The sequence below is a fragment of the Sphingobacterium corticibacterium genome (genome assembly GCF_004208525.1).
GTDB lineage: Bacteria > Bacteroidota > Bacteroidia > Sphingobacteriales > Sphingobacteriaceae > Sphingobacterium > Sphingobacterium corticibacterium.
Window position 1 is genome coordinate 807400 of sequence record NZ_SGIT01000002.1, and the last position, 867716, is coordinate 1675115.

Sequence of the window (867716 nt, forward strand, 5' to 3'; positions counted from 1 at the left end):
GCAAATTAGAAGAGTAACTCAACGGATTCGTATATAAAAACTTATCGCCATCTAAACTGATACCCGACAATACGCTGTTATAAAGTGCCAGTTCCAGCACGTCTATATATTTGGCATCGCCCGTAAACGCTGCCATGCGCCAATTCCATAACATATTGCCAATATTCGCACAGGTTTCATTATGTGCTGTTAAATTCGGCAGTTGATAGTCTCGCCCAAACGCCTGATGTATTTTCTGTACATCTGTGGGGTTGTAAGAAGTACCATCCGGTGATGTTCCATCATACAGGGAACCTAGACCTCCGGTAATATACATTTTGTGCTTAACGACATCATCCCATATTGCAAAAAGACGATTGCTCAACGTAGTATCCTGTATTTCTGTAACCAGATCGGTTACGCCGGCATACAGATAGCTTGCTCTCACCGCGTGGCCCATCGCTTTATTCTGTTGACGAAATGGAATACGGTCTTGGTTATCGTCCGTACCGTCCTCGATTTCGCCCTTGATATCGATCAGGTGTTGTGCCAATTCTAAATATTTAGGGTCTTTCGTCGTACGATACAGCTCAATTGTCCCCATGTAATGCGATGGGCAGATCGCATTTCGCGCTAAGGTAGGATTCGATTTTTTATAGAAACCATACAGATAATCTGCCGCTTTTATCGCTATTTTCAAGAGGTTCCTATTTCCCGTTACCCGATAGTGTATGCATCCGGCAGTCATCAAATGCCCAATGTTATAGGCTTCAAAGCTTAAACGGTCCTGAAATTCGATATTCTCACCAGAATTGCGTTGGTCGATCGTTGCTTTTGTATAGATATAGCCATCTTCGCGTTGCGATTTTGCAATCACAGGGGTTACTTCATCGATCATTTGCAACAAACGCTCGTCTTTCGTCTGCGCGTATAATGCACAGACCGCCTCTAGTGTTTTATAAAAATCGCCGTCATGAAATGATGGCCCTTTATGTTCTCCCTCCGCTAGGCCCGCAGCGATCTCAAAGTTACGGTAAGCATGGCTGATCTCCGCGCTCGTATATACATCCCAAAGATGGGGTACCATACGCTCATAACAAACACTCGTACGTTCTGCCCAGAAACCTTTTGTCCAAGACACATCCCCCATATTCACCGCATTTTGTATCGCGAAAGGACTTTCTCCCGTATTCGTAATCGCTTTTTCCTGCGCATGTAGCTGTCCGGTTAGCAAGCCAGACAATGCAAGTATAAATAGACTGTTTTTTGCTTTCATCTTGTTCATTTTTTATGGTACCATATCAATTGTACATCCCCCTGCAATCCGGATTCCTGCAAGTCTTTTAAGTATTTTGGTGTTGCTATCGTTTGGATGAGCTTTTCTGCCGGTTCATGACGGCTTTCATAACCAAAACGGTTACCCCATGTGTTATATACCCGCACTTCCAACTTATTTTTTCCACGTGTCAAATAGTCCGTTACATCGATCTCCAACGGGTTTGTCCATATTACACCGACCTCTCGCCCATTCAGCACGATCTCCGCAAGGCTTTCCACTCTTTCTAGTTTCAACGTAACACGTTGCTTTCCTATTTTCTTAGGCTGATCGAAGGTTAACGAATAGCTGCCCATCCCGGAATGGTAACGCACATCATCCACTGCCGATGTCGTCCAGAAATCTGGATGTTGTTGCTTTATGGATTCGTGTTTCACATCGGTCAGCTGTAGATCCCATTCGCCTTTTAGTGTCTCTACTTTTGCTACCTTCCAATCTGGAAGATCGAGCTGACCTTCACTAAATAACACAAAAAATGACTGGAACGGCTCAAACGATATACGCAACTCGGTCCGATTATCTTTCTGTACCGAAGAAACCGGTAATAATCTATCTTCAAGAACATCATACAAATAGACGTATGGCGCAGTTGTCCTAAACGAGAAAGAAGCCTCGCGTTGTACGCTATCTTGATTTGCGACAAAATAGCTGTCTCCTCCATCAAAATGTCGATGATTCCAAGAAATGGATGTATTGTTTTTGTTATCAATGATCACATCCTCGTTTATGCCCAACGGGACAAAACTATCCGCATGATATACGCCAAGATAAACCTTACCTTTCCCGAGGGATTTATATTGTAAACCATCCGCCATCTGCATATCACTAAAGAGTTTATCGACTATCTTTTGAAAAGCTATAGAATCTTGTTTAGTAGCGATACCATGTATATGTGTAGGCTTTTCTTTAAACAACAGGCTTGCTCCCTGTTCCACTAAATCCGCAAACTTCTGTAGTACGGCCAATGAGAAATGATTTGGCGTAGGATTCAAAAGATGTTGTCCAGGCACCACCAGCAAACGATAGGCAATATGATCGGCAAATACAACGTTCCCATCCACTACTTTCGCTTGATGCAATAAAACATCTGGATTAAACGAATCATAGGCATATCCCCGTAAGGGATCCACCCAATCTGCTGGATTATACATATTAGCGCTTGTCGTCACACTCGCTATCCGCTGTGTTGGCCAGCCTTCATTACGCATCAGCGAGTCCGTCCGTTCAACACGAGACTGTCCTATGATACCTGGAAATGTTTTTGTCAGTCGGTCTGGCAGTAGCGATCTTCGGGGCATTTCTTCCCCAATAAATACGGCGATATCACGTACCGGCTTCCCCGTTTGTAGCAACTGCTGTGCACGTATGGCGTAGTCGACCCACGCTTTTCCTGGCTTCCACCAAATCTGATCGCGCTGAAAATAAAGCCCTATACCGTCCAGTGTCATTCCCGGTTTACGATCCATCCAGGGATTATGCACGTAAACGTGATACACCAAGCTATTGATGCCCAATGCAAAATTTCTGTCTTGGAGAGACTTCAACAAACGCGGATGTTCGTCCCATTCCATGCGGATTTGTGTAAATGCTTCCGCCATGATGCTGTTCTTTCCGTAGATATGTCCGCCCGATATGGCATCTAAAATGTCATTCGGTTTATCATGCGATGGACTTCTGAACCAAAATTCGCCCATGGGTCGATCCGTCCATCCGAAGTGCTCCATACCGTCACTCAACATGATTGGTGCGGTCATTTCTGCTGTAAACTCCACACCGTATTCATCTGACTTCTTACGGAGTGTCTGATAACCTTCTTCCTGTAATAGTTCCGCAATGGTTTCCCGGAAATCATGCAGGAAAGCTTCTGATTTTTCTACGCTGTTAACAATATGTCCTGCTAAAATCGGGAGATAAGGCGTTAGATCGTAACCTCTTCTTGTTTTAAATTCCTCCGGCATGCGTTTGGTCCAGTTTTGGCTACTCGATTCCCAGGAATCGATATGATAGACCGTAAGCACATCCTTTGCCAATTCCCGTCCCACCATTTCGTATGCTTTTCCAAACCACTGCTCGAATTGGAAAGCAACCGTTTCGGCATTTAGCTTATCGCATTCCAATCCTTTTCCAGCTCCCGCCGTTTCATTTTGATGTCCTGTCGTGGTATGCCCAATCCGTAAAATTTTCCATGTACCGGCTGGTAATTCCGCCTTCAGTTCCTCTCCATGGATCGCTGTTGGGTTCAACGTAATTGTTTCTTTGCTGTCGATAACATACGCAGAATGAACGTCTTCTTTGTTTGTTGGCAACGAAACTCTCCAAATTTCCCCTGTCTTGCCCTCATATTGATGGACACGAGGTTCTTCGTATAACGTAATCCCTACAATATTGATGGATGGCTTCCATTTCGCGGCATCCAAATCTTCCGCACCCGGTTCAAAATTCGTCGGGTCGAATACGAACCGATAGTATTTAGCCGTCGTATAAGGTATCGTATGTGTTACGCCGTTATCCCAATCGAGCCAACCCGTTCGCGGAGATTTTAATTGTGTCAATTCATCAAAGTTGACACCGTCATCACTCACCAATATCTTCAGTCGATCCGCACCGTAATTATTTGCCCGGCGTTCCACTTTCAGGGCATTGCTTGGAAAAGGCTCCTCAAAAGCATATTGTATCCATCCGGGCTGCGAGGTTGCAAAACGCTCCTTATTACCTTTTTCTGCCAATCGCTGTACATCCTCGCCGTAGCTACTGGTAACCTTAGGCGATTCCTCATCGCTACGTCGATATTGATGGGCAACGGGTATTGCAAAAAGCTGAATATCTTCATAATAATTGTATAGCTTTTCCGGTTGTGGCAAACGAATATTAACCTTGCCGCCGCGATTGACAGTTATGATGGTATCTGCATAAACCACTTTCTGCATGGATGTTTCCGGTGTAATCCAAGGACCACCTGCCGTAGCAAAACCGTCATTGGGAAACATGGCGATCTGTATACCGTATTTTTTAGCTTCTGCTACCAAATGACGGAACATTTCCCACCATTCGGGTGTCAATGTTTCCGCAGCGGGTTCAAACAACGGTGGGTCTGTTTTTGCTTTAATGGGTGTAAAATATGCCCCCGCAATATTATTCTCCGCCATCGCTTTCAAATCAGCGGTAATGCCTTCTTTCGAATAGCTGGCATGCATAAAATACCACACCACCCAAGGCTTTGCTTTTTCATAAGAATCTGCAGCTAGTGGCACGATATGCGGTGGAATACCTTTTATCTGTGCCTGTCCCACCAAGCAGCTCCACAGTATCCCTATACTTATGTAATATCTTAACTTCATGTTTACTGTATATACTGTTTTACGGTCGATTTAGCGTCCATGGGAATTAGATGAAACGAATAATGATAATTTTTGGCAGGAACCTGATATTTTTCCAGCGGAGCCGAAACGTCTGTCCAGCTGTCATTTCCGCCTATACCCATTTGTAATAAATCGACATTCAGCGTTATTTTATCCTCTTTTTTGAGTTTAAACCAGTGCTTACTTTCTTCCATGGCTTTTTGGGAGAACGGCCATGCACTCATATAAAGGGGTTGGTCGCCGACGACCAGAAGGCCCGCTTTCTTTTTATCCTGAAGAAGGAACCAGCGTACATCCATCCGGTTACCATTTTCCTGCGGCACTAAATAGGGTTCCATAAACGTGTCCATGTCCATGGCATAGACGCCTAAATCAAATCCATAAGCCCGATCCGGATAATTTTCCATGGCTCCGAGACCGTAATACTGTAGTTGATCGAAACTAGGATTAACCCCCATCTGCAAGCCGATTTTTGGAATATTGGGCAATCCATCCTTCACCTGCAAATCATAACTGATGGATACAACGCCTTGTGGCTTCACGATATAACGAACCGTTACTTGGGCTGAATCGCCTGGTAAAGCGTAGCCCGACTGTATATGTACACCATCAGCTTCTTCCGTCATTTTCGTTTCTCTCCATGTAGCCTCGCCGTACCAATATTTCAATTTACGATCCGGCTTCCATCCTCTACGGTCGTTCTCCGTTGCCGGCCGTACAAAGTTTGGTAATACAGCACCCTTGATAACTTCTTGTCCTTGATACACAAACTGCTGTAAGGCTCCGGTCGACTTATCAAAAACCGTCTCGAACCCTGCTCCTGCAATACGATATTCCATATCATTTTCTAAAACCTTCAACGATTTGCCGGTAGCCTTTAACGGTTTCCATACGCTTTCCATTTCCTGCCAACGCACCTGCGATGCGGATACGACAAAGCCTTCTGGCGCCCATAGTTCTGTCGATTTCAGGCGAAACTGTATATCGAGTTGGTATTCTTTTCCATTTTTAGGCTTAACGGGTATCTGAGAAAGTAGATCGATTTCGGTCGAATCACCAGCAGCCAGATCGATGCGCTGCAACACGGCTTCTCTGATCACCTCGCCGTTCTCCCGGACCATCATAACCGGTTGGTAATAATCCAGATTATGTTCGATGGCTCTGTTCTTTATCTTAATACGGGCTGTTTTCGAATCCACTAACGTAATTTCGGCTGGCTGGTAGATCCTTTTATTATCATACATGGCAGCCTTTGGTCGGTTCCAGGCATCTACAATACCATTTAAACTAAAGGCTCCATTATGGATTTTCTCACCAAAGTCTCCTCCATAAGCCAAGACCGTTCCATATACCGAATCCTGCCGTACAAGCGCTTGATCTTTATAATCCCAGATGAAGCCACCGATTAAACGTGGATGCGAGCGGAAAATATCCCAAAAATCCTTCATGTTCCCGGTAGAATTTCCCATCGAATGAGAATACTCTACAAAAAGAATCGGGCGGTTATCTCCGTTATCCTGTTCGAGCAATAATTGCGGCGTAAAAATACCTGGATAGAAGCGCGATACGATATCGACGTAATATTGATCTTGTATATTTTGCAAGCGATACGCATGCGCATTGGATTTAGGATACCTTGGATCAGAAGGATCTATATAACCTGGCAGCTGGTGGCTTCCCATTGCGGGTTCGTAATGTACGGGACGTGTGATGTCAAAATCATGTATCCATGCCGCCATGGCTGCGGTGGTTGGTCCACGACCCGATTCGTTCCCTAGTGACCAGATGACCACCGAGGGGTGGTTTTTATCGCGTTCTACCATACGGATGACGCGCTCCATATGTGCAGCTAACCAAGCCGGATCGTTCATCAGCTTTCCGCCCAGCCCATGTGTTTCGAGGTTCGCCTCGTCCATCACCATGATACCATAACGGTCACAAAGTTCGTATATATAAGGATCGTTCGGATAATGTGAGGTGCGTATCGCGTTAAAATTAAACTGTTTGATCTGCCTGATATCGGCTTCCATATCTTCCCGTGTTAACGCTTTCCCACGTTCGGGATGATGGTCATGCCGGTTGACACCGTAGAGCTTCGTCGGTTTACCGTTAATTAAAAAGGCACCCGTTTCTTTGGAAATTTCTATACTTCGGAAACCTACCTGGGCAGTCTTAGCCTCCAACAATCGCCCTTGCTGATCATAGAGCGTAACCACCAGTCGATACAGGTTAGGGTTTTCGGCAGACCATTTTTTCGGGTTGGAAATATGCGTTTCGAGCAGACCAAACTTTACATTGTCCAAACGAGGATATATCTCGTCAAAAATTTCTCCTGCACCTCGTTGTAGTTCTTGTGGCAAAAGCGGGTTATTGGCCTCATCATAAAGCTGTGCCTTCACGGTAAATCCGTTTATGCTATCTCCCGAAAAGTTATCAATCTTAGGTCGCAAAGAAAACTTGACATCCTGATAAGCCGAATCTAATGTCGCCTGCCAATGAAAGTCTGCAATCCGTACAGTAGGTTCTGCCATTAAAAAGACGTCACGGTGTATACCGCTCATACGCCAATGGTCCTGGTCCTCTAAATAAGATGCATCGCTCCAACGAATAACCTGTACGGAGATACGGTTCTTTCCGGCTTGTAAATACGGCGTAGCGTTAAACTCGGATGGCAAATGGGAATCCTCTGCATAACCCACATATCGGTCGTTTATCCATAGATGATAAGCGGAAGAAACAGCACCAAAATGTAGCGTGACATTCATGCCATCCCAGTCTGTCGGCAAATCAAAGGTCCGCTGATAGGAACCAACCGCATTGTAATCGGTCGGTATACGTGGCGGATCGATCGGTAGAAAAGGATATACTGCCGAACGGTAAATCGGAATATCATATCCCTTCATCTCCCAATTTGACGGCACCGAAATCTTATCCCAACCGCTTACCTCCGAAAGATGAAAATCCTTCGGTGCATCCGACGGCTTCATCGCAAATTTAAAATTCCATTCGCCATTTAGAAATAAAAGGCGTTTGTTTGCTTCGCGATCGTTTTTCAACGCTTCCGCTACCGAAGCATAGGAATAAGCCGTAGCACGTGCTGGCTCTCTGTTAATCGCCGTTATCGTAGGGTCTTCCCAGGCAGAAGCAATTTTTCCTTCTGGTATCTGTGGAATTACGGCCGGTTTGCCATCTACCGTCTGTCCCTGCACCACCGAAGAAGCTAGAAGTAATAGACCTAAAGCACTACCCTTTATATTCCACCTCATAATCGATTCCTTTTTCCAATTCTAGTGTATACGTATTTTCAGATACCTTCTTCACTTGCCCATGATTTGTACGCGGCAAAGATGTACTGTTAATTTTCAATGTTCCCTTTCCAATGGGGGATTTCACCTTGATCTTGCTTTTTGAGACATGAAGTTCAATTTCGCCTGCGGGTGTCGGCACTTTTCCTTCCATCCATTCCTGCGAAGCTAAATAAGGAGCTATCGTATACGTTTCATAACCTGCCGAAGTAGGCTCCACGCCTAAATAGTATTTACCAAGTAAATAAATCGGGCTGGCACCCCAGGAATGACAAAGACTTTTACCAAATTCTCTACCATACATCGTGTAGTGTTCAGCGCCTTCTTTTTCAGGATTATATTCTTCCCAAAACGTCGTGGCACCCAATTGGAGCATACCGCCCCAGTAGCTTTTTATCTGATCCATCACATAATCTTTCTCCCCTAATGCACAAAGTGCTTCCAGCTCGTAGTAACGCATATAGGGCGTCATAATCTTTTTGACATTATCGTTCAACAAGACGTTCTTTTTAACACCTTGCTGTTGTTCTGCGGACAGGTAATCGAAAAAGATGGCAAACATGTTGGTGTAGCGCGTCACTTCATCGGTTTGTTTTCCGTCAATACGGCTATGCACAAACGCCGTTTTATGATCGTTCCAATAAAAGTGAAAAAACTTGTCTTTTAACGCTTTCGCTTCTTTCGCATAAAAATCTTGGTCTTCTGGGATTTGCAGTAAATCGGCACACAAGGCCATGGTTTCCAGACTACGGCACAGGAGTAATTGCTCAAAACTAACTTCTCCTTTTTTGCTCAGTCCTTCTGCCCAATCAATAAATACCCAATCTCCGGATAAGCCTTCCATCAAACCATCCTTGTTTCGTCTGTTCAAGCAAAATTCCATCAACGTTTGCATCCGAGGATAGACGGATTCGATAAATTCTTTATCGCCGGTATAACGATAGTAATCGTATATACTCAAAAACCAATAGAACGTATAGTCCATAATGGTGTTGATATGCGTGATGGTGGGTTCTTTGCCACGTAGGGCTAAAATGGTACGTTTCACCGTTTCGGAATCAAAACCCAGGTAATAGTTCATCGCATACGACTGGTAGGCGTCGCCACTCCATATCCAACGGTCGCGTTTGATACCGTCAATATAAAACTCCCGGGACGTGAGTTCCATTGTATATTTTGCCACATCCCAGATTTTATTCAACTCTTCATCCGAACTCCGGAACATGCCCCGATCTTCCACCGGCAGGTACTCATACTGCATAGAAACTTCATCGAATTGCACGTTGCCCTTAGGTTCGATGTAGACATAGCGAAACGCCTTCGAAAGTTCCAGCGTACTGTCCTGTGCCGAAGGTGTAGACACATCCAGCAAATCCAATGTTTCACAGGTTTCAGTCGCCAAGGCTTCTTCTTTAGACTCGCCGTAATAAATATTCAAACCACCTTCTCCCTGTAACTTATGCAGCGTTAAGAAGCCAAAGGTATTCTTCCCAAAATCTACTAAGAAACCTTTATCATGTGGGGTTTTACTTACAGCGCGTTCTGGACGGGTAGGTAGTTTAAATTGGGATGGCTTTTCGTTTGGATCGTCCATATTCCAATAACCTACTTTAACATAAGTCGTGCCGGATGCATCCGAAGCTTTTCCCGTTTCATCAATCCACTCTTTATCTTCAAACGTGGCCAGCCACTCTTTATCGGTCTGCACATACTTGCCGGTAACATATAGTGCCGGCACATGCGCTTGGTTATATACTTTTATATTAATCTGTTGTTTTCCTTTTTCCAGCTTTACCTTGGAAGGCATGCCGGGCAGCATTTTACCATTCACTTTTACATTGTATTTACCCTCTGCATGGATTGCAATTTCATCCGCTTCCGGCAAATCGAACGCTTTGTTAAACTCCACCAATACGTAATGGCTGTCCATTTTCCAAAAAGGCGGAAAGAATGTGCCTCGCTCCGTTCTTCGGTTTTGCATATCATTACTGAGCCAAACCTCAAAATCCCCCGGATACCAAATCCACGTGCTCGCTTGTTGCGCAAATGATGTAGTTGCCGCAATTAAACAACTTACAATTAAAAGTAATTTCTTCATCCTATTTTTTATAATGGTTGAAAACATATTATGCTAATATTGTATAAGGAATAGCATTGTATGTTGTTATCAGCTATATACAATGTCGTTACCTTTTGGCATAATTTGCACCAATTACAAACATACCGTAAAAGTAAACCAAGACCTTATAATATTTTCTCCAGGTATTATGATATGTTGCCAAAGAGGCTAAACTGTTCTGAGCTTATATCCTTTTAAGGCAAACCAGAGAATAACCACATAGCACACAAACGGTACGATATACCCCATCTGCGTATTGTCATGCGAAATGTCGATAATGCCACCGGTCATATACGGAAAGATTGCTCCCCCAACGATGGCCATGATCAACCAGGAAGAAGCTTGCTTTGTCTCATCGCCCAAGCCGCTAATGCCCAACGAGAAGATGGTCGGAAACATAATCGACATAAAAAAACCTAAACCACCTAACGCATATAATACGACCATACCGGATCCCAATACAGCTATTGCTGCAAGTAGTGCACAAACCATAGCATACAATGCCAGTAAACGATTTGCAGTGGTATAACGCAACAGGAATGTTCCTACAAATCTTCCCGCCATAAAAAGCAATCCATATATGCCCAAATAGTAGCCCGCTGTTTTCTCATCGACACCGGCACCTTGCTGTGCCATACGAATAAAGAAACTCGTAACACAAACCTGCGCACCGACATAAAAAAACTGAGCTATAACGGCGAACGCTAGATGTTTATGGCGAAGCACAGCAAAAAATCCACGTTTACTACCCGTTTCCTCGTCGTTGCTACTTTCCTTTATCTCCGGTAGCTTTACAAACATGAATACGACGGCCACAAGCAGCAAGATTAGGCCCAGCACTAAATAAGGAGCTTTGACGGACGATGCTTCTTCCATCAGATACGCCGTCCGTTCGACCTCCGCCATGGCATTCAGTTCCGCTTCGGAATAGCTTTTACCGGATAAAATAAACATTGTTCCTATAATCGGTGCCACCAGCGCAGCCAGACCATTGAACGATGCCGCGAAATTAAGGCGATGTGTAGCCGCTTCCGGCTTACCCAAAATGGCAGCATACGGATTCGCTGCTGTTTCCAACACCGCCAAACCGCAACCAATAATAAACAAAGCCAGTAGAAACAGCTCATACATGCGGTAGTCGGCCGCGGGTATGAATAGGAATGCCCCTATTGCAAAAGCGATCAATCCCATAATAATGGATAACTTATATCCCCATCTGCGAAGGAGATAACCTGCGGGAAGCGCCATGATAAAATAGGCAAGGAAAATAGAAGTGTCTACTAAAGCCGATTGACTATTGTCCAACTGACAGGCTTTTTTCAAATGCGGAATCAAAACGCCATTTAAATTGTGCGCCATCCCCCATAAAAAAAACAAACTGACAATCAGTATAAAAGGAAGCAGATAATTTTTAGATCCCCCATCCGTCAATTTTACATTTTCTTTTGTACCGAGTTCCATAAGGTGTAATACGTTAAGTTGTGGTTTCTTTTCGCTTAGCAAGCAGGATATGGTCTGCTACTAGAACAACTTCTCCACGTTGGTTTATAATTTCCACATGCTCCACGACAGTTCCAAATTCTGGTTTTTTCGCGTCTGACTTTTCGGAAATTGTCACCTCCGCATGGATCGTATCGCCAATAAATACGGGTTTCACAAACCGAAGACGATCGTAACCTTTAGAAAACGCTTCAGGGTTGATCACGGAAGCCGTGAGTCCTATGCCTATTGCAAATATCATGGTGCCGTGCGCGATCCGTTGTCCAAAAGGTTGTGTTTTACACCATTCGGCATCCATATGATGCGGAAAAAAGTCACCCGTGTGCCCTGCGTGGACCACAAAATCGGTTTCGGTAATGGTCCGACCTAATGTCGTCCGCTTATCGTTTAATATATAATCTTCAAAAAAAATAGATTCAAAATGCATGTTACGTTTATTATTCTTTGTTCTTACTCTTGTTCTCTGTAATCGATTGGTTGCCCTCCGCCTTCGTTGCTCTTATAGGCGGCTTCCACGACGGCCATGGTATGGATAACATCCTCCACAGCTGCAGGCAATATGGCAATTTCACCAAGTTTATAGCGCATTAAACTTCCCATGCTTCCGATGAATGCATCCGGAAACCAAGTGCCTTCGATCGGATACTTCACCCATTGTGGTGCACTTCCGTCCGTTGGCTTAATACAATATTCAAACACATCGGGAATACCATGCGGATAGTCCATTAATACGCCCATTGTGGCTTTTATGGCCCCTTTCGTCCCTTCCCATTTGATGTAGCTTTCTTGATGCTTTGGTCCGAAATCATGATCGTGATTGGTATTGACAACGGCGTGTAATGTATCGCCATAATCAAATAAAAGTGTTGTTCGACTCGACGATAGGTCTTTCGCTGGGTGCTTCAACGTCTTTGCATATACCGAGTTCGGATTTCCCAAAAACGAACGGATCAAATCAATATAATGCACACTATGATACAGAATTTCTAGACGTGGATGTACCATCACATGCGGAAAAAGTTGCCAAGGTGTATGTAAGTTTACACGTACCTCCATATCATAAACCTCACCGATATACCCCTGTTCAATGAGCCAACGTGCGGCGTTAACGAATGGCGCCTGGCGAAGTTGGCAATTGATCGCCGCCACTAAACTTTTCCGTTGGCAAACCTCCAAAATAGCTTCGCTTTCGGGGTAATAATCGCCCATGGGTTTTTGAATCAAAACGGCTGCTCCATCAGGCAAGGCCTCCAAGGTTTCGATAAATTTATTGGGCATAATCGTAATGTCGTACACCGCATTTTCCGGTGCTTGTGCTACCGCATCGGCTACCGAATCGTAGACATGTGGAATACCAAACTCCTGCGCCAAAGCTTCTGCCTTCGCTTTCGTTCGGTTCACAATGCCATGCACCTCAAAACCGGCCTTACGATAAGCGGGTAGATGGGCATCTTTTACAATACCACCTGCACCAATAATAACAATGGGCAACGAAGATTTCGGCAATACTGTTTGATAGTTAATAGGTATCATATCCATGTATTTATCTTTTGTTGTGCTTCTGTCAACAAGGACAAACTGCTTTCTTCGCTTTGAATAGCGGCCGTGACCGTGTCGTCCATAATATGTGCAATCTGTGGCCAGTTTGCCAATCTCGGCAACGTACGAGCGGTTTCGTGCAGTTGTGCAAGTTTATTATAAAAAGGAATGGCTTCATTTATTTCCCCATCATACCAGGTTGAATAACGACAGCCAACTCCTCCCTCCAATGTCAAAAGTTTATCGTTCGCTTTGCTCACGGCAAAGCGGATAAAATCGTAAGCTATTTGTTTATGCCGGCTACCTGCTGGGATAGCATACAGCCAATAGACATTTAGCGACGGGGACACGCCTGTTTTAGCCGCCGGAATAGGTGCCACATCTACTTTTCCTTTCACAGCAGAGGCATCATCTATTTGTGCCCATGATGCAAACCCGAACCAATTGACCATCATCGCCACCTCTCCACGCGCAAAGGCCTGCCCCGCCTGCACGGATTCATAGGTTGCCGATTGTGGATGTAAACAAGTTTGCTGTTGAAATAACGCTCTATAGAAATCCAAGGCCTCTATCGCTGCCGGTTGATCCAACTGAATAGGTTTATCGCCAACAGAAAGTTCCGCACCGCGAGACCACAGCTGTATGCAAAAGTCAAACACGGCGTTGTGTCCATCCGGATATCCTGCGAAGACCGTCCCGTAGAGATTTTCTTCCGGTCTGGTAAAGAAATCTGCTACGCTTAAAAAATCATCCCAAGTTTTGGGTATCTCCAGTGCCTTGCCGTAACGCTCTTGAAAACGCCGCTGTTCTTCTGTATTTTCGAATAAGTCCTTCCGCAGCACGAGGCACTCCGGTCCGTCGTGGAAAGGAAGCCCATATATACTTCCTTTAAAGTTTTGCAAACCCGTTAAGCTATCCGACCAAGCGTTAGCATAATCTTCTGGTGGAGCTGTTTGAACCAAGTCATTCAACACGAACAAACCGTCCGTTTCATACGCTCGTGTTACCCAATCCGTATTGATATGTACGATATCCCAATCACCGTTATAAAGACCTTTCTGTTCGAAAAAAGCATCCGTTAATTGTTCTAGATCCAAGGGTACGAATTCCATTTGTACGTCCGAAGGGTACAAATTTTGATAGGTGGACCAACATTTTTCCAAGGTTCTTTCAAAAGGGTCGAATTTCCGAACCGCGAAACGTAATTTATCCATATAATTCCTCCAATATTTTAGTGGTATGCTCCCCTAATTTCGGAGAACCTTTCGAGGAAATCAATAGTTCTCCATCTATTCGAATCGGACAGCGGGTTGTTTCGTAGGTAAATCCATCTCCCATCGTTACCCGCTGCACCATATCTATTATTTTAAAACCATCATGTGCTGTCAGTCGATCCCAATCTAACACATCTGCACACCAGATATCCGCAGCCTCCAAAATACCAAGCCAATAAGCGGTTGACTTGGTTACTAAGTGCTGCATTAAAATCTTCTTAATAGCATCCCGTTCTTTAAATGCTTGTTCGCCATCGGCAAAGTTTTCTAATTCCGGACAATCCAATAATTGTCTCAATTGCGGAATAGACCCCATCGCCAAAGCGAGGAAGCCGTCCGCTGTGCGATATACGCCATACGGAGCTGCCAGATAGGCGTGTGCATTACTCACTTCACTCCGTTGCGGCAATAATTGACCATCCCGAAAATAGGTCGTAACCGTTTCAAACTGTATATCTACCGCCGAATCGAGCATACTAACATGCACGTGTGCGCCGACTTTTTGTATCGCTCGGCGGTATAAACAAGCCAAAATAGCACTGCATAAGTTGCCGCCTGCAAACATATCTACAATAGATAAGCCCATGGGAACAGGTCCGTTTGTAGCATCACCACTAAGCCAGGTCATGCCGGTGAGCGACTGCAACAATAAATCTTGCCCGGGCTTAGCAGCCCATGTGCCTTCTTTTCCGTATCCGGAAATCTCTCCGTAAATAACGGAAGGATTTATTTCTCGAACGCGCGCATAATCAAAACCCAAACGCTCCATGACACCAGGACGAAAATTATGCATCACCACATCTGCTTTAGCAATCAAGTCCCGGATAACGCAACAATCCGCCTCACTTTTTATATCTAGCACGATACTTTCCTTATTCCGGTTAATCGCGTGAAAAACAGTAGATGTTCCATTCAACACTGTCTCGGAGGTGTATAGTTGCCGACATATATCGCCCGTGCCGGGCTTTTCTATTTTAATAACCCGCGCACCCAAATCTGCCAAACGAAGACTTGTCAATGGCCCGGATAAAAATTGACTAAAATCTAGTACTGTAAAACCTGCTAGGGGTAACATATTAGCGTATTAAATAATCTTCCACAATCTTTTCATTATCCTCTCCTACTTTCGGTGCAGGCTTGTCGGCGTACAAATAATTCCCGTCAATACCATACACACTCCGGGTCGTCCGCAGTGCAGTTCCATCGTGCAATGCGATTTCTTGTAACATCCCTGTTTGTAGGAAGTTCTCTTCCTGTAGAAAGCGCTGATAATCATGCACCGATCCACACCAGATACCTGCTGTCTCCAATAAGGTTACCCATTCCTGTGTCGTTTTTTCGCGGAATACCTGTCCCAGTTCCCGCATGATGGTATCCCGCTGAGAGAACCATGTCGACTGATCCCGATAGCGTTCTTCCGGCAGCCCGATAACAACTGCTATCTTCCGTAAATCACCCATAGCGAGTGCCAGATAGCCGTTCGCCGTCTGGTACAATCCATATGGCGCACTTAAATACGCATGGCCACCACCGCGAACCGCAGATCTTTGCGGTAACTTTCCGCCATCATTAAAGTAGGTTGTTAAAACTTCAAACTGCATATCCAATGCCGATTCGAGCAAACTAACTTCTACCAATACGCCTTCCTCGGTACGAGAGCGTTTCAATAGAGCAGCTAATATACCTTGTGTAAGGTGGGTAGCACAATACATATCGATTACCGCCAAGCCGAAAGGTACCGGCCCATCTCCTTCGCTTCCAGACAACCAAGAAAGTCCAGATATGGATTGCACCAATAGATCCTGTCCGGGCTTTTTCGCCCAAGGGCCTTCGTTTCCATAACCGGTCACGGTGGCATATATAATCTTTGGGTTTAGGGCCTTGACACTTTCGTAATCCAAGCCGATTTTTTCCATCACACCGGGACGAAAATTATGGGTGATGACATCCGCTTTCTGTATCAACGCTTTAATGTCTGCTAGATCCTGTTGGTCTTTTAAATCCGCGGCGTAGGACTCCTTGTTCCGATTTATCGTGTGGAAGACTAAGCTGCTCTCATCGACAAAAATGTTTTTAATCGCAATTTGGCGTCCACCCTCTCCCTTTACAGGGCGTTCAATTTTCACCACACGAGCCCCCAGATCCGCTAATCGCAATCCTGCAGTAGGTCCTGCCATAAATTGGGAGAACTCCAGTACCAATAGGCCGTCTAAAGGTTTATTATGCATGGTTACTTTCCCACATTAATGAATTCCGATACATATGATTCAGTTCGCTCAACACGGCATGTTCATCTCCGCCATTTTTCAAATAATTCACGACGACATCTCCAGCATGGTCTTGGAAATATAGATGCCCGTCGTATCGCGGACGGAGATATGCCCGCTGCAATGTCGGCAATGTATTCTTAAAATAATCCGCTGTGGCTACATTTACCTGCGTATTCTCCCAAGCCCGCAAATGCCCGGGTTGCCCACCATTTTCTACATATAGCGTTTCCTGTATTTCCGGCGAGGCCACAAAACGGGCATAGTCCACCGCAACATCAATGTGTTTACCCTGAGACGAAACGGCTAAACCCGCTCCTCCCAATGTACTGATCATCGGCTCGTCCCCTGCTCTCAAAGCAACCAAATCATGGAAATGCAATAACTTCCTCGCATATCCCGCACGCGAATAATTGGAGTAGCCATACGCAAACGGACAATAGGCAATTTCATCTTGTTGCGTCATATCTTCAAATACCTTAAAGGGATTTTTTTCATAAAAACGCGTATCGATATGATCTGTCAATGACTTGAAAAGTTTCAGAACGGCTACACCTGTTTCTTCACTTACAACCTCTTCATCGTTCTGACATGGAGCTTCCCCCCATGAACAACAGAACATATAAAAACTCATTAATACATCGATAGGCAAAAGAGAAAATCCAACACGCCCTTTTTTCGCTAAGGCTAGGAGATCTTCGAAGGTACGCGGAAGCTCCGCGCCAAGTTCTTTTAAAAGATCAGGACGGCTCGCTGCCACAGGCGTTGCTGCGTCAATAGGTAATGCCCACTGCTTTCCTTCAAAATTGTAACTGGCATACGATTGCCCCACGCTGTTTTCTTCCTGATCAGCTAAAAACGCTGCCGGCAGAAAATCATCAAAAGGAATGACCATTTTTTGCGCTGCTGCGTGCCCTGTCCATGGATGATCAATCACTAACAAATCGTATTCCTTTGCTAGATCTGTAACCGATTTGTCTGCAAACTCCTGCAATGTACGCTTCGTCCAAACGATTTCGATTTCCGGGTGTAATTCTTCATAACGTTGCGCTGTCGCAACCATCGGCACAAATCCTCTTGTATGCCCCCATGTAATCCCCTTCAGTTGGATTTTCTCTTTCTTCATGTATTAAAATTATTGTTTTTCTTCTATTAGAACAAAAAGCTTATTTATATCCGTCATTTTGTTCTAGTTGTGGGTTGTTGTCCAGTTCAGTAATACTAAATGGCAACCTATAGTTATGCTCTCTGAATACATAAGATACTCCTGACGGATTTTTCAACGTCGGCAATAAAGTATGTGCTATTTTCCAACGTTTTAAATCGTTGTAGCGATGTCCTTCCAAAGCAAACTCTATACGTCGCTCATGGCGAATATACTCCCGGATCTTGTCTTTCGTATCATATACCGACCGATTTACATTGGGCAAGCCAACGCTCGTTCTCCCCCGGACTAAATTGAGTTGATTATACACTGCATCTACGGGACCGTCTAATTCATTGACGACCTCTGCATACATAAGCAAAACATCCGCATAGCGAAGGTGGATATAATCTTGGTCCGATTGACGGGCCGTTTCATTCACGAACGGTAGACGACGCAAATCTACCCATTTTTTTGTATGAAATCCCGTATACGTATTGTAAATCTCACCCGTTTCTCCAGTAATCGGATTCCGCCATACATCGCCCGGTAACTTCACGGTAGCATAAAGTCTTGGATCTCTATTTTGATACGGATTTTCAGCATCATAGTGTGCGGATTCCTCCGGACGCTTACCATCTTTCATTTCGTAATCATCCACTAAGTTCTTGTAGGGTTGCATCAAAGCAAACCAACCCAATTCGATGTCTAGTCCACCCGCTCCAGGACGAAGGCGGTGTACACTATTCGGAGCCAAATATTGTGTCGCAAACATGATCTCTCGGCTTACCGAGGCTTTCGCTTGCCCATCTGTTGTGAACAAATCTTCATAGTTGTCTGCCAATGAAAATGTATTATCAACAATAATTTCTTCTAGGAGCTGACGTGCCCCCGGCCAATTTTGCTGCATCATGTAAACACGTGCCTTGATACCTTGCGCACTTCCTTTGACAGCATGTCCGTGGTAAAGACCCGTCGGTAAATGTTCGATAGCAAAATCTAAATCTTCATGGATAAAGGCATATACCTCTTCCTCTGATGACTTGGCGATACGAGCGTCTTCCAATTTCGACAGAAAATTCCGATAAACTACTACACCCCCAAAAGACTGCACGAGGTCAAAATACGCCAATGCGCGTAAGAATCGGACTTCCGCCTTATATACATTTACCGCTTGTTCATCCAGTTCTGCCCTATCTACGTTATCCAGAAAATAATTGGCACTGGAGATTAATCTATAAGGAGTCGAGTATAAATTTACGAGTGCCCCTCCCAACCCTGGAGACAGCCCACCGATGGTCATCTGTCCTAAATTCGTTTGCGTATTATTTCCTGGATCTGCAAATGCGTTGTCCGTCAGGGCATCGAGATATACTCTTTCATACCCTAGAAAATTCTCCTGTAGACGATAATATACGCCAGCAAGCGCTGTTTCCACATCCTTTTGGCTATTCCAGAAAATCTCCCCCGACACACTATTGGGTGGGTTCTTATCCAAAAAATCTTTATTACAGCTTCCTGCGAATAATATAAAGGAAGTGATAGTTGCTAATGTTAATATGTTTAAACCTTTCATGGTTAAATTCTTCTGAGTGAATACTTCTATTTTGTGGGGTTAAAACCGAATATTAGCCCCTATATTAAAAATTCTAGCCTGCGGATATTGGGCAAAATTCCCTGAAGTTGATGACCGTTCCGGATCCGCTCCTTTGTAATCAGTAATGGTAAAGACATTATCTGCCGAGACATAGATCTGCGCACCTTTTAATTTTGCCGACTGTAACCAATTCGACGGCACGTCATAAGAGAGCATCACATTCTTTAACCGCAGGTAAGATGCATCACGTAAATAATAGGTAGATCCCTTATAAGCCGCAACACCGGGGTATCCCGCAACGTATATACCCGGAACCTCATTGCTTCTATTCTCCGCTGTCCACGCATTCCGCCATTCTGTCGTTGGCGGTGTTCCTTGCATAAACGGATCAATCCCCCAGTTTTCCACTCTGTTTTTTAATCCATCAACGCCTTGGAAAAATGCACTTAAATTAAAGTTTTTATACCCTACATTTAATCCAAAAGAATACATATAGTTCGGATAAGCGCCATCCACGACGACACGATCATTGGCATCGACTACGCCGTCACCATTAATATCTTTCATTTTTAGATCTCCGGCTTGCGGATTTGGGTTCAATTCATGAGCTGGCACATTGGCGCCAGAAAGAACATCCTCTTCCTGAAAAATACCATCCCATACATATAAGTAATGCGCGTCGTACGGCTGACCAACTTCACGAATTCTTGTTCCATAATTTGGCACCCGGATATGTAATAGTTCGTTGCGTGCTGTGGATATCATACCATTGACGCTATAGGAAACCTCTCCAATACGGTTATAGTGTGCTAGTGCAAGCTCGACACCTTTATTACGCATCTTTCCATCATTAGTTGTAGGCCGTCCTAGCCCTAGACTTGCCGGAACGGGTTGTTCGGCTAATATATTGTAAGCGGTCTTGTTAAACCAATCAAAATTCACTTCCAATAGCCGGTTTTTCAACGTAAAATCAAATCCTAGGTTAAAGATGCTTGTTGACTCCCATCGCAAACTTTGGTCACGAAATACATTCACGACAGCTCCAGACGTAAGCTCTTCATTGTCAAACGAATAATAGATATCCCGAATATCGAGATTGTTTTGATACAAATAGGTACCAATATCTTGATTTCCCAAAACACCATAGGAAGCCCGCAGCTTCAACTGCGACATCCAAGGTAACGCCTCTTGTACAAAGTCTTCGCGGGAAGCTACCCACGCTCCTGAGAACGAAGGGAAGACACCCCAACGATATTCCGGAGATACTTTGGATGTTCCGTCATAGCGCAAGTTCGATTCTATAAAATACTTTTCTTTATAATTATAACCTACGCGTCCAAAAACAGATTGCAAAGCCCATTCAGAAGGTGTAATCACACCGGGCAAGCGCGGATGATTAAAATATAAGGTCTCCCCAGAAGGCAGATAGCCGGTTAAATCATCTAGCTCGGGATAAACGCCCGAAGTCCTCCGTCCTCGCAGGCTCTGGATCCGATAAGAAATCTGTTCGTAACCGGCTAAAGCGGAGAAATTATGGTCACTCCCAAATGTGGTATTGTAATTTAAAACTGAATAAATGGTTGGGGTCAATGATTTCGTATATTGATCGGTTACACCAAGAATATCCGGACCAAAAGTTGAACGCAGGTAATCCCCTGTTTGCGGATCGCGTTCTTGCAATAAATAAGCATCATAGGGTACTTGATGCATTTTGTAAAACTGATCCTCATAATTCACGGCAAATTTTGTCGTCCACACCAAATCTTTAAACGGCGTTACATCAATAAAAGCTTGCGCATTGACATTATAATCTTTCGTAAACTGATTGCCCATCGCATAATACTCTTGTGGGTTACGGTTTCTTCCTTCCTGTTGGTATGCCCTCGACACAATTCTTCCACTGCCATCTGGGAGGAATGGACCATAAAGCGGCCCTGATGCATATATGGCTAAAGCCATGTTCTCCCCTGTAAAAGGCGGTTCTTGTCTGTCCCGATAAGTCGCATTTACAATTGTCCCTACTTTAACGTACTCTGAAAGTTCATTCGTATAATTCAACAAAGCATTATAGCGTTTAAAATCATACCCCTTAATCATTGCTTTCTGGTCGAGATATCCTAGCGACAAATTAAAAGTATTTTTCTCTCCACCACCACTGATGGACAGGTTATGGTTGTGCGTGGTTGCCGGATTGATGTAATAGTCTACCGCATCAAAATTGGGATACTGCTCCCGGTCGGTTGCATTGCGATAAGCGTTGATCCATTCTGGTTCAAAATTAAACTCTATTCCTGAACGTTCTGCAGCTTGATTATACATTTCCATATATTCTGCCGAATTGGTAATAAAGTCCGGCAGTGCCGTAGGCGTATGTCGAGCCACATTCACACGGTAACTTACTTGTGTGGCACCTTTTTTTCCACCTTTCGTAGTTACCAAAATAACGCCGTTTGCAGCTCTGGAACCATATATTGCTGCTGAAGAAGCATCTTTTAAGACGGTTACATTTTCAATATCATCCGGTGACAATGTATTTATCGATCCCGCTACTCCATCGATTAAAACCAATGGTGCCGTACTTCCTCCAAAACTCCCTCGACCACGGATCAATAAATTAGGATTATCGCGCCCTGGTTCACCCGAAGGCTGTGTCACCTGTAAACCCGGAATCCTGCCCTGCAACATATTTGCTGCGTTGGGTACTGGTCGCTCGTTAAGTATTTTTCCGTCAACCGTAGCCAACGATCCCGAAACATTCGAACGGCGCTGCACGCCATAACCAACCACCACGACTTCATCCAGAATAGCATCATCCGTTTCCAATACGACATTTAATACGGTATCTTCTGTAACCCGTATTGTTTTAGAGTCATATCCAATTGACGAAAAAACTACATTGCCGGCAGCCGTCAAGCGAATTGAAAAACGGCCGTTTTGATCTGTAGACGCTTCTGTCCCTCCATAATGAATGGTTGCTCCTGCCACCACTTCACCCTGAGAAGACAGTACCTGTCCACTTACATTAATAAAATCTTGTGTTTGCTGTATGGAGACGTTAGCCATACTAAGCACAGGGATAGCAACGCTCCATGCCGTAGCACATGTTGCATACAAAAGCCATCTTCTTGTTGATGTTACCATAATTAAAAGTTGTTTATAATTTTCACTTCCCTTGCTTTCGAGATGTTAAACGCATTCGAAAACATGATTTATAACATTCAAATATAAATACAATATTTGAATATAAAAATACAGTGTGTAATTTTCCTTCACCGATGTTCATTTTCTGCGCTTAGGAAATAGGTATTTTTTTATATCTTTAACATTATCCGATAATCATACAACAGATCATGTCATCAAACAATGTCGATAAGTACAAAGCGCCAGCTCTTGAGAAAGGGTTAGCCATCATCGAATACCTTGCACTACAGCCCTCGGCCCAATCACAATCGGAAATTGCAATTGGCCTAGAGAAGAGTCCGAATGAGATTTATCGTATGCTTGCTTCTTTAGAAACTAGGGGATATATACAGCGGGATCCTATTTCTTTGAAATATTCTCTCACGCTCAAACTCTACTATTTATCTCATCGGCATTCCTTAGTAGAAAAGCTACGTTCCGCAGCCTTGCAACCGATGAGACAGACTTCTTCTGTCATAGCGCAACCCTGCCATCTATCGGTATTATTCAATGACAAGGTGCTGGTAGTGGCTTATAGTAAAAGTCCTCGCCCAATCGCCGTGATGATTGAGGAAGGCAATTTATACAATATTTTGACCACCGCATCGGGCAAGACTTTGCTTAGCTTTTTGGAAGACAATAGTAGAGAACAGGTATTGCTTCAGGATCCCGGCTATCAAAAATTATCCAAAGGGCAAAAAAGAGATTTTCAAAAAGAACTTGCACATATCAAGAAACAGGGCTACACCGAAATGCCCAGTTCGTATGCGCAAGGTATTATTGACTTTTCCGTACCCATAGGCCACACCTCTTCTGGCATTACGGCCTGCCTTACGGTCTCTAAGCTACTCACACTAGAAGATCAAAACGAGCCTTTACACGAAGAAATTATCCAAAAATTACTCGCCTGCAAAAAAGAAATTGAAGGGAATCTAGGTTTAGCCTCCCTTCCAAAGGTATAATGACGTCGTTTATTTCAGTTGCTCGTATTCTAGAGAAGCTAAGATAAAGGTTCCGATTGCCTTTCCTTCATTTTCAACGACCGTAACATCCTTCCCGGCAAGGTAATAATTGATTGTTCCAGTTCGGGAGGGATCTTTGGCGGGACCCAGTCCTGCCGAGGCACAACCCTTCACAATATCAACTCGGCCTCCTTCTGGATTCTCGCTCAAAAATTCTTTCAGAATTCCCTGATAGGCTTTCTCTGCGACAGAATGGTAGGATTCCTTGTCCAAAATCCCCAATCGGATTCCTTTGAGGTAGGCGTACGTAAAAATACAAGAGGCCGAAGACTCGAGATAATTTGCAGCGTCTCCTATATTATAGACCTCTACTCCCATACGATCTCCTTGACCATCGGCGGTCGTGCTGGCATCATACTGCAACAGTTGATACCAAAGTCCCGATGCACTGTCCTGCCACCGTTTTAATCCTGCAGCTACTTGATTCGTTATCTCTACCATCTCTGCATAAGAGGAATGATCCTTAGGCATAAACTCGAGCACATCCACAAGCGCTGCAAAATACCAGCCCATACCGCGCGCCCAAAACTCCTGACTACAGCCTAAATAGGGAGCTTGCTGATTCGCCCAAAAAGAGTTGGAATCAGCCGGAGTTGCAGACCAAGCGTGGTAGTTCAGCTGCTTATCCGCATTGTAAGTTTTCTGATGAATGGTGGTAAATTGCCGCGTAATATCATCCCAGCTCTCCTTATAAATTGCGGTGTCCGTTACGCCAAACGTAGTTTCCCATTGCGCATAGATTGGCGAGCCCATGTATAGACCATCCAGCCACATCTGATTAGGATATATGGCTTTATGAAAGAATCCTCCTGCACCTGGCAAGTTCTCTGCAATCCGGGAATGATTGTATTTCAATGTATTTCGGATCAAGTCCACCGCATTTCGATATCGTTGTGCGTCTTTGGTATTTCCTTTTCGCAATTCTTCCTCGTATAGTGTAAAATAGATACGCCCAGCCGGAAGGTCATCAATATTGCTAGGACGTAGCGCCGATCCTCCTTTGCTGTTGAGAATCATACTCCCATCTTCATTCAAGTTCAAATCAGCAAAAGCTTTTACGGATTGGTAATATTCTTCTTTCTCCGGATACTGCTTCCATGTTTCCAACACAGCCCCGGCTACGAGTCCGGACACGTAGTCCCAACCTGTAGAATCCAGCTTTGATTGATAATGCCTATTGCAATAAAAATCGCCCAGGCCATGCGATTCAACCATCTTTTGTGACCATATTACGGTATCGTTATCCCGTTGTTCTGTACAAGCCATCAATAGAAAGGGCAATACAGTCAATATTAAATATTTCTTCATTTTATTTCTCTTATCAAATCTCTCACTAAAATACAATAATTAGCCAGACATCACCTAAAGGTGACATACAACAGCAGCATAACAACAAACAAGGCTCCCCAAGCCCATCTTACACGTTTGGTGGGCTTCTCTATCTGAAAACGAAACGCCATTTCATTTTCTTTTTCATAGGCAGATTTAGGCACGACCAAGGATAGGATTATGCCCAATATCAACAAGGCTAAAAACAAATAAAAAGAAAGCATGAGGTAGTGCGGCCAAAAAGCATACACATCTTTTGGGAAAACCCATAAATAACATACGCCTGTTCCAAGACTCAATACTGCACCGAAAGTTAACAGTGTATTAACCGCTGCCTTATTCGTACGTTTCCACAAGACAGCCATCAAAAAGATAACGGCAAGCGGTGGCGCTATAAAGCCTAAAATTGACTGAAATACATCAAAGAGGTTTAAACCTTTTATCTGATCAATAGCAATAGCCACCAACACGGAAATCAAACAACCTACAATAATTGTATAACGTCCAATCTGTGTTACTTTGCGGCTGTCTGCTTGGGGATTGATATGCTTCAGATAGATATCCATGGTGTAAACCGTACTGAGCGAATTGAGTGATGAGCCGATCGTACCCACTAGTACCGCAATTAATACGACAATAACTAACCCATTTAAGCCTGTCGGGAAGAGGTTAGTAACCATCGTCATGTAGGCCAGCGATGGATCATCCAGTCCCGGGAACAGGATATAGCAAATAATACCTGTTAGGATAAAAAGCGGTAAAGAAAGGATCTTTAACCATGCGATAAAATTTACGCCCAGTTGTCCCTGTTCTAAGTTTTTTGCGCCTAAAACAGACTGTACCATTGCCTGATCTGTACAGAAAAATGCAATGGCTGCGACCGGATAGCCCAGCGCGATGGCATACCAAGGATAATCCGGATCATCAGCCGGTTTAATCAAGGACCAATATCCATCCGGGGTGCTATCCAGCAACGTCTGGATTCCACCTATCTTTGACAGCCCCAAAAATGTCAGCAATGCGGAAACAGCTATCAAGAGAATCATCTGGAAAATGTTAATCTTCGCCACCGTCCGCAATCCTCCGGTATAAGCAAACAGGCCCGCCAAGGCGACAAGTACAATAACCGATTGCCACATAGGAATACCCAATATTTGTCGTACCAGAAAACCTCCTGCAAACAGCCCTAAAGATAACCAAGAGATCATCATCTTAACCAGCGAGTACCACGCTAAAATCGTTTGCGTGTCCGACCCATATCGCTTCCCCATAAATTCGGGAAGTGTACGCACCCCAGAAGACAGATAGCGAGGGGCAAAAACGACAGCTAGCAAAAAGAGGTATACAAACGCATACCAATCAAAATTCACAGCAACAATACCGGTAGTATAACCAACGGTCGCAAAAGCCAACAGCATGGAGGGACCGACATTCGTTGCCCACATATTAAAACCAATACTATACCAACTCAGTGATTTTCCAGCGAGGAAATGCTCAGCTCCTTCGGCTTTCTTTCGGGAAGAAACAAGACCTATGACAATTAAGGCTATGAGGTATACGACTACGATAGCATAATCGTATATCGTCAATTTGTCTAACAGGTTGTTCATGTTTCTTATTACAAGTTAACACTATATTTTGTCAATAAATCATGTGGACGGACAGGTTTGCCGGTCGCTAGCGACTCATCCATTGCCTGCAATAATGCAATGGTTCCGATTCCCTCTTTCATATCGGGGAATGCTGGTGTATTTTCCCGAATGGCTTTCGCAAAGTGCTCCAAATAATTCTGATACTCGCCCGCGTGATGACTTTTACCTTCAAAACGAAAATAATGTTTTAGTTTATGCTCCCAGGTCAGCATTCTTTCCTCGCCCGTACGATCGGTGATCGCATAGCGCAAATCCATATAATCTGCCTGGCTACATCCTTCTGTGCCTCGGAGAATACAGCTCATCTCACTATCACGCGTAACGGGTTGCACGGGTCCGGTATAGGCACCACTCACACGCGCCACCCGACCATCTTCTGCTTTCAATATAAAATGCATCGTATCGGCATTTTGCAGGCCGCCTTTACGACCGTTTGCGCTAAGCATCCCATATCCCATCACTTCTTCGATATTAGGCAGGTACCAACGGATAAAATCAACAGGATGACTCAATCCACCGTACAACCATTTAAATGAGGACTGTAGAGACCAAGGCTTTTCTAAGAACCAACGATGATCGGCATGGTAGTATCCTTCAATCGTAATCAAGTCTCCTATCAATCCTTCCTCAAAATCTACTCGCTGTTTTTTCATGGGTTCGAAAAAGCGTGAACTCTGTCCCACGAAAACACGCTTTCCGGTTCGCTCGGCCAAGCTTAACAATTCGTTGGCGTCTGCCAGATTATCGATAAAAGGTTTTGTACATATCACATGTTTATCATGCTCCAAGGCCTGCTTGATATGTGTGGCATGCAGGTGATCTGGTGTGTAAATAGCAATAGCTTCAATAGAGGGATTCTCCAAAAGATCTTCGTAACGTTGCGTATATGCCTGGAAATCGAATTCTTTCATACGCTTACGCCCTAATTCTTCATTCAGATCACAAATTTGCACTAATTCAATATGTTCGCTTTGTAAAGCGCCTGACATGGTACTTCTGCCTTCACCAAGCCCCAAAATACCTAATCTTAATTTCTCCATTTATATGTTATCTCTTATAAAAAATCCACGTTTCATTTGTTACGGTACCTGGAATACCTTCCTGATAGGTACCCATCAACTGGTTCCATTGCTCTACTTTCGGGTTATCTTTGGTCGTTAATGCATCGATCGCTGTAAAGTCCTTTCCTTTGGGAAAAGAAATGTATAGTAACAATTGCCGGCCATTCCGATATAGTAGCACTTCCTGAAATCTAGCATGGCAAAAGCCAGCAGCGACCTCCGGCCATTCTTCAAATTGCTTTTCATGATACCGGAAGTACTCCTGTTGTTTCGCTTCATCGTCCACCAGCTGGGCTGTTAATAGCACGAAATCAACATCGTCTACCTTCTTCGTGACATCACAATGTTGCTGATCGAAGGTATAAAAAACATCATTGAACATCTTGACAACAACCGTTGGAAAACTGGCGAGCATCGCACTCGTCAATTTCTTCCCACGCTCATCATCCGTCATTAACAACATATAATCGCCCCATTGATATACCTGTGGTTGTTCTATTCCCTGTCCTTCGGCAAATGCTACAAAAGCATCTTTCGATAGTGATTGTTGCGGATTATATACTTGTACAAATACGGGCTTCGTAAAAGGCACATGCTGGTTAAAAGTATATCCCTCCCCAACCGGTTTTTTCCATTGTAGCAGATCGTGAAATGGTTCTTCTAAGCCGGCATTCAGCGCCTCCTTATCTGTTTCCGGGCCATTATTTTTCCAAACGACACCAGGGCCATTTGCATTTTTTAATATTTTATTTTCGGGGAACCAATTATGGGAGACGTCCATATAGGCTGATCCTTCATCCGTGTATAAATAAAACCAATGATCCGGAATATGTGCGTAAGGCGATACATAGATACTATCGATCTCATTCCATCGAATCTTTGTACCTGGCTGCGCCGATAATGTATATACTCCTGCTACATCATACATGAACTTACCATAGCGTGTGATTCTATTCCTCTCCACGGTATTATTTTTCATGCTGTTAACCGTTGGCGTCCAACCCCAACCTAGGCTGATTCCCGAATACGCTATGTCGCTGATATCATTATGGGAAATATCTACACCTTGCACAAAGCCCGCACCTATTCCCACAGCTCCCCAATCTTCGTTCGCGGTATTATGGATAAGATTGTTACGAACAACAACTTCTCTTGATAGCACTCTTGCATCTTTGGGATTATACGGCAGATGCGCTTCGACTTGATCGTCGGAAAAAGTACCAATTAATACCGCATTACCACCGATATCATGAAATATATTTCCCTCCAGACGATCGCGATAATTGCCTGCGCAAAAATCAAAACCTGTGGCTGCGAGATGACTAAACGTACAGTGTTCGAAATGTACATGCTGTGTATTTTTAAGTACAACAGCGCTGGTAGGGCGACCTACCCAAGCTTGATTTTCCAAACCTTTCTTATCAGGCGTACCCGGTTTATCTAATTTGTAGGCTTCGTGGAAATACATACCTGCCTGTAGGGCAACATGACCATGCGTATTGGGTCTAAACCATGCCGTATGCTCGAAAGACAAGCCTTCTACCTGCACATGTGCTACGGGGTCTTCGAAGGTTCCATCTATCGCTAGAATAGTTTCTAAATAAGGAAATATAACATCCGCATGCACCAGGTCCTCTCCCTCACGCTTATAATAATAGACTTTCCCCTCATCTTCGTCCAAAAACCACTCGCCTGGTGTATCCAAGAACTGTAAGGCGTTGACCAAACGAAAGGCTGAATTTCCCGACTCTTTCGACAGCCAGGGTTTAGGCCAAGGGTGTTCACTCTGTATCTTGCTCTCTGGCTGGTAGAAATATACCTCGATACTATCCTTATGCACCACGGCATCTTTCACACGCAATTGGGCAATCGCCCACCATTGATGGATGAAAAACTCCATGCCCTCCACAAACTTGAAGTCTTTAAACACATTCGGGATAATGGCCGTTTGCTTTTCAAAGTTCCAATTTAATATCCGGGGAAGCTCCATATCACCGTGGCTTTCGGCACGGATAGCTTTGCTATTGTTTACCCATAATTGGCGGAAGTTAACGCGTTTTCCACCCACTTTAGGCGCATCAGCCACATAAATATGTTTTCCATGTTTCTTCCACCCTCCGATCGATCTCCCGCCCGAGAAAACAACCTTTCCGTCAAGCGGGCGTATCCTCGTAGGACTTGCTGCCGTACCGGTATCTTCCGGACGGAGCCGAATCGTTTGCTCGGGGAAATAAATACCTGGTTTAACCCAGATATTAATTCCTTCCGAAATACTAGGATCGTTCAGTCGACGAAGCTCCCTTGCATGGCGGATCGCGTCTTCCAAAGAGCTATAGGGATTCTCTATCGAACCATCGCTACGGATATTTCCGTCATTTTTTCCAACATAGATATCTGCAGCGCTGACCGAAACCGCCACGCAGAGCATACCTATCAACCAAACGATCTTCTTACTAATCTTCATGTTTTATTTTAATATCCGTCATTTTGACCAAACTCTTGCGGATTGGTGATCACATCTAAAAACTGTTGCGGAATAGGTCTATTTACGTGATACGGTTGCATCGTCGTAATATCCTTATTATACGCCTGGACATAACTGTATAATTTACCTGTACGCTTTAAGTCAAACCACCTGATATGCTCGCCACATAGTTCCCGACCACGCTCTTCCAAGATAAAATCGATATCCAGATCACTTTCGGTTATTAACATATCGCTTTCCTTGCCCGGTAAGGCAGCTCTTTCTCGCAATACGTTCATTAAATCCTTCGCCAGCGTTTTATTACCCCCTCCCATCATGGTCTCGGCCTCAGCCGCAATAAGATACATCTCTGCCAGCCGCATGACGATAACGTCCTTAGAGCCTACTTGTGAACCCGCTTCCGGTAAATCTGGATCATCGTACTTCATCAATGCCGGAAAGTGTACATTAAATCGTGCATTTGTTGATACTCGTTCTCCATTATAGGTATCGTCGATGTCCACTAAGGCATAGGGAAGGTCTCTTTTTTCTTCTGTTATTTTTTTCTTGGTGAATAAAAGTGCTAAATCGCCTCTGTTTAAAGTTGTTCCCGCCATACTTGCCGGTTTTTGAAAAGCGGCTAAATCATCTTCCGTCCAAGTATAGCTATTGACATTCAGATAATATTCCTCTCTAAACCAATCGCTATAGCGTCTATCCACCTCCTCATCATAAAGTTCCAACAAGTGGCGAGTCGGCATGAAACACATACTGGATTGCGAATTGCGGTCAGCACCGTAATACAGGTCGCGTACCATACCCGCTTTTTCGGAATATTTCGCTTTAAACCAAATATGCAATCGGTTAGGGTTATTGGGTTGCGGATTGAGCGAATTGATGGTCGAATGTGTAATAAAAAACATAGCTTCTTTATTATTTTTATTATTCGCAGGACGAAAAACTTCTTCCGGCGTATCATAAAGACTCACTTGCAATTCCGCTTGGTTGTTGATCACATATTGAGCCGCGTCTGAAGCCATCTTATAATATCTATCTTTCTCCGATGTCGACGACTCATAGGCAACCCTAGTTAGCGCTACTCGGGCTTTCAGTCCATAAGCTGCCTTTTTAGTTGCACGCCCCTGATCTGTTGCCGGGATCGGCTGCACGGGTAAGTTCGCTATTGCGACATCCAAATCACTCAACATCAAATCATAAAATGCGGTGGCAGGAGAACGTTGAGCGGTAAGAACCACCGTCTTCGTCTCTTCTGTACGCAGATCTATATCACCATACTGCTCGACCAGATGCCAATAGGCATAAGCCCGTAAAAAAGATAACTCTCCGATGCGTGCATTCTTCTCCTCTTCATTTGTAAAGGATACATCGGCAATACGCTCTAGGCCTGCGTTACAATAATTGACAATTTCATAAAACCTATTCCAGGTGTTCCGTATTTGTCCCGTAGTGGCGACCAATTCTTCATATTTGGTCATCTGTCTACCGTAGCCCGTATTGGCGATATTAATCCAAAGATCCGTTCCACCTTCAGTCAACATCAAAATATCTTCTCGGCCATAAAATTGTGAACCGAAGTATACATACGCCGAATTAACGAGCGCATTGATTCCATTTTCCGTTGAAAAAACCACCTCTGATGTCGTTCCACCTGGATTATATTCATCCAGCGTACATGCTGCTAATGTACCCGCTAAACCTATTCCTATTAAATATTTATATAAACGTTTCATGATAAATTCCTCCTTATAAATCTAGATTGATACCAAACACAAATTGACGCAACAATGGGCTCTTCGCCGAACCACCTCGTTCCGCATCGTAATTTTGCACAAAATCACTTTTTGCCCAAGAGAACAGGTTATTCCCACTCAAATAAAGCCTCGCACCATTTAATCCTGCCCGATCTGTAAAAGTTTTTGGTAAGCGATAACCTACCGTAACCGTTTTCAATTTAATGTACGAACCATCTACATAATTATAAGATTGGTAGCCGAGGTAGTTGTAGAAGTTGGTCATGCCTGGCCGAGGGAAATCATTTGATGGATTTTCCTCCGTCCAATAATCTAAATAAGCCGGATGGTTTCCTCTCCCTTGCGGATCGTAAGAAGCCGTAAAATCATACTCCATCATCTGTCCCCAACGGGCGATGGTATATATATTAATATCGAAGTTTTTATAGGAAAAATTATTATTAAAACCTAGCGTCCAACGAGGTGAAGTCGTTCCGATGTAGGTAACGTCGTTCAAGTCGTCGATAACGTTATCTCCATTAAGATCGGCGAGCTTAATTTCTCCCGGTTGGAACGGTTGTGTTTTAGCAGCATCTTTAAAATAAGTGGCGGCTTCGGCGGCTTCATCAGCTTGCCAGATGCCCAGCCGCTTGAAGGTATAGAAAGACTGCAGCGGTCTACCGATCAACAGACTTTCTGTTTCACGGGTCGTGGCACCGATAATATCTCTGCCATCAATTAAGTCTAGGATTTCCTCCTTGTTGGCACCAAAAGTGAAGTCGCTGCTCCATTTGAATGCCTTATCAATATTTTTGGTATTTAGAACCACTTCCACCCCACGATTTCGGGAACTTCCGATATTCTGGTAAATCTGAAAAGGCGTATTATTACCGGATCCCATAGATGTTGGCAATGTTCTGGGCAGTAATATATCCGTCGTTTTCGTATCATATAGATCCACGACTAGATTAATCCGATTCGCAAATAAGCGAAGGTCTGCTCCAAGGTTCCACGATGCCGATCGCTCCCATCCCAAATCTCGGTTTCCGATCAAGGTATTATAGGCATAATACGTAAAGCCTTGATCTTGGAAACCGGCGTTAGAGTAAGAGGTTAACCCCGACTGCGTGCCATAGGGACTGATACCGGAATTACCTGTTTGTCCGTAACTTAAGCGGATTTTGAAATCATCTACTTGTGGTAAGTTGAACCAGCTTTCGTCACTCATGCGCCACGCAGCTGCCACGGAGGGAAACATCGCCCACTTATTGTCAACAGAAAGGCGAGAAGCTCCATCCCAACGATTAGATACGGTCAATAAATATTTACCTTGATACGAGTAGTTGGCACGGAAGGCGTATGACATCGTCTGGTTTTGTATATAATTCGAACGAATGATATAAGAATCTTTATCATTAGCCCCTATATTATGCCATAATTGCTCTGGCACAAGTTGACCTGTTCCTTCCATGTAAGAAGAATTAAATTTCGACTGTGTCCAAGAGGATAGTGCGGTCAGCGCAAAGTTATGTTGTCCTGCATCAAAATTGTAGTTGATGATATTATCCCAAGAGAGAAACGACTTATTCCTGTTGAGGATGGACGCTAAAGAGTTCGGGAACTCACCAGCCCGATCGATAGAATTTTCACTCTCAAAATCATTATTCTTATCATAGAATAAATTAACACCTAAATTAGAACGGAAGGAGAACCCTTTAAAAGGCTTAATCTCTGCAAATCCATTGGTGATCAGATTTGTATTTGCTATGCGATGTTGAGCCGTATAAGGTGTAGCTTCATCAGCCAAGGGGCTCACTTTTCCTTCGCGACCCAATGGCCATAAGATAACATTTCCTTCGTCATCATAGGGCAGTCCTAATGGTACATTGGTCGCGGCTCGCCAAAGGACGTTATCCGCGCGATTACGGCCATCGTAGTGCGTTACTTGACTGGACGTCCCTACTTTCACAAAACTTCCAATATTCTGATCCACATTCAAACGTAGATTAAATTTATCTAAAGCATCATCTTTAAAGGATCCCAATTCCCGATAATATCCACCGGACAATAAAGCGGTTGTATTATCTGTTCCGCCACTAATGGACAATTGGTGGTTTTGTACGACACCATTTTTAAAGACTTCATCTTTCCAGTTGACCCATTGATTGCTTTGCAGGGCAGTCCATTCACCAACCGTAAACAACGTCTGGTCATCCGCAGGAGTCGACCATTGTCCTGCCGCTTTAGCTGCTTCGCGTCGTAGTTGTACGTAGTCATCGCCCATACGCATCTCCGGATATTGCGCCCAGCCATTTACACCAATATAGGTATTAAAGTTAATCTTGGGCGCACCGGTTTTTCCTCTTTTTGTCGTGACAATAATAACACCGTTTGCACCCTGCGAACCATAAATTGCCGTAGAAGATGCATCTTTCAGCACTTCAATTGATTCGATATCTTGGGGGTGGATGTCGCTGATATTTCCCCCCTGCATACCATCAATAATCACTAGCGGATTGTTAGCAATAGCATTTCCATATTCATCTTCGGCTGTAGACAAGGATCTTTTTCCACGGATATTCATGTTCACACCGGAAGTGGCACTTCCTGAACTGCGGGTAATATCCAATCCAGGTACTTGTCCCTGAATCGCTTCTAACGGATTGTGCGCCGGGGAACGAACGATATCTTCCGATTTAACGGAAGTCACGGATCCCGTGAGATCACGCTTTCGAACTGTTCCGTAACCAATAACCACGACCTCATCTAATTGCTGGTCATCTACGGTCAAAGAAACCCTAACATCGTCATCAGCTTTTACGGCTAATGGATGATCCAAGTAGCCTACAGCAGTGAACACTAGTGTTCCGGTCGATCCAACAAGACGAATGGAGAACGTTCCGTCATTCGCAGTCAATGTACTTACGGTAGAGTTTTCCAAAGACACCGTAACGCCTTCTAACGGTTTTCCGTTCTCGTCAGATACAAGCCCTTTTACACTGTATTCTGGTTGCGCCGCTGCAAAGGCTTGCTGAACCGGCAGCATGATGATACACCATAGCATCACGAGCGACATGTAGATTGGTCTATCGAACAATCTACATATAATGGGAGTAAAATGTAGGTTTTTCATGAAATTTTGGGTTAGCGTTTTTAACCTATTATTGTTTATTATTTAATTGTTACCTCTTTTTCGAACGTGTCTGTTTTTATTAGAATTTTTCCCACGTTGCTTATATTTTCTTTTTTTATGATGCCGACGCCCAGCCCTTTATAGGTATTCCGTTTTGGGCTGCGCAATGAATTTAGATCAGCCTGATAACCGTTATCCGTCCCTATAACGGCTATATTCTCTTGTGGGATAAACGACAATTCCATATCGTTATCCGGCACAACGGTTCCATGTTCATCGACCAAAGAAACCGTGAGAAAATAAAGATCGGTCGTGCCATCTACCGCATAACGGTCGTGCGCGATGTCAACGATCACATCAACGGGTTTACCGGCTGTTTTCTTCACGACTTCCTGCACCCCTTTGCCATCCTTTATTTTTACCGCTTTCAGTTCCCCTGCTTCAAAGGGTACTTTCCATGCCGCATGCAATTGATCATCGGTTTTAGACTGGCGTCCAAGGCTACGGCCGTTTAAGAATAGTTCCACTTCGTTGGCATTGTTAAAGTAACACCATACATCTACAAGATCGCCTTCCTTCCAGTTCCAATGCGGTAAAAGGTGCAACACTTCTGTATCTGTCCACTCCGATTGATACATATAGTACACATCTTTCGGCAGTCCCGCCAAGTCTACAATACCATAATAGGAACTACGTGCAGGGTATGGGTAAGGTACCGGCTCTCCCAAATAATCGAAGCCCGTCCACACGAAAATACCGCCCAAGAAATCTCGTTTCTTCACTTCTAACCAAGCACGTTCGTGGCTGGTACCCCAATATGCTGCCACATTGTCGTAGGCCGAAACCGTAAAATCGGTATTGCCATTCGTTACAAATTTATCTTTAGAAGAGGCCGGCCACAATTGAACCGTATCCTGCAGCGGATCATACACTCCTCTGGTTTGTAGTGCCGAAGTAGTCTCCGACGCGATCAATGGAACGCCCTTAAATTCCGTGGGCAATTTATCGTAATCAAAATATTTGTAGTTGAACCCCAGTACATCCAAAGCCTGGGCTTGTGCAATAAAGTTTTTGTCATAGTTCGTTTCTGTCAGCGCCGCCGTAACGGGTCGGGTTGGATCCAATTTCTTCACCACTTCCGACATATTTTTGGTAAAGGCAATACCCGTATCGTCAAATTGCTCGCGGATTTCATTTCCTATACTCCACATAAACACCGAAGGATGGTTGCGATCCCGTTTGACAAAACGAACAAGGTCATCGATATAGTGCTCCTTAAAATCGATATGGTAATCAAATTTATTCTTGCGCTTTGCCCACATATCATACGCCTCGTTTTGTACGAGGAAGCCTAACTCGTCACATAAATCTAGGAATTCTTCTGCAGGTGGATTATGAGCCGTCCGAATCGCGTTCACGCCCATATCTTTCATGATCAATAGCTGCCTTTTAGCTGCTGATTTGTTGAATACAGCTCCTAGTGCGCCTAGATCGTGGTGTAAACAGACACCGAGTAGCTTATAGGACTCCCCATTTAAAGAGAACCCCTTCTCTTCATCGAAATGAAAGTGGCGGAAGCCCACCTGATACGTCAATTCATCACGTACATGATCGCTATTATCCAATAAGCTAATGCTCAAATCGTACAAGGTCGGGCTCTCAGGTGACCAAAGGGCAACACGGCCTAATGATAACTCCTGATCGAACTGGCTATCTGAAAAAGCTAAGGTCTGCTCTGCTATGAGTTTTTTATTTTTATCCTGTAATTTTAAGTGCAATTTGCCGGACTTACCTGGCATGGTTTGATTAAGCACTGTCTGCACACGCAGCGTACTTTTGTCGGCTGATACCTCAGGCGTCGTGATAAAGGTTTCTGCGCGTAGCAGGTGAATCGGCGAACGCTTTTCCAATCGGACATCCCTGTAAATACCTGAACCGGTATACCAACGAGAGTTAGGCTGCAAACTGTTGTCTACGCGTACGGCAATGACATTCTCTTCGTTTCCATAATGTAAATGGGGTGTTAGGTCATGCTCAAAAGAGAGGTATCCGTTTATATGCTTACCTAAATACTTTCCATTAATCCAAACTTCCGCATAGCGGTACACTCCACCAAAGTGCAGCGTATACTGGTTTCCTTTATCCTTTTCTGCTAATGAAAAGGTTTTTCTATACCAACCCACTCCTCCCGGAAGTGATCCTCCAGCATTTCCGGCAGGGTGCTCTTCACCGAAATCGAAACCAATGCTCCAATCGTGCGGCAACGTAATCTTTTTCCAGTTTGCCGCAGAAAATTCTGCTCGACGATACTGCAAATCATCTGCTAACGTAAAAGACCAACCTCCGTTAAAATCAATCGCTTCCCTTGGCTGTGCTATGCCGGAAAGAGCCGTAACGAACAAAACTAGAAAGGATACAAACTTATTAAACATGACGATGATGATGAGATTTTACTTATTCCGATTTAAACTTTACTTTACTTTTCCCTTTATCTTGTGAGGTAGCCAAGGCTATGCCCCTATTTCCGTTCTTATCAACCGCACAATAATAGTGGTAAACAGTCCCTTTATGCTTGATGACAAAAGATTTATGCGCATACTGATTATCGAAGTCTTCCGTAGATTCGATCAGATTGTCGCCCTGCCAATCCGTCCAATGGATTAAGTCTTTAGAAGCAGCAAACCTGTTGAATGCCCCCTCCCGATCCTTCCAGAACGCACCGAAATAAAACATGACCCACGTATTATTGATCCGCTGAATCATCGGGTCGCCCGTAATCCCGACGGGGTGATGCACCACAGGATCATTTAAATAACGTTTCCAGTTTTGCATATCATCCGACACGGCCATACCAATCCGTTCGTACCAGCGTGTTGGCTTATTATTTTCCAGGGAGTCGCCCACCGCATTATAATACATAATAAAGCGGTGCCCGGTATTTCTTTTCTTGTCTTCTACCACATAGCTTTTAAACAGCTTATGCCGGTTCTCCCACCAACGCACATCTACATCCTCGCTCGTTAGCACAGGGTTGTCCAATCGCTGCCATTCCATGGGCTTAGACGGCTTTTCGGCGGTATAAGCCATGCCGATTGCCAAGGGTTCTGGTTCATATCCCACCGATGCTCCCCCAAAATAAGACATCCAATACTTTCCATGATAGGTATGGAGCTTATAACTCCCTCCCCATTTGGTGTCTATTAAGGCATTGTATCCGGCACGTTGTTTACTGTCCCACTTATCACTCTCTTCTTTTGACATTTGCTTACCTAAAGTCGTCCAGTTCAAAAGATCTGTACTTTCGGCTAACCAGGTCTCATACCCTTCCCCATCAAAAACAAGATAACTCATGTACCATTTCTTTCCGATGCGATATATACTTGGGCAGTCCATCAAATCCCCCTTTTTATCCGGTGTTAATACCAACCCATATTTATAGGGAGTTTTTACTTCGTGATAGATCCGTTCCATTTCTGCTTCAGAAATCGTTGCAGGTTGTGCCATGCCTATCTTTCCGACCCACAGTAAACACAGCAATAGCCCTATTTTTTTCATTATCCTATTATTTAATATTATATATGCCTGAACCCAACTGAATTTCCATACCCGCATCTGTTAACCGATGTTCATACGCCGCCAAACGCTCTCCATTGATTTGATAGCCTGAAGATGCCGGTAGCACCAATGTACACTTACTGTTCACCGGAATTTCAACGTGAAAACCAACTTCTTGCTGTTCGAATTTCACCTCCCCGTAAGGGCTTTCGTAAGTTACCGCTCTTTGTTTCACGATGTCCTGTAATTTAGGGGCTATGCGTATATGCTTATAAGCAATAGATCCTTCTTCTTGTCCCAGACCACCTAACCTTGTGTGGAACCATTCCATAAGATGCCCTAACATAAAGTGATTATTCGAAACAGTCGGTAAAGCAGCCCAAGATTCGGTCAGTGCCGTAGCTCCTTGCCGTATCTGATAGCCATACCCCGGTCGCGTATCGTCCTTATGCATGGCATAGATCAAATCATCACGTCCTGCCTGTTGTAGTGCCTGTAAGAGATAACGATGCCCGATATCTCCCGCCGTAAAGCTCGTATCTCTATCCACAATATCCTTGATCAGGTTCGCCAATACTTTGTCCTTGTTTGCTTCGTCAACCAGCCCCATATATAACGGCATAGCTAACGCCGTTTGACTTCCAGAGCCATATATACCGGTATGCTCGTCGTAGAAGGTATCATTGAAGGCCTGATATACTTCCTGCTGCAGCGAATCGGCATAAGCTTTGTAATTACTGTCTTCCAACAAATCCGCAATTTGACTCATCTTCTTCAGGTTATAATAGTATATCGCCGTTGCAGTAATGCCAGGAGTCGTTAACTGGGAAAAACCCGGGCGCTCCGGCCCCAAATCGTACCAATCACCCAGTCCGTGGTAAAGTACGTTGTCTTTTGCTTTTCCTTGGAGATAATGTATATACTTTTTCATCATCGCATAGTTATCGACTAAAAGTGCTTTATTGCCGTACCATTGGTAGGCGTACCAAGCCAGCAAAATCGAACTCGATCCCCATTCCGGAGAATCACGAAAAACGTCGCCGCCCCAATCAAAATGTACATATTCTGGTGCAATCTCTGGCACCAAGCCTTCTTCCGTTTGAGATTGCCGCATATCACTAAGTGATTTGGCAAACAAGCGCTCCACATCAAAATTGTATTGAACAGAAGGCCCCATGAGATGCAGTTGCTCCAGCCATCCCAGTTTTTCCCGGTGCGGACAATCGGTGAATACACTCACCATATTGCTCTTTATACCCCAGTTAATCAGCGTGTGTATTTGGTTAAATAGCGTATCCGAGGATTGAAAACTGCCGATCTGGCGGGCGCCGTTACGGATGTGCTCGGCCGTGATTTTCTGTATTTCGATATCTTGCTCCCCAGCAGGCATGGAGCGTACTTCGGCGTAACGAAAGCCATAATAGGTAAATCGTGGACGCCAGCTTACTTCTCCATCTTGTGCAAAAATATATTGGTAATAGTACGGACTACCGGAATGCTTTTGGTTTGCTCGACCTTTATCCGTAAGCAGTTCTGCCGGATAGATCCGGACGGTATCTCCTCGGTGGCCTTTCATCGTAATATGCACAATACCGGATGCATTCTGACCAAAATCGTACACATCTGTATTTTCGTCCACATTTTTTACCGATTTTGAAGCAAAGCGTTCCATGATCCGAACCGGCTCGGCCTCCTGCACACGCAGTGCGGGGCCATCGACTACCAAAGCGTTATTCCATGCTGTATCGTCGAAATCTGGTGTACTCCAGGATGTAGGCAAAACCTGTTCGTCATAGTCTTCTCCCCCGTACATACTTGAAAATGTAATGGGCGATCGATGTACTTTCCAGCTCTCATCGCTCACAATCGTTTCCTGCGTACCATCAGCATAGCTGTTCACGACTTTCATTTTCATTTTCGGTAGTCCGAAAGCTACTTTATGTTTCTGAAATCTTCCACTAATTGGTGGGATATAATAGAACCCATTTCCGAGCATGACACCGATCGTATTCTTCCCGGCATGCCAATGTTCCGTCAGATCGTAAACGACATAGTACGCTTCTTTATCATATTTGGTCCAGCCGGGTTGCAACACAGCATTGTCTACAGGCTGACCATTGACCAAGAGTTCATAATGTCCAAGCCCCGATATATAAGCTATAGAGGACACCATTTTTTTATCCAGTTCTATATTCTTTCGGAATACGGGTAGCTCATAATTTTTATCGATGCGGAGTTTGCTAGAGCTTAATGGTAAGGGGTTCACTAGCGAATCCGGCAACTTCTCTTTCGTAATCCATTGGGCTCCATCCCAGTCGGTTTCGGTGAGTAGACCGGTATGAAAACTTTGTACAATACTCTCCGCAACATTTCCGTGATTATCTTTTACTGCAATACGAGCATAATAGGTGGTTCCTGCCAAAAGGTCCTGCCCTTCATAGCGATTGTATAGCGATTGATCTGTCGACACCCAGTTCGAATCCCAAGAGATGTCTTGTTGCTTTGAAAAATTTGCATTTGTGCTAACGGTAATCCTATATGCTGTCTGCACGACATTGTAACCATTACTCCCCAGCTTCCAGCTAAATGAGGGCGTTAAAGTATTCGTCCCCATTGGTTTTTTCCGTCCTTCAATTAACACCTGCTCAACACGTAATTTATTTGACGCGGAACAACTAGATACGCCTATAAAAATAACGGTGATAAATAGGTAAAAAAATATGCTTTGATAAATTTTAAGAGCCTTCATCCTGTATAAAATTTTCATTTATTTATATCATCTTATCACGCTTTCCGAATATGGAGAAAATAAATGTCAGTTTCTGGTGAAGCTATCAAAACGTCCCTAAACTGCCGTCCTGTAGTGTCCTGCTTTAAGACCTTTCGGTTCCACTTTCCATCCGTAAAAAATAACCTACATCGCCTACCTGTCCTCCTTTAAAATTGATCGTCATACCGTCAATATGCGCCTTTTGAGCATGTATGCGACAAAGCGGTGCTCCGGGTACCACCGGAGCCACCATTTCGACAGCGTCAATACCGAAATGGCGTGCAAACAGACTTGACGTATCTCCTCCCGCTACCACGAGCCGTTCTAGTGCAAACGACTGCGCCACAAGGTCTGCGATCTGCGCCAGCAGCTTTCCATATAAAGCAGCCGTGAAAGCGTTGATTCCCTGCGCGTTCAAACCGCGTTGCTCCAAGACATGACGCGTCTTACCCATGCGCGGATCGTCAGGACCAATACTGGTGTGGACAACCACACTTTTCCCTTCCCACAAATATTGCAGTACTTCCGCAGTCACCGCAGCCAGGTTGTACTGATCTGGATTTGCGGCTAAAGCTTCGCCGTCAATAGCCACTCCTTCAAATCCATTTTCTATAGCGTGATCAATCTGCTTTCCAGTCACGACCGATCCGCTTCCGGAGAGTACTAACAAGGGCTTCGTCGGTTTAAGCGAAGGCCATTCCGTTCGAGGCGACAAAACACCGGTCTTTTTCCATGCCGCGCATAATGCTTTTGATACAGCCGACGAGCCTACGGAAAAAAGTGGCTGATGTTGGGCAGAAAGACCATCCAATACCTCACCTATTCGCACTAAATGCTGTTCGGTTAGGACATCAAACAGAAGAACCTCTGCCTGTTCTCCCACAATCTCGCGCAACATATCTGTAGCCGTTAAGCGATCCAACTGCGTGACATCTATCAAGCCAATTTTTTTATGCGTTTGCTGCGCTAAATGGCGTCGAAGATCACTTTCCTTAGCCGGAGTAACCGGATGCTTCGCCATACTGGGATGCCGGTCTAACCGGAATACTTCCCCTTCAGAACCGGTGCCCATCCGGGCAAATAGATTTCCGAACGCACAGAACCTACCGAGATAGGGCGCCCCTACCACCAATGGAATACGCTTTGCGGAAAATGCCGCAGCGCCAACATCGATTGCTTTGCCGATGCTGCCCACTGTCGGAGACGAGTCGAAGGTCGAACAAACTTTATAATGGATATGCTTTACGTTCAGCGCCGAAAACAAATCGAATACTTTTTTCAGCTGTTCTTCGATTTCATCAGTCGGTAGCGTACGGGTCATACCCGCTATACCTATAGCTCGCTTGTCGCCAAAAGCCTGCAACTGTGCTAAGGTTGGAACTCCGGTAAACAAAACCGTGGCCAGCCCCATCTCTTCCAACGTTTCCAATGCATCCGTCGAACCTGTAAAATCATCTCCAAAAAAAGCTATGTTGTATGCCATGATTCTTTCCTTACGATTTGGCTCCTCCAAATTTTTCTACAGCCTGTTTTACAGCCGGATATTTTTGCATCGCTTCTTCGAGTGACAATCCCGCAACGGCTGCTTCCCAAGCCTGTTTAATTCCAGTTACGCCTCCGCTAATGCCTCCAGGATGCGCCATAATTCCGCCACCAGCGAGATATAAATAATCGGTCGCCTGCGTCAGTTTAAATGTATCGATAGCTTGACCACCCCACTGCCCAGAAGAAAGTACGGGTAAGGCGGGTCGTATCCCTTCCATCGGCGCCAAACACGCTTTTATAGATTTCACAACGGATTCGTCGGATTCCCAGAATTTATTTCGGATACCATTCACGTGCAACTGATCTACGCCTGCCAGTCGCCATAACTTCTGATAAGCAGAGAACGTCACACCCAATAAAGGATGTCGGTTTAACATTCCCCATCCATTGCGGTGCCCGTGGATAGTCAACTGCCCAATATCGGCTATACGCTTTACGGCGGTTAGCCCCACACTATACAAACTTACCATCGCACAGCTTCCCCCTGCATTGACTATGGTATCATAGTTCCGCAGCATATTATCCATTTCATCACTGATATTGAACGCATACATTACTTTCTTTCCGGTTTTATCTTGGTGGTTTTTCAACACCTCCATGATAGCGTGCACACGATCTGCAAACGGAGAATTAAGGGTAGACCCCATAAGCTCGTCATCCTTAATAAAATCAATTCCAGCTTCTGCCAGCCGTCGTACCAAATCGGCCGTATCTTCGATCGTTAAGCCCACACTCGGCTTGATAATCGTTCCCACCAACGGCGTTTTCGCCTGCGATGAAATCAGTTTCGCGGTTCCTTCAATACCGAATTTCGGCCCCCGGAAATGTGTCGTATAGCTGTCTGGCAACTGAATATCGATCAGCTTAATACCGGTAAACTGGCGCAGTTCGTATAAATTACCCATTAGGGTGGAGCAAAGAACCGGCAGATTTGCTCCAAAATTCGCGAGCGACCAAGAGATGGTCACCTTCCCTCGATGGTATTTTTCAAAATGCAACTGTTCGCCCGATAACGACGATGCTGCCACTGTTTCTAGCTCCTCCATACGCTCTACACGTGCTGCATACTGCATTTTTAACGCTTCCGTTTCGCCCGGTATGGCGACGAAGGTACCCGATGACTGCTCCCCTGCCATTACCGCAGCCGCATCAGCCAGCGGGTATGGTGTTTCCACATAATAAGTCGCTTCAATTCTATCCATGCTCTTCTTTAATTATATTATCTTCTCGTTGATCTTTATCGGTCTGCTTATTCAACCGATCTTCTCTTTCTTGTTTTCTTCTCCAATAATTTGCCAATATGGATCCCGATATATTCATCCAGGGACTAAACACGGCTGCGGCTAAACCTACGGTACCCAATTTCCCCATACTGCCCGCCAGTCCACTCGCCATCCCGCCGTTCTGCAAACCAATCTCTAAGGCCATGGCACGCGCGGAATACTCATTCAATCCAAATAATTTACTAAACCAATACCCGAAGAAATATCCGGCTCCATTGTGGATTACAGCAGCCAGAAACAATACAGCACCTATCTCTAGCAGATATTGCTGACCAGCAGCCGTGGTTACCGCAGTAAAATATATGATTCCAAACATCGAAAAATAGGGCATCCGCTTATCCAACAATGGAAACTTTTTTGTTAACAGATGATAGCCGAAACCTACCGGTATGGCACCCAGTATAAAGCAGCCTGCCTCTACAATCGTCTTGGCTCCGGGTGTGAGCGAGCTGGTAAAAGTTGACCAAAACCCACCGACTACAATCAATAACAATAATGCGATGGCAGCAGATAGCCGTCCCAGCATCTGATAAGTGGCTCGAGGAGCAGTTTTGAGATAATCATGCAACAGACCTGCTCCAATGGGCACGATCATAATCTTGACGATTTCCATAGCCATCTCCATAAAACTAACTTCTACCATTGTGCCTGCATATACTTTCATCATGAAAGGCGTCATAATAGGCGCTACCATGGTCGTCAGTGCTGTTACGGTTACCGACAGCACTAAATTGGCTTTTGCAATATAGGCCATCACATTAGAGGCTAATCCACTGGAACAGCAGCCGATCAATATGACTCCGGCCGCTATTTCCGGCTCGAAATCAAACACTTTTGTCAACAAAAAGCCAACTAAGGGCATAATCGTAAACTGGGTAGCCAATCCAATAGCCACCCCTTTGCCAGAAGCCCCGATCCGTGTAAAATCCTGCACTTTCATCTGTATACCCATGCCAAACATCACCAGCTGGATAACCACGAGAATAAGCCACTTATTTCGCATATCAAACTCCCCGATATGCAAAATACGTTCAGGAAAAGTCATACCAGCAACTACCGCCACGACAATCCACATCGTATACTGATAGCCTTTGGTTTTCTCGAAGGCTCCCAAGCCCAATGCTCCTAAAATACTTCCCGCCAATAATGACTGGCGCAAGTAAGGAAATGCATCCACGAAAAGTCCTATACCGGCGATTACAAAAGCAATTGCGGCTAAGCATAAACTGTATAATCTCCATTTGCCCATAGCATCCCGGTTTATATTGTTATGACGTTTGGCATAGTCCTGCAACATGATCTACGGCGATTCCCGGGCTACTTAAGATGGGTACCTTGCGTGCGCTTTCCGGCATTTGACTGACTACACGTGCCATCGACGCCTGCGCCAACAAAATCACATCGACTTGTTCTGACAATTCTTGAAGCGCCTGTTTCACCATTTCATCATGCTTCGCCGCATCTCCCCCCATAAGGGCTTCAAAAGCACCCTCACATAATCGGCTAACCAACTCCACATCTTTTCCGGCTCTTTGCGCCCGGCGCAAAACAAGATCGCCTGTCGGCTCCAGCGTGGTGGGCAATGTGGCAACCACGCCGATACGTTTTCCTTCTGCAACAGCACGGTCTGCCATAGGTTGATCTACACGAAGCACCGGTACACCTGCCTTTTCTGCTGCCTGTTCTACGGCTCGACCAATGGATGAGCAGGTCACCATAATTAGATCGGCACCAGCTTCTTCTGCGGATGCCACATAGTTTATTACACGTTGCGCTGTCTGATCTTCCAATCGTCCTTTTTGAATCACATCTTTGATCAGACTATCGTCCACAATATTAAAAACTTCAGCCTGCACGGATTTCTCACTGAACAACGCTTGAAATACCGGAACGAGTGTTGCCGAGGTATGTATAAGTCCTACTTTCTTCATATCTATTTTATTATTTATGTTTTATTAAGAGTCTGTTTAAAGCATACGATCGATGAGCTTAAGCCAGTTAAGGTAGCTTGATTGTACAGCTTCCAAATCTTCGTCAGGATGATAGTGCTGAACGGCTACATGATGCTGCGGCAATCGCGTTTCTAATGAAGCGGGCTGCAGTGTTACTGCCGCCAAACGCGCACATCCCAACGCCGATGCGTCTGGCATGGCACTACACAGCACAGGCTTATTTAACACATTCGCCAGAAACTGTACGACAAAGGCGTTTTCCGACATACCTCCATTCACGTGCAATTGAGATAGCGTTAGTTGATGTTCGGTTTCTGTCGCTGTGATCACGTCCTTTATCTGAAAACATACCGATTCTAGTGCTGCCCGGATCAGATGCGAGCGATCGCTGGCAAAGGTCAGACCAGTAATAGTCGCTTTGGCATCCTTTTTCCAATAGGGTGTCCCCATCCCACTAAAAGCCGGTATGACGGTCACGCCGTGGTTTGCTGGCACACCTTTCGCCAACTGTTCCAACGCTCCTTCTTCTGTAAAGAGCGCTAGTTGATCTCTCATCCAGGTGAGGGTCGCACCGCAGGAGACAATAATCCCTTCGGCAGCATAAACCACTCCTTTCTCCGTACTATAATAGATCGCATCGACTGTATCCTGGCCTTTATAGCGTAAATCCTGTCCTACTGCCATCATAATCGAACTACCCGTACCCAATGTGGCTTTTGCCTCCCCCCTTTGAAAGCAACCTGCTCCCAACGCCGCTGCCTGCGAATCGCCGACTACCGCACAGATTGTCAACGGGTCGGCAAACGCACCCTCAAACGTAGAGCGGGCATATGCATAAGCCGAAGGACGCACCTCCGGCAGGTTCAATCCGCGCAAGCCCAGCTCATCCAACAGTACATTATCCCAGGCCAGTTCGTAAATATTGAAAAGCATTGTCCTAGACGCGTTGGTATGGTCGGTCATATAGCATTCTCCGCCTGTCAACTTATACAGTATCCAGGTATCTACGGTACCAAAAAACACATTACCCCGCGCCAGTTCTGCTGCAATTGACGGCACATTTTCGACCAGCCATATCAATTTCGTAGCCGAAAAATAAGGGTCTATAGGCAGGCCTGTTTTCTCTTTTACCAAATCTTCCTTACCGGCTTCCTTTAACCGGTCACAGATCGCTGAGGAACGCTTACATTGCCAGGATATGGCATTATACAACGGTTTTCCTGCTGCATCCCAGAGCAAAAATGTCTCGCGTTGGTTGGTTAAGCCCACCCCGGTAATCTGGTCAGGTCGTATACCTTGTCGGCCCATGTCGTCACGACAAGCTTCTACTGCTTGTAATACACTGCTGTATATCTCTTCCGGTGATTGTTCAACGAAATGATGCTCGTAACGAATCCCCAGCTTCGCCGTTCCCTTGGCGACCACATTTCCCGATTCGTCAAACGCCAGCGTTTTGGTGCTGCTCGTCCCTTGGTCTATCGCTAAAATATACTGTTTGCTGCTCATGTTACTTTTTCTCTTTATGCTGTGAGCGGTCAATAATAACCGCAATCAAAATGACCATGCCTTTCACCACCTGCTGCCAGAAAGGCGAAACGCCCAAAAGCACCAAGCCGTTGTTCAACACGCCGATGATTACGGCACCGAGTACCGTCCCCATAATCAAACCCCGTCCGCCTGATAAGGAAGTACCGCCTATCACGACGGCAGCAATTGCATCCAGCTCATAGCCCATCCCTGCATTGGGTTGTGCCGAATCTAGACGAGAGGTTACCAATATGCCCCCCACAGCCGCCAGCATTCCCGCCAACATATAGACCAATGTTTTTACCTGATTTACCTTGATGCCCGACAGGCGTGCAGCCCGCTCATTTCCTCCTATAGCATAGATATAGCGACCAAAGCGGGTTTTCCGCATCACAAAAACCGCTAGAACGGTGACGATAGCGGCAATCCATACCGGAATGGGCACACCTAAGAACCAACCGGTACCCAGATGCGCGAATGGTGCACCGAGCGAACTAATTGGGTAACCTTGTGTCCAAAGCATAGTGAGCCCGCGCGCAATGGTCAACATGGCCAAAGTAGCCACGAAGGGCTGCACCTTAAAATAGGTGATGACCCAACCGTTGACCAAGCCTAAGACCCCTCCCATAGCAATTCCCATCAGGATAGCGCCTAAAGTTGTAAAGCCTAAATACACACCGAAAAAAGGCAGTTCCACACCCATACTGAGGAAGGAAGCGGTAACCGCTCCCGCAAAGGCAAGCACAGAACCTACGGATAAATCTATACCGGCCGAGATGATGACCAATGTCATGCCTACGGCGATACAGATATTAACCGATATTTGCCGCATCACATTCCAGAGGTTGGTTACCGTCATGAAACGGTCGGAAAAAATGGCAATAATCAAACACAACAAAAACAAGGCTATCAAGGGCTGTAGCTGTTGTAGCTGTTTTTTATAGGATGTAATACTCATGTTCATATATCATACTTTATTGGTCAGGCAATGCCGCCTGTAATATCGTTTCTTCGGTAGCTTCTTCCGTTTTAAACTGCTTGGTGATGCGGCCATCGCACATCACGAGGATCCGATCAGCAATGGCAAACAATTCCGGTAGCTCGGAGGAAACCACCATAACGCCCAACCCCAGGGCTGCCTGTTCCCGTATCAAATCATAAATCTCTTGTTTGGCATAGACATCTATGCCCCGCGTCGGCTCGTCGAGCATCAATACTTTCGGCTTTGTAGCCAGGTACTTGGCTAATACGACTTTCTGTTGATTTCCACCGCTCAGGTTACCCACATGCTGCTGATCTGTAGCCGTTTTGATACGCAGACGCTCCACATATTGCTGGCAAAGTTCTTTTTCTTGTACATCCGCCAGCACGCCTAGGTTCTCCAAACTCGACAATACCGAAAGTGATAAGTTCGCGCGTACATTCATACCCAACACCAACCCATCGCCTTTCCGGTCTTCAGGCACCAATGCCAGTCCGTATCGAAGTGCCTGATTAGGTGACGTAAAAAAAGACATTTCCTGCTCATCAAAGGAAAAGCTGCCCGAGGTCGGTTTTCCCCGTAGACCAAATAATGTCTCCAATAGCTCCGTCCTTCCGGCGCCCATCAAGCCGAAAACACCCACTATCTCTCCTTTACAAAGATCAAAAGACAGGTTTTCCAACAACATCTCCTCTTTTAAGGGGTGTGCCAGTGATAAGTTATCCACCTGCAACACCGTCGCATCGGTAATCCGATCTTGGCATTTTACACGCTCCGCTAGTGCCCTGCCTACCATCATATTAACGAGCTGCTGTTCATCCACCTCTGCCATCAACCCCTGTTTTACCACTTGGCCGTCGCGCAACACGACATATTCGTCTGCCAGTGTAAACAACTCCTTCATTTTGTGCGATATATAAACCACCGTTTTTCCCGACGCTTTCAGGTCAGCAATAATATCATACAGCGCGTACACCTCCGACTCACTGATGGCCGACGTGGGCTCATCCATAATCACCACGTCACTTTCTACGAGCAGTGCTTTCGCAATTTCGATCAATTGGCATTCGCCCACCTTCAATTGCGATACGGGAGTGTCCAGATCAAGTTCCAATTTCAGACGCGAAAGCAGTTCTTCGGCGACGTTCTTCATCTTCGGCGTATCCAAACCTCCCCAGGGGGTCATCAGCTCTCTGCCTAAAAAAATATTCTCGACCACACTGAGATAAGGAATCAGATTGAGTTCCTGATGGATAATCGTAATGCCTCGGTCTTGCGCGTCGCGCGGACTTTGAAACTGAACCACTTCTCCCTTATACAGCAATTCTCCTTCGTAATCAGGATACACGCCGCTCAATATATTCATCAAGGTCGATTTACCAGCGCCGTTCTCCCCTACCAATGCGATAACCTTAGCTGCCGGAAACTCGATGTTAACATCCCGAAGGGCATATACACCGTTAAATTGTTTTGTTATATTTCTTAATGAGACCACGATTTTTTTTCTTAATCCACGATTTGCAACTGTACAGGCATTACTTCAAAATCATCCATGACACCGAGACGGCGATTCAAAGCAAAGGCGCCTGCTAATTGTACTTTTTGACCTACCTGTACCTTTTCCAGAAATTCGGGTATAATTTCCTCCCGCACCCTTTTGTTGAGCCTTTCGGAGATCGCATTAAATTTCGTTAATTCACCCACATCCGCTAACGCCAGTTTGCCCGAAGCATCGCGAATTTCGTTTCCAAAAATGTAAACGGTTGCGATGCGTAAAGAGCAAGCTTGTTCGCCTTCACCAAAAACCACCCGCACATAGCTGTCTTTTATTTCTTGTACACTGCCTTCTCCCCGGATGAGAAAGTAATAGCGGTTCCCGATGTTGGTCTGCTTTCCGTAGCTTGCCCAATCTTGGTCTTTTTGCGATAACGTCGCCAGCAAGGTACAAGGTTGGGGCGCATTTGCCAAAATCTCCGGCAAGCTTTGCAAGAAGTATACATCTGCTAACTGAGCAACATCCTCTTCATCGCCATCATTCTTATGGGAATCCAAGGACACCACATAAAATGAATGATAGATTAAAAAAACAGCAACCAATCCAATCAGTCCGTATTTAAGCGCCTTACGTTTTTTTGGCTGTATGCCTTTATCATTCTTTACCATAGCTCGAATATATACTTACATTTGCAGGTGTCACCAATTCTACATCGACTAGTGTTTTGGGGGGGAAACTGGTTTTTCCTTCAAAATATTCTCCCGAGAAAGCAACGGCCGTTTCTGCAATTTTTTGCGGAAACTGCATCACGGTAGCGGCAAGACCACCAGACTGGATAGAGCTTACCGCATCTTCCGAACCATCGAATCCAAACACTTGGATCTGCTTATCTTTACCCGCAGCCACCAATGCTTGATAAGCACCCATCGCCATCGCGTCGTTGCCGCAGAACACAGCGTCTACATCTGGATGTGCCTGCAAAATAGATTCCAGTACCTCCATCGCTTTATTCCGATCAAAATCGGCACTTTGCTGTGCCACCATCTTGATTTCCGGAAAATGATCGACTACATGATGAAATCCTTTCGACCGGTTCCACGTGTTATTGTCACCCACTAAACCTAGCAGCTCCACATATTTACCCTTTTTCTCAAGCGAACGGACAAAGAGTCCGCCCAATTCCACACAGCCCGAATAGCTATCCGATACGATCTGTGAGGTGGCTGCATCGGGATTATTTAGCTCTCTGTCCATGCAAAAAACAGGAATACCCGCTTCCATGGCCTTTCTGGCATTAGCCACAGAACCATCCGAATCCGTCGCATTTAGCAGAATCGCATCATAGCCCAATGCGACGGCATTTTCAAAATGATCCGACTCAAGTGACGTGTTGTTCTGCGAGTCGAAAATCCGGGCCACATAGCCTCGGCTTTCCGCCTCCTCCCTAGCCGTTTCGGCCAAGAATACAAACCAAGGGTTGTTCAGTGTGGAAACGATAATAGCGATCTGTTTCTGTGGCGTTTTATCTGCTTCCCCGCGACCGCAAGCGATCAATAGCGATAACAGTATTCCCATCCATAGACATCTGTTTACGATGCGCATAATAAAATCGGTTTATTTATCTGTTTATAATTAGGGGTGGGCTACACCCTTTTACTTTTCTTGGGAAACACCCAATAGCTGTTGGGCAACTTCCATTATTCCCTGCCCGTTCAGACCATAATGGTCAAATATTTCTTGCTGTGAGCCGGTTACGGTGTATTCATCAGGGATACCCATCACCTGAAAACGGTTATGGTAGCCTTCTTGCAATAGGAAGGAAGCACAGGCTTCTCCCATACCTCCATACACACTATGCTCTTCCACCGTCAATATCGGCATACCTGCAGCGGCCACTTGCGCTAACAATTTCGTATCCAACGGCTTTACAGTATGCATGCTAATCACCGTTGCCTCTACATCCGCGGATTCCTTCAGCAAAGCAGCTGCTTCCAACGCGGGGTGTAACATTTCGCCCGTCGCAACAATGGCCAGATCTTTACCTTCTTGCAGAACGCGCCCCTTACCCAACACAAAAGGTACGTCCTTACGCAGGAGGGGCATCGGGCGTTTGCCAAAACGAAGGTACACCGGCTGGTTTAACGCCGCTGCTTGTCGAACAGCTTCCTCCGTTTCAAAATTATCGGCCGGCGCACAAACAATAATATTATGGATGGCCCGTAATACGGCATAGTCGTGTAAACTGTGATGCGTTGAGCCTAACGCTCCGTAACTCACTCCTGCACTGATTCCGACGACGGTCACCGCGTTGTCCGAGTACGTAACATCATTTTTTATCTGTTCCAGTGATCGCGCCGTCAGAAAACAAGCCGGCGAAACGGCAAATACCTGTTTCCCTGTGGAGGCTAAGCCTGCCGATATACCGACCAAATTCTGTTCTGCGATGCCTACTTCAACCAATTGATCTGGAAAACGTTGTGCAAAAGGCACCAATTTACCTGATCCCCTGGAATCGCTGGTAACCACTAGTAAATCGCGGTTGCTCTCAGCAATATGCTGCAAGGTTTCTGAAAAAACCTCTAAATTTGCCTTTCCCATGTTTATCTCTCTATCCATATCCAAAGCCTTTCTACATTAAAGCGCTAAAAGGGCGCTATCCAATTCCTTTTGTGCCTGTTCATATTGATCTTCACTCGGCACCCCATGGTGCCACTTCAACACATTCTCCATATAACTGATCCCCTTACCTTTCACGGTATGGGCAATCACCAAAGAGGGTTTCCCCGTCGCAAAGGGAAGCTTGTGGAATGTCGCTTCCAACGCATCCAGATTATGCCCATCAACCTCCACTACTTCCCAACCAAAACTTCTAAACTTATCCGCTACCGGATCCGTATTGCATACATCCCGGGTCGGCGCCGAAATCTGCAGGCGGTTATAGTCCACAATGGCGCAAAGATTATCCAGCTTATAGTGTGAGGCTGTCAGCGCCGCTTCCCAATTAGAACCTTCCGCCAGCTCACCGTCGCCCATTAAGGTAAATACTTGATAATCCTTCTTGTCCAGTTTAGCCGCAATAGCCATTCCTACACTCAGCGAAAGACCATGCCCTAAGGCTCCTGTATTCTGCTCCACACCAGGCACCTTCCGCGTGGGGTGTCCAATAAAATGAGAATTATATTGGCACAGCGTTTCCAGTTCCGATTCCGGAAAAAAACCTTGATCGGCCAATACGACAAACAAAGCTTCCACGCAATGCCCTTTACTCTGCACATAACGATCCCTATCGGGGCTATCGAAATTGGCAGGACCAACATTCATAATCCTATTATACAGCACGTTCAATACATCGACGCAAGACAAGCTTCCTCCCGTATGCCCCGCCTTTGCTTTGTAAATGTATTTTAAGATACGTTTACGGTATTCAATAGATTTTTTTGCTAACGATTCTTTCATTACTTGTTATCATGATTATATACTTCCCAGGAGAAGTAGTTACCCAATGCTTCTTCGAGTATCTTGCCGGTCTTAGAAGCATTCATGACCACGTGATGCTCGAAACCATTTCTACAGACATATTGCATAAGCCCCTGCAGATCGGGAATCTGTGCAACTGCCCGGTTGCCAAACGTATTCAGCTCGTCGTCTGTGAGCTCTCCTTCGCCTAGATATACTTTTATTTTACCCTGCACATCATCTGTACTGATCCGGCCGTAGGTCAATGGCGATGCCGGTGTCCTTCCGTCCAGTGCCCCCCATGTATTTTCTACGCCTAACGACGAGCCCAGAATTGGCGCGTTGCTAATTTCAATCTCCGGCAGGAATGCCTTTGCCCAGTTCCCGCAGTGGAACAAAACCGTCTTATTGGGATCGTCGGCGTAGTTATTGTTCCAATCCACCAAAGCACTTGGCGTGCCGGACGCCAACTGCATAGCATACATGGTCAATGTACCCGTTACATCTACCTCGCAGGCACTGGGCAGCATGTTTTCGCTCATCATACTCATGGAGGTACATACATTACAGCCGTAGTTTTGCTGTAGAGACGTCCAACATTGCAATGCGGTAGCATCTAATGCATGCTCTTCTACAAACTCTTTGAGTACGATATCCAGCTTCGCCATCTGCACCAGCGACTCATCAGGGGTCAATCCCCGTTTCGCGTAATTGGTGATGGTTTCTATATGTTCTTTCACCTTGGTATCTCCGTCTTTGATACGATTAGCCCGCCCCAAGATTTCAGAAAGATCTGCCGTTACGACCGTAATACCGTTCCTTTGCAGTATTTTTTCACTGTATCGTACGGTATTAAAGCCGCCCGGTCTGGCGCCAATCGCACCAATCCGCATACCTTTCAATCCTCGGACGACACGACACACTGCAGCGAAGTCCTTCACTTCTTGTGCAAAACCTTCATCATCTGGCCGGATAACGTGTTGATCGGTTAAACTATACTTGATTCCGTATTGATATAAATTATTACAAACCGATATCTTGCCACACCATGCATCTCGCCTACGGGCCACATCCAATTTATCCAGATCATCGGGGTAAGCTTGTACAAGAACGGGAACATCTAATCCCGACAACCGGATAGTCTCCGCCATCCCTCTTTCATCCCCAAAATTCGGCAACACAACCAAGATTCCCATGATCTCTTCCCGATGTGCCTTAAAAAGGTTTGCACACTTTTGGGCATCTGCAAAGGTCTCTACACCACCTAACTTCGTATCAGATTCCTCCAACATCCTATAGGCTAATCCCAACTTATCCAACACACTTTTCACTTCTTTTCTTGCGGTGCCCACTAAATGGTCAGGAAAAAAATCCCGGTTCCCAAAAATAACACCTAGCGCTCCTGTATTCATTTCTTCTCTCTATGTTTATTAATTTACTTTTTATGCTAGCGCTCCTCAATTCGCTATGATGATCTCAATTTCATGATCCCTAAACATGTTTTTATGCGCTTCTTGTATATCGGCATCCGTGATCAGAAAATCGATAAGCGACATGGCACCCAGGCTGGCAAACGATGTTTTCCCGATCTTGGTAGAATCCGCGACCAAATAAGTTAGCTCGGCCGCTTCGACCATTGCCTTTTTAACCACAATATCACTGATACTGGGATAGGTCAGTCCTGCCTTTAAAGACACGCCTGCTGTTGCTAGAAAAAGCTTCTGTACGTTGATACCCTTAAAAAAATCGGCTGCTTTTTGTCCGGTAAGTGATAAGGTTGGCGGTTTAAACTCGCCTCCGGTCATAATCACCTCTATGCCCGGCTCCGCTCCTAACATGAGTGCAATATTCAGGGCATTGGTAATAACAGTCAGGTTCTTCAGACCTTTTATTTTACGGGCAATCTCCGTCGTCGTCGAACCGGAATCCAAGATAATCGTATCTCCGTCTTCAATAAGTTCTACACATTTCAGGGCGATTTGCTCTTTTTTGTCTATATTTTCGTTTTGATGCGAAAGCGAAAAATTCCGAACCTGATCTTCTATATTACGTAGATAGGCTCCTCCATGATCGCGCGAAATAAGACCTTCCTTTTCCAGTTTTTCTAGATCTTGGCGAATGGTTGCTTCAGTCACCTTAAAAAGATTTGCTAGGTCTATCACTTTAGCAGCGCCGTCTTCTTTCAGTAATCCTAGTATCTTCTCTCTTCGTTGTATTGGTAGCATAAGTAGTTAACACAATAATATTTACTAATGCTAAATATCGAAAATAAAACGAAATAAACAAAGAAAAAAGAAAAAAATAAAAAATATAAAAAACCCCTATTCCTGGATGATCGTTACATTTTCCTCTACTAAACCAGCTACATGCACACTATCTATCGCACAATCCTCGCAATGTATCTCGCTGTTCTGGATAACAAAATTTTCCGCATCGTTGATGGCCAAATAGCGCTTTCCTGTAGCGTACATGTTAGAAATCGTCACATTTTCCAATCTCGACTCGGGAATTCCTTCTACATGGATACATTCCCTTGCAGTTTCGATAAGTACGTTATTAATGGTTACATCTGAAAATTTCGGCGTTAAGGCATTGACCTCCACAGCGAAGTCACGACTAGCCTGCGCACCCACATGTTGCGAACTTCCCAACATATCCCAACGTAATGCTGATTTTCCGATATTCATTCGGATATTTTCAAAGGCAATATGTTGCCCTCCACCACCGCGTGGACGACGTGTTTTAAAGCGTATCCCCACATCCGTACCATCGAAGGCGCAGTCGTGGACGTATAGATTTTTGATCATACCCGCTGTTTCACTGCCCAGCGTGATACCACCATGTCCTTCGCCGGCTAAACAGTAACGTACCACAATATTTTCTGAGGGTTTGGCGGCGCGAAGTCCGTCGTATCCTCTACCCGCTTTTATCGCGATACAGTCATCACCGGTATAGAGGCTACAATACTCCACCAATACATTTTTGGATGATTCAATATCTATCCCATCACCGCGTGGAATGCCTTTAGAATACACCTGTACCCCGCGGACAATTACATCCTCGCAAAAGGTCGGCACGACATTCCAAAAAGCAGAGCGCTCTAAAGTAAGTCCTTCGATAAAAACCTGCTTACAGTTGATCGGCGCAATCATCGCTGGTGGAAAAATAAACGCTGTCGTTTTACCATCGTATATACGCTCTTCTATCGGCGTATCGCTATGCACGATATTTTCGATTACATCGTGCGTCATTGTCTGCTCGCGTATGGATCCTTCTCCCGGGCCAACCAGCTTTCCCTTGCCCGTAATGGCAATATTTACCGCATCGTTTGCATAGATACATGCCCCTAGCGAGTATAATTCTATGCCCTCATTTCGGGTATATACCACCGGCAAGAAATCCACGATCTCACTTTTGAACGTGATCACAGCTCCCTCTTGTAGATGTAGGTTGATATTTGATTTTAATTCAATTCTCCCCGACAGGTAGTCGCCTTCAGTCAACACCAATGTCCCACCACCTGCAGAAGCCAATTGATCGATGCCTTCCTGGATAACATCCTCTCCAGGGGATAACGAATCGATACGCTCCGGAAAGGTAGGACGTTTGAAGTCGTATTCAAAAAAAGGCGATTGCACAGGCGCAATTACATCCGGCATTACAGCAGCCCCCACTTCGTCATATGTTGGCAAGCTCTTGTCTAATCTTTCTTGTAAAGAGGTCGAAGCACAAGCCGCACACAAAAGTGCCATTAACCCCATCCATATCGTTTTCATGCAATTATAGTTTTGTAAGCGGCGATAAGGCCATTATTTTTGAAAAACAGATTTTACATACCGCGTATTTGCGCCGAAGTTTTCCTTCACGGAACGAGGTGACAAATTAGCGTCTCTGGAGCGTTCGATCACTAACCAGCCCTTCCAGCCCATTTTATCCAAGGTTTCTTTCACTTTCGGCATGTCCAAGCGTGTATTATGCTCTAGCCATACCCCATCCTCATCGGTACAGTGTATTTGACAAATACGCTTCTTACCAAGGATTTGGAGTTCTTCTATTAAATCCCGCCCTTCTTTTAAAGGATTGGAAAAATTAAAATAGATCTGGATATTCTTCGATCCGATCTCTTTTAACAACTCCACGTCTCCCCTTGCATCGAGGGCCGTTTCTATTCCAACGATAACACCTGCTTTTTTAGCCATTCTTCCCACTTCCTTCAATCGTTCTACAATAGCCGGACGCAGTTCCGGATTCTGCACTAAATCGCCCTGTACTCCCAGTGGTAAAAAAGCTATCTTTGCCCCCAACAGCTGACAAGTCTTCAGACAATCGCCTACCATTTGTTGATATGTAGGTCGCGTTGCAAAAGACTGTGCGTAAAAGCCGGTCATCGCGACCGAAGCCACTTTTATACCATATTCTTTCAATTCGTTGAGATAATTTGTTCGAAATGCGTCATCGAAAAACTGATTGTCAAACGTATCGCGATTGCCTAATCCACCCATATCCACTTCGAGGCCATCCGCACCAATTTCGTTGGTCAGCTTAACGGCTCCAAGCTTTTGCCTTTTCAGAATCATCAAATCGATAACCGCTACTTTATAACGTTGTTCTTTCGGAGCAAACGCCCACGTCGATTTTGGTAACATCAAGGTTGTTGCGCCTAGAGCAGCTGTCGTAATAAATTCCCGTCTATTTAATGCTTTCATATGTTTTTAATCTTTAAATAGTTCTTCCAAATTTTCGTAGCCCTGTATAGCGTTTGAGGGCAGATTTTCCCCATTCGGTCCAAATGCATATAAGGCTGTTTCTTCTTCTATCACACAGCCAGACTCGTCGTAATCGCCTGTTGCATTTTTTAGTTCCTTGGTATGGAGTCTAAAATGTTTATGCATAAAATCATAAACCGGTTTACGCTTAGCATATCCAAAATCGTGTCCATCTTCTGGAAGATGCACATTTTCTACACCCTCTGCTTTTCCATAATACGCATATATCTTTTGTAGATACGGAAAATCATGCTCCGGCATGTGTGCCGTCCAATCCTTCCCGTCTGAGATCACCAGTTGAGGACGAGGGGCTGCCATGGCCGCTAATTCTACATTGTTTGTTCCCCCAGCAGCCATATGGATCGGTAAACCACTTTCACAAGGGCAGCCGCCGTAGAAATAGGAAGACAAGGAAACAACAGGTATGCTCAGCGTAATGCGGTCGTCCAGGGCTGTCATCAGTACGGTATGGCTTCCGCCACCGGAGCCACCACAAATACCTACACGATCGGTATCGATATTTTTGTCTTGCAACATCCAATCCAATATCCGTATAGCGCCTAATGTCTGCACCGTTAATGATAAGCTTCGGCGATGATCTTCGGGTTTAAACTGCAAAGTCGATTCTCCCCAACCGAAGAGATCATAACTAACCGCTATAGCGCCCATCTGTGCTGTCATAGCACAGCGAATCTGCGCATCCCTCCGGAAGCGATGACCTCCCCAGTGTCCATCTGGACTTAACATCAACGGGACTTTACCTTTTGCTTTCAAAGGCCGATAGATAGAGCCGTTTACATATAATCCGGGCATAATCTCCAGCGCGAAATTCTCTACGGTATAGTTCTTAAACGTCCGCTTTTTCGTCACTAACGGCGCCGAATTCGGTGCTGCTGGCATAGGCGACAACTTCAGGGCCCTGTATAAATCCGGACGGATTTTCTGTTTTCGCTGTTCCCAACTGTCCTTATCGTTGTACTGCGTAGCCAACTCGTCCAAATAATCCCAACCGTCCTGCGGTTCCCAACGGTAATATTCATATTCTTTGAGTTTGTATTTCCCTTCTCCTTCTTTATTGACTTTCAGATCTAGCGGCGTCAATATATTCTGAAGCGTCTCGTCCACATCTTTGCGGAAGCGCCACGCCGCATAATGCAACCATTTCCCCTCCACTGTCTTTTCATCATATTTGATCTGGACGTCGTATCGTTCTTCCAAAATCCCCAACACGTCCTTTAACGGCATACGGTATCGATCATCGGAATTTTGTGCCTGGATAAACAGGCCAGAACAACATAAACATATCACAACAATAGCTAAGATTCTTTTCATGATTCTATTCCATTTTCTTTATCCAATTTACGGTTTGCCTTCCATCCCTTATAGTATAAATTAGGATCCAGTTCTGGCTTCGGATAGAACAGACTGGCAACATATCCAACGCCGATAACCACTAAGTGGCTGTATACGCCCAACATCATCTTGTTGTGTGTAAAGTTAAACGCTCCGAGATCCAGTAGGACAAACGACTCTCCTCTAAATTCAATCTCTGTACTGGTTAAAAATGCGTAAGCTGTAAAGAGAATACATACCACAATCGCAATATTGATACCCTGTCGGTTTGCTCGTTCGGTAAAAATCCCCAATAAGAAAACCCCTACAATACCTCCAGAAAATATCGCATAAAGCGTAAAGATGATACCCAGGATACTTTCGCTACCTAATTCTACGTAGATAAAGCCGATCACCATAGCGATAATCCCGGCGATAGCCACCATCCAACGGCTAGCCCGTAGATATTCGTTATCGACTTTCTCCGGACGCAGTTTTTTATAATAATCTTCAATACCCACCGCTGCCAATGAATTTAAATCTGCACTCAAGCTACATATAGCTGCAGAGATCATCGCCGATAGTATAAAGCCTACTACCCCTACCGGAAGCTGTGTCATGATAAAATAAGGAAATACACTATTCGGCCCGATATTATCCGGTAGCGGTTGCTGCGTATAGTATACGAACAGGGCCGTTCCGATAAACATAAAGAGCGACCATACCGGAACCGTCAACAAAATGCCCATTAACGAAGCACGTATAGCCGACTTATCCGAACGTGCTGTCAGGTACCGCTGAATAACCGTTTGATCCGTACCATACTTTTGAATCGCATAAAACATCCCGTTGATGGCCATCACGACAAACGTTAATCGTGTAAAATCCAGATCGTACGGTCCAAATCCCGTTCGTCCATTTTCCGACGCCACACGCCATACTTCCGGAAACCCACCATTCACGGAGAAAATAATGACCAATATGCAGAGAATTCCACTGGCAAAGAGCATGAACCCCTGAAATACATCCAGCCAAATGACCGCCTCAATACCACCTAGCAAATTGACGATCACGATAATACTTCCCACCACCAGTATAATCCAATAGGTATTGATATTTGTCATGCTCGACAACGCCACGGCCAGCAGATATAAAACCGTTCCCATTCCGGAGAACTGGCGCAAGACAAACGCAATGGAACTGTAATAACGCGCAAAATTGCCAAAACGCTTTTCAAAGTACTCGTAGGTACTCAATCCGATCACTTTTCGATATAACGGCACAATAAACCACACTGTGCCGAGCAGTACAATCGGCACCATCAACCCCTGCACCAACAATATCCAATTGTTAGCATAACCTTCAGCTGGATATCCTAGAAAAGTAACACTACTAATCAGGGTTGCCAGGAGTGACATCCCAATTGCCCAAGAAGGAACACGTCCTTTCGCAGAAAAATACGCTTCGGTTGATTTTTGGTTCTTGGCATACCGAAGTCCGAAATACAACGTTATCAATAAAACGGCTATAATAATGCCATAATCAAGTATACTTAACATAAGGTTTCTTCTCTCATTATTTGGTCCTCAGACCGACTGGGCTAAAATACCCATAATTTTTCTGTCCAAGGATAACTCCCCGGTTTCAATGTTACTGTCCATGTGGTTTCCGGCACATGGTTGCGAATCACGCCCTGTCCATATACTCCTATCGGCCAAAGCGTATCGATATGCAAGGCTTCCAATACCGTCCTAGCGGTCGCTCCGCCTTCAATCAACAACTCCTGCACCGCAGCATTATCCTGAACTAATGCCACCACCTGCGCCATAGATGTCCGAATAATACGTGCTTCCATGCACTGCGAAGGCTCTACAGCAAACACTACTTTTCCGCTCTTATTGATTTTCTGACATATATTGCGGGCCAACTCCTCCTCCTGTCCGATATCCCGCCAATAGATCACATTATCCGCATGTAAGCTTTTCACCCGTCGAATACTATGCGCATGATTAGATCCACAAACATAAAGAAGGGGTGGCTTTGGAAGAGACTCATCCCCTACAGTTGTTGAAAAAGACGGCATGCGGTGATGCAGCAAAGCCTCAAAAAATGCTGCTGCGCCCGCATACATCCCGAAAGATATGGAAGAAGCTGCCCATCGATTTAGATCGTCGCTATCCCGGACAGCCGCAACCGTATAAGGTATATCTTTATTATGGGCTGTCGGCACTTCTTCGGCGAGCACCCATGTCTCCGCACCGATTGCCTCCAACACCCCGCTTTTGCGCACGGGAAATTCCGGATCCCGTGAAAAATCCGTTTCTCCGATAGGTTTCCCTTCCACCCAATACAAGCCGGCTGCAATTATACGCCCCAAAGCGGGATTTACAGGGCAAAAAACAACATGATCTTTTTGAAAAACTGCTCGATAAAAGGAGATTTCCGTTGCGATATGTCCGCGTAAAGCAGAATCAAACTTGAGGTATATCCAATCCCAACGATCTGAAAATTCGGCTTTAAAAAGTGTCTTAAGGTGAGGAATAACCTCATCTGCCTGTAAAGAGCGTGTATTCGTATTCAGAATCTGAACATCTTTACGTGGCGGCATGGCCAACGTATGCACGATTTCTACCGATAATCCGTTGCGCAAAGCTATCCCGCCTATTTCGGCAGCGCCTGTCAAGTCATCCGCAATTACCAATATCGTCATACGTATTATTTATTTGATGCCAATTGCACCGCAGATTCAATCGCCAATATCATTGCATCCGGACTTGCCACACCTTTTCCGGCAATTTCGAAAGCCGTACCGTGGTCAACCGATGTTCGGATAATCGGTAAGCCCATCGTAATATTTACCCCCTTCACACTATCCATTTGCTTTTTCTCGGCGTTCCATTTAAAACCTGTGAGTTTAAAGGGAATATGCCCTTGGTCATGATACATCGCAACAATACCACCGTAGTAGCCGGTAGCCGCCTTCGAAAACAACGTATCCGCAGGTACAGGGCCTTCCACATCATACCCACGTTTGCGTGCTTCTTCTACGGCTGGTACAATCTCTTCATCGTCTTCCGTACCAAACAAACCCGAATCACCTGCGTGCGGATTCAGGCCTGCTATACCTATTTTTAGGTTTTTTTCGCCCAAACTCATCAAACCCTGATGCAATAGTTCTGTCACTTCCACAATACGATCCTTTTTCACGAGATCGCAGGCCTGACGCAAGGACACATGTGTAGACACATGAATAACCTTCATGTTTTCTTCTACGAGGAGCATAGCATACTTTTTTGTTTGCGTGTAATGGGCGTAAATCTCCGTATGCCCCGCAAAATGATGCCCCGCCTCGTTTACAGATTTTTTATTTATTGGCCCTGTCACAGTGGCATTTACCTCTCCGTTTAACGCCAGATCTATTACCTTGGTAACTGCTTCAAAGGAAGCATTTCCTGCCTCCGATGATATCTCCCCAAAGGTTACTTTAGACAAATCTGTATTTTTCAAATCCAACACATCTGCCTCTCCAGCTACAAACTGGGCTTCTGAAACCTGTTCCACAGCGTGGATACGTATCGGAATCTGTAACAGCGATGCTATTTGCCGAAAAACTGCTGCATCCCCAACCAAAATCGGTTTGCAAATAGCTTGCACACGAGCATCCAATAATGCTTTCAATGCTATTTCGGGGCCGATACTCGCCGGATCCCCCATGGTAATACCAATAATCGGTTTATACATGACTAACTAAATTCAGTTTAATATTATCCTTTGTTATCAACGTTTGATAGGCTTTCACAATATGCTCTTCTTCCTGTTTTCCTAACGTATATAAGGGTGGCATCATATAGGATTCGCATAATCCCAACTGCTTCATCAATATCTTCAGTGCCCATAATGATTCTCCTAATGATTTGTTGGATTGATACAACGCACCTAAGTCGTCTGATTGTTTTTGTAAAGCGTAAGCACTTTCCAGATCCCCTTGTTCTACCGCTAAGCACATATCTCGATATATAGCCGGAGCGAAATTTGCCGAGCTCGGCACAATCCCATCGCTACCGTTTATCAACGAATGCGCGCACGCTCCTGCCCAACCCATATAATGCTTAAAATCTATTCGATCTCTCCATAACTCCAGCGACTGATCCAACCGCTCCATATTACGCTCCGAATCCTTTACAGCTACAATTTTAGGGTGATGACTTAACCTATCTAACAAATTAAGGGGTATAGACATGTGGGTAGTTGCCGGGATATTGTAGACAATCAAATTAGGCGTAATCGCTTCCGCCAAATCCAGATAATACTTTTCCATCTGTCCATCCGATAGCTTATAATAGGTTGGCAGCGTCGCCGCCACCTCGGACACTCCTAAATCGAATGCCAGGTTGGCAAAGGAAATGGAATCCTCGAGGATATTCGACGAAATCCCTACATATAATTTTTCACCCTCCGGTCTATTGGCAACGGCTGCTCTGAGATATGCCTCTTTAAACGTGTTGGAGAGCGATGCCGACTCGCCCGTCGTGCCTAGGATGAAGGGTGTGGCTCCATTGGTATACAAATACGAAAATATACGGGCTACAGCATCTTGATCCAAACTTAAATCTTGTTTCAGTGGAGCAACCACTGGCACAATAGTTTCTTTTTTTCTTCTTATTTCTTTCATTTTAATAGGCAGCATTAAATATGGTTATGGCATCGTGCAGGGTAATTTCCCGCGGGTTGTTTACCAACAACCGTGTAATCTTCATGGCATCCTCCGCCATTTGAGGAATAGCCTCTCTAGGTATTTCCACATCGCGTAAACGAGCTGGGATACCGCAAGCACTGATCAGTTTTCTTATTTTTGCAATACCGGCAAGAGCGGTCTCTTCATCCGTGGTTAAGCGGTCACATCCTAAAGCAATCGCCACTTCGGCATACTTCTTTGGAGAAGCCACATAGTTATACTCCATCACATAGGGTAATAGCAATGCATTGGAAAGTCCGTGTGCCAAGTGAAACATACTTCCCAAAGGATAGGATAGCGCGTGTACTGCTGCGGTGTTAACCGGACCCAAGCAGCATCCGCCCAGCATACTTCCCATCGCTACATGATACCGTGCTTCTTCATTTGTCCCGTTATGTACCGCTTCTTCCAGATTCGCGGCTATCAGCCGCATACCCTCGTAAGCATACATATCTATAAAAGGTTGTGAAAACTTATTCGTATAGGCTTCCAAACAGTGTGTCAACGCATCCAAGCCGGTAGCAGCTGTAACAGCGGGCGGCACACCAATCGTAAGCAAGGGGTCTATATAGACTTTATCCGGAACCAAAAAAGGACTAATGATACCTTTTTTCTGATTTTCATCATCTACCAAAATCGCATTTGGAGACATCTCACTTCCCGTTCCCGAGGTGGTTGGCACACAAATAAGCGCCTTATTTCTTCCCTTTAACATCCCATTTCCGACAATCTCTTCCAGAGATTGCGTATTATCCAGCTGTGCAGCTACCACTTTTGCCACGTCCAATACACTGCCCCCACCGATGCCGATGACTGCATCTGCAGGGAACGATGAAAACTGTTGCAAAACTTGTTTCACATCTGAAAAGGACGGCTCCTGTTCAATGCTGGTATCGATTAGTAGCGCTATATTATTTCTTTCCAATGCTACCGTCAAATCCGCTAATGAACCCAACAGGGGCTTGATTGTCATGATAACGACCGCTTTATATCCCTGCGCCACCACATCTTCGGCCAGCTGCTTCAGCACACCATTTCCAAAAACCAACGCCCCCGGAAAGCTAACCTTTAATATCCGATCTATTGACATATTCTTATTTCGATAATCTATTTATTCTTCTTCTGCTTTGTACGTTTCCAAAGTAGGCAGCTCGTAGCCCTTGACACTTGGCCAGACGCCGTCTTTGATTGCTCTTCTCTTTAATTTCTTCGGATTTACCACCACATGCTTCATCTTTTGCCGCCGCCATGTATAAGCGAAATGCAATAAGCCATCCTTCGTCTGTATAACGGCCGGGTAGGAATATTGACTGATCGGAGAATCCTCCAAAATCAACACGGCATCCCACTTTTTACCATCTTTAGAAACCGCAACATTCAGTGGTGTACGCGGTCCTTTCGGATTTTCAGGGCCCGGCAATACGTGGTTGTATACCAGCACATGCATTCCATTTTCCATCGTGACTGCATCCGTGCCAGAGTTGTTATTGGGCAGCATTGTTTTGTTTAACGGTGTCCACGTCTCCCCATTATCGTAAGACCAGGATTCTACCAAAGCCCAGTTACGGCTTCTCGCCAAAATCTGTAATTTGCCATTTCCATGATCTAAAATACTAGGTTGAATCGCTTGAAGGTTATCTTCCCCCGTTGCAATCGGCCCTACCTTGCGCCAAGTCTTGCCAAAATCAGGTGTCATTTCAAAATAGATATTCCAGCCGCTTCCTTCTGTACTCGTCGGGCAAATTAAATTGCCGTTACTTAATAAAACAGGTTTATTCTTAACGGGTCCGAGATATCCTTCCGGAAGTTTTTCCGCAGCCGACCACGTTTTTCCACCGTCTGTAGAACGCTTTAGCATGCCCCACCATTCGGATGGTTTAGGTCCAACTTTGTAGAACAACAACAAGTCGCCATGAGGAATTTGATATAGTACTGGATTCCAAGTTGGTAGTCTGCTCCCATCTTGCTGCACGCCATCTGCTACAGACATCGGTGCACTCCATTGTCCGTTTTCATACCGACATATATAAATCTCCACATCGGGGTGGCGTTCTCTCGTTCCACCAAAAAACGTGTATACCAAATTACCTGTTGTCGTTTCCGCGATACTTGCAGAATGACAAGAAGGAAAGGCGGCTTTATCATAGATAAACTCGTCTTTCACAATCCCCTTTTGCCATTTGTTTAGCGCATTTTGCTGTGCTTGTGCCCCAAAAAGGAACAAAAAACAGGTAATAACAGATAAACTTATCTTATTTTTCATTTGCGCCATATATTTATGGTTTCGTTTTAAATTGATAGCTACCCGATCCGATTGCTACTCGCACTCTCCCTCCTTCTTCTGATAGCACCTGAATATCACTATTGCCTTCTAAATTTCTATTTCCTTCCGTAATGGATGATGAATTTTTTGCAGGCAGATATATCTCTGCTTTTGCATTCGCTGGAACAGCAATATCCCAAGTAAAGGTCGTTTTGCTAGTTGTCCAGTTAGATTTAATGGCTCCGTATACACTATGGTAACTCGCTTCCACATGATCTAAACCGTCGATTAACTCTGGCTTCATGATGATCGTCTGAAATCCATTTTCTTTGGACTTGATCCCTGCCAGGTTTTCATAAGACCACACGAGCAGATCCCCTAGCATCATGACATGGTTTTCGGAATTCATCTGCGGATGTGCCGTATTTCCGTTCCAAAGCTCCCAAATTGTCGTCGCCCCGTGTTCGATCATGTATCCCCATGAAGGATAAGTCCTGTTCGTGGTGAGCTTGAAAGCCAGGTCAGACCTTCCCATATCGCTCAACGTACGCATAATCCACTGCGTCCCCACAACACCTGTACTTAAATGTCCCTTGTTTTCCTTCTCAATAATCTCGACAATACGATCGGCCAACTTAACCTTCTCATTCTCTTCAACCAGGCCAAAATACATAGCCAGCAAGTTTTCCGTTAGCGTATTGTTGCCATATCCACCGTTTTGATTATAAAATTGCAAGTTGAAGTCCTTTCGTATCTGCGCCGCCTGCTGTAGAAAATCGGCACGATCCAGTTCATTTCCGACATGTATTGAAAAATCAGCCATAAGCTGCAAGAGGTAGTAATAGTAAGCCGTTGATAGCACCGGATTCGGATATTTTTTATCTGCGCTTTTCCCTCGACCCGCCTCAATCGTCACAGGTGGTGCGCACCAGTCACCGTAGCTATCCTTGGTGATGATACCCTTATCATCCATATAGCGAGCGCGCATGTAATCCATCCATTTCTTCATGGATGGATAATGGTCTTGCAATACCCGGACATCCCCCGTATGCCGAAACAGCATATCGGCAATCATGGGATAAGCGCTAGGCCAGGTCATGTTATCACTATAATAGCGCCAGAAAGCCGGTGCGACATCTGGAATGGCGCCATCGTTTTTTTGAGATAGCCGAATATCTTCCAACCACTTAACATAGAAATTCGCGTTATCGAACAGGAAATTTTCTCCGTAGGCACTCGTCGGTCGGTCACCTAACCAAGCTTGGCGTTCGTTGCGTTGCGGACAGTCAACTGGAATACTTTTGTAATTGGAGGCTATACCCCACCAAGCGTTTTCATGCAGCTGGTTCAATAGCGGATTGGAAGAACTAAACTCGCCTACGGTCTCCATTTCGTCATACACGAAACGTCCCATAAAATCGTCTACGTCAGCTTCACCGGGATATCCTGATACTTCCACATAACGGAACCCGTGATAGGTGAATCTCGGTTCCCACACTTCTTCGTCATTCCCTTTTAAGATATACGTATCCGTCGCTTTCGCCGCGCGCAGATTATCCCGGAACAACGTACCATCGTCATTTAGTGATTCTGCAAAACGTAATGTAACTTCCGTACCACGGGCACCTTGTACACGCATCTTCACCCAACCCGAAAAATTCTGCCCAAAGTCGAGCATATATTTCCCGTCTTTCGACGTAATCGATACCGGCTTGATATCCTGCATCACCTTCATGTTACGGTTGATCTGGGATTCATATTTTCCGCCGGGCTCCTGCACGTATTCCGCGGGTATCCAAGCTGTGTCATCATAGCCAAGCGATGCCCAACCTTGCAGTTCCTTTCGTGCATCATATACTTCGCCGTCGTATTCGTTATTGGAACGAATGGGGCCATCGGTCGCTCCCTTCCAAGTATTATCGCTGTACAACGTCTGTTTAGAGCCATCGGTATAGGTAATCCGAATCTGCAGTTGCATCTTCGGGAAACCAAAATCCTTTACCTTGTATGGTTTTTCCTGGCGGACCGCATAATAGCGTCCATTTCCCAAGGTCACGCCCAAGGCATGGTTGTTTCCGCTTAGTTGCTCGGTCACATCAAAGGTATTGTACTTTACATTTTGCGTGTAGTCCGTCAGCCCCGGTGCCAGAACCTGATCGCCTATTTTCTTCCCGTCTATATAAAATTCGTATAGCCCCAAACCGATAACATAGGCTGTGGCCTTCGCTACTTTTTTAGATAAGGAAATCTCTTTTCGGAAATAGCGCGCCGATAGATAACCGGACTGTTGATCATCGGTATCGAAATACCTATCGAATCCAATCCATCGTTTATCCCAGTCTTTATAGTACAATAGACCAACCTGCCAACGTGCAGGAGCAGACCAATCCGATTCCCCTTTATTGGTATATACTTTAACTTTCCAGAAGACCTCTGCATCACTCTTTAGGGCTTTACCGCCGTAAAACACCAAAATGGAATTATCCGAAATAACCTGACCTGTATCCCAAAGATCACCCTTATGTTGAGCAAGCTTTTCCGGTGACGAAGCGACAAGGATATGATAAGCTGTTTGTACGACATTTCGTTCCGCTGTCTGGATCTGCCAGCTCAGCCGAGGGTTACTTATATCAATACCTATAGGGTTGTGAAGCAATTCGCACCGCAACACGTCGACTTTGGGTTGTGCAAAAGCCATTGTACTGTAGCACAACCATACCAACAAACCTATTGTCTTCATCATACTTGTCATATGCATTATCTTTTACGGCTATTGCCCTGAAAAATCAAAATAAAGCACCATGTGCAGCGCACGGATAGGCTCTTTCTCAAAATCATAATACACGTGCTTCATCCCCATTGGTCCCGTTGTTTCTGGTTTCTGGGTTTTCGTACCGATGGCCGAAATACCATTCATAAAAGAGATATCTCCATTTGGAAACGTCGGCTCCATGTTTTTCCAATCGGTATCCTTTTGCTCTTTCGGTGTAAACAAACGCAGAAATACATCTTCCCGATCGGTAAACACTAAGAAAGACTGTTCATCGGTGATGAACTTCGTCCAGTACATATTACTGTGGTAGCCTTTAAACTCGGGATATTCAAACGGTATTTCACCTGTTGCGGCATCATTATAATCTTTCTTCCACACGCCAAACTGGTTTCCTTTCATCCGATTTTTCCAAACGCGATAAGGACCGCGACCCATATATTCCACGCCTTTTATCTTATCCTCCGGGAAGGAAAAATTGACCCCAACAAACTTGGTAAAGTATTCCTTCGGAAAGTATTGCACATGCATCTTTAGCTGTCCGGAAGGGTAGACCTCCCAGGTCAAGGTGTTATAACTTTCTTTCTTGTCGAACGTAGAAGCAATCACCACTTTATCATCTTCCTGCTTCAGCGTGAAGTTTTTAAAATTTGTCACCGCTTCCTGTACGGTAGGACCATTATGAAACGGAATAATACCTTTTGCATTTTTAACCTCTTCCAGCAGTCCATTTTCCCTATTGATACGTATGGTAACACCGTTTGCCGTAACGACATACTGCGAAGCCGTTTCGTTGACCTGAACGGCAGTGCCCGTCGTCTCCTTCATATTTTCTGCAATTTGATTCGGACGGCTTATCGGGAAGCTCCACGTAAAAATTTCGAGATCGTTGACATCTTTAGCGGTGATATACAGCACATCATAGTCTTGCCAGTCCGCCGGAAAATCTACTTTCAAAACGCCACGGTGGTAAGGCGCTATAGTCGGTGCAGCAATTGTTCCCGTCTGGCTTCCTTTATCCTCCCCATACGCGCCCAACTTTTTAAGTTCATAGCTGAACGAACACTGATCTGTATTGGTAAACGAATATCGGTTTTCTATATTAAATGCCCCATCAAACCCTTCCGTCATCTCCCGCTTTTCAAAAAATATCGGACTCCATACCTCTTTTATCGTATAGAAACTTCCTTCCTTCTCGTAATATGGCCCCACGATACCATCCGCACCATGATTTCCGTCGGTGTCTATGATATTGTCTTTGTCGGTACGCACCAATCCCTGATCTTGAAAATCCCAAAGGAATCCCCCTGCCGACAGTGGATTAGCCCACATCGCTGTCCAGTAATCTTCGATACCAGCACCATGCCCGCCATCCCACATACCATGCAGGAATTCCGTCGGCATCACAATATTATGGCCATGGTCATACGTCCCGATACCATAATTATATTCCCGGTAGTGCGTCGTTTCGAAACCACCATATACTGCCCAAGGATAGATCAATGGGCGTTTTTGGATATCGTTAGCAAAAAATAAACTGTCCAGCTCCGGGTTATGTCCACCTTCATTTCCATTTGCCCAAAAAATAATCGATGGATGGTTCTCCGATACGACCATCATTTCCTCCACGAGTTTTGTCCCCGTTGGTGTGTCGTAATGGCCATGCCAACCACCAAGCTCGTTCATGACATACAAGCCCAGTGAATCGCACACTTCCAGAAAATGGTTATCTGGTGGATAATGGGCCATCCGGACGGCGTTCATGTTCATCTCTTTCATCAGCTTCACATCGTGAATACTGATCTCCTTGCTCGTCGTACGTCCAGATTCCGGATGGAAAGAATGCCTATTGACGCCCTTGAATTTTATTTTTACACCATTGACGTAAACGCCGTCACGCTCTTTAACCTCCACCGTTCGAAAGCCAAATTTCTGTACTTTTTCGTGTACCTTTTTCCCGTTCTTTAGCAGTGTGATATGCGCTTGGTATAAGTGTGGGAATTCCGACGACCATAAGGCCGGATTGGAAAACTGCCCGTTCACCTCGGCCTGATCGTCCTGAAATTGGGCAGAAAGAACATCACCATACAATTGGCCATTAAGATCCTGGATCTGCACTTGAATTGCATCCGCTCCGCCTCTCTTCTGTATGATGCTACGAAAATGACCGTCTGCTTTGGCATCAATCGAGGCGCGGTGAATATAACTTTGTGGCAACGCCTCCAGATAAACGGGACGGAAGATACCACCGAATATCCAGTAGTCGGCTTCCCGTTCCGCTGCATTCACCGATTTATTGGCAGAATGTTTCGCCACAGTTACTTCCAGCGTATTATCCCCTTTATAGTTCAACAACTTGGAAATATCATACTTAAAAACATAAAAAGAACCTTGATGGATTTCTCCAGCAGACTTTCCGTTTACTTTAACCTCCGCATCGGTCATGACTCCCTCAAACACCAGGTTTACCACCTGCCCCTTCCAAGCCTTGTCTACCGTAAACGTATATTTATATAGACCTTTTTCTTTACCCTTATTTTCTTCTTTATTAAATCCGTAGTTATATTTACCAAACCCGTGCAATTCCCAATTAGAAGGAACCGGTATTTTGGACCATTTCCCCGAATTCATCCCTTCGGTGACGAAGAAATCCCACAGCACACCATCGTCTTTACCTTTTCCAGATAAATATTTTATTGCTGTGGTTTGGGCATACGAGAACGATAGTCCTACAAACCACAAGCACATCATCCATACGCATCTATAACTACGCTTCATGTCAATTTTTTGGTTAATCATTAATTCAATTTCTCTGCTTGGAACAATGAAATAGCGTATGCTGCTTCGTTGTCCATTCCGTCGGCATCTTCCACATCAAAATCCTGATCTGTTGGTGTATCCGCATTCGGGTACCGACGTATCTCTCCGGTGCGGAATGTCACCCGGCTGATTTCACTGACTGGCTGGAAAAACAAACGTGTTCCTTTATCTGTTCCGTTGATGTTGATCTGGTAGGAGCGTGTATGTACATCTACCGTCAACACAATATGATAGGCTTTTCCAGCTTCGTAAGATTGTACGGATGCCATACGGTATCCCGCTTTATTCAAAATCTGTGCTTCCGCATCAAACACCATACGGGCAGCTGCCTGTCCCAAATCATTGACCAACTCAATCTCTAGCTTACCGTGATCCGTCTGTTTCGGCGTAACGGTAAAGGCTATTTTTGCTTTCTTTGAAGATGCAATCACCCGGTCAGCCTTTGCATAATCAAAAGGATCCTTATCTTTTAGTACCAAGGTATTATTTTCCAGCTGAACCGGCGCCCATAACGGGCTGTATATATTCCATTGATTGAATATTTCTACGGCATTTTGGGAGAAGTCATCGTTTACATTACCCGTCACAGTCGCCGTAACTGGTACAGGCACCTTCGAGACCCACATATCTTCCTTATTCATACTGTATGTCACCCACATATTATTGTCGGGCGGTACACCATTACCCTCCTGTATTCCTCTTGGATATTGGGGTCCGTACGATTTATAGTTACCTCCATAGCGCATGGTCGTGATCTCGCCATTGATTAACAATAGGTCCGTATACGTTAGGCCATCATCACTTGTCGATAGCGCTAAAGGCCAACGAAACTCCGACGGGTTGTAAACAGTGGCAAAACGGTTGTCAGATGTACGTTGGCCCCATATTTTCGCGTTGCTGTTCACAAAACCCGGTGCACGTAATGGATCGTAACTCCAGGTTTTTCCTTTATCCTTACTGACCGATGTCAAGGCGTGCTTCCACATACCGACCACATTTCCATTATCGAGCGTATAATAGGCAAATGCTTTTAACGGACGTTTAAAAGGAACTAACGGATCGTCGCGATCAGCTTCTTCCACCCATTGCTGCATTTGCAGCGGTTTCTCCATCAGCTCCTTACACGCTGCCACGAATGCCTTGTCTTTACTTTTCGTATAAAATGGGAATTTTGCTAACTTCTGATCAAATGACGCATTAAAGCGGATAAAGTAAATCGGACCGAAAGAGCCATCTTTTTTAATTTCTCGCACGACACGTCCGATGCCGTTACCATCGTTGGGGTCATCTTTCGCGTCGAGTGCTACGCCATAGTAGCCGATGGTCAGCAACTTACCGTTAGACGCCGTATAGAATCCCACACGTTGGTGCATAATCGCATAGAGGTCTTTCCCAGCTTTATCGGTGCGTCCTGGTTTCGTAAACCCTTCCGGCACCAAATAAGGCGGAAACAGCTCTATCGGATCCGACCAGGTATAGCCATCTTTGGACGTCTGGAGAGAGGTTTTTCCCTCCGCCACATGCTCGCCAACCGGGTTACTCAAAAACTGCAGGTAATACTTATTGTTCCAATACGCTAAAAAAGGCTGATGGTTATAGGTAAAGTTTAATCCGCCGGCATGTTCTGGAAAAGCTCTGTTCGCCCGAAACGTTTGTATGTTATGGGTTCCCACAGCAGGTTTCAGCTGTCCGTGGTGATAATCTACGTTGGACAACGTTTTCCCCACGTAGGTCATCGTGTCTTGTGCCGTCACATACTGTGCCGTACATAACAGGGCTATACCTAATATTGTTGATCTCATTTCCTTTTTATTTTTGCTCTTTTAACAATTTTTCCAAATCCTTTTTGGATGCTTTGAAAATCGTTCCATGTTTATGTCCTTTCGGAACCGAAATCTTATCGTTGGCATTCTTAAACGTTTTAAAATCCGTGGTTGACACGGCTTCGTAGCTCATGGTGCCATAAGAATCAAAATAAATGAGCCATTCATCGTCAAGTTTAACCACCGAGGGTCCCTCTGTTTTAAAGCCTGTATAGGGCTCAGACACCTGCTCATACGGCCCCAATGGATTATCCGCAAAAGCAACTTTCAAGTTTCGGTTCGGACGCGTATTGTCTTTTAAGACTAATACATAATCGTTCTTATCTTTCTTTACAATGACCGCATCGATAATGCTGAATCCTGGGTCTGCGAATAACTTCGTCTCCGTAAACGTTTCAAAATCCTTCGTAGTCGTGTAATACATCCGATGGTTGTTTCGTTCTTCCTCTTCCCCTTTCGGGAAGCGCTCAGGGATAGTCGATGCCCATATAATAATAAAGCGATCTTCATCCTCATCATAGAACAACTCCGGGGCCCATATATTGACCGTTGTCTCCTCATGCGCCATAACGGGTACAATCTTTTTATTTTCCCAATGGATCAGATCTTTCGAAGAAGCATACCCAATGCCTTCATTACCTTGCCAACCGATGGTCCATACCAGATGATAAACCCCATCTTTACCACGTACCATCGAAGGATCCCGCATGATCTTTTGTTCGCCTAGTTCGGGCTTCAGGAAAATCCCATCAATCGCCGTCCAGGAATAGCCATCTTCACTGTACAAATACTGTAATCCGCCATCGGCGGGTTCACGAAAAGAAGTGTACATATAGACATCCCTCTGGCAAGATGCCAAAAGGGATGCTATTAACACAACAACTAAAGCCTTTATTTTACCTTTCATGCTCCTATAAACTATCTAAAACCAACACCCAATCATTTCCATCTTTCTCTCCTCCTTCTGGCTTAAAAGTCTGTACACCTGTATTTTCTACTTCTCCTATCACGGTTGATTCGCCCGTACGGGGGTCGAACCAAGAAGCCTTCACTTTATCACCATTGATTTTCCCCATGTTGATTTTCATTTCTCTACCATTATAATTATAGATAAATGCATAATGGTCTGTTCGTGTAGCCAATAAGCGGTTATATTTTTCACCATTTTCGGCCACGAGACTCTGATCGGGGACACGATCAAAATAACCATCTCTAGACAACATAAGTTTCTTCAGGAATTGCATTTGTCCGGCCCCCGGTGCATCCATGGCCTCTGTCCATAGCGTGGTTGATCCGTACGCTGTGGTGGTGTCTGTTGCGGCGTGCATTTGCATCACCGAGTTTTGTCCATAGGTATACCCGAAAGCACCGGCAAACACGGACCAATAACCGTAACGGCGCACATCATGGTCTTGCCAAACCGGCTCCTTCGTATCGTGCAGTCCTTGTGGAATACCCTCGTATGAAGGTTCTCCGTCGATCGTAGGTTTCACGGGGTTTAAAGCCCAGTCTACCTCCATAAATTTCCAATTGTCTTCGCCGTAATGTTTCTTTTCATTGCTCGATGTATCCTGGTCATATCTTCTGTGTCCAGATTGTACCATATTGAAGTCTAACCAAGGTTCGTTATGGAACCAATCGGAAGAAGCTGTTCTACCCCGTGGGTGATAGGTCATCAAATGGTTTGAATCAATAGCCTTAATAGTTTTTCCCATCTCCAGCCAAACCGCGGTAGAGTCGGACGCTGGAATATCTCCACCGTTCAACCAAATAATATTCGGCCTATCTTTCCAACGTTCTGCTAAGAAAGTCGCATATTTCGTTGTCTGTTCGACCGAAACTTTGCCATCTTTTACAGGCGATCCCCATACCGGAACTAACGCCATATAAATCCCTTTTTCCGCCGCCTGGTCAATAATATAATCGATATGATCCCAATAATCGTACTCTTCCGCTACTTCTGGATTATTTCCCTCCGTCACGAGCGGGCGCGAAATATCTTTGTTCACCATGGACGAGTCGCCATACACATTAACCGATGGTACAGTATGTAAAACCATCGCTTGCACCACGTTAAACCCTTTCCGTTTCCGATCTTCCAGATAGTGCTCCGCCTCATCTCGGTCTAATTTATTAAACAGCAGCCAGCCCGTGTCACCAAGCCAGAAAAAAGGTCTGCCATCGTCTGTCATTAAATATCTTCCATTTTCAGACACGCTCAAAGCGCTCATCTGCGACGAAAGTCTCCCTTCATCTGAGGTCGTCGAAGTACAGGAAAAAAGAGCTCCTGCAAATGCCAATGGTAATAGCTTTTTACAAATAGATATCATATTATTTCTTGGTTATCCAGATCACTTCTGGGGTGTTTTTATATTTTTTTAAGGTAATAGGTTGCCCTGTTTTCACGGATTCCGACCCCAGAATCGCTCCCGTTTTGGAGTCAATATGGTAAGCTTTGTAATTGCCCTTCCAAGCAGGCACATCCACTTGAAGCGACGTATTATCGGCATTGTAAAAAATAGCAGACTTCGAGCCTTCCAAACACCAGCTATTTTCTTGCTTCTTCACTTGCATACCCGAGACTTCTTTAACGAAGTCTGCATGGTCTACTTTCGGGATGTTCGCCATAGATCCACCAGCCATAAATACCGGCCACGCGTGTTGCGGATAACTATCGCTATGGTAAATAACCGCCTTATCTGGGAATTTTGTTCGATATTCAGAAACCGCACGGTACACCTGCTCCGGCGATGTTCCTTTCGACTTCATCTGCCGTGCGTGCTGACGCGGCGCTAGGTTCTTTCCACCTTGCGGCGCATAGGCCTCTCCATCCTTTTGATAATACCAATAACGAATATCGATTACTTGTATTTCTTTCGCTCTCGCTGCGTCCGCCAAGATCGCATCCTGCACATCTTTCGTCGCACTGAGACCAATTATCGGATGCAGGCCAGTTTCTGCTTTCCATTCCTTGATCACATCAATCCAGAACTCCACAAAGTGTAGGGGTCCCGTATATTCCGCACTGATCAGCTGGATCACACCTGTATTATCTTTAAAGTTTTCGAGACATTGGCGAATATACGCACGGTGCAGTTCACGTCGCACCGGATGGGTAACATCATAAAACTGTTCCGCCATAAAAATTCGTTTATCACCTGCATACGGTACCGGCTCCGGAAAACCAACATCATTGATATTATTTGCCGTACGCCACGGAGAATCGGTATAATGCGCGCCCGCTTCGAGAATATTATGCTGAAAATAGTTTTGATGCAACAACACCAACCCTTTCTGGTCTGCTAAATCTGCAAATTGCTTCAATCGATTCCAATAAAATGGATTGTATTTTGTTAAATCATATTTCGACAAACCATCAAACGCCAGTCCCTGTCCACTCCGGGCAAAAGGCAACTCATAAAACGGAGGCCAGACCTCGCCGTCCATACGTCGGATTCGTTCGTGGTCATCCCGTCGTCTATCATACCATAGTCCGTAATTATGATCTATGCTTAGTACGTGCTTTGCCAGCATATTATCCGTCACCTCTTTAAGATCATCGGTTAAGCCTGTACCGATCTCTCCCGGAACATAACGTGTAATATGCGGTTTGGCCTCTTGTAATCCACGGGGTCTAATATTTCCGTTCCACCAGGGTACATCAATTTTACGACCTGTCAACACTTCTTGCCCACGCACCAACCAGCCATTTAAGATGGCCATATCCGCCGCTTTAGCAGTCTTCATCTGTTTCGGCACATCTTTATCTGTCAGCATCTTTATCCCCTGTATATCGGTCGATAACGGATCACGTTGCGAAGCCTCTGCAATAAGATCTTTAAGTTGCGGTGCCGGCTTTTCAGCAACTTTTGTTAGCTCGGCAGCTACCGCGATCGTCGGACTAGACGATGCATCGGTCAATATCGGCAGCAATACTTTCCTTTTCCCCGCAGACTTACCTATTCTTTCCTCCAACTGCGCGTAATATAAACTTCGAGGGTTGACATGGTTATTAATTTCTGTCCAGTAGGCGTCGCCCTGAAACTGTGCCCAAAGGCCGAAGCCCCAATTTTGGGCAGTTGGGGGTTGGTCGCTCTCGATCAGTGCGGCAGTAGATTGCCAAAAAACACTATTTGCCGCTGTCCATCCAGCACCTTTTCCATCTTGCCCGCGATTCGTAAAGCGCAATGCCTGTGCATCAATATCCACAATATCAAACAATACACCCGAAGCCCAACTATCAATAGCGCCGCTAAAACCATAGGGCTCTACCGCTTGGCACTGCACAAATGCGTTTGGACCAGCAGCTGTAAACCCTACCGCGAAATCATGATAGCCTTTTTCAGAATATAGCCGTTGGAATAAGGTCTGTTGACCACGTGTATAAAAAGTATACCTTCGTTGGCCACCGATTTCAGAAACCGGATCACGGGAAATACAATCTTCTACCGTCAGTTTACTTGCTGTTTCCTTGGCATACACGGCTGATCCTGCAAAATACCTAAATTGCATCCGGCGAACCCATACATTCTGTGCATTCTCTACCGTAATGGCCATCCATCGATGATCTTCATCTTTCGAATTATTTTTATCAAAGGACGATTCCAGCTGTATGTTTTCGATACCGACCTGTTCGATCCTACCACTCCATGTATATTTTTCAACCGTTGCACCGCCATATTGTTGGTCTAATGCCGTGGTAATAGGTACGTCCAGCTCTATCTGGTTGCCGTCTATACGGACAATCCTTCGATCCCATGTGCTATTCCAGAACCCTGGTTTCCAACCTAAAAAGGACATTCCTCCACCAAATTCTTCCGCTTTTAGCGCGTTAATCCATTCTTCCGTTGACGGTCGGGTAATCATGACCCCGTCGCCTACTTTCAGGCCATTCGTATTGTCCAAATGGAGAATGTTTGCATTGACAGGAACATAATCATCTTGTACTTTTCGTTGTTCTTCTCTTTTGCAATCTTGTTCACCTACAATACGGATCAAGGTCTCCCTTGTCTGCCCTTCACCGACCAGTACCGTACCGTTCTCCATAAAACCAGCACCTCGCAATATCACGCCAGAAGTGTGCAAAATTAAAGAGCCAGACAAGGCATATTGTCCTGCTTGCAATAATACTGCTCCCCGCAGGCCCTGCTTGTCTAACGGCAATTGCGAGACATAATCGATTGCAGCTTGAATACGTGCCGTTGCATCCCCCCCCTTTACAGGCACTACAATTTTCACCAGTGCGTCAGGGATTGATTTATCGCCCCCCTCGTAACCTGCATGGGAAAAATCAGGAATTCGATTACCCAGCGAATCTGCTTGATAAACGAATTTACCTTCTTTCCAAAGCAATGGTGCAGGTACCTTTTGCGTATATCCTACAAAATAAAAGGTAAAAAGTAATCCCAGCGCACATAAAAACCTACCTGGGATCAATCGCCAATATGTCTGTTTATTATTCAACACCATACCATTTAAAAAAGATTTACTAAGCTCGAAGTAAAGCAGTTATATTCAACTCTTCTAACATTAACAATAGGTAACTTGGCCTATGTATCTCTTATACAAACATAGCTATAAGGGTATAGCTATGTTTGTAGTATTTTCTCCAGCTATTGTATCATTTTGCCGCATATGCACACACTTACCTTGGCAGCATCATAAGATGATACAATTAACTCATCGTATCGACATTATTGCCAAGATTTCGGTAATCGATTTTCTCCTTCGGATTTGTACCGTTCAAGTATTCTTCCACGTTGGTATAACCGTCGCCATCTGTATCTTTCACGCCATCAGTAGGGTCATTTGGATCCAAGCCATATTTTTTTTCCCATTCATCGGGCATGCCGTCGCCATCCGTATCTACCAGTACCTCCGTAGGATTATAAGTCAGCTCTGGATATCCACCCACTTCGGCAATATCCTTTATGATGCCCGTTTCGGTTGTCGGTTTGCCGGTGCGTACCATGTCGACCACGCGCGTATCAACAGCATCTCGTCTAGGCAAGGTTGCGCCAGCCTTGGCTAAAACTGCCTCGAAGGCCTCTTCTGCGGTATGGTGTGGCGCTACAGGCCATCCTACGAAAGGCGTACCGACACCGGCTATTTTCTTCGTCTCTTCCGCTGTCTCTCGACCATCTTTCAGCCGCATACCGGTCCAGTTGTCATTCGTGACCGCTGTGTTATCATGCATGATGTTTCCGGCAACATACCATTTCCCGGGTCGATTTGCCTCTTTCTCATACCATTCACCGGCCGCCCATGCACTGCCCGGCGAATACATGCTGCGTTGTTCGATACGTGCAAATACGGCACGCATATTATCGTTCGTCGCTGGCCCGGGTTTGAAATAATTGTTAATTAAATTTATCTCCGATGTCTCATCGCCTCCATCTATAGAACGGTGACGCCAGTTAAAAACCACATTATTCCGGAAATCAAATGGCCCTGACATGCCTATAGAAGGGTTACGTGCGGTATTGCTGGCGAACAGATTATGATGAAAAGTCGAGGGGTTTCCTCCCCACGTACCACCGAAAGCGTGTCCTCTAGCATCGAGTGCTTCACTCGAAATCGTCCATTGGATGGTAATATGCTGTGCGGGGTCTTTTATTTGCGTTGTTCCATCAAGTGATGGCCGCATATGTCGGTATAGCGAGATATTCTCGTCCATCCCCCAACTGGTAGAACAATGATCAATGATAATATGATGGTGCGGATTACCGCCGATATTATCATCACCCTGTCCACCTACCGGAACACCTCGACGTACACGCAGATGCCGGACAATGACATTGTGGGTATTGATATTAAGCGTACCGGCTATACAAATACCGTCACCGGGAGCAGACTGTCCCGCGATGGTGATATCAGGATGGTTAATATTCAGATCACCATCCACTTTGATAGTCCCCGCTACACGGAATACAACTATGCGGGGGCCTTTCGCTTCTAACGCCGCGCGGAGGCTGCCCTGACCGCTGTCGTTCAGGTTGGTAACCGCTATCACATTACCTCCACGTCCTCCGGTGGTAAACATACCCCCTCCCCAAGCTCCGGGGAATGCTGGAATAGCACCCTCTGGCAATCGCGGTGGATGTGGCGGTATCTGTCCCCGTTCGGGTTGTGCTTGCTGTGCGTCAGCACCGGTTGCCCCCAATAAAAGCGTCAAAAAAAGCAGACTTTTTTTCAACGATTTATATGGGAATGTTTTATTGATCATCATATACTAGTTGTTTTTTAGGTTTTCATTTACACTAAAACAAATTTAGGTAAAAGAGCCGAAGCATACTTATAATATATTCTCCGGCTCTTGTATCATTTTGTCTCCGTCAATACCCCTACTTTATTAATAGCCGTTAGATCCAAATTCATTAGCATTATTAATCTGATTTAAAAAGTTAAACGGAATAGGACGCTTATAATGTCTACTTGGAATAAAATTGGCCGCAGCAGTCTTATTATAAGCAGCTAACCTCGTTTCAAAAGCTTTGTTCCGTTTTAGGAGTGCCCAGCGGTTAAACTCCCCACAAAGTTCACGTGCATACTCATCAAAAACATCGTCCATTGTCGCCGTGGTTAATTGCATGCCGGTAGCCGTATTGAAATCTGCCGCGTCTCTACATGCTCTCCTTCTTAATTCATTTAAGTAACCAGCTGCTACTGCCCCATCGGCACTCGTGTTCATGGTAGCTTCTGCGGCAATCAGATAAACTTCCGCCATCCGCATGATCATGATATTCCCCAACTTCTGCTGGAAGTTCCCGCCTAGCCATCCGCCGTCGAAGTTCGTGTTAAATTTCATCATCGCCGGAAAAAGATTAGCCAAGCTTGATGGTGTTAAATTATTATTCGAGGTGACCCCTTTATATGTACTACCGGTAGGGTCACCCGTCAGGTCAAACAGCTCATCTATATTAACCGTCACATAACACCGTGCTTTTTTATCATCAGCACTCAGGTTTTCCTTGCTCAAATAGGCAAAAAACCGATCTTCATCTGCCGCTAAAGGATAAGGGTGTACATTCGCATTCGGTATCGTTTCTAAATTTGAAGTTGATCCATTATATGCCTCTTTTTCCCAAATTTTCGGAATATATTGCCAGGTCGCATTTCGAGAAGCCAGACTTGCATTAACATCCACGTAAGGATAAATCTTTTTTCCGACATGACTAGGATCTATACCGTATTTTGCACACATAGCAGCTGTGAGGGTAACAGTCGCAGCATCATAGGTAACGTTTGCCGGAGCAGGGGCTCCCGTTCCTAAACTACCTATCGCCTGTACGCCCGAATAGTTTGTAAAAGCGGTTACAAATGTGTTCTCCCAACGTTTATCGTATCGCGCATCGAAGCAGTTTATCAAATATCTTGTGGGTGCAATAAATTGTTGGTTTAAGCGACCATAGTAAGCATTCGAAGTATTGGAATTAACCCCTCTTCTGAAAATATCTGATGTCCCGAAAGCATCGTCTAATTTCGGGTAGTAGTGGAGATAGAGATTCGGTTTGGAGCCTCCTGTGAAGTAATCATAAGACTCATCGTAAGGATCTAATCCATACGCTGTAAAAAGTGCCTCTTGGTTATTTCTATTATTGTCCGAAGCAAATACATCTGCAAAATCATCGTATAACATCGCACCGTACTGACCTTTCCCATTGATCAGGTTGTCAGCAGCCTCTTTTGCAAGCTCCCAATAGGTTTTATCACCTTCCCGTAAATCCTCTCCTGCCCCTTGTGCATATACACGGGCAAGAAGGCCTAAAGCTGCCTTTTTCGTAACCCGCGCTGGATTTCCATCATATGGCGTAACGGGAAGATCATTAAACGCAGCTTTCAAATCAGAAACGATCTGCGTATAAATTTCGGGTATCCCGTTTCGTTGCGGGCTTAAATTTTTTACGGGGTCATTTGTCAATACCAATGGAAGCTCTCCGAATTGCGCTACCAAAACGGAGTAAAAGTACGCTCTCAAAAGTCGTGTTTCAGCTACCAAAACGGCTATATCTTCTGGATTACCATCGGTCAACGCCCCAGCCAGATCGATCGCCTTATTACAATGATTGATCGATCCCCAAGCATAATCCCAAGTATTTCTTACAACATTAGAATTGATGGTAAACTCTTCATAAGCGAGAAGATCCCTGTATTGGTTGTGGTTGCCATAGGGAAATGTCCACAAATCGGTCCCCCCTTCAGACACGATCCCATAAGGCATACCGATAAGAGGTCCCCATAGCCCTGTATAGCAATTAGACTGATAGGCTTTCCAACCTTCGAAATTAGTCAAGACATCTTCTTCAGACAGGACGACGGGATTGTACTCATCTAAACTACAAGAGCTGACCGCTACTGCAGTAGAGAACCCCAGTCCGATCGTATATAATATTCTTTTTAATTTATTTGTTTTCATGATCTGTCGTTTACATATTAAAAGGTCATATTCAAACCAAACACCAGTTGCTTGGTCAAAGGATAGGCTAATTCCCCGTTCATTTCCGGATCATATTGTTTGATCAAGTGGCTTTTAGCGACAATCAAAGGGTTTGTAATCGTACCATATATACGTAACTTGCCCAATGAAAGTTTTTCTGCTGCACTTTTAGGTAAGGTGTACCCCAGCGTGATGTTCTTAATTTTAAAGAAGGATCCGTCCACGTAGTTCAGACCTGAAAAGCCAGTCATCGTCGAGGCTGTTGCCTGATATTGCATAACGGGGAAATCATTTGTTGGATTTTCCGGTGTCCAATAGTCAAAATATTCCGGAATTGTTCTGGAAGGGCTGGCATTTGCCGCTAATCCGTTAGGCTGGTACCAACCTAGCATATTGTAATGGATCATTTGCCCCCAACGGAAATACGAATATATCCCTAAGTCTATATTTTTGTATTTGAATGTATTTTGAATACCCAAAGACCAATCTGGAGAATTGCGGCCTAAAATCTGATAATCGTTTGCACTATAGTTATACCTCGAGGTTGCTTCCGTGAGGCTACCATTGTATTGTTGCGCCGTCGCTAAATCCGTATAGTAATAAGCGGTCGATCCGTCTGCATTGGTTTTCATAAATACTCCATCGGCTACTTTCGTCATATCCGGAACATTCACCTTCAGATCACCAGGACGTTTACCAAATACCGCAGCGTCTGCTTCTTCACCTATCTGCCAAACACCGTCCAATTTATAATTACGGAATGAATTGAGCGGTTCTCCGATACTAAGGGTATACACATCATTTATAATATTGTTTGCGACTCCATCGGTCAGCTTTAAAATCCGCTCCCTATTGTATGCAAAAGCCGCTGATGTACTCCATTCAAAATTTTCAGAAACGATGTTACGAGAGTTGACCGTGAATTCGAAACCTCGGTTTTGTGTCTTTGCAATATTGAGGTATGTTTGATATTGGGTACCCGGCATATAAGTACCATAGATAATTGGTGAGGTCAAATTCCAGATGACGCCATCCGTTTTAGTAGCGTAATATTCTATCGCCATGTCGATTCGGTTTTTAAATAACGCGACATCTAAACCAATATTGGTATTATAGGACTTCTCCCACCCCAGAAGCGGATTCGTAATAAATCGGGAATTCCTGTAAATCAGCTGCGTCATACCACCTAACGACATATTCGCATTTTCTAAATTTGCCACGGAGCTGTACGGATCGATTTTTGCAGATCCAGTGACCCCCCAACCTACACGGACCTTCAAATCGTCTAACCAATTTTTTGTCCCGTTCATGAATGATTCTTCGGAAATCCGCCAGCCTACGGATGCTGCTGGGAATGTGTTCCAACGATTCGTTCTGTATAAAGCGGATGCACCATCTCTACGTATAGAGGCAGAGGCTAAGTATTTCCCTAGATACGAGTAGTTCACCCGGCCGATGACACCAAAGGTTTTGGTCATATCGTATGACGAAGTTGCCGTCGTATTGGCATCGCCCATAAACTTATGCCATTGAAAATTATTGGACAGAATATTGCTTTGGAGCATTTCGGTCTCATTATTTTGGTTATCATGCCAAGTGGTTACGCCTGTTAATGTAAAGTCATGATCGTCTGCTATTTGAAAATTATATGTCAGAATATTTTCCCATTGATAACCAATCGAGCGATTCTGATTAATCGACGCTTTTGCGATCCCCGCATTATTATACGTATAGCTTACCGATCCTATCCCATCAAACCTATAGCCATTGGAGTAGGTCAGCCAAGTACCTATTCTGGACAATAACGTCAATCCTTTTAGCGGTTTGATCTCCAGATAAGGGTTTACATATAGTTTAAGATTATTGTCTTTATTCGCATATACACCAGGTTGATAATCCAGCAATAGGTTATATACGTTATTACCCAAATCCGGATTTAAAGAGCCATCTTCCTTATAAAGCTGTACCAGTGGGTCGGTAACTAAAGCATTCTCTAATTTATCTTGTGCCTTATTCCGAATAACGTATGCCGCCTGAAGATCACTACCGATCGAGATCCAATCTCTTATTTTATGGTTTAACCGCATACTCGTCGAAAGCAGATTATAGCCATCTCCTCTATACTGTCCTTCTTCTTTCGTGTAATTAAAAGACAGATATCCGGTCGTTTTTTCATTACCCCCCGATACGCTCAAACTGTAGTTCTGTGTTGCCGCACTCTTTTGTAAAAACTCATCCGTCCAATTAACAAAATTACCTTGCTGAAAAGTGGCATACCGATCCTCCCCAAAGATGATCTCGTCGTCGGCCTCTGACTGCCATAGCGCTCCTTCTGTGGTCCATTTTTGGTTAGCTTCGTCCCAGATGTACTTATAAGCATCTCGCTTAGCTTGTAAATAAGCATCTCCCGTGCGCATTTTAGGCGTAATGGACCAACCATTATGACCATAATAGGTATTCACATCGACATTAAGCTTTCCTGCCTTTCCACTTTTTGTTGTAATGATAATAACGCCGTTTGCTCCAGCAGATCCGTATACCGCTGTGGAAGCTGCGTCCTTCAATATCTCTATCGATTCGATATCATAAGGGTTCAGCGTAGCATAGTCACCTGGCAAGCCATTGATGATAAATAATGGGGCACCGCTAGCGCTAAATGATCGGGAGCCACGTAGCTGCATATCCACCCCTTCTCCAGGTTGTCCGGATGAACGGGTGATATCTAAACCGGCCACTCTTCCTTGCAGGGATTCCATCGGGTTTGGTCCTGGTCTAGCCGTAATTTCCTCGCTTTTCACCGAGACGACGGATCCAGTCAGATCGCGCCTCTTTACAGTACCAAAACCGATGACAACAACTTCATCCAAAGTCGATTCGCCGGTTTCCAGCATGATGTTCAATACCGCATCTTTCGTAACATGTACTGTATTGGAGGCATATCCAACCGCAGAAAAAACAATATCTCCCGGTGCGGCCAGCCGAATGGAGAACCTACCGTTTTGATCGGTAGATGCTTCTGTACCGCCATAACGGACGGTAACCCCAGCGATTGCCTCTCCCTCAGACGACCGCACTTGCCCACTCACATGAATAGATTGTTGTGGATGTTCCGTTGGTGCATGCGCCATACTCGGCATAGGTAGCGTAAAGACCAGGGCCGAAACACATGTCGCATACAAAAAACGCTTTTTTGTAAATCTTAACATAATTGAAATTGTTTATAATCCTTAAGTCAGCCGTTAGATAATATGCTACACTTACGTCTTTTTCTTCTACACAATCCGTACGCTGTATTGCAAAAAAGCACCACCGTATAAAGAAAATAGTTTAACTATCTAGTCCGCTAACTTAAATAAATTGTTTATAACTGCGACTAACAATGCGCTACGCATCATTAGTTCCTTTAACAAAGGAGGAGAAAAAATAATATGAAATATTATATCGCATTACCCTAAATGCATACGATATTAACATAATTCACACTTAGCATTTATCGGAAGATAATAAAAAATCCGAGCACTTTTTTGACATGCTCGGATTGATCTTTAACGTATTTAAATTATCTGAATCTTATTTATTTTTGTATTTTGAAATCCACACTCACGTAGTATCGATTTTGTTGATCCCGAGTAGCCTGATTTACATAAATAGCCCCGTATTTTCCTTCTGGCGTCTGGAAGTATATAATCTGCGTAGCAACCATCCCCCCGGAATTATATTCTACACCGTTTGTCTGTTCCTTATCGATCGTTTGCTTCATTGCTTCCGTTTCAATTCTGCTTGATGACACTAATGTTTGGGTAAAGAACTGCCGTGAATTTGAAGACGACACGGGCGCACTAAACTTGGTCTCACGCTTGGTCCAGCCCGAAACATCGTAATATGGCACTGGATACTCATCCACAGTCAATGCATATAAATTGTAAACCAAAAAAGTAGTGTTACCTGGCCTGCTATCAAATATCGTGTCGATCCCGAAGTCTATCTGGTCGGATACTGCTGCAGCCTCACTATAACTATACGTTTTCCCCGTACTAAGTGACAAAAAGCTCGGGTAGTCTTCGCCCTCAACAGGCGCATATAAGCGTCGGTCGGCGAACAGGTTATAGCTGGGTCTAGCATCTACCGTAATTGAGGTATACCCATCACCTATATACACATTATTCTCGTTCATTGCATAGAAGCGGAAGGTCATTTTGCCGTCGCGTTGCATTTTAAACTTGACGACACCAGAATAGGAACGGCGGTCGCCTTCTGATATCGGTATCGAACGCTGCGACCAGGTTCCAGTACCGTTGGTACTGTCGACCACTACCGACATCATATCCTCTTTAGCAGAAGTAATGGTAAAGTAAATATGCACACTATCTCCATCATTGACGACTGCGTCTTCCACAATCGCATATTCACTGTTATTGTGAAAAGTGACCTTGACATCCTCAAACATCGTAAATATATTCTCCGACTCTTTTTTACAGCCAACAAAGGCCAATAGTATCGCAAAAAGAGGGATCCATCTTGCTGTTTTCATCATCTTTCTTATTATATAGTTTTTTCCATTGGTTCTCATCTCGATATTTAATCATCTAGAGGATCAAAGGTTCCGCCCTCCCATCCAATAGTGGTTTCGATGTTCACACCGCGGCGTACAAAGTCGTTATGAAACGTATAAAAATTGTGGTACTCCGGGATAAACATTGCTCTAAAGTTGGTTTCCTGGGGCCGAGCCACGTGAGGTTGAAAATATTTCAGATAGGTTTCCTCATCATTCAAATCTAGACGATCGCGGAATTGCTCTCCGGTTGTTTCATTAACGACGGTTTGTAATTTGGCGATCGTGTCCCTTCTAGCGTCATTATTAACTCCAAACACCTGTAATTGATAAACTTCCAAAAATTCGCCGCTTAGCTTAGACCAGTTCCGGGTGCGGCGCAGGTCGGCATTACGTTTGTTCTCGAAAGAGAACTCGATCATACGTTCATTAAGTATTAATTCGCGCATTTGCTCTATACTGGCAATCCTACCCAAGCCATAATCGTTACTACCTTGTTCAATATCGGCACGATCACGGATCTGCCGTACCATATCTTTGGCCGTCGCCATATCCCCGGTTTCATTAGCACAATCTGCCAAATTCAACATCACTTCAGCAAAACGCATTTCAATCCAGTCCATACCACTTCCACCTCGTCCATCGTTATACGGAACAGAGGCTTCGGCCAAACCTGGTGTTGTAAACTTTTTACAGTAAACTGCCCAATTCGCACTTTCCAAGTCACCACCATTCGTTGCTCCTTCATAGTTCCACTGACGACGTCCTTCCTTACCACTCAGCTCCCATACACTGCCGTTATAAGCCATGGTCGCCTCAAAACGAGGATCTCGATCTTTCCAGAACAGAATGTTATTGAAGGTATAATTTCCCGGTTCGTCTATACGGTTTCCATCTTTCATCGGATAGGCGCGTAGCAGTTTCACTGTGGGCTGATAGCCGAGAAATGGTGATCCATTCTGGTTTTCTGATCTCGGGCGGGACTTCCGCTCCTCATCATGCCCACGCCGCGCTTCGGTACTGGAATATGGTCGTGAAATCAGGGTTTCCGGATTTGAAGCACCGTCGATTTGAAAAATCATGCTGTATTCCTCTACCAAACGACGTCCTGCGGCCAAACCGATATCATAAGCCTCCTTATTGGCAATAAGCGCCTCCTGCCAGCGTGAAGCATCGTGGGGATGCTTTGGGTCGTCCAGCGGATTAAACTGTGGACTGGCCCAGTACAACAAAGCTTTTCCCTTCAATGCAGCCACCGCTTCGTAGGTTAAACGCCCCCAATCACTCCCACCCCATTTTACATCTTTGAGATACTCCATAGCGTGATTGAGGTCGCTTACGATCTGTTCAAAACAGGCACGGGCGCTAGACCGACCGTCGGTCATTACATTGTCGGGATCCTGCGGCTCCAGTACCAGCGGCACCCCGCCATAAACCTTTACCATTTCAAGATAAACCATCGCCCGCAAGGCATAATACTGTCCCAACATCGGATATTTAACCGCATCGGCAATTGTACTCTCCGGCAAATATTTAATCGCATTGTTACAGCGTGCAATATCCATATAGCGGTTATCCAGATAATTTTGATTATAACTATTCCCTGTATAACGTATGTCGTGATTATTCAATGGAGCCCCCGTTATTCCCAAAGCTTGTGCACCATACGATCCGTTAGATGCCAAAAAATGTTCGTCACTGACCAAGTGGATGTCGAAGCGCGAAGGAATTGTCTGGTAGGGAAACCTAGGAATAATCAATTCGTAAGCTTTATTAAGGTGCATATTCACGGCCCCTTCGGTATTCCACAAGCCTTCAGCATCCAGCCCTCCTCTATCGGGCAGGATAAAAAAATCGTCGTTATTGCAGGAAAGCAGTATGGCAGAAGATAATGCCAACATGAACCCTTTCCGAAACTTTGTATATATTTTCTTTGTCATGTCTCTTCGTATTAATTTTATAAACTAGCACTCAAACCCACTGATATTGTCCGGACGATCGGATAATTATATACCTGGGGACTATATGGATCCTTGTAGCTGAACGGATTGACCAGTGTCCAGAGGTTATTTCCCGTCAGCAATATCCGTGCGTTCGACAAGCCTATACGGCGAGCTGCATTCGCTGGGACGGCATAACTCAACGTCATGTTGTTGATCCTGATCGTTGTGCCATTCAATGCCCAGATATCAGCTGCGTCGTTGATATACGGGTCATCCGATCTCGGATACTTTCCACTCATCGGGTCTTCCGGAGTCCAACGGTCGCGCCAGAAAATCGGCACATTGGTTTCGTAGTTCGGCTTCGTCCGCGCCCGGCTATCCACGAACACCTTTCCACCAAAACGAGCCATGATATTTGTTCTTAAGCTAAAATCTTTGTAACGGACACCAAGATTGATACCTGTTGAGAATACCGGTGTGGTACGATCAAACATAAAGTCTTTATCTAAGTAGTTAATCACACCATCCCCATTGGTATCTTTGTAGATCATCCAGCCCACCTGTGGCACCATACCGTTAATGGTATAGTTGGGATTTTCGGACATAAAGGCGTCCAGTTGCTCCTGTGTACGAAACATCCCGTCTGTTAGATATCCAATGTTACCAGTATTGTATTTCCGAGGATCCACACCGAATTTAGTACCTAACCAATCACCATGCGTACGATCTTTCTCTGTAAACGCATTCGGATTATACATCATCTTGGTTACAACAGAATTCCCCCAGCCGAAGTTCATGCCGGCATTGATACTCCAGTCGTCTGTAATCCGGGTATTGTAACCGATAGAAAACTCCGACCCCCAATTATAGGCCTCCCGGTAGTTTACGGGTGGTGCTATTAGACCCGAATACAGCGGATTCGTTGTAGATACGCCTTGGTCAAATCCGTCAAACACTTTGTTTTGAAAGAACTCCGCACTTAGGTTTAAGCGATTGTTCCACATCGTGGTTTCAATCCCGAAGTTAAACGAACGCTTCTTCTCCCAGGTGATCAGCAAATTGGGATAGTCAGAGGGGTTGAGACCTATACCATAATTTCCGTCACCAAACATATAACCATTGTTGATATCGACTTTATATCGCTCCTGCCACAGACGCTCTGACACACGATCGTCTCCGGTAATTCCCCAGTTCACTTTCAGTTTCAGGTGGTTTACAAAGTCTACATTGTCTTTGAAAAAGTTTTCCTGACTCACGATCCATCCAGCTCCTACACTCGGTGACCAGCCCCAGCGGTCACCTCGAGCAAAGTTGGACGAAGCATCGAGACGCGCCACTACCTGCAAAAGGTACTTCTTTTTATAATCGTAGCTTAGGCGCCCAAACCCGGAGCGTTTACTCGTTTCGCCTATAGAACGGCTCGGACGATCATGGAGGTCAAATGCCCAGTAGTCCATCTGGTTTGGAATCGCCTGGCTTAGCCAACGAACCGACAAATTATCGCTGTTCGATACCGTTTGTTCCGCTCCTACAACCACACCGATGCTATGATCGGCAAAGGTTCCATTATAGTTTAACGTAACAAAACCCTGATAGCCACTATTGTTACCTAAACTCGCATCCAACGTAGAACTTGCTTTAGGAAGCACTTCGGTATATTGATCTCCCGTTGCGACTAAGCTATTGGAGTACAATTCGCCGTTGTTGCCTATACGTTGAAAATTCCACATTCGATAAGGTGGTATATATTGTTCGCCACTGCTGTTCCCACCTCTTTGTGAAATCTGCAGTTTTGCGGAAAAACCTTTCAAGAAGGAAGGGGCCCAGTTCAGGCTGGCATTGATGTTGTAATCCTGCGACTTACTTGTTTGCTGATATCCTGAGTTAATAACGGCTAAAGGATTACTACCCTGACCTTTAATATTCACGGGGAGTCCATCGATATACATCGGAATCCAATCCGGGGTCGCAATCAATTTAGAGTAGAAATCGGCATCGGTCTCATTACCGATCTGGTTTTGGCTTTCCCGAAGATTATGATTGAGGTTAAAAGCTATATCCGCCGTTAACCCTTCAACGATAGTCGTCGTCAAGCCACTGCGCAAAGAATACTTATCATTTTTCATCCCGGCATAGTTCGCGTTCTGATTCTGAAAACTTCCTCCCACGAAAAAGGTCGTACGCTCGCCCCCACCGGAAATATTGAGGTTGTGCCGTTGCATCACTGCCGATTTCCACAGCTGATCATACCAACTTTCCGCATCTAAGCCCCTCAAATAGGCCAAATCAGCTTCCGAAAACATTTCACTTTCTGCCTTATTCCCTACAAATGCACTTTCGTTCAAGAACTGTGCTAATTCATAGGCTGTCAAAAAATCGGGTTTTCGGGCTGCGTCGGTAATTCCGAAGTAACCGTTGTAAGATATACTCGGTTTCCCTTGCTTTCCTCTCTTGGTGGTAACAAGAACTACCCCTTTCGCACCAGCTGCCCCATAGATGGCGGCAGATGCATCTTTTAAGAAAGTGATATTTTCCACCATGGAAGGATCCAGCGCATCGAATACATCACTGGATACGGTAATTCCATCCACAATATAAAGTGGCTCGGATGTTGCGCCGATACTCCCCCCCACTTCACTCGTCGTCGCCCCACGGATATTCAGCGAGATACGCGATCCTGGTCGACCGGAGGCTTCGCTCACGCCTACACCTGCGATTTGGTTTCGTAAGGCCCCGGCAATATTGGGTGCCGGAATATCCATCAGCTCCTCTCCTGTTATCGTCGCCACGGATCCCACAATTTCGGAACGCTTCTGCGTGCCGTATCCTGTAACAACGACTTCTTCAATCGCATCGCTGGATTCCAGTGTGATGGTGATGCTGGTCATTCCACCAACATTGACTTCTTGCACTTTGTAACCAACAAAGCTCACGACCAGCTGTGTATTTCCTTCAGGCGTATTTATCCTAAATACGCCATCTTTATCCGTCTGTACCCCCGACTTTGTTCCTTTTACCAAAACGGTGGCGCCAGCGACTGGGTTGCCATCCTGATCGATAACTTTCCCTGTTATGTTGACAAAACTCTCGATTTTCGTCAACTCTCGAGCAGGTATATCAGCCGCTTCCACTCCGACGAAAGGAGTGACTAGCAAACAAGCCAGCAGCACATTTCGTGTTCCCTTTAGAAAAGCTAAGGGCATATCAGCACGACTCTTCATATACTTCATTTTAAGTTTATTCATTCTAAAAATAGGTTTCATCTTTATTATTCCCCACTCCACTTAGGGTCTCCAACGTGGATCACCGACAGTAAACAACGCTGCATCGACAATCGTCAGATCGCTATTGGCGAAGTTGGTCATATCGGGCGCCGCAAAAACCTGCTCCGATGTCGCTGAATAGCGCACGATACCTGCTGCTGCCAATCCCTGAGTCGCCGAGGTACCCCAGATCGCATCAGACGTAGCGAAGTTATTCGTTGCGGAAACCGAATTCGGCACAAACCGATTAAACGAACGCCCTCCTGCCGTATAGCCAAATAACGTATTGCGAGCGGTAAAGCTACCGATCGTACTTCCTGTCCGTTGCATATCAATAATGAATCGATTACTATGTGGCGCATTGAAGAAGGTAATATTCTCCATTATCATAGTATTCAAATGATTAACCGCCGAATTATTATATCGGACAATCCACTCTGCATTGATAATAGTAGAGTTTGTCAAGCGGATATTGTTTACAGTACCATCCACATGGTCGGGGGCAAGCAGTCCATAATTTCCGATATTCTGGACAATAGAATTGTTGATCACAAAGTCTTCCACGATTTTCGACCCTGCATCTTTTAAACGCACCACACCTCTTTGATCCGATATCCGGCAAGCTTCAAATTCTATTTTTTTTATGGTAGACGCCGGAGATAAATTGAAAGCATAAGTACTTGTCATTTCTCCTGTTATTTCCACATCCTCGAATTTGATCAAGTTAATCTGCGATCCTTCCGCTATGTCAAAAGAAGAAGACATCTGTATACGTGCCTGATTACCGAAGCCCGGTTCGCTCGTTATCGTTACATCACGATCAAGCTTGAAGGTTTCTGTGATCGTATAGGTCATGCCTCTCTTCAATGCAATCGTACTTCCGGCTGGCACCTTATTCAAGGTGTTTTGCAAGATCATTGGGTCACTAGAAGCACGCAAATCGATATAACCTGCCTGTTCCACCGTAGGTTTCGTCGTAAATTCTAACACACCTAATGGTCTGTCATCATGACGAAAGAGTCTCGCTACATAGTTTTTTCCAGATGACAATCCCTCTATTAGTTTGGAGACTATCTTATCGTCTCTTACGTCGAACTCCTGCCTATTCGTGCCCTCAGCTGTTTCCACAACTAAGGTCGTCAGCTCACCGTGTGTCGCCCATCCCAAAATAGCAGCTTCATCCGTGAGGCTCCAGACTTTAATCGGCCGAAACAGGTCGATGGGTTTCAGCTGAAAACTACTAGTGCGTATCCATCCGGAAGACCCAGTTCCTGTACTTGCCACCGTACGTACGCGAGCGAAGTACTGCTGCAATGGCACAATCTCTTCATCGCCTAGAAAAATCCAGGTGGAATCTGTTTCTAAATCAAGCGCATGCTGACTTTCATCGCTAAAGGTTGGGTCTGCGGAGACTTGAATCTGATACGACACGGTTGTTTGACGATCATCGCCTTCCCAAGCGGCCACACCGGGACTCCAACGTAGCACGAGGGAGGTATCGGCATGCACAAGCGTAATCGCACTTCTCATCTCTGTTAAACTCGTTGCAGGCCCGGTCACACTATCCTTGTTGCATGAATAGATCGAAGCTAACACAAGCATCAGAAGCCCTGTTCGGTAAAATGAAATGGCATAGTTTGTAAACTTTTTTAATCTCATCTTTTTAGGTTATTTGTTATTAATTTAAATTACTACTTAGACTCTTATAAAAAATTTATCTATATCTTCCTGTATCGCTATAATCGTATAGCAGAAAGCAATTTTACATTATTTAAAATGTTAATGACTATGCTGTAATTCTCTCAGTTAGTTTATTGCAAAAAACAATCGGTTGCACTTGTTGCACCCTGTCAATATTGTACAGAGTACACATCCATTCTTTCTCCTCTTTTCACAATATCCGTGATACTTCTCCTCCTATTTTTTCTTGGACACTATTTCTATATTAACATAGAACTAAAGAAATATCCCGTACTTAAATATATAATCGCTAGTCGTTGTAACAAAGTTGATAATAAACGTTACATATATATTATAGTGCATTGTCCTTTTATTATAAAATATTATCATAATAGATTTATGTTATGAAATAGAGATGCAAACCATCTGAAATAAAAAAATATAGATGGACACAAGTACTTGCATTTTTGTACCAAACACACTTATATCATAAAAGAAAGGCTGTTGTGTACACAACAGCCTTATTTACCAATACTTATATTATTTTAACAACTATTAATATCCATTGTTCTGATAATAAACTCCTCCGTCTTGAATTGTGTTCAAGAAATTCGTCGGGATCGGTCTCACCTCATGCACGCCATCCATAAAATACGTTCCCACATCAGGATTAGTCGCCATTAAGTTTGATTTACTAAGCTTCTTTGTTCTCTTTAGATCATAGAATCGCACATATTCCCCACAAAGCTCTATCGCTCTTTCATTCAAGACATCATCTACGGTAGCCGTACCTGACAATGGTCTAGCTCCTGCTCTGGTTCTAATTTTATTAATATAACCGGTAGCATTCGCTCCTCCGTTCACATAGATATCCGACTCTGCAGCAATCAAATATACCTCTGACATACGCATCATAAAGGTTGCATTCAGATTCCCATATCGATTGCTTGCCGGGTTATTCTCGTAATAATTACTGCTATTATGCTTTGAAAGCGAAGGATAAAAGGAAAAAAATGGATTTACCACTGCATTTCCATCCGATGAAGGACGGTTTTTCCTTGCGTACTGCATTTTTACAGTTCCGTTATTGACATCATATACATCCTCCAAGTCAACTACCAAATAATTCTGATCTAGCTTTGTTGCTATACGATCGGCATAATCCTCCTCATTCGTATGTACAAATTCAATTGCCCGATCTCCTCGAACCAACTGACTCCCTTCCTGCACATTGTTGCTCCGATCAAAGGTATTTAGGTTTGCTTCTGACCAGGAAAAATTATCGCGGTTGGTGTCCCAATTTGTTTGAAACGATTGATGATAGCGAGGATCTAATGTACCGTCATCCTGTACAAAGAGCTGTAAAAGATGATTTGTCGGCATAAACTGTCCGCCTGAACGTCCACCCCAAGTGGTATATGTGGTTCCTGCCTGCTGTATAGCACCAAAGTCTGTTACCACACAATAAAAAAGCTCGTTATTCATATTCATGTTCCAGGCATTGTTACTTACACCTCCTATAACAAACCGATGTGCCCATAACGCTTCTTTATTATTTTGGTTATTTGCTTCTGCAAACACTTCCTGAAATGTAGGATATAGATAGGTATTGTAAATACCTCCGCCAGCTTCACAATCATCGATCAGCTTTTTCGCGGTTTCGAGAGCCTTGCCGGCGTAACCTTTTGCATTATCATACTGAACCGTTTGCAAATAAGCTCTCGCCAACAAGCCAAGTGCTGATTTTTTCGAAGGCTTTGTAATACCATTATCTACGGGTAGCCATGCAACAGCAAATTCCAGGTCCGGTATAATCACATTTTCATAGACCGCTAATGGAGCTGTTCGCTCTGGACGGGTATCGACATCAGTAACCGGCTCCGTGGTAACGGTAACACCTCCAAATTGTTCAACCAAATTATAATAATACATAGCACGCATGAAATGAGCCTCGGCAACTACAGCATTTCGCTCTTCGTTAGAATTAAACGGCGCGACATCTGCATACCTAATTGCTAGATTACAAGATCCTATGCCATCGTAGCATACATTCCATACATCATTCCCCGTATTAGGAGCAATATTCGCCCCCGCCCCATATTTAAAAAACTGACTCCACGATATCCCATTTTTCTGATAGGTCCATAAATCGGTACCTCCTTCAGTGAACATCATCCATTGATTATAACCATATAATCTTCTTTCCATCCCGAAATAGATATTATTCACCAAGTTTCTATATCCTTGGACAGATGATGTTGCTACCGATTCAATCGTAAATCCGGAAGGATTATATTCTTCTAAGGAACAAGAAGAAAGCAACAACGCTGTGACTAACGCACAACTTGCTTTGTTTTTATATTTATTTATGAATTTCATAATTGACATGTTTAAAATGAAAAGTTAACACCGATTACGTAGCTGGCAAAGAGTGGAAAAGTATCCGACCCGTTGGTTTCAGGATCGGTTCCTTTCAATGCTTTTTCTTTTGTAAATACCAAAGGGTTGTATGCTGTCGCATATATTCTGGCACGCTTCGTAAATACCTTATCCAAGGCGCGTTGCGGCAAACTATATCCGAGCGTAATGGTTTTAATCTTCAGGAAAGAACCATCCACATAGCGTAAGGCTGAAATACCAGTTGTATTATTAATACCTGGTCGTGGATAATAAGCGCCTTCGTTTTCTGGTGTCCAATAATCGATTCCTTTCGGTTGGCCACCATCGCCTGTCGTATACCAGCCCATTAAATTACTATGTATCATCTGCCCCCAGCGTATCATGGTAAATACATTCATATCAAATCCTTTATATTTAAAGGTATTATTCACCCCCAATAGCCAATTTGGGTTGGTCGTACCGAGTATCACGCGATCCGTATCGGTATATGGATGCACGCCATTATCACTGACGCCATCTTCATCAAATTTTTCATTGGTGGCAACTTTTACACCTCCCGGTTGGGAACCATATTTTGCCGCTTCTTCTTCTTCAGCCTGAGACCAAATGCCCAGATACTTATAATCATAGTGAACATTGATAGGCTCCCCCTCAAATAATTTCTGTGCAATTACATCACCATCGGGTAGACTTACGATTTTCTCTTTGTTCTTAGTGAACGAAAAATTGGATTCCCATTCAAACTGGCTATTCCTGATATTAACTGTTCGCAACGACAGCTCAATCCCCCTGTTATTTGTTTCACCAATATTCTGCCAGGTAGACAGTGGGGATCCCCACGCTGTAATGGCCGACGTAATCGGCAATGTTCTCCGGAATAACAATCCTTTGGTATCGGTGTTATAGCTTTCAAAGGCCAAACCAATGCGGTTATTAAACAAAGATAAATCTACCCCTATATTTCGGTTATGACTTCTCTCCCAAGTAATGGATGGATTCGAATAGGTTCCCAAGTTCTGAACGTGTGCGACACGCTCACCATCCAGTGAAACCGCCTGATAAGTATAAGCCTGTGTTTTCGAAGCATAAGCAGACATACCACCGGCATTTCCTGTTACACCATATCCAAAGCGTATTTTAAAATCATCCAAAAAAGAACGTGAAAACGACATAAATTCTTCGTCAGACACTCGCCATGCTGCCGCCACTGCGGGGAAAGCGCTCCATTTATGCCCCTCCGCAAGATGCGAAACACCGTCCCATCGATTTGTCAACGTCAGCAAATATTTCCCGAGATAGCTGTAGTTCAGCCTTCCAGCAAAAGATAAACGTTGTTTTTGCTCATAAGCGGAAGCTAGGCCTTGCTTCTCGGTTCCATTCCCGATGTTGTAGAAAAGGTAATAGTCCAACTCCTGCCCTTGTCCCAGCAAGTTGTTATTGTCGCTTCTATTATCTGCCCAAGAAGTTATTCCTGTTAGCGTTAAATCATGTGCGTCATTAAACCTTTTATTGTAGGTCAAAACGTTTTCCCAGATATAGCTGTATCCAAAATTGTTATAGATCGAAGCCAACGGAGCAGCATATCCCGAAGCTACATTGGAGGATGCATTTCTTCCGATATAAACCCCATTCCGAGAGTTGTTTAATGTCGCTCCGACATTGGAACGGAACGTTAGTCCGGTTAAAGGTGACAACTCTACGTACGCGTTTAAGTTTGAAAATGTAGATCGTGTGTTATTTGCATATTGATCAGGCAATTGATCCCCTAGTGGAGTGATTTCACCAGCAATATATTCAATGTTTACATTACCAAATTCATCATATACATCCCCGAGTGGATAAGCGGCCAATGACCGGGTAAAAATATTATTTCCTCGTGCATTTCTATTCGTATAATTGACATTTAAGTTTGTCCCTACCTTTAACCATGATGCCACTTCATGATCCAAATTTAACCTAACACCGGCACGGCCTTGGTTTTCATTTGTCAACAGTCCTCCTTCTTTTGCATATGTAAAAGAAGCATAGACTTTCGTTTTCCGGATACCAGTGCTGAACGATAAATTATATTTTTCTTGCGTTGAAGAATTGTTCGTTATCTCACCTATCCAATCAATCCATTTATTATTGTTATAGGCTTCCAATGATTCGACATTCAATAAATCAGAGATATCTTCCGGATACTGTCCGTTGATAGTTCTATAGCGTTCCCGTAGATAAGTAATATATTCTTCGCCGACCATGCCCTTAAAGAAATGAGGAGTACCACTAAATCCATAATAAGAATCGAAATCAACTTTAGATACGCCATCTTGTCCTTTCTTAGTGGTAATGATCACAACACCATTTGCCCCCGCAGAACCATATATGGCCGTTGAAGACGCATCTTTCAGCACATCAATACTAGCGATATCAGACGGGTTAATCTGGTCGTACGATGCCGGAACACCATCGACAATATATAAGGGCGAATTGTCACCATATATAGAGCGGGTTCCTCGCAGCAATACATTAGGGTTAGTTCCTACGGCTCCAGAACCTCTATTAATATCGACACCAGCAATTTTACCTTGCAAAGATTCCATTACATTCACTACAGGGTTGGCGACAATATCTTCCGGCTTCACCGAAACAACAGAACCGGTGAGATCGCGTTGTCGGACCGTACCATATCCAATTACGACCACTTCATCCAAGTGGTCAGAAGATGTTTCCAATACAACTGTCAGTTCCCGCCGGCCATCGACGGCAACTTCTTGTGATTTATAACCTACATACGATACGACGAGGGTTTCATTGCCGGTAGGAAGATTCATCCTAAAAATCCCCGACTGATCTGTTCCCACACTTGTTGTACTTCCCTTAACAAAAACAGTAGCCCCCGAAATCGGACGTCCATTCGTATCCACAACTTTTCCCGTAATATCGACAAACCGATCAGCATGCAGCGGAAACGAGGTTTTTACATATGTTGCTGATACCGTTCCGGGTACCATAGCAACCAGAGCATATAATAGTCGGGCATTCCGACGTATCGCTCTTTTTCTAAAAAACATAGAATTCATTGGTTGAAAATTGCTTTGTTTAAATTCCTAATTATTACAGTCTGTAACTGTTAGTTATAGCAAACAAAGTTGATAAAAAGCGTACGGGAATTACTATAATGCATTGCCCTATTATGATAACATATTAGCATTCGAATATATACATGGTCGGTATATCAAAAAAACTTGGATTCCGATACAAATAATTCGATAGCCGATAAAGGAAATTAGATTATGCCGGCACAATAAAAAAGCTGTCTCATCATGCGACAGCTGTATTATTACGATTTTTTTTTAAGAAGATAAGAGAGGCTATTGTAGCGTCATTCTGAAAAAGCCACATTTTTATCCTTTCTAAGTTGAGCCTCATTAGCTGCAAGGATAAAAGCCCCCATTCCTTTCGGATCATCCTGTATGACCGGTTCACTCATATAATAAGCAAAAGAACCATCTCTATAGGGTGTACCCCCAAGACCAGAGACCATGACCGTCCCGTTGAGGTGATAATAGCCATCATCACCTTTAACGATAAATTCCTTGATCATTCCATTATATCCTTTTTCAGCAATAGCGCCATATTTTGCAGAGATGTAACCTAATCTAACGGCTTTCATCATGGTATACACAAACATGGATGAAGCCGATGCCTCGGGATAATTCTGCTTCTCTTCTCCTTTATCCAGTACCTGATACCATAGACCGTTCTCCAGATTCTGCACCTTGGACACGGCTTCCACATAGCGGTTGAGAATATCAAGCAACGTTTTTCGATCCGCATGATCCTGTGGAAAATAATCCAGTACATCCACTAGCGCGACACCATACCAGCCCATTGCCCTTCCCCAAAAGTGAGGCGATTTGCCGGTTTGTTTATCCGCCCATTTTTGTTCCCTACGCTCATCCCAGGCATGATGTAATAGCCCTGTTCTTTCATCTCGAGCGTGTTTTTCCATCAAGGTGAACTGCCTAGCGATATCGGTAAAATTTTCCGTTTCGCCAAAGATTTTGCTGTAGTGCGCATAAAATGGCTGCCCCATATATAAACCATCCAGCCACATTTGGTGCGGGTATACCTTTTTATGCCAGAAGCCGCCCTCGCTTGTACGCGGGTGTGTGTACAGTTGTTGCCTTACATACTTCGCTGCATCTTGATACTTTTTATCTGTTGTCTTTTCATAGAGGTACAATAAGATTTTTCCGTTTCTCACATAGTCTATGTTGTAACTATCTTGCGTATAATAGCGAATACTGTCGTTGGGTAGTATAAATCTGTCCATCTGCTTTACGATATAATCATAATAGCGTTGCTCACCTGTCCGCGCATAAACGTTGGAGATAGCTTCCAGATAAAGCCCGATATCGTACGACCATCCCGCTGACTTACCATCCAGACGAGATAAAGAGTCTGGCCATTTATGCATAATAGTGTTGCTTATTTCACGGGCATAATCAATATCTGCATCAGTCGATTTGATGGATGTACAATTGCAGAAAAAAAGAGAGGTCAATGCAGAACTCAAAAGGAAGGTGAGGTACTTTCTGTACATATTTTTTGATTTACGATAGTCTATAATAGATTACAAAATACGACTTTTATTTGCTTTATCCACTTTTTGGCTTCATTTTGTGCAACAACATGAACACGGCGAGAGACCTATTTGCCTTAACGAGCTCCCACTTTGTACTGACGAAGGACTTCTTTTCTTTGTTGAGATACCTCAATGCGTTGCTGAGCCCCCTCAATACCACATTGAGGGACAACTATACTCGCAAAAAGTACCTCGACATCTATACGCCATACGTATCGGAGGTTATGAGCGGCATCAACATGACATGGAAGAACGACAATACAGTATTGCCGTTGCTCAAAACATTTTCGAGATAGGAGATGACTACATTGACGGAGGAATAGGTTACAGAGAGGAACGCATATAACGTGTAGACGTACCGATACATCTCGTCGAGGGACAACCGGAGACATCGAACGGACCTCAGTGCTTTATTGCGGTATGTAGAAAGCATATATCGCTATCTCGACAAGCACACGAAGGCCCTCATCAAGCTCAACAACTACGGCGTCAGGTCAAAGACGTACCGCAACGGACTATTGAGGTACCGCAAAACGACAGGAAAGCATGCCATCCGCACGCTTTATCTGCTGTATCATCTTTTCGAAAACGACACTATTCATCATCAGTCATCAGCTTCACGCTACTCCTACTATTATAATTACTTACATAAGGTCAAAACGTATCACCTGTGCAACATCGGAGGGGAGACGTCCGTTCTTAGGAATGGTAAAACTAATGCTACCGACCGTTTCTTGAAAAGCACAATCGTAATTTTTCTTGACACTAAGAAGTGTGGCTGATTTAATTTGTCCTTTTAAATTGTTGCTACTTAGTCCCGACAAAGTGATTTGTTTTTCTGTTCCCGGCCAATCTAGAAAAATAGCATAGATTGATTTTCCCTTCCTTGTATAATGGACACGTTTACCATCCGCTGTGATTTCGTTCGAAACGACATAAGGCCGGGTACCATATATAGACTCGCCGTAAGACCATAACCATACACCTACATTGGCCATCACATCTTTTTGATCTTGCGGAATAGACCCGTCTGCCATCGGAGAAAGGTTCAACAGCAAATGACCATTGTTACTTACAATCTCTATCAACTTATGGAGTATCTCCTTGTGCGTAGACAATTTCATTCCTTTGACATACCCCCAGGACCGGTGATAACCAGCACTAATGGTCAAATCACATAACCAAGGGATAGAATCCATCTCGTCGGGACTAAACATTTCATGATCCAACATCCCTATCGTTCGCGGAAAATCGTTGTTTTTGTAGGTGACTATCACTTCCTGCTTAGTCTTCTGCGCCTGGTTGAAATAGTTCGAAAGAAAATCAAGCTTATAACGCTCTGGAATTTGATCCATCCACGCGTCGAAATAAACAAGGTCAGGGCTGTACTTATCTACAACTTCATTACTTTTATTCAACCACATCTGTAACCACTCTTCATGTGGCATTAGACAGCCATACATTTTTGCATATTTGGGATTGTTAGCAGCCCATTCTGGCTTAACCTTTACATAGGTGTAATTATTTTCGTGATGAAGCGATGTTATAAATTTTAATCCTCTGGCTTTGATAGATTTCCCCAATTCGCCTATGATATCGCGTTTGGGTCCCATTTCCTTTGCATTGAACGGCGTATATTTACTATCCCACATCGAGAATCCATCATGATGTTCGGCAACCGTACCCGCAAAGCGTGCTCCACTCTCTTTAAAAAGTGTAGCCCATTCATCGGCGTCAAACTTCTCCCCTTTGAACATAGGGATAAAATCATGATACCCAAATTCGGAGAGTGGCCCGTACATTTCTATATGCCGGTTGTGTCCACCCATTAAGAAATCTGTAGATTCCGAATTCTGGTGCATGTAGAAATAATATTGTTCGTTTCCATAAGCTGGTACGGAGTAAACACCCCAGTGACAGTAAATTCCGAATTTAGCATCCCTCATCCATTCTGGAACTGGCGTATGTTGATGAAGCGACTCCCAGTCAGGTGTATATTGTTTTTGAGCTTTGCTGTTTAAACCAATTATACATAAGATAATGCACAAAACTATGAAGCTAAGTTGTTTTATCATTGACTATATTTTATTCTTTTGAATAATTCCTTCTGTTTTATATATAAAATAGATACGAACATCCAAATTAATCATTCTATTATATTCCACTAAGAATATTAACCGTACGGGTCATACTATCACCTTCGGCGTCCGTAACCGTAAATTCAAATGAACCTGCACCAGTCGTAGACGGCTTGAAAATAGCTTTTCCGCTTTCTACCGATACCGTGCCATTCTCTGCCTTATTTCCTTTGAACATCGGGCTTTGCGTAAATCCTCTGGCCAACGCTTTGAGGTCTATTTCTAAAGACTCGCCAGCTGCCGCGCTAAAGTGTGCTTTAGACATCCATTGCAGGTATTCATCTAATTCCGTGTAACCATCTCGATTTTTATCTAGATTAGTATCTGAAAAATCGCCTTTCGGAGATTTTGGGTCTAACCCGCGTTGGACTTCCCACCAATCTGGCAATCCGTCATGGTCGCTGTCCCAATTGGCAGCACGTCTCACTTCGGGATAATCCTCGTAGCCGCCTACATCATCCTGATGATCAGGGAAACCTGGCTTACCGGATATACTACCTGTTGCTGAATAGGTACTATCGATCGTTTCTTGAATAATACGTTGATCGTGCTCATCTAACTCAGGTTGGTTATTGCCCACATCAGACAGCACCAGTTTATAGGCCAGTCGAGCACTATGCGTAGTCACTTTCGCATCGAAAAAAGATTTATCGACAAACGTTTCATATTTTTCGGAATCTCCATTACTATACCTTGCTTTCCGACCCTCTTCCTGGTTGTGTTCATCAAAGTGTCCCGGCATCAGATTCCCATCGAAATAGCATCTTTGCGTCCCTTTTCCAACATTTTCATGATCTCCGATGAAGGCAAAGAACTGGGTTGTTCCGGCTCCTGGTTTATAATAATTGTTTACGAAGTTTACTTCACGCGCACCGCCATCTGTGGCTCGGGCACCCCAATTATATACGACATTATTGCGAAGATCCAGTTTACCACTGTAAAATCCGTCACCATTCAGACCTCCGGCCAGACTCCAGTTTCTCCCGTAGCAATGGGCCAACAGGTTGTGGTGGAAGCTGCCTACCTCTCCACCGATACTTGCAGCATATCCGTGCATCTTTCCTTTATCATATTTACTGTGACCAGCCGAATTCAATGCTTCGGATATTAAGGTACGCTGTAAGGTAATGTTTTTCGCTCCACGTGAACTGAAAGCTTCATCTATCGTCCAGCTTATAGAACAATGGTCGACGATACTATAGTTCGCACCTGTCAAACCCATGCCATCTGCTGTTTTCCCTGCACCTAACCGAACACGCAGGTTCTGTGCCACCACATCATTTCCCGTAAATCCAAAAGGAGCACCGGCAATACAGATTCCTTTTCCCGGCGCTGTTTGTCCGGCTATAGTCACGTACGGCTGGCTCGCAACTAAGCGGGATTTCAGATGAATAATGCCTGAAACGGCGAAAACAATCGTCCGCGGACCGGCATGCTTCTCCACGGCTTCACGCAGACTTCCCGGCCCGCTATCATTTAAGTTGGTTACTTCCACTACGATTCCCCCACGTCCTCCACGTGCATGGCGCCCATATCCTTCCGCTTCCGGAAACGCCAATTGTGCCGGCCGGAAATACCATACGTCCCCTTGCGTTTTACCGTTGCTGGTAACTTCGTCTATCCGCCAATAGTACGTATCCATACTGTAAAGACCTGTAGTCGTATATTCAGTCGTATTTTGTACGCCTTTAAATTCCGGAGAGGTAGGTGTAGCATCTGCAACCCTGGCAGAATCCAACCCAAAATAGATTTCATGTCTTGTAGCTCCAGGGGCGACGCCCCAAGTTAATGTTACGGATTCGCTTTGCAGCTCCACATGTTCATCGGCATTACTGGGTGAAGGGGAATGAGCCTGCTTCGCCGCATCAGGTGTATTAATTTCAAACGCATTGATCGCTAAATCTCTCCGAACAGAAGCCGTTTGGTCTCCTGCTTCAAATACCACAACTGCATCCTCGCCTTGTTTTACGTTTAAATGTATATAGGCTGTTACTGCGTCCGCTGTCTTGAGTGCCCTTATGCTTGGCTGCACCGTCTGCTTTTTGCCCTTATGCGAAATGACAATAGGACTGAACGCTTTATCCTCCGGGCTATGCGGAATGTTATGGTATGTCAACAAGGTATGCTCGCCTTCGGGTAGCCCGCTGATACGCATTTCAATCTTTCCTGCTGCATCTCCGTCTTTTAATGTTATCCCATCGGAAATTAAATGGGCAAAATGAGGTGATCCCATCCCAGCTTTGTACCATTCAGAAGCAAGTTCAGCTCTATCCGAATCCACTTTGGCAAAGGTAATCTTTATATTCACCTCGGTAAAGCTGTCAGAACTCCCCGGTTTTATCTGCCAAGAGGAATAACCGCTCTCGTTTGTTTCAGCAACTCGGCGGCTACTTTCATTAAGATCCACTTTTATCACAGGTCTCTGCTGGGCAAAAGCTGTATTAACTATAAATAAGCTAACTAACATGAAGCTACACACAAGTGACTGAAAAACAATATTCCTTAGAGACATCTGTTAAGTTTTTTAAAGTTTATAATTCGATAAGATGTATAATATATCACGTATCTATGGGATTAGTTATCTACGTTTATTCAAATGTAGGAGGCTTTGCAGATTGTTTATTATATTATTTTTACGCTTTTTTCTACTATATTGCCAAATTAACAAATTGGCTATCAAGGCAAAATAAGCTTTTCACTCAGAAAGCACATCGTCGTTTCAAAAAAAGCTGTTGCACGAGATTGTGCAACAGCTCACCAAACTAACTAAACTAATAAAAGAGTGCCTTTAAAGGGGTTATAAAGGCCTAACAGTCTTCTCCGGAACTACGCTATTTAAATAGTTCTCTATATTGGCATATCCGTTTTCACTTATTTGAGCAGCATCAGCAGGGTTCTTGGGATCCAATCCCATTTTCGCCTCAACCGCGTCTGGAATTCCGTCGTTATCCATATCTTTATAAGGTGTACCTCTGTATGCTGGATATCCACCTACCTGATTGACGTCCGTGATGATACCTTGTTTATACGAATCCATTGGTAAACGTCGTTTTACGTAAGGTGATTGCTGTAAGGGTTCTGCAGGTTCCGTATAAAATACTTTACCCGTTTTCACCTGCTTGACAATACGTTCGTCTACCGCATCACGCTTTGGAAGCGTAGCGCCTACGTTTTTCAAAACATAATCGTATGCTTTTTGGGCGCTCATTATCTTTCCGAAATTAGAAAGCGGGAATGGTTGATCCACTTTGATCTTGGCTAAAAGCGCACTTAAATCTTCTTTTGCTTCCGGTTGTACACCACCATCCCAATTGTCTTTTGTTACCCGCTTATTTCCGTCTATGATATTTCCGTGCACATAAGCTTTTCCAAATGTATTTGCATGCACTTTATCTCTTCCCGATTCCGGTTTTAGAATACGGTAAGATATCGCCTCGTTCTCCGGGGTGATCGGACCGGGCTTATAATAATTATTGATAAAATTAAATTCCGAGCGGTGATCCCCACCATCCGCGCTGCGGTTCCACCAGTTCCAAACGACGTTATTGACGAATCCGAAATCACCATACATGCCTATCGATGGGCTGCGGCTGATATTCGACGCCCAAAGATTACGCATAAAGGTACTATTCAACCCACCAAGCGTGCTACCAAAAGAGTGATTATATGTATCCAAAGCTTCCGAGAAAATGGAATTTTGAATCGTTATATTGACGGTCGGTAATTTTAAATCTTGTCCTCCCCGATCGTATACATGCCGATACATAGACATGTTTTCGTCCAATCCCCAACTGGCAGACACGTGGTCTAATATAATATTCCCTACACCATTTCCGCCGAGTGCATCATCCCGCCGCGTTACATCCGTCACACCCCGACGGAACCGCATAAAGCGCACAATGACATCATGTGTGTCGATCAAAAACGATTCGCCTGCCACACAGACACCATCTCCCGGCGCAGTTTGTCCAGCAATCGTGATATAAGGTGCTTTAACGACGATAGGTTTCTCTAATTCGATAATTCCCGCCACGTTGAATACAATAATCCGCGCACCACCTGCTTCACAGGCTTCTCGCAATGTGCCTGGTCCGCTATCAGCTAAACTAGTCACCACAAATATACGACCACCTCTTCCTCCCGGTGTATAGGCTCCGCCTCCTTCCGCCCCAGGAAAAGCCAGTATATCGGCTTGTGGTAGATCTTCGGGTTTTGCCGCCCAAGGAATATAGGGTTTACCTTCTTGCTCCATAACAGCCTTCGCCGTTTTCCATGCCTGCTCTAACCGCTGTTCTTCCGCCTTTTCCCGGGCGTCCGCCATTTTCTGCAAAGAGTCGGGAATAACCGGGTATTGTGCAAACGACAAAGCGGGTAATAACAAGAATAAACCAGGTATGATTGATTTGATATTCATCTTCTATCCTTTTGAAGCTAAATTATTTAAATAGATCTCAATGTTGGCGTAGCCCGATTCCGTGATTTCTGCTGCATCATTCGGATTTTTTGGATCCAATCCCATTTTCTTTTCTACGTCATCCGGGATACCATCCTTGTCCGAATCTTTATAAGGCTTTCCGTTGTATTCCGGATATCCGCCCACTTGCGAAATGTCTGTGATGATACCTACTTTGTACGAATCTCTGGGTAATCTTCTGTGCTGAAAATCTTTTTCGGGAAGCGTCACATTTTCCAGTGGTGTTGGTTTTCCGTCTCGGACTTCCCTTACGATACGTTCATCCACGGGGTCACGATGTGGCAATGTTGCACCTGCGTTTGCTAATACGTGCTCGTAGGCTTTCTCTGCAGGCATGATATGCATCTCCGCAGTTGGGAGTGGCTTATTGACTTTAGATTTCAGCATATAATTCGTATAGCTTTCTCCTGTAGCCAATCCATCACCTTCATAAAACTGTACACCACCGGCCCAGTTGTCCGCCGTTACTTCAGGATTATCCGCCACTACATTTCCATGTACATATGCCCGTCCAAACTCCTTGTAGGCTAACTTACTACGTCCGGATTCGGGTTTCAAGATACGATAACGTATCGGTGCATTTTCCGGTGTTGCTGGTCCAGGTTTAAAATAATTATTAATGATATTGTATTGGGCGGTATAATCGCCACCGTCAATGGCACGATGCACCCAGTTATAGATAACGTTATTGGCAAAATTAAATATACCATTCCAACCGATAGATGGATTTCTGGCAGCATTGTTCGCCCATAGATTACGCATAAACGTACAGTTTTCGCCACCTAATGTACTTCCGAAAGCGTGGTTCCACGTATCTAAGGCTTCCGAGAAAATAGAGTTTTGAATCGTAATATTAACCGTACCGAATTTCTTTTCCTGTGAACCCGTGCTGTCGTTGTACATATGTCTGTACATAGACATATTTTCGTCTAGTCCCCAGCTTGCCGACACATGATCGATCATGATGTTACCCACAGGGTTGCCACCGATAGCATCATCGCGCCTACCTACATAGGTTTCCCCACGCCGGAAGCGCATATAGCGTATAATCACATCATGCGTGTCAATCCAGACCGATTCCCCAGCGACGCATACACCATCGCCTGGTGCAGATTGACCTGCGATCGTAATATAGGGCGCACGTATAATTAATGGTGTTTTAAGCCTGATAATACCCGATACGTTAAACACAATGATACGCGGACCACCTTGCTCACAGGCTTCGCGCAGGGTTCCTGGACCATTATCTTCCAAACTGGTCACAACGTAGACCTTGCCCCCGCGACCGCCGAATGTATATTTACCACCACCTTCTGCTTCCGGGAAAGCAGGAATTTCAGCCTGGGGTAAATCGGTCGGACGGGATGCCCAAGGAATATACGGTTTCCCTTGCTTCGCATATTCCTCTATAATAGGAAGAGCTTTACCCCAAGCGATATCCGATTGCATACGCGCTTTTGACATCATTTCATTGGAAGCTTTCTGAACATCCGCTGGAATTTTAGGGTATTGGGCTCTCGCTGTTATAGCGACTAAACTAAAAATTGTCGCAATCAAAAATGATAATTTCTTATTCATATATATACATTTTATGATAATATCAGGCATATAACCATAATCGATATTAGCTATATCAAAGTTAGGGGTATAAAAAACGACTTATTTATATTATCTTCACGAGAGATTGTAAAATATTATCTAAAACCAAATGGGGCCACTTTAAGAGTAGCCCCATCTGGTTATGCTATTTTTATACGTTTCATTATTGCAACGGATCAAATGTTCCCGCCCCCTGGATACTATTCCAGCCTTTTGTCTGCTCTAAGTAAGGAGATCCTTCCATAACATTTTGGTGTATACCAAAATAGTAATATTCTGGATACCAACGAAAAGTCCAAGTCGGCGAGGCATTTGTTCGATCTAGATCGTCCCGTTCCTCAACAACAAAATAATTATCGTACAAATAATCTACATATTCGTCATAGTTCGTTACTCCTGCTGGAAAATCAGTCGCATTACGATCAATTACCGGCGCATTTCCACCGAGCATGGGGTCGGATACGCCAATATATTCACTCATACCGTCCTTTATCGTTATCCTATAGCCTGTACGCCGCGTGCCATTCAATACAGGGATACCCAACTTGGTATTCATGCCCGTTTCATTGTCAAAAAGCATCCATCGCCGCAGATCGTAAAAACGCTTACCCTCATAGGCAAATTCTATTTTCCTTTCGTTGAGTATGGCACGAAACAACCGATTTCTATCACCAACGCTACCGGATAAACCATAGTAACCATCCTTATTCTCGATTCCCGCTCTTGCCCGGATATCCACAAGACCTTCCATACCCTCTGTAAGTTTATTAATTCCCACAGCACATTCCGCCAAGTTAAGTATGACTTCGGCAAAACGGAACTCCATATAATCCGTACCACTTTCTTCAAAATTGTTTATGGCATTATTCGCACTTAGATTAGAAGCTTTACGCACATATATTCCAGCACCGTTTGCACCTCGCGTTTCTGTCGATTTATAAGCACCATTTCCCGTTTCCTTCCAAGAATACGTCCACAGTTTATAGTTTTGATCGCCCGAATAGGGCCAAACAGCACCATTATATGCGAAAGATTTATAAAAACGGGGGTCTCTGTCTTTATAAAACTTGTTAGGGTCAAATGTATAAGATGATGTCACATCATCGATTTCTTTACCATCCTTCATAGGAAAAGCATCTACCATCTGCTTGGTCGGACTTATGGAGCCGGCTCCGTTTATTCCTCTAGGACGTATCGCTTGTTCCCAACCACTGTTTTTGGTGAAATTTCCACCTTTGGGCATTTTATTGAATCCAAATACAATGACTGCTTCCGGATTGTCCTCTTCTTTAAACCACATATTGCCCCAAGCCTCACCGTTCTCCAGGTTACCCACATTGTACAAGCCAAAACCATTTTTTTCCAACAGTTCTTTCGCCGCTAAATTTGCATCATAGGCTTCTTGCCATCTAGATTGATCATCATTAGGGTTGAACAATGGACTAGCCCATGTTAATAGGACTCTCCCTTTTACTGCTGCTGCTGCTCCACTCGTAATACGGCCCCAATCTGCCCCATTCCATCTTCCTGGCAGCAACGCTACCGCTTGATCAAGGTCTGCACAGATCTGGGCGATTGTTTCTGACGTAGAACTCCGCGGAACCGAATTTTCTTCGATATCCCCGACTGCAGGATTTTGCGCCGTAAGGACAAGAGGTACACCACCATACAAACGCATTAATTCAAAGTACTGCCACCCACGCCAAAAGTACATCTGTCCTTTTAATTTGTTTTTGATTTCTTCTTCCATTCCGTACTTGTCCACCTCCGTCAGGAACAAATTAATCTGCCTTAATCTTGTCCATGTATTGTTGGCGATATTAGTTCCCATACGTTGACCGAAGTACTTATTCGCATGGTTATTAATGAAGGAAATGTTAGCCCATTCTTTATTAAAGTCAGTCTCCCCAGCCAATTCATCCGTTGTCTGGGCAAAAATATTGTTATAACTCCCATTATCAGAAGCTGTATTCGTGGATACGAATCCCGTTCCGTTATTTGCCGGCAGAAACAGTCCATACACATAGTCAATATAAGCTTGTGCCAATATCGGGTCTTGAAAAACACGTTCGTTTTCTGCCGTCATGTCCCGTTTCTCCTGCAGAAATTTATCACTACACCCCGCTAATAGGAGAAATGAATACACAAGTAAATTTATCGATAAAATCCTTTTCATTTTTTTAGAATTTTTAATCATTACAATGTTAAGTTAAGACCAAATGAAAATGTCTTCAAATTTGGGTAAGAATCCCAAGAAGTACCGTAAGTATCTTTATAACTATACGCGTGGTATAACCCCATTGGGTTCATCGCCGAGAAATAAAAGCGTGCATTGGAGACCTTCATTTTTGCGATAAGATCTTTTGGAAGCGTATAGCTAAAATTCAGGCTGTTCATGCGCAAGCGAAATGCGTTCACTTTCCAAAACATCGAACTCACATCATACATCTCCTGCCATTCAGGGTTAGGCATGGTCCCCGTAGGATTAAGTTCGGGATCATAGATATCATTCCAGATAACAGGCAGATTATTGTACACTCTGGTAATATCATTATTCAACTTTTTACGTTCAGAGCCTCCGATTTCGGCCCATCCTCCAAAACTACCCGAAATAACAGTCTCCACAGCAAAGCTTTTATATGCAGCTTTTAGCGTAAGACCTATATTGTATAGGTTATTTTGGCGCTTACTTAATTGGATTTGATCATTATCGTCTATAATACCGTCAGGTTCTGCGAATGTACCATCTGCTTGTAACGGACCACGCACATCACGATAATATAACATACCAGGTCTCAACTCATCTACAGGTCGACCGAACACCTGCTTAATATTATATTCGCTAACATAGCTCTCGATTTCTTCCTGTGTTTTAAACATACCTATATAATCGTACCCCCATTGACCTACATCTTGTGAGGCACCGTTTCGTTTCTTCCATGGATACATCTGATCGATCTCAGGGTAATCAATATGCTTAATCCTCAAATCCGACCAAGAGAAACGGGTCTTAATACCATATCGAAAGTCCCTTCCTATATTGTCATCCCAACCAACGCTAATTTCGTAACCATATGTATTGACCTTCGCGTAGTTTTCCGGAGCCACAGATCCCCCTACCGAAACAGGCACATTTCCAATACGCTCTAACAAGATATTATAAGCCCTATTATAGTACATATCTAACGTTGTTGAAAGTCTGTTGTTCAAGAAGCGTGCATCTATACCTAAGTTATTTTTGAACTCATCACTCCATGTCGCATCCCTATTTGGGCTACGTTCCATTTTCATGCCTGTATTTGCCTGATTATCGCCACCGAAAACAGGTCCTTTACCAACCTGATAGGTATAGCGCTGACGCCAAGACCAAAGGGGAAATTGATCATTTCCCATCAATCCAACCGAATACCTTAGTTTTAAATAGTCAACACCCTTTACCTTGAAAAAATCTTCTTCACTTAAAACCCAGCCAGCTGATGCCGAATAAAACTTACCCCAGTAATTCTCCGGAGCAAATTTATTAGAAGCATCTGTCCGGAATAAAAACTCACCCAGATATTTCTCTCCATACCGGTAATTAACCCGACCTATATACCCTAAGGTTCCAGATTCGTAAGCGAACGTACGACCATCGACAGCGCCAAATGCAGAACCAAACTGTCCATTAGTTGTCTCCAACGGATCTGCTTTCCACACATCTTCTTGATTTCCATTTGCCTCGCCACGCTCTACCGAAAACAGACCACTTATATTATGTTTACCGATCTGTTTCTCATACGTTAGAAAAAAATTGACCTGTGTATTCGTTCCACGTGTGTTTGAAAAATATAAGCGGTTACCATTACTCACCGTGAGTGCCGACGGGTTGTTAGCGCCATCATAAATATGACCATGTGTGCCTTGTCGCTCAAACTCATAGAGCTGATACTTAGTACCAATTTGACTACCAGAAGAGTTTCGCATGTTGCGTGCATAGGTCATCCGAGCTTTTAACCCTTCAAGAAAAGGCGCCTCATACTCTGCAGAAACGTTAATGGTAAAAAACCGTGAATCCGTTTCGGCAAGGTTACCTAAACGCTCTATTTCGTAGAAATGATACGCTGAAAGATCATTAGTCCTTCCCGGAAGTTTTACCGGAAGCCCATTAATATATGCCGGGACATATGGCGCAGCCAATAATAGATTTTTATAATCATCTTCAGCACCTTCCCCTGAAACCTTATTAAAGGTTTTATCCAGTTGATCTTCATTTCCAGAAAGCTGCAAACCAACTTTAAAGTTAGATGATACTTTTACATCCGTTCCAGCCCGGAAATTCCATTTGTTATAATCCAGTGTCCCCAGATTACCGTTCTGTTTGCTATATGTAACACCCGCAAAGTAAGTCGCACGATCCGTCCCTCCACTTAGATTTAATGCATGTCTTGTATTATAGGATGCTTTCCACGCATCATCAAGCCAATTATAATCCACCCCTCTGAAATGTTCCAATTCATCTTCAGAGAAAACACGATCCCTATAGCGCTCTTCTGTCGGATCAACGTTCGCCCCGTATTTACCATTCATGATATTGAAATACCGTCCAAACTCATAAGCATCCATCATTTTCGTTCTATATGTCCGATCATTGATTGCGTAAGAGCCGTTATACGAAATGCGTGGCTTCCCACCTTGTCCACGTTTGGTCGTCACCAAGACCACGCCATTTGCCCCGCGGACCCCGTATACGGCGGTAGCCCCATCTTTCAAGATAGAGATACTCTCCACTTCAGATGGATCGAGATTATCAAACTGTGTAGATTCAGGATTGTTTTGCGCATCGACTTGTATTACCCCATCAATTACATATAAAGGAGCTCCCGTACCTGCATCTTTGCCGACAAGAACGGGTTCCCGTGTACGAATAGTCGATTTTCCCCCTGGGCGTGAAGTTCCACCTGAGATATCCACGCCAACGAGACGCCCGGATAAAGCAGCACCTATATTCGTTGCGGGCAAATCTTCGATCTCCTTGACATCTACAGTTTCAACCGAACCTGTCAAATGGGCCCTTTTTTGCGTACCATACCCCACCACAACCACTTCTTCCAATGCATCAGCAGGTTGAAGGATGATTTCTATATTCTTTTGGTTATTTACAGGAAATTCTTGTGTTTTGTAACCAATAAAACTTACGATAAGGATTTCATCACCTTTCGGTAGGTTCATTCTGAACACACCGTTTTGGTCGGTATGCGTACCTGCTGTTGTACCTTTGATAGAGACAGTAGCACCGGCAACTGCATTTCCTTCCTGATCGAGAACCTTACCTGTTATATTGACAAAAAAAGAAGCGTGAATTGTATTTCTTTCTGGAATCTCGATTGCCACGGCCGTATGCAATGGGACCAATGCTAAAAACGGGCACAGGAATCCAATGCTTCTTTTCCAAAAATTTACTCTAAAAAAATGTTGTCCCTTCATGATTTTGCTAATTCTCTCTTAAAATTAAACTACGTTGGTAAGTATTGCGACTTACTTTGCTCCTCCAGTTTTGGCTTCGGCCTGACGTTGTTCCCATCTAAAACGTTCACTTTGTAAATCGTACCCCTCCGACGACAAATAATTATTGATTCTTCCTTTGTACTTTCCAAAAACACCATGCTTTTCCCGTGAGCCCGGTTCGTCCATCGCCAACTCTCGTGCCTCTGTAAGGTTAGTCAAGATAATGGATTTTTGTTCTGGCGTAAGGCTTGGAATCATATCCTGATAAGCTCTATATGTCAACGGTAAAACACCATATGTCATACCATCTTTGATCCCTTCCAATTGTTTATGGTTAAGCAAATCTTGCAACTCGTTGATAAAAACATGATGCATTTTGCGCAACTTCTTGTCAGCCTGAGCCTCATATTTTGTACGTTTTTTCGCTAACTTCTCTTTCTGATCGGAATATCTGTCTTTTAGCTTTCGAATATTCAGTTCGCGTTCTTCATGATGCGCGTTTATTATTGCATACTGATCGACCAACAATCCAAGTATACGACTATAATCAGATGAATCTTCAATCCCCAACGTAGCTATAATTTTATCCGAACGTTTGGTTATCACCTCGATATACGCGTCTTGATCACCTTGTGCATTGGTATGCATTGCAAAAAGCGAAAACAGTACGCAAGCGAACCATTTAATTTTGATTTTCATATATATAAATAATTATGTTCCCTCCCTATTCTATTGCAATTTAGAACAATTGTTAAAAAAGTACATTTTAGCCAGCCTTTGAATAATTTTCAAATATCCTATATGACGAATATTTACAGCCGAAAAAGCTATAAAACAACCCATTAACACTCTAAAAAAGCACTAATACGATATTCTATCCTAATTAACAGTCCAAATTAACAAAATGATATAGTGTTAATAATATGTTAATTTACCCATTATATATAGCATATTATCATATCGCTCCTTTCTTTTTGTGGTGCTAGACAGCGTAATAAGCTATCCCTTTATTGCTATTTTTCAAAGAAATCCTAGCCCTTACAAAAAAATTAAATACTGCAACAACCAAGAATAGATCAAGTATATTTTAATAAGAATCTATCACACATATTGTGTAACATTATCCTTTCATTATAGCATATTACCATACAAAAAGAACTAAAAACTTTATATTTGCATAAAACAAACTAGAATCGTACAGTCGAAAAGATTTATTGCGGAATTTATTTAGATAATTAGTTAGATGAAACCTTTATATCGAAAACTTCCGGCAGAATTGGAAAGCTCGTTTTCCGCCCGTCATGATATCATGCCGAATTTTGGAAATGTATGGCATTATCATGCTGAACTGGAGTTACACTACACCATCCGTGGTGAAGGCATTCGTTTTATAGGGGATAATATCAGTCAATTTGCGCCCGACGAAATTATCTTGGTGGGTGAAAAGCTATCGCACGCATGGCGCTGTAAGGACGAATATTTTCAAAATAACCCGGATTACAATATCGAAGCAATCGTGTTACAATTTCTACCTGAGTGTTTGGGCAAACCTTTACTCCAGCTCCCCGAATCCTATTTGATCCCAAAGTTATTTGAAAGAGCTAAAAGCGGGTTAATCGTTAAAGGTGAAACCAAACGGAGGGTTGCTGACTTGATGCACGATTGTGTTAACGAAACGGGTCTCGGCAAGGTAATCTCGCTATTACAGATTATAAAAACATTGGCAGAAAGCGACGAATGTGAAGCTATAGTCAAAACCCAGACAACCTTCCATCAATCCAACGAGGCCGATAACATTCGCTTGAACAATATCTTCAACTATACCCATACGCACTACAAAAATGATATCACTTTAGAGGAAGTTGCCAATATCGCCAACCTGAGTATCACGTCTTTTTGCCGGTATTTTAAAATGATGACCCGAAAGACGTATTACGATTTCCTTGTCGAAATCCGCATCAGCCATGCCTGCCGGCTATTAGTGGAAAACAAGATGCCAACGGAGGTGATCTGTTTTGAATGTGGTTTCAACAATGTGTCAAATTTCTACCGACATTTTAAAAAGGTTATGGGGTTGACCCCCCTAGAGTACAAGAAGAGGTACTTGAACCGGAACTAATCGTTAGTTTTTACCCCTCTTTTTACTGGTTTTCTGCCGCTTACCCCACCAGATATAAAACCCGGTAATAGGCAGTGAAGCGCAGATAAGGCTTGCAAAAAAATAAAGTATTTTGGTGGTGATCCCTCCTATATAGCCCGTATGCAGGCCGTAGTTGGAGCGCATGATCCATTCGGCGAGGCCAGTTTCGTGCATAGGTTTACTTGACGAAGGTAGAAGCGCTAGCGTTTGGCGGTCAAAAGACAGATCTCGCCAAGTGCCATTGATCATATCGGTACAAGCGTAGAGGGGCTCATCTTCATGGTCATGATCGTCTTCCTCATCCGTATGTTCATGTGGAAAATGTACAATGACAGCTTCCTTGTTGTGTAACGCTATAGATTTACGTACCTTGACCCAAACATAGTCTACCGCGTATAACGCTTCGGGAAGGTCTTCGGAACCGTAATTTTCAGAAGATTGTATTTCCTCCACCGGCGTTTTGGTTGGATACCCTCCGGTCATCCATACGACACTTTGGCGTAACCAGGGGAAAGACATGATCAATCCCGTGAATGCCATAAGGAGTGCTAATGTAAGAGAATAGAAACCTAATACATTATGAAGGTCGTAGTTGATTCGCTTGAAACGTGCTTTCCAATTGATGCGGAAGCTTTGTTTGACCATTCTTTTGGTCCATTTTTTCGGCCACCAAAGGATTAGTCCGGATCCCGTGATGAAAAAGAATATAAAGGTTGCCCAACCAACGATCGGACGGCCTATCTGAGGAGACATCCAAAGGTGGCGATGTCCCTCATCCATAAAATGAAAAACATCTTCATGCGGCACTTCGGCAATGATGTCCGCTGTATAGGGGTTAACGTAGACAAAATGATCACTTCCCTCCAGCGATACGCGTACCGATTTATTCAACCCCCAATACCAAGCACTGACGATCTCCTTATCTGGATACCTTTCTTTAACACTTTGGTAGATCCTGGAAGGAGGTAATTGGCTGTCTGCATCTTGCACTATCACGCTGGTATAGTCAGAAAATAGATACTTGAGTTCCTCTTGGAAAACCAATACGCAGCCGGTAATCGACAAGATGATCACGATAACACCGGATACCAGCCCAAACCACAGATGAAGCCAGGCGTTCACCTTTAGGATTTTCTTTTTCATTATGATGTTTTATATATTCTCTCTTCTTTCTCAAAAAAATATCTTCCTGCATAGGAATGCAGGAAGATAGGGGCAATAACTGTTTGCTCTACAAGAATTATTTCAACCTGTATAACATCGGTGTATCACCGTCGGCACCATCTACACGCGCTCCTCTGGTCAATTTGTCTGTATTGGAATCGTACTCCCAAATATAAACACCATCAGCTGTCGCGTCGTTCACCGCAATGTAGGCCTTGCCATTATGGACAACACCGGATCTGGAGTTACCTACCAATGGAAAGTCAAGTTTCTTAACCACTTGTTTGGTGTTGATATCAACGATAAGGTATTCCCACATATTTGCATACCACCAATCGTTGAATTCCTTGATATGGGTATCGGTGTCATGGGCACTGATCAGCAACACTTTACCGTTCCCTATATACGTCACACCCAATTGATTATCGCCATTGCGCTGTGCGCTGATATTGAAGAAATAATCTGGATCAAGTTTATATTCCCCGTCTTTTACACGATAGATAGCCGTGGGCATATCAGCCTTCCCGCCACCCAGTACCGGCATCGGTATCGTTAGGATATAGGTATAGCCATTATCTTTAAAATTGCTGAAATAGGAATTTCTGACCGTACCTAAAGGCGCAGAACGGTCGTCTTCGCCGGTCACTTCTAAGTTCGTCATGCTCGGATAATCCAACACCGCAGTATAGGACTTGTCGTAATGTACCTCTGTTGCTTCATTATAAAGTCCATACCCTAAAAACAGCTTATTCCCTTGGGGAATAACCGAAAACACCCTTCTGGAATGGTCGGCGGGAATAGCGGTCTTGTCGAATTCCCCACTTTTCACAACCGTCATTTTATCGACATCGACGATAGCGTAATGGTTTCCTGACCTCGGTCCAAATATGAGTTCGCTATCGCTAACCCAAGCATGCCATCCCAGATAAAGACTAGGTATGTGGGAGAAAGGTATTTCTTGGATAACTTTTAATACACCATCTTCGAAACGGTATTTCCCAAATTTATTAGCGTCTGGATTAACATGGTAGATATCACGTCCTTTTTGCATCACGTTCTCTTCCCATGTTAGTATTTCGGAAACATTCGTGCCCTTACCTACCGGAGAGATAACGCCACTCATCAGATCTTCTATAGGCAACATATAACGTCCATTATCGGTTCCTACGATAACAGCAAACTCCGGATCTACGATATCTTCGATCTCGGGCCCGTCATCATCGCTGCAGGATGTCACCAAACCTACGGCAACCAAGCCCAAAACCAAGATAGACAAATGTTTTTTCATGTGTTTTAAATTGTTCATATGATCTTTTTTAATTAATAAATATTTAAGTTGTATCGGAATTTCAGTGAAACAAATCTCCCCGGTTTTTGAAGTTTGGAGTTATCATAGGCTATCCTGTCCGTCAGATTTCTACCTTCCAAGGTGAAATTGTAAAGGCCATTTTTAATAGAATAGGTTATTCCAGCATTTTGTATCCATTGGGTGGGTATGTAGTAATTCGTAGAGCGATCACCGAGTTTGGACCAGGTCGTTGAATACTCTTGTACAAATTGCATAAACCAATTAAATTCTAACCGGCTTCCCTCGCCTAAGAGATCATTTTTTCCAATGATAAAATCGGTATTACCGTATAACCAAGGTTTATCGGGAAGTCTGTTTTTGTAGCTTATTTTTACCCGGTTGGTACCCTTGACATATTTCTCACGATCGACAGCACTCTCATAACTCATATTGGCTGTGAACCGTAGAAGATCGGCGTACGCGTACGTCAACTCAAATTCAGCGCCTTCTACTTTGATTCCGCCGAAGTTGTAGTATTGACTATAACTCGCTGATGATCCGGCAATGACACCGGGAGGCGTGCGGTGTATATAATTCTCCGCATTTCGATAGAAAACAGCGCCTGTGATATAAATCGTGTGTAGATCGCGAAGTTTTCTATTATAGAACAATCCCAAGTTATAATTGTCACTATTTTCCGGAATCAGCTCGGTATTAGCCAATACGTCCGTTCCATTACCATACAGTTCCACCATGGTGGGTAGACGATATGCATGTTCATACGAGGCCTTGATACCTAGTCCGTTAGCCAGAAAATAGCTTGATGCTATTCCATATCCGGTATAGCTTTTGGATTGACGGCTCTCCGTATCGTCCTCTTGGAGTACTTTTCCGCCAAAATGGTAGTATTTTCCAAAAATATGGTTACGCCATTTCTTATTGAAGAAATCGTGCATATAATTGAGCCCCACCACATGGCGGTCTACACGGTTGTCTTGCCGAAAACTGTGGTTGTAGGGATCGATTTCATTATAGCTCTTACGGGAATGGCTCGTAAAAGAATGGGTTAGATTTACTGTCTGGTGGGTATTGACCTCGTAATTGAGTGTAGTCTGTATCAAATTATTGTATCCCGAATAATGTCGTATAGACTTTGTTGAGCCCATCTCACCTATTCCGGCGGAAAGGGTATCCGGCACACCATCCCAACGGTACCCACGTCGGGAACTTGTATCGACCACGACCATCTTCTCGTTGGCAGAATTGGCAAATAACGTAGCCGATAACCCATCGACGAATAAATTCTCCTTTCGGTACCGAAGGCTCGGTATCCAGGTATGGCCCCGTTCATGGACATGGCCAAATACTTTCTGTTGGGTAGCACCTGTCTGCACTTCATTATACGTATTGTTGTAAGTCAGCCCCAAGACGAAAACATCCGCCCAGCTTTTGTTGGACAATCCTGCCTCCACCTGTGTCATGGCTGATCGGTACGCATCATTGAATCTTCGCGCCGATTTGATGATATCAAATCGGTTTGAATTTTCTTTGTCCACCACCTCCAGATATACCCTTGCATCTGGGTTTGTTTTCATCAGGTAATCATTGTCGGAGTAATTGAAAAAAGAATTTATATTGACATGCAATCCTTTCTTAGGCTCCGTGAAACTACCACTGACGGCGGCACGATGTGTATTGAAAGACCCGAGACTATAGCTCAAATCGATGGATTTACGCCGGTCCCGCTTCGTAATAATATTAACCGCCCCACCCAGCGCATCGGATGTTAAATGTGCCGGAGTAACCCCCTTGTAGACCTCGATGCGCTCCACAATATTCACCGGGATATTGTTAAAGGACATCCCACTACCATAAGCTTCAATAGGAACCCCATCAATGAAAAACTTGATATGGTTACCGGACATGCCGTTAATGGAAAACGAGAAATTAGAGCCCAGACCGCCCTGCTCGCGGATTTTCACACCGGTACTGCGGTTCAATATCTGGTTGATGTCTGTATTGCTGTTGGCATATTGCTTCGTTTCAATAACGTTAACGTTAAACCCTGATTCCTGAATTTTTCTAGCTTCGCTCTTACCCTGGACTTCAACCTGTTCAATTGATTTTTCATTTACCTGCAACATAACATCCAACTGGGTAGCCGTCCCATCCGATAGACGTATGGCCTTGCGTTGGCCATGATATCCTATGGCCGTTACCTCCACCGTATAGTCCCCCTTTTTCAGTGATGCAAAACGATAGCCACCCCGATCGTCTGTTATGGTGGCACTACCCGTTTCTACAATTTTTACCGTTGCCTGCGCAATTGAATTGTCCTTTGCATCTTTTACGTGTCCAAAAAGTCCACTATCCTGCGCATTAACCTGGCACACCGTTAAAATCGAGATAAGTGCCATCCCCCATCTAAAAACCTCCATTATTATTTAGATTGATTATACATTACACAAGAGAGTAGCTTATCTGTCTATTACCCGAAGGTCGGTATTCAAAAAATGTATTATTTTTTTTTCGATGAGAAAGGCTTCGGTATACCGGTCGAATAGGCAACTTACCTATATAAGTTTTGAAACAGTCTAAATTAATTTATTTATCATGAAGAAACTCCTAATCGGTTGCTTATTTTTATCACTTGCAACCACCGTGACAGCCCAGGAAACAAAAAAAAGTTTCCATATCAATCAAACGCAAAAATTGAATTGCGAAGTGTACCAACTGGTGTATAACCCGACAGCAAAAGTTGTATATGTGGCTGGCCCCAAAAAGGGCTTCGATCGGAAAGCCGAGAATTTCGTATATGTACTCAACGCGGCAGATCTCGCTGTTCAGGATTCTATTTCCGTTGGAAACTATTTGCCTTTTGGGATTGCTTTAAACAATCGCACCCAAACGTTATATGTAGGGCATTCCTTACAGAACGCAATAAGTGCGATCGATTTAAAATCAAAGAAACAAATCCTCATCCCCAGCGGTAAAGAAAAATCCAAAATCCGGGAAATCGTGGTAGACGAGCAAAGAAATAAGGTTTATGTATCCGATCACGGCAATCCATCTGTATGGGAAATAGACGGGAAGACCAATATCTACACACGATCTTTCGATAAAGAAGGCGCCTATCTTTTGGGGCTACAGGTCGATACAGAACGTGGAAAGGTATATGGTACCGACGGAAAAGACATGGAGGGCAATGTATTGGTTTTCAATAGTGAAAGCGGCGTATTGGAAGCGGCATATAAAACTTGGTCCTACTGTCCCATGAATATCACCGTGGACAAAGCAAACAACAGAATATTTGTGTCACAGTCCAATGATAACAACATCACGGTACTGGATGGTGAAACCGGTGAAATCATCAATAAAGTGTATTTGGGTTTCAATACTTCACCGATAGGCTTGGTTTACGACGAAAAAAACGATCTCCTGTACACCGCTAATAGAGCTAGCCAGGAAGTAGCAGTCGTTAATGTAAAAGATTATACCGTCTTAGAACGTATCCCAACAAAAGGATTACCGAATACCATTAGCCTCGATAGCCAAAACAGCATTATTTATGTCACCAATAAGAATGCCGGAAGAAACGGTGATCCTGTCGAAAACGGGAATACGGTGATGAAAATTACGAGAGCGCAAGATTAAAATGGGCTGGAAGAAAGAGGTATGATAAAAGTGACCACAAAAGGGATCATAAGAAATACAAACCTGAGTTATACCAGCCGCTATGGTGATTTGATTTTGCATCACTCGGCATTTCCGGATAACAGCAAAATCATGTACCGGTTTGGCGAATAATAAATAAGGAATGTATGCAACGCACGAAAACACAAGAAGCCATCATTAAACTACTTTCATATCATAAAGAATTTTTGGACGGCGAATCCATTTTTCTGAAGCTGAACGCTGACGAAAAGCATTACAGCTATGCCGCCGTTTACAACGCTATTCGTGTACTGCACGAAGTAGGCGTTATACAAAGTGAGACACAAGCAGCAGGGCGAAAAAAATGTTACACTATGGCGAGGACATCAGAAAAACAAAACTATTTATGATTATTATTTATATTAATTCTAAATAGATGTATATTTGCGTCGATTTGGAGACCATTGAAGAAAAAGCTGCACTTTGTATTGACCGCTCTTCTTTCGAAGAGTTGTTTAACACATTCTGGAAACGGATGTATGCTTTTGCAGCCAAAATGACGGAAGATGATGAAGATGCAAAAGAAATCGTACAGGAGGTATTCAAATCGCTATGGGAACGCCGTATCGACCTCTCCATTAAAGATGCGGAACGTTACTTATTGCGCTCGGTGAAACTAAAATCACTGGAACATATCCGCAATAAAGCTACCCGCCAGAAACATCATGATCTTATCTTAAATAATAGCGAAACAGATTATGAAGATCATCATTTGCAGGAAAAAGAACTAAGGGACAAACTCAATACCGTAGTCGATTCCTTACCTAAGCAGTGCAAAAATGTCTTCAAGATGAGCCGTGAGGAGGGTCTGACCAATAAAGAAATCGCACAGGTGCTCTTCATTTCCGAAAGGGCGGTGGAATACCATATCAGCAGGGCCCTATCCTCTTTACGGATAGCACTGGAACGACCGTAGGCAAATACGCTATAATTTCAGATGACTATATCCTATATTTGTATTTAGAAAGATGAAGATCAGTAAACAACTATTACAGCGATATGAACTCGGACAATGTTCGCCGGAAGAGGAGCATATTGTCCGTCAGTGGCTGGATAGTGAAAGCTGGGAAGAGGAAGCGTTTGATGATACGCATGTAACAGACGAAGTGGGAACGGAGTTATGGAACAATATTGCTCCGCATGCTGGCCAACCGAAGGAGTTTATCGTACCACAGCGCCGATGGAAACCTCCTCGACGTTGGTTATCTGTAGCTGCCCTGTTAATCCTCACGCTAGGATTAACTTGGCATTTCTATAGTAAAAACCAAGATGATCATGTCGAATTGAATAATACAGAAGCGGGGTTAAAATGGATCCGCGAAGATTCCTTCGACCTAGCCCTACGTGAAAACAGCTCCGTCAATATTGATCTGCGTTCAGATAATCTCTTGCTTTCGGGTGGCATGATGCTCAAGCCTAAACGTAATCTGGTGCTGCATGATCGGGAAAACGATATGTCTTTTGATTTTAAAGAGGGGGAAGTCTATTTTATATCGCGCGACCCGGATACCAGTAGACTGATTATCTTGCGTCAGAGCGAAATATTATTCCTGCCCCCGATTATTCAAAGACAGCTTAAACAGCAATTCCATATTTCCTAAATCATGAGATCTTTCCTATCTACTTCTGCCTATATATTGCTTGTTGTTGGCCTCGGATGTTTTTTTTTGGTAGAAGCGTGTCAGTCTGCAAAGGATGCAAAAGAGAAAATTCCGGCTGATTTCACTGCTGCATACTCGTTATATTTGATTTATGAGGATGGAACCATGGGATTCCTTTTGACCGACAGTTTATGGCAAAGATCTTTCGAAATACCCGTGCCTTATCCCCAGTTTTCACGTGAATTTATTCAAAAGGGCGGGCTCTTTTATCATGTAAACCCGATTAGCGACCATCTTATACAGTTTAAACTCTCTCCTACAGGATTTCAGGCGCTGGACTCGCTCCCCATCGTGAATGACAATATTGAAAATTTCGTATGGAAAAATGATTCGGACACCTTACTGCTCCTGAATGTGCAGAAAGGACTCCGAGACACCTGCTGGTTCTACGAAATTGATACGAGATCGTTCTCCCTCCTCCGAAAAGAGCAGATGCCCATCCCTAGCGCCGTAGAAGATTTTAATCTGCTCAGTATAGGGCTTTCGAGTTTTGAAAAGAACGAGCTTTGGGTAGCTTATGCCTATAGCAAAATAGTAGGACAGCACGATTACACTACTTCCGACACGATGTATTATGCGACTTTTGACGCGCATACGCTCGTCGAGAAAAAACTTCAAAAAGACAACCGCTCTACTTATCCCGGTGGTATAAACACAGTGCAGACCTATGAAGCTCGTCTACAAAATGGCGATTATTACTTCATGAGCTGCCCGGGAATAGCTTTAGGAAACAGCCCAAGCAAACCGACAGCCATATTACGTAAGCTTAACGGAAGCGATGAAGTCGATGCCCATTATATGCTCAATGTATCGGATAGCATCGGAAACCATGCCTACGGTCTTTGGCATCTGGAAGACCATAACGTTATCATCCGTAGTGAGCGCAAAGATAAGTTTACCGATTTTTCCAATCACCACGCTGTGTTCCAATTTGATTATTACCTGGCAGATTTGCTAAAGGGTTCCTTCGAGAAACTGGATTTGCCACTCGACAAAGGTACGCGCAAAGAAAATGTACTTGTTAGAAATGGTAAGGCATATATCGGTATTGACGACGAACAACAACGCCACCAGGTTTGGCAATATGATCCAACCACCGGAAAAACACAGCCCATTTTCACGTCAACAGCGGCAACAAGTTATATCTTACGATTAGACTGGCTTGACAATGATTTTTGATAGCCTTATTTCACTTCTACTGCGTCAATATAAATATCCTTCGCGTCAATTGACGTTATCCGAACACGATATGTCCCCGCATTAATCATGGTACCGGTATCCGTGTCGATATAATTCCATTTGCCTTCTCGTGTAGGTTCCAAGCGTACAGTTTCCGCTGGTTTCAACACGACATCGTCCATCGTGATCAACTCTATCATAGCTTCTTTCGTTTCTTTAGACGCATTATGGTACTTTAACATAAGCGCATAGACATCAGCAACACCCACTTTTATTTCAAACTCCATCCAACCTTCGTTGTCGGTATATTGCAGTCGATCCCCTTTCTGGAAATCCACTTTCTTCATATTCTTGTAGTTTGAGACTTGATTTGCCTTGTAGCCTACCGACTCTTTTAGGTCAAACGCCGGCTGCAAGCCGCTCTGCTGTTGGAACAGCACAAAATCGGCGCTTATATCTTTGGATAAATGCCATGCTGTCCCGCTGTCTAATACCTTACGGTATACCTGATAATAAGTCCCTTTGTTATTCACAACAGAATCTCCCATAAATTCGTATCCGGATTGCTCCACATTGGAGAGAAGATAGAGGTTTGTCGGGCGACGGAAAACCAAGGTCATATCTTCGTTGGCATTGTCCAATGAAAAATAGTCAGATCCATATAGGTAGCCGGGCAATTTGTGGAAAGATAGCTGCTGCACTGAATCGTACGTCTGACCAATATCCATCCAACGTTCAATCTCGGGAGTTGTTCCAGATTTGATCTCCACGTTAAAATGGGTGAATTTCTTACCATTTTCAGGCTGTGCATCTGCTGAAGCGATAGCGATGCCATGAATAACGGCCTGTCCAGCTGCCACATGCGGAAAATGAATTTTCAGCTCTCCGCCTTGCACCGCTACTTCATAGACCCGTTTCAGTGCAGTATCGTGTCCTACTTCTTTCCATATATCCATATCTTTCTCTTGGATCACATCGTTGATTGCGACATCAAAAAGTCGCATCGCGGCACCATCTTTCAATCCGGCACCACCTATCCAAGGTTCCGCAAAGTACAATTCGACATGATAGATTCCATCAGGCACGTCAAAACGATAAACTAATTGATCCAGGCCATAACGAAATGTTTGGAATAAAGCCCAGTCGGCTACGCCCTTAATGGGATCGAAGATACGACGTTGGCTGGCAAAAGTGGAGGAGATATCGTCAAAGTTATCGGCCCAAGATGCGGATCCCCAACCTGCTTCCGTTGTATAGGGCTGATCGGCCATCCAATATTGGTCAAATGTATCCGTGTAGTCAGATCCCCCACTATTTACCCTATATAGGTAGTGAAAACCTTTTTTACCTTTTAATAATGTAGACCCCGTATCACACATCTGTTCGAAATTTGGACTCTGCGGTAAGTTGAACAGGATATTCGTATCCCGAACCACCGTTTTTCCATCATTCCTTCCTTCTGCATAGAGTACATTATATTGGATATCTACCCCATTAAATTCAAAGGGCTTACCAAACCCGGGATACTTTTGTACGCCTAAGGAAATATTTTCCAGATCATTGAAAAGCTCCACTTCTTCACAGTTGGAGAAGATACGAATCGCATCTTTCACGCCGGGTTCCAACCAACGGTTAGGCCAAGTATGGGATGCGATGTGTACCATGGGGTCGTTATTTTTATCGCTATAATGCGCCCGGTACATATAATAGGCATCTGTAGGTTCACCCCAAGGTGTCAGCAATCCTTTATAGTTGACCGGACCGATCTTATCCAGGTCACGAAGCCCTTCTCCTCCTTGTATACGACCGGGATTATCATGCGAGTTCCACAACCACTGATAGTGGCCGATAGCCTCGTTTTTCACAGAGTCTGCCAAGCGCAATTTGGTCTCGAGAATCTCGGTGAAACGTGCCTCACTATAGACTGGATGATTTGGGAGATAGGGAGGCTCGGCGTGCAACTCCAAGGTACGCCATGCGCCATATTCCCCCACCAATAGTTGGCGTTTTAAATCTTCTCCGTAAGTGTGATGATCTCCTCCATAGGTTCCTGTCCAATTCTGCGGCACATCCCAGTCCGTACCGCTACCGCCATTACAGGTGGTCACCAAGCGCTGAATAGAAGCAGTCGGATCAAGCGAGCGGATTATCTCCATACATTCTCTTGCAAAATCTTCCGGTAGCGTACTTTCGTTTTCTATTCCCCACAGAAAAACAGAAGGGCTATTTCTACGCTCTTTTACCCAATCGCGAAGCAAATTCTTGAAATTCGTCCGGAACGCTTCGTTGTCAAACCATATATGAGCCGCCATCTGCGTCCATAATAAGATACCGCTTTTATCCCAGAACTGTTGATAACGAAGATTGTGCGGCTGATGGGCATCCCGGAATGAATTGAAACCTAAAGCTTTCATATCCCGAACCCGTGCGGATATCTCTTCAGCGGTAAAAGCATGGGAACCGCCTAATTTATGTTCATATTCGGCAATACCATGGATGAACACCGGCTTCCCGTTTACAAGTAGTTGGTTTGTTCCAATCGGCTTTATCCCTTTGGGCCAGCGTATCGCACGTATTCCATAGGGTGTTTCGATCCGATCCAATACTTTTCTACCCTCTTGTATAATTGTTTCCATAGTATACAAATAAGGATTCTCCGTATCCCACAGGTTTGGCTCCATCACTTGGATGCTGGACAGGGAAAATTCGCCCGTCGTATGTGCCTCAATTTGTTGCACATCTTTGCTACTATGTACTTTTTTACCATCAACATCCCGCATGATCGTTAGGATCGTTAGACGACGGGCTTTAGCCGATGTATTTACAACTTCTACGGTCTGCTGTATTTCTGCGCCGTTTTCGTCCGCGGTTTCATCGTTCCAATAATGTACACCAAAGGGTGTGATATTGACCTCGTTCTTCACCACGAGGCTAACGGGCCGAAAGATACCCATTGGTTGCGATCCCTCGGAAAATCCACGCTCGGCCGAGCCTCCCCCATCTACCCAGGGTAAATCTCGGATCAGGGCGGGATGGTCCGCCCGTACAGCCAATAAGTTGGACCGTCCATCCGTATAGATGGCATCGGTTACATCTAGGCTAAACGTCGTCCGACCGCCGGCATGGTATCCCACCTGTTCTCCGTTCAACCAAACCGTAGCATAAGATCCTACGCCTTCAAAAAAGAGATAGAAACGCTTTCCTGCAGGCTTTTGCTGGACTGTAAATGCTTTGCGGTACCAAGCGTATCCGAATTGATTGCCACGGAGCAGGCGTCGATATCCACCGTATTGGTCCCAGCTATGCGGTACATCCACCGATTTCCAATCGCCGTTCTCTACAAACGATACTTGCTCAAAACCTTGATAACGGAGCGAGTCCCTCTCGTCCATAACAGTCTGCCAACCTGCGTCCAGTGACATCATCTGACGTGGCTCTCGCGCAAAAATGGAATTGATACCTATAAAAAATATAAAAATATGGAGGATTATACGATGCATTAGTATCTCTTTCTTTTTTTATCGCTTAACCAGATTAAGGGCTGTATCGAAGGTATATGTTTTATTCTTTTTGGTTGGGATCTCGACCACTTTGCCGTTATAACGAAGCTTTAACGGCTTGCCTGCGTGTGACCGTACAGAGACCTGAGTCAATTTGTGATTGTCCCAAGCAAGGTCTATTTCAAAATTACCCCGCGCCTTTAGTCCGGATACTTTTCCCTGAGAAAGTTCTTCGGGCAAAGCCGGTAAGATATCGACAAAGGCGGTATGGCTCTGGAGCAGCATCTCGCCAATACCTGCTGCACCACCAAAATTCCCATCAATCTGAAAAGGGGGATGTGCATCAAATAGGTTCGGATAAGATCCCCCGGCTTTACTTGCCGGACGCAGCAACATCTTGATCATCGTATACGTATGTTGAGCATCTTTCAGCCGGGCCCAGAAATTTATTTTCCAGGCTAAACTCCAGCCCGTACCGTCATCACCGCGCATACGCAAGGACTGTTTGGCGGCTTCCACCAACTCCGGCGTATCATCCGTGTTAATTTCATGGCCTGGATGTAAACCCCACAAATGCGACACATGTCGATGCTTATTATCGGGATCGTCGATATCTTCCATCCATTCTTGCAACTGCCCGTATCGACCAATTTGGTTTGGTGCGATCTGTGGCAACATCGTTTGGATCGAGTCCCGTAGCGCCGCATCTCTTCCCATCAGCTTAGCGGATTCGGTAAACACGCCAAACAGGGCACGGATGATTTGGTGATCCATCGTTGGCCCTTTCACCACCCCACCGTTTTCCGGGGAATTAGAAGGTGTGCTGACCAACCACCCCGTTTTTTCATCCTTTACCAAAACATCTTTAAAGAAAAGCGTCGCTCCCTTAATGATATCATAATACGCCGCAATAATTTTGGGATCTTGATTAAATAAATAATGGTCCCAAAGATGGGTAACCAACCAAGCACCGCCAGTCGGCCATATGCCATGATTGGAATTGTTGATTGGAGCAGTTCCACGCCACACATCGGTGTTGTGGTGCAACACCCAACCCCGCGCATTATAATATTGACGTGCTGTTTCTTCGCCGGCCTCGCTCAGCTCCCGAATCATCTGAAACAATGAATTATGCAGCTCACTGAGGTTAAGCATCTCCGTTGCCCAATAATTCATCTCCAGGTTGATATTGGTGGTATACTTGCTCCCCCATGATGGCTCCAACCAAGGGTTCCATAATCCCTGCAAATTAGCAGGATGTGTCCCCTCGCGCGCACTCGCAATCTGTAGATAGCGTCCAAATTGTACATATAACGCAATTAAATCTGGATCCTCCGCAGATTCAAATCTTCGCAGTCTTTCGTCTGTCGGGATTGTGCGCTGTGCTTCTCCGCCTAAGTCTATGCTGAACCGGCTAAAGAGCTTATGATAGTCTTTCTCGTGCGCTTTAAGCAATTTCGAAAAAGACTTTTTCTTTATCTTTTGATGGTGTGCTTGGGCGGATGTCAGGTAATCCGGATCTAGTGTTTTATAATCACCGTAATTCGTTGCTCCCGTGAGATATACATCAGCCGTGTTGGCCCCTTGTACGTGCATTTGGCCGTCTTTTTCTTCAATCGTCCCACCGTCCAACTTGACGGTTAGAAACGATGTCCCTTCCAACGCACCTCCTTTGACGTGAACGGTCATGGCAAGGGTTTGTTCATCTACCTTCCACACCCGATGTTTTTCATGTTTCGTTTCCATCGCCAACGCGAACGAAACCTGCTCCGGCTTATCGGCTGTTAAGCGGATACCAATCATATTATCCGGATAACTCGCAAAATAAGTCCGGGAAAACCGGACATCTCCTCTTTTATAAGTTACTTCTGCAAGACCTGTTTCCAAATCCAAACTGCGTTCATATTGCTGGGATTCTCCGTCCCGAAAACGGAACTTCAAGCTCCCGAAAGGTTGGTAGGATGCTTGAAATGTGCCTACTTTGGGAGCATCCGAATCCTGAATCCAGTATTTCCATTCACCAACAATGGGGATAAACTTCCCAGCGGTATCTCTTAAACCGATCGGATTGCTCGTATCCTTGTATCCAGAGATTCCACCTTTGCCCGCTAGGTTAATCACCTGCACTGCAATTACATTCTTTCCTTTCCGAAGGATTTCTTTTGGAATCGTGTATAAACGCTTTGTTCCATCTCCCTGTTCATGACCTATCAAATGGCCATTAACATAGGTATAATCGTACTGTCGAACCCGATTCAAATCGAGCTCCCAATCACGATGTAAATCATCGACCGTTAACTCGAAAGCTGTCCGAAACCAAACGGCTCCGTCAAGCCCTTCCAGACCGACTTCTTCCCAACCTTCGTAAGAGGGGACCGGAATCGATACCCAATCGGTATCATCAAAATCGTACGTATATGCGCCATTCTTTTTCTTTCGCTCTTCGCCCACACGCTCCAGCCACGGGCCATTGTCTTCCGTCTGGCTTTTCACCCCCATGAATTCGTTCATCGCGAGTTCTTCCGCCTCGCGTTGCTTTCCCTGTTCTAACAAGAGCCGGATGGTATCCAGATATTGATATGCTCCTTTCTTATTATAATTCCGTGGCTGCCCTGTCCAAAGTGTTTCTTCGTTAAACTGCACTTCTTCTACTGTATCGCCGCCGAATATCATGGCACCCATCCGTCCATTTCCAATAGGTAAAGCTTCTTCCCATTCGCGAGCAGGCGTATTATACCATAGCCTGTTCTGCCCTTGCACCGTTATAGCACTTAGCCCATACAAAAAGAGAAAGAAAAATGTAAAGCGCATATAATTATTTCTTTTGTGCGTCGATGTTGTTCGTTAAAACAACAGCTGTTGTAGGACCTACAACGGTATTTTGTACATTCATAAAATTATTCCCGTGCAGATAAATCCCCTTGTTTTCATCACCAACAAGTTCTAAGAACGTGTTGGTACCTACGCTAGGATAATTCTGTTGAATATTGGCGTGTTCTACATCTTCAAAGATTAACAATGGACGATCTGCTTTAGGTGTGTAGTTTTGTATACCGGTTAAATACAAGCCCTCCACATTTTTCGCCTTGATGAACGGTTCGTCTGCAATGGCCAACTGCACGTTATTAAAAGCTATGTTTTTTGCATTTTCGATCGAAAAGCCCGCTTTCACCTGCATGTTAATATTATTGAAACTGATATTTTCTATAGGTAACTCTACCAATCCGCGCACCAAACCTACGCGATTGGTTGTTCCAGCCATATCACTAATATGGATATTCTTGAATTGTGGTGTACGTTCGCTTACCGGTTCTGGATCTGTCTTAGCGTATTGGGTATCCATGACAATTGCTTGATCACGAATATTGCGCATCACGATATTACTTACGCGGATATTTTCAACCACGCCACCGCGACCGCGAGCTGTTTTTAGACGGATGCCCCGATCAGTACCATCAAATATACAATTTGAAATAACGATATTCTTCACACCTCCTGACATCTCACTACCAATGACAACACCGCCATGCCCACGTAACATTGTACAATTGGTAATGGTATAGTTTTCAGCCGGGATATTGACTTTACGACCCGAGCGATCTTTACCCGATTTGATGGTGATACAATCATCTCCTACCGAGATATGGCAGTTGGCAATATGCACATTGCGACAAGACTCGGGGTTAATACCATCTGTATTTGGAGACGGCGGATTGTCAATCGTTACACCATCTATGGTCACGTTATCACAATACTGCGGATTCACTGTCCAAAATGGGGAATTCTGTATCTTGATGTCTTTGATTTGTACGTTTTCGCACCGAAGAAATTGAATAAATGGCGGGCGCAAGAAGCCACGCTCTACCCAGCCTGGCAAATCTGGTGCCAATACGTCTTTGTTTAACCGTTTAAATTCCGTTTGCCATTTCGTTTGCTCACCTTCTTTTTGATTTCGGATGGTTATTTCGGAATAACCCCACCATTTCTTTCCATGACCGTCAATCAACCCACGACCAACAATAGCGATGTTTTCCAGATCTGTTCCATAAATCAATGGAGAGAAGTTGGTCACTTCGGTACCTTCCCAACGCGATTCCACCATCGGTAAATAATGGTCAAAGTCGTCACTGAAATGCAGCTCTGCTCCAGCATCAATAAAAAGGGTGATGTTACTTTTAAAGTGTATCGGTCCGGTAATATATTTCCCAGCAGGAAAATACACCGTTCCACCGCCCTTGCTCGCAGCAGCATCAATGGCTTTCGCAATAGCATTAGTGTTTAACCCAGTGCTATCATTGCTTCCGCCGTAGTCCAATACATTATAGAACTGTTGTGCCTGTACGGACATCCCCATCGTGGCTACAAACAGCCATAATACAATAATTCCTTGTTTTATCATTTCAAGTTAACTTTTATCGATTTTAATTTTTTTGATTTAGCGATACGTTTGTCGTCAACGTAGACGGTCAGTCCTTTTCCTTTTCCGTACTGCGTCCCATCTACATCCCAATAGATATCCACAGATTTGTTTTTATAAGGCACCCCCTGCAGCGTAAAATACGCCCATTGTTCTTGTGGAATAAGGGGCTTCAATTCGAAACTGTTGCCGAGCTGTGGCTTAAAGCCAATAAGGTCTTGAATGATAACATCCGCAAAAGTGGAGTGATTATAGAATTTGCTACGCGGATTATCTCCTTTCAACCAAAATCCAGTCACCTCATCTTGGTATTCACCAATGTAGGCCTTGCCATCCATCACATGCGATGCCGCATATTGCTGCACAGCCTCATAAAAATCAGCTTTTGTAATTTGTTTTCCATGCTTATAATCCGCCAGGAAGTTAGCCATACCGCGAAGGGTCTGGCTGCTGGCAAATGGCCATATCGCGCCATCCCATTCACAACTATGTCCGGATCCGCGTGTCCGAAAAGTAGGTTCTCTGCGTTCAGCGGTTGTCAGACCCCACGGCGCCTTAAATCCAGCGGTATCGATCACTTGTGTCCAAGCTTCGGCATAGCCTCGTTGATCGGGTACGGCATGAAAACCCCAGGGGATAAACCCTATCGCCTCACGGGCGGAATGCAGTTCGCCGTTTTCTAAACGGGTTTTGAAGAACTGATCTTCTTTATCCCATAGGGAGTCCAACAGGAGGGCTTGTAGGCGTTCGGCTTTCACGTCGTAATTTCGCTTCAAGCTATCATTACCGGCCATCTCGGCTATAGTGGATAACGCACGAGCGTTTGCGTACATATAACTATTAATGGTCGGACGTTGATTTTCTACGTGCCGTCCACCCGATACAGATTCTTCCATACCGTCTTTCACATCATGTTGCCAAAACATGCCACTTGGAAGTTGGCGCTCCTCTTCCCACTTCAAATAATCTTTATCTAGATCCTGCAGACGGTCAAGCAAATAAGTTTTGTCATCGTCCACCATATAATAGGCCAATAACGCATCCGGCACCCAGGAGCTGAACTGATGGAAGCGAGGTCTTTTTTCCCCTTCATCGGCATGGTACATAAAAAAGTCTACATACTCCTTCAGAAAATCGCTGTTCCGCAACCATCTTCCTTCATAGATATGGTGGCCTAAAGCACAGCTGATAGAGTTGTATTTACCCGCGTGTGATACGGGCTCAATAAACTCGGTTACGATCGTTCCCAGCGGGGTTTCTTTAATGTGCTTTCGATAAGACCACCACCGAAAATAATAGGTTTCTTCTATGGCACTGTCCGGACAGGCAAACAGCGGGATGTTGTCTTTCATCCACGTCGCCGAATTTTTATTGTCAATCTTGTTGATAACAGCTTCGTTATCCTGGCTGTTAAACTTGTCGACATACATATTGAGCTTGGCGTTCAAGTCTTCCTGGCCCGAGAGCGCACCGGGCAGGAGAAACAATAGCATACCTGCGAGTTTGTTTATTTTCATGAGCGTTGTTTGTTCTTCTGTTACAGTTTAGTTTCCTCATAATAACCGAAAAGGTCGTCCATATCGTCGCCTTGGTTATCGACATCCGCATTGTAGGCATGCTGCAGTTCGTCATCTGCAATAAAGCCTAGAATCAGTGCTTCTCCCTTTGGTATTTTTAGTTCATTCTTTCCTTTTGGAAAGGAGTATGTGTGGATATCCAACATCGGCATATACTGTATTCGTAGCGCATTGCGGATCTTGGCTTCTGCTTGTCCATAATCATTGGCCGTCGCATCAATTTCTAATACCGGTTTCGGTGCAAAAACTTTATCCGTATTATTAAAATATCCAACCAAAACCTTTACAGCTTGGTTACTTTCAAATTCCAGCGTCGTCCCATTCAGCTTTTGATCTTCCGAGTTGATCATGACCGCTTTCAATCCTTCCAATTCATTTGCGAGATGTGTCACCACCAGTTCTTGATCTAAATGCAATTTTGCTCCTTTTTTCAAAACGGCGTATTGAACATCCGCCTTGACCGCAACTTCCTTTTCGTTAAGGAACATACGTTCTTGTTTAGGTTGACCTGCCGCAGACGCTATAGAATCTATTGCCTGCTGAAAGTTGTGCAGTTCGGTTTCAAAAACCGGCAACATCTCCGTCCAATGTTTAAAAGTAGCATCGACTCCGCGCATTGGGATTTTACGTTGCTTCGTTTGCATGCTATTAGCGTATAAATAGCTATCCTTGGTCAATGCAGTCAATTTTTTGTAGGCGTCTACACTTTTCTCAAAATCGGGCAGTGCTTTCCGAAGGGATTCTACATCTTCCGTATACTTGTATTGCAATAGCTGAATCGCGGCTTTTACTTTGAAACTGTAGTGTTCGGCAAGGGCTTGGTGGATATAAACATCATTGATCAAACGCTGAAACTCCTCCTGATTTTTAGGTGCGGATTGCTGTATACCTTGTATTGCCTGTACAGCCTTGTTGGCATGGACAACAATCTCATCAGCCACACGCATGGGCGTTTCGCCAACATGCTGATCACCTTTAAACTGTTTTTCGGCATAGTCGATAATCATCTCCCCTTCGGGCGCTTCCGATTCGTACAGCAAGGTGAAAAGTCCGTAACGATAGGGGTTAATCAGTTGTGTCATCAGCATACCCAACGAGGAAGTCTGTCGGTTACCGTCCGTAATGCCAAAGCGCCGAAGAATTTTGGGTGATATTTCGCCGACTTCGTCCAGTGCTATAAGAAGATTTGTTGCATCTTTCTCCGAGAGTCCGTAATAGTTACTTAGCAGCGATGACCAGTAGATCTTTTCTTCGTTTTCGGGACGAGCAGCTTTCCATGCATAACGTGCCCAAGCTTTATACCACATCCAGTCCCTTTCCACCTGCAATAAGCGTTCGTCTGTCTTATCAGCAGTATAGGGCCAGTCCCAATAAGATGCTTGTGGGTATAGGTGAAGACCATTAGAAAAATGGATATCGTGCATCGACTTCACCGATTTTTGTATAAAATCGGGTGCGGCGTAACGAAACGGCTCGAGATTCGCCAGAATATGTACGTTCTGTATATGCACGGTACCGATACTTCCTAGGGTCTGATGTAATTCTGCCCATTTTCCACGCGTTTCGTACGTGGTCAGTGCCTCTCCGTTAAATTTAGCCGCCGTATACAAGTTCTTATAGATCGGTAATGCAGCTTTCATCACCGCTGGCGCATCCGTATCATGCGCACGCAAAATAATAGGGGGTTCTAGCTCGCTATGGATGGCACGCAGACCATCTTTTACGCCCGGAATAATCGTTTTTGTAAACCAATCAATATCATCTTGCCCAACACCTTCCATGGCTTCTCCTAAAGTAACCAGCAGTCCAACATTGGGATATTTCTCTACAAATGCTGCAATGGATTTACGGGTATAATCCGAAATTAATGGTGTTATAATGCGGTTTCTTTCTTGTGTTTTCAGACCGTGTTTATGGGCAAAGGGCTCAGGCAACAAAATATTGTAGAACATCTGAATAACCCAGATTCCACGTTTGTTCGCTTCTTCTGTCAGAAAACGATAGATTTCTTCATTCTTTGCAAATGTTTTCTCGTCGACTTCTAGCGCATAAGGATAATCCTTTAATTTCACCAGAGAGGAAAAGGGATGTCCGTTCCATAGATACAAACTATTGTATCTGTTTTCGAGCATCATGTCTAAATATTGTATCCAAAGTTCTTTATCATAGAACCAGGGAAACAAGTCTTCCGTATAAGGGTATTCGTATACATCACGGCCTGGTAGATATTCCGTTTTCTGCAAACCGATAGCCGTACCACGGAGCACCATCTCCGGTGCGTCCGTATAGGAAACAGGTTTATTTTCGTAAAATGCGTTTTTTAGGACTTCCTCGCATCCATATAGCAGACCTGTTTCATCTTTCCCTACGATAATCAACGGAGATACAGCGTCTTTTCTGTAAACAACAAACGATTCGTTGGCTTTCAGGCTTTGCAATAACGTCGCCGGCACAAACTTTTCCCAGTGTCCTGATGTCCCAAGCAGTCCGAGTATAACATCATCTTTTTGTAGGGAAGCCTCTGCAAAATGAAATACGGCAGATGGCTGACCTATAGCAGCCACCATTTTATCTACCGCATATTGCAAGCGCTGTTCATTGGTTACCGCCTCTCGGGCATAGAGGACACGGAGAGGCCTAGCAATTACATCGGTCCACCCCGCCAGTCCGCATAAGCAAAGCACTAAAATATACTTAAAAAAAATCTTCATCGTCTTATTCTCTATTGTGTTTAATTCCATCATTTTATAGACGGGAATAATCTAAACACAAACGCCCGTCTATATGGGTTATCCAAAACAACAATTAAAAATGGTATTTTTCCTCTGTATAATTATCTTATTATTACACAATATTATCATCACAACCTTTTATAACACGTAAGTTACATAGAAAAGAAGCAAAAATACTACAGTAAACACATTAAAATTAACCGCTTCCTGACGTATATTTTTTTATTTTTTTGCAAATCCCTTATTTATTTTCCAACTTTAACTTTTCCATCTAAGGATGGTAATATATTTTTAGTTATTTCAAAACTTATGTTTAAAAAACTCTTGTTTTTCGCTTTTATCGTATCGTCAACTACTCTTTTCGGACAAAATAAACGGATGTTGCCGTATGCCATTCAAGAAGGAACGTTGAATGAACAATTCAATAATCTTATTAACCTGTCCAGATCGCAGGATGTAGATTTTAAACTTATTCGAAAAACAAATCTGGAAATCATACGGAAAAATGTATTGGATTCCATCTCACTTTACCAAAAAGAAATCACCACACTCAAGACAAATTCTTCTTCGTCGACAGGCACCATCAACACGTTGCGGGATTCGGTAACCACATTGGATGCCGCATTACAAGCGGAGCAACATAAAACGAATAGCATTTCTTTTCTCGGCATCGATTTTTCAAAAGGGTCGTACCATACGGTGGTGTGGAGCATTATAATCGTTTTCATATTGGCATTCTTGGTAACACTAGCTTCTTTTAGAAAAGCAAAAGTGGATACAGACGAGCACAAGAAAACGGCAGAACAACTACAGGAAGAACTACAAACATTACGCAAGAAATCGTTGGAAAAAGAACAGCAACTAAAACGACAATTGCTCGACGAACAGATGAAGCGGAACTCATAATACCGCTTCTCCGCAACTATTTTTCAATGAGCTCGCTGTTGTAGGCCTGCTTCTTAAAATGAGGTATAAAAAATATACCTCATTTTTTATACCTTTTTATCCTCTTCAATCAAATACTTTATCTTTTAATAACACCCTGTTAACATAACGCTAACACAACACCCCTAATATTGCATCTGATTTCTAAAACAATCATTTTGCAATCATGTTATTACGATCAAGTCCACCAAACACACTACAAAACTTTCGTTTAGCTACGGTTAACAACCATTTATTTACGTTTTTCTTGTTTGAATAGCTTTTTATGTTTAACATTGTATGCGTAACCCTAGTTTTATAAACTTTATCAGAAACAATAAAAAACACATCTATTGATGAAAACTTTACCCTATCCAAAAGAAAGACGCGGCTATCTAGCTTCTACAAGAAGTTCTATGCTAAAGCTATCCGCGATCTTGTTATTCGCCCCGATTGGATCGGCGGGCGCAAATAATATCGAGCGAACATACATTAGTCAACAAAGCCAAGAACAAGTGTCGGTTCAGGGAACAGTTCGCGATCGAGAAACGGGTTCGCCACTATCTGGTGTGACCATCTCCAGCCAGGGAAGATCGTTAGGCGCGACGAACGAGTCGGGTGCTTTCTCTATCCAAGTAAACCGAGGAGTGAATGTTACTTTTGCGTTAATCGGGTATAATTCCCACACTGAACAGATCAATAATGGGGGGACACGAACAATACAGTTAACTACCAGCTCACGCGAAGTAGAAGAAGTGGTGGTAACGGCACTCGGTATTGAACGGGAGGCCAAAGGTTTGGGGTATGCAATATCGTCTATCAAAGGAGATGAACTGACAAATGCGGTCAGTAACAATTGGAGTGACGGATTGAAAGGAAAAGTAGCTGGATTAAATCTAACACAGGCTAGTTCCGGACCGATCAATTCCACACGTATTAATTTGAGAGGCGATCGCTCACTGTCGGGGAATAACGAGGCAATGATCGTCATCGACGGTATCCCAATGGTTAACGGACAATTGAGTTCAGGCGTTAGCGATGCCTATGGTGTAGGGGGTGCCGATGTTCCAATCGATTTCGGCAACGGCCTAAGTGATATAAACCCCGATGATATCGAGTCCGTCTCGGTCCTAAAGGGAGCTGCTGCGACGGCGCTATATGGAAGTCGGGCTGCCAATGGAGCATTGATCATAACGACGAAATCAGGTAAAACAAAAAAAGGACTAGGTATTAGCGTCAATTCAAACACAAGTTTTAATGATGTTTTGCGTTGGCCTGAATTTCAATACGAATATGGACAGGGCACAAACCAGCGAAATGCCGATGGCGAATTATTCTACTCTTTCCAACCATCGGAAGACGGTCCTAACACCGGGAGTACTTCCAGTGCTTTCGGACCGAAATTCGCAGGTCAATCATACTACCAATACGACCCTGCAACAGGTGAACAATCCGCCACTCGATTACCGTGGATACCGTACAAAGATAATATCAAAGGATTTTGGAGAACAGGGTTCACTGCGATGAACAGTGTCGCCATAGAAGCGGGAACAGACAAATATACCGGAAGATTTTCTTTAGGACACACAAAAAATGAATGGATTATGCCGAATACAGGGTTCGAGCGTATCGTTGTATCGGCCAACAATCGGTTTGAAGTAACGGAAAAGTTATCGGTATCATCTCGAATATCTTATACGAATAAGTTCAGCGACAATCTACCCGCAACAGGCTATAACAATCAGTCGATTTCCTATTTCATGATCTTCCAAAACCCAAATATCGACCTCGACGTATATAGACCCAGATGGCAGCCTGGGCAGGAATATATCCAGCAGATACATCCCTTTAGCTCTTTTATCGATAACCCTTTCATTATTGCCAATGAGATGACCAATGGTTTAAAAAACCATAATATTGAAGGGAATGTGCAATTGAATTATCAATTCAATGACAAATGGGATGCCATGATCCGCTCGGGACTAAACTACCGACAAGACTTCCGGGATAATAAACGCCCGTGGAGTACTGCGCAATATACACAAGGCATGTATAAAGAACAAGATGCGATGTGGATGGAACACAACACAGACTTCTTGGTCAATTATAACGAACAGTTGAGTGACAGGATTAAAATGACACTTGGTGCGGGGGGAAATATACGGAAAGAAGAAGGTCGGTCAAAAAGCGTTACTGCAGACGGGTTAATGTTGCCTAACATATTCAAGCTCTCCAATGCATTAAACAATTTATATGTGGAACACAACAAATTGGAAAAGCAAGTGAACGGTTTATATGGATTAGCAAACTTCTCTTTCGACGACAAGATATTTGTTGACCTCACCGCCAGAAACGACTGGACGTCCACCCTTCCCAAAGGCAACAATTCCTATTTTTATCCCTCTATTAGCTCTAGCTTTATTTTGTCCGATATTTTCACTTTGCCCAAAGCGGTTTCTTTCGCAAAACTCCGATTGTCATATGCGCAAGTCGGAAATGACACCGATCCATACCAACTTTACAAAGTATATACGCAAAGTGTATTCCCCGGATCGGTTACACCTCCGGGTACGAGAAATAACGCGGAACTAAAACCAGAAACTTCCAACTCTTTTGAATCGGGAATTAACTTTTCTTTGTTCAATAACCGGTTGACGACAGACGTCAATTATTATTATAACACAACAAACAATCAAGTGTTACGCGTTCCGGTTGATATCACGACCGGCTATAGCTTTGCTTTTATAAACGGAGGAAAGGTCAGAAACGATGGAGTTGAAATTATGTTGACCGGCCATCCCGTGCGCGGTGATTTCAGCTGGACGCCTACTATCACCTGGGCAAAGAACAACAACAAGATATTGGAACTAAGTGATGAAATCGAAGGTCAACAGCAGATTATTATGACTAGCGGAACTGCATCAATAGTGGCAGTCGAAGGAGGCACAACCGGCGACATCTGGGGAGCTGGCCTAGTCAAAAATGAGGACGGCCAAGTCATTTATGATGCTAATACAGGGCATTCGTTAAGATCCCCAATAAAATATATCGGGAACGCCTATCCAGCTTGGCGCGGCGGATTCCATAATGAGTTTCGCTACAAAAACTACATGCTTAGTGCTTTAGTTGACGGTCAATATGGCGGTATCATATACTCGCAAACACACCATAAAATGACGGAACAGGGCAAGTTGCAACATACCTTAAAAGGGCGTGACGAAGGCTTTATCATTGGTGACGGCGTTATCCAAAATGCGGATGGCAGTTATTCACCAAATACCAAGGAAGTGCCCGTACAATCCTATTATGCTGATTATTACCGTAGGGCAAATATTGAGACAAACAGCTTGGATGCTTCTTATCTGAAACTACGTGAGGTTCGTCTACAGTATACTTTCCCGCGTGAGGTTACCGAGCGCATGCGTTTATCCGGTTTATCTGTCGCACTTTACGGTCGGGATCTTTTGCTGATATCGAAGTTTCCTATATTTGACCCGGAGACAGCGGCTCTTAACGGATCTACCATTATGCCTGGTGTGGAAATGGGACAGCTTCCCACCCCCCGTACCTTTGGTTTTAATCTAAATTTGACGCTATAATTATGCACCATAGCATTTAAACGTATACATCATGAAAAATACTATCCATACTTATATTCTTCCGGCTATCCTAAGCGCGACCCTGATAACAACGTCCTGTAGCCATTTCGAAGAAATGAATATAGACCCCAACAATATAGACGTTGTTGTCCCCAACAGCTTAATGAACCCATTGTTGTACGACATGGGTACCTTTAGCAGCAATCGGAACTACGACTTCACTTGGCAGCTTATGCAGGTTGGCTTCCCCTATCCAGCAACCGCAACAGGTGTTCACCGCTACGACATTACACCGACAGCAGGAAACGGCACATGGAACAAAGGCTACACCTGGCTCCGCAGCATCAGCGAAATGGAGGAGGCTGCTATTAACAAAGAACAACCCATCTACCTAGCTGTTGCCAAAACACTAAAAGCCTACAGCGCAGGTATGCTAACGGATGCTTTCGGAGATATGCCATTCGGCGAAGCGATCAAATTAGACGAAGGAATTTCTACGCCTAAGTTTGATGAACAGCAAGAGATATACCGGGTACTGATCGAAGGCCTGGAAGAAGCAAACAGCATTTACGCTTCCACGGATAGCGAAATGTCAGGTGGCGACATTTTGTTTGGTAACAGCGGAGCCAATAATGAGAATATTAGCCCTAAAGAAAAATGGAGAAAGTTCAACAATTCCTTATTGATGCGTCTGCTTTTACGTACAAGCAAAAGAACAGAAATCGATAGTTACAACCGATTAAAGGAAATTATGGACGCTCCAGACAGGTATCCTGTATTCAACAGCAACGCAGAAGCTGCGATATTGAAAATCAGCGGCTTGAGCCCTTTTAATTATGCTTGGAACAGACGTCAAGATTATACGCTAACCATAACAAAGGCGGAGTTCTTTGTAGATATGTTGAACGATTATGAAGACCCCAGAAGACCCTTCTTTATGAGTGAAGCCAATTCTATTCCTCCCGGAACAAATCTTGGGTACAAAGGAATCCCGGCCGCTCATGATCCTGCGGCTACATTCAATTTTACGCCCAGTATTCCCAATCCAGATCTCATGATTCCTCAAAACTTGGGAACCGTCATCCATGAAATTATTATGCCTTATGCTGAAGTAGAGTTTATAAAAAGTGAAGTGTATCTTCACTTCGGGGATTTGGAGAATGCGGAGGAAGCGTATAAAAAAGGCACCATAGCCGGCATTACCCAATGGGTAGGCATATCGTCTCCGGGTGAAACCTATTTCGATAATCCGCTCACGGCATTTAATGGCACTTTAGAACGCATTATGAACCAGAAATATCTTGCGCTGTATATGTGTGATTATCAGCAATGGTTTGAATATCGGAGGACAGGATTTCCAGTACTTCCAAAAACGGAGCACATGCTGCATGGGGGTGAAATGCCTAAACGGTTTATGTACCACGACAGGCTATCGATAACTAATCCCGAAAACTACAAAATCGCGTCTGATAAGCTAGAGCACGGAGATTCTCCGCTTTCAAGAGTTTGGTGGGAAAAATAAAATAGCTATAGGATAAGAAAAAAAGAGGAGCGGGGCACTGTTACCCCCTCCTCTTTTTTACATACCACAACTTTCGTTTTGATTCGATTTTTTACCATTTATTTACGTTTTGTTTGCGCGTATAAATTTTTATATTTAATATTGTAGGGGCAACCAATACGATTTAAAACTACATATTGAAACACAACAAACAAACTACTATAGGGGAACACCCAAAATAAACTATAAAGGAGAAAATAGGCAGATTAATAACAAAGCACAAAAACTTTCACAAAGCTTCGTTTAAAAAAATTAGACAAACAACTAAACACGAACTAACATAATCTAAGTCTAGATAAATTATTAAAACAACAATATGATGAGAACTTTACTCTATCAAAGAGCCAACCGTCGTCATATAATTTCAAAGAGAAGTTATATGTTGCAGTTGTCTGCGTTCTTATTATTTGCTCCCCTAGCATCGACAGGAGCGAATAACATTGAACCAACACACATCAGTTATGAGCACCAAGAACAAGTGACCCTACAAGGAAGGGTATTCGATGCCGACAGTGGCGATCCTATTCCTGCTGTAACCATAACAAGCCAGGGAAGAACGTTAGGAACAACCGATGCTTCTGGAAATTTCTCCATCAGAGTGACGCGGGACAACGAAGTAACATTTTCCATTATCGGATACACTGCCTATACCCAACGGATCACGATTGGCGGCGAGATTAAAGTTCATCTGACTACCAGTACACAAGAGGTAGAAGAAGTTGTAGTAACAGCATTGGGGATTAAAAGAGAACAAAAAGCATTGGGTTATTCAACAACCACCGTATCGGGTGAAGCGTTAACAGAAGCTATATCCAACAACTGGTCAGACGCCTTGGTTGGTAAAGTGGCAGGTCTTAATATTACAAAGTCAAATGGAGGACCACTTGGATCTAATGAGATTATTCTTCGGGGGGAGACCTCTCTGTCAGGTGATAACGGAGCCCTTATCGTGATTGATGGCATCGTGATGGAAGCGGGCAGAACAATGACTTCCAGTGGGAGTGGAAACTACATTAGTTCCGACGCACCGGTAGATTTCGGATCCTCCTTATCCGATCTAAACCCAGACGATATAGAATCGGTTTCTGTACTTAAAGGACCCGCTGCTGCTGCGTTGTATGGTTACCGTGGGGCTAACGGCGCTTTGATTATCACGACCAAAACTGGACGTAAAGGTGGTGGTTTCGGAGTCTCCATCAATTCCAATACCGCTATGGGAACCATCAATCGATGGCCAGATTATCAATATGAATACGGACAAGGTAATGACGGACAGGATTTATATTATTCATATGGACAAACCGAAGACGGTGCCAGCACACTTAGTACTTCTTCCGCTTGGGGGCCAAAATTTAATGGACAAATGTATTATCAATATAATCCCGACTATTATAGGTTAGTTCCACCCGAACGTACCTTGTGGAGAGCTTACGAGAATAACCGAAAGTATTTTTTCAAACCGGAAGTAACTTCTACAAACAACATTAGTCTTTCCGGTTCTACAGATAAAACAGATGCTCGTTTCTCTTATACCAACGTATATAACACTTGGATAATTCCAAACATGGGCTACCGGAGAAATTCCGTGTCGGCGAACTTGAGCAACAAGCTGACGGATAAACTCACATTGGCTACCAAGATTAACTATAATCACCGGGGATCAGATAACTTACCAAATACTGGCTACAACAACCAGACTTATATGTATTTCATCCGAGGATTGACACCCAATATGAATCCGAAATACTTCGACGACAACTGGCGGCCCAATAGATATGGTATCGAGCAGACAACACCTTATTCCAACCTGTTGGACAATCCAAAAACCATGTCGTATGATATGCTCAACTCACAAGATAAGAATCACGTTATCGGTAATTTTCAGGCAGATTATAAATTTAACGACGAGCTAAACTTGATGGTCAGGGCTGGGCTGGATTTTTCGTATGACCAACGCTCGCAGGCTCGACCTTTTGACACGTATAACTTTTCACAAGGTTATTATCGGGAGCAGGGGGTTTACAGTCAGGAAAGCAATGCTGACTTCTTGTTGACCTATAACAATGTCAGACACAGCGACTTTAAATTCGGGGGAAGCGTCGGTGGTGCACTGATGATGAATACTTACGACAGAGAAGATGCTTGGACAAATCAACTTAACACACCAAACGAATACAGTTTCGCAAACTCAGCTATCGCCTTACTATACGATCCCTATTATCAGCAGTATGCTGTAAACAGTATCTACGCATTAGGTACTTTTAGTTACAAAGACACTTATTTTATTGATGCGACATCACGTTTAGACTGGGCTAGTACATTGGCTTCGCCAAAGAAAAAAACGTTACTCCCGTTTTTCTACCCTTCGATTAATGCAAGCGTGCTGTTATCAGAGGCGTTCGAATTGCCGGAAGAAATCAGTTTTTGGAAATTGCGTTTGAGTGCTGCGAGTGTAGGCAGGGCCGGTAAACGACCCTATTTGAACCGTTATACGTACAGCAGACAGACAGCTTTCCCTGGCGGAGCAGCAAATCCTACACGGATTCCAGATGAAGATCTAACATTTGAGAGAAAAATATCTTATGAACTCGGAACGGATTTCCGGATGCTCAGAAATCGGGTAAGGTTTGATGTAACAGTGTACAAAGCCATTGATATAGATCAGATCCTAGAAACACCTATTGACCCGTCCAGCGGGTACCGAACCCAAATTATTAATGCGGGCAAAGTAAGCAGCCGCGGTCTAGAAATCGAAACAGAAGCAGAAATACTAAAAAATAGTGATGGGTTAGGCTGGTCTTTATATGGAAATTATACGGCTTACGATACGAAAGTAGAAGAGATTCCAATTCAAGATGATGCCACATCGTTAGTTTTATCCACTATCTTCGGAAGCCGAGGAACAGTGGAAGCCCGAATTGGCGGACGCTTCGGTGACCTTTACGGACTAGGCTATCTCCGTAACACGGATGGTGCCATTATTTATAGTGGTGGTGTGCCTCAATATACAGAAGATCTGATCTACATCGGCAATCCCAACCCGACACAGAAGTTTGGTATCGGCAGTAGATTCAGCTATAAAAATTTCCGCCTGAACGTACTATTTGACGGCCAGTTTGGCGGAAAAGCATATTCATTAACCCATGCTGTACTGATGGAAGAGGGAAAATTGAAAAAAACTATCCCTGGCCGCTATAACGGCATTATTGGAAACGGTGTAGTACAAAATGCAGATGGAACTTTCAGCCCAAATACCGAAATAGCACAAGCGTCAACGTATTATCGGGCACATTTTAACCGGGATAATATCGAAGCCAATACATTCTCGACCGATTTCATCAAGCTTCGGGAATTACGCTTGGATTATACCTTGCCCAAATCGTTCTTGAGTCGTTTCAAAACTGAGCGGGCAACTATTGGTTTATACGGACGCGATCTTTTCGTATTCAGTAATTGGCCAGCTTTCGATCCGGAATTTGGCTCGCTGAACGCCAGCGGTATAGAAAAAGGAGCAGAAATTGCCCAGTTCCCGTCGACAAGAACTTTTGGTATTAATGTATCACTTGGATTTTAAGACATTATGAAAACAAGATTAAAATCAATTATATTAATGGCAACCTTAGCACTCGGAGGACTAAGTAGCTGTCAGGATTTCGTAGAAATTAACACCAATCCCAACGAGTCCGCAACAGCGGCTCCGCAAAGTTTATTAGGGCCTGCCGTGTATAAAGTAATCACGGCCAATATCAACCGAAATCTACGGATAAACAACGAGTTCACACAGGTTACCGTTACCACCAATGACAACCTGGAGTTCCACCGTTATCTTGTCCGTCCGTCGGAAAGCGAATACATGTGGCGAAGCTGGTATGTAGAACTGACCAACATTAAAGATATATATAAAAGTGCTGGTGAGCAGCAGCAGGCCGGTTACCAAATATATCAAGGTATCTCCCTGGTATTGGAAGCCTGGGTTTATTCCTTGCTGACCGATATGTTTGGCGATATTCCATATTACGAGAGCAACAAAGGCTATACAGACGGGAATACAAGCCCGGCTTTTGAAAGACAACAGGAAATATATAAGAATTTGTTTTTGAAATTAGAACAAGCTAACCAGCTATTGAATACTACCAATGATATCGCGGGTGATAAGGCTGCATTAGATCCTATTTTCAACACTGATCCCGAAAAATGGCGAAAATTCGGAAATTCCTTATATCTGAGACTGCTCCTTAGAGTCGCGCATAAACCAGAATTGAATGCTATAACAAAAATCAAGGAAATAGTGGACATCAAACCGTCAGAATATCCAATTATGGAGAGCAATGATGATTCAGCTGTTCTGCGTTTCACGAATCAGCAACCCTACTTCAATCCTTATTTCAACGCCCGAGAGATTGATTTTAACGGCAATAAAGGTTATTCTGATTTCTTTATTAACAATTTAGTCGCAATGGGGGATCCGCGCCTTAAAATATGGGCAACAGAAGCTACATTAGGAGTTTACTCCGGTATGCAATCAGGCTATCAAGAAGGGTCTGTACCCGAGCGCGGCTCTACACTGCACAAAAATCTGATGACCGACCCACGCTTGGGGAACATCATGAACTATGCGGAACTACAATTCATTTTGGCAGAATGTGCATTGCGCAATTATGTGAATCAAGATGCCGAAGTCGCATATAACGATGGTATCAATGCTTCCATGGTCTTTTGGGATCAAACTATTGGTGACGAATACTTTGACAACCCTTTAGTTAGCTTCTCATCGACTGATAGCAATAACGATAAGTTAGGTAAAGTACATTTGCAAAAATATTTTGCAATGCTATTTACTGATTTCCAGCAGTGGTATGAGTACCGTCGGACGGGGTTATTGGATTTTAGCGATTATATCGGTGGCGGTGTGCAAAATGATGGTAAAATGCCCGTCCGGCTAAACTACCCGTTAATTACACAATCCTTAAATACGGCAAACTATAAAGCGGCCGTGGAGCGTCTGGGGGGTGATAATCTAAATGGATTAATGTGGTGGCAACCCAACCTGTTTTAAACCAAAAAACGATTCAGATGAAAAAGAAAATATTAAACGCATTATCATATATAGCTATATCGTCTTCCTTACTAGCAATAGGCTGCATCAAGGAAGACACAAATTACGCCATCGGGGAAAATAATCCGGAAACCTCGCTGTATGTAGTCAGAAATATCTTTCAAGGAAGCGATGTCACCCTAAACGCCGATTTGTTGACAAATGCGATGTACACAAAAGGTGTCGTGGTATCAGATTACACCGGAAAGAATCTTCCGGCAAACCATATTGCTGTTCAAAACGTATGGCGAAACCAACAAAGGGGTATATTGATTGAAGTGGATGATGTTGCAAAGTATAACTTCGGAGATTCCATAAGGATTAACCTTAACGGAGCAAAATTGTCTACCCAAACCGGCTCCTTGACACTAAAAGGTATAAAACAGAGTGATATTACTATTATCAATACTGGCAATACAGTGGTTTCAAGACCTGTAGCCATTTCAGTCCTACAAAATAAGTTCGGCGATTACGAGTCGACTTTTATTGATATTACCGCAGACTTGGAAGTAGAACCTGCTCCAGGAACACCAATTAGAGGAACAAAGACACTGATGGATCAGGATTCTTTAAAAATTGATCTTTATACATCTGATCAAGCAAGCTTTGCTGATGAAGTTGTTGCACCAAGTGCAACATTCAGAGGGATAGCCTATTCGGATGGCGAAAAAAGACAGCTACGATTGCAAAACTATGCAGGGATGGCTTATCCAAGTGGTAAAATCTATCCTGGATGGCCGGAAACATTTGAAACGAACAACAATAAAGACGGCTATGCAAACGCCAATAGATTGTTGAAGACCGGAACTTGGTATTTTCAGCAATCACTGCTGGGTGTAACCGCCGGCCGTGACCGTATTGTATCTGGCGATACAGCAGTCCGCTTCCAGCAAGGGTTGAGCACAGATGCACTTTTACAAATGAATTTCGACGTACCCGACGGTGCTTCCAAGGTGACCTTGTGGTATGGCTCTTACTATACCGACAACTCCTGTACATTCACTTTGGAATCTTCAACAGACGGCGGGATTAATTGGCAGCAAATCGGAGACCCCATCACAGATGCCCACAGGACATCAGAAAGTTTAAACAGTAAACAAGCGGTATTCCTAATGGATATTGAAGGCCCTGTACGATTTAGAATCAATAAAAAAGGTATTGGAGCGAATACGAATTCAAATCCGAACGGTCGATTGGGAATGGATGATATCTCCATTTTCAAAGGCTACTAACAAACTTACAATTAAAGCGAAAGTATGATGAAGAAATATAATTTTTTGGTATTGATTATCCTTGGCTTATTGGCCACGGGTTTGATTAGCGCTTGTAAAAGCGATTTAGCCGTAGGGGTGGAGGATAAGATTGCGACCAGCATTCCCATTACCCATATTAATATACCTTATGTATACAATATTAAAATTGGCGTGACAGAGATTGATATTGAAGGGACAGGTTTTCTTGCCGACGATATCATATCATTTGTTCCGAGAAGCGGCCAGGGTGAAACTGTAGATCTGCCTATAGGTTCGCTCACGGACAATGGTGTCATCGTGGCTATATCAGACAATGTAAAAGATGGGGCTTATGATATTCGCGTGAAGCGAGGCGAGTTAAGCCAACTGATCGGAAAAACTTACGTTAATTTCGTTTTCAATACTGATATTCCGGACAAAGACGGTATGACTGTAAAAGGAACGGTATTTGTAGGTGACAAAGGCGTCGCCGATGTGGTGGTCTCTGACGGCGAAGTCGTAACTAAAACAGACGCAAACGGTGTTTATTATTTACCTTCAGCAAAGAAGAACGGCTATGTATTTGTTTCGGTTCCATCTAATTACGAAGTCATCACAACCAATACAGTACCACAGTTCTTTAAGCCTTTAACCGGTATCACATCGGATGCTGAAATCCGGGATTTTGAACTATTCCCTGTAAACAACGATAACCATGTCGTTGCATTTTTGGCTGATATACATCTAGCCAACCGAAACGATGATATTGCACAATTCCAAAGCAACTTCTTAGCCGACATAAACAAAACATACGACTACTACAAGGATCAGAATAAGAAGTTCTATGGACTTACTTTGGGCGATCAATCCTGGGACCAATACTGGTACGCTAACAATTTCAAACTAGCGGAGTATTTGCAAACGATAAAGGATCTGGAATTTCCAATCTACAATGTTATAGGAAACCATGATTACGATCCTTATGTTGCCCTCAACGACTGGCTAGCGGCATCCCCCTACAGAAACCTCATGGGGCCAACTTATTACTCGATGAATATTGGTCAAGTACATTACATAATTCTTGACAACATGGACTACAAAAATACAGGTGGTTCAAATGGTATAATTGGCGATAGGGAATATACCAATGTCATCGCTCAAGAGCAATTAGATTGGCTACAAAAAGATTTAGCCTATATCACGGATAAATCTACACCAATCGTAGTAGCCATGCATGTTCCCCTTCACTCCAATCCGGATGCGAACGGCAACTCCAATATTTCTTTGCAAAACGGGGCCACACTCGTTGGTATGTTGTCAGCTTTCAATAATGTAAAAGTACTTACCGGGCACACTCATATAAATTATCGCGTAAAACAATCTGGATCGAATATTACCGAATATAATATAGGAGCAGTAAGTGCGACATGGTGGTGGACAGGAAGGAGCGGTTATGCCGGTAATCATATCTGTAAAGACGGCAGCGTGGGAGGATATGCTGTACAGGAAGTCGAAGGGAGAAACCAAAAACTATATTATAAGGGTATTGGATATGAAAAAGATTATCAATTTAGGTCGTATGATTTAAATACCGTACATATTACAGCAGCTGCACATACACCTAATGCAAATGCCACATTTAAAGAAAAAGTTCCTGGAATAGCTGGAGAATATGCGACCAAAAGAGATGACAACCAAGTGTTAATTAATGTTTGGAGCTATCAAGATAATTGGAAGGTTAAGGTAACGGAAAACGGGAATCCTTTGTCTTATACACGCGTTCGTAAGAAGGATCCAATGCATATTATTTCCTATGATTTGCAGCGTGTAAATGTCAATGCCGATCCAACGTCATCATTTGCAACCACCAATACTGCTCATTTGTTTTTAGTACAAGCTTCGAGCGCAACATCTACTTTAGAGATAACCGTAGAAGATGAGTTTGGCAACATCTATTCCGAAACAATGGAAAGACCCAAAGCTTTTAATTATACCATGCGTTAGGGAAATAAGTATTGTAATGTCTCTCGTGTGTATGGTGGAGAAAGATAGCATAGGTATAAAATGAACCAAAAATGAACAGAAGAAGTTTTATAAAATCATCCGGACTACTTATTGGCGGACTCTACGTTTCGAGCAAAGCTTTTGCTGTTATACAGCCACAAGATCAGGGTAAGTTAATCAAAGGACGGATCACAGCACATCGAAGAAATATTGCCAACGCGGTGGTGTCCGACGGCTATAATGTGGCCGTGAGCGACAAAAGAGGAAGATATTCTCTACAAGTACACAACAGTGCGAAACATATTTTCCTATCGAATCCATCGGGCTATAGTTTGAAAAATGCGAATGGTTTCGCGGCTATTTACCGTTTACCCGACAGTGGCGACTATAATTTTGAGCTGGAAAAGACAGCATATAATGATAATCACCACTATTTCCTCGCCCTAGGTGATCCGCAGATACGGGATAAAGAAGATGCCCGCCAATTTAGGGAGGAATCGCTTCCGGACATAGCACAATTTCTCGCATCCATGTCCAAGGAAAAATTTCACGGCATCAGTTTGGGAGACTCCATTTGGGACACACCAAAGTTGTGGCAAGATTACAAAGAAACAATAGGCAAGGTAGGCATCCCCTTCTTTCAGACAATCGGAAACCACGACAAACAGGAAGTGACCGCTAATGAATCCGATGATGCAGCACTATTTAAAGCGCATTTTGGCCCCTCCTATTATTCGTTTAACCGAGGGAAAGTACATTACGTGGTATTAGACACCATTCGTTACACCCGCATCAAGCAATACGACGGCCATATCAGTGCCGAACAACTTTCCTGGTTGGAAAAAGATCTGCAGCACGTCCCTAAAGACCACGTACTGATCATTAGCGTGCACATCCCCATTTATAATAGCATCAAAAATCGGGATGAACTGTATGCCCTTCTCGAAGGCTTTCAGCAGATTCATGTGCTTTCCGGCCATACTCATCGGAACGCCAACAATGTTAACGGACATATCTATGAACACACCCATGCGACACTGTGCGGTGCCTGGTGGGCAGGACCGATTTGTACCGACGGCACACCTCGTGGATACGGAGTCTTTGAGGTGAACGGCACCTCCGTAAACTGGTTTTATAAATCCGTCGGTAAAGATTCCAACTACCAGTTCCGTAGCAGCGTCCAAAAGCTCAGTGGTGGGATGAACCGCGTGATGGTGAACGTATGGAATTACGACCCCGCATGGAAAGTCACTTGGCTCGCCGATGGAGTTCCCAAAGGTGAACTGGAACAAACCAAGGGTTTCGATGAACTTGCTGTTACGTTATATAAGGGAAAAGAGCTACCCAAAGAACGAAGGGGTTGGATAGAACCGGGACGGACAGATCATCTATTTTACACCCAAACCGATGCAAAAACAGTGAAAATTATCGTCACCGACCGTTTTGGTAATGAATATACGGAGGATATTCAACTCGCTTAACCGCTCAATACAATTGAACTATACAAAATTGCAACATCCCTCTTTTCCTTTAAAGGTCGCATCCAAACTATTCTCGATGCGGGATAGGTGCGGGGCAGGGGGACGCATCAAATTTTTGAGGTTGCAGGAATTCATCCTTAGTACTATCCCTCCCCTCAAAGATTTGCAGCGACGAGCTTTTTGTTTCTTTTTTGCGGTCAAAAAAGAAAATAAACAAAATATTATCAATAAGCGTTTTGCTTTTAATAAGATATAGTTTATTTTTGCATTCCAAAATGCGGATGTATAAAACCATTCGCTGTAAATTGATTAATAATTATTTAGTCCCTATAATATGCCCAATATTGGTAAAATAGCGCAGATTATCGGCCCCGTAGTTGACGTCAACTTCGCCGACAATGACAATCTTCCTAAAATTTATGATGCCTTGTATATTGAAAAAGACAATGGTCAACGCATCGTTTTGGAAGTTCAACAACACCTAGGTGAGGATCGTGTTCGTACTATCGCCATGGATGCAACCGAAGGTTTGGTTCGCGGAATGAAAGTGGTTGACACGGGTGCTCCGATCAAAATGCCTGTTGGCGAAGAAATCAAAGGCCGTGTATTCAACGTCGTTGGTGGCGCCATTGATGGTATCCAAGATTTGGACACGACAAACGGACGTCCTATCCACAACGAACCACCTAAATTCGACGAATTATCTACCGAAACTGAGGTATTATTTACAGGTATTAAAGTAATCGACCTGCTAGAGCCATATGCTAAAGGTGGTAAAATCGGTTTATTCGGTGGTGCCGGAGTAGGTAAAACAGTATTGATTCAAGAATTGATCAATAATATCGCTAAAGGCCATGGTGGTCTTTCCGTATTCGCAGGTGTTGGAGAGCGGACACGTGAAGGAAATGACCTATTGCGCGAAATGCTTGAATCAGGCATTATTAAATATGGTGAGCATTTCATGGAGGGCATGGAAAAGGGTGAATGGCCGTTAGACAAAGTAGACAATGAATTGCTTAAAGATTCAAAATGTACATTCGTTTTTGGCCAGATGAATGAGCCTCCTGGGGCGCGTGCTCGCGTAGCATTATCCGGACTAACGGTGGCGGAATATTTCCGTGACGGAGATGGACAGGGACAAGGACGTGATGTACTTTTCTTTATCGACAACATCTTCCGTTTTACACAAGCGGGTTCTGAAGTATCTGCACTTTTAGGCCGTATGCCATCAGCTGTAGGTTACCAACCGACACTAGCAACGGAGATGGGTCTAATGCAAGAGCGTATTACATCTACTAAAAACGGATCTATTACGTCAGTGCAAGCCGTATATGTACCTGCCGATGACTTAACTGACCCTGCACCGGCGACAACTTTCGCCCACTTGGATGCAACAACCGTATTATCTCGTAAAATTGCGGAGTTAGGTATTTATCCTGCGGTTGACCCGTTGGATTCTACTTCTCGTATCTTATCACCAGCCGTATTAGGTGACGAGCACTACAACACAGCACAACGCGTAAAAGAAATTTTGCAACGTTATAAAGAACTTCAAGATATCATCGCTATCCTCGGTATGGACGAGTTATCGGAAGAAGATAAGCTTACCGTTCACCGCGCACGCCGTGTACAACGTTTCTTATCTCAACCATTCCATGTAGCAGAACAATTTACCGGTTTAAAAGGTGTGCTTGTTGATATCAAAGATACGATTAAAGGGTTCAATATGATTATTGACGGTGAAGTAGACGAATATCCGGAAGCTGCATTTAACTTAGTAGGTAACATCGAAGAGGCTATCGAAAAAGGCAAGAAGTTATTAGCAGAAGCCGTTTAATAGATGAGATAGAATGAAATTAACGATTATTACTCCAGATAAATTAGCATACGACGGTGACGCTACGGCTGTAACGGTACCTGGCAGCGCTGGATCCTTTCAAATTTTGCAAGACCACGCACCTATCGTATCTACTTTGGAAGATGGAAAAGTTATTATTCGGAATGCACAAGGCCATACGGTTTTCATTATCAAAGGCGGTGTCGTCGAAGCAAAAGACAATAATATTACGGTCTTAGCAGAGGGAATCATAGAAGAATAATAAGCTAAAAAAATAACATTTAATAATATAGCCCACGGTATAAACTGTGGGCAATTTTTTTCAACTTTCCGCCTACTTTTACCTGTTTTAAGAAGAATTTTACCCTTTTTCTGCAAAAACAGCATTTTAAGAAACTATACCGATTTTAATTTTAGTCTACAAAGACAAAAATTAAGTATTGAAATTGTAATATTTATTGAAATAACATTTCAATAAAACCGTGTTTTCGAAACAATAAACTTTTTTAAAATTCTTTGTTTTGCTATTGTAAAGAATTTTTAATAGCGCTACCTTGACCTTAGTGAAATTGAGGGAGACACTATGCAGTATTATAATCAGGAGACTTACATTTATTTGGACGGCGATTTTGTGAAAGCCACAGATGCTGGAATAGATTTATTCGGTCAATCGTTGCATTACGGATATGGCGCTTTCGAAGGATTGAGAGCATACAGCACACATCATGGTATCAGAATTTTCAAAGCGGAAGAACATTTCATACGTCTACAACATTCTTGTGAAGCCATCAACCTCCCCTACCCATGGGATAATCAAGTATTGATAGAAAAATCGTACGCATTATTGGAAGCCAATAATCTGCGATCTGCCTATATACGTCCCCTTGTGTTTTCGGGCTCGAATATGCATCTTACGTCAGCAAAAGATGCGCATATCATGATTGCAGCATGGGAATGGGGTCCCTATTTGGGGCAAAATCTCCTTCGTGTTTGCACATCTAAAGTTCAACGTCTTCATCCCAAGTCTTTTCATATCGAAGCCAAGGTTTCCGGCCAATACATCAATGCCATTTTAGCGTCAAGTGAAGCTATACGTGAAGGATATGATGAGGCACTTATGCTGGATCATGATGGTTTTTTAGCCCAGGCATCGAGTGAAAATCTATTTATTGAAAAAGATCTGAAGCTCTATACGCCGCCGTTAGGAAATATATTTCCGGGCATTACACGGCAAACAGTGATAGAATTGTGCAAAGGTTTAAATATTGACGTAGTGGAAAAAAAACTCACTATTCAAGACGTCCATGAAGCGGATAGTGCATTCCTATGCGGTACCGCAGCCGAAATCATCGGCATTAAGGAAGTGGATGGTATTATCTATAAAGAAGACTGGGAGCACACTATCGGAGCTTCCATACAGCGGAAATATAAAAAATTAGTTTTAGAAGAAGAGAATTATGAAGTCATCATCTGACAAGAAAAGTGTCATGAACAAGTACAGTCGTATTTTTACACAAGATGAAACGCAACCTGCAGCGAAAGCCATGTTATATGGCATAGGGCTTACCGATGCCGATATGGATAAAGCGCAAGTCGGGATTGCTAGTATGGGATACGACGGAAACACCTGTAATATGCACTTGAACGATCTGGCCCAATTGGTAAAACAGGGTATTTGGGGCAGCGATTTAGTTGGGCTTACATTCGGAACAATTGGTGTAAGTGATGGTATGAGCAACGGTACTGAAGGGATGCGCTATTCGTTGGTATCGCGTGATGTTATTGCAGACAGTATCGAAACCATCTGTGGTGGCCAATACTATGATGGTGTGGTTGCTATTCCTGGCTGTGACAAGAATATGCCTGGAGCTATTATGGCGATGGGTAGATTAAACCGCCCGGCTATTATGGTGTATGGGGGAACGATTGCACCGGGTCATTATAAAGGTGAGGAATTAAATATTGTATCCGCTTTCGAAGCCTTGGGTAAAAAGATCGCGGGCACAATTTCGGATGAGGATTACGACGGTGTTATCCGCCATACTTGTCCCGGCGCAGGTGCCTGTGGCGGGATGTACACGGCTAACACGATGGCGTCCGCTATTGAGGCCTTGGGCATGAGCTTACCGTATTCCTCTTCTAATCCAGCTATATCGGAGGAGAAAAAGAAGGAGTGTCTGGAAGTAGGAAAACACATACATACACTTTTAGAAAGGGATATCAAACCTACCGATATTATGACGCGCAAAGCTTTCGAAAACGCCATGCGTGTGATTGTGGTTATGGGTGGGTCGACAAATGCGGTATTGCATTTTATTGCTATAGGTAAAGCAGTAGGTGTCGATATCACACCGGATGATTTCCAAAGAATGTCTGACGAAACTCCTGTATTAGCAGATTTCAAGCCCTCGGGCAAATTCTTAATGCAAGATTTACAACAGTACGGTGGTACGCCTGCCGTCATGAAATACCTATTAGATGAAGGGTTATTGCATGGCGACTGTTTGACGGTTACAGGAAAAACCATAGCGGAGAATTTAGCAGATGTTAAATCGATTATGGAATATGATCAAGCTATTGTACAGCCATTGGATAAGCCGATTAAAGCTACCGGCCACCTACAAATCTTATACGGAAACTTAGCAGAACAAGGTTCGGTCGCTAAAATTTCCGGTAAGGAAGGAGAAAAATTTACTGGTACGGCTCGCGTGTTTGATGGCGAACAAGATTTAGCAAAAGGCGTTGCTTCCGGACGCGTTAAACCAGGCGATGTTATCGTCATCAAAAACGAAGGACCGAAAGGAGCGCCCGGCATGCCAGAAATGTTGAAACCAACCGCTTTGATCATCGGGGCAGGTCTTGGAAAATCCGTCGCTCTGATCACGGATGGTCGTTTTTCTGGGGGAACGCACGGGTTCGTCGTAGGACATATCACACCGGAAGCCTATGAAGGCGGTCTTATCGGCCTCGTTCATGACGATGACATCATTGAAATTGATGCAGTAAACAATACCATCAATGTAAATCTCTCGGATGAAGAGATTGCTACTCGCCGGGCAAACTGGAAACAACCGGCATTAAAAGTAAACAAAGGTGTATTATATAAATATGCGAAAACCGTAGCCAATGCATCACAGGGCTGCGTAACAGATTTGTAAATCAAAAACCTCAATACTATTAAAATGAGTACACTGGAAAAAACGCTATCGAAGCCACAAGAGTCAACAGCTCCGAAAACCCAATTAAGTGGGTCTCAAGCTGTATTGGAGGCTTTGATTCAGGAAGGGGTAGATACCATATTTGGTTATCCAGGTGGGGCAATTATGCCTATATACGATGCGTTATACGATTATAACGATAAACTTAATCATATCTTGGTGCGCCATGAGCAAGGTGGAATTCATGCGGCCCAAGGTTATGCCCGCACGTCTGGACGCGTCGGTGTCGCTTTCGCAACTAGTGGCCCAGGCGCAACGAATTTAGTTACCGGACTAGCTGACGCCATGATTGATAGTAATCCTATCGTATGTATTACGGGACAAGTTTTTGCTTCTTTGTTGGGAACGGATGCCTTCCAGGAAACGGATGTTATTAATATCACAACGCCGGTCACGAAATGGAATTATCAAGTTACTGATGCTACGGAAATTCCAAGTGTATTGGCAAAAGCATTCTATATTGCAAAAACCGGACGTCCCGGACCCGTTTTAATTGATATTACCAAAAATGCACAGATACAATTGTTTGATTATAAGGGTTATGAAAAATGCGATCACGTTCGTAGCTACAGGCCCAAACCGATCGTGCGCAAGGAATATGTAGAACAGGCTGCGGAACTCATTAACCAAGCGAAGAAACCCTTCGTACTGTTTGGACAAGGTATCATTTTGGGTAAGGCGGAACAGGATCTAAAAGACTTCATCGAAAAAGGTGGTTTTCCAGCAGCAACAACCGTCATGGGATTGAGTGCATTGGAGACGGATCATCCGTTGCATGTTGGTATGCTCGGTATGCACGGGAATTATGCACCCAATGTCATGACCAATGAATGTGATGTATTGATCGCCGTTGGGATGCGTTTTGACGACCGCGTAACCGGTCGATTGGACAAATATGCGAAGCAGGCAAAAATCGTTCATTTGGATATTGATCCCGCCGAAATCGACAAAAATGTAACAGCCAATGTACCCGTATGGGGCGATTGTAAAGAGACCCTTCCAATGTTGACGCAACTGATCGAAAAACATGATCATAGCGCTTGGCTAGCGGAATTCCGTGAATTAGCGAAAAAGGAAGTTAAAGAAGTCATTCAGGATGAATTGAACCCGACGTCAGATATCATGACGATGGGAGAAGTGATTAAGGTTTTGAATGAATTAACCGGGGGTGATGCGGTTATCGTAACCGATGTGGGGCAACACCAAATGGTTACTTGTCGCTATGCAAAATTCAATAAATCAAAGTCGAATGTCACTTCTGGAGGATTAGGTACAATGGGATTTGGGTTACCTGCCGCTATTGGCGCATGGTATGGAGCCCCAGAGCGTGATGTCGTTGCGATCATTGGAGACGGCGGAATTCAAATGACAATCCAAGAACTAGGAACGATCATGCAATTCGGTGCAAAGGTCAAAATCCTTATTCTCAACAATGAGTTTCTAGGTATGGTACGTCAATGGCAGCAGTTATTTAATGACAAACGTTATTCTTTTGTCAACATCACGAGTCCGGATTTTGTAGCCGTAGCAAACGGATACCATATTGAAGGAAACAAAATTTCCGAACGTAAAGATCTACACAATGCATTGAAGACTATGCTTGACCATGATGGATCTTACTTATTGGAGATTATGGTCGGCAAGGAAAACAATGTTTTCCCTATGGTTCCACAGGGTGCATCTGTATCGGAAATACGTTTAAAGTAAAAAGTAAAAAAAATGGAAAAACAAGAATATACGATTACGTTATACACAGAGAATTCTATCGGTATGATAGGGCGCATCTCTGGTATCTTTTCCAGAAGAAAAATCAATGTAGAAAGCTTGAACACCTCTCCATCAGAGGTAGAAGGCATCCACCGTTTCACCATTTTGATTAATGAAAGCGAAGATGTGGTCCGCAAGTTATGCCGACAGATCGAAAAACAAGTGGAAGTTTTAAAAGCTTATTACAATACCGATGAAGAATTAATCTGGCAAGAACAAGCCCTTTACAAAGTTCCAACAGAAATCATTGCAGAGAAAGCATCTGTGGAACGCTTGCTTCGGGAATATGGTGCTTCTGCCGTGGTAATCCGTCATGATTACACCGTATTTGAAACCGCAGGCCATAGGGAAGAAATCGACCGTCTGACAGCAGCCTTGGGCGAATATGGTCTCATTGAATTTGTACGTGGTGCTCGTATTGCCATCATCAAGGATAGTGCTGGATTCCATACAAAAATAAAACAGTTTGAACGCGAAGAACCTGCTCCGGAAATCGTGGAAAATGAATATCTCGATCAGCAGGAGAAAGTGTTTACGATGTAGAAATGGAAAGAAAAATGAAAGAAACTTTTAAATTTATCATAGATAGCCGTAACGCTTTCATCCGTTTATTGGATGAACTCACTTTAGACGAACTTAATCAAATTCCGGAAGGGTTTAATAACAATATCATCTGGAACTTCGGGCACATCGTCGTGAGCACACAAACGCTTTGCTATGTACGAACTGGTATCCGTTCTGACACATCAACTGTCAAATATTTAGATGCTTATAAAAAAGGCTCCAAGCCCGCCTATTTTGTCTCGATAGAAGAAGTAAACGAGCTCAAGCAACTGGCTATTTCCACTATTCAAAAGCTACAGGAAGATTACCAAACAGGAATTTTTGAAAAAATCGTGCCTTTTGACACCTCCACTTTTGGCGTGCTCATAAACAATATCGAAGAGCTTCTAATCACAACGGTGGGCCATGACAATACACACTTCGGCTACGCAATAGCTCAACGGAGAATAATTAAAAAATAAATCAATCAAAAACAAACGTATTATAATAACAAAAACAATGGCAAATTATTTTAACACATTACCTCTTAGAGAGCAGTTAAATCAATTGGGACACGCTGAATTTATGGATTCAAAGGAATTTTCAGATGGCGTTAATGCTTTAAAAGGTAAAAAAATCGTAATCGTAGGTTGTGGTGCGCAGGGCTTGAACCAAGGCTTAAACCTTAGAGATAGCGGATTGGACGTTTCTTATGCATTACGTAAAGAAGCTATTGAACAAAAAAGAGATTCTTGGAAAAATGCCACAGATAATAACTTCGACGTAGGAACTTACGAAGAATTGATTCCATCGGCAGATTTAGTAATTAACTTAACACCTGATAAACAACATACATCGGTTATCAATGCTGTTCAACCCTTGATGAAACAAGGAGCTGCTCTATCCTATTCGCACGGTTTCAATATCGTGGAAGAAGGTATGCAGATACGTAAAGATATTACGGTTCTCATGGTAGCACCTAAATGTCCGGGTTCTGAAGTCCGTGCGGAATATTTAAGAGGTTTCGGTGTTCCTACTTTAATTGCGGTACACCCAGAAAATGATCCGGAAGGTAAAGGCTGGCCTTACGCAAAAGCGTATTGTGTGGGTACAGGTGGACACCGTGCAGGTGTACTAAAGTCTTCCTTCGTAGCCGAAGTTAAATCCGACTTAATGGGCGAGCAAACTATCCTTTGTGGTTTGTTGCAAACCGGTTCTATTTTATCTTTTGATAAAATGGTAGAAAAAGGTATCGATCCAGGTTACGCTTCGAAATTAGTACAATATGGTGTAGAGGTTATCACAGAAGCCTTGAAACATGGTGGCGTAAGTGGCATGCTAGATCGGCTGTCCAACCCAGCAAAAATCAAAGCTTTCCAAATATCGGAAGAACTAAAAGACATCATGCGTCCATTATTCCAAAAACATCAAGACGATATCATGTCGGGCGAATTTAGCAAAACCATGATGGAAGACTGGGCAAACGGAGATGCTAATCTATTAAAATGGAGAGCAGAAACGGGTGAAACTGCTTTTGAAAAAACACCTGCCGGTGATGTAAAAATCAGCGAACAGGAATATTTTGACAATTATTTGTTAATGGTTGCTTTCGTGAGAGCAGGGGTAGAATTAGCATTTGAAACGATGGTGGATGCAGGTATTAAACCAGAATCTGCTTATTATGAATCGTTGCATGAAACGCCCTTGATTGCAAACACCATTGCGCGTAAAAAATTATTCGAAATGAACAGGGTCATTTCCGACACTGCTGAATATGGTTGTTACTTATTTGATCAAGCATGTAAACCGCTATTGGCTGATTTCATGACAAAAGTAGACACTGATTTAGTTGGCAAAAACTTCAATGAAGGAAAAGACGGCTCCGTTGACAACGTTCAGCTTGTACAAGTTAACGAGATCTTACGTAACCACCCTGTAGAAACCGTAGGCGTTAGGTTACGTAAAGCGATGACGGCGATGAAGGTTATAAAAACTGTATAATTAAGTGATGAGTGATGAGTAATCAGTGATGTGTAAAAGTTACCTATACAGTCACTGATTACTTTGTTACTTAAAGAAGAGAGAAATGGGAAAAACATTAGTAGAGAAGATTTGGGATGCGCACGTTGTCAAACGTCAAGAGGGCTTCCCTGATATTTTGTACATCGATACACATTTGATTCATGAGGTAACTTCACCTCAGGCGTTCGACGGATTGCGGAAACGAGGAATACCCGTTTTTCGTCCGAATCAAACAGTGGCCACTGCCGATCATAACGTACCTACGCTCAATCAACATCTTCCAATACAGGAAGAACTTTCACGCTATCAAGTGGATATGTTGACCAAAAACTGTAAAGAGTTCGGCGTTGAACTATATGGACTAGGACACCCTTATCAAGGTATCGTCCACGTTATCGGCCCGGAGTTAGGTATTACCCAACCAGGAAAAACAATGGTATGTGGAGACAGCCATACTTCTACGCATGGTGCTTTTGGTGCTATTGCATTTGGAATTGGAACATCGCAAGTAGAGCAGGTATTTGCCACGCAATGTCTATTGCAACAAAAACCCAAAACGATGAAAATCGAAGTTAACGGTGAATTGGAAAAAGGCGTAGGCGCGAAGGATATCGTCTTATACATCATCTCCAAAACAACCGCAGCGGGTGGTACAGGATATTTCGTAGAATTTGCGGGTTCAGCTATTCGCTCGTTAAGTATGGAAGGTCGGATGACGGTCTGTAACATGAGTATAGAAATGGGTGCCCGTGGTGGACTTATCGCTCCGGACCAAACGACATTCGATTATGTTCACGGTAGGGAGTTTGCTCCTAAAGGAGAAGACTGGGATGAAGCCCTTGCCTATTGGCAAACATTATATTCTGACGAAGACGCACAATTCGATGTCGTATTGGAATTTGATGCCGCCGATATTCAGCCTATGATTACCTACGGAACAAACCCAGGAATGGGAATTGGTATTTCTGATGCCATTCCAGCAACCGCCGATCAACCCGAATCAGAGCGTCCGTCCTACAAAAAAGCATTGGACTATATGGGCTTCCGTGATAATGAAACATTATTAGGGCATCCCGTAGATTATGTTTTCATCGGCTCTTGCACCAACTCCCGTATTGAGGATCTACGGGCTGTTGCCTCTTTTGTACAAGGCAAGAAAAAAGCTGATAATGTAGAGGTATGGATTGTTCCTGGCTCTAAACAAGTAGAAGCGCAGGCGAAAGAAGAAGGCATAGACAAAATATTTGAGGAAGCAGGTTTTATGCTTCGCGAACCAGGTTGTTCAGCTTGTTTGGGAATGAACGAGGATAAAATCCCAGCGGGAAAATATTGTGTTTCCACTTCTAACAGAAACTTTGAAGGCCGACAGGGTCCAAATGCACGTACGATGCTTGCTAGCCCCTTGACAGCTGCTGCTACTGCTGTCAGCGGTAAGATTGTGGACATTCGAGAATTGATTTAAGAAGGCTGAAATGAAAAAATTTGAAAAATTAACTTCAAGGATAGTACCGCTATCTATCGAAAATATCGACACCGACCAAATTATCCCCGCACGCTTTTTGAAAGCAACTACAAGAGAAGGATTTGGTGACAATTTATTCCGCGACTGGCGTTATGATAGTGACGGGAACCCAAAAGCGGATTTCGTGATGAACAATCCGACATATAGCGGAAAAATATTGGTAGCCGGCAAAAACTTTGGTTGTGGTTCTTCCCGCGAACATGCGGCATGGGCGATCCAAGATTATGGCTTTGACGTTGTCATCAGTTCATTCTTTGCCGATATTTTCAAAGGCAACGCACTAAATAATGGCGTATTGCCCATCACGGTTCCAGACGAATTTTTAGAGAAAATATTTGACATCGTTTTTGCGAATCCCGATGCGGAATTAACCATAGACTTAGAAGCACAAACGGTAACTATTAACGAAACCGGAGATCGTTTTGAATTTGAAATCAACCCGTACAAAAAATCTTGTTTAATCAATGGTTATGATGATATCGACTACATCTTGAGCCATACAGCAGAAATCGAAGAATTTGAAAGAATAAGACCTTTTTCATTTTATCGTTAATATGATGACTCACCATAATCCTGTCGCCCATATAACCCATTTGAATGTCCAATACGCCGGTCAGGCGGTATTGTCAGATTTCAATTGGAATATATATCCAGGCGAAAATTGGGTTATCGGTGGTAAAAGCGGAACAGGGAAAACTTCTTTGGCTAAAGCGATCGTAGGAGAAGAGAAAGCAACAGGAGAGATTACCTTTCATTTTAAGGAACATAGCGCGTGCCCGCCACGTGCTTATTACGTTTCTAACTGGTATCAGTTCACGAACTTGGAGGGAGACCGTAACTTTTATTATCAACAACGCTATAATAAATTCCAGAAAAACGACACCCTTACGGTTTACGCTGATCTCATCCATTTTGGTCAGAAAAACGACCTCCGCTACGCGGATGCCGAGCCTATTTTGCATGCATTGGGTTTCGAAAACTGTAAAGACACACAGCTGATCGAACTGTCCAGTGGCGAGCATAAAAAACTGCAATTGGTACAGGCGCTCTGGCTTAATCCACAGCTTTTAATCATTGACGAACCCTTTACAGGACTAGACAAACAGTCCAGATCAAACCTCTTGGATCTTTTCAATGAAATTTCCGATAAAGGAACTACATTGATCCTCATAACGAACGATTCACAACTCCCTTCTTGCATCAATCGTTTTGCAGAAATCGAAAACGGTCGGCTTAAAGTGGTAGAACAGGCGAAGGATTTATCTAAAGATAATGTTCGTGAAAAGAAGCCTCTCCCCTATTTTCTGCAGCAAGAACCAGAGACAACCAGCCAAAATATAGTTGAGCTGAAAAACGTGTCTGTTCGCTACGGTGACAAAGTCGTATTAAAAAATATAAGTTGGAAAGTAAAGGCCGGCGAAAAGTGGTTGTTGCAAGGTCCAAATGGTTCAGGTAAGTCTACTTTGTTGAGTTTATTGAATGGTGATCATCCCCAAGCCTATGCTTCAGACATTTGGTTGTTTGGAACGAAACGCGGTTCAGGCGAGAGCATTTGGGACATTAAAGAAAAGGTTGGTATTATCTCACCAGAGATGCATTGGTATTTTGACCGAAATGCTACCGTATGGCATACCGTGGCATCGGGGTTTTACGATAGTATCGGTTGGTTTATGGAGGTGAAGTACGAAGAAAAAAAACGTATGGAGCAGCTATTGGATTTCTTTGATCTGTTGCCCTATAAAGACCAATTGCTTCACACGCTTCCGTTAGGAAAACAGCGCTTGACTCTTTTGGCTAGAACCATTATCAAAAACCCACCATTACTGATACTAGATGAGCCTTGCCAAGGATTGGATGTCGCGCAAACTACACATTTCAATGCTGTGGTAGATGAGCTGTGTGCACATGGCAATACACTAATTTACGTCGGTCATTATGAATCACAATTACCGTCTTGCATAGAACATAAATTTATCTTGGAAAAAGGTGAGGTGTTACAGGAAGTAACGATATAAATAATTATATAAAAATGAACAAAAATATTTTAATCATCCCCGGAGATGGTATTGGGCAAGAAGTAACGACATGGGGAAAACAAGCGTTAGAAACAGTTGCTACAAAATACGGTCATGTGTTTAGCTTCGATGAAGCTATTATGGGACATACGGCTATTGAAGCAACCGGCAATCCGCTACCAGATGAAACGCTAGAAAAAGCAAAAGCATCAGACGCCATCCTGTTCGGTGCTATCGGACACGCAAAATACGATAATGATCCGTCGGCGAAAGTAAGGCCCGAGCAAGGCTTACTGAAAATACGGAAAGAGTTAGGGTTATATGCCAATCTTCGTCCTATATTATTATTTGATGAATTGCTAGAGGCATCCAGCCTAAAGCCGGAAGTCCTACGTGGAACAGATATTTTATTTTTCCGCGAGTTGACTGGCGATGTATATTTTGGCGAAAAAATACGTAGCGATGACAACACCTTCGCTTCAGATTTAATGAATTATCACCGCTATGAAGTAGAACGCATTGCACGTAAAGCGTATGAGGCGGCTCGTACGCGTAACAAAAAGCTGTGCTCCGTTGATAAAGCAAATGTATTGGAAACGTCACGCCTATGGCGCGATGTTGTGCAGGAAATCGCACGCGAATATCCGGATGTTGAAACGGAACACATGTTCATCGACAACGCCGCTATGCAATTGGTGAAGAATCCTAAAAAATTCGATGTCGTATTGACGGCCAACCTTTTCGGAGATATCCTGACAGACGAGGCTTCTCAAATTGCAGGTTCTATGGGTATGTTAGCGTCGGCATCTATTGGTGATGGAACAGGATTTTTCGAACCGATTCACGGATCTGCACATGATATTGCGGGGCAAAACAAAGCAAATCCATTAGCATCTATTCTATCCGCCGCATTAATGCTCGATATTGCATTCGGTTTACAAGAAGAAGCCAAAGCGGTAACCCAAGCTGTTGCGGACACGCTAAAAGCAGGTTGGAGAACGGGTGATATCGCTAATGCTGCAACACTTGCTACACATACATTGGGCACAAACGAGATGGGCGCCAAAGTATTGGAATATTTGAGATAAGGAAAAAGATTTGTTAATTTTAGGTTTTTAACCGATCTGTCTATCATTTAGCAGATCATCTTTAGATAATTATAAGACTATGTTACACGATCCTAATCATTTATATATTTTCGATACGACCCTACGCGATGGTGAACAGGTCCCTGGCTGCCAGTTAACAACTGCAGAAAAAATAGATATTGCCAAAGATTTAGAGCTTTTGGGTGTTGACATTATCGAAGCGGGATTCCCCGTATCGAGTCCAGGGGATTTCCAATCGGTGGTCGAATTATCGAAAGCAGTGGACGACGTTATTATATGCGCGCTTACACGTGCGAATAAGAACGATATTGATGTTGCCGCTGATGCGTTGAAATATGCCAAACGTCCACGTATCCACACCGGAATTGGATCATCGGACATGCATATACAATACAAATTCAATTCGACGCGTGAAGAAATTCTAGAACGTGCCATTTCAGCAGTAAAGCATGCTAAATCTTATGTAGAAGATGTTGAATTCTATGCGGAAGATGCTGGACGGGCAGACTTAGCCTATCTGGCAAAAATGGTAGAAGCTGTCATTGCAGCGGGAGCCACCGTGGTAAATATTCCCGATACTAACGGGTACTGCTTGCCAGATCAATACGGTGCCAAAATCAAGTACCTAAAAGAAAATGTAAAAAACATCGATGAGGCTATCATCTCGGCACATTGCCATAATGATTTAGGTTTAGCCACAGCCAATTCCATTGCTGCCGTTCAAAACGGAGCTCGTCAAGTTGAATGTACAATTAATGGTATCGGTGAACGTGCAGGGAATACCTCACTGGAAGAAGTTGCCATGATTATGCAAGTACATGCAAGTCTATTCCCAGGACTAAGTTCTAACATCAATAGTAAAATGTTCACGCACATTTCACGTAAGGTGAGTTCCATGATGCGTATGCCGGTGCAACCTAACAAGGCTATTGTAGGTAAAAATGCTTTTGCACACAGTTCCGGGATACATCAAGACGGTTTCCTAAAACATCGTGAAACTTACGAGATTATTCGTCCGGAAGATGTAGGGTTAGCCGAAGCGGATATTATTTTGACAGCTCGTTCTGGTCGCCATGCATTAAAACACCATTTGGAACGCCTGGGCTATCAGTTAGACAAAGATAACCTCGCCGTAATCTATGAAAAGTTTCTTATCATGGCTGATGCAAAAAAAGATATCAATGATGAGGATCTGCATACGTTATTAAAATAAAACATGGCTAAACATTTAGAATTTGGTCAGCAGGGGGAACGAGAAGCACAAGCGTTTCTACGTACGCAAGGCTACCAAATTCTACAATTAAATTGGCGATATAAGTGGTGGGAAATAGATATCATTGCTAAAGAGGGTGATATCCTGACTTTTGTGGAAGTAAAAAGCCGCAGTTCAACACAATTTGGCGAGCCATTTCAGTTTGTTGATTTAAAAAAGCAAAAAAACCTCATCAAGGCAGCCGGTGTTTTTTTAAAACAAATCAACCATCAGGGCGATATCAGATTTGATATTGTTTCCATTTATAGCCATAACGGCAAAAAAGACATTTCACTTGTTAAAGACGCTTTTTGGGGCAGTTATTCTTAAAACAATATGACCTTAAACATAGATTCATTGCAAGCGGCAGAACGCATAAAAGGCGTTGTGAACCGTACGCCTTTGCAATATAATATACACCTTTCCGAAAAATATGATGCGGAGGTATATTTAAAACGGGAAGACCTGCAAGTGGTGCGTTCGTATAAGCTACGTGGTGCCTACAATAAAATTGTGAGTCTGTCAGAAGAAGAAAAAAACCGTGGCGTTACGTGTGCTAGCGCGGGTAACCACGCGCAAGGTGTGGCCCTTTCCTGTAAAAAACTAGATATTAAGGGTGTTATTTTCATGCCAGGTCCTACGCCACGTCAAAAAATTACACAAACCGAGATGTGGGGCAACGGTAATATTGAAATCGTATTAACCGGCGATACGTTCGATGATTGTCAAAAAGCAGCCGTGGAGTACACAAAAGAGCATAATATGACGTTCATTCCTCCTTTCGATGACGAAAAGATCATCGAGGGGCAGGGTACGGTAGCCGTAGAAATATTGCAAGATCTTCCGGATGTAGATGCCATTATTATCCCTATAGGAGGAGGCGGACTATCGTCAGGACTGAGCTATCACATGAAAAAACATGCCTCTCATGTTAAACTGTATGGCGTAGAGCCGGAAGGGGCACCTTCTATGATTGCCGCCATACGGAATAATGGCCCGATAGAGCTGGAACATATCAATAAATTTGTGGACGGCGCTGCAGTGAAAAAAATAGGTACTTTAACGTACGAAATTAGCAGTAAACTGCTCGATAGCGTGAAGCCAATACCCGAAGGTAAAATCTGCACGACCATTTTACAGCTTTATAATAAAGACGCTATTGTGGCCGAACCCGCAGGAGCATTGTCTATCGCAGCCTTAGATTTTCACAAAGAAGAAATAAAAGGGAAAAAAGTCGTTTGTATCGTTTCCGGAGGTAATAACGACATTGACCGCATGAGCGAGATTAAAGAAATGTCATTGCTTTACGAGGGTTTTAAGCATTACTTTATCGTTCGTTTCCCACAACGTCCAGGTGCTTTACGTTTACTGGTAACAGAAGTACTCGGGCCAAAGGATGATATTACCAGATTCGAATATATCAAAAAAACAGAACGCGAACGAGGACCGGCGTTGATTGGTATCGAACTAAACGATCCGAAGGATTATACTTCTTTTATCGAAAGAATGAAATCTTATAAATTCGATTTCATCGAAGTCAATAAAGATCAGACATTATTTGAGTATCTAGTATAAAAAAATAAACCTGTCGGCGGGCAGGTTTATTTTTAAAGTCTCTTTTTTAACATATTGCGTTCGTTTGGCTTATTGATAATCCCGACTTTTATACCTCGGCGTGCCGTAGAACTTTTTCTAGAAGACGCCCGCATGCCAGATGTCGAGACACCTGCAAGATTTAACGCTTTGGCAGTCATATCTTCTTCGGAATCACCAAAATCTTTAAAAATATAATCATCGATATTCGCCACGTCGACCTGCATACCATCCCAATAATCTGTATATCCATTAGCATTGATGGTCTTAAACGACGTAACCCACAACGTAAACTCATCATTAATTTCTTCTGGAAAAAAGCCGACTGGTTTACCATATGTTCTATCCGTTTCGGCAATAATGGTCACATTAAGATAGGGCTTAAGTGAACTGATTAGTAATTCAGCAGCTGACGCCGTTTGCTCCGTTACCAAAACGTAGACATTCTCCAATGTGAGTTGGTTATTATTGCTCTCGAAATAAACATCTTGAAAACTGGTCCGATGCTGGAAAGATGTAGCTAAATAATCATTCACCTCATATTTGAACATTAATTTATCATGATCTGCGGCATTAATCATTTTATTCGCTAGATATTCGGCGGTGTTTACATAGCCCCCTGTATTATATCGCAAATCCAAGATCAGATCTTTAATATTAGCGTCCGTAAAGGAATTAAATATCTCCTCAAGCTTTACATAATTTTGATGCGTATTTGGCCATACCTCTTCAAAAGAGGAATACGCCAAATAACCAATATTTTTATCCGGATAAACATAAACCGAATCTAAAATAACGGGGTCGATGTCATAGGAATCCTGATATCCTAGCGTAAACACTTTATCCTCTCCACTCGCTGTTTCCAATTTCAATTTCAAGGAGTTCGCCTCTAATGCAGCTTCCAACTTCGTTCCAACACGTCGTACATCGGCTTGATTTAGATTACTGCCGTTATATCCAACGGTAATATTCTCATCGTCATTGACGGCGTATACGATCGATCCTCTTGTAACCCCCTCCTTCCACGCAGGGGATCCTCCTTCGACAAAGAAAATAACTGGATAGGCTACTGTTGCCGAAGAAGAAAGTATGCCCCAACCATAATAAAGTCCGTACCCCTCGTTGGTATCCATCCGAATACCATCGGCGTAGCTTGAGTTTGCATTCCCGTCCGCACCCGATTCATCTATAAAAGAGAAGCGATCAATACTTCCACTATATCCGCTATGGAAAGGTGTCATATTTTTTAAAGCGGTCAGAAGACTTTGATTAGAAGAATATTTCTTTACAAATTCCAGTCGTCCTTCCTCATCGAGATCAGGAACCTGCGCCGTCCACAACGAATATTTATTAAAATAATCGTAGATACTTGCTCTTAAGCGATCCTGCTCTGTCGGTTCTTCCGTGATAGGGTTGGGTGGGTTCTTGATCTCTTTTTTACAGGCGAATAAAAGCCCCAAACAGAGCAATAACAACAAATACTTATGTAGGTTCATTAACTGTCTATTTATCGGTTGCTAAGATAGTGGTTATTTTTTAGATATCCACCTAATAGAAAAGCAAGCAATACCATAAAAAAACCTACCAATTGGGCTTCCGATAAATAGAGTCCAAAAACTTTAAATTTATAATTTACGCGTATAAATTCAATTAGAAACCGTTCCGTCCCAGTAATAAACAGGTAAATAACAAATAGTCTCCCTGGTGTTTTGATACGTTCTTTTATTTTCCAAAGAACAGCAAAAACAAGTAATATAACGAAGGCTTCATAAAATGAAGTAGGAAATACGCCATTCGGGAGTATATAACAATATTTGCCCTCACATCCCGAGATGTGTTCTCCCTGTCCAATAACATTGTGGGGAAAGCGGAAAGACCACATCCAATCCGGTAGTAAAGAAAATGGTTTTTCTACGGTGTTCACTATCCCCCAATCGCCATCGCCGGAAAGATGACACCCAATTCTCCCAACACCATAAGCGACTAACATGCCTAGCGATCCTACATCCGCCAGATGTCGCCATCCCATCCCCTTTCGCATGCCAATATATAGATAGCTGGCTGCACCAAAAAAAAGACCTCCCCAAAATGTGAGACCGCTGACATGCAGGATCTCAAAAATGGAATGGGAATGATGTAAATGTCCGTCCTCAAAAACATTAAATACCTTGGACCCGATAAACCCCGTTACTCCTGCCCAAAGTAACATCGCAGGCAGTAATTCCTTCGGCCTTACATTTCTGGTTTCCGTCGTGTTCTTTCCAAAAATCAACTTTCTGTATAAGATGCCTGTTAGCACACAAGAGACCAGCGCCAACGCCAATCCGGCGATCCAGTTACCTTGTGCCGAAAAAATAAAACGAAGTGGGTTATGGGAAAATGCCTCCAGATTCAATAGCGCACCAATTCCCTTGTAGCCAATCAAAAAACCCAAAAGACCATATCCTAAAAAAAGGAAAGATATAGCTTTCGCGTCCCACTGTACGTGTTCTTCGAAAGCTTTAAATTCTCCTCGTTTTTCTTTTCGTACAAATTCGCTTTTGAATACCAGATAGGAAAGTACAAAAGCCAACGTGACAAAAATGCCGAAGGTTGGGATTGGCCAGGAGAAGTCCGTACCGAAGATGTAATTGATTAACGAGGAGAACGTAGGAAACATAATTTCAATATAATACAGTGCTCAAAAATAAAGATTTATTCCAAGCGCTGTATTTTTTGTATTAAAGCCCTATTTGAATACCCAAATTAATCACACGTTGGTTTTGATATGCATCCCCTGCTGTATTGGAAGTTACCTCCGGGTCTTGCTGATACAACGAATAATTTGTCCATGTAAAGAGATTGTATCCACTCACGTAGGCTCGCGCATTATTGATTTTGAAAGGCAACCAACGATCCGGCAACTGATAGCCCAATTCTACTGTTTTTAATCGAAGATAAGTCGCATCAATTAACCAGAAATCCGACATGTATGAGGAAGGGCTACTAATCGTTGTAGGGTTAGTGGTTAGACGAGGAAACATCGCCGTTGACGCTGTTTCGGGCGTCCAGCGTTCTTGATGTATAGGCTGGAACTGGCTCTGGAACGGCTCGATACCACTTCCCTGTACGCTAAAGCTGTAGCCGGTCGTCCCCTGCAACAGCGCACTAAAACTGAAACCTTTATAACTTCCACCAAGTGTTAAACCAAAACTGGTATTGGGGATGTTCGGTCTACCTATCGTCGTTCTGTCATAATCATCAATAATGCCATCGCCATTGAGATCCTTGTAACGCAAATCGCCCGGCTGTACAATATATCCTCCGGTAGGCTTTGGACTATCCGCTATATTCTCTTCTGTGTAAAATCCATCAAATAGATAGCCAATGGGCTGATTGATCTGGTGGCCGGTCAGCTGTAACCAGGGATAAGCCGGCATAGGCTCATCCTGAAATAAGATTTTATTCTTGAAATAAGTCAATACACCCTTTATATTATAATTGAACGCACCGATGTGGTCATTATAGTTCAATTCAAATTCCACACCACGGTTGCGAACACGAGCTATATTCGTTGGAGAAACTCCTACACCGATATGGATAGGCAACGATTGTGATGTAACCAATTGATCATAGCGAATATTGTTGAAATAGTCCACGACTACGGAGAATTTATTGTTTAATACGTTCATTTCCAATCCCACGTCAAACGAGCGCTGCTTTTCCCAAGTCACACGTGGATTTCCTAAATTCCCCTCATAGATCGTACCCGAGGATTGATGCGTTTCTCCGAAAGAATATCCCCCTCCTCCGTTGTAGACCTGTTGAAACAGATACCGATCTCCCGCTACTTTGTCTGAGCCGACAACGCCATAAGAGGCTCGGAGCTTAAACAGGTCAACAAAATGGAATGCCTCTTTAAAGAACTTTTCCTGAGACAGATTATATCCCACAGAAACAGCAGGAAAAAGACCATAACGTTTATCCGATTGGAAACGATCCGAACCATTATAGGCCAAAGTCAGATCCACCAAATATTTCTCACTGTAATTATAGCCGGTACGCCAAGTAAAACCTTGGAAATTCTGCGGAATCCAGTTCGTACTCTTATCACCTTTGGTTTTATAAGATTCCCTATTGTATAATAAAAGAGAGTTGATGCTATGCATGCCAAAAGTTCTGTCATAATTAAAATTGGCCTGAAAATTCATGCGATTATTGTAATCACCTTGGTAAGCACGCAACGTATAGTTACCTAAAACATAAGGCGAACCACCCTTCAAAAGATAACTATCTGTATAAGGGTAATACCGATACACCGGTATTTCATCCCTCGCCTGCTCCCGTAGGTTAGACTCCACGCTGGCATAGGCTATACGTGTCGAGAAAGACAGGCCTTTCGTCACCACATCCAATTCCTGCGTACCGCCAAATAAGATATTAATATCATTCCGTCTATCCAGATTATATCCTGCGGTGGCTAAGCGTGCGTTAACCGTGGGCAAAAGATCCTGCGTATCATTGGCATACGTATATGAACCGTTCGGGTTCAAGAAAGGAGCTGACCACGGACGTATTTTATTGAAATCGAACACCTCACCAACGACATTACCTGCCCTAGGCGAATTGATATTCCCAAAGTTTGTCCTGAAATCCAACCGTAATTTTAAGCTTTTAGTAGCCTGTACATCCAGGTTTGATCGAAGGTTATATCGTCTATAATAGTAATTATTATTGATCTGATCACCTTCATTGGAAAAGGTATACAAGTTACCATCCTGCGAAAATGCACCCCCTGAAATAAAATACCGAATGCTCTCGCTACCCCCCGAAATATCCACATTGGTATTATATTGAAAGCTCACCGGTTTAAAAATACGTTCATACCAGTTGATATCCGGATGACCATAAGGATCATCACCTAAGCGAAACCGCTCCAGTGATTCCGCACTAAAAGGTTGGTTGGTATTATCTCCATCTGTATTCGCGATGGCTTCATTCCACAGCAATGCACTTTCATAGGCATTTAAAAAGTTTAGTCTTGTAACCGGACTCTGCATCCCCGATTCCGCACGGAAATTAATGCGTGGTGTCCCCGACTCTCCGCGACGTGTTTTTACCACAAGCACCCCATTTGCGCCTTTGATACCAAATACAGCTGTAGTGGATGCATCTTTCAGAATGGATATGCTTTCGATCTCATTCACATTGATCTGAGACAATTGTTCGTACGTATATTCAATATCGTCCACAATAATCAGGGGTTGATTGCCCTCCGAGTTCAGCGAACTCACACCTCGGATATAAAAGTCGGAAGCATCCCGTCCAGGCTGACCAGAACGTTGAACGGAAACAAAACCAGGCAGTCTACCGGTAAGCGCGTTCTGCACACTGGAAGTTGGTACATTGCGAATCTCGGCTCCTTTTATGGAACTGACGGCTCCCGTATTGGTCAATTTTTTAGTCGTACCAAATCCAATAACAACGACCTCATTGATATCCTGACTACTTGTTTGGAGGATAATTTCTAAATCCTCACCGCCCTTTACCGTTCTTTCCTGCGAGACATACCCCACACTTGTAAATACCAATTCTTTATTTCGGCTTAACGACAAACGGAATCGTCCGTTCCGATCCGTTTGTACGGAGTTCCCCCCCTTCTCCGAGATGGTTACGCCGGACAAAGGTCCGGCACTGTTTTTCACAACCCCCGTAACGGTCGATTGTGCAAAGGTTAAAAATGGCACAAAAACCATTATTATGAAGTTATATAATGCTCTTTTCATCACAATAGCTTATAAGATTATAATTGGACTACCACTCTGGATTTTGTTCCATATTCGGGTTTTTAATGACCTCATTGAATGGAATCGGTGCCAGATACATTTTCTTTTCAAAATTCATCTTCAAGACGGGAACAGCTTGACGAATAGTCCCTGTACCCGTTTCGTAAATAACCATCGCATGTAGTTCCTTATTGAACTCCTGTTCGGCGATTTTCCACCTGCGCACATCGTAAAAACGATGCTCCTCAAAAGCAAGTTCTTTACGTCGTTCGTTCCGAATAACTGCGCGCATCTGTTCCTGGCTCAATCCCGAAGGAAGCTCAAAAGGACTTAAACCGGCACGTTTCCGAATATTTTCAACCGCCTGATAAACCGCTTGGTCTGGCACGCTCAGCCGTTCGTTTCGTGCTTCGGCATAGTTTAGCAACGTCTCCGCATAACGAAATAGGATATGATCATGGTTTACACCGCTGTAATTGACAGATTCTTCAAAGTTGCCCATGAATTTCCGCAGATAATACCCCGTCTTGGTCTGTTGCCTCGTTCCGCCGGGCTTATCTGCCCCACCTTCAAAAGTCTGAACCGGACGGCTCAACCACATCGCTCCATTATAAAAAACAGTAGCATAGAAACGCTTATCACGACCACTATACGGATCGTCCTCGTTATATCCCGAATTGGGATCCGTAATGTCCAAGCCATTGAGCATACCGAATGCCTCCACAAACTCCTGCGTAGGGCTGGTTCTTCCGTTGTTGACACCCGCGGCATACCCGATAGGCCCATTGTTATTCTCCACACTGGTGTTGTTTCCCCCCTGTTTCGAAAATATCCGCTCATTATTGCGGGTAATGAATACTTGCTTAAATTCCGGCTCCAATTGGAACAAGTTAAGATCCATAACTTCTTTAGCCGCATGCTCTGCCGCCTGCCACCTAGCTACCGAAAAATCGGCATAACCCGTCAACGGATTCTGTCCGCCAATATTCCCGCCATTGTACAGCGGGCTTGCCGCGTACAGCAAGATCCGTGATTTCAACGCAAGCGCTGCCGCCTTCGTAGGCCGTCCGTAGTTAGGAAGGTCAAACGGATCCACCCGCAAGCTATCTTTTATCGCATCACACTCAGCTACGATAAAATCGACACATTCCTGAAAGCTATTACGCGGCAACTCTATATCATCGCTCAATTGATAGACCTTGTCTCCCAGTAAAGGGATGCCACCATGCCGTCTCACCAGTTCAAAATAAAACATCGCCCGTAGAAAGCGCGCTTCGGCTTTCCATACACGCTTTAACGGCGTGCCGTTGGACAACTGGCCTTTCAACGGAACACGATCGATATTCTGGATAAAAATACTGGCAATGCGGATCCCCTTATAGAAATCTGACCAACGATTGTCCGGATAACTATCATCTGTGTAAGTACCTAAAGCCAACTGCTGTACCGACGTATTGGTCGGGTTGGAAGATACAGCGTCGTCCGTACCCGAGTCGAGGAAATCGCCACCGACCCTATTTCCCGTACTGGGAAGATAGCGGTAACAATCTGTCAAAAAGCGATTTGCATTGGTACCTGCTGAATCATTCGTATCGAAAACCTGCTCCAAGGTTTGTGTCTCGATAGGCACGTTTTCCAAGTCGCTCTTGCAAGAAGCAAATGCGAAGATTGCCACGGCAATCCATAAAGTCCATTTTAATTCTATATATCTCATAGCGGTATCTGTCTTAGGTTTATAATTTGATATTGACACCAAAAACGATAGTCCGTTGCGCCGGATAAGCAGCATTTCCGGAAATCTCTGGATCCAGTCGGTCATAGGACGTAAAGGTGAAAAGGTTCTGCGCGTTGGCAAAAATACGAAACGCAGAAAGGCTGATCTTGCGGCTTAAATGGGTGGGGATCGTATAGCCCAGGTCCACATTTCTGAGCCGTAGATACTCTCCCGAGCGTGTCCAGTAGCTGGAGGTATTGAGATAAGGTGTGTTCGTCGGATCAAAACCAACCGTCAGACGAGGATAAGTCGCCGTTTCAGCCGTCTCCGGTGTCCAGCGTCCCATCATATACGAGTAGCCTTGGCTATCGCCATTGTTACCGAAGGCGTAATCCATTTGTTGGTAAGTCCGGTTCGCAACACCTTGTAAAAGCACACTAAAATCAAATCCGGAGACGCTAAAACCAAGTGTAACACCATAGTATATCATAGGTTTCGTGTTGCCGATCGCGGTTTGGTCGTGTATATTGATGATGCCATCACCATTCAGGTCGACCAGCTTTACATCCCCTGGACGTACCGCATTACCGCCTAATAACGGTGCTGCATCAGCCTCTTCCTGCGTCTGTATCAGTCCGTTTGCCAAATATCCAAACGTCTGGTCGACTGGCCTACCCGTACGATAATTCCAAGCATAATTGCGCTGCACTTCGTTCATATAAAGCACTTCTGTACGCATACGGGACGCATTGGCCGAAATAAAATAGTTAAACTTGCCCACATTGTTTTGATAGGTCAGGTCGATTTCCTGTCCTTCGAACAGATTTTCGCCGATATTTTCATTGGGATAGCCTATCCCAATCATCTCGATCGTCGATCCTCGCTGTTGAAGCAGGTCGTAATAACGATCTCTGTAATATTCGGCCGTCAGTCGGAACATAGAATTCCATAAAGCGGCATCCAAGCCGATATTGAATTTATTGCCTTTCTCCCAAGTGGCGTTCACATTGGCTAAACCCCTCTCCTCCAAACTATTGATATACGAATATTCCGAACCAAACTCGTAGCCATTGTTACCTCCCTGTCCGTAAGCAGCACGCCAGCTATAATAACCCAAAGCTCCTTCGTTGGTGTTACCTGTTTTACCATAGGTAGCTCTTAATTTCAATAGGTCCAACCAATCTGTTTGTGTGGATAGAAACGATTCCTTTGCCAAGTCCCAGCCTACGCCCAGTGCATAAAACGTTCCGTATTTCCTACCCGGCTGAAAGCGATTGAAGCCTGAATAGTTCACCGCCAGTTCTGCATAGTATTTTTGCATATAAGCGTAGTTACCCGTTGCGGCAAAGTTGGTATGGATGGCAGGCAGATCAAATTGGTAGTTGGCCGTCTGCTGATCGACAAATAGCTTTCCACCCACCTGGTGGCTATTGGCAATTTGTGTATCATATCCAATTGCGCCCTGAAAATAAACGAAATTTGCTGTAGAAGTGGTCGAAAATGAATTGGGCTGATCCGCAATATTCCCATACCGTATATAGGTCAATTCACCAGCATCATTGTATTGCACATCAAAAACTGGTTGCTGCCGATATCTGTTAATGAGACTAGAGGAAGTTGCCGATACATTCACCTTTCCTTTAGCATATAAGCCCGGCAGCCATTGGTCAAATTTATAGTTAAAATCTAAATTTGCAAAAACGTCCCTTGTATTATCGATCAAGTAACCTGAACCCGTTACTTGCTGATAGAGATTCGTTCTGAACTGGGGAGAGCCTCCGTAGGAACCATTATCATTAAAGATGGGGTAAGCATTGTTAGGCGTAGCAAAAAGAGCATTCATAATGTTTGACGTTCCGGCTCCAGGCTGTCTACCATCCTGAATACGACCGAAAAGCTGCAATCCGATAGTGAAATCTTTGGTTACGTCCACATCAATGGAACTATTTATCAAGTAACGGCTTTGACTCACATTGGTCGCATAGTCAAATTCATCAGACTCCCGAAACATCCCTTCTTGATTTAAATAGCTAAGCGAAAGCGCATACCGGGCATTGCGGATACCTCCATTTACACCCAAATTATACTTTGTAATAGGACTATTATTCCGTAACACCGCATCATACCAATTTACATCCGGATATAGCAATGGCGAGTTTCCGTTCCGGAAAAGCTCAAATTCTTCCTGCGAGTAGGCCGGTAGCCGCCCGGTGTTTGCCAAGGCTTCGTTATAGAGGTAAGCATATTGATAAGCATTTAACGGTTCCGGTACCTTCAATGCTTCCTGTATACCTGTCTGCGCCGTAAAGGAGATCCGGGGAGGGCCTGCCACACCTTTTTTGGTCGTGATCTGCAATACCCCTCTCGAACTACGCTGTCCTAACAAAATGGAGGATAGCGCATCTTTCGCAACGGTAATGGATTCAATGCTTTCCGGGTCAATGGAATAGATCTCCCGTTGCACACCGTCAATAATCGTGACCGGCTGCTGCCCTCTCAATCGAAAGAAGATCTCACTATTATCACTAAGTGTGGAGCTGTATTTTGTACCTTCCGTAGGCAAGGAACCCGCAAGATCACCATAGGTAATGGCCGTTGACCGTGCCGAGCGGAAACCACTGCTTTCCTGCGTATAAAACCCGGGGAGTCTCCCGGTCAACGCATTTAAGTAAAGCGGTGTCGGTGTGGTCTTGAGCTGGCTATTATATACGCTAGATACAGCTCCTAACAGATTTTTAGCTGTTTTTTGATCATAAAGCACTTCCCGTATTTCTTCCTGTTTTAGATAATTGGCCACCATTGCTATCCGGATGCCGGACGCAACCACGATCGTTTTGGGGTAATATGCCGGATGCCGGACAATAATCTCCGTCCCCGCGACCACCTCCACACGCACATCTCCCGTTTCGCCCGTCTCCCCAAGTAGCTCATCCGCTAAGGAGTATACCTTTGCTCCCAACAGCGGTTTTCCGTATTCGTCAACGACGTTCACCGGAAGCCCCTTCACACTTTGCCGGAAAGAGCGAGCCAAAACACTATGGTGTCCGACAAAAAGACACAACATAGCTATTAAACTAATTTTTATATACTGATTCATCATATTTCAGATAATTTTTTGATTCATATTCCTTGATCACCCCAATACCTTAATCACAGCGGAAAGTATATCGAAAAGGTTCTTCCGTATTGCCATAACCCACCGTCTTTGTGCCATCCGCGTCGGTAAAATAATATTCCAATCGGGCAATTTGCTTCCCTTTTTCAACCGAAAACAACCCCCTTGGCCAAATATCAATACGAAACTGTCTACCGCCTATACTGCTCATTTTTGTCTTGTCATTCCGCTCAACCACCTCTCCGATCAGCTGATCCTCACCGTCAAACGCATAGGCGTGTAAATAAACTTCATTCAGCCCGTCCAGCGCCGTGTTCATCACCCCCCCATTAAAAACAAGGGTAATGATATCGTTGTCCAGACTTCTTACCGGCTGGATGGTACCCAGCTGCGGGTTGACAAAGTCGATCAGATCACCCTCGCCACCGGTCACTTCAAAGACATCCGAAAAAGCAAATTTCTTATAATCGGTATCCTCAGGCCGTAAATTCTCGATAGAAGACCCCACATAGAACCCCAAACGGACCAGCATATTTTCAGATCCTACATGACATGCAACCTGCACATCGAAGTCTATATCTTCATTGTTGGAAAACGTATACGACTGCGTACTCCTATAGATAATCCACTCGAAATCGTCTACGAGGTTTGGACCGATGCCAAACATATTCTTAGCGGCCTGATGCCAGCTCACACCCGATACCGGTTCTATTTCCGAATCCGGTATCATGCGCAACGTTCCGTTTCCTTTCGGACTGGTATAGGTCAGTACGGCCTGCTCTCTTGCGTTCCAGCTTTTCGGAACCATAATCCCCGCAAGCAGTTGGGTCGTATAGGTTCCTGGTTCCTCTATACGAGGTTCCGCACCACTGTGCATCACGAAGGTCACGCGTTCATCGACCTGCGCTTGTGCCGGGACGGTGACCGTCAATGCTTTTAGTCCACAGTGGACTAAAAAGATGGTCAAAGACAGTCCTGCCAGAATATATAGATACAGTAGGTTTTGAAATGGTCTTTTCATAATGGTTATTAGTTTTCACGTTCAAAATTATATTGGTAGGTATTGCCGGTGCATCCCAGACTGAATGAAAGACTTAACTGCCTTTTTCCTCGAACCACCGGATACTGAAGTTTCACAGCAGTCTGTTCGGGTCCTCCATCAGCCGTCATCAGTACGCTGAAAGGATACTGCGGATCATTCAACGTATAGGTCCCGGATCCCACTAATACAAATGGTAGTCCATTTGCTAAGGTATAGCTCCCGTCCTCTTTGAAATCTATACGAAAATCGGTCAGATTTAACCGTTGGCTCAAATCTTCGCCATTTCTCGTCAGCTGGATCACTTTCCAACTTCCGGTTATGTCTTTAACGGGCTCATCCGTAACAATATTTGCCATATCATCCTCACAAGAGGCATGAAATAAATAGCCAAATGCAACGAAGACAAATAGTAATAATTGCTTGATTTTCATCTCTTCTTTTCTTTTAATATCCAGGATTTTGTAATAGGTCAACAGATTTCGCAACTTCTGATTGCGGAATTGGCCAGAGATACATGCGCTGGTTAAACACTCTTTTTCGCACATCGATCGTATTGTAGGTAGTAACACCGGCTGCGCGTACAGGTTCCGTACCATGTAGTTGGCGGTTTTCCACCGTTTCAGCAATCTTCCAACGACGCACATCGAAAAAACGATGGCCCTCAAACGCCAGTTCTTTTTGTCTTTCGTTTTGGATAATTGCGCGCATATCTGCCTGAGAAAGGCCCGTCGGCAAGGTATAGGGAGAAAGCCCAGCCCGCTGGCGGATGGCTTCCACAGCCTCATATACCTTCCCATCCGGCGCAGCAAGATGTTCATTACGTGCTTCGGCATAGTTCAGCAGGATCTCTGCGTACCGGATAATCGGCAGGCATCGCGGCGTTTCGGTATTGAACTGATCCACCACCACAAACCGGTGTATCATCTTATAGACATAAAAACCCGTCGGCGTACCCTTATAGATCGCATCCTGCCCCGAACTAACATTGTTGGGATTGGTTTTATCGATAAAAATATTGACAGGCCTACGCGCTAAGCCGTCTCGATGAAAAGCCATGGACTGGTCGCGTGTAATCGTATTCGCCAGTCTCGGGTCCCTACCGTTATATGGCCGTGCCGGATCATAACCCGAATTGGGATCGTCTATAGATAAGCCATTTCGCATACCGAAAGCGTTTACGATTTCCAAATAAGGATAGGCGCCGGGATTGTCCACCCCAAAAGTAGGAGGGTTCCATGTCGCTTCCAATTGCCGGTTGCCGCCTTGCATCCTCGCCAAGAGGTATTCGTTGTTTTTACGCAGCTGGAAAACTTCATAAAAACCATAGCCGGGTTCGGTGGTATTATTGAGGTGTAAGCTATATTGACCAGATGCTATCACCTGTTCCGCTGCTGCTTCTGCCCGTTCCCATCTTGCTTGATCTACATTAGGATAAGCAACGATACTGCGCAATGGTTCTTCTGTAGCCAATCCTCCTCCATTAAACAACGGACTGGCGGCATAAAGCAATACCCGCGATTTCAGCCCATAGCAAGCAGCCTTATTGACACGCCCATAATTTTCGCCATTATGTGCCCATGGTAGGTCCTCAGCAGCGGCATCACACTCCTGCACAATATAATCCACACATTGCGCAAAGGTATTCCGGGCAAAAGGGATAACATCATCGGCACGGTAAACACTATCCCCCATTAACGGAACACCCCCGTAATGCTCTATAAGAATAAAATAATAATACGCTCTCAAAAATCGTGTCTCCGCGGTAGCTCGCACCTTGATATCGTTAGCAAACTGCGCATCCGGCAAATTTTTAAGCATAATGTTGGACCTGCGGATGTTCGTATAACAGGTAGACCAAGCGTCTGTTGTGATCATATTCGCGTTGACCGTACCTGTCGCAAATTGTATGAACGTGTTAATCGTGCCCAATCCTGCTCCTTCTGCTTCGTCCGTACTGGCGTCTAATCCACCACCGCCAAAGCGCTTAGGTGCTGTGGCAAAGCCTATATTTTCATATATCCCCGAAAGAAAATTAATCGTGTAGGCACTATCCGAAAAGACAACTTGCTCGTTCAGATCAGTAGACTGTGTCGAATCCAAAAAACCCTGTTTTTCGCACGACACAAATGCCAGCATGGCACATACTGCGTAAATCAAATATTCCTTGTTCATAATTTAATCTATAATGTATTATAATTTATCAGATCATTGTTTTCTCACCAACGTGCGGAACTACTCTCCTTCGAGCTGGCTCAACGAAAATGGTCGGGCTTCTTTCGATACACCCCTATTCACATTGGGAGAAGCACCCATCACAAACTCCAGTTTTCCTCCTTGTATGATGTCCTCATACCGTATGAAATTCCTATCGTAGGGAATACCATTCAACCGAGCGGATTGTATATATATATTCTCCGGACTGTTATTCTTTGCTATCACGACAAACTCCTTCCCGTTTTCCAACTTCACGGTAGCTTTCTCAAAGACCGGACTGCCAAAAACATACTGGTCCGTTCCCGGACATACGCTATAAATCCCCAACGCACTCAACACATACCAAGAAGACATCCCGCCTTGATCTTCATCTCCCGGAAAGCCTTTTTCCGAAGCATTATACAACTGGGACATTACTTTCCGCGTCCGCTCTTGCGATTTCCAGGGTTGGCCGCTGAAATTGTATAAATACGCAACATGCTGTACCGGTTGATTACCATGTGCATATTGTCCCATTTTGGCCAAGAGCATCTCCCGCATCTCGTGTATTTCCTGTTTATAGCTGCCATACTTGATGGTCTGTTCCATCGTGAACAGAGAATCTAATTTCGCGTTGAAACGATCTACGCCACCGATGAGATTAATCAATCCGTTTATGTCGTGCATCACTGACCACGTATATTGCCAGGCATTGGCCTCGGTAAAAGCACCACCCCATTCCACCGGATCAAAATCCGGCATCCATTCGCCATTTGCCAATCGTCCTCGCATAAATTTGCTATCTTTATCAAAAACGTTGACGTAATTATACATCTGGCGAGCAAATATATTTTCGTAGAATTTATTACCCGTCATTTTTGCCAGTTGATAAGCACAAAAATCATCATAAGCATACTCTAATGTTTTGGCCGTGCTTTCATGCAAATCATCCTTATAAGGAATATATCCTTTGATAAAGTACTCTTCCCAACCATGTCTACCATTCGAGCCTCCATAAAAACCTTTAGTGGTTACCTCATGATAATAGGCGTGCAAAGCACTACCGGGATTAAAAGTACGCACACCTTTTACCCATGCATCCGTTAGTAATGAAATCGCATGGTTTCCGATCATGACACCGGACATACCCGGATTAGACCAAGTTGGAAGAAAGCCTGCCTGTTGCTGCGCATCCAATAAAGACTGCATATAGCGTCCCTGCATTTCACGATGTAGGATATTACTCAATGGAAATTGTGAACGAAAAGTATCCCAAAAGCCATTATCAGTATACATATAGCCGGGGTGAATTTTTCCGTCATACGGACTGAAATAATAGGGACTACCCGCTGGATCAATTTCATAGAACTTACGAGAAAAGAGATTGGCACGAAACAGACAAGAATAGAAAGTTGCTTTTTCTGCTTCTGTTCCCCCTTCTACTACGATACGGTGTAACCATGCATTCCAAACATCGAACGCTTTGGTTTTGGTCGTTTCAAAATTTTTATTTCCGTCCAGCTCCTGTTTTAAATTCCGTAATGCTTGATCGGGGTCAATATACGAGGATGCCATTTTCACTTCTACACGTGCGCCCGGCTTAAATTCCAGGTAAGCACCAATGCCTTCTCCTTCATCCTCTCTATTTTCCGAAGAGATTTTATTCGCTCTATTTTCCCACGTGCCATAGCTCTTAAAATCCTGATTGAAAACCAGTACAAAATAATTACGGAAGTTTTCGGGAACGAACCGACCATTATTAACATAGCCGATAATTTTGCGCTCTTCGGGAATTATCTTTACTTGACTATTCTTAAGAAAACCGTCTAGGATCAAATACGCCTTTTCCTTTTTCGGAAAGGAGAACCGCATGTGCGCACCGCGCTCTACCGGACTGATCTCTGCTTGTATCCCGTTGTCAAACTTTACGGAATAATAATGTGGTTTAGCAATTTCATTATCATGGTTAAAAGGCAAAGCCCTTTCATCTTCATTGACGATAAGGTTTCCCTTTCCGGGCATCAGGGAAAAAACCGCATAATCACCCATCCAAGGACTACATTGGTGTACTTGCTGAAAACCACGGATCGTATTCGCCTTATAGGTATATTTCCAACCATCACCATTCTTTCCTGTCTGTGCAGAAAAAAAATGCATCGCAAAAGGCAAGCCCACCGTAGGGTAAGTATTTCCATAGGACAACGCCCATTCGGAATCCGTCCCCTGCAACGTATTCACATACTTTACCAAGTCCTTCTCCTGTGCATAACCAAGCGTTATCTCAAGCGAAAAAAGAACAACCCAAACTATTTTTTTTATTTTCATCCGTTTATTTTTTTTTCTTCACTACTAAAACATGTTCCTCTTTATATCCATATTGCTTCCAAAGCAGATCAAATTGACCTGCTTCTAAATCCGAAATCTGTACGATTTTCTCCTCATCTGGCATCAAGGTGAAATAATTATCAGAAAACAATACAGGCAATACCCGCTGCTGCGTATCATGTCGGACAAGTCTGAGTCGATTACCAAAAGCCACACTCTTTCCCTGATTTTTAATTAAGATCTGCTTTCCATCATCTGCTTTGTCCAACAATGTAAAAGTCAGATCTGCATCAGGCAGATTATTTAGCTTCGTATAGTCAAGTTCTTTTTCACCGTTCCGCCAATAAAAATTCTCGGAAAGTATGTTATTCAAACTGTCTTTCAATTCCAATTTTATAAAATGTAAAGGTGTAAGTTCTCTATCCAGCCGATCTTTACCGTATACTTCGATCTCGAAAATAGAGAAGCCAAACGGAGTAGCTCTTTTCTTTCCTACAACCTTCACATAGCGTGTATGCTTATGCTGTACAGGAATTTCCTCGGTGCCTCCTTTACCTTCTTTCATCTCTTTCACCGTGAACCATTTTTGTCCGTCCGCCGACACTTGAACATCATAGGCTGCGGCATAAGCTTCTTCCCATTTTATAACCACGGTTTGTACCGCTTGCGATTTGCCCAGATCGATGTAGATCCACTCCTGATCGGTAGCGTTGCTTTCCCAACGACTTCCACCTGCACCATCCGTCACCAAGGACGCCTCGCGACCATTGGAAACCGAAGATGCAAAAGCTTGCTTTCCAAAAGCTAGATTGAAGGGATTGAAATTTAAACGGTAAGCCTCATTTTTGTTGCTTGCCGATACGTTCACTTTTTCACTGCGGCCATACTTAGCTAATTCTTTACCATCCAAGGTGAAAACCTTCGTAATCGCCACTGCATCCTTCAGATCTTCCGATGTGGTATTTATAGCTTTCACACTATTATTAGAGGCGTTCCATTGTATATGCAAAGGTTCACAGGCATATTTAGCGCCCCAATAAGCTCCGGTCGCGTCATGATAGTAATCATACGTCTGCCATACAAAGGAAGGGTACGCCGATTGGCTCATCCAGAGCAATAATCCCGAAGCATCCTCCCACATCTTATCATTCCAAGCTTCATATATCCCTTTCATCACTTCTATATTGATGTATTGAGCCTTTTCGCAAAAAGCAATCAGGTTATCTGACTCTCCAAATTGGGTATTTACCGCTCGTTTATAATTAATAGGGCTTGCATTAGATGCTTCTTTTCCGAAATAGTGCTTGTTCCACACATTATCATCATCCTTTTCCAATTGCTCATCTGTAGGCAAAGGCCATAATGATTCGGTCGGCATAAATTCTTTCACACTTTCATAATTCGGGAAAGTCGCTGTACCAATTTCTGTTCGCAATCCGTAGCCCCGGTCCGAACCATACGGATAAGGCGGATTATTCCACGCCAGGTTACTCCCCGAGTTTTCAAAGTGATGCTTCGGCGGCTGATTGCCCCACCAACCACTACCAGATAGCCCATCTTGATTAGAACTGGACTTATACATCCGGTCATTATGGTCTTCCAAAGCAACAATGCTGCGGAGATAACCGTCCAACTCTGGCTTAGGATGTGTTTCATTAGCCCCACACCATAGTGCAATACTCGGATGGTTCCTTAATCTTTTCACTTTATCCAGCGCATTTTCTTTAAAATCCTCGTCACTCGCGACATCATTATAAGCCACGTAAAGCCAGAAGTCATCCCAGACCATAATACCATAACGGTCACAGTAATCATAAAAAGCATCATCTGTCACACAACCCGTCCAAAGACGAATCATATTATAATTCATGTCTTTGTGCAATTTTATCTTCGTCTCGTATTCTTTCCCGTAGCACCGCAACAAATATTCACTCATACCCCAATTTCCACCTTTCAAAAATATCCGCTGTCCGTTAATAAAGAACTGGAGAACAGGCCATCCCGCATTGTTTCGAATATACTGGTATTCATACTGCCGTATGCCGAAAGGGATTTCCTTTTGATCGGATACCTCACCATCAATCTCACTTCGCAACGTGCACGTATATAAATGCGGCTCTCCATAACCATTAGGCCACCAAAGCTTGGGTTGCTTTACAATAAGGGACTCCACTTCTTTACGGTCTATATAAACCTTTTTCGAAGTATTGGCCTCCAGGTGTACTTGCTTGGAGAACTGTATATTACCCGGTTGAATGCGTCCGGATATCAGCACCTCTTTTGGTTGATTGGACGTATTCTTCAACTCCGTTGAAACAAATAAGTAGGCAATGTCATTCGATTCCAGTTCAGATCTTATCCAAGGATCTTCCATCGTCACATCACCGGTAAAACTTAACGATACATTTCCCGTTATACCGGCCAACCGTCCGGGCACGTAGGGCATCCAGTCCCAACTTGCGGCCGATAAATAGGTCGGGCTGGCTACTACGCCAAATTGATCCTTGGCATTCCTTGTCTTCTTTTGGTCGGCATCGGTAATCAACACAGCGACGACATTCTCCTGATCATGGCTAACCAAATGGCTAACCTCATATTTGGTACGTAGCATATGCCCACTGACATCTTTCGTAGATTCCAGTGTTCCTGATAATTTTACACCATTCATATAAAAATCTGCATACCGGTTCGTATTGTCGAACTGCAACCAGATTTGCTGTCCGGGTTTTACCGAAGCAGGCAGTTGAAAGGTTGTGCGATACCAAAAAGGTCGATTAAAAAAAGTCTCATCAACACGGTGGATATTATCCGAATAGTTAGGATCAGGCACTTCGTCCGCCTCGACATAAGCTGTAAACACCACCCCAGGAACTACGCCTTTGACGGCATCTTCCATCCGATAACCTGAAGTTGAAATCTCAAACCCCGACGGTGAACCTTCTGTTTTTGGTTGTACCCACCATGTTATATCAGGATTGGTACTATTTAAGGATATTTGCTGAAGCTGTCCGTTACACGCAACAGAAACCAATAGCAAGGATAACATTGTAAATAATATCTTCTTTATTATACCCATTGTCTTTTTAATTACTTTCTACACCCCATTTCTTATTCGGTTGTTCTCCCATGAACAATTCAAGTTTTCCACCTGCAGCGATCTCCTTAAAATCTATAAAGCATTTATCATAGGGATTTCCATTTAACAGTGCTTTCTGGATATAGATATTTTTAGCTGTATTATTATGGGTCTTAATCGTGAAATGCGTTCCCGAATAATAATCATTATCCAAACGGAATTTAACTTCATCAAATAGTGGACTGGTTATCTCCAAACGGGTACTTCCCGGACAGGAAGGATGCAGACCACTGGAAGCCAATACATACCAAGCAGACATTTGTCCTACATCCTCGTTTCCCACAATACCTTCTACAGAATTTTTATACGCCTTGTCACAGATATAGCGTGTCCATTTCTGGGTATCCCAAGGTGCGTCGAGGTGATTAAATAAGAATGGTACGAGGTGAACGGGTTCATTAGCATGGTTATAATAATCATTCCACAGCATATGGTCAGGTGTCTGTTCAAAAAAACTTGTCAAATCTTCCAATACCTTCGCCCTTCCACCCATAAGTTGTATCATACCCGGGATATCATGCGGAACAAACCACCCTTGTTGGTAAGGATTACATTCAACAGTTCCATACCACTCTTTTGTTCTCGCTTCCGCAGGCCAGATTTCCCAAGAACCATCTGTATTTCTAGGCCGGAACCAGCCTTTTTCAGCATCAAAGATATTCTTGTATGCTTGTGATTTTGCTAAGAAAAGCCGTTCATCATCTTGTTTTCCAAGCCTGTTTGCCAATTGTGCGATGCACCAATCTGTATAGGCATATTCCAACGTATTTGAAATACTGAACGGCGCCGCTGTATAACCCAAAGAATCGTTTCCGAATTTTTTAGACGTATTGACGGCAAATTCATAGGCTTTTTCCACATCGTATCCACGGATACCTTTTACATAGGCATCGGCCAGCACAGATAAAGCCGGATTCCCAATCATACATCCGGAATAGGCGTTCATAATCTCCCACCGCTCGTAATATCCACGCCCAGATTCCTCAGCAAGTGTAATCAACGAGTTAAGTTGGTCATCAACCAATCTTGGATTTATAATGGTTTGTAACGGAAACTGGCTTCGGAAAACATCCCAACCACTGAACATCGTCCGTTTTGTAAACCCGCTTTCTTTGTGTATCTGCTTATCTCCACCTATATAACGTCCGTCTACATCCGTATATGTTCGAGGGTCAATCATCGTATGATAAAGCGCCGTATAGAAGATTGTTTTCTGATCATCCGTCCCACCTTGGATATGCACTCTATCCAGTTCTTGATTCCATAAGTCATATGCTTCCTCCCGAATTTGATCAAAAGACTTCCCTTCTATTTCCTCCCTGAAATTATTTTCTGCCCCGGCCATATCCACAAAAGAAATCCCAACCTGCAAAGTAACCTCTTCATTTTCGCTTGTTTCAAAGTCAGAGAAAAACCCCAAGTGCTTTCCTTCTAAGGTTTCCTCGTCCCGTATAATGGTGGCCTTTTCCACCGCTCTTAAATAAGGGATGCTGACAACTTCATCTCTTTTTCGCCTCCAACTGTCTGGAATATCAGCTGTCCAGAAACCATAATTTTCCAAGGGTTTACTGAATCGTGCATAGAAGTAAACCGTATAATCAGCATTCCCTTCACCGTTTCCCCATCCACCGCCATCCGGTGTGCACAACATCCATCCCCTAATCGTGTTCTCATCCACCTTATGGATATACTGTTTTATAGCTGTCCCTCCTACCCGACGAGCAAGATCGATCTGTATGCGCGATTCTTTATGTTCCGGGAACGTGAAACGGATCATTCCGCTATGCGCGGCAGCCGTCGTCTCCACTTTGATATTATAATCTGTTAAATCCACGGCATAATAACCTGCCTTCGCTGTTTCCGTTTGCTTATTGTAATGCGAACGGTACCCTTCGATGCTGCCGTCTTCTTTCCCTGCAATAACCTTCAGTTTTCCTGTCGTCGGCATCACCAGAAAATTTCCCAAATCCCCAAACCAGCCGACCCCACTCATCTGTGTAAAAGCGAATCCTTCTATCGTCCGATGCTCGTAACTATACCCAGGACTATTATCCCCTCCTGTAATGGTATTGGGACTGACCTGCACCATGCCATAGGGTGTAGCAGCTCCTGGAAACGTCTTCCCTAAACCATGATAAACTTCGGCAATCCCCACACTTGTACTAGCTCCTATGAAGGGGTTTACATAATCCGCCGGAGACGAGGATTTTGTTCCATCACCCACAGAACAGGATTTTAATAACAGGAAACAGGAAACAAGGCTCCCCAATAATTGTATTCTCCTTAACATCAATATCTAATTAGTTATATCTATTTTTTCTTTATTCGAACTGTTTTTATCCCAAAGCGAGGTATATCGATGGAAAAGGTCGGTCTGCCCATATTATCAGCTACGTTTAGCGCACTTACCTTTTCACCATTCAACAAAACCTCTTCTATACCTTCTACGGGGAAATCAAGCATAATCTGTTGTACGCCAGATACGCCTTCCGCATTAAAAAGCCTAAGCAATAGGTCTCCTTTATCAAGTTTCATAGTCGCTATCTCTATTCCAGCTTGATTAGATGCAACAAACTGTCTTTCCTCACATACTAAATCCCCTCCATATATTCCAAGTAAGGGCTCATTCCAGCAGTTGCTTTCTGTAGCAATCCGTGCCGTGTCCCATCTGCCCGTATGGGGAATCAAAGCGTAGCGCATTTTTAAGGCTTCCGTTATCTTATAATCCATCCCCCACAGTCCGACACCTGAATATTGTGCCGTAAGGCTCAAGGGGTAATCTGTGCCATGGAGATAGGATGTTGTATGATCAGACAGGAGTGCCAAGCCATATGCTTGATCTTGTTCCACAAGATCTACCCAATGAAGAATCACATTGTGCTTAATTTCGTCCCAATTCCCGAAAAACGTATTTTCCTGTCGGCTCTCACATACATCAAAAGGTGCATTTTTGTATAACTTAGTGCCTTGGAGATTATTGGGAAACATCACTTTAAGTTTGTATCTGTCATCTGTGTATGCGCGCCTATTGTCTGTCCAGTCATGCTCTTGTTTATATTCACCGATGCCCACATTTCGCTGCCAATCCACCGTCAGATCGAAGTCTATCCGCCGCTGACCAGCCTCAAGCGTAATTATCTGAACCATAGGATGCGAAGCGATATAGCCTTCCACCTTTACTTTTACGATAAAGGGGTTATCTTCCAAAACCGTTATTGTGGCCGGATTGTCCTTGGATGAATGAGATTTCCCTTCCTCATAAAAATGGCCCGCTATCTCCCCGAAACCGTAAGGCCCGCAAGGATCAACAAATTGCTTATTGTCGATATGTTTAGCTAAAAGACTAGAGATTAATCCCCCTTTAGATTTGTCGAGCGTTATCTTATACATATCATTCTCTATGATACAATTTCCTTCTGCATCAAAGCTCACCTGTGGCGCTTTTCTATTGACACGTTGATTATTTTTCCGCAAAGCATAAGTTACATAACCCAAGTTTGTCACATTTGGTCTAAAAACTATCCATAAAGCATTGTCCTTCTCCTCTATAACACAAGCCAACTCTTCTCCTTTATGATCATAAAGCGTCACCTCTCTTTGCGTCCAAGTTGCCGGTAATTTCACACGGACGACCGCTGATCGCTTTGCGGCAACGGTATTAAAAATCCGGACATAGCCCAAATCTTTTCCTTTTGTCGATGTGCCCTTTACATAACTGGAGATCGCCTCATGTATCATCTTTCCGGATAATCTACCTGTCGTATTCGTCCACGAACGAACTGCCTGTTCCCATGTCTGTTGTTTGCCCAAACGATTATAGGGGACAATCCAAGAATCGTGATGTTGCGCCATCATCAGGGTCCGCCATGCTTCATCTTCGTCCTTAGCCAACGGCTGATAGTTATTATCCAAGTAAGCCATCGCACTGATTTTCTCGGCCATCACTATATTGTTTTCTGATTTCCGGACATCCTGTGCGATACGTTGCAATGCTTGACTTCCCCACATCAGGTTGACCAAAACATCTTCCTGCGAAAAGTGCCAGCTATCGTCCGTTTGTCTAGACGATATATCTTCGATGTATTCTGTCCAGGTGACATACGTAGAATTGTTTTTGATATGTTTACCGAAACCAAGCCAAGGGCCATTTTTCCAGCCCGCATCCTGATAACACATGCCTACAGGATTATCAATTCCCTGTTGGTAGGCCGCTTGTATAAAAGCAGTCGAGTTATTCCACGCGGTCGTTTGCCAGGTAGAATTTTCTTCGAAATCTTCAGACGCATATCGTGGCACGGTTAATATAGACGTTCCTTCCGGTCCGATCCAATTCACGAGCTCTCCTCCATATCCGGTAGTGTAACCGCCCCAACACGTGTTCGGACATTTCAATACAGCATATTTAAAACCAAATTGCTTTAGTATTTGAGGCAAGCTGCTTGTAAAACAGGGTTCTTCAACAGCATAGGTCGTATACGTAACATCTGGAAAATGTTCGTGCATCTTGCGTATACCGTGTTCAAACTGTCGTATAATACTTTCTCCTGAAATATTGTAACAGTAAGGCTGTGCATACGTGGGATTTGTAAATTCAATTCGCTTATCCCGCACGATATTGGCGAATTGAGCATAGGCCATTGGTTCGTTTCGTTTTACCGTGTCCCATGTTTCAGGTTCTATCTCCAAACCCAGTTTCCATTCGGGATGAGCAGCCAACTTATCCACCATAAATTGCGTCACCCACATCGGATAATGCCCATACACCCCGCCGTGATATCCATCCACAAAGTAGGGCTTCTGTGCATAAACGGCGAACGATAATAGCAACAGAAATAAAAGGGTTAATATTCTCATCTTAATAATATGAAGGATCATGGCACTAGTTACGAACAAGGCTGATTTTTCTCGTTTTTGGTATGCTAACGTGTTTGATAGTTTGCAACAATACGTTTATTTCATGCTGCCAAGCCTGTCGTACTTCAGGAAACATCGCTTTGCTATAAAGATCTCTTTTGGCGCGTAGCCACCCATCCTTTTCTTTGTACTGGTCGAGCACTTCGATAGCCCGTCGGTTGTTGGCATCCAATAACCCTTTCGGTTGGAAAAAATTATACTGAACCCAGGCATACTCTCTGAAACGGCGTTCTATTTCCCATCTTTCTTCGTTGAGGTGCATAATACGGAGTGCCTGCTGATATTGAGGTGTGTTATCCAAGGTGGCAAGATTTATACCTTTTGCGAATTCCGCAGCCGACCATTTGCCGATCTCTTCGCCATCAATAAGAAGTTTATAATTTCCTTTTAAACCTTTTACGATCAAAAGTTCTTGGTTCATTTCTTCCATAAATGGTACTACAGCGAGTGCATCGAATTGGCTTTTCTTGCTCCCCCAGCCTCTTGCCACTGTATCCAACGGATAAGGAAGAGCGTTTGCATGATAATCAAAACTCCAACCCGTACCTGTTTTTACGATATCAGACAGGTTACAGTTCGAGGCATTTATTATCTTTTGGTTAGACACATCAATTTCCATTTCGGCCACCTTCTGTCCACTAAATCCCTGTGCTTTTAATAGAAGATACGCCATAACCATATGACCATCCAGATCCGGATGCACACGGTCAGTCCCGGACAATGTAAAGGAGGGGTCTTCTTTCTGAACACGCTTACTAATGGCTGTCATAGGTTCATTAAAATCAAGAAACTCCCATTTATTCGCTGTTGCCGATGCTCTTTGAAAATCGACGATGCGCTGCATCGCTTTATTTTTATTTTTCAACGATGTGTTATCTGGAATAACCACATCTTCATCATAAGGCGAACTTCCCAATAATACGATCCTGGTGCCCACGAGTCCTTTATACCTTTCCTCCATCTGTTTATAGCCGTTGTGGGACTCTTCCACTTTCTCGTCAGCAAATTTCTCCGGCTCTGCTCCGTTGTATTCAAAGTATCCGGAATCATTCATACCAAAGGTGGTAAACAGAACTGTTGGCTGTTTGCTGAACACGTCTCCGTCCAGGCGTTTGAGCATATCCCCTACGCGGTCTCCGCCAATACCGGCATTGAGAATCGTTAGGTTCATCGTGGGGAAACGAGTCATGTAATAGAGCCATACATACGCGTGGTAATGCCCCCCGTCGGTGATACTATTCCCTAAGAAAACGACACGATCATTTTCCTTAAATGGTGCTATTTGTTGAGCCAACAACGGATTCGCTCCGAGAGCAAGCACTAAAATTCCTATAAAAAATCTCCTCATGGATAATACTTATTTTTTGGTTTTATAATCAACACGTATACAATTAATATAGCTTTTCTAATTTCACTTTACGCCTAGCGACAATATATTTGGACCGGCTTCCAGTACGTAAACCTGACCTTTCCAAATGAATTTTCCGGTCGTTTTTTCTGGAAGGTTTACACTGATTTTCCATTTATTCTTTTGTTGTTTATAATGGACTGAAATTTTTCCCTTCGGATGGGGCATTTCACCACGCACATCGGTCATTATACCCAACCGCGGTTCGATTTTTACACGGGCAAACCCAGGAGCATCCGTATCGATCCCTAATACGATTCTGAAAAACTCAATGTTCGGGCTGGCACCCCACGCGTGGCATTCCGATCGAACAGTTTGCAAGCGGGAGTCTTCTGCCCAAGTGCTTAATCCCATTTGTATATTTTCGCGCCAAATGTCCAGCCAGTTCATATAATCATCGCCCAATCCAGCTTTTGCCAATGCCTGATGGAGATAATACTTGAAGTATATGGTGCAGGGGGTCAATGTTGTGTTTTGGAGCAAGCTGTTACCCACCGTAGCCATATCTTGTTCGTCGATCAATCCTGCGAGAATAGCCAACGAATTGGCATGTTGCGAGAATCCGTTCCTTTCCTTAGTGTCGGCGAATAGTTTCTTTTCGGCATCCCAATATTTGCTTTTTATGGTAGCTCCCAATTGGGAAGCCTTTTCTCCGTAATAAGTGGCAAAGTGAGCTAATCCAAACGCAGCTTCCATTTCTGCAGCCCATCGATATGCTAATAACAACTGCAGGTCATAGATAGCTGCACTTCCATCCGTACCCATAGGCCCCCATCCCATATCGCCCACCCAATCCACAAAGCGCCAGTAAGGCAAATCTTTAATAGAGCCATCCGGTTGCTGTAGTTTTTCAAAAAACTCGAGTATAGCCCGTTGCCCTGTTAGTTTTTCTTTGATGAAATCGCTGTCGGGACGGTACATCCAATAGTCATGCAACATACCGATATACCAAAGAGAGAACGTAGATATAATCTGCTTTCCGCGCGTAGGATAGCGGCTCATGGTGACCCCTTCCGTCAAGCGTGAGCGATCCATCAGGTCAAGCGCATAACGGGCAAGCCTGTCGTCGCCACTGTTGTAGTATGAAATCATGGCCTGTATGCGCGTATCGCCGATATACTGCAACTGTTCGTAATATGGACAATCCATGTAGGTTTCCCAGGCATTCAACCGGGCTGTCCGCCAACCGATATCCAATATTTGGTCTATTTCGCTATTGCCCGTGTTAAGCACATAATTTTGTTTAAAAGGATAACCTGTAAAAGTGCCGTACAGGTCATCGATGATTAGCGGCTCGTCGCTTGTGCTGACAATCAATTGCAGATAACGGTAAGTACGATAGTTTAGCGTAGTAAACGTTTGATTCTCCGTTCCATCGGCCAATAGGCTGTCTATTCTGCCAACAAATCTTTTATTTTCTACCTCATTACGGTTACTTTTCCGAAGCTCGTCACCTTCGTGCCGGTCATACAATGTCTCGGCGTATCCCAAAGAAATGCCCGCTCCCTTACCTTTGCTAAAAAGAAGTGTAACATAAGCATTGGTAATATAAGTCTGGTCAAGCAACAAGGTGACTGTCCTGTTGGCAGGGATAGTCAGCGTTTCTTTGTTTGCCGGAAACGAAATAGGCAAGTCCATACCATTGACCGTTCGCAGTTTGACAAGACGTTCGTAGGTCAGTTCCATTTGTGGCAGAGGAGACGGTACGAGTTGCCAAGTCCAACCATCGGAAGTTCCCTTGGTTTTTCCGTCAGAAAGTTCCCGAGCGGATGACCAGCTATTATCATCATAATTCACGGCGTGCCAATCACCTTTGATAGTCTGGTTCATATCGACCAGCTCTCCTTTACTCGCCGCAAAGAAAAACCCAGGAATAGGTTGATGTCCATGGCTTTTCACGCATTTCCAGCTTCCGTTAGTATTCAATATTTCCTCGGATGCTGAACGCCCCTGCACGATAAAGGCTGTCCGCAAACTGATCTGTGCTTCCGGCCTGTATTCAGCCTCGTTCCACACCAACGCTGAAACTACATTTTGTCCAGACACCAGATAAGGGGCGATGTCTACTGTTTCATAGTTCCAAAAATAAAGGTCACCACGCGCGGGGCCTATCGATACAATTTGACCGTTGACATATAACTTATAACGGTTATCTGCCGAAACATGTATAACGAAACTTTCCGGTTTTCCAGCGAGTTCGATACTTTTCCTAAAATGGTAAACACCGTATGTCAGCCCCTCATCACGCTGCTCTGAAATCCATTTTGCGTTCCAAAGCCTGCTGTCCTGCATATAGCCATTCGAAAAAGCAGCTTTTGACAAGAAAAGAAATCCGGACAACAGGCAAAGGATAGACAGATACTTTATCATCATAAATTCTTATTTACCATTATTTAAACCGATCATCTCATACGGAATACGTACGCCTTTTACCCGATAATAGTAGGGATCAAAATTGCCGTCGTCTTCCTTGACCACATTTTCACTGTTCTCGTCACAAGCGCCATAGTTAATACTGTATGTCAACAGAAGTTCATCCCTGTCATTTTGTGCTATCGTATGGATAATTGGTGTGTATATACGCGCATTATACCCCTTATAAAATTCGGTAAAGTGGTACACCAGCTTTCTTGAAGTGAACGGTCCGGTCGGGCTACTGGAAGTAGCGATGTACATATTGATGGAAGGAATGCCGCAATAGAAACCTTGATCCATGGTTAAGTGAAGAAATTTACCATTTAAATAACCAAAGTTATTGGTTCCGTTGCCTTCGGCAATTACCGCGGAGGAGGCGACTAAAGGCGTATGCCCCCATGTTGATCCGTCCCAAAAAGACCATTCAGTCGGCTCATCTTGCGAAAACCGCGCTACGTACAACAGGGTATTAAATCCAAATGTTTCCGGTGCCGTGCGTTCTCCGTACACGTAGACATAACCGTCATCGGATTTGACCATACCATCCTTATACCTAATATCAAGTTGACCGGTCATGTTCGCGATCGCCAGTCTTTCGACTTGATTCCATTCGTTGCCGGACTCTTTCTTCAGTCTGTACACCGCCTGATCCGTGTCATCAAGACCATATCCTTCTCCACCGTGGATATATACATAATCACCCAGCTCGACACCGGGACCAACCCAATTCCGGCTAGCTCCCGATGGAATAGGGCATATATTACCAATATTGTGGTGCGCCCCTTGTCTGGTCATCATCGGTGCGTTTGGATCCCAATCGTCAATGGACGGTTGTATAATGATGGAATTGGTATAAGAGATAAAGTGGTTTCCATACAGATTTCCGTTAGGGGCCATTGACCCATGGTGCCAGGCATCCTGTGTAACCCAAAGCACACGCCCATCCGAAAGCGGTATGCTCGTTCCCTGATCAAACGCCACAGAGCCTGTCGTCCGACTAAAAAAATTCGTCACATCACCATCCCGGTAACTGTCCCTGGGCAATTTGGTGATCGCCCAGCGCTGCGCCTCATTATCCTGTTTAGTCTCCGCCAAAATAGCTCCATCCCCGCTCAATGTCAAGTACAGTCCGTTAGCTTTGTTGGATAATTCAAATTTGCCGGTCTCTACCGACTCTTCGATGCTCCACAACTGTAGATCAGCATTGTTTTTTAATTCCCAGTTTTGCTTCAGCTGTCCACCATCAGAGACACCGTTCAGGAACATACCGCTATGTAGGTTCCGTAGCTGATAATATTTAGTATCTCCTTCCGAAGAATGATAGATGATATCCCACTCTTGCCATCTTTTGAGGTTTTCGCCTTCTGCTGCCTCCGCTGTTGCGGTGTTGATTATGGCATTGTCAAGATATTTTTCATTGAAAGTCAGATCGCCCTGAACCTGCATAACAGCCGACCCATCGTTCACCGATATACTATACGTATCATAATCGGAAATACTGGAGTCATACGTTCTAAATTCGACCTCCCATTGCCTGACCTCCCCCGATGCGGCCGTAATGGTAAAAATGACCGTATTATTCCCCGTAGATATATCAATCGCTTGGCCGGAGGCTGGACTGCTATTGGCACCGTCCGATAACGTGAAGATTGGCACAACCTTCGTGAGATCGGTGCCCTGGACGAGTCTTACCAGTATCTTAAAAGCATCACCGTCCTGATAGATAGTTGCATTACCATACTGCCCGGTTTCCAACTTAAAATCTTTAATCATCCGTCCTGGACTAGCGGGAAGATCGTGTTGCTTTTCACACCCAAAGAAGAGGACAAAAAGCATAAAAGTTAGTAATTTTTTCATATAATTTAAAATTGATTAATCATCCCACACATCGTATAAATTATTTTATGCACTTGTCATGCTATGATGTAAAAAATAGATTTTATATATATGTGTGTTTATAATTTTAAATGGTTAAGCATTCCTCCGATGCTACTCAAATGACATGATAGCGCATCCCCGTCTTACTTCTCACAAATTTATAAACCAATACGCCTACCTGTATGTACAGGTAGGCGTATTGGTAAATGTTTGGCAAGCAAAAAAAATATAAATAGCTATAACAAAACTACTTAAGAAAATTCAAATTGTTCGTTTGGTAAATCGGATAGAATTTATCCTTGTGTAAAACTTCCTATTTTCTTTACCTTTTCTTCAAAACTATCACCATCCATAAGTGCTTTCCCCTTTACTTTACTCTTATAGTTATAAATAGTTTGCATAGAATAACGAAGAAAAGTCGCTATTTGATTTACGTCTGTTATCCCCAAACGTATAAGTGCAAAAATACGAAGTTCAGTATTCAACTGATTTCTCTTTAGATCATAACGCTCGTCCTCTTTCAGGAGACTATTAAATTCCTCTACAAAATTAGGATAAACCTCAAAAAATGTTTTATCAAAATCATAATATAAAGCTTCGGTATCACGTTCGAAAACAAGATTTGATGAACTTAATTTTTGTAAATCTTCTATTTGTCCTGCCTTTATTTTTCGATGAACATATTTTCTATACTCTTCCAATTTATCTAAATAAACCGCACACTGATTAATATAATATCCTATATAGCGCTCTCGTATAAGATTAGCCTCATCCAGTCTTTGATTGACAGATACAAGTTGATTATTAATACTTTTCAGATTTTTTCTGGCTTTAGACACAATTCTCACCTGTTTATACAAGAAATAAAGTGTAACGATCAAAACGACAACAAAAACACTAATTGTAAGTGCATACAATCGTAGATTCTTCTTTTGTTGCTCAATTTTAGCCAAATAAGTTGCTTCTATAATAGGATGAACCTTGGCAATAACTGCATTTCTAAAACGCGAATTATAAAAATTAGCATCCTCCAAAGACGCTTGTATGTAATTAAACGCCCGATCTACATCTCCCTTGTTGTACTGACAAATAGCTAAAGCTAATAAAGATTCATTTTCCTTCACCGCCAATTGTACATCTGTTATAGCGGCTAAGAGCAGGTATTTTTCTTCCAGTTCTACATTCCCCAGTTCTTTAAATACCATAGCCAGCCCCATAGCAGACATAGCGTATCCATGCGTATTAGGTGCGACTTTTGTAAACAGTTTCAGCTGTATCTCTGCTGACTCTTGGTACGCTTCTTCTGCTTTCAACTTGAAAGACTTTTCTTTAAGGTACATGTCACTACCTTGGCCTAACAAGTTCATCAGCGAATCTCTGTAACGTTTATTCTCCGAAAGGTACAATTTTTCATAGGTACGGTTATCCATGTACTTTATCAGGTTTTCGTTGTAGCGGATATAGCCCCAACAATAGGATACCTTTAGATAAGATGGCAGTTTCTGATAGTCAATAGATTCCAGAACCTCTCGTGCAGGAGAAAATAAACCGGACAATGATAATACAAATGCCTGTTTTAGTCTACTATTCTGGAGATATTCTTCATTTCCTAAAGCTTGTGCGACCGAAATGTTCCGATCCACATAAGCTAAGGCGGAATCACATTTAAAAGACTGGTATTCCGATATAATTTCATCATTAAGGTGAAACCGGTCTTCTAAAGCAATTGTGTTATGAAGTTTCTTTTTGATGCCTTCGATATACGTTTCTTTTTTTGTGGTGTATTCCCGACGATTAATAATCATCTTATCCAAGAGACCTAATAGTGAGTCAACCTCACTCATACTGTAAATGTTTGCTATAGAAAATAAGAAGAAAAATACGGTTAGTAATGTCTTTTTCACATCTAAATATGTAATAATAACTAAAGGCCACTTTATTGAAAGGCGGCACAATATAAGTTAAATGCGCAGACAAACCAAATATTGTGGTCATATTCCAATGAGCATCGTCCGCCCTATATCTGTATTTTTCTGTAAAAAAAGAAATTACCAGTCCTATTTATAAACTGCTTCAAAAAAATATAAATTCACAAATTATCCACATGTTATAATAGCATAATAATGCCAACTGATTCAAACACAGAGCCGAGGAAAAACAAGTCAAAATTTAGTCAGTTTTGCCACATATTACCTATACAATTTTTATGGAAAATTTGTGTAAATTTTAGTCGGAAAAATTGATTTTAAAGTTATCAACATTCTGATCAACAGTTATAGATCAACGTTTTACACAGAAAAACAAGCGTAGAACGTGGTTTATTCTCTCCGTTTGTCTAGCATGTGGAAAAGTATCACTACCGCCCAGAATTAAAATGTTGGATATTTGTTATGCTTGAGATGCAGACCCGCCTCAAGTCTCGTGTTTTAACTTCTTGGAGATGGCTAACATCTCCGCAAATTTAAACTTACAACAACATGGCAAGAATCATTAAATTCGAAAAAAATGACTGTGCGCCATGCGCACAAGTGTCCGCCTTCTTAGACAACAGAGGGATCACATACGAAACTATCAACCCGTTCGACCAACCTGATTTAGCTGCTAAGTTTAAAATCAGAACGGTTCCTACGGTACTTGTACTCAACAACGAAGAAGTACAGCAACGCATCATCGGTTTTAAACCCGAGGAATTAGCGTCTATAGCCCTTTAATTGTTTCACCCTTAACGGAGCGAGATATGGTTCATCTATATTACGATTCAAAAACAGGAAATGTCCAACGCTTTATCAACAAAGTTATCCAAATTACGGGATGGCATGCACATAAGATTGAAGATGGGCTGGAAATCCAAGCATCCGGACATTTAATCACTTATACGACGAAGATAGGCTGTATGCCGGAGAAAACGAAGCTGTTTATGGATAACCACGCCGAAAAGATTTATTCTGTAACCTCTAGCGGTAACAGAAACTGGGGCAGAAACTTTGGGTTAGCGGCCGACAAAGTATCAGAAGATTACGATATTCCGCTCGCCATGAAATTCGAGCTTTCTGGCACCATGGAAGATATCAATCAATTTATTGAAATTATAAAACACCAATACAATGATAGCAAACGAGGTAGCAAAAAATTGGATATTGCTTAATAACGAAATCATGATTAAGCATGATGAGGAGTACAGCTTGCATAAAGACAAAGAAGCTGTACGTGCCTATTTCTTGGAACACGTGAACAAGAACACGGTTTTCTTTTACACGTTAAAAGAAAAGATCGATTACCTAATCGAGCATAATTACTATATCAATTTCTACGAATGGTTCACCTTCGAAGAAATGGAGCAAGTGTATAACTACGTTCATGCCAAGAAATTCCGTTTCCAATCGTTTATGGCTGCATTTAAATTCTTCCAGAGCTACGCGTTACGTGATGACTCTGGAGAAAAATTCTTGGAGCGCTATGAAGACCGCGTGGTGGCGGTATCGCTGTTCCTCGCTCGAGAAGAAGGTATACAAAAAGCTATCGAGTATGCCGAAATCATGATCAATCAAGAATATCAGCCTGCTACCCCGACATTCTTGAACGCCGGAAAAAAGCGCTCCGGTGAATTGGTATCTTGTTTCTTAGATGAGATTGGTGACAACTTGAACGGCATCGGTTATGCCGTCGATTCCGCCATGAAACTATCTTCTATCGGTGGAGGTGTTTCTTTTAACATTTCCAAGATCCGGGCGCGCGGAGAAGCTATCAAGGGCGTAGATGGTCGTGCTGGGGGTGTCCTTCCTATTATGAAAATCATGGAAGATACATTCTCCTATGCCAACCAACTGGGTCAACGTCCAGGTGCTGGAGCGGTATACCTCAACATCTTCCATGCCGATATCGAAGAATTCCTTGATTGTAAAAAAATCAATGTCGACGAGAAAGTGCGTATCAAATCCCTTTCTATCGGTATCATTGTTCCGGATAAATTTATGGAGATGGCTGAAAAAGACGAACCATGCTACCTTATTTATCCACATACCGTGATGCAGGAATATGGTAAATATCTGGACGATATGGATATGGATAAAATGTATGATGAATTGATTACCAATCCAAACGTCAAAAAGAAAAAAGTCAACGCACGCCACTTATTAGTACGTATCGCGCAAATTCAAAAAGAGTCAGGGTATCCTTATATCTTCTTCAAAGAAAACGCAAATAGAGCGCATGCTTTAAATGGTGTCGGCCAAGTGAAATTCTCTAACTTGTGTACCGAAATTATGCAGGTTTCTGAAGTTTCGGATATTGAGATCTATGGTAAGGATGACACTATTCGCTATGGTATATCCTGTAACCTCGGATCGCTCAATATCGCGACCGTGATGGACAACAAGCGTATTAAAGAAGCTGTGAAGACCGCAACCCGTGCATTAACGGTCGTAACCGACGTAACCGACATCGAAATGGTACCTTCTATCGCTAAAGCCAACAGAGAATTACATTCTGTAGGACTGGGTGCCATGAACCTCCACGGCTATCTGGCAAAAAGCTTTATTATGTATGAATCCACCGAAGCTTTAGATTTTGCCAATACGTTCTTCATGATGATGAATTACTATTCGTTGGAAGCGTCGATGGAAATTGCAAAAGAGCGTGGTAAGACATTTGTAGGCTTTGAGAAATCAGCTTACGCAGACGGCACCTATTTCGATAAATATACGTCGCAAGATTATATCCCAACCACCGACAAGGTTAAAGAATTGTTTGACGGCGTTCACGTACCAACAACACAAGATTGGGAAAACCTGAAAGCGCAGGTACAAGAACATGGTATTTACCATGCATACCGTATGGCTATCGCTCCAAATCAATCCACTTCCTATATCATGAATGCAACCGCATCGGTTATGCCGGTCGTGGATATTATCGAGGTGCGGGAATATGGTGACAGTACAACCTATTATCCGATGCCTTATTTGACAAACGACAACTATTTCTATTTCAAGTCAGCATACGACATGGATCAGTTTAAGGTATTAAAGTTGATCTCGGTTATTCAGCGTCACATCGATCAAGGGGTATCCACGATTCTCCATACCAACTCGAAAGACACAACAAGAGACTTAGCAAAATACTACATCTATGGACATAAACTTGGTTTGAAATCGCTGTATTATACTCGTACACGTAAATCAACCGTAGAAGAGTGTATTTCCTGCTCCGCGTAATCAGGTGATTCGTTACGCGTGATTCGAACCCGAAGGGCTCATCGAAGATAATTAAGGTATAACTGAAGACTATTAAAAATGAAACAATATAAAGCGGTAAACTGGAACACCCCTGAAAACGACTATGTGTTGATGTTTTGGGAACAGAATATCAAACAATTCTGGATTGATACGGAATATATCCCTTCCAAAGACATCGACAGCTGGAAAGGACTGAGCTGGGATATGAAAGAGTGTTATAAGAAGGCATTAGGCGGACTAACGTTATTAGATACGCTGCAAAGCCATACGGGTATGCCCAAAATCATCGATCATATAGACTCTTTGCAGAATAAAGCCGTATTGTCGTATATGTGTATGATGGAAGCCATACATGCAAAATCATATTCTACTATTTTCACAACCGTATCAACGACAAATGAAATCAACGATGTATTTGGTTGGGTGAAGGAGAACAAGTTCCTGCAATACAAAGCTGCAACTATCGATAAATATTACCGGGCTATCGACAAAGAAAAAGTGTCGGATGAAGAGCTCTTTATGGCGCTTGGGGCGTCGGTGTTATTAGAATCTTTCTTATTTTATTCTGGATTCTTCTTGCCTCTTTGGTTATGTGGCCAAGGACAAATGGTCGCTTCTGCAGATATCATCAAAAAAATCGTTGCAGACGAATCTATCCATGGCGTATTTGTCGGTCTAATTGCACAGGAAGTATTTGCGAAGCTTCCAAACAAAGAAGAAGTAAAAGCACGTTTCTTGAACTTGTTGAATGAGCTTTATGAAAACGAGATTAAGTATACCGAAGAATTGTACACCGTCGTGGGCTTAACTGCAGAAGTGAAAGAATACGTACGCTACAACGGAAATAAAGCGTTAATGAACCTTGGCTTTGATCCTATTTTTGAAGTTAAACAAGTGAACCCAATTGTGTTGAATGGGTTAAATACAGAAACCACACAACACGATTTCTTTTCGAAGAAATCCACAAACTACGAAAAAGCCATGGAAATTGTACATCTAAAAGATGACGATTTCAAAATGGATGTTACTGTAGAAGTATAAAAGTTTAACAAACCGTATCTATTTAAACAAGCCTTTTTCGATATAGAGAAAGGCTTGTTTTGTCTCCTAACCATTCCTTTGGTCGGGCACCAATGGGCATGATGTTGTCGCCAACACTATCTTACGAAATACATTTAAAATTCGGTTTGGTTCGTGAATGCAACGCATTTTCTCTAAGTTTGTTATCCGAACAATAATGACTGGTAACACATATGAAAATAATCGCAGTAGGCAGAAATTATATCGATCACGCTAAAGAGTTAAATAATCCTGTTCCCGATAAGCCGGTTATCTTTATGAAACCAGATACCGCATTATTAAAGGACAATAAAGATTTTTACTACCCTGAGTTTTCTCAGGACGTGCACTACGAAGTCGAACTGGTGTTCCGCATCTGCAACGAGGGGAAGCACGTGTCTCCTAAGTTTGCACACAAATATATTGATGCTATAGGTTTAGGCATTGACTTCACTGCCCGTGATATCCAATCTATCCATAAAGAAAAAGGGTTACCATGGGAGTTGGCAAAATCATTTGACCATTCTGCTGTTATCAGTCCGCTTTTTCCAAAAGAAGAATTCCCTGATCTAAAGAACATAGCTTTCTCTTTAAAGAAAAATAATGAAACCGTACAATCTGGAAATACAAAAGATATGATTTTCGATATCGATAGCTTGATTGTCTTCATTTCAAAATATATTACATTACGCAAAGGAGACCTTATCTATACCGGAACACCCATAGGTGTGGGTTCCATCGCCGTAGGCGACAAATTTGAAGGTTTTATACAGGATAACCCTGTTTTCAATTGCCAGATAAAGTAGAGATTCCGATGATGAAAAAGTACAGATTATTATATATATGCCTAGGACTTGTCATAGGCAACATTCAAGTACAGGCACAACATAAAGACATCATTACCTCCCGCGAATATCCGCAGGGATATTTTCGCAACCCGCTTAATATAACTATGGATGCTTCCGGCACGTTCGGTGAACTTCGCTCCACACATTTCCATGCTGGCGACGACTACCGCACACAGCAACGCGTGGGCTTGCCTCTACACGCAGCAGCAGAAGGTCATGTATCCCGTGTGCGTGTACAGATTGGCGGCGGCGGAAACTCCGTTTATATTGACCATCCGAACGGATACACAACAGTTTATTTGCACATGGATAAGTTCAACGATGCACTCACGAACATTGTAAGAGCTGAGCAGTACAAACAGCAACGATTTGATGTGGATATCAACGTAGAACCCGGAGCCGTGAAACTGACGAAAGGACAGCATATCGGCAATGCTGGTAATACCGGTGCATCGGGTGGCCCACACTTGCATTTTGAAATCCGTGATACCAAGACACAGCGCCCGCTTAACCCACAATTGTTCGGATTACGTTTCAACGATCGTTTTCTCCCTACGATCAACAATATCATGGTTTACGACCTAAGCGATGATCTGTTTAATGAACATACACCGCGACAGGCTATGCAGGTAAAAGCTGTCGGAAATGGTGTATATACATTAGCACAAAATACGCCTATTAAAGTAAGCGGAAAATTCGGATTGGGTATCAACAGCATAGATCGACATCGGTCGGGAGGTTTTCAGAACGGTGTTTATTCGATTGAGCTCTTCATTGATGGAAAAGCAGTTTCCACTGTTGTCTTCGAAGAATTGGATTTCAACACTTCCCGTGGTATACATGCTTATATTGACTATCCTTATTGGCGCAAAACAAAAGCGAAAGTTCAAAAAAGTTTCAAAGACCCGGGTAACCCTATCGAAATATTTAAAGTCTTACAAAACGAGGGTGTCCTATCACTACCTGATAATCAAATATACGATGCGAAATATGTTGTAAAGGATGTCGCAGGGAATTGCAGTGAACTGAACTTTAAGATACAAAATGGCACTCCTGCATCCAACACGCAGAAAAAGAGATTCGGTGTTCAATTGTTTAAATACGATGCCGAGAACACCTTTGAAAATGACCATATACAACTGAACATACCGAAAGGTGTCCTGTACGGGGATGTGGATTTTACCTATAGTACTTCCGCACAACCGACAGGTGGTTATTCCCCCACCCACCATATCCACAACAACCTCATACCGTTATTTAGCACGTACAATCTGCGTATCAAACCGACAAATTTACCTGCCCACCTCGAAAGCAAGGCACTTCTAGCCTCGGTAGAAAACGGTTCAGAAGGTGGTAAGTTTGAAGATGGTTGGGTTAGCGTCAATACACGCAACTTCGGACGTTTTTACGTTGCCGTAGACACGGTAGCACCTACCATCACACCGCGCAACTTGAGCAATGGAAAAAATGTAAGTGCGCAGGCGAAAATCGACTTTACGATTCAAGACAATTTCTCCGGCATACAGTCTTTTAACGGTTATATCGACGGTAAATGGGTGCTGATGGAATACGACCCGAAAAACCGACATTTGTGGCATAAGTTCGATCCTGCTCTTCCTAAAGGACAACATACTTTTAAATTGATGGTAATCGATTGGAAAGGCAATGAAAAAGTATACGAAGCGAAATTTGTGAAATAGTAATGAGTGATCTAACTTTCTAACAATTTTTAAACAAAACAAACGATGAAAGAACTAGAAATAGGCGATAAAGCCCCAGCAATCGAAGCAAAAAATCAATCCGGAGAGACCATTAAATTGTCCGATTTCAAAGGCAAGAAGGTTATCCTTTATTTCTATCCCAAAGATAATACGCCCGGATGTACCACCGAAGCCTGCAATTTCAGAGATAATTATCAATCCTTGGTTAAGGATGGCTTTGAAGTAATCGGCGTGAGTATTGACAACGAGCAATCACACCAAAAGTTTATTAGCAAATTTGATCTGCCCTTTAATCTACTGGCTGATGAGGATCAAAAAATCGTAAACGACTACGGTGTATGGGTAGAGAAAAATATGTATGGCCGCAAATATATGGGTACGGCACGCACCACATTTGTAATAGACGAGGATGGGATTATCCAACATATCATTAAGAAAGTGGATAATAAAAATGCGTCACAACAGATTCGCGATTTAGCCGGTAAGCGTTAAGCTCTTATTTCTTTGTCCTTTATCTTTAATCTTTGTTCTTTTATCTATATTTGCCCTTATGAGCAAGCAAACAGACGATTTTTTCAAAAATATCATATCACATGCGAAGGAATATGGATTTGTGTTTCCTTCTAGCGAGATTTACGACGGCCTAAGTGCGGTGTACGATTATGGTCAAATGGGTTCAGAGCTAAAGAACAACCTCAAGACTTATTGGTGGAAATCGATGGTACAGTTGCATGAAAATATTGTCGGTATAGACGCCGCTATCTTCATGCACCCTACCACTTGGAAAGCATCCGGTCACGTCGATGGGTTCAACGATCCCATGATAGACAACAAAGATTCCAAAAAACGCTACCGTGCCGACCAGTTGATTGAGGATAAGATAGATCGTTACGAAAAAGACGGAAAGACGGAGAAAGCCGCACAACTTCAAAAAGACCTTGATGATGCTATTACGGCTGATGATTTAGTGCGTTTGAAAGCAATCATTGAAGAACATAATATTGTGTGTCCGATTTCGGGCACCAAAAACTGGACAGACGTGCGTCAGTTCAACCTGATGTTTGCTACGCAAATGGGAGCCATGGCGGAAGAAGCAGAAAAGGTATATCTCCGTCCGGAGACGGCTCAGGGTATTTTTGTGAACTTCTTAAACGTACAGAAGACCGGACGCATGAAGATTCCATTCGGAATAGCACAAATCGGTAAGGCTTTTCGAAACGAGGTTATTGCCCGTCAGTTTATCATGCGTATGCGGGAGTTTGAACAGATGGAGTTGCAATTCTTCATCCGCCCCGGCACAGAGATGGAATGGTACGAAAAATGGAAAGCAACTCGCTTGAAATGGCATTTAGCTTTAGGGGCAGATGCGACAAAATATCGTTATCACGACCATGTGAAACCAGCACATTATGCTAACGCAGCCGTAGATATCGAATACCAATTTCCGTTTGGCTTCAAAGAAGTTGAAGGGATACACTCCCGTACAGACTTTGACCTAAAGCAGCATCAAGAGTATTCTAAAAAGAAAATGCAGTACTTTGATCCGGAAATTAATCAGAATTACGTTCCCTATGTGGTAGAAACTTCCATCGGTTTGGATCGTTTATTTTTAACCGTATTGGCTAACTGTCTTGTAGAAGAAGATTTGTCGACGGAAGAAAAGAAAGATTCGCGTATTGTATTGAAATTCCACCCCGCTATCGCCCCTGTAAAAGCTGCTGTACTACCGCTCACTAAAAAGGACGGATTACCGGACAAAGCAAGGGAGATTATGACCAAATTGAAATTGGACTTCAACATTCAGTATGACGAAAAAGATGCTATCGGGAAACGCTACCGTCGCCAAGATGCCATCGGCACGCCTTTCTGTATCACGGTGGATTACCAAACATTAGAAGATAATACCGTGACTATACGTCACCGCGACAGTATGGCGCAAGAACGTGTTCCGGCCGCTGATCTTCGCAACATTATCGGAGAACTTGTTAGTTGGAACAATCTATTAGAGCAGCTAGTATAAAAAAATAATAAGGAGATGAAAATTGTAGTTTTAGATGGTTACGCCATGAATCCGGGAGATTTAACTTGGAATGGGCTACAAGCGCTGGGAGACGTGATGATTTACGAACGCTCCTCCGAAAAAGAAATTATTGAGCGGACAAAAGGAGCCGAAATTGTGCTTACCAACAAGGTTTCTCTTCCAGCGCACATCATAGAAGCTCTTCCTGCATTAAAGTACATTGGCGTCATGGCCACCGGCTACAATATGATCGATATGGATTGTGCTAATAAGCAGGGTATTGTCGTTACTAATGTCCCCGGTTATAGTACACCATCAGTCGTCCAACTGACTTTTTCCCTTCTCCTAGAACTATGTTACCACACGCAACGCCATAGTGACGCCGTGATGAAAGGTAAATGGACAGCCAGTCCTGATTTTTGTTTCTGGGACTATCCCCTAACCGAATTATCTGGAAAGACACTTGGCATAATAGGATTTGGGAGTATTGGACAAAAAGTAGCCGATGTAGGTGCGGCTTTTGGTATGTCAATTTTAGCGTATAGTCGTACAAAAACCGACCAATCCCACCGTAAGAACTTCCGGTGGGCTGCAGAGCAAGAAGAACTATTAGCACAAGCAGATATCGTCAGCTTACATTGTCCGTTGACTCCCCAAACTGAAAATCTTATCAACGCTGAATCTCTTTCTATCATGAAGCCTTCTGCTGTTATCATCAACACCTCCAGAGGAGGCTTAATAGATGCACAAGCACTTGCAGATGCGCTAAACGAGGGACGTATTAGTGGTGCCGGTATAGATGTGTTGCCCGTCGAACCGCCTCCCATTGATAACCCGCTTTTTAACGCCAAAAATTGTTTAGTTACCCCACACATAGCTTGGGCAACGAAAGAGTCCAGACTTCGACTCATGGATGTTGTTATCGGCAACATCAAGTCCTTCTTAAACGGACAATCGGTTAACGTGATATCATAAAAAGAGACGCGATTTTTATCGCGTCTCCATATCAGATTAAATTACAACTTGGTTATTATAAAAAATCAGTTATTTAATTAAAATCGACTTGTTTTTCGCCATCCCAATTTTCATTTAGGCGAACTACAAACTGCCCGTTTGGGGCATCTAATAATTTCCCACGAAATAGTAATTGCATATTATTGCGGATTTCACTTTCTACCTGAAATGTCCGTATCAACTCGTCGGAACCATCATACACGTCTACCTTATATTTCAGTGGAACGGGAATCGGTGTGTTTCCAATAAATTGGTTAAAAAACACCTCTCGATTAGCTTCATCGAATTGAGGAAGAAGAACAATTTCTGAGCTATCTTCTATGGGATTGTCCATCGTAGGATGGAATGGCGCATAAAAATTCACGTCGTGTTCTCTTTTTACAATCAGCTTCGCTACCTCCGACAAATCCCCCACATCGGTAAATTCAAACCGAATCTCACTATAGTAGCGGTTCAGTTCAATATCCTTTTGCATATCCCCCTGCACAGAAAACGTGTCCAAAACACCAAATATCTCTGCTTTACTATTCGAAAAAGTATTGGCGATAAAGTACGTTAATGCGTCGCCGGTTTCTGGAATATTTAACTCCGCATTAGATACATTCGCTACAAAAGAAGCAATATAATCCCCAGCCGGAAGCGTTAGCGCAAAATCAGACAGTGCCCCTTCGCGAAAATGATCTGCGCCAGATAGCATCAGATTTTTCGTTGTGGCATCAAAAACATGGTAGTGCACCCGACGCACATTGGCATCCGCGACTTTCTCAGCAATTCCCGACACGCGGAAATTATCAATGCGCATAGTGCCGGTCGTTCCATTATAATCGCCTGCACTTCCTCTATTTCCCGCTTTTGGCATCAATTTAATATATAAATCTCTCGAAAAATCCAGTAATTGATCCTCTAGCGCAAAACTAAACGTATTTTTTGCCTGTGGGGTATTCGTGTTTGAAAATTGGTTATTTTCTTCGATTACCGTATAATTTTCCCCATCTTGGGAAAAAGAGAGCGAAAAGCTTTTTGGCCCTGTGCCCGAAGAACTCACGTCAAAAGCTAATTCCTGCAATGCCGATACATTCGTCAATGGCATTTTGAAAATCAACTCGTTCAAGCCTTTTATAGATAATGCCCTGCCTGCAATATAATCTTCATATAACCAGCCGATTCCATATTCATCGGGCGTTTGTCCTTGGTTATACGTAATACTCCAGTGTGTACTCGGATAAATATCCGGCATTAAGGTTTCCGCGTTAAAAGACCAATAGTAAATATGGCCTTCATACATATCTTGTGTAGCGGTGTTTGCGGCAGAATAGCTTTTGCCTCTTGTTGCTTTTTTTGCTCCCAAAGTGGAAGCATGTTGTTCAAATTCCTGGAATCTGAATCCAATGGTATAGCCTTCTTGAGCATCATTTGGTTCCTCCACATTTTTCTTGCAGGAAACCATGTTAAGCGTGATAAACAAGATGGAAAAGCTACACCAAACCGAATGGATTGGTTTTCTCATCATAGTTCAGTTATCAAGTTATAATTTAATTGATATCCAAATATAACAACCGAGTATGAAAAACCCTAATTTTTCATAAAGAAAAAGTACTTCACAAAAAATAATATAAAAATCTGTATCTTTAGTACGCTTAAAAATTAGAAATCATGGCTAAAATTACATTCAAAGGAACAGCAGTACATACGCAAGGTGATATACCCGCAGTTGGATCTCCTGCTCCTGACTTCAATTTGACCGCAGGCGATTTATCAGAGAAAAGTCTGGGTGACTTTAAAGGAAAAAAAGTGGTCTTAAATATCTTTCCGAGCATAGACACCGGCACCTGCGCTGCGTCTGTTCGTAAATTTAACGAAAAAGCCTCTGGATTGGAAAACACCGTTGTGTTATGTATTTCACGAGACCTTCCTTTTGCACAAGGACGCTTCTGTGCCGCAGAAAACTTAGAAAATGTTATTACCCTTTCGGAATATAAAGACAGTAATTTTTCGGATGCTTACCAGGTAAAGTTTGTAGACGGCCCATTGACTGGACTATTGAGCCGTTCGGTAGTCGTTATTGATGAAGAGGGTAAAGTTTCTTATACCGAGCAAGTTGCAGAAACAACGGAAGAACCGGATTATGACAAAGCTCTGGCAGCCTTATAATATTTCGGAAAAAAGATAACGAATAAAAAGAGCAAAGATTATGTATACCAACTATCTTTGCTCTTTTTTTATCCTTTGGAAGCTTCCAATGCTTGCAAAATATCTCCTATAATATCTTCTTTGTCTTCCAAGCCTACAGATATACGTACGGTACCAGGCATAATGCCTAAGTTTAGTCTTTCCTCTTCTGTAAGTTTAGCGTGTGTCGTCGAAGCCGGATGTGTAGCAATAGAACGCACATCACCCAAGTTTGACGTGTAAAGAATCATTTCCAGCTTGTCTAAAAAGCGGAAGGCCCTTTCCCTCCCCCCTTTAACCTCAAAAGTGACGATACCACCCCCGGCTTTCATCTGTTTCTTAGCCAAGTTATACTGTGGATGAGAAGGTAGGAATGGATATTTTACCTGTAAAATTTCCGGACGCTTTTCTAATGTTTCAGCCAAAGCCAAAGCGTTGCTGCAATGTCTGTCCATCCGAAGGGCAAGCGTATCCAAGCTCTTCGATAGCGTCCAGGCATTAAATGCAGACATGGCAGGTCCAGTATGACGAATAAAAAACATCAATTCATCAATTAAATCTTGTTTTCCGACAATAACCCCCCCCAACACTCTACCCTGGCCATCCATATATTTCGTCGCCGAATGCAACGAAAGATCAAAACCATATGCTAATGGCCTTTGCAAATAGGGTGTTGCAAAACAATTGTCAATGATAAAGATAATCTGTGGATATCTCTTCTTTAAACTACCTAAAAATTCCAAATCCGCAAGCTCTAACCCTGGATTAGAAGGCGATTCTAAGAAAACAATTTTTGTATTAGGCTGTATAGCTTTCTCCCAAGCATCATTGTCTACCGCATTCACATAGCTGGTCGTGATTCCCCAGCGAGGAAACAGTTCTGTAAACAATTGGTGGGTAGAACCAAAGATAGCACCAGCAGAAACAATATGATCGCCACTTCGTACAAAACCTGCAAAAGAAGCAAAAACGGCTGCCATTCCTGATGAAAAGGCTAAACCATCTTCTGCTCCTTCCATGATACATACCTTATTTATAAATTCGGTGGTATTCGGATTGGAGTAACGGGAATATATCGTACCTTCTTCTTCGCCTGCAAAAACAGCACGACCTTGTTCTGCACTATCAAAAATAAAACTTGATGTTAGATATAGTGGAACAGAATGCTCACGGGTTGCAGATCGAGGTGCTTGTTCTCGTATGATTTTAGATTGATCTTTGTCCATAACGAAGCAAAGTTAAAATTTTTTCCAAATTTCACATATATAAAATATTATGCTGGCATATAGTTTGCTATCTTTTGTTTAGGAGTTTATAAGCCTATTCATACATTTTAGCTAAAACGAACAATTTATGCAGATAAAAAGACTCATATTAGGATTATTACTTGCCAGTCCTGCGGCTGTATGGGCACAGGGATCGCAGGTAAACACGCAAAGCCAAAAAGCTGTTGGTATGGCTGGTGCCGGATCAGCATTATTCGTAGACGAGACTTCCATTTTCTATAATCCTGGCGCCGTTGCTAAAATGGATCACAATGCCATATCTGTCGGCGCAAGTGCCGTTATGTATCGCGCTGCCTTTCGGGAATTTAATAGCAATGATGTGCACCACACCAAGTTTAAGATCTCCCCACCATTCTCCGCTTTTGCAACATTTGGTCCTCAGAACTCGTGGTGGAAAGCCGGTTTAGGCGTCTATACACCCTTTGGAGGTTCTGTAGACTGGGGCGATCAATGGCCCGGTAGATATGAATTGAATCATTTACAAATGCGGGCTATCTATATCCAACCGACATTGAGCTTCAAACTAACGGAAAACTTCGGTATCGGTGGGGGCTTTGTATACAACGTAGGTTTGGTCGATCTTTCGCGCTCTATCCCCATCGCATCTGCCGATGGCACATCGGGAAGAGCTGAGCTGTCAGGCGTAGGCACCGGAATGGGCTTTAATGTGGGGGTACATTATCATTTAGAGGATGATTTCGCGATTTCGCTGAGTTATCGTTCGCAAGTCATTACTAAACTTAAAGATGGCGATGCGCAATTTACTGTACCTCCAGCATTAGCAACCTCCTTTCCAAATACCACATTCGATGCAGAACTTCCATTGCCGAGCTCCTTTAATGTAGGTGTAACATTCCCTGCAGGCGAACGGGTGGATATTGCTGCAGACGCGACGTTCATCGGTTATAGTGTATACCAAGAACTCGTTTTCGACTATAAAGATAACACGCCTGCCCTCGAAGACACTAAACAAATTAAAAATTATGAAAACGCATTTTCGGTAAAAACCGGTCTCAATGTCGAAGCATCGGAAAAGCTGGATCTGCGTGCAGGTGTCGGTTATGTATATACCCCGGTGCGAGGCCCTTATGTATCCCCAGAAACACCAGACAATAACCGTATAATGGGATCTGTAGGATTTACGTACGATATTAACGACCGTTGGGATCTTACGGGTGCATATGTTTTCCAACATCTGCTGGAGCGAACAGTAACAAGTGCCAACACCGGACTTTCTGGTACATACAAAACAAATATTCATGCCCCAGGCATTTCGTTAACTTATAAATGGTAGTGATGAAAAAAGTATTTAAAAATATAGCATTATACATTGGTATCCTGTCCACTATTCTCGCCTCTTCCTGCAAACCGGAAATCGAAGGCTTACAGACGACAGCTGGACAAGCAGATTTTTCTAAATATATTGCTGTTGGAAATTCATTGACCGCAGGTTTTGCCGATGGTGGGTTATACCTAGAGGGACAAAAGGTAGCATTCCCTAATTTAATTGCAGAACAATTGCAACAAGTGGGGAATACTAATTTTAGAAGTCCGTTTTTTTCGGAGACTGAACGTAACGGATCAGGTTATATACAGCTCCAAGCTTTAGTAGAAGGACAGCCCATCATGGAGAACGTCACGGATAATTTAGCGTATCGTGCAGCGGGAAAACTAAGCAAATACACCGAAGATATCGAAAACCTCGGTGTTCCGGGTATGCGATTAGACCTTTCAACCCAAGATTGGTTTGGTGCCTTGAATATGTATTTTGAGCGGCTATTACCAGATTCCGATGTTGGCGCGAAAACGTACATGCAATTTGCCACCGAAAAAAACCATACATTTTTCAGTTTTTGGTTAGGAAACAACGATGTTTTAGGGTATGCTATGAATGGTGCTGTAACCAATCCAACCGATCCAACAACGGTGTTAACAGAAACAGCCACATTTGAACAGGTCTACAGCGGTTTTATAGAGGCACTGACCACCAACGATCGCAAAGGCGTAGTGGCGACTATTCCTGATGTAACCGCTATTCCTTTTTTTACAACCGTCACGCGGGCAGCATTGATTGCAGCCGTAAAGGCAGAGAGCGGTCAGGACGTCCAAGACATCTATATTATGACAGGCAATGGTATTCCCCGTGCGGCAACAGACGATGATTTGTTTGTACTACCATTCGCATCAGCAGGATTATTGGGAAGCACATCCGTAGAGAATCCTGCACCCTATGGGTTGCACCCCTTAAATCCAGTCGAGAGCAACTATGTTTTAGATACTGACGAAGTCGCAAGTGTTCAAGCACGTGTAACCGCATTCAACCGCATCATCAAAAATATTGCTGAAGCAAAAAAATTGGCATTAGCGGATGCTCATGCCTATCTTAACCGTGTTAAAGAACCGGGAATCATGTACAACGGGGTAGCGATAAATGCTTCTTTCATTACCGGAAATGCCTTTTCACTCGATGGCGTTCATCTCACGCCAATGGGAAATGCACTCATGGCCAATCTTTTTATTGAAGCTATCAATAAACAATACGGCAGCAAGATTCCAAAAGTAGATGCATCACAATATCGAGGCGTGAAATTTCCTTAGCGAAAAATACATTAAATGGATTGGAAAGCTTATTTTTGAAGAATTTGGTAGAAACAATTTATTTCCATGAAAGTCCAATTACAACGAAAAAACGAAGCAGTTCATTTTGAAGGTTCTAGCGAGCTTTCTGACATAAAAATTCACATCGACGGTGCTGAAAGTATCGGGGGTGAAGGAAAAGGCGTACGACCAATGGAGTTGGTATTGATGGCCTTAGGATCTTGTAGTGTGTTTGATTTATCCAACATCCTGAATAAGCAACGTCAGGTTATAGAAGATATCCGAGTCGAAGTGGAAGGAAAACGTCGGGAAGAAGTTCCGAATATTTTCACCCACATTCACATTACTTTTCTATTAAAGGGACAGCTTGACGAAGCGAAAGTACATAAAGCAGCAGAATTGGCTGTAAAGAAATATTGCTCCGTCCATGATATGCTTTCTGCTGGAGGAGTGGAGATTACGTACAGTTTGAAATTTTTTAAATAAAAAATGAGGAGGGAATAATCGGTTTTTCCTCCTCATTTTTATCTTACGTTACAAACGACTAGTTCCAGAACCAATTCCATGCTTTTTCGAGTAGGACAGCTCCACTAGCGATACCAGCTCCTGGACCTGCGCCAACACCACCAACCAATGCTCCAACAGCTGCACCGGCTGCATCAGCACCTACGACGTCACAGGTATGACAAATTTTTGCAGCATCTGCTTCTTGAAAAGCTTCATAGTAGCCACTTTTACCCTGTTGAATAGCAGAAACATTGTGCCAGTAGCCGGAAGAATAGCGGGCAATGGCATGTTGGTTTAACAAGGCTTTTCGCTGTTCTTCGCTCAGCTCTTTATCAGCTAATATATTCGCTTCATTTTCTTTGACCGCGTCAATAAATTTTAACGTACGCTCGGTAGAGGTGGCGCCATTGCCTTCTTCCAACAAGCCCACCGGAAGGAGATGCGGAAAAGTAGGCGACGGTGTCAAAACAAAACATAGTGCAGGAAACCAACGGCATAACTGGGGAGGGAATGACCAGTGGCGCTCACCCTCATTCATCTCAGCGTATATGTCGAACAATTGCTGATAGCCGGCAATTTGTTCCTCCCCAAACTCCATTTTCTGAGCGGCATAGAAGTCGGTGTAAATCACTAACATCTTCTCCCGGTTCATTTCCTTTCTGCCGTCTGCCTTGGCAATAAAATAGTCAAGGAAAGCATTGTGCAATTCCCCTTCTTTGTCGTACGGATTTTTGGAATTTTGCATTTGTGCGTTTGAGATTTCTCTTTCTTGTTGTTCAACAGGCATTTCGTCTGTTTTATCACATGAGGTGAACATGAAGAGCGCGATTAAGGCGATTGCGATTGTGTTAAGTAAATTTTTCATCATTTTTATTTCTAAAGTTCTCCTACTCGTTTTAGGCTTTTCGGAATCCGCCTTTTTTGTGCTTTGTAGATAAATCACGGGCTTTTCCGAAATGTTACCCCTCCTTCAGAAAAAAAATGAATATTTTTCTGGAGTTAAGCAAAAAATGCGTTTTGGCTACCCTTTGGAGCCCAAGAAACAATAAGAAATAATATTTTTTAATGATTAGGTCACTTCTCTTTACGCCATATCCGTTCTGCCCATCGGCCTACAAACCAAAATGATCCCGCTAATAGGAGAAAGAAAATCGTACGATTGATGTTATCCCATAAATATTCAACAAAGCGGGTATAGAGGTTAAGGATGAAAAATACGAAACCTATGTCTCGCGAAGCGTGATCTTTTGTTTTCATCCCGTATAACGCCAATCCCAACGAAAGCGCGATAGCCAGAATTCCCCAATAAAGGATATGGTATTGACGAACCTGCGTCCATGCATCCAAATCACTGTAATTCCCAAAGATAGAAAGACACCACAAAGCGATCATCGTATACAATAATCCAACGATGTAGCTTGTTGATTGAAAAGGTTTCAGTGGCTTTATTTTTTCCTGTCCCCAGACTGCAAAAGTGGTTAAAAGCAATCCAAACAGCGTAAAACGCAGCGGATAGTTCATCCCCCAAAACTTGAATCCCCAGTTGCTGTGATACGCTGTTTCTGTAGCAAACCAGATACCAAGTGCTACCAACGTAAATACCCATATCAACTTTGAATGAAGTTTGACCGATAGCGTACCATATATAACAATCGACAACAGGAAGAGAAGCGTATAATGGCTTGTCGTTCGATCTAGTACCTGACCGAGGAAACCTATACAAGCAGCTGTTGCAAAAGAACCTGCGAGCATCAGGGTTTCATTGGAAAACGTTTTCTCCGGATAACGCTTTTTATTTCGGAAACCCAAAAAATAAAAAAGCACCGCGAGCCCAGCAAAAAACAGGCAGAAAACAATATTTGGTGTTTCATAAAAGCGCTCCACAAACCGGATCAACGCATCGTCCGCAAAAAGTGAAAATACCGCAAAAATGAGGGATACTAAGGCTATCCAGAACGCGTATCGCGCTAAATGCTTCCATTCGAATCCTCGTTCGTCGATGGTTTGCTTTAACTCTTCTACTTTGTCAACTTCGAGTAAATTTGACTCCCGCCAGTGGTCAAGTGCATTTTCAACGACTTCTCGTTCCTGTTTTGTCAAATCCAATTTTTTCACGAGCTACTTTGTTTTTATACAACCAAAGTACAAATTATCAGCCAATTTTTTTGATTTGTAATTTATCTAAAGATGAGCCCTTTCGGGTTTGTACGAACTAGCACCAGCGTGGATAATCGGCTCGACAGGCTGCATTGTCTCTTCCTTAACCCCCATTGTCGCATCCAGATTTTTGACAACTGTAGAAATCCATCCTTAATACTATCCCATATGTCAAAAATCCGAAACGACGATTTTTATGGACAAGTATTTGTTTTGGTGTCCATGAACTCACTTCGTTCGGTTTTGGTTCTTTTTTGAGAGAAAAAAGAACACAAATAAACCGTACCTTTGTATTTTGCAAAATTCAGGACAATACAAGATGAGCTCCACCAAGCAGCACAATCATATAGATTTAGGTGAACAACGTGAAATTGAGGTATTTGGCGCACGCGTACACAATCTCCGAAATATCGACGTTAGTTTTCCTCGCAATGAATTAGTCGTGATTACCGGGCTAAGCGGTAGCGGTAAATCTTCTTTGGCATTCGATACGATTTACGCAGAAGGACAGCGTCGTTATATGGAAACTTTCTCGGCTTATAGCCGACAGTTTTTAGGAGGGATGGAACGCCCCGACGTCGACAAAATATCAGGGCTAAGCCCTGTGATATCCATCGAACAGAAAACGACAAACAAGAATCCACGCTCAACCGTTGGAACGATCACGGAGATATACGATTTCCTTCGATTGCTGTATGCAAGGGCAAGCGAGGCTTATTCTTACGTGACAGGCAAACTCATGCAGCGCATGTCCGAAGAGCAGATTGTAGACAGGATATTAGTTGAATTCCGTGATGAACCGATCTATATTCTAGCACCTGTTGTAAAGGGCCGTAAAGGACACTATCGCGAACTTTTTGAACAGATTCGCAAACAAGGCTACACGAAAGTTCGCGTAGATGGGGAAATCCTGGATCTTATTCCCAAAATGCAGGTAGATCGTTACAAGATCCACGATATTGAAACGGTTGTAGACCGGCTATACGCAAGCGAAGGAGATAAAAAGCGACTGTATACATCCGTTATGCAGGCTATGAAAGTAGCGAAAGGCATTATTAAGATTGCGAACAAGGACGGACGGGAACATTTTTTCAGCCGCTATCTTATGGATGCAGCGTCCGGCATCTCTTACGACGAACCGCAACCGAATATTTTTTCATTCAACTCGCCCTATGGCGCGTGTCCAAAATGTGATGGACTCGGTTATATATTCGAAATAGACAAAGACATTGTTATCCCCGATAAAAAAGGGAGTATACAAAAGGGTGCTATTCTGCCTTTAGGTGCATCGCGTGACTCTTGGACATTCCAAGTTGTAAAAGCAGTGGCCAAGAAACTGGACTTTTCGTTGACCAGCCCTATCGAAAAGCTAAGTGAGGAACAACTGGATACCCTTCTTTTTGGAGGTGAAGAGCCGCTGAGTCTCACCGTTTCTTACGGAAGTTATGGTGCGCGCGAATACAAGATACAGTTTACAGGTATCTTCGATATGTTGGAAGAAATAAACGGCAGAGGTTCAGACGATGCGCCTATCTTAGAAGATTTCCGTACGAAAGTTGTGTGCCCCACCTGCGAAGGCGCTCGTCTGAAAAAAGAGTCTTTACATTTCAAAATAGACCAAAAGAATATTCACGAGCTGGCCAGCATGGATATCACTGCACTACATGATTGGTTTGATGGTATAGAAAGCCGACTCAACGAACGCCAAAACACTATTGCTGCCGAAATTCTAAAAGAAATTCGTGCGAGGATAGGTTTCCTCTTGGATGTCGGACTAAGCTACCTTACTTTAGATCGCTCCTCCAAAACACTTTCTGGTGGTGAAGCGCAGCGTATAAGACTGGCGACACAAATAGGTTCTCAACTCGTGAATGTTTTGTATATTCTGGACGAACCGAGCATCGGCTTACATCAACGGGATAACGAACGACTGATTAATTCGCTGAAAAACTTACGTGATATTGGGAATTCGGTATTGGTGGTGGAGCATGACAAAGACATGATCCTGCAGGCTGATTACGTAATCGATATGGGACCAGAAGCAGGTATACACGGAGGAAGCGTGGTAGCTCAAGGAACACCGAAAGAGATCATGAAAGCTGATACGTTGACCGCTAGTTATCTCAACGGGCAGAAAGAAGTCGCTATCCCGACCAAACGACGTCAAGGCAATGGCAAAACATTAACGCTAAAAGGTGCGTCTGGAAACAATCTGAGGAATGTCCAAGTCGACTTTCCTTTGGGTAAATTAATTTTGGTCACAGGTGTGTCCGGCTCCGGAAAATCCAGTCTTATCACCGGTACGCTCTATCCTATTTTAAACAAACATTTTTTCCGTGCGAAAAGCATACCGCTACTCTATAAAAAGATAGAAGGACTAGAACATATAGACAAGGTTATCGAAATCAACCAAAGTCCGATAGGACGTACACCACGCTCCAACCCATCGACTTATACCGGTGTGTTCTCGGATATCCGCACCTTGTTCGTACAATTGCCGGAAGCAAAAATACGAGGCTACAAGCCTGGTCGTTTTTCTTTTAACGTTAAAGGCGGACGCTGCGAAACTTGTCAGGGGGCGGGCATGAAGATCATCGAAATGAATTTCTTACCCGATGTACAAGTTCCATGCGAAACTTGTCACGGAAAGCGTTATAATCGCGAAACACTAGAAGTTCGTTACCGCGGAAAATCTATTTCAGACGTACTGGATATGAGTATTGACGAAGCAGTGGATTTCTTTGAAAATATCCCTTCCATTTATAGAAAGATCAAAACGCTACAAGATGTAGGGTTAGGTTATATCACGTTAGGGCAATCGTCTACCACCCTTTCGGGAGGAGAAGCACAACGGGTGAAGCTGGCTACCGAATTGTCGAAAAAAGATACGGGTAATACGTTCTACATCTTAGATGAACCGACTACCGGACTACACTTTGAAGATGTCAATGTTTTATTAGGTGTCATTAACCGATTAGTAGATCGTGGAAACACCGTATTGATTATAGAGCACAATCTGGATGTCGTGAAAACTGCCGATTGGGTCATTGATATGGGGCCAGAGGGTGGAAAAGGCGGCGGGCAATTGATGTTTGCCGGATTACCGGAAGATCTCATCAAACAGAAAGGGAATGAAACAGCCAGGTTTTTGAAAACAGAAATGAAAGGATGACTTTTCTTTAAATGGTCTTTAGTATCCTAATTGCTAATGAAGCCAAATCTGATAACAAGCATGGCGGACTGGCAAAGGACGATAAGGTTTTTCGCACAGCTTTTGGAGTTTAATGAGAACTTAGAAGGGATCATCAAGGCTATTCAGAACGGCAGGGGTTAACCTCTGCCATTCTATCGCTACCACCTACCTCCTGCGCCACCGCCTCCCGATGAACCACCTCCAAAGCTACCACCTCCACCACCGGAGGAGCCGCCACTAAAACTTCCACCACCAGAACTACCACTACCGCCGGAACTTCGTACTAATTTCGGAATGACCCGCGTCCCCTTATCCTCTTTATGTTTACAATGTAGACAGTGATCATAGACTTGTTGCAATCCACTCTCTTTGTAGGTCGCAACTTTCAATATTTTACCTCTTTTTCCCTTTTCATACGTCCTAAATCCACATGATGGACAGACGGCTAACTTTGTCTTCCCCGTCCATCCCAACACTTTTCGCTCTCCTGTCTTTTTGTTGATCCATACCTCATAAAACTTAGCATGTAAGTTTTCTTCCTTCAACTGTCCTTGGCTCAGATATCTTTTCATATCACCTAACTTCACCATATCCCGATTAATCCGCTCCCAATTGCCGGAATCATCTGGCGGTACAAAGCGAATCTTACTATCTTTCCATTTTTGTCGGAAGAGGAAAAAACTAAATAGCATTAAGGGACTCAACAAATAGGGAATAAACGTTTTTAGCTGAAAACGTTGCAAAGCTTTTAGTTTATTCTCTTCGTCTTTATAGCTTTTTTTTATCGCATCCCGCGTTTCCCAAATCCGACCAGCGACCGTGTAACTTCCCCACACAGCAAAAAGCCAAGGCAACGTTGAAAGTTGGAACATACGCTCCATATCATTTAGCACAAACGCAAAAATCATCATGACAAACAGCATCGTAAATATTGTCGCGAAGCCCCCAAATACCATATAGACGAACCAACCGCCACAACCTTTTTTTTGTCGCTTTTTTCCTGACTGTGCCGACAAAGGAGTCCACACTGCACTAGTCCATGCACGCCCCACGCGATACACCCAATAATACAGTGCTACATACAGTAGTATAACCACCATGGAATTGACAAAATAGGGATTTCGTTTGCTGAAAAAAGGCGTTGCTTCCGGCATCATGCGGTGTAGCTCCGCCTGTACATCGGGAGCCGTCAAAGCTTGTTGAATCGCTTGTGACGCTTCCAATACACCCCGGTTATAATCCCCTTCCCGGAAATGAGGCACCAAGAATTTCTCACCAATACGATGCAGGTATACATCCGGAAAGATGGCTTCCATTCCGTAACCTGAGATAAACCGATACTCCCGTTTATCTTTAGCAATAAATAATAGCAGACCATTGTTTTGTTCTTGCTTGCCTATTCCCCATGTATTGAACAGTTTCAGCGCAAATTCAAATACATCGTACCCTTCAAAATCGTTTACAACCACGATGGCATATTCTGCTCCTGAGGTTTCTTCTATTTCGGTAGAAAGCCGATTTAGCTGGTCTACCGTTTCAGAAGACAACACGCCGTCTGGATTGCTGACATAAAAATCTTGTCCAGCTTCCTTCGGGCTAGGCAATGTCTCGACCGTATACAAACGCTGGGCAAAACCACTAGAAACAAAAAGTACGGCTAAAAATAAAAGAGAAATATGCCGCTGACACAACGAGGTATAACGTTTCATAGACCTGTATATTTATTTCGAATATGTTAAAAATTTTCACAGAAACCAAGGGTTATATTTTATAGCAGAAATATATTAAACCCTTATCCTATCCTTTCGTCTATTACGGTAACAACTCATTTAACTTTGACTTATCATGAAACGACTGCTCATTCTTTTGCCATTATATTTTTTTTTAAATAACGCTGTAGCCGTAGAGCGGGAGGTCTCGACTAATTCCATTCGTACCGTTTCCTATGTTCAGAAAAATGACGTGCTAGGGGGAGGGTATGCCAAAGACAATTGGCAGGTATATTATCGAGGGAAAATTGTCAAAGACGCTTCCGCTTCTTCCTTCAAATATCTCGGAGGAGGTTATGCCAAGGATGCGTGGTCCGCTTTTTACAATGGTAAAAAAATCAGAGATGCTTCCCCTTCTTCATTCAAAAGTCTTGGTGGAGGATATGCAAAAGACAGCTGGACTGTATTTTACAGAGGTGTTCCCGTGAAAGACGCAGCGGCGTCTTCGTTCACCGTTATGAAAGATGGTTACGCAAAAGATAGCTGGAATACATATTATCGAGGCAGAATAATAAAAGACGAATAGCATGGTATGTTGTCGATTCATGACACACAAAATTTTTGTAACTTTGCTCTTGTATGTCAGATATTATACAGTTACTGCCGGATTCGGTTGCCAATCAGATTGCTGCAGGAGAAGTGGTGCAACGCCCGGCTTCTGCAGTAAAAGAACTTATCGAAAATGCGATCGATGCCGGAGCTGATAAAATTAAACTTATCGTTAAAGATGCTGGAAAATCCCTCATACAAGTAATCGACAACGGGTGTGGCATGAGCATCACCGATGCTCGCCTTTGTTTTGAAAGGCATGCGACTTCTAAAATACGCCAGGCAGAAGATTTATTTGCTATCCGAACAATGGGATTTCGAGGAGAAGCTCTAGCGTCGATTGCCGCCATTGCACAGGTAGAACTTAAAAGTAAACGCGTGGAAGATGAATTGGGTACGATTATACAAATAGAAGGCTCAAAGGTTATCAGTCAGCAACCTGAGGCACTCCCTTCAGGCACGAGTATCTTGGTAAAAAATCTTTTTTACAACATCCCTGCCCGCCGTAATTTCCTGAAAAGCAATTCCGTTGAAATGCGGCATATCATTGATGAATTTCAACGCATTGCATTAGCCCATCCGAAAATCTTTTTCAGTCTACATAGTGATGGCAATGAACTCTTTCATTTGCCATCGGAGACCTTGAAACAGCGCATAGTACATCTCTTCGGAAACAATTATAATCAACGTCTTGTGCCAGTAGAGGAAGACACTACCATCATTACGGTTAACGGATTTATTGGCAAACCGGAATTTGCTAAGAAAACCCGCGGTGAACAATTCTTCTTTGTCAACAAACGCTTTGTCAAGGATCCCTATCTCCATCACGCGGTCATGAATGCCTACGAGGATATTCTTCCGGCAGATACCTATCCGCTGTATGTTTTGTTTATCGAGATAGATCCTTCCAAAATCGATATTAATGTTCACCCTACGAAAACAGAAATTAAATATGAGGATGACAAAGCGATGTACGCTATTTTACGGTCCACCGTTAAGCGCTCGTTAGGTCGTTATAATATTGCACCAACCTTAGACTTCAACCAAGAAACGAGCTTTAGCAACTTCATTACGAACAAACCGTTAGAAGAAATTCAGGTACCGACAGTCTCTTTTAACCCTGACTTCAATCCTTTCGAAGACACAAAAACCTCTTCTTCAGGCAGTTCCCGTGCATCCAGTTATGCAGCCGGTTTTGAGAAAAAAGCAGGGATTCCGCAGAATTGGGATTCCTTATATCAAATCACGCAGCGAGACACGGCAGAACAATTATCCTTGCATCAAGATGAAAAAATACATTCGCACATTTCGACCACGGAACGCACTCCATCATCTACAACATTCCAAGAAACTGCCAAGCAATTTTTTCAATTACACAACCGTTTTATCGTATCACAGATTCATTCGGGTTTCATGCTGATAGATCAGCAGGCAGCACATGAACGCATCTTATTTGAGCACTACATGGAGCAGTTGGAAAATAACCAAGGTAGTAGTCAACAGAGTTTGTTTCCACAAACAGTCGAGCTAAGCCCGGCAGATTTTGCACTGATGGAAGATATTTTGCCAGAAATCCAAACCCTGGGTTTTCAGGTCCGGCCTTTTGGGAAGACAACCTTTATTGTCGATGGTATTCCTGCCGATTTAGGACAGGGCATCAATGAAACAAAAATTTTAGAACAGCTTTTGGAAGATTTCAAAAACAATAAGGACGAATTACAACTTAATAAAAGAGAAAACTTAGCACGTAGCCTTGCAAAAAATGCGGCTATCAAACCCGGAACAGGATTGAACAACCAAGAGATGTCTGAGTTGATAGATAAGCTCTTCGCAACCCAATCACCGAGTATATCGATACACGGCAAGCCGATTGTCGTGACGATTACATTACAGGAACTCCTGGAACGATTTAATAAAAACTAAACATTTACGACCTATAGTATAGAATATGAATAACATTTTATCAAATTTAACACCCGTCGTCAAAAACTTGCTCATCATCAACGTGGTGTGTTTTATTGGCTCCCTCATTTTCGCGCAGGCACCTCTCTTGTTTGGCGTATATTATCCTGATTCTCCGTTCTTTGAGGTTTGGCAAGTTGTCACGTATATGTTTATGCACGACAACCAAGGGTTTGCGCATATTTTTTTTAACATGTTTTCCCTGGTCATGTTCGGACCTATTATCGAACAGGTATTGGGATCTAAACGCTTTCTAAATTTTTATTTGATTTGTGGCTTCGGAGCCCTCATACTCCAATATGGTGTACAAGCAGCGGAGGTATATAATATAGCCGGAACGATACGCGTGGCTGACCATCTGCGATTTGATATGGTAAGTGGATATGTGAGTACAAATCTCGACATCACCCAGAGTGAACTCCAGACACTGGCTTCTATTTATAGAACACCATTAGTTGGTGCATCCGGTGCCATATACGGATTGCTCCTCGCGTTTGCCTACCTGTTTCCAAACATGTCGTTATACCTGTTTTTTATTCCTGTTCCCATCAAAGCGAAATATTTTATTCCCGTTTTAATTTTAATTGAGATATATTTAGGTTTTTCAAAATTCGGCGGATCTATCGCCCATTTAGCCCATGTTGGGGGAGCGTTATTTGCGTATCTCCTACTCAAAATATGGCGTATTAGAAGAGGAAGTATGTATTAAAGAATAGTATGACTGATGAAAGAGAGTGTGTTAAAAACTTTTTGGCGTGATACTTACCAAAGTAAGTCTCCTATCCCTTTTATCATATCGGTACAAGTTATCATCTTCGTACTTATCCATCTTTTTGATCTATTAAAAGAGGTTAACGTTCTTGAAGTATCCTTATATGACTATGCCGCTGATTATTTAAGCTTACCCTTATCGTTTAGTCAGTTTTTGACACAACCGTGGTCTATCATAACCTATCCTTTCTTATATACGGGATTATTTCAGCTGCTGTTCGATTGTTTGTGGTTGTATTGGATGGGTAATATTTTCTTAAATTTTCTAAATAGAAGGCAGTTCTTATTTCTCTATTTCAGTGCAATTTTTTTGGGAGCATGCCTATATCTGAGTCTTGGGTTTATACCGATATTGCAAAACAGCGTACAGCTATCATTCCACACCTCCACATTTGCTTTAGGAGCTGTAGTAGCCTCCGTAGCAACGTTAGCACCACGGTACGAAGTACGCTTGCTTCTCTTAGGAACAGTTTCCTTAAAAACCATCGCACTTATTTATATCTGTATAGAGTTGATTTTTACAGGTCTTATGAATAAAGCAGGAGGGATCAGCTTTCTAGCGACCGCATGCTGGGGTATCCTATTTATCCGGTCACTGCATCGAGGAAAAGACCTTAGCTTGTTAAAATGGAAAAAAACCATAAAAAAGTCGAAGATGAAAGTTGTGCACCAAAGCAAAACAGCTTCAACCAATTATAGCAGTTACCGGCACGCATCTGATCTTCCCAATCAGGCAGAAATTGATGAAATTTTGGATAAAATTTCCGTAGGCGGTTATGAAAGCTTAACTTCACGGGAGAAAGAAGTGCTATTCAAAGCAAGTAAGGATGATAAGTAGTCATGGCAAGGAAGAGTCTCTTCAAAAAGAATCTAGGTTATTTCAGTAAAACCATATTTCTATGTAATATGGTTGCTGTATTCTTCTTGCTTTTGAGTTATGCAGCATCTTTCATTAACCCTAAAACAGTGTGGATTCTGCCTTTCTTCGGTCTCGGTTACCTGCCCATTTTAATCGTAAATATCGGCTTTGCATTATACTGGCTACTGCGGCGTCCGGTGTATACACTCTATACATTGATTCCGATTCTTCTCGGATGGAACCTGCTTACGCAGCATATGGGCTTTCGTTCGAAACCTATAATTGCAAATAAAAACGAACAAGCTATACGCGTCATGAGTTTCAACGCGCATCTTTTCAACGAAATAAATAAGACCCCCTCCGCGACTATTCGGGATGAAGTGGTATCGCTCATCAAAGACACCGATCCGGATATCCTCTGTATACAGGAATTCTTTACCAAGATCAAAGGCTCCAAACAAATGAGCGAGCGAATCCTAACAGAGAGCGGCCTGCAAGATTATTTTTTTGAACCGGCAACCAAAAGTGAGCATGAGGGCTATGGCCAAATTATTTTTTCCAAGTACCCCATTATCCATTCCGGTACCATTACCAAAAATGAGTATGGCATCAACCGCATCACCTTTGCCGATATCGTCAAGGCTCCAGATACTATCCGCGTATATAATGTACATTTACGTTCTTTTGGGTTACAAACCGAAGACAAAGAATTTATCCAGAATCCTTCCAATACCGCCAACGAAGAACATGCCACTACCCGGGTCGGCCGGAAATTAAAGTACGCTTTTGAACGTCGGAGCCAACAAGCGGAGGCACTTCGTGATCATATCGTTACGACAGATTACCCCATTATTATCATGGGCGATTTCAATGACACACCCATGTCGTATAGTGTCAATCTTATCGGGAAGGGAATGAAAAACACCTTTCAAGAAAAAGGCCAAGGATGGGGCGTGACACATTACGAGATGCTCCCGCTCTTTCAAATCGATTATATATTCTGTAGCCCACAGTTTCAAATCGACAATTATCGGATCATAAAGCGAGAGCTTTCCGACCACTATCCCATTTTTGCGGATATCAGATTGTAGTTCGTAAAAATTCCAAGGCCTTTTGCACGAAACTATCATTTCTATTTTTAACTTTAAAATAGGCCTCGCGCCCGAAATAAAATCGACCTACCAGTGCCTCTATATCCGTTTCAATAAGATCTCTTAGTTCGTCTTTTTTCCTGTCGGAAATAACAAATCCCTCGTTGCGCACAAAGTCGATAAACGCGTGGTATTCATTATCAGGCAAGTGATAGCCCTGTAAAAAATTCTCAATAGAATAAGCAGGCGCTTGCTTCGTAAACCGTGTATACACAAATTGTTCAATAAAGCTATATTGTATCAAATCCTGATAAAAAAGACTCAAGGCATTTGAATCCTGTGCCACATGAATATCAGGCAGTATACCCCCGCCACTATAGACCTGTTTACCCGCCTTTGTTTCAAAAACTTTCCCATGTGCATATAAAGTATCCAACGCCCATAACCCTTTATACATCGAGTTAAAATCATCCATTATGGACCAATTTGCCATATATTTCTTTTGTATACTTCGTCCAAGCGGCGTGAAATAACGTGCGATGCTCAAGTTTACCGTTGAACCATCCGAAAAATCGAATTGTTCCTGTACGATGCCTTTCCCATACGAACGCCTTCCGATGATCGTCCCGCGATCCCAATCTTGTACAGCACCCGCCACAATCTCACTCGCTGACGCGGTATTTTCATTAATCAGTATAACCAGTTCCTCCGTGGCAAAATGGCCGCCTTGAATACTATCGGAATAATATTCATGTCGCTCCTCGTGCGCACCTTGCGTATACACGATAAGCCGCCTATCCGCAAAAAACTCGCTGGCTAACTTGATCGCCATGTGGAAATATCCTCCTCCATTGTCGCGCAGGTCAAGAATTAATTTTTGCGCGCCCTGCTTTTTCAGCTCCACAATCGCTTGTCGAAACTCATCGGCTGTATTAATTCCAAATCGTCTTACCTTAACGTATCCCACACCAGGTTCAATCATATAAACGACGTCCAAAGAGCTTACCGTTACCTGATCGCGCACCACTTTGATAGGCGTGCTCATTACCTCTCCATCTCGCTTTACATGAATACTAACATCCGTTCCCCGACGGCCACGGATCAACTTCTCTACCCTCTCCCGGGAAATATGTATACCCGCTACCAGCTCGTTTCCAATTTTCAGTAGTTTATCCCCTACCCGAAACCCTGCCTTATCAGCAGGCCCACCGTTAATTAACGAAACAATCATCAACGTATCGTTCAAGTTAAAATACTCCATACCGATACCTTCAAATGTTCCTTCTAGAATTTCTGTCTGTCGCTGTGATTCGTTCGGAACCAAATAATTAGAATAGGGATCTAAATGTGATATAATATGATTGATCGCCCCATTTTGCACCGAGTCGACGTCAACACTATCCACATATGCTTCCGAAATTAGATTTAACAGTTGCTGCACTTTCCACGCATTGCTTGATAGTCCGATAGGTACCAAGGTATTACCCGGCTTACTTCCCTGCTCATCCGCATAGTTCTGCCCGAGCAGGATACCCAAGAACAATACTGCAGCATAAGTTGCTGCGACAAAAATATTCCGTTTAGTGCCTTTTTGCATGGATAAAATTCGGTTGCAAAATTAAAATAGTTTTCTCAATATTTGTATGATAAGTTAACAAGTATTCAAATAATATACGCATAAATTGCATTATTGTTCATAATATTCTCGTAAAATCTACGTGATAATTTATTTCTATCTTTGTTAAAACGCATTTGCCTTGCACGAAATAGAACCTTATTACAATTGGCGCGATGATTATATCGCTTCGGAAGACGAAAGATCGCCTTTCTATGGCGTAATATACAGTGAATTTGAGTACGATAAGCAGATTTATAATTTTCTTCTCCATCCTCAGTGGGATGAATTCGGCTCACAAACCCTTTATATGAAAACCCTTTACGCCGACTACGATACCGGATATGCGGTCATCGAGCTCATCGGCGAATGGAACGATGCAATTTACAACGATATTATGCTATTAAAGCGAGAAATAATCGACATGATGATTACGGAAGGGATCACCAAGTTCTTGCTTATTGGCGAAAACGTACTCAACTTCCATAGCTCCGATGATTCGTATTACGAAGAATGGTTCCAAGATATCGATGACGGCTGGATCGTAGCCATGAATTTTCGTGATCATGTGATTCAGGAATTTCAAGCGCAGGGGATTGATTATTACATCCATTTTGGTGGTGATTTTAATACATTTCCTTGGCGTACATTGAAACCCAAACAGCTGTACTATCATATACAGCAACGTATCAATAATCGGTTGGGAATGTAAATCTCCAACCAATTACCCGAGGCATACCTTTATCGTCTAAATTTATACCGCACCGTTCCACCAACTTTCATCGAGTTTGACGTCCCGAACGTTCCTGCTTCTATCTCGATAGCATCTCGGTTCTGTAGCGATAGTTGATATCCGGCACCAATGCTTTTGTACAAACTATTTGTAATCCCGCCATTACGGGTTATCCCATTGGTCTGTTTGAACGTACCACGTTCATGCCCTAATCCCAATGCCGCACCAATATAGAAATTACCCATATAATATCTTGCCCCAACAATTAAAGCGGTCCAGCAACCTCATCTCTCGCGGCGATTAATTGATGTTGACTTTCAACGACACAGAAGGCATTGCCGGAAAGACCGAAAGGCTTCTTATTTGAGGGATATTATTGTCGCAGTCTTTCATGAATTTTATAAAAAGTATTATTCCAATGAAATAAATAGGTATGCGCATGGCTTTGTAGTACTCGATTTATACAAATAATATAAATTTTGCACTGCCTACTATTTGGGGATTTGCTTACAGTCTATTATCTTTACGATACCAATGGAGAACTATCTCCATGAATACTAACGAATAACGAATACAATCCTATTTCAAGATAATGGCAATTAAATATAATATTCACGAAATTGGAAGTAATATAGATCCAACTGCACCTAAGAAATTTTATCTTCGGCCGGTTAGCTCAGGCGAGAAAACATTGGATGATTTGGCGGCCGACATATCTCATTCCTGCTCGCTAACCGAATCTGATGTATACGCCGTGCTTCAAAGTTTAGTAAGAGAGATTCCTCGTGCTATTTCAGACGGATATATCGTCCGTTTGGGTAATCTGGGCTCTTTCCGTATCAGTATCAACAGTACCGGCAGCACAAGAAAAGCCGACGTTTCCGAGGCAAACGTTCTCAAGCGGCGGTTGATTTTCCATCCTAGTAAACAGATAAAAAAGGAATTAGACAAAGTCACTTTCGACAAGAAGACAAGCTCTTACAAACAAGACACTTAGATAAATTTTGAAAATTGCATATGCATTTTCATAAAAACGCATATGCAATTTATACGAAATGCATATGCAAAATACCCAAAAGGCATATGCGTTTTTTCTATAACAGACTTCGTCTTGTTAAAACAAGACCATATTCTTTCTAAACGACTAATCTTTTTGTCCCATGTTTGCATGTGTAAACAAAAATTCCTTTTTCCTGTAAGTTTCCTTAACTTTGTCGTACAACCATTTACAGGTTGTTTTTTTAACTTTTAACTTTCACATTATACTATGTCATTTAGGATAGAAAAAGATACCATGGGGGAAGTTCAGGTTCCTGCGGATAAATACTGGGGAGCACAAACCGAACGCTCACGCAACAATTTTAAAATTGGCCCGGCAGCGTCTATGCCAAAAGAGATTATTGAAGGTTTCGCATATTTGAAAAAAGCGGCAGCATTTGCTAATCACGAATTAGGTGTTTTATCCGTAGAAAAACGCGATGCTATTGGGGCCGTCTGTGAGGAGATCTTAGCCGGTAAGCTTGACGACCAATTTCCATTGGTGATTTGGCAAACGGGTTCCGGCACGCAATCCAATATGAATGTCAACGAAGTAGTAGCTAATCGAGCACAGGTACTAGCTGGCGGCAAAATTGGTGAAGGCGAACCAGTGTTAAAGGCAAACGATGACGTTAATAAATCACAGTCATCCAACGATACTTACCCTACGGGCATGCATATCGCTGCCTACAAAGCTGTAGTAGAGGTGACTATCCCTGGGGTTGAAAAACTACGGGATACGCTGCAGCGTAAATCAGAAGAATTCATGAACGTAGTCAAGATAGGCCGTACGCACTTAATGGATGCTACGCCGTTGACACTTGGCCAGGAGCTTTCGGGGTATGTTGCACAGCTTAATCATGGATTAAAGGCGGTAAAGAATACATTAGCCCACCTATCCGAATTGGCTTTGGGCGGTACAGCAGTAGGGACCGGGTTGAATACGCCAGAAGGCTATGATGTTGTCGTTGCAAAATACATTGCTGAGTTTACCGGATTACCTTTCGTTACGGCTCCAAACAAATTCGAGGCGTTAGCTGCACACGATGCTATCGTGGAAACGCACGGTGCACTTAAACAGCTTGCTGTTTCGTTGAATAAAATTGCAAATGACATCCGCATGTTAGCATCTGGTCCGCGTTCGGGTATTGGCGAGATCCTGATTCCAGAAAACGAACCGGGTTCCTCGATCATGCCAGGAAAAGTGAATCCAACACAATGTGAAGCGCTCACCATGGTCGCCGCACAAGTGATGGGAAATGATGTTGCCATTACCATTGGAGGTACACAGGGCCATTACGAGCTGAATGTATTCAAACCACTTATGGCAGCTAATTTCTTACAATCTGCACGTCTTATTGGTGATGCCTGTATATCTTTTGAGGAACACTGTGCAGTAGGTATTGAGCCTAATTTTGCACGTATTAAAGAACTTGTAGACAATTCCTTGATGCTTGTAACGGCTCTTAATACCAAAATTGGCTATTACAAAGCGGCAGAAATTGCGCAAACCGCTCATAAAAATAATTCTACTCTCAAAGAAACAGCCATCGCCTTAGGCTACGTAACTGCCGAACAGTTTGACGAGTGGGTGAAACCAGAAGATATGGTGGGAAGCCTAAAATAAGGAAGTGATTATACCGTTATTATCAAAATATCGTCTATTTGCATGCCTATCTACGATGGTAGGCATGCTTCTTTTTGTAAGCAGCTGTGTACGCCATTCGGAGATGCAATCCGGAGGGGCAGATTATCTACAAGGCGTGTGGATACAGGATAGTATTCCCCATCAATCACAAATGATGGACTATACCCTACATGAATTTAAGTTTATTTGCGACTCGGTATACACGACCATGCGGGTGCGTGCTAAAATGCAACGTATTCCCGATTCCTGCTATAAAGACGGGTCGTGGACAGAATATGCAAGAGGTGTATACGTCATCCGTGGTGATAGCCTGATCGGCGAGGGTATCTATACACGTCCTAACGGCAAATATAAAACATCTGGATGCTATAAAACTGGCACCTATCTGCCCCGCTATCGGATTGCCTATCACGATACCGACTCCCTTGTGTTAGAAAGCCGATATGACCAGCGACCTATCGTGTTGCGGAAAAAGCATGGTATTAAGTGTGTTCCTAAGAAGCGATGGGAAGATTGATTTTCTTCTTCTTTTCCCTAGATGGAAAAGAAGCAAAAGATCACGACTTGTATAGTTTCGCTACCTTTTCTTGTCTATTTCGGAACAAAATAAACTCCCTTCGGTCAAACAAATTTTGTTCTTTTCGAAATAGTCTTCGAAAAGCTGACCGCGAAACGATACGATGTCGATTTTAGCCCACGTACCGTGGGCTTAGGGTGTCTGTATTTACTTTACCTTTCTAAGTTAGGATTATCAAACAAAGGAATAACACGCTATACAAAATTGCATTATCCCTTATTAACATGAGGTGTCGCATCCGGATGTTTGAGGTATGCACAAACTCATCCTTAGTACTATCCATTATCTCAAATATCCGAAGCGACGATTTTTTTGGTTCTTTTTTGAGGGAAAAAAGAACGTAAAACTACGTTAATAAATTATTCTCATCCGTAGCAGACTTCAATATATGCGTCTTCAGCTCATTTTCGGATTGTAAAAGTTCCTGCTCTACAACTTTTCGTTTTTCCCTTCCTTCCCGCTGTATTTGAAGCACCTGATCTATCGTCGAGACAATGTCTTGGTTCGCCTTTTTGATGGTCTCTATATCGACAATACCGCGCTCTGTTTCTTTAGCAATATTGATGGTCGAGTCTTTCAACATCTCTGAATTACGTCGGAGCAATTCATTGGTCGCATCTGTAACCGCTTTTTGCGCCTCCAAAGCACGTTGTGAATGCGCAATACCCAACGTCAACACCATCTGATTTTTCCACAACGGAATAGTATTGACAAGAGAAGACTGAATCTTTTCCATCAAGGAGGAACTGTTGTTCTGTATTAATCTAATTTGTGGAGCAGTTTGAAGAACCACCATACGTGTAAGCTTCAAATCATGGATTTTACGTTCAAAGCGCACCACATGCTGTTCCATATCTTTGTACGACTGAACCTTATGCTGATCGCCGGAAGCTTCAGCTTCCGCCTTTAATTGTGGTAGAGTAATGGCGTGAGCTTCCTGCAACTTCTCCTCTCCCGCTGCGATATATAGCGAAAGCTCTTTAAAATAGTTCTGGTTCTCCACAAAAAGCTTATCGAATATATGGACGTCTTTTGCCAAGTTTTTGTAATGTCCTTCCAATTTAAGCTCTATCTGGTGAATGTTTTTCTCTACCGATTGGTACTCGGTACGCATGCGTTTTACTTTCTTCTTCAGGTTGTCAAAAAAAGGAATTAAGGGCTTTTTATTCAGATTCTCGTCAAAAGATTTAATGTCTGAGCGCAGGTTCAGTAAAATATCTTCTGCTCCCCCCATATCTTTGGTACGCACTTGTTTTAGTATTTCGTTGGAAAAATTGCTGACTTTCGTCTGGCTCCCAACGCCGTACTGAATCACATCGGTAGTCGAAGTTAGGTTTATTTTTTCCTTATATTGCTTTATCGCTGCCTTGTCTTCGTCAGAAAAATTTACGGATACATCTGTGCTTTTTTTGTTCTCTCCGTTATCATCGTATGTGGTCAGATCTAGATTTGCCATAAGTTAATCTTTTAATAGGTTTCTATTTTTTAATGTCTGTATATATACATCGGTTTCGGCCGATACATCCAAGATACCCGCTTTAAACTGATTTGTCACCTCCTGTTCTATAGCTATCGTCGCTTTGGCAATCACTTCTTCCAATTTCTTTTTGGATTCTATCGCCACTTGGTTATTCAATTTTGAATTTTCAATTTCATCGTATTTCATCAACACGTTAACTACAGTGGAATGTCGGACAAGAAATTTCTCGGCTTCGATTTTATCGCGTTGTTCCAAGAGATGAAAAAGATGGATAATTTTATCAATATTCTGATGTATTGTCCGATTGTCGATTGCCTTACGCCAATGCAGCAATCTTTCAATAAAGAGTTGAGGAGTATCCAATGTCGCTTGGGGCAACTCCTGCAATCTGCTTCGGGAAGATGCTGTCGGAATCCAGGCCAGTGGACGCACCTCGCCCAGCTCTAAGCGCTGTAAATAAGGCTTTGCTCGATTTAAGAGCAGCCCATTACCGACGATATAAGACGTCACATATCCGCCGAGTGTCAATAGCATACCTTGAGAAATAGCCCCAAAAAAATAAACGAATGAAGCAAATAGCGCCAACTCCACCATCAAAAGTGCAATACCTGTAGCATACCAGGAACGAATCTTGCTTTTTTTGGCTTGGGATAACATGACAAAAGGAAAGATATGCACCGGAAAAGGAATAAACATGGCAATGGATATGAATGTCCATGTCAATTGCCGCAGTTCCCAGCGTTTTGGTTTTTTCGTTGCAAATCCCATGTTGCAATTTACTTATTTTTCATTAAAAAAAATTGTTTATTCGTGAGCGTCTGTCCTCCATTAGCTTCATAAGCTTGCTACACTCCTCCTCCCCAACAAAACATGTGCAACAAAAGCTAAAACACTAAAAAGCGTACCGACAAAACAGACCCCCGCCCAACCAGCATATTGCCAACAAATAGCGCCCAGATAGGTCCCTAAAGATCCTCCAATAAAGTAGCTGACCATGTAAACCGTATTCAACCGATTGGTAGCATTGATAGGTAACGCAAAAAAATCAGATTGATTCATAATATGAGAACTCTGTAATCCCAGATCAATCAAGATAATGCCTATAATTAAACCCCAATAGCTATATCCGCCAAAGTAGATAAATACCCAACTCAGCAGTAATATCAACAACGCATAATAAATCAATTGGTATCGGGTAAACCGCTGTGCTAATCTCCCCACAAAAGCAGCGGCCAAGGCGCCTACAGCACCAATTAAACCGAACCCACCAACTATCGATGAACCCGCATGAAAAGGCTCTCCTTCCATATGGAAGACAAGTGTTGTAAAAACCGCAGACATAGCACCAAATCCCATAGCACCACGGAACGACGCAAGCTGCAGAACAGGCTGGGTCTTAGCCAACTGCCATACCGACTGCATCAATGAGCCATAGGACCCCTCAAAATTAGGGCGTAAATCCGGCAGATAAAGATAGACCAACAACCAAGCTATGATCATCATCCCAGCGGCTATTTCAAACATTGTCCGCCATCCCCACAGTTCACCAACCACACCGCTGAAAAAACGTGACAACAATATACCGATCAACAACCCAGACATGACCATACCAATGTTGACTGATTTTTTCTCCGGGCTAGAAAGCTCCGCCGCCATAGGCACAAATAACTGCGGAATTACGGAGGTAACACCGATCAAAAAACTAGCGATAAAAAGTCCATTTAGCTGTTGGGCAAATGCCATAAATAACAACGCGAGAATAACGAGTGCCAAATCTGTTAATATTAGCCTCTTACGCCATAATTTATCACCCAACGGCACAATGAACAGCAAGCCACAAGCATATCCTATTTGGGTCAGCACAGCAATTTTACTCACACTACTTTCACTTACCTCAAAATCCGCAGCGATCAATCCCAAAAGTGGCTGATTATAATAGTTATTAGCCACCACCAAACCAGACAATACCGCCATTAGCCACAATATAGTCGATGTAAGTTGAGGGTTCTTGGTGTCTTCTTGCATATCTTTCATTCGAATCAACGCAAACTTAACCAATAAAAAAAAAGCCCGCAATGTATGCGAGCTCTACTATGATATTTTGACAATAATTACATCTGCTTTATATATATATAATGTTCTGCTAAATCTCCGGTGATTTCTTTCCCCTCTTGATCTAATTGAAACAGCCTATTTTCGCCCACTTTAAGCTTAACGTCTGTATCTTTTCCCTTTAAATACACAACAGAACCGTTATTTTGCCACACGAATGTCCCCTTGTCGTCAAACTTCGTATCCCTTTCTAAATATTCGCTACTTATTTGGAATGTTTCATTTTCATGGAGAACCAATACTGTCTTAATACCAGGACAATCGGCGCAAGGCAAGATGGCTTCATACGTTCCCATCCAATCAACGGAATTTTGGGAATTATGAGCTGGGTCTTCCAACGAATCTATTCCTTCTTCCGAGCTCGTTTGCGAGTTATTAGGCGATGTGCAGGCTAAAAAAGCAAATACGGCTAATGCCACATAAAATAATTTCTTCATGACTTTTTTAGTATTTATCGCAAATATTGCACCATCCTTTCCTTAACATTCCATGTCGCATCTCACTCCTCCCAACGAATCTTCTCGGTTATGGGTGATCTTACGGGTTCACGTGATTCACTGTTATGATGCCCCATATAGAAAAGCCCGACACACCGTTGGTTGTCTTCTAAATTCAAGAACGACCCTAGATGATTAATAAGCCCCGGTGAAGCCCAATAGCCTCCAATGTGGAGCGAATGCGCCGCCAACCACATATTCTGCACGGCACAGGCTGTAGCCGCTAATTCCTCCCACTCCGGAAGTTCACCCGTGTAATTCACAATAATGGCGATCGCTACATTAGACATTGTCGCTTTCTTTGCCATATTTTGCTCCGCCAATTCCACATATTTTTCGACAGGTGTTATTTCCTTATAAATCCGGCTTAGCTCTGCGCCCAAGCGATTCAATCCATCTTTTTGAAAGATCACAAAACGCCACGGTTGTGTGCGTTTATGGGTAGGCGCAGCGTTGGCGGCTTCCAAAATAGTAAGAATATCCTCTCTGGAGATATCTTCGGCAGTAAAACTATTCTGGTTTACTGTCCTCCGGCTGTGAATAGCCTTTAATACTTCGTTCTTCATTCGTATAATTATCTATGCGTGTAAATCTCCATTGTATAGATGAGCTCGTTACACTCGGTTGTTTATTTTCCTCCCCTTTCTTCCCATACATTGGCGATATGCAAAATGGTCAACACCGCTTTTTCCATATCTTGTCTGCTGACCCACTCCATTTTACCATGGAAAGCATGACCGCCGGCAAATACGTTCGGACAGGGCAGCCCCATAAATGAAAGCCGCGAGCCATCCGTACCACCGCGTATACTTCTCCGTTCGGGTGCTAGCCCGACACGTTCAATAGCTTCCAGACCAACCTCCATAATCTCGGGATGCTGATCAAGCACCTCTTTCATATTTCGATATTGTTCTTTAACATCAAATGCATAAGTCACTCCCGGGTAGCGCTTCACCACATTTTCAACAATACGTTGTAATATGGCTTCGTATTCGGTCAATTTAGCGGTATCGTGGTCTCTGATAATAAAATTGATTTCAGCTTTGTCTACTCCGCCGTTTATTTCCGTTGGATGTACAAAACCTTCCTTCCCTGCAGTTGTTTCGGGTGATAATTTATCTTTTGGCAAATCCGCAATGATGTCGGCCGCAACTTTCAGCGCACTAACCATTTTCCCTTTGGCAAAACCGGGATGTACGGATATTCCTTGAATAACGATATGTACCCCATCTGCCGAAAAAGTCTCATCTTCAATAGTACCCACTCTTTCTCCATCTATCGTGTAGCCAAACTGCGCGCCCAATTTTTTCAAGTCCACATATTCAACTCCTTGCCCAACCTCTTCATCGGGTGTAAATAACAATTTGATTTCACCGTGCTTTATCTCGGGATGGTTCATCAACAAACGCGCGGCATCCATAATCTCGGCTACACCAGCTTTATCGTCTGCTCCGAGCAGTGTGGTACCACTGGCGGTAATAATATCATGGCCTAATTGATGCTGCAGATCGGGATGTTCATGGTATTTAATAATAACAGACGGATCATCCGGTAATACGATATCTTGGCCTTGATAATCCGTATGCACGAGAGGTTTCACATCTTTTCCCGAACAATCCGGCGAAGTGTCCACATGGGAACAAAAACAAATAACCGGCACTTCCTTAGCTGTATTCGACGAAATAGTTGCATAAACATAGCCGTATTCATCAAGATGTGCATCCGTTATTCCCATTTGCTGTAATTCTGACACTAAAATCCTACTTAAATCCTTTTGCTTTTCTGTAGAAGGAAAGGAAGTTGCATGGGGATCAGACGCTGTATCAATCTGTACGTAGCGTATAAAACGTTCCGCTACCTGAAAATCGGTTATATTATTTATATCAAAATTATTCATACGTAATATAATCTATCTTTTAATGGTCATATGGAATATCCAGATTATTTTAATTGTGTTTTGTTAAACATGGATATTTCATTCAAACCTGTAATTATCGTTCAAAGGTAGAAAGTTTTGCAGTTTTTTCATCCAAATAAATTGTTCTTTAAGGTGATGAAGCTATCAGGTTTATTCATAGAGCATATGTTTTAAGCGGCATTCATGAGCTCACTTCGTTCGGTTATTCTTCCCTTGTTTGGTTTGAATAAACCGGATGGTTTTCTAAATTTGCAGCCTAATTACACAACATCTATGCATAGAAGTATATTGGCTCTAATGTTGAGTTTCTCCCTTTCTGCCGCTTATTCACAGGAGAAACTTTTTAAAATTGACTACAAACTCGCTCTTTCCCCAGAAACATTTACACAAGCTGACACAGCAGAAGACGATTCTCTTGCCTTGTTAGCCGCATTGGCAGCAGCATTCGGTGAGGATGATACGCCACAAGTGCAAGCTTGGGTAAATCCAACTTTTATTCGGGTGGAGACACAGGGTATTATGCAGAATAACCAAATCCAAATCACCAACCGCAACACAGATGATTCCTATACGCTCTATCCTTCTATGCACGCGTATACCAAAACCGCCGACGCAACCGATAAAGTGCATATCCACGAAACCGAAGATGATTTTGTTGTTACCAGTACGGCCGATCTCCCTATACGCTTCATCGCTGACACCGGCAAGACCATCGCCGGCTTACCATGTAAGTTAGCCGTTTTAGAATTTGACACAGATGAATTTGACAATTCTCTCACACAAGATGCAAGAATAGAAATATGGTATAACGAAAGCGTGCCGTCTTTATACTGGGGAGAATATGCATATCTCAAAAATATCCCCGGCGCAGCACTGTATATCGGTGCTTTTGGAGTGGGCATTGAAGCCAGCGCCGTAAATGAAATTGATTTTGACGCAACGCTCTTTGAGATCCCTGAAGACTACATCTTACAAGAAGATATTTATGCCCTTAGCTTCTTCGATGTGCCGCTAGGTCACGATTTATATGCGTTCCAGGATTCAACAAGCCACTTTATCGGTATCCGGGACGACAACCAACAGGTCATCGTAGCACCAAAATACGGTTCTATCAATGAATTTATAGGCACACATGCCGTTGTCACAAATCCGGAGTTCCAATACGGTATCATTGATACCGAAGGGCGGGAAGTTATCCCTTGTGAATGGGAATACCTGGCGCTAGATCCCGAGATGGAGATCATTTTCTTTTCTACAGATGGAAAAACCGGTGTTATGGATTACAATCAACACGTGCTTATTCCAGCTCAATACGATCATATCTCCTTCTTTTCAAAGGGCAACGCCTTATTTTCCCAAGATGGTAAAACGGGACTACTAGATTTAGATGGCAAAGTCGTTTTACCCGCAGTTTTCGAAACCATCATGGAATATGACGAGAGCCACATCATCATCATCGAAAATGAGCGGTACTATGTTGTGGATATGCAATCTCGGCAAAAAACCACGACAGGATACGATTACCTATTGTTGGCAAATGAAGGTGATCTTGTAATAGCCCTTCAGGACAACAAATATGGCTACATCACGAAAGATGGCAAAACAGCTATTCCTTTTAAATATGAATATGCGACACCATTTTACGACGGTATAGCAGCCGTGAATGAAACCGAAGATGGGGATGTACTGTATATCAACACAAAAGGGGAGTACGTGCAGGTTCAGGAAAGCGAATAATACGTAAATAACCCGTGATATTTAATCAAAAGGGTGGCTATATGACCACTCTTTCTTATTTTTGATGCATGACCAACAAGTCTTTTCATATAGCGACACTGCATCGCGGGCGATATATGTTGCTCCTTCTGACTGGTGTTTGCGTGGTTACTGCCATCGCTTCCCGACTTCCTATATCTGAAATCGTTAAGATTCTTGTCGTGTTGGTTAGTCTGCCGCTATTAATTTTCTGTAGCACGAAATGGAGCAAAAACAATTCGGTATGGACGATACAAGGCGGAAATATCGTGATACGATTTAAGAACCAACAAGAGGATTCTTTCCCATTGGACAATATTAAGTATCTACGTAATGTACCTCGATCCGGCGGTAACCTTATTATGTTTTTTTTTAAAAAGGGCAAAACACCTCAAAGATACTGGCGCAATAAATTATTTGAGAAAGCCGATGACCTCAACGCACTGGTCCACGCCATAAGAGAAGAGGGCGTCGAATATTATTATATGTAGATGAAAAAAAATCTTTTACTTTCTTTTTTAGTACTTTTCCATACGTTCCTATTTGCACAACGGGCGGGATACTGGCAACAAGCTGTCGATTACAAAATGGATATCGATGTTGATGAAAAAAACTATCAATATCAAGGGAAGATGATCCTAAAATACACCAATAACTCCAATCAAGCACTTGGAAAGGTATACTTCCATCTCTATTTTAATGCATTCCAGCCGGGAAGTATGATGGATTACCGATTATCCCACATTTCCGACCCGGATCCACGGATGACAAATAACATAGGCACGTTAGAAAACCCGAAGATTCAGAGCCGGATTGCCACCTTGTCTCCAGAACAGATCGGCTACCAACGTATACATTCTCTTACGATGAACGGTCAACCGACCGCATTCCACGTGGATTGCACGCTATTGGAAGTTACCCTACCTACGTCTATTCAAAAGGGAGAAACAGTTACATTCGACATGGATTGGGAAGCACAAATCCCGGAACAAATACGTCGTAGTGGACGAAATTCCAAAGAAGGTGTAGCACTATCCATGACACAATGGTATCCCAAGATGGCCCACTTCGATGAGTTTGGCTGGCATCTAGATGAGTATGTTGCCCGGGAATTTGTAGCCCCCTTCGGTAATTTTGATGTCACCCTACATCTTCCTAAAGATTATGTCGTAGGAAGCTCAGGTGTGCTGCAAAATCCAACAGCAGTAAAAGGATATGACAAAAAAGCAAAGGTCGTTTCTTCTAATGGAAAAGCAACCTGGCATTTCAAAGCCGAGAACATCCATGACTTCGCCTGGGCAGCGGATCCCAAGTTTGTTGTCGACTCTACAAAAAGTGCTGGTGACATCACGGTTTACACGGTTTATCTCCCAACCAATAAACAAGTGAAAGAAAATTGGAAAACGGCTCAGGGACTCGCTGCCGAGTTTTTTGATTTTTGTGCAGAACGTTTTGGTCCGTATCCGTGGCCAACATACACCATTGTTCAGGGAGGCGATGGCGGTATGGAATATGGTACAGCCACCCTGGTAACAGGCGGGCGTGATATTCAAAGTTTGGTAGGTGTTATTTTCCATGAAGCTGCCCACTCCTGGTATCAGCATCTTTTTGGCATCAATGAAACCGTAGACGAATGGTTCGATGAAGGATTTACCAGTTATATCGAGGAATTAGGTTTCCAAACTTTGTTCGAAAAAAGAGGCCAGTTAGACACTAATCCGGTCATCAATGCCTACCGTGCATACTACAAATTGGCTTTGTCCGGTAAGGAGGAACCTATGAGCTTACTCGCAGATTACTACGACACCAATTACGGCTATAGTCAACAGGCATATCATAAAGGACAGGTTTTCGCACAACAGTTGGGCTATATTATCGGCCAGCAAAACTTAGATAAAACTTTTTTGAAGTTTTATCAGCTGTGGAAGTTCAAACACCCCACGCCCAACGATTTTAAACGGGTAGCTGAGGAAGTCTCCGGCATCAATTTAAAGTGGTACTTCAATTTATTTGTGAACACCACCCGTACAATCGACTATGCTATCGAAAAGGTAGCCGACCATGAAATTACCTTACGAAATAAATCAAATATCGCGATGCCTATTGATCTGTTAGTGGAATATGAAGACGGTACAAAGGAACTCTTCTATATTCCGTTACGTGAAATGCGTGGTGAGAAACCTGTAGAATCCTTTTCTATTTACGACGGGGCTCAGCGCACCGTATTGGAAGATTGGTTCTGGACAAAACCGAGTTATACATTGCAAACAGGCAAAAAGCCGGTTAAGGTACAGCTCGATCCCTCGCTACGGTTGGCGGATATCGAATCGGCTGATAATAGTTGGAGGAAGTAAACATGATCTACTTCCATATCCCATTTTGTAAACAAGCTTGTCATTACTGCGACTTCCATTTCAGCACTTCGATGAAATATAAAGACGAGATGATGCTAGCCTTACAAAAGGAAGTAGCGCTACGCGCGGAATATCTGGCGGATAAAACCATAAGATCCATTTATTTCGGTGGGGGAACCCCCTCGCTGCTGACGGCGGACGAAATCGAACGGCTGATCGGGCAGGTTGCCGCACATTTCGAGATCGCCAGTGATGCAGAGATCACACTCGAAGCGAACCCTGATGATCTGGACAAGGCCAAGGTACAAGCATTACGCCATACCCCCATCAACCGTTTCAGTATCGGCATACAGTCTTTCTACGAAGAAGATTTACGTTGGATGAACAGAGCACACCATGCATCCGAAGCGGAAGCCTCCATAAAACGGGTGCAGGATGCAGGTTTTGAAAACATCACCGCAGACCTTATCTATGGTTATCCGTTGTTAACGGACGCCAAATGGAAATCCAATATGGAGAAGCTGATCGCATTTGATATTCCCCATATCTCTTCCTACGCGATGACCGTTGAACAGAAAACAGCACTTGCACACTTCATCCGAAACGGGAAAACACCGCCCATGCAAGAAGCACAAAGCGCTAAACAAATGCAGATGCTGATCGATACCCTAACCCAAAATGGGTTTGCACATTATGAAATATCGAATTTTGCCAAAAACGGTCAATACGCGAAACATAATACCGCTTACTGGCAAGGCAAGCATTACCTCGGTATCGGTCCATCTGCCCATTCGTTCAATGGAAAATCGAGAAGCTGGAACGTGGCAAATAATACACGTTATATCGAAGGTATAACGACAGAAACCCCTTATATTGAAACCGAAGAATTATCGAATGAAGATCAGTTTAACGAGTATATCATGACGGCGTTACGGACGATGTGGGGGGTTGATCTGGAGAAAATAACGCGTGATTTCAGCACAGACCATAGGCAATATCTTTTGTCGAATATACAGCCCTTCATAAGCCGACAAGAGATGGAACTGGTGCACGATCGTTATCTTATCCTTACGATGAAAGGGAAACTATTAGCGGATTATATTGCCTCAGAATTATTTATCGTAGACGACGTGTAACATCGCTATAACTCCTCACCCACTAACCCCTCTGTTTCGAGATACTTCATAATAATCTGCGTAGCACCTGCTTTTTCCTGCACATATTTTTGAGCAGCTTCCCCCGTCGCTGTTCTTTTTGCTTCTGTAGATAACACCGCTGCCACACGTTGTAATTCTTCTGCACTCTCTACCAGGAAACCACTTCCGATAGCGATCAGATCCACCGCCTCCTGAAAACGGGTATAATTCGGTCCGAAAACAACGGGGATACCATATGTGGCGGCTTCCAAGGTATTATGGATCCCCACACCAAAGCCACCACCTATATAAGCCAGCTGTCCGTAACCATACAGCGCGGACAACATCCCGATATTATCAATAACCAAAACGCGCGCCTTTTCTATTTCCACCGCCGTGTGTTCGGCAAAACGGGAGAAAAATAGCGCATCGGGAAACAGCTGTTTAATTTCCTGCAAATGCGCTTCGTGAATTTCATGCGGGGCCAAGAGCATTTTCCAGTCTTTTTGGACCCTCAGCAATTCCGACAGTAAACGTTCATCAGGTGCCCAGGTACTCCCAGCCACCAATACCCTTTCCTGCCCTGTCAGAAACTGTTCCACTTCTGGTATGATACGGTGTTGCTTCGGCAGCTCCACGACCCTATCAAAACGGGTATCTCCCGCGAGTCCGGCCTGTCGGATACGGATAGCCCGCAGCCACAGGACAGCATCGTTATTCTGGGCAAAGAAAAAGCGAACATTTTTTAATATGCCACGGAAGAATCCACCATACCATTTAAAAAACACCTGCTCCTCCCGAAAAATAGCGGAGATCAGAAATAAAGGAATATCCCGTTTTTTAAGTTCTCGAAAATAATGGTACCAATATTCGTATTTCGTAAACACGGCAAATTTGGGTTTTACGGTATCCAAAAATTTGCGGGCATGGTTTGCCGTATCCGTTGGCAGATAAAACACATAATCTGCTAGCGGTGTATTTTTTCGGATTTCATACCCCGACGGTGAAAAAAAAGTAATGATTATTTTTTCATTCGGATATTTTTTTTTGATGGCTTCCATGACCGATCTTCCCTGTTCAAATTCACCCAACGAAGCAAAATGGAACCATATCGGTTTCGTATCCTTTTCAACCGTTTGTTCGATATGTGAGAATAATCGTTTACGTCCTTCCACCCATAGCCTCGCCTTCCGATGGAAAGGGGAAATGATGTGCAGTAGCAGGGTGTAAAGACCTATTCCAATGTCGTAAAGAAGACGCATGCGTTATTTATTTTGATCTCCTCTGCCGTTAAGAACTACTTTACAGCGGAAAAATATGCTTATATTCGTCAAAGATAAAACTAAACTGCAAAGAAATAACATATTATAATCAAGAACAATGAGCAAAATCTTAGTTACCGGCGGAACGGGGTACATCGGTTCCCACACGGTAGTAGAATTACACAACGCGGGCTATACACCGGTTATCATCGATAACTTATCCAATTCAAACATCCAAATTTTAGATCAGATCGCGAAAATTATTGGTGTCCGACCGGAGTTTCATCAATTTGACTTATGCGACGAAGCGAAAACCCGTGCTTTTGTTCAGGAGAATCCGGATATTACGGGTATCATTCATTTTGCGGCTTCGAAGGCTGTTGGAGAGTCCGTAGAGAAACCCTTAAAGTATTACCACAACAATTTCTTCTCGTTAATTAACCTCCTGAACGCCTATCAAGGTAAGCCGATCAATTTTGTATTTTCCTCCAGTTGTACGGTGTATGGTGAACCAGATACTTTACCGGTAACAGAGTCTGCGCCCGTCAAGAAAGCAGCCTCACCATATGGAAATACCAAGCAGATTGCCGAAGAGATATTGGAAGAAGTTTCTGCCGCTTACGGGAATTACAACACCATAGCACTACGGTATTTCAATCCGGTTGGCGCACATGCTTCTGCACTAATTGGCGAACTTCCACTCGGTGTTCCGCAGAATCTTTTACCGTTCATTACCCAGACAGCCATTGGCAAACGGGAAAAGCTAACGGTATTCGGCGGCGATTACGAAACACCTGATGGTTCTTGTATCCGCGACTACATCCATGTGGTCGATTTGGCGAAAGCGCATGTCGCTGCTATCCGCTTGCTGGAAAAAGGAAACCCCAATGGCAAATACGATGTATTCAATGTGGGTACCGGAAACGGCTATTCTGTACTGGAAGCTATTACAGCCTTTGAAAAAGCTTCAGGACAAAAGTTAAACTACGTAGTCGGACCTCGTCGCGACGGAGATATCGTTAAGGTGTGGGGAGATGTGACAAAATCTACCCAACAATTGGGATGGTCAGCGGAATTAGGTATTGACGAGATGATGGCATCCGCCTGGGCTTGGGAAAAGTACTTGCAAGAAAATCCGATTGGATAAAAAAGGTTTGTTGACGCCTATGATTTTTTATAGGCGTCTCCATAATATTTCTCATTAAAACTCAAACTAGGCGTCAACCAATACAATTGAATCACCCTAGAATACCGGAAATTAAATCCCGATAACAGGATTGCAGTCACGGTGCAGACCGTCAGGTAAAGCCAGGGAGATTCGGAACCGCCTGACAGGACATAAGCTGCGATACAGACTGCAACAAACTGCGCGACACTCAATGCGTAACTAACGAACATAGATACATAGAAAAATCCGGGTTCTATTTCAAACTTGAATCCACAATGTGGGCAATTTTTGTTCATTTTCTGTTTCAGACTAAACATGCCCCCTCCAAACATCTGTCCGGTTCTGCATCGCGGGCATTTACATTCTCTAGCTGCTTTAAATGAGCTAATAGTATAGGTATTGTTATGCTGCATTTTTAGTATACGAATTAAATATGTTTTCTTCTAAATTCTTCCGGCGTGACGCCAATGCCCTTTTTAAAAAATTTTGTAAAATAGGAATTGTCATTAAAATTGAGCTCATAGGCAATCTCCGATACCCCGTAATCTTTAATGACCAACAACCGTTTTGCTTCCAACAGCACGCGCTTGCGGATAATCTCCCCGGCCGAAGCTCCCAACACTTCCCGGCACAAGGCATTGAGATGATTCGGGGTGATATAAAGCAGCGCTGCATAGTCTTTCGGCAAGCGCAATGTTCTAAAATTCGATTCGATCAGATTCAGGAAGTTACGTAATAAGGTATGGTTATAGGTATCCTCCGGCAAAGCGACGGGTCGATCCCGCTGCTGTTCGAGCACATGAAAAATATACAGCAGGGAGACCCGGGCAAAATCCACATCATGCACATACCCGCGTAAGCGTTTAAATACATCCGCTACACCCTCTCTTTCATCTTCTTTTACCACAAAAACTTCGTCCTGCACCAAACCGGAAAAAAAAGAAAATAACGTCATATAATCCGGTTGGAGTAAAAAGGTTTTAAAAAAATCTCTGTCGAAATTAACCACATAACCATCCATCTCCTCCTCAAAAGACCATGTATGGATTTGCCCTGGCGACATAAAATAGATCTGCCACGGCACGACCTCAAAAGTTTCAAAGTCGATGGTATGTTTTCCGCCACCCTTTGTAAACAACAGCAAATGGTAAAAATTATGCCGATGTGGAAAAACAAGTTTTTTATTCCGAGCCAAATAACCTGCCAAATCCTCTACCATAATGCCCTGCTGGACATTCTCCGAAACGCTACATTGCTCGATAACAGGCACTTTTAAAACCATACACAAAGATATGGTGATATTTCCACAAACAATGGTAGAATTACTGGTTTTAATGGTATTTTTTACCGAAAGCAGACCAGAAAGTCAAAGAGTTAAAAATAATTTTTAACTTCACATCATGTCGTTACATAAGCAACCGGAATTAAAGGAAGCCGTCTTAAATCTTCCGCAAAAAGAAAAGGATAAGCTACTCGTTCGTTTAGTCGGCAAAGACAAGATGCTCTTGAAGCAGCTACATTTTCAGCTTTTAGAAGACCAGATTGATCTGGAAGACCGTATCGAGAAACTCAAGGAAAGATTAGCCGCTCTCTTTGCCGAAGGTAGAAATTCGGTAAAGAATATCCCGGTATATAGCAACTACAAAGAGCTTCAAAGCCTTATCCGTCAAGCCAGCGGCATGGTCAATGAACATGAAAAAATCACCAAAGACAAATATAGCGAGGCCGATTGCCGCATCTATATCCTAAACGAAACCTTCCGTCGATTCCCGCGTCTTTTTGAAAAGTCGGCAGTGCATAGCGCGTCCAAATTGCATGACTACGTCCGCGCGCGGATTAAAGCAACAACGACCAAATTTGAAAAACTGCACGAAGACCTGCAGTTTGATCTGCAGGAATCCATGGAGGAGGTAATGGGTTTTGCGACGGAGCATGGTTTACATTAAATATCGCCTTTCTTTAACGCTAAGATCGCAAAGTCCACCGCACGAGCGGTCAGTGCCATGTAGGTCAGCGAAGGGTTTTGGGTTGATGTTGACGTCATGCTTGCACCATCAGTCACAAATACATTCTTGCAGGCATGAAGCTGATTCCATTCATTTAACATCGAAGTTTTCGGATCCCGGCCCATACGAACGCCACCCATTTCGTGGATATCCAGACCAGGAGGCTGATCATCTCTAGATGAGTGAATATTATGAAATCCTGCTTTCTCATACATTTCGGAAAACTGTGCTATAAAATCCTTCGACATTTTATCATCGTTTTCATCATAACCAACACTGATATTAACGAGAGGCACTCCCCACGCATCTTTTTCGGTCTGATCTAAAAACACCCCATGTTCTTTCTTTGGTATTGTTTCGCCCATCATTTGGGCACCAACCCACCAATGTCCGAGCTTCGGATTTAATAAACTATCCCGCAATGCTGCGCCCGTGGATGAAGTATCTTGATAAGTAGACCGAGAAGCGGAAAAACCAGTTGCATATCCCCGCAAGAAATCGGTTTCTTGCTTATACAAGTTTCGAAAACGCGGAATATAACCACCTCCCGCAGGATTACGCCCATCAGTCTTATAAGCATTTAGGTCGCCATCGTAGTCTGCATATACTCTTGTACTGTAATTATGAAATGCCACATATTGCCCCAGCACACCACTATCATTTCCTAAGCCATTCGGGAAGCGATCCGAAGTCGAATTTAACAAAATCAAGTTCGTATTGATGGTACTCGCATTGACAAAAATAACTTTAGCGTAATATTCAAAACTCTCTTTCGTGTTCGTATCTACTATTCGGACACCTTTCGCTTTTTGGGTTTCTTCATCGTAAAGAATAGACGATACGACAGAAAATGGACGTAGGGTTAAGTTACCTGTTTTCTCTGCCCAAGGTAAAGTAACTGCATTAGAACTAAAATAACCACCAAAAGGACAGCCCCGTTGGCAAAGGGTACGATGTTGACATTTGACACGCCCCTGCTCCATATGAATAGGTTCCGGTTTCGACAGGTGCGCACAGCGCGCACTAATCACATATCGGTCGGTATAATGGTGTTGAAGTGCTTCTTTGAAATGGTCTTCGACCGCATTCAAAGGAAAAGCAGGCTGGAATATTCCATCGGGCAACGATGAGATCCCATCCCGATTGCCGGCTATCCCCACAAATTTTTCAACATGATCATACCATGGTGCCAAATCGCTATAGCGAATAGGCCAATCCACCGCAAATCCATCGCGCAAGGGACCTTCAAAATCAAAGTCGCTCCACCGTTGCGTTTGGCGTGCCCACAGCAATGACTTTCCACCTACCTGATATCCCCTGATCCAATCGAATGGCTTTTCTTGTTTATAAGGATGTTCTTTGTCTTTTACAAAAAAATGCTCCGCATCTTCATTGAATGCATAACATTTACTGACGATCGGATTTTCTTCCCGCAACTTAAGAGGCACCTCCAATCTGTGTTCAAATTCAAAAGGATATTTATTCGTTGTCGGATAATCCTTCACGTGTTTGACATCCCGGCCCCTTTCCAATACCAAGGTTTTCAAGCCACGCTCGGTCAATTCCTTGGCAGCCCAACCACCGCTGATTCCCGACCCGATCACAATGGCGTCAAAAATATTGTCGTTTACTTTCATCTATGTTTCCTAATCTATTTGGGTTTACACGTTAGTGTATCCATTATACCTGCCCGGCACCAATTCATAAGTTCCTTTTTCCTTCATCAGATACGCTGAATTGTTATAGCCTTGAATCGTTCTTCGCTTGATGATTTCATAGCATTTTTTAATCTTGTTATCCTCCATATCGTTCAGTAAGGCTATCATCTCCGTTCTTTCCTGTTGCGAAGCTATAGTAAAGGGTTTAGCTCGTTTATTCCATTCGCCTTTTTCCAACTCGACCAGTCCCTCGGTAAAAATTAGCTGCTCTTCCTTCCTATGACAGTCGTCCAGCATTTTCATGACAAACAAATGCAGGTTTTTAATTTCATCGGGTTCATGACCCTCCAATGGCAGGATAGTTTTGGTTATCTGCGACAAGACATCTTCTAAGTCTTTCGTCATCTTATAGTTTTCCAGTATAATACTGGCGCTTTTGGTATCCGATGAACAGGACTTCATCAGCCACATGCCACCTGCCAATATAGCCATACTAGCTATTGCCTCTCTTCTATTCATAAAACTTTTCTTTTGTAGGATTATTTACATTTAGAAATTATCCAATAACAGGGAAAGCTCGTTCAAGCGGTCTGGATAATCAGCCGCCAAGTTTACGCGTTCTGCCGGATCATCCGCCAAATTAAACAGCTCCAAAACCTCGTTTTCGTCCTGCCCTGTACGTCGCAATTTCCAGTCGCCCAGCCGTACTACTTCTGGCTTCCCTCCGTGCTCATAATAAATGGGCTGATGATCCATGGTATTAACCCCACTGGTAAATAATTCTCCTACAGACTGTCCGTCCAGCTCCATGTCTATGGGCACTTGGATACCCGCCCACTGGGCAAGCGTCGGGAATAAATCCACCGCACTCACGACTTGCTTTAATATTTTCGAATAAGAATGGCCAGGCCAATACATTATAAACGGCACCCGTACGCCCCCTTCATAGGTGCTGGCTTTACTGCCCCGGAACAGGCCGGAATAACCCGCATGGTGGCGCTTGGTTACGCCATCGTCTGCCATCCGACTAGGGTACTCACTCCAAGGACCATTATCACTGGTAAAGATGAATATCGTGTTTTCGGCCAGCCCTTTTTCTTCCAACGAATCCCAAAGCATCCGAAGCCCGGCATCCATCTCTGCAATGACAGCACCCAGCTCCCCTCCATTTCCACCAGCATATACCGAGTTTTGAGCGGCATAGTATACCGGAAGATGCGGCATATTATAAGCCAAGTATAAAAAAAACGGTTCACTGGATTGTTGGGCTTGAACATAGCGGATTGCCTCTTGATGGTACAAGGCTGTCAATGAACTATCGGCCGGCTCCTGCACCACGGGTGTGTAATTTCTAAACAACTTCATGGTGGAATCTGTCTGTACATAAGGCGACCGATAATCATGACTATAAAGCAATCCATAATAGTCCTCAAACCCATGATTCATAGGCGAGAAAGCTACCTTGTCGCCCAAATGCCACTTCCCAATCATTTTTGTTTTATAGCCGTCTTCCTTCAAAAGCTTAGCAATCGTCCGCTCACTTGCCGGCAATCCCAGATCCGATCCGGGTCCTAAAGGTGCCGGCACATTATAGCGACTCGGGTATCGTCCGGTCAACAATGCTGCCCGGGAAGGAGAACATGTTGGTGAAGCCAACACAAAATTGGTAGACTGCACACCCATTCTCGCAATACTATCCAGAAAAGGGGTTTCGATGACCGGGTTACCATAACAGGATAAATCCGCGTAGCCTAAGTCATCGGCCACAACCAATACAATATTTGGACGTTGTTGCGCGGTGCTTATCGCAGTAAAGAGACCAACGAAGGTCAGCGTGAAATAGAGGTTCTTTAAATTTATCATAGTAATCGTAAAATCCAAAAATAGCTAATTGCATCGACAAGAATCTCGTTCTTCTTTTGGCTAGCCTATATACGTTTGCTGACGATTTCTTTCATCTCTCCATTGACTTTTACCTTAACTTTCGTCGGTTTAGGTGATGAGATACGGTAAGACGTAACCTTTCCATTTTTCCATTTCATATCGACCGTGAAATTTCCACGGGCACGGAACCCTTTAAGCTCCCCGCTTTCTTTCCAAGAATCAGGCAGCGCCGGCAACAAATCAATCATACCGTTGTGACTTTGCAGTAACATTTCTGCAATAGCCGCCGTAGTTCCAAAATTCCCGTCGATCTGTAAAGGAGGGTGTGCACTAAAAAGATTCGGGTAGGTTCCACCGCCGGGGCCATAATTCATATCGACCGTCCTTGTAGGCGTAAGTACCTGTCGCAACAACTTAAATGCCCGATTCCCATCCAATAGTCTCGCCCAGAAAATTTGCTTATAAGCAATTGCCCAACCCGTACCATCGTCGCCACGTACCTCCAGCGATTTCTTTGCGGCTTCTGCCAATGCAGGTGTTTTAAAAGGAGAGATGAGATCGGCCGGGAACACCCCATATAAATGAGAGATATGCCGATGTTGCGGATCCACTTCTTTATACTCTTCCAGCCACTCCAAGAGACGTCCGTCTGTGCCAATCCTACCCGGAGGTGGGACGCGTTCCAGTTTCATACGGAGCGTATCGCTGAAATCTTTATCCAGTCCAAGGAGTGCCGCCGCTTCAATAACGTTGGTGAAAAGCTCCCGTGTAATCTGATGGTCAATGGTAGGTCCCATAGCGACGTTCGTATGTGTCTTACCATCGGGCATGTAAAATGTGTTTTCTGGTGATACTGACGGGCCTGTTACTAACCAGCCCGTCTTGGGATCTTCCATCAATACACTGTTGTAAAATTGTGCCGACCCTTTCAGAATGGGGTAAATATCGCGTAAATAGTCTTCATCCCCTGTATAAGCATAATGTTCCCATAAGTTGTTGCATAACCAACCAGACCCCGCGTTAGCAATGCCCCAGGAAGCGCTTTCGCCAGGTTCTGTAAAGCCCCATATGTTGGTAATGACGTGTGCCACCCAGCCCTCGGCATTATAGTATGCCTTTGCTGTACGTTGGCCCGGTTCCACCAAACCACGTACCAACTCCACCAATGGTAGATTCAGCTCACTGAGATTAGCGGCGCCCAAATGCCAATGATTCATTTGTACATTCACATCCAGATGGTAGTCGCCATTCCAAGGCGTGTGGATCTGGTTTGCCCAAAGTCCTTGCAGATTCGGCGGAAGTAACCCTATTCGGGTGCTGCTAATGCTTAGGTACCGACCGAATTGGAAAAACATCGCCGGTAATCCACGGTCCTGTTCCGGATACTGTTGGAATTCCTCCAGACGCCGATCGGTCGGGATATCCATTCTTCCCTTTCCCAAATCAAGCTGCAGGCGGTTAAAAAGTGCATGATAATCTGTCCAGTGTAGCTTTTTCAGGCTTTCATACGGTGTCTGCAGGGCACGTTGTAACAATGTCTCCGTGATCGCCAGATGATCGTTTCCTCGGAAATCTGTACCCGCAGACACCAATAGGATAACAGACGTTGCACCACGGACCACCAATTCATTTCGCGTTGTTGTTTGCGCTCCTCCATCCAACAATGCCCGCACCCGGGCCATATACTGCATGCCGTTCCCGTCAGTACCATTGTCCAACTGTCCGGCTAATTGCAGTTCGTCCCCTACCACCTTTGTATCGCCCCGCTCTGGCCGGCGCATAGAAATCCTAAGATTCAATTTTCCAGGTACACTGGCCGACAAGCGAATAACACCTACATCCGCACCAAAAGCTGTAAAATACTCCCGTTTGTAAGTAACGCCATCCATTTCGAAGGTACTATTAGCTACGGCATTGTCGAGATCCAGACTACGGCGATAATTCCCCATCGTAGCAACCTTTGCGCCGGGGTATTCAAATGCCATGTCCAGAAAGCCCAACACTTGGTATTTCCCCCATTGTGGACCACCAGAGCCGGGTCCTTTACATACAAAATGCTGGCTGATCAGATGCTGCGCTTCATCGTTTTTTCCTTCTTTTAACAACCGACGTATTTCGGGCAGGTACTTGTGTGCCTCATAGTTGTTGGCATCTTGCGTTGAACCAGACCATAGTGTAATATCATTTAACACGATAGATTCCTTAACTATGCCGCCATCGGGCATCATACCTAACCGACCATTGCCTAAAGGGAGTGTCTCCTCCCATTGAGCGGCCGGCGTATCATACCATAATACATTGGGGCTGGGACTTTTTTTGGCAAAAACGCCCAAAGGCCACGTGGCGAACAGATAAAGTACCAGCGCGAAAAAAAAATATTTTGTTTGAATTAGCATATCTATTCGTTTAATCTGCATTCATATTGGAGATAAGTTTGTAAAGTACGGCATCCTTCGAAGGCACATGTAACCGAAGAACGCCATCTTTAGGATGATAAACGCCCTGTTCTTCCCCTGTCAGGAAATCAACCAGTTGATAGCTACCATCGGCAAGGCCTAACGCCGAGGGCGCAAAGACAGCTTCAAACGAATCATTCTCGGCAAAGTTAAATGCTGCCAGCAATGTCGTGTCGCTGGGAAGGACAAACGAAAGTTGCTGATCCATCCCTTCACCCTCCGCTAACTTTATCGGTGTAAAAGCTTTAGGATCTTGAAAAAACTGCGCTATCTCTGGGTTATCCAAATACTTAGCCGCCCGCTCTCTGACGAGTTCCACACGGTAATCAGAGCCGTCTCCCAAGATACTTCCCATTACCATGAGGCAATAGAGCCGTACCTTTACCTCTGTTTCATGGAGAGGTGGATGTTTCTGAAATTTCTCCATCACCAGCACGTCCATATTGGTATATGGCCATAACGTACCCTGCACCCAGCCCATATGAGATGCCGTAATCATGGACGCCGCCGCACTACCATAATGTGGGAAACCCGGTTGGCTATCCCGCAGATGCGAATGCACATCAGTCGAAACGAAACGTGTATGTGCATATTGGTGTGGAAACATCGGAGAAATCGCTAACGTAATAAAAATATCAGGTCCCATAATGGAGTCCACCAAATGTTTAAATAACTTCATACCATAGTTATACGCTTGCATGCCACTGCGTACGTTAGGGTCATACCATTTGACCGCCTCCAAAGATCCCGCTGTCACAAAATCAACCTTGATGAGTTTGGCACCGATCGCATGCGCTTTTTCAATTTGACTGATCATCGATACTTTAGTCGCTGGATGAGTGGGGTCTAAGGGAAACGCTCCCCATTCGCCATCTTTAAAGGGTATCGGTTTATCACGATCATCCCGTAAAATAACTTCCCGAAGCGGAACATTCGTACCGGATAAAACCGCATTATCGATATTATTGCTCCACGTCCAGAGCGAGAAAGGGCTACAGTAAAATCCGATCTCCTGTTCCTTTTCTCGGGCGTAATCGCCAATACGTCTCAACATTTTGGTGGTATAAATACCTTGGTCGTAGGAATCGATACTCAACACCGGCTTACCGAAACGGTTTAGGTTTTTCATGTCTTTTAGGAAGTCGACTGTTTCATATACGCCTTTGGGCATCATGACGCCCTCATGTCCTAAAACGCCTTCCACACCGAAACTATTCCAATAGACCGGCGCCGCACCTGTCCACGATAAACTTCCGGCCAAACGAGCTTGCATCTTACCGAAATTTGTACTGGAAACCCGAAAATCTGCAGCTGCTTCCAGATAAATCAGGGGCGAATGCACTACTGTTCCGATCATGCTGCCATGCGGCATAACATCATGTGTTCCATCTTGACCGCCATAATTAGGAGGCAGCGACGGGTTGTCTGGCCGTGCTGCACCACCGAAAATGACGAAAGATTCCCATGTACCTTTTTTACTTGCTGTATGGTAACGGATACCTGTTTTCCAAAAATCATGTTCTAAACTACCGACCACCAGACCCTGATACGATTGTTTGTCATAAATAAATGCCAGTTCATGGCTTACGCCATCTAGTGGGTTCTCGCCTGCTTCCGGCAAGGGTTGTGCCAACAGTTTTGTCCAATTATCGTTGTCAAAAGGTAAGTCGACTAGTATAGGATGCTTCCAAGGAATTTCCATACTTCCCTCAGACGCTTCCAGTATTGCCAGCGGACTGATATGCCGTGTCTCCAGTATCGTATTCTTGTCTTTAGTAGCTTCTACGCGGAGTAAAAGGTATGGGCTATCTTCATATACCGTGATGGATTGTACCAAGGTGATACCTTCGTGATCTTCGTGTATAAATTGGAAATGCCTGCCTTTGCCTATGCTGTCGTTAATGGGCACTTCTTTCAGGTCGTGACGATCGAATTGTGCCGAAACTTTAATTCCGTGCTGAACCAGGTCAACGTATGCTACGGTATTTTTCAGTGAAACACCATTCTTAAAAAGATAATCAATAGTCCCCTTCTTCAAGTCAAATGATAACTTGCCTGAAGTCAAATAAACGTCTTTCATATGCAAAGATGGAGCGGCATATGCTAGTTTTCCGCTAAAAAGAAAGACAAGATAAAATAAGAAATACCGCATGTTTTACTCTCCAAGTTTATAAACCGATAGTTGCGAAAGATGAAGGTAATCACCGTTCCATACTTCCAAAACACGGAAGCGCAGGTAACGTACGGGAGCCGTCGGTTCGTCAAACGCATACAGTTCTCCGGCTGCCGCTGTAGTATCATCAATTTCTGAATTTTGTCCTCCCGGCAACCCTGATGGTTTCACGTTTGTAAATGTACCGAGCTTGGTCCATGAATCCCAGCTGCCATCCGAAGCAGGGTCGTTGCTACCCCATACTTCAAATTGTTTTGGATTACCGCCGTTATATCGGCCAGAATAACGCTGCCATAGCCGCACACTACTAATCGAGGATTCCATTCCTATATCTAATGAAAAGGAAATCGGCATACCTATACCATCGGTATGGAAACCTTGATCGCTGGTCGTATTGCCGTTCCACAGATTCGGCAGCACCCAGCCCCAAGCATCTCCTGCGTCATTCGGTAGGTACAAGGGCCGAAAGAACGATTTGTCTGCTTCCACGATGTGCAGGATCGTGGGGAATGTTTCCCAGCTCAACGTATATATGGTATCCGCGGCGTTCGGTTCCGGCACATAGCCGGAGCGATATTGTAAGGTCGTTCCAAACTTAAAATCGGGTATCGTGATCTCGTTATTACCCGGTAGTAGGATGACCGTTTTTTCCTCCTCGTCTCTGTTTGTATATTTTATTTCCGTACCGGTGTTCAATGTATCGGGCGCGTTGAAAAACAGTTTCAGCGAACCGTCTTCATACGTTTCATAAGGATCAGACATGCGATAAGCTCTATTTTGTAACACAGCCTGATAAGTCGCTCCGTATACGCGTATATTATTCAGTTCCTGTCCGACTGACACATTTCCTTCGCTATCATATGCAACAATGGAAAAGCTGTAGACATACTCATCGAGATTAGGGATAGAGGCCATAATACTATCCGAAGGACTGTGCGTGGTGGCTTCCACACGCTGCGAATTGTTGTTATTGTTCCAATAGACCATATAGTGATCGATATTGGGATCCGGACTAGGGTTCCAAACCAATACAGCTCGGAGGTATCCCGCCTTTGACCGGACATCCCGGGCTAAACCGGGGTAGATAATCTCCTCCTCATTTAAATATTTTTTATAATCATCTGCGTATTTTTCACAACCTACCCAGGTTATCAATAAGCTAAAAGCAAGGAGTATATAAATCAAATATTTCATGTTCGTCTAATTGAAAATGTTCATTATTCTTCTGGACTACCGTAGAAGGTTATCTCCATAGCATTAACATAATTGAGTCCGGCCCACGTTTGTGTACACACAAAGCGAATATACTTTACCGACGGCGCCGTACTCGGCATAACAAAATTTACACCTGCTGCTGCAAAAGCGATATCTGCGGCATTGGCTTGGATAGGAGGAAGACCCGAGGGCGGATTGGGGTAACTGAAATTCCCCATATTCACCCAATCTCCAGCGACTGTACCGGGTTCTGACGCCCGAGGTAATGGATGATCTTGTGGGTTGTCTTCATTGGAACCCCAAATGGTAATCTCTTTCGGATTTTGATCTCCATACATAGCTGGCAATCTGTTCCACAGTACAAAACGACTAATCTTCGCTGTCAACCCCAGTCCGAAAGTGCCGGCCATAAGAGACGAAGTCGTTGTGTGCCAACCATTACCACTCAAACTTCCATCAAACAAATAACGCAATTCCCAACCATAGCCAATTGGTGCATCACTTGGCAACGGATAAACGAAAAATTTACTTTTATCTAACTCGGTTTCAAACAACGGTACCAAAGAGACATATCGGATATCCGATGTATTACCAAATCGGTCTGACGTATACACACCAAACTTACGTTCTACCGGATCAAATCCCCGGATCGAAACATCTACCGCACTACCGGAGATATATTCTGGATCTCTTTCATCGAACTGTCCGGTCGCATCATTATACGATAGCAAATGTATGGATATAGGCGCGCCTGTAGGGTTAACACCAGCAAAATTGGCTCCTCCAAAGTCCGGCGAAATTTCTAGTCCTTCGTTGATTAGGATATAATTCGGGGTCTTAGGTTGTACCTTAACGACGACTGGATCCGAAAGGACATTCGCACGACTCACCGCATATAAGGAGACTTCATATTCACCTTCGCGGGCGAATCCTTCCACCAGAATGGTATCTTGATAATAACTGGTTTTCGATTCACGAACATGATCATCATTGATCGAATAACGCGCCAACACATACAGCAAATTCTTGGAGTTCGGCAACTTATACGTAATCTTAGCGGCACCATTCAGATTTTCAACATGGACATCCGTCACGACACCTGGCTTCGTCATATCTGTTGAAATAATCTCAACCGGAGATTCGCTTTCTTCACAGGCTCCCACAAATAAGGTGACGAGCATAAGTAGCGGCATCAGATAAGCCGATATAGTTCTATTATTTTGTTTATTCTTTTTCATCACATGCATATTAAAGTCTATCCTACCAATAAGGGTTCTGTGTCAGGTGTTCGTTGACCACCACATCGTAATTATTCAGCGGCCACAAATAATCCCGTACACTGAACAAGGGGATAATAACCGGAACGGGCCGGTAATAATCTGCCGTTGTTTCTCCGGACACATTCCAGCCCCGTAATGGGCTGCCAAGTACACTCTGTAATTCTTTCCATCGACGGAGATCCCAACCGCTCTGTCCTTCAAACGCTAACTCGATACGACGTTCCTGACGGATGATCTGACGTAGCCCCTCTTTGTTCGTCACTTTTTGCGGATTTCGAGCATAGGTAGACCATGCTTCGCGTACGCCTTCAAGACCTGCACGATGCCGTACACGATCTATATATTCATACACCTCTTCGGTGGGACTACTTTCGGCTTCGTTCAAGGCTTCCGCATACAACAGGTAAAGCCCAGCCAACCGCATCATCGGTATGCGGAACGCTTCTGCAGAGAAGTTCACATCCATAACCGACAAGTAATTTGTTAATTTTTTTGGCCAATATCCCGTGATATTAGTTGCATTCAAGCTTTTCGGACCGGCAATAGCGGGCAATCCACGTGCTTGTACGTGATAAGCTGTCTCCTCATCTGCTTGTCCATTGCCAAACCAGATGCCACCATCAAACCCCAAGGCAGCATAAAAGCGGCGCTCACGATCAAAATGCGCTTTCACCGTCTCATATCCTTGTTTAAGGTAATGTTGATTTGCTTCGTTACCTATCTCCACAGAAAAACGGTTGGCATAATCCCATGAAACATCTTCGTTGATCGGCACCCCATTGCGCGTATAGAATAATTCTGTTGTAATAAACGGTACTGCCCAGTTGCTCGGATAACTGTTTGACATACCCACGGCGTTCGTCGTCAACTTTGGAATGGTGTAGCCTTGATAATCGAATCCATGGTTCAATGACCAAATCAATTCCGGATTCTCCTCCCACCGTTGAGTAAGGATATTCTGCAAAATAAGAACCTCCTTCAACTCGTCCGAAACATTGCGAATACCATTCACCGGCAATATATCATATAGCCGTAATCCCTGTGCCTCACATTCCTCAATAGCTTCCTTACAAGCATCAGCTGCCAATCGCCATTTCTGCGGATCGTACGCTGCGGGGAACAACTCCCTTCCATCTTTATCTTGATAGCCGATATAGTCCGGGTTGCCATTAAATAATGGACTAGCTGCCCACACGAGCATTTCGGCTTTCACAGCCATCGCTATAAATTTGGTGATACGACCAAATTCCTGTGCTCTATTCTCTATAATCGGCGGTAAATCCGGTATCGCTTCATCCATCAAGGATACGACATACGCAAAGGACTCATCCAGCGTAGCCCGTTTACGTTTGGTCAGTTCGATGTCCACGTCAACTGGATTGTTTTCGTCTATCAAAATGATTGGTCCGTACATCCGAATCAAATAATAATGATAGTAGGCTTTTAGAAATTTTGTCTCCGCAATCCATCGCCGTTTTTCTGCTTCTCTTAGATCGATAGGCTGATCGATATTTTCCAACATGATATTGCAACGCCGAATGGCCCGGTACATATTGCCCCACTGCGAAAGCACCGGACTACTGCTGTTCTGTGTTCCCCGAATCAGATTGAAACCTGATGCGTTAAAAAACTGCGTTTCCAACATTGGATAAACCACCTCGGCAGATGTCGTAAATCCAGGATTGTATATCACGTCTGACAGGCGCTGCATCGTTGAATAACAGCCAAATAAATAATTTTCGGCCTCGTTACGGTTGCGAAATGCATATTCTAACGTTCCCACATTATCCGGTACAATGTCAAGATAGTTACAGGAAGACACTGTCATCCCCATGATGAACAGGTATATATATCGAAATATTCTTTTCATGGCTTTCTGATTTACAAATTCACATTTAGACCCACATTAAACACTTTTTGTATCGGATAGGCGAAGCCATTCCCGCCTTGTTCGGGATCCCATAATTTGAAAGGACTAAACGTAAACAAGTTGAGTCCGTTAAAATAGATTCTACAGTTCTTCAGCTTTAGTCGATCCGAAACATGCTGCGGCAGGCTATAACCAATTTCTAATGATTTTAAACGTATAAAACTACCATCACGCATCCACCATGTACTCGGTTGTAGGTTATTGGCAATAGACGGAACATTGACACCCATCCTCGGATATTGGGCGTACAGATCCTGGTTCTCTTCCGACCAGTGGCTCTCTGCAAATGCCTGTAAAACTTGGGTGTTACCATAGATGTATGGTTCCGGACTTTGCACAAAAGGACTTACCTTCCATGGATCGATGAAAAGCGACGTACGCGTCTGCCCTTGAAAAAATGCGGAGAGATCAAAACCTTTGTAGCCTGTTGAGAAACCGAATCCATATACGACTTCAGGAACCGTAGGGTAGCCCATAAAGACCATATCGAGGTCATCGATACGTCCGTCTCCATTCATATCTCGATACTTAATGTCCCCGCCTTGGGGCAAAATGCCCTGGATCGTGTTGTCCCAACCATCTGTCACACTCATAATTTGTCTGGGCGAATTCTGCACTTCTTCGTCATCCACAAACAATCGTTCGGCAATGAACCCGTACTGTCTATTGAGCGGCTGCCCCATAAAATGTCGCCATTCCTCGGCAAAATTAGGTTCCTCGATATAGGTATAACGATTGGTAGAAAAGGTAAAATTTCCACGAAACGACGTCCACCAACCATTACTAAAGCTTTTACTATAATCTGCCGAGAGATCGATCCCCTTCGAATCTACTTCTCCTAGATTCGTACTGACCGAAGCTTCCAATCCCTCACTCGATGGTATGAATCGCTCGCGAAGGATATCGTAACGATGGTTTTTATAAACTTCTGCAATGATATTCAGTTTGTCGAAAAGCGTTGCTTCCACCCCAACATTACTCATCCGGGACGTTTCCCAGCTGATGTTTCGGTTTTCGTAACTTCTGATTTCCACCCCCTTACGTTCATAATTGTTATTGATACCGAACTGTGCCCAATGTGGACCATTGGCCAGTTCGACATCAGAAAGGTAGAAGAACCGTTGAGATCCGATCGCATCATTACCGACCAGACCATGGCTACCCCGTATCTTTAGTTTGTTCACCCATCCCTCACTATTCCAAAAATCTTCGTTGGAGATTACCCACGACGCTCCGATAGTCGGGAAAAAGCCAAAACGGTGCTCTTTTGAAAAGCGTTCAGAACCATTATATCCAAAATTAAACTCGGTAAAATACTTATTCTTAAACGAATACGTTAAGCGCCCCGCAAGCCCCACATTCCGAAATGGCAATGAGTATGGAAGGGTGGTGGTATTTGTCTTCGGATCCCTAGCACTGGAATAAACCGTCTGTTGCAACGTACCAATTAACGTGGAGCTAATGGTATGATTTTCGCCCAATGCTTTATTATAATCTAAAGCGGTCTGTAAATACACGAACGTGTTGGCGTCAGGTTCACTGCGGCTATAGCCCAAATATTCCGTAGCGACATTATAGCCGGTAGGTTGTGGATTAAGCCACAATAGGGAATATGCCCCTGTCTCCTGATCGTACGAATTGATATTGTAATAGAATGGACTGTATGCCAGCTGCGAGTCAAAATACGAATAGCGGTTCGTATTGAACAAGCTTCGGAATTTCAAACCTTCCGTAATAAAATCAAAGTTTTGGTTCAGCTCCAACTGGGCAGACATCCGCGATTGCGAATAGCGCTTCTGCCCGCGTAACATCTGTGCATAGGGGTTATTATAAAGAATCTGGTTACTCGCTGTGCCGCCGGCCGTTCCATTGTTACCGAACAGAATGTGTCTTGCATTTAAGTTAGCATCATCCGGTTCGTAGTATGCCGGAAACAGCACGGGACTCGTATGTATAGCCACATTGTATAAATCCGAAGCAAATGACCCGTCGACTGTTATCGGTCCTCTATACTCATTGAAATTACCAGATAACCGCACCACCAATTCTGTTGTTTTCGTTAAGTTGACATTCACATTCGACCGAATCTGATAATTTTTAAAGTTAAGGCTGTTATCGTTATTGTTCCGCGGATCCGTTTTCAACACCCCGAAATCTTGGTTGTAGGTACCAGCGACATAATATCTCGCCACGTTTCCTCCACCGCTTACACTGAGGTTATTCCGTTGGGTCATCGCTCGTTTCTTGAAGAGCATATCCAGCCAATCAACGGCAGGATATACATAAGGATTACTACCCGGATCGCCATTGATCGTAGCCTGTGTATTCCTAATTTTCGTAGGTGAGAAAGGGAGTGGCAATTCTGGGTCGCGGGTGAGCGAAGCCTCGTTATACAGGCGCATATATTCCATAGGCTCGATCAGCTCCAATGTTCGATTAGACTGGGAGCTAGAAAGCTCTGTCCGAAAATTAATAGAAGCCTTACCCTCTTTACCCTCTTTTGTGGTAACGAGAATCACGCCGTTTGCACCACGTGCCCCATAAAGTGCCGTGGCATTGGCATCTTTGAGAATAACAAAACTTTCGATATCATCAACGTTCAACCGTGCAAGGTCATCTGTCGATAGTTCCACGTTGTCGATCAAAATAAGTGGCTGTTGCCGATATCCAAAGGTTGTTACGCCACGGATAAAAAACTGGGAATTGTCTTGCCCTGGCTGGCCGGAACGTTGAAAACCGATGACGCCGGCTATTTGTCCTGCCATCGCATTGGTCAGGTTACTTGCCGGAATCCGCAGTTCGCCGGGTTTCACCGAAGCGACCGATCCAACCACCGCTTCCCGTCGTTGACGCTGGCCGAAAGCTGTTACCACAACTTCTTCGATACCTTCCCCACTTTCCGCAAGATGCACAATTAGTTGCTGTCCATCTTCGGGAACTTGTACCTCCTGCGTTTGGTAACCGACGAATGAAAACATCAAGATATCATCCTGTTCCTCCAGCTCCAAAATAAATCTACCGTTCTGGTCTGTCTTTGTTTCCCGACCTGCTGTTTTCTTGGATTTAATATTGACTCCTTCCAGGGCTCTTTCCAAAGAATCGAGCACAGAACCCGAGACGATTATCTTATCCTGCTGTCCCAATACCTGGGATGGGGGCACCTGAAACAAGACAAGCAAACAAAAACACGATACATAGTAATAAATAGGTTTCATAGTTTTTATTGGTTATTGAAATATAAATACTGTAATCATCATGTGGTTTATTAACTGGGTTATTTAATATAATCAAATTTAGGTCATGCCGGCCGCTTTAAGATGTATAATTTCATGCTATTGATGGATTATATTATCCCCCTAAAAAGGTATTGCCCAAGCTTTTTCACACGTTGGAAATAGCTTAGGCAATACCTAAATAAGAAAGATGATAAGTGGCGCAGTTAAGCTTGCATAAAATTAATTGTAACCCGGATTTTGATCTTCTTCCGTGAATGCGTCATTCGTTTTGATCTCTGTATCCGGAATAGGATAACGTTTGTGAAAATCCTGTATCGTGCCCGATTCATTTGCCCATTTGTTACGCTCTTTTACCAGAGCTACAAACTTACCGGTGCGCAACAGGTCGATACGGCGCCAACCTTCGAAACATAATTCGCGTATACGCTCGTCCATAATTTTAGCCCGGAAGTCGTCGGGAGACATAGCGCCCCATTTTTTATCTTCCGGCAGTGTGCCTCCCCATGCCCGCTTACGGATCTCCTCATTTACGATGTTGATAGCTTCAGCCGTTTGCCCCAATTCGTTCAAACATTCCGCATGTAAAAGCAGCACGTCCGCATAGCGTATGACGGCGAAATTTTTGCCCGAATTCCACATATTGTTAATTCCAAGACCCGAAAGAATATCCGTACGGGGATCTTCATATTTTTTAATATGTGGATCCAACTCGTCGGTTGTTCCGGTCCACTGCGTTTTTGACAAATCTGGAGTTACATATTGAAAAGATCCGTCGGAACTGTATCTGTTGGTATAATACGTAAAGTCCTCGCGCAGTGCTTCCCCTTTACGTGTATCTCCGTCTTCCCAAACACCACCTTCCTCTACGGCTTTATAAGCAAAGGGTGTAGGAAGAAGAAAATCATAACCGGCATAAGAACATGCCTGGCTAAACCAAGAGTCGACAGCGCGCGAACCGGTATCAAACTGCCAATAATTACAATCAGGCCATACGTTATTGAATTGCAGTTCGAACAATGATTCTGCCGTATTCGGGTTATTATAACGAAACAAATCACTATAATTATCCAGCAACCTGTATCGTCCCATCTCGATGATCTGCTTAAAGCAATCGTCTGCTTTCGAAAAATCACGTAGGTTGGTTGATTCAGGTGCGGCCATATATGCCTTCCCCAACATCGCCAAGGCAGCGCCCTTTGTAGCTCGTTGCGGTTCGCCATCGTACGATTCGGGTAAATTGTTTGCCGCCGTGGTGAAATCATCGATAATATATTGCCAGACGACATCCAGCGGTTGACGCCCGAGCCCCAGCTCGTCTGTCCTGTTCATATCGACAACTGGGATCTCGCCCCAGAGCATGCTCAATTCAAACATCAATAAACCACGGATAAAACAAGCCTCTCCCGTTAATTTCATCGCACGCTCGGGATCTTCGGTCGTCATGCTTAGCGCGTAAATAGCCTTTGCCGCCGAGACGACGGCAGGCCAGCGATTGTTCCAGATACTGGCCACTTGTGTGGATGTCGCATTTAACTGACCATTGTATTTATCCATACCTGCCTGATCGCCGGAAGAAATCAACTGATAATTACCCTGTTGTGTTTCATCCGTTCCCAAGTAAGGCATCAATCCGTTACGTCCTTCTTTACATCTGCGATAGCTATCATATAACCCGAGAACTAGCGGTTGTACGTTTTCGATCTTTTCAAAAACCTGCTCTTCTGTAAGTGAGCCCGTGGGCTCTACAGACAGGAAATTCGAACAAGAAGATGTGCTGAGTATTAGTGCATAGGTTAATACACCTATTGCGCTATATTTATATGTCTTTTTCATCCTGTAATTTTTATTGTTAAACTATTTTAATGTTATCCTTAAAACACCATGTTTATACCAAATGTCCACATACGCGTAGGCGGATACCAGTCGCCCATTTCAGGATCATACCCTTTATAATTTGTCACACAGAAAAGATTAGATCCCGTCGCATATACGCGTAGATTAGAAAATTTAGCCGCGTTAAGAACTTCATTGGGGAAGTTGTAGGCTACCGTTAATGCCGACAGCCGAAGAAATGATGCATCCTGCACGGTGAAATCCATTTGACTCGCGTTATAACGGTTATAGTCAAAACCCGCCAATACACGTGGAAGCGCCGCTTCTGTATTCTCCGGTGTCCAACGATCCAACAAATCGGTGGATGCCACACTTGACCCACTGCTGGTCACTAAAGACTCATACCATGGACTCAGTTTTTTTGCGCCGTAAGAGTAGCTAAACACGGCATTTAAAGAGAGATTTTTCCATTTGAAATCCGAAGAGAACCCACCATAAAATTTAGGATCGGTAGCTCCTATAACCACACGGTCATTCTGATCGATTTGCCCGTCCTCATTTATATCTAGTGGATAAAGGTCTCCCGGATTGACGTTATAGCCGTTCCAGTTGATCTGATTTAAACGATCCATATCCACAGATCGTGCTATTCCTCCCGTCCTCCACAGATATAATGTATTACGTGATTCGCCTAGGAATAAGTTACCTTCTTTCTGAATGTTACGATCACCATCTACGTTATAAACCACACCGGTATTTCCATAAAGTTGTGTAACCTTATTTTTATCCATGGACAAGGTCGCCGCAAAATTCCACTCGAAATCTGCTGCTCGCCATAGATTAGCGTTCAACGAAAACTCCAGACCTTTATTCTCGATAGATCCGATATTCTCAATTGTACTTGAATAACCGGTAGTCGTAGCGAGGGAATGGCTCATCAACAAATCTTTGTTTTTGATCAAAAACGCATCCACCGACAATTGGAAACGATTCTGTAGGAACCCCATGTCTACGCCTAGGTTCCACTGTTGCTGCTTTTCCCAACTGATATTAGGTGTACCCCGGCGTCCATTAGATGCGAATGAATAGGTATAACCCGTCTCTGCAGTACCGGTATAGCTAACGTTATATAAAGATAGATAAGCAAAATCATCGATGTTCTGATTACCGACGATACCAAAACCAGTACGTAACTTCAATTGGTCAAAGAAACTCTGCTCTTTCATAAAATCTTCTTCCGTTATGTTCCATGCAGCCGATAACGATGGAAATATTCCCCACTGGTTTCCGCTAGCAAATTTGGAAGAACCGTCATAACGACCTGTAGCAGTCAATAAATATCTGTCGTCATAGGTATAATTTACACGGGCGATATAGGAAAGCAACGTATGTTCTGACCATCCTGAACTCAAACCGCGTTGGTCTTTCTTATAACCCGATTGCAAACTATGATATCCAAACAGATTAGATCCATAACCCATAGCGCTCCCGTTCATATAGCTATATTTTGTCTGTGTCGCACTTGTACCCACCATAGCGTTCAACTTGTGGAGGTCATTAAACGTCGTTGCATATGAAATCGTATTATCCCACTGCCATACCGTACGTGTATCCCGGTTATCGATCGCTTGCCCTTGCGTTCCATAGCGCTCCGACTCATAAATATCGTTCGGCGTGTATTTGTTCTCTTGCCGCTGCGCATAATCAACAGAAAACGTCGAACGCAGATTTAGTCCTTCTATCGGATTAATATTAACATAGTTAGAAGTAAGCAACCGATTATAGACCAGATCGTGGTCAACCTGCAACGAACGCAGCGGGTTGAAGTTATTCTGGTCAAAAATGCCCTGCCAGTTTAGTGTTTCCAGCTCGTCGGAAATAGCAAGCATGGGATTAGCCAAACGAGCTCGATTCATGATGCCATCATCAACCATGGTGTTGTTGGTACGGGTGTAGGACGTATTGGTACTCACCTTCAACCAGGGTTTGATCTGCTGATCAGCATTGATACGTCCAGTGTACTTTTCTTGTTCCGATTTTTTAATGACTCCTTTGTGGTCTGTATAACCGAAGCTGATATAATAGGATCCCTTGTCATCTGCGTTGGACATGCTCACAACATGATTCTGCTGTCTACCCGTACGGCTCACCGCATCCAACCAGTTGTAATTCTCATTATTATTATAGGCTGCAAACTCATAATCGGCAAAGACGGTATTAGATCCCATGATCACATCATTTACATAGGCATTCACATCACCGTTCGGATTGGTCTGCTGATAGCCATTGGTATAGGCTTCTTTGCGAAGCTCAAACAATTGGCGGGTATCCATTGTCTTGGGCGTGTTGGCATAGGCCTGAAACCCCATCCATCCATCATACGTCACCCGTCCTTCACCTCTCCTGCCTTTTTTTGTTGTAATGACGACAACCCCATTAGACCCACGCGAACCATACAGTGCCGTGGCAGAGGCATCTTTCAGCACTTCGATGGAGGCTACGTCATTCAGGTTCACGGCATTGAACCCGGAAAATGAATTGTCCATAACCATACCATCTACCACATAGATAGGATCAGTAGAGCCATTAATCGTATTGATACCGCGGATCTTGATAGACGCATCGTCCGTCGGGCGGGTCGGGTTTGCGATGAAGACACCGGCTACACGACCTTGAATGGCTTGGTTAATATTGGTTACTGGTCTTTCTTCCAGCACTTTGCTACCCACACTACTGACAGCTCCGGTCAGGTCACTTTTCTTAAATGCGGCACCGACAACAACCACCTCGTCAAGTTGATAGTCATGGGATACAAGCGTTACATTCATCACGTCATTGGTTACGGCGATTTCTTTCGCCTCATAACCCATAAAGGTAAAAACCAGCGTGCTACCCTTTGCCGAAGCGATGGAATACCGCCCCTGCTCGTCAGATAATGTGCCTATGGAAGTGCCTTTCACCGTCACGGATACACCAACAAGGGGTTCTTTGGTCTGTGCATCTGTGATGCTTCCCAAAACGGTTATATCCTGAGCAACCACTGTGCCCCCGGATATAATAAACAGCATCAATAGGAATACTGTTACTAATTTGGAATTAACGTTTATAAAATTGTTCATAAAGTTAGTTGTTTAAAATAAATAGGTATTAAATACAAATGTTAGCGCGATATTACTCGACAAATTGGATAATAAAACCTCCTTTTGGTGCCAAGGTATACGACCAGTCAGTAGCAATAGGATATGTCTCGGTTTTAAATTCCATCAACGGATCTTCTCCTTCCGTAATGATACTGAACTTCGAGAAGCCTTTACCATATTTTGTGAGGTCCAATTTAAGAGGCATGGCCTTATGATCACCATTGATACCGACAATATAAGAATGAGCCCCTTCTTGACGGGAAAGAATAATGGCGTCCCCTGGTTCTGCCACAATACATTCGGTTTTATCCCAAGTGGCGGGCATATCTTTAAACAATTTCTTTACCACAATCGGAAGTGCATCAAATACCTCTTTGGAATCTGCAAAATGAATAATTCCGGAAGTATAAATCATAGCTGTTGCCAGCTCATGAACGGCTGTGTTCACCCGTGGATATTGCCGCATTGTTAAAGCAAAAGGCGTATAATCCGTTGGACCAGCTACATTTCTGGTAAACGGCAGCACCGTATTCTGCTCGGCCGCTTTCTCTGGAAATCTCGGCTCATAAAAATAACTTTCCGTTCCTAAAACGGATTCTGCCGTCATAAAATTGGGCCAGGTTCTATGCCAGCCCCTTGGCATGGTCGATCCATGTAGGTTGATCATGAGTTTTTCGTTAGCGGCGTCTTCAAAAACCGACTGTAAAGCCGCCATGACCTCTTGCCTGTCAGAACACCAAAAGTCGATTTTAACCGCTTTAATCCCCATATCCGCCAATTCTTTGAATCTCTTTTTTCGGCTTTCCGGATCAAAATAGGAAGAGGAATATCCCCAAACCATCGGTTTAATCCCTTTCGCAATAGCATGATCAATGATACCGTCCTCTTGGTTCGCTTTTTCCCAGCCCGCATCAAAGAGCGTATATTCAAAGCCAAAGGCATCGGCAAGATCGGTAAACGCCTTATAGATTGCCGGTGAATGGTCATCTGGATGCGACCACCAGGACCAAGAGGCTTTTCCCGGCTCAATCCAAGAAGTGTCCTCGATTTTAGATGCCGGTGCCAAATCTGTAATTAAGGTTGACAGTAAGATATCACCGGCTTGATCCCCCATGATGATTGCCCGCCAAGGCATAACCCAGGGAAGATTAGATGTTGGGTAAGCATTTTCGTTTTCTTCCAAAGGAATAGTATACCGTTCATCTTCTTTTGCAAAAGCGACCTTATAAAGCCCATCCGTTGCATCTGCTTGTAAATGACAACCTGGAAACGTCCCATCATTCCCTGTTTCAGCGATAAGGATCCAGTTTTTCTTATCATTTACATGAAAAAGTGCAGGCATACACCATCCTACAGAGGGATTACGGGCATCCTGAATCGAGTCTCCCGAACCTACAGGTAAGTAAAAGTCTTCATAAGCCGGTGTGTACTGACCGGCACTATTATACGGCTGCAACCAACCTTTTGCATCTTGTTCAATATGAAAGCCCGTCATTTCCTCTTTTATGATCCGCTGTTGGGCATTATTATCCGGGAATCGATATCGGAAAGCAACACCTTCTTCTCCGGCGACCAAATCAATGATCATAGACGCACCGGCATTGTTTTTAAACGTTATACTTCTACTATTAAAAACATGATCGATATTTTTATAATGGCCTACCTTTAAGTCGTACGTCTCTCTTCTTTCTTCCGTAGGTGAAATTTCGGCGATTGATAATCCCGACGTGAAATTCTGATCGTCGCAATCAAGCCCTAGCGGCGAGTCAGAGATAAGTATACTATCTCTACGCGTTACCTGATAAAATAATTCGCCTTTCTCATTTAGCGACAACGTAATTTTATTTAAACCATCCTTCGATTTTACATAAGGGGCATTATTCTCCGTGTCACAGCCAGTAAATAGCAACACGCCCAAAATGCTTGAGATAAGGAGCTGATCAATCAATTTAATCTTCATGTTTATATCGGATTATGTAAATTTATATGCGTTAACTTATACGGTCCGCCATTCAAATAAGCTTGCTGAATATAGATATGGTTTGGCTTACTATTTTCGGCAGCGATTGAAAATTGGCGTCCGCTGTCCGAATTCTTCTAGAAAAAAAATAACACATAGACTCTTGGTTTTTTAAAGGTTATCGAATTAAATTTATTGGTGACCAACAACAAGCCACAACTATTCTACTCTGTACTACTTTTCAAATGTAATCAAGAAATTTTATTATGCAAATTTTTTTGATAAAATTTGGAAAATGTCCATTTTTATAATGAGTTAGCTATTGTGTGATGTGTAATAGGCGTTGATCAATCCATTTATTTTTCATCGATATTTGCTTAAAATTTTTGTGAATAATAGAGTCTGGATGTTAGACCCCCATCCACCAAGAAGTCTGCTCCTGTTACATTTCGGCTTTTATCACTCGCTAGAAAAGATACCATGTGTGCAATGTCGGTGGGCGTAGATATACTACCCAGTGCATGCAAGGCATGTATCTCTTGCTCCAGCACTTCCGGATTCTCTTTTGCGGTCAACCAGTTTTGATAATGGTGCGTATCGGTAAATCCCGGACAAATACTATTGACACGGATTCCGTATTTTCCCAAACTAATAGCCATACTACGTGTCATCGCGTTGATACCTCCTTTTGCAGCGGCATATACTTCTGTATCCGGTAATGTACGGTACGCATGATTAGATGAAATATTGATAATACAGCCCTTTGTTTTGTGGGCGATCATATTTTGAGCAGCATATTTGCTACAAAGAAAAACGCCTTTTAAATCCGTATCAATAACCTTGTTCCAGTCGTCCAACGTCGTCTCAATCAGTGGTTTAAAAATGGTTATCCCGGCATTGTTTACCAGCACGTCAACGTTCCCCACCTCTGTCTCCGTCGTACGTAACATGTGTTGTACACTTTGCTCATCGCGAACATCAGTTTGGATGTATTTTGCGCAATAACCGGCCGCTGTCATATCCTGTTCTACCTGATATCCTTCCGTATCTTCTTTCGTTGCGATAATGACCTTGGCGCCTTGTTCGGCCATCAATTTGGCGATGCCTCTTCCTATTCCATTCCCGGCACCGGTTACAATGATTATTTTGTTCTTAAAATCGCTCATATTATCTATCAAAAAATAGTGTTTGTCTTGACGGCTTATTTTATGATGCTAAGTTAGACCCTTTGACAATCACCTACATGCAGAATATGAGCTTATTAATGGATTTTATTATTATTTTCTTGTTCCAGACTAGCGCGGTAAGATGATGGGGACACCCCCATATGTTCTTTAAAGAGACGTGAAAAGTAATATTGGTCTTCAAATCCCAGATCATAGGAAATCAATGAAATTCTTTTATCGGAAAATTGTAAAAGGTAGCAGGCCTTTTGCACTTTCAAATGGTTGAGATACTCAATTGGAGAATATCCGGTTCGATGCTTAAACACCTTACTAAAATGCGAGACGGATAGATTTACGTGTGATGCTATTTCCTGTAGTCCTATCCGATTTCCTATGTTTATTTTTAAAAATTCTATCGCGAGTTCAATAATATCGGTACCATCGACATTCTTATCCTTGGCAATTTCTGGATACAAGTATTCACAAAAAAAATAGGGTAATGTCAGATTAATATATTCCAGTATTTCCCGGCTATAACCTTTCGAAAGTAATTTACAAAAACGGTTGAAAATACGATATACCTCGCCATCAAAAGCAAGTATGTTTTTACGCTCTTGGATGCGTTGGAATATTTTTTGAATAAAATCATCCGATGGTCTTCCGATAAAATGCATCCAATATATCGTCCACGGATTTGCATTATCGGCTTGGTACGCGTGCATTTGATGTGCAGGGATCAGAATATATTGATTAGCTTCCAATTCGAAAGCTTCGTTACCAATACGTACCATACCCCGTCCATTGACACAGTGCAGCAAAATATGCTCTTCCGAACCCTCCGGGCGATGACAATAATGATGTCTGGCTTTGGGGTAATAGCCAATATCAGTAATATAAAGGGCGTCTGACCTCCCTTTTCGTATGTTTTCTGCAAGAATTACCGGAGGTACAACAATACGCATCTCCCCATCAAATCCTTCAAGTTTACTTTTTGTTTCCATTGGCCTCAAATTATTTACATAAGAATATAATCCATCTTAATGAACAATAATTCTATCATAATATACCTGTTCTCTACCTAAATTTGTGCGGTTGACAGTTGTAACCTTCTTTTAACGAAACGAGTAGTCAATTGTAAATGAAGTTCAAAGTAAAAGCATTTTTTTGAGGAATGAAAAGACTTGTGATAAAAAATAAACAAAATATGCATGTCGAGGTCTTAGACTGGGGGTGTCGAATTATTGCGCTCAAGGTGCCGGACAGATCGGGGAAACTCATTGATACCGTCTTGAACTATCCGGATCTAGCCGATTATAAAAATGACCCTTATTATGTTGGCGGAACAGTCGGAAGGTATGCCAATCGAATTGCACAGGGTCGTTTTATACTAGAACAAATGCCCGTACAATTGACCACCAACGAAAAGATAGAAAAAAACCATCTCCATGGTGGTGAGATTGGATTTGATAAACGGTATTGGAGCGTAGTCGACATCATGGACAATGCTATTGAGATGACATTGACCAGTTTGCATGGAGAAGAAGGGTATCCCGGAATGCTAACCGTCAATACACGTTATGAACTTTCGGAGAACAACGAACTAACGATTAGATACACCGCGAAATCAACGCAGACAACGATTGCCAATATCACCAATCACAGCTATTTCAACCTATCGGATGAAAAACTTTCTATAGATGGGCATGAAATCAAAGTAGAAGCAAATTTTTACACCCCCTTAGACCACTCTCATTTACCAAGATATCCTTTTAAAGAAAAAGTAGACAATACCATATTTGATTTACGTCAATTTCAAGACGTTAGCAGCATTAAAAATATGATCTGCAACGCCAACTATTGTATGGAAAAGAAAGAAGGAAATAAGGTACAAAGGGTAGCAACGATTTCGCATACGGAAACGGGGCGCCGGTTGACGATATTTTCTGATTATCCCAGTTTACAAGTATATTTTGGCAACTATCTAACAGGCAAGTTGCTTCCTTTTCAGGGATTGTGCTGCGAACCACACTTCGCACCCAATTCCCCTAATATTATGACGTATCCATCCGCTATATTGAAACCCGGCGAGGAATATTGTCATATCATTCGCTATCAATTTGAGAATTTTTAATTTATTTATTTGTTTTAAATCTTCGTTATCCATGAAAAAAATTATTTTATCGATATTGATTACGGTTTATATCAATCAATCCTTTGCGCAGCAACAACAGCTTATTTTAGAGACATTAAATAATATTGTACTGGAGACAGAAAAATTGTCCCTAGCATTTAGCATCGAAGAGAATAAAGATGTCAATATGCTCTACTTAGGCAACAAACTAAAAAACAACGAGGAATACGCGTTGATCAACAATCAATACAAGCAGAATCACGATTATACCAATATGTATCAATCGGCGTATACCGCCTCTGGAACACGGAATCTATTAGAGCCCGCTATTAGCGTGGAACATGCTGATGGCAATCTGTCCCTTGATCTCAAGTATGTTCGCCACGAAATAAAAAGCCTGAATGATAATCAAAAACAGCTGACAATATCTCTCCGAGATGAAGTTTATCCGTTTACGGTAGAATTACATTATCTGGCTAACTACAAAGAAAATGTCTTTGAACAGTGGACGAGCATTGAACACGAGGAAACAGGGAACGTTAAGTTGCTCAAATTCGCTTCGGCAAACCTTAGCCTTAAAGGAAACGATTTCTTTTTAAAAAGCTATCATGGAGATTGGATTGCCGAAATGCAACCGGAGGTTGAACGGATTACCCATGGTATCAAAACACTGGATAGTAAACTAGGAACCCGGACCAATCTTCTCCGGACCTCATATTTTGCACTAGCTACCACCCCAGATTTTTCTGAAAACGAAGGTGAGGTATTATTAGGGGGACTCGATTGGAGTGGTAACTTTAAGGTTGATTTTGAAAAAGATCCACAGGATAATCTCCGTATCATTGCGGGCATCAACAACCACGCTTCCCATTATGCTTTGGCACCCAACAAGACCTTTACAACCCCACGTTTTACTTTTACCTTATCAACAACAGGGCTTGGTCAAGGAAGCAGAAATTTTCATGACTGGGCACGCCGCTATCGCCTAATTGACGGGTTTGGTTCCCGTTATACTTTATTGAATAACTGGGAAAGCACCTATTTCGATTTTAACGAATCCAAAATTTTCAAGCTTTTAGAAAACACGAAAGAGTTGGGTGTAGATTTATTTCTGTTGGATGATGGTTGGTTCGGAAACAAGTATCCTCGAAACGCAGATACATCTGCATTAGGCGATTGGATAGAAAATAAGGAAAAATTACCCAATGGGATCATTTCTCTAGTCCAGGAAGCTAAAAAAGTAGGGGTAGGTTTTGGAATTTGGGTAGAGCCGGAGATGGTTAGCCCGAAGAGTGAGCTTTATGAAAAAAAACCAGAATGGGTTGTCAAACAACCGAGCCGCGATGAATACTATTTCCGCAACCAATTGGTATTAGATTTATCCAATCCGGAAGTTCAGGATTTTGTTTATGATATGCTGGACAGCTTACTTCAACGAAATCCAGGAATCGCCTATATAAAATGGGATTGCAATGCTGTCATCTATAACGCACATTCTAGCTATACAGACGATCAAAACAACTTTTATGTCGACTATACGCTAGGTTTATATAAGGTACTGGAGCGCTTCCGTGACAAGTACCCGGATCTTCCAATGATGCTTTGTTCTGGAGGCGGCGGAAGAATGGATTATGGTGCTATGCAGTATTTTACAGAATATTGGCCAAGCGACAATACGGATCCATTAGATCGGATATACATGCAGTATGAAAATTCATTATTTTTCCCCGCGATAGCCAGCGCCAACCATGTTACAACATTTGGAAAACAAGACATCAAATTCAAGATTGACGTGGCGATGATGGGAAAAATGGGTTTTGATCTGAACTTGGAGGAACTCGCTGCGGCAGATCTCGCTTTTGCGCAGGATGCTGTAAAAAATTATAATCGTTACAAAAAGGTGATATGGCATGGCGATTTATACCGTTTTGCCGATCCGCGACAAACCAATCATGCAAGTTTAGCCTACATCAGCAAAGATAAGTCGGAAGCGGTTATGTTTAATTACCTAACAACGTATAGCCAAGTTTCCAGTACACCTACACCTATCAAATGGCAAGGATTAGCCGCGGAAAAAAATTATCAAATCACGGAGATAAATCTACATGGACGAAACAATAATCTCGCTCCTGGCTTGGTGTTATCTGGCGATTTCCTCATGAGAATAGGATTGAACCCTGTTTTAAATAACCACCGGAGAAGTGCGGTATTGGTATTAAAGGAAATCAAATAAATAACACAATTGTCTTCTTTTTTGTCGAGGGCAAAAAAGAAGACAATCACTTTAAAATCTGGATATACTCCTCCATGATACTGCACATAAAAGTGATTTTGTGTAAGTTTGCATAAACAAGATCTGGCATTAAGTGGGTATACAAGAAATTCTCGACAAGTACGCGCAAAGCGAAAAGATAAAATCAACGGTTAAAAGCATACAAGCAAAAAATCCTAAAGTCCATCTCAAAGGACTTATCGGCTCATCTGATGCCATGGTTGCTGCGGCTGCTTATAAGCTCCAAGAACGGCCTTTCATTTTTATTTTGCCGACCCACGAAGAAGCATCTTATTTTCTAAGTGATCTGGAAAGCATTTTAGATAAGCAAATCCTTTTTTTTCCAGCATCATTCCGAAAAGCCTTTGAATTTACACAAACAGACGCTTCCCATGTATTGCAGCGTGCAGAAGCGCTAAGTGCGTTAAGTCACGCTTCCGAACTGCCTAAAATGCTTGTTACTTACCCCGAAGCTATCGCTGAAAAAGTTATTAATCGGGATGATTTAGAAAAAAATACGTTAAGTATAACCCAACAAAGCAAGCTCAGCATTGATTTTATCAATGAATTCCTTTACGAATACGATTTTGAGCGTGTAGACTTTGTGTATCAGCCCGGACAATTTGCTATCCGTGGCGGTATCGTGGATATTTTTTCCTTTTCCAATGATCTTCCATACCGGATTGAATTTTTCGGTGACGATATCGAGAGCATCCGAACATTTGATATAGACACGCAGCTTTCTGTCGGCAAGGTCCATACGGTTACGATCGTACCCAATGTACAAGCAAAATTTCTGTCCAATAACCATATTTCTTTACTGGAATATATCGACCGCGATAGTGTCATTTGGCTGAAAGACGTACAGTTTACCCTCGATATCCTAAAAGACGGTTACAAAAAAGCGTCGGAATTTTGGAAGGCGCTACCCGAAAAGGACATCCAGGCTAATAGTGAATGGGTGGATCCGAGGGTTACGTTTACAACCGATCGCACCTTCAGCGAAATGCTCTTCGACTTCCCCAACATTGAATTTGGAAAACAATTTTTCTATAAGGCAGACGAAACCATTTCTTTTGACACTCACCCACAGCCGTCTTTCAACAAAGATTTTAATCTGCTGATTCACAATTTTCAGGAAAATGTCAAGCAAGGTATAAAGAACCTTATCTTCTCCGACTCCAACAAACAAATTGAACGGGTTTTCACCATTTTAGAAGATATTGACAAGTCGGTGGCGTTTATTCCCGTACATCGCGCGTTGCGCGAAGGTTTCCGTGACGATGAGCAAAAACTAGCATGTTATACAGACCACCAGATTTTTGATCGATACTATAAATACAAACGCAAAAAAGGATATGAGCGCTCGCAAGCGATTACGCTCAAAGAACTTCGCGACCTGAAACCGGGCGATTTCATTACACACATTGACCATGGTGTAGGGAAATATGCCGGTCTGGAAAAGGTAGAGGTTAATGGTAAGACGCAGGAGATGATACGCTTGGTATATGCCGATAACGATCTGTTGTATGTTAATATAAACTCCCTAAACCGCATCTCTAAGTACTCCGGCAAGGAGGGCAACATACCCAAAATGAATAAACTTGGAACGGATGCCTGGGACAAGCTAAAGAAAACAACCAAGAAAAAGGTTAAAGATATTGCCCGCGACCTCATTAAATTATACGCCAAGCGGAAAGCCCAAACGGGGAACGCGTTCAGTCCGGACACCTATTTACAAAACGAGCTCGAAGCTTCTTTTATCTATGAAGATACACCAGATCAGGAAAAGGCGACCAACGATGTTAAGCGGGACATGGAATCGCCTCATCCGATGGATAGATTGGTATGTGGTGATGTAGGTTTCGGAAAAACGGAAGTCGCTATCCGGGCCGCATTCAAGGCTGTAGCTGACAGTAAGCAGGTGGCGGTATTAGTACCGACGACGATTTTGGCACTGCAGCATTACCGTACGTTTAGCGAACGTCTGAAAGGATTGCCGGCGAATATTGACTACATCAACCGATTCAAATCCTCCAAACAAATTAAAGATACCTTGGCTCGCCTTGCAGAAGGTAAAATAGATATTATCATTGGCACGCACCGATTGGTCAGTAAGGATGTCAAGTTTAAAGATTTGGGGTTAATGATTATTGACGAGGAACAGAAGTTTGGTGTCTCCGTTAAAGAGAAGCTCAAAGTGATGCGGGCAAATGTAGACTCATTGACATTAACCGCAACACCTATTCCGCGTACCCTGCATTTTTCACTGATGGGTGCGCGTGATTTAAGCATCATTTCCACGCCACCGCCCAACCGGCAACCCGTACAAACGGAACTCCACGTGTTTAACGAAACACTTATCCAAGAGGCGGTTGCCTATGAATTGGAGCGTAATGGACAGGTCTTTTTTATCCACAACCGGGTGGCTGATCTCCCTCAGCTAGGTAATATGATTCAAAAATTGGTGCCGGGCGCACGCGTAGGTATTGCCCATGGACAATTAGAGGGGGATGAACTAGAAGACGTTATGCTAAAATTCATCAACCACGAGTTTGATGTACTGGTCGCGACGACAATCATCGAAGCAGGCTTGGACATTCCGAATGCCAATACCATCATTATCAACCATGCACACATGTTTGGGCTCAGCGACCTACACCAGATGCGTGGTCGTGTAGGACGTTCCAACAAAAAAGCATTCTGTTATCTGTTAAGTCCACCATTATCAACGCTAACCAACGAAGCTTACAAACGACTTTCGGCTTTGGAGGAATTTTCGGAACTGGGCTCGGGATTTAATGTCGCTATGCGTGATTTGGATATACGCGGCTCCGGAAACTTACTAGGTGCTGAACAATCTGGTTTCATCGCCGAAATCGGCTTTGAGATGTACAACAAGATTCTCGATGAAGCAGTTCAGGAACTAAAAGAAGATGAATTTGGGACGCTATTTGCCGATGAAAGGGACAAAAAATATGTCACTTTTACCCAAATAGACACCGATCTGGAAGTGATGATCCCGGATGAATATGTTACCAATATCAGTGAACGTTATAACTTGTATAACGACATTGGCAAACTGGAAAACGAACAACAGCTAGCAACATTTGAAAAAGAGTTAGAAGACCGTTTTGGCCCCATACCCCAGCCTGTTTATGAATTATTCAATACCCTACGTTTGCAATGGCTCGGTAAACAAATTGGTTTTGAAAAAATCTCGTTTAAAAAGAATACACTCAAAGGCTATTTTGTGAATAATCCGAAATCCAGCTATTATGAATCTGATCAATTTGGAAAAGTATTGGCATTCGTACAAGCACATCCGGCCATATCGAATGTAAAAGAGGTAAAAGGGCAACTTAGGTTGGCGTTAAGCAATGTGAATAGCATTGACTACGCATTGCATTTATTAAACGAAATGACTTGATGTTCTCTATCTAATACTACCTTTTAAGTAGATTATTTACTAGCTTTGCGCTATATTTTATTCGTTATGGCAAAGCTTGAGACCTCTTTGATTCACGAAGGTGAACATTTCAATACCACGAAATCGGTCGTGACACCGATCTTCCAAACATCCACGTATCTTGCCGACGATATAGATTCTTTTGCACAAGCAGCAGCAGCGACAAAATCACCGGAGTTTTATCATCGCCACGGCAATCCCAATAATAGTCAGGCTGCAGCGCTTATAGCAAAACTAGAGAAGAAAGAAGATGCACTCGTGTTAGCAACCGGCATGGCTGCGGTTAGTACAGCTATTCTTGCTGTGGTAAAAAGTGGTGACCATATCATCGCTCAGAACGCGCACTATGCGGCATCGTTGACATTTATGCGCGATTTCCTTTTGCAGTATGGTATCGAAGTAACGCAAGTAGACCAAACCGACAATAATGCTTTCGAGGCCGCTATACGCCCAAATACAAAACTCATTTTTGTAGAGACCCCTTCCAACCCGAACCTCGATATTACGGACTTGGAATATATTGGCAAACTGGGTAAGGAACATGGTATTTTGACCATGATCGACAATACCTTTGCTTCCCCTATTAACCAGGTACCGGCGGATTTCGGTATCGACATTATCGTCCATAGCGCTACAAAATACCTTGGTGGGCATAGTGACCTCACAGCAGGTGTGGTATGTGGTTCGGCAGCCTACATCGAAAAAGTTTGGCGTAGGTCACTCCTATTAGGTGCGTCATTGAGCCCCTTCGACTCTTGGTTGCTTCTACGCGGCTTAAAAACATTGGCATTACGTGTGCGTCAAATTAATGAAAACGCACTTGCCTTAGCGCACTGGTTGGAAAAACATCCGCTCATTAAAACAGTAGCTTACGTAGGTCTAGAAAGTCATCCGCAACATGAACTGGCTAAAAAGCAGATGACAGGGTTCACGGGTATGCTTGCCATTGAGGTGGATGGCAAAGACGATGCGGAACAATTTGAACGCGCACAAGCCATATTGAGCGGATTAAAATACTTCCACAACGCGGTCAGCTTAGGTGGCGTGGAATCCTTAATTACACACCCTGCCAGCATGTGGGGAGCACATCAATCCGGAAAAAACGGAAATCAGCCATCCTTTAGTAAAGGGTTGCTTCGTGTTTCGGTAGGTATAGAGCATATCGACGATCTTATTGCTGATTTTGAAGGAGCTTTGCAAGGTTTATAAGGTTAGATACCATGGATGCACCATGGTATCTATTCTATTTATTCTCCGGAAGGGACGTCAATTGGCGCACCTAATGCGACAGGTTGTCCGAAATTAGGTGTACCGTCATCATTCCATGTAAACTTCTGTATCCTTGTGCTCCGTGAGTTACCGCAACCACTATTGTTAGGATGTGATTCAGCATTGGCGTGGTAAATGATCCAATCTTCCTTACCATCTTTAGATTTAAAAAATCCGTTATGCCCCGCACCGTATGCCGTTGGCACTTTTGAAAACACAGTATTGTCGTTTTTAATCCAGGAAGCACGTACCAATGGGTCGGCGTCTTTTGCTAGCGAGAGCATCCCCAAAGCATAATCGTCCGTTCCACAATAACTAGCCGAATAAATTAAAAAAACATCGCCAGCAGCATTCTTCAATATTTCAGGGCCTTCGTTCACGCCAAACCCTCTCTTCTCCCAGTCATGCTCAGGCGTAGAAATCATGACTGTTTCTCCTGTCAGCGTATAAGGGTTTGACATTTTGGAAATGTATATGTTTTGCGTTAAATTTCCTGATGCAGCACCCGGTCGACCAGAAAAGATAAAATAGAGTTCATTCTTATATTCCAAAATGCTACCATCAATAGCCCAAAGGTTTTCGGGCTTCGTCGTCAGCTGTCCTCTATCGACCCAGTTATTCGTTGTAGGATCATCGTTTGCATTCTCCAATACAAACATGCGATGGTTCACATCTTGACCATCACTGGCGGTATAATAAATATACCATTTCCCTTGTAGGTAAAACATTTCCGGTGCCCACACATCCCGGCTGTTTCTTCCGGCTCCCGGAGCTCTAAAAACCTCGGTGCTTGTTGCCGTCGCCAACTCGGTTACTTTAGCTGTTTTACGGATTTCGATGCGGTTTCCGTGCGTTTGCAGAAAATAATAAAAGTCTCCCCGTTGTGCGACCCAAGGATCAGGCGCGGAGTTGAGCAAGGGATTTTTAAATGTTGCAGGCCCAGTTGCTTCCGGCGGTTTAGGTACGGCCAAGTGGGGCCCTGCACCGTAATCTTCACAGGCCAACAAAAATAGTAGCAAGCCAATATATAATAGTCCTTTCATAATAATTACTTTACAATTTTGAGTATTCAATATAATCCAATTCACCGTATCCATTATTCCGGCGAATACTTATTTTGTGGCTTCCAACTTCCAAATCAAAAACCAAATCGAACGTTTGCCATGTATTCCATCCCCGGTTGGGTATCGTATAAATTTGTGCTTCGGATACCTTGTCGTCCACATAAATTTTGTGTGATGTATCGTTGAAACCCGAGCCAGCAGCCACACGAATCACGTATTCTCCCGCTGTGCGTATTTCAATCATCGCATCAATACCACTATCGGCATTATCTATTGCGCCGACTTTTGCCTGATTAGAAGAACTTTGCCTTGTTGCTTGATCAGTTGCGACTTTGGCTAAACCTTTTAATGTTGCATTTTCAGCCTCTATGCGGATAGGCAACACTTTCACTTTGGCCGTCACGATGTTGCTTTTCACGCTGTTTCCAACAACATCGGTCAGCACGGCGTGGAATGAAAGTTCCTGATCGGGTATATTTTCTGTGACCGGATACTCAAACGTATAAGGGGCAATCTCCTTTTCGCCGATTTTTTCGTCCCCTTTATAAAATTCTGCTTTACGCAGCTTCGCGCCACCATAAGCGCTCTTTCCCTCCGCTTTCAATATATAGGTACCCTCCGCCACCGCGACGGCATCTGCCTGCAGACTGAATGTTGGGAGCTGCGTACTCGACGGAATTTCCACATCGTCTTTGCAGCTTGTGATGATCAACAGCAGGCAAAACGGAAATAGATAAGCTAATTTTTTCATGTTCATAATCTTTTTAAGGTTGTATTTGCAAAACATCCTATTTCTACTCATTAATATCCCGGATTTTGCGTCAAATCGGAATTATCTACATCGCCTTGTGGGATGGGATACCATTCGTGCTTGCCGGGCACAAAATTATTAAAATCTGCATCCCGTTCTTTCAACACGTCCAAGTTGTTTGCCAGTTCGCCCCAGCGCACCATGTCAAAGTAGCGCCATCCCTCACCAGCAAGCTCCAACAATCGTTCATGTTTAATTTGCTGACGGAAAGCTGTCTGATTCAGCCCGGGTTTAGCCACCGTTAGCGAAGGTAAATTGACTCGTGTTCGAACGCGGTCTACATAAGCATACGCATTTCCCGTCTGTCCTATTTCGTTTAAACATTCGGCATACATCAGCAGGATGTCGGCATAACGTATCATCCGATAGTTGTTTGGCGAGCTGAAATTCTCCTCATTTCTCCAATCGTCGTTCAACAATTTCCGAAACCACACTCTTTTGTCATTCGTACCATACCGTTGTTGCCAGGTCTGCCCGTATACCATCGTAAAAGCCGGTCCACGCTCATCGGCGTAGTCGTATAGGAAGCTCACGCCTGCCCGTGGATCTCTTTTGTCGTCGACGGTTCTTTCAGTTTCGAATGCATCCACGATCCAGCGCCTCGCCGCACCATCCGCAAATCCCGGACCGGGTGCAGGGGGAGCCAAAAACTTGGCGACCGAAGTTCCGGTATTGAGATTAATATTAGGATTCGTATCGTCATCCCCATTCTCTGTAGGATTTTCTTTATACTGTATTTCATACACAGACTCTCCATTATTTTCGGTGTCCCTTTTGAAATTGTCTGCATAATTTTCCATTAAACGATAGTTCGATGCCCCTTCTCCTGTCACCAACCAGTCTAGTGCATTTTTCGCCTCATTAAACTTGCCTTGCTGTACGTACGCTTTCGCCAACAGGCCATGTGCTGCCCCCTTGGTAACCCGACCAAGATCAGCATCTCCGTAAGAAACCGGCAAATCGACCAAGGCTTCCGTCAGATCTTTTTCAATCTGGGCGTACACCTCCTGTGGCGTAGCGTTTGGCGGATAGTCTGTCGGTGATAAGACATCCAGCACCAACGGCGGACGTCCCCAGAACACCACTAGGTTAAAATAATTTAATGCCCGTATAAATTTTGCTTCTGCGATGATGCGTTTTTTCAACGTTTCGTCCATGCTAATCTGTGGCACATAATTAATAACCTGATTAGCGCGATAATTAACATGAAAAATCGCATTCCATTGGCCATTACCGGTACTATTACTGGTGAAGGCAAACGCCATGTTATTATTCAGGCCAATATCACCGCCCGAACCAAAGCCTTCATCAGACCGCAGCAAATACACGAAATGCATCCACCTGTTATAATAGTTATTGCTCCTGTTCAAGCCACTGTACACGGCATTGATTCCCTTGATCGCATCTTCCTCACTTTGCCAGTAAGAAGCACTCGTCATCATATCAGGATTGGGCTCATCGAAGTTTCTCTTGCACGAAACAGTGAGAAAAACGATAGCTGCTAATATTATTGTCCATGTTTTCATTGTACATTCATTTTTTCTGTTCAACTGATTACAAACCTAACGCTATACCAAACGATACTATCCGGTTAGGTGGCCAGCCACCGACATCCACGCCGGGCTCCAAGTTTGCGTTGGCTCCTACAACATCCGGATCAAGTCCGGAATAGTTTGTTATCGTAAGCAGATTCTGACCGCTTACGTACACGTGCAGGGAAGGGATATGCCATCTCTCCAACATATGCTTAGGTAGATTGTAACCCAATTGCACGTTGCTCAACCGGAGATAAGAACCATTTTCCAGCCATCTGTTGGAATCGCCTCGCACATTGGATTGAATACCTTGATCTACACTTGGATCGCCCGGTATATTGCTGGTGTAGGACACACCAAGACGGGGGAAGTCTGTAGGATTTTCTGCTGTCCACGGGACGATACCTTTCCGATAGTTGGAATAGCCCATACCGTCAAAATCACGGCGCATATCGTTATAGAGTTTCGTGCCGTAAACACCATAGAGTTGCAGATTTAAGGTGAAATTTTTATAAAATCCGTTAAACATCATACCCGACGTGAAAACAGGCCATGGGGTACCGGCAAATGTCCGGTCGTCTGCCGTGATATCATTCCCAGTTCCCCTATCTTGCAAATTTATATAGCGGATGTCTCCTGGTTTGGCAATGCCCGACTGTGCGCGGTGTTCGTCAATTTCAGCCTGGTTCTGGAAGATACCATCGGTTAATAACACGTAATATTCGCCTATCGAACGCCCAACCTGCGTGCGTGTATTACCCGTTTGAATATAATTCCGTGGAAGCCCTGTTGAAGCATCAATACCCAGATTACCCAATTCCAACACCTTGTTGCGGATAAAACTGATGTTTCCACTAATATCCCAGCGGAATCCGTTCTCGTTCTCCACCTTTGGTCGATAGGTGATATCAAGTTCTACTCCTTTGTTTTCAATCGATCCAGCATTCGTAAATATGTCGCCGCCTAGGCTACCTATATAGCCCGGAAGCGGGAGGTATAGTAACACATCAGACGAAACGGACCTAAATGCTTCGAAAGAAACATCAAGTTGCCTGTCAAACAAGGAAGCATCAAAACCAAGATTCAGGGTTTCTTTCTCTTCCCATCGCAGATTAGGATCCACAACTCTTGCTTGCGTGCCGCCGACGTAAGCCGTTTGTGCGCCAGAACCAAAAATAGCTCTCGGTGCTTGATTTACAAGTCCCACGAATTGGTAATTGTTAAGATTAGCAGCCCCCAATACACCGTATGAACCCCTTAGTTTTAAATCAGACACCCAATCCAAATCAAAAAACTGCTCATTACTGATCCGCCAAGCCAAAGCACCCGAAGGGAAAAACCCGGTACGATAACTTTTACCAAACCTCGAATCCTTATCCGATCGGAAAGTAAAAGTTGCTAAGTAGCGGTCATCAAACGTATAATTTACACGTCCAAGCCAGGAATCAATAAAGTTTCTACCTCTGCTGCCGTTAGACGTATATCCGCCCGTAGCAGAATTAATGGTTGTAAAATAGACATCTCCAGCTTCCATTAAATCTGTTTTTCCGGCCCCAATACTCTCTCTTCCAATGGTTTGTTGGGTATATCCTACTACGCCATTCAGCTGGTGCTTATCAAAGCTTTTGTTGAAATTCAGCGTATGTTCAAAGAGATAACTCAGAAACTGCGATCTTCCCTCATTAATCCGCGTCGGTTCATTATTTTGATTCCAATACCATATTCCTTGACCTCTTAGATCCGTAGATTTATCAAAACTAGTTTCCAGACCGGCATTTAATCGATACCTCAACCAGTCGGTAATATCCGCCTCACCATACAGATTTCCCATTAACTTAACGTAATTGTAGCTCGAATTGGTAATGTACGCCTGTGCTACGTGATTTCTTGCATACGTTCGGGCATTGTCTGAGCCGATGCCCCAACCTCCGGGATTGGCATCGCTAACAAATGCAGCGCTCTGAACGGGAATAATCGGAAGCATACTGAAGGCATCATAAAACGGATTGCCACCAAAGTTGCCCCCGGAAAAAGGAGAACGGCCATGTGTGGATGATATCATCAGATTTTCGCCGATCCGAAAACGGCCTCTGGACGTTTCGGTATTGATACGCAACGCTGCGCGATCAAATTTACGTTCAACGACGGTACCTACATCTTTGAAATAAGCGCCAGACATGAAATACTTGGACGCATTTCCCCCACCGGATAAAGAAACACTATAATCTTGTATAGCACCTGTGCGGAACAGTTCATCCGCCCAGTTCACATCCGTACCGTCATAATTAACAACTGAAGGTTGTTGCCTATATCCCGCGTTTTCATACGCCTGGCTATTCATAGCCACGTATTCTGGACCACTCATCATATCATACATCTTTGGCAGATTTACCACGCTATATCTAGCAGAAGCATTGACTGCCATCGGAGCGCCGACCTTTCCTTGCTTGGTGGTGATAATGATCACACCAGCAGCAGAGCGCGCGCCGTATATCGCAGCAGCCGAAGCATCTTTCAAGACTTGGACGCTTTCGATATCGTTAGGGTTAATCGTCACATTCGGATCGGATAACATCCCATCAATTACATACAACGGGCTGGCATTCCCATACAGGGTACTCAATCCTCTAATATTAACGACAGCTCCTTGTCCTGGGCCTCCGGAGTTCCGCACGACCACACCGGACGATTGACCTTGTAGTGCTTCGGGCAACGATCTTGCCACCTTCGTCTGCGTATTTTTGGTATTTACTACTGATGCGGCACCCGTAAGATCTTTTTTACGTATCGTCTGATAACCAATGACAACAACTTCGTCCAACTCACTTTCTTCCGCAAGCAATACGATGTTTACCTGTTGGTTACTAGACACCGTGCTTTCTTGAGTAATATACCCGACGGATGTAAATACAAGTGTTGAGGCAACACTACTTACATTTATGGTATAGCTACCATCCGTCGCTGTTGTTGTACCATTATTCGTACCTTTTTCATATATCGACACATTACGGATTGGGTTTCCATCCACATCGGTTACGATACCTTTTACCGGGACCAATTCCTGCGTCCCTTCCAAGTTTAGTCTGTTATGGCTACTTTGTTTCGTTATCGTAGCGGGCGAACCATTTACGCTAGCGAACGACTGCGACACAAAAATGCACAACAACAAGACTATTATAATTGTGAAATGCTTCATACGTTAGTTTATTAAATTTTTTTAAGTGGCGATAACGCCATGCATTGATAGTTCTTTGATAAATTTCCCACTTGTGCGTAACGGTGGGCTACCCCTTGGTTTATCTTTCATTTGTTTATTTGGTTACTGCGTTTATAACGATTGCAATTACGGAAAAATACTTTCGTTAACTTCCACGTTTTGTATCAAAAATTCACTATTTTGTCTTTTACAATTCATCTTGTCCAGTCGTAGTTTCCAAAGGACAAACTATTATGTAGTTTTGATGATAGCTAAGTAAAAACGATAGAATATGATAGATGCTATAGACCGACTCCATAAACCCAAAATTCTGATTGTAGATGATAATATAGAGGTTTTGGACTTTTTAGAAGATGATCTAAGCGATCAATTTGAAATCACGAGAGCCTCTGACGGCGTAGAAGCTTTAGAGGTATTAAACCTTAGTTTGATTGACCTCATTGTCTGTGACGTGATGATGCCGAAAATGGATGGTTTTGAGGTGTGTAAATTTATTAAGTCTACCCCCAACCATGCACATATTCCCATTATTTTACTCACGGCTAAGAATACATTGAACGCGAAAATCGAAGGTTTAGAGCTTGGTGCCGACGCCTATATTGAAAAGCTTTTTTCACCGGAATACCTTCGTGCACAAATCCATAGCTTGCTGCTTAATAGAAATAAGGTAAAAGAGTTTTTTATCTCCTCCCCTTTTGTCCATGTAAACACCGCAGCTATTCAAAACAGCGAAGAGTCTCTTTTTCTGGAAAAACTATATGAAGTTATCCAACAACATATGGCAGACCCCAATCTCGACGTCGAAAAATTGGCTGATTTAATGAACCTGAGCAGACCGACGCTATACCGAAAAATTAAATCTATATCAGACGTATCACCTAACGAGCTTATCAACATGGCGCGCTTGAAAAAAGCAACCGCACTGTTATTACACCATGATTATAAAATATTTGAAGTCTCGTTCTTGGTAGGCTTTAGTTCCCACACACATTTTGGACGGAATTTCCAAAAATATTACGGAATGTCACCCCGTGAGTATATTCAGGAGATCAACAACAAGAAAGCCGATACCCACTAGATTTTATAGTATAGAATAAGCCTGTGTTTATGTTGGATACCCCAAAATATCTTATTCTGCTTTTCATCAGCCTGCTACACTTTTCACTGGTGTACAGTCAGCAATATTACTTCAATCACTATCAAGTAGACCAAGGGCTATCTAATAATTTCATTTCATGCGCCGTACAAGATGAAGATGGTTTTTTATGGTTCGGCAGCAAAAATGGTTTAAATCGGTTTGACGGCAACCGGTTCAAGATTTACCAAAGCGATCCTGCCGTGCAGAATGGATTGGAGAGTAACTTCATCCGACAGCTTTTAGGGTATAAAGATCACCAGATATGGTTAGGAACCGATCAGGGGATTTATATTTTTGATAAAGAAAAAGAACAATTCCGTATCTTCCGGGACGATATCCGTGGTGAAGTTTTATCTATCCGGACAGACAACAAGGAACACATTTGGTTTGTTGCCAACCTGACGCTATACCGTTATACGCCAATATCCGATGAACTACAGCAATTAACGAAACCAGAGGATTTTTTTGTTTCTGCACTCACGATAGATACAGATGGCAAAGCTTGGTATGCCAATCATTTAGGCTTATTGACCTGCGTTCACAGCAAGCAATCCATCAATCTAAACGAGGTACTCGACACAAAAGATATTTGGGTTCAACAACTCTATACAGACCAACAAGGTTATATTTTAGCCGGAACAAGAAGCCACGGATTATTACGCATTTCTCCAGATGATCTATCTGTTGAGTATATTCTCAAGACAAACGCCGAAAACAATAACCTTTTCGTGCGGGATATTCTTCACATTAATCAAGAATATTGGGTGGCTACTGAATCGGGAATATTTATATACCACACGAAAACAGGTGTTATCCGAAGACTCTATCACGAGCATGACAACCCTTGGAGCCTTTCGGACAATGCCGTATATACCTTATGTCAAGATCATGAAGGAGGACTATGGGCAGGCACTTATTTTGGGGGACTAAATTACCATCATCCCCAATTGGATTTATTTGAAAAAATATTTCCCAGAAACCAAAAACCATCCATCTTGGGGTATGCTGTTCGGGAGATGGTCGAGGATAAATACGGAAATATCTGGATAGGTACTGAGGATAAGGGGATCAGTTGTTGGAATCCCAATCTCGGAACTTTTGCGCATTATAGCACTGCAGATGGGCTATCTCATGACAATATCCACGGCTTATTATTGGTAGGCGACACCTTATTAATCGGTACTTTTGACAAAGGGCTGGTTTTATTTGATGTCCGCCAAAGAAAGGTAATAGCGCATTACGATAGTTATAATACAGGCGGAAGTTTAAGTAATAATTTTATCTATTATATCTATAAAACACGAGCAGGTGTCATTTATTTGGCAACAGCACGAGGTCTCCATATTTTTAATCCTCAAAACCAAACTTTCAGTGTATTTGAGAAAGTTCCGCATTATATTTTTTATACAACTATCTTTGAAGATTCACAAGGCAACATCTGGTTTGGCACCTGGCGGGATGGACTCTTTAAATATGATCCTGCGATTGATCAAACGCGTATATATACCCATAATACGCAACAGTCCCATTCGTTGAATAGCAACCGGGTAAACCATATTCGTGAACTCTCTACAGGCGCAATATGGGTGGCTACTGAAAATGGCATTGCTATTTTAAACGAAAACAACGAGGATTTCACGAGAATCACAACTGCGGAAGGTCTTCCCAGCAACCAGATTCTTACGTTTACCGAAGACACTTTCAAAACCCTCTGGATATCCACATCACATGGACTTGTCAGCTATCATATACAAACCGGCAGCATGCAAATATATAACAAAGAAAGGGGCGTCATCGGGCTACAGTTCAATTACAATTCGGTGTTTGAAGACGCTAAAAAATTTATCTATTTTGGTGCGACGGGAGGTATGATCAGATTCAATCCGAAGCTTATTCAACGTCATTCTACGCCTCCACAAATTCCTATTTATTTTACCAGTCTACATGTACAACACAAAGAAGTACTAGCATCCAACGCCAATACTATTTTAAATACCGCTATTGCTTATACGCATTCTCTCAACCTGGAGCATGACCAATCGACTTTCAGTATCGAGTTTGCCGCTATGACGTTCCTCTCACCACAATCAAAGGTATATCGATATAAGCTTGACGGATATGATAAAAATTGGATTACGCTTAAGAACAGTAATACCGCTTATTTCACACAAGTACCGGCAGGCAAATACACACTCCGTGTACAACTGACCGAAATTGACGGAACCCCGCTTTCCGTTGAAAAAACGCTTGACATCGTTATCCATCCGTCTATTTGGCAGTCACCTATCGCCCACACACTATATGGGTTGGCGATACTATCCCTCATTGCATATATCATCTGGTCTTATGACCGACACGTAAAGGAAAAAAACAGAAAGCGCATAGAAGCACTTAAAATTCATCGAGAAAGAGTGTTGTACAAGGCGAAGATCGATTTCTTCACCAATATTGCACATGACATTAAAACACCCCTCATGTTAATAAAAGCACCATTAGGAAAGATCATGTTCAGAATAGATGAGCAATCGCCGCTGCTTAAATGGTTGCACATGATAGAACGAAACACCAATAAATTGGTCTTGATGACCAATCAATTGCTGGATTTCAGAAAAATGGAATCGGATAGTTTTAAATTATATTTTACATCCGTGAATATCAATCAACTTCTAAAGGAGATCGTTTCTGATAATAATACACTCATCCATTACAAGGGAATTAAATTATTTTGGCATTTAAATGCGCCGGAAACATTAATACTCGACAAAGAAACGGTTTCCAAAATCGTATCCAACTTATTAAGCAATGCCATCAAGTATACACAAGACTATATCCATATATCAACAGATATCGTTGCCCACAGACAGTTGAATATCACCTTCCGGAATAATGGAAATCTGGTTCCAAAAGCGGAAATAGAAGACATCTTCAAACCCTTTCACCGAGCGACGACACATATTGGTAAAGCCGAAGGTACAGGCTTGGGCTTGTCACTCGCCAGATCACTTGCTGAGCTACATGGCGGTACACTGACTATGGTAACAGAAGAGCAGGAGAATATATTTATACTCACATTACCATTGCAAGAAGGCTTTTAAGCATTTTTCAGTGATTTCACTGCATGATCAACCGCCCTAGCGGTAAGCGCCATATACGTCAATGTCGGGTTTTGTGTAGCGGTCGACGTCATACACGCGCCATCCGTGACATACACATTTTTACAAAGATGCAGTTGATTCCATTTATTCAACAGCGACGTTTTGGGGTCATGCCCCATTCGAACCCCGCCCATCTCGTGGATATCATTTCCAGGCCTACGTCCATCATCCCGTGTCCGGATATTCGTAAATCCTGCCGTTTCAAACATGGCCGTCATCTGCTCATAATAATCTTTCCGACGCTGCCAGTCATCCTCCGCATAGTCAACGTCAATATGCAGGAGAGGCACGCCCCATTTATCTGTTTTATCGGTATCGAGCCAAACCCGGTTTTCTTCTTTTGGGATGGTCTCGCCCATCATGTGGGAATGAACACGCCAGTTGCTCCATTTGGAGTCATGTAGCAGCTCATTCTTAAGTTCATTGCCCACACCACTGGTATCCCGTATCGGTGAACGGCCAGCGCCAAACGTTGCTGCCCATCCACGCAAGAAGTCTGTTTCCTGACGATCTACATTGCGGAAGTTTGGAATATATCCGCCTCCGGCAGGATTCCGTCCATCCGTGCGGTATTCCAGCAAGCCATCATATTCCGCGCTGATACGTGCGGTATAATTGTGAAAAGCGATATACTTACCCATTAGTCCGTTATCGTTACCTAAGCCTTCCGGAAAACGATCAGATTTAGAGTTGAGCAGGATCAAGTTTGTGTTCAATGCTGAAGCATTGACAAAAATCACGTTGGCAAAAAAATCTATTTCTTCCAGTGATTCGGCATCAATGACTTTTACACCGGTAGCCTTCCCAGATTCCTGATCATACAATATCGAATGCACTACAGCATGCGGCCGCAACGTCAGATTTCCCGTTTTTTGTGCCCACGGTATAGTTGAAGCATTACTGCTGAAGTAACCACCAAAAGGACAGCCGCGTTGGCACAATACCCGATGCTGACATTTTACACGCCCCTGCTGTATATGAATAGGCTGTGGTTCCGAAAGATGGGCGCAACGCGCGCTAATCACATGCCTACCTTTAAAATTTTTATTAACCGATTGTCGAAAATAATCTTCTACAGCGTTCAATGGATAACCCGGCAAAAAATCGCCATCTGGCAGCGTATATAACCCATCTTTGTTGCCGGCAATACCCACAAAACGCTCCACATAGCTATACCAGGGATCGATATCTTGGTATCGGATAGGCCAATCAACAGCAAAACCATCACGAGCCGGCCCTTCGAAATCATAGGCACTCCAGCGCTGTGTTTGTCTTGCCCACAGCAGTGATTTTCCACCTACCTGATATCCTCTTATCCAATCGAAATCTTTTTCCTGAATATAGGGATGCTCTTCGTCCTTCACAAAGAAATGTCTCGTATCCTCTCTATACGCATAACATCTGTTCGCAATAGGATTTGCTTCTTTATCCGCATAAGTTATTTCGTTGCGGTGCTCAAGTTCATATGGATATAAGTTCGTTGTTGGATAGTCTTTGACATGGACGACGTCTCGTCCACGCTCCAGAACTAGGGTCTTCAGACCTTTTTCTGTAAATTCTTTTGCTGCCCATCCGCCGCTTGCGCCTGAACCGATGACAATCGCATCAAACGTGCGTGTCTTCACACTATCTATATTTAAGTTTGCCATTCTTTAACGTATTCTCTCTCTAAATTTTCTTTTTATTCACAGCTATTGGCGATTAGCCCATTTTAAAATAGCCATTATATCGTCCAGGGACAAGCTCATATTTTTTCAGGTCTGTCATCACATATTTCGAATTCGTATAGCCTTGTATTGTTCGACGCTTGGTTATGGCATAAAACCGCTTGACTTGTTCATTAGCCATCTCCTCTATAGACTCCAGAAAAACAATACGCTGATCAGTTGTTAGTTGCCTAAAATCTTGCCCCATTTTCTCGCGTGAACAAGCAGCAAAAGAAGCCAATCCTGCCGCGAAATCCGCTTGATCTTCTGGTTTATGACAATCATCGACCATCTTAAACACAAAAAGGTGCAGTAGCAATTCTTTTCCTCCAGGTGTGTCGGATGCGGGAATAATTGTCTCCACAAGCTCAGCCATCAGGTTTTCCTGTTCTTCATCGATTACCAAATGTGTCAATGCTATTGTCTCTTTACCCGATTGTCGATAACAAGCAGGAAGCAAAAGTGTTCCACCCGCTATATACAATAAGCGTCGAAGGGCGGTTCTTCTATTGATAACCTCTACTTTCATAGTATCTTTTTTACAAAATTCTAATTTCGGATTTCTTTCTATAGGTAAATATAGTCATTATGGTTTTGCTAAAACCTGTTTACTATCCAATAGTAATTTTTGAAGCGCATCATAAGAAACCTCTTGCACGCCAATTCCCTCGTCAATAGCGACAGATGCCGCTAAAGCTGCACTTTGCCCCAATATCATAAACACCGGTTCCATACGAATACTTCCAAAAGCAATATGGGAGCTAGAAACACATACCGGAACAAGAAGATTCGTACACTCTTGTTTTTTAGGCACGAGGGAGCCATAGGCTATTTTATAAGGACCCTTTTTGGGTTTTACACCGATATCCCCCTCATTCTGGACATAACCATCGGCTTTGACATACCGCTGTACGTTATGTGAATCCAACGCATAGGATCCCATGCCAACAGGATCTAAAATCTCGCCTTCGCTGAACGTGTCGTGCTCTGTCATAACATGCTGTCCAACCATCCGACGGGCTTCTCTAATATAAAGCTGATGTGGCCAATGACCATTATCCACAAATTCATCTTTGGCCAAACCCCATTGTTTCATTTCATTCCGCACATCAGATGGCACTTTTTCATCGTTAGCCATAAAATACAGTAGTCCTTTTTGGTATGCTTCATGTTCTTTTACGATCTCTCGACGGCGTTCATAACTCGCTTCCGGATAATCGTAATTCATCCCGATAAAATCGGTACTGAAGGGCCCATGGTTATTCGTATCTGTTTTTCGGTTAGGTACCGGATCAAACTTACGAAAAGTTTCCCGCCAGCCCGACGCGAAAACCCGAGCCAACAGCTCGTAGTTTTCCGGGTTATAATGATCGGGTTTCGGAAAAGGCACACGATTATCCGGATGGTTACTGAGACACATCCGGAAGCAATACGCCTGTAAACGGTCGTCGCCCTCTCCATACACACCTGGATCCTCCGCTGACACCCCATATAGGAGTCCGCTCGTGCTATCACCCGGTATTACATACGGACTAATGTCGCTCTTAAACCAGTGGTCGTGGTGTAATACGCCAGTTTGTATGCCATTCCATTTCTCCCCATATACACTATTTGCCTCGCGCCCTACGTGGTAACTCACATCTGCAGCAGCCATTAAATCCCCCTCGTAAGTAGCGTCGATAAACATCTTTCCTTTAAATGTTTTTCCACTGAGCGTCGTCATAGAGACGATACGGCCGTCCTCCTTCACGACGCCGTTCTCTCTGTCCAACCACTCATCACGCCAGACCTCCAGTCCGTATTCCTTTACGTAATCCTCGAATACCTGCTCGGCTACGTGCGGTTCGAATATCCACATGGTGCGCGCATCGCCATCTATAGCAGGCGTACCCTGGCCGGTATTACCGTATTCGGATTGCTGCTGCCAGCGCCACGCCGTACTATCTTGATAGTGCAGATATACTCTATGGTAAAAATCCCGTGCTAACCCACCGATCACCGATTTATCACCGGTATCGGTAAACCCCAGACCACCCGAAGACAGTCCGCCCAAGTGTCTGTCCGGTGATACAACAATGACGGTTTTTCCGGATTTCTTCGCCTGTACGGCGGAAATAATGCCCGCCGATGTACCGCCATAGACAATCAGGTCTGCTTGATATTCATTTGAATGCGATTGGTTACAGGCGACAAGCAGTCCCATGATAACCATAGCCAATAGTGTTTTACGCATGTGTTCTAACTTTCTTTTTTATTCAGATTTAAAATTTCAATAATTTTTGGTGCAATAACCTCTTCTCCGCCTTTTCTATTGGGGTGTAATCCGTCCGGCACATACTGCCTAAAAGTATCTTCTCCTTGATCTAGAAGATGTTTCCAATTGGGATAATGATCGATGAGCATGACCTTTTTTTCCTGTGCCACTTTTCTGTACATGGCATAATATTCATCGAGATGGGGTCTAAAAGCAGCAGATTTTCCTATAGGCATATTCATAACCTGTAAAAAGATATCGCAGGAATCATTATAAAGCCGCAGGCGATCAATCATATATTCCAGATTCAATCTAGCAAGCGCAACTGATGTGCCGTATTCTTGAAAAGCATCATTCATGCCGAACTCTATAAACACAGCATCCGGCTTTTTGGCAATGACACTATCTTCGAAGTTTTTCACACCCCAGACGGACCACATTCCGCCCTTCCCGGCAAGGGAGTATTGAATTAAGCCATCTCCGAATTGCTCTTGTATAGCCGCTGAAACGATCCGCATCCATGCATTTCCGGCGCCTCCACTGGATAAACTTGTTCCGTACACGACAAGATGTTGTGGTTGGCCTTTCTGCAAGCGTTTTAGGAAATTTGGCTGGCAAAACGACGACGAGCAAAGCACCAAGGTCGCCAAAAGTAATAATGTTCTTTTCATTTTTAGCAATAGGTATTACAATGATAATTAGCAATATTAAAGAAAGATGCCGGGAATAATCCGTTAATTCATCTTATTTTTTTGCATTATTGTATCAATTAACAACAACTTCCATTTTCTATATTATTCTACGTATGACTATTTCCATGATGAGTCTTCAACATTCAAGCAGGCGTACGCCAGATGTTGTACGCCTGTAGAATCAATACAATAGATTACATCCTATCCCACCCTCCAGATTGTTGTGGATAGGGATCGCCTGCAATAACCGATTCGATTTGCTTCTGCGGAATTGGTCGTAATACATGGAAATCCTGTATATTATCCTTCGGTAGCGTATGATTTGTCCATTTTGTGGTGAAGAACCCGTACTTCCGTACCCGCTCCACCAATTTTTGTGTGCGAACAAGGTCGAGCCAGCGTAACTGTTCTCCACAAAGCTCCCGTGTTCTTTCATCAAGGATATAATCAATGGTTATATCGGCAGCCGTAATCATCAAGTCATCTATATATTCTTCCTTCGAAGCAGCCCTTTTACGAAGTTCATTAATGTAATAAGCTGCGCCGTTGCTGGTAGAATTATTACCGAGTTTAAAAGCAGCCTCCGCAGCTATAAGGTATGTTTCGGCCAAACGATATACGATGATTGAACGTTGGGAGTCGAATGAAAGACTTGCGCGATTTGGATCTACAAACTTCGTCATGGTTGGGAACGACGGATCGGTATAGTTTTCGGGCGTAAGTATATAGTAATTCGTCGCCTCTATCTCTTCTTTGGTCATATTTTTACCGGGAAGAAATCCTGCAAGGTCTCCTTTTGTTCCACTTCTAACGGCAGCATATTTGTTATTGCCCACGTAAAATTCATGTGTTTTATTCTGAAAATCAACCGGGGCAGTCCACTCGCTTTGGAATGTACCGTAATAGCGCGAATCTTTGTTTATATCGCCGAAAGCTTCATTATATAGCCAGCTCGTTCCGTGATATCGCGCGTACACACGTCCATCTTCTATTTGTTGAACATTACCGCTACCATTAAAGTTGAAATACCCCCCGACAAATACATGGCAAAGATGATTGATGTTGGCATCTGCTTGCGGCACACCGTAAATCGGATCGTCTGTCATCTGTACATTATAAAGTATCTCTTGGTTATTTTCATTGCCAGGTTTATGGATATCTGCATATCTTGACATAAGTGCAACCCCTGTCTGGCCACTATCCTGAATCAGTTCGGTCGCTATTTCGTATGCATGCTGGAAATCGGTAGATTGGGAAGCACTACTCCATCCTCGTGTAAGATAAACTTTTGCCAGCAGGTGGCGGGCCAAAGCTTGCGTAACACGACCCGGATCGGTATCTTTCGGTCCGGCAGGCAAATTCCCAGGAGTTGTACAATATAACAGGTCTTCGATAACAAAGTCGTATACATCAGCCATTGGGTCCCGTTTAGCCTCTTTTACAATACCATCATTATAGGTGCGGTTCAAAGTTACATCGCCAAAGAATTGCACTAAGCGGAAATAGAGCAACGCCCGAAAGAACCTGGCTTCTGCCAGCATGGTTGTTTTTTTAGTTTCGGTAATGCCCGTCATGTCTTCGCCAAAGTGTACAAGACCATTACACGTATTAATCAACGTATAGGAAGACCGCCAATAGGAATAAATATAGTCCGAACTAGGTTTGAAGTTTGCTGTATAATTTCCAAAATTATAAATGTCACCCGAAGCACGGCTATAGAATTCATCCGTTCCTGTTACCGTTAACATATGAATAGCGCTAATTGGCCCGTAAAAAGCTCTCATTCCACCATATACACCGTTTAACCCAAGTTCAAACCCCTGTGGTGTATTAAACGACTCAGGTGTCATTTTCGAGTGATTTTCCTCTTCCAGAAAATCAGCGCATCCCGTGACGAAAAGTAACGGAAGGCATGCTAATAAACATATTATATTTTTCATTGTCATATCTTAATTAGAAGGTTACATTGATACCGAATAACATTTGCCATGATGGAGGAATTACCGTATTCATCACACGGTTGGTCTCGGGATCAAGCCCATTATATTTGTTTACATATTCGGAGAAGAAGGTAAACGGATTTGTCGCTGTTGCGTATACACGGGCTCTACTTAACCCGATGGAACTAAGAAGTTTATCGGGCAACGTATAACCCAAGGTCAGTGTCCGTATCTTGAGGTAAGATGCATCGAACAACGTAAGCGTTCCCTTATAAGGTATGCTCTGTACCCTGTTATTCGGCGCTGGCCAGCGCGCATCTGTTCTTTCCGGTGTCCAATAGTCAACATCCAGGTTGTTAAAATAACCTCCCATCAGGGAATTCTGTCCACCCCCATAGAGTTCAGACCTCAGCAAACCTCCCTGTCGGAAATTCATAACCACCGTTAAGTCGAAGTTCTTATAGGCTAGTGTATTTGTCCATCCGCCTTCAAAGTTAGCCTGATGACTTCCCAATACTTTGCGGTCATAGTCGTTGATGATGCCATCGGGTTCACCATCGGCCCCGCTGATATCGGCTACTTTAATGGTTCCTATTACGGACTCATCACCCGAGGTTTGAAGTCCCAAGCTTTCGGCAAGCGCCCTGTCTTCGGGCGTATCCTGCCAGATACCCAATCCTACATATTCATAGAAGGATCCCAGCGGATGACCGACAAAGAGGTTGTCAGAAATCAGTTGATCTGCTCCTTCGGTAAGTTGAACGACTTTATTCCGATTAAAGTAGATATTTAAATCGGTCGTCCACTGGAATTTATTCTTGCCGTCGCCATTGAAAACATGCATACGGACATTCGTCTCAAATCCTACATTTTCTGTTTTACCTACATTGTACGGGATTGCCGTACTGACACCACTCGTTGCAGGAGGCGTGAAACTCATCATCAAATTGTTGGAGTATTGTTTGTATGCTTCCATAGAACCGGTAATCCGATTATCCAAAAAACCAAAATCTACACCCACATTATAACTGGCCGTACGTTCCCACTTTAGTTCGCTATTGGAGGCGGCAGTCGGATAATATCCAAGTACCCCCTGCGACCCAAAGATATACCTATTGCTGCTCATATTACCCTGTGTGTCATAGGGAGCCACGTTCGTGTTACCTACTTCCCCATAACTAAGACGCAGTTTCAACTGAGACAATATAGAAGAGGTTCTATTCATAAACTGTTCGTTTCCTATATTCCATGCAAATGCAGCAGAAGGGAAATAATGCCACTTATTCCCTTTCGCCAGACGTGAAGAGCCATCGGCACGAAGTGTCGTCGTTAGGTAATAACGTTGGTCATAATCATAATTAAGACGTCCCATGTAAGAAAGCATGCTCCACTTGCTGTAGTTACCACCTCCTTTATGGTTTTCAGCCGTACCCGGATTGTAGTAACCTACTTGATTGGTCGGTACATTTTCATAGTTCAGGTCGAAATCCTGTGCCTCCCTTTCTCCGGCACTAAACAACGCCGTAACATTAAAATTATGCTTCTCTACTTTTTTATCATACGTCAAAAGGTTTTCAATGGTATAGTCTATAAGAGAAGCTGATTCGTTATAGCCATAATTCGATGACTGGCGACGCTTGCTTGTTCCCTGCTGATAATAGCGTTGCAAAGTGGTCTGCGATAACTGCACACCCGCATTGAGCCTGTACTTAAAGCCGTGCGTGAGGTCTGCTTCCAGATAACCCGTTGTAAAGGTCGATAATCGTTTGCGATCGTCTTGGATAGCTCCCTCGCGCAGATCCATCAGCGGGTTGCTCATCAGGTCATTCGTATGTACTTTCTCCCGTATTGATCCATCGTCCATCAATGGCGTGAGCAGTGGACTCAACCTTAAAGCGTCGCCCATTGGATTGAGGCTCTCCCCTCTACTGATATAGTAGGTATTCAATGTGTTGATCCCTAATTTCAAGTATTTGTTTATGGTATGGTCCACAGATAATTTCTGGGTTGTGCGTTCCATCGACTGTAAGTCGTATATACCTGTCGCTTTATAATATCCCAATGATGCAGCATACTGGGTATTTTTAGATCCGCCCGCTATGCCTATCTGATGATTGGTGATTGCCGGATCCTTGTCATACAATTCCTTCTGCCAGTCGGTATACACGCCATTTTCATAGCCTTCCGTTTCTCCGTCAAGCCCCCCTTCGAATACCCGTTCTAATACCCTCGGGTCGTCGATGCCTGTGTAGCCATCCGAATTTTTGTATCGATTGTACATGGCCCATTTCCGTAGTTCCATATACTCATCCGCATTCATAAGATCGTAAAACCCTAAGGGCTTGTTGATTCCAAGATATCCGCTATAAGTAACTGTAGCCTTTGCCGCTTCTGCTCCACGCTTGGTCGTCATCAATATAACACCATTGGCGCCACGCGAACCGTAGATTGCTGTTGACGAAGCATCTTTAAGCACAGTAACCGAAGTGATATCGTCTGGTGCAATATTGTTCATCATCCCTAAATCATAAGGAATGCCATCCACAACCAAAAGTGGATCATTGCCGGCAGCTATGGAGCGGGTTCCGCGAATCCGGATTTCAGGCGTATGTCCCGGGTGTGTCGATCCGCCGCTACGTTGTATATTCACACCTGCCCCTGCCCCTTGCAAGGCCATTCCAATATTTGCGGCAGGCGTATTACGGATCGTTTGTTCACTGATTACATTGACAGCCCCGGTCAAATCAGATTTCTTCACCGTGCCGTACCCCACCACGACCACTTCATCCAAATCACTGATTTCTTGCTCCAAGGTTATATCAATCACCGATCGACCACGAATGCTTTCTTCTTCACGTTGAAGCCCTACGGAATAAAACACAAGCGTTGCGTCCGGTTTCGCTAGGATATGATAAGAACCATTTTCGGATGTAGCTACGGTAGAGGCCGTTCCCGCCACAGACACCGAAACCCCAGCTAGCGGCGTTCCGCTGATATCACGAACCGTACCTGTTACGGCATGTTGTTGCGCTATGACTACGGTCTGAACACTCGCGAACGACTTGTTTTCAGGCTGTTTGACCTCCTTTTCTTTTAGGACGATGGTTTTATCCATGATGACATACGTCAACGGTAAGCCCTGAAGGCATTCACGCAGCACCGTCTCTAACGCTGCGTTTTTAAGATTAATATTAACTTTACGGGCATCATTCAACCGCTTTGCCGAATAAAAAACCGTAAGATCTGTTTGTTTCTTGATTTCCCGAAAGACCTCTTTAATAGAAATATCTTTCTGCTGCAGTGTAACATAGTGCTGTGCGACACTATTTGCCCCCACTTGCATGGCGAAGAAGATAATAATAGTTAGCGTAAGTTGAATGCGCATAAGCACCTGCCTTTTTAACACCCCGTTAAGGGTGGACGTAATTTTTTCGTACATTTGTAATAATGTTTGGTTCAATGGAATAACTATAGATTACAGGTTGTGCTGAACATTCTCTGCCTTGCAGATATTGCCGAAAGTGTTGGTCGCACTTTCGGTTTTTTTGTTCATTTCGTCGTCGTTATATCATAACATAATTTTTTTGATCTTTATAGATGATTAGTTTTTCTTTTTAAGTTTATTTCCAACAATAACGGTCCTATTTTTAATTTCGAACGCTAAATCGCCCGCCTCCTGCATAATATCCAACACCGTCTGTAGGTTGCTATATCGCGAAATACTTCCGGAGAAAATCTCATCAGAAGGCAAATAGCCACTATATTCGATATCAATATCGTACCAACGCGCTATTCTGTGCAGCACCTCTTTCGCAGTCTCATTTCGGAATATAAATTCGCCGTTCTTCCAGTCTATATAATCATTGATATCCACTTTATTCTTCTCCACACCATCTTGTCCGATTTTTCCTTGTTCACCCGGAAGGAGAACCATGTTTTTTCGATGTTGAACAGATTCTAAACGAACCTTTCCTTCCACCAAGGTTGTTCTAGCCTCTTTTTCGTCTTTATATGCGGAAACATTAAAGGCTGTACCCAAAACCGTTATCGTTTGATGCGCACTAACGACTTTGAACGGTTGGAAATGTTGAGTCGAGGTTTCATCCGACACACGTTTTACGTCAAAATAGGCCTCTCCTTCTAACTCAACAACCCGCTCCCCTTCCAGAAAATGAGAAGGATATTTTAACGTAGATTCGGCATTTAGCCAAACGACGGTCCCATCAGAAAGGGTGACTTTATACATTCCGCCGCGCGGTGTACTGAGGGTCAACTGTTGAGGGGATGATGATTCCAATGCTAAAACCGTGGAGGCACCATCATTATAGGTGATTTGCTGCCCCTCAACGATAATGCCGTCGCGACTTTCGTCCAAGGTTAATACCCGACCGTCGGCAAGGGTTATCGTTGCTTTATGGCCTACCGGTGTAATCGCTACTTCGGATGTCCTATGTTGATCAGGGGTTGCTTCTTGCGTAGACATAAACCAAAAGAATCCCAACATACTTATCAGAAGAACAGCTGCGGCATAGGGTAACGAATGGTAACGAACCGGTTGCTTTCTCGATCTAATTTGATGGATTAAGTTAAATCTCACGTTATTGGTTAGCGCCTGTATATCTTCGGAAGGGGCGTTGTTCATGGTCTTCGAAAACTCCTGGCCTAACATCTGATCAAACGCTTCCGGTATACCATGATCTTTAAAATAGTCTAGCATTTCCGCTAGTTCTTCTTCAGAAATAGCACGATCTAAATATTTTCTACATAATACTTCGATATCGTATTGGCTCTTACCCATTATAACATTTCGGTTAACTTTATACATTACACCTGAAACGCAAAAAGCAAGCAAGCGAAACAGTCTATTTTTTATAAAACACTGTAAATCAGATTAAAAAAAATTAAAAAACAAGAAGAATAAGGATGATATATAAAAAGCCAGAAAGTTCCGATTGATTTTTAAGCTCCCCTTTTAAGAAAATATTGGCATTTCTAATATGACTATTAACAGTCGCTATCGATATTTTTAACTTTTCACTCACCTCTTTATAGCTTAACCCATCAAGCTTGCAAAGCATATATACTTTCTTTTGTTGAGGTGGTAAGCGATCTAACAATGTTTGCAGTAATTGTTGAATTTCCTTATTTTCCATCCACTCCTCCACGATATTATTATTCGCTGTTCTAAAGTAGGTCAGAAATTCTTCACGCAGACGATTGTCATTCGCTATTTTACGAAATATATTCTTGGATTTATTTATTGCGCTCCGATACAGGTATGCCGGAACGGACTTCGAAGCATCCATATCATGTCGCTTCTCCCATAGCATCATAAATATATCTTGCAACACCTCTTCGGCCAATTCGGAGGAATGTAGCAGCCGGACAAGATGAGTAGCCAGTTCATCTTTATACCGATCATAAATCTCCAAAAAAGCTCTTTCGTCGTCATTATTCAATAAGACAACCAATGCTTCATCCGTATGACTTTTTAGGTGTTTCATAGCCCATCTCTACGATAGCAAGATGTTATTTACGACTTTTGATTTATAATATAGCGATTTCTATTTATGCGCCATGAAGATACGAAAATTATGATATCTTTTTAGCAGCAGATATAATTTTCACCGCAGATCCTGTATCCTCAGAGGCCCCTTCAACTTGACTTTTTCAGCCTGTTTACTTGCCCCAGCCTTTTCACCCTTTTTCCATACGCCCGGTAAACGCTTTCCGTTCACGTCATCCCTATCCGGCGTTGGGTGTTGTGGAACAGAGTCACCTGTTTCCGCGATCCACTGCTCCATTACCTTTCGCAAAGAATCGAGTGATTCCTGGTGTTTTTTATCGGAAGCCAGATTTTTAAACTGGTAAGGATCGGTACCCAGATTGTACAATTCTTCGCGCTCACGCGGAACCAGAAAAACATCCTCTTGCTCTGGTGAAGTCAACTTCTTCTCATGAGCGTCCCATAATTCCAGTCCTGCAGGAAACTGACGTGTGGATTCACCCAGCAAATTTTGACGTTCAGGAAAAGCATTTCGGATATATACCCAATCTTTATATCGTACCATACGTTCATGTGCTTGAAAAACATGCCAGTTATGTTCCGCAAAAACAAAATCACGGTGGCCAGACCATTCCTTGTCTTGTAAAATGGAATGAAAACTTGCTCCTTGCATGTGATCATCGATCTCATTACCCGTCAAATGCAAAATGGTCGGTGCAATATCCACCGAGCTTATTAAAGCAGTTGTACTACCCTTATCCACATCGGGGCCATAGACAATAAAAGGCGTCTTGATTCCGCTGTCATACAGCCTTCCTTTGTTTCTCGGAAAAGGACTGCCATTGTCACTCATAAAAATGATATAGGTATTCTCCAAGATACCCTGCTTCTTCAGTTCCTTAACAATCTCCCCCATATAATAATCAGCACGCGACACTTCATGATAATACGCTGCTAGGTCTTTGCGCGTCTGCGGACCATTGTATAACATCGGCGGTACAATGATATCATCGGGGTTATACATAACCCCTTTATCATTCGTCTGCCAGTCGCGATGTGCATCATGTGAAGCAAACCAAAAGAAAAACGGTTTGTCTTTAGGTCTATTTTCTATAATCTCGTTCCAATCCTCTTCTCCTCCTGGTCCCTTTCCTGGCGAAATCATATCGAAGGCGTGCTTCGTTTGCGGCCCCATATGGTTCTTACCGGACAACACCGTATAATATCCTGCTTCTTTCAATAGCTGTGGAAACATGACTTGCCCCTTAGGAAGCGGATCATGTAGCTCCGGAGCTCCCGTATTGTGTGGATAACGCCCCGTAATAATACTCGAACGACTTGGACTACAGCTACTAGTTGTCAGATATGCGTTTTCGAACTTAAGTCCTTTCGCCGCCAAACGATCAATATTTGGTGTTTTTACATTTGGACTCCCGTAACAACCTAAATCCTCCCATCCGATATCATCGGTAATAAAAAAAATAAAATTGGGCTTGGTTGTGGTATCTCGGTTACTAACCAAATTCGTCTGATGGTCATTTGCATATAATTTGTTAAAACAGATGATGCCCATCACAACAAATAATAAAAATATTCTTTTCATTTTCGACAATAGATCATGATAATCGTGATCAGTAATATTACAGAAAGATAGTGGAGTTAACAATATGTTATTTATGACTATTGATTAATAATATGGTAAGCTTCATTTATGGGTTATGAAGAGGCAAAAAAATAACGTACAAAAATCTGTATCCATTAATCCAGATTCTTTGTACGCTATATGCTTTAAACTTTATAATATTGCTCCCAACCTTTTGCTGGTGGTGGCCCTACCAATAACGCATTCGCAAATTTGTCATTGGTAATTTCTTTTTTAACGGGGTCAAAGTCTACTTTGCCATTTAAGCGTTGTGTAATGACTCCTAGACAAAAGACCTGACTTAACGGTCCTGCTATCTCAAAAGGAGACCTGGTTTTCTCTTCACCTTTACAAGCTTTTAAGAAATTCGCAAAATGGTTAGAAGGAGACTGCGGAACCTCCGGAAGCTTATTCGCTAAATCCTTAGCTTTCGACTCCGGAATAATTTGCAGGGTACTCCCGTGGGAAGCCCCCTTAAAAGTCAGGTCTTTTCCGTAGATAATCTTTCCAGGGTTAAGCTTTGCCGGCTCCATTTCACCTGTACTCGGTGGCGGAATATTAGGATCTAACCCCGAAACGCCATAGCCTTCTGGAATTTCAGGTAGGTTGTCCAATCCATCATACCAGGTGATGTCTACAGCCGGCATTTTTTTCCGTTTCGGAAAATGGAATTTAATGGTGGACGACATCGGGAAAAAGAAAGCGTTATGTCCTTCCAAATACGTAGCCTCCACCTGTGTTGGCAGACCTAGTTCCAGAAACTCGTGTGCGGTATCCAAGATATGTGCACCCCAGTCGCCCAATGCCCCCATACCGAAATCATACCAACAGCGCCATTGACCGTTGACAAAATCTTTGTTGTAGTCATGTCCCAACGTTTGCATTTGCCATAATTCCCAATCTAAGGTAGATGGGATTTTTTCTGCCGGCGGGAAATTTTTCATATTCGGATCCCAACCGTGCCAACGGCGTGCATTATTCATATGTGCATCAATCCGGGTGACATCCTTGATGATTCCAGCATCTTTCCACGCTTTGAACTGGAAGTAGTTTGCTTCGGAATGCCCTTGGTTACCCATTTGGGTGACCACCTTACTATGCTTCCGTGCTTTTTGCATCATCAGTTCTACTTCCCAGAATGTCTGCGCCATCGGCTTTTCGACATAGACGTGCTTGCCCAGCTCCAAAGCCGTCATCGTAATCGCGAAATGGGCAAAATCTGGCGTACCTATAGAAACCGCGTCAATTTGATTTCCCATTTTATCAAACATCTCCCTAAAATCCTGAAATCGAGGAACGTTTGGAAACATTTTTAAGATAGCCTGTGTATGCTTAGCGTCCATGTCCACATCACATAGCGCTACGATATTACAAAGACCCGTTTTGTACAGATCACGAATGATTTCACCAGCCCGGTTTCCTATGCCAACGCAAGCTAGGTTCACCCGCTCGTTGGCAGAAGCAAAAGGTATTTTCCCTAACACGCTATTCGCCAATAGCACACCGCCCCCCGCCATAACAGCTCGGCCGATAAAACTACGACGTGATAAATAATGGTTCATATTTCTTAGTTTAGTGGTAATTACTTTATTTTCTTAATCTTGATATTCCGAAAAGACACGTTGTCTCCATGATCTTGCAATAAGATGTGCCCCTGTGGTGCTTGTCCAAAATTATCCCAGTCCTTATATTTACTTTTCGCGACGAGATCAAGATAATCTTGCGATCCACGCTTGTATTCAACCATCTTTACACCGTTCAAATAGTGTGTTACGGTATTGTCTTCCGAGACAACTACTCGACCACGGTTCCATTCGCCTATTGGCCGGCGCGCACGTGGGTCCTTATTTGATGTGATCAGATCATACAAGGAGGCTAACGTCCGGTTTCCATCACGACCCATTTTTGCATCTGGATGTTTTTCGTCATCGAGCACCTGAAACTCAAGCCCGATCGCAGACCCTTTGGTTTTTTCCTTCAGTGTCACAAAATATTTTACCCCACTGTTTGCCCCCGGCGTCAGTTTGAACTCAAAAGATAAGTCAAAAATAGCATATTGATCTTTGGTAATAATATCGCCACCATTGGTAGATTCACCTCCATCAGATTTCAACACGGTAATCTCTCCATTGCCTACTTTCCATCCTTTTGCTGGAAATTCATCGCCACGTACACTACGCCACTGATCCGCTTTATTACCATCAAACAACAGCTTAATGCCTGATTTCTTTTCTGCGCTGCTTAGGTCATTAGGTTTCAGGTTCACAACAAATACATCTTTTGAAAAGGGTTTTGGTTTCAGTTTCTTTGTTTGGATGCGGATATTTTTAAAATATACTTTCTTACCGTCCAGATCAGCGGGAATACTGTGCACCTGCAGACCTATAAAACCCGTTCTGTCTATCGTATCAATAACATGGGATACGGGAATATCGTTCACCCATGTGCGTGTTTCATCACCAATAGCCTCGATGCGTATACGGTTAAACTCATTCGCTTTGTAAGCCGATTTTGCCGCCTCATTAAGATCCAAGGGATAGAGCCATCCACGACGCGCTTCGTCGTAAATACCGCCAGTCCATGCACGTTCGGAGGGATCAATCTCTACCTGTCTGCCATATACCCTACCTTTACCATTATTTGCATTTGCATCGTAATGGCTACGTGTCTGGATACCGGAATTCGTTCTATCTCCCTCCAGTTTTACATCAACTTCCAAGATAAAATCACCGTATTCTTTCTCTGTAATCAAAAAAGAATTCGGCGTGCCTTTCGTCATCGTCCCTACTATCGCACCGTCTTCCACGGTATACGGAGCTTTTCCGCCCACAGGCTTCCACCCTTGTAGTGTTTTGCCATCAAACAGTTCTTTCCATTTTCCTTTACTCTGTTGTGCTTCCACCTGTATAGGCTGATAAGCTATCATTCCTGCAACCGCAGCAATTAAAAATTTTGATATTGTGTTCATCTTCATACTATTTTAAACGCCCTAAATTTTCGGCAATCTATATCCGTTTTCGTATTTAGCCAACAAATAATTATTAGCCTTTCTATCTGTAAATTTACGTTTTGTACGATCCCAATATAATTTTTCACCTGTCCGATAAGCGATATTGCCCATCTGCGAAAAAGCAGCAATATGTGCTCCAACCTGAATAGGTGCATTAAGAAGATTGTGATCTTTTTTTGTTATGGCCTGCACAAAATTCTTCATGTGTGCATCCAGACCATGGTCTTTCGGCTTTTGCAGTGCAACAGACTCCATTTTTTCTTTTTCGGGGATGACTTCCCATCCATCTCTGTTCAATATCAACGTACCATTATCCCCGATAAATGCGACACCATGATTTCTACCATATGGACCGAGGCCAATCCCTATGGCATGTTCCCATTGTATACTAAAATCATCAAATGCATAAACCACATTCATAGTGTCCGGGGTTTCCGAAGCACCATTTGGGTCTGCATATTTACCACCCGACGCTATCACCGATACGGGATCGGATACCTTCATACCTAGCAACGCATAATCCAGCATGTGTACTCCCCAATCTGTCATAAGCCCACCAGCATAATCCCAAAACCAACGGAATTCGAAGTGAAATCTATTTGGATTGAAAGGTCTCCGAGGTGCCGGTCCTAACCATAAATCATAATGTACGCCTGCAGGAACCGGCGCATCCGGCTTTTTGTCAATAGTTTTTTTCCAATCCACATACGACCAAGCTTTCACAGTCCTAATCTTCCCTAATCGTCCGGAATGGACAAAATCGATAGCATCTCGAAAATGTTGCTGGCTACGCTGCCACTGACCGACCTGCACTATACTGGAGCCATTCTCCACAGCCTTCACCATCAAATCACATTCCTGTACAGAGTTACCGATTGGCTTTTCCAGGTAAACATGCTTTCCCGATTTGACGGCGTCTATGAGCTGTAGACAATGCCAGTGATCCGGCGTGGCGATAATGACCACATCGACTATATCTTCCGCCAACATATCTTGGTGGGAAACAAATGTTTTGACTTTTATACCTCGCTCAGCTAGTTCAGCGGAACGTTTTTCTAACACATTCTCATCTACATCACACAGCGCAGTACATCGCACATTCGCATTCTTCAATATCGCATTTAAATTTGCCCATCCCATTCCATGCGCTCCAATCAAACCTACTCTAAGGGATGCTTGGCTCGCAAGAGCCTCAGAAAATGGCATAAAAGCAGATGCAGCAAAAATTGATGAAATCTTTATAAAATCTTTTCTGTTCATTGCGTACTTTATTTTTTTCCGATTTCAAGAAATTCAATCTTATTCTTTCGGGCTTACAATTAAGTCAAATGTAAAGAATATCGGACGTAGTTTCTGCACGCGTAATAGTTAATTTACGAAAACGTTGTAATTTTAAAGGGGTTTAGTCTGCTTTAACCGTGGGTCCGTTAACCTTTAATTCTCCATTTTCTGTTAGCTGCAACTCATCTAGAAATACCAACCGATCATTACCTGTTTTATTAGTTCTGCCATGATATACACACCACATTTTTCCGTCCCGGTCTTCCAATACACTGTTGTGCCCTGTACCCGACACAATCCCTCCATTTTCCGTATTCTTTTGCAAGATGGGGTTAGCCGCTGATTTTTGAAATGGCCCCAATGGGTTTGACGCCGTAGCATAACCCACCGCATAGTGTTGCCCGCCGAAGAAATTAGCGGAATACATCATATAATAGGTATCGTTATGCTTCATCAGATAGGATCCTTCGGTCCATCTACGGTTTACTTCACCAGAAGTTACCGATCGGCTTTCCCATTCGGCTTGCTGATCATCCATCGAAACAGGTGGTCTCAGTAACAAGACCGGTTCCCCTATAACCGAAGCGAAATCTGCCGATAATTCTACACCATAAATCCAGCTCTCTTCAATTTCGTCAAACATTTTTTTCTCACGAGCCCAGTCCGCAATTTCAGATTCCACAGCATGCTTGTAACAACATCTGGAGTAATAGAGGTATAACTTACCGTCATCAGCGAAGTAAACATTAGCATCGATAATCGGATAACCGGGATCAAATAAAGGCTCTCCCGTCATATCTTCAAATGGTCCGGTCGGGCTGTCCGAAACCGCCACGCCAATTTTATAATTCTCTAATTCGTTGTTCGGGTTATTCTTCCAATGCGCGCTATAGAACATGTAGTATTTTCCGTTGCGTTTATACACCTCCGGCGCCCAAAAATCTTTTGTTCCCCATGCTTTCTCTTGATCCGACGAATAGACCTGACCGCGTTTCTCCCAAGTCTTTAAATCTTTAGAAGAATAGGCCATGAAACCGTTTTTCACACCACCGGTTCCATACATGTAATACATATCCGATTCATTATCATAGACAATAAATGGATCGCCAAATGCGACATCCAATGGGTTATTAGATTCATAAACCTCTGTTTTCCCCTCGGTTTCTTTCTTATCTTGATTTTGTGTGCTACCGCTATTGCACGATATCATGGTGAATAGCAACGCTACTCCGGTAAAAAAATATTTATTCATGTTTTTGGATTTTTCTATTGCTTAAAATATGGTTTATTCTGCGCACTCGTACTCGGCATATCATCGTTAATAATAGGCCAACCAGCTACCCAATCAACTTTGTCTAAAAATAACATCCGTCTGCTTGCGCCACCGGAAACTTTTCCTTTTTCTACGTCAATTCCATGGTATAATATCCAATCTTGATTGGCATCATCCGTCACAATGCGCGAACCATGCCCGACTCCTACAAATTTATCATTTGCTTTTAAGATTAATGTACCGTTTCCGCGCTCTTTTAGATCACGTCCCTCTTTATCTATATAAGGTCCTTGCAGGTTTTTGGATCTTCCAACAACCATATGGTATGTGCTACGCACTCCTTCGCAACACGAGCCACGCGAACCGATAAAATAGTAATACCCATCACGTTTATGAATTATAACTGCTTCCAAATCTCCGGCTGCAATTTTAAACTTTGAATTAGCATCCGTAATGGCCAAGCCATTTCCCTCCAAAGGAATACCAAAGGTACCTTGCTTAGGGCCATTGTCAAAACTCCCCCAGAACAAGAATTTCTCACCATTCTCCTCCCATAAAAAGGGGTCGATGGAATTCGGCACATCAATTGATTTACTATCAAAAATTTTCCCGTGATCTTTAAATGGCCCCTCCGGCTTGTCTGCGGTCGCCACACCAACACCTGGATTCGCATCGCCCCAGGTTGAGTATGCATAGTATAGGAAATACTTGCCGTCCATATAGACAGCTTCTGGTGCCCAAATCCCTCCGCTTTTCTTCCAACTAGGTTTGGATTCAAACGCTTCACCCACCACTTCCCACTTGGTCAGATCTTGCGACTTCAATACAGGGACCAACCTACTCCCTGTGCCATCTCCCCAGTCGTCTTGGGTGCCGTAAGCATAAAAGCTGCCCGAAATAGGATCCCTCAGCACAGTGGGATCAGCCAGAATGGGTTCAAAAACAGGATTGGTAAATTGATTTTTAACGTCCGGCTCCTTTTGGCGATAACCTTGTCCCTGGCCTCCTGTGCTGGTTGCGCAAGAAAGATATAGACAAGATGAAATAACCGACAAAAAAGGCACGATAAGTTTTTTACTTTTTCTATTCATTCGTATGTATACTACTGATTTAATGACGATCAAGGTTAAGCTTAAATAATACGTTTATAATTGCGCCTCTATAAAGCACTTCGGTTTATATAAAAATATATAAAAGCCAAAAACAAAAATGCGGAACGCTACCCATTAAAAGTAGCCATTTTAAATCAAAAACACACCATTCTGTATCACCAATACTGCGCCAATCGGCAAATAATAAAAAAACTATGATTGAGACAAAACAACAATTTATTGATACAATCAAGCAATTTCTATCGATGAATATTACCAAACTTTGTCTGTTAAGTTTCTATTAAGGAACCAATATAAACATGTTTTAACGATGTAACTAATATAAGTCTTATGTTAAATCCCTATAAAACCAATCGCCATTTTTCGTTGGCGAAAACGAAATGGATATCAGCTAGCTGTTTGTTTTGTTTGATCGCGGTCGGTAATCCGAACGCTGCATCGGCGGCACGTTCCATCATACCAATCGAAGACCTGAACGTGCAAAACAAAGAGATCCGTGGCAGAGTAACCGATTTGGAGGGCACACCTTTAGCAGGTGCAACCATCATGGTTAAAGGAACTTCTCTTAGCGTAGCCTCTGATGAGCAAGGTCAATATACCTTATCTGTGCCCAGCACTGCACAAACGTTGGTTGTAACACTGATAGGCTACGAAACACAAGAGCTGCAAATCGGATCACAAAATGTGATTAACGTTTCTTTATCGAGCGGTACCGATGCGCTGGAAGAAGTGGTCGTTGTGGGGTATGGTACGATGCGAAAAAAAGATCTGACAGGGTCCATTACGCAAATCCAGGCAGATCGGTTGGCAAATGAGAACCCTAAGACTGTTCAGGATATCCTACGTGGAACACCAGGTATAAGGGTCGGCTACAGTCCTTCGGCAAAAGGCGGTGGCGAAATTAATATTCGTGGAAGACGTTCTGTTTATAATGACGGAGGCCATAACAGCCCGTTAATCGTTCTCGATGGTATGATTTTTTACGGTGAACTTTCGGAAATCAACCCCGATGATATTGATCAGATTGATGTACTGAAAGATGCTTCTGCGGCAGCGGTCTATGGTGCCAAAGCCGCAAGCGGAGTCATTATCGTGAATACCAAAAAGGGTAAGCAAGGAAAACCTGTCATCAACATGACCACGAACATCGGCATGACGACGCCTGCTGATTACCGCAAACGATTCAGTCCGGAAGCCTATTTGCAACATCGGCAGGACTGGTATACGAAGAACACCTACGGAGTAAATTCGGAAACGGGTGCTTATGAGGCTTATCAAACTGGCGTATACAATAACAGACCCGGTTATTTTATGCGGCCGGATCAACTCCCGGGAAACATATCGCTCGATACATGGCGGAATTACACGACCAACGGTTCGGATGAATCCGATTTGAGTATTTGGGGTAAAAGGTTGGGTTTTCAGGGAAACGCACTGCAAAATCTACTCGCGGGCAAAACGGTCGATTGGGAAGATGCCACTTACCGTAACGGATTCGACCAGGATTATAACATCAGCGTAAGCGGAGCCAGCGAACGAACCAATTACTACCTATCCATGGGCTATCTAAAAAATCAGGGAGCCGACGTCAGTGACGATTACCAAGCTGTTCGTGCGAACATAAAACTAAATACCATGGTTACGGATTGGTTTGAAATTGGCGCCAATGTAAACTTTCAAGATCGATCCGACGGCAATATGGATGTTGATTTAGATTATCAGCTTCGGAACAGTCCTTACGCCGATTATCGTGACGAAATGGGTAATCCGGTACAATTCCCCTTAAGCGGAGAATACAGCCAACGCGGATACAATTACGAGTTTCAACGGCAATATCTGGATCTAGAAAAAGGTTACACGATATTCAATACGATACTGCAAGCGAAAGTGAAACTTCCTTTCAACATTACCTATTCGTTTAATGCCTCACCGCGGTATCAATTTTTCTATGACCGTTATTTTATGTCAGCCGAACTACCCGGTTCCGATCCCGCTTCACGCGGCGTGAATCGTGAGCAGCGAAAACGACTCGACTGGTCCTTAAACAATACGATTACCTGGGATCAGACATTCAATGAGAAACACCATTTTATCGTTACCCTTGTACAGGAAGCCGAAGAACTGAAATCGTGGAATGACCGTATAGAAGCAAGAAACATTCTTCCTTCCGATGCATTAGGCTTCCATAATACCGAGAATGGTGCTAAAGAGAACAGTGCATACTCCAGCAGCGACGCACACCAAACAGCTACAGGTTTATTGGGCCGTTTATTTTATTCCTATGACGACCGTTATTTGTTGACTGCATCAATACGTCGCGATGGATATTCCGCTTTCGGAACGTCGAATCCTTACGCTAATTTCCCATCGATCGCTGCAGCATGGTCATTCACAAACGAAAACTTCTTCCAATGGCACGACATCATGAGTAGCGGTAAACTCCGTGTATCATACGGTGAAAATGGTAACCGATCATTGGATAATCCTTACGTAGCCCTGGCCAACCTTTATTCCGGAGCTGGCAGAATGCAGGGATATATTAATCCGTCCGGCGATTTGTCCCTATACCGTTATTTAATGGCAGAGCGACTGGCTAATCCTTACCTACAATGGGAAAAAACGGCGTCTTGGAATTTCGGACTTGATTTTGGCTTCCTTAACGACCGCATCTCCGGTAGTTTGGAATACTATAATATGAAAACACATGATATGATTATGCGGCAGCGATTGCCGAGTTTCACCGGCTTCACCAACATTACGAGCAATCTGGGGCAAGTAAATAATAGCGGGATCGAATTAGCGATCAATTCCGTGAACGTTAGCAAAGATAATTTCCGATGGTCTACAACATTTGGTTTCTCTTACAACAAAAACCGGATTAAGCATCTGTATTACGAATATGAAGATGTACTGGATGCAAATGGTAACGTGGTCGACCAAAAAGAAATGGACGACATATCCAACGGTTGGTTTATTGGACAGCCAATAGGTGCCATTTGGGATTACCGCGTGACAGGAATCTGGCAAACCCATGAAGTCGAAGAAGCCGCAAAATATGGTCAGAAACCCGGTGACCCGAAGGTAGCCAACAATTATACGGCTGACGATGTGGTAAACGACGACGGATCCGTTACTTACGTTTACAACGACAACGACAAAGAATTTTTAGGTGAAACTCTTGCTCCTTATCATTGGTCGTTACGCAATGAATTTGTATTATGGCGTGATCTCAGTTTCTCTTTCAATATTTATTCCTATATGGGTCATAAAAGCTTAAATGGTCAGTACCTCAACAATGATGATCTGGGTGGACGTATGGCTTATGCCTTGCAAAATGTGCCGGCAAAAGAATATTGGACTCCCGAAAATCCGACGAATGAATATGGCCGTATTGAGGCTGCCGGCCCCACCGGTGCCGCCGGTGCACAAAAACTACATGACCGCTCTTTTATCCGTCTAGAAAATATTTCGGTCGGCTATACCTTACCCCAAAGATGGACATCTAGCTGGAACTTAAACCGTGTTAAACTTTACGGCACTATCCGTAATGTAGCTACTTGGGCCAAAGATTGGGAATACGGTGATCCTGAGGCTAATCCTTCTTTTGATAGAAATAATGGAGGAGATGGCGGATTGGCAACCCGGGTATATACCTTGGGACTAAACTTAGTTTTTTAATAAAAAAAAGGATAAAAATGAAACACTTAGCTAAAAAATTACAATATATATCTTTTACCCTCCTTATGGGCGGGACCCTTATCGTTAGCAGTTGTTCCAAAGATTTTTTAACGCCGAAACCACTGTCTTTTTATGATCCCGATGCCGCTTTCAGCACAGAAGAAGGATTATTTTCAGCGTTAGCAATATGTGATCGCCATCTTAAATCATATTGGGCAACGGATCACAACGAGATGTTGACATTGGGTACAGAATACATATTTTCCGAACTCATGGTGGCTAGCGCAACAGATAAGCGGAATATGCTCGCCGATGTCGCGAATATGCTCACACCAACCAGTGAAACTTCTTATCAAAACCTTGAAAGAACAAATAGTATTTGGTACTTATGGGAGGAAACCTACAAAGGCATTATGTATGCCAATACGGTTATTAAATACGCTGACTTGGTAGAGGGTTTGGAGGAGGACGCCAGAAATGCCTATATAGGTAGAGCTTACTTTCATCGTGCTTTTCGCTATATGGCATTGGTATTTCAATTCGGTGACGTGCCATTAGTGACCACCATTATCGAAGCGCCTAAACAGACTTATCAAAGTACAAAAAGAGAAGCTATTCTCCAAATGTTGCAAAAAGACTTAGAATTCGCTGTAGAATGGGTTCCAGATCAGAAAGATATGAATCTAATCGGTATGGTTAATAAGGGAGCTTGCCGGATGTTACTAACCAAGTGTTATCTCGCCTTGGGGGAATACGAGAAAGCAAAGGAACAAACCGATATTTTAATTGATCAATCGGGCTATGCCCTCATCTCAGGAGATGGCTTCGGTTCCTTCAATGAAGGGCCTGAACCAGAAACCTGGAAAATTACACGTAACGTTATCTGGGATATGCATCGTGCGGAAAATAAACTTATCGCCGCAAACAGCGAGGTGATTATGGGTATGCCTAACCGCGGATCAGACACCGAAGCCTTTACCAAGATGCTCACGATGCGCATCTTATATCCGTTTGTTTTTGACAGTAGAATCCAAACAAAAGATGGTAAACAGGCTTTGCTGAACCTCAGACGTAACCATGCGGATTACAACCCTCAATATGACTATATGCGCGCATTCGGACGCGGCATTGCGACTTTCCGTCCTACCCGTTTTCATATGACAAATTTATGGCAGGTCAACGGCGTAATGGACGAAACCGATTTACGTCATAATTCAGAAGTGGGAAACTGGATTCGGATGGAAGATTATCGCGTTAATAATAAAGCTTCTTCTCTATTCGGTGAACCACTCGTACTCCACGATGAAAAAAGAAATATCGAGGGAAATGTAGAGTGTAGCGACACCGTCCGTCGTTGGTTTGATGTGCCCCATTATAAACTCTTTCTAGATGATCCGGTAAATGAGGCAAATATCACCGGTTCAGACGGTCTTAGAGGAGCTACAAACGGAGGAAATGCAGACTGGTATCTGTATCGTTTGGCAGAAGCTTACCTACTCCGGGCAGAAGCCAAGTATTATATCAATCCCGGGGATCCTACGATTAAGGACGACCTCAATATCATTCGGCAACGAGCCAAAGCCACTCAATTATACGAAGGAGCTGTTACCATAGGCGATATTATGAACGAACGCGCCCGAGAGCTCTATTGGGAGGAATGGCGTAACGTGGAATTAAAGCGCGTATCGTTATGTCTGGCGCGTAGCGGCAAACCGGACGAATGGGGAAACACGTATAGCTTGGATAACTTTGATAAACAAAGTGGCCGGGGAACCGAAGGTGGAAGCTACTGGTACCAACGTATCGTTCACTACAGCCTTTATAATAAGGGACCTATACAAATCGATGCTACCGGCAATAGCGAGCCGAACTTTACTATGGACAAAAAGAACATGTACTGGCCGATACCGTATGCTGCTATCTCTGCTAACAATAAGGGACAGTTAGCGCAGAACTATGGTTATGATGGTTATGATCCCGCCGCACCAAAGTGGGAAACCTGGGAAGAAGCTGTGGCCGATGAGGACAACACTGGTGAATAATATGTTAAGTCATGACTATTTTTTTCAGAGCGAATAATAGGCTTCAACGCCTATTATTCGTCTTTCTATGTGTAATAAATCTACAAGTAGCTTCTGCTCAAGTCAGGAGTACCACATCGTACCAGCCGAACAAACCCAACTTCCTCATCATTATGGCGGATGATTTGGATATACAGCAACTTAGCTGTTACGGTGGGAAAAATCTAGAGACGAAACATATCGACCGGCTCGCATCAGAAGGGCTGAAGTTCAATTCCATGATTGCTTCGGAAGCGATGTGCATTCCAACGCGCGCTTCCTTATTGACAGGTTTATATCCTGCACGCCATGGTGCCTATCAGAACCATAAACCGGTATATGATGGACTCAAAAGTGTCGTACATTACCTCGGTGATTTAGGATACCGCGTAGGACTAACGGGTAAAGACCACATGACGAAACCGAAAGCGATCTTTCCTTTCGACCGCGTCGACGGTTTTGAACCTAATTGCGTCTCCCCAACGGATGTCTATTTTTTAGATAGCGTCCAAAATTATATTACACACGATTCACCGTATTGTTTGTTTATCATGAGCAACAACCCTCATGCGCCATGGACTGTGGGAGATCCGAGCGAATTTAGCCCCGCAGAATTAACATTACCAGCCCATTGGGTAGACACAGAACAAAGCCGTAGGGAGTTTCGCAAATACTTAGCGGAGGTTAGACGTCTAGACAATCAGGTGGGCGATATTCTTGCGATGTTGGAAAAGACTGATCAGGACAAAAATACCATCGTTATTTTTCTAGGCGAACAAGGCCCGCAGTTTCCAGGCGGTAAATGGGGACTGTATGACTATGGACAGAAAAGCGGCATGATTGTCCGGTGGCCAGAAAAAGTGAAGGCTAAAATAGAAACGGATGCAATCATACAGTACGAAGATATAACACCTACTCTTGTCGATATTGCGGTAGGTAAGGCGATTACTGGTTTGGATGGACGAAGTTTTAAACAGGTGTTGACTCATCCCGAAATACCACACCGGGATGTCGCTTTCGGCATTCACAACAACATTCCGGAAGGCCCAGCCTATCCTATGCGCAGTATACGGGACAACCAGTATAAATTAATTCTAAATCTCCTTCCAGATGCCACTTACGCTATCAAATGGATGATGAATGATAAAGATCCATCACTGGTGTGGCCAACTTGGATAGCCAGCGCGAAACACGATGCAGCAGCAGCAAAATTGACCAATCGTATAGCACACAAATCGGCAATTGAATTCTACGATCTACAAAAGGACCCTAATGAATTAAATAATTTGGCGGAAATACCTGCTTATAAAACGTTAATCACACAATATACGAGTCGCTTACAAAACTGGATGAAAGAACAAGGCGATTCTGGAATAAATATGGATACAAAATTTTAAATCTAATCACTAAAAACAAACATTATGTTAAAAAAATCATTTTTATTTTTCTTAGCGGTATGTTCATTGCAGCTACTATCTGCCCAAGAGAATGTGCTAAAAAGTTTTCCAAAAGGATCGACTCCCAAGGAAGTCGGCAAACGGTTAGCCGATCATTTTGTCGGTAGCCGACACGACCTGTATTTCGGACAATGGGTGCACTATGCCAGCGTATGTTCCTGGAACGGTGCTATAGATTATGCGCTGAAAGTCAATGACAAAAAGCTTATCAAGCAACTGGAGAATAAATTTGAACCATTTTTCACATACGAAAAAGCGTTGCTCCCTCCGATGAACCACGTAGACTACAACATGTTTGGAAGCCTCGCACTAAAACTCTACCAAATCAACAAGGATGAGCGCTACAAAGAATTAGGCTTACAGTATGCCGATACGCAATGGGAAGTTCCGGCGAATGCTAAAGCTGAGGAGAAAGCCTGGGCGGAGAAAGGCCATTCCTGGCAGACTCGCCTCTGGATCGATGATATGTATATGATTACCGTGGTTCAAGGCGAAGCCTATAAAGTGACCGGCGACAAGAAATACCTAGACCGCGCAGCCAAAGAAATGGTCATGTATCTGGATGAGTTGCAACGCCCGAACGGATTGTTCTATCATGCTCCGGACGTACCGTATTATTGGGCACGCGGCGATGGTTGGATGGCTGTTGGCATGCCCGACCTCATGCGGATGATGCCCGAAGATCATCCAGATCGTCCACGTATCATGGAGGGTTATCTAAAGATGATGAAAAGCCTGAAAGAGCATCAGCAGCCAAGCGGCATGTGGAACCAGTTGATTGATGAACCGACGTTTTGGGCTGAGACTTCTGGAACAGCGATGTTCACCTACGCTTTTATAGTCGGTGTTCAGGAAGGTTGGTTGGATGCAGCCGAATATGCACCAGCAGCTCGTAAAGCTTGGCTAGCGATGATTCCCTTTATTGACGAGCGCAATAACGTAACAGAAGTTTGTATCGGTACAGGAAAAAAGAACGATAAGCAATATTACTATGACCGCCCGCGTAATCCAGGTGACCTACACGGGCAAGCTCCTTATCTTTGGTGCGCGGCCGCATTACTAGGGAAATAGCGATATTATTTGTAACTTACTCATAATTAGCAAAATGAAATTTTTCGGCAAAATGCAAAAATCTATCTACCTCTTCACGGTCTTGATTTTCGTGAGTTTTTTTGGACAAGCCCAAGAAAAGCTACCAGACTGGGCTTTAGGTCCGTTCGTGCGGCCGGCGGGAGCCAACCCCATCATATCTCCCGATCCCAACACCACTTTCTTTGATCCGATGAGCAAGCAAGAAATCGCCTGGGAGGCGGGTGACATTTTCAATCCCGCGGCTGTCGTAAAGGATAATCGCATATACGTCCTTTATCGTGGGGAAGACAAATCCGGTATGGGTATCGGCAAACGCACCTCCCGTATCGGGATTGCCGAAAGTAAAGATGGCATTCGCATGAAGCGGGAGAAGAAACCTGTATTTTATCCTGACGAAGACGAGCAGAAAGAGAATGAATGGCCGGGCGGTTGTGAAGACCCCCGTGTCGCTGTTACGGCAGACGGCCTATATGTTATGCTGTACACCCAGTGGAATCGGAAGGTGGCACGTCTAGCCGTAGCTACCTCCCGAGACTTAAAAACCTGGACCAAGCATGGCCCCGCTTTCCAAACAGCGCATAACGGCAAGTTTAAAGATCTATTCTGCAAGTCGGGGTCTGTTGTTACGAAATTAGAAAACGGCAAACAGGTCATTACGAAAGTCAACGGAAAGTATATGATGTACTGGGGCGAGCGCTATATGAATATTGCCACATCGGACGACCTGATCAATTGGATACCTACCTTAAATGATAAAGGCGACCTGGATCTCGTTGTCACACCGCGCAGCGGACATTTTGATAGCGATTTGACAGAATGTGGCCCTCCGGCTCTTCTAACCGAACATGGTATTTTAGTGTTGTACAACGGTAAAAACAAAGGTGATGCCGGTAGAGATACAAACTATACGGCCAACACATATGCCGCCGGGCAGGTACTCTTTGACCTCAACAATCCTTCGAAGGTTATTGGTCGATTGGACAAACCTTTCTTTGTGCCCACCGAGCCCTTTGAAAAAAGTGGACAATACCCGGACGGCACGGTGTTTATCCAAGGTCTTGCCTATTTTAAGAATAAATGGTTTCTATACTACGGTTGTGCCGATAGCCAGGTAGGCGTTGCTATATATGACCCAAATGTCACTTTTTAATCGTGCTGAAAAAATTTTATTTTAAACATTTTAGTTCATTAAAAAAGCTATGCATAGTAAAAGATATATCACAAAAATTATAGTGCTGTTTCTAACAGTGGCTTGCTTCGCTTCCGCTTGTAAAGGGACTGAACCAGTGGTTCCCGATGAAAACAAACCAGACGAAAAAGAACCCGACAAGGAAGAACCCGCCTTTGTTTCTCCGGTGACTGACTTTAAGGCCGAGAAAACCGAAAAAGCAAATGAGCTAATTATTACATGGACGTATCCCAAAGAGGCTATCTCAACAGAGATCACTTGGGTATTGGAGGGAACGAAGCCATCCGATGTCGACAAAAAGAATATCATGAGACCCTCGGATAACAAAGGGGCTTTTCGGATGCACGTACTTCAGCACGGCAAGTATATCATCTCCGCTGTCGCCATTGACAGTGATGGAAATCATTCGGAAACGGTGACAACCGATGGTGTCCCAACGCATGAAAACGAAGTTTTATTGGTTTTCCCTGAGGGTGCCGATGCCTTGTCAGTCGGTACAAGACTGGCGCGAAGATTCATAAAAACGATCAGTTCCTCCCCTCATAACACTCGGACCAACTACCCTTATGTATGTACCTACCTTGGAGCGTTTCAATTTGCACAAGCCATCGGCGACGATCAAATGTACAATGAGCTGCTGACAAGGTACGATAATTCGTTTTTTTCCGCAGGTGCACCAACGCTTCCCAGCCCAAACCACGTAGACAACAATATATTCGGATCCGTTCCATTGGAAATTTATAAAAAAGTAAAGGACAGAAAATACTTTAATTTGGGGATGGACTATGCCGATAAGCAATGGGAACTGCCTGCTAACCCAACCCAGGCACAACAAAACTGGCACAATCAAGGGTACTCCTGGCAAACCCGTATCTGGATTGACGACATGTTCATGATCACCGCCATACAGGCACAGGCATACCAAACTACAGACGACAGAAAATATATAGACAGGGCTGCCAAAGAAATGGTGATGTATCTGGATGAGATCCAACGCCCCAACGGACTATTTTACCATGCTCCAGATGCCCCTTTTTACTGGAGTCGCGGCAATGGCTGGATGGCCGTGGGTATGGCCAATCTCCTAAGTATACTTCCGGAAGACAATCCCAACAGAAAAGAAATAGAAACTGCCTACAAACTAATGATGTCTACATTGCTGCAATACCAAGCAGAAGACGGCATGTGGCGTCAACTGATTGACAAAAGTGAATTGTGGAAAGAAACATCCGGTACAGCGATGTTTACATACGCAATGATCGTGGGTGTCAAAAAAGGGTGGCTGGACAAAGTAACGTATGGCACGGCCGCACGTAAAGCATGGCTTTCCCTTTTAACCTATATAAACAATGATGACAACATGACGGAAGTCTGCGAAGGCACGAATAAAAACAGCAGTTACCAGTTTTACGTAGACCGTAAACGCAATATCGGCGACCTGCACGGACAAGCACCTATGCTATGGTGTGCGACAGCATTATACAACGATATGTAAGCATATAATATATTAATTAACCACATAATACTAAAAAAATGAAAAATTTCAAACCAGTTCTCTGCTGGATGAGCATCGCTCTCTGTATGATGTTATTTGTAAACTGTAAAGACGAGAACGTCGAACCTACATCCATTCGCGTACAAAGTGTAACAATAAGCGAATCACTGAAACAAGGCGTAACCTTACAAGTCGGAAGCGACGCGATAAATATCGCGGACCAAGTCACTATTCTTCCCGAAAATGCCGCCAACAAAAGGATAATATTTTCTTCCAGCAACAAAAAAATAGCTACAGTCGACGAAGAAGGTTTAGTGACTGTTCATAATGCAGGAACAGCCATCATCACGGTGATCGTGGACGGGCAAACGGATCAATTCACCATCACAGCCGATCCCAAACCACCTGTCCTTACTAACGAGATTGCTATCAGCGATCCGGAGGTGGAGTTACAGGAAGGAACTACGGTGGATATTGCTGACCGAATAACGGTTTTACCAGTAGACGCTGCCAACAAAGTTGTCACGTTCAGTTCCGCTGACCCAAATATTGCTACTGTCAATCAAGGTGGTGTGATAACGGCTGTCAGTCAGGGAACAACGACGATCACTATCTCCTCCGTACAAGTACCTGAAATAACGAACACGATCAATGTCACCGTAACGGAAGCAGATCACATAGGAGACTACGACCGTGCGGGGTGGGTTGTATCCGCATCGCAAGATCCACTTCCAAACACACCGGAAGACAACAAAGTTGGAAATGCTATCGACGGAGATATAAACAGTCGGTTTATATTAGTAAGACCAAGCAAAACCAATCAATTCGGAGTAACTGTTCCTTCCAAGGAAAATGGTGGTTCTATTTCTTTCACTATAGACATGCAAAAACAGCAAAAAGTGAGTTATTTCAGGTTAAGACATGTGCCGGGTCTTAATCAACTCCGTTATTACATGATCGAAACCATATCGGGAAGTAACGATGGCGAGAATTGGACGGTTATAGCTTCGGACGTAGAAGTGACCGATGCACCGGACGGTTCAATTGTTGAATCTCCGAATATCGCGATTCCATCTTCGAATTACAGATACATCCGCTTCTGGTGCCAGAAAGACGAGTGTTGGAAATCTATGAGTCAAGGTGCAACTGCACAGCTTACAGAAATCTATCTAGGCAATCAATAGACATACTTAAAAAAAATCAAATAAAAATTAAATATAATGTCAAAAAAAGTAATCCTATTCGTATTCATGCTAAGCTGTTTTCAGCTTAGCTTCTCACAGAAAAACCTGTTAACAAACTTCCCCAAAGGCTACGAACCCGAAAAAGTCGGTAAACTCATTGCGTACCGCTTCGTGTATATGAACAATGCGTTGCACGCTGGAAAATGGATTGGCTATCCACAAACGTTTTACTGGAAAAGTGGGCTTAATTTCGCAGAGTTAACGAAGGACGAGCTACTGACAACCTATTTAAAAAACCGCTTTGAACTCCTGTTCGATAAGGACAAGGCATTGCTCCCGATTAAGAACCATGTGGATCTGAACATGTTCGGTAGTTTACCCTTGACGCTATATCGTATCACGGAAGACAAGCGTTACTTCGATCTTGGATTACCCTACGCCGACACGCAATGGGAAGTGCCTGCGGATGCTAAAACCGAAGAGAAGGCTTGGGCTGATAAGGGCTTCTCCTGGCAGACACGTCTCTGGATAGATGATATGTACATGATAACCATTGTGCAGAGCGAAGCTTATAAAGTAACCGGCGACCGGAAATATATCGACCGTGCCGCGAAGGAAATGGTGCTGTATCTCGATGAACTGCAACGTCCGAATGGACTATTTTACCATGCGCCCGACGTTCCGTTCTATTGGGGACGCGGCAACGGCTGGATGGCCGCTGGTGTGACCGAATTGCTACGCTACTTACCGGAGGACAGCGAATATCGTCCACGTATTTTGGAAGGATACCGCAAGATGATGGCCAGCTTAAAACAATATCAACAACCAAATGGTATGTGGAACCAATTAATTGATGAAGCGGATTGTTGGGCAGAAACATCCGGATCAGCTATGTTTGCGTACGCCTTCATCACCGGCGTGAAACAAGGTTGGTTGGATTCGAAAGAGTATGCACCGGCAGCCCGTAAAGCGTGGATAGCATTAGTAGACTATGTGGATGAAAAAGGAAGTGTATCGGAGGTCTGTGTTGGCACCAACAAAAAGAACGACAAGCAATATTATTATGACCGTCCGCGCAGGACAGGCGATTTCCACGGACAGTTCCCTTATCTGTGGTGTGTGAATGCTTTGTTGGAGAAGTAATAAAGATGATCTTTGCTTGCTGGACACCGATCTAGCAAGCAAACGATTACTTTTTAGACGCTTCAATTTCACTCCCACACACCAATACACCCTCATTTTTCTTAATTGCTTCTTCAACCTAACAACCAGCGCAGTCGCAAAGTAAATACTATGCGAAATTTTGTACAGCAAAAAAGGTGCTTCCTTTATCAGAAAACACCTTAAGATTATATATTTATATAGCTATTTCAGCTTTTCTATTTCGGCTATGGACAGCCCCAAAATATCAGAAATCATATCAACATCAAAGCTGCTTTTCAACATCTTTCTAGCAGAATTTTGTTTATCCGCCAATTTCTCAGCCTCGGCTTTAGCACGTTCTTCCTTCCTGCCTTTCTCTAATCGTTTCTCTAACCCTTCTCCATGCCTTCCTGTAATCCTCTCTCACGGCCTTCGCATAGTCCTTCCTTAATTGCAGTGAGACGCACACTTTCCGCATCCCGCTTATTCTTTAGATTTGACTCGTACAATTTCATATCCGTTTCCGTTAAATTTGCTACCTCTCCAATATCAAATATAAGATCAAAAACTCGATTATCCAAAAATTTCGGCATTTCATCCAACTCCTCCATATGCCTAAACAAATATGACCACTTATCCATATACCCCTTGATATCAGACTGTTTCTTATTAAAATTGGGCAAAACCAATAACTTGTACCCAAGCTTGTCATAAAAAACGTTTTGCTCTGCCGATCACACAAAGCCACGTGGTAATAATATTGATCGGATCCTATCATTATCCCGAACGGAAATGCGACGTCGTCGGACGGAAGCGTTACGTCGTCGTGCGCCGACGTCATTTCGTTACCCATCTTTGCGCTCCTTCCGCCCATCTTTTTCACATCGGCATATTAGAAAGTCATCTCGGCGTATGACGAAACGTTGCCCCTGTCCAAAAAAACGTTAACCCCGTATTCCGACAACATATCGACACACGGGAAGATGGTGTCAACATACATCAAGACGATCAAGATGGTCGGAAGCATCACTTTGGCGGACGACAGAATAACTTCCCTGCATAAGGAGATCAATAGGATCGACATCTTTATCACTTCCTTGGACAGGTTGTTTGTATCCCCGTACAACGACATCGTGTCGTTGCTCGGCATACTGTTCAAGTCGTACGATGACAGCACGCCGGCGTATGGGAAAACAGTAAAGGGATATTTCACACTGTCTTTGTGCATATACATGTGAATACCTGCACGTGACACATCTGTTTTGTACCGGAACAAGGTCGACATGTCAAGTAAATTATTGATTATATCACGTGACTTTCCCCTCCACTGCAAGGACGTCGTCATTCACGCACGGAACATCTCCGAACAGTCCCGTGCGGTCATCGACCATCACAGAGACATCGTCATTAAGTCAAGCAACAAGTATGTTTTGACACTGTTCAAAACTAAAAACTACAATGACTTGTCGATTATGTCACCGTACTCAGACGTTAAGTACATTGCAGACGGGGCTATGTACATGTGCAAAGTAACATCTTTGAAATTATCACAAAGGAAACAGCGTACGGACTTTATTGCCGTACGCTGTTTCTTATTAAAGGTAAGCTCTATCGTGAAAACACTTAGAATCAAACTATTTCACCACTACCGGATGGATAGCCTGACCGAAAATACGAATCACACCCTCCGCTGAGAATTCCATAAGGTCCCTCTGCAATCGTTCCCTGTTTTCTCTCTCAACCGTCTTGCTCGCGGATACATCCCTTCCATGATTTCGACCGTCGTCACGGTTTCCCACAGGAATAAAACAACGCGATAGCTAAAACAACATATTTGCGAATCATAACCTTGGAATATACATGCTACGCTAAAAAACCGGCATATCCGTCAGTATAGCAGATGGCGTGCCATTGTCAACTATTGGCCAACCGTCACTATCCCAGTTTACTTTACCCAACATCAAATTACGCGATCCTACAACATTGTTTACATTCTCATACGCATGATATAACATCCAGTCTACACCATTCTTATCCGTAATGATACGAGCATTATGTCCTGGACCAACAAAGGTTTGGTTCCCTTGTAGTACGATAGGATTGTAAGTTGGTATACTGTTATACCGTGCATTGAAATCTTTCATGTCTACACCGTTACGATTGACATACGGTCCTGCCAGATTTGTCGAACGCCCCACCACAACTCTATAAGTACTGGTAAGCGCTTCACAGCACGTCCCTGCTGAAGCGAACAGGTAGTAGTAATTACCTCGTTTGTGTACATAAGCCCCTTCAAAAGAATCGCCTGCCACTTTGGTTTTCGCGCTCATATCTTTGATAGCCATACCGTCCGAGGTCAGTTCGGTCATATACATACCGAAGAAACTACCCCAAAACAGATAACGTTTACCATTATCCTCGTAAAAGCAAGGATCGATGGAGTTGTGCACCCCGATTTCAGAACTTACAAAAAGCTTTCCATTCGTATTACCTGTCGGGTGAACAAAGGGTCCCTGAGGCTGATTAGACACAGCGACACCGATACCGCTATTCGCACCACCTCCCCATGCAGATAAGGAGTAATACATCACATATTTACCGTCAAAATAATTGATATCCGGTGCCCACATACCTACGTCATTCTGGTTGGCATCAGCAGTGAAGGCGGGTTTGATTGTAAACACCTCACTCGGCGGGCCGATACTTCTCCAGTTGATCAGATCAGATGATCTGTACCCTCTCACGCGCGTTCCGGTGACATACACATACATTTCATTTCCCACGCGGATAGCCGTAGGATCGGCATAACTCCCCGCAATAACCGGATTTTTAATAGCGAAAAAATCACCTTGATTTAGGTTCACGGTATAACTGCGTGACGATCCATCTTCACCTTCTACCGTATATATTACAGGTTTGCTAAAATCATGCCGTTGCACACCACCTATCTGCTTTACACCATTTACCTTGACAGCAGACCGGGACTCGGACAACGTGAATACAGGCTGCAAATCCGTTATATTAACATTTTTGGGAATGACGACCGTATTGTATATTTCCCCTGTCTGCTCATCGATCACTACGGAAAACTGTTCCATCACAGGATCTGAAAAGCCAAAAGAACGGAAGGTATTTGCCATGGTCTCTTTCATAATCCTAATCACATACGAACGTTCTTTAGAATCGTCAACATAGAGATCACAGACCAGGTCATTGCTCAGATTGATTTGCCCCTTCCCACTCTGCAACTGCACATCATTGATCTTGACCACAGCGTCCGCACGGTTGAGCTTAAACTGCGGCACCAGACTAGAGAGATTGACATAGGAGGGAAATGATTCCCGGCTGCTGACCGTACTTTTCAGGGTATTGACGCTCAAATCGTGGTTCGTTCCATTTTGATCCACAACAGAGAAACTGATCAACTCTGCCGGAAGGTCATTCAGTACTTTATCTTTACATGCCCCCATCAGGAAAACCATCATCAGTAAAGCAAAAATATTGGCTAATAGTTTGTTCATAATTTTATATTTTATATTTACCACTCTATCTGTTGATCTTCATCTGGTATCAACGTATTCAACTTACGTTCCATGGCCATGGTACCTACCGTCTGATACCGCAACCGTAACCCCGGTGCAGAGGTGTAATCTTCAAACCTATATCCAAACGATAGATTTATATAGATACGCTTCTCATATGGCTTCACTTGATCCCAACTTTCGTCTACCGTGTAATAAGCCTGCTCATCGTCCACTTCAAATTTGTTATTTTCTGCGTTATCACTCCATATCTCCAGTTTTTTCTTCTGGATATCTATCTGTTCGTCCGTAAACCGGACAAACACCTTATAGCTCTTACGATCCAGATAATCTGCATCCCGGGTACCGGCGTAGAAAAAGACAGTCTCCTCATCCACAACATAAGCCCGTTGCGTGTTCATCGTGAGCTCTCGATCCCTATTTCCTTCTAAATATATTTTAAACTGGGTGCTACTATATTCGCCCGAATAGTCATTGAAGGGTGCGATACGCAACATCGCTCTTTTATAATGCTTGTGCGGATTAACATGGTAATTTCCTGCTGGATCGTCTAGAATCTGCAAAGGCAGCACCCATTTGTCAGACTCGTCTATATCTGCCAAGGAAAACTCAATCGGGATGACGGCTTGACTCTCTCCTGCCGGAATGGTCACTGTTTCGGGCATATTATAATACTTACTTTCCAATACGCCATAATAAAGCTCCTGCCGTTCGCCAAACTGCTCCCGGTTTAGGATCGCCAGTGTATCGAGGTCCAGTCCGACACGCACTGTTCGGTTCTCGGTGTTGGGTGTTGAGCCGCTAACCACCACAGGAAGATTGAATGTGACCTTGCCATCAGGTTTGTAACGGATGTATGTCCAGCTGACACCTTCCGTATTTGGCGGTGCTTTGAACGACACCAGTTGCTCATATTGTTCGTCTTCCCATTCATTATTGCAGGACGACAAGCCGAAGATGGTAGTTGCCATCACTAAAAACAGGATATATATCTTTTTCATGATCTTCGATTTTACAATTTGTTATTCCGGATATGTCCACCCCGGATTTTGTGTCAATTCTTTATTACTCCGCAACTCATCCCAATGGATCGGCCAGAACCACATTTTCAAGGAGAAAATCGTCGGTAAGGACGGTACGGCGACCGGTGTATGGAATATCTCGGGACTATTTCCAGTCACCCACACGTTATTTCCATATATCGGTGCAGATTCTTCATTAGGTGCGTCCGTCCAGCGGCGAAGGTCATAAAAACGATGGCCTTCGGCGAATAATTCGATCTGCCGCTCACGTTTCAGGCTGATACGGAATTTATCCGCATCGCTATACACATTCGCTGTATAATCGGGGAGCCCGGCACGGATACGTATCGGTTGTATACCTTTTTTTATCTCCGAAATATCGCGCATAATAGTATGCGTTTTACTACCATCATACGAAGGGACACTATGGCTCCCACTCAGCTCGTTCAGTGCTTCGGCGTAAATTAGCAAAACTTCCGCATAGCGAATCGCCGGGTCTACCTTAGGCTCTATGTTTGCGAAGTCGTACCCAGTAGAAGTTCCTGTCCGATAATCATTTGGATGCACATATTTCTTTACACCTATACCCGTACGCAGCCAGTAAGTAACACCAGCCCGGTATCCGCTAATCGCGTCAAAATAATAAAACACCTGTCTATTTTTATGTCCTAAGAGCTCCGGATCGGTTATATTGTCCAGATTCCATACAGAACCGTTATAGGCCACGGAAGCATAAAAACGGGGTTCGCGGTGTACGTATTGCTTGTGCACTCCTTCACCTTTAATACCTAATTCCGGGTATACACGATTTTGATCCTCTTCCGCACTGACTACGCCGGATGGACGGGGCAGCGTGCTGTATCTACCCGCATAGCCCTGCTGGCTTTGGTACATATTGTTCATCCCCGGGAGATCGGTACCATCGTTCATGTAATAAGCATCGGCTTGCTTTTGGGTCATTCCGTGAGAATTGTACCCGCCTACAGCTTCTGTTCGCGGCAGCTGATGTAGCACCATCACGCGGATATCTTCTCCCCCTTGGTTTTGACCACGTGTAAAGATCAGTTCCGGATTCTGCGTAGCGTTAACATCTCCGTTGAAAAGTGCTCGATAGGACTCATAAGGATCAATATCTCGCCAACCAAGGGGCCAGTTCGTGTCCGAAAACTCGGGGTTATACGGTGGAGTCACGGTAGCCGGATAAATCGCATTACCAGTTTCCTTACGGTAGGCCACATACAATTGATATTTTCCCAAATCCATCACATCTTTTGCTGCTGCAGCTGCCTTTGCCCATTTGAACTCATCATACGTATCCGAAAGGAGCCGCGTGCCTTGTTTGGTCACCAGCGCCGCCGAGACATCCGCAGGTGCCTTGCCATTGTAAAGCGGGCTTGCCGAAAACACCAACACCCGAGCCCGTAGTGCCAGCGCAGCACCACGAGTAGGCCGCGCAAGATGGGTATTACCACGTGCCAACGGCAATGCCGACGCGGCTTCAGCCAATTCACTCGCTAGAAAATCCGCACATTCATCATACGTATTACGTGGTAGCGCCAGCTCATCATAACTCAGGGTATAATCAATCCCTTCATCTGGTACAATTGGAATAGGCCCAAAGTTACGCATCAGAATCCAATAAAAATAAGCCCTCAGGTATCGCGCCTGTGCTTTCATATCCTCCTTTTCGTAGTCCGAAATATCTGGGTTAAGGTGGATATGGTGTATGAAAATGGAAGCCTGACGAATACCATCATAGGCGGTCTTCCAAATCCCTTTATTTTCTCCACTTAAGCCATTTTCGGTATACTGGCCTCTTTTCCAACGTGCGTATTCTTCATTTTCATCACCGTAATACATGTCATCAGCGAAGTTGAACATCACGGATTTTTTACTGGCGACATCCTGCATAGCGTTGGTACCCAGAAAATAGTAGGCCCGCGCCAGCCAGCGTTCGGTGTAATCGCGGTTCGTAAATACATCCTCCATCGTCATCCGTTCATCGAACAGGTAATCGGAGTCTAAGTATTTTTTACATCCGCCGATGCTCAGCATTAACGCTACAGCGGATAATAGTATAGCTATTCTTTTCATATTCTTCATTCCTTATAGATTAACAGATATTCCCACGGAAAACGTTTTGCTTAATGGGTACGCTTTCCCGTCTGTACTGCCCATCTCTGGGTCCCAGAGGCCGAACTTTGAAAATGTAAATAGATTCGTCGCTATAAAGAATAGACGAGCGTTGTTTATATGCGCTCTATTTACCAAATTTTTAGGCAGCGAATATCCCAAGTCCAACGATTTCAAACGCAAGTATGATCCGTCGCGAAGCCAAAAAGATGAAGCCCGATAATTGTTGGCATTAGCTCCATAGCTTAGGCGCGGATATTCTGCATTCGGATCTTCGTTTTCACCCAATTTCCATCGGTTACTATTGGCCATATCCATCAACACATTCCCCCAACCGTCACCACCTTGAAACATATACACTGATGAACCGTTGATAAAGTAACTTGACTTACCGGCACCCTGGAAGTGGGCGTTGAGATCAAAGCCTTTCCAACTTGCAGACATACCAAATCCATATATTAGGTTAGGACGTGTCGTAGCACCAATAGCAACGATATCCGTACCATCCACAACACCGTCACCATTAACGTCTTTGTACTTAATATCTCCCGGCATCACCTCGCCAAAAGTTTGCGTAGGGCTGTTGCGGATATCATCGTAATCTTTAAATAAACCCAGCGCTACGAGCCCCCTTGCCTGATCCACCCGATGGCCCTCCTGCAGACGGTAATCGTAAATGCTATTTTGTTCGTCGCGTTCAAGTATCTTATTTTTACTATACGTCAGGTTGCCTCGCAACGTCAAATGTACATTGTTAACCTGCTGTTTGAAATCCAAATTACCGTCAAATCCTCGAGATTCCACCTTACCCACATTGGCATAGGGATAGCGAAAGCGTCTATCCTGATTATTTATCCTGATAATTTCACTTTCCAGTCCACTAGATGCTGGCAGGAAATCACGTCTCATAAAGATGCCCTCTCGATTTTCGTAAAAGAGGTCAAATACCCCTGAAATCTTATCATGCAGAAAAGAGAAATCAAAACCGAGATCTTTCTTTAACGCAACCTCCCAGGAAACATACGGCGACGCTATCTGATCATACCGCATACCACCCCAATACGCAGTAGTCTGATAGTCTGCGAACTGATATCCACCTGTAGCAATCGGATTTCCATTCGAATCTTTTACGATATTCCAATTGCTATCTCTTTGATATATTGTTTCTATATCATATAGATATGGGAAACGATCCCCTCCTAACCGATCATTACCGGTCTTACCGTGTGAATAGCGAATCTTAAACATACTCAACCAATCGGCATCTTTGAGGAATGGCTCCTCTGCAACGTTCCAGGCTGCCGAGAACGCTGGAAAAAAACCGAAACGGTAATCTTTATGGAAATTTTCCGACCCCGTATAACCGAAGTTGAAATCTACGAAATAACGGTTATTGAAGTTATAGTTGGCTCGACCGGAAAAGCCCTGTATACGTCGGGCTATACCGTTCTTGAGGTCATCGCCCAATCCCTGCGTAAATACTTCAGAAGATTGCATGTATTTGGCTACTGCACCAAAATTATGCTTACCCAGACTCTTGTTATACAACAAATCCCATTCAAAGAAATCTCTCCTCGACCCCTCTGATCCTGAGGTCTGTGTCATCTTCATTTCCTCCGCTGTACGAGTAAAGATCAACTCGCCATTGGTACGGAAGCGTTCAATACGCCAGGTCTCTGGCCTTTTAAAGCGGTTAATCCAATTATTGTTTTTGGTATCGTAGCCATAACGAGCAATAAAACGCAACCCCGGTGTAACAAAATCCAACTTCTGCTCTAGATTTAAGGTCGTCTGTATATTGTTTTGCCAAGTTTCCTTGTAGCCGGTCATCGTACCTTGCACCCAAGGATTAAGGTTATCATTCTTTCCCGTCCAGGAAGGTATACGTCCGTTCGAATAGCTCAAGGGCATCATGATGGGACTATACCCCATGAGGGAAGTCCAGATGGCGCCAGTACCGACACCGGGATCGTTTTCTTTGCGCAGCGAACCAGAAACTCCTACCCGCAATAAAGTAGATTTTGTGATATCCATGTCTACATTGAGCCGGTAGGTATATCGTTTGAAGTTGGCATTCGTATTGTAGTCGCTCAACGCGTCATCCACTTTGTACATCCCCTGTTGGTTGTGATACGATCCACCAACATAATAACGGGCCGTCTTTCCACCACCACTAAAGCTAAGCTGACTGCGGTTGCTTACCGCATAATCTCGCATCAACACGTCCATCCAGTTTACATTGGGAAATAGGTCTGGATCCAATCCCAGTCGGAGGATTTCTAATTCCGTATCCGAAAAGAGCGGTTCCTGATTACGTGTAATCTTAGCCTCGTTGGACATGGAAGCATAAGTGTATCCGTCCGCGAATTCGGGCAGCTGGGTAAATTGGCTCCGGAAACCTTCTAATTTGGCATTTATATTGATTTTTCCTTCCTTACCACGTTTCGTATTGATCAAAACCACTCCGTTTGCTCCCCGGCTACCATATATCGCTGTAGCGGAGGCATCTTTAAGTACGGTAAAGGATTCGACATCCTCCACGTTGATCTCGTTCATATCCCGCTCAAAACCATCCACCAGTACCAGCGCCGAGCTGCTCGCACCAAATGTGGAAATACTGCGTATCCAAAATTCGGATATTTCACCTGGGCGACCGGAGCGTTGCATTGCCAAGATACCCGGAACCTGTCCTGCCAGCGCATCCGCCATGGAGGTGGAAGGGTTCGACTTCAGACGCTCAACGTCTACCGTGGTAATGGCTCCGGTAACAGCTATCCTCCGCTCATTTCCAGTTGCCGTCACGACGACCTCATTGATCAAGCTTGCATCCGACTCCCTCATCATGATATTAACTTCTTTTTCCTCGTTTAGCAAAAACTCTTCTTTGTCGTAGCCCACAAACGTAAACTCCAGTGTCTGGTAACGTTTTGCTTTGATACTATACTTTCCGGCATCATCTGTCCGCGCACCTAATCCGGGTGCGTTGCTAATAGATATGCTAACGCCCACAAGTGGTTGATCGTTCACATCCGTGACCTTACCCGTAATAGTCAACTCTTCTCGTACCTCTTGCTGTGTTCCTTCTTGCGCATGTGTATGATAGCTAATGGTCAACAAAGCAAAGCCGATACATAGTATAAATTTCTTCATATCTGTATGTTTAAAAATTGGTTCTTCTATTCTCCTTCCAGTGAGATTTTACGGATGATCCAGTTGCCTTGCTCTCCTACATAAAAGCAGTTTCTTGTTTCATCAAAGGCAATTGCGGTAGGTTGGTTAAAACGTGCCTCCAAACGCAGGTCTCCGTTGGCATAGCCGTTTGTACCGTTGTTACCACGTCCGGCATAGGTGCTTACTCGACCCTGCGGCGTGAGCTTCCGGATAGCATGGTTTTCTTTATCACAAAAATAATAATCGTATTGATCACCTCCTTGCTCTTCGTAATCCGGATTTTTCACAAACACCCCCTGTACCGGACGATTCAGGCGTGCACTTGTACCCACACCGTCAGACCAGCCATTGCTGTTGGCCAAACCGGCAACCGGGTACGGCGTCCTAAAGATTTTATTGACATGATCATATTCGCTTTTCAAAATATAACTACGCTCATAATTAGTAATATACGCATAATCTCCGCTAGGGTGAATAACGATAAAAACAGCTGTCGACTGGAAAGGATTGGAAAAAGCCACCTTATTTGTGCCGGTCTCGAGATCATAACGATATACAACCCCCACCCGATATAACGAATAATACAATTCGCCATTTATGGGGTGTACCGCAGCCCCATTGACCCCGCGCGCCACTTGGTTAATAACTTGACTCTGTGTAAAATTGGACGAACGCGAGAAGGTATAAAATGCGTTTCGGGTATCTGAGGCGTGGTTTTCCGCGGTAAGTAAATCCCGATCGCCGTCCGGGCGCCAAAGGATTACTGTTTTTCGACCAATGCCAGGCGTACGGAAGTAACTCACGTATCTCGTTTCCAAATCAACGACGCGGGCATTGCTGCTCTCTGCCGCAATATAAAATTGGTTAGGGTTTTTCGGGTCAAAGGTGAACCATATCATATTCTTAAATGCACCACAATCATCAAAAGGTCCTTCTTTCTCCTCAAACTGGGTGCCCACTTCGTAGTACTTACCGACCAGATCGGAAACGACCCATTTCCGCTCGTAGGCAAACACTTCCGGTGCTTCCCCTCCGGCTAGTTCCTCTTCACCAGCCTCATCCAGTATATATACATTCACATCGCCATCAAAGGCTTCTGACGGAACGATACAGTACAAAGCATTGCCTTTCACGCTGACGGTTTTGGCAATCTTCCCACCAATCATTACTTTGATTCGGGAAACGTCGTTACCAAAATTATCACCATAAACCACTAGATTGCTTCCTGCTCCACCTCCTTTAGGAAGGAAGCCTGTCACCGAAACGGGTTTACCCGGGTCATAGGCTACCGGCTTCTCATCACCTCCATCACTACTTTCCTTACACTGCACAAAGCAAAGCATCACCATGGAGAGCCATATTGCATGGAATGACCTCCACCTCTTACTTATTTTCTCTACTTTCATATACATTTTATATTGGTTAAAATTTTATTCTATATACTAGCTATAGTACTACTATTGGTTCTTTACTTTATTTCCTGATGTTCGTTAATTAAATATTTAGTTTACGTTATATAATTGTATTATTACTCCCTCTGCATACGAAGCATAAACGCGGTAAATAAAGCTGCTATCGTTCTTACGCAACGTTTATATCTTTTTTTAAACAAGTGTGATTATTCGATTTACCTAGTTAGTCGGCGTTACTTCATCATCACTATTTTCGATTTCTAATTGCTGATACAATGTTAGAGAAAGGCGATTGCAATAATCCGTTAAATTGTCTCATTTTTTTGCATAATCGTATCAATCAGTAATACACAAAAAAAAGCGATGAGATAAAATCCACATCGCTTTCTATTAACCCAGATAGGTTGAATGCTTAATTCTGAATACCAAACTGATAGATGGTGGTACTGATATATTGCTCTCCCGGTTCCAAGATCGTCGTTGGCCATTCCGGCTTATTCGGTGAGTCGGGGTAGTGCTGCGGTTCTAGGCAAATACCCGTCTGCTTATGATAAGTAATCTCGCCTTTACCCTTTCGTGAACCATCCAACATATTGCCCGTATATACCTGCATACCCGGTTCTGTCGTATACACATCAAGCGAGATACCTGTAACAGGCGAATATACTGTAGCTGCCACATGTCCTAAGTTTCTATCCATACGGAGAACATAATTATGATCAAAACCTTGTGCTAGCTGCAACTGCTTATGCGAGCTATCACGTGATAAAGCATCTCTAACTGAAATAGGATCCGTAAAATCAAATGGGGTCGATGCCACATTTTCTATCGTACCCGTGGTGATAAGTTCTTCATTCAAGGGCGTGTAGCTATCGGCATTGACCAAAAGCACATCATCTAAAATCGTATGCTCGGGGTTACCGGACAAATTAAAGAAACTATGATTCGTCATATTGATAACCGTTTTCTTATCAGTATCTGCCAAATAGTCTATTTTCAAAGCATTCTCTTCGTTTAAAGTAAACGTTACTTTGACGTTAACTTCACCCGGAAACCCAGCTTCCCCATCTTTCGAGACATAACGTAATATAAGCGAATTATCCGCAGGCTGTTCGGCGTCGAACACTTGGCTACGCCATCCTTCTGCTCCGCCGTGAATAGTATGCTCTCCGTCATTGACATCTAATGAAATTGTGTCTCCATCCAATACAAATTTTCCGTAAGCAATTCTGTTTGCGAATCTTCCAACAGTGGCACCAAATGACGATGGCTTGTCTACGTATTCTTGTATGTTGTCAAAGCCTAACACGACATCTTGCAGCTGTCCATCACGATCTGGCACCAATAAGGAGACTATTCGACCACCATAATTTGTTATACAAATCTCTGCACCTGATTTATTTCGCAAGGTAAATAAATCCGTTTCTTGACCGTTTATAACACGTTGAAAATTTTTCCGTTCGAGTCCTGAAGCAGTTTTCTGTTCTTGAACATTATTTTGGCAAGCGCCGACGAGCACCACGATCAATACCGAAAGTACGTTTATTTGATTTTTCTTCATGCGTTTATTTTAAGTTTCTCAATATTAAAGATTTTCTCTAACATTTCGGATCAATTGAAAAGAAACGCATGATAAAGACATATCCAGAGAATTCCAATCAAAATTGTCTCAATAAACTCGGAATTTGTCTCAAAAGATATTTTCCATTGCCTGTTATCAAAACTTGTCCTATTTTTATACGATAAACCTGTTTACATGTTAGCAAGAATTTGGCTTTTTTTGTTTTTTTGTGCTTTCGCTCTACGACTAGCGGGTTCACCCTATTACTTCAATCATTTCCAAGTGAACAGGGGATTATCAAACAATGCCATATTATGTAGTGTACAAGATCAGGATGGCTTTATCTGGTTTGGCACACGGGATGGATTGAACCGATTTGATGGGTATCGCTTCAAAAACTTTTTCCACGAATCGGAAAATGAAAAAAGCCTCGGGAGCAACCTCATCCATAGCCTTATGGTACGCAACACGAATGAGATCTGGGTGGGAACCGACCAAGGCATCTATATCTATGACCCGCAACAGGAGGAATTTTCACTTTTTGATAAAGTTTACAAAAGTGAGACCCTCCAGATTTCTGAAGACAGCCAAAGGAATATTTGGTTTATCTCCAATAGTAGTCTCAACAAATATGATCCGAAAACGCAAGAGGTTGACAGAACCTATGCAGAGCGATGGAAGGAAAAAACGCATGCCTTCTGTATTGACCAGAATAATGAAGTCTGGATAGGGTTAAAGAGAAGTATTTGCCATGTGAACAGCGGGAAGGAATATACTTTTTCCGATAGTGAACAATTCACGGGAGGCGTGGAAGAGTTGTTTGTAGACAACAACAACGACATTTGGATCGGGACGTCTCACCACGGGGTTTACAAATGGAACAGAAACAGCAAAGAAGCCCAACATATAATCAAAAACATCGGCAATAAACCCCTTTATGTACGAGAAATAGCCCAAGTAAACGAAAATAAGCTATGGATTGGAACGGAAAGTGGGTTATTCATACACGAGATCAATACGCATAAAACAACGCATATCACGCATGAAAAAGACAATCCATGGAGTCTTTCGGATAACGCGGTGTATTCTGTTATGAAAGACAACCAAGACGGGATATGGATTGGGACGTTTTTCGGTGGAATAAACTATTATCACCCACAGCATAATCTATTTGAAAAGATCTTTCCGCGTAACTCGCCTAATTCTATTGGCGGACACGCCGTTAGAGAAATCGTAGAGGATAAACAGCAAAACCTATGGATCGGCACGGAAGATCAAGGGCTGACCTATTGGGATCAAAGAACAAATAACTTCATCAATTTTGGAACAGAATCCGGTTTGGCACATAGCAATATACATGGCTTGCTCATTACAGGAGACAGCTTACTTATTGGTACCTTTTTTCAAGGACTCGATGTTATAGACATACGACAAAAAAAGGTGATCAAACATTTTGATACTAACAACACCAATCACACGCTCAAGAATAACTTTATTTATCATATCTATAAAACATCCAACGGCAAAATCCTCTTGGCAACTGCCCCCGGGATTTTTCAATTTATTCCGGGCGAAAATCGTTTTGTTCCTTTTAAAGGTGTGCCCGGACATGTGTTTTTTACGTCTATTTTTGAGGATAAGGGGCATACATTATGGTTCTCCACCTGGCGTGACGGACTATACAAATTAGATCCGGAAGAAGATAAACCGACACGTTTTATACATGACCCAAAAGATCATTCTACGATTAGTGGCAATCGGGTGACTCGTGTATTTCAAGACTCAAAAGGAAAGATTTGGGTTGCTACGGAGAGTGGCTTATGTCTTTACGATAAAAACAATCAATCCTTTAGACGTTTTACCTCCAAAGACGGATTGCCGAGCAACCTCATTTTGGCCATGCAAGAAGACGATGCCGAAAACCTATGGATATCCACAACCAAGGGATTGGTGAAAATGAATATCCTCTCTTATAGAATTGAAACTTATAATTTAGAACATGGCCTATTGGATCTCCAATTCAATTATAATTCTGCTTTCAAGGACTCGAATGGATTGCTCTACTTTGGTGCATCGAAAGGACTGATCCGATTTGATCCGGCCTCTATCACCGATTTATATAAAACGAATTTTGACACCCCTATTTACATTACGGGTATCCAGACAAACCAACAAGAACTGACTATAAACGACAAAAGCAGCGCGCTATCAAAATCTATTTTGTATACCAACAAAATAAAGTTGAAATACGACGAATCAACCGTTAGCCTCGATTTTGTTGCTTTAAATTTTGCCTCGGCAAATGCGACCTCCTACTTGTATAGGCTAGTCGGACTAGATACGACATGGACGTTTTTACGGAATAACACTAAAGCAAATTTCACGAAGATTCCCCCTGGCAAATATACCTTTGAAGTTATGGCTGCTGACGCCAATAGAATGCCAATTTCAAAAGTAAAATCGCTAGAAATAGTTATACTCCCTCCCTTTTGGGCCAGTATTCCAGCTTATATTATTTATGCATTATTGACTATGGGCTTAATAAGCGCTTTGATTTATCGTTACGATCAGAAAATGAAGGAGAGGAATAGACAACGGTTAGAAAAAATAAAAGTACATAAAGAAAAAGAACTGTACAAAGCAAAAATGGATTTCTTTATGCAGATAACGCATGAAATTAAAACGCCGTTGACGCTGATCAAAGCACCACTCGAAAAGATCATGCAGGGAGACGAACCCAGGAAATCAGAAAAGTGGTTGAGAACCATCCAGCAAAACACCGAAAAATTACTCCTAATGACCGATAACTTACTGGATTTCAGAAAAGTAGAAAGTGATCATTTTTCACTAAAACTTAAGAGACAGTCGGTAGCTTCTCTTATTTTAATCTGTCTACAAGATTTCGCTCCATTGATTGAAAGTAAGCAAATCAAATTGACCAAATCCTTGGATAGAACTTTATGTGCCAACGTCGATATTGAAGCAATGTATAAGATCCTTTCTAATTTATTGTCAAATGCTATCAAATATGCAGAAAAGGGGGTCTATATAAATCTTTATAAAAGAACGGAAAAAGCGAGCTTCTGCATTGAAGTGAAAAACGATGGTATTTTACTATCCGACGAAGAGATAACACAGATTTTCGAACCCTTTCAGCGTGCTAGCACACATTATCGCGTTAAAGGTTCCGGATTGGGGTTAGCCCTCGCGTACTCCTTCACCTCGTTACATGGGGGGACATTAGAATACAGAAAGAATTCAGAAAATTTAAATATCTTTGTGCTAGAAATACCATTATAAAACACTATGCCAGTAGATTTTGAAACAGAAAAATCCATTATTTTGTTAGCAGATGATCACGCGGACATCTTGGATTTTATAGCGGACGACTTGGAAGACAAATATGAGATTGTAAAAGCCCACAATGGAAAAGAGGCTTTAGCATATGTCTATGCGCATGATGTTGATTTAATTGTCAGCGATATCATGATGCCTCAATTAAACGGATACGAGTTTTGCACCAAACTGAAAGAGGATGAAAAATACAGTCATATACCTTTTATCATGTTGACGGCAAAAAACAGCCTGCAATCTAAAATCGAAGGATTGGAATATGGAGCAGATGCCTATATTGAAAAGCCTTTTTCTCCTAATTTCTTAGAAGCTCAAATCGCGAGCCTATTACGCAACAGAAAACATGTAAAAGATCATTTTCAACGGATGCCCAGTAGCCCATTGGATATCAGCGGACATAATAAATCCGATCAAGCGTTCTTAAAAAAACTTAATAAGTTGATTTTGGAGAACATGGCCGATCCATCGCTCTGTGTCGATATGTTAGCTGATCGACTATATATGAGTAGACCTACGCTTTATCGAAAAATAAAGGTGTTATCCGATTTATCTCCCAATGAACTCATCAACTTAACACGGTTAAATAAAGCCTCACAACTGTTGTTGGATGGTGAATACAAGGTTTATGAAATAGCAAATCTTTTGGGCTTTAGTACCGCGTCACATTTTTCCCGTAATTTTCAAAAGCAATTTGGCATCAGTCCCAAAGATTACGCCTCAAAGCATAAATAGATATCAAAATAAGAAAAAGCTCGAATAATTTTACTATCCGAGCTTTCTTCTTAAAGGTTGTAAAGGGGGATTATATCATTATTTAACTACATGATTATATAGCACTTCATGCATTTTCTTAAGTTCTGCTTCTGGAATTTTAATAACTTTTCTGTCGTACGTCATCAAACCATTTGTTTCCACTTCTACATCCGTTGTCTGCGTATAAACGCCCGCAGATAATCCGCGTTTAATCAGCTCATTCAGGTCTGTTACCAATTCCTGATAACGCTTGGTAAGCTCTTCTTTATTTTTAAACGATTGGTAACCCCAGTTGTCTTTCTCCTGCCAAGTATGTCCTTCTACCGGTAGCCCTAAGCCGCCAAACTCGCCCAACGCCAGTATGAATTTGTCGCCAAAAAGATTCGGATCGGGCATGGCAGCACCTGGATAATTGTGGATATCCAATATATGTCCGATAAAGGCGAAATTCCCTCCACTGGCGCTATTCACTAATCGCGATGGATCATAGTTCATCGTCCATTCCGTAATTTCTTTCGTTTTGAACTGTCCCCATGCTTCATTGAAAGGTACCCAAATCACAATACTCGGAAAGTTATGTAATGCATCCATAATAGCCTTCCATTCTTTTTTATAGATCGCTTCGGATTCAGGTGTCCGATCCTTATCATGGATACCATTGGAAATTTTACCGGGCTGCATATCCCAGATATTTCCACCAAGATCACCACTCGGCATATCTTGCCAAACCAAAATACCGAGGCTATCACAATGACGATACCAACGGGCAGGTTCTACTTTGATATGCTTACGAATCATATTAAAGCCCATCTCTTTGGTTTTAACAACATCAAATTTCAATGCCTCGTCAGTTGGCGGTGTATGTAGACCATCTGGCCACCAACCTTGATCTAAGGGTCCATAATGGAACACAAACTCATCATTCAAATACATACGCTGAATGCCGTCGCTTCCTTTCTTCATGCTTATTTTTCGCATAGCGAAATAACTCTTCACCTGATCCACTACTTTTTTACCACGTAGCAATTTGATTTGCAGGTCATAAAGCTTCGGATTTGTAGGACTCCATAACGTCAGATTCTTCACGGATAAAGCCGATTCTTGGTTTACACCTAGCTGCTGTTCGCCAATCTTCTGTGTGCCGTCATAGATCTCTACAAGCAATTCATCTCCTGCTTTTGCTCCCGCTACCTCCGCCGAAAAATGCAATACGGACTGATCTACATCAGGGGTGTGTTTCGTATTTACGATATAACTTTCGGGTACATTTTCCAACCAAACAGTTTGCCATATTCCCGTTACAGGGGTATACCATATCCCATGTGGATTATTGATCTGTTTTCCACGAGGCTGTGGCCCTTCGCTTGTCGGATCCCATACGCGTACCACAACGTCTTGTTCCGTACCCTTTTTTAAGGCAGCGGTAATATCGAAAGAAAAGGGGTCAAAACCACCTTCATGCTGACCGATATGCTGTCCATTGACATATACGTCACATTGCCAGTCTACCGCACCAAAATGTAGCAAAGTACGCCCTTTGCGAAGTGTTTTTGGTATGGATATCGTTCTATTATACCATAAGGCTTTGTCTTTCCCGACTTCTTTTCCTACACCAGATAAGGCGGATTCAATCGCAAAGGGAACCAATATATCTCCTTCCCAAGATGTTGGTTTTTCGGAAACGGATTTGTCTACAACGGTATACTTCCATAATCCATTTAAACTTTTCCAATTGTCCTTGCGTTCCAACTGTGGTCTCGGATACTCCGGATGCGGATTCGCTGGATCCAGCTGTTCCCCCCAGGTGGTTAAAATTTTGTCCCCTGCTGGTTTCCAATCCTGCGCCTGTACAGCGAACCAACTCGTCGTGACTAAACATGCTAATGCAAAAAATCGCTTCATTATTGTTTCTATTTTGATTTCCCGGTTTATATTCCAAAAATGCAATATAAAGAAAACAAAACCTTAACCTTTTAATTCAAAATAGCATCAAATCGTCTCAATGTCCCTGATTTTCCCATCGCTCCGCGAGCAATTTCATATAAAAGCCCCCCACAACACTTCTTGCTTTAAAGTTTTCACGGATACCAGTAGTACTATCATAGAAGTCATTCAGCGGTACACGTGTAGGAGCTTCCAATACAAAGCGGTATAACGGATCGATAAACTTTTCGAACGTCGCTTGGTCATCCGACAAGGTTGCTGTCCAGATAATCCAGTCGTTCTTCGTATAGTTTTTACGACTATCGAGGGGCAAGCCAAAACGATTCATACGCGGCAGATAATAGGCAAGCTCCTTATCAACCACTTCCTTTGGGAACAGGCCGAAACTCAAAACTTTATCCCAGATCAGATTATATTTCTGGCTCCAGGTATTTGGGTCGTCGAACGTCAGCGCATAGTGATCACCACCATCTGCCAAGTCCATCCATTTGGGTACCATCTCCTCAGCGATCTTCCGGTAACGAACGGCAACATCCTTTTTTCCTAGCATATCAGCCAATCGGGCATAACTTGCTATTCCCATAATAGCTTTTAAAGAAAGATTAGCATTGCGTGCAAGATGGCCGGCGAAATCGTCCGTACAGAGCTGTGTTTTCGGATCCAATCCTTCTTTCACCAGATAATCGGTCCATTGGGTTAAAACCTGCCAATGTTTTTCTGCATACTGCGCATTTCCTTCTGCACGAGCTATTGCCGCAGTCATAATCAACATATTCCCGGATTCTTCTATCGGCATCGGCTCGCCATATGTCTGTCCGTTTGCCCAGGGATAGGTCCCCAAATCGTGTGCCGCCCAAGGGTGTGGATATTTCCCACTTTCACTAAAATAGAAAATACCATTTAGCATCCCCTGTAGCAAAACTGGGTTATATATTAAATACAATGGTGATGAAGGATAGGTCACATCTACCGTATTAATAAAGCCCCCACTATTATTTTCTTTCGAAAGCCACAGTACTTCTCCTGTCGGACTTTCAACCAGCGTATGTGCGGCAATACTTTGCCGATAGGCCAAAACACAGAGGTGTGCATATTTTTCCCCACCCGTTTGTGCGACCTGACGTCGCAATGTACTGTCAAAAACCGTGCACCGCTGTATCAATTTGTCGTAGTCCTCTACCGCAGCATGCAATTGTGTCTCGAAGGAACGATCTCCATTTTTGTTCCACCAAGGACGTAAATCCGCTTGGAAATACTGAATGGCATATACTTCATCGTATCCGATGGTCAGAAAGCGATTCGCAGGAGTAGTACCTACCTGACCTAACGAAATTTCGGTATGTAGCGTCAAAGATTTTCCTTGATAGGGGCTATCATGGCCAGATATAAACTGTTTGACATTTCTGTCTGTGGGTACCGCCACATATAAGTGTCCCCAATCTATACGCATATCGTCAGCTCCCTTTTGTAATATGGGTTGCTCAACCGTACCCACTTTCAGTATAGAGAGTGTTCCGTCTTTATAGACCTGTCCTTTTACTTCCTGTTGATCAGCCATATAAACCGCTATATCTGACGATACTTCCTGATGTATCTTAACGTCATGTTTTTTTCCATCCTTCGCCAGCACTTCGTAGGAGACATAGGAGACGGGTCGTGCAAGAAGGTCAAGATCATCCATTAACAATGGTGAAGTGAAGGTAACGCCCAGTTCAACGCCCCCACAATCAAATCTATACATCGTTTGTGTAGCATGCACATCTACCGAAATCTGCTTCGCAACGACTACATCTGCCTTATCCGATGGGATTTTATTTACCAAATCAAAATCTAAGAAACGACCACCTGCTGTATTTTTCAAGTGAATCGCGAGCACATTTTTACCCTCGCGTAAAAGTCCTTTTGCTTTAGACGAAATATCGAAATATTCGAAACGATTATTCCAACCGTCTTTCTTAAACACAAGAGCGCCATTTAAATACACTTCAACATTATCATCATGCTGTAATTTCAAGAATAACGGTTCATTTTTATCTATTTTTCCAAGAGAGAATTCCCGTCTTACCCAGATATTATCTGATTCCCAAAAAGTACCCGATAAAACTTTGTTGTCTGAGATTGGTAACACGCCTTCCTTCCAATTCGAATCTTCAAAGTTCAATCCACTCCATCTACCATTTTGAGCTTTCTCCATATATTTTATCCGAGGTTTGCCATCCGCTGCAGCGTGGGCTATTATCGTTTGGTAACGGGGAGCGTCCTTACCCATAAAACGGTATAGGACACCATCCACTTCAAGATAACCTGTTAATCCATGCGCAACACCGGTCCAGTGCTCAGTGGCTTTATCTGTCAATAGATCGCTAGTCGACCAAATACTGAAATTCGGATTATGTGTAATCAACGGATAGGCCGGTGCTTTTCGAACTTGATTAACCTGTCCATAGGTCGTTAATATGCATAAAATAAAGACGAAGAAACCTGTGCCGACGTACTTCCCGTTTCTTATAAAATTTTGAACTTCTACCATATTGTTCTCTTATAATTTATAATACTACTTTTTCTCCCGTAATTCATCAGAAAACGAATACGGCTTATTTTCATTTGCTATGCCTCGGGATAGATTAGGCTGCGCAGACATACGGAAATTTAGTTTAGCCCCCTTATATAAGTCGGCGATACGCAAGAAATTGTGCGTATAGTTTTTTCCATTTACACGTAACTGATCGACGTATACGTTTCCTTTCGATTGGTTACTCGCCGAAATAACGATTTTTTTCCCATTTTCCAGCTGCAAGGTCACCTCGTCGAACAGCGGAGATCCCAGCACATATTCGCCAGACCCTGGTGCTACCGGATAGAAGCCCATCGCAGAAAACACGTACCAAGCGGAAGTCTGTCCGTTGTCCTCATCTCCACAATATCCGTCAGGAGCAGCAGAGTAAAGCTTATCCATAATCTCCCGTACCCAATACTGCGTCTTCCACGGAGCCGCTGAATAGTTGTAAAGATAAGGCATATGTTGTATAGGCTGATTGCCGTGCGCATATTGCCCCATATTCATAATCTGCATCTCCCGCATTTCATGGATCATCCCGCGGCTTTTCATCCCCTCCAAACTAGGCACCAAAAAGACAGTATCTAACATGCCGGTAAAAGCCTCATTGCCCCCCATTAAGTCGACCAACCCTTGTGGATCATGAAATACGCAAAAGCTCCAATGCCATGAATTGCCCTCCGTAAACTCGTCCGACCATGCGCTAGGGTCAAAATTCGCGATAAAGGAGCCATTTTTATTTTTTCCGCGCATAAGCTTGGTTGAAGGGTCATAAAGATTTTTGTAATTAAGGGCTCTTTGGGCGTATATGTTGGTTTCTGCATCCGGTCGTCCCAAAGCCTTTCCAAACTGATATATACACCAATCATTGTAGGCATATTCTAATGTCCGAGCAGCATTCTGCGAAATCCCTGCATCAGCGGGTATATAGCCTAATTTGTTATAAAGTTCATGTCCATACCGTCCGGTCGACGTGTTCTTTGGATGCACATTATTTGCGCCCCATTGCACCGCTTCCCATAGCACCATGGGATCATACCCTTTTCTACCGGTGAGATAAGCATCTGCCACCACAGAAGCAGAATTATTTCCGATCATGGAAGCACGATGTCCGGGAGATGCCCATTCTGGCAGAAAACCGCTTTCTTTATAAGCATTTACCAATCCCTCTTGCATACGGTCATTCATAGAAGGATAAAGCAGATTTAACAACGGAAAAAGACTTCGAAATGTATCCCAAAACCCTGTATCGGTAAACATCTCTCCTGGCAGTACCTGTCCGTTATATGGACTATAGTGCACGCGGTTTCCTGCGGCGTCTATTTCGGAAAGATCACGTGGAAAGAGTGTGGAGCGATACAGACAGGAATAAAAAGTGCGGAGGCGGTCGATATCTTGATCTTTAACGCGGATACGTCCAAGGACCTCATTCCATTGCTGGCGACCTTCGTTAGCAACCTCTTCCAAGGATTTCTCGCGTACCTCATTTAAGTTCAGCGACGCTTGCTCAAAACTAATGAACGAAGAGGCTACGCGGGCTGTTATCTGTTGTCCTTTTTTTAATCCTTTGAAGCCAATAATTGCACCCGCATGATCTGCCGTTACTTCCAAGCCATCCGAATTTATGTTTCCATTATTCACGACAAAATGGCTGTCCATGGGCTGATCAAACTCAATGATAAAGTAATTCTTAAAATTCTCCGGTGTTCCTCCACTATTGCGGGTATTATAACCAATAATCTTATTTTCTTCCGGCATAATCTTGATGAAAGAACCTTTGTCGAAAGCGTCAATGACAACATACGCACTATCAGTCTTCGGAAAAGTAAAGTTGAACACGACAGCCCGTTGCGACGGACTGAACTCCGTCGTGATATCGTGATCCGCCAGAAATACACTATAATAATATGGCTTCGCGATTTCTGCTTTATGGGAGAACCAACTCGCTCGTGCATCCTGGTCAAACACCGGTTGCCCCGTTATAGGCATCAACGAAAATTGTCCGTAATCGTTATTCCAAGGACTAGGCTGGTGTGTCTGTTTAAAACCTTTAATTTTATCTGCAGTATAGCTATATATCCATCCGTCACCCATATTGCCGGTTTGTGGTGTCCAAAAGTTCATACCCCAAGGACGGGCGATAGCGGGATAGGTATTCCCTGTTGAAAGTTCATATTTAGATAAGGTACCTACCAACGGGCTTACGTAATCTACTGGTTCGGGTGATTGTGCAAAGATTTTCGGAAGGCTCGCCGTCCATAATAGAATTAACAGAAAAAAAGAATGTTGTTTCATGAATGTTATTTAAAGATTATTTATTTAATTTCTACCATACAAATGTTACCTCGACACCGTCCGGGTCATTTTCAAATCCCAGCAGATAAGTCTTCGACCCCTCATGCCAGTTTCGTTTGTCGAATACCTCTTTTCCTTGGACTTTTACGCTTGTCGGCCGTTTTGGAAGAAGTACCCGAGACACATTGGTGGTTTCAATCGGACTCTTCGCCACATAAGCATAACCGGATGTCGTGATTTTTTCATCATAAACACGGCTCGCTGCAGCTAAGACTTGTGGCTTTTGCTTGTCGGGGATCAACTCCACATTTAGAAAGTAGCCTTGTGAACCAGGGGCAATAGAACGCTTACTATATACGGGCAATTTAGGATCAAATAGATCAATCAAAGTTCCCCTGACGGTGTAGTTCTCTTCACTGACACTTTCATCCATCACTGCCATCAACTCAAACGGTCCGCGCTGCAAATAAAAGTTATTTTTGAAGACCAACGTGTCGCCGCTAGCGGCTTGGTATCGCTCTTGTGTTACCTTAATTAGTTGCTGGCTGTTGTTTGTTTTAAGGGTATAATCTTTTGGATCCATCCGGATAATCTGTACAGATCCCCTACCGTACGTATATACGCCGCCGTCTGCTCCCAGTGGAATACCCATTTTTTCAAAAAGATGATCCGCTGGAGCCGCATAAGCATTACCTTTCGTATTCCACCATTCCTGTACTGTCTGGAACGGATCATTGTCGGTCCCGCTATAGACCAACTGTCCCCCTGCTTTTACCCATGCAGCCAAATACTCGTGTGCAATCGGATCAAGCGGTTTCATATTCGCATAGGTCATGAGCAAAACTTTGGTGTCCTTCAGCGCTTCTTTGTACCCTAAGTTCTCGATGTGTACCGTTTTTACCGGTACACCGCGTTTTAGGAAAGGAAGAGCAAGCCCATAAAAGTTTGCCAGCTGTGGATCGTCGTATCCTTCGTGCGTTGGGAAACGTTGGAACATCAATGAATTCGCCATCAACACCGAGATCCCTTCGCTTCCCGACAATTTATTTTCACTTAGTGGCATCTGGTTCAAGGTATTGATCATGACCTGCATCTGCGTGGAATAATGGCGCGGGATACGTTCCTTTTGATCACTATTCGGATTTGTCCGGTACAACCCTTCGTAAATTCGCTCCGGCCAAGGCATAACCTCATAGTCAGCAATATTTGGATACAGCAATTGCGCGACAAATGTCGCTTGATAATTGGTTTTATAATCTACCCAATCCTTGGCTCGATCTTCAATAGGATCGGTCAGAAAGAACATCTTCCTGCCCGTAGGTGCAGTCATCGATTCCATGGATCCATATTCCAAATAGGCCGTTTCAAATACCCGTTCCTTTTCTTTTCCATTAAAGTGGTTTGGTTCTCGTGAAGTACCTGTCCAAACTTGTGCGATATAGCCATCTACTACCGGCAAAGATGCCAAGCTAGCCTCGGGAGAAACGATCATCCATTGGGCATAATTGACGAGTGAATGTGTGGGGACATAACATTTCACATCCATGCCTTTCGATTTACCGTACTCCTTGGCAAACGTGAACACCTCATTCAACGCCTTATAGTAGAGATGATATTTGAGCTTATTAGAAAGATAGGTATTCTCCGGAGATTCGTGTTGTGGGCGCCAATCAAAGCCATAATATTTCTTCCATTCCCGCTTGAACGATTCGCTATAGCCTGCTCTCGCCCAGAATTCCGGTTCTTCCATAAATATGGCATCAATTCCCGCATCGATGACAGGCTTCACATGCTTTTCCTTCAGATACGCAAGGAAGTTATCCGTCGGCACAATGTAGGGAACCATATGGCCATGCCATATAGTATCCTGCTGCCGGGTCACCTGCCCCTCGTCCAGATGCCATTCGCCATCCCATTGACCGGTGAAATAATCCTGATATTCACCCCAGGCAATCCCGGTCATAAAATGAATCGTATAGCCCCTGTCTTTCCAGGATTTGACCCGCTCGTTAAACGGCACCCGTTTGTGCTTATCTGACGGGTTTCCGCCTACGCCGTAGATCATAACCGCGTCAGCGCGGTTATCAATTGTCGGACGCCACTCTCGGGATGTCTGGAAAGTTGTTTTGACTTGATCTGCCGTTTTTTGGGCGACGAGCGGGCTGCTAATTTCCAGCAAGCATCCAACCCCTATTAATATTCTCCAATTTACCATAATCATCCTTTAATTCACCAATCTGTTCATCGGTCGACCAATACTTCTTTGGTTTCCCTTATTTTACCATTACTTCTTTCGCATCCGTATAGTTATATCGTCTTGTACCACTTCCTGCAGGCGTATCGTAATTGATACGGGCTGCTGCACGGATAAAAACAATACGGCCGCTAGGGAGAGGGGCATCTGCTGTTTGTTTAGATTCAATCGTCACCGTCTCGCCTAGCAGATGATTAAGAGATCCATTTGCGGGTTTAATTTCATTCGACCACCGTTCATCCCGGGCACGATAGCCCACTGAAGAGGAATAGCTGACGAAAAGCTGTATATCAATAAGGTTCTGAAAGCTGTTGCTGTATCCGCCCATAGGTTCTATTTTCTCTCGGAATTCACTTTCCGAAACCCCTCGGGTCACGCGCACTTGTGCTTGAATCTTCCCGTTAACAACGCGAGGTTCCCCCACCCACTCCACGTTAAGAAATGGCTGCACCTCAAACCGGACTTGCGTTACCCCCTCGATATCGATATCCTTCGTTTCATCTGCAATAGGCACACCACGTTCATCCTCCCGCAACAACGGAATAAAAGGACCGTCTAACTGGACGTTATATCTTCCTTTAAAAACCTTGGTATTTTGGAAAGTGCCGTCTGGCATACAGAAAAAGTCAGGATTAGGCGTAACATTATCTCCCCAGCTGGTTTCTATGAGACGCACCCGAATCCCCTCACTTCCTTGGTCGGTTAGCACCGGCTCTCCGGTAGCTACATCAACCACTTCACCTTGCAATGTTTCGGCTGGAGCTGGATAATTATCCAGCTCAAACATACTGCAGGAAGCCAAAAAGAAAAGAGACGTTAATGATATAAAAAAGCTTGTCTTTTTCATCTGATTATTTTTATAATTTCTTTATTCAATTAATTTACTTTACCAACTATTCCCCTAAACATTACCTGTTCGGTTGCTGGTCGATGACGGAACTCTTTGCAACTTCTCCTCCGGGAATGGCAAAATAATAGTCGATTACATTGTATTCAAATGTTTTTAAGCTCACCCATTGGAACCGTGCATCGAAAAAGTATTTTCCGCTACTGGTCGAAAAGAAAGGGTAAAGCCCGCGGAAACGGTAACGTGTATTGTTACTAAAGGCATCTCTATTTCTATTTTCACCCCAGAAGCCATTCCTTCCTTCGTAGTGCTGTACCCTCCATCTCCGGATATCCCATTTAGATTTATGTTCTAAAGCCAATTCTTTACGCCGCTCTTTTCGTACGATGTTACGGCCACTCTCCGTCGATGTAATTGTACTGGTAAGCAGTGACGCCCCAGCCCGCTCTCTGATCTCGTTAACCGCTTGTGTGGCTACCTGCATCAGATCCGATCCGTCAGGAGATCCCTCTCCTGCGAGCGATAACTCAACGGCAGCTTCCGCCGCATTCAACAGTACTTCCGCATAACGCATCAGCACGAAATGTTGATCCGATCTTCCTTCTGCCGCGACGAAAGATGGATCCGGGTTCAACCATTTTCTGCCATAAAGCCCGGTCAGGTTGCCCTCTCCATTATCGAAGAATGGACCGTTCGCACCAGCGGCCGTCATTTGTGTCCCGTTGTAATTGACCAACTCTTGGCTAGTGCCTTCTCTTGGGCTTAGGTAGAGTGTTTTAGGAGTAGCCCGGTAAGCATTCAGGTTTTGATACCTTGTTTCAGCCGCCTGATAGGAATAATCATTAAAAAACGGCTGTATAGGTGTAGCACCGGTATAAACACCTGCCCGAATTTCGATGTCAGCGCCTTTGAATCGGTCTCCCGGGAAAATAACATATGCCCGCAGCCGTGGTTCCGCATTCTCAAAAAATTCCATAGGCGAGTCATACATGAGATATTCTCCCTGTGTGTTGGAGTTACCGGTCGTCACTTTGATTGTACCATCCGGATAACGGTTAAATCCTTCGAAAAGCTCCATAAAATCGAGTGTGGGGCAGGTTCCTGACGCTAACGGTGCTTTAAAAATAAAAGGTGCGCTGTAGGCATCATATCCATGTGTGGCTACTGGAAAAGTATATTCTTTCACGAAGATATTTTCCGGACTTTCCACATCACTGAACATGTCGACCATATTCTGATACTGGGCTTCCGGGTTATTTGCTGCCCATTTTTTCTTGTAAAGCGCATACTTCCCGTCGTTCATAATCTCCCTAGCCGCAAGATAGGCCTCCCTGAAATATTTTTTCGATGCGGGTTGCCACGCATTTTCCGCAAAGCCAATAACCCGGGCACCAGTTTTGTCCCCCAATCCGGTGAGACGACCGGGTACCGTTTCATTATACTTGGCTACACTTCCTGCGTAAAGCATGGCTTCTGATTTAAATGCTAAAGCAACATACTTGTTGGCATAGCCGCGCTTAGGACTTTCCGGGGATAGTAATTCGGCCGCCTGATTAAAATCGGCAAGCACCTGATTCCAGGTTTCTTCCTCACTGGCACGTGGTACTTCTAACGCAGCGGGCTCGGCGGGATACTGCATCACCTTGGTCACCAAAGGTACACCACCGAATCTTCTGGCCATCGCATCAAAGACGAATGCCCTTACGAAATAGGCTTCGCCTAAATAGTGATTATAGGTAATCTCGGGAAACGCATCTTGGTGAAGCGGAAGATTTTCGATGAGATAGTTGGCATCCCGTAAAAGCGTCATGGCCTTGCCCCAATACGGCGTCCGCTCACTGGTAAAAGCCGCACTGATTCCATCGCGGTTCAGGGCCTCTCCGGTTCCTTCAATACCCATAGCGGCTAACCATCCATTGAATTCAACACCCCATTGCGCCATGTATTTAAAATCTTCGAACGGCATATTGCTGTACATTCTTGCTAGGTAAACGTCCATCCCCGATTCACTGGTAAACAAGTCTTCATCACCGACTATGCTCTTCGGCGGGATATCCAGAAATTTCGAACACGAGCTGAATAACATGCAGATAGCCAGTGTCAACTGATATATTTTTTTCATGTGATTGTTTTTTATCTTCATATAGTCCATAACACAAAGCGATTAAAAGTTGAGTGAAAGACCCGCCGTAATGGTTTTGTTCAACGGGTAGAGACGTCCCAATTCGTCCTCCGGGTGTTCCGGATCTACAAATTTTACACCTGTTATGGTAAACAAGTTGTAAGCATTAGCGAATACCCGCAGGTTCATCGTTGATGAAGGCCGGAATTTCGGTAACGTATATCCCAGCTCTATACTTTTGAGTCGGAGATAGGCCGTGCTCACCCGATTAAATGTGGAGGTTTCCAGCGGATAATTGCCCGTGAAGCCGTAATAACCGCTGACCCATTCCTGGGAAGGATCCCAAGGATCGGCTTGGGGATCAACCGTGTGCCATCTATCTACATACTGTTCAAGTATCCCGCCACCATTGGTACCCCAAATGGCACGAAGTGGTTCCAGATACTGCATGGAACCAAGGGCCGTTCCCTGTAGCAGGAAACTCAAATCGAAGCTCTTATAACTGGCGTCAAAATTAAAACTGAAGTTCATCCATGGTGTATTGTCGAAAAAGAGCGGACGCATGTCTAACCCATTGATCTCGCCATCCCCATTCCAATCTTCATATTTATAATTGCCCGGCAAAGTCTGATTGTCTTTATATACCGGAAAACTCCGGACATCATCCCAGTCTACATACTGTCCGGCTCCTTGATACCCGAACTGCATACCTTGAAAACGGTTATTGAGGTTGTCGTTACGCCATCTGTCGTATGAATTTCCCCACGGTCCCTTCTCCGAGCCTACTAGATGTTTCTGACGGGTAATGGTTCCGATAGCCTTTACCCGATAGGATAGATCGCCTATCTGATTTCTGTGCGAAATTTCGACATCCATCCCAAAATGCTTGTCGCTATCGAGATTCTCCCGAGGAGCAGTCGCCCCTACAACGGTTGGAAGATCACCTGTCTGACGTGCAAAAAGCCCTTTCCGTTCTCTTTCAAAATAATCCACGGCAAAGCCGAAAAGACCATTCCATCCTTCAAAATCGACACCAAGATTTAAGGTATTGGACGTGTACCACGTGATCAACTGGTTAGGTAGCGCAAGGGTCGAAACGCCATATATAAACTGGTTGCCAAACATATATCCGGGAGCGTATTGGGCATAATATCCATTTGCTGCATTATCAGATGTTGCGGGATAATTATATCCGGTCGCCCAGTCATATTGAAGGTCGCCATCGTCCCCCAATACACCATAACTTGCACGCAACTTTAACTGGTTTACGAACCGTAACTTATCCCAGTTCTTGAAAAACGGTTCTTCCGATATACGCCAACCCACAGATCCTGACGGAAAAAATCCCCATTGACGACCCGGGAGAAACTTCGAAGAACCGTCATAGCGGAATTGTACCTCCGCTATATACCGGTCGGCGAAGGTATAGTTCGCCCTTCCGAAAACTGCGGCATTGCTTGTCTCATAAATATCGTCGAATGAGTCGCTCATTCCACCGACCTGATCTTGGACAACACCCCCTAAAAGATAGTCCATAGCGAAAGCGAGATTGCGCTGTGCAAAGAAATTATCGCCGGTTTGCTTTTGCACCTCCCCGCCCAACATACCGGTCACCTGATGTAGGTTATTAAATTCCCGGGTATAATTTGCAACGAACTGTCCTAGCACTTGTTGCTTATCAAACATTTCCCGACGTATTTGGTTGGGCGCACTGAGGTTATACAGTTTCGGCACATACAATTCGGTTATTGGGTCGAGCGCATATTGATAATATTCTCTCCGATTGATATTGTTATTATCCATGCGGTAATCGTAACTTACCAACGCCTTTGCCGAAAGGCCTTGCAGCACATCACTGACCTCACCGAAATCGTAATTCAAGCTTGCAGACGATTGAATCTGTTTCTGACCCGTTTTACGATAACCCGAGATATCGGACGTCATCTTCGCCACGGTATTTTCTTCCAGGTCCAATCCATCATAGTTGAGCATGGTATTCTCCGGGTCTGCATACGCCGGAACGAGCACGCCCTGCCGCCAATAATTCCGGATAATATCCGCTGAACTCGAATAAGGACTATTACGCTGATCCACGATACCGCTCAAATTTAGGTCGAAGCTCAACCCCTTCGTCACTTCGGCACTGATATTTGAACGAAGGTTCACTTTCCTATAGTTCAAATCGCCTGATTTGAAGAAGCCTTCCTGGTACAGGTGTCCTACGCCGACGTAATATTGCGATTTGTCTCCGCCGCCGGTGATGCTCAGGTCTTGCTGTGTTTGAGGCGAGTAGTCGGAAAAGATTAACGACGTCCAGTCCGTTGTACGTCTCTTCCCTGTCCTAAAATCTTCAAACACGCTCTCCGGGTAAATGGTATTAAAAGGCGAAGCGATATTATTCCGAGCTCTTTCATTTTCAATCGTCATCGTTTGGTAGGGATCGGCAAGCACAGGCAATCCCGAAGGCCGCTGAAAGGTATAGGTACTATTCAACGAAACGCTTGTACGTCCTGTTTTTGTTCCTTTTTTTGTCGTCACAAGGACAACGCCATTGGCCGCCCGTACACCATAAATAGCTGCAGAAGCATCTTTCAATACCGATATATCTTCGATATCATTGGCATTAAGCCGTTGAAAATCTGCTGTAGTACGCGGTACCCCGTCGATAACGATTAATGGGCTACCTAAACCTCGAATATCAAAGTTGGCCGCGAAATTTCCTGGCTCGGCACTGCGTTGCCAAACCCTTACCCCCGGAACACGACCGGTGAGCATATTCTGAGGGTTTTCGTTTTTAGTTTTAATCATTTCCGACCCTTTGATATTGGATACAGCACCTGTTAAGGTGACTTTTCGCTGCGTACCGTATCCGACGACAACGACTTCTTCCAGCGCTGCCTCATCTGCTTGTAAGACAACATCTATGCGGCTTCGTGTACCGACGGTTTCTTCTGCACTTAAAAAGCCCACAAAAGAATAGTGCAGTACCGCTCCTTGCGGCACTTGAATGGTATATTGCCCTTGGGCATCCGTACTCGTAGCGATTTGGGGTGATGAGCCCTTCACGAATACGGATACGCCACTAAGTGGTTGGCCGTCGGAGCTGGCTACGCTCCCTGACACATTTACTTGCTGTGCCAACGACATTGCCGGAATCAGGAGAAACGCAAACCATATGGTGTGCATAAATATTCTCATTTCCATCTTTAAATTCTTGATCATACAGGTTCTTTTTTAACTCTATTGATTAGCTATTTTGTTAATTCATATCTTGACAAAACCGCATATTCGGCTGCAAAGGCGAAGGTAAACATCCCCTCTGTATCGTTTTTACCACGATCACGGTTCCATCCGACTAACAAGTTTGTAGGTAGAAGCCCGTTGTAGAAAAAACGCTCATACGCATAATCCAGATTTTTTTGAAACGCGTCGATATATTCATTCGTCTCTTTGTACGAAGGATAAAAGTCGACATATCCTCGCATCAGCACGCCGTTGAACCAGTTTCTAAAACCACTGATATCAAAGGTGTAATGATCTGCGACATTCACGCCTTTTTTTGCAAAGTAGGAAAAGCTGGCGTTTGCTAATGCCGCACCATCTGCACGATATTTGTCGTCTCCTGTAACACGGTGAAGATCGGCTGCTCCCGACAACATCGTGCCGCTATTGTAGGTTATAGCTGGCCCCACTCTATCACGACACGTCACTCCCCGGCGATAATTAACACCATCGATTTGCTCGAGCTGGGGAGATCCCGGCGTACAGCCTCCCATCATATCATCATACACCCCATCGCCTCGAAGAAGGGAGCGTTTCTGCCAATCGTAGATCTTCTCTGCAAACAGGAGATAATAGTCGCTTTTCTTCATTTGAATTGCCTTTCTAGTTCTTCTATCGGCAGCATCGATATAGCGATGTGTTATCTCATCGTTTTTCCCTTTATAGAGCTCGTGCAACCAAACTAGCGGACTTATCATCGGGCCATTGCTACAAGCATGTTTGGTCACATAGCCGGGTCCCCAGGCGATTCCCCCTACCTCGTTTCCGTTCGTATCAAACGTACAGTCCCAGCCATCGAGCACATATTCCGTGAGGTATTCTGCTTTCTCCAGAAACAATTGGTTGCCGGTTACTTTATAAGCTTCCAGAAACTCTCGAATTAGCCACATTTGATCATCATAAACATTTTCAATCCCCTCTACTCGAGCGCCACCCTTGGAATTCCCACGATTTACACCGTATACGGTCCATTCGTTGGTACCGGTATAGGAGGTAAGCGTGAATGTTCCTAAGTAAAAATCGGCCGCATCGTAGAGCTTCATCAGTTCTTGTTCGTATCTATTGAAATGGGCATTATAGCGTGTAGCGTCTCCCTTTTCCTTTTCCGTTTCAAGGGTATGAAGAATTGCCGTAACAGCCTCAATAGCACTCGTATACATCCATATACTACCTATTTCATTCGACCGCTGACCGGTATAGGGATTGTAATATCTTGCCATGGTCATTCCGCTTCCCGTAAAATAGGCTTCAAGCGCATTATCTGTAATCTCCATAGCGCGGGTCAGCGATCTCGTCGCCAGATCCGTATCCTCTGGCGGTGTTGTCCCATCATCGTTATTGCCCTTATCACAGGCACAGATAAAGAAGCATAGCAGACTCCCAACCGCGATAATTATACTTTTTTTCAGTTTCATCTTATTAAACTTATTTGGTTAATTCATTTTAATATTGTGCAGTACCAATTTATTCTCTCCGGTATTCGCCTCGCCATTATATACACCAAGCACTAACGTGACATCAGAACCATTGAATGAAGATAGGTCATAGGTAAACAAAGCGTATCCTTCCGGATTACCGGCTCCTCCGTCGCCATGCTTGAATTTCCAACAGCCATCACTTGCAGCCGACGCTTCTTGCGCTGTATTAGAGGCAGGTGAAAGATGCGTTACCGTACCGTCGTTTTCAATCGCCGTCAGTTTAAAGTAGGTAAAGTTACTTCCGAAATTACGGGTACTGAGCGTCAATCGGTTACTTCCGCCCGCGATAGAGAATTTAGTATACATATACGCTTCAGGCACCTTAGTGTCTACTTCTGGTGTATTTCGTGTCTTAATGATATATCCTTCCGAAGGAAATACTTCGGGGTCTTTTTTCAGCGGCATGAACATCCATTCCGCGGCAACGTGAGCGACATTCCGCCAGGCACGATACGCATCCACATAGTTATCACGGTTACCACTTACAGGACTGATCCCGGTAAACGATTTTTTGGTATGCGGCATGGTAGACCGAACGGTTTCATGGGAGAGCTTCCATCCGTCAATAACGTCGGTTCCAGGAAGCCAGTCCCAATTCTCGACTTTTCTGTCTGCAAACCGGATCGCCCGCAAAACGAGTTGCTTCCAATAATCCCCGGTCGCTTGCCTATATATTCCTATGGCAATGATTACCTCCTTATCGACATAAGCACTCAGGTCAAAATCAAAATCCGTGTAACCTCCCGAATAGGTGCGGTTTTGACCTACTTTCTCCGCTTTCGGTTCAGCGGCATTTAAATCAATGACCTGTACGCCGAAATAAACCGGTGCAGCGGCATCCGCATTGTGGGTTTGAACTCTCAGCGAAAGAATTTTGTTGTCTTCCGTAATCAATTTGCTACCATACACAAACGAATCAAAAACATCCATATCTGCTGGGTTATTTCGATCATCCCCGCTGTTACGGATCTGCAATGTCGTTCCTTCATTCTGCTCTTGCCATGCACCCCTGAAGTCTAAGGTGCTCATATAGTTACATGCCCAGTCCCAATGTGGATAAGCATCGGCATTCCTTCCTCCGCGGTATTCGTTATAATACCATTTTTCGGCACTTTGCAAATCAATAGTGGTTAATCCAGGGAGCAATTCTTGACTTCCCATTTGGATATTAAGGGTAGCGATACCATCCACAAAATCAGCAGGAGATATCGTTCTCACAATCGTGACATATCCACTTTTCGTAAAAGTGACACTATAATTATTTTCAATCAGATTGGGAATGACAAAGGCTCCATTGTTATCGGTAGTCGCTGTTCCGCCAACCACACCAATAGAAACAGTAACGCCTGAAAGTGGTTCACCTGCTTGGAGTGCATCCAATACTGTTCCTACAATTCTTGCGGAAGCACTGACCATTTCTACATTCACGGTAGCGACACCATTGTCATCAAAATCATTCGCCGTTACCGTTAAACCAACTGCCAACCAGCCATCTTTCTCAAACTTGACCGCATGTGTTCTGTAGGTCACATTGTCAAAAGAATACTTCCCATCATTCCCACTTGTGGTAACCTGATCGTCTTCATTGATGCCCGAAAGGGTGACCTTCATCCCTGCAATGGGTTCACCATTTGCATCGGTTACTGTACCAACAACTTGCCCACGTCGGTTATCCGTAGGATCATGCTCCTTTTTACACCCGAAATGTAAGATGAACATCAGCGTGGCCACTGCCACATAGCATACTTTTTTTAGGTTTTTCATTTGATTAATCTTTTTCATTCATTTTTAAATAGGTTCGTTTATTTTTTAGCGTAGCATTTACAATCCTTTCTCCAACTGATGTTTTCCCAAAATAGCATACTGTGCGGCATAGGTAAACATGAACATCCCTTCTACGCCCTGCTTCTCCTTTTCTTTCCCCCATCCCTTCAACAAGTTTGTCGGGAGGAAACCATCTTGATGAAATCGCTCAAAACCATAATCCAGATTTCGTTGGAAGGCCGTTAGATAATTTCCTATTTGCGTATCAAGCCGACTCGCTTCTTCGTAACTGCGCATGAGGATACCATTAAACCAATTGTTAAAGCCATTGGTTTCAAAGCTGTAATATTGCGGAACATCCTTTCCCAAAGAAGCAAATTGCTGGAAACTGTTCTTAGCCAGCTCCCGGCCATCCGTTGCATATTTTTCGTCTCCCGTTACGCGATAAAGGTCCACAGCACCCGACAACATTGTTCCGCTGTTATAGGTATACGCTTTTCCTACGGCTTGCGTCAATGGTGTGTTTGCACGGTATCGTATACCATCCACCTCTTCGTAACGTATATCACAATTTGGCACGCAACCGCCCATCATATCCGTGTATACACCAGCTGTATTAAGTAGGTTTTTTTTCTGCCATTCGTAAATAGATCGTGCATAGTCAAGATAGTAGCGTTGTTTTTCCAGCTGTTCGGTTCGACGAGTTTGTTTGTCTCCTTCATCAATATAGCGATGTTCAATTTTGTCCGATTTGCCTTTATACATTTCATGTAGCCAAACCAGCGGACTGATTAATGGTCCGTTACTACAGGCATGCTTCGTGGTATAACCGGGACCCCAAGGGATTCCGCCATTTTCTTTCCCATTGTTATCGCGAGTTACGTCCCACCCATCTAACACATAAGCCGTTAAATACTCTGCTTTTTTCAAATATTCCTTTTTACCCGTTAGTTTATAGGAATCCAATAACTCACGGATCAACCACATCTGATCGTCATATACATTCAGTATACCAGAAACGTTTGCTTGCCCCTTCTGATTGACACGATCAACAGCATATACAGACCATTCTTTCGTCTGTGTATAGGAAACGAGTTCAAAAGTGCCCAGGTAATAGTCTGCATTCGCATACAGATTGTCCAGCAATGTCACGTAGCGATCGTAATGATCATTATACAATGTACTCCCATCTATATGCTGAGCATGCTTAAGCCCTGACAGCACCGCATTGACCGCTTCAATTCCGGCGGTATACATCCAAACAGAAGCACGCTCATCAGATTTAACGTTGGTAAACGGGTTATAAAAGCGTCGCATCTCAAAAGTCTCGGGGTCAAAATAATGTGCGATGGTTACATCGATCAAATCTATAGAACGTTGCAGGTTCTGCATCGCAATAGCCTGGGGATCATCCATACCTGACTCCCCTAGCATATCAGGGGGTGACGGGCTCCTGACAGCTCCTGATCGTACGACAGTTATCGAAGTAAAGCTCAATAGCATCGTACAACACATGGCAATAATGGAAAACTTCATGTTTGAGATTAGTTAAGTTTATAATAAAAAAATTTAAAATTGGCGGAATAGTCTTTCGACGTATTTCGTAACCAAAGTAGCGAGACCGGGATTAAAACTAGGGTTAAAAATGAGATTTAACCGCTAAAAAAAACATTAACCCTTCTATATTACCTTTATGATCTCATTTTTTAAGCCATATTGTGACCCGACTTTTCTTCTGCATGCCTCTAATTTTTTTGTATAATATTAGCTACCTTTGCAATAAAGGTTATAAATTGTATATCATATTTATGACAATGATAAACCGAAACATGTGCATTTACCGAATACAGTTTTTTCTATTTTATCTTCTCTTTTTGATGATGTTGCAGGCTGTTTCAAGCCGTGCTTATGCACAAGGTATCCGATTTACCGGAAGCAGCCAACCTATAGAGAAACGTACTTCTGCCACTTTTTTTTCGGATGCAGCTCCCACTTTTTACGATTTGTTTGCTATCCATTTTGATCTCCAGCTACCTAATGATAGAACCATGGGGTATATTGTTCGGATTAAAGAAGAAAATCAGGGCTCTATTTTCAATTTACATTATGATGAAGAAGAAGGACAAGCTGTATTTCGGCTAAACGAAGAGGGCAAAACCAGCTTGATTACCACTCGGATTCCGCTTGAATACCTTATTGAACGACATTGGTTTCCGATACTGTTGGAGTATGATCTTCGGGGGGGAAAAATCAAACTGCAGATTGCCAATGCAGCACCACAATTTGCCTCCGTACAAATAGAGTCGCCATATTCTCCTAACATAACATTTGGACGTAGCGATTACATGATTGATGTTCCTTCGTTCTCTCTTCGAAATTTCCGTGTCGGTAACAAAGTGAAGGAAATTTCCTTCCCTCTACGGGAAAGCGAGGGAAATAAACTGCATAATGCTTCCGGTGAAGTGATGGGAAAGGTTACCAACGGTACTTGGTTATTGAACGATGCCTATCATTGGCATAGACACACCGAGATGCATTCCTCCACTCCTTCGGGCGCTACTTATGATCCAAAGCGAAAATCTATCTACTACTTCAATCGAGATTCTTTAGGAATTTATGAAATTCAAACCGGCGTAACACGGAGTATCCGTTTCCTTACCCCTTGCCCAATGAAACTTAAGCTCGGAAACAGTTTTATAGATCATGAAGAAAACAGGCTGTATGTCTATGAAACTTATTATGAAGAACCTTATACTGGGCCCACAGTCGTAAGCTTAGATTTAGATGATTTTAGCTGGAGAATAGAAAGCAGCGACTACCTACAACGAGAATTGAACCACCATGCTGCATACTTTCTTCCCGATAGCCGCAGATTACTGTTATTTGGTGGATATGGCAACATGGTTTATAGTAACGATCTGCTATTTTATAATTTAACGGATGGAAATTGGTCTAAACCGGAGACCATGCGCGGAGACTCTATTTTACCTCGATATTTTACCTCTACAGGTAGATCGGAGGTGAACCAAAAAATCTATATTTTTGGCGGTATGGGTAATGAGTCTGGCCAGCATATAGTAGGACGAAAATATTTCTACGACCTTTATATGTTAGATCCAACAACCGGAAAAACCACAAAACTCTGGGACGTAGACCGGAAGGAAAACTTTTTCGTGCCAGCTCGTGGCTTAGTCATCCCTGATTCTAACTGGATTTACATGCTCGGATACCCCGAGCATTTAACACACTCGTTTATTAAACTGCGTCGGTTTGCCATTCATGATGGTCAATATGAAGAATTGGGCGACTCCATTCCGATTTATTCCGACAAGATTAGTACCCATGCGAATCTATATTTTGACCCTCATCTGAAGAAGCTGATCGCATTGGTACAGGAATCGGATGATGACATCCGGTCTACGCTTACCGTATACAGTCTAGACTTTCCGGCTATCAGCGAGTCCCAACTCTACGCTTTTCCGGGTTCTGGTACACAAAAAAATATAGGATTTTACGTGTTCGTTTTGGCGCTCGGTGGACTATGCATCGGAGCCTTGGTATACAAAATTTCCCGTCGCCCGAAGCAACCCGAATCTGTGGTAGCACTGCCTGATGAGCCAACGTTACCCGAACAGCCACAGACGAATTGTATTTATCTTTTTGGAGACTTCACGGTCCTAGATAGACGAGGAATGGATATTTCCCATTTGTTCAGCGCACGCTTACAACAGGTTTTCTGTTTGGTGCTGTTCCATAGCTCCAATACGGGCATCAGTTCCAATCTCCTTACCCATTTACTGTGGCCGGACAAACCAAAAGATAAGGCCAAGACCTCTAGAGGAGTAGCCATAAATAATCTACGGAAGGTATTGAGTGAATTGGATGGTATAGAAATTATTTATGAAGAGGGACATTATCGTGTACTATTCGAATCTATTTGCTATTGTGATTATTGGCGTCTGAAAGAGCTTCTTACGCAAGGTGCCGATGTCCTTTCTCCAGAGATTCTACATATTCTGGAACGTGGAGAATTCCTATTAGGCATGGACGATCCTATTTTTGATAAGTCAAAATATGATATCGAAAGTATGTTGATCGAAAGGTTTCAAAAGTGTATAGCCAAAAGTCGTGAGGATAAAAACTGGTCTTCGCTATTTCGTGCAGCAGACGCCTTACTTACGATCGACGCCGTTAATGAACTAGCCTTGGAACAAGGGCTTTACGCATTGTATAAAGGAAAACTCGAATCTCGCGCAACAATTTTCTATAAGCGTTTCGCGGAGAACTATCGGCGTTTGATGGGAGAAGATTATGCTTACACCTTTGAAGATATATGGCAGCGAACAATCCAATAAAAGGATCATCCCTATTCTTATCTTATTGTTTCATGACGAATAGAGATGATCCATATACGCCTTTTATTATCTACAGCAATTCCGTCCCATTAGAAGGAATAACCTTAATAGCCGTCAATTCCAGGTTGAATTGTTTCTTATAAATCGGTGCCAAGCGTTCTACCAATAAATCCTGAAAAGATTTTTTCACTAAATTGATGGTACATCCACCAAAACCACCTCCCATCATTCGAGCACCTATTACTTCTGGAAAAGATTTCACATAGTCTACTAAAAAGTCTAGTTCAGGACAGCTTACTTCATATGCTGCACTTAATCCTTCGTGTGCGTAAAACATCTGTTGTCCTACTGTTTCTAAATCGCCCTGTTCTAATGCATCACACGCCTTATTCAATCGCTCGTTCTCTTCCACGACAAATCGGCACTTCGTATACACATCCAGATCTACTGGCTTTACATGCGTTTCTAGCATATCTAGGGTCACATCGCGTAGGCTTTTCACTTCCGGAAATTGTTGCTGCACCAATCGCACACCTTCTTCACAGGAAGCCCGACGATCATTATAAGCAGACGATGCCAAAGAATGTTTTACATTGGTATTCAACAATAGAATAGCATAATCGTCTAATTCCAACGGCTTGTAGGAAAAAGAAAGGTCACGACAATCCAGCTTCACGACATGATCCGCTTTACTCATCACCGATGCAAACTGATCCATGATACCACATTTTACGCCCGCATACGTATGCTCTGCCTGTTGCCCGATTTTCGCGATATCCACGCGTTCTATTTCCAAATCGAAGAGTACGTTTAGTGCAAATCCCACGGCACATTCCAGTGCGGCAGAAGATGACAATCCAGCTCCCAGCGGCACATCACCATCAATATACATATCAAATCCTTTCAGATTTGCTCCTTTCAACTGCAGCTGATGTACCACACCAAGTACATAATTCGGCCAACCCTGCTCTACAGGTTGTATTTCGGTTAACGGAATTTCAAAATATGCTGCAAAATCCTCTGCATACAAACGGATCATATTGTCGTCACGCTTTCCGACCCCTACATATATTGCTTTATCGATTGCAGTCGGAAGCACAAAACCTTCATTATAGTCCGTATGTTCGCCGATGATATTAATTCTTCCGGGCGAGCGTACCACATGTGTAGGAGCATATCCAAAAACGGTTGTATATCTTTCTTCTATCTGTTGTTTAGAAATCATGTATTTATCCTTTGTAGTGAATCGTAGATTGTTCTTTTAGTGTATTCGCAGCCTGTTCGGGGGTAATGTCACGCTGCGGCGTAGCCAACATCTCATAACCCACCATAAATTTCTTTACTGTCGCTGACCGTAATAGCGGTGGGTAGAAATGCATATGCCAATGCCATTCCGGATGTTCCCCAGAATTCACCGGCGATTGGTGCATCCCTGCCGAATAGGGAAAAGATGTTTTAAAAATATTATCGTAACGAATCGTTAGTTCTTGCAATGTACGCGCAAAGTCTTCTTTTTCTTCTTCCGTAAATGCTAGGATAGACGGTACCGGACGTTTGCTGATAATCATCGTTTCATAAGGCCAAGCTGCCCAAAAAGGGACAAGCGCCACAAAATGCTCATTATCGACGATGATACGTTCGTCTTTTTTTAATTCGAGGGCGACATAATCTTGAAGAAGTGTACGCCCATGCTGCTCAAAATAAGTCTTTTGTTGCGCACTCTCTTTTTCTATCTCTACGGGTAATGAACTTTCCGCCCATATCTGACCATGTGGATGAGGGTTACTACACCCCATAATGCTGCCCTTATTTTCAAATATCTGGATATATTTTATCCATTCCTTTTCCGCAAGCTCTTTGAATTCCCGTTGCCAAAGATCTACTACCGCCTTAATTGCTGGCAAATCCATTTGAGGAAGTGTCAAATCATGACGCGGTGAAAAAGAGATAACTTTACATATCCCTCTCTCCGATTCGGCGACAAGCAAACTTTCCTCATCAAATTGTTCTATCGATGTGTCTTCCAATAAAGCCGAAAAATCGTTGACAAAAACAAAACTGTCCTTGTAATCCGGGTTTTGCGTACCATCTGCACGCGAATTTCCTGGACACAAATAGCACTTCGGATCGTATTGCGGACGGTTGTCTGGTGCCAAATCCTCGACTTGACCTTGCCAAGGGCGTTTACTACGATGGGGAGAAACGAGAATGTATTCTCCCGTTAAAAGATTCTTACGTTTGTGTGGTTGTTCTGCAAAATCCAACATGGTTTAAGGTTATATTTTTATAAATATCACCTTTTTTTTGGAAAAACAAAATAGGAGGGCAATAAAAAGTGTCAATAATACACTTTATTAACACTAAAAATAATGACTTTCAAGCCATTACAGCGATAGATTATGCTTTTGGCTTTTCCCCTTTTATCAATTCGAAAACAGTAATCTCTGGCAAAATCCCTACACGTCCGGGGTAGCCCAAGAATCCATATCCTACATTCACATAGAGTTTTTTGTTTTGTTCCTCATAAAGCCCTGCCCATTCTTTATATACATATTTAGCTGGGCTCCACTGGAAGTGTTCTCCACGAACACCAAACTGCATACCATGGGTATGTCCCGCAAACATGACGTCAACATCCGTATCCAATACTTGTGCTCTCCAATGAGAGGGGTCATGCGATAGAAGCAACTTCACAGGAGATTCTTCTGTTCCCATTAATGCTTTTTTCAAATCTCCTTTCTTCGGAAAACGACCTGTACCCCAGTTCTCTACCCCTACAATGGATATTTTTTCCTTATTAACCGTTAGATCACGATTCTCATCCAGCAATAGATCCCATCCCATTACTTGATGTGTTTCTTTGAGGCTTTTCAAGTTTTTACGCTTTGCAGCAGAATCTTCACGTCCAAAATAGTAATCTCCGTAGTCATGATTACCTAATACGGAATATACTCCTAAATCGGCCTGTAGTTTAGCAAAAATATCTTGATAATCCCGCATTTCAGAAGCAACATTATTAACCAAATCGCCGGTAAAAAACACAGCATCCGGTTTTTCGCCCATGAGCATCTCTATTCCACCTAATACCGCTTTTTTATTATAAAAAGATCCGGAATGGACATCTGATATTTGTGCAATGCGCATGCCGTGAAAGGAAGCAGGAAGATGAGGTAAATACAGCTTTTGTCGAATGATTTTATAATCATATCCACCTGAGATCATACCCCACGACAAAGGGAATATAGGCAACGATGCGACGATAATTCCAGATTTGGTTAAAAACTCAGAACGGGAGATTCCATTCACTGGCTTTTCTGGTAAAGGTTCCGAAAGTTCCTCTACCCGCTCTGGTAAACTTTCGTTTCTACGACGTGGTGAAAAAAGTTTAGCAACCCAAATTCCGCCACGACGGATATCGTCAAGAAGCAAAATGACAATAAAAATAAACTTACTGGCCGCCGTCATGAAAAAAGCGACTAAAATAACAGACCTATACGCTAGCGGAAGATTAAACTTCGCCGAAATATAAAGCCCTAGCAAAAGGGCAATAGAATAGCCCCACCACACGAATGAAAACCATTTTGTTTTCGCGGCCTTAATTTTCGTTGCTCGTAAAGCAAAGAAAATGTAAACATCAAAGACAAGCAGTAATATTGCGTTAAATATTAACATAATAATTTTTTATCCTTGTGCCAATCGTTTCAGCACATTAATCCATTTAGGGTCGTCATTCAAACTCTCCACCATCGTTATTTCTTCTCCCCCTAACGCTTTAAACTCATTAGCATATTCGACCCGAATCTCATCCAGCGTTTCTATACAATCTGCTACGAAAGCCGGACTAAAGACGAGCAGTTTCTTAAATCCGCGGTCTGCCATCTGGTGCAGTGTGTCGGAAGTATACGGCTGGATCCATGGTGTTTTTCCTAACCGCGATTGGAAGCAAACCGAATATCGCTCTTTTGTAATCCCCATTTTCGCGGCTATTGCGCGTGATGTGGCATAACATTGCGACAGATAGCAATATGTTTTTTTGGTTTCTTTACAAGATTCACAACCCGAATCAGGACATTTAAGCGTACCGGTCGGATCAACTTTACCAAGTTGTCTAACCGGTAGTCCATGATAACTGAACAACACATGGTCATATTCTTCTATAGGATATTGACGCCCATGATCGGCAAACGTCTCGCACATTTCCTCATCATCACAATAACTATTAACGAAAGTTACCTGTGGAAAGTATTGCCAACTTCGCATAATTTCCATTACTTTATCAATAACCGATCCAGTTGTCGCGGATGCATATTGTGGGAAAAGAGGAACCACACGAATAGATTCCAACATCATAGCCTCCATTTTCTGAAGTGCTGAAGCAATAGAAGGATTTTGGTAACGCATCGCTAATTCCACATGGTATTCTTCTCCCAGTTCCCGCTGCAGTAGATCCCGTTGTAACTCGCTATAATACAATAGAGGAGATCCTGTTTCGTTGTCCCATATTGTGCGATAAGTTGCTGCAGATAGCGGCGAACGCTTCGGGACAATTACGCCCTTTACCAATAGGGTACGCCCCAGATATGGAATATCCATTACCCGAGGGTCCATTAAAAACTCTGTCAAATACCTGCGTACATCAGCTGTTGTAGGGTTGTCCGGTGTGCCTAGTTGCACCAAAAGAATTCCTTTTGTAGCGCTTTTACTCATTTGCTACAAAAATAACCATAAATTACAGGGAAGTATTGGGAGCACGGATAATATGAGAATCACATGACTGAGCCTAAAATTGCTCTAACATTTGCTTTACATTTTTCATAAGCCACATCGGAGTTGAAGTTGCACCACAGATGCCTACTGTATTATGAGGGTCGAAAAGCGCTTCATCTAATTCCGCTGGATCAGAGATAAAATAACTCTGTGGATTTGCTTGCTTACACACATCGTAAAGCACTTTTCCATTGGAAGACTTTTTACCGGATACAAAGACAATCTTGTCATATTGACGGGCAAAATCACCTAAATCTTCATAACGATTAGAGACCTGCCGACATATGGTGTCATTGGCTTTTACCGCATAGCCCCGGCGTTTCAATTCCTCCTTAATAGCATAAAATTTATCAACGCTTTTTGTGGTTTGGCTATACAGCGTAAAAGATGAAGGAAGTTCGACATGATCCAATTCTTCTAAGTCTTGAAACACAATCGCTTCATTGTTTGTTTGCCCTTGTAGTCCGATTACTTCTGCATGCCCATGTTTGCCAAAAATCAAGATTTTTTCCTGTCCGTCATAGGAGGTTTTGATTCTGTTTTGTAGCTTAAGTACTACCGGACAAGAGGCATCAATAAGCGTGATATTATTCTCTAATGCTGTACGATAAGTTTCAGGGGCTTCTCCATGTGCCCGAATCAAGACTTTTTCGTTCTCTAAATTCGCTAAATCCGCATGCCCTATAATACGCAGTCCTTTTGCTTTTAAACGAGCCACTTCTTCATCATTATGAACAATATCGCCTAGGCAATATAAATATCCATCCTCTTCCAAGATTTCTTCTGCCATGTCAATAGCATACACTACACCGAAACAGAAGCCGGAGTCTTTATCAATCGTGACTTGCAGATCTTTAGCCATACATTACAAAAGTAAAGATTATTTTCTATATTCTTTTTTCACCTTCTTTTTTCCCTCAAAAAAGAAGGTGAAAAATCGTCGCTTCAAATGTTTTACAATAGGGATAGTGCTAAGGACGAGATTGTGCAGTCGTAAAACATTTGGATGCGACATTGGAGGTTAAGAAAGGGATAATACAATTGCATGGACCTTCCTTAACTTTAATTGTCACATCCGAATTTTTGAGGTATGTAGAAACTCATCCTTAGTACGATCTCCCTCCTCAAAGATTCGAGGTGACGAGTTTTTTTGTTTCCTTTTTTTTCCAAAAAAAAAGGAAAAGCCAGTCGCGGCTAGAGCGACATAAAAAAATTATAATTTAAAGGCTGTATTAAAACAGCCTCTTCCACCAAGATTTCTTAATACCAACGTACCATTGGTTATTTTCTTCTTTTAACGGAAATACATCGATATAGTTCCCTTGCCCTTCATCACCTTTTCCGGTTTGCAAATCAAATCGATGTCGATGATAGGAACAAACTAATTTTTCTCCTTCACACCAACCCAGACTGAGATCAGCTCCCGCGTGTGGACAGCGACTAGAGGTAGCGTAAAGCTTTCCATTCCATAAAAAAACGCAAAGCTTTTTACCGCCGACTTCTACTTTTTCTATTTTTCCTTCTTCGCGAGGCTTCTTGACAACAAACCATGCTATGTTATCCTTATCCATATCTAAAGATAACAAAAAAAGAGACGCCATCGGCGTCTCTATAAAATATAACAAATCGTTCGATTCTTATCTACTGGAATTTCTTCGCGTTTATCTTTCTTTCGTTTTCCGTCAAGTAAATTTTACGCAAACGGATGGACTGCGGTGTAACCTCGATATACTCATCTGCCTGGATATATTCCATACATTCTTCCAACGAAAACTTGATAGCAGGTGCAATACGTACGTTATCATCCGAACCGGAAGCACGCATATTTGTCAATTGCTTGCCTTTGGTGACATTGATTGTTAAGTCATTATCCCGAATATGCTCTCCTAGGATTTGACCTTCATAGATATCTACTCCCGGATCAACGAAGAAACGTCCACGGTCTTGCAGCTTGTCAATGGAATAAGCCGTGGTTGTGCCGGTATCCAAAGAAATTAATACACCCGCCAAACGACCTGGAATAGTTCCTTTCCAAGGCTCATATCCTTTTAGACGATGTGCCATAACTGCTTCACCGGCAGTAGCCGTCAAAACATTATTCCGCAATCCGATGATACCTCTGGATGGAATAGAGAATTCCAAGTGTTGCATTTCTCCTTTTGTTTCCATCACCAATAGCTCTCCCTTACGCTGCGTAACCAATTCGATTACTTTCCCTGACACATCTGCAGGAACATCGACAACCATCTCTTCGATCGGCTCACATTTCACGCCGTCAATTTCTTTTACGATTACTTGCGGTTGGCCCACTTGTAATTCGTATCCTTCGCGACGCATTGTTTCGATCAATACCGACAAATGCAGAATTCCACGACCATACACTAACCAAGCATCCGGAGATTCCGTAGGAACAACACGCAATGCAAGGTTTTTCTCCAATTCTTTCTGCAAACGGTCGTAGATATGACGAGAGGTCACAAACTTACCTTCTTTACCGAAGAATGGAGAGTTATTGATCGTGAACAACATGTTCATCGTTGGCTCATCGATGTGGATAACCTCCAATTGCTCTGGGTTTTCAAAATCGGCGATGGTATCTCCAATATCAAAACCTTCTATACCTACTACTGCACAGATATCGCCAGCTTTTACTTCCGATACTTTAGCGCGTCCTAAACCTTCAAAAATCTGCAATTCTTTTACGCGGGATTTCACAATTTTTCCGTCACGCTTCACCAAGGAAACGGGTTGATTTTCTTTGATTGTACCACGCGCGACACGACCGATAGCAATACGTCCAACAAACGTAGAGTAATCTAACGACGTGACCTGCATCTGCAACGTACCTTCAGAAACTTTTGGTGCCGGTATATGTGTAATAATAGCTTCGAGCAAATCTGTAAAATCTGTCGTAGGTTGCTGCCAGTCCGTAGACATCCAACCTTGTTTAGACGAGCCGTATAATACCGGGAAATCCAATTGCTCTTCCGTTGCGCCTAAATTGAAGAATAAATCGAATACTTGTTCGTAAACCTCATCTGGGCGACAGTTTTCTTTATCTACCTTGTTCACGACGACGATAGGTTTGATTCCTAATCCTAGTGCTTTCCCTGTAACAAAACGAGTTTGTGGCATGGGGCCTTCAAACGCATCTACTAACAATACTACACCATCGGCCATTTTCAATACACGCTCTACTTCTCCACCGAAATCGGCGTGACCTGGCGTATCGATAATGTTGATTTTAGTATCTTTATATTTTACGGATACGTTTTTGGACACAATTGTGATACCGCGTTCACGTTCCAAGTCATTGTTATCCAGAATCAATTCTCCCGTATTTTCGTTATCCCTGAATTGATTTGTATAGTGCAAGATTTTGTCAACGAGGGTTGTTTTGCCGTGGTCAACGTGCGCGATGATCGCAATATTTCTGATGTTTTGCATTGAGCGATAATGTATTATAAGAATTTTGAGGTGCAAAGCTAAGCATTTTGCACCTCAAATTTTATTTTTTTATATTATTATTTTATTACGTCGAGTTCTTTACCAACTTTTGTGAAAGCAGCAATCGCTTTGTCCAGATGTTCTCTTTCGTGCGCGGCGGATAACTGTACGCGGATCCTAGCTTTCCCCTGAGGCACAACCGGATAATAAAACCCAATCACATAGATACCCTCGCCTAACATCTTCGCCGCAAACTCCTGTGCCAATTTAGCGTCATATAACATCACTGGAACAATCGGATGAAAACCGGGCTTGATGTCGAAACCAGCCTCTGTCATCTTTTCACGAAAATATTTCGTGTTATTTTCGAGTTTATCACGAAGTTCCGTCGTTTCGCTCAACATATCTAACACCGCCACAGAAGCCCCTGCAATAGCAGGCGCAAGCGTATTCGAAAACAAATAGGGCCGTGAGCGTTGACGCAACATATCAATAATTTCTTTACGTCCCGAGGTGAAACCACCTGAAGCACCTCCCAATGCCTTACCGAGGGTCCCTGTAATAATATCCACGCGATCTATCACATCGAAGAGTTCATGTGTCCCTCGACCGGTCTTCCCTATAAAACCGGAACAGTGCGACTCATCAATCATTACCAATGCCTGATATTGATCTGCCAAGTCACAGATTTTATCCAAAGGTGCAACCGAACCATCCATGGAGAATGCGCCATCCGTTACAATAATTTTATGGCGCGCTTCCGAAGCCGCTTTCAATTGGACTTCCAAATCTTCCATGTCACCGTTTTTGTACCGGAAGCGCTGTGCCTTACACAAACGCACACCATCTATAATAGAGGCATGATTCAGTTCATCGGATATGATGGCATCTTCCGCTCCTAACAGCGGCTCGAAAACACCGCCGTTTGCATCGAACGCAGCTGCATACAAAATAGTATCTTCTGTACCTAAAAATCCGGATATCCTACGCTCTAATTCCTTATGAATATCTTGTGTTCCACAGATGAAACGGACCGATGACATCCCATAACCATATCGGTCTATCGCTTTCTTTGCCGCTTCTATTATCTTCGGATGGGATGACAGCCCCAAATAATTGTTTGCGCAGAAATTGATGACCTCCTGCCCCGTACTGACTTTAATATCTGCTCCTTGCGGCGTGACGATAACACGCTCTTCCTTATATAAACCTGCTTCTTTAATCGCTGCAAGCTCTTTTTCCAATGCGGGTTTTAATACTTTGTACATGTTAAAAGTTATGTGCTATATTTCCTTCGTCTACTTCATTTTTACTCATACCGCAAGGCATCTACTGGATCTAATTTCGAAGCTTTTGAAGCCGGATAGTAGCCTGATAGCATCCCCACACCCACACAAACCGACATTCCTAAAACCATCCATTTCCAGGGTATAATAAAGTCTGCACCCAACGCCAACGCCAATAAATTCCCTATAGCAATCCCAACGATAACCCCCACAATCCCTCCCAATACACAAATTACAATAGCTTCCATCAAGAACTGCTTTCTAATGACCGCCGGCGTAGCGCCAATGGCTTTCCGAACACCGATTTCACGCGTTCGTTCTGTTACAGAAACCAACATGATATTCATTAGTCCAATAGAAGCACCGACTAATGTTATAAAGGCAATAACAACAGCGCCCAAAGTCACGTAAGCGAGGTTCTGCATAAGCATTTGTGCTACCGCATCGGATTTAACAATTTCAAAATCATTCGTTTGTTTAGCCGTTAAACCCCTAATTTTACGAAACGTTGCAATAGCCTCCCCCTCGGCTCCTTCCATTTTATACGGATCCGTAGTCATGACCGTAATGACATAAGAAGGGTTTCCCTGTGTCATCATAGCCCTTCCTCGCGACAAGGGAATAAAACAAGTTTTATCCGAACCGAATCCGGCGCTGGAGCCTTTGCTTTCCAATACCCCGATAACGGTAAACCGCTCCCCTCCTATTGTAATATATTCACCTATCGGATTCTTTCTGTTTTTAAATAATTTACCTTTAACCTCCTCACCGATAATCACAACGCTACTGGCATTTTCCACATCTTGCATTGTAAAATCACGCCCATCTGAAAGCTTATACCCCGATGTCTGTAAATAATTATCGTCCACCCCAATAACACCTATATTGGGATTTGTCTTTTCCGCCACATATTTGGCTGTCGCTCCCCAAGTCACATTTGCACTGAGTGAAATAATAGCATTATAGTCAAATCGTTCTTTAAAAAGAATCGCATCTCGGTACGTGATAGACGGAAAAACCTTTGCCTGACTCCCCGAGTCTCCGATACGAACATTTACGCCGCGATTACGAATATTGAACGAATTTGACCCCATAGATGAAAAGGAATTGGTTAGCGAACTTTGCATGGCGTCGATGGAAGTCAATACACCGATAAGAGCCATGATACCTATTGCAATGATCAGCGCCGTAAGAAAAGTACGCAATTTATTGCTTACAATAGATTGTAAGGCAAGTTTAACATTCTCGCGGTAAGACATATTAACGGACATGGCGCGTTTTTTTCATCCAAACTTACATAAAATGCGCAGCATTCACGAACTCCTGAGAGAAAAATCATAAGGAGTAATCGATCAGTTTACTAGCTGCCAAGTCTGGGTTCGGCCAATTAAAGAAAAACCTACGTATCCCCGCACAAGAAGTTTATTTCCTTCTCTGGTAATGGTACACTTATACATCTTCCCGTTTTTTGGGTCCGTGATCGTACCACCAGAAAATTCGTTTCCTTTTTTTGTTATGCCACGAATAATCTCCAGCCCCAATAAGGGTTGGTTTTTACGATCATCTTTACACTGCACACATTTGTCATTCTCTGGTTTGATGAGGAGTTTACTAATTTTCCCATAATACCTACCATCTGCTTTTTGGAAAACTTCCACAATGGATTTTGCCTCTCCCGTTTCATCGTCCACGGTTTTCCATTTTCCGACTATATTTTGGTTATTTTGCGCTATAGCCTGAAGTCCGATCAGCATACTTAGCCATACAAACAGCATCTTCCTCATATCTTTTCTAGTTTATAACTATTAACTATGTTAATGCTATCAAAAAGCATGCAGAAAATCAAATATAGTACGCTCGACTATCAAAACCATTACACAATATTTCTTTCTCGCTGCAATAAAGCAGAAAGATTATACTGCAAATTGACAACTTCTCCGATAACAATAATAGCAGGATGAGACATCCCTGCTTGCTGACTCGCCCTCACCAAGTCTTTAACCTTACATATCACTTTCTTTTCATCTGCCCTGGAAGCCCGCTGTATGATCGCTGCCGGGCGATCTCCCTCACCATTCATCAGATAGATCCGGGCAATTTCTGCCAATTTACGCATACCCATATATATAACAACTGTAGAATTACAGCGAACCGCTAACGAAAGATCAGTCGCGATATCACCATTTTTTTTCATACCTGTCAAGACCCACACTCCTTCACTAACACCACGATGTGTCAGCGGTATATCACTCAATCCTACACCTTGCATGCTGCTGATCCCTGGAATATACTCTACCTTGATCTCCAACTCCTTTGCAACAAGCCACTCTTCGAATCCTCTACCAAATATATACGGATCGCCTCCTTTCAACCTTACCACATTGGAAAAACGCTCACAATAATAAGCTATTAATGTATTTATATCTTCCTGTGGCATATATTTCCCATACGGATGCTTCCCTACGTATATTTTTAGACATTTTTCTGAAGCAATATGGAGTATTTCTTCATTAATAAGGTTATCATAGAGTATTACCTCAGCATTTTTTATGCTTTTATACGCTTTTATCGTCAATAATTCTGGATCACCCGGACCAGAACCGACTATTTTTAGAGATTTAAACCTATTTACCATATATAAATCATTAAAATTCACAACAAATCAATCAAAAATAGAAAATAATATGATATATATCATGAAAATATTTCATTTATTGATATCAAAAACATAAATTAGCAAAATAAATAACGAAAAATCATTTTTTACCTATAAATATCTGAGAAATGAACACAAAAACAGTTATAGTAATCGGAAATGGAATGGTAAGCCATAAGTTTTGTGAAAAATTAACAACAAAAAGCAACAATTTTAAGCTAATAGTGTTCGGCGAGGAACCAATTAGGGCTTATGATCGTGTACATCTCACTGATTATTTCGGAAATAAGACATTAGATGATTTATTTTTGTCAAAAAATGAGTGGTACAACGAAAATAATATCGATTTACACCTTCATGACCCTATTGTACACATTGATATTGAAAAAAAACGCATCCATTCCAAAAAAGACATCCAGATAGATTACGATTACCTCATCCTCGCTACCGGATCGGCTGCTTTTGTCCCCCCAATCCCCGGCGTCGACAAAGAAGGGGTATTTTTATATCGCACTATCGAAGACCTTGACCAAATTAAAGCATATGCCTTGACCGCAAATAAAGGCACGGTCATTGGCGGTGGATTGTTAGGCCTAGAAGCTGCAAAAGCACTCGTAGATCTTGGCATAAAAGAATCAGCAGTCGTGGAATTTGCACCACGGCTAATGCCCAGACAAATTGACGATATGGCCAGTAGCATATTACAAAACAAGCTACAGGCACTTGGGTTGACCTGCTTTCTGCAAAAATCTACAACCCAAATACTAGGCAAAAATAAAATAACAGGGCTTGCATTCGCTGATGGCTCTCAATTGGACAGCGATATCTTGATCATATCGGCAGGGATCAAACCTCGTGATGAGTTAGCAAAAGCTGCGGGACTAGCTATTGGACCTCGTGGAGGAATCATAGTCGATGAGAACATGCGTACGTCCGACCCTCACACCTTCGCTATCGGTGAATGCGCCCTTTATAACGAAATGATATATGGCTTGGTAGCCCCCGGATACGAAATGGCGGAGGTCGCTGCAACTACCATTTCTGGCGAACAGAAGCTTTTCGCTGGTTTCGACATGAGCACCAAACTAAAATTAATGGGTGTCGATGTGGCTAGTTTTGGAGATCCATTTATCACAGAGCCTCACGCCCGGACCATTCTTCTAGAAGACAAGAATAAAGGCATTTACAAACGGCTCAATATCAGTCCGGATGGCAAAAGGCTATTAGGTGGTATTTTGGTGGGTGAAGCAGCGAGCTACAACATGTTATTACAGACTGTCAATAATAACATGCCCCTTCCCGAACATCCCGAAACACTTCTTTTAGGAGAACAAAGTGAAAGTAAACCTGCCGGCGCAGGACTGGAAGCTTTGCCCGATACAGCGTTGATCTGTAGCTGCGAAGGCATTACAAAGGCTCAAATATGTGATGCGGTTACGCAGCAAGGATGTGAGCATGCCGATGATGTCAAGAAATGCACGAAAGCCGGTTCTGGTTGTGGCGGCTGTGTCCCTATGGTCAAAGACCTGGTAGCATATACCATGAAGAAACAGGGTAAATATATTCGCAATACAATATGTGAACATTTCAACTTTAGTCGACAAGAGCTATTTGATCTCATCAAGATTCATGATCTAAGAACCTACGACAGCGTACTGGACAACCTTGGAACAGGACACGGTTGTGAAGTCTGCAAACCACTAGTTTCTTCGCTATTAGCCAGCCTTTGGAACGAAATGATACTGGGAAAGGGAAATGATGTGGCCCAAGATAGCAATGACCGCTTTTTGGCTAATATACAACGCGGCGGAACCTATTCTGTTGTACCACGCGTACCAGGAGGAGAAATCCAACCAGAAAAATTGATCGTTATCGGGGAAGTCGCTAAGAAATATGGGCTTTATACCAAAATCACGGGCGGACAACGCATCGACATGTTTGGAGCGCACCTCAATGATCTTCCCTTTATCTGGGAAGAGCTGATCGCAGCCGGGTTCGAAAGCGGACACGCCTATGGAAAAGCTTTGCGTACGGTAAAAAGCTGTGTAGGAAGTACCTGGTGCCGTTTTGGACTACACGACAGTGTATCCTTTGCTATTCAGATTGAAGAACGGTATCGTGGGATCCGATCTCCACACAAATTGAAATCCGCCGTCAGCGGTTGTATCCGGGAATGTGCGGAAGCGCAAAGTAAGGATTTTGGAATCATTGCTACGGAAAAAGGCTGGAATTTGTATGTATGCGGAAACGGTGGCAGCAAACCTCAACATGCGCACCTCTTGGTGAGTGACATCGATAGTGAAACTTGTATACGCTATCTAGATCGGTTCCTCATGTTTTATATACACACTGCCGATCCATTAACACGCACGGCCACTTGGCTGAATAAAATGGAAGGCGGAGTCGATTATCTTCGAAATGTTGTCGTGGAAGACAGTCTTGGAATGGCGGAAACCTGGGAAAAAGAGATGCAGGCCTTAGTCGACGCCTATCAATGTGAGTGGAAGGTCGCGGTCAATAATCCGGATATACGCAAGCGCTTTGTTCATTTTGTGAATGCACCTTCCGAGAAAGATGAAACCGTAAAATTCGAAGAAATGCGCGGGCAAAAGAAAGCGGCCGACTGGAATGCCCCAATAACATATTAATCAAATAAATACGAAACTTTAACACAAGATCATTATGGAAACCTTATCAATCACTTCATGGAAATTAGCTTGTCGCGTAGAAGACACCATTGAAAACGGAGGTATCTGTTTAAAACTAGAGGATCAGCAAGTTGCCTTGTTCTATTTCAAACGTCGTAATGAGTGGTACGCTACGCAGAACGAATGCCCCCATAAAAGACAAATGATCCTTAGTCGCGGTATGATCGGATCATTAGGAGATAAACCGAAGATCGCCTGCCCTTTTCACAAGAAAACATTCGCACTGGATACCGGCGAATGTCTCTCTGGCGATGAATGCGCCATCAAGACCTATCCGGTAAAAGTGGAAGACGGGTTCGTATATATTGCATTACAGAACTAATATAAGATGGCAATCAACAAATAATCCTTTGCAAACATGAAGACAAACCGCACCTTTTGTACGATAGTCTGTATAGTACTGACAGCAACAACTGTACGCGCCCAGCATAAAAAATTTAGTGCACAAGCTTTTGATGGAATTATCGTAGGGGGCTATGCGGACAACGGCGCATACATTAATTGTACCGGACCTGCCATGAAATATACCACACAGAAATGGAATCTCACATTAGGATTCTTACCGTCTATCAAAATTAAAGAAGATCCCTCCGTCGTAAAGAACGCTACGTTTACTCCCACTTTAGGCTTTGGTGCTACGTTAACGATTTTTAAGCATCTGGCGCTACAGGTACCGGCATTCTATATACCCAAGACAAATGTGGACAATGGGAGGTGGACTTTAGGTATCGGTTTGGGATATAAGATATAACCACATGAGAGAAATGCATAGCAGATTTTTTAGCGATCATCTTCAACTGCCGTTTATTGGCAAGAAGGGTCTCGACAAATTAAAATGTACCCGCGTGCTGGTGGTTGGTGCCGGAGGCCTGGGTTGCCCTGTGATTTCCGCATTAGCTTCTAGTGGTATCGGACATATCGGAATACTGGATGGCGATAAGGTTGAGCTTAAAAATCTGGCACGCCAATATCTCTATACACCAGCACAAGTTGGAGAATGGAAGACTGCAGCTGCCGTCACCCATTTAAGAGACCGATATCAGGAAACGATCTTCAAAGCATATCCGTTTTTTGTAGACGAAACCAATATTCATGCGATATTTTCTGCATATGATATCGTCATCGACGCCACAGACAATTTTCCATCCCGCTTATTAATCGGTCATACAGGTATTCAGCTCGGCACACCAGTCGTCTATGGATCTATTTTCCGTTCTGAAGTGCAGATGACCGTGTTTAACAACGAGACGCAGCGCTTGGCGATAGATGACGTATTTACCCTGCAGCCGACCGGTCAAGGGATGGGTTGCGATGTTTCGGGCACCTACGTCATCGGCAGTATGGTAGCTGGTATGTTGATGGCAAACGAAGCCATCAAAGTGTTGCTGGATTTGCCAGACAAGCTAATGGGTAAATTGCTTCTATTCGATGTGCTTTCTCTTCAGAAGCGCGTCATTCATTTTTCCAGTTTGCAACCCGACCCAACAGAGACCACCCCAGCACTGAAATCATGAAAGATATAAACCATAAAATCAGCACTTTACGTACCGCATCAGCTAACGCTGTTATCTATTTTACGGAATCCACGGCTATCAAGATTAAACAAGATAAGCTGCCAAAAGGAAACCTACTGGATGTTGCCCGGGCAGCAGCATTTTTGGGAGCAAAGGCGACCCCGCAGTTACTTCCACACTGCCATCCCGTCCAGATTGACGGGATGCAGGTCGATTTCGAATATATCTATCCGAGCTCCCATCCAGACTTTTTTGCTGGAACACAGCAGTCAGGTGCCGGGATATTGATCACGGTAGCGGCCAAGTCGATTGGTCGTACCGGTATAGAGATGGAGGCGCTGACCGCCGCATCTATAGCAGCGCTCGAGCTTTACGATATGTTGAAACCTGTCGACGATCAGTTAGAGATCGGTCATATCCGTCTAGCGAAAAAAACAGGCGGTAAATCGGATCACAGTCGTTTTCTGGCGCCGCTGGCTACCTGTGCGGTTTTGGTCTGTTCCGATGCTACCGCTAGCGGACAGCGGCAGGATAACAGTGGGCGAAAAATCGAAGAAATGTTGCAGGCTACCGGCGCACAGGTACTGGATTACCAAATCGTTGCAGATGAAAAACCGCTCATCCAACAGGCCATAAACACCTGGGTTGACCGAGACATACCGTTTATTTTTACGACGGGAGGGACCGGATTGGGACCACGAGATGTAACCGTGGAAGCTGTTTCCGAATTATTGGACAAAACTGCAGATGGCATTGTCGAAGCCATGCGCGGACATGGGCAGCAACGGACGCCATTGGCTATGATGAGCCGTTCCGTTGCCGGTACCATTCGCAACTCACTTGTCGTCACATTACCTGGAAGTACCAACGGCGTGAAGGAATGTTTAGAGGCTATTTTGCCAGCCTTGTTTCATGCCCAGAAAATGATGATGGGAGGAGGACATTGATATGTTGACCTATCTAGAGGCCCGGGACAAGATTCGAAGCATGGTAAAGCAGCTTCCCATAGAACACGTACCACTCGCCCAATCCTTAAATCGTGTACTGGCTCATCCCATCTTCGCCGACAGGGATTATCCTCCGTTTAATCGCGCGGCGATGGACGGAATAGCGATACGCATGGACGATTGGAATAACGGCATCCGGGAATTCCATATCTCGGACACCATTTTTGCGGGCATGGAAACGCCTGCAGCTATTGCAGCCGGTGAATGCTACAAGATCATGACTGGCGCAGCTTGTCCTCGTGAAGCAGACACCATTATCCGTAAAGAAGACCTCACCTATACCCCATACGGAACAGCTCGTATCCTGCGGGAATCTATCTCGCACGGACAGCACCTTGCGCAACGAGGCGAAGATCTAAAAGAAACCGACCTCGCCGTTACCGCGCCTCGGGTTTGCGATATCTCGCTGATCGGAACGTTGGCAGCTTTGGGAATCCACCTTGTACCCGTTTTTAAAATGCCGCGTGTAGGGATTGTCACAACCGGCAACGAAGTCGTAGATATCGACCAGCAACCAAAACACTTTCAAATCCGCAACAGCAATCAATATCTATTGCGCGCCCTCTGCGAACAATGGCAGTTGCCCGTGCGATCTTGTCAGCATGTGTCAGATGAACCCAAAGCATTATCAGCCGCCTTTAAGCAGGCCATGGAACAGCAGCTCATCCTGATCAACGGCGGTGTTTCTGCTGGCGATGCCGATCACGTGCCTCAAATCTTACGAGAACTGGGCGTAGAGATACTATTTCATAAAGTCTCCATTAAGCCCGGCAAACCCCTTTTGGTCGGATTCTTACCAGAAGGCAAGATTATATTTGCGTTGCCCGGAAACCCCTTATCTTGTTTTATGACCTTCAAGCTATTTGTAGAGGAGTACCTCCACGGATGCATGGGCTTTACGGACGAACGTTTCCAAAAGATAAAATTACAGCCCTCCAGATCCAAGAAATCTTCGCTCGATGAGTTTTTTCCTGTTTTTCGACAACCCGATACCTACGGATATACCTGGAAACCTCACCATGGCTCCGGTGACATAACAGCGACTGTCGGATGCGACGGTATTGGCTGGCATATTCATAACAAACAGGTCATTGCGGAAAACGAGACCATACCGGTGCTCTCTTTGCACCCTTTTTTTAATATCATTTAAACCATACTAACGATGCAACAGAACCAATCCCCCCTTTCAAAGCTCAACATCTTTTCGTTCAAAGGCGTTCAGATGCGTACATTCCATATCACTTGGATAACGTTCTTTTTCTGTTTCTTTGGATGGTTTGGTGTCGCACCTTTGATGCCCATGATTCGCGATCAGCTGAATTTGACCAAGAGTGAGGTCGGTAATATCATTATCGCGTCCGTCTCCGCCACCATTATTGCCCGTTTATTGATCGGGAAGTTGTGCGATACATTGGGACCACGCCTCACCTATACCATTTTATTGATTGTGGGTGCTATCCCGATCATGCTGATCGGCCTCAGCAACAGCTATGCTTCTTTTTTGCTATTCAGATTCTGTATCGGCATTGTTGGCGCTTCTTTCGTCATCACCCAATTTCACACATCCATGATGTTTGCTCCTAACATTGTCGGCACCGCCAATGCGGTAACCGGTGGGTGGGGAAATCTCGGTGGTGGTGTTACCAATTTAGTTATGCCATTAATTGCTGCGGGTTTTGCCGCGATGGGTTTTGTGAGCGAAGCAGACTCCTGGAGAATCGCCATGATTGTCCCTGGCGTCATCCTCCTGATCATGGCTTTTATTTACTACAGATACACGACAGATACGCCTGCGGGGAATTTCAGCAATTTGCAGCAAAGAGATACGTCTACCTCTCCGAAAAAAAGCAAGGGATCACTCGTGGAAGCATTGCAGGATTATCGCGTATGGGTATTAACACTCGCTTATGCAGCATGCTTCGGCATTGAAATAACGGTAGATAATGTTGCTGCGATATTTTTTATAGACCGCTTTGGTACCAGCATCATTGTAGCCGGTGCCATGGCCGGCATATTCGGCGGCATGAATATTTTCGCCCGTGCATTGGGGGGCATCGTGAGTGATAAAGTTGGTAAACGATTCGGACTAAAAGGAAAAGGTACATTACTAGGACTACTTTTGGTTTTGGAAGGTCTGGGTATCGCGTTGTTTGCTGCTTCGGGTACGTTGGTCTTTGCGGTTGCTTCCATGCTGATTTTCGCCTTGTTTCTGAAGATGGCCAATGGCTGTACCTATGGGATTGTCCCTTTTATCAATAAAGACAATATTGGTGTCGTCAGTGGTATAGTAGGTGCCGGCGGAAACATCGGTGCCATGTTGGTTGGTTTTCTATTCAAGTCCGAAAACTTAACCTATGCAGATGCCTTTCAATATATTGGTGTAGGGGTCGTGTTCATCGGTTTGCTCGTTGCGGTGACTAGATTCCAGCCAAAGCCCGCCATCAAAAACAGCATAGAGACAGGCGAGCTCGACTTTCAACAATAAACATCCATTGATTTGCCTTTTGTCAGACATGAAAGAAAAAGAAGTAACAAGTACCTGTTGTTATTGCGGTGTCGGATGCGGCGTGAAAATTCGGCTGGATAAGCACGATTCCGTGACGGTAACAGGTGATGAGGAGCATCCGGTCAACCAGGGAAAATTGTGCAGCAAGGGCATGAATCTACAATACACGGTAAACGATAAATCGGATCGTCTGCTTTATCCGCAAATGCGATATCACCGCAACATGCCGATGCAACGGGTAAGTTGGGAAGACGCATTAACCCGTACAGCAGCTGTATTCCGCACGATGATAGCTAAGTATGGCCCCGATTCAGTCGCGTTTTACGCATCTGGACAGTGCCTCACGGAAGAGTATTATGTCATCAATAAACTGATAAAAGGCTTTATAGGTAGCAACAACATCGACACCAATTCACGTCTATGCATGAGCAGTGCTGTCGCCGCCTACAAAATGGCCCTCGGGGAGGACTCCGTGCCTATTTGCTACGATGATATTGAACTCTCCGACTGCTTTTTGGTGGAAGGCGCCAACCCCGCCTGGTGCCACCCCATTCTTTGGCGTCGGGTAGAAGCCCACAAAGCAAACCACCCACAGACTAAAATCATTTTGGTCGATCCTCGAAAAACAGATACAGCAGCCATTGCGGACCTACACCTACAAATTCAACCCGGTACAGATATCGTTTTGAATTATGCTATTGGCCGGCTGCTGATTGAAAATGATGATATTGATTACCATTTTATAGCACACCATACAGAGGGATTTGAAGATTATAAAACACGTGTATTTGAGCGCACCATAACAGAGGCAGCACATATTTGCTGTATACCCGAATATGAAATCCGTCAAGCCGCAACCTATATAGGCGAATCCAAGTCCCTATTGACCATGTGGACGATGGGACTTAACCAGAGTGTGAAAGGTGTGGATAAAAATCTGTCGCTCATTAATCTCAACTTGATCACGGGAAAAATCGGTAAGCCAGGTTCCGGACCTTTCTCGTTAACCGGTCAACCAAATGCTATGGGAGGCCGGGAAGTCGGCGGTCTGGCTAATTTATTGCCTGCACACCGTGATCTGAAAAACGAAATACACCGACAGGAAGTGGCTGATTTTTGGGGAGGAACTACGCTATCCGACAAACCGGGACTTACCGCAACCGAAATGTTTGAGGCACTGGCCGACGGCAAGTTGAAAGCTGTTTGGATATTGTGTACTAATCCGTTGACAAGCCTACCCGATACACGAAAAGTAGAACAGGCCTTGGAAAAAGCTAAATTTGTGGTAGTACAGGAAATCAGCAATAAGCCTCAAACCTTAGCCTATGCGGACGTTATTTTGCCCGCAGCCGCCTGGGCAGAAAAAGAAGGAACCATGACCAATTCCGAACGCAGAATCAGTCATTTACACAAAATCATCGAACCTCCGGGCGAAGCACTCCCTGACGCCGAAATTATCTGTCGCTTTGCCAAAAAAATGGGTTTCAAAGGTTTTGATTACCCAAACACCGAAGCCATATACAAAGAACACACGCGACTCACCGCTAAAACAAATCTGCATATCGAAGGGCTGGATTATGTACAGATTGACAAACATAAAACCATTCAATGGCCCTATAATAAGCGACGGAAAATAGGAACAACGCGTTTATTTGCCGATCATGATTTCTATACCCCGTCCAGAAAAGCAATTATCCATAGCCCGGACACGGATCTCCAAAGTGAATTACCGGATACGGCCTTTCCTTTTATTCTGACCACCGGACGCATCCGTGACCAATGGCATACCATGTCCAAGACCGGTAAAGTCAGTAAGCTGAAACAGCATATCAGCGAATCTCAGCTCGAAATTCATCGCGATGATGCCGAACGTCTCGGTATAAACGACGGGCAATTGGTCGAAATCACCTCAAGACGTGGCCATGTACGTGTCAAGGCCAGCCTCAGCTCCAGCATAAAGCCCGGTTGTGTCTTTCTCCCCATGCACTGGGGAAAGCTTGGCGACACCGATTTACATCGGGCAAATAACCTCACCAACCCCTTGGTGGATCCCATTTCAAAAGAGCCAGATTTTAAATTCTGCGCCGTACAGGTCGTTCCTTATAAGAAACCGTTTGAACGCATTGTGATCGTCGGTGCCGGCGCCGGCGCTTTTGGTTTTATAAAAGCTTTTCGGGAAATCAACACCACCGATGAGATAACGGTGATCAGTAATGAGAACCTGCCCTTTTACAACCGCGTCATGCTACCGCATTATGTAAGTGGCGACCAACAATGGGAGGAACTCGTCAAAATGCGGGATGAGGAAGAAAAGAATGTCTACAACATTAACCATATCAGAGGCGTTACCGTGACCCGTATCGATCGTGCGCATAAATACGTGGAAGATTCAAGAGGAATAAAAACACCTTATGACACCTTGATCCTCGGCACCGGCAGTCGGTCGGCGATGCCCAAAGATATTCCATCGTTACCGGGGATATTCAGCATCAGACATCGTTCGGATGCCGATAATCTTCGTAAATTCCTCCGTAAGGACGCTTCTGTCGTCATTATCGGAGGCGGATTACTGGGCTTGGAGATGGCGGCGAGTTTGCGGGAAATGGACGTACAGGTAACGGTTGTACAGCGTGTTTCGCGCTTTTTGAACCGGCAATTGGATGTACTCGGCAGCCAATTGCTCCACGAAGAAATGATCGACCAAGGCTGTGATGTCTTTTACAACGATGAGGTACAACTCTATTACGGCAGAAACAAGGTCAATAAGGTGGAATTAAAGAGTGGCAGACAGATCAAATGCGATGCCGTTATCGTTGCTATCGGTACGACGCCCAATATGGAGCTGGCAAAAGCCGCCGGATTACATTGTCAGCGTGGGGTGGTGGTAAACAATAGATTACAAACAAGTGATCCAGCTATCTACGCCATCGGCGAAATTGCAGAATTTGAAGGGATCATGTACGGCTTTTCGGCTGCTGCCGAACAGCAAAGTGCTGTGGTGGCCCGTTATCATAACGGTGACATCGGCAGTATTTATCAGGGTTCTGTCTTTATGAACATCATCAAAATACAGGGCTTCGATCTCTGTAGTATTGGTATTGTCGATTGTCCGAACGAGGAGTATGAAGAAATTGTATTTATTGACAAGGCAAAGCGCTATTATAAAAAATGTATTATTTACCAGGATCGCTTAGTAGGCGCTGTACTTATTGGTGATAAGAATGAATTCCTAGAATTTAAAGACTTGATCACCAATAAGACAGAACTTAGTGAAAAACGTCTGCAGCTATTACGTAGCGGTAGCGCAAAAGAACCGGTTATTGGCAAGTTGATTTGCAGTTGCAGCCAGGTAGGTGAAGGGAATTTACACAAGCTCATCCAATCCGGATGCACAGCGTTGAAAGCATTATGCGAAACCAGTGGTGCCGGAACAGGCTGCGGCTCTTGCCGTCCACAGGTGATGGCAATTTTGGATAGTTTTTTAGCCGAAAAAGAAGAAATGGAGGTCACGAATGGCTAAGCAGACACAACCGGAATGGCAACACGTAAAAATCAATCTGCCCGGAGGCTATGTATCGGTGGGTGATTTTAAGGCCATACTGGAAGCGGCGCATGCGGCAGATGTAAAAACCGTTAAAATCGGCGCACGCCAACAATTGCTTTTCTCTGCCTCCCCGGCGCAAATGGAAGATATCGAATATCAGCTCTTCAATCAAGAACTGCTGTATGAAGTGAATGAAAACCATTATCCAAATATGGTTAGTTCTTATGTGGCCGACGGGCTTTACAATCAGCCACATTGGTTGAGAGAAGGAATTTATAAGGATATTTTAGCCTCCTTTGAGCATACTCCAAAACTAAAGATCAACATCGTCGATGCGAATCAGTCGTTTGTACCTTATTATACCGGCAACCTGAATTTTGTATCCTCAGGCGTAGGCAATTATTGGTATGTATATATCCGATGGCCCAAAACAAATCAAGTAAGAAGCTGGTCATCACTCATTTACTCCATGGATATTGCCGCCATTAGTAAGGAACTGGAAAGCGCCATAATGGATAACAAAGATATAGCAGAAGACGACATTGCTACGCTATGTGCGGATCTGGAATTAAAAATTAAAACGTCGGGTGCGTTTCATTGTCAACAAATCCAAGAACCGTTAACGGAATCGGATTTCCGTCTTCCCTATTATGAAGGCTTTAACCAATATGACGATAAATATTGGCTAGGCATTTACCGACCAGACGAGTGTTACACCGTTTCCTTTTTGCTGGACGTTTGCAACGTCTGCCAGACGTCTCGGGTGGGCCAGATCTATACGACGCCCTGGCGGTCACTCATTATTAAAGACATCCGACAGCAAGATCGCAAAGGATGGGATATCATTCTCGACAAACATCGTATTAATTTGCGCCACGCTTCCAACGAACTAAACTGGCAAATCGAAGATTGGTGTGAACCGGCGTTGAAATTGAAGCGTTTCATCGTCCGATATTTCGATCGTTGGAATATTCGAACTTATCGGCTATGCTTTGGCATCAAGATTGGATCAAACAGCGGCATTTGGGGTTCGATTATCATCAAACAGATCAACGATGGGAACCGTGAACCCTACTTCGATGTTTTCCACACGCAAGATTTCAAGGCCAACTCCTATAACCTCATTCTCTATAAACAACGTGTCACCGAGAAATCGTTACCCGCAACCCTAAAAACACTTTGTGATTGCTTTTACGATGCTACATTACAAAACAGCCATCCGGTGTCTGAACATCATCCCTCCGATTTACCGGAGTTTTCGCATAGCGCCCCGCAGCAACCCTTATTCCGCTGTCCACATTGCCTCAGTATTTACGATCCCGCTTATGGGGATGTATTAGCGGCTATAGAACCAGGCATTGCCTTCGGCGATCTACCTACAGATTATACCTGTGGTCTATGCGGCTCTCCCAAGAAAGAATTTACAGCATTTGATCAAATCAACACCACACCTTTAAAGCACTGACATGGAACTCTATTATATCGCATTCGTCCTATTTGTTGTTGGCTTCTTGTATGCCTCCGTTGGACACGGAGGTGCCAGCGGTTACATTGCTGTCTTTTCTATTTTTTCCATTCCGGTAGCGCAATACAAGCCGCTTATTCTCATGCTTAATATGCTTGTTGCCGGTACAGGGTTCTTCCAATTTCGCCGTGCCGGGCACTTCAGGTGGTCTACCTGTTGGCCATTTTTGATCACCTCCATTCCAACAGCATTTCTAGGTGCCCGGTATGCGCTTGAAGGGAAAGTCTATTTTGTGCTACTCGGTCTTGCCCTCATATTGCCTACCATCCGGCTACTCGGTATAACCCCCAAGGAGCACCAGAAGCGTAAAACGGTAAATATACCATTGGCATTACTCATAGGCGCCATTGTCGGCGTTTTGTCGGGTATGCTCAATATCGGCGGCGGTATCTTTTTAAGCCCGTTGCTTATCTTATTGGGCTGGGCCAATGCCAAGGAGGCTGCAGCTACCTCCGCCATTTTTATAACGTTAAATTCTTTCAGTGGCTTGCTCGGCAACACCACACCGATATACATTGATCCATCATTTGCCCTATGGTTCTGTGCGGCAGCTGCCGGAGGATTTACGGGCGCCTATTTCGGGAGTGCGCGTTTTCCTATGGCAACGGTACGCACCTTGCTGAGTGTAGTGCTCCTGATCGCTTGTTGTAAACTATTATTTTTCATGTAATGCGAACATTGACAGACCCTATCGGAAGATCATTCAACGTCCTACGCGTAAGCCTATTAGATAGATGCAACTTTGCGTGCACCTATTGTGTATGTGAAGATGAACTGAACACAACAACACCGAAATCTGCGGTATTGTCCAGCGATGAACTTATCGATCTCATAGGTCGTTTGCACCATCTGCTGCATCTACAGACCATACGTTTAACAGGGGGTGAGCCACTGCTATATCCCGACCTTACCAAGTTAACAAAGGGCATTCGACAATTGGGCATCCAAGATATCCGCATGACGACAAACGGCTTTTTGCTCGCGAAAAAAGTAGTTGCTCTCCAACAAGCTGGTCTTCGGTCCATCAATGTCTCGCTGGATGCATTATCCGAAAGTTCCTTCTATAAGGTAACAAAACGGACGGGGCTACAGCAGGTCGTCGAAGGCATAATAGCCGCCCAGGAAATAGGATTGGAGGTAAAAATTAACACCGTGATTATGGCCGGTGAAAACGATCAGGAGATTTTGCCTTTACTGGATTTTGCGTTCCGACATCGCATTAAAATACGCTTCTTGGAATTGATGGGCATGGGTCACCTATTTGGCGATACCGACAGTAAGTTCTTCTCCCGGCAAGCCATACTGGACAGAATAAGTAGCGTCTATGAAATCCACGAGCAGGTAAAGAAATGCGGAGACACCGCTACATATTGGTGTACGTCCTGCGGGCATAGCTTCGGAATCATTGCCAATGAGAGCCAGCCTTTTTGTGCAGACTGCAACCGCCTGCGACTAGACTGCCAGGGGAATATTTATGGCTGTTTAAGTAGCAACACGCCTATACCGCTTCGGGAGGTTAATAGTCAGCAAGGATTGGAGGCGGGCTTACACGCCGCATTAGGGCAAAAACAAATGCGGTTTTCCGGAAGTGAAATGAGTATGTTAACAATTGGAGGATAAATATGATTACTTTGGAATTTTTTGCGGGATTGAAGGATTACTTCCCGCCCGTTATGGAGGTCCGAGAGACTCCAGAAGACATCAATTCTTTACGACGCTACCTGATTGATCAGCAATCGTTTGCCAAAACATTACTAGAGCAATGTCGGTTTGCGGTAGATGATACGTTTGTCCATGAGGATTACCCGCTTCGTCAGGGCGATCTTGTCTTAGTCATTCCACCCAGTAGCGGAGGTTAACGATGATACATCTAAGCACGGAAAAAATCGATGTAATGGCACTTTGGGAGCAGGCGCATCATCCAGCAGCAGGAGGCGTTGTATTGTTTAGTGGTGAAGTGCGGAATAACCACCAGGGAAAAGAAGTTTCGCATCTTTCATACGAGGCCGCCGAGCAGATGGCCAACAAAATGATTGCCGCATTACTGGATGAAGCAAAACAACGCTGGGAGCTACAGGTTGCCATCGCCGTCCATCGGTTAGGCAAGGTTTCAGTCATGGAAACAGCAGTGGTGGTCATTACAGCGGCTGCCCATCGCGCGGAAGCCTATGCAGCCAATCAATATATCATCGATCGCATCAAACATCATGTACCCCTATGGAAATGTGAGCATTTCGTGGATGGTGAGCGTGCCTGGGGAGGACATTGCTCCTGCAAGCAGAAGTCAACGGGCAATATAGAACCATAATATTTACCTATGAACAACACCGCAAATATCTTGTTAGGGCTGGTCCTATGCGGCGGTAAAAGCAGCCGTATGGGAACCGACAAAGGACAATTACGCAAGGATGGTCGTCCTTGGTCCATACATATGGCCGATAGGTTGGAAAGTCTGGGGCTGAAAACATATCTTTCCATTAATCCGCTCCAACAAGAAGCCTACGGTCAGATTTTTCCTTCCGAAAGCTTGGTCATCGATCAAGTCGACGTAGAGGGCCCTTTGGCAGGTTTGTTAAGCACCCATCAGTTATTTCCCGAAGCAGACATCCTTGTGCTGCCTTGCGATATGATTGATGTAGAAACGCCATTATTACAGCGGCTAATGGACATTCGTCGGCAGATCGTGCAAGCAGATGTATATCTGTTTGAAAAAGAGGAACAGGTCGAACCCCTGTGTGCCATTTATACTGCTTCCGGGCTACAGAAATTATCTATTGAATATAAAAATGCCCGCCTAACAAACTTTTCGGTAAGACGTGCGATAAAAAACCTTTGTGCGGTAAAACTCCCCGCAGCCGGAAACAGGAAAGATTTCCGGAACTACAATACGCCAGCACATGTTCGCAAATGGCAAAAGACCGATTTTTTTGACCCAACACTTTTTTAATCGAATACATTGAAATTATGAAAAAAACACTTTCCGTCCTGTTACTCTGTCTACCATATGTCCTCCCGGCACAGACAGCAAACCAACCTGAAAAATCTGTCCGTTCTTTCGAGCTTGGCGAAGTGGTGGTGACGGCGGCTAATCCCACCGATAGCTTATCCGCTGTCTATGCGAATGATATGGCGAACTACAACCGCACGACCGTAGGTGAAGCATTGCATATGCTTCCGGGTATTCATTTAGCAAATATCGGTGCAAGAAATGAGTCTGTCGTATATCTAAGGGGTTTCAATTTACGGCAGACCCCCGTATTCATTGATGGCGTTCCGGTTTATGTACCCTATGATGGCTATGTTGATATGGGACGTTTTACAACATTCGATCTGGCGAAGATTCAAATCTCCAAAGGCTTTGCCTCCATATTGTATGGCGCAAACACCATGGGAGGCGCCATTAACCTTGTTTCACGCGTGCCGTCCAACAAGTTGGAATTAAACGCAAGAACGGGAATATACAGCGGAGAGGGGTACCGTTGGAATATAAATGCCGGGGGTGCTCAAGGTAAGTTTTACTATCAGCTCGGGCTTTCACAACTTCGACAAGAAACTTTTCCGCTATCAAAAGATTTCACGCCTGTGAAGTACCAAATGGACTACAACCGAAATAATGCACAGCGCAATGATGTCAAAGCCAGTGCTAAAATCGGATATACACCAACCGAAAATCAGGAATATGCATTAGGTTATGTTCTACAAAAAGGACAAAAAGGTAATCCTCCCTATCTAGGTGAGAGTCCACGATTTTGGGATTGGCCCGCATGGAACAAAGAAAGCCTGTACTTTATCGGTAACACCGGATTGGGCGAGTTCAGCAGCTTGAAAACCCGTTTGTATTTTGATCAGTTTACAAACGAACTATTTGCCTATGATGATGACACGTATACTACGCAGGATAGAAATTCTTCCTTCCAGAGCTTTTACGATGATTATACGCTAGGCAGTACAGTTCAGTACGAATTTCGCCGCTGGAAAAACCATAATTTGCAAGCTGGCGTACAGTACAAGCGTGACGTACATAGAGAACATGATTTAGGCGATCCGGTGCAGCGCATGATCGACAATACACTTTCGATCGGCGTAGAAGACACCTACCGTATCTCGCCTTCCCTATCGTTCATCCCCGGTATAAGTTGGAATTACCGTAATGCCGATATGGCAGAAAAATACAATGCAGATACCGATATCATTGAACGCTTAGAAATAGGCTCCAATGCCGCCGTAAACGCACAACTCGGACTATTCTGGACAGTTAACAGCCAGCATCAGGTACAGGCTACCCTAGCCCGAAAAACGAGGTTCGCCACCATGAAAGACCGCTTTTCTTTCCGTATGGGACGAGCTATTCCGAACCCTTCTCTGCACGCGGAATCTGCCATTCACTATGACCTCACTTACACCGGTAAGATAGGACGCTTACTTGGTATACACTATAGTATGTTCCGTAGCGATATTGACGATGTCATCCAACAAGTAATACTTGTCGATCAAGACAAAACACAACTGCAAAATCGTGGACGCGCCCGATTTCAAGGAGTGGAATTGGGACTAGACGCTAGCCTGCTGGAATCACTGAAGTTAACGACAAGCTATACTTATATCCATCGCAAGAACCTGACCGATCCAGATCTATACTTTACGGATGTCCCTAACCACAAATGGGCAGGGCGATTAGGTTGGCAATTGCCCCGGAACATAGCAGCCCTGTATGTAGACGCTGAATACAACAGTTTCCGTTACGGGAGTGAGACCGGCTTGAAACTAGACGGCTTTTTCTTGGCTAACACGGCGGCGGCGATACCTATCTACCGCAATTTGGTGCTAGAAGCGGGCGTTCGGAATATCTTCGATCGTAATTATGTACTGGCGGAAGGATTTCCGGAGGTAGGTCGAAACTATTTTCTGAATTTAAGTTATTCTTTCCAGAAAAAGTAAATATGAAACGACCTATTTTACAATTTGTCGGAACGAAATCCCTCGTTTTTATGCTTCTCCTAGGCGGAACGGTGGCTATTTCGTTTCGGCAACAGGTCGATTCTCCAAAACGCTATCCCTTCGTATATCCTGCAAGTTTCGGAAACAATTATATGGTGCCATCATCGAATGTCACCACGGAGGAAGGCGTACAACTTGGTCGGATGTTGTTCTACGAAACACGGCTCTCCGCCAATAACACGATTTCCTGTGCAAATTGTCACAAACAGGAATACGCCTTTGCCGACAACCGCAGACAGAGTGTGGGGCACGATGGCAGTTTGACAACCCGCAATGCGATGGCACTTGTAAATTTACTGTGGGTCAAACAGTTCTTCTGGGATGGTAGGGTAAAAGGACTGGAAGAGCAAGCCGTGTTTCCATTGACTGATCCCCATGAAATGGGACAAGCGCTGGAAGAAAGTGTCGAAAAGCTGCAACAGACTGCGGAATATCCAACGCTTTTCAAAGCAGCATTCGGTACCGACGTAACAGCTAAAGGCATTGTGCGGACTTTGGCACAATTTGAGCGTACGTTGATATCTGCTTCGTCAAGGTATGATCGCTTCCTGAATGGCGAATACCTTCCCGATTCTTCGGAAAAACGGGGAATGGATCTCTTTACAACAGCAAACTGTGCCCACTGTCATGGTGGCCCAAAGATGTACAAAGAGCTGTTCCACAATAACGGATTCGATATTTCGCGCATAGATCCTGGAAGATCAGCATTTACCGGGCGCCAAGAAGATAAAGGTCGGTTTCGGGTAGCAACGCTGCGTAACATCGCGCTAACTTCCCCGTATATGCATGACGGTCGGTTCGCAACACTTCGAGAGGTTCTAGATCATTATAGTGACCATATCCAACCAAGCGAAACATTAAGCCCTTTTCTTACGGATCATGATGGAAACAGTCGGTTACTACGTCTAACCTCACAAGAAAAAACCGACATCATCGCATTTCTGCAGCTATTGACGGACAGCACTTTTATAACGAATCCACTATTTTCAAATCCTTTTAACGTTAACTAATTTTGATATGAAAGCAAAACGATTATACCTTACATTTTTTATTCTCAGTATATTGATGATCGGCGAGATTCGGGCACAAGTATTACTGGATATTGATGGCGATGTTGCACAAAAAGTCGCATTGACAATGGCTGAGTTAAACCACCTACCTATGCAACAATATGTCGTCACGGGCGAGCATCATGATACGATAACCTATGATGTGATCCAGCTAACACATGTCTTGGCACTAGCAGGGGTACCCACCAAGGATCAGTTAAAAGGAGAGGAGCTACAGAAGATTGTTGTCGTGACAGCCGGCGATGGTTACAAGGTTGTATTCTCCTTGCCAGAACTTGATCCGAAAACGGAAGGAGGCGCTGTTTTGCTCGCTATTGGACAGGCTGGGAAACCGTTGAATAAGCAGGTAGGTCCTTTGCAGATCATCGCTCCAAACGACAGATTACATTCGCGCTGGGTACGAGAAGCTAGACACATAGACATACTTTACAGTACACATTGAAAGTCAAACCATTACAAATTACTATAATATAATAGTTTTTCTCTATTTTTTATTTTTATACGCTTATTGGCCCGTTCCACAATATCTTCTGCTTCCAGTTCAACCATCATGCGGTACACACTCTCGTAAGTTGAGCCCACATAAGCTGCCAAATCTGTCTTAGACAACATCAATCGAATGTATCCCTCGTTATCCGTACCCATTTTTTCCTCCAACTGAAAAAAACTCCATGCAAGCCTTCCCTTAACCGACAAATGAACCTGATTAGTCGCTTTTTGTTCGGAAACCTGTAGTTCATCCGCATAAAACATCAGCATGGCGTACGTTAGTGCCGGATTCGTTCTCAATAATTTTTTAAAAAAATCGAAGGGAACAAAACACAGTACACAATTTTCTAAACAAGTAGCCGATATCGGAAAAGTAGGTTTATCTCCCGGCATACCCCGATGCCCTATAATGTCTCCTTTGTTAGCAAATCGGACAATACTTTCTTTATCGCCATACCGTTTATGTACTTTGACCAATCCTTCTTGCACAAAATATACACCATTAGCTTCCTCTCCCTCATCAATGATCTGCTGGCCCCTTTTCGCCCTGATAATCTGTCGCCGGATACCGATATTTTCCCACCAATCTTGCCCGGCATGGCGGCACATAAAGCAAGAATGATCGCATTTATTCAACTTTTTGCTCATCTATTTAATTTAAGAAATTACGCTCCATTTACAATATTAATCTTTTATGAGCGCTAAACGAATAAATGCTATTAAGAAAATACCACCCTTTGGCACCTTTTTTGAGTTCTTTGTAAAAAAGAATCAGATGAAGTTTATTATCAGCTTATTACTTACAGGTGCCGTCGTTGCTATCGCAGCGTATATCGTGCCGGGAGCACAGGTAGCCGGCTTTGGCTGGGCTATTTTAACAGGTTTGGTTATCGGATTAGTAAATGCCATTATAGGGGGCATTTTACGTTTATTCACTTTTCCGTTAAACTGGCTGACCTTTGGATTAGTTTCTTTTATCATTACGGTTTTAATGATATTATTGAGCGATAAACTTATGGGAAACAAGTTCGATGTAGATGGCTTCTGGACAGCGACTTTATTTGCTATTGTCGTGGCTATTATTGAAATGATTATTGGCAGTTTAAGCAAAGATAAGCGATAGCTTATTTATCTTCCACCAGAATAGCTTTGTAACCCGGGAATTTTTTAACTAATTTTCTTCCCTCCTTTTTACCCAAAACCATAATGGATGTGCTTAGAAAATTGGCAAACTCGGCTGACGGACCGGATACGGTAACACTCGTCAACCCGACCGAGGGCCAACCTGTCTTGGGGTTTATAATATGTGAATAGCGTTTGCCACCTATTTCTGCAAACTTTTCATTACTTCCGGATGTGGCCACAGCACCATCTCGTAATTTCAAGACCTTTATCATTTTATGTGGTTTAAAAGGGTTGCTTACCCCTATTCTCCAAGGCTGCTTGTCGGGTTGCGTTCCCCAAGCCGAAAGATCACCCGAAGCATTGACTATACCACCTACAACACCCAAAGATTCTAGTAATTCTCTGCCTTTGTCTGCTGCATAGCCTTTTCCAATAGAACCAAAACCAATTTTCATTCCTTTTTTTTCTAGAAAAATGGTCGAATTTATACTATCTAAAATAATATGCTGGTAGCCCACGTGTTGGACAGAGTTTCGGATAACATCCTTGGGTGGCAATTGCTCCATACTTCCGTCAAAAAGCCAAACTTTATCCAAAGCAGCGATACTTACATCAAAAGCGCCCTCCGTAAGTACAGAATAATGAATGGCACGTTTCATCAATTCAAAAACTTCCCGGTTAACCTTCACTGGTCGGATACCTGCATTTTGGTTTACCTGTGAGATTTGCGTATGTGGTCTCCACTCGGAGATAAGGTTTTCGATGCGTTCTATTTCATTTGTTACGAGCTGGAAGTAGTGCTGTGCTTGGGCAGCATCATTTTCTACTAAAACAAACCCAAAAACGGAGCCCATTTGCGTAGTTTGTTCCTTAAAAATCTGTTGGGAAAAGCCAATCGACACCTCCAACATGATCAAAAAAAAGACTACTATTGCCTTTTTCATTAATAACAATCCGTTAAAATCTGTCCATTGTAGTTGGCCAAATCTTTGGTTGGACATATCTCGCACAATATCTTCTCTACGTCCTTTTGCATCGCCAACGAACCACAGATCATAATCACACCTTTATTTTCTAATAAGTCGGAAAAAAATCTAGCTTCGTCTCGAATCAAATCCATTACATATTGCCGGCTTTCTTCTCTCGAAAATGCCATATGGAAATCTGTTAACTTTCCCGAACGCATAGCCTCTTCGCCAAATTGACGGTATTGCTTGGACAGTACATTATTGTATCGAAATCCTGCGTAAAGCCGGATAGGAATCTTTTTGTTGTTCTCCTCGATCATACCGAGAAAAGGAGCAATACCTGTGCCGTTTGCGATCATAGCTATACCAGAGGCTTTCCTAGGAAAATGAAAACCTTTATTGATAACCACCCGACCAGAAATGTATTCGCCTTTATTTAAATGATACAGAAATTCAGATCCCAACCCGCTAGGATATAACTTGACCATCAGTTGGATATTCCCATCCTTCTTGCCGATAGAATACAACCGCTCTCGCCCATCGTCTGTAGGATAAATAGCCAACAAATCGCCTGATCTGAAATGTTGCCGACCTTGTGGTTGAAGCACTATCTTAAAAGTAGAATTATCCTCGGTAACTTCCGTTCTCTCCAATACATGGAATTTCTTCAATCCGGTTATTTTGGTGGTATATTGGGCTGGAGTGACACTTAATTCACAGGACATTTTTCTGTTCCAAGCCTTCACCCACTCGACAAATTCTTCTACCGAGCGATCATTAACGGTATGCAAGTTGAGCAATGGTGTTGCCCAACTTTGTCTGGCAAATAGGTCATCAACTTGTCTTGCGTAAGCGCAAAAATCAGGGTATGACTTTGATCCGAACCCGATAACAGAATATTGTACGGTTTGATTTTGCGGAAACTTTGTCAGCAATTTATCAAAATTGATCGCATTCGCGGGTGCTGTCCCCAAGCCATAAGTGGAACTGAAAACCAGAACATGCGTTGCACTGGGAAAATGCGTAAACCGACTCATCTCCGTCAGAAAAGATTTATGTCCCTGTGCCAGCAATTGTTGATGAATTTTGTTGGCAAAAAACAGTGTACTGCCATTTTCTGTTCCGACCAAAATCACATATTCTGCTGTAGATGCATGGAACTTATTTTTCACTTTTGTTCCTTTTCTCCGAAAAGTAATCGCGAAACCAGTATAAATGAAAAACAGGATATTTAACGATGCAAAACCCAAAATAACTGCCCAAATAGCATTTGTCCGTCCAGTATGCAAATCGAAACTCAGCTTTTCCAACAGCAAACTATAGGGATAGCGGGTTTCTTCTACGATTTCTCCTGTAATCTGATGGACATAGAGTTCCCGATCCTTTAGTTTCAATACATAAAATTCGTCCGGATCGTCGGGCATAAACGGAAATTCTATCTTCTCTACATCAGCTAGTAATGTCTGTTGAAAGACGGGAAAATCGACCAAAGCTTTCTGCTCCACATCTTCTGTCGACAAATGGTCGATCGTTCGGTTTTCACCTCCTGCCAAGCCGACTCTAACCATAAAAAGATGCGTACCCGTAAGGGCAAGCATCAGCACGGGAATCAGAAAAACTCGTCCACTAACGACATGAAAGTACTGAGAAAAGAAATCTTTATTGATTTTAGCAAAGAAATTTCGTAACCCCTGTTGGCGTTTGGCAATCAATACAATCCCCGAAATAGTAATCAAAAGGAGTAGAAAAGAAACAACACCAACGATAATACGCCCTGGTTCTTTTAAAAAAAGAGAACGGTGTAGCGCGATATTCCATTGTATAAAATCGCTTTGTGGTTTTATTTCTCCTAGGAGAGCTCCGGTTCTTGGATCGACATAGCCCTTCATTGCATTACCTTCTCCATCAAAAGCTTCAATAGTCGTAAATTGATTATGATCTACCGTCAGTTCCGTTATTTCGGAATAAACCTCGCACAGTGCTGGAATGCTCTGTGCAAGATTTATTTTATCAAAATCAGGAACTTTATACCCTTGTGTCTTTTCGCCGACTGCCCCGATTGCCAAAATCACTCCCGTCACCGAAAGTATCAACAGAAATAGCGAAGAAATGATGGCTAAAGCCAAATGGGCATATCTCCAAATGGATAAGGTCATTATTGAACCTTGCTTAATTTTACGAAACGGATATAGCCCATACCTTCCGTACGTTCTACCAATCCTTGGGGTGTTACGGCAAGCTCTACATCTTTTACGTGGTATTTTTGCTCTTCTACCGCCGACTCAAAGCGCAATTTATATCCTTTATTCAATTTTGAATCATCTATTTCGATGGTACGCACAGCACGGTCGCCACCACCCACCGAAGCACCGGTTACCGCACTAATTTTCTCTTTGGTCTTCGTTTGAAATTTATACCATTCTTTTAATGTATTGAACCATTGCTTGTCTGGTCCAAGTACGGAAAGTGTCTTTTCGTATTCACCTTTGGGATTGATCAAAGAAATAATGACATAGGCTTTTTCTCCTTGGTAACTAACCATTTGGATCATGCATTTGTATTTGCTACTCTGCGCGAAGGAGTTTGTCACCAGAAAGCAAAGCATTAATCCTATTAGTATTTTGTGTATTGTTTTCATCTGTTTATTTTCTTTACTGTAATCTCAAAGACATTCCCTCTACTTCAAGAAATCAATAGCAATGTTATTACTTTTCAAAAAGTCATTTTCTTGTGCCAGATCAAAAGCGGTCTCGTCGAATTCAGTTGTCAGGTCTTTTTTCGCACCCAAAGCAACCAATTCTTTTAGGATTTGGTCATCCTTCGCAATTAATGCTGCTTTATGTAGCGCTGTCGTACCTTCACTATCCTGCGCGTTGATATCTGCGCCCAATTCAGCCGCCTTTTTTACAAGGTTAGTATTTTCTTTGGCAACGGCCAAATGGAAAAGAGAGCTTCCATCTCCTTGTGGAGCTGTTACGTCAAGACCATTGCTTTTTAAAACGAGTAATTTTTCAGCAAAATCATCTGTCTGCGGTTGAGCTGGAGCTCCTCCCATAGGTCCGCCCGGTCTGCCGTCTCTAAATGAATTGAACCAATAATAAGCCAGATTATGACCGTCCTTATCGGTTACATTGATATCTGCTCCGCTTTTCAACAATAAATCTACAGTTTCTGCCGAACCCATCTCAATCGCTTTTGTCAATGCCGATTCACCTTTTATGTTAACGACATTGATGTCTGTAGTTTTTGCAATCAATGTTGTTAATAACGCCGCATCTCTACCTCCGGCAGCATTGATCAGTACCGTATTACCCTCGTGATCTTTTTTATTGACATCAACACCTTTTGCCAGGAAATAGTCGATAACTTCAACATTTGGTCGGCGCACCAATGTATGCAAGATCGTAGCACCATCTTTCGGATTAATGGCTTTCGGGTCTAACTTCAGTTCTTCAACGAGGTATTGATAGGTCTCGATGCCATTTTGAGACATCCTGGAACCCTGCGTTGCAAAGAAAAGGGCCCGGTTTGTTGGCTGTATTCCTTTAGCGATTAATTTTTGCATCAACGCCTTGTTTCCTAATTTTGCCGCATAATCAACCGCCGTACTTCCATATTCATCCGTATCGCTGTAGGATAAGCCTTTAGATACAAAATAGTCTGACTTGGAAAGATCATTATCTGTGGAAACACCGAGTAATAACAATGTCGCACCATCTTCAAATTTCTGCTGTGGATCTACGCCAGCTTCGAAAAGTGCATCCAAAACAGCGAAGTTATCTGATGCGCTCACAGCAGCATTTTCAATAACGGAACGGCCGTGGCTGTCATTCAGATGTATGTCCGAACCTTTTTCGATCAGGTAAGCAACTAAATCTGCGTTTCCTCTTCCGGCCGCCCAATGTAAGTAGGAAGCACTATGGTGCGTCTTTTTGGTTACACCATTACCTTCTTGTTCCACCATAAACTTGATGGTTTCCAAAGGCGCACCATTAAGGATGGCTCTTGCTGTTGGATCCCAAGAAGCAGCATTGGGCTGCGAAGGACTATGACCTTTCGCGATTTCTGCTTTTACCTGCTCTATCGTTGGTTTGCTTTTCCAAAAATCAGCATCCATTAAGGTATTGGTTTCACGTTGCTGTGCCGTAGCATATACCGATGCAAGTAAAAGTGATGCTAGCAATATTTTTTTCATTGTACGGATTTTTTTTCTGAATGAACAGAAATTAATGAATCTATTTTACGTCAAAATCAGGTAAGATATTTGCTACCTCACCTGATTTGACATTTTTAAGTATTTTTTAGCAATCTTTATCTCCTAGATTTTGACTACAAAAAATGTTAACTTTCAATACTGGTTTTACCAATTGTCAAACCAAATCAAACTTGAGTATGCATACCAATCAGTGAGTAGCTCTCCAGTACTCACACGTTTCATTCTCACCTTCAATCTGACAGTAGTATCTCCGGCATATGGCCCTCCGACGATAATTATTTGATGAGGCCCTTCTCCATCAAGCACCGAATAATCAGTCGCCGGTTCCACTTCCCCTGGCACCACTGACCAATCAAATGTTACATCAGAAGGGGGAACAGAAGAATCATGTTGATAATTGACAGTAAAGGTATATCCGTTTCTAGATAAGCCAGTGATAACATTGGGACCATTAGAAGCCAAAGAAATATCAAAATCCATTGTTCGAGCCGAATTATTATCATCAACCCAAAGCCTAACATAATATGTATTACCAACTATCAGATTGCTTACCGTTGTCATTTCATTTGATGAACAATGCATCAAATTTAACGAAGAATTATACACAACCGTTTTAGCAGATCGGGTTCCGTATTCTACTCCATACATTTTTACATTTGTTAAGTTTATTGTATGAGTTGTCGACGATGCGGTAAATTTATACCATACATCAGCTGTCAAACCGTAATTGGTACATGACGGCGCCGATTGAGACGATTGAGTCGCATCTCTAGTTGTACCCGCTATTTTTGTCGGTCCCGCGTTTAAAGTAATAGCTGTAGTATATTCGTCGTTAGCAACGCCTACCAGAACGGTTTCATATGAAGAAGCGCTATATTTATAGCTTTGCCATTCACCACCTAACTTCTCTCTATACTTGAGTTTTATAGTACCCGTTTTCCCTGTGGAACTGTTAAAGGTGAGGATAAAATATATATCCTTCGAAACAATTGCCCACGAAGGAACAAAATCATTATTTGAGATTGCAGTAGTTGGAGTTAAAGCTATTTCGCCTCCCGCTGTTTGAAGAACGAGAAGGAACTCAGCCGTTAATGGAACATCAACTTTATCACTCCATCTTTCTACTATAGCAAATGAATTTCCAATAGCTTCAGTATCTGCATTGATATCCAACATTAATTTTCCATCCTTAAGTTTATTAAGTGGAATGGAAAAATCAACTTTATTAATTATAGTGTTAGAATTTTGAGCATTGGAAGTTAGAGTAATTATACTCATTATCATTATGCTTACAACTCTTAATAGTATTTTCATATTAATTTTTGCTTAATAATTCGAACTGGATGTACTTACTTGGAACGAGTTCTATAGCGTGCCCCTTTATTAGAAAAACTTCCTTCACTGGGTCATAGTCTAATCTATCGATTTGCTCACCTGTCGATTTGCTCATCAATTCAAACAAGGTCTCCTTGGGATATTCTTTGTTTTGATATGTAATTGTCTCAACAGATATTTGATCATTATCATCCGTTAATGTTTCTTTTTTCTCACAGGAAACAAAGCAGAGTCCTGCAAAAATTAGGGCTAATACAATATTTTTCATATTCTCATTTATCAGCCAACCTCTAAAGAGGTTGGCTTTATTTTTTTAAGTAAAAGTATTATTATCCGAAGAACTAATATGCTCCGATAAAACGGTGTCCTGTACCATTTGCCAACTTGGCTCCTTTAGTAAGTTCTCCCGTTTTCCAGTTGTAAACGAATACATTACCTGCCTCACTTACCGGAGTTAACGGAACATACACATAATCTCCTTCTGCCGCTATACTTTGATGCTGGTCAAAATTCAATCTTGTTTCGTATTCAGTCGGAATTTTAGTTGCAGTTCCAGCAATTAAGTCTATTAACGCCAAGTAACCACCTGTTTTATCGATATCATATAGGACGAAACCTTTATTATCGCCCAGATACTTCCAAGCCTTAATACCAGCAATACCCTGCACTCCTAAAGCTTTAGACAAATCGAACAAATAGCTATTATCATAGTCATTCGTGTTCTTATCTATACGAAGGATGTGCGGATAGCCCGTTGTATTTACTCCCGTTGCTTGATAAACGTGACCATCGTCACCAATATACTGAATCATAGTACGATATCCGTTATTACCGTATGTACTTTTTGAAGACCAGATTAACTTGGGATTTTTTAATGTAGGATAATCAAGCACAATCGTAACCGTTCCAGCAATATTAGCTGCATCATTCGGCCAAGTAACAATTTCTGTGGTAGATCCTCTTGGTGTTGTAAGAGTAGGAGTACCGCTAGGATTTACTTTAGATATATTACATCCGATATACACCTTATCTTTTGCTTGATTTATAATAGGAACATCGATACGTCCAATTGAGTATCCTTGCGCCAATTGATCGGCCGTAAATGGAACATCAAACTGAATTGTGTTCATAATACTTGGGTTGTCAAGGTTAAGTGATGCAACCGTAGCCGTAGATTTTATCGATTTAAAAGTTGCACTTGGATAGACTCCAGTATACGCTGCTGTATCTGCGGAGATTGTCACACCGATACCGACGCCTTCTGCAGACTTAACCCAGCGAGGTGAAGTTCCCAAAATAATTGCGGCATTCACTTCATTACCGTCCTTAACATATTTTCCCTCGCCATCTACTCTGAACTTCTGGAAAATACCACCATCCGTACCCGTATACTGAATGTCGTACAGGAATTTACCGTCTGCAGATGTTTGTATCCTCGATGTCCTTGGAGATTCAAACTTAAATCCTTTTCCTACTGGAAAAATATCCAATTCATATGAAGGGTCAATGGCTTGATCATGAGTAACAGCATAAGCCAATGTACCGCCATTGCCATCACCATCATTATCCTGCTTTAATGCTGCAGTAAGTGTGATCCAACGTGTACCATCTTCCCCCGGTGTTGGTGTAGGTTCCGGTTCGTCACCACTACTACTACAACTTCCTAATGCTAACGATGAGATAACTGCACCTAGAAATGCAGCTCTCCAAACGTAATTTTTTTTCATCTGTTATTTTTTAATTTGTTAATATTTGTTATTTAAAATCTACCTATTGTATAATTCATCTTAAAGTATATTCCTCTACCAGGCTTTTGAACACCAAAATTATCGTACAATGCTGCATTGAATATATTTTTCGCATCGAGACTTGCGACCAGTTTGCCTGAAGGAAAACGATAACTCCCACCAATATCGTGTGAAAGCTGAGCAGGAGTCAGACTTCCTTCAGATGGATACCAAGCTATATCATAAGCGCCGACATATCCTGCATTATAATAAACGTTCAGAATAGAGTTACGTTGAAATATGTTATTTAAGCGATACTGTAAATTGGCATTGATAGTGAAAAAAGGTTCGTTGGGGTTTTGCAAATTGTACCTATCATCTGGCCTACCTTCATTATCATATTTACGTTTGTAGAGTGCATTGAATTTTGAAAAATTCAACATAGCGTTCAACTTGTTATCAAAAACATAAAGTATTTCACCTTCGAAACCTCTTGATTGTATTTTTTCAAGATTTACAAATGCGGTAGCTCGTATATCCATATCGTTGTCGGTTACTATACTATCCACGGTTTGCCTCGTAATTTTATCGTAGCCATTACGCCAAAATCCGCTACCGTAAAAGGAGACCTTGTGTTTTCCAAAATCTACACTACCCCACCTAAAGCCAATATTATAATTGATATTTTTTTCGGGAGTTAGAGATAAATTAGGTAAAATATTGTTCTCCAAATTCCCATACATCTGCTCTTCGGTAGGCATTATGGAACTATTCTCGAAAGAGGTTATAATAAAAAAATCTTTTAACAAACTGTAAGATATCGTAGCACCATATCCAAAATTGTCATTAAATGTTTTCTTCGTCTCTGAGTGGAGCTCGTAAGAACCATCTTCATTATAGGTTGGTTTTGGATCCGTTTGCTTTGTATTATTTGCGGTATATTTGACTAATAAATTTGTTCGTAGTTTATTCTGAAGGGTTTGTGCCTCATAGTTTGCTGAAACGATATTTTTCGTCAACTGTGTCACGACTAAAAGATCTTTATTAACAGGTCGCAAAAGATTCGTATCGTCTCGATCAGTCCTTTCCAACTTATAATTTAGAGACACTCTATGCCCTCTAGCAATAGTATAGGATAGATTTGACCGTGCATTTAGTATTTCCCTATCAACCTGTGTAATACTAGGTTGTCCTTGTTGTGCAGCGCCAAATGGATACTTCATTACTATTGGAGGGTCTCCCGCCTCAATCATATAGTCAGTATGCAATATCACAGGGTTTCCGTCCCAATTGTACTGGGTAGTAACTGTATCTTGCACATATGTACTGCGACGGCTGCGTACAGCATTAATATTTAAAGCCAATCCATCTACAAAGAGGTTACGTTTGTTATAATTCAAGCTAAATACGTGAGCTTGATACTCAGTAAACCGTCCCACATATGGTTGTGCTGTCGTTGTCCCGTGCGGTATCTCGCTATAAGTATCCGAAATATTATAGCCTATAAAAAACTGATCAGCCCATTTTACGTCGGTAAATCCCGCCTCAAAACGACCCCCTATAGATTTATAAGTGTCATTAAACCTCTTCGCTCTAAAATTCCGGGTTAATATTCCATTTCTATCCGTATACTTTGCGAATTTCCCCCACATTTCATAGTCGTTATCCGTATACGTATAGAATCCGGACCCTCTAAATGAAAGACCTGTCTTTTTATCTCGTAACGTTAAGCTGATATCGGAGTTGAAAGTGTTAAATGAACCATAAGAAACAGCAACTGTCGCATTATTACGTGAAGCATCTTTCTTCAGCACCACATTGATAGCCCCTCCTACATAGTCTCCCGTCAAATGTGATGGCAAAACGCCTTTATACACTTCTATCCGCTCAATCATAGCTGGAGGTATATTGTTTAGATTGAAAGAAGAGCCATAGGTTGCAACCTCTATTCCATCTAAAAATATCCCGATAGCACTTCCTGACATTCCATTTAGGTTATATTCCACCTGCGAACCCACTCCACCATTTTGCCGCACCCGTACTCCAACAGCCCGATCCAACAGCTCATTTGTCGTCAAGTTGCGGAGAGATGCTTCTTTTGTTTCGATAACCGCCACCGCAAAACCACTCGTCTCCATATCTTTTTTCTCCGTCATTCGACTGACTTCTACACCTTCTATCGCGATATCACCGGTAGATGATACGGATATAGAAAAATCATGTGTGGGTTTATCTACTTTTAACCGAACAGTTTTCGGTTGAATCTCGATAGCCGTTACTTGTATTTCCTGATTGCCATAAGGCACACTGGGTAAGGAATAATATCCGTTCTTATCAGACATACTACTGATATCCATACCTTTCACTCGTATCGTGGCATGACTAACAGATTCTCCGGATTCTAGATGGACTCTTCCCTTTACTACACTTTGTTGTCCAAATGCAGCAATGGATAACGAGGTTAATAAGCAGATTAATGTATATGGTATGAATTCTCTTAACTTCATTTTAGAACTGGTCTAAATAATTCGCTGCAAATATAGATTTATTCTAAATAAGAAAATGACGTATTCGGAAAATAAACATTCAAATTCGGAAAATGAACACTTAATATGGGCTACGCGATAGGGATCGTGTGCTCGGACCGTGCGATTATCTTTTATCTGATGGTGGAGTTGCAAGGGCAACGAAGTGGCCTATTAAGGAGGTTCGTGGCTTCTATAGACTACCAGAAATCGAAATGCGTTTAGAGTCGACTTCGCGTATTCCAACTTTATCCAATTATTAAGCGCTAAAAGCTAATATTTTTAGTTTTTATTAGATTCTTTTTTATCTTTACAGCAGAATCCAATTGTAAGTGTTATGAAAAAGAACAAAAATTTTCTGGGTAAGTATGAAGATCGAGATGCAGCAGTTGTCACAGGAGTTTTTCAAGGATCGGACTGTTTATTATACCTCCCGCATGATCAACAAGCTCGTTCCGCGTGGCCACAAAGGCAATACATATGAGTTGCCGGAAGTTTACTTCATCGGTATACTGAACTTTGTTCTGGACCGGTCTGTATCCGGACAGTATTATTACGATGTAGCATTGTGCGATAAGGTTTACGGATCAGTATTTTACGAGAAGCTCGGTTACAAGATGCTGGTATTGCCGAATTTTAACAAGAAACAGGCTGATATCAAGAGCTATATAGATATGTGGCTGTATATATTCAGACACATGGAGGAACTGGATGAAATGCCGAAATTTTTGGATAATCGGGTATTTGGGCTTATATTTGATATCGGAAAGATAGCAAGTTTAACGGAATTGGAGATGAAATTATACGAGTCAAGTCTAAAGAACAAGCGGGATGCGGAAAGTGTCCGTCTTACCGCAATTAAGGAGGGACGTCAAGAAGGAATAGAGCAAGGACTGGAGCAAGGGATCAAGAAAGGTCGCCTGGAAGAACGCGCCAAAGCTGAGACGGAAAAACTCAAATATGCGTTGAATTTAAAGAAGAGGGGGCTTCCTGTACAAGATATAGCCGAAGATTTAGGACTTACCGTTGAGCAAGTCGAAAAGCTGAAATAACCTCTGCTAAAAGATTAATAATAAAGAAAGCCGAACATTTCATTTTGTTCGGTTTTCTTGTTTTATATAATTGTATATTATTCCTCTATTTTAACAATCGTTGATACATCGGTACCCAGAGTCTCGCATCGACTTGCTAGATCGTCCTGCGACCATTTTTTTTCTTTCTAGCTTCCCTAATATTCTTACCAACGGAAATAAGATGTGGGTGGCAGAAGTATAGACAAAAGGTAACATGAAATACCCCCCCAGAAAACGAATTACGAGAACTTTTAGCTGCTTTTGTCTGGATTCCGCACAACAACATGGGCAGGACGACGAGGTACTTTGAGCGGACGGCGCACAACATAAGCGGTCTGACGGACAACATAGACGGCGTGACAGGCAACTTTAAGCGGATGATGACCATCAATAGGGCTATGTCGGACAACTTTGCGCATATGCAGGCTATACCGGCATCACGGAGGCCGTGCAAAAGTGGTTGTGCAGGGATGATCGACGCCCAGCCACGGGCTCTGCAACCATATTCACCCCTTCCTTACAAACCTGTCGGCCAACAACGCCGGAGAGAACCCCTACCGATACGCTTATACATATCACTGCATTTCCACAGCAGGGCAAGCCGGTCAATCAGTCCTCCAAATGCACGCACAGATGCTCCAACATAGCGGTGTATACATCCATACCAACAGACAAGCAGGGGTGAAGCAGCACCCATCACTCCCAAACGCAGCCGGAAGAACATACTCCTGCACGCTCCATCGACCAACAACAACATCCATCACCCCCGCAAGATGTGTAGGAACCCCGTCGTCAGGCCAGAACACACCGACGTCATGACAAAGTAGTACCTCAAAAAACAAGAAAGCATACTACCGATTATTGTAAAGTCTCAGAACAAACGATTGCACCCCTTATTTATGCTTTTTTTTGCATGATTTTGCATATTTTGTTCGATTTAGAAAGGTTTTATGCTTAGATTTGTTATTCAGGTTGTAAACAATAAAAATTATTCCTTATTCAATGGCAAGATTAAATTTATTGGAGGAAACTCGTTTTGAACGTGTACCGGTAAAGGTATATGCGAACCAAGACGAGGCCTCGGTGGATGTTGCTAATCGTATAGCTACCATCATTAAAAAAAAGCAGGAAAAAGGCGAAACGGCAGTGCTAGGTCTGGCTACCGGTGCTACACCTGTTAAAGTGTATAAAGAATTGGTCCGTCTTCATACAGAAGAGGGATTAAGCTTTAAAAATGTTGTCACATTCAATTTGGACGAGTATTATCCCATGAAACCTGATGCTCCCCAAAGTTATGTGACCTTCATGAACAAAAATTTGTTCGACCATATTGATATTCCTAAAGAGAACATCAATATTCCCGATGGAACACTGCCAGAAGAAGCCATACATACCTACTGTGAGGCATATGAGCACAAGATATCCAATTTGGGAGGCATCGATATCCAGCTGCTAGGTATCGGGCGGACGGGACATATCGGATTTAATGAGCCTGGATCAGCACCAAACTCAGGAACCCGTTTGGTCGTGCTGGACGATCTAACGCGTCGAGACGCCTCCCGTGATTTTGGAGGTAAAGAAAACGTACCTACCAAAGCGTTAACGATGGGCGTTGGCACAATCTTTAAAGCAAAAGAGATTGTGCTTATGGCTTGGAATGAGAAAAAAGCAGAAATCGTTAAAAAAGCGGTGGAGGGAGAAATATCTTCCGACATTCCGGCAACGTATCTTCAACTTTCTGATTCGGTAGAATTTATATTGGATACGGATGCCGCTTCACAATTGACGCGATTCGATTTGCCTTGGTTAGCACACGAGGTTGTCTGGACGGATACTTTGATAAAGAAAGCGGTGGTGTGGCTATCTCTGAAATTGAATAAAGCCATTCTAAAGTTAACCGATGACGATTATAACAATAACGGCATGGCCCAATTGGTTACGGAGAAAGGGCCGGCATATAGCATCAATATTAAGATTTTCAACGAACTGCAGCGTACGATTACCGGCTGGCCAGGAGGAAAACCCAATGTAGATGATACGAATAGACCGGAAAGGGCAGAGCCGGGACGTAAAAATGTTATCCTGTTCTCTCCTCATCCCGATGACGATGTTATTTCTATGGGCGGAACATTCATCCGTTTAGCTGATCAAGGGCATAATGTACATGTTGCTTATCAAACTTCAGGCAACACGGCTGTTTGGGACGATGATGTTTTACGATATCTGGAATTTGTTCAAGATTTTGCCGTTGCAATTGATGACGACAATGGCGTTACAACAAATATCTACAACGAAGCGAAAGAATTCTTCAAAACAAAACAACCTAATCAGGTCGATCCGCAAATTATTCGTACAATTAAGGCGCTGATCCGCAAAGGAGAAGCTATTGCGGGAGCACGTTTTGTGGGGCTTCCAGACAGTAACATTCATTTCCAAGATTTACCCTTTTACGATCGTGGTAAATTTTCTAAAGAAGTTTTATATGAAGACGATATCCAGCAAACGATGGAATTGCTTCAAGCAGTAAAACCGCATCAGGTATTTGCTGCAGGTGATTTTGCAGATCCGCATGGGACACATAGAGTATGTTTTGATATTATATTCGAAGCCTTGAAACGCCTATCAAAAACCGAGGAATGGACGAAAGATTGCTGGTTATGGTTGTATCGAGGAGCTTGGCATGAATATCCGATTCATGAAATTGAAATGGCAGTTCCGCTTTCTCCACAAGAAGTGAAACGGAAGCGTCTCGCTATCTTCAAGCACCAATCCCAGAAAGATGTACCGGTGTTTCCGGGGGATGACCCACGTGAATTCTGGGTACGTGCGGAGGATCGTACCAGTGAAACGGCAGAACTATATCATAAACTCGGATTGGCAGACTACGAAGCTATCGAAGCCTTTGTAAGATGGAGATTTGATTGATCATAAACAACCAAAAATATGTTCCAACTCTATCAAAATATCCGTTCCTTGCTGGAGCAGAAAGCTATATTTTAAAGAATTAGGAATAAAGCCAAAATGCCTTTTAAAGGCAGTGGTAAAATGAGTGGAGTGTTTGTAGCCTGTCATACGGGCTACATCCGACACTCTATGATCGCCTGTAAGAATAAGTTCCTTGGCATGTTCCATTTTTTTCTCGGTGATATAATTCATTACCGTTTTTCCAAAATACTGCTTAAAGTATTTTTTTAGATATTGCACATTTGTCCCCACTTGTTTGGCTAACTCGGGAATACTATGATTCTTCGAAAGATCTTCTTCGATAATCTCTTTGGCAAGTAGGATTTTCTCATAATGACCTTTCATCACAATTACATGCTGTGTATTTTTGTTTTCTACTGCCAGCGATTGTATTTGATGAAATATAATTTCCAAAATAATCAACTCTGAACGCATCTGGTAAAGCAAATCTGTTTCTGACAACGAATGGAGTTGCTCAAATAAAAGTCGAAAGCGCGTATCACTCTTTGTCACAAAACCCTTGGCAAATCTCACCGATTCTTCCTGATATTTGTCGTGAAAAAAGTGGAGACTTTCGGGCATAATCAATACGACAACCAGATGATTACACGCATCTTCGCTTCGTATTTCAATAGTACTGTACGCATCGACATAGTGAATAACATTATGTCCTTCCGGTAAAATGCAAGCGTTATGAGACAATGTATAATGAACTATTCGCGAACAATTATGCGAAAGGATATTAATATAACACGCTTGTTCTGTCTTATAAGAAAATAACGCACTCCCTTTAATATATTGATGTTGAAAGGCGTATTGTGTAACAGTCAGTGCACAACTATTCTCCATTTTATTTAGATTGATTCTATGCAAAACAAATATACTCATATTTTTATTTTAGGCAAATCCGAGACTCCTCTACGTTCAATTTACAATGTGCTGACCGGAGATAACTTCCAGAAAATAGAAATTCTTTATCTTTGAAGAAATAAAAAAGATGAAAATGAGAAAATATATAGCATTGCTCCTGTTTACCATACCATCTCTTCTTTTCGCGCAGATACAAGAAACGAAAGAAGAACTTATCGCACAAGTCAAGGCAAATCCTTCCAGTGTCGAGACACTGAAAACTATACAGCGGGTTGGCGGATATAGCCCCGATCACAAAGAGCTCCGTACTTTATTCAAAGGTCTGGACAAATCTGTAAGGAAATCAAAAGAGGGTAAACAGTTTAATTACTACCTGAAACGTTTAGAGAACTCATCGATAGGCAAAAAAGCTCCAGCTATCACCCAGCTTACTCCTGAAGGCGAACCTTTCTCTCTTTCAGATCTTCGTAGCAAATATGTACTAATCGAATTCTGGGCGTCCTGGTGTCCAGATTGCCGTAGAGAAAACCCTAATCTCGTGAAGACGTATGCGGAATTTAAGGATAAGAATTTTGAGATTCTCGGTGTTTCTTTTGATCGTAAACTGGAAGATTGGGTTGCTGCTATTGAAAAAGAAAAGTTAACCTGGAAGCATATCTCTGATCTACAGTCTTGGCAGAATGCGGCGGGGACACTATATGGCGTACGTGCTATTCCACAGAATATTCTCGTGGATCCAGAAGGGATTATTGTAGCTCGAAATATACGCGGTGAGGAATTGAATACGAAGTTAAGAGAGTTACTTTAAGGGCGCAGTAGATGCGCCCTTAATTTTATCGCACTACTTCTTGAATATGAATAGCATAACCTCCTCCCGGCGCACTTCTCAATTTCAGCTTCGACTTACGTGTGATCGATTTCTTAGAAATCGTATACGCTTGCGGATTATCCCTATAATGCGCATTTTTCGCATCGGCATATATCGTTGCCGTATATTTCTTTCCTGGATCTAGAAATCCGAATTCCAACTCCGAGGTATGACCATTTTTCCCCGCTACATTTCCAACAAACCAGGTATTTGTTCCTTTTGCCTTGCGTGCTACGGTAACGTACTCCCCCGGTTCAGCCTCTAGGTACTTGCTCTCATCCCAATCTAAGGCGACATCCTTGATGAATTGGAAAGCATCCATAAACCGTTCATAGTTTTCCGGCAGATCGGCGGCCATCTGTAAGGGGCTATACATGGTTACGTAAAGCGCCAACTGGTTGGCCAATGTACTATTGACCCAAGAGTCGTTATTCGGATTTACCTTCGATATATCCATTTCAAAAATACCCGGCGTGTAGTCCATAGGCCCTCCTATCTGTCGGGTGAATGGTAAGATCGTGACGTGGTTCGGATGATTTCTATCTCCTCCAAAGGCTTGATATTCGGTGCCACGGGCAGATTCATTTCCAATGAGGTTCGGCCAAGTCCGACTTAATCCTGTTGGGCGTACCGCTTCGTGTGCATTGATCATAATCTGATATTCCGCGGCCTTTTCCAGCGCATACTGATAATGGTTGTTGATCCATTGGCTATAATGGTATTCCCCACGGGGGATGATATTCCCGACATAGCCAGTTTTCACCGCATCATAACCATTATCTTTCATGAATTGATAGGCTTGATCTAAGTGCCGTTCGTAATTTCGTATCGAACCCGAAGTTTCATGATGCATAATCATTTTCACACCCTTGCTCTTCGCATACGCACGTATTTCATCCAGATCAAAATCCGGGTAGGGAGTCACAAAATCAAAGACATAGTCTTTCGCATTTCCAAACCAATCTTCCCAACCAATATTCCATCCTTCTACGAGTACCCCATCAAAGCCATGCGCCGCTGCGAAATCGATGTAACGCTTCACGTTCGCCGTAGTCGCACCATGTCTGCCGTGTGGTTTTACCTGGGTATAATCGGTTTTTCCGATATGCACACTAGGTAGATCATAGGTATATGACCATTCGCTTTTTCCGGTAATCATTTCCCACCACACCCCGACATACTTCGTTGGCTTAATCCATGAGGTATCCTCGATCTTTGAGGGTTCATTCAGATTCAGCGTCAGGGTAGCGGCTAAAATATCACGGGCATCATCACTCACCATAATGGTTCTCCACGGGCTACGTGCCGGTGTCTGTAAATTGCCTTTCGTACCGTTTGCATCCGGTGTCAACCAAGATTTCAAGACGAAATTCTTATCGTCCAAGTTCAAGTGCATACAGGCAAAGTCAATCAACGCCGCCTCGTGTATATTGATATACAGGCCGTCATCTGTTTTCATCATTAATGCCGTTTGTACGCCTGTTGGCGAAAACGGGGTCTGCGAAGCATTAGGTGTAATGGCTTCCTGCATCAGGCCACGTATTTCGGACAATCGGGAAGTAGTGTAATTATACTCCTGCGTGTCATAATCTCCGGGAATCCAAAATGCTGTATGGTCGCCCGTCATGGCGAATTCCGTTTCTTCTTCTTTCACGACCAGATAGGCCAGATCCTGTTGCTCGGGGAATTCATAGCGAAAGCCTACCCCCTCGTCGTAAACCCGAAACCGGATCACCATTTTTCGTTTCGAGTCATCCTGTTGCAATGTTACCGCCAGCTCGTTGTAATGGTTGCGGATATCCTTAGATTCGCCCCACACCGGTTGCCAGGTTTCGTCAAAAGTTAACTCCTGACGATCTACGACCTTAAATCCGCTTGCCAGTGAACTTTCCGACTGCGTTTTACCTGCATCCGTTTCTCCGCCAAACTCCGATTTGCGTGTATTCCCTGTCAACGTAAAACCCAACCTACTGGGTTTCACAACCGTTTTATTTTTATAGTGCAGGGAATAGGTCGGCACACCCCCATCTTCCACAGCAAACGACAACGACAGGTTACCGTTTGGTGATTTCAATTCCTGTGCCGCGCTCCAAAGCCCCAGACAACAAAATCCGACTATCCAAAACCATTTCTTTATCATGTTATATTCCATTTATCTGTATTGTTACTTTCTTTCTATTGTCTGGGAAACGCACCATGCATTCGCCCGTTTCTTCATTCCAAGACCAAGCGGTTTCCGGACTGTTTCCGCCCAGTGTTTCCACCGTAAACAAATCCGGGTTATCGGAAATAGCCTTACCATCTACTTTTACCGCTACCGGAGTTTGCTCTATATGGAAGCGCAAGACGATATTCCGACCTTTTGCCGGCGTATATCCTTTATCCTGCGGCGTAACTTCCATCGTATATCCTATATCTGTTGTGGTGCAGATAAAACCGGTTTGCGAAGAAACATTGTTTTGATAATCCAAACTCTCCCCATCATCTTCATACACGGTAAAAGAAGCCTGTTCTCCCTCATAATTTGGAAAAATGTGCACATGCAGTGGATAATCTTCTCTTTCGTGGATGTATTGCATCACCGGCATCATCGGTACGATAGATCCCTTTTTCACAAACATCGGGATAACGTTTAGCGGTGCCCGGTAAGCAATTGTTTCACCGCCGAAATATACGGTCTTCTTATCGTTGAAATCGATCCATTCACCTTCGGGAAGATACAACCGTTTTACGCGCTCCCCTTTTTTCAGCACCGGCGCTACGAGCAATTCCTGTCCGAATATAAACTGATCTTCCACCTTAACCACCTGCTCGTCGTCCGGATACTCCATAAACAATCCGCGCAGAATCGGAAGACCGGTATCATAAGCCTGTCGGCCGTAGGTATACAAATATGGGAAAAGCTGATACTTCAGTTCGATGGCGGCTTTTGCATTTTTTTCGGCGACTTCACCAAAGAGCCAAGGTTCTACCGCATTGTCGCCTTCGTGATGTGCGCGGCTCAGCGGATTAAAGATTCCGAATTGCATCCAGCGGGTATACAGTTCTGCCATAGCCGGATAATCTGTAATATCTCCACAATAGCCCGAAATATCGGTCGTCCAGAACGGTATTCCCCCAAGTCCGGCAGAGATGCCCACCGCAACCTGATTGGCAAACTGCCCCCAACCCTGCAAGACATCCGCGCCGTTTCCACTATCGCCCGACCAGCCAAATGTATAACGCTGCAATCCGGCATAAGCTGCCCTGGTCATCTGAAACACCCGCTTGTTGGGATTATGCTTCTCAAACTGCTCTTTCACCACCTTATCCCAAGTGAGGCCGTATACATTGTGAATCTCATCGTGCATACCGATATGGTGCTGCATATAAAGACGGTCGGCATCCTCTTCGTTACTCCATGCCGGTTCACCCATATCCGTCCAAAAACCATGCGCACCGTCGGCTAATGGCTTTTGCTGCTGCTCGCCCCACCAGTCGGCTACCTCCGGTATTGTAAAGTCTACGACACCGCAATTACCGCCCCATGGCCAGGGCATATCATACGATTTGCCTGTACGGCTATCCTTAACAAGGAATCCCTTGGCATCGGCTTCCTGCCACTGCTTCTTGTTCGCCTGCGAAATAACAGGATCCTGCGACAGGATCATTTTAAAACCATTTTGCTTCAGCTCCGCCAACATGGCTTTGGGGTTTTCATAATTTCCTTTCCGCCATTCAAAATCCTGTAGCCATTGTGTCCAACCAATGTCCTGGTATATAATATCGATGGGTATCTGCCGCTTTCTAAATTCTGTAGCGATTTCTAGCGCCTGATCTTCCCGGGTATACAGCCCACGGCTCTGTGCAAAGCCAAAAGCCCACTTTGGCGGCATAATCGGCTTACCCGTTAGCGCAATATATTGGCTCTGAATATCCTTATAATCTTTACCATAGATAAAATAGTAAATAAAAGCACCGTCAGGGGCTTCAAAAGAATAGAACTCATCCGACTCGCTACCGAATTTAAACTCCGTTTTGTAGGTATTATCCAGAAAAACCCCATAATTATAACTGCTCATAAAGAAAGGGATACTCTTATAGAGCGGATCCTCCTGAGCACTATAGCAAGGCCGGTCGCTATTCCACATTTTGTAGGCACGCCCGCGTCTGTTGAGCGGCCCGGTTTTCTCGCCAAGACCGAAAATGTTCTCATCGTTCCGCAGAACCTTATGCGCCACTATACGCGTACCGTCGGCCTCATGTCCACGATCCTGATAATCGCTGAAAATCAATTTTTGCCATTTGTCATAGATGAGCAATTGCATATCTTTTTTATGCAGCCTCACCCGTAACTTGGAGGTATAAATCTCATAACTCGACGGTTCGTCATTCACCGAGATGTCCCCCACGTCTTCCAGCTCTTCATTTATCACCGCAAAGGAAGGGTTGCTTCGTTTTAGTTCACCCATTGGATCAAACCAGATCCGTACCATCGAACTGCTGTTGAATTTCAATTGCAGCTTTGCGCCGGCATCTCCATGAAAAGTAACTACATTCCCATCTATTGTATAACTTGAACAAGCTTGCGGACCTGTTCCTTGCTGTGCCGCTGATCCAAAAGCCGATAGAAACACCGTACACCCTATTACTATATATCTTATTAACTTCATATTCTTAATATTCTATAACCAACATATCCCAATATTGAAGGCTTGGCAAGCTAACCGTCAACGTATTCCCTTGCTGTTCTACAGGCAACTCAATAGGTGCCCCGGCAGCGATATCCGGCGACGCCATCCATACCTTACGCACCGTTTTGCTTACCGGAATCCGCAAGGACACATCGGTCACGGTATTCGGTTCGCGTTGCGTACCATTGCTGTCCCGCCATTCCATGGTACTGGTATTGTTGAAGTTGACAAGATGAACAACATCGCGGTTACTGAACCGACGCCCGTAACTCGTTATATTTCCTTGGACAGCAGTTCCATTCACTACCGCAACATCGTCGTTTTGTGCTTCGACAGCAGGTTCAAAAGCCTCTCCACCATCACGCAGCAGGTTCTGATAGCCCACCATAAAATCGTAGTAAGTGATCAGCTTATCTTTAGTTGTTCCCCGCAACTGTAAGTTATTATTAGGAAAATACTCGTTCGTGAGATAATGTTCACCGATTTCCAGATGTGCTCCGCCATTGGCAAAGATAACCGCATTGGTGAGCAGGATTCCTGGCTCATTGACAAATCCGGGTTGATTGGAACGTCCGTAGTTCATATACGCTGCCAACACACTGTTTTTTTCATAACCGCTATACCGATAGTTATCGTGGATAATGCCCACGAGATCATTGAATGAATTGAACGGATCCCAAACTTCGGTGTACAGGAAGTCTACATCCGATGTTGCAATCGGACTCTCCTGCCCATATTGTGCGACGGAGTTCATCACATGGTATTTATCCGGAAATGTAGCAACAGTGGATTCGATAAACGGGCCGTACGCTTGAGCCAGATCCACCTCCTGACCATCATAGTCATAAACGGTTCCTCGATTGCCCAATTGGTCAATATGAAAGCCATCAAAATCAAATACATCGTATACTTCCTGATGACGTTTATGGAGGTAATTCTGCCATTCCGTATTCGCAGGGTTCGTCAGATAAATACTACTGCGAAACGGGGCATCGAGTGGGTGTACATCTTTTTCATTCCGGTCAGCATCTTTAAACAGATACCACTCTTCCCGCACACCGTCACCCGCGGCATTCGATAACGCACCGAACAACAGGTTATAAAACATCGCTTTCATCCCCTTGTCATGTGCTGCCTGGATATAACCCGCTACGGTAGCTTTGTAGTTGATCCGCCCGATCAAGTCCGGCCAGCTTTCGGCCGGGTTTTCCGGTGTTCCGGCAAGGGGTTTCTGATGATAGTATTTCCAGTCGTAGAATTGTACGCCATTGATATGAAAACGGCTTAGGTTCTCGATATTCCGTTGAATTATCTCTGGCGATAAGCGCCCGTAACTGGAAACAAAACCATATCTCGGAAATTTCGTCCATTCCGATGATACATCAATTGCCATGCTGTATAAAGCTTTTTTCTGTGGATCACTGCTTTTATACACATATATCAAATACCCCTTAAAGTCATCCGATGGTGCTGTCCAAGTCCAAGAAGAGCCTGTTAGCTTCTCTTCTTTTAATACCTCTCCGAGATGCGTATAGCACACCGTTAATTCCTGTGGATCGATTTTGCTATCCAAGGAGAGTTTTACCTGATCGCCGGGACTATATACTGCCCGATCTTTATGCAGAGCTGCCTTAAAGTAGGTTTCGCCATACGTAACTGGATCTGCATTGACATCATAATAATCTTTGCAACTTCCCCATAACAGGGTAGTACAAATCAGTAAAGACCAAGGTATTTTCTTCATTTTCTTTCTTCCTATTGTTTTTCAATGATTATGGTATGTTTTAACTGATCCAGGGTAATCGTATATGTTCCCGCAGACGCGATCTTCCACTTATTATCCGGATTAGAGCCGGGATTACTGAACAGTATATGTTCCACATCACCGGTAGGCTCTATCCCATTGGCCAGAGCCAGGAACCAAGCTCCATTCCAGTCTGCCTGCTTATCACAGCTAAATTTTAACTCCCCGGTTTTTAGCGCACCCGTCCATGTAAATTGGTAAGCGGTACTCCCTTTTGCCATGGCTGTTGCATTTTCCACATCCCATCCGTTTGGTGTTGCATCCCCAACCAGATACATAGTAGCATAAGGTTTGAAGGGTACAATATCGATTTTATTTTCACGCAGATCCAACCTGATTTTGTACGTGCCATCCGGTATTTTCCATTTATAGTCCGCTGCGTTCTCACTTTCCGACCAGCTCGCCACCGGTAAATCCGTACCCACTCCCTGTCCGTTGGTTTCCGGACGCAGGAATACGATGCTCTGATCAAAATCCGGCCGAGTGGCGATCTTGAATTCATCCGATCCGGCATCTGAGCTCAGTGCAGCGTGGTAGTAAAAGATAAACGGATCATTGGCATCCTGCACCATCGGCGCAAACTGCCATCCCGTAAAGCCTCCGACAAACCACAGTTCGCTATAGGGAGGCCCTTCTGCTTCTACGATGTCTATCGTCCGGGCAATCAGGTTAACCCTAATCTGATATGTTCCTGCTTCCGTGATATGGAACGGCTCATCATACGGATCGTCTTCTGACTCCCTAAAATACAGGGTATTGTTGTTTTCGCCGCGGTTGTAGGAAGGCGTAAACTGGCCTTCTGTCGTGATAAATTTAAACTCGCCCGGAACTAAATTGCCTTGCCACATAAAGCCTCCCGGTGTACCCTGCACGGCATTCATGGGTGTTGGGTCATCTGCACTCCATCCATTCGGTGTGGCACTGCCGATCAGGAATAACGTGGAGCTAACAGGTTTATAGGTCTGCACGGTTATCACTATAGCGTCAGATACCTGCGGAGCTATACCTGCCGCCTGCACATGCGCCGTTACACGGACCTCTAACTCCACCGAGCTCCCGGGTTCCACGTCAAAATCATTCAGCAATAAGCTGTTGAGGACGGCCGTCCGATAGGCCAGCATCGTATTTCCCTGGTCGTGGGTACTACTGACCGCTTCGTCAAAATTTGTCCCCCTTACCGCCAGCTCAAAAGTATATTTTATCGCAGCATTGGATCCAAAATTCGATCCCGGAGTCCACTGAAAGGTAATTGCATCGCTTTCCGGTGCGGCCACGTCCAAAACGATTTCCGATTCATCTACGGACAAGGCCAACGGCCCATCGGGATAATCTATACCGCCAAAATCTTCTTTACAAGAGCTCAATAACATGGGGATTACCAAACATAAGCTCAGGATATGATATATCTTCTTCATCGTAAACATATTAATAACCGGGATTCTGTCTCAATTTCGGGTTGGCATCCCGTTCTACTTGTGGAATAGGAAGCAATAGGTGCTTTCTGGCTGCGTTCAGCTTACCGATACTGTGCAGAAAGTCCAACGCATACTGTCCGTTATCCCACCGGATCATATCAAACCAACGGTGTCCTTCAAAAGCCAGCTCGATACGCCGCTCTTGACGGATTTTTTCGCGCATGTCACTTTGTGACAAATTTTCCAGCTCCTGCTTATTGGTCAAACCCGCACGTTCGCGAACACTATATAACGGCTCTACGGCTTCTCCGGTACGACCAAGCTCGTTCAGTGCTTCCGCTTTCATGAGCAATACATCGGCATAACGTAACACCACGATATTTGCCGCATTTGTGTTGTAATCCGGTGATACGGACAACGACACCAAAAATTTCCGGACGTTATATCCTGTAGAAGACATATTGGATTTGTACTGCTTGCCGTCAAACAAAGGCCCCCCTTCATAGAGTACGGTCTTATCTTTGCGCAAATCACCTTCTTCATATTGGCTGACAAATTCGTCCGTCGGTTGGTTCCAGCCGTAACCGCCACCTACCCAACCAGAATTACGTGGCCCCATATAGGTACTCAGCCAATTTGCCTGGTTTTCATCATCCCAAAAACCCGCATTTGTAAGCCCATAGTATTGTACTTCAAAGAGAGATTCCGGTGTGTTCTTATTCCTTTTCTCTCCACCGAAACAATCGCTATAATCAGGATTGAGTACATAGCCGTAATCAGCTACGAGATTACACATCTCGACTGCCTGCTCATATTGTTTCAGCGTTAGGTATACCTTCGCCAATATCCCTGCGGCCGCTCCTTTTGTTGCACGCCCTTTATCTTCGTCTCCATATTCTTCCCGTCGGGGCAACAGATTGATGGCATCATTCAAATCGGGTATAATGACTTCATTATAAATGCGGTTTTTGTCTATCCGTTCCTGGTTCAAATCATCATTTGGTTTCGGGGGGACCAAACTCAACGGCACATCGCCAAAAAGTTGTATCAACAGGAAATAATAATGCGCCCGTAGGAACTTTGCCTCACCGATAATCCGGTTTTTAAGGTTCTCGTCAATATCCATATCAGGCACATTCTCCAACACCGTGTTGCAATATAATATTCCGGGGTTCGGCCCCCGCCAGAGGTCAACTGCTGCAAAATTGTCTGGGCCGGTAGAAAAGTTGGCCAACTGTATTGTTTCGATACCATCATCGCCACCGCCAGCACCCACGACACTGTTTCCCGCCATGATATCCAATGACCAGATCCGCATGTTGTATAATTTAGGGCGTTGCAAAGGCTGATAGGCGGCATTTACCATCGCCACGGCTGAAGCAGCATCTTTTACCGATTCGGCACTCGGATCTTCAAAAGGTTCTTTATCCAAGAAACCCGAGCAGGCACTGAATAGTAAAGGAAAAATTAAAAAAGCCGTATAAAATATCTTGTTCATAATCGTTATGCTGAATGTTTTAGAATCTAAAATCTACACCTAAACTCAGGTTTCGGGTAATCGGATAATTACTATTGTCTACACCACCGATTACTTCCGGATCAAAACCCGAGTAATTCGTCCAGGTCAGCAAATTCTGACCCGACAGATAAAAACGTAGACTGCTGATTTTTGCGCGCTCCGATAGGACATTCGGTAACGTATAACCGATTGTCACATTTTTTAGGCGCAAATATTTTCCTTCTTCGATAAAACGATCCGAATTACGGGTGTTTCGGTTAGGGTCACTGTAGATTGCACGAGGCATTTCATTGCTCGTTCCTTCACCCGTCCAACGCTCTTGTACTTTCGTCGTCTGGTTACGAATCGTATACATACCTTCCAAGGTGACCCGGTTAGCATTATATATCTGATTGCCTGCTACGCCTTGTAAAAACAGTTCCATATCAACGTTTTTATAAGACAACCTGTTTCCCATGGCAAAACTCCAGCTTGGCGTTGGATTCCCCAGATAGGTTCGGTCGTAATCATTAACCACACCATCTTTACTTAAATCTAAAAACTTGATGTCTCCGGGTGCCGTACTATTCGCCGGGTCTGCACCCTGATATTGATGTGCGTAGCTGTTCACCTCATCCCAATTTTGGAAAAGACCGTTGGTACGCCAGCCATAAAATCCCGATACAGGCTGTCCAACGGTATGGGACTGGTATCCGAAATAGATCGGCACATCACCATGCAGGTTGACAATCTTATTTCTGTTGTACGAAATATTAAAATCAGAATGCCATTTGAAATCGCCACGTAAGTTATCACTTCCGATGGTCAATTCCCATCCTTTATTTTCTACCTCACCCGCATTGATCATTGGCGTATAGATATCGGAATATCCCGTGGTGATCGGTACAACCATACTGACCAACATATCGGAGGTTTTCTTGATATAGGTATCAAATGTGACATTGATCCTGTTTTCAAAAAATGCGGCATCGACCCCGACATTCGTCTGTTTGATCGTTTCCCAGCGAATATTTGGGTTTGGCATGACCAATGGATACAATGTAGAGACCGGCGTGTCATTAAACACGTATCTGGATGTATTGAGGCGTGCGGATGCCGCATAGATATCCAAAACGGCCTGATTACCGGTGACACCATATCCGGCGCGTACTTTTACATCTCCGAAAATATGGTTCTTGTTAAAGAAATCTTCTTCGGAGATCCGCCAAGCAGCCGCAAAGGAAGGAAATGTTCCCCAACGATTGTCTGGTGCAATACGGGAGGTTCCGTCATGACGTACCGTGGCCGTCAGTAAATACTTATTGTCGAAGGTATAATTGGCACGACCGAAAAAAGAAAGAAGTGCCCACTCATTCCGACTACCGCCAACCGTCGGGTCAAGCAAGCCGTTGTTGAGCTGGTTATTGTTATCGGATAGAAACTCTTTAATACTGCCCGTCATGTAGTTATACTCATTGTTCTGGGCACTGGAACCGACCATAATGTTAACATCGTGAATCCCATCGAAGGTATTGGTATACGTCAACGTATTATCCCACAGATACGTCAGGCTCTTGTTGGAACTCTCGCTCCGGAATGAATTCGGCACGGGAATGGGTTTCCAATCATATTTGGGAGCAAAGTTCACATTGTCCCATGCTTTATAGTCCAGGCCAACGATGGTTTTGAATGTAAAATGGTCTAAAAACTTTGCCTCAGCATACAAGTTGCCCAACAGATTATATCCATTGGTGGTATTTTGATCCAATAAGGCGGTACCGATGGGGTTCCTCAAATCCCCATAGAAAATCGCTTCATTTCCCGGTCCGGAGAAGCTACCGTCTTCATTGTATATGGGTTGCGTGGGCAATGAGGCCAATGTATTCAAAACGCTGTAAGAACCATTCTTTTTAATATCATGGCTCAAGCTCAGGTTATTCCCCATTTTCAGCCAAGAGGTCTGTTGGGCCTCATTATTAAACTGAAAGGTATAACGCTTGTAGGATGTATTCAATACAATACCATCTTGGCTCAAGATACCCCCTGAAACGTAATAGGTATTTTTCTCTCCTCCCCCCGAATAAGATAGGGAATAGTTAGACAGGCGGTCCCTACGCAATAGCGCGTCAGTCCAGTCAGTACCCTCTCCCAAAAGCGTAGGATCGGCAAAGTCAGGCCGTTGCCGTTCATTATTATTAGCCATCATTTCATTGTGCAACGAGGCAAACTGTGCGGCATTCAACATTTTAGGAAGACTGGTTGCCTCCTGCGTTGCAAAATTGGCACTGGCAGCGAAGGTTCCCTTATCTTTATGTCCCTTTTTGGTAGTAATCAGCACCACACCATTTGCACCACGCGAACCGTAAATAGCCGTTGCTGACGCATCTTTGAGGATATCAATGGTTTCTACATCATTGGGATTCAAGGCGTTCAATGCAAGATCGGTCGGCACACCGTCAATAACTAATAGGGGAGCACTGTTATTGATCGACCCCAATCCACGTATCTGAATAGATACATTGCTTCCCGGCGCTCCACTATTCACAATCTGTACACCGGATGCGCGTCCTTGCAATGCTTCTCCGATATTGGCGACAGGTCGATCTTTCATGGCCTCCGAACCGACCGAAGCCATTGACCCCGTTAGATCACGTTTTCGCACGGTACCATACCCCACCACGACAATCTCCTCCAGCTCTTCCTGGCTTTCCAGCAGGGTGATCTGATAAACAGATAAAGCATCTACAGGTTGCTCAATCAATGAATAGCCAATCGAGGTAACGTGCAGTACATCCCCCGTTTCTGCCTGTAGCGAAAATTGTCCGTCCGCATCGGTACGCGTTGCTGCATTTTTCCCCAAAACAGCTACCGAAGCCCCTGCAACCGGGTTGCCTGCACGATCTGATACGGTACCGGAGATGCTTCGCTGCTGCGCATACGCATCGACATGCAATAGCACACTCCACATAGCCAGTAGGACATACATCACTGCAGTACGTCTGTGACACAAAAAGATTTTCATAAATAACGCTTTACTTTAATGAATAACACAATTTATAATTGACCGCCAGCCTCTATCAGGTTTACTCTTGGAAGTCTTATACAAAGCTAGGAGAGAATTAGGTCTAAAAAAGGGCGTCAAGATAAAATATAGACCTAAAAATAAACCAACTTTCTGACAAACAGATAATTATACAAAAAACAGGATGTGAAAAATATAGAAAGTATAATGCTAAATCTTGCTAATTCTTCCTATTTTCATGACCATATCGTCAAATTTTTCTCTAGGGACACGTGCTTTATTTCTTATCCGCGTGCGATAACTATAAATCGTGTTGGTGGAATAATGGAGAAATCCTGCAATTTTTGAACTATCTGTAATACCCAGTCGGATTAAAGCAAATATGCGGAGTTCTGTATTTAAAAGTTCATTGTTTTTCAGCACAAAGCGTTCCTCTTCCATCAATAGCACATTAAAGTCTTCGACAAAATTCGGATAGATATGAAGAAAAATATGGTCAAACGTAGAAAACAGCTCTTTTACTTCCCGTTCAATCATATCTCTTGATTTTAAACGCTTCAGGAGCTCATCCATTTTACCGCCCATGACCATCTTTTTCAGCACGGTCTGAAAGTGCTCCAGTTTATCGATATACGTCGAACATAGATCCAAGAATTGACCGATATAGGCTTCTTTAATGTGGTTAGCCTCTGCTAAGTCTTTATTAATAGAGGATACTTCGAGATTCGTCTTATGCAGGGCATCGTTGGTTGTATTCAACCGGGCATTCAGTTCCTGCAAACGTTGATTCGCCTCAAACAGCTCTTCCCGTACCCTATTTATCCTTTTCATCTGTCGGTAAACATAAATAATCGCTAAAGCCAGAAAAATAGAAAGTACTGACACCAACAACAAAAAGCCGGTCAACATATCCTTTTTCTGCGCTTCATTTTCTTGATATGCAGAATCGATGATGGGAAAAATCTGCGAGGCTTCATAGGCCCGGAAACGAGCATTGCAAAAGATAGCATCCTCCATGGAGGATTGTATACATTTATAGGCTTCTTCAATATGTTCCGTTTCGTAGAGTAAAGAAGCCAACGCTTGCATGGCGGCATTTTCCTTAATGGCGTTCTTGATATCGTATATAGCAGACTGTATCAAATACCGACGCTGTAGGGGAATATTCCCTTCCTGCCTAAAGACCGTTGCCAGCGCATAACAAAGGATAGCGCGCTCGTGGTTCTCTTCGTCGGATTGACTCAAAAGTCGCATTAATATCGTTTTGGCTTTCTCCAACTGCTGATGATCCAGTAGTTTCTCCGCATAAACAATCTGGTATTGTGTACTTTCAGGATCTAATTCATGGAGCAACGAATCACGATAAAGATCACTCTGAGCTTCGTATTTATCATCGTAGTGATTGGCAGAAGAATAAAACTTATATAATCTCTTACGTGCATCATAGTATTTCACACGTAAGGGCGAGGGAAGTCGCTCACTCGATATATCTTGTAAAATATTATAAGAGTCGATATACATACCGGCCGTGAAATGTAAGGCTGCCAGATCAAGATTGCTCTCTGTTATCCATTCGGCATGGCCGTACCGCCGGGCGAGTTGCAAACTATATTCTGCGTATACAATGGCCGAATCCAATTTGTAGGGTGTATATTCCTGATAAAGCTGTTTGGCAATCAAATATCGGGTGCTATCGTGGTCGGCAAGTTGGCTGAATGCTTGTACCAGACCTCGGATTTTCATCTCTTTCACTTCCATAAATTCCTGCTTTCTATCAATCAACCGGATCAAGTCGATTAAGGTAGCATCATCTTTCCTTACCTCCTGACACAAGGCTATAGATGATGGTATCGTAATCAGAAAAAGAAGTAACAGTCGTCTATACATAGAATAGCCAATATAGGATAGTTACAGGAATAGGTGATATATCTTCTTAACCCCAGTAAAAATTGCGACTACTAATACTCCTGCAATTAATCCGACTACAAATTCCTTAATAATAGCAGGCAACGATGGAAAAAGATGGTGGATATAGTCAATATTATGTACAAAGATACCACCTGAGACTAATATCAGTGCCACCGTACCGATAACCGATAACGATTTGATCACGATAGGCAATGATTTCACGAGCAGACGTCCTAAAACCGACAAAAATCCTTTCTCGTTACTATATTTAATTAGACGATAACCGGTATCATCCATACGGACAATAAGCGCTACAATACCATACACCCCTACCGTTGCCAAAAGAGCAACAACGGAAACCGTTAGAATCTGTATGGTAAGGCTTCGATCCAGCACCGTCCCCAGTGCAATAATGACAATCTCAACGGAAAGGATAAAATCGGTTGTTATCGCCGATCTAATTTTCGCTTTCTCGACTTCACTGCTTTCTTCTTCTTTTTTCTCCACAATGGGCGTATCACCCTTCGGGCGATGAAAGAAATATTCGATAATTTTTTCCGCTCCTTCATAGGCAAGATAAAAACCACCCAAAATTAAAGCAATCTTTATAGCAATCGGAAAAAAAGTGTTTAACAATAATGCAATTGGAACAATAATAAGTTTATTGATAAATGAACCCTTTGTTATAGCCCATAGAACAGGTATTTCCCGAGAGGATAAAAAACCTGTTGCCTTTTCGGCATTAACCGCTAAATCGTCACCCAAAATACCTGCGGTTTTGCGAGTAGCAACTTTAGCCGTCACGGCTACATCGTCCATTAATGCTGCGATATCGTCCAAAATCGCAAAAATACCTGATGCCATATGTAATTTTTAATCTAGATAAAAATAGAAATAAATCTTTACATGTCCCTATCCAAACAACGCGCTGAACAAATCCTCTAACCTAGCCAGTGGACGAATAGCAATGTCGTATTTTTTAGCATCCAGCCCCTTCGTATTATATTTCGAGATAAAAATTCCTTCGAATCCCAATTTTTCTGCTTCCATAATGCGCTGTTCGATACGGTTTACAGCACGGATTTCACCAGATAATCCTACTTCTCCCGCAAATGTTACCTGCGATGGCAATGGAATGTCTTGTTGAGAGGATATTAACGCCGCAATAACAGCTAGGTCAATAGCAGGATCTTCAACGCGTAATCCACCGGCAATATTCAAGAAGACATCCTGCGCGCTAAGCCGGAAACCAAAGCGTTTTTCCAAAACGGCAAGCAGCATGCTTAACCGTTTTGTATCAAATCCCGTTGAGGTTCGCTGTGGGGTACCAAAAGCAGAGTTACTCACCAAAGCCTGCACTTCAATCATGAGCGGACGCATACCCTCCAACATGGCAGCAATAGCGACTCCACTGACAGGTTCGTCACGCTGGGAGATCATAATCTCCGAAGGATTGGAAACTTCCCGAAGTCCTGATCCCTGCATTTCATATATCCCTAACTCGGAGGATGAACCAAAGCGATTCTTTACGGCTCGCAGGATACGATACACATGATTCCGATCCCCTTCAAATTGTAATACCGTATCGACCATGTGCTCCAATACTTTTGGACCTGCAATAGAACCCTCCTTAGTAATATGCCCTACAATAAATACAGGTGTACTGGTCTCTTTAGCAAAACGCAAGAGTTCAGCTGTACATTCCCGCACCTGAGATACCGAGCCCGGAGCTGACTCTATCTGGGAAGAGTGCAGCGTCTGAATCGAGTCGATAACCACCATATCGGGTTGCACCGTTTCTATCTGCTTAAAAATCTGCTGTGTGGATGTCTCGGTCAGGATATAGCAATTTGCAGTTGCGCTCTGCGCAAGTCGTTCTGCCCGCATTTTAATCTGCTGTTCGCTCTCCTCACCCGAGATATAAAGTGTTTTGACTTTGGGTATGCCCAGCGCCAATTGCAGCATCAGCGTTGATTTACCAATTCCAGGCTCACCACCGATCAGGACAAGAGATCCCGGTACAATACCTCCTCCTAACACCCGATTAAATTCCTTATCAGGTGTTGTCAGACGTTGTTCATCCTGATAAACAATTTCGTTGATGATCGCCGCTTTGTTTGTTCGTCGTGAGGATGTCGGCGTCGTGGTACTTCGCCACTCGGGCACCTTAGAACCTGTCTTTTCTACCACTTCTTCGACAAAAGTGTTCCATTGCTTGCAAGAAGGACATTGCCCCAACCACTTGGGAGATTCATAGCCGCATTGCTGACAGAAATATGTTGTTTTTGCTTTCGCCATTAAGCGAAGTTAAGTATTATTTTGCATTACAAACTTTCGTAAATAGCATCTTGTATTCGACTACGTATATTTAAATCCAACAACTTTGTGGATACTTGCGGATGAACCCGATTGGACAAGAAAATGTAAATAAGTTGATTTTGGGGATCGATCCATATACACGTGCCGGTATAACCTGTATGCCCAAACACGGATTCATTTGCCAGTCGAGAAGGATATTCTTTTTTCTTATCCGGGTCAGCTCGATCAAAACCTAGCCCACGCCGGCTGGTCAACGATTGTCTGGATGTAAATAAATCGACTGTCTCCGGCCTGAAATACCGGATACCTCCGTACTCACCTCTATTTAACAGTAATTGACCGTAAATAGCCAGATCATTTGCTGTAGCAAAAAGCCCCGCATGACCCGCTATGCCCCCGGCCATCGCCGCTCCTTCATCATGCACATAACCTTGTAATAACTCTTTTCGGAAAACCGTATCGTTCTGTGTTGGTACAATTTGTTTTTTTGCAAAGCGCTGACGCGGATTATAGCCCGCTGTTTTCATACCAATGGGCTGATACAGCAGTTCCTGTACATATTCTTCCATTGGCTTGGACGTCATGCGTTCCGCAATTTCTTTCATGACGTACATACTAATATCGCTATATACATAATTGCCGATAGGTTTTACGGGTGACATCAGCATTTGAGGCCACATTACATCCCTATAATAGTTGTTCCGGAGATAGGCTTTGTCTGCCACGCGCACTTGATGAGCTGTATCTGGTTTATACACCAAATCACCTGGTTTCAGGTTTCGATAAAAAGGGATAAAAGGGGTAAACCCTGCTTCATGTAACAATACGCTACGAAGTGTGATATCCTTTTTATTCGTCTCTTGTGCCTGCCCTAAATAACACCCCATACTGCTATCCAAATGAATAATATCCCTTTCTTGCAAATGCATGATTACAGGAGTTGTACCTGCAATCTTACTGACGGATGCGAGATCGAATATATCGGAGGTCGTCGTTTTTGCATTAGTACCATAAGTATGCGTGCCATACGCTTTATCAAAAATAACCTGTCCATCTTTCACGGCCATAACAACCATACCTGGAGCCGCGTGTTCCCGAATAGCTTCCGCAGCAATGACATCAATCTTTTTTGTCATGCCCTCCATATCCAATCCGCAGGAATTTTCCGTCGCATACTGCAAGCGAGTCTGTTCCGTTTTATTTTGTCCCTGTGTGATAGCTAGCCCCCCAAAAATCGACATGGCAGCATACTGCTGAGCTTCCTTATTAAATTCGGGATAAATCAATTCCGAAAATCGACCTTGTAAACGCGCCGGCGACCAACTGGAAGTTGTAGCCTTATTTTCAAATCGTACGACAATAACTTGTTTATTATGTACTATTGATTGTTGAACCATCAACAACAAATCGTTTCGGAGATCTTCCTTTGTGCCAACAATAATAATAGTATTGTGATATTTTGTATGCTCTTCATAACCGTTAAAATTAAAACTTTCCACATCAGCATAACGCTTTATCATATTTACAAAATGAGCGTATTTATTAGGAAAAGGCGTAATTACCGCCATGCGGTGCCTGTCCAAACGCTTTAAAGGCACCAATCCGCCAGCATTTTGGACCATAGTAGTTTTATTGACCACAGTTTGTTTGTATTGCGCAAAGCTGTTGGTGGTATATAATAGTAGTAATAAACAAAAATAAGTTATCGTACTTTTCATTCTATTCATCATTTTAAATTGTAAATGTATTAAAATATCCGTAGCGACGATTTTTTTGGTTCTTTTTTAAAGTAAAAAAGAACATAAAAATTCTATATTTGATTTATGCCCGAAGTTATAGACAATAAGACTATTTTTTCTCTTTTGGAAGTATCCCGCAGTATTCAGAAAACTATTGCGGAACGATACAGAAGTCTATATTGGATTAAAGCGGAGATGAACAAACTTAACCATTATACCCACTCGGGACATTGTTATCCAGAACTGGTCGAGAAAAAAGAGGGGAAGGTGGTAGCAGAGATGCGCTCGATACTGTGGAAAACCGACTACCAACGAATTAATGAGCAGTTCCGCAAGCTGTTAAATGAGCCCTTGAGAGACGGCATTACCATTTTATTCCAAGCAGGTATTTCTTACGACCCGTTGTATGGCTTTAGCCTTAAAATCGTCGATATAGATCCCACGTTTGTGTTGGGTGAGTTGGAAAGGGAGAAACGAGAAAGTATACAAAAGCTTCAGGCAGAAGGTATATTCCGGGCTAATAAAACCTTGCCTTTTCCCCTCCTGCCCAAGCGTCTCGCAATCGTCTCTGTGGAAACGAGTAAAGGGCTATCCGATTTTTTTAAAATTATTCAACGGAATCCCTGGAAATATAAATTCGAGTATACCTTGTTTCCCGCACTATTGCAAGGAGACAAATCTATTCCCTCTATTATTCGACAATTAGCCAATATTGCCGAGAAAACCGATGAGTTTGACGCGGTGGCGATCATTCGTGGCGGTGGCGGAGAGGTGGGGCTTTCCTCTTACAATAACTATCAATTGGCTAAAGCGATTGCAATTTTTCCGATACCTGTTATCACAGGCATCGGACATTCCACCAATGAAACTGTCAGCGAGATGGTTGCATACCAGAATGCGATTACCCCTAGTGAGCTGGCCGACTTCTTAATACAGAAATTTCATCAATTTGCTATTCCGGTGGATGAAGCTCAAAATCGTATCATACAAGCCTCAAAAAGTTTATTTGAAAAAGAAGACCGCCTATTAGCTCAATATAGCCAGTCCATATCGTGGAATAGCAAAGCTATATTAGCTACTGAAGACCATAAACTAACAACATTAACCAATCACTTACAACTCTTCTGTAGGCAATTGTTGAAAGACCGAAAAGCAGATCTTAACAGTATACAAAGATTACTACAATTGGCAGATCCAAAGCAGTTGCTTAAAAAAGGATTTAGCATTACTAAAATTAACGGTCATGCTGTTACGAAGGGGATTTCGGTAAAGGTGGGCGATGAAATCGAAACTATCCTGTATGACGGAACAGTGTATAGTAAAGTGATGAAAAAACTTTAAACAGATAAACCAACAATGGAAAATACATACACCTATAACGATGCATTTGAAGAGCTTCAACGGATTGTATCGGAAATCGAATCTGGACAAACTGATGTCGACGAGCTGACAGAAAAGATACGTCGAGCATCTCAACTCATCGCCATTTGCAAAGCCAAGCTCACCTCATCAGAAGAGGAAGTAGAAAAGCTGTTAGCAAAACTGGTCGAATCCGCAGCCGATGACGAAGTCCTGAGTAGCGGAGAAGAGGAGTAATTTGATCTAAAACATAGCTCCATACAACATGTTGCATGGAGCTATACTCTTAATATCCACAGAATTAAACCGTCACTTTCGTTCCAACATCTTTCCCTTCGACAATATCTAATATAACACGATCTCTTTTGCCATTGGCGATATACGTAGGAATTCCTTTAGCTGCTGTATTCTTGGCAACTTTAAGCTTCGACTCCATGCCCCCACGACCGGAGGTTTCACCTTTATTTGTCTTTGCGACGTACTGCTCTACTTGTTGATCAACCTTAATTTCGCTGATCAACGTAGAACCTTCATCGGCAGGATGTCCCGTATAAAAACCATCGATATCGGTTAATATAATGAGCATATCGGCCTGGATTAACTCAGCTATTAAGCTCGCCAACTCATCATTGTCCGAAAACATGGAATGCGATACAGAAACAGCGTCGTCTTCATTGGCGACCGGAATGACACCTTCCGATATCAATCCCTCGTAGCAATTGATCATGTTTGTACGGTGCTCTCCCGGATTAAAATCCCGTTTGGTCGCCAAAACCTGTGCGCAGCGCATACCGTAATTCTGGAAAAGCGTATAATAATGCCTCATCAGGCGTGGCTGCCCTATAGCGGAATATACCTGTCTCCGTTGTGATTTATCTTCTATCACACTATCGCCCAACAACTCCCGCCCAGCATTTACAGATCCTGACGAGACCAATACAGGCATGATACCGTCTTCGTACAATTGCGCTATTTGGTCAACTAGTTTATTTAAAGCCGATAGCATAATCCGATTATCCCGATTTGCCATTACGCTTGTACCAACTTTAATAACAATTCTTTTTTTATACATGTTTATTTATTGCTTTCCTTTCCCAGCTGCACCGCCCTGTCAAACGCGGCATAAGCTGCATCTTTAATCAATTCTTTGACATTATTTTCTTCCATAGAATCTAATGCGGCACGCGTAGTTCCTCCTTTAGAGGCCACCCTATCCATCCAATCGGTCGGATTAAGGTCGGAGCTATTAAAGAGTTCCACAGCCCCTTGAAAAGTCTGTGCGACCATTAAGCGCGCATCCTTCTCTCTGAAACCCATTTTTACAGCGGCTTCCATCATCGATTCCATAAAATAGAATACATAAGCGGGACCTGAACCGGATATGCCGGTAGATTTATCGATTTCCATTTCATTCGCAAGCTTGATGGAGCGGCCCGTCGTGTCGATTAATTTTTCTACCGTGAGTAGTTCCAACCGAGAAACCTCTTTGGAGCCTATAAACGACGTAAACCCGTGACCAACCTGTGCCGCAAGGTTTGGCATCGCACGTACCACCTTCTTAATATCCATCGCTTCTTGCATAGTCTTTATCGTGACGCCTGCCATAATGGATACAAAAATCTGATCTGGTTTTTTGTGCGCTTTGATCGCTTCAAAAACTTCATCGCTGTGATAAGGTTTCACGGCAATAAATACAATGTCCGCTTTAGGCAAACAATCTTCCAATTTTTCGTAGACATCGAACGTATTCTCTGCTCGTAATTCAGCAATTTTTTCTGCCGAGTTGTCTAAAATCATTAAATCTTTCTCTTTCAACAAGTCTGATTGGGCCATCCCATGAGCATACGTTAGCCCCATGTTTCCGGCGCCAATTACTAGAATTTTCATCGTAAAATTTTTTTTTTTAAAATGATCAAGCTTTGCATAAACCAACCTTTCCTTAAAGGCAGCATATACAAGTTTCATCGGATTAAATTTTTGTTGTAATAACATTAGTTCACACATAACCCCACAAGGAACGTGCTGAAAATTAATACAATGCAAAATAAACTAGGAGATCTTAAAAAAATACGCGACACAACCCGCTGTCAAGTAGGCATTTATCCTACACATTAACTTTTTTCATATTTTTTCAAATGGGGTAAGTGTCACTCCTGCCAGAATGACTACAAAAGCCGACATGCTATTTTGCAATCACCGTCTTCATGCGAGCGCGTGCGATGATCCTGTCTTTCAGTTTTGTTTCGATTTCAACCAATGTAACGCCCATAAATTCTTGTAGAATTGTGATGGCAGAAAAAACGGTTTCTCCTATTACAGGTAGATCCTGAATTTCTACATGCTGCATAGAACCAATATAACCCATCGGTGCATCTTCCCCCTTCAAGAAATAACTATACCCGGTATGCAATGCAACGGATTGTGCCATATGTTCAAGTAAACCACTTTCTGCCAACATTGCTCCATTAACAAATATATTTCCTTCACGAACGACAAAAGTCGACACCAGCTCCTTATCGTCATAGCTTTCTAAACTAGACACCATAACAATCGGTGCTCGTTGTGGGATGAGTGATAATAGTTTTTCGCCCGAAATAGGTAAAGAGATCATTTCCAAAAATCAAAAAAGTTAAACCACTGTAGCGGATACTTCCGCAATATACTTTCCACACTGCTTGTGTAAGCTGCCAGAAAAGATTGTGGATCACGCCGTTTTACATCGATAGCCTTACGTGCATAAAGATGATAGTGAAGTCCGGATTCGCGCATGACATATACAAAAATAACAGGAGCAGATAAGCGAGATGCAATACGAAAAGGCCCTGCCGGAAAATGGGCTTCTTCACCAAGCAGAGAAGCAGTGAGCGTTTTAGCACCATCAAAATACCGATCGCCGGTGAAGCAAATTAATTGGTTACTGGACAAGGCTTCGTTAATAGCAAAGACATGAGACATATCTTCTTGAATATGGATGAACTTAACACTCGGTTTTTCAGAAATACGTTCGATATATTCCTTAATGATTGTGCGTTCTTGATCTGCTGTCACTAGGTTAATCTGAAGATCTAAATCAATATCAGCGAAAAATTTATCGGCAATTTCAAAGTTTCCCACATGTGCCGAAATGAGAACACCACCGTTTTTATTTGCCAAAACTTCCTTTAACGTATCTATTCCATCAAATTCATAGGTAAACCTGTCGCGTAGACCAGAAGAGATAGCCACCTTATCGATGATGGTTTGTCCAAATACAAAGTAGGTTTGATAAACTTTCCAAAATGCTTTCCAAGCCCCATAACCCTGCCTATGACGCAAATAATAATAAATCGCTCGGAAACTTTTGGGAGAGAAAAGAAAATAATAGAATGCTACAAAAACAAGCAAGGAGTAGGCGGCTCGAACCCCTAATTTTCTTATTAAAAAGACAAATATCTTATAGCCAAGGAGTGTCCCTTTTGATTTTCCGTCCCATTGGCTCATATTACCCTCCGATTTAACTCCTTATCGTCATTTTTTGTTCTACGACGTTATAGAAATCCTGGAACGTAACTACTTCATCAAAATCCGCCTCAACGAGTTTAACTCCAAAATTAGATTCGATAATAACAACCAAATCTACATAGTCTAAACTATCCAGATCAAGAGATTCTTTTAAAGACGCTTCCGGACTGATAATCTCCTCATCTACTTCAAACTCTTCCACCAAGATTTCATTTATCTTTTGATATATACTCGCTTTATCCATCGTTAAATTTCTTGACCACCAACGCGGAATTGGTTCCACCAAATCCGAAAGAATTAGACAAATATATATCAAATTCTTGTTTTATGGTGTGGGAAACAAAATTTAATTCGCTGATATCATCATCCGGTTCTTCCAAATTAATATTTGGGGCGATGAACCCATGCTGCATCATCAAGGTAGAATATACTATCTCCGACGCACCCGCCATCCAACACTCATGTCCTGTCATGGATTTTGTAGAACTAACATAGGGTCTATTCCCAAATACTTCTAAAATAGCCTTTGCTTCATTTGCATCACCAATTGGGGTTGATGTGGCATGTGCGTTGATATAGGCAATATCTCCAGCCCGTATATTGGCCTGCTCGAGTGCTCGTCGCATCGCTTTCGCAGGCCCTTCGATGTTAGGGGTTGATATATGGCCTCCATTGGAAGAAAAACCATAACCTATTATTTCTGCGATGACAGGTGCGCCCCTATTTACAGCCGATTCATAACTCTCCAATATGACTGTTGCTGCTCCGCCACTAGGCACCAATCCAGTACGTCTTTTGTCAAAAGGTCTTGATGCTTGTTGTGGGTGGCTAATATCAGTCGCAAAGACACCTAAACCATCAAAACTAGCCATAGCATAAGGGTTGATTTCCTGTGCTCCTCCACAAATAATCATATCCTGCAATCCTTGCTGGATAAACATATAACCTAGGCCGATAGCGTGCGAACCACTAGCACAGGCAGCACTAATCGTCATATTAATTCCCGACAATCCGAAAATTGTGGCCAAATTCATCGTGACGGTAGAATTCATCGATTTAAAGATTGCTCCAGAACCAATGAGCTGAGTGTCTTTCTTTTCTCGCACGATATCTGTGGCCTCGATAACCGCCTTGGAAACACTGTCGTTTCCAAACAGAATGCCTACCTCTCGCTTACCAAGATCTTCTTCTCGCAAATTCGCCTGATCTAACGCCTCCATTGTTGCCATATAAGCATACTCTGACTCCTCCCCCATACTGATACGTTGGCGCCTGCTGAGCACTCTCTTTAAATCGGGTGCAGGCACCACGCCCGTCAACGGAGATTGAAACCCAAAGGTTAATCGGGCTTCATCAATCACAATACCGGATTTACCTTCAAAAAGTGATTGCCTGACCTCTTCCAAATTCTTACCGATACAAGAATAGATACCCATTCCCGTAATGACTACACGTTTCCTCATCTTACAACCCTAAGCATAAATTCCACCATTTATATTGATAATTTCTCCAGTGATATAACTGGCTTTCTTGGAGGCCAGAAAACAAACCAGATCAGCGACCTCTTCTGCTTCACCGAATCGGTTTGCGGGAATAATTTTTCTCAATTCTTTTTCATCCATTTCTGCTGTCATGTCTGAACGGATAAAACCGGGAGCAACAGCATTGACAGTGATGTTTCTCTTTCCAATTTCTTGTGCCAATGCTTTTGTAGCACCCACAAGGCCAGCCTTCGCCGCCGAATAGTTAACTTGTCCTGCGGTTCCCTTAACGCCCGATACCGAAACGATATTAATAATTCGACCGTATCGTTGACGTAATAATTTCTGGATAAAAAAATGTGTCACGTTATAAAAGCCCTGCAACGAAACGTCTAGCACAGAAGACCAATCTTCCGGAGACATCCACATGAACAGACCATCTCTCGCAATACCTGCATTATTGACAATGACCTCCACGATCGCTTCAGGATGATGATCACTCCATCGTTGTAATGCTTGCTTTACATCGGTTAAGTCTCCAACATTAAACTTAATAATCTCACCTGTTGCACCCTCATCTTTCAATGCGGCTAATGTTTCTTTAGCGGCTTCTTCATTCCCCTGATAATTAATCAACACATGGTATCCCAATTCGACCGCTAACTTTTTACAGATTGCCCGTCCGATACCCCTTGACCCACCTGTTACTACTGCACACTTCATATTAGTTCATTAAATATTCTTTAACCTGCTGAATGGCAGGATAAAGCGGTTTGTCATCCGAAAAGGCGGGGATAATCTCGCTGATCTCATCGTACACCGCTTTTGTTTTTGAAGATACTAAATTTTGGTAATTTAAAATATCAATTGCTTGTCTCACAGCGATAATTTGCACAGCAAGTACCTCAAATGCATTCACGATCACACGATTCGCTATCACCGCAGCATTTGTTCCCATACTTACAATATCTTGATTATCGTTGTTATTCGGAATACTGTGTACATACATGGAAGTGGAAAGTGTTTGGTTTTCCGCGGTAGTAGAGGTAGCCGTAAATTGGGCACCCTGCATCCCAAAATTAAAACCAAGCTTACCCATATTCACGAACGGCGGTAGTAATCCATTGATTTTAGCATTCATAAGATAGTTTAACTGCCGTTCCGATAGCATCGTCAATCGCGTAATAGCTAACTTCAGCTTATCCATTTCCAAGGAGATATAGTCGCCATGAAAATTCCCGCCATGATATACATTTTGGTCTTCCACCGAAATAATCGGATTGTCACTTACAGAGTTCAGCTCATCCTCCAGGATTTTCCCTGCTTGCTCAATGGTCTCCAAAATCGGCCCTAAAATCTGTGGGACACAACGTAACGAATAATACTCTTGCACTTTATCTTTAAAAACGTCTTCCTGATTATTCCCCGAATATAAATCGTCTTCTCGCTTTTTTATCAATTGACTATCCATCAGATGCTCCTGCATAAGAGCGGCAACCCGGTTTTGTCCAACATGTAACTTTACCGTATTCAAGCTCGGAGAATAATGGTCGTCATGCGCCTTAACAATTTCATTCATCGCACAAGAAAGCCAAATTGACCAGTCAAGCAGTTTAGATGCATAACAATAATTGACGATGCCAATGCCTGTCATTACAGATGTGCCGTTAATCAGCGATAGCCCTTCGCGTACGACCACCTCAATAGGTTTTAATCCCTCTTCTTCGAAAACGGCCATTGTAGGTCTACGTTCATTTTCATAGATCACCTCCCCTTCTCCAATTAACACCAGCGCCAAATGCGCGAGCTGCACCAAATCACCACTTGCACCCACGCCACCATGTGCAAAAATGACGGGTATAATATTTCGATTAATTAATTCTTTAAGCAGTTCAATAACACTTGCGTGCACACCAGATTTCCCTTTAGAGAGATTTGTCAAACGCGTCAGCATGGCTGCTTTTACATGGAGTAGTGACAAAACATCACCCGTTCCCGCTGCGTGGCTACGGATCAAATTGTATTGCAACTGGTTCGTGTCTTCATTTTGTATACGATATTGTGCCATCGGTCCAAACCCGGTATTCACACCATAGATTACTCTATTCGCAGCAAATTCTTTTAGGAAAGTATGGCTTTCTTCTACTACTCGGAGCACCTCCGGTTCTATATCAAGAGATTCACCTTTAAATATAATCTCATAAAACTGAGACAATGTTAATTTTTTATCTACCGAAATCATGTATGCCTATATTCTTCACTAATTTTTATTTACCATCAAAAAGCACAGATTTTACTGCTATTTTTGTAGGGGCAATATCGTATCGAGCCGTTTGCAAAAATACTATAATTTAATTTTAATTTACTTAATTCATCAAGCTATGCATGTCGAGGAAGTAGATATTTTAATTATCGGTGCGGGACCTTCGGGTTGTGTTGCCGCGGGTTATTTAGAACAACAAGATGTTCATATCAAAGTTATCGAAAAATCCAAATTCCCTCGTCTGGTTGTAGGCGAGAGTCTTATTCCACGCGTCATGGATCATTTCGACGAAGCCGGACTGTTGCCTGCGCTACAAGCTCAAAATTTCCAAAAGAAGCCTGGTGCACGCTTTATTCGAGGCGAGGTCATTAGCATCTTTGATTTTGGCGACAAATTTGGAGAAGGGTGGAATTGGACCTGGCAAGTGCCGCGGGCAGATTTTGATAACATCATGACACAAGAACTGCAACGAAGGCATGTAGATATTGCTTTTGAGACAGCTGTTACGGCGATTGAATTTGATGGAACCGACTCTTTGACTACTATTCAAGACAAGGAGGGAAACCGCTCACAAATAAAAGCCAAATTTGTCATCGATGCTAGTGGATATGGGCGTGTACTTCCCCGCCTGTTGCACTTGGACAAACCATCACAGCTAAACCCACATTCTGCGATCTTCTCTCATGTAAAAGACATTAATCGCCCCGAAGGTATAGAAGGCACACAAATTTCATTTGATGTATTAGATAGAGAAGTGTGGTTATGGGTCATTCCTTTCTCTAATGGGATGACAAGCTTGGGTATCGTTGCACACACGGATTTTATCGAGCAGCTGAAGGGAAACGACGGGACGGCAGAAGCCCTAAAAAGAGCGATTAAGCTGTCCGATTTTTATGTAAAGCGTTTTGCGGATACAGACTTCGAGTTCGAACCTGTTCATCTCAAAAACTATTCTGCTGCTGTCTCCAAAATGTTTGGGGATGGATTCGTACTAACGGGCAATAGCGCAGAATTTTTAGATCCGGTATTTTCCTCCGGTGTATGCTTTGCGACAGAATCGGGCATTCTTTCTGCGAAACTAGCCTACCGGCAATTACAAGGAGAAAAGGTTAACTGGCAGGTGGAATATGCTGATTATATGCAACGCGGTATTAGTGTCTTTACGACTTACGTAAAAGAATGGTATACGGGTAATCTACAAACGCTTTTCTTCCACCGTCCTGAAAACCTAGATGTCAAGCGTAAAATATGTGCTGTGCTAGCTGGTTACGTTTGGAACGACGAGAATCCGTTTGTCAAGAAACATGACCGGGTAATACGCACGTTGGCGTATATGTTAGAAAATAATCCTTAATCGCCTTCCTCTGTTTTAGGTGGTTGTGTTTTGGTCACACCAGCCTTGAATCTCGGCTTGAAACCCACAGGTTTACTCGATGGCGCTTCCGGTTCTACCGGTTTGGCTTCCTCTTCTTTCGGTCTCTCCGGTTCCGCAGCTTTGGTCACGCCCGCCTTAAACCTCGGCTTGAAGCCGGATGGTTTGCTTGAAGGAGTTTCCGGTTCCACCGGCTTGGTTTCCTCTTCTTTCGGTCTCTCCGGTTCTGCAGCTTTGGTCACGCCAGCTTTGAATCTCGGCTTGAAGCCGGCTGGTTTGCTTGAAGGAGTTCCCGGTTCCACCGGCTTGGTTTCCTCTTCTTTCGGTCTCTCCGGTTCTGCAGCTTTGGTCACGCCAGCTTTGAATCTCGGCTTGAAGCCGGCTGGTTTGCTTGAAGGAGTTTCCGGTTCCACCGGCTTGGTTTCCTCTTCTTTCGGTCTCTCCGGTTCCGCAGCTTTCGTAGCGCCCGCCTTAAACCTCGGCTTGAAGCCGGATGGTTTGCTTGAAGGAGTTTCCGGTTCCACCGGCTTGGTTTCCTCTTCTTTCGATTTCTCCGGTTCCGCAGCTTTCGTAGCACCCGCCTTAAACCTCGGCTTGAAGCCGGATGGCTTACTCGAAGGAGCTACTGGTATTGCCGGATCTGAAGACAACTCCTCTAATATCTCCGCAGAAACAGTTTGATCTCTAACCACTGCCTCCTCTTCGATCAACGCGTACTGCTTTCGTAATTTATTAAACCAAAACTTCTTGGTGTGATCGAAACTTTTCTCCCCCATTTGAGTATAATGCTGCCTAAACTCATCATACAGCACACGATTATCACCCTGCAATTGTGATAAGTCTATTTTCTTTTTGGCAAAAAAATCCTCAAATGTCATACTATTCCACTCCTCTAATCCATATTATGATACACCGCCTGTACATCATCGTCTTCTTCAATCTTGTCGATTAATTTGAGGACATCGGCAGCTTGTTCTTCATTCAATGAAGTATGAGATAGAGCAATACGTTCTAATTTGGCAGATTTCACTTCAATTCCTTTTTCCTCTAAAAGGCTTTGCATATTTCCAAAATCCTCAAATGAAGTTTGGACGACGACAATATCATTACCTTCTTCGTCAGCTTCCACATATAATTCTTCCAATCCCCCATCAATAAGCTCTAGCTCCAATTCTTCCACATCAATGTCTTCCGCAGCTTCAAAACGGAATATCGATTTCCGTTGAAAGATAAAGTCAAGTGATCCTGTTTTACCCAATGATCCACCTGATTTCGTAAAATAGCTTCTTATGTTAGCTACCGTACGGTTGGTATTATCTGTTGCCGTTTCTATCAAAACCGGTACGCCATGTGGACCATATCCTTCATATACAAATTCTTCATATCCTTTGGCGTCCTTTTCAGAAGCTCTTTTAATCGCCGCTTCAACACGATCTTTCGGCATGTTAACCGCTTTCGCATTTTGAACTGCTGTACGCAAACGCGAGTTATTTTCGGGGTGTGGACCGCCCTCTTTTACCGCAATGGCTATTTCTTTTCCTAAGCGTGTAAACTGTACGGCCATTTTGGCCCAACGTTTAAATTTTCTTTCTTTTCTAAATTCAAAGGCTCTGCCCATTTTTTATACGTTTGTTTTGAGGTTCGCAATCATGTCTTCTGTTATCGATTCCAAATCAAACTTCGGTTTCCAACCCCAATCCCTACGTGCGTAGGCATCATCAATACTTGCCGGCCAAGTGTCGGCAATTGCTTGACGAGGGTCGTCATCAACATAAGACATTTCAAAATTAGGAAGAATTTTTTTAATTTCTTTGCCAATTTCCGAAGGAGTGAACGATAATCCGGCGAGATTATAGCTTGAACGGATGGAAATTTGTTCGACAGGAGCATCCATTAGTTCCATAGTTCCACGCACTGCATCCTCCATATAGAGCATCGGCAAAGCCGTGTTGGCGGAGAGGAAGCAGGTATATCTACCATACTTTAACGCTTCGATAAAAATATCGACAGCATAGTCCGTTGTTCCTCCACCAGGTGCGGTCTTCCAGGAGATAATACCCGGAAAGCGAACACTGCGGATATCCAGTTTATATTTGTGATGATAGTATTCACAAAGCCTTTCACCTGCCAGTTTAGTGACACCATATATACTAACGGGATCCATTACACAATATTGATCCGTGTTTTGTTTAGGAGAATGCGGGCCAAAAACGGCAATAGAGCTAGGCCAAAAAACCTTTTTAACATCCAGTTCTACCGCCAGATCCAATACATTTAATAGGCCATTTATATTAAGGTCCCAAGCCTTTTGCGGGTATTTCTCACCAGTTGCAGAAAGCATAGCAGCAAGCAGATAAAGTTGTGTGGGTTTATATTTTTCAAACAAATCCGTCAATGCAGGCTTGTCCAACACATTGATAATTTCAAAAATTTCGTCTTCTTTTAAGACCGTCGGCTCCCGAATGTCTGAAGTGATGACATTTTCTGTGCCGAATCTACGACGAAGTGCTGTTGCTAACTCCGATCCAATTTGGCCATTCGAACCAATCATGAGTATACGCTCTTTCATTGAAACAAAGTTAGCGCATTTTTTAGGCAAAATTGGACAGCAATCGATTGCTTCGTTTATACTTTTTTCACCAAAATAACCAGAATTATAAATCTGTAAATTTTCATGGAAAAACGTTGCGTTGTGTGCAATAAATTGCAAAATTTATTTTTATTTTCTTACTTTTGGTATCTTAAATTTATTGTAAATTATTTAATATCATAAACAAATAAAACAAATTCAATTATGAAAGTTGCAGTAGTAGGCGCAACGGGCCTTGTAGGGTCAGAGATTTTGACCGTTTTATCGGAACGTAATTTCCCGGTAACAGAGTTGATTCCTGTAGCATCGGAACGGAGCAAGGGCAAGGAAATCGAGTTTAAGGGGAAGAAGTACAAGGTCGTTACACCAGCCGAAGCTATTGCACTCCGACCTGATGTAGCGTTGTTTTCTGCAGGCGGTGGCACTTCAACAGAATATGCGCCACAGTTTGCCGAAGCAGGTATTACTGTAGTGGACAATTCGTCGGCATGGCGTATGGACCCAACCAAGAAGTTGGTTGTTCCGGAGGTGAACGGTGATGTACTATCCGCAACGGATAAGATCATTGCAAACCCAAATTGTTCGACTATCCAGATGGTGGTTGTACTCCAACCGCTACACGCGAAATATACCATTAAACGTGTTGTCGTATCCACCTATCAATCTGTCACTGGAACAGGTGTAAAAGCTGTTAATCAATTGATGGATGAGCGGGCGGGAAAAGATGGGGAAAAAGCATACCCTTATCAAATCGACTTAAACGTTATCCCTCATATCGACGTATTCCAAGACAATGGATATACAAAAGAGGAGATGAAAATGATTCAGGAAACGAATAAGATTATGGGTGATGACTCTATTCGTGTTACGGCCACAACGGTGCGTATTCCGGTTATGGGGGGACATTCAGAAGCAGTAAATATCGAATTCGAAAATGATTTCGACCTAGCTGAAGTTCGTCAGATACTAGCCGCACAAGAGGGTGTTATTGTGGTTGACGACCCTGCTAATCTCCAATATCCGATGCCAAAAGATGCACATGGTAAAGACGAGGTTCTAGTTGGCCGTATTCGTCGTGATGAGTCGCAAGACAAAACATTAAATCTTTGGGTTGTGGCAGATAACCTTAGAAAAGGAGCAGCAACCAATGCGGTGCAAATCGCGGAATTGCTCCTTAAAAGAGGATTGATTTAACCGCCGAACAACATTAGATATAATTTTAAGGTATTGTCTCCTATATCTGTCATATACAAATGTAGGAGACATTTTACTTTTAGATTTTTACTTTTTAACTTACACTATGTTAAAGGAAGAAAGACAAGCCTATATCATTCACCAGATAAACCTACACAACAAGGTGTTATCGTCCGACTTAAGTGTACAATTGAACGTGTCCGAAGATACTATACGACGCGATTTGAACGAACTGGCCGAAAACGGGCAGGTGTTAAAAGTATACGGAGGTGCCTTATCCAAATCCTTTCAATTCCCTTTTCAGGAAGGGAACGTCTATGCTAAGGAATCAAAAAAAGAGATCGCCCACAAGGCTATCGGACTCATACAAAGCGGAATGACGGTATTAGTGGGTGGCGGAACAACCATGATTGAATTGGCACGGTCGGTTCCTAACGATCTCCAATGTACATTCTTTACCATTAGCCCACTCGTGGCATTGGAATTAGCAGAGAAGGACAACATTGATGTTATTCTTATCGGGGGAAAATTATCTCGAAACACCAATATTGTATCGGGAGCACAGGTCATCAATGAGCTTTCCGATTTGCGGGTAGATCTCTGTTTGCTCGGAACAAACAGTTTGTCACTGGACGAAGGTATTACAGATTCGGATTGGGAAGTCGTCCAGATTAAACGCGCCATGATCAAATGTTCTAAGAATCTTGCTATCCTTAGTATCGCAGAGAAATTGAACTCCAATCAGAAGATGCGTGTTGCTCCACTAAGAGATGTCACTTATCTGGTTACAGATCTCGATCCTAAACACCCTAAATTAAGAGAGTTTGCGCATCAGATTGAGGTGAGATAAAGTAGAAAGCTATTTTTGCCGATGAAGTCTTTCAATGGCACGTCTAACGATCCAAAGGTTACTTTCGATAGCTAGATTGTGCCACATGATGTTATAATCTATTTTTCTACTGAAAATCAACCGTTTAACATACTTCAATAACGAACGAAATGTATAACTAGATAATCCGTTGAAAGCTTTTGCATAATAATTGGAGTGATGTTTCTGCCATTCCTGCACAGCAACCTTGTTAATATATTCCAGGTACTCCGATTCATTGGACATCATCTCACTTCGTTTTTCCAATATTTTTTTCGATTCGTCTTGCGGTTTTAGTACAAGCTTTTGTCCATTCTTCTCCACTAAATGAAAATCAAACGCATACAGCTGCCCATCCTTCACCTCCAATTGTAAGATAGCCCCTGTATTCCATATACTCGTGTTCGCAATACCATCAAAATAAAAGTTACCCAGACTATAAAAAATAGGCTTGCTTTTATAATATTCCACTCCTTGCACAATGTGAGGATGGTGTCCTATCACGATATCAGCACCGCAGTGTATCAATTCCCGATATCGATCTCGCCATTCGGGGATAGGCACATCGATCATTTCGACACCTGCATGCACTTGTACAATCAACATATCTACTGTTGCCCGATATGCGGCTATATCCGAATTTACCCTTGGATGATTAACCCAGGCGTAGCCTGATGTGCTCTTTCCGTCTAACGCTCCATAACCGTTTTCGCCATAAGCCAAAAAGCCATAACGGATATTATCTATTGTTCTCACCAATAGTCGGTAGGCCTGCTCCTTATCTCCTGCTCCAATAGTCTCCTCTTCATCCAACGATGATATCGTATGAATCATGGCTTCTTCACCATAATCAAAAATATGATTATTCGCCATCGCAAATAAATTAAAGCCCATCGTCTGGAGCAAACGGGCAGCATCGGGCCGTTGGTTCAGCAATGGACCGGTTTTTTCAATAGCATGTCCTTTACCGCGTAGAGGAGCCTCTACATTACAGGAGCGGATGACATTCTCCGCAAACATCTCTTGAAGTTCTGTAGATAAAACAGGCTCCGTTTCTAAAACAATGTCGCCGACGAAAAGTAACTTATGATGCATTTCTTTTCAATAACATGATTTCTAAAGGTTTGATCGTGATATAAGCAAAATAAGCTTGCATCAACCTATTTTTAAAACCCAGTAGTTTTAGTCCTTCTTTTACCTTCGGGGTATGCATCAACGTTTGGAAGACACGCTCTTTCCAATTTATACACGCTAATGTTGTATTAATCCACTCCAGGTAAGCTGGGCGTATAATTTCTCTCAACAACGGGACATTCAAAGGTTCCAACCGGTGATGAAGAAGTGCATAATAGTTGAGTGAATTCTGATAGGTATATCGATGTTTTTCTTCTTCAAATAGCACATTATGTTTTTTAAAGAAGTCGCGTTGCCATTGCCTGTTTGCTCTTCTTTCTGGTGCGAGATTTAGCATAGCAAAAGCAATATCCTGTTCCAGAAAAGGAGAATAGCTGTCAAAGCCATAGTGAGGGGGTAAGGTGACCAGAAATTGCAACATCATCATCTTCGTACGCATCGTAGTCAGCAGCCGGTATTCTGGCATCTTTAAAAGCTCCTTCTGTTTTTCAAAAAAAGGAGCTACCAACTCGTCTTTATAATCTGCCTCTACGGCCTGGCTTGCATCCGCACTCATACCGTGTGTATGTCCTAACGTCCGATATGAAGCTATCGTTTTAACTTCGGGAACAGTAAATGCACCAGCCCATGCATCACCTATAATACCGCTGAGCAAATGTAGTTTTCTATGATCTTCAAAATCGGATATCTGCTTATAAAATTCAAGATGATAGGTACCAGATGCTGCGATGGAGATGCCATATAACGCGTACCATTCGGCAATGTAATTATTAAACTCCCCCAAATCAATCCGTTGCCAATGTGTCCCTAACCGCTCGGAGAGTGCCTTCGCATACACGGTTTCACGCGAAAGATTTTGGTTAAAAGATGTTCCATACGTATAGGCGCGAATCCTGCGGCGGTCCTTTAACAGGACATTCAACAACCGTGAATCAAAACCGCCACTGGTCGGAATCAGAATATCTTCTTGAAATGACGCAGCCCAATTATTTATCCGCTCTTCCATCATCCCTAAGACATCGTCTTCTCTTGAACGCTTTCCCAATTCGTCCACCATACGGTCTTCAGATTCCGTTATGTGGACTTTACCGTCGACAACAGATAATGTTTCGTTTGGCAAGAGATACTTTACGTTTTTAACTGCCGTTCGCCCAAATACAGCGTAACCATAATCCAGGTATGCGGCAAGCCCGTTTAAGTCTATCTCTAAATTGGTGTAGTCAATAACATCTTCTATAGATGTACTAACGGCTCCCGTTTTTTCGTTATAAAAAACGGTTCCGTATCCCACCCAATTTCCATGTATTGTTCTCATTTATTTCCGCTTCGGTAATTTACGTTTTCCTATTTCCAACAATTCCAGCCATACAGTATTTCTTGACACATGACTTCCTGTGATATACACCAACACAAATATAGTGCTTTGTACGAATAGCAAAACTAAATGGGGCACATCCGCTATGAAGTATGCTATTCCCCAAGCAGCCAAGAAAGCTGCTAGGCTTGTTAGAAAAGCAGGAAAGATATCCACTACCTGCTTCCAGAAGCCATAACCATACACCTGTCCACTTACCCAGCCCGTTATACCGTAGAACAACAGCCGTACACCAAGCTGACCGTAGATGATATGGAGCACGCCAAGACGATAGGTGCCCCATAAAACCAACATTGCGATTACAAATTTGCAGAGTTCTAACCATAGGGTGTAATTCGACTTTCCTTTTATATTGAGAAAGTTAACATTTAGATCTGTTAGCGAAATAAATATCCCAGCAAAACATAGCCATTGAAAATAAGGAATGGATGGAATCCATTTCTCTGTCAGAATAAAGATAAAGCCTGGTTCCGCAACAGCAATGGCACAGAAACTCACGGGAAAAAGAACGAAAGCCAACGTCTGTATCGTTTTTCTACAAGCATTCAGAAACCGTGGATAGTCGTTTTGAATAGGTGTTAAGGTCGACAGGGTCGTCCCCTGAATAATAGACGAAATGAGCAGGTTGGGTGTTTCCCCCCATTTGTTGGCGGAATAATAGTATCCCGTATCCTGTTCGGTAAAATGCTTCCCAATAAAACTGTAGTAAATTTGCGAAAAAGATTTTCCCAATACGTTCCCCACCATAAAAGAAAGAGAGAACTGCAGATGTTGGCGCAACGAACTGCCCGAAAAGAAGAAACTGATTCGCCAATTGCCCCATATCCACAAGAAAGAAGTCCGAAAGAACGAATACAGCAGGGGCTGCAAGAGCACAGCCCAGACCTCAAACCCCATTAAAGCCAATGAAATAGCCACTATCCCCATACATATTACCGAAACAACATTGATACGGGCGGTTCTTTTGAAATCGAAGTTTCGCAGCAATTTGACATATTGTACAATACCAAACGAGTGCACTACGAGCTGCAAAAACAGTACGCGGGCATAGAGTGTAAGATTATCAATGCTATTGAAGCGCTCGATGGCCGGAGCTGAAAAGAATAGAAGAAGATATAACAGAACACTCGCAGCCAAGTTGAAAACAAACATACTGGAGTAGTCTTTTTCATCCACATGTCGGGAACGCACGAGTGAAGTCGCCAAACCACTATCTACTATCGCGGTGGAGATCGTCGTAAAAATAACTAGAACGGCTATCACCCCAAAATCTTCTACAGGCGATATACGCATGATGATGATACCCACCAACGTTATCACCAATTGGTATCCAAATCGGTCGATAGCATTCCAAAACAATCCTTTAAGGGTATTTTGCTTGATATTTTCGCTCATGCAAAGACATTGAAGCTATAAAGTTAGCAAAGATTTCCGTTACAAGTTAAGCCATGCTAAAAAACAATGTTCTTTTGGTCTTTGCTACCATACGGTAACCTTTTTGTTTAAGGAACTCTATGATTGGTGTAGTTGGAACTATACCGATCTCAAAAGCGTCTTCAACTAGTATATAGTAAGGTCGATATTTATCCCAATTATTAGATTGCAATACAGCCAAATCAAATCCTTCTGCATCAATTGAAAAAAAATCAATTTCTGTGTTTTCTTTAATATATTCATCGAGAATAGCATCTAATCTTCTAACAGGAACATCTATTGTGTTTACAATAGAATACCGTGTTCTATTATCCCGCTCTTCCGATATCCTTTTTGAGAAGCCATTCAAAGCTGGTTCATTAAAGCAGTAATATGTTAGTGTTCCGTTATTTTCAGCTACGCCGACATTGAGATTGACATCTCGTTTTCGGAACCATCTAAACCATTTCGTCGCTTCGGGGTTTGGCTCTATATTAATACCTCTCCACCCTCTTTTGTAAAAAGCCATGGTATTGGAAAACCGATATGGATGATGGGCTCCCACGTCTACGTAAAAACCTTTATATTTTTTCTTTCCCTCATAGAAACCTAACAGAACGGCATCTTCTCCTTCCTGCGAATAGGATCGAACACTTAAAAATTTATCAAAGGGTATATATTTTAAAATAATCTTTTTTAAAGAAAACATCCTTGTAGTCGTCTTAATAGACCAACAAATTAATATTATTTTTTCCAACTCCAAAAAAAAGTATCACATGTATGCCTTCTACTGTATCAGTATACATTAAATAAATATTAGCACGGTTTTTGAATCATTCTTTGTTCCTTTGTAATGCATGCAAACACTGGCTCCTATCATATTATTTGTATACAACCGTCCTAAGCACACTAGACGGACGCTTGTGGCGTTGGAAAAGAATCTATTGGCCAAGGACTCCCTGTTATATATTATCTCGGATGCCGCGAAAAATGCGGATGCCGTAGAAAATGTCAATCACGTTCGTGCTATTATCCGCGAACCTTGGGATTTTAAGCATATAACAATTATGGAGCGTCAAAAAAATTGGGGGCTTGCCGAAAATGTGATTGATGGCGTTACGAAAATCATTGAGGAGCATGGCAAAGCTATCATACTGGAAGATGATTTGGAGACCGCACCCTATGCGCTGACCTATTTCAATGATGCACTACACTGTTACGAACATGACGAACGGGTTATGGAGATCAGTGGCTATATGTATCCGATAGAAAATCCAAAACGCTTGCCTAAAACGTTCTTTTTTCGGGTAGCAAATAGTTGGGGTTGGGCCACATGGAAAAGAGCGTGGAAACAATTCAATCCCGACATCAATGCATTAACAAAGCATTTCAAGCGGAAAGATATAAGACGTTTTAGTATCGAAGGAACCGAAAATTTTTGGAAACAGGTTAAGGAATATAAAGCGGGAAAGATTAACTCTTGGGCTATCCGTTGGTATCTTTCTGTCTTCAATCAGGATGGTTTGGTACTCTACCCTCGACACTCTATGGTACAGAATATCGGAACAGACGGTTCGGGAACCCACTCGGATATAGACGATGTCTACCATGTGGAACTGGCGACCCAAAAGGTAAAGTATTTTCCGCGTGAAATCAGGGAGAACGAAAAGGCTTATGAGGCTATTAAACATTTTTATGCACATAGAAAAGGAAATATAGCCGAACGCTTAATCCGGTTTTTAATTAAAAAATTTGGGAGAAAATGACACCACAAATGAATAAACTTTTACCGAAAGTTTCTATTATCACTGTTGTCTACAATGATGTCCTTGGCATTGAACACACCATCCGATCGGTCATGAAACAAACCTATGTCGAATTGGAATATATTATTATAGACGGCCTCTCTACCGACGGCACCCTTGATGTGATAGACCGATACAGAGAAGAGGTATCTATTGTCATTTCGGAAAAGGACCAGGGTATTTATGACGCCATGAATAAGGGACTTTCTGTCGCCACCGGTGAGTACGTCCTGTTTCTCAATTCCGGGGATGAATTATATGAAGACACGACGCTGGAAAAAGTCTTTTCATCTGCAGAAAATGCAGATATTTATTACGGCGAAACGAAATTGATAGACGAAGAACGCAACATTATCGGTGATCGCCGTCATAAAACACCAAAACGTTTTGATTGGAAGTCGTTTCGCTATGGCATGAGTATCTGTCATCAAGCCATTTACGTAAAAAGAAGTATTACCGCACCTTATGATTTACAATACAAGCTCAGTGCGGATATCGATTGGGTCATCCGCGCTGCAAAAAAGGCTAATAAAATAGTGAACGTTAACCAATACGTGGCTAAATATCTTGTGGGAGGAACAACTCAAAAACGCCACCGACAAAGCTTGAAAGAACGTTATGCAATTTTTAAAAAGTACTATGGTACATTCGCCAACGTGGTTAATCATGGCGTTATCGCCGCTCGTCTTATTTTATACCGATTAAAACATGGCAAAACAAGAGAATAACGTATTTAACCCCGAAATATTAGTAGAACTCGCGAATACCAAAATGCCTTTTGGCAAATACCAGGGTTGGTTACTATGTAATCTGCCGGAACCCTATCTGAACTGGTTTCGTCAAAAAGGATTTCCAAAAGGTAAACTCGGTATGCAATTGGCAACCCTTTATGAAATAAAGTTAAACGGTCTGGAATATCTACTCAAGCCCCTTATTAAGAAATAATAACGTTAAAATTATACATTTTTTTATGTCGCTCAAGCCGCGACGTTGCTTTTACTTTTTTTACCTCAAAAAAAGTAAACAAAAAAAATCGCCACTTTAAAATTTGATGCGTCCCTCCACCCCGTACTTTTCCCGCATCGAGAATAGTTTTGATGGAATGTGAAGTGCACTAATAATATTTCTACATATTCAAAATTTTATATGTGGCATTAGAAGTTAAATAAGGGATAATACAATTGCACCGTTCCCTCCTTAACTTTAACTGTCGCATCCGGATTTTTGAGGTCTGTAGAGACTCATTCTCGCACTATCCATTATCTCAAACATCCGACGCGACGAGGTTTTGGTTCTTTTTACGGGAAAAAGAACATAAAAATCTTTATTTTTGCAATTGAATTATTTTTTAACATTAAACGCCGTTTGCAGCGGTATCAATGAATATGGCAAAATATCAAACACTACTGTACTATTGTTACAGTCCAATCGAAAACGCAGAACGATTTGCTGCGGAACATCTCGAATTTTGTAAATCACTTGGTCTCGTAGGTCGTATCATCGTCGCCGATGAAGGGCTGAACGGTACCGTTTCTGGAACATCAGCGGCTTGTCAAGCCTATATGGAGGCTGTACATGCCGATGAGCGATTCCGTAAAACAGATTTTAAAATCGATGACGTCGATGAACCATCTTTTATCAAGATGCACTGTCGGTACAAATCCGAGATCGTACATTCTGGGTTACGCAACCCAGCGATAATTGACCCTAATAAGAAGACAGGCAAACACTTAGAGCCGAAGGACTTCCTAGAGATGAAAGACCAGGAAGACGTCGTTATTTTGGACGTACGTTCCAATTACGAGCATGCCGTAGGTCGATTTAAAAATGCCGTGACACTAGACATAGAGAACTTTCGCGAATTTCCGGAAAAGGTCAAGGAATTAGAACAATATAAAGACAAAAAAATACTGACCTATTGTACTGGAGGAATCAAATGTGAAAAAGCTTCTGCTTTATTGCTAAAAGAAGGTTTTAAAGACGTTTATCAACTGCATGGAGGCATCATTAAGTACGGTAAGGAAGTTGAGGGTAAAGATTTCGAAGGGCAGTGTTACGTGTTTGACAACCGTGTTACGGTAGATGTCAATACCGTTAATCCCTCTGTCGTATCTACCTGCAGAAATTGCGGAAAGGTGACTTCGAAGATGATCAATTGTGCCAACCCCGAGTGTAACGAGCACTTCACGCAATGTGACGCATGTGGTTGGGAAATGGATGGTTGCTGTTCGGTGGTATGTATGGAGCACCCTCGTAAACGGACTTATGACGGTACAGGCTACTATGTAAAAGTACCTCAACCGGTCAATATAGAAAAAATCAGCAAAAGAAAACATAAGAACCGGCCGGCAGGACAGCAGGCTAAAGCTTAACGGTTAAACTTTAACTTAAATACAGTAGCCGTGCCAACAAGTAAGAAAACATTTTTACTGCGAAAAGTACTTATCGGTGCAATTATTGCCATTTTTGCATACCTAAGTACTGTCTTTATTTACCAGTATATAGCCTACCAGAAAGTCAAGGAACGTCTTGATGCTGCTTATGCATTTGGGTTAAAGCAGTCTTCTACGTTATACCAGCTGTTTTCAGTTTATGGCGAAGCAGATAATCGTTTTAGACAATATACAGTAGATTTTGATCAGGAGACCTACAACGAATATCGGACGAAACTTGATACAATTAAATTATATCTTGACACATTGTCTAATAGTCCTACGGGAAACATATCTCTACAACACAGCAACGCTGATATACAAAAAAGAGACCTTTTGGCGGGGGAATTCGCAGCGCTTAAAAAGATCGTTAATGATCTTGTTTTCATGGCACAGGATTCCCTATCAGCATTAACCCAAAGCCAAAAGGTTATGCCACCGAGGCATGTTTCAACAGACGCTGTTATGCGTAAAATTCTTAACGATACCGCCCTCAACAAAGTGAACGTAGATACTGCGGTGCGCAAAAAACAAAGTCTATTCAATCGTGTTTTTAATGCGAAGGATGACACCTTGCTAAATTCTGCGATCACCCAACAATTTAATACCCATCAAATTGAGGTACTGCAACGCAATGTCGAGAACCTGATTGTACAGAACCAAACAAGCTATAACCGAGGTATGCGCACATTACAGCAAAATTTCGCTGTAATGCGACAAAAAGAGCGTAATCTGATACAAGCAAATTACCTACTGTTAAACAATCTGCGCACAGGCGTAGAAAAAATACAAGAATTGGAGCGTGCCTCGATACGAGAAGCAGAAGCTAAAGATCTGGAACTATATCAAGAAAATATAGATCAGCTTCGCGGACAGCTTATCATCTCGCTATCGGTCATGTTGCTTATGATTCTATTTATTCTTTACTATCAATCCAAAGCAACGACGTACGAAAAGAAACTGGAAAAAGAAAAGGATTATGCGGCAAAAGTTGCAGAGGAAAAGACAAGCGTTTTAGCCAACATAAGCCACGAAGTAAGATCGCCTATTAATTCGCTCCTAGGGATTATCGATATCTTACGGAAGAATGGCAGTAAGGATACTATTCAGCCCGAATACTTAGATTCTGCGGCACATGAAATCTCCGTCATCAATAGCACGGTGAACGACATCCTGAACCTTAGCAAGCTAGAAGTAGGGGCATTGGAAGTAAAAAATGAATACTTTTCTCCTTATCGGCTATTATTAGACATTATAAACCTGCATACCTATCAGGCACGAAAGAAAGGGCTATCTTTAAAACAACAAATAGATATTGACCCCAAATTGGAAATTTACAGCAGCTCCTTCCGGATAAGACAAATCGTCTCTAACTTGATTAGCAATGCGATAAAGTACACACCCAAAGGCGAAGTCAGCGTAAAAACATATACAAAAAAAGTAGGCAGTCAAGATACACTTTTTGTAGAAGTGAAAGATACAGGCTTAGGCATCGCGCCCGAGCACCAATCTCAAATTTTCCGGCAATATTACATGACGGACAACAGGAGTAAAACGAAGGGCTTTGGTCTTGGGCTTTATATTTCTAAATTGCTATCGGAACAATTGCAAGGGGATATCACATTAAACAGCACTGTTGGAAAAGGCTCTACCTTTACTCTATCGGTACCGATTAAACAACTACGTCTGGAAGACACTGCGTCGAAAGTTTATACCCTGGCCGACCTCCCAAAAGACATACAGCTCGTGTTGGTAGATGACAACAGGATCAATATTCTCTATTTAAAACATTATTTCAAAGACTTTCCAAACGTATATACGTTTGAAAAAGCGCAGGATGCGTTGACATTCATACAACAGCACCCCGTAGATGCCGTTATCACAGATATCTCGATGCCAGAGATCGACGGTTGGGATGTATTGCGAGAAATCCGGAATAATCCGGAAAAAGAGGACGTTAAAGTAATTGCGTTCACCGCAGATACGATGCACCTGGAAGGCGAGATGAAGAAAAGTCAAACGTATGTCTTCGACTGTATCTTAAGCAAACCATTGGATGAGCATCAGCTCGTTGCTTGTATTATCGCGTAAAACTATTATTGTTTTATCGAAGTTCCAACAACACCGGACAGTGATCGGAATGCACAGCAGAAGGCATAATCTCTGCCCTAACTATGCTGTCTGCCAACGACGTAGAAACCATATTATAATCAATCCGCCAGCCGAGATTTCTCGCTCGTGCCCCAGCACGATAGCTCCACCAAGTATAATGATGCGGTTGGGGGTTTAAATGCCGAAAGGAGTCTACATATCCAGAATTGATAAAATTTTCCATCCATTCACGTTCCGCTGGCAAGAATCCAGAACTATTTGCATTGGACTTTGGATTATGAATATCAATGGCACGATGGCATATATTATAATCACCCGAAATCACTAGTTTTGGCTTTTCCTGCAAGAGCTTATCACTATATATCTGAAAATCATCTAAGAAACGGTATTTGAAGTCCTGTCGTATATCACCTGTTGTTCCAGAAGGAAAATATACACTCATCACGGATACATCGTCAAAATCAGCACGAATGGTACGCCCTTCAAAGTCATAATCTTCATGCCCACAACCATATTCCACATGTTTAGGTGTAATCCGCGTAAAAATAGCCGTACCACTATAACCTTTCTTTTGTGCCGGGTACCAATAGTGCTCATATCCCATCTGTTCCAATAAGAGAATTTCTGGGATTTGGTCTTGCGTAGCTTTAATTTCCTGCAAGCAAACGACATCTGCATTCACTATTTTCATCCAGCCCAACCAATCTTTTTTAAGAGCAGCGCGCAAGCCGTTTACGTTATAGGTTATGATCTTCATTGTTCTATTTGTAAAGAGGTTAAGAAGTTAATAATACCGCGAGTGGAAAAGATCAAAAAACTTAGTCAAAAAGCCTGTCTTGGGAGAGAGTCCTTCCATTTCCCGTTCAAGATTTAACGCCTCTCTTCTAGTCAGTAACTTCATCGACATCCGCACATCCTCCAATGGACGATCTCGTTCATCTGTTTCTACAACCGCAATCTTATCGATGGTTTCTACACCTTGCAATAGTTCTCCAAACACCGTATAATTTCCATCTAGGTGTGGTGCTCCTCCAATCGTCGAATACAGTTCTCTTTGCTGTGCAGTCAGCTTCTTTCCTTTCAATCGAAATTCCTCTAAAGAATCTAATGACGCAGATGAGAACACGCGTCCCTGTACTAAATAAAACTGAGAAGCCGAGGACTGCTTTGCAGGGTTATCATCTCGTGCAGCACCGATTGTTCCTTTTTTATGCATAAGGCCCTCCTGAATCTCTGCAGGAATCTTGTAATCGGGTCCTCCGTCACCAAGCGACTGCTTTTGTGCGGCATAACGTGAGTTAGGATCGCCACCCTGCACCATAAAGTTCTGGATAACCCGATGAAACATCAAATCTTCATAGTAACCCTCTTTAACCAACTTAACGAAATTATCCCGATGTTTGGGTGTTTCGTTATACAGCTTCAATAAACAAGCGCCTTTGTCCGTTGTTATCGATACATAATGATATTGCGGTGTTTTCGCCCACGCCCCTGTAACCAGAAACATGCCCAACATAAGTATGCCTATCTCCCTAAAATATTTCTTCATAAATACAAATTACGATAAGGTATAGGTATCCTGAAAATAATCAATAATCAACGATTTTAGAATCATCTCTTGTTCCAACAACGTATAGTTGGGAATGGCCTTTATTAAATCCCAATGCGGCCACCCCTCTTCATCCAATCCTCTCAGTTCGTAGAAGCCCATAGCGCTAAACAAACGACAAGTAGCAATATGCATAAGCTCTTCTTTTTGCCGTTTAGAAAACTGCTGTGGTCCTTTTCCAAGTTCTTGGACACCGATGAGAAAAAGCATAACTTTAATATCGGGAAGTTCCATCTCGAAGTCACTTGCAATAACACGTTGCAGCTCCGTCCATTTTTTATTAATCTCCGATGCTTTCATACGTTAGCAAAAGTAGGGAATTATTTACGCAGTTCACGAATAAGTTCGCGACAGCGTTTCTCGATCATATGGTACACAGGCTCAAACTGATTCTCATCGAAATACGGATCCGGCACGATATCTTTCAACAAAAACATACGCACTTTGGCCCTGTCTTCATCACATTCCGCCAGTCCCGTAACGTCTCGAAAGTTGTTGTTGTCCATTACATAGATGTGATCATAGCGTTCAAAAAAATCTCGTTGGAACCATTGGGCTCGTTGTTGCGTTATATCCACCCCATATTTCTTCGCCACCGCTATGGAACGCTTGTCTGGTTGATGTCCCACATGCCAATCGCCCGTTCCCGCGGAATCTATTTCCCAGTCCAACCCCTCCTGTTCCACTAGATGCTGCATGACCCCATGTGCCAGTGGAGATCGACAGATATTACCTAAACAAACCATCAAAATCTTCATGCTTCTAAAATAACGCTATTCTTTTGAATACAAAAGGTAATCCAGAAAGTTGATACCTATATGATAAAAAACGCGTCATCTACTTTTTCAGCAGATGACGCGTATCTATTTTATGATGTAATCGATGATCGCTATTAATATTGGATCGGGAAATTGAATTCAGTCGTTCCACCTTCCGAAACGCCAGTGATACGAACAATATTTCGTTTGGTACTACCCAAAGCAGACTCCACATCATCCACATTATTCACAGGTTTTCCGTTCACATGTGTTACAACCAATCCTTTTTCAACACCGAAGTACTCAAACATTCCTCCACGATGCACCTGTGTGATCACTACACCCGAGTTTACACCAAATTTTTTCTTCTGTGCATCGGAAGCAGGCGTAAAGCTTGCACCCAACTTATTGAAGATTTCTGTTGCACTCGCACTCGCCTCTTCCTCTGTAACAGATTTCTTGGTATCCTGTGCTTTTAGGGTAACCGTGACATCACGTTCTTTCCCATCGCGTTTGTAAGTAAGTTTTAGCTTATCGCCCGGGTTTAACCGTGCTACGCGCTCCTGTAAGTCAGAAGACGAATAAATGATATTTCCTTCCACCTTCGTCAGTACGTCTCCTTTTTGTATACCCGCCGCTGCCGCTGCTCCATCCTTCACTACATCAAACACGTATAAACCATGAATATCATCAATCTTATATTCTTCTCTAATGGCCGCGTCTACCTCACGGAAATTCACGCCGACATAACCACGTTGTACCGTGCCGAATTCCTTAAAGTCATTCACAATCTTTTTCACTAAATTGACCGGAATAGCAAACCCATAGCCGGCATAGACACCTGTAGGCGACGCTATAGCCGCATTGATTCCAACCAATTCACCGCGTGTGTTTACTAATGCTCCACCACTATTTCCTTTATTGATAACCGCGTCTGTTTGGATAAACGATTCTACCGCTGTACGCGCTATAGGCTCCTGCGGTTGTCCGTATCCGTAAGGCGAACCTTGTCCTTGCTCCCCGAGAATACCGATCTGCCGTCCCTTCGCACTAACTATACCCGCTGTTACAGTGGACTGCAAACTCAACGGGTAGCCAACCGCCAGTACCCATTCACCAATGCGTACATGATCAGAATCACCGAATTTCACAAAAGGCAGACTAGATCCGCTCACCTTAAGTAACGCCAAGTCGAAATCAGCATCTCTACCGATAACCTTCGCCTCAAATGTTCGTTGATCTGTTAGTTTCACTTCAATTTTATCGGCATCTTCCACCACATGGTTATTCGTAACGATATAGCCATCAGGTGAGATCAATACTCCCGATCCGGAGGCAGTTGCTTGTCGAGGTTGTTGCTGTTGACGACGTTGCGGCATTCCAAAAAACTCTTCAAACATATCGAAAGGAGATCCGCCGCCTCCCTGAGACGCCCGTCGCGTCATGGTCACCTTGATGTGCACCACACCAGGCGATACCGCCGCAGCGGCTTCTGTAAAATCTGGATTCCCTGTCGACGACAAGATTTCGCTCCCCGGATTATTTGCAAAATAAACCTTTTGTTTCTCTTCGAAGGTCATTTGCTCGTTTTGCTTATTTTCGAAGAGCTTGTACCCTCCGATAGCCACCGCACCTCCAACAGCAGCTATTAATAAACTCATTCCTATTTTCTTCATTGTCTTAATTACTATAATGATCTTTTATCTTTAAAAATATTTTCTTTTACTTTTGTGTTATGGCTTGTTCAAATGTAGTACCATTAGAAATGGCATGGAAAGTTTTGACAGTTAAAAAATGTTAATGAAAAGGCTTAAGTCTGGTTTTTAACACGATTTAACAATCAAACGTTGTATTGTAACAAGAATATTAATTTTTGACAAAAAAATCAAGCAAATGGATAGAAAAATAAAATTTTCAAAATATCAAGGTGCCGGAAATGATTTTGTGCTTATCGACAATAGAAGCGGTTTTTTTGACCGTGAAAACGAAGATTTAGTACAAGCGATATGTGACAGAAGATTTGGAATTGGTGCAGACGGTTTAATGCTCCTTCAAAATAATGAAAATTTTGATTTCGAAATGATTTATTATAATGCCAATGGCGGAGAAGCAAGTATGTGTGGCAACGGGGGGAGGTGTATCGTCGCTTTCGCTCGCGACTTAGGAATTATTCAAGAAAAAACTGTCTTTTTGGCAGTCGACGGAGAGCATCAAGCCACCATCCAAGACAACCAGGTGGATTTAGGAATGATCGATGTTCCCACTATACAGCGTGATGGCGACGCCTATATATTGAATACTGGCTCTCCCCATTATGTTACGTGGATCAGTGATCTCCAACACAAGAATGTCTACGAAATGGGATATGCGATCCGGAATAATGCAACCTACAAAAAAGAAGGAATCAACGTCAATTTTATCGAACAAGAAGAACAGGGGTATTTCGTACGGACATTTGAACGTGGTGTAGAAGATGAAACACTAGCTTGTGGCACCGGTGCAACTGCTGCTGCTATGACCGTTGCCTTACATCACGGCTTAGAGGGACACCAAGAAATCCCAATTCGTGTTCTCGGCGGACAACTATACATCAGCTTTCACAAAATAGGTCAAAAATTCACCGATGTACGCCTGAAAGGACCCGCGCAGTTTGTATTTGAAGGATTTATACCTCTTTTTTACGAAAAAAAGGAAGAATAAAGGTATATTAGAGACTTTTTTGAAAGACTTCAGGAATTTTAATGCAGCAGGTTGATAGCAAATTACCATTCAAGTTAATCTATTCGTTAGGACAACACCCTTATTTGGGCTACTTGATAGAACCCCATATTGTTCAATTGAACACCAATGGTTCTTATTCGCTGAGCTATAAACGTATTTTCACGAATACTATTGGTGATTTTGCACCGGCATTGGACGAAACCGATTATCATCTTATTACCTTATTAGATGAGATCGAACAAACACATATTATTAAAGCTTTCAACAAAAAAGCCATACGTCCCGTAGATTTTTTCGGAAATGTTTTCGATGAAAAAATTTACGATCGGATACGCCCGAAAATTGAGCAGAAGATGCTCACCGTATTAAAGCAGTTGCAGGATAAGCCGCTTTTTTTAATGAGTAAAGACGGTTATCCTGCCGATCAGGAAATACATATTGCCGATGAGCCTACCTCTATCTTATTCCATTTTCGGCGCAATGAGACAGAAACCCGCTATTTCCCTACCCTAAAACACAAAGGCCATCGACTGGACTTCATGTATAAAGGAGCACAAGTTATCGTGAATAAGGAGGCTTGGTTGTTGGTAGAAAACACCTTATACTATTTCGATCAGGATATAGATGGCAAGAAACTCAGCCCGTTTCTGAGCAAACGTTATATCAGCGTCGCCCGCAATACCGAAAGGCGATACTTTGAAACTTTTGTAAGCAACCTGATCGAAAAACACCATGTGTATGCCGAGGGGTTTGAAATTAAGACCCATAAAGAAAACGCAACCCCCATCCTAAAGCTATTTTACGTCCCTTCCGGCCAGTCTTTTTTACAACTGACCTTTGCGTATGGTCCTTATGAGTTTTCGGCCGGAACAGAGCATCCTGTTACGGTACGATTAGTATACAACCAAGAAGCGGACACGTATATTTTTCATCGGATAAAGCGTTCCCTCGCGTGGGAAAAAAAACAAGGTATTTTCATCGAAGAATTAGGTCTGCGCAAAAAAGATTTGTTGTTCGCAAATTATGTAGTCAACGGAGAACGTGAATCTATTGTTGATTGGTTAAATAACCAGCAACACTTGCTTTTAGAGAAAGGATTTATCATCACCCAGGCAAAAAGTGACCGACGTATTTTCATCGGAAAGACTTCCCTGGAAATGGCGATCGAAGAGGGTAATGATTGGTTTGACATACGGGCGGTGGCACATTTTGGCCCCTATGAGATTCCCTTTGTCGCTTTAAGGGAACATATTTTAAGTAAAAACAAAGAATTTACATTACCCAATGGGGAAATCGCGCTAATTCCAGAAGAATGGTTCTCCCAATATGAACACCTATTCCTTTTTACGACGAATAAGCATAGCTTAAAGCTAAACAAAACCCATATCGGATTATTATATGAAATATCGGAGCATACGGAACTTTCTTTTCATCGCAAACTAGAACAATTATTAAATTTCGACAGTATCGCGGAAGCACCAATGCCGACCGGATTTCGAGGCGAACTTCGCCCCTATCAGCGCGCGGGTTACAATTGGTTTCACTTCCTACAGGAATACAAGTTTGGCGGATGCCTTGCAGACGATATGGGCTTGGGGAAAACCGTACAGACACTCGCTTTGCTACAACGGCAAAAAGAGTATTTAAAAGAAACAGACCATGCCAAAACTTCCCTGCTGATACTGCCCACATCACTCCTTTACAATTGGCAGAAAGAAGCCGAAAAATTTGCACCGAAGCTTCGTATACATCTTCACACCGGTTCAAATCGTCTAAAAGATACATTTGGCTTTTCCCATTTTGACTTGGTGATCACGACCTATGGCGTTGTACGTAGCGATGCAGAAATGTTAAGCAAATTTTTCTTCAACTATATTATTCTAGATGAAAGCCAGCATATCAAAAACCCGACTTCCAAATCCTTTAAGGCGATTAAGGGTCTTAAAAGCAAACATCGATTGGTATTAAGCGGTACACCCATAGAAAATTCCGTTGGCGATATATGGTCGCAGATGCATTTTGTAAATCCGGGTTTACTCGGTTCGTACAGTTATTTTCAGAAAGAATTTGTAGTACCTATTGAGAAAAAGAAAGACGAAGAAAAAGCGGCTCGTCTACAAGCCATCATCAAGCCATTCATTCTCCGCCGCACCAAAGACCAAGTTGCCAAGGAACTTCCTCCAAAAACCGAACAAACCGTTTATTGTGAAATGACAGAGGAACAGATGAAGCTATACGAACGTATAAAATCGGAATACCGTAACGCCCTTCTGGACAACCAGTTGCAGCAAAACGGGCAGGGGAACCAGATTATGTTATTACAGGGACTCACCAAGCTTAGACAGATAGCCAACCATCCCATCATGATAAACGAGGAGGAAGCTTTTTCATCGGGTAAATTTGATACCGTGGTGGAGATGCTGCAATCTATTATCGCCGAGCGCCATAAAGTGCTTATCTTCTCCCAATTTGTAAAACACTTACAATTGTTTCGAGACTATTTCGACCGCGAAAAAATAGCCTATGCTTACCTGGATGGAAACACCAAAAACAGAGCCGATGCGGTAAACACCTTTAAAGAACAGGAAAACACACAAATCTTTTTAATCTCCATTAAAGCAGGAGGTGTAGGGCTTAACCTTACCGAAGCAGATTACGTATTTATTTTAGATCCTTGGTGGAACCCGGCAGTAGAACAACAAGCTATTGACCGCTCACATCGTATCGGACAAACGAAAAATGTATTTATATACAAATTCATTAGCAAGGATACCGTAGAGGAAAAAATACTAGCGCTCCAAGGCCAAAAGAAAGCACTGTCATCCACGCTAATTACCACAGAAGAAAGCTTTATAAAATCGTTATCCACGGAGGATATACAGGAATTATTACGATAGTTTCTTTTTAAAAAAAAAGGACAAACTATCTCCTATCAATAAAGGTAATCGGTTTTCGGCTCAATGGATTAAAAATAATACGCTGTAGCTCTTCCGACGGTCGTTTTTCCACACGAGGTGCCACCCGTAATTTTGCCCGGAAGTGATCTTTGATCTGCATCAGGAATTCTTCGGCTGTCTCCTTTGTACTGATATAAATGACAATTTCATCCGTCCCAATATCATTGTGCGATATTTCGATGATATGCTGTTCAATTTCGGGAAAGCCAACAAGTAAGTCGTGCATGGCCGGTGGATACAAGGTCGTACCCTTATATTTTACCATCTGTTGCTTTCTTCCCTCTACCGGACCAATCCGATAAGTGTGACGACCACAGGCACAAGGTGCCGTATGTTTCCGGACGATATCACCCGTTTTAAATCGTAATAACGGCACACCTTGGACACCTAAGGTCGTGATAACGAGCTCTCCAGGATCACCGTCAGGCACAGGTTGCTCTTCCTCGTCCAGTACTTCCGTAATAATAAGATCTTCATGCACGTGTCCGCCTTGGAAAGCCCCACATTCGGTAAAAGCCGCTCCCATTTCTGTCGATGCATACGTAGAATACAATTTTAACGGCCATTTTTCACGAATGCGTTGTGTCAACAAAGAATCGTTGAGCGCGGCATCCCGCAAAGACTCACCTATACATAAAACCGCTTCTATACCAGCGTTACGATAATCAATGTTTTGCTGTTCTGCATATTCAATCATCTTTAAGAGAAAAGAAGGTACTGCAATCAAAAATCGGGGCTTATGCTGTAAAATAACATCCCATTGCAATTGCGGGATACCCGATCCCACCCGTAAAACACCCGCACCAAGCTTCCGTAGACCGAGAAAGTAGGCCAAACCCGCCATAAATCGCCTGTCCATCGTTGTCATCAATTGCACCACATCTCCCGGTTCGACACCGATCGTTCGAAACGAACGCATTTCGTTGTAGGCCAACCGTTCCAAATCGTCGTTTGTAAGTCCAAAAGTTACCGGTCGACCCAATGTTCCCGAGGTGGTACAATAATCGATAATCTTTTCGCGTTCCACACAAAAGAAATCATCATTATGCGCTTGGATATCATCTTTACGCGTTGTCGGTATCCGTCTTAAATCTGCTAGCGTGCGAATCGTCTCGATGTCAATAGCATAATCTTCAAACAATTGTTTGTAATAGGGAGAATGCGCCCGCAGATAAACCAATTGTCTTCGCAAGAGCTCCTCTTGGTAAGCCTTGATTTCTTCCGGGGATTGCCTCTCCATAACGACCTGATGTTTCATGATGTTGTATTACGTTTTCCGATCTTGTTTAACAAATAGGACTTCCCTACTATTTCAGAACAGGTTGCTATTGCCCCCACGGTCACCCCCAAAATGCCGTGCATATACACCCCATGCCCCGTCAAATACAAATTCTCCACCTTTGTTTTTGGTGCAATGAACGTCTTCAAAGGATCGCTCGCATCCTTCATGTGACCATATAGATTACCCCTGTACATCCCGATATAGTCTCGATAGGATAAAGGGGTCGATACATACGTTCGATGCACAGCCTCCACCAATTCGGGAAAACGATGTTTCATTTTCTGGAATAACTGTTCCGTTTTCTCTTCTTTAAAAGCTTCATACGCCGATCCTCTCCCATCGGGATGAACAACCGTATTCATTGTATCCGCCCATGCCTCCACCTCCTCAAAATGCATATAGGTAAGAACCGTAAAGGTATCCGCATAACCGGGATGCCGAGGATCCTCTGTCATGGACAGCATGAACATATTGCCCCAATCTTCTTTTTTGTAAGCAGCAGCATGCCATACCGTATGCGCGCTTTGGTGGCAATATACATTATGGGCATGGTAGGGAACTTCTGCCGCTCGCAACACCGCGTGTACGCTAAAGGAAGAAGTTGTGACAGGTAAGGTTTGAATACGGTCATAAAAAGCTTTCCGAAAATGCGCTTTCCCGACCAATTGTAAAGCTCGTTTAGGGTCAATATTCATAATAAATAACTTTCCGTTAACCCGTTTGCCATGAGCCGTTATTGCACAACGTATCCGTTGCTCCTGGATTTCCAGCTTTATCACCTCTTCACGTTTGTAGGCTTCCCCACCCAGCTTCCGCAGTTCCCGGATCAATAATTTACTGATCTGGCTTCCGCCAAGCGTACATTTGTAGGCACTTTGGATATAGGAATTCACCGCAAGTGCATGAACATAAAAAGGCGTCTTATCGTCTTGCCCTGCATATAAAAAATTATTCCCCACCAATACCGCCCGCAACCGTTCATTCCCTGTCAATTCCGTGAAATAGGCCTTCACACTTTGGCTGATAACCGCTGATGCATATCCCTCTCCCTCTTCCGCATAATACAAAGGAAATGCCTTACACGTATATTGTAAATCAGCAATATACTGCTTCAAGGCCGCGCGCTCCGACGGAAAATAAGCCGATAAGCCCTCCACAAAAGCATCGTACCCCTGTGCAATAGGGTAACAGCTTGCTTCATCCGCAAAACAAATCTGGTCGAAAACCTCCGGCATCGGTTCTAGTTGGAGATGGGGCATAATTCCGAGATACGAAAAATAACGGTGCAGGTTTTGCCCCTCCGCCAAGCCCCCAATATAGTGTACGCCGGTGTCAAACACTTTCTTATCGCGGGAAAAAGTTTGCAGATTTCCACCAAACTGATTGTTTTTTTCCAACACACAAACGTGTAATCCCTCCTTAGCCAGTATAACCGCCGACACCAAACCGCCGAGTCCGCTCCCTACGATAACGACATCATATTGTTTATCTGTTGCTTCCGTCATTTATAATAGCGAATTAGTGTGTCCGATAATACGTCCTCTTTCCACCCTAAAGGCTGTAAACCTTGTTCTTTTTTAAAGGTATAGATTTCTTTAAAGCTCTCCAAAAAGGAAACCGGCAAACGAATGAATTCGACGAGCGGATGAACGATGAGCACCGCATATTGCACATCCAGGTGTGAAACAAAACGAACGTGGCGCCATTTTTTCCAATAAATACTCTTCGCTACCGCATGTTTCTCCTCATCTGCAATGATACCTAGCACTTTCCGGTTGCCACTTTGTAAAGACAACAGGTAATCGAATTCACCATATGTGTCGGAAATATGCACCATCCGCTCGGCGTCCCCTAAATGCTGATGCAGCTCGTGGTAATAAGCCGAAAATTGCGTTATATTATGCTTAACAGATCTTAAAATATCCTCGTCTTTATAATAATATGCGAGCTGTATTTTCCGTTGAAAATAAAACACCCCCTCTTCTTTTCGGCGCAAAGCACTATACTGTTGCCGAAAATACTGCATCATGCTTTTGGTACGCGCCAGATACCCCTCACCGAAAGTAGCATCATCTATCCGTATGCGTTCTCCAATAACCGGTGTCATAGCACCTCCAAAGATAAGCACATCACTCTTCGGTAATACGTCCCCATTTCCCAGGAGGTATATAGGCAATATATCCAGCTGCAGCTGTTCCGCCAGATAGCATGCGCCTTTATGGAAACGCTTTACCACGTTATCATACGAACGCGTTCCCTCCGGAAACACGATCAACGAATAGCCCTGTGCCACTTTCTCCCGAAGGATATCCATTCCGCTTTCTAATCCTTGACGCACGGGATAAAACCCCAAAGCTTTTACTGCACGTCCAAAAATAGGCGAATTCCAGACCCAATCATTGACGAGAAAAATAGCTTTGGGCACCAGCATGCCGAGCGATAGGGTATCTAAAAATGAGCTATGGTTGGCAATAATAACAGCGGGCTTTTCAAAGGTCTCTCCCGCTAAATTAATCGTTTTATGCTTTGTTTGTGGATGCAGATATAACACGGATTTCATAAACACAGCCATCGTCTTGCGGAAAAACACATCTTTCTTTTCCTTTGATAGCGGTAAAACAGCAAGGACCACCCTACCGAAAAAAGAAATGACCAAACAGCCTATTCCGTAGTAAACAAAAAATAACAGAGACAATAAGAGGATTGTTATCGTAAAAGGCGATTTTCCCTGCTCCGCCCGATTGGAAATAAAGAAATGGAATAACATCGGATAGAACACGAAGGTAATGATGACTGCCGAAAAGACACCTATCAAGGAAACCGATGCGATGGACAATAATGCAGGATGTTTCGCAAAGACCATGGCGCCAATCGCCAACACCGTGGTCAATACCGCCAACAAGATCGAGGTCCGATAGGTTTGCAGCGTATCTTTACCCGTACTGTACTGCTTTTGCAGCGCAGCCGTCATAAAGATACTGAAGTCCACACCATGTCCGAAAACCAACGTACATACAATCGCACTAAATATATTGAGCTCCAAGCCAAACAACCCCATAAGCCCCGCAGTGACCAAACCGGTAAGACCGATCGGAATCGCACTCAACAGCACTAACTCCAATCGGCGAAAAAATACCCAAAGTATAAAAAGCACCGCAAAGAAGGAATAGCTCACCAAGCGGTTAAAATCAGCACGCAGTTGTCCTAAAAATGTTTCATTCAGCTGTTGGCGATCAACAACCAATACATCCGCATTTTCCTTGATCGTCCGAAGGAAAAGTTCGCGTTTCGCCTCATCCAGCTTTACTAAGGTAGAAATGGTGAAAAAGCTATCTTGTTCCGCCATGAAATCTGATAACCCCAAAGCCTGTTGCGATTGGAAGTCACGCCATCCTATCGGCTTTGGTTCGTCCTTTAGTAAGGTATAAAAATCAGCATGCGTTTCCCTTTCAAAACCATATTTTTCGCCTTCATCTTGTAATTGCTCGATAAGTTCATCCTTCGCATGGCTTTTCCAAAACTGATTCCATACCGCGATCTTCTCTTCTTGTAAACTAGCGGAAAGAGGTAGCATAAAACCATTATAATCTACAATTTCCTGGTTGGTTTTCGCCTCCTGCAGAAACCCCATTAAACGGTCTGTCTTCTTGGCCACCTCGTCAAAGGTTTCGCCCGTAGCCACTAGATAAACAGATTTGGACGAAGTATTGGTGAGTTGATCTAATTTGCGCTCCGTTTCCCGCAAAACCGGTGGTACAAAATTTAAATCACCCAGATTATGGTTATACCCTACCCGTCCGCTTGTAAAGCAGCTCAACACCATCAACACCAAACAAACAGCAATCAGCACCTTGCTGCGTTCAAACGGAAATGCGGCCAATTTATCCAGTATAGCATTTGCCCGAAGTTCACGCTTCGGACGATAAAGATGCGGCACGATGAGCAAGGTAAAAACAGCAGAAGAAAAAATACAGATCGAGGCAAAGATACCCAAGTCCACCAGCGCTTCCGAACGTACAAATAACAGGCAGAGAAACACCACCGCATTCGTTGCTCCACTCATCAACAGCGGACGCGTCAATTCCTGGTATAGCTCGCGGACATTCCCCGATTTTTTATAGTGTGTCAGGATGTGCAGCGCATAATCAATCGTAATACCGACCAGCACCGCGGCCACACTCAAGGAAATCGCTGAGATAACAGGTTTGTACAGATAAAGGCAAGCCGCGCCAAACAAGCTGGCGAAAATGGTGGGTATAAAAACCAATAGTGGAATATATATCCGCTGATAAAACAAGATCAACAAAAGCATGAGTACCGACATCGAGATGAGTACGGTGGTCGAAATATCCTTCTTGATTTGCTTGGCATTCGCTACAGCGATAAAAGCGGTTCCATAATAGGAAATCGTAGCTTTCTGCCCGAATTGCTGCTGCAAGGTGTCTCGCAAACGATAAAGATGATCTACCAGCGCGGTATTATGCTCTGTATCTGTACCCTGAAAAGTCGGATCCAGAAAAAGCAGTAGTTGGCTGGTGTCGGTGCTGGTTATAAACCCATCATAGAGCATAAAATTTTCCCCCACCGTATGCTGCTGCATCCTTTGCAAACCTAACAAAGCCAATCCCAATGGATCTTTTAGCACAAAATTCCGCATAACAAAACCTGTCGGCGAAATCAAGGTACGGTAATTTTGAGCAACCCGTTCCGAAATCGTGTCAGGTTGTATTCGCTCGGCGATCGAGCGATAATCCCCTACATTTAAAAACAGGGGAAGGTTTTGATACACAAAATCATACGTATCCTCCATTTCTTCCTGTCCTATTCTACCCGTAATCCCACGGATATATAGGCTGTCTGTCTGGATGGAATCTATAAACACTTGCGCCGCCGCTGTCAGGGCATCAGGTTCCGTACGCGTCTTGTTTTCTATTAAAACCGTTATTTTGTCGGCGAAATTAATTTGCTTCAGTGCTTTGGAAAATTCATCTGTCTGCTCATTTTTCGGGATAACCTGCGTAATATCCTCTTCAAAGCGAAGATGGGAGGCCAACAAGCTACACCCTACTAAAAACAAGACGGCTACAAGAGCAGCAAAGGCTTTATTACGCTGAACCCAAACATAGATATGATAGAATATCTTCTCCATTACGGCGATGAAACGGGTTTTTGATGATAGAACTTAATAAAAAAATAACTGGAAAAACCTATTACAATGGCCATGCCGCTCGCTAACAAGAAGCTACCGATAACATATTGCCAAAGATGTGATTTAATAGTATCTAAAGATACCCCATCAAGCTGAAACGATGACGGAGACGGGTAGACCAAGCCACCCACCAACAGGGAGGCGTATATCACGATCGGAATAAATGGCGCAAAACTAATATTGGAAAAGACGAAAGCAAGTACCTTATTCAATCGTAGGAAAACCGCTAACGTAATCGTGATAGCGGTCTGAAATCCCCAAAAAGGTGCTATACCCATAAAAACACCCAGCCCAATCGACAATGCCTTTTTTATAGGCGAATCCGTGCTGCCTAATATATTTTCCCGTACGAAGTCAGACCATCTTTTTTTTTTAAAGCTGCGGAAGAAATTACGGGGGAGAATATAAAAAAATGTCAAAAAAACCAGTACCGTATTTAATATACTGATACGCGTAAAATCTTTGAAAGGCCGAAAGTGGGACACGCGTTCATCGGGATCGTATAACACCCCCACGGGAACGTTTTTTACGTCAACGCCGCGCCAAGCCGCGCGAACGATAATCTCTATTTCAAACTCAAACTTACGGGTATAAAATTTTTGCGATATAGCGCGGAGCGGATAGGCCCGAAATCCCGATTGCGTATCGGTTAATTTAACACCTGTTTCCAACCAAAACCAGAAATTCGAGAATTTATTACCAAAGCTGCTCTTCCGCGGTACGGAATCATGGCTCATGTTACGGCTTCCGATCAATAACACCGGACAAGTCGCTTTAGCAATAGCATCAACAAACACCGGAATATCAGACGGGTAATGTTGACCATCAGAATCGATGGTTATCGCATAGTCAAAATGCCGATCTCTCGCCCGCTTTATCCCCTTTCGCAGTGCCATGCCTTTACCCTGATTATGGGTTGATGTGATAATTTCTATTTCGGGATATTGGTGTAGGATCGTTGGTGTCGTATCCGTAGAACCGTCGTTGACCAAGATGACATGAGGGGTATATTGGAGCACACCATCCAATACACGTGTCAGGGTCTTTTCATTATTATACGTAGGTATAATAACGACTATCCCTAAACGTTCTATTTCTCTCCTTATCGTTTCGTGTTCAACCATTTATCCATTTTTTCCTATACGATCCTATACGTATGTGTCAATTTGAGTGCCATGGTTTCTCCAAAGGTCGTAGTATTTTTGACTTTTAACTGCCCCTCGTTATCGTAGGAGATTTCAAGCGCAAACTGTAGCACAGGGTTCTCATTGGGATTGATTAAGGCCGTAAACTTTACATTGGAGGCACGCACTAAGAAAAGAGATTTTTGTTCAACGGTCTCTGTTAGTTCCTTCACGATCTGCATCATACACACCCCGGGAGCAACCGGATTACCGGGAAAATGACCGTCAAATATGGCGTGGGAAGGGTTCAGACGTACCTCCGCCACATATAGATTATCCGACAGAGATCGTATATGCTCCACGCGATAAAAATCCGGTAATAAGGTCATATCACTCGTTTTATAGGATAGATTGATTTACATCTAGCGCAAGATCTATTGTTATGGGATACTTTTTATGTTCTATCGCTATGCTTGTGGGAATATCTTCTGCATTCCACCCCTGATAAACAATCGCTAAATACGCTTTAGCTCCTTTCGCTTGCTGGATCCTTTCTACTTTACGTTCTTTCAACACATAGTAGTTGTTATCCACGACATACACCGGATAATAATGCTGTTGATTGGCAAACATCACGGCCGATGTAGCATGGCGCTGTGTGGTCATTGTCCGAAAAATATCGACAATTTCCCTTACTACACGGCGTTTATTCAAGTCGTGCATCGCATAATGCAATTCATGCCCATCCGGCGAAATACTGACATCAAATAAGGTTTGACCAAAGTCACTCACCAACGCTACACGATGTTCATTGCGTCCCAAGGTTTTGATCATCAAACTACCATTCATCTCTTTTTTAAAAGCATGCAGTTTCGCCCGATACACAAACGTCTGCGTGGTGTCGATGTAATAATTATTCAGTTCCTGGGTTGCTGATTCGCGGATCCCCGAGGCATTCGGATAACGGTATGTGCCACAAGAAGCAAGAAATAACAGCAGGAAAAAACTACAGGTTAAAAATCGATTCATCAATCGTTGTATTTACTTTTCTATTCTTTATCACAAAATGCGTATAGTCGTTGGAGGGTTCGACAAGCTTCACCTCCTCTATGTGCTTATCCGTCGACGAAAATAAAAGGACAATCTCTTTAATGTACTTTTTCGCACCCGCTAATTTCGGTGTCAAACGTACCATGTCAGCGTTGCCTTGCTTCAGATAGGAAACCGCAAATTCCTTCTCGTCGTATTTGCCGCCGCGCAGACTGGAAGAAACCAACGCACTTATTTTTTCAAATTGCTTACTGTTTCCGATCTCAATCGTTTGCTTCTTCCCCTGGTCATCGATATAGATTTTATGGTCTTTGAACACCATCTTATACTGAAAAGGTGCCGTATATGCCCAGCTCAATTTATCGGGATGTTTTACATACAGCTTTCCAGCCGACTCCACTGGCTTTTTCATAAAGCTAAGGTGCTTGTATTGCACAAAATCTGCCGATACAGTCTTGATTTCTACAAGCTGTTGTAAGGACTTCTGAAAGCTGGCCTGTTCATTTGCCGTCATTTCCCTCGTCTGTGCCCATCCGCAATAAGGCATCAAAAAAAACAATAAATACAGTAATTTATCATTCATATCCCTGCAAATTTAACAAATCATCTACAGAAACCGATATATATCCTTGTTTCTGTAAATAAGGAAGCAGCTGTTTTAGGGCATCGACCGTGCGTTGTGAGGTATCATGAAAAAGGATAATATCCCCAGATTTCAACTTTTGGCGCACTCGGCGATAGATTTTATCATCATCTCCTATCACCGTATCTAACGAGCGATTGCTCCACCCGATGACGTGCTGTTTCGTGTATTGGACAGCCTTTGCTACCAATGGATTAGTCACCCCAAACGGCGGTCTGAAGAATTGTGGCTTTTTGCCTACGATTTGTTGTATAATTAAATTACATCGCTCCAGCTCTGTAACAATTTCCCTTTCTTTTAAAAAACCAAAACTTTTAGGATGGCTGTAGGTATGATTACCGATGGTATGCCCTTCGTCGATAATCATCCTTGTGATATGCGGATACGCCGAAACCTGTTTTCCGATACAGAAAAAGGTCGCTTTGAATTGATAAGTCTTCAATAATTGCAGCACTTCGGCAGTATAAGGAGAAGGACCATCATCGAAAGTCAGCGCGACCTGTCGTTGTGCATGGCTTTTTTTTCGAAAAAAAGTGGGGATAAAATATCCTAGACGGATATCAAACGTACCCCAAGCGGTCAAACCAACCGACAACAGTAAAATGACAAGAAACCAAGCAAAAGAGTATCCAAAGATGCCGATGAGCATCGTGATAAATCCGGCTACTAGAAACAAGGGATATAATACCTTATGCTTTAACATGCCCGAACAAAAACGAGAGAATGATCTTTACCCCGATAGTGATTATAGATCAAGATATTTTTCCAGACAGTTTTTGGCAGACTTTTATCGTTCCAATACAACATAGAAGGAACGGTCTGCTGTTGTAGCACAGAAGCAGCCACCGTTAAACCAAAAGCCGAACAACTATCAAACTGACCACTTAACTGCTTATAATATAACGGTGTGGCGAATGGAAGTATTTGCTGTATAGCTATATAGAATAAATCATCCTGTTCATCACCATTATAGCCTAGGACAACCGCATCGATAGTCGTTGGCTGTATATCGTTTGTCGTCAGAAAATCCTGTAAAAAGGATCCTGTTTCTGCTATATCCAACTCGTTTTGCAAGGCGATATCCACGACTTCCCCATACGATGTTTCTGTTTGATCGATGCCCATGGAAAAGAAACAAGCACCTTCTGCATAATTAACTCCCGGCGACAGGCTGTTTTTAACCGTTTCCCGGACACCATCTGCTTTGATATATCCCGCAGCCTGCAGAAAAGCATAAGTCTGTTTGGCGACCTCATCAATTCCTCCCAGTAACACATTTTTATGCTCTCCAGATACTAACAACAATAGTGTATCCAACAAAGCCGATTCAAAAGAACTTGCTCCGTTTACGTGTGTTACGTTGTATCCTTTGCAGGACAGCTGCAGCGCGATCTGAGCAGCGACGGTATTGTGCGTAGATTGGATAAAAGATGTTGGTGTGAGAAATTGTTCGTCGTTTTCCCACATACTACGGAGGAATTTATCAGAATCTTCGGAGCACCCCAATCCGGTTCCGGTAATAATGGCATCCGGCGTCGTCACAGCAGCCTCCGCTAACGCTTGTTGTGCGGCATACATCCCCATCTTCATACCTCTCGACATACGACGGATCGCCGCTGGCGAAGCCAATCCTTTATACGACGGCTGATCAGCAGTGGTAATAGCCTGATCGATTTCCCGTGCTGCTGAAAAAAAATCCGGTCGCCACACACCCTGCGTTGTCACTGCACCAATACCGTTTATAAATACACGTCTTTTCAAGCTTTTGAAAAAATAAGGGATGAACAATTACCCCCGAACCCAAAAGAGTTAGAGAGCACATGAGACACCGATCGGTATTGTACCATCGTCTGCGGTATCATATCGAATTCTTCCATCGGTGTATCGAAATGAAGGTTCGGAAATACCAGATCCTGTTGCAATGCCAACATGCTATATACAGCTTCGATGGCACCCGCTGCAGCCAATGTATGTCCTGTAAAAGGCTTCGTTGAGCTAAAAGAAGGTGTCTTATTTTTAAAGATACGTTGCATGGCCCGCCCTTCCGACAAATCGTTGTTCGGTGTAGCTGTCCCATGCACATTGATATAATCGATGTCTTGTGACCGCAACTGCGCAACGGCTAAGGCCTTTTGCATGGCCAGGAATGCTCCTTCTCCATTTTCCGAAGATGCTGTTTGGTGAAACGCGTCATTTGCGTTGCCATAGCCCGTTAGGTAGGCCAACACATTTTTACCTTGCTGTTTTACCGTTTTTTGAGATTCTAACACGAGATATGCCGCACCCTCTCCCAAGTTAAGCCCATTACGGTGCTTGTCGAAGGGTCGACAAGGTGCATCCGATAAGATCATCAAGGTGTGAAATCCATTAATCGTAAACTTGCTCAAGGCATCCGTTCCGCCTACGACGACGCGATCCAGGCGTCCAGAACGAATCAAACGGGCACCCATCATGATAGCATTGGCGGCTGACGAACACGCTGTGCTCACGGTCGTGACGAGTCCCTTTATACCCAGATATTTCGCTATTTTATGGGAGGAATCGCCTGCTGGATGCGAAGGGATATAACGACGCCATTCGGGTGATGTAAGATAGGTGGGACCATATCGTTCGGTATAGTCCATACCACCGACGCTTGTTGATGATAGAAATCCCGTCCTTAGCTGATTGACATCGTCAATGTTAGCGGATTTTAGTGCTTGGCGGGCGGCATAAGCGCCTAAAAGAGCTGTTCGCGTAAAGGAATGAGGTGGCGATAGCTCCAGATTGTCCGCCAGTTCGTCATTGCTGGATTTTACCTCGCCTACCCAAATATATTCTTGTAAACGTGTAGGAAAGTTTGCGATTCGTGAAAGGCCATGTTTACCTGTCTGTAAAGCCTGCAGGTTTTCTTCCCATGTATTTCCAATCGAAGAAATAACACCCAAACCAGTTACCGCAACGCCCTCGCCTGTCATTACTTCGTTCTATTTTCCGAAATATAGGTTGTCATCGTTTCGATAGACTGAAAAATAGACTTACCCAGCTTCGGGTCAGACAATTTAATGCCATACTCTTTATCCATCAATACAATCAGCTCCAATGCATCGATTGAGTCTAAGCCTAACCCTTCATCAAATAAAGCCTCGTCATCCTGTATATCCTCGGGGGTAATATCTTCCAGATTTAGTACGTTGATAATTTGCTTTTTTAGCTCTTCTTTTAATGCTGTCATCACTCTTCAAAATAAAAACAAACCTAAACAAAATGCGCCGCATTCACTAAAAAATATACAAAACTGCCCGATACGCTTCCTGAAAATATTCTACCCATCCATACAAGACGCGCTTTGCTTTACCGGATTGCAGCAAGTAATTAGCATATGCCGTAATCGTTTCTTCGGGGAACTCCTCCGCAACGAAAAAAGCATGCTCTGTTTGCAAACCGTGCCGGATAGCAATCTCACCAGCACAGATATTCGCAAGCGTATAAACAAAGGTCGCTGGCCGTGGATAAAAATGTTCGGGATCCTGAATACTTTCCTGATGTTTTACATCGGTATCCAGACTACCGGATCTGTTTGCTAAGACAAGAGCAAGCTCATCCTTATCTTCTTCCTGTAAGATATATTCAGCAGCCAGAAAAGCCAGTTTGCTCAACGCATCCATCTTATAGAATTTCGGATAGTCAATATCCAGATGAAGAAAAGCTCCCTTCGCAAAATCTGAAAAGGACACATGGGGTTCACTTGACCAGATCAGTTTATCATCGACAACAATCTGATGCTGTTCAATGGTACAGGATTTCCGTATATTGGTTTTTTCTAGCATGTGGGCATAATTCTCACCTCAAACATAGAAAAATTTGTCCTATTCATCAATGTATTGATGGAATAAAAGTCTGCAAACACGATTGAAACCCGCGATATATAATTAATCCTACCACAGCTCCAGACTTAATTTTTTAAGATCACTGTCCTGCGAGCTGCTGCCCACAAAAACATTGAATTTGCCTGCGCTAACATCCATCTCCTGCGTAGCTTCGTTCCACCACTCGAATTGTTTGGCCGAGAGCTCGAGTACAACATCAACAGTCTGTCCAGCGGGAATATGCAAACGCTGGAATGCTTTTAGCGTTTTGTGCGGACCACTTTTGTCTTTTGCTTTATTCAGATATACCTGCACGACCTCTTCGCCATCAATACCGCCTGTATTGGTAACCGGAACAGTCACGAGGACGGTTTCTCCGGTCCTTACTTTAGCCTTGTCCAGACGAGGCTTACCGTATGCGAAGGTGGTGTAACTCAAGCCATATCCAAAAGGAAACAGCGGTTTCTCGTTCATATAACGGTACGTGCGACCTTCCATATCATAATTTTCAAAATCAGGCAGTTGCTGTACATTTTTATAGAAAGTAACAGGCAGACGTCCCGCCGGATTGTAATCGCCAAATAGCACATCGGCCACGGCCTTACCGCCGGATTGTCCGGGATACCAGGCTTGCAAGATGGCCTCGCAGTTATCTACCTCTGGCTCGAATCCTATTGGTGAACCGGAACAATTAACCAAAATCACTTTCTTTCCCGCATCTTTTAACGCTTTTATTAAATTACGCTGTACGGCAGGGAGTTCGATATCGGTACGATCACCGCCTTTAAATCCGGGCAAATTAACGCCCATCTCCTCACCTTCCAGTGACGGAGAGATCCCCCCTACAAAGATGACAACATCAGCATCCTTTACCTTTTCGACTGTCTTGGCCACATTAATTTCTTCCTTATATCCAAAATCGAACATCAACTGCGCATCACCCCTGTTATAGAAGAAGTCGATTTGCAGGTCATAAGATTTTCCAGCCTCGACTTTCATCCCATGGGACATCTTCCGACTCCCGTGATTCGCCTTCACGCCCTTGACCTCTTTGCCATCTACCAATAGATTAACGATGCCGTTGACATAAAAGTCAAACACGACCTCACCCGAATGCTGCGGAACAAATACCGTATTGTAACTCGCGGAGAAATCGGTAAGTTCCACACCTGCTGCAAATACGGTAGCCCCCATGGTATTAAAATTGAAAGGCGTCGTGATCTGTGTCTTGACATCGGCCTCTCCGCTACGCTCCGTATTGTTCCAGTAACGAGCACTAAAACCCGGGCCATCTGCCGAACGACATTGACCGAAAGCACTTTCCATCAGCGTATTCTCGACAAGGGAAGATCCCTTTTCATAGATCAGCTTGTCCGTACTACCCAAAGCTGCACGGATACCTTCCAAAATAGTGATCGTACGAGCCGGTGTCCCGTTATAATTCCCCCACTGCATAATCGAATCGTTGGCATTAGGACCTACGACTGCTACCGTGAGATCACCGCGTTTTAGGGGCAACACGTTATTTTTGTTCTGTAATAGGGTCATGGACTTGCGGGCAATATCTACCGCCAGTTCGTCATGTGCTTCGGAAGCGACAACATCGTAAGGTATTTTGGTCCACGACACAGCATCCTGATCGTCCAACTCGCCAAGTTGAAAACGTGCCAATAGCAATCTCCGGACGGATACGTCGATATCTTCTTCTTTGATGTACCCTTTCTGCACGCTCTCTACCAAAGCTTTATAACTCGATCCGCAATCCAGGTCTGTTCCGGCCAGCACGGCATATGCGGACGCGCTTGCCGCATCTGGATGTGTTTCATGCGCTCCTTTTCCGTAAAAATCACGGATAGCACCACAGTCAGCTACCACAATCCCCTCATAGCCCCATTTCTCCCGCAGGATCTGATGGAGTAGCTGGTTACTGCCGCAGCAAGGTTCGCCTTCAAACCGATTGTAAGCGCACATTACTTCTTTCACTTGTGCATCTTTGACCAAAGCTTCAAAGGCGGGAAGGTAGGTCTCCCATAGATCGCGCACTTTGATATCCTTGGCGTCGAACGAGTGTCTGTTCCATTCCGGACCGGAGTGCACAGCAAAATGCTTGGCGCAGGCGTGTAGCTTATCGTATTTCTCACCCGATGGTCCTTGAAGTCCTTTTACTGCAGCAACACCCATCAAACTGGTTAGGTAAGGATCTTCGCCATAGGTTTCAATCCCTCTTCCCCAACGTGGATCCCGATAAATGTTGATGGTCGGTGTCCACATGGTCAGCCCCTGGTAGCGGCCGTATTCACCGCGCTGCATATAATAACTGTTCTTGGCCCGAGCCTCGTCCGACACGGCAGTGAACACGTCAAAAACAGCCTGATTATCAAACGTGGCCGCCATACCTATCGGCTGCGGATAGACCGTCGCAATCCCTGTCCGTGCCACACCATGAAGTGCCTCATTCCACCAATTATAAGTCTTCATTCCTAATCGTTCTATGGGCTGCGAAACATCCAGCATTAGCGCAATTTTCTCTTCCAATGTCAGACGCTTTAATAAATCTTCCACGCGGACTTCAAAACTCAGCTCCGGGTTCTTGTAGGGTTCCTGTGCGTACACCGTGCCGGCAATAAATAAGCTAAAAGCTAAAAAAAATCTTATCATCCTTTTGTTCATTTAAATAATTCGTACTACCTCGATATGTTCCTAGTTTGCGATACCGCGCGGTAGATCTATGTTTCTGGACTCCGCTCCTTTGATCAGCACAGGTTTTTGCATTTGCTCCGGGTACTTAAATCCTTTAACCGACATCTCCTTCACATTGTTCAGCAGCAGTGCCGGACCTTCCTGGGGATAAATCGCCACATTCTCAAACGTTACCTGTGTTACATCAGATAGTTCCGCTCCCCTTCTAGCCGTGATAACCGTATTGCTCACGTTAATATTCGACATATTCATTTCCGGTAGGCCGTTAAAAAACATCGCCTTGTCCACATTACTTGCTACAATATCGCTGATGTATATATCCTTAAAGATAGGTGTAGACACATCAACTGCCGGAATGCTATCCGTCCTTTTGGTAAAATAATACAGATCAAAAGACATGGGTTCGTGGACAATATCAAACATATTGACGCGTTGGATATAGATATTCTCGACCACACCTCCCCTACCGCGGGCGCTCTTGAACCGTAGACCGATATTCGTACCCAAAAACTGGCAATCCGAGACAAAAACGTTCCGGACACCACCAGACATTTCGCTTCCGATAACAAAACCACCGTGACCACGGAACACCCTGCAGTTTTCGATAATAACATTTTCCGTAGGACGACCGCGCTCACGGCCTTCTTCGTCTTTGCCCGACTTGATGCATATTCCGTCGTCCCCCACATCAAAGGTAGATCCAGTTACAATTACATTCTTACAAGATTCGATATCCAATCCATCACCATTCTGCGCATAGGACGGATTGCGTACCTGTATATTGTCGATAATGAGATTTTCGCAAAGGAAGGGATGGATGTTCCAGCTCGGAGAGTTTTCGAAAAGTACGCCCTCCAATAACACATTTCTGCACTCCACCAAGCTTATCATGACAGGGCGTAGAAAATCTTTAATGGACAACCAATCTGCTTCGGACGAAAAGGACTGCCGGTCGGCGGTATCTCCCTTTAGGGCGCTGGCCGAAGGATACCATAGGCCTGCGTCTTTAAGTACACCACCAGACTGTAACACCTTCTTCCAATGTGCTTCAGATACCTTCATCTTTTTTAGCGGTCGCCAAGCTTCTCCCGAACCATTGATGACACCCTCTCCGGTAATAGCCACGTTCTCCAAGTTCTTTCCAGATATCGGTGATTGGCAGCGTCTACTCTCCCTACCCTCAAAAACGGCTGTCACCAAAGGATACAGGTCAAAATCCGAAGAAAACAATAAAATCGCACCTTTCTCCAGGTGCAGATTAATATGGGACCGCAAAACGATAGGGCCAGTCAGCCAGACGCCCGATGGCACCATCAGCGTACCCCCACCTTGGGCAGACAGACCAGCTATGGCCTTTTCGAAAGCTTCTGTATTCAATGTGACTCCGTCGGCCTGACCACCATAGTCTTTGATATTGACCATGGTTTTTGGAAATACAGGTCGCTCAAGAATGGGCATTTCAAAAGGAAGGTTTTTATACAAGCGCTGATAATCCTTGCACGGAATTTCCAAAGCCTGAGCCATATGGAATCCGACGTTCAGCAAACAGCACAAAACAGCGAAACGAATATTTTTTTTTGTCCAGAGATTGATCATATACCAATTCGTAAGTTTAAAATATGTATTATACCATTAGTCAACTCCTGCAATTATAGAGGTTAAACCCTATAAATACCGTGGACATTTTGGAACTATTCGTTAGTCAAATTGGCATAGCCGCATTATTTAAACCGATTCTTGTACTGCCCCGGCGTCATTTGATATTTTTCCTTAAAACACTGGGTAAAATACCGTACATCAGAAAACCCGACCATATACACGACTTCTTTAATCATATATAGCTGCGTCTTTAAGAGCGCAGCCGCATGCGTAAGACGTATATCCCGCACAAACTCCACTGGAGCCAGTCCGGTGAGGCTTTTTATTTTATTAAAAAAAACCCGACGGCTCAGATGCGTCTGATTGACCAAATCGTCGATTGTAAACGTATTGTCGTCCATATGCTCTAGTACACTTTCCTGCAATTTCTGTAAAAACAGCTCGTCCTGAACGGTAATGGCATTATGTACAGCAGATTTTACTTCTTCCGCCTGTTCTGGCGCTGGCTTACTTCGTAGATGGTCGGCATGCAGACGCCTTTGCTTGAGGATGTTGTCAATCTTGGCTATCAACAGGTTGACGCGGAACGGCTTCGTAATATAATCATCTGCTCCCCTGCGGATACCTTCCAGTTCGTGCTGTTCTCCCGCCTTAGCTGTCAATAGAATAAAAGGAATATGGCTAGTATCCCGGTTGTCACGTACATTTTGTAGGAAGGTAATTCCGTCTACGGTTGGCATCATGCTGTCGCTCAAAATAAAATCAGGCATATGCTCCAATGTCTTTTCGTATCCTTCCTTACCATCACCGGCAACATATACCTCGTAATATTCTTGAAGCAGCGAAGCGATAAAAGTCCGGAGATCCGGATCGTCCTCTACAACCAGAACAGACATTTTATCTGCTGGCGCTATAGATTCGATATGATCTATAACGGGGATCGCCAAATTCTGCGGAGCATCCCCATTCTTACAGATCTCTACTTCGGTATCGTGGACAAAATGATCTAGACCCAATAGAAACTCGACAGTAAACGTCGTACCGCTACCAACCTCGCTGTCTACGTATATCTTCGCATGGTGTTTCTCCACGATCTCCTGTACAATGGAAAGTCCGATACCAGTGCTTGGTTTGCTCTTATCCTTACTGAAAGACACGAAACGGGTGAACAGCTTCCCTAGGGTATCCTTGGTCATGCCTTCTCCATAGTCCCTGATCTGCAATGCAACTGCATTTTCCCTGGAGAGGATCGAAACTTCTATGCATTTACCTTCTGCAGCATGCTTGACGGCATTGGAGATGAGATTGTAAGCTAGCTTTTCCAATCCTTCGGAATCCGCCCATATTTTCATATCTCCAACCTGATTATCCACGACCAGTGTGACGCCCTGATCCGCAATGATCTGAAAAGATCCCCGACAGAGTTCTTCTATAAAGGTCCCGATCGGAATCTCTCGTATCTGTAGATTTCGGTTTTGAATCTTTCGAAAATCAAGAATCTGATTGACCATTTTCAACATACGGTTGGCGTTACGCAAGACCAACTGAAGCTGCGGTTTAAGGATCTCATGGGTCTTACCGTGCTGTAACATGTGTTCGATCGGCGATACGATCATCGTCAGTGGCGTCCTGATTTCATGTGATATATCGGTGAAAAATCGTGTCTTCAGCTCCGCCTGTTCCTGTTCCAGTTTGATACGGTCACGCATACGGTAGAAAACGAACAGCGACCTAAAGATAATATACAGCAGGACACCAAAAGACACGGTATATATAAAGTAAGCCCATTTTGTAAGCCAAAAGGATGGCTGGATAAGCAACGACACCATTCGGGTATTGGATGTCCAGCTCCCATTGCTATTGGTAGACCGGACCTTGAACACGTATTCACCCGGTGGAATATTGGTATAGTTGGCCATACGCTGCTGCTGCCCATAAATCCAATCCTCATCAAAACCCTCCAACATATACGCATACATGATACCATTGGGATCGGCGTAGTCGAGTGCTGCATATTCCACACTGAACGTATTCTGATCATGCTGCAAAACCACCTCATCTGCATCATCAATCTGTACCGCGAGGGCATAATCCTGATTAGCGACCTTGAAATTAGTCAGTGCTAGATAAGGGGTGAATGTATTTTTAGCTATCCGATGTGTAGAAAAAGACAACGTGCCGTGCGCACATCCGTAGATCAGATCTCCCTCTTCCGTCAATAAGGGCGATGCTTCCGTAAAATTCTGATTGCGAATGGCCCTACTCACGTCGTTGAACTGCTCAAACGATTCGGTTCGGGGATCGAAGCGTGAGAGGCTGCCCTCGCTATTTATCCATAAATTTTGGTCCCCATCCTCGGAAATAGACAGCACAATGCTGGACAACAGACCGTTCTGGCGATCATAAATCTTGAATGTTCCCGGAAATCCTTCCGCATCAAAGTGCTGAACTTTTGCCAGCCCGCCTCCGAATGTAGCCACATACACTTCATCCTGGCCTGTTACCAACACATCATATACGTCGTTGGCATGGAGACCGCTCTCCTTTTTGTCGCGTTTGGCATAGATCCTATGGGTTTTAATCTGTCGCTGTCCATAATCCATATCCAATACGAGAAGTCCTAATGTGGTGCCTACATAGACCTTATTTCCTCGACTTTTGATATCGCGGATCCGCAGACCGATTTCCGATGGATAGTTGGCAAATCTGTTGTTCTGGTTGATAAATCTTTGTTGCTGCGTATCAAACAGATTGATTCCACCACCAAAAGTTCCTATCCAGATATGGCCTTGATCATCTTCGTGCATGGCGTATACCGCATTGTGGCTCAGACTGAACCGGTCTGAAGCATCATGTGCGAATTGCTGAATATGAAATGTTTCTCCTGGTGCATTGTGCGGTGTGAGCACGTATACCCCATTACCTTTGGTGCCAATCCATATTTTACCCTTGCGATCCTGAAGAAAGCTATAGGCTGCCGCCGATCGAAGCGGTGTTCCGTTTTTGGAAATGCTGCCATCCTTATTCAGAAAACCTTTAAACTCCTTTTTTGCATCATAGACAGAAATGTAGCCATTCATGCTGCCCAACCAGATACGTTGCTTATCATCCTGTAAAAAAGACCTGACCTCAAATCCTGTTGCCGAAACCTTATTGGAGTAAAAATCATTTAACCGGAAGAGCGGATTATCAAATACAATCTTTTCGAGCCCTCCGGAGCGGGCACTCATCCAAAGATTGCCCTGTCGATCCTGAAAAATATTGTGCAACACGTCCGAAAACCGCCACTCGGACGACAAAGGATTATTATAAAAGGGTACCAATCTATCTGTTTTGGGATCGTAAAATGAAAAACCTCCGTGCGGATGTGTCCATATCCCCCCCATCTTGTCCTCCACAATAAAGAAGGAAGGATGCACAGCCTTATTGTTTCCATAATCATTGGGGGTATAGTAACGGAGTTTGTCCTCTATAATATTATATCGTGCCAAACCTTTGGAATTGGTTTCTAGCCATATATTATGGCTTTTATCCACAAAACAGGAGATCATCTCGTTGGTGGGAAGTTCTTTGGCGGTAGAACTATCCACTTTTTTTAGTTGGCTGCGCTGTCGATCACAGATGATAAAGCCGTCTTTAGCGCTCAATATCACCAATAAGTTATCATAAACTTTGGCCATCGATACGATATCGGAAGACAGGCCGGTTTCAAAAGGCAAAAAGCTTTTACTTGTTTTTTGATAACAAAGTATCTTCCCTCGACCGGAACCAAACCAGATTTCCTCGTCAGTCTCCAATGCACAAAAAAATGGTATCCTATCCAATGCGGATCGGGGCGCTGTATAGAAATTATTTAATATACGACTCGCTTCGGAAGCTACCGATACCTGCGTCACACCGTTATCCGTAAGTATCCACGATACCCCCTCTTGATCTTCGTAAACCGAATAAACTTTATTCCCCGGCAGATTGTTCCTTTCCAAGGAAAAAGCATGTTCACCGGATTTCGTGACACATACCGCACCCTCTTTCTCCGAGGTCAGCCATACATTACCAGAGGGCTGTACGCGTATATGCGAGGTCTTGAACGTCTTATTACTGGCCGGATACCGTGCCACGAACTTTTCTGTACGTGGGTCAAACTTGAACGTTTCCTGATTATAGGCACAAAGCCATATATAACCATCGTTATCTTCCAATATCTTGTCTACCCGATTGGTGGTCATTACCACAGCATCCCCCGGACTGGTTTTGTACGAGGTGAATGTATGCCCATCAAATTTACAGATACCATCCCAGGTACCCAACCAGATAAACCCTTTCTTGTCTTGCGTGATGCCCATGATATTACGCTGTGGCAGCCCCTCCTGCAAGCTATAGTGCTCTATGGAGGATCTAGGCTGGCCGTATAACCGCACAAAAACTGACAACAACAGCAAGGTTAGCGTAAATATTCTCATCCTCTTCTCTGGCAATAAACAAAAACAAATATTACGGTCTTTGCCCTAAAAAGCAAATCGACAGCTCTATTTATGAGCGGGAATGCCAATTCACCCACCTAAATATTCCAAAACACCTACCTTCTTGTTTTATAGCAAGAACCGGGCATCACGCACAAAAGCCCCCACTAGGAGGGCTTTCTTCACGTTGCACGAAGTAAATTATCGTGCTAAGGTAACCAGCGTGTATCTCCGACCCGATTCGTGACAATCGGGGAATTTATATCTTTTATCGTCAAATCACCTGCTGTCGGATTGACAAACAGGTCTGCCGCGCTAACGCCCAATGGCGTACCAGCAATCGGTGTCAATCCCGGAAGGTAATCTGTCGTTGCATAGTTCTGGTCGAAACTGGTCGTCGTAGCCGCAGCAATCGCATATGGGGCTCCTGAAGCCGAGGCTATCAAGACTTTCTCAAACACCAACGACGAGCCTGCTGCCGAAGAGATGTTGATCAATCGCTGATTATACGCATAATCATAAATCGTAATATTTCGATATTCTAGCTTGATCGGATAGGCTGAGGAACCGTAATCAAACAAATGGCGCATATTCCGGGTACGGTCTGTCGTGCCATAGTAATCCCGCATAAACGTACAATTGGTAAAACTCGCATTTTCGATATTATCATTACCTCCAGAGTTGATGGCAAATAATCCATATGGTCCGGTATGTCCTCCATTCTCATCAAAAAGACAGTTCTCCATTTCCAGACGGCCAATCCGTTTGTAGGAGCTTCCCTGATGGCGCCAAAATCCCCGCTTGAAATGTTTAAAATCACAATTGAAGAAAATCACCTGTTCTAGGTTCCATCCTCCACCACTATTGAGAAAATAACCGGCCTCCAGATTTTGGAAGAACTCTATATTTTCAAACTCCAAACTGGCAATATAGGCATTCGAAGAAATATCCCAGTTACCCGTCATCTCGATCTGCGCTTTGGTACCGCCAGGTGCACCTACTAGTTTGAATCCTTTCCTGATCTGGAATGGTGCTAGTTTGTAGAACGAGCCGGCAGGAATATAATACTCTACGCCTTCAGGCACTTCCGCGTTATTATTCGCTTCCGTCAGTATTGCCGTTAAATCATCGGTAGCACCCACAATGACTGTCTCCGCAGAAGGTCCTGCGGTGCGGAAGGTAACCGTATTATAGGGTTTGTCGTATTTACGGGGTTTGTGTGTATCGTAGATATCTACGTTGTAAAGAGTGTTTTTCTCCAATGAGCCAATCTCTGCAAATCCCTGCCCTATTTCTTCGGTCGTCAGATACCGAGCGATCGTGGGTAGCGTAGCATCCATGGCAGGCACAAGGCTGATACTATCCACTGGATTATCGGAATCAATCGTCCAGCGGATGATAGCCGAGTTTTCCAGTATATCCCCTTTAGCCACACGCTCCAATAAGCTGGCAAATGCCGGGCGCGGTTGCGTCAATGCGCTTGTCATGGTCCAGCGCGAATTGTTCAAGGTATCCGCAGCTATAGATCGTACACGGATATAATATCGCGTGGCATACGGAATATCATCTATAAAAATCTGTGGATCCGTAACGGTATAGGATGCAAACTGATTGGTGTAATAATTGTCCAGGTAAAAATCCACCTGGTAAGCTACCGCATCATTAACTTTATACCATACGCAGGCGATAGAATTGCCCTCCACATTCGGTTCGGTCAACACGAATCTCGGCTGAAACAAGTCGATATCTTCATCATAGTTTAGCTCTTTGCACGCGTTAAAAAGCAAGGTAAAAAGAACGGCTAAGAACAGGATGGATAAAATAGATAGTCTTTTCATCATTGTTTTGTATTTCATAACCTTAGTAATTAAACCCGTAATAATTTTGTATTTTACCGCGGTGGTCAGTGATCACCTTACTTGGATACGGACACAAGTATCGCAGTGGATCGGTTGGACTGACCTGGGCAGCATTATTGTAATTGATAAAACCTCTAAAGCTCCAGCGTATAGTCGGAATAGGCTCATAGCTTTCGGTGGCATTATCCAGTGCATACCATTTTTTTGCCAGTTCGTGCTCCGTATAGCCAGCCGGTCTAGCGTGTACGAATTCATTAATACCCACGATATCCAGAATCGTACGATCAGAATTGTTGGGATCCGGTATATTCTGCCAGTAGACGCTGGCAGCGGCATCGGGAATATGGGGATCAAAACCCCCATTGGCCACTTTACCCCAGCTGATCATGTCATGGTAGAGCTGGTAAATCACTTCACTGTATTTGTTCCAACGGGCCAGATCAAATTTACGGATGCCTTCTCCACCAAATTCCCACTTCCGCTCATCCATAATGGCTTTGAAGAAATCTTCTTTATTGCCAAGCACATCTACATAAGCATCCACTTTGGTACTCCAGTCCGAAGATTCAAATGCGCGCCTTCTGACGCGTTTCAGACATTCTTTCGCGTCTTCGCGTGGGCCGAACTGCTCGTTTACCGCTTCGGCATAGAGCAACAATACATCGGCAAAACGCATCCATGTAAAATTTATTCCTGTACCAGCTTGGCTAGAGACTCCCAATGGGTTGTTCATTTTTAGTTTGGACCATTTTCCGGTGGGCAATGTCGCCAAATCGAGACGGATCTCCTGATTCAGGCGCTCATTATAGCGGTAAGGCGCACAGGTGACGTCTCTGCGGAGATCCTTGTTATCGAAGGAATACAGATATAGCGCATTTAGGTTGAGATTGCCCGAAGCGCCGCCATAAGGATGCGTCCCTGCTGTAATAGGTATTCCTAGGTAGTAGCCAAACTGGCTAGACGAATTCTTCAACATCGGAATAGAAAAGATCATATCATCGTTGTGGGGAGTTGACCAGTTATTTTCCCTGTTCCAGAGTTCTTCAAAACTTAAGGTTAGGTTATGTCGGCCCTCGTCGATGACCTTGCCCAGATATTCGATAGCGATATCGTAATAATGTGTGTGATTCTCACCCCGTTCCATATAACCTATACTGGCTGGATTGCCGACGTTAGGCCGCAGTGTCCAACCGCCTCTATTCATAGCCAACAACCCGATGAGTCCCTGACAGAACTCACGTGAAGCGCGTTCTACCCCATAGTCCAGTTCACCTGCGTAAAACATCAGCGGTTCGACCACCTTCAGATCATCGATCAGAAACTCCAATATCTCATTGCGATCGGTAACGCCTACCAATAAGTCTTCCTCGGAAGTGGAAGGCACAGTACGGAATACCACATCGCCCCAGATACGGATGAGGTCAAGGTATAACATAGCACGCAGTGTTTTCGCCTCACCGTACATTTGTGTGATCGTGGAAGTCTTGGTCTTATCTGCATTTCGATATAGCTCAGAAGTTTCTATTCCCTGAATAATATCGTTGGTCAGATTGATCGTCGCATACATCGTATTCCAGGTTCCATTCAACGTCGTCCAGTATGGCTTAGGCTCAAAGCAAGCCATATCGCCTCCGTTTACGTTTGCCGCACTTGTAGCGATTCCGGACATCTCCACGTCCGTGTTGGAGTTGTATACATAGGCCAGCCTATTGCCGTAGGCATCGTCCCGGAGCATCAGTGAATATACACCGGCCAGTGCAGCCTTAATCTCCGATTCGGACGAATAGATATATTCGGATGTAAATCCTGTCGGTGGCTCGACCGCGAGAAAATCGTCACAGGAGGAAAGCGACACCATCAGCCCCACAAAAATTGCATATAATGACTTTTTCATTGTTTCTTTCGTTTTAGTCTTTAAGATTAGAATGTAAACTGTATCCCGCAGGTGTACGTCCTACTTCTAGGGTATGAATTGTAATCAATATTTGGTGTAAGTCCAGTCTCTATATTGACCTCCGGATCATATCCTGAATAACCGGTAATGGTCAACAGGTTATATCCCGTAGCATACATCCGTACCCTATTCATGCCCACCCGTCTAGTTAGCGACTGTGGCAAGGTATAGCCTAGGGAAGCCATATTCAACCGCAGGAAAGATCCATCCTCCACCGCATAAGACATCGCAATCGGACGTCCGATGGATGTAGGATTCCACATGGTGGCGTTTTCATTGAATTTAGCCAAGGCATCCGGATTATAACGTATCTCATTGCCCATATCATCAAAATTTCGCCAACGCTTATCCATTCCCACATCCATGCTTAGGTTATTGCGATTATTGTTGTACCAGGATGTCATCATCACCTTATTGGCGTTGAACACATCAAAACCTACCATATAGTTGAAGAACACCGTAAAGTCAAAATTTTTATACCTCGCGTCGAGCCCGAAACCACCCGAAAAGTCGGGGGTGGTCTCGCCGATGACCGTACGGTCATTATCTCCGATGACATAGGTATTGGGGTCATTGGGATCTACAGGTGTCAACTTTTTAAACTTCGCATTACCCGGACGGGGGTCTCCCGAAAGATTTCTGGAATTGGCAACACCATCCTTGAGCACCCATGCTCTGGTGGTGGTATTGAAGGAAGAAAAATCATCAATCGTATACATACCATCATTAACGAAACCAAAGATCAGGCCCTTGGTTCCACCTACGTAGGCACGGTAATCATCCGTATTGAGCAGTTGTGAACCCGCCCAATTCGAAGACAAAATCCATTCATTCTCGCCCGTAGCCAGGTTATCGATCCGTGTCCGATTATACCCTACGTTAAAGTTAACGTTCAAAGAAAAGTCTCTTTTATCGACGACATAAGCATTTAATGCTATATCAATACCCCTATTGGATGTCTGCCCCACATTGGTCATAATCTTGGTATAGCCCGAATGTGCTGGAATATCCGAAGGTACCAACAGGTCCTTTACCGTATTCCAATAGACGTCCACCGTACCGTTTATTTTTTCATTAAAAAAACCAAAATCTAATCCCGCATTACGCGAAATCGTGGTTTCCCATCTGACCGTAGGGTTGTAGAGGTTGTTCGTGTCAAAGAAATTGTAATAGTAATGATCCATCTCTTCGCCCCATCCAACAGGACGGTTGCGATTCACACGATAATACTTCGCAAAGAGGTCACTTCCGATCCTGTCGTTGCCCGAGATGCCATAGCCTATGCGTACCTTTAGATTGGATAGGTAATCTACCTCCTGCATAAATTCCTCATTCATCACACGCCAAGCCGCAGATACAGCAGGGAACAATCCCCATTGATTGCCAGGAGCAAACTTCGTCGACCCATCGGCACGCATCGCAAGGGTCACCAGATATCGATCGTCATAACCATAATAAGCACGGCCGAAAAAGGACGAAATTCTGACCGGTGAACCTGCAGAGGAGGAGCTTTCAAAGACCGTACCTAAAGCAATATTGTCAAATGCCTTTTGGCCTGTAATATTTTCAGGGAAATAACGCGATGAATAGGACTTTCCACTGTTCGCGTTGTGTCGCACCTCCTGCCCGATCATAAACTGGAAATCGTGTATATCTTTCCAATTAAAGTCATAGTTCAATCGGTTGGTCCATTGCCATCTGGGATTCTTATTCATACTCCATTGGATCACCGGCAAATTATTGTTATTGCGGGCTACATTTTCATCTACACCCCAGAAACGCTGGTCTTCCAGGTATTTGTACTCACCGGATATCTCCGTCTTAAAAGAGAGCTTGTCCCAAATATTCCAAGTCAGTCCTGCCGCCGTGTTGAACGTACGCGTCACCCGCTTACGGTAGTTGTTTGCTGCCTTCTGTTGTGGATTCATCCGAACAACCTCGATGAAATCGTCCGGATCAAAGTAGGTGTTGTCCTCGGGTAGGGCCATAAAATCATCCAGCCCCTCGGTCGGAGCGGTACGCAGTGCATCCAACAGATTTACACCCTCCGTACCTGCCCCATCCAGTTGCTGATTCGTAAAGCGCGTACGGTATTCCAAAGTCAGACGGTCAGACAATTTGGTGTCCAATGTCAAGTTAATATTCGTTTGCGCCAGCCCGTTACCGACCAAAATACCCGGTTGATCCTGATTTGCCAACGAAAATTTGTACCTCGTCTTCTCGCTACCACCAGAAAGATTGATATCGGTGAACCGGGCAATCGGATTCTCTCCAAAGATTTCCTTCTGCCAGTCCACACCACGTATCCTCTGGTAATTATACATTTCGTAAGCTTGTCCATACTTGTTGAAAAAACCTCCTGGATTAGAGGAGCGCTGTCGATCATATTCGTACTGCATCATGACAAACTCATAAGGATCCATAACGTCGAGCTTACGTGAAAGTGTCTTCATCTGCCAAAAGGAGTTCGCGGTAAGGACTGCACGTCCGGCTTTTGGCCGCTTTGTCGTGACCAAAATTACACCGTTGGCTCCACGTGCACCATATATCGCTGTAGAGGACGCATCCTTTAACACATTTACCGACTCTATATCCGATGGTGGAACATCATTTAGATTGGCGACCTCAAATCCATCAACCAATATGAGGGGAGAATTATCCTGTGTAATGGACCCTCCTCCCCGTACACGGATCGTGATGTCCGCATCGGGCGCACCATCCACCGCAGTGATCTGTACACCGGGCAGCCTTCCGACCATCGCTTCAGCTACAGATGTCGTAGGAACTTTAGCCAGTACCTCTCCCGATACAGACGCGACGGTTCCCGTTAAGTTTCCCCTCTTCTGCGTTCCGTATCCGATCACCACCACGTCTTCCATCTGATTTTCCAGATTGACCAGCTGCACTTCGATACCGGAGAGACGTCCATCCACCTGTACTTCCTGCTCGTGCATCCCCATAAACCTGAACAACAATACCGCTGTCTTCGGGTCTGCAACACTAATTCTAAACTTTCCGTTGCTATCAGTAGACGCAGCTTTGCTGGTTCCCTGTACCGTGACCGTTACCCCTACCAACGGCTTGGCATTATCTGAAACGACGCCGGTCACAACGGTTTGCGCAAAGCTAATCGCTGCGAACAGCATCGCACAACAACTAAGAAAAAACCTTTTGCTTATCATATATTTTTAGCTTATAAATTGGTTACCTATTATTATATTTTCGTTTCTCATTTCTTTTCCTGTTGGATCCCTCCTAAATTTTGGTAGTAGACAATATGCTGGACCAGATTGTGAAAGTACACCTCCAAATTGGAATAGCGTCCCATAGGATCTACGTCAAACCCCTTGGCATCTTGTGCATTGTTCTTGTCCAGTCCGTAGGCCTCTTCCCAGATATCGGGAATACCATCTCCGTCCGTATCCGGCCATGCCGCTAAAGATTTCAGTACCGGATAGCCATCCGTATCCGAAACTTTATCGATGATCCCCGGCTTAGGCGAGGTCGATATCGAGCCTATATACGTCGTGGTACCGGTCAGTAATTCGTTGACGATCCGCTTATCCACAGCATCCCGACGAAGCGAAGCGCCAGCATAGTCGGCAACACGACGGTAGGCATCCTCCGGCGCGTGCGTTGTCACTTTTTCAAAAGGGAAAGGCTGATCCATCTTCATCGCCTGCTTTTCCTGTTCGGTCGGATTGAGCGTATGAAAAAACTCATTCCAGATACCGTTCGTCCAATTATCGTTGACCACACTCGGATCTGCCGTGGCGTAATTCCCTTCTGCAAATATCCGGGCAGATGGATCAGTGGAAAGTATCCGCGTGCGCTTACTATTGGTCGCTGGCCCTGCTTTGTAGTAACTCTTCACGAGATTGAACTTGGCGTTCGCTCCGCCATATGCCCCTTGTCCGGCACCATTCCAATTGTAATACACATTATTCCTTACGTCGAAATAGCCGTGATAGTCGTTGGGTATACCGGGTCCGTCGGCAGATAGATCGGAGATACGGGGTACCCGGCTACCGTGATGCGCAAAAAGCACATGATGGGATGTTGCGTTGTCTCCGCTGAACATACCGCCGTAACCATGGGCACCTTTCTCGTGCTGCGATTCACTCAGGCTCTCCGAAGCAATAGACCATTGCACGGTAATATCTTTGGCACCATAGAAGGACATGGTCTCATCCACCGACCAGCTGGAACTGACATGGTCAATAATGGCTTGTCTGAACCAGCGTCCACCTATAGCATCATCTTCATGATCACTCATCTCGTCACCTGTCCGGCACCGAAGGAAACGGATGATCGCGTTCACACTATTCAGCGTAGACGAAATCTCCAGCTGATAATTTTTTAACGTAATCCCATCTCCGGGTGCTGTCTGGCCGATGATACTGACATTGGGCTGTACGATGCCCAGTCTCCGCTTCAGCTCGATCGTGCCCGAGACATCAAACACGATTGTCCGAGGCACGGTGAGATCCAGCCCATAGCGTAAACTTCCGGGTATAGGAGACTCCCCACGATTGTAGTCCTGTAAATTGGTGACATGATAAACAATGCCTCCGCGGCCACCTGTCGTGAATCGTCCTCCTCCCTCAGCCCCCGGAAAAGCCTGGGGCACAACCGTTACATCGTCACCGATACGTGGATTAGGCTTGCCATACTGGAATACAGTAAATGTCTCGGAGAGGTTGAAATTCGTGACCGTTACCCGCGCTGTACGCGGAAAATCAGACAGGCTATTGTCTTTTAATTTCAAGGCGATCTGTGTGGAAGTCGAAGCCCCCTCATCCCAAGTGACCCAGTCCTGATCTGCCGTAATGCTATATCGGGTACCGTTGTTGCCTAAATCGACCGGAACGTTCAGCTGCGCGGTCTTGAACGGAACGATATACTCGTCCTGCGTCAGACTCAACTCCGCGAAAGATTCTTCCTGCGTAATGCCAACAGATCGATTGATGACATACGGTCCCGTAGACTGTATCAGCACCTTACCCGTTCTTTGTACGTCTGCATTGGGTGCCACCAGAATTTTCAACTCCTCGGTGACAAGCGTAGACTTCGCTGTCAACCGCTCTGTTGTGGTAAGCCAGTAATAGTGCTCATCGATTGCCGCTTCCCACGCTGTATTGGAGGTTACGGTCACAATCAGTTCGCCACCGGCTGCTGACATGATATCCGTAGCATATTCTATCAAAATATCTGGATCTGCGCCAAGCTGATTGACCTCCACTTCCTTCGAGATCTTTGTTCCACCGCTCGTTTGTGATATCGTAATCTTTCCGTTACGGGTGCCTTCTGCTGTATTATCGGAGACCATGATACGTATTGGGCCATTACCGCTACCTTCGGACGAACCCAGGGAGATCCAGTCTGCTCCAGTTTCTACTGTTGTGTTCCAGTTTCCATCCGCGATTACATTGATTGTTGCGGAGCCCTTCGCATTGGCTAGATTGACCGTGGCCTTGGATACGTTAAACTCCACAGCTTCCTTTTTGATGTCTAGGTCATGCTTAGTCGCGCAACCAGAACATAGCATAGTTACCATTAAAACTAGTGCAATCGTTTTCATCTGCTTTGATTATTGTTTTCAATAAATTACTTAAGCCAATGTGGATCACCTATCTTATGCAGATAAACTTCCGATGCCTTATCCTTAATATGCAGATCCCCTGTTATAGGATCCTCGAACAATGCTGCCATAGGCAATAGTGTCGGCACGGGCTCCTCTCCGGCCAATACACCCCAGTTGTTGAGTACAAAGCCGTTGGTATAGTAGTTATTCGTTATCTCCCTACTACTGACCTTGTTCAAAATAAGCCAGGTGCCTCGACCTGCCTCGGCATTCCCACTGATCAGATTATTCTTTACGGTTAGATGAAATGCATCGGTATTGGCTCCATTGAGATCAAAGAATTTCATATCTCCACCGGCAAGATTGACCATCGTACAATTTTCAATGGTCACGGAGAGATTCCGATCGATCCTATTGAGATTGGTAATCAATGCAGCGCTACCCAAAGTCTTGGCATGGAAAGTCGAGTTTTTGAAAACAATATTATAGATCGGTAATATCTGTCTATTTCCTAACCCGAGCAGTCCGCTACTGCCTAGATTGAGATTGATAAAACGGCAATCTTCGATAAGAAAGTTATGAATGATCTGCATCAGGTCTCCATCGGACTGCTGATACCACATCGTCGCCGGCAGATCCCGGAATTCACAATTGCGGAATATGACGTTGTCCACTTCAAAATCCTGATCACGGAACCTAAAGAAATCTGCGGACGGTTTTAGATCTAGGTTTTCAAAACGGATTGTACTGATCTTGAGCGGTGTACCGGTATTTGTCCCCATACTAACATTGCCTTGTATGGCGAGTGTGGCTGCGGGCTCTCCTGCAGCGGTCTGCTGCCCTACGATATGCAGCGGTTTAATGATGTTGCTTAACGTACCGTTAGCAAAAGAATAACTGGTTCCAGCACTCAAGAAAAGTTTCACTTCGCTTACCGCGTTGTCATTCTTCAGTGCATTGTATACCGTGTTGATATCATCATCCGGCGCTAACACCGTAAATCCTTCGGGTATACTAAAAGGCTCTTCTGCATCGTATTCTTCTTCTGTCCAATTTTCGGGTAAAACGGTAACACTATATTGCTGTATCATTGGATCTTCCGAATCGTTAAGTCCAAATTGCACTAATGTCAGGGAATCCGAAAATATAGAGATGGGTGCATCCAGCTTACGTGTACGGACAATACTACCGGTTCCGTCCAGTAATTCAAGCCGAACGTCTACGCCACTTTCTTCGCTTTTCGTATTAAACAGCACGAAATCATCCGTATAGTTGATCCCGCCTCTGTCTGTAGCCATCGAGCGGGTTACTTCCAATGGTGTTTCAACATAACTCTCGTCAATGACCCGATAGCCGGAACGCTTTACGGTGACGACCGCCCGGACCGTGTTGTAGCTTCTATCGGATTTGGTATCTGTCGCCTGTAAACGTAGCCTTCCGGTTCTGCTGATCATATCGATATGCAAAGGTTGCTCAAAGGGTGAACTGTACAACACTGCTGCAGAAATCTGTACGTGTTGATCTGCGCGCGGAGCTTGCTTGATCACCAGATCTTTCAGATTGGTCGACAAGACCGAATCCGGAATCAGATTAGCCGGCATAGGGCTTGCTACAAAACGATAACGGCCATTTTCGAGAGAAAAGCGGTAATGGCTCGTATAATTCGCTATAAAATCTCCCGTATCATCCTTATAGATAAAAAAAGGCTTGGTAGAAATACCGGGATTAAGTTGCCAAGGTTTGCCATTCAGGTAAATGTTGTACGCCCTGACGACAGATGAATCGTATGCGTCCTGTTTAGCACATCCACATACCGAAGCAAGGATCAGCACATGGAAAAATAGGTATATTATATTCTTCTTCATCATATTTAGGGTTAGAATTGATACTCCTGAAAAGTAACACCGGAGGAGGTACTGCTGGAAGCTGACCGTGAGGATGCGGATAATTTATGCGATAGAAAAGCCGGATTCAGAATAGGCATATTCACGACCGTACGTTTGGAGCTTTCATATTTTATCGCAACGCTTAAAGGCCGTAATGTCCGGTTGACTTCAGTCTCCTCTTTCAGGTAAACCACCTCTATATTTCCTAGATTGGCATCCGGTGTAGGAAACGAATAAACCGATGCTTTAAAATCCGTGACCACGTTGGTACGTACAATTACTTTATCCGTCACAAAGCGATTGGCACCGGGCATATAGCCGATCACCACATTATTGAAATGGACGTCCAGCGCATCAAAAGTCGTGATGCCCGTCAGTTCTTCAACGGCTTCGACCGGTTGGAAAACGGCCTGCCCCACCATCCGTTTGAGCTCTAAATTGACCGTGCTTACCGTTTTATCAGACATAAATGTCGTCAGGGCGGAAACATATATTTCTTTCTGACTACCGACATTTTGGGAGATAAGTACCTTCTGTAGTGATTCTGGATCGACAATCTCTCCGGCATTGGCGACAGCAAAGGTTTTGAGGCTTTCGCCCAAGGGTACTTCAACCTGTAGATTTCCGTCGCCAAGCGCTAAATTCTCCCCAAAAACCAGAGAATCTCCTAGATAGACAAAGACATCGATCGCAGTTACATTTTGTGCTGCAAAAGCAGTCAGCGAAGCCGCGCTCAGCTTTATTCCCATGGTGGTTGAAATAGAAGAGTTTTCTGGAATGCTCTCCGGCTCCAGTTCGCTATTTTCCTTATCCGAACAGGCAGATAGCAACAGTGCAAAAAGCAGTATGCTTAATAGGTGTTTCATAATACTTCATTAAGGTTTACGGAGCAAAAGTAGTGGCAATCAGAAAAAAGCGACCGCGTAATTTTGGCAAATCTTAGGGGGTAAATTGGAAAAAGAGTATAAAATCCCTATAGTAGAGCAACACAAATTATGACCATGCTCGATGTACGGCTTTTTTGCCTATACAGTTAATATGATGTTAACAGCTTATTCATCTTAGCTTGATGTATTACCCCTACTTTTGGAAAAATGAGATAGAGCGGATGCAAGACACAGGACTGTTGGCACTTTTCCAGAAAATTAAAGCCGGTGACACGGCGGCATTTAACGCCCTCTATCACCAGACTTGGCGTGAGCTATTCGATCTCGCATTCGCCAAAACGAAAGACGAGGATGAGGCGAAGGATATTGTGCAGGACATCTACATCAAGTTGTGGGAGAAACGAGGCCGTCTGGATATCTGGGAAAATGTAGCCGGTTATTTACGGCGGGCAACCAAACGGGAAGTTATCCGGCGCTTGCAAGTGGCATTGCAGACCACACAACGGCAAATCTTATATAAAGAAGCGATTGAATCGATAGCGATAGCAGTCGACGACCTGCTGCTGGCGAAAGAGCTGCATACCCAATGGGAGTCTGAAATCGCCAAGCTGCCACAGAAACAACGGGAAATATACAGCCGTTATTATCTATTTGCCTATTCCATCACAGAGATCGCGTCCGAACTGGGTATAGCCGAACAAACCGTAAAAAATCAATTAGTATCTGCTAATAAAAAGATTCGTGTCGTTATGGATGCCAGCCTCTTCATATGGCTACTCGCCGCACCCACCCTTTGATTCACATAAAACTAACATAAACGTAATCATTTCTTCATCGGTCAACCATAGTACGTTTTGGTCTAAAAAGCCTCTTCCAGATATATGGGGAAAACAGACAAAAAGAAACAAACCTTGCTGCAACAGCTACTGGCAGCTTATTTACAAGAAGATCTTCCTGCAGCAGAAAAAGAAAAAATAGAAAACTGGCTGGAAGAAAAGCCAAAGCACAATAACTTAGGAGAGGAAGATTACACGCGTATAGAAAAAGAAATCTTCCATCATGTAGCAAGTCATATCCGTATTCTTTCTGTATCCGAACAAGCGCCTACCCCTACCCCGAAAATAAAAAGATGGTGGTACTACGCGGCCGCCGCGGTGGTACTCATCGGAAGTTTTGTAGGTGTTTACGTTAAATATCAGACCAATGATGCTCCCAATATCGCAAAGCAACCTGAGCCGGTATTCCAAACAATTACCACAAAATCCGGACAACGGGGCAAAATATCACTGCCTGACAGCACGGTGGTATACCTTCACGGAAATACCGTGCTGCGCTACAACGCCTATTATGCGGCGCAACCCGAAAGGCGTGTCTTTTTGGATCAAGGAGAGGCCTTTTTTGAAGTTGTACATGATTCGGAAAAACCATTTGTCGTGCAGACAGCCTACGCCGAAAACACCGTTTTAGGCACCTCGTTTAATATACAGCTGTTAGGGGATGACGGACGCTATCATTTATCGGTAAATACCGGCAGGGTAGGATTTCGATCATTGACCGGTGATTCTACCATACAGGTTGTTGAGAAAGGCAAACAGCTGATTTTCGATCTTCAAAATGGAACAACCGAACTTGCCAAAGCGCAAACCGAAAGATTAAGTTCCTGGAAAGATAATGTCCTGCTCCTTAGTGACAATAACTGGGAAGAAGTTAAAAAACGACTAGAAATATGGTTTGACGTAAAGGTATACGTAGATCCCCGGAAGGTCAAAAGTCAATATTTCACCGCGTCTTTTAAACAGCCCCGTCTAAAGGAGATCCTGGAAGGATTGCAAAACATAAACTATTTCAAGTATCGTATCGACGGAAAGGAGGTGTTTATCGAGTAGCTATCTTAACAAAAAAAGAAGACCGAAGCTTTGGCCGAGCCCCGGTCTGATCACATTTTTCAATAAAATCTCACCATTATCAAAAAACAATACAATATATGTTAAAAATTTGGAAACAGTATCCTTATATCCTTTTTATCATGAAATTTTCGTTGGCAACCTGTTGTTTCTTCGGCATACTCATCAGTACGCTCTATGCGAATAAACTCGAAGCGCAACACTTAGAACGGTTAAAACTCCATTTATCGTCTTCGTCATCCACATTAACGGAGTTGCTCCGCCAGGTCGAACAGCAATCCGAGGTTAGCTTTATGTATAACCCAAAAGAAATCCGGAGCGAGCGAGTGGTTCGCGTAGCGGATAAGCAATTAAACCTGGGCCGTCTGCTGGCTTTGCTGGAGCGCGAAATGGCAATTGACTATCGATTGGACGGCAATCGTATTTACCTCAAACGTCAACCTGCACCGAGTGTGGTACAGGGTACCGTTCGGGGCATAAACGATCAACCATTGGCAGGTGCTACGATAAGTATTCAGGGTGTATCTCCATCGATACAAACAAAAGACGATGGTACGTTTCGGCTGCGGTTGAAACCCGGGAAATGGACACTTACGGTAAGCTATATCGGTTTTGAAACACGAAATATCGCGATTACACTGGGAGAAAATCAAGAGCTGCCGCTCAACGTTACCCTCCAGCCATCTGGCATATTGGAGGAAGTAACCGTATCCTACGGTAAACAGAGACGATTGGAAGTGACCGGGGCGATCACGCATATTGATGCAGCTCCGCTACAGGATATGCCGGTTACGCAATTCGCACAGCAGCTTCAGGGTAGGGCGCCGGGTGTCCAGATCTTTCAGACCTCCGGTCAACCCGGCCGAGGGATGTCCTGGCGTATCCGTGGCGCAGCGTCGCTAAATTCCGGAAGCTCTCCGCTATTTGTCGTTGACGGCATGCCGATCACCGGGAGCATCAATAATATAAACCCCAGCGAAATTGAATCGTTCTCCATTTTAAAAGATGCATCGGCTACGGCACTTTACGGCTCCCGGGCGTCCAACGGTGTTATCTTGATCACCACCAAAAAAGCAAAAATGGGCGAAGGAACCAAGGTCGATTTCAATGCAAACTACGGCATACAAAACATTCCGGACAGAGGGGTACCAAAGATGATGAATGCCCGCCAGTACGCTACCTTTATGAAGGAACGCTATGAAGATATGATCCGTTATGAAAACTTCACCGGCAAAATTCCAGAAGAATACCAGAACCCCGAGCAATATGGTGAAGGAACGAATTGGTTTGACCTATTGACGCGCACGGCGTCCCAACAGAACTACGATATCAGCTTCAGCTCTGCACGGGAAAATTCTTCAACGATGGTGGTTGGCGGATACCAGCAACAAGATGGTGTCGTCGTCAATAGCGGCACAAAACTATTCTCGCTGCGCATGAACCAGCGCTTTGATTTGGTCGATGGTAAGCTGAAGGTAGGTATTAACCTCGCGCCAAGCCATCGTCTTGACCACAACAACCGGCTGGACGATGGTATTCAAGGAATCGTGCAAAAAACGTCGGAGGCGAGTCCCATGATTGCACCCTATGACGAAAATGGTAACTACACCCGTTTTGTAAGTTCGCCGGGGATGGTCTCTTACATCAACCCTTTGGCTCGGTACGAACTAACGGTAGACGACTACAAAACAACACGTATCCTCGGGAACGCCTATGTCAACTATGCATTTGCGGAGGGTTGGCAGATTAATGGATTGGCAGGTATAGATATGGGGAAAGAGATGCGACAATATTTTGTTCCTTCTTTTTTGAATACCAATAATATATCGTCTGGCACAAGTAGCTCCGTAGAGAATTACAGCTATACAACGGAGCTGAATTTGAACTACGACAGGCACTTTGGTGACCACCACATCGACGGCTTGCTTGGTATATCCGGACAATCGTTCCGGCAGACGTCCAATAGCGTGAGTGGGCAGGGATTCGCAAGCGATGACATCCCTTATCTGAATGTAGCGGCCAATATCACCGGCGGCACCAGTAATGCCACGGGCTATGCACTGCTCTCTTATCTGGCACGCTTGAACTATAGCTATCAAAACAAATACCTCGTGGGGCTATCTATGCGACGGGACGGATCTTCGCGTTTCGGCAGCAACGAGCGCTATGGTACTTTTCCGGCAGCATCTGTAGGATGGGTGCTCAGTAACGAATCATTCATGGAATCCACAACCGATTATCTCCGCATGCTGAAGTTACGTGCCAGTTACGGTCTAACGGGTAATAACAATATCGGAAACTACACCCATATTCCCCAGATCGGGGAGGCTAATTACGTCATCAACAATGGATTGGTACAGGGTAGTACCGTTACCTCGCTTGGAAATACTTTCTTGGCGTGGGAGAAGACGGCACAGCTTAATCTGGGATTGGACATGAGTCTTTTTGACGATAAGTGGACGTTCACGTATGACTATTATCGGAAGCTTTCTGACGGACTCATTCAGGCCAGACCTATAGACCGGGCCTCGGGTTTTACCAGCATCACCTCCAATGTAGGCGAAATTCGGTTTTGGGGGCATGAGTTCTCCTTATCGACCAATCAACAGTTTGGAGAGCTCCAGTGGATCTCTGCCTTTAATATCTCGTTTGACCGTAACCGCATCGAGCGCTTGGTGAGCCCCGGCTATTTCAGACGGTTCAATAACATATCGTCCGATTACTACCGAAATCAGGAAGGATATCCTTTGGGCATGTTCTTTGGTTTTATCAATGAAGGGTTGATTAAGGACGAAGCAGATCTGGAGTCGGCCGCGAAATATAACCGGATTGCAGTTGGAACGATTAAGATGCAGGATATGAATGGCGACGGTTTGATCGACGAAAACGACCGCACTTTTATCGGTGATCCAAATCCTGACTTCTTGTTTGGATTCCACAATAACTTTGCTTATCGTAATTTTGACCTTAGCTTTTCGATGACAGGTTCGTATGGCGGGAAGTTGATTCTCCCGGCAAAATGGGCATACCTGGCCAATATGGATGGTGCCCGGGGCATGCTGGCAGAAACGGCAGACCGCTGGCGCTCGGAAGAAAACCCGGGGTCTGGAAAATACCCGCGCACCCTGTCGGGCACAACGGCCTGGGGGCGTAATGTCAATTCGCAATGGGTAGAAGACGGGACTTATCTAGCGATGAAGAATATAACCTTGGGCTATAAATTTCCAACGGCAAACCGCTTCGTCCGCCACGTACGGGCTTATGCTTCTGTTCAAAATGTCTTTTACCTCATGTCTTACTCGGGGATGAACCCGGAGATCAGCTTGAATGGACTGGAAGGTGCCAGCATCGGTATCGATGAAAATGCCTATCCCGTACCCCGTATTTTTTCGCTAGGTTTTAATCTCACACTTAATTAATATGATGCAGATAATATTGAACATAAAAAGTTATGGCTACGCCGCTATGCTTGCAGGCATGCTCTTGCTGGGCAGTTGCCAGAATTTTCTTGAACTTGCTCCGGAAGATCAGGTTTCGGGCGCTAGTTTCTTTCGTACAGAGGTTGATTTTATGCAGGCGCTCCATGCAGCGTACAATCCATTACGGACGGTCGGGCCCGATTATTATACATCGGAAATGCGCTCAGACAACACGCATTATGAGTATAATCCAAACAATCAGGGAACAGCTATCTATATGCGGCAGGACATTGCTGATTTTACGAACAATTCGAGCAACGATTATTCGGCCGCGATGTATTATGATAATTACCAAGGTATATCACGCACCAATGTACTGATAGATCGCTTATCAGCGGCGGATATTCCCGCAGCAGCCAAAGAAAAAATGGAGGGTGAAGCACGGTTTCTCCGGGCCTTTTATTATTTCAAGCTCGTGCGTTATTTTGGTGGTGTACCGCTATATTTAACTGAAGTTGCAGACGAAAGTCAGGCTTTTAAGCCGCGGGCATCCGTGGATGAAGTCTACACGCAGATCGTTGAAGACGCCTCCAAAGCCGTCGATTTGTTGAAACAACCCGAGAAATTTCCACAATCGGGCTATGCATCCAAAGGCGCGGCAACAATGCTGTTGGCAGAAGTCTATGCGACACGAAAACAATATGCAGAAGCCGAAAGTCTGCTTTTGACCTTAGAAAACATGGGCTATGATTTGCTGCCCAATTATGCAGACGTCTTTTCTACCGACCAAAAGAATAGCAAGGAATCTATCTTTGAAGTGCAGTTTAAGGAAGGCTTAAATACGGGCGTGCAGAGCAACTTTATTTATGTCTTTCTTCCGCGCTGTCACAATACAGCGACTATTACTTATGGTGTCGCCACCAACAATACGTCGAACAACGGCGGAGGATGGAATACACCTACACAGGAGATGATTGCGGCTTACGAAGAGGGTGATACACGCTTGGAGGCTTCGATCGGAATGGCGGAAGGAACGTACGATGCAAGTAATTATTTTAAACTGGAGGCTGACAAGAGCGTGGTAAATTATGTGGCGCCTGACGGTAAAATAGGGGTACCTTACATTAAAAAATACCTGAACCCACATGCTAACCCCAACAATACGGATGATAATTGGCCGGTATATCGCTATGCAGATGCTTTATTGTTATTGGCCGAGGTGCAGAATGAGCAGGGAAAGAATGCCGCAGCACTGGTACACCTGAACCGCGTTCGCCGCCGTGCGCTGCCACAGGCCGAAGATCTTCGGGTAACGGATAAAACACAGCTAAAGGAGTTGATTTTAAAGGAAAGGCGCGTAGAGCTGGCCTTTGAAAACCGGCGCTGGTTTGATTTGCTTCGGAGCGGAAAAGCCGTAGAGATCTTAACGACAAATGCCGCCTGGATGAAACAGCATTATCCCTATCTATCTACCGAATCGTATCAGATAGCGGAGGAAAAACTGCTTTACCCGATTCCTTTTGCCGAAATCGGGGTGAACCCCTTGTTGGAACAAAATAAAGGTTATTAATGAAACGAAACTATATAAGCTACACGGCGGTGCTGACCTTTGCATTCTTTGCGACGGTGATGAAGCCATTACATGCACAGCGTGCAGCCGCACTTGAACACCCAGTGGCAGACCAGCCTTTTTCGATTGCCATTATTCCGGATACGCAATATAATACCAAAGAAAGTCAGGGTGGATCAAACGATTTATTTGATGCACAGATCGAATGGATTCTCACGAATCGCGAAAAAGAAAATATTGCTTATGTCATCCACTTAGGCGATATTACCGATGATGGAGACCAAGCGCCTGAACAATGGGAGAGGCAAAGGTTATGTACAAGCTGGAGAAACCGCAAGAAGGACTGCCTCATGGTATTCCCTACGGGATGGCTGTAGGCAACCATGATCAATACCCGAGCCAGTTTGCAGCTTCCGGTCATACCGCATTGTACAACAAATATTTTGGTGTTTCTCATTTTGAAGGACGTGCCTACTACGGTGGACATTTTGCGCAGGACAACGACAGCCATTATGATCTTTTTTCGGCCGGGGGAATAGATTTTATAGTCATTTATATCGAATACGATGCCTTTGATGAGCAACAGGATGAGATGAACAATTGGGCTGCTGAATTGTTGGAACGATACGCGGATCGCAAAGCGATCGTGGTAACACATTATACGTTGTTCTTGAACCCGGTGGCTGGAACAAATCTCAACGGCCGTGCGCCGTTTGGAAAGCAGGCTGAACGGCTTTATCACCGAATTAAATCCCATCCTAATCTTATCATGATGATGGGCGGACACGTGGGGGACAATGGGGAAGGGTATCGGCAGGATACTTATAACGGCCATACGGTGAAGAGCTTTTTGTCGGATTACCAGAGTCGGCCTATGGGCGGTAACGGTATGATGCGCCTGATGCGGTTTGATGTCGCATCGGATCTGGTGCATGTACGCTCTTTTTCACCTTATTTTGATTATGAAGAGCTAGATGGAGATTCTAATTTTAAAGTACCGTTCCTTCGGGAGCCCGCCGCCACAAGGGTATACGATTTTAATCTGGACGGCCGGTCGGACGTCATGAAATTCCAGTCGGGCAATTGGTTTGACCGTAACGGAACGCTGCTTTTCTCTCATTGGAATGCTGGCGGAGTGCCGGCAGCATCGTATTTTGAAGGTGGAGGGCAAACACTTCCGGCGGTATACAACCTGCAAAAAGCGGTGTATACGCTGCAAAACGGTCAGCAAGTGGCTTTGGGCGAACCGAATGCCATACCCGTTCCGGCGGATTATGACGGCGATGGAATAGCAGACCTGGCCGTTTGGAATCCGACTACAGCGATATGGTCAACACGAGGGCAGGCGGATGTGAAGCACGGCTGGGCAGCGTCAACGCCTGTCCCGGCTGATTACGACGGCGATGGGGCGGCAGAAAGAGCTGTGTGGCGCTGGAGTAACCAAACTTGGTATATTGCTCAGGTAGGAAATGTACCTTTTGGAGAACCGGGCGATGTACCGGTACCGGGCGACTACGATGGGGATGGGAAAGCCGATATTTGTGTGTGGCGGCCCACTACCGGCGAATGGCTTATACATGGGGCACAAAAATCGGTAAAACTGGGTAAACAGGGGGATTTGCCTGTACCAGGAGACTATGAGGGTATAGGTCGCGTACAGTTTGCGGTATTTGACCCGGAAAGGAAGGCGGTCTTACTGGAAAGTGGTCATGTCATACCAATGGATGCTGCAGTAGCAGAAATTGTCAATTTACCATTCGCCATCAAAACATATTACCTTGATTTGTTAAAGAAGTAATACTTCTGTGCTGTAAAGCTATAAAAAACACCTGGGAAGCGTATTCCCGGGTGTTTTGCTTATATGACATCAACCTGACTACCTCCATCGGTCATTTAATATCCGAAAATGCTAAATCCTCTTTATTAATGTATATAATGTGGGCATCAGCGTTCGCGGCTTTAACCTCATCCATAAGTTGAAATAACAGGTAGCTTTTTCCCACACGTCTCTGCCCAGTCATGACCTTAATCAAATTCTTACCAATAAAAGGTCTAATGCGGGTGAGATATATCGGTCTGGAAATAATATCAGGTTGCAACAGCTCCATTTCTATAGTTATAAGTTAAACTTGATTTGTAAAATCAGCAAATTATAAACATAACTACAACTTACCTATGTTTTAAAAAACCTTATAGCAAAGATTTGAAAGTATATTTTCGACCAACTGAAGTCTCAGCATTACAAAAGATGATTATAACACTATTTCCATTTTAAGCCAACTAATTAGCAACCGTCTATATACTTCTTATATATCCAAGAACATATCCTGCACGAACCCTTTTATAGCAAGCCCGAACCTCATTTGGTCGAGAAAACATAAAAATTGAAGTAAGAATCGTTCATATTTACCTGAAAAACTACTATCTTAGAGCAACACAAATTATAACCATGCTCGATAAAAACTCTGTTCACGTATGGAAAGAAACCCTGTCGGCCAAACCCGCCACGCGGGAGACGTTCAAAGGGATGCATCTCGCGGTGCTGCATCAGGCAACGCGACAGAAGCTAGGTGAACACCTTTTACATATCCAATTTGAAACACATGATTTTATACTCTGCGAGCTAAAAGGACGGCCAAACGAGTTGACCGCTTTTCCATTGCCACAAAAAGACGAGAAAATCCTCTGGCTCGGTCTGCAATTTCAGGGTACACTATCATTTTCTACGGGGAAAGTAAGCCAGCCCAATACCATCTTCTCTTTTACGGTAAGCGAAGAAGAAAATCTCCTAACAGTTGCTGTTGAAAAACAATGGATGCTACTTCTGGGCATTACCGGAGCATCGCGGCAACAGCTTATGGCCGAGCAGCCGAAGCTGCGAGAACAGTACAATCCGCAACAAAACGGTATCATGGCGGCGGTTACCATTTCTTACTACGAACGGAAGGTATTGGAACAGTTTTCCAAAAAAACATTCGGCCCGTTTACAACCGTTCACCATGTCGGGTTGGCACTGGGCGAGCTGTATACCGCCTATATGCAGCAGTTGGATAAGCAAGGAGGGCAGGGCAAAGAAGAAGGATTGATCCAGCTTTATCACCGCGCCATCAGCTACATTACCGAGCATTATATGCGTGCAGATCTCAATCGGGTGACCATTGCCGAGGCGCTACATTGTTCCACGCGAAGCCTTAGCCGGGCATTCGAAGGACGCACTCCAAACTTAAATTCATCTATTCTTTTGATACGCCTGCATAAAGCGCGCGAACTATTAAAGCAAAAGCCCGAACTCTCTGTGGAATATATTGCCAGCATGCTTCACTTTCCTCATGCACAACATTTTACTAACCGGTATAAGAAACATTTTCATCGGACACCCCGGGAGGAACGAAAAGCACTGATCAAGACCATGTAAACGAACTATGTCCATCATCCAACTATTTGTTAGACTGAAAAAAGTAGTGATATGGAGCAGATAACCAATTCATTTTCTTTTTTAAATAGTTCATTTGATAAATAAGTTATCATTCTCACGCTGCGAACTAGTTTCAGGGCAGAAACAACGAGTTCACTTGAGCAGCTAGCTAGTTGGTGCTAGAGACAAACTACCTGTTTCTTTAAAAGAGTTACCTTTTCTACCAAAACAACTACCTATCCTACCGTGCAAAGTAGTTATTCTATATTTCTACATACTTCTTCTACTGGAGCAACGACCTATTTTTTCCCACGAACTACTTCACAGGACAGAGCAACTACTTATTTTTATCAACCAACTACTCATTTTGGAAAAACAACTACTAGTCCTGGAAAAATAAGTAGTTAAATTATACGTCTTATTTTTCACTCACCTTGACCAAAAACCAGCCCTAAAAAGGCCTACAACCCAATTTTCACCCAAAAAAAGAAAGGCAACAATGTTCGTAAAGATGCGCTTTTTCGCCAAGAAGTTTTTCGTACCCCCCTTGAAATTGGCGAAAATACGCACCTTTTGCCTGTTTTTGTACCGCATCTTTGTACTGTACGTACAACAGGAGTAATTAACAATTTTTCAAACACTAAAAAAAAAAGAAAAATGACAAAACCAAATTTTAGATGCAAAAACGCAACGGAACTATTGCGTTATGCAGAACAGATCTTTCAAAAGATGGTAGAGAATGAGGAGATGTTTACCGATCCCGTTCCGAGTTTAGAAACACTGGAAAACAGTTTGACAGCGTATCGTGCGGCATTTGCTGAAGCGTCTTTCCGCGACCAGCGCGCCGTTATCCTCAAAGGTCAGGTGGGGAAAGAATTGCAGGAAGTTATCTACCGCCTTTCGCACTATGTAGATGCGGTGGCGCAAGGCAACCCCGCTATCATTGTTGCAGCCGGATACCGGCCTTCGGAAAGCAACACCAACCGTATCGACCGGACACCCAAAGCGGAAAACGTACGGGTATCACATATCCAAGTGGGACTGGGCATCATCCGCGTTCGGGTGCAACCATGGACTCCGGCACGATTATACCGCTATGAATACCGCAAGAAGGGAACAGAAGCGTGGACAGGAGTACTGCACAGCAAATCGACCATCGAGCTGCGCGATCTGGAGAAGCTGCAGGAATATGAGTTCCGGGCTTCCTACATCGGTCGGGACATTGAACTAAACTTCAGCGATACCGTCACGGCACTAGTCGTCTAGCACAACACGTAGAGACGCCGTGTATGGCGTCTCTACTTTAATTTGTTTATCTTTACAACATCTTATTATCATGGAAATAACAACGCAATCCCACCCGCTACGCACCATCACGCTACGGTTTGACCGCTCGAAAACAGCACCGGAGTTTGAAATACTTGCATTACAATACTATCAGGAGATTCACGAGCGCACCTGGGAAATGAAGCAGCGGATAAACAAGGGAAGGCTGCCGATAAGGGGCTTCTGTATCCAGGTCGAAGAACTGGAAGGCCTGCTGGAGGAGGCGAAAGCCAAATTTAAACATCTACAGGCGGCGTACGAAACCAATCCGTATAAGCCTACCATCCGGATACAGCTGATACGGATGCTGGCGGAGATCCATGCTTTCATGGACCGGTTTTTACCCGAGCTGGTAACGTTGACTAAAGACTATTACGGTGATGAAGAATATCTCTTCGCACAGGACAAATGGATGGAGGATACGGCTTTTCCGCAATTCCGGACCATCTTCGAAAACTACGACGATTGCTCGGTAGACATGGTGTTCTTTGATGAAGACCTTGACGACTTCAAGGGATCACTGGGCCTCGTCCGAAAACAGCAAGGAAGATACTACGATGAGATGGATGCCCTGGTTGATAGCTATACGGATCTGAATGAACGGCTGGAGGATTTTTTTGAAGCTGTAGACAATTTTGATCAAACACTCTGGACACCAAGACCCCTACATGTAAGAAAGTAACGCTATCTGTACAGCGGCTACGCTTACAGGGTAGCCGTTGTTTTTCTATCTATATACGAACGTTCGTGGTTGTTCAGGATTCTACAATTCAATTCGGTTTAAAAACTCCCGCAAATGGAGTTGTTCCACACCTTTATAATTAGTGCCTGAACTAAAGCTATCCAGCGTAACTACGTATTTTCTGTAATTATTTTCAATTTTCAATAAGTTGCCAAATTCCCGTTCTTTTGTTTTCTCGTCGTGCAACATATAAGCCACCTGTATGTAGATTTTGCTATCATTTTTTATACCGACAAAATCTATTTCCAGATTATCCAACTTACCAATATAAACTTGATAATTATGTATTCGGAGGTGTTGATAAACAGCATTTTCCATTAATTTGCCAATATCATTTACAAATTCAAGATGTTGCTTACAGTTCCGTAGCCCTAAATCTTCAAAGTAGTATTTGTCTCCGATTTCAAATTTTTTCAGACCTTTCACATCAATACGTTGCACCTTATTAACAATGTACGCGTTGCTCAATGCTTTCAAGTAATTGATAATCAGGTTTACGGAAATATCTATCCGTTGCGATTTCAGAAATTTATGGATATTATTCGCCGAAAACAGACTCCCTACATTATCGGCCACATAATCGGAAAGTGTTTCCAGAAAATCTACATTTCTGATATTTTCGCGGCTGACAACATCTTTGAGCAATATGGTAGAATACACATTCTTAAGATACTCGAACGCAACTTCGTCCGAGAGTTCTAAACGGGAAAGATGTGGCAACCCACCATACGTTAAAAATTTCTGTAAAGAAAGATCAGTATCTTCAAGCCCATGAAATTCCAGAAACTCTGCATAACACAAGCTGTGTATCCTAAACTCCACGTAGCGTCCGGATAAATAGGTAGATAATTCGCTGGACAACATTTTTGCATTGCTCCCGGTTATAAAAATATCACATTGTTCCTTTGCCTGTAGACTTCGTAACGTATTTTCAAAATGCTCGATATCCTGAACCTCGTCTATAAATACATAATTTGAAGCGGAATGTATCAAATGTCCCTGAATGTAATCGGAAAGATCGTCATCTGTTCTGATCGTTTTGAATTCGTCCTGTTCCTTATTGATATAGATGATATTTGCACCCGGATTGTCTTTTTTTATTTCATTGATCAGCTGAAACAAAATATAACTCTTCCCGACACGTCTTTGCCCGGTTAGTACCTTTATAACGCCTTTATCAATAAATGGACGAATGCGATTTGTATATAAATTCCTATTGATGAGTTTCATTTTTATTATATATAGCTTAAAAACAACATAAAAATAGGTTTTTTATTAATTATACACAATAAAAGTAAAAAAACCAGAAATCTATTGACTATACCTAATAAAAATAAGCTTTTGGCTTTTAAGCTAAATCGATTGTTTTTTCGATGATCATCGCTGCGTTAGTTCCCCCAAAGCCGGAAGCCGTCTTTAAAAAGCGGGTCATTTTTACATAGTCTGTTTGCTGAATAATATTTAACGGCTGAGACACCCCCAATGTTTCAAATCCTTTCGTTGGAATCAACGTCTCGAATTGCAGGCACATCATCCCAACAATTGTTTCGAGCAATCCAGCAGCCCCCAATGTATGTCCGAAATATCCTTTCAGACTATGCAGCGGAACATTTTGAAGCCCGAGCCGATTAAAGGCAATCGCTTCCATTTCATCGTTGTACAGGGTCGCGGTTCCGTGTGCCGAGATGAAGTCTATATCTTTTATATCGATGTTTGCTTCTTTTCCAGCGCGCAAAACACTTTGCACAAGCCCCTCGCCGGTTCGGGATGGTCCCGAAATATGATGCGCATCGTTTATGGCCGCTTCGCCTAAGATCTTAAACTCACCTTTTTCTTTAGAAACATATACACAAGCAGCGGCTTCGCCCAGGGACAGCCCTGCCCGATCTTTATCAAAGGGTCTGCACGGGTCCCGACTCACCGCTTGGAATGCTTCGAAACCAGCTAAAACAAATTCGCTGATGGTATCTCCGGCGAGCACCACCGCATCGTCGTACTGCCCCATCTGGATCAGCCGCTTGGCAACCGATAAAGCCAACAAACCGGATACACAGGCCTGCGACACAATAATAGGTTCGGTTTGGATGCCCAATACCTTCGCCATTTTCTTCGCCAATACCGGCAGCTGCGCATCTGCTGTTCTCCCCTCCTCCAAAAAAGAAACATTTCCTTTCGTCGTCGCCAATACCAGCGCCGTCCGGGCGGAGGGTACGTGTTTATCAACAACCGGTTTCGCCGCATTATATAACAGCTGCTCCAATAAGGTACTGTCTTCCGCAAGTGGCAACAAGTACTGCGCCTCATCCACATCAAATTTCGAAGCATGTATCAGCATATCCCGGCCGACATCATTCATGAAAATGCTGCTCCTTCCCATCAACAGCGTGCTCCAATGGCACAACCAATCAATCACAAAGGGCTCGGCGGCAGAATGCCGTATGCCACCCATCGGCGTGACAAAGTTCTTTCCGTGTATATATATCGGATCAAACATCATGACAACAACCCCACCTTTCTTTTCCAATCCAAGATAAAATCGGGAACGTTTAACACCAGATTATCGCCTTTATCCAAGAAAACTTGAATGGTTTCCCCTTCACAGACCAACTGTTCTTTACTGTTATAGACTTTAAACCGAAAGATCATTTTGGCCGCAGGGGTATCTAGATAAGAGGTCACAATGCGTGCCGTATCCCCATATCGCAGGGGCAACTTATGTGTACAGGTTGATTTCACAATAGGCGTGGTATACCCGGCTTTTTGTACGGTCCTGTAATCGATACCGTAACTTTTTCCAAAAGCTTCTCTCCCTTGCTCAAAGTAGAGGATATAATGCCCATGCCATACGATACCTAGAGAATCTACTTCGCTAAAGCGCACCGGAATGTCAACCGTTTCTGTCAGCCCGGACTCCACATAAAATTGTTTTCTTCTTTTTATCATATTCGTCATGACCTGTCAAAATAAGTATCGGTTCAAAGCAGTCATTTCTGTATAGCAAAGGTATAATTTTCTTATCTTTACAGAAAAAAGCGATGGCATTAATAAACATTCCCCGGTTGGATTTGCTTCAATATACGCAGGGTAGTGCGGAAGAACAAAGACAATTTGTACAAGATATAGGAAAGGCATTTAACGAAACGGGATTCGTAACCATCGCCAACCATGGGTTGAGCCAAGAACTTATCGATGAACTTTATGCCGTTGTAAATGCTTTTTTTGAGCTCCCGGAAGCAGTCAAACAGAAATATGAATTTCCGGAGTTAGCCGGACAACGGGGATATACCTCCAAAGGAAAAGAGAAAGCAAAAGATGCACATACGCCGGACTTAAAGGAGTTTTGGCAACGCGGACAAACCATCGTAGGCGAAGATTACTCGAAAACGGATTTCCCAGATAACATCATCGTGGAAGAATTGCCTCGATTCAACGAGGTGACAGGCGAGGTGTACAAAAAATTGGAAGATGCCGGACGTGCCTTGCTGAAAGCCATCGCCTCGTATTTAGATTTGGAAGAAGATTATTTCGAAAAATTTGTCATCAACGGCAACTCTATTCTGCGAGCGATCCACTATTTCCCGATCGAAAATCCAGACACGATCCCTGCTGATGCCGTTCGTGCCGGCGCCCATGAGGACATTAATTTAATCACCTTACTGATCGGAGCCAGTGCAGATGGTCTGGAAGTGTGGACCAAAGATGGGGCATGGTTTCCGATCAAAGCGAAAGGAGAAGATATCGTCGTCAATGTGGGCGATATGTTGCAACGGCTAACGAACAATAAACTCAAGTCTACCACCCATCGTGTGGTAAATCCACCACGAGAACTGATGAAGACCTCCCGTTATTCGGTGCCGTTCTTCCTGCATCCAAAGGCTTCCATGAGCCTAACGTGTTTGGAATCTTGCATTTCTGATGCTTATCCAAAGGCTTATCAGGATTACACCGCCGGACAATATTTGGATGAACGTCTGCGGGAGATTGGATTGAAGATGTAATAACAAAACCATGATATTATCAGATAAAAGAATTCTAGAAGAAATAGATAAGGGCTCCATCGTGATCGAACCTTTTGACAGAAAATGCCTGGGGACAAACTCATACGATGTTCACCTGGGCAAGTATCTGGCCACCTACAAAGACGATGTACTCGATGCTAAAAAGCATAACGAAATTGCACATTTCGAAATACCGGAAGAAGGATTTATTCTACAGCCGGGCAAACTTTATTTAGGAGTGACACTAGAGTACACCGAGACACACGGACACGTTCCTTTTCTGGAAGGGAAATCCAGCACAGGACGTTTGGGAATTGACATCCACGCGACGGCCGGTAAAGGGGACGTGGGGTTTTGCAATACATGGACACTGGAAATATCCGTCGCACAGCCCGTCCGGGTCTATGCCGGCATGCCGGTAGGGCAGCTTATTTATTTTGTTGTAGATGGCGATATCGAAACCTTGTATAACACCAAAGGAAACGCTAAATACAACCATAAAACCATCCGCCCGGTAGAGAGCATGATGTGGAAAAATGCATTTTAAAAAAGAAGGCGTCTAAATAGACGCCCCTTTTAGAATTCCATTAAATACGCTTTCAAAAACACGTCGAGATCACCATCTAACACCGCTTGGGTATTGGAGGTTTCTACATTTGTGCGTAGATCCTTTATCAATTTATATGGATGCAATACGTAATTTCGGATCTGCGATCCCCATTCTATCTTTTTCTTAGAACCTTCGATAGCGGCTGTTGCTTCCTGGCGCTTACGCATCTCGATCTCATAAAGCTGGGATTTCAATAAACGCAATGCATTTTCCTTATTCTGAAGTTGTGAACGCGATTCCTGGTTCTTAATGATGATACCTGTCGGTTTGTGGTGTAAGCGAACAGCCGTCTCCACTTTATTTACGTTTTGACCTCCGGCACCACCGGCACGAAACGTGTCCCATTCGATGTCGCCATCCTTTATCTCTATTTCAATATTATCATCCACCAGGGGATAAACATATACGGAAGCAAAGGATGTATGCCGTTTCGCATTGGAATCAAATGGGGAGATCCGAACCAAGCGATGGACACCATTTTCCCCCTTCAGATAGCCATAGGCAAAGTTTCCTGAAAATTGCAGTGTTACGGTTTTAATCCCGGCGACATCGCCTTCCTGATAATCCTGTTCCACGACTTTGCACCCGTGTTTCTCGCCCCACATGATATACATACGCATCAACATAGCGGCCCAATCGCAAGATTCGGTACCACCAGCTCCGGCTGTAATCTGTAAAATAGCGTCAAGCTGATCTTCTTCGGAGCTGAGCATATTTTTAAATTCTAACTCCGCGACTTGCTCCAACGCGAGCTCATATTGCTCATTCACATCTTGTTCGCTCGCATCACCAGACTGAAAAAATTCATACATCACGCCAACATCATCGACTACGGCCGACACGGCATCGAAATGCTCGGTCCATAGCTTTATATTCTTAATCTCGTGCATGACCTTTTCCGCCGCTTTGGGATTATCCCAAAAATCAGGCTGTAAGGTGATTGCTGTCTTTTCTGTTATCTCTGATTTTCGTGCATCGATGTCAAAGATGCCTCCTCAGGGAGCCTACTCTATCCCTCAAGTCTTGTATTTGTTCTTTGGTCATGCTCAAAAGTAAAATAAAACCTTCATGAATCCTAATTCAGAAAAGAAGACAAAAAAAACTATCTTTGGTTTATTAACAAATAAACGAATACGTATATGTTTCCAAACGTAGATTTTACGACCACACAGGCTTACAAATACCTGGCAGATCATTATATCTCAATTAATGAGAAATCGTTAAAGCAGTTATTCGCCGGGGATCCACAGCGCTTCGAGAAATTCTCTTTAAACTTGGGGGATATTCTATTAGATTTTTCAAAGAATAGGATAGATGATGAGACCTTGGCACTGCTGATACAGCTTGCGAAAGAATGCCAACTGGACGACGCGATCAATGCGATGTTTGCCGGCGAAAAAATTAACCAGACCGAAGGACGACAGGTGTTGCATACCGCATTACGCAACCAGTCTAGCGACCCTATTATCGTCGACGGCGAAGATGTGATGCCTAAAGTAAGGGGCGTACAGGCGCAAATGAAAGATTTCACCAACAGGATTCTTTCGGGGGAATGGAAAGGTTATACAGGCCAGGAAATAACAGATGTCGTGAATATTGGCATCGGGGGTTCCGATTTGGGACCAGTGATGGTAACCGAAGCGTTAAAAGCTTACAAAACACGGCTAAATATGCACTTTGTATCCAATGTCGACGGTACGCATATCGCGGAAACATTAAAAGGATTAAACCCGGAAACGACCTTATTCCTTATCGCTTCCAAAACGTTTACCACTCAAGAAACGATGGCAAATGCCCAATCTGCAAAAGATTGGTTTTTGAAAGCGGGTGCTAAAGAAGCCGATGTAGCCAAACACTTTGCTGCGCTAAGCACCAACGAGAAGGGCGTAGCTGCTTTTGGTATCGACACCAAGAATATGTTTGAATTTTGGGATTGGGTAGGTGGTCGCTATTCGCTATGGTCCGCAATCGGACTGTCCATCGCCTTGGGTATTGGCTATGATAATTTTGAGCAACTGCTGGAAGGTGCCTATGCTGCGGATATACACTTTAAAGAAACAGAATTTGAACAGAATATTCCGGTAATACTCGCTTTATTGGGTGTGTGGTACAACAATTTCTTTGATGCAGAGAGCCATGCCATTTTACCGTATGATCAATATATGCACCGCTTTGCGGCCTATTTCCAACAGGGCGATATGGAAAGTAATGGTAAGTATGTCGATAGAAACGGTAATCGGGTGGACTACCAAACAGGGCCGATTATCTGGGGTGAGCCGGGTACGAACGGACAACATGCGTTTTATCAGCTCATCCATCAAGGCACTAAATTAATTCCTTGTGATTTTATCGCGCCTGCGGTTTCTCATAACCCCCTCGGCAATCACCATCAATTACTGCTATCTAACTTTTTCGCACAGACGGAGGCCCTCATGAACGGAAAGACAGAAGAAGAGGTAGTCGGTGAGCTGCAGAAAGCTGGAAAAACGGAAGCAGAAATTGCGGCCTTGAAAAATTTCAAGGTATTTGAAGGCAACCGTCCAACCAACTCCTTCCTGCTGAAGAAAATCACACCGTACACTTTAGGCTGTTTGATCGCCTTGTATGAGCATAAAATATTTGTTCAGGGCGTTATCTGGAATATATTCAGCTTCGACCAATGGGGCGTGGAGCTCGGCAAACAACTGGCGAATAAGATTCTTCCTGAATTGGAAAACGATGAACCGGTACATGCACACGATGTCTCTACTAATGGCTTAATCAATCAATATAAAGCCTGGCGATAAAAAAATATAGGGGCTGCATCCTTATGGACAGCCCCTATGTTTATATTTATTTTTCGAAAGCTAATTTAATATCTCCTGTAGCTTTTGCTCCAACGCAGGCCCTCTTAGATTCGAAGCCACAATTTTTCCTTCTGGATCAATTAAATAGTTCTGCGGAATACTCCTGACAGCATACAGCTCCACAACAGGTGAATTGAAATATTGTAGATCGGATACATTCGCCCATTGCCCAAGGTTATCCTCGTTTATGGCCCTTAACCAATCCGCTTTCCTTCCGGGACGATCAAGCGATACGCCCAAAACCGTAAAATCTTTATCTTTAAATTTGTCAAAAGCGGCAACCACCGTTGGGTTTTCATACCGGCAGGGACCACACCAACTCGCCCAGAAGTCAACCAATACATATTTACCACGTAACGAAGAAAGAGAAAGTTTATTACCAACGGTATCGGGCAATGTAAAATCGGGCGCAACTGCTCCAACAGCAAACTTTTCCATGCTCGCTATCTTTTTCTCCAGTCGCTTTCCTAAATCAGTTGCCTTTAAACTGTTTGACATGCGTTCATATTCCGGCTTTACCAAACTGATTAAATTTTCTGTAGACGCGATTTCATCCAAAATCGACAACGATATATAGTTATTGGGATGAGCTTTTACAAATTCTTCGTCAAGAGTATGTTGCTTTTTATAAAGCATTTCCGCTTTTGTATCCAATTCTTGGAGAAAAGCCTCATCTCGCTTTTGTTCATCTGGCGCAGCATCGTATTCAGCTTCTAAAGCGGTAAAATTCGCATATATTTCCTCTGCCAGCTTTCTATATTTGGTGTAAACGTTATTAATGGTATTTCCTTTTCCTCTGGCGGTTAAAAAATCCTTACCCTCAAATTTGACAACGCCTTGGGCTAAAAAAACGGAATTCTCCGTTGGCTTCTCTTTACTTTTCTGCAATGTGGACATGCTTTTGCCAGCATCGGCTAAAATTAGCCTGGCAGCAGTAGGTTGTGATACCGATCCATGATACTTGAATTTATTCTTTTTAACAACGGTGGAGTCTAAAACCGTTTGTCCCTTATCTCGGTATTGAATAAAAACTTTTGCTCCTTCAGGAAGTCCCTTCACTTTCCCTTTTAATGTAAAATCTTCCTGCGCAAACACCATTAGGGGGAGCACGCCTAAAAGCATCAATAATCCTTTTCTCATACTATGATAACGTGCATAGACAACAATTTGTTACAACATATAAGAATTGTTACCAACGTCCACTAGCGCCGCCACCACCAAAGCCGCCGCCGCCGAACCCGCCGAAACCTCCTCCTCCACCGAAGCCACCACTTCCTCCGAAACCGCCACCACCGCCGCCACTTCTTCCCATACCACTAAGGAGTGTCCACCAGAAAATATCAGAAGCTCCTCTACCGGTCATCACGCGTCCACCACGTCCGCCCTTACCACCACCGCCTTTCGAAAACAAGCTGATGATCACGATCGCTATAATGACAATCAAGATAACAGGAACACCTCCTCCATCTTCTCTTCGCTCTCGAGGGTCTGCTTTGTATTCTCCTTTTGTATAAGCTATAATGGCATCTGTCGCCGCATCAAGTCCTTGATAATAGTTCTGCCGACTAAAATTAGGGCGTATTTCGTTTTGGATAATCCGATGGGCTATAATATCGGGCAACACGCCTTCCATGCCGTAACCTGTTTGAATAGTGACCGCACGGTCGTCCAGGGCCGCTAACAAAAGTACGCCATTGTTGTATTTCTTTCCGCCAACGCCCCATTTTTGCCCTAACCGAACGGCGTAGTCGGCAATATCATAGCCATCTGTTGACCTCATCAAGACGACAGCAATCTGCGTTGATGTAGAGTCCTCGAATGCGAGTAGTTTTCGTTCCAATGCCTGAACTTCCGTGCCAGTCAACGTCCCCGTATAATCGGTAACCAAATGGTTCGGCGCTTCCGGTAAATTTTGTGCATAAAGCGAAAAAATCGAACTCCATAACACAAAAAACATTACTCCAATCCATTTCATGGTCGGTTTAATCAACATATATACTCGCATTGGGCTTTTAATTTGTTCCAAAATGGATATCATTCGGAAGTTCATTTACATCATCAACACCACGCGGAAAATATTTCTGCAACTGTTCTCCTACATCGTGTATCCCTTCAATTAGTCCTTGCACTATATCATTGCGGCGAAAAAAGGAAACCATCAGTTCTTTGGTTTCGTCCCAAAAATTAGCTTCTACCTTGGTATCTAGACCTCGGTCGCCTATAATGGCAAATTCATGGTCATCGATGGCCATATAAATAAGGACACCATTACGGAGACCTGTTTTATGCATTTCCAGCTCCTCGAAATAGGAAACAGCCGCATCCATCGCAGAAGTTGCTCTTAATCTTTTATCGATTACCAGCCGAATCTCGCCCGAAGTTTTGGCTTCCGCCACACTGATTGCGTGAACAATGCGGTCTTGTTCTTCTGATGAAAATATGTCCATATCAAACACTAAAATTCTACCGTAGGTGCCTTATCGGATCCTTCGGCGGCTTGAAACGTTCCTTTCGGTTTAAAGCCGAAAATGCCGGCCATAATATTATTTGGAAAGCTCCGTACCGTGGTGTTATAATCTTGAACAGCTTCATTGTAGGAACGGCGTTCTACAGAAATACGGTTTTCCGTTCCCTCTAACTGTACTTGCAATTCTTGAAAATTCGAATTCGCCTTCAAATCCGGATAAGCTTCCACACTCACTAACAATCTTCCGATGGACTGCGACAAGGCGTCCTGCGTTTGTTGGTAGTTGGCAATAGCCTCCTCCGATAGATTAGAAGGGTCAACGGTTACGGATGTAGCTTTGGCCCGTGCTTCCACAACCGCCGTCAACGTACCTTCTTCGTGTTCAGCAGCACCTTTTACCGTTGCGACCAAATTAGGAATCAAGTCTGCACGACGTTGATAGGCATTTTCTACTTGTGCCCATTTCCCTTTTACATTCTCATCTTTGGAGACCATGGTGTTATATCCACAAGAGCTGAATGACAGCGCCGTAAACAAACCTACGATTGCAATAACTAATCTTTTCATCTGTAAAATATTATTCAATTTTTATAAAAATACTAATTATCGTTCTTTTTTCCCCTAAAAAAGAACCAAAAAACTCGTCACTTCAAATGTTTTACATATGGGATAGTGCAGAAATAAGTTTGTGCAGTTGTAAAACATTTGGATGTGACCTTTTAGAGTTAAGGAGGGGTGATGCAATCTTTCAAGTGTGAATATCTGACATCGCTCAAATTTTACGGACTCCTTTATTATGGCTTCATGCGGTATCGTTGCCTGCCTATCTCAAATTTTATACATTTCTTATTGTGAGATGGCGTCAACACAATTTATACCGTCAATCGCTGCGGAAACAATCCCTCCGGCGTAGCCTGCGCCTTCTCCGCAAGGATAAAGTCCGGAAATTTCCGGGTGTTGCAGCGTTTCCTTGTTCCGTGGAATTCGGACGGGAGAAGATGTACGGGACTCAACACCTACCAATATGGCTTCATTCGTATAGTACCCCTTCATCTTTTTGCCAAAAAGCGGGAGTGCGCCCCGCAGGGCTTCATGCACGAAGCTTGGTAATACTTCGTTGAGGTCGACACTTTTTGTTCCGGGTTTATAGGAATTTTCGGGGAGCGTGTTGGATACCTTCTGCTGGACAAAATCTACCATCCGTTGTGCTGGTGCTACCAAGCTGCCCCCGCCTAAACGAAAGGCTTGCTGTTCGATATCCTGCTGAAAGCGCAATAAAGCAAAAGGATCGGATAGCGCGTTCGGCACATCCTCCATATTGATCTGGATCACCGTTCCGGAATTGGCATGTGGATTATTCCGTTTTGAGGGAGACCAGCCGTTCACCACAATTTCGTCTGGCTCCGTAGAGCAGGGGGCAATAACCCCACCGGGACACATACAAAAGGAAAAAACACCCCGCTGATTGACCTGTTCTACCAAGCTATAATATGCTGGCGGAAGGTTTTGCGGTCGCGTCGAACAATGGTATTGTACCTGATCGATAATCTGCTGAGGGTGTTCGATGCGAACGCCCAGTGCAAAAGGTTTGGCTTCAATCAACCAACCTTTCTGCCGGAAAAGATGAAAGATATCACGAGCGGAGTGTCCGGTCGCAACGATGACATGATTTGCTTCTATAGTTTCTCCGGTCGATGTACGCACCGCCTTTACCTGCCCGAAATCGACCAGGATATCATCAACACGGCAATCGAACCTGATCTCACCACCGAATTCCAAAATGGTATTCCGCATGTCTTCGATGATGTGGGGAAGTTTGTTCGTACCAATATGCGGACGAGCATCTACCAGAATATCTTCCGGTGCACCATGTTGTACAAAAATACGCAGCACCTTATCCACGTCGCCGCGCTTATCGGACCGGGTATACAGTTTACCGTCTGAATAAGTACCTGCTCCACCTTCACCAAAGCAGTAGTTGGACTCCGGGTTTACAACGCCTTCCCGGTTTATTTTAGCAAGATCGCGCCGTCTTTCCTTTACGGGCTTCCCCCGTTCGATCACGATAGGCTTCAGTCCGCGTTCCAGGCAACGGTATGCCGCAAATAAGCCTGCCGGACCTGCGCCAATAATGATGACTGGTGTGGCATCATGTACCCGCTTAATGGAATGCGAATGAATGTCCGGAATAGGTGGTTCGTCGATATAAAAAACGACCCGAAGACGATATACTACTTTGCGCCCTCGAGCGTCAATAGAGCGTTTACGGACATGATGTCCCTGTATGCGGGAACGTTCCACGTTCAGCTGTTTACAACCGAGTACGATCAGATGTTCGGTGTCCTGGATATTTTCAGGTGCTACCGCAATTTCTATTTCTTTCTGCATAGCTGTTGGCTGGGTTTTTATCCCAAAATCAATACAAAGGTAATTTCTTTTTTCGACGAAAAAAGAAACAAAGGCTATTGACAGATATATTCCGAATCACTATCTTTGTACCACCATCAGCGAAAGTAGCTCAGTTGGTAGAGCACAACCTTGCCAAGGTTGGGGTCGCGAGTTCGAATCTCGTCTTTCGCTCACAAGAGGAGCCTCTGAAAATATTCGGAGGCTCCTTTTTTGTAAATCAGGATGAGCTCTTCCCATTATATTTCCTGCAGATTTTATAGAAGGATAAACATAAAAAAGGCGTCCGAACTAAATCCAGACGCCTTTATCAATAATAATATATATGAAAAACTACTTACTCTTTTCCAATCCCTTTTCTACGAGATGTTCTATATATTGACGAACCTTCTCGTTAGAGAAACGGGAAGTAACGTCAAAGGCAAATGCGTGCACCAATAATACCCGAGCCGCTTCCTCACCGATACCACGAGCACGTAAATAGAACAAAGCATCGTCATCGAACTGTCCCATGGTACAACCATGCGAACATTTCACGTCATCCGCAAAAATTTCTAACTGAGGCTTCGTATATACGGCTGACTTGTCGCCAATAAGCATATTGTTGTTTTGCTGAAAGGCATTTGTTTTTTGGGCATCTTCACGTACAAAAATCTTACCATTGAATACCGCGGTGGATTCGTCTTGCGGAATATTCTTATACCATTCATAAGATTCGCAATGTGGTTTCATATGGTCCACGATGGTATGGTTGTCGACCAACTGTTTATCTGCCGTTAGATTAATACCATATAAATGTGATTCCACCTGCTCAGCGTCCAAGCGGACATTGATGTTATGCCGTACAAAAGACGCGCCGGGCAAATTACAGTTATAGTTATTATACAGACTATGTTGCGCTTGATAAACTTCCGTATGCATCATATAATGGCTCGTTGCATCAGCCACTTGTAGATAGTAATGTTGCACTTTCGCATGCTCTTCTACTACAATTTCTGTCACTTTGTTATGTACATTGTGTGCTGTACCGTCCATCGTAACATAGGATTCTATAATTTCCACCTCTGCATGGGGCTCAACGACGATTAGATTACGTGTCTGGGCAAAAAAAGCTTCCCCACCCATCGCGACATGCACGATGTGAATAGGTTTAGAAATCACTTTGCCTTTCGCAACCGACAAATACACCCCTGCCGTATTGAGCGCCGTGTTTAATTGCACCATCACGTTATCCGATTTATCGGCATGCTGTGCGTAGTGTTTTTCAAAGTTAGCTTCTGTATGCGCTTCGTTAATGGATTTTACCACTAAACCAATCTCTTCTTCAAGGGAGGAGAACGCCAAAACATACTGCCCGTTAATCAACACAATGCGATGGGCATCCAAACCGGGAATATTTGCTTTGTTGACATCCGCGGCGTCTGGATTTATCGAAGGGCTCAACGCATAGGTTGCATTGATGAGAGGGTGTATATTGGTATATTTCCATTCTTCGTTCTTAACAGTTGGAAAACCCTCCTGTTGAAACCGTTCAAAAGCCTCCTGACGCAAGGTCGTCAAATGTGACGGTTCTTGCGTATCGAGCTCTTGAAAACTCGAAACCAACTGTTGATATAATGAATCTGCAACTATTGTACTCATGTTCTTTTTTATCAATCCGCTATCTACTTTATCCATGGATAAATTTCGTTATGCGGTTTGCGTGTCGTATTCTTTTAGCCAATCGTAACCTTTTTCCTCCAACTCCAGCGCCAACTCTTTGGGACCGGTTTTCACAATGCGTCCGTTATACAATACGTGAACAAAGTCTGGTATGATATAATCTAACAAACGTTGGTAGTGTGTAATGACTACAAATGCATTGTTTTCAGAACGCAACTGGTTTACCCCATTGGCGACAATACGCAACGCATCAATATCAAGACCTGAATCGGTCTCATCTAAGATCGCTAACTTCGGATTTAACATCGCGAGTTGGAATATCTCGTTACGCTTCTTCTCTCCTCCCGAAAACCCTTCGTTCAAGGAACGGTTAGCGAGGTTTGCTGAAAAATCGACCAGCTTCTGCTTTTCTTTTACCAATTGTAAAAATTCTTTTGCCTCCATTGGCGGCAAGCCTTTATACTCCCGTATATCGTTTACAGCAGTCTTCAAGAAATTAATATTGGATACACCCGGAATTTCTACCGGATATTGAAACGCTAAGAAAAGACCTTCCCGAGCCCGATCTTCCGGTGATAAATCTAATAAATCAACGCCCTCCAACAATGCAGCGCCTTCCGTAACCTCATAAGCGTCACGACCAGCCAGTACATTTCCTAACGTACTTTTTCCAGCGCCGTTCGGGCCCATAATAGCATGAATTTCGCCTGCTTTGACTTCTAAATCTAATCCTTTTAATATTTGTTTACCGTCTACAGACGCGTGTAAATTCTTAACTGATAACATTTTCTTTAATTTGGAAATTTAAATATGACTACCCTACCGATCCTTCCAAGGAAATCGCCAGTAACTTTTGTGCTTCTACCGCAAACTCCATCGGCAGTTGATTTAATACCTCTTTGGCGTAGCCGTTAACAATCAAACCAACAGCCTTCTCTGGGTCAATGCCTCTTTGGTTTAGATAGAAAACCTGATCTTCACCAATCTTCGATGTTGTTGCCTCATGTTCCAACATCGCTGTACGGTTTCTACTTTCTATATAAGGGAACGTGTGAGCGCCACAACGATCTCCAATCAACAGCGAGTCACATTGGGTAAAGTTTCTTGCTTTGTCGGCATTTGGACCTATTTTCACCAACCCTCTATAGCTGTTGTGGCTCAAACCGGCAGAAATACCTTTTGACACAATCTTAGAACGTGTGTTTTTACCAAGATGGACCATTTTTGTTCCGGTATCAGCGATCTGTTTATTACGTGTCATTGCGACAGAATAAAATTCACCTACAGAATTATCCCCTTTCAGGATAACACCTGGATATTTCCACGTAATGGCAGAACCTGTTTCCACTTGTGTCCACGAAATCTTTGCATTGTCTCCTTTGCAAATACCGCGCTTCGTCACAAAATTATAGATACCGCCCTTACCATCCTTATCCCCCGGATACCAGTTCTGCACCGTCGAATATTTAATTTCCGCATCCCGTTCAGCAATCAGTTCGACCACGGCAGCATGCAGTTGATTTTCATCACGCATTGGAGCGGTACAACCTTCCAGGTAGGAAACATACGATCCTTCTTCTGCCACGATCAATGTACGCTCAAACTGTCCGGTGTTCTCCGCATTTATCCGGAAATAAGTAGAAAGTTCCATCGGACACCTTACGCCTTTCGGAATATAAACAAAGGAACCATCTGAAAATACAGCAGAATTTAAAGCCGCATAGATATTATCGGTTTGTGGCACGACCGTACCCAGATATTTCTTTACCAAATCTGGATGCTCTTGAACGGCTTCACCAAAAGAACAGAAAATAACGCCCTGCTCTTTCAACTTCTCCCGAAACGTCGTCTTGACAGAAACAGAATCAAACACCGCATCAACAGCCACCACGCCAGCTAAAACTTTCTGCTCGTCCAACGGGATTCCCAATTTTTCGAACGTCGAAAGCAACTCTGGATCTACCTCATCCAAACTTTCCAACTGTTTTTTTGGTTTTGGCGCGGCATAATAGGAAATATCCTGAAAATCCACATCCGGACTTTCAAAGTTTTGCCACGTAGGCATCTTCATCGTCAGAAAATGACGCAATGCTTTCAGCCGCCATTCTAACAACCATTCAGGTTCATTTTTCTTTGCGGAAATGAAACGAACAGTATCTTCACTTAGCCCCTTAGCGGCTATTTCCATTTCAATATCCGTCGTGAACCCGTATTTATATTCTTCGAGCTCCAGCTCTTTTAGTAATTCATCGTCTTTGGTACTCATTTCTCTACCCCTTTTTTAATTCGGCGATTCCTACCTTATTTTGGACTACAAAGATACGATTAAAAGACGACATACCCTAAGCTAACGACCGCTCTAACCTACTTTTTAGCAAAAAAAATGACAAACATCATTTTTATGCCCTTAAATGCGTATCACCAAAGTATTTTTGACATTACCATGATTCGAAATAATATTTAACAATTTCATAAAGCAAATGAAATAAATTTTATCTATAACAAATATGACGCTAGGAACTTTTTTGTTCGCCAAATAATATTCCGTACATTTACATTCTATAAAATATAATATTCACGTTAGCCGACTATAGAAATGCCATATCAACCAGATAAGACTGACTTAAAAATCCTGAAGCTTTTACAGGAAAACGGAAGGATAACTAACTTGCAACTAGCTTCAAACATTGGGCTTTCTCCCGCTCCAACATTGGAGCGCGTCCGCAAATTGGAAAACTCGGGGTTTATTAAAAGCTATCATGCGTTTGTAGATGAAGAAAAGCTGGGGCTAGGCATTAAATCATTTATACAAATATCGCTAGACTTTCATACGCATAACGCCATCCCAGAATTTGTAGAAGCTGTCAAAACCATTCCAGAAGTAACGGAATGTCACCATGTTACGGGTAATTGCGACTTTATGCTAAAGGTATACGTTAAAGACATCAAAGCATATGAAGCCGTCATTATGGAGAAAATTGCGAAAATACCATTCGTCAAAACCTTTCAGACCATGATGATCATGTCGACGAGCAAAAAAGAGCCTATCATCCCTTTAGAATATTAAACCAAAAAGGAATTTCATGCAATCAAGTATAACGTATAATGATCTAGCCCTTATTTTAACATGGCCTGATGCCACCATCCGGGGAGACGAAAAGTGGATGATGTTTTTTAAGAAAATCGGCATTGTAAAAAACTTGAATTTCAAAGTGGGCCATACGGGCATCGTTATTATTAAGCGAGAAACCGGTGAGATGCTCTTCTATGATTTCGGGCGCTACATCACGCCTCGGGGATACGGCCGTGCGCGCTCTAAATTTTCAGACCCGCGTTTAGAGATAAAACTCAAAGCCAAATTTGAAAACAACAATATTACCAACCTGGAAGAAATTGTAGAACAGTTCGAGGCCTTGAAACCCGCCATGTATGGAGATGGTGTTCTTTATTTTTCTGTCGCCCGCCATATTAACTTTGAGCTTGCAAAAGCATATGGAGATGATTGTGTTCATCAGGGAACTTTTCCTTACGGTGCTGTGGCTCGCAATAACAACAATTGTTCACGCTTTATTGCCCGCATGCTTATTCGCTCGTCCAAACAGTATACCTGGCGGCATAGTATTAATTTCCCGGAAACGATTAAGGCCAGCCCCATCAGCAATGTGGTAAATGCTGTTCCAAATCGTATGATTTACTCGTTCTCACCTGAGCAAGGATTAAAGCACTTTAGAATGAACCGTTGGCAATCCGTCGGCTTTTTGTTAAAGAAGCTGAGAGACAATGTAACACAGAAGAAAGCAAACCTTTTGCCTAACGACCTGATCATCGGCTATATGAAGTTCACTTCCAAACCTATTACGGTGCCAAGAGATGCCCAATATCTAGGTGGTGTAGGTGATGGTGCCTGGTTCAGTGTACAGCCTGCTCCAGAAGACCAGGTCATTATCAAGCGGTTCACCACAAAAGGAGAATTGGAATATGTCATTCTCGGTGAAGCAATGGAATCTTTCGATTTATCACAACCTTTTGAAATTACGTATGACAGCCATCTCCTCTTCACCCATATAAAACAGCATGGAAGAAAGATACGCATCCACCATCTACAGCGTCTCGCGAATCAGGAATATCAATTTAGCGTGCTAAAAGAACGCTTCGCTTAAATCTGCCAATCAATAGGCTTTCTGCCTTTAGCTTTTAAATAAGCATTGGCTTGGGAAAAATGCTTACAGCCGAAAAATCCGCGATGTGCGGACAGGGGTGACGGATGAACAGCTTTTAGTATCAGGTGCTTTTGCGCATCAATCAGCATAGATTTCTTTTGCGCATAACTCCCCCATAATATAAAAACTACATTTTCTAGCTTTTGAGACACCAAATGAATAATCTGATCAGTAAACTCTTCCCAGCCTCTTTTTTGATGAGAGGCTGCCTGGTGTGCTCGTACAGTAAGCGTCGCATTTAACAATAACACACCTTGCTTGGCCCATTTCGTTAAATTACCGGAAGTCGGGTATTGAAACCCCGAAATATCAGACACCAACTCCGTATAGATATTCCGCAAGGACGGGGGAAGCGCTATCCCTTCCGGAACGGAGAATGACAATCCATGGGCCTGCCCATCATTGTGGTAAGGGTCTTGTCCTAATATGACGACCTTAATATCTTCGAAAGGCGTTAGTCTAAAAGCGTTTAAAACGAGATTTTCGGGCGGAAAGACTAAGCCCTGTTTCCGTTCATCTTGCACAAAAGCGGAAAGACTACGCATATAGTCTTGTCGAAACAAAGGCTTTAAAATAGGTTCCCAACTGGGGTCATAACGTTCTGCCATAACACAAACCTAAATAAATTTTACAATTTTATCACGCAAACAAGTTGGATAAACTCCAAAATAACCGGATATTTGCCTTTAGTTTAAATTACGCAGATAAAAATATATGTCAAATATAGTTCGTATAATTCTTAGTAGCTTACTTTTGGTGGGAACGGTAGCACTATTTTGGTTCGGCCATTGGGGATGGGGTATCTTAGGAATTCTTATTACCATTCTAGCTTGGGTTACGGTATTTTTCAACGAAAATATGCTCATTGCACAGTGGTTTCTTAGAAAAGAGAACATGGCTAAAGCGGAACAGTGGTTGGGAAACATCAAGAATTATGAAAATCAACTAATCAGTGCGCAACATGGATATTATCACATGCTGTTAGGTATCCTGGAATCACAACGCGCACCTTTACAATCGGAAAAATATTTCAAGAAAGCCTTGTCACTGGGCTTACACATGAGTCATAACATTGCCTTGGCAAAATTAAGCCTAGCTGGTGTGGCCATGGCAAAACGCAATAAACGCGAAGCCGAAAAACTTCTGGCGGAGGCTAAGAAGGCGGACAAAAATAAATTACTTGCCGATCAGATCAAAATGATGAAAAATCAAATGGGATTGATGGATAAGCAACAATTTAGGTATTCCAGATAAGAAACGAGGTTGACTATAAGTCAACCTCTTGTGTTATAAACCGCCCTTCTTCCGTACTGTCTTCAAATACTAATATTACTTTCGACGCTTTCTTTCCTTTCCAATCTCCTACTTGCATCGTTAAAGAGACAGGCATATCCTCTTCCAACAAATAATGTAAATAATTTTGCCTGTCTGCCAATTGCACCAACACACGCCCCATCTTCATGCGGGTAATCAGGTGTCTATGACCCTCGCTATCCAAAACCTGCGTAGCAAACGTATTCAGTTTAAATTCTCGCGGATCCATTTGGTAAGAAATGAGAAACAGCTCAATGGAAAGTGTATCACCATTAGCTATAGTCCTCACTGATTTCACATCTACTTGGATGTCATCTTTTATATTTTTTAAGCTGTCTTCGTCCTGTTTCTGCGCAAGAAGATCGCCCGAAAGGAGAATACCTAACGTTAAAAACAAGAAATATAGCCAGTTTCTCATCGCAAACGGTCTGCTGATTTTATCAATTTCTCGTCCTTACGGATACCGCCGATAGCCATTCCTAAGAAAATGATGGCCACAGGCAAAAGGAAAAAACCTACACCAATATTACCGGCCTGCAGCTTTTGGCTGATAACATCTAAGGTCGTGTGTGCGGCACTCCACATCCATATACCCAACAGTACAATAAGTACAATTTCCACTATAATAAAAAGAACCTGTCGCTTTCTGTTTTTATATTGAAAAACAATTAATAAGGGTACGATAGTTACGATTCCGGCATAAATTGCTAAGGCAATAGAGGCAGACTCCCGTACAGATTCGTTATTATTCGAAGAATATATCCCGGTAACATAAATCTGCTTGCCAAGCCCTACCAAGTCAATAAAGCTCACATAAGGAAAAACAAAAAGCCCTAATAAAATAACAGCGGCTGCCAATAGCCATAGTGTTTGAATACGTTGGATCATAACTAATTTTTCTTCTTGTTGAACAAAGATAACTTTATCTTCTTTTTTTGAGGGAAAAAAGTAAAAAGAAAAGAAGTAACTTTGTATAGTGGAAGATACATTACAACGTTTTTTTCTGGAAATAGCGTATGACGGAACGGCTTATCATGGCTGGCAGATACAGCATAACGCTGTCTCCGTACAACAAAAACTGAATGACGCACTCCATAAGATCTTGCGTTATCCAATTGAAACTATAGGTGCTGGCAGAACAGATACGGGTGTACACGCTAGACAATTGTTTATCCATCTAGATATACCGATAGGTAAAATACAAGATGAAAGTCGTTTTCTGCACGCCCTGAATTCGCTACTTCCTCCTGACATTGCCGCACATCGTATTTTTCCCGTAGACAAAGAAGCACATGCTCGGTTTGACGCAACGGAAAGAGCTTACGAATATCATATCCATTTTCGGAAAAACCCATTTCTTCGACACAAATCTTGGCAGTTACGAGAGCTTCCAGATCTAGCCATCATGAATAACGCCGCGATGTTTCTGATAGGTACGCAAGATTTCGGGTGTTTTTCAAAAAGCCACACACAAGTGTACACAAATATCTGCACGGTAACACAAGCATATTGGCAAAAAACGGATGATGGGCTCGTATTTCATATTACTGCGAACCGATTTCTTCGGAACATGGTTCGGGCAATCGTGGGAACCTTGCTGGATATCGGATTGAAGACTAAAGCACCGGAATCCATGCTAGACATCATCGGCAGCAAAGACCGGGCAAAGGCAGGCACTTCGGTACCGGCACATGGTCTGTATTTAACAAAAGTTGTTTATCCTTATATTGACACAGCATTTTGAGCGAACAAAAAATAACTGGAAAAACTTACGATACGAAACTCCTGCAGCGAATGGCTCGCTACATGGATCCTTACAAAGGAATATTCTGGGCTTCCGTCATATTAACCATTTTGTTGGCTGCGGTTGCCCCGGCGCTCCCTATGTTAGTGGAGTACACTTTAGATAAATATATTTTGAAAGCCGATGCTTCGGGACTTACCTGGATGCTCATTGCCATGATAGCACTGCTTATCATACAAACGATCATTCGCTATTATCACACTTTGGCAACAAACGTATTAGGTCAAAATGTCATTCGTGATATCCGCATACAGGTATTTAACCATATTATCAATCTACGATTGAAATATTTTGATAATACAGCTATCGGGAAATTGATTACCCGTACCATCTCCGATTTGGAGACTATATCCAATATTTTCTCCCAAGGACTCATCCAAATTATTGGAGATCTACTACAGCTTGTTGTCATCTTCGGGGTTATGTTTTATACAGACTGGCAATTGACCCTCATCGTGCTCATTCCTATGCCACTCTTAATATGGGCAACCTATATTTTTAAAGAAGCCATGAAATCGGCTTTTGTGGATGTCCGTACCTGGGTATCCAACCTCAATACATTCTTGCAGGAGCATATTAGTGGAATGGCTATTATCCAGTATTTCGCACGAGAAAAACAGGAAATGGAGAAGTTTAAGACCGCCAATAGCAAACATCGGGATGCACACATTCGGGCAAATTGGTATTTTTCTATCTTTTTTCCTGTTTTGGAGATTATCTTGGCTATTGCAATCGGTCTTTTGGTATGGTACGGATCGAAACAGATTCTTGCCAATGCAATCTCTCCTGGAGTGGTGGTCGCATTTCTGATGTACATCAACATGATTTTCCGACCTATTCGAGAACTGATAGATAAATTTAATACCCTACAAATGGGGATGGTTTCCGCGGAGCGGGTATTTGACGTATTGGATACGGAAGAATTTACACCGGATAATGGTGTTTTCTCACCGGACAGCATGGAGGGTGAAATCCAGTTTGATAATGTATGGTTTGCTTATAATGAAGAAACCATCCACCGGGAGGTGGATAGCTCCATTGCCGACAAAAAACAAATTTTATCCAATGGAAACTGGGTGTTGAAAAATGTCAGCTTCCATATCCGTCCGGGCGAGACGTTGGCATTAGTCGGAGCCACAGGTGCCGGAAAGTCATCTACTATCAATATCCTCAGCCGTTTTTATGAGATACAGCAAGGCCGTATTTTAATAGATGGCAAAGATATACGGCAATACAAACTCGATTCGTTGCGTCACCACATCGCTACTGTTTTACAGGATGTTTTCTTATTCTCCGATACCATTTTCAACAACATCACCCTTTATAATCCCAATATTACCGAGGAAGAGGTTATCGAAGCGGCCAAAAGAGTTGGAGCATATGATTTTATCATGCGTTTGCCGGGAGGGTTTGACTATCAGGTACAAGAACGGGGAGCCACCCTCTCTTCTGGACAGGCACAGCTGATTTCCTTTATCCGGGCATTGGTGCACGACCCCGCTATATTGATACTGGATGAAGCGACATCGTCTATAGATACAGAAACCGAGTTACTTATCCAGACCGCCATCGAAAATATGATGGTCGGTAGAACGGCTATCGTTATTGCACATCGCCTATCCACCATTCAAAAAGCAGATAAAATCATCGTATTCGATAAAGGAGAAATCAAGGAAGTTGGCACGCATCGAGAGTTGCTTACGATCGAGGATGGCTATTACAAAAAACTGTACGATTTGCAGTTTAATTCTTTAGGTATATAATCAGAGGATATCCCATTTTATGCCGACTTGATATTGCTGAATCGCAGTGGTCCAACTACGGTGGACCTCAGTTGACCGTTCAAATCCACGATAGCGAACATAGAATTTACCCAGTTCCAATCCGACCGTATACCCCAGTTGGATTCCACTTTTAAAAGCCGGGGCACTGTTGTTCAGACGGTACCTGTCTTCATTGAGAAGCGAGTTGAACTCTACTCCTCCCAACAGCGCAAACCCAGGCGTAACATCTAACCTAAACAACACAGGTAGATCAAAAAAATGAAGAGCTTTGTTTCCTTTATCAATACCTTTGGTTTCATGGATGGTTTCTGAATTTGCCCGAATACGGGTTAGATTAAACGTCGGCTCTGCTTGAATGGCCATATTCGGACGAAAATGATAGCTTACTGCCATTCCAACTTGAAAACCTAGACGTTTCGATGAACGAAAAGAAAGTGCATCCGCGCCTGATAAATTTCCACCTAATTTGACACCAACCCCAACTTGTGAGAAACCTTCACTTAAAGAGGCCAAAAATAGCAACGTAAGAAATAAAAGACGAAATTTCTTGGTTTTATTACTTTTCAGCATGCACAAATGTATACAAAGATAGCACACCACAAACCTGACTATTGTAAAAGTTTGGTCAACAAATCAGATCTGACTTATTAAACATAAAAGTCAATTATATATTTGCACCACTACATTTTATTATCTTTTTTAACACAACACACACACATGGAAAGTTCAAAAATTCGCCCGCTTATAGGTCAAGGAATACGTTTTTTCATCTACGTTGTAGCAGCCTTCCTTCTTGCTGAACTTATACGATTTGACGCCCAAATTGGTTCGATAGAAACAAAGTTCTCGGAAGATTCCTATACAGAGTACATGCAAAGTATTTTTTTACTTACTTCAAGCATCTTACTTTTTATCATCTATAAACGATCCCGACCAAGATCTTATCTCGCCCTTTTACTCTTTGCTTTTACCAGCGTATCCCTGATTCGCGAACAGGATGTTTATTTTGAAAATTTAATTGGTCAAACAGCCTGGTTTTTTCCTGTTCTGATCATTCTGATAGCAGCCCTATACCTTGTGGTTCGAAACTGGCAGCGTTTTGTTACACAACTTAACCGTTATCGGTATACTTTTTCAGCTGGCCTGCTTACGTCCGGTATCATCACGACCTATGTGTTTTCCCGATTGTTTGGTCGTAGAATATTCTGGCAGACTGTAATGGAAGGCCATTATTTCAGGGGAGTGAAAAATGCCGCAGAAGAATGCCTGGAACTATACGGTTATTTATTCATTTTAATTGCCACGATTGAATTTTTCATCGCGGAGCGTAAATTATGGAAGAACAATATAGCTACCCCGCATACATCCGTGAAAAATAACATTATACCATACACAAAAGAGAGCAATAATCATAAAGAGCCGCTATCATATTAGTTAGCGGCTCTAAGAGAAATTAATTCAATCCACGTTTTTTCATTAAGTGAACCGGATCAGGATCTTTACCTCTAAATTGTTTGTACATTTCAGCCGGATTACCCGTACCACCTTTTTCCAGGATATTCTTCCGGAAAGAAGTAGCTGTAGTCTGATCAAAAAGACCGTTCTCCTTGAAGGCTGCGAAAGCATCGGAATCCAATACTTCTGCCCAGATATACGCATAGTAACCTGCCGAATATCCTCCGGAGAAAATATGCTGGAAATACGTACTTCTATAGCGCGGAATAATCGCATCAATTAATCCAATTTTTTGCATCCCCGCTGCTTCAAATGCATTTATATCGCCTTCTATTGGTTTTGTCGTAGCGTGATAATCCAAATCTAACAAAGATGCCGCCACATACTCTACGGTTGCGAACCCTTGATCAAATGTTCCGGCCTGTTCCATTTTTTCAATCAACGTATCTGGAATAGCTTCGCCTGTTTGATAATGTTTTGCATAGGTTTTCAGTACCTCGGGGTCAGCCGCCCAGTTTTCCATCACCTGCGATGGTAATTCCACGAAATCGCGTGACACAGACGTACCCGCTAAACTGCGGTACTTTACATCTGATAACAGCCCGTGCAAAGCATGTCCAAATTCATGGAACAACGTAGTCGCTTCATCAAACGTCAACAGTGCAGGCGCATCGCCAACGGGTTTTGTAAAGTTGCACACAATAGAAATAACAGGAGCTACACGCCCTCCATCTTTTGTATACTGTGAACGATAGGACGTCATCCATGCCCCTCCTCTTTTCGATTCTCTTGGGAAGAAATCTGCGTAAAGCAAGCCCAAATGTTCTCCATCACTGTCTTTTACTTCATATACCTCTACTTCTTCGTGGTAGGTTGGTACATTACTCAATGCAACGAAATTCAATCCATATAATTTATGAGCGGTATCAAAAGCGCCTTGTCGTACCGCAGCCAAACTAAAATAGGGTTTGATTTCTTCTTCATTCAGCGCATATTTCGCTTTACGGATTTTTTCTTGGTAATATCTCCAATCGTGTGGCGCTACCTGAAAATCTCCACCAGCAGCTGTGATTTCCTTTTGAATATCAGCAGCCTCCACTTTCGCCTTTTCTAATGCAGGCGTCCATATTCTATTTAATAACGCATATACATTTGCAGGATTTTCCGCCATGGCTTCTTCCAACACATAGGCAGCATGCGACGTATAACCCAATAATTTCGCTTTCTCTAAACGAAGGTTAGCCGTTTTAAGTAGGATTTCTTTATTATCGTTTGCGTTGCCATTGTTTCCACGCATTTGGTAAGCATTCCAAATTTCTTGACGTAACTCCCGGTTATCGGCATACTGTAAGAAAGGCATCACGGAAGGATTCTGAAGTGTAAAAATCCATTTTCCTTCTTGTCCTTTTGCTTTAGCCGCATCCGCAGCAGCTTGTTTTAAAGCAGCAGGAAGTCCAGCGAGATCTTCTTCCTTATCCACGACCAATTCGTAAGCATTTGTCTCTGCCAACAAGTTTTGTCCGAAGTCGTTCGTTAACACCGATAACTCCGCATTGATTTTCTTTAGCTTCTCCTTATCACTTTCCGAAAGATTAGCACCGGCACGGACAAACCCTTTATAAGTTTCTTCCAATAACTTGGTATCCTCTGCATCTAACTGTAAAGAGTCACGTTTGTCATATACTGTTTTTACGCGCGCAAACAGCTTTTCATTCAAGGAAATTTCATCGCCATGCGCAGATAGTACAGGGGCCATATCTTTGGCTATCGCCTGAATAGAATCATTGGTATGTGCTGAATTAAGATTAAAAAATACACGTGAAATATTTCCCAACGTGCTTCCTGCATTTTCCAACGCTACGATAGTATTTTCAAAAGTAGGGTTTTCTGTATCGTTTACAATAACATCAATTTCTTGATTGTGCTGTTCTAATGCTGCTTTAAATGCCGGCCGAAAGTGTTCATCCTTAATTTTGTCGAATGGTGGCACTTGAAACGGGGTATCATAAGTCGAGAGCAGGGGATTGTTTGCGTCTTGGGTGTTGTCTGCCTCCTGACAACCCACGACTACCGTAGCAACGACTATACAAAATGGTAAAAATTTTAATTTATTCATCCGTTGTTGTTTAGTTTTTTGGCAAAGATAAGGATTACAAATTAGAGTCAGACAAAATCCTTACCTTTGTGGGTTATGTCAAAAAAATCGGAACAAAACGCAAAGTCGTTTATCCAAATTAAGGGTGCGCGGGTCAACAATCTGAAAAACATCGATGTTGACATCCCTAAAAATAAGCTCGTTGTCATTACAGGAATGTCGGGTTCAGGGAAATCTTCCCTTGCTTTTGACACCCTTTATGCGGAGGGTCAGCGACGCTACGTGGAAAGTCTATCTTCTTATGCCAGACAGTTTATGGGCCGGATGAACAAGCCCGAAGTAGACTATATTAAAGGGATAGCTCCAGCAATTGCCATCGAACAGAAGGTAATCACGTCTAATCCGCGCTCTACTGTAGGTACGTCCACGGAGATATACGATTATCTTAAACTTCTGTATGCCCGGATTGGCAAGACCTTTTCTCCAATTTCGGGGAAACAGGTTACGAAAGATACCATATCGTCTATTATTGATGAATTGATGTCCTATCCAGAAGATACGACTATCACTATTTTCGCGGAACTTATACCTATTAATAAGCGAAAGCTAAAAGAAGAATTATCCTTACTGCTCCAAAAAGGATTCGTACGGGTTATGTTTGAAGAAAAGATACAGAAGATAGAAAGTATTATCGAAGATACGAGCATACCAAATAAAGATTTCAAAGCAGGAGAAGTCCAGATTGTAGTAGACCGTATACGGCTAGATAAACAAGACGAGACGAACAGTCGTATGGCGGATTCACTACAGACGGCTTTTTTTGAAGGGAAAGGCGAATGTTACATTGACATCGATGGCAAGCGAAAACATTACTCGGACAAATTCGAACTAGACGGTATTCTCTTTGAAGAGCCTACACCGAATTTCTTTAGTTTTAATAATCCTTATGGTGCCTGTAAACGCTGTGAGGGATATGGTAAGGTCATCGGTATAGACGCCGATTTAGTTATTCCCGACAAAAGCCGCTCGGTGTATGATGGGGCTATTGCTCCCTGGCGGGGAGAGAAAATGGGCGAATGGCTAAACCGTCTGGTACGCAGTGCACTCAAGTTTGATTTCCCCATACATCGTGCCTATGGCGATCTTACACCTGCCCAACAGGAATTATTATGGACGGGGAACAAATATTTCGGTGGATTGAACCAGTTTTTTGAAGAGCTGGAACAACAGACCTACAAAATACAATACCGCGTCATGTTATCACGTTATCGCGGAAAAACCGATTGTCCGGATTGTAAGGGATCGCGTTTACGCAAAGATGCCACTTATGTCAAAATCGCGGGAAAATCGATTACGGATATTGTTTTATTGCCATTGGAAGAAGCGCTCCAATTCTTTAAAGAGCTGAAATTAACGGAACATGAACAACTTATCGCAAAGCGTTTGCTGGCTGAGATTGTCAACCGGCTCCAGTTTTTGTGTGATGTAGGATTAAGCTACCTCACCTTAAACCGGTTGAGCAACACACTTTCGGGTGGAGAATCGCAACGCATCAATTTAGCAACATCGTTAGGGAGTTCGCTCGTGGGCTCTATCTATGTGTTGGACGAACCCAGTATCGGTCTTCACCCGCGCGACACCCAGCGGCTAATCGGTGTGTTGAAATCGTTACGCGATGTCGGTAATACCGTGATCGTGGTGGAACACGAACAAGAAATGATGGAAGCCGCCGATTATCTTATTGACATCGGTCCGGAAGCGGGAATAAATGGTGGTCAACTCATTTTCGCGGGTACCTATTCGGAAATTCTTCAAGATAAAGACAGCTTAACAGGACAATATCTAAACGGTCAACTGACCATCCCTACGCCTAAAATGCGACGTAAGTGGCGTGACGCCCTTATCGTAAAAGGGGCTCGGGAAAACAATTTAAAAGGAATTAACGTAACCTTTCCCTTAAACGTATTTACCGTCGTAACCGGTGTGTCGGGGTCGGGGAAAACCTCCCTTATCAAACGTATTCTTTACCCAGCCTTGCAAAAAGCCATCGGCAATTACAGCGGCGAGCAAACTGGTATATTCGATGCCCTTGAGGGCGATATAACCAGTATTGAACAAATCGAAATGATCGATCAGAACCCGATAGGCAGGTCCTCCCGTTCCAATCCAGTAACGTATGTAAAAGGTTGGGATGAAGTAAGGTCGGTTTATGCTAATTTGCCTGCGGCGAAGGCTTCTGGGTTAAAGCCTGCCGCTTTCTCATTTAATGTGGAAGGGGGCCGTTGCGATGTCTGTCAGGGAGATGGCGAGGTTAAAATCGAAATGCAATTTATGGCCGATATTGTCCTTCCTTGTGAAGCTTGTGGCGGTAAACGGTTCAAACAACACGTATTGGACGTCGAATACAAAGGAAAATCGGTAGCTGACGTCTTAAACCTCAGTGTAGACGAAGCGATAGAATTCTTCGATGATGTCCCTAAAGTCATTGCGAAAATCAAACCCTTACAAGACGTGGGATTGGGTTACGTAAAACTTGGTCAGCCATCTAGTACTTTATCGGGAGGTGAAGCCCAACGTATCAAGCTTGCTTCTTTTTTAATCAAGGGGAACAACAGTAAGAAAACGCTTTTCATTTTCGACGAGCCGACAACCGGATTGCATTTCCACGACATCCACAAACTGCTTAAAGCTTTTGATGCGTTGATTGCTCTAGGAAACAGCATCTTGGTCATTGAGCACAATATGGAAATGATAAAAACGGCCGATTGGGTTATCGACATCGGACCGGAAGGTGGAAATAAGGGGGGAGAGGTTGTTTTCGAAGGAACACCAGAGGATCTGGTGGAATGTAACGAATCTTATACTGGGAAGTATTTGAAAAATCATTTACCTTTATCTACTCTTTCTAAGTAAACTAAACTAATATGTGGAAATTTTTCTTTACCGGTTTACTGACCGTAACTATAACGCTGCAAGGACATACCCAACCTGCACGTCCAAAGTTGGTTGTGGGATTGATGGTAGACCAAATGCGGTGGGATTACCTCTATCGATTTGCGGACAGATATGGTGATGATGGTTTCAAACGTATGCTAAATGAAGGATTTTCATGTGAAAACACGCTACTTAATTATATTCCTACATTCACGGCTATAGGGCATAGTTCTGTTTACACAGGGTCGGTTCCTTCTATCCATGGTATTGCAGGAAATGATTGGATCATCCAAGCAACGGGCCAACAGATGTATTGTACACAGGATGACAACGTACAAGGCGTAGGCACAACAGAAAAAGCCGGACAGCAGTCGCCGCGCAACCTACTAGCCTCCACCATGACGGACCAACTGAAGCTTGGCACCAACTTTCAGTCGAAAGTGATCGGTATATCGCTAAAAGACCGCGGCGCTATTCTGCCAGCGGGTCATTTTGCGGACGCCGCATACTGGTTTGAAGGAAAATCGGGAAATTGGATTTCCAGTTCGTTCTACATGAAAAATCTGCCCGACTGGGTAACGTCTTTCAATAAGCAGAATCTGGCAGATAAATATTTAAAAGAAGATTGGAATACACTTTATCCTATAGATACGTATATCAATAGTATTTCCGATGATAATCCGTATGAAGGCAAATGGGCAGGAGAAGAAACGCCTACTTTCCCTCGTAAAACGTCGGAATTGATGAAAGATGCCGGCTACGAGATGATTAAATCTGTTCCTAAAGGAAATACGCTCACCCTAGATTTCGCAAAAAAAGCACTCGAACACGAGCAACTTGGCAATAATCCCTCTGGCAATACCGATTTTTTGTGTGTGAGTTTATCGGCAACAGATTATGTTGGCCATCGCTATTCCCTTTCCGCTGTTGAGATCGAAGACACCTACCTCCGACTCGATAAGGATATCGCAGATTTTTTAGCCTATCTTGATAAGCATGTAGGCAAAGGTAATTATACTTTTTTCCTCTCTGCGGATCACGCCGCTTCTTACAACCCAATGTATTACACAGATGAAAAAGGAAATGCAGGTTATTTATTCACCCGGCAGATTCAACGTAATCTAAATAGCGAACTTCAAGATAAATTTGGTAGTGATAAAATTGTTAGAAGCTTATTAAACTATCAGGTCCATCTCAACTATTCGCTCCTAGATTCTCTTCAGCTTGATATAAATAAGGTCAAGGAGACCATTATCCATACGCTTCAAAAGGAAGAGGGCATTACGTATGTTATTGACATGGAGGGGAATCAAAATATGTTTATACCTGCTCCACTCCGCGAGAAAATTATCAACGGTTACAACCGCAGACATAGTGGTGCTATACAGATTATCGCCGATCCACAATGGTATTCGGGCACACCGCGTAGTCCAGGAACTACCCACGGCGTGTGGTCGCCGTACGACTCTCATATACCATTGATATTTATGGGATGGGGTGTACAACATGGTGTAAGCAACAAGGAAGTACATGTTGTAGACATCGCTCCAACGATCGCTTCGCTTTTGCATATTATGGAGCCGAATGGGAACATCGGAAAGCCTATCATAGAGGTATTGGGACAATAAGTCAAGGGCATATTATTTTTTCCGTATCTTTGTGGTTATTATTGATTGATCCATAAAAAGGGAACGTATGCTTTCTAAGAAAACAAAATACGCCATTAAGGCGCTTATGGTGCTAGGACGTAACTACGGAAAAGAACCTATGCAGATTGTAAGGATTGCAGAAGAGGAACGTATTCCGAAAAAATTCTTAGAGCAGATTCTTCTAGAAATGCGCAATGCGGGTATATTGTATTCCAAAAAGGGAGCCGGCGGAGGCTACAGCTTAAATAAAGCTCCTGAAGACATCTACCTTTCCCAGGTTATGCGATTAATCGATGGACCGATCGCATTATTACCCTGTGTAAGCCTTAATTTTTATCGCTCTTGTGAGGAATGTGTCGAAGAGCACGCTTGCGGCATTCGAGACACTTTTGTCGAGGTACGAAACGCTATGCTGCAGATCCTAAATGATACCAGTATAGCACAGCTTATCAATAAAGAAAAGCAATTATCGCTGGATTAAGGACGAAATAATAACTTTTACACCATGTCCATCAATTTCTCAAACGCCATTCCACGAGAAGCTTTCAGAAGAACCGTACTATCCACAACAGGACGTTCTCTGAGCGCTTCTTTTGCATTGTCCGTTGTCGCATAAAATTCCGCTTTCGTATTTTGATGAGCATAAAATGCCTCGCCCACGAAGATCGTCCGATCTGCATCGAGGGCTAGCGCTCTATCGATTATATATCGGTGTTCTTTCGCAGCATCTTCACCCAATTCAAACATATCGCCTAATACGATTACTTTATGTTCCGCTTCGATAACGGCTAGATTGGCCAACGCAGCTTCCATACTACTTACATTTGCATTATAATAATCGGCAATGACGACATTTTGTGCCGTCTTTGTGATTTGCGAACGGTTATTGGTAGGTGTGTAGGTCACAATTCCCTGATTAATCTGGGTATCATCTATACCAAAAAAACGCCCCACTGCAACCGCAGCTAATATATTTTCCGTATTATAGGAGCCTGTTAATTGTGTTTGTATGGTATGAAACATCTCCGCGTCACGTATTTTCCAGGAGACACCAAGAAGCGGATTAGCATATTCCAATCGTCCTACGATGTCGTTTGTCGGCGAAAAACCATAGCGAACAACTTTTAAAATACCGCGTTGCGTTTCCATTTCTCGCAGGTATTCATTGTCTCCTTGAAGGAACAACACCCCATCGTGCGTTTTAAGGAAATCATATAACTCCCCTTTCGCTTTTTTTACACCTTCAAATGAACCGAAGCCTTCCAAATGCGCCTTTCCTACATTCGTGATTAGTCCGTGCGTCGGCGCGGCAATATCACACAGGAACGCAATCTCTTGTTGATGATTTGCGCCCATTTCAATAACTGCCATTTCGATACTGTCATCTATGGAAAGCAACGTGAGCGGGACACCTATGTGGTTATTGAGATTTCCTTTTGTGGCATATGTTTTAAAGCGTTGTGACAGCACAGCATATAGTAACTCTTTAGTCGTGGTTTTTCCGTTCGTTCCCGTAATTCCTATAAAAGGGATATGCAGTTGGCGACGATGATATCGCGCTAATTCCTGCAACGTAGTCAACACATCTTCCACCAGTACATAACGTTCATCCGCTACATATTTTGATTCGTCGACAACCGCCCATTTAGCACCGCTTTCCAATGCTTGCGCTGCAAATTCATTGGCATTGAAGCGCTCTCCTTTTAAGGCGAAAAATATACTGTTAGGTACTATATTTCGGGTATCCGTAGATACCGTCCCGCTTTCTCTATAGCGCTGATATAATTGTTCTGTCGTCATACTGTTCATCGTCGACAAAGATAGTTATCCTTCAAAAAAAGAAGAGGAGTTTCCTCCTCTCTTTTATTTATTTTTCCAACTTAAATGCTTTGACGCTATTGCTGTTGAATGTCGGAATGTATATCGTATTGCTTCCGGGATGTATACCCAAATCTGCTGTATTCATCTCCCCTTGTACATCCATCAACTTCTCGAAACTACCATCTGCTTTCACATAATATACCAAACCTCCCCAACAGGTCACCAGAAAATCCCCTTTATCACCTACGGGTTCCAGTCCATCGCCACCGAGCTCGAAGCCTTTTGTAATTACCGTACTATTCTTATCAGCATCGATTTTCCATAACTCGGGCCCTATTAACGCGTAAAGGTTTCCGTCCACAACCTTCAAACCATTAGCATTCGGTGCGTCTTTTAAAAATACTGTAGGTTGGTTATTCTGCATCTGATAGATCGTACCGGTACGGGTATCCGACACATAAACTATACCATCGGCGTTAACTGTAACATCATTCAGAAAAACTGCGTCAGGAAATTCAATTTCATGAAGCACATCGCCTGTTTCCAGATCAATGACAGCGACGGCGGTAATATCGGCCACATATAACAAATTCTCATGAATGGCCATGCCTTTGGGCGCGTTCATGCCGGTTACCCAATTTTGATCCTTGACGCTTCCGTCTAGATTTAACAGGGCAACGCCTCCCTTTCCATCTTTCTCGGCTCCATCACCATCAATCAAAGACACATATAATACATCGTTGCCCTCGTGATAGAGTACCGATTCCGGTGTAGGTAGGTCTTTCGTTTCCCACACTTCCTTCAATTGCCATTGCAGTTCCTGTTCTTCCTGTCCGTCTTGTTGCTCCTGTTGTTGCCGTTGACCGCATGCGACTGTCAATAGTGTGGCTCCTACAGCCGTTACCGCAAAAAGAAAAAATCGTTTCATAATAGTCTTGTTTGTTTAATCCTGACAAGATAACAATTTTCTGGGAGTTTGGTTTATGACCTACCGCGCACGACTTGCCTCTTCCGATTCGGTATCTCGTTTTCTGATTTGCTGTTTCAGATTACCAAATTTATACGTATACGTCAACCGAATTGTCTGATTGTCGTTATACTGCCGGATTATGGAGTTGAATTGCCCAAAATCTGTCGATACATTGTTCTGTTGTGTTCGAAAAATATCCGTTCCCGCCAATTTCAAAGAGCTTCGCTCATTTTTGAAATTATAATTCACACCAACATCCGTTCCCCAACGGGCGTGAATTCTGTAGACATTATAAAGAAATGCACTGTTATAATTGACAGATAATTCTGCAGAAAATGCTTTGTTCAGCCTAAAGTTATTTGTACTGCGGCCTTGGAAGAAAGTAGATCCTAAGTTAGCATACTCCCCGGCGATCGGACCTTTAAAATGCATATAGATCGTCGTCAGGTTATTGTTCATTGTCCAAAACTTACCTATTCTTACCGGCGCATTAATATTCAAATAAGATGTCACCGTATTCGCTAAATTTTCCCGGGTAATCCACGCCTGGCCGGTCACCGAATCCTGTCCTAAGCTTTCTACCATCGCATCCTTGGTCAAATCCGTTCCTAATGTAAAATTGAACATTTTGTACAGGGTATAATTTAAAGTAAAACCATTGGTATACTGCGGATTGACATAGGGGTTCCCCCTCATAAATGTAAATTTGTCGATATAATATTCGAATGGGTTCAAATGCCTGTAGTTTGGACGCCCTATCTTTCGGGCATAGCTGAGCGAAAGGATATTGTTTTCATTAAGTGTATAGGATACGTTTGCCGAGGGGAACCAATCTAAATAATCACGTTTCACACGTTTCTCCAATGTGATAGAGTTTCCATCGGAAAAGGTGTACTCCGTTCGAAGTCCCAGTTTCATCGACCATTGTCCGAATCCACGGCTATAGTCTGCATAAGCTGCGGCTATCTGTTCTGTATATACAAAATGGTTGGGACGTCCTGCATAGTCTTGCCATTGGTTATCTACAAAATGTTCAAACTGCAAGTCATTATCCGAACGCACATTACTATACTTTAGACCTGTCTCCAATTTCCCACCCTTTCTCCACATTTTTTCAAAATCCAACTTGGCAACATAGATATCAATATCTACAGGCATGCGACTTCTTTCCAGCTCGGAATCATACAACAGGTTTCCGGCGGGATCGGAAGTGCGATATGTATAGTTGATATTTGAATTGTTCCGAAAAGCACTCCAGTCCAAATCCAGCACCAATTTACTCCCCAACGTATCCAATTGGAGCTCGTTGTTAAAGTTGACGGAATAACGGTTAAAAGGTGTTACAGATTTCGAAGAGGCATCCAATACAGAATCGACAACGCCGATGCGAGGACCGATGTTTGTGAGACTGGTATTATCTGATATTTCCTCATCATTATCACCTGAAAACTGCAATAACATGGTATTTTTTTCCGAGGTTTTCTGCTCTACTCCTATCCTATAATTATGCGTTTTGTTTGTCTCTATAAGATAGGCATCCTGATCAAATACGCGATCGGCACCATCTGACGGAATAACCCTTTCCATCCCCAAATCAAATTGTCTTTTATTCCGGGTAAAACCATAAGTACCAAAGATAGTCGTATTGTTTTTTCTGTAATTGAGGTTCAACGAAGAATTTCCCCGGGCATGTTTACCGTGGGCAGCACTTGCCAGAAATGAACCATTAAACCCTTCTAGTTTGTTTTTCTTCAACACGATGTTGATCGTACCTACTGTTCCTTCCGCATCCTCTTTTGCGCTTCGAATCGTACTGACTTCCACGCTCTTGATCTGGTCGCCATTGGTCGCTTTGAGAAATGCCGTAAGCTGCTCGCCACTCATATATGTCTGCCTACCGTCAATAGTCACATTCACGCCCTGTTGTCCCATTAACTGGAGGTTCTCGTCTTTATCCACACTTACTCCAGGTGCACGCTGTACCACTTCTAAGGCATTGTTCCCCGCGGCCAGCGTAGAATTTTCGACGTTTAACACCAGTTTCCCGTCCCGCTGTTGCACGAGGGGTACCTGCCCTTCTACGGTAACCTCGTCTATTGTCCGAGATTGGACGGTCAGTATTAAATCATCCACAACAACGGATTGCTCCATGACCATTATGGGGAGAGATTTCATCGTTTCGTATCCCACCGACGACGCCTGCACCAAAAATTCACCCGGAGGTACATTTTTTATTATATACCGGCCTTGTCCATCCGTCGCCCCTGTTTTTAGGAGGGCCCCCACTTTTGCCGTCAATACGTAAATGGATACATTTGCCAATGGTTCTCGCTGCTCATTAAACACACGACCGCTTATCTCTCCTTGTTGTGCCTGTACGGTAAATACAGTGAACAGGAGAACACTAAAACTTAAAATAATACGCATGGTTTAGTTTTCTTCTTGCTTTTTAGTATTGATTCTTACACTGTTGTCTTTCACTTCAATCGTCACATCAGAACCATCAATCCGGATAATAGAATCTTTCTTATCTTTTATCTCCTCCAATAATGCTTTCATCTTAGATTTCACGGCTTCTTGTTCCTCCTCTTCTTTTGGTAGGGGCTGTGGTTTTTGTACACATACTAGACCGGCTCCTGACATCGTCCACTCAGTATATTTTTGTTGTGCTGCCTCCGGATAGTTGTTCAAACATTCCCAATAGGAAATATCCCGAATTTTCGGTTCTATACTCCGCTGAAGCACAACTCTTGCACCTTTCGGGAGATAAACGGTCACTCTCACCTGCTGATCTCTATCCAACGTGTTTTTCATCAACAAAAAATGACTGGGAAACAAGAACGTCGAACCTTCTTGAATAGCTTCATAAGCAATATTATGTGCGCGCTCAGAAGCCAATTGATAAGTTTTCCCCTTCGCGGAATAACTGTACTGTATGTAGGGTTGACTAAGCGAATCGATACTTTCGAAATAGATATTAATATCACTATGCAAGTAATTCCGCAAGTCCTGTCCATCTAGCTGAATATTAAATTTAGACTGTAAGGAATCCTGTTCGCTGGCATCCAATACCCGAATATCTTTCTCATCGAAATAGTAGACTTCTTGTCGCTGTATGTTTTTTTGCACATTGATGGTACTCTTTTCCCGAAAATCTTGTGCTGTAGCTATACAATAGTAGATAATACCGACGATGGATACGATCCAGGCCGCAAACATCGTCAACGATAAGTAGCTGTTCAGTTTGTCTGTTTTAAATAAGATACGTGTAAGCCAGAAAAACAAAGCAAAAAATGGTATGGCGATCGCCAAAAAGCCAAAAGTCAATGCAATAATCCCATCATTGGTCGCCAGCCCTTTCAATGGCGGGAAAAACATCGGATTTTCCAGTCCAAAGAAGTTCATCATATTAAACACATAGAAGATGAACAAACCCAATAAATTTAGCCCCGCAAAAATGAGCATAATCCACGCAATCATCTTCCCAATCAACCCTAAACAACCACTCAATAGATTTCCGGCTGTACGTGACCCTCGGTCATGACGCTCTCCTGTGTCAGAAAAAGTTTCAGAAAGGCTCTTCGCTTCTTCATCGAAGGACTTTTTAAAATTTTGTAAATTTGGTTCTTCACCCCGCATCGCCATTTTGTCGGCGCGGGTTTCCGCAATAGGCATCACTATCCAAAGAATGATATAGGCCAAAACACCAGAACCACCAAGTAAGAAGAAAAGAACCAATAGAATCCGTATCCAAATGGGTTCTATACCGAAATAACGCGCCAGGCCACTACACACTCCGCCCAACATTTTGTCATCCGGATCGCGCATCAATTTCTTACCAACATATTCCACATGAGGTGCTTGACCCGCCCGTTGCTCGTGACGAAAATCCTCGTTCGCAGCAGTGCCCTCACTTTCTTCAAAATCGCTCACCTGCCCCATTTGTGTAATGACGCGTTGCACATCTTCTAAATTGATGACCTCTTTACGTCCTGTTTGGATACGCTCGTTGAACATTTCGGCAATTCGATTTTCAATATCCTCCAATATCTCCTTGCTTTCTGCCGTATTTCCAAAATGCTTTTTAATATCAATCATATACGACCGTAGCGTGTCGTAAGCGTCTTCCTCGATATGGAAGACGATACTGTTGATATTTATAATAATTGTCCTGTTCATGACCTTGTTTATATATGTAGATGCTCTTATTAGTCGTTTCGTCCTTGCAGGGATGTTTCCACCGCGAAAACAAGTTCTTTCCATGTTACGTCTAGCCGAGATAACACCGTTCGGCCCTCCGCCGTAATCTGATAATATTTACGAGGCGGACCGGAGCTTGATTCCTTCCATGTATAACTCAATAACCCATTATTCTTCAAGCGCGTCAATAACGGATACAACGTCCCTTCCACGACTAGCAGCTGGGCTTTTTTTAGTTCCGCGATAATATCTGAAGCATAAATCTCCCCTCGGGAAATGATGGAAAGGATACAGTATTCTAATATCCCTTTCCGCATTTGGGTCTGTGTGTTTTCTGCTATCATAACAATACAAAGTTATATGTTTTATATTGTACTATGCAATACATAGTACTATAAAAAATCATACAACCATACTAACAGGCTTATTTTCAGTTAATTAATTTTTTGTTTTATATTTCAGCAGCGTGCTTATTCATTATCTATACTTATCCATAATCTTTTTTTAATATAAAATTGCTTTGAAAGCTCCTCAATTTATACGACTTTTATCTCCCATGTTGAAAAACCTGTTGAACTACATTTGGGCTATCGTTTGGGGCATTTTTATGCTATTGTTAATGGGCTTACCTTCAGACGATATCCCGGGAGTCGGATTTTTTGAAGGGTTTGATAAGATGGCACATTGCGGCTTCTTTTTTGTTTTTACGGCATTGCTATTATGGGGCTCCATGTCACGACCCGCCGGAAATCCATCCAAAATGAAAGCAGTCTTTATCTCGTTCTTCGTTGCCAGTATTTTTGCTTTTGGTACAGAGGCCATTCAATATTATCTATCAACAGGACGCCAAGCGGATTGGTGGGATATTTTCGCAGATTATGTCGGAATCGGAATGGCACTTTTTAGTTATATTTTGTTTTATCGGAAACGGTCGATATAGTATGAAGGTCGCTACGCTATCGCTAATACGGCTATAGAAACTTTGCAATTGCACTGTTCAATGAGCGTTTGGGCTGCCGAAGCTATTGTGGCTCCGGTTGTGAAAACGTCGTCTACCAACAATACATGTTTATTTTCGAAAGCCGAAGGCGTAACACAGGAAAAAGCATTTTCGACATTATCATACCGCTCCATACGACTTTTCTTTGTTTGTGTTTCTGTATTTATTGTCCGGATAAAATCCACCTGATTTACCGGCAACGACATCCCCTCCGCAATACCTTCTGCAATATATTCACTCTGATTATATCGTCGAATACGTTTTTTCTGCTGATGCAGTGGCAGCGGAACCACCACATCGATGTCGGCATAGAATGGGGAAATAAGTAGCTCCATACCAAAGCATTTACCGAGATATCGTCCAATATGACAATCGTCACGATATTTTAATTTGTGAATGATAGTCTGTACAGAAGACGATTTAGAAAACGAAAGATAAGCCGCCCCTGTATAAACAGGGGCTTTACCGACTAAGCGTTGCGTTAATTCATTCTGTAGGAAACGATAGTGATCATTCAGGGGAAAATGGTAGCGACACGCGGTACAAACAAACTCCTCTTGATACAAAAGGACATTTTCACAAGAAACGCATAGCGGTGGGAACAAAATGGAGACAAAACTCCTCCAATACGATTTGATTTGCATATTGTTACAATTGGTATACGCAAATTTAATATTATCTTCTTTTTTCCCGCAAAAAAGAAGCAAAAATCTCGTGGCTTCGGATATTTTACATATTACTCTCTAAACTGCGGTTTCTTCTTTGATGGCAAGCTGGCCACAGGCGGCGTCAATATCTTTCCCACGGCTCCGGCGAACGTTGGTCACAATCTGCTGGCTACGCAGGTATTCTGCAAACTGCTCAATTTTATCCGCCTCTGCATTCACAAAATCAGCTAATGCGATAGGGTTATATTCAATGATATTCACTTTACATGGCACATGTTTACAAAACCGGGCAAGCTCCTTCGCATCTTGCAGTTCGTCATTGAAGTTATGAAACACAATGTATTCAAATGTTACCGGATTCTTGGTTTTTGTATAATAATATTTTAATGCATCTGCCAATGCTTCTAAGGAATTCTGTTCATTTATCGGCATGATCTGATTTCGCTTTTCATCATTCGCCGCATGTAAGGATAACGCTAAATTAAAGCGAACTTCGTCGTCTCCTAATTTTTTGATCATCTTGGCGATCCCCGCAGTAGACACGGTGATACGCTTTGCGGCCATATTCAATCCATCCGGAGCAGTGATACGCTCTACTGATTTCATCATACCGCTGTAGTTCAGCAACGGCTCACCCATACCCATATAAACAATATTCGTCAATGGTTGACTATACTTTTCTGCCGCCTGATTAGCAATGAGGACAACTTGATCGTAGATTTCATCAGCTTGGAGATTCCGCTTACGCTCCATATAGCCTGTCGCACAAAATTTACAGGTCAAGCTACACCCTACCTGCGAGCTTACACAAGCTGTCATCCGATCCGGAGTCGGAATCAACACACCTTCAATCACATTGCCATCATAGAGGGTAAAGCTACTCTTGATGGTCTTGTCCGAGCTCACCTGTGACTCCCGGACCTTCACAGCACGTATCTCGAAGTTATTTTTTAATGTCTCGCGTAATGCCTTACTTAGGTTTGTCATCTGGTCGAAATCCGTACATGATTTTGACCATAGCCATTCATATACCTGCTTCGCCCGGAACCCTTGCTCACCCATCGCAGTAAGCTTATCTTTCAACGCAGATAAGCTTAAACTTCTGATATCTATTAATTTACTCTGCTGTACCACTGTGCAAAGATAACAAATTTTATTTCAACGCCTCTTTTACCTTCGGTATGATGTGCGTACCATATAACTCTATGGCTTTCATCATGTCCATATGATTCGGACTACCCACATCCATGTGCGCGGAAAAACGGGTCAAGCCAAACATTTCGATCACATGTAAAATCTTTTCCACGGATTGGTTCACATCTCCTACCACCAAATGCCCATGAATAGATCTTCCGAAATCATATTGCGAACGTTGATAAGGCGGCCACCCTCTTGAAGCACCGATTCTATTCATCTGTGCAGCATAAAGTGGATAGTACTGGTTCGCCACTTCTTGTCCGTTTTCTCCAAAAAATGCATGCATGTGAACGCCCACTTGAAATTCCTCCATTGCATGTCCATTATCTGCCCAGGCCTGTCGGTACACTTCAAACAAAGGTTTAAAGTTTTCAATCGCCCCACCTATAATCGCAAACATAACCGGAAGTCCTAGCTTACCTGCGCGGATTACCGAAGAAGTGGTACCACCAACGGCCACCCATATCGGTAAAGACCCGTTAACGGGGCGTGGAAATACTTCCTGGTTTATCAGGGGTTTCCGAAACTTGCCCGACCAGGTAACCGTTTCCTGCTTATTGAGTCGCAGTAACAGCTCTAATTTTTCTTCAAAAAGTTCAGCGTAGTCTTTTAGGTCGTAACCAAACAGCGGGAAAGATTCGATAAAAGATCCGCGACCAGCCATAATCTCCGCTCGTCCATTTGAGATAAGGTCTACCGTCGAAAAGTCTTGAAATAACTTCACGGGATCCGCCGAACTGATAACAGAAACCGCACTGCCTAACTTGATGTTCTTGGTCACCGTAGCAGCTGCTGCCAATATAATTTCCGGAGAAGAAACAGCATAATCTACACGATGGTGTTCACCCATTCCAAAAAAATCCACCCCTACATCATCCATTAATTTGATTTCTTCGACGATCTCCTGCGTACGTTTTGCCGCAGATTGCATTTTGCCTGTTATGGGATCTATATGTACATCCCCAAACATACCTATTCCTAATTCGATCATAGCTTTTTTCCTTTCTAAACAAAGATAGGGATGTTTTTTCCGGTCGGCATTGATGTATATCAAGAAGTTCTCCTGCCAGAGTGGCCTTCATTTTTTTCTTGATAAAAAAACGAAGCAAAAAAATCAAGGCTTAGAACGTTTCCGCTATTTTTCTTTGTTTATTCCTAAACAAAATAAACTCCCTTCGCTCAAACAGTATTTTGTTTTTAACGGAATAATCTGCAGAAAAATGGCCGCGGAAAAGTTCAGGGCCGATTTACTCCGCTTGACCACCGAGCGTTATTGATCGCTTTCTACTTACGCACTGCACTAAACCCATCCTTAACCTCCAATGTCACATCCGAATTTTTGAGGTATGTAGAAACCCATTCTTAGTACTACCCCTCTCCTCAAAGATTCGAAGTGACGAGGTTTTTGCTTCTTTTTTACGGCAAAAAAGAAGAGAAAAACTAACCATGAATATATTCCTTTTTCCCGTAACGCTGTATCAACTCCCCTTCAAAGTCTAACCATTCCTGCCATCTTTTATCGACATCGACATCTGTCGTGTATTTGTGTGCAAAATGGAGAAAAGTAGTATAGTGATTCGCTTCGGAGACCATCAAATCATGGTAGAATGTTGCTAGATCCTGGTCATTTATATTTTTAGAAAGCACACGAAAGCGTTCACAGCTACGCGCTTCTATCATTGCTGCAAATAGTAAACGATCGACAAACGCTTGATTACGGGAACCATCTTTCTTAGAGAATTTCATCAGCTGTCCGACATAGTCATCTTTTCTTTCTCTTCCTAACACATATCCACGGGCTTTAATAATATCAATTACCATCTGGAAATGCTGCATTTCTTCGATAGCAATAGCGGTCAATTCATGAACGAGGTCTTCATGTTCGGGATTCTGCGTAATTAAGGTAATCGCATTAGATGCCGCTTTTTGCTCACACCAAGCATGATCTGTCAGAATTTCGTCCAAATTAGATTCTGCAATGTTTGCCCAACGAGGGTCTGTCAATAATTTTAAACCTAACATATGTTAATATATGAATAATAGAGACGCAATAACTTGCATCTCTACCGTAAACTATCCAAAAAATTTCTCGGGATCAAACCCGTGCGCTTTTAATACGTCCTCTGGAACACCATTCCATACGCCCGGTCTATTTCCCACATAACCAATATCTTTAACCCCCATTTCAGTCGTATAAAACCCTGACGACGTCAAGTTACGCATTAAGGAGAAAAAGGCAACCCCCTGACGCATTTCTGGCTTCGCTTTATCGGGGTAGGCAATATCATCGATAAGTTGAATTTGTTGTTCTCCTGTACACTTTATAAAAGCTTGTCCATATCGCTTTTGGGATTGTACGTCCATCCATTTCAACCCACCACGCATAGGAATTTTGTTGGATGGTAGATCCTTTACGATAAATTCAATAAATTCCGGCACGCCTGCTTCGGAGGCACTGCCAGATATGTCATCCTTTGGAATAATAATATCTGCTAATACCGTGATGGTCGCCATTTCGTGGTCCGTAAAAAACTTTTCTTCCAACAGTTTCTGCGTACGTTCATGTTCCCAATCCTCTACGCCCGGCAGCTTATTAGCAGTCTCGCTGGCGATTCTTGCTTCTTTCGCATTCTCGCCATTACAGGCTGTAGCTAACACACCCGCTCCTGCCGCAAGTAAACCTAGTGCTTTAAGGGATTCTCTTCTGTTCATATCTTTTTCGATCAGCCGTTTAACTTTTTCTTCTCTTCCAATATATATTCCGCAGTCCGCATGGACATGGCCAAGATAGTCCAAGTTAGGTTTTTATCCCCTTGCTGCACAAAAGGACCTGCATCTACCACATACAAATTCTTACAATCATGCGCCTGCCCCCATTTGTTCAATACCGATTGCTTGGGATCGTTACCCATACGGGTTGTTCCTCCCTCGTGGATAATTACACCCGGAGCTTCCAGTCCATATTTTGTTTCCGGTCCCTGCTCGTCCGACAAAACAATGGCGCCCATCTCGTGCATAACAGCCTTAAATGTATCTTGCATATGTTTGGCTTGCTCAATTTCCTCGTTGGCCCATTTGTAGTGAAAGCGCAATACGGGGATACCGTATTTATCCACACGTGTAGGATCAATTTCACAATAATTATCTTTTCTCGCCAACGCGGTACCGCGTCCGGCCATCCCAATAGACGCTCCATAGAAGCGACGATAGTCTTGTTTTAGCAGAGCTCCATATCCACCACTGTCCCGCTTTTCTCCGCCGTTGCCAACTACCATTCCAACAGCGCCAGGAACCCAGTTCAAGAACCCATACCCCGGCATATTCAGGCCACTGCCGTACTCTATATGATAGCCTCTTGGGAAAGTCAGCTTTTTATTATCTTCCCACCAAGGAGAATAAATATGCACACTACCTACACCATCTTCATTATAACGTTTCCTATCTAATAATTGAGGCAAGAATCCCCAAGCACTTGACCCCGTAGAGTCATGTAGATATCGTCCTACCAAACCAGTGCTGTTCGCTAATCCTCCTGGGTGAGCCGATGACTTGGAATTCAACATAATACGCGCACTTTCACAAGCACTCGCACCAAGTATAACGGTCTTTCCCCTTACGGCATATTCTTGCAGGCTTTTCGTATCCACATAAGAAACACCGGTTGCCAGTCCTTCGTCGTTTGTAAGCACCTCACGAACCATTGCATTATCGATCACTTTTAGGTTTCCCGTTTTCATTGCCGGCATAACCAGACAAGACGAGGACGAAAAATCCCCATAAACCTTACAGGATCTCCCACATTGCCCGCAATAAAAACACGTTCCACGTCCTTTAATCTCCGGAGAAGATTCTGTCAAAACAGCACCTCGTCCAGGGATAACCGGAACACCAGCTTTCTTTGCCCCTTTAGCGATATAAAGTTCTCCCAAACGAGGTTTCGGAGGTTTCATAAAGATACCATCGGGCTCATTTCGTATACCTTCTACCGTTCCGTAGATACCAATCATCCGGTCCACACGATCATAAAACGGCTTCACTTCTTCGTACGTGATGGGCCACTCGTCGGTAATGCCGTCTGTTGGTTTAAAATCATCAGGGCCCATCCGTAAAGAAATACGTCCCCAGTGATTAGTTCGACCACCTAGCATGCGGGCGCGGAACCATTCAAATTCTGTTCCATTTACCGTGGTATAAGGTTCTCCGTCTAATTGCCAGCCTCCATAAGCCGCATCAAAATCTCCAAACGGGCGAGTCGTTCCCGCCCCCCTGCGGGGCGATTCCCAGGGCCATCGCAACTGTAAGGCATCTTTCGCGGGATCATAAAATGGTCCTGCTTCCAACATCAATACTTTTAATCCAGCATGGGCCAGGATATAACCGGCCATACCGCCGCCAGCTCCTGACCCTACAACAATAGCGTCATAAACTTCCGGACTTTCTTTTATTTGATAGTCAACCATATATATATTTCTCTCTCTTATATTGCTGTACACTATGCCGTAAGTACGACATTGTCTTTAACACACGGAACCTACAGCTTAATCCTTTTAGCACATAGCTTATAGGTTTCAGCCAATTAACTGCTTAGCCGGAACTAAAGTAAAAAAAAATTCTAATTTGAAAAGAATGTTATCATATTTATTACCGAAGATGTTTGTTTTTCTCTTCGATCCAGCGTGACATGTATTTGCTAGCACTATGCTGCTGGTTTTGTAAGATCTGCCCGATAAAATTTTTCCGACGATGTACGCTTAGCCCGGTGTTCAATTCATTTATATGCCTAAGAAATGGCACTTCAAACTGTTCTTTACTACTCGTCGCATGTAGGATATCGATTCCCGTTTCTCGAGCTTCGTACCATATTTTCATATCCTCATATAACCGCGTCGCTTTCTCGGAAAAGCAATCTGGATCATCTTCCATATATCCATTCCAACGCCCATCAACCGACATCGATTCTGCTCCTACCGTAGTCGTAACCGACGGTGTTCCCGCTTGCATGGCATCGATAAATTTACCTTTGACACCTGCTCCAAATGGAATCGGAGCAATGAGAACTCTATAGGCTTCCAGTGTTTTTCGGGCATCTTCCGCTCTTCCTTTTATCAAAAAATTCTCTTGGGGTTGATGGAGTTGATAAACCTTTTCACTAGCATATGCACCGTAAACATGCAATTCCGCCGTTGGCAAATATTTCCTTATTTTCGGCCATATGTGTGTTTTTAGTGTCCGAACGGTATGCCAGTTAGGCTCATGCAGAAAATTCCCAATGAATACAAAATCTTTTCTTTGCTCAAATGGAAGCCAATTATTTCTCGTTGATTCTTCTATCGTCGGTTCTAAGAAAGGAAGATAATATAACAGGTCAGCAGACAAATGAAATGTTTCCAAAAGAAGTTGTATTTCGTACTTTGAAATAATCAAGGAAAGATCGCAGCGCAGGATAGCAGCAATCTCTCGCATGGTAATCTCATTATAGTAGTCTATTGTCGTATGCTGCTTTACCGCTTCCTGTCGTGCCCGTCGTAAAAAATGTAGGTCCTCTGTATCTAATATAGTTAGTGCGGCGGGGCAATGCTGTCTTACGCGCCATCCGTATTGTTCCTCCGTGACAAAACGATCAAAAACAATGATATCTGGTTTTAATGAGATAACAAAAGCGTCAAAACGACTATCATTGAGCTGAATATCTTCCTCCCGAACACGCTCCTGGGAAAGCGGATGGCTATAGGGCGATTTAGCAGCCGCCGAAGCGAAAACCACTTGGTAACCGACACTTTGGAACATCCGAACTAATTGCAGGATACGTATTCCTGCAGCAGATGATTGGGGCTCCGGCCAAACTAGTCCGATGAAAAGTATTGTTTTCATCGGACTAAAATAAGGAATTTACGTTTTGAAAGCTATCTCCGTCTAAATTCAATTTTTGTCGTGATATCGCCTGTTATATTTACCAAAGTAAATTTAGCTACCGTTTGAACCAGATTTTCTGGAATGTCATACTCGACACCAGCAAAAATCATTTTTTTACTGGTAGGCATACTATAAGTATAGGAGCCTGTTTCTCCTGCACCTTTATATACGTATGCATATCCGTTTGATTTGAACTCCATCGTTTCTCCCTCTCCTACCAATACTTCCCGCACCGGGTCTTCATCCGTTTTTGAAGTCGTTTTTACGACATCAAACCACTTGTTTGAACGAATAATATTCAACGCAGTATCACGGCCTATATTATCCACGGTCTCTTTACTACAGGACGATAGTCCTACCAAAATCGTCGCAACAAACAAGAACACCAAGTTCCTATATGTCAATATCCATCCTTTCATTATTGATATAAACTTTAAAAGTACAATAAGAAGTATCCAAGTATGATGCCAAAATAGTCAATTCAAAATCGGTTGAATCAAAACAAAAAAGACAATATGGATGTTAACGTCATAGGTTACTGACGTTTTCAATATTTGTAATATTAATTTAAATCAGGTTACATTATGAAGTATTTTCTTTATTTTATGTTGGTCGCATTTATATGCTTTCGACAGGAAACAACAGCATGTACACGAGTCGTTTATAAAGGGCCGAACGAGACTGTTATCACGGCTCGCAGTATGGATTGGAAAGACGATATTGCGGCCAACATTTGGGTATTTCCCCGCGGTATCGCAAGAAGTGGAGAAGCTGGCCCGCAATCGGTTACGTGGGTCTCCAAATATGGAAGTGTGATTTCGAGTGCTTGGGACATTGCAACAACGGACGGCTTAAATGAAAAAGGGCTTGTTGCGAATGTGTTGTGGCTAGTAGAATCCAGCTACCCTAAATTTGATCCTCAAGGCACGAAAAAAGGTATTGCTATCTCAGCTTGGGCACAATATGTCTTAGATAATTTTGCAACCGTCAGCGAAGCGGTAACAGCATTAAAGGACGAACCTTTTGTTGTCGTCAGTGATTACGTTCCTGGCACGACAAAATTTACAACCCTCCATCTGTCTATTTCAGATGCAACAGGTGATAATGCCATTTTCGAATATATAGATGGAAAACTGATTATCCATCATGACCCTTCCTATACCGTAATGACCAATTCTCCTGTTTTCGATCAACAGCTCGCGTTGAATAATTACTGGCAAGGTATTCCGGGTACGATTATGTTGCCCGGTACAAACCGGGCGGCGGATCGGTTTGTTAGGGCTTCTTATTACATAAATGCCATTCCACAGACGGAAGATACAAGGATAGCGGTTGCTAGTGTATTCAGTGTTATCCGAAATTGCTCTGTACCTTTTGGCATTAGCTCGGAGACGGAACCAAATATCTCATCCACACGTTGGCGATCTGTTGCCGACCAAAAAAATAAGGTCTATTATTTCGAAACGGTCTTAACACCAAATACATTTTGGGTCGATCTAACCAAATTTGATTTGCAGGAAGGCGCTAAAACAATGATGTTAGATTTAAAAGGGCATACTACATTCAACGGTTTATCAAACAGCTCTTTTAACGAAGCTAAACCTTTTAAGTTTATGGGCATTTAATTCCCAATCAATTTTCGTTAGCTTACTTTACAAATAGGGCATCCGCGAGAGATGCCCTATTATATTTTTCCTATTTCCCGAACTGTTTTAATATCCATTCCCTAATCTGGTGTTGTTGCTCCGGATATGTCCAATGCCCCGTCTCCTGTACTAAATACAATTCCTTGGGCGCATCAATCACATTATAGGCTGCATAGTAAGAAGTAGGCGGACAAGTATCGTCATTATATCCCCAAGTATAAAATCCGGGGACTTTCAAGTTCCTCGCAAAATTAACCACGTCATAATAAGCAGATACGTTAATTTTATCTTCTGTAGCCATCTGTGGTGCATTCGTCACATTAAACATGTGCGGCCATCCTCCTGCGCGATGATGTAAATATCCGGTTAGATCGCTCAACGCAGGATAAATAGACACCAAACCTTTTATACGGTCGTCCAAAGAAGCTGTAATAATCGCCAATGCTCCACCTTGACTACCTCCCCATACCAGCAGGTTGTTTGTATCAAACGCAGACAAAGAGTATAAAAAATCTATTGCTCTTACACAACCGAGATATACTTTGTTATAGTAATAGCTATCGCGATTATCGAGGTTAAAAAAGGGATATCCTCTCAGTGCTCCATTACCTAGATCGGCATACAACCCCGCTTCATACGTAACTGGAATCCCGTGTATACCGATTTGTAGTGTAATGATCCCCTTTTCAGCTAGATCTATAATACCGGCATATGGACGAACTCCTGCTCCCGGCACTGATAACACCGCTGGGTACTTGCCCTCTTTCTTCGGTTTAGCCAATATACCATATAGGCGATTTCCTACCATAGCATTTTGAATATTGACTTGAAACACATCTACTGTTTCTGTGCAACGTTCTGGCAGTAAGGTCAACTTTGCATCCATCGGGATTTTTGCCGCTTTTGCCTTTGCCTCATTCCAAAACTCCTGAAAGTCATCGGGTAACTTCTGTGTAGGTTGGATATCCTGTGGAGCGTACCCTGCCGTCGCGATACCACGATAGGTATTACCATCAATCGTCACATTCGCTTCGCAACGTAAAAATCCTGGTGCTGATAATTTTCCTTTAACTACTGCCGTGCCATTTTTCAACTGCAGCTTGCCGTTGTTTACCGGAGTCATCTTTTCTGGTCCTACTGCATACGTTATTTCAACATCGTTGAGCGGTACCTGATGCTTCAATACCTGTATGCTAAACGAGGCCTCTTCGTTAGGTTCATACGTCCAGTCTGGCTTATCTGGCGAAACGAGTACTTGGATGGGGTGGGTTGATCGCGATTGCGAAAAACCTGCTAAAGAAATAAAAAGACAGCAACATAGCGCTGCTAAAAACTTCATAAAGTTGAATCTATTCATAACTGATTGATGTAATTTTTTGATAGGTCAAGATAAGGAATTATACAGAGAAAGTTCACCTCATTAAAAAGAAGTGTTATCGGCAATAATCGCTCGCTTTATCTGCAAATGTTCTTCTCCTCCGATCTGCTCATATTGGTTGTACACCACGAATCTCCCATCTGGCGAAAAGGAAGGTGCCCCGACCACTCGTAGAGCTTTCAAATCGTTTTGTGTAAGCTGGATACTTTCATTCCTATCTATGTGATGAACAAACACATTATTTTCTGCAACAAACGTAATCTTGTTACTTTCTTTACACAGGTTAAAAGGAGAAGATATGGAAAATGGGTTATCTGTCACAAAAAATAGTTCTCCACTGTTTACATCACATCTTACTATCTGGTTATTACCTTGCTCATCCTTTGCCAAGGCATAGATATATTTCCCATCGTGACTTGAACGCAGCCAATGTCTGAAGTCCGATAAGTTTGCGCCGCGGGTTAGACGTCTTTGTCGTATGCCGTGGGGCACTTTTGGGCGCTCACCCTCTTTACCCACCGCATCTTTGTCTACCAAAATTTTTTCTTTGTCTATTTCTACTACGAAGATCTCCGTTATCAGTTGTCCATTTTTGCTTATGGTGTTACCTTGAAAGGCGATGGAAAAACGATTGGTTGTTCCGTCGATCATGGGAGAAAGCCAGCATTCATCAAAAGCTTTATTGATTTCGTCAGAGCCAAAGGTGGGATTTGCCACGACATCAGATACAATGGCTGCATAGTATCGACCATCTGAATTTCCAGATCTTTCATCGACAACGATATCTGTTTCTGATTTTAGCATCACACCGACTACTCTCAGATCGGGCTCTACCAGCTCATCGTTATAGGTAAAACTAAGCATCGTACCGTCCGGACTCCAGCAATGCGAATGTGTTCCGCCCCGAAGACTCCCTGGCACATGGGGTGCCGACACATCTCGGGCATCTGCCGGAAAAGCATATCCTTCGCGATGGATATTTACCAACATTCCCGTACGACGGGATATCGCGTAAGGACGATCTGCATTTGCATCGGGCAGACCATGAATGAATATCACTTGGTCTTCTACCGGACTAAAGGATACTGCTCCCACACCTGGCCCATAAATCGTTTGATTCGTGGTTTGATAGAGTGTCCGCTCTTCGCCAGTCTGTACATGTACCATACCGATGGTAGCCGTTTCTCCGATTTTCGTATCGTCGTTTCTTCCATCAAATACAATCCATTGTCCATCTTCGGAAAAGACACCATTGTGATGTAGCGTGTGACCTTTAGGCGAAGTGGTAATATTTACAACGGTTTCCTCTTCGATTGATTTATTCTTAATATTCATACAGCTTTCTAAACAAGATAGGGAAAAGGATAGCTACAATGAGCTGCCAACTATAAATACCTATCATAACAAGTACTTTTTAGATTTATAAATAATATTAACTAATAATGCGACGTCCTACTCGGTTGAAAGTCCGCTGGAATACCAAGAGAGCATGCGAGTGAAGCAATTATTTTAAATAGCAAATGTCCCATCTTGCCATACAGATGATCGAAAAGTAATTGCTTCTGTTTCAAACGTACATCCGTTTACCGCAATTGTTATAACAAATGCCCCATATTGACATACAAATAGTCGAAAAGTAATTGCTTTTGACGTAAAGGTAATGCCTTTTGACTCAGAAGTACGACACTTTGGTTAGTGAATACTTACCGAAAAACAGACATTTATAAGCCTTTAAACCCCACTTTTTACTTAAAAATCAGATAGGGGGGGCTATTTGCGACATAAATATCCGGACCTGGCCATAAAGTTGGCGCAAACAGCCCCCCTTTTAGGATAAACCCCTTCCTATATTTGAGGTGTTAATCTACTTCACGCTCACCAAATCTATCTCCTTGGCTAAATTCGCAAAATCCTCCCGCAACAAATCCAATTGTTTCTTTGTGTCCTCATTCGGCAGTACACTTCCGTTTCTACAAGACAATCCTATATCCAGCCCCCGTTGTCCCAAGATATATTTTGCGCTAGCCGGATAGGTGTCATGCATGACATCCATATTCGTTGCGAAAAATTCTTGTACTTTGCCTACCTCTGCTTGTCTTTCCGTGTTCGCGTAGTTGTCGCATAGCCATACCACAAGCTCCGGAAAATAGTTCCCTTGAATACAAGATAAGCCTGCAGATCCAGCTTTTAGCGACTCCACAGCATGCACCATATAGGCATCGTATAGTCCAAAAGCAGGGTCCCTTTGGGTATTAGCGATTTTCTGACGCACATTGAAGATATCCAGACAGGTATCCTTATGGTATTTTACACGTCCTGTGCTGACCAATTCCCCTAACAATTCAGGCGATATAATACGCTTATAAGGTACAGGGCATTCGTAAAATCCGACCGGAATGTCTCCAGTTAAGTCAAGTAATTGATGAACATTCTTGCTAAATATCTCTTCGGAGTCCTCCTCCTTCGCCAATAGACCAGATATCAAAATAATCGCAGAAACACCCGTTTCATATATTTTCTTCACATTCTCTGCCTGTTCCACAATGGTTTCGCCAAAAGAACCCGTTGCCACGATAGGAATACGTCCATTGACACGCTGCACAATATAACCCACGGAATCCACCATCTCTGCTACCGATAGTTGGTACATTTCGCTAGACAGACAGTTCGCAAACAGGCCCCCTGCCCCACTCTCCAGATAAAAGTCAACCAACTGACCCAACGCACCATAATCAATAGATAAATCTTCTTTAAACGGCATCAACATCACCGGTACGAATTTTTTGCTGTTATTCATTTTTTCTTTTTAATTTATCATTCATGGGCAACCGCAAAGGATTGTCCCTATTTATTTTTGTTTCCGTTCAATTTTGTCACCAACATACCGACCAAACAGATGGTCAACGTTCCGATAACGATGATCATATTTGCGTGCAGCGGATATTTAAGGTAAGCCAGATCGGCAGGCAGTAAGTAAGACAAGGACATCCAGAGAATGACCAGCACCCCTACAGTTACGCCCATGATAGCGGCCCGGTTTGTTGCTTTTTTGGAGATGATACCTAGTAAGAAAAGTCCTAACATACCTCCGGCAAAAATACCAGACAATGTCCACCATATATCGAGCAAACTCTTCACCCCGATCATCGCAATCCCGCAACACATCCCTAGCACACCGACCAATACCGTTGCCGTATACAACACTTTTAGGCTCTTACGTTCTGTACTCTGCTGGTTGATATACCGTTTGTATATATCCTCGGTAAATACGGTAGCAGAAGCATTCATCCCGGAACTGATCGTGCTCATCGCAGCAGATAGGATGGCGGAAACAATCAGTCCCAACAGGCCTGTCGGAATCATATTGACCATGAAATGGGGCATCACTTTGTCACCATAATCTTCCGTTGTCATTTGTTGTGCTAACGCCACCACTTGTGCATTCGTTTCCGGCATGCCAAGACGCTCCGCCGCAGCCTGCAATTTCAAACCCTCGATCAACTCTGGATGTTGTTGGTAATACACAAAAAGACAGGTTCCGATAATGAAGAACAATAAAGAGACGGGTACATAAATCCATACGCAAAGCCATACCGATTTATTGGCCTCCTGCGGTGAGGTGGCCGTATGGTAACGTTGCACATAATTTTGATCCATCCCAAAATTATTCAGGTTTATAAAAAAACCATACAGAAGTACCACCCAGAAACTGGAAGAAACAAAATCAAGCTCGAAAGTTCCCAAACTGAGTTTATCATTCTTCGTCGCTACGGAAACGATTTCCGACACACCGCCCGGTATTTCACGGACGACCAAAAAGATGATGATGATGGCACCTAAGGTCTTTAGGACCCCCTGTACGACCTCGGTCCATATTACGGCCTCTATTCCCCCCATCACCGTATATATGACGATACAGATACCGGTCACGACCATGATCGTCACCAGGCCGAATCCAGTTAACGCCTGCAAAGTCAAGGAAATTCCGAAAAAAATCGAACCTATCCGAGCCAATTGCGTCAATAAAAAACATACAACGGCGTACGTTCTCGCCCAAGTACCGAATCGCTTTTCCAAATTGGTATAAGCCGATACTTCTCCCGTACTCCTGTAAAAAGGAACAAAATACTTTGTCGCCAACCAGGCAGCGAGCGGCATAGAGAGACTGAATACAAAGGCATTCCAATTGCCTCCGTAAGCCTTGCCTGGAACCCCCAAAAAGGTATTGGAACTCAAAAAAGTAGCATAGATAGAGATACCAATCGCCCATCCGGGGATACGACCGGCAGCTCTGGTAAATTCATCGGCCGATGTATTGCGTCGGGAAAAATAGACGCCGACCAAAACCATTCCAACCAAATAGATCAGAATAATGCCTAAATCAAATAAGGGTAGGTTTTTCATGATACGAATAGATTGGTTTTGGCTAAGACTTGATATTTTCGGTATCGCTGTTCGTAAATCTCCACTTGTTCTGGTATAGGCGAAAAGGTGGATGCAACATCTGCAGCTAGTTGTTGCTGTGCCTCAACGACATGCGGATAGATCCCCGCGGCTACCGCAGCAAAAATAACAGCTCCCAATGCACATGTTTGGTCATTGTCAACCATGTCTATCGGTGTATCCAATACATTCGCCAGTACTTGCATAACGTATGGAGATTTAGTCGCCACTCCTCCCGTTGCCAAAACCCGTTGAATGGGCGCTTTACTCTCCTTGAAACGGCCCAGAATAGCTTTGGAACCGAAAGCCGTAGCTTCAACTAATGCTCTGAAGATATGGCCTGCGGTTGTAGATAAGTTAAACCCATGGGCAGAAGCTAGTACCGTAAAGTCCGCGTCAGGAGTACGTCGGCCGTTATGATAATCTGTAAATAACAGATCGTCTTCGGTTAACCGTAATTGCGCCGCAGCCTGCGAAAGGTAAATCAACAGTTTTTCGTTCAAAAGGTTGTTTTGTTCTCTTGACAGTGTATCCGCTAAAACGGATACCGTTGGTTCCAATAGTAACTTTTTGAACCACTGGTATATATCCCCAAAAGCAGACTGCCCTGCTTCAAAACCTACCGTACCAGGTACGATGGAACCATCCACTTGACCACAGATTCCCTGTATGAATGGAATATCTGCTTGTTTGGGCAAGGTATACATATCGCATGTAGAAGTGCCGATTATCTTGACAAACGTGGCAGGCTTAATTCCGGCACCCACCGCACCATGGTGTGCATCAATTCCTCCCACGGCAATTAAGGTATCCTCGGAAAATCCAAACTTGTTCACAAAATACGGAGAAATGCTCCCGAACACCTCATCAGAGGTAAACGTCTCTCGATACATCTTGTTCACCAGATGATAAAAAGTAGGATCTAAAGAGCACAGAAATTCAGCAGACGGAAGTCCGCCATGCTCTTCTGCCCACATGGCTTTGTGACCCGCAGCACAGCGGTTTCGTTTAACATCCTCCAAGTTGTCCGTCCCCGCTAAATAGGCTGGAATCCAATCAGACTGTTCCATCCAGCTGTACGCACCTTCAAGCACGCGCTTATCATGACGATTGGTGTACAATATTTTTGACCAAAACCATTCGGAAGAATAGATTCCTCCACTGTATGCCGTAAAGTCAACGGGCCATTTCTTTGCCAACGCATTGATTTCCTCCGCTTCCCTCACCGCAGTATGGTCTTTCCATAGGATAAACATCGCGTGTGGATTATCTTGAAATTCTTCCAGTAAGGACAAGGGTTTACCGCTTTTATCTACGGCTACCGGTGTGGAACCTGTGGTATTGGTACCGATGGCGACAATGTGCTTACGATCATCCTCGGTAAGATTTGCCAAAAGCGCTGCAAAAACCTCGTCGATAGCTTCTATATAATCCAAGGGATGTTGACGGTATTGGTCTTTTGCAGGGTCACAATACAAACCTTGCTCCCACCGTTTGTAATAAGAAACAGACTTGGAGAGAATTTCTCCAGTATGTGGGTTTACCAGTATTCCTCTCGCGGAATCAGTCCCAAAGTCCATTCCTATAACCAAATTATTATTCATCGTCTAATCTTTTATTTACGAACTGCACTATCCCTCCTTAACTTTTAATGTCGTATCCGGATATTTTACACTTGTAGAAACTCATCCTTAGCACTACCTCAAATGTAAATCATCCGAAGCGACGAGTTTTTCTTTCTTTTTTGCGGTCAAAAAAGAAAAACTATATACCGCAAAAATTCACTTTAATTCCTAGTGCTTGTAATGCTGCCGCTTTAATTTCTGCCGCTCTTCTCACCTCAAAATCACCATCTACATAAGCCACCTGTATATGGTTAGCTTTGTGCTTGGCCATCATCTGGTCTCTACTTACGCCATCCAGCACACCGTGCATAATCGGCCATTGTGGATCAGTGAGTGCCCACCGTCTTTCTGTTTCCTCTTTCGGTAGCTCCACGGCCCGCCCTGTACCGATATCACACCACAATTCGTCTTGTTCGATATATATTCTGCTCCACACGATGCTGCCCGGACGACTGACGCCACGAAGCGTTCCTCCTCCTTTTTTAAAGAACATAGGTGGTTGACGCATGCTACTTGCGCCGGCATACCCATTAGCAAAGTGGGACGCGGGTACCGCCCCGGAGATCAAGAACACCCAAACAAATTCCTCTTTTCCATCCACAACGAAGTTTTCGCCATAACGCAAGTCATGCAACGTATTATCGCCGTTCAATCCTAACTGTCTCCAAAGGTGATAGGTGATATACCCGTCGATACCCGCACATTCGTCTACTTCATTGAAATGTGGTAAAGCTTCGCCCGGATATAATTCTTTGCCTTTTTCATCATAAACAGGAGGTCGTTCTGTATTGTTTAACAGGCCTTCCACCAAATCACTCGCCGCCACTAAATCTTTTAACCCTTGTTGGTATTGTATACCAATCGTATCACATCCAAATTCATCCGCTAGACGAAGTGCTGCAATATACATTTTGCACTGCTCCAATGTCTGTTCTTTGGTCAGTTCGTTAACAGGGTCTGCCCCCCAATCGAATTTCATTCCTTTTTTCAACAGCCAGTCCAAAACAGCGTGTGCCTCTTCATCCGAGACGGTCAACATCTTCGCGTATAAGGTCGACTGGCTGAGTCTTTCCTTGAAAATACTCAATTGGTGAATCAGTGCATCGGGTACAATAGCATTAAACATCCCCATACAACCTTCGTCAAAGACGCCCATAACCACCTGGTCATGTTGTAATTTTGCGGCGAACCCCTCCGCTAATTCACGGTCTGCTGCCGTCATCGATGTCGTCTCAAAAGCCTGTACATGCGTATAATCATGAATCACCGTGCCTGTGTTCAACCAGTCCTGAAGTTTGTTGATAAAAAAATCGTCCGTGAAATCCTTACTCCAGAGAAAACTATATTGTACATTGGCTTTCGTAAGCGAGCCTGTCAGATTCAACGCACCTACCAATCCAGGATAGGTACCATCCCAATTGGCAACAATCAGGATCGGTCCTTCATGGGCAATCAGTCCCGCTAAAACATGATGGCTATACTGCCATACACTTTCAGCGACAATAAGCGGGGCTTTTTTATCAATTTCTCTAAAGATTTTGATGCCCACATGCTGATAGTCAATAAAACCATGTCCTTTTTCTTCATCGTATGTATGCGCCCGTTTGATCGTCCAGCCTAGCTTTTGCAAAGCGATATGGAGTTTTTCTTCCATTTGCTGTTGCATCGGCCAACATTTGATATTCGCTGAAGGTCTTAAGTCTCCGCTACACACTAAATAAGCTTGATTATTATTTGTTGTCGTCATGTGATTTATATTTGGTATTACAAAGATGCATCGGAAAATCAGCGATTTCATGGCATAACTTTCCCAAAGTATCCAACATTTTATCACATTTTTGCAGGAAAAGTATACTTTAGCTAAATTAGATGACACCATTTATAAATACAGATGAAAGCGAAGTTTCACCAGGTTCCAAAAGCATTCAACAATGCCTTCAGTATAAGGCATGATATATTACCCCATTTCGGCACGATATGGCATTACCATCCCGAAATAGAATTACATTATCTTATCAAAGGAGAAGGTGTGCGATTTATTGGTGACCATATTGACCATTTTGGCGAAGACGATATGGTTTTACTCGGTTCTAATCTTCCACACACTTGGAAATGCAACGAAATAAAACAAGGAGAAAACCATGTGGAAGCACTCGTATTACATTTTCATCCGGAATGCTTAGGCAAAGAGTTTTTGACCGTTTCGGAGACACAGGAAATATTAAAATTATTGCAATTATCGAAAAATGGACTGATCATTCACGGAGACACAAAAGAGCGAATCAAGGAATTAATGGCGGCTATGCAGCATACCAATGGTCTGGAAAAACTGATTTATCTTTTTGCGATATTCCGTGTACTCGCTACCAGTGACGAATACGAAACATTATCCAGGAGCTTTGCCTATAACAAGCTGAACAAGATTGATGAAAGCCGCATGGATAAGGTATTCTCTCATACGTTAACTAATTTTAGGGAAAAGATATCCATAGAAGATGTGGCCATATTATGCAATTTAAGCAGCACATCCTTCTGTCGCTACTTCAAGATGATTACGAACAAGTCCTATTTTGATTTTCTAACCGAGGTTCGCTTGAATCACGCTTGTAGGCTTATTATAGATTCCGATCTGACAATGCAACATATTGCTGTAGAAAGTGGTTTTGAAAATACTTCCAATTTCTATCGGCATTTTAAGAAATTTAAAGGAATCACACCAACGGAGTATAGGAAAAGGTTAGTATAGTTCGGCGCAAAGAAGCTATATGGACGCTGTTAAATCAATCAAAAACTTTTCCAAATCAACATCCTTACCCAACTCAAATTTTTGTTTTAGTCGATATTTAAACATTCTTACACTTTGCGGTTCCACATGCAATGCCTGTGCGATTTGCTTTGTAGTCATTTGCAGATATATATAAGCACAATATTTTAAATCGAGCGATGTCAGTTTTTGGACGGCCTTTTCCGTTAATTGGTTGAAAAAAGTTGGATGGAGCTGCTGTATTTGCATTTTAACATCCTCAAAATCTGCTCGCAACAACATTTCTTCTTTCAGCAATTTCTGAATATCTCCAGGCTCACCACCGTCTTGGATCTTACCTTGAATTTGCTTGAGCATTTCATTTTTATGATCTATGATCAGGGAATTTGCCAATGCCTCCTTCTCCAATTGCTGACGTTTTAAATCGGACAGTTCCTGCTCTGCCTTTAGTCTAGCCTGTTCTTCTCTTTCGATTTTTAATTCCAACGCCGCCTGATGTTCCGCATCTTCCTTTTCTTTAGCGAGTTTCTTCTCCCTTTCAATAGCATACTTTAGTTTGAAGTGATAGGATGCGAACATAAAGATAAGACCGAACAATAGGGTTACCGCAATGCCTCCATAAAGATAATTCTGTTTCTTACGGAATGCCTCTCTTTCACTCAATAGTTTCAACTGCTGATCTTTTTTTTCGGTTTCGTATTGGACTTCTAATTTCTGGGCATTGAAAAGTTGCTGTTCGTCAAAAGACTTCTTTAGCAGATCCTCTGCCCTTTGTTGGTATGTCAATGCTTTTCTTACATCGTTGTTCTTTAATGCGATCTCTTTTAGATCCTTATTTACAGCATATTCCAGTTTGTAATGATTTCTATTATCACTTCTCAACAGGCCCAGACCTTTTAATAGGTACTGCTCAGCCACCTTCAAATCCCCATCCTTCTGCGCAAAACTACTTTTGATGCCGAGTATATTGACCAGCATATCGTCCAGCGCTTCCTTCTTTTCCAATTTATGCTCCGCATAATCTAAATATTCAAATGCCTTTTGTTTTTTTACTTCTTCTTCTTCGGTAGAAAACTCCAGATAATAATTGGCTAGGTTAATGCACGTGATCGCGAAGGTATTTCCACTTACTTTGTCAGGATTCTTTTGGTGAAGCGCAAACGACTTGTTTAAGTAAATAAAGGAACTATCTATGAGATTTCTTTCTGGTGTTTTCCGATAACGTGCTTGATACATACTGGAAATGCCATTGGCAGCATTTGCCTGAAGATTTACATTTTCAGCCTCAAGCGCATATTTCGCACTGGCTCGAATATACTTTTCCATCTTTTCTCCATCATCCCACTTGCTATAGGCACCGTAAAGCAAATAATTAAGACCGCATTTCGTGACCGGATCACCCGAGCTGCTTTCCACATATTTCAATCCTGTTAGTGCGTTTTTTATGACGGAATCAGGTAAATTCAACCTATTGTTAAAAAATGCTTTGGCTCTATAGGCAATAGCTTTGGATGTACCTTTTTTCGATTTACCCGCATTTTCAAGACTTAGATCCAAAAACTTCTTACCGATTAGAAGGCTGTCCTGAGAAATGTAATAGCTACTTGTATACGCATACAAATAAGCAAGATCATCCGCTGATTGTGTTGACTGTATAGCGTCTTCTAAAATTACCGGTATTTCCTGTGGTCTATTTTGTAGTTGCAGCTGTTCTACCTTATCCAGGACCTCCTGCGTGGATGTAAGAATATGCTGTCCCCGGACAATCGAATGACATACTACGGAAATAGCAACCAACAAACAAATCTTTAAATCCATTACTTATCTAGCTATAATATCTACATAATTGAGATAAACAAAAATACATTAATAATTAACGTAAGATTAATAAAAAATAACGTATTGGAAATGATCACCAACAGAAATAAAAAAACAACATATTGAAAAACAGAAACATACAAAAAATGTAGATGCTTTGTATATACGCAAAATATACCCGTAGACGCTTTGTTAAGCGTTATAGGCATAGGTTTTGATATTTTATAATGAACTTCACTTCACATTTCTAAAGGTTATTATTATGAGTTCCAAAACACAATCCATTCTGAGTTATCTAGGCATTTTATGGTTAGTTGCTTACTTCGGCGGAAAGCAAAAAAGAGATAGTCTAAGTACTTATCATCTCCGGCAAGGATTAGGTCTTTTAGTCGTCGCTATTCTTGTAAATTTAATGTTAAACATCATCATTATGCTTGTACCCACATTAAGCACTCCTCTTAGTTTGATAAGCGTCGTGTTCTTAATTTTGATGATATTCGGTATCATTAATGCGGCAAACGAAGTCCGAAAGCCTTTACCCCTAATCGGCAAATTATTTGAAAACCAGTTTCCGTTTTTAGATAGCTCCAAGGATTAGTCAATGTTGCGACAACGGAGACCAATGCATCTAATACAGAACTACAAGCATTGCTACAACAATACGCCCCTTTTAATAAAATAAATTATGTTTATAGCCATTGATAAAATCGAACAAAGCGCTCATCATACAGATAAACTGCAAAATCCTAAGGCTCTGGGAAACGCTATGGTATTGAGCATTTATCGTAATAAAATACGCACAGCACTTTACATCGTAAATACAAAAAAAACCTATGGTGAATATTGGGATAAAGTAGAAAACAAAAAGATTCCAAAACGCTTATGGACACCGGAAATGAAAGCGCTCTATAAGGAGAAAGCGTTAGAAGCTCCCATGCCTCCCTATATCTTCAAGATCACCATTATCGGATGGATATTTGTCCTCCTCATGACCGGTGTATTCGGCATGATTGTTTATAATGAACTGAAATCTCCTTTACCAAAATCAGAAGAATACCTGGCAATGGAAAAAGCGCCCGTAGAAGGCGACATCTATTTTGGCCGTTACGAGATCTATAAAGAAAAAGGAAATCCTCTAGGGATGGAAGGGCGTTTTGGCTGGTTTAAAGTCCTCCAAGTCGAAGGAGACATTTATCACATCGCAAAATCGACCGAAATGAACAAAGGACATAAGCCAAAAGAACAGCTTAACAGTACAAATTTTGAAACGGAAAGCATGCCACCGGTGAAACTAACAGAGCAAACAGGTTATAACATACGTTTTTTATCAGACGATGGATTGACAGAGATATATATCACGGATAAGAAATAAAAGATGGTAATTATTTTATAAATCACCATGACAGCAAAGAAAATTATGGGTATCATCACGTTGGTCATTGTCGGCTGCATCGGACTATTTGCCTTTTTCCTGTATGCTACGATAAAAACCAAATCTACCAACCTGGATAAATATGATCCTTTTAAGGAATGGGTAGGAAACACCGTCACGCTCGATAAGGAAACTGTCGTATTCGAAGAAAAAATAAAGATGAATCCGAATAGTAAATATCCATACGTCTTACTGGACAGTCTGCATCCTCGATGGGAATATATCCGTGAACAAAAAGAAATTGGTGACGTCAACGAGATTAAAATATTTCCAGCGGGAACAAATCTGACCCTGGAAAAGGCTATCCAATATACCAACGGTGTTTCAGGGTCTTCCTATCCTACCATATTTGGTACGATAACTGATGGCGACAACGCATATAAGGTGGGCTATCAATGGGGAGAACAAGACATTGCAAAAAGCCATTACAAGATTGAAAAATGCTGGCACTTCCACCAAGCACCTTGGCAGGATAAGCCGGATACGGCTCACTATGCGTTGCCCATAGCAGCATGGTGGTAGATTTAGCCCACAGTTTAAAAGCTATGGGCTAAATTTTATTTACTAGCCTCGTCCAATATTGCCAAATCCTCGGCATCCAATTTCAGCTCAGGCGCAGCAAACAGGGTCTGCAGTTGGCTCTCACTAGTTGCACTTACGATGGGTGCTGTAATCAGCGGATTTGCCAATAGCCAAGCTAGTGCTACGGTAGCTTGTTTTACACGATGTTTCTCCCCAACGGTATCCAATGCTTTCAAAACAGCTTTCCCTCTATCATCGAAATATTTTTTAACGCTACCACCTCGGGTTGTTTTATTGAAGTCCTCTTCCATTCTGTATTTTCCTGTTAGAAATCCTGCTGCCAACGACCAATATGGAAAAACACTCAGATTATATTGTTCCACCAAAGTTGCATAATCGGCTTCAAAGGTTGTACGCTCTACCAGATTATAATGCGGTTGCAAAGCGACATATTTCGGTAAACCATTTTTCTCCGCAATCTCAAAACTCTCGGTAAGTCGACCTGGAGAAAGGTTGGATGCCGCAATGTAGCGGACTTTGCCGGCTTTAATTAATGTATCATAAGCAGACAGCGTTTCCTCTATCGGTGTCACCTTGTCATCAAAATGGGTATAGTATAAATCGATACTGTCCACTCCTAGTCGACGCAACGACTCATCCGCCGACTTTAAGATGTGTTTTTTGCTGATGTCAAACCCGTGTTCCTTTGTTTCCGAGCCCACTTTCGTAGCAATCACAACCTGGTTTCGATTGCCACGACTTTTCAGCCATTTACCAATAATTTCCTCAGATTGCCCTCCGGTTCCATTTACCCACCAGGCATACGTATCAGCAGTATCGATAAAGTTAAAACCGGCAGCAATAAATTTATCCAATATATCAAAAGATGCTTGTTCATCTAATGTCCAACCTAAGACATTGCCCCCAAAATTGATAGGGGCTATTTCTAAATCAGTGTTTTTAATTGTTACTTTGTCCATATTATATTATATTATTTATTATTCATATGCAAAGACAAATCTGCCAATTGACAGATAACGATACATTGAATTATGTACAGTTTTTAAATTTAATGATTATTAAAAGAGACCATGTTATCTGTTTGTAATAAATAGCGTAAATTCGAATTGTAAAAAATGGAATATTCTTTTAGACAGGCACAACAAGTAGATGCGTCCCAAATCTGGGAAATCTTAGCACGCGCCATACAACGGAGAAAAGAAGATGGAAGTAATCAATGGCAAGATGGTTATCCGAATCCGTCCGCGATCAAAGCAGATATAGAAAAGAGAAACGGCTACGTATTAATAGATGGCGATACCATCGTGGGTTATTGTGCGATATTGATAAATGACGAGCCGGAGTACGCCAAATTGATCGGAAAATGGTTAACGGAAGGTGATTTCGTTGTTTACCATCGAGTGGCTATTTCCGAAAATTATTTAGGCAAGGGATTGGCGCAAAAAATGCTGCTGCATATCGAAGATTTCGCCCGACAACATAATATATACAGTGTTAAAGCCGACACGAACTTTGACAATCTGGGCATGCTCAATATATTCGAAAAGCTGGGCTATACTTATTGCGGAGAAGTCTTTTTTCGAGGAGCCCCTAGAAAAGCTTTTGAAAAGGTTTTAGCACATTAATCCATTCTATAGCGTTATTCTTCCTTTCAGACAATCAATAAACGCATCCACCATATTTTCGTTTGTAGCCCACGATGTAATAATGCGAACAACAGACCGTTGTTCATCAACAGCTTTCCATTCGTAAAAATCATATTGTTGCATGAGTTCGTCAATAACCGCTTTGGGAAGAATAGGGAAAATCTGATTGGTATGAGGTGGTGTAAGGAAAGAATAACCTTGTGCTTCTATTGCGCAGGCTATTTTCATCGCCATTTCATTGGCGTGCTTTGCCAACGAGAAGTATAAATCATCTCTAAACAGTTCCAGAAATTGGATACCTAACAGACGTCCTTTGGCTAATAGTGCTCCTTTCTGTTTCAACAGATAATCGAAATCTATGGCAAGATCGGCTCTATTGAAGATAATAGCCTCTCCTAATAAAGCGCCATTCTTCGTCCCTCCGATATAAAACACATCTGTATTGCAAGAAATATCGGATAAGGTAAGATCATTGTTCTTTGCTGTCAATGCGTGCCCTAATCTCGCACCATCCAAAAACAGATATAAGTCTTTGGATTTGCAGTAAATTGATAAGCTATCTATTTCCGATTTGGTATAAATTGTTCCTATTTCAGTCGGATTGGATATGTACACTAATTTGGGTTTCACCACATGGGGTTTAAGGGAATATGCTTGTAATGTGTTTTCAATATCAACAGGTTTCAGTTTGCCGTCTTCCGTTTCAACGGTGATTATCCGATGCCCGGTAGCCTCGATTGCTCCCGCCTCATTGGCGTAGATATGTCCTGTCTCGGCACTAATAACCGCTTCGTGCGGCCGTAACATAAATGATATGACGATTAGATTTGTTTGTGTGCCCCCCGAAACAAAATAAATGGCAGCATCGGGGTTTTGTATCTTCTGGCGAAGTATTTCCTTTGCCTCTACAGAATATCCGTCTTCGCCATAGCCCATTTGCTGTACCAAATTGGTTTCTATAAGCTTATGGAGAATATTGGGATGGGCACCCTCTGCGTAATCATTTTTGAAACTATACATATCCATTACTTTTTTGTCAAAGCAAAAGTAAACAGTATCGAAGAAATTCGGAAACTTCTCCCATAGCTACCCTATACTTGCAGATCTCATCCAAGCCTATTATATTTACTTAACAAATAACAATCCATAATCCTATTATCAGATGATCAACCAGTCTTCTATTAAAGTTATTTTTTTGTTCTTCTTAAGTTGGGTCGTTTCCCTCCAACTCGTTGCTCAACCAAAATTCCCGCAAGAGATGGATTACGATAGCTTGCTTTGCCTTGCGAAACAGCAACAAAAGCCAATGTTCCTTATAATTCACCAACGTAATGAACAATTCTCTCCTTTTAACACCGCTATATCACAAAAAACCAAGGATATTCTCCGCGAACAATTTACCTCAGGTATGGTCAGACTTACGTCGGATAGTATTGACCACCCACTTCATAAGACCTATCGCCTCACAACTCCTATATATCTGTTTACAGATCAAAATGGCTATCCTTTACTACGGCACAACAAGCAAATCAGCGAGGAAGAAACATTAGTAAAATTGATTGATTCCGCGAAGACTATAGCCGAGGGAGAAACCATGGGGAAATTGATACAGCAATACCAAAAAGGTATTCGTAATAGACTTTTGTTAACGAACCTACTCCAACAATACCAAGTGTTCGATAAATACACGGACCAACACGTATTAAATGACTACGTTTCTCAACTGACCGTACAGGAACTGAATAACTTCGAAACAGTGGTCTTTCTATTGAGCTGTGCTCCGGTATACAATAGCAAGACCTATCAATTGGCCTATACAAATCGCAAAATGGTGGATAGTCTATACGCAACATTGCCCTTACCAAAACGGCAGGAGATCAACAATCGGATTATTCAGCGAACTTTCCGGGACGCATTAGACAAGAAAGATTATACACTTTCCCAAAATCTCGGCTACTTTGTGGGGCGAACGTGGCAATCACATTACCTGCGTGCACAAATGGGACAAAGTTACTATCCAATGGAACATAGACGACTCTCCCGGGATACTTCTGCTTATATCCAAATGGCAAGGAATTATTATAATACCTTTTATTATCGTATCGCCCCAGATTCGCTTGCCAAATTGGATTTCGCAAACAATCAACAGATTGCTATTCCTAGACGGGGACAGCCATGGCATCTGGACAGTGCCGAAAATAGCCTTTTCCTGCAGTGGATGGAGGGAAACCGCAAACGGTATAAAGAAAGGCAGGCTCAAAGCCTAAATTATGGAGCAAACCAGCTGTTGAATTTTATAGATTTTAAAAAAAATGACAATCCAGATGTTCTTTTCGATACTATCCGTTGGTTACAGAAATCGATTAGCCTGAGACCCAATCGCGGACAATCTCATCATATCCTCGCCAAAGCATTATACCATGTTGGCTTTTACGCCGAAGCAGAAGCCGAACAGCAACGAGCTATCGAGCTGTATAAGCCACAAAAGCACTATTATAAACAAATGCGGGATGTGTTAAAACAGATGCAAGATCGCTCACTGTGAAGCAGGTTTTGGGCTTGGTCGGAAAGATAGATTCAACCGAACTGGAAGTGTGTACTTCACACGAACAGGCACACCTCGTTGGTAACCTGGTGACCAACGTTCGGATTTCTTGAGTGCATTGATCGCTGCTGCTGCTGTTCCATATCCGAGGTCATGCACTACTTCAAAGTCGGTCGCCATACCTGTTTTATCGACTACAAAACTAATCAGCAGCTGTCCGTCTACTTTTGCCTGTACTGCCTCTTTCGGATATTTGTAATTTTGCCCTATAAATTGCAGGAGGTTTCGTCTGCCTTGGGGGTATTCCGGATTAACGTCCCGCTGTTCATAAGGATATTGTTTCCCGAGACTATCCGTGGTAATACCACGGATCACTTCTCCATTTTCATACCATTCTTCGAATCGGTATTTTGCTTTTTGAAAAGATCCTTCCCAACGCCCGTCTCGAAGTCCATCAACGTAATGGCCCTGTTCTATATCGACATTATTAGTCATGATTTCGGCATAGCCATTTCCATCCTGTATTTGAATTCGTCCGGTTGAGTCGGCATAATAAACCAACCGCTTGTTCAAATCCACTTGCAGAGAATCCTCCTTTCTTTCCGCCTGTTTCAAATAAGCCTCACGCTCCTTCAACACGCCGTTTCTATAGTATCGTTCCGCCGTATCAATCCGTCGGTTATCCGCATAACGGACAACCGTTTCCAAGGCCCCATCATCATAATAGGTCTCTACCAGCCCCTCGAAGCGCAACCGCTTCGGATCGGCAGTTTTACTCCATCCATGACGTTTTAGATTTCCATTTGTATAGTAGTCATTCAGCTCATGCATTCCCGCTTCATTCGGTACAATACGCAGTATACTCGTATAAGCCGCAGAATCTTTGTAAGCCGTATATCCTCCGTTTTTTTTAACATAGGTTACAATCGTTTCCTGCCCTTTTAATAACGAGCTAAAAAACAGCAACCACAAGCCTATTGCACACCTACTTAAATTGACATATAAATACTTCATCATATTACTGACCTTAGGATATTGCTATTCACAAACTTAAATAAAGTTGAAGTGATGTACAAGTGATGCTCGTTAAAGAGCTTAGCGCGTGGAAAGGAAATCTGCATACCAATGTCCGGAAGTTTTTATAATACGCTGCTGCGTTGGAAAATCGACATACACTAATCCAAACCTAGGGTGATATCCTTCTGCCCATTCAAAGTTATCGAGAAAGGTCCATACGAAATAGCCTTTTATCTTTACCCCTTCCTGCTTTGCACGCCATACCTGTGCTATAGTTTGCTGTAAATAAGCGGTTCTTTTGGGATCATCTACACGACCATCTTGCACCTCGTCCTGAAAGGCTGCTCCATTTTCGGTAATAATGATGGGCGGGATATTTTCGTAAGCATTGAATTTCTTCAAAATATGATAGATCGACTCGGGATAAACCTCCCAATTCATTGCCGTCATTTCTACCTTACGTTTTTTTGCATGCACGATCTTTGCCTTTAACAAGGGAACAAATGGCGAATACTGGATCACCTCACGCGTATAATTCTGCACGCCAATAAAATCCATATCGAACTTCAAATCCCGCTCATCACCCGGCTGCATGTATTTCTCTATTCTATGGAGGATCTTAAGGTCACGCGTTGGATATCCTTTGCCCAGTAACGGCTCAATAAACAGGCGATTGAGCAAGGCATCTACTTTTTTTGTCGCAAGTATATCCTTCTCTCGCATACGAAAGGGCTCGACATGCGAACAAGAAAACGTCGTACCTACATAGCTGTCGCGTTGTATGGACTTAATAACTTTTCCTCCGTATGCCTGCGCCAGTGCTGCATGGTGTGTAGCTGCCAGAAAATTATCCAAGCCCTTTCTACCCGGAGCATGCACACCAAAGAAGTAACCCGCACCGGTAAATACAAGTGGCTCATTTAGTACCATCCAGTTTTTCACACGATCACCAAAATTCTGAACACAAATAGACACGTAGTGACCAAACCAATCCCTGATATCACGGTTTACCCAACCACCTTTTAACTCCAGCTCGTGGGGAAGATCCCAATGATAGAGAGTCACCCAAGGTGTTATGCCAAGCTCCAAGGAGAAATCAATAAGCCGGTTATAGAAATCAATTCCTTTTTGGCTTATCTCCCCAATACCTTTTGGAAGAATACGGCTCCATGAAATCGAAAATCGGTAATGCCGGATATTAAGCTTATACATCAAGTAGAGGTCATCTATATAACGATTGTAAAAATCACAGGCTATGTCTCCATGATGACGTTGAAATATTTTGTTCTTTTTGGTGACAAAAACGTCCCAGATCGACGGCCCTTTGCCATCTTGATTATGTGCACCTTCAATCTGATATGCCGCAGTCGAAACACCCCAGCTAAAATCTTCGCCAAAAGTATCTTTATTCAACAACATCCAACCTTTCTCTTTTTATACGCATCACGATTTAAGAGACCGCATGGGTGAATAAAAAGAAGAGAACTGGGCTAGAAACAATCGCGTGAACATTTTCTGGAAAAAATAAACAATCGCTTTCATAACAGAACTAAATTTATATCCTCATGTAAATTAAGGAATTACATGTGAATAAACAATTACTATTATGTTAATTTTTTGTCTTTATTTCAGCCAGCGCTTGTCTAATTGTATTCAACCAACCTATAAAGAAATTATTCCTTTTGATGTTGTCTGGCAAATCTGCTTAGTTGTAATGCGTTTATTATGGCAGCTGTAGATGCGGTATTGTTGAAATAAATATAAACTTCTTTGAATCTCATATTATTTAACTTCTGATAGAGTGTTTCGATCTCTTCTTTGGTATATGCTGAATAAAATAGTTTCGGATTGCCGTGCATACGTAAATAGCCAATTGAAGTACTTTGTTCGATGGAAGTAGGTAATTGAGGATAATTCACATTACAAAAAGTGATATGATTTTCACGCAGCTTCGTTATCACATCATCCCTCCACCAGCTTTCATGCCTGAATTCAACCACATTTTTAAAGTTTGGGTTCATCACGCGTACAATTGACCTCAATCTATCTTTATTAAAGCTAAAGCTCGGCGGCAGCTGCCAGAGAATACAGGATAATTTATTTTTAAACCCTTCTTTGCATATTAAATAAAAATCTTCTATTTCTTCATCACACTGTTCTAGTCTTTTAATATGTGTGATTGTTTTAGGAACTTTAACGCTGAATTTAAAGTCGTCCGCAACTTTATCATGCCATAATAACAGGTTTTCTACAGTCGGGAATCTGTAAAACGTCCCATTAAATTCATAGGTATTAAAGTGTTTGGAATAGTAATCAAACCACTTTTTTTTAGGTAGATCTTCTGGATAAAATACTGTTTTCCAAGATGCCGTAGCATAACTTGAACACCCGATATATAATTCATCTTTTTCCATATATAAATTATCCATAATTGATGCAACAGACGTGACAGGAACTTTTGTTTAGCCAATCTATTACCCATTGATCCATGTCATTTTCTCCATGAACCTATAAGCTCTATAAAATGTTTTGTTAAATGGATTAGATCCACAAAAGATAATAAAAAATAAATCCCGGCATGTGACCATATCGGGATTTCAATTTTAGAATCTTTCTTATGCTTATATTATCTGCTGGTTGGTCGTGGAGCCCATCTGTCATAAGGTGACAGGTCAAAACTATTAACCTCCTCCATGGTCAAACCTAGTGCTGACGCTACACCTTCACCATACTCTGGATCTGCCTTATAACAGTTGCGAATATGACGAATTTGTATGAACTTATCCGCAGCCCCTACCTGTGCTGCGGTATTTTTGAATAACATATCGGCTTTTCCATCTGCTTTGATGATACGGAAGAGATCTCCCGGCTGTGTATAGTAGTCTTCATCGTCATCCCTAAAATTATGTGCATAAGCTGTCCCTTCTAGCTCAAGAGGTGGTTCCTTACTTTCAGGCTGTTCCTGCCATTCCCCATAGCTATTTGGATTATAATGTATCGCGTCCCCATAATTGCCATCTACACGCATAGCGCCATCACGGTGATACGCATGATATGGGCAACGCGGTTTGTTGACCGGAATCTGGTAGTGGTTTACGCCTAACCTATAACGCTGTGCATCACCATAGGAGAATAATCTTCCCTGAAGCATCTTATCCGGAGAAAAGCCAATGCCCGGAACAATATTTGTCGGGTTGAATGCCGCTTGTTCCACATCCTGAAAGTAGTTATCGGGATTGCGATTCAATTCAAACTCACCGACAGGAATTAATGGAAAATCCTTCTTCGACCAGACCTTTGTGAGATCGAAAGGGTGAAAGCGATATGTTTTGGCCTGTTCTTCGGTCATGATCTGTATAAACATTTTCCACTTCGGAAAATCTTTTCTTTCTATCGCATCAAAAAGATCTCGTTGAGACGATTCCCTGTCATAGCCTACAATGCTCGCAGCTTCCTCATCTGAGAGATTATCTATTCCTTGCTGGGTTCTAAAATGGAATTTCACCCAATGCCGCACATTATCCTTATTGATAAAACTATAGGTATGGCTACCAAATCCGTGCATATGTCTGTATCCTTTAGGAATACCGCGATCGCTCATCACAATAGTAACTTGGTGGAGTGACTCGGGAAGCAATGTCCAAAAATCCCAGTTATTATTAGGGCTCCTTAAGTTAGTTTTTGGATCGCGTTTGACGGCATGGTTCAGATCCGGAAATTTCATCGGATCACGGAAGAAAAAAACAGGTGTATTATTTCCTACCAAGTCCCAAATACCTTCTTCCGTGTAAAATTTAAGGGCAAATCCCCGAATGTCTCTCTCTGCATCGGCTGCTCCTCTTTCACCAGCAACTGTTGAAAACCGAGCAAACATCTCTGTCTGCTTGCCAATGTCACTGAAGATATCCGCCTTGCTATATTGGGTGATATCATGCGTGACGGTAAAAGTTCCAAAAGCGCCAGAACCTTTGGCATGCATCCGTCTCTCAGGGATGACCTCTCGATCGAAATTTGCCATTTTCTCCAGAAACCAAAAATCCTGCATTAATAATGGACCTCTAGGACCAGCTGTTTGTGCATTCTGATTATCAGGAACGGGCGCACCGGTCTGTCTTGTCAGTTTTGATTTTTTCTCTTGCATAGTGTTGTCATTTTACTTTTATCGAAATAGGTATTAGTCACAATAATTACACTAAACGGTTATTTATAATTGTTAATGCTTCTGATATATAAGTCTCCGAAACCTTTTAGATCTACATATCCATAGTACTAATATACGAAAAAAAGTATTCTTTAAGCAGTATGCTGATAAATTCACAAAGTTAACCAATCTTCACGGAAGTCATCGTTAATGAGCCTCCGACGGCCTTATCATTAAATAAGACCGCTTGTTCATCTTTGTCTTTCACGGATAAGGCGTAGAGTAAAGGCATGTAATGTTCCGGTGTGGGTACGGCTAGATGAAAGGGTTTACCTTGTTTTTCGTATTGAATCAGAGGCTGGTGGTCATCGTTCAATATAAATTGTTTCATCTTTTCATTAGCTTCTAATGCCCAATCAAATCCAAAGGTTTCATTCAGTTGCCTCCACGCTACCATACGAAGATTGTGCACCATATTTCCGCTACCAATAATCAGTACGCCTTTTTCACGAAGTGATTTCAATTCACGAGCCAGCTCATAGTGGTATTGTGGGCCTTGATAATAATCCAAACTCAACTGAATGACAGGAATATCAGCTTGCGGATACATATGCCTGATAACCGACCATGCCCCGTGGTCAAGCCCCCATTTGTCGTCCAGTTCTACATGCGTTTTCTGAATCAGCGACTGCGCTTCTCTTGCCACATCTGGGCTTCCCGGGGCAGGGTATTGCACTTCAAAAAGTTCTTTCGGGAATCCCCCAAAATCGTGTATAGTAGGCGGGTTTTGCATACCAGTCACAAAGGTTCCCCGTGTTTCCCAGTGTGCTGAAACACAAAGAATAGCATTTGGCTTGGGAATCTCTGCAGCAATTTTCCTAAAGCCTTCCACAAATTCATTTTCTTCAATAGCGTTCATCGGACTGCCATGGCCTAGAAACAGCACAGGCATTTTTACCGTGCTGTTCAAGGCTGCTGTCATCTTATTCAATTCTTTCAATTTCATTGCTGTTCCCATGTCATTTATATATAACTATTTATATATCAAAAATTATCATATACAAAAATACTGTGGATTATGTAGAGAGAGATAACAACATTCAGAAAAGGGGTTGTAGTTTTAGGAAACGAGTGTTTTCATTTCCTTTCGGAAGGCTGAGGGGGTCTGTCCGGTTTTCTTTTTAAATACGTTTGTAAAATAGGCTTTTTCGTTGTAACCCAATTCGAAACCGATCTCCGAAATCGATTTGTTAGTCGTGGAGAGCAAGTTTTTGGCTTCGATCAATTTTCTTGTTTCGATGATTTCCGAAACACTTTGTTGTAGGATTTGATGACAGATATTATTAAGATTTCGAGCAGACATAAATAATTTTTCAGCATAATACGCTACACCGACATTTCTTCGAAAGTTCTCCTCCAAAATTCTCAGAAAGTTTTTAAACGTAATGCTTTGCGATTTGAGCTGTTCTTCATCATCAGGTTTTAATTTTCTTCGTTCGGATTCTATCATCGTAAAAACCGTTCCCAAAAGCTGTCGGATAATCGCATAATCGGGCGAATATTGTCGCATTTCGTCATCCATCATTGTACAAAGTGTACTGATACGTCCAAAACAAGCACCTCTCGGTAGTTCGACACTGGCGTTGTCATGATAAAGTGAATAAAGCTGAAAGGTTGTTTCCGGGATAAATTCACTTTTAAAACGGATGGCCCACATTTGACATTTCCCGTCTTCCAAAACGGGTTTTACGCGATGCACTTTTCCTCTTGTTACAAAACTCACAAAAGGAGACTGGAGCACAGTAGATCTGAAATCAATAAAATGTTCCAATGATCCTTCCGTACCGATAATGAGCTCTTCAAAATCATGGTGGTGCAGTTCGTTTTCCGAGGCAATGATCTTTTTTGCTTCAAGTGCATCCACTTGAAATATTTTGAAAGTTTCCGTCATCGCTTTATTTTCTGTCAGAGTTCAATCGTCCGTTCAACGTTTATTTGCTCCAAAAAAATTTCATCATGTGACACCACGATGATTGTTCCTCGATATTCATTTATTGCTGTCGTCAAAATTTTAACATTCTGCATATCTAGATTATTTGTCGGCTCATCAAATATAATAATGTCTGGCGACTTCCTGTCAATGGTTAGACAGCAAAGCATTAAGCGCATTCTTTCGCCACCACTCAATGCGTTACAAGATTTGCTCCAATCTTCTTTGGTAAACAGAAAACGATTAAGCCGTATTTTAATTTCATGCTCTTCCCATGCGGAATTATTGAATTGCTGAGCCTGTTCATAAACTTTCCGTGTATTATCTAACAAAGAATAATCCTGATCAATGTAAACAGATTTATTTTCTGCTCTATAAACCGAGCCTGTTTTTGGTTCTAAGTTCCCTGAAATCAACTTGATTAAAGTTGTTTTTCCAGAACCGTTTTGCCCTTTTAATGCTATCCGTTCACCACTTGTAATTTGAAAACTCAAGCTTTCTTTCCAAAGCAAATTACTGTTATAGGCAAAATTGATACTTGTCGCTGTAAACAGAATTTTACCATTATGCAGTCGGGGATTATCAATACCAAATTTCATCTTATCCATGTCGGGCAACGTAGCACGCAAGCCTTGCAATTCTTGTGTAATATTACCAATCTTTTCTGCATGTATGCTCTTGAGTTTTGATGTACTATTTTCTGCATTGTTTCGTAATGTATTCATCATGATTCGGGCGACACCTGATTTTTCTTGTTTGCCCTTCCCTCGACTATCCAATTTTTGCTGCCGTTCCAATGTTTCCCGTTCTTTTCCTTCGGCTTTTCGCAATGCTTTTTCTTTGTTTTGAATGTCTTGATTCAATGCATTGTTTTCGATTTGTTTCTGTTCCTCATAAAAGTCATAATTGCCCCCATAAATCTTAATCCCATGCTTGCTTAATTCGCCAACGGTATCCAATAGATTTAATAATTTCCTATCGTGACTCACTACAATTAGCGTACTTTTGGTGGACTGAATAAAATCGTATAAAAGTTGTCGACTTGAGATGTCCAGATGATTGCTCGGTTCATCCAATAGAACCAATTCAGGCTGATGAATGAAAATACCAGCAAGAAAAACTTTTGCTTTTTGTCCTCCACTAAGCGTTTCCATTTTTTGCGATAAGTCTAATTCCGTTAGTTGCCAATAGTTCAGGGTTTCGCTGCAACGATCTTCTATTGTCCAATCGTCATTCAGTAAATTGAAATTTTCTTCCTTCATGCTGCCGGCTAAAATTTCCTTTAAGGCGTTCAATTTATCTTCAATTCGCAATGCTTGCGCTATCGTTAAATGATTGTATTGTCCGAAAATTTGCGGAATATAATACGGATCGGATTCTACGTTTACTTGTCCATTTGATGGGATCAATTCTTTTGCAATAATTTTCAGTAAGGTGGATTTTCCTACCCCGTTGTTACCGACTAAGGAAATTTTATCGTGATTTTTTACTGTAAAGCTAATGTTGCTAAACAGTATATCTTTATTGGGATGTGTATACGAAATGCTTTGTAAGCTCAACATAAATTCTTTCATTAAAAATTAAACAATACGACAAAGCGTTTAGCCGTAGTCGTTCTTGATTTATCTGAAAGAATATTTTACATTTTGCCTTACTTAGATCTTTGTATCTGCAAAGATATGAATGTTTTAGATATAAAAAAAGTTGGTTTAAAGTAGTATCCTTTTAAACCAACTTTCTTTGTTTCCTGTAGCCCGTAGGGGAATCGAACCCCTGTTTCAAGAATGAAAATCTTGCGTCCTAACCCCTAGACGAACGGGCCATTATTTTTTGGTGACGCAAATATAAGATCAATATTCAAATCACCAAAACATTTTTGCGCCCTATTTTATAATACATTGAATCTGAAAAGGTTATTTTTTCCAAAAAATAAATCTAAAATAGAATATCTATAATATTTTTATCATTGCTATAATAACCCAAAAACCATTGACCGTTAAATCAAGTCAAACCCAATATCTTTTCTGAAATACATACGTTCAAAAAAGATCCTTCCGGCATCAGCCGTAGCTTGCTGGAGCGCATCAAACAGATTATCTTGAAGTGTTGTTACAGCAAGCACACGACCTCCGGCAGTGACTACTTTCCCATCAACCTCTTTCGTTCCCGCGTGAAACACAATAGAATCTTCTACATTTTCGATATTATTAATTTCTATTCCCGATTCGTAGTCGCCCGGATAGCCTCCGGAAACCAACACCACTGTTACAGCTGTTTTGGAACTAACAGTATAATTCCGAGAACCTAAATCACCTGTTGCTACCCCTTCCAATAAATCAACTAAATCAGATTCAATCCTCGGCAATACAGATTCCGTTTCGGGATCACCCATCCTGACATTGTATTCGATAACATAAGGCTCTCCATCTAGATTCATCAAACCAATAAAAATGAACCCTTTATATGGAATATCGTCTTTCTTTAACCCCTCAATTGTCGGCTTAATAATGCGCTCTTCTACTTTAGACAGAAAAGTCTCGTCCGCAAAAGGAACAGGAGATATAGATCCCATACCACCCGTATTCAGCCCCGTATCCCCCTCTCCGATCCGCTTATAATCCTTAGCAGAAGGTAGTACTTTATAAGATTCACCATCTGTCAGTACGAAAACGGAAAGCTCTATTCCTTTTAAAAACTCCTCGATAACCACTACCGAGCTTGCATCACCAAATTTTGCATCAGCAATCATCGCCTTTAATTCCGCTTTAGCGTCTTCCAGCGTCTCACAAATCAAAACGCCTTTTCCAGCAGCTAGACCATCAGCTTTCAGAACGATCGGCAATTTCTGCGTCTCTAGATAAGCTAATCCAGCTTCCAGATTCGATTTATTAAAAGACTTATAAGCGGCCGTCGGGATTTCATGGCGCAACATAAATTCCTTTGAAAAATCTTTGGATCCTTCTAACTGTGCCCCTTTTTGTTGAGGGCCAATGACCGGTATATGCTTAACGTCTTCGCGGTTTAAAAAATAATCATGAATACCTTTCACTAGTGGTTCCTCCGGTCCTACGAGAATCATGTCGACCGCATTTTCAATTGCAAAAGATGCTATGCCTCCAAAATCGGTGACTTTCAAGTTTACATTTTGCCCATACTGGCTCGTTCCGGCATTCCCCGGAGCAATAAACAGTTGATTCAATTTTGGACTTTTCGATAATTTGTACGCAAAGGCAGATTCCCTGCCGCCGGAACCAATAATTAAGATATTCATATCGACAAAGATACCGATGTTGATTAATAATCAACAAAAAATTAATGTGGTATCCTGATTTTTTCGTAATTTAAATCCAAAATTCACCTGTTATGAATATGAAAAGGCTTCTTTTATTGTGTTTTCTTACACTAGCGACAGCGAGTATAAAAGCACAAGATTTACAAGGTCTTCTAGCTAAAATCAATGCATATCAAGACATCCACCCTATTGAAAAGCTCTATCTCCATATCGATAAACATACCTATACTGCAGGAGAATCTATTTGGTTCAAAGCCTATACGACTGTAGGAATAAACAACCTATTATCCAATATTAGCAATATTGCATACGTAGAACTTATCAGCCCAACGGAAGAGGTGGTGTCGAGTATACGAATTCCCATAATAACGGGCCTCGGTGTAGGCGATATTACATTAGCCGACACTTTAATTGAAGGAACATACCGTATTCGCGCCTATACCAACTGGATGCGTAACGATAGTTCTATTTATTTCTTTAACGAGAATATACATGTTAGCAACGGTAGATTAGACAATGTTCTTTCCCGTTCCTACCTCGACAACAACAATTACACCATCCAATTGCAGGATATCCAAGGCGCTCCGTTAACAGAGGAGGCTGTACGATACGAGATTATCTCTCCAACAGGTAAAAACCTCAGACGAGGGCGTGTTAAAACAGACGACCAAGGACAGCTAGTGATTCCCTTTAAAGATGAATATACCGAATCTAAACTCTTCATCAGTTTTTCAAATAAAGCCAAAGCACAAGTTAAAAAAATCTTTAAGCTACCGAAAGCTACTGTTTTAGAGAACAGCATCCAGTTTTTCCCAGAGGGGGGAAACCTGCTAGTAGGCAGTGTTAATAAAATTGCCGTCAAAACGCTAAAACCCGATGGCCTTGGTATAGAAAGCCAAACCGTTATACTGACAGCAACCGGCGACACCACAGCAACCATTAAGACCAACACCTTGGGTATGGGTTCCGTTCCATTATTTATTCCCGGTATCGAATCGATGGCCGCATATACCACATTCGATGATGGCTCCACGATAAAAACCGAACTTCCTCAACCGGTTGCTTCAGGCTATAACATCCAAATGAACAATGGAAATAGCGATAAATTATTCGCACAAGTAGGCGTAAGCCCCGACAAACAAGATGGAAGTGAAATCTATTTTGTAGCACAGTATATGGGCAATGTGTACTACGCGTCGAAACAGCCTGCATCTAAATCAGAGCTTATCTTTTCTGTACCTAAAACCGATTTACCCAACGGCATATTAACCATCAGTATCTTAAACAGCGCCCTAGAGCCCGTGATAGAAAGGCCAGTTTTTGTCTATAATGAAAAAAAAGCATTACCCGTGACAGCCAATGTCGATACGCCAACAAGTACCAAAAGAAAAAAAATAACCGTATCACTTGAAACAGGAAATTCATCAGATAGTATACGAAACAGCATCTTATCCGCTTCGGTAGTCAACAATTCCAAATTAAAAGATAGTTCGAAAGTAGCCTCCAATATTCTATCATCACTGCTAATGAGTGCAGATATAAAGGGATACATAGAGACCCCTGGCTATTATTTCGATGGAGAAATAAAAATCAATGATATAGACAATCTACTGCTGACACAGGGTTGGCGAAAAATAGATATAACACCTTCATTTGGCATAAGTGAACCTATTTTTTCTCCCGAGAAGAGCATATCTATTACGGGACAGGCCCGAAAACTCGGGCGAAAGGCACCCGCTTCAAAAGCGAACATGGTCTTAGTCCCTACCCATAATTTCATGGAATTTATCGATACGGTGGCCAACGAAGAAGGTTATTTTGAATTCAACAATTTATTTTTCCCAGATAGTATTAAATTCCTGATAACCGCAAAAGACGAAAAAGGACGAAATAACATCGACATTATTGTTTCCGAAGAAACGTCGCCTACCATAGGCCCTAACAAAAATGCTCCCGGCGAACAGAATAACGTAAATACCAACTTCGTAGAAGAGCTTCTTCACAGCAAGAAATATTTTTCGGGATTGGAAGCACAAGGTCTTATGGAAAAATCGATCGCTATCCAAGAAGTTATTGTAACAGCTCAGCGACCACGACATAAAGCCTCTGAACGTTCCGCAAACCTGAATGGTCCGGGTAATGCCGATCAAGTAATTTCAGCAGAGGATTTAGAAACGTGCACGACGTTAGAAATGTGTCTAAATGGACGTTTAATGGGCGTCATGTTCCGAAATGGCATTCCATACACCACACGCGGGGGCGGTGAAATGCAAGTTATACTAGATGGAATGTATGTTGAAAACGATATGTTATCGATGATCAACCCTATGGATGTGCAAAGTGTAGAGGTATTACGCAATGTAAATTATACTGCCATCTATGGTTCTTACGGAGGGAATGGCCTTATCATCATTACCTCAAAATCGGGGGCTGATGCTATGCGAAGCAACTATACCCCCAAAGGTATCGCAACAGTACAACCAAAAGGTTTCCATATCCAGAAAACATTTTACAAACCCAAATATGAGCCTAATTCTGAAACAACACTTAATCAAGATTTACGGACTACTATCCATTGGGAACCCAATATTGTAACAGATGAGAATGGTAAAGCGTCTTTTGATTTTTATACTTCCGATGAAGCTGGTAAATATCTTATAACAATCGAAGGACTAGATTTTAATGGACGGTTAGGGCGACAAACGTTAACCGTTGATGTCAACTAAAAACAGCATTGTAACATCATCCTTTTTTCCACATCGTTAATCTTGGTAATCATGTAACGACCGATTGCTGCGCGTTGTACCGCATCCACTGCATCCACAAGATTGCGCGCTATTGATCCTTCGCCAGGCTTAATCAGCACAATAATATCTTGTCCGTTCGTCGCTTGTTTCACATCAAAGGCCATCTTCGCCAGCAGCTCTCCTAAACCCAGCTTTCCATACGTCACTTTTTGCGGACTAGACTTCGGCGAGTCGGCTGTACCTCGGTAGTATGTTAATTCATTATTCTCGCCTAACAGAAGGTTCAACACCCGATCTTCACTCAGCAAAATCGGCGCCGTTATAGGGCCTTTATTTTTATCCGGCATAGCGATATCCAGTTGATGAGGCGTATTCAGCGAGGTAGTGAGCATAAAAAAAGTAATCAGGAGGAACGCTAAATCAACCATTGCTGTCAAGTCTACTTTAGGCATGGGTCTGTTTCGAATACTCCTACGTTCTTTCTTACCTCCTCCTTTTTGATCGTTTGTTAATTCTGCCATATTGTGCTATTTTAAAAAGTTCGACTTGGTTATTTATAATATTGATGGTTTTTTACGTAATTTTCCATAAAATAGCACAAAAGAATGTTATGGGTGAATTTATCAAGACACAGACAAACGAACACATCACTTACGTAGGGCTTGACCGGGAGAAATCCAATGCGATGCATTTAGAAATGATGCAAGAACTAATCGGCGAATTGGAACGTGCGAAAGAAGATCCTGCAGTGGAAGCCATTATTTTGCATGGCAAAGAAGGTTTTTTTTCTGCGGGGCTTGATCTCATCACGCTATACAAATACAATGAAGAGCAGATAAAAAACCTATGGGAAACATTTATCGATTTAATATATACGCTTGCTTCTTTTCCTAAGCCAACCATTGCATCTGTTACGGGACATGCACCTGCCGGAGGATGTGTCTTGGCGATCTGTTGTGATTATCGTATTATGGCAGAAGGAGAATTTATCATCGGACTAAACGAAGTTCCCGTTGGCCTGATTGTCCCGCCCAGCATCTTTGACCTCTACAGTCTATGGTTAGGACAAACCCAAGCCTATCGATACCTTTTAGAGGGAAAGCTTCTCTCTCCTACCGAAGGATTACAAAGTGGTCTTATTGATGAGGTTGTTCCGGCAGACCGCATCCATACTGCAGCTGCTCGAAAAGCAAAATCATGGACACAATTCGAACGTCAGGCATGGGGAACAACAAAGTTGAATATGCGAAGATACATGCTGCAACACATCAACGAAAACAAAGCAGATGTAGTGCAGCAGATGTTGACACAATGGTGGAAACCATCGACGAGACAGATATTAAAAACGATTATAGAAAATCTTACAAAAACAAAGTAGAGATTTCTTATATACCATGAAAAAATATAACGATGAGAAATACTTTAATTTTTATATGTTGCTATGTCCTCTTGGTAACGTCTTGTAACTCTTCCAATAAGAAGACCGAAGATTCCAAAGACTCGACGGATACACCAACAGCGGTCTTTCCAGAAGATACGCAGGAAATTAGTGCCGTCATCACCCGTTTTGCGGCAGCCTATCTCCTTCAGGATCAGGAAAAAGCAAATGCCCTTATCCATCCCGATCTGGGTTTATATATTATTTATCGTCCCGGGGTAGCCGATACCTACGAGAAAATAGACAGCCTCAATTTCGATAGACCGACCCCTGAATATTTTCCATATACCACCTTTGAAAATGACTATACACTCACATTTGAGAAACTTCCTGCTTTTGATTGCGGCGAAGAAAAATGGGATAAACTCGGTTTTTTTTGTGATACCACGTCTCAGGCAAATCAGTTAACCACCATCGCAGCCTTTGATCGAGAATTTAATGGTATAAGTGATGATGCACTGGCGAAAATCAAACAATTAGAGAAAGATACGTTCCGTGTCATCTTAGCCAAAAACGAACACCTGATTTTTCATGTTAAAAAATATGACAATAAATGGTATATATTTGTGCTTGACCGTGCTTATGCAGGTTGTGATGCCTAAAAGATTTTTTACAGAATAATCTTAAAATTTGAATAATTTTACCATATGAATAATATAGATAACGAAACAGGAAACCGTATTCAGCAATGGCTCGGCACAGAATACGATGATGATACGGTTGCACAAGTACAGAAACTTGTTGATAACAATGAAGAAACAGAACTTATAGATGCTTTTTACAGAGAATTAGAGTTTGGAACAGGAGGTTTACGTGGCATCATGGGGGTGGGATCAAACCGAATCAACAAATATACCATCGGAAAAGCAACACAGGGCCTCGCAAATTATTTAAAGAAACAGTTTCCAAATCAAACCATTAACGTAGCGGTAAGTTATGATTGTCGGAATAATTCGCAAGAATTGGGTCATTTGGTTGCAGATGTTTTCTCGGCAAACGGAATCCATGTTTATTTATTTAAAGAGCTGCGTCCTACCCCGATGCTTTCCTTTGCTGTTCGGCATTTTAAGTGTCAAGGAGGGGTTATGTTGACAGCATCACACAATCCAAAGGAGTACAATGGATACAAGGCCTATTGGAACGATGGCGGACAGCTGGTGGCACCTCATGATAAAAATGTAATCCATGAGGTCAATGCCATACAATCCGTGAACGACATTAAATTTGAGCGCGACAGCCATAATATTACGCTCGTGGAGGAGGATTTTGATAGAATCTATATTGAAGAGAATAAAAAACTAAGCATACATCCGGAAGCAGTGTCTGCCCAAAAAGACCTGAAAATAGTCTTCTCTCCTATTCATGGAACAGGTATAATCGTGCCCAAAATGCTTTCCGCCTGGGGTTTCACGAATGTACAGGTCGTAGAGGAACAAATCAAATCAGACGGAAACTTTCCAACAGTCATCTATCCGAACCCTGAAGAGGAAGAGGCGATGACGATGGCGAAACAAAAGGGACAGGCGCTAGACGCAGACGTCGTCATGGCAACCGATCCCGATGCAGATCGCGTTGGTTTAGCTGTAAAGAACCAAAAAGGTGAAATGCAGTTATTAAACGGGAATCAGATTGGCAGCTTACTCATTTATTACGTACTATCGTCTAAAAAAGAAAAGGGCGATCTGCAGGATAACGATTTTATCGTGAAAACCATCGTAACATCCAACCTTATGACCGACATTGGCAATAGCTTCGGTGTGAAAAATTATGAAACCTTGACCGGGTTTAAATTCATTGGCGAAGTGATGACAAAACTGGAAGGAAAAGAGAACTATCTGGTTGGCGGCGAAGAAAGTTATGGTTTCTTGGTTGGCGATTTAGTTCGCGACAAAGACGCCGTAAATGCCTGTGCTTTTATTGCTGAAATGGCCGCTTACTTCAAAACACAAGGGAAAACGGTATTCGAAGTATTGTTGGAACTTTACGAAAACTATGGTTTCTATCAAGAAAAACTGATCTCACTTACCAAGAAAGGAAAAGCAGGTGCCGACGAAATCAAGCAGATGATGGCAGATCTACGCGCCAATCCTCCACAGTCATTAGGTGGTATAAAGGTTAAAGAGATTCGTGATTATTCCACTAGTATTGCGCATGTATTGGCCGATGGAACAAAAACGAGTATAGATTTACCGAAATCGGATGTACTTCAGTTCATTACGGTTGACGGCGATGTCATTTCCGCAAGACCATCAGGCACCGAACCTAAAATTAAGTTTTATTGCTCCGTGAAAGAAGAGTTAGCCTCTAGCGATGCATACGAGCAAGTACTTATAAAGTTGGGAGACAAAGTAAAAAACATCATGGCTGATATCGTAAAAGACTGATGATGAAGAAATGGACCTTACTAGATTCTAGGTATATTATACAGCGTCCTTGGGCAACGTTGCGTGTTGATAAACTACAACTTCCTAATGGGAATATCAAAGACGAGTATTATGTCTTAGAGTATCCCACCTGGGTCAATATGGTTGCTTTTACGGAAGACAACCAACTGTTATTTGTCCGTCAATACCGACACGGAGCAGACGAAATTATGGTCGAGCTTCCTGCCGGTGTCGTCGAGGATGGAGAAGACCTCGAGGAAGCTGCCCGTCGGGAGCTTTTGGAAGAAACGGGGTATACCTTTACCTCTATAGAATATATCTGTAAGCTATATGCAAATCCAGCAACGAGTGGAAATTTGACCTATACTTATGTACTTAAGGGGGGAAAGAAAATTCAAGAACAACAGCTGGATAGCTCCGAAGATATTGAGGTTGTTATTATGGGGATAGAAGAGGCCAAACAGTTCCTCTTTGACAATAAAATAGGTCAGGCGTTACACACTTCTGCTCTTTTTTATTCTTTTCAAAAATTGGGTTTGCTTTAGCAAAACCCAATTTTATTTTTAAAACAAGCCTCCGAGCCGAATAATATTCAAGATTTTTGTATCTTTGCTATATGGCAAGAGAGATTTTTGAAACGAAGCGAAAAGCATTAAAAATTAACCTCAACCCCGATATTTATGGCACCTTTGCTGAAATCGGTGCTGGACAGGAAGTGGCACGCAACTTTTTTGGTGCCGGGGCTGCTTCGGGAACTATTGCAAAAACGATGTCAGCTTACGATATGGCCTTTAGCGATGCTATCTATGGCATCGAGGAATCGGGACGTTATGTAAGTCGTACACGTGTTAAAAAAATGCTCACCCACGAGTTTAATCTATTGACCGAACGCTTACAAGGTGAAAAATACAAATCAAAAACATTCTTTGCTTTTGCCAATACCGTCACTACGCTTAATTTCACCAAAACTAATGACCCGCATGGATGGATTGGTATACGCTTTCAACATGAAGTAGATGGACCGGTCAACGACATCGTTATCCACGTCCGCTTATTGGACAGTGATTCACGTCTACAGAGCAAAGTACTGGGTATTTTAGGGGTCAACCTCATTTTTGCGGCATATTATTACGCTGAAGATCCCCAGACCATGATTGAGTCCTTGGTAGACAATCTGTCTATAGGATCCGTAGAAATCGACTTGGTCAAAGTTTCAGGTCCTGTTTTTGAACATGCTAACGAAAGATTGCTCAATCTTTATCTCATTGCCAAAGGGTTTGCACAAGCTGCTATTTTCAAGCCCGATGCCCATGCTGCACAAATCAAAGATTACCTGTACAAAAAGAATATCATCATTTTACGCACCAAATATCGTCAGAAATCCAACCCGAACTTCGACCTCTTCAATCTTGCTGTAGAACAGTTCAAAAAGAATACAGGAGGAACAGCAGAAGACACAGTCGTTTTAATCGAGGTACTGATGGGTAATGTGCTCGATGAAGAAAATCGAATAACGAACGAGGACCTTACTTATTTCGCAGAGCGTGCTGAATACCTTTGTTCAACCGGTAACAACATTATGGTCTCCAATTTCCGGCGCAATAATCATTTGGCGGAGTTTATCCAGACATTCAAGCCCAAACATGTCGGTATCGCAACCAACACATCCAACTTAAAGAATATTTTCAATACCGATAATTACAACAAAGAGGTCTACACCAACGAATTACTTTCTTACATCTCGGGGATGTTTAGCAAGGATGTAAAATTATACGCTTATCCTTACCTAGATAAGAATACCAATGAAATTATTACTTCCCGGAATATGCCCGTAGCCGAAGAAGCCAAACCTTTGTTCGATTTCTTGGTACAGAACAATTATATCGTCGATATTGAGAATTACGACGAGAAATTTGTGAAAACGGTATAGTCCCGAAAGAGATTAAAGATATTTTTTAAAGATAGCATACAGAATTTTCAACTCTTCTACATTTAAAACGGCGGTAGTAGTCTCTTCCTGAATGTAATGAATTTTAAACGCTTTAATAGCAGCATCCAAATTTGTTATATTATATCCAATAATCCGCAATGCCAATTTCGGGTCAAAATCTTCTGGGGGAGTTTCTAAATTATCATCGTACCAAAATCCAAAACCTTGATCTGCCAACTTCTTCCAAGGAAAGCGGGATGGGTCGATCTTCCTACCAGGCGAAACATCCATGTGTCCGATAAAATTTGCCTGCGGAATTTTGTATGTCTCTTTCAGATAATGCAATAAACTAATCAACGCATCAATTTGCGTATCCGGCCAAGGATCTGTTGTCCCATTGTTATCTAACTCAATACCAATAGACGACGAATTAAGATCAGTATCATTTCCCCATCTGCTTATACCAGCATGGTGCCCCCTATACAAGTCATTCACCATTTGTAAAACTTTCCCATCACGTCCGATCACATAGTGCGAACTAACGCCTACTTTCTGGCTGTGAAAAGTCCTGACCGTCTGTTCAGTAGAATTTTGTGCTGTATGATGAAGGATAACATAATTCGGTTTTCGGACACCAAAATTAACAGCGGCAATCCACTCCTTTTCCTTTACTATAACCTTTTCTAATTGTTCCGTTACCGGAGATTCCCTATATAATTCCGCAAATTCTTTGGCTTTTTGCTTATAAATTTTTTCTGTTGCTGCGTATTTTCCACCGCCACAAGACGACAACAAAACAGCACCGCTAAATAGAAAGATAAAAATCGTTTTCATTCCATGTTTTTTTCTTCGCTCCTACTTCAGATAAAGCAATAAACGCTCCAATTCCTAAAGCTCCTTTACGGTAATCGAAACACGAAGTTTTCTTTAAAAATAAAAAAACTCCTGCAATTATAAAACTGCAGGAGTTCTTCAAATCTTCCCCTTTTTTACAAACAGGATAGCTCTTTAAGCTTCAGCATATTCCTCCATAGGAGGGCATGAACAGATTAATGTTCTATCCCCCTGCGAGTCATTCACACGTCCTACCGATGGCCAAAATTTGTTCAATTTTACGTAAGGAAGCGGATAAGCTGCTGTCTGGCGACTGTATGGCCTATTCCATTCATCAGCAGAAACAATCTCCGCAGTATGTGGTGCATGTTTCAGAACGTTCTCTTTTTGATCAATTTCACCAGTTTCTATCGCTGCTATTTCCGAACGGATAGCAATCAAAGCCTCACAAAAACGATCTAGTTCTGCTTTAGATTCTGATTCCGTAGGCTCTACCATCAGTGTACCCGCCACTGGGAAAGACACCGTTGGTGCATGGAAACCGTAGTCCATTAAACGTTTCGCGATATCCCCCACTTCAATTCCGACACTTTTGAACGTCCGACAATCCAATATCATTTCGTGTGCACAGCGACCATTAGCTCCTGCATACAATACCGGATAATGACTTTCCAAGCGTGCCTTGATATAATTCGCATTTAAGATCGCAGTCTTCGTCGCATCGGTTAGTCCATCACCGCCCATCATTGCAATGTATGCATACGAAATGGTCAGGATAGATGCCGACCCAAATGGCGCTGCTGATACCGCAGAAATACCTTGTTCGCCCGAGATTTCCACTATTTCATGGTTTGGCAAGAACGGTACCAGATGCGCCGCAACACCAATTGGCCCCATACCGGGACCACCACCACCATGTGGAATACAGAAGGTCTTATGCAAGTTTAAGTGACATACATCTGCTCCAATAAAACCCGGACTGGTCAAGCCTACCTGCGCATTCATATTTGCGCCATCCATATATACTTGTCCACCGTTTTGGTGAACAATTTCACATATTTCGATAATGGATTCCTCGAACACCCCGTGCGTTGAAGGATAAGTTACCATCAAGGAATTTAAGGATGCTGCATGCTCTTGTGCTTTCGCTCGAAGATCGGCTACATCGATATTACCATATGCATCACATTTGACAACAACAACTTTCAACCCCGCCATAGATGCGGAGGCCGGATTTGTTCCATGTGCCGAAGCCGGAATCAAGCATACATTGCGATGTCCTTCACCACGGCTTTCATGATATGCTCGAATCACCATCAAACCCGCGTATTCTCCCTGTGCTCCCGAATTCGGTTGAAATGACATCTTCGCAAATCCTGTGATTTCGGATAACCAATCGTTTAATTCATTAATAAGCTGCATATAGCCGGATGTCTGGTCAGCAGGAGCAAACGGATGCAAACCTCCAAAATGTGCCCATGTCAGCGGCAACATCTCGGTCGTTGCATTGAGCTTCATCGTACAGGAGCCTAGTGGGATCATGGAATGACATAACGATAGATCTTTCGCTTCCAAAGACTTAATATACCGAAGCATTTCACTCTCGGAGTGGTAGCTGTTAAAAACCGGATGGGTAAGATAAGGAGAGGTGCGTACAGCTTCCGATGGAATAGAAGATTCCAATTGATTTGCTAGACCACGTAACTCCACATCATTCCAAGATTTTCCTTTGATTTTGGCAAAAACCTTCACGATGGTTTCTACATCTTCAAACGTTGTCGTTTCATCAAGGGAAATACCAACGATACCTTCTTGGTAGAAGAAATTCAATTCATTGTTAAGTGCTTCTGCTTTCAACGCACCAGCCTGATCACCGACTACGATACGCAAGGTATCAAAATATGTTTTGTTGATCTGCTCGTAACCAAGTTCCTGCAGCGCCTTATTCAATAATTTAGTTAAGTCGTTAATACGTGTGGCTATATTTTTCACCCCTTGCGGACCGTGATATACGGCATAGAAAGATGCCATAATCGCCAACAAAGCTTGTGCAGTACAAATATTAGAAGAGGCCTTATCCCGACGGATATGTTGTTCACGTGTCTGCAATGCCATACGCAAGGCATAATTACCACTAGCATCGGAAGTAACGCCGATAATGCGGCCGGGGATATTTCGTTTATACGCTTCTTTTGTTGCGAAAAAAGCAGCGTGTGGACCCCCGAAACCCATCGGCACACCAAAACGCTGGGAATTTCCCACAACGACATCAGCACCCCATTCTCCTGGAGGAGTTAGCAACGCCAAGGACATCAAATCGGCTACGGCACATACCATGATATTTTTATCGTGAGCTGCCGTTGCAAAATTGGTATAATCCGTGATCGTACCATCTGCGGCCGGATACTGAATAAGCGCGGCGAATATGTCTTCGGTCAAGTTTTGTTCTCCCAGATCGGCTACGCGGATTTCCACGCCAAACGGAACCGCTCTCGTTTGGAGTACATCCAATGTCTGCGGATAGATATTAGGCGTTACCAAAAATACATTTGCAGTTTTATTTTTACGCGCACTGTATAGCATAAACATCGCTTCAGCAGCAGCGGTAGCTTCATCCAATAGGGAAGCATTCGCAATTTCCAGTCCGGTCAGATCTGATACCGCTGTCTGGAAATTTAATAAGGCTTGCAAACGCCCCTGGGCTATTTCTGCCTGATAAGGCGTATACTGGGTATACCATCCGGGATTTTCCAATACGTTGCGCTGGATAACAGCAGGAACCGTCACATCATAATATCCTTGCCCGATATAGGACTTAAAAACTTTATTTTTGTCAGCAATACGCTGGATTTTGGCTAGATAAGCTTGTTCGCTCAAGGCTGCTGGCAAGGCCAGTGATTTTTTCAACCTAATCTGGCTGGGAACTGCCTGTTCAATAAGCTGATCCAAGGATTGTACTCCTAAATAGCTTAGCATTTCCTGTACCTCTTCCGCTCTCGGACCATTGTGGCGATCCTGAAATTTTTCTTGATAAAATACGTTGCTCATGTGCGCTTAACTTTTCCGTAGCATCGCTCTAAACTATCTTATTTAGACCTTTTTAGAACGATACTTTCATATACTTTTTTGAGACCGCAAAGATACGATTTAATCCTCGAAATTAATAGAAACGGAAGTCAGATGTCGTGTTATCTGGCAACAAGTCTTCTATTGCTTTAAAGAAATGAATATTGAACTATGGATATACTAATCCTCCCCCAGAATAGCACGTATTTTCTCCATATCAAGCCTTCCTCCCCTTTTATTATAAACGATCCTACCACTTCGATTTAACAGCACTACTCGTGGTATAGTATTAATTCCTAGTTTACCGCTCAACAGACTTCCTCTATCCAAACTATGTATCCAGTCCATTTTGTGCTCTTCTATACTATTGATAAAACTGGTGGAATCACGATCAATAGAAATACCCACAATTTTCAATCTGTTCTCCGGAAATTCCTTTCGCAACGCTTTTATATCTGGAATTTGCTGTATGCAGGGTCCACACCAACTCGCCCAAAAATCCAGCAGGACGAAATTCTCTTTTTGATTTTTATAAAGAACGGTATCCCCATAGAGATCTCTAAAATGAATATCCGGCATCGTTGCGCCTTCCTTTAAAAGCACTGGAGATATTTTCTGCAGCAATCCATCGACTACCTTTTTTCCTTCGCCAGTAGCTCTAAATTCTTCCGGAAATGTATCGTTATAATACGCTAATAACTCCATGTAGTATTCAGGATAATCTTCTATAAATTCTACTGATGCAAGTATTTGGTCTTTAAAATAATAGAAGGAAAAAAAGTCTTCTGCATATGGCTTTAGGAACTCCATTGAATTAGCATTCATTAATCTTGTTAGCTGATTAAACTCATATTCAACGGAATCATTCGTGCGAATCTCTGCTCCGTGTTTTGTAAACAGATCATTCAGCTTTAGCAATTCATCTTTTTGCCTTATTCTTAAGTCACGATAAATCTCATTTGAAACCGTATCATAAATAGCTGTAATATTTATATTGCAATCAGCATAAAATGGTACATTTTTTCTATTTAAATCATAAAACAAATTCAAAACAGCAACAGGACTATTTATAAAAAATTCTTGATAATACTTACCGTCATACTGGGCATACATGCTCGGATAGCGTGTATAAGTAGGTCGGTCAACAACGATGGTAGAATCACCTTGGTTTAGGTTGATGATATCTAAGACAATACCATCGTCAAAATGCACCACTAGTTTTTCTCTATCAATACCGCTAAGATTAATTTTAATGTTAACACGGTCTTGTCCATACACAGCAGCGGAAAGCGTCAATAATACAACTAAAACAGTCAAGAACAGTGTTCTAATTACCATCATATAACAACTTGTTTAAAATATTGAAAAGAATAAGCGTAGCAGTGAAAAATCCTTGCCACGCCTAATGTAAGACCTAATTATGGCTACGCAATTATTGGTGATGTCCTGATATTGCCGCATGTCAATTGGTGTTAATTGTTTAAATATCAAATTACAAGATAGGGTAATCGTTCTAGATCAGGCGGTACTACTTTTTCGGATTATAATATTATTGTACAGATGTTGTGAATCGTTGAGATTGAAATCTTTCAAAAAACGAAAAAAATGTATATTGTATAGCAAATATTAATCCGCTGTATGATATACGTTATTCTTGCCCATAACTCTCCAGAGATGTTAAGTCTACTTATCAATAAACTGCAGAAAAAAAGAAATCACTTCGTCATACACATCGATCAAAATCAAGACATTACCCCTTTTGTTGAAGCTGCCGGAGGAATACAAAATTGCCACTTTACGCAGAAACGATACGCAAGTTATTGGGGTTCCTTCGCTTTGATCGAAGCGACACTACATGCTTTTGATTTTATCCGAAAAGAGTTACGGAAAAGACAGCGGGTCGTCCTACTCAGCGGAGCTGATCTACCGATCAAAAGTAACCGATATATTGACCGTTACTTAAATAGCCATCCGGACACCATCTTTATAGCATATGAGCCGATTCCCCGAAAAATATGGTATAAAGGAGGTATCACTCGTTTTCCGCTCTATGATACAATATCCACATCAATCAAATTTTACGGTGGATCGCAGTGGTTCTCCATACCGTACCAAGCACTTTCTATTATTTTCAGGTTCTTAAAAAGCAACCCTGATTTCGTAGAATACTTTCGTTATGTTAAAATTCCCGATGAAAGTTTTTTTCAAACACTCTTTCTGAACTGTGAACATCCCTATATTGACAATAATTTACGCAATCATAACCTTCATTTTATCAAGTGGGACAAGCCCTACAAGCATCCCAGAATATTAACAGCGAAAGATCTGTGCCAAATAAAAAAATCAAAAAGTCTTTTCGCTCGAAAATTTAACATCACACAATCAACTGAAATTATTTAAATAGTAGCGTTCTCCTCCTAACAAATCGACGTATATTTCGGCTTTTGTGTAAAGGCAAATAATAACTTTGTGGCCTTATTCTTGTCCGGATTATTTTTGCGTGCATTTCTATAGCTTTAAGGATTTTGTGAGGTTCATCCATATCCGCTTGAATATAGACTGATCCTCGGTAATGATCTCTGCGTCCGCTCGTATGCCCGGTTTTAGTTTGATCAGGGAGTCTTGCGCTGTCCTGATGAGGTCTACTTTGGAAAAGAATACGGAATCCTGAAGAGGGATGTCCGAGAGATAGCTGATCTTTCCATGCAGATATCCATATTCCTGATAAGGATAGCTCCGTACCTTGATCAGCACCTCCTGACCGACCCCCACCTTGGAAGATGCCTGTTGGGGGATATACATCTCCCCGTAGAAATCCTCATTCTTCGTATAGACGTAAAACATTTCTTGTCCATTCTGTACCAGCTGGCCTTCCTGCAGAAAAGAACCGTAGATCAGTTTACCGGTTGATGAGCTGGACAGCACATACTGTTTTTTCCAGTTCTCTGCGCTGCTGATAAAACTGTTGAGCGCCTGCAGGAATTTCTTGGACTCTTCGAGTATCTGGTTGTCGATCTCGGACAGTTCCTTGCTTTTGGCGAGCAGACTGCTGTTGTTGGTGATCAGGTTATTTTCCATCTGCGGTATGGACTGGCGTTTGGACAGCAGCAGGGCTTCTTTCTGCTGCAGTTCCATCTGGCTGACAATCTTTTTTTCGGCGAGTATCCTGTATTTATTGTATTCCTCTTCGGCCAGGGCCAGTTCGCGCTTTTGCAGCTCGTAGCTTTCCTGTATATGTCTGTTCTGATCATCCGTATTGGCCAATTCCCGGAGCAGGATAGCTTTTCGTTTGTTGAATATACCTTCCTTGTCGATGGCCCTGTAATTGAGGTAGGCGAGGTAAAAATTGTGGTAGTCGTTCTGCAATTCACCGAGATCCATACTCTGTGGGGGAGCGATGTGCTCCAGGTTGAGCAGGATGTTATCCTTTGCACGTATGGATTTCAATCGTTCCAGCAGGGCAAGCACCTGTGTATGGTCTGCCGTACTCTCCATATAGGCCAGATCCATGTCGGGTGTCACAGGAGTACCTTCTTCGACCAACAGTTTGACCAGATGACCTGCCGTCCGGCTGACGACTATTTTTGGTGCATCGACCGTTGTCAGCTTCATGTTGGCCGGTACGATCTCCGGGTAACGGATGAATACTGAAAGACCCAGTATAAGCAGTATGGTCAGCAGTACAAAGGATATTCCCCGTTGCAACAACCATGAAGGCGGTTTGGCGATGATCTCCTGTAGATCCTCTGAATGCACTTCTTCTTCTTGATAATTTTTCTTTGCCATGATGTCAGTTTCCTAGTTCCAGCTGGTTCTTGACCAGTTCAAAATAATGTCCTCTTTTTGCCGTCAGTTCGCTGTGCGTACCTTGTTCGACAACTTCCCCTTTATCGAGCACCACGATATTGTCTGCGCTTTTGACCGTTGACAGGCGGTGTGCTACGACTACCACCGTCCTGTTCCTGAAAAAGCGGTCCAGGCTTTCGATGATGGCTCTCTCGTTATTGGCGTCCAATGAGTTGGTCGCTTCGTCCAGAAAGATAAAGGCTGGATCTTTGTACACCGCCCGTGCGATCATGAGCCGTTGGCGCTGCCCCTGACTGATTCCCTTACCGGCCGTACCGATCTTAGTCGCCAACCCAAAGGGCTGCTCGGCAATAAAGTCGTCGAGATTGGCGATCTCGATTGCTTTTTTGAGCTTTTCTTCATCGGGGAACTCATCATTGATCGCGATATTACGTTCAATGGTATCGGCGTAGATATAGTTGTCCTGCATCACGGAACCACAGCTGTCCCGCCATAGGGAGAAGGATAGCTGTTCGAGCCTCTTGCCACCGATCCAGATCTCTCCCTCCTCGTAGTCGTAGAAGCGAAGCAACAGCTTGAGCACGGTCGTCTTGCCGCTGCCGCTCATGCCCACGATCGCCGTCGTCTTACCTTCGGGGAAGGTCAGATTAAGCTTCGTAAATACCGGATCGTTGCCTGCTCCGTAATACCGGAATGTCACGTTCCGCATCTCGATGCTCCTGCTGTCCGGCAAGGTGTTCAGGTAGTCTTTTTGCATGTTTTCCTCTTCCTCGGTTTCGTAGATCTCGTTCAGCCTTTCCAAGCTGATCTTGGCGTCCTGATAGGACTGCAAAAATTCCAAGAGGGCATGGACAGGACTGCTCACCATACCCACGATATATTGGACAGCCATCATGCCTCCCAGTGTTATCTCCCCCTCAATGACGGCTTTAGCAGCAATGTAAGTAATTAGGATGCCTTTGGCCTGATTAATCGCCATGGATCCTATAGACTGATACTGTGATAAGGCCAGGCTCTGTACCTTGAATTTGAACAACCTTGCCTGCAAGGCTTCCCAGCCCCATCTTTTTTGCTTCTGTGCATTATTGAGCTTAATGTCCTTGATACTCTGTATCATCTCGACCATATAAGTCTGGTTCTCCGAGGATATCTTGAAGCGTTTTTGATCTAGTTCCCGACGGTACTTCATAAAGATCAATATCCAGATTGTGTACAGTACGGTCGTGCCGAAGAATACCAGAAATATTGTTTTATTGTAAATAATCAATAATGACCCAAACACAATCATGTTGACAAGGGAGAACAATGTACTTAGCGTGTTTCCTGTGAGGAAAGATTCGATCCTTTGCTGATCAGACATACGCTGCATGAGGTCACCGTGTGTCTTGAGGTCAAAGAAGCCCATCGGTAGTTTCATGATCTTGATCAATAGATCCGTCAATATGGATATATTGACCCTTGTGCTGATGTGGAGCATGATCCACGAACGGATAAATGACACCGACGTACTGCCAACAAAAAGCATGAGCTGGGCGATTAGTATCAGGTTGATGAAGCTGATGCTTTTTGAGTTGATACCGATATCGACAACCGATTGTGTCAAGAACGGCGTGATTAGTTGGAGTACCGTTCCCAGCAACATCCCTAATATCAACTGGATGAATAGGCGCTTGTATTTATAGAAATAGGTAAAGATCTTACTCCATTTCAGTGCCAGTTCCGGCTTATCTTCGTCCAATTGATAGAAATAGGGTCCGGGGCTTAACAACAGGGATAGCCCCTCATGAAGTTGCTTGGTCGAAAACCAGTTCTGTGTAAACTCCCTTTCATCGTAAACCACCAGTCCTGTGGCCGGATCAGAAATGTAATATCTCCCCTTTTTTATCTGGTACAGGACGACGAAATGGTTTTGGTTCCAGTGCAATATACAGGGCAGTTCGACCTGGGCAAGCTGTTCTAAGCTAAGACGTACCCGATAAGTCCGGAATCCCAGTTGCTCGGCAGCTTCGCTTATTCCCAACAGGCTGACGCCCATATTTGTGGTATATGAGAGACGGCGAAGTCGGCTTATCGGGATATGCTGGCCAAAATAGCGGCATATGATACGCAAACAAGTGGCTCCGCAATCCATCTTGTCTTGCTGACGGTAATGGGGAAATGCTTTCAAAAGCTAATTACATTTGGTTAAAGCCATAGTTCAAGGATGAGTTCCAATATAAGAAAGAAGCTTATGGATAAGTTTCAATGTCAAAGAAGACAGACTGACAGCCGATGTAAAGTTGGCTTGGTTGGCAATGAGACCACTAAGATGAAAAAACGAAGAGGGAAGGTCCCGACCGTCCAGGAAATGTTTACAATTGTTCTTCCAAGTATCTAGCCACTCCATTCCATTTTCTTCATCCCTCAATTTCCATACATCATACACCATCTGGACCAGAAGCATCCGGTTCTCATCAAACAACTGTTGGAAAAAAAACCAGGCAGATTCTTTTTCCTGGTTCCTGATCTCTTCCGGTGGCAGTTTAGTCTGGTCCGAATAGATTAATTCGTTAAGGAAGACCTGCGCTTGTCTAAAGTCATCACAGATAGTATAGAGCATCACCAGATGCATATAAACTAAAAATGACACAGTACTTTCCAGTGTAATCTCTTCATCGCCGAGCGCAGCGACCATGGCTAAGGATACCTGCATTTGTAGGTCTTCGATAGCGTTGCTCTTATCGGTATACAATAATGTTTGGTTTCTATTGTGGTTAATCCAAACCGAGTTATTGGGATATGGCATAAAAAAATCGTTGACAGGATAAGCCACTTCATTATCGGCCGACGGATGGCACTCCAAAAAGTTGCTGATGAGTTCAGAAAATCTTTCTTCCAGTGATTCACAATGTGCCGCAGGATGAATAACCAACTTCACATGATCTCCCCGATACGTATTGAGTTGCATATAGAAACAGTTAAGCATCCCCGCATCAAATGCTTTGCTTAGATGAGGATAAATAAACCGGATGAAGATGTGCCAATCCGCGCGGTTGTAATAAACTGAAGCGATTATAACACGATGACTGATATTTTCCATATTTAAACAGTTATTGGCGTTTGATAATCAAAGTTCTTATACACCACATCTTTTCCAAATCCGGAACGGTTGACAATAGTCCGCTTTTCAAGCACATTCTGCGCCATAATGATTCTGTTGGTAGACTGGCTGTAGAACATTATAAAACGCTCAATGAAATCCTGATTAACAATCTGATAGAAGGTTGATGTTGTATCCTCTACTTGAGACAAGAAACATTTCTTTGTCTGATCAAAATAAAGTTTCTGGACTAAAAATTCCCTGAGGTACAAACTGATATGCGAATCATGCTCTTGCCATCTACCTTCCTGCCAAAAGTCTTTGAGTGAAAATCTAAATTTCATTTCTGCCTTTTGGATCTCAGTCAGCGGCCTATCGAATTTGTACGTTTCTATATCAATTACGATTCCCCGTTTAAACGTACCGTCGGTAAAAAGCATAACGAAATCCGAGCTGCAAGGGCTCAGGTAATTAACCAGCAACGCTTTCAGATTAATAAAAACCGCATCGTTGTTAATCCGCTCGGCTTGCGAATGGGAGATCGCATCGAAATACGCGGGATTGCTCTCCATAAGTTTCCTACTGACGTTGTTTAGTTCAAGCCGGTTAGCTAAATCGTAGTCGTCGAACCCATAACTGGTCATCCGTTCATCATATCCTCCTATATTGTGAAAATCTGTCCGCTTCACGCATATCCTGCCAAGCACATCACACTTCTCCCTGGCTCCGGAGGCATCAATGGCGGTCAAAAAAATACTGTCGTCATTTTTAAACTCGCGATTCAGATATGCTGCGAAGCCTTTCCCTGTATAATTGTCCGCATCGATATTGCATACCAAATCACCGGTCGCCAGCTTGTGGACTAAATTTTTTGAGTGACTTCGGTTAAAATGGACGGGCGTCGTGGTTTTATAATAGATCAGCTTACCCGTTTCAAGGTATGCCTGCATATGTTCTCTCACCCAGCTTTCCAATCCATCGAATGAGTTGTAATCCAATAGGATAAACTCAAGATTCTCGTAATCCTGATTGTCGATCAGATTAACCGGCAGTGTTTGCTCCAGGTAAGACAACCGGTTCATGCAGACCGTACAAAATGATATCTTATACATAGTTAATGATGTTACGTTTATTTCTGGCAGCCAGTGAACAATAATACCTGCTAAGCATATCATAAATGACCATTTCGTATACGCGTTGCTTTGATCGGAACATGCGGTTTACCGTCATGTGGATCAAACTCCTTAATAGTTGATGTATAGGAACATCTAGGTTTCGATCTTTTTCCATTTGTAACAGTTTTGCGGCGATAGGACTGATTCCAGCCGATCGCCGTTCAAGAATCTGTAACACAGGCGCTGCAAGAACGACAGGATCTGCCAGCGTCATCACCTGCTCCAGGGATCTCCGGTGTGTCCTGTATTTCCGGTCGAGTTGCAGTTTATATCCTTTTATGTGAAACCCCGTTTCTTTTTTGAAGTCATCGCTCAATGCGTTCAGGAATGATGATTTATCATTGATATCGAGCTGAAAATCGGAGATCATGTCGTCCACTATTTTCAACGCCACCAACCATCGTTGTCCATCCGCCTGTTGTTCATCAAGTATCTTTAGTATATGTACGATTGCATCGCTGTCGATTTGAAAAATAGACTCGGCATGTTCGATGGAGAAGATGCCATATCGTTCGATTTCACGCTGGTAGGTATCCAGCTGTACTTTCCAGATCAAGTCATTCTGTACATAAGATGCCAGTGACTGATTAAAACTATGGATCACGGAAGATACCTCTTTTTTGTCACGTACAAGCAAACGTATCCGTAAATGAAAGTCAGGATCAGCATAACGGAGGAAGAACCACTTTTGCAAAATGTTCTGGTTGTATAACTGTGTCATTAGCGTCGGTAACGTCTTTTTCAGGATGATATCTGCGGTCTTGTAACCTGTGTACAACTTGAAATAGACCCAATCATCACCGGGAATGAATGTCCTTTTTGGATGGATTTCCATAAAAATCGTTTAATGTTTCTGATTGCCATTGTAAAATGACATGATAAACTCATTGGTAAAAGTCCCTTCAGGCCCTTTTACGGGTGCAGTCTCTGGGTTAAAAAGAAACTCCTCCAACACGAAGGAAGACCGTTTTTTAACGGTGGACAGCAATGTTCTAACACTCAGCATGTTGCTAAAATCAATAAAAAGTTCGTTGTCTCCCTCATCTAATACGGCATATACCGGTATCCGGAGTTTCTGTCTCCAGGCAGTGATAGCTATTATCAGTAACATATCATCCCGTTCATCCATGAGGTTTTTGATCTCGTCACGCCTGACGGTCCACCTGGCAGCAGCCAAAATAACATTACGATATTTCACCCTGGGCAACCAGGAACACTCTCCTGCGAAGGCTCCCCAGCTGAACGCCAGGCCGGGGCGCCTATCCTGCATTTGCATATCACACAGGAATTGATAGACCGGCATGGCATTTATCCGGAAGTTATGCGCACTGCCGAGTCTTGGGACAATGTCCTTATCCAGACGTTTTGACCGTAGCCGGATCTTCTGATTCCGTACGGAAACCAGAAGATCTGATAATGGAATCTGATAGTCCCGGTCGACTCCCGATTTCGCCAGGTAAGGGATTTCATATTTTCTCAAAACGGGACGCAAGAGTATATTTCCCGTGCGGGATTCAGGTAAGTGTGCGATTTCTGCAAAAATAACATCAGGATTCAGCTCCTCTTCTTTTTGGGTAATATCCAGTACATGCGCTTCGATCTGCGTATCAGCGTGACAAAAGCGCCCCAACAGATTAGTTGCACTCGGTCCACCCACGGACTTGATATAGATCTCGCTCGCATTTTCGTCGTCCTGGAGCAGTACGAACATCACTGACATCGTCGTGGGCAGGTCGTCCCATTGCTGCGCTGTCAGGAAACTGAAATCACGATCGTCCAGCTCAATGGTATATTGATTCGTGGTGGCAGCTTCGATATATTTTTTCAGCAGCAACGATTGTACTTTGTTCCCTGCAACATTAACTGTGCTGTTATTCAGTACCGGTATTACCAGGTCATCTACCAGTGGATTAATATCGCCGGCACTATTGGTTTGGCCGTACCCGATACCGGTCTCGTTATCCAGTACATTCAGCAAGGGCACCTCACGGTCTTCGTAACGCGCGCGGAAAGCGTCCCGGAATCTGGATAGATTTGTTTCTCCTGTTTTGGGAGATAGCTTATTTAAAAATTCCAGAGCTTCCATGATGTTGGTAATGACGGACTGACCCGCAACCGCGGTAATCGCCGGCTTAACCATATCTGTCTGAAATAAATGTTTTGGCTCGTATGCCGTTTGTAACCTGTCAATTTCAGTACGGATACCACCGTAGTATGGGAATGTATAACCCAGCGCAGTACGATCTACGGTCTCCAAAAGAGCCTCTACCTTTTTCAGAATGTGGAATGTCTCCGAGACCTTTCCATTTCCTCCGGATAGCGTGGACAACTGGTCGAGGTGTCGTATAGCCTTGGTTAGGAATTCTTGCCCGGTGACAGTCGGTTCCAGTTCGCTAAATATTAATTGAGAGTCAACGAGTTCAGCGACAAATTCAGATGCATCTTCGATACTGATTTCATCGTCCACCAAAAGCGCCGCCAGTTCATTTATACGTTTCCCTTGGGAGGCTTCCTCCATTACTCTGGCAAGGTACTCAGAATGGTCTACTGCCGAAAGGTGATGAACACGCCTGGTGCCCCGATAAAAATATTCTACATACCGGATCTCGTTAGCAAGCTTGTAAGCGCTGGTGTTACAAAAATATCGGAGGTGCGAACGCACGTCAGGCGATTTGCCCAGATCCTGTGAAAGTGCACACAGATAGCTCATATCGAGCCGGGTGTGTCTTTTGTAGCATTTGTTTTCTTCTAGTAAGATATCGGTATGGCTGCCTAACTGTCCTACCGAACACCCCGCAAAGAGACCGAATGGTGTACAACGGGTTGACATGCGGCTTAGGTAACGCACCAGGGAATATCTAAGCTTTTCTTCCTCCTTTTTATTTGGCAAACCACGTTCGAGGAATTTCAGCAGTTCTTCAAAAAGAACAGGAGAGGCTAGATAGATAGCCTCTTGGATGACTTTGTCGGCAAAAAACGTTTTAAAAGATTCAGCAGAGGCGGAAATCTCAGCAAGATGACGAACAAAAGTACTGAACGGATATAAAGGACTTCTGAAAACAAACCGCTCAAATGGCCGGTATGGATTAGTTGTTGGTCTCATAATTAACTAAGTAGAAAACATTCATCCCAGACAGGTTCGACATCACTTATGGCCGCAAGTAACACCAAGCCAATTCCCGAAATTCCCTGAAGCAAACCAAATTCGGACTTCCACCCTCCATAGGATTGTGGATACCAAGCCTTATAACCTGCCGGCCCATCCGGGAAGACAGCCTTTCTTAGCATGTCGTCCAGCCAGTGAAGAGCAGATTCCTTAAAAACCGGATTTCCCGTGTACTGGTATAAGCGATTATAAATATGAGCGATACCTGCCGAACCATGGCAAAAACCAGCGTCGACTACACGTTCTTTAAGCGCATTTTTACGGGTGGTGCTTTGTAATAATACACTCATGGCAATCTCTTCCCATTCTTGATTCCCAACGATCCCCGATACCTGCAACAATATGTAAGCAAGCCCGAGATCTCCATAGCACCAGGCAAGCCTTCCACCATAAACAGGATGGTCATCCTCTGCTGAAATCATCGAAGGAAAAAACGAACCGGTTTCATCAGGAACGGATAACTTATGGGACAACATATACGATACTGTTCGGGAGAGAAGGTCATTGACGTTTTCCTGTGCAATGCCCATTTGGTAGACCTTGCCCAAGAAGCTGATGATGCTCGTCATACCATGTGACAGACTCAGGTTATATACTGCTTTTTTACCTTCCCCTTCTTGCAGATTAAACATGGACAGCCACTTTAGGCCATCTTGATCTGCGATAGCAGCTTTTGCCAAACCTTCAACCAGTGCAGCGATGTAACCCGCAGAACGAGCAGTCCTTCGTTTCATAAAATACAGGCCTATACCGATGGCATTGTGAAGGTAATCATAACGGCTCTCACCGATGTCTTTTTCCATAACTGCGTACAACAACGCATCGTCATCAGAAAACAATTCGTCAGCATCCCCATCTATAAATCCCGCATCGATTAAATGATTTACAGCCCACCGAAACCCGGCCATACCATTGCATAGACTATATGTGGAGGGATCATTGGAGTGATACATATCAAAGTTGTCCAAAATGATAGAACTCGCCTTTTCAATATATTTTTCCTTTCCTATATATCTACCATAGTGGTAAAACAGGAGCGCGGCGCCGGTGTTACCCTCGCCCAGTAAAGAATGATTCTTGTGCAACTTTTCTTTTTCAAGTGTACCGATGATCGTGTCCAGCTGTTTTTGATTTCCCTCCAGTAAGGGTTCCCATTTTTGTTTATTCATTTTATTATCACTTTAAAATGTCCGGTGCCCACCAGTGGGGCCAGTGTGTTCACGTCCAGTCCCTGTGCCACGATTTCGAAATCCCCGGTTACGTCCGAGGTGAAGAAACTGAACGTGGCTGTGCCATCCCTGTCCGTAACGATGTTGGGGTTCCAGTAAACGGTGGAGCGCATGTCGAGTTCAGTGGTGGGATATGTTTCATAATCCAGAAGGGGAAACTCCTCCGGGATGGTGATGTTCCTGATATAGTTGATGTCTCGGTAACGGCCGCAGCCGAGGTACATGACGGTTCTGGGTTCACCGTAAGGGGTGCTCGCCCACGGATGGGTCCATCCTTTGACTAACTTCATTACATGTTTGCCGTGAAAACTGTAGCTGTGTTCACGAATAATATCCTCATACTCCTCACATTTCGTCTTTTTGAGCGTTCTCTTCACCACTTTTTCTTTTCGTCCTATTACAATCTCTTCCAGCCGGTTTATTCCCCGGAAATCGAATGCTGATGTTGTCGGGCTTTTGACAATAGCGAAGCTGTTCATTGCTTTTGGTAGACGAAGGTGCCCACCCCGTACCACTGTACTGTCAAACCCGATATCGGGATCCTGCCATTCCACTAGATAATGGAATCGCCATGATGCATTGTGGATAGCGGGAATCTTTATTTCCCATTCTTGGCCCTGTCGCGACAGCAGCAGACTGTCCGGTACGAAGAATGTGCCGGACTCTGGGTCGACCTCGACGGTCATTGTCCTGAATACCGGACCGGCATCTATTTTCCCGAGGTTAAATCCTCGCAGTGACCGTAGGTCAACCTCCTTCGCTTTGACATTTTGCTTTGTGGGCTCAAAAAGCAAGAGTTTCGGGAATTGTCGAGGCGCCACCACTGCTCCGGTAGTCCCACCCCTATCCGGTACATACACAGAAGCATTGCTAGGTGTATATACGCAGATACTGCCCCATTTGCTGTACTGCCACAGCCTGCCCAGCAGCAGGCCGTCCGGCATGTCAGATCCTGCGGCATAAAACCTTTGCCGCAACGGCCGGGCAAATCCGGCATAGTAAGCCTGTTGCCGGATGCTGCGAAAGGCCGTACTGTCCCGTCGGTTCCTTTCGGTGGCAGTCACCGAAAGGTTGGCAACAGCCGGGTTTCCCGCGGCATCCGTAACGCGGACCGTGACAGTTACTTTCTTCTTTGTCCCATAGCCCTGTTGGTCCGTCGAGATGCCTACCCGATAATCATCCTGCTCCTTATTCATAAACAGCCGCTCGGCCCACGGTCTGTTATTCCCGTCGAATACCGCCAGGCTCAGGATGCCCTTTGGAAAATCCGCGGTAGGTACCCTGACGATTGCCGAATCTCCGGGTATGACGGCTACGGGTGCGTTCCATAGGATATTCCCCCTCGACCTCAGCACAAGCAGCGCATTGCCCGGTGTGCCGCGGTTGTGTACAACGGCGCTGACGCCGGTGCTATCCCGGTAGACCTTCAGGCTGTATCCTTCAGGCTGATCGGCAGGGGGGACTTCAAATGTCTTCCGGCCCCGGCCATCGGGTGTCCGGACAACGTACCGTACACCCGTGGCGTCGGGAAGTTCGACGGTGCCAATACCCCGGCGGCCGGTATGTAGGCCTGTGATAAGGTTGTTCCCTTCCTTCACCTGAATATCGGTTTCCACGGGATTGCCATGGATGTCCAGCACCTCTATGGCGACGCGTCCACCCGGCACAAACCTGCCGCCTTCGGGGTAACAGTTCACCGTCAGGGGGTTTCCCCGGTGCGGCAGGTTCAGCGATAGTTCGGCATAATCGCTGCCCCTGGTGAACAGCAGCTTAACCTCCAGCGACTGGTTGTCCGAAAGGTCCGGATATGTGAAATCCAGGAAGGCCTCCCCGAAGATGTTGGTCGTCACCCTGCCGTATTTAATCTCCTTCCCCGCAGAAAGCAACTGGTATTCACCTTTTATACCTGCTGCAGGGGAACCGAAATCCCTGACAACGGCTTTTACCCGGACTTTTCCGTTCTTTTCCAGCTGTGCCATTTCGGTCACCTCCGCACTGGCCTCCAGCCGCCTTCCCGTGCTCCGGCTGATCCGGATCGGCTGCACGAATACGTTCGTATCCCCCACGGCAACCATACGGTCCGTATAGGCGTATAGCAGATAATTACCCTCCAGCAGCGTCCTCGGTGGATCGAAAAAAAGTCTATTGGATCCGAATATATACCTCTTGCCAGGTTTGGACAGCCCGATGTTCCCATGTGCCCGTATGTCGTAAACAGGAAACTGAGCATTATGCCTCTCTATCCGGCATTCGTCAACAATACGTATATAGAGAATCTTTGCTTTCTGGGAGGTGTCGCCCAACAGATAGGCCTTGAACCATATCGTCTCCTCAGGCGAGTAGATGTTTTTGTCCAGATGCAGGTACAGATTGCTACTTGGGAGCTCCCTCGTATAGACGGAGAGCTGTTTCCGCAGCTTTGAAACAGCAGATGGAACATTATCCCCATCCTGCGCATTTAAGGAGGGGCTAAGAAGAATCAGCCAAAGTAATGAATAGATAAACCTTATTGTTGACATCATATCGCTGATGGGTTGTTGACTTACAATATAGCGGTACACAGCCCGATAGGTCCATGTACCGCCACCACTAATTAGCACACCGTGCCGCAAACAGTATAGGGTCCGTCGCTGAGTGGAGGACAGCCATAATCGGTCTGACATCCGCTGCAGGTAGCTCCCAAACCTGTATTGGCACATATTGCCGGATTATCGGTATAACCATAACACGCATCCGTACATGCATTGGAGCAATTATCCCAACTACCTCCGGGAGGGCAGCCTTCATGGATTAGAGTTTGACAGCCATCGGTGATTCCCCCACCCACAATTTGTCCTGCTTCTTCCCTTGTTAAATTAGAAATAACGGTTTTGTTTAATTTTAACTTTTTCATTTTTTAGGAAATTAACGGCCAATGCCGTATTTTCGAAACTTAATTAATTCTACCGCCCGTTGAAAAACGGGCTCTTTGCAGGCGCCCCCTTGGGGCGTCTGTTATTATGTTCATACTTTTTCCGGTCTGTACATCCTCCTTTTTTTACTGGTTTTAATAATATTCACGTTTTTAATGTGCTCAAAAATCCAATGACGTTAGACACTGTACGACCCCCTCCTGCCGTAAAGTAATCCTGCTTCACTTTCCTGATAGTTGCTTTCATGCCGTCTACACGACTTGGATCATTGATCAGATTATCCATTTTCATTATAGCTTCTTCCAGGGAATTTGCGTGGACGCCCACGCCCTCTTTCTCAAGGCTCGGCGTGTAGGTCCGGTTAAAGACAAACGGCACGGATTCGTGGATAATACTTTCAAATGCGATCGAAGAAAATATGGAAACGCAGATTTCCGAAATTCTGAAGACCTCATCAAGAGCCATATCGCTTACAAGTCTTACGTTGGGATAGTCAATGATCGCACTGCGGTCATGCAATCCGAGCAGACATTCGGGGTGCTCCCTGATGTAAATGTTCCGATGAGGAAATGCCGTTGCACAATATTTCATAAATGCTAACAGTTCATTTATGTGACTTCTATCCATGACTACCACTGGCGGGGAAAGAAAAAAAGTGATGCCTGTATCCTCTTTGGCCGATCCTGTTTTATACAGATAGCCAACGTCGATAAAGCATGTGTTGGATGGACCTTCTTCCCAAAGCGCATTGAATTTCCTGCCCCAGGTCAGAAAGTAATCGTAATTCATGTTTCTCCACAGGGCCGTAAGGAACAGAGGCCAGCCCTGCTGGATGCATACGGACGGGATGGACTTCGTTTTACATAACTGTGCCAATATTTCCATATCTTCATGGCACCCTTCCAGAATGACCACATAGGTGGGTGACAAACTGTCTAACAGTATCTCAAACGTATTTGCAAACCAAAACAGTTTACTGAACCAGGTTTGCAAATAGTTGTTTTGGACACAGACCTCATCGCAGATGAGATCATATTCCACAACATAAACATTCTCGCCAATTGCCAAACCATCAGGCACAGCATATCCCGCTAGCAAAACGACTTCCTCTTTGATATGTCTGAGGAGAGGGACCAGGTACATCAGCTGCCTGTGGTTTATGCAGTAAAAAACGGGTTTGGAACGATATTCCTGCAACAAGGTAGCTTTACTATATACAATATGACCAGGGGTCAGCTGTCGACAGTCAACCTGTTGTGATGATAACACTCCGAATTCTCTCTTCCAGACTTCCAAAGTGGCAGCTGACGTGGGGATCCCGGATTTCCGCTGGCTATTGTAATGGAAACGTGAGCTGCTGTACATCAGTTTGAACCATAGGTAATTCACAGCGGCCTTCTCTAGGCCGGTACCGTTAACAAAAAATGCTGCAGGTTCCTTCTCCTTTACCTGGGCGATAAATTCATCAATCATTTTTTCAGATTGTTCCAGGTATTCCCAATAGAAATCGCGGTCCATATGGTCAGGTTTTTTTCTAATCGGTAGACTGTCCAGTTAACAATAATTTATATTTCAATTCTGCTATTTTCCAGTCTTCCTCATTGTCAATATCATGGACTTCGGATTCGGGGATTTCGAAAGGGATGGTTGAATCCAGAAACAATTTTTTTTGCCTTAGAAGAGCCTGTGTCCGGAAGAAATAAAATTGGCCGCAGTCATGGTAGAAGACAGGAAGATCCTGAGACCGCTCGTTCAGGTATTTAGGCCAGGCCATTGTTAGTAAGCCGTTCTCTATTGTCAGGGATCGCAAAACGGGATAACTGAAACGAACAATAGGGACTAGTGCATCCGCCGTACTATTATACAGTTTACGATAACCTTCCCTGATCTTTATCGCATTAACAAATGGTCCAGGATAAATACAACATCCATACGTAAACAGTTGTTTACGTTCGCCATAACACATTAAGACTTCCTCGACTACACTGTAAGTTGTAGCTTGGTCATGTGATGTGGCCGGTGATCTCAGAAACGGGACCTTTGCCCCCAAAGAAACGGCCATCTGAGCAATTTCAGCATTATCGGTTGAAACCATCACTTCGTCGAAAACACCTGCTTCTAAAGCAGCGGTTATTGAATAGCCAATAAGCGGGACATCGAGAAATTTTCTGATATTTTTTCCTGGAATCCGTTTGCTTCCACCCCTAGCTGCTATAATGGCTACGCACTTGTTGGTGATGTCCTGATATTGCGGCATATCAATTGGTGTTAATTGTTTAATTATCAACCCCTAAGATAGGGGAATCGTTTTAGATCAGATGGTACTACTTTTTCGGATTATAATATTATTGTACAGACATTGTATGATCGGCTAACGCTACATCACAGTAAAAGTAGAACAGCCGTGAGAGTAGACCAAAATCCGTATCTACCTTTATCCGTATGTCGTTGGGATAGATAACCTCAATATCGCTATTTCTGTCAGAATTATCGATGCCAGTCTGCTACCAATGACAAAGTCGATGAGCTCATGGTAACCGCTGCAACGATCATCGGTGCCATGACAGACAATAGGAAACACTGGTTTACTACGCAAAACAAACCCCGGAAAGACTCTCTCTCCGGGGTTCTGGCAAAACAACAAACTAGCAACAATTAATATTAATATCTTCGTCGCTTACGATCTAAAAGTCGACTGACACCATAACTTACCAATGCGCCCACCGCAGCAAGCAAAATGGTCTGCAATAAGTTGCTCCAGTCGAAGCTGTTCCAGACAGAACAAATAGTACCACCTAACGTGCCTGCTTGTGTATTACTTAATACCCTCATCGCTTTCCTCCTTTCCGTCTGTTTGATGCGGTTTTTCCTCCTCCTTTTCGAGCACCTGTTCGATAATGCCCAAACCCACAGCAATGTATCTTAAAACGTTCATTGCCTTTCCCGGCAATTTTATGGGTGCCAGCAATACCACCTGTACTGCCTGGCTGATCTTTTTGATTATTTTATGCATGATTACATAGATTAAAAAGATGAATTGATTATTGTGATGGATATGATTTTTATAGAAATTCTGTAAAGAGGCTGACACATAGGCCAGCCCCTACATTACAATCATCACCAATCACACTCCCCTAATCACGAGAAACACTTCTCCGCCCATATCCCACAGGCTATATACCAATGCCTTCAGCTTTTCCAAGGCTTTCCCGCTTTCATCTCCCTTACCTTCACCCGTTAGCGTTGTGACAGGAGCAATACAGCCCAACAGCTCCTTCATGGCATTGTTGGCAGCGTGGATCAGGATAGCTTCGCGCCCTAGGACTGCTGGGATACCGATCTGCTCCCCGTGCTTGTTATACTGCCGCTTCTGTAGCTTGTAGCGGCCTTCCGGAATGCAGCTGATACGCGGTATGTTATTCCGATCCGGTAATTCGATCGTGTGGCAGATTTTCTCGCCTTCAAAGTAAATCGTTCCATTGGTTCCCTGTTTTCCGTAGGTTCGTCGGAGAACGAGGGTGTGCTTTGTTTTCATTATGGAATATCTACATCTACAATGGTTAGCGCATTATACTGCCCATTCGCCAGTGGATAATATCCCCCGTTAACAAATTGGAAATATGCAATTCCCATCATGATCAGAACAGCACTTTCCGACTTCGGCTGTAAATCCACGGTTAGTATTTCCGCCTCTGTGTCTTCGCTTTTACCGATGTCCAGGTAATTCGATTGTGCGATAGAAACGCTATCCGCATTCGGATCTGTCGCATCGAACTCTAAAGCGACCAACTGTAGCTGCGCATGGGTTCCACCCCCGGGAGCTTTAATCTTATTCTTGACCTTAAATACAGGCAGTTCCAGCGTGCCTGCTCCGGTATCACGGCTGTAGCTTGGTGTCACCTTCGCCAAGAATACATTACGCAACTGTGCATTAATGTTGAAGTCTATTCCCACGAGCATGCTTAGGTTTTCTACCAATACCTGTCGTTCCCCACGAGCATTCACTTCGTCGGCCTTCAATACTTGGTGCATACGTGAGGTCATGCGGTTGCTCAATTGCGCATCACCAGCCTGCTGTAACAGTTCGTACAACTGCTGGCGAACCAGTTTCGAAGCCTGTACCGCCCGGCCAAACTCCTGTCCGTTTTCTCTCGTGCGCTGAAACCGCGGATCATTGTTGATCTGATCCTTAGTTGGTCCGCCCTTCATACGAGCTTGATAACCGTTGCGCTTGTCTTTGTAAAAGGAAAGATCCCCGATCTTTCCTTTCAATTTGATTAAACTTTCTTGACGTGCCATAATATGTATTATTTGATCACGACACAAAGATGCTCCCCATTTTCGAGGAGCGTGTCCCATATGGGCATAGATGGGCCATCTGGGGTCATTTGTCCATATATGTCCCAAATGGGCTCAAATGTCCACTTGACAAAAACAAAAAAAAATTCTTACCTTTAGATTAATAATTTCAAAGGAACCATTTGTAACGTTGACAACAGATTTCGGCATGGAGAATCAAGTAACGATATAGTAAGGATCAAGTAAGGATATAGTACCTTTTGTTACATAGCAAAACAGTACTTCATCGTTACAAAAAGGGTAATTAGTCGTTATTGCGTATCGGAAGCGGTTGTCTATTTATTTAACCATTAGTATAACTTGCTATGACTAACGAACGAGTTTGTATTTATGCAAAAGATGTCAGTATTCTCCTTGGAAAAAGCTACAAGCAGGGCGTCCGCCTACTGCGCACGATCAAAGACGCCTACGGAAAAGACACCAAACAGTACATCACCCTAGAAGAATTTTCCGAGTATACCGGAATAACTATCGAGATTATCCGGGAGCACTGTCTGAAACGGTAGCGCAATTGATATCCCTTATTTTCGGGAGGTAGCTCACAAGCTACCTCTTTCTAGTTGACCGTATGGGTATAACGTCCTTCGTACCAATCCAAAAAGTCTTTTATTTGGGTTTTGTTCAATGTCAAAAAGCTATTAAAAGGAGCCTTTAGATGAATAATCAATGTTCGCTTTTCTCCTTTGGCAAAATGTTCAATAAGATCATAACGAACAATCCAAGAGCCTGTAGCAAAAAATAGTGGATTATCTGCCAACAATTCTTTTGCACGGCTAAGCGCCCTAAATTCAAAATTGTAGTCATTGCCATCCTCATCGTAGGCCTTGACGCGCCGATCGACAATGTCAAAGAGCAGAAAATCCTGCAATACCATTCCATATTCACGCTTATTTCGGAAAGCTTTGACTATTTCTAATTCTCGCGCCTGTTGTTCCCGCACATCCTTTTTCCGAGATACTACCTCCACATTGGGAAAATCCGATCTATGCCTTGTTAGCTGTATTTGTCGCTTACCTTTCCTGCTTATCCGAAGTGCTCTCGATAGTACCGCAATACCTTCCAAAGCAAAAAAACAACCTTCCAAAACCAATACCGTGACCAAGGATACGACTACAATAGGTAACACTACCTTACCGTAATCAACCACGGAAAAGGGTACATCATGGTGCGTATAATACCACAGACCAAATATAACGGACAAGCATATTGGAAGTACCAATCCTTTCAACAGAAACATATACCGATCTTTTCTACTCATCCTAACACGTGATAGCCTAGGTTTTTGGTAATGCAACAGCCAATTGGTAAACCAGAACAGAACGAAAAGTGCCGCCGCATTCAAGAGATATTGTTCTATGAAACCCTCTTCCGCCATGATTTCAAAAAAACCTTCGGGTTCTCCGTACCACCTCAAAATATGTGAGGTGAGCAATGCGATAAAGACCCTTATTCCAATTAAGATTTTTTTCCTGTTCTCGTATAAGAATTGCATTTATAACTTAGTTTTCTTTGGAATGGCTGTCCAAAATAGCGCAACAGCGTCCAAAATCCGCCAGTAGGTTTATGCAAATTTAGAAATAAACATAGTGAATTAATAGTTTTAGAGCTCCTTTGAAGTTATTAATTGATTTTTTAAACCCTTAAGACAAACAACATGAAAGAAAAAAAGTACCCTTTTACGCCAATAGGCGTAGGTGAAAAAATCACAGATCTTTATATCAGTCCCCTTCCCGAGATCGAAGCAGAAGCTGTAGCAGTTTCGAGCAATTTCTGTGGATGGTTGACGAACAACTTTGACTTATCGGCTGAACAGATCAGTTATCTGCAATCGCTCGGAGAGGATTTCGCCACTGAAAACGGGAACGATCTGGCATTCGCTTTCCGAAACCGATTGGCAGTAACGCTAACCAAAGGAGACATAAGTGTACGCACTTCCAAGTTTATCCGTAAAGAGAAAAGTGTGTCTACCGTTTCGGAACCGGAGAAAGAAACAGTGGTTTCAGGAGACATCAATTACTTTATCTCATGAGAATAAAGAAAAGAGAAAATCGAGACTAAAGAATGAAAGCACCACATATCATATCAGGGACACAAAATTATCTCGCGGCAAGAATGCATGGGGCGTTATCGGGGGCTTTGCCCATAAGCCATTTCCTACATCAGGATAGAAGCTGCGCTGTTTTTTGTGGTCAGTATATTGTTGTTGCGTGTATAGGTACAGCTTTCGCGCGGTGCCGGCGTAAATATGCGCTTTTCCCCCACGGGGTAATGTAATCAATGCCCAGGCATCACGTGTGTCAGATCTGGCGGCAGGGCATGCCGTTTAGCCGATAATAAACTAAATTGAAAACATATTAATAAATTGCTTATGGCAACTTTAAAAATCAAATGGCTAAGTGCCGCTTCTGTATTTACAATCTTATTAGGCGCATTCTTTATGGTGAAAGCGATGGATAAAGAACCGATCAAAAAGGTAACGACTTCAAAAAAATTAGTGACCCAGACTTGGAAATTTATTGGTGAAGAAGATGACGACCCATTAAACGCCAGTTTTTACGAACTGGACGCTGCGGATGATCCTTGTCCTGGCCTTCCCGAAACAGTATGCAAAATTGAAGCACCAGCAGATCAGTCCAATCCTAATCTACCGGACATGAATGCCTGAAGTGGTTGTGTCTTCAACCTTGACACAGAAGGTACATGAACGAATCAGCAGTTCATTGGATGCTTCTCCGATCCAGTCCAACGAAACAGTCACCGGTCTGCGAGCACTATAGTATCGGTACTACTTACTTGGTTACAAACCGCCTCCTGATATTGAGGAGGCGGTTTTTTAGTTTTGCACAATACCGGAGAAATTTATAACCACACGCGGTATTTTATAAATAAATCCAGAAGAATTTGCTGGCAATGTATAGATATTGTCATCACGTTCGACCTTACGCACAATATCTTTTCTATAACGTGCATCTAGGTTTAACCTTCTGATGTCGGTCCACCGAACGCCCCTATGGATAAGTTCCTTTCTCCGCTCCATAAGAATAATATCCAATAATCGTTGCGGATCCTCTTCTTCGATCATATAGATATAATCCCTCTCCCATCTATATTTCAAAAGTGTGTTTATTGTTTCTCTTGCGCGTTCCGGCTCTCCTTTACGCACATAACACTCCGCACTCGTCAAATACATCTCAGATGTAGTAGGCCCAACAAAAAAAGATCCCGATCCAAACCCCATATACGTACCTTTAAAGCTAAATTTGCCGTTCGCAAGTGCCCGGAAATAGACTTTCTTTCTTATATCTTGATCATCATATTGCCCATAAAGCACAGAATCTATATAGCACTCCCTGCTATGGTGCAGAAATCCTATACCGAATGAATAAGCGAAAAATAACGTTTCCTTGTTCATCGCGGCAATTGGGAAACTAGAAGCACTGTTCAGTTCATTGAAATCTATCAGATCAGCATTATACTCAAGTGCTTTCTCCGATTGGAACAAGGAGTTTTCAAAATCGGATTTGGACAAATAAAATCTCGCCAACAAGGCGTGCGCAGCGGCTTTATTGGGTCGCGTTAGGTATGTTGTATTTTCCGGAAGCAGTTCCAACGCCTCTAGCAAATCCTTTTCTATAAAATCATACGTTTCATGGATAGTCGAACGGACAGTCGGCTCACTGGTATCTGACGTTTTCTTTAATGGGATACCTAACTTCTGGTCTGCGGAGGATTCCTCATAAACATCGCAGAAAACCTGCGCCAGCAAAAAATGGCCAAGGGCACGATGAAAAAGTGCAGTTCCTTGAATAATATCACGTTCAATAGATGTGCCTTCCTTGACAAAGGAGAGCTCGTCCATAACCGTATTTGCTATGGCAATGGTCGAATATGTATAAAACCATGACATTAGAATCGATTCCCCATCCTCTTGATAGTCGTCATCAAAAAGATAGATGTTTTGATCATACACCGTTAAGCGGTTTAATCCACCTGGGCCGATATAAACATCGTCTGTCCTTGCTTCCAGCAGCCCCGGATAATTTCCAAGATTCAATTTATTTCCTGCGTCCATTAAGGCCTGCAGGTCCGCGATTGTCGAAGCGATTACCAAATCTTTGCTCGGCTTTTCCTCCAAAAACGTTTCACACCCATAAAACAGCACAATAAACAGCATCATGCACCAAAAACGAACTGGGTTATTTATTTTCTTCATGATCATTAGTTTTAAAACTGACAATTTATACCAATTACAAAATTTTTTGATGGTGGAAGGCCACTATAGTCTGGATCATATCCCGATTTTGTTCTACTCCATAGTACCCCTCCATTATTGATGGACATAAAGATCTGTCCCGAGCCATTGGTCCACTTGTTCATTAACTTTTTGATATCATAACTTATCCGTGCACTTTGTAAGCGGATATGGTCCCCTTTTTCCACATTGGCAGAAGAGTAGCGATAGAAATTACTTCTAACCGAATTTGCCGGATAATCCATAGATGGAACTGTGGTATGTTCTTCATCACCGGACGATTGCCACCGTTTCTCATAGTCTTTATGACCGCCCCAACTGTTGATCAGAGATGGATAGCTAATAGTCGGTTTTGTGAAATGATGCCCGAACTTATAGGCGATGTTCACGTATAGGCTCACTGGGCCTAATTTCAGATTATTCTGGAAAAACCCATAGAATAAAGGTAATGCAGAGCCGTGGTAGTCCAAGTTCCGCAGTGAGTCGCTCACGATCCTGTTGTAATCTTGGGAAGGCTCTCCTTCCCATACTCCTACCGGGTCTCCCGTTTGTCCGTCCAGCCCCATAAATTTGTACGAGAATACCGGATACAGCACCCTATCCTGCAATGGAGTTAAGACCCGTCCCCCATTACGCACATAATTTTCAGCTGTGTTTTCCACACCGTTATAAATATCAACAATGTCCTTGACATAAGATAAAGCTATTGATGAAGTAAACGCTACATTGCCCTTTCTAATCCAGTGCCAGTTACTATTCCACTCAAATCCCTGGCTTTTGATCCTGCCCACATTTCTCGTCATGCTGCTATAGCCGGATGTTGGGTCAATCGGGTCAATCGACAGGAGGTCTGAAGCAACTTTACGGAAATAATCCAATGAGCCGGTAATCCTGTTATCGAAAAATCCATATTCCAACCCATAGTTCGTCATGAGCACATTCTCCCATTTTAAATTAGGGTTTGGCGGAGATTGGATAATGGCGTACGGTAGACGGGTATAATCCGCCCTACTTAGGTAAGTAAGTACCGGGCGTTGTGTTGCTGCCCCGGATAAATTTCCGCTCACCCCCCGAGTCCATTTTAGCTTCAACTGGTCGACCCATTCTATCTCCCTTAGGAAGGGTTCTGTTTTCATGTTCCATGCCAGCCCGGTAGACCACAATGGATTCCATCGTTGGTTGGTCTTTACACCGAACATATTGGAAGCATCACGCCTCGCCGATAACGTGAATACATAACGATCTCGGTAGGTATATCCCATATTGGTGTATAGAGAAACAAACCTTTGTACCGTAGAAGAAAAATCACCAAAACTAGGTATCGAAGCATTTCCGGACAGTCCTTCATAGATGGGATAAGTACGTGTATAATCAACTGCTCCCACGGTCAAGACATTGTCGTCATAGCCATATACGCCATTTGCTGTAATTTCTGCTTTACGGTCTGAAAACTCAAATCCACCGAGGACAGCCAGATGGTGTCTTTCTGCAAATGATGCATCATAGTTAAGCTGCGATCTAAACCGGGTCGACTGCAATGCCGAGAAACTCTCGCTCAGAATTCCTCCTACAGGCAGGTTATGGATCAATCCGTTTGCCGTAGGTTCCGTAAACAGGTTGATCAGGTTACGTGCATAATAAGAATCCACACTGTAATGGCTACGCCCTTTCGACCATTGCCGTTCGGTGTTATACATAAATCCAGCTTGAGGTTTTCCAATATATCCGCTTTCAGCGTAATCCCTCCTTGTAAATGATTTATCGCGTTTTCCCCCTGGGACTTATTCAGATCATCAAAAGGGGAATACGTCCAATCCTTTAGGCGCGGTTCCGTTAATGAGTTAATAAATAATGAATTATAATTTCTGGGAATGATTAAGTTATTCCCATTATCATCAATTAAAGAAGCATAAGGATATAAAGCCGTTCTGCCTCCACCCGGAATGATAGGGAAGTTGACAGGACTTAAACTCAAGTGGTTTCCCGAGAGGGAGGAGGACAAATTTGCCCCTAGCGTGACCTTTGGATGGATGGTATAAGACAGGTTTCCTCTTACGGTAAACCGATCTGATTCCATCACGTCTGTTGGCCCTGCCTGCCGGTCATAGCCTAATCCAATCCAATAGCTATCCGTGTTAGATGATTTGGACACCGAAAAGTTATACTGCTGGCGGAGTGCCTGTTTATAATAATGGTTGAGCAGATCATCTCTATAATCTTGCTGTTTCCATTTGGAAATGGATTTCTCTACATCATCTTCTGTAGAAAATCCGTTTTTCACGTCGTACAGCAACATCACCAAAGGCGAATATACCTGTGTCCTATTTTCTACACCATCAATTGCTTCTCCATAATGTCCCTGCTCAAACAACCATTTCTCCACATCCATAAAATCAGCCGAGGACATTTCCTGACGATACCTTAGCCGGGGTTTCTGCGTTACAAAAATATTGGCACCGCCGTTGATCTGTATCCGATCTTTCATTTTTGCTTGTTTAGTGGTCAATACGATTACCCCATTTCCGGCACGAGCCCCCCAAATTGACGTTGCAGCCGCATCCTTCAATACCGATACGGAGGCTATATCGTTGGGGTTTATCGTATTTATATCGCCTTCAAAAGGAAAGTTATCCAATACGATCAGCGGTCTAGTCGACGAAGAGTAAAAACTGTTGATGCCCCTTATATGCAGTTCGGAACTTCCCGTACGGTTATCAAACTGCAACCCGGGTACCATTCCATCCAGTTTCTCCATAAAATTTGCCGTTGGGACCTGGTTCAATTTTTCTTCTGAAACAAAGAAAAAACTCCCTGTCGACCGTTCCTTTGGTAAGGTCTGATAACCGGTATTATAAACGTCCACCTCCTCTATTTCCGTTAATTTTTCTGTCATTACAACGCGCAGTATGTGAGCTTGTCGTTGAAGTATAATTCTTTTATCTTCATATCCGATTTTTCTAAAATCCAGAGAGACAGGGCTACGTTTTAAGGTGAAGGAAAATGTACCTTTGCTATCAGTGTGACCGAGGACATTCCCTTCTCCGTCCGCGATATTGACATTCACTATTGGCCGTCCGGTCGTATCGCTGACGGTACCATCAAGTTTTTGTTGCGCAAACAGGATGATATGGCCAATAGATAGTATTACTGTGATGATATACTTCTTCATTTTGCAAGAAAACTTTCGATTACTTTTTCATTAATAAATACAGTTGATGTCATAGCGGATACCCTTCCGTTCCGGTCAATCCATATATAATACGGGATGGCATAACGGGGGAACAACTGTGTGATATACTGGTCGCCAAGAATGGTCGGTAGTCTAAGTTCCTTGACATTGGTGTTCCAATGGGATTTAATAGTTTCGTGTGTATCTCTGGTTTTCTCGCTGTTGACCAATAAAATTTGAAGTTCGTTCCGGTACTTAGTCCGTAACGTATCCAATTGTGGAAATCGCTTGATGCATGAAGCACACCATGTTGCCCAGAAATCGAGCAACAACGGTTTCCCTTTAATATGCTGTAGATTGACGGTTCTTATCTGACCATTTTCCAGAACCGTATGCTCCGTTGTCCAAAATGTATCTGGCACTTTCTCTCCGACGATCAACGGCTTGATCTCTTCTTGCCCTTCGACAGCCTCCCCATTCTCGGGAGGCTGCGCGTGGGCGTAACTAAACATGAAAACAAAAAATATATGGAGCAACAACATGCATATTATTGGTATGCTCTGCTTTATTTTAGGCCAAAGCGTGGCCAGTGCGTGTAAAAACGTCATTTTTTAGTTCATTTATAATGAATGGATTAAGGTTAATAAGAAGATAGGCGCAGGAAGGTTAGTTACAAGGTTGCACCATAAGCTAGTTCTGCGCTTAAAAAAATGTTAGCGCTATACCGGTGGTTTGATTATATTTTTTAATAGTTGCTTCATGGTTATTGTTTACCTATATCTTCCTGTGCTTGTGCTACCTTTATTTCGAAACCAATTAATTTGTAAAAGTCACGTATCTGCTCTACCGGCCAATTCATGGCATCTGCGATGCGTTCAAATCCCCTTTCCGCATTTTCTAACCACGCCTCCACCTCATGGTGATGGTCTTCGTCGATGGCGTCGAGAAGCATATTCCTAAATTCTTCTTTCTCCATTCATTTCGCTTTTTATTCGATGTGATAGAAACTATGGAGCAAAACGCTACAGTTATCTTGCACCCGTAGTATTTACCACATTGCGGATTAAAAATAAGTTGAAATAGGAATGCGAATTTTGACGGTTTCATATTGGTGTTAGTATACGGTTTTGCACCATCGCATCCTTGGTTAATGCCATTAAATAGCTTAGATACTCCGGTTATTCGGGGTTTCTAATGATGTTTTTGTAACGTTGTTTTTTGTGGTTCATAAATCTATTATTTTTAGGCGAGGGAAACCAAACAACAGATTTAGATTAAAATCTATATGGTGATGGGGTACCTCTTTGCACACACAAGGAGCCTGTAGGATGACCGAGCGTATATGCAAGAGGAGCCCATCGTGTCTTGTATTGCAAAGATACGTAATGGGCACCGAACTCTTGCAACCTGCACGCTCTGAAAATTTCCTACATTTCCTTGCACAAGTGTTTTTATTCAATGCCTTTAATTATCGAACATTTAATTTATATCAATTATTCCTCGATAACTGCTTTAAGTTGTATTACGAGACTAAAATAATAAATTATTTTTAATTGCGGTAATATTTAACCGCATTTTTATTTTTTTATATCGGCACATTAGCTCAAAAGAGCAATGAGTAAAGATTATAGTAAAATAAAAGCGGATTTTGGAACACATATTCGGAAGTTGAGGGATACCAAAAACTATTCTTTGAGAAAAGTTGCTTCACAGTGCGACCTTGATGATAGTAACATTTCCAAAATTGAGAATGGTAAATTTAATATACAACTTTCGACTATCATTGAACTGGCTAAGGGGCTTGAAGTGCATCCCTCTAAATTATTAGATTACGATTTTGGTTCTGACATAATCTAAGATTCGAGGGAATGAAATAAAGAGGCAAAATCCATTAGTTTCGTATTCGCGATTGCCCAAACTTGAATCGTTGTGATTAACATGATACCGATGTATCAATCATTGTAAAAATAGAAGAATAACAGTGTTACAATTGTTAAAACAAAGAAAGCCGAACAAGATAAAATGTTCGGCTTTCTTTGTTTTATTAGCTTTATAGCAAAAGCTATTTCAGTTTTTCGATTTCTTCGACGGGTAGTCCGATGATGTCGGAAATCATCTGTATGTCAAAACCATTGCGTAGCATTTTTATTACGGATTCCCGTTTTTCAGCCTCGGCTTTGGCACGCTCTTCCAAACGCCCTTCGGCTAAACCTTCTGCCAAACCTTCAGCGAGACCTTCCTCACGAGCTTTCTTCTTTTCTAAGATAGCCGTCTGACGAATAGATTCCGCATCCCATTTACGTTTTAAACTAACATCGTACATCTTACGTTCCTCCTTATTTAATTTGCTGTATTCAGCGATCTCAAATAACTTCTTGAAGATAGGCTTCTTTAGATAAGTCGATAATTTATTCATGGATGACATATTCTTCAACACGTACATCCATTGTTCCAGATCGCTATCCAATTCCGTCTCTTCTTTTGTAAAATTAATCAATTCCACATAAATAAACCCCAAATATTCATAGAATATTTTACCTGTATCCCTATTACACAGGCAAATATCGTGCAGGAAACTCTTATCGCCCTCTCCATCGGGCATGGTAAAACCATCCATCAAGACGATGACATATACTTCCGTTATGGCATAATTCCATTCTTTGCGGTTACCTTTCGGAGCTTGATCGGTTATGAGCTTACTCCCATAGTACAGCATCCGCCGTTTAAGATTAGCCTGCCAACTCCGCTGAAATTCGATAATAAATTGTTCTCCATTATCTGCCGTACAGGTCAGATCAAAAATAACCGAGCCGATTTCCTCGGCTTCGCCGACATGTTCGTTTTTGTTATATACCAAACCGGTTATGGTCTTCCTGCCCCGAAAGAGGTCATTGAGCAATGAAATAAGAAAGTCCCTGTTCACTTCTGTCCCGAAAAGCCGTTTAAAGCCATAATCCGTAGTCGGGTCAATGTATTTTGTATGTTGCATGGCACTGTTATATTGGTGTATGACCTAAAGATAGGAAAACAACTGAAAGCAAACTATTTTTTTAGTAAAAAATTCTCGACATAAATAGTATAAAATATTGGAAAGAAAAGTACTACGCTTTATTAGAAAAATATAATACCTTTTAGTAAGAAAGCTGAAATAAGGGAATATATATATTCGTTTTCTCTTAATATATTATAACAGCCGGTTGTATTTTGTAATTCGCGATTTGCAAATTGCAAAATAAAACTTTATCTTTATGTTATGAGACGCAAACACAATGGCATGAGACCACAGGATATCGTTGTCCTGGTAAAGATCTTGACAATGAACGATAGAGGTTGGCAGTTAAAAGATTTAGCGAATTCTCTATACATCAGTAATTCAGAAATATCGGAATCGTTAGAAAGAAGTGCTTACGCTGGTCTGATTGATTTTGGAAAACGGAATGTCCACCGTGGGAATCTTTTGGATTTTCTTATCTACGGAATGAAATATGTATTTCCGGCACAGCCCGGAATATTGACAAGGGGTTTGCCAACGGCACATTCACATCCTTTCTTACAAACATTTATCAGTAGCGATCAAGCTTATGTTTGGCCTTCCCAATCTGGCAGTATATTAGGGCAGGCAATAGAACCTTTCTATGCTAATCAGGTCAAGGCGGCACAGGAAGACGATGAGTTATATCGGCTGCTTGCTTTACTGGATGTAATAAGGGTGGGTAAGCTTCGTGAGAAAAATATTGCTGAAAAAGAATTAAAAGAAATATTATCCCATGTCAAATCATACTGACATTGTGCGGATCAAGGCTGTCAACAATGCCTTATCGTTTTATATATTTTGACATCTCCACTATGGCAAAAATCCATTTATTCTTGCTACTTTTAATTACGTTTTAATAAAAAACCAGATTATATGAAGACTCGCTTATTATTATTTTCCGTTATGGTCATGTTCTCTTTGACCTCATTCAGTCAAAATTTGGAAGAATTGGATAAGAACTGTCGAATAATTGCTTTTCACTGATATTATGGAAAAAATTGTTATTATAAGCGGTGCCTCGTTGGGTATTATAGCTATTGTTCTAGGCGCTTTTGGAGCCCACGCTTTCAAAAAAATCCTACCAGAGGATAAAATGGCCTCATTTGAGGTTGGCGTGCGATATCAAATGTATGCCGCTTTATATCTGTTGATTATCGGCGGATTATTGGATTTTGATTCCGTTTGGGAAAACTGGGCATACTATGGTGTTTTCTATGGAGCTATTCTCTTTTCTGGCAGCATCTACCTACTTTCTTTCAAAGAATACTGGAAAGCAGAACGTGTGCGGTTCCTCGGTCCGATCACCCCTTTAGGCGGCCTATTTATGATTATTGGTTGGCTCGCACTACTGATAAGTTTTTTGCAAAGTTAGTCTTCGCGACATAAAATACTTATCTTTAAGTCAGTAGTAAATAAAAAGCAACCTTTATGATCAAACTCCAGGTGACAAATGAAACGGGAAGATTAAGGGCTGTCGTATTAGGTATTGCGAACCAAAATGGACCGACCCCTAAAGCAGAAGAGGCTTACGATCCGAAGTCGCTGGAACATGTATTGGCTGGTACGTATCCCGTAGAGTCGGATATGGTTTTTGAGATATCCGCCTTCCACGACGTATTGGAACGATACGGGATAAAAGTATATCGTCCAGAACTGATCCCCGATTTAAATCAAATATTCTCGCGCGATATTGGATTTGTGATAGATCATTATTTTATAAAGGCCAACATCCTTCCAGACCGCGCAGAAGAATGGCGAGCCATCGAGCATATTGTGAAGCAAATCGAACCAGAAAATTTTATAGAAGCACCACAAGAAGTACATATCGAAGGCGGCGATGTCATCATCTGGAATGAATACCTTTTTGTAGGTACATACAAGGGCGATGACTATTCGGCTATAAATACTGCCAGAACGAATATAAAAGGCGTGCAATTTTTGAAGGATATGTTTCCTCACAAAATTGTAAAAGAATTCGACCTGATCAAGTCAATGACCAATCCACGAGAGAATGCACTCCACCTAGATTGCTGCTTCCAACCTATAGGCAAGGATAAGGCTATCATTTATCCGGGTGGCTTCCGCAATCCAACAGACTACCTTTATCTCCGGAAACTTTTCGGAGGAGAAAATATCTTTACCATCACGCCAGATGAGATGTATGAGATGTATAGTAATGTATTTTCTATCTCGGAAAATGTCGTCGTGACGGAGCGGCGATTTGATAGGCTCAACTATTGGCTCAGAGACCAGGGATTTCATGTAGAAGAAGTTCCTTACCACGAAATTGGCAAACAGGAAGGTTTACTACGGTGCTCTACTCTTCCCTTATATCGGGATTAATTCTATGCATTATGGCACAGACGACAGATACGTTACTTTTAGTTCGCCCGTCTCGATTTCGAAAAAATGAAGAGACAGCCGTAAACAACTATTTTCAAGAAGACGTATCAGATCCCAATCGAACACTAAGAGCACAACAGGAATTCGACAGTTTTGTAGATCAGCTCCATACACATAATATAAACACGCTGGTCATACAAGACGGAGGTGAGTACGATACTCCCGACAGCATTTTCCCCAACAATTGCATTTCATTTCATCAACAGACCGTTGTTCTCTATCCCATGTTTGCCGAAAACAGAAGACGGGAACGCAAACTAGGTTATCTTCAAGCTTTAAAACAACGGGGTTTGACATACAACCGTATTATAAATTATACCCGTTTTGAGAAAGAAAACCGTTTTCTAGAGGGAACCGGAAGTTTAATTTTAGATCGCGTAGCCCGTATAGCATACTGTTCGCTATCTCCAAGGGCAAGTGCCGATATGGTACACCAGTTCTGCCTAGACTTGGATTATGAGCCTTTTATTTTTGTCGCCAACCAAACTGTAGACGGCTTACGTCTACCTATCTATCATACGAACGTGATGCTATCTGTGGGCACACATTTTGCTGTTTTGTGTACAGAAAGTATAGATAATAGAGCAGAAAAAGAACGTTTAATCAGGCGCCTGCAAGAAACAGGGAAAGCAGTTATAGCCATATCCGAAGAACAAATGCATAACTTTGCCGGAAATATATTGGAGGTAAAATCTACCACAGGAAAGCCTCATATTATCATGAGCTCACGGGCGTTTAGAGCCTTTAACACAGACCAGTTAAACCAATTGCATGTATGGGGGTCGATTATACACAGCCCGTTGACTATCATAGAAAAGGCGGGCGGGGGCAGCGCGCGTTGTATGCTTGCCGAGGTATTTTACTAATCTCTTTTCTTATTCCCCGACTCCATTAACAATTCACGACGTACGCGACTAAGACTCTCCGGCGTAATACCTAGGTAGGACGCAATCATCCATTGTGGAACCCGCTGCAACAAACTCGGATACGTGTCCATAAACAGCAGATAGCGTTCTTTCGCCGTCATCGCCAATAGGGAATTTATACGTTGCTGCTGCATGTAAATGTTCCGCTGTAGCGAACTTTCCATAAAGCAGGCAAATGCGGCACTTTGCAAAGAAGCTTTCTCCATAAATTCCTGTTGGATAAATACGATGACAGAAGGTTCTATTGCCTTGATATAGAAATCAGCCGGCTTGTTAAAATATTGACTGGCCCTATCGGATACAATCCAGTTTTCCGGCGCGAATTGCAGGATATGCTCCCCTCCTTTTTCATCTAAAGAGAAGGACTGCAGTAGGCCTGATTCTACAAAAAATGTATAACGACTCACCTCTCCTTCCCGGAGCAGATAATGATGATGAGCAATTTCCCGAAACGAGAAATAGGGAACTAATTCTTCAAAAACCTCTTCGGAAAGTTCGGCTTTCTCCGTATAATATTTATAAAAATTACTTTCTCGCCAATTGAATTCCATAGAAGCTATCAATATAAAATTGTAAATTTAAAATCCAGCGGATTGAAGTACTTTTCCAAATATCCAATAAGATCATCGCCATGTTTCAAATATAAGGAAGCAAAGTTTTCCGTCCGTTCCTGTAATCCCCCGCCGGGGAAGAGTTTATCTTTCACCCGTTCTATCTGTATAAGCGCATCTTCATGATTATGCTTATCGGCTTTCAGCAACTTCTTTTCCAAATTATTAATCGCTTTTTTTAAACGTGCCTTTACCGCCTCCGTACTTGGGCCCAAGCTCGGATCAATTTTATGTGCCCGCAATTTAATCTTTCCGAAGATGGCATTAAATTCCATCCACTCGTCACGCAAGTTCAACCGATGTTTCGTCTGCCGACGAACATAGTCATTTTTTAATCCATCCGTTGGCTTAAATATGCTTTTGAAAGTCAAATCCAAACGAAAAATTTTCCCCGCAATTTGGTCGTCGGTGATCATGGCGGAATTACGTGGAACGAGAATCGGAAAGGGAATTTGATAGTGATCAAAGTTAGCTTTCAATTGCAACCAATATACGATCTCAGCCCCTCCACCAATATATGCCAAATTTGGCAAGATAAGCTCCTGATACAAGGGTCGCATCACGACATTCGGACTAAATCGTTCAGGATGTTGAGCTATCTCTGCCTTTAACTCCTCTTCCGAAAAATAAAGATCACGGTGCAATACTTCAAACCGGCCATCTTCTGTCCGCACGAGGCGCTCGCGAAATTCATCCGTTAAGTAAAAAAAGTTGATTTCCCGTGCGTGCACCTGGGTATGATAACCTAGTTCCGTGAGGCTTTCGGAAGTGTTTTCAATCGCTTTAAAGCTATGTTGTTCAAAAATATCCTGCGCGATGATCGGCGCAAAAACGTTCTTAAAGCCTGTATGATCCGCATCAACAATCACCAGTCCGTATTGCTTAAATAGCTCATTTACCATGTGTCGCGTGGCTGCTGCTAGTGATTGATTTTGCAAGTAGGCATGCTCCACTATCGATTTTAATTTCTCCGCGTTGGCCGATAGCCCGAACGTCCCGCAATATTGTTTCACGGTGTCGGCAATATCATGTGTGGACATCCGTCCCGTAGCAGAGACGGTTGGCGTATCCCATATGATCCGCTTACCGAATACTTTCGTATTATTGATTTCTGCAAAATCATGGTCCTCTGTTGCCATCCAATAGACGGGCACAAACGAATATTCGGGATAGGCTTCTTTTAAATCTTTTGCCAATCGTATAGCCGTGACAATTTTAAAGATAAAATAAAGCGGGCCTGTAAATATATTGAGCTGATGTCCTGTTGTAACCGTAAATGTTTTTTTATCTTCTAACAACGTAATGTTAGCTTCAACTGCTGGAGAATGGGCTAACAGTGAACCGTATTGCTCGCGGAGTGTTGTTACTAACAACTCCCTGTGGGAGAAGTTCTGCTTCTCGCTTATCTGTTGTTTGAATCCAGCTAAGGTAGGTTGTTGTCCGTAAAAGGATGTTAACTGTTCATCGTTGGCGAGATACGCTAATAGTGTTTGCGAAAAACTACCCGTATCACTGTAATCAATGTATGTTGCTTTCATCTAGCTCTTTTCGTGTCGTCTCGTAATGTCTACAGATTGAGCGGACAATTTACATATTTTTACACGAAGCGACCACAGGCATACCGAAATTATAGCAAACGTTTGACGAAAGGCTATTTAATCACTTTACCATACAGATCGAAATCCTCTGCTCGCTCTACCTCTACCTCAACAAAATCACCGATACGCGCGTAATCTGTTTTCGCATCCAAGATCACCTCATTATCCACTTCCGGCGAATCATACTCTGTACGGCCAATGAAATAACTACCATCCACACGATCCACGAGCACCTTAAATGTTTGTCCGATTTTTTCTTGATTAATTTCGTAAGAAATGCCTTGCTGTACCTCCATGATTTGTTCTACGCGTGATTCCTTTTCCTGTTGCGGCACATCATCTGTTAAGGTATGGGCATGAGTCTTTTCTTCATGTGAATACGTAAAGCAACCTAATCGGTCAAACCGGCTATCTTCCACCCATTCCAACATTTCATTGAAGTCTTGCTCTGTTTCTCCTGGATAACCACATATTAAGGTTGTACGTAATGCGATATCGGGCACTTTATCACGAATTTGGTTGACAAGGTCAATTTGCTTTTGTTTGGTTGTTCCACGACGCATCGATTTTAGCATAGAATCGGAAATATGCTGTAAAGGCATATCCAAATAGTTACAGATATTCGAACGCTCATTCATGGCATCCAAAATATCCATTGGAAAACCGGATGGATAAGCATATTGCAGACGAATCCATTCTATGCCTTCCACATCTGATAAGTGACGTAACAAATCTGCCAAATTACGTTTTCCATAGATATCCAACCCATAATAGGTGAGGTCTTGGGCAATGAGTATTAATTCTTTCGTTCCATTAGAAGCTAAAAATTTAGCCTCTTTCACTAAATCATCAATAGATTTAGACACATGCTTACCGCGCATCAAAGGTATAGCACAAAAAGAACAAGGGCGATTACACCCTTCAGCAATTTTAAAATAAGAGAAATGGGAAGGAGTGGACAACAGACGCTCACCTAATAGTTCATGTCGATAGTCTGCTCCAATGGTCGTCAACAATTCTGGCAGATCATTTGTTCCAAAATAAGCGTCAACGTTCGAAATTTCAGATTGAAGTTCTGGCTTGTATCGTTCGGATAGACAACCCGTTACGATAACCTTATTTATCTTTCCCTCCTCCTTTAATGCGGAATATTGTAAAATGGTATCAATAGATTCTTGTTTTGCGTTGTCAATAAACCCACAGGTATTAATAACAACAATATCATTTGCCTGTATATTGGATGCTTCGTGCACAACCTCCATTTGGTTTCCCTTCAGCTGTCCCATTAGCACTTCAGAGTCGTGGATATTCTTAGAGCATCCCAACGTCACGACATTCACTCTCGGCGTACTCACTAGAGGAGCAACCTTTCTATTTTTTGTTTTCATTTCTATTCATTAGCATTACACAGATATAACGATGACCTGTGTAGTCCGAGTCCGATCATTTAAACAATGAATCGACGAAATCTCGCTTATTAAACAACTGCAAGTCGCCAATCTTTTCGCCCACACCAATATATTTTACTGGAATTTTAAACTGATCGGAAATACCGATAACCACGCCCCCTTTAGCAGTACCGTCCAATTTTGTTAGTGCTAAGGCATTGACGTCGGTCGCTTGTGTAAATTGAGTAGCTTGCTCAATGGCATTTTGCCCTGTTGAAGCATCTAAGACAAGTAGTATTTCATGTGGAGCACCCGGTACGACCTTCTGCATCACATTTTTGATTTTGGTCAACTCATTCATCAGACCAACTTTATTATGCAGGCGTCCAGCTGTATCTATGATAGCTACATCATCTCCGTTTGCCACTGCCGATTTAACCGTATCGAATGCAACTGACGCGGGGTCTGAACCCATTGGTTGGGCTACGACACGAACATCAACACGTTCACCCCACAATTTAATCTGATCTACAGCGGCTGCCCGGAAAGTATCTGCAGCGCCCAATACGACCTTATTTCCCGCTTCTTTCAACTGATGGGCAAGCTTACCGATCGTAGTGGTCTTTCCCACACCGTTTACACCAACGACCATAATCACATAAGGTTTGTGTGCCCCATATTCAAATGTTTCGAAATCGTTGCTATTATTTTCCGCCAACAGTGCCTGTATCTCTTCTTTAAGTAAGCGATTTAAGTCTTCTGTACCCACGTATTTATCGCGCGCAACACGTTGTTGGATACGGTCAACGATCTTCAGCGTGGTCGTTACCCCAACATCCGACATGACCAATACCTCTTCGAGATTATCCAAAACTTCATCATCGATGGTGGATTTACCGACAACGGCTTTGGTTATTTTGGAGAAAAAACCTTCTTTGGTTTTTTCCAGACCTTTATCTAAAGCTTCTTGTGCCTCTACTGTTTCCTGCTTCTTTTTAAAAAAATCAAATAATCCCATGGATAAAAAAGTAAAAGGTAAATATACTAAAAAAGCCCTTTCGGTACATACCAAAACGGCTTATCTTGTCTTTTAAAGAAAACTTTGAAAAGGTATAGCTGTTACGCAACTTATTTTGCAGCTTCTGCTACAAATTCTTTCACCTTGTCGTTGTGAACCATACCTTCTTTGAAAGTATAAGCTCCCGTTTTGGCAGACTTAGTAGTTACGACAACTTTGGTAAATTCCTTACCGCCTCCTTTTTGTAACGATGCAACTGATTTCTTTGCCATTGTCTTGTATTTTTAAAAGAGCGAATGCTCTACAGTTAATTACTTAATTTCTTTGTGAACAGTTACTTTTCTAAGCACAGGATTGAATTTTTTCAATTCTAAACGCTCTGTCGTGTTTTTCTTGTTCTTTGTGGTGATATAGCGAGACATTCCCGGAAGACCACTTTCTTTGTGCTCAGTACATTCTAAGATTACTTGTACTCTATTTCCCTTTTTTGCCATTGTTTTACTTTATTATATCCGCCAGATGACGGACAGATTTCATGAATATTCTGATAACAGGCGGTAACGATTAAATAGATCCTTTTTTGATAAATTTATCGATTACTGCTGTAATTCCTTTTTTGTTAATCGTTTTGATTGCCGAAGTAGACACTTTTAGCGTAATCCAACGATCTTCTTCCGGGATATAAAAACGCTTTGTTTGTAAATTAGGATAAAACTTACGTTTCGTTTTAACGTTTGAGTGTGAAACGTTATTCCCTGTTAATGCCGCCTTGCCTGTTAAATCACAAATTCTTGACATGATATTTGATTTTTAATGTTGTTTCTCTAATCGCTCTTTTCACAAAGAGTTTGCAAATATCCATATTTCTTTTGTGAATTGCAAGCAATGAAATATTTTTTTTAAAGTTTTCCACAATCCACATCACGTTTTCTACCGCGGGATAGTTTTCCCTTTTGTATATTTGTTTTTTTAAACCCAACATGCTTTACAAAACGCCAGGAATCGCGCTCAAAACAACCAACTATGCCGACAATAGCATTGTTGTCCATATTTTCACAGAGACATTTGGTATGCAGTCTTATCTCATCAACGGGGCAAGAAAACTGAAAGCACGTCTCCCAGCAAATCTCTTTCAGCCTTTACATCTTCTGGATCTTGTTGTATATTATAAAGAGAGTAACGGGCTGCAACGCATCAAAGAAGCTCACCCACGTCCTTTATTAAAGGAAATACCCCTAGAGATTACCAAAGGCTCTATAGCTTTATTTCTGAATGAGATATTATATAAAGTACTCCGTCACCAATCGCCAGACCCTTTTCTCTTTAACTTCATCCAACAATCGATTATATGGCTGGATGAAACGAAAAAATCTTTAGCAAATTTTCACCTGATCTTTCTCCTTAAACTAAGTAGATTCCTCGGTTTTTTACCCCTGCACCATCATAAACAGCAATATCCCTATTTTAATCTTATAGAGGGCATATTTAGCAATAACCTTCCTGCACATCGCCATGTATTACAGGAACCACACACCTCAATTTTCCTTCGCCTGCTAAAAACTGACTTCGAAGAATCGCACCATATCAAAATGAACAAGAGCGACAGAAAATATCTTGTCGAAAAAGTGTTGGAGTTTTATCGATTGCACACGGAAAACTTCGGCCAAGTAAATTCTTTGTACATCTTGGAAGAAATATTTAACTAAATGTTTCTATGTAACATTTTTATTGCTATTTTTAAAACAGCAAAAACAACATTTGTTTACTTATTTACTTTACTTAAAATTTACTTTTATGGACTGGTTTCTGAAAACATTAAAAGAAAACTATGCTAATTTCGATGGGCGGGCACGCAGAAAAGAATTCTGGATGTTCGTTTTATTTGTTTGGCTCATCTATGTCGCCTTTAGCATCGTAGGAGGTATACTTTCTTATATCAGCTCTATTTTGGGCGGATTGGTATACGGTATTATGGGATTGGTTTCGCTTGGACTGCTCATACCCAATCTAGCTGTAGCTGTACGCCGCCTTCACGATACGGGGAGCCCAACATGGTACATTGTATTTGCCTTTATCCCGCTTGTCAACTTATATTTCCTCTATCTGATGATCAAAGAAGGAGACAAAGGTCCTAATGAATTTGGCCCGGATCCGAAAGAAAGCGGCAGTGATCCGAATCCATTTGGTAATTTCCCACCAACACCGGGAAATGACCCATTTACAAACAACCCTAACGTATAAAGAAAAAAGCCAGACTAAAAAAACATGTCTGGCTTTTTTTCAGCTTTATACCCCATAAAAAAGAAGCTGCTTCCCTCTTCGGAAAACAGCCCTTCACAATAAATATATCTGAATCTAAATTAGATAAGCTTTACATTTACCGCATTAAGACCTTTACGGCCTTGTTCTACTTCGTAAGATACATGATCGTTCTCACGAACTTTGTCTACCAAACCTGACACGTGAACAAAAATTTCACTCTCACCAGAATTAGGGATAATGAAACCGAAACCTTTGGTTTCATTAAAGAATTTTACTACACCTTCTTGCATTATTGTAATATATTATTAATGTATTGGTTCTAAAGGTAGACATTAATTTTTAATGTCTCTTTATTTATTTTCAATTTTAAACGAAAAGTAACCTGCACTGTCAAACAATACGCATGCAATTTTGTATTAGTAACAATAAAAACAAATAACAATGAAAAAAATAATCGGCATAATTATCGCCATCTGTATCGTATCTATGTCCAATGCGCAAACAAATAATTTTGAATCTAGCCGAAGAGTCTCTACAAGAGGATATGCTGAAAAAGAAGTAACTCCTGATATTGTTTATATTTCCATTTCATTAAGGGAATACTTTGTCGATGGAAATACCAAAAATAAAGTCAATATCGAAACATTGGAAAAACAGCTCTATGATGCCGCATTGGCTATCGGTGTTAAAAAAGAGGATTTCAATATCCAAAACATTTATAGCTATAACTATGACAGTTCAAAGAAAAAAGAAAACAAACAGTTACTGCAAGCGAAACAATATAGGATCAAAGTGTCCAATCTCAATGGTTTGAATAATATGCTCGACCAAGTGGACCCTAAAGGTATACAAAGCACTTCGATAAACGGTTACGATCACTCTCAAAAGCGTCAAATTGAGAAAGAGTTGAAAGTAGCGGCCGTACAGGATGCCCGTGCCAATGCCGAGATCATTGCTACTGCAACTGGCGACAAGATTGGAAAAGTACTCGTCATCAATGACAACAGTTCATTTGGATGGAACGATATTTTACCAACTCCACGTATGTATGCTATGTCAGCAAAAGCAGAAACAAGCGATGCTGCTTCGGCAGATGGCGAAAGTCTCGACATCAACGTGCGCCCGATTAAGCTCACCTGTAACATCGATGGGATATTTGAACTTTTATAATGTACCTTTGTACGCTATATGAGCAAAACGAGAATATTTGCGATAAGTATGATTGTACTCATGCTTATCGCTTTCTTCAGTAACCCCAAACAAGAGCAACACGAAAAGATAGTAAGGGAAAAAGCCATAGTGCTTCTTAAACAGCAAGCTGGAAAGCAAAATGAACAAATGGTAGATTTTGGTATTCAGCTTTTTGGAAATACGTTAATCGATCAATTCATGCAAAACCATGTAAAGGTCGAAAACTACTATCTTTTTTCCGTTACGAAAATACGCGTAGGCCCCCAAGAAAACACGATTGGTGGAGGAGCATTCGGCACAATCTGGCTTAGTCCTAAAATAGACGAAAAAGCAGCCGAAATCGTCAAGATGATAAAAGAGGGACTATAAATGCTGGACATTCTATATGAAGACGAAGATTTAATCGCTATTAATAAACCACATGGATTATTAGTACATCGATCGTCTATTGCTGCGGATACCTCCAAATTTGCTTTACAACTTCTCCGAGATCAGATACAGCAAGCTGTATACCCTACCCATCGTTTAGATCGCAAGACCGGTGGTATCCTACTCTTCGCACGAAACAAGGAAATGGACTCGCTCACACAACAACTCTTTGCTAACAAAAATATAGCGAAAATATATTGGGCAATTGTACGAGGCTACACTGATGACCAAGGAACAATTGATTACCCCCTTCGTAAGGAAAACAATTCCTTACAAGATGCGATTACACATTACCGGACATTATCGCGAGCGGAGGTTGATCTTCCTTTTGGTAAACACGCCACTTCTCGCTATTCATTATTGGAAGTTAGGCCAGAGACGGGTCGGATGCACCAAATCCGTAAGCACCTCGCCCATATTTTCCACCCTATTTTAGGTGATAGACCTCATGGCTGCAATAAACAAAATAAGCTTTGGAAAGAGCAATTTTCTATGGACACCATGATGCTCCATGCACAAAAATTATCCTTTAAACATCCGAGAACCCAGCAAGAAATTAATATTGAAGCACCTACACTTTCGGAATTTAGCCGTGTACGGCAAATTTTGGATTTATAAACACAAGGAAATAGAGTAAATCATTCGCGTGAATTGAAAATAGCTAAATATCCAGACGTTGAATGGTCTTTTTTTGTCTAAATTCCCTGTAATAAGATATTTTCAACGGTAGCGGAGAGCTAAAGAAATTCATTTTATATACAGATGCGATTATATTGTATATAAAAATGAATTTCGTTAGGTTTGAAAAAATTTAGATGATCATGATTAAAAACGTTGCGTTAGCCGAGCATCATATAGCGCTTGGTGCTAAAATGGTACCTTTTGCGGGGTTCAATATGCCCGTTCAATATTCAGGAATCAACGACGAGCATGAAACTGTGCGTACTGCCGTGGGTGTCTTTGATGTGAGCCACATGGGCGAATTTATCCTAAAAGGTGAAAAGGCGATGGACTTGATCCAAAAAATATCATCAAATGACGTTTCTAAGCTGTACGATGGTAAGATACAGTACGCCTATATACCAAACGAAACAGGGGGTATTGTAGACGATTTTCTAACCTATCGAATTGATGGACAAACTTATTTATTAGTCGTGAATGCGTCCAATATAGATAAAGACTGGAACTGGATCAGTAAATACAATACGTATGGTGTAGACATGAAAGATATTTCGGATAAAACATCATTATTCGCAATCCAAGGTCCGAAATCAGCCGAAGCCTTACAATCTCTAACTGATATTGAGTTGGCGGAGATGGAATATTATACTTTTAAAAAAGGTTCATTCGCGGGTGTAGACAACGTATTGGTTTCCGCTACGGGTTATACTGGAGCCGGTGGGTTTGAAATCTACGTGGCTAATGAAGACGCTAAGAAAGTATGGGACGCTATATTTGAAGCCGGCGCGGCATACGGCATCAAACCTATCGGTCTTGGCGCACGCGATACGTTACGTTTAGAAATGGGCTTTTGTTTGTATGGAAACGATATTGATGAAAAAACTTCTCCCTTTGCCGCAGGCTTAGGCTGGGTAACAAAATTCACGAGTGATTTTGTAAACAGTGAAAATTTAAAAGCTGAAAAAGAAAACGGCGTTTCTCAGAAACTAGTAGGATTTGAAATGCTTGAACGCGGTATTCCACGCCATGACTACGAAATCGTTGACGCAGAAGGCAATAAAATTGGACGTGTAACGTCAGGCACACAATCCCCCACGTTGAAGAAGTCCGTTGGACTGGGTTATGTAGACAAAGCCTTTGCTAAAGAAGGAACGGAAATATATATATCCATCCGAAATCAAACCGTGAAAGCTGTCGTTAAAAAACCTCCTTTTGTGAAATAGGAAGGAGCATTATAATATATAGTTGTAGAGACGCAACGTATTGCGTCTCTATTTTTTTCTTTTCGGTTGCTGCTTTCCCTCTCGTACATTTCTCTTCACCACCTTCAACAGGACTACTTTGAAATAGATCAATACCACCAACAGCGCTATAGAAATAAATAAAAAAAGATGATTTCCCGTTTGGAAGGACATGATGCCACTGTATACTAAAAATGCAATGGCAAGATTCAAAACTATATTTAAGATAAAATACTTCGTCATATTTATTTATTAATGGGCTTTCCTATGACTTTTTCGCGCATAAAGAAAAAATAGACTGTCCCGGCTATGATGTTACCAAAGATGATAAAAATAATTAACAATATCCGCTCTGTATTAGTCAACTTAACCGAGAGCATAATTTCCCGTAAAACCAAAAATATCCACAACAAAGACAACAACAACGCCATGCTTATCAAAATGTAAGCTAAAGAAAAGTTTAATATCCACAATATAAAAGCTAGGATATAAAACCCTAGACTAAAATAAAATGCTTGTTGAGTTTGGTGGACGAGATTTTTCATCCAACAAAAATACAGAATCTTTGGTTATGGGAAAATTCCCAATTCTTCGTAAGCCACTCCGATCTTATCGATAGCACAGATGAAAGCGGCCGTCCGTAAGTCCTCTACCCCTTCTCTGTTTTTATAAATATCCCGAATCTCACGATATGAACCTATCATCGTATCTTCCAATCCGGAATGTACCAAATCAATTTCATCCGGTCCACGCAAAATGGTTTTACGTTCCAAATCAGACACACGCTTACCTGTGGTAGATTCGATAATATCAATCAACTCCTTATACATATTTTCTTCGAAGCGCTTTTCCAAACGGCCGTAGCGTACATGGCTTAAATTTTTCAACCATTCAAAATACGATACAGTTACCCCTCCCGCATTCAGATAAATATCTGGGATCACCAAAACGCCTTTTTTGTTTAGAATCTCATCCGCATCAGAGGTCAACGGTCCATTGGCCGCCTCTCCAACGATTTTTGCCTGTATCCGATCGGCATTATCTTTATGGATAACGCTTTCTAAAGCTGCCGGAATAAGGATGTCACAAGGTTGCTCCAATCCTTCTGCAGGGTCTGAAAAATTAATGGCCCCGGGATAATTAAGAATGCCTCCTGTTGTTTGTCGATGGGCTTGTACCTGGTCTACATCCAGCCCGTTTTCGTCATAAATTGCTCCGTTATATTCGATTAAGCCCACGAGTTTTGCGCCTGCTTCTTGAAAATATTTTGCGGCATGATACCCCACATTACCCAATCCCTGCACAATGATCCGTTTGCCGGCGATCCCCGCCGTAAGCCCCAGCCTATCCATATCATCCTGAAAAGAACAAGCTTCACGAACGCCAAAAAACACACCCAAACCAGTTGCTTCGGTACGTCCACGCACTCCTCCCTGCGACACCGGCTTTCCGGTAACACAGGCTTGAGCGTCTATATTATTGGGATTAAGCGAAGAATAGGTATCTACAATCCAACTCATTTCACGAGCACCGGTACCATAATCTGGTGCCGGAACGTCGATACCGGGACCAATAAAGTTCTTCTTGCATAGCTCAGACGTATACCTACGTGTTATCTTCTCTAGCTCAAAAGTGGAATATTTGCGCGAATCTATTTTTATTCCGCCCTTTCCTCCTCCAAAAGGAACATTTACAATCGCGCATTTATACGTCATCAATGCCGCTAACGCCATTACCTCTTCTTGGTCTACCTCCATACTGAATCGAATGCCGCCTTTACATGGTAGCTTATGATGTGAATGTTGTACCCGATACGCTTCAATGACTTCAATGCTGTCGTTAATCTTAACGGGAAATTTTACCCGAAGTATAGAATTACAGGCTTTAATCTGGGCGAGAATACCTTGGTCAAATCGCGTAAATTGAGCGGCCTTATCAAAATTCCGTTGAACACTTTCAAAAAAAGTGTTGTTTGCTGCATTTTTTATCCCCATAACGTTGTTATTTATATACTTATGTTGGTTCTGCTTTATACATTAAAATTAACAAACTTTAGTCGAGTTAAGCACAAAATGTGTACAGCAACAAATATTTACATTTTTTGTTGGCATACCTCTTTTTATTTCCCACTACATAAAAAACAACGATATCCGCTAAGAGTTTTGTTTATTAGTAAACATCCATTTCCGGATCAATATCTTCTTTCCACGCTAATATACCCCCCGCCAAGTTAGATAAATTATCAAATCCCTGTTGTTCTAACAACATCACGGCCTGTGCACTACGTTTACCACTACGACAGTGAATGATAACCGGCTTATCTTTCGAAACCTTGTCCGACTCGATTACAATTCCTGCCAACGGAATATTGAGTCCATTCAAATTAGAAACTTCATATTCAAAAGGCTCACGTACATCAATAAGCTGGAAATCCTCATTGCGATCTATCATTCCTTGGAGTTCTTCAACTGTAACTTCTTTCATGTTTTTATATTTTCTTGTATCAAACCTAAATAAATGCTTTGCATTCACGAATTCCTAAAATATAAAATTATCATGAGTAATTTCATTTTTATATGCAATTTAATTATGCATAATATAAAATGAAACTATTTCGCTCTCCTCTGCTATCAAGAGCTATTTTATAGAGGAAATATACTATTTTTAGGAACACATAGTGGAGTTCTATCATGAAAGAAAAATTTTTACAGTGGTCTTTACTGCTCTCTCTACAATTTACCATCTGCTTATTTGGAGTAAAAGCACAAGTAGTAGAAACAGCAGATGTCGAACGGATTATTTCTACGCTTGCCAGCGACGACATGCGGGGAAGAGCAGCATTAAGCCCTGATATTGCGCGTGCAGCCGATTTTATTGCGGAAGAATTCCGGCAGGCAGGTTTACAACCCTATACTGAAGATAATTACCGCCAAACATTTGAGGTTACGAAGGTTTTTACGGAAAACGAATCCATCAAGATCAACGGAAAAGCATTAAATGTAGACGAATTTATCATATTGAACAGCAATCCCAACCTCTCTTGGAATCAAGATTCGGAAATAGAAGTCATGGAAATCCGCGCAGGAGACGATTTCTCTGAGCGCTTCCGTGACATCGTGCGGAATAATGCCAACCACAACATCGTTTGGGTAGATCCATCCTTTGCACCTATGCTGGCACGTTTCAAAAAAATATTTTCACGTGAAAACGTCATTCCAAAACAAGCAAGTGCAGCCGATGGTCCAAGTAAAGTATTTGCCATTAAGAAAAAGAATATAAAACGGTTTGAAATAGAAGCAAACACACTACACGACAATTTTTCCCTGTTCAATGTGGCTGCCGTCATCCCCGGAAAATCGAAGGCAGACGAATTTGTTGTTTTCTCCGCGCATTATGACCACATTGGTATCATTGATCCCGTAGGACAAGATTCTATAGCCAATGGAGCAGATGATGATGCATCAGGCACAACGGCCATGATTGCCCTGGCGAAACATTTCAAAAAAGAAAATATCAATGAGCGTACGTTAATTTTTGTTGCGTTTACCGCAGAAGAAATTGGCATGTTTGGTTCTAAATATTTTTCCAATAATATCGATGCCGATAAAGTGGTAGCCATGGTTAATATAGAGATGATTGGTAAAGATTCAAAATTTGGACCGAATACGTTGTACATAACCGGCTATCATCATTCCAATCTAGCAGAATTGATGCAAGAAAACCTAAAAGGAACTGCGTTTACTTTCCATCCAGATCCATACCCAATACAGAATCTCTTTTATAGAAGTGATAACGCTGTTTTAGCGGCATTAGGTGTTCCGGCACATACCTTCTCCACTTCACAGATTGATAAAGACGAATATTACCATACCGTGAAGGATGAGCTTTCAACATTAGCTATTCAAAATATAAAATCCAGCATTGAAGCTATTGCCAAAGGTGTTGTTGGAATCGTTACGGGAGAGCAAACACCTTCACGCGTGGAGAAGTTAATGAACTAATCGTTGCATTACATAGTCATCGAGGATGTAGCCATAGTAAGGTATATCCACCTCCGATATAACCTTAAACCCTTGTTTAAGGTAGAAATGATACGCCTTATTCCCTCTATTTACATTCAACTCAACAATGGAAAAGTCATGTTCTTTTGCCTGGTCTACCGCAAAATCAATCAGCTTTTTTCCCAATCCCAATCCCTGACTGTCCACCAAAAGATAAAGCTTTTCTATGCGCAAAATGTCATTGTTCTTTTTTTGAAGGGCGATAAATCCCAACGGTTGCATCTTTTGCTGACAAATAATATAAAAATCCTGTCCTTCTGCCATCGCTTGTTGAATGGCTTCGGGGGTATAATTTTTATGTAACATGAAGTCGATTTGTGCACGACTCAAAATAGCTGTATATGTCGTATGGTATACGGCTGTTCCTAAATGGTGAATAACCGCAGCCCCTTCCTTACTTACTTTTCGAATAGTATACATTTTTAAATCTCCTCGCCTATACAAACATATTCATCCGAATTAAATTCCAGATACATAAAACCGTCCTGTTCGGTTATAAATCCATGAGGACTAATATGTTTAAGGCCGACCAACGATTTGAGATGGTTTTCCGGAACGGAAATACGCGCACCTGCTTCTTTCCATTTTTCGTAACGATGACGAATGTATACATATCGCATCCCGTGAGACAACACAACCATGTTAATTGCCGCAGAATAGGCTTTTAATGCTTCATCAGGCGCATCGCAAACAATATTAACGGCTTTGTGATTGTGGTGGATAAGATAATCTAAAGCGTCAGGTATGAACCCTTTTTTTATCGGAATATTTTTAATTTGTTCTTGCGGATATGTTATTTCTTTCCTGCCGAAGATTACATCCACTTTAATATCAGCGGCTAAGAAAAAATCTACGGTATCATCGTTGGCTATTACCGTAGGGCTCCACTCTAGAAGTTGTCCCATATATTCTTCATCGAGCGCTTCATAAGAGGCAACAATCAAAGCGGGTTCTTGATTTTCTCTAATAATATGATGTGAGGACATTTTTAATTCTCGCCAAGTTGCCGCAATGTAATATACGACATCAAGCCTATACTTACTTTCAGTGCATTTTCATCGACATCAAAGGTCGGGGTATGGACTGCAGACGTAATACCGGCGGCTTTATTTCCTGTTCCCAATCGATAAAAACAAGCATTGGTTTCTTGCGAATAATAAGAGAAATCTTCGGCAGCCGGCCATATATCTAATTCAACAACATTTTCTTCACCAAGATATTCCACGGCAAAAGCGCGAGACGACGTGGTTATTTTCTCCTCGTTAATTAGAAAAGGATAACCTTTTCGCACTTCAAAATCACAAACAGCCCCCATACTCTCCGCGATGCCAGTTGCCATCTTAATCATCTTTTTATGGGCATCTGCCCGCCATTTTTCATCAAACGTACGGAACGTACCTTCCAGATACACCGCATCGGGAATCACATTGGTCGCACCATTTCCGGTTATTTTCCCCCAAGATAGAACCGTTGGTATCCTCGGATCCGCATTCCGGCTTACGACTTGCTGGAGAGCCGTAATAATTTGTGCTGTAATCGCAATCGGATCAATATTTTGGTGTGGATGCGCACCGTGGCCACCCTTACCCCGCACGGTCATATATAGTTCATCACTAGAAGCCATGTATTTCCCCGTACGGAAACCTACTTTCCCCGTCTCGATAAGGGGCATAACATGTTGCCCGATAATACCGGCAGGAGTTGGGTTCTCCAACACGCCTTCTTTAATCATGATCGAAGCACCGCCGGGTAGACGCTCTTCTCCAGGTTGAAATATAAGTTTTATAGCGCCCCCAAATTCGCTTCTCAGGGATTGTAATATCGATGCAACTCCCAATAACGAGGAGGTATGCACATCGTGCCCACAAGCGTGCATAACGCCAAAATTCTGTGAACCATAACTGCGCCCCTCCACCTCCTGTATGGGTAGAGCATCCATATCCGCACGAAGAGCTAATACCTTAGCCGAGGGTTTCTCGCCATGAATCAGTCCTACCACACCGGTATTTGCCATAGACGAGTATGGAATACCCAAACGCTCTAGCTGCTGCTTGATAAAAGCAGATGTTTGGTGTTCTTCAAAGGAGAGCTCAGGATGTTGATGCAAATGGCGCCTAAACCCGACTGTCTCTTCAAAGAAGTCTTCCGCAAGTTGTTTTATCTTTTCTTTCAACATCGATATGGTTTTCCTCGTTATTCGTAAGCCCAAACCTCTTCGGTGAAGACAAATACATTACTATACTGAGAGCGTAGCTCCTGCATAAAGCTGGTTGCTTCTGATCGGCTTCTAAAGTCACCAACCTTTACCCTGTAATTTGGTTCATCGTAAGTCACATAGGCGCCTATATCTTTATAAGATCGTTGAAATCTAGCCTGTACGGCATAGGCATCACTTCGGTTCGCTCCAGAAAATACCTGTACACGAAAACCGCGCACTTTTACCCGTTTACCGCTTTTCTTATCAACGACTTTCGACCCTAAGCTAACCATTCGGGCAGTAGTAGGATTGATACCGTTCTCCGCTCTGAACTCCTGCAACAGATTAATCAACGAATCCTTCTCTACTTCGACGATTCCCGATTGTGCTTTACTGAGCTGTGCAAATCCAAGGAGTACAAAACCAAATATCAATCCTTTATATAACATCTTTATTTTAAAAAAGTGAGAACGTCAACTATATAACTTCTCGATAATTTTATTTTAACTGTTTTTTCCGTGACAGTTTTTATATTTTTTCCCGGAACCACAAGGACATTCGTCATTTCTACCTACCGTTTGTGTTTTACGTATAGGCTGCGTGACTTGTTGTTCGCGGGTATCTTTATCTTCTTCCGAAACTCCTGTTGGCGAGCTCAGCTCCGCTTTTGTAGCTTTAACCTGTGCAGGCTGCGGCTGTACCGGACGTGCTTCCCGAACGTTTTGCGGCTCTTGTTGCTGGCCAGGAATTTCTCCTTTAAACAAGAAGCTTACTATCTCTTTATTCATGGAAGCAAGCATGCTTTTGAATAAATTGTATGCTTCCATTTTGTAGATAATAATAGGGTCCTTTTGCTCGTAGACAGCATTTTGTACAGATTGCTTCAGGTCATCCATTTCACGTAGGTGCTCCTTCCAAGCTTCGTCAATCAATGCTAAAACAATACCTTTTTCAAACGATCTGAAAACTTCTTTCCCACTAGACTCTACCGCCTTCTGCAAATTTGTCGCAACTTGTATGCCACGAATACCATCGGAAAACGGTATAACCACATTTTCTATCATTCCCCCACGTTCAGCCAAAACATTTGTCAGTACCGGAAGCGTTTGTTCCGCCACCTGTTGTCCTTTATTTTGATAATGTGTAAGAACCTGTTGGAATAATTTATCGGTCAACACCGCTAAGCCACTTTGTGCAAATTCTTCCGCCGTAATTTCAGGATTTAGGGCAAACAAACGAATCACTTCAATCTGGAACTCTTCATAGGTTCCGCCTTCTTTTGCTTCGGTCACCACATCTTCCACGACATCGTAGATGGTATTGTTCAAATCAACGTCCAAACGTTCTCCGAATAGTGCGTTCTTACGCTTCGAGTAAATTACAGTACGCTGGGAGTTCATCACGTCGTCGTACTCCAACAATCGCTTACGAATACCAAAGTTGTTCTCCTCCACTTTACGTTGCGCTCTTTCAATAGATTTCGTCAACATACTGTGTTGCATCACTTCACCTTCTTCCACACCCATTTTCACCATGATGTTGGAAATCCGTTCAGAAGCGAATAGACGCATCAGATTATCTTCTAGCGACACGAAGAATTGTGATGAACCAGGGTCTCCTTGACGGCCGGCACGTCCACGTAACTGACGGTCTACACGACGCGATTCATGCCGTTCTGTACCAATAATCGCCAGTCCTCCAGCTTTGATAACCTCATCCGTTAATTTGATATCCGTACCACGACCCGCCATGTTGGTAGCGATCGTTACCTGTCCGGGACGTCCTGCTTCCGCAACAATGTCCGCCTCCTTTTGGTGAAGCTTCGCGTTCAATACATTATGTTTGATGCCACGCAATTTCAACATCCGACTCAGCAATTCCGAAATCTCTACGGAGGTTGTTCCCACCAATACCGGTCTTCCTGCCTCTGTTAGTAACTGAATCTCCTGTGCTACGGCGTTATATTTTTCTCTAGCTGTGCGGTAAATCAAATCTTGACGGTCATCTCGCTGCGTAGGTCGGTTTGTCGGAATTTCCACTACATCTAGCTTGTAAATCTGCCAAAGCTCACCTGCTTCTGTAGATGCCGTACCCGTCATCCCTGCCAGCTTATGGTACATCCGGAAGTAGTTCTGCAAAGTAATTGTTGCATACGTTTGTGTTGCATCTTCTACTTTTACATTTTCCTTTGCCTCGATTGCCTGGTGTAAACCATCGGAATAACGACGCCCCTCCATAATACGGCCCGTCTGTTCATCCACAATCTTCACTTTACCTTCATCCACGATATATTGGTCGTCGATCTCAAATAAGGTGTAAGCTTTAAGCAATTGGTTTATAGAATGGATACGCTCTGATTTAATAGAGTAATCCCGCAATAATTCTTCTTTTTTCTGTGCTTTTTCTTCTAATGATAATTCTGATTTTTCGATATCTGCTATTTCGGATCCCACATCTGGCATGATGAAGAAATTTGGATCTTCCCCAGAAGCGGTGATCAATTCAATACCTTTTTCACTCAGCTCTACTTGATTGTTTTTTTCATCGATCACGAAGAACAACTCTGCGTCCACCTTAGGCATGTTGCGGCTTTGTTCCGCCATATAGTGGTTTTCTACCTTCTGCAACAGCTGTCTGTGATTCCCTTCTGATAGATATTTAATCAAGGCTTTGTTTTTAGGCAACCCGCGATAAGCACGCAATAACGCCATTCCTCCACCCTCGACATCAGCATCGCCGTTGGCAATGGCTTTCTTTGCCTCGTTAAAAACCGTATTTACATATGCTTTTTGCGCATTTACCAGCCGTTCAATACGCGGCTTTAGTTGATAAAACTCATGCTGATCACCGCGTGGGATAGGACCGGAGATAATTAACGGGGTCCGTGCATCATCAATCAAAACGGAGTCTACCTCATCAATCATGGCATAATGTAGTTTACGCTGTACCATGGAATCCGGTGTCTGTGTCATATTGTCGCGCAAATAGTCGAAACCGAACTCATTATTTGTTCCGTACACAATATCTGACAAATATGCTTTTCTTCTTTGTGGCGAGTTGGGTTGATGTTTATCAATACAGTCTACGCTCAATCCGTGGAACTCAAATAACGGCCCATTCCATTCGGAGTCACGACGTGCTAGATAGTCGTTCACTGTTACAATATGTACCCCCTGCCCGGATAATGCGTTTAAGTAAGTCGGTAATGTACCTACCAACGTTTTACCTTCCCCTGTAGACATCTCCGCAATCTTACCTTGATGCAAAACGATACCACCGATAAGCTGTACATCATAGTGTACCATATTCCAGGTAACCTCCGTACCGGCTGCGATCCAAGAATTTTTCCATACCGCTTTATCACCTTCCACAATCACATTCGGTTTACGTGCGGCCAGTTCCCGGTCAAAATCGGTTGCGGTAACCTCAAGTTCTTTATTTTCCGTTAATCGGCGAGCGGTGTCTTTTACTACTGCAAAAGCTTCGGGCAAAATTTCCAGTAATACTTCTTCCAGCTTTTTATCCCTATCTTTCGATAATTTATCGACCTGTTCATAAAGGGCTGTTTTTTCACCCATATCGACATTATCCTGATCCGCTTCTGCTTTCAAGGATGCAATTTCTTCGTCTATATCGGCTAAATAGGCTTTGATTCGGTTTTTAAAATCAGCAGTTTTCGCACGCAATTCATCGTGGCTTAACGAGGATAACTTCTCGTATTCCTCTTTGATTTTATCTACAATGGGCTGAATGGATTTGATATCTCGTTCTGACTTGCTGCCAAATAATTTACTTAAAAATTTTAACATAATATTTTCTTATCTCCGTGTACCGCGTGCAATAATGAATCCAATAGTATTTTGCAGACATTTTGGCACTAACCGGGCAAATTTAATTATTACATGTGATAACTAACAGAATTCCAGTTTATTTTTTTGTAACGAAGTGAAAACCGAGTCTTTTCTAGGTTCCGGGGGTCAAGAAAAGTCGTTTATCTGTCGTTGGAATAAGTTTTATCGCCCGTGCTTTATCAAACATTTGTTGAATAGCACTACGCCCCTCGTTCCCTAAATGCTCCGAATATGTATTGACATATAGATCAATGTGCTTATACATCACGTCTTCTTCCATTTCCTGTGCGTGCGAACGGATATAGTCTAACCCTGATCTAGGATTTTCAAAGGCAAACTGCACACTCTCACGAACCAATCGGTTGATTTTTAACTTAAGTTCCGCATCCAAACTACGTTTAACAACAATTCCTCCCAACGGTATCGGACTGTTCGTCGTTTGTTCCCAAAAATCACCCAGATCTACGACTTTATGCAACCCTTTAGCTTGATAGGTAAACCTATTTTCGTGAATGATCAATCCCAAATCAATCGTGCCGTCCAATAGTGACTGTTCAATGTCCGAGAACAACAGCTCTACTTTATGCTGTAGGGTTGGAAAGGCTAAACCAAGTAAAAAATTAGCCGTTGTATATTTTCCGGGAATACCAATTTTCAAATTACGCTCGTGCGAGCTCCGCGCTATACCCCTTTCTAACACCTCCTGTAAACGGGCAGCAAGCTGGGGGTCTTTCGCGATGAGCAAAGGTCCTACCCCAGAACCTAATGCGCTCCCGGCGTCTAGCAATTCGTAGTCGTTTACCGCATATGCAAAAGCATGGTAACTCAGCTTGGTGATATCTAGTTCCCGTTGAAAAGCTTTTTGGTTCAAGGTTTCCACATCTTGGTATTGTACATCAAATTCCAGTCCTCCGGTGTCGATTTTACGATGGATCAACGCATCAAAAATAAAGGTATCGTTGGGACAGGGCGAAAAGCCTAGCGTAAGTTTCATGTCTTTGCTGTTTTTTTAAGCAAAAATAAGAATTTGCTGCTATCTCCTAGCTATTATTTCCCAAGTTCCCGGTTGAAGCTCAATTGGTGCCGTACATTTTCGGCCATTAAGTTTTATTTTTCGATATCCGATAGGCAGTTTGACATGTGCAGTGGTTCCATTAGGCACAACAACATCGAGATAGAGTCTATCATCTATCATCTTATAACCAGCAAAGATATCTCCCCTTACGCTTGCCACCTTTGCCGACGCCTCACGAACGTCACCCGGTTGAGGCGCCACTAGGAACGTTTTATACCCAGGCGTAAGCGGTCTTATTCCACAAAGCCTACTGGACAACACGGTCAACCCGCCACCGCTCCACGCATGGTTTACAGTTCCTCCTCCAAAACCCTCACGACCAATTCCCCAGCCTTCGAAAAGTGTCGTGAAATAGCCATTATTGACCATTCCAGAAAACCGCTTTCGGTGTCGAGCATTCGCTTTCGTTGGCTCCTGCATTTTATACATAGCTTCAAACACATACTTTTCCATGTATGGACTTGCATGCTCTTCCTCTAAAAAAACTTTTAAAATTTGATCGTAATATTGTTCATCCGCAATGTCTGCCAGAACGGCCAGCGCATGTACCCGGTCATCCGTTTCACCTGTATACTTAGGATCCCTATACGATTGACCATTCCAAAATCGTGCGTTGAAATTTCTTTTAAACTTCTGCATCTCAAGCCAATATTCTTTAGCCTGCTCATCATAGCGCAACTCGTTTGCTATTAACTGATTACCTTTTATGGCCAGATAGTACCATAGGTTATGGATGAGCAGCATATCTTTATGGTCTCCCCAGTCTCCCCATAGCCATCCACCTTCCCTTACCCTGACAAGCCCATCGCCATCTTTTTCCCACAGTTGAAGATATTTCTGTATGGCAGGAAAAAGGTCTATAAGCAACTGTTTATCGCCCGTATGCATATAATATGTCCAGATCCCGTAGAAACCAATACTAGCCAGTGATTGATCAGCAATTTCGCTATCCCAGTTCCCCGCAGGAATGGGGGAAAATAACGCTCCATCTTCTTTTTGCCAGCCGATCAATTCATAGAGCCATTTTTTCCCCAGCGCGTGAGACGATGGCGTCAGGGCATAGAACGCTTCCTCACATTCCAGAACCGCGTCACCTGTCCATTGCGCGCGCTCACGATCCGGACAATCCATATAATTATCCCTCATCGTAATGTACAATGTGCGCACGGCCTTATCCCATAATTTGTTAAAAAACAGGTCGGATGAATGAAATTCCCCCTCAAATGCCGTATCGTATCCGGTTTCCCTGAAGTGGAGTTTGTGCACACGTAACCCCTTCGGAATCACGACATGCAGATAATGGCCATTAAGCCACCCTAAACTTTCATATTTCTGTCGTCCCTCTTTGGTGATATAAGTTGCTCGGATATTTTCTGCTCCTCCATTGTATCGGAGATAATTATCCGTTAAGAATTGAATCGTATCCCCTGCCGAGCCCTCTACATCGATAATAGGCGTAAATTGCATGTTATAAGGCAGTTTACAGATCAATGTATCCCCTTTTTCGGTAATATCTGTATCGTTGAATGCGCGCTCACCATAGTCTTTCCACAAGGGGATTGGCCGCTTCACCAGCTTATTCCAGGGATGTACACCTATTTCCCCGTATGTTTTGACATGACCAGGATTAACAAAACCAGCCGCTAGTTTATACCAGTTTTCGTTAGTTATCCTGGCATCGTACTGAATATTAGATTCCGATAACCGGAAGTTCGGCACAGTACCGGCGCTCGTTCCATATTCCTCTAGTCTTTTTCCCATCCAGGAACTATCGCTTAACAGCTCATACCCCTCACTTTGTGCATCGAAAAATAGGCCTAGCATACCACTGCTCTTATGCGAGAAACCGTTTTTACCAAAATACCATACTTTTACACCGATTGTATTTCCTCCTTTTTTTAAATATGGCGCAATATCAAACTCATCATAGTATGTATCGTTTGGGGTGGGGCCCCTTTTTAGTCCACCTTCAAAAATAACGAGTTTATCGTTGATATACAGCCAATATTTGCTGTCGACAGCAATCCGCGCAACCAACTTAGTGGGTAGGTGGTCTATCGTGAAATCTTTTCGAAAACCTGCCCAGACATTGACGGTATCTCCTTCCGGCAGATCGATACCTATCCATTTTGCTTTCCATGGTTGCGCAGAGGCCTTACCAATCAAAATGTGGCCTATAAAGAAAAATACAACTATTATCTTTAAACTTGATCCGCTCATTTTAAAACAATTAAACGAAGCGCCTGTCCTCATTATAAATTATAGCGATTCTATCAACGTCACCGTATACTTTACCGTCGTATTCGCCGGTAAAGTAGTATCAAAACCTACCATAACCGTTCCCTTATTTTGTTGATTGTAATCTCCGTATTTATAGTTCCCAAATTCACTTTTATATTCTCTTGGATTTTCAGAAGGTCTTATGGTGAGTTTAAAAGGCACCTCCGAATCGACCGTTAGGATCATATCTTTCCCCTGCTGGGAAAGTCTTATCGTATTTTCGTCCATGATTTCCGCGGATGCCGGCGTCACCATATTCCATCTCAAATCGACAGATTCGGCATTCGTTTCTATAAAATCTTCTATTTTTAGAAATGACTCCTCTACGATGACCGCCTTTCTGGTTGCCCGCTTCAGCTCATTGTTCAAGTTTAATGCTGGTGTCAAATCCACCATAGCACCGAGCTCGCGACCCCTATCATACGTTTCGATAATTTCGGATTTACCCTCCACATTATGCCGTTGATTATTAATAGTCAGCGTATTGTGATTTAAATTATTATACCTAAAAATATCCCAACGTTGCGAATTTTGACTCATGTTCCAGAGATCTACGCCCTCGGACTCCAGTGTAATATAGCTCTGCAAACCAAAATCCATTGCCCAACGGAGCTTCCCGACATCATACACAAAGGTACCTTGATCCATATGTCCATGGGGATCACCTGCTCTTCCTCCTTTGATGCCTAGATACTTCCCTTGGCCATCCTTCCAGTTCGTGCGAACAATAGATATTGGCGTCATACCATGCCCCGTATAGGTATTTCCGCGAGGTGGTTTAATTTCCGATAACGTTAGATTTTTCCCAAACACTAAAGCATTAGGTAGGAAGCGGTGTTCGTCCGAATTGATTTTTTTGGTGTACCCACCTTTTTTGATCAGCGGTATTTCCTGATAAATTAAAGCCGGATCTTGTTCTTTTTCCGCAAACCAGAATAAAGCAGAGGACGGCGCTACCGCGCGACCACCATCGTAATAATTAAAATAATAGCCAGACGGACCAACAGCATAGAGCATATAGTATGCGGAGGAGGTAAAGCCGGGTGCATTAGACAACCCGAGCTCCGACCCTAAGGCACTCTCTAACGCCGCGAAAAACATCACCTGAAAAGTGGTTCCATAATTCCAGTAGCCCGGACCTTCGGGATAATTTCCGTCCGGCGCATATGTTTCCAACGGCAACTTGGTAGATTCCAGCGCCCGTTCGATAATCGCCGTAGCCTGTTCTTTTTCATCTTCAAAAATAGCCAATGCAGCATACACCAGCCCGCCGTTACACACCGGATTCCAGTTATTATGTCGTGTTAAAAACGAATTGTCCCCGGATACATAGGACGGCTTAAAAGCCTTCTCTACAATGGCCTGCCGAACCAGCTTACGCGTATCGTCTGTTAAGCCATCATAGAGCCAGTCATAAGCGATAGCCACCCCCATTGCCATCTCCCCAACATCAAGAAAATGGGATGGATTCCAAGATTCAAATGCACATACCGCTTTAAGCTCATCCTCTGCCCGTTGCAGATAGCGGGTGTCGCCGGTCATTCGGTAACTATATGATAGGTAATACAAGCGCGTAAGAGCAAGGCGCGATATGGCCAACAGACGTTTACCTTCTTTTTTGAAGACGAGCGTCGGTTCATCAAATAGCCCATCACTAACTTGCCGAATGTACGTGTCGATTTGTTGAAATTCGGGATTTCGCTGCAAGGAGGCGCGGATAACTTCTTCATCTCCTTGTTTCAGCAAGAGCCTTGGATGACCAGCTATCTTGTCATAATCGTATGATAATTTCGTTTTATCCTGCGCACAACTCCATAGGGAGCAGGTCAAAAAACAAGTTATCAAAAGACATTTTATAGTATGAAACATAGATTTATGGTATTTTTTGCAATATACGGTTCTTTAGTTAAGTCTGGCATTGAACACGGGTGCATGCGTCGCGCGAGAAGGGGTTCCCCCTTCTACATAAGGCCAACCATCCTGACCCCATTTTATTTGATCAAGCATCAGCACCCGACCGGAAGGATCGCTGGTGCGCACACCATGATACAATATCCAATCGTTACCGGCGTCATCTTGAACGATCTGCGAACAATGTCCATTGCCCACGAAAGAATCATTTCGATCAATAATTAGGGTTCGTCCGTTATTCATCATATCAAAGCCACTTCTATTATAATAAGGGCCGGCGAGGCTAGTGGAACGTCCTACCACCAATTGATAGGTACTGTTGATTCCCGCACAGCAAGATCCGATAGAAGCAAACATATAGTAGTATCCATCTTTCTTGTGAATATACACCCCTTCGAAATAAGTGCCCGCCACCTGTCTTTTTTCCGCACCTTCTTTTACCGAAAGACCGTCCTCGCTCATCTCAATCAAGTAAATGCCGCGGAAACTTCCCCACATCATATAGTTCCGTCCATTATCTTCGATAAAGCACGGGTCGATGGAGTTTTGCACACCAATCTCATTACTTCGGAATAACGGTCCATGATCCGTAAACGGACCTGCCGGATTGCTCGCTGTGGCCACACCAATGCCGCAGCTCCACTCGCCACCCCATACGGACATGGAGTAATATAGTACGTACTTTCCGTTGATATAGCGGGCATCGGGAGCCCAAAGGCCGCCATTTGGCTCAAACGAAGGGCGAGTGGCATCCGTAAATGCTGTACCCAACAGTTCCCAGTTGACTAAATCGCTAGATTTCATGATCGGAATATTACGGATGTCCTCGGTCGCATATAAATAAAAGAATCCATCTTCCGCTTTGATTAGTGTCGGGTCAGGTAGACTCTGTGCTATCACCGGGTTACTATATAAGTTATCCAGGTAGGAGAATCGTCGAACATTCGATTGATTGGTCCCAATATCCACACGAACGTCCATGGCGATGCGTTCGCCGAGCTGTGGTGAAAACACCCGAACTAGCGTATCCGTCACCAAAAGAAGGTCGGCGGTATCGCCATCAAAGGTCACGGTAATATTTTCTTCCAAATTCCCAAATCCCGAGCCCATGATATCGACTGGTTCTCCGATATAGGCACGGGTCAGGGAGTCAATAGATGGCTTCGTAAAGCCAAACGTGAAATAGTATTGGTTGGATCGTTCTTCGCCAATCTCCAAGTGTATCTTGGCATAACCAGCCTCGGTTTGAGCAGGCACAACCGCCTCAATCCTGCCTGAGGAGTAATTTACAATCTCTGCAGCTTGGTCGCCAAACATGACCTTGATTGTCGAGCGGTCATCCCCAAAGTTTACGCCGGAGATGATCACATGATTACCAGGGAGTGCCGTTCGCGGAACCACCGCCCTTATTCCAGGTTTACTGCTGTCACCAACGTTCAAGTCATCTATCTTTTTGTCAGAACAGCCTAAAAACAGCACTGCGATAAATAAGGATGCCATGCCGTTTACTATTAATTTTTTTATCTTTTTATCCATCTTTTTCATCGATATAGTTATCTATGCTTGTAAGAAATAAATGGTGATGAAACGATCAGGTTTCATTACAGGGCTTACGATAAACCCGTTTTATTACCATGGAAAACGTTGATCCAGCTGCGTATTAATCGTTACTTCCTGCAATGGGTACGGCAGCAGAAAATGTCGACTCCGGTCGAAGGTTATCCCAGGCTCCCGATAGGTCTGGTGAAAAGCATCAGTTTCCACATAGAACGAATTAAAGCGGATCGCTTCGTCGAGTTGGTCGAGCTTTTCTCTCAATAAATTCCAGCGCACCAAATCCTGTTTGCGCAGTCCCTCAAAGCACAATTCACGCAAGCGTTCATCGACCAGCTCGTTGAAAAAAGCATCATGTTGCGTACTTCCGATATACGGATCCAGCCCTGCCCTCTCCCGCACGATATTTAAACTATTCACCGCTTCCACTGTTGCGTCTGCTGTTCCGAAACGGCCGCCGATAATGGCTTCCGCATGCATCAGCAATACGTCCGAGTAACGTAATAGTGGAAAATTGATACTGGTATAGTTTGGATCAGTAGCTGATCCCGTCACATTGTTTAGAATAGTATACGGAGCGTCTACAATGCTTCGCTGTGTACGCAACGCCTCCATATCCGTAGGTTCCCATCTCCTGTACTTGCCTATCGCAAATTCTTGGTGCAACGGGCGGTCAAAAATATAGCTCATCGTATACCGTTGATTGGCCGAAGAGTAATTGTTACGGTATCCTGCGATATTCCAGGTCATGCGGGTATCCTCCGCTGCATAGCGATTATATAGTGCAACAGAAGCATTCACATTAGCAAAACCTCGGGGAATATCGGATGTTCCGACAAACTCTACACCATTGATATTACCCATCCGTCCGTGTACATTCAACCCCATTTCGATCAAGTTGCCAAAGGACACCTCATAAAGTGATTCCCGCAAATCGTACCGATTTTGCAGGTAATTCATGAAGTGGTTACGATAGCTCTGCGGATCGGTAGCGTAAGGCACAATATGGTGCCAGCCATCTTGAATAATGATTTCGCATTGTTGTCTGGCTTTCTCAAAATACTGCCCGGGATTGTCAAAATAACAATCTGCTTCATTTTCTGCCAGGTAGGGTTGAAAGCCACCCATACGTAGATACAAGCGTGCCAGCATGCCGTGCGCCGCCATTTTATTGGGTTCGCCCGGAACGTAGTCGGGGTTATTGGCATGAAGCAGATGTTCTACAGCAAACAAATAATCGCGTTCCACCTGTTGGTAAACGTCTAGCACAGGAGAAGCGGCAACATGATTATCATCTTGATTAGCGCTGGGCGTTAGACGGATAGGCACAGGACCAAACCAATTCGCCAAATTAAAATAGGCAAATGCGCGCATAAAACGAGCCTTGGCTAAGTACAGGTTTGTTTGTTCCTCAGAAAACATCTGTGGATCTAAGTTCTTTTCCAGTTGGTTCACCAAGTTGATCATGCTGTAGAAGTGTAGCCAGATATTCTGCACTTCATCACTGGAAGAGGTATACGCATATCGAGCCGCTCCCCAGTTGGCAGCAGAAGCGTTCGTATACATCTCGTCCGTACCGCTTTCCAACACCACATTAAACTTATAACCATACATATCATCGTTGGCCATGCCGCTGTAGATCCCGGCAAGTGCCATTTCCACTTCCGATGCGGAAGAATAGAAAGTCTCGTCCCGCCAAGTCGATAGCGGGTCCAAGTCAAGAAATTTCTTGCATCCGGCACTTATACATGCGGTTAGCAAAGCCATCATGGCTACGGCCACTCGAAATCTTTTTGTATTCATCATTTCCTAATTTTATACCGTTTTATAATCGATTAAAAAGAAAGTTCCAGTCCGGCCGATATGGTCATGCTCTGCGGATAAGCAGAGTAATCCAATCCAGGGGTTAACGCCCCAAACCTTCCTACAGACACATCGGGGTCGTAGCCTTCATATTTCGTTAAGGTTAGTAGGTTCTGCGCGGAGAGTGATACTCTACATCGCTTCATACGGACGCGCGATATCAAATCCTCGGGAAGATTATAACCGAAGGAAACCGTCTTTAGCTTGAGGTAGGAACCATCCTGTATATGCCTTGAATCCAACTTATACCCGAAGGGTGTTAACAAGTTCGTACCATCGAAACGCATGCCGCCGATCTCGGTATCCGGATTTGTCGGTGTCCAAAAGTTCGTTAATGACTTTAGTCCATTTCTGCTAGTCTGGTATATATTTCCATATTCCGACTGGTTTCCATTCAACAGGTCGAATCCATAGGCCCATTGCAGTAGAAACTGCAAATCGAACGCCTTGTACTGGAAATTATTGAACAACCCACCGGTATGTTTTGGATGTGGATTACCGATAATCGTCCGGTCGTCCTGATTGATAATCCCGTCGCCATTCACATCCTTAAACCGTACCATTCCCGGCTTAGTGACACTCACATGTGTCGGAATTCCCTCCTTAAGAGTATAAGTTCCATTTTGGAAGCTGAAATCGTCCATCTGGTAAAGCCCATCGAATACGAAGCCGTACATCATACCTACTGGCTGGCCGACTTCAGTAATATACTGATACTCCGTCTGCATGAACTGCACATCCCACTGTGGATCGGTGCGAATCTCATTCTGACCACTGTTCAACTGTATCGTTTTGGTCCGGTTGAAAGAAATATTCAAATTGGTACTCCACGTGAAGTTAGCGTTTCGGATATGCTGTGACTCGAGCGTAAATTCTATTCCACGGTTGGAAACCTCGCCCACGTTTTGTTGTACACGGGCAAAGCCGGTACTTGGTGCCATATCAGCCGCCAGCAACAAATCTACCGTATTCTTCTGGTAAACATCTACCGTCAAATTATACCGTCGGAGGAGCTGTAAGTCTAAACCGACGTTGGTTTGTTCCGTTTTTTCCCAGCGCAGGTCCGGCACCGCCATATTGCTTTGAAAGGCCCCTGGAACATAACCTTGGTTGGCGCCCAGTATATAGCCGCTATTCGAGTTGACACTAAAAAGATTGTACGCCACGAAATCCCCTACACGGTTATTTCCCGTAGCGCCCCAGCCCCCGCGAAGCTTAAGATCGGTAATTGCTTCTATAGGTTTGATAAAAGGTTCCTCAGAAAGCCGCCATGCGAGGGAAAATGAGGGGAAATAGCCCCAGCGGTTGGCTGTACGAAACTTTGAAGAGCCGTCTGTACGCATCGTTGCGGTCAGTAAATATTTGTTGTCGTACGTATAGTTTACCCTTCCAAAGACCGAAAACAACGAATTTCTGGAATAGTCCGTACTGGCAATGGTTGACGCGGTCGCAATCCCTAAGTTATAGATACCAAACTCATCGGTAGGCAGGTTGGTGTTCTGTAGGCTATTGAACTTAGATGTATTGTACTGCGCTTCGAGTCCAGCCAATACGCCGTAATTGTGTTTACCAATCTGGTCTTTATACCGCAATGTATTGGAGGTTGACAACACATCCCAGCGATTGTTCGTCAACGAACCGTTGATTCCCCTACTGGTACGGGTTGCTTCATAAGAGTCTCGTTTATGGAAAGTCGTCGTTTCCCGGAGACTCGCTCGATAATTACCCATCATGCTCAGCGTCAATTTTTTCGTTATATTATAATTGAAACCAAGCGTACCGCCCAATACATCGTCAAGCCGAAAGCGATCGGTACTCTGCATTCTGCGAACGGGATTCAGAAGATAAGGGTCAGTATCTTCTACACCGGCCTCATCGCTGTCTGTCCAGTTGATCGGCGTCAAAGGGCGGAAAGATATCGCATCACGGATGATACTGTGTCTTGAATTTCCAGACGCTATCTGTCCATCGTGGTTGTTCCGGCTGTACTCGAACTGCACATTAGCCTCAAAATTAGGCGCGATTTTGTGTGTGAATTTCAACCGGTTATTGATTTTCCGGAAATTCGTCTCAATTAATGTTCCTTGTTGATTGACGAAGTTTCCACTATATAAGAACGTCGTTTTACTGTTGCCTCCGCGCAACGAAAGCGACTGATTCGTCGAGTTCGTCGACCTGAATATCTCGTCTTGCCAATTGATGCCTTCTACATCGCGGTATAATTCCGGATCCACATACTGCCGGTTAAAGAGCTCTACATTCGTGCCGGGCACATAATTGTCATTGGCGTATGCCAACTTTTGTTGATAAAGCACGTATTCATAAGGATTCATCACATTCATACGGGTCGGGATATGTTCAAACCAGGCCGACGAACGGATGTCTACATCGGTACGTCCGTCGTTATTCCCACCATAGGTATTGATCACGACGACCCCATTTGCGCCTCGCGAGCCATAGATAGCGGTCGCGGAAGCATCTTTCAGAATATCAAAACTCTTAATATCGCGTGTATTGATGGTACCTGGATCAAACCCTTCCAATGGTACACCGTCCACGACATAAAGCGGAGAGTTGTCACCCGTTATGGAGTTTCCGCCCCGGATCACGATCTGCAAAGGTGCCCCCGGCGTACCATCCTGTGAAGTCACCTGTACGCCTGCCACCCGACCGGCTAACGCCTGATCGAAGTTGGCTGCCGGTGCTTCCGCAAGTTGCTTGGTGTTGACACTAGCTACCGAACCCGTTAGATCCTCTTTTCGGATCACATCGTAGCCGATCACCACTTCCTCCAGCTTCACATCTTCTACCTCCAACACCATGTCGATCTGCTGCCGACCGAGGACAGCCTGTTCTTCTCGGCGAAATCCGAGGGAAGAAAAAATCAACACCGCATCGGATGGTACGTTATTAATGACATACGTTCCCTGCTCAGTCGTGGTTGATCCGCCTGTTTTTCCTTTTATAGAAACACTGACGCCTCCGATCGGTGTTCCACTTGCCTCTCTTACTGTCCCTTTCACACTTTGCTGCGCCTGTGCGGAGAAAGCGGAAAGGACACTGATAATTAGTATAATAAATAGGTTACTCCTCATATTTTATTAATTAGTATATCCAATAACTTAGTTTTCTGGTTCTACCGCTCTGTAATGGAAATCTGAAAGGAAGAAAATTCCCCCTCGTCCCGGTGCGGATGCGTTGTTCAGCAATTCTCCTTCGAAATAAGAAGCAATTTTAAACGCTACGGTAAAGGTTGTAGAAACCTGTTCCACAGGAATAGCATAGGTACATTTCACCCACTTGCCGTAAAAGGTACCAAGCTCTGGCCGCTTACGCCCTTCGGGATCAGCCCCCTTTTGGTCTCCAGGATACGGGGTTCCGATAAACTCCGGACCCCATGGCGCCCCAGAAGAATTGCTGCCCGCCGTACCTTCGGAACGTTGACAGCGCATCACATCATTGACCTGTGTCCAAGTACCGTTCTGCCAGTTGCCATTCGCGTCCTGAATAGCGCCCCCGGTATAATCTGTGGAAATATACACTTCCATATCCGCAGGTGTACGGCCATCTGCCATATAGGTCTGGAAGTGTGGCATATAATAATAGTCAAAAGATAGCTCGTAACCGTATTCAAACGGCGTTAAATCCTGCGTGTTGGTGACCATCCAGCTTGTCGTTGGTGTGGTGGCGTTTGATCCGTTATGCAGTTGGTTTTCAAGTACGGTCTGCGTGGTATTTTCCCGTGGTCGTTCGGGCGGTGCCACAAAGGCCCGGCCGGAACTGTTGTCAATTTCACCCCAGATATCATCGCCGATACCACGTTGAATAACCTGTACCGTGAAACCGTCACCTCCGGTAGGATATGACCCGGACGTCCGTAGGGTAGGATAAAAGAAATAAATCGTTTCTCGCGGCATGACTTCCGGCCGATCGGTGATGATGGTGGTTAGCTTCCCGTCGAACAAGACCTCTTCGCCCGTAATATTGCTGACAACACGCACGACCGGCATCAATGTATCGTAACTCGAATAGACATAATTTGGGGAAAGGGAAACCTCTCCTGTTTTGCCATCAATGACCAGCTTATCTTCTTCTGTTGCCAGTTCGTAGGTTACATCAGGGTTGGCGCTCGGCAGAAGTGGAGCGGAGGTTTTACTATCCATTTGGCCATACACTAAATTTTGGTTTTTTGGTGTATAAACAAGATTGGTCGGCAATAGCGGCCCGACGTTCAAATGAAATGCTTTCTTAAACACAGTTTCATACTTGGAAACACCATCCTGCGTCGTTACCTTAATATCAAAATAGTAGTCGCCCGCGGTAAAAGTGTGCCCAGCAGCTACCGTGATAATGCCATTGCTCGCTGTGTTCTCCGAAGCAAAAAAAGTAAGTGGGTTTCCATATTCATCCACATAACCTGCATCTGGGCTGATGGGAATATCCACCACGTGGCTCTCGCCGATACGTATGTACTGCAGGTAGGAATCATCCAAAGAAGAACCGTCGCTTCTCGAAATACCGATCAGCTCAAACTTTGGTGTCAGTCCACCGGTCTGTACCGTCGGTGGGGCCGTCACAATCTGGCCGCCCTCCCGGGCATTGCCAACACTTACATACCGCAGATCGTAGGGAGCTCCCGGCGGGTTGGTTCTAAAATCATCCTTACAAGAGAAGGAGACTATCACCCAACAACAGAGCAGGAATAAAAGCCGTGTCTTATTTTTCATGATCGATTCGTTTATAAAAGGTAGCATATATACAACATGCCTCCCTTAGTTTTATAATTGTTTTTTAATTTAATTAATGGTTTTAATAACTGTCTGTTGCAAATATCAAAAAACAATATGCATCACAGCGGGGGTAAAGCGTCTAAATTGAGGGGTCATTTTAAAATTATCTGTTATGGCACTTGGCATACGTCTGCTATTAAATTTGCTCGCTAACCATCATCTACGTTAGAAAAAAGTTGGACATTTCACACCTTTTATTCAGACGATTACCCCCCTATCCCTACGGTGAAAATTTCTTTAATTTGTTTTGTTGCTAACAATCCATATAATACTAATGAGCAGAAACCCTATAATATCCTTTTAATGTAAAACACATCCCTTTAAATAAATATACAATAGAATGAACATAATCAAGTCAACCTTGCTTTTATCCGCCCTGACATTTTTTGGCTGCCAGACAGACGATAGCAGCAAAGTATTATTGGATAGAAGTGAAAAACAGCTTTCAACCCTACGCATCGCAGCACGCGAAGAGAACAAAAATCCTAGAACCTTAACAAAAGACGGCCATATTCATTGGATCCAATCTTCTTATGATTGGACAGAAGGATTTTGGCCGGGTACCTGTTGGATGCTATACGAAGTTTCCAAAGATAAAAAATGGAAAGACGCCGCGGCAGCTTCACAGAAATTATTTAGGGAACATAAAGATCTGACCACAGATCATGATTTGGGTTTCATTTTTAACAACTCATATGGAAAAGCTTATAGAATAACGCAGGAAGAGCAATACAAGCAAGTATTGATCGATGCCGCCAATGCATTGTCTACCCGGTTCAATGATACGGTCGGTTGCATACAAAGCTGGGACGTGGACCATGGTTGGCAATCCGAGAGAGGTTGGACATTTCCGGTCATCATCGACAATTTGATGAATCTAGAGATGTTATTCGAAGTAAGTAATATCACGGGCGATAGTAGCTATAGAACGATCGCTATTGCGCATGCCAATACGACTATGGCGAACCATTTTAGACCAGATGGCAGCTCCTTCCACGTCATAGACTACGATCCTGAAACGGGGAAAGTATCCCATAAAGTAACCGCACAGGGCTATTCCGATGAAAGTGCGTGGGCGCGTGGACAAGCTTGGGCTTTATACGGATACACGATGTGCTATCGTTATACGAAGGATAAAAAATACCTTGATTTTGCGGAGAAAATAGCTGCCTTTATACTGAATCACCCAAACTATCCGGAAGACGGCGTTCCCTATTGGGATTTTGACGCGCCGAGCATTCCAAATGAAATCAGAGATGCTTCGGCTGGCGCCATTATTGCTTCTGCATTGTTGGAATTGAGCACGTACACAGGTGATAAGTACCTCACACCCGCGCAGCATATTCTTGACGCTTTGTCAAGTGATACATACACCGCAAAGACGGGAGAGAACGGAAACTTTATTTTAAAACACAGTGTCGGAAGTATTCCTCATGGAAACGAAATAGACGTTCCATTAAACTATGCTGATTACTATTATATAGAAGCACTAATTCGCCTTAGGGAAAGAGGACTATAATGCTTAAATTTGGGCTCATAACCGTGTTTCGAATGAACATTTATCTCTTTTGTTTTACACTTTTTTGGGGGACATTTTTACAAGCGGTACATGCACAAAAGCTAAAAAATATACCGGATGATCTAAAATTCCAACATTTCACTTCTGTAAATGGTTTATCCCAAAGATCCGTAGCAGACATTATACAGGATAAGAAAGGATTTATATGGTTCGGAACACGGGATGGTCTAAATAAATTTGATGGTCAAAAATTTGTGGTTTATAGACACAATACAACAGACAGTGCGAGTTTAAGTAACAGCAACATACATGCGATATATGAAGATCAGGGCGGGAATCTTTGGGTGGGTACCGAAAGGGGATTAAACAAATATAATCCTGCCACAGACAAATTCATTCGTTATACATTCGCGGATTCCCCTCATGCCGTGGCGGATAACTTGGTACACGATATTACACAGTTAAGCAGCCGCATATTATGGGTCGCCACCGAGAACGGGATTATCCAATTGGATATACAGACAAATGAAATCAAAAAAATTCAAAAACAAGCCGGCAAGCCACATTCCCTGAGCGACAATAACCTACGGTCCTTTTTACGGGATGGGGATGGCAATATCTGGATCTGTAATACCCGTTATATTGATGTATATAATATCCAGCAAGGTCAGTTTAAACGCTTGGAGTATCCACAGAAAGCCAATAAGAGTAGCATCCACCTGAATGACCTTCCTTCCCTATATCTCGATAAGAAAAACACACTATGGCTCGGATATGAGCAGGGTCTTGCACGGTACGACCGCTCTACGGAAAGCTTTGTCGACTTCGAATTTAAGCAATCGAAAGCCATCACCAGCGCTACACGTACCATCTGCGAAGACCATGCCGGAAACCTGTGGATAGGCAGCTATTCAGGACTCTACATTCTAAGTGCCGACCGTCAGGAATTAAAGCATATTGTACACGATCCGGATAATTCCGGCAGCCTGAGCCAAAACTCGATCTACCGCATTATTCGCGATTCGCGGGGCGACATGTGGATCGGAACCTGGGCCGACGGCATCAATTACTACAACCGGGACAACACCGTTTTCAAAAACATACACGCAGGAAATACCGCCAATAAGCTCAACTACAAGGTGGTCAGCGGCATGGCCGAGGATGCATCCGGCAACCTATGGATAGGTACCGAGGGCGGCGGGCTGAACTACTACAACAGAAACACACAGAAGTTTACCTATTATACCCATCGTGCAAACGACCCACATAGCATAAGTGCCAACAACATAAAATCAGTCATTATTGGCCGCGACAGCAATATTTGGATAGGTATGCACGATGGTGGGCTAGATCTTCTAACCGCTAGCGAAAAGCCCTTTAAATTTCAAAAAATAGACTTTCCTCCGAACCAAAATATTTCTTTAAAAGCTTATAAAGTGCTTACTCTTTTTGAAGACCATAATGGTAACATTTGGATCGGCACGCTCACCGGGGGATTGATTTTCTATGACACAGATAGAAAAATACTGTCGAAAATCGATAAGGACATCAAAACAGTGATGAGCATAACCCAGACCGAAAACCCGGACTTATTACTTATTGGTGGGAACAACGGTATAGAAACTATTCATATCCATACAAAACAGAAACAGCGCGTACAAGTAAAGGAACACGCCCAAACGGAGCCCCTTCTCTATGTAAATACCATATTCGTAGACCCATCCGGCCATTACTGGATCGGAACAGAAGGGCAAGGGTTGTATATATACAATCCTAAAGAACAAACAACAAAATCTTACAGTAAAAAAGACGGTTTACCAAATGATATTATCTATGGTATTCTACCCGACGACAACGGTAAGATCTGGGTAAGTACCAATAACGGAATCAGCCAAATCGATCCCGCATCCAACACGTTAAAAAACTACAATCAATCAGACGGTCTACAAGGAAACGAGTTCAACTATGGCTCTTTTTTTAAAACAGGTAAAAACGAGTTGTTCTTTGGCGGTACAAACGGATTGTCTTACTTCGACCCAAAGGATCTTCGAAGAAATACGTTTGTGCCTCCGATTGATATTACTAATATCGATGTAAATAATGCGCTTTTCCGTAAAATCACAGATTCGGTGACGACCATTATCCTCGCGTACAACGAAAATAATTTTAGTATAGATTTTACCTCATTAAGCTATATGCGCCCCGAGAAAAACGAGTTTGCATATAGGTTGGAGGGATATGACGAAGATTGGAACTATATTGGAAACCAGCGACGCGCTGTATACACCAATATTCAGCAGGGAGAATATGTTTTTAAAGTAATCGGGGCTAATAATGATGGGATCTGGAATGAGCGGGGGACAACACTTCGTATACATGTACTCCCTCCTCCATGGAAAACTTGGTGGGCGTATTTACTTTATTTTATCTTGTGTAGCAGCCTGTTTCTTTACATCCGAAAATTAACTCTTCTACGTATAAAAGAGCGAAAAGAAAAAGAACGAGCAGAAGAGATCAATCAATTGAAGCTTCAATTGTTCACGGATATATCGCATGACTTTCGAACACCACTAACGTTAATCATCAGCCCCCTTGAAAAGATGGTTCACAAAAAACTAGGTGATTCTTATATTCAGCGGCAACATGATATTATGTTGAAAAACGCAAGGATGCTATTACAGTTGGTCAATCAGATATTAGATTTTAGAAAAAGTGAATCCGGAAAGCTTACCTTACAAGCCACAAAAAATAATATCGTGCCTTTTATCGAGGAGGTTAAAAGCTCCTTTGACGCACTTGCAGATAAAAAAAACATCCAATATCGGTTCATCACGCGCCATGATCATATTCCCGTCTGGTTCGATAAGGCTAAGCTGAAAAACATGTTGTTTAACCTATTGTCGAATGCCTTCAAATTCAGTCATGACGACAGCGATATAACGATATATGTTTCTACTACCTCAAAGAAAGTGAATGGTAAGCTTGTGAATTATGTAAAAATTAGTGTCCTTAATTTCGGGCCAGTTATCTCCAAAGAAGATCTTCCGCTCATTTTTGAGCAGTTTTACCAGCTTCCTTACAAACAAAAGAATCTCGGATCCGGTATAGGACTTTCCCTGACCAAGCGACTCGTGGAGCTTCATCGGGGCAAGATCATCGTCAACAGCTCTGAAACCAAGGGTACACGTTTTAGTATCTTATTAAAGTTGGGAAACGAACATCTGGAAAAAAATGAATGTATAGAAGAATCAGCTATCTTCGAAAGATACGAAGAAGACTTACAATACGTGGATGTAGGAGAAGATCAATTTGACCTACAGCAAGAGATAGGTATAGACGCAGAACCTTCGTCCGACACCCATTTTGTGGAAAGCCGACAAAATCTTCTCATTGTGGAAGACAACATCGATCTTCAAAAGTTCATTCAAGAAATATTCAAGGACAAATACCGTGTTTTCACCGCCGAAAACGGAGAAGATGCTATTGCGATCGCTCATCAAGAAACTATTGACCTGATTGTCAGCGATGTGCAAATGCCGATTATGGACGGTTTTGAACTCTGCCGATACATCAAAACAACGCTGATCTGCAGTCATATTCCGGTGATATTGTTAACGGCAAAAACATCCTCGGTCCACCAAGAGAAAGGCTATCGTACGGGAGCAGATGCCTATATTACCAAACCTTTTAATGCAGAAATTTTGGCGCTTAGGGTCGATAATTTATTAAAAACGAGAGCCAATCTAGTCCGCAAATTTAAACAGGATACTATACTGGAGCCTAAGAAGCTGACTATATCTTCACCCGATGAGCTTTTTTTGGAAAAAGCAATTTCTGTTGTGGAGCATCATATTAGTGACCCGGATTTCAACGTTAGCGCATTCATCGAACAGATGAATATGAGCCGTACGGTTATCTATACAAAACTAAAAGCGCTTACCGGTCAAAATCTTTCTACTTTTATTCGGCTCATCCGACTTAAAAAAGCAAGCACACTGATTACCCATACACCAATGAATGTATCACAGGTAGCTTACGAAGTCGGTTTCAACGACCTCAAGTATTTCCGGGAGAGTTTTAAAGAATTATATAAGGTTACACCTTCGGAATATAAAAAACAATACCAGGAGAAAAAACATCAGGCATAGGAAAATACCATCTCTCGCATAAACACGATCAAGACAATCATCGCTAAAAATGTAGCCAACACCACGCCATTAGCTGTAGCTTCTTTTTCGTTACGGTATAAGAAACGAACCGAAATAAGGTTCAGGGTAGCAGCAATTACATACAAAGCGATAGGCTTTTGTATAAATAAAGACGTTTGAATGGAGGTAAAGATCGTTGCTAAATGAGCCAGCAATGGAAAAATAACCCCTAATGCCATACCTATCCAAAAGTTATTTTTCATTCCTATTTCACATCAAAATTCCACGAATTTAATTCCGTGATGGTATGGTGAGCGGTCATATCAAACTGTGTCGGCACAATGGAAACATAGCCATTACTCAAAGCATAAGCGTCGGTATCCTCTCCTCTGTCCAACAATTGAAATTTACCCGTCATCCAAAAATATTCTCTATCATAAGGATCCAAACGCTCGTCAAACTCCTCAAACCACTTAGCAGTAGCCTGTCTACATATTTTTATTCCTTTCAGCTCTTGGCTGATATGTGGAAAGTTAACATTCAATAAGGTCGCTTTTTGCAATCCGCGATCCAGCACCTGCTGTGCTATAGCCCTTACATAGGGTCGGCAATGGGAAAAATCGGCATGATGGGAAAAATCATCCAAGGAGAATCCAATCGATGGAATATCCTCTATGGCCCCTTCTACGGCAGCAGACATTGTGCCCGAATATAATACGTTGATCGAATAATTCAATCCGTGGTTGATGCCCGATACGCACAGATCCGGCTTTTTACCTTTAAAAATCTTATTTACGGCAAGCTTAACACAGTCTACCGGCGTGCCAGAGCATTTATACATCTCCACACCTTCATACAAATCGATTTTATCCAAGCGGAGCGGCTTGCCAATGGTAATGGCGTGCCCCATCCCTGATTGTGGACTGTCGGGAGCCACCACAACGACATTACCTATTTTTTGCATTTCTTCCAGCAACACCTTGATTCCAGGAGCAGTAATGCCATCATCGTTAACGACCAAAATCGTCGGTTTCTTCTTTGCCATAGGGCGAAAATAAGGTTTATGTTCTTTTTTTTGCTTAATTTATACAAAATTCATCATTTTTCTATTTGTTCTTGTATACGTAAAGTATAACTTTGGAAGTCAATTAAAACAGATATGCAACAAAAATCAGATATAGGCGTCATTGGTATCGCCGTTATGGGGGAAAACCTTATCTTAAATATGGAAAGCAAAGGCTTCCATGTGTCTGCTTACAACCGTACAGTAGACAAGGTAGAACATTTTGTCAACGGTCGCGCAAAGGGTAAAAATATCTATGGAGCTACTTCCATCGAGGATTTGATCCAGTCGTTAAAAAGTCCGCGGAAAGTAATGTTAATGGTAAAAGCCGGGAAACCTGTTGATGACTTCATCGAGCTATTGATTCCACATCTGGATGAGGGCGATATCATTATCGACGGCGGAAACTCCCATTTTCCGGATACCGAGCGACGAACCAAATATGTAGAAAGCAAAGGTTTGTATTATATCGGAACTGGTGTGTCGGGCGGAGAAGAAGGTGCATTATTGGGTCCATCGATCATGCCAGGCGGTTCTTCGGCAGCATGGCCTGCCGTACAGCCAATTTTTCAGTCGATTGCTGCAAAAGTTGCCGATGGTTCTCCGTGCTGCGACTGGGTAGGTTCCGGTGGCGCAGGACATTTTGTGAAAATGGTGCACAACGGTATTGAATATGGCGATATGCAGCTGATCAACGAAACTTATCACATCATGAAAGATGTGCTGGGTATGACACCCGATCAGATGCATGAAGTGTTCAAGGAATGGAATGAAGGTGAGTTGGATAGCTACCTGATTGAGATTACCCGTGACATCTTAGCATTTAAGGATGAAGACGGCGAGCCGCTAGTGGACAAGATTCTTGATACCGCCGGACAAAAGGGTACCGGTAAATGGACAGGAACGGTAGCGCTTGATCTGGGCATACCGCTTACGCTTATTGCCGAGTCGGTATTTGCGCGTTGCTTATCGGCACTGAAAGATGAGCGCGTAGCAGCTTCTAAGGTGTTAGAAGGGCCAAAGCCATCTTTCGATGGGGACCGCCAAGCGTTCATCAATGACCTACGCGACGCGTTATATGCGGCTAAAGTTATCTCCTACGCACAGGGATATCAAATGATGGCCGCGGCTGCCAAGGAATTTGGCTGGGAATTAAACTACGGCAGTATAGCGCTCATGTGGCGCGAGGGATGTATCATCCGTTCTGCTTTCTTAAGCAAGATCAAAGAAGCCTTTGATAAAAATCCGGCATTGCAAAACCTGATTCTGGATGATTTCTTTAAAGATAAAATTCAAACAGCCCAGCATGGCTGGCGTCGGGTGGTTGCAACGGCGGTTACCAACGGTATTCCTGTTCCTTGCCTCAGTGCCGGCTTGATCTACTATGATGGCTATCGCTGCGAACGCCTGCCGGCAAATCTGTTGCAGGCACAGCGTGACTATTTCGGCGCGCATACCTACGAGCGCCTCGACAAACCACGTGGTGAGTTTTTTCATACCAACTGGACAGGTCGCGGTGGGGAGACTTCCTCCACAACCTACGACGTATAAGTCTAAAATTTTATTTAGATTTTTCATTTCATGCGCTGGGGCTTCCTCAGCGCATTTTTTTAAATATAAACCCGTATCTTTCGTTAAAAATCATGAGCATGGAAAGAAGAAATTTTCTAAAATCAGTGACTGCCGCAGGTTTAACCGGTACGTTGCTTACATCCTGTACCTCCTCGGTGGAAGAAGGCACAAAGTCTGCTAACACAATCACGAATGGTACCATTTTACATAGTGTATATTTTTGGTTAAAAGACGATATTACCGAGGAAGAAGAGCAGGATTTCCTAAACTTTTTTGAAGAGCTTCGCAAAGTACCTGGTGTGCAAACCTTGCAATACGGAAAACCTGCTCCTACCAATCCACGCCCGGTTGTTGACAATTCCTTTCAATACAACTTGGTCGTTACCTTTCAGAACATGGACGATATTAACACGTACGAAACACATCCTACGCATATTTCTGCAGCGGAACAATACAGTAAATATTGGACAAAAGTGGAGGTTAGGGATACGATCATTATGTAAACGTTTCCGAAGATATTTGCCTTTAAGTGCACTTTAACTCTTATCTTAGACCATTTATCAGTTTAATCATTATAATACTATGGCAAACCACACCATTTTCGAGAGTCGATATGCGATTGGACCCAATGAAACGAAATCATTGGATACCAAGGGCCTTCGTGAAAACTTCCTGATTGAAACCGTTTTCGCAGCGAATAAAATCCATTTTGTATATAGCCATTACGACCGTTATATGGCCGGTGGTGCAATGCCTGTCGACGGACGCTTGCAACTGGAGACGATAGATGATCTTTTGAAGGAACCCTACTTTCTTTCCAGACGGGAGCTAGGCGTTATTAACGTGGGTGGAGATGGAAAGGTAGAAGTAGATGGTACGGTCTATGAAATTGGTCACAAGGAGGCTTTATATGTAGGAAAAGGCGCGAAAGAAGTCTTTTTCAGCAGCAATGATGCCTCGAACCCGGCGAAGTTTTATCTGAATTCTACGCCGGCACACCACAGTTTTCCAACAAAGCGCGTGACCAAAGCCGAAGCAAATAAAATAGAACTCGGCGCCATGGAAACAGCAAACCACCGCGTTATCAACCAGATGCTACTACACAAGGTACTAGATACCTGCCAATTGCAGATGGGCATGACCGAACTACAACCAGGTTCTGTATGGAACACCATGCCATCCCACACACACGACCGCCGTATGGAAGTATACTTCTATTTCGATTTACCAAAAGACCAAGCCGTTTCTCATTTTATGGGACCAATTGATGAAACACGTCATATTTGGATGAAAAACGAGCAGGCCGTTATATCTCCTCCATGGTCTATCCATTCGGGCGCCGGAACCAGTAACTATACGTTTATCTGGGGAATGGCCGGTGAAAACTTGGACTACGATGATATGGATAAATGTGCCATAACGGATTTAAAATAGCAACAGCGATGCAGAAAACGATTTGGTCGATCCTAGCTTGTGCTTTGTTAAGTACAAGCTGCGCTGAGCAACAGAAAGGCATTGTCGTCAGCAATCCAACGGATGTTGCACGCCAGGAGCTCATCAGTATTCCCTATGATGAGTTTACAACACATTTTGATGTAGACTCTATCTTTTCAGTCAAGCTGATGGATACCGAGACTGCGCTTCCATATCAACTGGAAAAAAGAGGAAATACCACCCCTGAAAACGTATTGATTTGGATACCTGTAGATGCGAAAGGTGAAGTTACACTATCTGTAACAAAACAGGAGGCCAAACCGGCGTTCAAAGCACAAACCTTTGCTCGCTTTGTGCCAGAGCGTTTTGACGATTTCGCCTGGGAAAACAATGTACTTGCTTTTCGTATGTATGGCAAAGCGCTAGAGGGACGACCAGATGATGCACAGGGGATGGATGTATGGGCAAAACGAACAGAAGAATTGGTGATAGACAAATGGTATAAGGAGAACGATTATCATACCGACCACGGCGAAGGACTGGACTATTATTCGGTAGGGCAGACCGTGGGTGCGGGCGATATAATGCCTTATTTTGATGGTAAAGTGCATTTCACCAAACACTATCGGGAATACCAAATACTAGACAATGGTCCGCTTCGAACCACATTTCAACTCACTTTTGAACCGGAGGAAATAAACGGGCAAATGATCTCCCTGACCAAAACCATATCGCTCGATGCGGATCAACACTTCAATAAAGTTGTCATCGACCTTAAAAACCAACAGTCGGAAAGCACGCCTGTAGTCGTTGGGCTAGCAAGACGAGGAGAAAGCGAACCGCAGTACGACTTTAACGAATCAAACGGTAGCTTGGCTTATTGGGAGCCAGATATCCAGGGGCATGGCCAAACCGGAACGGCATTAATATTAACGGAAAACAAATCCACGTTTATCGATAACGATAATGCACAGTTTTTACTGGGCACTGAAGTTCAGCAGAATAAGCCTTTTGTATATTACAATGGCGCTGCTTGGAACAAAGCGGGTCAGGTGACTTCTGCCGACGAATGGAAAGGCCTTGTCGAAAAACAAGTAGAAAAATTAAAAAATCCTTTGGTTGTTAAACTAAAATAAAAACATAAAAAATGTCTATTCTAAATACATTTGATCTATCCGGAAAAGTGGCCTTAGTTACAGGCTGCAAACGCGGAATCGGAAAAGCCTTAGCAGAGGCACTTGCTGAAGCCGGTGCTGATGTTATCGGCGTATCGGCAACATTAGAATTGGAAAATTCCAAAGTTGCCCAGTCCGTAGAAGCCATCGGACGCAAATTTTATGCTTATCAATGTGACTTCGCCAATCGCGAATCGCTTTATCAATTCATTGAGCAGGTAAAAAAAGACCATCCAGTTATTGATATCTTGTTCAATAATGCTGGCAACATCTTGCGTAAACCCGCTGCGGAACACCCTGATGAATATTGGGATCAAATTATCGAAATCAATCAAAATGCACAATTTGTGTTGACCCGTGAAATCGGGAAAGACATGATCGCTCGTGGTTCCGGAAAAATTGTTTTCACCGCTTCTTTATTAACATTCCAAGGAGGTATCACTGTACCGGGTTATGCGGCATCCAAAGGTGCAATCGGCTCATTGACCAAAGCTTTTGCCAACGAGTGGGCCTCTAAAGGTGTGAATGTGAATGCAATTGCTCCGGGATATATCGCTACAGATAATACGGAGGCTCTGCGCGACGATCCGGAGCGTTCCGCTTCTATCCTCGGGCGCATCCCTGCGGGGCGTTGGGGCGAACCGGAAGACTTTAAAGGTCCTGCCGTATTCCTGGCCTCCAAGGCTTCGGATTATGTACACGGTACAATCCTAACCGTCGATGGCGGCTGGATGGGCAGATAATTAATTAGCTGATTCGATTTTCAACGCATCCTCCACAATACTAAGGATGCCGTCCATATCAAAGGGTTTGGGCAAAAACATATCTGCCCCTGCATCAAGCGCGATGGTTTTACCATCGCGACTTGCAGATATACATAAAATAAATATATTGCTCAACTCCCGGTCCTTTCTTATTTTCTGAATCAACAAATCACCAGAAATGACGGGCATCCATAAATCTACAATGAGAACATCCGGTTTGTACTGGCGCAACCTTTCATATGCATTTATGCTGTTCGTCTCTACAATCGTCTCGGCATCAATAAATTCAAATATCATTTCCAACATTTCGGAAATGCCTTTATCATCGTCACAAATGAATATTTTTTTCCGTGTCATTACTGTTGTTCTTTTATAGGAAGCGTAAAACTAAACGTCGACCCTTCTCCTAATTCGCTTTCTACCCATATCATCCCTTGGTGCTGTTTAATAATCTGTTCACAGATATATAATCCCATGCCCATCCCCGCAAACTTCTCTTTTACTGCACCAACCCTATAAAACCTATCGAACACTTTCTTTTGATCCTTTTGTTCAATTCCCACGCCAGAATCTGTAATCGAAAACTTAATATGTCCTTTCAATCGAGATAAATAAACATGAACCTGCTTCTGCGAAGGGGAATATTTAATGGCATTCGATACAAGATTTCCGACCACCTGACTTAGATGCGTTTCATCTCCGTTATAAACAACCCCTGTACTCCCTTTCAAGCTGATCGTGTGGTCGTCGCTATTAAACTGGACATGTTCTATGGTATCACGTACCATCTGATCGAAATCAAAATTTTTATGATGGATGTCTAGATTCCCAGACTGGATTTTCGATACATCCAAAAGCTCAACGATGAGTTTATCCAATCGTTCAATCTGGCTGACTGATTTCTGCACAACGTCATTGAGTTTTTTATTGTCATCTGGCATCAATCTTCTGATTAACTGTATATACCCTTTTATTGCTGTCAATGGTGTTTTCAACTCATGACTGGCAATGGACAGAAAATCATCCTTTCTTTTTTCTATCGAGCGCCGATCAGTAACATCTTCTATCGCCAGTAATATTCTATCTTTATAATCTCCTTCGAGTTCAATACGGTGTGCATTCAACAACATCGTTTTCTTCCCAATGTGTGGAAAATCGTGTTCGACCTCAAAATCTAATACTGGATTATTTGTCGGCAGTATCGTTTCTAACAGTATCCGTAGACCGTCAATATCCCATTGCCTATTTCCTAAATCGAAAAGTTGCTTTCCAACCGTATCAGAAGGCGTGACCTTAAACGTCCGGAGAAACGATTCATTAACCGTAAGCACGTTTAAATCGGGGTCTAGTACAACAAGGCTTTCTCGTATTGTTTGGATGATACTATTAAAATATTCTTCGTTTAACCGCAGATTTTCCGTTCTTTCATTGATTTTCTTTTCAACCTGCAGCCGCTCGAACATCAATTTTTCTTCTGCATTTTTCCGAAGACTTATATCATTTTGCACACCGATAAAATGGGTTATTTCCCCATCATCATTTTTTAAGGGAGAAATAGAAAGTTCATTCCAAAAAAGATCGCCATCTTTCTTATAGTTTCTGATCTCTACGGTAATACCTATGCCGTTGTCAATCGCTTCACGTATAGCTTCGCGTGTCTCCTGTTTACGTTCTCCCGCCTGCAAAAAACGACAGTTATGTCCAATAATCTCGTCGGACGTATATCCGGTAATACGTTCGAAAGCCTTATTATTATAAATGATCGGATTATCGGGAAGCCTATTATCGGTGATGATGATACCTGCCGAACTTGCATCCAGCGCGGCATATATCAGAGGTGCTATCTCGTTGTTGTGTCGTGTATTGTTATTTTGTTTATCGTTTTGTAACATACCTGCATTTTTCCACTAGATCGGTTTCGAGAACAAAAATAGTTTCTGTATGAACGCTCGAAATAGCGAATAGTTTTTGGTCTGTTTCCCAACAATTTATTGTCTGCGATAAATTCCTAGATTTTCCAACGTTTAAAGAATATAGATTTAAATATTAACTTAAAAAATTTTCGTAGTTTTGAGAACGTTTCAATTTGTTTTTCCATAGAACTTATTGCTACCAAAATATTAATACGCGTGCTTATTGCACGGTGGTTTGTCGGCTACTATTTAGAAAGGAGAGAACGTATGCGGCATATCGACTGTCATGAGGAAAGAATACATAGCTGCGGAAAGATTCAGTCTTTCGGCTATTTATTTGTATTTGACAGGTATGAACAATGTATCGCTGCGAGTGAAAATACGGAGCAACGTTGGCTTTGTTCGGCATCTAGTCTGATCGGAAAGAATATAGACGAACTTCTGTATTTTCTTTTGCCAAAATACAATACCCTTTTTCAGCATTTTAGAGACGAAATTGCAGATCCCGTATTTTACCGTTTTGTAGAGAAGGTAGATCTGGATGGTTCTGATTACTATGTTAGTATTTACCGACATGCAGAAAAGTTGTATCTCGAAATAGAACAGAGTAACGGATTTGATCTAAAACAAACAAAACTCTATTACTACGCTAAACATCTTGAACGCGAGGACAGTGATGTCTGGAAATCGCTTACACAGCTGATCAGGGAGATTATCCAGTTTGACCGCGTTATGATTTATCGTTTTAAGGAGGATAAAAGTGGTCAGGTAATTGCCGAATCGATTAGCCATAATCTTGATCCGCTTTTGGGATATCGCTATCCGGAATTTGATATTCCACAACAGGCACGGGCGCTGTATAAAGCATTCTTAGCCCGCCATACTGCCGATACCGAAAGCATTGTTAGTCCTTTGGTACAATCAACAGAAGAAGAAATAGATCTTACCCGGTGCAGCGTACGGGCGCTATCTCCTATACATCTCCAGTATTTACGCAATGCGAAAGTTCGGGCAAGTGCTAGCTTTTCTATTATCGTGGATGGCGAACTTTGGGGCTTGGTAGCTTGCCAAAACGTCTTGCCCAAACATGTTGATCTCGCACAAAGACACGCTTGCACGTTTTTGACACAGTATGCAGTCAATTACTATCTGGCTGTGTGTCGGAAACAGGAAACACAATATATCGAGCTAACAAGTCAGCTGGAAGCAGAGCTGAAAGAGAAACTGTGGTTAAATAATGACTTATTGGCCACTTTTAACAAGTTCGCACATCGATTAATGAACAAGCTGGCTGCAGACGGCATGTGGATTGGCAATCATAAAGAACAACTTTCGTTTGGTCATGTACCAGCAGAACAGCATATCGCTGCCATTCACAAACTACTGGACGTACAGCAGGAAAACGTATTTGCTACGCATGAATTTACCTATACGGAGGGGCTGCAAACCAGCGAACCACTATTCCCAGGGGTCATTAAAGCAAATCTTGTTCCCGATTCCTCTTGGACCTTGTTATTTTTTCGGAAAGAACATAGAATAGAAGAAGTATGGGCGGGTAAACCCGAAAAAATCATACAGTATGACCCCGTTAGCAATCAGAAGTTTCCTTCTCCACGTACTTCTTTCGAGGCTTGGAAACAAATCAACCAAGGCACATCCATCAAGTGGGAACAACGGGAAATTCAGTTTATCGAACGTATCGTCCTTTTAGTACAACAGGTTCTGGCTAAAAAAGCTGGAGAGATACAACGACTAAACGAAGAACTGGTGAACGCAAATAATACGTTGGATACCTATAGCTATACGTTGACGCATGATCTTAAAAACCCGTTGTCTGCTATTCGGCTTTCCGCACAGATGATTCAAATGAAATCCGATTTAAGCGAGGCGTTTTTAAAGCGGTGTAGTACCAATATTTTGGATGCCGCACAGTTGATGGCCGAGATGATGGATAAAATGCATGAAGAATTTGCGAGCTCAAACGCTGTCCTATTGAAACCTTATTTAATTGATCCAACAGCACATATTCTATCTATTGTAGAAACAGCCAAGCAGGAACATAACGTACATCATCTACATTTTGAACTTGGTGAAGTTTATCCCGTATTAGCCGAAAGAACATTACTATTTCAGTTATTTTTAAATCTAATAGGTAATGCTATAAAATATAGCGGAAAGGAACAACAACCCCGCGTGAATGTATATAGCCGAATTGACAATAGTCATATATCCTACTTTATTGAAGACAATGGTATCGGCATGGATTTGAAAGATAATAGTGATATTTTTGAGATCTTTCGTCGTATGCCAAATTCGACGGGTTACGAAGGTTCTGGTGTTGGTTTATCTATTGTCAAAAGGATTGTCAATAGATTAAATGCAACTATTGCCGTAGAAAGCGAAGTTGGCCAAGGTACGTTGTTCCGGGTGGATTTTGTTCGACACCAATAGCTTCCTCTCTCGCCGCAATTACACGCCTATATCGTACAATAAACGAAAATAGCTGTAGCATTTCGTTCTGCTTTACGGCGAGTGCAGCTTAGCCTTGTTCGGGAAATTAACATAGCCGTATCATTTCTTTATTTTTTAAGACAATAATGTCTGCGTATTGTATACTAATGCAACATACCTGTGGTATTTTCGGCTATCACCCAACAATAGCGTCCCTGGGCCCCCCAATCAAACAAAGATCTAGTAAGGTTATTTTCCGCACTCGTGTAATAAGACCCCGCTCCCGCCTAATGACACGAAATCCTTGCACGAATTTTATAGGGTGTCACACGCTTTTTATAAAAACGCTTACCATAATTTTGCATTGTTGTACAAGTTTGCAAAAAACTTGTCCGTTTCTTATTTAGACTTTTATCACCCCACGGGGGTAAAAAAACCATCTTTAAAGGTCTTTAAACATTGTTTTTAGCTTAAAAAGAACCCTTTTCAAACACCTCTCATATGGCAAAATCCTGCCAAAAGTTTTTCGGGGTACCCCTATTTTTGGCAGGATTTTGCCATATCGGCGCCAAACCGATGTCGTATGTTTGTATCGTTGCAGCAATCAAAAAAACATCTGTTTACCATTTAAATTTTTAAAATCATGAAAAGACCAACAACACAATCACATCTATTAGGCGATGACGCGATGATGCAATATGTAGAGCAGATCATCACCGAAATGAAAGCGAATGAAGTTTTGTTTCCTAATCCGGTACCCGCACTAAACGTCGTCGAAACAGCACTGGCGGCATTCCGTCTATCGGCCACCGAAGCCGCTTACCGGGACACACGGGCTGTCAAAATACGGAAAGCAAAGCGAAAAGCACTCGTTTACCAACTTCGCGAACTATCGAAGTATGTCGATACCGTTGCGCAAAAAGATGTGACCATTATTCTTGCAGCCGGGTTTGTCCCCTCCAAGGAAGCGGAATCGTATGCCGGTTACATACCAAAGGCGACTCGTCTCGTCGCGAAACCACAAGAAATCGGATCGTCCAGGATCAAGCTGAAAGTAGACCGTTGGGAAGGTGCCCGCATGTACCAGTTTGAGTTTCGTAAAAAAGGTGCCGAAACAGCTTGGTCGGTACAACTCTGCTCCAAATCGACTTGTTTGCTGGAGGAGTTAGATCAGTTTGCGGAATATGATTTCCGTGTTACCTATATCGGGATCAACCCGAAACCAAATTACAGTGATATTGTATCAAGTTATGTGGTATAAAGTAACCCAAGGGGTTTTATCAACGCAGATAAAGCCCTTTTTTATCGATAAACTCAATAACCTTATCCGGTACATAAAATTGGATGCTTTTTCCGGCTTTTACCGCTTGACGAACAAAGGTAGAAGATAGCTCCATCACAGGGGTTTCCGTGATGGTAATGGATGGATGCTGTTTAAGTTCTCCCCCATCATAATCCGGCCTAGGGTAGACGATAATCCGATAATCACGAAGAATAATATCGGCGTTTTTCCATTTATGAAAATTGGCGAGGTTATCCTCCCCCATAATTAAAGAGAATTCCCTTGTGGAATACTTTTCTGCCAAATGGATCAAGGTATCGATGGTGTAAGATGGTTGAGGTAATGAAAACTCTATATCAGACACCCGCAGCCTCTCGGCACCTTCAATGGCCAAATTGACCATCTCCAAGCGGTCGTACATATTTCCGAGATTCTTCTTGTCCTTAAATGGGTTTTGGGGGGATACCACAAACCATACCTCATCAAGTTCCGTATAATTAGCCATATAGTTGGCAATAATCAGGTGTCCGATATGTATAGGATTGAATGAGCCAAAGAATAAGCCAACTTTTTTATTTGCCATTCTAACTCGCTAACTATTTATTTTCCTCCAAAAAATCCAACACAAGTGCTTCCGCCTCTTTACAGGCGGTCTCCAGATCAAAATTGTTTAACACGACATCAAATTTATCGGCATAACTCAGTTCCAACTCGGCTTTCGCAAAACGTTCCTGCAATTTCTCTTCGGAGTCTGTTCCCCGGCCCCTCAAGCGTTCTTTCAGCACGTCCAACGACGGCGGATTTACGAAGATGGCGAGAGCTTCTTCAGGATATTTAGATTTCAGACGGAGACCGCCTACCACATCAATATCGAAGATAACGGATTTTCCCAACGACCAAATACGTTCTACCTCTTTTCTCAATGTTCCGTAGAAGGTTCCAGCATATACTTCTTCGAATTCTATAAATTCGTGTTTAGCTATTTTATGCAGAAAATCCTCCTTGGAAATAAAATAGTAGTCTTTCCCGTCGATCTCTCCTGTCCGAGGTTCCCGTGTACTAGCAGATATAGAGAACGCTATTTTATCTCCATGATTAGACAACAACCGCCTAACGATTGTCGTTTTTCCTGCGCCGGAAGGAGCTGAGAATATGATCAATTTTCCACTCATTTTTATAACACGTTAAGTAGCTGTTCCTTTATCTTTTCCAATTCTTCTTTCATCCGGACAACAATCTGCTGAATATTAGCATCGTTCGCTTTAGATCCTAAGGTATTAATTTCCCGACCCATCTCCTGCGAAATAAAGCCTAATTTTTTCCCACTGGAATCACTGGCATTCAATCCCTGGATAAAGTAATTACAATGACTTCTTAAACGAACTTTTTCTTCGGTGACATCCAGCTTGTCTATGTAATAGATAATCTCCTGTTCGAAGCGATTCATATCTACGTTTTCCTTTCCTACAGCTTCATCGAGGTAATGGCTCAAACGCTCCCGTATTAAGGGAATACGGTTTCCTTCTACTTCTTCCACTTGCGTTAGGTAGGAAAGAATTAGATGCACGCGGCTTTCCAGATCTTTCTTCAACACGTCGCCCTCATCCTCCCGAAACTTGGTAAAATGTGCTATTGCAGTATAAAAGGCGCCCATCAGTACTTTTCCCTCCTCTTCATCTACCGTATCTTCGTTCGCACTTACAACCTCCGGCATGCCGAGTGCCATTTGAAATAGGGAGGCATTAGTTTCTCCCACATCTTGTGCTATTTCTTGTAATTGCTTATAATATTGTTTAAAAAGTGCTGCATTAATCGTCGAAGCTTTCGCCGTTTGATCAGCATATTCAACGGAGACCGTGATATTTACCTTACCCCGTTCAATCAATTTACTGGCTTCCGTACGAAGCGTCAGTTCCCGATCTGAAACAATTTTGGGTAAACGCAAACTAAGCTCAAGAAATTTGGAATTGAGGGATTTCAATTCCACGGTATATTTGACTTTTCCATTTTCATGGCTGCCTATACCGTACCCTGTCATAGATTTTATCATACGCAAAGGTAGAAAAAGACTTTTATCTATAAGGAATTAGGTTTTAATATTTTGGGGAAATGCTATAAAAAATAAAAAAGGAAGTTTATGCTTCCTTTTTTATTTTTCTGCTGCTTATCTTCTCTTTGACTACCTCGAAAATAATCGGTAGAACAGAAAGGAAAATAATGAGTAACACTACTTTCGAAAAGTTATCCCGAATAATAGGAATATTACCTAAAAAATACCCAGCCAACGTGATACCTACGACCCATAAAAAACCTCCAACCACATTATAGGTTAAAAATGTACCATAGTGCATTCTGCCGATCCCGCCCACAAACGGAGCTAACGTCCGCACAATAGGCACAAAACGCGCAATAACAATCGTTTTGCTACCATATTTTTCATAAAAAGAATGCGTCTTTTCGATCTGTTCGTCTTTTACCACACGTTTTCCAAATAATTTGAATTTGGTTATCTGCATACCAAAACGCCGCCCGATAGAATAGTTCATCGAATCTCCGGCAATAGCCGCGATCAAGAGCAGCACCACCATAATCCATACATTCAAATCGTTAGGTTGCGCAGCTAACATGCCTGCCGCAAACAAAAGAGAGTCTCCTGGTAAAAAAGGCATGACGACAATCCCTGTCTCAATAAAAATAATCAAAAACAGGATAAGGTATGTCCACGTCTGATAATCATTCACGATCTCCACAAGATGTTTATCGATATGGAGAATAAAGTCTATTAGCGAATATATTACTTCCAAAATGACAAGTTTAGATATTATTCAACATAACCGGCATCACCAACATCAAAATATCTTCGTTGTCTTCTTTTACAGCAGGGATCAATAATCCGGCCCTGTTTGGTGTACTCATTTCAATAACGACTTCGCTTGAATTTAAATTGCTTAACATTTCTACTAAGAATTTAGCATTAAATCCAATTTCCATATCTTCACCTTCAAATTGACAATTTAGACGTTCGTGTGCTTCGTTCGAGAAGTCCAAATCTTCTGCCGAGATATGTAATTCGCTGCCTGAAATCTTTAATCTCACCTGGTGCGTCGTTTTATTTGCAAAGATAACGACACGGCGAAGCGTGTTTAAAAATAGCAATCGATCTACTGTTAACTTATTCGGATTAACTTGCGGGATAACTGCCTCGTAGTCTGGATAGCGCTCATCAATAAGACGACATATCAAATGGATGTTTCCGAATTGGAAAAATGCATTGGTGTTATTATATTCAATGGAAACAGCTGCATCATCGGATGGAAGCGAAGATTTTAATAGTGTTAATGCCTTTTTAGGTAAAATAAAAGACGTCGGTTTCTCTGTGCGCACATCTGTACGGCGGTAGCGAACTAATTTATGAGCGTCTGTAGACACAAACGTGATATTTTGTTCGGCCAATTGAACCAACACACCAGACATTGCCGGACGCAATTCATCGTTACTCACGGCAAAAAGCGTTTTGGTAATGGCTTCTGAAAGAATAGATGCACTTATCGCCACCGTAGATACGTTATCAACTATCGGAATTTTAGGAAAATCGTCGGCATTTTCTCCACTCAATTTATATTTCCCATCACCGGCACTAATCTCAATGGCCAACGTATTGGTGTCCACAGAAAATGCAACCGGCTGATCAGGAAGTGTCTTTAATGTTTCTATTAAGATTTTTGAGGGCATGGCCACTCGCCCTTCTTCTTTTGCCTCTATCTGCAAAGAAGTAACCATACTCGTCTGTAAATCTGTAGCTGAAATGGTCAACAAGTTATCTTTGATTTCAAACAAAAAGTTTTCAAGAATAGGTAGGACCGTACTGCTACTCGAAGCGCCGCTAATTGATTGTAGTTGTTTTAATAAAATTGACGTGGATACAATAAATCTCATTTCCTGAATTTTATAGATTTTTATATGCAATATTACACAAAAGAATCTATATTTTATACCTGAATACGTGTTAATTCTTATCGCAAATTAATTAATTAGTACCTTTGTGGAGTTACATAGACATGCAGTTTAAGGATATTATAGGTCACCGAACGATTAAAGCGCATTTGGTTCAAACCGTAAAAGACAATCGGGTAAGCCATGCGCAACTATTTCTTGGTCCCGAAGGGTCGGGAAGCTTGGCTTTGGCTCTTGCGTATGCGCAATACATCAACTGCGAAAAACCATCGGAAAATGATAGTTGTGGAACGTGTAGCTCCTGTCGGAAATATCAACGGCTGATTCATCCCGATCTACATTTTTCTTATCCATTTTTTGCGAGTGGAGAAAAAGATGTAGCCACCACGTACCTAGACGTTTGGCGCACGGCCTTTCTGGAAAATCCTTATATGGGATTGGATTACTGGCGTCATCAGCTAGAAGCGGGCAACAAGCAGGCAAATATCAATATTGCAGAAGCCCACGACATCATCAAAAAGCTTAGTTTGAAAGCATTTGAAGGAAAATATAAGGTATTGGTGATGTGGCTGCCGGAATACCTCCAGACACAGGGAAATGCTTTACTGAAATTGATTGAGGAACCTCCCGAAAAAACACTTTTTATACTCGTATCGGAAAATCAAGATAGCATATTGAACACCATCATATCGCGTACGCAGCTGGTAAAAATTCCAAAATTTTCGCCTGGTGATGTGAAACAGTATCTGATCACCGAAAGGGCAATATCCGAAGATCGCGCACAGGAAATTGCTTTTATAGCTGATGGAAGCGTACAAACAGCAATAGATCTTCTAGATGAAGATACGCATCCTTATTTTGATTTGCTCATCAACTGGTTACGATTCATCGTCACGGATTCGGGGCTGAATATTATCCGTTTTTGTGAGGAGGATTTTCCTCGGTTAGGCCGAGAAAACCAAAAAATTTTTTTACTTTACACCATTAATGTGCTGCGCCAAGTGTTATTAACACAAACGGGGCTTTCACAATTAGTACTTTTAAAGGGACAAGAACTGGATTTCGTCCAGAAATTCAGTGAAAATTTTAAAAGCGAACAATTGGAGCCCGCTATTGGTTTGCTGGAAAAAACACATTATAAAGTAGAACGCAATGCTAATCCTAAAATTCTATTTTTAGATTTATCTTTGCAATTAGTTTTAATATTTAAATATCAAACGTTCCCACAAGGGACTCAATATATATAAAAGGAAAGAATATGGGATGTGGCAATTGCTCATCCGGAGGTGGGTGTGGTAGTGGTTCTACCGGAAATGCACCTGCAGGTTGTCAAAATAATGGCTCCTGCATGACCAGCGGATGTAATAAATTAGATGTATACGACTGGCTTTCCGACATGGATTTGCCGGCAAACTATAAACCATTCAATATTGTAGAAGTGCGATTCAAAGGATCGCGTAAAGATTTCTATATCAACACAGACAACCTTTATCTTGAAATGGGAGAAATGGTCGTCGTTGAACCCTCCACCGGAGGATACGATGTTGGACATGTGTCATTAACCGGTGAATTGGTGCGTTTACAGTTGAAGAAAAATAATGTAAAACCGGAAACCGTCGCTAAAAAAATATACCGGAAACCAACCGAAGTTGACGTACAGAAATATAACGCCGCCAAGGAACTGGAGTGGGAAACGATGCACCGAGCGAGAAAACTGGCGCTAGACCTGGGTTTGTCTATGAAAATTTCGGATGTCGACTATCAAGGCGACAAAACGAAAGCGACTTTCTATTATACCGCAGAGGGGCGGGTTGATTTTCGGGAACTAATCAAACGTATGGCAGAGGCATTCCGCATCCGTATCGAAATGCGGCAGATTGGGATGCGTCAGGAAGCCAGCCGCTTAGGTGGCCTTGGTTCTTGCGGCCGCGAGCTATGCTGCTCTACCTGGTTAACAGATTTTAAAACTGTTTCTACCGCAGCAGCACGATATCAAAACCTTTCATTGAATACACTGAAGCTAGCCGGGCAATGCGGTAAATTAAAATGCTGCCTTAACTACGAGCTTGACAGTTATATGGATGCGCTAAAGGATATCCCATCCAACGTCGATCGATTGGATACCGAAGCGGGAACAGCGTTCTTGCAGAAGACCGATATCTTCAAAAAGATCATGTGGTATTCCTATCCGGGCGCAGAAAGTTGGATTCCGTTGGAAGTATATAAAGTGCGTGAATATGCAGAAATGAATAAGGAGGGTCGCAAATCACAAGATTTAACGGTTCATCAGCAACCTGTAGAGGAAATAGAGAAACCGATCTCCTATGACTATGAAAATGTGGTGGGACAAGACTCCTTAACTCGCTTAGACGATAAGAACAAGAAACGAAGAAAGAAGAAGCCTAAGGGTAAAAAAGAGACCAATACCAGTGGAAATAAAATTGTATCGCTAAAGAAAGTAGAGACAAACGAAAAAAAAATCGTTACATCTGAAGAAGAAAATACCAATGGGAACAAACCCAAAAAACGGTTTAATCGGAATAAGAATAGAAACAAGAACAAAACACCAAATAACAATAAAGGCGATAGCTAGATGTGTTTTTGGATTTTTTCTGCTATTTTTTGTGCTGGCTTGTGCCAACGAACCTTTTTATGACGTCTATAAATCGACGACAAACAGACGGTGGCATCATCATGAGCGACAAACGTTTCAGGTGCAGATAGACCAAAATAATGGCCCATATGATGTCTGGGTCTATATAAGACATACTGGTGAGTACGATTTTGCAAACTTGTTTTTTCTTTCACATGAAACCGGACCAGGGCTAAAAGACACTTCTTACAGGCATGAGTTTACACTAGCCACGTCAGATGGACGCTGGACAGGAAAAAGTGCGGGTAATCTATATGAGAACAGGCGTCTTCTGAAAGAAAATTATACTTTTCCGGATACGGGTATGTATACTTTCGAAATCGAACAAAATATGCAGGAAAATCCGATATTGGATATTACAGATGTCGGCTTAAAAATTGTTAGAAAGTAATGGTTAAGTTCGTTCGTTGGCTGCTTTTCCCTTTTTCTATTTTATATGCGGCGATAGTACTGCTCCGGAACTGGGCTTACGACAACCAACTTTATAACAGTACTTCTTTTCATTTTCCTGTCATCATTATTGGGAACCTGTCCGTAGGCGGTACAGGAAAAAGTCCGATGACGGAATATGTGCTTCGACTGATTAAGCCCCACCTAAATATAGCTGTTCTCAGCCGCGGATACGGACGGAGAACCAAGGGATTTCGATATGTAAACATAGACGATTCTGCTGAACTGACAGGAGATGAACCTCTCCAAATAAAACGTAAATTTCCAGATGCTACGGTGATTGTCTGTGAAAACCGCGTGCGAGGAATTGAGCAGGTTCAGGGTCAAGTTGATGCCGTACTGCTCGATGATGCTTATCAACACCGTAAGCTAAGGCCCAGTTTTTCTATATTGTTGCTTGATTATGAATCATTACAACACCCTATTCTGCCGTTACCTACCGGAAATTTTAGAGAAATGCTGCCGGCTTGTAAACGTGCCGACACCATTGTGATTACCAAATGTCCGGATACTGTTCCCGCCCAAATGAAATTCTCTATAGAGTCGAGGTTTCGTAAATACACTTCCGTACCCTTATTTTATACAAAAATTGGTTACCAAAAGTTACAGATGAAAAACGGCCTCCTATTAGACGACACACAACTGGGTGATACTGTTGCTTTAGTCGTAACGGGTATCGCAAAACCACAACCGTTAGTATCCTATTTAAAACCAAAATTTAAAGAAATCATTCATTTATCTTTCCGTGATCATCACCAGTTTTCACCGGACGACCTGGATAAAATAAGCCAAACCTTTCAACATATAGACTCCCTCCAGAAGGTTATGATTACGACAGAAAAGGATTTACAACGATTACCATCGTCATTCGTAGACCAACATCCGCTATATTTTCTTCCTATAGACCAAGTGTTTTTATTTGGCGATGCGCACATGTTCGATGCGATAGTAAAGCGTGCGTTCTCCTCTTAACAGACAACCTGCCGATATTCGAGGTTACCCGCTGCGGCACCCAGACTTTTAATATATACACTATAGATTATACGTAAACTGATACGGATTAGCACGGGATTAGTATCTGTATTTATACGGTAATGTCGTTAAGAAATGTTAAAATGTAACACATTTGATACATATCACGCAACAAACCTGGGCTATAATGAGTTATATAATTAGAAATAACACAATAGTGGTTTAACAATTAAAATATAATGTCATGAAAAAATTATTTTTAACAGGAATCAGCTTATTATTTGCACTAACGTTAACATTTGCTCAAGATGCAAATCCGGAAGACAAAGCAAGAGAAAAAGTAGCGAAATTAACAGAGAAATTAACATTAACAGATGAACAGCAAACTTCTGTCTATGATATCGTTTTGGAGCATGCAAAAGCAAAACAGGCATTAAAAGCAGATGCTTCACAATCGCCGGAGGCGTTAGCGGAGGCAAAGGGTAGATTGCAGGAAACAACAGATGCTCAAATCAAGGAAAAACTGTCTGATGAACAAAAGACACAATACGACAGGATAATTGCGGAGCGTCCACAAGAAGAAACGCCTGCTCCTGCTACACCGATCGTCACACCACCAGTGGAACCAGCGGAACCAGCACAGCCTATGGAACCGCAACAACCCATTAGCGAGTAATAGATCATTTGATTTTCATAAAAAAGCGAAACCTTAAATCGGTTTCGCTTTTTTACATTCAAAAATAAACTTAAATAATAATGTTTTCTTTTATTAAGACGACTTCAGCTTCTTCTGGATATCCTGAACATACGTTTTAAACTTCTTATCTGTTTCAATTAAATCTTCTACCGTTTGGCAAGCATAGATCACCGTGGAGTGATCACGTCCACCAAAAAAGTTTCCAATTGACTTTAAAGAAGATTTTGTATGGCTTTTCGCTAAATACATCGAGATTTGGCGAGCTTGTACAATCTCCCGTTTACGAACTTTCGATTTTACCATTTCTACCGGTACCTCAAAATACTCACAAACTAGTTTTTGGATATACTCCATGGAAATTTCTTTATGTGTATTTTTCACAAAGTTCTTCAACATGGATTTTGCTAAATTGAGGTCAATTTCCTTTTTATTTAAGGTCGATTGAGCCAATAAAGAAACCATAGCTCCCTCCAATTCACGGACACTGTTGTCAATCTGTGTTGCAACAAATTCAACCACATTTTCGGGTAACTCAATACCATCAGAATACATTTTTTTCTTCAAGATAGCCATTCGAGTCTCTAAATCCGGAACCTGAATATCTGCAGATAACCCCCATTTGAAACGACTTAATAAACGCTCTTCCAAACCAGACAAATCTTTTGGTGCTTTGTCTGATGTTAAGATAATCTGTTTACCAGATTGATGTAGATGATTGAAAATATGGAAGAAGATATCTTGCGTTTTTTCTTTACCCGCAAAATTGTGCACATCATCCATAATAATCACATCCATTGCCTGGTAAAAATTCACAAAATCATTAATCGTATTATTTTTTAAAGAGTCTACAAATTGCTGACAGAATTTTTCACAGGAAACATATATAACTAATTTGTCGGGTAAATTTTTCTTGATTTCGTTACCAATCGCTTGAGCCAAATGCGTTTTCCCCAGACCTACATCTCCATAAAGCATTAAAGGGTTAAAAGAAGTACCTCCCGGCTTGTTTGAAACTGCAAAACCTGCCGAACGTGCCAATCGATTACATTCTCCTTCAATAAAATTATCAAATGTATAATGTGTATTTAACTGTGGGTCTACCTGCAATTTCTTTAATCCGGGAATAACAAAAGGATTCTTGATATTTTTATTTAATGCTACGGGAACAGGAATAGATTGCTTTTTTCCTTCTGCACCATTTCCATTGGAAGGGATATTGGTGGTATAAGGAGTATTAGCAGAAGATTTATCCACAATAATATTGTATTCCAAACGCCCTTGCTCCCCCAAAAATTTCTTAATTGTCTTACGCAGAATACCTACATAATGTTCCTCCAACCATTCGTAAAAAAATACTGAAGGCACTTGAATAGTTAAAACGTTACCATTCAAACCTACTGCTTTAACAGGCTCAAACCAGGTCTTAAAACTTTGCGCAGGTATATTGTCTTTGATGATCTGAAGACAGCTATTCCAAACACTTGTACACGTTTTTTCCATTCTTAAATTGTTAATAACTTGAAAACCAATATTTGACAAAAAAATTGTTTAAAACTTTCGCTTAAGACGAAGATGACAAAAAAAAACGACCTAAAAAACTAAAAAATCAAAAAAAACATAACAAACTAATTATCAAATTATTAAACAATAAAATAATGCTTTTTCATCGAATAAAATGTCCTTAAAAATATTTTTTCAACATCTCGGCTTATCCCTTTTAAATGAAACTTTTTCTGTATCAGAAAAACGCAATACCTTCTTTAATGTGGAAAACTATTAGGTTTTTTTCATGTATAAATATAAAGAATATTCAAACACAAAAAAAGGCAGAATTGTTAAATTCTGCCGTTATTTTCTTTATGTGGTTATACTACGACACCATCGTATCGGTTTTTATTCCAGCAGCTAATTTTCTAACTTGGGTTGCAATAGACAATGCATCATATCCGCATATCCTCCAGAGTTCTGCTTGTTCACCATGTTCAACGATTTCATCGGGGATCCCTAATCGAACCAACTTCGCCCCATAACCGTGATCTGCCATAAATTCTAAAACGGCAGATCCCACACCTCCCATAATGCTTCCGTCTTCTACCGTAATAACTTTATTGAATTTTTTAAATACCTTATGTAACAAACCTTCGTCCAACGGCTTAGCAAAGCGTAAATCATAATGAGCAGGATAAATTCCCTCTTCATTTAATGTTTGAACAGCTTTCACGACTTCATTTCCGATAGCGCCAAAACTAAGAATAGCAACTTCTTCCCCGTCATGAAGTTTGCGTCCTTTGCCAATCTCAAGCTTAACGAACGGGCGTTTCCAATCTACCATCACGCCTTTACCACGTGGATAGCGAATTACAAATGGTCCTGTATTTGGCATTTGTGCGGTATACATTAAGTTTCGTAGTTCCTCTTCATTCATCGGAGCAGAAACAATCAAATTAGGAATACAACGCATATATACGATATCATATGCTCCATGATGTGTAGGTCCGTCAGCACCGACAACCCCTGCGCGATCCAAACAAAAAACGACATTCAATTTCTGCAATGCTACATCATGGATGACCTGATCATAAGCCCGTTGCATAAACGAAGAATATATATTACAAAAAGGTATTAACCCCTGCGTAGCTAAACCGGCACTAAATGTTACTGCATGCTGCTCGGCTATGCCCACATCAAAAGCGCGATCAGGCATGGCTTTCATCATAATATTCAATGATGAACCTGAAGGCATTGCCGGCGTGATCCCCATAATTTTATCGTTAGCTTCTGCTAACTCTACTAAAGTATGTCCAAAAACATCTTGATATTTCGGTGGTTGAGGTTTATCTAAAACGGCTTTCTTAATCTCTCCTGTAATTTTATCAAATAAACCTGGAGCATGCCATGTTGTTTGATCTTTCTCTGCCAATGCATATCCTTTACCCTTCACAGTCACAGCATGTAATAACTTTGGTCCAGGAATATGTTTTAGATCTTCAATGGTTTTCGCTAGTTTCGTCACATCATGTCCATCTACGGGACCAAAATAACGGAAATTCAGTGACTCGAATAGATTGGCATTCTTCAGTAATGTCCCTTTAATACTTTGCTCCAATTTCTTTGCCCATCCATAGGCGTCTGGCCCATTCTTCGAAATTTTAGCTAATACAGCAATCAGGTCATCTCTAAATTTATTATAGCTTCTAGACGTTGTAATACTAGTCAAGTACTCTTTCATCGCCCCCACATTGGGATCAATAGACATGCAGTTATCGTTGAGTATGACCAACAAATTGGATTTTTCAATCCCCGCATGATTTAAGGCTTCGAATGCCATCCCCCCAGTTAGCGCACCGTCACCGATTACTGCTACATGTTGTCTATCTTTCTCTCCTTTATATTCCGAGGCGACGGCCATTCCCAACGCGGCAGAAATAGAGGTAGAAGAATGTCCTACACCAAAAGCATCATATTCGCTCTCGCTTCTTTTTGGAAAACCAGATACTCCTCCCAGAATCCGATTAGTATGAAAGGTCTCTTTTCTTCCTGTTAATATTTTATGCCCATACGCTTGATGCCCTACATCAAAAATAACTTGATCGTAAGGTGTGTTCAATACATAATGTAATGCAACGGTTAATTCTACGACACCCAAACTAGCTGCAAAATGTCCACCGTTCACGGAAACAATATCAACAATGAATTGCCTCAATTCACGACATACTTCTTCCAAATCACTTGGTTTCAGTTTCCTAAGGTCGGACGGATAATTTATTTGTTGTAATAGTGGACCTGCCTCTACTTGCATAGTTTCGTTTATATAAAATAAGTTACAAACTTAACAACTTATTCCCTAAACTACAGAACAATAAACGCAAATAAAAGTTTATTACTGTTAAAAATAGTATACACGAGTGTGTAAACAATATATGATATATTGTTAATAGAACATCAATTGTGGATAAAATATGAGGTAGCTTTAGCGCACAATTTTTTATTTTTGAGCAAGCTATGCAAACAGCAGGTTACGAAATCAAACTAGCGCAATTTGAAGGTCCTTTTGACCTATTGCTTTTCTTTATTGAAAGGGATGAATTAAACATCCATGACATTCCTATTTCTAATATAACGGATGATTTTTTAGACTATATTCAGAAAATGCAGTCTTTGAATATAGAGCTCGCCAGCGAATTTATATTTGTTGCTTCTACGTTGATGCGTATCAAAGCCAAAATGCTTTTGCCACGTCCAGAGTTGGATGACACGGAAAACGAGATAGATCTGAAGAAGGAACTGACCCAAAAGCTTATTTTATATAAGCAATTTAAGGAAGTATGTGAGAAGTTGCGGGTATTAGAGGATAATCGAACGAGATTACATGCCCGAGGAAATATAGCCAAGGATAATAAAATGGTGAGGTATACCGATACCACAGAAGAAGAATTATCTTCTTTTGACTTATACAAACTCTTGATGATATACGAAAAGTTGATGTTCAATTTTACCCATCGCGTTCAAGAAGCTACCCATACCGTTGTAAAATTCCCATATACGATTGAACAGCAGAAAAAAGCTATTGCACAACTGATAGAATTGAATAAAAAACTGGATTTTCAGCAGATCATTAAAAGCTCAGAGAACAAAGTACAACTCGTATTCAATTTTTTGGCGATTCTGGAGATGCTTCAACAACGTTTACTAGAAATAGAAATCGGACTAGGTTTCAATAATTTCTCCATCGGAAAAAAGGAAGAATTTTGCTATGAGTCCGAATATGTAGCTTAGTTCTTTTTATTACGACAAGCCAGTATATTTCCTAAAGCTTTGGCGGTACGACGAAGATTCTGTTCCGTGTTTGCAAGTGCTTTAGCCAGCGGCATAGCTTCGTGACTAATGGGCAGCAGTACATCAAACATATCTAATAACGCAGATGAAGGTTCTAATGGTACTTTTCCTGCTATCCCAGCAATCGGAATTCCATATTGCTTTGCTAACAAAGCCACGCCTGCCGGACCTTTGCCCGAGAGTGTCTGCTCATCGAGACTACCCTCACCTGTAATAATCCAATCAGCCGTTTTTATAACTTCTTCAAAGCCCGTCTTTTGCAGAAAATAAGCTATTCCATTCACCAATTGCGCATTGGCTAAGGCGTACATACCGGCAGCTGCGCCCCCCGCCGTACCTCCGGAAACGACCTCCGCCATATTCTTTCCCGTCTCTTTTAAAACAATATCACTTAACTGATATAGAAAGTTATCTAAAACCTTCACTTGTTCTCGAGAAGCTCCCTTTTGTGGTCCGAAAACATGCGCTGCCCCTTCCTCTCCGAGAAGACGATTTTCTACATCACAAAGAATCTTAATGTCGATTTTTAATATGCTTTTGTCCAGCCCACTTGTGTCAATACGTTCTAGAGATTGCAATTGTTCAGGAATTGGGTCAAGCTCTTTTCCATTCTTATCAAAAAAACGTACACCAAGCGTATGAAGCATACCACACCCACCGTCCACCGTTGCAGAACCGCCCATCCCTAAAATAATCTGATCTACTTTATGATGATCCAACGCATGCAGTATTAATTCCCCCGTACCTTTACTACTCGCATGAAGCGGATTCCGTTCTTCTGTTTTTATCAAACGGATACCCGATGCATTCGCCATTTCAATGATAGCTGTTTTTCCTCCGTCAACCAAACTATATGAAGCTTCAACACGCGTTCCCAATGGTCCCATAACCGTAATTGTGACTAGCTTACCCGCTAATTTTTCATGCAAAAGTTTACATGTACCGTCACCTCCATCGCCAATAGGAAAAAGCGTTACACGACAGTCCAAACGACTCTGGGAGAAACCTTCATGTAGTGCCTCTGCAACCTTTCGTGCGTCTAGATTGTGTTTAAATGCATTTGGAGCAATAAGAAGATGTAGCATCTTAGGCGTTTAGAAAACTAAATATGACACATAAATTAAACCAACAGATCTCATATTACAACTATCTATGAAACTTATTCTTTTCTAAAAATTCGATTTTTCACGTCTTCGGAAGACTTCAATTCATGTAAACTTTTTAACAAAAAGCCGTATCGTTGTTCACTGGCGACGGAGGGGAGTCCTCTCGCTGCTTTAAAACCTGCGACAACAGCGGACGAACTAATATCTTTAAATTTAGCTAAAAATCCTTCTGTATCTATCTTTTCCAAAAATCCATCCACCAGCCCATATTCCATCGCTTCCCGAGCAGAGAAATAGTCTGTATGTAAACACAGTTGTAGCATTTTCTTTTCTGGCATTACCTTTATCAAACTTGCCATAACTTGGAAAGGGAAGATTCCTAAGTTTAACTCCGGCAATCGAAACTGTACATTTTCCGAACAGAATACATACGTACATCCGGCAATTATCAAAAAAGCCCCGGCAATAACATTTCCCTCCACCATAGCCACCGACGGTTTGTATAATCCTGCAAATACTTCGCCTAGCGATATACGCTTATTTTCGATCAGGGGGTTCGATATATCAAGATCCTCGTTTTCAAAGGTTTTTAAATCCATCCCTGCGCAAAACACCGGCCCTTCAGCTTTAAATACCACAACTTTTACGCTATCATCATCATTTGCGTTTTGAAAAGCATGGGCTATTTCATTCACCGTCGTCGGTGTAAACGCATTCCGTTTCTCGGGACGTGCAAGTATAACCTCCATACGGAAATCCATTTTGTTCACCTTAATATATTGGTATTTTATGGCCTGCATATATCAAAGATACCGTTTTTCCATTCTTTATTTTTCATCCAATCAAATTCTGAAATTCCGTCAATAAACCCTGTATTTTGTTTCCTTTTGGATTTTTAAATCGATGTAATAACATTTCCATAGGAATATTGCCTACCAAATCATCTTGTGCAAAAGGACAACCACCATACCCCATGATAGCGCCCTCAAAAATACGACAGCCAGCCTCGTGAGCGGCTTCTATCTTCAACATTGCATTTTCTGCCCTACTATGTAAGTGAATACTGTATTCCAATTCCGGAAACGTGTGTTTTAGTAACGTAAATAGAATCTTTACCCTCTCGGGCGATGCTTCTGATGTCGTATCGGCTATGGAAAAACGGGAAATACCTAATTCTGAAAGCTTTTCTATCCATTCCAGTACCAAATCGGTGTTCCAGAGGTCACTATAGGGGTTGCCGAAAGCCATGGAAATGTAGACTATCAGCTCTTGTTTACCTGATGCTATTATATTCTTAATATGTTCTACCCGCTGATAGGATTGCGCTACCGTCGAATTGGCATTTCGTTGCTGGAACGTCTCGGATATAGAAAACGGATACCCCAAAAAGTCTATTTTATCATACGCTTGCGCTATTTCAGCGCCTTTTTCATTGGCAATAATTGCCAATAATTTTGTCTCATTTTTATTTTCTATGTTCTCTAGCACCTGCGCCGTATCCTGCATTTGCGGAACAGCTTTAGGAGACACAAAACTCCCAAAATCAATACAATAGAATAGGTTACTATCAATCAATTGATTGATATAGTTTATTTTTTTTTCTGTAGGAATAAAATGTTTAATCGATTGAATAGCATCTCGAGGACACTCTATTAATTGTATTGTTTCCTTATTAGACATCCTTTTTAATTTCTCTTGCTATAACCATCTTCTGTATGGCGCTGGTTCCTTCTCCAATCGTACATAATTTAGCATCCCTAAAGTATTTTTCTGCCGGATAATCTTTTGTAAAGCCATACCCCCCATGCACCTGCACACTCTGATTAGATACCTCTACCGCCACCTCCGAAGCATAATATTTCGCCATCGCACTTTCCTTTGTAACTTTTTGTCCTGTATCTTTTAAAAGACCTGCTCTTCTTATCAATAATTCGGCTGCATCGATTTTTGTAGCCATATCTGCTATGGTGAAACCGACGTCTTGAAAATCAAATATTTTCTGATTAAACTGTTCCCGTTCATTCGCATACTGCAACGCACACGCATATGCTCCACGGGCAATACCTAATGAAAGCGCAGCAATGGAAATACGTCCGCCATCCAACAGCTTTAATGCTTGAACAAATCCATCACCTACTGCACCAATGACCTGATTTTTATGTACACGACAATTGTCAAAAAACAAGCTTGCCGTTTCTGAAGCGCGCATGCCTAATTTATCTATTTTTTTACCGGCTGTAAAGCCAGGCGTCCCTTTTTCAATGATAAATGCGGTAACGCCATGTTTATCTCCTTTTTCTCCTGTCCTCACCATCACGACGGCTACATCCCCACTAATGGCATGTGTAATAAACGTTTTAGAACCATTGATAACGAAATAATCCCCTTCCTGTATCGCGGTTGTTGCCAAACCTCCAGCGTCAGAACCAGATCCCGTTTCGGTAAGCCCCCAGGCACCGATCCACTCCGCGGTAGCTAATCTGGGAAGATATTTTTCTTTCTGCTCTTCGTTTGCAAATGACAAAATATGATTTGTACACAAGGAATTATGTGCTGCTAAAGATAATCCAATAGATCCACATACTTTTGATATTTCATCAAGTATGGTTATATATTCTTGATAGCCCAACCCTGCACCCTGATATTCTTCCGGAACTAATACACCCATAAAACCATATTCGCCCATTTTCTTAAATAATTCCACCGGAAAATATTGCTTTTCATCCCACTCCATCACATAGGGTTTAATGAATTCCTTAGCAAACTGCTGGGCACTATCTTGCACCAAAGCTAATTGTTCATTTTGTTGTATTTGCGATATCATATTTTAGAAGTTTATATCCGTATTTGTTAAATATATAAAAAACAAGCAATATTTTAAAATATTTATATTTTCACCTATAAAAACAAACGGCATATTAAAAGGTTTTAAATATAAGGTGCTAATAACAGCTCATCATTTTTGTTATCTTTGAGAAAAGAGAATAGAAAAACTCATCCTACTATAAACATATTCAGACAACAATCCAATGGCAATATGGAAAACCTCTTAAAGACACTCAAAAGCAAATATGAAAACCTTCTTCTTGGGGGTGGATTAAACAAGCTAGAAAAACACAAAGAAAAAGGAAAAATGACTGCATGGGAAAGAGTCATTTATCTTTTAGATGACGATTGTCCTTATGTAGAAATAGGTTCCTTTGCAGGGGATAGCATGTATGAAGAACATGGTGGATGCCCCAATGGAGGCGTAGTTGTCGTGCTGGGTTATGTGAGAAACAGGTTGTGTATTATCGTATCCAACGATGCTACCGTGAAAGCCGGGTCTTGGTTTCCTATTACCGGCAAAAAGAACTTAAGGGCACAGGAAATCGCTATGGAAAACCATCTTCCGATTATTTATTTGGTGGATTCTGCTGGAGTTTATCTTCCTATGCAGGATGAAATCTTTCCGGATAAGGAACATTTCGGCCGTATCTTCAGAAACAATGCTAAAATATCTTCCATGGGTATTCCGCAAATTTCGGCTATTATGGGTTCCTGTGTCGCTGGGGGTGCATATTTACCTATTATGTCTGATTACGCATTGATAGTGGAGGGTACAGGTTCTGTTTTCTTGGCGGGACCCTATTTGGTAAAATCTTCCATCGGTGAAGTCATCGATAATGAAACGCTGGGAGGTGCTGCCACACATTGCGAAATATCCGGTGTAACGGATAATAAATATCCCGACGATAAAAGCTGTCTCGACGCCATCAAAAATATTGTGGACAAGTTTGGTGAAAATGATCAAAATAAATTCTCTCGTATTGCTAACAAGCAACCTGAATTTCCAGCAACACATATTTATAAAAATCTTCCGGAAGACCGTCTAAAATCTTACAATATGCTGGAAATTTTAAAGGCAATTGTGGACAAAGGTTCCTTAGAGGAATACAAAAAAGACTATGGAAAAACATTGGTTTGTGCATTAGCACGTATTGATGGCTGGGCAGTAGGGATTATTGCCAACCAGCGGGAAATGGTAAAAGCAAAAAAACCTGGTAACGCCACCGAAATGCAGATGGGCGGAGTTATCTATTCGGATTCGGCAGATAAAGCTGCCCGATTTATCATGAACTGCAATCAACAAAAAATACCGCTCGTATTTTTCCAGGATGTCACCGGGTTTATGGTAGGCTCTCGGTCAGAGCATGGAGGAATAATCAAAGATGGAGCAAAAATGGTCAACGCAATGGCCAATTCAGTCGTACCGAAATTTACTTTTATTATAGGTAACAGCTACGGTGCAGGAAATTATGCCATGTGCGGAAAAGCATACGATCCCCGATTGATATACGCCTGGCCAACCGCACAAATAGCCGTTATGAGTGGTGCTTCTGCCGGAAAAACGTTATTACAAATACAAGAAGCAGCACTTAAAGCAAAAGGCGTATCCTTAACTGAGGAAGAAAAGAAAAACCTGCTTTACAAAATCGAACAGCAATATAACCAACAGCTCAGCCCCTATTATGCTGCTGCGCGTCTTTGGGTAGATGGCGTTATCGACCCTAAAGACACACGCAAGATTATTTCGATGGGAATAGAAGCCGCTAATCAAAATCCCAATATGAATAAGTATAATGTGGGCGTGATACAGGTTTAAATCCGTTCAATGAAAAAGTCTGTATTGCTATTGTCTTGATTATACATTGGTTATATGCTAGTGTATAAGTATATTTGAATATACTCCTCTAGCGATTCCGGATTCTGCATAATATCTTTAGACACTGCTTGTTCCAAAGAATAACCAGAAAAAATTTTCTTAACCGGTATCTCTAATTTCTTACCACTCAAGGTATACGGAATATCATCTACAGCATAAAACAAATCCGGTACATGACGTGCACTATACTGCTTACGAAGTTCTCTTTTAATAATAGGAACAACAGTTTCCGATTCCTTTCGTACTTCCAATTGGATAAATAATAACATTTTCGATTCACCCTTTTCATTGTCCGTTGTAATAACCAAACTATCTCTTACACCTGGTGTTTCATTTACCACATTATATATTTCTGCGGTTCCGATACGTATACCACCGCGATTCAGCGTAGCATCTGAACGCCCATACATCACAATACCACCATGATCCATAATGGAAATCCAATCGCCGTGGTTCCATACTCCCCTTCGATCCGAAAAATAGCTTTCCCTATATTTCTCATGGTCTTTATCATTCCAAAAGTAAAGTGGCATAGACGGCATGGGTTTCTTAATAACCAGTTCGCCTACTTCGTTATATACTTCCTCACCTTGATCATTTATTGCTACGATATCTGAACCCAATGTTCGGCATTGAATCTCCCCAGCATACACGGGTAAATAGACACATCCAGATAGAAAGGCACTGCACACATCTGTTCCGCCACTTAATGATATGATATGTGCATCAGGAAATTTTTCCTGAAGATTTTCAAAAGTAGCCGCAGGCAATGGTGAACCGGTTGAACCTATTACTTTGGGTTCATAATTTTCTATTTTCAGATCATGGATAGCTGAAAAATATGCCGCCCCTCCTCCTAAATGATGCACACTTGCCTGTTTTACAAATTGCCAAAATGTTTGGTGATCATGATGATGGATAGCCCCATTAAACAGGCAAAGCGTAGCTCCGCAGAGCAAGGAAGACAAAGCATAATTCCACATCATCCATCCGGTGGTAGAATACCACAAAAAGTTCTCTCCCGGTTGTACATTTTGGTGGATAGCTAAGGCTTTATAATGTTCCAACAAATTTCCCCCGGTACTGTGTGTAATCGCTTTCGGTTTGCCTGTTGTACCAGAAGAATATAAAATCCATATCGGATGGGAAAAAGGTACGCGCAGAAAGTGTAATACCTGCGGAAGATAATTAGTAAATATCCCTTTCCAATCTTCTTCATAAACAGCAATTATTGTCTCAATCGATGGAATATGATTTTGAATAAAACCCAATGTTTCTCTTTTAGAGAATGTTTTATCATTATATTGATAGTCCAGCTCTATAAATAATACTTTAGGTTCTATTTGTGCAAAGCGCTCGGCAATGCTTTTATCACCAAAATCCGGTGAGCAACAAGACCAAATAGCACCTAGGGAATTTACGGCCAAAAAAATAGCGACCGTCTCTATGGTATTGTTTAATATACCGACTACCCTATCTCCTTTTTGGATACCTTTTTCTTCCAAAAATTGCTGTATGCAGGATACCCTTTCACGCAGCTTATCCCACGTAATCTCCCTATAATTTCCTGTCTCATCTGTATATTTTATGACCGAATCAGCACCTTTTTTTTCACGAAAGATATGTTCTGCATAGCTTAAGGAAATACCGTCAAACCAACTTGCATCAATAAAATCGGTATTTGTATTTTGCCATTTCAATACCTGTTCGTATTCTCCGGTATAATTTATTTTAAAGTACAACAAAATAGCTTCCCAGAAATCCTCCTGCTTTTCAATCGACCATTGATAAAAAGCCGTATAATCCAGAAAACACCGATTATAGCGCTGTTCTACAAATTGTTGAAAATTATAAATAACGGACGTTTTAATATATTGTTCAGACGGTGTCCAGATAGGCTGCTTCATTATGTTTACAACTGATTAACAGTCTTAAAGATAATAAAAACCTCCAAATTTTCACCCAAGGGGTAACAATTCCAAATTATGCTTGATAAAAGAATAAGAAGTTCGGATCAAGAACAGGTCGGACAAGTTTTATCAATAAAATACAATTACTATGAAAAGATTTTTACTTACACTCATCTTATTAAGTGTTACAATTTTAGCCATCGCCCAGCAAAAAGAAAAAGGCGATTTACAGATAGGCATCCAAGGTGGAGCAAGCTTACCTATCAGCACCTACAAATCCATTGGAGAGACAAAAGTCGGGTATTATTCCGGTTTCTTTGTCGATAAATACTTTTCGGGAAATAAATTTGGATTAGGGATAGATGCTCGTTATATCTATAACAGTATCAATCGTCAAGACACCTTCCGTTTTGAAAATGGATACATCTCGACGGACTATATTAACAAAACCAGATTTCAAGACTACTTATTCACTTTTGGTCCTAGCTATAAGTATTCCGTTGACCGGTTCCATGTAGAAGCTTATATTCGTGGCGGATTGATGATGCAATATTTTCCAGAGTATGTACGATCTGTCACTTATGAGGAACGCGATCCAACAGGTGGTTCTATAACCCATACACAAGATATCATGGCCACCGTTAATGATGCTTCCAACCGGGCAAACAGTTGGGCAGGTGTAGGCGGACTACGTTTTAACTATATGTTGAACAAACATTTTGCACTCTTCGGTCATGTGGATTACGTACAGACATTTGGTGAAAAATTTGGAGGAAAATCCAGCCAATTCGCTATAGAACGTATAGAAGAAACTAATCCTATATTAGAAACAGCCAGTGTGAAAAGTGTTTGGGATCACTATGGCGATGTTCGGGAAACAACGCAAACTCCACATAAAACCGTTCAAACAGGTATCGGTGTAAAATATATTTTTGGTAAGAAAAAATCACCAGTTGTTATCCAAGATAATAGCCCTAAATACGATGAAGAAGTCAAAAAAATAGCGTTAAAAGGTCTTCAAATCGTTGTCAAGGATAAGCAGACCAACCTGGCACTCAGTGGCGTCACTGTATCTATCGAAGGTATGGACATCAATGATAAATCGGTAACCGATGCTAATGGTCAGGCCTCTAAAGTATCATCCATTAAACCAGGACAATATCAGGTAGTTGGAGAGAAAAATGGTATCAAAACACCGATACTAACGTTGACCGAAGCAGATTTCCAGACCTCGAGCGCGGTTATCTTTAAAGAAATCTATCACGATGATCCAAGATTTACGCTTATCGGTGAAACTTTTGATTGTGCAACAACTCAAAATTTAGCAGGCATTAATACGGTGCTGACACATACTGGCTCTAAAGTAAATGCTAGCCAGACGTCAGATGCGGAAGGTAAATTTATCTATCAACTCGATGCGCAAAGTGACTTCACAGTAGTAGCCAATCAGCAAGGTAGGTATTCACAAACAGAGATTGTTTCGACCAAAGGATTGGATCGCAGCCAAACGTTATATGTAACCTTGAAGCTGGGTGTTTGTGAACTGGTTGAAAACGGCGAATGGGTATTAAAGAATATTCATTATGATTTTGATAAGAGTAATATCCGAGCAGATGCGGCGATTATACTGAATAACGTTGTTGCCGTAATGAAACAAAATCCTACATTACGTATCGAACTTTCTTCGCACACAGACAGTAGAGGAAATGATGATTACAACCTAAAGTTGTCTCAGCGTAGAGCAGATTCGGCTGTAGATTATCTGATAGCAAATGGTATCGCCAAAACTCGTTTAGTGGCCCGTGGTTATGGGGAGACAAAATTGCTAAACCACTGCGGTAACGGTGCGAGCTGTTCGGAACAGCAGCATCAAGAAAACAGAAGGACCGAAATCAAAGTATTACAATTTTAAACAAGCTCTGTTATAGAAAAAGAGACAGATTTAGGGATTTCTCTAAATCTGTCTCTTTATATTTAAGGTATCTATTTACCTGCTTTAAAAGCATTCCAGCCTTGTGCTTTAATAGGATGTACATTTCCTGATTTGGAAATCATTTCGCATCCGGCTGCTTCCTCTGTTATATAACCAATAATCGTAATATCCAACTGGTTTTTCACTTTATCGTATTGCTCTTGTGGAACAGTAAATAGCAACTCGTAATCTTCGCCTCCATTTAATGCACATACAGTAGGATCCAGCCCGAATTCACGAGCAGTATCATAAGTCATCGGATCGATTGGTATTTTATCTTCATATAATTTACATCCTACCTTAGATGCATTACAGATGTGCAATATTTCCGAAGCTAAACCATCAGACACATCAATCATCGCATGGGGTTGTATGCCGTAAATTTCAAATAATTCCACGACATCCATACGTGCTTCTGGTTTTAGTTGCCGCTCCACAATATAATCTTTACCTTCCAGATCCGGCTGAATCTGTGGATTATCTAAAAAAATCTGCTTTTCACGCTCCAAAAGCTGTAACCCTACATAAGCACCGCCTAAGTCACCACTTACACAAAGTAAATCACCTTCTTTCGCACCCGAACGATAAGCTATTTTATCTGCTTCTGCATGTCCGATACTCGTAACAGAAATAACTAAACCTTGTGCCGACGCAGACGTATCGCCTCCTATAAGATCTATATTATATTTTTTACAAGCTATCAGCGCTCCTTCATAAATCTCCTCCACCGCTTCTAATGGAAATTTAGAAGATAAGCCTATGGAAAAAGTAATCTGTGAAGCTTTGCCGTTCATGGCATAAATATCACTCAAATTGACTTGTACGGCTTTATATCCCAAGTGTTTTAGCGGAACATAACGTAAATCAAAATGAATGCCTTCAAGCAGCAAATCTGTGGATATCAACGTTTTTTTATTAGAAAAATCCAATACAGCCGCGTCATCTCCAATTCCTTTTATAGTAGATGGTTCCGTGAGTTCTACCGCCTTGGTTAGATGCGCAATCAAACCGAACTCACCTAAGTCGTTTATTTCCGTTTTATCCTTGTTATCAAACATTTTTCTTAATCTTTTTTACAACCCTAATCTCTCGGATATTTCCAGCATACGTTCGATAGGTTTTCTGGCACGTTCTACAACATCTATAGACAAGTCTACTTCGGGTAATTCATAATACAAACAGTTATAAAGCTTCTCTAACGTATTTAGCTTCATATGTGGGCAATCATTACATGCACATATATTATTTGGTGGTGCCGGGATAAAAGTCTTCGCAGGGCTTGCTTTCTGCATCTGATGTAAAATACCAGATTCCGTTGCAACAATATATTGTTGTGCACTATCCTCAATCGTAAATTTCAACATACCTGAGGTAGAACCGATATAATCTGCTTGTGCTAGAATATGATCTTCACATTCGGGGTGTGCAATAAATTTAGCATCCGGAAATTGCTTCTTTAAATCTGCTATTTTATCCTGTGAGAAAATTTCATGTACCATACATGCGCCATTCCATAATACCAAATCACGACCTGTTTTCTTTTTGACATACTCCCCTAGATTACGATCAGGACCAAAAATAATCTTTTGCTCTTTTGGTAAACTTTCCACAATCTGCACCGCATTACTAGATGTGCACACAATATCCGACAGGGCTTTTAACTCTGCAGTACAGTTTACATAGGTAATAACCATATGATCTGGATATTGCTCTTTAAATTTAGCGAACAAATGTGGAGGACAGCTGTCTGATAATGAACACCCTGCTTTTAAATCAGGTAACAACACTTTTTTTGAAGGCGATAAAATCTTAGCTGTTTCAGCCATAAAATGCACTCCAGCAAAAACAATTACATCCGCATCCGTCTTGGCTGCTTGTTGCGATAATCCCAAACTATCTCCAATATAATCAGCAATATCTTGAATATCAGCTTCTTGATAATAATGTGCTAAGATAACTGCATTCTTTTCTTTTTTAAGTTGCTGAATTTCAGCTACGATATCTACCGTGGGATCAATAGGCTCATCGATATAGCCCTTTGCCTCCAAATCCCTTTCAAAAATAGTATTCATGATTTCTCTCTCTATTTAGCTTCTTTAGTTTGACTAAACAACAATACAAAAGTAAAGAAAGAAAATCAAACGAAATCCACATTCCCTTTTTTCAATAAATGATAATCTATTTTTAAAGAAAGAATCTTATTGTTTATTAGCGTGTGGAAAATGGGGATAAGTGTATCGATTTTTATTTGGATAAATGTTTATTATTTCGTTTTCCACATATTATCAACAAAACTGAAACTGTTACGATTTGATTTTCAATGGAGTGATTTTTTTAGTTTTTCTTTTTCCATAATTTTTTGTTGAATGTTTATTGTTTACAATTTGTTAATATTAGGTTGATTTTGTCTTAACTTTTATCTCCTTTTTGTGGGAATATGCAGGTGGTTGTGGAAAGATTGAAAGTTTTAATTTTTAGTTCACCCTTTTTATACAGGTTTTCCACATATTTTGTTAATTTGTTCTTTATATTAATAGAAGGACATTCCGCTTTATATACTTTATGATACATAGAAACGTAGATTTTTTGATAATTGGTTCCGGCATTGCCGGGTTGAGCTTTGCACTTAAAGCGGCCAAATTGGGTAAAGTATTGATAGTCACGAAGTCTAATGAAGATGAATCTAATACCAAATATGCGCAGGGAGGTGTAGCCGCCGTTGTGGATAAGTCTGATAGCTTTGAAAAGCATATAGCTGATACACAGATAGCTGGAGATGGTTTGTGTCAACTAAATGTTGTGGAAAACGTAGTTAAGGAAGCTCCTGAAAGAATTAAGGAACTTATTGAGTATGGCACTAATTTCGATAAAGTCGATGAGGAACATTATGATCTTGCTCGTGAAGGTGGACATTCCAATCATCGTATTCTTCATTATAAGGATATCACAGGTTATGAAATAGAGCGAGCATTATTGGAGAAAGTGCATCAACACCAAAATATTGAGATATTAACGCATTATTTTGCGATTGATTTGATTACGCAACATCATCAGGGAATTCATGTTGATAGAAGTACAGCAGATATTCGCTGTTTTGGTATCTATGCGTTGAATACACGAAGCAATACGATTGAGACTTTTCTTAGTAAAGTGACATTGATGGCATCTGGGGGAGCGGGACATGTATATGCCAGTACAACGAACCCTACTATTGCAACTGGTGACGGGATTGCCATGGTATATCGGGCGAAGGGGAAAGTTAGAAACATGGAATTTATACAATTTCACCCAACATCTTTATATAATCCGCAGGAATCGCCATCATTCCTTATTTCAGAAGCGGTACGTGGTTTTGGTGGTATTTTGAGAAGAGTAACCGGAGAGTCCTTTATGGAGGAATATGATGAGCGTGCGTCATTAGCTCCTAGGGACATCGTTGCGAGAGCGATAGATAATGAAATGAAGAAATCTGGGCTTGATTTCGTATACTTGGATATTACCCATCGTAAAAGAGCGGACATTATAGCACATTTTCCGAATATATATGAGAAGTGTCTTTCAGTAGGATTAGATATGACGAAGGACTATATACCCGTTACACCCGCTGCACATTATTTATGCGGAGGTATAATGGTTGATGAAATGGGAAGAACTTCCATTCAGAATTTGTATGCCTGTGGAGAATGTTCGTCAACAGGACTCCATGGAGCCAATCGTTTGGCTTCGAATTCTTTACTGGAGGCTGTAGTATATGCCCACCGAATTTTTGAGGATGCATCGTCTATATTGAATACGGTAGATTATGCAACGGATATTCCGTTTTGGGATGAGTCTAAGGTACAATTAATGAATGAAGAGATATTAGTCACGCATAATTTACGTGAAACACAGAAATTGATGAGCGATTATGTTGGGATAGTGCGTTCTGATTTTCGTTTGGACAGAGCTATTAGACGGTTGGGTTTTTTACATGAAGAAACGGAAGAGTTTTATAGAAATACCAAGTTATCTGTAAAATTATGTGAGTTGCGTAATGTTATACAAGTTTCCTATTTAATTGTGAAATCTGCGATGCAACGTAGAGAAAGTAGGGGATTACATTATACAACAGATTTTCCTTATAAATCAGATGAATTAAAAGATACAGTTTTATAATTGAAGCAAGATGCCAACCATTTTACCCGTAAAAGATATTTATCCGCGTATAGATAAATCTATTTTCATTGCTGAGAACGCTACTATCGTTGGTGATGTTGTTATCGGCGAGCATTGTTCTATTTGGTTTAATGCTGTTATCAGAGCTGATGTGAATTATATTCGTATTGGTGATTATACGAATATTCAGGACGGTGTTGTTATCCATTGTACATATCGGAAAAATGGAACGGATATTGGTAATTTTGTGAATATAGGACACAACGCCATTGTACATGGGTGTATAGTACATGATTATACACTTATTGGTATGGGCGCAATTGTGATGGACAGGGCTATTATAGAATCTAATGTAATTATTGCAGCCGGTGCGGTTGTTTTAGAAAATACTATATGCGAATCAGGATATTTATATGCGGGAGTTCCGGCTAAAAAGATAAAGCCACTAACAGATGAGCAATTGGCTATGTTAAAGCAACTGCCACATAATTATGTGTTATATAGTTCCTGGTTTTAATGCTATATTCTATTCTTTAGAATAATAGTTGATAGATATTATTTTATCAGCCATTCTATTTTAAATTAATCGTTTCATTTTGATCCCAATTAGCCCGTATAGTAAAGGTTTTATTGAGATACCAGATATTTTCTGCTTGTTTTTTTGCATAAACATCTGCTGGATCCCATCTTCCGTTATTGTTCGCGTCGTAAATAATCCGTATGGAATATTTACCTCCAGGATAATTGTTATAATTTATTCTGGGGTTTGACGCATGAAGAGGCTGCCTATCAAATACCTTTTCTTTCGTTTCGTCAATAAGTTCTACAATGTAGTTTATTGTAGAATCCAATCCGTTTACGGTGAAATTGATGTTACCATAATTATCCGATTCATCTAAGGTAAATCTTGTCTTAAATTCTATATTGGTATCGTCAAATGACGTGCGCATGGCCCCTTCTTGAATAACTAACTCATAGTCTCGTTTAGGACGCCAATTATAACGTATATGATATAGGTTTGTATTTAGGGTATCCTGTTGCAATTGGAAGTTTCTTCTGGAGACGGAATCTTCATGAATAAGGATTTTTGATTTATCAACATTAGCTAATGGGCTGGCGCTAGTTAGTGTGATATGGCGGACACGATCTACCTTATTTGTAATGCTTAATATAGGTTTTACCTCTCTATCGAATTTTGCGTTTTTATTTGTTCTTATAAAAATAGTATCCAATATCTGATCGTTGTCACTTAATTCTATTTTTATAGAATCAAGTTCTGTTTTTGGTATATAGATTTTTGCAGAGTCATTGTTAAGACTATATTGCTCTATTTTGTTTTCATTTAGTTCTTCAGGGAATAGAATTTTTGTCTCTGGGCGTTCGAGTGGTTTTGTGAAGGTTAATAAGATATGGCCAGTTGGTTCGAATTTTTTCTCCAACGTGCGAAAATCTTTTGGATATGCTTTTGTTATTTCAAGTTTTATATCTGTTATATCCCGATCTAAGTATATACTATCTTCGATAAAACCAATCCATTCATCATTTCCATTAAAGATACGGTCATTGTTTTGCTCCTTTAAAGCATAAATTCGATAGGTATCTTCTCTTAAATTATTGAATTTAAAATTGCCGGAGGTGTCCACATTTGCGAATATATTTGCTTTTCTTTTTCCAAATATAGAATCTTGAGATATCGGAATAAGAAGCACTTTGATGTTTTCGTCTTTCTTTTGGTCGAATTGTTTCGTAAAGCCATTGAGAACAGAGCCACTGATAGAGAGAGAATCTAATTCATCTCCGGTAGCGAATACATAATTGTAATCTATAAAAGGGTTACTTTCATTGTAATCTACCAACCCCTTGCCAAAATTGATTGTATAAGTGGTATTCCCTTCCAATGAATCAGGTAAAGTAATAACCAAGTCTTTTTTCCGTACACGATAGTCCACGATGTCTTCCAGATCAGGACTGATGCTAAATTCTTTGTATTGGTTGTTTAATTTTATGAATTCATCAAAACGGAGTACAATTCTTTTTTCTGTAAAATTTGTCGTGAAGTTCGGAATCGATACATCTAGTAGTTTTGGCGCTATAGAATCTTTCGGCCCGCCCGTCGGACGCTGCATATTTGCACATCGACTTAAACTAAATAATAGCAATAAAATAAACCCAAAAAGTGCCATATTTTGCATTTTCATTATTTTAAGGCTATTGGACAAACTTTTATTTATTTTGGAAGGTTGACTCATAAAATTTAAGATAGTCTCTTATATCGCGTTATTTTTATATAATTCTTTTTTATATATAATATATTGAATATCAGATTATTAACTCATATGTACCATTAATACACTGATATCGGAGGGTGAAACTCCTGATATACGGGAAGCTTGGCCAAGTGTACGTGGTTTTACTTTTAATAATTTTTCACGTGCTTCAATAGAAAGAGAGGCAAGTGTAGCATAATCAAAATTTGGATTTATTTCTTTGTCTTCCATTTTTTTCATTCTATTTACAATTTCCATTTCTTTGGCGAAATAACTATCATACTTTATTTTTATTTCCGCCTGTTCAATGGTTTCCTGTTCGTAATTGTTCAGTAAGTTACTAAATGCGGTACTTGCTTTAGCAATATCTCCGATATTTATTTGCGGTCTACTCAATATGTTGAATATCCTAGATTTTTGATGAAGTGGACTGGAACCGACTTCTTTCAAAACGGGATTCATCTCGTCAGGTGAAATACTATGTTGTTTCATATAATCCACTAGGTAATCCGAATCGTCTATTTTCTTATTTACTTTTCTCAAGCGTTCTTCATCAATTAAACCAAATTTGTGCGCGATGGGTGTGAGACGAATATCTGCATTATCTTGACGTAAGAGAAGTCGGTGTTCTGCTCTAGAGGTAAACATACGGTAAGGTTCTTCTGTACCTTTGGTAACTAAATCATCGATGAGAACACCAATATAGGATTCAGAGCGTTTTAATATGAGTTCTTGTAAATCGTTAATTCGTCGATGTGCATTTACACCGGCGATAAACCCTTGCGCTCCGGCTTCTTCATAGCCGGTTGTTCCATTAATTTGACCAGCGAAGAAGAGATGTTTAACTTTCAAAGTTTCTAACGTCAAGTCCAATTGCATAGGAGGAAAATAATCATACTCTATAGCATATCCCGGTCTGTACATTTTCGCATTTTCAAATCCGGGTATTAAGCGTAATGCTTTTTGCTGTACATCTTCCGGAAGCGAGGTGGAAAAACCATTTACATATATTTCTACAGTATTAAAGCCTTCCGGTTCTACAAATATTTGGTGTCTATCCCGTTCTGCAAAGCGATTTATTTTATCTTCGATAGATGGACAATATCGCGGACCTAAACCTTTTATTCGCCCCGTAAACATGGGGGATTTTTCAAATCCGGTTTTTAGTACTTCGTGCACTTTATCATTGGTATAGGTAATCCAACAGCATCGTTGTATCGTTGGTAATTCAACATCGGTATAAGAGAATCGTCCCCTTTTTTCATCACCCCACTGTTCTTCCATTAAATTGTAGTTGAGCGATCGTCCATCTACCCTGGGAGGAGTCCCCGTTTTCATTCTACCTGACTCAAACCCCAAAGTAATGAGCTGTTCTGTAAGCCCGGTCGCTGCTTTTTCTCCTGTACGTCCCCCTCCTATTTTCTTTTCGCCGATATGTATAACACCATTTAAAAAAGTACCATTGGTCAAAACGACAGCATCTGCCTCTATACGGATACCGAGAGACGTTACGACGCCCGTTGCTCTTCCGTTTTCAATAATAATTTCTTTAACGGTATCTTGCCACATATCTAGATTTGGAAGTGATTCTAGTGTAAGTCTCCATTCTTCTGCAAAACGCATTCTATCATTTTGTGATCGGGGACTCCACATTGCGGGTCCTTTCGAGAGATTTAACATTCTGAATTGTAAGGTGGACTTATCGGCAATAATACCGGTATATCCGCCCATCGCATCAATTTCTCTAACAATTTGTCCTTTTGCTACACCACCTATTGCCGGATTGCAACTCATCTGTGCGATGACGCCCATGTTCATCGTAATTAATAATACAGATGATCCAAGATTAGCTGCTGCTGCCGCTGCTTCACATCCTGCATGGCCGGCACCTACTACTATGACATTATATTTATTAAACATGTTCTTTTTGTTCACTGAAGTTCCACGTGGAATTATATATATTTAATCGTGTTTCACGTGGAACGGATTATATACATTCTGCTAGTTCTAGCCAGCGCTCCGATTTGTTATCAAGTTCGTTTTGTAATTTTTCGATATCTAAAGCAATTTCTGTTATATCTTGATGACTAGTAATGGAATTTAATAATTCTGTTTTTTGTATTATTATATTTTCTATTTCTGTTATTTCTTTTTCCAAAGACTCATATTCGAGTTGCTCTTTATAAGAAAGTCTTTTCTTTTCTGTTTTTGATGATGATATTATCTTTTCGGCGGGTATACTCTTTACTTTTTCTTTTTTGTCTCGCAGAATCTGTTCTTGTTCTATTTTATAATCCGCGTAATTCCCATTGTATATTTTTAGGTTTCCACTATTTTCAAAAATAAAGAGTTGTTCCGTTAGTTTATCTATTAAATAGCGATCGTGAGAAACCAATACTAAAACTCCACCATAATTTTCTAGAAATTCTTCTAATACATTTAATGTGTCTATATCTAAATCATTAGAGGGCTCATCGAGTATCAAGAAGTTCGGATTGGCCATTAATACACGCATCAATTGTAAACGCTTCTTTTCTCCCCCACTCAGCCGGTTTACTAAATTGTATTGCTTTTCTGGTGGAAATAAAAATAATGTCAATAGTTGTGAAGCTGTAATGACATCGCCGTTGGCCATTTCAATATAGTCTGCTACATTTTTTACAATATCCAATACACGATCATGTTCTTTAAACGTTAATCCTTCTTGTTTATAATATCCGAATTTAGTAGTCTCCCCTATGATAATATTTCCATGATCTGGAGATATGACTTGGGTTATTAAATTTAAAAAAGTGGATTTCCCACTGCCATTTTTCCCTGCAAGACCAACGCGATCCCCCTTCTTAAAAATATAAGAAAAGTTATCTATAATTATTTTTCCAGAAAAAGATTTTGAAATTTGTTCCAATTCCAATATTTTGGAACCTTGCCTGCTTATCTTTACGGAAAGCTGAACATTTTCTTTTTTATGTGCTCCCTTTGATTTTTCCTCCAACTCATAAAAGGCATCAATGCGTGCCTTTGATTTTGTTCCTCTGGCTTGGGGCTGGCGGCGCATCCATTCCAATTCACGCCTAAGTAGGTTCTGTGCTTTTTCTGCTGTGGCTGCGTCTATAGCTTCGCGTTCGGATTTCTTTTCTAAAAAGTATGTATAATTTCCTTTATATACAAATAAACTTCCCTTGTCCAATTCTCTTATTTCTGTACATACATTATCCAGAAAATACCTGTCGTGTGTAACGAGAAGAACAGTTTTACTTCCTGTTGTCAATAATTTTTCTAGCCATTCTATAGTTTCTATATCCAAATGATTGGTTGGTTCATCCAAGATATAAACATCAGGCTCGTCTATCAGTAATTTTGCCAGAGATAAACGTTTCCTTTGTCCTCCCGATAGACTGTCGATTGTTTGGTCAAAATCGGAGATCTGCAATCTATTTAAAATTGTTTTAATATTATATTCGTATTCCCAAGCCTCCAAAGCGGATAATTTATCGGTAAGTTCTACCAGTTTTTGCTCATCTATTTTATCGCTACTCAATAAATTTTCATAGGCTTTTATTAACTGCTGTTGTTCGTTATCTGAGCTATAAATAAAATCGTTCACCGTTTCCATTCCATTAAAACTTGGTTCTTGAGATAAGAAACCGATTTTAATACCACGTTCTTTGACAACTTTTCCTTCCGTCGATACAATCTGTTCAGCAAGAATTTTGAGCAGCGTGGATTTACCCGTTCCATTTATGCCGACTAAAGCTACCCTGTCTCCTTTCTGTAAAGCAAAATGCAGATTGGTAAACAACCATTTGTCATGAAAGGAATGGCTAACTTGCTCTGTTGCTAAAATACTCACGTGTAATATATTGATGATTAAATACTTATATTTATCTTTTTCTATAACTTAATGTATAAATTACAGAAAAAATTTATAACTGTATTAATACGGATATAAATTTCCAAGTACAAAAGTACGCAAATAATTTTCTTTTTTTTCTGTAAGATTTGGGGAAACTGGTCAGTCCTTTCTCAAAATTCAACAAGTTATTTTTCAAAAATAATATCTATTTTTCCCGTAATATATATGCGTTTTTTTAAGTGACATAAGCGGTTATTTTATACCGCTTACATTTTTTACTTTCAAGCTTTATTGGCAAATAATTTGCTTAATTCAATTTAAAGGAGGCTATTAAATTGAACCTGGGAATTTCTACATGAAATATATCGCCATTCACTTCCTTAATCATCTCATAATGTCCCGTCATATATCCTATTTCACTTTTTAGATTGCATCCCGAAACATACTGGTAAGTGGATCCTGGGATTAATATAGGTTGCTCACCTACGACACCCTCACCTTTAACCTGTTTAAAGTCTCCAAAAGAATCAAAAATATCCCAGTGTCTGTTGAGAAGTTGTATGGTAACATCACTTAGATTCTCTATGGTGACTTGATAGGAAAACATAAAATGCATCTTCGCCGGGTTAGAATATTCGGGTTGATAGACAACGTCTACAGATACTTTTACGCCGGATGTTATTTGTGTATTCATCTTTTAATTGCTCGTCTTTAACTGCATATCAAACCTAAATAAATTTATTTTATATGCAATATAATTGTGTCTGCATGTAAAATGAATTCTATTTTGCTCTCCTCTGCCATCAAGGGCTATTGTATAGAGGAAATATATCAGGATACTTCGTTTGATAATGAACACCTTAATCGTGAGCAAATTATCAATTATCTTTTTAACCGTCAAATTTATTTTAATGTCGGAAGTGCTTTTATCTAAAATGGAAACAAAGGAGTTTATCTTTTTTATTAAGCATTTTTGTTTATTTTTAAAGACATGGATGAACTTATTTAAATTCGGTTCGTGAATGCAAAGCATTTTATTTAGGTTTGAATGATGTCTTTAGGAACGCTATATCTTATCCCAGTGCCATTGGCTGAAAACGCAGAGAAACTGTCATACACGTTGTTCCATCAGGAGCTTATAAATCATATTGACGAGTATGTTGTTGAGAATGAGAAAACTGCGCGTCGGTTTCTAAAGCAGGCGGGTTTAAAAATACCTCAAAACGAACTGAAAATACACGATTATGGCAAACATGCTCGTGAAATAATCGATTATAATCGTATTTTTAAATCGGTTATGGAGGGGAAAGATTTGGGATTGATGTCGGAAGCGGGTTGTCCTGGCGTAGCGGATCCGGGAGCAGACGTTGTTGCTGAAGCACATAAACGAGGTATAAAGGTGGTTCCATTGGTTGGACCCAGTTCTATTTTGTTGGCGTTGATGGCTTCGGGATTTAGCGGACAAAAGTTTGCCTTCCACGGTTATCTTCCGATAGACAAAGGCGAACGGGCGAAAAAAATTAGGGATTTGGAATTTCAATCGCAAAAAGAGCAACAAACCCAGATTTTTATTGAAACACCTTTCCGCAATAACGCCCTGTTTGATGATTTACTTAAAAATTCCAAACCGAAAACAATGCTATGTGTAGCTTGTAACATAACGGCGCCTGACGAACAACTGTTGACGTTGTCGGTTTCCGAGTGGAAGAACCGAAAACCGGAACTTCATAAGAAGCCCACTATATTTTTGATGTATGTCCAAAATTAAATTTGTTTGTATACCATGTTAGATATAATGCCTGAAAATATAATGGATGATATGGCATTGTATATGCTTATTGGAGGAATAATCCGAATTATAATTTGGATATTTTTTGCCTTTACCCTTAATCGTACCTTGAAACTCGTAAAAAAAGACAACCTATGTATACTACCTAGTCAAGCATGGTTTGTAGCTGTACCTATATTTAATATCTATTGGAACTTTGAAGTCGCAAAACGGTTAGCTGATTCGTTAAATAATGAATTTTATGATCGGAAAGTAGAAGTAGAAGAAAGACCCACGCAAAAATGGGGACTTATATTTGCTTGGACTTTTTTATTAAGTAATATTCCCTTACCGTTGTTTGTGCTGACAATTATCAGTATATTACATTTGGTATATTTTATTACCTATTGGGTCAAAGTCAATGAATATAAAACACTGCTTCGCATGCATATTGAACATTATGGAAAAGATTTTATAGCAGAGAATAAAAAGGAAACTGAGATATAGGATAGGATGAAGATTAGAGAGCTTACACAGTACTTAGAACATATTGCGCCATTGGCTTATCAGGAATCGTATGACAATTCTGGTTTAATTGTCGGCTATCCGGATGATGAGATACAGCAGGCATTGATTACATTGGATTGTACGGAGGAAATCGTTGATGAAGCTGTACAACGAGGTTGTGATATCATTATCGCACACCACCCAATTATATTTAGCGGATTGAAAAAACTGAATGGTAAAAATTATGTGGAGCGGGTGGTTATTAAAGCGATACGCCACGGTATCGCACTTTATGCCATTCACACCAATCTAGATAATGTGTTGGGAGGAGTGAGTAGTAAAATAGCCGAAAAGCTAGGGTTGGAATCACACGCCGTTTTACGTCCTAAACGAAATCTGCTCAAGAAATTGGCCGTCTTCGTGCCGCGCACACATGTGGAGGCGGTTCGAGAAGCATTGTTCGAAGCCGGAGCAGGTGCAATTGGCGATTATGACGAATGTAGTTATAATACATTAGGGTATGGAACATTTCGGCCATTGGATGGCGCTAACCCAACAATTGGTAAAGTCGATGAACAAGAACGTGTTGAAGAAACAAAGATAGAGGTTATCTATCCGGAAAGATTGGAACGTTCTATCTTGGTTGCGATGTATGCTGCACATCCTTATGAAGAAGTAGCTCACGATATTTTTGCGTTGGAAAATACGCTGCAAACGGTAGGTTCAGGCGCTATCGGCAACTTACCGAATCCGATGAGCGAAACCGAATTCCTAGGATATGTAAAAGATCGATTGAATGTACAGGTTATTCGGCATACCAAGTTGCTAAAAAAATCCATTTCCAGAGTTGCCGTTTGTGGAGGAGCAGGAGGATTTCTACTAAATGATGCAAAACGTTCGGGCGCGGATATCTTTATTTCGGCCGATTATAAATACCATGAGTTCTTTGACGCGGAGGATGATATTGTTATTGCAGACATCGGACATTTTGAAAGTGAACAATTTACGCAGGAATTATTATTAGAAATTATTCAGAAAAAATTTGTTAACTTTGCTGTCCTATTGACAGGAATAGAGACAAATCCTATTAAATATTACGTTTGATAATGGAACAATCCGTAGAACAAAAGCTAAAAGCATTATGGACGCTACAGTCCATCCATACGAAGGTAGATAAGATTCGCCAGGTGCGTGGTGAGTTGCCTATCGAGGTTGCCGATCTGGAAGATGAGATAGCAGGACTTGATACCCGAATCGAGAAAATCAGAACAGATCTGGATGATTTGGAAGATTCCATCGTGAATCGCAGAAACATGATTAAAGACGCACAAGCTGCGATTAAAAAATATGAAGGACAACTGAATGAAGTAAAAAATAATCGTGAATATGACGCTATCTCAAAGGAGATTGAAATTCAAGGATTAGAAATTCAGGTATGTGAAAAGCGTATTCGTGAAGCAGAATTCGAAATAAAGAACAAAACTGAACTTTACGAAAGCACACAAAAAAGTCTTGAATATAGTAAAGGTGAATTGGATGTAAAAAAGCAAGAGCTGGAAACGATCACTGGCGAAACGCAAAAGGAAGAAGACACGTTATTAGATAAGGCGGCAAAGGCAGAAAAAAATATTGAAGAACGTTTGTTAAAAGTTTATAACAAACTGCGCGGAACGTTCAGAAATGGTCTGGCTGTTGTTTCCATTGAGCGGGATAGCTGTTCAGGATGTTACAATAAAATTCCACCTCAATTACAATCAGAAATCCGTCAGCGTAAGAAAATCATTATTTGTGAGCACTGTGGAAGAATCATTGTAGACGAAGGTATCGTTTTCGAAGAAGAGCACGCTTAGTCGTATTCTTACGAATATAAATAAATAGCCCCACGATAACCGCGGGGCTATTTTGTTAAAAAATCTTGCTTACATAAATGAAAATCTATGCATAAAACGGAGATACCACAAAAGAGCCCCTGGACCGACTTCTTGTCGCTAATGTTGATTACTTTCGTTTGCGTTTTCATTATCTCCTTACTGTTCGGTATAGTAGGAACAGCCATTTTTGGAGATATTGATTTTCTAACAAGTATTTCGAGCGATAGCCCATTAAAAAAGTATTATTTTTATATTTTCCTAGGGCTAAGTTCGGCCGGAACGTTTCTTTTGCCCGCTTATATTTATCAGTGTAGAAACGAACATGTCGCTATCCTTCCAAAGGAAAATATAAGCGATTGGAAGCCATATTTATTGGGTATATTATTTCTGTTTGCGTTTTCCCCTTTTATGTCTCTTATTTCGGATTGGAATATGCAGATGAAGCTCCCCGAGGCTTGGCAGCGTATAGAACAGTGGATGCGGGAAACGGAGGATGAAGCCGCGTTATTGATGGGAGGATTGTTGATGACCACCGAATGGGATAGGCTAGTCCTTAACATTATTGTATTAGCTATTTTGCCCGGTATTGGAGAGGAACTGTTCTTTCGAGGAGCTTTGCAACAGATCGGTACACGGATTTTTAAAAATGAATATGTCGCCATTTGGATTGTTGCTGTTATTTTCAGTACGATACACGTTCAATTTTACGGTTTCTTTCCTCGTTTCCTCTTGGGTGTTTTTTTTGGCTATATGGTCATTTGGACAAGAAATATATGGACGGCTATTGTGGCTCATTTCGTTAACAACAGCATGGTGGTTATATTAGGTTTTTATTATGCGACACAAGGTAAAAGTTATACGGAGCTCATGGAAAGCGATTCTTATTCAATAATTGTGTATCTTGGGAGCTTGATTTTCAGTATCATTATTGCTTTCATATTTTATCAATACACAACAAGACTACATATATATGGAAAAAGGGTGGATTAAAATACAGACTTATACCGATGCTATTCGGGGAGAGATGGATAAACAGATGTTAGCGGAAAGCGGAATTCCCGCAGTGCTGCTGAATAAGCAGGATTCGTCTTTTATGTTTGGAAAAATAGACCTTTTCGTCAATGAAAAAGATTTTGAACTGGCTCAAAGATTAATTCAAGAAAACGGCACAGAAAAAGATGAAAACTAGGGCGATAACTGGATTCTTTTTTATTGTAGTTTTGATCGGTGCGGTATTGCTTGGACCTTATACCTTTGTTTCTTTTTTTTCTTTGGTAGCGACTTGTTGTGTATATGAGTTTTATCGGATGGTGCGTACGGAAAGCGTCCAACCATTGCTTTTATTGGGGGTTGGAATTGCCGCTTTGGGATTCGGTCTCGTTAGTTTTACCCTGTTAGCCTTATTACCCTACTCCGTTTTATCTGCAAGTATCGTTGCTGTCTTATTGCTTTATATCGCTGCACTTTTTCGCAAAACGCGATACCCTATTCAAGATGTTGCTTATTCGCTTTTCGGGTTGATATATGCGGCAATACCATTTATATTTTTTATGGGTTTAGGTTTTGTAGGAGATAGCTATAATGCTTATATTCCCCTTGGTTTTTTGATTCTTTTGTGGACAAATGATACGGGAGCCTATCTTGCAGGAAGAAGTATGGGGCGGCACAAATTATTCGAACGCATCTCGCCAAATAAAACTTGGGAAGGATTCTTCGGAGGTGTGGTAATGGCCGTCGTTGCCGGATTTATCCTTTCGCATTATTTTGGGGTTTTGCCGCTATGGAGCTGGGTGTGTATGGCATTGATTATTGGTGTATTCGGAACTTTCGGTGATTTGGTGGAATCTATGCTCAAACGCAATGTGGGCGTTAAGGATTCCGGAAATATATTGCCGGGACATGGTGGTCTGCTGGATAGATTTGATGGTTTACTGATGGCCGCACCATTGGTATATTTGTTTTTGAAAAATATCCTTTAAGATGAAAATAGAAAAACAAACATTGGACTTTTTGAACCTACTCTACGAAAACAATAACCGGGAATGGTTTCAAGAAAATAAGATGATGTATGAAACAACGTTGGCGAATGTAAAAGATTACATCACACAGCTTATTATTGCGTTATCGGAGTTTGACCCACATATCAATACGGATATACAAGCTTCGCGCTGTTTGTTTAGGATATATCGTGATACTCGGTTTTCAAAAGATAAGACGCCATATAAGACATGGTTTGCGGCTGGAATTTCCATCGACGGACGGAAATTGGACGGCCCCGAGTACTATTTGCATATTGAACCGGGGAAGCATTTTTTGGCAGCAGGCTATTGGCGGCCCGAGAAACATCATTTGCAGGCGATTCGACAGGAAATAGATTATAGTTATCAAGAAATGGTTGATGCGCTTTCACTAGGAAATTGGACAGTAGATGATCTATCCACCGAAGATAAATTGAAACGAGCTCCGGCAGGCTATAGTGAAGATGACCCACACATCGAGATCCTAAAACTGAAGAGCTTTATTTTGTACCAATCGTTTACAGATGCAGAAATAACCGGTGCTAAATCCTTACAAAAGGTTGTTGATACCGCAAAGCGGATTTTACCCTTTAAACGTTTTATCCACCAAGCATTAGATCAATAAGGGAGACTGATTTTGCCCATGCACACAGCCGGAGAATCTCTAATTTTCCATAATGTAGATACTGAACCGGCTATCGTTTCGTTTGCCAAGAGAGCAAAAAGACAGGCTTCCTTGGCGTCAGGGTTCAGTCCTAGGGAGCTGAAAGAGGATACCGATATCGAGGGCAGAGCTTCACGAATGTTTTTCATCAGTAATGGGTTATGTACACCTCCTCCACTTACATATATATGAACATGCTCAAGGTCTTTCGATACACGTCGGATACTATCCGCTATAACTTGTGCCGTAAACTTGTTTAAGGTTGCTAGCACATTTTCGGGAGTAAGCGAAGACGTATTAGAAACAAATTGCGCATTTTTCAAATAAGCTAAATTAAACAGTTCTGGCCCAGTGGTCTTGGGGAAGTCCGCGTCAAAAAAAGGTGTCTTTAGCAAAGCCTCCAAAAGGGCGACATCTATTGTACCATTTTTGGCAAGGAGCGCATTTTCGTCCATTTCTAACCCGAATTGTTCGAAAACAAACTGGTTCATCATCGTATTTCCAGGTCCGAGATCAGTGGCGTAAGCTTTTAGGCTACTTCCTTGTTTAGGAAGGAAAGTGAAATTGGATATCCCACCTATATTGAGTAGGAACCTATTTTCGGTTTCTGAGGTAAAAAGAAGGTAATCACCATAAGCGGCCAATGGCGCTCCTTCTCCTCCAGCTGCCACATGTTTTTGTCGAAAATCTGACACAGTAATGATACCTGTTGTTTGGGCAATATGATCGCCGTCTCCGATTTGCAAGGTACTGTTGGGAAAACTTGCTTGTTCCGTCAAACGTTGAGGCGCATGAAAAACCGTTTGTCCATGACTGGCTATTAGATCCACATCTAGTGGAGAGATATTCCATTGCTTTAATGTCCGATTGATGAATGTACCATGTGTTTTTCCGATATAGGCATGTAGCCCGCACAACACCTGTTGATCTATTCGGCGTTTGGCGAATATTTCCCGAATATATTGACGAAAAGTATCCTCATACGGAATACTGATGAAGTTTTCGAGACATAATATCGTCTCTTGACCGCTATTGCCTATATGGCACAACGCGATATCTAAGCCGTCTAATGACGTTCCAGACATCAGCCCGATGATACGCCGTTCTTTTTGTTGGGCGATGCGATAGAGTTTTTCAATTTGTGGGTTCATAAGGTGAAGATAGGAAGGAATTTTTGGTTATATCGGCAGATAATTATATTTTTGAACAAATATTATACGTATGAATTTTCCAGCAGAATTAAAATACACGAAAGATCACGAATGGATCCGTGTAGAGGGTGACGAAGCTGTTATCGGGATTACAGATTTCGCACAACGAGAACTAGGTGATATTGTTTTTGTTGATATCAACACTATCGGTGAAGAAGTTGCTGCGAATGAAGTATTTGGTACAGTAGAGGCTGTTAAAACGGTCTCGGACTTATTTATGCCTGTAACAGCTACGGTATTGGAAGTAAACGAGGGTATTGATGCTTCGCCGGAATTGGTTAATACAGATCCATATGAGGAAGGTTGGATTATCCGTGTGAAACTGAGCAATCCTGCTGATGTAGACACCTTATTATCAGCAGATGGATATCAATCGGAAATAAACGCTTAAAAATTTATAGAGTCTATAAAAGAAGAAGCCGATACTGTCTCACAGTATCGGCTTCTTCTTTTTATTGTACGTCGAACTAGTCCACTGTCATTTCCACATCACTGATGATAGTAGATCCCTGTACTTCGATAGTTGTTTTTATGGCACTTGCTACAGTGAAGTGCGTTTGTTTATCTAAGGTATAACTGCCTTTCATTGTTCCAATTTCTTCGCCCGAACTATGCAACATCTTTCCTTGGATATCAATAACGTAACCCTCATCATTCTCTTCCAGGAAAGTAGAAGTCATTTCTATGGTTGAAAACAAAGGGTTTTCATTCACCTCGGTGATACTTTCCCAAGATTCGCCGGGCGTTACCTCGTTGTCAGGGAAAGTAGGTGACATTTTCGAAAAAGAGCTTGCATCAAATCCTTGTGCAACGAAACTGGTAGGTAAATTCACGTCTATTGTTTTTCCTTTTTCGCTAACGATAGAAGATATCTTTTTATTAATAATTCTGGATAATTGTTCGCCTATCATTTTTGTTGTCTCATCTGTGGACTCTTCTTCTGAGTTATAGGATACGGTCATCATCTCCGCATTGATATCGGCTTTAATGGTTTTGATAATATTTTCAATCGTAAAGTTTTCATTTTCTTTCTTTGCGGGAAGCATTTCCATCTTCATATTCATGTCCATTATGACACTTTTTGGGCCATCTATATCTGTTTTCATGAACATATTGAAACGAAGAAGTTTTCCAATTTCGGGATTCAATTTAAAATTGACAGCTTCTTGTGCCAGTGTAATATGGCTAACGCATAGCGCCAAGCATGTAATAAAGAGTGTTTTCATCTAGTTTTTTCAAAAGGCTGATGAGGGCTTTCCTGATCTCATCGGGAGCGGTTTCATCGATATATAGTAATGTAGCGTGAATATAGGAAAATTGGTTAAAGGAAAAAAATAAAAAGGGCCTTCCGTATAATATGGAAGGCCCTTTTTATTTTTTTATCCCTCAGAAAGAGGTCTTAAATTATTTCGTAATATAAGATACTTCTTTTACCGCTTTTACCACTTTAGCAATGTTTGGCAAACTTGCTTCTACTAATGTCGGCGCATAGCCAAGAGGCACATCTGCAGATGTTACCCGTATAACCGGCGCGTCAAGATAATCGAAAGCATCTTTCTGAACTTTGAATGCTATTTCGCCAGAAATAGAAGCCAATGGCCAAGCTTCTTCGACAACGACTAAACGATTTGTTTTCTTCACAGATTCGATGATGGCTTCGTAATCTATAGGACGAACGGAGCGTAAGTCGATCAATTCAACACTAATGCCCTCTTTTGTCAATTCCTCTACCGCCGGGATAACAACACGCGGAACCATTTTACCAAAAGATACCACGGTTACATCCGTACCTTCTTGTACGGTGTGTGCTTTACCAATAGGTAGATAGTACTCTTCTTCTGGAACCTGACCTTTGTCTCCGTACATAACTTCGGATTCCATAAAAATAACAGGATCTGGATCAAGAATGGATGTTTTCAATAAGCCTTTGGCATCATAAGGATTGGAAGGGATAACAACTTTTAAACCCGGCGTATTAGCATACCAATTCTCGAAGTTTTGGGAGTGTTGTGCCCCTAATTGACCAGCGTTACCTGTTGGTCCACGAAAAACGATCGGACAAGAGAATTGTCCACCACTCATTTGATGCAATTTTGCTGCTGAATTGATGACTTGATCGATAGCGACCAAGGAGAAGTTGAACGTCATAAATTCGATAATGGGTTTCAGGCCGTTCATCGCTGCACCAACTCCTATCCCGGCAAAACCAAGTTCTGCAATAGGCGTATCGATAACGCGTTTTTCCCCAAATTCCTCTAGCATACCCTGGCTAACTTTGTATGCTCCGTTGTATTCAGCGACTTCCTCGCCCATCAAGAATATTTTATCATCTTTACGCATTTCTTCGCTCAAGGCTTCGCGAAGCGCTTCTCTGAATTGTATTTCTCTCATCAGTTGTAAAATTGTATCTTATTTGAATACCGCAAAACTACTATAATTAATTGATATTTCGTAGAGGTTTATACGTAAAAAAGCAGGAAAGCGATGGAAATATAGATTTGATTTGACAATAGGAAAACAGTTTATCTTACGTGATTAAAATAGTTCAAAAACCGTTGCAAAAAGATATTCAAATTCTTGACCGCTAGTCCAATCTCCCAAGTATCTCGTCTTCTAGGCTCAATATAATTAGAAACAGCCCGAAATTGCAAACAGTTTATTTCTTCTTGCTCCGCAACGAAGAAAGCCGAAGCTCCTTCCATAGATTCAATCAACGGCTTTTGATATTGCTGTTGGAGTCGCATGATGTTCTCGGCCGCACCATGCGCATTATTAACGGTAATACCTTGGGCTTTATTGATTTTGGGGAGCTGAATATGGGCAGGAGGTTTTTCTGTATATATCCTTTTTCCGAAACCAAGTTCTTCAATGGGTATAAATGATCCGTTGTCGTCAGCTCCTAGCCCAAATATTTCATCTGTATATATCTGGTAGATATCTCCTAAACGAGCGGAAGGATCTAGTATTCCACCGATGCCGGCATGGAGCAATAAATCTACCTTGTGTTGCTGTAAAAACTTGGTCAAAGCATATGTCGTGGCCACCATGCCTACTCCTGTAATGAGATACATTATATGCTTTTCTTCTAAAAAAGGAAGAGACGGTTTTATTTCTTCGAGTGTGGCCGCAACAACTAATACCTTCATATCAAACAAAGCGCTTTACCGGGTGAAGATACTAAGAATATAGTTTTTATCCCCTATCTTTGTTATTATGATTTATATCACAAGACGAGAACGGTTCAGCGCGGCCCATAAGCTTTATCGCGAGGATTGGTCTCAAGAGCAAAATGAGGCTGTATTTGGCAATTGTTCAAATCCCAATTGGCATGGGCACAATTATGAACTTTTTGTGACTGTAAAAGGTGAGATAGACCCCGAGACAGGTTTTTTAATCGACCTAAAGAAGATGAAAAGCATTATCTTGGAGCACGTGATCAGTAAGTTGGACCACAAAAACGTGAACCTTGATGTGGATTTTATGAAAGGTAAGAAAGCCTCTACGGAAGTCATTGCCGTGGAAATATTTCATGTGTTAAAACCGTATTTTGATCAGGAAAGTGTACAATTACATGTTGTCAAGCTGTACGAAACGGAGAATAATTTTGTCGAATATTTTGGCGAATAAATAAAGTGCCATTTTTAATTTAAACAAATGAGTAATCTAACATCCTTCGAAAACGAAGAACAAGATGGTTATATTAAAATCGATCAGTATAATCAAAAGCAAGTAGAAGAAATTGCTTCCTATTACCCCGCTATATTGCGTGCGATTGGCGAAAATCCGGAAAGGGAGGGATTAGTTAAGACGCCCGAACGGGTTGCAAAAGCCCTGCAGTTTTTGACACATGGATATGATGTTGATGCGGCAGAAGTATTGCGGAGCGCTATGTTTGAAGAAGAGTATAGCCAAATGGTGGTCGTGAAAGATATCGAGATTTATTCGATGTGTGAACACCATATGCTTCCTTTTTTTGGGAAAGCGCACATTGCTTATATTCCTAACGGACATATTGTAGGATTGAGTAAAATTCCGCGCGTCGTGGATGCATTTGCAAGACGTTTACAGGTACAAGAACGATTAACGAATGAGATACGGGATTGCATACAGCAAACTTTAAAGCCCGCGGGTGTTGCGGTCGTGATGGAATGCAAACACATGTGTATGGCGATGCGCGGTGTACAGAAGCAAAATTCCGTGACAACCACTTCTGCTTTTACCGGAGCTTTTCAAAATGATGTTACACGATCGGAATTTATAAGACTGATTACAGCATCGTTGGATTAGCAAAATATGATGTAAAAAAAGCCCTTTTTGACCTCAAAAAGGGCTTTTTTTATAATATAGGTGAAATAGTATATGCTTTAATTTATGTTAAAATTTTTTGTAATAGGGTGCTACTTGTTAATTTTGCGACTATGCTTGAAAATGAAGATGCATTAACGACGTATTTAGAAAAGACATGTGATACGGAAAGTGAGCTTCTAAAGCGTATAAATAGGGAGACTTATTTACGTGAGACGATGCCGCACATGTTATCTGGTCATTTTCAAGGTAGAGTTCTTTCCATGCTGGCTAAACTAATGAAGCCAAAAAGCGTGTTGGAGATAGGCACATTTACAGGTTATGCCACATTGTGTTTGGCGGAAGGTCTTGATAGAGAGGGAGTACTGCATACTATCGATATCAATGAGGAGTTAGAAGAACGTGTACAAGGTTATTTTGATGCTTCTCGTTTCGGGGAGCAAATAAAGTATTATATTGGAGATGCCGCTGAGATCATTCCGAAAATAGCCGGTGATTTTGATTTGGTATTTATTGATGCGGACAAAAAGAGAAACCTGTATTATTTTGAGACGCTTATTGACCGCGTTTCTAGTGGAGGATTGCTCTTGATAGATAACGTACTTTGGAAAGGAAGGGTTTTTGCGAACAATCCGGGTAACCAAACAAAAAAAGTAATTGAATTAAATGAAACCTTGGCAAAAGACAGCCGTGTAGAAAAGCTGATTTTGCCCATTAGAGATGGACTTTTTGTGTTACGCAAAAAGTAATGGTTGAACAAAAATAAATGATATGCAAAAAACAAGTATTGGTAAGTATGTAATGGTACTGCTAATGTTTGTGTTTACGGTCACTACGACCATTGCACAAAAATTTTCACCAAGTAGTTATATTGCGGAGCATAAAGACATCGCTCAGCAATTGATGATCGAAACAGGAGTGCCAGCTTCTGTTATTTTGGCGGTTGCTTTTCATGAAAGCGCTTACGGAAACAGTAAAATCGCTAAACATTTAAATAATCATTTTGGAATCAAGGGTAAAAATAACAGCAAGGCTATTCGTTCAGCTTATAAAGGCTATGGATCGATAAAGGAATCATACCGCGATTTTGTGGGGTTGCTCCAACGTCGAAAAGCAACAAATACCATGTTTGAAAAGCATGGTGCTGAGGATTATCAAAGTTGGGTCAAAGGCATTGCTCGTGCAGGTTATTCTACTACTAGAGAGTGGCCATCTAAAGTGCTGGCGACCATAAGACGCTATAATTTGGATAAATACGACCAAATGCAAACACAGCCCGTTGCAAAAGGAATGTTAGCAAAAAGTGGAGCAGCAAAAATCCAACAAGATATATTACTGCGTTCCATGGAAGCCAATGATACGTCAACAGATTTTACGTCGGGTGACACCCATGTCGTAACAAAAGGGGATACACTTTCAGAATTAGCAACTCGCTATAATATATCGGTAGATGATTTAAAAAGACGGAATAATTTGCAATCCTCGAAATTAGCTATTGGCCAGCGTTTGTTATTATAATCGGAAATGAAGAACAGGACCTTATTTCTACTGCTCGTTACTACCATACTGGTATTCGGTTCCTGCGCTTCACGTAGAACAACATTGCAACAGCCAAATTACGGAAAAAATAAGACCGGTCATATTCAAACTCCCTCCCCCGGAACTACATCAACAACCGGGTTATCGTATATTGAGCGATATAAAGATATTGCCATTGCGGAAATGAATCAATACGGTATTCCCGCTAGTATAAAATTAGCACAAGCGTTGTTGGAATCTGGAAACGGGAATAGCTATCTGGCACAGGAAGCCAATAATCATTTCGGGATAAAATGTGGCGGTGTGTGGCAAGGAAAATCGGTTACACGGCCAGATGACCATGTACGAGATTGTTTTCGGGTATACAACGACCCAGAACATTCGTTTCGTGATCATAGCCAGTTTCTATTGAGAAAACGTTATGAAAAGCTGTTTGCATTAGATAAGAACGACTATAAAGGCTGGGCAAAAGGGCTGAAAGAAGCGGGCTATGCCACTAATCCGCGCTATCCCGAACTGCTTATTAATTTGATAGAACGATACCAGCTTTATCAATATGATCGTCCAGAGGTGTCCTATGTAAATAAGGAGCTGCGGGAAGAAAAGATAGAGGAAATTATTCAAGAGAAAGAAATTGAAGAACCCACGACGAAAACAGATACGGACGAAATGAAAAGTGCCGTAGCCATGGTCATTTATGAAGTAAAAGCAACAGATACGCTTTATAATATTGGTCAACGATATGGTGTAAGTACAGATCAAATCAAACAGCTAAATGGTTTGGTTTCTGATGAGTTATCAGTAGGTCAATTATTGGTTATCTCGAAATGACCCCCCTAAAATATATACTCTTATTTTGTTTATTTTTATATGTACCGGTTTTTGTGGTAGCGCAAAACAAAACGGTACAGGGGATTGTATTTGACAAAGGTACCAATCAACGGGTGGGAAAGGCTTTCATTAAAAACGATCACACCAAAGAAAATACATTCAATAATGCCCGTGGTGAATTTGAAGTTGGGGTTTCTTTAGGTGATTTAATAATTACGTCAAAAGAGGGGTACTTGACGGATACCATTAAGTATACCGGACAGCAGGTTTTGATGGTCTATTTAGATCGTACTTCTATTTATATTCCAGAGGTGAGGGTGGTGGCACGGCGCTCACCAGAAGAAGTTTTACAGCAACGGAGAGAAGAATTTAATAAGGCGTATAAGCTTGCTGATCCTGGTTCTGTATTTAGTGTAGGTCCGACGGGAGCCGGACTTAGTATCGGGTCTATATATAATATGCTGAGCCGAGAGGGAAAAAATGCCCGTCGCTTGACTCGTTTTATTCAAGTTGAATATGAGGAAGATGTGATTGATTCTAAATTTACACGGGATCTTGTTAGCCATATTACAGGTTTAACGGGAGAACGTCTCACTATTTTTATGAGTAATTATAGGCCTACCTATTATTTTGTTTCTATCGCCACGCCTTATGAATTGGCAACATATATCAGAAGCAAGTATGAAATATTTAAATTAAATCCTAACTTGCGCTTTTTACCGAAGTTACCGGAAATTGAATTAGAAGTAGAAAAATAAAACGCCATGTTTAAGAGCATAAACTTTCTGTTTGTTATTTTATTACTCGTAGTGGGCCAACAAGGTATGGCACAAGTCGATCTTAAAGAGTTAAGGGCAAAACCTGATACAAATATTGTGGAAAAGCCGCAAGCACCTGCGACTAATTTACAAGAAGTATTAGTTCCCATTCCACAACTAGACTTAGAGGTTAATTATTGGAAACATTGGACGAAGTTCGGGGTCAACATGAATCAAGCTTCTTTCAGCGAAAATTGGAACGCGGGAGGTGTGAATTCCATTGCTATCGGTTTACTTGGATGGCATAAATCGGAATACAATAAAAATAACTTTCAGTATGTGACGGAAATTGACTTGAGATACGGAAAGATTAAGAATAAAGAACAACTGGCAAAAAAGAACAATGACCGGATTTTCTGGGATCATAAGATAGCTTATAAATTATCAAAAGGCTGGGCCCTTTATTTTTCTGTAACGTTTGAGTCTCAGTTTGATTTGGGATATACCTATAGAACACAAAATGGAGTGGAACGTATATATGAATATAATACAAGTTTTATGGGGCCGGGATATTTTACAGAATCTTTCGGTTTGGAATATAAACCGGACAATACGTTCTCCTTACGGTTGGGTACAGGTACTGCCCGACAAACATTGGTGCTGGATGATCGGGTGAAACCACTTACGATAGACGAATATGCTTTGCGGTATCCGGAAAATGATCCAATCAAAAGTGATCAAGAAAAATTTGGTTTGAAGCCGGGTGAGAACTTTAAAAATGATCTAGCTTTTCAGATAACGGCAAATTTAGATAGAAATCTGTCAAAAAACCTCAATATAAAATCGAGGTACAATCTATTTGCAGACTATAAAGAGCTGAGTGACCCGGATCACCGCTTGGATGCGACACTTACCGCTAAAGTTACCAATCTGGTAAATGTATCATTAACAGGTATTATGGTTTATAATTCAGATGAAGATGTGAAGGTGCAATATAGCCAAGCTTTGGCATTAGGTTTGACTTATACATTACCGAGATAGTATTTATAGTTATAAGGGTTAGTTGAGAAAGTATTGGTGCGTTTGAGAAGTTTTTGTTATTTCATTTTTGTTTTATGGTTGATGTCCTCTTGTGGCACGCCTAAGCAACGTGTATTGCAGCATACGAACACATCCGTACTGCGCGTAGATAACATTAAAATCAATACGGATTCGGTGAAACTACCAGGCACAGCAGACCTTTTAGCTGAAAAACAGGCAACGGCAATGCCGTTAATCCTCACGACTGAGGATAACATCAAAATGATGATGCGGGAGGGTATCAATAGAAATGTGGATTGGGCAGAAGCAATACATTATGATATCAGAAAGCCAAATTTTGTGATTATCCACCATACAGCACAACATAGCCTAGCGCAAACCATACGAACTTTTCAATTGGAGCATACCAAAGTCTCTGCGCATTATGTGATTGGTAAGGACGGTCGTGTCGTACAGATGTTGAATGATTATCTACGTTCCTGGCATGCGGGAAGATCAAAATGGGGAAATGTCACGGATATGAACTCGGTCTCCTTGGGCATAGAGTTGGACAATAATGGAAGAGAGATTTTTCCCGAAGCGCAAATAAACGCACTTCTTATATTGTTGGATACGCTAAAGACCAAATACCAGATACCATTCACCAATTTTCTAGGGCATGCGGATGTCGCACCAGCACGTAAGAACGACCCAAGTGTATTTTTCCCTTGGAAACGATTGGCAGACCGAGGCTTTGGTGTGTGGTATGACGAAAGTAACCTCGTTTCTCCTCCGGACAACTTCAGTTTTGTTGACGCCCTCCGTATCATGGGCTATGACGTTAGCAATCTGAACAAAACAATCGTCGCTTTTAAACGGAAATTTATTGTTACGGATGTTGAGGAGACACTGACAGATTATGATAAGCGGGTTTTGTATAATCTATACCGACGGTATTTTTGATTTGAACATCGTTTGTAAAATCAGCCCAAACACAATTACACAGACACAACCCACCAAGTTGAGCCAAAGGTAAGCCATGATATCTGCTTTCCATATACCAAAAACAACTATTTCTGAAAATACTGCGGCCCAAAACACCGCTTTCCCGCCGATACGTTTCACATAAAAAGCGACAAGGAAAATACCCAGAATGGTACCGTAGAAGAGGGAACCTAAAATATTGACGGCTTCTAAGAGATTTCCGAGCTGACTGGCGTATAGTGCTACGGCAAGCGTGATAATGCCCCACACCATCGTAAATAATCTTGATGCATTAAGGTAGCCTCTATCGGATCCCTTTTTGTTAATAAAGCGTTTGTAGATATCCACTACAGTGGTTGATGACAGTGAGTTTATCGCACTGGCTGTTGCCCCCATGGAGGCTAGGAAAATAATCGCAATCAATAATCCGATTAGCCCCTTTGGAAAGGTGCTTGTTACGAACGACAGGAAAATATAATTGTTATCATTGAGCTCGGCACCGGGGTTATTTTTTTGCAATAGGGTTTCTACTTCTTTTCGTAGCACCTGATCTTGTTGGTTCTTCTCCTGAAGGGCGTGGCGGGAAGCGTCAATTGCTTCGGAATCATCGGCCTTAATCGCCAAGACCAATTTTTCTACCCATTCTTTTTTTTCTGCACCAATGGCTTCGTGACGTTGTATTATAGCGGTATATTCATCGCTGTATTGGCTGTTTTCGATTTTTGCCACCTCTACATTATTGAAAAATAATGGAGGTGTATGGAACTGATAGTAAGCAAAAACTAAGATACCAATCAATAAAATACAAAATTGCATGGGTACCTTTAGCAAACCATTAAGGAGAAGCCCTAATCTGGAGTCACGAATAGACGATCCTGTTAGGTATCGACCTACCTGGCTTTGGTCGGTGCCGAAATATGAAAGCTGCAGGAAAAATCCACCGATGAGGCCTGTCCACACGGTGTATTGATTGCTAAGATCGAAACTCCAGTCTATGGCATTGGTCTTGCCAGATTTTCCGGCAATATGTAGTGCTTCTGTGAAACCAATATCGGCGGGTAAAAAGCGGACAACCATAACCCCCGCAGCCAATAGCGCCGTAAAAATAATACCCATCTGCAGTAATTGCGAATAGGAGACCGCTTTTGTTCCACCCCAAACGGTATAGAAGATAACCATTGTTCCGATAATAAGTGTAGTATACGTCACATCAAGATGTAGGATACTCGAAAGAATGATAGATGGCGCAAAGATGGTGATGCCAGTTGAGACCCCTCGTTGGATCAAAAAAAGTAATGCTGTGAGTACACGAGTATTCACATCAAATCGCTTTTCGAGAAATTCATAAGCCGTATAGACCCTTAACCGATGGAAGATGGGCACAAAGGTGATACATAGGACAATCATCGACAGTGGTAGTCCAAAATAGAATTGGGCAAAACTCATTCCGGAGGAGTAGGCAAGTCCTGGAGCCGATAAGAATGTGATGGCACTAGCCTGTGTCGCCATCACAGAGAGTCCTACATTATACCAGGGCAGTTCGCGATCACCAACGATATACCCATCGATATTTTTGATACCTCTGCTTTTGTAGATGCCATAGACGACAATGAGCAGCAGCGTAAAAAAGAGTACTATCCAATCAATAGTACTCATGAATAATATTTAGTGAACCAATACATGAGTAAAATGCACGCGGCTAGCCATATACAAACAAGTATATAGAACTGTCGCCAGCTTTTTACAAACGGAGGAAGGCCCTTATCTGTCACTTGGTTTATGGGGAAGGATTACGCTGATGAAGAAGACCGCCAATGCGAATCCTATCACTAAACCGCCGATAAAACCTAAAAAAGTACCCTTAACGATGATCGAAATCAAAGCACCGAATATGGTGCCGAGTACTAGGATAATACCTTTTACATTTAGGTTTTCGTTGCTTTCTACTTGATTTTCCATTATACTATATAGTTTCTATTTTTCTTTTGCTAACAAATTTACAAATAATCTATTAGCTCCGGGAACTCCGGCAGGTAATTGTCTGAAAAAAGATAAAGACGTATAAATAAATTTACCTTTCCCCATTCGATGTATGAGTAAAGCGCCGTTGTGTTGCGGTTCATTTTGGTCGCTCATGGCAAGAGGTGTGCGATAACTAGGATCGATGTTTTCTGCAAAGTAAAGCCCTCGTTCCTGTACCCAACCATTAAAGTCTTCGGGTGTAATCTTGTTCGGATAATTTAATATGGGGTCCTTAGGATCGGTAAAGGTGACTTTTGCGTCTTCCTCTGTTACTCTAGTACGGGTAATGGTGAACGGTGCTGGTTTAGGTGAAAAATGTTCCTCCTGTAATCTAGAGTTAACATTGTATTGCATTAAAACGACACCGCCGTCCTGTATATAGTTATAAATTAACGGTAGTTTTTGTGTAATATGGGTATGGATATTTAATGCTCGTACGCCAAATACAATGGCATCGTACTGCTGCAGCACGTCTGATCGGAGTTTGGCTATATCCAGTATGTCGACTGTGGTACCGATGTTTCGTAATGCTACCGGAACGAGATCGCCTGCTCCCATAATGTAACCGACCCTTTTTACGGGATTGATTAATGTAATGGGGTTTAGTTTCACTTCCGCATCGGGAAACCATGTCTGCCGGGGGATGTGGTCGTATGTAATCTCCCGGATATCTTTCAACTTTTTTCCACTGGCCGAGAAGCTTAATGTTGTTTCGTTATGGGTCGTTTGGAGATTGCTTATCGCAATGGTCTTGGAAAGGATGTCTTGTCCTTCAGGGAAAGATAAAATCAATTTTTCGGGATATATTTTCCATCCTGAAGATGAAAGGTTTATATCGATAGGTATGTCTTTGTTTATTTCACCGTGCCTTTGAAATGTAACCGTTAAGGTTTTCTGTTCACCTTTTTGAATAAGCAGGTTATTGACTTCTATGGAGGCCGTAACGACCGGTGCAACTTCCACATATTCGTGTACCTCTCCCCTTACGGGATCAACATAGCGATATTGTAACGGTGTTTGTATATGAATAGGAACTCCCGCTACGTTGAAATAAATATGAGCGGCAGGTAAATCGGGGCTCATAGGATAACCAAAATGCTTTGGATCAACATCAAATTTACCTTGTGTATGCGATTTGCGCAACCAATACGGTTGAGTGATGTTTGTTGGTGGAAGAATTTGCTCGAAGGTTATTACTTCGTTTGAAGGGAGCGTTTGTCCAATTTTATTTTCGTTTATATGTAAAAGTTCCACGTGGACATCGGGATTGCGGACGACGATTTCTGTTTGAAAAGCTATCGGCTGCCCCTCTACTAAACGTAATCTAGGTGTAAGGCTTTCGACTTTTATCCCTGCACAAGCAAGGATGATATTTTCTACTTCTTTGCTCTTTCTTTCCTTCCAGTAACTATTTTCCAATTTTTGGATTTCATGCCATATGGTGGCGAGTTGAGGAATAGAGAGTTGCGGCCTATTGGCGTTAAAAGATGATAGGAGTTTTTGGATGGCCAATTGAATAGATTCGCTGTGAGGGATGCGGTTCCAAGATAGATCAATTTCATCGAACAGATCTTCCGTTGCCTTCGTGCCCGCTACATTTTCAAATGTTTCGAGTGATACACCATTGGTACTTGCCGACCCAAAGCCTTGGCTTTTGTGTTGTGAACGGCTGATGGCGGACAATTCACCATAGGACTTGCCTAATAAAGGGTTGTATTGACCGATATCAATGCGGAGTCGATTAGAATCGTCTCCTTGAAGGCGCATAAAGTTGGCGGTATTCCAGAGCAAGCGTTTAGCCTGCCAAGGTTGTAATTCGTTTAGCTGTTCGGGAAACATTTTAGGATCGCCGGCAGCTACAAAGGCCTCGTGTGCAAGTATGGCAGAAGCTTGGTGGTGGCCATGCCCGCCACGCTCATCAGGAGGAAATCGCGTAATAATCACATCCGGTTGTAACTTTCGGATAAGCCATACAGCTTCTCGTAATACTTCTTGTTTTTGCCAAAATTTAAAGGTTTCGTCGTAAGTTTTAGAAAAACCGAAATCGAATGCGGAAGAAAAATATTGCTCTCCCCCATCCACCTTACGCGCCTGAAGGAGTTCCTGAGTCCGTATTAGCCCTAGTTCAATTCCTTGTTCGGTTCCTATTAAGTTTTGTCCGCCATCACCGCGCGTCAACGAGAGATAAGTGGTTCGCACGTTGCGTTCAGAAGCGAGGTAGGATATTAATTTCGTATTCTCATCGTCCGGGTGCGCAGCAAAATAGAGTACAGAACCTAAGACATTTAGTCGTTCCATTTGCAACTGTATATCTGCAGAACTACTGGAATAGGTAGATTGTGCAAAAGAAAAGTGAGCCGTGAAAAGATGTGCCAGAAAAATGCAGATAATATGTCGTCTCATAATGCCTAAAAATAGGAAAAAATAAAAGGAACCAGATACTTTCTGATTCCTTTTACCAACAATTAAAAATCTTTTGTCTAAAACTTCCAATTCGTCCAACGGATTTTAAAAAACAAACGGAACAGTCGATAGTTTTAAAATAGTAACCTTATATGGTACAAGTAAAAATAGGATTAATAAATAAAAATAGCGCCCTTAATGGCGAAAAACTTTTCCACATAAGCAAAGTTATAAACAGCTATGTGTTTTGTTTATTTGTCGATAGATCCAAGCACTCTTTGCATAAAGCCGTTTAATGCTTCTTTTTTAGGGGTTCCTTCTTTTATTAGCTTGTCGACTTCTACCGCTCCATACATATTGGAAATCAATTCACCGATTACATCAAGTTCCTCATCTTTGAGAGAGGAAACCTCCGTTAACGCCTCTAGTGTTTCGATAGTTTCCAACACGAAATCTGCGTCGTTCTGTTCTATAAACTCGATAAGATGCTTAATTACTGGTAATTTCATTTAATAAATCTATTAAACCGTCAATTTTATTTGTTTGTACTTGATTTACCAGTTTTCCGTTTTTGTAGGATGCAAAAGTTGGTAAATTATTTACATTGGCAAGTTTTCTGGACTCTGGAAACTTCTCCGCATCAACAATTACGAAGGAAACATTATCGTTTTCCGACGCTAGTTTTTTGAACTTAGGTTTCATGATGCGGCAGTTTCCACACCAAGATGCCGAAAATTGTACCAATACGGTATCGTTGTTGTCTACAATTTCTTGTAGAGCGTCTTTTTCTAATTCCTGTAACATAAAATTTGATTTTATGAAAGGAGAGAGAACCTCTCCTTTCAGTCTTTTTTCGAATACTGTTATAACTAGTTTGCAGATAGGTAAGTCGCAACGCCTTCACGTGTAGCGTTCATAGCATCTTTACCCTCTTCCCAGTTGGCAGGACAAACTTCTCCGTGTTTCTGAACATGTGTATATGCGTCGATCAAACGGATGTATTCTTTCACGTTACGGCCTAATGGCATATCGTTTACAGATTCATGGAATACTTTACCGGTCTCGTCGATAAGATAAGTCGCACGGTATGAAACAGCAGAACCTTCTACCAGCGTCCCGTATTCAGGGTGTTCTACTTCTTTCATCTCTAAAATACCCAATACACTTGATAAGTTGCGATTAGTGTCCGCAATAAGTGGATATTCCACACCTTCGATACCGCCGTTGTCTTTTGCTGTATTTAACCAAGCAAAATGAACCTCTGCAGAATCGCAAGAAGCACCGATTAAGATGGTATTTCTCTTTGCAAACTCTTCAGCAGCTTCTTGGAAAGCGTGTAGTTCTGTAGGACAGACAAAAGTGAAATCTTTTGGATACCAGAACAACAATACTTTTTTGTTTTCTGCCTTTGCTTTTTCAAATACGTTGATAGTAAAGTTGTCACCTAAATAATCAATTGCGTCAACTGAAATGTTTGGAAAATTTTTACCTGTAAAACTCATAATAATTATATTTATTTTGTTCTTTCTTTTTGCAGTACAAAAGTAGGAGTTTTTATTGTCAATAAAACATCAAAAATCTTTATATGATATCGTCAAAATCTATAAAGAATATATCGTTTATATAACTAATGGTTATGGTTTAAGTTGGAAAAAAAAGTTATTTTTGTATCCATTAGTATTGGCCCCGTAGTTCAACGGATAGAATAGATGTTTCCTAAACATTTGATAGCAGTTCGATTCTGCTCGGGGCTACTAAAGATGGGAAAATAGGCACTAAACTAAAAAATTTAATGCCTATTTTTATATGTTGTGGGCGGCGTAAAATAAAGGATATATTAGATTATTATTTTACAGCTAAAATTTCTACATCATCAATCCAGAGTCTGTCTCCCCCTTCAAGCATCCCCATATCTATAGATAAGCGATAACTACCATCCCTAGGTAATTTGATAGAGCGAAAAGAATTCTTTCTGGACGTAGTGGAAACGGTCAACTCTTTATCCAGCATTTTTTCAATTCCTTTTTCTGGATCAGAATTTTCCAATCGTATAAAAACAGAGGTTTTACGGCTAGCTGCAGAATTGATCTTTATATCAAACTGCTCACCTTTTTTTGCTTGGAGACTCCAGAACATAGCAAATGCCGAAGATTTATCGACGGACTTTTCCATTTGAATAAAAGCCGATTTCTTGCCTGTGAGTTTGTATGTAGTATCTATAGAAACTGTAGCCCGTACTCCCTCAGTTTTTCTAATCTTCCATCCACCTAAATTATCGTCAAAATTGCCATTTATATTTCTGCTATAAAGCTGCGCCCTAACATTGTAATTTCGTGTATCTAATGGAAAAACTCCAACCTCATTTCCCCAGTCTATCCATTCATGGTACATTTTTTTTACCTTATCGGGATATTTAACAGATAAATCGTCCATTTCTGTAGGATCTGCATCCATATCATATAGAGAGAGGTTGTTCTCATCTAATTCTGCGTCTTGTAGCGTCTTCGTTACTAATTTCCATCTTCCATCCCGTACGGCGATGTTGGCTTCATGTTCCCAAAATATTTTACCCCGGTTGTTGCTTTTTCCATTAAAATGAGGTTTTAAACTTTTCCCGACTAAAGAAGGGATATTTTTCCCTTTATAAGTAACAGGATAGCTTGTTTGCGAAATGTCCACACAAGTTGCCATAATATCACTGATGTGACCGTAATTCGTTACAAAAGAATTATAAAGATTTTCATCAATACCTTTTGGCCAATGAACTATTAACGGGGTAGCGATGCCTCCTTCATTTGTATAATGTTTATATTCTCTGAAAGGTGTACTACTGACATTTGCCCAATTTACACGATAACTTTCAAACGTATCCTCTTTCCCATCCACGTCTTTTCGCTTTCCGCTGCTTATGAATTCGGCACAGGCGCCATTATCACTTAAGAAAAATATTAAGGTGTTGTCTAATTGGTTTTCTGCTTTTAACGCTTCTAGAATACGTCCAATCCCTTGATCCATATTATCAATTTGTGCAGCATAAATAGCCATGCGCATAGCCATTTCGTTTTTCTTTTCATTTGATAAACTATTCCAGTCTTTTATCACCGTATCTCTCGGAGAGAGGGTCGTATAACTAGAAAATAAGCCTATCTGCTGTTGTTTTTCGAAACGGTTTTTGCGAACCACATCCCATCCTACTTTATAAAACTCTTTGTATTTATCTATGTCGTTTTGCAACGCATGCAACGGCCAATGGGGAGCGGTATAAGCAACATACATAAACATGGGGCTATCCGCATTTTTATTGAAATGCTGATGAATATATTTCACTGTTGAATCACTAATGGCATCTGTCAGGAAAAAACTATCAGGGGCTTTATATCGGTGATTGTCAGTATAAATTACGGGTGTGAAATAATTAGCACCTCCCGGGATAATTCCAAAATAATGGTCAAATCCTCTTTGTTTTGGCCAGTTATCAATTACCATCCCATCTATTTTGCGTTCATTTGTCACATGCCATTTACCTGTCATGTAAGTACCGTACCCAGCAGTTTTCAATACTTCGGCAATGGTTACCGAATTGTCGTTGAGATTTCCTTGATACGCTGGGGTACCTAAATCCGCAGCAGCCATCCATCCCATTCCTGCTTGATGGGGGTAAAGCCCTGTTAACAAAGACGCCCTTGTAGGACAACATCTCGCCGCATTGTAAAATTGCTTATATCGGAGGCCTTCTTGGGCAAGCCTGTCCAGATTAGGAGTTTCTATTTCTCCGCCATAACAACCAAGATCAGAATACCCTAAATCATCGGCCATAATCAATACAATATTTGGTCGTTTATCCTTCTTTCCTTGTTGTGCCTTTAATGGTGTATTACAAAATGACCCAGCCATCAGTAATAGAAATAAACTTTTTTGAAGAATGTTCATTATTTGCTGCTTTTTTATATGGTCCTAATGGACTTGCTGTAACATATCCAACTGCATAATTTTCACCGCATAATAACACCGACTCCCAATAACACCTGTTGTTACCTTTCTACAGCAATAACATCGCTATCGCTATTTGCTTTACCTTCTTTATCTATTTGGGTTATTTTAATGTATAAAACTTCACGCTCAATTTCTTGAGTTAGCAACGCTTTTTTAGTGCAACCTGTTGATAAAAAGATGCCCACACATAGCATCGATGCAATAAAAATACGATTTCTGCGATTAAACAATAATGTTGTTAACAGCAAAATAATAAATACCGATATGCCAGCTAATTGTAATGAATCGAGGTTAAGCGTATGTTGATATTCCAAAACTTCATTGGAATCACCGTTTTCTGCTTTACTAGCTACAGAAGCCACTTCATGCCAAGTTTCTCCATTATTAGAAATTTGAACCACAAAATGGTCACTATTTCTTTCACTTTCCGTTTTCCACTGTATCAATAAATCGCCATTAACAATACTTGCACTTATATCTGCAAAGGCTACAACAGGAGTTTGGTCACAAGCTATATCATAATTAGCGTTGTTAATTGTCCAGTTTTTTTCTGTCCTTAATTTATTGTAAGAAACCTGATCTCCATAAGTTCTCTGTGCAGCACCTAGCACTAATCCATGTGGTGTATTATTATTTTCTGCCCAGCCTTTCAAGGTATTGCTAAAGTTTACACAATCCATTCCTACCCCATTGCTGGATCCCAAAAAAGCACTTAGCGTAACCCCTTCTTTTAATGTCCAGCTGCCTAAACTGGCATTGTTGAATACGCTGTTAAAAAACATACCATTTAAATTCGTTACGTTTGATACATTCCATGCATTTAACGGTTGGTTAAATGCTTTTGAAGTTTCAAACATATTTGTCATGGTTGTTACGTTTTCAGTATTCCAGTTTCCGATAGGCTGGTTAAATGTTTCTGTACCCCGAAACATGTCTGACATATTTTGAACAGCCCCTGTATTCCAGTTACTTAATGGTTGATTAAACACCTTAGCACCATAAAACATCGCGGCCATATTCGTAACTTCTGATACATTCCAGGTATTAAAGCTTGCATTTCCTGTTAAATGTATACAATCTCGAAACATATAGCTTATATTTCCAGCTAGTGTTGGAACATCCATAGCGGTCACCTCAAGATTTAGGCAATCATAAAACATATGTGTTTTGTCCCAGGTCCAGAGGTCGCCCCACTGCGTTATTTCCATTAGCTTTCTACGATCTGTTTCCGCCGGTGCGGAACCTATTTGCCAATAAAACCCTGCACCTACATTAGATATGGTTACTTCGTAAGTTCCTTCCGAAGGAACGGTGATTATATTATTTGTTAGACTAGAACTAGTAAAGGTTCCATTTGTTGCAGGTTCTTCTACCTTGACCCAGTTACCTTCGTAAGTTCCTCCCGCTACGGGAAGCTTTATCGTCCTATTACTTGATCCGGCATAAGTTCCTGATAACTTGCTGGTGTTCCAGACAGTCTTAAACGCCGTTTGTGCGTATCCGAGTACTATTGCGTTCACAAATAATACTAATGTTATAATTCTTTTCATAACTTGTTTTTTATTATTGATTTATAATTATATAATGGTGTTTACATGCCTTTTATTCTATTTAGCTCCTTTGCCAGCTCTTTAACCTTTTCCGGGTACCTTGCCGAAAGATCATTCATTTCTTCTGGATCTTCTTTAAGATTGTAAAGTTGCGGCATGTTACTTAGACCTGTTTCGATGGTTTTATTTGCTAGCCAGTCAGGTACTTCTTTTGACAGAGGCTCTATATATTTCCACACTCCAGACCTTATAGACATCGTAAAAGATTCCTGAAGCATGCTTTTTCTTCCATCACTAGAATTCCCAAGTAATACTTCAGACATGTCCTTGCTGTCAGGAGCATTTTTATCGTCCACTTGCTGACCCGTTAATGCCGCTAACGAAGCAAATAGATCTACCTGGTTAAATAACGCGTCACTTCGACCAGGTTTGATGACATCTGGCCAATAAGTAATTGTGGGCATACGCGTACCTCCTTCATAAGCGCTATACTTGCCCCCTCTATATATACCTGAAGGTTGATGCTCTCCTATTAATTCCACAGCATTATCGGCGTAACCATCATCAAGTACAGGGCCATTGTCACTACTAAATATGACCAATGTATTTTTGTCGATTCCTAATTCACGAAGATTTTTCATTATTTCGCCTACCATCCAGTCCATTTGTACAATATCATCACCTCTAGGTCCCATTTCCGTGGCTCCTACAAATTTTGCATTTGGGGATCTTGGAACGTGAATGCTTGGTAATGAGTAATACATAAAAAAGGGTCTATCTTTATGTTTTGTAATAAACTCCTTAGCCTTTTGGGATAAAACGGTGGCAAATTCTTCGTCTTTCCAATGGGCGCTACTACCTCCGCTCATAAATCCTATTCTACTAATTCCGTTAATTATCGTACCGCTGTGCTGTGTATCAGCTTTCATTTTTAGCCGTTCAGGGTGTTCCAAACCCGTTGGGAGTGTACCGATTTTGTGGTCGTAACTAACTTCTATAGGATTTTCTTTTTCTAAGTTTACGACACGCTGGTTTTCTACAAATACGGTAGGCACCCTGTCTGCCGTGGCAGGAATAAGAAAGCTATAATCAAAGCCAATTTCTTTTGGTCCCGGTTTGATTTCTATGTTCCAATTAGGCTCTCCATTACCCAAACCTAAATGCCATTTGCCAATTACACCTGTTGCATAGCCAGCTTTTTTTAACATATCGGCAATAGTCACCGTTTCTGGATCAATAATTAAAGGCGCGTCACCGGGTAATATAGCCGCGTTATTTCTGAAGGCGTAACTACCGGTTAGCAAGGAGTATCTAGAAGGTGTACAGGTTGATGCAGATGAATGCGCATCCGTAAAAAGTAGCCCATTGTTTGCCAGTTTATCGATGTGTGGTGTTTTCACGGCCTTTGCGCCGTAGCAGCTTAAATCTCCGTAACCTAAATCATCTACATAAATAATCAGGATATTCGGTTTTTTTACGGGTTTGTTTGCTGAACAAGAAAGAAATAGAGCCAGAACAAATAGTAAGTAAATGAAATACGCTTGTTTCATAAAATTTTATTTAATATTTAAAGTCGAATAAAAGTCATCTGCCACTTTTGCATCTGGCATTAACTTGTCCTTTTTCCATTTTAAAGGCACAATAGCAGGGCGACAGGTTATAGGAAATCTAGTTCCCATTACGCCTCTGGGATTAAAAAATGTGGTAGACCACCAGTTACCGTTTTCGTCTTTAAACAAATTATTATGTCCACCCTGTAAAATAGCCGGATAACGAGGACCATAAGGGCCATAAATATGATCTGATTCAGCGATCACCACATCATAACTATATAACTTGTCACTTTTTTTGTTATCCCTTATATAAGAATACGTGCTATCTGCATGAGAAACCGACCATATCGTCTGTAATAGCTGATATTTACCCGCATGCTTATCTAGCCAAACGCCTTCTATATATGGTTCAGATTCATATGGCGTTTCCTTAAAAGCTCTAAAGGGTTCTGCAATATCGCTCAGATCCTTTTTCATCTTGGCTATGTAATGATTATGTCCGATTAGATAAACTTCACCATCTGTATCTTCAAAAAAGCTAAGGTCTATATTGTCAAATATGGCCTTGGTTTCGTTTCCCTTTATGTTTTTATACGGCCCTTCAGGTTTACCGGATGAACTTTCCAAAACGAACGAACCATTGTTACCATTTAGACACGCGATTAACAACCATTTTTTTTGACTTTTTATATAATGTAATTCTGGTGCCCAAACAGCTCTATACAGGGAGTCTAATGGATCTCCATTAGGAGATTTTTCACCAGGTTTAACGGGCGTTCCTTTTTTTTGCCAAGGAGCTGCATCTTTATCAAAAGACCAGATTACACCTCTTGATTCCCAATTTTTGAGATCTCTGGACCTCCATAAGTATAAACCATCGTTATAATCCCAACAGTGTACCTGACCTGGGAAAACTCTGCCGGGAGTTGCCGTAGTTCCTGTCAGATAATAGTACCCATCGGGTCCGTAAGTTACATAGGTGTCTCTCATCCATACATCTAAAATAGGTCTCACAGCCGCAGGAATAGTAAGAGAGGAATCTCCTATTGGGGCGATTGGATCACTAAAAACTTGCGTTGACGCGGATTTGTCTTGTGTTAAACCACAGGAAACAGCAATAAAAATCAATAATAATAAACCAATGAATTTTTGAATTTCAACTAAAGTGTTTTTGTACATAAATGTTTTCTATAAAGGATATCTATTGTTTTGCGGATCAATTACATCAAGAGAGTGTCCCTACATTTTTTTAAACCTGGGGGACAGCTCCAACAGTATAGCCTAATTTATTGATGGTGATAATCGTAGTGCGGTGATATAATAAAAGCCGTTCGCATTATTATTCTGTTCCCCAGCAGTGACAGTGATCGTTATTTCTCCATTCGCGTTAGGCTGAATATTATTTGCGCAAACTGAATTTGATGTGTTGTTCATTGCATTAAGCAAGACCATATCTTCATTTTGTCCTTTGACAATATATTTAGTTTGTCTATTCTCATTAACCTTTGTATCAATCCGGGAAGCGAAGAAGCAGAAATTGTATTTCTTCGTCTTGTCCAGACCACCCAACTTCACGACACTTTGTAATATCGTCGCATTGTTAAAGAGCTTTTTAGAATTGCCATAGTAAGAATCGGACGACACTCCCGCAGGCATGTCAAAATCTGTTGATGTTGTAGCAGGGCCATTCCGATTTATATCATTGAATCGTTCTGTAATGGTCAAGGAAATTCCTGTATAGTTTCCTTCATCGTCTTTCAGATTTGGAATCGATGTATCCTCCATGTGTCCTGTTACACTATTCCATTTAGGTGAGGATGTATCCTTACCAAAATTAACGAATACCGGATTAGTAAGGATGCCGGAACCACCGCCCTGATAATCTTGCATAGCTGTCACAGCATTGGGTTTTACCACTGCCCTATGTGCCGCATGTTGTGCAATTTCGGTTTCATAATCAGTGAGAGCAGTAGGCTTATAGCTATTTCCAATGACAGTTTCCCCAAAGATAGCTTCAAACCACGTACAGGAAGCCGTATATCTTCCTATATTCAAGTCAAGATGATAGCCATCCCTGCAGAAGTTGTCGCCAATAATACTTGTCCGTCCATTTTGAATGGCTGTTCCAGCCGGAACGATTAGCTCCGTGTCAATCAGATCTGTTGCACGATTGTAAGCATCTACTATAGCCGTATGCATGATTTCCTGATCCTTATTATAGTTGGCAAAGCCCGCGTGTGTAGAATTTTGTGCGTAGGCCCAGGTTTGATGTAGGATATACTTTACATGTGGATTTGTCGCTTTTCCTTTTACATAGTTATATAAGGCGGGTAGCGGAGTTACAAAGGTGTTATATTGACCGGAGTTTGGGCTTGCTTGTTGAAAACTGATATAGTCCCAATCTTCATCAGCCAAAGCCGTTGCAATAGTTGTATTCGGTGTATCTTCCTTATTACCATTCTCTTCTATTTTTCTATAGGCATAAGCAGCAGAGTTGTTCGCGGCGTTCTGTACGTGTTGATCGAGGGTAGCACCACCGATGAATAGATTGCCAATGACAATATTTTTACCTGCCGCTTTCGCAAGGCCGTACAGGTAATATTCTACGGCGTCTTCTGAAAAACTATTGCCTATAGTTAATATCTTTACTACCCCATCGTCTGGATTTTCTATAGTTTCACCAGTTACATTGATGATACAGCTAGCAAGTATAACACCTTGTAGAGACGTGATGGAAACTCTGCTTTCACCTTGCGACTTTCCAACAACCGTAGCGGAGTGATCACTGTTTATGGTGATTGCTACAACCTCTGCGTTGTCAACATTCCATTTATAGGATTCAGGGTTTGTTACGGAGGGTGTAAATGTTGGAATTAAGACCAACTCTTCCCCTATAGCAAGTGCGCTTGTCGTTTTGTTCAATTGTATCGCCTGTTTTTGCTCTTGCGGTGGTGAAGTGTCGTCCTTACAGGATATCTGGTTAAGCGTAAAAAGAGCAAGGATAATCCATACAAAAGACCTAAAATTGAGTATTTTTTCCATATTTATTACTTCATTTAAAGTTTATACACTTGTAATTGTCTTCGCTACATCATTAATTGCTTGGGTCTAACAGTTTATTAGCCTCAACTTCTATTTGCGGGATTGGAAAAAGCAATTTATCTGGTGTTGCCAGATCCGGAGATACACCTCTGGCTATAGCGGAAGATAAAAATGTACCTTGACGAATTAAATCTTCACGACGTTTACCTTCAGAAATAAACTCCCAACCTCTCTCTCTAAAAATGGCATCTCTGAAATCTTCTTTAGAGGGCGTATTTGCTATGGTTAGACCTTCTAATCCTGCTCGTGTTCTAACTTGGTTAATAAGTGTAAAACATTCTGTTGGAGGAGTTGTGGATAATTCATTCAAAGCTTCTGCTCTGGTCAATAAGATATCAGCATATCGAAGAAGAGGAACATCACTTCCGCCGTTGTTTCCTACAGTAGTGTTATCCCAATATTTAAAACTTCTGGCGTTGTCATCATTCAATATATTTACTGTGACATTGTTATTGTTGATATAGCTCGTACATATTAATGAACGCCTTTTATCGTTTGGAGCCATACTGTTTACAAAAGCTGTCCTTAAGCGGTATTGTGTAGCAAAATTGGCCATGGAACCAACATAAACAAACTCCGGAATTTGCGGTGTACTTTTGAAACCCGACGGCAGAGCCCCCGCCATATACCAATTACCAAACCCTCCTGTTTCATTTATGCATGGCAGCACAAGCAACATCTCCCTGTTATTTAGCTCATTCTCTATTTTAAAGAGATCTTTGAATTCATATTGGGTGGTTGTATAATAGTTAAAGTTTATAACAGCTAGCGCTGCATCCGCAGCTTTTTGCCACTGTTTTGTATTGAGATAAAATTTTGCCAGTATACCAGACGCATTTCCTTTATTAATTCTTCCATAAGCTTCTTCCTGCCCAGGATCAGGTAAGTCGGCAATAGATTCTGTAATTTCTGTCTCTATAAATGTCCTCATTTCCTCATCTGTAGCTCTGGCCAGATCTCCTGGTTGGGAATTAGATATTCTTAATGGTACACGGCCAAACCAGCTATACAGTACCGTGTAGGCATAGGCCCTTAGTACACGTGCTTCTGCCTTATATAGTTTCTTTTTTTCATCAGATGTGTTTACATCATCTATATTTTCAACGACGTCGTTAGCATCCCTTATCGATCTGTAGTTAGGCGCCCATACATCTTCTCGGAAAGTTATTAAATCCGAATTCCAGGTAAAATTAATGATGGGCAGAAGTGTTGCGTTTTCTGCACCACCAGAATTAAAGGCCATATCAGTACAGACTTCCGAAGTGTTAATAGTAAGTTTTGACCCCGTTTGCGTTTGCTGATGGGCATAGGCCGAAAACAATAAAGATTTAATTCCCTCTTCTGTAGTAAGGATGTTACCTGGTGAAAATTCTGAATTAGGAGTTACTTCAAGCAGTTTTTCGCAAGATGTAAAACCTATTAGCATAGCTACCAAACATATATATTTATACGTATTTTTCATGTTGTTTAATATTTAAATTAAAATTGGACATTAATTCCTCCGGTAAACGTTCTGGTTAATGGATAGGAGTTATAATCAACCCTTAAAATATCACTGCCTATCGCATTTGCAGCGGGATCAACACCAGAGTAATTCGTTAAAGTATACAAGTTTTGACCAGTGACAAAAACCGTTGCATTGCTGATAAACTTATTTTTTGGCAGTGGTATTTTATACCCTAATCTAACGGATTGAAGCCTCAAATAAGATGCATCCTCTACTGTTTTATTGTTGATTTGTCTCGATCCTTGAACATCTCCAGGGATAAACGAAGGATATTCGTTGCTTGGGTTATCTGGCGTCCATCTGTTTAAATATAATTCGGCTAATTTATTCCTTCTAAAGTCTACGGGATAATAGGAGTCCGCTAAGCTACTATTTAACATCATAGCGCCCTGAGAACCTTCTACAAATATCGCCAGCGATAAATTTTTGTAACTAAAATTAGTGTTGAAACCATAAAAAAAGTCTGGAAGAGAATTACCCAGAACAATTCTGTCCTCCGTATTTATAATGTTATTATTATCGAAATCACGATATTTTAAGTCCCCTGGTCTTACCCCCGGTTGGGCGGTAGAGAAATCATCCCCAGCTTGCCATACACCATCTATCACATATCCATAAAACGACCCCATGGATATGCCTGGTTTTAATATGTTATATTCTCCGATATTACCCGGACCTCCGCCAATAACTTCACTGTCAGATATTAGACTTAAAATTCTGTTCTTCAAAGTTGTAATGTTGAAATTAGCATCAAATTTAAAATCGCTGCCGTCAACAATAACCCCGTTTATTGAAAATTCAACGCCGGAATTTCGCATACTTCCAATATTTTCTGTTCTTGTCCCGAAACCGGTACTCAGTGGCTGAGGATTGTTGTATAAAAGATTAGAAGTTCTTCTATTATAATAATCTATACTACCTGTAATTCTGGAATTTAAAAATCCAAAATCCAAACCTATGTCAACTTGTTGTGCAGACTCCCATTGCAGGAAAGGGTTGGGGCTGCGGGTTGGAGCGATGGTACTTATTCTTTGTCCATCAAAAATAACATTTCTTCCACCCGAGTATGTTGAAAAATAAAGGTAATTGGTATTTGGTTGATTTCCAATTGCCCCGTAACTTGCTCTTAATTTTAAATCACTAATAAAGTTTACGTCTTTCAAGAAATCCTCTTGCTTTAGTTTCCAACCTAGTGCTGCAGAAGGGAAATAACCAAACCTGTTTTCGGGGCCAAATCTTGCGGATCCATCTGCTCTGAAGGAAAATGTAAACAGATATTTATCTAAAAGAGAATAGTTTACTCGTCCTAAATACGATAATAAAATATTTTCCTGTACGCCACTAGAAATTCCATTCAATGTAGGGTTCCCAGAACCTATCGCATAATAAGTTAAATCTGGTAAACTATAACCTCTTCCATTTGCAACTAAAGTACTGGATGTATAGCGCTCATAGGTTGCCCCCGCAACAGCGTTTATTCGGTGTATCCCTAAGTCTTTGTTATAATTTACGGTACCTTCCATCAGATAGTAACCTCTTTTACCATTTCTTACATCGGCATAGCCACCATAACCCGCCCCTATCAAGGTAGAAGGATCTATCCAAAAAGATCTTTTTGAGTCATTTAAATCGGCACCCACTTTTACCTTCGCAGACAACGACGGGATAAAGAAATATTCAGCATATATGTTACCGAATGTACGGTAGGTGTCACCAACTGAGTACTGGCCATCGATAACGGCTAAGGGATTATCCATAGGGCTCATTAAAGGAGATCGGTAAAAAGAACCGTCGGCACTTAATGCAGGTGAAGTGGGATCATAATTTTGGGCCATATATAATGCACTCGCATTATCATTAAGCCCCAAACCATTTGCATTGTATTTATCCCTACTATAAGCTGTGGTAAGGTTTATACCCACACTGTATTTAGATGTTACACTGGTCTCCAGATTAACTCGTGCATTATATCGGGTAGTTCCCGAGTTTAACATGATCCCTTCCTGATCAAAATAACCCGCAGAAATATAGTATTTTGTATTACCTTCCCCACCATTAAAAGACAGGTCATGAGATTGTATAGGGGCATCTTTTAACAATAATGATTGCCAGTCTGTATTATAATTTGCCCCCGTAACAGGGGGATAAGACCCAGGGTCTCCACTTAAATTTCCATCCATAATAATTTGATTTATTACGGTAGTATATTCATCTCCGGTCATAAAACGCTGTGTATTGGCAACAGTCTGCTTACCATAAGTAGCATTATAATTAACATTGATTTTACCCACCGAGCCTTGTTTTGTCGTAATTAAAACAACACCATTGGCTCCTCTTGAACCATATATTGCTGTAGCTGAAGCATCTTTTAAGATTTCTATAGAAGCTATATCTGCAGGGTTTATGGAACTTAAAGGGGATCTGTTATTTGGGTTATTGGCAGCACCAGTTGGGCTGGCTGAACCAATCGCAGAAGCGTCATTAACCGGCATACCATCTATAACATATAAGGGTGCGTTATTTCCCGTAATGGATGTAATTCCCCTTATTTGCACACTCATTGCAGCTCCAGGTTCGCCGCTTTTCTGGTAAATCTGTACTCCCGGAACCCTTCCTTGCAATGCCTGTTGCACGTTAATGTTTGTTCCTGCAGTTAAATCTTCCGCTTTAATGGAAGATACAGAGCCTGTTAAATCACTTTTTCGCACAGCCCCATAGCCAACGACAACAACTTCTTCTAGTGACTCGTTTTCTGCCTCTAATACTACGTTAATAATTGTTCTTCCATTTAAAGCAATTTCTTTAGTGCTAAAACCTACATGTTGGAAAACCAGAACATCAAGCGAAGAATTGACATTTAAACTATAGTTTCCGTTAGCGTCAGTCCTGGTGCCATTTGTAGCATTTTTAACCAAGACGCTGACGCCTACAAGAGGTTCGCCAGCCCTGTCGGAAATTTTTCCAGTAATATTCTTTTGCTGTGCCTGTAAAGCCCCTCCCAGGAGAATAAGCAGGGCCATTATCAGGTACTTTAGCTTCATACCAGGATGTTGGGTAATTAATTGATTCATATTCGTTTTAATTTAGTTTATAATAAATCTTATTGTGCTGCAGAATTTACGCTGCTATTCCCACTCGTCTGGGACAAAAATTAGCGACCCAGGCGAATAGTCATCGTAGAGAAAAATCTGATTTTGGTTTATATATGGTAATATTAAAGTGCTAAGCTGATTACTTAAAGATCTCTCCTGCTTCGGGCCAACCATCTGTTCCTGTCAATAATCTTTGTAACCCGAATCGCTTGCCGCTCTCACCTGAAGGAGGATTTTCCAACCAGTATGAATAGGAGATCCAATCCGTATGAACGCCATCCAATGCATGCCCTTTAATAATTCCAATATGGCCTCTCCCTATACGCGTGCTATTATCTGCGCTGAATGTTTGTTTGCTTGTCGTAAAAACGGAACCACCACCATTATACATATCTTTTCCGTCTTTGTCCAAATAAGGACCTCTAATATTGGTAGACCATCCTACACGTACTTCATAGGTTGCATTTTGTTCATGACCAAGACCTGTTCCCCAATTTACATATAACCAATAACCTTGCTCCCCGTTTTTCACACCCGGATATATTGCGCCGGCCTCAATTGCACTATTGGCTACAGGCTCTTTTCTAGCCAAGTTAGAAATTGTTGTTTCCGTTGGATGTGCTTTACCATCCGCACCCAATCGCATGAGCTTAATTCCCGTCCAATGCGATCCAAAACATAAATACCATTCGCCACTTGGCGCTAATATAGGGCAAGGATCCAACGCATTGTAAGTAGAGCTCTCGGTGGTAGAGATTACAATCCCTTTATCTTCCCATTTATAGTTTGGAGCATTCGGATCTAGCGTCTTATTTGTCGCCAAAGCAATAGCAGATTTTCGGCTACCCATACTAGATACACAATAATACATACGGAACTCTGCGGAAGCGGGGTCATAAATAATATCTGGAGCCCAAGCGGCATTTATCGGGCTATAATTAGACCAAAAGCCTGGGCGGGTAGGAAACACATCTGACCCAGTATACCACTTACCTGATATTGGGTTATTCGTCCATCTCATCCTAATACCGCCATCTGTAGAATACCAAAAATAATTCGTTCCTGATTTTATAACACGGGAAGCGTCATTTAACCCAACGAGTCCGGTTAGAGGTGTAATAGATCCGTTATTTCCATCATCAGGAGGCGTAGTTTGAGGAGAACCATAGTCCGGTTTATTACAGCTGGACATCGCAATGCATACGTTTAATAATATTAAAAGAAGTTTCATATAAGAGTTATTTTAAGTTCAAATTCTGGTTTTTTAAGGTATAGTAAAAACGTTTTAAGGATAGCACATAGCTTAAAAGATTTTCGTTAAGAAAAGAGCTGCCTAGCCGATTCGCGTTACCTTGTTACAGGCTTTGGAAACACCTGGTACTGGTTTGCTAATTGTTGCCACTTCTCTTGCATTTGATCTACCTTGTTAGGAAATTTTTTAGCCAGGTTATTTATCTCTGTGCGATCTACAGCCAAGTTGTATAATTCCCAATCAGCCTTCCCTCCTAGCCTAACAATTTTCCAGTCTCCCTGTCGAAGAGCTGCAGCACCATTATGTTCCCAAAAAAGTTCATCATGAAGCTGTTTTGTTATCTTTCCATTTAAAACAGGTATTAAACTCTTCCCAGGTGAAGGTGTAATCGTATTGCCGTCAAAAGTCTGTGGATAAGATGCGCCGGAAACCTCGATACAGGTAGCCATTAGGTCAATGATATGGGCAGGAACGCGATTAAATTTATTTATGCTGTTGATCCCTTGTGGCCAATACGCAATAAATGGTGTATTTATTCCGCCCTCATGCTCCTTCGCTTTCCAATACCGGAAAGGTGTATTGATAGCATTTGCCCATTGTTGGCCAATACCCATATGTGTTTTTTGTGACCCAGGCAATACATCTTTATTTACAGAGAAGCTTACTTTTTCTCCATTTCTGGTTGTTCCTGACCGATCGTAGCCGGGGCCAAATGCTTCCGGCCGTTCGGGGCTTGCTCCGTTGTCTGAAAGAAACATGATGAACGTATTTTCCAGCTCACCAGATTTTTTTAATTGGTCGATAAGCTTTCCTACATTTTGATCCAGGCAGTCCACCATGGCAGCATGTACAGCCATGGCTCGGGCATCCCAAATGGAATCCGGATTGTTTTCCCAGGTTTTGCCATCACGCATAAAATCAGATAACGGTACCTGTTTGGGGTTTATGACTCCCAACTCAATCATTTTCTGATACCGTTGCGTTCTAATATGCTCCCATCCTTTTTTATAGGTGTCTTCATACTTTTGAATATCTTTTTCCAATGCTTGCAGTGGCCAATGTGGGGCGGTGAAGGCTACATACATAAAAAAAGGGTCTTCATTTTTTGTGAAATAATCAATGTAGGCTACGGCAGAATCTCCAAGGACATTCGTATAATAGAAGTCGGCCGGAACATTTTTTACCGGAGTAGTACCGTTAACTAAGGAAAATGGATCAAAAAAGTCCACTACACCCCATATATTTCCATAATATTTCTGGAAACCTTTGTGCGTGGGGTAAGACAAGGTATCGGAAAATGCTTTATCTTGAATTTGATGATCTAACCACTGTAATTGTTGTTCGTTGTCTGGAAAAGGTTTGGTTTCCGATACATGCCATTTTCCCACCATGCCGGTTTGATAGCCTGCATCCTTTAAAACTTGTGCAATAGTCACCGTATTGGGGGTGAGTTGTCCCCTATATCCAGGAGCCTTTTGATCGGTCGTCATGTTCCCTATTCCAGCGGTGTGCGGGTAGAGGCCGGTAAGCAAAGAAGCTCTTGTAGGGCAACATCTGCTTGCATTATAAAAGCTGGTAGACCGGATACCTTGACTCGCTAACCAGTCCAGGTTTGGCGTGTTAATTTCCCCACCATAGCAACCTAAATCAGAATAACCTAAATCATCCGCTAAGATCACAATAATATTAGGCCTCTTTGCTGTTGCCTTAGATTGGGCAAAAACAGATCCTATTATGGAGCATACGAAAAGCAGTATACTTGATACTTGAAGAATTATTGTTTTCATGTGATTTATAATAGTTTACAGAAGCAATGTTAGTATAAAAATATTTTTACGAATAGCACACAGGTTAAAATATTGAGGATTGTTGTTTATAAATATGCTGTTAACAGCAGCGATATGTAGGATTACGGATTTTAATTTAGAAATTAGCCTAAACTAATTGATAAAACGATGAAGTACGCTAGCCTTATTGTTTTTTTGCTGCTTTGTATTGCTGTCCGTGTATTTGGTCAGGATATCCATTTTAGAAAAATCACCTCTAATCATGGATTGTCTCACAATACCGTTTATGCCATTACGCAAGATGAAAATGGGTTCATGTGGTTTGGTACGCGGGAAGGCCTTAACCGGTATGATAGTTATCAAGTTAAAAATTACTATATATCAAGTTCTAAAATCGGCGGTTCTACCAATAAAATAAGTTCGCTTTGCAGTTATAAATCTTTATTATATGTCGGTACAGATAATGGTCTTTATATTTATAATTCCAAAAAAGATAATCTTGAAAGGAGTAGTGCTTTTCCTCATCAACTTAATGTGTTGTTTCTTCTTCTGCAAAATGATCATCTATATATTGGTACATCAGACGGAGTTTATAAATTATCAGGTAACGCATCTAAACGTATAAGCGACAGGAAGAGTTATCTAAAGGCAATGTGTGCTATTTCTGATGATAGCCTTTTATTAGCAATAGGAAATTCGTTAAGCATAATTGATGGGGAAGGAAACGTACAGAAAATATTTGACACGGCTTCCCTGCCTGAATTTGCCAATGTGAACGATATTTTCGATCTCTATAAAGATAAACAGGGGAATATCTGGGTTGCCACCAACAAAGGGCTTTTGAAGTACGATAGGATAAATCAACGCTTTTCTAAACTAAAATTCACCGTAATAGAAACTCCTGAAAACAATACTGTCAGATCGGTATCTGGAGATAAAGACATGCTATATATTGGTACAGAGGAGGGTTTATATATCTACGATATAAGGACTGGATATTCTGAAAGCTTTCACCAATCTTTTGCTAACGATTCCGAAAAGCTAAACGATAATGCCATTTATTCTACCTATCTCGCTAAAGATGGTTCTGTATGGATAGGAACTTATTTTGGGGGCGTAAATTATATACCTTCCAGTTCTTATGGTTTTAAAAGTATAAGAGCTAATGACAAAGAGAAAGGACTATCTGGAAAAGCTATCAGCCAATTGATGGAAGACGATGAAAAAAGAATGTGGATAGGAACCGAAGATGGTGGTATTACCATCTACAATATCTTGGATGAATCTTTTCAGTATATAAATAAGAATAGTTCTCCGTTTTATTTAACAACAAATAATGTTCACGCTATTCACGATGATGGCTATGGAAATATTTGGGTAGGTACATTTTTAGGTGGCTTACATCAATTTGATACAAAAAAAAACACGACAACAGTTTATACTTCAAAGAGAGAAAATATCCAGTCATTGTCTAACAATGGTATATATGCTATTTACAGAGATTCTAGAGGTATATTGTGGGTAGGTACGCAATACGGTTTGAATATTTTTGATTACCAGTCTAAATTATTCAAACTATTCAAACCCCAAATTATGGGGAATTTATTTATTTATGATATTATCGAAGATAAAAAGGGCAATGTGTGGTTTTGCACCCGATATAATGGGATTTATAAATATGATCCAGTTACCGATAGCTTAATAAATTATACGGCCACTGGTGATAATCCTAGCTTGTTAAGCAACCAAATTATCAGTGTTTACCAAGACCGTAAGCAGCAGTTATGGTTTGGCACGCTAGACGGAGGCGTATGTCTTTATAATCCGGAACAAAATGAATTTAGAAGTTATACGATCGAAGACGGTTTGCCGAACAATAACGTATATGGAATACTGGAAGACAAGGAGGGTATTATTTGGCTTACGACAAATCGCGGGATTTCCAGGCTAGATCCGAAGACCAACAAATTCACAACTTACGATAGTAAACATGGGTTGTCATCCAATCAGTTTAATTTTAAATCCTATTTAAAAAGTAGTAACGGCATGTTGTATTTCGGAAGTATAAATGGCTTGTGCTTTTTCGATCCCTCGACCGTAGAGAATAATCACACATCACTGCCACTCATGTTTACCGACTTTCAGTTGTTTAATAAAAGTCTCGTCCCGCAGGAGTCTGCCATTCTAGAAAATCAGATAAATGATACCAAAAGAATAAAGCTGGCTTACAATCAGAATGTGTTTACGATAAGTTACGCAGCCATAAACTATGCTAATCCCGGGAGCACAGCGTATGCCTATTACCTAGAAGGGTTTGAAGATAAATGGAACTATGTAGGAGATAAAAATAGCGTCACCTATACGAATTTGTCGCCAGGAAACTATGTGTTCCACATCAAAGCTTTAAACGCCGCCGGTCTTGCCCGAAGCGCAGAAAGGACGATAGAAATTTATGTAGCTCCTCCATTCTATCGGAGCCATTTCGCCTATTTTGTATACTTTTTATTGGTTGTTGCTGTGATATGGATGTATACGAAGTTTGTTAAATTTCTTGACCATAAGAAAGTAGAAATCCAACTGGAACGCGTTGAAAAAGAGAAAATGAAGGAGCTGACACAGCATAGGCTTAACTTTTTCACCTTTATTTCGCATGAGTTTAAAACACCACTAACCCTTATCCTGGCATCCATCGATAAATTTCTGGAGAATACGAGTTCCGAGTTTAAAAAAAGTACCGAATTATCTACGGTCAAAAGCAATGCCTCAATCCTGTTTAAACTTATCCAGCAGTTGATGGAGTTTAGAAAAATAGAATCCGACCATGCGTCGATTAATCTTTCAAAATCAGATATGGTTGACTTTGTTAAAAAGGCCACCTGTCATTTCGAAACAATAGCTATTAAAAAGAACATTGATTTAACCTTCGTTTCCACTAAACCATTGTTGGAATGCTACTTTGATCAAGATAAAATAGAGAAGATATTGTTCAATATCCTTTCTAATGCGATGAAAAATACATCAACAGGCAGTATCGACGTCGCGCTTGATTTTGATGAGCGGAACGATGCACAGCAATTAGTTACCATACGTGTAAATGATACCGGGCGAGGGATGTCTCCAACAGCGCTTAAAAATATTTTTAACCCCTTTTATAAATCAGGAGCCAATAAAACAGATACGGAAAGTAGCGGTATTGGGCTTGCTCTTGTTGACAGCCTTGTAAAGTATCTTAATGGAACAATTCATGTTAAAAGTGTACAAGACAAAGGAACCTCCATAGAAATAACGTTGCCTGTTCTCATACGCTTGGATCATGTTTCAAAAACCGACCAGATCTCCGAGTCTCCGGAAAAGGCTGCTCCCGTTAAACAAGAAAAACCCGTAGATGTGGCCTCGATAAGCAAGGAAGCAAAAACGAAATATACATTACTTATTGTAGAGGATAATAGAGAGTTAATGACATTTTTATCTAAGCATTTTTCTCGTCATTACGAAGTAGTAAATGCATCAAACGGATCGCTCGCGATAAAGAAAATTAATAAAACACCTCCTGATATTATTATAAGTGACGTGAAAATGCCTAAAATGGATGGGATCGAACTTTGTAATTGGTTGAAAAGTGATGAAAGATTCAACTATATTCCCGTAATCCTGCTTTCAGATAGTAGTATAGAAAATATTAAAATTGATGGATTGGATGTGGGTGCAGATGCGTATGTAAGTAAACCGTTTAATCTAAAAGAGCTGGAATTGTTGGTCAACAACATGGTTGAATCAAGGGTTAAGTTGCGCGAACATGTTATTAATTTAAGCGCTTTTAAAGGCGACACACTCCCGAGTAACAATAAAGATCAGGAGTTTTTGTCAAGATTAAGTGAAATCCTCGAAAAGGAATTTGCTAATCCAATGCTAACTATTGAAGATATTGCAAATGAATTGAATACAAGCAGAACATCATTACATTTAAACCTGAAACGGATTCTGGATAAAAATGCAACCGAGCTTTTGAATGAGTACCGTCTTAAAAAAGCTATTATTATGCTCGAAAATGATATGCCCATTAATGAGGTTGCTTATCATTGTGGGTATAGCGACCCCAATTATTTTAGCCGTGTATTTAAAAAGTATTATGGGCAGACACCATTGCGTTACAAAAGAAAGGAGTAAGATCTAAACAATATTTGTTAAATGGGGTTTTATCCCATAAGAGAGAAATAACCCATACATCATGACACAGAAAATAGCCTCACTTAAAAAGCTTCAAGAAAGTGGTAAGAATATCCATAGACTTCCATTCTCTATTCGGATTTTGCTGGAAAATGTTTTGCGCAATCACGATGGCTTTGCGGTTACGGATGATCATCAGGATACGCTTGTTAACTGGGATGCCTCGGGGACGGATAAAGACATTGCTTTCAAGCCGGCAAGGGTGTTGATGCAAGACTTTACGGGTGTGCCGGCGGTTGTTGACATTACGTCTATCCGGGCGGAATTTGTACGAAGGGGGGGAGATGGCGCGAAGATTAATCCTGCAATACCAGTTGACCTCGTTATTGATCATTCTGTGCAAGTAGATTATTTCGGGACAGATTATTCCTATCAGGAAAATGTGAAACTGGAATATGAGCGAAATGCGGAGCGGTACCAATTATTAAAATGGGCGCAACAGGGTTTGGCCAGCCTGACGGTAGTTCCGCCAGGAATGGGCATTTGTCACCAAGTCAATCTCGAGTATTTAGCAAAAGGTGTTGTAGAGCGAGAGGGTTGGGCATTTCCCGATACGTTGGTCGGAACCGATTCACATACGCCTATGGTTAATGGTATCGGTGTTCTCGGTTGGGGTGTTGGCGGTATAGAAGCGGAAGCAGCGATGCTGGGGCAACCCGTATACTTTACCTGCCCTCAGGTTATCGGTCTCAAGCTCACCGGCGAAATTCCCGCCGGATGTACCGCTACGGATATGGTATTGTCCATAACCAAAATATTGCGGGAGACTGGTGTGGTCGGTAAATTCGTGGAAGTATTCGGAGATGGTTTAGATCATTTGACCGTTACCGATCGGGCAACGATCTCTAACATGTCTCCGGAATTTGGATGTACCGTAACGTATTTTCCGATAGATAATCAGACGCTTGACTACATGGAACGGACCAACCGATCGCCGGAACAGATTAATTTAGTACGGGAATACTGTCAGGAAAATATGCTCTGGCGTACGGGAGACGAAGAAATCGAATACTCCAAGGTTGTAGAACTAGACCTAAACACGTTAGAGCCAACTGTTGCAGGCCCGAAAAGGCCGCAAGATAAGATTCTTGTCAAAGACCTTCATGCCTCCTTCAGGACTATCCTTGATAAAGATTTTCAACGAAACTACGTTGCCTTTGACGACCGTCGCGAGCATGCTTGGTTAAATGAAGGAGGATCGGGGACACAGTTTGTCCAAGAGGCTACGGATGAACATAAAGAAACTTTGGCAACAGAAACCACCGATCTTCGAAGTGTGAAAATCAAATTAAAAAATGGCGAATACCGGTTAAGCGATGGTAGTATCGTTATTGCAGCAATTACCAGTTGTACAAATACATCAAATCCCAGTGTGATGATAGGTGCAGGCTTAGTGGCCAAAAAAGCCGTAGAAAAGGGGCTTCGCACCAGATCCTGGGTAAAAACAAGTTTAGCACCCGGATCGAAGGTTGTTACAAAATATTTAGAACGCTCGGGTTTATCCACCGATTTGGAAGCGTTGCGGTTTCATACCGTGGGTTATGGATGTACGTCATGTATCGGTAATAGTGGTCCATTACCAACGCATATTGCAGAGGCGGTCGATAATAGCGAGATGGTCGTAGCCTCGGTACTTTCAGGAAATAGGAACTTCGAAGCACGGGTTCATCCCCAGGTGAAAATGAATTTCTTAATGTCTCCTATGCTGGTTGTTGCCTATGCGCTTATTGGCCGTGTTGATGTGAATCTCATGCAAGACCCCTTATCGTATGATCCGAATGGAAATCCGGTTTATTTAAAGGATATCTGGCCTACGCAAGAGGAGATCAACCAAACGATCAAAGAGGCGATGCGAAAGGAAGATTTTAAAGAGGTATATGATGTGATTTTTGATGGTGATGACATTTGGAAAAGGCTCGAGGCTCCTGAAGGCCACGAATTTATTTGGGACGACAATTCTACATATATTAGGGAAGTTCCATTCTTTAAGGATATGCCTACCGAGCCATCGCCGCTCACAGAAATCGAGAATGCGCGTGTTCTGCTGTATTTAGGTGATTCTGTAACAACTGATCACATTTCGCCGGCTGGTTCTTTTAATGAGGAAAGCGCTGCAGGAAAGTATCTTTTGAGCAAAGGAATCGAAAAGAAAGACTTTAATTCATACGGTTCACGACGGGGGAATCACGAAGTCATGATGCGAGGAACATTTGCGAATGTGCGTATCCGAAACAAGATTACCGATCGAGAAGGTGGTTATTCGACCTATTTTCCGACCAAGGAAACCCTGACCGTATTCGATACGGCCATGAAATATCAAGCAGACGAGACACCCTTAGTTGTTTTAGCTGGCAAAGATTACGGAAGCGGTTCCTCCAGAGACTGGGCAGCGAAGGGTTCCAGCTTATTAGGTATTCGCGCAGTGATCGCTGAAAGTTTTGAACGAATCCATAGAAGCAATCTGGTAGGAATGGGGATACTTCCGATAGAATTTCCATCTGGCGAGAGTGCAGCATCACTGGGGTTAACAGGAGAAGAAGAGATCAGTATAACGGGTGTGGCGAGCGATTTGAAACCATTTAAGATGGTAAAAGTAAGTGCGGTAAGGGCATCGGGCGAAGCGATTGAATTTGACGCCAGAGCCCGGTTAGATTCAGATATCGATGTCGAATATTTCAAACATGGCGGTATTCTCCACTATGTTTTGCGGAGCTATTTAAGCCGCTAGGAGCACCTTCCAGAATATTTTCGAAGCTGTTTGTTTTGAAAAAATCGTTACGAACAGCTGTCCTGTACTGTCCTGCAAACGTTGCCGGCAACGTTTGCGTGGTTTTTATTTTATATTTATTGCTCTTTACTACCTGTATTACCTTATAATTGTAATAGGATATTAACGCTAACAAGATATAAACATAAGTTGTCGATGAGAGAGATTCTGATGATGACACCAATTGAACCGTTAACAATCCACAAAGAAATGCAAAGTATTATAATCTAACAAGAGATTATCGTTCTTATAATTAGTAACCAGTTTAATCATTTATTAACAATTATCATGAGGATATTTAAAGCTTTATTGCTGATGCTTTTCTTCGTTCACGCTGCTTTTGCACAAGAGCGTAATATTACCGGTACGGTGTATGACGAAGACAGAAAACCGATGCCTGGGGTAACGGTAAAAGTGAAAGGCGCGAGTCAACAAACCAGTACAGACGAAAATGGCTATTACACCATTGCTGTTTCGACTGGAAGTGATGTGCTTGTATTTACTTCTGTGGGGTATGTCGTGCAAGAACAAGCCGTGCAAGGCAACAACAACGTTACGGTGACGATGCAAGTCGATGCAGCCGGTTTGGACGAAGTGGTTGTGATCGGTTATGGTACCGTGAAGCGGAGGGACTTAACCGGAGCAGTTGCTTCCGTGGACGCAAAAACCATCACTGCTGCACCGGTGTCTTCTGCATTAGAGGCTATACAGGGTCGTGTGGCAGGTCTGAATATTAATACAACAGAAGGTTCTCCCGATGCGGAACTGACCGTCCGCGTACGTGGCGGAGGCTCGATAACGCAAGATAATGCGCCTCTGTATATTGTGGATGGCTTCCCGGTTAGCTCTATCGCCGACATTGCGCCGCAGGATATCGAGTCTATCGATATCTTAAAGGACGCTTCCTCTACAGCGATATACGGTGCCCGCGGGGCGAATGGGGTGATTCTCGTTACGACCAAAGGTGGCAAGTCCGGAAAGACCGCAATCAGCTTCAATGTGTTTACCGGTTCCCGAAACTTAGCCAATAAGCTTGATGTGTTGTCTCCGCTAGACTACGTTACTTGGCAATATGAGCATTCTCTTTTAGCAAATAAACCGGAAAACTATACACGGTATTTTGGAAATTATCAGGATATAGATCTTTATGCGGATGTCGAGCCGAATGATTGGCAGGAGATTATATTTGGAAGGACAGGAACGACATATAATCAGAACTTGAACCTCAGCGGTGGCGGAGAAAAAACGCGGTTTAGCGTGAGCCACAGCTTTGTAAAAGACCGGGCGATTATGCAGATGTCGGATTTTCAGCGCCACAATGCGAATTTTAAACTCAATCATAAGTTATACGATGGTTTAACATTAGATATCGGCGCACGTTATTCGGATACTCAGGTTAACGGTGGAGGGATGAACGAGCAGAACGAAGTCTCTTCGGCTGATTCCCGATTGAAGTATGCCATGTTATATCCACCGTTTCCGGTAGCAGGCCTAACCACAACGACCGAAACAGATGACGACTTTAATCTATACAGCCCAATTGTGGCCATTTCCGATAACGATCAATATTACAGACGGAAAACGGTAAACTTAAATGCAGCTCTCTCCTATCAGGTGCTTCCTAGCCTCCGTTTACGTTCCGAGTTTGGTTATGATAACTACCGTAACGATCAGGATCGTTTCTACGGGGGTACAACCTATTATGTACGCAATGTCCCGGCGGCAGATTATCAAGATAAGCCAGCGTTGATATTGACCAATACAAACCGGAACGGATGGCGGAATACGAATACGGCAACATATACGTTGGATGAGCTTTTGGGCGAGGACCATAAGTTGAATGTAATGGCGGGGCAAGAGTATTTATTAACTGAGAATCAAATTTTGACAAATTCTATTCACAATTTCCCAGAAACCTTCTCTTTTGAAGATGCACGGAAATTGACAACTCAGGGCGTTGCTAATTCTGTGGATAATAATTTCTCTCCGGATGAGAAGCTTTTGTCGTTCTTTGGTCGTGCAAATTATGATTTTAGAGGGAAATATTTGTTGAGTGCGACTTTCCGCGCAGACGGCTCTTCTAAATTTTCAGCAGAGAATAGATGGGGATATTTTCCATCTGTATCCGGAGCTTGGCGTCTATCTGATGAGGAATTCTTATCGGATGCAAAAACGTGGTTAACCGACATGAAACTTCGGGCGAGTTACGGATCTGCCGGTAACAACCGTATTCCTCCCGGCTTGCTGGTGCAGGTTTTTAACAATTCGACAACGAATTGGGTCAATGGTTATAACAATTATTGGGCAGCCTCCAAAACAATGGCGAACCCCGATCTGAAATGGGAAACCACGGTAACTCGGAATATGGGTTTAGATTTTACGTTATGGAAAGGTCGCTTAAGCGGAACAGTAGATGCCTATCTCAACGAAACAAAAAACTTACTCATTGCTTTTCCGGTTGGTGGAACAGGCTATGACATACAATACCGTAACTTGGGCAATACGCAAAACAAAGGACTTGAATTTACGTTGAACGGAACAGTGGTGCAGAAAACAAACTTCGATCTATCGATGAGTGCGAATATAGCCTTTAACCGAAATAAGGTATTGAGCTTAGGTTCCATTGAAAATATTCCGGGAACCTCTGGTTGGGCATCTACAGCGATAGGAACAGACTATATGGTGGAAGTCGGCTCCCCTATTGGGCATATGTACGGCTACCAAAGCGATGGGCGATATGAAGTTGCTGATTTCGACAGGTATGATGCAGCTTCGAATCAGTGGATTTTAAAAGAAGGGGTGGCAGATGGAAGAGAGTTAATTGGTTTAATTCGTCCGGGTTCCATGAAAATAAAAGATATAGATGGAGATGGTAGAATCAGCGTCGCGGACAGGACTATCATTGGAAATGCAAACGCATTGCATACCGGAGGTTTTTCAATCATGTCCCGTATCTACAACTTTGATTTGGCGACGTATTTTACTTGGAGTTATGGTAATAACATCTATAACGCCAATAAAATCGAATATACGTCAACCAGCCAGTATAATTCCCGCAACATGATCGGTGAAGTAGCAAGCGGTTCGCGTTGGACGAATCTTCGCCCGGACGGCACAATCAGTAATGATCCTGCAGAGCTGGAAGCGATGAATGCGAATACGACGATGTGGTCGCCGTATACACGGTCATTCACCTTTACGGACTGGGCGGTGGAAGATGGTTCGTTCTTGCGCCTTTCGACTGCAACCATTGGTTACACACTACCGCAGTCTATTTCTTCGAAACTAAAAATGCAGAATCTGCGGATATATGCGTCAGGCTACAACCTCCTATTGTTTACTAATTATAGTGGTTTTGACCCTGAAGTCTCCACACGACGGAGAACACAGCTTACACCGGGTGTAGATTATTCGGCCTATCCGAAAAGCAGATCCTTTGTATTTGGTTTGAATGTAAATTTTTAATTTGAAAGAGATGAAGCGAATTATAAACATAGCCGTTTTGGCAGCAACAGTTTTATCGGTAACAGCCTGTAAAGATATATTAGAAGCACCGACAAAATCTTCCATGGACGAGTCCGTTATTTTCTCGTCACCTGCTCTAGCGGAAGGAGTTGTTCCGGGAATACTTCAATCCTTCGGCGAGACCAATTCCTACCGCGGGCGCTATCTGGTTTTTTACGGCACCAATACAGATGTGGAAGTGAACAGTTCCCTCAAAGCCATTGACGACGATAAGTCACGATTGAGTAACTATAACTCAAATTTCGACAATGGACAAATGAATACAGACAATAATGCCTATGCAAAATTTTACGAGGGCATTGAGCGAGCAAATATGGCCATACGAGGTTTGCGGACTTATGGAAATGTGGAAGCAGATCCACAAATGGCACAAATATTAGGTGAAGTTCTTGTGCTTCGCGCAGTACTGTACAATGACCTGATAAAGGGATGGGGCGATGTTCCAGCGCGTTTCGAGCCTATCGTCACGGAGACGACGTATTTGCCGCGAGCAGATCGGGATACGATCTACAAACAATTATTAGCAGATCTGGAAGAGGCCGCTAATTTATTGCCTTGGCCGAATGAATCTTCCAAAACATCCTCTGTAGAGCATGCGAGCAAATCCTTTGCCAAAGGACTTCGGGCAAGATTGGCATTAGCCGCAGGAGGGTATGCACAACGGCTGGATGGAACGGTACGTTTGAGTGGAGATCCGGATCTTTCCAAAGAAAAAATGTATGCTTTGGCTAAACAGGAGTGTCTGGATATTATTAATAGTAACACACAGCGATTATTAGGATTTGAAGAAACCTTTCGTCGCTTTAACCAAGAAAATTTAGCGGCAGGTGGTGAATCCATGTGGGAAATCCCCTTTTCTGAGGGGCGTGGGCGCGTTATTTTTGATTTAGGTGTTAGGCATTTAAAGACGAATCAGTATACCGGACAGAACCGTGGCGGTACCGTAGGCCCGAATCCGATTATGCTGTACGAGTTTGATAAAGATGATGCACGACGTTTCGTCTCCGTTGTTCCTTATGAGTGGGATCGTGCGGGTGAAGTGGCTGATGCCGGGGCGTTTCAGGTGCCTTCTTCCTTAGGGCGTCTATTTTTTGGCAAATACCGGTATGAATGGATGGGGAGACGCGTGACCTCTACCAATGACGATGGTTTAAACTGGATGTATATGCGTTATGCGGATGTAGTATTGATGGCGGCAGAGACTATTAATGAGCTGGATGGTCCGCAAGCAGCGGCACCTTATTTGAAAATGATACTGGATCGGGCCTTTCCAACAAATGCTACGAAAGCAGAAAGCCTATTGGCAGAAGCAACGGTGTCAAAAGCGACATTCTTTGATGCTATCGTTGATCAAAGAGCTCTAGAGTTTACCGGAGAGATGTTACGTAAAGGGGATCTTATCCGTTGGAACTTGCTTGGTACGAAACTGGCTGAAGCTAAAGAAAAACTGGAGCAATTGGAAAACCGGACTGGAAAGTATGCCGATCTTCCAGAAAAGATTTACTATCAGACAAATGATGATGATGAGACGATCACCATTTATGGGTTAGACTTTGGAGATACGGATGCTGTAGGCGCTGCACTGGGCTATGAATCGAGTAAAACTTGGACAATGGTCTCGAGCAATGATCAGACTTCTTTTTGGAACGCGTTGGTTTACCCGGGTAAAGATCCGAATAAGCAGCAGTATTGGCCGATATGGCAGTTTTTTATCGAAAATTCTAACGGATTATTGAATAACGATCATTTAAATTAACCTTAAAGATGTTGAAATCATGAAATTTAGATATATAATATGGTTTTCCGCCATGATGGTGGGACTGGGGTTATCTTCCTGTAAGGAAAACCTTTTACAAGAAATTACCGAGCTGAATCTTGATCAGACATTGTCGCCAACAGAGTTGACAGCTCAGGTAGTAAATCGTACAAATGTTCGGTTGAATTGGAGACGCGTAAGTAATGCGCAATCGTATAACATTGAAATTTTCGATAATGCGGAATTTTCCGGAACGGCGGCAGCAACAGCCGATGGTATTACGATGGACCAGCTTCCGTATACGATTTCCGGGCTGGAAGGTGAGACAATTTATTATGTTCGTGTACAGGGTATTGGCGAAGAAATCCGTGAGTCAAAATGGATCAGTGCTACGTTTACGACCGATACCGAGCAGATATTCCAAGAGGTAGATATCAATGAAATAGAAGCTACAGCCGTTACATTGCGTTGGACGCCCGGTGAAGTTGCCGCCCAAATTGTCGTGGAACCGGGGAATATACAATATACAGTAACCGCAGAGGATATAGCTACTGGTGCGGCACAAATCACAGGGTTAACACCCGAAACAGACTATACGGCTAGACTACTGTATGAAGGACGAACACGCGGAACCGTATCATTCCGAACCATATTAGATCTGGGGGATGCCATTGCAGTGGAGCCGACAGACAATTTGACCAATTTAATTGCTAATGCAAATGATGGAGACGTTTTTGCATTGATGCCTGGCGAATATGCTCTCCAAGATTTAACTATATCAACCAGTATCTCTATAAAAGCGGCCAAACCGGCCGATAGACCTGTACTAAAAGGAGCTGTTTTGCGCATAAGTTTGGGTGCATCGTTGTCTTTGGAGAATCTGATATTGGACGGTACCGGAGCGAAAGATAGTAATCAAACCATTATATATAGCGCGGGCACATACGGGAGCTTAGAAATTGAAAATTGTGAGATATATAATTACCACAAAGGTTTGATATACGTCAGCACGGCTGCTCGGATTCAGCGTACACTTATCCAAAACAACGTGATTTATAATATAAGATGCGACGGGGGTGAGTTTATTGACTTTAGAGAAGGTATTACTGATGTATTGGATTTTAATAATAATACGGTGTATAATTCAGGTAATGTCCGGGATTTTTTCAGAATGGATGTTAACGGGTCAAACAATTTCCCTTCCGTCACCAGTCTATTAAATTTCAGAAATAACACTTTTTATAATGTCAATAATCGAAGTGCAGGTAGGTTCTTGTATATCCGCTTGACGAATCATCAGATTACATTTACGAATAATATTGTTGCTGCTTCAGAAGGAATGCATACAAATCAAAGTGCCACGACGTTAACCAGTATGTCTGGGAACAACTATTATAATGCTCCAGCTTATTATAACAGTAGCACGAGTAATGTCAAAACGGACATAGGCTCCTACACAACCCTCGATCCTGGTTTTGCTAATCCTAGTGAAGGTAACTTTACGATCAGTAATGAAGACCTAAAGCTCAATGGAATAGGCGCCGCGCGCTGGCGATAACCTATAAAAGGCTGAGAGAGCCGCATCACTGATCGATGCGGCTCTTTTAAAATATATCGATCTAATTGTATCGCCACGTTCAAAGCAAGTTGGTGGAGTGAACTAATAATGATATACCGATGAGAAATAATATAAACTTTCGAATAAAAAATATTGTATTTCCATGGATTGGAATATGTCTACTGTGGGCAACCATAGGTTGCGGAAAAGACACGCCAAAAACGGAAGAGCCTGTGATAGAAAAAGAAGAGAAAGAAAATCCGCCACCGGAACAGACAGAGTCCGCTGTAGCGTTTCCCGGAGCAGATGGCTATGGCAAGATGACAACAGGTGGTCGTGGTGGCCGGGTTATCAAGGTGACCAATTTAAACGATGCAGGTACAGGAAGTCTACGTGCTGCTATTGAGCAATCAGGTCCGCGGATGATCGTTTTTGAAGTTTCCGGAAATATTAAACTGAATAGTAGGTTGCGTATTAGTAATGGCGATATCACCATTGCCGGACAGACGGCTCCGGGAGATGGTATTTGCATTCAGGATCATGAAATGGTCATCGCGGCGGATAACGTCATCCTCCGATTCTTACGCTTTCGGATGGGTGACTTGACCCAAAATGAACAGGATGCGCTGTGGGGACGCTATCAGAAAAATATTGTCATTGATCACTGTTCGATGAGTTGGTCAATTGATGAGTGCTCCTCTTTCTATGCCAATAAAGATTTTACGATGCAATGGTGTATCCTGGCAGAAAGCTTAAACAAATCGTTCCACGAAAAAGACGATCACGGTTACGGGGGTATATGGGGAGGTCATGAAGCTTCTTTCCATCATAATCTGTTGGCACACCATAACAGCCGTAACCCTCGCTTTGATGGTGGAAACCGTCCGGGCACTGGAGGATTAAGCCCCGTGGGTGCTGATAAAGTGGATTACCGTAATAATGTGATCTACAACTGGCGTGGTAATTCGGCCTATGGCGGAGAAAACGGAGAGTACAATATGGTGAATAATTATTACAAACCGGGGCCAGCAACACCCACTAACCGTAGTACACGCATTATGCAGATATCAAAGGAAAATAATGCGGACTATAGTCCGGGGCATGGCGTATTTTTTATCGAAGGCAATTATGTATTTGGCAATGCGAATGTGACGATGAACAATTGGGCAGGAGGTGTTGATTATGATTCCGGCGTTTCTGCGGCACAAGCGCAGAGAACGACACCTTTTCCTTTTGAACCGCTGAACGTACAACATACAGCAGAACAAGCTTTTGAACAGGTGTTGGAAAAAGCAGGCGCGTCCTATAAACGTGATGCAGTAGATCAACGTGTCGTAAAAGAAGTCAAGGACGGAACGGCGACATATAATGGTTCAAAAACCGGTTATCCGGGTATTATCGATTCACAAACAGATGTCGGTGGTTGGCCGACTTTGGTACAAACGGCACCTTTAGTGGATACCGATGGAGATGGTATGCCCGATGCGTGGGAAACGGCCAATAAACTGGATCCGAATACACCGAATGCCAACGGCAGAGATTTAAGCCAAGTGTACGATAATATCGAAATGTATTTCAATAGTCTGGTAGAAGGGTTGTATTAACATCAATTTCTTGTAAAAAAAATGCAACACGTATTTCCAGAAACTATTATCCTGTTAAAGCGTTCATATCATATAGTCACAAAACAAAAATGTTATGAAAGAGATAAAGCACTTAAAAAATTTAATAGAAATCAATAACGACCGTACGTTAGGATTTAGAAAAGCACTAGAAGATTTAGAGCCTATAAATGCAGATCTTCAGGTTATTTTTACGGCAGCGGCAGCAGAAAGTGAGCGTTTTTCTCAAGAACTTACGGCGCTTGCAGAACAGCACGGGGCAGAAGTAGATGAGGATGACGAAAGCGTAGCAGGAGCTATCCATCGCGCTTGGATCGATGTGAAAGCCCTATTTGGTGGTAAAGATCGGAAGAGTATTCTGGAAGAAGCCGAACGCGGCGAGGATGCTATCAAAGCTGCTTATAAAAAAGTAATGGATAGCGGGGAGGTCAGCGGACATGCGTTAGAAACTATCCTTGATCAGGCTGCGCAGATTCGCGTCTCTCATGATAAGATTAAAGCTTTACGCGATAGCGCTAGCTAGTTCTTATTAATAGTAAACGATGAAAACAGTGCAAACGTTGCCGGCAACGTTTGCACTGTTTTTTTATGCCATTTCCTATGTATTTACTTATCAAATACTTATTGTTGTAAAAGCATTAATAAACCGAATATAAATATAAACCTCGTTTAGATGAAGAAGTTAATCATATTGATATTTTCCGTTTTTTTCACCTTACAAACTTTTGGGCAAAAAAACTATGTTCAAATGGCGGATGCTGATATGAAACGTAATCCAGAAGCGTGGATGCTTGATTTTTCAAAAACGTTGAAATGGAACTATTGCCACGGCTTGGTGATGCAATCTATATTACAAGTTTATGATAAGACGGGCAATGCAAAATATTACGATTATGTGTATGATTACGCAGATACGATGGTGAATGCTGACGGTACGATCAAGACCTATAAACCGTTGGAATATAACATAGACCGCGTCAATACCGGCAAAATTCTCTTCCCTATTTTGACAAAAACGAAAGAGGAGCGATTCAAGATCGCACTGGATCATCAACGGGAGCAGATGCGCACGCATCCTCGCACAAAAGACGGGAGCTTTTGGCATAAAAAAGTCTATCCGCATCAAGTATGGCTGGATGGGTTGTACATGGCAGGACCTTTTTTAGCACAATATGCAAAGGAAAATAATGAAGCAGCGCTATTTGATGATGTCGCTTTGCAGATTGTGGATGTCCGGAAATACTTGTATGACCCGCAAACCGGCCTGTATTTCCATGGGTGGGATGAAAGCAGACAACAGCGTTGGGCAGATCCCAAAACAGGACTTTCCCCACACTTTTGGTCGCGCAGTATAGGTTGGTATATGATGGCAATCGTTGATGTCTTGGATTTTTTACCGGAAGACCATAAAGATCGGCCAGCAGTCATCCATATTCTACAAGAACTGTCAGCTTCGATTGAAAAATTTAGAGACCCGGCAACAGGCATGTGGTACCAAGTTACCGATTTAGGAGATAGAGAAGGGAATTATCTGGAATCGACAGGATCTATTATGTTTATCTATACCTGGATCAAAGGCGCCCAAAAAGGCTATTTGGATAAGCGTTATTTGAAGAAAGGGAGACAAGCTTATGATGAATATTTAAAACGATTCGTGAAGACAGAAGCGGATGGCTCTTTATCTATTACCGATTGTTGTTCCGTAGCAGGATTGGGGGGCGAAAAGAATTATAGAGACGGAAGTTTTGAATACTATATTTCCGAACCGATCCGAGATAATGATCCTAAAGCTATAGGACCTTTCATCATGACAAGTGTTTTATTGGATAGGTAGGTGTGTGAAATCAGTCTTCGGGCAGGTTATCTGGACGATTGGACTAAACGATAGGCTTGGTTAGAATAATACGATGTGGCAAGAAAAAAATGACGTTTTGAACGATTTTCGGGCTGGAAACCTAGAAGCTTTTAACCGTATTTATTTCTTATACGCGCCGAAAATCTATGGCCGCATCCTGCGTTTAGTGAAAAAGCCGGATATAGCCGACGAGATTCTTCAAGAGGTGTTTTTAAAAGTGTGGGCAAAGCGTGCTGAAATTGATCCAGACAAAGGCTTTGTGTCTTTTCTTAATCGGATTTCCGATAATATTTCCATTGATTTTTTTCGGAAAAGCCGACGGGATGCGGCGGTTCAAATGGAACTATGGGCGGCATCTGTACATTATTATTTTCACACCGAGGAGAAAATCTACTCCAAAGAAGCGGGTCATATTCTTCAGGAAGCAATTGATACCCTTAGCCCTAGAAAAAGAGAGATACTCAAGCTCTGCAAACTAGAGGAAAGAAGTTATAAGGAAGTGGCCGATATGTTAGGAATATCGGTATCAAGTGTAAGTAATCAACTAGTGGCATCCATAAAAGATATTAAAAGATACATTACGAAATATTATGGTAATGAGTTTGTTATGTCTTTTTTAATCGGGTCAATATTCTTTTTCTAAAAAAAATCATTTTTTTCTAGTGTGTTTTTCTTTGGGGAGCGTATAGAGGGAAAGTAACAGAAGTTATAAACCCAAATGTAAACCAAAGTGGAAAATCAACAACGGCTGAAGTACCTGTTGGGCGAATATATCGGAAATCGTTTGGAATTTGGCGATTTTTCGGAACTTTTCGATTTACTCGGACAGGCTGATCGAGACCATGTGCAGGTGCTGCTGGACGAGCTGCTCAACACAGAAGAATCCTTATCACATCCAAACATGCAGCAACGTATCCATGCTGTCCACCATAACCTAATCGCGGAGATTGAGCAAACGCAGCTATCAGAAAGATACGAACGACGACAAAATGGTAACCGGAGGTTGTGGAAGTGGAGCATGATAGGTGCCGCTGCTGCTGTATTGCTGGCTTTTTTAGGGCTAAGGTATTTAGTTCCACAGCAGGCTTCGGATGAACGGAATACACCACGTACGGCAGCTATTGCTGACGTCATGCCGGGATCCAATAAGGCGATTCTTGAAATCGGAGGTGAGGAACATGCATTGGATGGTCGTAAAGCTGGAATTATATTGGGCGCTTCGGAGGTGCAATACCAAGATGGAGCTGATGCGAAAATCGCTATCCATGATCCTTCTGCAACAGTACGTTTACGAACACCTAGGGGTGGACAATATGCGGTGGTGATGCCCGATGGCACAAGAATTTGGTTGAATGCAGCGACGCAGCTCAGCTATACAGCGCGTTATGGCAAGAGAGACAGGACAGTGGAATTGAACGGCGAAGCGTATTTTGAAGTGGAGAAGAATGCCGCACTTCCTTTTATCGTTAAATCAAAAGGACAAGAGATTAAAGTTCTTGGTACCTCTTTCAATGTGAATGCTTACCAGGATGAGACATCGCTTAGGACGACCCTCGTAGAGGGGGCACTTCTACTGTCTACAGCAAAAGGAAGTTTGTCGATCTTACCTGATGAGCAGGCCTCCTGGAATATGGAAGATCAGCTAATGTACAAAGCGAAGGTAGATGTAAGCAGAGCTGTAGCCTGGAAAGAAGGCGTAATCGATTTACACGAGATGGGACTGGAAGAATGTATGAAGATAATCGGCAGATGGTATGATCTGGATGTCGTTTACCAAGGTAGAGTGCCTGATGTCGTGTTGGGTGGAAAAATGAGCCGCGGGGTAAAGCTCTCTGTCTTCTTAAAGTTCTTAAAGCAAAGTTTTGACGTGACTACTCAGCTGCAAGACGGGAAACTTGTCATTCAAGGGATTTAAACACGGGAACAAAAATAATGAAGCGTATGAAAACCAAGGTATGTAATCCGCCCTAAGCGATCGCGTCACCGATGAGCAAAAAGGGAAGTGCTCGTAACACCTCCCTCAAATGCTTTGGTATGCTATCCTGATAACGAAATAGAATAAATAACCTAGCACTTACAATATTATGAAAAAAAAGTGGGTATTGAGATTAGTTATGTTGACCAAAACCTGTTTGTTGTTGTTTATAGGGTGCCTGCAGATACAGGCCGCAACATTTTCGCAAACGATCAGTGTAAGATCGAAGTCGATTAGTTTTGAAAATCTTTTCAAACAAGTGGAAAAGGAGTGTGGCTACGTCGTGCTCTATGATTATAAAGAATTTAAACAATTAAAGCCTATTGCCGTAAATGTGCATGCAGTAGCACTGCCAACCTTTCTGTCAACTATTTTAAAAGAATTGCCTTTTCAATACGAAATAGATGACAAAACGGTCTTAATTAGTCCGGTAAAAACCCAAGAAAATCACCGGTCGGCGAGTAGAATTACGGAGGCTAACACCGCTGTCATGCAACAAGTTGTTCGTGGAAAAATCAGCAATGAACGAGGAGAGCCGCTGGCGGGCGTATCCATTACGGAAAAAGGCACCAACAACGGTGGAATTTCAGATGCTGATGGTTTGTTTGTATTGCAGTTACAGTCCGCTGATGCCGTATTATTGTTTTCAATCGTGGGTTATGAACCTACGCAGGTTGCGGCGGCAGGCAATCAAGCGTTAACGGTGGTGCTCAAACAGACAATCGATGGCCTGGATGAGGTTGTCGTGGTGGGTTATGGCACACAACGGCAGAAAGACCTGACAGGAGCCGTGGGTGTAACGACAGCCGAAGATTTTAATAAAGGACCACAATTGAGTCCGCAGCAACTTATACAAGGAAAAATGGCGGGGGTAAATATCGCCCAGAATAGTGGTAAACCCGGCGGTTCGAATACTGTTCGTATCCGCGGAGGAACTTCACTTACCGGGTCCAACGATCCGCTATATGTTATCGATGGGGTGCCCATATCGACAACAGCGGGCGTTGCGCAAGCTAATATACGAGGTAACGGAACGGATATCTTTGACCAGGAGCCTACAAACCCGCTAATGACGCTCAACCCGAGTGATATCGAGTCAATTACCGTATTGAAAGATGCATCGGCCTCCGCGATTTACGGATCAAGGGCGGCAAATGGGGTGATCGTAATCACCACCAAGAAAGGAAGTGCAGGAGCGAGTAATATCGCGATGGATGCATCTACAGGCATCGCTAATGTCGCGAAGAAAATGAATATGCTGTCAGCGGATAGGTATAGGGAAGAGCTTGCCAAACTAGGATTGCAGATTGATGATAAAGGGGCAAATACCGATTGGCAAGATGAAATATTCCGGACGGCAATGGTGCAGGATTACGCTTTGTCTCTATCAGGTGGTCAGCAGGGAACAACCTACCGGGCTTCACTGGGTTACGGGGATCAAGAAGGGATCATGTTGGGGTCTAAGCTTACCCGTGCAAATGCACGGGTAAATATTACACACGCCGCACTTAACGATCGTCTAACGTTTGATTTACGGACGAATTACGGGCGGACATTCTCCCAGTCGGCCCCTGTATCGAATACGGTTGGGAGCGAGGCAGGCACAAGTATAAATTACGAAGCTTACGTTTTCAATCCGACTTATCCGGTATATGACGCCAATGGCGATTTTTACGACGTTCCCCCTTACCGCGTTAATCCAGTATCTTTTCCAGAGGAAGTTAGCGACGAGCTGACAAACACGCGCTTTATCGGAAACTTATCGACGACCTATAAATTTATAGAACAGCTCAGCATCAATGTCAACCTAGGTTATACTAACCAACGGATAGATCGAAACAGTTATATCGCTAAAGCTAATTTGTTAGGGCAGGGACTTGGGGGATATGCCAGCGTGCAGAATCTGATGGATTATAGCCGTCTGTTGGAAAGCATACTACGCTATAATGATCAGTTTGGAAAGCACCGTATTGATGCTATAGCGGGATATTCCTGGCAGTATTTTATGAATGAAGGAGGGCGGAATACAGCGAATGGGTTTCTTTCAGATGAGTTTAAATGGTACAGCCTGCAGGCTGCGCAGACTATAAGCAGTACGACAACTTTTCGTTCGAGTAATAAGTTAATTTCCTTTTATGGACGTGTTAATTACAATTACGACGATCGTTTCCTAGCGACGGCAACGTTGCGCCGGGACGGCTCTAGTCGCTTTGGCCCGTCGAACCAGTGGGGATACTTCCCTTCAGGCTCCGTGGCGTGGCGGATTTCTCAGGAAGATTTTTTTCAGGTAAAACCGGTATCGGAGTTGAAACTTCGGATGAGTTACGGTGTTACGGGTAATCAGGAAATTGGGAATCTCAATTCGGTGACCACTTTGGGAGCTTCGACGACGGGTTATATCATCGGACAAGACCGCGTAACGATCGTTTTGCCACAACAATATGCAAACCCCAATATCAAATGGGAATCTACCTCGCAAGCCAATGTCGGTTTGGATTTTGGTTTGTTGGATAACAGGCTCCGGGGTAGTGTGGATTTCTATAATAAAAAGACAACGGATTTGCTACTACGCGTGCGGGTACCGTCGCCTACGGCGGTTAACACCCAAATTGTGAATGTCGGGAGTGTGCAAAACCGCGGTGTAGAAATTGAACTTGGCGCAGACCTGATAGAACGAGATAAATTAGGTTGGCAGACATCACTTAACTTTAGTCGCAATGTCAACAAAGTACTCAGCTTGTCTAACGACATGTATAAGGGAGACAATATACAGGCTGCCCCGATCATGGGTACCGTATCGGGAAGTTATGCCCAACTGATTATGCCCGGAGCGCCCCTCGGGACATTTTTTGGACGAAAATTTACAGGCATTGTAGATGGACTGGAACAGTATGAAGAAGATAATCAGATTATTGGATCCGCACAACCGAAATTCACCTACGGTTGGAGTAACGACTTTCAATATGGTCGAGCGTGGTTAGCATTCACATTTAGGGGAACAGTCGGTAACGATATCTATAATCTAACCGGTAATAATTTAAGTTACCTCAATAATCTACCGGGCAAGAATGTTTTGGAAACAGCGGTTACCAGCGGTGTCAATAGGGAACAACCTAAGGTATACTCTTCTCGATGGATAGAAGACGGTTCATACCTCCGATTGGATAACTTTACGCTAGGTTATACACTTCGTGGAAAAGCCAAATTTTTTGAAAATGCACGTGTATTTGTGAACGGACAGAATCTGTTTGTCTTGACAGGTTATAGTGGGCTGGATCCTGAAGTAAATTCAGAGGTCTCGGCTACGGGTGTCGCTCCGTTGGGAGTCGATTATTTAAGTTACCCAAGGGCGCGCAGTTTTAGTTTAGGTTTTTCAACTAGTTTTTAAAAGTAATCAAGATGAACACGTTATTAACATATAAATACATGCTGGCTGCGGCTTTCCTTTTTGTTACTGCAGGCTGTACGAAATTAGAGGAGGAACGTTTCGGGAATTTATCGCCTGAAACTTACTATAGTACAGAAGAAGAAGCCTTATCTTCGGTCGCCGGAGTCTATCAAAAATTGTCCTTAGTTATCGATATTGGTGATTTGTTCCGGATAGCAGAATTTGGCACAGATGAGTTCGTTGTACCCGGTAGAGCCAGTGGTGGTTGGTTTGACCAAAATCAGTTGGATATTATTTTACATGAGACCGACCGCAATAATGCAATGCTTGCGCGAGCGTGGAATAATCTTTTTTTAGAAATAGGCACGGCGAATGCTGTTTTGGAGGGCTTGGATGCTTCGCCGAATAAGGATAACTTCAAAGCATTGATAGCGGAAACGCGTTTGCTTCGCGCCTATGGGTACTTCTATGCGATGGATTTTTGGGGAAATGTGCCTGTGGTCACCGTAGCTCGAATAGATCCGGCCAATTTGCCATTGACTACCCCTCGGAAGGATGTTTTCCAGTTTATTGAGACAGAGATTCAGGAAGCTATAAACGATCTGCCGAGTATGACAGAAGTTGACAAATCGAGCTATTATCCGCGTTTTACGAAAGAGTCTGCACAGACGTTATTAGCCACGATGTATCTCAATGCAGAGGTGTATACCGGCACGCCACAGTGGCAAAAGGCGATTGATGCTTGTGATGCGGTGATCAATACAGGTGCATTCTCACTCGAGACTGATGTTGTCAATAATTTCAGCGCAACTCTGCAAAGAAATTCGAAGGAGTTAATATCTGCCTTTACGAACGACCCAAGCCGTAATGCCGGAGGCAACCAGTTTATTCTCTATACCCAAAATGGTTTAGATCAGCAACGTTATAACTTGCCTTTTACCCCGGCAAATGGCTACAGTACTTATCAGGAAGCATTGGATCGCTATGAAGATGGCGATAAACGTAAAAATCTATTGCAATATGGTCCTCAAACCTACTTGGATGGCCGTCCATTGAATTACCCAGACGGTACGCAGCTGGATATTATCGCTGTTAAAGACTTGATAAGCGCGCAGGACAATGAAGGCTATAAGGTGCTCAAATATACGCCGGTCGGCACAACGTGGTCGGGTTATAACGCCGATAACGACTATGTCTTAACGCGGTATGCAGATATCTTGTTAATAAAGGCGGAAGCTTTGTTCCGGTTAGGAAACCAAGGGGATGCACTGGAGTTAATCAATATGATCCGTGATCGTAGTGATGCTAACGCATTGGATGCGCTTTCGCTTGTTGATATCGAAGCAGAACGCGCGCGTGAATTTATCTGGGAAGGGCATCGCCGACGGGATATGATTCGATTTGGAACGTATTTTACGGGAAGATGGGCGTTTAAGACGAAAGATACACCTACGTGGAGGGGTATCTATCCTATTCCACAGGAGCAGATTACAGCGAACCCACAACTCGAACAAAACCCGGAATACTAAATTTGTATATATATGAAATCATTCATCCTTTTTCTTTTACTCGGCGCGGTCGTGGTAGGATACACCCAAACGCCGATTCCGAGAGACACGTCGTTCACGCTACATGGCACATACTTGAAGGAACGGAAATACAGGCCTTATATCCGAATCGCGGAAGTAAAAAGTTCGGTAGCGTCGTATTTAGATCAAGAATATGATCGAGTTGGAGACAGACCATTACTTTTAGATGTGTTTTATCCCAAGAGCGGTACGTCAAAGCGTTATCCTGGTGTGCTGTTGATTCATGGAGGAGGATGGCAATCGGGTGATAAATCTCAAATGCATACTATTGGAAAGGCATTAGCGGCTAAAGGTTATGTTGCCGTTGCGGTAGAGTATCGCTTGTCTTTAGAAGCCAAATATCCGGAAGCTGTCTATGATTTGAAGTCGGCCGTAAGATGGATGCGTGCCCATGCCGATAAAATTCAGTTGGATACGAAACATATAGCCAGCTTGGGAACTTCTGCAGGAGGGCAACTGGCTAGTCTATTAGGTGTTACAAATGGAAATTCTGATTTTGAGGGACAGGGTAGAGGAAATGCCGAGCAGCTATCCGATGTCCAAGCTGTTGTCAATATAGATGGAACGCTTGCGTTCCGGCATCCAGAATCTTCCGAAGGCACCGCAGCATCCAATTGGCTGGATGGAACGTACGAGCAGAATTCGGCAAACTGGGAGTCGGCCGCTCCTTTAAACCATGTCTCCAAAAATTCGGTACCGATTATATTTTTAAATAGTTCTATTCCACGATTTCATGCGGGACGAGATGATATGATCAAAAAACTCGATCGATATGGTATTTATTGGGAAATCCGAGAATTTCCCGATACACCTCACCCGTATTGGTTCTTTAGCCCTTGGTTTCAACCGATGATGGATTATACAGTCGACTTTTTGGATGGGATTTTTGAATGAATTTTTACCAAAAAATATAACTTTCGGTGAATTAAAGAAATTGAATATGATTGATCTTGTAGAACTGAAGTAGTTCTTATTTAAAAAAAACAGTGCAAACGTTGCCGGCAACGTTTGCACTGTTTTTTTAAGCTATTTCCTATGTATTTACTTATCAAATACTTATTGTTGTAAAAGCATATAATAAACCGAAAATAAACCTCGTTTAGATGAAGAAGTTAATCATATTGATATTTTCCGTTTTTTTTGCCGTCCAAGCTTTTGGGCAAAAAAACTATGTTCAGCTGGCAAAATCACCTGTTCCTATAAAACCCCGTATACTCATAAGTACAGATATTGGAGGCACAGATCCGGATGATAATCAATCGATGGCTCATTTTTTAATGTACAGCGACCTTTTTGAAACTGAAGGCCTTGTTTCTTCACCATCATACGGAAGCGGTAGTGTGTCAGAGATATTGCGAATGATTGATCTTTATGAAAAAGACCTACCTAAATTGAAAAAACACTCCGATAGCTTTCCGTCTCCCGAATATTTACGGTCCATCAGCAAACAGGGAAGACTTGGAGCTGCTCCTTATCGTGGATATACGACTGCTACCGAGGGATCAGACTGGATTATCAAATGTGCTCGGAAAGAAAGTGAGCAGCCGCTATGGGTACTTGTGTGGGGAGGCTTAGATGATGTGGCCCAAGCGCTGCATGACGCCCCGGATATTCAGGACAAAATAAGAATATACTGGATTGGTGGTCCGAATAAAAAGTGGAGCACCAACAGCTATGCCTACATTGTGGAGAATTTTCCAAACCTCTGGTTCATCGAAAATAATGCTTCCTACCGTGGGTTCATTGCTAACTACAAGCAAATGGATGAATTTAACGGGAGGTATTACGATACATTCATCAGTGGCCGTGGAAATTTGGGCAAAGACTTTAAAAATTACTTGGACGGAAATACCAAGTTGGGAGATACGCCATCTTTGCTTTATATGATGGATGGGGATCCAAATGATCCCACAAAAGAATCGTGGGGTGGTGCCTTTGTGAAATTCACACATAGTCCACAGGTTATATTCGACAGGCCAACAATAGCCCAAGACACTGTTCAGATCTACTCCATCATGGAATTTCGTGTGAAAGGTCCCGAAATAGACATTCCATCCGATTCGATTTGCATGCATATGACGATTAATAAACAAACCTGGGGAGGATTTTATTTAGGAGATGGGATTTATGCCGTAAGACATGCGACCTACGCGCTTGGAACAATGCCCTATACTATCGTTTCCGATATTCCAGGTTTCCCGGAGCAGAACGGTGAGATCACCATCGAGAATGTCTGGCCAGGCAAGACCCGTGAAACAGATTACAAGTTGGGGAACAACTGGTTTACAGATAAAAGTGATGAAGATTTATTCGATAAGAACTTGCACGGCTTCAAAACGGTATCTAAATGGCGTATTGATGTCATGATAGATTGGGCTAAACGCTGGGATTGGATTCGATGATAGGAATAAATAAAAATCATAACAACATGAAAAGTCTTCTTATTTTCTTACTATCTGTCTTTTCTGCTCTATCCGGATCTGCACAGTATGACATTCCAGCCTTCCCGGGAGCCGAGGGTTTTGGACGCTATGCTACCGGTGGACGCGGAGGAAAAGTATATCATGTAACCACGCTGGAAGACGGTAACGAACCAGGGACATTCCGCTATGCTGTCTCTCAGAAGGGCATACGCACGGTAGTATTTGATGTGGCGGGAACTATTTTTCTCAATAGCCGCCTGAATATCGTCGACGGCAATCTGACCATTGCCGGACAAACAGCACCCGGGCAGGGGATTTGTATTGCACGCCATCCGGTATCCGTTAATGCAGATAATGTGATTATTCGTTACATGCGTTTTCGCGTTGGTAATGAGGGGAGTGGAGAGCCGGACGGATTAGGGGGGTCAAAAAACCGTAATGTCATTATCGATCATTGTTCCATCAGCTGGTCGGTTGATGAAACCTGTACTTTCTATGGCGGTGAAAACGTAACGGTACAATGGTGCCTGATTTCGGAAAGCCTTCGCACAGCCGGACATGCTAAGGGAAAGCATGGTTACGGAGCCATTGTCGGTGGACACCGGTCTTCCTTTCATCATAATCTGATGGCCCATCACGAAAGTCGCATGCCTCGTTTGGGCCCTCATGTTTCGACGCAGGAACGCGAATATGTGGATATGCGTAACAATGTGCTTTATAATTGGGCGGGAGCAGGATGTTACGGTGGTGAAGGAATGCAGGTGAATATTGTAAACAATTATTACAAGCCCGGTCCGGCAACGCCGAAAAACAGCCGTGTCCGCTACCGTATTGCTGCTATCGGCGTGCGTACTTCCGAATATGTGACCGGAAAGAACGGTCAACCCAACGCATGGAAACCGATGGAACATGTTTGGGGACGTTTTTATGTAGACGGAAATGTGGTGGAAGGCGATCAGGAAACAACAAAAAATAACTGGACAAAGGGAATCTACGCGCAAATTGCCAATAATAATGATCACACTTTTACAAAGCAGGTGAAGAAAGAGATGCGTCTTTCCTCCCCGTTGGAAAGCGACGTGATTACCACCCATACCGCTCAGGAAGCTTACCGTTTAGTTTTGCAACATGCGGGATGTTCAAAACAGCGCGACATCATCGATTTACGCATCGTTGAAGAAACGAAAAACGGAACAGCGACTTACTTCGGCAGCATTTCTTCAGACGCGAAAAATTATCCCGGACTCATCGACGTTCCCGATGACGTAAAGCCTTCAAGTGCAGCAAGTGCCTGGCCCGATTTGAGCGACAGTGGTGTTAACCCCGAGTCTCTGCAAGATTCCGACGGCGACGGTATGCCCGATTGGTGGGAAAATTCAAACAAGTTGAATCCGAACGATGCCACTGACGGCAATACCGTAACATTGAACAAAGCGGGTTATACCAACCTAGAGGTGTACCTGAACAGTTTAGTAGAAGATATTACACAGCAACAAAACAGGGAGAGTCCCCAAAAATAAGCCGCGATAAAAAATACGTTAGAAAATAGGTAGTGATGCGAAAAACTTCTTTTAACAAACTAAACCTTCTATTTTGGTTGATGATATTGTGTACTTTAACCGCTGTAAGTGCACAGCAAAAGAATCGTTTGGTCGTACTTACGGACATAGGTGGGGATCCCGATGATCAAATGTCTATGGTACGGTTAATGACCTACGCCAATCATTTCGATATCGAAGGGTTGATAGCAACACCCCACGGCCCGGATTATCGTATAGAACCGGAGTATATAGACCGTATCGTGACGGCCTATGGTAAAGTTAGGGATAATCTCGAATTGCATGAATCCGGCTATCCCACTGCGGCTTATCTGAAGCAACAAATATCACGGGGTATCGAACAGGACGGAATGGATGCTGTGGGCGAAGGAAAGGACTCGCCAGGTTCTGAATTATTAATACAATCCGTTGACAAGGAAGACCAAAGGCCCTTGTGGGTTACCGTATGGGGTGGACCCAACGTGCTGGCACAAGCACTGTGGAAAGTCCGAAAGACAAGATCGCCGGAAGAGCTGGCGGAGTTTGTGGCGAAACTTCGTGTGTATGCTATTTCTGATCAGGACAATAGCGGTCCCTGGATCCGTAAAGAATTTCCCAACCTGTTTTACATAGTCACTCCCGGTGTGAATGCTGGTGGCGGATTTCATCATGCTACGTGGATTGCTATTGGAGGGGACAAATTTCATGGCAGATTTGGCGGCGCCGATTTTTCGCTGGTCAGCAATGAATGGCTAGATAAGAACATAAGGGAGAAAGGGGCATTGGGAAAGCTATATCCCCGTTGGGAATTTATGATGGAAGGTGATACCCCATCGTTTTTTCATCTGATCAACAATGGCCTTAGTCATCCGGATCGGCCCGATTGGGGCGGTTGGGGCGGCAGGTATGAATTATACACTCCCAAAACTGAGAAATGGTTTTTGGAACCCGAAACCCGACCTATATGGACCAATGTACAGGATGAGGTTTTAGGGATAGATGGAGAATGGCATACGACCAACCACGCGACCATCTGGCGTTGGCGTTCTGCATATCAAAATGATTTTGCGGCTCGAATGGATTGGACAATTAAACCTTATGATAAAGCAAATCATCCACCTATTGTGAAGCTTGATCATCCGGAATATATCAAAGCCAAACCTGGGGAACGTGTGGAGCTTAGCGCCACAAGCACGATCGATCCAGACGGCGATGCGCTTTCTTTTGAGTGGTTTTGTTATGAAGAGCCAGGTACAAGGCGAATGTCCAACTCCGCCACAGGTGTTAAGCATGATATTTATGCTTTTGATCAGCCACAGGCGTGGTTGGATGTAAAAACCAGTAGGGTGATGCCTCCCGGAACAGGTACTATGCATATCATTCTGGCAGTTACGGATCATGGAACACCTCGGCTTACCCGATATAAAAGAGTAATAATTGACGTGCAGGAATAAAATGGGCCAAACGCTGATTTTTCTAATCTACTCCCCATTTTTTATGCCATTCGGACTGCGCATCGAGCACGTGTTGCGGCGCATTCGTATACCAGCTGTAGCCATTGCGGCGCTCCGCTCCGATTTCGTCTAGCGCATGCTTCTTTATACCGTCACGATCACAAAAGTAGGGCTTGGCGGTCTCCAAATCGTAGAATCGGGCCCATATCGGTGGTGCCTTCTTGTCGGTGACGACGACGGTGTTGCGGTTGCCCTGCTGATCTCGTTGCCGTTCCACACGTATTCCTTCAATCTTATTCTGCTCGAACCAAGTACACGCACCGTCGACTGCGGCGATAACGGCTGCAGAAGGATGATCTATATCCATAAGCAACGCGACAATACCTACGGACTCTGATCCGCTAAAAGACGCAAGTTCGTAAGATCGTGCTTTCACCGGAGCAAGTGTTTTGTAATGATGCTGTGCACACCACACCGTTGGTTTAGCATTAACGCTGATCTGTGTTTTGAGAATGCAATCGATACCCCTATCGAACGCTTTACGTGCCTTGTCTTTTGTATCTGGGGCAATTTTTAGGGGTGCAAATTCGGGAACATCAGCATAGATATCCTTGAGAAAGTTCATGATGTTCACCATAGCGTTATCGTTATAGGTGATATGCATGGAATAAGGTACGGTTCTGTCCGTACGTGTCTCCTCTCCAGCATCTCTGACGGGATAGAACTGAGGCCAACCGCCATTATCGTATTGAGCCAAAAAAATGTAATCCAACCCTTTATTAAAGGCTTCTTTGTACCTTTCGTCTTTAAAATGCGTATATACCTTGGCTAAAAATCTTAACTCACTGATGGTAGAACCGTTATCAAACGTACCTCCGACATCGTTTTTAGTCCGTTTATAATAAGTTCTAAGGGAGTCGGAAAAGACATGATGATAAGGTTGGTTTTTTACCCAGCCACCGATATCCTTTTGACTGACCAATACGTTTTCTGCGATCCGCTTAGCCTCATCGGTGCCATACCAGTCTGTCGGCATTCCGGTCGCAACCGTTGTCCATCTCATTCTGAGGTAATTTTGAGTGGTAGAATTAGGTCTGTCTTGGCCTATGACAATCGCTGAAGCAAGCAGCATAACCAGTATACAAAAGTAGTTTCTAATCATAAGTATATAGCTAGGTTTATAGACATTAAAGTTACGAATTTGATCAATTTATTTGTGCCTTACGGCGGCAAATAATTGACGAAATAGTCTCATTTTCAGTAATATTAACGTGACAATATATAGATGTTTTTATGTTGTAGCGTCTACGAAAAAGCGCAAAGTCCCCATTTTGCACATGTACATGGTTCCGTTGCGCATGTACTTAGCGGCTATGTACCGTGTTTGCATCAACAGATCACTGTAGCTGACGGTTTTGTACCGTGTCAAAACGTATTTGTTGCTTGACATAACGACAATGTCCTTTTGATGGTCGATGACCGCACGTGACATGTTTGATATGTCACGTGCGTGAACGACTATGTGTTTGTAGTTGACCACAAAGTCACGGAACATAATCTATAACTCACGTGACATGTCAGCTTTGTTCTCGTACAAAACAGGAATGTGCTGTGCAGGCATTCACATGTACATGTACAAAGCCTCAAAGAAATACGCAGTCGCTGTTTTCCCGTACACCGACGCGATCTCGTCGTACGTCTTGAATCGTTCGTCAGACAACGACACGATGTCGTGGTATTGGAGATACAGTCAACCCGTCTAGGGAAGTGATGGGGATGATCATCTGTTTCATCTCTTTGTGCGGGAAGATCATTCTTTCGTATGACGTAACAGTACTTCCGCCCTTCGGGATGAGTTTTCCGTTCGCCGGCATCGTCTCCCGGTATGCCGATACGTTGTCGGCATACCGGGAAAATGTTTCTTTGGACAGCGGCAACGTTTCCCCAGAGGCCGAGACGACTATCCCATATGCCGACGTGAAAAAGATGGACGGGAGTTGCGTAAAGTAGGGCAACGAAGTGATGTCGGCGTCCGTCGACATAACACTTCCGTCCGCCGACGTTACATTTCTGTTAGGGGCATAAGCTTTGAGACTTCACATTTCCGCTCTACTGATTAACAAACGTATACGTATCACCGGCCTTCGTATCAAACTCAATTAGCTTTGTCTCTGGAAGTTTAAAACCTTTCAAATTTGCTTTAGCGGATATCAGAGGATCTTTGATCGGATGTACCCGATAGAATGGATTCTGGTTTTCTCCCTCTGCGATGTCCATCATGAGATCACTTTTCAAATTTGTTTCCTGCGCTAGGCGAAGGCGACAGTTTCCGCCTAATGTTGATTTAATAGTCAATGTCTTTAGTTTGCTATCTGCCCAAGTCATGTCAATTTCAAATCCTCCGCGCACTTTCAGACCACTGACGCTACCATGAGGTAAGGCATCGGGTAAGGCCGGTAGAATGAAAATATTCCCGTCATAAGACTGCACTAGCATTTCTGCGATACCAGACGTACAGCCGAAATTCCCGTCAATTTGGAAAGGAGGGTGCGCATCCAATAAATTCGGATAGGTACCCCCGCCCTGTCCTTTATCGCCCACAGGTGGGCTCAACTGCTCCTGAATGAGTTTATACGTTTGATTACCATCCAATAGACGAGCCCACCAATTCACTTTCCAGCCCATGGACCATCCGGTCGACTTATCGCCACGGTAGATCAATGAATTGACTGCCGCTTCTGTCAAGTCTGGATTACGGAAAGGCGATATCTGCCCGGCCGGGTATAACCCATATAAGTGGGAGATGTGCCGGTGCTGGTCAGTCGTTTTATCCAGGTCCTCTAACCATTCTTGTAACTGCGTATGCTGTCCAATCTGCATAGGAGGTAAACGATCCAATGTAGCTTTAACGGAGTCCGCCAGCGGTGCATCTAAACCTAATATTTTTGCGGCATCGATAAAGTTATGGAACACATCAAAGATCAATTGATTATCCATGGTGGTACCGGCTGAAACACCGACACTACCGGGCAGATACGAGTTTTCTGGTGACATCGAAGGGCTGACGACCAGCCATTGTCCTGAAGGGTCTTCGTGCAGAATATCTAGGTAAAACAGTGCTTTCCCTTTCAGTATATCATAATATTTCTGCAAAAAAGATGTTTGTCCATTGTAGAGGTAATGCTGCCAAATATGTTGGCTTAACCAAGCTCCTCCCATCGGCCACATACCGTAATAACCGCCATCCACAACGCCAGTAATACGCCATAGATCCGTATTATGGTGCATATTCCATCCACGGGCGTGATACATTTCCCGTGCGCTTTCCTGCCCGGTGAGCGAAAGATCTTCCAGCATAGAAAATAATGGTTCGTGCATTTCGGAGAGGTTTGTCACTTCGGCAGGCCAGTAATTCATCTCGGTGTTAATGTTAACGGTATACTTACTGTCCCATGGCGGAGATAGCTTTTCATTCCATATACCCTGTAGGTTCGCTGGCTGACCACCCGGCTGCGAGGAGCTGATTAGCAGGTATCGTCCAAATTGAAAATACAAAGATACTAAAGCCGGGTCATGTGCGGTTGCAAACTCTTGTACACGTACATCGGTTGTCTTATTAGCCTGTGCCGAGGTACCCAGATCTAGATGAACTCGGTTAAAAAAACGTTGGTATTTTTGACTATGGTTAGCCAGTGCCTTATCATATTTTACGCGTAATGCCTTGTCCAATATGGTTTGTGCCCGTTTGGACGGGTCTCCACTTAAATCGTTATATCGGTTGAAATTGGTGCCGATAGAAATATACAAGATCACCTCGTCCGCATCTTTGATGTCAAAGCTATTCCCGTTTACGGTCAGCTGTCCTCCTTTTAGGGCCGGACGCACCATACCCTCAAAGTTTACTTTCCCTGTTTTGCTATCCACTGATCCACTGGTACCCGAAAGGCTCAACTGTTTTTTTGTTGCGGTTAGCGCGTGCATTTTATGAGGAGTGCTGAGCCCGATAGAAAACGAAAGGGCATTTTTCTTGGAGGACGTTAAGCGAACGATGACAACATCGTCCGTAAAAGAAGCAAACACTTCCCGATTATATTGAACACCGTCCACCTTATACGATGTGCGTGCTACCGCATCTTGAATATCGAGCTCGCGATAGAAATCATGGAATGTCTCGTGTCCTGGAAAATTTAGCCAAAGACTTCCAAAGGTCTGATAGGGCATCCCATAATCTAAACCATCGGGTGCTTGTCGCGGGAAGGTCGCATTCGACAAATCTTGTGCTTCCTTGGCTTTTCCTTCGGCCAGTAGCTTTCGGATTGCGACAATCTTGTCGTATGTATTTTTGGGAACGTTATTACCCGGTTCACCCGCCCATATCGTTTCTTCGTTAAGTTGTATTTGTTCCTTCGCCGGATTTCCAAAAACCATGGCACCTAGCCGACTGTTTCCAATAGGCAGCGCTTCGTTCCAATCGGCAGCAGGTTTATCATATATCAGTTTTAGCTCCTGCTGCGCGTGCAAAAGTGTCCACGGAGCGAATAGTACCGTGGCCGCCAATAAAATTGTCTTTAGCATATTTTTATTCCTCATTGTTTCTGTTTTTAATTAAATTGTACCGCTTCTTTACTTGCCCCATGATGGAAACTCATACTGCCCCTATCAATCGGCGTGTTTTTAATCACAATATTAGACGAATTAGAACCATGTACTTCAACGGTCTGTGGTTGCTTCTTATCGAATTGCAACCCTTTAAATGCAAGATCTTTTGCACTTTCGATATACAATAAAGGTGCTTCCGTCTGGGTATTTAGCATCGCATTTTCTATCGTAATATGCTGTGCATCTTTTATTTCAATTCCTTTATTCACGGTCAGGTTTAAATTCTTCATGTGGATATGCTGTACAGCCATTTCTGGCAGCCCACGTACGAAAATACCTACTTTTCCGCCATTACAATTGATGTTTTCGATGAATATATTTCTGATTTGCGGGGTTTCCACTGTTACGGGTGGAATTTCTTGTATTTCGTTTGCTTCTGGTGGTTTGGTCCAGTAGTACATATCAAAGAAAATGGCTTCGTCAACAATATCCGACATGTTTATATGACGGATATGAATGTTTTCTACTATCCCTCCGCGCCCACGTGTCGTTTTAAAACGTATTCCTTTGTCGGTCCCCATGAACGTACAATCTTCGACAAAAATATCGCGTGCTCCTCCAGACATCTCGCTACCCACGACAAATCCACCGTGTCCTAAATATACCTTATTTCGGCGGATAATGACCTTTTCTGTAGGAATCCCGCGCTTACGCCCTTCTTCATCTTTTCCGGATTTGATACAGATCGCATCATCACCTACATCCAAAATACAATCTTCAATGAGTACATTGGAGCAGGATTCAATATCAATGCCGTCTCCATTTTGGGCATAGTCGGGATTTTTGATTTTGACATCCCTCATCGTTATATGCTGGCTCATGAGTGGATGTAGGTTCCACGCAGGTGAGTTTTGGAATGTAACACCCTCCAATAAGACCTTTTCACAATTCGTTAAAACGAGTAAGTTGGGACGTAAATAATCTTTAATATCTTCAAAATCCGCTAACGTTTTACCTTCCGTTAACAAAACAGATCGTTTTTCTTCGTGTGCTCGCTTTGTTTTTTCCGAAGGAAACCAAGTTTTACCATCATCACTGATCAGTCCACCAGCGGCAACCTTATCACGCCACTCTCTTTCTGTTAGCGCTCCTTTTCCAACCATACGCCAGGCATCGCCGTTGCCGTCTATGGTACCTTTTCCTGTAATAGCGATATTTTTTAAGTTTCTTCCGCTGATGGGGGACTGGTTTCGGGCAGATGGTTTGCCTTCATAGTTCCCTTCTACAATCTGGTATTGATCAAAGTCTGTCGTGAACTGTAGGAAAGCGTTGTCGTCTAAATGCAGGTTCACATTACTTTTTAATTCAATAGGACCCGACAGCCAGTAACCGGCGGGGATAAGTACAACCCCTCCATCATTTTGGTTGCTGGCAGCTATCGCATCGTTGATGCTTTTGGTATTGAGGGTCATGCCATCTCCTTTCGCCCCGAAATCTCGAATATCGAGGGTGTCCTTCCGAAACATGGGTTGCTGAATTTCGGGTAAATTATCCCAGTTGTAAGGGCTGTTTGTTGGTTGAGTCTGGCCGTCCACACGCGTGCTCAACATCGATAAAACGTATATACTCGTGGCGATCCAAACTTTTCTTTTCTGTTTCAAAAACATGTTTCTTTTTTATAGTTTCTCATTTTCAATTAACCATTCCTCGCAAAGCGTAACCCATTGGGATGTCGATCCCGGGTTGTTTCGCAGGGCGATGGCGTGCTTCCCCTGTGGGAAGATATGCAGGGATGTCGATATACCCTTGGTAAATAGACTGTCAACATACAATATGCTATTTTTTACGGGTACAGCGGGATCATCGAACGCATGCACGATAAACGCCGGCGGCGTTTCTGTATCTACCTGATGTTGCAGACTAAATTGCTTTAATAGCTCGTTTGTTGGTTGTTTACCCAGTAAATTCTCCCGACTTCCTTTATGGGCAAATTCGCCCATATCAATAACGGGAGAGATCAGTATCTGAAAAGCGGGTTTAAAATCATAGTTGTCCAACGTATCGCCTACAATGGATACGTCTTGGTTCCACGTGCTTAATGTCGCCGCAAGATGTGCTCCCGCTGATGAGCCCATAACACCGATTTTATCGATATCTATATCCCATGATACGGCGTTTTGCTTGATGATGCGTATTGCCCGTTGCGCATCTTGTAATGGTGCCAGATGCGGTGTTATAACGTCCGGAGATTGTGGCATACGATGTTCTAATACAAACGCATGCATGCCCATCGTATTGAACCATTTTGCTAATTGATAACCACTGATTTCGTAGGCTAAACGAGCATATCCCCCTCCTGGTATAATCAGTACCGCAGCACGTTTATTTTCTTGTGAAGATGTGAAAAATGCCTGTATCCGAGGTTCTGCGACCTGATAAATGCGTTCATTTGCAATGCTGTCGTGCAAGGCGATACCTTTAGCATTCGGTATATTATTTCTTTCCCAAAGGTTTATTCGCTCTTGCCCCATGGTGTATTGTGCAAATAAGAGAAGGCAAAATGTGATTAAGGATTTCTGCATACGATTATATATAGGGAAAATTAATTGATCTGGATTTTTTCCATCACAAATTTAGGGTGCTGATCGCCGATAACGTTCTCATACGTAAAGCGCTTGGCTTCTTCCATCGTCAGTTGATGAGACCATGAAACTCGGTTATCTATGCTCGCACCGGCACCGGTAGATTTGTACTCGGCATAAAATGCGGTTTTTTCATTGTCAGGTTTCCCCCAATTATGCCAACCAGCCTGCTGTATGTGCTTGTCCATAGCGCATTCGATGAATATAACCTTTGCATTCGGGCGCCAGGGTCTACCGAGGTAGACGGAACTGCTAGTTATCTCCGGGCGAGCAGTAAGGGTACAATGATGAAATACATAACCGTAGGTCTGATCTTCTGGAGTAGATGCAGCCGTAATGTAACCATTTCGGGTACTCTCCAACTGGCAATGATCAAAAAACGCTGTAGACCCACCAAAAATAAAGTCGACAGAACCTTCGATAAAACTATCCTTGACATATTGATAGGTTCCATTACCTGCATACCACGTATCCTGATGGCCTAAAAACCTACAATTGCGGAAAGAGGAACGAGCACCGCTAATATTGATCGCTAGCGCCTGTCCAGCATCGATGCCGGCCGTATTTTCGAAAGTTATCTTTTCGGCGACGAAATGATTGCCCTGTACAAAAAACGAGGCTGAACCGCTCGTACCATATTCAGAACCATCCGGTTTACGACGGCTGGCATAATTATCATACGTTAAAACGGTCATTGCGGTCTCTTCTCCTATTAAATAGATATAATCTTTGGTTTGCGGAATCGTAATGACCTCTTTATAGGTGCCTTTTTTAATATAGATGTAGTAATATTCTGTCCTATTATTTGGTGCGGCATTTATCGCATCTTGTAAGGATGTGAAATCCCCCGTACCATCTGCGGCTACAACTGCATCTGCTTTGATCGTTTTGCCTTCTTCTTCTATTGGCGTAGTTTCATCCGATGTTTCCGCACTTTTAGAACAGGCTATCAGCGTAGGATAAATGGCTATGAGGAGGATGGAGCATAGCATCGAGATACCCGGCATATAATTTTTTATTTTTAATGTTGAAATCATACGATATTTATATAGACTATAAGAGGTGATATTTTCTATTTGTTTTTTGTGTTATTTTTTCCGAGAAGATATGCCCGCAGACTTTATCGGAACAATCTGGGGCATATCTTTTTTTTACTCAATCCAACGTGGATCGCCAGCTGTTCCGCGACCGCCAAACCCGTTGCCGGGTTTAATCCTAAAATCGCCGGCATCTGGATCCACAAAAAGATCGGCAGCACTACCGCTGAAGAGTGTAATATCTGCAAATCCACGAGAATCCCTTTCTATTTCAAACTCATTCGTCCGATAGCTACCTGCAAAGGAGACCGGAAGACCGAAGTTTGCATGGTCGTAGCTGGTTGCATTCAGTTTCGCGCCACTGTTTGTGCCTGAAATAATATTGTTCCCAGCCTGCAGCTCTAACGGGAGCCTATTCGTGTCAAAACGTAACAACTGGCTCATAGCAGCGTTCTGATTGTAGAATGTACAGTTCTGTACAACAATCTTTTTGACCGCAACCCGTACATCCATAAGCTGTGTGGAAAGATCGGTCAGCGTACTGTTGGTAAACTTGATGGAATCGACAACAGCCTCACTTCCACCCACATTTACAACACCCCAGCCTCCATTTTTATGAACTCTACAGTTAGCAAACTCAATCCGATTCACGTTGACGGCATTATTCAAGCGTACGACACCGTTACCAAATCCTTCGATATAACAGTTGATGAACCAGTAGCCCATAGTCTGCATACCTGCTTGCTCGGAGGTGATGAGGAAAGAGCTTCCGTTAATAGCGTGAATATCCACATTCTCAAAAATAACCCTACCGTACTGTGCATCCGAAAGCTTGAAAGAACTGATCTGCAATACTGGATTTTTCCCGTCGGCATTCGCCGTTCCGGTTAAGCTGACGCTGTTAATACCAGAAGGTAATGTCACGGAACCAAGGGCATAGGGTTGATCTCCCGAAAAATTTAAAATGATATTTTGTTTCCCTGCTGCCAGTGCCGCCGCGACCATGGCGGGGATATCATCTCCCGGAGAGACCGGAATGATATCACCTCCGGATATGCCCGAGGTTACAAGAACCCGGGTACCGCGTAAAACATCGTCGTTATAGATGGAAATCGCATACATTTTACCGGGCTGAAGATCGGTAATCGTTACAGCCCCCTCTGTTTTATCGGAAGCTGTCAAATCTACCCGTTTTACCTCGCTATCATCGTTTATTGGATCGGTAACCACAATATGGGTCACATTGTCGGTTGCCGGCCAGTGCATCGTAATCCGATCTAAGGATATATCGGCACCGGAAAACAATTGCTCCGCCATGGTTCTAAAAAATAGCTCCACATAGCCCGACTCTTGACCGGTCTCCGTATTGATGCCTTTCATGCGTACGGAGTAAGGAGATGTTCCGTCTAAGTCCTCGAATATCGTGCGGTAGACCACACGTGTTGGTGTGGTGGATGGAGCAAAGGGCGTGAGTGTATCCGCTAGAATTTCTACCGTTTTGACAATCTCGTTAAATTCTAAACTGTCTTTGCTGAACTCAAAAACATATTTGTTAGCCGATACGGTTTGGGTATAGCCGATTTCTACATCGGTAGCTCCAATGTTGGTTGTTTCGAAACTTAGTGATCGGAAGAGCCCAGCATGGGAAGGGTCGACATCCCAATCGTTGACTTTCTTTTCGCAGCTTGACATAGCTAGTGCCATTGCAACTAGCATGGTCATATTTATTAACATCTTTCTCATGACTGTTTTCCTCTAGGCATTAATATCCATATGAATTTTCCAAATAACCTCTTGACTCACGGATATCGTCCACATAGATTGCGAACGGATAACGATAATTACATACACCGTTCCCCATCTTATATTGTTGCAGTAAATTCTGGATTTCGGTTCCATAGGTCAGTGTAGATAGAAATTCCGAATAGTCGTATGAAACCATCAAGCCTGTTCCTGCCAATAATGTTCTCACGGGCCACATCGTGTAGTTGTAGGTACGGCCCTGCTCGACAGTAGCAGGCTTCTCCGCTGCTTTTGGAAACCAAGAGACAGACAACCAATCCCCTCCGGGATTAGCGGGGAGATCGCCATAATAGTTTAATGAGCTTTGATCTATATACTCTGCGTTCCGGAACCGGTAGTAGACGGTTTTGGGGAAATCCGAGGGTTGATAGGTTTTGTCAAATATGGTAACAGGTTTTGTGTTGTCGTACATGAGACAAAGTGCTTTCTTCATGTCTTCGATTTTCTCATATAACAATCCCCAACGCACCAAGTCTTGTTTTCGGATTGATTCTCCTCCAAACTCCCAAGCACGCTCGTTGATAACCGCATTTAGGAAGTTGGGATCATATTGGGTTATCTTTGCCGATCCGGTGCCGAAAGCCCTTTCGCGAACCTTTTCTAGGGCTTGGCGTGCGGACATGCCGGCAGCTTCGTGCACGGCGTCTGGGTTTTCTAATTGGCTTAACGCTTCGGCATACATCAGATAGATGTCCGAATAGCGCATCAAAATCCAGTTCACACCGGTAGCAATCCTTCCGCTAGCGGTTTTATGCATCGCCAAATAGGCATCAGACATCCAATATATCCGCCATTTTCCAAATTTGACATCATAGGGGTTGGTGCTCACATTTTCCTTGTTATCTCCACCGTATCCAATCCAGGTCAACGTTACATCGCGGCGCTGATCTTCGCGGTCGAATGAGTAAAAATAGTAAGCGGTAGAGGTTACATAGCTACCGCCGAAGCCTCTCGATCCGTATTTAGATCCGCCTGCGACCGCGTAGCCCATCAACGAACCGATATCACCATTTTGTCCCATACCGAAAGCAACTTCGAAAAGATTTTCATTGAAGCTGTTCAATTGGCCACCACATACGGTTTCCCATATATGTTGAAAGCTTGGATCTAAGGCGTGTGGGTTGTCGGGCGAGCCAATCAGCTCTGCCGTATGCTGGGCGGCAATCGCATAGTAATCACGCCAGTTTTTCGGACGTCCTACGTAGTAACCGTTGGTTTCGGGAATGGTAGGGTGTCTTTCCGCCGTAGAGTTGGGGAATAGACTCGCGTCCCTTAACGACCAGCCTCCGGCAAATAACGCTACCCTTGCCAACAGACCTTTTGTGAAGCCTTTGGTGATACGCTCTACAGTGCCGTATTCGCCAGTAGCACCTTTATAGGGTAGATATGACTGGGCTTCATTTAGATCCTGTACCAGATAATGGTAAATGGTATCTTTGTCTGATTTTCCGGAATATACGTTGGAAAGATCAGATTTAGAAGCTTCTTTTTTATAAGGCGCATCTCCCCAATAGCGAGCAATCTCAAAGAAAGCCAATGATTTGAGTGTTAACGCTTCCCCTAATAGTGGCTTCATCGTAGCGGCATCGCTTTCCAAAATGGGCGAGTTACGGATGCCATCTACGACAGCCGTCGCCATCTCGGCGAACTCATAAAGGCGTTGCCAGCGGGTGGTTTGATTGTTGGCGTCACCAAAAAAGTTGCCGGCACCATAATCACTGGTCGGTTGGACATAGTTGGTCTCGCTAAAGGCTCCATTCGACTCTGTGTCGGAAACACCTTGCCAGTTGACGGCAAGCTTCTGACCGTATATATACGCATCTGTCATCCGTCCATAAAGTCCCATGACGGCCGCTTTTGCCATGGAGCTGGTATTGAATACGGTCTCCGGACTCAACGAAGACGGCGATTCTGTTTCTAAATACTTTTCACAGGCGGTGAAAAACGTGACGAACACGACAGAAATTATTCCTATTATCTTTTTCATTTTCATCATCTCTTTAAAATGTAACATTTAATCCAAACAACACTTTTTTAGATTTCGGATATGCGGAATATCCTACACCTGGGGTTAATGCATTCCGTTGGGTGTCTACTTCGGGATCCTGTCCGGTGTATTTTGTCCACACGTGTAGATTATACCCCGCAACGTATACCCGTAGGTTTTGCATAAGCAAACGGTTGGCGATATGTGAAGGCAAGGTGTAACCGAGGGTTAGGTTGCTCAGCCGTAAAAACGAACCATCTTCGATAGCCCAATCGGTCAAGATACGCGCATTGGCTGCCATGGGATTCCACATGGTCTTTCCTTCGTTTAATGCCCGGAACATCTCGGGATTCGCTTCGTTTCCAAACATGATGTTGTATCCGGTAGCTGGGTCAATGGTGGTGAAACGCTCCGATAGGCGCATATCTGCACTCAGGTTTTGGTAGCGTTTCGAACCCTCATAGGCGGTGAAATCAATTTTGTCTGCATTATAGATGTTGTTTCCGTAAGACCAGTTGAACATCGCCGCCAAGTCAAAATTTTTGTAACTGCTATTCAGCATAAAGCCGCCCGTATGTTTAGGTTGCGCCCTACCAATAACTACCCGGTCATCGTCTGGATTGACAACGGTTCCCTCTCCCCCTACTTTTTTTAATTTAATATGACCCGGTCCAAAATAATTGCCCGAACGGGACATGACGTGGGAAGCGTCGACCACACCATCGTTCAAGATCCATTTATTTTGATCCCCATCAAAATGAAAATCATCGAAAGTATAATAGCCATCTGAAAGAAATCCGTACATCAGCCCGACAGGTTGTCCTACTATAGCTCGAAAATCATCCCGCCCAAAATCCAACCATGCCGAGGCGGGCGTATTCATCTCGTCCAATCCATCGATAAGCGCCCGGATTTTATTTCGGTTGAACGAGATATTGAAGTCAGCCGATAAGCGAAAATCTTTTTTCTCCATCAACACAGCCGAAGCGGAAAACTCTAATCCCTTATTGGACGTGCTACCGATGTTCTGGTATTGATTTGCGTAGCCGGAACTGGAAGGAAGAGGAACTTGAAGAATCAGGTCGTTTGTAATATTATTATACGCATCGATGGTGACATTGAACCGGCTGTTCAAGAAGCTTAAATCTAAACCTATATTGGTAGAGACCGTGCTTTCCCAAGTTAAGTTTTCATTTTTGAGCGTGTTTTGTGTACGTAATGCACTTTGGGGCGTTTCACCGATGTAATACAGCTGATTACCTCCGGTAACGAAGCCATATTCCTGTCGCCAATAAGAACCTACTCTAGCGTTGCCCACCGCTCCACGGCTTAAGCGTAATTTTGCATCAGATAACCAGCTACGCGTATTCTCCATAAAATCTTCGTCGGAGAAACGCCAGGCGAAAGCAGCACCGGGAAAGAAACCCCAACGGTTACCCGGCGCAAAAACGTTCTTGCCATCTACTCTTCCGGTTAGCGTTAAGATATACCGATCACGGAACGTATAGTTGACCCGAGAAAAGAAGGAGGAAGTCCGGGATGGCTCACCAATGGTGGTATAGGTAGGTTGCGGTGTGCCGTAATTCCACATCGCCAGTACGTCTTGGGGTGTGAAGTCTTCGGGATAGAACTTGGACTCCATTAACATATCGTTCCGTTGGCTGTTCGTGATCTCCTGCCCACCCACTATGGTGAAGCGGTGCTTATCTTCTTGCAGATTGAAATCATATGTCAGTACGTTTTGTATAGAATACAAGGTTCCTTTTCTATCTTCTCTACGCGCCACGGGCTGTCCGCCGTTAGAGCTTGACTGCCCCGTGCCCCGTACCCAGATATTATCCGTAAAATCTTTGTTATAGCCAAAGGATCCTTTGGTGCTAAAGCTCAGCCCATCGATAATTTTCCAGTTGAAACCAGCATTAAACGTGAGGTTAAAACGATTTTGATCTTTATATTCGTTTTCCACATTCACGACAGGATCCCGCAAAGAACTTAAAGCCTCCGGCGAGGTGATATCTTCTGCACCGCCAAGGGCATCCTCGGTCAAGGAGGCTAAACTACGTACCGGGGCATATTTAACGGCTTCCCGGAGTTTTCGTCCATCGGATATGCTGGGGCCCTGTATCTCGGTGTTAGACATACGGGAATTGAACTCGAAGGATAATTTGGGACTGATTTTTTTATTGAGTTTGGCACTGACATAATCACGTTGATAGGCAGAGTTTAGCATAATGTAATCCTCATCGTCCCGGGTATAATTGATGTTATACGTTAAGCTACCATCTTGGTCACCCCCGCTAAGTCCAACATTGTAATTCTGCTGTATACCGGTATTGCCGTAAAGCCGATCTTGCCAGTTGATACCTGCTTTGGATTTGTAGATATCCAGATCTTCCCATAGCCCATACATGGAATTGAAACTGTTATTGGCGGAAGTGGAAGGATCAAGTTCCCGCTGCCAATAGACGTATTCGTAAGGAGATAATACTTCTGTCAAGTTGTAAACATTACTGACGCCTAAATACGAACTTAGCGCGATCCTGGGCGCACCTCCTTTACCGGACTTAGTCGTGATCAAAACTACACCATTGGCTCCCTCTGACCCATAGATGGCAGTCGATGCAGCATCTTTCAATACGTCGATCGTCTCGATGTCGGTCATGGGAATATCATTGATATTGGCAACCCGGAAACCATCCACGATATATAGCGGAGAGTTATCTTGCGTGATGGAGTTTCCTCCGCGGACACGGACCTTTATATCGGCATCCGGAGACCCTTCGGTAACGGTGACATGTACACCTGGCATCCTTCCTGCAATAGCTTGGAGAACAGAGGTAGTCGGGAGATCTTTTAGCTTTTCTGCATTAATAGAGGCTACGGATCCGGTCAAATCTTTTCGTCGGGCTGTTCCATAACCGATAGCGACAACCTCTTCTATGGTCGAGGAACTTTCCTCCAACACAACATTGACAAGTGTTCTTCCGGCGATAGAAATTTCCTGCGATTGCTTGCCCATATACATAAAAACAAGAATGGCGTTTTCTTCAAGGTCTCGCAATGCATATTGACCGGAATTATCAGTGGAGGTAACTTTATTTCCCCCTTTGACACTTACCGTTACTCCCCCTATTGGATTTCCACCAGTATCATTAACGCGTCCCGTGACGTCAATCAGCTTTTGGGCCATCGCGGTCTCGAGCAACAGATCTGGATCTAATCCCGATGCTTGAGCAGTACAGGTATAACAAGCCATACTGATCAAGAAAGAAGATGTGATTAAATTTAGTTTCATATTACGTTGGTTTATAGTTTTAGCGTCTTTGAGTGCAACCGATTGCAGTAAAAGACACCACAAGTATAAGAGACACCGCCATTTTAGAGGTTCAAATTTTGATTAATAAGGTTCAAATTTTAAATCTACCTATATGGAGAGGCAAATTTTACAGTGTATTTCCTTCAGCAGTTTTTTTTTTGCTGGAAATACATCTTAGGCGACGTACCAAACTTTTCCCGAAAACAGGTGCTGAAATATTTTGGGTTACTAAAACCTACTTGATAGGCGATTTCTGCGATATTATCCAACCCTTGATCCAACAATATTTTGGCTTTTTGAAGCCGCATGTCACGAACAAACTCGACAGGAGCAATATCAGTCAAACTTTTGAATTTTTTATAGAACGTATTCCGCCCTAAGTTGAGCGAATCGGCTATTTGATCAATACTCAACGTAGGGCATTCCATTCTCTCCTCCACAATGGAAATAACGTTCCGGAGAAATTCTCGGTCATGGTCTGTGATAATGATATCATCTGTGCATATCAACAGTTCGCGTTGATTTAGCATGTGTTCAAAAAGAAGCTTACGTTGTTTTAAAAGACGCTGTATAGAAGCTAATAAAAAATCCAAATGGAAAGGTTTGGTAATATAATAATCTGCACCATATTGGAGGCCTTGTATCTGCGTTTCTATGGCGTGCTTCGCACTGAGCAGAACAATAGGGATATGACTTGTCTCGGTATGCTTTCTTAATTGTTTCACGAATTCTATTCCATCCATAACGGGCATCATTACATCGCTAACGATAATATCTGGCTGACTGTTTATCGCGGCAGATAATCCAGTATCGCCCTGTCCAGCTTCTATTACTTGATAGTCTTTTCGCAGCTGCGACACCAAAAAGGCGCGAAGCTCTTCATTATCTTCGACAATAAGAACTTTTTCCTGTAATTCTTTTGGTGTTGCAGCGTATTCTTTCCCCTCCCCAGTATTGCGTTCCGGGTATGTGTCAATAATTTCCTGCACAATAGGTATCGATTTAGGTCCAGCACATTCTTCGTTATCTAACATTAAGGAAAATGTAACCTCCAGACCTCCACCTTCACGATTTTTTGCCCATATTTCGCCGTCGTGTAACTGTATGAGCTCTTTCGCAAGGGATAGTCCTATGCCCGAACTTTTTTCCGATTGGGAGAAGGGAGGTGATGCTACATGAAAGAGTTCAAAAATTTCGTTCAAAGCCTCCTCTTTAACACCAGGCCCCTCATCGCATACCGAGAGCGTTACAGAACCTACCGCTGTATTTACGTTAAATGCTAGGATAACCTCTGTATGGGGATAAGTATATTTTAAGGCATTGGATAACAAATTGTACAGGACGATTTCGATGTTATCCCGATCTATTGTCAAAAATAAGGTTGCGTCAGGAAGGTTGTGCTGTAGACGAATATTTTTCTCTTTTGCTACAACTTGGAAACCATTCAGTACATGATGTACAAGCGAAATAAAATCAGTGGAGACTTTATGCAATTTATAGCTGTTCTCCTGTATCTGCCTTAGTTCCAGCAGTTGATCTACAAAACGTTGCATGCGTTTTGCATTCAAGTTGATTAATTGCGTGTACTGACGATTTTCTTCATTTAGCTGTTTACTCTTGAGTAGCTGTTCTGCCGGACTGAGAATCAGGGTTAATGGCGTTCTTAATTCGTGCGAAATATTCGTAAAAAAGCGCATTTTGACTTCCGCCATCTTTTGCTCAATAATGACGCGCTGCTTTAAGAGCCATATCGATTTAACGAAATGGCGGACGGATGCGAGTATGATTATGGTGAGGCAGAAATAAAGGCTATAAGCCCACCATGTAGCCCACCAAGGAGACGATATGACAATGGAAAGCCTTCGGAAAGGCCCAGCTGTATAGAGATCATATTCCCCTTTTACTTCAAATAGGTAATGACCAGGTTTTAGATTCGTGAATGTCGCTCGATTTAACGAACCGTTCTGTTGCCAGATGCTATCTAATCCCAATAATCTGTATGAGAAATTAGGTTTGCCTGTATAGAAATCTGTTAAAGCAAAATCGATACTGATGTTGTTTTCGTCGTGTGGGAGTGTAAGATTATCGATATACTGAATATTCGCTTTTTCCTCATCTCCGATTAAATTTCGTTCCTCATTATTGATCCACAATCTTGTCAATACTAAGTTGACAGCCTGTGTGTTTGCATGGATGTTGGCGGGGTTTACGGTGAGGAAGCCCTTATTAGTTCCGAAGAAAAGACGGTTTTCTGCTGTTCCGGACACTGTCTTCTCCGAGAAAGACAAGCTATTAAGTCGATCTCCCGAATCCATGTTCATAAACTGTTTACGGTGTTTGTCGTACTTGATTAAGCCACCTTCTGTGGAGAGCCATAGATTGCCATTAGAATCGGCGGTACCGCCTAAAATAAAACTATTGTAAAGTCCTTCCTGCCGTCCGAAATTCGTGAAAGTCAATTCTCCAAAAGGATTGCCTTCTACTTTAGTAAGTCCACCGCCGGATGTACATAGGTACATGGCCCCTTGTGCGTCAGAAAAAATATATTGTATATCATTGTCGCCCAGTTTTATAGGATGATGTGGTGTATCAAAGAAAAAGCGGGTCCCCCCATAAGGGGCATGTACAACCAATCCTTCTGTCGTTGCAATCCACAAGTTTCCGCGTTGATCAAAAGTGATATGGCGGATTTTGTTAAATAATCTGTTTTGTGTCGCATGGCTTGTCCAGGGGATCTTTTTCACGTCAATCTTTCCAAAACCATATTCCAATTTATATAATCCCTTATCAAAAGTACCTATCCAGATACGCTGTTTCTGATCTTGGGCCAAAGTATATATTTGGTTGGCGTTTAATCCACACTGTTCGCTTGTAATCCGGCTTAATGTATAACCTCCATCACCTTTGGCTGCAGCCTTAAACAATCCTAATGCTTTTGTCCCGATCCAGATATTACCGGCATGATCTTCCAACAAACTGTAGATACCGTCAGATTCTTTAAAAATGGCAGGATTAAAAAGAGAAATCGCCTTTTCGTTCTGCCGGACATAGAGGTTTCCCGCTTTTGTTCCCACCCATAATTTCGCGGATGCGTCCAACATCAAACTTCTAACCTCATCATTTAAAGCACGGTGTTTGTCAATAAACAGATCATGATGGTGAAAGGCAACATCGGAAAAAACAAGTTTGACAAATCCTTTCTCCTCAGAAGTAAACCATAAAGCTCCGCTATGATCATAGAAAAAAAGATAATTATATTGCGGTAATACCGTGGTTTGCGACCCGATGTCGCTTATGGAAAATTTGACATCCTGCGTATTTTCATCAAAGTAACCGAAACCACCTCCTCTTATGCTGATCCACACGCGATTGTTGACATCTTCGAAGCAAAAAAACGGAATCTTGGTATTCTGTTTAGCATATAGCGGTTTAAAAATGCGGGGTAAATTACTGCGTCGATCCAGATAAAGTGCACTGCCTTCCTGTTCTATCCAAAGATTCCCTTTGGCATCCTCGTACATACCATAGAGAGATTGATGTCCGTCGAGGAGTCTATCTACGGTCTTCGTAGATAGGTTAACTCTGAATAAACAGCCGTCTTTACGCGTTGCATATAGGAAATCGCCATAATTTGAGAAAAGGATAGCGTGGATAATATCATCGCCGACGTTTATCTGTTCCACTTGATGCTGACCATCTTTTACGAATAATATATCGGAATTATTGGCGATGAATGCAGAGCCCCATTTTCCATGGGAAGATTTGACGACCGGTCCGCTGGCAGATATGTTGTCTGTAGATTGGTATTCTTTACCTACCAGTTGGAGGTGATCGAGCCCTTTGTTAGTTCCTATCCAGATATGCCCGCTTTTATCCTGATGGACTATATTAATGGTATCCGAGGAGATGCGATAGGGTGTCGAACTTTTCGTGCTGTAATGTAAGATGTTGGCTAATCGGTCTCGACGAGGTACGGCCACGATACCCTGCTCTTCTGTGCCAAGCCAGACATAATCATCGGTTAAGAGGAATATCTTATTAAAAAGATAGGTGCGTCCTAGGGATTGACTTATCAACGAGGATAAGGCGTGGAATCTTTCTGTTCTTTTATTAAACCAATAGATTTGGTGATCGTAAGTCAGTACCCATAAATAGTCGTCGTCATCTACAATTTGTACGATTCGGCGACTTAATAAAAAAGATTCACTATTTTGCTGAATACCGTCGAACGTTTTAAAAGTAGTTCCATCATAGCGATTGATGCCATTCCAGGTGCCTAGCCAAAGGAAACCATCTTTATCTTTCGCGATACACGATACCGTACGGTGGGAAGGACCGTTTTCCTTGGTATAAGTCGTTAAATGACCAACCGCTTGTGGAGAACCCACAAGCGGTAAGATACAAAGTAATATGATGCAAAGCGTACGCAATTAGCTGATAAATTAATTGTTAGGCAACCCGTAACCGTTTCTTACCTTGCCTTTCGATTGATCAATTACGGTCAATGGCATAGGATGGAAGTAGCGAGGCGCTAAGTTTTCTCTACCCACTACGCCATCTAGAATGGCGGCTCGGTACATCGCCGGATTCGTACCCGCAGATATTGTAATTCCCCAGTTTGTTCTTACGTAACCATCTGCCTCTAAGGCAGCAGCCTCGGCTCCATTCGGATCAATGTAATTATATAGTCCTTTTATGGCTAGGTTTTTAGCGGCGACACTGGCATGCACGGCGGCATTCCAATTGTAGATTCCTCGCCAGCCGGGGAAACGTGCCGGATCGTTTGGATTGGTACTTTCCTGTGTTACCTCGGCTGCCGAACTGCCCGGATTTAACTGAACATGTTTCGTCCATATATAATTGGAAATCGTCCGACCGCTTGCAAAGGTATAGTAGCCGTTACTAGCCAATCCAGTCATCATGTTTTCCATTTCCTGGCGAACTTTAACAGCTCGCTCATTGAACTTTCCGGAGCGTATCATATCCCAACGGACATCGCCTTCGCCTAATAGTTCCAATCGCCGTTCTTCATAAATGGCGTCCAAGAGTGTTTCGCCCGATAGGGAAGCAATAGGATGGTTTGAATTACCGAAAGCCCTACTGCGTATCTGGTTCACTAGATTCACCGCACCGGCATCGTCTGTTCCAAGGATAGCTTTCGCTTCCGCCAACATCAACATCGCATCTGCCATGCGCATGACCGTGTAATTCATTCCGGAACTGCGGAAGGCATTGTTTGGAATCAATGGGTTGTCGCCGCGGTTTTGATCCCATTTGTTGATCGCCGGACCACCGCCACCAATACGTGTACCCGCTCCGAGCGGCATTAATGCTTCCCGGCCAGTCGCAGCATCACTGCCGGTTACGACCATACTGACATCGCGACGTTTGTCGCCATCCTCGTAACCGTTGTAAAAGAAAGAAGGCACAATACGGATAGCGGCAAATGTATTTAACACCGAAACAGCTCCATTATTAGATCCTGGACGCCCTTGCGAGTACGGATGCTCTCCACCAAAGCCCGGAGAACAAGCAACTTCGTATAGCGATTCGGGGCTGGATCGTCTGGAGTTGATATGCTGCCAATGCATCTGAAATGGATTGTTGACCGATCTATCGTCCGAAGTGATCAATCGTGTTGTTCCATTATGCGTATTGACGGCGAGGTTAAGATATTGTTCTGCCATCCGGATATAATCCATATAATCTTTTCGTCGGGCGTACACACAAGTACCGTCGTCAGTACCTCTATAGTCAAACTGTACATCCCCATATAATCCCGGTACATCTGTACGGATGGTCTGCCAACCACCAGCATGTAGGGCGATTTCTCCAATAAGCGCGTTGGCATAGGAGCGGTTAAGGCGTTCTGCCGTAACACCACCCTCACCTACTTTATACATAGAACCTTCTACCAACTTCAGTTCGGCGATAAGGGTATCCATAATGGCAAAGCGAGATTTCAGCTCGTAGTCTTGTACGTATTGGTTTTCGTAGCCAAAAGGTACATCTCCAAAATGACGTACTAATTCCCAACCACAGAGGGCCCACATGGTTTTCGCCTCACCATAGAGTTGGGTCCACTCATTGGTCTCGGTAGTCTCCACTACGCCTTTGTCCTGGATAACCTGCGCGATCCGGGAAGCACGGGCCAATATAATATTTAGACTGTTGTATTGTGTGGCAGCATTGTTTACGGCCGAGGCTTCGGGCTGTAGTCGTGCAATCACATTATTTCCGGTGGGATATTCACTCATGTATTCGGCATCGGAGCCTAACGGATCCTGCCAATTGTAATTTCCTCCCGCGGCTACGTTAGTTCGGTATTCTCCGTAAGCCCAAGATAAGGTTTTGGCTGCTTCCTCGGGGCTTGACATGACAAACTCGTTGTCGCTCTGCCCTGGGTTGGTGACATCTAGGTAGTCTTTACATTGGAGGAACATCGAGGATGTTATCGCCAAGCATATATATAAAGCTGTTCTTTTCATGGTTCTTTTGTTTAATTTTCTAATCAATCATCTTGCTTAAAATGTAGCACTTAATCCGATCACAAATTGACGTGGACGTGGATAAGTTCCCCAATCAAAACCCGGTGTTGGATAGCGGGAATTATTGATATTGGGGTTAGCATTCACTTCCGGATCGATTCCCGAGTATCCAGTCAATGTTGCCACATTATAGATAGTACCATAAATACGTAAATTGCTTAATCCGATCTTGTTCATTAAAGATTTCTCCATGCTGTAGCCAAGTGTCAACGTGTTCAAGCGGAGGTAAGAACCATCCTCTATACCAATATCACTCACATAACCCTGGTGTAAGTACGTAAGCGGAAGTGTAGCGTTCTGGTTTAGCGCATCCAATGCGTTTGGATCTGTTATCCGTTGGAGGTTTCCACTGGCGTCGATATCGTAGATTTTATAACCATCATTCACGATATCCAGTTTGTTGCCGTATAACCCGCCTCCCTTATTACCGTTGTAAAGGGTCGCCAATTTGTTCGCATTGTAAATCTGGTTCCCATAGCTCCAGTTGAAATAGGCTCCTAGGTCAACGTTTTTATAATTAGCGGTGAGGCTAATCCCTCCGGTGTGCTTAGGGGTCATGTTTCCTATTTCTACATAGTCTTTGGTATCGATTACACCATCTCCGTCGGTATCTACGAATTTAGGCATACCGGGATAGGCCTGTTGCCCGTCGGGTACGACACCTTTGTGATGAGCAACGAATGCGGAGGTAAGATCTGCAATACCGTCTTTAAGGGTATACATTTGCGTAGCAGCATCGTAGTGGAAATCGCTGGTTTCGTAGTACCCTCTACCGGCGGTTTGATAGCCCATGACGATACCCACCGGTTTACCTTCTTGCAAGATGTAATCATTACCTGGAATACCCGATTGTAAGAAATTGGTTCCGTAAGCACTTTGTACACCTTCTGCGAGTTCTTCTATCCTGTTTTTGTTGAAATTAATGTTACCGCCTGCCGTGATGTTCCAATCGTCATTCTTGAATAGGGTTCCTGATAACGAGAATTCAACCCCTTTATTACTGGTTCTACCTACGTTAGCGTAGCTTGTATTGAAGCCAGTGATGGAAGGGATATCGGTCAACATCAGCAAGTCTCGGGTACTGTTCTTGTAAACTTCCAACGTACCCCAGATTCTGTTGTTCCATAACGTGAAATCAAGACCAAGGTTGCGCGTAACAGTGGTTTCCCATTTTAAATTGCGGTTAGCTAACTGTGCCGATGCCAAATCGTAAGCCGGTTGGATGACGTTGCCCAAGGCCTGTTGGTAACGCGCATCGCTTTCTGCTTCCCAAAGCTGTGACCATTGGTTCGGATCCACCGCATCGTTACCCACTTCTCCGTAGGAAGCGCGTAACTTCAGATCGTCTATCCAGGTTTGATTTTTCAAAAATGACTCGTTTGAAAGGCGCCAGGCCGCTGCCACGGCAGGGAAGTAACCCCAGCGATGCTCTGGCGAGAAGTTTGATGAACCATCCGCACGCATCGTTACGGTGAACATATAGCGATCTAACAAGGCGTAATTACTCCGGGCGAAATAGGAAAGAATCCGAGATGGGGTCGTAACGCCACTTGAAACGATTAGGTTGGTAGAAACACTGGTATCATATTGGTTGATCATAGCGAAAGCATTGTCTTTCGTAAAGTTTGCCGGAAACCGCATAGCGTCGATGCGCATATTATTTCCGCCGGCGTCGGAAACTTCTTGTCCCGCCAGAATGTTCAGTCGATGCGTCTCATTTTGCAGGATGTCGTAGTTCAAGGTATTTGTCCATCGTAATCCCCACGAATCACTTTTTCTGAGGTCTGCATTACCCGCATATACAAGCTGATCGATTGTCTCCATCGTGCCGGTAGCAATGTAGTAATTCGGATCGATGGTAGGTCCTTCCCAGTTTTTGTTAGTCCTGTACGAACGGGACAGAGTCAGTTCGGTGCGGAAGGCTAAGTTCTTCAGGATGTTCCAGTTAAGGTTTGTCGTGCCGAGTAAGGATTGATCCAAAGTCGAGTTATCGTTATCCAAGGTTCTGTTTACCCCATTGGTTACATCATACATCACGGTATTTTCTTCACCTAAGCTAGAATGGGTGAGGTAGGACAGATCTCCTTTAATATCTGCAATGGCGATTGGACGGAAGCGGTAGGCCGACGATAGGATAGAGCCTGCACCACTCGTAGTACCTTCGCTTCCCAAAGACTTTCTATCGGTGTAACGTAGGTCGAGATTGAATTTTAAATTATTGCTTAGTTTCTGTTCAATCTTAAAGAAGGCGGAGGCACGTTTGGCATAAGACATCAATTTCATCCCCTGATCGTCCATATAGCTTGCAGCAAACAATATTTTTGTCCTATCATTTCCGCCGGCAATGGACAAATCGTGGTTATGTGAAAAGGAACTATTATAGAGTTCTTTTTGTAGGTTATAGGCCGATACATCTTTATAAGCGTCTATACCGGCGGTGTTGTTACCTCTGTTTTCGCCAAGGGCAAATAACTGGGTAAATGGCGTCACATAATCAATGTCTTCGTAGGCATCTAACATGGCCCATTTAAAAGCGAGATAATCATAGGGGTTTAGGGCCTCCATATAGCCGGCAGGTCTATTGAATTTGCTATATCCAGTATAGGTTACCGAGCTTCTGCCTTCTTTTGCCCTTTTGGTCGTGACCAGCACAACCCCATTGGCGCCACGTGCACCATAGATAGCCGTAGCCGAAGCGTCTTTTAACACATCGACATTCTCTACCATATCGCTGGGAATGTCCGAAATATTACCAGGTATTCCGTCGATGAGAATCAGGGGTTCGTTGCTTTGCGATATCGAACCTCCTCCACGTATGCGGATGGAAACATCGCCGTTAGGACGACCATCTTGTGACATGACATTAACGCCGGGCATTTTCCCCTGTAATGCTTGCGCGACATTAATCACCGGAGCAGTTGCGAGATCTTTTCCGCCGACTGAGGCCACAGACCCGGTCAGATCGCGACGTCGAACAGTTTGATAACCGATCACGACCACTTCATCTAGGGCTACGTCATCTTCTGTCAGGGTGATAGAAAGGGTTGTATGTTGATCTGCTATAATTTCTTGCGGGCTATACCCTGTATAACTTACGACAATTACATTTCCCGTTGATACACCCGATAATGTAAAATCACCGTTGCTATCCGTAGCGGTTTCTGTGGTTGTTCCTTTTATCTTTACACTGGCACCACGAATCGGTGCACCTGCTTGGTCTATGACGTTTCCGCTCTGGGTTGCTGTCTGCGCCAGACTCCTTCCGCACAGCAACAGAAGCGGAATTAGGATAAAGAGGAAGCCCTTTCTTCGCATTAAATTTGTTTTTTTCATAATAATATAGGGTTTATTTAATTTTACAGTGCTTGCTTTAGTCGGCATTCAAGGACAAGAGAATGGTGTTGCAACCGGTTGTTTAGTTTTTCGAAGAAAACCAAATCGATTCATTTGAAACCTATCCCAGACGCTCGACTAGTTTAAATTTGCTTTTTTAAAATGATACCTATTAAAATCGTTTATTCGTTGGATTATCACTTCATTTGAAACACTACGCTCTCCTAGAAAGTGTATGCGGTTTATGAATTATGTTACTACAATGATAGGGTATTTCGTAAACTAACACAAAGTGAATGTTTCAAAAAAGTTACGCAAACGTTGCCGGCAACGTTGTCATCCGCGTTATGTTTGCGCAATTTGTAACAATCGGTTGCATAACTATAATCCTTTCATGGCGTCAAAAACCAATTGAGCAATAGCTTTACCTCCTGCTACTTGGAAATGGGTATTATCCTGCTGTCCATCAGGATAGGCCCGAAACTGTCCGGCCGGGAAATTCATAAAATAATTTTTGGTGACATAATCTTGTCCCTTCGCGGAGAAATGTGTCATGGAAAGTTCGTTTAGATCAATCAACTTGACATCCATTTCTATAGCAACGTCCTTCACGGCTTGGGGATACGCACCGTGCACATTGTGTAATTTACCTTCTTTCCAAGGATAATTCCGTGCTACGGGCGTAAGCAAAATCGGAAGTGCTCCGCGCTCACGCGTCTGATTAATAAACAAGCGAAGAAACTCTTTATAACCATCGATGTTTACATAGCGCTCGGGATAGTTTTCAGCCCCATCGTTATGGCCAAACTGCATCATGACAACATCACCTTTTTGGAGTGTCTTGTAGATGGCAGACCAACGCCCCTCTTGAAAAAAAGTTCGGGTGCTACGTCCGCCTTTGGCGCGATCATCGATTTTCACATGTTCTACTTTGCCAAGAAGATGTTCCACGAGTTTTAAACTATCTGTGACAAAGAAAGGTTGAAAAACCTGTCCCCATCCCACTAACGGATAGCGCTTGTTGTCGTAATCGTCTTCCAATGCATAGTTAGCGACAGTCGAATCGCCTATGAGGTAGATGGTTGTTACCTTTTGGTAAGAGAAAGAAGTAAGTATGATACCTAATACCAATGTAACTATCGCTAGATTATATTTGTTCATAAGTATTTACAATGGATTCCATCCGTTTAGAACTTTTTCCTGACTATATTTTTTTAGATCTGATTTCTTTAACTTATGCGACCAAGCTACTCTTTTAGACAGATCCTTTGCCCCTGATCCACGACTACCGTATTCGGCATAAAAGGCCGTTTTCTCTTTATCGGGAAAGTTTTTGTCGCCCGGCCATGGATGCCATCCCTCAGGTGTAATGTGTACATCCATTTCCGAATTCAGGAAGACTGTTTTGGCAAATGGGCGCCATGGCCGGCCGAGATAAACCTTATTTACCTGTTTGTCCTTGGCCGTCAATTGGCAGGATTCAAATACAAAACCATAGCGGTCTTCAGCTGTTGTGGATGCGGCCGTGATATATGAATTTGACAAACTTTCGATGTGACAATGTAGGAAATACACCGTCGCCGCACCGAAGATAAAATCGGTCGTACCGCTGATAAAGCAATTTTCAAAAAAGTTACGTGTACCCGCCTTCGCTAAATAAAGGGTGTCTTGGTTTCCTAAAATATGACAATTGCGCACCACCAGACGATCTCCTTCTGTATGTAAGGCTACGGCCTGTCCCACCCTTCCAGCGGTATTAGCGATCGTTAAATCCGCTAGCGTGCAGTCGTTGGCATCGACGAGTACCGTATAGGAGGTATACGTGCTGTATTTGGAATCTCCCGTGACGTCAATTCCGCGAAATGGCTTGCCCGAATAATCATCAAATTGAATAATCGTTTTCGCTGCCCCTTCACCCTTCAGGGTGATGTTACGTTTAAACGAAGGAATAACGACTTTTTCGTTATATATACCCGCCTTGATATGGATGATCACGCGTTTTTCGGCATGATCTCTCACCTGGTTAACGGCTGCCTGTATTGTCGTAAAATCACCTGAGCCGTCTTGGGCGACGGTTAGCTCAAATCGATTATCAATGGTTTGTCCCCTACCCGCTATTGCGATAAAGGAGACAAACAATGTTAATAATATGCTGCGCATGTTCATATTTTATAGTATATGATTTTATTTTAGTGGTTCTACCCGAAACCAATCAAACTCGGCATAACCGCTATCGTTGATTTTGTTATCCCGTATAGCATACAAGCCCAATGTAGCACCAATCCATTTACCGGGCTGTGCCGTAAATGCCTCTCCTACTGCTATATATTTTTTGCCGTCCAAGCTATAATACCACTGACAGATGGCACCTTTGTTTACCTTTACGCGGAGGTATATATAGTCTCCTTCGCGTAGATCGGTAATATCCGTCACTGTTTCGGTGCCCGTGGTTAATCCTTTTTTACAGCTGGCATAATGTAACGTCTGTTTGCCTTTCCCCTGTTTAATGTAAAGTTGGCTGTAGTCTTCTCCAACTACTGCAAACCCTGCACGTTCGTTCTCTACTTTTTCGTTACCGATAAGCCGCATTTTGGTGGTTGCCATAAATTCTTCCGCCGGAAACTTCTGCGTCAACACATTGGGGATGTCTAACAGGTTTTTGTAAGTTTCGGGGACCTGCTGTGTATACAAGGTCAAATGTCCATGCTTGCTCGGCATAAGCCAGGTACCATCAGGGTTAGCTTGCCATTGCCATTGTTTACCCAGTAGTGGCGTATCGAACTCATCCGATTCAGCAGGGGTCTCTATAGGGTAGGTTTTTCCTACATTCGGCTTTTTATATGTCAAGACCGGTTCGCCCGTGCCCTTGACATCCTTCTCGATACCGATAACAGGCCAGTCGTTTACCCATTTCATCGGTTGCAGATGGACGATACGACCATAGGCATCTTTGTCCTGGAAATGTATGAACCAGTCCTCCCCTGTTTGAGTATCTATCCAGGCCCCTTGATGTGGGCCATTGGTGGCTGCGCTTCCCTGATGCATGGCAACATGTCGCTCGTAGGGACCATATATGTTTTTGGAACGTAAAACGAGCTGCCATCCGGTAGCAACACCACCGGCCGGGGCAAACAGATAGTAATAATCATTATGTTTATGCATTTTAGTCCCCTCAATAGTAGGGTCATCTTCGTGTCCGTCGTATACGATAACACCTCGATCTAGCACCTTGCTACCGGTTGCATTGAGTCGCGCAATAGCAACTACACTCTTCAGCCCTGCACGACTCCCGGCATAGGCGAAAGATAAATAATTGTTGCCATCCTCATCCCAAAAAGGACAGGGGTCGATCAGTCCTTTACCCTCAAATACGAGAACGGGCTCTGACCAGTCTTTGGCGGGGTCTTTCGTCTTGACCATATAGATACCGAAATCAGGATCTCCCCAATAAATATAGAATTCTCCTTCGTGGTAACGAATAGAAGGGGCCCAAACACCATTTCCATGTTGGACGGTGTTGAATACATCCTCCGGTATTTGTCTAGGCAAAGCGTGTGAGACGATTTTCCAGTTTACTAAATCTTTCGAGTGTAATACAGGAAGCCCTGGCGCGTGATTGAAGCTGGAGGCAGTCATGTAGAAATCATCGCCTACACGTATCGCATCTGGATCGGAATAATCGGCATGTAAAATGGGATTTTGGTACTGTCCGTTGCCCAAATCAGCAACCCATACGGATGAAACATAAGGACGCTGTGCAAAAACTGCGGAGCCGGATGATAGCACAAAAGCAAGTGAAAGTATAGAAAATTTATTCATTGTTGTGTGTTTGATTTACGTATTGGTAATCACAAGGATACACATTTCTAGGAAAGATAACAACAAGTAAATGTGCAATCGTTGCCGGCAACGATTGCGTTTAATTTTATGGTTAATTCTGAAAAAATGTGGAAATTGACATGCCAAAGGAAAGGTATATTACATCATAAACCCAATAAATATGTGTAAAAAGAATATTTTATGGTCATTAAGTGGCGTGCTTGTGTTGGGGATACTGTGCAGCTTTATAATACAGCCTAGGAAAAAGAACGTATGGATGATCGGCGATTCGACGATGGCTATCAAAGCGCCTGACAAATTCCCAGAGACAGGTTGGGGAGTGGCGTTTGCGACAAAATTTAAGACGCAAGCAGAAGTTCAAAATAGAGCGAGAAATGGCAGAAGCACAAAGTCCTGTATAAATGAAGGCATTTGGAAAGAAGTATACGAAGGCATTCAGCCGGGGGACTATGTTTTTATTCAATTTGGACATAACGACGAAAAAGTGCATAAGCCAGGTGTGGGAACGACGATAGAGGAGTATAAAACAAATCTTTCTTTTTTCGTAACGGAGACACGTTCAAAAAAGGGACAACCGATTTTGTTAACACCTATTGCGCGTCGTGCATTTGAGGGCGGAAAGCTGGTGGATACACATGGCGAATACCCGGATGCGGTAAGGCAAGTGGCTGACAGCTTAGATGTGCCGCTTATTGACCTCACGACGGAAACCTCTGGTGTGCTATCGAAACTGGGAGAGGAAAGGTCAGTAAGCTTATTTCTGCATCTTCCGGAAGGATACCCCAACTACCCAAAAGGTGCGGTTGATAACACGCATCTGAACGAACATGGGGCCGAAACCATTGCCAATCTCGTCGTTCAAGAAATGAAACGACAAGGTATACCTTTAGTCAATGATTTAAAAAAGAAAAGATAATAAAATGAAGAAATTAGTTTGCGTGGAACCGGGCAGATTTGCGTATGAAGACGTAGATATTCCCACTCCGGGAAAAGGAGAATCCTTATTGCGTATCCGGAAAATTGGGATTTGTGGAACGGATATCCATGCGTTTGCAGGTCGACAACCTTTTTTTTCTTATCCACGCGTGTTGGGTCATGAAGTTGCTGCAGATTATGTCGAGGGAGACGCAGCGGGATTTGTGCCGGGCGATAAAGTCACCGTGATTCCTTATTTCACGGAAGGTAAAGACATTGCTTCTCGGATGGGAAAGCCCAATTGTACGAATGATATGCGTGTATTGGGCGTTCATATTGACGGTGCGATGGCAGAGTACGTCGTCGTACCGTCGCATGCTTTGCGTAAGGAAGAAGGATTGGATTATGATGATTTGGTACTTGTAGAGCCGCTGTCCATCGGGGCACATGGTATACAGCGTGGAGGGGTTATCCCGGAAGAATTTGTGCTTGTGATTGGCGCAGGTCCAATCGGTTTGGGAATTATTGCACTGGCAAATATTGCCGGTGGAAAGGTGATAGCACTAGATGTAGATGATATTCGTCTCGCTTATGCGAAGGCGTTAGGTGCTTCTTATACGATTTCCGCGCTAGATGCAGATGTCCATGCGCAGTTAGCGAATATCACGAATGGAGATATGCCTACACTCCTGTTTGATGCAACCGGCAATACCGCTGCTATCAACAACGCTTTTCAGTATATGGCTCATGGCGCGCGTTATGTTCTTGTCGGACTGCAAAAAGAAGAGATACATTTTAGCCACCCGGAGTTTCATAAGCGGGAAGGAACATTGATGAGTAGCCGAAACGCTTTGGCGAATGACTTTGAGTATGTCATGCAGCACCTGCAGGATAAATCATTAGATGCCGCCCAGTTTATTACCAGACGGGTAAACTTCACAAATGCTGCGGAACTGTTCAGTGATCCTAGCAAACCTTTGCTATCGGGTATTAAGACGATCATCGAATTTAATTAGGTTTTTCACCTAGAGAGCAGGCATATTTCTTTCGCAAACGTTACCGATAACGTTTGCGTTTTTAATTTTAGGCTAACTCGCTGTTAAACTGATTATTAATACCTACATTTAACATCAACCAGTTAAGAGGGAGTATTTGTATGAAGATAAGCCTGTTCATTATTTTGATTTTGTTTGGTGTCCATTCCGTTTGGGCTACTTCTTATGATTTCGTGGTGGCGAAAGATGGTAGTGGTGACTTTGGAACTGTACAAGAAGCGATTGATGCCGTTCCCTCTTTTCGGAAAAACGTGACTACAATTTTTGTAAAAAAGGGTGTGTATAGAGAAAAAATTGTGTTGGCAGCGCCTAAGCAGTATATAAAACTAATTGGTGAGGACAAGTTTAATACGATTCTGACATATGATGATTTTGCCCAAAAGAAAAATGTTTTTGGTGAAGAAATCGGAACATCGGGCTCATCTAGTTTTTATTGTATTGGAGACGGCTTTATCGCGGAGAACATCACGTTTGAAAATAGTGCTGGTCCAGTAGGGCAGGCAGTGGCGATATGGATAGGTGCGGATAAAGCAACGTTTATTAACTGCCGTTTTTTGGGTTTTCAAGATACCTTGTATACCTATGGTAAAGGGGCGCGGCAACTATATGTCAACTGTTATATTGAAGGAACAGTCGATTTTATTTTTGGATCGTCCACCGCTTGGTTTGAGGCATGTGAGCTATATTGTAAAAAAGCAGGTTATATTACCGCAGCTTCAACTCCCGAAACATCTGCATATGGCTATATATTCAACAACTGTATTATTACCGGGTCCGAAGACGTACAACATTTTTATTTAGGTCGCCCATGGAGGCCGTATGCGAAGGTGGTTTTTATGTATTGCTCCTTGCCCGCTTTTATCGTTCCGGAGGGATGGCATAACTGGGGCAAGGAAAGCAATGAACACACCGCTTTTTATGCGGAATATAAAAATAAAGGGGAAGGAGCTTTGTCACAAAATCGTGTCAAATGGTCTCGGCAGCTAACGGACGGAGAGGCGAAAAAGCTATCTATGTCAGCTGTTTTCGGTGATTGGGATGCCGAATCGATAATAAAGAAACACCCGGTTCTCCGGTAACGATTGCATAGTTTTTTCTTTCTTTTTCTACACAAACGATGTAGACTTGTCTAAGAGAAGCAACCAAAATTTAAACACATAAGAGGTAAAATGATGCAAAAGAAACAATATATCAACATAATATATACAACCATACTGCTTGGGTGGGGAGGTGTCTGTACATTAAAAGCCCAAGAGCCTGTACATCCTATCGTTCAGCAGGTGAGTTTTCCAAAAGATACCTTGCAAATTATCGATTTTGGCGCAAAGGGGGATGGACAATTTATAAACACCGAGCCTATTAATAAGGCGATTACCACCATTAGTGAAAAAGGCGGAGGTGTTGTATTAATACCTGGTGGTCTTTGGTTGACCGGTCCCATCGAAATGAAGAGCAATGTAAACCTGCATGTTCAGCGGGATGCTGTTGTATTGTTTACCGATGATTTTGGGGCGTACGAACTGGTAGAATCAAATTGGGAGGGAGAACCCGCTTGGCGAAATCAAAATCCTATTTCGGGGAAAAATTTGGAAAATATAGCGATTACCGGGGCTGGTGTCATTGATGGAAATGGAGGAGCTTGGCGCATGGTGAAACGGGATAAAATGACAGACGCACAATGGAAAAAACTCGTTGCATCGGGCGGTGTGGTGGATGAAGGGGGTAAGATTTGGTATCCTTCCGAAAGTTCGCTGCACGGTGCCACAACCAAAAATACGGGTAAAGGCCATGCTGGACAGACAGCTGCTGATTTCATGGATGTAAAGGATTTCCTGCGTCCGAATTTATTGGTGTTTACCGCTTGTAAACGTATTTTACTGGAAGGCGTAACCATTCAAAATTCACCGGCATGGAATATTCATCCGTTGATGTGCGAAGACTTGACAGTAAGAAACCTAACGGTGAGAAACCCTTGGTACGGACAAAATGGAGATGGTTTAGATATCGAATCTTGTAAAAATGTATTGGTCGAAAATAGTACGTTTGATGTGGGCGATGATGCCATATGCATTAAATCTGGACGTGATCAAGCAGGGCGTGATAGAGGAATGCCTACAGAAAATGTTATTATTCGCAATAATATCGTATACCACGGACATGGAGGATTTGTAATAGGAAGTGAGATGAGTGGCGGCGCTAGAAACATTTGGGTGGAAGATTGTTCATTCATAGGCACCGATATTGGCCTACGTTTTAAAACCACACGAGGTCGTGGCGGCGTGGTGGAAAACATATTTATAAATAATATTAATATGGTGGGTATTCCCGGAGAGGCGATATTATTTGATATGTATTATGGTATGAAAGGTCCCCTTCCGACGGCGGGTGAGCAAGGGGATGCCGTGGTAGAAATCCCTGCCGTAACAGCGGAAACACCCCAATTCCAGAATTTTGTTATGCGCAATATTAATGTAAACGGTGCAGAAAAAGGAATTTTCTTCCGTGGGTTGCCGGAGATGGCTATTAAAAATATAGTGATTGAGCAAGCCAATATAACGGCAAAAAAAGGCGTAGAGCTTATAGAAGCGTCGGGAATTGCCTTGAAAGACCTGACACTCAACGTAACCGAAGCAAATCCGCTTGTTCATGTAGATAATAGTAAAAATATTGTGTTCACAGATTTGAAACCGGTAGGCGATATAGATCTCTTGGTTCGCGTCTCGGGCAAGTCGACCCAAAATATTGTACTCACAGGCGCCAAGGTAGAAGAGGGCAAAACAATAAGTGAGTTTACCAACGGTGCGTCAGAAGAAGCGTTGGTGATAAAGTAGGGGAACAAAAAAATAATAACATGAAGAAAGGTATACATATTATGCTGTGCTTATTATTGTTTGCGCAGGTTAGTTTTGGACAAGAAAAAGCACTATCTGAAAAAATGGCCATTACGGCGATGGATTCGCTATATAAAGATACCCGCTTTACAAACAAAGAGAAAGGCCCACAGTGGACGTATGATATGGGTGTGGTATTGGAAGGGATGGTAGAAGTATGGCGGAATACGGGTGATAAAACCTATTTTGATTATGTGCAGGGATGGATGGATCAGTTTGTAACCGAAGACGGCGATATCCGTAATTACAGACCAGAAGAGTATAATATAGATCACGTCAAAAACGGACGGTCGTTGTTGTTTCTGTATAAGGTCACTGGAAAAGCGAAATATCTAAAGGCTAGCGAAAAAGTCTATAATCAGCTTTTGACGCATCCCCGGACCAAGCAAGGAGGATTTTGGCATAAGAAAGTATATCCTTATCAAATGTGGCTAGATGGCTTGTATATGGCTCAACCTTTCTATACGGAATTTGCCGATTTGATGGGTATTGACAGTATATACGATGATGTCGTGAACCAGTTCACCTATATGGAGAATCATGCACGTGACGAAAAGAGCGGATTGTTATACCACGGTTGGGATGAATCTCGTAACGAAAGATGGGCAAATCCGGAAACAGGCCTTTCTAAACATTTTTGGGCACGTGGTATGGGATGGTACGCCATGGCTTTAGTCGATGTACTGGATTATTTTCCAATGGAACATCCAGGAAGGGAAAAGTTGGTGCAAATCCTACACCGGACATTAACGGCTGTCGCGAAGTATCAAGATCCGAAGACATCTGTATGGTATGATATTGTGGATTTAGGTACGCGTGAGGGGAATTATGTCGAAGCTTCGGCATCTAGCATGTTTGTATATGCTATGGCGAAAGCGGTGCGAAAAGGATATGTGCCGAAGAAGGATTTTCAAAAGCACATTGATAAAGGGTATGCGGGATTGGTAAAACAATTTATCACGTCAGGTGGACCAGATCGCGTGAATATCAACCATGTGGTTACGGTTTCTGGATTGGGAGGATCGAAAAACTATCGCGATGGTAGTTTTGAATATTATATGAGTGAACCCGTGAAACCAAATGATCCCAAAGGGGTGGGGCCATTTATTTTGGCCGCCTCGGAAGTGGAGTTTGCGCAGTCGGCAAAAAGCCAAAGGACAGTTCATGTTACGTTAGATAACTATTATAATAACGAGTACAAGAAAGCACCGGACGGTCAACTGAAACCTTATCATTACCTTTGGGACGGTCAGGATAACAATGGCTTCTTTTTGTTGGGCCGTATCTTTGAACAGTATGGAGGGGTTTTGAACACATTGCGGGAAGCGCCGACACAACAGAAATTAGCGAATAGTAATGTCTATATTATTGTAGATCCGGATACGGAAAAGGAAACGACAAGCCCTCATTTTATGAATGAGGCCGAGGCGAATGAAATTGCGAAGTGGGTTCTTGGAGGAGGCGTGTTAGTTTTATTGGCAAATGATGCGGGAAATTGTGAAATAGCAAAATTTAATACGCTGTCGCAGAAATTTGGGATTACGTTTAACGAGGATAACCGCAATATGGTGAAAGGAAGCAATTATGCGGACGGCGCGGTCGTTATCCCTTCCAAAACAGGAATATTCAAAAAGACCCAAAAGATTTATGTGAAAGAAATCTCTACGATAAATGCGGTAAAACCAGCGAAACCGCTTGTGCAGGAGCAAGGGGATATTATCATCGCGACCGCAAAATATGGTAAAGGAACTGTGTTCGCTATTGGCGATCCGTGGCTGTATAACGAATATGTAGACGGGCGTAAACTACCTGTGGAATACCAGAACTTTGATGCGGCACACGAACTGGTACAGTGGTTACTGAGAAAAGCTAAATAAGGAAAAAATGAAATGTACTAGATTTTCCATATTGTTTTGTTGTTTGTTCGGATTATCTTTTTTGGCTTTCGCGCAAGAAAAGGATAGCTTAGCAGAGAAGGTGCTCGTTTACCAGCTCCCGAATGGTGCATGGGGAAAACAATTGGTGGATAAAAAAGCGGTTAACTATGCTTTGCCGTTAACAAAAGAATTGCTTCAGAAAATCAAAGCGACAGACGAAAAACACGCCACCATAGACAATGGTGCAACAACGCGAGAAATTAATATCTTGATCGAGGCCTATACTAAAACACAGCATACGGATTATCTAAATGCGGCTCGCCGAGGAATAGAATACCTGTTGGAAGCACAATATGAAAACGGGGGTTTTCCGCAATACTATCCCAATAAATCCCTATATCGGGCCCAAATCACGTACAACGATAATGCGATGATCAACGTGTTGACGGTATTGGATAACCTAGCGAAAGAAACAGCGGGTTTTGCCGCGCTAGCGGACGATCGATTAAAAGAACGTGCGGTGGATGCGGTAACGAGAGGCATAGACTGCATATTGAAAACACAGATTATACAGGGTGATTCCTTGACCATTTGGGCGGCACAATATAATGAAAAAACGCTTCAACCCGAACAGGCAAGAGCGTTTGAGCCTGTTTCGTTAAGTACATCAGAATCGGTCAATATTGTACGTTTTTTGATGAAACAGCCTGTAACGCCAGCGATAGAGAGGGCGATAGAAGCAGCTGTCCAGTGGTTCGAAGTACACGATCTGGAAGGATATCGGTTTGACAAGACAAAACATCCGAAAACGGGGAAAACCGTTCGTGACCTCGTACCCGATAGTACTTCTGTCATATGGTCGAGGTTTTATGATATCGCAAATAATAAGCCCCTATTTGGCGATCGGGATAATAGCGTGACCTACGATTTTTCGGAAATATCGGATGAACGAAAAAATGGGTATGCTTGGTTTGGCAACTGGCCCATCAAATTGTTGGAAAAAGAATATCCCAAGTGGAAGGAAAATAAAGTGATAAAAAAGTAAAAACATGTTACTTTCAAGAGAGAATATAGAAAAAATAGATGTAAGCAAGGTTGAGTTACCACAAGGTAGCTCCTTTGAATTGCCGGAACGCGTATTACAGTTTGGCACAGGTGTGTTGTTGAGAGGGTTACCCGATTATTTTGTGGATAAAGCAAATAAAGCGGGTGTATTTAATGGTCGTGTTTTAGTCGTTAAATCGACTTCGTCATCGGGAACAGATGAATTTGCAGAGCAGCAAGGGTTATATACCTTATGCATAAAAGGAATAGAAGAAGGACAGGAAGTGGTGAGGTACAGCATCAATAATGCGATTTCGCGGGTACTGTCTGCTTCGAAAGATTGGGAGACGATTTTGGAGGCCGCGCACAATCCTGAAATGCAGATCGTATTCTCGAATACGACCGAAGTAGGGATCGTGTTGAGTAACGATAAGATAACAGACAACCCTCCCGCGTCGTTTCCGGGAAAATTGTTGGCCTTCCTCTATGAGCGCTATCGCCACTTCAAGGGTGATACCACAAAAGGGCTGGTTATATTACCGACAGAATTGATTTCTGATAACGCGACAAAACTGAAGAAAATCTTACACAGTCTGGCAGCTCAAAATAACTTGGAAAAAGATTTTTTGGCATGGTTGGACGAAGCGAACGACTTTTGTAACACCTTGGTAGATCGTATTGTACCTGGCCGTTTACCAAAAGAAGAACAACAACAGACAGAACAGGAGTTAGGATACCAAGATCAACTGATGATTATGGCAGAGCCATTCCGTTTATGGGCTATCGAAACCGGTTCGCAGCGGGTAAAACAAATCCTTTCTTTTGCGGAAGTGGACAGCAGTGTTGTGCTTGTTCCATCTATTGATAAATTTAAGGAAATCAAATTACGTTTGCTTAATGGAACACATACATTGAGTTGTGCGGCTGCTTTATGGAGTGGTTTTATCACGGTGAAGGAAGCCATGCAAAACGACTCCTTCAATGCTTTTGTCAAGGGTCTAATGAAAAATGAAATCAGTAAAGCTATCGTAGATCAGCATATTGAAATACAAGACGCCGAAGATTTTTCCAACCGTGTAATTGATCGGTTTAGCAACCCATTCTTAGAACATCGGTGGGAAAGTATAGCCTTAAACTACACCTCCAAAATGAATATGCGAAACATTGCGTTGTTGGAGAAATGGTATAAAAAGAACTTAGTTCCCCCGCTACATATGGCATTAGGTTTCGCTGCCTATATCAAATTTATGAATACGAAAGTGCAAAACGGGCAATATGTGCAGGAAATAGATGGACAAGAGATCGCTTTGCAAGATGAATTCGCGCCTGTGCTATTCGACTATTGGAAGAACCCGCAGACGGTCGTACATAATGTATTGCACGATGATAGCTTATGGGGAAAAGATTTGACGACGTATCCCGAGTTTGAACAGGCAGTGAAGCAATATTTGGATGAAATAAACGCAAATGGCGTATTAAAAACAATTGAAAACTTAAATGCAGAATGGCAAGTAGAATATTAAGAATCCATCCTAAGGATAATGTGTTGGTGGCATTGCAGAATCTGTCAAAAGGGGAGCAAATTGAATTTAATGGTGTTGTTTATACCTTACAGGAAGATGTGCCGGCAAAGCATAAGTTTTTTATGCAGGAAATGCAGCAAGGGGATGAGATATACATGTATGGGGTATTGGTAGGGAAAACACAATATACAGTGCCACAGGGTGGAATCATGAATACCGATAACACCAAGCATGCGGCAGATCCTTACACCTTTAGACCTTATGCGTACTCTTGGGAGGCTCCGGACGTTTCCCGATTCTCCGGGAGAACCTTTAATGGCTATGTGCGGGAGGATGGTAGAGTAGGCACGGCCAATTATTGGTTGTTTGTGCCAACGGTATTCTGTGAAAATAGAAACCTGGATGTTATTAAGGAAGCGCTTCACAACGAACTAGGATATTCCGTGACCGGAAAATACCGTGCTTTCACCCATGAACTGTTGGCCGCGTATGAAGCCGGACAGGACATCAATACATTATCACCTGAGCAGTTAAGCGTTGCCTCTCATTCGAAGAATCGAGTATTTAAGAATGTAGATGGTATTAAATTCTTAAATCATCAGGGAGGATGTGGCGGTATTCGGCAGGATGCGGCCGTTTTAGGGAAACTATTGGCCGCTTATGCTGACCATCCCAATGTAGCAGGTGTCACGGTATTAAGTCTCGGTTGTCAGAATCTGCAATTGAGCGATTTATTGACGGATATTAAAGAGCGAAATCCAAATTTTAAAAAGCCGATTCATGTTTTTGAGCAACAGCAGTCGAAAAGCGAAGAACAGCTTATTAAAGAAGCTATACAAAAGACGTTTACAGGGCTTATCGAAATTAATAAGCTGGAACGGCAACCTGCCCCGTTGAGCAAATTGACCTTAGGCGTGAAATGTGGTGGCAGCGATGGCTTTAGTGGAATATCGGCCAATCCTGCTGTTGGGTATACGTCTGACTTGCTGGTCGCATTGGGCGGTAAGGTGTTGTTGGCAGAGTTCCCGGAATTGTGTGGCGCCGAACAAAATTTAATCGACAGAACGATAGCGCCTGAAGCAGCGCATAAATTTATTAAATTGATGGGGGCATACAGCCAGGCAGCAGAAAATGTGGGTTCTGGGTTTCACATGAATCCATCACCCGGAAATATTCGGGACGGTTTGATTACAGATGCGATAAAGAGCACGGGAGCAGCAAAAAAAGGCGGGACATCTCCTGTCGTTGACGTACTAGACTATACGGAGGAAGCCACAAAGCCCGGTCTAAATCTCGTGTGTACGCCTGGCAACGATGTAGAAGCAACCACTGGAAAAACGGCTTCGGGTGCAACGTTAATTTTGTTTACAACCGGATTAGGTACGCCGACTGGTAATCCTATTTGTCCCGTTATTAAGGTAGCAACCAACAATGCGTTGGCGCAACGGATGGGAGATATAATTGATATCAACACCGGCTCCATCATTGACGGAGATAAGACTATTGAGCAAATGGGAGAAGATATTCTCGAATATTGTATCAAAGCAGCCAGTGGCGAGATTATACCAAAAGCAGTTCAATTAAATCAAGACGACTTTATCCCTTGGAAAAGAGGGGTTAGTCTATAAAACTATCATGATCATGAAAACATTTTTAGACGACAATTTTTTATTAAATAGCAAAACGGCAGAAACGTTATATCATCAATTTTCAAAGAGTTTGCCGATTATTGATTACCATAACCACTTGATACCAGAACAAATTGTGAACGATACACAATTTGAAAACATCAGTCAAGTATGGTTAAATGGTGACCATTATAAATGGCGTGCTATGCGTGCTAACGGTGTGGACGAAAAATATATTACAGGAGATGCCTCTGACAAAGATAAGTTTTTGAAATGGGCGGAGACAGTTCCATATACGTTGCGTAATCCCTTGTATCACTGGACGCACCTAGAGCTTCAGCGGTATTTCGGCATCAAGGATTTGCTATCTCCTAGAACAGCGGAAAAGATTTATGAGGAAACAGCTGCTAAATTGGCAACGCCGGGCTATTCCGTACGGGGATTATTGAAAATGATGAATGTGGAGGTCGTGTGTACGACGGATGATCCCATAGATTCCTTGAATTTTCATCAACAGTTTGCACAAGAACAGGAGAGCTTCAAGATGCTTCCGGCATTTCGTCCAGACAAAGCTATGAACAGCGATGATGTGACCGCATTGAATGCTTATATTGATCAAGTAGAGGCGGTAACAAACACGTCTATAGGAAGTTTTTCAGCTTATTTAGACGCATTGAAAGCGAGACATGATTTCTTTGCTGAAAACGGTTGTTCCGTATCCGATCACGGATTGGAACAGATTTATGCCGAAGATTATACAGACCAGGAAATCGGGGCTATTTTCGAAAAAATAAGAGCAAATCAAACATTAACATATAGCGAAAATCTGAAATTCAAATCAGCTATGTTGGTGCAGTTTGCCGAATGGGATCACGAAAAAGGTTGGGTTCAACAGTATCATTTAGGGGCTCTGCGTAATAACAACGCACGTATGCTACGTGTAAATGGGCCGGATACCGGCTGGGATTCCATTGGTGACTTTAGCCAGGCGAGAGCACTTTCCAAATTCCTCAATAGATTGGATAACGAAGATAGATTGACGAAAACGATTTTATATAACCTTAATCCGGCCGATAATGAGTTGATCGCGACAATGATCGGGAATTTTAACGATGGATCTATCAAAGGAAAAATTCAGTTTGGATCGGCTTGGTGGTTCCTCGATCAAAAAGATGGCATGACCAAACAGCTAAATGCTTTATCGAATATGGGGTTACTGAGTCGCTTAGTGGGGATGTTGACTGATTCTCGTAGCTTCCTGTCGTTTCCAAGGCACGAATATTTCAGACGATTAGTATGTGATATCTTTGGAGAAGATGTAGAAAAAGGAGAATTACCGAATGATATCGAATGGATTGGTAAAATTGTAGGCGACATCAGCTATCATAACGCGAAAGAATACTTTAATTTCTAGGCACAAGCCGAGAATTTCGTTGACTATCAATTTCTCATGCTCCTGGAAGTTAGGTAGTCAACGAAATCCTTGTAGTAATCATTTTATGGTTTTCTGCGTTCAAATGGCTATCTTTCCAAAATATTCTAATGACACCTAAACCGGTCAACGAAAAGATTGAAGGGAAGATCTTATAAAGCAGAACAAAATTATTATTTATAATGAGTAAGAAAAAAGAAGTTTTAGATGCGATTTTGAAACAGGGGATGTTGCCTTTGTTTTTCCACACCGATGTGCAAGAAAGTATTGATATCGTAAAGACACTATATGCCTCGGGGATTCGCGTTTTTGAGTTTACAAATCGCGGAGAAGAGGCGAAAAAGGTTTTCAAAGCACTCATAGATGCACGAAATGAAGAGATGCCCGAGCTTCAACTGGGTATCGGTACAATCAAAACGATGAGTGAAGCGGAGAAATTTATCAGCCTAGGAGCAGATTTTATCGTTGCACCCATCGTCACGCCCAGTGTAGGAGACTTGGCACACAGCCATGACCTGCTTTGGATTCCGGGCTGTATGACCCCTAACGAAATTGCGTTAGCACAACAAAATAAAGCCGCTTTGATTAAACTTTTTCCGGCAAATGTATTGGGGCCAGGATTTTTGTCTGCTATTAAGGAATTATTTAAAGGGCAGTTGTTTATACCTACTGGCGGGGTAGATCTGGAGATAGAAAATTTAAAATCTTGGTTTAAAGCCGGTGTTTGTGCCGTGGGAATGGGCAGTAAATTGATCAACCCTAAACAGGTGGATGGTCTGGCAGAAAGGACACAACAAGCATTACAACTTGTCGCACAGGCCAGAGCGGAAAGTGAGGGATAAGTTTATAGAGAGTCATTGATCACGAATACGAAAAGCAAATTACGAGAAACGAAAAATAAAAAAAAAGCTATACCAATGAACATGGAAAAGAAAAGCAATTATAGATGGACAATATGCGGGCTGCTATTTTTTGCAACAACTATTAACTATTTGGACAGACAGGTACTGTCGCTCACATGGAAAGATTTTATTGCGCCAGAGTTTCATTGGACAAATAGTGATTATGGATTGATTACAGCATTATTCTCTATATTTTATGCTGTAAGTATGTTATTTGCCGGGCGGTTTGTAGACTGGTTGGATACCAAAAAAGGTTTTTTATGGGCCATCGGTATCTGGTCGGTAGGTGCTGTGCTACATGCTTTTTGTGGTATTGCCACCTCTGGAATTGTTGCGGGAGAATGGTTTGTAGGGTTTGAAGGGGCTAAGGAAGCAATTGCGCGGGTCAATGATGTTGGCCTAGTGGTCAGCGTCAGTGTTACTTTGTTTATTTTTGCACGTTTTGTGCTCGCTGTAGGGGAAGCAGGTAACTTTCCGGCGGCGATTAAAGCTACGGCAGAATTTTTTCCTAAAAAAGATAGGGCGCTTTCAACCAGTATTTTTAATGCAGGAGCGACTATTGGTGCATTAGCAGCACCACTTACTATACCGGTGATTGCCGCTCATTGGGGTTGGGAGATGTCTTTTATTATTATTGGTGCGTTGGGTTTTGTATGGATGGGCTTTTGGATTTTTATGTATAAAAAGCCGCATGAACACCCTAAAATTAATAAGGCCGAGCTGGATTATATCATGCAGGACGGCGACCATGTCGTGCCGGAGGATGTCGTGGGCGTAGCCCCAGCGGAGAAGAAGAAAATGTCGTTCGCGGATTGCTTTAAATATAAACAGACGTGGGCTTTTGCATTTGGTAAATTTATGACCGACGGGGTATGGTGGTTTTTCTTGTTCTGGATGCCTGCTTATCTTTCCTCCGTTTATGATATCAAATCGTCCGATACAGAAGGACAATTGGCATTGTTCGTCCTATATCTGATAACGTTATTGTCCATTATTGGCGGGTGGCTACCTACCTATTTTGTAGAAAAAAAAGGATTAAATCCGTATGACGGACGCATGAAAGCCATGTTATTGTTTGCTTTTGTACCACTGGTGGTATTGTTTGCACAGCCTCTCGGACATCTTTCCTACTGGGTGCCCGTCCTGTTTATTGGTTTTGCAGGAGCCGCCCACCAGGCATGGTCTGCTAACATTTTCTCTACGGTAGGCGATATGTTCCCTCGGAGTGCAATTGCAACGGTTACGGGGATCGGTGGTCTTGCCGGCGGAGTGGGTTCGACATTTATCAACTTTGGTTCTGGAAAGCTATTTGATCATGCTGCACAAACACAAATGGTGTTTATGGGCTTTCAAGGAGAAGAGGCAGGATATTTTATCGTTTTCTCGTTCTGTGCGGTAGCCTATCTAATCGCTTGGGCAGTGATGAAAACGTTGGTGCCAAAAATGGAAATAATTAAAGAATAACATAGGTATACTTCTAAGTAGGCAGTATATTTTTAACAAGAACATGGGCAGATTTTTTATCTGCCCATTTTTTATTCTCCCGGATAACAACTTTATTACCTACCGGCAAGGTATTTTAATATATCGGCTATTTTAGGTATTATTACGCCATAATTACCTGTTATGGCGTTTGAGAACTATACGATAAAAGATATTGCAAAGGCCTTAAACCTTTCCACATCAACTGTTTCCAGAGCTTTACGGGACAGTTATGAAATCAGCTCAGAAACCAAAAAACTGGTCTTGGAGTATGCGGAAAAAATAAATTACCGGGCAAACCCCATTGCACGGAGCCTGAAAGAAAGAAAAAGTTATAGTATTGGTGTGATCGTAACAGAGATTGCGAATAATTTCTTCTCGCAGGTAATCGATGGAATAGAGTCGGTGGCTTATAGCAACAACTATCAAGTCGTTATTTCTCAAATGCGCGAATCTTCTGCACGGGAACGACTTAATGTGGAACACCTTTACTCCCGTTCGACAGATGGTTTGTTGATCGCGCTATCCGCCGAAACGACCGATCTATCCTATTTAGAACATTTGATCGGTAAGGGATTTCCGATCGTGTTTTTTGATCGTGTGCCTAACCTTGCAGCATGCCATAAGGTAATTGCAGACAATCGTCAAGGAGGATTCGATGCTATCCAGTATCTTGTCGGAAAAGGTAAGCGAAAGATTGCGCACCTTACCGGAACGAGGAAACTCTCCATTACGAGGGAACGGTTGGAAGGCTATAAAATGGGACTCGAAGCGAACGGACTCCCGTATGCCCCTGAGCTTGTTAAGCACTGTGAATACGGAGGGCTTCACCAAGATGAAATAGAGCAGGCCGTTACGGAGCTTCTACAAGAAGAATACGATGCAATCTTCATCTCCGGAGATAAATTGAGTATGGGATATTTGCAAGCTATGAAAGAGCGTCCTGAGGCTGACCTGCGGAAAATAGAAGTAACAGGCTTTACCAATTCGAAAGTCGTGAATCTCTTCTCCCCCCCTATCACCGCTGTACGCCAGCCTGCGTTTGAAATGGGCGAAAAAGCCGCCGAGCTATTGATTCAACAAATCGAATCTAAACATCCTATAGAGGATTTTGAGACTATTGTGTTTCCAACTACGCTTATTCAACCCTAACGATTTACTTTCTGCTAAACACAGCTAACCGACTGGTCAATACAAACATCAGTAGGCCAAAGCAAGCGAATACACCGAAAGAATGCCGTAAACTAAATAATTCGGCAATATATCCAATAAGTGGAGGGCCCATTAAGAAGCCTAAGTAGCTGACGCTAGAAACCATTGCTAATGCCACGCCCGAAGAAATAGTTTTATGTTTGCCGGCAACGGAATACACAGAAGGGATGTTGCAGGCAACGCCTAATCCGACGAGCATAAAGGCAAGGGTACATAACACAAATTGTGGAAAAAGAACCGCTCCCATCATGCCCGTAAACATGAGAATTCCGCTAATCTGTAGCGTCCGTTTACGACCAATTCGGCTGATAACAGCATCCCCGATAAACCGACCCATTGCCATCGTAATCATAAATGAAGCATATCCGACGGTGGTCCATTTTTCCGGCGCCTGCACAATGTCGTGAAAATATACACCGCTCCAATCAAACATCGCTCCTTCTGTAGCCATGCTACAAAAGCCAATTACCCCCAAGGATATTAACACACGATCGGGTTTAAATGAAAAGGATTTTTTTTCTGACGAACTGGAAATATCCGGTACAAGATAAGCCTTGTTTAGTAAAATATTGATGAGCATTAAGCCCATGATCATATAGAAGTGGGTCTGCGTGGATAAATCAATGTTCAGGGAAACCAAGCCAATGACAGCGCCCGTAAACCCCGCTATGCTCCACGCACCATGGAAGGAAGACATGATGGATCTCTTATAGAGACGCTCAGCCAATACGCCCTGCGTGTTGACCGAGATATTACAGATATTGCCAGTGATCCCAAAAAGCAAGAGCATACCACCTAATTGCCAAGCGTTAGCGGCTAAGGGAATCCCACATAATACAATCAAATAAACGAAAGCCGCGATGGGCATAATGCGATGGCTTCCATATTTGCTGACAAGTTTTCCGGAAATAGGCATAGTCATCAATTGACCGATAGGCAATGCAAGTAAAACGGTGCCTAATTGCGCTTCTGTGAGCTGCAATGCTGACTTAATCACGGGTATACGGCTTGCCCAACTGGCAAAAGCCAACCCTTGTCCGAAATAGAATAGCGAAACGGCTAAACGTATCCTTTGTTTATTTCCATACACTGCCGTGTTTTGTGCGTTTGTTGACGAGTCCATGGTTTGCTTCCTGATGTTGAAGCAAAAGTACGCTAAATTTTGTTCATTAGAAATTGATCTCACTTTTGTAAATTTGATTATCCATCAAGAAATAACTGAAAGGCAACGCTCCAACTACCGACGTTGTGAAAGGCAGATTTCGTTTTAGATATGCTACTTCTGTATGGATGAACAAAGAATACTAATTTGAACGTAAATGAACATGCTATCGATATTACGAGAAACAACGCCACTTTCCGAAAAAGATTGTTTTATGGTGTTCACCAGAGAGAAAACCGATTTTGATTTTCCAGTTCATGTTCACCCGGAGTATGAATTGAATTTTATTGAAAATGCGAAAGGGGCACAACGTATTATGGGTGATAGCATAGAAGAAATAGAAGATATAGAGCTTGCGCTGATTACGAGTTCGAATCTGGAACATGGATGGATGAACCATCGATGTGTGCCAGGAACGATAATTAAGGAAATTACTATTCAGTTTCATCCCAATCTTTTAAATGATCAGTTATTGAACAGGAATCAGTTCCGAACTATACAAAATATGTTCGCGAAAGCGGCTTACGGAATCTCCTTCAGTGAGACCGCTATCGAACAGATTAAGACAAAGATTTATGATCTGGCAGCTGACAATGATGGTTTTTATTCTGTGATGAAACTCATCGAGCTTTTGTATGAACTTTCACATGATACAGCAGCGCGTATGCTCTCCAGTCGCTCGTTTCACGCGGAAAAACAACAATTCAATAGCCGACGGGTAGAAAGGATTATCCAATTTCTAATGGAGAATTATACGCGGGAAGTGACTTTAGGGGATGTCAGCGATCTGGTCGGGATGACGGCGGTCTCCGTAAGCCGCTTTCTAAAGTTGCGAACGGGAAGAAGTTTTGTCGATACACTGAACGATATCCGGCTGGGGCACGCAAGCCGGAGGCTGATCGATACCACCCACAGCGTCGCAGAAATAGCACTGCAATCTGGATTTAATAACTTGTCAAACTTTAACCGAATTTTTTTAAAGAAAAAAGGTTGTACCCCGTCTGATTTTCGGAATAAATATCGTGCCTCCAAGTTTTTTCTATAAAAATTTGTTTTGGCTGTAAACACTGCTTATCCTTCTTAAGGATAAGTAAATGCTCCTGTGGAATGCCTTCATTTGATAGCAGAGGGTGATATTGGCTTGATAAGTGTCTTTAATAGATAAAAAAGTATTAGCGCCGAACGACAAGTTCTTACTACATTTGGATATTGCTTATTGTAGAGCAATAATAAACCACCAATTTTAAACAATATACTATGATAAAAAAAGTACTTTTCATAACGAGATTCCCGTTTCATTTCAACATTTTGTTCGGCCATTGAGCCTTTTTCAGGACTAATATAAACTAATACCATAGATATGAATAGATTATTTTATTTCATGCTGTTTGTAATGTTATTGCCTGCCCTGCTGCAGGCACAGAACATGCAAGTTAGCGGACGGGTAACCGATTTGATGCATGGAGGGGCGATTTCGGGCGTTTCTGTCAGCGTGAAGGGAACAACTCACCAAACAAGTACAGATAACGAAGGTCGCTATCGTATTCAAGCCCAAGCGAACAGCATGCTTGTATTTTCCTATATTGGAATGGAAACCCAAGAAATTCGCGTTACGAGCAACGAACTGCACGTGCAGATGGTGGCCAGCGTAAACGAACTCGACCAAGTAGTAGCCATCGGTTATGGTGCCGTCCGTAAAGGCGACTTGTCCGGTTCTTCGGTCACCGTCAGCGAGGAACAATTAAAAGGGTCGGTTGTGACCAATCTAGATCAGGCATTACAAGGCCGGGCGACGGGTGTCACGGCTACCATGACTTCGGGTGCACCTGGAGGAGCAATGTCCATCCGGGTACGGGGGCAGGCCACAATCAATGCTAATGCGGAGCCTCTTTACGTTATCGACGGCGTGATTGTACAAGGAGGAGGGGCTAGCGGCGCATCTTTTGGTTTGGGGGATGCGCTCGGAAATGGAAGTGTGTCTACCATCTCTCCTTTGTCTACCATCAACCCTGCAGATATTGTCTCCATAGAAGTCTTGAAAGACGCCTCTGCAACGGCAATTTATGGTGCTCAAGGGGCGAATGGTGTGGTATTAATTACGACAAAAAGAGGACGAGCAGGCGAAGCTAAGTTCGGTTACGAAGGGCTAACAGCCATACAAAACCAGCCTATCCGGTTGGATATGATGAATTTACGCGAGTTTGCAGCGTTTAGCAATAATATTGCCGGAGAGACTAATTCCAGAGACAGCCGCGTGGAGTTTCGTGATCCGTCTTTGCTTGGTCAGGGAACGAATTGGCAGGAGGCGATTTTCCGGAATGCCCCAATGCAGCAACATCAGCTATCTGCACAGGGCGGCACGGACGCTGTGAAGTACTACGTTTCGGGTTCTTTTATGGATCAAACCGGAACAGTTATCGGTACGAATTTCGATCGATATTCTTTCCGATCCAATCTAGATGCACAGCTTAAAAGCTGGTTCAAACTAGGTTTAAATGCGATGTATTCCTCTACAGGCGAACGCCTCAGTTTGGTAGATAGTGACGAAGGGGTAGTGAAGTTTTCACTGTTAACGCCGCCAGATATCCCGATTTATGATATAGATGGCAACTACGCCAGTGTGGTACGGGAAGGCTACACTACATTGAACCCTATAGCGAAAGCATTGAGCGACAAGATACTGCTGGATAGAACCAAGTTAAACGGAAGCGTCTTCGCCGATCTGACCATTTTGGAAGGCTTGGTGTGGCGATCAGAGCTTGGATTTGATATTAGCGGATCACGCGCAGAAGTATTCGAGCCTACATTGGAATTAGGGAACTGGAGAAGATCAATAAATATGAACGCGTGGCAACGCAACAACAGTAAATTCTGGCAGCTCAAAAACTATTTGACGTACACCCGTAACTTCGGCTCAGGGCATGCGATCAACGCTATGCTCGGACAGGAAGCATGGGAATCTACTTACGAGTTTATGCGTATCAGTGCTACAGGACTCCCTTCCAATGATGTGCAAAACCCGCGCTTGGGCGAAGATCCGCAAATAAACTCTGGGTTTGGGGAATCTGCGATGTCCTCTTTTTTTGGCCGCCTGATGTATAATTACCAAGATCGATTTATGGGAACCTATACCTATCGTCGGGACGGCTCATCTAATTTTGGGCCAGAAAACCGTTGGGCAAGCTTCCATTCGTTTGCGACGTCTTGGCGTTTCTCTAACGAAGCGTTTTTTGAGCCTTTGAAATCTGTAGTGTCTGATGGTAAAATACGTATTGGATGGGGACAGACGGGGAATTCCAGTATAGGATCCTATCTCTGGGGGGCAAGTATCACGATGATGCCCACTGGACTTGGACCCGGGTATCGACAGTCTAACATAGCTAATCCCTATATACAGTGGGAAACACAGGAACAATGGAACTTCGGATTAGACCTAGCGTTCTTCAACGACCGGCTAAGAGTTGTCGCGGATGTCTACGATAAAACGTCCAAAGACATGTTAATGGCGTTGCAGCTTCCATCCTATATGGGAACACGCGGAAACGCTTCGTCCGCATTGGCGTCGCCGATGGGAAATTACGGCACGATCAACAATAAGGGATTCGAATTGGCCGTATCGACCAAAAATATGACGGGAGCTTTCGAGTGGGATACCGATCTTCAGGTAACTGTCAATAGGAACAAATTGGTCGCATTGGACGGCACGGCGTCTGCGCATATTGAGGGATACGGACAGTGGAGTGATGTCGTCTCGGTATCTCGGATCGGCGAACCGTTATATAGTTTTTACGGATATAAAGTGATCGGTGTGTACCGTGACTTGGAGGATTTGAAGAACTCACCTAAACCCGAAAAATATCCTTCCGATGGCGTATTTAATAGAGCCAATACAACTTGGGTAGGCGACCTTAAATATGCTGATATCAGCGGACCCGATGGTGTGCCAGATGGTATCATCGATACTTACGACCGGACGGATATCGGTTCACCGATGCCTAAATTTACCTTTGGCATTAATAATACCTTTCGGTATAAGAATTTTGATCTCAATGTATTTCTAAACGGATCATACGGGAATAAAGTAATGAATTATATGGGGATTAACTTATCTAATATGTTGACAGGATGGAATAATCAGCATCAAAAAGTCACAGATCGCGCTATTCTGCAACCGATAAATCCAGATAAGAGTTACCCTGCGAACGTCAATGGAACCGTTGTCAACAATTGGTTTGAAGATGTCACCAACATCGAGGTAAGCAATCCGGACACAAAAATACCACGGGCAATTTTTAATGATCCGAACGATAACGACCGGATTAGCGATCGTTATATCGAGGATGGTTCTTACCTGCGTGTCCGCAATATAGCATTAGGATATACCTTGCCTTCGACATGGACGGAGCGATGGCGGGTGGATAACGTGCGGGTATATGTCAATATCCAAAATCTGTACACTTTTACCAACTATACGGGATATGACCCGGAGATTGGGGCTAGTATGGCCAGTTCAAATGTGTTTGGTTTGGATAACGGTCGTTATCCATCTCCACGTACTTTTTCTGCCGGTATCAATTTATCTTTTTAACAATGCAAAGAATGAGAACAATGAAAAGAATATATACACATATACAGCACGCCGTTTGTTGGGGGATGTTGGCGTTCGCTTTCGGGTCTTGCGGCGATTTTTTGGATCGCCCGACGGTAGACAGTTATACCATCGATATCTTTTACCAAACGGATGAACAATGCTTTCAGGCCGTTAATCCAATCTATAATTCACCCTGGTACGATTACCAACGCGGATTCTTCAAGGTCGGCGAAGTGCTTTCGGGGAATTACTATATGGGCAATTCGCCTTACTTGACTTTTACCATTAACTCTACCGATCAGGATCTCGTCAACATGTCGGCTTCATTATGGTCCGTCAACGCTTATTGTAATGGTATACTGGAAAATATTGAAGCTAAATCCGGACCTAACGTTAGCCAAGTTGTGAAGAATACCGTGAAAGGAGAGGCATTGGTTTGGAAAGCAATGGCTTACTTTTATTTGGTCCGCACGTTTGGAGCCGTGCCTATTGTCCACAACAATTCCGAAGAGATTGCAGCAGGAAACTATAACGAAGTATTTAAAGCGCCTGTAGAGGACGTGTATCAGTATATCGTGATGACCTTGGAGAAGGCTGTCGAGTGGCTTCCGCTTAACAATCGTCCGGGACGTATTGATCGCTTCACTGCATACGCCCTGCTGTCCAAGGTCTATCTGACGAAATCGGGGTACGGACAAAGTGGTTCGCGTGATCAAACGGATTTAGACAAAGCCGCCGAATATGCGCGGAAGGTAATCGATGAAAGTGGCCGTGTATTAGCACCGGTATATTCCGATATTTTTAGGCTGGAGAACAATTTCTCCAGTGAAAGTCTTCTTGCCTGGCACTGGGTATCATCCGAAGTATGGACCTCACAGAACACGTTACAATCCGACTTGGCACTGACCGGGTTTTCCGAATTTGGTGATACCTGGGGAGACTGGGGCGGTCCTTCTATCGATCTCCAAGATGATTTTAACGAAAATGCCCTTTCATTGACGCGTAACAATGTCGATGTCCGAAGAAAAGCCACCATGATGATGTACGGTGATGTTTATACCTATTTTTGGGCCGATCAGGGGGGATTCGATTACGCAAATTTTGCCGAAAATGTTACCGGCGAATTTCGCTCACCTACCGGAGCAAACAGTGTGAAGCACCTCGTTGGGAACAATAGCGACCACGTGGCGGGCATCGGGGCACCCATGCGGAATATGTCAACGAGTTTAAGTACCCATTTGCTGCGGTTGGCAGACGTGTATTTAATCTATGCAGAAGCCATCATGGGAAATGCGGGCTCAACGACGGATGCCAAGGCGCTGGAGGCCTATAACGCTGTGCGCAAACGAGCTGGCTTTAGTGGTAACACCACTTCCATTACCTGGCAGGACGTCTGGAAAGAAAGACGTCTGGAATTGGCCTGTGAGGGCGACCGCTGGTATGACTATGTGCGTTGGCATTATTATGAACCCGCGGCGGCAATAGCGGAGCTAAAAGGGCAGCGAAGAAGTTTTTACATAGGACTCGATGATTTCTATAAGACCGAGAGCTTTGATCCCAACGTGACCCGTTATGATGATAATCCGGTAATCCCGAATATCACTAGTGCACATTTTCAGTTACCCTTTCCGGACACCGACCTGACGATGAACCCGAACCTGCTGAAGGATCCGGTGAAGTTTGATTTTAGTAGTATACAATATTAAACCTGAGAAGACATGAAAACAATTTATAAAACAATGTCGAAGATAGGTATAGCATGTGTAGTTCTATTCCTTTTATTGTCGGTAAATGCTTGTAAGGATGATACGGCGATGTTTGAATTTGAAGATGGTATACCGACCATTCGCTATGTGCGCGTGCCAGACGAGAACGTAAGTGATTCGCTTCTGACGAGTGCTTTCTTAGGTAACAGTATAGCCATCATCGGGGAAAATATGAAAAGCGTGTCTGAGATTTGGTTTAACGATCAAAAAGCAGTGCTGAACACGAGTTTTATGACGGACGAGGTTATTATTGTATCGGTACCACAAGGCATACCAGAACACGTTACCGATAAGATTTATTTTGTAAATAGCTCGAAGCAGGATACCGTGTCGCACGGCTTTAACGTATTGGTTCCTCCGCCGGCAGTCGTGGCGATGGAATGTGAATATGTGCCGGAAGGTGAAATCGCTGTACTGAAAGGCAATTATTTTCTTTCGACGGCGACACAGGATCATCCGGTGGTGGTATTTTCGCCCAATATAGAGGCAACGGAAATCGTATCGTATTCACTGACAGATATTCAGGTGGTCGTGCCTGCAGGGGCAACGGAAGGACCAGTTTCTGTGCAGTCGCGTTATGGAACGGCCCGATCTACCTTCCATTTTAGAGATACCCGCGGAATGATTACAAATTATGATGCCGATTATCCGATTGTGAACAGTTGGGGCCGAACTGGAAGACTCGAAAACGATCCTGCCTTTGCACTATCCGGAAACTACCTGAAATTGTCGGGCTCATTTGCCGAGCCGACGGAATGGAGTGCTGCGAGCGAGAATGACGGGCTTAGCCACTATTGGGGGAATGAAAACGGGCATACGGACGCGATTTTCGACGGCAATCCAGAAGAAATGGTGATGAAATTTGAAGCCTACGTTCCAAACCGATGGAGCGCAGTGGGCCTTTCCTTTATTTTTGCTGCTACCGGTACGACGAATGGCCCACTCTACGAAGATGCTAAACCGCGTGGAATATGGATGCCATGGAGAAATACCGGGGCTTACCAAACCGATGGCTGGGTAACCGTTGCGATTCCACTTTCGGAATTTAAGTACAACGGAGCTGGTTCGTCTTTGAACGTCTTGCCGGAGGCTTTTGACAACCTGAATATTTTCTTGGCGAACCGTGGATTAGTGTATGTTGGAACGGCATCCGACCCGGTGATTTTAATGGATAATTTGAGAATTGTGCCACAGTAACCTAAAATAAACCATGATGACAGTCTTTAAAATAAAAAAATACCGATTGGCTCGTTGGCTAGTCTGTTTGCTGATCGGGGGGCTATTCTTCACCTCTTGTGAAAAAGAAGAACAAGCGACAGGTGAAGATACTGTACAACTTGAAGTTTTTGGGCCATCGCCGGCCTTGCGCGGCAGCGACATTCGGTTTATCGGAAACGGAATGGATAAAGTAAAAGCCGTGGTGTTGGCAGATGGCACGGAGATTACGGAAATTATCGTCGTAAACTCCGGTGAGATCAAGATAACCATACCGCAAGAAGCACCGCCAGGACATCTCGTCCTAAAGTATGACGGTGGGGAAATAAGGACAAAAACGCCACTAACGTATTCGGAGCCTATTGCGATAGATAAGATAGCGCCTATGCAAGTTAGGGCTGGTGACATATTCGTCATTGAAGGGGATTATTTAAACCTGATTGCGCAGGTCATATTTGCGAAAGGTGTGGCGGTAGATAGTGTGGACTTCAAGAGCCGGTCGCGGTATAAGATTGAAGTAGCCGTTCCTCGGGAAGCACAGACAGGTTTGGTCAGTGTCTCCAACGGGGCTGAGGTTCCTATCTTAGTTTATGCAGAAGAGGAGGTAGAAGTAGTCGTGCCCACAGTGCAATCTATTGCGCCTAACCCTGTAAAACCGGGAAAGGGATTGCTTATTACCGGAACTGATTTTCAGTTGGTTGAATCTATACTTTTTCCAGAGAATATCGCGGTAGGCGAGTTTACCATTAATGAATCTTATACGGAAATCAAGGTGGATGTGCCGCAAGACGCAAAAGAGGGGCCAGTCAAGCTGTTGTCGTATTCCGGCCTGGAAATCCTTTCGGACGAATTGGGCTTGTTGGCTCCTGAGATTGAAAGTATAGCACCTAACCCCGTAAAGAATGGCACAAAATTGGTCATCATAGGGGAAAATTTAGATCTAGTTACTTCCGTCATCTTTTCCGGTGATGCGGAAGGAGAAATCGTGACGCAGTCTGCAACAAAGCTTGAGGTCAACGTTCCGCTGTCTGCGAAAGATGGTGAGCTTGTTCTAAGTACGCATTCGGGCAAGACGGCAACGGCTGCGGTTACCTTGGTGCGCCCAACGATCAGCAGCTTAAACCCGACGAATTTGATGGCAGGGAATGAACTGACTATCACGGGGACGCATCTCGACTTGGTACGACAGGTGATATTTGGTGGAGGGCACGTTGTTGATGATATACAGGCTACCTCCGCCACCTCGCTGCGTGTGCAGGTACCAATGTCGGCAGGATCCGGTGTTATAACGTTAGTAACAGCGAATGGAACAGAGGTGAAATCATCGATGTCGCTGGTTGTCACATCACCGAACATACCTGTTATCACCAAAATCTCAACATCGGCCAAACCGGGAGAATTGATCCGAATTGAAGGCACGAAGTTACATTTGGTAGAGAGTGTCTATTTTCAGGATAATGTAAAAGGAACGCAATACGGAATGCGTAACGAGAGTCTGATAGAGGTATACATTCCACAAAATGCCGTTAAAGGAAAAGTCAATTTGAAGCTTGTTACATTCGACGGTACGGAAGTAGAATCACCGACATTCACCATTTCAGGTGTTGACCCGGTCGTTGACCCTAGCTATGTGTTTTTTGATTTTGACTCGAAAGGAAGCTGGTGGGGATCGCATGGGCAAGTGGAAAATGAACCGAACTTATCTATCAGTGGCAATTATTTTCGGGTTAATAAGCAATTGGCAGGCGGATGGGATGATTTCTTCTGGCGGAATGGACGCGACAATTTCAAAACCGATGGAGTTTCCGTGGCAGAATGGGCGATTAAAATGGATGTGAATGTATTAGGTGGTACGACGCAGGCACTAAAATTCCGGTTGAATGGTGCAGACGGCGATTTCTGGGCGATTATCCCGCCGTTGGCGAACCAAGGGGGGTGGTATACCGTCACGATTCCGTTAACAGACTTTAGAGATGGTGACGGAACAGGTAGTGGTCGACTTCCAAATGTGCAGAATATTGATCAGGATTTTGGAATGGCAACAAATGGCGCTGCTGGCATGTTGAATATCGCGATAGACAATATCCGGTTTGAGAAAATAAAATAGAACCCTTTAAAAAGATGATTGATTATTTATGGAGAATAAACGGTGCGCGTTATGGCTGTATATTGTTTTCTTATCGTTTAGCTGTTCTAAAGGCAATCCAAACCAAGAGATAACGGATGCCCCCCAGCCCCTTTTGATTTCTTCCTCGGTAAAAGATGGCGCGGATGACGTGCCTATCGGGGAGAATACCATTGTCCTGCAGTTTGACCAGAATATTGTGCTGGACCAACAACGCGGCATACAACTCAACGGACAAACGGTGGAGCAGGTCTATGCGGCTTTCAAAGAGCTGAAAATAACCGTTCACTTACAGGGTGGAACACGTTATACGCTGAACATTCCCGAGCAGACCATAAAAGGCCCTAGGGGGGCGTTTGCAGCAGAAATACAATTGTCCTTTACGACCGATGACTTTCATGATCCAGATATCGGTACGGCTTTGGTAACCCCAAATGCCAGTGTGCAAGCAAGAAAGGTATACGACTTTTTGCGCGAGCAGTATGGGGCGAAGATGATATCGGGTGCCATGGCAAACGTCAACTGGAACAGCAATGAAGCCGAATGGGTATACCGGCATACGGGAAAATATCCTGCATTAAATTGTTTTGATTACCTACACTTATACGCTTCGCCTGCCGATTGGATCAACTACGAAAACACACAGGTAGTCGAAGATTGGTGGCGTAGTAAGGGGTTGGTGGCCGCTTCTTGGCATTGGAACGTACCGGCGTACGAAGGAAGTGCTGATTATCATTTCTATACCAAAGATACTCGTTTTGATATCTCCAAGGCAGTCATTAGCGGAACCTACGAAAATACAGTTGTTAGAGCCGACTTAGAACGCATGGCGAATCATCTTATCCTTTTGCAGGATAAGCACATTCCCGTTTTGTGGCGCCCGCTACACGAAGCTTCGGGAAAATGGTTTTGGTGGGGAGCGAAAACGGCAGAAGACTACCGAAAACTGTGGATAATGATGTTTGAAATCTTCCAGGAGAAAGGACTGAATAACCTTATCTGGATTTGGACGAGCCAGGGTGATGATGCAGCGTGGTACCCAGGAGATGATTATGTGGATATGATTGGATGCGACCTTTACGAAAAGCCAAATGCGAACGAAATCGCTGCATTGTATACATCGTTGCAAAAGGAGTATCCGAATAAGATGTTGACACTAAGTGAGTTTGGAGGAGTAGCAGACTTGTCGACACAGTGGAATAGCGGGGCGCAATGGTCTTGGGCAATGCCCTGGTATGATTATGACCGAACCAAAAACATGTCCGGACCGGAGTTTAACAAGGAGGGACATATGCACGCCGATATCGATTATTGGCATCGTGTATTGGCAGATGAACGAACGATTACCTTAGACGAGATGCCGGACTTACGTTAAGAATGGATTCGTCTTATAAAAATAAAACGTATGAAGAACTATTTGTTTAAAGCCGTAAAGGCGTTATTTTGGAGTGCAGGGGTATGGTTTCTTGTCAGTGGATGTTCCGCTGGAACATCGAACACCATATCGGAACGCGAAGAAGCTCCGGCGACTGTGGTGGAGGAGCATGGGCAGCTATCTGTGCAAGGAGTAACCCTGCACGACCAGCATGGCCGGCCGGTTGTATTGCGTGGTGTGAGCTTGGGCTGGCATAACTGGTGGCCGCGCTTTTATCAAAGAGAAACCGTAGGATGGCTGGCACAAGATTGGAATATATCCGTTATCAGGGCAGCAATTGGTGTCGGGCCGGAAGGGTCTTACCTTGACAACCCAGCGTTTGCACTTGACTGCCTATATCAGGTTGTAGATGCGGCCATCGCCGAGGGAATTTATGTTATCGTAGATTGGCATAGCCATGAAATTCATACCGAAAAAGCAAAGGATTTTTTTAAGAAAGTTGCCACGAAATACCAAGAATATCCAAATGTGATTTACGAGATATACAATGAACCAGTAGAAGATAGTTGGACAGACGTTAAGCGCTATGCGGAGGAAATCATTGCGGAAATTAGAAAGATCAATAGCGAGGTAATTATATTAGTGGGATGTCCGCATTGGGATCAAGATATTCATCTTGTAGCCGAAGATCCGATACAGGGCTATGATAATATCATGTATACTGTCCATTTCTATGCGGCCACCCATAAGCAATATCTGCGGGATCGCACCGATGAAGCAATGGCCAAAGGTATTCCGGTTTTCATATCCGAATGTGCGGGAATGGAAGCTACCGGCGACGGACCGATCGATCAGGAAGAGTGGCAACGTTGGGTTTCGTGGATGGATGACAAGAAATTAAGTTGGGCGGCTTGGTCTATCGCCGATAAAGATGAAACTTGTTCCATGATCCGCGATCCGCATGCGCCTCGGGCATCTTGGAGTGAAGATGATTTGAAGGAATGGGGAAAGACTGTCCGAAGCGAGTTGAAAAAAGGAAAGTCGAACTAAGATGATACGATGAACGATTTATTTGCTACGCGCGTTGCGGCCATGCATGCAGCACACCAACAATTGATCAATCGGAAAAATGAGCCGATTTTACATGGCAATGGAGTCTTTGAACGTTATCGATATCCAGTGCTTACGGCAGAGCATACACCGGTTTTCTGGCGCTACGATCTCTCGCGGGATACCAATCCTTATTTTATGGAACGGTTTGGCATCAACGCAACGTTCAATGCCGGTGCCATCCGGTGGAAAGAGAAATATGTACTCGTCGTACGGGTTGAGGGAAATGATCGTAAGTCTTTTTTTGCGATCGCCGAGAGTCCTACCGGCGTCGATAATTTTGTTTTTTGGAACCACCCTATCGCAATTCCCGAACTGGATGATCCGGACGTCAATGTGTATGATATGCGCCTCACGGTGCACGAGGATGGCTGGATATACGGGCTGTTTTGTACCGAACGGAAAGATCCCAATGCGCCAGCCGGAGATCTATCGACGGCTGTGGCTTCAGCGGGCATTGTCCGTAGCAAAGATCTCGTAGTATGGGAAAGGTTGCCGGATCTACAATCCAAAAGCCAGCAGCGAAACGTAGTACTCCATCCCTCCTTTGTAAAAGGAAAATATGCCTTGTACACACGCCCGCAGGATGGCTTTATTGATGCCGGAAATGGCGGTGGAATTGGGTGGGCATTGGTGGACAGCATGGAGGACGCGGTAATAACTGAGGAGCGTATACTGAACCATCGCTTTTACCATACCATAAAGGAAATGAAAAACGGCGAGGGTCCCGCCCCGCTCAAAACACCCAAAGGTTGGTTGCACCTGGCACATGGTGTCCGTAGCTGTGCCGCGGGGCTTCGTTATGTTTTGTACTTATATCTGACCGATCTGGATCAACCGGACAGACTGATCGCCGAACCAGCCGGGTATTTTATGGCACCGGAAGGTGAAGAGCGGATCGGGGATGTGTCCAATGTGCTTTTTTCGAACGGTTGGATAACGGATGAAGAAGGAAAAGTGTATATTTATTACGCCTCTAGTGATACCCGTATGCATGTGGCTGTCTCCAGTATAGACAGGTTGCTGGATTACTGTTTGCACACTGCTGCAGACGGGTATCGTTCGGCCACATCCGTACAGGTGCTGACGGATCTGATTAATAAAAATAGCAACTTAAAGCTCAATCCCAGTATATGGAAAGCAACCGGATCAGTTTAAAAGAAAAAATCGCATACGGCTTGGGTGATGCCGCATCTTCTATGTATTGGAAGTTGTTTGGGATGTACCTGATGTTTTTCTATACAGATATTTTCGGAATGGAGGCGAAGGTGGTCGGCACCATGTTTTTGATTACCCGCGTATGGGATTCCCTGTTTGATCCTGTCGTCGGCGTTTTTGCCGACCGCATCCATACCCGCTGGGGGAAGTTCCGCCCTTTTATGCTCTATATGGCGATACCCTTCGGTATAATGGGCGTGCTGACATTTTATACACCCGCATTTGGAGATATCGGCAAGGTGGTGTATGCGTATCTGACCTATTCCATCATGATGATGGTATATTCGGCTATCAATGTTCCTTATGCTTCCTTGCTAGGTGTAATCAGTCCTTCACCCAAGGTCCGTAACGTATTGGCCACGTATCGGATGACCTTTGCTTATCTAGGAAGCTTCGTCACCCTGCTGTTGTTCAGCCCACTAGTAAGTTACTTCAGTGACGGTAGCAAGGCGCTTACAGACCAACAGCAGGGCTGGACCATGGCAGCTGTGGTTATCGCAGCATGTAGCGTAGTCCTATTTTTGCTGTGTTTCTTATGGACGCGTGAACGGGTAACCAACATTCCAGAGCAGCAATCCACCCTCAAGGAAGATATCCGGGACTTGGTGCGCAACGGTCCGTGGTGGATATTACTAGGCGCCAGCATCATGACCTTGTTGTTTAACTCCGTACGAGATGGGGCAGCGCTGTATTATTTTAAATATTACGTCCAAGAGGAGACCTTTGGGGAGATTAGCCTATTTCGTATTCCTTTTGTATTGAGCGGACTATATCTATCCCTTGGACAGGTGGCTAATATCGTGGGTGTTATCTCGGCGGCTCCGTTGAGTAATAGGATTGGAAAAAAGGCCACTTTCGTCTTAGCAATGGGTTTGGCAACTATAGGTAGCACGGCTTTTTTTTGGCTCGGAAGCGATGACTTGTGGGGAATTTTTGGATTACAGGTGTTGATCAGTATCTGCGCCGGCACAGTATTTCCCTTACTTTGGTCTATGTATGCCGATTGTGCGGACTATTCCGAGTTTAATACCGGGAATAGGGCAACAGGGCTGATTTTTAGCTCGTCTTCTATGAGTCAGAAACTCGGCTGGGCTTTGGGAACTGCCGTTACAGGATGGTTACTCGGCTATTTTGGTTTTCAAGCGAACTTCGAGCAATCCGCCGAAACGCTAAAAGGTATCCGGATGTTCCTGAGCCTGTTTCCTGCCATAGGGACGGCTTTATCGATTGCCTTTATCTGTTTTTATCCCCTGAACGAAAAGAAAATGCTCCTGATTTCCGATGAGCTGCAAACGAGAAGAAACAACGATAAAACGGGTGCATTATAGTAGGTCAAGGATAGATACAGATTATCCTATTTTTGCGGTACTCCTCGCTTTAAAATGCTACATATCGGCCTAGCGCCTTATTTTATGGTTATGGTCTTGTACTAGGAAATCCAAAAATTTAGGTTAAATTTAGATAGAAAATAGAAAACATGAAGAAAATACAGGGATTGATAATCATCTTTTGCTGTTGGGCGGGAATATTACACGCACAAAATCCACAAAAATTAGGCTGGATATGGGGCCCGTCTGTAGGATGGCAATACCAAAGTGGGAATTTCCTGAAAGCTTCGGGCTGGGGGTTATTTGCACCAAATGATTATCAATATATAAAGTTTAATGCTGGTGCAAACTTTACGTGGATGCAGCGTAAGACTACCATCATCCCTGAAGTGGGCGTAACCTATTATTTAAGCAATCGTTTAATTTTTCCATTTATTCAGGCAGAGGCTACACCTTATACGATTACACCCAAAGTAGGCGTAAGTGTACTTTCCATAGTAGATTTAGGAGTAGGCTATGGATTCGATATACGGACAAAAGAAGATTTTAAACCACTGAAAGGGCTAACCGGTTCTGTGACGTTGAATATTCCACTTAAATTGTACTAAAATTGACGGAAGCGATGAAGTGCTGTCGTCATATATTTTAGGTCGACCTATCTAAAATATAGTAAATGGTTGATACAGAAAAGTTTTTGAATGGGCGAAGTTTGGTAAAAAAACAAAATAAATTTTTAAACATCATAAAAAAAAGATACTTTTGCATCCCCAAACTGCTGTTGCGTTAAGGGTTGAGAAATAAATAATTACAGTAAAAACAGATATGACTAAAGCAGAAATTATTGCGGAAATCTCTAATAAAACAGGCTTAGAGAAAGTAGATGTTCAAGAAACAGTAGAGGCGTTTTTTAAGGTTGTGAAAAATGCGATGATTAGCGGAGAGAATGTGTACGTTAGAGGTTTCGGAAGTTTTGTTGTGAAGAAAAGAGCAGAGAAAACAGCTCGTAATATTTCAAAAAACACAGCGATTATTATTCCGGCACACTATGTGCCAAGCTTTAAACCGGCAAAAGTTTTTGTAGAAAAAGTTAAACACGGTAACAAGTAAAACTGAACCAAAATGAATACCAAACAAATCATAGTGATCGTTATTGTCGTCGCCTTAATGGGTGGACTTTTGGCGCGTCCTATAAAAGGTTTGGTAGACGAAAACAAAGGAGCTAATAGTTCGGCAGATGCGACGACTTCTTCAGCGTTTAATTTCCAAAGTGTATCTGAAATTACCAAACAGTCGATAAATGCCAGTATTGCACAGGAAATTACGGCGTTGGAGGAGAAAGTAGCGCAGACTAGTGGAGATGAAAAGCTGGCGCTGTTGGAACAATTGGTGCAAAAATGGGACGACGTGGCTAAGTTTGCTCCTCAGGGGTTTGTCTATGAGGAAATGGCCGAAATTTCACCTAAATTTGAGTATTTGTTGAAAGCTGGAGACGCCTATCGGGCGGCATACACGAATCTGCAAGATACAGCAATGTCCGCAGAGCTAAACAGACTAGCCATTCGATCGTATGAAAAAGCAATAGCACTAGACGAAAACAATTTGGACGCAAAAACAGGATTAGGTGCAGCTATGGTAACAGGAGGCGGTAACCCAATGGCGGGAATCGCTTTATTACAGGAAGTTGTTGCGAAAGACCCGAAAAACATTAATGCAAACAAAACATTGGGATTGTTTTCTTTACAATCTCGACAATTCGACAAAGCTATTGAGCGATTCAAAACAGTTGTCGAATTGAGCCCCGATGCAGAGTCGTACTTTTATTTAGCAACGGGCTACGAAAATATTGGATTGAAGAACGAAGCCATCGCCGCTTTTCAGAAAAGTAAAGAGATGGCCGCAGATCCAACCTTATCTCAGTTCATCGACAGACGTGTGGAAGAACTCAGCAAGTAATTAACATATTAATTTATTCATTAAAAACATTAAAGCTATGCCAAGCGGAAAAAAAAGAAAAAGACACAAAATGGCTACGCACAAGCGTAAAAAACGTTTAAGAAAAAATAGACACAAGAAGAAATAAGCTTGTTGGTCTTTAGGCCGAAGCCTATAAGACGTCATACAATCTATAGTTTTACGTTTGAAAAACTGTAGATTGTATTTTTTCATTAATGCGTTTTTATGTTTCATCAGGCTAAATACAGTGCGTATAGAGCCGTAAATGAGTAGCTGTTGGTAAAGGAATTAATTATTGATTCAACTCCCGACAAGGGGGTGACTATTGCTTTACTACAGGACAAACAGCTTGTTGAGCTGAACAAGGAGCAGGCCGATAATAATTTTGCCGTAGGCGATATTTATCTGGGGCGTATCAAAAAGATCATGCCTGGCCTTAATGCCGCTTTCGTAGATGTAGGCTACGAAAAAGATGCGTTCTTACATTATTTGGATTTAGGGCCTCAGGTTCAGTCTTTGCTCAAGCTAACACGAATAGTAAAGAATGGCAGCTATCAAGAGAAGCTGCTCAATAGTTTGAAGCTTGAAAAGGATATTGATAAAGCAGGGAAGATTTCGGATATATTAAGCCGAAACGTGCTTTTACCAGTTCAGATTGCCAAAGAGCCTATCTCGACTAAAGGTCCCCGATTAAGTTCGGACCTCTCCATCGCAGGTAGATTCGTTGTATTGGTTCCTTTTTCAAGCGCAGTTTCCATATCCAAGAGAATTAAAGGAAGTGCTGAACGGAATAGACTGAAGAAAATAGTGGAAAGTATTAAACCACCCAACTTCGGCGTTATTATACGGACAGTTTCGGAAGGAAAAGGTGTAGACGAATTAGAGAAAGACCTTTTAGATTTAATCTCGAAATGGGAACTTTTTACCAAACGCCTTAAAAGTGTTGAACCCGCTCAGAAAGTATTAGGGGAGATGGATAGAGCTTCTACCATTTTGCGCGATATACTAACGGACGAATTCACACATATTCATGTCAATGACTATGCATTATATGAGGAAGTAAAATCGTATGTGCAAGAAATTTCGCCCGACCTGGAAAAGATAGTCAAACTTTATAAACATAAAGAACCTATTTTTGACCATTTCGGTGTCGAAAAACAAATTAAGGCGGCTTTCGGCAAAACGGTAAATCTGCAAGGGGGGGCTTATCTCGTTATTGAGCACACCGAAGCACTCCACGTCGTGGATGTTAATAGCGGAAACCGGATTGCTAGTAAAGAAAATCAAGAAGAAAATGCGCTGCTTGTAAATAAAGAAGCAGCAAAGGAAATCGCAAGGCAATTGCGATTACGTGATATGGGGGGAATTGTGGTTATCGATTTTATCGATATGCATAAACCGGCCAATCGCAAAGAATTGTATGGGTTTTTGAAAGAATGCATGGCAAACGATCGCGCCAAGCATACTATTCTTCCACCAAGTAAATTTGGATTGGTGCAAATAACCCGACAGCGCGTCAGACCCGAAATGAGTGTAGTGACAAATGAAAAATGTCCGGCATGTGGAGGAACTGGCGAAATTCGTTCTAGCATCGTATTGCTAGACGATATTGAAAGTAATTTGAGTTACATCTTACAAGAACAAAACGAAAAGGGAATTACACTCTGTGTCCACCCCTATATAGGCGCCTACATTAAGTCTGGTTTGTTCTCTATTAGACTCAAATGGTTTTTTAAATACGGTAAATGGATTAAGGTGAAAACCGTATCATCTTATCATTTGACACAATTTAGATTCTTTAATTCCAAAGACGAAGAGATTAAACTGTAAGTCTGGAAGAGATTATAAAAGGACGATTCCTCCAGGGTCGTCCTTTTTACATTTTTAGCTGATGGCGTGCGTAATTGAGGAGCGTTATAACCAATGGATTTTAATACCGTCTTTTTCCATTTTGCGGAAGTAAGTCATTTGTCGTTTCGCATATCGGTGTATCTCCGTATTTAATTTTTCTAGCAATCCGGGATAAGTCAGTGCTCCTTGTAAGTATAAGGTTATGTATTTGTATTCCAGACCGTAATAGATTAAATCCGCTGGACTTATTCCCTTCTCGATAAGGTGCTTAACTTCTTCAACAAGCCCCTGCTGTAACCGTGCATGAAGTCTTTGTGTAATCGACATCCTTCTTTTCTCCAATGGCGGACAAAGCCCGAATACCAGATAATTTGGGACGATGCGCTGTAGCTGCTTTGGTTGGCGGTGGTGTTGTAGGTATAAGAGGATTTCGAGCGCTCTTACCAGTCGTTTATGGTTATGAAAATCTATCTGGAGGTCTGGCGGAACGCCAATGGTATGAATCCGCTCGAGAAGTTCTTCTTCAGCTAGTTGAGATAGTTTTTTTTGAAGATAACTATCCTTCGGAATTTGTGCATACGGCCGGTCTTGTAAAACAGATTGTATATACGAACCAGAACCGCCACAGAGTATAGGTTGTTTCTGCACATTAATAATATGATCATAAGCTTTAAAGAAGTCACGCCTAAAAAGATCTGCGTTGTATTTATCTCCGGGCTTTTTGATATTGATAAGATGGTAAGGCACGTCTCGATATTCTTCCAGATCTTTGCCGGTTCCGATATCCATATCCCTATATACCTGACGCGAATCCGCCGATATAATTTCACCGTCAATTTGTCTAGCTAATTCTACAGCAAGTTTGGTCTTGCCCGAAGCAGTAGGGCCGAGTATGATGATTAATAAATCAGGCGAAAGTTTTTCTTTCGCCTGGTGAATGATCTCGTTTATGCTCGCGCTAGTGCTCACATTTCAAATTTAGTCCATTTTTCATTGCTTGCATTGCTAGCAACGACATTTTGAACAAAAGCCATTCCACGAACGCCGTCGTCCACGGTTGGGAAATCCAATTCCTCAGGAGAAGGTGTCCTCCCCTCACGTTTCGCACTTGCAGTAGCCGCAAAATTGCGGTAAATGTTTGCAAATGCTTCCAGCAATCCTTCCGGATGTCCAGCAGGTATACGGGTATTGTGCGTAGCAAATGAACTTAGCGTATATGGAGCGTTGTAGGCATTGCCCGTTCGGTAGAGTTGTCGAGGCTGATCCAGCATTTTAACGATCAGGTTATTTGGGTCTTCATTGGCCCATTCTAACCCACCCTTTTCGCCGTAAATACGGATTCTCACCGCATTTTCCTCGCCAGCAGAAATTTGTGATGCCATCAAAACACCTTTTGCGCCATTGTCGAACCGTAATAATACGGATCCGTCATCGTCTAATACACGTCCTTCTACCAACGTACTGAGATCGGCACAAAGCTCCGTGATTTTTAGTCCGGAAACATACTCTGCCAAATGGGCAGCATGCGTTCCAATATCACCCATTACAAGCGATAAGCCTGATTTTTTCGGATCAGCACGCCAAGCAGCACCGGCATTTCCCTCACGTTCTGATAGGCGGCTTAACCAGCCTTGCGGGTATTCCACCACAATCTTCCGGATTTTGCCGAGATGTCCCTCCTTTACCATAGCTTTTGCCTGTTTTACCATTGGATAACCTGAATAGGTATGCGTGAGACAAAGGGTTCTTCCTGTTTTTTCTACAACAGCTTTAAGTTCTTTTGCCTCCTCTAGCGTGACGGTCATGGGTTTTTCTATGACGACGTCAAAACCATTTTCTAAGGCCATCTTTGCTGGTGCAAAATGTAGAAAATTGGGAGTAACTACCGTTAGAAAGTCCATGCGCTCCCCTTCTGGTAGCTGAGATTCTTTCGTTATCATCTCTTCGTAGTCGGCATATACGCGGTCCGGAGCAACAAAAAGTTCCGCTGCAGATTGACGGGAAATTTCCGGATTAATGCTGAAGGCACCACATACTAACTCGATTTTTCCGTCCATAAATGCGGCGATTCGGTGCACGGCGCCAATGAAAGCATCTTTACCACCACCAACCATGCCCATCCGTAGTTTACGTTTCATATGTAATTATTTTGTTTAGTTAAATTTCTAAGTGTTAAATATACACAACCCAGACTATTTTTCATCGGTTTATTTTCTTTTTAATGGCTGATGAGAGCTCGAGTAAATAATCATTACCCTGTGTGTCAATTATTATCTTCGATGAGTTCGCTACGCTCGGTTATTTACATCTCGGTTTCATAGCCGGAGTATCAATTTCGTACTTCCGCTGTTGTGAGAAATATACCCTGTAGGATAAGTTTGTTGGAGTTGAACGAGATGCTCCACACCCCTTATATGATGTCGTTCCTTATCCACAATCCAGAAAGCCTGGGGAGAGGTACATCCTTGCTCTTCAAAACCCAATGTGCGGAGGTTCGAAACCTGCGCCCAATCCCTGTCCACATAGGTCATGATATCATTTGGGTGAAAATCTTTTATGAATGCTTTAAGGAGCTTGGACAGGCCGCCTACAACGCGGTATCCTGCCTTGTGGCAAAAACGTATAAGCTCGAAAGATCGATAGTTAGACGCCTGCTCCCGCATTCGCCGGCCGCCACTGAAAATAGCAACGGAGACGAGTTCTCCCTCGTCGAATAATCCATAGCGATACTTTCCGGGGATGGCAACTTGCAGGTGGTTTTCTGCTAAAAAAGCTAAGGCGATACCTTTATCGATACGCGCGACGACCGTTTGACGACCATGGATCACTTTTCCTCTCCCTAATAGCGAATATATGCGGGCGCGGATTTTGTACGGATCTCTTAAAATTTGATCTTGATCAATATGAAAAGTGCGTTGATCGCCCGTGTTGACGCGCACTGCATTTTCTTCGAAATAGATTACCAAAGCAATATCGGGCGTAAGCGCTTGTAAGACAATTACGCCATCTAAGTCTTCTCGGGAAAAGAAAATGCCCAGATCCTTCTGTAGTGTAGAAATAAAGTTTTCTATTGCTAGAGGTACCACCATAGTATACAAAGTTAGCACAATCTAAAGTGGAATAAATTATTATTGATACCTTTGTATGATATTAAAATAACGGGATGAAGCCGAACCCAATGTTATCGGGGAGCTCTCATCAACCATTGAAGAAAAATTAATTAGATGAAATTACCGATAGTCGCATACGGCGACCCTATATTGAGAAAAAAAGCAGAAGAAATTGATGAGGATTACCCTAATTTAAAGGAGTTAATCAGCGATATGTTTGAGACCATGTACGCCGCTCGAGGAGTGGGGCTTGCTGCACCCCAAATAGGGCTACCCATTCGTTTGTTTGTGATTGATGCTTCTCCGTTTGCAGAAGACGACGAAGATGGTGAGGGTGATCCAGCATTGAAAGACTTTAAAAAAGTCTTGATTAACCCGATTATCATAGCGGAAAAAGGAGAGAAATGGGGCTTTAACGAGGGCTGCTTGAGCATTCCAGACATTAATGAAGAGGTCATGCGTCCATCCCACGTTGTGATTAATTATTTAGATGAAAATTTTGAAGAACATGAAGTAGAGCTCTCCGGTCTTGCTGCCCGTGTTGTTCAGCACGAGTACGATCATATCGAAGGCAAACTTTTTGTCGACAAACTGAGCCCGCTCAAGAAAGCCATGTTAAAGGGGAAATTAGATACCATATCCAAAGGGATGGTGCATGTCGGATATAAAATGAAATTTCCTAATCCCAAAAAGAAAAGGTAACCGTTGAATCTACCTTTTCTTTTTAACCGCCTATCCCGGGTAAGGATAATTTATATTTGACCGCCGCAAGACGGATAACAGAGACGGTTAGCGTGGAAACAAAGGCATTGATTGCTGTATCAACCCCCCAAGAACCTAAAATCATATATATAATTGCACCGGATAGGCAGGCTGTGGCGTATATTTCTTTCCGGAAAATCAATGGTGTTTCATTCATTAAGGTATCGCGAATCACCCCTCCCATAACAGCAGAGAAAACGCCCAGAATAACGGCAGCTGTCTGTGTACTTTCATAGGTAAGCGATTTCTGTACGCCCACGACACAGAAGAAACCTATTCCCAAAGCATCAAAGAAAGTTAGCGTTCTAGCCAGGCGATGTAACTGCCTGTTTCCGGCAATAGAAATAAGAACACCGATTAAAATGGCAATAAGATAGTTACTGTCATCTACCCATATGGGACGCAAATTCAAAAATACATCCCGTAAGGATCCACCGCCTATGGCTGTCACAAAACCGGTAAACGTAGCCCCAAAAATGTCCATCCCTGAACGATTAGCCGCCATAGCACCCGATATGGCAAAAACCATAGTGCCTAGAAGGTCGATGCAATAAATAATGTTCATCCCGCAATAATGGTGATAAATAATGCACAAAGATAGTGCATTATTGCGGGATGGTCATAGTATTACTGAAGGGAGTTATAGTGTTCTGCCATATTTTTAGCACTTGCTTCGATATCGGCTATTTTTTCTTTCCACTCTGTTGAATTGAAATATTCACCTACTTTTTTCGCCTGTGTCTCTATATCTGCGATCTTATTTTTCCACTCGGGCGAGTTGTAATAAGCTTCGATTTTTTTCGTATTTTCTTCGATGTCCGCTAGCTTCGATTTCCATTCCGATGAATTGAAATATTCCTCTGTTTTTTTTGCGGCTTGTGTCTCTATTTCTGCGACTTTGTTTTTCCACGCGGGCGAGTTGTAATAGGCTTCAATCTTTTTAGCTTCGGCTTCTATCTCTGCTATTTGTGCTTTCCATTCCGATGAGGTAAAATATTCTTCTGTTTTTCTCGCTTGTTTTTCTATATCAGCGATTTTATTTTTCCACTCGGGCGAGTTGTAATAGGCTTCAATCTTTTTAGCTTCGGCTTCTACATCTTTAATGTATGTTTCTTCTGTTCGAGGCTCTTCAGGGGACAAAGGAGGTGTTATAGTATCTTGAAGAAAAGAGGGATAATCTGGGGCAGCCGCTGCTGGAGGTATCTGATAAATTGCGGTGGGGTCTTCTACAGCTGGTGTCATGTTGATTTCTTCTGTAACAGTAGCTGGTTTTTCTGAAGGAGAGATCCAAGCTATAGTAAGTAATGCTAAGGAGCAAAGAACAACAGCTATAAGATGTTGTCGTGCATGGAGATGATTTTTTTCCATATTCGTGATTCTTTGTATGCGATGTAATAAATGATGTTTTTTGCCTATAGCAGCCATAGCGTACATAGGAGCAGCTGTACTTTTAAGGCATTCAACAGACATTAATGCTTGAGCGTAGGCAATGGATGATGGCGTCCATTTCATGACGATATCATCGCAGGCATGTTCCCGTTCAGTGTCTATATAGCGGGAAAGAAGCCAAACAAAAGGGTTGAAAAATAATATTGTTTCCATGGCAACCTTGAATAGGTTGAATAAATAATCCTGTCGTTTAATATGTGCCAATTCATGTATTAATATAGATTCTACTTGCTCTAATTCAAGATGATTGACAAATGCAACCGGAAATAGAATGATTGGCTTTAGATGCCCTATTACCATGGGTACAGATATTTTTTCCGATAAATGAAATTGTATATGTTGTTTGATTTGAAGTTTAAAACAAATATCTCGGAAAGATTGATCCCACACAATAGGAATAGTAGACAATCCTCGTGTTTTGAGATAACGGAGTTTGGACAAACTGCTGCTAAAAATGATGAACTGGAAAGAAAGTCCCAATACATATAAGGAACTCATCCACGGCAATAACGGGTTTACAGCTTTTAAAAACGAAGAAGAAGTTTCTGAAGATAAGACCAACGGCGCAGCTACGTAATCCATAAATACTTCTTCCGAAGTAGATGAGATATCCATGTAATGGCCAAAAGTAATGACAAATGCGATAGAGAGAATAAATTGTCCAAATAAGGCAAAGGCGTATTTATTTTTAGCCGTCAGTTTTGGCAAAAAGAGATAAAGGAAACATAGCATGCCATATATTAACGCTCCTTGCCAGAGGGAATGCGCTATGCTCCATCCTAATGCCTGCGTGATATTTTGAAGTAGACCATTCATATTTTGTCGATTTAAAGATTGTCTAAATATTTTTTGATTAACTCAATTTCTTCCTTACTTGTACGTTTGTTGCCAAGTGCCTGCATAACCAAACGAGCAGTAGAACCATTGTATACCGTGTTGATCATCTTTTCTAAAAAGGTATGTTGTGTTTGTTCTTTACTTAGTGAAGCTTTGTACAAATGCGTCTTTGCTGAGGCGTCACGTGAAACCATCCCCTTGTCCAACATAATTTGCATCAGCTTTAATGTGGTGGTATATCCAATGTCTTTTTTATTAAGCTCTTCATGTACGTGTCGTACACTGCTCTCCCCTTTTTCCCAGAGGATTTGCAATATCTCCATTTCACTATCTGTCGGTTTCATCTTTTTTTAATCTACGAATGTTTTCGTAGTCAAATGTACGAAGTGTTTCGTATATTCCAAATAGTAAGTATCTTTTTTTTCATAATCCAATGTCCAGAATTGTTCGCGGGGCCGTCTGATGGTGGACTATAAGTTGCCAGCAAAAAATATCGATCAGGTTTCCAGTACCTTGTGGGTTTTTTGGGAGCAAAAGTGTTTGGGGGCTTGGAGTGTATTGTTAAAGTTTCTACCTTTGCACCACTCCGCGAGGGAGGGCGTCCTGTTCACAGGATATGTTGAAAGGGGATAGGTAAAAAAGAAAATATTTTTTTTTGTTATTCCGAAAAACATCCCTACCTTTGCAGTCCCTTCGGGAACGAGGGGTACAGAAACAGAAGATCGACGGCCTATTTGGTCGGCAGATATAAATGCCAAAGCGCGAAGCGGCGGCGAGAGAAGTTCTTTAAGATATATGATCATGTAGCGCAGCAGGAGTCCTTTAGAGGGACGAAAGCTGTAAGAGATTACAATTTTTTCGGTCCGGGCCGTACAGTATACAATTACTGACGATCCGGTCATATAAGATGACCGGGGTCAATTTACATTTTTACAATGGAGAGTTTGATCCTGGCTCAGGAT

Annotated in this window: 629 protein-coding genes, 3 tRNA genes and 1 pseudogene (1 of these 633 running past the window's edge); 243 read left to right on the top strand and 390 right to left on the bottom strand. The window is 42.9% G+C overall.

Annotation, left to right across the window (positions count from 1 at the left end):
- From EWE74_RS11915 to EWE74_RS11975, 13 genes are all read right to left on the bottom strand, one after another.
- A protein-coding gene (locus tag EWE74_RS11915) for an aceric acid hydrolase (RefSeq protein ID WP_130141757.1) crosses the window boundary here: on the bottom strand, positions 1-1255 show its 5' portion. 764 nt of this gene lie to the left of the window's left edge; only the first 1255 of its 2019 coding nucleotides appear in the window; its start codon is at positions 1253-1255; its stop codon lies beyond the left edge, outside the window.
- A gap of 5 nt (positions 1256-1260) precedes the next feature.
- Positions 1261-4653 carry a glycosyl hydrolase gene (locus EWE74_RS11920; protein ID WP_130141758.1) on the bottom strand — a complete coding sequence of 1131 codons (3393 nt, stop codon included), beginning with the start codon at positions 4651-4653 and terminating at the stop codon, positions 1261-1263.
- A gap of 2 nt (positions 4654-4655) precedes the next feature.
- A complete protein-coding gene (locus EWE74_RS11925; protein WP_130141759.1) occupies positions 4656-7940 on the bottom strand; it encodes a glycoside hydrolase family 2 TIM barrel-domain containing protein in 3285 nt (1094 codons plus the stop codon).
- Entirely contained in the window at positions 7918-10077 is a 2160-nt protein-coding gene (locus EWE74_RS11930) for an alpha-L-rhamnosidase-related protein (protein WP_130141760.1), read from the bottom strand. The genes EWE74_RS11925 and EWE74_RS11930 overlap by 23 nt, the downstream gene beginning before the upstream one ends.
- 189 nt (positions 10078-10266) lie before the next feature.
- Positions 10267-11559, bottom strand: a complete 1293-nt coding sequence (gene fucP / locus EWE74_RS11935) for an L-fucose:H+ symporter permease (protein ID WP_130141761.1) — start codon at positions 11557-11559, stop codon at positions 10267-10269.
- A gap of 13 nt (positions 11560-11572) precedes the next feature.
- On the bottom strand, positions 11573-12025 hold the full coding sequence (locus EWE74_RS11940) for a MaoC/PaaZ C-terminal domain-containing protein (RefSeq protein ID WP_130141762.1): 453 nt from the start codon (positions 12023-12025) through the stop codon (positions 11573-11575).
- 23 nt (positions 12026-12048) lie between these two features.
- On the bottom strand, positions 12049-13131 hold the full coding sequence (locus tag EWE74_RS11945) for a Gfo/Idh/MocA family protein (RefSeq protein WP_239018642.1): 1083 nt from the start codon (positions 13129-13131) through the stop codon (positions 12049-12051).
- Entirely contained in the window at positions 13128-14351 is a 1224-nt protein-coding gene (locus EWE74_RS11950; protein ID WP_130141763.1) for an extracellular solute-binding protein, read from the bottom strand. The genes EWE74_RS11945 and EWE74_RS11950 overlap by 4 nt, the downstream gene beginning before the upstream one ends.
- Positions 14344-15486: a CaiB/BaiF CoA transferase family protein gene (locus EWE74_RS11955; RefSeq protein WP_130141764.1), complete on the bottom strand. Its 1143-nt coding sequence runs from the start codon at positions 15484-15486 to the stop codon at positions 14344-14346. The genes EWE74_RS11950 and EWE74_RS11955 overlap by 8 nt, the downstream gene beginning before the upstream one ends.
- Before the next feature lies 1 nt (position 15487).
- Positions 15488-16639, bottom strand: coding sequence for a CaiB/BaiF CoA transferase family protein (locus tag EWE74_RS11960; protein WP_130141765.1), 1152 nt, complete (start codon positions 16637-16639; stop codon positions 15488-15490).
- Positions 16632-17804 carry an ABC transporter substrate-binding protein gene (locus EWE74_RS11965; protein ID WP_130141766.1) on the bottom strand — a complete coding sequence of 391 codons (1173 nt, stop codon included), beginning with the start codon at positions 17802-17804 and terminating at the stop codon, positions 16632-16634. The genes EWE74_RS11960 and EWE74_RS11965 overlap by 8 nt, the downstream gene beginning before the upstream one ends.
- A gap of 40 nt (positions 17805-17844) precedes the next feature.
- Positions 17845-19398, bottom strand: coding sequence for a RagB/SusD family nutrient uptake outer membrane protein (locus EWE74_RS11970; protein ID WP_130141767.1), 1554 nt, complete (start codon positions 19396-19398; stop codon positions 17845-17847).
- A gap of 39 nt (positions 19399-19437) precedes the next feature.
- Complete coding sequence (locus EWE74_RS11975) at positions 19438-22560, bottom strand: SusC/RagA family TonB-linked outer membrane protein (RefSeq protein ID WP_130141768.1); 3123 nt, start codon at positions 22558-22560, stop codon at positions 19438-19440.
- 209 nt (positions 22561-22769) lie between these two features.
- Here EWE74_RS11975 and EWE74_RS11980 point away from each other — a divergent pair, with 209 nt between their 5' ends.
- Positions 22770-23561: an IclR family transcriptional regulator gene (locus tag EWE74_RS11980; RefSeq protein WP_130141769.1), complete on the top strand. Its 792-nt coding sequence runs from the start codon at positions 22770-22772 to the stop codon at positions 23559-23561.
- 9 nt (positions 23562-23570) lie between these two features.
- Here EWE74_RS11980 and EWE74_RS11985 read toward each other — a convergent pair whose 3' ends face one another.
- From EWE74_RS11985 to EWE74_RS12215, 47 genes are all read right to left on the bottom strand, one after another.
- On the bottom strand, positions 23571-24929 hold the full coding sequence (locus EWE74_RS11985; RefSeq protein ID WP_130141770.1) for a glycoside hydrolase family 88/105 protein: 1359 nt from the start codon (positions 24927-24929) through the stop codon (positions 23571-23573).
- Positions 24930-24979: 50 nt separating this feature from the next.
- A complete protein-coding gene (locus EWE74_RS11990; RefSeq protein ID WP_130141771.1) occupies positions 24980-26560 on the bottom strand; it encodes an SLC5 family protein in 1581 nt (526 codons plus the stop codon).
- A gap of 8 nt (positions 26561-26568) precedes the next feature.
- A complete protein-coding gene (locus EWE74_RS11995) occupies positions 26569-27642 on the bottom strand; it encodes a Gfo/Idh/MocA family protein (protein WP_130141772.1) in 1074 nt (357 codons plus the stop codon).
- Between the two features lie 7 nt (positions 27643-27649).
- Positions 27650-30127, bottom strand: coding sequence for an L-rhamnose mutarotase (locus EWE74_RS12000; RefSeq protein ID WP_130141773.1), 2478 nt, complete (start codon positions 30125-30127; stop codon positions 27650-27652).
- Positions 30128-30135: 8 nt separating this feature from the next.
- A complete protein-coding gene (locus EWE74_RS12005; protein WP_130141774.1) occupies positions 30136-31878 on the bottom strand; it encodes a RagB/SusD family nutrient uptake outer membrane protein in 1743 nt (580 codons plus the stop codon).
- 13 nt (positions 31879-31891) lie between these two features.
- A complete protein-coding gene (locus tag EWE74_RS12010) occupies positions 31892-35011 on the bottom strand; it encodes a SusC/RagA family TonB-linked outer membrane protein (RefSeq protein WP_130141775.1) in 3120 nt (1039 codons plus the stop codon).
- A gap of 38 nt (positions 35012-35049) precedes the next feature.
- Positions 35050-37443 (bottom strand): glycoside hydrolase family 2 TIM barrel-domain containing protein, encoded by a 2394-nt coding sequence (locus EWE74_RS12015; RefSeq protein ID WP_130141776.1) that lies wholly within the window; start codon positions 37441-37443, stop codon positions 35050-35052.
- 22 nt (positions 37444-37465) lie between these two features.
- Positions 37466-38566 carry a glycoside hydrolase family 130 protein gene (locus EWE74_RS12020; RefSeq protein ID WP_130141777.1) on the bottom strand — a complete coding sequence of 367 codons (1101 nt, stop codon included), beginning with the start codon at positions 38564-38566 and terminating at the stop codon, positions 37466-37468.
- Positions 38567-38573: 7 nt separating this feature from the next.
- Positions 38574-41288 carry a family 78 glycoside hydrolase catalytic domain gene (locus EWE74_RS12025; protein WP_449448556.1) on the bottom strand — a complete coding sequence of 905 codons (2715 nt, stop codon included), beginning with the start codon at positions 41286-41288 and terminating at the stop codon, positions 38574-38576.
- A 151-nt stretch (positions 41289-41439) separates the two neighbouring features.
- Entirely contained in the window at positions 41440-42819 is a 1380-nt protein-coding gene (locus EWE74_RS12030) for a four-carbon acid sugar kinase family protein (RefSeq protein ID WP_130141779.1), read from the bottom strand.
- 10 nt (positions 42820-42829) lie between these two features.
- Positions 42830-44083 carry a ribulose-bisphosphate carboxylase large subunit family protein gene (locus tag EWE74_RS12035; protein ID WP_130141780.1) on the bottom strand — a complete coding sequence of 418 codons (1254 nt, stop codon included), beginning with the start codon at positions 44081-44083 and terminating at the stop codon, positions 42830-42832.
- Positions 44076-45461 (bottom strand): bile acid:sodium symporter family protein, encoded by a 1386-nt coding sequence (locus EWE74_RS12040; protein ID WP_239018643.1) that lies wholly within the window; start codon positions 45459-45461, stop codon positions 44076-44078. Before EWE74_RS12040 ends, EWE74_RS12035 begins: the two co-directional genes overlap by 8 nt.
- Positions 45433-46095 carry an aspartate/glutamate racemase family protein gene (locus EWE74_RS12045; RefSeq protein WP_130141782.1) on the bottom strand — a complete coding sequence of 221 codons (663 nt, stop codon included), beginning with the start codon at positions 46093-46095 and terminating at the stop codon, positions 45433-45435. The genes EWE74_RS12040 and EWE74_RS12045 overlap by 29 nt, the downstream gene beginning before the upstream one ends.
- A 36-nt stretch (positions 46096-46131) precedes the next feature.
- Entirely contained in the window at positions 46132-47622 is a 1491-nt protein-coding gene (locus tag EWE74_RS12050; protein ID WP_130141783.1) for an FGGY family carbohydrate kinase, read from the bottom strand.
- Between the two features lies 1 nt (position 47623).
- Positions 47624-48607 (bottom strand): ABC transporter permease, encoded by a 984-nt coding sequence (locus EWE74_RS12055; protein WP_130141784.1) that lies wholly within the window; start codon positions 48605-48607, stop codon positions 47624-47626.
- A 10-nt stretch (positions 48608-48617) separates the two neighbouring features.
- Positions 48618-50120 carry a sugar ABC transporter ATP-binding protein gene (locus tag EWE74_RS12060; protein ID WP_130141785.1) on the bottom strand — a complete coding sequence of 501 codons (1503 nt, stop codon included), beginning with the start codon at positions 50118-50120 and terminating at the stop codon, positions 48618-48620.
- Between the two features lie 11 nt (positions 50121-50131).
- Positions 50132-50788 (bottom strand): DUF2291 family protein, encoded by a 657-nt coding sequence (locus tag EWE74_RS12065; RefSeq protein WP_130141786.1) that lies wholly within the window; start codon positions 50786-50788, stop codon positions 50132-50134.
- The gene (locus EWE74_RS12070; protein WP_206365215.1) at positions 50775-51695 is read right to left on the bottom strand and encodes a D-ribose ABC transporter substrate-binding protein; all 921 of its coding nucleotides are present in this window, start codon (positions 51693-51695) and stop codon (positions 50775-50777) included. The genes EWE74_RS12065 and EWE74_RS12070 overlap by 14 nt, the downstream gene beginning before the upstream one ends.
- A gap of 78 nt (positions 51696-51773) precedes the next feature.
- Positions 51774-52736 carry a transketolase family protein gene (locus tag EWE74_RS12075; protein ID WP_206365216.1) on the bottom strand — a complete coding sequence of 321 codons (963 nt, stop codon included), beginning with the start codon at positions 52734-52736 and terminating at the stop codon, positions 51774-51776.
- 18 nt (positions 52737-52754) lie between these two features.
- Complete coding sequence (locus tag EWE74_RS12080) at positions 52755-53576, bottom strand: transketolase (protein WP_130141788.1); 822 nt, start codon at positions 53574-53576, stop codon at positions 52755-52757.
- Positions 53576-54988: an L-fucose/L-arabinose isomerase family protein gene (locus EWE74_RS12085; RefSeq protein ID WP_130141789.1), complete on the bottom strand. Its 1413-nt coding sequence runs from the start codon at positions 54986-54988 to the stop codon at positions 53576-53578. The genes EWE74_RS12080 and EWE74_RS12085 overlap by 1 nt, the downstream gene beginning before the upstream one ends.
- A 45-nt stretch (positions 54989-55033) precedes the next feature.
- Positions 55034-55801: a DeoR/GlpR family DNA-binding transcription regulator gene (locus EWE74_RS12090; protein WP_130141790.1), complete on the bottom strand. Its 768-nt coding sequence runs from the start codon at positions 55799-55801 to the stop codon at positions 55034-55036.
- A 96-nt stretch (positions 55802-55897) separates the two neighbouring features.
- Positions 55898-57352, bottom strand: a complete 1455-nt coding sequence (locus EWE74_RS12095) for a glycoside hydrolase family 28 protein (protein WP_130141791.1) — start codon at positions 57350-57352, stop codon at positions 55898-55900.
- Between the two features lie 33 nt (positions 57353-57385).
- Positions 57386-58282, bottom strand: coding sequence for a sugar phosphate isomerase/epimerase family protein (locus tag EWE74_RS12100; RefSeq protein ID WP_130141792.1), 897 nt, complete (start codon positions 58280-58282; stop codon positions 57386-57388).
- 6 nt (positions 58283-58288) lie between these two features.
- On the bottom strand, positions 58289-59674 hold the full coding sequence (locus EWE74_RS12105) for a DUF4974 domain-containing protein (RefSeq protein WP_130141793.1): 1386 nt from the start codon (positions 59672-59674) through the stop codon (positions 58289-58291).
- The gene (locus tag EWE74_RS12110) at positions 59671-61233 is read right to left on the bottom strand and encodes a sodium:solute symporter (protein WP_130141794.1); all 1563 of its coding nucleotides are present in this window, start codon (positions 61231-61233) and stop codon (positions 59671-59673) included. The genes EWE74_RS12105 and EWE74_RS12110 overlap by 4 nt, the downstream gene beginning before the upstream one ends.
- A gap of 41 nt (positions 61234-61274) precedes the next feature.
- The gene (locus EWE74_RS12115) at positions 61275-62384 is read right to left on the bottom strand and encodes a four-carbon acid sugar kinase family protein (protein WP_130141795.1); all 1110 of its coding nucleotides are present in this window, start codon (positions 62382-62384) and stop codon (positions 61275-61277) included.
- Between the two features lie 5 nt (positions 62385-62389).
- The gene (pdxA, locus tag EWE74_RS12120; RefSeq protein ID WP_130141796.1) at positions 62390-63415 is read right to left on the bottom strand and encodes a 4-hydroxythreonine-4-phosphate dehydrogenase PdxA; all 1026 of its coding nucleotides are present in this window, start codon (positions 63413-63415) and stop codon (positions 62390-62392) included.
- The gene (locus EWE74_RS12125; RefSeq protein ID WP_130141797.1) at positions 63408-64346 is read right to left on the bottom strand and encodes a dihydrodipicolinate synthase family protein; all 939 of its coding nucleotides are present in this window, start codon (positions 64344-64346) and stop codon (positions 63408-63410) included. The genes pdxA and EWE74_RS12125 overlap by 8 nt, the downstream gene beginning before the upstream one ends.
- Position 64347: 1 nt before the next feature.
- Complete coding sequence (locus EWE74_RS12130; RefSeq protein WP_130141798.1) at positions 64348-65499, bottom strand: iron-containing alcohol dehydrogenase; 1152 nt, start codon at positions 65497-65499, stop codon at positions 64348-64350.
- A gap of 21 nt (positions 65500-65520) precedes the next feature.
- A complete protein-coding gene (locus tag EWE74_RS12135) occupies positions 65521-66672 on the bottom strand; it encodes a sialidase family protein (protein ID WP_130141799.1) in 1152 nt (383 codons plus the stop codon).
- 13 nt (positions 66673-66685) lie between these two features.
- Positions 66686-69415 carry an alpha-L-rhamnosidase gene (locus tag EWE74_RS12140; RefSeq protein ID WP_130141800.1) on the bottom strand — a complete coding sequence of 910 codons (2730 nt, stop codon included), beginning with the start codon at positions 69413-69415 and terminating at the stop codon, positions 66686-66688.
- Between the two features lie 27 nt (positions 69416-69442).
- Entirely contained in the window at positions 69443-72220 is a 2778-nt protein-coding gene (locus EWE74_RS12145; RefSeq protein ID WP_130141801.1) for a glycoside hydrolase family 2 TIM barrel-domain containing protein, read from the bottom strand.
- A 20-nt stretch (positions 72221-72240) separates the two neighbouring features.
- Entirely contained in the window at positions 72241-74064 is a 1824-nt protein-coding gene (locus EWE74_RS12150; RefSeq protein ID WP_130141802.1) for an exo-alpha-sialidase, read from the bottom strand.
- 7 nt (positions 74065-74071) lie between these two features.
- Complete coding sequence (locus EWE74_RS12155) at positions 74072-74992, bottom strand: glycoside hydrolase family 43 protein (RefSeq protein ID WP_130141803.1); 921 nt, start codon at positions 74990-74992, stop codon at positions 74072-74074.
- Positions 74993-74996: 4 nt separating this feature from the next.
- On the bottom strand, positions 74997-76415 hold the full coding sequence (locus tag EWE74_RS12160) for a glycoside hydrolase family 140 protein (RefSeq protein ID WP_165384704.1): 1419 nt from the start codon (positions 76413-76415) through the stop codon (positions 74997-74999).
- Position 76416: 1 nt separating this feature from the next.
- Positions 76417-79554 (bottom strand): DUF6298 domain-containing protein, encoded by a 3138-nt coding sequence (locus EWE74_RS12165; RefSeq protein WP_165384705.1) that lies wholly within the window; start codon positions 79552-79554, stop codon positions 76417-76419.
- 205 nt (positions 79555-79759) lie between these two features.
- Positions 79760-81313, bottom strand: a complete 1554-nt coding sequence (locus EWE74_RS12170) for a pectate lyase family protein (RefSeq protein WP_206365217.1) — start codon at positions 81311-81313, stop codon at positions 79760-79762.
- Between the two features lie 123 nt (positions 81314-81436).
- The gene (locus EWE74_RS12175; protein WP_130141805.1) at positions 81437-83500 is read right to left on the bottom strand and encodes a RagB/SusD family nutrient uptake outer membrane protein; all 2064 of its coding nucleotides are present in this window, start codon (positions 83498-83500) and stop codon (positions 81437-81439) included.
- A 17-nt stretch (positions 83501-83517) separates the two neighbouring features.
- The gene (locus EWE74_RS12180; protein WP_206365218.1) at positions 83518-86727 is read right to left on the bottom strand and encodes a SusC/RagA family TonB-linked outer membrane protein; all 3210 of its coding nucleotides are present in this window, start codon (positions 86725-86727) and stop codon (positions 83518-83520) included.
- 368 nt (positions 86728-87095) lie between these two features.
- The gene (locus EWE74_RS12185; protein ID WP_130141806.1) at positions 87096-88055 is read right to left on the bottom strand and encodes a hypothetical protein; all 960 of its coding nucleotides are present in this window, start codon (positions 88053-88055) and stop codon (positions 87096-87098) included.
- Positions 88056-88099: 44 nt separating this feature from the next.
- The gene (locus EWE74_RS12190; RefSeq protein WP_130141807.1) at positions 88100-90013 is read right to left on the bottom strand and encodes a RagB/SusD family nutrient uptake outer membrane protein; all 1914 of its coding nucleotides are present in this window, start codon (positions 90011-90013) and stop codon (positions 88100-88102) included.
- 17 nt (positions 90014-90030) lie between these two features.
- The gene (locus tag EWE74_RS12195) at positions 90031-93261 is read right to left on the bottom strand and encodes a SusC/RagA family TonB-linked outer membrane protein (protein WP_165384706.1); all 3231 of its coding nucleotides are present in this window, start codon (positions 93259-93261) and stop codon (positions 90031-90033) included.
- 39 nt (positions 93262-93300) lie between these two features.
- Positions 93301-94938, bottom strand: coding sequence for a DUF4957 domain-containing protein (locus EWE74_RS12200; protein WP_130141809.1), 1638 nt, complete (start codon positions 94936-94938; stop codon positions 93301-93303).
- 576 nt (positions 94939-95514) lie between these two features.
- Positions 95515-97338, bottom strand: coding sequence for a RagB/SusD family nutrient uptake outer membrane protein (locus EWE74_RS12205; RefSeq protein ID WP_130141810.1), 1824 nt, complete (start codon positions 97336-97338; stop codon positions 95515-95517).
- Between the two features lie 11 nt (positions 97339-97349).
- A complete protein-coding gene (locus EWE74_RS12210) occupies positions 97350-100415 on the bottom strand; it encodes a SusC/RagA family TonB-linked outer membrane protein (protein WP_206365219.1) in 3066 nt (1021 codons plus the stop codon).
- 311 nt (positions 100416-100726) lie between these two features.
- The gene (locus EWE74_RS12215; RefSeq protein WP_130141811.1) at positions 100727-101950 is read right to left on the bottom strand and encodes a glycoside hydrolase family 88/105 protein; all 1224 of its coding nucleotides are present in this window, start codon (positions 101948-101950) and stop codon (positions 100727-100729) included.
- Between the two features lie 89 nt (positions 101951-102039).
- Between EWE74_RS12215 and EWE74_RS12220 the strand changes: the two genes are divergently transcribed.
- A complete protein-coding gene (locus EWE74_RS12220; protein ID WP_130141812.1) occupies positions 102040-102288 on the top strand; it encodes a hypothetical protein in 249 nt (82 codons plus the stop codon).
- A 348-nt stretch (positions 102289-102636) separates the two neighbouring features.
- Here EWE74_RS12220 and EWE74_RS12225 read toward each other — a convergent pair whose 3' ends face one another.
- The 7 genes from EWE74_RS12225 to EWE74_RS12255 all read right to left on the bottom strand — a co-directional run bounded on the left by EWE74_RS12225 (position 102637) and on the right by EWE74_RS12255 (position 116386).
- Positions 102637-104067 (bottom strand): alpha-L-fucosidase, encoded by a 1431-nt coding sequence (locus EWE74_RS12225; RefSeq protein ID WP_130141813.1) that lies wholly within the window; start codon positions 104065-104067, stop codon positions 102637-102639.
- Between the two features lie 79 nt (positions 104068-104146).
- Entirely contained in the window at positions 104147-106642 is a 2496-nt protein-coding gene (locus EWE74_RS12230) for an Ig-like domain-containing protein (RefSeq protein WP_206365220.1), read from the bottom strand.
- Between the two features lie 285 nt (positions 106643-106927).
- On the bottom strand, positions 106928-108544 hold the full coding sequence (locus tag EWE74_RS12235; RefSeq protein ID WP_130141814.1) for a pectate lyase family protein: 1617 nt from the start codon (positions 108542-108544) through the stop codon (positions 106928-106930).
- Between the two features lie 3 nt (positions 108545-108547).
- Positions 108548-110182 (bottom strand): pectate lyase family protein, encoded by a 1635-nt coding sequence (locus tag EWE74_RS12240; RefSeq protein WP_130141815.1) that lies wholly within the window; start codon positions 110180-110182, stop codon positions 108548-108550.
- Positions 110183-110366: 184 nt separating this feature from the next.
- Positions 110367-112379, bottom strand: coding sequence for a RagB/SusD family nutrient uptake outer membrane protein (locus EWE74_RS12245; RefSeq protein ID WP_130141816.1), 2013 nt, complete (start codon positions 112377-112379; stop codon positions 110367-110369).
- Between the two features lie 20 nt (positions 112380-112399).
- Positions 112400-115666, bottom strand: coding sequence for a SusC/RagA family TonB-linked outer membrane protein (locus EWE74_RS12250; RefSeq protein WP_130141817.1), 3267 nt, complete (start codon positions 115664-115666; stop codon positions 112400-112402).
- A 51-nt stretch (positions 115667-115717) separates the two neighbouring features.
- Positions 115718-116386: a DUF3826 domain-containing protein gene (locus EWE74_RS12255; RefSeq protein ID WP_130141818.1), complete on the bottom strand. Its 669-nt coding sequence runs from the start codon at positions 116384-116386 to the stop codon at positions 115718-115720.
- A gap of 544 nt (positions 116387-116930) precedes the next feature.
- Between EWE74_RS12255 and EWE74_RS12260 the strand changes: the two genes are divergently transcribed.
- Entirely contained in the window at positions 116931-117806 is an 876-nt protein-coding gene (locus EWE74_RS12260) for an AraC family transcriptional regulator (protein ID WP_130141819.1), read from the top strand.
- Positions 117807-117809: 3 nt separating this feature from the next.
- On the opposite strand, the gene EWE74_RS12265 is transcribed toward EWE74_RS12260, so the two are convergent.
- From EWE74_RS12265 to EWE74_RS12275, 3 genes are all read right to left on the bottom strand, one after another.
- On the bottom strand, positions 117810-118970 hold the full coding sequence (locus EWE74_RS12265; protein WP_130141820.1) for a PepSY-associated TM helix domain-containing protein: 1161 nt from the start codon (positions 118968-118970) through the stop codon (positions 117810-117812).
- Positions 118971-119067: 97 nt separating this feature from the next.
- Complete coding sequence (locus EWE74_RS12270) at positions 119068-120297, bottom strand: DUF4374 domain-containing protein (protein WP_130141821.1); 1230 nt, start codon at positions 120295-120297, stop codon at positions 119068-119070.
- A gap of 14 nt (positions 120298-120311) precedes the next feature.
- Positions 120312-122717, bottom strand: a complete 2406-nt coding sequence (locus EWE74_RS12275) for a TonB-dependent receptor domain-containing protein (protein ID WP_130141822.1) — start codon at positions 122715-122717, stop codon at positions 120312-120314.
- A gap of 175 nt (positions 122718-122892) precedes the next feature.
- On the opposite strand from EWE74_RS12275, the gene EWE74_RS12280 reads away from it, so the two are divergent.
- From EWE74_RS12280 to EWE74_RS12300, 5 genes are all read left to right on the top strand, one after another.
- Positions 122893-123933, top strand: a complete 1041-nt coding sequence (locus EWE74_RS12280; protein ID WP_130141823.1) for a YncE family protein — start codon at positions 122893-122895, stop codon at positions 123931-123933.
- A gap of 167 nt (positions 123934-124100) precedes the next feature.
- Positions 124101-124343 (top strand): transcriptional repressor, encoded by a 243-nt coding sequence (locus EWE74_RS12285; RefSeq protein WP_130141824.1) that lies wholly within the window; start codon positions 124101-124103, stop codon positions 124341-124343.
- Between the two features lie 26 nt (positions 124344-124369).
- Complete coding sequence (locus EWE74_RS12290; RefSeq protein ID WP_130141825.1) at positions 124370-124909, top strand: RNA polymerase sigma-70 factor; 540 nt, start codon at positions 124370-124372, stop codon at positions 124907-124909.
- A 52-nt stretch (positions 124910-124961) separates the two neighbouring features.
- Positions 124962-125594 carry a hypothetical protein gene (locus EWE74_RS12295; protein ID WP_130141826.1) on the top strand — a complete coding sequence of 211 codons (633 nt, stop codon included), beginning with the start codon at positions 124962-124964 and terminating at the stop codon, positions 125592-125594.
- Between the two features lie 3 nt (positions 125595-125597).
- Complete coding sequence (locus EWE74_RS12300; RefSeq protein ID WP_130141827.1) at positions 125598-126833, top strand: hypothetical protein; 1236 nt, start codon at positions 125598-125600, stop codon at positions 126831-126833.
- Between the two features lie 5 nt (positions 126834-126838).
- Here EWE74_RS12300 and EWE74_RS12305 read toward each other — a convergent pair whose 3' ends face one another.
- From EWE74_RS12305 to EWE74_RS12325, 5 genes are all read right to left on the bottom strand, one after another.
- Positions 126839-130258, bottom strand: a complete 3420-nt coding sequence (locus EWE74_RS12305) for a malectin domain-containing carbohydrate-binding protein (RefSeq protein ID WP_239018644.1) — start codon at positions 130256-130258, stop codon at positions 126839-126841.
- Between the two features lie 93 nt (positions 130259-130351).
- Positions 130352-133144 (bottom strand): glycoside hydrolase family 95 protein, encoded by a 2793-nt coding sequence (locus EWE74_RS12310; RefSeq protein ID WP_130141829.1) that lies wholly within the window; start codon positions 133142-133144, stop codon positions 130352-130354.
- A gap of 4 nt (positions 133145-133148) precedes the next feature.
- Positions 133149-134732, bottom strand: a complete 1584-nt coding sequence (locus tag EWE74_RS12315; protein WP_130141830.1) for a glycoside hydrolase family 28 protein — start codon at positions 134730-134732, stop codon at positions 133149-133151.
- Positions 134729-136267 carry an MGH1-like glycoside hydrolase domain-containing protein gene (locus tag EWE74_RS12320; protein WP_130141831.1) on the bottom strand — a complete coding sequence of 513 codons (1539 nt, stop codon included), beginning with the start codon at positions 136265-136267 and terminating at the stop codon, positions 134729-134731. Before EWE74_RS12320 ends, EWE74_RS12315 begins: the two co-directional genes overlap by 4 nt.
- Positions 136268-136287: 20 nt before the next feature.
- Positions 136288-139038 (bottom strand): alpha-d-galacturonidase, encoded by a 2751-nt coding sequence (locus tag EWE74_RS12325; protein ID WP_130141832.1) that lies wholly within the window; start codon positions 139036-139038, stop codon positions 136288-136290.
- A gap of 330 nt (positions 139039-139368) precedes the next feature.
- On the opposite strand from EWE74_RS12325, the gene EWE74_RS12330 reads away from it, so the two are divergent.
- From EWE74_RS12330 to ilvA, 23 genes are all read left to right on the top strand, one after another.
- Positions 139369-139965: a hypothetical protein gene (locus tag EWE74_RS12330; RefSeq protein WP_130141833.1), complete on the top strand. Its 597-nt coding sequence runs from the start codon at positions 139369-139371 to the stop codon at positions 139963-139965.
- A gap of 374 nt (positions 139966-140339) precedes the next feature.
- On the top strand, positions 140340-143582 hold the full coding sequence (locus EWE74_RS12335; RefSeq protein ID WP_239018645.1) for a SusC/RagA family TonB-linked outer membrane protein: 3243 nt from the start codon (positions 140340-140342) through the stop codon (positions 143580-143582).
- Positions 143583-143613: 31 nt separating this feature from the next.
- Positions 143614-145104 (top strand): SusD/RagB family nutrient-binding outer membrane lipoprotein, encoded by a 1491-nt coding sequence (locus tag EWE74_RS12340; RefSeq protein WP_130141834.1) that lies wholly within the window; start codon positions 143614-143616, stop codon positions 145102-145104.
- Positions 145105-145459: 355 nt separating this feature from the next.
- Positions 145460-148717 carry a SusC/RagA family TonB-linked outer membrane protein gene (locus EWE74_RS12345; RefSeq protein WP_130141835.1) on the top strand — a complete coding sequence of 1086 codons (3258 nt, stop codon included), beginning with the start codon at positions 145460-145462 and terminating at the stop codon, positions 148715-148717.
- Between the two features lie 6 nt (positions 148718-148723).
- Positions 148724-150199, top strand: a complete 1476-nt coding sequence (locus EWE74_RS12350; RefSeq protein ID WP_130141836.1) for a SusD/RagB family nutrient-binding outer membrane lipoprotein — start codon at positions 148724-148726, stop codon at positions 150197-150199.
- Between the two features lie 17 nt (positions 150200-150216).
- Complete coding sequence (locus EWE74_RS12355; protein ID WP_130141837.1) at positions 150217-151470, top strand: DUF5689 domain-containing protein; 1254 nt, start codon at positions 150217-150219, stop codon at positions 151468-151470.
- 24 nt (positions 151471-151494) lie between these two features.
- Entirely contained in the window at positions 151495-153474 is a 1980-nt protein-coding gene (locus EWE74_RS12360; protein ID WP_130141838.1) for a calcineurin-like phosphoesterase C-terminal domain-containing protein, read from the top strand.
- 71 nt (positions 153475-153545) lie between these two features.
- Complete coding sequence (locus tag EWE74_RS12365; RefSeq protein WP_130141839.1) at positions 153546-154955, top strand: calcineurin-like phosphoesterase C-terminal domain-containing protein; 1410 nt, start codon at positions 153546-153548, stop codon at positions 154953-154955.
- 334 nt (positions 154956-155289) lie between these two features.
- Positions 155290-156792, top strand: coding sequence for a F0F1 ATP synthase subunit beta (gene atpD / locus EWE74_RS12370; protein ID WP_130141840.1), 1503 nt, complete (start codon positions 155290-155292; stop codon positions 156790-156792).
- A 13-nt stretch (positions 156793-156805) separates the two neighbouring features.
- Positions 156806-157054: an ATP synthase F1 subunit epsilon gene (gene atpC / locus EWE74_RS12375; RefSeq protein WP_130141841.1), complete on the top strand. Its 249-nt coding sequence runs from the start codon at positions 156806-156808 to the stop codon at positions 157052-157054.
- A gap of 321 nt (positions 157055-157375) precedes the next feature.
- Positions 157376-158266, top strand: coding sequence for a branched-chain amino acid transaminase (locus EWE74_RS12380; RefSeq protein WP_130141842.1), 891 nt, complete (start codon positions 157376-157378; stop codon positions 158264-158266).
- Positions 158250-159950: a dihydroxy-acid dehydratase gene (gene ilvD, locus EWE74_RS12385; protein ID WP_130141843.1), complete on the top strand. Its 1701-nt coding sequence runs from the start codon at positions 158250-158252 to the stop codon at positions 159948-159950. The genes EWE74_RS12380 and ilvD overlap by 17 nt, the downstream gene beginning before the upstream one ends.
- A 24-nt stretch (positions 159951-159974) precedes the next feature.
- Entirely contained in the window at positions 159975-161717 is a 1743-nt protein-coding gene (gene ilvB, locus EWE74_RS12390) for a biosynthetic-type acetolactate synthase large subunit (RefSeq protein WP_130141844.1), read from the top strand.
- A gap of 12 nt (positions 161718-161729) precedes the next feature.
- Positions 161730-162320, top strand: coding sequence for an acetolactate synthase small subunit (gene ilvN, locus EWE74_RS12395; RefSeq protein WP_130141845.1), 591 nt, complete (start codon positions 161730-161732; stop codon positions 162318-162320).
- Between the two features lie 14 nt (positions 162321-162334).
- On the top strand, positions 162335-162802 hold the full coding sequence (locus EWE74_RS12400) for a DinB family protein (protein WP_130141846.1): 468 nt from the start codon (positions 162335-162337) through the stop codon (positions 162800-162802).
- 37 nt (positions 162803-162839) lie between these two features.
- Positions 162840-164321 (top strand): ketol-acid reductoisomerase, encoded by a 1482-nt coding sequence (gene ilvC / locus EWE74_RS12405; protein ID WP_130141847.1) that lies wholly within the window; start codon positions 162840-162842, stop codon positions 164319-164321.
- A gap of 85 nt (positions 164322-164406) precedes the next feature.
- A complete protein-coding gene (leuC, locus tag EWE74_RS12410) occupies positions 164407-165804 on the top strand; it encodes a 3-isopropylmalate dehydratase large subunit (protein ID WP_130141848.1) in 1398 nt (465 codons plus the stop codon).
- A gap of 10 nt (positions 165805-165814) precedes the next feature.
- The gene (leuD, locus tag EWE74_RS12415; RefSeq protein ID WP_130141849.1) at positions 165815-166417 is read left to right on the top strand and encodes a 3-isopropylmalate dehydratase small subunit; all 603 of its coding nucleotides are present in this window, start codon (positions 165815-165817) and stop codon (positions 166415-166417) included.
- Between the two features lies 1 nt (position 166418).
- Positions 166419-167879, top strand: coding sequence for an ATP-binding cassette domain-containing protein (locus tag EWE74_RS12420; protein ID WP_130141850.1), 1461 nt, complete (start codon positions 166419-166421; stop codon positions 167877-167879).
- 14 nt (positions 167880-167893) lie between these two features.
- Positions 167894-168967 carry a 3-isopropylmalate dehydrogenase gene (leuB, locus tag EWE74_RS12425; protein WP_130141851.1) on the top strand — a complete coding sequence of 358 codons (1074 nt, stop codon included), beginning with the start codon at positions 167894-167896 and terminating at the stop codon, positions 168965-168967.
- Between the two features lie 79 nt (positions 168968-169046).
- Positions 169047-170201, top strand: a complete 1155-nt coding sequence (locus EWE74_RS12430; RefSeq protein ID WP_130141852.1) for a 2-isopropylmalate synthase — start codon at positions 169047-169049, stop codon at positions 170199-170201.
- A 3-nt stretch (positions 170202-170204) separates the two neighbouring features.
- Positions 170205-170570: a YraN family protein gene (locus tag EWE74_RS12435; RefSeq protein WP_130141853.1), complete on the top strand. Its 366-nt coding sequence runs from the start codon at positions 170205-170207 to the stop codon at positions 170568-170570.
- A 6-nt stretch (positions 170571-170576) separates the two neighbouring features.
- Positions 170577-171815, top strand: coding sequence for a threonine ammonia-lyase IlvA (gene ilvA / locus EWE74_RS12440; RefSeq protein WP_130141854.1), 1239 nt, complete (start codon positions 170577-170579; stop codon positions 171813-171815).
- A gap of 32 nt (positions 171816-171847) precedes the next feature.
- Here ilvA and EWE74_RS12445 read toward each other — a convergent pair whose 3' ends face one another.
- The 16 genes from EWE74_RS12445 to EWE74_RS12520 form a co-directional block, all read right to left on the bottom strand.
- Positions 171848-173329 carry a S41 family peptidase gene (locus EWE74_RS12445; protein WP_130141855.1) on the bottom strand — a complete coding sequence of 494 codons (1482 nt, stop codon included), beginning with the start codon at positions 173327-173329 and terminating at the stop codon, positions 171848-171850.
- Between the two features lie 11 nt (positions 173330-173340).
- Positions 173341-174492, bottom strand: a complete 1152-nt coding sequence (locus EWE74_RS12450; protein WP_130141856.1) for a prolipoprotein diacylglyceryl transferase — start codon at positions 174490-174492, stop codon at positions 173341-173343.
- 61 nt (positions 174493-174553) lie between these two features.
- The gene (locus EWE74_RS12455) at positions 174554-177598 is read right to left on the bottom strand and encodes a SusC/RagA family TonB-linked outer membrane protein (RefSeq protein ID WP_130141857.1); all 3045 of its coding nucleotides are present in this window, start codon (positions 177596-177598) and stop codon (positions 174554-174556) included.
- 28 nt (positions 177599-177626) lie between these two features.
- Positions 177627-179312, bottom strand: coding sequence for a RagB/SusD family nutrient uptake outer membrane protein (locus EWE74_RS12460; protein WP_130141858.1), 1686 nt, complete (start codon positions 179310-179312; stop codon positions 177627-177629).
- A gap of 19 nt (positions 179313-179331) precedes the next feature.
- The gene (locus tag EWE74_RS12465; RefSeq protein ID WP_239018646.1) at positions 179332-182412 is read right to left on the bottom strand and encodes a SusC/RagA family TonB-linked outer membrane protein; all 3081 of its coding nucleotides are present in this window, start codon (positions 182410-182412) and stop codon (positions 179332-179334) included.
- Positions 182413-182458: 46 nt separating this feature from the next.
- The gene (locus tag EWE74_RS12470; RefSeq protein WP_239018647.1) at positions 182459-183448 is read right to left on the bottom strand and encodes a DUF4961 domain-containing protein; all 990 of its coding nucleotides are present in this window, start codon (positions 183446-183448) and stop codon (positions 182459-182461) included.
- Between the two features lie 8 nt (positions 183449-183456).
- Complete coding sequence (locus EWE74_RS12475) at positions 183457-183900, bottom strand: DUF5004 domain-containing protein (protein WP_130141860.1); 444 nt, start codon at positions 183898-183900, stop codon at positions 183457-183459.
- Positions 183901-183913: 13 nt separating this feature from the next.
- Positions 183914-185641: a RagB/SusD family nutrient uptake outer membrane protein gene (locus EWE74_RS12480; protein ID WP_130141861.1), complete on the bottom strand. Its 1728-nt coding sequence runs from the start codon at positions 185639-185641 to the stop codon at positions 183914-183916.
- Positions 185642-185701: 60 nt separating this feature from the next.
- Positions 185702-187987: a GH92 family glycosyl hydrolase gene (locus tag EWE74_RS12485; protein ID WP_130141862.1), complete on the bottom strand. Its 2286-nt coding sequence runs from the start codon at positions 187985-187987 to the stop codon at positions 185702-185704.
- 4 nt (positions 187988-187991) lie between these two features.
- Positions 187992-191063, bottom strand: coding sequence for a galactose-binding domain-containing protein (locus EWE74_RS12490; RefSeq protein WP_239018648.1), 3072 nt, complete (start codon positions 191061-191063; stop codon positions 187992-187994).
- A 7-nt stretch (positions 191064-191070) separates the two neighbouring features.
- Positions 191071-193413, bottom strand: coding sequence for a GH92 family glycosyl hydrolase (locus EWE74_RS12495; protein ID WP_130141863.1), 2343 nt, complete (start codon positions 193411-193413; stop codon positions 191071-191073).
- Between the two features lie 20 nt (positions 193414-193433).
- Positions 193434-195977: a glycoside hydrolase family 38 N-terminal domain-containing protein gene (locus tag EWE74_RS12500; protein WP_130141864.1), complete on the bottom strand. Its 2544-nt coding sequence runs from the start codon at positions 195975-195977 to the stop codon at positions 193434-193436.
- A gap of 25 nt (positions 195978-196002) precedes the next feature.
- A complete protein-coding gene (locus EWE74_RS12505) occupies positions 196003-197385 on the bottom strand; it encodes an SGNH/GDSL hydrolase family protein (RefSeq protein WP_130141865.1) in 1383 nt (460 codons plus the stop codon).
- Between the two features lie 63 nt (positions 197386-197448).
- Positions 197449-199818: an alpha-L-rhamnosidase-related protein gene (locus EWE74_RS12510; protein WP_239018649.1), complete on the bottom strand. Its 2370-nt coding sequence runs from the start codon at positions 199816-199818 to the stop codon at positions 197449-197451.
- A 6-nt stretch (positions 199819-199824) separates the two neighbouring features.
- Positions 199825-201717, bottom strand: coding sequence for an RICIN domain-containing protein (locus EWE74_RS12515; RefSeq protein ID WP_239018650.1), 1893 nt, complete (start codon positions 201715-201717; stop codon positions 199825-199827).
- 314 nt (positions 201718-202031) lie between these two features.
- Positions 202032-203582, bottom strand: a complete 1551-nt coding sequence (locus EWE74_RS12520) for a DUF6377 domain-containing protein (protein ID WP_165384707.1) — start codon at positions 203580-203582, stop codon at positions 202032-202034.
- Between the two features lie 633 nt (positions 203583-204215).
- Here EWE74_RS12520 and EWE74_RS12525 point away from each other — a divergent pair.
- The 9 genes from EWE74_RS12525 to EWE74_RS12565 all read left to right on the top strand — a co-directional run bounded on the left by EWE74_RS12525 (position 204216) and on the right by EWE74_RS12565 (position 213592).
- Positions 204216-204449 (top strand): glutaredoxin family protein, encoded by a 234-nt coding sequence (locus EWE74_RS12525; protein WP_130141867.1) that lies wholly within the window; start codon positions 204216-204218, stop codon positions 204447-204449.
- 26 nt (positions 204450-204475) lie between these two features.
- A complete protein-coding gene (gene nrdI, locus EWE74_RS12530) occupies positions 204476-204883 on the top strand; it encodes a class Ib ribonucleoside-diphosphate reductase assembly flavoprotein NrdI (protein WP_130141868.1) in 408 nt (135 codons plus the stop codon).
- Positions 204843-206948: a class 1b ribonucleoside-diphosphate reductase subunit alpha gene (nrdE, locus tag EWE74_RS12535; protein WP_130141869.1), complete on the top strand. Its 2106-nt coding sequence runs from the start codon at positions 204843-204845 to the stop codon at positions 206946-206948. The genes nrdI and nrdE overlap by 41 nt, the downstream gene beginning before the upstream one ends.
- A 78-nt stretch (positions 206949-207026) precedes the next feature.
- Positions 207027-208010 carry a class 1b ribonucleoside-diphosphate reductase subunit beta gene (gene nrdF / locus EWE74_RS12540; protein WP_130141870.1) on the top strand — a complete coding sequence of 328 codons (984 nt, stop codon included), beginning with the start codon at positions 207027-207029 and terminating at the stop codon, positions 208008-208010.
- A gap of 212 nt (positions 208011-208222) precedes the next feature.
- Positions 208223-208834 (top strand): fumarylacetoacetate hydrolase family protein, encoded by a 612-nt coding sequence (locus EWE74_RS12545; protein WP_130141871.1) that lies wholly within the window; start codon positions 208223-208225, stop codon positions 208832-208834.
- Between the two features lie 8 nt (positions 208835-208842).
- Positions 208843-210576, top strand: coding sequence for a M23 family metallopeptidase (locus EWE74_RS12550; protein ID WP_239018651.1), 1734 nt, complete (start codon positions 208843-208845; stop codon positions 210574-210576).
- Between the two features lie 45 nt (positions 210577-210621).
- Complete coding sequence (bcp, locus tag EWE74_RS12555) at positions 210622-211089, top strand: thioredoxin-dependent thiol peroxidase (protein WP_130141872.1); 468 nt, start codon at positions 210622-210624, stop codon at positions 211087-211089.
- A gap of 58 nt (positions 211090-211147) precedes the next feature.
- Complete coding sequence (locus EWE74_RS12560; RefSeq protein ID WP_130141873.1) at positions 211148-212617, top strand: glycine--tRNA ligase; 1470 nt, start codon at positions 211148-211150, stop codon at positions 212615-212617.
- A 15-nt stretch (positions 212618-212632) separates the two neighbouring features.
- Positions 212633-213592: a D-2-hydroxyacid dehydrogenase gene (locus EWE74_RS12565; RefSeq protein ID WP_130141874.1), complete on the top strand. Its 960-nt coding sequence runs from the start codon at positions 212633-212635 to the stop codon at positions 213590-213592.
- 73 nt (positions 213593-213665) lie between these two features.
- Here EWE74_RS12565 and EWE74_RS12570 read toward each other — a convergent pair whose 3' ends face one another.
- A complete protein-coding gene (locus EWE74_RS12570; RefSeq protein WP_130141875.1) occupies positions 213666-215141 on the bottom strand; it encodes a hypothetical protein in 1476 nt (491 codons plus the stop codon).
- Positions 215142-215284: 143 nt separating this feature from the next.
- On the opposite strand from EWE74_RS12570, the gene tpx reads away from it, so the two are divergent.
- Positions 215285-215782, top strand: a complete 498-nt coding sequence (gene tpx, locus EWE74_RS12575; protein WP_130141876.1) for a thiol peroxidase — start codon at positions 215285-215287, stop codon at positions 215780-215782.
- 68 nt (positions 215783-215850) lie between these two features.
- Here tpx and EWE74_RS12580 read toward each other — a convergent pair whose 3' ends face one another.
- Complete coding sequence (locus EWE74_RS12580) at positions 215851-217026, bottom strand: trans-sulfuration enzyme family protein (RefSeq protein WP_130141877.1); 1176 nt, start codon at positions 217024-217026, stop codon at positions 215851-215853.
- Between the two features lie 127 nt (positions 217027-217153).
- Between EWE74_RS12580 and EWE74_RS12585 the strand changes: the two genes are divergently transcribed.
- From EWE74_RS12585 to EWE74_RS12595, 3 genes are all read left to right on the top strand, one after another.
- Positions 217154-218380: an OmpP1/FadL family transporter gene (locus EWE74_RS12585; RefSeq protein WP_239018652.1), complete on the top strand. Its 1227-nt coding sequence runs from the start codon at positions 217154-217156 to the stop codon at positions 218378-218380.
- 2 nt (positions 218381-218382) lie between these two features.
- Complete coding sequence (locus tag EWE74_RS12590) at positions 218383-219684, top strand: SGNH/GDSL hydrolase family protein (protein ID WP_130141878.1); 1302 nt, start codon at positions 218383-218385, stop codon at positions 219682-219684.
- A gap of 66 nt (positions 219685-219750) precedes the next feature.
- On the top strand, positions 219751-220170 hold the full coding sequence (locus tag EWE74_RS12595) for an OsmC family protein (protein ID WP_130141879.1): 420 nt from the start codon (positions 219751-219753) through the stop codon (positions 220168-220170).
- 58 nt (positions 220171-220228) lie between these two features.
- Here the strand turns inward: EWE74_RS12595 and EWE74_RS12600 are convergent, their stop codons facing one another.
- Both EWE74_RS12600 and EWE74_RS12605 read right to left on the bottom strand, forming a co-directional pair.
- Positions 220229-221059, bottom strand: a complete 831-nt coding sequence (locus tag EWE74_RS12600) for a hypothetical protein (protein WP_130141880.1) — start codon at positions 221057-221059, stop codon at positions 220229-220231.
- Positions 221060-221265: 206 nt separating this feature from the next.
- On the bottom strand, positions 221266-222306 hold the full coding sequence (locus EWE74_RS12605; protein WP_130141881.1) for a DUF2157 domain-containing protein: 1041 nt from the start codon (positions 222304-222306) through the stop codon (positions 221266-221268).
- 361 nt (positions 222307-222667) lie between these two features.
- Here EWE74_RS12605 and uvrA (EWE74_RS12610) point away from each other — a divergent pair, with 361 nt between their 5' ends.
- The gene (gene uvrA / locus EWE74_RS12610) at positions 222668-225520 is read left to right on the top strand and encodes an excinuclease ABC subunit UvrA (RefSeq protein WP_130141882.1); all 2853 of its coding nucleotides are present in this window, start codon (positions 222668-222670) and stop codon (positions 225518-225520) included.
- A gap of 179 nt (positions 225521-225699) precedes the next feature.
- On the opposite strand, the gene EWE74_RS21230 is transcribed toward uvrA (EWE74_RS12610), so the two are convergent.
- Entirely contained in the window at positions 225700-227250 is a 1551-nt protein-coding gene (locus EWE74_RS21230) for a TPM domain-containing protein (RefSeq protein WP_206365221.1), read from the bottom strand.
- A 136-nt stretch (positions 227251-227386) separates the two neighbouring features.
- Here EWE74_RS21230 and EWE74_RS12620 point away from each other — a divergent pair, with 136 nt between their 5' ends.
- From EWE74_RS12620 to EWE74_RS12640, 5 genes are read left to right on the top strand one after another with little or no spacing between them, the layout of a single operon-like run.
- Complete coding sequence (locus tag EWE74_RS12620) at positions 227387-227836, top strand: DKNYY domain-containing protein (protein ID WP_130141883.1); 450 nt, start codon at positions 227387-227389, stop codon at positions 227834-227836.
- Positions 227837-227889: 53 nt separating this feature from the next.
- Positions 227890-229782 carry a DNA mismatch repair endonuclease MutL gene (gene mutL, locus EWE74_RS12625; protein ID WP_130141884.1) on the top strand — a complete coding sequence of 631 codons (1893 nt, stop codon included), beginning with the start codon at positions 227890-227892 and terminating at the stop codon, positions 229780-229782.
- A gap of 25 nt (positions 229783-229807) precedes the next feature.
- Complete coding sequence (locus EWE74_RS12630) at positions 229808-230530, top strand: rhomboid family intramembrane serine protease (protein ID WP_206365222.1); 723 nt, start codon at positions 229808-229810, stop codon at positions 230528-230530.
- Between the two features lie 15 nt (positions 230531-230545).
- Positions 230546-231430, top strand: a complete 885-nt coding sequence (locus EWE74_RS12635; RefSeq protein ID WP_130141885.1) for a rhomboid family intramembrane serine protease — start codon at positions 230546-230548, stop codon at positions 231428-231430.
- A gap of 2 nt (positions 231431-231432) precedes the next feature.
- The gene (locus EWE74_RS12640) at positions 231433-232542 is read left to right on the top strand and encodes an endonuclease/exonuclease/phosphatase family protein (protein ID WP_130141886.1); all 1110 of its coding nucleotides are present in this window, start codon (positions 231433-231435) and stop codon (positions 232540-232542) included.
- Here the strand turns inward: EWE74_RS12640 and EWE74_RS12645 are convergent.
- Positions 232532-234139: a S41 family peptidase gene (locus tag EWE74_RS12645; protein ID WP_130141887.1), complete on the bottom strand. Its 1608-nt coding sequence runs from the start codon at positions 234137-234139 to the stop codon at positions 232532-232534. The genes EWE74_RS12640 and EWE74_RS12645 overlap by 11 nt on opposite strands.
- 160 nt (positions 234140-234299) lie before the next feature.
- Here EWE74_RS12645 and EWE74_RS12650 point away from each other — a divergent pair, with 160 nt between their 5' ends.
- Positions 234300-234869: a hypothetical protein gene (locus EWE74_RS12650; protein ID WP_130141888.1), complete on the top strand. Its 570-nt coding sequence runs from the start codon at positions 234300-234302 to the stop codon at positions 234867-234869.
- A 29-nt stretch (positions 234870-234898) separates the two neighbouring features.
- Here EWE74_RS12650 and EWE74_RS12655 read toward each other — a convergent pair whose 3' ends face one another.
- Positions 234899-235135: a hypothetical protein gene (locus EWE74_RS12655; protein WP_130141889.1), complete on the bottom strand. Its 237-nt coding sequence runs from the start codon at positions 235133-235135 to the stop codon at positions 234899-234901.
- A gap of 347 nt (positions 235136-235482) precedes the next feature.
- On the opposite strand from EWE74_RS12655, the gene EWE74_RS12660 reads away from it, so the two are divergent.
- From EWE74_RS12660 to EWE74_RS12670, 3 genes are all read left to right on the top strand, one after another.
- Positions 235483-235887, top strand: a complete 405-nt coding sequence (locus EWE74_RS12660) for an HU family DNA-binding protein (RefSeq protein WP_130141890.1) — start codon at positions 235483-235485, stop codon at positions 235885-235887.
- 270 nt (positions 235888-236157) lie between these two features.
- A complete protein-coding gene (gene fumC, locus EWE74_RS12665; protein WP_130141891.1) occupies positions 236158-237555 on the top strand; it encodes a class II fumarate hydratase in 1398 nt (465 codons plus the stop codon).
- 64 nt (positions 237556-237619) lie between these two features.
- Positions 237620-238093: a fumarate hydratase gene (locus tag EWE74_RS12670; protein WP_239018653.1), complete on the top strand. Its 474-nt coding sequence runs from the start codon at positions 237620-237622 to the stop codon at positions 238091-238093.
- A 406-nt stretch (positions 238094-238499) separates the two neighbouring features.
- On the opposite strand, the gene EWE74_RS12675 is transcribed toward EWE74_RS12670, so the two are convergent.
- The 6 genes from EWE74_RS12675 to pepT form a co-directional block, all read right to left on the bottom strand.
- Positions 238500-239609: a toxic anion resistance protein gene (locus EWE74_RS12675; protein ID WP_130141892.1), complete on the bottom strand. Its 1110-nt coding sequence runs from the start codon at positions 239607-239609 to the stop codon at positions 238500-238502.
- 3 nt (positions 239610-239612) lie between these two features.
- Positions 239613-240401 (bottom strand): hypothetical protein, encoded by a 789-nt coding sequence (locus tag EWE74_RS12680; RefSeq protein ID WP_130141893.1) that lies wholly within the window; start codon positions 240399-240401, stop codon positions 239613-239615.
- Positions 240402-240467: 66 nt separating this feature from the next.
- Complete coding sequence (locus EWE74_RS12685; RefSeq protein ID WP_239018654.1) at positions 240468-241667, bottom strand: MFS transporter; 1200 nt, start codon at positions 241665-241667, stop codon at positions 240468-240470.
- Between the two features lie 77 nt (positions 241668-241744).
- Entirely contained in the window at positions 241745-242182 is a 438-nt protein-coding gene (locus EWE74_RS12690; RefSeq protein WP_130141894.1) for a copper resistance protein NlpE, read from the bottom strand.
- Between the two features lie 62 nt (positions 242183-242244).
- Positions 242245-242808 (bottom strand): nitroreductase family protein, encoded by a 564-nt coding sequence (locus EWE74_RS12695; RefSeq protein WP_239018655.1) that lies wholly within the window; start codon positions 242806-242808, stop codon positions 242245-242247.
- 62 nt (positions 242809-242870) lie between these two features.
- On the bottom strand, positions 242871-244139 hold the full coding sequence (gene pepT / locus EWE74_RS12700; protein ID WP_130141896.1) for a peptidase T: 1269 nt from the start codon (positions 244137-244139) through the stop codon (positions 242871-242873).
- 204 nt (positions 244140-244343) lie between these two features.
- On the opposite strand from pepT, the gene EWE74_RS12705 reads away from it, so the two are divergent.
- From EWE74_RS12705 to hemW, 4 genes are all read left to right on the top strand, one after another.
- Positions 244344-245897, top strand: coding sequence for a WG repeat-containing protein (locus tag EWE74_RS12705; protein ID WP_130141897.1), 1554 nt, complete (start codon positions 244344-244346; stop codon positions 245895-245897).
- A gap of 68 nt (positions 245898-245965) precedes the next feature.
- Complete coding sequence (locus EWE74_RS12710; protein ID WP_130141898.1) at positions 245966-246406, top strand: hypothetical protein; 441 nt, start codon at positions 245966-245968, stop codon at positions 246404-246406.
- On the top strand, positions 246407-248269 hold the full coding sequence (locus EWE74_RS12715; protein WP_130141899.1) for a M1 family metallopeptidase: 1863 nt from the start codon (positions 246407-246409) through the stop codon (positions 248267-248269). It abuts the gene before it with no gap.
- Between the two features lie 2 nt (positions 248270-248271).
- The gene (gene hemW / locus EWE74_RS12720) at positions 248272-249405 is read left to right on the top strand and encodes a radical SAM family heme chaperone HemW (protein ID WP_130141900.1); all 1134 of its coding nucleotides are present in this window, start codon (positions 248272-248274) and stop codon (positions 249403-249405) included.
- A gap of 5 nt (positions 249406-249410) precedes the next feature.
- Here hemW and EWE74_RS12725 read toward each other — a convergent pair whose 3' ends face one another.
- Complete coding sequence (locus tag EWE74_RS12725; protein ID WP_130141901.1) at positions 249411-250667, bottom strand: 3-deoxy-D-manno-octulosonic acid transferase; 1257 nt, start codon at positions 250665-250667, stop codon at positions 249411-249413.
- Positions 250668-250785: 118 nt separating this feature from the next.
- Between EWE74_RS12725 and galE the strand changes: the two genes are divergently transcribed.
- Positions 250786-251814 (top strand): UDP-glucose 4-epimerase GalE, encoded by a 1029-nt coding sequence (galE, locus tag EWE74_RS12730; RefSeq protein WP_130141902.1) that lies wholly within the window; start codon positions 250786-250788, stop codon positions 251812-251814.
- A 17-nt stretch (positions 251815-251831) separates the two neighbouring features.
- Here the strand turns inward: galE and EWE74_RS12735 are convergent, their stop codons facing one another.
- Complete coding sequence (locus EWE74_RS12735; RefSeq protein WP_317125956.1) at positions 251832-252131, bottom strand: DUF983 domain-containing protein; 300 nt, start codon at positions 252129-252131, stop codon at positions 251832-251834.
- A gap of 131 nt (positions 252132-252262) precedes the next feature.
- On the bottom strand, positions 252263-253117 hold the full coding sequence (locus EWE74_RS12740) for a helix-turn-helix domain-containing protein (protein WP_130141904.1): 855 nt from the start codon (positions 253115-253117) through the stop codon (positions 252263-252265).
- 118 nt (positions 253118-253235) lie between these two features.
- Between EWE74_RS12740 and EWE74_RS12745 the strand changes: the two genes are divergently transcribed.
- Complete coding sequence (locus tag EWE74_RS12745; RefSeq protein WP_130141905.1) at positions 253236-253781, top strand: hypothetical protein; 546 nt, start codon at positions 253236-253238, stop codon at positions 253779-253781.
- Here EWE74_RS12745 and EWE74_RS12750 read toward each other — a convergent pair.
- The 14 genes from EWE74_RS12750 to EWE74_RS12815 form a co-directional block, all read right to left on the bottom strand.
- Positions 253778-255478: a GMC oxidoreductase gene (locus EWE74_RS12750; protein WP_130141906.1), complete on the bottom strand. Its 1701-nt coding sequence runs from the start codon at positions 255476-255478 to the stop codon at positions 253778-253780. The two genes, EWE74_RS12745 and EWE74_RS12750, sit on opposite strands and share 4 nt — an antisense overlap.
- A gap of 24 nt (positions 255479-255502) precedes the next feature.
- The gene (locus EWE74_RS12755; protein ID WP_130141907.1) at positions 255503-256018 is read right to left on the bottom strand and encodes a gluconate 2-dehydrogenase subunit 3 family protein; all 516 of its coding nucleotides are present in this window, start codon (positions 256016-256018) and stop codon (positions 255503-255505) included.
- A gap of 30 nt (positions 256019-256048) precedes the next feature.
- The gene (locus EWE74_RS12760) at positions 256049-257362 is read right to left on the bottom strand and encodes a sulfatase-like hydrolase/transferase (RefSeq protein WP_130141908.1); all 1314 of its coding nucleotides are present in this window, start codon (positions 257360-257362) and stop codon (positions 256049-256051) included.
- A gap of 65 nt (positions 257363-257427) precedes the next feature.
- Entirely contained in the window at positions 257428-259779 is a 2352-nt protein-coding gene (locus EWE74_RS12765) for a glycoside hydrolase family 95 protein (protein ID WP_130141909.1), read from the bottom strand.
- 10 nt (positions 259780-259789) lie between these two features.
- The gene (locus EWE74_RS12770; protein WP_130141910.1) at positions 259790-261919 is read right to left on the bottom strand and encodes a hypothetical protein; all 2130 of its coding nucleotides are present in this window, start codon (positions 261917-261919) and stop codon (positions 259790-259792) included.
- A 75-nt stretch (positions 261920-261994) separates the two neighbouring features.
- Entirely contained in the window at positions 261995-263206 is a 1212-nt protein-coding gene (locus tag EWE74_RS12775) for a DUF4998 domain-containing protein (RefSeq protein ID WP_130141911.1), read from the bottom strand.
- 23 nt (positions 263207-263229) lie between these two features.
- The gene (locus EWE74_RS12780) at positions 263230-264465 is read right to left on the bottom strand and encodes a DUF4959 domain-containing protein (RefSeq protein ID WP_165384708.1); all 1236 of its coding nucleotides are present in this window, start codon (positions 264463-264465) and stop codon (positions 263230-263232) included.
- A 22-nt stretch (positions 264466-264487) separates the two neighbouring features.
- On the bottom strand, positions 264488-266377 hold the full coding sequence (locus EWE74_RS12785; protein WP_130141913.1) for a RagB/SusD family nutrient uptake outer membrane protein: 1890 nt from the start codon (positions 266375-266377) through the stop codon (positions 264488-264490).
- An 11-nt stretch (positions 266378-266388) separates the two neighbouring features.
- The gene (locus EWE74_RS12790; RefSeq protein WP_130141914.1) at positions 266389-269652 is read right to left on the bottom strand and encodes a SusC/RagA family TonB-linked outer membrane protein; all 3264 of its coding nucleotides are present in this window, start codon (positions 269650-269652) and stop codon (positions 266389-266391) included.
- A 240-nt stretch (positions 269653-269892) separates the two neighbouring features.
- Positions 269893-271506, bottom strand: a complete 1614-nt coding sequence (locus EWE74_RS12795; RefSeq protein ID WP_130141915.1) for a RagB/SusD family nutrient uptake outer membrane protein — start codon at positions 271504-271506, stop codon at positions 269893-269895.
- Between the two features lie 38 nt (positions 271507-271544).
- Positions 271545-274625: a SusC/RagA family TonB-linked outer membrane protein gene (locus EWE74_RS12800; RefSeq protein WP_206365223.1), complete on the bottom strand. Its 3081-nt coding sequence runs from the start codon at positions 274623-274625 to the stop codon at positions 271545-271547.
- Positions 274626-274677: 52 nt separating this feature from the next.
- Complete coding sequence (locus tag EWE74_RS12805; protein WP_130141916.1) at positions 274678-276606, bottom strand: glycoside hydrolase family 97 protein; 1929 nt, start codon at positions 276604-276606, stop codon at positions 274678-274680.
- 377 nt (positions 276607-276983) lie between these two features.
- Positions 276984-277772 carry an SDR family NAD(P)-dependent oxidoreductase gene (locus tag EWE74_RS12810; RefSeq protein WP_130141917.1) on the bottom strand — a complete coding sequence of 263 codons (789 nt, stop codon included), beginning with the start codon at positions 277770-277772 and terminating at the stop codon, positions 276984-276986.
- 95 nt (positions 277773-277867) lie between these two features.
- Positions 277868-278773, bottom strand: coding sequence for a helix-turn-helix domain-containing protein (locus tag EWE74_RS12815; protein WP_130141918.1), 906 nt, complete (start codon positions 278771-278773; stop codon positions 277868-277870).
- A gap of 170 nt (positions 278774-278943) precedes the next feature.
- On the opposite strand from EWE74_RS12815, the gene EWE74_RS12820 reads away from it, so the two are divergent.
- The 4 genes from EWE74_RS12820 (at position 278944) to EWE74_RS12835 (ending at position 286853) form a co-directional block, all read left to right on the top strand.
- Positions 278944-279903 carry an aldose epimerase family protein gene (locus tag EWE74_RS12820; RefSeq protein WP_130141919.1) on the top strand — a complete coding sequence of 320 codons (960 nt, stop codon included), beginning with the start codon at positions 278944-278946 and terminating at the stop codon, positions 279901-279903.
- A 31-nt stretch (positions 279904-279934) separates the two neighbouring features.
- Entirely contained in the window at positions 279935-282136 is a 2202-nt protein-coding gene (locus tag EWE74_RS12825; RefSeq protein WP_130141920.1) for an alpha-galactosidase, read from the top strand.
- 133 nt (positions 282137-282269) lie between these two features.
- Positions 282270-285605 carry a transcription-repair coupling factor gene (gene mfd / locus EWE74_RS12830; protein ID WP_130141921.1) on the top strand — a complete coding sequence of 1112 codons (3336 nt, stop codon included), beginning with the start codon at positions 282270-282272 and terminating at the stop codon, positions 285603-285605.
- 66 nt (positions 285606-285671) lie between these two features.
- A complete protein-coding gene (locus EWE74_RS12835; protein ID WP_130141922.1) occupies positions 285672-286853 on the top strand; it encodes a trans-sulfuration enzyme family protein in 1182 nt (393 codons plus the stop codon).
- Between the two features lie 38 nt (positions 286854-286891).
- Here EWE74_RS12835 and EWE74_RS12840 read toward each other — a convergent pair whose 3' ends face one another.
- From EWE74_RS12840 to EWE74_RS12855, 4 genes are read right to left on the bottom strand one after another with little or no spacing between them, the layout of a single operon-like run.
- Positions 286892-287956: a glycoside hydrolase family 43 protein gene (locus EWE74_RS12840; protein ID WP_130141923.1), complete on the bottom strand. Its 1065-nt coding sequence runs from the start codon at positions 287954-287956 to the stop codon at positions 286892-286894.
- 10 nt (positions 287957-287966) lie between these two features.
- The gene (locus EWE74_RS12845) at positions 287967-288728 is read right to left on the bottom strand and encodes a CBM35 domain-containing protein (RefSeq protein ID WP_165384710.1); all 762 of its coding nucleotides are present in this window, start codon (positions 288726-288728) and stop codon (positions 287967-287969) included.
- A gap of 50 nt (positions 288729-288778) precedes the next feature.
- Positions 288779-290314 carry a RagB/SusD family nutrient uptake outer membrane protein gene (locus EWE74_RS12850; protein ID WP_130141925.1) on the bottom strand — a complete coding sequence of 512 codons (1536 nt, stop codon included), beginning with the start codon at positions 290312-290314 and terminating at the stop codon, positions 288779-288781.
- Between the two features lie 28 nt (positions 290315-290342).
- Positions 290343-293519, bottom strand: coding sequence for a SusC/RagA family TonB-linked outer membrane protein (locus EWE74_RS12855; RefSeq protein ID WP_130141926.1), 3177 nt, complete (start codon positions 293517-293519; stop codon positions 290343-290345).
- Between the two features lie 292 nt (positions 293520-293811).
- Between EWE74_RS12855 and EWE74_RS12860 the strand changes: the two genes are divergently transcribed.
- Together EWE74_RS12860 and EWE74_RS12865 are read left to right on the top strand one after the other, a co-directional pair.
- Positions 293812-294618 carry a response regulator transcription factor gene (locus EWE74_RS12860; RefSeq protein WP_130141927.1) on the top strand — a complete coding sequence of 269 codons (807 nt, stop codon included), beginning with the start codon at positions 293812-293814 and terminating at the stop codon, positions 294616-294618.
- A 29-nt stretch (positions 294619-294647) separates the two neighbouring features.
- Entirely contained in the window at positions 294648-297773 is a 3126-nt protein-coding gene (locus EWE74_RS12865) for a ligand-binding sensor domain-containing protein (RefSeq protein ID WP_130141928.1), read from the top strand.
- Here EWE74_RS12865 and EWE74_RS12870 read toward each other — a convergent pair.
- The 14 genes from EWE74_RS12870 to EWE74_RS12935 form a co-directional block, all read right to left on the bottom strand.
- Complete coding sequence (locus EWE74_RS12870; protein WP_130141929.1) at positions 297770-299482, bottom strand: GMC oxidoreductase; 1713 nt, start codon at positions 299480-299482, stop codon at positions 297770-297772. The two genes, EWE74_RS12865 and EWE74_RS12870, sit on opposite strands and share 4 nt — an antisense overlap.
- A gap of 52 nt (positions 299483-299534) precedes the next feature.
- A complete protein-coding gene (locus EWE74_RS12875) occupies positions 299535-300068 on the bottom strand; it encodes a gluconate 2-dehydrogenase subunit 3 family protein (protein ID WP_239018656.1) in 534 nt (177 codons plus the stop codon).
- 57 nt (positions 300069-300125) lie between these two features.
- Positions 300126-301772, bottom strand: coding sequence for an FAD-dependent oxidoreductase (locus EWE74_RS12880; protein ID WP_130141930.1), 1647 nt, complete (start codon positions 301770-301772; stop codon positions 300126-300128).
- A gap of 5 nt (positions 301773-301777) precedes the next feature.
- Positions 301778-302464, bottom strand: a complete 687-nt coding sequence (locus tag EWE74_RS12885) for an SGNH/GDSL hydrolase family protein (RefSeq protein WP_130141931.1) — start codon at positions 302462-302464, stop codon at positions 301778-301780.
- 215 nt (positions 302465-302679) lie between these two features.
- A complete protein-coding gene (locus tag EWE74_RS12890) occupies positions 302680-304425 on the bottom strand; it encodes a RagB/SusD family nutrient uptake outer membrane protein (RefSeq protein WP_165384711.1) in 1746 nt (581 codons plus the stop codon).
- Positions 304426-304438: 13 nt separating this feature from the next.
- Positions 304439-307864, bottom strand: a complete 3426-nt coding sequence (locus EWE74_RS12895; RefSeq protein ID WP_130141933.1) for a TonB-dependent receptor — start codon at positions 307862-307864, stop codon at positions 304439-304441.
- Between the two features lie 162 nt (positions 307865-308026).
- Positions 308027-309223, bottom strand: coding sequence for a FecR family protein (locus EWE74_RS12900; protein WP_165384712.1), 1197 nt, complete (start codon positions 309221-309223; stop codon positions 308027-308029).
- Positions 309224-309326: 103 nt separating this feature from the next.
- Positions 309327-309929 (bottom strand): RNA polymerase sigma factor, encoded by a 603-nt coding sequence (locus EWE74_RS12905; protein ID WP_130141935.1) that lies wholly within the window; start codon positions 309927-309929, stop codon positions 309327-309329.
- A gap of 120 nt (positions 309930-310049) precedes the next feature.
- Positions 310050-311534, bottom strand: a complete 1485-nt coding sequence (locus EWE74_RS12910; RefSeq protein ID WP_239018657.1) for a sulfatase family protein — start codon at positions 311532-311534, stop codon at positions 310050-310052.
- 185 nt (positions 311535-311719) lie between these two features.
- Positions 311720-313135, bottom strand: a complete 1416-nt coding sequence (locus EWE74_RS12915; protein WP_130141936.1) for a Gfo/Idh/MocA family oxidoreductase — start codon at positions 313133-313135, stop codon at positions 311720-311722.
- A 20-nt stretch (positions 313136-313155) separates the two neighbouring features.
- On the bottom strand, positions 313156-314541 hold the full coding sequence (locus EWE74_RS12920; protein WP_130141937.1) for a 3-keto-disaccharide hydrolase: 1386 nt from the start codon (positions 314539-314541) through the stop codon (positions 313156-313158).
- Positions 314542-314562: 21 nt separating this feature from the next.
- Complete coding sequence (locus tag EWE74_RS12925) at positions 314563-315843, bottom strand: Gfo/Idh/MocA family protein (RefSeq protein WP_130141938.1); 1281 nt, start codon at positions 315841-315843, stop codon at positions 314563-314565.
- Positions 315844-315985: 142 nt separating this feature from the next.
- Positions 315986-317116: a glycoside hydrolase family 43 protein gene (locus tag EWE74_RS12930; protein WP_130141939.1), complete on the bottom strand. Its 1131-nt coding sequence runs from the start codon at positions 317114-317116 to the stop codon at positions 315986-315988.
- A 14-nt stretch (positions 317117-317130) separates the two neighbouring features.
- Complete coding sequence (locus EWE74_RS12935) at positions 317131-318228, bottom strand: family 43 glycosylhydrolase (protein WP_239018658.1); 1098 nt, start codon at positions 318226-318228, stop codon at positions 317131-317133.
- Between the two features lie 351 nt (positions 318229-318579).
- Between EWE74_RS12935 and EWE74_RS12940 the strand changes: the two genes are divergently transcribed.
- The 8 genes from EWE74_RS12940 to EWE74_RS12975 are packed head-to-tail and all read left to right on the top strand — an operon-like array spanning position 318580 to position 331547.
- Complete coding sequence (locus EWE74_RS12940; protein WP_130141940.1) at positions 318580-321927, top strand: SusC/RagA family TonB-linked outer membrane protein; 3348 nt, start codon at positions 318580-318582, stop codon at positions 321925-321927.
- A gap of 17 nt (positions 321928-321944) precedes the next feature.
- Positions 321945-323969: a RagB/SusD family nutrient uptake outer membrane protein gene (locus EWE74_RS12945; protein ID WP_130141941.1), complete on the top strand. Its 2025-nt coding sequence runs from the start codon at positions 321945-321947 to the stop codon at positions 323967-323969.
- 11 nt (positions 323970-323980) lie between these two features.
- A complete protein-coding gene (locus EWE74_RS12950; protein ID WP_130141942.1) occupies positions 323981-325384 on the top strand; it encodes a sulfatase family protein in 1404 nt (467 codons plus the stop codon).
- Between the two features lie 24 nt (positions 325385-325408).
- On the top strand, positions 325409-326515 hold the full coding sequence (locus EWE74_RS12955; RefSeq protein WP_130141943.1) for a glycoside hydrolase family 88/105 protein: 1107 nt from the start codon (positions 325409-325411) through the stop codon (positions 326513-326515).
- A gap of 52 nt (positions 326516-326567) precedes the next feature.
- Positions 326568-327686, top strand: coding sequence for a glycoside hydrolase family 130 protein (locus tag EWE74_RS12960; protein WP_130141944.1), 1119 nt, complete (start codon positions 326568-326570; stop codon positions 327684-327686).
- A gap of 49 nt (positions 327687-327735) precedes the next feature.
- The gene (locus tag EWE74_RS12965; protein WP_206365224.1) at positions 327736-329220 is read left to right on the top strand and encodes a glycoside hydrolase family 88/105 protein; all 1485 of its coding nucleotides are present in this window, start codon (positions 327736-327738) and stop codon (positions 329218-329220) included.
- A 38-nt stretch (positions 329221-329258) separates the two neighbouring features.
- Complete coding sequence (locus EWE74_RS12970) at positions 329259-330404, top strand: Ig-like domain-containing protein (protein ID WP_130141945.1); 1146 nt, start codon at positions 329259-329261, stop codon at positions 330402-330404.
- 36 nt (positions 330405-330440) lie between these two features.
- Positions 330441-331547 (top strand): glycoside hydrolase family 88/105 protein, encoded by a 1107-nt coding sequence (locus EWE74_RS12975; RefSeq protein ID WP_130141946.1) that lies wholly within the window; start codon positions 330441-330443, stop codon positions 331545-331547.
- Between the two features lie 389 nt (positions 331548-331936).
- Here the strand turns inward: EWE74_RS12975 and EWE74_RS12985 are convergent.
- The 8 genes and pseudogenes from EWE74_RS12985 to EWE74_RS13020 all read right to left on the bottom strand — a co-directional run.
- Positions 331937-332263, bottom strand: a pseudogene (locus tag EWE74_RS12985) (PD-(D/E)XK nuclease family transposase); the annotation flags it as partial.
- A gap of 176 nt (positions 332264-332439) precedes the next feature.
- Positions 332440-332832 carry a hypothetical protein gene (locus EWE74_RS12990; protein ID WP_130141948.1) on the bottom strand — a complete coding sequence of 131 codons (393 nt, stop codon included), beginning with the start codon at positions 332830-332832 and terminating at the stop codon, positions 332440-332442.
- A gap of 583 nt (positions 332833-333415) precedes the next feature.
- Entirely contained in the window at positions 333416-335068 is a 1653-nt protein-coding gene (locus EWE74_RS12995) for a family 43 glycosylhydrolase (RefSeq protein WP_130141949.1), read from the bottom strand.
- A 17-nt stretch (positions 335069-335085) separates the two neighbouring features.
- Entirely contained in the window at positions 335086-336090 is a 1005-nt protein-coding gene (locus EWE74_RS13000; protein WP_130141950.1) for a DUF4973 domain-containing protein, read from the bottom strand.
- Positions 336091-336111: 21 nt separating this feature from the next.
- Positions 336112-338205, bottom strand: coding sequence for a RagB/SusD family nutrient uptake outer membrane protein (locus EWE74_RS13005; protein ID WP_130141951.1), 2094 nt, complete (start codon positions 338203-338205; stop codon positions 336112-336114).
- A 12-nt stretch (positions 338206-338217) separates the two neighbouring features.
- Complete coding sequence (locus EWE74_RS13010; protein WP_130141952.1) at positions 338218-341394, bottom strand: SusC/RagA family TonB-linked outer membrane protein; 3177 nt, start codon at positions 341392-341394, stop codon at positions 338218-338220.
- 26 nt (positions 341395-341420) lie between these two features.
- Complete coding sequence (locus EWE74_RS13015; protein ID WP_130142413.1) at positions 341421-342821, bottom strand: IPT/TIG domain-containing protein; 1401 nt, start codon at positions 342819-342821, stop codon at positions 341421-341423.
- Positions 342822-343239: 418 nt separating this feature from the next.
- The gene (locus tag EWE74_RS13020) at positions 343240-344388 is read right to left on the bottom strand and encodes an aldose epimerase family protein (protein ID WP_130141953.1); all 1149 of its coding nucleotides are present in this window, start codon (positions 344386-344388) and stop codon (positions 343240-343242) included.
- A gap of 195 nt (positions 344389-344583) precedes the next feature.
- Between EWE74_RS13020 and EWE74_RS13025 the strand changes: the two genes are divergently transcribed.
- A complete protein-coding gene (locus tag EWE74_RS13025) occupies positions 344584-347688 on the top strand; it encodes a ligand-binding sensor domain-containing protein (protein ID WP_130141954.1) in 3105 nt (1034 codons plus the stop codon).
- A gap of 6 nt (positions 347689-347694) precedes the next feature.
- A complete protein-coding gene (locus tag EWE74_RS13030) occupies positions 347695-348474 on the top strand; it encodes a response regulator transcription factor (RefSeq protein ID WP_130141955.1) in 780 nt (259 codons plus the stop codon).
- A 78-nt stretch (positions 348475-348552) separates the two neighbouring features.
- On the opposite strand, the gene EWE74_RS13035 is transcribed toward EWE74_RS13030, so the two are convergent.
- From EWE74_RS13035 to EWE74_RS13080, 10 genes are all read right to left on the bottom strand, one after another.
- Complete coding sequence (locus EWE74_RS13035; RefSeq protein WP_130141956.1) at positions 348553-350397, bottom strand: glycoside hydrolase family 2 protein; 1845 nt, start codon at positions 350395-350397, stop codon at positions 348553-348555.
- Between the two features lie 97 nt (positions 350398-350494).
- Entirely contained in the window at positions 350495-352969 is a 2475-nt protein-coding gene (locus EWE74_RS13040; RefSeq protein ID WP_130141957.1) for a glutaminase family protein, read from the bottom strand.
- A 24-nt stretch (positions 352970-352993) separates the two neighbouring features.
- Complete coding sequence (locus EWE74_RS13045; RefSeq protein WP_130141958.1) at positions 352994-355291, bottom strand: GH92 family glycosyl hydrolase; 2298 nt, start codon at positions 355289-355291, stop codon at positions 352994-352996.
- 31 nt (positions 355292-355322) lie between these two features.
- Positions 355323-357506, bottom strand: coding sequence for a hypothetical protein (locus EWE74_RS13050; protein ID WP_130141959.1), 2184 nt, complete (start codon positions 357504-357506; stop codon positions 355323-355325).
- A gap of 58 nt (positions 357507-357564) precedes the next feature.
- Positions 357565-358392: a DUF3823 domain-containing protein gene (locus EWE74_RS13055; RefSeq protein ID WP_130141960.1), complete on the bottom strand. Its 828-nt coding sequence runs from the start codon at positions 358390-358392 to the stop codon at positions 357565-357567.
- Between the two features lie 61 nt (positions 358393-358453).
- Positions 358454-360514, bottom strand: coding sequence for a RagB/SusD family nutrient uptake outer membrane protein (locus EWE74_RS13060; protein WP_130141961.1), 2061 nt, complete (start codon positions 360512-360514; stop codon positions 358454-358456).
- Positions 360515-360556: 42 nt separating this feature from the next.
- Positions 360557-363736, bottom strand: coding sequence for a SusC/RagA family TonB-linked outer membrane protein (locus tag EWE74_RS13065; protein ID WP_130141962.1), 3180 nt, complete (start codon positions 363734-363736; stop codon positions 360557-360559).
- Positions 363737-363765: 29 nt separating this feature from the next.
- Positions 363766-365211, bottom strand: a complete 1446-nt coding sequence (locus EWE74_RS13070) for a glycoside hydrolase family 76 protein (RefSeq protein ID WP_130141963.1) — start codon at positions 365209-365211, stop codon at positions 363766-363768.
- Positions 365212-365229: 18 nt separating this feature from the next.
- Entirely contained in the window at positions 365230-367038 is a 1809-nt protein-coding gene (locus EWE74_RS13075) for an MSCRAMM family protein (protein ID WP_206365225.1), read from the bottom strand.
- A gap of 57 nt (positions 367039-367095) precedes the next feature.
- A complete protein-coding gene (locus EWE74_RS13080; protein WP_130141965.1) occupies positions 367096-368574 on the bottom strand; it encodes a glycoside hydrolase family 76 protein in 1479 nt (492 codons plus the stop codon).
- 341 nt (positions 368575-368915) lie between these two features.
- Here EWE74_RS13080 and EWE74_RS13085 point away from each other — a divergent pair, with 341 nt between their 5' ends.
- Complete coding sequence (locus tag EWE74_RS13085; RefSeq protein ID WP_206365226.1) at positions 368916-371393, top strand: Kelch repeat-containing protein; 2478 nt, start codon at positions 368916-368918, stop codon at positions 371391-371393.
- 70 nt (positions 371394-371463) lie between these two features.
- Here EWE74_RS13085 and galK read toward each other — a convergent pair whose 3' ends face one another.
- From galK to cobA, 11 genes are all read right to left on the bottom strand, one after another.
- On the bottom strand, positions 371464-372618 hold the full coding sequence (galK, locus tag EWE74_RS13090; protein ID WP_130141967.1) for a galactokinase: 1155 nt from the start codon (positions 372616-372618) through the stop codon (positions 371464-371466).
- A 4-nt stretch (positions 372619-372622) separates the two neighbouring features.
- Positions 372623-373660, bottom strand: a complete 1038-nt coding sequence (locus tag EWE74_RS13095) for a UDP-glucose--hexose-1-phosphate uridylyltransferase (protein ID WP_130141968.1) — start codon at positions 373658-373660, stop codon at positions 372623-372625.
- A 130-nt stretch (positions 373661-373790) separates the two neighbouring features.
- Positions 373791-375065 carry a metallophosphoesterase gene (locus EWE74_RS13100; RefSeq protein WP_130141969.1) on the bottom strand — a complete coding sequence of 425 codons (1275 nt, stop codon included), beginning with the start codon at positions 375063-375065 and terminating at the stop codon, positions 373791-373793.
- A gap of 9 nt (positions 375066-375074) precedes the next feature.
- Positions 375075-376100 (bottom strand): ferrochelatase, encoded by a 1026-nt coding sequence (gene hemH, locus EWE74_RS13105; protein WP_130141970.1) that lies wholly within the window; start codon positions 376098-376100, stop codon positions 375075-375077.
- A gap of 73 nt (positions 376101-376173) precedes the next feature.
- On the bottom strand, positions 376174-377022 hold the full coding sequence (locus EWE74_RS13110; RefSeq protein WP_130141971.1) for a 4-hydroxy-3-methylbut-2-enyl diphosphate reductase: 849 nt from the start codon (positions 377020-377022) through the stop codon (positions 376174-376176).
- Between the two features lie 370 nt (positions 377023-377392).
- The gene (locus EWE74_RS13115) at positions 377393-377731 is read right to left on the bottom strand and encodes a Rieske (2Fe-2S) protein (RefSeq protein WP_165384714.1); all 339 of its coding nucleotides are present in this window, start codon (positions 377729-377731) and stop codon (positions 377393-377395) included.
- Positions 377732-377801: 70 nt separating this feature from the next.
- Positions 377802-379607 (bottom strand): translational GTPase TypA, encoded by a 1806-nt coding sequence (gene typA, locus EWE74_RS13120; protein WP_130141973.1) that lies wholly within the window; start codon positions 379605-379607, stop codon positions 377802-377804.
- A 77-nt stretch (positions 379608-379684) separates the two neighbouring features.
- A complete protein-coding gene (gene kbl / locus EWE74_RS13125) occupies positions 379685-380875 on the bottom strand; it encodes a glycine C-acetyltransferase (RefSeq protein WP_130141974.1) in 1191 nt (396 codons plus the stop codon).
- Positions 380876-380916: 41 nt separating this feature from the next.
- Positions 380917-382164, bottom strand: coding sequence for an ABC transporter permease (locus tag EWE74_RS13130; RefSeq protein ID WP_130141975.1), 1248 nt, complete (start codon positions 382162-382164; stop codon positions 380917-380919).
- Between the two features lie 81 nt (positions 382165-382245).
- Positions 382246-382677: a DUF2147 domain-containing protein gene (locus EWE74_RS13135; RefSeq protein ID WP_130141976.1), complete on the bottom strand. Its 432-nt coding sequence runs from the start codon at positions 382675-382677 to the stop codon at positions 382246-382248.
- An 89-nt stretch (positions 382678-382766) separates the two neighbouring features.
- Positions 382767-383528 (bottom strand): uroporphyrinogen-III C-methyltransferase, encoded by a 762-nt coding sequence (gene cobA, locus EWE74_RS13140; RefSeq protein ID WP_130141977.1) that lies wholly within the window; start codon positions 383526-383528, stop codon positions 382767-382769.
- A gap of 149 nt (positions 383529-383677) precedes the next feature.
- On the opposite strand from cobA, the gene nirB reads away from it, so the two are divergent.
- The 17 genes from nirB to EWE74_RS13225 are packed head-to-tail and all read left to right on the top strand — an operon-like array spanning position 383678 to position 402863.
- Positions 383678-386197: a nitrite reductase large subunit NirB gene (gene nirB, locus EWE74_RS13145; RefSeq protein WP_130141978.1), complete on the top strand. Its 2520-nt coding sequence runs from the start codon at positions 383678-383680 to the stop codon at positions 386195-386197.
- A 34-nt stretch (positions 386198-386231) separates the two neighbouring features.
- Positions 386232-386579 (top strand): nitrite reductase small subunit NirD, encoded by a 348-nt coding sequence (nirD, locus tag EWE74_RS13150; RefSeq protein WP_130141979.1) that lies wholly within the window; start codon positions 386232-386234, stop codon positions 386577-386579.
- Between the two features lie 36 nt (positions 386580-386615).
- Complete coding sequence (locus EWE74_RS13155) at positions 386616-387008, top strand: hypothetical protein (RefSeq protein WP_239018660.1); 393 nt, start codon at positions 386616-386618, stop codon at positions 387006-387008.
- A gap of 13 nt (positions 387009-387021) precedes the next feature.
- Positions 387022-387771, top strand: coding sequence for a HesA/MoeB/ThiF family protein (locus tag EWE74_RS13160; protein ID WP_239018678.1), 750 nt, complete (start codon positions 387022-387024; stop codon positions 387769-387771).
- On the top strand, positions 387768-388718 hold the full coding sequence (gene moaCB, locus EWE74_RS13165) for a bifunctional molybdenum cofactor biosynthesis protein MoaC/MoaB (protein WP_130141981.1): 951 nt from the start codon (positions 387768-387770) through the stop codon (positions 388716-388718). Before EWE74_RS13160 ends, moaCB begins: the two co-directional genes overlap by 4 nt.
- A 1-nt stretch (position 388719) precedes the next feature.
- Positions 388720-389928, top strand: a complete 1209-nt coding sequence (locus tag EWE74_RS13170; protein WP_130141982.1) for a molybdopterin molybdotransferase MoeA — start codon at positions 388720-388722, stop codon at positions 389926-389928.
- A 12-nt stretch (positions 389929-389940) separates the two neighbouring features.
- Entirely contained in the window at positions 389941-391263 is a 1323-nt protein-coding gene (locus EWE74_RS13175; protein WP_130141983.1) for an MFS transporter, read from the top strand.
- 28 nt (positions 391264-391291) lie between these two features.
- On the top strand, positions 391292-394804 hold the full coding sequence (locus EWE74_RS13180) for a nitrate reductase (RefSeq protein WP_130141984.1): 3513 nt from the start codon (positions 391292-391294) through the stop codon (positions 394802-394804).
- A complete protein-coding gene (locus EWE74_RS13185; protein ID WP_130141985.1) occupies positions 394797-396293 on the top strand; it encodes a rubredoxin in 1497 nt (498 codons plus the stop codon). The genes EWE74_RS13180 and EWE74_RS13185 overlap by 8 nt, the downstream gene beginning before the upstream one ends.
- Position 396294: 1 nt before the next feature.
- The gene (locus EWE74_RS13190) at positions 396295-397023 is read left to right on the top strand and encodes a sulfite exporter TauE/SafE family protein (RefSeq protein WP_130141986.1); all 729 of its coding nucleotides are present in this window, start codon (positions 396295-396297) and stop codon (positions 397021-397023) included.
- On the top strand, positions 397023-397973 hold the full coding sequence (gene moaA / locus EWE74_RS13195) for a GTP 3',8-cyclase MoaA (RefSeq protein WP_130141987.1): 951 nt from the start codon (positions 397023-397025) through the stop codon (positions 397971-397973). The genes EWE74_RS13190 and moaA overlap by 1 nt, the downstream gene beginning before the upstream one ends.
- Positions 397974-397975: 2 nt before the next feature.
- Positions 397976-398212 carry a MoaD/ThiS family protein gene (locus EWE74_RS13200; RefSeq protein WP_130141988.1) on the top strand — a complete coding sequence of 79 codons (237 nt, stop codon included), beginning with the start codon at positions 397976-397978 and terminating at the stop codon, positions 398210-398212.
- 2 nt (positions 398213-398214) lie between these two features.
- The gene (locus EWE74_RS13205; protein WP_130141989.1) at positions 398215-398661 is read left to right on the top strand and encodes a molybdenum cofactor biosynthesis protein MoaE; all 447 of its coding nucleotides are present in this window, start codon (positions 398215-398217) and stop codon (positions 398659-398661) included.
- A 9-nt stretch (positions 398662-398670) separates the two neighbouring features.
- Entirely contained in the window at positions 398671-399300 is a 630-nt protein-coding gene (gene mobA / locus EWE74_RS13210; RefSeq protein WP_130141990.1) for a molybdenum cofactor guanylyltransferase, read from the top strand.
- Positions 399301-399317: 17 nt separating this feature from the next.
- Positions 399318-401291 carry a TonB-dependent receptor plug domain-containing protein gene (locus EWE74_RS13215; protein WP_130141991.1) on the top strand — a complete coding sequence of 658 codons (1974 nt, stop codon included), beginning with the start codon at positions 399318-399320 and terminating at the stop codon, positions 401289-401291.
- 2 nt (positions 401292-401293) lie between these two features.
- Positions 401294-402361, top strand: coding sequence for a cytochrome-c peroxidase (locus EWE74_RS13220; RefSeq protein WP_130141992.1), 1068 nt, complete (start codon positions 401294-401296; stop codon positions 402359-402361).
- Positions 402362-402368: 7 nt separating this feature from the next.
- A complete protein-coding gene (locus EWE74_RS13225) occupies positions 402369-402863 on the top strand; it encodes a molybdopterin-dependent oxidoreductase (protein ID WP_130141993.1) in 495 nt (164 codons plus the stop codon).
- An 11-nt stretch (positions 402864-402874) separates the two neighbouring features.
- Here EWE74_RS13225 and EWE74_RS13230 read toward each other — a convergent pair whose 3' ends face one another.
- The gene (locus tag EWE74_RS13230) at positions 402875-403558 is read right to left on the bottom strand and encodes a Crp/Fnr family transcriptional regulator (RefSeq protein WP_130141994.1); all 684 of its coding nucleotides are present in this window, start codon (positions 403556-403558) and stop codon (positions 402875-402877) included.
- A 127-nt stretch (positions 403559-403685) separates the two neighbouring features.
- Here EWE74_RS13230 and EWE74_RS13235 point away from each other — a divergent pair, with 127 nt between their 5' ends.
- A complete protein-coding gene (locus EWE74_RS13235) occupies positions 403686-404033 on the top strand; it encodes a phage holin family protein (protein ID WP_130141995.1) in 348 nt (115 codons plus the stop codon).
- Between the two features lies 1 nt (position 404034).
- On the opposite strand, the gene EWE74_RS13240 is transcribed toward EWE74_RS13235, so the two are convergent.
- The 8 genes from EWE74_RS13240 to EWE74_RS13275 all read right to left on the bottom strand — a co-directional run bounded on the left by EWE74_RS13240 (position 404035) and on the right by EWE74_RS13275 (position 414788).
- Positions 404035-404979, bottom strand: coding sequence for an FAD:protein FMN transferase (locus EWE74_RS13240; RefSeq protein WP_130141996.1), 945 nt, complete (start codon positions 404977-404979; stop codon positions 404035-404037).
- Entirely contained in the window at positions 404979-407159 is a 2181-nt protein-coding gene (locus EWE74_RS13245) for a PepSY domain-containing protein (protein ID WP_130141997.1), read from the bottom strand. The genes EWE74_RS13240 and EWE74_RS13245 overlap by 1 nt, the downstream gene beginning before the upstream one ends.
- Positions 407159-407641 (bottom strand): DUF2271 domain-containing protein, encoded by a 483-nt coding sequence (locus EWE74_RS13250; protein WP_130141998.1) that lies wholly within the window; start codon positions 407639-407641, stop codon positions 407159-407161. The genes EWE74_RS13245 and EWE74_RS13250 overlap by 1 nt, the downstream gene beginning before the upstream one ends.
- A gap of 39 nt (positions 407642-407680) precedes the next feature.
- Entirely contained in the window at positions 407681-409198 is a 1518-nt protein-coding gene (locus tag EWE74_RS13255) for an ankyrin repeat domain-containing protein (protein ID WP_130141999.1), read from the bottom strand.
- 165 nt (positions 409199-409363) lie between these two features.
- Entirely contained in the window at positions 409364-410533 is a 1170-nt protein-coding gene (locus EWE74_RS13260) for a hypothetical protein (protein ID WP_130142000.1), read from the bottom strand.
- Between the two features lies 1 nt (position 410534).
- Positions 410535-410822: a hypothetical protein gene (locus tag EWE74_RS13265; RefSeq protein ID WP_130142001.1), complete on the bottom strand. Its 288-nt coding sequence runs from the start codon at positions 410820-410822 to the stop codon at positions 410535-410537.
- 73 nt (positions 410823-410895) lie between these two features.
- On the bottom strand, positions 410896-412281 hold the full coding sequence (locus EWE74_RS13270) for a hypothetical protein (RefSeq protein ID WP_130142002.1): 1386 nt from the start codon (positions 412279-412281) through the stop codon (positions 410896-410898).
- Positions 412282-412313: 32 nt separating this feature from the next.
- Positions 412314-414788 (bottom strand): TonB-dependent receptor, encoded by a 2475-nt coding sequence (locus tag EWE74_RS13275; protein WP_130142003.1) that lies wholly within the window; start codon positions 414786-414788, stop codon positions 412314-412316.
- Positions 414789-415174: 386 nt separating this feature from the next.
- Between EWE74_RS13275 and EWE74_RS13280 the strand changes: the two genes are divergently transcribed.
- From EWE74_RS13280 to nagB, 3 genes are all read left to right on the top strand, one after another.
- Positions 415175-415858 (top strand): Rpn family recombination-promoting nuclease/putative transposase, encoded by a 684-nt coding sequence (locus EWE74_RS13280; protein WP_130142004.1) that lies wholly within the window; start codon positions 415175-415177, stop codon positions 415856-415858.
- 305 nt (positions 415859-416163) lie between these two features.
- Positions 416164-416526, top strand: a complete 363-nt coding sequence (locus tag EWE74_RS13285) for a hypothetical protein (RefSeq protein ID WP_130142005.1) — start codon at positions 416164-416166, stop codon at positions 416524-416526.
- Positions 416527-416881: 355 nt separating this feature from the next.
- A complete protein-coding gene (nagB, locus tag EWE74_RS13290) occupies positions 416882-418804 on the top strand; it encodes a glucosamine-6-phosphate deaminase (RefSeq protein ID WP_130142006.1) in 1923 nt (640 codons plus the stop codon).
- Here the strand turns inward: nagB and EWE74_RS13295 are convergent, their stop codons facing one another.
- Positions 418805-419731 (bottom strand): helix-turn-helix transcriptional regulator, encoded by a 927-nt coding sequence (locus tag EWE74_RS13295; RefSeq protein WP_130142007.1) that lies wholly within the window; start codon positions 419729-419731, stop codon positions 418805-418807.
- Positions 419732-419846: 115 nt separating this feature from the next.
- Between EWE74_RS13295 and EWE74_RS13300 the strand changes: the two genes are divergently transcribed.
- Entirely contained in the window at positions 419847-420521 is a 675-nt protein-coding gene (locus EWE74_RS13300) for a peroxiredoxin family protein (RefSeq protein ID WP_165384716.1), read from the top strand.
- 25 nt (positions 420522-420546) lie between these two features.
- Here EWE74_RS13300 and EWE74_RS13305 read toward each other — a convergent pair whose 3' ends face one another.
- The 10 genes from EWE74_RS13305 to EWE74_RS13350 form a co-directional block, all read right to left on the bottom strand.
- Entirely contained in the window at positions 420547-422721 is a 2175-nt protein-coding gene (locus tag EWE74_RS13305) for a glycoside hydrolase family 97 protein (protein WP_130142009.1), read from the bottom strand.
- A 1-nt stretch (position 422722) separates the two neighbouring features.
- On the bottom strand, positions 422723-425233 hold the full coding sequence (locus tag EWE74_RS13310; RefSeq protein ID WP_130142010.1) for a glycoside hydrolase family 31 protein: 2511 nt from the start codon (positions 425231-425233) through the stop codon (positions 422723-422725).
- A 4-nt stretch (positions 425234-425237) separates the two neighbouring features.
- Complete coding sequence (locus EWE74_RS13315) at positions 425238-426998, bottom strand: endo-dextranase (protein WP_130142011.1); 1761 nt, start codon at positions 426996-426998, stop codon at positions 425238-425240.
- 11 nt (positions 426999-427009) lie between these two features.
- Complete coding sequence (locus EWE74_RS13320) at positions 427010-428473, bottom strand: SusF/SusE family outer membrane protein (protein WP_130142012.1); 1464 nt, start codon at positions 428471-428473, stop codon at positions 427010-427012.
- Between the two features lie 10 nt (positions 428474-428483).
- Entirely contained in the window at positions 428484-429971 is a 1488-nt protein-coding gene (locus tag EWE74_RS13325) for a RagB/SusD family nutrient uptake outer membrane protein (protein ID WP_130142013.1), read from the bottom strand.
- Positions 429972-429990: 19 nt separating this feature from the next.
- Positions 429991-432993 carry a SusC/RagA family TonB-linked outer membrane protein gene (locus tag EWE74_RS13330; protein ID WP_206365228.1) on the bottom strand — a complete coding sequence of 1001 codons (3003 nt, stop codon included), beginning with the start codon at positions 432991-432993 and terminating at the stop codon, positions 429991-429993.
- A 210-nt stretch (positions 432994-433203) separates the two neighbouring features.
- The gene (locus EWE74_RS13335; protein WP_130142014.1) at positions 433204-434880 is read right to left on the bottom strand and encodes a DUF6377 domain-containing protein; all 1677 of its coding nucleotides are present in this window, start codon (positions 434878-434880) and stop codon (positions 433204-433206) included.
- 21 nt (positions 434881-434901) lie between these two features.
- Positions 434902-435765, bottom strand: a complete 864-nt coding sequence (locus EWE74_RS13340; protein ID WP_130142015.1) for a DUF808 domain-containing protein — start codon at positions 435763-435765, stop codon at positions 434902-434904.
- 48 nt (positions 435766-435813) lie between these two features.
- Positions 435814-437199: a DNA repair protein RadA gene (gene radA, locus EWE74_RS13345; protein ID WP_130142016.1), complete on the bottom strand. Its 1386-nt coding sequence runs from the start codon at positions 437197-437199 to the stop codon at positions 435814-435816.
- Between the two features lie 26 nt (positions 437200-437225).
- Complete coding sequence (locus EWE74_RS13350) at positions 437226-438938, bottom strand: serine hydrolase domain-containing protein (RefSeq protein ID WP_130142017.1); 1713 nt, start codon at positions 438936-438938, stop codon at positions 437226-437228.
- 105 nt (positions 438939-439043) lie between these two features.
- Here EWE74_RS13350 and xseA point away from each other — a divergent pair, with 105 nt between their 5' ends.
- Complete coding sequence (gene xseA, locus EWE74_RS13355; RefSeq protein ID WP_130142018.1) at positions 439044-440300, top strand: exodeoxyribonuclease VII large subunit; 1257 nt, start codon at positions 439044-439046, stop codon at positions 440298-440300.
- A 15-nt stretch (positions 440301-440315) separates the two neighbouring features.
- Entirely contained in the window at positions 440316-440555 is a 240-nt protein-coding gene (gene xseB / locus EWE74_RS13360; protein ID WP_130142019.1) for an exodeoxyribonuclease VII small subunit, read from the top strand.
- 64 nt (positions 440556-440619) lie between these two features.
- On the opposite strand, the gene proB is transcribed toward xseB, so the two are convergent.
- From proB to EWE74_RS13400, 8 genes are all read right to left on the bottom strand, one after another.
- Positions 440620-441390: a glutamate 5-kinase gene (gene proB / locus EWE74_RS13365; protein WP_130142020.1), complete on the bottom strand. Its 771-nt coding sequence runs from the start codon at positions 441388-441390 to the stop codon at positions 440620-440622.
- 2 nt (positions 441391-441392) lie between these two features.
- Entirely contained in the window at positions 441393-442205 is an 813-nt protein-coding gene (gene proC / locus EWE74_RS13370) for a pyrroline-5-carboxylate reductase (protein ID WP_130142021.1), read from the bottom strand.
- Between the two features lie 295 nt (positions 442206-442500).
- On the bottom strand, positions 442501-442935 hold the full coding sequence (locus EWE74_RS13375; protein WP_206365229.1) for a hypothetical protein: 435 nt from the start codon (positions 442933-442935) through the stop codon (positions 442501-442503).
- A complete protein-coding gene (locus tag EWE74_RS13380) occupies positions 442926-443798 on the bottom strand; it encodes an LpxL/LpxP family acyltransferase (RefSeq protein WP_130142022.1) in 873 nt (290 codons plus the stop codon). The genes EWE74_RS13375 and EWE74_RS13380 overlap by 10 nt, the downstream gene beginning before the upstream one ends.
- A 13-nt stretch (positions 443799-443811) precedes the next feature.
- Entirely contained in the window at positions 443812-444063 is a 252-nt protein-coding gene (locus EWE74_RS13385) for an acyl carrier protein (protein WP_130142023.1), read from the bottom strand.
- Positions 444056-445282 (bottom strand): beta-ketoacyl-[acyl-carrier-protein] synthase family protein, encoded by a 1227-nt coding sequence (locus EWE74_RS13390; protein ID WP_130142024.1) that lies wholly within the window; start codon positions 445280-445282, stop codon positions 444056-444058. The genes EWE74_RS13385 and EWE74_RS13390 overlap by 8 nt, the downstream gene beginning before the upstream one ends.
- A gap of 9 nt (positions 445283-445291) precedes the next feature.
- On the bottom strand, positions 445292-446023 hold the full coding sequence (gene fabG / locus EWE74_RS13395) for a 3-oxoacyl-ACP reductase FabG (RefSeq protein WP_130142025.1): 732 nt from the start codon (positions 446021-446023) through the stop codon (positions 445292-445294).
- A gap of 1 nt (position 446024) precedes the next feature.
- Complete coding sequence (locus tag EWE74_RS13400; RefSeq protein WP_130142026.1) at positions 446025-447542, bottom strand: HAL/PAL/TAL family ammonia-lyase; 1518 nt, start codon at positions 447540-447542, stop codon at positions 446025-446027.
- A gap of 139 nt (positions 447543-447681) precedes the next feature.
- Here EWE74_RS13400 and EWE74_RS13405 point away from each other — a divergent pair, with 139 nt between their 5' ends.
- Positions 447682-448917 (top strand): NAD(P)/FAD-dependent oxidoreductase, encoded by a 1236-nt coding sequence (locus EWE74_RS13405; protein ID WP_130142027.1) that lies wholly within the window; start codon positions 447682-447684, stop codon positions 448915-448917.
- Here EWE74_RS13405 and EWE74_RS13410 read toward each other — a convergent pair.
- Genes EWE74_RS13410 through EWE74_RS13420 form a run of 3 tightly spaced genes read right to left on the bottom strand, consistent with a single transcriptional unit; the run spans position 448914 to position 451504 of the window.
- Positions 448914-449813 carry a hypothetical protein gene (locus tag EWE74_RS13410; RefSeq protein ID WP_130142028.1) on the bottom strand — a complete coding sequence of 300 codons (900 nt, stop codon included), beginning with the start codon at positions 449811-449813 and terminating at the stop codon, positions 448914-448916. The two genes, EWE74_RS13405 and EWE74_RS13410, sit on opposite strands and share 4 nt — an antisense overlap.
- A 14-nt stretch (positions 449814-449827) precedes the next feature.
- Entirely contained in the window at positions 449828-450553 is a 726-nt protein-coding gene (locus EWE74_RS13415) for a YebC/PmpR family DNA-binding transcriptional regulator (protein WP_130142029.1), read from the bottom strand.
- 3 nt (positions 450554-450556) lie between these two features.
- Positions 450557-451504 carry an NAD-dependent epimerase/dehydratase family protein gene (locus tag EWE74_RS13420; protein ID WP_130142030.1) on the bottom strand — a complete coding sequence of 316 codons (948 nt, stop codon included), beginning with the start codon at positions 451502-451504 and terminating at the stop codon, positions 450557-450559.
- A 225-nt stretch (positions 451505-451729) separates the two neighbouring features.
- Between EWE74_RS13420 and EWE74_RS13425 the strand changes: the two genes are divergently transcribed.
- On the top strand, positions 451730-452719 hold the full coding sequence (locus EWE74_RS13425) for an aspartate-semialdehyde dehydrogenase (RefSeq protein WP_130142031.1): 990 nt from the start codon (positions 451730-451732) through the stop codon (positions 452717-452719).
- A 106-nt stretch (positions 452720-452825) separates the two neighbouring features.
- Complete coding sequence (locus EWE74_RS13430; protein ID WP_130142032.1) at positions 452826-453569, top strand: DeoR/GlpR family DNA-binding transcription regulator; 744 nt, start codon at positions 452826-452828, stop codon at positions 453567-453569.
- Between the two features lie 9 nt (positions 453570-453578).
- On the opposite strand, the gene EWE74_RS13435 is transcribed toward EWE74_RS13430, so the two are convergent.
- From EWE74_RS13435 to EWE74_RS13450, 4 genes are read right to left on the bottom strand one after another with little or no spacing between them, the layout of a single operon-like run.
- Entirely contained in the window at positions 453579-454682 is a 1104-nt protein-coding gene (locus tag EWE74_RS13435; RefSeq protein WP_130142033.1) for a CapA family protein, read from the bottom strand.
- Positions 454672-456036, bottom strand: coding sequence for an asparagine synthetase B family protein (locus EWE74_RS13440; RefSeq protein WP_130142034.1), 1365 nt, complete (start codon positions 456034-456036; stop codon positions 454672-454674). Before EWE74_RS13440 ends, EWE74_RS13435 begins: the two co-directional genes overlap by 11 nt.
- Positions 456037-457491, bottom strand: a complete 1455-nt coding sequence (locus tag EWE74_RS13445; RefSeq protein ID WP_130142035.1) for a lipopolysaccharide biosynthesis protein — start codon at positions 457489-457491, stop codon at positions 456037-456039.
- A gap of 46 nt (positions 457492-457537) precedes the next feature.
- Positions 457538-458218, bottom strand: coding sequence for an FkbM family methyltransferase (locus tag EWE74_RS13450; protein ID WP_130142036.1), 681 nt, complete (start codon positions 458216-458218; stop codon positions 457538-457540).
- A 148-nt stretch (positions 458219-458366) separates the two neighbouring features.
- Here EWE74_RS13450 and EWE74_RS13455 point away from each other — a divergent pair, with 148 nt between their 5' ends.
- The 5 genes from EWE74_RS13455 (at position 458367) to EWE74_RS13475 (ending at position 463837) form a co-directional block, all read left to right on the top strand.
- Positions 458367-459275 carry a glycosyltransferase family protein gene (locus tag EWE74_RS13455; RefSeq protein WP_130142037.1) on the top strand — a complete coding sequence of 303 codons (909 nt, stop codon included), beginning with the start codon at positions 458367-458369 and terminating at the stop codon, positions 459273-459275.
- 8 nt (positions 459276-459283) lie between these two features.
- Positions 459284-460042 (top strand): glycosyltransferase family 2 protein, encoded by a 759-nt coding sequence (locus EWE74_RS13460; RefSeq protein ID WP_130142038.1) that lies wholly within the window; start codon positions 459284-459286, stop codon positions 460040-460042.
- The gene (locus tag EWE74_RS13465) at positions 460023-460259 is read left to right on the top strand and encodes a DUF3820 family protein (protein WP_130142039.1); all 237 of its coding nucleotides are present in this window, start codon (positions 460023-460025) and stop codon (positions 460257-460259) included. Before EWE74_RS13460 ends, EWE74_RS13465 begins: the two co-directional genes overlap by 20 nt.
- Before the next feature lie 440 nt (positions 460260-460699).
- Positions 460700-461686 carry an oxygen-dependent tRNA uridine(34) hydroxylase TrhO gene (gene trhO / locus EWE74_RS13470; protein ID WP_130142040.1) on the top strand — a complete coding sequence of 329 codons (987 nt, stop codon included), beginning with the start codon at positions 460700-460702 and terminating at the stop codon, positions 461684-461686.
- Positions 461687-461716: 30 nt separating this feature from the next.
- Positions 461717-463837: an ATP-binding response regulator gene (locus EWE74_RS13475; RefSeq protein ID WP_130142041.1), complete on the top strand. Its 2121-nt coding sequence runs from the start codon at positions 461717-461719 to the stop codon at positions 463835-463837.
- Positions 463838-463850: 13 nt separating this feature from the next.
- On the opposite strand, the gene EWE74_RS13480 is transcribed toward EWE74_RS13475, so the two are convergent.
- From EWE74_RS13480 to EWE74_RS13500, 5 genes are all read right to left on the bottom strand, one after another.
- Positions 463851-464615, bottom strand: coding sequence for an exodeoxyribonuclease III (locus EWE74_RS13480; protein ID WP_130142042.1), 765 nt, complete (start codon positions 464613-464615; stop codon positions 463851-463853).
- Between the two features lie 27 nt (positions 464616-464642).
- Positions 464643-465407 (bottom strand): peptidylprolyl isomerase, encoded by a 765-nt coding sequence (locus EWE74_RS13485; protein ID WP_130142043.1) that lies wholly within the window; start codon positions 465405-465407, stop codon positions 464643-464645.
- Between the two features lie 9 nt (positions 465408-465416).
- On the bottom strand, positions 465417-465767 hold the full coding sequence (locus EWE74_RS13490) for a hypothetical protein (protein ID WP_130142044.1): 351 nt from the start codon (positions 465765-465767) through the stop codon (positions 465417-465419).
- A 20-nt stretch (positions 465768-465787) separates the two neighbouring features.
- Positions 465788-466225, bottom strand: a complete 438-nt coding sequence (locus tag EWE74_RS13495; protein WP_130142045.1) for a low molecular weight protein-tyrosine-phosphatase — start codon at positions 466223-466225, stop codon at positions 465788-465790.
- A 134-nt stretch (positions 466226-466359) separates the two neighbouring features.
- On the bottom strand, positions 466360-467901 hold the full coding sequence (locus tag EWE74_RS13500) for a Do family serine endopeptidase (RefSeq protein ID WP_130142046.1): 1542 nt from the start codon (positions 467899-467901) through the stop codon (positions 466360-466362).
- 217 nt (positions 467902-468118) lie between these two features.
- Here EWE74_RS13500 and dapF point away from each other — a divergent pair, with 217 nt between their 5' ends.
- Together dapF and EWE74_RS13510 are read left to right on the top strand one after the other, a co-directional pair.
- A complete protein-coding gene (gene dapF, locus EWE74_RS13505; protein ID WP_130142047.1) occupies positions 468119-468925 on the top strand; it encodes a diaminopimelate epimerase in 807 nt (268 codons plus the stop codon).
- 41 nt (positions 468926-468966) lie between these two features.
- Positions 468967-471843 (top strand): DEAD/DEAH box helicase, encoded by a 2877-nt coding sequence (locus EWE74_RS13510; RefSeq protein WP_130142048.1) that lies wholly within the window; start codon positions 468967-468969, stop codon positions 471841-471843.
- Between the two features lie 25 nt (positions 471844-471868).
- On the opposite strand, the gene EWE74_RS13515 is transcribed toward EWE74_RS13510, so the two are convergent.
- The 21 genes from EWE74_RS13515 to EWE74_RS13615 form a co-directional block, all read right to left on the bottom strand.
- The gene (locus tag EWE74_RS13515; protein ID WP_130142049.1) at positions 471869-473161 is read right to left on the bottom strand and encodes a phenylacetate--CoA ligase family protein; all 1293 of its coding nucleotides are present in this window, start codon (positions 473159-473161) and stop codon (positions 471869-471871) included.
- Complete coding sequence (locus EWE74_RS13520; protein ID WP_130142050.1) at positions 473158-474690, bottom strand: phytoene desaturase family protein; 1533 nt, start codon at positions 474688-474690, stop codon at positions 473158-473160. Before EWE74_RS13520 ends, EWE74_RS13515 begins: the two co-directional genes overlap by 4 nt.
- The gene (locus EWE74_RS13525; protein WP_130142051.1) at positions 474687-478334 is read right to left on the bottom strand and encodes a 1-acyl-sn-glycerol-3-phosphate acyltransferase; all 3648 of its coding nucleotides are present in this window, start codon (positions 478332-478334) and stop codon (positions 474687-474689) included. The genes EWE74_RS13520 and EWE74_RS13525 overlap by 4 nt, the downstream gene beginning before the upstream one ends.
- Complete coding sequence (locus EWE74_RS13530) at positions 478334-479518, bottom strand: DUF2062 domain-containing protein (protein WP_130142052.1); 1185 nt, start codon at positions 479516-479518, stop codon at positions 478334-478336. Before EWE74_RS13530 ends, EWE74_RS13525 begins: the two co-directional genes overlap by 1 nt.
- Before the next feature lie 14 nt (positions 479519-479532).
- Positions 479533-479907, bottom strand: a complete 375-nt coding sequence (locus tag EWE74_RS13535) for a hotdog family protein (RefSeq protein WP_130142053.1) — start codon at positions 479905-479907, stop codon at positions 479533-479535.
- Positions 479908-479917: 10 nt separating this feature from the next.
- Positions 479918-480547 carry a hypothetical protein gene (locus EWE74_RS13540; RefSeq protein ID WP_130142054.1) on the bottom strand — a complete coding sequence of 210 codons (630 nt, stop codon included), beginning with the start codon at positions 480545-480547 and terminating at the stop codon, positions 479918-479920.
- Positions 480525-481151, bottom strand: a complete 627-nt coding sequence (locus EWE74_RS13545) for an outer membrane lipoprotein carrier protein LolA (protein ID WP_130142055.1) — start codon at positions 481149-481151, stop codon at positions 480525-480527. Before EWE74_RS13545 ends, EWE74_RS13540 begins: the two co-directional genes overlap by 23 nt.
- Positions 481144-481914, bottom strand: a complete 771-nt coding sequence (locus tag EWE74_RS13550; RefSeq protein ID WP_206365230.1) for a polysaccharide deacetylase family protein — start codon at positions 481912-481914, stop codon at positions 481144-481146. The genes EWE74_RS13545 and EWE74_RS13550 overlap by 8 nt, the downstream gene beginning before the upstream one ends.
- Positions 481908-482972, bottom strand: coding sequence for a beta-ketoacyl synthase N-terminal-like domain-containing protein (locus tag EWE74_RS13555; protein ID WP_165384717.1), 1065 nt, complete (start codon positions 482970-482972; stop codon positions 481908-481910). Before EWE74_RS13555 ends, EWE74_RS13550 begins: the two co-directional genes overlap by 7 nt.
- Positions 482969-484168, bottom strand: coding sequence for a beta-ketoacyl-[acyl-carrier-protein] synthase family protein (locus EWE74_RS13560; protein ID WP_130142057.1), 1200 nt, complete (start codon positions 484166-484168; stop codon positions 482969-482971). Before EWE74_RS13560 ends, EWE74_RS13555 begins: the two co-directional genes overlap by 4 nt.
- Positions 484168-484425: a phosphopantetheine-binding protein gene (locus tag EWE74_RS13565; RefSeq protein ID WP_130142058.1), complete on the bottom strand. Its 258-nt coding sequence runs from the start codon at positions 484423-484425 to the stop codon at positions 484168-484170. The genes EWE74_RS13560 and EWE74_RS13565 overlap by 1 nt, the downstream gene beginning before the upstream one ends.
- Positions 484426-484471: 46 nt before the next feature.
- On the bottom strand, positions 484472-485020 hold the full coding sequence (locus EWE74_RS13570) for a beta-ketoacyl-[acyl-carrier-protein] synthase family protein (RefSeq protein ID WP_130142059.1): 549 nt from the start codon (positions 485018-485020) through the stop codon (positions 484472-484474).
- Between the two features lie 108 nt (positions 485021-485128).
- Positions 485129-487717, bottom strand: coding sequence for a xylan 1,4-beta-xylosidase (xyl3A, locus tag EWE74_RS13575; RefSeq protein WP_206365231.1), 2589 nt, complete (start codon positions 487715-487717; stop codon positions 485129-485131).
- A 42-nt stretch (positions 487718-487759) separates the two neighbouring features.
- A complete protein-coding gene (locus EWE74_RS13580; protein WP_130142061.1) occupies positions 487760-489355 on the bottom strand; it encodes a glycoside hydrolase family 28 protein in 1596 nt (531 codons plus the stop codon).
- A 125-nt stretch (positions 489356-489480) separates the two neighbouring features.
- A complete protein-coding gene (locus EWE74_RS13585; protein ID WP_130142062.1) occupies positions 489481-493818 on the bottom strand; it encodes a hybrid sensor histidine kinase/response regulator transcription factor in 4338 nt (1445 codons plus the stop codon).
- Between the two features lie 209 nt (positions 493819-494027).
- Entirely contained in the window at positions 494028-495674 is a 1647-nt protein-coding gene (locus EWE74_RS13590) for a hypothetical protein (RefSeq protein WP_206365232.1), read from the bottom strand.
- A 4-nt stretch (positions 495675-495678) separates the two neighbouring features.
- Positions 495679-497571: a RagB/SusD family nutrient uptake outer membrane protein gene (locus tag EWE74_RS13595; RefSeq protein WP_130142064.1), complete on the bottom strand. Its 1893-nt coding sequence runs from the start codon at positions 497569-497571 to the stop codon at positions 495679-495681.
- A 26-nt stretch (positions 497572-497597) separates the two neighbouring features.
- The gene (locus EWE74_RS13600; RefSeq protein ID WP_206365233.1) at positions 497598-500813 is read right to left on the bottom strand and encodes a SusC/RagA family TonB-linked outer membrane protein; all 3216 of its coding nucleotides are present in this window, start codon (positions 500811-500813) and stop codon (positions 497598-497600) included.
- A gap of 47 nt (positions 500814-500860) precedes the next feature.
- On the bottom strand, positions 500861-503212 hold the full coding sequence (locus EWE74_RS13605; protein ID WP_130142065.1) for a BACON domain-containing protein: 2352 nt from the start codon (positions 503210-503212) through the stop codon (positions 500861-500863).
- 26 nt (positions 503213-503238) lie between these two features.
- Positions 503239-505083 carry a DUF5123 domain-containing protein gene (locus EWE74_RS13610; RefSeq protein ID WP_130142066.1) on the bottom strand — a complete coding sequence of 615 codons (1845 nt, stop codon included), beginning with the start codon at positions 505081-505083 and terminating at the stop codon, positions 503239-503241.
- A gap of 8 nt (positions 505084-505091) precedes the next feature.
- A complete protein-coding gene (locus EWE74_RS13615; RefSeq protein WP_130142067.1) occupies positions 505092-505967 on the bottom strand; it encodes a hypothetical protein in 876 nt (291 codons plus the stop codon).
- Positions 505968-506209: 242 nt separating this feature from the next.
- Between EWE74_RS13615 and EWE74_RS13620 the strand changes: the two genes are divergently transcribed.
- The 6 genes from EWE74_RS13620 to EWE74_RS13645 all read left to right on the top strand — a co-directional run bounded on the left by EWE74_RS13620 (position 506210) and on the right by EWE74_RS13645 (position 514679).
- Positions 506210-506785 (top strand): RNA polymerase sigma factor, encoded by a 576-nt coding sequence (locus EWE74_RS13620; protein WP_165384718.1) that lies wholly within the window; start codon positions 506210-506212, stop codon positions 506783-506785.
- An 84-nt stretch (positions 506786-506869) separates the two neighbouring features.
- On the top strand, positions 506870-507874 hold the full coding sequence (locus EWE74_RS13625; protein WP_130142069.1) for a FecR family protein: 1005 nt from the start codon (positions 506870-506872) through the stop codon (positions 507872-507874).
- Positions 507875-507972: 98 nt separating this feature from the next.
- A complete protein-coding gene (locus EWE74_RS13630; protein WP_130142070.1) occupies positions 507973-511311 on the top strand; it encodes a SusC/RagA family TonB-linked outer membrane protein in 3339 nt (1112 codons plus the stop codon).
- Position 511312: 1 nt separating this feature from the next.
- Entirely contained in the window at positions 511313-512881 is a 1569-nt protein-coding gene (locus EWE74_RS13635) for a RagB/SusD family nutrient uptake outer membrane protein (RefSeq protein WP_239018661.1), read from the top strand.
- On the top strand, positions 512881-513258 hold the full coding sequence (locus EWE74_RS13640; RefSeq protein ID WP_130142071.1) for a metallophosphoesterase family protein: 378 nt from the start codon (positions 512881-512883) through the stop codon (positions 513256-513258). Before EWE74_RS13635 ends, EWE74_RS13640 begins: the two co-directional genes overlap by 1 nt.
- Positions 513195-514679 (top strand): hypothetical protein, encoded by a 1485-nt coding sequence (locus EWE74_RS13645; RefSeq protein ID WP_206365234.1) that lies wholly within the window; start codon positions 513195-513197, stop codon positions 514677-514679. Before EWE74_RS13640 ends, EWE74_RS13645 begins: the two co-directional genes overlap by 64 nt.
- 91 nt (positions 514680-514770) lie before the next feature.
- Here EWE74_RS13645 and EWE74_RS13650 read toward each other — a convergent pair whose 3' ends face one another.
- On the bottom strand, positions 514771-514989 hold the full coding sequence (locus EWE74_RS13650) for an AAA family ATPase (protein WP_130142073.1): 219 nt from the start codon (positions 514987-514989) through the stop codon (positions 514771-514773).
- Between the two features lie 341 nt (positions 514990-515330).
- On the opposite strand from EWE74_RS13650, the gene EWE74_RS13655 reads away from it, so the two are divergent.
- The 3 genes from EWE74_RS13655 (at position 515331) to EWE74_RS13665 (ending at position 518304) form a co-directional block, all read left to right on the top strand.
- A complete protein-coding gene (locus tag EWE74_RS13655; RefSeq protein WP_130142074.1) occupies positions 515331-516296 on the top strand; it encodes a helix-turn-helix domain-containing protein in 966 nt (321 codons plus the stop codon).
- Positions 516297-516953: 657 nt separating this feature from the next.
- Positions 516954-517562 (top strand): hypothetical protein, encoded by a 609-nt coding sequence (locus EWE74_RS13660; RefSeq protein ID WP_130142075.1) that lies wholly within the window; start codon positions 516954-516956, stop codon positions 517560-517562.
- A gap of 70 nt (positions 517563-517632) precedes the next feature.
- The gene (locus tag EWE74_RS13665) at positions 517633-518304 is read left to right on the top strand and encodes a hypothetical protein (RefSeq protein WP_130142076.1); all 672 of its coding nucleotides are present in this window, start codon (positions 517633-517635) and stop codon (positions 518302-518304) included.
- Positions 518305-518385: 81 nt separating this feature from the next.
- Here the strand turns inward: EWE74_RS13665 and EWE74_RS13670 are convergent, their stop codons facing one another.
- The 3 genes from EWE74_RS13670 to EWE74_RS13680 all read right to left on the bottom strand — a co-directional run bounded on the left by EWE74_RS13670 (position 518386) and on the right by EWE74_RS13680 (position 521307).
- Positions 518386-519594, bottom strand: coding sequence for an ATP-binding protein (locus EWE74_RS13670; protein ID WP_130142077.1), 1209 nt, complete (start codon positions 519592-519594; stop codon positions 518386-518388).
- A 118-nt stretch (positions 519595-519712) separates the two neighbouring features.
- Positions 519713-520888: a beta-ketoacyl synthase N-terminal-like domain-containing protein gene (locus EWE74_RS13675; RefSeq protein ID WP_206365235.1), complete on the bottom strand. Its 1176-nt coding sequence runs from the start codon at positions 520886-520888 to the stop codon at positions 519713-519715.
- On the bottom strand, positions 520858-521307 hold the full coding sequence (locus EWE74_RS13680) for an acyl-CoA thioesterase (RefSeq protein WP_130142078.1): 450 nt from the start codon (positions 521305-521307) through the stop codon (positions 520858-520860). The genes EWE74_RS13675 and EWE74_RS13680 overlap by 31 nt, the downstream gene beginning before the upstream one ends.
- 92 nt (positions 521308-521399) lie before the next feature.
- Between EWE74_RS13680 and EWE74_RS13685 the strand changes: the two genes are divergently transcribed.
- Together EWE74_RS13685 and dcd are read left to right on the top strand one after the other, a co-directional pair.
- A complete protein-coding gene (locus tag EWE74_RS13685) occupies positions 521400-522362 on the top strand; it encodes an isopenicillin N synthase family dioxygenase (protein ID WP_130142079.1) in 963 nt (320 codons plus the stop codon).
- A 10-nt stretch (positions 522363-522372) separates the two neighbouring features.
- Positions 522373-522909 carry a dCTP deaminase gene (gene dcd / locus EWE74_RS13690; protein ID WP_130142080.1) on the top strand — a complete coding sequence of 179 codons (537 nt, stop codon included), beginning with the start codon at positions 522373-522375 and terminating at the stop codon, positions 522907-522909.
- Positions 522910-522938: 29 nt separating this feature from the next.
- On the opposite strand, the gene prfB is transcribed toward dcd, so the two are convergent.
- Positions 522939-524016, bottom strand: a protein-coding gene (gene prfB / locus EWE74_RS13695; RefSeq protein WP_130142081.1) for a peptide chain release factor 2 whose coding sequence is annotated in 2 segments (ribosomal slippage) — positions 522939-523955 and positions 523957-524016 — 1077 coding nt in all. Because the reading frame shifts where the segments join, the coding sequence is not laid out codon by codon here.
- Between the two features lie 95 nt (positions 524017-524111).
- On the opposite strand from prfB, the gene pgi reads away from it, so the two are divergent.
- Entirely contained in the window at positions 524112-525758 is a 1647-nt protein-coding gene (gene pgi, locus EWE74_RS13700; protein WP_130142082.1) for a glucose-6-phosphate isomerase, read from the top strand.
- Positions 525759-525818: 60 nt separating this feature from the next.
- Here pgi and EWE74_RS13705 read toward each other — a convergent pair whose 3' ends face one another.
- The 5 genes from EWE74_RS13705 to EWE74_RS13725 form a co-directional block, all read right to left on the bottom strand.
- Positions 525819-526958: a TlpA disulfide reductase family protein gene (locus tag EWE74_RS13705; RefSeq protein ID WP_130142083.1), complete on the bottom strand. Its 1140-nt coding sequence runs from the start codon at positions 526956-526958 to the stop codon at positions 525819-525821.
- Positions 526959-527007: 49 nt separating this feature from the next.
- Positions 527008-527793, bottom strand: coding sequence for a TPM domain-containing protein (locus tag EWE74_RS13710; RefSeq protein ID WP_130142084.1), 786 nt, complete (start codon positions 527791-527793; stop codon positions 527008-527010).
- A 37-nt stretch (positions 527794-527830) separates the two neighbouring features.
- The gene (locus EWE74_RS13715) at positions 527831-528265 is read right to left on the bottom strand and encodes a TPM domain-containing protein (protein ID WP_130142085.1); all 435 of its coding nucleotides are present in this window, start codon (positions 528263-528265) and stop codon (positions 527831-527833) included.
- Positions 528266-528273: 8 nt separating this feature from the next.
- Positions 528274-528852: a LemA family protein gene (locus EWE74_RS13720; protein WP_130142086.1), complete on the bottom strand. Its 579-nt coding sequence runs from the start codon at positions 528850-528852 to the stop codon at positions 528274-528276.
- 279 nt (positions 528853-529131) lie between these two features.
- Positions 529132-530673 carry an NAD(P)/FAD-dependent oxidoreductase gene (locus EWE74_RS13725; RefSeq protein WP_130142087.1) on the bottom strand — a complete coding sequence of 514 codons (1542 nt, stop codon included), beginning with the start codon at positions 530671-530673 and terminating at the stop codon, positions 529132-529134.
- 119 nt (positions 530674-530792) lie between these two features.
- Between EWE74_RS13725 and EWE74_RS13730 the strand changes: the two genes are divergently transcribed.
- Positions 530793-530865: transfer RNA gene (locus EWE74_RS13730), tRNA-Gly, on the top strand.
- Positions 530866-531024: 159 nt separating this feature from the next.
- Here EWE74_RS13730 and sufD read toward each other — a convergent pair.
- Genes sufD through sufB form a run of 3 tightly spaced genes read right to left on the bottom strand, consistent with a single transcriptional unit; the run spans position 531025 to position 534619 of the window.
- A complete protein-coding gene (sufD, locus tag EWE74_RS13735; RefSeq protein WP_239018662.1) occupies positions 531025-532332 on the bottom strand; it encodes a Fe-S cluster assembly protein SufD in 1308 nt (435 codons plus the stop codon).
- Between the two features lie 48 nt (positions 532333-532380).
- On the bottom strand, positions 532381-533139 hold the full coding sequence (sufC, locus tag EWE74_RS13740) for a Fe-S cluster assembly ATPase SufC (RefSeq protein WP_130142089.1): 759 nt from the start codon (positions 533137-533139) through the stop codon (positions 532381-532383).
- A gap of 28 nt (positions 533140-533167) precedes the next feature.
- Positions 533168-534619: a Fe-S cluster assembly protein SufB gene (gene sufB / locus EWE74_RS13745; protein ID WP_130142090.1), complete on the bottom strand. Its 1452-nt coding sequence runs from the start codon at positions 534617-534619 to the stop codon at positions 533168-533170.
- 330 nt (positions 534620-534949) lie between these two features.
- Here sufB and EWE74_RS13750 point away from each other — a divergent pair, with 330 nt between their 5' ends.
- Both EWE74_RS13750 and EWE74_RS13755 read left to right on the top strand, forming a co-directional pair.
- A complete protein-coding gene (locus EWE74_RS13750; protein WP_130142091.1) occupies positions 534950-535420 on the top strand; it encodes an Lrp/AsnC family transcriptional regulator in 471 nt (156 codons plus the stop codon).
- A 16-nt stretch (positions 535421-535436) separates the two neighbouring features.
- Complete coding sequence (locus EWE74_RS13755) at positions 535437-536513, top strand: DUF6695 family protein (RefSeq protein WP_130142092.1); 1077 nt, start codon at positions 535437-535439, stop codon at positions 536511-536513.
- Here EWE74_RS13755 and ung read toward each other — a convergent pair.
- Entirely contained in the window at positions 536510-537181 is a 672-nt protein-coding gene (gene ung, locus EWE74_RS13760) for a uracil-DNA glycosylase (RefSeq protein WP_130142093.1), read from the bottom strand. The genes EWE74_RS13755 and ung overlap by 4 nt on opposite strands.
- A gap of 106 nt (positions 537182-537287) precedes the next feature.
- On the opposite strand from ung, the gene EWE74_RS13765 reads away from it, so the two are divergent.
- The gene (locus EWE74_RS13765) at positions 537288-537827 is read left to right on the top strand and encodes a DUF2892 domain-containing protein (protein ID WP_130142094.1); all 540 of its coding nucleotides are present in this window, start codon (positions 537288-537290) and stop codon (positions 537825-537827) included.
- 13 nt (positions 537828-537840) lie between these two features.
- On the opposite strand, the gene EWE74_RS13770 is transcribed toward EWE74_RS13765, so the two are convergent.
- Complete coding sequence (locus EWE74_RS13770) at positions 537841-538305, bottom strand: hypothetical protein (RefSeq protein WP_130142095.1); 465 nt, start codon at positions 538303-538305, stop codon at positions 537841-537843.
- Positions 538302-538775 (bottom strand): DUF4293 domain-containing protein, encoded by a 474-nt coding sequence (locus tag EWE74_RS13775; RefSeq protein ID WP_130142096.1) that lies wholly within the window; start codon positions 538773-538775, stop codon positions 538302-538304. The genes EWE74_RS13770 and EWE74_RS13775 overlap by 4 nt, the downstream gene beginning before the upstream one ends.
- An 88-nt stretch (positions 538776-538863) precedes the next feature.
- Between EWE74_RS13775 and truA the strand changes: the two genes are divergently transcribed.
- Both truA and EWE74_RS13785 read left to right on the top strand, forming a co-directional pair.
- Entirely contained in the window at positions 538864-539631 is a 768-nt protein-coding gene (gene truA / locus EWE74_RS13780; protein WP_130142097.1) for a tRNA pseudouridine(38-40) synthase TruA, read from the top strand.
- Positions 539628-541454 (top strand): ABC transporter ATP-binding protein, encoded by a 1827-nt coding sequence (locus EWE74_RS13785; RefSeq protein ID WP_130142098.1) that lies wholly within the window; start codon positions 539628-539630, stop codon positions 541452-541454. Before truA ends, EWE74_RS13785 begins: the two co-directional genes overlap by 4 nt.
- On the opposite strand, the gene EWE74_RS13790 is transcribed toward EWE74_RS13785, so the two are convergent.
- Complete coding sequence (locus EWE74_RS13790) at positions 541455-542045, bottom strand: outer membrane beta-barrel protein (protein WP_130142099.1); 591 nt, start codon at positions 542043-542045, stop codon at positions 541455-541457.
- A gap of 147 nt (positions 542046-542192) precedes the next feature.
- On the opposite strand from EWE74_RS13790, the gene EWE74_RS13795 reads away from it, so the two are divergent.
- On the top strand, positions 542193-542909 hold the full coding sequence (locus EWE74_RS13795; protein WP_130142100.1) for a hypothetical protein: 717 nt from the start codon (positions 542193-542195) through the stop codon (positions 542907-542909).
- Between the two features lie 19 nt (positions 542910-542928).
- On the opposite strand, the gene EWE74_RS13800 is transcribed toward EWE74_RS13795, so the two are convergent.
- Positions 542929-545046 carry a M3 family metallopeptidase gene (locus tag EWE74_RS13800; protein ID WP_130142101.1) on the bottom strand — a complete coding sequence of 706 codons (2118 nt, stop codon included), beginning with the start codon at positions 545044-545046 and terminating at the stop codon, positions 542929-542931.
- A gap of 75 nt (positions 545047-545121) precedes the next feature.
- Between EWE74_RS13800 and uvrA (EWE74_RS13805) the strand changes: the two genes are divergently transcribed.
- From uvrA (EWE74_RS13805) to EWE74_RS13815, 3 genes are all read left to right on the top strand, one after another.
- On the top strand, positions 545122-547938 hold the full coding sequence (gene uvrA / locus EWE74_RS13805; protein WP_130142102.1) for an excinuclease ABC subunit UvrA: 2817 nt from the start codon (positions 545122-545124) through the stop codon (positions 547936-547938).
- An 11-nt stretch (positions 547939-547949) separates the two neighbouring features.
- Entirely contained in the window at positions 547950-549587 is a 1638-nt protein-coding gene (gene pafA, locus EWE74_RS13810; RefSeq protein WP_130142103.1) for an alkaline phosphatase PafA, read from the top strand.
- Between the two features lie 67 nt (positions 549588-549654).
- Positions 549655-550089 carry an RrF2 family transcriptional regulator gene (locus EWE74_RS13815; protein ID WP_130142104.1) on the top strand — a complete coding sequence of 145 codons (435 nt, stop codon included), beginning with the start codon at positions 549655-549657 and terminating at the stop codon, positions 550087-550089.
- Positions 550090-550106: 17 nt separating this feature from the next.
- Here the strand turns inward: EWE74_RS13815 and EWE74_RS13820 are convergent, their stop codons facing one another.
- The 5 genes from EWE74_RS13820 to EWE74_RS13840 are packed head-to-tail and all read right to left on the bottom strand — an operon-like array spanning position 550107 to position 556943.
- Positions 550107-551417, bottom strand: a complete 1311-nt coding sequence (locus EWE74_RS13820; RefSeq protein ID WP_317125965.1) for a UDP-N-acetylmuramoyl-tripeptide--D-alanyl-D-alanine ligase — start codon at positions 551415-551417, stop codon at positions 550107-550109.
- A 58-nt stretch (positions 551418-551475) separates the two neighbouring features.
- Positions 551476-552357, bottom strand: a complete 882-nt coding sequence (locus EWE74_RS13825) for an SMP-30/gluconolactonase/LRE family protein (RefSeq protein ID WP_239018663.1) — start codon at positions 552355-552357, stop codon at positions 551476-551478.
- Between the two features lie 60 nt (positions 552358-552417).
- Entirely contained in the window at positions 552418-554826 is a 2409-nt protein-coding gene (locus EWE74_RS13830; protein ID WP_130142106.1) for a TonB-dependent receptor domain-containing protein, read from the bottom strand.
- Positions 554827-554829: 3 nt separating this feature from the next.
- Positions 554830-556578 (bottom strand): PspC domain-containing protein, encoded by a 1749-nt coding sequence (locus tag EWE74_RS13835; protein WP_165384719.1) that lies wholly within the window; start codon positions 556576-556578, stop codon positions 554830-554832.
- Between the two features lie 29 nt (positions 556579-556607).
- The gene (locus tag EWE74_RS13840) at positions 556608-556943 is read right to left on the bottom strand and encodes a PadR family transcriptional regulator (RefSeq protein WP_130142108.1); all 336 of its coding nucleotides are present in this window, start codon (positions 556941-556943) and stop codon (positions 556608-556610) included.
- A gap of 212 nt (positions 556944-557155) precedes the next feature.
- Here EWE74_RS13840 and EWE74_RS13845 point away from each other — a divergent pair, with 212 nt between their 5' ends.
- The gene (locus tag EWE74_RS13845) at positions 557156-557539 is read left to right on the top strand and encodes a VanZ family protein (protein WP_239018664.1); all 384 of its coding nucleotides are present in this window, start codon (positions 557156-557158) and stop codon (positions 557537-557539) included.
- An 11-nt stretch (positions 557540-557550) separates the two neighbouring features.
- Here the strand turns inward: EWE74_RS13845 and EWE74_RS13850 are convergent, their stop codons facing one another.
- From EWE74_RS13850 to EWE74_RS13885, 8 genes are all read right to left on the bottom strand, one after another.
- Positions 557551-558243 carry a ComF family protein gene (locus EWE74_RS13850; protein ID WP_130142109.1) on the bottom strand — a complete coding sequence of 231 codons (693 nt, stop codon included), beginning with the start codon at positions 558241-558243 and terminating at the stop codon, positions 557551-557553.
- Positions 558244-558342: 99 nt separating this feature from the next.
- On the bottom strand, positions 558343-559401 hold the full coding sequence (gene rlmN, locus EWE74_RS13855) for a 23S rRNA (adenine(2503)-C(2))-methyltransferase RlmN (RefSeq protein WP_130142110.1): 1059 nt from the start codon (positions 559399-559401) through the stop codon (positions 558343-558345).
- Between the two features lie 19 nt (positions 559402-559420).
- The gene (locus EWE74_RS13860) at positions 559421-560455 is read right to left on the bottom strand and encodes an LLM class flavin-dependent oxidoreductase (RefSeq protein ID WP_317125966.1); all 1035 of its coding nucleotides are present in this window, start codon (positions 560453-560455) and stop codon (positions 559421-559423) included.
- 449 nt (positions 560456-560904) lie between these two features.
- Positions 560905-561486 carry a tRNA-(ms[2]io[6]A)-hydroxylase gene (miaE, locus tag EWE74_RS13865; RefSeq protein ID WP_130142111.1) on the bottom strand — a complete coding sequence of 194 codons (582 nt, stop codon included), beginning with the start codon at positions 561484-561486 and terminating at the stop codon, positions 560905-560907.
- Between the two features lie 51 nt (positions 561487-561537).
- Complete coding sequence (locus EWE74_RS13870; protein ID WP_130142112.1) at positions 561538-562176, bottom strand: gluconate 2-dehydrogenase subunit 3 family protein; 639 nt, start codon at positions 562174-562176, stop codon at positions 561538-561540.
- An 11-nt stretch (positions 562177-562187) separates the two neighbouring features.
- Positions 562188-563924: a GMC family oxidoreductase gene (locus EWE74_RS13875; RefSeq protein ID WP_130142113.1), complete on the bottom strand. Its 1737-nt coding sequence runs from the start codon at positions 563922-563924 to the stop codon at positions 562188-562190.
- Positions 563925-564105: 181 nt separating this feature from the next.
- Complete coding sequence (locus tag EWE74_RS13880; RefSeq protein ID WP_130142114.1) at positions 564106-565335, bottom strand: glycosyltransferase; 1230 nt, start codon at positions 565333-565335, stop codon at positions 564106-564108.
- Between the two features lie 32 nt (positions 565336-565367).
- Entirely contained in the window at positions 565368-565796 is a 429-nt protein-coding gene (locus tag EWE74_RS13885; RefSeq protein ID WP_130142115.1) for a hypothetical protein, read from the bottom strand.
- A 165-nt stretch (positions 565797-565961) separates the two neighbouring features.
- On the opposite strand from EWE74_RS13885, the gene EWE74_RS13890 reads away from it, so the two are divergent.
- On the top strand, positions 565962-567002 hold the full coding sequence (locus EWE74_RS13890) for a linear amide C-N hydrolase (RefSeq protein WP_130142116.1): 1041 nt from the start codon (positions 565962-565964) through the stop codon (positions 567000-567002).
- Between the two features lie 70 nt (positions 567003-567072).
- Here EWE74_RS13890 and EWE74_RS13895 read toward each other — a convergent pair whose 3' ends face one another.
- From EWE74_RS13895 to EWE74_RS13920, 6 genes are all read right to left on the bottom strand, one after another.
- Positions 567073-568380: an acetylxylan esterase gene (locus tag EWE74_RS13895; RefSeq protein WP_206365236.1), complete on the bottom strand. Its 1308-nt coding sequence runs from the start codon at positions 568378-568380 to the stop codon at positions 567073-567075.
- A gap of 63 nt (positions 568381-568443) precedes the next feature.
- Positions 568444-569736 carry a DUF3748 domain-containing protein gene (locus EWE74_RS13900; protein WP_130142117.1) on the bottom strand — a complete coding sequence of 431 codons (1293 nt, stop codon included), beginning with the start codon at positions 569734-569736 and terminating at the stop codon, positions 568444-568446.
- Between the two features lie 529 nt (positions 569737-570265).
- The gene (locus EWE74_RS13905; protein WP_130142118.1) at positions 570266-571198 is read right to left on the bottom strand and encodes a dihydrodipicolinate synthase family protein; all 933 of its coding nucleotides are present in this window, start codon (positions 571196-571198) and stop codon (positions 570266-570268) included.
- A 47-nt stretch (positions 571199-571245) separates the two neighbouring features.
- A complete protein-coding gene (locus EWE74_RS13910) occupies positions 571246-572805 on the bottom strand; it encodes a sodium:solute symporter (RefSeq protein ID WP_130142119.1) in 1560 nt (519 codons plus the stop codon).
- The gene (locus EWE74_RS13915) at positions 572802-574448 is read right to left on the bottom strand and encodes a ribulokinase (protein ID WP_130142120.1); all 1647 of its coding nucleotides are present in this window, start codon (positions 574446-574448) and stop codon (positions 572802-572804) included. Before EWE74_RS13915 ends, EWE74_RS13910 begins: the two co-directional genes overlap by 4 nt.
- A 160-nt stretch (positions 574449-574608) precedes the next feature.
- Positions 574609-576216 carry a fucose isomerase gene (locus EWE74_RS13920; RefSeq protein WP_165384720.1) on the bottom strand — a complete coding sequence of 536 codons (1608 nt, stop codon included), beginning with the start codon at positions 576214-576216 and terminating at the stop codon, positions 574609-574611.
- Between the two features lie 144 nt (positions 576217-576360).
- Here EWE74_RS13920 and EWE74_RS13925 point away from each other — a divergent pair, with 144 nt between their 5' ends.
- The gene (locus EWE74_RS13925) at positions 576361-577215 is read left to right on the top strand and encodes an AraC family transcriptional regulator (RefSeq protein ID WP_130142121.1); all 855 of its coding nucleotides are present in this window, start codon (positions 576361-576363) and stop codon (positions 577213-577215) included.
- A gap of 15 nt (positions 577216-577230) precedes the next feature.
- Here the strand turns inward: EWE74_RS13925 and EWE74_RS13930 are convergent, their stop codons facing one another.
- The gene (locus EWE74_RS13930; protein WP_130142122.1) at positions 577231-579051 is read right to left on the bottom strand and encodes a hypothetical protein; all 1821 of its coding nucleotides are present in this window, start codon (positions 579049-579051) and stop codon (positions 577231-577233) included.
- 262 nt (positions 579052-579313) lie between these two features.
- Here EWE74_RS13930 and EWE74_RS13935 point away from each other — a divergent pair, with 262 nt between their 5' ends.
- From EWE74_RS13935 to EWE74_RS13945, 3 genes are all read left to right on the top strand, one after another.
- Positions 579314-579649 carry a DUF4870 domain-containing protein gene (locus EWE74_RS13935; protein WP_130142123.1) on the top strand — a complete coding sequence of 112 codons (336 nt, stop codon included), beginning with the start codon at positions 579314-579316 and terminating at the stop codon, positions 579647-579649.
- An 87-nt stretch (positions 579650-579736) separates the two neighbouring features.
- The gene (locus EWE74_RS13940; RefSeq protein WP_130142124.1) at positions 579737-580423 is read left to right on the top strand and encodes a hypothetical protein; all 687 of its coding nucleotides are present in this window, start codon (positions 579737-579739) and stop codon (positions 580421-580423) included.
- 27 nt (positions 580424-580450) lie between these two features.
- Positions 580451-581005, top strand: coding sequence for a hypothetical protein (locus EWE74_RS13945; RefSeq protein ID WP_130142125.1), 555 nt, complete (start codon positions 580451-580453; stop codon positions 581003-581005).
- Positions 581006-581040: 35 nt separating this feature from the next.
- On the opposite strand, the gene EWE74_RS13950 is transcribed toward EWE74_RS13945, so the two are convergent.
- Entirely contained in the window at positions 581041-581985 is a 945-nt protein-coding gene (locus tag EWE74_RS13950) for an aldo/keto reductase (RefSeq protein WP_130142126.1), read from the bottom strand.
- 156 nt (positions 581986-582141) lie between these two features.
- Here EWE74_RS13950 and EWE74_RS13955 point away from each other — a divergent pair, with 156 nt between their 5' ends.
- Entirely contained in the window at positions 582142-582651 is a 510-nt protein-coding gene (locus EWE74_RS13955; protein WP_130142127.1) for a GNAT family N-acetyltransferase, read from the top strand.
- Between the two features lie 6 nt (positions 582652-582657).
- Here EWE74_RS13955 and EWE74_RS13960 read toward each other — a convergent pair whose 3' ends face one another.
- A complete protein-coding gene (locus tag EWE74_RS13960; protein WP_130142128.1) occupies positions 582658-583692 on the bottom strand; it encodes a threonine aldolase family protein in 1035 nt (344 codons plus the stop codon).
- 142 nt (positions 583693-583834) lie between these two features.
- Between EWE74_RS13960 and EWE74_RS13965 the strand changes: the two genes are divergently transcribed.
- Positions 583835-585217 (top strand): tetratricopeptide repeat protein, encoded by a 1383-nt coding sequence (locus EWE74_RS13965; protein ID WP_130142129.1) that lies wholly within the window; start codon positions 583835-583837, stop codon positions 585215-585217.
- Here the strand turns inward: EWE74_RS13965 and EWE74_RS13970 are convergent.
- The 9 genes from EWE74_RS13970 to purD form a co-directional block, all read right to left on the bottom strand.
- Positions 585209-586234, bottom strand: a complete 1026-nt coding sequence (locus EWE74_RS13970; protein ID WP_130142130.1) for an energy transducer TonB — start codon at positions 586232-586234, stop codon at positions 585209-585211. The genes EWE74_RS13965 and EWE74_RS13970 overlap by 9 nt on opposite strands.
- A gap of 78 nt (positions 586235-586312) precedes the next feature.
- Positions 586313-587653 (bottom strand): GH1 family beta-glucosidase, encoded by a 1341-nt coding sequence (locus EWE74_RS13975; protein WP_130142131.1) that lies wholly within the window; start codon positions 587651-587653, stop codon positions 586313-586315.
- Between the two features lie 254 nt (positions 587654-587907).
- A complete protein-coding gene (locus EWE74_RS13980; protein WP_130142132.1) occupies positions 587908-588648 on the bottom strand; it encodes a DUF72 domain-containing protein in 741 nt (246 codons plus the stop codon).
- A 212-nt stretch (positions 588649-588860) separates the two neighbouring features.
- On the bottom strand, positions 588861-590375 hold the full coding sequence (locus EWE74_RS13985) for a catalase (RefSeq protein ID WP_130142133.1): 1515 nt from the start codon (positions 590373-590375) through the stop codon (positions 588861-588863).
- A 181-nt stretch (positions 590376-590556) separates the two neighbouring features.
- Complete coding sequence (ygiD, locus tag EWE74_RS13990) at positions 590557-591393, bottom strand: 4,5-DOPA-extradiol-dioxygenase (RefSeq protein WP_239018665.1); 837 nt, start codon at positions 591391-591393, stop codon at positions 590557-590559.
- Positions 591394-591495: 102 nt separating this feature from the next.
- Positions 591496-592326, bottom strand: a complete 831-nt coding sequence (locus EWE74_RS13995; protein ID WP_130142134.1) for a helix-turn-helix domain-containing protein — start codon at positions 592324-592326, stop codon at positions 591496-591498.
- A 14-nt stretch (positions 592327-592340) separates the two neighbouring features.
- Positions 592341-593927, bottom strand: coding sequence for a ribosomal protection-like ABC-F family protein (gene abc-f, locus EWE74_RS14000; RefSeq protein ID WP_130142135.1), 1587 nt, complete (start codon positions 593925-593927; stop codon positions 592341-592343).
- A gap of 188 nt (positions 593928-594115) precedes the next feature.
- Positions 594116-594187 (bottom strand) — tRNA-Glu (locus EWE74_RS14005).
- A 174-nt stretch (positions 594188-594361) separates the two neighbouring features.
- Positions 594362-595636, bottom strand: a complete 1275-nt coding sequence (purD, locus tag EWE74_RS14010) for a phosphoribosylamine--glycine ligase (protein ID WP_130142136.1) — start codon at positions 595634-595636, stop codon at positions 594362-594364.
- A gap of 92 nt (positions 595637-595728) precedes the next feature.
- Here purD and EWE74_RS14015 point away from each other — a divergent pair, with 92 nt between their 5' ends.
- A complete protein-coding gene (locus EWE74_RS14015) occupies positions 595729-598383 on the top strand; it encodes a TonB-dependent receptor (RefSeq protein ID WP_130142137.1) in 2655 nt (884 codons plus the stop codon).
- Here the strand turns inward: EWE74_RS14015 and EWE74_RS14020 are convergent.
- Positions 598380-598925: an ExbD/TolR family protein gene (locus EWE74_RS14020; RefSeq protein WP_130142138.1), complete on the bottom strand. Its 546-nt coding sequence runs from the start codon at positions 598923-598925 to the stop codon at positions 598380-598382. The genes EWE74_RS14015 and EWE74_RS14020 overlap by 4 nt on opposite strands.
- 89 nt (positions 598926-599014) lie before the next feature.
- On the opposite strand from EWE74_RS14020, the gene EWE74_RS14025 reads away from it, so the two are divergent.
- The 5 genes from EWE74_RS14025 to EWE74_RS14045 all read left to right on the top strand — a co-directional run bounded on the left by EWE74_RS14025 (position 599015) and on the right by EWE74_RS14045 (position 604156).
- Positions 599015-599782 carry an enoyl-CoA hydratase/isomerase family protein gene (locus EWE74_RS14025; protein WP_130142139.1) on the top strand — a complete coding sequence of 256 codons (768 nt, stop codon included), beginning with the start codon at positions 599015-599017 and terminating at the stop codon, positions 599780-599782.
- Positions 599783-599814: 32 nt separating this feature from the next.
- Positions 599815-600444 carry a hypothetical protein gene (locus EWE74_RS14030; protein WP_130142140.1) on the top strand — a complete coding sequence of 210 codons (630 nt, stop codon included), beginning with the start codon at positions 599815-599817 and terminating at the stop codon, positions 600442-600444.
- A gap of 45 nt (positions 600445-600489) precedes the next feature.
- Positions 600490-602226: a phospho-sugar mutase gene (locus EWE74_RS14035; protein ID WP_130142141.1), complete on the top strand. Its 1737-nt coding sequence runs from the start codon at positions 600490-600492 to the stop codon at positions 602224-602226.
- Positions 602227-602228: 2 nt separating this feature from the next.
- Complete coding sequence (locus EWE74_RS14040) at positions 602229-602771, top strand: NUDIX hydrolase (RefSeq protein WP_130142427.1); 543 nt, start codon at positions 602229-602231, stop codon at positions 602769-602771.
- A 71-nt stretch (positions 602772-602842) separates the two neighbouring features.
- Positions 602843-604156 carry a nicotinamide mononucleotide adenylyltransferase gene (locus EWE74_RS14045; RefSeq protein WP_130142142.1) on the top strand — a complete coding sequence of 438 codons (1314 nt, stop codon included), beginning with the start codon at positions 602843-602845 and terminating at the stop codon, positions 604154-604156.
- 12 nt (positions 604157-604168) lie between these two features.
- Here EWE74_RS14045 and EWE74_RS14050 read toward each other — a convergent pair whose 3' ends face one another.
- The 3 genes from EWE74_RS14050 to EWE74_RS14060 form a co-directional block, all read right to left on the bottom strand.
- A complete protein-coding gene (locus EWE74_RS14050) occupies positions 604169-604990 on the bottom strand; it encodes an N-acetylmuramoyl-L-alanine amidase (protein ID WP_130142143.1) in 822 nt (273 codons plus the stop codon).
- Positions 604991-605164: 174 nt separating this feature from the next.
- A complete protein-coding gene (gcvP, locus tag EWE74_RS14055) occupies positions 605165-608038 on the bottom strand; it encodes an aminomethyl-transferring glycine dehydrogenase (RefSeq protein WP_130142144.1) in 2874 nt (957 codons plus the stop codon).
- A 198-nt stretch (positions 608039-608236) separates the two neighbouring features.
- Complete coding sequence (locus EWE74_RS14060; protein WP_130142145.1) at positions 608237-609397, bottom strand: TlpA family protein disulfide reductase; 1161 nt, start codon at positions 609395-609397, stop codon at positions 608237-608239.
- Between the two features lie 297 nt (positions 609398-609694).
- Between EWE74_RS14060 and EWE74_RS14065 the strand changes: the two genes are divergently transcribed.
- The gene (locus EWE74_RS14065; RefSeq protein ID WP_130142146.1) at positions 609695-610456 is read left to right on the top strand and encodes a beta-1,6-N-acetylglucosaminyltransferase; all 762 of its coding nucleotides are present in this window, start codon (positions 609695-609697) and stop codon (positions 610454-610456) included.
- Between the two features lie 108 nt (positions 610457-610564).
- On the opposite strand, the gene EWE74_RS14070 is transcribed toward EWE74_RS14065, so the two are convergent.
- The 8 genes from EWE74_RS14070 to EWE74_RS14105 are packed head-to-tail and all read right to left on the bottom strand — an operon-like array spanning position 610565 to position 621867.
- On the bottom strand, positions 610565-611812 hold the full coding sequence (locus EWE74_RS14070; protein ID WP_165384721.1) for an HlyD family secretion protein: 1248 nt from the start codon (positions 611810-611812) through the stop codon (positions 610565-610567).
- 34 nt (positions 611813-611846) lie between these two features.
- Complete coding sequence (locus EWE74_RS14075; RefSeq protein ID WP_206365237.1) at positions 611847-614030, bottom strand: peptidase domain-containing ABC transporter; 2184 nt, start codon at positions 614028-614030, stop codon at positions 611847-611849.
- Positions 614031-614060: 30 nt separating this feature from the next.
- A complete protein-coding gene (locus tag EWE74_RS14080) occupies positions 614061-614942 on the bottom strand; it encodes a hypothetical protein (RefSeq protein WP_130142148.1) in 882 nt (293 codons plus the stop codon).
- Positions 614943-614944: 2 nt separating this feature from the next.
- Positions 614945-616054 carry a glycosyltransferase family A protein gene (locus EWE74_RS14085; RefSeq protein ID WP_165384722.1) on the bottom strand — a complete coding sequence of 370 codons (1110 nt, stop codon included), beginning with the start codon at positions 616052-616054 and terminating at the stop codon, positions 614945-614947.
- A complete protein-coding gene (locus tag EWE74_RS14090) occupies positions 616047-616952 on the bottom strand; it encodes a thiopeptide-type bacteriocin biosynthesis protein (protein ID WP_130142150.1) in 906 nt (301 codons plus the stop codon). The genes EWE74_RS14085 and EWE74_RS14090 overlap by 8 nt, the downstream gene beginning before the upstream one ends.
- Before the next feature lie 9 nt (positions 616953-616961).
- Positions 616962-619220: a lantibiotic dehydratase family protein gene (locus tag EWE74_RS14095; RefSeq protein WP_130142151.1), complete on the bottom strand. Its 2259-nt coding sequence runs from the start codon at positions 619218-619220 to the stop codon at positions 616962-616964.
- A gap of 2 nt (positions 619221-619222) precedes the next feature.
- Positions 619223-620452, bottom strand: coding sequence for a lanthionine synthetase C family protein (locus EWE74_RS14100; RefSeq protein ID WP_130142152.1), 1230 nt, complete (start codon positions 620450-620452; stop codon positions 619223-619225).
- Positions 620449-621867: a hypothetical protein gene (locus EWE74_RS14105; protein ID WP_130142153.1), complete on the bottom strand. Its 1419-nt coding sequence runs from the start codon at positions 621865-621867 to the stop codon at positions 620449-620451. Before EWE74_RS14105 ends, EWE74_RS14100 begins: the two co-directional genes overlap by 4 nt.
- 876 nt (positions 621868-622743) lie before the next feature.
- Between EWE74_RS14105 and EWE74_RS14110 the strand changes: the two genes are divergently transcribed.
- A complete protein-coding gene (locus tag EWE74_RS14110) occupies positions 622744-622935 on the top strand; it encodes a hypothetical protein (protein WP_130142154.1) in 192 nt (63 codons plus the stop codon).
- Positions 622936-623105: 170 nt separating this feature from the next.
- Here the strand turns inward: EWE74_RS14110 and EWE74_RS14115 are convergent, their stop codons facing one another.
- The 7 genes from EWE74_RS14115 to EWE74_RS14140 all read right to left on the bottom strand — a co-directional run bounded on the left by EWE74_RS14115 (position 623106) and on the right by EWE74_RS14140 (position 627723).
- Positions 623106-623405 (bottom strand): class I lanthipeptide, encoded by a 300-nt coding sequence (locus EWE74_RS14115; RefSeq protein ID WP_130142155.1) that lies wholly within the window; start codon positions 623403-623405, stop codon positions 623106-623108.
- A gap of 163 nt (positions 623406-623568) precedes the next feature.
- Positions 623569-624942, bottom strand: coding sequence for a hypothetical protein (locus EWE74_RS14120; protein WP_130142156.1), 1374 nt, complete (start codon positions 624940-624942; stop codon positions 623569-623571).
- A gap of 16 nt (positions 624943-624958) precedes the next feature.
- Positions 624959-625681: a pseudaminic acid cytidylyltransferase gene (gene pseF, locus EWE74_RS14125; RefSeq protein WP_130142157.1), complete on the bottom strand. Its 723-nt coding sequence runs from the start codon at positions 625679-625681 to the stop codon at positions 624959-624961.
- A gap of 404 nt (positions 625682-626085) precedes the next feature.
- The gene (locus EWE74_RS21110; protein WP_165384723.1) at positions 626086-626256 is read right to left on the bottom strand and encodes a hypothetical protein; all 171 of its coding nucleotides are present in this window, start codon (positions 626254-626256) and stop codon (positions 626086-626088) included.
- On the bottom strand, positions 626240-626437 hold the full coding sequence (locus tag EWE74_RS14130; protein ID WP_130142158.1) for a hypothetical protein: 198 nt from the start codon (positions 626435-626437) through the stop codon (positions 626240-626242). The genes EWE74_RS21110 and EWE74_RS14130 overlap by 17 nt, the downstream gene beginning before the upstream one ends.
- 111 nt (positions 626438-626548) lie before the next feature.
- The gene (locus tag EWE74_RS14135) at positions 626549-626959 is read right to left on the bottom strand and encodes a DUF5675 family protein (protein WP_130142159.1); all 411 of its coding nucleotides are present in this window, start codon (positions 626957-626959) and stop codon (positions 626549-626551) included.
- Positions 626959-627723 carry a hypothetical protein gene (locus tag EWE74_RS14140; protein WP_130142160.1) on the bottom strand — a complete coding sequence of 255 codons (765 nt, stop codon included), beginning with the start codon at positions 627721-627723 and terminating at the stop codon, positions 626959-626961. The genes EWE74_RS14135 and EWE74_RS14140 overlap by 1 nt, the downstream gene beginning before the upstream one ends.
- A gap of 365 nt (positions 627724-628088) precedes the next feature.
- Between EWE74_RS14140 and EWE74_RS14145 the strand changes: the two genes are divergently transcribed.
- Positions 628089-628289 (top strand): hypothetical protein, encoded by a 201-nt coding sequence (locus EWE74_RS14145; protein ID WP_130142161.1) that lies wholly within the window; start codon positions 628089-628091, stop codon positions 628287-628289.
- Positions 628290-628339: 50 nt separating this feature from the next.
- On the opposite strand, the gene EWE74_RS14150 is transcribed toward EWE74_RS14145, so the two are convergent.
- Positions 628340-629275, bottom strand: a complete 936-nt coding sequence (locus tag EWE74_RS14150; protein WP_130142162.1) for a hypothetical protein — start codon at positions 629273-629275, stop codon at positions 628340-628342.
- Positions 629276-629437: 162 nt separating this feature from the next.
- On the opposite strand from EWE74_RS14150, the gene EWE74_RS14155 reads away from it, so the two are divergent.
- Positions 629438-629812: a hypothetical protein gene (locus EWE74_RS14155; RefSeq protein WP_130142163.1), complete on the top strand. Its 375-nt coding sequence runs from the start codon at positions 629438-629440 to the stop codon at positions 629810-629812.
- 339 nt (positions 629813-630151) lie between these two features.
- Positions 630152-630448 (top strand): hypothetical protein, encoded by a 297-nt coding sequence (locus EWE74_RS14160; RefSeq protein WP_130142164.1) that lies wholly within the window; start codon positions 630152-630154, stop codon positions 630446-630448.
- A gap of 168 nt (positions 630449-630616) precedes the next feature.
- On the opposite strand, the gene EWE74_RS14165 is transcribed toward EWE74_RS14160, so the two are convergent.
- From EWE74_RS14165 to EWE74_RS14185, 5 genes are all read right to left on the bottom strand, one after another.
- Positions 630617-631996, bottom strand: coding sequence for a RagB/SusD family nutrient uptake outer membrane protein (locus tag EWE74_RS14165; RefSeq protein ID WP_165384724.1), 1380 nt, complete (start codon positions 631994-631996; stop codon positions 630617-630619).
- Between the two features lie 11 nt (positions 631997-632007).
- The gene (locus EWE74_RS14170; RefSeq protein ID WP_130142166.1) at positions 632008-633732 is read right to left on the bottom strand and encodes a SusC/RagA family TonB-linked outer membrane protein; all 1725 of its coding nucleotides are present in this window, start codon (positions 633730-633732) and stop codon (positions 632008-632010) included.
- Positions 633657-635204 carry a TonB-dependent receptor plug domain-containing protein gene (locus EWE74_RS14175; RefSeq protein WP_130142167.1) on the bottom strand — a complete coding sequence of 516 codons (1548 nt, stop codon included), beginning with the start codon at positions 635202-635204 and terminating at the stop codon, positions 633657-633659. Before EWE74_RS14175 ends, EWE74_RS14170 begins: the two co-directional genes overlap by 76 nt.
- A complete protein-coding gene (locus tag EWE74_RS14180) occupies positions 635201-635716 on the bottom strand; it encodes a TlpA family protein disulfide reductase (protein WP_165384725.1) in 516 nt (171 codons plus the stop codon). Before EWE74_RS14180 ends, EWE74_RS14175 begins: the two co-directional genes overlap by 4 nt.
- 251 nt (positions 635717-635967) lie before the next feature.
- Positions 635968-636180, bottom strand: a complete 213-nt coding sequence (locus EWE74_RS14185; protein ID WP_130142169.1) for a hypothetical protein — start codon at positions 636178-636180, stop codon at positions 635968-635970.
- A gap of 638 nt (positions 636181-636818) precedes the next feature.
- Between EWE74_RS14185 and EWE74_RS14190 the strand changes: the two genes are divergently transcribed.
- The gene (locus EWE74_RS14190; protein WP_130142170.1) at positions 636819-637061 is read left to right on the top strand and encodes a helix-turn-helix domain-containing protein; all 243 of its coding nucleotides are present in this window, start codon (positions 636819-636821) and stop codon (positions 637059-637061) included.
- 205 nt (positions 637062-637266) lie between these two features.
- Here the strand turns inward: EWE74_RS14190 and EWE74_RS14195 are convergent, their stop codons facing one another.
- On the bottom strand, positions 637267-638193 hold the full coding sequence (locus tag EWE74_RS14195; protein ID WP_130142171.1) for an Rpn family recombination-promoting nuclease/putative transposase: 927 nt from the start codon (positions 638191-638193) through the stop codon (positions 637267-637269).
- Between the two features lie 264 nt (positions 638194-638457).
- On the opposite strand from EWE74_RS14195, the gene EWE74_RS14200 reads away from it, so the two are divergent.
- The 4 genes from EWE74_RS14200 to ctlX all read left to right on the top strand — a co-directional run bounded on the left by EWE74_RS14200 (position 638458) and on the right by ctlX (position 641507).
- Entirely contained in the window at positions 638458-638988 is a 531-nt protein-coding gene (locus tag EWE74_RS14200; protein ID WP_206365238.1) for a hypothetical protein, read from the top strand.
- 238 nt (positions 638989-639226) lie between these two features.
- Positions 639227-639610: a DUF423 domain-containing protein gene (locus tag EWE74_RS14205; protein ID WP_130142172.1), complete on the top strand. Its 384-nt coding sequence runs from the start codon at positions 639227-639229 to the stop codon at positions 639608-639610.
- A 56-nt stretch (positions 639611-639666) separates the two neighbouring features.
- A complete protein-coding gene (locus tag EWE74_RS14210) occupies positions 639667-640581 on the top strand; it encodes a dimethylarginine dimethylaminohydrolase family protein (RefSeq protein WP_130142173.1) in 915 nt (304 codons plus the stop codon).
- An 11-nt stretch (positions 640582-640592) separates the two neighbouring features.
- Positions 640593-641507 (top strand): citrulline utilization hydrolase CtlX, encoded by a 915-nt coding sequence (gene ctlX / locus EWE74_RS14215; RefSeq protein WP_130142174.1) that lies wholly within the window; start codon positions 640593-640595, stop codon positions 641505-641507.
- Here ctlX and EWE74_RS14220 read toward each other — a convergent pair.
- From EWE74_RS14220 to rpmB, 7 genes are all read right to left on the bottom strand, one after another.
- Positions 641504-642118, bottom strand: a complete 615-nt coding sequence (locus EWE74_RS14220) for a Crp/Fnr family transcriptional regulator (RefSeq protein ID WP_130142175.1) — start codon at positions 642116-642118, stop codon at positions 641504-641506. The two genes, ctlX and EWE74_RS14220, sit on opposite strands and share 4 nt — an antisense overlap.
- Before the next feature lie 8 nt (positions 642119-642126).
- On the bottom strand, positions 642127-643716 hold the full coding sequence (gene bshC / locus EWE74_RS14225; RefSeq protein WP_130142176.1) for a bacillithiol biosynthesis cysteine-adding enzyme BshC: 1590 nt from the start codon (positions 643714-643716) through the stop codon (positions 642127-642129).
- Positions 643717-643829: 113 nt separating this feature from the next.
- The gene (rimO, locus tag EWE74_RS14230; protein ID WP_130142177.1) at positions 643830-645164 is read right to left on the bottom strand and encodes a 30S ribosomal protein S12 methylthiotransferase RimO; all 1335 of its coding nucleotides are present in this window, start codon (positions 645162-645164) and stop codon (positions 643830-643832) included.
- A 55-nt stretch (positions 645165-645219) separates the two neighbouring features.
- Complete coding sequence (ftsY, locus tag EWE74_RS14235; protein WP_130142178.1) at positions 645220-646182, bottom strand: signal recognition particle-docking protein FtsY; 963 nt, start codon at positions 646180-646182, stop codon at positions 645220-645222.
- A 110-nt stretch (positions 646183-646292) separates the two neighbouring features.
- Entirely contained in the window at positions 646293-646454 is a 162-nt protein-coding gene (locus EWE74_RS14240; RefSeq protein WP_130142179.1) for a DUF4295 domain-containing protein, read from the bottom strand.
- Between the two features lie 39 nt (positions 646455-646493).
- A complete protein-coding gene (rpmG, locus tag EWE74_RS14245) occupies positions 646494-646676 on the bottom strand; it encodes a 50S ribosomal protein L33 (protein ID WP_002998409.1) in 183 nt (60 codons plus the stop codon).
- Between the two features lie 70 nt (positions 646677-646746).
- Positions 646747-646980, bottom strand: a complete 234-nt coding sequence (gene rpmB, locus EWE74_RS14250; protein ID WP_130142180.1) for a 50S ribosomal protein L28 — start codon at positions 646978-646980, stop codon at positions 646747-646749.
- A 182-nt stretch (positions 646981-647162) separates the two neighbouring features.
- On the opposite strand from rpmB, the gene recO reads away from it, so the two are divergent.
- The gene (gene recO / locus EWE74_RS14255) at positions 647163-647888 is read left to right on the top strand and encodes a DNA repair protein RecO (protein ID WP_130142181.1); all 726 of its coding nucleotides are present in this window, start codon (positions 647163-647165) and stop codon (positions 647886-647888) included.
- 88 nt (positions 647889-647976) lie between these two features.
- Entirely contained in the window at positions 647977-648423 is a 447-nt protein-coding gene (locus tag EWE74_RS14260; RefSeq protein ID WP_130142182.1) for a DUF805 domain-containing protein, read from the top strand.
- A 119-nt stretch (positions 648424-648542) separates the two neighbouring features.
- On the opposite strand, the gene EWE74_RS14265 is transcribed toward EWE74_RS14260, so the two are convergent.
- The gene (locus EWE74_RS14265; protein WP_093364840.1) at positions 648543-648734 is read right to left on the bottom strand and encodes a cold-shock protein; all 192 of its coding nucleotides are present in this window, start codon (positions 648732-648734) and stop codon (positions 648543-648545) included.
- Between the two features lie 151 nt (positions 648735-648885).
- On the opposite strand from EWE74_RS14265, the gene EWE74_RS14270 reads away from it, so the two are divergent.
- The 4 genes from EWE74_RS14270 (at position 648886) to gcvT (ending at position 651968) form a co-directional block, all read left to right on the top strand.
- Positions 648886-649614 (top strand): SIMPL domain-containing protein, encoded by a 729-nt coding sequence (locus tag EWE74_RS14270; protein ID WP_130142183.1) that lies wholly within the window; start codon positions 648886-648888, stop codon positions 649612-649614.
- 18 nt (positions 649615-649632) lie between these two features.
- Positions 649633-650004 (top strand): DUF4359 domain-containing protein, encoded by a 372-nt coding sequence (locus tag EWE74_RS14275; protein WP_130142184.1) that lies wholly within the window; start codon positions 649633-649635, stop codon positions 650002-650004.
- On the top strand, positions 650005-650682 hold the full coding sequence (locus tag EWE74_RS14280) for a pseudouridine synthase (RefSeq protein WP_130142185.1): 678 nt from the start codon (positions 650005-650007) through the stop codon (positions 650680-650682).
- Positions 650683-650885: 203 nt separating this feature from the next.
- Positions 650886-651968, top strand: a complete 1083-nt coding sequence (gcvT, locus tag EWE74_RS14285; protein WP_130142186.1) for a glycine cleavage system aminomethyltransferase GcvT — start codon at positions 650886-650888, stop codon at positions 651966-651968.
- Between the two features lie 48 nt (positions 651969-652016).
- Here the strand turns inward: gcvT and EWE74_RS14290 are convergent, their stop codons facing one another.
- The 3 genes from EWE74_RS14290 to EWE74_RS14305 all read right to left on the bottom strand — a co-directional run bounded on the left by EWE74_RS14290 (position 652017) and on the right by EWE74_RS14305 (position 654470).
- A complete protein-coding gene (locus tag EWE74_RS14290) occupies positions 652017-652229 on the bottom strand; it encodes a DUF6358 family protein (protein WP_130142187.1) in 213 nt (70 codons plus the stop codon).
- Positions 652230-652555: 326 nt separating this feature from the next.
- Complete coding sequence (locus EWE74_RS14300; RefSeq protein ID WP_130142189.1) at positions 652556-653980, bottom strand: Glu/Leu/Phe/Val family dehydrogenase; 1425 nt, start codon at positions 653978-653980, stop codon at positions 652556-652558.
- A 175-nt stretch (positions 653981-654155) separates the two neighbouring features.
- The gene (locus EWE74_RS14305; protein ID WP_130142190.1) at positions 654156-654470 is read right to left on the bottom strand and encodes a rhodanese-like domain-containing protein; all 315 of its coding nucleotides are present in this window, start codon (positions 654468-654470) and stop codon (positions 654156-654158) included.
- Between the two features lie 206 nt (positions 654471-654676).
- On the opposite strand from EWE74_RS14305, the gene EWE74_RS14310 reads away from it, so the two are divergent.
- Positions 654677-655987, top strand: coding sequence for a M20/M25/M40 family metallo-hydrolase (locus EWE74_RS14310; protein WP_130142191.1), 1311 nt, complete (start codon positions 654677-654679; stop codon positions 655985-655987).
- On the opposite strand, the gene EWE74_RS14315 is transcribed toward EWE74_RS14310, so the two are convergent.
- The 12 genes from EWE74_RS14315 to EWE74_RS14370 form a co-directional block, all read right to left on the bottom strand.
- Complete coding sequence (locus EWE74_RS14315; RefSeq protein WP_130142192.1) at positions 655976-656467, bottom strand: GNAT family N-acetyltransferase; 492 nt, start codon at positions 656465-656467, stop codon at positions 655976-655978. The genes EWE74_RS14310 and EWE74_RS14315 overlap by 12 nt on opposite strands.
- Positions 656468-656469: 2 nt before the next feature.
- On the bottom strand, positions 656470-657033 hold the full coding sequence (locus tag EWE74_RS14320) for a thiamine diphosphokinase (protein ID WP_130142193.1): 564 nt from the start codon (positions 657031-657033) through the stop codon (positions 656470-656472).
- Positions 657034-657035: 2 nt separating this feature from the next.
- A complete protein-coding gene (locus tag EWE74_RS14325) occupies positions 657036-658223 on the bottom strand; it encodes a M20 metallopeptidase family protein (protein ID WP_130142194.1) in 1188 nt (395 codons plus the stop codon).
- 17 nt (positions 658224-658240) lie between these two features.
- A complete protein-coding gene (locus tag EWE74_RS14330; protein ID WP_130142195.1) occupies positions 658241-658693 on the bottom strand; it encodes an SPOR domain-containing protein in 453 nt (150 codons plus the stop codon).
- Between the two features lie 54 nt (positions 658694-658747).
- The gene (gene secA, locus EWE74_RS14335; RefSeq protein ID WP_130142196.1) at positions 658748-662053 is read right to left on the bottom strand and encodes a preprotein translocase subunit SecA; all 3306 of its coding nucleotides are present in this window, start codon (positions 662051-662053) and stop codon (positions 658748-658750) included.
- A 154-nt stretch (positions 662054-662207) separates the two neighbouring features.
- On the bottom strand, positions 662208-663089 hold the full coding sequence (locus tag EWE74_RS14340; RefSeq protein WP_130142197.1) for a 1,4-dihydroxy-6-naphthoate synthase: 882 nt from the start codon (positions 663087-663089) through the stop codon (positions 662208-662210).
- 39 nt (positions 663090-663128) lie between these two features.
- On the bottom strand, positions 663129-665390 hold the full coding sequence (locus EWE74_RS14345; RefSeq protein WP_130142198.1) for an alpha-L-rhamnosidase-related protein: 2262 nt from the start codon (positions 665388-665390) through the stop codon (positions 663129-663131).
- Positions 665391-665429: 39 nt separating this feature from the next.
- Entirely contained in the window at positions 665430-667295 is a 1866-nt protein-coding gene (locus tag EWE74_RS14350) for a heparinase II/III domain-containing protein (RefSeq protein WP_239018666.1), read from the bottom strand.
- A gap of 57 nt (positions 667296-667352) precedes the next feature.
- A complete protein-coding gene (locus EWE74_RS14355; protein WP_165384726.1) occupies positions 667353-668897 on the bottom strand; it encodes a family 43 glycosylhydrolase in 1545 nt (514 codons plus the stop codon).
- Between the two features lie 93 nt (positions 668898-668990).
- A complete protein-coding gene (locus tag EWE74_RS14360) occupies positions 668991-670721 on the bottom strand; it encodes a RagB/SusD family nutrient uptake outer membrane protein (RefSeq protein WP_130142201.1) in 1731 nt (576 codons plus the stop codon).
- A 29-nt stretch (positions 670722-670750) separates the two neighbouring features.
- Positions 670751-673873 (bottom strand): SusC/RagA family TonB-linked outer membrane protein, encoded by a 3123-nt coding sequence (locus tag EWE74_RS14365; protein ID WP_130142202.1) that lies wholly within the window; start codon positions 673871-673873, stop codon positions 670751-670753.
- A 27-nt stretch (positions 673874-673900) separates the two neighbouring features.
- Positions 673901-675505, bottom strand: coding sequence for a hypothetical protein (locus EWE74_RS14370; RefSeq protein ID WP_130142203.1), 1605 nt, complete (start codon positions 675503-675505; stop codon positions 673901-673903).
- A gap of 403 nt (positions 675506-675908) precedes the next feature.
- Between EWE74_RS14370 and EWE74_RS14375 the strand changes: the two genes are divergently transcribed.
- Together EWE74_RS14375 and EWE74_RS14380 are read left to right on the top strand one after the other, a co-directional pair.
- Complete coding sequence (locus tag EWE74_RS14375) at positions 675909-677087, top strand: glycoside hydrolase family 88 protein (protein ID WP_130142204.1); 1179 nt, start codon at positions 675909-675911, stop codon at positions 677085-677087.
- Between the two features lie 32 nt (positions 677088-677119).
- Positions 677120-681235, top strand: a complete 4116-nt coding sequence (locus EWE74_RS14380; RefSeq protein ID WP_130142205.1) for a hybrid sensor histidine kinase/response regulator transcription factor — start codon at positions 677120-677122, stop codon at positions 681233-681235.
- Here the strand turns inward: EWE74_RS14380 and EWE74_RS14385 are convergent.
- Positions 681226-681498, bottom strand: coding sequence for a hypothetical protein (locus EWE74_RS14385; protein ID WP_130142206.1), 273 nt, complete (start codon positions 681496-681498; stop codon positions 681226-681228). The genes EWE74_RS14380 and EWE74_RS14385 overlap by 10 nt on opposite strands.
- A 2-nt stretch (positions 681499-681500) precedes the next feature.
- The gene (gene surE, locus EWE74_RS14390) at positions 681501-682280 is read right to left on the bottom strand and encodes a 5'/3'-nucleotidase SurE (RefSeq protein ID WP_130142207.1); all 780 of its coding nucleotides are present in this window, start codon (positions 682278-682280) and stop codon (positions 681501-681503) included.
- A 114-nt stretch (positions 682281-682394) separates the two neighbouring features.
- Here surE and gnd point away from each other — a divergent pair, with 114 nt between their 5' ends.
- The 5 genes from gnd (at position 682395) to EWE74_RS14415 (ending at position 687222) form a co-directional block, all read left to right on the top strand.
- A complete protein-coding gene (gene gnd / locus EWE74_RS14395; protein WP_130142208.1) occupies positions 682395-683849 on the top strand; it encodes a decarboxylating NADP(+)-dependent phosphogluconate dehydrogenase in 1455 nt (484 codons plus the stop codon).
- Between the two features lie 98 nt (positions 683850-683947).
- A complete protein-coding gene (locus EWE74_RS14400) occupies positions 683948-684373 on the top strand; it encodes a Dabb family protein (RefSeq protein WP_165384727.1) in 426 nt (141 codons plus the stop codon).
- 79 nt (positions 684374-684452) lie between these two features.
- Positions 684453-685304 (top strand): 5-dehydro-4-deoxy-D-glucuronate isomerase, encoded by an 852-nt coding sequence (gene kduI / locus EWE74_RS14405; protein ID WP_130142210.1) that lies wholly within the window; start codon positions 684453-684455, stop codon positions 685302-685304.
- A gap of 8 nt (positions 685305-685312) precedes the next feature.
- Positions 685313-686440: a DUF4861 family protein gene (locus EWE74_RS14410; protein ID WP_130142211.1), complete on the top strand. Its 1128-nt coding sequence runs from the start codon at positions 685313-685315 to the stop codon at positions 686438-686440.
- Between the two features lie 17 nt (positions 686441-686457).
- A complete protein-coding gene (locus EWE74_RS14415) occupies positions 686458-687222 on the top strand; it encodes an SDR family oxidoreductase (protein WP_206365265.1) in 765 nt (254 codons plus the stop codon).
- Here the strand turns inward: EWE74_RS14415 and EWE74_RS14420 are convergent, their stop codons facing one another.
- Positions 687223-687600 carry a response regulator gene (locus EWE74_RS14420; RefSeq protein WP_130142213.1) on the bottom strand — a complete coding sequence of 126 codons (378 nt, stop codon included), beginning with the start codon at positions 687598-687600 and terminating at the stop codon, positions 687223-687225.
- Positions 687600-689135 (bottom strand): PAS domain-containing sensor histidine kinase, encoded by a 1536-nt coding sequence (locus EWE74_RS14425; RefSeq protein ID WP_130142214.1) that lies wholly within the window; start codon positions 689133-689135, stop codon positions 687600-687602. The genes EWE74_RS14420 and EWE74_RS14425 overlap by 1 nt, the downstream gene beginning before the upstream one ends.
- Before the next feature lie 237 nt (positions 689136-689372).
- Here EWE74_RS14425 and EWE74_RS14430 point away from each other — a divergent pair, with 237 nt between their 5' ends.
- The gene (locus EWE74_RS14430) at positions 689373-691607 is read left to right on the top strand and encodes an ATP-binding protein (RefSeq protein ID WP_239018667.1); all 2235 of its coding nucleotides are present in this window, start codon (positions 689373-689375) and stop codon (positions 691605-691607) included.
- 643 nt (positions 691608-692250) lie between these two features.
- A complete protein-coding gene (locus tag EWE74_RS14435) occupies positions 692251-692868 on the top strand; it encodes a hypothetical protein (protein ID WP_130142215.1) in 618 nt (205 codons plus the stop codon).
- Between the two features lie 19 nt (positions 692869-692887).
- Here EWE74_RS14435 and nadD read toward each other — a convergent pair whose 3' ends face one another.
- From nadD to dnaN, 5 genes are all read right to left on the bottom strand, one after another.
- The gene (nadD, locus tag EWE74_RS14440; protein WP_130142216.1) at positions 692888-693472 is read right to left on the bottom strand and encodes a nicotinate (nicotinamide) nucleotide adenylyltransferase; all 585 of its coding nucleotides are present in this window, start codon (positions 693470-693472) and stop codon (positions 692888-692890) included.
- Between the two features lie 13 nt (positions 693473-693485).
- Complete coding sequence (gene gmk / locus EWE74_RS14445) at positions 693486-694061, bottom strand: guanylate kinase (protein WP_130142217.1); 576 nt, start codon at positions 694059-694061, stop codon at positions 693486-693488.
- A 2-nt stretch (positions 694062-694063) separates the two neighbouring features.
- Complete coding sequence (locus EWE74_RS14450) at positions 694064-694939, bottom strand: YicC/YloC family endoribonuclease (RefSeq protein ID WP_130142218.1); 876 nt, start codon at positions 694937-694939, stop codon at positions 694064-694066.
- An 85-nt stretch (positions 694940-695024) separates the two neighbouring features.
- Positions 695025-695693, bottom strand: a complete 669-nt coding sequence (locus tag EWE74_RS14455; protein WP_130142219.1) for a DedA family protein — start codon at positions 695691-695693, stop codon at positions 695025-695027.
- Positions 695694-695703: 10 nt separating this feature from the next.
- Positions 695704-696825 (bottom strand): DNA polymerase III subunit beta, encoded by a 1122-nt coding sequence (dnaN, locus tag EWE74_RS14460; protein ID WP_130142220.1) that lies wholly within the window; start codon positions 696823-696825, stop codon positions 695704-695706.
- Between the two features lie 122 nt (positions 696826-696947).
- On the opposite strand from dnaN, the gene EWE74_RS14465 reads away from it, so the two are divergent.
- The 5 genes from EWE74_RS14465 to EWE74_RS14485 all read left to right on the top strand — a co-directional run bounded on the left by EWE74_RS14465 (position 696948) and on the right by EWE74_RS14485 (position 701594).
- A complete protein-coding gene (locus tag EWE74_RS14465; RefSeq protein WP_130142221.1) occupies positions 696948-698090 on the top strand; it encodes a DNA polymerase III subunit in 1143 nt (380 codons plus the stop codon).
- Between the two features lie 11 nt (positions 698091-698101).
- Positions 698102-699436 (top strand): PSP1 domain-containing protein, encoded by a 1335-nt coding sequence (locus tag EWE74_RS14470; RefSeq protein WP_206365239.1) that lies wholly within the window; start codon positions 698102-698104, stop codon positions 699434-699436.
- A complete protein-coding gene (locus EWE74_RS14475) occupies positions 699351-699887 on the top strand; it encodes a gliding motility lipoprotein GldH (protein WP_130142223.1) in 537 nt (178 codons plus the stop codon). Before EWE74_RS14470 ends, EWE74_RS14475 begins: the two co-directional genes overlap by 86 nt.
- Positions 699887-700918 carry a tetraacyldisaccharide 4'-kinase gene (gene lpxK / locus EWE74_RS14480; RefSeq protein ID WP_130142224.1) on the top strand — a complete coding sequence of 344 codons (1032 nt, stop codon included), beginning with the start codon at positions 699887-699889 and terminating at the stop codon, positions 700916-700918. Before EWE74_RS14475 ends, lpxK begins: the two co-directional genes overlap by 1 nt.
- A 244-nt stretch (positions 700919-701162) precedes the next feature.
- Positions 701163-701594 (top strand): hypothetical protein, encoded by a 432-nt coding sequence (locus EWE74_RS14485; RefSeq protein WP_130142225.1) that lies wholly within the window; start codon positions 701163-701165, stop codon positions 701592-701594.
- 93 nt (positions 701595-701687) lie between these two features.
- On the opposite strand, the gene dnaA is transcribed toward EWE74_RS14485, so the two are convergent.
- Together dnaA and dxs are read right to left on the bottom strand one after the other, a co-directional pair.
- A complete protein-coding gene (gene dnaA, locus EWE74_RS14490) occupies positions 701688-703115 on the bottom strand; it encodes a chromosomal replication initiator protein DnaA (protein WP_130142226.1) in 1428 nt (475 codons plus the stop codon).
- Between the two features lie 370 nt (positions 703116-703485).
- Positions 703486-705414, bottom strand: a complete 1929-nt coding sequence (dxs, locus tag EWE74_RS14495) for a 1-deoxy-D-xylulose-5-phosphate synthase (RefSeq protein WP_130142227.1) — start codon at positions 705412-705414, stop codon at positions 703486-703488.
- A gap of 203 nt (positions 705415-705617) precedes the next feature.
- Between dxs and EWE74_RS14500 the strand changes: the two genes are divergently transcribed.
- Positions 705618-706391, top strand: coding sequence for a segregation and condensation protein A (locus EWE74_RS14500; protein WP_130142228.1), 774 nt, complete (start codon positions 705618-705620; stop codon positions 706389-706391).
- Here EWE74_RS14500 and EWE74_RS14505 read toward each other — a convergent pair.
- From EWE74_RS14505 to EWE74_RS14520, 4 genes are all read right to left on the bottom strand, one after another.
- A complete protein-coding gene (locus EWE74_RS14505) occupies positions 706388-707536 on the bottom strand; it encodes a glycerate kinase (protein ID WP_130142229.1) in 1149 nt (382 codons plus the stop codon). The genes EWE74_RS14500 and EWE74_RS14505 overlap by 4 nt on opposite strands.
- Before the next feature lie 74 nt (positions 707537-707610).
- The gene (locus EWE74_RS14510) at positions 707611-708357 is read right to left on the bottom strand and encodes an enoyl-CoA hydratase/isomerase family protein (protein ID WP_130142230.1); all 747 of its coding nucleotides are present in this window, start codon (positions 708355-708357) and stop codon (positions 707611-707613) included.
- A 34-nt stretch (positions 708358-708391) separates the two neighbouring features.
- Positions 708392-709237, bottom strand: coding sequence for a beta/alpha barrel domain-containing protein (locus tag EWE74_RS14515; RefSeq protein WP_130142231.1), 846 nt, complete (start codon positions 709235-709237; stop codon positions 708392-708394).
- Positions 709230-710381, bottom strand: coding sequence for an acyl-CoA dehydrogenase family protein (locus EWE74_RS14520; RefSeq protein WP_130142232.1), 1152 nt, complete (start codon positions 710379-710381; stop codon positions 709230-709232). Before EWE74_RS14520 ends, EWE74_RS14515 begins: the two co-directional genes overlap by 8 nt.
- A 213-nt stretch (positions 710382-710594) precedes the next feature.
- Between EWE74_RS14520 and EWE74_RS14525 the strand changes: the two genes are divergently transcribed.
- Positions 710595-712202 (top strand): acyl-CoA carboxylase subunit beta, encoded by a 1608-nt coding sequence (locus tag EWE74_RS14525; protein WP_130142233.1) that lies wholly within the window; start codon positions 710595-710597, stop codon positions 712200-712202.
- Between the two features lie 50 nt (positions 712203-712252).
- On the opposite strand, the gene EWE74_RS14530 is transcribed toward EWE74_RS14525, so the two are convergent.
- Positions 712253-714169 (bottom strand): acetoacetate--CoA ligase, encoded by a 1917-nt coding sequence (locus tag EWE74_RS14530; protein ID WP_130142234.1) that lies wholly within the window; start codon positions 714167-714169, stop codon positions 712253-712255.
- Between the two features lie 151 nt (positions 714170-714320).
- Between EWE74_RS14530 and EWE74_RS14535 the strand changes: the two genes are divergently transcribed.
- Positions 714321-716084 carry an OmpA family protein gene (locus EWE74_RS14535; RefSeq protein ID WP_130142235.1) on the top strand — a complete coding sequence of 588 codons (1764 nt, stop codon included), beginning with the start codon at positions 714321-714323 and terminating at the stop codon, positions 716082-716084.
- Positions 716085-716155: 71 nt separating this feature from the next.
- Here the strand turns inward: EWE74_RS14535 and thiL are convergent, their stop codons facing one another.
- Entirely contained in the window at positions 716156-717202 is a 1047-nt protein-coding gene (gene thiL, locus EWE74_RS14540; protein ID WP_130142236.1) for a thiamine-phosphate kinase, read from the bottom strand.
- Positions 717203-717217: 15 nt separating this feature from the next.
- Positions 717218-718216 (bottom strand): quinolinate synthase NadA, encoded by a 999-nt coding sequence (nadA, locus tag EWE74_RS14545; RefSeq protein ID WP_130142237.1) that lies wholly within the window; start codon positions 718214-718216, stop codon positions 717218-717220.
- 490 nt (positions 718217-718706) lie between these two features.
- On the opposite strand from nadA, the gene nadB reads away from it, so the two are divergent.
- Positions 718707-720299 (top strand): L-aspartate oxidase, encoded by a 1593-nt coding sequence (gene nadB / locus EWE74_RS14550; RefSeq protein WP_130142238.1) that lies wholly within the window; start codon positions 718707-718709, stop codon positions 720297-720299.
- Between the two features lie 10 nt (positions 720300-720309).
- On the top strand, positions 720310-720816 hold the full coding sequence (locus EWE74_RS14555; protein WP_130142239.1) for a gamma carbonic anhydrase family protein: 507 nt from the start codon (positions 720310-720312) through the stop codon (positions 720814-720816).
- Between the two features lie 55 nt (positions 720817-720871).
- Here the strand turns inward: EWE74_RS14555 and EWE74_RS14560 are convergent, their stop codons facing one another.
- The 4 genes from EWE74_RS14560 to apaG form a co-directional block, all read right to left on the bottom strand.
- Entirely contained in the window at positions 720872-722497 is a 1626-nt protein-coding gene (locus EWE74_RS14560) for an Ig-like domain-containing protein (RefSeq protein WP_239018668.1), read from the bottom strand.
- Between the two features lie 129 nt (positions 722498-722626).
- Positions 722627-724486: a tRNA uridine-5-carboxymethylaminomethyl(34) synthesis enzyme MnmG gene (gene mnmG / locus EWE74_RS14565; protein WP_130142241.1), complete on the bottom strand. Its 1860-nt coding sequence runs from the start codon at positions 724484-724486 to the stop codon at positions 722627-722629.
- A 67-nt stretch (positions 724487-724553) separates the two neighbouring features.
- Positions 724554-726419, bottom strand: a complete 1866-nt coding sequence (locus EWE74_RS14570) for an ABC-F family ATP-binding cassette domain-containing protein (protein WP_130142242.1) — start codon at positions 726417-726419, stop codon at positions 724554-724556.
- Positions 726420-726729: 310 nt separating this feature from the next.
- Positions 726730-727116, bottom strand: a complete 387-nt coding sequence (gene apaG, locus EWE74_RS14575; protein WP_130142243.1) for a Co2+/Mg2+ efflux protein ApaG — start codon at positions 727114-727116, stop codon at positions 726730-726732.
- A gap of 357 nt (positions 727117-727473) precedes the next feature.
- On the opposite strand from apaG, the gene EWE74_RS14580 reads away from it, so the two are divergent.
- From EWE74_RS14580 to EWE74_RS14615, 8 genes are all read left to right on the top strand, one after another.
- Positions 727474-728190, top strand: a complete 717-nt coding sequence (locus EWE74_RS14580) for an SAM-dependent methyltransferase (protein ID WP_130142431.1) — start codon at positions 727474-727476, stop codon at positions 728188-728190.
- Between the two features lie 15 nt (positions 728191-728205).
- Positions 728206-728697, top strand: a complete 492-nt coding sequence (locus EWE74_RS14585) for a hypothetical protein (RefSeq protein ID WP_130142244.1) — start codon at positions 728206-728208, stop codon at positions 728695-728697.
- Between the two features lie 6 nt (positions 728698-728703).
- The gene (locus EWE74_RS14590) at positions 728704-729801 is read left to right on the top strand and encodes a Nif3-like dinuclear metal center hexameric protein (RefSeq protein WP_130142245.1); all 1098 of its coding nucleotides are present in this window, start codon (positions 728704-728706) and stop codon (positions 729799-729801) included.
- A gap of 2 nt (positions 729802-729803) precedes the next feature.
- Positions 729804-730547, top strand: coding sequence for a zinc ribbon domain-containing protein (locus EWE74_RS14595; protein ID WP_130142246.1), 744 nt, complete (start codon positions 729804-729806; stop codon positions 730545-730547).
- 87 nt (positions 730548-730634) lie between these two features.
- On the top strand, positions 730635-731558 hold the full coding sequence (locus tag EWE74_RS14600; RefSeq protein WP_130142247.1) for a CPBP family intramembrane glutamic endopeptidase: 924 nt from the start codon (positions 730635-730637) through the stop codon (positions 731556-731558).
- The gene (locus tag EWE74_RS14605) at positions 731539-731757 is read left to right on the top strand and encodes a putative signal transducing protein (RefSeq protein WP_130142248.1); all 219 of its coding nucleotides are present in this window, start codon (positions 731539-731541) and stop codon (positions 731755-731757) included. Before EWE74_RS14600 ends, EWE74_RS14605 begins: the two co-directional genes overlap by 20 nt.
- Positions 731747-732547 carry a phosphatidate cytidylyltransferase gene (locus EWE74_RS14610; protein WP_130142249.1) on the top strand — a complete coding sequence of 267 codons (801 nt, stop codon included), beginning with the start codon at positions 731747-731749 and terminating at the stop codon, positions 732545-732547. The genes EWE74_RS14605 and EWE74_RS14610 overlap by 11 nt, the downstream gene beginning before the upstream one ends.
- Before the next feature lies 1 nt (position 732548).
- On the top strand, positions 732549-733211 hold the full coding sequence (locus EWE74_RS14615; RefSeq protein WP_130142250.1) for a DUF2461 domain-containing protein: 663 nt from the start codon (positions 732549-732551) through the stop codon (positions 733209-733211).
- Here the strand turns inward: EWE74_RS14615 and EWE74_RS14620 are convergent.
- Positions 733205-734401 carry an anhydro-N-acetylmuramic acid kinase gene (locus EWE74_RS14620; protein WP_130142251.1) on the bottom strand — a complete coding sequence of 399 codons (1197 nt, stop codon included), beginning with the start codon at positions 734399-734401 and terminating at the stop codon, positions 733205-733207. The genes EWE74_RS14615 and EWE74_RS14620 overlap by 7 nt on opposite strands.
- Before the next feature lie 70 nt (positions 734402-734471).
- Here EWE74_RS14620 and gcvH point away from each other — a divergent pair, with 70 nt between their 5' ends.
- Complete coding sequence (gene gcvH, locus EWE74_RS14625; RefSeq protein WP_130142252.1) at positions 734472-734852, top strand: glycine cleavage system protein GcvH; 381 nt, start codon at positions 734472-734474, stop codon at positions 734850-734852.
- Between the two features lie 76 nt (positions 734853-734928).
- Here the strand turns inward: gcvH and EWE74_RS14630 are convergent, their stop codons facing one another.
- The 3 genes from EWE74_RS14630 to EWE74_RS14640 form a co-directional block, all read right to left on the bottom strand.
- The gene (locus EWE74_RS14630; RefSeq protein WP_130142253.1) at positions 734929-735687 is read right to left on the bottom strand and encodes a DUF6263 family protein; all 759 of its coding nucleotides are present in this window, start codon (positions 735685-735687) and stop codon (positions 734929-734931) included.
- Between the two features lie 178 nt (positions 735688-735865).
- Positions 735866-736852, bottom strand: a complete 987-nt coding sequence (locus EWE74_RS14635) for a pyruvate dehydrogenase complex E1 component subunit beta (RefSeq protein WP_130142254.1) — start codon at positions 736850-736852, stop codon at positions 735866-735868.
- Between the two features lie 131 nt (positions 736853-736983).
- The gene (locus tag EWE74_RS14640; protein ID WP_130142255.1) at positions 736984-737607 is read right to left on the bottom strand and encodes a phosphorylase family protein; all 624 of its coding nucleotides are present in this window, start codon (positions 737605-737607) and stop codon (positions 736984-736986) included.
- Positions 737608-737674: 67 nt separating this feature from the next.
- On the opposite strand from EWE74_RS14640, the gene EWE74_RS14645 reads away from it, so the two are divergent.
- The 8 genes from EWE74_RS14645 to EWE74_RS14680 all read left to right on the top strand — a co-directional run bounded on the left by EWE74_RS14645 (position 737675) and on the right by EWE74_RS14680 (position 743877).
- On the top strand, positions 737675-738088 hold the full coding sequence (locus tag EWE74_RS14645; protein ID WP_130142256.1) for a 6-pyruvoyl trahydropterin synthase family protein: 414 nt from the start codon (positions 737675-737677) through the stop codon (positions 738086-738088).
- Between the two features lie 27 nt (positions 738089-738115).
- Positions 738116-738748: a GTP cyclohydrolase I FolE gene (folE, locus tag EWE74_RS14650; protein ID WP_130142257.1), complete on the top strand. Its 633-nt coding sequence runs from the start codon at positions 738116-738118 to the stop codon at positions 738746-738748.
- Positions 738749-738879: 131 nt separating this feature from the next.
- Positions 738880-739515: an O-methyltransferase gene (locus tag EWE74_RS14655; protein ID WP_130142258.1), complete on the top strand. Its 636-nt coding sequence runs from the start codon at positions 738880-738882 to the stop codon at positions 739513-739515.
- A 22-nt stretch (positions 739516-739537) separates the two neighbouring features.
- Positions 739538-740284 carry a glucosaminidase domain and LysM peptidoglycan-binding domain-containing protein gene (locus EWE74_RS14660; protein WP_130142259.1) on the top strand — a complete coding sequence of 249 codons (747 nt, stop codon included), beginning with the start codon at positions 739538-739540 and terminating at the stop codon, positions 740282-740284.
- 6 nt (positions 740285-740290) lie between these two features.
- Positions 740291-741136, top strand: a complete 846-nt coding sequence (locus tag EWE74_RS14665) for a glucosaminidase domain-containing protein (protein WP_130142260.1) — start codon at positions 740291-740293, stop codon at positions 741134-741136.
- Between the two features lie 53 nt (positions 741137-741189).
- A complete protein-coding gene (locus EWE74_RS14670) occupies positions 741190-741894 on the top strand; it encodes a hypothetical protein (protein ID WP_130142261.1) in 705 nt (234 codons plus the stop codon).
- 6 nt (positions 741895-741900) lie between these two features.
- Complete coding sequence (locus tag EWE74_RS14675; RefSeq protein WP_130142262.1) at positions 741901-742935, top strand: DUF3078 domain-containing protein; 1035 nt, start codon at positions 741901-741903, stop codon at positions 742933-742935.
- Between the two features lie 81 nt (positions 742936-743016).
- Positions 743017-743877 carry an N-acetylmuramoyl-L-alanine amidase gene (locus EWE74_RS14680; RefSeq protein WP_130142432.1) on the top strand — a complete coding sequence of 287 codons (861 nt, stop codon included), beginning with the start codon at positions 743017-743019 and terminating at the stop codon, positions 743875-743877.
- Here the strand turns inward: EWE74_RS14680 and EWE74_RS14685 are convergent.
- The 6 genes from EWE74_RS14685 to EWE74_RS14710 form a co-directional block, all read right to left on the bottom strand.
- Complete coding sequence (locus EWE74_RS14685) at positions 743857-745554, bottom strand: sodium:solute symporter (protein WP_130142263.1); 1698 nt, start codon at positions 745552-745554, stop codon at positions 743857-743859. The two genes, EWE74_RS14680 and EWE74_RS14685, sit on opposite strands and share 21 nt — an antisense overlap.
- 105 nt (positions 745555-745659) lie before the next feature.
- Positions 745660-745857, bottom strand: coding sequence for a hypothetical protein (locus EWE74_RS14690; RefSeq protein WP_130142264.1), 198 nt, complete (start codon positions 745855-745857; stop codon positions 745660-745662).
- Between the two features lie 15 nt (positions 745858-745872).
- Positions 745873-748323, bottom strand: a complete 2451-nt coding sequence (locus EWE74_RS14695; protein ID WP_130142265.1) for a PIG-L family deacetylase — start codon at positions 748321-748323, stop codon at positions 745873-745875.
- A 251-nt stretch (positions 748324-748574) separates the two neighbouring features.
- Positions 748575-748832 carry a DUF6952 family protein gene (locus EWE74_RS14700; protein ID WP_130142266.1) on the bottom strand — a complete coding sequence of 86 codons (258 nt, stop codon included), beginning with the start codon at positions 748830-748832 and terminating at the stop codon, positions 748575-748577.
- Positions 748813-749127 (bottom strand): thioredoxin family protein, encoded by a 315-nt coding sequence (locus tag EWE74_RS14705; protein WP_130142267.1) that lies wholly within the window; start codon positions 749125-749127, stop codon positions 748813-748815. Before EWE74_RS14705 ends, EWE74_RS14700 begins: the two co-directional genes overlap by 20 nt.
- Before the next feature lie 65 nt (positions 749128-749192).
- Positions 749193-749825, bottom strand: coding sequence for a peroxiredoxin (locus tag EWE74_RS14710; RefSeq protein WP_130142268.1), 633 nt, complete (start codon positions 749823-749825; stop codon positions 749193-749195).
- Positions 749826-750005: 180 nt separating this feature from the next.
- On the opposite strand from EWE74_RS14710, the gene EWE74_RS14715 reads away from it, so the two are divergent.
- Positions 750006-750077 (top strand) — tRNA-Arg (locus EWE74_RS14715).
- A gap of 91 nt (positions 750078-750168) precedes the next feature.
- Here EWE74_RS14715 and EWE74_RS14720 read toward each other — a convergent pair.
- From EWE74_RS14720 to EWE74_RS14760, 9 genes are all read right to left on the bottom strand, one after another.
- Positions 750169-752253 carry an arylsulfatase gene (locus EWE74_RS14720; RefSeq protein ID WP_130142269.1) on the bottom strand — a complete coding sequence of 695 codons (2085 nt, stop codon included), beginning with the start codon at positions 752251-752253 and terminating at the stop codon, positions 750169-750171.
- A gap of 101 nt (positions 752254-752354) precedes the next feature.
- Positions 752355-753866: a BspA family leucine-rich repeat surface protein gene (locus EWE74_RS14725; RefSeq protein WP_130142270.1), complete on the bottom strand. Its 1512-nt coding sequence runs from the start codon at positions 753864-753866 to the stop codon at positions 752355-752357.
- Positions 753867-753907: 41 nt separating this feature from the next.
- Entirely contained in the window at positions 753908-755416 is a 1509-nt protein-coding gene (locus EWE74_RS14730) for a sulfatase family protein (RefSeq protein ID WP_130142271.1), read from the bottom strand.
- A 6-nt stretch (positions 755417-755422) separates the two neighbouring features.
- Positions 755423-756598 (bottom strand): family 43 glycosylhydrolase, encoded by a 1176-nt coding sequence (locus EWE74_RS14735; protein WP_130142272.1) that lies wholly within the window; start codon positions 756596-756598, stop codon positions 755423-755425.
- A gap of 102 nt (positions 756599-756700) precedes the next feature.
- A complete protein-coding gene (locus EWE74_RS14740; RefSeq protein ID WP_130142273.1) occupies positions 756701-758461 on the bottom strand; it encodes a DUF4886 domain-containing protein in 1761 nt (586 codons plus the stop codon).
- A gap of 52 nt (positions 758462-758513) precedes the next feature.
- Positions 758514-759983 carry a RagB/SusD family nutrient uptake outer membrane protein gene (locus EWE74_RS14745; RefSeq protein WP_130142274.1) on the bottom strand — a complete coding sequence of 490 codons (1470 nt, stop codon included), beginning with the start codon at positions 759981-759983 and terminating at the stop codon, positions 758514-758516.
- 17 nt (positions 759984-760000) lie between these two features.
- On the bottom strand, positions 760001-763099 hold the full coding sequence (locus EWE74_RS14750; RefSeq protein WP_130142275.1) for a SusC/RagA family TonB-linked outer membrane protein: 3099 nt from the start codon (positions 763097-763099) through the stop codon (positions 760001-760003).
- 160 nt (positions 763100-763259) lie between these two features.
- On the bottom strand, positions 763260-764351 hold the full coding sequence (locus tag EWE74_RS14755; protein ID WP_130142276.1) for an arabinan endo-1,5-alpha-L-arabinosidase: 1092 nt from the start codon (positions 764349-764351) through the stop codon (positions 763260-763262).
- A gap of 116 nt (positions 764352-764467) precedes the next feature.
- Entirely contained in the window at positions 764468-766159 is a 1692-nt protein-coding gene (locus EWE74_RS14760; protein ID WP_130142277.1) for an arylsulfatase, read from the bottom strand.
- 168 nt (positions 766160-766327) lie between these two features.
- On the opposite strand from EWE74_RS14760, the gene EWE74_RS14765 reads away from it, so the two are divergent.
- From EWE74_RS14765 to EWE74_RS14840, 16 genes are all read left to right on the top strand, one after another.
- Entirely contained in the window at positions 766328-770326 is a 3999-nt protein-coding gene (locus tag EWE74_RS14765; RefSeq protein WP_130142278.1) for a hybrid sensor histidine kinase/response regulator transcription factor, read from the top strand.
- 61 nt (positions 770327-770387) lie between these two features.
- The gene (gene acnA / locus EWE74_RS14770; RefSeq protein ID WP_130142279.1) at positions 770388-773114 is read left to right on the top strand and encodes an aconitate hydratase AcnA; all 2727 of its coding nucleotides are present in this window, start codon (positions 770388-770390) and stop codon (positions 773112-773114) included.
- Between the two features lie 327 nt (positions 773115-773441).
- Positions 773442-776618, top strand: a complete 3177-nt coding sequence (locus EWE74_RS14775) for a SusC/RagA family TonB-linked outer membrane protein (RefSeq protein ID WP_130142280.1) — start codon at positions 773442-773444, stop codon at positions 776616-776618.
- A gap of 10 nt (positions 776619-776628) precedes the next feature.
- Positions 776629-778434, top strand: a complete 1806-nt coding sequence (locus tag EWE74_RS14780; protein ID WP_130142281.1) for a RagB/SusD family nutrient uptake outer membrane protein — start codon at positions 776629-776631, stop codon at positions 778432-778434.
- Between the two features lie 19 nt (positions 778435-778453).
- Positions 778454-779992 carry a DUF4957 domain-containing protein gene (locus tag EWE74_RS14785; protein WP_130142282.1) on the top strand — a complete coding sequence of 513 codons (1539 nt, stop codon included), beginning with the start codon at positions 778454-778456 and terminating at the stop codon, positions 779990-779992.
- Positions 779993-780111: 119 nt separating this feature from the next.
- Positions 780112-781596 carry a pectate lyase gene (locus EWE74_RS14790; protein ID WP_130142283.1) on the top strand — a complete coding sequence of 495 codons (1485 nt, stop codon included), beginning with the start codon at positions 780112-780114 and terminating at the stop codon, positions 781594-781596.
- A gap of 94 nt (positions 781597-781690) precedes the next feature.
- On the top strand, positions 781691-782137 hold the full coding sequence (locus tag EWE74_RS14795) for a PA2169 family four-helix-bundle protein (protein ID WP_130142284.1): 447 nt from the start codon (positions 781691-781693) through the stop codon (positions 782135-782137).
- A 150-nt stretch (positions 782138-782287) separates the two neighbouring features.
- Complete coding sequence (locus EWE74_RS14800) at positions 782288-783448, top strand: glycoside hydrolase family 88/105 protein (RefSeq protein ID WP_130142285.1); 1161 nt, start codon at positions 782288-782290, stop codon at positions 783446-783448.
- Positions 783449-783521: 73 nt separating this feature from the next.
- Complete coding sequence (locus EWE74_RS14805; RefSeq protein ID WP_130142286.1) at positions 783522-784112, top strand: RNA polymerase sigma factor; 591 nt, start codon at positions 783522-783524, stop codon at positions 784110-784112.
- Positions 784113-784199: 87 nt separating this feature from the next.
- Positions 784200-785384, top strand: coding sequence for a FecR family protein (locus tag EWE74_RS14810; RefSeq protein ID WP_130142287.1), 1185 nt, complete (start codon positions 784200-784202; stop codon positions 785382-785384).
- Positions 785385-785553: 169 nt separating this feature from the next.
- On the top strand, positions 785554-788832 hold the full coding sequence (locus EWE74_RS14815; RefSeq protein ID WP_130142288.1) for a TonB-dependent receptor: 3279 nt from the start codon (positions 785554-785556) through the stop codon (positions 788830-788832).
- 11 nt (positions 788833-788843) lie between these two features.
- Complete coding sequence (locus EWE74_RS14820; RefSeq protein WP_130142289.1) at positions 788844-790361, top strand: RagB/SusD family nutrient uptake outer membrane protein; 1518 nt, start codon at positions 788844-788846, stop codon at positions 790359-790361.
- Positions 790362-790373: 12 nt separating this feature from the next.
- A complete protein-coding gene (locus EWE74_RS14825; protein ID WP_130142290.1) occupies positions 790374-791315 on the top strand; it encodes an alpha/beta hydrolase in 942 nt (313 codons plus the stop codon).
- 209 nt (positions 791316-791524) lie between these two features.
- Entirely contained in the window at positions 791525-792823 is a 1299-nt protein-coding gene (locus EWE74_RS14830) for a nucleoside hydrolase-like domain-containing protein (protein WP_130142291.1), read from the top strand.
- A 26-nt stretch (positions 792824-792849) separates the two neighbouring features.
- Complete coding sequence (locus EWE74_RS14835; protein ID WP_130142292.1) at positions 792850-794364, top strand: pectate lyase family protein; 1515 nt, start codon at positions 792850-792852, stop codon at positions 794362-794364.
- A gap of 80 nt (positions 794365-794444) precedes the next feature.
- A complete protein-coding gene (locus EWE74_RS14840) occupies positions 794445-795836 on the top strand; it encodes a DUF1593 domain-containing protein (RefSeq protein WP_206365240.1) in 1392 nt (463 codons plus the stop codon).
- 22 nt (positions 795837-795858) lie between these two features.
- On the opposite strand, the gene pelA (EWE74_RS14845) is transcribed toward EWE74_RS14840, so the two are convergent.
- From pelA (EWE74_RS14845) to EWE74_RS14915, 15 genes are all read right to left on the bottom strand, one after another.
- On the bottom strand, positions 795859-796899 hold the full coding sequence (gene pelA, locus EWE74_RS14845; protein ID WP_206365241.1) for a pectate lyase: 1041 nt from the start codon (positions 796897-796899) through the stop codon (positions 795859-795861).
- 649 nt (positions 796900-797548) lie between these two features.
- The gene (locus EWE74_RS14850; RefSeq protein ID WP_130142294.1) at positions 797549-797878 is read right to left on the bottom strand and encodes a hypothetical protein; all 330 of its coding nucleotides are present in this window, start codon (positions 797876-797878) and stop codon (positions 797549-797551) included.
- A 67-nt stretch (positions 797879-797945) separates the two neighbouring features.
- Positions 797946-800411, bottom strand: coding sequence for a glycoside hydrolase family 95 protein (locus EWE74_RS14855; RefSeq protein WP_239018669.1), 2466 nt, complete (start codon positions 800409-800411; stop codon positions 797946-797948).
- 26 nt (positions 800412-800437) lie between these two features.
- Positions 800438-802096 (bottom strand): glycoside hydrolase family 28 protein, encoded by a 1659-nt coding sequence (locus EWE74_RS14860; protein ID WP_239018670.1) that lies wholly within the window; start codon positions 802094-802096, stop codon positions 800438-800440.
- 15 nt (positions 802097-802111) lie between these two features.
- Positions 802112-803017, bottom strand: coding sequence for an alpha/beta hydrolase (locus EWE74_RS14865; protein ID WP_130142296.1), 906 nt, complete (start codon positions 803015-803017; stop codon positions 802112-802114).
- Positions 803018-803037: 20 nt separating this feature from the next.
- Complete coding sequence (locus tag EWE74_RS14870; RefSeq protein WP_239018671.1) at positions 803038-804114, bottom strand: pectinesterase family protein; 1077 nt, start codon at positions 804112-804114, stop codon at positions 803038-803040.
- Positions 804115-804228: 114 nt separating this feature from the next.
- Positions 804229-805836 (bottom strand): DUF5123 domain-containing protein, encoded by a 1608-nt coding sequence (locus EWE74_RS14875; RefSeq protein ID WP_165384729.1) that lies wholly within the window; start codon positions 805834-805836, stop codon positions 804229-804231.
- A 40-nt stretch (positions 805837-805876) separates the two neighbouring features.
- The gene (locus tag EWE74_RS14880) at positions 805877-807904 is read right to left on the bottom strand and encodes a RagB/SusD family nutrient uptake outer membrane protein (protein ID WP_130142298.1); all 2028 of its coding nucleotides are present in this window, start codon (positions 807902-807904) and stop codon (positions 805877-805879) included.
- 13 nt (positions 807905-807917) lie between these two features.
- A complete protein-coding gene (locus EWE74_RS14885) occupies positions 807918-811199 on the bottom strand; it encodes a SusC/RagA family TonB-linked outer membrane protein (RefSeq protein WP_206365242.1) in 3282 nt (1093 codons plus the stop codon).
- A gap of 164 nt (positions 811200-811363) precedes the next feature.
- Positions 811364-815608, bottom strand: a complete 4245-nt coding sequence (locus EWE74_RS14890) for a hybrid sensor histidine kinase/response regulator transcription factor (protein ID WP_165384730.1) — start codon at positions 815606-815608, stop codon at positions 811364-811366.
- A gap of 54 nt (positions 815609-815662) precedes the next feature.
- Positions 815663-817708, bottom strand: a complete 2046-nt coding sequence (locus EWE74_RS14895) for a RagB/SusD family nutrient uptake outer membrane protein (RefSeq protein ID WP_130142300.1) — start codon at positions 817706-817708, stop codon at positions 815663-815665.
- A 36-nt stretch (positions 817709-817744) separates the two neighbouring features.
- Positions 817745-821101: a SusC/RagA family TonB-linked outer membrane protein gene (locus EWE74_RS14900; RefSeq protein WP_206365243.1), complete on the bottom strand. Its 3357-nt coding sequence runs from the start codon at positions 821099-821101 to the stop codon at positions 817745-817747.
- Between the two features lie 381 nt (positions 821102-821482).
- Positions 821483-822262, bottom strand: coding sequence for a rhamnogalacturonan acetylesterase (locus EWE74_RS14905; RefSeq protein WP_130142301.1), 780 nt, complete (start codon positions 822260-822262; stop codon positions 821483-821485).
- A 6-nt stretch (positions 822263-822268) separates the two neighbouring features.
- Positions 822269-823261 carry a pectinesterase family protein gene (locus EWE74_RS14910; protein WP_239018672.1) on the bottom strand — a complete coding sequence of 331 codons (993 nt, stop codon included), beginning with the start codon at positions 823259-823261 and terminating at the stop codon, positions 822269-822271.
- 24 nt (positions 823262-823285) lie between these two features.
- A complete protein-coding gene (locus EWE74_RS14915; protein ID WP_130142303.1) occupies positions 823286-824920 on the bottom strand; it encodes a glycoside hydrolase family 43 protein in 1635 nt (544 codons plus the stop codon).
- Between the two features lie 181 nt (positions 824921-825101).
- On the opposite strand from EWE74_RS14915, the gene EWE74_RS14920 reads away from it, so the two are divergent.
- The 12 genes from EWE74_RS14920 to EWE74_RS14975 all read left to right on the top strand — a co-directional run bounded on the left by EWE74_RS14920 (position 825102) and on the right by EWE74_RS14975 (position 840842).
- Positions 825102-825857 (top strand): rhamnogalacturonan acetylesterase, encoded by a 756-nt coding sequence (locus tag EWE74_RS14920; RefSeq protein ID WP_130142304.1) that lies wholly within the window; start codon positions 825102-825104, stop codon positions 825855-825857.
- 4 nt (positions 825858-825861) lie between these two features.
- On the top strand, positions 825862-826872 hold the full coding sequence (locus tag EWE74_RS14925) for a zinc-binding alcohol dehydrogenase family protein (RefSeq protein WP_130142305.1): 1011 nt from the start codon (positions 825862-825864) through the stop codon (positions 826870-826872).
- A gap of 140 nt (positions 826873-827012) precedes the next feature.
- A complete protein-coding gene (locus EWE74_RS14930) occupies positions 827013-827990 on the top strand; it encodes a pectinesterase family protein (protein WP_130142306.1) in 978 nt (325 codons plus the stop codon).
- 90 nt (positions 827991-828080) lie between these two features.
- Positions 828081-829742, top strand: coding sequence for a glycoside hydrolase family 28 protein (locus EWE74_RS14935; RefSeq protein ID WP_130142307.1), 1662 nt, complete (start codon positions 828081-828083; stop codon positions 829740-829742).
- A gap of 20 nt (positions 829743-829762) precedes the next feature.
- A complete protein-coding gene (locus tag EWE74_RS14940) occupies positions 829763-831679 on the top strand; it encodes a glycoside hydrolase family 88/105 protein (protein WP_130142308.1) in 1917 nt (638 codons plus the stop codon).
- 7 nt (positions 831680-831686) lie between these two features.
- Entirely contained in the window at positions 831687-832724 is a 1038-nt protein-coding gene (pelA, locus tag EWE74_RS14945) for a pectate lyase (RefSeq protein WP_130142309.1), read from the top strand.
- 4 nt (positions 832725-832728) lie between these two features.
- Complete coding sequence (locus EWE74_RS14950; RefSeq protein ID WP_130142310.1) at positions 832729-834246, top strand: tagaturonate reductase; 1518 nt, start codon at positions 832729-832731, stop codon at positions 834244-834246.
- Positions 834228-835874, top strand: a complete 1647-nt coding sequence (locus EWE74_RS14955) for a UxaA family hydrolase (protein ID WP_130142311.1) — start codon at positions 834228-834230, stop codon at positions 835872-835874. Before EWE74_RS14950 ends, EWE74_RS14955 begins: the two co-directional genes overlap by 19 nt.
- A gap of 13 nt (positions 835875-835887) precedes the next feature.
- Entirely contained in the window at positions 835888-837288 is a 1401-nt protein-coding gene (uxaC, locus tag EWE74_RS14960; RefSeq protein WP_130142312.1) for a glucuronate isomerase, read from the top strand.
- A gap of 200 nt (positions 837289-837488) precedes the next feature.
- Positions 837489-838148 (top strand): bifunctional 4-hydroxy-2-oxoglutarate aldolase/2-dehydro-3-deoxy-phosphogluconate aldolase, encoded by a 660-nt coding sequence (locus EWE74_RS14965; protein ID WP_130142313.1) that lies wholly within the window; start codon positions 837489-837491, stop codon positions 838146-838148.
- A gap of 75 nt (positions 838149-838223) precedes the next feature.
- Positions 838224-839672, top strand: a complete 1449-nt coding sequence (locus EWE74_RS14970) for an MFS transporter (RefSeq protein WP_130142314.1) — start codon at positions 838224-838226, stop codon at positions 839670-839672.
- Between the two features lie 162 nt (positions 839673-839834).
- Positions 839835-840842, top strand: coding sequence for a LacI family DNA-binding transcriptional regulator (locus EWE74_RS14975; protein WP_130142315.1), 1008 nt, complete (start codon positions 839835-839837; stop codon positions 840840-840842).
- Between the two features lie 4 nt (positions 840843-840846).
- Here EWE74_RS14975 and EWE74_RS14980 read toward each other — a convergent pair whose 3' ends face one another.
- A complete protein-coding gene (locus EWE74_RS14980) occupies positions 840847-842025 on the bottom strand; it encodes an MFS transporter (RefSeq protein ID WP_130142316.1) in 1179 nt (392 codons plus the stop codon).
- A 202-nt stretch (positions 842026-842227) separates the two neighbouring features.
- On the opposite strand from EWE74_RS14980, the gene EWE74_RS14985 reads away from it, so the two are divergent.
- The 13 genes from EWE74_RS14985 to EWE74_RS15045 all read left to right on the top strand — a co-directional run bounded on the left by EWE74_RS14985 (position 842228) and on the right by EWE74_RS15045 (position 860575).
- The gene (locus EWE74_RS14985) at positions 842228-843109 is read left to right on the top strand and encodes a helix-turn-helix domain-containing protein (protein WP_130142317.1); all 882 of its coding nucleotides are present in this window, start codon (positions 842228-842230) and stop codon (positions 843107-843109) included.
- A 315-nt stretch (positions 843110-843424) separates the two neighbouring features.
- On the top strand, positions 843425-846652 hold the full coding sequence (locus tag EWE74_RS14990; RefSeq protein ID WP_206365244.1) for a SusC/RagA family TonB-linked outer membrane protein: 3228 nt from the start codon (positions 843425-843427) through the stop codon (positions 846650-846652).
- Between the two features lie 20 nt (positions 846653-846672).
- Positions 846673-848361 carry a RagB/SusD family nutrient uptake outer membrane protein gene (locus EWE74_RS14995; protein ID WP_130142318.1) on the top strand — a complete coding sequence of 563 codons (1689 nt, stop codon included), beginning with the start codon at positions 846673-846675 and terminating at the stop codon, positions 848359-848361.
- Positions 848362-848373: 12 nt separating this feature from the next.
- A complete protein-coding gene (locus EWE74_RS15000) occupies positions 848374-849618 on the top strand; it encodes a glycan-binding surface protein (RefSeq protein WP_130142319.1) in 1245 nt (414 codons plus the stop codon).
- Between the two features lie 13 nt (positions 849619-849631).
- Positions 849632-851743, top strand: coding sequence for a glycan-binding surface protein (locus tag EWE74_RS15005; RefSeq protein WP_130142320.1), 2112 nt, complete (start codon positions 849632-849634; stop codon positions 851741-851743).
- Between the two features lie 28 nt (positions 851744-851771).
- Positions 851772-853136, top strand: coding sequence for a glycosyl hydrolase (locus tag EWE74_RS15010; protein WP_130142321.1), 1365 nt, complete (start codon positions 851772-851774; stop codon positions 853134-853136).
- A gap of 30 nt (positions 853137-853166) precedes the next feature.
- Complete coding sequence (locus EWE74_RS15015) at positions 853167-854186, top strand: glycoside hydrolase family 5 protein (protein ID WP_130142322.1); 1020 nt, start codon at positions 853167-853169, stop codon at positions 854184-854186.
- Between the two features lie 9 nt (positions 854187-854195).
- Positions 854196-855404, top strand: coding sequence for a glycoside hydrolase family 130 protein (locus tag EWE74_RS15020; RefSeq protein ID WP_130142323.1), 1209 nt, complete (start codon positions 854196-854198; stop codon positions 855402-855404).
- Positions 855380-856792: an MFS transporter gene (locus tag EWE74_RS15025; protein ID WP_130142324.1), complete on the top strand. Its 1413-nt coding sequence runs from the start codon at positions 855380-855382 to the stop codon at positions 856790-856792. The genes EWE74_RS15020 and EWE74_RS15025 overlap by 25 nt, the downstream gene beginning before the upstream one ends.
- 149 nt (positions 856793-856941) lie before the next feature.
- Entirely contained in the window at positions 856942-857400 is a 459-nt protein-coding gene (locus EWE74_RS15030; RefSeq protein WP_239018673.1) for a hypothetical protein, read from the top strand.
- A gap of 214 nt (positions 857401-857614) precedes the next feature.
- Positions 857615-857899: an HU family DNA-binding protein gene (locus EWE74_RS15035; RefSeq protein ID WP_130142325.1), complete on the top strand. Its 285-nt coding sequence runs from the start codon at positions 857615-857617 to the stop codon at positions 857897-857899.
- Positions 857900-857911: 12 nt separating this feature from the next.
- Complete coding sequence (locus EWE74_RS15040) at positions 857912-858745, top strand: tetratricopeptide repeat protein (protein WP_130142326.1); 834 nt, start codon at positions 857912-857914, stop codon at positions 858743-858745.
- A 276-nt stretch (positions 858746-859021) separates the two neighbouring features.
- On the top strand, positions 859022-860575 hold the full coding sequence (locus tag EWE74_RS15045; RefSeq protein WP_130142327.1) for an Rne/Rng family ribonuclease: 1554 nt from the start codon (positions 859022-859024) through the stop codon (positions 860573-860575).
- Positions 860576-860659: 84 nt separating this feature from the next.
- On the opposite strand, the gene miaA is transcribed toward EWE74_RS15045, so the two are convergent.
- The 3 genes from miaA to EWE74_RS15060 form a co-directional block, all read right to left on the bottom strand.
- The gene (miaA, locus tag EWE74_RS15050; RefSeq protein ID WP_239018674.1) at positions 860660-861565 is read right to left on the bottom strand and encodes a tRNA (adenosine(37)-N6)-dimethylallyltransferase MiaA; all 906 of its coding nucleotides are present in this window, start codon (positions 861563-861565) and stop codon (positions 860660-860662) included.
- Positions 861562-862734, bottom strand: a complete 1173-nt coding sequence (locus tag EWE74_RS15055) for a Gfo/Idh/MocA family protein (protein WP_130142328.1) — start codon at positions 862732-862734, stop codon at positions 861562-861564. Before EWE74_RS15055 ends, miaA begins: the two co-directional genes overlap by 4 nt.
- A gap of 177 nt (positions 862735-862911) precedes the next feature.
- Positions 862912-863685 carry a hypothetical protein gene (locus EWE74_RS15060; protein ID WP_130142329.1) on the bottom strand — a complete coding sequence of 258 codons (774 nt, stop codon included), beginning with the start codon at positions 863683-863685 and terminating at the stop codon, positions 862912-862914.
- A 135-nt stretch (positions 863686-863820) separates the two neighbouring features.
- Here EWE74_RS15060 and def point away from each other — a divergent pair, with 135 nt between their 5' ends.
- Positions 863821-864408, top strand: coding sequence for a peptide deformylase (gene def, locus EWE74_RS15065; RefSeq protein WP_130142330.1), 588 nt, complete (start codon positions 863821-863823; stop codon positions 864406-864408).
- A gap of 22 nt (positions 864409-864430) precedes the next feature.
- Here the strand turns inward: def and EWE74_RS15070 are convergent, their stop codons facing one another.
- The 3 genes from EWE74_RS15070 to EWE74_RS15080 form a co-directional block, all read right to left on the bottom strand.
- Positions 864431-865033, bottom strand: coding sequence for a trimeric intracellular cation channel family protein (locus EWE74_RS15070; protein ID WP_130142331.1), 603 nt, complete (start codon positions 865031-865033; stop codon positions 864431-864433).
- A gap of 62 nt (positions 865034-865095) precedes the next feature.
- The gene (locus EWE74_RS15075; RefSeq protein ID WP_130142332.1) at positions 865096-866733 is read right to left on the bottom strand and encodes a M56 family metallopeptidase; all 1638 of its coding nucleotides are present in this window, start codon (positions 866731-866733) and stop codon (positions 865096-865098) included.
- Between the two features lie 11 nt (positions 866734-866744).
- Positions 866745-867098, bottom strand: coding sequence for a BlaI/MecI/CopY family transcriptional regulator (locus EWE74_RS15080; RefSeq protein WP_130142333.1), 354 nt, complete (start codon positions 867096-867098; stop codon positions 866745-866747).
- Positions 867099-867716: the final 618 nt, after the last annotated feature.

Coding starts and splice junctions, on each gene's coding strand:
- rpmG (WP_002998409.1), bottom strand. CDS start 646,676: ATGGCAAAAAAGGGAAATAGAGTACAAGTAATCTTAGAATGTACTGAG.
- EWE74_RS12670 (WP_239018653.1), top strand. CDS start 237,620: ATGCTTCTTTTTGTAAGCAGCTGTGTACGCCATTCGGAGATGCAATCC.
- pelA (WP_206365241.1), bottom strand. CDS start 796,899: ATGAGATGGACAACGGTTGCGACCGGAATGCCGACAGACTGGTATGGC.
- EWE74_RS12305 (WP_239018644.1), bottom strand. CDS start 130,258: ATGATGTCACTGGACGCAGGTTGGCAGACTGTTATGGACGAGAGGGAC.
- EWE74_RS12630 (WP_206365222.1), top strand. CDS start 229,808: ATGAATAACATTTTATCAAATTTAACACCCGTCGTCAAAAACTTGCTC.
- EWE74_RS12710 (WP_130141898.1), top strand. CDS start 245,966: ATGACCAACAAGTCTTTTCATATAGCGACACTGCATCGCGGGCGATAT.
- EWE74_RS13215 (WP_130141991.1), top strand. CDS start 399,318: ATGAAAAAAACACTTTCCGTCCTGTTACTCTGTCTACCATATGTCCTC.
- EWE74_RS13540 (WP_130142054.1), bottom strand. CDS start 480,547: ATGAATCGATTTTTAACCTGTAGTTTTTTCCTGCTGTTATTTCTTGCT.
- EWE74_RS14190 (WP_130142170.1), top strand. CDS start 636,819: ATGAGTAAAGATTATAGTAAAATAAAAGCGGATTTTGGAACACATATT.
- dcd (WP_130142080.1), top strand. CDS start 522,373: ATGATATTATCAGATAAAAGAATTCTAGAAGAAATAGATAAGGGCTCC.
- EWE74_RS12145 (WP_130141801.1), bottom strand. CDS start 72,220: ATGAAGCGTAGTTATAGATGCGTATGGATGATGTGCTTGTGGTTTGTA.
- nrdI (WP_130141868.1), top strand. CDS start 204,476: ATGGTTCATCTATATTACGATTCAAAAACAGGAAATGTCCAACGCTTT.
- EWE74_RS13200 (WP_130141988.1), top strand. CDS start 397,976: ATGATTACTTTGGAATTTTTTGCGGGATTGAAGGATTACTTCCCGCCC.
- EWE74_RS15000 (WP_130142319.1), top strand. CDS start 848,374: ATGAAAACAATTTATAAAACAATGTCGAAGATAGGTATAGCATGTGTA.
- xyl3A (WP_206365231.1), bottom strand. CDS start 487,717: ATGATAAGATTTTTTTTAGCTTTTAGCTTATTTATTGCCGGCACGGTG.
- EWE74_RS13065 (WP_130141962.1), bottom strand. CDS start 363,736: ATGATCAAGAATTTAAAGATGGAAATGAGAATATTTATGCACACCATA.
- EWE74_RS12035 (WP_130141780.1), bottom strand. CDS start 44,083: ATGGATAGAATTGAAGCGACTTATTATGTGGAAACACCATACCCGCTG.
- EWE74_RS11960 (WP_130141765.1), bottom strand. CDS start 16,639: ATGCATAATAAACCTTTAGACGGCCTATTGGTACTGGAGTTCTCCCAA.
- pelA (WP_130142309.1), top strand. CDS start 831,687: ATGAAATGTACTAGATTTTCCATATTGTTTTGTTGTTTGTTCGGATTA.
- EWE74_RS14380 (WP_130142205.1), top strand. CDS start 677,120: ATGAACATTTATCTCTTTTGTTTTACACTTTTTTGGGGGACATTTTTA.
- EWE74_RS14895 (WP_130142300.1), bottom strand. CDS start 817,708: ATGAAAAGAACAGCTTTATATATATGCTTGGCGATAACATCCTCGATG.
- bshC (WP_130142176.1), bottom strand. CDS start 643,716: ATGAAAGCAACATACATTGATTACAGTGATACGGGTAGTTTTTCGCAA.
- EWE74_RS13465 (WP_130142039.1), top strand. CDS start 460,023: ATGGCAAAACAAGAGAATAACGTATTTAACCCCGAAATATTAGTAGAA.
- EWE74_RS14910 (WP_239018672.1), bottom strand. CDS start 823,261: ATGCGCAGCATATTATTAACATTGTTTGTCTCCTTTATCGCAATAGCG.
- EWE74_RS11945 (WP_239018642.1), bottom strand. CDS start 13,131: ATGATACCTATTAACTATCAAACAGTATTGCCGAAATCTTCGTTGCCC.
- EWE74_RS13260 (WP_130142000.1), bottom strand. CDS start 410,533: ATGAAAATACTATTAAGAGTTGTAAGCATAATGATAATGAGTATAATT.
- EWE74_RS13985 (WP_130142133.1), bottom strand. CDS start 590,375: ATGCAAGAGAAAAAATCAAAACTGACAAGACAGACCGGTGCGCCCGTT.
- EWE74_RS15080 (WP_130142333.1), bottom strand. CDS start 867,098: ATGAAACCGACAGATAGTGAAATGGAGATATTGCAAATCCTCTGGGAA.
- EWE74_RS12790 (WP_130141914.1), bottom strand. CDS start 269,652: ATGAAACCTATTTATTACTATGTATCGTGTTTTTGTTTGCTTGTCTTG.
- EWE74_RS14290 (WP_130142187.1), bottom strand. CDS start 652,229: ATGACGAAGTATTTTATCTTAAATATAGTTTTGAATCTTGCCATTGCA.
- EWE74_RS13060 (WP_130141961.1), bottom strand. CDS start 360,514: ATGAAAAAAATATATCAGTTGACACTGGCTATCTGCATGTTATTCAGC.
- ilvA (WP_130141854.1), top strand. CDS start 170,577: ATGACCTTAAACATAGATTCATTGCAAGCGGCAGAACGCATAAAAGGC.
- EWE74_RS12310 (WP_130141829.1), bottom strand. CDS start 133,144: ATGCGCTTTACATTTTTCTTTCTCTTTTTGTATGGGCTAAGTGCTATA.
- EWE74_RS12775 (WP_130141911.1), bottom strand. CDS start 263,206: ATGAAATATTTGATTTATATACTCCTTGCTTTTAGCTTATTGATAACC.
- EWE74_RS12690 (WP_130141894.1), bottom strand. CDS start 242,182: ATGAAGAAATTATTTTATGTGGCATTAGCCGTATTTGCTTTTTTAGCC.
- EWE74_RS14195 (WP_130142171.1), bottom strand. CDS start 638,193: ATGCAACATACAAAATACATTGACCCGACTACGGATTATGGCTTTAAA.
- EWE74_RS14150 (WP_130142162.1), bottom strand. CDS start 629,275: ATGCAATTCTTATACGAGAACAGGAAAAAAATCTTAATTGGAATAAGG.
- EWE74_RS14560 (WP_239018668.1), bottom strand. CDS start 722,497: ATGAAAATGCAAAATATGGCACTTTTTGGGTTTATTTTATTGCTATTA.
- EWE74_RS12150 (WP_130141802.1), bottom strand. CDS start 74,064: ATGAGATCAACAATATTAGGTATAGCCCTGTTATGTACGGCACAGTAT.
- EWE74_RS14885 (WP_206365242.1), bottom strand. CDS start 811,199: ATGAAACTAAATTTAATCACATCTTCTTTCTTGATCAGTATGGCTTGT.
- EWE74_RS14730 (WP_130142271.1), bottom strand. CDS start 755,416: ATGAAACAAGCGTATTTCATTTACTTACTATTTGTTCTGGCTCTATTT.
- EWE74_RS12875 (WP_239018656.1), bottom strand. CDS start 300,068: ATGAAAGTAGAGGTTATCAATAGAAGAACCGCCCTTCGACGCTTATTG.
- xseA (WP_130142018.1), top strand. CDS start 439,044: ATGCCCGAAGTTATAGACAATAAGACTATTTTTTCTCTTTTGGAAGTA.
- EWE74_RS12925 (WP_130141938.1), bottom strand. CDS start 315,843: ATGAACAGAAAAGATTTTATAAAGATTTCATCAATTTTTGCTGCATCT.
- secA (WP_130142196.1), bottom strand. CDS start 662,053: ATGTTAAAATTTTTAAGTAAATTATTTGGCAGCAAGTCAGAACGAGAT.
- EWE74_RS14025 (WP_130142139.1), top strand. CDS start 599,015: ATGGGTGAATTTATCAAGACACAGACAAACGAACACATCACTTACGTA.
- EWE74_RS13960 (WP_130142128.1), bottom strand. CDS start 583,692: ATGTATAGTTTCAAAAATGATTACGCAGAGGGTGCCCATCCCAATATT.
- EWE74_RS12240 (WP_130141815.1), bottom strand. CDS start 110,182: ATGAATAAGAAATTATCATTTTTGATTGCGACAATTTTTAGTTTAGTC.
- galE (WP_130141902.1), top strand. CDS start 250,786: ATGAGCAAAATCTTAGTTACCGGCGGAACGGGGTACATCGGTTCCCAC.
- EWE74_RS14950 (WP_130142310.1), top strand. CDS start 832,729: ATGTTACTTTCAAGAGAGAATATAGAAAAAATAGATGTAAGCAAGGTT.
- EWE74_RS12050 (WP_130141783.1), bottom strand. CDS start 47,622: ATGAGCAGCAAACAGTATATTTTAGCGATAGACCAAGGGACGAGCAGC.
- EWE74_RS12510 (WP_239018649.1), bottom strand. CDS start 199,818: ATGATGATAAAGTATCTGTCTATCCTTTGCCTGTTGTCCGGATTTCTT.
- gcvH (WP_130142252.1), top strand. CDS start 734,472: ATGAATTTTCCAGCAGAATTAAAATACACGAAAGATCACGAATGGATC.
- EWE74_RS12085 (WP_130141789.1), bottom strand. CDS start 54,988: ATGAATACAGGAGCGCTAGGTGTTATTTTTGGGAACCGGGATTTTTTT.
- EWE74_RS14470 (WP_206365239.1), top strand. CDS start 698,102: ATGGGATGTGGCAATTGCTCATCCGGAGGTGGGTGTGGTAGTGGTTCT.
- EWE74_RS13135 (WP_130141976.1), bottom strand. CDS start 382,677: ATGAGGAAGATGCTGTTTGTATGGCTAAGTATGCTGATCGGACTTCAG.
- EWE74_RS13750 (WP_130142091.1), top strand. CDS start 534,950: ATGCCATATCAACCAGATAAGACTGACTTAAAAATCCTGAAGCTTTTA.
- EWE74_RS13300 (WP_165384716.1), top strand. CDS start 419,847: ATGAGAAAATATATAGCATTGCTCCTGTTTACCATACCATCTCTTCTT.
- EWE74_RS14065 (WP_130142146.1), top strand. CDS start 609,695: ATGATATACGTTATTCTTGCCCATAACTCTCCAGAGATGTTAAGTCTA.
- EWE74_RS13455 (WP_130142037.1), top strand. CDS start 458,367: ATGCAAACACTGGCTCCTATCATATTATTTGTATACAACCGTCCTAAG.
- EWE74_RS13535 (WP_130142053.1), bottom strand. CDS start 479,907: ATGACCTTATTACCGGATTTTTATCGCGTGGAGCATATACGATCTCTG.
- EWE74_RS12205 (WP_130141810.1), bottom strand. CDS start 97,338: ATGAAATTCATAAATAAATATAAAAACAAAGCAAGTTGTGCGTTAGTC.
- EWE74_RS13905 (WP_130142118.1), bottom strand. CDS start 571,198: ATGAATAACAGCAAAAAATTCGTACCGGTGATGTTGATGCCGTTTAAA.
- EWE74_RS14645 (WP_130142256.1), top strand. CDS start 737,675: ATGATTTATATCACAAGACGAGAACGGTTCAGCGCGGCCCATAAGCTT.
- ung (WP_130142093.1), bottom strand. CDS start 537,181: ATGGCAGAACGTTATGACCCCAGTTGGGAACCTATTTTAAAGCCTTTG.
- EWE74_RS12825 (WP_130141920.1), top strand. CDS start 279,935: ATGAAAAAAATTATTTTATCGATATTGATTACGGTTTATATCAATCAA.
- EWE74_RS13025 (WP_130141954.1), top strand. CDS start 344,584: ATGTTAGCAAGAATTTGGCTTTTTTTGTTTTTTTGTGCTTTCGCTCTA.
- EWE74_RS13565 (WP_130142058.1), bottom strand. CDS start 484,425: ATGACAGCATTAAAAGAAGAGCTAAAAAAGCAAATTATCAACGTACTA.
- EWE74_RS14515 (WP_130142231.1), bottom strand. CDS start 709,237: ATGTCTAATAAGGAAACAATACAATTAATAGAGTGTCCTCGAGATGCT.
- EWE74_RS14585 (WP_130142244.1), top strand. CDS start 728,206: ATGTTAGATATAATGCCTGAAAATATAATGGATGATATGGCATTGTAT.
- EWE74_RS14535 (WP_130142235.1), top strand. CDS start 714,321: ATGAAAAGATTTTTACTTACACTCATCTTATTAAGTGTTACAATTTTA.
- EWE74_RS14640 (WP_130142255.1), bottom strand. CDS start 737,607: ATGAAGGTATTAGTTGTTGCGGCCACACTCGAAGAAATAAAACCGTCT.
- EWE74_RS13390 (WP_130142024.1), bottom strand. CDS start 445,282: ATGAGGAAACGTGTAGTCATTACGGGAATGGGTATCTATTCTTGTATC.
- EWE74_RS14805 (WP_130142286.1), top strand. CDS start 783,522: ATGTGGCAAGAAAAAAATGACGTTTTGAACGATTTTCGGGCTGGAAAC.
- EWE74_RS12905 (WP_130141935.1), bottom strand. CDS start 309,929: ATGAAACACCTAAAAAGTCATACGGATGAAGCATTGGTTGTCTTATTG.
- EWE74_RS14595 (WP_130142246.1), top strand. CDS start 729,804: ATGGAACAATCCGTAGAACAAAAGCTAAAAGCATTATGGACGCTACAG.
- EWE74_RS13220 (WP_130141992.1), top strand. CDS start 401,294: ATGAAACGACCTATTTTACAATTTGTCGGAACGAAATCCCTCGTTTTT.
- fucP (WP_130141761.1), bottom strand. CDS start 11,559: ATGGAACTCGGTACAAAAGAAAATGTAAAATTGACGGATGGGGGATCT.
- EWE74_RS13830 (WP_130142106.1), bottom strand. CDS start 554,826: ATGCGTATTATTTTAAGTTTTAGTGTTCTCCTGTTCACTGTATTTACC.
- EWE74_RS14165 (WP_165384724.1), bottom strand. CDS start 631,996: ATGAAGAAAATAAATAACCCAGTTCGTTTTTGGTGCATGATGCTGTTT.
- EWE74_RS12820 (WP_130141919.1), top strand. CDS start 278,944: ATGAAAAGACTTGTGATAAAAAATAAACAAAATATGCATGTCGAGGTC.
- EWE74_RS13280 (WP_130142004.1), top strand. CDS start 415,175: ATGAAGATCGAGATGCAGCAGTTGTCACAGGAGTTTTTCAAGGATCGG.
- EWE74_RS13900 (WP_130142117.1), bottom strand. CDS start 569,736: ATGAATATTAAGAATAAATCAATCGAAGAGGAAACCGTTGTAAATATT.
- EWE74_RS12895 (WP_130141933.1), bottom strand. CDS start 307,864: ATGTACGAAAAAATTACGTCCACCCTTAACGGGGTGTTAAAAAGGCAG.
- EWE74_RS13875 (WP_130142113.1), bottom strand. CDS start 563,924: ATGGTTGACTATCAAATAAAAGAAAGTCCGGAAGTTTATGACGCTATT.
- dnaA (WP_130142226.1), bottom strand. CDS start 703,115: ATGGAAAAAACGTGTACAAGTGTTTGGAATAGCTGTCTTCAGATCATC.
- EWE74_RS12130 (WP_130141798.1), bottom strand. CDS start 65,499: ATGTCAATAGATCGGATATTAAAGGTTAGCTTTCCGGGGGCGTTGGTT.
- EWE74_RS14870 (WP_239018671.1), bottom strand. CDS start 804,114: ATGATTTCAACATTAAAAATAAAAAATTATATGCCGGGTATCTCGATG.
- EWE74_RS13055 (WP_130141960.1), bottom strand. CDS start 358,392: ATGAAAAAGACAAGCTTTTTTATATCATTAACGTCTCTTTTCTTTTTG.
- EWE74_RS14340 (WP_130142197.1), bottom strand. CDS start 663,089: ATGAAACTTACGCTAGGCTTTTCGCCCTGTCCCAACGATACCTTTATT.
- EWE74_RS13880 (WP_130142114.1), bottom strand. CDS start 565,335: ATGAAAACAATACTTTTCATCGGACTAGTTTGGCCGGAGCCCCAATCA.
- gcvT (WP_130142186.1), top strand. CDS start 650,886: ATGATTAAAAACGTTGCGTTAGCCGAGCATCATATAGCGCTTGGTGCT.
- EWE74_RS15010 (WP_130142321.1), top strand. CDS start 851,772: ATGGAGAATAAACGGTGCGCGTTATGGCTGTATATTGTTTTCTTATCG.
- galK (WP_130141967.1), bottom strand. CDS start 372,618: ATGATTTCTAAACAACAGATAGAAGAAAGATATACAACCGTTTTTGGA.
- EWE74_RS12915 (WP_130141936.1), bottom strand. CDS start 313,135: ATGAACCATTATTTATCACGTCGTAGTTTTATCGGCCGAGCTGTTATG.
- EWE74_RS13385 (WP_130142023.1), bottom strand. CDS start 444,063: ATGGATAAAGCGAGTATATATCAAAAGATAAATGAAATCTTGGTGGAA.
- EWE74_RS12190 (WP_130141807.1), bottom strand. CDS start 90,013: ATGACAAAGAAAATATATACAAAGTTTCGGAAAGGGTTCATGTTGGCA.
- EWE74_RS12005 (WP_130141774.1), bottom strand. CDS start 31,878: ATGAAACGTTTATATAAATATTTAATAGGAATAGGTTTAGCGGGTACA.
- EWE74_RS13435 (WP_130142033.1), bottom strand. CDS start 454,682: ATGCATCATAAGTTACTTTTCGTCGGCGACATTGTTTTAGAAACGGAG.
- EWE74_RS14325 (WP_130142194.1), bottom strand. CDS start 658,223: ATGTTGAAAGAAAAGATAAAACAACTTGCGGAAGACTTCTTTGAAGAG.
- pafA (WP_130142103.1), top strand. CDS start 547,950: ATGTGGAAATTTTTCTTTACCGGTTTACTGACCGTAACTATAACGCTG.
- EWE74_RS12810 (WP_130141917.1), bottom strand. CDS start 277,772: ATGAGCGATTTTAAGAACAAAATAATCATTGTAACCGGTGCCGGGAAT.
- EWE74_RS13860 (WP_317125966.1), bottom strand. CDS start 560,455: ATGATCGAATTAGGAATAGGTATGTTTGGGGATGTACATATAGATCCC.
- EWE74_RS15015 (WP_130142322.1), top strand. CDS start 853,167: ATGAAGAACTATTTGTTTAAAGCCGTAAAGGCGTTATTTTGGAGTGCA.
- EWE74_RS21230 (WP_206365221.1), bottom strand. CDS start 227,250: ATGAAACGTTATACCTCGTTGTGTCAGCGGCATATTTCTCTTTTATTT.
- hemW (WP_130141900.1), top strand. CDS start 248,272: ATGATCTACTTCCATATCCCATTTTGTAAACAAGCTTGTCATTACTGC.
- EWE74_RS14410 (WP_130142211.1), top strand. CDS start 685,313: ATGCAGAAAACGATTTGGTCGATCCTAGCTTGTGCTTTGTTAAGTACA.
- EWE74_RS14790 (WP_130142283.1), top strand. CDS start 780,112: ATGAGAAATAATATAAACTTTCGAATAAAAAATATTGTATTTCCATGG.
- surE (WP_130142207.1), bottom strand. CDS start 682,280: ATGGCAAAGAAGAAACCGACGATTTTGGTCGTTAACGATGATGGCATT.
- EWE74_RS13570 (WP_130142059.1), bottom strand. CDS start 485,020: ATGCTAGAAAAAACCAATATACGGAAATCCTGTACCATTGAACAGCAT.
- EWE74_RS12885 (WP_130141931.1), bottom strand. CDS start 302,464: ATGAAAAGAACATTATTACTTTTGGCGACCTTGGTGCTTTGCTCGTCG.
- EWE74_RS12065 (WP_130141786.1), bottom strand. CDS start 50,788: ATGGTAAAGAATGATAAAGGCATACAGCCAAAAAAACGTAAGGCGCTT.
- EWE74_RS14115 (WP_130142155.1), bottom strand. CDS start 623,405: ATGAAAAAGTTAAAATTAAACAAAACCGTTATTTCTAATTTAACAAGG.
- EWE74_RS12855 (WP_130141926.1), bottom strand. CDS start 293,519: ATGAAGCATTTCACAATTATAATAGTCTTGTTGTTGTGCATTTTTGTG.
- EWE74_RS12295 (WP_130141826.1), top strand. CDS start 124,962: ATGAAGATCAGTAAACAACTATTACAGCGATATGAACTCGGACAATGT.
- EWE74_RS12930 (WP_130141939.1), bottom strand. CDS start 317,116: ATGAATAAATATTTTTTTACCGGAGTAGCGTTGCTATTCACCATGATA.
- EWE74_RS12620 (WP_130141883.1), top strand. CDS start 227,387: ATGAAACGACTGCTCATTCTTTTGCCATTATATTTTTTTTTAAATAAC.
- EWE74_RS13930 (WP_130142122.1), bottom strand. CDS start 579,051: ATGGATTTAAAGATTTGTTTGTTGGTTGCTATTTCCGTAGTATGTCAT.
- EWE74_RS14965 (WP_130142313.1), top strand. CDS start 837,489: ATGAGTAAGAAAAAAGAAGTTTTAGATGCGATTTTGAAACAGGGGATG.
- EWE74_RS13240 (WP_130141996.1), bottom strand. CDS start 404,979: ATGAAAAAGGCAATAGTAGTCTTTTTTTTGATCATGTTGGAGGTGTCG.
- fumC (WP_130141891.1), top strand. CDS start 236,158: ATGTCATTTAGGATAGAAAAAGATACCATGGGGGAAGTTCAGGTTCCT.
- EWE74_RS14300 (WP_130142189.1), bottom strand. CDS start 653,980: ATGGGGATAAAAAATGCAGCAAACAACACTTTTTTTGAAAGTGTTCAA.
- EWE74_RS13870 (WP_130142112.1), bottom strand. CDS start 562,176: ATGAACAGAAGAGAATCCCTTAAAGCACTAGGTTTACTTGCGGCAGGA.
- EWE74_RS12480 (WP_130141861.1), bottom strand. CDS start 185,641: ATGAACAAGGAATATTTGATTTACGCAGTATGTGCCATGCTGGCATTT.
- EWE74_RS12950 (WP_130141942.1), top strand. CDS start 323,981: ATGACTATTTTTTTCAGAGCGAATAATAGGCTTCAACGCCTATTATTC.
- EWE74_RS12475 (WP_130141860.1), bottom strand. CDS start 183,900: ATGAAAATCAAGCAATTATTACTATTTGTCTTCGTTGCATTTGGCTAT.
- EWE74_RS14815 (WP_130142288.1), top strand. CDS start 785,554: ATGAAAAAAAAGTGGGTATTGAGATTAGTTATGTTGACCAAAACCTGT.
- EWE74_RS12445 (WP_130141855.1), bottom strand. CDS start 173,329: ATGAACCTACATAAGTATTTGTTGTTATTGCTCTGTTTGGGGCTTTTA.
- EWE74_RS12195 (WP_165384706.1), bottom strand. CDS start 93,261: ATGAATAAACTTAAAATGAAGTATATGAAGAGTCGTGCTGATATGCCC.
- EWE74_RS14955 (WP_130142311.1), top strand. CDS start 834,228: ATGGCAAGTAGAATATTAAGAATCCATCCTAAGGATAATGTGTTGGTG.
- gmk (WP_130142217.1), bottom strand. CDS start 694,061: ATGAGTGGAAAATTGATCATATTCTCAGCTCCTTCCGGCGCAGGAAAA.
- EWE74_RS14680 (WP_130142432.1), top strand. CDS start 743,017: ATGTCCTCTTGTGGCACGCCTAAGCAACGTGTATTGCAGCATACGAAC.
- EWE74_RS12770 (WP_130141910.1), bottom strand. CDS start 261,919: ATGAAAGACGTTTATTTGACTTCAGGCAAGTTATCATTTGACTTGAAG.
- EWE74_RS14200 (WP_206365238.1), top strand. CDS start 638,458: ATGAGACGCAAACACAATGGCATGAGACCACAGGATATCGTTGTCCTG.
- EWE74_RS14035 (WP_130142141.1), top strand. CDS start 600,490: ATGAATAATATAGATAACGAAACAGGAAACCGTATTCAGCAATGGCTC.
- EWE74_RS14915 (WP_130142303.1), bottom strand. CDS start 824,920: ATGAATAAATTTTCTATACTTTCACTTGCTTTTGTGCTATCATCCGGC.
- EWE74_RS14825 (WP_130142290.1), top strand. CDS start 790,374: ATGAAATCATTCATCCTTTTTCTTTTACTCGGCGCGGTCGTGGTAGGA.
- kbl (WP_130141974.1), bottom strand. CDS start 380,875: ATGTACAAAGTATTAAAACCCGCATTGGAAAAAGAGCTTGCAGCGATT.
- EWE74_RS12735 (WP_317125956.1), bottom strand. CDS start 252,131: ATGAACAAAAATTGCCCACATTGTGGATTCAAGTTTGAAATAGAACCC.
- EWE74_RS14435 (WP_130142215.1), top strand. CDS start 692,251: ATGAAAAGACCAACAACACAATCACATCTATTAGGCGATGACGCGATG.
- EWE74_RS14745 (WP_130142274.1), bottom strand. CDS start 759,983: ATGAAAAATACGTATAAATATATATGTTTGGTAGCTATGCTAATAGGT.
- EWE74_RS13075 (WP_206365225.1), bottom strand. CDS start 367,038: ATGAAAAACCTAAAAAAAGTATGCTATGTGGCAGTGGCCACGCTGATG.
- EWE74_RS12175 (WP_130141805.1), bottom strand. CDS start 83,500: ATGAAAACAAATAAATTAAAAAGAATATTATATACGATCGGACTGGGG.
- EWE74_RS14240 (WP_130142179.1), bottom strand. CDS start 646,454: ATGGCAAAGAAATCAGTTGCATCGTTACAAAAAGGAGGCGGTAAGGAA.
- EWE74_RS12740 (WP_130141904.1), bottom strand. CDS start 253,117: ATGGTTTTAAAAGTGCCTGTTATCGAGCAATGTAGCGTTTCGGAGAAT.
- EWE74_RS13415 (WP_130142029.1), bottom strand. CDS start 450,553: ATGGGCAGAGCCTTTGAATTTAGAAAAGAAAGAAAATTTAAACGTTGG.
- purD (WP_130142136.1), bottom strand. CDS start 595,636: ATGAATATCTTAATTATTGGTTCCGGCGGCAGGGAATCTGCCTTTGCG.
- EWE74_RS14905 (WP_130142301.1), bottom strand. CDS start 822,262: ATGAACAAATATAATCTAGCGATAGTTACATTGGTATTAGGTATCATA.
- EWE74_RS12090 (WP_130141790.1), bottom strand. CDS start 55,801: ATGCTACCAATACAACGAAGAGAGAAGATACTAGGATTACTGAAAGAA.
- cobA (WP_130141977.1), bottom strand. CDS start 383,528: ATGGTAAATAGGTTTAAATCTCTAAAAATAGTCGGTTCTGGTCCGGGT.
- EWE74_RS14990 (WP_206365244.1), top strand. CDS start 843,425: ATGAATAGATTATTTTATTTCATGCTGTTTGTAATGTTATTGCCTGCC.
- EWE74_RS12750 (WP_130141906.1), bottom strand. CDS start 255,478: ATGAAAGTAAACGACAATATTTTTGACGCCATTGTGATCGGGTCGGGA.
- EWE74_RS12590 (WP_130141878.1), top strand. CDS start 218,383: ATGAAAAAAGTATTTAAAAATATAGCATTATACATTGGTATCCTGTCC.
- EWE74_RS14330 (WP_130142195.1), bottom strand. CDS start 658,693: ATGTTATATAAAGGATTGATATTTGGTTTTGTACTCCTTGGATTTGCA.
- EWE74_RS12570 (WP_130141875.1), bottom strand. CDS start 215,141: ATGATGAGAAAACCAATCCATTCGGTTTGGTGTAGCTTTTCCATCTTG.
- EWE74_RS12040 (WP_239018643.1), bottom strand. CDS start 45,461: ATGTTGCAGGACTATGCCAAACGTCATAACAATATAAACCGGGATGCT.
- EWE74_RS12225 (WP_130141813.1), bottom strand. CDS start 104,067: ATGATAAAACAACTTAGCTTCATAGTTTTGTGCATTATCTTATGTATA.
- EWE74_RS14305 (WP_130142190.1), bottom strand. CDS start 654,470: ATGAAAGAAGTTACAGTTGAAGAACTCCAAGGAATGATAGATCGCAAT.
- EWE74_RS13790 (WP_130142099.1), bottom strand. CDS start 542,045: ATGCTGAAAAGTAATAAAACCAAGAAATTTCGTCTTTTATTTCTTACG.
- EWE74_RS14610 (WP_130142249.1), top strand. CDS start 731,747: ATGAAAACTAGGGCGATAACTGGATTCTTTTTTATTGTAGTTTTGATC.
- EWE74_RS13580 (WP_130142061.1), bottom strand. CDS start 489,355: ATGATCAATCTCTGGACAAAAAAAAATATTCGTTTCGCTGTTTTGTGC.
- EWE74_RS14800 (WP_130142285.1), top strand. CDS start 782,288: ATGAAGAAGTTAATCATATTGATATTTTCCGTTTTTTTCACCTTACAA.
- sufD (WP_239018662.1), bottom strand. CDS start 532,332: ATGAGTACAATAGTTGCAGATTCATTATATCAACAGTTGGTTTCGAGT.
- EWE74_RS13155 (WP_239018660.1), top strand. CDS start 386,616: ATGAAGACAAACCGCACCTTTTGTACGATAGTCTGTATAGTACTGACA.
- EWE74_RS12870 (WP_130141929.1), bottom strand. CDS start 299,482: ATGGCAAACTTAAATATAGATAGTGTGAAGACACGCACGTTTGATGCG.
- EWE74_RS13615 (WP_130142067.1), bottom strand. CDS start 505,967: ATGAAACACCTATTAAGCATACTGCTTTTTGCACTGTTGCTATCTGCC.
- EWE74_RS14130 (WP_130142158.1), bottom strand. CDS start 626,437: ATGCATAAAATAATCAAAAAGATCAGCCAGGCAGTACAGGTGGTATTG.
- EWE74_RS11955 (WP_130141764.1), bottom strand. CDS start 15,486: ATGTTACCCCTAGCAGGTTTTACAGTACTAGATTTTAGTCAATTTTTA.
- EWE74_RS13335 (WP_130142014.1), bottom strand. CDS start 434,880: ATGTATAGACGACTGTTACTTCTTTTTCTGATTACGATACCATCATCT.
- EWE74_RS13285 (WP_130142005.1), top strand. CDS start 416,164: ATGGGCAGGACGACGAGGTACTTTGAGCGGACGGCGCACAACATAAGC.
- EWE74_RS14690 (WP_130142264.1), bottom strand. CDS start 745,857: ATGGAAAATCAAGTAGAAAGCAACGAAAACCTAAATGTAAAAGGTATT.
- EWE74_RS12110 (WP_130141794.1), bottom strand. CDS start 61,233: ATGTTAAGTATACTTGATTATGGCATTATTATAGCCGTTTTATTGATA.
- EWE74_RS13330 (WP_206365228.1), bottom strand. CDS start 432,993: ATGAAAATCTTTTTGTGTCACAGACGTACTGCAGTGATGTATGTCCTA.
- EWE74_RS12765 (WP_130141909.1), bottom strand. CDS start 259,779: ATGCTAATTCAAACAAAATATTTTTTTTTCGCGCTGGTACTTTATCTG.
- ygiD (WP_239018665.1), bottom strand. CDS start 591,393: ATGGGAACAGCAATGAAATTGAAAGAATTGAATAAGATGACAGCAGCC.
- EWE74_RS12285 (WP_130141824.1), top strand. CDS start 124,101: ATGCAACGCACGAAAACACAAGAAGCCATCATTAAACTACTTTCATAT.
- EWE74_RS12275 (WP_130141822.1), bottom strand. CDS start 122,717: ATGGAGGTTTTTAGATGGGGGATGGCACTTATCTCGATTTTAACGGTG.
- EWE74_RS13550 (WP_206365230.1), bottom strand. CDS start 481,914: ATGTTAAAGCATAAGGTATTATATCCCTTGTTTCTAGTAGCCGGATTT.
- EWE74_RS11970 (WP_130141767.1), bottom strand. CDS start 19,398: ATGAAAGGTTTAAACATATTAACATTAGCAACTATCACTTCCTTTATA.
- EWE74_RS12455 (WP_130141857.1), bottom strand. CDS start 177,598: ATGAAAAGAGCATTATATAACTTCATAATAATGGTTTTTGTGCCATTT.
- EWE74_RS13225 (WP_130141993.1), top strand. CDS start 402,369: ATGAAAGCAAAACGATTATACCTTACATTTTTTATTCTCAGTATATTG.
- EWE74_RS13430 (WP_130142032.1), top strand. CDS start 452,826: ATGTTAAAGGAAGAAAGACAAGCCTATATCATTCACCAGATAAACCTA.
- EWE74_RS12600 (WP_130141880.1), bottom strand. CDS start 221,059: ATGATGAAAAATTTACTTAACACAATCGCAATCGCCTTAATCGCGCTC.
- EWE74_RS14210 (WP_130142173.1), top strand. CDS start 639,667: ATGATCAAACTCCAGGTGACAAATGAAACGGGAAGATTAAGGGCTGTC.
- EWE74_RS12585 (WP_239018652.1), top strand. CDS start 217,154: ATGCAGATAAAAAGACTCATATTAGGATTATTACTTGCCAGTCCTGCG.
- EWE74_RS14765 (WP_130142278.1), top strand. CDS start 766,328: ATGAAGTACGCTAGCCTTATTGTTTTTTTGCTGCTTTGTATTGCTGTC.
- EWE74_RS14705 (WP_130142267.1), bottom strand. CDS start 749,127: ATGTTACAGGAATTAGAAAAAGACGCTCTACAAGAAATTGTAGACAAC.
- EWE74_RS12360 (WP_130141838.1), top strand. CDS start 151,495: ATGATGAAGAAATATAATTTTTTGGTATTGATTATCCTTGGCTTATTG.
- EWE74_RS14475 (WP_130142223.1), top strand. CDS start 699,351: ATGGGAACAAACCCAAAAAACGGTTTAATCGGAATAAGAATAGAAACA.
- atpD (WP_130141840.1), top strand. CDS start 155,290: ATGCCCAATATTGGTAAAATAGCGCAGATTATCGGCCCCGTAGTTGAC.
- EWE74_RS13440 (WP_130142034.1), bottom strand. CDS start 456,036: ATGAGAACAATACATGGAAATTGGGTGGGATACGGAACCGTTTTTTAT.
- EWE74_RS12970 (WP_130141945.1), top strand. CDS start 329,259: ATGAAAAATTTCAAACCAGTTCTCTGCTGGATGAGCATCGCTCTCTGT.
- EWE74_RS12920 (WP_130141937.1), bottom strand. CDS start 314,541: ATGAACACAATATCAAAATTTTTAATTGCTGCGGTTGCAGGAATGATA.
- EWE74_RS14710 (WP_130142268.1), bottom strand. CDS start 749,825: ATGAGTTTTACAGGTAAAAATTTTCCAAACATTTCAGTTGACGCAATT.
- sufC (WP_130142089.1), bottom strand. CDS start 533,139: ATGTTATCAGTTAAGAATTTACACGCGTCTGTAGACGGTAAACAAATA.
- EWE74_RS12490 (WP_239018648.1), bottom strand. CDS start 191,063: ATGGGTATAATAAAGAAGATATTATTTACAATGTTATCCTTGCTATTG.
- EWE74_RS12780 (WP_165384708.1), bottom strand. CDS start 264,465: ATGAAAAAGAATAAACAAAATAATAGAACTATATCGGCTTATCTGATG.
- EWE74_RS11995 (WP_130141772.1), bottom strand. CDS start 27,642: ATGGAGAAATTAAGATTAGGTATTTTGGGGCTTGGTGAAGGCAGAAGT.
- EWE74_RS12960 (WP_130141944.1), top strand. CDS start 326,568: ATGCAAAAATCTATCTACCTCTTCACGGTCTTGATTTTCGTGAGTTTT.
- EWE74_RS14635 (WP_130142254.1), bottom strand. CDS start 736,852: ATGAGAGAAATACAATTCAGAGAAGCGCTTCGCGAAGCCTTGAGCGAA.
- EWE74_RS13100 (WP_130141969.1), bottom strand. CDS start 375,065: ATGTTAATATTTAACGCAATATTACTGCTTGTCTTTGATGTTTACATT.
- EWE74_RS14760 (WP_130142277.1), bottom strand. CDS start 766,159: ATGAAAACAATAATTCTTCAAGTATCAAGTATACTGCTTTTCGTATGC.
- EWE74_RS14850 (WP_130142294.1), bottom strand. CDS start 797,878: ATGTCGACGGACGCCGACATCACTTCGTTGCCCTACTTTACGCAACTC.
- EWE74_RS14400 (WP_165384727.1), top strand. CDS start 683,948: ATGGAAAGAAGAAATTTTCTAAAATCAGTGACTGCCGCAGGTTTAACC.
- EWE74_RS12495 (WP_130141863.1), bottom strand. CDS start 193,413: ATGTTAAGGAGAATACAATTATTGGGGAGCCTTGTTTCCTGTTTCCTG.
- EWE74_RS13720 (WP_130142086.1), bottom strand. CDS start 528,852: ATGAAAAGATTAGTTATTGCAATCGTAGGTTTGTTTACGGCGCTGTCA.
- EWE74_RS13770 (WP_130142095.1), bottom strand. CDS start 538,305: ATGAGAAACTGGCTATATTTCTTGTTTTTAACGTTAGGTATTCTCCTT.
- EWE74_RS13185 (WP_130141985.1), top strand. CDS start 394,797: ATGGCTAAGCAGACACAACCGGAATGGCAACACGTAAAAATCAATCTG.
- pgi (WP_130142082.1), top strand. CDS start 524,112: ATGTTTCCAAACGTAGATTTTACGACCACACAGGCTTACAAATACCTG.
- EWE74_RS15035 (WP_130142325.1), top strand. CDS start 857,615: ATGACTAAAGCAGAAATTATTGCGGAAATCTCTAATAAAACAGGCTTA.
- EWE74_RS13350 (WP_130142017.1), bottom strand. CDS start 438,938: ATGAAAAGTACGATAACTTATTTTTGTTTATTACTACTATTATATACC.
- EWE74_RS14940 (WP_130142308.1), top strand. CDS start 829,763: ATGAAGAAAGGTATACATATTATGCTGTGCTTATTATTGTTTGCGCAG.
- EWE74_RS14555 (WP_130142239.1), top strand. CDS start 720,310: ATGCCAACCATTTTACCCGTAAAAGATATTTATCCGCGTATAGATAAA.
- EWE74_RS14970 (WP_130142314.1), top strand. CDS start 838,224: ATGAACATGGAAAAGAAAAGCAATTATAGATGGACAATATGCGGGCTG.
- EWE74_RS12350 (WP_130141836.1), top strand. CDS start 148,724: ATGAAAACAAGATTAAAATCAATTATATTAATGGCAACCTTAGCACTC.
- EWE74_RS13035 (WP_130141956.1), bottom strand. CDS start 350,397: ATGAAGCGATTTTTTGCATTAGCATGTTTAGTCACGACGAGTTGGTTC.
- moaCB (WP_130141981.1), top strand. CDS start 387,768: ATGAAAGATATAAACCATAAAATCAGCACTTTACGTACCGCATCAGCT.
- EWE74_RS12840 (WP_130141923.1), bottom strand. CDS start 287,956: ATGAAAGGACTATTATATATTGGCTTGCTACTATTTTTGTTGGCCTGT.
- EWE74_RS13230 (WP_130141994.1), bottom strand. CDS start 403,558: ATGAGCAAAAAGTTGAATAAATGCGATCATTCTTGCTTTATGTGCCGC.
- EWE74_RS13405 (WP_130142027.1), top strand. CDS start 447,682: ATGCATGTCGAGGAAGTAGATATTTTAATTATCGGTGCGGGACCTTCG.
- leuD (WP_130141849.1), top strand. CDS start 165,815: ATGAAAAAATTTGAAAAATTAACTTCAAGGATAGTACCGCTATCTATC.
- abc-f (WP_130142135.1), bottom strand. CDS start 593,927: ATGTTGAGCTTACAAAGCATTTCGTATACACATCCCAATAAAGATATA.
- EWE74_RS12565 (WP_130141874.1), top strand. CDS start 212,633: ATGAAAATTGTAGTTTTAGATGGTTACGCCATGAATCCGGGAGATTTA.
- EWE74_RS12935 (WP_239018658.1), bottom strand. CDS start 318,228: ATGAATAGAAAAAGTAAAAAACTTATCGTGCCTTTTTTGTCGGTTATT.
- miaE (WP_130142111.1), bottom strand. CDS start 561,486: ATGTTAGGTTTAAAATTATTGACAGACCCTCGTTGGGCAAACATTGCA.
- trhO (WP_130142040.1), top strand. CDS start 460,700: ATGGCAAAATATCAAACACTACTGTACTATTGTTACAGTCCAATCGAA.
- EWE74_RS13170 (WP_130141982.1), top strand. CDS start 388,720: ATGTTGACCTATCTAGAGGCCCGGGACAAGATTCGAAGCATGGTAAAG.
- ilvC (WP_130141847.1), top strand. CDS start 162,840: ATGGCAAATTATTTTAACACATTACCTCTTAGAGAGCAGTTAAATCAA.
- EWE74_RS14735 (WP_130142272.1), bottom strand. CDS start 756,598: ATGTACAAAAACACTTTAGTTGAAATTCAAAAATTCATTGGTTTATTA.
- EWE74_RS12045 (WP_130141782.1), bottom strand. CDS start 46,095: ATGAAGAAAGTAGGACTTATACATACCTCGGCAACACTCGTTCCGGTA.
- EWE74_RS12745 (WP_130141905.1), top strand. CDS start 253,236: ATGTCGTTACATAAGCAACCGGAATTAAAGGAAGCCGTCTTAAATCTT.
- EWE74_RS13595 (WP_130142064.1), bottom strand. CDS start 497,571: ATGAAAAAGTCATTATATGCAATTTTTGTGGGGCTGATGGTGTCGCTT.
- dapF (WP_130142047.1), top strand. CDS start 468,119: ATGGATAGAAAAATAAAATTTTCAAAATATCAAGGTGCCGGAAATGAT.
- EWE74_RS13050 (WP_130141959.1), bottom strand. CDS start 357,506: ATGGTAAATTGGAGAATATTAATAGGGGTTGGATGCTTGCTGGAAATT.
- EWE74_RS14580 (WP_130142431.1), top strand. CDS start 727,474: ATGTCTTTAGGAACGCTATATCTTATCCCAGTGCCATTGGCTGAAAAC.
- EWE74_RS14175 (WP_130142167.1), bottom strand. CDS start 635,204: ATGAAGAAGTATATCATCACAGTAATACTATCTATTGGCCATATCATC.
- EWE74_RS12845 (WP_165384710.1), bottom strand. CDS start 288,728: ATGAAAAAATTAGCTTATCTATTTCCGTTTTGCCTGCTGTTGATCATC.
- EWE74_RS12160 (WP_165384704.1), bottom strand. CDS start 76,415: ATGATATCTATTTGTAAAAAGCTATTACCATTGGCATTTGCAGGAGCT.
- EWE74_RS12785 (WP_130141913.1), bottom strand. CDS start 266,377: ATGAAAAGAATATTTCGATATATATACCTGTTCATCATGGGGATGACA.
- mnmG (WP_130142241.1), bottom strand. CDS start 724,486: ATGTTTAATAAATATAATGTCATAGTAGTAGGTGCCGGCCATGCAGGA.
- EWE74_RS12515 (WP_239018650.1), bottom strand. CDS start 201,717: ATGAAAAAATTACTAACTTTTATGCTTTTTGTCCTCTTCTTTGGGTGT.
- EWE74_RS14975 (WP_130142315.1), top strand. CDS start 839,835: ATGGCGTTTGAGAACTATACGATAAAAGATATTGCAAAGGCCTTAAAC.
- EWE74_RS13825 (WP_239018663.1), bottom strand. CDS start 552,357: ATGAAACGATTTTTTCTTTTTGCGGTAACGGCTGTAGGAGCCACACTA.
- radA (WP_130142016.1), bottom strand. CDS start 437,199: ATGGCGAAAGCAAAAACAACATATTTCTGTCAGCAATGCGGCTATGAA.
- EWE74_RS14155 (WP_130142163.1), top strand. CDS start 629,438: ATGAAAGAAAAAAAGTACCCTTTTACGCCAATAGGCGTAGGTGAAAAA.
- gnd (WP_130142208.1), top strand. CDS start 682,395: ATGCAACAAAAATCAGATATAGGCGTCATTGGTATCGCCGTTATGGGG.
- EWE74_RS13530 (WP_130142052.1), bottom strand. CDS start 479,518: ATGGTTGAACACGAAACGATAAGGAGAGAAATAGAACGTTTAGGGATA.
- EWE74_RS14135 (WP_130142159.1), bottom strand. CDS start 626,959: ATGAAAACAAAGCACACCCTCGTTCTCCGACGAACCTACGGAAAACAG.
- ctlX (WP_130142174.1), top strand. CDS start 640,593: ATGGCACAGACGACAGATACGTTACTTTTAGTTCGCCCGTCTCGATTT.
- EWE74_RS13160 (WP_239018678.1), top strand. CDS start 387,022: ATGCATAGCAGATTTTTTAGCGATCATCTTCAACTGCCGTTTATTGGC.
- EWE74_RS14265 (WP_093364840.1), bottom strand. CDS start 648,734: ATGCAAGAAGGTGTAGTAAAATTCTTTAATGAAACCAAAGGTTTCGGT.
- EWE74_RS13315 (WP_130142011.1), bottom strand. CDS start 426,998: ATGAAGAAAATACCTTGGTCTTTACTGATTTGTACTACCCTGTTATGG.
- EWE74_RS12640 (WP_130141886.1), top strand. CDS start 231,433: ATGGCAAGGAAGAGTCTCTTCAAAAAGAATCTAGGTTATTTCAGTAAA.
- EWE74_RS12080 (WP_130141788.1), bottom strand. CDS start 53,576: ATGAAAGAATCGTTAGCAAAAAAATCTATTGAATACCGTAAACGTATC.
- EWE74_RS14615 (WP_130142250.1), top strand. CDS start 732,549: ATGAAAATAGAAAAACAAACATTGGACTTTTTGAACCTACTCTACGAA.
- EWE74_RS13015 (WP_130142413.1), bottom strand. CDS start 342,821: ATGAAAGTAGAGAAAATAAGTAAGAGGTGGAGGTCATTCCATGCAATA.
- EWE74_RS15040 (WP_130142326.1), top strand. CDS start 857,912: ATGAATACCAAACAAATCATAGTGATCGTTATTGTCGTCGCCTTAATG.
- EWE74_RS14205 (WP_130142172.1), top strand. CDS start 639,227: ATGGAAAAAATTGTTATTATAAGCGGTGCCTCGTTGGGTATTATAGCT.
- EWE74_RS14920 (WP_130142304.1), top strand. CDS start 825,102: ATGTGTAAAAAGAATATTTTATGGTCATTAAGTGGCGTGCTTGTGTTG.
- EWE74_RS12715 (WP_130141899.1), top strand. CDS start 246,407: ATGAAAAAAAATCTTTTACTTTCTTTTTTAGTACTTTTCCATACGTTC.
- EWE74_RS13250 (WP_130141998.1), bottom strand. CDS start 407,641: ATGAAAACAATACACAAAATACTAATAGGATTAATGCTTTGCTTTCTG.
- EWE74_RS13515 (WP_130142049.1), bottom strand. CDS start 473,161: ATGAAACATCAGGTCGTTATGGAGAGGCAATCCCCGGAAGAAATCAAG.
- hemH (WP_130141970.1), bottom strand. CDS start 376,100: ATGAGTAAAAGCGCTACAAAAGGAATTCTTTTGGTGCAACTAGGCACA.
- EWE74_RS12095 (WP_130141791.1), bottom strand. CDS start 57,352: ATGAAAACGATATGGATGGGGTTAATGGCACTTTTGTGTGCGGCTTGT.
- acnA (WP_130142279.1), top strand. CDS start 770,388: ATGACACAGAAAATAGCCTCACTTAAAAAGCTTCAAGAAAGTGGTAAG.
- EWE74_RS13445 (WP_130142035.1), bottom strand. CDS start 457,491: ATGAGCGAAAATATCAAGCAAAATACCCTTAAAGGATTGTTTTGGAAT.
- EWE74_RS14500 (WP_130142228.1), top strand. CDS start 705,618: ATGCAAACAGCAGGTTACGAAATCAAACTAGCGCAATTTGAAGGTCCT.
- EWE74_RS13255 (WP_130141999.1), bottom strand. CDS start 409,198: ATGAAAAAAATATTGCTAGCATCACTTTTACTTGCATCGGTATATGCT.
- EWE74_RS12550 (WP_239018651.1), top strand. CDS start 208,843: ATGATGAAAAAGTACAGATTATTATATATATGCCTAGGACTTGTCATA.
- EWE74_RS12140 (WP_130141800.1), bottom strand. CDS start 69,415: ATGATGAAGACAATAGGTTTGTTGGTATGGTTGTGCTACAGTACAATG.
- EWE74_RS14320 (WP_130142193.1), bottom strand. CDS start 657,033: ATGTCCTCACATCATATTATTAGAGAAAATCAAGAACCCGCTTTGATT.
- EWE74_RS14040 (WP_130142427.1), top strand. CDS start 602,229: ATGAAGAAATGGACCTTACTAGATTCTAGGTATATTATACAGCGTCCT.
- ilvB (WP_130141844.1), top strand. CDS start 159,975: ATGAGTACACTGGAAAAAACGCTATCGAAGCCACAAGAGTCAACAGCT.
- EWE74_RS13480 (WP_130142042.1), bottom strand. CDS start 464,615: ATGAAGATCATAACCTATAACGTAAACGGCTTGCGCGCTGCTCTTAAA.
- EWE74_RS12635 (WP_130141885.1), top strand. CDS start 230,546: ATGAAAGAGAGTGTGTTAAAAACTTTTTGGCGTGATACTTACCAAAGT.
- def (WP_130142330.1), top strand. CDS start 863,821: ATGAAATTACCGATAGTCGCATACGGCGACCCTATATTGAGAAAAAAA.
- EWE74_RS13040 (WP_130141957.1), bottom strand. CDS start 352,969: ATGGTAGAAGTTCAAAATTTTATAAGAAACGGGAAGTACGTCGGCACA.
- EWE74_RS12125 (WP_130141797.1), bottom strand. CDS start 64,346: ATGAAAGAAATAAGAAGAAAAAAAGAAACTATTGTGCCAGTGGTTGCT.
- lpxK (WP_130142224.1), top strand. CDS start 699,887: ATGGTTAAGTTCGTTCGTTGGCTGCTTTTCCCTTTTTCTATTTTATAT.
- EWE74_RS13845 (WP_239018664.1), top strand. CDS start 557,156: ATGTTGAAAAACCTGTTGAACTACATTTGGGCTATCGTTTGGGGCATT.
- EWE74_RS13175 (WP_130141983.1), top strand. CDS start 389,941: ATGCAACAGAACCAATCCCCCCTTTCAAAGCTCAACATCTTTTCGTTC.
- EWE74_RS13305 (WP_130142009.1), bottom strand. CDS start 422,721: ATGATAAAGAAATGGTTTTGGATAGTCGGATTTTGTTGTCTGGGGCTT.
- EWE74_RS12255 (WP_130141818.1), bottom strand. CDS start 116,386: ATGAAAATCAAAATTAAATGGTTCGCTTGCGTACTGTTTTCGCTTTTT.
- EWE74_RS14980 (WP_130142316.1), bottom strand. CDS start 842,025: ATGGACTCGTCAACAAACGCACAAAACACGGCAGTGTATGGAAATAAA.
- EWE74_RS14170 (WP_130142166.1), bottom strand. CDS start 633,732: ATGTATAACACCGAACGGCAATGGTCGAAAGGGCGTAGCCATTACAGT.
- EWE74_RS12300 (WP_130141827.1), top strand. CDS start 125,598: ATGAGATCTTTCCTATCTACTTCTGCCTATATATTGCTTGTTGTTGGC.
- EWE74_RS13510 (WP_130142048.1), top strand. CDS start 468,967: ATGCAGCAGGTTGATAGCAAATTACCATTCAAGTTAATCTATTCGTTA.
- EWE74_RS12155 (WP_130141803.1), bottom strand. CDS start 74,992: ATGAAAGGTAAAATAAAGGCTTTAGTTGTTGTGTTAATAGCATCCCTT.
- EWE74_RS12505 (WP_130141865.1), bottom strand. CDS start 197,385: ATGAGGAGATTTTTTATAGGAATTTTAGTGCTTGCTCTCGGAGCGAAT.
- EWE74_RS14275 (WP_130142184.1), top strand. CDS start 649,633: ATGAGCAAAACGAGAATATTTGCGATAAGTATGATTGTACTCATGCTT.
- EWE74_RS13320 (WP_130142012.1), bottom strand. CDS start 428,473: ATGAAGAAGATATATCATATCCTGAGCTTATGTTTGGTAATCCCCATG.
- EWE74_RS13450 (WP_130142036.1), bottom strand. CDS start 458,218: ATGTTTTCTTTAAAAAAGATTATTTTAAAATATATACCCTTTGATAAA.
- EWE74_RS13680 (WP_130142078.1), bottom strand. CDS start 521,307: ATGATAAAAAGAAGAAAACAATTTTATGTGGAGTCCGGGCTGACAGAA.
- atpC (WP_130141841.1), top strand. CDS start 156,806: ATGAAATTAACGATTATTACTCCAGATAAATTAGCATACGACGGTGAC.
- EWE74_RS13600 (WP_206365233.1), bottom strand. CDS start 500,813: ATGATAAGCAAAAGGTTTTTTCTTAGTTGTTGTGCGATGCTGTTCGCA.
- EWE74_RS12655 (WP_130141889.1), bottom strand. CDS start 235,135: ATGGGTAATTTCTATATTGGTGCGGCATTGGGATTAGGGCATGAACGT.
- EWE74_RS12860 (WP_130141927.1), top strand. CDS start 293,812: ATGATAGATGCTATAGACCGACTCCATAAACCCAAAATTCTGATTGTA.
- nagB (WP_130142006.1), top strand. CDS start 416,882: ATGGCAAGATTAAATTTATTGGAGGAAACTCGTTTTGAACGTGTACCG.
- EWE74_RS11940 (WP_130141762.1), bottom strand. CDS start 12,025: ATGCATTTTGAATCTATTTTTTTTGAAGATTATATATTAAACGATAAG.
- EWE74_RS12435 (WP_130141853.1), top strand. CDS start 170,205: ATGGCTAAACATTTAGAATTTGGTCAGCAGGGGGAACGAGAAGCACAA.
- EWE74_RS12660 (WP_130141890.1), top strand. CDS start 235,483: ATGGCAATTAAATATAATATTCACGAAATTGGAAGTAATATAGATCCA.
- EWE74_RS12940 (WP_130141940.1), top strand. CDS start 318,580: ATGTTAAATCCCTATAAAACCAATCGCCATTTTTCGTTGGCGAAAACG.
- EWE74_RS12115 (WP_130141795.1), bottom strand. CDS start 62,384: ATGACGATATTGGTAATTGCGGATGACTTGACAGGCGCTGCCGAAATA.
- EWE74_RS13645 (WP_206365234.1), top strand. CDS start 513,195: ATGTACAAGCTGGAGAAACCGCAAGAAGGACTGCCTCATGGTATTCCC.
- EWE74_RS14685 (WP_130142263.1), bottom strand. CDS start 745,554: ATGAGTACTATTGATTGGATAGTACTCTTTTTTACGCTGCTGCTCATT.
- EWE74_RS15005 (WP_130142320.1), top strand. CDS start 849,632: ATGATGACAGTCTTTAAAATAAAAAAATACCGATTGGCTCGTTGGCTA.
- EWE74_RS12465 (WP_239018646.1), bottom strand. CDS start 182,412: ATGATGAATCAGTATATAAAAATTAGTTTAATAGCTATGTTGTGTCTT.
- leuC (WP_130141848.1), top strand. CDS start 164,407: ATGGGAAAAACATTAGTAGAGAAGATTTGGGATGCGCACGTTGTCAAA.
- EWE74_RS12340 (WP_130141834.1), top strand. CDS start 143,614: ATGAAAAATACTATCCATACTTATATTCTTCCGGCTATCCTAAGCGCG.
- EWE74_RS12000 (WP_130141773.1), bottom strand. CDS start 30,127: ATGAAGATTAGTAAGAAGATCGTTTGGTTGATAGGTATGCTCTGCGTG.
- EWE74_RS13945 (WP_130142125.1), top strand. CDS start 580,451: ATGACAGCAAAGAAAATTATGGGTATCATCACGTTGGTCATTGTCGGC.
- EWE74_RS12200 (WP_130141809.1), bottom strand. CDS start 94,938: ATGAGATTAAAAAAGTTTACAAACTATGCCATTTCATTTTACCGAACA.
- EWE74_RS14485 (WP_130142225.1), top strand. CDS start 701,163: ATGAAAAAATTATTTTTAACAGGAATCAGCTTATTATTTGCACTAACG.
- EWE74_RS12165 (WP_165384705.1), bottom strand. CDS start 79,554: ATGGTGTTGAATAATAAACAGACATATTGGCGATTGATCCCAGGTAGG.
- EWE74_RS13765 (WP_130142094.1), top strand. CDS start 537,288: ATGTCAAATATAGTTCGTATAATTCTTAGTAGCTTACTTTTGGTGGGA.
- EWE74_RS12070 (WP_206365215.1), bottom strand. CDS start 51,695: ATGGGAATACTGTTATCGCTATTGATCGCTTGCGGTCGCGGGGAAGCA.
- EWE74_RS13005 (WP_130141951.1), bottom strand. CDS start 338,205: ATGAAAAGAATAGCTATACTATTATCCGCTGTAGCGTTAATGCTGAGC.
- EWE74_RS14140 (WP_130142160.1), bottom strand. CDS start 627,723: ATGGCACGTCAAGAAAGTTTAATCAAATTGAAAGGAAAGATCGGGGAT.
- EWE74_RS15025 (WP_130142324.1), top strand. CDS start 855,380: ATGGAAAGCAACCGGATCAGTTTAAAAGAAAAAATCGCATACGGCTTG.
- EWE74_RS13340 (WP_130142015.1), bottom strand. CDS start 435,765: ATGGCATCAGGTATTTTTGCGATTTTGGACGATATCGCAGCATTAATG.
- EWE74_RS13085 (WP_206365226.1), top strand. CDS start 368,916: ATGATGTTGCAGGCTGTTTCAAGCCGTGCTTATGCACAAGGTATCCGA.
- EWE74_RS12325 (WP_130141832.1), bottom strand. CDS start 139,038: ATGAAGATTTTTTTTAAGTATATTTTAGTGCTTTGCTTATGCGGACTG.
- proB (WP_130142020.1), bottom strand. CDS start 441,390: ATGTATAAAAAAAGAATTGTTATTAAAGTTGGTACAAGCGTAATGGCA.
- EWE74_RS12675 (WP_130141892.1), bottom strand. CDS start 239,609: ATGGCAAATCTAGATCTGACCACATACGATGATAACGGAGAGAACAAA.
- EWE74_RS15070 (WP_130142331.1), bottom strand. CDS start 865,033: ATGAACATTATTTATTGCATCGACCTTCTAGGCACTATGGTTTTTGCC.
- EWE74_RS14090 (WP_130142150.1), bottom strand. CDS start 616,952: ATGGAAATCCATCCAAAAAGGACATTCATTCCCGGTGATGATTGGGTC.
- EWE74_RS13715 (WP_130142085.1), bottom strand. CDS start 528,265: ATGGACATATTTTCATCAGAAGAACAAGACCGCATTGTTCACGCAATC.
- EWE74_RS14780 (WP_130142281.1), top strand. CDS start 776,629: ATGAAGCGAATTATAAACATAGCCGTTTTGGCAGCAACAGTTTTATCG.
- EWE74_RS13640 (WP_130142071.1), top strand. CDS start 512,881: ATGAAACGAAACTATATAAGCTACACGGCGGTGCTGACCTTTGCATTC.
- EWE74_RS13070 (WP_130141963.1), bottom strand. CDS start 365,211: ATGAAACTGAAAAAAAGTATAATTATCGCGGTTGGGAGTCTGCTATGC.
- EWE74_RS14855 (WP_239018669.1), bottom strand. CDS start 800,411: ATGCTAAAGACAATTTTATTGGCGGCCACGGTACTATTCGCTCCGTGG.
- EWE74_RS12800 (WP_206365223.1), bottom strand. CDS start 274,625: ATGAACAATTTTATAAACGTTAATTCCAAATTAGTAACAGTATTCCTA.
- EWE74_RS12010 (WP_130141775.1), bottom strand. CDS start 35,011: ATGAAAAACCTACATTTTACTCCCATTATATGTAGATTGTTCGATAGA.
- EWE74_RS14750 (WP_130142275.1), bottom strand. CDS start 763,099: ATGAATCAATTAATTACCCAACATCCTGGTATGAAGCTAAAGTACCTG.
- EWE74_RS12900 (WP_165384712.1), bottom strand. CDS start 309,223: ATGGGTAAGAGCCAATACGATATCGAAGTATTATGTAGAAAATATTTA.
- EWE74_RS13665 (WP_130142076.1), top strand. CDS start 517,633: ATGGAAATAACAACGCAATCCCACCCGCTACGCACCATCACGCTACGG.
- EWE74_RS13965 (WP_130142129.1), top strand. CDS start 583,835: ATGATCAACCAGTCTTCTATTAAAGTTATTTTTTTGTTCTTCTTAAGT.
- nrdE (WP_130141869.1), top strand. CDS start 204,843: ATGATAGCAAACGAGGTAGCAAAAAATTGGATATTGCTTAATAACGAA.
- EWE74_RS14935 (WP_130142307.1), top strand. CDS start 828,081: ATGATGCAAAAGAAACAATATATCAACATAATATATACAACCATACTG.
- nirB (WP_130141978.1), top strand. CDS start 383,678: ATGAACACAAAAACAGTTATAGTAATCGGAAATGGAATGGTAAGCCAT.
- EWE74_RS14725 (WP_130142270.1), bottom strand. CDS start 753,866: ATGAAAAGAATTATAACATTAGTATTATTTGTGAACGCAATAGTACTC.
- EWE74_RS14095 (WP_130142151.1), bottom strand. CDS start 619,220: ATGAGACCAACAACTAATCCATACCGGCCATTTGAGCGGTTTGTTTTC.
- EWE74_RS14775 (WP_130142280.1), top strand. CDS start 773,442: ATGAGGATATTTAAAGCTTTATTGCTGATGCTTTTCTTCGTTCACGCT.
- EWE74_RS13610 (WP_130142066.1), bottom strand. CDS start 505,083: ATGATGAAGAAGAATATAATATACCTATTTTTCCATGTGCTGATCCTT.
- EWE74_RS12560 (WP_130141873.1), top strand. CDS start 211,148: ATGAGCAAGCAAACAGACGATTTTTTCAAAAATATCATATCACATGCG.
- EWE74_RS14270 (WP_130142183.1), top strand. CDS start 648,886: ATGAAAAAAATAATCGGCATAATTATCGCCATCTGTATCGTATCTATG.
- EWE74_RS14930 (WP_130142306.1), top strand. CDS start 827,013: ATGAAGATAAGCCTGTTCATTATTTTGATTTTGTTTGGTGTCCATTCC.
- EWE74_RS14315 (WP_130142192.1), bottom strand. CDS start 656,467: ATGTATACTATTCGAAAAGTAAGTAAGGAAGGGGCTGCGGTTATTCAC.
- EWE74_RS13500 (WP_130142046.1), bottom strand. CDS start 467,901: ATGAAGAAAATAGGAATGAGTTTATTAATAGCTGCTGTTGGAGGTGCG.
- EWE74_RS12260 (WP_130141819.1), top strand. CDS start 116,931: ATGAAACCTTTATATCGAAAACTTCCGGCAGAATTGGAAAGCTCGTTT.
- EWE74_RS13410 (WP_130142028.1), bottom strand. CDS start 449,813: ATGACATTTGAGGATTTTTTTGCCAAAAAGAAAATAGACTTATCACAA.
- EWE74_RS14700 (WP_130142266.1), bottom strand. CDS start 748,832: ATGAAATTACCAGTAATTAAGCATCTTATCGAGTTTATAGAACAGAAC.
- EWE74_RS11980 (WP_130141769.1), top strand. CDS start 22,770: ATGTCATCAAACAATGTCGATAAGTACAAAGCGCCAGCTCTTGAGAAA.
- EWE74_RS14450 (WP_130142218.1), bottom strand. CDS start 694,939: ATGATAAAATCTATGACAGGGTACGGTATAGGCAGCCATGAAAATGGA.
- EWE74_RS13590 (WP_206365232.1), bottom strand. CDS start 495,674: ATGAAATACAAAACAATGATGAAAAGACTATCTATTTTATCCATCCTG.
- EWE74_RS12680 (WP_130141893.1), bottom strand. CDS start 240,401: ATGGGATTTGCAACGAAAAAACCAAAACGCTGGGAACTGCGGCAATTG.
- EWE74_RS13630 (WP_130142070.1), top strand. CDS start 507,973: ATGTTAAAAATTTGGAAACAGTATCCTTATATCCTTTTTATCATGAAA.
- EWE74_RS11975 (WP_130141768.1), bottom strand. CDS start 22,560: ATGGTAACATCAACAAGAAGATGGCTTTTGTATGCAACATGTGCTACG.
- EWE74_RS12880 (WP_130141930.1), bottom strand. CDS start 301,772: ATGCGTAAAACACTATTGGCTATGGTTATCATGGGACTGCTTGTCGCC.
- EWE74_RS12220 (WP_130141812.1), top strand. CDS start 102,040: ATGAACACGGCGAGAGACCTATTTGCCTTAACGAGCTCCCACTTTGTA.
- EWE74_RS12230 (WP_206365220.1), bottom strand. CDS start 106,642: ATGTCTCTAAGGAATATTGTTTTTCAGTCACTTGTGTGTAGCTTCATG.
- EWE74_RS13310 (WP_130142010.1), bottom strand. CDS start 425,233: ATGAAGTTAATAAGATATATAGTAATAGGGTGTACGGTGTTTCTATCG.
- EWE74_RS14695 (WP_130142265.1), bottom strand. CDS start 748,323: ATGAGACGACATATTATCTGCATTTTTCTGGCACATCTTTTCACGGCT.
- pepT (WP_130141896.1), bottom strand. CDS start 244,139: ATGAATAATTTTGATATAAATAATATAACCGATTTTCAGGTAGCGGAA.
- EWE74_RS14505 (WP_130142229.1), bottom strand. CDS start 707,536: ATGCTACATCTTCTTATTGCTCCAAATGCATTTAAACACAATCTAGAC.
- EWE74_RS14185 (WP_130142169.1), bottom strand. CDS start 636,180: ATGGAGAAAGAAGAATTTAGGAATATGCTTCTCGACGCCATCGACGAA.
- EWE74_RS13835 (WP_165384719.1), bottom strand. CDS start 556,578: ATGAACAGGACAATTATTATAAATATCAACAGTATCGTCTTCCATATC.
- EWE74_RS11965 (WP_130141766.1), bottom strand. CDS start 17,804: ATGAAGAAAGAGAAAATCCAACTGAAGGGGATTACATGGGGGCATACA.
- EWE74_RS13940 (WP_130142124.1), top strand. CDS start 579,737: ATGTTTATAGCCATTGATAAAATCGAACAAAGCGCTCATCATACAGAT.
- EWE74_RS11930 (WP_130141760.1), bottom strand. CDS start 10,077: ATGAAGAAATTACTTTTAATTGTAAGTTGTTTAATTGCGGCAACTACA.
- mobA (WP_130141990.1), top strand. CDS start 398,671: ATGAACAACACCGCAAATATCTTGTTAGGGCTGGTCCTATGCGGCGGT.
- fabG (WP_130142025.1), bottom strand. CDS start 446,023: ATGAAGTGTGCAGTAGTAACAGGTGGGTCAAGGGGTATCGGACGGGCA.
- EWE74_RS12365 (WP_130141839.1), top strand. CDS start 153,546: ATGAACAGAAGAAGTTTTATAAAATCATCCGGACTACTTATTGGCGGA.
- EWE74_RS12685 (WP_239018654.1), bottom strand. CDS start 241,667: ATGAAAGATATGCAAGAAGACACCAAGAACCCTCAACTTACATCGACT.
- EWE74_RS12580 (WP_130141877.1), bottom strand. CDS start 217,026: ATGGACAAAGATCAATCTAAAATCATACGAGAACAAGCACCTCGATCT.
- EWE74_RS13795 (WP_130142100.1), top strand. CDS start 542,193: ATGGAAAGTTCAAAAATTCGCCCGCTTATAGGTCAAGGAATACGTTTT.
- apaG (WP_130142243.1), bottom strand. CDS start 727,116: ATGAATACACAAATAACATCCGGCGTAAAAGTATCTGTAGACGTTGTC.
- EWE74_RS12520 (WP_165384707.1), bottom strand. CDS start 203,582: ATGAGTGAGGTTGACTCACTATTAGGTCTCTTGGATAAGATGATTATT.
- EWE74_RS14530 (WP_130142234.1), bottom strand. CDS start 714,169: ATGAAGCAGCCTATCTGGACACCGTCTGAACAATATATTAAAACGTCC.
- recO (WP_130142181.1), top strand. CDS start 647,163: ATGCTTTACAAAACGCCAGGAATCGCGCTCAAAACAACCAACTATGCC.
- EWE74_RS13685 (WP_130142079.1), top strand. CDS start 521,400: ATGGCATTAATAAACATTCCCCGGTTGGATTTGCTTCAATATACGCAG.
- EWE74_RS12760 (WP_130141908.1), bottom strand. CDS start 257,362: ATGATAAATTTAAAGAACCTCTATTTCACGCTGACCTTCGTTGGTCTC.
- EWE74_RS14370 (WP_130142203.1), bottom strand. CDS start 675,505: ATGAAAAATAAGACACGGCTTTTATTCCTGCTCTGTTGTTGGGTGATA.
- EWE74_RS11990 (WP_130141771.1), bottom strand. CDS start 26,560: ATGAACAACCTGTTAGACAAATTGACGATATACGATTATGCTATCGTA.
- EWE74_RS14180 (WP_165384725.1), bottom strand. CDS start 635,716: ATGTTTAGTTACGCCCACGCGCAGCCTCCCGAGAATGGGGAGGCTGTC.
- EWE74_RS12695 (WP_239018655.1), bottom strand. CDS start 242,808: ATGAAGAACGAAGTATTAAAGGCTATTCACAGCCGGAGGACAGTAAAC.
- EWE74_RS12965 (WP_206365224.1), top strand. CDS start 327,736: ATGCATAGTAAAAGATATATCACAAAAATTATAGTGCTGTTTCTAACA.
- EWE74_RS13850 (WP_130142109.1), bottom strand. CDS start 558,243: ATGCAAATCAAATCGTATTGGAGGAGTTTTGTCTCCATTTTGTTCCCA.
- EWE74_RS14355 (WP_165384726.1), bottom strand. CDS start 668,897: ATGGATAAAAAGATAAAAAAATTAATAGTAAACGGCATGGCATCCTTA.
- pseF (WP_130142157.1), bottom strand. CDS start 625,681: ATGCCGCAATATCAGGACATCACCAACAAGTGCGTAGCCATTATAGCA.
- leuB (WP_130141851.1), top strand. CDS start 167,894: ATGAACAAAAATATTTTAATCATCCCCGGAGATGGTATTGGGCAAGAA.
- EWE74_RS13925 (WP_130142121.1), top strand. CDS start 576,361: ATGAAAGCGAAGTTTCACCAGGTTCCAAAAGCATTCAACAATGCCTTC.
- EWE74_RS12890 (WP_165384711.1), bottom strand. CDS start 304,425: ATGAAAAATATAATATGTTTATTAGCATGCCTTCCGTTACTTTTCGTC.
- EWE74_RS12805 (WP_130141916.1), bottom strand. CDS start 276,606: ATGAAGATTAAATTGATTGATCAGCTCCTTATCTCAAGCATTTTGGGC.
- EWE74_RS14375 (WP_130142204.1), top strand. CDS start 675,909: ATGAACATAATCAAGTCAACCTTGCTTTTATCCGCCCTGACATTTTTT.
- EWE74_RS14830 (WP_130142291.1), top strand. CDS start 791,525: ATGAAGAAGTTAATCATATTGATATTTTCCGTTTTTTTTGCCGTCCAA.
- EWE74_RS13705 (WP_130142083.1), bottom strand. CDS start 526,958: ATGAGAAAAGGATTATTGATGCTTTTAGGCGTGCTCCCCCTAATGGTG.
- thiL (WP_130142236.1), bottom strand. CDS start 717,202: ATGTTTGATAACAAGGATAAAACGGAAATAAACGACTTAGGTGAGTTC.
- EWE74_RS15075 (WP_130142332.1), bottom strand. CDS start 866,733: ATGAATGGTCTACTTCAAAATATCACGCAGGCATTAGGATGGAGCATA.
- EWE74_RS12345 (WP_130141835.1), top strand. CDS start 145,460: ATGATGAGAACTTTACTCTATCAAAGAGCCAACCGTCGTCATATAATT.
- EWE74_RS12420 (WP_130141850.1), top strand. CDS start 166,419: ATGATGACTCACCATAATCCTGTCGCCCATATAACCCATTTGAATGTC.
- EWE74_RS14835 (WP_130142292.1), top strand. CDS start 792,850: ATGAAAAGTCTTCTTATTTTCTTACTATCTGTCTTTTCTGCTCTATCC.
- EWE74_RS13775 (WP_130142096.1), bottom strand. CDS start 538,775: ATGATCCAACGTATTCAAACACTATGGCTATTGGCAGCCGCTGTTATT.
- EWE74_RS14050 (WP_130142143.1), bottom strand. CDS start 604,990: ATGAAAACGATTTTTATCTTTCTATTTAGCGGTGCTGTTTTGTTGTCG.
- EWE74_RS13130 (WP_130141975.1), bottom strand. CDS start 382,164: ATGTCCGTTAATATGTCTTACCGCGAGAATGTTAAACTTGCCTTACAA.
- EWE74_RS13490 (WP_130142044.1), bottom strand. CDS start 465,767: ATGAAAGCATCGGAGATTAATAAAAAATGGACGGAGCTGCAACGTGTT.
- EWE74_RS14985 (WP_130142317.1), top strand. CDS start 842,228: ATGCTATCGATATTACGAGAAACAACGCCACTTTCCGAAAAAGATTGT.
- EWE74_RS13910 (WP_130142119.1), bottom strand. CDS start 572,805: ATGAAAAACCTACCCTTATTTGATTTAGGCATTATTCTGATCTATTTG.
- EWE74_RS13560 (WP_130142057.1), bottom strand. CDS start 484,168: ATGACAGGCGAGGGCGTTGCGGTAACTGGTTTGGGTGTTATTTCTTCG.
- EWE74_RS13725 (WP_130142087.1), bottom strand. CDS start 530,673: ATGCAGAAAGAAATAGAAATTGCGGTAGCACCTGAAAATATCCAGGAC.
- gcvP (WP_130142144.1), bottom strand. CDS start 608,038: ATGAGCAACGTATTTTATCAAGAAAAATTTCAGGATCGCCACAATGGT.
- EWE74_RS15055 (WP_130142328.1), bottom strand. CDS start 862,734: ATGAAACGTAAACTACGGATGGGCATGGTTGGTGGTGGTAAAGATGCT.
- EWE74_RS13245 (WP_130141997.1), bottom strand. CDS start 407,159: ATGACCTTATCCATTTGGAGATATGCCCATTTGGCTTTAGCCATCATT.
- EWE74_RS14280 (WP_130142185.1), top strand. CDS start 650,005: ATGCTGGACATTCTATATGAAGACGAAGATTTAATCGCTATTAATAAA.
- kduI (WP_130142210.1), top strand. CDS start 684,453: ATGGCAAACCACACCATTTTCGAGAGTCGATATGCGATTGGACCCAAT.
- EWE74_RS12525 (WP_130141867.1), top strand. CDS start 204,216: ATGGCAAGAATCATTAAATTCGAAAAAAATGACTGTGCGCCATGCGCA.
- EWE74_RS12100 (WP_130141792.1), bottom strand. CDS start 58,282: ATGAAAGCATTAAATAGACGGGAATTTATTACGACAGCTGCTCTAGGC.
- xseB (WP_130142019.1), top strand. CDS start 440,316: ATGGAAAATACATACACCTATAACGATGCATTTGAAGAGCTTCAACGG.
- EWE74_RS13000 (WP_130141950.1), bottom strand. CDS start 336,090: ATGAAAAAGATATATATCCTGTTTTTAGTGATGGCAACTACCATCTTC.
- EWE74_RS11925 (WP_130141759.1), bottom strand. CDS start 7,940: ATGAGGTGGAATATAAAGGGTAGTGCTTTAGGTCTATTACTTCTAGCT.
- dnaN (WP_130142220.1), bottom strand. CDS start 696,825: ATGAGATTTATTGTATCCACGTCAATTTTATTAAAACAACTACAATCA.
- EWE74_RS12485 (WP_130141862.1), bottom strand. CDS start 187,987: ATGAAAATAAAAAAAATAGTTTGGGTTGTTCTTTTTTCGCTTGAGATA.
- EWE74_RS13205 (WP_130141989.1), top strand. CDS start 398,215: ATGATACATCTAAGCACGGAAAAAATCGATGTAATGGCACTTTGGGAG.
- EWE74_RS13045 (WP_130141958.1), bottom strand. CDS start 355,291: ATGAAACAACATTCTTTTTTTCTGTTAATTCTATTATGGACGGCGAGC.
- EWE74_RS12645 (WP_130141887.1), bottom strand. CDS start 234,139: ATGCAAAAAGGCACTAAACGGAATATTTTTGTCGCAGCAACTTATGCT.
- EWE74_RS13890 (WP_130142116.1), top strand. CDS start 565,962: ATGAAGTATTTTCTTTATTTTATGTTGGTCGCATTTATATGCTTTCGA.
- EWE74_RS14520 (WP_130142232.1), bottom strand. CDS start 710,381: ATGATATCGCAAATACAACAAAATGAACAATTAGCTTTGGTGCAAGAT.
- EWE74_RS13115 (WP_165384714.1), bottom strand. CDS start 377,731: ATGGATAAGGATAACATAGCATGGTTTGTTGTCAAGAAGCCTCGCGAA.
- EWE74_RS13970 (WP_130142130.1), bottom strand. CDS start 586,234: ATGATGAAGTATTTATATGTCAATTTAAGTAGGTGTGCAATAGGCTTG.
- EWE74_RS14020 (WP_130142138.1), bottom strand. CDS start 598,925: ATGGCAGAATTAACAAACGATCAAAAAGGAGGAGGTAAGAAAGAACGT.
- EWE74_RS13095 (WP_130141968.1), bottom strand. CDS start 373,660: ATGTTGGATTTTGCAGAACAACCACACAAACGTAAGAATCTTTTAACG.
- EWE74_RS14030 (WP_130142140.1), top strand. CDS start 599,815: ATGAGAAATACTTTAATTTTTATATGTTGCTATGTCCTCTTGGTAACG.
- EWE74_RS13275 (WP_130142003.1), bottom strand. CDS start 414,788: ATGAAGTTAAGAGAATTCATACCATATACATTAATCTGCTTATTAACC.
- EWE74_RS14310 (WP_130142191.1), top strand. CDS start 654,677: ATGAAAGAAAAATTTTTACAGTGGTCTTTACTGCTCTCTCTACAATTT.
- EWE74_RS14630 (WP_130142253.1), bottom strand. CDS start 735,687: ATGAAAACACTCTTTATTACATGCTTGGCGCTATGCGTTAGCCATATT.
- nadB (WP_130142238.1), top strand. CDS start 718,707: ATGATACATAGAAACGTAGATTTTTTGATAATTGGTTCCGGCATTGCC.
- EWE74_RS13710 (WP_130142084.1), bottom strand. CDS start 527,793: ATGAAATGGATTGGAGTAATGTTTTTTGTGTTATGGAGTTCGATTTTT.
- EWE74_RS12330 (WP_130141833.1), top strand. CDS start 139,369: ATGTTTAAAAAACTCTTGTTTTTCGCTTTTATCGTATCGTCAACTACT.
- EWE74_RS14875 (WP_165384729.1), bottom strand. CDS start 805,836: ATGACCATGCTAGTTGCAATGGCACTAGCTATGTCAAGCTGCGAAAAG.
- EWE74_RS13980 (WP_130142132.1), bottom strand. CDS start 588,648: ATGGAAAAAGATGAATTATATATCGGGTGTTCAAGTTATGCTACGGCA.
- EWE74_RS12015 (WP_130141776.1), bottom strand. CDS start 37,443: ATGTTTAATAAGTTTGTATCCTTTCTAGTTTTGTTCGTTACGGCTCTT.
- EWE74_RS12850 (WP_130141925.1), bottom strand. CDS start 290,314: ATGAAAACATGGACAATAATATTAGCAGCTATCGTTTTTCTCACTGTT.
- EWE74_RS12170 (WP_206365217.1), bottom strand. CDS start 81,313: ATGATGATCAATAAAACATTCCCATATAAATCGTTGAAAAAAAGTCTG.
- EWE74_RS13485 (WP_130142043.1), bottom strand. CDS start 465,407: ATGAAGAAATATTTTAGGGAGATAGGCATACTTATGTTGGGCATGTTT.
- EWE74_RS13270 (WP_130142002.1), bottom strand. CDS start 412,281: ATGAAAAAAAATTACGTTTGGAGAGCTGCATTTCTAGGTGCAGTTATC.
- EWE74_RS14925 (WP_130142305.1), top strand. CDS start 825,862: ATGAAGAAATTAGTTTGCGTGGAACCGGGCAGATTTGCGTATGAAGAC.
- EWE74_RS12910 (WP_239018657.1), bottom strand. CDS start 311,534: ATGAAAAGAATATTTTTATTATTTGTTGTGATGGGCATCATCTGTTTT.
- EWE74_RS13885 (WP_130142115.1), bottom strand. CDS start 565,796: ATGAAAGGATGGATATTGACATATAGGAACTTGGTGTTCTTGTTTGTT.
- EWE74_RS13670 (WP_130142077.1), bottom strand. CDS start 519,594: ATGAAACTCATCAATAGGAATTTATATACAAATCGCATTCGTCCATTT.
- EWE74_RS12725 (WP_130141901.1), bottom strand. CDS start 250,667: ATGCGTCTTCTTTACGACATTGGAATAGGTCTTTACACCCTGCTACTG.
- EWE74_RS15020 (WP_130142323.1), top strand. CDS start 854,196: ATGAACGATTTATTTGCTACGCGCGTTGCGGCCATGCATGCAGCACAC.
- nirD (WP_130141979.1), top strand. CDS start 386,232: ATGGAAACCTTATCAATCACTTCATGGAAATTAGCTTGTCGCGTAGAA.
- EWE74_RS14600 (WP_130142247.1), top strand. CDS start 730,635: ATGCATAAAACGGAGATACCACAAAAGAGCCCCTGGACCGACTTCTTG.
- EWE74_RS13920 (WP_165384720.1), bottom strand. CDS start 576,216: ATGACGACAACAAATAATAATCAAGCTTATTTAGTGTGTAGCGGAGAC.
- EWE74_RS13110 (WP_130141971.1), bottom strand. CDS start 377,022: ATGGCTAAAGATCTGCAAGTCACGATTGATAAAGACTCCGGCTTCTGT.
- EWE74_RS14345 (WP_130142198.1), bottom strand. CDS start 665,390: ATGAGCGGATCAAGTTTAAAGATAATAGTTGTATTTTTCTTTATAGGC.
- EWE74_RS14160 (WP_130142164.1), top strand. CDS start 630,152: ATGGCAACTTTAAAAATCAAATGGCTAAGTGCCGCTTCTGTATTTACA.
- EWE74_RS13950 (WP_130142126.1), bottom strand. CDS start 581,985: ATGGACAAAGTAACAATTAAAAACACTGATTTAGAAATAGCCCCTATC.
- EWE74_RS13840 (WP_130142108.1), bottom strand. CDS start 556,943: ATGATAGCAGAAAACACACAGACCCAAATGCGGAAAGGGATATTAGAA.
- EWE74_RS13620 (WP_165384718.1), top strand. CDS start 506,210: ATGCAAGACACAGGACTGTTGGCACTTTTCCAGAAAATTAAAGCCGGT.
- EWE74_RS14840 (WP_206365240.1), top strand. CDS start 794,445: ATGATATTGTGTACTTTAACCGCTGTAAGTGCACAGCAAAAGAATCGT.
- EWE74_RS12105 (WP_130141793.1), bottom strand. CDS start 59,674: ATGAAAAGAATCTTAGCTATTGTTGTGATATGTTTATGTTGTTCTGGC.
- uxaC (WP_130142312.1), top strand. CDS start 835,888: ATGAAAACATTTTTAGACGACAATTTTTTATTAAATAGCAAAACGGCA.
- EWE74_RS12470 (WP_239018647.1), bottom strand. CDS start 183,448: ATGAAAAGACCATTTCAAAACCTACTGTATCTATATATTCTGGCAGGA.
- EWE74_RS12795 (WP_130141915.1), bottom strand. CDS start 271,506: ATGAAAAAGACATATAAATATAGCGCAATAGGTGTATTAACCTATGCA.
- EWE74_RS12450 (WP_130141856.1), bottom strand. CDS start 174,492: ATGTTTCCTACGTTCTCCTCGTTAATCAATTACATCTTCGGTACGGAC.
- EWE74_RS13235 (WP_130141995.1), top strand. CDS start 403,686: ATGAAGTTTATTATCAGCTTATTACTTACAGGTGCCGTCGTTGCTATC.
- EWE74_RS12215 (WP_130141811.1), bottom strand. CDS start 101,950: ATGTACAGAAAGTACCTCACCTTCCTTTTGAGTTCTGCATTGACCTCT.
- EWE74_RS12290 (WP_130141825.1), top strand. CDS start 124,370: ATGTATATTTGCGTCGATTTGGAGACCATTGAAGAAAAAGCTGCACTT.
- EWE74_RS14740 (WP_130142273.1), bottom strand. CDS start 758,461: ATGGAAAAAATACTCAATTTTAGGTCTTTTGTATGGATTATCCTTGCT.
- nadD (WP_130142216.1), bottom strand. CDS start 693,472: ATGGCAAATAAAAAAGTTGGCTTATTCTTTGGCTCATTCAATCCTATA.
- ftsY (WP_130142178.1), bottom strand. CDS start 646,182: ATGGGATTATTTGATTTTTTTAAAAAGAAGCAGGAAACAGTAGAGGCA.
- EWE74_RS13400 (WP_130142026.1), bottom strand. CDS start 447,542: ATGATTTCGGTAGATAAAAAATTAACATTGTCTCAGTTTTATGAGATT.
- EWE74_RS13295 (WP_130142007.1), bottom strand. CDS start 419,731: ATGAGTATATTTGTTTTGCATAGAATCAATCTAAATAAAATGGAGAAT.
- EWE74_RS12400 (WP_130141846.1), top strand. CDS start 162,335: ATGAAAGAAACTTTTAAATTTATCATAGATAGCCGTAACGCTTTCATC.
- EWE74_RS14675 (WP_130142262.1), top strand. CDS start 741,901: ATGTTTAAGAGCATAAACTTTCTGTTTGTTATTTTATTACTCGTAGTG.
- EWE74_RS14620 (WP_130142251.1), bottom strand. CDS start 734,401: ATGAACCCACAAATTGAAAAACTCTATCGCATCGCCCAACAAAAAGAA.
- dxs (WP_130142227.1), bottom strand. CDS start 705,414: ATGCAAGTAGAGGCAGGTCCACTATTACAACAAATAAATTATCCGTCC.
- EWE74_RS12075 (WP_206365216.1), bottom strand. CDS start 52,736: ATGGATAGAGAGATAAACATGGGAAAGGCAAATTTAGAGGTTTTTTCA.
- EWE74_RS13660 (WP_130142075.1), top strand. CDS start 516,954: ATGACAAAACCAAATTTTAGATGCAAAAACGCAACGGAACTATTGCGT.
- EWE74_RS14820 (WP_130142289.1), top strand. CDS start 788,844: ATGAACACGTTATTAACATATAAATACATGCTGGCTGCGGCTTTCCTT.
- EWE74_RS13975 (WP_130142131.1), bottom strand. CDS start 587,653: ATGTTGTTGAATAAAGATACTTTTGGCGAAGATTTTAGCTGGGGTGTT.
- EWE74_RS13955 (WP_130142127.1), top strand. CDS start 582,142: ATGGAATATTCTTTTAGACAGGCACAACAAGTAGATGCGTCCCAAATC.
- pdxA (WP_130141796.1), bottom strand. CDS start 63,415: ATGTATAAACCGATTATTGGTATTACCATGGGGGATCCGGCGAGTATC.
- EWE74_RS11920 (WP_130141758.1), bottom strand. CDS start 4,653: ATGAAGTTAAGATATTACATAAGTATAGGGATACTGTGGAGCTGCTTG.
- EWE74_RS13820 (WP_317125965.1), bottom strand. CDS start 551,417: ATGAACAGTATGACGACAGAACAATTATATCAGCGCTATAGAGAAAGC.
- EWE74_RS14110 (WP_130142154.1), top strand. CDS start 622,744: ATGCCTCTCTATCCGGCATTCGTCAACAATACGTATATAGAGAATCTT.
- EWE74_RS14880 (WP_130142298.1), bottom strand. CDS start 807,904: ATGAAAAAGATAATAGGAATAATTTCTGTCGTGTTCGTCACGTTTTTC.
- EWE74_RS14085 (WP_165384722.1), bottom strand. CDS start 616,054: ATGTATAAGATATCATTTTGTACGGTCTGCATGAACCGGTTGTCTTAC.
- EWE74_RS13585 (WP_130142062.1), bottom strand. CDS start 493,818: ATGAGAATATTTACGCTAACCTTGCTGTTGTTGTCAGTTTTTGTGCGG.
- EWE74_RS14220 (WP_130142175.1), bottom strand. CDS start 642,118: ATGGAATTCAATTGGCGAGAAAGTAATTTTTATAAATATTATACGGAG.
- EWE74_RS21110 (WP_165384723.1), bottom strand. CDS start 626,256: ATGAGGGTATTAAGTAATACACAAGCAGGCACGTTAGGTGGTACTATT.
- EWE74_RS14510 (WP_130142230.1), bottom strand. CDS start 708,357: ATGCAGGCCATAAAATACCAATATATTAAGGTGAACAAAATGGATTTC.
- EWE74_RS13935 (WP_130142123.1), top strand. CDS start 579,314: ATGAGTTCCAAAACACAATCCATTCTGAGTTATCTAGGCATTTTATGG.
- EWE74_RS13800 (WP_130142101.1), bottom strand. CDS start 545,046: ATGAATAAATTAAAATTTTTACCATTTTGTATAGTCGTTGCTACGGTA.
- EWE74_RS14260 (WP_130142182.1), top strand. CDS start 647,977: ATGGACTGGTTTCTGAAAACATTAAAAGAAAACTATGCTAATTTCGAT.
- EWE74_RS14080 (WP_130142148.1), bottom strand. CDS start 614,942: ATGGAAAATATCAGTCATCGTGTTATAATCGCTTCAGTTTATTACAAC.
- EWE74_RS12835 (WP_130141922.1), top strand. CDS start 285,672: ATGGCAAAGCTTGAGACCTCTTTGATTCACGAAGGTGAACATTTCAAT.
- EWE74_RS11950 (WP_130141763.1), bottom strand. CDS start 14,351: ATGGATAAATTACGTTTCGCGGTTCGGAAATTCGACCCTTTTGAAAGA.
- rimO (WP_130142177.1), bottom strand. CDS start 645,164: ATGAAAACAAAAAATAGAAAGGTTGCTCCTCTAGTGAGTACGCCGAGA.
- EWE74_RS14365 (WP_130142202.1), bottom strand. CDS start 673,873: ATGAGGAGTAACCTATTTATTATACTAATTATCAGTGTCCTTTCCGCT.
- EWE74_RS14385 (WP_130142206.1), bottom strand. CDS start 681,498: ATGAAAAATAACTTTTGGATAGGTATGGCATTAGGGGTTATTTTTCCA.
- EWE74_RS14655 (WP_130142258.1), top strand. CDS start 738,880: ATGCTTGAAAATGAAGATGCATTAACGACGTATTTAGAAAAGACATGT.
- EWE74_RS13545 (WP_130142055.1), bottom strand. CDS start 481,151: ATGAATGATAAATTACTGTATTTATTGTTTTTTTTGATGCCTTATTGC.
- EWE74_RS12020 (WP_130141777.1), bottom strand. CDS start 38,566: ATGAAAAAAATAGGGCTATTGCTGTGTTTACTGTGGGTCGGAAAGATA.
- EWE74_RS13020 (WP_130141953.1), bottom strand. CDS start 344,388: ATGAAGAAAAATCAAATAAACGTACTTTCGGTATTGATCGTGGTGCTC.
- EWE74_RS13190 (WP_130141986.1), top strand. CDS start 396,295: ATGGAACTCTATTATATCGCATTCGTCCTATTTGTTGTTGGCTTCTTG.
- EWE74_RS12280 (WP_130141823.1), top strand. CDS start 122,893: ATGAAGAAACTCCTAATCGGTTGCTTATTTTTATCACTTGCAACCACC.
- nrdF (WP_130141870.1), top strand. CDS start 207,027: ATGAAACAATATAAAGCGGTAAACTGGAACACCCCTGAAAACGACTAT.
- EWE74_RS13815 (WP_130142104.1), top strand. CDS start 549,655: ATGCTTTCTAAGAAAACAAAATACGCCATTAAGGCGCTTATGGTGCTA.
- EWE74_RS13030 (WP_130141955.1), top strand. CDS start 347,695: ATGCCAGTAGATTTTGAAACAGAAAAATCCATTATTTTGTTAGCAGAT.
- EWE74_RS13420 (WP_130142030.1), bottom strand. CDS start 451,504: ATGAAAGAGCGTATACTCATGATTGGTTCGAATGGCCAAATTGGATCG.
- EWE74_RS14425 (WP_130142214.1), bottom strand. CDS start 689,135: ATGTTACAAAACGATAAACAAAATAACAATACACGACACAACAACGAG.
- EWE74_RS12335 (WP_239018645.1), top strand. CDS start 140,340: ATGAAAACTTTACCCTATCCAAAAGAAAGACGCGGCTATCTAGCTTCT.
- EWE74_RS12030 (WP_130141779.1), bottom strand. CDS start 42,819: ATGGCATACAACATAGCTTTTTTTGGAGATGATTTTACAGGTTCGACG.
- EWE74_RS13635 (WP_239018661.1), top strand. CDS start 511,313: ATGATGCAGATAATATTGAACATAAAAAGTTATGGCTACGCCGCTATG.
- EWE74_RS12755 (WP_130141907.1), bottom strand. CDS start 256,018: ATGAATAGAAGAGAGGCAATAGCTAGTATGGCTATATTGGCAGGTGGC.
- EWE74_RS15060 (WP_130142329.1), bottom strand. CDS start 863,685: ATGGTGGTACCTCTAGCAATAGAAAACTTTATTTCTACACTACAGAAG.
- EWE74_RS13425 (WP_130142031.1), top strand. CDS start 451,730: ATGAAAGTTGCAGTAGTAGGCGCAACGGGCCTTGTAGGGTCAGAGATT.
- folE (WP_130142257.1), top strand. CDS start 738,116: ATGAGTAATCTAACATCCTTCGAAAACGAAGAACAAGATGGTTATATT.
- EWE74_RS12865 (WP_130141928.1), top strand. CDS start 294,648: ATGTTGGATACCCCAAAATATCTTATTCTGCTTTTCATCAGCCTGCTA.
- EWE74_RS12320 (WP_130141831.1), bottom strand. CDS start 136,267: ATGAAAATAAACAAACTCGCAGGTATGCTATTGTTTCTCCTGCCCGGT.
- EWE74_RS14145 (WP_130142161.1), top strand. CDS start 628,089: ATGACTAACGAACGAGTTTGTATTTATGCAAAAGATGTCAGTATTCTC.
- EWE74_RS12500 (WP_130141864.1), bottom strand. CDS start 195,977: ATGAGAATATTAACCCTTTTATTTCTGTTGCTATTATCGTTCGCCGTT.
- EWE74_RS13180 (WP_130141984.1), top strand. CDS start 391,292: ATGAAAGAAAAAGAAGTAACAAGTACCTGTTGTTATTGCGGTGTCGGA.
- EWE74_RS13525 (WP_130142051.1), bottom strand. CDS start 478,334: ATGGAGAAGATATTCTATCATATCTATGTTTGGGTTCAGCGTAATAAA.
- EWE74_RS14360 (WP_130142201.1), bottom strand. CDS start 670,721: ATGATGAATACAAAAAGATTTCGAGTGGCCGTAGCCATGATGGCTTTG.
- EWE74_RS12270 (WP_130141821.1), bottom strand. CDS start 120,297: ATGAACAATTTAAAACACATGAAAAAACATTTGTCTATCTTGGTTTTG.
- EWE74_RS14605 (WP_130142248.1), top strand. CDS start 731,539: ATGGAAAAAGGGTGGATTAAAATACAGACTTATACCGATGCTATTCGG.
- EWE74_RS13895 (WP_206365236.1), bottom strand. CDS start 568,380: ATGAATAGATTCAACTTTATGAAGTTTTTAGCAGCGCTATGTTGCTGT.
- EWE74_RS13265 (WP_130142001.1), bottom strand. CDS start 410,822: ATGAAAAATATTGTATTAGCCCTAATTTTTGCAGGACTCTGCTTTGTT.
- EWE74_RS14590 (WP_130142245.1), top strand. CDS start 728,704: ATGAAGATTAGAGAGCTTACACAGTACTTAGAACATATTGCGCCATTG.
- EWE74_RS14900 (WP_206365243.1), bottom strand. CDS start 821,101: ATGAAAAAAACAAATTTAATGCGAAGAAAGGGCTTCCTCTTTATCCTA.
- EWE74_RS12355 (WP_130141837.1), top strand. CDS start 150,217: ATGAAAAAGAAAATATTAAACGCATTATCATATATAGCTATATCGTCT.
- EWE74_RS12235 (WP_130141814.1), bottom strand. CDS start 108,544: ATGAATATCAAATCAATCATACCTGGTTTATTCTTGTTATTACCCGCT.
- EWE74_RS12545 (WP_130141871.1), top strand. CDS start 208,223: ATGAAAATAATCGCAGTAGGCAGAAATTATATCGATCACGCTAAAGAG.
- nadA (WP_130142237.1), bottom strand. CDS start 718,216: ATGAATACTATTTTTGAAAGGGATTTGGAGGCAAAGGGCTATATCGAT.
- EWE74_RS14015 (WP_130142137.1), top strand. CDS start 595,729: ATGAATATGAAAAGGCTTCTTTTATTGTGTTTTCTTACACTAGCGACA.
- EWE74_RS14060 (WP_130142145.1), bottom strand. CDS start 609,397: ATGATGGTAATTAGAACACTGTTCTTGACTGTTTTAGTTGTATTATTG.
- EWE74_RS11985 (WP_130141770.1), bottom strand. CDS start 24,929: ATGAAGAAATATTTAATATTGACTGTATTGCCCTTTCTATTGATGGCT.
- EWE74_RS14795 (WP_130142284.1), top strand. CDS start 781,691: ATGAAAGAGATAAAGCACTTAAAAAATTTAATAGAAATCAATAACGAC.
- uvrA (WP_130142102.1), top strand. CDS start 545,122: ATGTCAAAAAAATCGGAACAAAACGCAAAGTCGTTTATCCAAATTAAG.
- EWE74_RS12955 (WP_130141943.1), top strand. CDS start 325,409: ATGTTAAAAAAATCATTTTTATTTTTCTTAGCGGTATGTTCATTGCAG.
- EWE74_RS13755 (WP_130142092.1), top strand. CDS start 535,437: ATGCAATCAAGTATAACGTATAATGATCTAGCCCTTATTTTAACATGG.
- mutL (WP_130141884.1), top strand. CDS start 227,890: ATGTCAGATATTATACAGTTACTGCCGGATTCGGTTGCCAATCAGATT.
- EWE74_RS14120 (WP_130142156.1), bottom strand. CDS start 624,942: ATGGACCGCGATTTCTATTGGGAATACCTGGAACAATCTGAAAAAATG.
- EWE74_RS13915 (WP_130142120.1), bottom strand. CDS start 574,448: ATGAATAATAATTTGGTTATAGGAATGGACTTTGGGACTGATTCCGCG.
- EWE74_RS13655 (WP_130142074.1), top strand. CDS start 515,331: ATGCTCGATAAAAACTCTGTTCACGTATGGAAAGAAACCCTGTCGGCC.
- EWE74_RS13495 (WP_130142045.1), bottom strand. CDS start 466,225: ATGAAGATTTTGATGGTTTGTTTAGGTAATATCTGTCGATCTCCACTG.
- EWE74_RS12975 (WP_130141946.1), top strand. CDS start 330,441: ATGTCAAAAAAAGTAATCCTATTCGTATTCATGCTAAGCTGTTTTCAG.
- EWE74_RS13995 (WP_130142134.1), bottom strand. CDS start 592,326: ATGACGGAAACTTTCAAAATATTTCAAGTGGATGCACTTGAAGCAAAA.
- EWE74_RS13605 (WP_130142065.1), bottom strand. CDS start 503,212: ATGAAAACGATTGCACTAGTTTTAATGGTAACTATGCTATGTTCTGGT.
- EWE74_RS14755 (WP_130142276.1), bottom strand. CDS start 764,351: ATGAAACTTCTTTTAATATTATTAAACGTATGCATTGCGATGTCCAGC.
- EWE74_RS13325 (WP_130142013.1), bottom strand. CDS start 429,971: ATGAACAAGATATTTTATACGGCTTTTTTAATTTTTCCTTTACTATTC.
- EWE74_RS14720 (WP_130142269.1), bottom strand. CDS start 752,253: ATGAACATTCTTCAAAAAAGTTTATTTCTATTACTGATGGCTGGGTCA.
- EWE74_RS12210 (WP_206365219.1), bottom strand. CDS start 100,415: ATGTTTTTTAGAAAAAGAGCGATACGTCGGAATGCCCGACTATTATAT.
- EWE74_RS14995 (WP_130142318.1), top strand. CDS start 846,673: ATGAAAAGAATATATACACATATACAGCACGCCGTTTGTTGGGGGATG.
- sufB (WP_130142090.1), bottom strand. CDS start 534,619: ATGAGTACCAAAGACGATGAATTACTAAAAGAGCTGGAGCTCGAAGAA.
- EWE74_RS13010 (WP_130141952.1), bottom strand. CDS start 341,394: ATGAAGAAATTTATACTATGTATCGGCTTTGCTTTGTTGACCATTAGC.
- ilvD (WP_130141843.1), top strand. CDS start 158,250: ATGAAGTCATCATCTGACAAGAAAAGTGTCATGAACAAGTACAGTCGT.
- EWE74_RS12815 (WP_130141918.1), bottom strand. CDS start 278,773: ATGGAAACAAAAAGTAAACTTGAAGGATTTGATGGGGAGATGCGTATT.
- EWE74_RS13380 (WP_130142022.1), bottom strand. CDS start 443,798: ATGAGCCAATGGGACGGAAAATCAAAAGGGACACTCCTTGGCTATAAG.
- EWE74_RS12135 (WP_130141799.1), bottom strand. CDS start 66,672: ATGAAAAATAAGATAAGTTTATCTGTTATTACCTGTTTTTTGTTCCTT.
- EWE74_RS14660 (WP_130142259.1), top strand. CDS start 739,538: ATGCAAAAAACAAGTATTGGTAAGTATGTAATGGTACTGCTAATGTTT.
- EWE74_RS12265 (WP_130141820.1), bottom strand. CDS start 118,970: ATGAAAAAGAAAATCCTAAAGGTGAACGCCTGGCTTCATCTGTGGTTT.
- EWE74_RS12595 (WP_130141879.1), top strand. CDS start 219,751: ATGAAAGTCCAATTACAACGAAAAAACGAAGCAGTTCATTTTGAAGGT.
- EWE74_RS12315 (WP_130141830.1), bottom strand. CDS start 134,732: ATGATAAAACAAGGAATTATTGTATTATGGCTGTTTGTAGCCACGATG.
- EWE74_RS12430 (WP_130141852.1), top strand. CDS start 169,047: ATGTTACACGATCCTAATCATTTATATATTTTCGATACGACCCTACGC.
- EWE74_RS12945 (WP_130141941.1), top strand. CDS start 321,945: ATGAAACACTTAGCTAAAAAATTACAATATATATCTTTTACCCTCCTT.
- EWE74_RS14465 (WP_130142221.1), top strand. CDS start 696,948: ATGCAGTTTAAGGATATTATAGGTCACCGAACGATTAAAGCGCATTTG.
- proC (WP_130142021.1), bottom strand. CDS start 442,205: ATGAAAATTCTAGTAATTGGCGCCGGAAACATGGGGCTAACGTATGCT.
- tpx (WP_130141876.1), top strand. CDS start 215,285: ATGGCTAAAATTACATTCAAAGGAACAGCAGTACATACGCAAGGTGAT.
- EWE74_RS14525 (WP_130142233.1), top strand. CDS start 710,595: ATGGAAAACCTCTTAAAGACACTCAAAAGCAAATATGAAAACCTTCTT.
- EWE74_RS13460 (WP_130142038.1), top strand. CDS start 459,284: ATGAATAAACTTTTACCGAAAGTTTCTATTATCACTGTTGTCTACAAT.
- rpmB (WP_130142180.1), bottom strand. CDS start 646,980: ATGTCAAGAATTTGTGATTTAACAGGCAAGGCGGCATTAACAGGGAAT.
- EWE74_RS12055 (WP_130141784.1), bottom strand. CDS start 48,607: ATGAACATGAGTATTACATCCTATAAAAAACAGCTACAACAGCTACAG.
- ilvN (WP_130141845.1), top strand. CDS start 161,730: ATGGAAAAACAAGAATATACGATTACGTTATACACAGAGAATTCTATC.
- EWE74_RS14100 (WP_130142152.1), bottom strand. CDS start 620,452: ATGAATAAACAAAAATGGGAACCCTTACTGGAGGGAAATCAAAAACAG.
- EWE74_RS14420 (WP_130142213.1), bottom strand. CDS start 687,600: ATGACACGGAAAAAAATATTCATTTGTGACGATGATAAAGGCATTTCC.
- EWE74_RS12990 (WP_130141948.1), bottom strand. CDS start 332,832: ATGTCGACCTTGTTCCGGTACAAAACAGATGTGTCACGTGCAGGTATT.
- EWE74_RS12180 (WP_206365218.1), bottom strand. CDS start 86,727: ATGTTAAGATTTACAAAAAAGCGTTTTTTGTATGCGACATGTGTTTCG.
- EWE74_RS12705 (WP_130141897.1), top strand. CDS start 244,344: ATGAGCTCACTTCGTTCGGTTATTCTTCCCTTGTTTGGTTTGAATAAA.
- EWE74_RS14785 (WP_130142282.1), top strand. CDS start 778,454: ATGAAATTTAGATATATAATATGGTTTTCCGCCATGATGGTGGGACTG.
- EWE74_RS12250 (WP_130141817.1), bottom strand. CDS start 115,666: ATGAAGGGACAACATTTTTTTAGAGTAAATTTTTGGAAAAGAAGCATT.
- EWE74_RS12460 (WP_130141858.1), bottom strand. CDS start 179,312: ATGAGATATATAGAATTAAAATGGACTTTATGGATTGCCGTGGCAATC.
- EWE74_RS13625 (WP_130142069.1), top strand. CDS start 506,870: ATGGGGAAAACAGACAAAAAGAAACAAACCTTGCTGCAACAGCTACTG.
- EWE74_RS14045 (WP_130142142.1), top strand. CDS start 602,843: ATGGCAAGAGAGATTTTTGAAACGAAGCGAAAAGCATTAAAAATTAAC.
- EWE74_RS14665 (WP_130142260.1), top strand. CDS start 740,291: ATGAAGAACAGGACCTTATTTCTACTGCTCGTTACTACCATACTGGTA.
- moaA (WP_130141987.1), top strand. CDS start 397,023: ATGCGAACATTGACAGACCCTATCGGAAGATCATTCAACGTCCTACGC.
- EWE74_RS13080 (WP_130141965.1), bottom strand. CDS start 368,574: ATGAAGTTTTCCATTATTGCCATGTGTTGTACGATGCTATTGAGCTTT.
- EWE74_RS13650 (WP_130142073.1), bottom strand. CDS start 514,989: ATGGAGCTGTTGCAACCTGATATTATTTCCAGACCGATATATCTCACC.
- EWE74_RS13520 (WP_130142050.1), bottom strand. CDS start 474,690: ATGACGGAAGCAACAGATAAACAATATGATGTCGTTATCGTAGGGAGC.
- bcp (WP_130141872.1), top strand. CDS start 210,622: ATGAAAGAACTAGAAATAGGCGATAAAGCCCCAGCAATCGAAGCAAAA.
- EWE74_RS12380 (WP_130141842.1), top strand. CDS start 157,376: ATGCAGTATTATAATCAGGAGACTTACATTTATTTGGACGGCGATTTT.
- EWE74_RS12995 (WP_130141949.1), bottom strand. CDS start 335,068: ATGAACAAACTATTAGCCAATATTTTTGCTTTACTGATGATGGTTTTC.
- EWE74_RS12185 (WP_130141806.1), bottom strand. CDS start 88,055: ATGATGAAAACAGCAAGATGGATCCCTCTTTTTGCGATACTATTGGCC.
- typA (WP_130141973.1), bottom strand. CDS start 379,607: ATGCAAAACATCAGAAATATTGCGATCATCGCGCACGTTGACCACGGC.
- EWE74_RS15030 (WP_239018673.1), top strand. CDS start 856,942: ATGAAGAAAATACAGGGATTGATAATCATCTTTTGCTGTTGGGCGGGA.
- EWE74_RS14865 (WP_130142296.1), bottom strand. CDS start 803,017: ATGCAGAAATCCTTAATCACATTTTGCCTTCTCTTATTTGCACAATAC.
- uvrA (WP_130141882.1), top strand. CDS start 222,668: ATGAGCTCCACCAAGCAGCACAATCATATAGATTTAGGTGAACAACGT.
- EWE74_RS12245 (WP_130141816.1), bottom strand. CDS start 112,379: ATGAAAAGGATTTTATCGATAAATTTACTTGTGTATTCATTTCTCCTA.